This window comes from Lysinibacillus sp. FSL K6-0075 (genome assembly GCF_038592945.1).
In the GTDB taxonomy this organism is placed as follows: Bacteria; Bacillota; Bacilli; order Bacillales_A; family Planococcaceae; genus Lysinibacillus; species Lysinibacillus fusiformis_F.
In genome coordinates this window covers 2015814-2938559 of record NZ_CP151947.1, presented here as the reverse complement: position 1 = coordinate 2938559, position 922746 = coordinate 2015814, and the positions used below count along the sequence as shown (strand labels likewise).

General features: G+C 37.9%; 947 protein-coding genes, 13 pseudogenes, 2 CRISPR repeat arrays, 11 riboswitches and 3 other annotated features (2 of these 976 running past the window's edge). Of the genes and pseudogenes, 448 read left to right on the top strand and 512 right to left on the bottom strand.

Annotated elements, in window-relative coordinates:
• The 7 genes from rbsK to MHB65_RS14445 all read left to right on the top strand — a co-directional run.
• On the top strand, positions 1 to 617 hold the 3' portion of the coding sequence (gene rbsK, locus MHB65_RS14475) for a ribokinase (protein WP_342440828.1). It extends 265 nt beyond the left edge of the window; only the last 617 of its 882 coding nucleotides appear in the window; its start codon lies beyond the left edge, outside the window; the stop codon is at positions 615 to 617.
• 271 nt (positions 618 to 888) lie between these two features.
• Positions 889 to 2739: a dynamin family protein gene (locus MHB65_RS14470; RefSeq protein ID WP_342440827.1), complete on the top strand. Its 1851-nt coding sequence runs from the start codon at positions 889 to 891 to the stop codon at positions 2737 to 2739.
• A gap of 104 nt (positions 2740 to 2843) precedes the next feature.
• Positions 2844 to 4064: an RtcB family protein gene (locus MHB65_RS14465; protein ID WP_342440826.1), complete on the top strand. Its 1221-nt coding sequence runs from the start codon at positions 2844 to 2846 to the stop codon at positions 4062 to 4064.
• Positions 4065 to 4136: 72 nt separating this feature from the next.
• On the top strand, positions 4137 to 5138 hold the full coding sequence (locus MHB65_RS14460; protein WP_342440825.1) for a LacI family DNA-binding transcriptional regulator: 1002 nt from the start codon (positions 4137 to 4139) through the stop codon (positions 5136 to 5138).
• A gap of 100 nt (positions 5139 to 5238) precedes the next feature.
• Positions 5239 to 6660: an aldehyde dehydrogenase family protein gene (locus MHB65_RS14455; protein WP_342440824.1), complete on the top strand. Its 1422-nt coding sequence runs from the start codon at positions 5239 to 5241 to the stop codon at positions 6658 to 6660.
• A 20-nt stretch (positions 6661 to 6680) separates the two neighbouring features.
• The gene (locus MHB65_RS14450; RefSeq protein ID WP_342440823.1) at positions 6681 to 7526 is read left to right on the top strand and encodes an N-acyl homoserine lactonase family protein; all 846 of its coding nucleotides are present in this window, start codon (positions 6681 to 6683) and stop codon (positions 7524 to 7526) included.
• A gap of 17 nt (positions 7527 to 7543) precedes the next feature.
• Positions 7544 to 8716 carry an iron-containing alcohol dehydrogenase gene (locus tag MHB65_RS14445; RefSeq protein WP_342440822.1) on the top strand — a complete coding sequence of 391 codons (1173 nt, stop codon included), beginning with the start codon at positions 7544 to 7546 and terminating at the stop codon, positions 8714 to 8716.
• 647 nt (positions 8717 to 9363) lie between these two features.
• Here MHB65_RS14445 and MHB65_RS14440 read toward each other — a convergent pair.
• A complete protein-coding gene (locus MHB65_RS14440) occupies positions 9364 to 9873 on the bottom strand; it encodes a ferritin (protein ID WP_009370301.1) in 510 nt (169 codons plus the stop codon).
• Positions 9874 to 10077: 204 nt separating this feature from the next.
• Entirely contained in the window at positions 10078 to 10839 is a 762-nt protein-coding gene (locus tag MHB65_RS14435) for a TerC family protein (protein WP_205444099.1), read from the bottom strand.
• Positions 10840 to 11255: 416 nt separating this feature from the next.
• On the opposite strand from MHB65_RS14435, the gene MHB65_RS14430 reads away from it, so the two are divergent.
• The 3 genes from MHB65_RS14430 (at position 11256) to MHB65_RS14420 (ending at position 14049) form a co-directional block, all read left to right on the top strand.
• Positions 11256 to 13016 (top strand): ABC transporter ATP-binding protein, encoded by a 1761-nt coding sequence (locus tag MHB65_RS14430; protein WP_342440821.1) that lies wholly within the window; start codon positions 11256 to 11258, stop codon positions 13014 to 13016.
• Between the two features lie 142 nt (positions 13017 to 13158).
• A complete protein-coding gene (locus MHB65_RS14425; RefSeq protein WP_342440820.1) occupies positions 13159 to 13383 on the top strand; it encodes a PepSY domain-containing protein in 225 nt (74 codons plus the stop codon).
• A gap of 246 nt (positions 13384 to 13629) precedes the next feature.
• Positions 13630 to 14049 (top strand): SRPBCC domain-containing protein, encoded by a 420-nt coding sequence (locus MHB65_RS14420; RefSeq protein WP_342440819.1) that lies wholly within the window; start codon positions 13630 to 13632, stop codon positions 14047 to 14049.
• Between the two features lie 48 nt (positions 14050 to 14097).
• On the opposite strand, the gene MHB65_RS14415 is transcribed toward MHB65_RS14420, so the two are convergent.
• The 5 genes from MHB65_RS14415 to MHB65_RS14395 all read right to left on the bottom strand — a co-directional run bounded on the left by MHB65_RS14415 (position 14098) and on the right by MHB65_RS14395 (position 19164).
• The gene (locus MHB65_RS14415) at positions 14098 to 15567 is read right to left on the bottom strand and encodes a spore germination protein (RefSeq protein ID WP_342440818.1); all 1470 of its coding nucleotides are present in this window, start codon (positions 15565 to 15567) and stop codon (positions 14098 to 14100) included.
• Positions 15567 to 16691 (bottom strand): endospore germination permease, encoded by a 1125-nt coding sequence (locus MHB65_RS14410; RefSeq protein ID WP_342440817.1) that lies wholly within the window; start codon positions 16689 to 16691, stop codon positions 15567 to 15569. The genes MHB65_RS14415 and MHB65_RS14410 overlap by 1 nt, the downstream gene beginning before the upstream one ends.
• 148 nt (positions 16692 to 16839) lie before the next feature.
• Entirely contained in the window at positions 16840 to 17730 is an 891-nt protein-coding gene (locus MHB65_RS14405) for an RsiV family protein (RefSeq protein ID WP_342440816.1), read from the bottom strand.
• A complete protein-coding gene (locus tag MHB65_RS14400; protein ID WP_155594023.1) occupies positions 17723 to 18241 on the bottom strand; it encodes a sigma-70 family RNA polymerase sigma factor in 519 nt (172 codons plus the stop codon). Before MHB65_RS14400 ends, MHB65_RS14405 begins: the two co-directional genes overlap by 8 nt.
• Positions 18242 to 18396: 155 nt before the next feature.
• Complete coding sequence (locus MHB65_RS14395) at positions 18397 to 19164, bottom strand: TSUP family transporter (protein WP_342440815.1); 768 nt, start codon at positions 19162 to 19164, stop codon at positions 18397 to 18399.
• A gap of 215 nt (positions 19165 to 19379) precedes the next feature.
• On the opposite strand from MHB65_RS14395, the gene MHB65_RS14390 reads away from it, so the two are divergent.
• The 7 genes from MHB65_RS14390 (at position 19380) to MHB65_RS14360 (ending at position 25649) form a co-directional block, all read left to right on the top strand.
• Positions 19380 to 19805 carry a hypothetical protein gene (locus MHB65_RS14390; RefSeq protein ID WP_036077327.1) on the top strand — a complete coding sequence of 142 codons (426 nt, stop codon included), beginning with the start codon at positions 19380 to 19382 and terminating at the stop codon, positions 19803 to 19805.
• A 74-nt stretch (positions 19806 to 19879) separates the two neighbouring features.
• Entirely contained in the window at positions 19880 to 20872 is a 993-nt protein-coding gene (locus MHB65_RS14385) for an LLM class flavin-dependent oxidoreductase (RefSeq protein WP_342440814.1), read from the top strand.
• Positions 20873 to 21812: 940 nt separating this feature from the next.
• Complete coding sequence (locus MHB65_RS14380; protein WP_342443749.1) at positions 21813 to 22184, top strand: VOC family protein; 372 nt, start codon at positions 21813 to 21815, stop codon at positions 22182 to 22184.
• A gap of 337 nt (positions 22185 to 22521) precedes the next feature.
• Positions 22522 to 22911: a GntR family transcriptional regulator gene (locus MHB65_RS14375; RefSeq protein WP_004230719.1), complete on the top strand. Its 390-nt coding sequence runs from the start codon at positions 22522 to 22524 to the stop codon at positions 22909 to 22911.
• On the top strand, positions 22908 to 23597 hold the full coding sequence (locus tag MHB65_RS14370) for an ABC transporter ATP-binding protein (protein WP_342440813.1): 690 nt from the start codon (positions 22908 to 22910) through the stop codon (positions 23595 to 23597). The genes MHB65_RS14375 and MHB65_RS14370 overlap by 4 nt, the downstream gene beginning before the upstream one ends.
• Complete coding sequence (locus MHB65_RS14365) at positions 23594 to 24421, top strand: hypothetical protein (protein ID WP_342440812.1); 828 nt, start codon at positions 23594 to 23596, stop codon at positions 24419 to 24421. Before MHB65_RS14370 ends, MHB65_RS14365 begins: the two co-directional genes overlap by 4 nt.
• A 13-nt stretch (positions 24422 to 24434) precedes the next feature.
• Positions 24435 to 25649 (top strand): hypothetical protein, encoded by a 1215-nt coding sequence (locus MHB65_RS14360; RefSeq protein WP_342440811.1) that lies wholly within the window; start codon positions 24435 to 24437, stop codon positions 25647 to 25649.
• Between the two features lie 100 nt (positions 25650 to 25749).
• On the opposite strand, the gene yfkAB is transcribed toward MHB65_RS14360, so the two are convergent.
• Positions 25750 to 26862 (bottom strand): radical SAM/CxCxxxxC motif protein YfkAB, encoded by a 1113-nt coding sequence (gene yfkAB / locus MHB65_RS14355; protein ID WP_342440810.1) that lies wholly within the window; start codon positions 26860 to 26862, stop codon positions 25750 to 25752.
• A gap of 277 nt (positions 26863 to 27139) precedes the next feature.
• Here yfkAB and MHB65_RS14350 point away from each other — a divergent pair, with 277 nt between their 5' ends.
• The 8 genes from MHB65_RS14350 to MHB65_RS14315 all read left to right on the top strand — a co-directional run bounded on the left by MHB65_RS14350 (position 27140) and on the right by MHB65_RS14315 (position 34985).
• Positions 27140 to 27844 carry a YjjG family noncanonical pyrimidine nucleotidase gene (locus MHB65_RS14350; RefSeq protein ID WP_342440809.1) on the top strand — a complete coding sequence of 235 codons (705 nt, stop codon included), beginning with the start codon at positions 27140 to 27142 and terminating at the stop codon, positions 27842 to 27844.
• A 170-nt stretch (positions 27845 to 28014) separates the two neighbouring features.
• Positions 28015 to 29616: a nickel ABC transporter substrate-binding protein gene (gene nikA / locus MHB65_RS14345; protein ID WP_342440808.1), complete on the top strand. Its 1602-nt coding sequence runs from the start codon at positions 28015 to 28017 to the stop codon at positions 29614 to 29616.
• Between the two features lie 5 nt (positions 29617 to 29621).
• Complete coding sequence (locus MHB65_RS14340; protein ID WP_342440807.1) at positions 29622 to 30563, top strand: ABC transporter permease; 942 nt, start codon at positions 29622 to 29624, stop codon at positions 30561 to 30563.
• The gene (locus MHB65_RS14335; protein WP_342440806.1) at positions 30563 to 31366 is read left to right on the top strand and encodes an ABC transporter permease subunit; all 804 of its coding nucleotides are present in this window, start codon (positions 30563 to 30565) and stop codon (positions 31364 to 31366) included. Before MHB65_RS14340 ends, MHB65_RS14335 begins: the two co-directional genes overlap by 1 nt.
• Before the next feature lie 17 nt (positions 31367 to 31383).
• Positions 31384 to 32256, top strand: a complete 873-nt coding sequence (locus MHB65_RS14330; RefSeq protein ID WP_342440805.1) for an ABC transporter ATP-binding protein — start codon at positions 31384 to 31386, stop codon at positions 32254 to 32256.
• Positions 32250 to 33074 (top strand): dipeptide/oligopeptide/nickel ABC transporter ATP-binding protein, encoded by an 825-nt coding sequence (locus MHB65_RS14325; protein WP_342440804.1) that lies wholly within the window; start codon positions 32250 to 32252, stop codon positions 33072 to 33074. The genes MHB65_RS14330 and MHB65_RS14325 overlap by 7 nt, the downstream gene beginning before the upstream one ends.
• Positions 33071 to 34267 carry an MFS transporter gene (locus tag MHB65_RS14320; RefSeq protein ID WP_342440803.1) on the top strand — a complete coding sequence of 399 codons (1197 nt, stop codon included), beginning with the start codon at positions 33071 to 33073 and terminating at the stop codon, positions 34265 to 34267. Before MHB65_RS14325 ends, MHB65_RS14320 begins: the two co-directional genes overlap by 4 nt.
• Before the next feature lie 82 nt (positions 34268 to 34349).
• A complete protein-coding gene (locus MHB65_RS14315; RefSeq protein WP_342440802.1) occupies positions 34350 to 34985 on the top strand; it encodes a 50S ribosomal protein L25/general stress protein Ctc in 636 nt (211 codons plus the stop codon).
• Positions 34986 to 35033: 48 nt separating this feature from the next.
• Here MHB65_RS14315 and MHB65_RS14310 read toward each other — a convergent pair whose 3' ends face one another.
• From MHB65_RS14310 to MHB65_RS14300, 3 genes are all read right to left on the bottom strand, one after another.
• Complete coding sequence (locus MHB65_RS14310; protein WP_342440801.1) at positions 35034 to 35639, bottom strand: DUF2812 domain-containing protein; 606 nt, start codon at positions 35637 to 35639, stop codon at positions 35034 to 35036.
• A complete protein-coding gene (locus MHB65_RS14305) occupies positions 35626 to 35913 on the bottom strand; it encodes a PadR family transcriptional regulator (RefSeq protein ID WP_342443748.1) in 288 nt (95 codons plus the stop codon). The genes MHB65_RS14310 and MHB65_RS14305 overlap by 14 nt, the downstream gene beginning before the upstream one ends.
• Before the next feature lie 145 nt (positions 35914 to 36058).
• Positions 36059 to 36685, bottom strand: a complete 627-nt coding sequence (locus MHB65_RS14300) for a YitT family protein (RefSeq protein ID WP_342440800.1) — start codon at positions 36683 to 36685, stop codon at positions 36059 to 36061.
• A 163-nt stretch (positions 36686 to 36848) separates the two neighbouring features.
• Here MHB65_RS14300 and MHB65_RS14295 point away from each other — a divergent pair, with 163 nt between their 5' ends.
• Both MHB65_RS14295 and ade read left to right on the top strand, forming a co-directional pair.
• Complete coding sequence (locus MHB65_RS14295) at positions 36849 to 37271, top strand: pyridoxamine 5'-phosphate oxidase family protein (RefSeq protein WP_048392416.1); 423 nt, start codon at positions 36849 to 36851, stop codon at positions 37269 to 37271.
• A gap of 95 nt (positions 37272 to 37366) precedes the next feature.
• Complete coding sequence (gene ade, locus MHB65_RS14290; RefSeq protein ID WP_342440799.1) at positions 37367 to 39112, top strand: adenine deaminase; 1746 nt, start codon at positions 37367 to 37369, stop codon at positions 39110 to 39112.
• A 54-nt stretch (positions 39113 to 39166) separates the two neighbouring features.
• On the opposite strand, the gene MHB65_RS14285 is transcribed toward ade, so the two are convergent.
• Positions 39167 to 39718 (bottom strand): flavodoxin family protein, encoded by a 552-nt coding sequence (locus MHB65_RS14285; RefSeq protein WP_342440798.1) that lies wholly within the window; start codon positions 39716 to 39718, stop codon positions 39167 to 39169.
• 117 nt (positions 39719 to 39835) lie between these two features.
• Here MHB65_RS14285 and MHB65_RS14280 point away from each other — a divergent pair, with 117 nt between their 5' ends.
• Positions 39836 to 40735 carry a LysR family transcriptional regulator gene (locus MHB65_RS14280; protein ID WP_342440797.1) on the top strand — a complete coding sequence of 300 codons (900 nt, stop codon included), beginning with the start codon at positions 39836 to 39838 and terminating at the stop codon, positions 40733 to 40735.
• Positions 40736 to 40757: 22 nt separating this feature from the next.
• Here MHB65_RS14280 and MHB65_RS14275 read toward each other — a convergent pair whose 3' ends face one another.
• Together MHB65_RS14275 and MHB65_RS14270 are read right to left on the bottom strand one after the other, a co-directional pair.
• Entirely contained in the window at positions 40758 to 41786 is a 1029-nt protein-coding gene (locus MHB65_RS14275; RefSeq protein ID WP_342440796.1) for an S-layer homology domain-containing protein, read from the bottom strand.
• Between the two features lie 124 nt (positions 41787 to 41910).
• Positions 41911 to 42648, bottom strand: a complete 738-nt coding sequence (locus tag MHB65_RS14270) for an SDR family NAD(P)-dependent oxidoreductase (protein ID WP_205444058.1) — start codon at positions 42646 to 42648, stop codon at positions 41911 to 41913.
• Between the two features lie 137 nt (positions 42649 to 42785).
• Here MHB65_RS14270 and MHB65_RS14265 point away from each other — a divergent pair, with 137 nt between their 5' ends.
• From MHB65_RS14265 to MHB65_RS14210, 12 genes are all read left to right on the top strand, one after another.
• Entirely contained in the window at positions 42786 to 43418 is a 633-nt protein-coding gene (locus tag MHB65_RS14265; RefSeq protein ID WP_342443747.1) for a TetR/AcrR family transcriptional regulator, read from the top strand.
• A 521-nt stretch (positions 43419 to 43939) separates the two neighbouring features.
• Positions 43940 to 44854, top strand: a complete 915-nt coding sequence (locus MHB65_RS14260) for a zinc ABC transporter substrate-binding protein (RefSeq protein ID WP_205444053.1) — start codon at positions 43940 to 43942, stop codon at positions 44852 to 44854.
• Positions 44855 to 44863: 9 nt separating this feature from the next.
• Entirely contained in the window at positions 44864 to 45592 is a 729-nt protein-coding gene (locus MHB65_RS14255; protein WP_205444051.1) for a metal ABC transporter ATP-binding protein, read from the top strand.
• A gap of 11 nt (positions 45593 to 45603) precedes the next feature.
• Positions 45604 to 46476: a metal ABC transporter permease gene (locus tag MHB65_RS14250; RefSeq protein WP_205444050.1), complete on the top strand. Its 873-nt coding sequence runs from the start codon at positions 45604 to 45606 to the stop codon at positions 46474 to 46476.
• Positions 46473 to 47342 (top strand): metal ABC transporter permease, encoded by an 870-nt coding sequence (locus MHB65_RS14245; RefSeq protein ID WP_205444048.1) that lies wholly within the window; start codon positions 46473 to 46475, stop codon positions 47340 to 47342. Before MHB65_RS14250 ends, MHB65_RS14245 begins: the two co-directional genes overlap by 4 nt.
• A gap of 222 nt (positions 47343 to 47564) precedes the next feature.
• Positions 47565 to 48752, top strand: coding sequence for an MFS transporter (locus tag MHB65_RS14240; protein WP_342440795.1), 1188 nt, complete (start codon positions 47565 to 47567; stop codon positions 48750 to 48752).
• Positions 48753 to 48887: 135 nt separating this feature from the next.
• The gene (locus MHB65_RS14235) at positions 48888 to 50156 is read left to right on the top strand and encodes an MFS transporter (RefSeq protein WP_342440794.1); all 1269 of its coding nucleotides are present in this window, start codon (positions 48888 to 48890) and stop codon (positions 50154 to 50156) included.
• Between the two features lie 16 nt (positions 50157 to 50172).
• Positions 50173 to 50670 (top strand): kinase, encoded by a 498-nt coding sequence (locus MHB65_RS14230; RefSeq protein ID WP_342440793.1) that lies wholly within the window; start codon positions 50173 to 50175, stop codon positions 50668 to 50670.
• 108 nt (positions 50671 to 50778) lie between these two features.
• A complete protein-coding gene (locus MHB65_RS14225; RefSeq protein WP_342443746.1) occupies positions 50779 to 51567 on the top strand; it encodes a lipid II flippase Amj family protein in 789 nt (262 codons plus the stop codon).
• Positions 51568 to 51709: 142 nt separating this feature from the next.
• Positions 51710 to 52384 carry a response regulator transcription factor gene (locus tag MHB65_RS14220; RefSeq protein ID WP_342440792.1) on the top strand — a complete coding sequence of 225 codons (675 nt, stop codon included), beginning with the start codon at positions 51710 to 51712 and terminating at the stop codon, positions 52382 to 52384.
• Positions 52381 to 53742 (top strand): HAMP domain-containing sensor histidine kinase, encoded by a 1362-nt coding sequence (locus tag MHB65_RS14215; RefSeq protein WP_342440791.1) that lies wholly within the window; start codon positions 52381 to 52383, stop codon positions 53740 to 53742. The genes MHB65_RS14220 and MHB65_RS14215 overlap by 4 nt, the downstream gene beginning before the upstream one ends.
• Positions 53743 to 53929: 187 nt before the next feature.
• A complete protein-coding gene (locus MHB65_RS14210) occupies positions 53930 to 54868 on the top strand; it encodes an alpha/beta hydrolase (protein WP_342440790.1) in 939 nt (312 codons plus the stop codon).
• Positions 54869 to 54925: 57 nt separating this feature from the next.
• On the opposite strand, the gene MHB65_RS14205 is transcribed toward MHB65_RS14210, so the two are convergent.
• Positions 54926 to 55366, bottom strand: coding sequence for a hypothetical protein (locus MHB65_RS14205; RefSeq protein ID WP_342440789.1), 441 nt, complete (start codon positions 55364 to 55366; stop codon positions 54926 to 54928).
• Positions 55367 to 55504: 138 nt separating this feature from the next.
• Between MHB65_RS14205 and MHB65_RS14200 the strand changes: the two genes are divergently transcribed.
• Positions 55505 to 56371, top strand: a complete 867-nt coding sequence (locus MHB65_RS14200) for a DMT family transporter (RefSeq protein WP_342440788.1) — start codon at positions 55505 to 55507, stop codon at positions 56369 to 56371.
• A gap of 26 nt (positions 56372 to 56397) precedes the next feature.
• Here MHB65_RS14200 and MHB65_RS14195 read toward each other — a convergent pair whose 3' ends face one another.
• Positions 56398 to 57084 carry a helix-turn-helix domain-containing protein gene (locus tag MHB65_RS14195; protein WP_205444032.1) on the bottom strand — a complete coding sequence of 229 codons (687 nt, stop codon included), beginning with the start codon at positions 57082 to 57084 and terminating at the stop codon, positions 56398 to 56400.
• Between the two features lie 87 nt (positions 57085 to 57171).
• Between MHB65_RS14195 and MHB65_RS14190 the strand changes: the two genes are divergently transcribed.
• The 4 genes from MHB65_RS14190 to MHB65_RS14175 all read left to right on the top strand — a co-directional run bounded on the left by MHB65_RS14190 (position 57172) and on the right by MHB65_RS14175 (position 59853).
• Positions 57172 to 57480: an antibiotic biosynthesis monooxygenase gene (locus tag MHB65_RS14190; RefSeq protein ID WP_205444031.1), complete on the top strand. Its 309-nt coding sequence runs from the start codon at positions 57172 to 57174 to the stop codon at positions 57478 to 57480.
• A 25-nt stretch (positions 57481 to 57505) separates the two neighbouring features.
• Positions 57506 to 58336 carry a CbrC family protein gene (locus MHB65_RS14185; RefSeq protein ID WP_342440787.1) on the top strand — a complete coding sequence of 277 codons (831 nt, stop codon included), beginning with the start codon at positions 57506 to 57508 and terminating at the stop codon, positions 58334 to 58336.
• A gap of 23 nt (positions 58337 to 58359) precedes the next feature.
• On the top strand, positions 58360 to 59469 hold the full coding sequence (locus MHB65_RS14180; protein ID WP_342440786.1) for a PA2928 family protein: 1110 nt from the start codon (positions 58360 to 58362) through the stop codon (positions 59467 to 59469).
• 93 nt (positions 59470 to 59562) lie between these two features.
• Positions 59563 to 59853, top strand: coding sequence for a hypothetical protein (locus MHB65_RS14175; protein ID WP_205444028.1), 291 nt, complete (start codon positions 59563 to 59565; stop codon positions 59851 to 59853).
• Positions 59854 to 59900: 47 nt separating this feature from the next.
• On the opposite strand, the gene MHB65_RS14170 is transcribed toward MHB65_RS14175, so the two are convergent.
• Genes MHB65_RS14170 through fdhF (MHB65_RS14160) form a run of 3 tightly spaced genes read right to left on the bottom strand, consistent with a single transcriptional unit; the run spans position 59901 to position 64380 of the window.
• The gene (locus MHB65_RS14170; protein WP_342440785.1) at positions 59901 to 60947 is read right to left on the bottom strand and encodes an Mrp/NBP35 family ATP-binding protein; all 1047 of its coding nucleotides are present in this window, start codon (positions 60945 to 60947) and stop codon (positions 59901 to 59903) included.
• A gap of 12 nt (positions 60948 to 60959) precedes the next feature.
• Positions 60960 to 61439, bottom strand: a complete 480-nt coding sequence (locus MHB65_RS14165) for a DUF1641 domain-containing protein (RefSeq protein ID WP_342440784.1) — start codon at positions 61437 to 61439, stop codon at positions 60960 to 60962.
• Between the two features lie 4 nt (positions 61440 to 61443).
• Positions 61444 to 64380, bottom strand: coding sequence for a formate dehydrogenase subunit alpha (gene fdhF, locus MHB65_RS14160; protein ID WP_342440783.1), 2937 nt, complete (start codon positions 64378 to 64380; stop codon positions 61444 to 61446).
• Between the two features lie 577 nt (positions 64381 to 64957).
• On the opposite strand from fdhF (MHB65_RS14160), the gene MHB65_RS14155 reads away from it, so the two are divergent.
• From MHB65_RS14155 to moaA, 3 genes are read left to right on the top strand one after another with little or no spacing between them, the layout of a single operon-like run.
• Positions 64958 to 65305: a DUF2294 domain-containing protein gene (locus MHB65_RS14155; RefSeq protein WP_036120650.1), complete on the top strand. Its 348-nt coding sequence runs from the start codon at positions 64958 to 64960 to the stop codon at positions 65303 to 65305.
• 12 nt (positions 65306 to 65317) lie between these two features.
• The gene (gene fdhD / locus MHB65_RS14150) at positions 65318 to 66133 is read left to right on the top strand and encodes a formate dehydrogenase accessory sulfurtransferase FdhD (RefSeq protein WP_342440782.1); all 816 of its coding nucleotides are present in this window, start codon (positions 65318 to 65320) and stop codon (positions 66131 to 66133) included.
• Positions 66134 to 67150, top strand: a complete 1017-nt coding sequence (moaA, locus tag MHB65_RS14145; protein WP_342440781.1) for a GTP 3',8-cyclase MoaA — start codon at positions 66134 to 66136, stop codon at positions 67148 to 67150.
• A 51-nt stretch (positions 67151 to 67201) separates the two neighbouring features.
• Here the strand turns inward: moaA and moaC are convergent, their stop codons facing one another.
• Genes moaC through MHB65_RS14130 form a run of 3 tightly spaced genes read right to left on the bottom strand, consistent with a single transcriptional unit; the run spans position 67202 to position 68758 of the window.
• Positions 67202 to 67684: a cyclic pyranopterin monophosphate synthase MoaC gene (gene moaC, locus MHB65_RS14140; protein WP_036120641.1), complete on the bottom strand. Its 483-nt coding sequence runs from the start codon at positions 67682 to 67684 to the stop codon at positions 67202 to 67204.
• Positions 67677 to 68267, bottom strand: coding sequence for a molybdenum cofactor guanylyltransferase (locus MHB65_RS14135; protein WP_342440780.1), 591 nt, complete (start codon positions 68265 to 68267; stop codon positions 67677 to 67679). Before MHB65_RS14135 ends, moaC begins: the two co-directional genes overlap by 8 nt.
• Positions 68264 to 68758 (bottom strand): molybdenum cofactor biosynthesis protein B, encoded by a 495-nt coding sequence (locus tag MHB65_RS14130; protein ID WP_342440779.1) that lies wholly within the window; start codon positions 68756 to 68758, stop codon positions 68264 to 68266. The genes MHB65_RS14135 and MHB65_RS14130 overlap by 4 nt, the downstream gene beginning before the upstream one ends.
• Before the next feature lie 107 nt (positions 68759 to 68865).
• On the opposite strand from MHB65_RS14130, the gene MHB65_RS14125 reads away from it, so the two are divergent.
• From MHB65_RS14125 to moaD, 5 genes are read left to right on the top strand one after another with little or no spacing between them, the layout of a single operon-like run.
• A complete protein-coding gene (locus MHB65_RS14125) occupies positions 68866 to 69882 on the top strand; it encodes a thiazole biosynthesis adenylyltransferase ThiF (protein WP_342440778.1) in 1017 nt (338 codons plus the stop codon).
• Positions 69883 to 69895: 13 nt separating this feature from the next.
• Positions 69896 to 71185 (top strand): gephyrin-like molybdotransferase Glp, encoded by a 1290-nt coding sequence (glp, locus tag MHB65_RS14120; protein WP_342440777.1) that lies wholly within the window; start codon positions 69896 to 69898, stop codon positions 71183 to 71185.
• Complete coding sequence (gene mobB, locus MHB65_RS14115; RefSeq protein WP_342440776.1) at positions 71155 to 71673, top strand: molybdopterin-guanine dinucleotide biosynthesis protein B; 519 nt, start codon at positions 71155 to 71157, stop codon at positions 71671 to 71673. Before glp ends, mobB begins: the two co-directional genes overlap by 31 nt.
• The gene (locus MHB65_RS14110; protein ID WP_342440775.1) at positions 71670 to 72149 is read left to right on the top strand and encodes a molybdenum cofactor biosynthesis protein MoaE; all 480 of its coding nucleotides are present in this window, start codon (positions 71670 to 71672) and stop codon (positions 72147 to 72149) included. The genes mobB and MHB65_RS14110 overlap by 4 nt, the downstream gene beginning before the upstream one ends.
• A complete protein-coding gene (moaD, locus tag MHB65_RS14105; RefSeq protein ID WP_205444013.1) occupies positions 72142 to 72375 on the top strand; it encodes a molybdopterin converting factor subunit 1 in 234 nt (77 codons plus the stop codon). The genes MHB65_RS14110 and moaD overlap by 8 nt, the downstream gene beginning before the upstream one ends.
• 37 nt (positions 72376 to 72412) lie before the next feature.
• Here moaD and modB read toward each other — a convergent pair whose 3' ends face one another.
• Entirely contained in the window at positions 72413 to 73069 is a 657-nt protein-coding gene (modB, locus tag MHB65_RS14100; RefSeq protein ID WP_205444011.1) for a molybdate ABC transporter permease subunit, read from the bottom strand.
• Between the two features lie 3 nt (positions 73070 to 73072).
• Positions 73073 to 73858, bottom strand: a complete 786-nt coding sequence (modA, locus tag MHB65_RS14095; protein ID WP_205444010.1) for a molybdate ABC transporter substrate-binding protein — start codon at positions 73856 to 73858, stop codon at positions 73073 to 73075.
• A gap of 163 nt (positions 73859 to 74021) precedes the next feature.
• Here modA and MHB65_RS14090 point away from each other — a divergent pair, with 163 nt between their 5' ends.
• From MHB65_RS14090 to MHB65_RS14080, 3 genes are all read left to right on the top strand, one after another.
• Positions 74022 to 74948 carry a helix-turn-helix transcriptional regulator gene (locus MHB65_RS14090; protein WP_342440774.1) on the top strand — a complete coding sequence of 309 codons (927 nt, stop codon included), beginning with the start codon at positions 74022 to 74024 and terminating at the stop codon, positions 74946 to 74948.
• A gap of 233 nt (positions 74949 to 75181) precedes the next feature.
• Positions 75182 to 75790 carry a trimeric intracellular cation channel family protein gene (locus tag MHB65_RS14085; RefSeq protein WP_342443745.1) on the top strand — a complete coding sequence of 203 codons (609 nt, stop codon included), beginning with the start codon at positions 75182 to 75184 and terminating at the stop codon, positions 75788 to 75790.
• A gap of 1004 nt (positions 75791 to 76794) precedes the next feature.
• Complete coding sequence (locus tag MHB65_RS14080) at positions 76795 to 78510, top strand: methyl-accepting chemotaxis protein (RefSeq protein WP_342440773.1); 1716 nt, start codon at positions 76795 to 76797, stop codon at positions 78508 to 78510.
• A 384-nt stretch (positions 78511 to 78894) separates the two neighbouring features.
• Here MHB65_RS14080 and MHB65_RS14075 read toward each other — a convergent pair whose 3' ends face one another.
• Genes MHB65_RS14075 through MHB65_RS14065 form a run of 3 tightly spaced genes read right to left on the bottom strand, consistent with a single transcriptional unit; the run spans position 78895 to position 82797 of the window.
• On the bottom strand, positions 78895 to 79980 hold the full coding sequence (locus MHB65_RS14075) for a GerAB/ArcD/ProY family transporter (RefSeq protein WP_342440772.1): 1086 nt from the start codon (positions 79978 to 79980) through the stop codon (positions 78895 to 78897).
• A gap of 26 nt (positions 79981 to 80006) precedes the next feature.
• The gene (locus tag MHB65_RS14070; protein WP_342440771.1) at positions 80007 to 81233 is read right to left on the bottom strand and encodes a Ger(x)C family spore germination protein; all 1227 of its coding nucleotides are present in this window, start codon (positions 81231 to 81233) and stop codon (positions 80007 to 80009) included.
• Positions 81214 to 82797 (bottom strand): spore germination protein, encoded by a 1584-nt coding sequence (locus tag MHB65_RS14065; RefSeq protein ID WP_342440770.1) that lies wholly within the window; start codon positions 82795 to 82797, stop codon positions 81214 to 81216. The genes MHB65_RS14070 and MHB65_RS14065 overlap by 20 nt, the downstream gene beginning before the upstream one ends.
• Positions 82798 to 83226: 429 nt before the next feature.
• Here MHB65_RS14065 and fdhF (MHB65_RS14060) point away from each other — a divergent pair, with 429 nt between their 5' ends.
• From fdhF (MHB65_RS14060) to MHB65_RS14035, 6 genes are all read left to right on the top strand, one after another.
• A complete protein-coding gene (fdhF, locus tag MHB65_RS14060) occupies positions 83227 to 86205 on the top strand; it encodes a formate dehydrogenase subunit alpha (RefSeq protein WP_342440769.1) in 2979 nt (992 codons plus the stop codon).
• Positions 86180 to 86674, top strand: a complete 495-nt coding sequence (locus MHB65_RS14055) for a hypothetical protein (RefSeq protein ID WP_342440768.1) — start codon at positions 86180 to 86182, stop codon at positions 86672 to 86674. The genes fdhF (MHB65_RS14060) and MHB65_RS14055 overlap by 26 nt, the downstream gene beginning before the upstream one ends.
• A gap of 124 nt (positions 86675 to 86798) precedes the next feature.
• Positions 86799 to 86936 (top strand): hypothetical protein, encoded by a 138-nt coding sequence (locus MHB65_RS14050; RefSeq protein WP_342440767.1) that lies wholly within the window; start codon positions 86799 to 86801, stop codon positions 86934 to 86936.
• Between the two features lie 441 nt (positions 86937 to 87377).
• Positions 87378 to 89435, top strand: a complete 2058-nt coding sequence (locus MHB65_RS14045; RefSeq protein ID WP_342440766.1) for an EAL domain-containing protein — start codon at positions 87378 to 87380, stop codon at positions 89433 to 89435.
• A gap of 35 nt (positions 89436 to 89470) precedes the next feature.
• A complete protein-coding gene (locus MHB65_RS14040) occupies positions 89471 to 89776 on the top strand; it encodes a helix-turn-helix transcriptional regulator (RefSeq protein WP_342440765.1) in 306 nt (101 codons plus the stop codon).
• A gap of 180 nt (positions 89777 to 89956) precedes the next feature.
• On the top strand, positions 89957 to 90055 hold the full coding sequence (locus tag MHB65_RS14035) for a hypothetical protein (RefSeq protein ID WP_342443744.1): 99 nt from the start codon (positions 89957 to 89959) through the stop codon (positions 90053 to 90055).
• Between the two features lie 170 nt (positions 90056 to 90225).
• Here MHB65_RS14035 and MHB65_RS14030 read toward each other — a convergent pair whose 3' ends face one another.
• Genes MHB65_RS14030 through crcB (MHB65_RS14020) form a run of 3 tightly spaced genes read right to left on the bottom strand, consistent with a single transcriptional unit; the run spans position 90226 to position 91277 of the window.
• A complete protein-coding gene (locus tag MHB65_RS14030) occupies positions 90226 to 90573 on the bottom strand; it encodes a hypothetical protein (RefSeq protein ID WP_342440764.1) in 348 nt (115 codons plus the stop codon).
• A 15-nt stretch (positions 90574 to 90588) separates the two neighbouring features.
• A complete protein-coding gene (gene crcB / locus MHB65_RS14025; RefSeq protein ID WP_342440763.1) occupies positions 90589 to 90918 on the bottom strand; it encodes a fluoride efflux transporter CrcB in 330 nt (109 codons plus the stop codon).
• Positions 90915 to 91277 (bottom strand): fluoride efflux transporter CrcB, encoded by a 363-nt coding sequence (gene crcB, locus MHB65_RS14020; protein WP_342440762.1) that lies wholly within the window; start codon positions 91275 to 91277, stop codon positions 90915 to 90917. Before crcB (MHB65_RS14020) ends, crcB (MHB65_RS14025) begins: the two co-directional genes overlap by 4 nt.
• A gap of 349 nt (positions 91278 to 91626) precedes the next feature.
• On the opposite strand from crcB (MHB65_RS14020), the gene MHB65_RS14015 reads away from it, so the two are divergent.
• The 4 genes from MHB65_RS14015 to MHB65_RS14000 all read left to right on the top strand — a co-directional run bounded on the left by MHB65_RS14015 (position 91627) and on the right by MHB65_RS14000 (position 97833).
• Positions 91627 to 92433: a hypothetical protein gene (locus MHB65_RS14015; RefSeq protein ID WP_342440761.1), complete on the top strand. Its 807-nt coding sequence runs from the start codon at positions 91627 to 91629 to the stop codon at positions 92431 to 92433.
• Positions 92434 to 92445: 12 nt separating this feature from the next.
• Positions 92446 to 93945 carry a hypothetical protein gene (locus MHB65_RS14010; protein WP_342440760.1) on the top strand — a complete coding sequence of 500 codons (1500 nt, stop codon included), beginning with the start codon at positions 92446 to 92448 and terminating at the stop codon, positions 93943 to 93945.
• A 415-nt stretch (positions 93946 to 94360) separates the two neighbouring features.
• Positions 94361 to 96103: an ABC transporter ATP-binding protein gene (locus tag MHB65_RS14005; protein ID WP_205444002.1), complete on the top strand. Its 1743-nt coding sequence runs from the start codon at positions 94361 to 94363 to the stop codon at positions 96101 to 96103.
• Positions 96100 to 97833 carry an ABC transporter ATP-binding protein gene (locus MHB65_RS14000; RefSeq protein WP_342440759.1) on the top strand — a complete coding sequence of 578 codons (1734 nt, stop codon included), beginning with the start codon at positions 96100 to 96102 and terminating at the stop codon, positions 97831 to 97833. Before MHB65_RS14005 ends, MHB65_RS14000 begins: the two co-directional genes overlap by 4 nt.
• Before the next feature lie 605 nt (positions 97834 to 98438).
• Here MHB65_RS14000 and MHB65_RS13995 read toward each other — a convergent pair.
• Positions 98439 to 98810, bottom strand: a complete 372-nt coding sequence (locus tag MHB65_RS13995) for a hypothetical protein (RefSeq protein WP_243456230.1) — start codon at positions 98808 to 98810, stop codon at positions 98439 to 98441.
• 192 nt (positions 98811 to 99002) lie between these two features.
• Between MHB65_RS13995 and MHB65_RS13990 the strand changes: the two genes are divergently transcribed.
• From MHB65_RS13990 to MHB65_RS13970, 5 genes are all read left to right on the top strand, one after another.
• Positions 99003 to 99506, top strand: coding sequence for an RNA polymerase sigma factor (locus MHB65_RS13990; RefSeq protein WP_342440758.1), 504 nt, complete (start codon positions 99003 to 99005; stop codon positions 99504 to 99506).
• Positions 99496 to 100500, top strand: coding sequence for an anti sigma factor C-terminal domain-containing protein (locus tag MHB65_RS13985; protein ID WP_342440757.1), 1005 nt, complete (start codon positions 99496 to 99498; stop codon positions 100498 to 100500). Before MHB65_RS13990 ends, MHB65_RS13985 begins: the two co-directional genes overlap by 11 nt.
• A 167-nt stretch (positions 100501 to 100667) precedes the next feature.
• Positions 100668 to 101423: an SDR family oxidoreductase gene (locus MHB65_RS13980; RefSeq protein ID WP_342440756.1), complete on the top strand. Its 756-nt coding sequence runs from the start codon at positions 100668 to 100670 to the stop codon at positions 101421 to 101423.
• A 25-nt stretch (positions 101424 to 101448) separates the two neighbouring features.
• Positions 101449 to 101883, top strand: a complete 435-nt coding sequence (locus MHB65_RS13975; RefSeq protein WP_243456226.1) for a MarR family transcriptional regulator — start codon at positions 101449 to 101451, stop codon at positions 101881 to 101883.
• A gap of 300 nt (positions 101884 to 102183) precedes the next feature.
• Positions 102184 to 102957 carry an IclR family transcriptional regulator gene (locus MHB65_RS13970; RefSeq protein ID WP_004230566.1) on the top strand — a complete coding sequence of 258 codons (774 nt, stop codon included), beginning with the start codon at positions 102184 to 102186 and terminating at the stop codon, positions 102955 to 102957.
• Positions 102958 to 103564: 607 nt separating this feature from the next.
• On the opposite strand, the gene MHB65_RS13965 is transcribed toward MHB65_RS13970, so the two are convergent.
• On the bottom strand, positions 103565 to 104767 hold the full coding sequence (locus tag MHB65_RS13965) for an aminotransferase class V-fold PLP-dependent enzyme (RefSeq protein ID WP_342440755.1): 1203 nt from the start codon (positions 104765 to 104767) through the stop codon (positions 103565 to 103567).
• A 14-nt stretch (positions 104768 to 104781) separates the two neighbouring features.
• A complete protein-coding gene (locus tag MHB65_RS13960) occupies positions 104782 to 105870 on the bottom strand; it encodes a Xaa-Pro peptidase family protein (RefSeq protein ID WP_342440754.1) in 1089 nt (362 codons plus the stop codon).
• Positions 105871 to 106166: 296 nt separating this feature from the next.
• On the opposite strand from MHB65_RS13960, the gene MHB65_RS13955 reads away from it, so the two are divergent.
• The 3 genes from MHB65_RS13955 to lepB all read left to right on the top strand — a co-directional run bounded on the left by MHB65_RS13955 (position 106167) and on the right by lepB (position 108273).
• On the top strand, positions 106167 to 107105 hold the full coding sequence (locus MHB65_RS13955; RefSeq protein ID WP_205443995.1) for an LCP family protein: 939 nt from the start codon (positions 106167 to 106169) through the stop codon (positions 107103 to 107105).
• A gap of 348 nt (positions 107106 to 107453) precedes the next feature.
• The gene (locus tag MHB65_RS13950; RefSeq protein WP_342440753.1) at positions 107454 to 107564 is read left to right on the top strand and encodes a transcriptional regulator; all 111 of its coding nucleotides are present in this window, start codon (positions 107454 to 107456) and stop codon (positions 107562 to 107564) included.
• A gap of 148 nt (positions 107565 to 107712) precedes the next feature.
• A complete protein-coding gene (gene lepB / locus MHB65_RS13945) occupies positions 107713 to 108273 on the top strand; it encodes a signal peptidase I (RefSeq protein ID WP_342440752.1) in 561 nt (186 codons plus the stop codon).
• 35 nt (positions 108274 to 108308) lie between these two features.
• On the opposite strand, the gene MHB65_RS13940 is transcribed toward lepB, so the two are convergent.
• The gene (locus MHB65_RS13940) at positions 108309 to 108512 is read right to left on the bottom strand and encodes a hypothetical protein (RefSeq protein WP_342440751.1); all 204 of its coding nucleotides are present in this window, start codon (positions 108510 to 108512) and stop codon (positions 108309 to 108311) included.
• 160 nt (positions 108513 to 108672) lie between these two features.
• Positions 108673 to 108772: riboswitch (purine riboswitch) on the top strand.
• A gap of 73 nt (positions 108773 to 108845) precedes the next feature.
• Between MHB65_RS13940 and MHB65_RS13935 the strand changes: the two genes are divergently transcribed.
• Positions 108846 to 110036 carry an MFS transporter gene (locus MHB65_RS13935; RefSeq protein ID WP_342440750.1) on the top strand — a complete coding sequence of 397 codons (1191 nt, stop codon included), beginning with the start codon at positions 108846 to 108848 and terminating at the stop codon, positions 110034 to 110036.
• 254 nt (positions 110037 to 110290) lie between these two features.
• Positions 110291 to 112897, top strand: coding sequence for a cation-translocating P-type ATPase (locus MHB65_RS13930; RefSeq protein ID WP_342440749.1), 2607 nt, complete (start codon positions 110291 to 110293; stop codon positions 112895 to 112897).
• A 47-nt stretch (positions 112898 to 112944) separates the two neighbouring features.
• On the opposite strand, the gene MHB65_RS13925 is transcribed toward MHB65_RS13930, so the two are convergent.
• Positions 112945 to 113427 carry a DUF3231 family protein gene (locus tag MHB65_RS13925; protein ID WP_243456224.1) on the bottom strand — a complete coding sequence of 161 codons (483 nt, stop codon included), beginning with the start codon at positions 113425 to 113427 and terminating at the stop codon, positions 112945 to 112947.
• Between the two features lie 97 nt (positions 113428 to 113524).
• Positions 113525 to 114181, bottom strand: a complete 657-nt coding sequence (locus MHB65_RS13920; RefSeq protein ID WP_342443743.1) for a cupin domain-containing protein — start codon at positions 114179 to 114181, stop codon at positions 113525 to 113527.
• Positions 114182 to 114425: 244 nt separating this feature from the next.
• On the opposite strand from MHB65_RS13920, the gene MHB65_RS13915 reads away from it, so the two are divergent.
• From MHB65_RS13915 to MHB65_RS13900, 4 genes are read left to right on the top strand one after another with little or no spacing between them, the layout of a single operon-like run.
• Positions 114426 to 114647 carry a transcriptional regulator gene (locus MHB65_RS13915; RefSeq protein WP_205443991.1) on the top strand — a complete coding sequence of 74 codons (222 nt, stop codon included), beginning with the start codon at positions 114426 to 114428 and terminating at the stop codon, positions 114645 to 114647.
• On the top strand, positions 114644 to 115903 hold the full coding sequence (locus MHB65_RS13910) for a UV damage repair protein UvrX (protein ID WP_342440748.1): 1260 nt from the start codon (positions 114644 to 114646) through the stop codon (positions 115901 to 115903). Before MHB65_RS13915 ends, MHB65_RS13910 begins: the two co-directional genes overlap by 4 nt.
• Positions 115904 to 115914: 11 nt before the next feature.
• Positions 115915 to 116250 carry a YolD-like family protein gene (locus tag MHB65_RS13905; RefSeq protein WP_205443988.1) on the top strand — a complete coding sequence of 112 codons (336 nt, stop codon included), beginning with the start codon at positions 115915 to 115917 and terminating at the stop codon, positions 116248 to 116250.
• Complete coding sequence (locus tag MHB65_RS13900; protein WP_342440747.1) at positions 116234 to 116587, top strand: aconitate hydratase; 354 nt, start codon at positions 116234 to 116236, stop codon at positions 116585 to 116587. The genes MHB65_RS13905 and MHB65_RS13900 overlap by 17 nt, the downstream gene beginning before the upstream one ends.
• A 188-nt stretch (positions 116588 to 116775) precedes the next feature.
• Here MHB65_RS13900 and MHB65_RS13895 read toward each other — a convergent pair whose 3' ends face one another.
• Positions 116776 to 116988 carry a hypothetical protein gene (locus tag MHB65_RS13895; RefSeq protein WP_342440746.1) on the bottom strand — a complete coding sequence of 71 codons (213 nt, stop codon included), beginning with the start codon at positions 116986 to 116988 and terminating at the stop codon, positions 116776 to 116778.
• 507 nt (positions 116989 to 117495) lie between these two features.
• On the opposite strand from MHB65_RS13895, the gene MHB65_RS13890 reads away from it, so the two are divergent.
• The 6 genes from MHB65_RS13890 (at position 117496) to MHB65_RS13865 (ending at position 124726) form a co-directional block, all read left to right on the top strand.
• Positions 117496 to 118449 (top strand): AraC family transcriptional regulator, encoded by a 954-nt coding sequence (locus tag MHB65_RS13890; protein ID WP_342440745.1) that lies wholly within the window; start codon positions 117496 to 117498, stop codon positions 118447 to 118449.
• 112 nt (positions 118450 to 118561) lie between these two features.
• Positions 118562 to 120337, top strand: a complete 1776-nt coding sequence (locus tag MHB65_RS13885) for an ABC transporter ATP-binding protein (protein ID WP_342440744.1) — start codon at positions 118562 to 118564, stop codon at positions 120335 to 120337.
• On the top strand, positions 120331 to 122076 hold the full coding sequence (locus MHB65_RS13880) for an ABC transporter ATP-binding protein (protein WP_342440743.1): 1746 nt from the start codon (positions 120331 to 120333) through the stop codon (positions 122074 to 122076). Before MHB65_RS13885 ends, MHB65_RS13880 begins: the two co-directional genes overlap by 7 nt.
• A gap of 10 nt (positions 122077 to 122086) precedes the next feature.
• Positions 122087 to 122674, top strand: a complete 588-nt coding sequence (locus MHB65_RS13875; RefSeq protein WP_342440742.1) for an MptD family putative ECF transporter S component — start codon at positions 122087 to 122089, stop codon at positions 122672 to 122674.
• Positions 122671 to 123348 (top strand): energy-coupling factor transporter transmembrane component T, encoded by a 678-nt coding sequence (locus tag MHB65_RS13870; RefSeq protein WP_342440741.1) that lies wholly within the window; start codon positions 122671 to 122673, stop codon positions 123346 to 123348. Before MHB65_RS13875 ends, MHB65_RS13870 begins: the two co-directional genes overlap by 4 nt.
• Entirely contained in the window at positions 123341 to 124726 is a 1386-nt protein-coding gene (locus MHB65_RS13865; protein WP_342440740.1) for an ABC transporter ATP-binding protein, read from the top strand. Before MHB65_RS13870 ends, MHB65_RS13865 begins: the two co-directional genes overlap by 8 nt.
• 46 nt (positions 124727 to 124772) lie before the next feature.
• On the opposite strand, the gene MHB65_RS13860 is transcribed toward MHB65_RS13865, so the two are convergent.
• The 4 genes from MHB65_RS13860 to MHB65_RS13845 form a co-directional block, all read right to left on the bottom strand.
• On the bottom strand, positions 124773 to 125249 hold the full coding sequence (locus MHB65_RS13860; RefSeq protein WP_342440739.1) for a GNAT family N-acetyltransferase: 477 nt from the start codon (positions 125247 to 125249) through the stop codon (positions 124773 to 124775).
• 87 nt (positions 125250 to 125336) lie between these two features.
• Positions 125337 to 125621 carry a hypothetical protein gene (locus MHB65_RS13855; protein WP_205443985.1) on the bottom strand — a complete coding sequence of 95 codons (285 nt, stop codon included), beginning with the start codon at positions 125619 to 125621 and terminating at the stop codon, positions 125337 to 125339.
• A 363-nt stretch (positions 125622 to 125984) separates the two neighbouring features.
• On the bottom strand, positions 125985 to 126122 hold the full coding sequence (locus MHB65_RS13850) for a YjcZ family sporulation protein (protein WP_243456223.1): 138 nt from the start codon (positions 126120 to 126122) through the stop codon (positions 125985 to 125987).
• 385 nt (positions 126123 to 126507) lie between these two features.
• Complete coding sequence (locus tag MHB65_RS13845; protein WP_342440738.1) at positions 126508 to 126732, bottom strand: hypothetical protein; 225 nt, start codon at positions 126730 to 126732, stop codon at positions 126508 to 126510.
• Positions 126733 to 126908: 176 nt separating this feature from the next.
• Between MHB65_RS13845 and MHB65_RS13840 the strand changes: the two genes are divergently transcribed.
• The 11 genes from MHB65_RS13840 to MHB65_RS13790 all read left to right on the top strand — a co-directional run bounded on the left by MHB65_RS13840 (position 126909) and on the right by MHB65_RS13790 (position 136918).
• Entirely contained in the window at positions 126909 to 127889 is a 981-nt protein-coding gene (locus MHB65_RS13840) for a DUF2268 domain-containing putative Zn-dependent protease (RefSeq protein ID WP_342443742.1), read from the top strand.
• A gap of 242 nt (positions 127890 to 128131) precedes the next feature.
• Positions 128132 to 128590 (top strand): GNAT family N-acetyltransferase, encoded by a 459-nt coding sequence (locus MHB65_RS13835; RefSeq protein WP_342440737.1) that lies wholly within the window; start codon positions 128132 to 128134, stop codon positions 128588 to 128590.
• Positions 128591 to 128959: 369 nt separating this feature from the next.
• A complete protein-coding gene (locus tag MHB65_RS13830) occupies positions 128960 to 129304 on the top strand; it encodes an isochorismatase family protein (RefSeq protein ID WP_342440736.1) in 345 nt (114 codons plus the stop codon).
• 70 nt (positions 129305 to 129374) lie between these two features.
• Entirely contained in the window at positions 129375 to 130097 is a 723-nt protein-coding gene (locus MHB65_RS13825; protein WP_342440735.1) for an SDR family NAD(P)-dependent oxidoreductase, read from the top strand.
• A 337-nt stretch (positions 130098 to 130434) separates the two neighbouring features.
• Positions 130435 to 130983, top strand: coding sequence for a hypothetical protein (locus tag MHB65_RS13820; RefSeq protein ID WP_342440734.1), 549 nt, complete (start codon positions 130435 to 130437; stop codon positions 130981 to 130983).
• Between the two features lie 403 nt (positions 130984 to 131386).
• Positions 131387 to 132448 carry a suppressor of fused domain protein gene (locus MHB65_RS13815; RefSeq protein WP_342440733.1) on the top strand — a complete coding sequence of 354 codons (1062 nt, stop codon included), beginning with the start codon at positions 131387 to 131389 and terminating at the stop codon, positions 132446 to 132448.
• Between the two features lie 64 nt (positions 132449 to 132512).
• Entirely contained in the window at positions 132513 to 134174 is a 1662-nt protein-coding gene (locus MHB65_RS13810) for a DUF6138 family protein (protein ID WP_342440732.1), read from the top strand.
• Positions 134175 to 134189: 15 nt separating this feature from the next.
• Positions 134190 to 134885, top strand: coding sequence for a DUF4274 domain-containing protein (locus MHB65_RS13805; protein WP_342440731.1), 696 nt, complete (start codon positions 134190 to 134192; stop codon positions 134883 to 134885).
• A gap of 17 nt (positions 134886 to 134902) precedes the next feature.
• Positions 134903 to 135703, top strand: a complete 801-nt coding sequence (locus MHB65_RS13800) for a hypothetical protein (RefSeq protein ID WP_342440730.1) — start codon at positions 134903 to 134905, stop codon at positions 135701 to 135703.
• Positions 135704 to 135961: 258 nt separating this feature from the next.
• Positions 135962 to 136429 carry a DUF4259 domain-containing protein gene (locus MHB65_RS13795; RefSeq protein WP_342440729.1) on the top strand — a complete coding sequence of 156 codons (468 nt, stop codon included), beginning with the start codon at positions 135962 to 135964 and terminating at the stop codon, positions 136427 to 136429.
• A gap of 21 nt (positions 136430 to 136450) precedes the next feature.
• Positions 136451 to 136918: a hypothetical protein gene (locus MHB65_RS13790; RefSeq protein WP_342440728.1), complete on the top strand. Its 468-nt coding sequence runs from the start codon at positions 136451 to 136453 to the stop codon at positions 136916 to 136918.
• Between the two features lie 61 nt (positions 136919 to 136979).
• Here the strand turns inward: MHB65_RS13790 and MHB65_RS13785 are convergent, their stop codons facing one another.
• Positions 136980 to 138014 (bottom strand): YdcF family protein, encoded by a 1035-nt coding sequence (locus MHB65_RS13785; RefSeq protein ID WP_342440727.1) that lies wholly within the window; start codon positions 138012 to 138014, stop codon positions 136980 to 136982.
• 111 nt (positions 138015 to 138125) lie between these two features.
• Positions 138126 to 139292: an immunity 26/phosphotriesterase HocA family protein gene (locus tag MHB65_RS13780; RefSeq protein WP_342440726.1), complete on the bottom strand. Its 1167-nt coding sequence runs from the start codon at positions 139290 to 139292 to the stop codon at positions 138126 to 138128.
• A gap of 183 nt (positions 139293 to 139475) precedes the next feature.
• Here MHB65_RS13780 and MHB65_RS13775 point away from each other — a divergent pair, with 183 nt between their 5' ends.
• The 4 genes from MHB65_RS13775 (at position 139476) to MHB65_RS13760 (ending at position 142057) form a co-directional block, all read left to right on the top strand.
• Positions 139476 to 139910: a GNAT family N-acetyltransferase gene (locus MHB65_RS13775; protein WP_342440725.1), complete on the top strand. Its 435-nt coding sequence runs from the start codon at positions 139476 to 139478 to the stop codon at positions 139908 to 139910.
• A 12-nt stretch (positions 139911 to 139922) separates the two neighbouring features.
• Entirely contained in the window at positions 139923 to 140414 is a 492-nt protein-coding gene (locus MHB65_RS13770) for a nucleoside 2-deoxyribosyltransferase (RefSeq protein WP_342440724.1), read from the top strand.
• Positions 140414 to 140728 (top strand): YbjQ family protein, encoded by a 315-nt coding sequence (locus tag MHB65_RS13765; protein WP_205443961.1) that lies wholly within the window; start codon positions 140414 to 140416, stop codon positions 140726 to 140728. Before MHB65_RS13770 ends, MHB65_RS13765 begins: the two co-directional genes overlap by 1 nt.
• A 399-nt stretch (positions 140729 to 141127) precedes the next feature.
• The gene (locus MHB65_RS13760) at positions 141128 to 142057 is read left to right on the top strand and encodes a WYL domain-containing protein (RefSeq protein WP_342440723.1); all 930 of its coding nucleotides are present in this window, start codon (positions 141128 to 141130) and stop codon (positions 142055 to 142057) included.
• A gap of 1077 nt (positions 142058 to 143134) precedes the next feature.
• Here MHB65_RS13760 and MHB65_RS13755 read toward each other — a convergent pair.
• A complete protein-coding gene (locus MHB65_RS13755) occupies positions 143135 to 143566 on the bottom strand; it encodes a hypothetical protein (protein ID WP_205443959.1) in 432 nt (143 codons plus the stop codon).
• Between the two features lie 93 nt (positions 143567 to 143659).
• Between MHB65_RS13755 and MHB65_RS13750 the strand changes: the two genes are divergently transcribed.
• From MHB65_RS13750 to MHB65_RS13720, 7 genes are all read left to right on the top strand, one after another.
• A complete protein-coding gene (locus tag MHB65_RS13750) occupies positions 143660 to 145348 on the top strand; it encodes an AAA family ATPase (protein ID WP_342440722.1) in 1689 nt (562 codons plus the stop codon).
• A gap of 198 nt (positions 145349 to 145546) precedes the next feature.
• Positions 145547 to 146056 (top strand): helix-turn-helix domain-containing protein, encoded by a 510-nt coding sequence (locus MHB65_RS13745; protein WP_342440721.1) that lies wholly within the window; start codon positions 145547 to 145549, stop codon positions 146054 to 146056.
• Between the two features lie 93 nt (positions 146057 to 146149).
• The gene (locus tag MHB65_RS13740; protein ID WP_342440720.1) at positions 146150 to 146569 is read left to right on the top strand and encodes a DUF3995 domain-containing protein; all 420 of its coding nucleotides are present in this window, start codon (positions 146150 to 146152) and stop codon (positions 146567 to 146569) included.
• Positions 146570 to 146601: 32 nt separating this feature from the next.
• Entirely contained in the window at positions 146602 to 147219 is a 618-nt protein-coding gene (locus tag MHB65_RS13735; RefSeq protein WP_342440719.1) for a histidine phosphatase family protein, read from the top strand.
• Positions 147220 to 147297: 78 nt separating this feature from the next.
• Positions 147298 to 148134 (top strand): serine hydrolase, encoded by an 837-nt coding sequence (locus MHB65_RS13730; RefSeq protein WP_342440718.1) that lies wholly within the window; start codon positions 147298 to 147300, stop codon positions 148132 to 148134.
• Positions 148135 to 148405: 271 nt separating this feature from the next.
• Positions 148406 to 148864: a hypothetical protein gene (locus MHB65_RS13725; protein WP_342440717.1), complete on the top strand. Its 459-nt coding sequence runs from the start codon at positions 148406 to 148408 to the stop codon at positions 148862 to 148864.
• Between the two features lie 312 nt (positions 148865 to 149176).
• The gene (locus tag MHB65_RS13720) at positions 149177 to 150439 is read left to right on the top strand and encodes a polysaccharide deacetylase family protein (protein ID WP_342440716.1); all 1263 of its coding nucleotides are present in this window, start codon (positions 149177 to 149179) and stop codon (positions 150437 to 150439) included.
• Positions 150440 to 150487: 48 nt separating this feature from the next.
• On the opposite strand, the gene gltS is transcribed toward MHB65_RS13720, so the two are convergent.
• Positions 150488 to 151672, bottom strand: a complete 1185-nt coding sequence (gene gltS, locus MHB65_RS13715) for a sodium/glutamate symporter (protein WP_205443946.1) — start codon at positions 151670 to 151672, stop codon at positions 150488 to 150490.
• Positions 151669 to 152634 (bottom strand): formimidoylglutamase, encoded by a 966-nt coding sequence (gene hutG, locus MHB65_RS13710; RefSeq protein WP_342440715.1) that lies wholly within the window; start codon positions 152632 to 152634, stop codon positions 151669 to 151671. Before hutG ends, gltS begins: the two co-directional genes overlap by 4 nt.
• A 139-nt stretch (positions 152635 to 152773) precedes the next feature.
• Between hutG and MHB65_RS13705 the strand changes: the two genes are divergently transcribed.
• From MHB65_RS13705 to MHB65_RS13685, 5 genes are all read left to right on the top strand, one after another.
• Entirely contained in the window at positions 152774 to 153667 is an 894-nt protein-coding gene (locus MHB65_RS13705; protein WP_342440714.1) for a LysR family transcriptional regulator, read from the top strand.
• A gap of 145 nt (positions 153668 to 153812) precedes the next feature.
• A complete protein-coding gene (locus MHB65_RS13700) occupies positions 153813 to 155048 on the top strand; it encodes an acyl-CoA dehydrogenase family protein (protein ID WP_342440713.1) in 1236 nt (411 codons plus the stop codon).
• The gene (locus tag MHB65_RS13695; RefSeq protein WP_205443939.1) at positions 155045 to 155821 is read left to right on the top strand and encodes an SDR family oxidoreductase; all 777 of its coding nucleotides are present in this window, start codon (positions 155045 to 155047) and stop codon (positions 155819 to 155821) included. The genes MHB65_RS13700 and MHB65_RS13695 overlap by 4 nt, the downstream gene beginning before the upstream one ends.
• 13 nt (positions 155822 to 155834) lie before the next feature.
• Positions 155835 to 156878, top strand: coding sequence for a phosphotransferase family protein (locus MHB65_RS13690; protein ID WP_342440712.1), 1044 nt, complete (start codon positions 155835 to 155837; stop codon positions 156876 to 156878).
• A gap of 309 nt (positions 156879 to 157187) precedes the next feature.
• Complete coding sequence (locus tag MHB65_RS13685) at positions 157188 to 157406, top strand: DUF3955 domain-containing protein (protein WP_342440711.1); 219 nt, start codon at positions 157188 to 157190, stop codon at positions 157404 to 157406.
• A gap of 34 nt (positions 157407 to 157440) precedes the next feature.
• Here MHB65_RS13685 and MHB65_RS13680 read toward each other — a convergent pair whose 3' ends face one another.
• The gene (locus MHB65_RS13680; RefSeq protein ID WP_342440710.1) at positions 157441 to 157926 is read right to left on the bottom strand and encodes a tetratricopeptide repeat protein; all 486 of its coding nucleotides are present in this window, start codon (positions 157924 to 157926) and stop codon (positions 157441 to 157443) included.
• Between the two features lie 30 nt (positions 157927 to 157956).
• The gene (locus tag MHB65_RS13675; protein WP_342440709.1) at positions 157957 to 158400 is read right to left on the bottom strand and encodes an SMI1/KNR4 family protein; all 444 of its coding nucleotides are present in this window, start codon (positions 158398 to 158400) and stop codon (positions 157957 to 157959) included.
• 181 nt (positions 158401 to 158581) lie between these two features.
• On the opposite strand from MHB65_RS13675, the gene MHB65_RS13670 reads away from it, so the two are divergent.
• Positions 158582 to 159427: an alpha/beta hydrolase gene (locus tag MHB65_RS13670; RefSeq protein WP_342440708.1), complete on the top strand. Its 846-nt coding sequence runs from the start codon at positions 158582 to 158584 to the stop codon at positions 159425 to 159427.
• A 74-nt stretch (positions 159428 to 159501) separates the two neighbouring features.
• Here MHB65_RS13670 and MHB65_RS13665 read toward each other — a convergent pair whose 3' ends face one another.
• The 3 genes from MHB65_RS13665 to MHB65_RS13655 form a co-directional block, all read right to left on the bottom strand.
• Positions 159502 to 159933 carry a hypothetical protein gene (locus tag MHB65_RS13665; RefSeq protein ID WP_342440707.1) on the bottom strand — a complete coding sequence of 144 codons (432 nt, stop codon included), beginning with the start codon at positions 159931 to 159933 and terminating at the stop codon, positions 159502 to 159504.
• A gap of 142 nt (positions 159934 to 160075) precedes the next feature.
• Complete coding sequence (locus MHB65_RS13660) at positions 160076 to 160651, bottom strand: GNAT family protein (protein WP_342440706.1); 576 nt, start codon at positions 160649 to 160651, stop codon at positions 160076 to 160078.
• 16 nt (positions 160652 to 160667) lie between these two features.
• Entirely contained in the window at positions 160668 to 161534 is an 867-nt protein-coding gene (locus tag MHB65_RS13655; RefSeq protein WP_342440705.1) for an AraC family transcriptional regulator, read from the bottom strand.
• Positions 161535 to 161797: 263 nt separating this feature from the next.
• On the opposite strand from MHB65_RS13655, the gene MHB65_RS13650 reads away from it, so the two are divergent.
• Complete coding sequence (locus tag MHB65_RS13650; protein ID WP_342440704.1) at positions 161798 to 162553, top strand: class I SAM-dependent methyltransferase; 756 nt, start codon at positions 161798 to 161800, stop codon at positions 162551 to 162553.
• Positions 162554 to 162600: 47 nt separating this feature from the next.
• On the opposite strand, the gene MHB65_RS13645 is transcribed toward MHB65_RS13650, so the two are convergent.
• Together MHB65_RS13645 and MHB65_RS13640 are read right to left on the bottom strand one after the other, a co-directional pair.
• Complete coding sequence (locus MHB65_RS13645; RefSeq protein ID WP_342440703.1) at positions 162601 to 163794, bottom strand: Ger(x)C family spore germination protein; 1194 nt, start codon at positions 163792 to 163794, stop codon at positions 162601 to 162603.
• Positions 163795 to 164380: 586 nt separating this feature from the next.
• Entirely contained in the window at positions 164381 to 165295 is a 915-nt protein-coding gene (locus tag MHB65_RS13640; RefSeq protein ID WP_342440702.1) for a class I SAM-dependent methyltransferase, read from the bottom strand.
• Positions 165296 to 165429: 134 nt separating this feature from the next.
• Here MHB65_RS13640 and MHB65_RS13635 point away from each other — a divergent pair, with 134 nt between their 5' ends.
• Complete coding sequence (locus MHB65_RS13635; protein WP_342440701.1) at positions 165430 to 166221, top strand: hypothetical protein; 792 nt, start codon at positions 165430 to 165432, stop codon at positions 166219 to 166221.
• Between the two features lie 1235 nt (positions 166222 to 167456).
• Here the strand turns inward: MHB65_RS13635 and MHB65_RS13630 are convergent.
• The 4 genes from MHB65_RS13630 to MHB65_RS13615 form a co-directional block, all read right to left on the bottom strand.
• Entirely contained in the window at positions 167457 to 168623 is a 1167-nt protein-coding gene (locus tag MHB65_RS13630) for a Ger(x)C family spore germination protein (RefSeq protein WP_342440700.1), read from the bottom strand.
• A gap of 348 nt (positions 168624 to 168971) precedes the next feature.
• Positions 168972 to 169706, bottom strand: coding sequence for a class I SAM-dependent methyltransferase (locus tag MHB65_RS13625; protein WP_342440699.1), 735 nt, complete (start codon positions 169704 to 169706; stop codon positions 168972 to 168974).
• Between the two features lie 244 nt (positions 169707 to 169950).
• Positions 169951 to 170475, bottom strand: a complete 525-nt coding sequence (locus tag MHB65_RS13620; RefSeq protein WP_342440698.1) for a hypothetical protein — start codon at positions 170473 to 170475, stop codon at positions 169951 to 169953.
• A 327-nt stretch (positions 170476 to 170802) separates the two neighbouring features.
• Positions 170803 to 172227: a VanZ family protein gene (locus tag MHB65_RS13615; protein WP_342440697.1), complete on the bottom strand. Its 1425-nt coding sequence runs from the start codon at positions 172225 to 172227 to the stop codon at positions 170803 to 170805.
• Positions 172228 to 172457: 230 nt separating this feature from the next.
• On the opposite strand from MHB65_RS13615, the gene MHB65_RS13610 reads away from it, so the two are divergent.
• Positions 172458 to 172754 carry a hypothetical protein gene (locus tag MHB65_RS13610; protein WP_205443915.1) on the top strand — a complete coding sequence of 99 codons (297 nt, stop codon included), beginning with the start codon at positions 172458 to 172460 and terminating at the stop codon, positions 172752 to 172754.
• A 244-nt stretch (positions 172755 to 172998) separates the two neighbouring features.
• On the top strand, positions 172999 to 173160 hold the full coding sequence (locus tag MHB65_RS13605; protein ID WP_205443914.1) for a hypothetical protein: 162 nt from the start codon (positions 172999 to 173001) through the stop codon (positions 173158 to 173160).
• A 467-nt stretch (positions 173161 to 173627) separates the two neighbouring features.
• Here MHB65_RS13605 and MHB65_RS13600 read toward each other — a convergent pair whose 3' ends face one another.
• On the bottom strand, positions 173628 to 174089 hold the full coding sequence (locus MHB65_RS13600) for a DinB family protein (protein WP_342440696.1): 462 nt from the start codon (positions 174087 to 174089) through the stop codon (positions 173628 to 173630).
• 714 nt (positions 174090 to 174803) lie between these two features.
• Between MHB65_RS13600 and MHB65_RS13595 the strand changes: the two genes are divergently transcribed.
• The 7 genes from MHB65_RS13595 (at position 174804) to MHB65_RS13565 (ending at position 181869) form a co-directional block, all read left to right on the top strand.
• A complete protein-coding gene (locus MHB65_RS13595; RefSeq protein ID WP_342440695.1) occupies positions 174804 to 175229 on the top strand; it encodes a thioesterase family protein in 426 nt (141 codons plus the stop codon).
• An 11-nt stretch (positions 175230 to 175240) separates the two neighbouring features.
• The gene (locus tag MHB65_RS13590; protein ID WP_205443912.1) at positions 175241 to 175615 is read left to right on the top strand and encodes a DUF423 domain-containing protein; all 375 of its coding nucleotides are present in this window, start codon (positions 175241 to 175243) and stop codon (positions 175613 to 175615) included.
• Between the two features lie 163 nt (positions 175616 to 175778).
• A complete protein-coding gene (locus tag MHB65_RS13585; protein ID WP_342440694.1) occupies positions 175779 to 177110 on the top strand; it encodes an SPFH domain-containing protein in 1332 nt (443 codons plus the stop codon).
• A 14-nt stretch (positions 177111 to 177124) separates the two neighbouring features.
• Positions 177125 to 178228, top strand: a complete 1104-nt coding sequence (locus MHB65_RS13580; protein WP_342440693.1) for a hypothetical protein — start codon at positions 177125 to 177127, stop codon at positions 178226 to 178228.
• Between the two features lie 464 nt (positions 178229 to 178692).
• Positions 178693 to 179898, top strand: coding sequence for an EAL-associated domain-containing protein (locus MHB65_RS13575; protein WP_342443741.1), 1206 nt, complete (start codon positions 178693 to 178695; stop codon positions 179896 to 179898).
• A gap of 112 nt (positions 179899 to 180010) precedes the next feature.
• Entirely contained in the window at positions 180011 to 180736 is a 726-nt protein-coding gene (locus tag MHB65_RS13570) for a metallophosphoesterase family protein (protein WP_342440692.1), read from the top strand.
• Between the two features lie 740 nt (positions 180737 to 181476).
• Positions 181477 to 181869 carry a RidA family protein gene (locus MHB65_RS13565; protein ID WP_342440691.1) on the top strand — a complete coding sequence of 131 codons (393 nt, stop codon included), beginning with the start codon at positions 181477 to 181479 and terminating at the stop codon, positions 181867 to 181869.
• A gap of 43 nt (positions 181870 to 181912) precedes the next feature.
• Here the strand turns inward: MHB65_RS13565 and MHB65_RS13560 are convergent, their stop codons facing one another.
• A complete protein-coding gene (locus MHB65_RS13560) occupies positions 181913 to 182158 on the bottom strand; it encodes a hypothetical protein (protein ID WP_342440690.1) in 246 nt (81 codons plus the stop codon).
• Positions 182159 to 182625: 467 nt separating this feature from the next.
• On the opposite strand from MHB65_RS13560, the gene MHB65_RS13555 reads away from it, so the two are divergent.
• Entirely contained in the window at positions 182626 to 183480 is an 855-nt protein-coding gene (locus tag MHB65_RS13555; RefSeq protein WP_342440689.1) for a malate synthase, read from the top strand.
• Positions 183481 to 183883: 403 nt separating this feature from the next.
• On the opposite strand, the gene MHB65_RS13550 is transcribed toward MHB65_RS13555, so the two are convergent.
• Both MHB65_RS13550 and MHB65_RS13545 read right to left on the bottom strand, forming a co-directional pair.
• Positions 183884 to 184927, bottom strand: a complete 1044-nt coding sequence (locus MHB65_RS13550) for a DUF418 domain-containing protein (RefSeq protein ID WP_342440688.1) — start codon at positions 184925 to 184927, stop codon at positions 183884 to 183886.
• 97 nt (positions 184928 to 185024) lie between these two features.
• Positions 185025 to 185975 carry a YafY family protein gene (locus tag MHB65_RS13545; RefSeq protein ID WP_342440687.1) on the bottom strand — a complete coding sequence of 317 codons (951 nt, stop codon included), beginning with the start codon at positions 185973 to 185975 and terminating at the stop codon, positions 185025 to 185027.
• 98 nt (positions 185976 to 186073) lie between these two features.
• Between MHB65_RS13545 and MHB65_RS13540 the strand changes: the two genes are divergently transcribed.
• Positions 186074 to 186604, top strand: a complete 531-nt coding sequence (locus MHB65_RS13540; RefSeq protein ID WP_342440686.1) for a dihydrofolate reductase family protein — start codon at positions 186074 to 186076, stop codon at positions 186602 to 186604.
• Between the two features lie 14 nt (positions 186605 to 186618).
• Here the strand turns inward: MHB65_RS13540 and MHB65_RS13535 are convergent, their stop codons facing one another.
• Entirely contained in the window at positions 186619 to 187626 is a 1008-nt protein-coding gene (locus MHB65_RS13535) for a serine hydrolase domain-containing protein (protein WP_342440685.1), read from the bottom strand.
• A 132-nt stretch (positions 187627 to 187758) separates the two neighbouring features.
• On the opposite strand from MHB65_RS13535, the gene MHB65_RS13530 reads away from it, so the two are divergent.
• Positions 187759 to 188280 carry an AAA family ATPase gene (locus tag MHB65_RS13530; RefSeq protein WP_342440684.1) on the top strand — a complete coding sequence of 174 codons (522 nt, stop codon included), beginning with the start codon at positions 187759 to 187761 and terminating at the stop codon, positions 188278 to 188280.
• Positions 188281 to 188310: 30 nt separating this feature from the next.
• Here MHB65_RS13530 and MHB65_RS13525 read toward each other — a convergent pair whose 3' ends face one another.
• Positions 188311 to 189132 carry a Ku protein gene (locus MHB65_RS13525; protein ID WP_342440683.1) on the bottom strand — a complete coding sequence of 274 codons (822 nt, stop codon included), beginning with the start codon at positions 189130 to 189132 and terminating at the stop codon, positions 188311 to 188313.
• Positions 189133 to 189238: 106 nt separating this feature from the next.
• Between MHB65_RS13525 and MHB65_RS13520 the strand changes: the two genes are divergently transcribed.
• Positions 189239 to 191056, top strand: coding sequence for a DNA ligase D (locus tag MHB65_RS13520; protein ID WP_342440682.1), 1818 nt, complete (start codon positions 189239 to 189241; stop codon positions 191054 to 191056).
• Between the two features lie 376 nt (positions 191057 to 191432).
• Here the strand turns inward: MHB65_RS13520 and MHB65_RS13515 are convergent, their stop codons facing one another.
• Together MHB65_RS13515 and MHB65_RS13510 are read right to left on the bottom strand one after the other, a co-directional pair.
• The gene (locus tag MHB65_RS13515; protein WP_342440681.1) at positions 191433 to 191624 is read right to left on the bottom strand and encodes a hypothetical protein; all 192 of its coding nucleotides are present in this window, start codon (positions 191622 to 191624) and stop codon (positions 191433 to 191435) included.
• A 21-nt stretch (positions 191625 to 191645) separates the two neighbouring features.
• A complete protein-coding gene (locus MHB65_RS13510) occupies positions 191646 to 192608 on the bottom strand; it encodes an MBL fold metallo-hydrolase (RefSeq protein ID WP_342440680.1) in 963 nt (320 codons plus the stop codon).
• Between the two features lie 137 nt (positions 192609 to 192745).
• Between MHB65_RS13510 and MHB65_RS13505 the strand changes: the two genes are divergently transcribed.
• From MHB65_RS13505 to MHB65_RS13475, 7 genes are all read left to right on the top strand, one after another.
• Positions 192746 to 194221, top strand: coding sequence for a methyl-accepting chemotaxis protein (locus MHB65_RS13505; protein WP_342440679.1), 1476 nt, complete (start codon positions 192746 to 192748; stop codon positions 194219 to 194221).
• Between the two features lie 77 nt (positions 194222 to 194298).
• The gene (locus MHB65_RS13500; RefSeq protein ID WP_342440678.1) at positions 194299 to 194523 is read left to right on the top strand and encodes a hypothetical protein; all 225 of its coding nucleotides are present in this window, start codon (positions 194299 to 194301) and stop codon (positions 194521 to 194523) included.
• Positions 194524 to 194559: 36 nt separating this feature from the next.
• Positions 194560 to 195033 (top strand): GNAT family N-acetyltransferase, encoded by a 474-nt coding sequence (locus MHB65_RS13495; protein ID WP_342440677.1) that lies wholly within the window; start codon positions 194560 to 194562, stop codon positions 195031 to 195033.
• 46 nt (positions 195034 to 195079) lie between these two features.
• Positions 195080 to 195736 carry a hypothetical protein gene (locus tag MHB65_RS13490; protein WP_342440676.1) on the top strand — a complete coding sequence of 219 codons (657 nt, stop codon included), beginning with the start codon at positions 195080 to 195082 and terminating at the stop codon, positions 195734 to 195736.
• Positions 195737 to 195972: 236 nt separating this feature from the next.
• Positions 195973 to 196728: an SDR family oxidoreductase gene (locus tag MHB65_RS13485; RefSeq protein ID WP_342440675.1), complete on the top strand. Its 756-nt coding sequence runs from the start codon at positions 195973 to 195975 to the stop codon at positions 196726 to 196728.
• Positions 196729 to 197075: 347 nt separating this feature from the next.
• Positions 197076 to 197951, top strand: a complete 876-nt coding sequence (locus MHB65_RS13480) for a cation diffusion facilitator family transporter (protein ID WP_342440674.1) — start codon at positions 197076 to 197078, stop codon at positions 197949 to 197951.
• Positions 197952 to 198346: 395 nt separating this feature from the next.
• On the top strand, positions 198347 to 198547 hold the full coding sequence (locus MHB65_RS13475; RefSeq protein ID WP_004225195.1) for a cold-shock protein: 201 nt from the start codon (positions 198347 to 198349) through the stop codon (positions 198545 to 198547).
• A gap of 409 nt (positions 198548 to 198956) precedes the next feature.
• Here the strand turns inward: MHB65_RS13475 and MHB65_RS13470 are convergent, their stop codons facing one another.
• From MHB65_RS13470 to MHB65_RS13460, 3 genes are all read right to left on the bottom strand, one after another.
• Positions 198957 to 199355: a hypothetical protein gene (locus tag MHB65_RS13470; protein WP_342440673.1), complete on the bottom strand. Its 399-nt coding sequence runs from the start codon at positions 199353 to 199355 to the stop codon at positions 198957 to 198959.
• A gap of 369 nt (positions 199356 to 199724) precedes the next feature.
• The gene (locus tag MHB65_RS13465; RefSeq protein ID WP_205443869.1) at positions 199725 to 199841 is read right to left on the bottom strand and encodes a YjcZ family sporulation protein; all 117 of its coding nucleotides are present in this window, start codon (positions 199839 to 199841) and stop codon (positions 199725 to 199727) included.
• A 650-nt stretch (positions 199842 to 200491) separates the two neighbouring features.
• On the bottom strand, positions 200492 to 200965 hold the full coding sequence (locus MHB65_RS13460) for a hypothetical protein (RefSeq protein ID WP_342440672.1): 474 nt from the start codon (positions 200963 to 200965) through the stop codon (positions 200492 to 200494).
• A 765-nt stretch (positions 200966 to 201730) separates the two neighbouring features.
• Here MHB65_RS13460 and MHB65_RS13455 point away from each other — a divergent pair.
• From MHB65_RS13455 to MHB65_RS13425, 7 genes and pseudogenes are all read left to right on the top strand, one after another.
• Positions 201731 to 202102: a GntR family transcriptional regulator gene (locus MHB65_RS13455; RefSeq protein WP_205443868.1), complete on the top strand. Its 372-nt coding sequence runs from the start codon at positions 201731 to 201733 to the stop codon at positions 202100 to 202102.
• A 5-nt stretch (positions 202103 to 202107) separates the two neighbouring features.
• A pseudogene (locus MHB65_RS13450) lies at positions 202108 to 202973 on the top strand (ABC transporter ATP-binding protein).
• Complete coding sequence (locus MHB65_RS13445) at positions 202966 to 203571, top strand: ABC-2 transporter permease (protein ID WP_205443866.1); 606 nt, start codon at positions 202966 to 202968, stop codon at positions 203569 to 203571. The pseudogene MHB65_RS13450 and the gene MHB65_RS13445 overlap by 8 nt, the downstream one beginning before the upstream one ends.
• 154 nt (positions 203572 to 203725) lie before the next feature.
• Complete coding sequence (locus tag MHB65_RS13440) at positions 203726 to 204100, top strand: DUF6713 family protein (RefSeq protein WP_342440671.1); 375 nt, start codon at positions 203726 to 203728, stop codon at positions 204098 to 204100.
• Positions 204101 to 204194: 94 nt separating this feature from the next.
• Positions 204195 to 204563 carry a hypothetical protein gene (locus MHB65_RS13435; RefSeq protein WP_205443863.1) on the top strand — a complete coding sequence of 123 codons (369 nt, stop codon included), beginning with the start codon at positions 204195 to 204197 and terminating at the stop codon, positions 204561 to 204563.
• A 137-nt stretch (positions 204564 to 204700) separates the two neighbouring features.
• A complete protein-coding gene (locus MHB65_RS13430) occupies positions 204701 to 204871 on the top strand; it encodes a hypothetical protein (protein ID WP_342440670.1) in 171 nt (56 codons plus the stop codon).
• 1368 nt (positions 204872 to 206239) lie between these two features.
• Positions 206240 to 206719: a GNAT family N-acetyltransferase gene (locus MHB65_RS13425; RefSeq protein ID WP_205443859.1), complete on the top strand. Its 480-nt coding sequence runs from the start codon at positions 206240 to 206242 to the stop codon at positions 206717 to 206719.
• 131 nt (positions 206720 to 206850) lie between these two features.
• Here the strand turns inward: MHB65_RS13425 and MHB65_RS13420 are convergent, their stop codons facing one another.
• Positions 206851 to 207792, bottom strand: a complete 942-nt coding sequence (locus tag MHB65_RS13420; protein WP_342440669.1) for a DMT family transporter — start codon at positions 207790 to 207792, stop codon at positions 206851 to 206853.
• Between the two features lie 377 nt (positions 207793 to 208169).
• On the opposite strand from MHB65_RS13420, the gene MHB65_RS13415 reads away from it, so the two are divergent.
• Both MHB65_RS13415 and MHB65_RS13410 read left to right on the top strand, forming a co-directional pair.
• A complete protein-coding gene (locus tag MHB65_RS13415) occupies positions 208170 to 208730 on the top strand; it encodes a hypothetical protein (RefSeq protein ID WP_205443856.1) in 561 nt (186 codons plus the stop codon).
• A 325-nt stretch (positions 208731 to 209055) separates the two neighbouring features.
• Positions 209056 to 209763 (top strand): S-layer homology domain-containing protein, encoded by a 708-nt coding sequence (locus MHB65_RS13410; protein WP_342440668.1) that lies wholly within the window; start codon positions 209056 to 209058, stop codon positions 209761 to 209763.
• Between the two features lie 149 nt (positions 209764 to 209912).
• On the opposite strand, the gene MHB65_RS13405 is transcribed toward MHB65_RS13410, so the two are convergent.
• Entirely contained in the window at positions 209913 to 210077 is a 165-nt protein-coding gene (locus MHB65_RS13405; protein WP_243456214.1) for a DUF2197 domain-containing protein, read from the bottom strand.
• A 25-nt stretch (positions 210078 to 210102) separates the two neighbouring features.
• Entirely contained in the window at positions 210103 to 210732 is a 630-nt protein-coding gene (locus tag MHB65_RS13400) for a TetR/AcrR family transcriptional regulator (protein WP_342440667.1), read from the bottom strand.
• A 187-nt stretch (positions 210733 to 210919) separates the two neighbouring features.
• Here MHB65_RS13400 and MHB65_RS13395 point away from each other — a divergent pair, with 187 nt between their 5' ends.
• The 3 genes from MHB65_RS13395 (at position 210920) to MHB65_RS13385 (ending at position 213416) form a co-directional block, all read left to right on the top strand.
• Positions 210920 to 211696 carry a stalk domain-containing protein gene (locus MHB65_RS13395; protein WP_342440666.1) on the top strand — a complete coding sequence of 259 codons (777 nt, stop codon included), beginning with the start codon at positions 210920 to 210922 and terminating at the stop codon, positions 211694 to 211696.
• A gap of 661 nt (positions 211697 to 212357) precedes the next feature.
• A complete protein-coding gene (locus MHB65_RS13390) occupies positions 212358 to 212582 on the top strand; it encodes a hypothetical protein (RefSeq protein ID WP_342440665.1) in 225 nt (74 codons plus the stop codon).
• Positions 212583 to 213014: 432 nt separating this feature from the next.
• Positions 213015 to 213416 (top strand): hypothetical protein, encoded by a 402-nt coding sequence (locus MHB65_RS13385; RefSeq protein ID WP_342440664.1) that lies wholly within the window; start codon positions 213015 to 213017, stop codon positions 213414 to 213416.
• Between the two features lie 150 nt (positions 213417 to 213566).
• On the opposite strand, the gene MHB65_RS13380 is transcribed toward MHB65_RS13385, so the two are convergent.
• Positions 213567 to 214921, bottom strand: a protein-coding gene (locus tag MHB65_RS13380; protein WP_342440663.1) for an IS3 family transposase whose coding sequence is annotated in 2 segments (ribosomal slippage) — positions 213567 to 214453 and positions 214453 to 214921 — 1356 coding nt in all. Because the reading frame shifts where the segments join, the coding sequence is not laid out codon by codon here.
• Positions 214922 to 216403: 1482 nt separating this feature from the next.
• Here MHB65_RS13380 and MHB65_RS13375 point away from each other — a divergent pair.
• From MHB65_RS13375 to MHB65_RS13360, 4 genes are all read left to right on the top strand, one after another.
• Entirely contained in the window at positions 216404 to 217120 is a 717-nt protein-coding gene (locus tag MHB65_RS13375) for a hypothetical protein (protein WP_342440662.1), read from the top strand.
• A gap of 1440 nt (positions 217121 to 218560) precedes the next feature.
• A complete protein-coding gene (locus tag MHB65_RS13370; RefSeq protein ID WP_342440661.1) occupies positions 218561 to 219070 on the top strand; it encodes an immunoglobulin-like domain-containing protein in 510 nt (169 codons plus the stop codon).
• Between the two features lie 186 nt (positions 219071 to 219256).
• Positions 219257 to 219385, top strand: a complete 129-nt coding sequence (locus MHB65_RS13365) for a hypothetical protein (protein ID WP_342440660.1) — start codon at positions 219257 to 219259, stop codon at positions 219383 to 219385.
• Between the two features lie 362 nt (positions 219386 to 219747).
• On the top strand, positions 219748 to 219909 hold the full coding sequence (locus tag MHB65_RS13360; RefSeq protein ID WP_342440659.1) for a hypothetical protein: 162 nt from the start codon (positions 219748 to 219750) through the stop codon (positions 219907 to 219909).
• 483 nt (positions 219910 to 220392) lie between these two features.
• On the opposite strand, the pseudogene MHB65_RS13355 reads toward MHB65_RS13360, so the two are convergent.
• Positions 220393 to 221505, bottom strand: a pseudogene (locus MHB65_RS13355) (IS4 family transposase).
• A gap of 442 nt (positions 221506 to 221947) precedes the next feature.
• Between MHB65_RS13355 and MHB65_RS13350 the strand changes: the two are divergent.
• A complete protein-coding gene (locus tag MHB65_RS13350; RefSeq protein WP_342440658.1) occupies positions 221948 to 222088 on the top strand; it encodes a hypothetical protein in 141 nt (46 codons plus the stop codon).
• A 350-nt stretch (positions 222089 to 222438) separates the two neighbouring features.
• On the top strand, positions 222439 to 222789 hold the full coding sequence (locus tag MHB65_RS13345; protein WP_342440657.1) for a hypothetical protein: 351 nt from the start codon (positions 222439 to 222441) through the stop codon (positions 222787 to 222789).
• Positions 222790 to 223645: 856 nt separating this feature from the next.
• On the opposite strand, the gene MHB65_RS13340 is transcribed toward MHB65_RS13345, so the two are convergent.
• The 3 genes from MHB65_RS13340 to MHB65_RS13330 form a co-directional block, all read right to left on the bottom strand.
• A complete protein-coding gene (locus MHB65_RS13340; RefSeq protein WP_281114900.1) occupies positions 223646 to 223813 on the bottom strand; it encodes a hypothetical protein in 168 nt (55 codons plus the stop codon).
• Positions 223814 to 224080: 267 nt separating this feature from the next.
• Complete coding sequence (locus tag MHB65_RS13335; protein ID WP_342440656.1) at positions 224081 to 224269, bottom strand: hypothetical protein; 189 nt, start codon at positions 224267 to 224269, stop codon at positions 224081 to 224083.
• A gap of 23 nt (positions 224270 to 224292) precedes the next feature.
• Complete coding sequence (locus MHB65_RS13330; RefSeq protein ID WP_342440655.1) at positions 224293 to 224589, bottom strand: transposase; 297 nt, start codon at positions 224587 to 224589, stop codon at positions 224293 to 224295.
• A 389-nt stretch (positions 224590 to 224978) separates the two neighbouring features.
• On the opposite strand from MHB65_RS13330, the gene MHB65_RS13325 reads away from it, so the two are divergent.
• The 15 genes and pseudogenes from MHB65_RS13325 (at position 224979) to MHB65_RS13255 (ending at position 238590) form a co-directional block, all read left to right on the top strand.
• Positions 224979 to 225392, top strand: a complete 414-nt coding sequence (locus tag MHB65_RS13325) for a hypothetical protein (protein WP_342440654.1) — start codon at positions 224979 to 224981, stop codon at positions 225390 to 225392.
• A 340-nt stretch (positions 225393 to 225732) separates the two neighbouring features.
• Positions 225733 to 226038, top strand: coding sequence for a hypothetical protein (locus tag MHB65_RS13320; RefSeq protein WP_342440653.1), 306 nt, complete (start codon positions 225733 to 225735; stop codon positions 226036 to 226038).
• 422 nt (positions 226039 to 226460) lie between these two features.
• On the top strand, positions 226461 to 226691 hold the full coding sequence (locus MHB65_RS13315) for a hypothetical protein (protein ID WP_140423002.1): 231 nt from the start codon (positions 226461 to 226463) through the stop codon (positions 226689 to 226691).
• Positions 226692 to 226964: 273 nt separating this feature from the next.
• Positions 226965 to 228188, top strand: a complete 1224-nt coding sequence (locus tag MHB65_RS13310; protein WP_342440652.1) for an IS110 family transposase — start codon at positions 226965 to 226967, stop codon at positions 228186 to 228188.
• A gap of 322 nt (positions 228189 to 228510) precedes the next feature.
• Positions 228511 to 229218, top strand: a pseudogene (locus tag MHB65_RS13305) (transposase); the annotation flags it as partial.
• A gap of 27 nt (positions 229219 to 229245) precedes the next feature.
• Positions 229246 to 229497, top strand: coding sequence for a hypothetical protein (locus MHB65_RS13300; protein WP_342440651.1), 252 nt, complete (start codon positions 229246 to 229248; stop codon positions 229495 to 229497).
• Positions 229490 to 229633, top strand: coding sequence for a hypothetical protein (locus MHB65_RS13295; protein WP_342440650.1), 144 nt, complete (start codon positions 229490 to 229492; stop codon positions 229631 to 229633). Before MHB65_RS13300 ends, MHB65_RS13295 begins: the two co-directional genes overlap by 8 nt.
• A 254-nt stretch (positions 229634 to 229887) precedes the next feature.
• Positions 229888 to 230295: a hypothetical protein gene (locus MHB65_RS13290; RefSeq protein WP_342440649.1), complete on the top strand. Its 408-nt coding sequence runs from the start codon at positions 229888 to 229890 to the stop codon at positions 230293 to 230295.
• A gap of 441 nt (positions 230296 to 230736) precedes the next feature.
• Positions 230737 to 231024, top strand: coding sequence for a hypothetical protein (locus MHB65_RS13285; RefSeq protein WP_342440648.1), 288 nt, complete (start codon positions 230737 to 230739; stop codon positions 231022 to 231024).
• Positions 231025 to 231168: 144 nt separating this feature from the next.
• Positions 231169 to 231441: a hypothetical protein gene (locus MHB65_RS13280; protein WP_016994216.1), complete on the top strand. Its 273-nt coding sequence runs from the start codon at positions 231169 to 231171 to the stop codon at positions 231439 to 231441.
• Positions 231442 to 231717 (top strand): annotated as a pseudogene (locus MHB65_RS13275) (phage holin). It begins immediately after the preceding gene.
• Positions 231714 to 232433, top strand: coding sequence for a peptidoglycan recognition family protein (locus MHB65_RS13270; RefSeq protein ID WP_205443749.1), 720 nt, complete (start codon positions 231714 to 231716; stop codon positions 232431 to 232433). Before MHB65_RS13275 ends, MHB65_RS13270 begins: the two are co-directional and overlap by 4 nt.
• An 868-nt stretch (positions 232434 to 233301) precedes the next feature.
• Positions 233302 to 233523 carry a hypothetical protein gene (locus MHB65_RS13265; protein WP_342440647.1) on the top strand — a complete coding sequence of 74 codons (222 nt, stop codon included), beginning with the start codon at positions 233302 to 233304 and terminating at the stop codon, positions 233521 to 233523.
• 655 nt (positions 233524 to 234178) lie between these two features.
• Positions 234179 to 236884 carry an aconitate hydratase AcnA gene (gene acnA / locus MHB65_RS13260; protein WP_205443747.1) on the top strand — a complete coding sequence of 902 codons (2706 nt, stop codon included), beginning with the start codon at positions 234179 to 234181 and terminating at the stop codon, positions 236882 to 236884.
• Positions 236885 to 237099: 215 nt separating this feature from the next.
• Complete coding sequence (locus MHB65_RS13255) at positions 237100 to 238590, top strand: S-layer homology domain-containing protein (RefSeq protein ID WP_342440646.1); 1491 nt, start codon at positions 237100 to 237102, stop codon at positions 238588 to 238590.
• Positions 238591 to 238644: 54 nt separating this feature from the next.
• On the opposite strand, the gene MHB65_RS13250 is transcribed toward MHB65_RS13255, so the two are convergent.
• Positions 238645 to 239229 (bottom strand): DJ-1/PfpI family protein, encoded by a 585-nt coding sequence (locus MHB65_RS13250; protein WP_342440645.1) that lies wholly within the window; start codon positions 239227 to 239229, stop codon positions 238645 to 238647.
• A gap of 141 nt (positions 239230 to 239370) precedes the next feature.
• On the opposite strand from MHB65_RS13250, the gene MHB65_RS13245 reads away from it, so the two are divergent.
• The 8 genes from MHB65_RS13245 to ileS all read left to right on the top strand — a co-directional run bounded on the left by MHB65_RS13245 (position 239371) and on the right by ileS (position 248415).
• On the top strand, positions 239371 to 239814 hold the full coding sequence (locus MHB65_RS13245) for an Lrp/AsnC family transcriptional regulator (protein ID WP_016994226.1): 444 nt from the start codon (positions 239371 to 239373) through the stop codon (positions 239812 to 239814).
• Between the two features lie 62 nt (positions 239815 to 239876).
• Positions 239877 to 240395: a sigma-70 family RNA polymerase sigma factor gene (locus MHB65_RS13240; RefSeq protein ID WP_342440644.1), complete on the top strand. Its 519-nt coding sequence runs from the start codon at positions 239877 to 239879 to the stop codon at positions 240393 to 240395.
• The gene (locus tag MHB65_RS13235) at positions 240388 to 241350 is read left to right on the top strand and encodes a DUF3221 domain-containing protein (protein ID WP_342440643.1); all 963 of its coding nucleotides are present in this window, start codon (positions 240388 to 240390) and stop codon (positions 241348 to 241350) included. The genes MHB65_RS13240 and MHB65_RS13235 overlap by 8 nt, the downstream gene beginning before the upstream one ends.
• Positions 241351 to 241834: 484 nt before the next feature.
• Positions 241835 to 242341: a helix-turn-helix domain-containing protein gene (locus MHB65_RS13230; protein ID WP_342440642.1), complete on the top strand. Its 507-nt coding sequence runs from the start codon at positions 241835 to 241837 to the stop codon at positions 242339 to 242341.
• On the top strand, positions 242338 to 243180 hold the full coding sequence (locus MHB65_RS13225; protein WP_342440641.1) for an IS3 family transposase: 843 nt from the start codon (positions 242338 to 242340) through the stop codon (positions 243178 to 243180). Before MHB65_RS13230 ends, MHB65_RS13225 begins: the two co-directional genes overlap by 4 nt.
• A gap of 279 nt (positions 243181 to 243459) precedes the next feature.
• Positions 243460 to 244101, top strand: coding sequence for a hypothetical protein (locus tag MHB65_RS13220; RefSeq protein WP_342440640.1), 642 nt, complete (start codon positions 243460 to 243462; stop codon positions 244099 to 244101).
• Positions 244102 to 244120: 19 nt separating this feature from the next.
• Complete coding sequence (locus MHB65_RS13215; protein WP_342440639.1) at positions 244121 to 244963, top strand: DUF2785 domain-containing protein; 843 nt, start codon at positions 244121 to 244123, stop codon at positions 244961 to 244963.
• Positions 244964 to 245022: 59 nt separating this feature from the next.
• Positions 245023 to 245261: a binding site (T-box leader), on the top strand.
• A 61-nt stretch (positions 245262 to 245322) separates the two neighbouring features.
• Positions 245323 to 248415, top strand: a complete 3093-nt coding sequence (ileS, locus tag MHB65_RS13210) for an isoleucine--tRNA ligase (protein WP_342440638.1) — start codon at positions 245323 to 245325, stop codon at positions 248413 to 248415.
• Between the two features lie 42 nt (positions 248416 to 248457).
• Here the strand turns inward: ileS and MHB65_RS13205 are convergent, their stop codons facing one another.
• A complete protein-coding gene (locus MHB65_RS13205) occupies positions 248458 to 249060 on the bottom strand; it encodes a LysE/ArgO family amino acid transporter (protein WP_342440637.1) in 603 nt (200 codons plus the stop codon).
• Between the two features lie 110 nt (positions 249061 to 249170).
• On the opposite strand from MHB65_RS13205, the gene MHB65_RS13200 reads away from it, so the two are divergent.
• Entirely contained in the window at positions 249171 to 250613 is a 1443-nt protein-coding gene (locus tag MHB65_RS13200) for a PLP-dependent aminotransferase family protein (protein WP_342440636.1), read from the top strand.
• Positions 250614 to 251708: 1095 nt separating this feature from the next.
• Complete coding sequence (locus MHB65_RS13195; RefSeq protein WP_342443740.1) at positions 251709 to 252851, top strand: oxalate decarboxylase family bicupin; 1143 nt, start codon at positions 251709 to 251711, stop codon at positions 252849 to 252851.
• Between the two features lie 36 nt (positions 252852 to 252887).
• On the opposite strand, the gene MHB65_RS13190 is transcribed toward MHB65_RS13195, so the two are convergent.
• Positions 252888 to 254039, bottom strand: a complete 1152-nt coding sequence (locus MHB65_RS13190; protein WP_342440635.1) for an MFS transporter — start codon at positions 254037 to 254039, stop codon at positions 252888 to 252890.
• Positions 254040 to 254137: 98 nt separating this feature from the next.
• Between MHB65_RS13190 and yeiL the strand changes: the two genes are divergently transcribed.
• The 3 genes from yeiL (at position 254138) to MHB65_RS13175 (ending at position 258659) form a co-directional block, all read left to right on the top strand.
• Positions 254138 to 254800, top strand: a complete 663-nt coding sequence (gene yeiL, locus MHB65_RS13185; protein ID WP_342440634.1) for a transcriptional regulator YeiL — start codon at positions 254138 to 254140, stop codon at positions 254798 to 254800.
• 374 nt (positions 254801 to 255174) lie between these two features.
• Positions 255175 to 256926: a methyl-accepting chemotaxis protein gene (locus MHB65_RS13180; RefSeq protein ID WP_342440633.1), complete on the top strand. Its 1752-nt coding sequence runs from the start codon at positions 255175 to 255177 to the stop codon at positions 256924 to 256926.
• 38 nt (positions 256927 to 256964) lie between these two features.
• Positions 256965 to 258659, top strand: coding sequence for a methyl-accepting chemotaxis protein (locus MHB65_RS13175; protein WP_342440632.1), 1695 nt, complete (start codon positions 256965 to 256967; stop codon positions 258657 to 258659).
• Between the two features lie 510 nt (positions 258660 to 259169).
• On the opposite strand, the gene MHB65_RS13170 is transcribed toward MHB65_RS13175, so the two are convergent.
• Complete coding sequence (locus MHB65_RS13170; RefSeq protein WP_342440631.1) at positions 259170 to 259481, bottom strand: hypothetical protein; 312 nt, start codon at positions 259479 to 259481, stop codon at positions 259170 to 259172.
• 284 nt (positions 259482 to 259765) lie between these two features.
• On the opposite strand from MHB65_RS13170, the gene MHB65_RS13165 reads away from it, so the two are divergent.
• Positions 259766 to 260746: a diaminopimelate dehydrogenase gene (locus MHB65_RS13165; protein WP_205443726.1), complete on the top strand. Its 981-nt coding sequence runs from the start codon at positions 259766 to 259768 to the stop codon at positions 260744 to 260746.
• A 54-nt stretch (positions 260747 to 260800) separates the two neighbouring features.
• Here the strand turns inward: MHB65_RS13165 and MHB65_RS13160 are convergent, their stop codons facing one another.
• Complete coding sequence (locus MHB65_RS13160) at positions 260801 to 261391, bottom strand: hypothetical protein (protein WP_342440630.1); 591 nt, start codon at positions 261389 to 261391, stop codon at positions 260801 to 260803.
• A 211-nt stretch (positions 261392 to 261602) separates the two neighbouring features.
• Here MHB65_RS13160 and MHB65_RS13155 point away from each other — a divergent pair, with 211 nt between their 5' ends.
• From MHB65_RS13155 to MHB65_RS13145, 3 genes are all read left to right on the top strand, one after another.
• Entirely contained in the window at positions 261603 to 264791 is a 3189-nt protein-coding gene (locus MHB65_RS13155) for a BTAD domain-containing putative transcriptional regulator (protein WP_342440629.1), read from the top strand.
• 932 nt (positions 264792 to 265723) lie between these two features.
• Positions 265724 to 266560, top strand: coding sequence for an alpha/beta hydrolase (locus MHB65_RS13150; protein ID WP_342440628.1), 837 nt, complete (start codon positions 265724 to 265726; stop codon positions 266558 to 266560).
• Positions 266544 to 267080 carry a GNAT family N-acetyltransferase gene (locus MHB65_RS13145; protein ID WP_342443739.1) on the top strand — a complete coding sequence of 179 codons (537 nt, stop codon included), beginning with the start codon at positions 266544 to 266546 and terminating at the stop codon, positions 267078 to 267080. Before MHB65_RS13150 ends, MHB65_RS13145 begins: the two co-directional genes overlap by 17 nt.
• A gap of 206 nt (positions 267081 to 267286) precedes the next feature.
• Here the strand turns inward: MHB65_RS13145 and MHB65_RS13140 are convergent, their stop codons facing one another.
• Complete coding sequence (locus MHB65_RS13140; RefSeq protein ID WP_342440627.1) at positions 267287 to 268090, bottom strand: MBL fold metallo-hydrolase; 804 nt, start codon at positions 268088 to 268090, stop codon at positions 267287 to 267289.
• A 304-nt stretch (positions 268091 to 268394) separates the two neighbouring features.
• Between MHB65_RS13140 and MHB65_RS13135 the strand changes: the two genes are divergently transcribed.
• The 12 genes from MHB65_RS13135 (at position 268395) to panF (ending at position 279774) form a co-directional block, all read left to right on the top strand.
• Complete coding sequence (locus MHB65_RS13135; RefSeq protein WP_342440626.1) at positions 268395 to 269633, top strand: substrate-binding domain-containing protein; 1239 nt, start codon at positions 268395 to 268397, stop codon at positions 269631 to 269633.
• A 61-nt stretch (positions 269634 to 269694) separates the two neighbouring features.
• Entirely contained in the window at positions 269695 to 270471 is a 777-nt protein-coding gene (locus tag MHB65_RS13130) for an ABC transporter ATP-binding protein (RefSeq protein WP_342440625.1), read from the top strand.
• The gene (locus tag MHB65_RS13125) at positions 270446 to 271153 is read left to right on the top strand and encodes an ABC transporter ATP-binding protein (protein ID WP_342440624.1); all 708 of its coding nucleotides are present in this window, start codon (positions 270446 to 270448) and stop codon (positions 271151 to 271153) included. The genes MHB65_RS13130 and MHB65_RS13125 overlap by 26 nt, the downstream gene beginning before the upstream one ends.
• Before the next feature lie 15 nt (positions 271154 to 271168).
• Positions 271169 to 272041, top strand: coding sequence for a branched-chain amino acid ABC transporter permease (locus MHB65_RS13120; RefSeq protein ID WP_342440623.1), 873 nt, complete (start codon positions 271169 to 271171; stop codon positions 272039 to 272041).
• Positions 272038 to 273054, top strand: a complete 1017-nt coding sequence (locus MHB65_RS13115; protein ID WP_342440622.1) for a branched-chain amino acid ABC transporter permease — start codon at positions 272038 to 272040, stop codon at positions 273052 to 273054. Before MHB65_RS13120 ends, MHB65_RS13115 begins: the two co-directional genes overlap by 4 nt.
• Positions 273051 to 274055, top strand: coding sequence for a 3-oxoacyl-ACP synthase (locus MHB65_RS13110; protein ID WP_342440621.1), 1005 nt, complete (start codon positions 273051 to 273053; stop codon positions 274053 to 274055). The genes MHB65_RS13115 and MHB65_RS13110 overlap by 4 nt, the downstream gene beginning before the upstream one ends.
• Before the next feature lie 12 nt (positions 274056 to 274067).
• The gene (locus MHB65_RS13105; protein ID WP_342440620.1) at positions 274068 to 274979 is read left to right on the top strand and encodes an alpha/beta hydrolase; all 912 of its coding nucleotides are present in this window, start codon (positions 274068 to 274070) and stop codon (positions 274977 to 274979) included.
• On the top strand, positions 274963 to 275694 hold the full coding sequence (gene fabG, locus MHB65_RS13100) for a 3-oxoacyl-ACP reductase FabG (RefSeq protein ID WP_342440619.1): 732 nt from the start codon (positions 274963 to 274965) through the stop codon (positions 275692 to 275694). The genes MHB65_RS13105 and fabG overlap by 17 nt, the downstream gene beginning before the upstream one ends.
• 15 nt (positions 275695 to 275709) lie before the next feature.
• Entirely contained in the window at positions 275710 to 277185 is a 1476-nt protein-coding gene (locus tag MHB65_RS13095; protein ID WP_342440618.1) for an AMP-binding protein, read from the top strand.
• Positions 277186 to 277248: 63 nt separating this feature from the next.
• Positions 277249 to 277803 (top strand): short-chain dehydrogenase, encoded by a 555-nt coding sequence (locus MHB65_RS13090; protein WP_342440617.1) that lies wholly within the window; start codon positions 277249 to 277251, stop codon positions 277801 to 277803.
• 262 nt (positions 277804 to 278065) lie between these two features.
• Positions 278066 to 278329, top strand: coding sequence for a YhdT family protein (locus tag MHB65_RS13085; RefSeq protein WP_004227902.1), 264 nt, complete (start codon positions 278066 to 278068; stop codon positions 278327 to 278329).
• On the top strand, positions 278329 to 279774 hold the full coding sequence (gene panF, locus MHB65_RS13080; protein WP_205443709.1) for a sodium/pantothenate symporter: 1446 nt from the start codon (positions 278329 to 278331) through the stop codon (positions 279772 to 279774). Before MHB65_RS13085 ends, panF begins: the two co-directional genes overlap by 1 nt.
• 43 nt (positions 279775 to 279817) lie before the next feature.
• On the opposite strand, the gene MHB65_RS13075 is transcribed toward panF, so the two are convergent.
• A complete protein-coding gene (locus MHB65_RS13075; RefSeq protein WP_342440616.1) occupies positions 279818 to 280588 on the bottom strand; it encodes a TSUP family transporter in 771 nt (256 codons plus the stop codon).
• A gap of 126 nt (positions 280589 to 280714) precedes the next feature.
• Here MHB65_RS13075 and MHB65_RS13070 point away from each other — a divergent pair, with 126 nt between their 5' ends.
• On the top strand, positions 280715 to 281497 hold the full coding sequence (locus tag MHB65_RS13070) for a helix-turn-helix domain-containing protein (RefSeq protein WP_342440615.1): 783 nt from the start codon (positions 280715 to 280717) through the stop codon (positions 281495 to 281497).
• A gap of 23 nt (positions 281498 to 281520) precedes the next feature.
• Positions 281521 to 281907 carry a hypothetical protein gene (locus MHB65_RS13065; protein ID WP_342440614.1) on the top strand — a complete coding sequence of 129 codons (387 nt, stop codon included), beginning with the start codon at positions 281521 to 281523 and terminating at the stop codon, positions 281905 to 281907.
• 52 nt (positions 281908 to 281959) lie between these two features.
• Here MHB65_RS13065 and MHB65_RS13060 read toward each other — a convergent pair whose 3' ends face one another.
• The gene (locus tag MHB65_RS13060; RefSeq protein ID WP_205447536.1) at positions 281960 to 282331 is read right to left on the bottom strand and encodes a nucleotide excision repair endonuclease; all 372 of its coding nucleotides are present in this window, start codon (positions 282329 to 282331) and stop codon (positions 281960 to 281962) included.
• A gap of 360 nt (positions 282332 to 282691) precedes the next feature.
• Between MHB65_RS13060 and MHB65_RS13055 the strand changes: the two genes are divergently transcribed.
• Positions 282692 to 283603, top strand: a complete 912-nt coding sequence (locus MHB65_RS13055) for a tyrosine-type recombinase/integrase (RefSeq protein ID WP_342440613.1) — start codon at positions 282692 to 282694, stop codon at positions 283601 to 283603.
• A gap of 700 nt (positions 283604 to 284303) precedes the next feature.
• Positions 284304 to 284528, top strand: a complete 225-nt coding sequence (locus tag MHB65_RS13050; protein WP_259950259.1) for a hypothetical protein — start codon at positions 284304 to 284306, stop codon at positions 284526 to 284528.
• 203 nt (positions 284529 to 284731) lie between these two features.
• Here the strand turns inward: MHB65_RS13050 and MHB65_RS13045 are convergent, their stop codons facing one another.
• Positions 284732 to 285073 carry a helix-turn-helix transcriptional regulator gene (locus MHB65_RS13045; protein ID WP_342440612.1) on the bottom strand — a complete coding sequence of 114 codons (342 nt, stop codon included), beginning with the start codon at positions 285071 to 285073 and terminating at the stop codon, positions 284732 to 284734.
• A 299-nt stretch (positions 285074 to 285372) separates the two neighbouring features.
• Here MHB65_RS13045 and MHB65_RS13040 point away from each other — a divergent pair, with 299 nt between their 5' ends.
• The 16 genes from MHB65_RS13040 (at position 285373) to metA (ending at position 299655) form a co-directional block, all read left to right on the top strand.
• Positions 285373 to 285516, top strand: a complete 144-nt coding sequence (locus tag MHB65_RS13040) for a hypothetical protein (protein WP_342440611.1) — start codon at positions 285373 to 285375, stop codon at positions 285514 to 285516.
• Between the two features lie 11 nt (positions 285517 to 285527).
• On the top strand, positions 285528 to 285767 hold the full coding sequence (locus MHB65_RS13035) for a hypothetical protein (RefSeq protein WP_342440610.1): 240 nt from the start codon (positions 285528 to 285530) through the stop codon (positions 285765 to 285767).
• Positions 285768 to 286067 (top strand): hypothetical protein, encoded by a 300-nt coding sequence (locus tag MHB65_RS13030; RefSeq protein ID WP_342440609.1) that lies wholly within the window; start codon positions 285768 to 285770, stop codon positions 286065 to 286067.
• Positions 286068 to 286844: 777 nt separating this feature from the next.
• Positions 286845 to 287942 carry a hypothetical protein gene (locus tag MHB65_RS13025; protein ID WP_259950253.1) on the top strand — a complete coding sequence of 366 codons (1098 nt, stop codon included), beginning with the start codon at positions 286845 to 286847 and terminating at the stop codon, positions 287940 to 287942.
• 311 nt (positions 287943 to 288253) lie between these two features.
• Positions 288254 to 288658 carry a hypothetical protein gene (locus MHB65_RS13020; RefSeq protein ID WP_259950252.1) on the top strand — a complete coding sequence of 135 codons (405 nt, stop codon included), beginning with the start codon at positions 288254 to 288256 and terminating at the stop codon, positions 288656 to 288658.
• Positions 288659 to 288778: 120 nt separating this feature from the next.
• Positions 288779 to 289645 carry a DUF5309 family protein gene (locus MHB65_RS13015; RefSeq protein ID WP_342440608.1) on the top strand — a complete coding sequence of 289 codons (867 nt, stop codon included), beginning with the start codon at positions 288779 to 288781 and terminating at the stop codon, positions 289643 to 289645.
• 301 nt (positions 289646 to 289946) lie between these two features.
• Positions 289947 to 290138, top strand: a complete 192-nt coding sequence (locus tag MHB65_RS13010; protein WP_259950250.1) for a DUF5659 domain-containing protein — start codon at positions 289947 to 289949, stop codon at positions 290136 to 290138.
• Between the two features lie 388 nt (positions 290139 to 290526).
• Complete coding sequence (locus MHB65_RS13005; RefSeq protein ID WP_259950248.1) at positions 290527 to 291897, top strand: hypothetical protein; 1371 nt, start codon at positions 290527 to 290529, stop codon at positions 291895 to 291897.
• Between the two features lie 187 nt (positions 291898 to 292084).
• On the top strand, positions 292085 to 292465 hold the full coding sequence (locus MHB65_RS13000; protein ID WP_342440607.1) for a hypothetical protein: 381 nt from the start codon (positions 292085 to 292087) through the stop codon (positions 292463 to 292465).
• 1 nt (position 292466) lies between these two features.
• Positions 292467 to 294053: a terminase family protein gene (locus MHB65_RS12995; RefSeq protein ID WP_342440606.1), complete on the top strand. Its 1587-nt coding sequence runs from the start codon at positions 292467 to 292469 to the stop codon at positions 294051 to 294053.
• Between the two features lie 31 nt (positions 294054 to 294084).
• Entirely contained in the window at positions 294085 to 294270 is a 186-nt protein-coding gene (locus MHB65_RS12990) for a hypothetical protein (RefSeq protein WP_342440605.1), read from the top strand.
• 119 nt (positions 294271 to 294389) lie between these two features.
• Positions 294390 to 295712 (top strand): phage portal protein, encoded by a 1323-nt coding sequence (locus MHB65_RS12985; RefSeq protein ID WP_342440604.1) that lies wholly within the window; start codon positions 294390 to 294392, stop codon positions 295710 to 295712.
• A 547-nt stretch (positions 295713 to 296259) separates the two neighbouring features.
• On the top strand, positions 296260 to 296598 hold the full coding sequence (locus tag MHB65_RS12980) for a hypothetical protein (protein ID WP_342440603.1): 339 nt from the start codon (positions 296260 to 296262) through the stop codon (positions 296596 to 296598).
• Positions 296599 to 296609: 11 nt separating this feature from the next.
• Positions 296610 to 297212, top strand: a complete 603-nt coding sequence (locus MHB65_RS12975) for a hypothetical protein (protein WP_342440602.1) — start codon at positions 296610 to 296612, stop codon at positions 297210 to 297212.
• 138 nt (positions 297213 to 297350) lie between these two features.
• Positions 297351 to 297980, top strand: a complete 630-nt coding sequence (locus tag MHB65_RS12970; protein ID WP_333004303.1) for a hypothetical protein — start codon at positions 297351 to 297353, stop codon at positions 297978 to 297980.
• A 502-nt stretch (positions 297981 to 298482) separates the two neighbouring features.
• Positions 298483 to 298594: riboswitch (SAM riboswitch) on the top strand.
• A 125-nt stretch (positions 298595 to 298719) separates the two neighbouring features.
• The gene (gene metA, locus MHB65_RS12965; protein ID WP_205443704.1) at positions 298720 to 299655 is read left to right on the top strand and encodes a homoserine O-succinyltransferase; all 936 of its coding nucleotides are present in this window, start codon (positions 298720 to 298722) and stop codon (positions 299653 to 299655) included.
• A 40-nt stretch (positions 299656 to 299695) separates the two neighbouring features.
• Here the strand turns inward: metA and MHB65_RS12960 are convergent, their stop codons facing one another.
• The 6 genes from MHB65_RS12960 to plsY all read right to left on the bottom strand — a co-directional run bounded on the left by MHB65_RS12960 (position 299696) and on the right by plsY (position 305008).
• Positions 299696 to 300844 (bottom strand): endospore germination permease, encoded by a 1149-nt coding sequence (locus MHB65_RS12960; protein ID WP_342440601.1) that lies wholly within the window; start codon positions 300842 to 300844, stop codon positions 299696 to 299698.
• Between the two features lie 31 nt (positions 300845 to 300875).
• The gene (locus MHB65_RS12955; RefSeq protein WP_342440600.1) at positions 300876 to 301109 is read right to left on the bottom strand and encodes a hypothetical protein; all 234 of its coding nucleotides are present in this window, start codon (positions 301107 to 301109) and stop codon (positions 300876 to 300878) included.
• A gap of 4 nt (positions 301110 to 301113) precedes the next feature.
• Positions 301114 to 302313, bottom strand: coding sequence for a Ger(x)C family spore germination protein (locus tag MHB65_RS12950; protein ID WP_342440599.1), 1200 nt, complete (start codon positions 302311 to 302313; stop codon positions 301114 to 301116).
• A gap of 25 nt (positions 302314 to 302338) precedes the next feature.
• Positions 302339 to 303883, bottom strand: coding sequence for a spore germination protein (locus MHB65_RS12945; protein ID WP_342440598.1), 1545 nt, complete (start codon positions 303881 to 303883; stop codon positions 302339 to 302341).
• 212 nt (positions 303884 to 304095) lie between these two features.
• On the bottom strand, positions 304096 to 304386 hold the full coding sequence (locus tag MHB65_RS12940; RefSeq protein ID WP_205443699.1) for a HesB/YadR/YfhF family protein: 291 nt from the start codon (positions 304384 to 304386) through the stop codon (positions 304096 to 304098).
• A 19-nt stretch (positions 304387 to 304405) separates the two neighbouring features.
• A complete protein-coding gene (gene plsY, locus MHB65_RS12935; RefSeq protein ID WP_205443698.1) occupies positions 304406 to 305008 on the bottom strand; it encodes a glycerol-3-phosphate 1-O-acyltransferase PlsY in 603 nt (200 codons plus the stop codon).
• Positions 305009 to 305566: 558 nt separating this feature from the next.
• Between plsY and parE the strand changes: the two genes are divergently transcribed.
• The 7 genes from parE to MHB65_RS12900 all read left to right on the top strand — a co-directional run bounded on the left by parE (position 305567) and on the right by MHB65_RS12900 (position 313887).
• A complete protein-coding gene (gene parE / locus MHB65_RS12930; protein ID WP_205443697.1) occupies positions 305567 to 307543 on the top strand; it encodes a DNA topoisomerase IV subunit B in 1977 nt (658 codons plus the stop codon).
• Entirely contained in the window at positions 307540 to 309978 is a 2439-nt protein-coding gene (gene parC, locus MHB65_RS12925; RefSeq protein ID WP_342440597.1) for a DNA topoisomerase IV subunit A, read from the top strand. Before parE ends, parC begins: the two co-directional genes overlap by 4 nt.
• Before the next feature lie 120 nt (positions 309979 to 310098).
• A riboswitch (TPP riboswitch) is annotated at positions 310099 to 310209 on the top strand.
• 154 nt (positions 310210 to 310363) lie between these two features.
• Positions 310364 to 311359: an ABC transporter substrate-binding protein gene (locus tag MHB65_RS12920; RefSeq protein ID WP_342440596.1), complete on the top strand. Its 996-nt coding sequence runs from the start codon at positions 310364 to 310366 to the stop codon at positions 311357 to 311359.
• 1 nt (position 311360) lies between these two features.
• The gene (locus MHB65_RS12915) at positions 311361 to 311651 is read left to right on the top strand and encodes a thiamine-binding protein (RefSeq protein ID WP_205443692.1); all 291 of its coding nucleotides are present in this window, start codon (positions 311361 to 311363) and stop codon (positions 311649 to 311651) included.
• On the top strand, positions 311651 to 312424 hold the full coding sequence (locus tag MHB65_RS12910; RefSeq protein ID WP_205443691.1) for an ABC transporter permease: 774 nt from the start codon (positions 311651 to 311653) through the stop codon (positions 312422 to 312424). The genes MHB65_RS12915 and MHB65_RS12910 overlap by 1 nt, the downstream gene beginning before the upstream one ends.
• Positions 312399 to 313148: an ABC transporter ATP-binding protein gene (locus MHB65_RS12905; protein ID WP_342440595.1), complete on the top strand. Its 750-nt coding sequence runs from the start codon at positions 312399 to 312401 to the stop codon at positions 313146 to 313148. Before MHB65_RS12910 ends, MHB65_RS12905 begins: the two co-directional genes overlap by 26 nt.
• Entirely contained in the window at positions 313138 to 313887 is a 750-nt protein-coding gene (locus MHB65_RS12900) for a TatD family hydrolase (RefSeq protein ID WP_342440594.1), read from the top strand. The genes MHB65_RS12905 and MHB65_RS12900 overlap by 11 nt, the downstream gene beginning before the upstream one ends.
• Before the next feature lie 25 nt (positions 313888 to 313912).
• On the opposite strand, the gene MHB65_RS12895 is transcribed toward MHB65_RS12900, so the two are convergent.
• The 5 genes from MHB65_RS12895 to MHB65_RS12875 form a co-directional block, all read right to left on the bottom strand.
• Positions 313913 to 314095 (bottom strand): hypothetical protein, encoded by a 183-nt coding sequence (locus MHB65_RS12895; protein ID WP_243456202.1) that lies wholly within the window; start codon positions 314093 to 314095, stop codon positions 313913 to 313915.
• A gap of 92 nt (positions 314096 to 314187) precedes the next feature.
• Positions 314188 to 315732, bottom strand: a complete 1545-nt coding sequence (locus MHB65_RS12890; RefSeq protein WP_342443738.1) for a sodium/solute symporter — start codon at positions 315730 to 315732, stop codon at positions 314188 to 314190.
• Positions 315733 to 315740: 8 nt separating this feature from the next.
• The gene (locus MHB65_RS12885) at positions 315741 to 316079 is read right to left on the bottom strand and encodes a DUF485 domain-containing protein (protein WP_342440593.1); all 339 of its coding nucleotides are present in this window, start codon (positions 316077 to 316079) and stop codon (positions 315741 to 315743) included.
• A gap of 481 nt (positions 316080 to 316560) precedes the next feature.
• Positions 316561 to 318114, bottom strand: coding sequence for a cation acetate symporter (locus MHB65_RS12880; protein ID WP_342440592.1), 1554 nt, complete (start codon positions 318112 to 318114; stop codon positions 316561 to 316563).
• On the bottom strand, positions 318115 to 318450 hold the full coding sequence (locus MHB65_RS12875) for a DUF485 domain-containing protein (protein WP_342440591.1): 336 nt from the start codon (positions 318448 to 318450) through the stop codon (positions 318115 to 318117).
• A gap of 585 nt (positions 318451 to 319035) precedes the next feature.
• Between MHB65_RS12875 and MHB65_RS12870 the strand changes: the two genes are divergently transcribed.
• The 7 genes from MHB65_RS12870 to MHB65_RS12840 all read left to right on the top strand — a co-directional run bounded on the left by MHB65_RS12870 (position 319036) and on the right by MHB65_RS12840 (position 323799).
• A complete protein-coding gene (locus tag MHB65_RS12870; protein WP_342440590.1) occupies positions 319036 to 319632 on the top strand; it encodes an SCO family protein in 597 nt (198 codons plus the stop codon).
• 194 nt (positions 319633 to 319826) lie between these two features.
• Positions 319827 to 320162: a metalloregulator ArsR/SmtB family transcription factor gene (locus MHB65_RS12865; protein WP_221682857.1), complete on the top strand. Its 336-nt coding sequence runs from the start codon at positions 319827 to 319829 to the stop codon at positions 320160 to 320162.
• A gap of 31 nt (positions 320163 to 320193) precedes the next feature.
• Positions 320194 to 321192, top strand: coding sequence for an NADP-dependent oxidoreductase (locus MHB65_RS12860; RefSeq protein WP_342440589.1), 999 nt, complete (start codon positions 320194 to 320196; stop codon positions 321190 to 321192).
• 251 nt (positions 321193 to 321443) lie between these two features.
• The gene (locus tag MHB65_RS12855; protein ID WP_342440588.1) at positions 321444 to 321899 is read left to right on the top strand and encodes a hypothetical protein; all 456 of its coding nucleotides are present in this window, start codon (positions 321444 to 321446) and stop codon (positions 321897 to 321899) included.
• A 126-nt stretch (positions 321900 to 322025) separates the two neighbouring features.
• The gene (locus MHB65_RS12850; protein WP_342440587.1) at positions 322026 to 322475 is read left to right on the top strand and encodes a DUF4362 domain-containing protein; all 450 of its coding nucleotides are present in this window, start codon (positions 322026 to 322028) and stop codon (positions 322473 to 322475) included.
• 133 nt (positions 322476 to 322608) lie between these two features.
• Positions 322609 to 322815, top strand: coding sequence for a hypothetical protein (locus MHB65_RS12845; RefSeq protein ID WP_342440586.1), 207 nt, complete (start codon positions 322609 to 322611; stop codon positions 322813 to 322815).
• Positions 322816 to 323256: 441 nt separating this feature from the next.
• Entirely contained in the window at positions 323257 to 323799 is a 543-nt protein-coding gene (locus MHB65_RS12840) for a pyridoxamine 5'-phosphate oxidase family protein (protein WP_205443672.1), read from the top strand.
• 248 nt (positions 323800 to 324047) lie between these two features.
• On the opposite strand, the gene MHB65_RS12835 is transcribed toward MHB65_RS12840, so the two are convergent.
• Positions 324048 to 324890 carry a hypothetical protein gene (locus tag MHB65_RS12835; protein WP_342440585.1) on the bottom strand — a complete coding sequence of 281 codons (843 nt, stop codon included), beginning with the start codon at positions 324888 to 324890 and terminating at the stop codon, positions 324048 to 324050.
• 574 nt (positions 324891 to 325464) lie between these two features.
• Here MHB65_RS12835 and MHB65_RS12830 point away from each other — a divergent pair.
• From MHB65_RS12830 to MHB65_RS12780, 11 genes are all read left to right on the top strand, one after another.
• On the top strand, positions 325465 to 326691 hold the full coding sequence (locus tag MHB65_RS12830; protein ID WP_342440584.1) for a benzoate/H(+) symporter BenE family transporter: 1227 nt from the start codon (positions 325465 to 325467) through the stop codon (positions 326689 to 326691).
• Between the two features lie 43 nt (positions 326692 to 326734).
• Entirely contained in the window at positions 326735 to 328027 is a 1293-nt protein-coding gene (gene hemL, locus MHB65_RS12825; RefSeq protein WP_342443737.1) for a glutamate-1-semialdehyde 2,1-aminomutase, read from the top strand.
• A gap of 122 nt (positions 328028 to 328149) precedes the next feature.
• Positions 328150 to 329589, top strand: coding sequence for a PLP-dependent aminotransferase family protein (locus tag MHB65_RS12820; protein ID WP_342440583.1), 1440 nt, complete (start codon positions 328150 to 328152; stop codon positions 329587 to 329589).
• On the top strand, positions 329540 to 329722 hold the full coding sequence (locus MHB65_RS12815) for a hypothetical protein (RefSeq protein ID WP_342440582.1): 183 nt from the start codon (positions 329540 to 329542) through the stop codon (positions 329720 to 329722). The genes MHB65_RS12820 and MHB65_RS12815 overlap by 50 nt, the downstream gene beginning before the upstream one ends.
• A gap of 168 nt (positions 329723 to 329890) precedes the next feature.
• Positions 329891 to 330391 (top strand): sigma-70 family RNA polymerase sigma factor, encoded by a 501-nt coding sequence (locus MHB65_RS12810; RefSeq protein ID WP_342440581.1) that lies wholly within the window; start codon positions 329891 to 329893, stop codon positions 330389 to 330391.
• Positions 330388 to 331644 (top strand): DUF4179 domain-containing protein, encoded by a 1257-nt coding sequence (locus MHB65_RS12805; RefSeq protein ID WP_342440580.1) that lies wholly within the window; start codon positions 330388 to 330390, stop codon positions 331642 to 331644. Before MHB65_RS12810 ends, MHB65_RS12805 begins: the two co-directional genes overlap by 4 nt.
• A gap of 189 nt (positions 331645 to 331833) precedes the next feature.
• Positions 331834 to 332628 (top strand): aminoglycoside phosphotransferase family protein, encoded by a 795-nt coding sequence (locus tag MHB65_RS12800; protein WP_342440579.1) that lies wholly within the window; start codon positions 331834 to 331836, stop codon positions 332626 to 332628.
• 195 nt (positions 332629 to 332823) lie between these two features.
• Positions 332824 to 333273, top strand: a complete 450-nt coding sequence (locus tag MHB65_RS12795) for a VanZ family protein (RefSeq protein ID WP_342440578.1) — start codon at positions 332824 to 332826, stop codon at positions 333271 to 333273.
• A gap of 155 nt (positions 333274 to 333428) precedes the next feature.
• Positions 333429 to 334271, top strand: a complete 843-nt coding sequence (locus MHB65_RS12790) for a hypothetical protein (protein ID WP_342440577.1) — start codon at positions 333429 to 333431, stop codon at positions 334269 to 334271.
• A gap of 226 nt (positions 334272 to 334497) precedes the next feature.
• The gene (locus MHB65_RS12785) at positions 334498 to 334794 is read left to right on the top strand and encodes a 3-isopropylmalate dehydrogenase (protein ID WP_342440576.1); all 297 of its coding nucleotides are present in this window, start codon (positions 334498 to 334500) and stop codon (positions 334792 to 334794) included.
• Between the two features lie 77 nt (positions 334795 to 334871).
• On the top strand, positions 334872 to 335624 hold the full coding sequence (locus MHB65_RS12780; protein WP_342440575.1) for a glucose 1-dehydrogenase: 753 nt from the start codon (positions 334872 to 334874) through the stop codon (positions 335622 to 335624).
• Positions 335625 to 335782: 158 nt separating this feature from the next.
• On the opposite strand, the gene MHB65_RS12775 is transcribed toward MHB65_RS12780, so the two are convergent.
• Positions 335783 to 336550 carry a sulfite exporter TauE/SafE family protein gene (locus MHB65_RS12775; RefSeq protein ID WP_342440574.1) on the bottom strand — a complete coding sequence of 256 codons (768 nt, stop codon included), beginning with the start codon at positions 336548 to 336550 and terminating at the stop codon, positions 335783 to 335785.
• Positions 336551 to 336654: 104 nt separating this feature from the next.
• On the opposite strand from MHB65_RS12775, the gene MHB65_RS12770 reads away from it, so the two are divergent.
• Complete coding sequence (locus tag MHB65_RS12770; RefSeq protein WP_342440573.1) at positions 336655 to 337539, top strand: LysR family transcriptional regulator; 885 nt, start codon at positions 336655 to 336657, stop codon at positions 337537 to 337539.
• A gap of 110 nt (positions 337540 to 337649) precedes the next feature.
• Here the strand turns inward: MHB65_RS12770 and MHB65_RS12765 are convergent, their stop codons facing one another.
• On the bottom strand, positions 337650 to 338549 hold the full coding sequence (locus MHB65_RS12765; RefSeq protein WP_342440572.1) for a PhzF family phenazine biosynthesis protein: 900 nt from the start codon (positions 338547 to 338549) through the stop codon (positions 337650 to 337652).
• Positions 338550 to 338670: 121 nt separating this feature from the next.
• On the opposite strand from MHB65_RS12765, the gene MHB65_RS12760 reads away from it, so the two are divergent.
• Positions 338671 to 339555, top strand: coding sequence for a LysR family transcriptional regulator (locus MHB65_RS12760; protein ID WP_342440571.1), 885 nt, complete (start codon positions 338671 to 338673; stop codon positions 339553 to 339555).
• Positions 339556 to 339679: 124 nt separating this feature from the next.
• Here MHB65_RS12760 and MHB65_RS12755 read toward each other — a convergent pair whose 3' ends face one another.
• Complete coding sequence (locus tag MHB65_RS12755; RefSeq protein ID WP_342440570.1) at positions 339680 to 340591, bottom strand: DNA-3-methyladenine glycosylase; 912 nt, start codon at positions 340589 to 340591, stop codon at positions 339680 to 339682.
• 162 nt (positions 340592 to 340753) lie between these two features.
• On the opposite strand from MHB65_RS12755, the gene MHB65_RS12750 reads away from it, so the two are divergent.
• The 4 genes from MHB65_RS12750 (at position 340754) to MHB65_RS12735 (ending at position 343538) form a co-directional block, all read left to right on the top strand.
• Positions 340754 to 341467, top strand: coding sequence for a 2OG-Fe(II) oxygenase (locus tag MHB65_RS12750; RefSeq protein ID WP_342440569.1), 714 nt, complete (start codon positions 340754 to 340756; stop codon positions 341465 to 341467).
• 84 nt (positions 341468 to 341551) lie between these two features.
• Positions 341552 to 342172, top strand: coding sequence for a bifunctional transcriptional activator/DNA repair enzyme AdaA (locus tag MHB65_RS12745; protein WP_342440568.1), 621 nt, complete (start codon positions 341552 to 341554; stop codon positions 342170 to 342172).
• Positions 342156 to 342689: a methylated-DNA--[protein]-cysteine S-methyltransferase gene (adaB, locus tag MHB65_RS12740; RefSeq protein WP_342443736.1), complete on the top strand. Its 534-nt coding sequence runs from the start codon at positions 342156 to 342158 to the stop codon at positions 342687 to 342689. The genes MHB65_RS12745 and adaB overlap by 17 nt, the downstream gene beginning before the upstream one ends.
• A gap of 30 nt (positions 342690 to 342719) precedes the next feature.
• Positions 342720 to 343538 carry a radical SAM protein gene (locus MHB65_RS12735; protein WP_342440567.1) on the top strand — a complete coding sequence of 273 codons (819 nt, stop codon included), beginning with the start codon at positions 342720 to 342722 and terminating at the stop codon, positions 343536 to 343538.
• Between the two features lie 92 nt (positions 343539 to 343630).
• Here the strand turns inward: MHB65_RS12735 and MHB65_RS12730 are convergent, their stop codons facing one another.
• Positions 343631 to 344263, bottom strand: a complete 633-nt coding sequence (locus tag MHB65_RS12730) for a Crp/Fnr family transcriptional regulator (RefSeq protein WP_205443652.1) — start codon at positions 344261 to 344263, stop codon at positions 343631 to 343633.
• Positions 344264 to 344356: 93 nt separating this feature from the next.
• On the opposite strand from MHB65_RS12730, the gene MHB65_RS12725 reads away from it, so the two are divergent.
• The 3 genes from MHB65_RS12725 (at position 344357) to MHB65_RS12715 (ending at position 346831) form a co-directional block, all read left to right on the top strand.
• Complete coding sequence (locus MHB65_RS12725; RefSeq protein ID WP_342440566.1) at positions 344357 to 345310, top strand: nucleoside hydrolase; 954 nt, start codon at positions 344357 to 344359, stop codon at positions 345308 to 345310.
• Positions 345311 to 345327: 17 nt separating this feature from the next.
• Positions 345328 to 346209: a ribokinase gene (locus tag MHB65_RS12720; RefSeq protein WP_342440565.1), complete on the top strand. Its 882-nt coding sequence runs from the start codon at positions 345328 to 345330 to the stop codon at positions 346207 to 346209.
• 307 nt (positions 346210 to 346516) lie between these two features.
• Positions 346517 to 346831, top strand: a complete 315-nt coding sequence (locus tag MHB65_RS12715; RefSeq protein WP_342440564.1) for a hypothetical protein — start codon at positions 346517 to 346519, stop codon at positions 346829 to 346831.
• Between the two features lie 230 nt (positions 346832 to 347061).
• Here MHB65_RS12715 and MHB65_RS12710 read toward each other — a convergent pair whose 3' ends face one another.
• Positions 347062 to 347655, bottom strand: a complete 594-nt coding sequence (locus MHB65_RS12710; protein ID WP_342440563.1) for a DUF6241 domain-containing protein — start codon at positions 347653 to 347655, stop codon at positions 347062 to 347064.
• Positions 347656 to 348162: 507 nt separating this feature from the next.
• Between MHB65_RS12710 and MHB65_RS12705 the strand changes: the two genes are divergently transcribed.
• The 4 genes from MHB65_RS12705 (at position 348163) to MHB65_RS12690 (ending at position 353029) form a co-directional block, all read left to right on the top strand.
• Positions 348163 to 350319 (top strand): ATP-dependent helicase, encoded by a 2157-nt coding sequence (locus MHB65_RS12705; RefSeq protein WP_342440562.1) that lies wholly within the window; start codon positions 348163 to 348165, stop codon positions 350317 to 350319.
• 409 nt (positions 350320 to 350728) lie between these two features.
• Complete coding sequence (locus tag MHB65_RS12700) at positions 350729 to 351250, top strand: sigma-70 family RNA polymerase sigma factor (protein ID WP_342440561.1); 522 nt, start codon at positions 350729 to 350731, stop codon at positions 351248 to 351250.
• Positions 351247 to 352266, top strand: coding sequence for a DUF4179 domain-containing protein (locus tag MHB65_RS12695; RefSeq protein WP_342440560.1), 1020 nt, complete (start codon positions 351247 to 351249; stop codon positions 352264 to 352266). Before MHB65_RS12700 ends, MHB65_RS12695 begins: the two co-directional genes overlap by 4 nt.
• Positions 352267 to 352453: 187 nt before the next feature.
• On the top strand, positions 352454 to 353029 hold the full coding sequence (locus MHB65_RS12690) for a hypothetical protein (protein ID WP_342440559.1): 576 nt from the start codon (positions 352454 to 352456) through the stop codon (positions 353027 to 353029).
• A gap of 245 nt (positions 353030 to 353274) precedes the next feature.
• Here the strand turns inward: MHB65_RS12690 and MHB65_RS12685 are convergent, their stop codons facing one another.
• Entirely contained in the window at positions 353275 to 354057 is a 783-nt protein-coding gene (locus MHB65_RS12685; protein ID WP_342440558.1) for a hypothetical protein, read from the bottom strand.
• Positions 354058 to 354483: 426 nt separating this feature from the next.
• On the opposite strand from MHB65_RS12685, the gene MHB65_RS12680 reads away from it, so the two are divergent.
• The 3 genes from MHB65_RS12680 to MHB65_RS12670 all read left to right on the top strand — a co-directional run bounded on the left by MHB65_RS12680 (position 354484) and on the right by MHB65_RS12670 (position 357391).
• A complete protein-coding gene (locus MHB65_RS12680; protein WP_342440557.1) occupies positions 354484 to 354972 on the top strand; it encodes an RNA polymerase sigma factor in 489 nt (162 codons plus the stop codon).
• Complete coding sequence (locus tag MHB65_RS12675; protein ID WP_342440556.1) at positions 354959 to 355618, top strand: zf-HC2 domain-containing protein; 660 nt, start codon at positions 354959 to 354961, stop codon at positions 355616 to 355618. The genes MHB65_RS12680 and MHB65_RS12675 overlap by 14 nt, the downstream gene beginning before the upstream one ends.
• Positions 355619 to 356134: 516 nt before the next feature.
• Entirely contained in the window at positions 356135 to 357391 is a 1257-nt protein-coding gene (locus MHB65_RS12670) for a DUF445 domain-containing protein (RefSeq protein WP_342440555.1), read from the top strand.
• Between the two features lie 1155 nt (positions 357392 to 358546).
• Here MHB65_RS12670 and MHB65_RS12665 read toward each other — a convergent pair.
• Positions 358547 to 358822, bottom strand: a complete 276-nt coding sequence (locus tag MHB65_RS12665) for a YqhV family protein (protein WP_342440554.1) — start codon at positions 358820 to 358822, stop codon at positions 358547 to 358549.
• A gap of 409 nt (positions 358823 to 359231) precedes the next feature.
• Positions 359232 to 359861: a LysE family translocator gene (locus tag MHB65_RS12660; RefSeq protein WP_342440553.1), complete on the bottom strand. Its 630-nt coding sequence runs from the start codon at positions 359859 to 359861 to the stop codon at positions 359232 to 359234.
• 668 nt (positions 359862 to 360529) lie between these two features.
• On the opposite strand from MHB65_RS12660, the gene MHB65_RS12655 reads away from it, so the two are divergent.
• Both MHB65_RS12655 and MHB65_RS12650 read left to right on the top strand, forming a co-directional pair.
• Complete coding sequence (locus MHB65_RS12655; protein ID WP_205443638.1) at positions 360530 to 361054, top strand: sigma-70 family RNA polymerase sigma factor; 525 nt, start codon at positions 360530 to 360532, stop codon at positions 361052 to 361054.
• Positions 361047 to 362063, top strand: a complete 1017-nt coding sequence (locus MHB65_RS12650) for an LCP family protein (RefSeq protein ID WP_342440552.1) — start codon at positions 361047 to 361049, stop codon at positions 362061 to 362063. The genes MHB65_RS12655 and MHB65_RS12650 overlap by 8 nt, the downstream gene beginning before the upstream one ends.
• A 292-nt stretch (positions 362064 to 362355) precedes the next feature.
• Here the strand turns inward: MHB65_RS12650 and MHB65_RS12645 are convergent, their stop codons facing one another.
• Positions 362356 to 362784, bottom strand: coding sequence for a HEAT repeat domain-containing protein (locus MHB65_RS12645; protein WP_342440551.1), 429 nt, complete (start codon positions 362782 to 362784; stop codon positions 362356 to 362358).
• Between the two features lie 447 nt (positions 362785 to 363231).
• Between MHB65_RS12645 and MHB65_RS12640 the strand changes: the two genes are divergently transcribed.
• Positions 363232 to 363687: a GNAT family N-acetyltransferase gene (locus MHB65_RS12640; protein WP_342440550.1), complete on the top strand. Its 456-nt coding sequence runs from the start codon at positions 363232 to 363234 to the stop codon at positions 363685 to 363687.
• Positions 363688 to 363948: 261 nt separating this feature from the next.
• Here the strand turns inward: MHB65_RS12640 and MHB65_RS12635 are convergent, their stop codons facing one another.
• Entirely contained in the window at positions 363949 to 364458 is a 510-nt protein-coding gene (locus MHB65_RS12635) for a DinB family protein (protein WP_333719956.1), read from the bottom strand.
• An 856-nt stretch (positions 364459 to 365314) separates the two neighbouring features.
• Between MHB65_RS12635 and MHB65_RS12630 the strand changes: the two genes are divergently transcribed.
• The 5 genes from MHB65_RS12630 to MHB65_RS12610 all read left to right on the top strand — a co-directional run bounded on the left by MHB65_RS12630 (position 365315) and on the right by MHB65_RS12610 (position 371659).
• Positions 365315 to 365878: a hypothetical protein gene (locus MHB65_RS12630; protein ID WP_342440549.1), complete on the top strand. Its 564-nt coding sequence runs from the start codon at positions 365315 to 365317 to the stop codon at positions 365876 to 365878.
• A gap of 316 nt (positions 365879 to 366194) precedes the next feature.
• On the top strand, positions 366195 to 366908 hold the full coding sequence (locus MHB65_RS12625) for a UDP-N-acetylmuramyl pentapeptide phosphotransferase (protein WP_342440548.1): 714 nt from the start codon (positions 366195 to 366197) through the stop codon (positions 366906 to 366908).
• A 221-nt stretch (positions 366909 to 367129) separates the two neighbouring features.
• A complete protein-coding gene (locus tag MHB65_RS12620) occupies positions 367130 to 368080 on the top strand; it encodes a DUF2268 domain-containing putative Zn-dependent protease (protein WP_342440547.1) in 951 nt (316 codons plus the stop codon).
• A gap of 1095 nt (positions 368081 to 369175) precedes the next feature.
• Entirely contained in the window at positions 369176 to 369742 is a 567-nt protein-coding gene (locus tag MHB65_RS12615) for a TetR/AcrR family transcriptional regulator (RefSeq protein WP_155591249.1), read from the top strand.
• 57 nt (positions 369743 to 369799) lie between these two features.
• A complete protein-coding gene (locus MHB65_RS12610; protein ID WP_342440546.1) occupies positions 369800 to 371659 on the top strand; it encodes an alpha/beta fold hydrolase in 1860 nt (619 codons plus the stop codon).
• A 1125-nt stretch (positions 371660 to 372784) separates the two neighbouring features.
• Here MHB65_RS12610 and MHB65_RS12605 read toward each other — a convergent pair.
• Complete coding sequence (locus tag MHB65_RS12605) at positions 372785 to 372931, bottom strand: YrzI family small protein (RefSeq protein ID WP_342440545.1); 147 nt, start codon at positions 372929 to 372931, stop codon at positions 372785 to 372787.
• A gap of 320 nt (positions 372932 to 373251) precedes the next feature.
• Between MHB65_RS12605 and MHB65_RS12600 the strand changes: the two are divergent.
• Positions 373252 to 373578, top strand: a pseudogene (locus tag MHB65_RS12600) (flavoprotein); the annotation flags it as partial.
• Positions 373538 to 373995 (top strand): annotated as a pseudogene (locus MHB65_RS12595) (NUDIX domain-containing protein). The pseudogenes MHB65_RS12600 and MHB65_RS12595, both read left to right, overlap by 41 nt.
• 743 nt (positions 373996 to 374738) lie before the next feature.
• Here MHB65_RS12595 and MHB65_RS12590 read toward each other — a convergent pair.
• The 8 genes from MHB65_RS12590 to MHB65_RS12555 form a co-directional block, all read right to left on the bottom strand.
• Positions 374739 to 375227 carry a hypothetical protein gene (locus MHB65_RS12590; protein ID WP_333720017.1) on the bottom strand — a complete coding sequence of 163 codons (489 nt, stop codon included), beginning with the start codon at positions 375225 to 375227 and terminating at the stop codon, positions 374739 to 374741.
• Positions 375228 to 375246: 19 nt separating this feature from the next.
• Positions 375247 to 375519 carry a hypothetical protein gene (locus tag MHB65_RS12585; protein ID WP_333720016.1) on the bottom strand — a complete coding sequence of 91 codons (273 nt, stop codon included), beginning with the start codon at positions 375517 to 375519 and terminating at the stop codon, positions 375247 to 375249.
• 391 nt (positions 375520 to 375910) lie between these two features.
• Positions 375911 to 376147, bottom strand: a complete 237-nt coding sequence (locus MHB65_RS12580) for a hypothetical protein (RefSeq protein WP_342440544.1) — start codon at positions 376145 to 376147, stop codon at positions 375911 to 375913.
• A 354-nt stretch (positions 376148 to 376501) separates the two neighbouring features.
• Positions 376502 to 377473 (bottom strand): serine hydrolase, encoded by a 972-nt coding sequence (locus MHB65_RS12575; RefSeq protein ID WP_342443735.1) that lies wholly within the window; start codon positions 377471 to 377473, stop codon positions 376502 to 376504.
• Positions 377474 to 377645: 172 nt separating this feature from the next.
• Positions 377646 to 378407, bottom strand: a complete 762-nt coding sequence (locus MHB65_RS12570; protein WP_342440543.1) for a glycosyltransferase — start codon at positions 378405 to 378407, stop codon at positions 377646 to 377648.
• 50 nt (positions 378408 to 378457) lie between these two features.
• Positions 378458 to 379018, bottom strand: coding sequence for a GNAT family N-acetyltransferase (locus MHB65_RS12565; RefSeq protein ID WP_342440542.1), 561 nt, complete (start codon positions 379016 to 379018; stop codon positions 378458 to 378460).
• Between the two features lie 87 nt (positions 379019 to 379105).
• On the bottom strand, positions 379106 to 379597 hold the full coding sequence (locus MHB65_RS12560; RefSeq protein ID WP_342440541.1) for a DinB family protein: 492 nt from the start codon (positions 379595 to 379597) through the stop codon (positions 379106 to 379108).
• A 163-nt stretch (positions 379598 to 379760) separates the two neighbouring features.
• Positions 379761 to 380321 carry an XRE family transcriptional regulator gene (locus tag MHB65_RS12555; RefSeq protein ID WP_205443582.1) on the bottom strand — a complete coding sequence of 187 codons (561 nt, stop codon included), beginning with the start codon at positions 380319 to 380321 and terminating at the stop codon, positions 379761 to 379763.
• 153 nt (positions 380322 to 380474) lie between these two features.
• Between MHB65_RS12555 and MHB65_RS12550 the strand changes: the two genes are divergently transcribed.
• The gene (locus MHB65_RS12550; protein WP_342443734.1) at positions 380475 to 381968 is read left to right on the top strand and encodes an L-lactate permease; all 1494 of its coding nucleotides are present in this window, start codon (positions 380475 to 380477) and stop codon (positions 381966 to 381968) included.
• A 42-nt stretch (positions 381969 to 382010) separates the two neighbouring features.
• A complete protein-coding gene (locus tag MHB65_RS12545; RefSeq protein WP_342440540.1) occupies positions 382011 to 382346 on the top strand; it encodes a hypothetical protein in 336 nt (111 codons plus the stop codon).
• 134 nt (positions 382347 to 382480) lie between these two features.
• Here the strand turns inward: MHB65_RS12545 and MHB65_RS12540 are convergent.
• The 6 genes and pseudogenes from MHB65_RS12540 to MHB65_RS12515 all read right to left on the bottom strand — a co-directional run.
• A pseudogene (locus MHB65_RS12540) lies at positions 382481 to 382750 on the bottom strand (flavoprotein); the annotation flags it as partial.
• 68 nt (positions 382751 to 382818) lie between these two features.
• Positions 382819 to 383262 carry an arsenate reductase (thioredoxin) gene (gene arsC / locus MHB65_RS12535; RefSeq protein WP_342440539.1) on the bottom strand — a complete coding sequence of 148 codons (444 nt, stop codon included), beginning with the start codon at positions 383260 to 383262 and terminating at the stop codon, positions 382819 to 382821.
• Between the two features lie 10 nt (positions 383263 to 383272).
• Complete coding sequence (gene arsB / locus MHB65_RS12530) at positions 383273 to 384328, bottom strand: ACR3 family arsenite efflux transporter (protein WP_342440538.1); 1056 nt, start codon at positions 384326 to 384328, stop codon at positions 383273 to 383275.
• Complete coding sequence (locus tag MHB65_RS12525; protein WP_342440537.1) at positions 384321 to 384647, bottom strand: metalloregulator ArsR/SmtB family transcription factor; 327 nt, start codon at positions 384645 to 384647, stop codon at positions 384321 to 384323. Before MHB65_RS12525 ends, arsB begins: the two co-directional genes overlap by 8 nt.
• Before the next feature lie 256 nt (positions 384648 to 384903).
• Entirely contained in the window at positions 384904 to 385500 is a 597-nt protein-coding gene (locus tag MHB65_RS12520; RefSeq protein ID WP_342440536.1) for a hypothetical protein, read from the bottom strand.
• 84 nt (positions 385501 to 385584) lie between these two features.
• Positions 385585 to 385800 (bottom strand): annotated as a pseudogene (locus MHB65_RS12515) (cupin domain-containing protein); the annotation flags it as partial.
• Positions 385801 to 385973: 173 nt separating this feature from the next.
• Between MHB65_RS12515 and MHB65_RS12510 the strand changes: the two are divergent.
• Entirely contained in the window at positions 385974 to 386465 is a 492-nt protein-coding gene (locus MHB65_RS12510; protein WP_342440535.1) for a PaaI family thioesterase, read from the top strand.
• Between the two features lie 142 nt (positions 386466 to 386607).
• Here the strand turns inward: MHB65_RS12510 and MHB65_RS12505 are convergent, their stop codons facing one another.
• The 15 genes from MHB65_RS12505 to mmgD all read right to left on the bottom strand — a co-directional run bounded on the left by MHB65_RS12505 (position 386608) and on the right by mmgD (position 401388).
• Positions 386608 to 387540, bottom strand: coding sequence for a hypothetical protein (locus MHB65_RS12505; protein ID WP_342440534.1), 933 nt, complete (start codon positions 387538 to 387540; stop codon positions 386608 to 386610).
• 133 nt (positions 387541 to 387673) lie between these two features.
• The gene (locus tag MHB65_RS12500; protein ID WP_342440533.1) at positions 387674 to 387910 is read right to left on the bottom strand and encodes a hypothetical protein; all 237 of its coding nucleotides are present in this window, start codon (positions 387908 to 387910) and stop codon (positions 387674 to 387676) included.
• A gap of 217 nt (positions 387911 to 388127) precedes the next feature.
• Positions 388128 to 388565: a dUTP diphosphatase gene (gene dut / locus MHB65_RS12495; protein WP_342440532.1), complete on the bottom strand. Its 438-nt coding sequence runs from the start codon at positions 388563 to 388565 to the stop codon at positions 388128 to 388130.
• A 12-nt stretch (positions 388566 to 388577) separates the two neighbouring features.
• Entirely contained in the window at positions 388578 to 389546 is a 969-nt protein-coding gene (gene nrdF, locus MHB65_RS12490; protein ID WP_004229921.1) for a class 1b ribonucleoside-diphosphate reductase subunit beta, read from the bottom strand.
• A complete protein-coding gene (gene nrdE, locus MHB65_RS12485) occupies positions 389534 to 391627 on the bottom strand; it encodes a class 1b ribonucleoside-diphosphate reductase subunit alpha (RefSeq protein ID WP_205443574.1) in 2094 nt (697 codons plus the stop codon). Before nrdE ends, nrdF begins: the two co-directional genes overlap by 13 nt.
• Complete coding sequence (nrdI, locus tag MHB65_RS12480; RefSeq protein WP_205443573.1) at positions 391624 to 391983, bottom strand: class Ib ribonucleoside-diphosphate reductase assembly flavoprotein NrdI; 360 nt, start codon at positions 391981 to 391983, stop codon at positions 391624 to 391626. The genes nrdE and nrdI overlap by 4 nt, the downstream gene beginning before the upstream one ends.
• Complete coding sequence (locus MHB65_RS12475; protein ID WP_205443572.1) at positions 391980 to 392204, bottom strand: glutaredoxin; 225 nt, start codon at positions 392202 to 392204, stop codon at positions 391980 to 391982. Before MHB65_RS12475 ends, nrdI begins: the two co-directional genes overlap by 4 nt.
• A gap of 116 nt (positions 392205 to 392320) precedes the next feature.
• A riboswitch (cobalamin riboswitch) is annotated at positions 392321 to 392499 on the bottom strand.
• 300 nt (positions 392500 to 392799) lie between these two features.
• A complete protein-coding gene (locus MHB65_RS12470) occupies positions 392800 to 393459 on the bottom strand; it encodes a hypothetical protein (RefSeq protein ID WP_342440531.1) in 660 nt (219 codons plus the stop codon).
• Positions 393453 to 393647: a hypothetical protein gene (locus MHB65_RS12465; protein ID WP_205443570.1), complete on the bottom strand. Its 195-nt coding sequence runs from the start codon at positions 393645 to 393647 to the stop codon at positions 393453 to 393455. The genes MHB65_RS12470 and MHB65_RS12465 overlap by 7 nt, the downstream gene beginning before the upstream one ends.
• A 201-nt stretch (positions 393648 to 393848) precedes the next feature.
• A riboswitch (cobalamin riboswitch) is annotated at positions 393849 to 394038 on the bottom strand.
• Positions 394039 to 394162: 124 nt separating this feature from the next.
• Positions 394163 to 395227, bottom strand: a complete 1065-nt coding sequence (locus MHB65_RS12460; RefSeq protein WP_342440530.1) for an enoyl-CoA hydratase/isomerase family protein — start codon at positions 395225 to 395227, stop codon at positions 394163 to 394165.
• 14 nt (positions 395228 to 395241) lie between these two features.
• The gene (locus MHB65_RS12455) at positions 395242 to 396027 is read right to left on the bottom strand and encodes an enoyl-CoA hydratase-related protein (protein WP_342440529.1); all 786 of its coding nucleotides are present in this window, start codon (positions 396025 to 396027) and stop codon (positions 395242 to 395244) included.
• A 27-nt stretch (positions 396028 to 396054) separates the two neighbouring features.
• Positions 396055 to 397713, bottom strand: coding sequence for an acyl-CoA dehydrogenase family protein (locus MHB65_RS12450; protein WP_342440528.1), 1659 nt, complete (start codon positions 397711 to 397713; stop codon positions 396055 to 396057).
• A gap of 42 nt (positions 397714 to 397755) precedes the next feature.
• On the bottom strand, positions 397756 to 398670 hold the full coding sequence (gene prpB, locus MHB65_RS12445) for a methylisocitrate lyase (protein ID WP_342440527.1): 915 nt from the start codon (positions 398668 to 398670) through the stop codon (positions 397756 to 397758).
• Positions 398671 to 398734: 64 nt separating this feature from the next.
• A complete protein-coding gene (prpD, locus tag MHB65_RS12440) occupies positions 398735 to 400168 on the bottom strand; it encodes a 2-methylcitrate dehydratase (protein WP_342440526.1) in 1434 nt (477 codons plus the stop codon).
• Between the two features lie 98 nt (positions 400169 to 400266).
• Positions 400267 to 401388: a citrate synthase gene (gene mmgD / locus MHB65_RS12435; protein WP_342440525.1), complete on the bottom strand. Its 1122-nt coding sequence runs from the start codon at positions 401386 to 401388 to the stop codon at positions 400267 to 400269.
• 191 nt (positions 401389 to 401579) lie between these two features.
• A riboswitch (cobalamin riboswitch) is annotated at positions 401580 to 401776 on the bottom strand.
• Positions 401777 to 402023: 247 nt separating this feature from the next.
• Here mmgD and MHB65_RS12430 point away from each other — a divergent pair.
• Positions 402024 to 402509 (top strand): NUDIX hydrolase, encoded by a 486-nt coding sequence (locus tag MHB65_RS12430; RefSeq protein WP_342440524.1) that lies wholly within the window; start codon positions 402024 to 402026, stop codon positions 402507 to 402509.
• Positions 402510 to 402564: 55 nt separating this feature from the next.
• Here the strand turns inward: MHB65_RS12430 and MHB65_RS12425 are convergent, their stop codons facing one another.
• The 9 genes from MHB65_RS12425 to metE all read right to left on the bottom strand — a co-directional run bounded on the left by MHB65_RS12425 (position 402565) and on the right by metE (position 411664).
• Positions 402565 to 402846 (bottom strand): hypothetical protein, encoded by a 282-nt coding sequence (locus MHB65_RS12425; protein WP_342440523.1) that lies wholly within the window; start codon positions 402844 to 402846, stop codon positions 402565 to 402567.
• 9 nt (positions 402847 to 402855) lie between these two features.
• On the bottom strand, positions 402856 to 403242 hold the full coding sequence (locus MHB65_RS12420) for a hypothetical protein (protein WP_205443560.1): 387 nt from the start codon (positions 403240 to 403242) through the stop codon (positions 402856 to 402858).
• A gap of 13 nt (positions 403243 to 403255) precedes the next feature.
• Complete coding sequence (locus MHB65_RS12415) at positions 403256 to 403621, bottom strand: DUF2089 domain-containing protein (protein WP_342440522.1); 366 nt, start codon at positions 403619 to 403621, stop codon at positions 403256 to 403258.
• Between the two features lie 190 nt (positions 403622 to 403811).
• Complete coding sequence (locus tag MHB65_RS12410) at positions 403812 to 404618, bottom strand: ATP-binding cassette domain-containing protein (RefSeq protein WP_342440521.1); 807 nt, start codon at positions 404616 to 404618, stop codon at positions 403812 to 403814.
• An 11-nt stretch (positions 404619 to 404629) separates the two neighbouring features.
• Positions 404630 to 405403: an ABC transporter ATP-binding protein gene (locus tag MHB65_RS12405; RefSeq protein ID WP_342440520.1), complete on the bottom strand. Its 774-nt coding sequence runs from the start codon at positions 405401 to 405403 to the stop codon at positions 404630 to 404632.
• 13 nt (positions 405404 to 405416) lie between these two features.
• A complete protein-coding gene (locus tag MHB65_RS12400) occupies positions 405417 to 406226 on the bottom strand; it encodes an ABC transporter permease subunit (RefSeq protein ID WP_342440519.1) in 810 nt (269 codons plus the stop codon).
• A 2-nt stretch (positions 406227 to 406228) separates the two neighbouring features.
• Positions 406229 to 407182 (bottom strand): nickel ABC transporter permease, encoded by a 954-nt coding sequence (nikB, locus tag MHB65_RS12395; RefSeq protein WP_342440518.1) that lies wholly within the window; start codon positions 407180 to 407182, stop codon positions 406229 to 406231.
• Positions 407183 to 407253: 71 nt separating this feature from the next.
• The gene (gene nikA / locus MHB65_RS12390; protein WP_342440517.1) at positions 407254 to 408870 is read right to left on the bottom strand and encodes a nickel ABC transporter substrate-binding protein; all 1617 of its coding nucleotides are present in this window, start codon (positions 408868 to 408870) and stop codon (positions 407254 to 407256) included.
• 148 nt (positions 408871 to 409018) lie between these two features.
• Positions 409019 to 409212: riboswitch (cobalamin riboswitch) on the bottom strand.
• 154 nt (positions 409213 to 409366) lie between these two features.
• Positions 409367 to 411664, bottom strand: a complete 2298-nt coding sequence (gene metE, locus MHB65_RS12385) for a 5-methyltetrahydropteroyltriglutamate--homocysteine S-methyltransferase (protein ID WP_342440516.1) — start codon at positions 411662 to 411664, stop codon at positions 409367 to 409369.
• 171 nt (positions 411665 to 411835) lie between these two features.
• A riboswitch (cobalamin riboswitch) is annotated at positions 411836 to 412016 on the bottom strand.
• A 563-nt stretch (positions 412017 to 412579) separates the two neighbouring features.
• Here metE and MHB65_RS12380 point away from each other — a divergent pair.
• Positions 412580 to 414058 (top strand): Lsa family ABC-F type ribosomal protection protein, encoded by a 1479-nt coding sequence (locus tag MHB65_RS12380; protein ID WP_342440515.1) that lies wholly within the window; start codon positions 412580 to 412582, stop codon positions 414056 to 414058.
• A 35-nt stretch (positions 414059 to 414093) separates the two neighbouring features.
• On the opposite strand, the gene MHB65_RS12375 is transcribed toward MHB65_RS12380, so the two are convergent.
• Positions 414094 to 414513, bottom strand: a complete 420-nt coding sequence (locus tag MHB65_RS12375) for a hypothetical protein (protein ID WP_342440514.1) — start codon at positions 414511 to 414513, stop codon at positions 414094 to 414096.
• Between the two features lie 90 nt (positions 414514 to 414603).
• On the opposite strand from MHB65_RS12375, the gene MHB65_RS12370 reads away from it, so the two are divergent.
• Entirely contained in the window at positions 414604 to 415344 is a 741-nt protein-coding gene (locus MHB65_RS12370) for a DUF3888 domain-containing protein (RefSeq protein ID WP_342440513.1), read from the top strand.
• Positions 415345 to 415426: 82 nt separating this feature from the next.
• Here the strand turns inward: MHB65_RS12370 and MHB65_RS12365 are convergent, their stop codons facing one another.
• Entirely contained in the window at positions 415427 to 416533 is a 1107-nt protein-coding gene (locus MHB65_RS12365; RefSeq protein WP_342440512.1) for a response regulator, read from the bottom strand.
• Positions 416530 to 416682: a hypothetical protein gene (locus MHB65_RS12360; protein WP_342440511.1), complete on the bottom strand. Its 153-nt coding sequence runs from the start codon at positions 416680 to 416682 to the stop codon at positions 416530 to 416532. The genes MHB65_RS12365 and MHB65_RS12360 overlap by 4 nt, the downstream gene beginning before the upstream one ends.
• Before the next feature lie 806 nt (positions 416683 to 417488).
• Here MHB65_RS12360 and MHB65_RS12355 point away from each other — a divergent pair.
• Complete coding sequence (locus MHB65_RS12355) at positions 417489 to 417854, top strand: hypothetical protein (RefSeq protein ID WP_342440510.1); 366 nt, start codon at positions 417489 to 417491, stop codon at positions 417852 to 417854.
• Between the two features lie 80 nt (positions 417855 to 417934).
• Here the strand turns inward: MHB65_RS12355 and MHB65_RS12350 are convergent, their stop codons facing one another.
• Both MHB65_RS12350 and MHB65_RS12345 read right to left on the bottom strand, forming a co-directional pair.
• Positions 417935 to 418366 (bottom strand): DUF2935 domain-containing protein, encoded by a 432-nt coding sequence (locus tag MHB65_RS12350; RefSeq protein WP_342440509.1) that lies wholly within the window; start codon positions 418364 to 418366, stop codon positions 417935 to 417937.
• Between the two features lie 68 nt (positions 418367 to 418434).
• Positions 418435 to 419850: a PLP-dependent aminotransferase family protein gene (locus MHB65_RS12345; protein WP_342440508.1), complete on the bottom strand. Its 1416-nt coding sequence runs from the start codon at positions 419848 to 419850 to the stop codon at positions 418435 to 418437.
• Positions 419851 to 420017: 167 nt separating this feature from the next.
• On the opposite strand from MHB65_RS12345, the gene MHB65_RS12340 reads away from it, so the two are divergent.
• A complete protein-coding gene (locus MHB65_RS12340) occupies positions 420018 to 420635 on the top strand; it encodes an FMN-binding negative transcriptional regulator (protein WP_342440507.1) in 618 nt (205 codons plus the stop codon).
• Positions 420636 to 420682: 47 nt separating this feature from the next.
• On the opposite strand, the gene MHB65_RS12335 is transcribed toward MHB65_RS12340, so the two are convergent.
• Positions 420683 to 421201 carry a GNAT family N-acetyltransferase gene (locus tag MHB65_RS12335; protein ID WP_342440506.1) on the bottom strand — a complete coding sequence of 173 codons (519 nt, stop codon included), beginning with the start codon at positions 421199 to 421201 and terminating at the stop codon, positions 420683 to 420685.
• A 127-nt stretch (positions 421202 to 421328) separates the two neighbouring features.
• Here MHB65_RS12335 and MHB65_RS12330 point away from each other — a divergent pair, with 127 nt between their 5' ends.
• Positions 421329 to 421931, top strand: coding sequence for a YitT family protein (locus MHB65_RS12330; RefSeq protein ID WP_342440505.1), 603 nt, complete (start codon positions 421329 to 421331; stop codon positions 421929 to 421931).
• 563 nt (positions 421932 to 422494) lie between these two features.
• Positions 422495 to 423403 (top strand): C40 family peptidase, encoded by a 909-nt coding sequence (locus MHB65_RS12325; protein ID WP_342440504.1) that lies wholly within the window; start codon positions 422495 to 422497, stop codon positions 423401 to 423403.
• Between the two features lie 128 nt (positions 423404 to 423531).
• Here MHB65_RS12325 and MHB65_RS12320 read toward each other — a convergent pair whose 3' ends face one another.
• The 7 genes from MHB65_RS12320 to MHB65_RS12290 all read right to left on the bottom strand — a co-directional run bounded on the left by MHB65_RS12320 (position 423532) and on the right by MHB65_RS12290 (position 432142).
• Complete coding sequence (locus MHB65_RS12320; protein ID WP_342440503.1) at positions 423532 to 425061, bottom strand: DHA2 family efflux MFS transporter permease subunit; 1530 nt, start codon at positions 425059 to 425061, stop codon at positions 423532 to 423534.
• 350 nt (positions 425062 to 425411) lie between these two features.
• On the bottom strand, positions 425412 to 426908 hold the full coding sequence (locus MHB65_RS12315) for an ATP-binding cassette domain-containing protein (RefSeq protein ID WP_342440502.1): 1497 nt from the start codon (positions 426906 to 426908) through the stop codon (positions 425412 to 425414).
• Positions 426909 to 427231: 323 nt separating this feature from the next.
• Positions 427232 to 428014 carry an AraC family transcriptional regulator gene (locus tag MHB65_RS12310; RefSeq protein ID WP_342440501.1) on the bottom strand — a complete coding sequence of 261 codons (783 nt, stop codon included), beginning with the start codon at positions 428012 to 428014 and terminating at the stop codon, positions 427232 to 427234.
• Positions 428015 to 428028: 14 nt separating this feature from the next.
• Positions 428029 to 428604: a LysE family transporter gene (locus MHB65_RS12305; protein WP_342440500.1), complete on the bottom strand. Its 576-nt coding sequence runs from the start codon at positions 428602 to 428604 to the stop codon at positions 428029 to 428031.
• A 79-nt stretch (positions 428605 to 428683) separates the two neighbouring features.
• Positions 428684 to 429652, bottom strand: coding sequence for an MBL fold metallo-hydrolase (locus tag MHB65_RS12300; protein WP_342443686.1), 969 nt, complete (start codon positions 429650 to 429652; stop codon positions 428684 to 428686).
• 21 nt (positions 429653 to 429673) lie between these two features.
• On the bottom strand, positions 429674 to 430051 hold the full coding sequence (locus MHB65_RS12295; RefSeq protein WP_342443685.1) for an enoyl-CoA hydratase: 378 nt from the start codon (positions 430049 to 430051) through the stop codon (positions 429674 to 429676).
• A 660-nt stretch (positions 430052 to 430711) separates the two neighbouring features.
• Positions 430712 to 432142, bottom strand: coding sequence for a PLP-dependent aminotransferase family protein (locus tag MHB65_RS12290; RefSeq protein WP_342443684.1), 1431 nt, complete (start codon positions 432140 to 432142; stop codon positions 430712 to 430714).
• Between the two features lie 352 nt (positions 432143 to 432494).
• Between MHB65_RS12290 and qoxA the strand changes: the two genes are divergently transcribed.
• The 4 genes from qoxA to qoxD are packed head-to-tail and all read left to right on the top strand — an operon-like array spanning position 432495 to position 436234.
• Positions 432495 to 433385, top strand: coding sequence for a cytochrome aa3 quinol oxidase subunit II (qoxA, locus tag MHB65_RS12285; protein WP_342443683.1), 891 nt, complete (start codon positions 432495 to 432497; stop codon positions 433383 to 433385).
• A 20-nt stretch (positions 433386 to 433405) separates the two neighbouring features.
• Positions 433406 to 435355, top strand: a complete 1950-nt coding sequence (gene qoxB / locus MHB65_RS12280; RefSeq protein ID WP_342443682.1) for a cytochrome aa3 quinol oxidase subunit I — start codon at positions 433406 to 433408, stop codon at positions 435353 to 435355.
• Positions 435352 to 435948, top strand: a complete 597-nt coding sequence (qoxC, locus tag MHB65_RS12275; protein ID WP_342443681.1) for a cytochrome aa3 quinol oxidase subunit III — start codon at positions 435352 to 435354, stop codon at positions 435946 to 435948. The genes qoxB and qoxC overlap by 4 nt, the downstream gene beginning before the upstream one ends.
• Before the next feature lies 1 nt (position 435949).
• Positions 435950 to 436234: a cytochrome aa3 quinol oxidase subunit IV gene (gene qoxD, locus MHB65_RS12270; RefSeq protein ID WP_205443527.1), complete on the top strand. Its 285-nt coding sequence runs from the start codon at positions 435950 to 435952 to the stop codon at positions 436232 to 436234.
• 59 nt (positions 436235 to 436293) lie between these two features.
• On the opposite strand, the gene MHB65_RS12265 is transcribed toward qoxD, so the two are convergent.
• The gene (locus MHB65_RS12265) at positions 436294 to 437487 is read right to left on the bottom strand and encodes an ABC transporter permease (protein ID WP_342443680.1); all 1194 of its coding nucleotides are present in this window, start codon (positions 437485 to 437487) and stop codon (positions 436294 to 436296) included.
• A gap of 163 nt (positions 437488 to 437650) precedes the next feature.
• Here MHB65_RS12265 and MHB65_RS12260 point away from each other — a divergent pair, with 163 nt between their 5' ends.
• Entirely contained in the window at positions 437651 to 438268 is a 618-nt protein-coding gene (locus MHB65_RS12260; protein WP_342443679.1) for a TetR/AcrR family transcriptional regulator, read from the top strand.
• 78 nt (positions 438269 to 438346) lie between these two features.
• On the opposite strand, the gene MHB65_RS12255 is transcribed toward MHB65_RS12260, so the two are convergent.
• Entirely contained in the window at positions 438347 to 438901 is a 555-nt protein-coding gene (locus MHB65_RS12255; RefSeq protein WP_205443522.1) for an XRE family transcriptional regulator, read from the bottom strand.
• A 143-nt stretch (positions 438902 to 439044) separates the two neighbouring features.
• On the opposite strand from MHB65_RS12255, the gene MHB65_RS12250 reads away from it, so the two are divergent.
• The gene (locus MHB65_RS12250) at positions 439045 to 440247 is read left to right on the top strand and encodes an MFS transporter (RefSeq protein ID WP_342443678.1); all 1203 of its coding nucleotides are present in this window, start codon (positions 439045 to 439047) and stop codon (positions 440245 to 440247) included.
• Between the two features lie 370 nt (positions 440248 to 440617).
• On the opposite strand, the gene MHB65_RS12245 is transcribed toward MHB65_RS12250, so the two are convergent.
• Together MHB65_RS12245 and MHB65_RS12240 are read right to left on the bottom strand one after the other, a co-directional pair.
• Positions 440618 to 441010: a hypothetical protein gene (locus MHB65_RS12245; protein ID WP_342443677.1), complete on the bottom strand. Its 393-nt coding sequence runs from the start codon at positions 441008 to 441010 to the stop codon at positions 440618 to 440620.
• Between the two features lie 482 nt (positions 441011 to 441492).
• Complete coding sequence (locus MHB65_RS12240) at positions 441493 to 442377, bottom strand: GNAT family N-acetyltransferase (RefSeq protein ID WP_342443676.1); 885 nt, start codon at positions 442375 to 442377, stop codon at positions 441493 to 441495.
• 420 nt (positions 442378 to 442797) lie between these two features.
• Between MHB65_RS12240 and MHB65_RS12235 the strand changes: the two genes are divergently transcribed.
• From MHB65_RS12235 to MHB65_RS12225, 3 genes are read left to right on the top strand one after another with little or no spacing between them, the layout of a single operon-like run.
• Positions 442798 to 444318 (top strand): spore germination protein, encoded by a 1521-nt coding sequence (locus MHB65_RS12235; protein WP_342443675.1) that lies wholly within the window; start codon positions 442798 to 442800, stop codon positions 444316 to 444318.
• A gap of 16 nt (positions 444319 to 444334) precedes the next feature.
• Complete coding sequence (locus MHB65_RS12230; RefSeq protein WP_342443674.1) at positions 444335 to 445456, top strand: GerAB/ArcD/ProY family transporter; 1122 nt, start codon at positions 444335 to 444337, stop codon at positions 445454 to 445456.
• Entirely contained in the window at positions 445443 to 446567 is a 1125-nt protein-coding gene (locus MHB65_RS12225) for a Ger(x)C family spore germination protein (protein WP_342443673.1), read from the top strand. Before MHB65_RS12230 ends, MHB65_RS12225 begins: the two co-directional genes overlap by 14 nt.
• 1 nt (position 446568) lies before the next feature.
• Here the strand turns inward: MHB65_RS12225 and MHB65_RS12220 are convergent, their stop codons facing one another.
• The 5 genes from MHB65_RS12220 to MHB65_RS12200 all read right to left on the bottom strand — a co-directional run bounded on the left by MHB65_RS12220 (position 446569) and on the right by MHB65_RS12200 (position 452550).
• A complete protein-coding gene (locus tag MHB65_RS12220) occupies positions 446569 to 447519 on the bottom strand; it encodes a nucleoside hydrolase (protein WP_342443672.1) in 951 nt (316 codons plus the stop codon).
• A 145-nt stretch (positions 447520 to 447664) separates the two neighbouring features.
• Positions 447665 to 450835: an ATP-binding cassette domain-containing protein gene (locus MHB65_RS12215; RefSeq protein WP_342443671.1), complete on the bottom strand. Its 3171-nt coding sequence runs from the start codon at positions 450833 to 450835 to the stop codon at positions 447665 to 447667.
• A 103-nt stretch (positions 450836 to 450938) separates the two neighbouring features.
• The gene (locus tag MHB65_RS12210; protein WP_205443510.1) at positions 450939 to 451349 is read right to left on the bottom strand and encodes an SRPBCC domain-containing protein; all 411 of its coding nucleotides are present in this window, start codon (positions 451347 to 451349) and stop codon (positions 450939 to 450941) included.
• Positions 451346 to 451672 carry a metalloregulator ArsR/SmtB family transcription factor gene (locus MHB65_RS12205; RefSeq protein WP_205443508.1) on the bottom strand — a complete coding sequence of 109 codons (327 nt, stop codon included), beginning with the start codon at positions 451670 to 451672 and terminating at the stop codon, positions 451346 to 451348. Before MHB65_RS12205 ends, MHB65_RS12210 begins: the two co-directional genes overlap by 4 nt.
• A gap of 191 nt (positions 451673 to 451863) precedes the next feature.
• Positions 451864 to 452550 carry a diphthine--ammonia ligase gene (locus MHB65_RS12200; protein ID WP_342443670.1) on the bottom strand — a complete coding sequence of 229 codons (687 nt, stop codon included), beginning with the start codon at positions 452548 to 452550 and terminating at the stop codon, positions 451864 to 451866.
• A 245-nt stretch (positions 452551 to 452795) separates the two neighbouring features.
• On the opposite strand from MHB65_RS12200, the gene MHB65_RS12195 reads away from it, so the two are divergent.
• Entirely contained in the window at positions 452796 to 453257 is a 462-nt protein-coding gene (locus MHB65_RS12195; RefSeq protein WP_342443669.1) for an NUDIX hydrolase, read from the top strand.
• A gap of 42 nt (positions 453258 to 453299) precedes the next feature.
• On the opposite strand, the gene proS is transcribed toward MHB65_RS12195, so the two are convergent.
• The 7 genes from proS to MHB65_RS12160 form a co-directional block, all read right to left on the bottom strand.
• On the bottom strand, positions 453300 to 454736 hold the full coding sequence (gene proS / locus MHB65_RS12190; RefSeq protein ID WP_342443668.1) for a proline--tRNA ligase: 1437 nt from the start codon (positions 454734 to 454736) through the stop codon (positions 453300 to 453302).
• 368 nt (positions 454737 to 455104) lie between these two features.
• On the bottom strand, positions 455105 to 456823 hold the full coding sequence (locus MHB65_RS12185) for an EAL domain-containing protein (RefSeq protein WP_342443667.1): 1719 nt from the start codon (positions 456821 to 456823) through the stop codon (positions 455105 to 455107).
• Positions 456824 to 457214: 391 nt separating this feature from the next.
• Entirely contained in the window at positions 457215 to 457385 is a 171-nt protein-coding gene (locus tag MHB65_RS12180) for a hypothetical protein (protein WP_016992674.1), read from the bottom strand.
• 217 nt (positions 457386 to 457602) lie between these two features.
• On the bottom strand, positions 457603 to 457752 hold the full coding sequence (locus MHB65_RS12175) for a transcriptional regulator (RefSeq protein WP_155591126.1): 150 nt from the start codon (positions 457750 to 457752) through the stop codon (positions 457603 to 457605).
• Positions 457753 to 457913: 161 nt separating this feature from the next.
• On the bottom strand, positions 457914 to 458408 hold the full coding sequence (locus tag MHB65_RS12170) for a DinB family protein (protein ID WP_342443666.1): 495 nt from the start codon (positions 458406 to 458408) through the stop codon (positions 457914 to 457916).
• A gap of 57 nt (positions 458409 to 458465) precedes the next feature.
• A complete protein-coding gene (locus MHB65_RS12165; protein WP_205443500.1) occupies positions 458466 to 459428 on the bottom strand; it encodes a tyrosine recombinase XerC in 963 nt (320 codons plus the stop codon).
• 313 nt (positions 459429 to 459741) lie between these two features.
• Positions 459742 to 460155, bottom strand: coding sequence for a hypothetical protein (locus MHB65_RS12160; RefSeq protein ID WP_205443499.1), 414 nt, complete (start codon positions 460153 to 460155; stop codon positions 459742 to 459744).
• 76 nt (positions 460156 to 460231) lie between these two features.
• Here MHB65_RS12160 and MHB65_RS12155 point away from each other — a divergent pair, with 76 nt between their 5' ends.
• From MHB65_RS12155 to MHB65_RS12145, 3 genes are all read left to right on the top strand, one after another.
• Positions 460232 to 461722, top strand: a complete 1491-nt coding sequence (locus tag MHB65_RS12155; protein WP_342443665.1) for a circularly permuted type 2 ATP-grasp protein — start codon at positions 460232 to 460234, stop codon at positions 461720 to 461722.
• Positions 461676 to 462641: an alpha-E domain-containing protein gene (locus MHB65_RS12150; protein ID WP_342443664.1), complete on the top strand. Its 966-nt coding sequence runs from the start codon at positions 461676 to 461678 to the stop codon at positions 462639 to 462641. The genes MHB65_RS12155 and MHB65_RS12150 overlap by 47 nt, the downstream gene beginning before the upstream one ends.
• A gap of 61 nt (positions 462642 to 462702) precedes the next feature.
• Positions 462703 to 463557, top strand: a complete 855-nt coding sequence (locus MHB65_RS12145) for a transglutaminase family protein (protein ID WP_342443663.1) — start codon at positions 462703 to 462705, stop codon at positions 463555 to 463557.
• A 43-nt stretch (positions 463558 to 463600) separates the two neighbouring features.
• Here the strand turns inward: MHB65_RS12145 and MHB65_RS12140 are convergent, their stop codons facing one another.
• A complete protein-coding gene (locus MHB65_RS12140; RefSeq protein ID WP_342443662.1) occupies positions 463601 to 464476 on the bottom strand; it encodes a site-specific integrase in 876 nt (291 codons plus the stop codon).
• Positions 464477 to 464843: 367 nt separating this feature from the next.
• Between MHB65_RS12140 and MHB65_RS12135 the strand changes: the two genes are divergently transcribed.
• Positions 464844 to 465638, top strand: a complete 795-nt coding sequence (locus MHB65_RS12135; protein ID WP_066036778.1) for an enoyl-CoA hydratase/isomerase family protein — start codon at positions 464844 to 464846, stop codon at positions 465636 to 465638.
• Between the two features lie 46 nt (positions 465639 to 465684).
• Here the strand turns inward: MHB65_RS12135 and MHB65_RS12130 are convergent, their stop codons facing one another.
• Positions 465685 to 466500, bottom strand: a complete 816-nt coding sequence (locus MHB65_RS12130) for a hypothetical protein (RefSeq protein ID WP_342443661.1) — start codon at positions 466498 to 466500, stop codon at positions 465685 to 465687.
• Positions 466501 to 466514: 14 nt separating this feature from the next.
• Entirely contained in the window at positions 466515 to 466685 is a 171-nt protein-coding gene (locus tag MHB65_RS12125; protein WP_342443660.1) for a hypothetical protein, read from the bottom strand.
• A gap of 251 nt (positions 466686 to 466936) precedes the next feature.
• Here MHB65_RS12125 and MHB65_RS12120 point away from each other — a divergent pair, with 251 nt between their 5' ends.
• Complete coding sequence (locus tag MHB65_RS12120) at positions 466937 to 468118, top strand: aminotransferase class I/II-fold pyridoxal phosphate-dependent enzyme (RefSeq protein WP_342443659.1); 1182 nt, start codon at positions 466937 to 466939, stop codon at positions 468116 to 468118.
• A gap of 51 nt (positions 468119 to 468169) precedes the next feature.
• Here MHB65_RS12120 and MHB65_RS12115 read toward each other — a convergent pair whose 3' ends face one another.
• The 3 genes from MHB65_RS12115 to MHB65_RS12105 form a co-directional block, all read right to left on the bottom strand.
• Positions 468170 to 468535, bottom strand: coding sequence for a cupin domain-containing protein (locus MHB65_RS12115; RefSeq protein WP_205443492.1), 366 nt, complete (start codon positions 468533 to 468535; stop codon positions 468170 to 468172).
• Between the two features lie 97 nt (positions 468536 to 468632).
• On the bottom strand, positions 468633 to 469832 hold the full coding sequence (locus MHB65_RS12110; RefSeq protein ID WP_342443658.1) for an AI-2E family transporter: 1200 nt from the start codon (positions 469830 to 469832) through the stop codon (positions 468633 to 468635).
• A gap of 64 nt (positions 469833 to 469896) precedes the next feature.
• Positions 469897 to 470847, bottom strand: a complete 951-nt coding sequence (locus MHB65_RS12105) for an LCP family protein (protein ID WP_342443657.1) — start codon at positions 470845 to 470847, stop codon at positions 469897 to 469899.
• A gap of 174 nt (positions 470848 to 471021) precedes the next feature.
• On the opposite strand from MHB65_RS12105, the gene msrA (MHB65_RS12100) reads away from it, so the two are divergent.
• Positions 471022 to 471546, top strand: a complete 525-nt coding sequence (msrA, locus tag MHB65_RS12100) for a peptide-methionine (S)-S-oxide reductase MsrA (protein WP_342443733.1) — start codon at positions 471022 to 471024, stop codon at positions 471544 to 471546.
• A gap of 97 nt (positions 471547 to 471643) precedes the next feature.
• On the opposite strand, the gene MHB65_RS12095 is transcribed toward msrA (MHB65_RS12100), so the two are convergent.
• The 5 genes from MHB65_RS12095 to MHB65_RS12075 are packed head-to-tail and all read right to left on the bottom strand — an operon-like array spanning position 471644 to position 477355.
• Entirely contained in the window at positions 471644 to 472030 is a 387-nt protein-coding gene (locus tag MHB65_RS12095) for a DUF202 domain-containing protein (protein ID WP_342443656.1), read from the bottom strand.
• A gap of 42 nt (positions 472031 to 472072) precedes the next feature.
• Entirely contained in the window at positions 472073 to 473260 is a 1188-nt protein-coding gene (locus MHB65_RS12090) for a serine hydrolase (RefSeq protein WP_342443655.1), read from the bottom strand.
• Between the two features lie 16 nt (positions 473261 to 473276).
• Positions 473277 to 474512 carry an MFS transporter gene (locus MHB65_RS12085; protein WP_342443654.1) on the bottom strand — a complete coding sequence of 412 codons (1236 nt, stop codon included), beginning with the start codon at positions 474510 to 474512 and terminating at the stop codon, positions 473277 to 473279.
• A 39-nt stretch (positions 474513 to 474551) separates the two neighbouring features.
• The gene (locus MHB65_RS12080) at positions 474552 to 476129 is read right to left on the bottom strand and encodes an AMP-binding protein (protein ID WP_342443653.1); all 1578 of its coding nucleotides are present in this window, start codon (positions 476127 to 476129) and stop codon (positions 474552 to 474554) included.
• A 47-nt stretch (positions 476130 to 476176) separates the two neighbouring features.
• Positions 476177 to 477355, bottom strand: a complete 1179-nt coding sequence (locus MHB65_RS12075; protein WP_342443652.1) for an acyl-CoA dehydrogenase family protein — start codon at positions 477353 to 477355, stop codon at positions 476177 to 476179.
• Positions 477356 to 477527: 172 nt separating this feature from the next.
• Between MHB65_RS12075 and MHB65_RS12070 the strand changes: the two genes are divergently transcribed.
• Positions 477528 to 478436: a LysR family transcriptional regulator gene (locus MHB65_RS12070; protein WP_342443651.1), complete on the top strand. Its 909-nt coding sequence runs from the start codon at positions 477528 to 477530 to the stop codon at positions 478434 to 478436.
• 224 nt (positions 478437 to 478660) lie between these two features.
• Here MHB65_RS12070 and recQ read toward each other — a convergent pair whose 3' ends face one another.
• The 4 genes from recQ to argS form a co-directional block, all read right to left on the bottom strand.
• Entirely contained in the window at positions 478661 to 480439 is a 1779-nt protein-coding gene (gene recQ, locus MHB65_RS12065; RefSeq protein WP_342443650.1) for a DNA helicase RecQ, read from the bottom strand.
• Positions 480440 to 480446: 7 nt separating this feature from the next.
• Complete coding sequence (locus MHB65_RS12060) at positions 480447 to 481550, bottom strand: hypothetical protein (RefSeq protein WP_342443649.1); 1104 nt, start codon at positions 481548 to 481550, stop codon at positions 480447 to 480449.
• A gap of 248 nt (positions 481551 to 481798) precedes the next feature.
• Positions 481799 to 482980 carry an MFS transporter gene (locus MHB65_RS12055; protein ID WP_342443648.1) on the bottom strand — a complete coding sequence of 394 codons (1182 nt, stop codon included), beginning with the start codon at positions 482978 to 482980 and terminating at the stop codon, positions 481799 to 481801.
• Between the two features lie 130 nt (positions 482981 to 483110).
• Positions 483111 to 484784, bottom strand: a complete 1674-nt coding sequence (gene argS / locus MHB65_RS12050) for an arginine--tRNA ligase (RefSeq protein WP_342443647.1) — start codon at positions 484782 to 484784, stop codon at positions 483111 to 483113.
• A gap of 44 nt (positions 484785 to 484828) precedes the next feature.
• Positions 484829 to 485048, bottom strand: a binding site (T-box leader).
• A gap of 113 nt (positions 485049 to 485161) precedes the next feature.
• On the opposite strand from argS, the gene MHB65_RS12045 reads away from it, so the two are divergent.
• Both MHB65_RS12045 and MHB65_RS12040 read left to right on the top strand, forming a co-directional pair.
• The gene (locus MHB65_RS12045; protein ID WP_342443732.1) at positions 485162 to 485461 is read left to right on the top strand and encodes a metalloregulator ArsR/SmtB family transcription factor; all 300 of its coding nucleotides are present in this window, start codon (positions 485162 to 485164) and stop codon (positions 485459 to 485461) included.
• A 124-nt stretch (positions 485462 to 485585) separates the two neighbouring features.
• Entirely contained in the window at positions 485586 to 486773 is a 1188-nt protein-coding gene (locus MHB65_RS12040) for an MFS transporter (RefSeq protein WP_342443731.1), read from the top strand.
• Between the two features lie 18 nt (positions 486774 to 486791).
• On the opposite strand, the gene MHB65_RS12035 is transcribed toward MHB65_RS12040, so the two are convergent.
• Positions 486792 to 488678, bottom strand: a complete 1887-nt coding sequence (locus tag MHB65_RS12035) for an FAD-dependent oxidoreductase (RefSeq protein ID WP_342443646.1) — start codon at positions 488676 to 488678, stop codon at positions 486792 to 486794.
• A gap of 596 nt (positions 488679 to 489274) precedes the next feature.
• Here MHB65_RS12035 and MHB65_RS12030 point away from each other — a divergent pair.
• Positions 489275 to 490879 (top strand): ATP-binding cassette domain-containing protein, encoded by a 1605-nt coding sequence (locus MHB65_RS12030; RefSeq protein WP_205443472.1) that lies wholly within the window; start codon positions 489275 to 489277, stop codon positions 490877 to 490879.
• Positions 490880 to 491025: 146 nt separating this feature from the next.
• Positions 491026 to 491745 (top strand): metallophosphoesterase family protein, encoded by a 720-nt coding sequence (locus tag MHB65_RS12025; RefSeq protein WP_342443645.1) that lies wholly within the window; start codon positions 491026 to 491028, stop codon positions 491743 to 491745.
• A 62-nt stretch (positions 491746 to 491807) separates the two neighbouring features.
• On the opposite strand, the gene MHB65_RS12020 is transcribed toward MHB65_RS12025, so the two are convergent.
• The 4 genes from MHB65_RS12020 to MHB65_RS12005 form a co-directional block, all read right to left on the bottom strand.
• Complete coding sequence (locus tag MHB65_RS12020) at positions 491808 to 492554, bottom strand: amidohydrolase family protein (protein ID WP_342443730.1); 747 nt, start codon at positions 492552 to 492554, stop codon at positions 491808 to 491810.
• A gap of 190 nt (positions 492555 to 492744) precedes the next feature.
• Positions 492745 to 493980 carry a beta-ketoacyl-ACP synthase II gene (gene fabF, locus MHB65_RS12015; RefSeq protein WP_342443644.1) on the bottom strand — a complete coding sequence of 412 codons (1236 nt, stop codon included), beginning with the start codon at positions 493978 to 493980 and terminating at the stop codon, positions 492745 to 492747.
• A 28-nt stretch (positions 493981 to 494008) separates the two neighbouring features.
• Positions 494009 to 494566, bottom strand: coding sequence for a TetR/AcrR family transcriptional regulator (locus MHB65_RS12010; RefSeq protein ID WP_342443643.1), 558 nt, complete (start codon positions 494564 to 494566; stop codon positions 494009 to 494011).
• Between the two features lie 80 nt (positions 494567 to 494646).
• Positions 494647 to 495117: a DinB family protein gene (locus MHB65_RS12005; RefSeq protein ID WP_342443642.1), complete on the bottom strand. Its 471-nt coding sequence runs from the start codon at positions 495115 to 495117 to the stop codon at positions 494647 to 494649.
• Positions 495118 to 495287: 170 nt separating this feature from the next.
• On the opposite strand from MHB65_RS12005, the gene MHB65_RS12000 reads away from it, so the two are divergent.
• Together MHB65_RS12000 and MHB65_RS11995 are read left to right on the top strand one after the other, a co-directional pair.
• Positions 495288 to 495926, top strand: coding sequence for a hypothetical protein (locus MHB65_RS12000; protein WP_342443641.1), 639 nt, complete (start codon positions 495288 to 495290; stop codon positions 495924 to 495926).
• Positions 495927 to 495984: 58 nt separating this feature from the next.
• Positions 495985 to 496797 carry a serine protease gene (locus MHB65_RS11995; RefSeq protein WP_342443640.1) on the top strand — a complete coding sequence of 271 codons (813 nt, stop codon included), beginning with the start codon at positions 495985 to 495987 and terminating at the stop codon, positions 496795 to 496797.
• 53 nt (positions 496798 to 496850) lie between these two features.
• Here the strand turns inward: MHB65_RS11995 and MHB65_RS11990 are convergent, their stop codons facing one another.
• The 3 genes from MHB65_RS11990 to MHB65_RS11980 form a co-directional block, all read right to left on the bottom strand.
• Positions 496851 to 497342, bottom strand: a complete 492-nt coding sequence (locus tag MHB65_RS11990) for a DUF1232 domain-containing protein (RefSeq protein WP_342443639.1) — start codon at positions 497340 to 497342, stop codon at positions 496851 to 496853.
• Positions 497343 to 497986: 644 nt separating this feature from the next.
• Entirely contained in the window at positions 497987 to 498187 is a 201-nt protein-coding gene (locus MHB65_RS11985; RefSeq protein WP_004230088.1) for a cold-shock protein, read from the bottom strand.
• 223 nt (positions 498188 to 498410) lie between these two features.
• Entirely contained in the window at positions 498411 to 498695 is a 285-nt protein-coding gene (locus MHB65_RS11980; RefSeq protein ID WP_342443638.1) for a DUF1033 family protein, read from the bottom strand.
• A 123-nt stretch (positions 498696 to 498818) separates the two neighbouring features.
• Between MHB65_RS11980 and MHB65_RS11975 the strand changes: the two genes are divergently transcribed.
• Both MHB65_RS11975 and MHB65_RS11970 read left to right on the top strand, forming a co-directional pair.
• On the top strand, positions 498819 to 500546 hold the full coding sequence (locus MHB65_RS11975) for a globin-coupled sensor protein (protein WP_342443637.1): 1728 nt from the start codon (positions 498819 to 498821) through the stop codon (positions 500544 to 500546).
• Between the two features lie 45 nt (positions 500547 to 500591).
• Positions 500592 to 500873 carry an acylphosphatase gene (locus MHB65_RS11970; RefSeq protein ID WP_342443636.1) on the top strand — a complete coding sequence of 94 codons (282 nt, stop codon included), beginning with the start codon at positions 500592 to 500594 and terminating at the stop codon, positions 500871 to 500873.
• A 72-nt stretch (positions 500874 to 500945) separates the two neighbouring features.
• Here MHB65_RS11970 and MHB65_RS11965 read toward each other — a convergent pair whose 3' ends face one another.
• Positions 500946 to 501155 carry a hypothetical protein gene (locus MHB65_RS11965; RefSeq protein WP_205443453.1) on the bottom strand — a complete coding sequence of 70 codons (210 nt, stop codon included), beginning with the start codon at positions 501153 to 501155 and terminating at the stop codon, positions 500946 to 500948.
• A 425-nt stretch (positions 501156 to 501580) separates the two neighbouring features.
• Between MHB65_RS11965 and MHB65_RS11960 the strand changes: the two genes are divergently transcribed.
• Positions 501581 to 502231 (top strand): 5-bromo-4-chloroindolyl phosphate hydrolysis family protein, encoded by a 651-nt coding sequence (locus MHB65_RS11960; RefSeq protein ID WP_004230101.1) that lies wholly within the window; start codon positions 501581 to 501583, stop codon positions 502229 to 502231.
• Positions 502228 to 503295, top strand: coding sequence for a toxic anion resistance protein (locus tag MHB65_RS11955; protein WP_342443635.1), 1068 nt, complete (start codon positions 502228 to 502230; stop codon positions 503293 to 503295). Before MHB65_RS11960 ends, MHB65_RS11955 begins: the two co-directional genes overlap by 4 nt.
• Positions 503296 to 503343: 48 nt before the next feature.
• On the opposite strand, the gene MHB65_RS11950 is transcribed toward MHB65_RS11955, so the two are convergent.
• From MHB65_RS11950 to MHB65_RS11910, 9 genes are all read right to left on the bottom strand, one after another.
• Entirely contained in the window at positions 503344 to 503541 is a 198-nt protein-coding gene (locus MHB65_RS11950; RefSeq protein ID WP_016994029.1) for a DUF6501 family protein, read from the bottom strand.
• 264 nt (positions 503542 to 503805) lie between these two features.
• Positions 503806 to 504537, bottom strand: coding sequence for an amino acid ABC transporter ATP-binding protein (locus MHB65_RS11945; protein ID WP_205443450.1), 732 nt, complete (start codon positions 504535 to 504537; stop codon positions 503806 to 503808).
• Between the two features lie 12 nt (positions 504538 to 504549).
• Complete coding sequence (locus MHB65_RS11940; RefSeq protein WP_342443634.1) at positions 504550 to 505275, bottom strand: amino acid ABC transporter permease; 726 nt, start codon at positions 505273 to 505275, stop codon at positions 504550 to 504552.
• Positions 505276 to 505445: 170 nt separating this feature from the next.
• Positions 505446 to 506303: a transporter substrate-binding domain-containing protein gene (locus tag MHB65_RS11935; RefSeq protein ID WP_342443633.1), complete on the bottom strand. Its 858-nt coding sequence runs from the start codon at positions 506301 to 506303 to the stop codon at positions 505446 to 505448.
• 119 nt (positions 506304 to 506422) lie between these two features.
• A riboswitch (Lysine riboswitch) is annotated at positions 506423 to 506609 on the bottom strand.
• Positions 506610 to 506950: 341 nt separating this feature from the next.
• Positions 506951 to 508210 carry a 2-oxoglutarate dehydrogenase complex dihydrolipoyllysine-residue succinyltransferase gene (gene odhB / locus MHB65_RS11930; RefSeq protein WP_205443445.1) on the bottom strand — a complete coding sequence of 420 codons (1260 nt, stop codon included), beginning with the start codon at positions 508208 to 508210 and terminating at the stop codon, positions 506951 to 506953.
• Between the two features lie 91 nt (positions 508211 to 508301).
• Positions 508302 to 511127: a 2-oxoglutarate dehydrogenase E1 component gene (locus MHB65_RS11925; protein ID WP_342443632.1), complete on the bottom strand. Its 2826-nt coding sequence runs from the start codon at positions 511125 to 511127 to the stop codon at positions 508302 to 508304.
• Between the two features lie 232 nt (positions 511128 to 511359).
• Positions 511360 to 512745, bottom strand: coding sequence for a HAMP domain-containing histidine kinase (locus MHB65_RS11920; protein WP_205443442.1), 1386 nt, complete (start codon positions 512743 to 512745; stop codon positions 511360 to 511362).
• Positions 512742 to 513416 carry a response regulator transcription factor gene (locus MHB65_RS11915; protein ID WP_342443631.1) on the bottom strand — a complete coding sequence of 225 codons (675 nt, stop codon included), beginning with the start codon at positions 513414 to 513416 and terminating at the stop codon, positions 512742 to 512744. Before MHB65_RS11915 ends, MHB65_RS11920 begins: the two co-directional genes overlap by 4 nt.
• A 113-nt stretch (positions 513417 to 513529) precedes the next feature.
• Positions 513530 to 515557 carry a diguanylate cyclase gene (locus tag MHB65_RS11910; RefSeq protein ID WP_205443439.1) on the bottom strand — a complete coding sequence of 676 codons (2028 nt, stop codon included), beginning with the start codon at positions 515555 to 515557 and terminating at the stop codon, positions 513530 to 513532.
• Between the two features lie 542 nt (positions 515558 to 516099).
• Between MHB65_RS11910 and MHB65_RS11905 the strand changes: the two genes are divergently transcribed.
• A complete protein-coding gene (locus MHB65_RS11905) occupies positions 516100 to 516648 on the top strand; it encodes a GNAT family protein (protein ID WP_205443437.1) in 549 nt (182 codons plus the stop codon).
• 81 nt (positions 516649 to 516729) lie between these two features.
• Here MHB65_RS11905 and MHB65_RS11900 read toward each other — a convergent pair whose 3' ends face one another.
• A complete protein-coding gene (locus tag MHB65_RS11900) occupies positions 516730 to 517806 on the bottom strand; it encodes an undecaprenyldiphospho-muramoylpentapeptide beta-N-acetylglucosaminyltransferase (RefSeq protein ID WP_342443630.1) in 1077 nt (358 codons plus the stop codon).
• Positions 517807 to 517976: 170 nt separating this feature from the next.
• On the opposite strand from MHB65_RS11900, the gene MHB65_RS11895 reads away from it, so the two are divergent.
• Complete coding sequence (locus MHB65_RS11895; RefSeq protein ID WP_205443434.1) at positions 517977 to 519323, top strand: MATE family efflux transporter; 1347 nt, start codon at positions 517977 to 517979, stop codon at positions 519321 to 519323.
• A 41-nt stretch (positions 519324 to 519364) separates the two neighbouring features.
• Here the strand turns inward: MHB65_RS11895 and MHB65_RS11890 are convergent, their stop codons facing one another.
• The 11 genes from MHB65_RS11890 to MHB65_RS11840 all read right to left on the bottom strand — a co-directional run bounded on the left by MHB65_RS11890 (position 519365) and on the right by MHB65_RS11840 (position 532600).
• On the bottom strand, positions 519365 to 520441 hold the full coding sequence (locus MHB65_RS11890) for a Ger(x)C family spore germination protein (protein ID WP_342443629.1): 1077 nt from the start codon (positions 520439 to 520441) through the stop codon (positions 519365 to 519367).
• A complete protein-coding gene (locus MHB65_RS11885) occupies positions 520431 to 521459 on the bottom strand; it encodes a GerAB/ArcD/ProY family transporter (RefSeq protein ID WP_342443628.1) in 1029 nt (342 codons plus the stop codon). Before MHB65_RS11885 ends, MHB65_RS11890 begins: the two co-directional genes overlap by 11 nt.
• The gene (locus tag MHB65_RS11880) at positions 521456 to 522889 is read right to left on the bottom strand and encodes a spore germination protein (RefSeq protein ID WP_342443627.1); all 1434 of its coding nucleotides are present in this window, start codon (positions 522887 to 522889) and stop codon (positions 521456 to 521458) included. Before MHB65_RS11880 ends, MHB65_RS11885 begins: the two co-directional genes overlap by 4 nt.
• Positions 522890 to 523009: 120 nt before the next feature.
• Positions 523010 to 525964, bottom strand: a complete 2955-nt coding sequence (locus tag MHB65_RS11875) for an EAL domain-containing protein (RefSeq protein ID WP_342443626.1) — start codon at positions 525962 to 525964, stop codon at positions 523010 to 523012.
• A gap of 528 nt (positions 525965 to 526492) precedes the next feature.
• Positions 526493 to 526768 carry a hypothetical protein gene (locus tag MHB65_RS11870; RefSeq protein WP_342443625.1) on the bottom strand — a complete coding sequence of 92 codons (276 nt, stop codon included), beginning with the start codon at positions 526766 to 526768 and terminating at the stop codon, positions 526493 to 526495.
• 216 nt (positions 526769 to 526984) lie between these two features.
• Entirely contained in the window at positions 526985 to 527314 is a 330-nt protein-coding gene (locus tag MHB65_RS11865; RefSeq protein WP_342443624.1) for a hypothetical protein, read from the bottom strand.
• A gap of 206 nt (positions 527315 to 527520) precedes the next feature.
• A complete protein-coding gene (locus MHB65_RS11860) occupies positions 527521 to 527832 on the bottom strand; it encodes a helix-turn-helix domain-containing protein (protein ID WP_342443623.1) in 312 nt (103 codons plus the stop codon).
• 102 nt (positions 527833 to 527934) lie between these two features.
• Complete coding sequence (locus MHB65_RS11855) at positions 527935 to 528624, bottom strand: CAP domain-containing protein (protein ID WP_342443622.1); 690 nt, start codon at positions 528622 to 528624, stop codon at positions 527935 to 527937.
• Positions 528625 to 529055: 431 nt separating this feature from the next.
• On the bottom strand, positions 529056 to 529958 hold the full coding sequence (locus MHB65_RS11850; RefSeq protein WP_342443621.1) for a CobW family GTP-binding protein: 903 nt from the start codon (positions 529956 to 529958) through the stop codon (positions 529056 to 529058).
• Between the two features lie 56 nt (positions 529959 to 530014).
• Entirely contained in the window at positions 530015 to 531529 is a 1515-nt protein-coding gene (locus tag MHB65_RS11845) for a S41 family peptidase (RefSeq protein ID WP_205443420.1), read from the bottom strand.
• A 300-nt stretch (positions 531530 to 531829) separates the two neighbouring features.
• Complete coding sequence (locus tag MHB65_RS11840) at positions 531830 to 532600, bottom strand: GNAT family N-acetyltransferase (protein WP_342443620.1); 771 nt, start codon at positions 532598 to 532600, stop codon at positions 531830 to 531832.
• Positions 532601 to 532733: 133 nt separating this feature from the next.
• Between MHB65_RS11840 and MHB65_RS11835 the strand changes: the two genes are divergently transcribed.
• Positions 532734 to 533000 carry a translation initiation factor 2 gene (locus MHB65_RS11835; RefSeq protein WP_342443619.1) on the top strand — a complete coding sequence of 89 codons (267 nt, stop codon included), beginning with the start codon at positions 532734 to 532736 and terminating at the stop codon, positions 532998 to 533000.
• Between the two features lie 42 nt (positions 533001 to 533042).
• On the opposite strand, the gene MHB65_RS11830 is transcribed toward MHB65_RS11835, so the two are convergent.
• The 5 genes from MHB65_RS11830 to fabZ all read right to left on the bottom strand — a co-directional run bounded on the left by MHB65_RS11830 (position 533043) and on the right by fabZ (position 535503).
• Complete coding sequence (locus MHB65_RS11830; RefSeq protein WP_342443618.1) at positions 533043 to 533840, bottom strand: polysaccharide deacetylase family protein; 798 nt, start codon at positions 533838 to 533840, stop codon at positions 533043 to 533045.
• Positions 533841 to 533850: 10 nt separating this feature from the next.
• Positions 533851 to 534309 carry a DinB family protein gene (locus tag MHB65_RS11825; protein WP_342443617.1) on the bottom strand — a complete coding sequence of 153 codons (459 nt, stop codon included), beginning with the start codon at positions 534307 to 534309 and terminating at the stop codon, positions 533851 to 533853.
• Positions 534293 to 534787: a hydroxymyristoyl-ACP dehydratase gene (locus MHB65_RS11820; protein WP_342443616.1), complete on the bottom strand. Its 495-nt coding sequence runs from the start codon at positions 534785 to 534787 to the stop codon at positions 534293 to 534295. The genes MHB65_RS11825 and MHB65_RS11820 overlap by 17 nt, the downstream gene beginning before the upstream one ends.
• Positions 534788 to 534879: 92 nt before the next feature.
• Positions 534880 to 535059, bottom strand: coding sequence for a hypothetical protein (locus MHB65_RS11815; protein ID WP_342443615.1), 180 nt, complete (start codon positions 535057 to 535059; stop codon positions 534880 to 534882).
• A gap of 18 nt (positions 535060 to 535077) precedes the next feature.
• Positions 535078 to 535503 carry a 3-hydroxyacyl-ACP dehydratase FabZ gene (gene fabZ / locus MHB65_RS11810; protein WP_342443614.1) on the bottom strand — a complete coding sequence of 142 codons (426 nt, stop codon included), beginning with the start codon at positions 535501 to 535503 and terminating at the stop codon, positions 535078 to 535080.
• A gap of 202 nt (positions 535504 to 535705) precedes the next feature.
• Here fabZ and MHB65_RS11805 point away from each other — a divergent pair, with 202 nt between their 5' ends.
• Both MHB65_RS11805 and MHB65_RS11800 read left to right on the top strand, forming a co-directional pair.
• A complete protein-coding gene (locus tag MHB65_RS11805) occupies positions 535706 to 536323 on the top strand; it encodes a LysE family translocator (RefSeq protein ID WP_342443613.1) in 618 nt (205 codons plus the stop codon).
• An 88-nt stretch (positions 536324 to 536411) separates the two neighbouring features.
• Complete coding sequence (locus tag MHB65_RS11800) at positions 536412 to 536891, top strand: DinB family protein (protein ID WP_342443612.1); 480 nt, start codon at positions 536412 to 536414, stop codon at positions 536889 to 536891.
• Positions 536892 to 536914: 23 nt separating this feature from the next.
• Here MHB65_RS11800 and MHB65_RS11795 read toward each other — a convergent pair whose 3' ends face one another.
• From MHB65_RS11795 to MHB65_RS11785, 3 genes are all read right to left on the bottom strand, one after another.
• A complete protein-coding gene (locus MHB65_RS11795) occupies positions 536915 to 537853 on the bottom strand; it encodes a DUF2268 domain-containing putative Zn-dependent protease (RefSeq protein ID WP_342443611.1) in 939 nt (312 codons plus the stop codon).
• Between the two features lie 5 nt (positions 537854 to 537858).
• A complete protein-coding gene (locus MHB65_RS11790; RefSeq protein WP_342443610.1) occupies positions 537859 to 538350 on the bottom strand; it encodes a GNAT family N-acetyltransferase in 492 nt (163 codons plus the stop codon).
• Between the two features lie 99 nt (positions 538351 to 538449).
• Complete coding sequence (locus tag MHB65_RS11785) at positions 538450 to 538614, bottom strand: hypothetical protein (RefSeq protein ID WP_004230164.1); 165 nt, start codon at positions 538612 to 538614, stop codon at positions 538450 to 538452.
• Between the two features lie 207 nt (positions 538615 to 538821).
• On the opposite strand from MHB65_RS11785, the gene MHB65_RS11780 reads away from it, so the two are divergent.
• Together MHB65_RS11780 and MHB65_RS11775 are read left to right on the top strand one after the other, a co-directional pair.
• Complete coding sequence (locus MHB65_RS11780) at positions 538822 to 539667, top strand: copper amine oxidase N-terminal domain-containing protein (RefSeq protein WP_342443609.1); 846 nt, start codon at positions 538822 to 538824, stop codon at positions 539665 to 539667.
• Between the two features lie 91 nt (positions 539668 to 539758).
• A complete protein-coding gene (locus MHB65_RS11775) occupies positions 539759 to 539932 on the top strand; it encodes a hypothetical protein (protein ID WP_205443402.1) in 174 nt (57 codons plus the stop codon).
• Between the two features lie 49 nt (positions 539933 to 539981).
• Here the strand turns inward: MHB65_RS11775 and MHB65_RS11770 are convergent, their stop codons facing one another.
• Together MHB65_RS11770 and MHB65_RS11765 are read right to left on the bottom strand one after the other, a co-directional pair.
• The gene (locus MHB65_RS11770) at positions 539982 to 540365 is read right to left on the bottom strand and encodes a VOC family protein (RefSeq protein WP_205443400.1); all 384 of its coding nucleotides are present in this window, start codon (positions 540363 to 540365) and stop codon (positions 539982 to 539984) included.
• Positions 540366 to 540415: 50 nt separating this feature from the next.
• Positions 540416 to 540694: a helix-turn-helix domain-containing protein gene (locus MHB65_RS11765; protein WP_342443729.1), complete on the bottom strand. Its 279-nt coding sequence runs from the start codon at positions 540692 to 540694 to the stop codon at positions 540416 to 540418.
• A 126-nt stretch (positions 540695 to 540820) separates the two neighbouring features.
• Between MHB65_RS11765 and MHB65_RS11760 the strand changes: the two genes are divergently transcribed.
• Positions 540821 to 541222, top strand: a complete 402-nt coding sequence (locus MHB65_RS11760; protein WP_342443608.1) for a hypothetical protein — start codon at positions 540821 to 540823, stop codon at positions 541220 to 541222.
• 436 nt (positions 541223 to 541658) lie between these two features.
• Here the strand turns inward: MHB65_RS11760 and MHB65_RS11755 are convergent, their stop codons facing one another.
• Positions 541659 to 542150, bottom strand: coding sequence for an Lrp/AsnC family transcriptional regulator (locus MHB65_RS11755; RefSeq protein WP_342443607.1), 492 nt, complete (start codon positions 542148 to 542150; stop codon positions 541659 to 541661).
• A 206-nt stretch (positions 542151 to 542356) separates the two neighbouring features.
• On the opposite strand from MHB65_RS11755, the gene MHB65_RS11750 reads away from it, so the two are divergent.
• Entirely contained in the window at positions 542357 to 543232 is an 876-nt protein-coding gene (locus tag MHB65_RS11750) for a DMT family transporter (protein WP_342443728.1), read from the top strand.
• Between the two features lie 70 nt (positions 543233 to 543302).
• Here the strand turns inward: MHB65_RS11750 and MHB65_RS11745 are convergent, their stop codons facing one another.
• Complete coding sequence (locus MHB65_RS11745; protein WP_342443606.1) at positions 543303 to 546377, bottom strand: ATP-binding protein; 3075 nt, start codon at positions 546375 to 546377, stop codon at positions 543303 to 543305.
• 319 nt (positions 546378 to 546696) lie between these two features.
• Between MHB65_RS11745 and MHB65_RS11740 the strand changes: the two genes are divergently transcribed.
• Entirely contained in the window at positions 546697 to 547209 is a 513-nt protein-coding gene (locus MHB65_RS11740; protein ID WP_342443605.1) for a GNAT family N-acetyltransferase, read from the top strand.
• Between the two features lie 50 nt (positions 547210 to 547259).
• Here MHB65_RS11740 and MHB65_RS11735 read toward each other — a convergent pair whose 3' ends face one another.
• The 8 genes from MHB65_RS11735 to MHB65_RS11700 all read right to left on the bottom strand — a co-directional run bounded on the left by MHB65_RS11735 (position 547260) and on the right by MHB65_RS11700 (position 555433).
• The gene (locus MHB65_RS11735) at positions 547260 to 547484 is read right to left on the bottom strand and encodes a hypothetical protein (protein ID WP_342443604.1); all 225 of its coding nucleotides are present in this window, start codon (positions 547482 to 547484) and stop codon (positions 547260 to 547262) included.
• 251 nt (positions 547485 to 547735) lie between these two features.
• Complete coding sequence (locus MHB65_RS11730; RefSeq protein ID WP_205443389.1) at positions 547736 to 548074, bottom strand: hypothetical protein; 339 nt, start codon at positions 548072 to 548074, stop codon at positions 547736 to 547738.
• Between the two features lie 101 nt (positions 548075 to 548175).
• Positions 548176 to 548712 carry a TlpA disulfide reductase family protein gene (locus MHB65_RS11725; RefSeq protein WP_342443603.1) on the bottom strand — a complete coding sequence of 179 codons (537 nt, stop codon included), beginning with the start codon at positions 548710 to 548712 and terminating at the stop codon, positions 548176 to 548178.
• Between the two features lie 650 nt (positions 548713 to 549362).
• The gene (locus tag MHB65_RS11720; protein ID WP_342443602.1) at positions 549363 to 550556 is read right to left on the bottom strand and encodes an MFS transporter; all 1194 of its coding nucleotides are present in this window, start codon (positions 550554 to 550556) and stop codon (positions 549363 to 549365) included.
• Between the two features lie 339 nt (positions 550557 to 550895).
• Entirely contained in the window at positions 550896 to 551498 is a 603-nt protein-coding gene (locus tag MHB65_RS11715; protein WP_342443601.1) for a histidine phosphatase family protein, read from the bottom strand.
• Positions 551499 to 551518: 20 nt separating this feature from the next.
• On the bottom strand, positions 551519 to 551857 hold the full coding sequence (locus MHB65_RS11710) for a hypothetical protein (RefSeq protein WP_342443600.1): 339 nt from the start codon (positions 551855 to 551857) through the stop codon (positions 551519 to 551521).
• A 211-nt stretch (positions 551858 to 552068) separates the two neighbouring features.
• On the bottom strand, positions 552069 to 553754 hold the full coding sequence (locus MHB65_RS11705; protein ID WP_342443599.1) for a methyl-accepting chemotaxis protein: 1686 nt from the start codon (positions 553752 to 553754) through the stop codon (positions 552069 to 552071).
• A 1244-nt stretch (positions 553755 to 554998) separates the two neighbouring features.
• Positions 554999 to 555433, bottom strand: coding sequence for a hypothetical protein (locus MHB65_RS11700; protein WP_342443598.1), 435 nt, complete (start codon positions 555431 to 555433; stop codon positions 554999 to 555001).
• A gap of 160 nt (positions 555434 to 555593) precedes the next feature.
• Between MHB65_RS11700 and MHB65_RS11695 the strand changes: the two genes are divergently transcribed.
• On the top strand, positions 555594 to 556073 hold the full coding sequence (locus MHB65_RS11695) for a DUF6530 family protein (protein ID WP_016994140.1): 480 nt from the start codon (positions 555594 to 555596) through the stop codon (positions 556071 to 556073).
• 20 nt (positions 556074 to 556093) lie between these two features.
• Positions 556094 to 557470: an MATE family efflux transporter gene (locus MHB65_RS11690; RefSeq protein WP_342443597.1), complete on the top strand. Its 1377-nt coding sequence runs from the start codon at positions 556094 to 556096 to the stop codon at positions 557468 to 557470.
• 178 nt (positions 557471 to 557648) lie between these two features.
• On the opposite strand, the gene MHB65_RS11685 is transcribed toward MHB65_RS11690, so the two are convergent.
• Both MHB65_RS11685 and MHB65_RS11680 read right to left on the bottom strand, forming a co-directional pair.
• The gene (locus MHB65_RS11685; protein WP_342443596.1) at positions 557649 to 558140 is read right to left on the bottom strand and encodes a hypothetical protein; all 492 of its coding nucleotides are present in this window, start codon (positions 558138 to 558140) and stop codon (positions 557649 to 557651) included.
• A gap of 25 nt (positions 558141 to 558165) precedes the next feature.
• Positions 558166 to 558960, bottom strand: a complete 795-nt coding sequence (locus MHB65_RS11680) for a PhzF family phenazine biosynthesis protein (RefSeq protein ID WP_342443595.1) — start codon at positions 558958 to 558960, stop codon at positions 558166 to 558168.
• A gap of 157 nt (positions 558961 to 559117) precedes the next feature.
• Between MHB65_RS11680 and MHB65_RS11675 the strand changes: the two genes are divergently transcribed.
• Positions 559118 to 560275: a Ger(x)C family spore germination protein gene (locus tag MHB65_RS11675; protein WP_342443594.1), complete on the top strand. Its 1158-nt coding sequence runs from the start codon at positions 559118 to 559120 to the stop codon at positions 560273 to 560275.
• A 32-nt stretch (positions 560276 to 560307) separates the two neighbouring features.
• Here the strand turns inward: MHB65_RS11675 and MHB65_RS11670 are convergent, their stop codons facing one another.
• Positions 560308 to 560832, bottom strand: coding sequence for a GNAT family protein (locus MHB65_RS11670; RefSeq protein WP_342443593.1), 525 nt, complete (start codon positions 560830 to 560832; stop codon positions 560308 to 560310).
• Positions 560833 to 561117: 285 nt separating this feature from the next.
• On the opposite strand from MHB65_RS11670, the gene MHB65_RS11665 reads away from it, so the two are divergent.
• From MHB65_RS11665 to MHB65_RS11655, 3 genes are all read left to right on the top strand, one after another.
• Positions 561118 to 561423, top strand: a complete 306-nt coding sequence (locus MHB65_RS11665; RefSeq protein ID WP_342443592.1) for a hypothetical protein — start codon at positions 561118 to 561120, stop codon at positions 561421 to 561423.
• A gap of 210 nt (positions 561424 to 561633) precedes the next feature.
• Positions 561634 to 561858 (top strand): hypothetical protein, encoded by a 225-nt coding sequence (locus tag MHB65_RS11660; RefSeq protein WP_342443591.1) that lies wholly within the window; start codon positions 561634 to 561636, stop codon positions 561856 to 561858.
• A gap of 32 nt (positions 561859 to 561890) precedes the next feature.
• Positions 561891 to 562073 (top strand): hypothetical protein, encoded by a 183-nt coding sequence (locus MHB65_RS11655; protein ID WP_342443590.1) that lies wholly within the window; start codon positions 561891 to 561893, stop codon positions 562071 to 562073.
• Between the two features lie 32 nt (positions 562074 to 562105).
• Here MHB65_RS11655 and MHB65_RS11650 read toward each other — a convergent pair whose 3' ends face one another.
• Positions 562106 to 562591: a hypothetical protein gene (locus MHB65_RS11650; RefSeq protein ID WP_342443589.1), complete on the bottom strand. Its 486-nt coding sequence runs from the start codon at positions 562589 to 562591 to the stop codon at positions 562106 to 562108.
• 123 nt (positions 562592 to 562714) lie between these two features.
• Here MHB65_RS11650 and MHB65_RS11645 point away from each other — a divergent pair, with 123 nt between their 5' ends.
• A complete protein-coding gene (locus MHB65_RS11645; protein ID WP_342443588.1) occupies positions 562715 to 563392 on the top strand; it encodes a hypothetical protein in 678 nt (225 codons plus the stop codon).
• Between the two features lie 42 nt (positions 563393 to 563434).
• On the opposite strand, the gene MHB65_RS11640 is transcribed toward MHB65_RS11645, so the two are convergent.
• The gene (locus MHB65_RS11640; protein ID WP_342443587.1) at positions 563435 to 564454 is read right to left on the bottom strand and encodes a serine hydrolase; all 1020 of its coding nucleotides are present in this window, start codon (positions 564452 to 564454) and stop codon (positions 563435 to 563437) included.
• A 158-nt stretch (positions 564455 to 564612) separates the two neighbouring features.
• Here MHB65_RS11640 and MHB65_RS11635 point away from each other — a divergent pair, with 158 nt between their 5' ends.
• Positions 564613 to 565323 (top strand): DUF421 domain-containing protein, encoded by a 711-nt coding sequence (locus MHB65_RS11635; protein ID WP_342443586.1) that lies wholly within the window; start codon positions 564613 to 564615, stop codon positions 565321 to 565323.
• Positions 565324 to 565371: 48 nt separating this feature from the next.
• On the opposite strand, the gene MHB65_RS11630 is transcribed toward MHB65_RS11635, so the two are convergent.
• The 3 genes from MHB65_RS11630 to MHB65_RS11620 all read right to left on the bottom strand — a co-directional run bounded on the left by MHB65_RS11630 (position 565372) and on the right by MHB65_RS11620 (position 567611).
• Entirely contained in the window at positions 565372 to 566025 is a 654-nt protein-coding gene (locus MHB65_RS11630) for a DUF2306 domain-containing protein (protein WP_342443585.1), read from the bottom strand.
• A gap of 120 nt (positions 566026 to 566145) precedes the next feature.
• Complete coding sequence (locus MHB65_RS11625; RefSeq protein WP_342443584.1) at positions 566146 to 566559, bottom strand: GNAT family N-acetyltransferase; 414 nt, start codon at positions 566557 to 566559, stop codon at positions 566146 to 566148.
• 482 nt (positions 566560 to 567041) lie between these two features.
• The gene (locus MHB65_RS11620; protein WP_342443583.1) at positions 567042 to 567611 is read right to left on the bottom strand and encodes a group-specific protein; all 570 of its coding nucleotides are present in this window, start codon (positions 567609 to 567611) and stop codon (positions 567042 to 567044) included.
• A gap of 83 nt (positions 567612 to 567694) precedes the next feature.
• Here MHB65_RS11620 and MHB65_RS11615 point away from each other — a divergent pair, with 83 nt between their 5' ends.
• Positions 567695 to 567832 carry a hypothetical protein gene (locus MHB65_RS11615; protein WP_342443582.1) on the top strand — a complete coding sequence of 46 codons (138 nt, stop codon included), beginning with the start codon at positions 567695 to 567697 and terminating at the stop codon, positions 567830 to 567832.
• Between the two features lie 64 nt (positions 567833 to 567896).
• Here the strand turns inward: MHB65_RS11615 and MHB65_RS11610 are convergent, their stop codons facing one another.
• The 4 genes from MHB65_RS11610 to MHB65_RS11595 all read right to left on the bottom strand — a co-directional run bounded on the left by MHB65_RS11610 (position 567897) and on the right by MHB65_RS11595 (position 569794).
• The gene (locus MHB65_RS11610) at positions 567897 to 568139 is read right to left on the bottom strand and encodes a hypothetical protein (protein ID WP_342443581.1); all 243 of its coding nucleotides are present in this window, start codon (positions 568137 to 568139) and stop codon (positions 567897 to 567899) included.
• A 226-nt stretch (positions 568140 to 568365) separates the two neighbouring features.
• Positions 568366 to 568740 carry a hypothetical protein gene (locus MHB65_RS11605; RefSeq protein WP_342443580.1) on the bottom strand — a complete coding sequence of 125 codons (375 nt, stop codon included), beginning with the start codon at positions 568738 to 568740 and terminating at the stop codon, positions 568366 to 568368.
• 47 nt (positions 568741 to 568787) lie between these two features.
• Positions 568788 to 569207, bottom strand: coding sequence for a hypothetical protein (locus tag MHB65_RS11600; protein ID WP_342443579.1), 420 nt, complete (start codon positions 569205 to 569207; stop codon positions 568788 to 568790).
• Positions 569208 to 569341: 134 nt separating this feature from the next.
• A complete protein-coding gene (locus MHB65_RS11595) occupies positions 569342 to 569794 on the bottom strand; it encodes a hypothetical protein (RefSeq protein WP_342443578.1) in 453 nt (150 codons plus the stop codon).
• A 111-nt stretch (positions 569795 to 569905) separates the two neighbouring features.
• On the opposite strand from MHB65_RS11595, the gene MHB65_RS11590 reads away from it, so the two are divergent.
• Positions 569906 to 570430, top strand: a complete 525-nt coding sequence (locus tag MHB65_RS11590) for a GNAT family N-acetyltransferase (protein ID WP_342443577.1) — start codon at positions 569906 to 569908, stop codon at positions 570428 to 570430.
• A gap of 171 nt (positions 570431 to 570601) precedes the next feature.
• Here the strand turns inward: MHB65_RS11590 and MHB65_RS11585 are convergent, their stop codons facing one another.
• Positions 570602 to 571570 (bottom strand): ABC transporter substrate-binding protein, encoded by a 969-nt coding sequence (locus tag MHB65_RS11585; RefSeq protein ID WP_342443576.1) that lies wholly within the window; start codon positions 571568 to 571570, stop codon positions 570602 to 570604.
• A gap of 118 nt (positions 571571 to 571688) precedes the next feature.
• Complete coding sequence (locus MHB65_RS11580; protein WP_342443575.1) at positions 571689 to 573287, bottom strand: helix-turn-helix domain-containing protein; 1599 nt, start codon at positions 573285 to 573287, stop codon at positions 571689 to 571691.
• Positions 573288 to 573546: 259 nt separating this feature from the next.
• Between MHB65_RS11580 and MHB65_RS11575 the strand changes: the two genes are divergently transcribed.
• On the top strand, positions 573547 to 574581 hold the full coding sequence (locus tag MHB65_RS11575; RefSeq protein WP_342443574.1) for a beta-propeller fold lactonase family protein: 1035 nt from the start codon (positions 573547 to 573549) through the stop codon (positions 574579 to 574581).
• Between the two features lie 110 nt (positions 574582 to 574691).
• On the opposite strand, the gene deoD (MHB65_RS11570) is transcribed toward MHB65_RS11575, so the two are convergent.
• Both deoD (MHB65_RS11570) and MHB65_RS11565 read right to left on the bottom strand, forming a co-directional pair.
• A complete protein-coding gene (deoD, locus tag MHB65_RS11570) occupies positions 574692 to 575399 on the bottom strand; it encodes a purine-nucleoside phosphorylase (RefSeq protein WP_342443573.1) in 708 nt (235 codons plus the stop codon).
• A 111-nt stretch (positions 575400 to 575510) separates the two neighbouring features.
• A complete protein-coding gene (locus MHB65_RS11565) occupies positions 575511 to 575729 on the bottom strand; it encodes a YozE family protein (protein ID WP_205443357.1) in 219 nt (72 codons plus the stop codon).
• Between the two features lie 249 nt (positions 575730 to 575978).
• On the opposite strand from MHB65_RS11565, the gene MHB65_RS11560 reads away from it, so the two are divergent.
• On the top strand, positions 575979 to 577820 hold the full coding sequence (locus MHB65_RS11560) for a methyl-accepting chemotaxis protein (RefSeq protein ID WP_342443572.1): 1842 nt from the start codon (positions 575979 to 575981) through the stop codon (positions 577818 to 577820).
• Between the two features lie 269 nt (positions 577821 to 578089).
• On the opposite strand, the gene msrB is transcribed toward MHB65_RS11560, so the two are convergent.
• From msrB to MHB65_RS11535, 5 genes are all read right to left on the bottom strand, one after another.
• Positions 578090 to 578518, bottom strand: coding sequence for a peptide-methionine (R)-S-oxide reductase MsrB (gene msrB, locus MHB65_RS11555; protein WP_205443354.1), 429 nt, complete (start codon positions 578516 to 578518; stop codon positions 578090 to 578092).
• Entirely contained in the window at positions 578511 to 579044 is a 534-nt protein-coding gene (gene msrA / locus MHB65_RS11550) for a peptide-methionine (S)-S-oxide reductase MsrA (protein WP_342443571.1), read from the bottom strand. Before msrA (MHB65_RS11550) ends, msrB begins: the two co-directional genes overlap by 8 nt.
• Positions 579045 to 579056: 12 nt before the next feature.
• Positions 579057 to 579638 (bottom strand): YpmS family protein, encoded by a 582-nt coding sequence (locus MHB65_RS11545; protein ID WP_205443351.1) that lies wholly within the window; start codon positions 579636 to 579638, stop codon positions 579057 to 579059.
• Between the two features lie 4 nt (positions 579639 to 579642).
• On the bottom strand, positions 579643 to 580572 hold the full coding sequence (locus MHB65_RS11540; RefSeq protein ID WP_243456161.1) for a GDSL-type esterase/lipase family protein: 930 nt from the start codon (positions 580570 to 580572) through the stop codon (positions 579643 to 579645).
• Between the two features lie 851 nt (positions 580573 to 581423).
• Positions 581424 to 582266: a DegV family protein gene (locus MHB65_RS11535; RefSeq protein WP_342443570.1), complete on the bottom strand. Its 843-nt coding sequence runs from the start codon at positions 582264 to 582266 to the stop codon at positions 581424 to 581426.
• Between the two features lie 275 nt (positions 582267 to 582541).
• On the opposite strand from MHB65_RS11535, the gene MHB65_RS11530 reads away from it, so the two are divergent.
• Entirely contained in the window at positions 582542 to 583177 is a 636-nt protein-coding gene (locus tag MHB65_RS11530; protein ID WP_016993322.1) for a hemolysin III family protein, read from the top strand.
• A 43-nt stretch (positions 583178 to 583220) separates the two neighbouring features.
• On the opposite strand, the gene MHB65_RS11525 is transcribed toward MHB65_RS11530, so the two are convergent.
• Complete coding sequence (locus MHB65_RS11525; protein ID WP_342443569.1) at positions 583221 to 583697, bottom strand: dihydrofolate reductase; 477 nt, start codon at positions 583695 to 583697, stop codon at positions 583221 to 583223.
• Positions 583698 to 583857: 160 nt separating this feature from the next.
• Between MHB65_RS11525 and MHB65_RS11520 the strand changes: the two genes are divergently transcribed.
• The 3 genes from MHB65_RS11520 to MHB65_RS11510 all read left to right on the top strand — a co-directional run bounded on the left by MHB65_RS11520 (position 583858) and on the right by MHB65_RS11510 (position 586616).
• Positions 583858 to 584775: an alpha/beta hydrolase gene (locus MHB65_RS11520; RefSeq protein ID WP_342443568.1), complete on the top strand. Its 918-nt coding sequence runs from the start codon at positions 583858 to 583860 to the stop codon at positions 584773 to 584775.
• 62 nt (positions 584776 to 584837) lie between these two features.
• Positions 584838 to 586034 carry a class I SAM-dependent rRNA methyltransferase gene (locus MHB65_RS11515; protein ID WP_342443567.1) on the top strand — a complete coding sequence of 399 codons (1197 nt, stop codon included), beginning with the start codon at positions 584838 to 584840 and terminating at the stop codon, positions 586032 to 586034.
• 81 nt (positions 586035 to 586115) lie between these two features.
• Entirely contained in the window at positions 586116 to 586616 is a 501-nt protein-coding gene (locus MHB65_RS11510) for an amino acid oxidase (RefSeq protein WP_342443566.1), read from the top strand.
• 65 nt (positions 586617 to 586681) lie between these two features.
• Here MHB65_RS11510 and MHB65_RS11505 read toward each other — a convergent pair whose 3' ends face one another.
• From MHB65_RS11505 to MHB65_RS11495, 3 genes are all read right to left on the bottom strand, one after another.
• Positions 586682 to 588670: a S9 family peptidase gene (locus MHB65_RS11505; protein WP_342443565.1), complete on the bottom strand. Its 1989-nt coding sequence runs from the start codon at positions 588668 to 588670 to the stop codon at positions 586682 to 586684.
• Between the two features lie 71 nt (positions 588671 to 588741).
• Entirely contained in the window at positions 588742 to 589419 is a 678-nt protein-coding gene (locus MHB65_RS11500; RefSeq protein ID WP_342443564.1) for a precorrin-3B methylase, read from the bottom strand.
• A gap of 52 nt (positions 589420 to 589471) precedes the next feature.
• Complete coding sequence (locus MHB65_RS11495; RefSeq protein ID WP_342443563.1) at positions 589472 to 590464, bottom strand: ABC transporter substrate-binding protein; 993 nt, start codon at positions 590462 to 590464, stop codon at positions 589472 to 589474.
• 166 nt (positions 590465 to 590630) lie between these two features.
• Positions 590631 to 590818: riboswitch (cobalamin riboswitch) on the bottom strand.
• 158 nt (positions 590819 to 590976) lie between these two features.
• Between MHB65_RS11495 and MHB65_RS11490 the strand changes: the two genes are divergently transcribed.
• Complete coding sequence (locus tag MHB65_RS11490; RefSeq protein ID WP_342443562.1) at positions 590977 to 592914, top strand: translation factor GTPase family protein; 1938 nt, start codon at positions 590977 to 590979, stop codon at positions 592912 to 592914.
• A gap of 150 nt (positions 592915 to 593064) precedes the next feature.
• Here MHB65_RS11490 and MHB65_RS11485 read toward each other — a convergent pair whose 3' ends face one another.
• From MHB65_RS11485 to MHB65_RS11460, 6 genes are all read right to left on the bottom strand, one after another.
• A complete protein-coding gene (locus MHB65_RS11485; protein ID WP_342443561.1) occupies positions 593065 to 593820 on the bottom strand; it encodes a hypothetical protein in 756 nt (251 codons plus the stop codon).
• 226 nt (positions 593821 to 594046) lie between these two features.
• A riboswitch (cobalamin riboswitch) is annotated at positions 594047 to 594231 on the bottom strand.
• Between the two features lie 123 nt (positions 594232 to 594354).
• A complete protein-coding gene (locus MHB65_RS11480; protein ID WP_342443560.1) occupies positions 594355 to 597549 on the bottom strand; it encodes an AAA family ATPase in 3195 nt (1064 codons plus the stop codon).
• Positions 597546 to 598214, bottom strand: coding sequence for a hypothetical protein (locus MHB65_RS11475; protein ID WP_205447477.1), 669 nt, complete (start codon positions 598212 to 598214; stop codon positions 597546 to 597548). The genes MHB65_RS11480 and MHB65_RS11475 overlap by 4 nt, the downstream gene beginning before the upstream one ends.
• Entirely contained in the window at positions 598168 to 599577 is a 1410-nt protein-coding gene (locus MHB65_RS11470; protein ID WP_342443559.1) for a hypothetical protein, read from the bottom strand. Before MHB65_RS11470 ends, MHB65_RS11475 begins: the two co-directional genes overlap by 47 nt.
• On the bottom strand, positions 599559 to 600764 hold the full coding sequence (locus MHB65_RS11465; protein ID WP_342443558.1) for a DUF2399 domain-containing protein: 1206 nt from the start codon (positions 600762 to 600764) through the stop codon (positions 599559 to 599561). The genes MHB65_RS11470 and MHB65_RS11465 overlap by 19 nt, the downstream gene beginning before the upstream one ends.
• Positions 600765 to 600914: 150 nt before the next feature.
• Positions 600915 to 601295 (bottom strand): PH domain-containing protein, encoded by a 381-nt coding sequence (locus MHB65_RS11460; RefSeq protein WP_205443306.1) that lies wholly within the window; start codon positions 601293 to 601295, stop codon positions 600915 to 600917.
• A 111-nt stretch (positions 601296 to 601406) separates the two neighbouring features.
• On the opposite strand from MHB65_RS11460, the gene MHB65_RS11455 reads away from it, so the two are divergent.
• Positions 601407 to 601796 (top strand): hypothetical protein, encoded by a 390-nt coding sequence (locus tag MHB65_RS11455; protein WP_342443727.1) that lies wholly within the window; start codon positions 601407 to 601409, stop codon positions 601794 to 601796.
• 120 nt (positions 601797 to 601916) lie between these two features.
• Here MHB65_RS11455 and MHB65_RS11450 read toward each other — a convergent pair whose 3' ends face one another.
• The 8 genes from MHB65_RS11450 to MHB65_RS11415 form a co-directional block, all read right to left on the bottom strand.
• A complete protein-coding gene (locus MHB65_RS11450; RefSeq protein ID WP_342443557.1) occupies positions 601917 to 603161 on the bottom strand; it encodes a methyl-accepting chemotaxis protein in 1245 nt (414 codons plus the stop codon).
• Positions 603162 to 603320: 159 nt separating this feature from the next.
• Positions 603321 to 604739, bottom strand: a complete 1419-nt coding sequence (aspA, locus tag MHB65_RS11445) for an aspartate ammonia-lyase (protein ID WP_205443302.1) — start codon at positions 604737 to 604739, stop codon at positions 603321 to 603323.
• A 402-nt stretch (positions 604740 to 605141) separates the two neighbouring features.
• Positions 605142 to 605771 (bottom strand): NAD(P)-dependent oxidoreductase, encoded by a 630-nt coding sequence (locus MHB65_RS11440; RefSeq protein WP_342443556.1) that lies wholly within the window; start codon positions 605769 to 605771, stop codon positions 605142 to 605144.
• Positions 605772 to 605841: 70 nt separating this feature from the next.
• Positions 605842 to 606255 (bottom strand): Rrf2 family transcriptional regulator, encoded by a 414-nt coding sequence (locus tag MHB65_RS11435; protein WP_205443299.1) that lies wholly within the window; start codon positions 606253 to 606255, stop codon positions 605842 to 605844.
• Between the two features lie 105 nt (positions 606256 to 606360).
• On the bottom strand, positions 606361 to 606567 hold the full coding sequence (locus tag MHB65_RS11430) for a thymidylate synthase (protein ID WP_342443555.1): 207 nt from the start codon (positions 606565 to 606567) through the stop codon (positions 606361 to 606363).
• A gap of 45 nt (positions 606568 to 606612) precedes the next feature.
• Positions 606613 to 606798: a hypothetical protein gene (locus tag MHB65_RS11425; RefSeq protein WP_205443297.1), complete on the bottom strand. Its 186-nt coding sequence runs from the start codon at positions 606796 to 606798 to the stop codon at positions 606613 to 606615.
• A gap of 183 nt (positions 606799 to 606981) precedes the next feature.
• Complete coding sequence (locus MHB65_RS11420; RefSeq protein ID WP_342443554.1) at positions 606982 to 607959, bottom strand: thymidylate synthase; 978 nt, start codon at positions 607957 to 607959, stop codon at positions 606982 to 606984.
• A gap of 47 nt (positions 607960 to 608006) precedes the next feature.
• Positions 608007 to 608915 (bottom strand): hypothetical protein, encoded by a 909-nt coding sequence (locus MHB65_RS11415; protein ID WP_205443294.1) that lies wholly within the window; start codon positions 608913 to 608915, stop codon positions 608007 to 608009.
• 190 nt (positions 608916 to 609105) lie between these two features.
• Between MHB65_RS11415 and MHB65_RS11410 the strand changes: the two genes are divergently transcribed.
• The 3 genes from MHB65_RS11410 to MHB65_RS11400 all read left to right on the top strand — a co-directional run bounded on the left by MHB65_RS11410 (position 609106) and on the right by MHB65_RS11400 (position 612329).
• Complete coding sequence (locus MHB65_RS11410; RefSeq protein WP_342443553.1) at positions 609106 to 611298, top strand: ATP-binding protein; 2193 nt, start codon at positions 609106 to 609108, stop codon at positions 611296 to 611298.
• On the top strand, positions 611273 to 611899 hold the full coding sequence (locus tag MHB65_RS11405) for a response regulator transcription factor (protein WP_342443552.1): 627 nt from the start codon (positions 611273 to 611275) through the stop codon (positions 611897 to 611899). The genes MHB65_RS11410 and MHB65_RS11405 overlap by 26 nt, the downstream gene beginning before the upstream one ends.
• Before the next feature lie 229 nt (positions 611900 to 612128).
• A complete protein-coding gene (locus MHB65_RS11400; RefSeq protein ID WP_004230248.1) occupies positions 612129 to 612329 on the top strand; it encodes a cold-shock protein in 201 nt (66 codons plus the stop codon).
• A 150-nt stretch (positions 612330 to 612479) separates the two neighbouring features.
• On the opposite strand, the gene MHB65_RS11395 is transcribed toward MHB65_RS11400, so the two are convergent.
• A complete protein-coding gene (locus MHB65_RS11395) occupies positions 612480 to 613778 on the bottom strand; it encodes a hypothetical protein (protein ID WP_342443551.1) in 1299 nt (432 codons plus the stop codon).
• A 150-nt stretch (positions 613779 to 613928) separates the two neighbouring features.
• On the opposite strand from MHB65_RS11395, the gene MHB65_RS11390 reads away from it, so the two are divergent.
• The 3 genes from MHB65_RS11390 to MHB65_RS11380 all read left to right on the top strand — a co-directional run bounded on the left by MHB65_RS11390 (position 613929) and on the right by MHB65_RS11380 (position 617035).
• The gene (locus MHB65_RS11390; RefSeq protein WP_342443550.1) at positions 613929 to 615458 is read left to right on the top strand and encodes an AbgT family transporter; all 1530 of its coding nucleotides are present in this window, start codon (positions 613929 to 613931) and stop codon (positions 615456 to 615458) included.
• A gap of 13 nt (positions 615459 to 615471) precedes the next feature.
• The gene (locus MHB65_RS11385) at positions 615472 to 616662 is read left to right on the top strand and encodes an amidohydrolase (RefSeq protein WP_342443549.1); all 1191 of its coding nucleotides are present in this window, start codon (positions 615472 to 615474) and stop codon (positions 616660 to 616662) included.
• Between the two features lie 100 nt (positions 616663 to 616762).
• Positions 616763 to 617035 carry a hypothetical protein gene (locus MHB65_RS11380; RefSeq protein WP_342443548.1) on the top strand — a complete coding sequence of 91 codons (273 nt, stop codon included), beginning with the start codon at positions 616763 to 616765 and terminating at the stop codon, positions 617033 to 617035.
• Positions 617036 to 617873: 838 nt separating this feature from the next.
• Here the strand turns inward: MHB65_RS11380 and ccsB are convergent.
• The gene (gene ccsB, locus MHB65_RS11375) at positions 617874 to 619043 is read right to left on the bottom strand and encodes a c-type cytochrome biogenesis protein CcsB (RefSeq protein WP_342443547.1); all 1170 of its coding nucleotides are present in this window, start codon (positions 619041 to 619043) and stop codon (positions 617874 to 617876) included.
• A gap of 363 nt (positions 619044 to 619406) precedes the next feature.
• Between ccsB and MHB65_RS11370 the strand changes: the two genes are divergently transcribed.
• Positions 619407 to 620144, top strand: a complete 738-nt coding sequence (locus MHB65_RS11370; protein WP_342443546.1) for a class I SAM-dependent methyltransferase — start codon at positions 619407 to 619409, stop codon at positions 620142 to 620144.
• Between the two features lie 14 nt (positions 620145 to 620158).
• Here MHB65_RS11370 and MHB65_RS11365 read toward each other — a convergent pair whose 3' ends face one another.
• Genes MHB65_RS11365 through MHB65_RS11355 form a run of 3 tightly spaced genes read right to left on the bottom strand, consistent with a single transcriptional unit; the run spans position 620159 to position 621659 of the window.
• Positions 620159 to 620590 (bottom strand): GNAT family N-acetyltransferase, encoded by a 432-nt coding sequence (locus tag MHB65_RS11365; RefSeq protein ID WP_342443545.1) that lies wholly within the window; start codon positions 620588 to 620590, stop codon positions 620159 to 620161.
• A complete protein-coding gene (locus tag MHB65_RS11360; protein ID WP_342443544.1) occupies positions 620587 to 621075 on the bottom strand; it encodes a GNAT family protein in 489 nt (162 codons plus the stop codon). The genes MHB65_RS11365 and MHB65_RS11360 overlap by 4 nt, the downstream gene beginning before the upstream one ends.
• On the bottom strand, positions 621072 to 621659 hold the full coding sequence (locus MHB65_RS11355) for an SMI1/KNR4 family protein (protein WP_342443543.1): 588 nt from the start codon (positions 621657 to 621659) through the stop codon (positions 621072 to 621074). Before MHB65_RS11355 ends, MHB65_RS11360 begins: the two co-directional genes overlap by 4 nt.
• 200 nt (positions 621660 to 621859) lie before the next feature.
• Here MHB65_RS11355 and MHB65_RS11350 point away from each other — a divergent pair, with 200 nt between their 5' ends.
• Entirely contained in the window at positions 621860 to 622411 is a 552-nt protein-coding gene (locus tag MHB65_RS11350; protein WP_342443542.1) for a GNAT family protein, read from the top strand.
• 51 nt (positions 622412 to 622462) lie between these two features.
• On the opposite strand, the gene MHB65_RS11345 is transcribed toward MHB65_RS11350, so the two are convergent.
• Together MHB65_RS11345 and MHB65_RS11340 are read right to left on the bottom strand one after the other, a co-directional pair.
• Complete coding sequence (locus MHB65_RS11345) at positions 622463 to 623020, bottom strand: histidine phosphatase family protein (RefSeq protein WP_342443541.1); 558 nt, start codon at positions 623018 to 623020, stop codon at positions 622463 to 622465.
• 13 nt (positions 623021 to 623033) lie between these two features.
• The gene (locus MHB65_RS11340) at positions 623034 to 623567 is read right to left on the bottom strand and encodes a hypothetical protein (RefSeq protein WP_342443540.1); all 534 of its coding nucleotides are present in this window, start codon (positions 623565 to 623567) and stop codon (positions 623034 to 623036) included.
• 518 nt (positions 623568 to 624085) lie between these two features.
• Between MHB65_RS11340 and MHB65_RS11335 the strand changes: the two genes are divergently transcribed.
• Together MHB65_RS11335 and MHB65_RS11330 are read left to right on the top strand one after the other, a co-directional pair.
• Positions 624086 to 624256 (top strand): aspartyl-phosphate phosphatase Spo0E family protein, encoded by a 171-nt coding sequence (locus MHB65_RS11335; RefSeq protein WP_004230265.1) that lies wholly within the window; start codon positions 624086 to 624088, stop codon positions 624254 to 624256.
• A gap of 172 nt (positions 624257 to 624428) precedes the next feature.
• The gene (locus MHB65_RS11330; protein WP_342443539.1) at positions 624429 to 624899 is read left to right on the top strand and encodes a hypothetical protein; all 471 of its coding nucleotides are present in this window, start codon (positions 624429 to 624431) and stop codon (positions 624897 to 624899) included.
• Positions 624900 to 625022: 123 nt separating this feature from the next.
• Here MHB65_RS11330 and thrS read toward each other — a convergent pair whose 3' ends face one another.
• The 10 genes from thrS to MHB65_RS11280 all read right to left on the bottom strand — a co-directional run bounded on the left by thrS (position 625023) and on the right by MHB65_RS11280 (position 631602).
• Positions 625023 to 626939, bottom strand: coding sequence for a threonine--tRNA ligase (thrS, locus tag MHB65_RS11325; protein ID WP_342443538.1), 1917 nt, complete (start codon positions 626937 to 626939; stop codon positions 625023 to 625025).
• A 372-nt stretch (positions 626940 to 627311) separates the two neighbouring features.
• A complete protein-coding gene (locus tag MHB65_RS11320) occupies positions 627312 to 627542 on the bottom strand; it encodes a hypothetical protein (protein ID WP_342443537.1) in 231 nt (76 codons plus the stop codon).
• A 14-nt stretch (positions 627543 to 627556) separates the two neighbouring features.
• Positions 627557 to 627913, bottom strand: a complete 357-nt coding sequence (locus MHB65_RS11315; RefSeq protein WP_342443536.1) for a hypothetical protein — start codon at positions 627911 to 627913, stop codon at positions 627557 to 627559.
• A gap of 12 nt (positions 627914 to 627925) precedes the next feature.
• Positions 627926 to 628522: a hypothetical protein gene (locus MHB65_RS11310; protein ID WP_342443535.1), complete on the bottom strand. Its 597-nt coding sequence runs from the start codon at positions 628520 to 628522 to the stop codon at positions 627926 to 627928.
• Positions 628523 to 628643: 121 nt separating this feature from the next.
• Complete coding sequence (locus MHB65_RS11305) at positions 628644 to 629150, bottom strand: hypothetical protein (protein ID WP_342443534.1); 507 nt, start codon at positions 629148 to 629150, stop codon at positions 628644 to 628646.
• Positions 629151 to 629274: 124 nt separating this feature from the next.
• Positions 629275 to 629739, bottom strand: a complete 465-nt coding sequence (locus MHB65_RS11300; RefSeq protein WP_342443533.1) for a hypothetical protein — start codon at positions 629737 to 629739, stop codon at positions 629275 to 629277.
• Positions 629740 to 629786: 47 nt separating this feature from the next.
• The gene (locus MHB65_RS11295; RefSeq protein WP_342443532.1) at positions 629787 to 630272 is read right to left on the bottom strand and encodes a GNAT family N-acetyltransferase; all 486 of its coding nucleotides are present in this window, start codon (positions 630270 to 630272) and stop codon (positions 629787 to 629789) included.
• A gap of 15 nt (positions 630273 to 630287) precedes the next feature.
• Positions 630288 to 630635, bottom strand: a complete 348-nt coding sequence (locus tag MHB65_RS11290; protein WP_205443261.1) for a DUF3147 family protein — start codon at positions 630633 to 630635, stop codon at positions 630288 to 630290.
• Entirely contained in the window at positions 630635 to 631033 is a 399-nt protein-coding gene (locus tag MHB65_RS11285) for a MarR family winged helix-turn-helix transcriptional regulator (RefSeq protein WP_205443259.1), read from the bottom strand. Before MHB65_RS11285 ends, MHB65_RS11290 begins: the two co-directional genes overlap by 1 nt.
• An 86-nt stretch (positions 631034 to 631119) precedes the next feature.
• The gene (locus MHB65_RS11280; RefSeq protein ID WP_342443531.1) at positions 631120 to 631602 is read right to left on the bottom strand and encodes a hypothetical protein; all 483 of its coding nucleotides are present in this window, start codon (positions 631600 to 631602) and stop codon (positions 631120 to 631122) included.
• 148 nt (positions 631603 to 631750) lie between these two features.
• Between MHB65_RS11280 and MHB65_RS11275 the strand changes: the two genes are divergently transcribed.
• The gene (locus tag MHB65_RS11275; protein ID WP_342443530.1) at positions 631751 to 632086 is read left to right on the top strand and encodes a hypothetical protein; all 336 of its coding nucleotides are present in this window, start codon (positions 631751 to 631753) and stop codon (positions 632084 to 632086) included.
• A gap of 39 nt (positions 632087 to 632125) precedes the next feature.
• On the opposite strand, the gene MHB65_RS11270 is transcribed toward MHB65_RS11275, so the two are convergent.
• Together MHB65_RS11270 and MHB65_RS11265 are read right to left on the bottom strand one after the other, a co-directional pair.
• Positions 632126 to 633103 (bottom strand): HD domain-containing protein, encoded by a 978-nt coding sequence (locus MHB65_RS11270; RefSeq protein ID WP_342443529.1) that lies wholly within the window; start codon positions 633101 to 633103, stop codon positions 632126 to 632128.
• On the bottom strand, positions 633093 to 633740 hold the full coding sequence (locus MHB65_RS11265; RefSeq protein ID WP_342443528.1) for a class I SAM-dependent methyltransferase: 648 nt from the start codon (positions 633738 to 633740) through the stop codon (positions 633093 to 633095). The genes MHB65_RS11270 and MHB65_RS11265 overlap by 11 nt, the downstream gene beginning before the upstream one ends.
• Before the next feature lie 1284 nt (positions 633741 to 635024).
• Here MHB65_RS11265 and MHB65_RS11260 point away from each other — a divergent pair.
• Positions 635025 to 635678 (top strand): FusB/FusC family EF-G-binding protein, encoded by a 654-nt coding sequence (locus MHB65_RS11260; protein WP_342443527.1) that lies wholly within the window; start codon positions 635025 to 635027, stop codon positions 635676 to 635678.
• Positions 635679 to 635741: 63 nt separating this feature from the next.
• Here MHB65_RS11260 and MHB65_RS11255 read toward each other — a convergent pair whose 3' ends face one another.
• The 5 genes and pseudogenes from MHB65_RS11255 to MHB65_RS11235 all read right to left on the bottom strand — a co-directional run bounded on the left by MHB65_RS11255 (position 635742) and on the right by MHB65_RS11235 (position 640553).
• Positions 635742 to 636797, bottom strand: coding sequence for a Ger(x)C family spore germination protein (locus tag MHB65_RS11255; protein ID WP_342443526.1), 1056 nt, complete (start codon positions 636795 to 636797; stop codon positions 635742 to 635744).
• Complete coding sequence (locus tag MHB65_RS11250) at positions 636775 to 637866, bottom strand: GerAB/ArcD/ProY family transporter (RefSeq protein WP_342443525.1); 1092 nt, start codon at positions 637864 to 637866, stop codon at positions 636775 to 636777. The genes MHB65_RS11255 and MHB65_RS11250 overlap by 23 nt, the downstream gene beginning before the upstream one ends.
• Positions 637863 to 639179 carry a spore germination protein gene (locus MHB65_RS11245; protein ID WP_342443524.1) on the bottom strand — a complete coding sequence of 439 codons (1317 nt, stop codon included), beginning with the start codon at positions 639177 to 639179 and terminating at the stop codon, positions 637863 to 637865. The genes MHB65_RS11250 and MHB65_RS11245 overlap by 4 nt, the downstream gene beginning before the upstream one ends.
• A gap of 84 nt (positions 639180 to 639263) precedes the next feature.
• Positions 639264 to 639650 (bottom strand): hypothetical protein, encoded by a 387-nt coding sequence (locus MHB65_RS11240; protein ID WP_342443523.1) that lies wholly within the window; start codon positions 639648 to 639650, stop codon positions 639264 to 639266.
• Positions 639651 to 640068: 418 nt separating this feature from the next.
• A pseudogene (locus MHB65_RS11235) lies at positions 640069 to 640553 on the bottom strand (DUF2975 domain-containing protein).
• 624 nt (positions 640554 to 641177) lie between these two features.
• Here MHB65_RS11235 and MHB65_RS11230 point away from each other — a divergent pair.
• Positions 641178 to 641636, top strand: a complete 459-nt coding sequence (locus tag MHB65_RS11230; protein ID WP_342443522.1) for a hypothetical protein — start codon at positions 641178 to 641180, stop codon at positions 641634 to 641636.
• A 29-nt stretch (positions 641637 to 641665) separates the two neighbouring features.
• Here MHB65_RS11230 and MHB65_RS11225 read toward each other — a convergent pair.
• The 3 genes and pseudogenes from MHB65_RS11225 to MHB65_RS11215 form a co-directional block, all read right to left on the bottom strand.
• A pseudogene (locus tag MHB65_RS11225) lies at positions 641666 to 642327 on the bottom strand (IS1595 family transposase); the annotation flags it as partial.
• Entirely contained in the window at positions 642328 to 642798 is a 471-nt protein-coding gene (locus MHB65_RS11220; RefSeq protein WP_205443248.1) for a peptide-methionine (S)-S-oxide reductase, read from the bottom strand.
• 862 nt (positions 642799 to 643660) lie between these two features.
• Positions 643661 to 644191 carry a GNAT family N-acetyltransferase gene (locus tag MHB65_RS11215; RefSeq protein ID WP_342443521.1) on the bottom strand — a complete coding sequence of 177 codons (531 nt, stop codon included), beginning with the start codon at positions 644189 to 644191 and terminating at the stop codon, positions 643661 to 643663.
• A gap of 121 nt (positions 644192 to 644312) precedes the next feature.
• Here MHB65_RS11215 and MHB65_RS11210 point away from each other — a divergent pair, with 121 nt between their 5' ends.
• Positions 644313 to 644648 carry a helix-turn-helix domain-containing protein gene (locus MHB65_RS11210; protein WP_342443520.1) on the top strand — a complete coding sequence of 112 codons (336 nt, stop codon included), beginning with the start codon at positions 644313 to 644315 and terminating at the stop codon, positions 644646 to 644648.
• A gap of 71 nt (positions 644649 to 644719) precedes the next feature.
• Here the strand turns inward: MHB65_RS11210 and MHB65_RS11205 are convergent, their stop codons facing one another.
• On the bottom strand, positions 644720 to 645613 hold the full coding sequence (locus MHB65_RS11205; RefSeq protein WP_342443519.1) for a TetR/AcrR family transcriptional regulator: 894 nt from the start codon (positions 645611 to 645613) through the stop codon (positions 644720 to 644722).
• A gap of 194 nt (positions 645614 to 645807) precedes the next feature.
• Here MHB65_RS11205 and MHB65_RS11200 point away from each other — a divergent pair, with 194 nt between their 5' ends.
• Positions 645808 to 646110, top strand: coding sequence for a gamma-type small acid-soluble spore protein (locus MHB65_RS11200; protein ID WP_342443518.1), 303 nt, complete (start codon positions 645808 to 645810; stop codon positions 646108 to 646110).
• 557 nt (positions 646111 to 646667) lie between these two features.
• Here the strand turns inward: MHB65_RS11200 and MHB65_RS11195 are convergent.
• The gene (locus tag MHB65_RS11195) at positions 646668 to 647276 is read right to left on the bottom strand and encodes a YpjP family protein (RefSeq protein ID WP_342443517.1); all 609 of its coding nucleotides are present in this window, start codon (positions 647274 to 647276) and stop codon (positions 646668 to 646670) included.
• 774 nt (positions 647277 to 648050) lie between these two features.
• Here MHB65_RS11195 and MHB65_RS11190 point away from each other — a divergent pair.
• The 3 genes from MHB65_RS11190 to MHB65_RS11180 are packed head-to-tail and all read left to right on the top strand — an operon-like array spanning position 648051 to position 649126.
• On the top strand, positions 648051 to 648275 hold the full coding sequence (locus MHB65_RS11190; protein ID WP_342443516.1) for a spore coat associated protein CotJA: 225 nt from the start codon (positions 648051 to 648053) through the stop codon (positions 648273 to 648275).
• Positions 648268 to 648531 carry a spore coat protein CotJB gene (locus tag MHB65_RS11185; protein ID WP_082389563.1) on the top strand — a complete coding sequence of 88 codons (264 nt, stop codon included), beginning with the start codon at positions 648268 to 648270 and terminating at the stop codon, positions 648529 to 648531. The genes MHB65_RS11190 and MHB65_RS11185 overlap by 8 nt, the downstream gene beginning before the upstream one ends.
• 25 nt (positions 648532 to 648556) lie before the next feature.
• Positions 648557 to 649126, top strand: coding sequence for a manganese catalase family protein (locus MHB65_RS11180; RefSeq protein ID WP_150907669.1), 570 nt, complete (start codon positions 648557 to 648559; stop codon positions 649124 to 649126).
• Between the two features lie 249 nt (positions 649127 to 649375).
• On the opposite strand, the gene MHB65_RS11175 is transcribed toward MHB65_RS11180, so the two are convergent.
• Together MHB65_RS11175 and MHB65_RS11170 are read right to left on the bottom strand one after the other, a co-directional pair.
• Positions 649376 to 650233, bottom strand: a complete 858-nt coding sequence (locus MHB65_RS11175; RefSeq protein ID WP_342443515.1) for a manganese catalase family protein — start codon at positions 650231 to 650233, stop codon at positions 649376 to 649378.
• 29 nt (positions 650234 to 650262) lie between these two features.
• Entirely contained in the window at positions 650263 to 650772 is a 510-nt protein-coding gene (locus MHB65_RS11170) for a DUF3231 family protein (protein ID WP_342443514.1), read from the bottom strand.
• A gap of 627 nt (positions 650773 to 651399) precedes the next feature.
• On the opposite strand from MHB65_RS11170, the gene MHB65_RS11165 reads away from it, so the two are divergent.
• From MHB65_RS11165 to MHB65_RS11120, 10 genes and pseudogenes are all read left to right on the top strand, one after another.
• Positions 651400 to 652245, top strand: a complete 846-nt coding sequence (locus tag MHB65_RS11165) for an MBL fold metallo-hydrolase (RefSeq protein WP_342443513.1) — start codon at positions 651400 to 651402, stop codon at positions 652243 to 652245.
• Between the two features lie 106 nt (positions 652246 to 652351).
• Positions 652352 to 652495 carry a hypothetical protein gene (locus MHB65_RS11160; RefSeq protein WP_342443512.1) on the top strand — a complete coding sequence of 48 codons (144 nt, stop codon included), beginning with the start codon at positions 652352 to 652354 and terminating at the stop codon, positions 652493 to 652495.
• A gap of 364 nt (positions 652496 to 652859) precedes the next feature.
• Positions 652860 to 653489: a LysE family transporter gene (locus tag MHB65_RS11155; RefSeq protein ID WP_342443511.1), complete on the top strand. Its 630-nt coding sequence runs from the start codon at positions 652860 to 652862 to the stop codon at positions 653487 to 653489.
• A gap of 73 nt (positions 653490 to 653562) precedes the next feature.
• Entirely contained in the window at positions 653563 to 654795 is a 1233-nt protein-coding gene (locus MHB65_RS11150; RefSeq protein WP_342443510.1) for an MFS transporter, read from the top strand.
• 321 nt (positions 654796 to 655116) lie between these two features.
• Positions 655117 to 655326, top strand: coding sequence for a hypothetical protein (locus tag MHB65_RS11145; protein WP_016993944.1), 210 nt, complete (start codon positions 655117 to 655119; stop codon positions 655324 to 655326).
• 12 nt (positions 655327 to 655338) lie between these two features.
• A complete protein-coding gene (locus tag MHB65_RS11140) occupies positions 655339 to 655701 on the top strand; it encodes a spore coat protein (protein WP_048394572.1) in 363 nt (120 codons plus the stop codon).
• Positions 655702 to 655723: 22 nt separating this feature from the next.
• The gene (locus MHB65_RS11135) at positions 655724 to 656860 is read left to right on the top strand and encodes a zinc-dependent alcohol dehydrogenase (protein ID WP_342443508.1); all 1137 of its coding nucleotides are present in this window, start codon (positions 655724 to 655726) and stop codon (positions 656858 to 656860) included.
• A 183-nt stretch (positions 656861 to 657043) separates the two neighbouring features.
• Positions 657044 to 657683, top strand: a pseudogene (locus MHB65_RS11130) (response regulator transcription factor).
• Between the two features lie 1117 nt (positions 657684 to 658800).
• Positions 658801 to 659322: a hypothetical protein gene (locus MHB65_RS11125; protein WP_342443507.1), complete on the top strand. Its 522-nt coding sequence runs from the start codon at positions 658801 to 658803 to the stop codon at positions 659320 to 659322.
• On the top strand, positions 659286 to 659873 hold the full coding sequence (locus MHB65_RS11120; RefSeq protein WP_342443726.1) for an IS4 family transposase: 588 nt from the start codon (positions 659286 to 659288) through the stop codon (positions 659871 to 659873). The genes MHB65_RS11125 and MHB65_RS11120 overlap by 37 nt, the downstream gene beginning before the upstream one ends.
• A gap of 146 nt (positions 659874 to 660019) precedes the next feature.
• Here the strand turns inward: MHB65_RS11120 and MHB65_RS11115 are convergent, their stop codons facing one another.
• Both MHB65_RS11115 and MHB65_RS11110 read right to left on the bottom strand, forming a co-directional pair.
• Positions 660020 to 660838, bottom strand: a complete 819-nt coding sequence (locus MHB65_RS11115; protein ID WP_342443506.1) for a tyrosine-type recombinase/integrase — start codon at positions 660836 to 660838, stop codon at positions 660020 to 660022.
• Positions 660839 to 661024: 186 nt separating this feature from the next.
• Complete coding sequence (locus MHB65_RS11110; protein ID WP_342443505.1) at positions 661025 to 661249, bottom strand: DUF5412 family protein; 225 nt, start codon at positions 661247 to 661249, stop codon at positions 661025 to 661027.
• A 909-nt stretch (positions 661250 to 662158) separates the two neighbouring features.
• Between MHB65_RS11110 and MHB65_RS11105 the strand changes: the two genes are divergently transcribed.
• Entirely contained in the window at positions 662159 to 663454 is a 1296-nt protein-coding gene (locus tag MHB65_RS11105) for a hypothetical protein (protein ID WP_342443504.1), read from the top strand.
• A 467-nt stretch (positions 663455 to 663921) separates the two neighbouring features.
• Here MHB65_RS11105 and MHB65_RS11100 read toward each other — a convergent pair whose 3' ends face one another.
• A complete protein-coding gene (locus tag MHB65_RS11100; protein ID WP_342443503.1) occupies positions 663922 to 664425 on the bottom strand; it encodes a YkvA family protein in 504 nt (167 codons plus the stop codon).
• 578 nt (positions 664426 to 665003) lie between these two features.
• On the opposite strand from MHB65_RS11100, the gene MHB65_RS11095 reads away from it, so the two are divergent.
• Both MHB65_RS11095 and MHB65_RS11090 read left to right on the top strand, forming a co-directional pair.
• Positions 665004 to 665660 (top strand): hypothetical protein, encoded by a 657-nt coding sequence (locus MHB65_RS11095; protein WP_342443502.1) that lies wholly within the window; start codon positions 665004 to 665006, stop codon positions 665658 to 665660.
• Between the two features lie 494 nt (positions 665661 to 666154).
• The gene (locus MHB65_RS11090; RefSeq protein WP_342443501.1) at positions 666155 to 667393 is read left to right on the top strand and encodes an IS110 family transposase; all 1239 of its coding nucleotides are present in this window, start codon (positions 666155 to 666157) and stop codon (positions 667391 to 667393) included.
• Between the two features lie 178 nt (positions 667394 to 667571).
• On the opposite strand, the gene MHB65_RS11085 is transcribed toward MHB65_RS11090, so the two are convergent.
• From MHB65_RS11085 to MHB65_RS11035, 11 genes are all read right to left on the bottom strand, one after another.
• Positions 667572 to 667952, bottom strand: a complete 381-nt coding sequence (locus MHB65_RS11085; protein WP_342443500.1) for a VOC family protein — start codon at positions 667950 to 667952, stop codon at positions 667572 to 667574.
• A complete protein-coding gene (locus tag MHB65_RS11080; protein WP_342443499.1) occupies positions 667870 to 668457 on the bottom strand; it encodes a GNAT family N-acetyltransferase in 588 nt (195 codons plus the stop codon). The genes MHB65_RS11085 and MHB65_RS11080 overlap by 83 nt, the downstream gene beginning before the upstream one ends.
• A gap of 261 nt (positions 668458 to 668718) precedes the next feature.
• Complete coding sequence (locus MHB65_RS11075) at positions 668719 to 669003, bottom strand: CD3324 family protein (protein WP_342443498.1); 285 nt, start codon at positions 669001 to 669003, stop codon at positions 668719 to 668721.
• 898 nt (positions 669004 to 669901) lie between these two features.
• The gene (locus MHB65_RS11070) at positions 669902 to 671008 is read right to left on the bottom strand and encodes a response regulator (RefSeq protein ID WP_342443497.1); all 1107 of its coding nucleotides are present in this window, start codon (positions 671006 to 671008) and stop codon (positions 669902 to 669904) included.
• The gene (locus MHB65_RS11065) at positions 671005 to 674055 is read right to left on the bottom strand and encodes an ATP-binding protein (protein ID WP_342443496.1); all 3051 of its coding nucleotides are present in this window, start codon (positions 674053 to 674055) and stop codon (positions 671005 to 671007) included. Before MHB65_RS11065 ends, MHB65_RS11070 begins: the two co-directional genes overlap by 4 nt.
• Before the next feature lie 194 nt (positions 674056 to 674249).
• A complete protein-coding gene (locus tag MHB65_RS11060) occupies positions 674250 to 674411 on the bottom strand; it encodes a hypothetical protein (protein WP_342443495.1) in 162 nt (53 codons plus the stop codon).
• 82 nt (positions 674412 to 674493) lie between these two features.
• Positions 674494 to 674667 (bottom strand): hypothetical protein, encoded by a 174-nt coding sequence (locus MHB65_RS11055; RefSeq protein WP_342443494.1) that lies wholly within the window; start codon positions 674665 to 674667, stop codon positions 674494 to 674496.
• Positions 674668 to 674698: 31 nt separating this feature from the next.
• Entirely contained in the window at positions 674699 to 674842 is a 144-nt protein-coding gene (locus tag MHB65_RS11050; protein ID WP_342443493.1) for a hypothetical protein, read from the bottom strand.
• 861 nt (positions 674843 to 675703) lie between these two features.
• The gene (locus tag MHB65_RS11045; RefSeq protein WP_342443492.1) at positions 675704 to 676063 is read right to left on the bottom strand and encodes a DUF1304 domain-containing protein; all 360 of its coding nucleotides are present in this window, start codon (positions 676061 to 676063) and stop codon (positions 675704 to 675706) included.
• Positions 676064 to 676130: 67 nt separating this feature from the next.
• Positions 676131 to 676757, bottom strand: coding sequence for a nitroreductase family protein (locus tag MHB65_RS11040; RefSeq protein ID WP_342443491.1), 627 nt, complete (start codon positions 676755 to 676757; stop codon positions 676131 to 676133).
• A 22-nt stretch (positions 676758 to 676779) separates the two neighbouring features.
• A complete protein-coding gene (locus MHB65_RS11035) occupies positions 676780 to 677184 on the bottom strand; it encodes an Ohr family peroxiredoxin (RefSeq protein WP_205443224.1) in 405 nt (134 codons plus the stop codon).
• A gap of 144 nt (positions 677185 to 677328) precedes the next feature.
• Between MHB65_RS11035 and MHB65_RS11030 the strand changes: the two genes are divergently transcribed.
• Positions 677329 to 677772, top strand: a complete 444-nt coding sequence (locus MHB65_RS11030; RefSeq protein WP_342443725.1) for a MarR family transcriptional regulator — start codon at positions 677329 to 677331, stop codon at positions 677770 to 677772.
• Positions 677773 to 678014: 242 nt separating this feature from the next.
• Positions 678015 to 678464 carry an SRPBCC family protein gene (locus MHB65_RS11025; protein ID WP_342443490.1) on the top strand — a complete coding sequence of 150 codons (450 nt, stop codon included), beginning with the start codon at positions 678015 to 678017 and terminating at the stop codon, positions 678462 to 678464.
• A 64-nt stretch (positions 678465 to 678528) separates the two neighbouring features.
• Here MHB65_RS11025 and MHB65_RS11020 read toward each other — a convergent pair whose 3' ends face one another.
• From MHB65_RS11020 to MHB65_RS10975, 10 genes are all read right to left on the bottom strand, one after another.
• Positions 678529 to 679305, bottom strand: a complete 777-nt coding sequence (locus MHB65_RS11020; protein ID WP_205443204.1) for a basic amino acid ABC transporter substrate-binding protein — start codon at positions 679303 to 679305, stop codon at positions 678529 to 678531.
• 486 nt (positions 679306 to 679791) lie between these two features.
• The gene (locus MHB65_RS11015) at positions 679792 to 680307 is read right to left on the bottom strand and encodes a hypothetical protein (protein WP_342443489.1); all 516 of its coding nucleotides are present in this window, start codon (positions 680305 to 680307) and stop codon (positions 679792 to 679794) included.
• Positions 680307 to 680786: an RNA polymerase sigma factor gene (locus MHB65_RS11010; RefSeq protein ID WP_205447471.1), complete on the bottom strand. Its 480-nt coding sequence runs from the start codon at positions 680784 to 680786 to the stop codon at positions 680307 to 680309. The genes MHB65_RS11015 and MHB65_RS11010 overlap by 1 nt, the downstream gene beginning before the upstream one ends.
• Positions 680787 to 680994: 208 nt before the next feature.
• Positions 680995 to 681798, bottom strand: coding sequence for a nucleotidyl transferase AbiEii/AbiGii toxin family protein (locus MHB65_RS11005; RefSeq protein ID WP_342443488.1), 804 nt, complete (start codon positions 681796 to 681798; stop codon positions 680995 to 680997).
• Positions 681799 to 682432: 634 nt separating this feature from the next.
• Positions 682433 to 683221, bottom strand: coding sequence for a class I SAM-dependent methyltransferase (locus MHB65_RS11000; RefSeq protein WP_342443487.1), 789 nt, complete (start codon positions 683219 to 683221; stop codon positions 682433 to 682435).
• Complete coding sequence (locus tag MHB65_RS10995; RefSeq protein ID WP_205443200.1) at positions 683209 to 683640, bottom strand: BrxA/BrxB family bacilliredoxin; 432 nt, start codon at positions 683638 to 683640, stop codon at positions 683209 to 683211. Before MHB65_RS10995 ends, MHB65_RS11000 begins: the two co-directional genes overlap by 13 nt.
• 209 nt (positions 683641 to 683849) lie before the next feature.
• Positions 683850 to 683981, bottom strand: coding sequence for a hypothetical protein (locus MHB65_RS10990; RefSeq protein WP_342443486.1), 132 nt, complete (start codon positions 683979 to 683981; stop codon positions 683850 to 683852).
• A gap of 1034 nt (positions 683982 to 685015) precedes the next feature.
• The gene (locus MHB65_RS10985) at positions 685016 to 685933 is read right to left on the bottom strand and encodes a hypothetical protein (RefSeq protein WP_342443485.1); all 918 of its coding nucleotides are present in this window, start codon (positions 685931 to 685933) and stop codon (positions 685016 to 685018) included.
• Positions 685934 to 685998: 65 nt separating this feature from the next.
• Positions 685999 to 686259: a GNAT family N-acetyltransferase gene (locus MHB65_RS10980; protein WP_342443484.1), complete on the bottom strand. Its 261-nt coding sequence runs from the start codon at positions 686257 to 686259 to the stop codon at positions 685999 to 686001.
• 59 nt (positions 686260 to 686318) lie between these two features.
• On the bottom strand, positions 686319 to 688433 hold the full coding sequence (locus tag MHB65_RS10975) for an S-layer homology domain-containing protein (protein ID WP_342443483.1): 2115 nt from the start codon (positions 688431 to 688433) through the stop codon (positions 686319 to 686321).
• A 976-nt stretch (positions 688434 to 689409) separates the two neighbouring features.
• Here MHB65_RS10975 and MHB65_RS10970 point away from each other — a divergent pair.
• Positions 689410 to 689667, top strand: coding sequence for a hypothetical protein (locus MHB65_RS10970; RefSeq protein WP_342443482.1), 258 nt, complete (start codon positions 689410 to 689412; stop codon positions 689665 to 689667).
• Positions 689668 to 690094: 427 nt separating this feature from the next.
• Here the strand turns inward: MHB65_RS10970 and MHB65_RS10965 are convergent, their stop codons facing one another.
• The 14 genes from MHB65_RS10965 to MHB65_RS10900 all read right to left on the bottom strand — a co-directional run bounded on the left by MHB65_RS10965 (position 690095) and on the right by MHB65_RS10900 (position 698297).
• On the bottom strand, positions 690095 to 690289 hold the full coding sequence (locus MHB65_RS10965) for a hypothetical protein (protein ID WP_342443481.1): 195 nt from the start codon (positions 690287 to 690289) through the stop codon (positions 690095 to 690097).
• Between the two features lie 93 nt (positions 690290 to 690382).
• A complete protein-coding gene (locus MHB65_RS10960) occupies positions 690383 to 690610 on the bottom strand; it encodes a hypothetical protein (RefSeq protein WP_342443480.1) in 228 nt (75 codons plus the stop codon).
• Between the two features lie 72 nt (positions 690611 to 690682).
• Positions 690683 to 690883, bottom strand: a complete 201-nt coding sequence (locus tag MHB65_RS10955; protein ID WP_205443193.1) for a hypothetical protein — start codon at positions 690881 to 690883, stop codon at positions 690683 to 690685.
• A 515-nt stretch (positions 690884 to 691398) separates the two neighbouring features.
• The gene (locus tag MHB65_RS10950; RefSeq protein WP_342443478.1) at positions 691399 to 691632 is read right to left on the bottom strand and encodes a DUF3953 domain-containing protein; all 234 of its coding nucleotides are present in this window, start codon (positions 691630 to 691632) and stop codon (positions 691399 to 691401) included.
• 94 nt (positions 691633 to 691726) lie between these two features.
• A complete protein-coding gene (locus MHB65_RS10945; protein WP_342443477.1) occupies positions 691727 to 692191 on the bottom strand; it encodes a hypothetical protein in 465 nt (154 codons plus the stop codon).
• A gap of 260 nt (positions 692192 to 692451) precedes the next feature.
• Positions 692452 to 693012 carry a DUF4256 domain-containing protein gene (locus tag MHB65_RS10940; protein WP_342443476.1) on the bottom strand — a complete coding sequence of 187 codons (561 nt, stop codon included), beginning with the start codon at positions 693010 to 693012 and terminating at the stop codon, positions 692452 to 692454.
• Positions 693013 to 693030: 18 nt separating this feature from the next.
• Complete coding sequence (locus MHB65_RS10935) at positions 693031 to 693318, bottom strand: RNA polymerase alpha subunit C-terminal domain-containing protein (protein WP_342443724.1); 288 nt, start codon at positions 693316 to 693318, stop codon at positions 693031 to 693033.
• Between the two features lie 66 nt (positions 693319 to 693384).
• Positions 693385 to 694737 (bottom strand): hypothetical protein, encoded by a 1353-nt coding sequence (locus tag MHB65_RS10930; RefSeq protein WP_342443475.1) that lies wholly within the window; start codon positions 694735 to 694737, stop codon positions 693385 to 693387.
• 245 nt (positions 694738 to 694982) lie between these two features.
• Entirely contained in the window at positions 694983 to 695171 is a 189-nt protein-coding gene (locus MHB65_RS10925) for a hypothetical protein (RefSeq protein ID WP_342443474.1), read from the bottom strand.
• 186 nt (positions 695172 to 695357) lie between these two features.
• Entirely contained in the window at positions 695358 to 695810 is a 453-nt protein-coding gene (locus MHB65_RS10920) for an NUDIX pyrophosphatase (protein WP_342443473.1), read from the bottom strand.
• Between the two features lie 91 nt (positions 695811 to 695901).
• Positions 695902 to 696315 carry a hypothetical protein gene (locus MHB65_RS10915; RefSeq protein ID WP_342443472.1) on the bottom strand — a complete coding sequence of 138 codons (414 nt, stop codon included), beginning with the start codon at positions 696313 to 696315 and terminating at the stop codon, positions 695902 to 695904.
• Between the two features lie 141 nt (positions 696316 to 696456).
• A complete protein-coding gene (locus tag MHB65_RS10910; protein ID WP_342443471.1) occupies positions 696457 to 697401 on the bottom strand; it encodes an alpha/beta hydrolase in 945 nt (314 codons plus the stop codon).
• A gap of 128 nt (positions 697402 to 697529) precedes the next feature.
• Complete coding sequence (locus tag MHB65_RS10905; protein WP_342443470.1) at positions 697530 to 697952, bottom strand: hypothetical protein; 423 nt, start codon at positions 697950 to 697952, stop codon at positions 697530 to 697532.
• 51 nt (positions 697953 to 698003) lie between these two features.
• A complete protein-coding gene (locus MHB65_RS10900; RefSeq protein WP_342443469.1) occupies positions 698004 to 698297 on the bottom strand; it encodes a hypothetical protein in 294 nt (97 codons plus the stop codon).
• Between the two features lie 239 nt (positions 698298 to 698536).
• On the opposite strand from MHB65_RS10900, the gene MHB65_RS10895 reads away from it, so the two are divergent.
• Positions 698537 to 698662, top strand: coding sequence for a YjcZ family sporulation protein (locus MHB65_RS10895; protein ID WP_205447465.1), 126 nt, complete (start codon positions 698537 to 698539; stop codon positions 698660 to 698662).
• Between the two features lie 404 nt (positions 698663 to 699066).
• Here the strand turns inward: MHB65_RS10895 and MHB65_RS10890 are convergent, their stop codons facing one another.
• Positions 699067 to 699948 (bottom strand): hypothetical protein, encoded by an 882-nt coding sequence (locus MHB65_RS10890; protein ID WP_342443468.1) that lies wholly within the window; start codon positions 699946 to 699948, stop codon positions 699067 to 699069.
• A 133-nt stretch (positions 699949 to 700081) separates the two neighbouring features.
• Between MHB65_RS10890 and MHB65_RS10885 the strand changes: the two genes are divergently transcribed.
• From MHB65_RS10885 to MHB65_RS10875, 3 genes are all read left to right on the top strand, one after another.
• The gene (locus MHB65_RS10885) at positions 700082 to 700720 is read left to right on the top strand and encodes a hypothetical protein (protein WP_342443467.1); all 639 of its coding nucleotides are present in this window, start codon (positions 700082 to 700084) and stop codon (positions 700718 to 700720) included.
• A gap of 380 nt (positions 700721 to 701100) precedes the next feature.
• Positions 701101 to 701367: a hypothetical protein gene (locus MHB65_RS10880; protein WP_342443466.1), complete on the top strand. Its 267-nt coding sequence runs from the start codon at positions 701101 to 701103 to the stop codon at positions 701365 to 701367.
• A gap of 475 nt (positions 701368 to 701842) precedes the next feature.
• A complete protein-coding gene (locus MHB65_RS10875) occupies positions 701843 to 702253 on the top strand; it encodes a DUF3888 domain-containing protein (RefSeq protein ID WP_342443465.1) in 411 nt (136 codons plus the stop codon).
• Between the two features lie 172 nt (positions 702254 to 702425).
• Here the strand turns inward: MHB65_RS10875 and MHB65_RS10870 are convergent, their stop codons facing one another.
• From MHB65_RS10870 to MHB65_RS10860, 3 genes are all read right to left on the bottom strand, one after another.
• Positions 702426 to 702563, bottom strand: coding sequence for a hypothetical protein (locus MHB65_RS10870; protein ID WP_205443178.1), 138 nt, complete (start codon positions 702561 to 702563; stop codon positions 702426 to 702428).
• A gap of 150 nt (positions 702564 to 702713) precedes the next feature.
• Positions 702714 to 703712, bottom strand: a complete 999-nt coding sequence (locus MHB65_RS10865) for a hypothetical protein (RefSeq protein WP_342443464.1) — start codon at positions 703710 to 703712, stop codon at positions 702714 to 702716.
• Positions 703699 to 704049: a PadR family transcriptional regulator gene (locus MHB65_RS10860; protein ID WP_205443176.1), complete on the bottom strand. Its 351-nt coding sequence runs from the start codon at positions 704047 to 704049 to the stop codon at positions 703699 to 703701. Before MHB65_RS10860 ends, MHB65_RS10865 begins: the two co-directional genes overlap by 14 nt.
• 571 nt (positions 704050 to 704620) lie before the next feature.
• Between MHB65_RS10860 and MHB65_RS10855 the strand changes: the two genes are divergently transcribed.
• Both MHB65_RS10855 and MHB65_RS10850 read left to right on the top strand, forming a co-directional pair.
• Positions 704621 to 705142 carry a YwhD family protein gene (locus MHB65_RS10855; protein WP_342443463.1) on the top strand — a complete coding sequence of 174 codons (522 nt, stop codon included), beginning with the start codon at positions 704621 to 704623 and terminating at the stop codon, positions 705140 to 705142.
• A complete protein-coding gene (locus MHB65_RS10850) occupies positions 705142 to 705378 on the top strand; it encodes a ferredoxin family protein (RefSeq protein ID WP_205443173.1) in 237 nt (78 codons plus the stop codon). The genes MHB65_RS10855 and MHB65_RS10850 overlap by 1 nt, the downstream gene beginning before the upstream one ends.
• 93 nt (positions 705379 to 705471) lie before the next feature.
• On the opposite strand, the pseudogene MHB65_RS10845 reads toward MHB65_RS10850, so the two are convergent.
• Positions 705472 to 705795 (bottom strand): annotated as a pseudogene (locus MHB65_RS10845) (ABC transporter permease); the annotation flags it as partial.
• Positions 705796 to 705801: 6 nt separating this feature from the next.
• Complete coding sequence (locus MHB65_RS10840; RefSeq protein WP_342443462.1) at positions 705802 to 706197, bottom strand: pyrimidine dimer DNA glycosylase/endonuclease V; 396 nt, start codon at positions 706195 to 706197, stop codon at positions 705802 to 705804.
• A gap of 75 nt (positions 706198 to 706272) precedes the next feature.
• On the opposite strand from MHB65_RS10840, the gene MHB65_RS10835 reads away from it, so the two are divergent.
• A complete protein-coding gene (locus MHB65_RS10835) occupies positions 706273 to 706734 on the top strand; it encodes a GNAT family N-acetyltransferase (RefSeq protein WP_342443461.1) in 462 nt (153 codons plus the stop codon).
• A 193-nt stretch (positions 706735 to 706927) separates the two neighbouring features.
• Here MHB65_RS10835 and MHB65_RS10830 read toward each other — a convergent pair whose 3' ends face one another.
• Entirely contained in the window at positions 706928 to 708700 is a 1773-nt protein-coding gene (locus MHB65_RS10830; protein ID WP_342443460.1) for an oleate hydratase, read from the bottom strand.
• A 282-nt stretch (positions 708701 to 708982) separates the two neighbouring features.
• The gene (locus MHB65_RS10825) at positions 708983 to 709234 is read right to left on the bottom strand and encodes a hypothetical protein (protein ID WP_342443459.1); all 252 of its coding nucleotides are present in this window, start codon (positions 709232 to 709234) and stop codon (positions 708983 to 708985) included.
• Positions 709235 to 709366: 132 nt separating this feature from the next.
• Between MHB65_RS10825 and MHB65_RS10820 the strand changes: the two genes are divergently transcribed.
• The 4 genes from MHB65_RS10820 (at position 709367) to MHB65_RS10805 (ending at position 711890) form a co-directional block, all read left to right on the top strand.
• The gene (locus MHB65_RS10820; protein WP_342443458.1) at positions 709367 to 709900 is read left to right on the top strand and encodes an HXXEE domain-containing protein; all 534 of its coding nucleotides are present in this window, start codon (positions 709367 to 709369) and stop codon (positions 709898 to 709900) included.
• A 40-nt stretch (positions 709901 to 709940) separates the two neighbouring features.
• Positions 709941 to 710132 carry a hypothetical protein gene (locus tag MHB65_RS10815; RefSeq protein WP_342443457.1) on the top strand — a complete coding sequence of 64 codons (192 nt, stop codon included), beginning with the start codon at positions 709941 to 709943 and terminating at the stop codon, positions 710130 to 710132.
• Between the two features lie 99 nt (positions 710133 to 710231).
• Positions 710232 to 711167 (top strand): bile acid:sodium symporter family protein, encoded by a 936-nt coding sequence (locus MHB65_RS10810; protein ID WP_342443456.1) that lies wholly within the window; start codon positions 710232 to 710234, stop codon positions 711165 to 711167.
• A gap of 75 nt (positions 711168 to 711242) precedes the next feature.
• A complete protein-coding gene (locus MHB65_RS10805; protein ID WP_342443455.1) occupies positions 711243 to 711890 on the top strand; it encodes a pentapeptide repeat-containing protein in 648 nt (215 codons plus the stop codon).
• A 769-nt stretch (positions 711891 to 712659) separates the two neighbouring features.
• On the opposite strand, the gene MHB65_RS10800 is transcribed toward MHB65_RS10805, so the two are convergent.
• From MHB65_RS10800 to MHB65_RS10780, 5 genes are all read right to left on the bottom strand, one after another.
• Complete coding sequence (locus MHB65_RS10800) at positions 712660 to 713826, bottom strand: IS256 family transposase (RefSeq protein ID WP_066037801.1); 1167 nt, start codon at positions 713824 to 713826, stop codon at positions 712660 to 712662.
• Positions 713827 to 714223: 397 nt separating this feature from the next.
• Positions 714224 to 714988, bottom strand: coding sequence for a class I SAM-dependent methyltransferase (locus MHB65_RS10795; RefSeq protein ID WP_342443454.1), 765 nt, complete (start codon positions 714986 to 714988; stop codon positions 714224 to 714226).
• A gap of 140 nt (positions 714989 to 715128) precedes the next feature.
• Complete coding sequence (locus MHB65_RS10790) at positions 715129 to 715638, bottom strand: MepB family protein (protein ID WP_342443453.1); 510 nt, start codon at positions 715636 to 715638, stop codon at positions 715129 to 715131.
• A gap of 173 nt (positions 715639 to 715811) precedes the next feature.
• Entirely contained in the window at positions 715812 to 716075 is a 264-nt protein-coding gene (locus MHB65_RS10785; RefSeq protein ID WP_342443452.1) for a hypothetical protein, read from the bottom strand.
• A gap of 64 nt (positions 716076 to 716139) precedes the next feature.
• The gene (locus MHB65_RS10780) at positions 716140 to 716595 is read right to left on the bottom strand and encodes a hypothetical protein (protein ID WP_342443451.1); all 456 of its coding nucleotides are present in this window, start codon (positions 716593 to 716595) and stop codon (positions 716140 to 716142) included.
• A 442-nt stretch (positions 716596 to 717037) separates the two neighbouring features.
• Here MHB65_RS10780 and MHB65_RS10775 point away from each other — a divergent pair, with 442 nt between their 5' ends.
• Together MHB65_RS10775 and MHB65_RS10770 are read left to right on the top strand one after the other, a co-directional pair.
• Positions 717038 to 717856, top strand: coding sequence for a MerR family transcriptional regulator (locus tag MHB65_RS10775; RefSeq protein WP_342443450.1), 819 nt, complete (start codon positions 717038 to 717040; stop codon positions 717854 to 717856).
• A 21-nt stretch (positions 717857 to 717877) separates the two neighbouring features.
• A complete protein-coding gene (locus tag MHB65_RS10770) occupies positions 717878 to 719044 on the top strand; it encodes an MFS transporter (protein WP_342443449.1) in 1167 nt (388 codons plus the stop codon).
• 262 nt (positions 719045 to 719306) lie between these two features.
• Here the strand turns inward: MHB65_RS10770 and MHB65_RS10765 are convergent, their stop codons facing one another.
• Positions 719307 to 719687 (bottom strand): cytidine deaminase, encoded by a 381-nt coding sequence (locus MHB65_RS10765; protein ID WP_342443448.1) that lies wholly within the window; start codon positions 719685 to 719687, stop codon positions 719307 to 719309.
• A 113-nt stretch (positions 719688 to 719800) separates the two neighbouring features.
• Between MHB65_RS10765 and MHB65_RS10760 the strand changes: the two genes are divergently transcribed.
• Positions 719801 to 719974, top strand: a complete 174-nt coding sequence (locus MHB65_RS10760; protein WP_342443447.1) for a hypothetical protein — start codon at positions 719801 to 719803, stop codon at positions 719972 to 719974.
• 1025 nt (positions 719975 to 720999) lie between these two features.
• Here MHB65_RS10760 and MHB65_RS10755 read toward each other — a convergent pair.
• Positions 721000 to 721395, bottom strand: coding sequence for an NUDIX domain-containing protein (locus MHB65_RS10755; RefSeq protein ID WP_342443446.1), 396 nt, complete (start codon positions 721393 to 721395; stop codon positions 721000 to 721002).
• 174 nt (positions 721396 to 721569) lie between these two features.
• Between MHB65_RS10755 and MHB65_RS10750 the strand changes: the two genes are divergently transcribed.
• The 7 genes from MHB65_RS10750 (at position 721570) to MHB65_RS10720 (ending at position 726130) form a co-directional block, all read left to right on the top strand.
• Complete coding sequence (locus MHB65_RS10750; RefSeq protein WP_342443445.1) at positions 721570 to 721770, top strand: hypothetical protein; 201 nt, start codon at positions 721570 to 721572, stop codon at positions 721768 to 721770.
• A gap of 439 nt (positions 721771 to 722209) precedes the next feature.
• A complete protein-coding gene (locus MHB65_RS10745; protein ID WP_342443444.1) occupies positions 722210 to 722755 on the top strand; it encodes a hypothetical protein in 546 nt (181 codons plus the stop codon).
• Positions 722756 to 722898: 143 nt separating this feature from the next.
• Positions 722899 to 723354 (top strand): DinB family protein, encoded by a 456-nt coding sequence (locus MHB65_RS10740; protein WP_342443443.1) that lies wholly within the window; start codon positions 722899 to 722901, stop codon positions 723352 to 723354.
• Between the two features lie 51 nt (positions 723355 to 723405).
• Positions 723406 to 723876 carry a hypothetical protein gene (locus MHB65_RS10735; protein ID WP_342443442.1) on the top strand — a complete coding sequence of 157 codons (471 nt, stop codon included), beginning with the start codon at positions 723406 to 723408 and terminating at the stop codon, positions 723874 to 723876.
• A 310-nt stretch (positions 723877 to 724186) separates the two neighbouring features.
• Positions 724187 to 725059, top strand: coding sequence for a DMT family transporter (locus tag MHB65_RS10730; RefSeq protein ID WP_066038472.1), 873 nt, complete (start codon positions 724187 to 724189; stop codon positions 725057 to 725059).
• 107 nt (positions 725060 to 725166) lie between these two features.
• On the top strand, positions 725167 to 725364 hold the full coding sequence (locus MHB65_RS10725) for a hypothetical protein (RefSeq protein WP_205443137.1): 198 nt from the start codon (positions 725167 to 725169) through the stop codon (positions 725362 to 725364).
• A gap of 238 nt (positions 725365 to 725602) precedes the next feature.
• A complete protein-coding gene (locus MHB65_RS10720) occupies positions 725603 to 726130 on the top strand; it encodes an N-acetyltransferase (RefSeq protein ID WP_342443441.1) in 528 nt (175 codons plus the stop codon).
• A 56-nt stretch (positions 726131 to 726186) separates the two neighbouring features.
• Here MHB65_RS10720 and MHB65_RS10715 read toward each other — a convergent pair whose 3' ends face one another.
• Positions 726187 to 726987 (bottom strand): SDR family NAD(P)-dependent oxidoreductase, encoded by an 801-nt coding sequence (locus MHB65_RS10715; protein WP_342443440.1) that lies wholly within the window; start codon positions 726985 to 726987, stop codon positions 726187 to 726189.
• Positions 726988 to 727160: 173 nt separating this feature from the next.
• On the opposite strand from MHB65_RS10715, the gene MHB65_RS10710 reads away from it, so the two are divergent.
• Together MHB65_RS10710 and MHB65_RS10705 are read left to right on the top strand one after the other, a co-directional pair.
• Positions 727161 to 727709, top strand: a complete 549-nt coding sequence (locus MHB65_RS10710) for a carbon monoxide dehydrogenase (protein ID WP_342443439.1) — start codon at positions 727161 to 727163, stop codon at positions 727707 to 727709.
• Positions 727710 to 727839: 130 nt separating this feature from the next.
• On the top strand, positions 727840 to 728031 hold the full coding sequence (locus tag MHB65_RS10705) for a hypothetical protein (RefSeq protein ID WP_342443438.1): 192 nt from the start codon (positions 727840 to 727842) through the stop codon (positions 728029 to 728031).
• Between the two features lie 48 nt (positions 728032 to 728079).
• On the opposite strand, the gene MHB65_RS10700 is transcribed toward MHB65_RS10705, so the two are convergent.
• The 3 genes from MHB65_RS10700 to MHB65_RS10690 form a co-directional block, all read right to left on the bottom strand.
• Entirely contained in the window at positions 728080 to 728292 is a 213-nt protein-coding gene (locus MHB65_RS10700) for a hypothetical protein (RefSeq protein ID WP_342443437.1), read from the bottom strand.
• A gap of 34 nt (positions 728293 to 728326) precedes the next feature.
• Entirely contained in the window at positions 728327 to 728878 is a 552-nt protein-coding gene (locus MHB65_RS10695) for a DUF1697 domain-containing protein (protein WP_342443436.1), read from the bottom strand.
• Between the two features lie 94 nt (positions 728879 to 728972).
• The gene (locus MHB65_RS10690; protein ID WP_342443435.1) at positions 728973 to 730010 is read right to left on the bottom strand and encodes an aminotransferase class V-fold PLP-dependent enzyme; all 1038 of its coding nucleotides are present in this window, start codon (positions 730008 to 730010) and stop codon (positions 728973 to 728975) included.
• 382 nt (positions 730011 to 730392) lie between these two features.
• Here MHB65_RS10690 and MHB65_RS10685 point away from each other — a divergent pair, with 382 nt between their 5' ends.
• On the top strand, positions 730393 to 730920 hold the full coding sequence (locus MHB65_RS10685) for a hypothetical protein (protein WP_342443434.1): 528 nt from the start codon (positions 730393 to 730395) through the stop codon (positions 730918 to 730920).
• A 420-nt stretch (positions 730921 to 731340) separates the two neighbouring features.
• On the opposite strand, the gene MHB65_RS10680 is transcribed toward MHB65_RS10685, so the two are convergent.
• The 3 genes from MHB65_RS10680 to MHB65_RS10670 form a co-directional block, all read right to left on the bottom strand.
• On the bottom strand, positions 731341 to 731523 hold the full coding sequence (locus MHB65_RS10680; RefSeq protein ID WP_243456430.1) for a hypothetical protein: 183 nt from the start codon (positions 731521 to 731523) through the stop codon (positions 731341 to 731343).
• Positions 731524 to 731594: 71 nt separating this feature from the next.
• Positions 731595 to 732149: an integrase gene (locus MHB65_RS10675; RefSeq protein WP_342443433.1), complete on the bottom strand. Its 555-nt coding sequence runs from the start codon at positions 732147 to 732149 to the stop codon at positions 731595 to 731597.
• Between the two features lie 163 nt (positions 732150 to 732312).
• A complete protein-coding gene (locus MHB65_RS10670; protein ID WP_342443432.1) occupies positions 732313 to 732642 on the bottom strand; it encodes a general stress protein in 330 nt (109 codons plus the stop codon).
• A 197-nt stretch (positions 732643 to 732839) separates the two neighbouring features.
• Between MHB65_RS10670 and MHB65_RS10665 the strand changes: the two genes are divergently transcribed.
• Positions 732840 to 733199, top strand: coding sequence for a hypothetical protein (locus tag MHB65_RS10665; RefSeq protein WP_342443431.1), 360 nt, complete (start codon positions 732840 to 732842; stop codon positions 733197 to 733199).
• 20 nt (positions 733200 to 733219) lie between these two features.
• A complete protein-coding gene (locus MHB65_RS10660; protein WP_342443430.1) occupies positions 733220 to 733456 on the top strand; it encodes a hypothetical protein in 237 nt (78 codons plus the stop codon).
• An 85-nt stretch (positions 733457 to 733541) separates the two neighbouring features.
• On the opposite strand, the gene MHB65_RS10655 is transcribed toward MHB65_RS10660, so the two are convergent.
• Entirely contained in the window at positions 733542 to 736622 is a 3081-nt protein-coding gene (locus MHB65_RS10655; RefSeq protein ID WP_342443429.1) for an MMPL family transporter, read from the bottom strand.
• A 127-nt stretch (positions 736623 to 736749) separates the two neighbouring features.
• Here MHB65_RS10655 and MHB65_RS10650 point away from each other — a divergent pair, with 127 nt between their 5' ends.
• The 4 genes from MHB65_RS10650 to MHB65_RS10635 all read left to right on the top strand — a co-directional run bounded on the left by MHB65_RS10650 (position 736750) and on the right by MHB65_RS10635 (position 739960).
• A complete protein-coding gene (locus MHB65_RS10650; RefSeq protein WP_342443428.1) occupies positions 736750 to 737343 on the top strand; it encodes a TetR/AcrR family transcriptional regulator C-terminal domain-containing protein in 594 nt (197 codons plus the stop codon).
• 18 nt (positions 737344 to 737361) lie between these two features.
• Positions 737362 to 738069, top strand: coding sequence for a DNA alkylation repair protein (locus MHB65_RS10645; protein ID WP_342443427.1), 708 nt, complete (start codon positions 737362 to 737364; stop codon positions 738067 to 738069).
• A gap of 141 nt (positions 738070 to 738210) precedes the next feature.
• The gene (locus tag MHB65_RS10640) at positions 738211 to 738702 is read left to right on the top strand and encodes a DUF2975 domain-containing protein (RefSeq protein WP_342443426.1); all 492 of its coding nucleotides are present in this window, start codon (positions 738211 to 738213) and stop codon (positions 738700 to 738702) included.
• Positions 738703 to 739351: 649 nt separating this feature from the next.
• A complete protein-coding gene (locus MHB65_RS10635; protein WP_342443425.1) occupies positions 739352 to 739960 on the top strand; it encodes a copper amine oxidase N-terminal domain-containing protein in 609 nt (202 codons plus the stop codon).
• Positions 739961 to 740010: 50 nt separating this feature from the next.
• Here MHB65_RS10635 and MHB65_RS10630 read toward each other — a convergent pair whose 3' ends face one another.
• Positions 740011 to 740289, bottom strand: a complete 279-nt coding sequence (locus tag MHB65_RS10630) for a hypothetical protein (RefSeq protein ID WP_205443114.1) — start codon at positions 740287 to 740289, stop codon at positions 740011 to 740013.
• A 106-nt stretch (positions 740290 to 740395) separates the two neighbouring features.
• A complete protein-coding gene (locus tag MHB65_RS10625) occupies positions 740396 to 741172 on the bottom strand; it encodes an N-acetylmuramoyl-L-alanine amidase (RefSeq protein WP_342443424.1) in 777 nt (258 codons plus the stop codon).
• Positions 741173 to 741544: 372 nt separating this feature from the next.
• On the opposite strand from MHB65_RS10625, the pseudogene MHB65_RS10620 reads away from it, so the two are divergent.
• Positions 741545 to 742429: pseudogene (locus MHB65_RS10620) on the top strand (phosphotransferase).
• Here the strand turns inward: MHB65_RS10620 and MHB65_RS10615 are convergent.
• From MHB65_RS10615 to MHB65_RS10600, 4 genes are all read right to left on the bottom strand, one after another.
• On the bottom strand, positions 742415 to 743215 hold the full coding sequence (locus MHB65_RS10615; RefSeq protein ID WP_342443423.1) for a DnaD domain protein: 801 nt from the start codon (positions 743213 to 743215) through the stop codon (positions 742415 to 742417). The pseudogene MHB65_RS10620 and the gene MHB65_RS10615 overlap by 15 nt on opposite strands.
• A 182-nt stretch (positions 743216 to 743397) precedes the next feature.
• Positions 743398 to 743817 (bottom strand): hypothetical protein, encoded by a 420-nt coding sequence (locus MHB65_RS10610; RefSeq protein WP_342443422.1) that lies wholly within the window; start codon positions 743815 to 743817, stop codon positions 743398 to 743400.
• A 106-nt stretch (positions 743818 to 743923) separates the two neighbouring features.
• Positions 743924 to 744232: a hypothetical protein gene (locus MHB65_RS10605; protein ID WP_342443421.1), complete on the bottom strand. Its 309-nt coding sequence runs from the start codon at positions 744230 to 744232 to the stop codon at positions 743924 to 743926.
• Between the two features lie 1256 nt (positions 744233 to 745488).
• Entirely contained in the window at positions 745489 to 745773 is a 285-nt protein-coding gene (locus MHB65_RS10600) for a DUF5316 domain-containing protein (RefSeq protein WP_205443107.1), read from the bottom strand.
• A 120-nt stretch (positions 745774 to 745893) separates the two neighbouring features.
• On the opposite strand from MHB65_RS10600, the gene MHB65_RS10595 reads away from it, so the two are divergent.
• From MHB65_RS10595 to csaA, 3 genes are all read left to right on the top strand, one after another.
• A complete protein-coding gene (locus MHB65_RS10595; protein ID WP_342443420.1) occupies positions 745894 to 746379 on the top strand; it encodes an NUDIX domain-containing protein in 486 nt (161 codons plus the stop codon).
• A gap of 257 nt (positions 746380 to 746636) precedes the next feature.
• Positions 746637 to 746813 carry a hypothetical protein gene (locus MHB65_RS10590; RefSeq protein WP_004228639.1) on the top strand — a complete coding sequence of 59 codons (177 nt, stop codon included), beginning with the start codon at positions 746637 to 746639 and terminating at the stop codon, positions 746811 to 746813.
• Positions 746814 to 746902: 89 nt separating this feature from the next.
• On the top strand, positions 746903 to 747235 hold the full coding sequence (gene csaA, locus MHB65_RS10585) for a chaperone CsaA (protein WP_342443418.1): 333 nt from the start codon (positions 746903 to 746905) through the stop codon (positions 747233 to 747235).
• A 12-nt stretch (positions 747236 to 747247) separates the two neighbouring features.
• On the opposite strand, the gene MHB65_RS10580 is transcribed toward csaA, so the two are convergent.
• The gene (locus MHB65_RS10580) at positions 747248 to 748129 is read right to left on the bottom strand and encodes an AraC family transcriptional regulator (RefSeq protein ID WP_342443417.1); all 882 of its coding nucleotides are present in this window, start codon (positions 748127 to 748129) and stop codon (positions 747248 to 747250) included.
• Positions 748130 to 748426: 297 nt separating this feature from the next.
• Between MHB65_RS10580 and MHB65_RS10575 the strand changes: the two genes are divergently transcribed.
• Positions 748427 to 748771: a hypothetical protein gene (locus tag MHB65_RS10575; RefSeq protein ID WP_342443416.1), complete on the top strand. Its 345-nt coding sequence runs from the start codon at positions 748427 to 748429 to the stop codon at positions 748769 to 748771.
• Between the two features lie 167 nt (positions 748772 to 748938).
• Here the strand turns inward: MHB65_RS10575 and MHB65_RS10570 are convergent, their stop codons facing one another.
• The 6 genes from MHB65_RS10570 to MHB65_RS10545 form a co-directional block, all read right to left on the bottom strand.
• Entirely contained in the window at positions 748939 to 749496 is a 558-nt protein-coding gene (locus MHB65_RS10570) for an isochorismatase family protein (protein WP_342443415.1), read from the bottom strand.
• A 64-nt stretch (positions 749497 to 749560) separates the two neighbouring features.
• Complete coding sequence (locus MHB65_RS10565; protein WP_342443414.1) at positions 749561 to 750199, bottom strand: O-methyltransferase; 639 nt, start codon at positions 750197 to 750199, stop codon at positions 749561 to 749563.
• Entirely contained in the window at positions 750183 to 750521 is a 339-nt protein-coding gene (locus MHB65_RS10560; RefSeq protein ID WP_243456140.1) for a hypothetical protein, read from the bottom strand. Before MHB65_RS10560 ends, MHB65_RS10565 begins: the two co-directional genes overlap by 17 nt.
• Before the next feature lie 509 nt (positions 750522 to 751030).
• Complete coding sequence (locus MHB65_RS10555; RefSeq protein WP_205443096.1) at positions 751031 to 751186, bottom strand: hypothetical protein; 156 nt, start codon at positions 751184 to 751186, stop codon at positions 751031 to 751033.
• 358 nt (positions 751187 to 751544) lie between these two features.
• Positions 751545 to 752165: an SDR family oxidoreductase gene (locus tag MHB65_RS10550; RefSeq protein ID WP_342443413.1), complete on the bottom strand. Its 621-nt coding sequence runs from the start codon at positions 752163 to 752165 to the stop codon at positions 751545 to 751547.
• Between the two features lie 80 nt (positions 752166 to 752245).
• The gene (locus MHB65_RS10545) at positions 752246 to 752632 is read right to left on the bottom strand and encodes a hypothetical protein (RefSeq protein ID WP_205443092.1); all 387 of its coding nucleotides are present in this window, start codon (positions 752630 to 752632) and stop codon (positions 752246 to 752248) included.
• Between the two features lie 238 nt (positions 752633 to 752870).
• Between MHB65_RS10545 and MHB65_RS10540 the strand changes: the two genes are divergently transcribed.
• Positions 752871 to 753365: a hypothetical protein gene (locus MHB65_RS10540; RefSeq protein ID WP_205443090.1), complete on the top strand. Its 495-nt coding sequence runs from the start codon at positions 752871 to 752873 to the stop codon at positions 753363 to 753365.
• 116 nt (positions 753366 to 753481) lie between these two features.
• On the opposite strand, the gene MHB65_RS10535 is transcribed toward MHB65_RS10540, so the two are convergent.
• Together MHB65_RS10535 and MHB65_RS10530 are read right to left on the bottom strand one after the other, a co-directional pair.
• Positions 753482 to 753781 carry a hypothetical protein gene (locus tag MHB65_RS10535; protein WP_342443412.1) on the bottom strand — a complete coding sequence of 100 codons (300 nt, stop codon included), beginning with the start codon at positions 753779 to 753781 and terminating at the stop codon, positions 753482 to 753484.
• A 159-nt stretch (positions 753782 to 753940) separates the two neighbouring features.
• A complete protein-coding gene (locus MHB65_RS10530; protein WP_342443411.1) occupies positions 753941 to 754141 on the bottom strand; it encodes a hypothetical protein in 201 nt (66 codons plus the stop codon).
• A 76-nt stretch (positions 754142 to 754217) separates the two neighbouring features.
• On the opposite strand from MHB65_RS10530, the gene MHB65_RS10525 reads away from it, so the two are divergent.
• On the top strand, positions 754218 to 754508 hold the full coding sequence (locus MHB65_RS10525; RefSeq protein WP_342443410.1) for a transposase: 291 nt from the start codon (positions 754218 to 754220) through the stop codon (positions 754506 to 754508).
• On the opposite strand, the gene MHB65_RS10520 is transcribed toward MHB65_RS10525, so the two are convergent.
• The 3 genes from MHB65_RS10520 to MHB65_RS10510 are packed head-to-tail and all read right to left on the bottom strand — an operon-like array spanning position 754505 to position 756377.
• Positions 754505 to 755188, bottom strand: a complete 684-nt coding sequence (locus tag MHB65_RS10520) for a DUF1963 domain-containing protein (protein ID WP_342443409.1) — start codon at positions 755186 to 755188, stop codon at positions 754505 to 754507. The genes MHB65_RS10525 and MHB65_RS10520 overlap by 4 nt on opposite strands.
• Positions 755178 to 755753: a DNA-3-methyladenine glycosylase I gene (locus MHB65_RS10515; RefSeq protein ID WP_342443408.1), complete on the bottom strand. Its 576-nt coding sequence runs from the start codon at positions 755751 to 755753 to the stop codon at positions 755178 to 755180. The genes MHB65_RS10520 and MHB65_RS10515 overlap by 11 nt, the downstream gene beginning before the upstream one ends.
• 27 nt (positions 755754 to 755780) lie before the next feature.
• Entirely contained in the window at positions 755781 to 756377 is a 597-nt protein-coding gene (locus tag MHB65_RS10510; RefSeq protein ID WP_205443082.1) for a class I SAM-dependent methyltransferase, read from the bottom strand.
• A 110-nt stretch (positions 756378 to 756487) separates the two neighbouring features.
• Between MHB65_RS10510 and aac(6') the strand changes: the two genes are divergently transcribed.
• Positions 756488 to 756922 (top strand): aminoglycoside 6'-N-acetyltransferase, encoded by a 435-nt coding sequence (gene aac(6'), locus MHB65_RS10505; RefSeq protein WP_205443081.1) that lies wholly within the window; start codon positions 756488 to 756490, stop codon positions 756920 to 756922.
• 63 nt (positions 756923 to 756985) lie between these two features.
• Here the strand turns inward: aac(6') and MHB65_RS10500 are convergent, their stop codons facing one another.
• The 15 genes from MHB65_RS10500 to MHB65_RS10430 all read right to left on the bottom strand — a co-directional run bounded on the left by MHB65_RS10500 (position 756986) and on the right by MHB65_RS10430 (position 780274).
• Positions 756986 to 757177, bottom strand: coding sequence for a hypothetical protein (locus tag MHB65_RS10500; protein ID WP_205443079.1), 192 nt, complete (start codon positions 757175 to 757177; stop codon positions 756986 to 756988).
• 455 nt (positions 757178 to 757632) lie between these two features.
• The gene (locus tag MHB65_RS10495; RefSeq protein WP_342443407.1) at positions 757633 to 759192 is read right to left on the bottom strand and encodes a right-handed parallel beta-helix repeat-containing protein; all 1560 of its coding nucleotides are present in this window, start codon (positions 759190 to 759192) and stop codon (positions 757633 to 757635) included.
• 410 nt (positions 759193 to 759602) lie between these two features.
• A CRISPR array of direct repeats spans positions 759603 to 761922; the repeat unit is 33 nt; unit sequence ATTTCAATCCACACTCTCCATGTAGAGAGTGAC.
• Between the two features lie 169 nt (positions 761923 to 762091).
• Entirely contained in the window at positions 762092 to 762382 is a 291-nt protein-coding gene (gene cas2, locus MHB65_RS10490) for a CRISPR-associated endonuclease Cas2 (RefSeq protein WP_342443406.1), read from the bottom strand.
• Between the two features lie 9 nt (positions 762383 to 762391).
• Positions 762392 to 763423: a type I-C CRISPR-associated endonuclease Cas1c gene (gene cas1c, locus MHB65_RS10485; RefSeq protein WP_342443405.1), complete on the bottom strand. Its 1032-nt coding sequence runs from the start codon at positions 763421 to 763423 to the stop codon at positions 762392 to 762394.
• Positions 763423 to 764073, bottom strand: a complete 651-nt coding sequence (gene cas4, locus MHB65_RS10480; protein WP_342443723.1) for a CRISPR-associated protein Cas4 — start codon at positions 764071 to 764073, stop codon at positions 763423 to 763425. The genes cas1c and cas4 overlap by 1 nt, the downstream gene beginning before the upstream one ends.
• Complete coding sequence (cas7c, locus tag MHB65_RS10475) at positions 764063 to 764899, bottom strand: type I-C CRISPR-associated protein Cas7/Csd2 (protein WP_342443404.1); 837 nt, start codon at positions 764897 to 764899, stop codon at positions 764063 to 764065. The genes cas4 and cas7c overlap by 11 nt, the downstream gene beginning before the upstream one ends.
• Positions 764900 to 764902: 3 nt before the next feature.
• Positions 764903 to 766825: a type I-C CRISPR-associated protein Cas8c/Csd1 gene (gene cas8c / locus MHB65_RS10470; protein WP_342443403.1), complete on the bottom strand. Its 1923-nt coding sequence runs from the start codon at positions 766823 to 766825 to the stop codon at positions 764903 to 764905.
• Entirely contained in the window at positions 766822 to 767547 is a 726-nt protein-coding gene (gene cas5c / locus MHB65_RS10465; RefSeq protein WP_342443402.1) for a type I-C CRISPR-associated protein Cas5c, read from the bottom strand. The genes cas8c and cas5c overlap by 4 nt, the downstream gene beginning before the upstream one ends.
• 354 nt (positions 767548 to 767901) lie before the next feature.
• Positions 767902 to 770340 (bottom strand): CRISPR-associated helicase Cas3', encoded by a 2439-nt coding sequence (gene cas3 / locus MHB65_RS10460; RefSeq protein WP_342443401.1) that lies wholly within the window; start codon positions 770338 to 770340, stop codon positions 767902 to 767904.
• 156 nt (positions 770341 to 770496) lie between these two features.
• Positions 770497 to 773614: direct repeats of the CRISPR family, unit length 33 nt; unit sequence ATTTCAATCCACACTCTCCATATAGAGAGTGAC.
• A gap of 246 nt (positions 773615 to 773860) precedes the next feature.
• Complete coding sequence (locus MHB65_RS10455; RefSeq protein ID WP_342443400.1) at positions 773861 to 774820, bottom strand: hypothetical protein; 960 nt, start codon at positions 774818 to 774820, stop codon at positions 773861 to 773863.
• 71 nt (positions 774821 to 774891) lie between these two features.
• On the bottom strand, positions 774892 to 776574 hold the full coding sequence (locus MHB65_RS10450; RefSeq protein WP_342443399.1) for a methyl-accepting chemotaxis protein: 1683 nt from the start codon (positions 776572 to 776574) through the stop codon (positions 774892 to 774894).
• A gap of 198 nt (positions 776575 to 776772) precedes the next feature.
• A complete protein-coding gene (locus tag MHB65_RS10445) occupies positions 776773 to 777171 on the bottom strand; it encodes a hypothetical protein (protein WP_342443398.1) in 399 nt (132 codons plus the stop codon).
• 67 nt (positions 777172 to 777238) lie between these two features.
• Positions 777239 to 778795 (bottom strand): YndJ family protein, encoded by a 1557-nt coding sequence (locus tag MHB65_RS10440; protein ID WP_342443397.1) that lies wholly within the window; start codon positions 778793 to 778795, stop codon positions 777239 to 777241.
• Positions 778764 to 779375, bottom strand: a complete 612-nt coding sequence (locus tag MHB65_RS10435; RefSeq protein ID WP_342443396.1) for a DUF4166 domain-containing protein — start codon at positions 779373 to 779375, stop codon at positions 778764 to 778766. Before MHB65_RS10435 ends, MHB65_RS10440 begins: the two co-directional genes overlap by 32 nt.
• Positions 779372 to 780274: a DoxX-like family protein gene (locus tag MHB65_RS10430; protein ID WP_342443395.1), complete on the bottom strand. Its 903-nt coding sequence runs from the start codon at positions 780272 to 780274 to the stop codon at positions 779372 to 779374. Before MHB65_RS10430 ends, MHB65_RS10435 begins: the two co-directional genes overlap by 4 nt.
• A 106-nt stretch (positions 780275 to 780380) precedes the next feature.
• On the opposite strand from MHB65_RS10430, the gene MHB65_RS10425 reads away from it, so the two are divergent.
• The 3 genes from MHB65_RS10425 to MHB65_RS10415 are packed head-to-tail and all read left to right on the top strand — an operon-like array spanning position 780381 to position 784250.
• Positions 780381 to 780995, top strand: coding sequence for a sigma-70 family RNA polymerase sigma factor (locus MHB65_RS10425; protein ID WP_342443394.1), 615 nt, complete (start codon positions 780381 to 780383; stop codon positions 780993 to 780995).
• Positions 780961 to 781776 (top strand): ABC transporter ATP-binding protein, encoded by an 816-nt coding sequence (locus MHB65_RS10420; protein WP_342443393.1) that lies wholly within the window; start codon positions 780961 to 780963, stop codon positions 781774 to 781776. Before MHB65_RS10425 ends, MHB65_RS10420 begins: the two co-directional genes overlap by 35 nt.
• Complete coding sequence (locus MHB65_RS10415) at positions 781776 to 784250, top strand: ABC transporter permease (RefSeq protein ID WP_342443392.1); 2475 nt, start codon at positions 781776 to 781778, stop codon at positions 784248 to 784250. Before MHB65_RS10420 ends, MHB65_RS10415 begins: the two co-directional genes overlap by 1 nt.
• A gap of 519 nt (positions 784251 to 784769) precedes the next feature.
• Here the strand turns inward: MHB65_RS10415 and MHB65_RS10410 are convergent.
• The 5 genes from MHB65_RS10410 to MHB65_RS10390 all read right to left on the bottom strand — a co-directional run bounded on the left by MHB65_RS10410 (position 784770) and on the right by MHB65_RS10390 (position 788726).
• Positions 784770 to 785501 (bottom strand): alpha/beta fold hydrolase, encoded by a 732-nt coding sequence (locus MHB65_RS10410; RefSeq protein WP_342443391.1) that lies wholly within the window; start codon positions 785499 to 785501, stop codon positions 784770 to 784772.
• Positions 785502 to 785522: 21 nt separating this feature from the next.
• Positions 785523 to 786047: a hypothetical protein gene (locus MHB65_RS10405; protein WP_205443043.1), complete on the bottom strand. Its 525-nt coding sequence runs from the start codon at positions 786045 to 786047 to the stop codon at positions 785523 to 785525.
• A 246-nt stretch (positions 786048 to 786293) separates the two neighbouring features.
• A complete protein-coding gene (locus MHB65_RS10400; protein ID WP_342443390.1) occupies positions 786294 to 787010 on the bottom strand; it encodes a toast rack family protein in 717 nt (238 codons plus the stop codon).
• Positions 787011 to 787119: 109 nt separating this feature from the next.
• Positions 787120 to 787488, bottom strand: coding sequence for an SRPBCC domain-containing protein (locus tag MHB65_RS10395; RefSeq protein WP_342443389.1), 369 nt, complete (start codon positions 787486 to 787488; stop codon positions 787120 to 787122).
• A gap of 29 nt (positions 787489 to 787517) precedes the next feature.
• On the bottom strand, positions 787518 to 788726 hold the full coding sequence (locus MHB65_RS10390) for an MFS transporter (protein ID WP_342443388.1): 1209 nt from the start codon (positions 788724 to 788726) through the stop codon (positions 787518 to 787520).
• 138 nt (positions 788727 to 788864) lie between these two features.
• On the opposite strand from MHB65_RS10390, the gene MHB65_RS10385 reads away from it, so the two are divergent.
• Complete coding sequence (locus MHB65_RS10385) at positions 788865 to 789722, top strand: LysR family transcriptional regulator (protein ID WP_342443387.1); 858 nt, start codon at positions 788865 to 788867, stop codon at positions 789720 to 789722.
• A 109-nt stretch (positions 789723 to 789831) separates the two neighbouring features.
• On the top strand, positions 789832 to 790701 hold the full coding sequence (locus MHB65_RS10380; RefSeq protein ID WP_205443037.1) for a DMT family transporter: 870 nt from the start codon (positions 789832 to 789834) through the stop codon (positions 790699 to 790701).
• A 34-nt stretch (positions 790702 to 790735) separates the two neighbouring features.
• Here MHB65_RS10380 and MHB65_RS10375 read toward each other — a convergent pair whose 3' ends face one another.
• The 19 genes from MHB65_RS10375 to MHB65_RS10285 form a co-directional block, all read right to left on the bottom strand.
• On the bottom strand, positions 790736 to 791725 hold the full coding sequence (locus MHB65_RS10375; RefSeq protein WP_342443386.1) for a HAMP domain-containing sensor histidine kinase: 990 nt from the start codon (positions 791723 to 791725) through the stop codon (positions 790736 to 790738).
• Positions 791722 to 792393, bottom strand: coding sequence for a response regulator transcription factor (locus tag MHB65_RS10370; RefSeq protein ID WP_342443385.1), 672 nt, complete (start codon positions 792391 to 792393; stop codon positions 791722 to 791724). Before MHB65_RS10370 ends, MHB65_RS10375 begins: the two co-directional genes overlap by 4 nt.
• Positions 792390 to 793367, bottom strand: coding sequence for an alpha/beta hydrolase (locus MHB65_RS10365; RefSeq protein WP_342443384.1), 978 nt, complete (start codon positions 793365 to 793367; stop codon positions 792390 to 792392). Before MHB65_RS10365 ends, MHB65_RS10370 begins: the two co-directional genes overlap by 4 nt.
• 126 nt (positions 793368 to 793493) lie before the next feature.
• Complete coding sequence (locus tag MHB65_RS10360; RefSeq protein ID WP_342443383.1) at positions 793494 to 793913, bottom strand: DUF1801 domain-containing protein; 420 nt, start codon at positions 793911 to 793913, stop codon at positions 793494 to 793496.
• Positions 793914 to 793954: 41 nt separating this feature from the next.
• Positions 793955 to 795766 (bottom strand): ABC transporter ATP-binding protein, encoded by a 1812-nt coding sequence (locus MHB65_RS10355; RefSeq protein ID WP_342443382.1) that lies wholly within the window; start codon positions 795764 to 795766, stop codon positions 793955 to 793957.
• Positions 795763 to 797496: an ABC transporter ATP-binding protein gene (locus MHB65_RS10350; RefSeq protein ID WP_342443381.1), complete on the bottom strand. Its 1734-nt coding sequence runs from the start codon at positions 797494 to 797496 to the stop codon at positions 795763 to 795765. Before MHB65_RS10350 ends, MHB65_RS10355 begins: the two co-directional genes overlap by 4 nt.
• Before the next feature lie 818 nt (positions 797497 to 798314).
• On the bottom strand, positions 798315 to 798998 hold the full coding sequence (locus MHB65_RS10345) for a hypothetical protein (RefSeq protein ID WP_342443380.1): 684 nt from the start codon (positions 798996 to 798998) through the stop codon (positions 798315 to 798317).
• Positions 798995 to 799489 carry an ECF transporter S component gene (locus MHB65_RS10340; RefSeq protein ID WP_342443379.1) on the bottom strand — a complete coding sequence of 165 codons (495 nt, stop codon included), beginning with the start codon at positions 799487 to 799489 and terminating at the stop codon, positions 798995 to 798997. Before MHB65_RS10340 ends, MHB65_RS10345 begins: the two co-directional genes overlap by 4 nt.
• A 30-nt stretch (positions 799490 to 799519) precedes the next feature.
• Positions 799520 to 799912: a bifunctional adenosylcobinamide kinase/adenosylcobinamide-phosphate guanylyltransferase gene (locus tag MHB65_RS10335; protein ID WP_342443378.1), complete on the bottom strand. Its 393-nt coding sequence runs from the start codon at positions 799910 to 799912 to the stop codon at positions 799520 to 799522.
• Complete coding sequence (locus MHB65_RS10330; protein WP_205443021.1) at positions 799864 to 800460, bottom strand: histidine phosphatase family protein; 597 nt, start codon at positions 800458 to 800460, stop codon at positions 799864 to 799866. Before MHB65_RS10330 ends, MHB65_RS10335 begins: the two co-directional genes overlap by 49 nt.
• Positions 800433 to 801209 carry an adenosylcobinamide-GDP ribazoletransferase gene (cobS, locus tag MHB65_RS10325; RefSeq protein WP_342443377.1) on the bottom strand — a complete coding sequence of 259 codons (777 nt, stop codon included), beginning with the start codon at positions 801207 to 801209 and terminating at the stop codon, positions 800433 to 800435. The genes MHB65_RS10330 and cobS overlap by 28 nt, the downstream gene beginning before the upstream one ends.
• Positions 801210 to 801229: 20 nt before the next feature.
• Entirely contained in the window at positions 801230 to 801805 is a 576-nt protein-coding gene (locus MHB65_RS10320; RefSeq protein ID WP_342443376.1) for a bifunctional adenosylcobinamide kinase/adenosylcobinamide-phosphate guanylyltransferase, read from the bottom strand.
• 12 nt (positions 801806 to 801817) lie between these two features.
• On the bottom strand, positions 801818 to 802426 hold the full coding sequence (locus tag MHB65_RS10315) for a histidine phosphatase family protein (RefSeq protein ID WP_342443375.1): 609 nt from the start codon (positions 802424 to 802426) through the stop codon (positions 801818 to 801820).
• Positions 802423 to 803517 carry a threonine-phosphate decarboxylase gene (locus MHB65_RS10310; protein WP_342443374.1) on the bottom strand — a complete coding sequence of 365 codons (1095 nt, stop codon included), beginning with the start codon at positions 803515 to 803517 and terminating at the stop codon, positions 802423 to 802425. Before MHB65_RS10310 ends, MHB65_RS10315 begins: the two co-directional genes overlap by 4 nt.
• Entirely contained in the window at positions 803504 to 804460 is a 957-nt protein-coding gene (gene cbiB / locus MHB65_RS10305; RefSeq protein WP_342443373.1) for an adenosylcobinamide-phosphate synthase CbiB, read from the bottom strand. Before cbiB ends, MHB65_RS10310 begins: the two co-directional genes overlap by 14 nt.
• Positions 804457 to 805140, bottom strand: coding sequence for an adenosylcobinamide amidohydrolase (locus tag MHB65_RS10300; protein WP_342443372.1), 684 nt, complete (start codon positions 805138 to 805140; stop codon positions 804457 to 804459). The genes cbiB and MHB65_RS10300 overlap by 4 nt, the downstream gene beginning before the upstream one ends.
• A 204-nt stretch (positions 805141 to 805344) precedes the next feature.
• Positions 805345 to 805530: a hypothetical protein gene (locus tag MHB65_RS10295; protein ID WP_016994978.1), complete on the bottom strand. Its 186-nt coding sequence runs from the start codon at positions 805528 to 805530 to the stop codon at positions 805345 to 805347.
• A 104-nt stretch (positions 805531 to 805634) separates the two neighbouring features.
• Positions 805635 to 806993: an aspartate kinase gene (locus MHB65_RS10290; RefSeq protein WP_342443371.1), complete on the bottom strand. Its 1359-nt coding sequence runs from the start codon at positions 806991 to 806993 to the stop codon at positions 805635 to 805637.
• Between the two features lie 603 nt (positions 806994 to 807596).
• Positions 807597 to 808349 carry a glucose 1-dehydrogenase gene (locus MHB65_RS10285; protein WP_205447431.1) on the bottom strand — a complete coding sequence of 251 codons (753 nt, stop codon included), beginning with the start codon at positions 808347 to 808349 and terminating at the stop codon, positions 807597 to 807599.
• Between the two features lie 202 nt (positions 808350 to 808551).
• Between MHB65_RS10285 and MHB65_RS10280 the strand changes: the two genes are divergently transcribed.
• Positions 808552 to 809163: a TetR/AcrR family transcriptional regulator gene (locus MHB65_RS10280; RefSeq protein ID WP_342443370.1), complete on the top strand. Its 612-nt coding sequence runs from the start codon at positions 808552 to 808554 to the stop codon at positions 809161 to 809163.
• 81 nt (positions 809164 to 809244) lie between these two features.
• Here the strand turns inward: MHB65_RS10280 and MHB65_RS10275 are convergent, their stop codons facing one another.
• Positions 809245 to 810090, bottom strand: coding sequence for a nucleotidyltransferase (locus MHB65_RS10275; RefSeq protein ID WP_342443369.1), 846 nt, complete (start codon positions 810088 to 810090; stop codon positions 809245 to 809247).
• Positions 810091 to 810228: 138 nt separating this feature from the next.
• A complete protein-coding gene (locus MHB65_RS10270) occupies positions 810229 to 810414 on the bottom strand; it encodes a topoisomerase C-terminal repeat-containing protein (protein ID WP_342443722.1) in 186 nt (61 codons plus the stop codon).
• Positions 810415 to 810597: 183 nt separating this feature from the next.
• Here MHB65_RS10270 and MHB65_RS10265 point away from each other — a divergent pair, with 183 nt between their 5' ends.
• Positions 810598 to 812772 carry a DNA topoisomerase III gene (locus tag MHB65_RS10265; protein ID WP_342443368.1) on the top strand — a complete coding sequence of 725 codons (2175 nt, stop codon included), beginning with the start codon at positions 810598 to 810600 and terminating at the stop codon, positions 812770 to 812772.
• A 730-nt stretch (positions 812773 to 813502) separates the two neighbouring features.
• On the opposite strand, the gene MHB65_RS10260 is transcribed toward MHB65_RS10265, so the two are convergent.
• From MHB65_RS10260 to MHB65_RS10240, 5 genes are all read right to left on the bottom strand, one after another.
• Positions 813503 to 816022 carry an FtsX-like permease family protein gene (locus tag MHB65_RS10260; protein ID WP_342443367.1) on the bottom strand — a complete coding sequence of 840 codons (2520 nt, stop codon included), beginning with the start codon at positions 816020 to 816022 and terminating at the stop codon, positions 813503 to 813505.
• Positions 816019 to 816771 (bottom strand): ABC transporter ATP-binding protein, encoded by a 753-nt coding sequence (locus MHB65_RS10255; protein ID WP_342443366.1) that lies wholly within the window; start codon positions 816769 to 816771, stop codon positions 816019 to 816021. Before MHB65_RS10255 ends, MHB65_RS10260 begins: the two co-directional genes overlap by 4 nt.
• A 210-nt stretch (positions 816772 to 816981) precedes the next feature.
• Positions 816982 to 818214, bottom strand: a complete 1233-nt coding sequence (locus MHB65_RS10250; RefSeq protein WP_342443365.1) for a HAMP domain-containing sensor histidine kinase — start codon at positions 818212 to 818214, stop codon at positions 816982 to 816984.
• Positions 818215 to 818376: 162 nt separating this feature from the next.
• Positions 818377 to 819138, bottom strand: a complete 762-nt coding sequence (locus MHB65_RS10245; RefSeq protein ID WP_342443364.1) for a response regulator transcription factor — start codon at positions 819136 to 819138, stop codon at positions 818377 to 818379.
• A 393-nt stretch (positions 819139 to 819531) separates the two neighbouring features.
• Entirely contained in the window at positions 819532 to 819693 is a 162-nt protein-coding gene (locus MHB65_RS10240; RefSeq protein ID WP_342443363.1) for a hypothetical protein, read from the bottom strand.
• Positions 819694 to 820093: 400 nt separating this feature from the next.
• Here MHB65_RS10240 and MHB65_RS10235 point away from each other — a divergent pair, with 400 nt between their 5' ends.
• The gene (locus tag MHB65_RS10235) at positions 820094 to 820930 is read left to right on the top strand and encodes a hypothetical protein (protein ID WP_342443362.1); all 837 of its coding nucleotides are present in this window, start codon (positions 820094 to 820096) and stop codon (positions 820928 to 820930) included.
• A 322-nt stretch (positions 820931 to 821252) separates the two neighbouring features.
• On the opposite strand, the gene MHB65_RS10230 is transcribed toward MHB65_RS10235, so the two are convergent.
• From MHB65_RS10230 to MHB65_RS10205, 6 genes are all read right to left on the bottom strand, one after another.
• Positions 821253 to 822353 carry an alpha/beta hydrolase gene (locus tag MHB65_RS10230; protein ID WP_342443361.1) on the bottom strand — a complete coding sequence of 367 codons (1101 nt, stop codon included), beginning with the start codon at positions 822351 to 822353 and terminating at the stop codon, positions 821253 to 821255.
• 1090 nt (positions 822354 to 823443) lie between these two features.
• Positions 823444 to 824268 (bottom strand): copper amine oxidase N-terminal domain-containing protein, encoded by an 825-nt coding sequence (locus MHB65_RS10225; protein ID WP_342443360.1) that lies wholly within the window; start codon positions 824266 to 824268, stop codon positions 823444 to 823446.
• A gap of 271 nt (positions 824269 to 824539) precedes the next feature.
• Positions 824540 to 825655, bottom strand: coding sequence for a hypothetical protein (locus tag MHB65_RS10220; protein WP_342443359.1), 1116 nt, complete (start codon positions 825653 to 825655; stop codon positions 824540 to 824542).
• Positions 825642 to 826145, bottom strand: a complete 504-nt coding sequence (locus MHB65_RS10215; protein WP_342443358.1) for a sigma-70 family RNA polymerase sigma factor — start codon at positions 826143 to 826145, stop codon at positions 825642 to 825644. Before MHB65_RS10215 ends, MHB65_RS10220 begins: the two co-directional genes overlap by 14 nt.
• A gap of 289 nt (positions 826146 to 826434) precedes the next feature.
• A complete protein-coding gene (locus MHB65_RS10210; RefSeq protein ID WP_342443357.1) occupies positions 826435 to 826932 on the bottom strand; it encodes a hypothetical protein in 498 nt (165 codons plus the stop codon).
• A gap of 167 nt (positions 826933 to 827099) precedes the next feature.
• Entirely contained in the window at positions 827100 to 827600 is a 501-nt protein-coding gene (locus tag MHB65_RS10205) for a GNAT family N-acetyltransferase (RefSeq protein ID WP_342443356.1), read from the bottom strand.
• 344 nt (positions 827601 to 827944) lie between these two features.
• Between MHB65_RS10205 and MHB65_RS10200 the strand changes: the two genes are divergently transcribed.
• Complete coding sequence (locus tag MHB65_RS10200; protein ID WP_342443355.1) at positions 827945 to 828391, top strand: helix-turn-helix transcriptional regulator; 447 nt, start codon at positions 827945 to 827947, stop codon at positions 828389 to 828391.
• A gap of 342 nt (positions 828392 to 828733) precedes the next feature.
• On the top strand, positions 828734 to 828886 hold the full coding sequence (locus tag MHB65_RS10195; RefSeq protein ID WP_081937001.1) for a YjcZ family sporulation protein: 153 nt from the start codon (positions 828734 to 828736) through the stop codon (positions 828884 to 828886).
• 468 nt (positions 828887 to 829354) lie between these two features.
• On the opposite strand, the gene MHB65_RS10190 is transcribed toward MHB65_RS10195, so the two are convergent.
• The 15 genes from MHB65_RS10190 to MHB65_RS10120 all read right to left on the bottom strand — a co-directional run bounded on the left by MHB65_RS10190 (position 829355) and on the right by MHB65_RS10120 (position 844631).
• On the bottom strand, positions 829355 to 829999 hold the full coding sequence (locus tag MHB65_RS10190) for a DUF1295 domain-containing protein (RefSeq protein WP_205442980.1): 645 nt from the start codon (positions 829997 to 829999) through the stop codon (positions 829355 to 829357).
• 22 nt (positions 830000 to 830021) lie between these two features.
• Positions 830022 to 830819, bottom strand: coding sequence for a MerR family transcriptional regulator (locus MHB65_RS10185; protein ID WP_205442976.1), 798 nt, complete (start codon positions 830817 to 830819; stop codon positions 830022 to 830024).
• 156 nt (positions 830820 to 830975) lie between these two features.
• Positions 830976 to 831662 carry a DUF421 domain-containing protein gene (locus MHB65_RS10180; protein ID WP_342443354.1) on the bottom strand — a complete coding sequence of 229 codons (687 nt, stop codon included), beginning with the start codon at positions 831660 to 831662 and terminating at the stop codon, positions 830976 to 830978.
• Positions 831663 to 832379: 717 nt separating this feature from the next.
• Entirely contained in the window at positions 832380 to 833969 is a 1590-nt protein-coding gene (locus tag MHB65_RS10175) for a helix-turn-helix domain-containing protein (RefSeq protein WP_342443353.1), read from the bottom strand.
• 575 nt (positions 833970 to 834544) lie between these two features.
• Complete coding sequence (locus MHB65_RS10170; protein WP_342443352.1) at positions 834545 to 835543, bottom strand: ABC transporter substrate-binding protein; 999 nt, start codon at positions 835541 to 835543, stop codon at positions 834545 to 834547.
• Positions 835544 to 836156: 613 nt separating this feature from the next.
• Complete coding sequence (locus MHB65_RS10165) at positions 836157 to 836387, bottom strand: hypothetical protein (RefSeq protein ID WP_342443351.1); 231 nt, start codon at positions 836385 to 836387, stop codon at positions 836157 to 836159.
• 350 nt (positions 836388 to 836737) lie between these two features.
• Positions 836738 to 837211 carry a GNAT family N-acetyltransferase gene (locus tag MHB65_RS10160; RefSeq protein ID WP_342443350.1) on the bottom strand — a complete coding sequence of 158 codons (474 nt, stop codon included), beginning with the start codon at positions 837209 to 837211 and terminating at the stop codon, positions 836738 to 836740.
• Positions 837212 to 837422: 211 nt separating this feature from the next.
• A complete protein-coding gene (locus MHB65_RS10155) occupies positions 837423 to 838382 on the bottom strand; it encodes a phosphotransferase (protein ID WP_342443349.1) in 960 nt (319 codons plus the stop codon).
• 322 nt (positions 838383 to 838704) lie between these two features.
• A complete protein-coding gene (locus MHB65_RS10150) occupies positions 838705 to 839202 on the bottom strand; it encodes a GNAT family N-acetyltransferase (RefSeq protein ID WP_205442964.1) in 498 nt (165 codons plus the stop codon).
• A 297-nt stretch (positions 839203 to 839499) separates the two neighbouring features.
• A complete protein-coding gene (locus tag MHB65_RS10145) occupies positions 839500 to 840861 on the bottom strand; it encodes an amino acid permease (RefSeq protein WP_342443348.1) in 1362 nt (453 codons plus the stop codon).
• 80 nt (positions 840862 to 840941) lie between these two features.
• Positions 840942 to 841193, bottom strand: a binding site (T-box leader).
• A gap of 273 nt (positions 841194 to 841466) precedes the next feature.
• Complete coding sequence (locus tag MHB65_RS10140; protein WP_342443347.1) at positions 841467 to 841778, bottom strand: hypothetical protein; 312 nt, start codon at positions 841776 to 841778, stop codon at positions 841467 to 841469.
• 196 nt (positions 841779 to 841974) lie between these two features.
• Positions 841975 to 842562 (bottom strand): hypothetical protein, encoded by a 588-nt coding sequence (locus tag MHB65_RS10135; protein WP_342443346.1) that lies wholly within the window; start codon positions 842560 to 842562, stop codon positions 841975 to 841977.
• A 239-nt stretch (positions 842563 to 842801) separates the two neighbouring features.
• Positions 842802 to 843416, bottom strand: coding sequence for a hypothetical protein (locus tag MHB65_RS10130; protein WP_342443345.1), 615 nt, complete (start codon positions 843414 to 843416; stop codon positions 842802 to 842804).
• 137 nt (positions 843417 to 843553) lie between these two features.
• Positions 843554 to 844324 (bottom strand): CPBP family intramembrane glutamic endopeptidase, encoded by a 771-nt coding sequence (locus tag MHB65_RS10125; protein WP_342443344.1) that lies wholly within the window; start codon positions 844322 to 844324, stop codon positions 843554 to 843556.
• Between the two features lie 13 nt (positions 844325 to 844337).
• Positions 844338 to 844631 carry a hypothetical protein gene (locus MHB65_RS10120; protein WP_342443343.1) on the bottom strand — a complete coding sequence of 98 codons (294 nt, stop codon included), beginning with the start codon at positions 844629 to 844631 and terminating at the stop codon, positions 844338 to 844340.
• A 769-nt stretch (positions 844632 to 845400) separates the two neighbouring features.
• Between MHB65_RS10120 and MHB65_RS10115 the strand changes: the two genes are divergently transcribed.
• Positions 845401 to 845892, top strand: a complete 492-nt coding sequence (locus MHB65_RS10115; protein ID WP_342443342.1) for a DinB family protein — start codon at positions 845401 to 845403, stop codon at positions 845890 to 845892.
• A gap of 408 nt (positions 845893 to 846300) precedes the next feature.
• Here the strand turns inward: MHB65_RS10115 and MHB65_RS10110 are convergent, their stop codons facing one another.
• Positions 846301 to 847242 carry a rhodanese-related sulfurtransferase gene (locus tag MHB65_RS10110; RefSeq protein ID WP_342443341.1) on the bottom strand — a complete coding sequence of 314 codons (942 nt, stop codon included), beginning with the start codon at positions 847240 to 847242 and terminating at the stop codon, positions 846301 to 846303.
• Positions 847243 to 847956: 714 nt separating this feature from the next.
• Between MHB65_RS10110 and MHB65_RS10105 the strand changes: the two genes are divergently transcribed.
• Positions 847957 to 848427 (top strand): DUF2975 domain-containing protein, encoded by a 471-nt coding sequence (locus MHB65_RS10105; protein ID WP_342443340.1) that lies wholly within the window; start codon positions 847957 to 847959, stop codon positions 848425 to 848427.
• Between the two features lie 418 nt (positions 848428 to 848845).
• On the opposite strand, the gene MHB65_RS10100 is transcribed toward MHB65_RS10105, so the two are convergent.
• On the bottom strand, positions 848846 to 849289 hold the full coding sequence (locus MHB65_RS10100) for an Lrp/AsnC family transcriptional regulator (protein WP_205442953.1): 444 nt from the start codon (positions 849287 to 849289) through the stop codon (positions 848846 to 848848).
• 211 nt (positions 849290 to 849500) lie between these two features.
• Here MHB65_RS10100 and MHB65_RS10095 point away from each other — a divergent pair, with 211 nt between their 5' ends.
• On the top strand, positions 849501 to 850706 hold the full coding sequence (locus MHB65_RS10095; protein ID WP_342443339.1) for an MFS transporter: 1206 nt from the start codon (positions 849501 to 849503) through the stop codon (positions 850704 to 850706).
• A 256-nt stretch (positions 850707 to 850962) separates the two neighbouring features.
• On the opposite strand, the gene MHB65_RS10090 is transcribed toward MHB65_RS10095, so the two are convergent.
• The 4 genes from MHB65_RS10090 to nagZ form a co-directional block, all read right to left on the bottom strand.
• Positions 850963 to 852144 (bottom strand): NupC/NupG family nucleoside CNT transporter, encoded by a 1182-nt coding sequence (locus MHB65_RS10090; protein WP_342443338.1) that lies wholly within the window; start codon positions 852142 to 852144, stop codon positions 850963 to 850965.
• Between the two features lie 52 nt (positions 852145 to 852196).
• The gene (gene deoD, locus MHB65_RS10085; protein ID WP_342443337.1) at positions 852197 to 852904 is read right to left on the bottom strand and encodes a purine-nucleoside phosphorylase; all 708 of its coding nucleotides are present in this window, start codon (positions 852902 to 852904) and stop codon (positions 852197 to 852199) included.
• Between the two features lie 203 nt (positions 852905 to 853107).
• Positions 853108 to 854544, bottom strand: coding sequence for a helix-turn-helix domain-containing protein (locus MHB65_RS10080; protein ID WP_342443336.1), 1437 nt, complete (start codon positions 854542 to 854544; stop codon positions 853108 to 853110).
• Between the two features lie 67 nt (positions 854545 to 854611).
• The gene (nagZ, locus tag MHB65_RS10075; RefSeq protein ID WP_342443335.1) at positions 854612 to 856300 is read right to left on the bottom strand and encodes a beta-N-acetylhexosaminidase; all 1689 of its coding nucleotides are present in this window, start codon (positions 856298 to 856300) and stop codon (positions 854612 to 854614) included.
• Positions 856301 to 856491: 191 nt separating this feature from the next.
• Between nagZ and MHB65_RS10070 the strand changes: the two genes are divergently transcribed.
• Positions 856492 to 856887, top strand: coding sequence for a glucosamine 6-phosphate synthetase (locus MHB65_RS10070; protein WP_342443334.1), 396 nt, complete (start codon positions 856492 to 856494; stop codon positions 856885 to 856887).
• Between the two features lie 136 nt (positions 856888 to 857023).
• A complete protein-coding gene (locus tag MHB65_RS10065; protein WP_342443333.1) occupies positions 857024 to 857566 on the top strand; it encodes a hypothetical protein in 543 nt (180 codons plus the stop codon).
• 72 nt (positions 857567 to 857638) lie between these two features.
• Here MHB65_RS10065 and MHB65_RS10060 read toward each other — a convergent pair whose 3' ends face one another.
• From MHB65_RS10060 to MHB65_RS10050, 3 genes are all read right to left on the bottom strand, one after another.
• Entirely contained in the window at positions 857639 to 857854 is a 216-nt protein-coding gene (locus MHB65_RS10060; RefSeq protein WP_205442941.1) for a hypothetical protein, read from the bottom strand.
• Positions 857855 to 858014: 160 nt separating this feature from the next.
• Positions 858015 to 858548, bottom strand: a complete 534-nt coding sequence (locus MHB65_RS10055; RefSeq protein ID WP_342443332.1) for a GNAT family protein — start codon at positions 858546 to 858548, stop codon at positions 858015 to 858017.
• 90 nt (positions 858549 to 858638) lie between these two features.
• Positions 858639 to 859490 carry a GNAT family N-acetyltransferase gene (locus tag MHB65_RS10050; protein ID WP_342443331.1) on the bottom strand — a complete coding sequence of 284 codons (852 nt, stop codon included), beginning with the start codon at positions 859488 to 859490 and terminating at the stop codon, positions 858639 to 858641.
• A gap of 298 nt (positions 859491 to 859788) precedes the next feature.
• Here MHB65_RS10050 and MHB65_RS10045 point away from each other — a divergent pair, with 298 nt between their 5' ends.
• Positions 859789 to 860961, top strand: coding sequence for a multidrug effflux MFS transporter (locus MHB65_RS10045; protein ID WP_342443721.1), 1173 nt, complete (start codon positions 859789 to 859791; stop codon positions 860959 to 860961).
• A gap of 67 nt (positions 860962 to 861028) precedes the next feature.
• Here MHB65_RS10045 and MHB65_RS10040 read toward each other — a convergent pair whose 3' ends face one another.
• Complete coding sequence (locus MHB65_RS10040) at positions 861029 to 861529, bottom strand: hypothetical protein (RefSeq protein ID WP_342443720.1); 501 nt, start codon at positions 861527 to 861529, stop codon at positions 861029 to 861031.
• 95 nt (positions 861530 to 861624) lie between these two features.
• Here MHB65_RS10040 and MHB65_RS10035 point away from each other — a divergent pair, with 95 nt between their 5' ends.
• Positions 861625 to 862077 (top strand): NUDIX domain-containing protein, encoded by a 453-nt coding sequence (locus MHB65_RS10035; protein WP_342443330.1) that lies wholly within the window; start codon positions 861625 to 861627, stop codon positions 862075 to 862077.
• A 33-nt stretch (positions 862078 to 862110) separates the two neighbouring features.
• Here the strand turns inward: MHB65_RS10035 and MHB65_RS10030 are convergent, their stop codons facing one another.
• Both MHB65_RS10030 and MHB65_RS10025 read right to left on the bottom strand, forming a co-directional pair.
• Complete coding sequence (locus tag MHB65_RS10030) at positions 862111 to 862554, bottom strand: GNAT family N-acetyltransferase (RefSeq protein ID WP_342443329.1); 444 nt, start codon at positions 862552 to 862554, stop codon at positions 862111 to 862113.
• Positions 862555 to 862564: 10 nt separating this feature from the next.
• On the bottom strand, positions 862565 to 862882 hold the full coding sequence (locus tag MHB65_RS10025) for a MazG-like family protein (protein WP_205447417.1): 318 nt from the start codon (positions 862880 to 862882) through the stop codon (positions 862565 to 862567).
• A gap of 79 nt (positions 862883 to 862961) precedes the next feature.
• Between MHB65_RS10025 and MHB65_RS10020 the strand changes: the two genes are divergently transcribed.
• Positions 862962 to 863537, top strand: a complete 576-nt coding sequence (locus tag MHB65_RS10020) for a TIGR00730 family Rossman fold protein (RefSeq protein ID WP_205442932.1) — start codon at positions 862962 to 862964, stop codon at positions 863535 to 863537.
• An 85-nt stretch (positions 863538 to 863622) separates the two neighbouring features.
• Positions 863623 to 863985: a hypothetical protein gene (locus MHB65_RS10015; protein ID WP_342443328.1), complete on the top strand. Its 363-nt coding sequence runs from the start codon at positions 863623 to 863625 to the stop codon at positions 863983 to 863985.
• A 129-nt stretch (positions 863986 to 864114) separates the two neighbouring features.
• Here MHB65_RS10015 and MHB65_RS10010 read toward each other — a convergent pair whose 3' ends face one another.
• Positions 864115 to 864312, bottom strand: a complete 198-nt coding sequence (locus MHB65_RS10010) for a transmembrane Fragile-X-F protein (RefSeq protein WP_342443327.1) — start codon at positions 864310 to 864312, stop codon at positions 864115 to 864117.
• A 118-nt stretch (positions 864313 to 864430) separates the two neighbouring features.
• On the opposite strand from MHB65_RS10010, the gene MHB65_RS10005 reads away from it, so the two are divergent.
• The 4 genes from MHB65_RS10005 to MHB65_RS09990 all read left to right on the top strand — a co-directional run bounded on the left by MHB65_RS10005 (position 864431) and on the right by MHB65_RS09990 (position 867487).
• Positions 864431 to 865408 (top strand): arginine deiminase family protein, encoded by a 978-nt coding sequence (locus MHB65_RS10005; RefSeq protein WP_342443326.1) that lies wholly within the window; start codon positions 864431 to 864433, stop codon positions 865406 to 865408.
• Between the two features lie 82 nt (positions 865409 to 865490).
• Positions 865491 to 865736, top strand: a complete 246-nt coding sequence (locus MHB65_RS10000) for a YkuS family protein (protein ID WP_205442923.1) — start codon at positions 865491 to 865493, stop codon at positions 865734 to 865736.
• 132 nt (positions 865737 to 865868) lie between these two features.
• Entirely contained in the window at positions 865869 to 867035 is a 1167-nt protein-coding gene (locus tag MHB65_RS09995; protein WP_205442922.1) for a Ger(x)C family spore germination protein, read from the top strand.
• A gap of 104 nt (positions 867036 to 867139) precedes the next feature.
• Complete coding sequence (locus tag MHB65_RS09990) at positions 867140 to 867487, top strand: VOC family protein (protein ID WP_205442917.1); 348 nt, start codon at positions 867140 to 867142, stop codon at positions 867485 to 867487.
• Between the two features lie 95 nt (positions 867488 to 867582).
• Here MHB65_RS09990 and MHB65_RS09985 read toward each other — a convergent pair whose 3' ends face one another.
• From MHB65_RS09985 to MHB65_RS09970, 4 genes are all read right to left on the bottom strand, one after another.
• Complete coding sequence (locus tag MHB65_RS09985) at positions 867583 to 868350, bottom strand: hypothetical protein (protein ID WP_342443325.1); 768 nt, start codon at positions 868348 to 868350, stop codon at positions 867583 to 867585.
• A 268-nt stretch (positions 868351 to 868618) separates the two neighbouring features.
• Positions 868619 to 869779: an MFS transporter gene (locus tag MHB65_RS09980; protein ID WP_342443324.1), complete on the bottom strand. Its 1161-nt coding sequence runs from the start codon at positions 869777 to 869779 to the stop codon at positions 868619 to 868621.
• Between the two features lie 181 nt (positions 869780 to 869960).
• Complete coding sequence (locus MHB65_RS09975; RefSeq protein ID WP_205442913.1) at positions 869961 to 870113, bottom strand: hypothetical protein; 153 nt, start codon at positions 870111 to 870113, stop codon at positions 869961 to 869963.
• A gap of 126 nt (positions 870114 to 870239) precedes the next feature.
• Entirely contained in the window at positions 870240 to 870893 is a 654-nt protein-coding gene (locus tag MHB65_RS09970) for a hypothetical protein (protein WP_342443323.1), read from the bottom strand.
• A 210-nt stretch (positions 870894 to 871103) separates the two neighbouring features.
• Here MHB65_RS09970 and MHB65_RS09965 point away from each other — a divergent pair, with 210 nt between their 5' ends.
• On the top strand, positions 871104 to 871334 hold the full coding sequence (locus tag MHB65_RS09965; protein WP_342443322.1) for a DUF3923 family protein: 231 nt from the start codon (positions 871104 to 871106) through the stop codon (positions 871332 to 871334).
• Positions 871335 to 871387: 53 nt separating this feature from the next.
• On the opposite strand, the gene MHB65_RS09960 is transcribed toward MHB65_RS09965, so the two are convergent.
• Together MHB65_RS09960 and MHB65_RS09955 are read right to left on the bottom strand one after the other, a co-directional pair.
• Entirely contained in the window at positions 871388 to 872323 is a 936-nt protein-coding gene (locus MHB65_RS09960; RefSeq protein WP_342443719.1) for a PD-(D/E)XK nuclease family protein, read from the bottom strand.
• 12 nt (positions 872324 to 872335) lie between these two features.
• Positions 872336 to 873076 carry a sulfite exporter TauE/SafE family protein gene (locus MHB65_RS09955; protein WP_205442910.1) on the bottom strand — a complete coding sequence of 247 codons (741 nt, stop codon included), beginning with the start codon at positions 873074 to 873076 and terminating at the stop codon, positions 872336 to 872338.
• A 93-nt stretch (positions 873077 to 873169) separates the two neighbouring features.
• Here MHB65_RS09955 and MHB65_RS09950 point away from each other — a divergent pair, with 93 nt between their 5' ends.
• Positions 873170 to 873667: a DUF1648 domain-containing protein gene (locus MHB65_RS09950; protein WP_342443321.1), complete on the top strand. Its 498-nt coding sequence runs from the start codon at positions 873170 to 873172 to the stop codon at positions 873665 to 873667.
• 54 nt (positions 873668 to 873721) lie between these two features.
• Here the strand turns inward: MHB65_RS09950 and MHB65_RS09945 are convergent, their stop codons facing one another.
• The 6 genes from MHB65_RS09945 to MHB65_RS09920 all read right to left on the bottom strand — a co-directional run bounded on the left by MHB65_RS09945 (position 873722) and on the right by MHB65_RS09920 (position 877645).
• Positions 873722 to 874351: a type 1 glutamine amidotransferase family protein gene (locus MHB65_RS09945; protein WP_342443320.1), complete on the bottom strand. Its 630-nt coding sequence runs from the start codon at positions 874349 to 874351 to the stop codon at positions 873722 to 873724.
• A gap of 575 nt (positions 874352 to 874926) precedes the next feature.
• Complete coding sequence (locus tag MHB65_RS09940; protein WP_342443319.1) at positions 874927 to 875895, bottom strand: YafY family protein; 969 nt, start codon at positions 875893 to 875895, stop codon at positions 874927 to 874929.
• Positions 875896 to 875983: 88 nt separating this feature from the next.
• On the bottom strand, positions 875984 to 876616 hold the full coding sequence (locus tag MHB65_RS09935; RefSeq protein ID WP_342443318.1) for a hypothetical protein: 633 nt from the start codon (positions 876614 to 876616) through the stop codon (positions 875984 to 875986).
• Positions 876617 to 876624: 8 nt separating this feature from the next.
• Positions 876625 to 876792: a hypothetical protein gene (locus MHB65_RS09930; protein ID WP_342443317.1), complete on the bottom strand. Its 168-nt coding sequence runs from the start codon at positions 876790 to 876792 to the stop codon at positions 876625 to 876627.
• Positions 876785 to 876970, bottom strand: coding sequence for a hypothetical protein (locus MHB65_RS09925; protein WP_342443316.1), 186 nt, complete (start codon positions 876968 to 876970; stop codon positions 876785 to 876787). Before MHB65_RS09925 ends, MHB65_RS09930 begins: the two co-directional genes overlap by 8 nt.
• A 72-nt stretch (positions 876971 to 877042) precedes the next feature.
• Positions 877043 to 877645: a CPBP family intramembrane glutamic endopeptidase gene (locus MHB65_RS09920; RefSeq protein ID WP_342443315.1), complete on the bottom strand. Its 603-nt coding sequence runs from the start codon at positions 877643 to 877645 to the stop codon at positions 877043 to 877045.
• 231 nt (positions 877646 to 877876) lie between these two features.
• On the opposite strand from MHB65_RS09920, the gene MHB65_RS09915 reads away from it, so the two are divergent.
• Entirely contained in the window at positions 877877 to 878569 is a 693-nt protein-coding gene (locus tag MHB65_RS09915) for a methyltransferase (RefSeq protein ID WP_342443314.1), read from the top strand.
• A gap of 453 nt (positions 878570 to 879022) precedes the next feature.
• Here the strand turns inward: MHB65_RS09915 and MHB65_RS09910 are convergent, their stop codons facing one another.
• On the bottom strand, positions 879023 to 879463 hold the full coding sequence (locus MHB65_RS09910; RefSeq protein ID WP_342443313.1) for a GNAT family N-acetyltransferase: 441 nt from the start codon (positions 879461 to 879463) through the stop codon (positions 879023 to 879025).
• Between the two features lie 111 nt (positions 879464 to 879574).
• Here MHB65_RS09910 and MHB65_RS09905 point away from each other — a divergent pair, with 111 nt between their 5' ends.
• Positions 879575 to 880957: a PLP-dependent aminotransferase family protein gene (locus MHB65_RS09905; protein WP_342443312.1), complete on the top strand. Its 1383-nt coding sequence runs from the start codon at positions 879575 to 879577 to the stop codon at positions 880955 to 880957.
• A 28-nt stretch (positions 880958 to 880985) separates the two neighbouring features.
• On the opposite strand, the gene MHB65_RS09900 is transcribed toward MHB65_RS09905, so the two are convergent.
• The 3 genes from MHB65_RS09900 to MHB65_RS09890 form a co-directional block, all read right to left on the bottom strand.
• A complete protein-coding gene (locus MHB65_RS09900; protein WP_342443311.1) occupies positions 880986 to 882209 on the bottom strand; it encodes a GNAT family N-acetyltransferase in 1224 nt (407 codons plus the stop codon).
• Complete coding sequence (locus tag MHB65_RS09895) at positions 882206 to 882937, bottom strand: AAA family ATPase (protein WP_342443310.1); 732 nt, start codon at positions 882935 to 882937, stop codon at positions 882206 to 882208. The genes MHB65_RS09900 and MHB65_RS09895 overlap by 4 nt, the downstream gene beginning before the upstream one ends.
• Before the next feature lie 829 nt (positions 882938 to 883766).
• The gene (locus tag MHB65_RS09890) at positions 883767 to 884324 is read right to left on the bottom strand and encodes a hypothetical protein (protein ID WP_342443309.1); all 558 of its coding nucleotides are present in this window, start codon (positions 884322 to 884324) and stop codon (positions 883767 to 883769) included.
• Between the two features lie 666 nt (positions 884325 to 884990).
• Between MHB65_RS09890 and MHB65_RS09885 the strand changes: the two genes are divergently transcribed.
• Together MHB65_RS09885 and fumC are read left to right on the top strand one after the other, a co-directional pair.
• The gene (locus MHB65_RS09885) at positions 884991 to 885206 is read left to right on the top strand and encodes a hypothetical protein (RefSeq protein WP_205442891.1); all 216 of its coding nucleotides are present in this window, start codon (positions 884991 to 884993) and stop codon (positions 885204 to 885206) included.
• Between the two features lie 281 nt (positions 885207 to 885487).
• Positions 885488 to 886879 carry a class II fumarate hydratase gene (gene fumC / locus MHB65_RS09880; RefSeq protein ID WP_342443308.1) on the top strand — a complete coding sequence of 464 codons (1392 nt, stop codon included), beginning with the start codon at positions 885488 to 885490 and terminating at the stop codon, positions 886877 to 886879.
• Between the two features lie 87 nt (positions 886880 to 886966).
• On the opposite strand, the gene MHB65_RS09875 is transcribed toward fumC, so the two are convergent.
• Together MHB65_RS09875 and MHB65_RS09870 are read right to left on the bottom strand one after the other, a co-directional pair.
• Positions 886967 to 887950, bottom strand: coding sequence for a hypothetical protein (locus MHB65_RS09875; protein ID WP_342443306.1), 984 nt, complete (start codon positions 887948 to 887950; stop codon positions 886967 to 886969).
• Between the two features lie 60 nt (positions 887951 to 888010).
• On the bottom strand, positions 888011 to 888568 hold the full coding sequence (locus MHB65_RS09870) for a GNAT family protein (RefSeq protein WP_342443305.1): 558 nt from the start codon (positions 888566 to 888568) through the stop codon (positions 888011 to 888013).
• 237 nt (positions 888569 to 888805) lie between these two features.
• On the opposite strand from MHB65_RS09870, the gene MHB65_RS09865 reads away from it, so the two are divergent.
• Positions 888806 to 889288 (top strand): sigma-70 family RNA polymerase sigma factor, encoded by a 483-nt coding sequence (locus MHB65_RS09865; protein WP_342443718.1) that lies wholly within the window; start codon positions 888806 to 888808, stop codon positions 889286 to 889288.
• The gene (locus MHB65_RS09860; protein ID WP_342443304.1) at positions 889281 to 890387 is read left to right on the top strand and encodes a hypothetical protein; all 1107 of its coding nucleotides are present in this window, start codon (positions 889281 to 889283) and stop codon (positions 890385 to 890387) included. The genes MHB65_RS09865 and MHB65_RS09860 overlap by 8 nt, the downstream gene beginning before the upstream one ends.
• A gap of 130 nt (positions 890388 to 890517) precedes the next feature.
• Here MHB65_RS09860 and MHB65_RS09855 read toward each other — a convergent pair.
• Positions 890518 to 892091, bottom strand: a protein-coding gene (locus tag MHB65_RS09855; RefSeq protein ID WP_342443303.1) for an IS3 family transposase whose coding sequence is annotated in 2 segments (ribosomal slippage) — positions 890518 to 891449 and positions 891449 to 892091 — 1575 coding nt in all. Because the reading frame shifts where the segments join, the coding sequence is not laid out codon by codon here.
• Positions 892092 to 892181: 90 nt separating this feature from the next.
• On the opposite strand from MHB65_RS09855, the gene MHB65_RS09850 reads away from it, so the two are divergent.
• Positions 892182 to 892688, top strand: a complete 507-nt coding sequence (locus MHB65_RS09850) for a helix-turn-helix domain-containing protein (protein WP_342443302.1) — start codon at positions 892182 to 892184, stop codon at positions 892686 to 892688.
• Complete coding sequence (locus MHB65_RS09845) at positions 892685 to 893527, top strand: IS3 family transposase (protein WP_342443301.1); 843 nt, start codon at positions 892685 to 892687, stop codon at positions 893525 to 893527. Before MHB65_RS09850 ends, MHB65_RS09845 begins: the two co-directional genes overlap by 4 nt.
• A 450-nt stretch (positions 893528 to 893977) precedes the next feature.
• On the opposite strand, the gene MHB65_RS09840 is transcribed toward MHB65_RS09845, so the two are convergent.
• The 6 genes from MHB65_RS09840 to MHB65_RS09815 form a co-directional block, all read right to left on the bottom strand.
• The gene (locus MHB65_RS09840; protein ID WP_342443300.1) at positions 893978 to 894400 is read right to left on the bottom strand and encodes a hypothetical protein; all 423 of its coding nucleotides are present in this window, start codon (positions 894398 to 894400) and stop codon (positions 893978 to 893980) included.
• Between the two features lie 637 nt (positions 894401 to 895037).
• Positions 895038 to 895907: a DMT family transporter gene (locus MHB65_RS09835; protein ID WP_342443299.1), complete on the bottom strand. Its 870-nt coding sequence runs from the start codon at positions 895905 to 895907 to the stop codon at positions 895038 to 895040.
• 25 nt (positions 895908 to 895932) lie between these two features.
• A complete protein-coding gene (locus MHB65_RS09830; RefSeq protein WP_342443298.1) occupies positions 895933 to 896478 on the bottom strand; it encodes a GNAT family N-acetyltransferase in 546 nt (181 codons plus the stop codon).
• Positions 896468 to 897001 carry a cysteine hydrolase family protein gene (locus MHB65_RS09825; RefSeq protein WP_342443297.1) on the bottom strand — a complete coding sequence of 178 codons (534 nt, stop codon included), beginning with the start codon at positions 896999 to 897001 and terminating at the stop codon, positions 896468 to 896470. Before MHB65_RS09825 ends, MHB65_RS09830 begins: the two co-directional genes overlap by 11 nt.
• Positions 897002 to 897108: 107 nt before the next feature.
• A complete protein-coding gene (locus MHB65_RS09820; RefSeq protein WP_342443296.1) occupies positions 897109 to 898059 on the bottom strand; it encodes a stalk domain-containing protein in 951 nt (316 codons plus the stop codon).
• Between the two features lie 269 nt (positions 898060 to 898328).
• Positions 898329 to 900098: a glycerophosphodiester phosphodiesterase gene (locus MHB65_RS09815; protein ID WP_342443295.1), complete on the bottom strand. Its 1770-nt coding sequence runs from the start codon at positions 900096 to 900098 to the stop codon at positions 898329 to 898331.
• Positions 900099 to 900309: 211 nt separating this feature from the next.
• On the opposite strand from MHB65_RS09815, the gene MHB65_RS09810 reads away from it, so the two are divergent.
• A complete protein-coding gene (locus tag MHB65_RS09810; protein WP_205442843.1) occupies positions 900310 to 900519 on the top strand; it encodes a hypothetical protein in 210 nt (69 codons plus the stop codon).
• Positions 900520 to 900554: 35 nt separating this feature from the next.
• On the opposite strand, the gene MHB65_RS09805 is transcribed toward MHB65_RS09810, so the two are convergent.
• From MHB65_RS09805 to MHB65_RS09765, 9 genes are all read right to left on the bottom strand, one after another.
• Positions 900555 to 902120 carry an amidohydrolase gene (locus tag MHB65_RS09805; protein WP_342443294.1) on the bottom strand — a complete coding sequence of 522 codons (1566 nt, stop codon included), beginning with the start codon at positions 902118 to 902120 and terminating at the stop codon, positions 900555 to 900557.
• Positions 902121 to 902138: 18 nt separating this feature from the next.
• Positions 902139 to 902690 (bottom strand): biotin transporter BioY, encoded by a 552-nt coding sequence (locus tag MHB65_RS09800; RefSeq protein WP_205442841.1) that lies wholly within the window; start codon positions 902688 to 902690, stop codon positions 902139 to 902141.
• Between the two features lie 141 nt (positions 902691 to 902831).
• Complete coding sequence (locus tag MHB65_RS09795; protein ID WP_342443293.1) at positions 902832 to 903494, bottom strand: TIGR04104 family putative zinc finger protein; 663 nt, start codon at positions 903492 to 903494, stop codon at positions 902832 to 902834.
• The gene (locus tag MHB65_RS09790) at positions 903481 to 903999 is read right to left on the bottom strand and encodes a sigma-70 family RNA polymerase sigma factor (RefSeq protein WP_342443292.1); all 519 of its coding nucleotides are present in this window, start codon (positions 903997 to 903999) and stop codon (positions 903481 to 903483) included. The genes MHB65_RS09795 and MHB65_RS09790 overlap by 14 nt, the downstream gene beginning before the upstream one ends.
• A gap of 104 nt (positions 904000 to 904103) precedes the next feature.
• Positions 904104 to 904859, bottom strand: coding sequence for an ABC transporter ATP-binding protein (locus tag MHB65_RS09785; RefSeq protein WP_342443291.1), 756 nt, complete (start codon positions 904857 to 904859; stop codon positions 904104 to 904106).
• A gap of 5 nt (positions 904860 to 904864) precedes the next feature.
• Entirely contained in the window at positions 904865 to 907183 is a 2319-nt protein-coding gene (locus MHB65_RS09780; RefSeq protein WP_342443290.1) for an ABC transporter permease, read from the bottom strand.
• A gap of 56 nt (positions 907184 to 907239) precedes the next feature.
• The gene (locus MHB65_RS09775) at positions 907240 to 907890 is read right to left on the bottom strand and encodes a TetR/AcrR family transcriptional regulator (protein ID WP_342443289.1); all 651 of its coding nucleotides are present in this window, start codon (positions 907888 to 907890) and stop codon (positions 907240 to 907242) included.
• Between the two features lie 119 nt (positions 907891 to 908009).
• Positions 908010 to 908231, bottom strand: coding sequence for a helix-turn-helix transcriptional regulator (locus MHB65_RS09770; protein WP_205442832.1), 222 nt, complete (start codon positions 908229 to 908231; stop codon positions 908010 to 908012).
• Positions 908232 to 908241: 10 nt separating this feature from the next.
• Positions 908242 to 908712, bottom strand: a complete 471-nt coding sequence (locus tag MHB65_RS09765) for a DUF2975 domain-containing protein (protein WP_342443288.1) — start codon at positions 908710 to 908712, stop codon at positions 908242 to 908244.
• 166 nt (positions 908713 to 908878) lie between these two features.
• On the opposite strand from MHB65_RS09765, the gene MHB65_RS09760 reads away from it, so the two are divergent.
• Positions 908879 to 909427 (top strand): GNAT family N-acetyltransferase, encoded by a 549-nt coding sequence (locus tag MHB65_RS09760; RefSeq protein ID WP_205442830.1) that lies wholly within the window; start codon positions 908879 to 908881, stop codon positions 909425 to 909427.
• A gap of 50 nt (positions 909428 to 909477) precedes the next feature.
• Here the strand turns inward: MHB65_RS09760 and MHB65_RS09755 are convergent, their stop codons facing one another.
• The 3 genes from MHB65_RS09755 to MHB65_RS09745 form a co-directional block, all read right to left on the bottom strand.
• Positions 909478 to 910926: a GGDEF domain-containing protein gene (locus tag MHB65_RS09755; protein ID WP_342443287.1), complete on the bottom strand. Its 1449-nt coding sequence runs from the start codon at positions 910924 to 910926 to the stop codon at positions 909478 to 909480.
• Between the two features lie 221 nt (positions 910927 to 911147).
• Positions 911148 to 912335 (bottom strand): hypothetical protein, encoded by a 1188-nt coding sequence (locus MHB65_RS09750; protein ID WP_342443286.1) that lies wholly within the window; start codon positions 912333 to 912335, stop codon positions 911148 to 911150.
• A complete protein-coding gene (locus MHB65_RS09745; protein WP_342443285.1) occupies positions 912328 to 912834 on the bottom strand; it encodes a sigma-70 family RNA polymerase sigma factor in 507 nt (168 codons plus the stop codon). Before MHB65_RS09745 ends, MHB65_RS09750 begins: the two co-directional genes overlap by 8 nt.
• A gap of 124 nt (positions 912835 to 912958) precedes the next feature.
• Here MHB65_RS09745 and MHB65_RS09740 point away from each other — a divergent pair, with 124 nt between their 5' ends.
• Genes MHB65_RS09740 through MHB65_RS09730 form a run of 3 tightly spaced genes read left to right on the top strand, consistent with a single transcriptional unit; the run spans position 912959 to position 914085 of the window.
• Complete coding sequence (locus tag MHB65_RS09740; RefSeq protein ID WP_342443284.1) at positions 912959 to 913384, top strand: MerR family transcriptional regulator; 426 nt, start codon at positions 912959 to 912961, stop codon at positions 913382 to 913384.
• Positions 913385 to 913738, top strand: a complete 354-nt coding sequence (locus tag MHB65_RS09735) for a DUF4260 domain-containing protein (protein ID WP_342443283.1) — start codon at positions 913385 to 913387, stop codon at positions 913736 to 913738.
• A gap of 11 nt (positions 913739 to 913749) precedes the next feature.
• The gene (locus MHB65_RS09730) at positions 913750 to 914085 is read left to right on the top strand and encodes a YrdB family protein (protein ID WP_342443282.1); all 336 of its coding nucleotides are present in this window, start codon (positions 913750 to 913752) and stop codon (positions 914083 to 914085) included.
• Between the two features lie 84 nt (positions 914086 to 914169).
• On the opposite strand, the gene MHB65_RS09725 is transcribed toward MHB65_RS09730, so the two are convergent.
• From MHB65_RS09725 to MHB65_RS09715, 3 genes are all read right to left on the bottom strand, one after another.
• A complete protein-coding gene (locus MHB65_RS09725) occupies positions 914170 to 914385 on the bottom strand; it encodes a hypothetical protein (protein WP_342443281.1) in 216 nt (71 codons plus the stop codon).
• Positions 914386 to 914746: 361 nt separating this feature from the next.
• On the bottom strand, positions 914747 to 915763 hold the full coding sequence (locus tag MHB65_RS09720; RefSeq protein ID WP_342443280.1) for an inorganic phosphate transporter: 1017 nt from the start codon (positions 915761 to 915763) through the stop codon (positions 914747 to 914749).
• 15 nt (positions 915764 to 915778) lie between these two features.
• Positions 915779 to 916399, bottom strand: a complete 621-nt coding sequence (locus MHB65_RS09715) for a DUF47 family protein (protein ID WP_004229078.1) — start codon at positions 916397 to 916399, stop codon at positions 915779 to 915781.
• Positions 916400 to 916789: 390 nt separating this feature from the next.
• Between MHB65_RS09715 and MHB65_RS09710 the strand changes: the two genes are divergently transcribed.
• The 3 genes from MHB65_RS09710 to MHB65_RS09700 all read left to right on the top strand — a co-directional run bounded on the left by MHB65_RS09710 (position 916790) and on the right by MHB65_RS09700 (position 920183).
• The gene (locus MHB65_RS09710) at positions 916790 to 917554 is read left to right on the top strand and encodes a TSUP family transporter (protein ID WP_342443279.1); all 765 of its coding nucleotides are present in this window, start codon (positions 916790 to 916792) and stop codon (positions 917552 to 917554) included.
• Positions 917555 to 917655: 101 nt separating this feature from the next.
• Complete coding sequence (gene nhaC, locus MHB65_RS09705) at positions 917656 to 919032, top strand: Na+/H+ antiporter NhaC (protein ID WP_342443278.1); 1377 nt, start codon at positions 917656 to 917658, stop codon at positions 919030 to 919032.
• A gap of 386 nt (positions 919033 to 919418) precedes the next feature.
• The gene (locus tag MHB65_RS09700) at positions 919419 to 920183 is read left to right on the top strand and encodes a methyltransferase domain-containing protein (RefSeq protein WP_342443277.1); all 765 of its coding nucleotides are present in this window, start codon (positions 919419 to 919421) and stop codon (positions 920181 to 920183) included.
• Between the two features lie 45 nt (positions 920184 to 920228).
• Here MHB65_RS09700 and MHB65_RS09695 read toward each other — a convergent pair whose 3' ends face one another.
• The 3 genes from MHB65_RS09695 to MHB65_RS09685 all read right to left on the bottom strand — a co-directional run bounded on the left by MHB65_RS09695 (position 920229) and on the right by MHB65_RS09685 (position 922256).
• Positions 920229 to 920549: a YnfA family protein gene (locus MHB65_RS09695; protein WP_342443276.1), complete on the bottom strand. Its 321-nt coding sequence runs from the start codon at positions 920547 to 920549 to the stop codon at positions 920229 to 920231.
• Positions 920550 to 920590: 41 nt separating this feature from the next.
• Positions 920591 to 921325: a sulfite exporter TauE/SafE family protein gene (locus MHB65_RS09690; RefSeq protein WP_342443275.1), complete on the bottom strand. Its 735-nt coding sequence runs from the start codon at positions 921323 to 921325 to the stop codon at positions 920591 to 920593.
• Between the two features lie 76 nt (positions 921326 to 921401).
• Positions 921402 to 922256 (bottom strand): LysR family transcriptional regulator, encoded by an 855-nt coding sequence (locus MHB65_RS09685; protein ID WP_342443274.1) that lies wholly within the window; start codon positions 922254 to 922256, stop codon positions 921402 to 921404.
• A 111-nt stretch (positions 922257 to 922367) separates the two neighbouring features.
• Here MHB65_RS09685 and MHB65_RS09680 point away from each other — a divergent pair, with 111 nt between their 5' ends.
• Positions 922368 to 922746, top strand: partial view of a sporulation protein gene (locus MHB65_RS09680; RefSeq protein ID WP_342443273.1) — the 5' end (the start) only. Its footprint extends 389 nt past the window's final position; only the first 379 of its 768 coding nucleotides appear in the window; it begins with the start codon at positions 922368 to 922370; the stop codon falls past the right edge of the window.

The following is a 922746-nucleotide window of genomic DNA, read 5'->3' as shown; positions in this document are numbered from 1 at the left end:
CAACAGGAATAGCTAATATACTTATTTACAATAACGATAATCGAATTGTTGTTGTACCTGGAGCAAATTATGAGTTATCCTTATCACATCTTGAGGCATCAAAGGATTGGATACAAAAGAGCCACTTGGTAATCATACAGCTTGAAATTCCTAAAGAGACGACAGCTTATGCAATCCATTTATGTAAAGAAGCGGGTGTTCCTGTGCTGTTAAACCCAGCTCCAGCAGCCAATTTTGATGTGCAGTGGATGGAGGATATTACCTATTTAACACCTAACGAGACAGAATGTGCAGAAATCTTTAACGAGCCAGTGGATCAAATTTTAGAAAAATATCCGAATAAATTAATCGTGACACTAGGAAGTGATGGTGCACGTTATTTCGATGGCTACTATCCAATCCATGTACCAGGCTATATGACAACAGCTGTGGATACAACTGGTGCAGGTGATACCTTTAATGGGGCGTTAGCCTATGCTTTAGTAGAAGGACAATCGTTGGATGAGGCTGTATATTTTGCTAATATCGCTGCCTCCTTGTCTGTAGAAAAGCTTGGTGCCCAAGGTGGCATGCCAACTCTTGAAGCCGTTTATGCTCGTATGGCTGGTTTGGAGTAATAGAAGATAACTAGGACAAAGGTCAGCTAATATGCAACCTTGAATAGAAATAGCCAAGCTTCATACTTCTAAATTCATAGCTTGGACTACTCCCTTTAGTATGAGTAGCCAAACATATATGCAGCAAACATTCAATAGGCGTAAGAATGAATTCCTATTTATCATATAAACACGTAAGTATATTGTCCTCTTTTCATCAATCCTTGTATTAGAAAAGCCATGGTTTCATTTATAATGGTCTTATAGATACATACGAAAAGAGGTTTTGAGGATGACGAACATTGACAATACGCCAATCGAAAATACAACCTCAGCGAATAATATTTTGCCACAACTTGTTGATCAACTACGACACTTGTATGGCATCATTGTCCAAAATACATATGTGAAAGATACAGCAAAACATTTAAATCGAATTATTCAAGATGCCAATAACCAGACGATGATTTTAATTGTCGGAAAAGAGCGAGTGGGCAAAACGACACTTGTGAATGGACTTCTTGGACGCGAAATATTATCAGTAGATGATCAGCATCCAACAGGTGTAAATACATTTATTCGATACGGAGAACAAGAAGAGATTAAAGCTTATTTTTTAGATGGTGTTGTGGCTATATTTGATCTCAGTAAATTAGAGCTGCTAACAACTGGCGACACATTTGCTTCCCAAATTTTACGTGAACATTTAGATTATCTGGAAGTCTATTTGAAAAATGATTTATTAAAATCGGTGACAATAATTGACTCTGTTTCTTTAGAAGCAGGTGGCGGAGAAATGGCTTATTTTTCAGAGGCGCTTATGAACCGTGTGGATGAAATTTTCTGGGTGTTACGCGCTGGCTCGATGGCTATTGATGCTGAACTTTTATTGATTGAGATGTTAAAAAATAAAGGTGTTGAACCTTTATGTGTCATCAATGGCATTGATGACAATGAACATGCCGAAGCATTTATGACCTCTGAACAACAGCGTATTGGCCATTTAATGAGCGATTTTATAGCGATTTCAGCAACCAATGCTCTCGTAGCCAAACAAACAGACAATCATGAGCTTTGGCAAAAAAGCCAGTACGATCAGTTAATTGCTCACATTCATCGTGTGGCTGAAAATAGTGATAAAAAAACATATGCCATCTTAATCCGCTTCTTACAATGGCTTGAACGATTCCGCTTCGAATTAACGGTAATTCCACAACGAGATCCATTTCAATCTGCTGTTGAGAATATTGAAAAATACGCAGGCGATACCCAATATGAATATTCTCGCTATCAACGTGACTTAGCGATTGTTAAAGAATATGAGCAAGAATATGAACAGGTAGCGGATACGTTTAAACACGTTCAAACACTGTATCAGCTATTACAAACGATCGCACAACATGATTATTTACAAGATACGAAAGTGGAAGAGTTTACTGAAATTGCTGTGCACTATCAACAGATGTTACGCGAATATCGCAACATGCACAGTGAGTATATACGTGAATATGAGCGTTTAGATGCGCAGCATAAAAAAATTCATGGCAAAGGTCTGATGAAAGCGATCTTTGGCCAACATACGCAAAATGAATTTTTCAAAGAGCGTGTTCAAAAATTAAATGAGCAGCAAGAGGTTTGCATCGCCCAATATGCCAAAGTACAACAAGCAGAGGCTTCGATGCTACAAGCGATTCGAGACACGCAACCTTATTTAATTGATTTAGTGAAAGAACGCATGAGTCGTATTGAACATAAAGTACTGAAGTTAAATCAACAGCGTGCAAAAGATAAACGCCAATTAAAGCGCTATGCTGAAAAACTAAATGAATTTTCATGCTTAATTGAAGCACAGGGCTATATCAAAGAGCATCTTCAACCATTTTTAATGAATGAGCAAATACCGTTGAAAACGAAGGATATTGATATGCTTGAGGAAACTGTGCAGGCTATATTAGCGATTGATTTATCAAACAATGGCTTACTTGCACGAAGTCAAATGAATAACAAAATGGAAAGTATTGCAATACCTTTTGAGGTTCAAGAAAAATATCCTCTACAACTGCTTGCCTTAAAAGAAGAAGATGTAAAATCAAAGGATATACCCGAAATACCAAAGAAATTAGTTGTACAATATGAAGATTAGGTTTTCACAAAACGTTCTAAAAGTAGCATGCTTTTAGAGCGTTTTCTTTATGATATGAAACATATCATTCCATTTTTACGTATAACTAGTAAGGAGGGATACACTTGATTGAAATAAATGGACGCTTCACGAACGCTAAAATTTTTGCTCAAACAGCATTACAAACAGCTGTCGATCAGATTCAGGAATTGACAGACCAGGCTTTCATGGCGGGCACTACAGTACGGATTATGCCAGATTATCATGCGGGTAAAGGATGTGTCATTGGCACGACCATCCAATTACAAGACCGTGTTGTACCAAATCTTGTCGGCATTGATGTGGGCTGTGGTGTATTTGTAGCACAACTAGATGTAACAACAGTTGATTTTGCTCAGCTCGATGCCATCATTCGCACATATGTACCAAGTGGGCAGGACATTCATAAAGAAGTATCGCCGAAACGACATTTTCTAGAATTTGAAGGTAAACAATTTCGAGCAAGCGGCTTGAAAGACGACTATACTAACTTGTCATTAGGTACACTTGGGGGAGGCAATCATTTTATTGAATTGGCCAAAGATGAAGAAGAACAGCACTATTTATTAATCCATACGGGTTCACGCTATGTAGGGGCAAAGGTTGCTAACTGGCACCAAAAAAGAGCTTATGAAAATTTACGTCGGGAAGATTTGACAGGAAAAATAGAAAAATTGAAACAGCAAGGTCGACAACAAGAGATTCAATCCATGATACAAGCCTATAAAGAACAAAAACCGTTTGTTCCAAAAGATTTGGCTTATTTAGAGGGTGAAGCTTTCCATGACTATATTCATGATATGAAGATTGCACAGCAATTTGCACGTATGAATCGCTGGACCATTGCTGAAATGATCGCTAAACAGATGAATTGGCATTTTACAGATACGTTTGATACGATTCATAACTATATTGATACAGAAACGATGACACTTCGCAAAGGGGCTGTTCGTGCAAATAAAGATGAAAAGCTTGTCATTCCAATGAATATGCGTGACGGATCACTTCTTTGTGTAGGGAAAGGCAATGCGGAATGGAATTATTCAGCACCTCATGGAGCGGGGCGCATGTTTTCACGACGAGCAGCGAAAAAAGCGTTGAACATGGACGATTTCAAAGATACGATGCAGGGAATCTGGACAACATCCGTCAATGAAGAAACTTTGGATGAGGCACCAATGGCCTATAAACCGATGACAGAGATTACTTCTGCGATTGGCGAAACTGTAGATATTATAAAAGTCATTAAACCTGTCTATAACTTTAAAGCGAGTGAAGCAGTAAAGCCTTATGAGCGAAAGGGTTAAAGTAGAGAAGGAATCATCACTATAATCATTATTCTATAGATGATATAATATAGCTTCACAATGATGAAATGGGTGGTTTTTTTGGTATCTTCAAAAGATGTGGCGAAGCATGCTGGTGTCTCACAAACAACTGTATCTAGAGTATTGAATACACCAGAGCTTGTAAAGCCAAAAACAATTGAAAAAGTAATGCAGGCGATAGAGGAGCTAAACTATGTGCCAAATGATATAGCAAGATCGCTTGTTCAGAAAAAAACAGGCATTATTACATTGATTTCGGGGCCCTTACACAACCCTTTTTTTGTTGATACAACTACAGCCATCGTGAATTATGTTAATGCACGTGGCTATAAAGTTAATGTCTATTTTGGCACAGAGGATAATCTTAATTCAATCTACAATGCAGTTTTAGAAACGAAAGCAGACGCGATCATTTTGTCTTCTATGCTGTATCAAGATGATTTATTTTATAAACTAGAAAAACTAGCTATTCCATTTATTATGTTTAATCGTAAGCATAAAGAGAATAGACATTTTGTAGAAATTGATAATGTTCAAGCTGGTTACCTTGCGACCAATCATGTCCTATCGTTAGGGCATGACGCTTTATGTTGGATAGGGGGTCCACATCAAATGAGTACCTTCTATGGACGTTATCGGGGATTTGAACAAGCTTTACAGGATTATGGGCTAGATGCAAAGTTAGTGCCTACTTTTTTAACGAACACCAATAAAATGGATATTGAACGTGCTTTTGCAGAACTCTTACAACTCGAAAAAAGACCAACAGCTATTTGTGCTGCTACGGATGCCATTGCCATTGAAATATTGAATCTTTGTTTAGAGAGAGGTTTTCAGGTTCCGAGAGATTTTAATATCATTGGTATTGATAATGTAGAGCTTAGTAAACATCATTCTATTGCCTTAACAACAGTAGGTTTAACATCAGAAGAGAACTTAGGTTTTATTGCTATCGAAAAATTATTTGAGGTAATGGAGAAAAAAAATACTTGCATTAGACAAACAGAGTCTGTTAAGATTTTCCCAAGAAATACAACGTGTAAAATAAACTGATAGACCATCAGTTTATTTTTTACACCAAAATGGTTACGTATTCATTTCTTTATTTTCTGAAATGAATACGTAACCATAAAGAGAGAGGAGTGAATTACGATTGAAAAAGGGCTTATGGATCAATGGAGAATGGAAGATGACTGCTGAATGGATGGAGATCCAAGCTCCCTCTTCACAAGAGGTATTGGCACACTTTGCGATGGCCACTGAAAAAGATGTACAGGAGGCCATTGAAAGTGCGCATGCTGCAGCTCCTCAAATGGCTGCATTAACTGCTTTTCAACGAGCACAGATATTAGAGCAGTTATCCACCCTTTTTGCAGAAAATAGAGATGAAGCAGCAAGTATCATTGCAATGGAATCAGCCAAACCGTTAAAGTATGCTTACGCTGAAATTGATCGCACAGTTGAAACCTATAAATTTGCGGCAGAAGAAGCAAAGCGACTTACTGGTGAAATGGTTCCAATGGATGCATCAAAAAATGGAGAGGGGCGCTTTGCTTATACATTAAGAGAGCCAATCGGTGTTGTGGCAGCGATTACACCATTTAACTTTCCGCAAAATCTAGTAGCACACAAAGTTGGGCCAGCATTAGCTGCAGGCAATACGATTGTCTTGAAACCTGCCACACAAACAGCATTATCCGCCCATTTTCTTGCAAGATTATTGGCGCAAACAAATGTACCAGCAGGTGCCTTTAATCTTGTAACTGGACAAGGTAAATTAGTAGGCGATGCATTTTTAGCACATCCCAATGTTAAGATGATAACGTTTACAGGAAGTCCAGCGGTAGGGATTTCTCTACGCAATCGTGCAGGCTTGAAGAAAGTAACCTTAGAATTAGGTTCCAATGCAGGTGTAATTATAGATGAAGGGGTACAACTAGAGCGTATTATGGATCGCATTGTGATGGGAGCCTTTTCTAATCAAGGTCAAGTTTGTATATCTTTACAGCGTATCTACGTCATGGAAAGTATGGTTGAGGAATTTTTAACACGCCTGAAGGAAAAAATAGAGCAGCTTACAATTGGTGATCCAATGGATAATCAAACAGATCTTGCTATGATGATTTCACAAGCTGAACAACAGCGTGCTTATCGATGGATTGAAGAGGCAGTAGCTGAAGGTGCACAAGTAATTACAGGTGGTCACATTGACAATCATATTTTATTGCCCACTGTTTTATATAATGTTCAACCACAGAGTCGTGTATCCTGTGAAGAGATTTTTGCACCTGTCGTTATCGTTAATACGATATCCACCATTGATGAAGGGATAGCGGCTATCAATGATTCTCACTATGGTCTACAGGCAGGCATCTTCACACCTTCTATTGAGACAGCTTTTCAAACTACAAAAGCATTGCACGTTGGTGGGGTCATCATTAATGATGTACCTACTTATCGAGTAGATCACATGCCATATGGTGGTGTAAAGGAAAGCGGCACAGGTCGTGAAGGCATTAAATATGCGTTAGAAGAAATGACGGAAATGAAGCTAGTAATTTGGAATAACCAATAATCACGAATGGAGATGGGAAAATGAAAATGATTAAACAACATCCAAAATTGTATGTGATGGACAATGGTACGATGCGAATGGATAAAAATTATATGATTGCCATGCATAATCCGGCAACGATCGATCATCCAAATCAACCAAATGAATTTGTTGAATTCCCTGTTTATACAGTACTGATTGATCATCCAGAAGGCAAAATTCTATTTGATACAGCGTGCAATCCAAACTCGATGGGTCCAGAAGGGCGATGGGGTGAATTTACGCAAAAAGCATTTCCTATTAATATGCCAGAAGAATGCTATTTACATCATCGTTTAGAAGAATTAAATGTTCGTCCAGAGGATATCAAATATGTTGTTGCTTCCCATTTGCATCTCGACCATGCAGGGTGCTTAGAACTCTTTACAAATGCGACAATTATTGTACAGGAAGATGAGTTTAATGGCACATTACAAACATATGCTAGAAACGTGAAAGACGGTGCCTATGTTTGGGGTGACATTGATATGTGGATTAAAAACAATCTACAATGGCGCTTAATCAAACGTGGCGAAGATCAGGTGAAACTAGCTGAAGGGATACAAGTGTTAAATTTTGGTAGTGGTCATGCCTGGGGAATGTTAGGTTTGCATATTCAAATGCCTGACACAGGTGGTATTATTTTAGCTTCGGATGCTATTTATACGGCAGAAAGCTTTGGCCCTCCTGTCAAGCCACCAGGCATTATCTATGATTCGGTAGGCTATAATGCGACAGTGGAACGGATTCGAAGACTAGCACATGAAACAAATTCACAAGTATGGTTTGGCCATGATCCTATTCAATTTAAATCATTTAGAAAATCGACGGAAGGCTATTATGAATAGATAGGAGTAGAGAAGCCATGCATAAATTAACCTTTACGCCTGCTAGCTATACTGGCTGGGGCTGTTTGAGTCAGCTTCTGCTAGAGGTAAAGAAGTTTAACGCGCACAATATTTTGATCGTGACAGATCCATTATTAAAAGAAATAGGTCTAACAGACAATGTTGAAAAGCCTTTGATTGAGAAAGGCTATACAACAACCATTTATACTGATATTGCACCAGAGCCTCCGCTTGCAATTGGTGAAAAACTGGTTGATTTTACGAGAAAGCATCCATTTGATTTGGTGATTGGTGTAGGTGGGGGCAGTGCACTAGATTTAGCAAAGCTTGCCGCGGTATTAGCAAAACATGATGGAAAAGTTGCAGATTATTTAAACCTAACAGGAACGAAAACATTAGATAATAAAGGGTTACCTAAAATCTTAATTCCTACCACTTCTGGGACAGGCTCAGAGGTAACAAATATTTCTGTGCTATCACTGGATACAACCAAGGATGTCGTGACACATGATTATTTATTAGCGGATGTAGCGATTGTAGATCCTGCGTTAACGATATCCTTACCATCGAAGGTGACGGCTGCGACTGGGGTAGACGCGTTAACTCATGCAATAGAAGCCTACGTATCAGTAAATGCGAATGCAGTAACAGATGCACTTGCACTACAAGCTATCCGATTAATTAGCCAGTCAATCCGAACAGCTGTCCATAATGGGCAAGACAAGCAAGCGCGTACAGATATGAGTTATGGCAGCTATTTAGCAGGATTAGCCTTTTTCAATGCCGGTGTAGCAGGCGTCCATGCTTTAGCCTACCCCCTTGGAGGACAATTCCATATAGCTCATGGTGATTCCAATGCAGTACTATTACCATATGTCATGGGGTATATTCGTCAAAGCTGTGAAAAACGAATGAAAGATATTTTAGATGCCATGGGAATATCATCTTCCTATTTATCGCAGGAAGAGGCTTCCTATAAATGTGTTGACGCCTTACAACAACTCGTTCAAGATGTGAATATTCCTTCAACATTACAAGGATTCAATATCCCTGCATCAGCACTCGAACAGTTAACAGAGGATGCTACAAAACAAACGCGTATTTTAGCGCGAAGTCCGATGCCATTAGAGCGTGAAGATATCTATCAAATTTATCAAGCTGCCTTTGCTGGTGTGGTACGAGAACCGTAATGAGGTTTTCAAAAGATTCAATAACTAAAAAATCTGCCTTAATGGCAGATTTTTTTCATGTTGTTGAAACAAAATGATGTCAACGGCAGAAAAAGCAACTTTGCAAGGTGAGGGGTTGATTTCCGTTCCGCCAGCGTCCTTTCCAGGGGGCGTCCGAGGAGCCGCTTCACTCACTAACGTTCGCTCCAGGGTCTCCTCTGTGACGCTCAATCCCCTAGGAGTGACGCTGGCTCCACTCCAATCAACCATGCTGCAAAAGTGTCTTTTCCTTATTTTTCATACTAGCCGTAGCGATTAAAATAGCCCCTGATTTGTATGATTAGAAAAAGTATAGGCTTTTATTTTCAATGTAGAGAAGTGATGAATGACAACACCTCTCCATAAAATGAGTAGTGAAGACCTTCCCTTTATTTGAGAACCTTTGCTAAAAAGTCAGTGGGTTGAAGTGGAAGGCTACTTGACTCCCGTGGGATAGCGAGACAGGCGAAGCCCTGCACGGAGCGGTAGCGGAGGAAGCGATTCGGCGCTCGCCCACAGGAAAGCAAGTAGCCTGCAACGGAAATCCATTTCTACCTTTCAATTAACTGTTTTGTTTTTCAACACTATGAAAAAAATCTGCCTTAATGGCAGATTTTTTATAAGAAATATTACGCTTCCGCATCTGGTGTAAAAGTACGAGTTGCCAGTTCGGCATCTAGCATAAAGATAGCGTTTGAGTCAGTTTCGATACGCTCGATTTTACGAATTAATGTATCGAATGTAGACTCTTCTTCCACTTGCTCGTCAATGAACCATTTTAAAAAGGCCATTGTCGCATGCTCACGTTCATCTAAAGCAATGTCTGATAAATTGTAAATACGACGAGTTACTTCTTTTTCGTGTGATAGAGCCGTTTTAAAGGCATCTAAAATGGATTCGAAATGATTGCCTGGGCTTTCAAAACCTTGGATTGTCGCACGATAGCCCATATCACTTAGGAAATTATAAAATTTCATGGCATGGAAGCGTTCTTCTTCTGCTTGTACTAAAAAGAAGTTAGCGAAGCCATCATAATCTTGATCAGTGCAATAGGCTGCCATTGCCATGTAGGCATGCGCAGAGTAGAATTCAAAATTCATTTGTTCGTTAAGAGCTGTGTGTAGTTTTTCAGATAACATAAAAGTTTTCCTCCTTTTGCAGTAAATGACTTCTTTACTAGTATACAGTGTAGAGGTAGTAACATACAAAAAATTTAATTTTCAAGGCAATTTGTGCAAAATTTAATTGATATTCGTTCTCAATTAGAAGATTCCTTCTTTTTAATTTTCAAAAAGAAGCTAGAAAAAATCGCCCCGATCGTAATCGAAGCGAATTTTTCATCATTATTGTGCTTGTTTCTTTTGATTTTTGACACCGATTAAGTAGCCACCTAATGCGATAGCAACTAAGACAATCCAGAAAATAGCTTTCCAAATTGTGGAGTGGGGGAATTCATGTGGAATCACACCTAATTTTTCATGTGCTAATGTTAATACAGCTAACTTTACACCAACCCAGCCAACAATTAGGAAGGCAGCTGTTTCCAGTGACGGGAATTTGTCAAGAACTTTCACAAACCAACGAGCTGCAAAACGCATCATGATGACACCAATAATACCACCTAAGAACATGACTGCGAACTGACCAGCGTTAATACCGCCGATATCAAAATCACCGATATGTGGAAGTGTGACAGCAATCGCTACCGCTGCTAGGATAGAATCTACCGCGAACGCGATATCAGCAAGTTCCACTTTTACAACCGTCATCCAGAAGCCAGATTGTTTTTTCGGCTCTTGGATTTCTTCGGAGTTTTGGGATGCTTTCCGTGAATCATAAATATGCTTAATAGACATAAACAATAGATAAGCTGCACCTATTGCTTGGATTTGCCAGAAATTAACGAGTGTTGTAATAAGGAATAATGCGGCGAAACGGAAAACAAATGCCCCCACTAATCCATATAATAAAGCTTTTTGTTGTTGTGCTTTTGGTAAATGCTTTACCATAACTGCCATTACGACTGCGTTGTCTGCTGCTAACAAACCTTCTAATACAATTAATACGACGAGTACCCATGCGTATTCTAAAATAATTGCCTCCAAATTTGTTTCCTCCTTTAATTAATGAACAGAAATGAATGATTGCTTCTAACATATTCTTCCCAATTTTAAGCAAAAGAAAAAGACCCCTGCCTAAAAAATAGGCAAAGGTCTTGCTAAGCAATTTACTGTTCGTTGCACAGAATGTATTCTGTGAGACAAATTATGCCATCACACCCGATGGTAAGAAACCATGTAATGACGAATGTGAATCAGATGCTTCGATCGCATCTGCTAGCTACTCCCCTTTGACAATAAAGTCAAAAGCTATTCAATTCTTACTAACATAATAGCATGCAATAAAATGAAAGTAAATAAAAATATACTGCTATGGAGAAAAAATACTTTTCCGTTACGATTGCACAAATGGTACTATTAAAAGATAGGCGAAATTTTTACAACTTAGAAAGGGGACAAACATGTATAGAAAATTTTTTTCCTACTACAAGCCACATAAACGATTGTTTGTCATCGATTTTTCGAGTGCCATCATTGTAGCGATCTTAGAGCTTGCCTTTCCATTAGCTGTTCAGTGGTTTATCGATGAGTTATTGCCATCAGGCGATTGGGGCATGATTGTGAAAGTAAGTGTCTTATTACTGCTTGTTTATGCAATTAGTACATTCTTGAACTTTATCGTAAACTATTTAGGACATAAACTCGGCATTAACATTGAAACGGATATGCGACAGGAATTATTTACGCATGTACAAAGACAATCATTTCGTTTTTTTGATAATACAAAAACAGGTCATATTATGAGTCGCATTACGAATGACTTATTTGATATAGGTGAGTTTGCCCATCATGGACCAGAGGATTTATTTATTGCGATAATGACCTTTATTGGTGCCTTTGCTATTATGTTTAATGTGAACCCTACACTCGCTTTAATTGCAGTGATCATGGTGCCATTTTTAACTTGGCTTGTGACCTTTAGTAATGTCAAAATGAACAATGCATGGAAAACGATGTATGGCAAAATTGCTGATGTCAATGGACGTGTGGAGGATAGTGTATCCGGTGTACGGGTTGTAAAATCCTTTACGAATGAAGCATTTGAAATAAGCCGATTCAAAGAACAAAATGGATTTTTCCGTGCGGCCAAACTATATGCCTATAAAATTATGGCTGGAACACACTCCAGTATTTACATGATGACACGCCTCTTAACACTAGTAGTGCTTGTTGTCGGTGCTTGGTTAAGCTTCAATGGAAAGCTGTCTTATGGTGAACTTGTAAGCTTTGTGCTATATACGAATGTCCTGATTAAGCCAATTGATAAAATTAGTGCTTTACTAGAGCTTTATCCGAAGGGAATGGCCGGCTTTAAGCGCTTCCGTGAATTAATTGAGCAGGAGCCAGAAATTCAAGACCGTGAGAATGCAAAGGTAATTAAACACTTAGATGGTGATATTGCATTTAATCATGTTGATTTTAATTACGATGCATCAAAACAAGTTTTAAATGATATATCATTTAATGTAAAAGCTGGACAAACGATTGCCTTTGTAGGGCCATCAGGTGCTGGTAAAACTACGATCTGCTCGTTAATTCCTCGATTTTATGAGGTGACAAATGGTGCTATTACGATTGATGGCATCGATATACGTAATATGACGCAGGCGTCATTGCGTGCTCAAATTGGTATCGTACAGCAGGATGTCTTCTTATTTACAGGGACGATTCGCGAAAACATTGCCTATGGAAAATTAGACGCCAGTGAAGCGGAAATTCGAGAGGCAGCGAAAAAGGCTCATTTGGAGGCATTTATCGCAGAGCTACCAGATGGCTATGATACACAAATTGGCGAACGTGGCTTAAAATTATCAGGGGGGCAAAAGCAACGACTAGCGATTGCTCGTATGTTCCTAAAGAACCCACCGATCTTGATTTTAGACGAGGCAACATCTGCCTTAGATACGGAAACAGAGATGATTATTCAGCAATCATTAACAGAGCTAGCTGAAAATCGTACAACATTAGTTATTGCCCACCGATTGGCAACTATTCGCAATGCAGATCGCGTATTAGTTGTGACACCGAAAGGGATTGAAGAGGATGGTACTTATGACGAGCTTGTTGCTCAAAATGGTATCTTTGCCAAACTCCATCATATTCAATTTCGCAAAGGACAAACAGAACAAAGCGTTCAGAAAGATTTTGTGGAATTGACGTAAATGAAGGACAGGGGAGATTGTTTTTAAAACAATCTCCCTTTTTTAGTTCCCTTAGTTACTTGTACTGCTCATGCTGTATCAAAAGCACACTATTTCCCTACATGCATAATATAGGTTTATGTAATAAGGGGGAGATGATTGAATGGTAATGCCATCGAATAATCAAAGGGTATCGCTTCAATATGCTATGCAAATTGCCATGCAAAGGGTGCCAGGTCAAATCATCCATTATGGCATGGATATGGAAAATGGAACTTTAGTCTATGAAATATTTATTTTGACTGCTCAGAATAAGATTTACGAAGTAGAAGTAAATGCAAAGACAGGCGTCATTCGGAAAATTGAGGAAGAGAATGATTTTGATTAATTGATTATAAATAAAGTAAATCCCAAGTACTCAAATTATTTGAACTTGGGTTTTTTTAATATGAAAAATCCAGAGTTTGGGTTAATTGCTCTAAAGTGATATTTCTGTGCAAATTAATTTTGTATGAAGTACAAATATGATCCTTACTTAGTGAAATTTGTGAATACATAGAAGGAATGTTAAGCAAGTAAATCGAATAGAACACAACAGTCCCACTATAAATCATGAAATAGTAGAGGTGAAGCAATGGATAACGAAAAAATCATCGGTCAAACGAAAAGTGTCGGCTTTCAAGTAGGGGTTAGAAGGACATTTCCAATCTCGCAGGAGCAAGCATGGGCGCTGATTACGACGGCAGAAGGGATACATGCATGGTTGGGTGAAGGCACGGCAGTTATACTAGAGCCTGGGCACAAGTACTATTCAAAGACGGGGACAGGCGAAATTAGGATTGTTAAACCGTTAGAGCAGCTTCGATTGACTTGGCAAAAGGAAGAGTGGTCAAAACCTTCTACCGTACAAATCCGTATTTTACCCAAAGAACGTAATAAAACGACCATTAGCTTTCATCAAGAACATCTTTCTGATCAGACAGTACGAGAAGAAATGAAAAATCATTGGGAAAGTGTACTGGACGCTATTAAAGAAAGGACACAAAATATTTGAGCGAACAAAAATAGCATCCCTATCAGCTTTGAAGGGATGCTATTGGTTTTAATTTTGGGAATCTTTGTTTTCATGCCCTTTTGATGTTCGTGTATAATCCTGAGGAGCCAGTGCTTTGTTGCGCTCTGTATAGCCCTTAGGTGATAAACGAAAGATGGATTTTTTAATGGTAGCCCAATTTAGATCTGTTGCCAGATTCATGTAAGAGTAACCGTATATTCGAATATTACTTAAGTAAAGCAGGGTCAGATATAAAGAAACAAAGAAGCCGAATAATCCAAAAAAGGCACTGGCAAAGATAAAGGCGACACGCAATATACTGACGGAAGTAACAAGTGACTGATTCACTAATGTAAACGAGGCAATCGTAGAAATAGCGATGACAACGATCATTTCAGGACTCGTTACGCCTGCTCGAATGGCTGCATCCCCGATAATTAATCCACCTACAACACTGATGGTTCCACCTATAACGGAGGGAAGACGCAAGCCTGCTTCACGAAACAATTCAAACATGAGCAACATGAGCAGCATTTCAAGCGAAGAGGGAAGCGGTAAGCCCGATTTTGCTTGCACAACGGTTGCGAGTAGTTGAAGCGGTAATTGATTTTGATGATAGGTTGTTAAGGCAAGCCAGAATGCAGGGAGTAATAACCCAATTAAAATACCGAATATCCTTAATAATCGCTCGAGTGAACTAAAGATAATAGGGTATTCATTATCCTCAGCCGATTTCAGCAATAGAAACAGATTAACAGGTGTAACGACGGCGTAGGCGACACCATCTACAAAAATGATAAATCGACCTCTTGCCAAGGCTTGAACCGCATAATCAGGGCGCCCTGTATAATCAAACTTCGGAAAAAGCTTGGAATTTTTATTCACCCGTTCCATCAATAAATCGCCACTAAAAACAATATCCGTATCGACGGCTGCAAGCTGCTTTTTGATTCCATGCAAAATATCCATATCCACAATATCATCAAAGTAAAGAATGGCTACCGTAGTTTTCGATCGTTTCCCAAGCTCCATTTTTTCTACACAAAAAGAATTGGTCGGCAAGCGTTTTCGTATCAATGCAATATTGACGCGAATATCTTCAATGAAATTATCCCTGGGTCCTTTAACAAGAACCTCCATGCGCGTTTCTTCAGGTTGACGATTTGGCTTTTGGGCAATATTACTCGCATACAAAAGATTGTCTTCATCAAAATACAACAACAAGAAGCCACTATAGACCAATGTAATCAGCTGTTCCTTGTCTTGGACTTTTTGAATACTCGGAACATGAAGATGCCTTGCAATATTCTCTTCAAAGGGAACCTCATCCAAATGATCATATAAATATTGAATACGTTGAATAATCACTTCATTAAGCATTTGTTGATCAATCATGGCATCACACGTAATAAAGTGTATTTTCTGCTGATTAAACATATATTCCTGAAATTGAATATCTGCTGATTTTTGAAATAATTTTCTGAGCGTACTAAGATCCAGCTGCTCTTGCTGAGGCATTACGATTCACCACTTTTCATGTCTTGTTTTTCAGTTTTCCCCTTTTTAGAAGATTTATCCGACAAGAAAGCTACGATAACGAAAAATATTGATAGCACAAAGAAAAAAATAAAAGTTGAAGTTAGTATATAATTTCCTTTTACCTTCAAAAATAAGCTTTCATTTAGCATAATTAATGGTAAACAAAGGATAAAGAAGGGAGGAGCAAGCATTTGCCATATACGCTTTGGATTTCCCGTCATTTTCAATAAATCTGCCACGATATATACAAGGAAACTTACGCGAATAAAGGTTCCTGTTAGCCATTGATAGATGGAGAAAAAGTCAAGATGCTCAATATAGCGACCGATTGTTACTAATCCCCATTCTTCATAGGCAGGATAGCGTTGCTTAGCCGCTTCATTTGGTCCAAATTCTGTAATGGCCCCAATTAATGGTCCTAACGTCAATCCTACTAAAATCGCCAGCATAATAGCAAAGTGGTACCAACGAATTCGTTCCTTAAATTGATGCTGTAAAAATAGCAGCATTAAAAGCTCAATAAACCCGGATGAAGGGAATATCATGCCTCGAAACACAGGCTGAAATCCATGCTCAAAAAATGGACGCAATAATTCATAGTCTTTTACCTGCATATTGGTAAAGGCAACGAAAAAGCCAAAGATAACTACACCGAATAATACAAAAACGTTTAAAATGACAATCGTCTGTAAGCTAGTCGTCACAAGGAGAATACACAGAATAGTATAGATAAATAACAAAATGATAACAGGTGTTTGTGGTAAAAATGTTGTATTCACCCATTGCAATGTTTCGACCATCGTGAAAGCTGCCATAATCATTAAAACAATAACAATTGTATAAATAACAATAGAAGAGCCAATTTTTCCGATTTTTTCGGTTAGCCAGTCTCGAATAGGCTCCTGTTTAGACTTCGATTGAATATATACTAATAAAAATAGCCAAAAGAAAATAATGCCTCCAGCCAACAATACCGATAGCCAGCCATCTCTTTTGGCCACATCTAGCAGTGGGGGAATAATGGTTACATGATTTTTTAAGCCAATAACAGTCATTGATAGGAAGATGACATGTAAAATACTGATTGATCCTACACCTTTCATGTTGAAAACCCTCTAACATTGATTGATACATATTAGCTTAGACAAAAAATGACGTCTTTATAAGCAGAAAATGGTATGGCTTTATGAAAAAACGAGGTATTGGCTGATGCAATCATCCAATACCTCGTCATAGGAAAAATAAGCTAAATTAATGAATATATTTTGTGCTTACAAGATCTTCTTTTAAAATATCTGTTGGAATTTCAAATTCTACAACGCCCATATAGCCAGGTGCTACTTCATATTTATCAAAGGAAATCACAAGCTTGCCTTTATCAGAAATATAGAATTGCTGATCGGGTTTAATGGCTGTAAATTCCTCCATTATTTCTTCATCGGCAAGTCCAGCACCCTTCACCCAATAAACTTTATCCTGATTCGATTCAGCTATTTGAGTACGCATTTGTTCTTTGATATTTTCACTGATTGCATTAATATAGTGCTTATCTTTAAAGAGCATAGGTAATGTAATTAAAATTTCGTTCTCTTTATCAATCGTATCGTATTCCATCACCGTTGAAGAAGAAGCAGCGGTATTCACTACGTAACGACCGATCGATAAAATTTGTTCATTATCGGTTTTGATTTCGTAGCCACTATCGATACCTAAATGACCTCCACCATTCAATTTTAAATCGCCTACTTCTGCCATAAATTCATCGTAAAGTGTTTTACCTTCAGCACGATACTTTTCATTTAATGTATGAGCAAGATCTTGATTTTCTAAATTTTCGATAGAAGGTACTTTAATATTTGCATCATAATTGTCTTCTGCAACCTCATATTCTGTCCAAGTTAATACTTTTATCACACTACCGACTACGGGTATTTCTGAGAGCGTACGAGCCATTGCAGGACTCACATTTAAACCAGCAGTAAACAGCATAGCTGCAGCGGCAGATCCAAGTACCCATTGTGGTGTACGATTTTTTTTCTTTTTACGACCTTGTTTAAGTGCTCTTTCAACCACGAAATCTAGTTCTTTCGGAATCGGGACTTCCATATATTGTTTTTCTAACTCCTGTAATTTTTTATCCATGTGCAGTTTCTCCCTTCACATCTTCCAATTGTATTTTCAATAGTTTTAATGCTTTATAAAGACGCGATTTGGCTGTACTCAACTTAATATCGAGGATGTTCGCCACGTCAGCGAGTTTTAAATCCTCAAAATAATGGAGAATGACAACCTCACGATACATTTGCGGGAGCTCATCCAACGCATGCTCCAAGTCAACGTTCTCATAAACATCCTCTTGAGCAGGTGTCAAATATTGTAATGTATCGTCATCTGTCACTTGTAAGCGTTTATGCTTACGTAAAAAATCTATGGCTGTACGGACAACTATTTTGTAAAACCAGCTTTTCATATAGGTCACATTTTCAAGTCGATCTAATGAAAGCATGGCTTTTTGGATACTGTCTTGTACAACATCTAGTGCGTCCTGTTCATTTTTTGTATAGCTATACGCGAGCAAATAAAAACGCTCTTTTTGTTCTCGAATGAATTGGACAAACACCTCTTCATGTTGAAATGCATTTCTTGTTTTCATGTCCAAAGAAGCTCCTTTTTTAACATTGTCAAATTGTATACATTTACTAGACGTACGAGAAGAGGGAAAAAGTTGATACCATGAAAAAAACTTACCCCCATTTGAGATAAGTTTGATCCTTCTATCGTATTGGCATACGTCGTCATAACGGTTCATCATGAAAAATAGTCATATGTATTTTTCAAGAGTAATAGAATGGTCACAACGATAAATAATTTACGTACATAGCCACTGCCGCGTTTAATGGCAAATTTTGAGCCAACTATGGCACCTGCAATTTGTGCTAGGCCCATTGGTAGACCATAGGCATAATTTATTTGTCCTAAGTATATAAACATAAGAAGGGCCGCTATATTACTGCCAAAATTTAAGAATTTAGCATTCCCCGCCGATTGTAAAAAATCAAAACCAACCATGAGAAAAGCAAACAGTAAAAATGAGCCTGTCCCAGGTCCTAAAAAGCCATCATAAAAGCCAATAAGCGTCATTACGATAACAAAAATAAAAGAGCGTTTTGGCGTTAATTGTTTATAGGTAGTCATACTGCCCCAGTCTTTTTTAAAGATGGTATAGATGGCCACGGCTGCAAGCATAATCAGCATTAAGGGCTTCAATACACTTGGGTCCATTAAGTGGACAATCCAAGCACCAAGCATAGAACCAAAAAAGACAAAAGGAAATAGCTTATAGACGGCTTTAATATCTAGTTTACCAGAGCGATAAAATGTCACTGTGCTAGTAAGGGAACCCATCGTACCTGCCAATTTATTGGTTGCTACTGCAGCAGAGGGAGGAAGGCCAACAAACAGAAGAGCTGGTAAAGAGATAAGCCCGCCTCCTCCAACCACTGAATCAATAAAGGCTGCTAAAAAACCGAAGAGGAGTAAGATTAATAAAATATTTACATCTAAATCAAAAGGCACAATAGGTCATCTCTTTTCTATCATAATAAACTGATAGTAGCGAAATGAGGGTGGGCTGTAAATACGCTTTCCATTATTTTTTGATAGAAGTAAATGAAGTGATTGAATAAAGGTTGATGATAATTTCTACATTATTCAAAAAATTTCTACTTGGAGTCATTATTTTGATGTATTATGTAAATGATGGTGTTTTTACGTAAAGGGGACGTGATGACATGAGTTTAGGAAATCATATACGCGTATTTCTCTGTGTTGTGTTTATGGGAGTACTTGTAGGGTATGTCTTTAATGCAAAAAAAGATATAACAGACCATGAGTATATTGATACCGTAAAGGAAGGTTATTTGGAGAATTTTTCGGATGTCACAGTTCGAAATGCATTTAATTACGCTTTTTTTGAACCTTACTGGCGCTATTATGAAGCGAAAACAGGGGAACAAGTTGTAGAATTATCAGGTGATATAACGTTTCAAGACGAAAAAGGACATGCTATCCTCCAATTTGTCGTGAACGAACAAACGCAGCAATTTTCTCTAGAGGCAATGAAATTTAAAGATGTAGTATTAAATCAGCAACAACAACAAAAGCTTGTTGGCATGGTCTATCACACATGGGAAAAGAAACAACTAGCTTATGAGTAAGGTTTTTTATTTTGTAAATCATCCAAACTGTATTACAGTAAAAGGGGGAGCTAGAGACAGAGAGGATGTTTTAAATGAGATTAAGTATGTTAGATCAAATGCCCATTCCAAAAGGTCATTCTGCAGAGGAAGCCTTCCAACGTACAGAACAACTAGCACTACTAGGTGAAGAACTTGGCTATCATCGAATGTGGCTAGCTGAACACCATAATAGTCAGTCATTGGCGAGTTCAGCTCCTGAAGTAACCGCTGCTTTTTTAGCTGCGAAAACAAAACGCCTACGCATTGGTACAGGTGGCGTTATGATGATGCATTATTCACCCTATAAGCTAGCAGAGGTTTTTAAAACATTGTCGGGACTAGCACCAAATCGTATTGATTTTGGTGTAGGTAGAGCTCCTGGCGGTGATCATGCAGCTATTTATGCATTGGCAGAGGGAAGACGACAACGCTTCACGGAACAGTATGATAAGCTCGAAATCATATTAAAACTGATGAATAATCAAAAAACAGGTGAACATGTCTATGATCAAGTCGTTGCAGCTCCTGCTCATATTTCATTACCAGAGGCTTGGTTACTAGGCTCGAGTGGTCAGAGTGCAATGCAGGCTGGACAACTGGGAGTAGGCTATTCGTATGCACAATTTTTCACTGGCAATATGTCAAAGGATATCTTTGATGCCTATAAAGCCTACTTCACACCTTCTTATTATATGGATAAACCACAAATCATTGTGACATATGCAGCAACCGTTGCCCCTACATTAGAAGAAGCGGAATATTTAGCTAAACCGATCGATATTTCTCGTCTTCAATTAATGAAAGGGCAAATCATTCAAACGATGTCACCCGAAGAAGCAAAGGATTACCCATTAACAGAAATGGATAAATTGACGATTGACAATAATCGCAAGGCGAATCTTGTCGGGACCCCACAAGACGTTGCTGCTTTTTTAAGCGCCGAGCAAGAACGCTATGGCTTTGATGAAGTGATGCTAAATTGCAATCAATATGAATTAGAAAGTCGTTTAAATACCTATAGATTCCTGGCAAAGGAATTAATATAGAAAAAATAAAATTTGCTAAAAATCATCTCGTAATTATTCAACGAGGTGATTTTTTTATGTTTTATTTTGGTTTTAGAACAAATTGAATAAGCCATTCCTAATTGCAAATAGATGGACAAAATAGAAAACCCGGAAATAAATTTCCGGGTCTGATTACCACTTACATTTTTTGCTCCATGACACACTGCCTCGCTTCCGCATAGGATCTTAAGATATTCCTAAGAAATCTGTACTTTAGCTTATTCAGCTTTGATGGTCCTTCTGAGTTATCGATCAATCGCACTCATCGGGTTAACCCTCCTAGTCATTGGATTTGAAGTGAAATCTTTAATAGTATAGATCAACAATTATTTTTTATACGTTCTGTGAACAAAAAATTTTGTTTTATTGTTAGTACGAAATAAATACAAAGTATCATGCATTAATTACCAGTTAACAAATCGCATGATTATTGAGAAGATGGGCGTAGTGATAAATAAAGAATTTGGGGTAGTCTGATTGAAGAAAAATATTTTTACAGGCATGTTGTACATGCTAATTGTAGTTGGAATGATCATTACCTTTTTTATTGTATATCAGGATATTGATCATTTACTTGCAGCAAAATTTGTATTTAGTTTTTTAATTTTCCTTCTTTTATTTTGTATTTTCTTCGTCATGAAATCTCTAATCAATATAAGAAAATTGAATAAAATAGATAAAAGAAAAAGGTTCTATCAATTCATGACTTGTTTTATTTTATATAGTAGTTGTAGCTTAATCATTTACTATGTAATAGAGCCATCAAAAATCGATTTTTATCAAATTGTATTTTTGTCAATGACTTTTTCACTCGGCTTTACTTTATGTGGTTTACCGTTTTTTAAGAAGAAATAATAACAAAAATCTTAATAAAATAGTATACTTAATTTACCAAATTAACTTTTATTGGAGGATTATGATGAAACTAGGTGCATTCTCTGTAAGTTTAAGTGTGAAGGACATTCACAAATCAAAATCATTTTACGAAAAGCTGGGATTTGAAGTGATGATGGGTGATATAACGCAAAACTGGCTCATTATGAAAAATGAAGGTTGTGTCATTGGTTTATTCCAAGGAATGTTTGAAAAGAACCTTTTAACATTTAATCCAGGATGGAATGAAAATGCTGAGAATCTTCAGTCATTTACAGACATTCGAGCTATTCAAAAAGAGCTTAAAGCAAAGGGGATGTCATTATTATCTGAAGCAGATGAAGCAAGCAATGGGCCAGCAAATCTAACAATTGAAGACCCTGATGGTAATATCATCCTTTTAGACCAGCACAGATGAAACGAAGTGATTCTATCCAAGAATCGCTTTTTTTAGTGCTGATATCCCTATTAAAAATCAATCATTTTGACCTGCTGTAGTTAGTTTGAATAGTATTTTCTTATATCTTTCACAACTGGTTGTGATTTCCATAAAAATGATTGACTTAAAATGTGTATTAAGCATATAATACATTTCAAGAAGTGTATTAACTGTTTAATACATTTTTTTAATGACTGTGTATTAAGTGATTAATACACTAAAAAATAATAGGTCCATGATAGGTGCAATCCATCATTATGCACACTGTGTATTAAGTGGTTAATACACAAAATTAATTTTTGAGGAGTTGAGTTAATTGACTATAAACTTTAATAATCGGGACCCGGTGTATGTCCAGGTGATTCGGCATTTGAAAGAACAAATTGCCAAGGGATTTTATGAGCCTGGTCAGGAAATTCCATCCAGAAGGGAATTAGCCAATCAGTTAAAGATTAACCCTAATACTGCACAACGAGCTTATAAGGAAATGGAGGAACAAGGATTGATTTTTACAGAGGGGAATATGCCTAGCTGCATTACGAAAGATGAAGCGGTCCTTAAAAATGTCCGTGAGGAATTGATTATCGAAGCGGTTGACTTATTTTTAGGCTCTATTAAATCTATCGATGTGCCGTTAGCAGAAGTGTTGGAACTCGTAAAGAAAAAACATGATGCCGAAAGCGGAGAAGCGGAGGAATCGAAATGATTGAAGTAAAAAATGTGAAGAAGAAGTACGGCAGGAAGCAGGTTTTAAAAGACTTTTCTTTTACTGCAGAAAAAGGGGAGATTACTTGTTTAATCGGAATAAATGGTGTAGGAAAAACGACAATTATGAAAGCTATTATGGCGCTCACACCAATTAATAGCGGTGAAATTTTGATTGATGGAGAAAAAATCACAAAAAAAAGTTTTGAAAAAATCACCTTCATCCCCGACACAATAACGATGTTGCCACAAATGAAAATCTGTGAAGCTTTTACGTTCATGGCTGATTTTTATAAAAGCTGGAATCCTCAGAGGGCAGAAGAATTACTGCAATTTTTTAAACTTGATCCAACTGAACGAATTGCTAACTTATCGAAAGGGAATACAGCGAAAGTGAATATGCTACTAGGTTTGTCACTGGATGTGGATTACTTACTGATGGATGAACCATTCTCTGGTATTGATATTTTCTCTCGTGAACAGATTGCAGAAGTGTTTACAAGCCATTTAATTGAAGAACGTGGAGTTATTATAACAACGCATGAAATTAGTGATATTGAACACTTGATTGATAAAGCAGTCCTTATCGATGACGGTACAGTATTGAGGGAATTTAGCGTGGAGGAAGTACGTGAGAATGAAGGGAAATCAGTTGTTGATGTGATGAGGGAGGTATATCGAGCATGAAAAACTATTTAAAACTTGTCAATTTTGAAGTAAATCGATTTTTTAAATTGTACCTTATTTTAATAGGCTTGACCATTCTTAGTCAGCTCATTGGAGCATGGATCATCTCACAAACCTATATGAAAAATGCCAAACAGATGATGGCTGAAAAACAGTTATCTATGAACCAGTATAAGGAGCAATATGGGACTTTTTCTTTTGATCAATTCACTGATTCTGAATGGTTTCTGCTGCCAATCCTTTTTTGTATCGCCATGCTGATGATTTATGTTTTCTTTATTTGGTATCGAGATTGGTTTGGAAAAAATACATTCATTTACAGATTATTAATGTTGCCAACCGAAAGAATGGTCATTTATTTTGCTAAATTAACAACCATAATGCTTCTGGTTCTTGGATTGATTGCCTTGCAAATAGTGCTAATTTTGATGGAAAAACAAATTGTCAATAGCATGATACCAATAGATTTGCAATCAAATTTTTCAATTTATTCTAGTTCTACTCTAAATATGTGGAGGTGGCTGTATCCGACTACCTTTACAGAGTTTATCCTGGTATATGCAGTTGGGTTACTTTTCGTAGCAGTAATATTTACGGCCATTTTAATTGAGCGAAGTTATGGTTTAAAAGGTATCTTTGGTGCAATTTTTTATGGATTGTTGTCACTCGTTGTCTTTTATGCTCCAATCTTCTTCGTTAATTTCTATACAAACTATTTTTATCCACTTGAAATTTTCTTAATGGTAGTGGTAGCAAGCATGATCGTTTTAGGAAGTGCCATTTGGATTGCGAATCATTTACTAAAATATAAAATCAGGGTCTAGAGGAGGTATAACAATGAAAAAATATTGGAAAATAATATGTATTAGTATCTTAATCGTGGCGATAATCAGTTCTTACTATATCCAAAAAACAGCAATGGCTTCCAAAAATGATAGATCCTTTAAAATTGAAACGATCAGCGGAAACAAGGAAGAAATCGAAAATCTTATCCTTCAAACAAGTTATAAGAGTAATGAATTTTATCATATGTTGTACATATCAAAGGATGGTTCCACGAATCCAAATAATCAGTCTTTTTTTAGAGATTTGATTGCCCCGAATGAGCCTATGATTCTTCGGAAATATATTGATGAACACCGTAATTTTATGCGAGGGAAAGAATTTGATCCAAGAAAATATTTTGAAGACAAAGCACGTTTGATTTACACAACGTTTCTAGATGATGGTCGAAAAGGAGCTAAAGGCAATGTATTGACTCTTCAAATCGATACACTGGATAAAAATACAAATGACAGTTCTTCCTTTAAAATCGATATACCAGTCCAACCAAGCTATGATTGGGTTATTGTGAATGACATCTATGTAGGGAATGGAAAAATAAATATATTAACAACTAACTATTTATCAGCAAACTATCTTGTAAAAGGTAGGGAAGAGTTGCATATCTATACGATTGATGAAAACAGCAAGGAATTAGAAAGGGACTCCATCCTTGCAGAATTAGTGTCAGACGAAAGAGGCACATCCAATATCCGTATTTTTAATGAAAACAATACGATTCAAAACGAAAATTATTATTTATATATGGTGGAAAAATACAGTGATCGAAAAGAAGATACTGAACCAGAAGTTATCTCTAGTCAAATTTATCTTTATAACAATGCCAAGAATGAAGTAGAGGAATGGATTATTCCAGAAGAATTAAAACCCTATCGGAAGGCAATGCATATTCATGAAGAAACAATATTCATTCCTGTTTATTCAGCTAATGGTTTAACGCTGCATCGTTATCATATTGAAAAAAAACTGTGGGAAAAACCTTTTACCCTTCAATATTCAAGCATTACGAGTGAGAAGGATGCTCCTTTTTTACGTATAACAGATGGTAAATTTTATTTAGTGTATCGAGTTTCTGACGGACAGTGGTTGTCTATCGTTGATTTAAAAACAGGTGAATTGATTTATGAAGGGAAAATCATCTCCGAAGACAAAAAAAATCAAGAGGCGGATTCCTCACTTACTATCGAACAATTATATACTACGCATTAAAGAGCAGGTATAACCTACGATTTATCGCTCTATATGAAAAAAGAAACTCCATGTTGATCAGTCTTTGTTCAACATGGAGTCTCTCTATTTATAAATTAACTTATATGCGAGCAGAGCCACTTACAAATGCGGCATCTTGATAATACATGTTTTTTACTAGTACATTTGGCCCTAAGCATTTGACAGCTGGACAATGGCAGTTAAGCGATTTCGCCAAGTCAGTAGCCATCCATTTGTCAAAGATCAATGGTAGTTCATCATGTACAATATTGCCAAGGGCTGGTGTGTCACCAAAATCGGTAACGATTACATCGCCTGTAAAGATATTGATATTTAATCGTGAACGACCATCTGGGTCATTACGCATTGTGACATTCTTCGTTGTACGGAGACGTTGCAACAGCTTTTGATCCGCTTCATTCGTGCTACATGGGTAGAACGGGAGTGTGCCAAACAACATCCACGTATTGTCATCACGAATATCTAAGAGGTGATGAATGGCTTCACGCGTTTCCTCTAGTGATAAAGAAGTAAGCGCACTTGCAAAGTCAGATGGGTACATTGGATGCACCTCATGACGTGCACACTTCATTTCATGGATGATTTGGTTATGAATATGTTCTAAGTATGGTAAAGTTTTTTTGTTTAACATTGTTTCTGCTGATACCATTACGCCATGTTCAGCTAGCATTTTTGAGTTATCAATCATACGTTGGAATAAAGCAGCACGTTGGTCGTATGTTGGTTTGCGCTCCATCATTGCAAAGCCCGTTTCCACAAACTCATCTATCGTTCCCCAGTTATGGGAAATATGAAGGACATCTAAATAAGGTGCAATCAGTAAATAACGTGCTGGCTCCAATGTTAAGTTGGAGTTCATTTGTGTTCGTACACCACGTTCGTGCGCATATTTTAAAAGCGGGAGCACATAATTCTGGACAGACTTTTTACTCATCATCGGTTCACCACCAGTAATGCTGAGTGTTTTTAAATGGGGTATTTCATCTAAGCGTTTTAGAATTATTTCAATTGGTAATGCCTCAGGGTCTTTATTTTGTAATGTATAGCCTACTGCACAGTGTGCGCAGCGCATATTACAAAGTGTTGTTGTTGTAAATTCAATATTAGAGAGCGTCATATGTCCATGTTGTTCCACATCTAAATAAGCTTCCCATGGATCAAAGACAGGCGTTATTTTTTGTAGGGTTGTCATCTTTCGTACATCTTCCTTTCTAGCATTCTATTGTCTCATATTCATCAATATTTTCAAATATGAAATTGCATAACGGGCTATTTTAGGTCTAGACGAATATTTTTTTACCCAATATAGGAAAAAGTTCCTCTGTTTCAATGGACTGATAAACATGTATATAAAGCGCATACATGTCCTAATATTCTGTCATAGGACATTTTACTGTTATTTTTTATAAAACACGTTATCATGATATAGAGTAAATAGTCACAATGCATCAAAGAAAGTGGGAATGAACATGACGAAATATGAGATATTATTGTTTGATGTAGATGATACATTACTAGATTTTGATTTAGCTGAAAATGCAGCACTTGACCGCATGTTTAAAGAGGAAAAGATAGCAACTACACCCGAGATGATTGCGCGCTACAAAGAAATTAATGAATCGATGTGGCGAGCATTTGAGCGTGGGGAAGTGACAAAAAATACACTACATAATACAAGATTTGCGGTTGCTTTAAAAGAATTTGGGATGGAGGTCGATGGCGTCTATTTTGAATCTTTATTCCAAAAATACTTACAGGAAGCACATCATTATGTAGAGGGGGCTTATGAAGTTATCGCTCAACTAGCTAATCACTATCATTTGTATGTCGTATCAAATGGCGTAACGCTGACACAGAATAAACGACTAGTGGATGCTGATTTAGCGCAATATTTTAAAGGCATCTTTATCTCCGAGCAAACGGGTTATCAAAAACCAATGCCTGCCTTTTTTGATTATGTATTTGAACGCATTGAGCATTTTGATAAAGCAAAGACGCTTATTATCGGCGATTCTTTGACATCAGACATAAAAGGCGGATTGCTGTCAGGTATCGATACATGCTGGTTTAACATCCGTAATACTGAAAATACGAGTGGTATTGAACCGCATTATGAAATTAAAAAATTACATGAACTACATGAGCTATTGCATACTAAAATAGCACTCTATTAAGAAATAAGGCACTTCCTTTGTTCCATGAGCAGAGGAGGTGTTTTTTTATGTTTTTGCCGCTAGTAAAATTTAATTTTGGATATCTACTTTACAAAAAGTCCTGAATCATTTAAAATTCGATTTTGAATGATAATAGTAATCATTACGATTTGTATAAAGGGGAAAGTGAATTGAAAAAAATAATGAGTATACTAGTCCTATTCATTGTAAGTGTGCTTGTGGCTTGCGGACAATCTGATGACAAGACGAAAAAAGAAAAGGCAAAAGGTGAACAAGAGCATGTTTTAACAATGTCTTGGCCAAAGGATATTGGAGAAGTGAATCCACATCTGTATGCTCCAAATGAAATGTTTGCCCAGGCAATGTTATACGATCCGCTTGTACGCTATGGAAATGACGGACAAATAGAGCCAGGATTAGCAACAGCATGGGAAATGTCCGAAGATGGTAAGCGCTACCTATTTACATTACGAGATAATGTGTTGTATTCAGACGGTTCTAACCTTACAGCAGACAATGTTAAACGTAATATCGAAGCCGTAGTGGAGAATATTGCACCGCATAGTTGGCTAGAAGTGGTGGCAGTCATTGATCGGGTAGAAGTTTTAGATGAGCTGAAATTACAGATTCATTTAAAAGAGCCTTACTATCCATTTTTACAGGAGTTAACGTTGATTCGTCCATTACGTATGTTAGGGGATAGTGGCTTCCCAGCAAGCGGGTCAACCAAAGATGGCATTGAAAAAGCGGTTGGAACAGGTCCTTGGATTTTAACTGCTTACCAGCAAGACAATTTTGCTGAGTTTACACGCAATGAGCATTATTGGGGAGAGAAGCCTAAGTTAGAAAAAGTGATTGTCAAAATCATTCCTGATTCACAAGCACGGATGATGGCACTTGAAAAAGGGGATATTGATTTAATTTTCGGAAGTGGTCAATTAGCGCCTGAGGAATTCCAAGTTTTAGAGAAAAATCCACATTATCAAACGATGATTTCTGAACCTTCCTCTACTAGAATACTATCTTTCAATTCAGACTATGGTGTGACCCAAGATAAAGATGTCAGACTTGCGCTGCAGTATGCTTTTGATCGACAAACAATTATTGAACATGTGTTAAATGGCATTGAGCAAGAGGCCAAATCATTATTTGCTCCAGGGTTTCCATATAGTGATATTCAATTTGATTCTTACAGCTATGATTTAGAAAAGGCGCAGCAACTATTGGATAAAGCAGGCTGGCACTTTGAAAAAGGGGCACCGTTCCGTTCTAAAAACGGTCAAGCATTGACCATAACGATTCCGTATAACAGTAATGACCAAGTGCACAAGTCTATTTTCGAATATTTACAGAGCGCATGGCGGGAATTGGGTGTAGAGGTCAAACTGATTGGAGAAGAAGATCAACTTTTCCGAACGCGAAGTAAAACAGGTGAGTTCAATGTCATTATGAATGATACATGGGGAGCACCCTATGATCCACATATGTATTTACGGATGATGACGGGGGAAAAGCAAATTGGCTATTATGCGTTAAAAGGCATAGCACAAGCAGAACCATTAGCAGCGAATATTGCTAAAGTGATTCGCTCAACGGATGAATCAGAGAGACGTAGCTTGTATGAAGCCATTTTACAAACTATTCATGAAGAGGCGATTTTCATGCCATTATCTTATCGGACAAATTATTTGGTGGCCAATCAACGTCTAGCCAATTTATCGTTTTCTATGCAGCAATTTGAAGTGCCACTCAATCAATATGAGGTGAAATAGTTAAAATGGTGCCATTTTTTGTTAAACGGCTAGCAAGTATGTTTTTAGCGTTGCTTGGTATAACCATCATTGCCTTTGGGTTAATTCGTTTCATTCCTGTTGATCCTGTTGAAGCTTATTTTACAATCAATCAAATTCCAGCTACTGAAGAAGCCATGACAAGTATGCGTCAAGAAATGGGTCTTGATCAACCAGTGTGGACACAATATTTTAATTGGCTCAGCCATGCACTGCAATTGGATTTTGGAACTTCCTTTGTATCGAGAAAGGCAGTGACAACAGAACTGTTTCAACGCTTTGAGACGACAATACTATTAGCGGCAACAGCATTGATCATAATCATTGTCACTAGCTTTGTCATTGGCATTTGGTCTGCAAGAAAAAACGGTGGATGGCTGGATTGGTTTACACGTACCACAATCTTTACAATCGCCTCCATGCCCAGTTTTTGGCTGGCCTTTCTCTTCATTTACACGGTGGCTTTGAAATGGGGCGTACTACCTCTCATGGGGTGGGGGAGTTTTGCTCATGTCATTTTACCCTCAATAACGCTAGCTTTAGGATTTATACCTTATTACATTCGGTTAATTCGTTCAAGCATGAGAGAAGAAATGAAGAAACCGCATGTTCTATTTGCCCGTGCAAGAGGTGTAAAAGAAACGGTTATTTTGCGTAAACATATTTTCAAAGGCATTTTACCACAACTTATCACATCCCTTGCGATGACCTGTGGTGGTTTACTGGGTGGTGCCGCGATTATTGAGAATGTTTTTGCCATTTCAGGCGTGGGCCATTTTATTGTAGAGGCCATGTTGGCAAGGGACTACGCTGTACTGCAAGCTTTTATTGTCATCATTGGGGGATTGTATATCACCATCAATTTTATAGCAGATATACTTTGTGCTGTTGTTGATCCACGTGTCAGGCTGAAAGGAGGAGCTCTTTAATGAAAAAGAATCTACCACTCATCATCAGTAGTTTACTCGTACTTGTGCTGGTGGTGATGGCTCTATTTGCTCCTTGGTTAGCGCCTCATGATCCTTATACAACGGATATAGCCAATAAATTACAAGGTTTTTCTATGCACTACCCTTTAGGGACTGATCATCTGGGGCGATGTGTACTATCACGTTTATTATATGGTACACGCACCTCTCTGCTGCTAGCCTCTGGCGTACTGTTCATTACATTCATCATTAGCATCATCGTAGGGTGTTTGGCAGGATACATGGGTGGGCTGGTTGATTTAGTCTTGATGCGTATTTGCGATGTTCTCCTATCCATTCCTGATTTTATTTTTGCCCTAGTCATTGTGGGTGCGCTAGGTGGCGGCATTAAAAATATGTTTTTGGCAATCATTTTTGTGTCGTGGGTAGGTTTTGCGCGTATTATTCGCAATATGGTGCGTTCTTTAAAAGAAAGCACCTATGTACAGTATGCACGTGTGACTGGTGTACCGAAACGATCCATTATTATGAGGCATATATTGCCGTTTGTCTTTCCACAAATATTTTTGTTGAAACTAATCGGGCTTGGCTCAACAATACTTTTAATTTCGGAGCTGTCGTTTTTAGGGTTAGGTGTAACGGCACCAATGGCAGAATGGGGCATGATGATTAATGATAGTAAAACCTATTTAATGAGTGAGCCACTGCTTATGTTTATACCAGGCATCATGATCTCATTAACCGTTCTTATTTTTAATTGGTTTGGGGATGCATTGCGTACGGCAATGGATGCCAAAATGTAAGGAGAAGAGGTGACGCTATGTTAGAGATAAAGGATTTATCCATTACGCTTCAAACAGCGCATGGACCGAAAACGGTTGTGCAGCATGTTGATTTCCATATTCCAACTGGTACAACGCTTGGCATTGTCGGAGAAAGCGGTAGCGGTAAAACGATGCTGTGCTATGCCATCTTACAACTGTTTCGGGAGTCCCGACACTATGAGGGGGACATTTTATTGGAAGGGCGTTCCTTAATGAAAATGGATGAACAGCAGTTGCGAGGTCTTCGCGGCAATGACGTGGCCTGTATCTTGCAGAATCCTATGGCGATGTTTAATCCTATTATAACAATAGGAGAGCATATGATTGAAACATTACAAGCACACCGTTCACTCAGTAAAAAACAAGCATTGCACATAGCAACTGAGCAACTTGCGTATTTTCAATTGACCGATTCAACACTGTTAAAAAAATATCCTCACGAATTAAGTGGGGGCATGCTTCAACGTGTCATGATTGCCCTTGCCATGAGTCTTCGCCCGAAACTTTTACTTGCAGATGAGCCAACGACAGCCCTTGATACGATGACACAGCTCAAAATTTTAGAGGAATTGTCTCATTGTCAGCAACAATATCAGACAACGATGCTGATTGTGTCACATGATCTTGGCGTCATCGCTCGAATGGCAGAGCAAATTGTGGTTATGCGAAGAGGGATAATCATGGAATACGGCCCAGCCGAACGTCTATTACAAAACCCTGTTCATTCTTATTCAAGGGCATTAGTCGCAGCGAAAAGGAATGATGATCAGCTCGAACAACTGGTGGATAGTTGGTCAGGTGATACAAACGGAATCTTATATGAACTAGACACGAATTATTGGGTAAGACAGGAGGTAAGCCGATGTTAGAAATCCAACAAGTATCTAAAACCTATCGAAAAAAGAGATGGTTTGGGGAACATGAAACGATAGAGGCTGTGAAAAATATGTCTTTCACCTTGAAGCAAGGAGTTTGCTTAGCCATTGTCGGAGAGAGCGGTAGTGGCAAAACCACACTAGGAAAGCTGATAATAGGTTTGGAAAAGCCAGATAGTGGAACCATTGAATTCGATCATATAAATCTAGCAACGACATGTAAAGAAGAGAAGAAGCAATTACAAAAAAATATTCAAATCGTTTTTCAAGATTGTCACAGCGCTGTTAATCCGAAAATGAAGATTCAAGACATTATTGCGGAACCAATGAAATGTCATTTACAGTTGACGAAACAACAGCAGCTAGAAAAAATAGTGGAGCTTTTAGTACGGGTGGGTCTATCCGAGCGGGATGCTCAAAAATACCCTCATCAATTAAGTGGTGGTCAGTTACAGCGGGTGACCATAGCACGAGCCATAGCTACTGACCCTAAGCTCATCATTTTAGATGAATCCATTAATAGCTTAGATATATTGGTACAAATCAGTATCCTAAAACTACTGAAACAAATGCAACAGGAAAGAGGGTTCAGTTACTTATTTATCACCCACGATTTACATGCAGTCAGTTTGTTTGCAGATGAAGTAGCTGTTGTAGAGCATGGTGAAGTAGTGGAATATCTTCACGATGTGTCTCAAATTCCATTTATGACCCACCCAACAAGCCAACGCCTCTTAGCCTCTAGATTACCTATTGATTGTAAAGAACTTTCTTTATTGCAAGGGGAATCAAGAGAGGAGCAAGTATCATGAAACTTCAGCCTTTATCCCTTCGCATGATGCAACTATATGGACTGGCGGTTATTTTTTTTACCGCCAATGCTGTGTTGACGATTATTTTTCCATTAGAGGCAGCGGATGGAGGGTACTTGGAGGGTGAGATTGGTGTCATGATGGCCATGTATATGCTTGTTTGTATGCTATTAAGACCTTTTGCTGGCCAAATGGTCGCCAAGTATAGTCTGTATACCATTATGCAATGGCTGTTAATAGGGCATGCACTCGCACTCCTTATCTATGTAGTATTTGGTATTGATAGTGTCTTTTTAGTACGAGCCTTACAGGGGATCATCACTGCTTTCTTTTCCATGGCGATGCAGTTAGGCATTACAGATGTCTTGCAGGATCATGAGCGGGGGCAAGGCATGTCCATGTATTCCTTATCCAGTGTTGTGCCTGGTTTATATGGACCTGCAGTAGCGCTACTCTTGTGGACGCAATTTGATAAACAGGATTTATTGATCTTTGTAGTTATGTTGGCACTTCTACCACTACTATTTTTTATTGGCTCCCCTTTACCAAAAGCAAAGGAAGACACAGATGTTGTGACAACAAGAGAGCTGATAGCCGCCATGAAGGGGGCAAAGCAACACAAAGGGCTAGTCATATCAGCAATCGTTATGGTTCTTGGTGCTGCTATTTTTGGCGCCATCACTACCTTTTTACCATTGTTTATGCTGACCGAGGGAGTAGGTAATCCAGCTATTTATTTAACGTTACAGGCATTGGTCGTGGTTGGTAGTCGCTTTTTATTGCGACGCTCTATTCCTTCAGATGGACAATGGCATCCGAAATTTATGGCATGTGTGCTTTTCAGTTCCATGTTGGGCACAACGTTGCTTACTGTATTACCTGAAATAGGCTCTTTTGTCTATATTTCTGCTGTTTTCAATGGCCTTGCATCAGCGATGTTATATCCGACAATTACTACCTATATGTCGTTTGTTGTACCAAAGGAATCGAGAAATATTTTGCTAGGATTATTTTTAGCTACCTATGATTTAGGCTTTGGTTTAGGTGGCTTTTTGATGGGCTTTGTTGTGCAATTTACATCTTATATGGTGATGTTTATGGTTTGCACGGTTTTAGCGACTATCGCACTCTGGGTCGTATTGCTTAACCGTAATCCTGATAGGCAAATTAGCACTACCATGCTGACAAAATAATCGCGTGCTTTATAGGTATAAAATACAACAGAAAAGGCAAAACCTTTTATGAGACTAGTTTCCATGAAAGGGGAAATATTCGATGAATATGGTTTTAACTGCCAGTAAACGTAAAAAGGGACGTCAATCTTCTTTAACACAGCTTCGACAAAATGGGGGCATTCCTGGTGTGGTTTACGGCTTTCAAATGGAATCAACGGCGATTATGTTGGATGCTAGAGCCTTTGCCAAAATGTTAGCTACACATGGCACGAAAAGTGTTTTTCAACTAGAGGTTGAAGGAAAACGCATCAATGCTGTTTTAACAGAGGTGCAACGTTGTGCTCTAAAAGGGAATGTTAAACATGTTGATTTTAAGTCCATCAATATGTCAGAGGAGCTAGAAGTGGATATTCCAGTGACTGTAATTGGTGATGCAGTTGGAGTTGCTGATGGCGGATTCCTGCTCCAGCCTAATCGTGAAGTGCGTATTAAAGTGAAGCCAACTGACATTCCTGAAACCATTGAAATAGATGTCACGAATGTTGCGATTGGCACTTCTCTATACGTCGGAGATATTCGTCAACAGTTCTCGTTTGAAATTTTACAAGAGGATGACTACACCCTTGTGACGATTACACCACCACCTGCTGAAAACGTTCAGGAAGATGATACAGTGGACGATACGCCTGAAGTGATTGAAGCAACAGGACAAAATACTGCTGAACCAGAAGCATAAAGAAAAGAGGAGCCTTCTTACACTACGTAAGAGGCTCTTTGTTATTTGCTATAAAAATTGCTGTATGGATTTACGATAACGATAATACAGTGTGATGTAAATACTACAAGTTGCTAAAAATAGCCATGGTGGAATAAAGCGCATGATGGCAAAGGGTGTTTCAAATAAAAAAGCAAAAAGGAAAGCAGAACCTTCTTTATCCCATAAACCTGGGGTATAATATGCGCTTTTTATACTGAAAAAGGGAGCGACGTCATCGTTGCCATAAAAAATTATTAAGAAGATAAGTGAGAGTATTGCCCAATTGCTTGCATGTTTCATTAAACGTTTATATTTCGCAATGTGGGAATCATTATCTGAAAATAATTCATCATTACCATCTTTACCTTTTGTCCAATAATAGGTGCCATCATATGATTTTTCTTTTACTATACGCCAGCCAAAATCCTCATGTAATTGCTTATAGGTAGCTTGCTTTTCTTTGCGAAGATCCTGCTGACAATCAATTCGAATAACTTGTTCAAGATCGTCAGTAGGCTGAAATGTATAAATACCTGCTGAGTTTATGTTAGAGCATATCCAACCCTTGGTTAACATTTCGTTTAACCAACGCTCTTCCTTTTCGATATCAAAAAAGACTTTAAACTTTATCATGTTCGCCAGCTCCCTCGTATAAAGATAAAATGCGCTGCAATCTTTGTTGCTCTGCCGCTAATATTTCGAGACCCACTTCTGTGGTTTGATAAACCTTGCGTCTTATATCCTGGGTTTCAACAGGCGTGATCCAATGATATTTTAATAAATTTTCAATGGCTCCATACATAGTGCCGGCAGCAATCCTTACACTACCTGCGCTCATTTCCTCGATTTTTTGCATCATGGCATAGCCATGTAGCGGTTCACGTAAGGCGAGTAGAATATAATGCATGGTTTCGGATAAAGGTAATAATTTATGTTTTTTCACATTTTCACCTCAAATATACAGTTGGACTATATAGTTTGATTATATATAGTTGAACTGTATATTTCAACTGTAAAAAAAGACAATGCAAAAAATGCATTGTCATTAAAGTTTAGACAACAGCGCTTTTCACGCCTGTCCATCGCATAAATAATTTTTCGTTATAAGATAAGGCAAATTGTACAATTGGTCCTAGCCCAAAGGCCATGAATACCGTACCGATACCAATAGGGCCGCCAAGTAAAAAGCCAATGATCGCAACCGATACTTCCATTGTTGTACGAGAGCGAGTCACACTCCAGCCAAGCTTATGAACCATCATTAGCATGAGCGTATCACGTGGTCCAATACCTAAATTCGCCACCATGTACATCCCACAGCCCCAGCCTAATAAAACTAGCCCTGTAAGGTAAGAAATAAGTTGCATCCAAAAACCATCAATATCAGGTAGCCAGTAGTTGAAAATATCAATAAAAATGCCCGCCAAAAACATATCAATAAACGTTCCGGGTAAAGGGAACTTTTTTGTAATCAGCATATCAAACGCTAAAATAGCAAGTCCCAAAATAATGGACCATGAACCGATTGATAAGCCCAATGTTTTTGTTAAGCCAATATGTAGTACATCCCATGAGCCCACACCAAAAAGTTGGCCTTTAATTGTTAATGTGATACCAAAAGAAAGCACGATAATGCCTGTTATGAAAAACAAACAGCGCGTAAAAAAAGCTTGTTTCATTTTTAACCCTCATTCATTCGAAAATTCCTGTTGTCCATCCAGTTATTATAACAATAGATTTTCAATATGCCCGAAGATTGTCATTTCACATTTTTCAAAAAAAGACGGTTTAGCTTTCTTAGGAGAGGGCAAAATAGATATGTAGATGAAAGGATGGGATACTATGACTTCTGTACGTGATGAAATTTTAGAAGTGTTAAATCGAGAAAAGATTGGAACAATGGCGACTGTAGAAAATGGCAAACCGTACTCACGGTACATGACGTTCCAGCATGAAGATTTTGTGTTGTATACAGTAACAAATAAACATTCAGAAAAAATGGAAGAGCTACGCAAAAATCCATATACCCATATTTTATATGGCTACGAAAATGGTGGCTTTGGTGATACGTATGTGGAAATAGAAGGCAAGCTTACGGAAGTACATGAAGAAGGAATAAAAAATAAACTAGCAGAATTTTTTACGAGTATCTTTATTGGTAATCAGGATGAAATGGTGACATTAAAAATTGAGCCTATCCGTATGCGCTTGATGAATAAAAAAGGGCAACCACCTAAAGAGCTAGAATTTTCGAACGACCATTGAGCAATGGTCGTTTTTTACTGATGTAACGATAAATAGTTGCAATGATTAGCATCTTTTTGGCATGATAGTTCTTAAAAGAAAAAGGAGTATAGGTTATGTCGATAAAATTACAGCAGTTAACACAAAATATCTTATCATCTCAAGGAAAATTAGAGGCAGATTTCATTCTGAGAAATGCACAAATTGCCGATGTTTTTTCGTTAACGTGGAAAAAAGCAGATATTGTCGTGAAGAATGGTATGATTGTGGCTCTAGATCGCACGAATAAGTTTCAGGCTAAGCAGGAAGAGGATGCTTCAGGAAGCTATGTCATTCCTGGATTAATTGATGGTCATATACATATTGAATCTTCTATGTTGACACCAGGGGAATTTAGTCGAGTTTTACTTCCTCATGGTATTACAACAGTGATGACAGATCCTCATGAAATTGCCAATGTCGCAGGAGCAGAAGGCATTCAATTTATGCTCGATGATGCACAGAAGGCGGATATGGATATTTTTGTGATGCTACCATCAAGTGTGCCAGGTACACAGTTTGAAAATGCTGGTGCTACACTAACGGCTAAGGATTTGGCGCCGTTTCTAGAAAATGAACAGGTTCGTGGATTAGCTGAAGTGATGGATTTTCCAGCGGTGTTAAATGGGCAAGAGGACATGCTTCAGAAAATTTTATTATCACAGGAAACAAATTTAGTAATCGACGGGCATTGTGCGGGCTTACAGAGCGAACAAATTACAGGCTATCGGGCCGCAGGTATTCACACAGATCATGAATGTGTAACAGCTGAGGAAGCCATTGATCGTGTAGAGCAAGGGATGTATGTGCTGATTCGAGAAGGCTCAGCTGCTAAAAATTTACGAGATTTATTACCAGCTGTCCAGCCACATAATGCTCGTCGCTTTGGTTTTTGTACGGATGATAAATATGTGGATGAGTTAATTGATGAAGGCAGTATCAATTTTGATGTTGCCATGGCAATTGCCGAAGGGATGCCACCATTACAGGCCATCCAGTTAGCAACTGTGAACACAGCAGAATGCTATCGTTTATTGGATCGAGGTGTACTTGCACCAGGCTATAAGGCAGATTTTGTGTTAATAGAGGATTTGTCGACGATGCAGGCAAAGGCCGTATGGAAAAATGGTCTGAAAGTGGCTGAAAATGGTGAAATGCTGACAAATCGTCTAGAGCCAGTTGTTCCATCTCATATCCATCAATCTGTCCATTTACCAACCATTACAAAGGAGAGGCTACAACTGGCATTCACAAAGGGTACCAAGGCAAATGTGATGGAAATTGTACCAAATCAGCTGATTACGAATCATTTAGTAATAGATGTACCTGTAAAGGATGGTGTCTTTATACCATCCGTAGAACAAGATTTACTGAAACTAGCCGTAATCGAACGTCATCATCAGTTACACACGACAGGTCTGGGAATTGTCAAAGGCTTTGGCTTACAGAAAGGGGCAGTAGCTACAACAGTAGCACATGATTCACATAATGCCCTTGTCGTAGGAACAAATGATGAGGATATGGTCCTGGCGCTTACACGCATTCAGGAAATTCAAGGAGGCTTTGTGATTGTAGCGGATGGCCAAATTCTAGCCGAAATGCCATTAACCATTGGCGGCTTGATGACAGATGTACCCGCTCAGCAAGCAAAGGAGCAGCTAGCAGGCTTGCACAGTGCATTACAGACACTCAACCCAACATTAGATTTCCATTTTCTTCTAACGTTTTCTTTTGTGGCATTACCAGTTATTCCTACTTTAAAGCTAACAGATACAGGGTTATTTGATGTGACAACCTTCCAGCATATCTCGGTAGAAGCATAGACCAAAAACGACCTACTAGCTCAGAGAGGCTTTTAGGTCGTTTTCTTATGCTCATTATTTGGTGTGTGCTTTTAGTTCTTTATTTAAAATAGCTGCTTGTGCTAGTGCTCGCTCATCATTTGTGATATCACCAGGCTTATTCCCTTCACCGATAATATAAGAACTAAATGGCATATTTAAAAAGTCAAAGATATATTGGAATTGCTGAATCATAGGTAAGCCTTTTACATGGGGGTCATCCCCACCTACAGCCAGCACAATGGCTTGCGTCGTTTTTAGCTTTTCCTTCAACTCTGGATAGCGTTCATCTCGAATCGCTTGGCTGAATCGGTCCACCATATTTTTCATAATGCCCGACATACTGTACCAATAAATAGGTGTAGCAAATACAACGACATCGCTTGTCAAGATGGCTTGAATAACTTGATCATAATCATCCGCTACCACCTGAAAACCATTTTCATCGTGACGTAAATCATGAATGGGTTCAATGTGTAAATCCTTGATGTATAATTTTTCGTGCGGTACACCTTGTAACACGATATCTGTTAATTGTTCACTATTACTTTGCTCTCTTGAACTACCAATGAATGCGGTAATGTTCATGTGGCATCCTCCTCTTTCTTTCAGCTACTAACTAGTGTAAACTGAATTTTACTATCGATAAAGATGAATGTTTCGATAAAATGTATCGAAAAAATCGAATCAAAGGGGTTTGAGTGAATGGATATGAAACAGCTTCAGACGTTTTTAACGGCAGCTGAAACGTTAAGCTTTACACAGACGGCACAGCTTCTTGATTACGCTCAATCGAGTATCACTGCCCAAATTAAAACATTAGAACAAGAATTGGGTGTGATTCTTTTTGAGCGTCTAGGAAAACGCATTGTCCTGACAGAAGAGGGGAAACGTCTGCAACAGTATGCCCAAAAAATGCTAGAGCTAGATCAGGATTTGAAAAAAGCTATGTCCACTGAGCAGGAACAAATCGTCTTAAAAATTGGGGCTCAGGAAAGCCAATGCGTCTATCGATTACCAAGTATTTTACAGCAGTTTCAACAAGCACATCCGCAAGTAAAAATCATTTTTAAGCCTGTGCATACGACGGACATTGCGAAGGAGTTATTACAAGCAGGTAAACTTGATATAGCATTGATTACGGACACTTATCAGGAAACGGCTATGCTCAAGCGAGAGCGATTGATACAGGAACAGCTTGTATTCGTCAGTGCCTCGAAAGAAATCAGGCATCCGCTATCGGCTCAACAATTATCAACTGAAACGATGCTGTTAACAGAGACAGGATGCTCCTATCGTAATCATTTAGAAGTACAGCTACAGCAAGAAGGTGTCAAGCCCTTACAAATGATTGAATTTGCCAGCATTGAAGCAATCAAGCAATGTGTGATGGCAGGGTTAGGTATAACGTTTTTACCTAAAATGGTCGTAGAGAAGGAGCTGGCAAGTGGGCAATTAGTGGAGCTACCATCCACAGTCAATTTAGCGCCCATTTATACAGATATTGCATGGCATAAAGATAAGCATATGCATCGCTGTCTCGAAGATTTTATTACCATAGCCAAACTTAGCTATGATGCTTTTAAGGATGAAAAAAGAGCCTGAATGTATCAGACTCTGTTATCAGTTATTGTTGCTTTAAGGTACCAGAAAAATTGGTGCCTTCATTACGTTCAGCACGACAATCAATCTCGGACACCTTTAGGGCATTATTGGATAAACGTTCAAACTCGACGACACAGCGATTACCATTAGAGGATGTATTCATAAGTGCTTTCGTATTGCTTGTGATTGTGGCTGTGCCATTTACACTACCTGAAGCAGTACCATCATTCGCCGTTAAAGCAATTGAAAAGCTTTTGTTTGTGGCATTGGAGATCATAGCATCACGGCGGTTAAAATCGTTTTTACCCTTACCCCATTTATAGTAATAGGTATACACACCCTCCCATGCGCTTTTACTAGGAGTAGCCTGCTGTAATGATTTGTCGAGCTGATTTTGAGCATTTTTTGCTCTATTATTTAAAGATACGTTGTTGGCATTCTCATTAATTGCTTGTGCATCCGCTGAAATTTCATAATAATTTCGTTCGTCCATACGATAGAGCATCGTGACAACTTGCGCACGGGTCATGTTGTTCGTCACGCCATAAAACTTTTGTAAATTACGATCTTCATACTGTGGATTTAACCCGGAAGAAATATAGGTATCAAGTAAAAATTGAATAGATTGATCTAATCCCTTCTTACCGCTAGCTAAATGAGCAATAGCCTGTGCCACTACACCACGCTTCACCGTAGCCGCTCGGATTCGGTTGTCGAAATAGCCATTTAAAGGCACCCCATAGCTTGCGAGTTGGTTATAGAATGCATCCGACCAGTTTGCTGAAGGAGTTTGCTTTTTTAATTCGTCGATGGGCATTTCAAGCTCATAAAAATTGGCTAATAGTTTTGCTAATTGCTGTTCAGTAATGGTAGCATTCGGTTTAAATGTACCGTCTGTAAAGCCATTAACAATATCATACTCTTCTGCCCATAAAATAGCTTCATAGGCATAATGATCCTCTGATACATCTTGAAAGCCAGCAGCTTGTACATTGCCTGCACTAGCTATAAACAGAATAGAAAATAATAATGTACCTATTAATTTTTTCATTCGTCGTCTTCATCCTTTCTTGCTCACTTTAGTAATAGTTTGCAGGAAATGGATAAAAACTGCAAATTTTTCTAGTGAAAAATAATCGCTGTCCTTTGTGGGGAAGCGATTATTTTGAACGTCATTATTGGGCTGTATAACCACCATCTACAGTTAATGTGTTACCTGTCATAAACGTTGAATCGTCACAAGCCATAAATAAAACAGCTTTCGCCATTTCCACTGGTTGACCTAGTCGTTGCATAGGTGTGATTTGACGTAATGGCTCTTTGCTTTCTTCTGGAATGATTGGTGTATCAATAAAACCTGGACAAAGCGCATTGACACGAATACCCCGAGTAGCAAATTCCAATGCTAATGAACGTGTTAAATTAATCACGCCTCCTTTTGCTGCATTATAGGCAGCTGATCCTGGTGAGCCAACCCAACCATACATCGAAGCTGTGTTAACAATTGTTCCACCATTGCCTTTTAGCATTTCTTTGATGGCTGCTTGGGCCATTAAAAATACGCCATCCAGATCCACATTTACAGTTTGACGCCATTCCGCATAAGGAAGCTCCTCAGTTGGTGTAACACGGCCAATTCCTGCATTATTAAAAAGGACATCGACTTTGCCAAATGTCTCAATGGTTGTTTGATAAATAGCTGCTACTTCATTTTCATCTGTTACATTTGCTTTGATAAACAAAGCCTCTGCTCCTGTTGCCTGTAGTTCGGCAGCAAATGCCTGACCTTTTTCTTCGTTTAGGTCCACAAGCACCACTTTTGCACCCTCTGCTACAAATAATTGAGCAGTTGCAGCACCGATACCAGAAGCACCACCTGTAATAATTGCGACTTTATCTTGTAATTTCCCCATATATGACACTCCCTTAAACAATCATTTTTCTTGCACCCTGCGTAAATCACGGTGTACTTTTATTGTAAAACGCTTGAAAATGGAAACAATCATTAATGTCGTAGCAAGTGTCTAACTAGTAGACATATTTGCCAGAAATGTCTAAAAGGGAGGAAGCAAAATTGTCAAAATGGACACAAAGACAAGAAAGAACCCGTCGTCATTTTTATGAGGCGTTTATCGATTTAATTAAACAACATGGTTTTCAAGCCATTACAGTGAAGGATATTGTAGAACAAGCAGGCTATAACCGTAGTACCTTTTATGTGCATTTTCAAGATAAATTTGAGCTGGCAGAAAATTTGCTCGAACTGATGTTGAATGGTCTGGAAGTAGCAGTAGGTGAACCATACCTATATGGAGAAAAGGTATATACGACCAAATTGAAAGCACCATCCTTTAATATTATTCATTACATTTATAAGCATCGTCTTTTTTTCGAGTTGTTGAATGTGGAAGATACCATTCCTGGGTTGCATACACGTATGCCCTTAACGATTACAAAAATTTATCAAGAGCAATTTAAATTTGAGACAATCAATCAACAGCCTGTCAATATGGACATGTTCAAGCATTATACATCCTACGGTTTTTATGGATTAATGATGCAATGGATTGCAAGCGGCTATGAAAAATCAGAAGAAGCATTAATCAAGGACATCATTGAATTAACTAAGACGCATATTTATGCATTTGAGTTTATAGGGAAACCGCTAGAAAAAGAAAAATAAATGTTTATTAACATATATCTATGTATTTTTATAAAAAATCTCTAATGTCTTCATTAGGGATTTTTTTGTTTGGGATAAACTAAGTTTTATGTAAGAAAAAAATTTTTTTAAAGAAATTTTCATAAAGTAGTTGAATTTTCTTTGTATTAAGCATATATTTTTCCTAAGGGAAACAAAATATCTCCTAAGAAAGAAGAGTGCGTGAATGAAATATTTAGGTGATTTCAAGCTGACGATTCTTCCAATGGCCATTTTAATTATTTTGACAATTGTATGGAAACTTACCGATTCAGTAGGTGCAGGTATGATGTTAATACTTTTCTGGATGAGCTGGCGCCAGCTTATTAGGAAAATGAATATAAATTAAGGCATTGTATGAAAAAAAGTCGTGATAGGAACGCCAACTGCTATTAAAAGGCGGGCATGACAAACAATTACAGCTTGTCCGCCAATTGGTTCCTACGTGCGTATGCACATTTTTTCAAACAATTGCTTAATAAAGAGAAAGAAGAGGTAGAAAAATGAAACAATGGTTAGGTGTAATGGTATTATCACTCTCACTTCTATTATTTGGCTGTTCAGCAGAAACAGAGGGTGAAAAAGAAGGCATTGTGGTTGCAACTACTGGACAAATTGCAGATGCGATTAAAGAAATCAGTGGCGATCATTTACAGGTATCAGCATTGATGGGCCCAGGGGTAGATCCTCATCTATATAAGGCGACTCAAAGTGATTTATCAAAATTGGATAAAGCAGAAGTCATTTTTTATAATGGCTTACATTTAGAAGGACAGATGCTTGATATATTTGAACAAATGGCTAAGGATAAAACAGTCCTGGCAGTGGGCGAGACATTAGATGAAAAGCAACTGCTTGCCAGTGACACAGATGCCATGCTCCATGATCCACATATTTGGTTTGATATTGAGCTTTGGAAAGGCGTTGTCAAGGCAATCAGTACGCAACTTCAGGAGGAATACCCTGAGTTTAAAGCAGATTTTCAAACGAATGAAGCAGCTTACTTGAAAAAGCTAGATGATTTACAAGGCTATGCACAACAACGTGTGAATGAAATACCACAGCAGCAAAGAATATTAGTAACGGCTCATGATGCGTTCAATTACTTTGGCAGAAGTCAGGGATTTGAAGTACGTGGCTTACAAGGACTGAGTACGGATTCAGAGTACGGTGTGAAAGATGTCCAGGAGATGGTTGATTTCTTAGTAGAAAAAAAGATTAAGGCTCTTTTTATAGAATCCAGTGTATCTGATAAGGCGATGAAGGCTGTCATTGAAGGGGCGAAGGAAAAAGGCCACGACATTGTCATCGGTGGGGAATTATTCTCCGATGCCATGGGAGCTGAAGGAACAACAGAAGGTACGTATATAGGTATGTATCAACATAACATCGACACTATCGTCGATGCATTAAAGTAGGTGAAGAAAATGTATGCATTAACAGTAGAAAATCTATCAGTCGCGTATGATAAGAAAACAGTATTAGAAAATGCCTGTGTAACAGTGCCTACAGGCCACCTAGCTGCCATTATTGGCCCAAATGGTGCGGGGAAATCCACATTTTTAAAGGCCATTTTAAATCAACTTCCCAATAAAGTAGGAAAGGTTGAAATTTTAGGGAAGATGTTTGAGCCAAAGAGTTTAGTCGTGGGCTATGTCCCTCAGCGTAATGCGGTGGATTGGGATTTTCCTACAAATGCGCTGGATGTAGTACTCATGGGGCGTTATGGTCATACAGGTTTGTTTAAAAGACCATCCAAGCAAGATAAAATTGTTGCTCGACAAGCATTAGCAAGTGTAGGGATGCAGGACTTTGCAGAGCGTTCCATCGGGCAGCTTTCAGGAGGGCAGCAGCAGCGAGTGTTCCTAGCAAGAGCCCTTGCACAAAATGCAGATATTTATTTTTTAGATGAACCGTTTGCAGGGGTAGATGCTGCGACAGAAAAAACAATTATTGATATTTTAAAAGATTTAAAGGCACAGGGAAAAAGTATTTTTGTTGTGCATCACGATCTTCAAACCGTCAAAGAATATTTTGACTATACGATTTTATTAAACAAAACCATTTTAGCATCAGGCGCAACAGAAGATGTTTTTACACCAGAGCAATTACAAAAAACATATGGTGGTAAACTTTTCATGATGCAGCATGTGTAAGGAGGGACACTATGTTAAGTGGTAACTTATTGTGGGTACTGAGCGGAACGATGTTACTTGGCATTGCAGCTGGCATCACAGGCACGTTCTCCTTCTTACAAAAACAAAGTCTAGTTGGTGATGCTGCGGCGCATGCAGCATTACCAGGCATTGCCCTGGCGTTCCTGCTAACAGGTCAAAAGGAATTGCCGATTTTAATGCTAGGAGCGGGCATTACATCTGCATTATCGGTGTATTGTATTCAATGGATTGTGTCATTTTCAAAAATGAAGGCTGACGCTGCTATAGGATTAGTCCTTACTGTATTTTTTGGTGTTGGCGTTGTATTTTTAACTGTCGTTAATCGGAGCCCACTTGGGAATCAGAGCGGATTGAATAATTTTATTTTTGGCAAAGCAGCGACGATGACCAAGGCCGATTTAATGTGGCTCTTTATTAGCGCAACCATCATTATTGTGGTGAGTCTGTTACTTTATAAGGAATGGAAGCTACTGATCTTTGATCCTGTTTATGCAAAGGGAATTGGCTTACCAATTGAGGCTTTAAAGGCAACCTTAACGGTTTTAATTGTTATGACGATTGTTACAGGGATCCAAGCTGTAGGGGTGATTTTAATGTCGGCCTTATTAATTATTCCTGCTGCTAGTGCCAAGCTATGGACAAATAAATTGAGTACGATGCTGATCTTGAGTGCCGCGATTGGAGGCATTGCTGGCATAACAGGAACCTTTATTAGTGCGATTCGAACAGGTTTATCGACTGGTCCGATTATCGTTTTAGTCGCAGCAGGTATATTCTTTCTATCGTATTTTATAAGTCCAGCTGGTCAAATTAGTAAATATCGTAGGAAAATGCAATTTCGGAAGCAGGGTGATGTAGGATGATCGAATTTTGGGTTGTATTCACAGGACTATTAGTTGGGATAACATGCGGGATTGCAGGTGTCTTCCTCATCTTGCGTAGAATGTCTATGATTGCAGATGCGATCAGTCATACAGTGCTCTTTGGTATCGTGATGGCCTATCTTATTACCCAAACATTAAATGGCTTTTGGATGTTAGTAGGTGCCGCGTTTGCAGGGATTTTAACAGCCTATCTCGTGCAATTATTACATTCTTCTGGTATTCAAGAAGATGCTGCGATTGGTGTGGTGTTTACATCCCTGTTTGCAGCAGGTGTCCTTCTGATTACCTTATATGCCGGCAATGTCCATTTAGATGTTGAACATGTTTTAATGGGAGAGATAGCTTTTGTTCCTTGGGATAGATGGACACTGCTTGGGCTAGCGATGCCTAAGGCGGTGTGGATGCTATTGCTCGTCCTCGTGATTAATATTGCGTTCCTGCTCTTATTCTTTAAAGAAATGAAGCTTGCGACGTTTGACCCTGTGTATGCAGCAACCATTGGCATTCCCGTTGTCTTTCTACATTATGGCTTTATGACGTCCATTTCGTTTACAACAGTGGCAGCTTTTGATAGTGTTGGAGCCATTTTAGTGGTTGCCATGTTGATTGGGCCAGCTGCTACTTCCTATTTAATCAGCAAGACGATTAAGCAAATGTTCGTCTATAGTATGCTCTTTGGTGCTGCTGCTTCCGTCCTCGGTTATTATTTAGCGAAGTTCTGGGATACTTCTATAGCAGGTATGATGGCGACAACAGTCGGCTTAATCTTTATCGTGACGTTCATCTGTCAAAAAATAGTTGAACGTAGAAAAAAAGCACTTGTTCATAAACTAGAAATCTCTTAACGAAAAACATCGTTTGATACGCCCATCAAACGATGTTTTTTCTTTTAGTCGCAAGTTCAAACTTTTGAATGAGTACTCCCTCTAGGAAAAATAGTATACTCGATAAGGTAAACTAGAAAGGGAAAGAATGGCGTAGAATCTAGCAAATTTTTCTATATTTTTATGTACCAATATTTAAAATTTTGTTACGATAAATTTTATGGAAGCAACAAGGAGAACAGCATGTGGAAAAATCGAAACGTTTGGATTATTTTATTAGGTGAATTTGTCGTAGGTCTTGGCTTATGGGCTGGCATTATTGGGAATTTAGCCTTTATGCAAGAGGTAGTACCTTCTGACTTTCACAAATCATTAATTATTTCTTGTGGTATTTTAGCAGGCTTAGTCGTCGGTCCAATGGCAGGGCGTATCATTGACCAATCGAAGAAAAAAACGGTTGTCCAGATGGCAAGTATCGGGCGCATCATCAGTGTTTTGTTTATGTTTATCGCACTTTATACCAATTCGGTTATTTGGATGATTCTATTTTTAATCACACTGCAAATAGCAGCAGCTTTTTATATGCCTGCCTTGCAATCGATTATTCCAATGATTGCTAATGAGCAAGATTTAATTACGCTAAATGCTTGGCAAATGAATGCCAGAACCATCTCTAGGATTATTGGCACAGCTGCAGCAGGATTTATGCTAAGCTTCTTTGAATTAAAATGGTTATATATTATTTCATTTATTGTCTACATAGTCATGTTTGTCATTACAAGCTTGCTACAATTAGATGAAACAACCAATGCAACGCTGGCAAATAAAGAAAAAGGGAACTTTAAAGAAGTGTTACCGATGGTGAAAGAGCACCCGGTCGTCTTGATGACGCTTGTCTTAATGTTAATTCCAACATTATTTTTAGGCTCTTTCAATTTAGTCATTATGAAAATATCTGAAATCCACCAATCTACCACAATTTCAGGGTTACTGTATACGGTGGAAGGCATTGGTTTTATGCTGGGGGCAGCTGGTTTGAAAATGATCGCTAATCGTGTACAAATGGGCACGCTGCTTTTTTCATTAGCCTTTATTATCGGCTCTATGGAGCTACTACTGTTACTGGCGGACATTCCCTTTTTCGCTTTAGTGGCATTTGGCGTTTTTGGCTTTTCCGTTGGCTGTTTTTTCCCAACGACAATGGTAATCTTCCAAAAGCAAGTACCAAAACAGTTTCATGGACGCTTTTTCTCCTTCCGAAACATGATTGATTCAGTTGTCTTTCAAATCGTGCTTTTATCGACAGGCATGATGCTAGATTTAATTGGTTTAAGTGGTATGGGACTTGTTTTCGGAATCATAAGCTTAAGTTTAACAGCTACTTTCTTATTCTACTCGAAGAAAAAGAAAGTCGTTATGCATGCATATTAATATGTGGAATACGGTAGTCGTATAAAGGGGGTAGCAGATGAAAGGAACTGTCTAAATGGGGACGGTTCCTTCTTCATTAGCTTCAAGTAATTTTGTTTGATATACATAGAGAATTAAGAGAAAGAAGGTTGAAAAATGGTTGGAAAATCTAAAGAGTCAATCGCGTCCTATATGGAGTCACCAGAAAAACTAAAAAACCTATATAGACGTGTACTCATAGTTGTTAGTCTATCCCAAATATTTGGTGGAGCTGGGCTTGCGGCAGGGATTACGGTTGGCGCTCTACTGGCACAACAAATGCTAGGAACGGATGCCTATGCGGGTGTACCCTCTGCATTATTTACGTTAGGCTCGGCAGGTGCAGCTTTTATTGTGGGGAAACTATCGCAGCGTTATGGCCGCCGTATCGGCTTATCAACAGGTTTTATAGTGGGCGGAATAGGCGCGATGGGTGTAGTCCTGGCTGCTTTAATGAATAGTATTGTGTTATTGTTTGCTTCTCTATTAATCTATGGAGCGGGTACGGCAACTAATTTACAGGCTCGCTACGCTGGGACGGATTTAGCCAATGATAAGCAGCGTGCTACGGCAATTAGTACGACCATGCTTATGACTACGTTTGGCGCTGTTTTAGGTCCGAATTTAGTAGAATGGATGGGGAAAGTGGCACGATCCATTGGTATTCCAGCTTTGGCGGGGCCTTTTTTATTATCGGCTGTCGCCTTTATTGTAGCGGGACTTGTATTATTTACTCTGTTGCGTCCTGATCCATTAGAAATAGCGAAAGCCCTTGAGGCACATAAGCAAAAAATGAACAAAGAACATCAAGCACAATCCTTGCATACTACAGGCAATAAAAGAGGCTTAGCGGTAGGGGCAACGGTGATGGTCTTGACGCAAATTGTCATGGTAGCGATTATGACAATGACACCCGTACATATGAAACATCATGGACATGGTTTAGCCGAAGTTGGCATTGTGATAGGGTTTCATGTAGGTTCTATGTATCTGCCATCACTCGTCACAGGTATTCTTGTCGATAAAATCGGACGGACAGCGATGAGTATTGCTTCGGGTATTACATTGCTACTCGCTGGTTTAGTGGCGGCGTTTGCACCAAGCGATTCAATGGTGTTACTCATTGTGGCACTTTCTTTACTAGGATTAGGCTGGAACTTTGGTTTAATCAGTGGGACTGCTCAAATCGTTGATGCAACGGAACCTGCTACACGTGCAAAAACACAGGGGAAAATGGATGTCTTTGTTGCATTGGCGGGTGCGTCAGGTGGTGCGCTATCAGGTATGGTAGTGGCGAATTCAAGCTATGCAGCGTTGTCCTTAGCGGGAGGGCTTTTGTCGTTAGTATTGATCCCTGTTGTGATTTGGTCTAGAAGAGCAGTTTAAAAAGGAGAAGGGAAATTTGGAATCTAAACTAATTATCATCCGAGGAAATTCTGGTAGCGGAAAAACGACGATTGCGAAAAGTCTTCAACATCATCTTGGACATGATACGCTTTTAGTTCCGCAAGATGTTGTCCGACGTGATATGTTAAAGGTGCATGATCGAGAAGGCAATCTTTCTATTGAATTCATTCGTCAAATCGCAGAGTATGGTAAAGGTCGTTGTGAAGTTGTCATTGTAGAAGGAATATTATATACCAGTCTTTATGGAGATATGTTAAAAGATTTAATCCAATTCTATGATCAGAAGGCCTATACGTATTATTTTGATTTATCTTTTGAGGAAACCGTTATTCGTCATCATTCTAGCTCCAAAAAGAATGACTTCGGCGAAGATTCTTTACATGCTTGGTGGAATCCACATGATTATCTTGGTGTGGATGGAGAAACGCTGTTGACCGAAGAGATGTCACAGGAAGATATATTGAAATTGATTGGTAAGCAGCTACAGAAGTAACGGTATTTTTTTAAGCGGAACTATTTTGTGGGAGAAGCGTCCCAATGTTAAAGTGTAGGAAAGCGAAGAGTAGGTACATATGTGGATTTAATAACAGAAAAATTAATCATGATTGCTTTATTTATTTTAATCATTCATGCCATTGAAACGCTTGCCTATGCAGTACGTCTATCTGGAGCACGTGTCAAATTACTAGCTTCGGCTTTATCTCTTTTTAATGTAATGGTCATGGTGTCAAGGTTAGCAAATATGATGCAACAACCATTCACAGGAAGCCTTGTTGATACAGCACCTGCAGATAATGCGATGACATTTGTAGAGCACCAATTTCGACTCATTATTGGAGCGGCTTCGCTTGGAACAATAGTAGGAATCTTACTCATCCCCACCTTTATAGCTATTTTTTCAAGGGCTATCGTCCATTTGGCTGAGGAAAGAGGTTCCATTCCCGCTTTAATGAAAAAGGGCTTTACGTTGGACTATATAAGACGAGGTATTAAGCATATTCATAAACCAAGTTTTAGTTATTTAAAAGGCATTCGTCTAGGGGATATACCAATTAAATTATTCATCATCAATATTATCATTACAGCTATCTATACCATTGGCGTTTTATCCGCTTTATATGCCACATTATTAGTACCAGAACTAAAGACTACTGCTGTCATGGCATCTGGATTAATCAATGGTATTGCAACGATTCTATTGATCCTGTTTATTGACCCTAAAATATCCATTCTGGCCGATGATGTTATCAATAAGAGAGGAAGTTATCTCGACTTAAAAAGAATGTCCGTTATGATGATGTTTTCCAGATTTTTAGGAACCATTGTGGCACAGTTATTATTGATTCCTGGCGCGCATTATGTCGCGTGGTTTGCAAAGCTAATTGCTTGATTAGAAACCTTCCTTTATATTTTTTCATATAAAGGAGGGGTTTTTTTACTTTAAGGAAATAAGCTATTGGTAGGGGAGAAGTACATTAGTTATATAGTATAATGTGTGTGAATAATACATTGGAAAAGAGGGGAACGAAAGTATGCCAACGATACTTGTAGCGGATGATGATGTGAACATTCGTGAACTTGTTTGCCTTTTTCTACGCAAAGACGGGTTCACGACCATAGAGGCTGGAGATGGCAAAGAAGCGCTAGCCCTCTATCGCTCAACGCCAATCGATCTTGTTGTACTGGATATTATGATGCCAACGATGGATGGCTGGACACTATGTAAGGAGCTACGCAAAATGAATACAGATCTGCCCTTACTGATGCTGACAGCAAGAGGAGAAACATGGGAAAAAGTGAAGGGCTTTGAGCTCGGAACAGATGACTATTTAACGAAGCCATTTGATCCGTTAGAGCTGACGGTACGTGTAAAGGCGCTTTTAAAGCGCTATAGGATTGGTCATTCGCAGACGATACAACTTGGTCAAATCACGCTGGACCGTCAGACCTATAAAATCATGAGAGGGACAGATACCATTTCACTGCCACTCAAGGAATTTGAATTATTATATAAGCTTGCGGAAACACCTGGGCAAGTCTATACACGGGAACAACTAATCGATCAAATTTGGGGGATTGATTATGCGGGAGATAATCGAACCATCGATGTACATATTAAGCGCCTGCGCGAGCGCTTCAACACGATAACTGATTTTCATATCGAAACAATAAGGGGTCTTGGCTATAGGCTTGAGGTTGATGAATGATTAAATCTTTATATACACGCGTCGTTCTAATCTTTTTAGTTGCTGTCATTGGAGGAACTGTTATCTCCTTTTTCATGGCAACATGGGTATTTAAAGATAAATTGAATGAAAACCTACAAATTCCCTTACTGAATTTTGGTCAAGACATGGTACAAATTTTTGACACATTACCGTTTAATGAAGCAAATCGTTTCATTCGTGATATGCATCAGCTTGAATCCTATCATATTCGTATTTATGAAGAAATGGGGCAGTTTACGTCTTACGGAAAGCTTCCTGACGATGAACTGGCTCCTGTAACCATGACACAAGTGAAAACTGTGCTGGCTGGAGAGATCATTCAAGTCAATCCTGGGGGCATTTCATCTATACTTGTTGGCATACCTTTAACAACTGAAATGGGAACAAAAGCGATGTTTATCCAGCCCATATCTTTACCTTCTACCTCTTTTTCCATAAAGTTGATTTTGAATTTTGCTACCTATGCCCTTGTTATAGGAAGTGTTGTGTTTTTAGTAGCAGCGATGTTTCTAGTCAAGCCAATCAAAAAGCTAACACAAGCAACTAAACATATTGCTGGTGGCGACTTCAATGTAGAGCTAAACATTAAGCAATCAGGAGAGCTAGGGACGTTGGCTAAAAGCTTTGAAGACATGGCGGAGGAGTTACAGCAGCTAGAGCAAATGAGAAGAGATTTTGTATCGAACGTATCCCATGAGGTGCAGTCTCCACTTACCTCCATCTCTGGCTATGCGTTAGCACTAAAGCAAGTCGATGTAACGGACGACGAGAAAAGCCGTTATCTTGATATTATCATTTCAGAAGCCAATCGAATGTCCAAGATGAGTGATAGCCTCTTAAAGCTGAGCTTACTAGAATCAAAGACAAAGCCCATGCATCTTGATAGGTTCAACCTAGATGAGCAAATTAGACGTGTCATTGTCTCGATCCAGCCGCAATGGTCTTCTCGCAACATCGATTTTGAGCTTAATTTGAAGGCTGTTCGCCTCATGGCTGATTACGATCAATTACATCAGGTATGGACAAATATTCTTACGAATAGTATTAAATTTTCAAATGCTCATGATACGATTGAAATCAGCATGAAGCAACATGCTAATCATGTGACAGTGCGAATAACGGATAGGGGCATTGGGATTTCTTTAGAGGATCAGAAACGTATATTTGAGCGATTTTTTAAGGCTGATCGTTCACATAGTCACAAATATGAAGGCAGTGGAATGGGACTTGCTATCGTGAAACAAATTGTCTCGCTACATCAAGGAGAAATTCAAGTAGAGAGTGAGCTTGGACGAGGAACGACAATCATTGTCAGATTACCTTTTACCTTAAATTAAAGGGATAATGTTACGACTCCTATAGGGATAACGTAACATTTTTTGTTGTTCATCTTGCGTTCATATTGTCGTCATTCGGAAGACATCTTCCTCCTTTATATTAATACTAACAGCTTAAAAGTAGCTGGAATAATCGTAGTAAAGGAGGGAGGCACGAGTAAAGGTGAATCCCCCTCGTGCATCAAACATGAAAAAAATTACGCGTATTTTACTGAAATCAATGGCGGTCATCGGTGTAACAATTGTGGTACTACTTGCTATTGTTTTTACAGTAAACATTGTTTGCAACAAAATAGAGCAAGGAAAAATAGAACCCTATGGTCAGCTCGTCTCTGTTAATGGGAAAAAGATGAATATCACCATCCAAGGCAAGGGTACTGAAACCATCGTACTGCTACCAGGCTTCGGAACTGCAGCACCAACGCTTGATTTCAAGCCACTGATAGATGAACTAGCTCCTTATTATAAGATCGTCTCCGTAGAGCCCTTTGGCTATGGCTTAAGTGAGGATACTGCTAAAGAACGAAGCACGGAGAACATAGTTAGTGAGATTCATGAAGCTTTACAGGAGTTAAAGATTGATCGGTATATGCTCATGGGACACTCGATAGCAGGCATCTATGGGCTGGATTATGTCAATAAATATCGGAATGAAGTAACTGGATTTGTCGGGATTGATAGCAGTGTACCTACGCAGGATGGGATGGACACGAAGTTTCCAATCAAGTCATTACAACTTCTAAAAAAATCAGGGATTGCACGAATTCTTATAAAATTTACAGATGATCCCTATGCAGGTCTTCCATATGATGATGACACAAAAGAGCAAATAAGGATGATTACACTCAAAAACTTTTATAATACAAGTACTTCTAATGAATTAGAAAGTATTTACAAAAAATTTACGGCAGCAAAAAATCTTACATTCCCTAAAGATTTACCCCTTCTATTATTTGTCCAAGCAAATAGTGAGGGTGTTGAAAAAAATTGGATACCACTCCATGAAGAACAAGTCAAACATTCAGTTTATGGCAAAGTAATCACATTGGATGGGGATCATTACTTACACCATACAAAATCGCCGGAAATCGCAGAAAACGTCAGATTGTTTATGCAAAACAAATGATCAATAGTATCTTACCTCTTTGCTTTTTGGAGGTAAGATTTTTTAAATCCTATCCCTTTAATTGATTTCTTCCTTACGTAGTCTTCTAAAATCTTTCGTTTTTCTGATAGTTATATGATTGAATTGAGCAAAATGATCCAAATGTGTTATCACATCTTTCGGTTTGAAATAGACAATACGTAAGTTGAAGCCTTTTGTGATAATCGTTGCACCCGGTGTTGCCCATCCATAGCGCTTAAACAGTATTTGCTTTATTTGCTGTGCTTGCAGATACTTTGAAAATAGTACGACCTTACAAAGAGAGATGGTATACTTGATTTCATTTTCTTTGATTAGTAAATCATATTGTACTAGGAGACCTGCCAAACAAAGTAACAATGAGAGACTCAATAAAAGGGTAAGGATGAAATTATCTCCTAAAGTAATCAATAGGAATGTCCCACAAAAAAGTATGGATGGTAATAAGCTACTTTTAGGCTGCTTTGCACTATAATGCATCGCTATCTCCTCCTTTAGATATGTATAGTCTCATTCTATCTTTAATGATAGTTGTAATCCATACTTCGATAAGCATGGAAATACTTCCTGATTATAATCAACATAGAGCGATTATTCTATCAGATAAGGAGCTATTAGATGAAAAATTATCAATTTATTGCTTTATTAGTAGTAACGACCTTTTTAATGGGTTCATCTTTTGCCATTGTTAAATTAGGTTTACCGTATGCCTCGCCTTTATTATTGGCTGCCCTCCGTTTTATATTGGCAGGTATAATCATGGCTATCGTTGTGATCATCTTGAAGAGACCTCATCCTATTGCAAAGAAAGAATGGTTCAAGTTATGCATGATCGGGTCCTTTCAAACGGCAGGTGTGATGGGATGTATTTTTTTAAGTCTACGCACCATCACAGCAAGTGAATCTTCTATATTAACATTTACAAACCCATTACTAGTTGTGATTTTTGCCACCATTTTTATGAAAGTGCGCTACCATGTCTATCAATGGATAGGAGTATTGTTTGGCTTAATCGGCGTGATCATCACGATGGGGGCACAAGTTGAATTGAAAGTAGGTATCCTTTTTGGCTTGCTATCTGCTGTTTTTTGGGCCATTGCCACCCTATTAGTGAAAAAATGGGGCGTATTATTTGATACGTGGACTTTATCGGCTTACCAGATGTTGTTTGGCGGCTTACTCCTTTTACTTGGGAGTGCGTTGTTAGAACAACCATTTTTTATTGTGAATAAACAATCATTAATTATTTTGTTGTGGCTTAGTATTTTTTCCTCCATCATTCAATTTGCGGGTTGGTATTATCTTCTGCAAAACAGTGATCCAGGGAAAACAAGTGCCTATTTATTTTTAGCGCCATTTTTTGGTGTATTAACAGGCTGGATGTTATTAAATGAACCGTTAAAACCATCCCTAATGATTGGCGGCTTATTCATCATCATGGGCATTTATTTAGTAAATCGTACTTTTAGTAAAGGAAAGGGCTAGGAGATAACTCAGAGCCCTTTTCTATTTTACAAATCTAAATGAAAGACCTCTTTAAAGCCTATTTTACCTTTCTCTGTCACTTTAATGGCGCGAATAGAGGGAACACGTATAAGCCAATCGAGGTTGAAAAATTGATTTAATAGCTCGCTGCCTAGTGCACCAGCTAAATGATAACGCCGTTCACTCCAATCTAAACAGGCATGAGAAAAGGAGCGTCGTTTTCTCTTTAAAGCAGCTAAATCGATTCCGAATGTGGTAAAAAATAATGTGCCTTCATCTGTCAGGATAAATTGCTTGTCGTCTAGTTTTATATAACCTGCATTCATCATCGATTCCGTTAATTGGACACCCAATTTACCAGCAAGATGATCATAGCAAGTTCTAGCATCCTGCAATAATTTGATTTGGCTTGATTGCTTTAATGAACGCACTTCAGGTGGCGGTGAGATGGCTAGGAATGACTCTAAAAATTGAGCAATGTCCTCATCAGCCAATTGAAAATAACGATGTCTGCCCTGTTTTTCAACTTTTATCAGCTTTCCTTCTACTAATTTAGCAAGATGGAAGCTAGCAGTTTGTGGCTTGATAGCAGCCATATATGCCAGTTCACTAGCCGTATGAAAACGACCGTCCATCATACTAGCAAGAATGGTTGCCCTTGACGTTTCACCAAGAAGTGCTGCTACTTCTGCCATGTTTGGATTAATTCCCATATGTCACAATCCTTTCAGTTTCCTATATTTAGATTTTAGTCAAAGTCATTATCGTTTACAATAAAAGTAATAGAGGGGGAGAAATAAATGGAAACATATTATGCAGTGATTTTTACATCGCAAAGAACTAAACAAGATGGGGAAGGCTATGGCAAGATGGCTGACCTCATCGATGCCTTAGCACAGCAACAACCTGGTTTCCTTCGTGTGGAAAGTGTCAGAAACGAGGAAGGAAAGGGCATAACGGTGTCTTATTGGGAATCGCTAGAGGCTATCCAAGCATGGAAAGACAATGCCAAGCATTTGACGGCACAACAATTGGGTAAAGACAAATGGTACACAAATTATAAAGTGGAAATTTGCCAAATGATTAAAGATTATTCTTTTACCAAATAGCAAATGAGAAGGAGGCCTATTTTTTATGACGATTGCTGAGGAGTGGCATGATCTAAGACAAACATTTAATCCTTCCAATCCGATAACCATTAATCAAATGCATATTTTTAAAGATCAATTAAAGCAGGTTCAACAAACAGAAGAAACGTTAAGGATATTAGTAGAGGTTTACTGTTTACTTAGAATGTATCCAGAGGCTTATCGGTTATTTACTGTCATTATGAATAAAGACGATAAAAAAGATCGAAAAAAATATGGTGTTCTCCAAACCTACATAAAACAAGCAAATTCGGTGAATCCTCTGTTGCCACGAAAAATAAGAGATCATCAGCCAACACAAACGATTATCCCAACGTTTAAATATGTCCCCAAACCGCTTGAGGCGAAAATATTTGAAACAGATGAGGTCGTTGTCTGTGATTGTTGCCAACAGCAAGTGGATGTTTATTATACAGGAGGCATTTACGCAATTGAGGATGTTGATTATCTCTGTCCTACTTGTATTCACAGTGGGGATGCAGCGCAAAAATATGATGGCTCTTTTCAGCAAGATTTACTATATGATGAGCAGATTACCAATCCTTTATTGGCACAAGAAGTACTGTATCGCACGCCAGGTTATGTGAGCTGGCAGGGGAATAATTGTGTGGCACATTGCTCTGACTACTGTGCATTTATTGGTTATGTTGGTTGGAGTGATATAGTGGAGCTAGGAATTGAGGATCAATTTGACAATTATACAGGGTTTCCGAAAGAAGAACTTTCTGCATCCTTAATGAACAATGGTCATCATCAAGGGTATTTGTTTCAATGCTTGGAATGTGACCGTTATGTGCTTTTTTCAGATTTTAGTTAATGGTTGTTTGAGGGGGTAGAGAAGTGGAACAATTTCTGCAACGATATATGTATTCATGGCGCTTAAATGGTTGGCTCATTCACGATATTTTTTTATGTATCGTACTAGGCATAGGATTTTTACTGTTATTGTTTATCGTCATGAAACGTAAACGACTCGTTACCTCTAGCATTTTGCTCATTGCTTTTTTATTGGTCAGTCATCTCTTAATGATTGTTTTTGGCTTAGCGGGGAGAGGCTTTCCAATTAAATCAGATTCTCCGATTTATACAGATGATTCACAAAGCATTGCTGTCCAAATGGTGCAAGGCTCGGAAAATAATGGGACATCGAATGGAATTACGCATTTAATTGCACACCATCTCCTAGTAGCTGTGAATTTACAAACGGGTGAAAAGCAATGGACAAAATCAGCTTCCTATAAAGAAACACTGATTGGGAAATTTATGGGTGGTCTTCTTATCCATCATCGTGATGATGAGTTTGGTCAATTGTCACTATTAGATATGGAAACAGGCAAAGAAATACTTTCTGAAAAAGATTTTCGAAAGCAACATCCGTCCTTAATAGCGATATTGAGTAATAATGCACATCAAATGGCTGTCCTAGAGAACAATTTATATTTGGAAGGGGTCGATGGTAAATTCTATCGCTTTGATGGTAAAGCATTAAGTGAGGATGCGAAGGCTCAAGATTACCTATCTGCCCGTTTTTTCATTGAAACCGAGTTGCCGGGTTATTTTGCTACACATCCACAGCTTGTAGAGGATAATCAGGCCATTCGAGATTTTAGTCAAGCTGTCCTAACAGAGCCAGCCATTCAAGCCTATGAAAATTTAGAGCCAAAAGTGGTCGATGTGGATATCGTAGAAAAAACAGCGCTTGTTTCTTATCGACAAACACAGCGAGAAAGTGCTGAACACATGCTATTGCTTTATGATATGAACAAACATCAAGTATTGTGGGAAAATAATATTGGTGTCATTAATTCACAGCAACAACAGCCAGGTGTACGGACATTAGAGACTAGTTATGTCATTCAAGCTGGTGATAGATTTCTAGTATTCGATAAAGAAACGAAAAAGAGGTCTGTTCACTATCATCTACGTTGGAATCGCCCTATTGATGAGTGAAATCTATTCGAATAATTGTTCTTTTTCTGATTCTCCAAAAAAGGAGTATAATTTAATAGGAAGAAACTCTGAATAAAAGGATGGCGTGCGAATATGGATGAGCAATTAGTAGATTGGATTATACGCTTTCAAAGGGATAAAGATATTGAAGCACTGGCCAATTTAAAAGACTATTGTTATGAGATGGTCGAACCTTTGATTGAAGAATTTACAACGAAGTATGGGGAAGAGGCAGGCGAGTTATTACGCCTAAAGTGGGATAAACGATTTTATTTTATATTTACAAAATATCAAGTGAATGTAGGGCTACCACTAGAAACATTCGTCAAAAATACGTATCGTTTTTATTTCATGCAGGTGTTACAAAAGGCTGGTTATAAGTGATAGAATAAAGCCCTTGATTTGTTTTTACACAAATCAAGGGCTTCATATTATTTATAAAGCAGATCTTCTGCTAAATGAGTAAACACTTCACCGATTATCGACTCTTCATCATAGACCGAGGAACCTGTATTTTCCTCAGGTTGAGCGAAAGGAATCTGAGCTATCACATGTGTCTGCAATAAATCTGCTAACTGTTCTGCTCCACCTTGTCCAAATAGATAGTTTTTTTGACCATCTGCTCCTTCAAAATAGGCCATGTTTTCAACAACACCAAGAATTGTGTGTTTTGTATGTTGAGCCATCAAGCCTGCACGAGAAGCAACATGAGAAGCGGCAAGATGCGGTGTTGTCACGATGATTTCTTGAGCTTGTGGAATCATCGCAGCCATATCAATCGCTACATCTCCTGTACCAGGTGGTAAATCGATGAGGAGATAATCTAAATCTCCCCATAGCGTGTTGACAAGGAAATTGCGAATCCATTTATTGAGCATAGGACCACGCCACATAACAGGCTGGTTGTCATTTGTAAAAAAGCCCATCGACATCATTTTTACGCCGTGACGTTCTACTGGAATCGCCGTTTGATCAAGCATGGTAGGCTTTTGGTCAATCTTCATCATGGCAGGGATACTGAAACCATAGATATCGGCATCTAAAATACCTACACGTTTACCAAGACGAGCAAGAGCAACCGCTAAATTGATTGTTACAGTAGACTTTCCAACACCGCCTTTACCACTTGTGATGGCAATGAATTGAACGCCAGAATTAAGCAGTAGCATGTTCGGCATTCCTTGTTCAGTTACATTTTTTGCTTGTAGAGAGGCAGTTAATGTGCGTCGCTCCTGATCTGTCATAGCGCCAAAGCTAATGGTAACAGTGGAGGCGCCGAGCGCTTGTAATGCTTCCTCCACATCTTGCTGTATTTTTGCCTTTAACGGACATCCTGGAATGGTCAAAATAATATCCAGCGTTATATGATTGTCATGTATTTGGATATTACGCACCATATTCAAATCTACGATACTTTGATGGAGCTCAGGATCATTCACTTGTTTCAATGCGTTTACAACATTTTCTTTTGTTAACATATAGGAACCACCTTATTCTTTTAAGCCTTTGCCAAGTCCCTTTAAGAAATGGACCCCAAAATTGAGCGCGCGATTGACATCTGGATCATTTAACATTTTCATCAGCTTAAAGGCACTTACTTTTTCATTGGATTCAAGTGCTTTGCTGGCCTCATCTACGCCAGCGTTTAAGCCTTCAATTAGCTTAGTCGTTGTTTCAGGATTGAGCTCCGTCAATGCACCTGCAACACCCATTAAATTGTTAATAATATTGGTTACAGGCTTACGTGTTAATTGACCAAGTGCAACATGGGCGACTTCTTCTTTGGCTTCAAGTAGCTTCATTGCTGCTTCTAGTGCACCGATATCATTTAATTCAGCCATAATACTAAACACTTGATTGACCGTTTCTTCATTATCAGAAAGTAGTTCTTTTAGATTGTCTAATTTTTGTTCCTTTAGTTGTTCTTCCGTTAATTGTTGTTTTTTAATGCCTGTAATGGGTACAGCCATGCTCTCACTCTCTTTCGTTAATGGTTGTTAAGTGAACGTAGCCAGGACGATTCCATTTTCGTTGTACCTCAACACCATTTTGAGGATGACGCTTTTTATAGCGTGGGTTCGTGTGAGGAAGTGGTGATTTTCCTTTTGCTTTTAGCACTTCTACTCGTACTTTTGTTTGTTTATAAGCTGGTGTTGATGTATTTACGTCTGCTGCAGGACCTGTTAGGAAATTGATGGCAGAATCTTTGCTAACAGAGTTCATTGGTAAGAACAATTCGTTACCTTGCACGCGATCTGTGACAAGGGCATTTAGCTTTAATGCACCATAAGGAGATACTAAACGCAGTAAGGCTCCATCTGCAATACCTCTTTCTTTCGCCAATTCTGGTGATACTTCAACGAAAATTTCAGGTACTTTCGATTGAATACCTTTTGATTTATTTGTTAGATTTCCTTCATGGAAGTGTTCAAGCATACGTCCATTATTAATAAGACAATCGTATTGTGCCTCATATTCAACAGGTTGCACCCAATCATTTAAAGTAAAACGAGCTTTTTTATCAGGGAAGTTAAAGCCATCTTCATATAATAACGGTGTATCTTTACCATCATGACTACCCCAACAGAAGCTACCCCAGCCTTCTAAGACATCATAGTTGGCTTGTGAGAAGAGGGGAGACAGGCTCGCCATTTCATCAAAGATGTCACTTGGGTGATCATAATGCCAATCTGCTCCTAAACGACGAGCAACAGCTTGCAAGATTTCCCAATCTGCTTTCGATTCACCAAGTGTTGGTAATACTTGATACAGGCGTTGAACGCGACGTTCTGTATTTGTGAATGTACCTTCTTTTTCAAGCGAAGGCGCAGCAGGTAAAATCACATCAGCATATTGAGCCGTACGAGATAGGAAACAATCTTGGACCACAAAAAAGTCTAGCTGTGAAAGTACTTCATCTACATGGTTGGCATTACAGTCAACAAGTGCCATATCTTCGCCCACTAAATACATCGCTTTCATTTTCCCTTCCATAATCGCATCTAACATTTGCATATTAGTTCGACCTGGCTGCGACTGAATTGGGACACCGTAAGCTTTTTCGAATTTTGCACGCGCTGCCTCATCTGTTACCTTTTGATAGCCTGGCAAGAGCGTTGGTAGTGTTCCCATATCACAGGCACCTTGCACATTGTTATGACCACGGAGAGGGTAAGCACCAGCACCTGGACGACGATAGTTCCCCGTTGCTAAAAGTAAATTTGAAATCGCTGCGGATGTATAAGAGCCACCAGTATTTTGTGTTACACCCATGCCCCAAAGCACACAAGTACCATCTGCATCACGAATCATTTCAGCCACTTCGATCAATGTTTCTTTACTAATACCCGTCATTTCTTGCGCATAATCAAGTGTATAGGTTTCAAGTACTTGTTTAAAATCATCATAATGAAGGACATTTTCTTGAATAAACGCTTCATCATGCCATCCTTGGTCAATGATATATTTGGTAACGGCCATTAACCAAACTTGGTCAGTCCCTTGCTTCGGACGCATAAAGATGTCGGAACGCTCGGCCATTTCATGCTTACGAATATCGGCAACAATTAATTTCTGACCATGTAATTTATGCGCACGTTTCACACGTGTTGCTAAAACAGGGTGTCCCTCAGCTGGGTTAGCCCCAACAATAATGACAAGCCCAGCCTTGGCGATATCTTTGATCGTACCAGCGTCACCACCTAAACCTACTGTACGTAATAAACCATCAGTAGCAGGGGATTGACAATAACGAGAACAATTATCGACATCGTTTGTTCCAAATAACTGACGTGCCATTTTTTGAATTAAGTAATTCTCTTCATTTGTAATTTTAGAAGAGGAGATAAAGCCAACAGAACCTGGACCATATTGTTGTTGAATTCCGCCTAGTTTTGTTGCAATTAAATCCAATGCTTCATCCCACGATGATTCAACAAACTCATCATTTTTACGAATGAGTGGTTTTGTAATACGTTCCTCAGAATTGACAAAATCCCAGCCGAATTTCCCTTTGACACAAGTAGAAATCGCATTTACTGGACCTTCAGAAGGCTGTACTTTTAAAATTTTTCGGCCCTTTGTCCAAACTTCGAACGAGCAGCCTACACCACAGAAAGTACAAACTGTTTTTGTTTTTTTAGTGCGTTTACTACGCATAGCTGCTTCCACTTCGGAAACGGCAAAAATACCGCTATAGCCCGGTTCAACTTCCTTAATTAAACTGATCATCGGATCTAACATATCCTGTTTCAGACCAGTCATAAATCCAGCCTCTCCAAGCATGGATTTTTCCATTAAGGCATTACATGGGCAAACGGTTACACATTGTCCACAACTAACACAGGAAGAATCATTGATGGCAACGCCCGTATCCCAAATAATACGTGGTCTTTCTGCTTCCCAATCAAGGGATAATGTTTCATTCACCTGTAGATTTTGACAAACCTCTACGCACTGACCACAAGCAATACATTGGTTAGGATCATAACGATAAAATGGATGTGACATGTCCACTTCATGAGGTTCCACTTTTGGTTGGTATGGATATTTTTGATGCTCGATTTCCATTAATTCGGCCGTGTTGTGTAATGTACAATTCCCGTTGTTGTTATCACAAACTGTACAGTACAGTAAATGATTTTCGAGTAGACGGTCCATCGCTTCTGTTTGTGCTGCTTTTGCTTTGTCAGAAGTTAGTAATACATTCATGCCGTCTATTGCCTTTGTGGAGCAGGAACGAACTAATTGGCCATTTACCTCCACGATACATGTATCACATGTTTCGATTGGGTCAACAGCGGGCACATGACAAATCTGTGGATGTGGAATGTCATGTTGATTAATGGTATCAAGGATTGTAGCTCCCTCTTTTACATCATACGATACGCCATTAATATTAATTTGAGTCAAGATAACTTCCTCCTTTTGCACTTTGAGACTAATCGGACAACATGTTGCAGCTTAAGACAAAAAGGGAATAACAAATTGAGTTGGTTATTTTTGAAAAGATTGTCTTGTTATCATTGTAATTCCCAATTGTTCTTGAAGCTACCTCAAAATAGGCAAATTGCTAGATCATAACAAGTTATCCATGTCTCGGCTTTCAAAAAAATAAAAAAATCCACCATGAAATTACATGTTCTAGACATGCTAATAATTCATGGTGGATAAAATTCTTAGCAGGCCTTGCTAAAAACTCAATCAACTTTTATTTTTTAATAACAATAGAATTCAAATATTAAAAACACTATGCAACATCGTGACATAGGGTTCAAAATAAATCAATTCCATTTGTGATATGAATATTATAGCCCTTTCCTTCAAAATGAACAATATTTATCATAAAATTTATTAAATGAGAATTATTATCAAGAAGTATTTTCTCTTTTATTTTTTTAAAAGTTGCTATATCATTAACAAACTGTAAGGGTGGCCCACATAACCATTTGCCTAAAAAAAGTTTAATTACGATGGGAGAATCGTTGCTATGTCTAAAAAAATACATGAATTTAATGACATGATTCGAAAGTTACGCAAGGAAGTGTTTGGTAAAGGTCCTGAACGTATTCATACCGTTTTTGTCGAGAATATGGCTGTCTCTACTTTATACGGGAATATCACACCGACAGAAAAATTTATTGCCAGTACACCTGAAGGACTGAAAATGGTGCATGCTGCAAGGACGAGTATGATTCAAGATTTATATACACAATCGCCACCAGAGGGTATGGAAGAATTGATGGGCAGCAAATTACTTCACTTATTTTCAGATATTAAAATTGAAGAGGATTTTGCGATTTCCGTCTTTGTTTTTGAAAAGAATATCAGTGAATAAAGGGGATGCCTTATGGATCGAGCAATAACAAGAAAAATTGTGCGTGTTGAAGGACAACAGGTGAAAGAAATGGATGATTTAATCGTCTCAGAATACGCGGTGACCGTAAAAATAAATCAGCAAGAATTTGTCACAATGGTATGTACACCAGAGTATGTGGAAGATATGGTTATCGGCTACTTAGCATCTGAACGAGTCATTCGTAGCTTTGAGGATATTGAAGAAATTTGGCACCAGGAGAAAGAAGGTTTTGTGCATATTAAAACAAAGCATGTCAATCCTTATTACCAACAGACGCAAAACAAGCGCTATATTACCTCTTGCTGTGGGATGAGTCGACAAGGGTTTGTGTTTACGAATGATGCATTAGTAGCCAAAAAAATGGATGAAGTCCATGTGCAAATAACGACCGAGGATTGCTTCCGCTTAATGCACGAGATGCAGGATGATGCCGACATTTTTAAGAAAACGGGTGGCGTGCATAATGCTGCACTATGTGATGTGAATGGCATTGTCTTAAGTCGCATGGACATTGGTCGTCATAATGCTTTAGATAAAATTTACGGCTATTGCCTACGTAACAATATCCGTATGGAAGATAAAATCATCGTCTTTAGCGGACGAATATCATCGGAGATTTTACTAAAGGTTTCCAAAATAGGCTGTGCCATCGTACTATCTAAATCAGCACCAACCGAATTAGCATTGCAATTAGCGGAGCAGCTTGGTATTACGACGGTTGGCTTTATTCGACAACACGCATTGAATATTTATACACATCCACAACGCATCCTATTACCAGCTAATGAATTGAAAGAAGGAGATTAAATGACGAATCTACAAGACCAATTACACAGACCGTTAAGAGATTTAAGAATATCCGTGACAGATCGTTGTAATTTTCGTTGTCGCTATTGTATGCCAGCAGAAGTATTTGGTCCAGATTACGCATTTTTACCATCTGATAAAATATTAAGTTTTGATGAAATTGAACGATTAGTAAAAATCTTTGTTTCATTGGGCGTGAAAAAAATACGAATTACAGGCGGGGAACCATTGTTACGTCGTGATTTGCCCGAATTAATTGCCCGTATTCACCGCATAGAGGGTGTAGAAGATATTGCTTTAACAACCAATGGTTCGTTATTAAAAAAATACGCACAGCCATTGGCACAAGCAGGCTTAGCCCGAGTTTCGGTTAGTCTAGACTCACTTGATGATGAGCGTTTTTTTGAAATGAATGGTCATCGAGGCAAGGTATTGCCTGTGTTAGAGGGAATTGAAAAGGCTGCAGAAGCGGGCTTACAAGTAAAAATTAATATGGTTGTTCAAAAAGGGAAAAATGAACAAGATATTGTTACAATGGCACAATTTTTCAAAGAAAAACAACATATTCTACGCTTTATAGAATATATGGATGTAGGGAATTCGAACGGCTGGCGCTTGGATGATGTGGTGTCCAAAAAAGATATTATTGAGCAAATCAATCAGATTTCACCGTTACAGCCAGTAGCCCCCAATTATAAAGGAGAAGTGGCAACGCGTTATCAATATCAAGATGCCCAAGGTGAGATTGGTGTAATCTCGTCTGTGACGGATTCTTTCTGCTCTAATTGCTCACGTGCTCGTCTCTCTGCAGAAGGATCATTATACACCTGTTTATTTGCGACAGAAGGCACGGATTTAAGAGAACTATTACGTTCAGGGCAAGATGATGCAGCTATCATCAAGTGTATTACGAATGTTTGGGAAACAAGAAATGATCGTTATTCAGATGAACGTAATGAACAAACCATGGCAAAAAGGAAAACGTCAAAAATTGAAATGTCTCACATTGGGGGGTAGCGTGTAAAAAAGCAGAAAAAAATCGGCACAATCATGCCGAATTTTTTCTGTTTATTTATGCACAAAAGTGCCACTTTTCCCACCAGTTTTTTCAACAAGATAGGTTTCTTTAATGACCATCGTCTTATCAACGGCTTTACACATATCATAAAAAGTTAGTGCAGCGATCGACACAGCAGTGAGGGCTTCCATTTCAACACCCGTTTTTCCACTACATTTAACAGTGGCTTGAATATGGAGCTCATAGCCATTTTCTGCTTTTTCATAGTCAAACTGGAAGTCTGTGCCCTGTAGCATGATGGGATGGCACATGGGAATGATATCAGCCGTTTTTTTAGCACCCATAATCCCAGCAATTTGCGCAACTTGCGTCGGATCACCTTTTTTAATGCCACCTTGTTGGATGGCTTCATAGACCGCATCGGATAATATAATCGTACTGCGAGCAATGGCTGTACGTGTTGTGATTTCTTTTGCCGAGATATCGACCATTTTAGGACGACCTTCTTCGTTCCAGTGTGTAAAATTATTCATTGTTAGACTCCTTTTTACTTGTTTGTGACCAGTCTTGTTGTGCATTGATATTGATAAATGTTGAGCTATCGTCATCAAAAGGGACATAGCAGACACGAAGTTGCTCTAAAAGCACTTTCATACTCCGTTTGTTTTGTGCCGTTAATTGTGTCGCCTTTGGTAAAGCAGTACGTCGGTATAATGCAGCTAGTGGCTGATCGCGTAGCGCTTGCGTCGGAACAATGGCATCATAACTGTCATTAATCAGCCCTAGCATTTTTTGGATAAATTCTGCATTCATATAAGGCATATCGCTCGCTACGACAAAAAACCATTCCACATCAGGATAGGCTATCATGATATGATGCAGGGCAAAAAGAGGGCCTTGATGTGGCTGCTTTTCAATGACCCATTGGACATTTTCCTGTCCAAACTGATGTTGTAAGTGCGCATTTGTAGCAATAATAAGAGGATCTAGCTGATTTTTTTGCAGGGCTATGAGACTATGCTTATATAAAGGCTGCCCAGCAAATGTCTCAAACATTTTTGGCTGACCATAGCGAGAGGATTGACCGCCAGCTAACACAATACCAGCAATTTTCATAAGCGATGCAACTCACCGACAAAATGTTGAACAGTAGGCACTATAAGCTTCGTCATAGCTAAAGTCACCGCATTAGTGGAACCTGGTAAAACATAAATGGCTGTTTGCTGAAGACTCCCAGCAGTGGCACGACTAAACATCGCTCTTGGGCCAATTTCTTCATAGCTAAGCGTTCGAAATAATTCACCAAACCCCATCATTTCTTTTTCAAACAGAGGCAGAATGGTGTCATAGGTTTGATCTCTTGGTGTAAATCCTGTTCCACCAGTGACGATAATGGTATTAATTGTTGGATCACTGCACCAATTTGTAACATGACGAGCGATATCCAGTGGTTCATCCTTTGTTAGTTGGTAGTCCACTACTTCAAAGGCAGCTTCTTGAAGCAAGGACTGAATACGTTGACCAGCATGATCATCTGTCTTTGTGCGTGTGTCACTGACCGTTAAAATAGCAACTTGGATTGGTTGCTGTTGATGTGTGGGATGCACAGGTAGGACCTCCTTCAAATGCGTTTTGCTAAAAAACATTGCTTTTATTATAATGCTATAAATGAAAAGGTCAAACGAAAATTCATAGAAAGAAAGGCCTCATACTTATGCAAAATAGATATTCTAGACAACAATTATTTCACCCTATCGGACAAACAGGGCAACAGTCCCTCCAACAAAAACACGTCCTTATGATAGGTGCGGGTGCATTGGGGAGTGCTAGCGCAGAAGCACTTGTGCGTGCTGGTATTGGTAGGCTGACCCTCATTGATCGTGATTATGTAGAGTGGAGCAACTTACAAAGACAGCAATTATATACAGAGCTAGATGCACAAGAAAAAATGCCTAAAGTCATCGCAGCTAAAAAGCGCCTTCAACAAATTAACACAGAGGTAGAAATCCATGTCGGCATTATGGATGCTTGTACCGAGTCCTTGCTACCATTGCTAGAAGATGTAGATGTGATGGTCGATGCGACCGATAATTTTGATGTTCGCTTTGTCATGAATGACCTTGCACAAAAGTATCGTATTCCTTGGGTATATGGCTCTTGTGTTGGAAGTTATGGTGCGACCTATACGATTGTACCAGGCAAAACACCTTGTTTGCATTGCTTATTAAACGTGATGCCCCATACTGGGATGACTTGTGATACGGTAGGAATTATTAGCCCAACGGTCCAAATCGTAGCTGCTTATCAAGTGGCAGAGGTTTTAAAACTGCTTGTTGGGGATGAGAAAGCCTTACGAAAAAGCTACTTAACGTTTGATGTTTGGCAAAATCAACACTATGAAATCAATGTAGAGAAAATAAGGCAGCCTGATTGTCCATCTTGTGGCGATAAGCCGACATATCCTTACCTGTCCTATGAAAATCAAACTAAATTACAGATACTTTGTGGCCGTGACGCGGTCCAAATTCGACCACCAAAGCCCATTCACTATTCGTTCGACCAACTGGCAAACCAGCTTCGTTCCTATGGTGAAATTCAGGTCAATCCTTATTTGCTATCTTGCCAAGCTGAAGATTACCGAATCGTTATTTTCCAAGATGGGCGAGTAGTAATACATGGTATACAAGATATACAAAAAGCTAAAAACATTTATTATCGTTTATTAGGATAAAGGAGTGTGCCAAATGTTAGAAAAAAGACAACCAATTCCTGTGGCAGAAGCTGTTCATGGTGTAATGGACTACGCCTTTCAAGCAAAAAAGGAGCATGTGTCATTAACACAAGCTCATGGGCGATTTATCGCAGAAGCTGTTAAAGCTGATCATGATGTACCAGCCTTTGATCGTTCGCCGTATGATGGCTATGCCATTCGTTCCATTGATAGTCAAGAAGCCTCTTCACAGCATCCCGTCCGTTTTCAAGTTGTTGGGGAAATTGGGGCAGGCTATGTCTATGACGAAGTAGTTGGGGATCATCAAGCTGTCCGTATTATGACGGGAGCACCGATACCACAAGGGTGTGATGCAGTGGTCATGCTAGAATTAACCCATACATTTGAAGAAAATAATCAGAAGTATATGTCGATTAAACGGTCTTTTGAAGCAGGTACTAATATTTCCTATAAAGGGGAAGATGTGCAGCAAGGCGCAGTCCTCATTGAACAAGGCCAATATATTAACCCGGGTGTGATGGCCTTACTTGCTACTTTTGGCTATGAGCAAGTACCCGTTTTTCGTAAAACGGTTATTGGTGTGATTGCCACTGGTAGCGAATTACTAGAGCCAGGTGAATCTTTACAGCCAGGCAAAATTCGAAATAGTAATGCGTATATGATGATGGCGCAGATTGAGCGTGCTGGGGCAGAAGTAAAATATTTTGGCAAGTTTAGCGATGATCTTACATTATGTATTGAAAACGTCGAAAAAGCCTTACAGGAAGTAGATATTTTAATTACAACAGGAGGCGTTTCCGTAGGTGATTATGATTATTTACCAGCCATTTACGAGGCGATTGATGCAAAGGTATTGTTCAATAAAGTAGCGATGCGTCCAGGTAGTGTGACGACGGTTGCGGCTCGCAATGACAAATTATTATTTGGACTTTCTGGTAATCCCTCAGCCTGCTATGTTGGCTTTGAGCTATTTGTACGCCCAATTATTCGCACTGCATATAGGAATAAGCAACCCCATTTACGCAGAGAGCAAGCTATTTTAGGGGCGGATTTTACAAAGCCTAATCCCTTTACACGCTTTGTACGAGCTAGTATCTATTATGAAAAAGGGCAGCTCGTCACTGTCCCGTCTGGCTTTGATAAATCGAGTGCAGTTTCATCTTTAGCGACAGCCAATGCGTTCATTGTTTTACCAGGTGGCTCTAGAGGCTATGAAAAGGGTATGCAAGTGGATGTCCTTTTGCTAGAAGATTTGCAGGGAAGTGAGTGGCCTTGGGACAACATCGAAAAATCTTACAGATAGTTGGCTATCAAAATAGTGGGAAAACGACATTGATGGAGCAATTGATCAAGCAGGCTACAACGGAAGGGCTACGAGTAGGAACCATTAAGCATCACGGACATGGTGGTGTGCCGATGATCGAAACTTCGAAGGATAGTAGTCGTCATGAGCTGGCAGGTGCGGTTGTCACAGCAGTGGAGGGGGCAGGTACTTTACGTATGAGTATTCACCAAGATAGCTGGCAATTGGCTGATATACTAACAATCTATGAGTCCCTTCCACTGGATATCATACTGATTGAAGGGTATAAAAATGAACATTATCCGAAGGTTGTGTTGCTGCGCACTGCTCAGGATCAAGTGCTGCTACAGCAAGTAACCAATATCTTCTGTGTGGTTTATTGGCCAAGCTATCCACTCAATCCATCCTTAACAATCCCAGCTTTTTCGATTTATGAAGAAACACAATATATGGAATTTTTGTTGACAGAAATGAGGGAAAAACTATGACGACAGCGTTATTTGAAATTATCGATCAACCGATTGATGTGGAGGAAGTAAGACAAAAAGTCCTTAGTCGAAATGCTGGTGCCATTACATTATTCATCGGCACAGTGCGTGAAATGACGAATGGTAAAAAAACAATGCATTTGGAATACCAAGCCTATCCTGCGATGGCGATTAAAATGTTTGAACAGATTGCGAAGGAAATACAAGAAGAGTGGCCAGAAGCAAAAGTGGCCATCACCCATCGTGTTGGTCATTTAGCTATTTCTGATATTGCTGTAGTGATTGCTGTGTCATCACCGCATCGTAAAATAGCTTATATAGCGAATGAATATGCAATTGATCGCATAAAACAAATTGTGCCGATATGGAAAAAAGAACATTGGGAGGACGGGACAGAATGGATTGGTGATCAATTAGAAAATATTCCCTATCCACAAGGGAAACCAGCCATTCAGGAGGAGGAAAACGGTGATTAACATTTTATTATTTGCCCATCTACAGGAAGCGGTTGGTGAGTCAAAGCTAACAGTAGAGCTGTCAGATGTGACAGTGGCGCAGTTAAAAGAGTGGATGGAAAAGCACTATCCACAGCTATCATTGCAACAGATAATGACGGCAATTAATGAGGAATTTGCAACGGATACCACGATTGTCAAATCTGGCGACACAATCGCCTTTATCCCACCCATTAGTGGGGGATGATCAAAAAGAGGTAGTTGGCTTGAGCCAACTACCTCTTTTATACTTTCAGGATATGAATGCTAAGAAGCAAAAGGAAGGAAATAGCGATCATGCACAAAACCCATGTCCAGGCAAGAGTCATGTTTCCCGAATCAATCGCCATATAAATCGCTAGCGGTGTTGTTTGTGTTTTCCCTGGAATATTCCCCGCAAACATGAGAGTCGCTCCAAACTCACCCAAAGCTCGTGTGAAGCTTAGAATCCCACCAGATACAAGTGCCTTTAATGCAAGGGGGATGGATACATAAAGAAAGACCTGCCATTCATTCGCCCCATCCACACGTGCCGCATTTTCAATATCTCGATCGACAGAGGCAAAGCCAGTTTTAGCCGATTGATACATTAATGGAAAGGCAACAATCGTAGAAGCGATGACAGCCGCCCACCATGTGAACATGATAGGTTGATCGAATAGCCAGATAATGAAATTTCCTAACAGACTATTTTTCCCGAAAATAACGATGAGCAGGAAACCCACTACTGTAGGAGGTAGTACTAAGGGTAATAGCAACACCGTTTCTACCACTAGTTTGCCTTTGAAATGATGAGCTGCCATCCATTTACCCATTAAAATACCTGCTATAATAGCGATGATCCCTGCAACAAAGGCTATTTCAATCGAAAGCCTAAGTGGAGACCAAAAATCGGTACTCATCTTTTATTGAGCCCCTTTAAACCCATACTTTTCAAAGACATCCATAGCTTCATCACTTTGTAAGAATTGATAAAAATCTTCCGCCTCTTGCGCATGCTTACTAGCTTTTAGAACACCTACAGGATAAATAATTGGTGCGTGCATAGCATCATCAGCAGTTGCAACGACATTGACTTTATCAGAGACAAGGGCATCTGTTTTGTAAACCATTCCAGCATCCACATTTTCTGTTTCTGTGTAAGTAAGTACTTGACGTACATCTTTTGTATACACTACTTTCGATTCAAGTGAATCCCAAAGTTGCATATTTTTTAATGTATCCACGCCATACTGCCCAGCAGGAACCGTTTCGGGTGTACCGAGTGCAATTTTTCCTGCTTGTTGTAAATCTTCAAAGGATTGAATTTGCTTTTCATTGTTTTTAGGAACGATTAATACCAATTCATTGGCTAAAAGATCTGTTCCTTGCTTTTGATCGATCATTTCTTTCTCTACAAGAGCATCGAATTTATCTTCTGCTGCTGAAAAGAAAAGATCGGCAGGAGCACCCTGTAAAATTTGTTGCTGTAATGCACCTGAACCACCAAAGTTATAGAGGATGTTGATTGTATCGTGTTGCTGTTCATAAGTTGTTTTCAGTTCTTCTAAGGCATCCTGTAAACTAGCTGCGGCAGAAATCGTTAATTCAACAGGTTCGTTTGTTGCCACCTCTTTTTCTTGGTTACCACAGGCTGCTAAAAGACCAACTAATACTAACAGTGTCGCAAATAAACGATAAAATTTTTTCACTATGAATATACTCCTTTTATAACTCGTTATAACAAGACATAACTAATTATAATCAGTTATAAGTAAAAAAGAAAGATAGTATCGATAGAAAAATTTCAAGATGTTCATAAAGCTTTAAATACGTTACCATGTAAATAGAGGCTTATAGGAGGAGAACTTTTACATGTCACAAGAACAATCCTATACGATTGAAGAGGTTGCACAATTATTAAAGGTTTCAAAATTAACGATTTATGATTTAGTGAAAAAGGGAGACTTGCCGGTTTTCCGTGTAGGACGGCAAATGCGGGTAGATCGTGCTGACTTGCAAACCTATATACAAAAACGAAAAACAGGTAGTGCGCCAGCTGTGCCACAGGCATCCGTAGCTACTCCAACTAAAAATCACGCAAAAGTTATTATAAGTGGGCAAGATTTAGTGTTAGATATTTTAGCAAAATATATTGAGAAACGACGATCTACGAAAGTATTACGTTCACATGAAGGTAGTTTTAATGGTGTGATGGCGTTGTATCATGGAGACTGTGATATTGCGAGCTTACATATGTTTGATGGGGATACAGGAGATTATAATTCCCCTTATGTAAAAAAGATCTTTGTGAGCCATGCATTTGTCCTTATCAATGTCGTATCACGTAAAGCTGGTTTCTATGTTCAAAAGGGGAATCCGTTGGAAATTCGCACATTTGCTGATTTTCAAATAAAGACATTCACACTTATTAATCGTGAGAAAGGCTCAGGGGCCCGTACTCTGTTAGATGAGCAATTGCGCATTCACGATATTGCACCATCCACGATTGCAGGCTATTCGCAGGAAGAAATGAGCCACCTCGATGTCGCCTCTGCTGTCGCAAATGGACGTGCAGATGTTGGGATAGGAATTGAAAAAATCGCCAAACTTATCCAGGTCGATTTTATACCGGTTGTCACCGAACGTTATGATATTGTGTTATTAAAAACGCCTGAGAATCAACCACTAATTGATGCGGTAAAAGAGATTTTGAATGCACCTGATTTCCAATCGGAAGTAGCTGCATTAGGAGATTATGACGTCTCTCAAATGGGTCAAGTCATGTATGAAACGCTATAATCAAAAATTCATATTGAGTTTAACAAAAAAATCAATTACAATTTTAACTAGGAAATTTTATGGTCGTTGTGTCATTTAACTATTGCATAGCTTCTATATAATTTTTTTATGATACATGGTGAGATGGATAAATTAGTAGGTACTACTGCTAGAATATTAGCCCACCATAAAATAGTTTGCGTAATCAAAGCGCAACTATTTTATGGTGGGTTTTTTTGTATATTAAAAAGGAGATGGATTATGTGACATGGTCAGTATTACATATCATTGGCATTATTGCCTACGCCATTAGTGGAGCATTTGTTGCGTTACAGGCCAAATATTCTTTTATTGGCATATTTGTGCTTGGTCTTACAACTTCCTATGGTGGTTCCATTATCCGCAACGTTGTACTGGATATCCCTGTGTCAGATATATGGGAGCGGCAATCCTTATTAGTCGTTTTAGTCACGCTGACGGCTATTTTATTTGTCAAAAGGAATTGGATTCACCACTGGAACCGTTGGGGCTATTTCTTTGATTCGATTGGACTTGCTTCGTTCGCTATTCAAGGGGGATTATTAGCAAAAAGCTTGCATCACGACCTCGGCATCATTATTATAGCGTCGATGTTTACGGGTGTTGGCGGAGGCATGGTTCGAGATTTGTTAGCGGGTAGAACGCCACTTGCATTAAGAGAAGAAATACATGCTGTCCTAACATTTGTATGTGCCCTTTGTATATGGGCAGGGTGGGATAGCCCGCTTGAATTATCAGTCATTGTCATCTTTATAGTAGTGATTCGCTTGTTAGCAGTAAACAATAAATTAAAATGGAAGCTTCCTTTTAAACAATCTCCCTAACGTATAGTGAAATGGAGATAAATTCGAATTTTATTTACAAGAAAAATTGGCTGATTATTAAAGAAGTGGTAGATAGCTTTTTTTCTACATAACGTGACTCCAAACGATATAAATGGAACGTGGAAGTGATGATTTATATCGTCAACTACTATGATGAATCCAGGATGCTTTCGTTATGGTGAAAATAGTGTAATAAGTGTTAGTTATTTTATTTGCTAGCATATAATTATTATATTAATAAAATATATAAAGTCGATTGGATTTTAAGCAAGGCCTGTTTATACATGGTCTTAGTGTTGAAAAACAAAACAGTCAACTGAAAGGTAGAAATGGATTTCCGTTGCAGGCTACTTGCTTTCCTGTGGGCGAGCGCCGAACCGCTTCCTCCGCTACCGCTCCGTTTAGAGTTTTGCCTGTCTCGCGATCCGACGGGAGTCAAGTAGCCCTCCACTTCAACCCACTAACTTTTTAGCAAAGGCGTTCACTACTCATTTTTTGAGGGGTGTCGTAACTCATCACTTCTCAACATTGAAAATAAGAGCCTATCCTTTCTCTAATCATACACATAATGGGCTATTTGATTGCTAAGGCTAGTATGAAAGATAAGGAAAAGATACTTTTGCACATGGTTGATTGGAGTGGAGCCAGCGTCACTCCAAGGGGATTTAGCGTCACAGAGGAGACCCTGGAGCGAACGGAAGTGAGTGAAGCGGCTCCTCGGACGCCCCCTGGAAAGGACGCTGGCGGAACGGAAATCAACCTCTCACCTTGTAAAGTTGCTTTTTCTGCCGTTGACATCATCTTTTTTCAACAACATGACCATGTATAAACAGCATAAGAATATCATGCTGTTTATACATGGTGGATTTTTTTTGAGCAACGATAATTCATTAGGTAATTTTTTTATACATATTCAAGTGCAGAAAATGATGAGTAGATACTGAGATTCATTATTCCTATGACTTAAATAAAATTAAATAGATATGGGAGAGAGAGAATTCGTCATGAAACTATTGTCAAATTTAAAAACATCAGTAAAGTTAGTTTCAGCATTTGTCATAATGAGTATTGTTATAGGGGGTATAGGTGTATTTGGATTAATTAATTTAAACAAGTCAAACGAACAACTTCAGTTTATGTTTGAACAACGTGTTGTTCCATTAACAAACCTTGGTAATGTGGAAACATTGTATCAGCGTCTTCGTGTAAATACCCGTGATATAGTATTCGTGGGTGAAACAGCTTCAAAAAAGAAAGAGTTTGAAGAAATAATTAAAGAAATAAAAGCCACTATTGATACGGAATTAAAGACCTATGGGAATGGCTCGATTATTCTTGATACTGAACAAGCCTTGCTGGATGAATTATATCCAGCATTAGAGGACTATTATGCTGTGTTAGATAAGACGATTACATTTGCTTATGCAAACGATACAGAAGCATACTTACGTATTGCCCCGGAATTCAAAGAATTAGGTAGTCGAGTAGAAGGAATTATTCAAGAGCTTATTGATTTGAATGTTGAGCTTGCCCAAAAGTCAAATACAGAGTCAAATCAGCAATATCATAAAGCCAAAATAGCAACAATCATTGTCGTTTTGATCGCCATTGTATTTAGCATTACGGTAGGGTATCTACTTGCTCAACAAATAGCAAGACCATTGAATAAGATTGTTACCTTAGTAGGAAAGGTAGCGAATGGAGATTTAACACAAACAGCAGATATTGATACTACGGATGAGGTTGGCATTCTCGCTAATTCAACAAATACAATGGTAATCAGTTTACGCAAGTTGATGCAAGAAGTAATGAATATGTCCAAACATGTTGCTGCTTCATCAGAAGATTTAACTGCCAGTGCTGAACAAACCAGCCAAGCAACAGGTGAAATCACCACTGCCATTCAGCGCATAGCTGAAGGTGCAGAGGCATCTACGACTAGTCTAGAAGTCAGTTCCAAAAGTTTAGAAGAAGTGACATTAGGTGTACAAAATATAGCTGAAAATTCGAATTTAATTGCAGAAGCTGGCACACAAGCTAGTACTCAAGCAAAAATGGGAGGTGAATTTGTTGAAAAGACGGTACAACAAATTCATGCCATCAATGACTCAGTGAATGAAAGCGACAATACGATCAGGTCTTTAGATAGAAGATCACAGGAAATTGGAGAAATCACGAAGGTCATTACAGAAATAGCTAATCAAACAGATCTATTGGCATTAAATGCAGCTATTGAAGCGGCGAGAGCAGGTGAACATGGAAAAGGTTTTGCTGTAGTTGCTGAAGAAGTTCGCAAGCTAGCAGAACAATCCCAACAATCTTCCATTCAAATTTCAACGTTAATTAGTGAAATTCAAGTTGATATGGCTCGTTCAAACGCTTCGATGGATCAAGTGAAATCAGATGTTAAAGAAGGTCTTTCGATCGTTGAAAAAACAGAGGAAAGTTTTAATTTAATATTAAATGCCTTAGAGAAGGTAGGAATACAAATTGATGATATGGCAGCTACAGCAGAACAAATATCTGCTAGTGCCCAAGAGGTTTCTGCTAATGTGTCAAGTAGTGCTTCTTTGTCAAGAGCGTCATCTACAAACGCTCAATCCGTTGCAGCTTCTACAGAAGAACAACTAGCATTTATGGAGGAAATTTCGGCAGCAGCCAACAATCTATCCAACATGTCAATGGATTTACAAGGGCTTGTTAGTAAATTTAAATTATAACTATACATTATCGCATTTTTTCATTGTAGAACCAGGTACTCGCATGAGCATCTGGTTTTATTTTTTCTGCATATTTTATGATTCATCTTCCTTTTCGTCCTTCATTGTTTCCTTCTTCCTCTGAAAAAAAGAGCTTATAGAAAAAATAAAAAATAGAAATAGAAGAAATAAAATAATAATTTCAGTTGTTTCCATGACTGAAAATGGATTAACAGCATTTAAAATGGAAGTGTTTATATCAAACCCAATTAATATATCCATTGATAATGAAAATGCTGTCAATAGGACCAACGTCAAAGTGAAAATACCTAGTATCTTAATTGTTCATCACACTCCATAAAATGAATACGGCTTATTACTGTAGATCAGCATATCCTTTGCATGTCATTTTTTATTTTTTAGAAAAGCAATGAACAGCAGTAAAATTGGAATAATTATTTGAAAGGGGAGATGAACATAAAGAGGGATGACCTTTAGCCCTTCACGTATATGTTCTGAAAAATTGCTGGCAATCGTCATAGAAATGACTAAGATGACCAGCCCTATAGGATAGGCTAACTTATAAGAATCCTTTATTTTAAATAAATTTGCTGTGCCTACCACAGACGCGTAAGAAAAAATACTGATCTTAAAGAATCCGCCAAGCACTGACAATAACATAAATGTAACATCCATCCTTTCCAAGAAACCGGCAACCTCAATGGTTTGGATAGTAGAAAGGAGAGGAAAAGGTGAACGTGAAATGATACTCACATCAAGCACACTGATATTGATAGCTGTAATAAGGGCTAATAATAGACCACTTAATCCTAATGCGAGTAAACCCGTTTTTTTCGCCCTTTCTGATTGCTTCAAATAGGGCAAAAGCATAGTAAACACAATCACTTCGCCATATGGGAAAAAAAGAGTGGAAGATGCGGCTTTTACAACAGGCATTACACCATTTTCAAATACAGGTTGCAAATTAGAGATTTGGCTAATGCCAGAAATAGCTATCAAAATCAAGCCACTGATAACGAGTAATATCATAAAGGTGAAGAGAATTTCCCCTGTGCGTGCCAACACCTCAATACCTTTTCGAACTGTATATACCACGCTCATAATCATCAACGCATTGATGATAAACAAAGGTGTTGTTGGATAATACACCGTAATCAACATTTCGCCAAAATCTCGCAATACTCTGGCTGCAATATACATAAAGTAGAGTACGTAAAAGAATGCCAAAAACCTTCCTACAAACTTCCCCAGTACTACTTGTAAATATTCAGTAAGTGGTATATTCGGATAGTATGAATAAAGACCGTGGTAAATTAAAAAAAGGAAAAGGCCACCTACTAATCCAATTAAAATGGCCATCCATGCATCTTGTTTTACATTAGTGGCTAGTGGAATCAGTAAAGCACTGCCAAATTCAAACAACATGATTAGGATGAACAGTTGGTGTGTGCTGATTTTTGCCTTTTCCATTAAATACTCACTCCGTTTCAATGCGTTTATTCTTTCATATCTGAAAGAAATGAATTGGATCTAAGACCAGTACGGCGTATAAAAGCATCTACCTCTACCTCAACTTTTAAGTTTGGGAAGTAAGTATCATTCCAACTATCCTTCATCGTTTTCCACTTTCGAGGATCGGAACGATGAACAACTTCTCCGAAACCAAAAATATCTGTTTTGTTTTGCTGAGTCCTCGTAACGGTTTCTTCTAATTGTCTCTTTATTTCTTTTTCCAATTCCTTTTCCATATCCAGAATAACCATCGGGTCCTTTAAGTCTACTGGCGTTCTGACTTCACGAATATCACCTTCCACGTTGACATGAATAGTGATTGTAGGGAGAGCATTTTGAGTGGCAGCTGATAATTTTGTTTTTTGTCGGATCACTTTATAAATAATACTTTTTTCCTTTTCATTCCAGTTCAAACTAACATTGGTTTGTTTGATTTTATCTAATATCCAAATCACACCTCTAGAAGTTTCATCTTTATACCAGTCAATCAACTTTCCTTCTTTGAAAATGGCTAAGCTATCTGATTCGAGAATGGTAGAGAGTTCAGTTTGCTGAACATTTTCAATTTTTTTACCCTCTTTGATATCTCCTAATATTTTTACACCACTGAGAACTGGCTCCTTTCCCTCAGTGGTAAGTGTTTTTATGACTTCCTGAAGAGTGACTTCCATATTTTCACCTTTTGATTGTTGAATTACTTTCAAAATTCCGTTTACTTTCTCAGACGGAATACTGTCAATGGCAGTCAATGATTTAAGCACATCTCCTGCTTTTGCATGTTGAGCAATCACAATCCTTGAAGTATTTCGAATTTCAGGATCTCGTTCAAATGCATCTAATAATTTTGCAATGCCCTCATCTTTTGCTATCTCATCACTTATTACGATTAGGTTTGCATGAGCTTTGTACAGTTTTCGGGAAACTTTGGACGTCAAATTGAATTCGGAGTCAAGTACACTACCCCCTTCAGCAGAGTAGACGGTAACAGTTGGGCTTTGGCCTGCTCCACCACCCTGAAGTCCACCAGCCACGTTTCCTGGATTGACCAGTTGAACGGTTCCAATATATTGTCCTTCTTCATTTTTATCAATAGCCATAGCGGATATGATGGAAAGGTCATTTAATTCTTTTTGGCTCCAACAACCTGAAACAAAGAAGACACTTATAATCATGAAATAAAAGAAAATAAAACTACGATTGATTGGAATCACCTTTTTCTATGCTCGAATTCACCATGTTGCGGGTCTTAGGAGGTTGCGGTTTTTGATGTTTCCCTTGTTTCACCTTATTTTTTCCGCTTATCAAGTGTGCTCTCTTCTTATAAGTCCAAATCGGTTTTCGGAAAATTGTATCGCCTGCATCTTCGCTGATGAACGGTGCGAGCGGTGACATGTATGGAACACCGAATGAACGTAAACTAACTAAGTGAACAATTAGCAGGATAAATACTAGAATAATGCCAAAAAAGCCAAATGTTGCAGCACTGACCATAAATATAAATCGAATCAAGCGCGCTGAGATAGCGATTGTATAGGAGGGAGTCGCAAAACTAGCGATTGCTGTAATAGAAACGACAATCACCATGGCTGGTGAAACAATGCCAGCTTGTACTGCCGCCTGACCGATAACAATAGCTCCTACGATGGAAATCGTGGAACCTATTGCTTTTGGCATGCGGATACCAGCTTCTCTTAAAATTTCAAATGTAATTTCCATAATAAGTGCCTCAACAAAAGCAGGGAAAGGTACCGATTCTCGCTGTGCGGCAATAATGACAACCAATTTGTTTGGAACCATCTCCTGATGAAAAGTAGTAGCAGCAATATAGATGGCTGGGCCAACAAGTGATACAAAGAAGATAAGGATACGTAAAAAACGAATGGCTGTTATAATATCAAAACGTTCATAGTAATCATCAACCGATTGAAAAAAATTAATAAAAAGAGCGGGGACAAGTAATACAAAGGGTGTGCCATTGACGAAAATAGCAATTTTCCCTTCTAATAAATTTCCAGCGATGACATCAGGTCTGTCTGAATGTTTAATCGTTGGAAAAGTAGAAGTAGATTGATCTTCAATCAACTGTTCGATATAGCCCGATTCAAGGATGGCATCGATGTTGATCCTATCTAAGCGCATACGTACTTCTTCAATTACCTCATTTTTTGCTATTCCATTTATATACATAATCGAAACATCAGTTTTAGTCACTTTACCTATTTTCATGGATTCAGTCCATAAATCGGGTGTATTAATAATCCTGCGAACCATAGCGATATTTGTCTCAATCGATTCTGTAAAAGCTTCCTTTGAACCACGAATGGAAACATTGGTAGTAGATTCTTGGATTGAACGCCAATTATCGCTCTGCGTGCTGACACAAAGAGCTTCGCTAATACCATCGATCAGAATAATGGAATGACCTGACATTAATGATGTGAATAATTCGTCCCAATGATTAATTTTATTAATTTCACTTAGCGCCACAACATCTTCAATAAGCCATTCAATTATATCCTGATTAAGAGCTTCTTCTTGTAAAACAGAGTGATTAATCATAGCGTCAATTAAAAATTCATTTACAGATTGACTGTCAATCATTCCTTTAATATAAACAATAGCGATTTTTCTCTTAGAATGATGTCCAAGCTTTAAATGCCGAATGATTATATCTGAGCTGTTTCCAGTCCTTTGTTTTAGGACTTCAAGATTCTTTGAAAGAGAGATGGAGATGTGATGATTGAATTGTTTTTGGCTGTTTTCATATGGATTCATAGTATCCTTCTCTTATATTTTTTTCTAAAGTTATAACCAGAAAAAGGTTCACTAATACAGTGAATAGGCTGAATATCTGATACAAGAGCATTATTTTACCCCATAGCTCTTGGTTTGAAGACCTTCTCAATTTGAAGTGAAATGGGCGTTAATTATAAAAATACAGTTACTAGCAATTATGCTGCTATTGGGTAGTAGGGGATTGAGGACTTTGGGGTTATGGATGCGTTCTTCAATGGATTATTTCGATTCAATTTATTCGATTTTATTGCTATATAAAATGGTATTTATATTTATTCGGGGGATGTATAGTTTTCATTTTCTTGGGTAATCTTTAAACAACTTCCTTGATGTGTGGAAGTGCATTTTTGAAATAGTAAAGTCGTGTAAGACATAAAAAATGAGTCCTAGTTGAACGGAGGAAAAACAATGAGTGAGCATTCAATACATATTAATGGCAAAGCTTACAAAGCTGAAGTGGGTAAAAGCATTTTGGAGATTGCTACCGATCAAAAAGTTTATATTCCTCATATATGTAAGCACCCTAATTTACAGTCGATTCAAACCTGTGATACTTGCTTTGTTGAGGTGAATGGAGAATTGGTTCGTGCCTGTGCGACGCAGTGTGAACCAGACATGAATGTAAATACTTCGTCTGATTTAGTGAAGGAAGCGCAAAATGAAGCGATGTCACGTATTTTAAAAAATCATGAACTATATTGTACGGTTTGCGATAACAATAACGGGAATTGTGTCGTGCATAATACAGCTGAATTTTTGCAAATTGAGCATCAGAAGTATGAATTTGAGCCAAAACCTTATCCGCCAGATAACTCCCATCCATTATACCGATATGAACCAGATCAATGTATACTTTGTGGGCAATGTGTTGAAGCTTGTCAGGATCTTCAAGTGAGTGAGGTTATTTCTATTGACTGGAATCGCAAGAGTCCACGAGTAATATGGGACAATGATGTACCTATAGATCAGTCTTCCTGCGTTTCATGTGGGCACTGCGTAACGGTTTGTCCATGCAATGCCTTAATGGAAAAATCAATGCTTGGTAAAGCGGGATATCTGACTGGGATTCCGCCAAAGGTTCTAGAGCCAATGGTTAATATTACAAAAAAGGTAGAACCAGGGTACAAAGAAATTTTTGCTATATCTGAAATTGAAGCCAGTATGCGGAAAACGCGGATTAACAAAACGAAAACCGTATGTACGTATTGTGGAGTAGGATGTAGTTTTGAAATTTGGACAAAAGGACGTGAAATACTAAAAGTCCAGCCTAAAACAGAGGCTCCTGTCAATGGCATTTCCACCTGTATAAAGGGAAAATGGGGATGGGATTTTGTTAATAGTAAGGAGCGTTTGACAAAACCGTTAATCCGAAAGGGAGAAAAATTTGTTGAAGCGACATGGGATGAAGCACTTTCTTTTATCGCCAATAAACTAACCGCAACAAAGGAAAAATATGGACCAGATTCAATCGGCTTTATTGCTTCCTCAAAATGTACAAACGAGGATAATTTCATTTACCAAAAATTTGCTCGAGCGATTATGCAAACCAACAATGTTGATAATTGTTCTAGATATTGTCAGTCTCCAGCATCTGTAGCTTTACTAAGAACCGTAGGATACTCAGGTGATTCAGGAACGATAAAGGATATTAGCAATGCAGGTTTAGTACTTGTGATTGGTGCAAATCCTACAGAATCTCACCCTGTGCTATCAACTCGTGTAAAAAGAGCTCATAAATTATTTGGCCAAAAGTTGGCAGTGGCAGACTTACGAAAGCATGAATTAGCAGAAAGAGCAGATTTGTACCTTCATCCCAAACCAGGAACTGACTTTGTATGGATTTCCGCTATTTCCAAATATATTATCGATCAAGGCTGGGAAGCGAAGGAATTTTTAAAAAGCAGAGTAAATGGCTTTGATGATTATGTAAAATCTATTCAAAAATATACATTAGAATATGCTGAAAAAGAATCAGGGCTAACAAAGCATGATTTGATAAAGCTTGCGACTATGATTCGTGATGCGGATGGTACATGCATTTTATGGGCAATGGGCATTACGCAACATGCTGGAGGAACGGAAGCTAGTACAGCAATATGTAATCTGCTTTTAATCACTGGGAATTTTGGGAAATCTAATGCAGGTGCCTATCCTTTAAGAGGTCATAACAATGTACAAGGAGCTTGTGATTTTGGTACTATGCCTAATTGGTTCCCAGGTTATCAACCAGTACAGGATGATAAAGTCCGAGCGCGATTTGAAAAAGCTTGGGGAGTGAAATTACCTAAAGACCCAGGATACAATAATCACCAAATGGTGGAGGGAATCAATAACGGGAAGTTGAAAGCATTGTACTTATTTGGAGAAGATATGGCTGTTATAGATTCTAATATTAATTATGTACAATCAACATTCGAGAAATTAGATTTATTTGTGGTTCAAGATATCTTTTTCACTAAAACAGCACAGTATGCGGATGTGGTTTTACCTGCATCTCCTAGCTTAGAAAAAGATGGTACGTTCGTGAATACAGAACGTCGTATTCAGCGGTTATACAAGGTTTTTAATCCTCTTGGTGAATCCAAGCCCGATTGGATGATTATTCAGGATTTGGCCAATAAAATGGGAGCGAATTGGAATTATAAGCATCCGAGTGAGATTATGGCAGAAGCAGCGAGTTTATCCCCTTTATTCGCAGGTGTCAGTTATGAAAAATTAGAGAATTTTAACAGCCAGTTATGGCCTGTTAAACCTGACGGGGAGGGCACGCCAGTATTATTTACGGACCGCTTTGCATTCCCAGATGGTAAAGCTAGGTTAGTTTGTGTAGAGTGGAAAAAACCGATGTTTAAAGTAACGAAAGAATTCGATTTACATTTGAATAATGGACGTCTATTAGAACATTTCCACGAAGGGAATATGACTTATAAAGTTCCGGGAATAACGCATAAGGTCCCGAATCCATGGGTAGAAGTTTCTCCAGAACTGGCTAAAGAAAAAGATATCAAAGATGGTGCTTTGGTTCGTCTTTCTTCTCCATATGGCGAAGTAGAAGTAAGGGTGTTAGTTACGGATAGAGTCAAAGGCAAAGAGTTATACCTAACGATGAATTCATCAAAGGATCATCAATCCGTTAATCGACTAACAAGTAGTTACCATGATGACACCACGCATACGCCTAACTATAAAGAAATGTCCGTTAAAATGGAGATCCTTGAACGAGAAGGAGAACCACCACTTCCTCCTGTTAACTACCGTTTCGGTCATAAAAAGCCACAAATAGGTGTTAGGGTGGAAGATAAATGGAAGCGTGATGACTGGATAGCTATTCCTAATCTACTTAAAGAAGGAGAAGACAATAATGGCCAAAGCGATTACAAACATTGAAAAATATATAATGGATAAAGAGGAAGAAAAGCAACAGTCAATACACCAAATCCTTGATGTGATTAGTGATAATCGCGAGTCAATTACTACCTTTTTAGATATATTGAATGAAATTCATGAGTTAGGGATTTTAGACATCATTCAAGGGGCATTGAAGAATAGACAGGAGATTAGTGTGATAGCACTATCACAATTCGATCAACCAAGTATCCATCACATGATGAAAACAGGCATGAATGCCATTCAATTTTTGGGGAAATTGGAACCAGACAAATTGCAGGACCTACTACAAGGTGTTGAGCGCGGAATAGAAAGGTTAACTGAAACCCAAAATAATCAAACCCACAGTTTATGGGAGATAGGGAAAGCCATGCGTGATCCAAATGTAACTTTTGCACTTAGTTCCATGATTCGTTTTATGAATGGAATGGGGGAGGCAATGAAAGAGACTGAAAAACGAATTCACTAATTATGATAATGCATCGTGTATGAACACCCTAAAGGTAGAATGATGGAGCTAGTAGGTAGTACAGAAAGTGGAATTTGTCATACAGTGACAATTTAGATGAAGAGATTATTCAGGAGGAACGACCATGTCTAGGTTATGTGAAATTTGTGGCATTGCGGAAACGGTTGAGGAAGAAGGAACAGAAGAAAAAACATCTTCTGAGGAAATAAGTATGAGTATTCTTCATTTATGTGATAATTGTTTAAACGACCGACAACATTAGTAAAAGGAATTTTTTTCACTTGTATCACCTTTAAAAAGTTCACTGAAATCCTTGAAAGAAATAAAGTTGAACGATTCGCCAATTGTGAATAGGAAAGTTACTATAGTTATTGTCCATTTTGGATGTAGAAGCTATAATAAAGAATATTGCAAAAGGAATTGAAATATTTTGTTTCTTGTGTCAATCGTTTTAAACTATTCGCGTAGTTAATCAAAATGTTTGAGTTCTTTAGTTAAATTAAATAAAAGAGTAGATAGCTTTTTTTGCAAGGCCTGCTAAAAATTTTATCCACCATGAATCATAAGCATGTGTAATTCGTGCTTTTTCATGGTGGATTCTTTTGTTTTTGGAAATAGGAACTATGAATCTAGACATACAAATTTTATTTAGTTTTATATGTAGAATCCGTTTGAAAAATTTTATCAATGAGGAGTTACAATTGTGCATTTAGAAACAGCTATAAAGACAGCACTAGAGAATAATGAATTTCAACTTTACTATCAACCAAAAGTTGATTTAGTTTTAGGTGAAATTGTAGAGATGGAAGCATTAATCAGATGGAATCACCCAGAAAAGGGCATGATTTCTCCTGTAGATTTTATTCCTGTTGCAGAGGACACAGGATTAATATTACCAATTGGTGAATGGGTATTGCGAACAGCCTGTAAGCAAAATAAGATTTGGCATGATTCAGGCTTATCGTCTTTGATAATGGCAGTGAATCTATCGACTCATCAACTTTATCAACCAAATTTGATTCACATGATTCAAGAGATACTAGAGGAAGCGGAACTGGCTCCAGAGTTTTTGGAATTAGAGATCTCGGAGAGTATGGTGATGGATGTTCAATATGTTCTTCCTATCATAAAGGATTTAAAAGCTCTAGGCATCAGACTAAGTTTAGACGATTTTGGAATTGGATATAGCTCTTTGTACTATTTAAAAGAGTTTCCCATTGACATTATCAAAATTGATCAATCCTTTGTTCGAAATTGTATTCTCAAAAAGAAAGATGCAACCATTGTAAAAACAATCATTGCCATGGCCCATCAGCTTAAATTGGATATTGTGGCTGAAGGGGTGGAGACAAAAGAACAAATGGTTTTTCTCCAACGACATCATTGTAATAAAGCACAAGGCTATTTATTTAGTCAACCTGCACCTCCAGAAGAGCTTATCCCAAAATTTCATGTCATTAAACAAATAATTAGAGAAGAAGGAATTGCACAAGAAATTGCTTGGCAACAGCAATTAGAAACCTCTATTGATGATGGTTTTGACTTATTCAGAAGAATAGTAGAAAAATTACCCGAGGGTATCGTAGTTCATCTGAATGATACGATACTTTATACTAATCCAGCTGCTAAAAAAATTTCGAAAGAACATACTATGGTTGAAAATCCAATATATCAGGAAATTTTCAAAAAAAGAATGTTTCAAACTGAAGGGGAGCATTGTGAGACACCTGTAGTTGAATTACAAATGTTCAACGCTGATGGAGAAGTTCTTGATATCGAAGCCTATAGTAAAACGATTAATTTTCATGAAAATCCAGCATTTCTAACAGTAATAAGAGATATTACAGAAAGAAGGAAAATAAAAAAAACGCTTAAACAAAATGAAGAACGATATCGATTAATTACAGAGAATATTGAAGACCTTGTATGTATTATTAACACAAATGGCTTCTTAGAATATGCATCGCCTTCCCATGAAAATTTATTGGGATTCCCTGTTGCCGTATATGAGGGACAAAATGTTCAGGATTTGATTCATAAAGAGGACATCCCCCATATAATGCATGTATTTAATGTTACGATAAAATCACAGGAAGGCTATAATTTTGAGTTTAGATTACGGAATATCGTTGGGGTGTGGGTATGGCTAGAGGCGAAATTAACTCCTGTATTTGAGGAGTCAGGCGATTTCAAGTATTTTCTTATGGTATCCAGAGAAATTACCAAAAAGAAAAAGTATGAAGAGCAACTAACCCATATGGCATTTCATGATATTTTAACGGATCTTCCCAATCGAAGGTTATTTAAAGACAGGTTAAAAAAGTCTATAAAAAATGCAAAACGGCATGGTAATAAAATCGGGTTGATGTTTATGGATATTGATAGATTCAAGTACATTAATGATAAATGGGGCCATGATGTTGGAGATGAGCTTCTAAAACAGTTTAGTTATAGAGTAAAAAAGTGTTTACGAGAAATGGATATACTTTCTCGTCATGGAGGAGACGAATTTGCTCTTTTTCTTCCGACAATTAAAGAAGAGAAGGAAGCATTTCTAATTGCCAAACGTATACTTACAGAGCTTCAAAAACCTTGGAAAATTGGAGCACATGAATTTCATACGACTTCAAGTATTGGAATAGCCTTTTATCCTATGGATGGAATCACTGTTCAGGAGCTAATGAAGCATGCGGACAGGGCACTGTATCATGCGAAGGAAAGTGGAAGAAACAATATAAAACAGTTTATTAAAGGCTGTTAAATTAGTAAACAATGAAAAGTAATGAGGTGTGGCAAATGGAACACTCTCCTGCCAAAGTCATGTCAAGAAATTTTGCCCGTTACTATGAAATTTTAGAAAATGAAATGGTTTCAAATGAGCAAAAGCAATTAACTAAAATGGCTTTTATTTTGGTAAATAAAAGAATAGAAAAAAATATGAACCAAGATGAAATTGTAAAACGAAGCGGTTTATCTAAAAGTGTGGTTTCAAGAATGGAAAGCTTTAACACGATTCCATCATCTATAACGCTTGTTAAATATGCCAGTGCATTGGGAATGGAATTAATACTTGTCGATAGTGAATCGATAAAGGGGTTTTGAAAAAAGCGTTGTATCAAATCAATTACAGCTATTACAAAGCGTTTCGCTCGTGGCTACGCATCACTAATTGGCAAGAAGTCAGAGAAATACCATGACTAGATATGCTCCATTCGTTGTCATCATTGCTGTCATGGATAAGGCTAGTTGCGCCCATTGCTGTGGGAACTATGTCCAAATGTTGTGCTATTCGGAGAAAGTCTACCACAAGCAAGTTGGCACCGTTCGATGGAGGCAATCAAAACAGCTGAACTTGTCCTTGTCATTGGAATGAACCTCTAGGTATATCCCGTCAACCAACTACCCATGATGCCAAAAGGAAAAACCGTTTATAGTAATTTGGATATTTCACAGCAGACAACCCCATTTGATCTGACAGTGAGGGGGAAATAAAAGAAGTGCTGCAACAACTACAAATATAAAAAAGGCGCCCTTGCGAATCCAAGTGGCGCCTAAAACATTTGAGGTAGAAATTCCCTCATGAATCGTTGATTTTTACGTAACCAAATTTTCAAAATCATGCGGTGTGTTAACAGCTTATGTCTTTTATTTGGCCTTGCCTTTGCTTCTATTAAGCTTTGTAAAAGAATACAAGTTTCAGTTGCAAAAGCTTGAGGTTCAACGAGAACATCGAGCTTGTAATCAATTAACTGGGCTGTCTGAACCTTAGCAAGTAATTGGGCAAATTGTGTATTCATCGTAGCGTAATTTTCCTCTAATTCTAGGTCAATCAGTGAATAGAGCGTTTGCTCTATTTCAACTTCTAATTCCTCTAGTAGCTCTTTTGATGGCTGTGTCAATCGTTCACCCCTCTTCTACACGACTAGATAACCAATAGCTGCAAATAGTATTCCCACTAGCAAGGTACTGGCAATATAGCGAATGGCTTGTCTCCATTTTTGCTGTTCCATAAGCTGTAGTGATTCAAATCCAAAAGTGGAGAATGTTGTGTAGGCTCCTAAAAATCCTATGCCAATTAATTGCCATAGCCAATCACTAAGATGGAGCGCAAATAAAAAACCAAGTGCAAAGGAACCAGTGATATTAATAATAAAAGTTGCCCATGGATAAGGATGTGCCAGTAATTTTCCTAAATAGAATCTTGAAAGAGCGCCAAAAAATCCACCAATTCCGACCAAAATCATGCGATGCGCCCCCTAGCAAGTCGTATTCCCATCCAAGTACAAGCTAACCCACCTAAAACACTCACAACAACATAGAGTACAGCCAGTAGCCACTCACTATTTTCCAGGAGTAATAGTGTCTCTAAGGAAAATGTAGAAAAGGTAGTGAAAGCACCACAAAAGCCAGTACCTATTCCTAGTACAATAGGTGTACGTTTTGTAAAAGTAGTAAATAGCCATGCTAAGCAAAAGCAGCCCACTAAATTTATAAACAGTGTAGTAAATGGAAATACTTCTGTATTCGGAACGGCGAGACTAAGGCTATATCGACAGATGGCACCAAGAATTCCGCCAATTCCAACTGTAAAAAATGATTTCAAATGTTTCGTCGCTCCTTTAAGGAAGAGTAGCTATTAAGATTGTAACATGGAAAATCACCAATGGACATGCTGTTTGCCTTGTTGTTAATCACTTTAACATCATAATTACGATGTAAATATTTTAATAGAATAATATATCATACTAAAGTATGAATTTTCAGATAATTATTCTGTTTATTATTGATTAGTAGAATTAGGAAGGATTAAAATGAATATGAGGCTATCTAGGAAGCATTTATACGCCAAAACACCTATTTTTGTAAGCGTCTACATCAGATTTGCCTATAGGGTGTTGATAGGTATAGTTGCTTACGGGATAGTGTCCAAAAATAAAACAGGAGGTTTGCTTATGAAAAAAATGTTATTTGCATCTATGTTGATGCTGCTAATCGTTTTAGCTGCTTGTAGCAATGATGGGGATGAACAAGTAAGTGTAACAGCCGATGTGAATGAATTAGGATCACTCGTGATCACTGGGGATACAGTGACAGAGCAAGGTGGATGTGTACTTGCTAGTCGCTTTTCACCAGGAGATAAAATTATTTTTCGTAACAATGTACTTGATGGGCTAACAAATGAACAGGTGAAAGATGCAAAAGTGCAGGTTCATTTATCTACAGGAGAGACACTTGATATGCAATATGGTAAGCATGGTGACGATAACTTTTGGGTAGTAGCGTATCCGGTCACAAAGGATACACCAACAGGTACGCTTAATTACACAGTCACAGCAGAATATGAAGAGCAAAAGGGAGAATTTAAGCCATTTAATGTTGCACCTTCCTTATTAACAATTGTGTCGGAAGAAGTGTCAGCAGCACCAAAAGAAGATAAGGAAGAGCCTACGTCAGAGGGAGAAGACCTAGCAGCTGTGGAAACCAATCAAAAAGTCGATATCATCGGTAAAAATTTTGAATTTCATGGTCCAAATGGAGAGCAAACTTTTTATGTGAAAGCAGGAGAGGAAGTTACACTTTCTCTAAAATCTGATGAGGGTTTACACGGCATTACAGTAGAGGGATTGGATGTTAAATTAGACAAAGATGGGACTACAAAATTCACTCCAGAAAAGGCTGGAGAATTTAACATGGTATGTAATGTGTTTTGTGGAGCAGGGCACGGTGATATGACAGCTAAATTAGTAGTTGTCCAATAAAGGAGGGGTTTTATGAAACGCATATGTCAAACGCCTCTGCTTATCGTGGTGATGCTCGTAACAAGTATCACGTTAATGGCCTGTTCAGATAAAGAAGTAGTCGTGGTAAACAAAACATCCGTGAACAATAATGCTGAGAAACAGGAAGCACCAGAAGAGAAGCTATTAAACAACATAACCTTATCTAAAGAACGAGGTTTTGTTCGAGATGAAGTAGCATTTGAAGTAACAGATTTGGAGGCTAATAAGACAGTTGAATTGGTGTGGAATGCCATAGAAGGGGAATATGTGATTGAGGATCTCTATGCCGTTATTGGACCAAAGTTCACAGAACAAGAAATTGTTTTACAGCAAGGGAAGGCCAATTCAGCAGGAAACTGGTCTGGAAAGTTTACTGTCCCTGAAGGATTTGGCGGAGATTTTACCTTATGGGTCAAGCAGGATGGTAAAAAAATTGGGCAAGTTGGCTATACAGTAGATCCATCGTTTGTAATGGAACCAACTTCAGGTCCTGTAGGGTCAGAAATTGTCATTAAAATGGAAGGTCTTGGCTGGAGCACCTATATGCGTAACTGGCAGTTAACCTACGATAATAAATATACGGGGCTAGTGACAGGTATTTCAACCAATGGAACGGCAGAGGCAAAAATTCGTGCTGCTGGTTCTGTTGGAGAACATGCGATTCGTCTTCGTACAGGCTATTTAGGAATGCAATACATTAACTATTTACAGTCCCCGTATCCAGATAAGCCTGCACCAGACTTTATGTTTACTATTACAGATGGGGTTGCTCCAACCATTGAAAATCATGTTGAAGAAATACCGATTGCTGCATCAGGTGGTCTTGAAATGCCAAAACTACAGCAAGCACAAGGTGTCAAGGTGGGGCTGAGTAAAGATGCAGCAACAGTGGATGAGCCTATAACATTAACATCTTCAGGATTACCAAAAGAAACAGAAATAGAGCTTATTTGGAATACGATGAAGGGCAGTCGTGTCAGTGGCAAAGGCTTTGGTGAGGATACTTCGTCGCTAGGCACAATAAAAACAGATGCTAAAGGCAATTTACAGTATGACTTTAAAGTGCCAGATGATCTAGGGGGCATACCGCATCGTTTAGATTTAATGGCAAAAGGTCAAGTATATGGTCAAGCATATTTGCGTATTTTACCGTCAATTGTTGATTTTACACCAAAATCAGGTCCAGTTGGTACAAAAATTTCCATTACAATTAAAGGCGGTGGCTGGACTGAATATGATAATGCCTATTATCTGACTTATGACAATGCTTATACAGGATACTTATGTGCTTTTAATAGTCAAGGCAATTTGACATTTGATGTGATTGCTACAGGCGAAGTTGGCTATCATTTAATTGACTTATATCCTGGCATCTATAAGCAGCAGGAGAAAGAAACCGATATGACGCTAATTCCACAATTAACTTACTCAACGGATCATCCTGGTTCTGCAATGCCTGCTATTCGTTTAGCCTTTAACGTGACAGAATGATAATTTAATGCTTTAAAGCGCTAACTATTTCCTGAAAATGATAAAAAATAACAGGGTGATAGTTGACAAATATTTCTATAGTGTGATAATCTTCAAGAACACTATAACAAATAAACTAAAGGAGGGCATGACAATGTTCATTTTATCAGTATCACATTCTATCACAGTTACATACATTGTCCATGCCTAACATTTATTTAAAATTGCAGAAAAAGGTATGGAATTATCCTGCCTTTTATAAGAGACACTTACTCTTTTAGGGTATGTGTCTTTTTTTGTGCAAAAAAGGTTGTAGTGAAACAAAAAAGGAGTGTATGTATATGCGAAACACAGTACGACGAATGATTTTCAAAAAGGAATTTCTAGAAAGTGGGTAGCCACCCACAACAGCACGGAGGAAAGAAGGTTATGATGTATGTTTGATGTGTTAAGTAAATTAGGCTGGTTCTTTAAACAATACTGGAAGCAATATACGGTTGCCATTGTTTTACTGATGGTTGCTAGTGGATTAGAGGTTGTTCCTCCATATTTACTCGGCTCAATTATTGATTTATTGACTACAGGAGCGATGACACCAGCTATTTTAACAAAGTATGTATTGATTTTTATTGGGATTATTATTGGGGGCTATTTATTAAATTTTGTGTGGCAATTCCGACTATTTGAAGGGGCTATCAACCTTGAGAAAATTTTACGTCGAAACTTGATGCAGCATTTTTTACGCATGACCCCAACGTTTTATGAGAAAAACCGTACAGGTGATCTCATGGCACGTGCAACAAATGATTTAAATGCCGTATCCATGACAGCTGGTTTTGGCATTATGACGTTGATTGATTCAACGGTTTATATGGGCTTTATCATTTTTGCGATGGGCTATATGATTTCGTGGAAGCTCACATTTTTTGCGATGTTACCAGTCCCTATCATGGCGATCCTCATTCAATATTTAGGGAAAATTGTTCATGAGCGTTACATGAAGGCACAAGATGCTTTTGGGGAGCTAAACGATAGTGTACTTGAATCTGTGGCAGGTGTGCGAGTGGTGCGCGCCTATGTGCAGGAAAAAAAGGATGAGGCAAATTTTGCGGATATGAGTGAAGTCGTGTATGCGAAAAATATTCATACAGCTAAAATCAATGCTTTATTTGGCCCGATTACAAAAGTCGGAACAGGTATTAGCTATGTGGTAGCACTTGGCTACGGGGCTCATTTAGTGGCAACGGAAGCGATGACAGTTGGACAATTGGTCACGTTTAATGTTTATTTAGGTTTAGCTGTTTGGCCAATATTTGCAATTGGCGAGCTCATCAATGTTATGCAGCAGGGGAATGCCTCACTAGATCGCGTACAGGAAACATTGAACTACGAGGCAGATGTTCGAAATATTCCGAATCCGCAAATGATTGCGACACCGAATGCGATTGGCTTTGATGCTTTAACATTCCAATATCCAATGAGTCAGGTGAAAAATCTACAGCAAATTTCACTGTCCTTGAAAAAAGGTCAAACGCTCGGCATTGTTGGTAAAACAGGGGCAGGTAAAACAACCTTCCTACGCCAATTATTGCGAGAATACCCAATCGGACAGGGACAGCTTTCCATTGACGGTATCGATATTACCGCTCAAACGAAGGAGCAGATTCTTGACTGGATTGGTTATGTGCCGCAAGATCATGTGCTATTCTCACGGACTATTCGTGAAAATATTTTATTTGGGAAAGAAGATGCGACACAAGCAGAATTACAGCAGGCGATTCATGCCGCGTATTTTGAAAAGGATTTAGGCAATCTACCAATGGGCCTTGAAACACTTGTTGGAGAAAAGGGTGTCTCTCTTTCAGGCGGTCAAAAACAACGTGTATCCATTGCCCGTGCATTAATTAAAGATCCTGAAATTTTAATGCTGGATGATTCCCTTTCAGCTGTCGACGCGAAGACGGAGGCACGAATTATTGAAAATATTCAGCGTGAACGTCAAGGTAAAACAACCATTATCACAACGCATCGCTTGTCTGGTATTCAGCATGCGGATGTCATCATCGTATTGGATGATGGGCAAATTGTAGAGCAGGGAACACATGAGGAACTTCTTGCGCAACAAGGATGGTATAAAGAGCAATTTGACCGTCAGCAGCTAGAAGGAGGTGCCTCATGAATACGAGTCAACGTTTAATACGCTATGCGATGTATTTTAAAAAGCCGATATTATTAGGCTTATTCTTCCTGACAATTGCCGTATTTACGGAGCTTGTTGGGCCATTTATTGCGAAACATATTATTGATCATTACATGACAATCGGTCATATTGAAATCAAACCGATTACATGGTTGCTCATTGTTTATCTATTATTAGCCATTGCAACGGCTATATTACGCTATTTTATGTATATCTATTTGCAAATCGGTGCAAACCGTGTAATCCAAAAATTACGTCAGGATGTCTTTGAACATATTCAAACTTTACCGATCCAGTATTTCGACAATTTACCAGCAGGTAAAATTGTTGCTCGTGTAACGAACGATACAGAAGCAGTTCGTAATTTATATGTACAGGTATTATCCAATTTTGTGACGAGCTTCATTTCTATTTTTGGGGTGTATATCGCACTCTTTATTTTAAATTGGAAAATGGCAATGCTTGCTTTAATAATGATTCCCATTGTTTATGTGTGGATGATTTTGTATCGAAAAATCGCCTCCAAATATAACGATGTCATTCGTACAAAAATCGCAGATATTAATGCCATGATTAATGAATCCATTCAGGGCATGACGATTATTCAGGCATTCCGTCGCGAGCAACAAATGACGAAGGAATTTGATGATATGAATAATGAGCATTATGCTTATGGACGTAAGCTATTAGTGCTTGATTCAGCGACTTCCTTTAACCTTGTGAATACGTTAAGGCTCATTATGTTTACCGTGTTTATTTTCTATTTTGGTACACAGTCATTTACAGCTACTGAAGTGATTTCAGCAGGGACATTGTATGCGTTTGTCGATTATTTAACAAAGCTGTTTAACCCAATTACGAATATCGTCAATCAATTTTCTCAGCTTGAGCGTTCTCTCGTTGCAGGGAAACGTGTCTTCGAGGTGCTAGATACAGATGGAGAGCCTGTTTCTGAAAAGAGCATTCCACGATATAAAGGAAATGTGGTCTTTGAAGATGTTTCCTTTGCTTATAAAGACAATGAATATGTGCTGAAAAACCTATCATTTGAAGCACATCAAGGTGAAACAATTGCCTTAGTTGGTCATACAGGCTCAGGGAAAAGTTCCATTATGAACTTGTTATTCCGCTTCTACGACCCGTCAAAAGGTAAAATTACCATTGATGGCATTGATATCACCTCTGTTCCTCGTCAAACGATGCGTGAACATATGGGGATTGTGCTACAGGACCCCTATTTATTTACGGGTACGATAGCGTCCAATGTTGGCTTAAACAACCCTCGCATCTCCCAAGAGAAAATAGAAGCTTCTTTAAATGCTGTCGGGGGAGAACGTGTTTTAGCGAACTTACCGAATGGCTATGAGGAGCCAGTCATTGAGAAGGGCAGTACATTATCATCAGGACAACGTCAGTTGATTTCGTTTGCACGTGCACTTGCTTTCGATCCAGCGATTTTAATATTAGATGAAGCGACATCGAATATTGATACGGAAACGGAAGAAATTATTCAGCATGCGATGGATGTCCTTAAAAAAGGGCGAACAACGTTTATTATTGCCCACCGACTTTCTACGATTAAAAATGCAGATCGTATCCTCGTGCTTGATCGAGGGAAAATTGTAGAAAACGGCACGCATGATGAACTGCTAGCACTTGGCGGAATCTATGACAAGATGTATCAAATGCAAGCGAATTCCTTACAATAATAGCTACGAAAAGCCCCACTTCAACTGTGAAGCGGGGCTTTCTTAGTGTTGAAAAACAAAACAGTCAATTGAAAGGTAGAAATGAATTTCCGTTGCAGGCTACTTGCTTTCCTATGGGCGAGCGCCGAATCGCTTCCTCCGCTACCGCTCCGTTTAGAGTTTTGCCTGTCTCGCTAGCCCACGGGAGTCAAGTAGCCCTCCACTTCAACCCACTAACTTTTTAGCAAAGGCGTTCAATACTCATTTTTTGAGGGGTGTCGTAACTCAACACTTCTCACATTGAAAATAAGAGCCTACCCTTTCTCTAATCATACACATAATGGGCTATTTGTTTGCTACGTTTAGTATGAAAGATAAGGAAAAGACATTTTTGCAGAATGGTTGATTGGAGTGGAGCCAGCGTCACTCCTAGGGGATTTAGCGTCACAGAGGAGACCCTGGAGCGAACGGAAGTGAGTGAAGCGGCTCCTCGGACGCCCCCTGGAAAGGACGCTGGCGGAACGGAAATCAACCTCTCACCTTGCAAAGTTGCTTTTTCTGCCGTTGACATCATCTTTTTTCAACAACAGGAAAGCCCCACTTCAACTGAAGCGGGGCTTTCCTATTTATCTTACATATTTAAAGACATTGACAAAGAATAACAGAACGGACAGTGCTACAGCAATGCCACCACCTGATACGAAAAGCTCAAATAACCAGCGTGGTACATCCCAATACACCATCATCATGCCAACAAAAAGGAATGGTAAACCGAGATTGTAAAGCCAGAACTGTGCTTTGGCAAGACCTGTCTCCGCAGCATCTTTATAAGTCGAATAAATTAAACCAATGAATCCAGTAGTCAGCCAACCTACCACACCAATATGAGCATGTGTCGCCTTCCATTGAAGTTGAACCGTATAATGCATAAACAGGCCAAAAGCAAAAACAATCAATAAATAAAAGACTGAAACCTTTATCCATTTAGCACCCATCATCCACAACTCCTTTCTTGAAAGTGATTTTAGCTAGCTGCTACAGTATATTCTTGTCAAATAAAAAAGATGCTTGTATGTATTTGAAAATAAATGTAGTTTGTTTTCGGTAAACTAAAATATTTAATGGGAACTTTTTGTAATATGTAAACTTTTCATGGCGTTCTGCGTTGTATAGGCAGAAGGGAGGTGGACATGGTAAAGCAATCAATGAATGCGTTTCTACAGCAGGCAGGAACGCTGCTATATCGTTATTTGAGAAAACGTGGGTTAGCCCATGAGGATGCAGAAGATATCGTCCAAGATACATGTTATAAATTTTTATTACATAAAAATGGAATTCAGCCAGACAAAGTAATGAGCTGGTTATACCGTGTAGCAACCAATCAATTTTATGATCTCAAGAGAAAAGAAACACGTCATCCAACAACAGAATTAGAGGAAAGTCAATTGACTTCATTCATTCATATTCCTGAGATCCAGATGCTAAAAAAAGAAAAATTAAAGGACATACAGAACACACTCGAAACGCTATCCATCTTGCATCAGGAAGTATTAATCCTGAAATATGAGCTGGGATTATCGTATAAGGAAATTTCAGCCTTGATGAATAAGAATGAAAATACACTAAAAACGCATGTCAGACGTGCTAGGGAAGAATTTACTGAACGATTTAAGGAGGATATTCATGATGAATAAAGAAGAAAATGAATTTTTGTTTGATGATAAACAAACGAAAAAAATAATGAGAAGGGCAAGGTTTTGGTCAACAGTCAAAATGATTGGGATTACATTGATTGTTACACCCATTGTGCTAATAGCCTTATGGTATGGGCTGAGGACTTTATCGTTAAATAGTGCTCAAAAAGTAATGGATGATATTCATTTATTTAACGAAATAAGTGCGCCCAATGTTCAAATTAGTAATCAGGTTTATGACGATCATTTGCTTGGAGGAAAAATAACAACAACAACCTATAAGGTGCTTGGAGATCAGCATCGACCCTATATTTGGAATCCTATCGAAAGTGATTATAATCTATTTGGAACGCTTACATTCACTTCCTTTTCTAGCTCCATCCAAATAGAAGGTTCAGAATCACTGGCAGAAACACATCAATTCGAACGGTTTAATGACTACACGGGTGATCGAGAAATGTTTTTTTATCACCCTAAAATTGCATACGATCATTATAAAGATAATATTAGTGAGCTGAATCAATTGGAGAAAAATACTTTAGTAGAATTAGCTATTTCTTTTGATAATGCCTATCGTTTTGAAGACATTAAAAGCAAGCTACCGCCTGAAGTGCAAGTAGATTGGTGGTGGGTGGATGCTTATACAGATGATACGCTAGATTTTTTTAAGCAAGGACAGCATACGATTGCAGCTAATCATCCGTACATATACGGCTTCCAATCAGAGCAATCCAAACCAAAATCCCGACGTTCTTCAAGCGACGAGGTTGACACCTTTATTCGAAACGTTGAGCTTCTTCGTAAAGGCAAGAACTTTGAGTGGGAAACAAACCAGGTTTATCAAGCTTTAATAGGGGAAAATGGGACCCTGGAGAAAAGTGATGTGAAAATAACCGGAGCGGTAGTAACTGGTACACCAGAACAATTGCAGTCATTACAAGGACAATCATACATTAAAGGGTCTATATTTGGTGTAATATCAAATCAGAAATAGAGGGCTTGAAAAAAGTAATCAGCACGATCCTGCAGGAAAGGTCAATTTTAGAAAAGCTTATTTTGGATTAACCAGAATAGGCTTTTTTATCTGAAGTAATTTTGTTTATCTATAAATAGTTTAATGTTAAACTATTTATAGATAAACAAGAAGGAGATGTTGTTGCAATGGGTAAACTACAAAATAAAGTAGTCATCATTACTGGAGGTGCAGGTGGTATTGGTAGTGGAATGGCAAAAGCTATGGTAAAGGAAGGGGCGATTGTCACAATTGTGGACTTAAATGCAGAGGCAGGCGAGGCAATGGCAAAAGAATTACAAGAAATGTCTCCACAGTCTATGTTTTTACAGGCTAATCTAATGGAACGCGATGAATTACCAAAAATTATTGATACAGTCGTAGAAAAATACGGTAAACTAGATGTGCTAGTTAATAACGCTCATGCTGCTAAACAAGTTACAATAGAAGAAACTACACAAGCAGATCTTGACTTGTCATTTGGGACAGATTTTTATCCAACCTTCTATTTAATGCAAGCAGCACTACCGCATTTAAAAGAAACAAAGGGTAATATTATTAACTTTGCATCAGGAGCAGGCATTCAAGGTCATGAAACACAGGCAGCTTATGCCGCTGCTAAGGAAGCCATTCGCGGCATTTCACGTGTTGCCGCAAATGAATGGGGACGTTTTGGTATTAATGTCAATATCATTAGTCCGCTTGCTGACTCACCAGGTGTACAGGCCTGGGCAAAAGCACAGCCAGAATATTATGAAGCGGTTAGAAGTAAAATCCCACTAGGTCGTTTTGGTGATATTGAGCAAGATATCGGCCGTGTAGCTGTTTTCTTAGCTTCTGACGATTCCCAATACATCACAGGTCAAACGATTATGGTGGATGGGGGTTCACTAATGCTTCATTAATGCTCGGCGTTTGAGGAGGATTTTTTTGAAACAGACAAATATTTTTAAACTGATTCATATGATTGAGCAGGTGAATAATGCCAATATTATACGTTTTACAAAAGCGTTTCCATATCCTTTAGGAATTTCACCGATTTTAGTTTTAAACGAGCTACATGGCAAAGGCCCGCAAAAACAAGCAGAATTAGCCGAAACGATCGGCTATACAAAAGGTGCTATGACGAGCATTGCTGAAAAGTTGGTCAAGCTTGGATTAGCAGAAAGACTGTATGATCCATCCGACCGTCGCACGATTCGCTTACAAATTACAGTTGAGGGTCAAAGTGCTTTAGCAAAGGCTCAATCCATCGGGAAAGAGGTCTTTGTACAGCTTTTTGACGTATTAGATGATGAGGAAATTGCCCAATACTTACGGATTCAAGAAAAATTAGTACAGGGTATCCAGCAGAAAAATGAGTAGCTAATAGTAATGTGAAAAATCAACGCACCTTTTAAGAGGTGGGTTGATTTTTCATTGGATAGAATACGCAAACTGGCGGATAAAACTCAATATGTGACGGATAGAATGAGGATTCTAGTGGATAGCCTTCCATTTTTGCTGGATAGCCATGCTCTATGCAATTTGGATGACCCTATTAACTGCTTGAATACAATAATTCATTTAAAATCTAATTGTAAAATAGTTGAATTTATTGAAAATTGTCCGGCTTCATTTTATAATCATAATACGGTTCTATTATAGAGACATTTGAGGTGTAAAATGACATTAAAAACATTAGATAACTCCTTGGAGGTTCTGAAATATTTTAATAAGGAAAATCCTACATGGGGTGTACGTGAGCTAGCGAAAGAGATGGATATTAGTCACTCGATTATTTATCGGATTTTAGCGACCTTCGAAAAACAAGGCTTTCTTATTCAAAATCCTGAGACAAAAAAATATGAATTGGGGCTACGCTTTCTAGAATATGGTCAGATGGTTAAAGATAAATTAAATCTTTCTGACTTTGTTTTACCAATTATGATAAACCTTGCAGATACCATCAAAGAATCCGTGTTTTTAACATGGCTAGATGGAACGGATGGTGTCACAGTGGAAATAGCTGAGAGCTCTCAAACCATTAAGTTTTCGGTGTCGATTGGCACGCGGACACCGCTACATATTGGGGCATCTTGTAAAGTCATCATGGCTTATCTACCTGAAGAGAGAAAAAAGGAGATCATGGAGCATGGGATGAAAAGATTAACTCCTGAAACGATTACTGACCCTGATGAAATGCTAGCTGATTTAGAAAAAATACAACAGCAAGGCTGGTGCTTTTCGACGGGAGAATATTCTCACTCGGTATTTGGGCTAGGTGTACCTCTTTTTAATAGTAAAAAAGAAGTGATTGCCTCTTTAACAATTGCTGGCCCTATTTATCGTAAGCCAACAGAGGAGAAGTTACCTGAAATGGTGAATGTTCTTCAATACGGAGCAATGAATATTCAACGTTATTTCGATCAATACAGCTTTAAATTGTATCATGAATAAGCATGAAAAAGAGGCTCAAGATAGTTAATGTCTATCTTGAGCCTCATGTTGTTGCAAAAAGATGATGTCAACGGCAGAAAAAGCAACTTTGCAAGGTGGAGAGGTTGATTTCTGTTCCGCCAGCGTCCTTTCCAGGGGGCGTCCGATGAGCCGCTTCACTCACTTCCGTTCGCTCCAGGGTCTCCTCTGTGACGCTGGCTCCACTCCAATCAAACATTCTGCAAAAGTGGCTTTTCCTTATCTTTCATACTAGCTAGCCGTAGTAATCAAATTAGCCTATTATTTGTATGATTAGAGAAAGGATAGACTCTTAATTTCATTGCGAAGAAGTGATGAGTGTCAAAAGCCCTCCATAAAATGGGTAGTGAAGACCTTCACTTTATTTGAAAACCTTTGCTAAAAAGTTAACATTTTGTAGGTTGGAGTGGAGGGCTACTTGACTCCCGTGGGATAGCGAGACAGACGAGCCCCTGCACGAGCGGGAGCGGAGGAAGCGGCTCGGCGCTCGCCCACAGGAAAGCAAGTAGCCTGTAACGGAAACCATTTTCACCTTTCACAAAAATTCTATGGATGGTTTTGTTTTTCAACACTAAGAGGCTCAAGATAGTTAATGTCTATCTTGAGCCTTTGTTTGGATGTCTTTTATGATGGACACAGCCGTGTCGATTTCTTCAAACGTATTAAAATAGTGTGGCGAAAAACGGGCCATTTTAGTAATTTGATTGCGTTCCATAATGGTATTCGCCATAAATGTGCCCGCTTCAATGATGACCCCACGTTCTGCTAAAGCATTGGTTAGCTCATCTGGTGACAGCCCTTCAATATTAAACGGTGTAATCGATAATCGATAAGCATTATTTTGCGGGCCATATAAGACAATGCCTGGAATCGTTGCAAGCTGTTCAATTAAATAGTTTGTTAGCTGTTGTACGCGTTCATATATGTGATGGATACCAATATTGTTCGCATAATCAATAGCTGCCCCTAGTCCGAAAATACTGGGAATGATCGGACAACCTGGCTCAAAACGTTTAGCTGTTTCTAAAAAAGAATAGGCATTGTTCTGATAATCCCACTGGGTGCTGCCCCAGCCAATCATAATAGGCGTCAATGTTGGAATGAGCGCTTCTCGTACGTATAAAATACCTGATCCTTCAGGGCCGCGTAGCCATTTTCGCCCACATGCAACTAGAAAGTCACAGCCAAGTTCGGCAACATTCATTGGTGTTAAACCAAGTGTTTGATTGGCATTAATCAAGGTTAGCACATTGTGTTGCTGGGCTAGCTGACATATTTCTTTGGCGGGCTGGAGTGCGCCAGCAGCATTGGACATATGGGCAAAGGCAATCAATCTCGTTTGAGGGGTGATAAGTAGCTCAAGCGCTTGTAAATCTACCATATATTCATCATTCGTTTTTAACACTTTCAGCTGAACCCCATGTTGCTGAAGGGCAAGCCAAGGCACGTAGTTACTCAACATTTCTGTGTCGAGTACTATGACCTCATCTCCCCGTTTCCATTGCATGCCCCCAGCGACATAATTAATAGCCACTGAACCGTTTGGCACAAAGGCAATTTCCTCTTTTATTGCGCCGATAAACAATGCGGCTTTCTCTCGAATACGCTCTACTTGAGCATACGTTTCTTGACGAAAAGAGGGCAAGTAGGGACCAATACTTGCTTGTTTTTGGAGATAGCTCGTCATTTCATCCACTACTGGCTGTGGCATGGCAGATGCAGCAGCTGTGTTTAGATAAATACAGTGTTCAAGTAGCGGCATATCCTGTTGTATTTTCCTCATGTCTATCATTGTACACACCAACCTTATAAAATGATTAATTCTTTCGAATAGGTCATTAAATTTTCGTAACCATCTTCTGTGACAATTAAATTATCCTCGATACGAACACCAGCAACATCCTGCACATAGATACCTGGCTCCACAGTAAAGGCCATGCCTGGCTTTAACACTAGTTGATTACGTTGCATCATATAAGGCTCTTCATGTGCGCTTAAACCAATGCCGTGGCCAAGTCGATGTGTGAAATAATCGCCATAGCCAGCATCGCGAATAATGCCTCTTGCCAGATCATCGATGGCATGAGCTGTCATACCTGGTTTTATGGCTGCTATGGCCGTTTCATTTGCTTGCTTCACAATGCTGTAAATCGTTTTTAGCGTTGGAGAAACTTCTCCTAAAGCAACCGTTCTGGTCATATCCGCCACATAGCCCTTATAAATAGCACCAAAATCTATGACGATTAATTCGCCTGTCTCTATTTTTTTCGTGCTTGCTCTACCATGAGGAAGCGCACCTCGATAACCCGAAGCAACAATAGTCCCAAAAGGTGTTCCTTCTGATCCGCGTCGTCTCATTTCATATTCTAATTGGGCTGCGACTTCCATTTCTGAAATACCTGCTTGAATAATTGGTAATGTGGCTGCTAGACTTTCTTCGACAATCTGTACAGCCTGACGCATGAGGGCTATTTCATGTTCATCTTTTTCCATACGTATATCACGAATGGATGCTCCGATATCACATAAATTGTCATATGTAAGGTTTTCGATAGCCTTCTGTTCCTTCACGCGCATGGCGTCATATTCAATACCAAGTGTCTGCGCTATTCCTAATTCTTTTTTTAGTTGCTGGATGGCCTGTGTAGGTCCTTCTTCATCTGAATAGGATAAGATTGTCCCACCATTACTCAAGTCTACTTTTGTTAATTCTACTTGTGGAACGAGAAAATATAATTGATTATGAGCGGTGATAGCGGCTACTGTTAAGCGTTCACTTTGCTTTAACTGAAGGCCTGTAAAATAATACATGTTTGACCCTGGCACTAGTACCGCGACATCAATCGACTGTTGCTGCATACGGGAAACGAGCTGCTCTCTTCTTTTTTGAAACATTGAGTGATTCCTCCTAAATAAAATTGTTTCTATTATAGAGACGTTGTATCTTAAAAATAGTATATATCAACAATAATGAATTTTCAATAAATTAAGATAGCACCATTTTGATAGAAGGGAATGAATGTAAAAGGAAGATAATTGACAAATGAGGGAATAGTATGCTGTAAAATTAGTAAATACTAGTGTACGTCTTTTTTTCGTTCATTATGCATATAAGTAGACTAGATAAACTTTTTTCCAACTTAATACGTCAAAAAGAGGGGCAAAATTGTTAAGCAAGAAAGGACTTATGTATGGAAAAAAATATGAAACGCTCAAAAGAGAAAAAGAGCAAGAAAAAATTATGGCTGTGGATTGTTGGTAGCCTATTAGCAATTTTTTTGATTTTTATAGGTACTGCCTACTTTACCATCCAAAAAACTATGAATAAAATAAATACACCACTTATTCAAACAACAGATGCAGCACAACCAGAAGAAAAAACAGTGATTAAAAAAGATCCATTTTCGGTTCTGATGCTTGGGGTCGATGAACGAAAAGATGATAGTGGTCGTTCCGATACCATGATTGTAATCACTGTGAATCCTGAAAAACAGACAATGAAAATGCTTAGTATACCCCGTGATACACGAACAGAAATTGTTGGTCATGACACAGTAGATAAGATTAATCATGCCTATGCCTTTGGGGGCGTCCCAATGGCTGTGGATACGGTCGAAAATTTTTTAAATATACCCATTGATTATTATGTGTTTATTAATATGGAGGGCTTTTTACAAATTATTGACACGCTGGGTGGCGTAACAATCGATAATGATATGGATTTAACCTATGACGAATACCATTATCCAAAGGGAGAAATCACATTAGATGGTAATGAGGCCCTTATTTTTTCTCGTATTCGTTATGAAGATCCCCGAGGTGATTTTGGACGTCAAATTCGACAACGTCAAATCATTGAAGCGGTGATGAAAAAAGCCTCCACACCATCAACATTATTAAAGGCAACCGATATGCTGAATGTACTAGGCGACAATGTTCGCATGAATTTCTCTGTGAAGGACCTTATTCAGCTACAAAGTATTTATAAAAAAATGGATAAGGATATTGAGCAGTTATCGTTTGAAGAGGGAGATGGGGAAAGGATTAACCGCATTTGGTACTACATTCCGAATGAGGCAGAGCTTCAAAAAATACAAACAGATTTAAAAAACCATTTACAAAGCAAGTAAGCAAGTTGCTTACAATATGTCGCATACGAGTTGTAAACTTTTTGGCCACGAAGGGAGGGAGATGAATGAATGGGAGGACCCAGGTGCTGAGGTATACAGCGCTGAATCATTGCATGCAAAGCTATGTACCTAAACGTAAAGTGCGTAAAAATCCAGTCCAATCAGTGGTAAGAGGCCTACAAGTATTGTGTTTAAAATTGTTTATGTAAGGGATAAAAAATCATTCAGGTAGGGTGCATGCCTAGTTGAATGATTTTTTTGCTGTTATTCATCATTTTTCGATATTTCTTGAAATATCTGAAAATTAAGTGTATACTGACATTAGAAATGGTTAAAGGAGTGATTGTGATGATTATAGGCACAATTTTATTAGCATTTGCATTACCAGTTGGTATCATATTAGCAGTAGATTTATTAAACGAGCAGCATCACTCTGCTACACAAACTAACCATTCATAACGGTGAAACAACAAAATAGCAATTTCTAGACAATGTTACTTTGTAGCCTTGTCTATTTTTCTATGAATAGGAAACAATTTGTGTGATTCATTCGTCAATAATAGTGAGAAAATGTTATACTATTAAAAAACAGTATCGGGGAATGAGCATGCAAGAGGAAAAAACATCCAATCTAAAAAAAGAAATACTATCCTACATCAAAATTATTGTCATTACAGCTGTTGTTGTTTTTGGCTGTAAGCAATTTTTATTTGCGCCGATTAAAGTGCAAGGAGCATCGATGTACCCGACTTACCATGATAAGGATATTATTATTGTAAGTAAAACAAGTAAAATCGAACGTTTCGATCAAATTGTTTTCCAATCACCTGTTGAGGATGAGTTATATATTAAGCGTGTCATTGGTCTTCCAGGGGATAAAGTGGAAATGAAAGACGATGTATTGTATGTCAATGGCAAAGCATACAAAGAAGATTATGTTAACCGTCAAACGGATGATCCTAATCAATTACGCATTACGGAAAACTTTACATTGGAACAATTAGTAAATGAAAAAGAAGTGCCAAAGGGCATGTATTTTGTGCTCGGTGACAATCGCCTAAAAAGTAGTGACAGTCGCCATTATGGTTTAATTTCAGAGGATGCAGTTTACGGTGAATCAAAATTAATACTATATCCATTTAGTCATTTTCATATTGGTTCAAAATGATGAAAAAAGAGGTCACTCCATTGAGTAGCCTCTTTTTAATTTTGGGGTAAATCGGTACAGCTTTTATAAGTGGGATAATAGACACAAATCTTTGAATTTTCAACGGTTTCCTTGATGGGCGATGGCTTACTTTTCATTGGAGATTGCATTGCTGGTTCTTCATTTGTGAACGCTTCTTCTACTAATTCTACGCCATAAAATAGTATTAAAAAATAGCAGACAAATCCTACTATACGCAAACAATCACCTCGTAAAATAGTTATTGTATGTTATTATATATGGTCAAATTCGTCGAAATATAAGCAGAAAATCGAAATTTTCTCTCGATGAAAAGATTGTTAGATGTAAAAAACTCTATAAAAAAAAGTTATTGTCAATGAAATTTTGATGTGCTACTATAGCTAAAGTAAATATTTGATCTGTATAACCTCAATAATATGGATTGAGGGTCTCTACCAGGAACCATAAAATCCTGACTACAAAACTTTGCTTTATTTTTGTAGTCAGGATTTTTTATTTTGTTTTAAAACAATCTCCTACAAAAATGAGCGTGTAACGAAGGGGAGATTACGATGAATTGGAGAGTTTATATTCTTGCTATGACTACCTTTGCAGTAGGGTTAGTTGAATTAATTGTTGGTGGCATACTGCCAAATATTGCGGAGGATTTAGATGTATCTTTAGCGACAGCGGGGCAATTAATTACTATTTTTGCACTAGTTTATGCAATTTCTGCGCCAGTCCTACTATCCTTGACAGCCAAGGTGGAACGGAAGCGCTTATTCCTTATTTCTTTATTTATTTTCACGTTAGGAAATCTCATGACTTTCTTTAGTACAACGTTCATCATTGTGCTAATTGCACGTATTTTCACAGCCATGAGTACAGCGTTAGTGATTGTTTTATCATTAACGATTACAACCAAAATCGTAGAGCCTCGCCATCGTGCTAAAGCACTTGGGCTTGTTTTTATGGGCGTAAGTTCTGCGCTTGTGATCGGTGTGCCAATGGGTATTTTTATTACAGAGGCGTTTGGCTGGCGAGCTGTATTTTTAGGTATTAGTGTACTGTCAACGATTTCAATGATATTAATTGCCTTATTACTTGAAAAAATGCCAATTGGAGAAGTAGTGCCACTCAAGGCGCAAATCAAATCTCTGGCGAATTTAAAAATCCTGACAGCGCAGTTAACTACCTTGTTTATGCTAGCTGGTCATTACATGCTCTATGCTTATTTAACACCATTTTTAGTAGAGGCATTTGATATGAGTGCTTCATGGATTAGTATTTGTTACTTAATCTTTGGTATTGCCTCTGTTAGTGGAAATGCTGTAGGTGGCTGGGTCAGTGATAAAATTGGCACAAGTAAAGCCATTATTTTAATTGTCTCGGCCTTCGCCATTGTCTTATTCAGTATTCCTTATACAATTATTGCCTTACCACTGTTTTTAGTGTTTACGGTTTTATGGGGTGCGTTGAGCTGGGCGTTGACACCGCCATTACAAAATTATTTAATTCAGGCGGATCCTCAATCATCCGATATTCAGCAAAGCTTAAATACAGCTGCCCTGCAAATTGGTATTTCTATCGGATCAGCAGTTGGTGGCGCAATGTTTGCCTGGACAGGATCTGTTATGCACTTAGCTAGCTTCGGTACGATTCTAGTTCTCTGTGCTTTAGGCTGTGCCATCTTCTCTATTAAAAGAGCACCACTTGGACAGGAGCAGCACGTAGATTATCAATCAGCACAACATAACTCATAATAGAACAACAGCCATGAAAGGTATTGGGAAAGCCATCCCAATACCTTTTTAATTGGTCTGCATGAATCTATTTTCATACGCTTTCCAAAATTAAATTCTCTATGGTTTCTTAGCATACTCTAATTACCTATGGAATAGATTGTTGTAGTTAATGAATTTTACAGATTTGAGGAGTTTGAGATTTTAAGAGCGAATATTATTTTTAAGAAAAATAGTAGGAGACCTTCATCTCTTGTAAATGGAAGGAGAACCCAATGACTGAATATCATCAACAATCATCTGCTGAAGTCATGAAGATATTGAACGTCACCACACAAGGTTTGACTGATGATGACGTCCAAAAAAGGCAACAGGTCTATGGCTATAATGTATTAGAGGAAGGGAAAAAAACAAGTACGTTGGCTGTTTTCATGGGCCAATTTAAAGATTTATTGGTCATCATTTTACTCGTTGCTGCCATTGTTTCCTTTCTACTAGGAGAAGTAGAAAGCACCATTGTGATCATGATTGTGGTCATTTTAAATGCCATTTTAGGTACAGTGCAGCATGTCAAGGCAGAACAGTCACTAGATAATCTGAAAGCCTTGACCTCTCCCATTGCCAAGGTCATGCGCAATAATCAACTAGTAGAAATTCCTTCTGAAGAAATTGTAGTAGGAGACCTTCTGATGTTGGAGGCAGGGGACTATATCAATGCAGATGGCAGACTACTAGAAAGCCATAATTTACACATCAACGAAAGCTCTCTTACAGGCGAATCGATAGCTGTGGCCAAAAGTACAGACCCTATTCGAAAAAACAATATCACCATTGCGGATAAGAAAAATATGGTGTACTCAGGAAGCTTTGTGACCAATGGACGTGGCATCGTGATGGTTACGGCAATCGGGATGCAGACGGAAATCGGAAAAATTGCGAATTTACTCGATACAGCCAAGGAAAAGAAAACACCGTTACAGATTAGCCTCGATCAATTCGGTGAAAAATTAGCATTAGGGATTACGCTGATTTGTTTAGCGATTTTTACGATTGACCTTATTCGAGGACGAGCCTTAGTGGAATCCTTTATGTTTGCCGTATCTCTTGCTGTTGCGGCTATTCCAGAGGCTTTGAGCTCCATTGTGACCATCGTATTAGCTTTTGGCACCCAAAAGATGGCGAAGGAAAATGCGATCATTCGCAAGCTGTATGCTGTTGAAAGCTTAGGGAGTGTATCGGTCATTTGTTCTGATAAAACAGGTACTTTAACAGAAAATAAAATGGTGGTACAGGAAGTTTTTGTAGACCAGAAGAAGATTCCCCATGATTGGCTTAATCCAACGAACCCAGTGGAAAAAGAGCTAATGGTAAAAGCCCTTTTATGTAGTGATGCTGTAGAGCGTGAGCAGAAAGAAATCGGCGATCCTACAGAAATTGCGCTTGTGAAATTGGGGAAACAGTATGGTTTAGATGAATTGAATATCCGCGAGCAATATCCACGTCTGGCTGAAATTCCATTTGATTCGACGAGGAAGCTCATGAGCACTGTCAATCAGATGGACAAGCAACCCGTCATGATTACCAAAGGGGCTTTAGATGTACTCTTGCCAAAAGTGACACGAATCAAAACATCAACAGGCATTTTTGAGATGACCCCGCAGCATCGTCAGAAAATCGAGGCGATGAATCGTGATTTTTCTATGAATGGCTTAAGGGTGTTAGCCATTGCTTATAAGGAGGTATTGCCGCTACAAAAAGTCGATACAAGAGCGGAACGAGATTTAATCTTTGTGGGCTTAGTGGCAATGATGGACCCGCCAAGAAAAGAATCAAAAGAGGCTGTGGAAAGCTGTATAAAAGCAGGTATTAAGCCCGTCATGATTACAGGGGACCATAAAATTACAGCAACGGCTATTGCCGAACAAATTGGTATTTTACAAAATCCAGCAGAAGCGATAGAAGGACATGCACTCGAGGGTCTAACCGATCAAGAGCTACAAGATAAAGTACATGATTATTCTGTGTATGCTCGTGTTACACCAGCCCAAAAAATCCGTATTGTTAAAGCATGGCAGGATAAAGGGCATGTTGTCGCCATGACAGGGGATGGTGTCAATGACGGCCCTGCTCTGAAACAAGCAGATATTGGGGTAGCTATGGGCGTGACGGGCACAGAGGTTGCAAAAGATGCCTCGTCCATGATTTTAACTGATGATAATTTTTCAACGATTGTTAAAGCAATCGCCAATGGCCGTAGCATCTATACAAATATAAAAAATGCCATTCTGTTCTTATTATCTGGAAATGCAGGCGCTATTTTTGTCGTGTTGTATGCAACGGTTCTGGGCTTACCTGTTCCTTTTGCACCTGTCCATCTATTATTCATCAACTTATTAACAGATAGTCTGCCAGCTATCGCCATCGGTTTAGAGCCAAATAATAAGAAAACAATGAAGGACAAGCCTAGAAACATTCATACTCCTTTATTAAATAAAGCCTTTACCACACAAGTCGTGCTTGAAGGGATATTAATCGCCATTTCCACCATTATTGCGTTTCAAATCGGTTTATCGACAGGTGATACGTTAACAGCGAGCACGATGGCCTTTACAACACTATGCTTATCAAGGTTAGTGCATGGCTTTAACTCTCGATCCAAGCAATCCATTTTTGCTATTGGTGTATTTTCGAATAAATATACGTGGTTTGCCTTTATCATTGGTGTGCTAAGTTTACACATTGTTTTATTTATGCCAATGCTTACAACGGTCTTTGAGGTAGCTCCATTAACACTAGCACAGCTAGGCTTTATTTATAGCCTATCGGTGTTACCATTCCTAGTCAATCAATGGTATAAGCTACTGTTTGTGAGAAATCGATAATAGATAAAAAAAGAAGCTTCCGTTAGGTAATAAACGGAGGCTTCTTTTTAGCGTGGAGAGGCTAATAACCAGCCTTTACTCTTACTTAGGTCAATCAATTTCGCTCCAAGTAGGGCATAACGCATATGGAGTTCACCATACTTGGTTAGATGTGTTTTCTTTACTGCCAGTTCTAAAGCTTGGCTTACGGCAATCAAAGAGGAGGCAATATTCATCGATAAAATAGCACTAATTTCGCTATCATTAATGAAAGATTTTCCACGAATATCCGTTATTTTCATTTTGCTGTACTCTATCGATGCTGTTGGTGCTAGCACACCATTTTCCTTTAATAGCAGTGTTAGCTGTTTATTTTCTTCTTTTAAACATTGAATAAATTCCAATGTTAGGATTTTTAAGTTTTTATCACGCGTATGCTTAAAAAAAGCATGGCTTGAAGCAATATAGCCTTGATTGACACCGAGCTGTGACCAAAGCTTAAAAATCTCCTTAAATCGTAATGATGCTAGATTTTCATTTATCATTGTCATCCTGACACTTCCTAACTCTTAGTTTGATTTAAGATTAGGATGGAGCAGTAAATGACATTCTATTCATCTTTTACAATAAAAAATGAATAAGAGGTCGCTAATAGTACGTGCCATAAGGATACGTATGAGGGTAACGATATGGATAAGGGTATGGACATGGTTTCATATATTGCTGTGGCATAGTTGGTTTATAAGGGGCTTGATCGATTGCTGATTTGACACGATTGCAGCCTTTTGCTGGTCCAATATAAGTTGTAGGAACAATCGGTGCAATAGTTTTCTTCCATTGCTCTTCATCTAAACAATACGTATGGGCCATAATATTGGCTGGTGTGAATTTTAAGATATCAGAGCCTAAAATGACCTCTGGCGTTGGCGCATCAAAAATAGCGAGTAGATGTGTGTTATCTTCTGTTGCTACCTCATAATGCCACCAGCCCTGTGGTATATTGGCAACTTGCCCAGGCTTGATGGGATAGTTTTGAATTTTCTTGGTAAAGGGATTCAATAGAGAAACCGTTGCTGCTCCTGCAATACAATAGACAAGCTCGGCTGCATTTTGATGGTAATGTGGCTCGATGACATTGTCTTTACTTAAAAAAATATCAAGCAAAGATGTATTTTCTAATGTATTTAATTGTTCCACACCGAGAATATTAATGTAATTTCGGGAGTCTTTTTTAAAAAGCGTACTTTTATTGACATCAAACGTGAACGCTGCAGAAGGGGAGCTATAATCGATATTTGAGCTGATACTTACATCCTTTCTCATGTAAATTGAGCTATTCATCATCATAGATTATGTTTTAAGGGCTTCTAGACTTACACAAATGCCTAGATGCAGCTAGCATCTATCTGGATAAAAATTAGCTAAAATTACCACTTCTATTTCAGAACGTATGTGCGTATAATGAAAACACAAACGTTTGTTCTTAGTTATGAAAAACTCTGTTCAACATGTAACGCACGTAAACAGAGTCAGTAAAGGAGCATTCAACATGAAAGAACAGTTAATAAAAGCCATGCACCGTCACCAAATCGTCCACATGATGTATATAGCGAAATCAGGTGCCATTACAAAAAGGCGCGTGAAAATCATCAACATCACAGGTGATTCCTTTACCGCCTTTTGCTTTACAAGGCTAGCGAAGCGTACGTTTCTTATTAACAATGTTCTAGCACTTCTGCCTATTTTACAGCGAGAGTCTGAGGTCATATGAATTACGACGACTTCCCACAAAGAGATATTTTTTGTATTGATATGAAATGTTTTTATGCGAGCTGTATCGCTATGCTAGAAGGGCTAGATGTTCTGACAGATCCGATTGCCGTCATCGGTAATTTTGAGCAACCAGGCAGTATTGTTCTGGCTGCTTCCCCGATGATGAAAGAAAAATTTAACATTAAAACAGGGAATCGACGTTATGAAATTCCCCAACACCCAGATATTAAGCTGTTTGAGCCAAAAATGTCCTTTTTTCTAGAGATGTCCATGGCCATTACGCGTCTGATTGCACAATATGTCCCTCCAGAGGCGATCCATGTTTATAGTGTGGATGAAAGCTTTGTAGATCTAACGGGAACAGAGCAACTTTGGGGCTCACCTGAGCAGGTAGCCAAATTGATTCAGGAAGATATCTATGAAAAGTTTCGCATTCCGTCCGCAATTGGCATGGGACCAAATATGCTGATGGCTAAATTAGCGTTAGATCTAGAGGCAAAAAAGTCAGGCTTTGCCAAATGGACCTATGCAGATGTGCCACCAAAGCTTTGGCCAGTACGTTCTTTATCTGATATGTGGGGGATTGGTAAACAGATGGCAGCCAATTTAAATGCGATGGGCATCCAAACAGTCGGTGGATTAGCCCATGCCGATTTAGCCGAATTAGAAAAGCGTTTTGGTATTATGGGTAATCAATACTATTACCATGCATGGGGCATTGATCTCTCCACATTGGGGGAGCCACTAGTGAACAATGCGGCATTAAGCTTTGGGAAGGGCCAAATGCTGATGAAGGATTATCACACACGAAAGGATATTGCGGTTGTGCTGTTAGAAATGTGTGAGGATGTGATGCGACGTACACGAGAAGCGGGGTATGTAGGGCGGACTGTTAGCTTGGGGCTCTCTTATAGTCGCAATGCGATGACAAAAGGGTTCCATCGCTCAAGAACCATCGAAAGTCCAACTAATGAGACCCTTGTCATGTATCAGACATGTCTGGCCTTACTAGATGAGCATTTTGCGGGTGAGCCAGCACGTCAATTATCTGTTAGACTGACAAACCTAGAGCCAGAGCGTAGTATTCAACTTGATTTATTTGATGAGCGGAGGGAACAACGACAGGTCATTGGTCATGTCATGGATGCAATTCGCAGAAAATATGGAGTGGTGGCCTTATTACGCGCAGCCTCCTATACAAACGCTGGTACGGCTATTTCACGGAATCGCTTAGTTGGCGGGCATTTAGCATAAGGAGTGAAAAAATGATAAGAGATAGAGGAACGATGAAATGGACAGCGATGATGCTACCAGAGCATTTAATGCTTTTGAAGGCGTGGAAACAAGAGATGTTGACAGAGTCACCTCGGGAACATGCTGAATGGGAGCTTGAAGAATTACAGCAAACAATCACACGAGCATTCGTACAACATAACTATATTATGTTAACTATATGGGAACATGGTAACTATGTGCAATGGGGAGGTACCATTCAAGCAATGAACGAGGAGCAGTTGCTACTTGAAACCATTACCACAACGAAGCATATTCCCTTAAGGTATATTTATGCTGCTCGTATAGAAGATGATGGCTGTGATTAATGGAGAGCAACGACGATTATTACATCAATATTTGCTGCTTGATTTAGCCGTGAAATCCTTGCAGCACGATCTGACAGTGGCAGAACATTTTAAGATGAAGCGTGTATTTTTACCTGCCATGGATGCCTTGTTAAAGCAGCTACACAAAGATTATTTTCAATTGAAACGTCAGCTCGCCCAACAAAAAATACGATTAGTTGGCTGGCACCGGATTGATGACTACTTTAGTGATGTGCAAGTGGCTACCGCAGGCAATGATGAGGTGCTACGCTATGCCAACCAAGCATTAAAAACCCAGGTGGAGGAGCTTATGAATAAACATCTACACAATGCCTAGGCTGACGTTTACGACGAAAAAGCCAAAAGCTGATGACAAGAATGGTCAGCTTTTGGCTGGCTTTATTTCTCGATAGGTTTCACATCCATTTGCTCAACAAGAAATTCATTGTTAGAACGATTAAATTGATAGGTGATACGAACATCGGCTACATAAATGAGTGAGAGGCCAATCGATGCGGGGATGTTTCACATGATTTTCTGATTTGCCACTGTATAAACGATCACGCCACCGAAAGCAAGTTGCGCTTGATTGACATCTGGTGCTGGATCAAAATCATAATCAAATGTAGATTCTTTTCCTTGCACTTTCATCGTAATCGCTAATGTGCCATCATTATTTTTAGTAATCGTTGATTCAATATGAGGTGCAACGATGTCTTCATAATGTTGGACGTTCATCTCCGAAAAATCCTCTACATTTACAACATGAATCGCATAGTGATTGAAGCCTGTCCCTCGTCCAGTTTGGCTAATAATAACAGCCTCTTCCTTATGATCATTTGTCAGATTCGTATAAAATAACTGGGGCTGAGTTCATGTATCAGGGATTGTCCAGTCAAAATTTTTCCGCTTACCATCGATATCCAACGTTACGCCTGTTAGTTCATTTTGAGCTTCATTCAGTGCATATAATTTCTTTGGAAACGGCAATCAATGGAGCCTCATACTTTGTCTCGAGCTGTGTTGAGACCTGTTCACTAGGAGCGTTTACTATCTCGTTTGGAACAGCAGCACTACATCCAACTAGTAGAGAAATCCCGAACAACCATATCCCCATCTCTTTTTTCAATGTCTAGAAGCTACCTTTTTTATAGCTGTTTGACTATATTATCGTATACAAACATGCCACATAGTAGTTGAATTCGTGAAGGAAAAACTTATATGCTATAAGGTGGAGGTGTAACGATGAAATTTGAAACGTTTCATAAAGTAAATTCGTTTAAGCCATCACATCAAGACAAAGGCTCTATTTATTTTGAGATGGTGGGTGAAAATAGAAAAGGAAGCATGTATTTTATCGAGGTGTTTGAGGGGATATCGGTTACATTTAATGATTTTGAGGCGGAAACATTTGATGAAAAAAGCTTTACACATTCTCCATTATTATCCCTGAACTACTGTCATGAGGGGCGAATAGAGTGTGACTCCAAAAAGGGCAAAAGGATTTTTTTAAACCCTAACCAAATCCTTGTGACATGGCTTAACGAAACATTTGAAGATTTTCATATTCCCTCTCTTTTTTTTAAAGGGATTACGGTCACAGTAGATGTTGAAAATTTAGGAGAAAGCACGCTAGAGGATCTATCTTCACATCGGATTGATTGGCAAAAAGTAATGGCAAATATAGAAAAAATAAAGTTTTGTGTAATGGATTGTTATTCAACACCTGTTCTTAGCTTATTTAAAGATTTAATGGACAGCCCATTAAAATATGATATCCCCTATTTGAAGATAAAAGTATTAGAAGCATTGTACATCATAGCCTCCTTACCATTAGAAAAATATATGATTTCATCTGACTATATAGAAAATAGACATTGCGAGATGATGAAAAAGGTGGCACATTATATTGTGAATCACCATGCTTCCCCTTTAACATTAAAAGACCTGTGTGAGGCATTTGATTTTAAAGAATCCTCTTTAAAGAAAAATTTTACATTAACCTATGGTATGTCGATTACAGCGTATCTTCAAAAATGTCGTGTGTATCAGGCAAGTCGCTTGCTTGCCACAACAAATGAGTCGATTTTAGAGATTGCTGAAAAGGTAGGCTATAAAAACCCGAGTAAATTTTCAGAAATATTTAAACGAGAAAAAGGGATGACCCCATTAGGCTATCGAAATCATCTTAAAGGCTAAATGGAGTAAAAATGACTGAATAGAGTAGAAGCGAAAAAGTTGAATATGCTAACGTATAATACAATTGATAATGATTATCAGTTGTATTTTTTGTTTTGAGGAGGGCATTCAAATGAAAGAGAATTGGGTGATGTATACATGGCAATTTACAGAAAATAATCGTCCACAAGTGATAACGGCCATTATGCTTGGCATCATGAGTATGTTCATGGGGATCATTCCGTATTTTGGGGTTTTTAAAATCCTCGATCATTTCTTCAATGGAACGATTACAATACCACATATTTTATTGTGGAGTACTCTTAGCATCATCAGCTTTGTGGCAAAACATGTCCTGTTTGGGTTTGCAACAACGATGGCCCACGATGCAGCGTATACGATTTTAGAAAATATTCGCTTACGTTTAACCGCTAAAATGACGAAATTGCCCTTGGGGAAAATGTTGAATGAGCGAATTGGTAAATTAAAGAACTTGGTCATTGATCAAGTAGAAACAATCGAATTGCCTTTATCTCATTTGATTCCAGAGGGGATATCGTATGCTTTATTACCCTTCACTATTTTTGTTTACTTATTCATGCTGGATTGGCGAATGGCCATTGTTTCCCTTATTACTATACCACTTGCCCTCATCCCATTTTTAGTGGCTTTAAAATCATTGAATAAAAATTATGGCCCTTATATGGAGGCCAGTCATGAGGTTAATAGTGTCCTTGTCGAATATTCGGAGGGATTAGAGGTCATCAAAACCTTCAATCAAACAAGCCAGTCTTATACAAAGTTTGAATCGGCTGTTGTGGATTTTAAAGCATATACGGTGAATTGGTTCACAAGTTCCATTAAAACGTTGAGCATGATTTCAGCGATTTTACCATCATCATTAATTGGTACCTTACCGCTAGGCCTATATTTATATACGATTGGTGAGCTTACACCAACAGCGTATATTTTATGTCTGCTCCTTTCAATCGGTATCATCGAACCACTCACAAAATTTGCGCTATTCACGAACCATGTCAAGCAAATTCAATATTCGGTAGAAATTGTCCAGCAATTTTTAACGCTTGAAGAATTACCGAATGTCACACAATCGGTATCATTGTCAGAACAACTATCTATTGAATTAAAAAATATATCGTTTCAATATGATGCTGACAAACCCGTTGTGGTAAAGGACATTCAGTTGACGATTCCAGAGGGGCAATTCATCGCCTTTGTGGGGCCATCAGGATCTGGTAAATCTACTGTAGCTAAATTAATCACTCGATTTTGGGACCCTACAAAGGGAGATATTTTTATTGGACACACCAATATCAAAAATATGCCACTAGATCAGCTGGCGGATACGATTAGCTTTGTGACGCAGGATAATTTCTTATTTAATGATACCTTGTTGGAAAACATTCGTTATGGCAATCCACAGGCAACAGATGAACAAGTCATAGGGGCAGCGAAAGCAGCCTGTTGCGATGAATTCATTCGATATTTTGATAAGGGCTATGAAACAACTGTTGGAGAGGCTGGTGGACGTCTGTCTGGTGGCGAACGGCAACGAATCGCATTGGCACGTGCCATATTAAAAGATGCACCAATTGTCATTTTGGATGAGGCGACAGCCTTTACAGATCCTGAAAATGAAGTGAAAATTCAACAATCTCTACGTCATTTAACCAAGAATAAAACGTTGATTGTCATCGCGCATCGTTTAACTACTGTGAAGGATGCAGATCACCTATATGTGTTGAATAATGGTGAAATTGTGGAGGAAGGACAGCATGAAGAATTATTACGTTTAGGCAAATGCTATCACAACATGTGGCATGCCCATATAAATGCGCAACAGATAGCAGTCCATCATGACGCGAAGGAGGTGAAGCCATCTTGCTGAAAACAATACAAAGAATGCTGTTATGGTGCGCCCCATTTAAAAAGCGTTTATATTTAGGTTTTTTCGTGTCGTTTATCCATTCATTTTTTGTAGCCATTCCGATTATTTTAGCAGGCTATGCCATGAATCTGATGCTAGAGCATATGCATGGGAAGCTAACGATTTCGACTACCCATTTTATGACCCTTTTTGCAGGGCTGATCGTTTCAGTTTTAGGCAGATATGGATGTACCTATTTACGAGCAGTCCTGCAAGATATGATTGCCTATGAAATAACAGCAGAAAAAAGGTTGACGATTGGTAGGAAGATGAAGCAGGTGCCTTTAAGCTTTTTTAAAAAGAATGATAAAGGGATGCTAACGTCTGCCATTTCAACAGATTTAGGATTTATTGAAATGCACAGTATCAAAATGCTCGATACGATTATCAATGGCTATTTGAGCTTGCTCGCTTTCATGATTGTACTGGCCTTCTATCATTGGCAAGTGATTTTTATTGCTATCATAGGCACGCTCATTTCACTTTATTTCTTAAATCAAATTGGCGTTAAAGCGCGTGAAAATGCCAGTGAATTTCAACGGGCTCGCGATATGATGACAGCTGCGACCCTTGAATTTATCAGAGGAATGGCCATTGTGAAGTCATTCAAATTACAGGGCTTAGCCAGTACATCCCTAAAAGAATCGTTTGAAAAGGCCAAGAAAATCAACATTAAAATCGAAAAGGATTTTGTTGTGCCTAACCAAATTCATCTAGCGGTTTTAAAAGTGACAACAATCGCTATTATTATAGCAGTCAGTTTACTATGCTATAACCATCAAATGGCCATACCTGAGATGGTGGTCTTTATAGTCTTTGCCTTTACGATGTTTCGAGGTGTAGAGGCAATGAATGATGCGATGCATATCTTAAAGGTGCTTGATGAAACGTTTGATAAATTAGACAGCCTTGAAGCGGTTGCTGCTATGGATGAGACAGGCAAAACCATCTCATTAAATAACTATGATATTGAATTTAAACATGTGTCATTTCGTTACGATGACACGCCTGTGCTTACAAACGTTGATTTTCTTATTCCACAGCAACAGACAACAGCGATTGTTGGACCATCAGGATCTGGTAAATCGACAATCTGTCACTTAATAGCGCGATTTTATGATGTGCAACAAGGAGAAATTTTCATTGGACACCAGCCAATTAAGGACATGACAACAGATTCACTATTAAGTCATATAAGTATTGTTTTTCAAAACGTCTACTTATTTAACGACACCATTATGAATAATATTCGTTTTGGGAAGCCAGATGCTACAGAAGAAGAAGTCTATGAAGCGGCTCGAAAGGCGCAATGCCATCAATTTATTATGAATTTACCAGACGGCTATCATACGCAAGTCGGTGAAGCAGGAGCAACATTATCAGGGGGTGAAAAGCAACGGATTTCCATTGCTCGTTCCATTGTGAAGGATGCACCCATTGTGATTTTAGATGAGGCCACTGCCAGTATGGACCCAGAAAATGAACATCTCATCCAAGAGGCCATCAATGAATTAGTCGCAGGAAAAACATTAATCATCATTGCGCATCGTTTAAAAACCATTGAGCAAGCAGACCAAATTCTAGTATTAGACAATGGGAAGCTCGTTCAAAAAGGAACACATCAGGAATTAATCAAAGAAATAGGTACTTATAAAAAATTAATGGATTGTCGTAAAGAAATGGAAGCATGGACACTTTAGGAGGATTAGGATGAAGAACAAATGGACTGTAAATGATTTTATTTCATTGGCTATTTTTAATATGATCATATTCGTAGCATGGATGATTGGTGCGATGACAAATATTTTTTTAGGAGAAATTTATTCGCAAATCATATCAGGTCTACTGGCTACACCATTTATGTTTGTTTTAGCAAATAAAGTGAATAAACGAGGCGTCTTTTTATGCTCAGCACTTTGTTTGGGACTTTTGATGGCTATACTAGGCATGGTTTATTACATCATCATCTACATTGTGTTTGGGATGGTTGTGGAATTGATTTGTTGGAAGAAGGGAAGCTATCAACATCCATTGAAACTGACAATTGGCATGGCTGTCTATCAAATCGGTTATGTGCTAGCAGGTGTCTTCCCATTGTTTATGTTCCGTAAGCAATATTTACAATCCCTAGAAGCCAGCTATACGACCCCGGAATCATTAAATCACATGCTGTATTATTATGAAACACCAAGTATGATCTTAGGCATGTGTGCAATGGCTACAGTAGGGGTTTTAATAGGAGGATTAATCGGAAATTCCCTTCTCAATCGTCATGTGAAAAAGGCTAGTTTACTATGATACAAAATGATCCTCGTACTCATTTAATCGTGTTACTAGCAATGAGTATATTCGTTTTATTCAATGAGTCACAATGGCAAATTTATAGCATGCTAGTCTTTAGTATGGTCTATATGCTGTTACATGGCGCATGGAAACAAGCTATTCATGCCGTTGTTACATATGTTCTTTTAAGGATGTTGCTTCTTGTTATGCCCATTGTCATGCCTGGTTTAGCACCTGTCGTCTTTTCAGTTACACAAATTTATCCTGTTTTTATGATTGGTTTCGTTTTTACCGCTTCCAATGGAAGTAGAATTCTGTATGCTTTAGATGCACTAAGATTGCCCAAACCGTTTTTAATTGTAACGATGATTTTTTTACGTTTTTTTCATTTACTTCTGAAAGAAATCCAGACTATTTATGAAGGTATAAGGGTGAGGGGAATTTTTCCTACGCCCTTTCATCTTATCAGGCATCCTTTTGTTGCCTATGAATGCCTAGTTGTTCCGCTAACGTTTCGCTGCCTAAAGCTTTCTAGTGAATTGGCTGTCGCAGCTGAAATACGTGGCATTGAATGTCAGCAGCAACGTACCACCGTAGCTAAAACCAATTTTAGCGTAAATGATGTCCTCACAGTTTTGGTTTTACTCGCACTTAGTTTGTGGATCATGGTAGGTGATTTTAGTGATTGAATTTAAACAAGTTACATTCCAATATGAAGGTGCAGAGAGTGGTGTATCTCAAATTGATTTCACTCTACCAGAGGGTACATGTACCATACTTTGTGGAAGATCGGGTCACGGGAAAAGCACCATTTTAAGACTATTAATGGGGCTCATGCCAAATATTTATCCTGGCAAGCAGGAAGGAAAGATGACTGTTTTTGGAAAAGAACCGAGTACTTTTACACCTGAAGAGAGAGCATCAGTGATTGGTGTTGTTTTTCAAGATCCAAGAAGTCAATTTTTTATGTCGAATGTACAGGATGAAATTTTATTTGCTGCCAATAATCTGGGACGCTCTAAGGAAAATATGGTGAGGGAATTGGCCATACATGCGGAAAAATACCAAGTTAAGGAGTTGCTTGATAAAGATGTTGCCTATCTGTCCAGTGGAGAAAAGCAACGTGTCGCCATAGCAGCAGCAACATTTTTAAAGCCTAAATTATTAATTTTAGACGAACCGACAGCCAATTTAGATTCAAAGACGATGCAACTATTAACAGCAACATTAATCAAGCTTAAACAGGATGGGACAACAATTGTTATAAGTGATCACCGATTGTTTAGCTATCGACAATTGGCTGATCGTTTTATTGTATTGAATAAAGGTCAAGTAGTATTAGATCTTCATGCAGAACAGTTTCTAGCACTTTCTAATGAGATGTATCATCAATACGGATTGCGCTATCCAACGATGGGTATGAATAACTTACTAGAGAAGGTGAAGCAAGAAGCACCAAATAGCTTACAAATAAAAGATTTACAGTATGTTTATAAAAAAAGTAAAAAGGGCTTTCAGCATTTTCAGGCACAGGTTCAGAGTGGAAGGGTGATCGCGATTGCAGGCGCAAATGGGGCAGGAAAGACCACGCTATGTAAGGTATTAGCGGGACTATACAAACAGCAAAAAGGGCAAATTCTTTTAAACGATAACGTATTATCCCCATCACGGCGAAGCAAGCTATCCTATTTTGTCATGCAGGATCCAGACTATCAACTGTATGCAGAAAGCGTGGGCCATGAAATCGTGCTAGGTCGACAGCTAACAGAGATGTTAAGAAACAAAGCAATCGAAGCACTGGAACATTTCTCGCTTGTCCCATTGAATGACAGGCACCCCGCATCACTATCAGGTGGAGAAAAGCAGCGTGTGACACTAGCAGCCGCGTCTATAGCAGATGCACAAATTATACTGTTAGACGAGCCTACTAGCGGGTTAGATGGAGCAAATATGTTAAAAGTAGCGAAGTGGGTGCAGCACATGGCCAATCAAAATAAATTTGTCTTTGTCATAACACATGATGAGGATTTCATTGCCACTGTTTGTGATGAAGTTTTCATTCTATAAAGGTAACGTCACTCATTTAGAATAAAGCAAGTGAGTGACGTTTTCTTTAAAGCGGCAAATTCAAAACGATTTGCTCACCAATAGGCCCCATTCTTCTTACGCCATGATCCACAAAGCCTACTTTGATATACAAATTCTGTGCAGCTATATTTTTATGATTGACGACTAACACCACTTCGTTACATTCTTTAAATTCCTGCTTCACAAAATCAGCAAGAGCAAACATGGCCATTTTAGCATAGCCCTTACCTTGCTGCTGATGATCGATGGATAGGGCAGTTAGTAACATGGCCTGAGGATTACTAGAATACTCCTTAACCCTGTCCGTTGCATGAAGAACAAAAAAGCCAACAGGTACATCATCACTTAAAATCACAATCGGATATTGTCCTACCTTTTCAATCGCAATCTCTTTAGGAAGAGCTGTAAATTGGTGTTGTTCTTCAGGTAATTCAAAACGATTTAACTGTTCTACGTAGTTTTTAGAGAAATGTACTAACGCAATACTCGTTGTTTTTTGCATAAAAAAGCCTCCTTTTTTTATATTTTAAACATAGAACAAACGTTCGTCAAGGAGGCTTGTATAAAAATAATATGGGGGCAGGTCATTTTAACTTAATAGGGTACCAAAAAATAAAATAAAAGAAATACTAATAATCACAATAAGAGTGATCACCATTGTCAAAATTCCTCGAAGCAAGGTCGTTAAATTTTTCACATCTTTCATGCCGACCAGGCTTAGATAAAAGCAGGCAATGGACAAGAGAAGTGTCAATAGTAATGGATGGAAATGAAGATGTGTGTCAAAGAAGCCTTTCAATGTGCCTGATAGAAAAAATAGTAGGATGCAACCCAAAGATAAAATAAATGACCAAAAATTTAAATTAATTCTCATTATTTTCCTCCTTCCTATAAAAACGAATTTGTTGTAGGAATGTTTCGATGATTCCGCTTGATAGGGAAAAGGAGAAACTAAACGAGCAGTTGCTAAAAAAGGGTCACTTGGACGAAAGTGACCCAAAGTACCATAAAGGAGTATAAAGTAAAGTTGAAAGAACTTTACACTACTATTAGTATGTGAAGCTAGCTGTTTAAGATAGTTATCTATCTCAGCCGCTAGCTATTAATTGTTTGTCAAAAATAAAATGAGCTAGAAAAAAACGATGAGGGGGAGTTTAGAGGAATAGCTGGGTAGCGTTTCATTGTAAAAGGCTTTAGCTTCTGTAATGGAACAGAGGCTAAAGCCCGAGGCGATCAATTAACACATAAAGCTAGCACCAACGATAATAAGAAGGATGAATAGTACAACAATAAGCACGAATGTCGAGCTATTGCCACTTCCATTGTCCCCGCCACAGTAACTATTGAAATTACTAACATTTCCATAGTAACTCATGAAACATACCTCCTTTCTTTCTTCTAAAGTATGTACAGGACAAAAGGGGGAGCGTTATGGAGCCAAGCCACAATGAGAGAAAATGTAAAAGAGCAAATCATTGCCTGAGTTGAACCTTCATTTTGAACGTTTTACTTTATTATTATGATGAAATAGTAGCTTGAGCTAGTTGTTAGCCTGCGCAGCACTAGAAAATGCTATCACGAGCAGGTAAAGACTTTTTGGCAAGGGGAGGGGGTGATTTCCGTTATGTCAGTGTACGATGAGCCCATTCACTTATTGTGTTTGCTTTCAACTAGTTACAGCATCAAAAATAATGAAACAAATTCTACTAATTGTTTTGTTTTCATCACTATGTAAAAAAACATCCGTTCTAGGATGCTTTTTAGTATAACGACTGCTGCATATGACAAGAAGGGAAGCCGTTCACATCGTGAATCATATGAAGATCGTACTGCTTTAAGGCAAATTGACTTTGATACAAATATTCAAGGACAAGAAGCTTTCCACCTGATACGCCACAGAGGACACCGGAAGTTCCTTGACCATTTGTGAAAGAAACACCAACGGGCTGACCGATTAAATATGGAATTTTATGTTGCCAAGGCACAATAGCCACTCCTTTCACTATAATATATGAAAGGAGAGACTAGAGGTTCTTGCCTTTACTAAATCGTTACCAAATATTAGTGAATGTATTTTCTTTCATCATCATTTATATGGTAATATAAGTTATAATTGGGGTTATAAAGAATTGTGAGTTATTAACGATCGGGAGGAGAAATGATGAAATTTAAAATAGGGGTCACATTTATTCTAGGCTTCTTACTACTCATGCTTGCTGCATGCACACCAACTGAAAAAAAGGAGAGCCAACTTCACGAGAAAGAGCAAATAACAGATGACGAAGAGATGATGTTCTCATTTGAGCACCCTCAAACCAAACAAAAATACAAAATCATTCATGCCAATCAACTGTTTTATCCCTATATTGAAAAGGTCAAAGAGAACCCGAATCTTTCAACCTCGGAAACCTTGGAACTGTATAATAAGGAAATCATTCAACCAATCTACCAGGATTGTTTTGAAAATGGGGAGTATTATCATATGGCAGAAACCCTGCTTAATACGGTTCCTAACAGGCTAACAGAAATACAAGTGGTAAGTGAAAAAATGGAGACGCATAAAGCAGAAATCAATCAACTCATTCAAGAATCGCTATTGAAATCCGCAGACCTCTTACCCTCTCAAAGTGATGTAGCGGTTTGCGTATTCCCTTCCGCAACCAATAATAGGATACCCTTCGCAGTTGGGGCGGGAAAAATAATTATCCCGCTTAATCTAAATGTTTTGGATGATGGTATAAAGTCAACTGTTGCCCACGAATACCATCACAGCGTTTGGGCGGAAAAATATTTCAATAAAGATGTCGAGGTTTCGGTTTTGGATAATATCGTCTTTGAAGGAAAAGCAGTTATGTTTGAAAAATCTGTTTATCCCAACATCGGCTATACACCAAAGAATGTAACTTACAACAAGGAATTATGGTCTAAAGTAGAACCTGATTTAACTAAGTATGACAGTAATCGTACCTCAGAAGTTTTATATGGTGGAAAAGGATTACCGGAAAATTACGGTTACAGTGAAGGCTACAAGATGGTTAAATCCTATCTAGACTTGCATCCTAATCAAACACCAGAGGATTGGACAGCCTTAAGTGCACAAGAAATTTTTGAAGAAGGAAAATACTTGGAACACTATCAATAACTATTTTAGGATGACACTTATTTGTGAGGGGCCAAAATTAAAGACAGAGCACTTTTGCTTACGGATTACCTTGTGAACTAGTAAAACATGCAGCGTAATGATAGGTCCTTCTCAATTAAAAAGCAACAAACAATGAGTCACTACGGTTTTGAATCGCAGTGGCTTATTCTCTTTAATGAGCACTAACTGTCAAATATTCTTTTATGTAAGGTTCACAATTATTTGAAAAAAAGAAGAGAAATATGAGTTTTACAAAAATATTAGGAACACCTTTTCCGACAATACAAACGAAGCAAATTCAATTAAGAAAGTTAAAGCCAGAGGATGCTATAAACTTATACAACTATTATTCAAATGAAAAGGTCTATCGTTATCTGGATTGGAACGGACCAGAGTCACTCGAAAAAAATTATGAAGTCATTAATAGTTGGAACGAAGGCTATGAAAAGGGTTGGCTTATTCGTTTTGCCATTGCTGACAAGTCGACAGATGAAGTAATTGGAACGATTTTTTTAAGTGAATTTGTAGGAAAACGAGCTGAAATAGGCTACGAATTATCGGAAAGATACTGGCATCGAGGCATTATGACAGAAGCGGTGAATGAAGTATTATCTTTTGGCTTTAATCAATTAGGTCTGGTCAGGATACAGGCAACTGTTGCTACAGAAAACATTGCGTCCAAGAAGTTACTAAAAAAGTAGCGATATGTTGATCTACTCATTATTACAGACAGAGTTTGCAAAAAAAGGTAGGAAAATTAGTGTGTTATCAAAGCAACCTTAGCTGTTCAAAGGCCAAAATATAAATGCCGCAAAGTCATAGTATGCTGATGGAATGAGGAGAACCTTCCCAAAAACGATGCAACGAGTTGTTAATGAATAGTTTGCTCTAAATCATGAAAAAATCTGTGGCTAAACAAAGTATGTAAAAAGGGATAGCATTGTACAAAAACATCTTGGGGGCGATGTTAAAGGTGCTATCCCGACATTAATGTATGTGAAAGGACTTAAGAACATTACCACTGTAAGTAAATTGAAAAGTGATTGAAATAAGCATGAAAAGTTTTTTACATGGATTTCATGGCGCATCCAACACATTCAGCGTTAAAAGGGAGTACTGGAGTTGAGCTAGATGAAAGATTGCTGAAAGTAAACAATGTTTATTTTTCAAAAAATAAAGCTAATGCATTTAGTAACCCAGAACTGACTAGATTTTTAAATGGTAATGGAATCAAAGAAATACATATTGTCGGTTTGTTTACAGAAGGCTGTTCTCTTCACAATAATTTTCATACGACCGTCGTGAAAGATGCAGTGGCAAGTTCAAGTGATAAAAAGAGATTAATAGCATTAAATAAGTTAAGATCAAATAAGGTGAAAGTTATTGATTCTTTTCAGTTATTAGAGATGCTTTGAATGGCAGAAATTCCTTTCACACAAGGATACAGGTTTCAATTACATTTTTGTAACGAGAAAGGGTGGCAATATGAGTAGGAATTTCATTATATTTGGGGCTAGCCAAGGATTGGGTGATGCGTTTGTCAAAGGTTTACCTGTCAAAGGAGATACAGTATGGATGGTATCACGAACGAGACCTAAAAGTTTAGATATAATTGACGGAGTAAATCGTCAATGGCTATCAATCGATTTGTCTAATCAACAACAAATAGCAACTTTAAAAGAAGCGTTAAAAGACATTCCTCTCGATGTATTAATTTATAATGTTGGGGTATGGGAAAAGCATGGATTTGAAGATAATTATACATTTGATAAGGATGAAGTAGAGGATATTTCTAAATTAATCAATATCAATCTAACTTCTACTATTACATATATTCAGGCACTTTTACCAAATTTAAGACAAGCGGAGCATGGGAAAGTTATTTTAATTGGGTCAACAGCAGGCTTAGATCACACAAAAAATGCACAAGTTTCATTTGTCACGTCTAAATTCGGCTTAAGGGGCATTACAAATGCGCTACGCGAACATTTAAGAGAAGATAAAATTTCAGTCACTTGTATTAATCCAGGTGAACTGGCAGCGGAAGTACCGTATGAAGAAGGAGCCGAAAAGGCCATTCATTTATATGAAGGTACAAGAATTCCCGTACAAGATATTGTAGCTATTGTACAATGTGTAATTAATTTATCAGCGGTCTCCTGTGTAAAAGAAATTAATGTGCCAGCCATAACGGATTTAAATGCTTGATTACTCGGTAGACGCTACTCATGTTGAGTAGCGTATTTTAATAAAATAATAAGCGATTATTCTTTACCCCAGAAAAAATTTTCGAGATCACCTCACACATATGCATACAAGTAAGCTCATATAAATAAAGGTAGTACAAAAATCAACATCATTTCATCGTCATCATTAAATTCTAAAAACACTTCCACCCTATCAAATCTTAAGAAAATCTTCAGGTTCTACTAGGAAATATTTAAGATTCGCTGTGTATAATTATAAAAAAAGGAAATTTACGAAACCATTTGAAGATTTAAAACGTATTGGTAGTAGGAGAGAGAATATTGAAGTAGGTGAAGATATGGCACATACGATTTACATAGTATTAACCAAAACAGGGACGTTATTATCAAAAGCGATTGGTATGTATACGGGCAAGGAGATGAATCATGCATCCATAGCCTTTGACGAGGGGCTATTGGAGATGTATAGCTTTGGTCGAAGGCAATTGAACAATCCATTAAGTGGGGGTTTTTTACGAGAGGATGCAGAAAGAGGGCTATTTGAATGTGCGGATTGCGTTATTTATCGCTGTCGTATATCCCATTATCAATATTTAGACATGATGAAAATTGTCCGTTATATGTATTGGAATCGAGATCGCTATAAATATAATTTTATCGGACTTTTTGGTGTGATGATGCAAAAGGAAGTGAGACGTGAGCGTGCTTATTTTTGTTCCCAGTTTGTAGCGACGCTATTAAAAGTGGGAGGTCTAAGAATAGTTCAAAATCCAGCATTAATGACGCCTCATTGCCTAGCACAATTACCGTATTTAGAGAAAGTATTTGCAGGGAAAATGGCCGATTATTTACAAAATGTACGTGAACCAGCTATGCTTTACGGTTAACGAATGTATGCACTACCTTATGTTTAAATATTAAAATAGACACGCACGCGGGCAATCTTCTATTTTGTAAAATAGAGGATTGCCTTTTTATCTTAATTCAATAGAAAACTCGCTTCTCTATCGGTAGTGAGATGAAAGTACAAATTGTTCTTTTGATGCAGTGGGTATCCAAATACCGAAGCGGAGGAACTTTTCGAGCAAACTCAAAAAAATATGGATGCAATTACGCTAAGGCGCAGTCGATTATTAGTAATATTTACCTCATATGGAATGTCAATAAACCTAGTTGTTGGAAAGTGGAAAATGAGTCCTATTCCTGTTAAAAGAGTCACCATAAAATTGCTATCATAATTAGTAGCGTATGTACGTTCAATGATTGAATAGTAGCAAGGAGGATATGTAAATGAGTGAAGAAGTAACAGCAGTTGGTTGGGATGCGATTGATCAGGCATTATCCCAGGTGTATGGTGAGCAGGAGCCAATGCATTATGGGACATTGATTCCCTATTCACTAGGAGGACAAGATCCTTTAGATGGACTAAGTGTTTATAAAAGCGAAACATCGATTCCACATTGGCACTTTGTTACATATGGCTTCTCGGAATTATATGAAAAGGAATTTGAAAATAAGGACTATAGTGGCTATGGATTTGAATTAACATTTCGACTAGTACGTCAAATAGATGAGGAAGAGCCACCTGCTTGGGCATTGAATTTACTCCAAAATATGGGCAGATATGTGTTTAATAGTGGCAATGTTTTTAGAGCGGGAGATTATTTAGATGCAAATGGTCCTATTTGTCTTGATGCCGATACACAATTAACCGCACTGGCCTTCACACATGATCCAGAGCTTGCTGAAATCGATACACCAAATGGCAAGATGGCGTTTATCCAAATGGTAGGTATTTCAGAGGATGAGTTAGAAGCGATGCAGACGTGGAATACACTTGGTGTGCTAGAGGCAGGCATCAAGGAAATCCCAAGCTATATTACTGATTTAACAAGAACTTCTCTACTCCAAAATCCTGAAGTTGCCGAGGCAGTTGCGCGAGGAATGGAGGAGGATGGTTCTAATACGGGGTTTCTTTTCGTAGATCAACTCGCTTGGGAAGTAGAAAAAAAGGGCTGGTTTAACAAACAGTCTACTATCGTTCAACTTGGGGCAAAGCAAGCTGATGTCATTAGTAAATTATTACGTGGACGAATTTTGAAAGATAAAGATCTTAGCTTAGTCGGTCAACAAATAACGATAATCTTTAAAGCAGGCCATCAAGTAGGTTTTTCTGAAAATGGTCAAGAGATTACGATCACATTGAACAAGGCAGCAGTAGAAGAATTAAGTCAGAAGCTGATACCGCAAGAAAGTCAATTCACCATTTCTTCTTTAGCTGGTGTAAGCTTTCAAATTTTGAAGACATATATTAAAAATCAAGAAGGAGCGGTTGTGAAAACAATCGGATAAGATGAATCTCTCGCTAGGCTTTAGCGAGAGATTTTTCTCTAACAATAGAAAGCGAGGATGTACAGTGAAGCAGTGTGTAGAGCATTTTCTAGCGGCTGTATGGGAGCAACTCACAGCTGTTTATCAACAAGAGAGTAAACGAATATCAGACTTGAAAGAGCAAAGTAGGTTACAAGCAGGCATCTTTCAATATTTAAAAGTCGCCTGGAAAAAGGGAAAAAGCCCTAATGGCATGATCTTGATAGATGTTTATGAGCCATTTAGCTGGAGTGACAGTTCCTATAAGGTGGAAGCGGGTCCATATATACAAGAGTTTACAAACGTACACCATATTGAGGAGCTTTTTTCGGCTTTATGTACAAAAACAGAGGCTATGTTTCAATCTGAGCAATATGGTCCTCGATTTTTTGATTACCGCTTTCAGGTGGTACTTGAATTTGAAGATGATAAAACGGTATTCCAATATCAAAAGGAGCTGTTGAATAATCGTAAACTGGAGTCAACGAAACAAGTGCTGGCAACATTTATAGAAACAAAGGTGAAGGCAGAGCTACCAGTCAGACCAAGTGATAACGATGAATTTTTCTTTGCGCAGTATTTGGTCAATCCACATTTTTTCCATCAAACAGCTGAGGAAGTCGAACCACTTATTCATCGACTTCAAGAAAAGCATCGTGCCAATAAAGAACGTTTAGACCAATGGATTTATTATTATACAATGGCGTTTAAGCACTGGGCAGAGGAGCATTTTTTAACGCACTATTTTGAACAAACAGGCGATTACATGAAAGAGTGGGTATTGATAACGGAGGACCCAGTACAACAACTAGAGCAGGAAAAACTAGATTTCTTTCTTTATGTTGCGTTGAAAATTGGTCAAAAAGAGCCAGCCACACGATTAGAATATTTGGAACTTGCTAAGCAGCTTGGCTCGCAGCAGGCAGCTGATTATTTGGAAAAAGGCAGCGGTCGTTTTGAAAGCATAAGAAAGCGAGATGTATTCCAAGGACAAGCAAATGATATTTTACAAACGATTGATATACGAGTGATGGTAGAAGAGGAAGCGGCTTATCGTGAAGCGCTTTGCTATATCAATCAACTGTTAGAGGAAGGTTTTCCAAAGGGCTATAAGCTGACTTTAAAGAGTAAAGCGAAAAATTACCTTCCTATCAAAAAGTTAGCTAAATCAAAGCTTCATCAGTTTTTCGCCAATTGTCTAGAATTTCCGAACCTTTTTCCATTATTGGCGGATTATGCACAGCTCGCGATGGAGGAATTTACTTGGTATCAGGATGTCGAGCCAAGCGAAAAATCAGCTATGCCTGGTACCTATGCAGTTTTAGGATTAGGGCTTTCTAGCAGGGATTATTTTACGCTTGTTCAACGTTATATGTTACTCGTTGATACAGAGCATCAGTCTGTGCAAGATCCTTATGCGGAGACTTTTCTCGAAGCTCATGGCCTATCGATGGAGATAATGCCTGTGTTTGTAGCTATTTTACTTGGTGCAAGTGAATCGGCGAAGCCATTAAAGGGCATTGACATCAGGGAACTGGATTTACTCGTGGCGCTTCGACAAGAGCTGGAGAAGAAAGAAGATTATCAGCGTGCATTTGCATTATACCGAATATTCGGTAGTTCCAAGAAGCTTGCTCAGCGACTAAAGCAAGAATCAGCACCCATAAAGGATGAACTAGAGAAATTACTGCAATGGATGGATTCCTGAAAGGAGGGAAGACGAATGGCATGGGCGGAAGTGAGTAAATCCAAGGATCTAGAGGTCGTCCGAAAGGCCATAAGTAAACTAGATGTAAATGAGCGAGATGCACGAGGGAGAACACCGCTGATGCTTTTTATAACAAATCGAATGCCCCTAGAAGGAATCCAGCTTCTTATGGCACAACATATTGACTTGGAGGCACGAGACAAGCTAGGTGATACAGCGCTTAAAAAGGCTGTAAAGTTTAAGCAAGAAAAAGTGATTTCATTACTACTTGCAGAGGGTGTAAATTTACATATGCCAGAGGGGATTACAGCTACAGCTTGGTTTGCAGCCAGGGAGCATGCTAGAATAGCAGATTTATTGTTAGAAACACCAGGTGCAATCCGTCTAACCTTGAATGCCGTAGAACAACAGCAAGTCGATACCATTTTATACGAGGATTCTCTCGATACAATGTGCCAGCACATTAGCAAAATATCATCAGCTGTCATTTTGCATGCCATTGTCAATAACTATAACTGGGATGATGGGCCAGGGCCAATGCGCACAGCATTAGCTAATCCAGTTTGTGCCCCTATTACCATGATGGACATGTTTGAGCTAATGGAAGGTGCGTATTGGCTAACACTAACAGAGGAAGAAATAGCGAGTTCCGATTGGAAGCGACCATGGAAAGAGATGGCGGAAATGTTACGGGAAAAATTAGAACGATAGATAGTGAGGAAAGAGCAATGGATCAGAAAGCAAGGAAAATATTAATGCAAACCTATTGGCAAGCTGGTAGATGGCGATCTGGTGGATATACCTATACAGAAGAAGATTTTCAATATGCTAAAAGTAAGGGTTTGATGTTTGATCGATTAACGATTTCCCACGATGAATGTGTACAAAGGTTGCAACAGCTTCACGAGAAAGCCTTAACAAAGGAGCTTGTGGTGAAGGCATTTTTGCATAGTTTATCGACGCGCAAGGTACATTTACGCAGTGCCTTATCGAGCTGGGCTCTTACTCATAATTTACCAATGCATACGTATCATGAACGACCTGTGGCATTGGCCTCCTATAGTGGTTGTGGCTACTGTAATGAGCAGAAAATCATGTCAAATGAAGCGTATGAAAATGAAGATTTAAATGTGCTTAATTTTGAACGAATCAAGTGGGGAGGGGTTCGCCTCAATTGGCTCGTCTATTGTTTACTAGACTTAGAATGCTTAGTGAAAGAACAACAGACATTGAATGTAAGTGAGGAAGACGTAGCCCTGCTAAAACAGATGGTAGCGGCAGTAGAATCCTGTAACGACACAGATGCAGCTAGACAGCTTGAGAAGCGCTGGAAAGAAGTTTTCAAGTCCAATCAATATGAACGAGATGTGGTAATGGAAATCTGGGGTTATGCGGGTTTACTCGTATCGAAGGATGATTATCGCAAGGAGCGCGGACGGGGAACTGATTTTATGTCAATGGCTACTTGGAGAGGACAGGATGGCTATTCACAAGAAAAGATGGAGTTCTACTTCGGTTCCTACTTATAAAAAAAGGAGCGATATTCGATGAAGAAACCGACCAAAAGACCGTTGAAGCTTGTAGCGAGGGAACCTTTAAAGCAAATAGCGTATTTGACAACAGCTCCTAAGTGGCTCCCTATTTATTTGATAGTTTCTGTGGACATGTTCAATGGAATACAGCCATGCTGGAATACACAGACGATAGGCAGATTTTAATTACAGAGGTCTGAGCATTTATTTTTACGAAAGCTTTAATAGATTAAGTAAAAAGGAGAGGACAATGAAATGGGTGCATGGGGATACAAAGCATTAGAAAGTGATGAAGGTTTAGATGTAGTGGCGTTTTTACAGGAGTTTATGGAACAGCAAAAGGAATCCAATGAGATAACATTATCGGGTATTATACAGGCTATGAAACAGCAAGGCTTTTTTGGTAAAACCTTTGAGGAAATTGACTTTTTCTACGATATCAGTGCCATGGCTTTGGCAGAGCTTTATAGTCAATATCTGAATACGGGTACCATTTATGGTCAAGAAAGGAAGGATGGAGAAATACAATGGGTAGCGGATGAAGGCTCATTGACATTTCTATTACGGTATTTACAGGACATTAGAGACGAAATACCTGATCAGCATGGTAGTAGAGAGATTGTAGAATTATGGCAAGAGTCCAAGAGCTGGCCCGACTGGCAGTCCAACTTAGCCTACCTTATTCAGACAATGGAACAAGAGATTAGTCGTTTGCCACAATAAAAACACATGGAGTGAGTGTAAGTGACCTATGATTTTTGGATAATAGTTTCAATCATGGAATTGATTGAATATCCAGATGAGGCAAGTGATGACTATCAAGCACATCCAACTTTACAGACCATTATGGATGTGCTTGATATCCAAGTGCCGATAGCAGAGATTTACGAATGTTATTTGAATCAATCCATCCATACAGGGCATGTTTTGGTATTTGCGAATAAGCAGCTGCCACATGTCTGTGTGGTACTTGATACTTATCGTGATCCACTTGATCAACATGATTTGATTCAATTTGGCTGGAGAGTGAATACAAAAGATGTTCGCCTAGTAAGACAGCTGACACGAGAACTATTTGATCATTGTGATGAGGGGATTCGCTATGAGGAAGGTCAATCCATTCTCTATCAGGTATTACAAGAACAACGCTATCCTCGCCAATTTTACTATGAGACATTATATGAGCAACAGATGAAGAAATTTTGGGTATGACAGCATCAAAAAGGATTCGTGACACTTTCTATAAAAAGTGCACGAATCCAAATGATAGAACTTATATAAAGACAAAGCTGAATAGAGATAACGCTATGGAAATGATTACAATAGGTCCAATCATTTTCATATGGCGTTTTCGTGCCATCACAACAATCGCTACATATTCACGAATCATCGCATTGGGCCAATAGTAAAAGGCTGTCTTAGAGCCAATGCCCTGACTATCTAATCCCGCGAGCCTTGCATAAATACCCGCACGAAATAGATGGAAATTATTTGTGGTAAAAATACTGTTGTAGGTTTCACCTTGTTTTCGATCATCCATGAGCTGCTTAGAAAATAACATATTTTGATAGGTATTCACAGAGCGGTTCTCCTGAAGTGTATGCTCAATAGGAATGCCTTTTTCAATTGCATATCGTTGCATCGCTTCAGCTTCTGGTAGATTCTCATCAGGACCTTGTCCACCAGAGAAAATAATGGTAGGTGGTGTAGTCACTGCTGCTTGCCTATGATAGAAATCCATTGCCTTTTGAATTCTACTAGCTAAAAGTGGAGGGACCTTATCATTAATTAATCCACTGCCTAGCACAATAATAAAGTCTTGGTTCAATCGAGGTCGATTGAATTGGTAAAGAAAATAAGCGGATAAAAAATTGGATAAATGGATAAAAAAATAAAACGTAATGAGTGAAATTCCACCAAAAATGGGCTGGAGATGGATTGAAAACAAACTTGCTGGATTGATAATCGGTAATAGGATAAATAATAAGATGCCAATTGCCACGAGTAGTGTTAAGGAATTGGCTAAACGTCTACCTTCTCGCTTCATTAATACTCTCGCATTTAAAAATAAACCAAACATTAAAGCAACAATGCCAAAAGGAATTAGGATGAATAGAGCAATGAGTGGAATAATGACAATAAGCCTTAAAAAGTAATGGTCAGATGCTAAAGATAGGATGACGCAGAATAGCAGAAATGAACAGACAAATAGATTAAATAATAGCCCGTTGATCATTTTTCTTGGGTCTTTGAAGTAAGAAATGAGAAAAACGACGAAAAGAATCAGTGGAATAATGCCAAAATACATACAAAATGCACCTCAAGTGATGGAGTTGGTTAATATCTCTTTATTATAAGTAATTATTGGATGAAATCAACCATCGATGAAAAGTGAAGGGGGAGCATTTAGAAGCTCCCTCTATTTTTTGTGTGTACGAGGATAGGTTTTATTGAGGTAATCAATATATTGGGTGCGCGTCAATCCACCAGTTTGGCGATTAAAATCATCATAGGAGATATCTTCTGGTAAACTAAATTCAGCTAGTGCCCGCTGACGTTCTTCACGGAAGTGCGGATGATCTAGCGACGCTGTTACAATTCCTTCTTCTGGTTTCAACCAATCACTGGCAACGCCTGCAAAGACACCATGATTGGTAAAACGGCTAGCTGTTTGAAATGAGGTTGAAGGTGCAGGTTTACTAATGTTTCCTGTTCCCCAGGATAGACGATATCGAGGCTCTTTCCCATAGTTTAGTGTCACGCCATAGCCCATTGGGAATACAATATCGGATGCTGTTAACATTTTGTGACCTATCTTTTCATAGCACCCTCGCATAAAATGGTCGTCCATCACAATATGGGTTTGAGCGGCCAATGGAGCGGATATGATTTCTTCAAGAGAAGGCACGCGCTCTGTCGTTGTCAACAAATAGGGCCGGACGAACAATGGCATTGTCATTACATTATGCCAAATACTATCTTCTGCAAAGAGATGATCCTTTTGCATTTGACGTAAATCGCCAATGACAAGCACATAGCCGTCCACAAATAAATCGATTTCTACACGAAAAATATCGCCTGGCACAGTCTTATAGCGTAGACTTTTCATCTTTGTTAGCTTTTCAAGCTTGGCTGAATAATCTGCAGGAAGCTGGGATGGAAATTGCTGTAACCAATTCAAGAGAGCCGATTTAGTCGTTAAATGCTCAAAGCCTGTTAGTGGTAGCTGGTAATATGTTTTGGTATTACGAGCCGTAATAGAGCTAGATGGGTGATTTTGGTTACCTAGACTAGCAGAAAAAACAACGCCTGCAGCTTTCACAGCGGATATATTGGTGTAATTCAATTTCTTTTCTTTTCCACGCGCGGTTTGAGGGACGATGACTTCTCGATTACGTGTTAAAATGTCCACATCTGCTTCTTGGTAGCTATGCTCATTAACGAAAATTCTTTTTTTAATGAGATCCCCTTCAAGGCAAATAAAATAATCCTCTCGAATCTGAATCGTTTCCCAATGTGTTTCTAGGGTATGTAGGCCGAAATAAGGGCGCAATGAATTGGTTAACCAACTAGTAAATGGTGTCAACTGGACTTCCTCCTAACTATCGTTTCTTATTTTCGTTCAGTATACTGAAATTGATGGAGGACGAAAATAGCTAAGGTGGAAAATAGTTACTTTTATGCATTGGTAATAATTGCTTTTGGAGCAGATGTCTATCTTTTTCTTCAGGCTATAGAACTGCTATAATGACAGACAGAGGTGATGAATATGCATATTGTGACGATAGAAGGCATACCCTATGCTTGGCTTGAACAATTACAGAAAATCCACGCACACGTTTTTGATGGTGCTAATTTGCCACTCGAAAAGCTAGATAAGAAAGAAGGCCTTCTTTGCATATTGGCAGTGGAAGGTGACACATTAATCGGCTTTAAACTAGGCTATCCACATCCAGATGGTGTTTTTTATAGTTGGTTGGGTGGCGTTCATGTGACGAAACGAGGTCAAGGGATTGCAAGCCAATTAATGAAACAACAGCATGAACATATCAAGACTTTAGGCTTTCACAAAGTTCGTACATATGGTAGAAATACACGTAAAGCCATGCTCATTACCAACCTCAAACATGGTTTTGATATACTATCAACATTTAGTGATGAAAAAGGAAGACATAAAATTATATTTGAAAAAACAATCGATTAAGGAGTTCTAAACATGAAAGCATATTTAGCAAATGGATTATTTTCGTTAGGGGATCGTTTCGTGAATGAACAATTGGCAGCAGCTATTCGCGAGGCAGTGCCAGGCATCGCATTGTACGTACCCCAGGAGAATGAAGCCATCAATGATAAATCTGCCTATGCAGATAGTCTAGCCATTGCTCAAGCCGATTTAGAGATGCTACAAAATAGTGATGTACTAATAGCTGTATTGGATGGTGTGGAAATTGATTCAGGTGTAGCCGCAGAAATTGGTGCGTTTTCTATGCTGAATCGTCCCATTATTGGTGTACTAACAGATGTTCGTCAGCAGGGGCGGGACAACATGCAAAAAATAGAGGCTCTGATCCGAGATGGGCTAGAGAATCAGTTTGTTTATCGTAATTTATTTGTTGTTGGGTTAATTAAACGCAATGGCGTGATAACATCTTCTATTGAAGAGGCTGTGAAAGCAATACAAAAACTAAAGAACGGGGAGGCATCATGATGCTATTAGCTACATCAGACATTGTGGCAGGAAAAGATATTATTGAAACATTAGGACTGGTGAAAGGGAATTCTGTTCAATCCAGAAACATTGGTCGTGACATGATAGCTGGACTTCGCAATATTGTAGGTGGAGAGATGAAAGAGTATGCTGAAATGCTTGTGCGCTCTCGTGAAATTGCCACAGAGGCAATGGTTGAGGAAGCCAAACAATTAGGTGCAGATGCGATTGTAGGCGTTCGTTATGCTACTTCCTCTGTAATGGATGGTACATCAGAAGTATTGGTATATGGAACGGCTGTAAAATTTAAATAAAAGAGTAGAAGGACTTTCATTCAATGGAAGTCCTTTTTCAATGGTTAAAAAGTGACACCTTCATCTAAAATGCTGTAAAATTTTAGTTAATTATGTCAGAAATACAGTCTATTGTGCTGCTTGAATGGTGATTTATTGTAGGATGCGTATAGTACAAATTATACCAATAAAGTAGAAGTTTTATCTTGATTCAGCAGAAAACGCCCATCTTAGTGGGTGTCCAAACACCGACTGAATCAAGATAAAAGCCCTAGCGGATGTCACAGATTTTGAAGAGGAGCTTTTGGAGCAACTCGAAAAAATCCGGACGCAATCACGCTGAGGCGTAATTGATAGTAGGAAGGCTATTTATGTCCAATGTATTGCGAGCTGGGCATGATAGAAGGAAGAGTGGGATATATGGTAGATTCACAACAAGGCAAAGGCTATCGCGTTCTATCGATGTTTGATCGATTGATGAATGGCCAAGGAATCAACAAGAAGCAGGAAGCATTGACACATCAGGTTGGTGAAAAAACCATACAACGGGATATCGATGAGATTCGTACGTATCTGGAAAAGGCTAAGCTTGATTGCCATTTACAATATGTGCGAACAGAAAAAGTGTATAAATTATTGAATCAGGAAAGCAATCGTTTATCTAAAGAACAGGTACTGGTCATCGTTAAAATATTGATTGCATCTAAAGCACTCATAAAGTCTGATATCGGTGAGATCATGGAGCAGCTTCTCTCACAAGTAGCAGTAGATCAACTGGATCAAATATTATTAAATGAAAACGCTGTGTATGAAGATGTCCATCATAATAAGTCATTATTGTCTTTGATATGGGGAATTTCAGCCGCCATTCAAAAGAAAAAGGTCATTACGATTGATTATTTACAGGAGGGTGAAGCTATTCCAACTACTAAGGTTTTAAAGCCGCTCACTATTATCCTTTCAACACATTATTTTTATTTAATGGCAGATAATCATGACACCCCAACTGTTTACAGAATGGATCGTATTCAGCATTTTCGTGAAATGGATATAAAATTTCAATTTCCCGCTGTAAATCAAATACGAGTAGAGGACGCTAATGAGCTTACTCATATACGTATTCTCTATAAAGGCCAATCTCCTCAAATTGTTTACGGTCGTTTCCCAACAGCCAACCTAGTTTCCAAAAACAAGCATGAATATGTTTTTGAGGCAGAAGTGTTAGGACATGGCATGAAAGAATGGTTGTTAAGTCAAGGAGCCGATATAGAGGTATTAGAGCCAATTGAACTGAGAGAAGAGATTATTGAAATCATCGAAGCTATGCAGCAAAATTATCGTTGCATATAAAAAACCCGTGCATTTGCGCACGGGTTTTTCTTAGTGTTGAAAAACAAAACAGTCAATTGAAAGGTAGAAATGGATTTCCGTTGCAGGCTACTTGCTTTCCTGTGGGCGAGCGCCGAGCCGCTTCCTCCGCTACCGCTCCGTGTAGGGGCTCGCCTGTCTCGCTATCCCACGGGAGTCAAGTAGCCTTCCACTCCAACCCACAAAAGTGTTACCTTTTTAGCAAAGGTTTTCAGATAAAGTGAAGGTGTTCACTACTCTTTAGGAAGAGGTGTTGTCACGCATCACTTCTCCACACTGAAAATAAGAGCTTATCCCCTCTAAAAATACAGATAATAGGCGATTTGATTATGAAAAAAAGTAAAGACACTTTGCAGAATGCTTGATTGGAGTGGAGCGAGCGTAAGTGAGTGAAGCGGCTCATCGGACGCCCCCAGGAAAGGACGCTGGCGGAACGGAAATCAACCTCTCACCTTGCAAAGTTGCTTTTTCTGGCGTTGACATCATCTTTTTTCAACAACATGAAAAACCCGTGCATTTGCGCACGGGTTTTTCTTAGTGTTGAAAAACAAAACAGTCAATTGAAAGGTAGAAATGGATTTCCGTTGCAGGCTACTTGCTTTCCTGTGGGCGAGCGCCGAGCCGCTTCCTCCGCTACCGCTCCGTGTAGGGGCTCGCCTGTCTCGCTATCCCACGGGAGTCAAGTAGCCTTCCACTCCAACCCACAAAAGTGTTACCTTTTTAGCAAAGGTTTTCAGATAAAGTGAAGGTGTTCACTACTCTTTAGGAAGAGGTGTTGTCACGCATCACTTCTCCACACTGAAAATAAGAGCTTATCCCCTCTAAAAATACAGATAATAGGCGATTTGATTATGAAAAAAAGTAAAGACACTTTGCAGAATGCTTGATTGGAGTGGAGCGAGCGTAAGTGAGTGAAGCGGCTCATCGGACGCCCCCAGGAAAGGACGCTGGCGGAACGGAAATCAACCTCTCACCTTGCAAAGTTGCTTTTTCTGGCGTTGACATCATCTTTTTTCAACAACATGAAAAACCCGTGCATTTGCGCACGGGTTTTTACGATTACTGAAACAATTGCTTGATGAATGTCATATCGACATCCTTAGCAAGTTTATAATCTTTCATGTAGTTTTCTTCATATAAATATACAAATAAATGCTGATTATCATCTAAACGCAAGCCAATTTCCCTGCCATCATTGATCGATAATGTCAGCCAGTAAGCTTCATTAGAATTGGATTTAGAAAACCACACTTTTTTTAAAGGCAGGTTCTTTAATGGCTGCATCATTTGATTGATTTCTGCTGCATCAGTAATGGTCAATGTTTTCTCATCTGAGGAACGAATGATTTCAATTTCATAAATTTCCTCCATTTCGAGACGTTCTGTTACCTCTGTTGTAAAATCAGTGTCTCGTGTTAACAACATTGTCGAGATATACAGAATAAGTAGTGGTAGTAAAATGCCTAGAAGTAGCTTGTATCTTTTTTTCATGCTCGTCTCCTTAAATTCTAAAAATTCACACATATGTATTCTTTTCCACGCTATAATTGAGCATATACTGAAATGATGAAGGAAGGCAATTAAATGACACATAATCATGAAGAAAAAGAACTATTTTATCCAAATGGAACGATCATGTATCGAGGTGGCGTCAAAAAGAATGATTTTGGCCACGATATCTATGACGGCAAGGGCTCGCTATTTGATCAAGAAGGAGAATTATTATTCGAGGGTGAATTCGTCAATCATATGAAGCAAGGCAATGGCATCATGTATTTAAAAGGACAACTCATTTATCAGGGCGAATTCATTCAAAATAAAAAACAAGGTCATGGCATTTTATACAAGGATGGTCACATTCATTATGAAGGTCATTTTCGCAATGATTTAATGGATGGTTATGGAATTCTATATTATGAAGAGGATGTGACGGCCCCTTATCAAGCACTGCGATCACAGTACCCACATTTAAATCAACCGCAGTATGAGGGTGATTTTGTCCACGGTATGAAAAAAGGAAAAGGTAAGCAATATTATCCAAATGGATTGTTACAATATGAGGGTGATTTTGTTTGGCATCATATGCAAGGGGCTGGGAAGCTGTATTATCCTACAGAATCACCAACAGCTGAGGAGCTTGATCGTGGGGTAACAACACTCCACTATGAAGGTCATTTTTTTGAAGATCTAAAGCATGGTAAAGGCAAAGTATATGCTAGGGATGGGATTCTAGAAGCGGAAGGGCAATTTAAAGAGGATGTGATGACAGGGCAAGGAACGCTATATTATGCCAATGGGCAGGCTTCCTATATTGGTGACCTCGTGCAAGGCAAAAAACATGGACGAGGCGATTATTTTAATGAAGAGGGCAAAATCATCTATAGTGGAGAATTTATCAACGACGAACGATTACGCATTACACCTGAAGTCGAGCAAGAGATTGCCAAGCTACAAAAACAATTAGATAGTCTTGTAGGTCTTCCAAATGCAAAGAAGGAATTACATAATTTAATTAACTTTATTAAAATTCAAAGTCTGCGTGTGGATCATGGTTTAACAAGCTTTCCTATTACGTATCATCTTGTTTTCTCAGGCAATCCAGGCACAGGTAAAACAACGGTGGCACGTATTATTGGCCAAATCTATAAGCATCTTGGTGTCCTTTCAAGTGGGCATTTTGTGGAAACAGATCGTGCGGGGCTAGTCGCTGGCTATGTCGGACAAACAGCGTTAAAGGTTCAGGAAGTCGTCAATAAAGCGAAGGGTGGGGTACTTTTTATTGACGAAGCCTACGCATTAATAAATGATAAACAGGATGCATTTGGGAAGGAAGCAATTGATAGTTTATTAAAGGCAATGGAGGATCTACGTGATGACTTAGTAATTATCGTTGCTGGCTATACAGAGCTGATAGAGGAATTTTTACAATCTAATCCAGGCTTTAAATCTCGCTTTAATCATTTTGTACAATTCGATAATTTTAGCACTGATGAACTCTATGATATCTTTGCGATGCTTTGTCAAACGAACGACTATCAATTTGGCGATGCATTTGCCCAACATATGAAAGCACAGCTACGTCATATGCCAATTGAAACCATCCCTAATTTCTCGAATGGTCGTTATATTCGAAACTTGTTTGAAAAACTAGTGACAATCCAATCAACCCGATTGATTCAGCAGGCAACAATCACGAAAGATGAACTTATGACATTTGAGGAGCAAGATATTTTACAGGGCATTGCAGAAAAGCTATTTGATAATACTTTTTAAGACAAGGAGTAGACGAATGAAAAAGTTGATTGCGCTTATTATAGTGTGTGCATGTATTTTACCACGAGTGGTAACAGTCCATGTTACAGTGAATAATCATATTAATGTTCGCCATAAAAACGATAAAAGTTGATGAGGGATGCATAAAGTGGTAATATAAGACAAAACATACGCTATCGTATTTTTTGGAGGGCAATCATGCAAGTAACGAAAGAAGATTGGATTAGAGCGGGTCTAGAGCAATTAGCAGAAGCGGGCATACATAAAGTCCGTATTGAAGCACTTGCTCGATCATTAAACATTAGCAAGGGGAGCTTTTATCATTATTTTCGTGATCGTCAACAGCTATTAGATGCCATGCTCGACTATTGGGAAACCCATGCGACAAAGGCCATTATTCAAAGCATGGAGCAAGAAGATGCTACTTTAGAACAGCTTTTACGGATAAGTTTTCACAAAAATAAAAAAATGGAGATAGGCATTTATGCTTGGTCCAAATATGATCCAGATGTCGCAAAGCGTATCGTTCAAATAGAGGAGCAGCGAATTGACTGTGTGGCGACACTCTATCAAAAAAGTGGTGTAGATATAAATGAATCTACTGACCGTGCAAGATTGGCTTATTTAACCTATATTGGCTGGATGACACGATTCGAAGCCAATCCTCATTTCGATCTCGAAAAGATGATTAAGCTCCTATTACAATAAGAAGGTCTCTCAGAGCCGACATAAGCTTTGAGGGACTATATTTATCGCCAAAACATACGATATCGTATGGAAATGTGAATAGGGAGGTAGAACATGTTTATTTTATCAATTGTCGCAGTGGGACTATTATGGCTGATTAGTGTAATACATATTTATTGGGCTTTTGGTGGTCGATGGGGTACAGAAGCTGTTATTCCTATGAAAGAAGGCAGCCAACAAGCCGTTTTTGTTCCTAGGAAATGGGGAACGCTCTGTGTAGCAATACTGGTGTTGCTAGCAAGTAGTATCATCCTTGTTCAAGGAGGGTGGATGACATTTTTTCAAGCCTCTATTTTTTCAAAAATAGGCAGTATCGTTTGTGCGCTGGTATTTTTGATACGAGCAATTGGTGATTTTAAATATGTTGGCTTTTTTAAAACCATTAAGCATTCCAAATTTGCTCAAAATGATTCGAAATGGTATAGTCCGTTATGTTTGTTTCTTAGCTTGGTCTATGTACTAGTGCTGTTTTAACAGCTATTTTACTTTGGAATGGGGGAAATAAAATGGAGCAAATAATCTATTTACTTCGTCATGGTGAGACAAATTATAATACACAAGGGAGATATCAGGGACAGCTTGATTCACCACTAACAGAGCGTGGCCGGGAGCAAGTTCAGCAAAATGCACGCATGCTGAAATCACTCATTGGCGATGCAGATGAATGGACCATCCTATCAAGTCCAATGGGAAGAGCCATGCAGAGCACAGTCATACTTTGTGAAACGCTTGGCTATAACATTAACAAGGTGAAGCAGGATCAACGTTTAACAGAGGTTGCTGTGGGACAATGGGCTGGCTTAACCATGGCAGAAATACAGCAAGATTGGCCTGCTTTATTAACGAAAACGGATGCCTTTAATTGGTATTTTCGTGCTCCAGATGGAGAAACCTATGAAGCTGTTGTGAGCAGACTAACTGCTTTGCTTGAAACGATTCAACCACTTTCAAAAGTAATTATTGTCTCGCACGGTTTGACGGGGCGTATTTTGCGCGGCGTCTATGCTGGTCTAAACAAAGAAGAGGCTCTCAAGCTAGAGGTTTCTCAAGATGTATTGTTCAAACTAACTAATAAAGAGATTACAAGAATTAGTTCAAATTACGAAGATGATTTTTACATGTGAAAATATTTGAGTTCATCTCATTTTTCTCAAGGAATATTAAGAAATGCCGCCTATTATAATGTGTAGGAGGCGTTTTTTATGAAAAAATGGATGTTATTGGGCTGTCTTTGTATCGTGGTTTTCTTATTTTATTATACAAACAAAATATATGAACTCGCTCATCTAGAACTGCCATCATTACATAGTCAAAATGCTTTGTTACTCAATGAACAGGGCGAAGTATTATACGAAAAAAATGCGGATGCTATTATTTATCCTGCATCCTTAACAAAAATCATGACAGCTATCGTTGCCATAGAGATGACAGATAATTTACAAACACAAACCATTGTAGAACCCCGAACGATTGCGAACTATACGGCACAAAATGCTTCGATGGCAGGCTTTCAAGCAGGAGATTTTGTCACGATGGAGGACTTATTGTATGGCACACTCCTTGCCTCAGGTGCCGATGCAACCGGAACACTTGCAGATGCTGTGGCAGGCAGTGAGGATAAATTTGTCACGTTGATGAATAACAAGGCACAGGAATTAGGCATGCATGATACACATTTTGTTAACACCAGTGGCCTACATGATGAGGCACATGTATCCAGCGTGCGGGACATCAGTAAACTTCTACGTTATGCGTTAGAAAATCCTATCTTTTATCAAATCTTTACCTCGAAAAGCTACACAACCCATGTACCCAACCAATTAATAATTACAAACTCATTATTTACAAAATTGCCTGGTCAAGACGGACCAATACTAGGTGGAAAAACAGGCTATACCCCCGAAGCAGGACTGTGTCTGGCGTCCATAATCGAAAAAGAAGGGAAATCTTTTTTATTCATTACAACCAATGCCCCAAGCTATATGTGGACCCCACCCCCACATATCGAGGATGCCCTCACTGCATACAAAGCTCTATAAGAGGAAAAATAATGAAAAAAACTCAACTTTTTCATGGCTCCCAGCGTCTTAATAGAAAGGAGGGCATTGTATATTTTAGGGACGGTAGTAGATAATCCAGGTTTTAGAAATTTGTTGTTAAATACGAGCAAGGGGATCTATTTCTGAGAAGAGCTGCTCATAAAAGTGATGGAAACGCTCCAAATGAGGAGAGACCCGCTCATAAAGGAGGTGGTCCCACTCCAAAAGAGGAGAGAGCCGCTCAAAGAGGAGAGAGCTGCTCATAAAGGAGGTGAACCCGCTCCAAAAGAGGAGAGAGCCGCTCATAAAGGTGGCAAACCCGCTCCAAAAGAGGAGAGAGCCGCTCAAAAAGGAGAGAAACCCGCTCCAAAAGAGGGGAGAGCCGCTCAAAAAGGAGAGAAACCCGCTCCAAAAGAGGGGAGAGCCGCTCAAAAAGGAGGTGAACCCGCTCCAAAAGAGGAGAGAGCCGCTCATAAAGGTGGCAAACCCGCTCAAAATGAGGAGAGAGCTGCTCAAAGAGGAGAGAGACCCGCTCCGAATGAGGGGAGAGCCGCTCATAAAGGAGGTGGACCCGCTCCAAATGAGGAGGGAGCCGCTCATAAAGGGGGTGGACCCGCTCCAAATGAGGAGAGAGCCGCTCAAAGAGGAGGTGAATCTGCTCCAAGTGAGGAGGGAGCCGCTCATAAAGGAGGTGAACCCGCTCCGAAAGAGAAGAAAGCCGCTCACCTAAGTAATAGTACCGCTCCATTCTTAGTAGCAACGGCTCATTAGTAGCAGCACGAAGCTGATCCATTCTCAAAATAGGAACTAACAAAATAAGTCGACATCATTGAATTATCATAAACTATGCATAGTTTCGTAGAAAAACGGGAAGGAGGAATGTATAAGTATTTATTAAAATACGATTTGAGTAGCCTTGTAATAGGGAATCTAGTTGATTATTACTATTTTCTGGTATGAATGTTTCCTCTATAATGAAAGTTAAATCTTAACATTTTTTTAGCAAACAGACATGGAAGACATCTAAGGGCGGTGTAGAACAATGAAAAAATATTTACCCTATGCAATCGTTTTGACGTTTATGATATGCATATTGGCTGGGCAACTTTCAGCAAGTGCTGAAGGGTCAGTGGTGATTCAAAAGGTCACCAAAGATGCGATAATCTATGAAGAAGCTTCTACGAATAGTGCGGAGATCGGGGAACTATCAAAAGGAAGCTTTGTTTCAGTAACACAAGCAAGTAAAGGATGGACACATATTCAAACGCCAGAGCAGGAGGGCTATGTCACATCTGATGTTTTAGTCAAGCTGAAGTCTGAAGGTTACTTAGTGATTCAAAAGGGTGGTACGACTTTATTTACAGCCCCAAGTCAACATGCCCAGCATGTAGGACAGCTCTATGAAGGACGAATGATTTATGTGTATGGCACAGCACCTGGTGGTTGGTCTTTCGTTCAATATGGCGAGGAGATAGGGTATGTAGCGACAAACGCATTAAAAAAACCTGTCCCAACAAAGAAACGAATCCAAGCTGTGGCTGGTGCTGAATTACGTTTAACAGCGAGTCCAAACGGAGAAGTTCTTGGTACACTTGCCAATAAAACGACTGTCCAGTATTACATAACACTTGCAGGCTGGGCCTATATAGAAGCAGGCGACCAAAAAGGGTATGTCAAAGCTTCTGAGCTAGCCGATATTCAGTTAATAGATAACAAAGTTTATAATAAAGGTGTGCCAGTGGCGAAAGGCGCAAAAAAACGGGTAGCTTTAACATTTGATGATGGGCCTGATGCCAAGGTGACACCACAAATTTTGGCAACGTTAAAAAAATACGATGCCAAGGCTACATTCTTTATGGTAGGTAAAAATGTATCAAGAAATACTGCAATCGTTAAGCAAGTCTATGAAGCAGGGCACGAAATCGGCAACCATACCTTGAGCCATAAAAAATTAACGACCTTATCAATAGCAGGTGTTAAACAAGAAGTCAGTGGCACAAGTAACGCTATTTATGCAGCCATTGGGCAGTATCCAACCGTTTTTCGTCCACCGTATGGAGCGACCAATGACCAAGTACGTTCTGTCATGACCATCCCTTCTATTTTGTGGTCGATTGATACACTGGATTGGAAACATCACAATCCAGATAAAATTTTAGCGTATGTCAAAGCCTCTGTAAAAGATGGTAGTATTATTTTAATGCATGATATCCATCAAACGACAGCCAATGGTTTAGAAAATGTCATTCTTTATTTACAGAAACAAGGCTATGAATTTGTCACAGTAAGTGAGATATTACAATAATAGAAAAGCTTTGCAATCGTCTGCACTGGACGACTGCAAAGCTCTTTTTTATTTAAATAAATTGATCGTTGTAATGATAATTGGAATACCAAATACGTCGATTAAAAAGGCACCGACAATCGGAACGACGAGGAAGGCTTTTTTAGAAGGACCGAAGCGTTGCACTACGGCTGACATATTGGCCATGGCATTTGGTGTGGCCCCTAAACCATGTCCTGCAAAACCAGCTACCATAACAGCTGCATCGTAGTTTTTGCCAAGTAATTTAAACAATACAAAAATACTAAATACAACAATAAAGAATACTTGCGCAAAGACAATGATAAATAATGGAAGCGCTAAATCAGCAATTTCCCATAACTTGATACTCATTAGCGCCATGGAAAGGAAAACACCTAATGTGACATCACCAATTAATGAGATACTCTTCATATTGATTGCTTCTGGTTTGAATTTGTCCATCATATTGCGGACTAAGACCGCTACAAACATAGCTCCCACATAGCCTGGCAGAACGAAGCCTGTTGCCTCTGAGAATAGTGTGCCGACATACGTACCGACAGCCATACAGAAAGTAATTAATAAGACTTGTGTAAAGAACGAATCGGATGTAATTTGCTCATGTTTATTCTCATATTCGATTTCTTCCGATTCTTGTTCATCGGGTGTTAAATTGTATTTACCTACTAAATATTTGACAATTGGACCACCAATTAAACCACCAGCAACTAGACCACATGTTGCGGCAGCGGCACCAATTGTCATGGCTGAAGAAATACCTAAATCTTCTAAAGTTTGTCCAAATGCAGCGGCAGCTCCATGACCACCCTCCATAGAAACGGCTCCAGCCATCATTCCGATTAAAGGATGAATGCCCATGAGTGAGGCAAGCGATACCCCAATGACATTTTGCATTAACGCTAGGAAGCCACATGCTAGCCAGTAAATAATGAGTAATTTTCCACCGAGCTTCACTAGTTTAAAGCTTGCACCTAAGCCAATTGTCGTAAAGAAAGTAATCATAAATAAGCTTTGTAAAGAAGTATCAAGGGATATTTCTAGGATACCCGTTGTTTTTAAGATGGTAGCAAGGGCAGCGAACAATAAGCCACCAACCACGGGAGCTGGGATACAGAAACGCTTTAAAAAGCCTATTTTATTAATAAGAAAGCCACCCAATGCAAAGAGTGCAACGGCTAGAAACACCGTTGTAATTTGATTAATTTCGATCATGAACCTTGCCTCCTAACTAAGTTGTTCAGTGCTTCATACACAAAATAAGCACCTAATTTCACTGTACGTCCGTTTTCATCTAATAACGGATTGACCTCACATATATCAAATGAATGTGTGTGGGGGTGTGAAGTGACTTGTTGGAGGATTGTGCGCACAGTCGATGGGTCAAGCCCAAACGGTGAAGGAGCACTTACACCTGGAGCGAAAGCTGCATTCAAGACATCCATACATAATGTCAGAAGAATATAATCATGTTGATCCATGTAGTGCTGTAATTCAGCCGATAATTGCTGTTGGTTGGCTACTGTCATTTGATCCTCATAAACATACTTCACCTTTAATTCATCGGCTTTTTCGAAAAGTTCTCTTGTATTGCCATAGCGTTGGATACCAACAACAAAATAGTCAGCGTGGGGATCCTGCTCTAAAATTTGACGGAACATCGTACCTGACGAAGTTTGTTCATCGTATGGTCGTAAATCGAAGTGAGCATCTATATTGATGATGCCGATTTTAGCATCCTTTGGTAGGGCAGAACGAACGCCTACATAATGGCCATACAGCGTTTCATGTCCGCCACCTAGCACAACACATGCTAATTTTTTTTGCAGTACTGTTGCTACTACTTCACCAAGCTCACGCTGTGCATCCTCTAACGCATGGTTCAGACAAACGATATTGCCAACATCAATGATTTGTTGATCGTCCTCAAATGTCCACGGTAAACTTGCTAATCCTTCTCGCAGTGCGTTTGGTCCGTTTGCTGCACCTACACGGCCTTGATTTCGACGTACCCCTTCATCGCAGATAAAACCAACGAGTGCAGCGCTTTTCTTATCTGAAGCGCTTACATCATTAATCGCCAATCTTTTAACTTGTTGATGTAAACGAAAACTGCTTGTATTTGTCGTTGAATCTATTCGGCCTTTCCATTGTTTTTGATCTGTCAGTGTGTACATAATTTATCAACCCCATTGTTAATATTATTGTAGAAAAAGTATTGTTGTAATTCATTATATATTCACATAATTATAATTACTAATATATAATTATTATTAATCTATAGCTTTTAACTATAAATATTGGAGGTATCTATAGGTGGACATTAAACAATTACACTATTTTATCTCTGTTTCAGAACAGATGAATTTCTCAAAAGCCGCAGAAAGACTGCATATCTCGCAGCCTTCCTTAAGTAATGCTATCAAAAAATTAGAACAAGAGATTGGCTCTCCCTTATTAGAAAGAAATACTAGAAATCTGCAATTAACTGAAGCAGGAGAGTTACTTTTTGAACGGGCAAAAGTTATTGTGAAAAATATGGAAGTATTGAAAATTGAAATGGATGAAGTGATTGTTCATGGCACGAAGGACATCACCATTGGGGGCATGGAATCGATCAAGCATTGGCTGCCGAAAGTAATCGCCAACTATAAAAAAGACTATCCACAAATGAAAATTCATTTAGTCGATATTTTAGGCAGTAAGCGGGTGAAAAAATCCTTGAAAAGCTATAAAACGCATGTAATCATCACCAATCAGTTAATGGATGATCCAGAGTTAGAAGTTCAAACCTTATATGAAGAACGATTGGTCGCAGTGTTACCTTTACATCATCCGTTAGCCCAAAAGGAGGTTCTAACCATCTCAGACATTTGTGAAGAACCATTTATTATTAGTACCGAGGGCTTTCAAACAAGACGAGATATATTAACGTCATTTGAACAGGCTGGTAAAAACATCGATATTCAATTTGAAATTGAGCGTTTTGAAACGGCTGTATCCCTCGTACGAGAACATTTAGGTGTGACCATATTACCTGAAAATTACTTGCAAGGGCCAACTGCCAAAACGATTGTAAAAAAAGAAATTGAGGGTGTGAATTTAAGTCGAAATGTCTATCTAGTGTACTTGAAAAACCGTCATTTACCATTAGCCATCCGACAATTATTGAAGGATATTTTACAGTTTTTTGAAAACAAAACGACGTAAGTCCATAGTAATGAATTTTCCCTTTTGTTAGAAAATTCAAAAATAGAACATTGCTTTACTAGAAAAATAGCGGTAACATTTATTGTAAGAATGAAAATGAACATTCATTCATTTTGCGAAGTTCAAGCAAAGGGGGTATCTTCTAATGAATTTTTCCTATAGTGAAAAGGTTGTGAAGTTACAGGACAAGCTGACGAATTTTATGGAGCAATATATTTATCCAAATGAGACCGTTTATGCTGCACAGGTCGAGGCGATGGAAGATCGTTGGGGAGCGATTCCACCTATTATGGAGGAGCTGAAACAGAAGGCACAAAAGGCAGGTTTGTGGAATTTTTTTTTACCAGATAGTGAATATGGAGCAGGTTTAACCAACTTAGAATACGCACCTTTATGTGAAATCATGGGACGCTCACTTCTGGCACCCGAAGTGTTTAACTGTAATGCACCCGACACAGGAAATATGGAAGTACTTGTACGTTATGGATCGGCACAGCAAAAAAAGCAGTGGCTTGAACCGTTATTACGAGGCGAAATACGGTCTTGCTTTGCGATGACAGAGCCAGCTGTTGCATCCAGTGATGCTACGAATATTGAGGCAAGTATTGAACGAGATGGAGATGAATACATTTTAAATGGCCATAAATGGTGGACAACCGGTGCTGGGGATCCTCGCTGTAGGGTGGCTATTTTTATGGGTAAGCATAAAGATACAACGGCCCCTATCCATGAGCAGCAGTCTATGATTCTCGTACCAATGGATACACCAGGGGTAAATGTGGAGCGTATGCTGACTGTCTTTGGCTACGATCATGCACCAGAGGGCCATGGTGAGGTTACTTTTACTAATGTACGTGTACCGGTGGATAATATTTTATGGGGTGAAGGAAAAGGCTTTGCCATTGCGCAAGGTAGACTAGGACCCGGAAGAATTCATCATTGTATGCGTCTGATTGGTGCAGCAGAACGTGCATTGGAGGAAATGTGTGTACGTGTACAGGAGAGACAGGCATTTCATCGACCACTAGCTGATCAAGGGGTAATGCGGGAGCGTATTGCCGAATCTCGCATGGATATTGAGCAAGCAAGGCTTTTAACTTTGAAGGCTGCTTATATGATGGACACGGTAGGCAACAAAGAGGCAAAAGCTGAAATTGCCATGATTAAGGTAGTTGCGCCAAATATGGCACTAAGAGTCATTGATCGAGCTATCCAAGCATTTGGTGCAGCTGGGGTAGGTCCAGATACAACGCTTGCTGCACAATGGGCAAATTCACGCACATTGCGTTTAGCAGATGGACCAGATGAGGTGCATCGTAATACCATTGCTAAGCTAGAATTGAAAAAGCATGCCAACAAACAAGAGGAGCTGGTGAAATGACAGTCCTAGAGTTATTTAGCTTAAAAGGTAAAACAGCCATTGTGACAGGAGGAGGACGTGGACTCGGTGCGCAAATTGCTCAAGGATTCGCAGAGGCTGGAGCCAATGTGGTCCTATGCTCACGAAAGGTGGAGGCGTGTGAGGAAGTTGCCACAGGGCTCGAAAAGCTAGGTGTTCAAACATTAGCCCTAGCATGTGATGTCACAAAGCCAGAGGATATTGCTCATGTGGTGGCCAAAACAATCACAACATTCGGTAAAATTGATATTTTAGTCAATAACAGTGGCGCATCATGGGGAACACCTGCCATTGATATGCCCTATGAAGCCTGGCAAAAAGTATTTGATGTCAATGTCAATGGAACCTTTTTATTTAGCCAAGCAGTGGGCAAAATTATGCTAGAGCAAAAAAGCGGCAAAATTATTAATATTGCTTCCATCGCTGGACTAGGTGGTACGCTACCAGCTTTTATGGACACGATTGCCTATAACGCGAGTAAAGGGGCTGTCATCACTTTAACGAAGGATTTAGCTGTTAAATGGGGACCACATGGAGTCAATGTCAACGCCATTGCACCAGGATTTTTCCCAACGAAAATGTCCAATGTTTTAATCGAACGTGGACAAGACTATTTAATGGGCGTTACACCGTTAAAACGTTTAGGTTCAGAAAATGATCTGAAGGGCGTAGCGTTATTTTTAGCAGCACCAGCTTCGGATTATGTAACAGGGGATGTCATTGTAGTAGATGGGGGCATGAGCTCCATTATTTAAGGAGGGAAGTAAAATGGATACGATGCAAGTAAGGTCAAGTGAACGGTTAGATGTGGATAAATTACATGCCTTTTTAGAAAGCTATTTCCCTGAGCTTCCACAGGGGAAACTTGAAATATCACAATTTAGTGCAGGACATTCCAATTTGACGTATTGTTTAAAAATAGCAGATTTCGAAGCTGTTCTACGTCGTCCTCCGCTTGGACCAGTTGCCAAGAAAGCGCATGATATGAAGCGGGAGTTTACAATTTTATCGGCATTGCATCCATTTTTAACAGCGGTTCCCAAGCCGTATGTCTATGTAGAGGATCGAGACATCATCGGTAGTGATTTCTTTTTAATGGAGCGCAAAAAAGGCATCGTCCTTGATACGCATTTTCCAAAAGGGACAGAACCAACAGAGGAGCTAGCACGTCAGTTGTCCGAAATGATGGTTGATTCTTTAGTTGCATTACATGCCATTCCTTATCAAGACACACCATTAAAGGATATGGTGAAGCCTGACGGATTTATGGAACGACAAGTGTATGGCTGGATCGAGCGTTATGAAAAAGCGAAAACAGCAGAGCATGCGGAAGTAGCCGTATTAACTGAGTGGTTAACAAATCATATCCCTTCCAATAATGAAGCAACCATTATTCATTATGACTATAAATTGAATAATGCGATGTTCTCTAAGGATATTACCGAAATGATTGGTCTTTTTGATTGGGAGATGACAACAGTAGGGGACCCACTAGCTGATGTTGGGGTAGCAATGAGTTATTGGATGCAAGCGGACGACCCGAAAATGCTATTATATGCACTTGGAGAACCACCAGTAACTGTATTACCAGGTTTTTATACCCGACAACAATTTATTGATCGTTATGCAGAGAAGAGTGGGCGAGATGTGTCAGCCATTCATTATTACTGTACATTTGCTTATTTCAAATTAGCCGTTATTTGTCAGCAAATCTATTATCGCTATGTCAAAGGGCAAACTCAGGATGATCGCTTTGCTCAGATGGATAAAATGGTCGCTGCACTCATACAACAGGCTTCTAAATCGATATAAATCAAGAAAAAACGGTTACTTTTTGCTAAGTAGCTGTTTTTTTTTAGCTCATTAAAGCAGATTATCCGACACTATATTATATATTTATTGATTTTCACTCGCACAAAATCTACTCAAAAATCATAACAAAACACGTACTAGAAATTAAAAGAGGGGGAACGTTCGTTCTTTTTCGTCAAGGATGTTAATCAATAATTATTTATTGTTTTTCGATAAAAAATAATTGACTTATAATATAACTAACGCTATCATAACAGTTGTAAGCGACATCGATAACAACAAGGATTTAACAGTCTGGAGGAAGAAATAATGAAAAAATATTTACTTGCCACAATTCCCATGATCATGGGGATCGTATGTTTATTTATAAAAGGAATTATAGGAGATGAGATACTAGCAGATGGTACGATAGTGGAGAAAAACTTCTTTTTAATTCCATTGAGTTATCTATTTTTCTTTAGCGGCATACTAACATTCTTGATTATGGCGTTATTTTCTACATTCAAAAAGCAAACTACCGCATCATAATGCTAAAACAGGCCCAAAATAGGAGCCTGTTTTTTTATGACCATGTTTGATCTAGTTTATCACTGTAGTAGTGAATGGCTTTTTTATAGTCTTGAATGCCCTGATGGTTGGTTGTAAGTATTAAGGTGTGCAATAATGTTTCCATTGATTTTGCATGTTCGCCAAGATTATAAAGTGTCATGGCATAGAAGACCTTGACATGCTCGGCCTCAGGGAATTCTTGAATGGCTTGTTCAAAGATTCGCTTTGCTTGCTCGTATTGCCCTAAAGTTCGATATGTGCTCCCTAAACCAAGGTAGGCATCTACTAAAACTTCTGGTTCTAGTCCCAATTTTATCGCTTTTTCATAGTGCGGAGCTGCCTCTTTTTCCTGCCCTAAAGAATCAAATGTCCAAGCACATTGAAATTGATAGAATGCATTTTCAGGATGTTCCTTGACCAGTGCCACCATGCATTGATTTGCTTCCTCAAGCTGTCCGTTTTTTCTTAATGCAAGTATACGTTCTAATTGTTTGTCCATTTTATTTAACCTCTTCTTTGTTTAAATAACTTACCATTCATAAAAACAATCTTCTATTAACAATTCAAATGAATCAGCTAATCGCTTGATTTCCCGGCAATCATGATCGCAAATGAAAACCTTACCTGATGAATCGATGAAAATGGGATTTCCTTCACCGTCCATTGAAATGACATAGCTAGTGTCTATGATATTCGGAGATAGGATATCTTTATATTGTTGACGAAAATCCAGTGTTAAATCAACAACGGTTTCGTTTCCTAGACTAGAGCCATTCGAAAAAGCATGGATTGCTAAACCTGCGTATGCTCCACCAAATGTTTCAATAAATTCGACATAATCGCTGTGAAATTGTACATGAAGCTGCTGCTGTGCATCTTTTATTTCTCTTTGGCTTGCAGGTATACCCACTAAGGTTGGGTGCTTCTCATTAAATAAAAATGACCGCAAACGCTTTATTAGATTTTCCTTCATAGACACGCTCCTTTTATTAAGTATACACGATCCTTCATTGCTAGGAATCTGTGGAAATGATATTGTTAATGTAATAGTAACATCTACTGAGGTGATAGAATGCTAGAGCGTTCAATGGAAAAAACACGGGAAAACAAAGAAGAAAGGGAGTGATGATACAAAAAAAGAAAAGAGGATCAAGATGATGATATATCAAAAACTTATGTGTGATGGATTTGAATTAAAATATTGTATAAAAGGTCAAGGCCAACCAATTTTAGTAGTGGGGAGTAGTATATATTATCCACGTCTGTTTTCAGAAAACTTCTACCAACATTTTCAGGTTATTTTTTTAGATCATCGAGGTTTTGGTAAGCCTACGCATGCATTGAAACAAGCTGATTATACATTGGACAAAATAGTGAAAGACATGGAGTATGCAAGACAAACTCTACAGCTTGATGATTTAATTGTTTTAGGGCATTCAGGACATGCATTTTTGGCGATGGCGTATGCCAAAGCTTATCCCCAGCATGTTCAAAAAATCGTTCTTTTAAATACAGCAACAACGAATAGTCAAGAAAGACAGCAGCAAAGCTTGTCTTATTTTGAGGCACATGCAAGTGCGCAGCGTAAACATCAATTTACGCATGATATAGCTTTGTTGGAGGAGGATCTTAAGAGGGAGCCTGAACGACGCTTTGTTCACATGTGTATTCGTATGGGGGCACATAGCTTTTATGATTATATGTTTAATGCTACCTCTACGTGGGATAACGTTCATCCGAATATGGAAATTATTGATTATCTATGGGGAGTAGCTTTTGCGGAGCAGAACCTTTTACAAGAAATACAACAAGTAAGCAAACCGATTTTTATAGGACTAGGTAGGTATGATTATTTAGTTGCTCCTGTTTCGTTATGGGATGCAGTGGATTATACTCCTCATGTAAAGAAAGTTATTTTTGAAAAAAGTGGTCATAATCCTATGTTTGAAGAACCTGTCTTTTTTGATGAACAATTAATCAAATGGATAAACGAAGAGTAGTCGAATGGCTGGTTATGCTTAAATAGCAATAACCAGCCTATTTCAATTACACAAAAAAGGGAAGAGTTAAAGTATTAACTTCCTGCGCAGGTTTTTCGTAATGCATCTATTTTTTGACAGTCTATAATGACTGGGTGTGCCGTTTCATCGAATTGAAGGAAGTACCCACAGCAGTTTTGCGGATCAAGATAGATAAAATAAATACCTAAAAATTGGCTGCCGTTTGAGAGGTATACATCTACTAAAGTCCCTGGTTCAAAACATTCTAAGTGACTACAAACACAGCTTTGACAATGTTCTTTGTCTTGCTTTTTTTTCTGATATGTTTTTTCAAATTGGGGGCTATTATAATATTTGATTTTATAAGAATCTTCCTCAACAATAGGATGATCGACGCCAGAAGCGTGACCAAAGCAAAAATTTCTTGATTCACAATAACATTTGGAAAACTTATGATAATTGTTAAATTCCCAATTCATTCGTGTTAAATATCTGTTTTCATCCATTCCTTAAACGCTCCTTTATGGTTTCAATATCATGCTAGCACGGGTCACCTATTTCTAATCTATGTCAAAGAGCCATTTAGGAGATGGTAAAATGTCTATTTATCTGTAGAATAAAAGAAAAGACTAAACTCATAAATAGAGTTTAGCCGTTCAAGTCGTACTCGCCCTTCAATAAACCATAGATCTCTAAATCAACCACACCTTTGCCAGACCATAATGAAGCTTGTCTCAAGAGACCTTCTTTTATAAAGCCATTTTTTAGCAGCACTTTTTTCGATGGTTCATTTAAAGGCATGACTTCTGCCTGTATTCGATTAACATTTACCTCCTCCAATAAAAATTTTACGATGATTTCGACTGCCTCTGTAGCGATGCCCTTTCCCCAGGAAGCTTCAGCTAAGTAGTAACCAATTGTAACCATATCTACTTTTTGATTAAAGTCCATCGCTTCGATAATCCCTACAAGTTTTTCACTCTGTGATTTCTCGAAAATACCCCATTTTATTCTGCTTTTCTTCGTATAATCACGTTCAAAATGGCCAATCATTTTTTGAACAGTTTGAAGGTTGTGTTTTGGGATGATGCCACAGTACTCAAATACCTTGTCATTATCATAAATGGCAAATAGCTCTTGTATATGTGATTCTTCTATTTTTTTTAATTGTAAATTAGTTGAATGTAAGGTAGGGAATTGCTTAAATACTTTCTCAATAATCATCGGTGTATCTCCTTTTTTATTCTTTAATAGGAATGTAGATTTTCATTTTCATCTCATGTGGATAGATAGATTGCATGACATCCGTTATTTCAAAATCAGGTCCAGAATCACGTCCATAATTAGAATTTGGTAACCATACGCCATAAATATAGCGTCTTGTATTTTGAATTCCTTCCGCAGTGCTATTCAATGTAAACTCCGCATATTTACCAGCAGGAATTTCAAGTTGGGTGAAGCCTTTCTCTAATCGCTCCTCAAATGTTTCGACTTCCTCTCCTACAATAAAGGAAAATTGACCATTCTCCTGAAAGTTTGTAGAAATGCCATACGCCATATTAGGGGCTACTTTATGTGAGATTCGCTCATAATATTGCTGTTGACCAAAATCCATATAAAAGCCTGGAATTTCAGCATAATACTGTTCGTCTTGTAAGGACGTTTTGTATTCATAGCCAGTGATACGTTTTTTAGGTAATTGAAGTATTTCTGGTCGCTGCATAGGGAGTTCTCCTTCCAGTTTATAATCCAAAAAGTTTATTTTGGTTTGAAGTGGTATGAAGTGGGCTCCTTTTCGGTATTTAGCAGGTGTGACACCAAAATACTGAACAAATGCCCGTGTAAATGCCTCTTGAGAGCCATATTGAAAGTTGATTGCAATCTCAAGTATATTCTGGGTAGTTGTTACTAATAAGGAAGCCGCTTCAGAAAGCCTCCTGTTGCGAATATACTGCTGCACTGAAAAACCTGTAATGGCTTGAAAAAGTCGTTGAAAATGAAATGCTGAAAAGTAAGATTGGGAAGATATATCTGTAATCATTAACTTTTCCTGTAGGTTTCTCTCAATAAATTCTATGGCGTTTTGAATTCTTTCAAAATAATCCATACCATCATCCTTTCTTAACTCAATGGTACTGTTTAATAGGAAGGGTTTTTTGATAATTTGTGCTAATTTGTACATTAAATTGTAATGAATAGGAAATCAATAGAAACATTGAATTAAATGATTAATAAATGTATAATTTAACTAAATTTACAAGAAAGCGAGTGATAGATGATGATAGTCAGCTCAATTTTCCCATTCAATAACATAAAGGTGCGGGAGGATTAATAGATTGATTTCTTCCGCAAACAATCGGAGGAGAAAATATGTACAAAAATTACGGATCGTTAAGCACAGCACTTTATGATTTTACAAAACCAGTTGGACACTCTCTTGGTGGGGATATTGAATATTATCTAGAGCGATTGCAAGGTATCACTGGTAAAATTTTAGAGGCAGGGGTCGGTTCTGGACGCTTCTATATTCCTTTAATGGAGAAGGGCTTTGATATAGAGGGGATTGATTACTCTCCAGAAATGCTAGCGTCCTGTCGAAAGCGTTGTCAAGAGCGAGGATTGACACCAGTTCTTTATAAAGGGAATGTATGTCAATTTACATTAGATCAACAATATGAAGCCATTGTCATGCCAACAGGCACGTTTTGTTTAATTGAAAATCATCAAGAAGCGCTGTCATCCTTAACCTCGATGTATCAGCACCTTGTTCCTGGTGGTCGACTCCTAGTAGATTTATTACTTCCTACTGACTGGAAAACAGGGGAAATTACGACATCTTACCATCAAATTTCACAAGATGAAGGAATTGCTCTTGAAAGAAAATCGATTGCCATGAACTGGGTGGAGCAATATACACTCATGGTTTTAAAATACGAGAAGTGGCAACAAGGTACATTAATGGATACAGAACTGCAAAAGTTTTTATTGCGCTGGTATGGGATAGAGGAATTTAAGCTTCTATTACAAAGTGTTGGATTCTCTGATATAACTTGTTCAGCGAATTACACGTTCCTTCAACAACCAAATGAAGAAACGTCACTTATAACATTTGAAGCGGTGCGTTAATTGTAATGACCAGTACTCCTTAAAAGAGTCTGGTCATTTTTTGTGAATTAATCTAGTTTTAATTTTGTAGCAGCTCCGACTCCTTTTGTATGAACCTTGACTTCAATTTGAACTGCTAGGTCTGGATAGAGGGTTAGCCAGCTCTTTTTGATTCGATTCCATGCTTGATAGTCCTCTCGGTGTAGTACATCACTAAATTTTAATAGATCAGCTTGATAGGTTTGTTGAATCGTTTGAAGTGTATGTTCTAAACGCTCCTTGATTTGTCTGCTCGTTTCTTTATTTAAAGCATCGATGGTTTTTGATTTTGTTAAATCCAGAGGGCAACTAAGCTCTGCAACGTTCTGCTCAATATCAAGTTTAATGGAAATCGAAGGTATCCCATTTTTAAAATGGCCCGTCACTTTAGTAGAAGAATTAATAATTTCGGTTGAGATTTTCCCTTGCTCAGGACAGGCAATAATTTCAAATGTACTTTTTATATTATTGTTTAAAAAATTATAATCTCTGCTTTCTTGTTCTGATAAATAGCCAATGAGCTTATAATTTTTAAAAATGGCCAGCCCACCATATTTTAATTGTGCGGGGCTCTCAATTTTTTCTATATTAGAGCTATAAGCACCAGCATCTGCATCACCGTATATTTGAATAGAGGGTAATACGGCACTATTATCAATACTACCTAAAGATTGGACTAAGTCATCTAGAATAACAGACTCTGTCGTTCCCCATACAGCTTCTGATACTTTTAAGGATTTAAACATTTTGCTAGCAGGAATATCCTCTAATGGTGTTAAAATGCTTAATATTTCTAGTGCAGTTGCTTCATGGGACACGATAATGTTAAATTCACTTCTACCTTCAGGGTCTCTTTGAAATAAATCCAAAATGCTATTCATACCTTCTTTAGCCATTTCTTCGCCGACAATAATGATTTGCGCATGCGCATAATAAGGCTTTCTTGGTGTCAGTGTTGTTAATTTTCGAATGGCATCAAATAAGGTTTTTCCCTTTGCATGATAGGTAAAAACAGGAACTTGAATACTTGATGCTTTGTTCGAGGTAACTTGACTTGGGTTCACAATCTGAACAGAGATTTCAACTAGCTCGTCCGATTTATCAATGCCAACAGCCGTAACAATAGCTAGTTCGTTTAACTCCCGTTTATTCCAGCATCCACCTAGCAAAAAAATCACTACAAGCAATAGGATAAATGATACCGTGTATTTGATGATGGGCACCTCCTCTAGGAAAAGGGCTAGGACAATTCCGATACTATTAAGGATAAGCAAAAGACAGGCAAAATAATCAATAATGGAAATCTCAATGAATCTTTTTGAAGGAGGATAAAATGTAGAAACAAAACAGTATGTATATGAAATGGAAAAAAGGAAATGAAACAATTTTTATTTGAAGGTGTAGAGGCCATCAAAATGATTAGCTAAATGGTATGAGGACATATGGGTTTTAAGCTTCTATACATAGAAGAGGGAGCATTAGCCATTTCATTTTCCAGACAATCACTTTGAAGTTGGAAAATAGGTGAATTTCCTTTCTCAAAATATTGAAGAGACTGATTTATTTTGAGTGGATCATCCTGTTCAAGTGGATGCTTTAAGAGGAGAAGGGTAACTAAATTTTTTTATTAGTCGTTTGTCAATCATAAGCGGGTCACTGCGTTAACAGTGACCCTAGTAACAAATCTAGGAGGTGTAAGGCTAATTAGCTTTACACTACTATAGTATACTAATCCTCTATATTGAAATAGTTAATTGCCTGGGTAATAAAAAGAAAATTAAGAATTATATAAAAATAAATGGTTTCGACCTATTTTTTAACAATATGCATGTAATGGATAGTTTCAAAAGCACATAAGTAATCTGTTCGATTTTGGAAATACAGCTCTTGAATCGCTGTAGGAGATAGATGTTCGTATATAAGCAAGCCTAATTGATCTAACATCCTCTCCATGTCCGCATAAGCATAGCAAGATTTCATTGGTTCACCACCAACTGCGGCCATTTTCACCATGTTTTCCACTCTATTCGAGAGTCCTTTTTCTTTAAAGAGAGATTGATCAGCATAATCCAAAACAATGGAACTCCCTGATGGAACTAGGGCAAATAAATGATTAAGTAAGCTTGCTAATTCCTCTTTAGTTAAATAATAAGAAACACCTAACAGACTAAAAAAAGTTTTTTTATTTTGGAAGCCTTGCTCTACTAATGGTTGAGATTGAAATTGTTTTGTAAAATCCATTGGTACAAAATGTAGATGATTCAGGAGGGGAAGGGAAGCTTCCTGTAATCTTTTCTTTTTGGAAGCCTGTGTTGCTGGATAATCCACCTCAAAAATTTCTAGCATGGCTTGTACCTGCTGCTGACGATACGGAAAAGTATCAAGGCCAGCACCTAAAATGACATATTGCTCGACACCAAGCTGTATTTCGTTTTGCAGGACCCTTTCACAGTAAGCAGCACGTGCCAAGGGCGCTGGAGAGAGTTGAACTTGTATAATCCATTTTATTAATTCTTTCGTATTGCCTTTAAACTTTGTAGCAATCTCTTTATTAAAAAATGCAATACCTTGTATCATGTTGTCTTGAATTGTTTGATATTCTTCTTGTGAGATCAATTCTTTGGCTACATAATCATCAAAAATTTTCGGAGAATCAAATTGACTATGATAGGCTCTACTAAAAGCAGCTACTAATGAAGTGATACTAGATTCCTGTTGATGCATACCAACACTCCTTAACAAAAAAATAGGATTCCCCTGGCCAAGGGAATCCTATTATATAAAAGATTAATTTAAATGTAAATTTTAGCATAAAAATATTTTTTGTCAAGTTTTAGGTATTGAAAGAGGGGAGTTATATGAAAAAATTTAAAGTGATTTTACCTTTACTCTTAGCTATTATTCTTGGTGGTATGTTCGTTACATGGAAAAATCAAAGCTATTCTGCTACCGATATATTAGAAAATGCTAATTTTGATGTGGAAAATCCCACTATAAGCCTACATCGGATCGATACAGATAAAGAAGATCTATTTTCGGAAATAAAAATATCAAAAGAAACACAGAAAGAATTGCTAAAGTCTTTTCAACAAGCAACATTCAAAAAAACAGCAATAAAAACCGTTGAGTACGATTATCGAATGACAATCTCACTTAATACAGGTTATCCGATGTTCATTGATTCTAAAAATAAAGCACTGGTTCTCCTTACCACCAAAGAAAGCTTTGTAATTGTAAAAGATCATGATTTTTTTAGTATGTTAGAAAAAGCAGCGGAAGATTCGAAGAAATTGGTTGATGTCCAACACCATATGAATGAAGTAGTGATGCAGCCTAGACTCCCTGTGACTTATGTAGGTGGAACAACTGGGCATGGTGAATTTCACACCTCTTTTAATAGTAACCATTCTACTGAAGAACTTGGTATTCGATATGATGTGAAAAATAGAGGCACACAACAATTTAGCTGGAAAATTACTCATTCCGAAGGCAAACTATGGGCTCAAGGAACAGTAGCTGCTGGAGAAGAACAAACATCTATACTGGAAAAAGTAAGCTATACTATGTCAGAGGGAGAATATGCTATTTCGAATATTACAGTAGATGGCGCTGAGGGGATGTTTGATTTTGCTATTGAATTGGTGGAGTAAAAATATTTTTAAGAATGTGTAACTTTTTAAAACATCAACCGTCTAACTCATCAGTAGAATACAAAAAACTAAAGCAAACTAGTAACATTCACTTTTCACAAAAGGGCCAGGATTCACATTTTTCGTGATTTCCTGGTCTTTTTGTGGTGGTAGTCCTATTTTTAACGAAAAAAATTTAAAATTCATGAAACCTTTAGCCTGTTCATTCGTATTGTTATTTGAATCTAAAGCTAGACAAAATTTAGTAAGATTCACTTTCACTTAAAAGACTAGGGCTTACATCATATTGTGAGGATCTAGTCTTTTTTGTATAGTTGTTCAGAAATTGTTCAGTGTAATATGCTAATCTATAAAAGAAGATTTTTCATAGTCTTCACCTAAACGCAAAATGACCAGTTCTCTTTATAAGAGTGACTGGTCTTTTTGTTTAATGTACCTTAAGTTGCTCTGCAAAATATAAAATGTTTTCCTCAAAATTAGTAACGGACTGAGATTCTTCTGCTATTTTACTAATTGTACGACGCGATCCAATGCCTTTTTAACACCAACTGGCAGGTTAAACGGAGATTTCCTAAGATCAGTTTGCCCATGAACCCTTTATTTCTTTGCCATTTTACAACGTCACTTTGTGAAAGGGCAGGCTAGAACTATAAAGTAGATTCACTTCTTTTGGCAGAAATTATCCAGATGGAACAGGGCGTAGTATTGCTACCAATATCAGTTTGTAGAAAATACAATTTAAATTATGTGAAAATAGCTAATATGCCTCCTACCTATACAGTGGGATTGTCATGGATAAAAGATTTTATGTCATCAGCCACCATTAGACAATTAAAGGATTTTATTATTTCCTACTTTAATGATAACAATGAAGATTACAAAAGTTGAAATATCAAATTATTTTCTCGAAAAAACATTAAATTTGCCTAAAACCCTATTGGAAAATATTTTAACTTGTTCAGCGCCTCAACTTATCGTAGTATTATAACGAATCAAAACTAAGTAAGTTAGTAAGATTCACTTTCACAATAAAATCAGGTGCTCCCGACAAGAGAGCACCTGGTTTTTTGTTTTATAAATTACTATAGCTGCGTTTTTTTTATAAAATTGAATTTATAGCAATGTATAGACAACTATTTTAACCTCCCAGAAATCGTACTGTAATAGTATCATTTGTCTCAAATGCTGGTAGCCATACTTCTACATAGCTGTTTTAATGATTGAAAAGGACAGGGCTATTCTTCAATGGTTTCTTCATAGGTTTTGCGACCAGGGTTTATTTTTGTTACTTGGATCGTTATTTCCCCGATGGAATCCTTTGTTAAAGGGATTTTTCCTTCTTTCTCTAGCTTTTTCCATGCCTTGACGTTTGAGCGATAAAGATATTCTGAAAAACGATAGATATCAACGTCTAATTTTAAGCCTTCTTCATAGGTTTCCATTATTTCTTTTTTTACTTGTTTGATGATGTTGCCTCGAATTTCATCGGCATTTATTTTTCCTTTAAATCCATTCAGCGTAGCCTGTAAATGAATAGAAATATCAAATGTCACATGATTCTTATTTTTAACGACGGGTTTCACTTCGACATTTAATTTATCTAAATCCACGGTTAGATAATCTCTTTCGCGACCTTCTAATTTAAAGGTGATTTCGCCACGATTGGTATTGTTATGCATCCATTGATTGCCTCTAGCAGCTGCGTTTTTTATAAAGCCTTTAAAGCCATCCTTTGTCAAAATTCCAACACCTGCAAAAGTCGTTTCTTCAACTTGTTCCTCTGCTGTTTCCCAATCTTTCATAATGGTCACGTAGGGAATACTTACCTCATGGCTTGGCTCATTTAAGCCTATAATTAAATTTCTTAGGCTTTGAGGCTCTATGAAGGATTCTTGCTTAGTTGTATTGATGGGATTACTTAATTTTGAAGAGGTCAACGAATTCTTTAAGATCGGTGTGACAAGTAGAACATCTTTAATTGGGTCCTTTGTACTGTAGACCCAAATATGATAGCGAGTCTCTCGAAAACGAATAAACGTATCAATAACAGGGATGCTTCGTTCATTTTCCATAGCTCGTTCTGAGAAAAGCAAATACCTCATATGCCCCCAAAAAATTTCCTGGTCTGAGGAACGATACAGTTTATAAATCGCTTCTTCAACGGTTTTTCCTTCAGCATAACCCACCTCTGCGGGGGCAACATCTCCACTAGGCTGTTCTGATTTCGCTACATCGGCAAAATTAATAATTTGGAGATAGACTTTATATTGATTATCCTCAAAATCCACCCCAACAGCATTGACATAATACATTCTTTGGGGTTCCGTCACATCCCAACAACCTGACGTAAACAATGCAGTCGTTAAAATGAATAGGAGAAATACATTATTTTTTCTAGTCATCGTGTCCCTACTTTTATATTTGGTTACCTTTAAGATAGTTTGGACAAAAAAATGCGGACTTATAAGTAAGGGTGTTGAATGAGTCGTACGAAGTGGCGAGATGTGAAATACTCGCGATGAGAAGTCAAATAGCAATAGCTTTGTGTTGCTTAATTATTTACTAAAATATGTATTGGGCATCCATAACTATTTATATGGATGAAAAGAGGAGAGTGATGTATAGAGAGGACGTTTTTGCCCCATTGCGTGTTTTTATTTTGTTAATGTTTATTGAATGAGTATGAGCACTTAAAAGAAAAAATAATAAAGAAGTTATGTGTTAAAGCTAGTCGCATTAACACACATCGATTATTTCTTCTCTGCTGAAATGATTAAAAACATAGGTCTTCGCAGTTCATCCCGCATTTCGGGAATATTTTTTAGCATTTCCTCTGATGGGATGGGCTCCTTCACAGCACTTACCCTAAATCCAGCTTGAATTAAGACATTGATATAAGTGGAGAGTGTACGATGGTATTTGATGACATTCTTGGTAAGGAAGCTCGTTTCGCGAATGCCTTCTGTTTGATAATGATCGACTGCCCAATGCAAGCGATTGCCGTCCTTACCGTAGTACCAATCTTGTTCATGGCGTGATGTGAATATAGGATGCTCTACTGAGAAAATAAACGATCCATTGGGTTTTAGATAAGCATAAAGCTTTTTACACAATGCTTCAAAGGGTTGTACATAATGAATAGCTAATGAACTAATTATGACATCAAATTGAGAAGCAGAAAAATGGATATCTTCAATCGGCATCTTTAAATAGGTAATAAATGGATCATTCGTTTTTTCCTGCGCTTTTTGAAGCATTTTTTCCGATAGATCCACACCGATTACTGATTTTGCCTGTTGCTCGCGGGCATAGCGGCAATGCCAACCGAAGCCACAGCCTAGATCGAGTACAGTCTTCTCTCGTAAATCTGGAAGAAGTGCTTTTAACACGTGCCATTCACCTGCTGCGTCTAGTCCTTGAACGGAACGTGGCATTTTTTCATACTCGGAAAAGAAATTGACTTCATCATATTTATTTTGTTTCATATATTGAACACTCCTATTAATTAAGTTCGCCTCCTAAATCTACTGATAACCTAGGAGGCTAGCTATCTTCTTCTAACCATTGCTGTCACCTCGTGTAACTTTTTTAAATGATAACACATTTAATTACTACAAGAACTTCTCAGAATTAATCACAACACTGACATCATCCAAAAAAGCTCACATCTCTAAAATTTAAAGATGTGAGCTGCTATTACCTTATATACCCTTTAAGTTATCTGTTAATCTAACCACTCAATTGCACAACTGTTAAGGAGCGGTTTAAGTAACTAGCTATTAAGGAATCCGATGCTGCACTTGCACCAACCAAGTCTCCTGCTGCTAATGTAGCTTGAACAACATAAGACGAACTACTTCTATTGACAACATTAAAGACTGCGATGCCGTCTAGAAAAATAGGTTGCCCATTGACGGTAATGCTAACTGTGAAAAATGGTTGATCAGGATCAGCATCTGTTGTTGCTTGCGCATTTATCGAAATGGTAATTTGATAAACACCATTATTTTGAACGACTAACTCGTTTCCAGTAGGGCTAACTGTAACATTTGATAGCGGGCCAACTACATGGAAAGTAATGGGCGTCTGTTCAGACGTTAAAAAGCCTAAAGTATCTCCTCTCAGGGACCCATATCCTAAAACACCACGATCAGGCGAGGGAACAGGTATAATAGGACCAGGAAGAGCAACAATTTTTGGGAAGTAATTCGTTTCATTTTGACAACAGTCATTACATGTATGTTTATTGAACATTCTCTAACCCTCCTATATGCTCTCAATATAGGTATTATATTCAACTCTCTTATCACCATTTGAACAAACACCTAGGCTACAGATTAGATAAAGTCTAAAAACGCTAGCATTTTCTGCTAAAATGCTATTTGTTGAGGGTATCAAGCATCTACTACAGCCTTTTATCTTAAATGGAAAAGAATGAATGCTTCAATTAGACTTTATTACTGAACGATTATTTTGATGGGGGAGGTATATAACCTGGTAAGGAATTTAGAGGAACAGGGAAATAAGGAAAACCCAGTACCCAGTCAGGGCTTTCCTTATTTAACAATATCGCAAAAAAGGCTATTTTTTTGCCTGAATCAAGGTGAACCAGCTTTTTTTATTGAATGTACCAGAAACTCTGTATATGGGTTGATAGAATCCTTTCGTATCATACATATACGAAAGCTCTATTAAATCGATAGTCAGCTGATCGCCTTTTTTTATCAAAAGTTCTTCATCTGTTACGAGTGCATTGAATTTTATTTGCGGAAAATCGCCATTCTTAATTCGCTCATACACCTCTGCAGGTGACAAAATATTTACTTCCCGTATCAATTGATGCTGATGAAGACTATAGGATAATGCGTACACACTTCCATCTGGTTTTAGACCGAGGTCTACATCACCAAGCCAATAATCTTGGTTAGATTCAGCGCGGTCAGGAAGCGTCCATTGAAATACGCCATTATCCAAAGCTGTAAATGCTACATCTTGAGGCAGGAGAGAAAGCTCGTCCATCACGCTCTTTGCCTTGTTCACCAGTGTTTCTTGCACAGCTGAAGAGGGTTGCACTGGCGTATAAAGATTGTCTGTTAGCGACCAATTGCCCTCTGCGCTAATGAATAACGTGTACGAGTTTTCTGCTTTGTCTTTCAATAAAAGCTCACGATCACCCCTAATATCCTGTCTACTGAACTCTGATAAATCGAATTTCTTTTGCAACAGAGTCTCCACTTCATCAGTTTGAATTATTTTTTTATATATTGGGGCAACGGTAGATGTTGCATGTAAATCTAATGAAGTGGTTACATCAACGCCCGACATATTCGATTTTGTGTAGGCGTTTATGGTTAAATGGCCAAATTCCTGTTGCGCATAGACAAACATCATGCCAACAAAAATCAAACCCATCATGATAGGAATGGCTAGATTCCCGACCAAACTTTTCATTTTTACTTTTTTGTGCTGAACAATAGAAGTCCCAAGTCTGTATAACTGGTATCCAATAATCCCGCCAAGCGAGTTGTTGATTAAGTCATCAAGCTCAAAAATCCCCGCTCCTGTGAGTGTTTGATACGTTTCAATGGATAAAGTTGCAATCACTACTACAGGAAGAAGCCACTTAAACAATTTAAATTTAGAGAAAAGTAAAGGTAAGAAAACGCCTAATGGCACAAACATGAAAATATTAAAAATACAATTTTGAAGATCTCGTAACGAGTATTTCTTCCATGCATCTATATAACCACTGAATGGTTGAAGATTCATTTGCATGAAATGGGAAGAACCGCGACCAATAATCGTTAGCTCACACACAAATACAATATAGCCGATAAAGAGTGCTCCAAGCATCAGTTGCTTTATGTTTATTTTTTTTCGATCGGACTGGTGTTTTTTATAATAAAGGAAATAATAAAGTGCAATGAGTAAGAACTCAGCGCCAATAATAAGGATGACTGGCAACATTAAAATCCGAATGTTATTCATAATATCTGTAACGCCCAAGACAAGATGCTCCTAACTATGTTAATCTGATGAATTGATTTTCTGTTGATGTAATATTGTCGACTTTTCTTATTGTAAATGGTAATTATTAATAATTATTGAGAATAATTATGAAGATTTCTTAAGATTTTGCATCATATCTACTAGTGGAGGAAGTGCTTGGAAAAGTAAGGGGAAATAGATAAAACTATAATAGCTGGAAACGTCTAACGTGAAAAGGAGTGGATGAAATGTTAGTAGATGTTTTTTATTATATAAAATTATCAATGGGTATTTTTCTACTTAGTTTGTTCATTACATTATTTTTAATTTTATTAAAAAAGCCTATTGTCAATGGATATACGATAGGTGTATTAGCAATAATTTCCTGTATCGTATCAGGGGCACTGATGATTATTTCTGGATACATAGCGGATGAAGTGCCCTCAGGCGGAGACCCAACTACCTTTTATATGTTTCTAGTTATTCTCTTTTTAAATATAGTAAATTTGATTTTATTTTCCGTAAAAAAAGTGAGGGGAGATTAGGGGGTCATCAACAAAGTTTATGGAAATTGTACTTTCAGAAGTGATGACAAAATAAATGACATCGCTTGTTCGCTAGAATTAAGGGCATCATTTTATGGGCAATTAAGTATAGGTAGGTGTTTTTTATGAGTCTTCCGTTGTGTTGGCTTGTCGGTCCTTGTAATCAAAAATGATATAAACAATTGTCAGAAAATATCAATATATCCTATAATAAATAAAAAAGCTGAGAATAAGAGGTGAACTTATGGGGAAACCAGTAGATTACAATCTATTTCCGGGTTATCAAAACACACTTGACTCCAGACTTGATGAGCGTAAGGAAGAATTTATTGAGGAACTAGAAAGAGCAAAAGTTGATGGACATATACTTGAATTTGAAAAATCACTAGAAGAATTGCCCCAATAGTAAAGTGAAAGCATCTTGACGAAAGATGCTTTTTTCTTTTGCTTAGAGCTTGTTTATATGTATAAATTGGGCTATTCACTTCAAGGAATTCTTCCTTTTTAAGCGATAATAATTGATAGAAATGTCAATAATCAATAGGATGAATAGTACACTAGATACATTTAAAGTTAATGAAGGCAGAGGGAAAATGACTTCTCTAATCAATATTAACCATATAGTAGTTGATACTAAAACAATAGCATCCAATAAAATAGCCATCGTATGTTTGTGTTCTTTGAAAATAAAATTAAATACAATTAACCTTATTAAAATGGGTGTCGTGAAGAAGTAAAATGAATAAATTTGTGTAATTTCTTCTAGGCTCACATTGCATCTTCCTTTGGTGTTATTTGAGTTAAGTAAGCGGCAGCAAACAAAAATAGGACTATTACTATTAGCCCTACTCTGAGATTATAACGTATAAATGTCTATTTTTCCATTTTACGTAAATAAGCAAGCTGTCCAATATGATAGGCATTGTGAGTCGCGGCATTCGATAGGATGGCCCACCATTCTGCTTTTACGGGGTATCCATTTACGATAGATAAAAGTTGCTCTTCCTCAATTAATTCTTGCCATTGCAGCAGGATATGTAATAACTTTTCTTTCAATTCATAGAAAGTTACTTCATCTTTAACAAGAAACGTATTTGCATTATTCGATTGGGATGGGGCCTTCACTTGATTCTCCCTATACCGTATTTGCCAAATTTCATTCCAATAGATTAAATGCTGGACAATTTCAGCCATACTATGGCTAGAAGGATCGGGTTTCCAAAAGGCTTCTGCTTCAGATAGCCCTTCAACGACTTCATAAAATGAGATATACCAACTACGGTCATTCGCATTAGCTAAAAATTGATCTAACAAGATGGTCATAGCCTCCATCACTCACGTTCCCTTCTTCAAAGTATTTTTTGAATAGTATATCATTTTGAGGTTTGAATGTATGGATAAAATACTAGTGCTGCCAAGCTTTGTATGAATTTGGTGCAACAATAAAAAAGCTGCAGCTTGTAGATGCCACAGCAAATGAATAAATTGTAGGAAATAATTAAACAATAGAAAATATCATTAAATAGGTATCAACTTCTATTATCAGCTTTTTCCGATTCAACTTTTTTACTTCTAAGCAGCAAGGCCATAAATAAGAAACTGGCTACCCAAAAGGCAAAGAATAAATTCTCAAGCAAGGCCCAATGCCCACTATTAAAATAGTTCCAAATTGTTGTGAATAAAAAGACGATGATAAAGAATGCGATATATAAACATTTTCCGAATATAGTCACTTCAAGCACCTCTATTATATAAAATGGTGTAATCATCACACATAAGAGATTAAGACGGTCAACAAATACTACTTTCTTCACTTACTGCGTGCGAGACACTCAAAATTAGTGTGTGTTAATTATGGTTAGTTATACATACATCGAAAAGTCGAGGAATCTGGCAGCGTTTCCTGTTTTAAAAATATACGATTTTCAAAGGATATATGGAATGAGATCATTACGTAGACAAATACATTTTTCAATCTCCAATTCCAATAGAGCAAAAACCCCACCAAATCAATACTTTTACGCTATAATGTAGGACGAGGTGAAGAAAATGTTTGTAAGTGAGAAACAGATTGAAATACGGTATGCGGAGACCGACCAAATGGGCGTAGTGTACCATGCGAACTACATCATTTGGATGGAAATTGGTCGTACGCAGCTTGTAAGTGATGCGGGCTTTGAGTATGCTGCATTAGAAAAAGATGGCTATGTATCGCCAGTAATGGATTTATCGATTTCGTATAAAGCAGCCATGCATTATGGACAGGTAGCAACGGTGCGCACTTGGGTAGCAAAGCATGATCGTTTACGAACTACGTATGGCTATGAAATTTTACATGAGGATGGCACGGTAGCAGCCACAGCTCAATCCGTACATATTCTTGCGCATAAGGATACATTGCGACCAGTATCTTTAAGTAAGATTGACCCAGCTTGGGACGCCAAATATAAAGAAATTGCCGTTGAGGCAAAATAGGAGAACAATAGATGGAAATGTTTTTAGCTTTAGGCGCGATTTTGGCAGGTCTTGGTGTTATTTTAGGAGCTTTTGGCGCACATGCGCTAAAGGATAAGTTTGCCTCGCCACATTATGCAGCCATTTGGGAAACGGCTGTGCAATATCAAATGTATCATGCTATAGGAATTCTTGCACTTGGTATTCTATCCAATGAGGCACTTTTAGGAAGCTCTAGTCTGCTTTCGTGGGCAGGATATCTGATGTTTACAGGGATTGTCTTCTTCTCTGGTAGCTTATATGTGCTTGCCGTGACAGGTGTGAAAAAGCTAGGGGCGATTACCCCAATCGGTGGAATGTTATTTATTGTTGCATGGGTGCTTGTTATAATAGCCGCCTTATCATAAGAAAGAGACTGTAACGAGAAAGTTCTGATGATTCACATCATAGGAACTTCTCGTTTTTTAGTTTAGTATGAAGAAAATGAAACAATTTGTCTGATTTTGCGTATTACATAGTGTTGATAGATGATAAAATAAGCTAAACATCAATGTAAAGGTGGGAATATTTATGGGTTTATTAAAAGCAGGCGTTGGGGCATTAACAGGCGTTTTAGAGGATCAATGGCGTGAGTATTTTTATTGTGAGGCATTATCCGCCGATGTTCTGGTGACTAAGGGCATTAAACGTACTTCTAAACGAGGTTCAAATAAAGGCAATGACAATATTATTAGCAATGGCTCGATAATTGCCATCAATGAAGGGCAATGTGTGATGATTGTAGAGCAGGGGAAAGTCGTAGAGTTTTCTTCAGAAGCTGGCGAATATGTCTATGATACATCAACAGAGCCTTCGATTATGTATGGCTCAGATTTGTCTCATGGCATTATGGAAACATTTAAACAGATAGGCAAACGTTTCACATTTGGTGGAGAACCTGCTAAAGATCAGCGAGTTTATTATTTTAATAAAAAGGAGATTGTTGGGAATAAATATGGCACTCCTGCACCAATTCCATTCCGTGTCATTGATCGTAATATTGGCTTAGATATCGACATTGCCATTCGTTGCCATGGCGAATATTCTTATAAAATCATTGATCCATTATTATTCTATACAAATGTGTGTGGAAATGTGGAGCGTGAATTTACACGAGAGACCATTGATAGCCAGTTAAAATCAGAATTAATGACAGCGTTACAGCCAGCCTTTGCACAAATTTCAGCTAGTGGCGTTCGTTATAGTGAAATACCCGCTCATACAGTTGCATTAGCAGACGCACTCAATAAGGTATTATCTGAAAAATGGCTTGCTACACGTGGTTTAGCTGTTGTGTCATTTGGCATCAGTACACTGAAAGCTTCTGAAGAAGACGAAGCGATGATCAAACAACTACAACGCAATGCGGTCATGCGTGATCCAGGTATGGCTGCTGCCCATTTAACTGGCGCTCAGGCAGAAGCGATGATTGCGGCTGCCAACAATGATGGTGGGGCTATGGCAGGATTCATGGGGATGAATATGGCTGCACAAGCTGGTGGAGTCAATGCTAGTCAGCTTTATCAAATGAATGAGCAAAATAAGCAAGCGCAAATGGCTCAGGCTGCGATGCAAAATCAAACAGCTAAAGCCCCTGATACTTGGACATGTGCATGTGGTCATGACAACACGGGGAAATTCTGTTCAAATTGTGGTGCGGCAAAACCAGCGGAAGAGGGCTGGACATGTACGTGTGGAGCGGTGAATAAAGGGAAGTTTTGCAGTGAGTGTGGCTCTAAAAAACCAGCTGGTGCTTTACTCTATGCATGTGATAAATGTGGATGGACACCAGAGGACCCTGCAAATCCGCCTAAATTCTGTCCAGAATGCGGCGATGTTTTTGATGAAAAGGATGTCAAGTAAGGAGATGATGGCCTATGTCAACGCAAGAAGTTGAAAATGTCAAACAAGTAAAGCTTGACTTTGATGCTGAATGTCCTTCCTGTGGTGCATCGATTGAGTTTAATCCGGCCACAGGTAAGCTGACTTGTCCGTATTGTGGATTTGAGTCTGAAATTGCAACACCTGAGCAAGAAGAGGAAAAAGTTGCCCAGGAAATGGACTTCTTAAAAGTAGAAGAACGTGGGAATTTCAATTGGGGCGTAGAGAAAAAGACGGTCATTTGTAAAGCTTGTGCAGCCGAGACGATTTATGATGCCCTGCAGGTTGCTGACAGTTGTCCTTACTGCGGTTCGAATCAGGTCATGGAGGCTAGTGCTGAGAATACGCTAGCACCCAATGGCGTATGTGCTTTTGAAGTAACGGATAAGCAGGCAGGGGAACATTTTCAGAAATGGATTAAAGGCAGATGGTTTACACCAAAGGCTGCCAAAATAAGTGCAAAGCCTGATGCCTTTAAAGGGGTATATCTCCCGTATTGGACGTTTGACTCAAAAACAAGCTCCAGATACTCCGCAAGATATGGACGTCATCGAACAGTTACGGATAAAGACGGTAAAACGCATACAGAAACAGATTGGTATTCAACAAGTGGTTTTTATCAGGAATTTATTGACGATCATTTAGTAAGTGCCACGACACGCTATGATCGGGACATGATGCGAAAAATCGAACCATTTAATCTCCTTAATAATAAGGCCTATAAACCACAATATGTAGCTGGATTTTTATCAGAGCGTTACAGTGTTGGCTTGCAGGATGGCTGGAGCCAAGCAAAAAGTGAAATCCATGATCATCTCCATGCGCAGATCACGTCCAAAATTCGTTGGGAAAATAGTGCCGATGTAGTATCCAATCTGCGTTTTTCCACAAACCATGATGATATTACATACAAATATTTAATGTTACCGATTTGGTTATCTTCTTTCCGCTATAAGGAGAAGATTTACCGCTTTATGGTGAATGGACAAACGGGTCGAGTTGGCGGAAATGCTCCTATTTCGCCGCTTCGCGTAACGATAGCTATTATTTTATCATTAGCAGTAATCGCACTGATTTGGTATTTCTTTATGTCTGAATAATAATAAACAGTATGCCAGTAGGAGCCTCGTGTTGTCCTATTGGGATACTGTTTTTTCATAAAATTGTCCTTAAATACTGGGCAAATGACTGAATTATTTGGCTTGGATAGGATAATGATCATCTATTATCACGGCTGTCTTTGTGTCATGTTGCATAAATTAAAGTGAGAATCAAAATAAGAGAACAGCCTTGACTGACATGAAAATTAAGTAAAGTAACAAGATGGCGTAAGAAGCAACCTACTATGCAGGAAAGTCGTTAGCATTGATAAAAATCAAATAATTGTCTATGTTGAAGGTTAAAATTTAGGACAGATTTGCCATAAATTATGAGAAGTGAAGTTGCGATTTTACTTTAAACAACTTATTATACAGTCAGAGAGCATTTTTTTAGTTAATCATGATGAATGCAATGTTATTTTTGAATAACAATGAAAACGTTATTCATATTGGAGGTTTCGATGATGGACGCAATTGAAGTGTTAACGAATTTAGATCAAATACATGGGTATTATCAACCGATATTTAGTGCAGATGCGCATACGGTGATTGCCTACGAAATTTCCGGATATCTACAAATTCAAGGTCAGCAAATTAATTTAAAGGATTTTGTCAACAATGAAGATATTCCAGAAGAATATCGAATTGATATGGAACATAAAATTTTACATGCGGCATTAGCTAAAATTGATGAAATTGCACCAGAAATTGATATTTATATTCCAAGCAATCCAAATTTATTGATGCAAGATTTTGGTGAAAGTCATTTTAATATTATTCAACAATATATAGATGAAAAAGATTTACAGCGCATCGTACTTGTCATATCAGAGCATCGTTTTATCGGGGATATTAACAAACTACATCACGCCCTCCGCTATTTTACGACGTTTGGAGTGAAAATTGCCGTTCAGGAAGTAGGAGCCGAAAGTCATTTAGAGCATATTGCGTTATTGGCACCCCATATCTTAAAGGTCAATACACGTGATTTAAATTATGATTCTTGGTCTGCTCAATCGGACATGATTTCCGCCATTGGTAGCCTAGCTTATAAAATTGGAGCGAATCTTTTATTTGAAGATATCGAAACGGTTTATCAGCTACAATTTGCTTGGAAAAATGGCGGTAGATTTTATCAAGGACCATACCTAGCAAATCCAGCAATGACCTTTGTTGATAAGGATATATTAAAGGAACGTTTTAAAAAAGAATGCCAGCAATTTATTACTTCCGAAAAGAAAATGCTGGAGGCACAATATTTGCAGTTAAAAAAATTAAGAGAGGAATTAGAGGCGATTGTTCACCGTGTGAAACCAACGAGCGACAATGTCTCCCATTTAGAGTATTTAGCTGAACTATTAGATAACTACTCCTTCCGACTCTATATTTGTAATGAGGATGGGTTCCAGTTAACACCAAACGTTATGCGAATTGACGGTAATTGGGAGCTACAGCCACGTGCCATCAATAAAAATTGGAGCTGGCGTCCGTATTTCCTCCAAACGATTATCAAAATGCGCAACGATCAAAGTGGGGAAATCTCTGAATTGTATCGGGATATTGAAACAGGAGAAATTACAAGAACATTCTCCATCGCCATCAACGAGCATGAATATTTGTTTGTTGACCTTTCCTATGACTATCTTTATGAGCATAAAATCTTTAGGTAAGTTTATATATCAAGGATTGTGGGGTACATTCAATGAGTGTACCCCACTTTTTAAATTCAGTGATAACGATGTCGGACAGGTAGATGTAAAGAATAAAGGAGGGCTCTTCGTAATGAAGACGGCTATTATATCAGACATTCATGGAAATATAGATGCGTTACAAGCAGTACTACTCGATATTAAGAACCGTGGTATTAAGGATATATATAATCTAGGTGATAGCTTATATGGACCTTTATTTCCTATCGAAACTTATGAATTATTAGTAAAAGAGGACATTCGAAATATTAGGGGGAATTGCGATCGAATCTTATTAGATAACAAGACAGATAATCCAACGGTACAATATGTTCAAAATCTATTGGAAGAGGAACAGAAGGAATGGATTGCTGATTTGCCATTCTCTTTACAAACGGAAGATTTTTATTTTTGTCATGGTACGCCCACTAGTGATGAAAGTTATTTGTTAGAGGAAATCAGTCCAAATGGTTGTACACTTAAGAAAACAGAAGATATTTTGAAGTTGGTTAATGGAATTTCGCAGAACATTATTTTTTGTGCCCATACTCACATACCTAGAGTTGTCTATTTACCTAATGATAAAATCGTTATTAATCCGGGTAGCGTTGGATTACCAGCATATGAAGACGAATTACCAACCTATCATAAAATGGAGTCTGGCTCTCCCTATGCGAATTATACAATTGTAACTAAAAAAGAAGACGATTGGATGATAGAACAAATCCTTATTCCATACAATCGAGATGCAGCTATCTTACAAAGTGAAAAAAATGGAAGAAAAGATTGGGGAAAAGCCTTGCAAACAGGTAGAATGTAAAATTATTTAGTAGCCATCGTTCTAACAAGGTCTTCCTCAACTAACAATCGAACTGCTACCTTATGATTTTTGAGCACACAGACATTTAAATTGCATAATCAGTTCCTCATTTCTTTTAAAATAGAAGTATAAAATGATATTGGAACTATTAAAAGAGAGAGCAATTTAATAAGATCACATGCCTTCTGCAAACGTAGAGGACTTTTATTATGCTCTATGTAAGAAATCGAGCTTGGTGATGGTGAGAAAGGACATTAATTTAATTCAAGCTAATTTTCATCACCTACCATATTGTTCAGAAACTGTTCATATTACCCTGATATACTATCAATGAACACGCATACTAACCAAAAAAACTAGGTACGCCAAAGTGGGGTACCTAGTTTTATGCAAAGGGACACTTGGGATGGAGTGACCCTAGTAACAATTTCGGAGGTGTAAGGCTAATTTAGCTTTACATTACTATATATATGTTGTGTTTGTTATGGTTGACTAGTTAATTGCCTGAGAAATAATTATTGAAACTCAAAAATAGTCTCTAGGTTCATTGATTGTCTAGGATAAAAATGGTAAAGTGTAAATAACTTTAGGTACAAGGAGGAGAATTCACATGAAAAAAAGATCTATTCGTTTTTTAAGCATGGGTATAGGGTTCTCCACAGCTGTTTTTTTCTAAAATCGATAAGTAAGGGATAAGTCTGCCCTTTTTTAGAAAAATACGACCTAAAGGAGAATAGAATATGAAATCAAAAGTCATACGTAAAAATCCAATGCAGGTACCTAGCCCTGTTGGAAAGTATAGCCATGTCACAATCATTCCGAAAGATGCAGCAATGTATGCATTCTCTGGACAAATAGGGATTGGTCAAGATGATCAATTGCCGGCAGGATTGATAGAGCAAATTACTAATACATTTAAAAATATTGAGATGATTTTAGCAGCTGAGGAATTGGATGCTTCACATGTGGTAAAGGCTAACATTTGGGCAACAGAGGAGATTGATTGGCATCACTTCTATCAGCAATGGGTAGCCATGTTTGGTGATTCCTATCCTTCTATGACTATTGCTTATGTATCAGCATTAGGGCTACCAGATATAAAAATAGAGATGGATCTTTGGGCTGCTAAATAGCCTAAAAAACGACAATATCCAAGTGGTATTGTCGTTTTTTGTATTAACGTAACATCCTTTTTAATTGCTTCATTTCATAATTCAATTCGTCAATTTGCTTTTGCAGTTTGTTAATATCATTGCTATTGCTTTCATTTTCCTTTAGCTCATCCTCTAAAGCAAGACCAGCCGCAATGGTCGCTAGTGCGTCACCCAGTGTTGTAATGGCTCCTGCAATCACTGCCAGCTTAGCTGCTTGACTCACGGATTCCATTCCATCACTATTCCGATTGCCTTTATTATTCTTCATACAATCCTCCCTATAAAAAAGGGTATTATTTGCATTCTATGCTTAGGATAAGTAGCAGGTGAAGATTCTTTTTGGCATACCTCGTATAAAAAGGTCATTTATGTTTGCAACAACGGAAAGTTGGATTTTTTGAGGCGTTTTCCAGAAGTTGAAGGACTTTATTTTACAGCTATTTTTAGATCCAGTAGAGAATAAATGTTTTATTTTAACTCATGGTAAAATGCGTTGTCAATAATAAATTTGTAATTTTATTAAAAAATGTTATAATAGTCTTACGATAATTTTTTATAAATGTATTTCGAATTCCGATGTCCTATTTTGCAGAAAGAATTTGGATACGTTTTTTTAATTTCCTTTGATAAGCTGAAAAAAATCAAAACCGTTATGTATGCTTTAAAGGAAGTTAATGAAAAAAATTTACTATCTAATAGTAACTTAGTTTTTATTCCATAAGGAGGACTAGATTAATGAATCTAATTAATAAGAAAGTTACACACAAGCGTTTTGGCATAGGTAGTATAGTTAATCAAAATGATTCGAGTATTGAAATCCATTTTGCAACGGAAAATAAAAGGTTTGTTTTCCCTGATGTATTTGGAAACCACCTAAAAATACATGATAAAAGTGATGCTAAGTTACTTGAGGAAATTATACAAAAAAAAGAAATTGAACGACAAGAAGAAGAATGGAAGAAGGAAGAGGAAAAAAAACTACAACGGAAAGAACTAGTACTTCGCTTGGAACACGAAAAACTTATGAATAACCATAAACTTCATCCCGCATCACAAATGGTTTTTTGGTGTGATACAGAAGAACAGAATAGTTCTTTTTCCGAGTGGAAAATTTTTTCAGGCATATTAAAGAGTGGTAATAACAAAGGAAAGCCAAACAAGCCGAGCCGCCTGCACCAGAATAGCGCTGTTCTATTAACGGCAAGAGAATCCAGCAAGCCTGAAAAAGATAGACGTATCTTAGGTGTCTATATGGTGAATGAAAATTTTGTCGGTAAGCTGTGTGAAGATGGACATATTCCTGCTCATTCAAAATACAGAATTCAACTGACAGAACAGGAATCAGATCAGCTGCTGTTCTGGCAATACTATATAAATGAAAAATTCCCCGAAAAAATGACATGGAAGACAGGTAAATATCGTTATTTTGAAAATTTATGGATGGCTCAAATTTTACTTGATATCATTTCGTTGAAAAGTGACCCAAAAGAACGAGAGTTGGCGCAACAATTCTTTAAACACTTTTGTAAAATGAATCAGATAACAGTTCAAGAATTACCAAAGCCGAATGGCGCATTAACACGTATTTAGACGTTAGGTCTATGGATATAAGAATGACTAACACCTACTTTTTTAATGAACCAACTATCTAAGAAGAAGAGACATACTCGAATGTGACGAAAGTGGCAATGAACAGCTATATAGAAAAATAACTGCAATGAATACAAGTCACTGGATTTTAAAATCCAGTGACTTGTCTGTTAATCAAATGTTTTTTTATAGAAATAAAAGAAACAGCGTCAATATTGGATTAACGCTGTTTTTAAATTAGTCACTTCTGCATATTTCTGACCGTAATCTTCTGTATGCAAAAAGTGACCAAATTAAATGGGGATGTGTTTCTTGCTGAAGATATGAGCAAAGATGGAAAGCGAGTAGGGTACATTACCAATATATGACGTTTAACGCTATGCTGATAGGTATTTATCATTGACTATAAAGAATCTTTATTACTTTGTCTTAAGGGAGGAACTGTCCAATAGGTACCCATACGCCACAGCCATTCCATCGGGCCGAAACGGAAAAAGTGTAACCATAGCTTGCTAAATAGCAATTGGCAAACATAAATACCAAGACAAATCCACAAAGATTCAATGTAGCGAAGATGCCCAATTAGCTGGAAGGCGTGACCGATTACTAGAATGAGTGCTGTTTGGCCCAAGTAATTAGTCAAGGCCATGCGCCCATATGCTTTTAACGGCGCTAATAGTCGCTGGAACAAAGTGCTTTGTAATAATAGGATGATTGTTCCCATATAAAATGCTGAAGCAAATGGGCTGAACTGTAGTCCGATTAATGCAAATTGCTCGATATTTGTACTATGTGCTTCTAGCTGATCCTTAGTCATATTATCAATATTGACAATGACATCAGGTACATACAGCCATTGATAAAACCAGCTAGCAATACTAATACACCCCATAATAATCGTCACTAGCATAATTTTTCTTCGATGCATAGAGATATTTTCAAATAATCGATATTGACCAGCAGCTAGACCTAGTAAAATCAGTGGAAATGGCATCAAAATTTTAAGGCCAAAATAAGCAGTAATGGCTAAAAGAATGAACCCAATGATAAGATTGATTTCTTTGCGCATTTTATAAAAAGGTAAGGCTACAAAGCCAAAGAAAGCATAGACAGTTAAGGCTTCACCTGGTTGGAAATAAAAATGTACAAGCCCCATAAGCAGTAAAATCAAAAGTCTACGACTAAATAAGGCATAGGCTTTTTCGCCCCTTGCCTTGGCCCGTGATATAAAGAGATAAAATCCTATACCAAATAAAAATGAAAAAATGATAAAAAATTTACCCTCTACAAAAAGTGTTAAAAAGCGACTATAGGCAATATCGTTCGCTAGCTTAGGTGGTTCTATCCACATTAATGCAGGAATATTGACTAAAATAATGCCCAGTAAGGCGAACCCTCTTAAATAATCTAATGTATCAATTCGTTTATTAGTGTTGGTTGGTTGCAACGTTCATCTCCTCCTTCAAAACCAAGTATAAGGAAGTTTACTAAAAAGTAGTAACGATGAAGGTTACACGAATCTGACAAAATTGTCATCTAACAGATTAGGTCTCAGTTTGCTCAGGATATATCGCGAATAGCTCCTGTGCATGCTGACGCAAAAGCTGAATTAATGCTTGGGGTTCTTTGACAATCGCATGTTGACCAAGGCGAAAGAATAGGGAGCTATTAAAATGGAGCTCATTTTGATCAATCATCGTATCGATATAGCCTGTTCCATCACTTTGTCGAACAACAGCTTTTTCAAGATGGGGCTCACTTAAACATTGACGAACGCCTTCGCTTGATAATTCTGCATATAAGCGAATAGGCTGTTGAGGCTCATAGTCACTTTCAAGCCACTGTTGCAAATTCATCGTCGTTTTATGGCTTTTATCACTGATTGTCATGGCATGAATACGATCGACACGGAAGAGTAATATTTTTTCATTTGGTAGCAACAATGCAGGCATATACCATAAGCCATCATGAGCGTACACGCCAATAGGCTGGATATGCTTTGATGTGATACCAGACTTTGATTCATACTGGATATGCAATTGTGACCGGTTGATGATCGCCTCTAAAACGTCTGTTAAGAGTGGCGTTGTAATGGCTCTTTTAGGATTCCAAAAGGCCATATACGATTGCATCGTATCCACCTTTTTCTTGGCCTCCTGCTGTAAGGAGTCATATAGTTTTTGAGAGACAGACTTCATTTCAGTATTAAAAGGTAAATCACGATAGTAGTGCAGAGATTGAAATGCAAAGAAAATGGCGACTGCTTCTTCCTCCGTAAATAAAATAGGAGGAAGGATTGCATTTGATAAAACAGTATAGCCACCATGTCTACCTTGCTCCGCATAGATGGGCAGTCCCATGTCACTTAAATCTAAAAGGTAGCGATGCACTGTTCGCACTGAAATATTGAATGTATCGGCAATTTCCTGCGCTGTAAATTTCTTTTTCGCACTGACAAATAACAAAATATCAATTAATCGTTTGGCTTTGGACATATTTTTTCACCTTTTTATTTAATCATGCCAATAGTTGTCATGTTTTATATTTAGTATAGAGATTGTACAAGAGATTTTCAAGAAGAGGAGCTGACGAGATGTCACGAGAAATAGTGGTATTTATTGCAGGGAGTTTAGATGGATTTATTGCTAAGGAAAATGATGATTTGCAGTGGTTGGAAGAAACTGAGGGAGAAGGAGATAATGGCTACACTGATATGTATCAAAGCATTGATACCGTCATTATGGGAAAACGAACTTATGATTATATTCTAGAGCACAGTGATACGTTCCCCTATCCTGATAAAAAATGCTATGTGTTCACAACAGCTCAAACTGGGGAAAATGAGCATGTGACATTTGTCCAAGAAGATGTGGTCACATTTACTAAACGATTAAAAGAGCAAGAAGGCACAAAAATTTGGATGGTAGGTGGAGCAGCTATACTAGATGCCTTTTTACAGGAGCAACTAATTGATGAATGGATTATTACCATCACACCACATTTACTGGGCTCGGGAATACCTTTGTTTACATCTCCACGTCCGTTCGAAAATTTAAGGCTACTGGAGACAAAACGATATGGTCAAATGGTACAGATGCATTATCAGGTGAGAAAAGAGGCTTAAATCGAGCCTCTTTTTTAGTTGACAAAGGAACGATAGATATCGCCTAAGAGACCTTGCATTTGATGGACGCCTGTATCGGTGTTAGACATGGCAACAAAGCCTTTTTCTAAATGGGGGTAGGCCACGAGCATACATTGGTAGCCAACACCCCAGCCAAGGGAGGATATTTCAAGCTGCTCGCTAATACCATCAAGAAATACACCAAGGCCCATCCATTCCTTACAGCCCTGAGGACGAATTAGCTCATGGATTGAAGATAATCCAAGTGTACCTTTTCCTTTCGATGCCTGCATTACCTCTAGTAATAATTTTGCTAGATCTGACGGTGTTGTCCATAATCCGCAAGCTGCATCGTATGGGTAGATTGGGTGTCTTTGAGCTGTTAAGGTGCCATCCTTATAATGACCACTTGCTGTATTAGCAGTTGGAACTTCGGAAGAAAAAAAGCTGTTTGTCATGGCTAGTGGTCGAAAAATAAGGTCTGTCACGAGTTTAGGAAACAATGAGCCTGTGGTGTTCTCAATCAGTAATTGAACGATGTAAAAGCCTGCATCGGAGTAATGAAATTCATGTCCCGGTTCAATGGTACTTTCGATTGGCATGGGACAATAAGGTGTTTTACCGTGTAATATATCGCTCATCGAAGGCATTTGTGTCAATGAAAGTAAGGGAGGAAAGCTGCCTTTAGGGTCAATAATACCTGCCTGATGACATAACAAATGTCGTAATGTTACTTTTTTTGCCCTAGTATAGTTATTATCTGGTATCTTCCAGGACGTAAGTTTTTGATTAATATCCTCATCTAAATCTACTAGTTCTTGTTTGACCAGCTTCAGTACTAAAATGCTTGTTAGTAGTTTACTGATTGAACAGGCATTGAAGATGGTTTCTGTATTGATGCTGGTAGTTTTTCCGACCTCTAACAGCCCAAAGCACTCTGTTTTCTGAAGCTCTCCATCCTCTATATAGGCAAGGCTGAGACCAGCTACTTGTTGTTGCAGCATTTGCTCGTGTATTGTCATAAATAAAGAGTCTCCTAGTTTTTCCTTCATTATACCATGAATAGGAACTTATGTTCTTGGAATTTTTAAGCTGAAATTTATTGTATAATAAAGGAATTATTTCTACAAAGGTATATGTAATGGAGGGGTTCGATGACAAAAGAGTTTCCACAAAGAATACATATCATTGGGTCCGTTGGTAGTGGGAAAACAACATTGGCGAGGGAATTATCTAAAACCCTTCAGATTCCTTATTATGAGCTTGATAATGTGGCATGGATTCGAAAGGAATCAGGAGATATTCTAAGAACAGATGAAGAAAAAAAGGAGCACTTACAAAGCATTCTCCAAACGAACAGTTGGATTATCGAAGGGATACATCAGGAGGAGTGGGTTGTTGATAGCTTCCAACAAGCTGATTGCATTCTCTTTCTCGATACCCCTTACAAAATTCGGATCTTTCGTATTATTAAAAGATTTATGAAACAAAAAATGGGTATCGAAAAAGCTCATTATCAACCAACTTTCTCGATCTTCTTTAAAATGTTTCGTTGGAATAAACGCTTTGAGCAGAAGGGGAAACCTAGATTTTTTAAACAACAAAGTGATCTGTTAAATAAAATTTTAGTGATTCAGCATAAAAAGGATTTGAATAACTTCCTTCAACAATTTTAAAGCGTATCCCGAAATAAGGATACGCTTTTTTTAGGCATTTTTCTTTGTTCGTGTTGTCCGCTTTCTTGTAGCTGGCTTTTTCGTTTTTTCTAAGGAAGCCTGTAGCGCTGTCATTAAATCGGTGACATTTTCAGGGATTGGGCGTTGTTTATCACTTGTAGCTATCGTATTTGTAGCTTTCTTTTCTTCAATTAGTTCTAATAAAGCATTACGGTAATCGTCTGTATATTTTTCAGGGTTGAATGTAGTTGTTAGTTGCTCCACTAACATGAGCGCTGTATCAAGCTCCTTTTGTACTACATCCTGTTCACTTGGAATATTTGGTACATCGCCAATACTTCTTACTTCATCTGGATAGTGAATGGTTTCCATCACGAGGGCATTTTGATAAACACGTACGATGGCAAGCTGCTCTTTTGAACGGATAATGATTTTAGCAATGCCAATTTTTCCTGATTGTTCTAATGTTTTACGTAACAATGAATAGGCTTTGGCACCGGTCGAATCGGGCGATAAGAAATAGGTACGCTCAAAATAAATCGGATCGATTTCAGTTAATTGCACAAAATCAATAATTTCCACAGCCTTATCTTCATTTTCCTTACGCAAGTTTTCTAAATCCTCTTGGTCCAACACAACAAATTTATTTTTGGCATATTCATACGCCTTCACGATATCTTCATCTTTTACCTCTTGGTTACAGCCCTCACAAACTTTTTTGTAGCTAATGGGCGTATGACAGTCTTTGTGAAGCTGACGCAATTTGACATCTTTATTTTCAGTAGCAGCATGTAGTTTCACAGGGATATTGACCAGTCCAAAGGAAATACTGCCTTTCCACACTGTATGCATTATTGTCACCTCGTTTTTCTTACTATGATGTATTTTGAGGTTTTTTATGTATCTTAAAATGAAATCTTCAAACACTGAAGATAAAAAGCAAAGAAGGTATTGTGGAATGAAACCAATGCTTTTAATGGAAACAAACGATATTCCTAGTGGAGATGAATGGCTATTTGAAACGAAGTATGATGGCTTTCGCTGTTTATTCGTTTGGGATGAAGAGCCGCAGCTCATTAGTAGAAATGGGCGAAATTTAAATCACTTGTTTCCTGAAATTTTGGCTTTTTGTCAGCAAATACATGCGTCCATTCAAACATTTTTACCCCTAACCTTGGATGGGGAATTAGTTTATTTACGCAATCATTACAAAAGTGATTTTGCCGTTGTTCAAAAAAGGGGGAGAATGCAAAATCAAGATGTGATTCAGCAACATGCTAACTCATTTCCTTTTCGCTATCTAGCATTTGATGTTTTAACGCTTAAAGGAGAATCCCTCCATAACCGCTATTTAAAGACGCGGAAAGAGCAATTGGTCAAGCTTGCTGCGAAGTTCAAATGGCCAATCGTTGACTATGAGAATCCAACGCCTGTCCAAGTTGTACATGGCAGTGAGGAGCACGAGAGCTTATGGCAGTCCATCAAGCTTTACAATGGGGAGGGCATCGTTGCCAAGAAAAAAACAAGTAAATGGCTGGAAAACATACGTTCAAATCATTGGTTAAAAATTAAAAATTGGCGTTATGTCACAGTTATTGTCACGCAATACGACCATAGCAATAGCTATTTTCATGGTGCAGTTTTTGAGGAGAATCAATTACGAGAAGTCGTTACGTTTAAGCATGGTATGACAGAGGAAGAACATCAAACACTTATCAAATTCTTTCAGACGAATGGAAAACGTAAAAAGGAGCTATGGGAACTTGAGCCTTCTATTTGTGTTGATATTGCCTGTATTGATTTTGATGGTAGTAAGCTTCGGGAACCTAGATTTCATGCCTTTCGATTAGAGTTGTTACCTGAGGATTGTCATTGGCAGCACATGCAGCGTCAACTGTATCCTATCCCTGAATCAGTTTCTATCACACATCCAGAAAAACCTGTATGGCCAAAAATGGATATTATAAAGGATCAATACTTGTCCTATTTGCAAAATATCTCGCCCTCTTTATTGCCTTTTCTAAAGGACCGCCCACTAACGCTAATACGCTATCCGCATGGGGTTCCGGGTGAAAGCTTTTATCAAAAAAGTCGACCAGAAAAAATGCCTGATTTTGTGGCAACAGCAGTGATGGATGACATCGATTATATCGTGTGTAATAACTTGGAAACATTATTGTGGCTTGGAAATCAACTGGCATTAGAGCTACACATTCCATTTCAAACACAACATTCCCCGTATCCGACAGAGATTGTTTTCGATTTAGATCCTCCCTCAGCACAAGATTTTTCATTAGCCGTTTCAGGAGCACTTGATTTAAAGAACATTATTGATTATTTTCAGCTACAATCCTTTGTTAAAACATCTGGTGGAAAAGGCCTACAGCTTTATATTCCTTTGCCATCAAATTCGTTTACCTATGAAGAGGTTCGTGTATTTACAGAATTTGTTTGTCGCTTTTTATGTGAGCAAAAGCCGAATTTATATACAATTGAGCGTTTAAAAAAGAATCGTCATGAAAAATTGTATTTAGATTATGTGCAGCATGCAGAGGGCAAAACCATTATTGCTCCTTATTCCACTCGTGGCAATGAACTGGGCTTAGTAGCAACACCGCTTCTGTGGGAGGAGGTCAATGAAAACCTAACACCAGCGCTTTTTACAATTCCTTTTGTCATGGAACGCATAAAAAAAATGAGTAATCCCTTTCAATCGTTCCGTGAAGTAGGGGAGCAACAGGATTTTCAAGCTGTTCTAGATCGATTAAAGGAATGAGGAAAGGGAATGCCCCGTGCTAAATGAGGTTTGGAGCACTTTGAACAGAGAAGCGAGCGGGTTTACCTGAAAAGGAGCGCCTCGAGCAGAAAAAGGAGCGCTTTGAAAAGAGAAGCGAGCGGGTTTTATCTGAAAAGGAGCGCTTTGAACAGAGAAGCGAGCGGGTTTACCTAAAAAAAGAGCGCCTCGAACAGAAAAGTGAGCAGGTTTATCTGAAAAAGGAGCGCCTTGAAAAGAGAAGCGAGCGGGCTTACCTGAAAAAGGAGCGCTTTGAAAAGAGAAGAGAGTGGGTTTACCTAAAAAAAGAGCGCCTTGAACAGAAAAGTGAGCGGGTTTTACTTGAAAAGGAGCGCCTTGAACAGAGAAGCGAGCGGTTTTACCTGAAAAGGAGCGCTTTGAACAGAGAATTGAGCGTGTTTACCTGAAAAGGAGCACCTCGAGCAGAAAAAGGAGCATCTTGAGCAAAAAAGTGAGCAGATTTAACTGAAAAAAGAGCGCCTCGAACAGAAAAAAGAGCGGATTTACCCAAAAAAGAGCGCTTCAAAAAAAGAGGTGTCCCCAAAGTCATTGGAGACACCTCTTTTTCCTATTAGTGTGGAACCTGAGCATTTACTTTTTCTAAGTAATCCAGTATCCCCATTGCTGACACAATGGTATCAAATGGAATGGTTTGATAGACAGGATGATGGGACGGAATACCATTTTCCTGTAAATAGCTGAATAAAAGTTCCTTTAAGCGAGCATCTAAGTAGTGAATTTGTTCCTGGAATTGACTTGATGCTGCTTGTGCTTTTCTACCTTCTTCTAAAAAGAGCGGTGTCCAATAGCGCACCTGACGATAGGCTTCTGCTGGATTTTGATAGGCACCATAGTGACCGAAATATAACTCATTTGCTTGTAGCTTTTCATACAATTGCAGGGATTGTTCCATGGTTTCAGGATTGTACTGATTTGGAGAGGTCGACGGAATGATTAAATCGATCGCTTCCCCATCCATTTCAGGGTAGCGAACACCTGTCGTATCTCCTACAAATAAACCATTTGTAGCGGAATAAAGTATTGAAACATGATGTTTAGCATGGCCTTCCGTATGATAAAACGTTAAATGATGTTGTCCTAATTGAAGACGTTGTTCATGACTAACTTCAATAATTCGCGCAGCGTCAATGGGTACAATCGGATCAAAGAGTTTGTCAAATTCAGCACCATAAACACTTTTTGCACTGAAGATAAGACGACTTGGGTCAATCATATGGGCTGCACCTCGTGGATGAACCACTAATTTAGCATTAGGGCAGCTTTGCAAAAATAACCCTGCTCCGCCTGCATGATCTAAATGGATATGTGTCACGATGACATAGTCTATATCCTCTAATGCAATATTTAATTCCTGTAACCCTTCCATAATATAAGGTACGGATGGACTGGCCGAAGTTTCGATTAAGGCTATCTTTTCATCAATTAATAGATAGGAGCTTGTTCGCTGCTCTCGACCTAAATCATGTGTATCAATACAGTAGAAATTTGGTGCGATTTGTTGGACGCTGGTCAATTCAATTTCCCCCTTTTATTTCAAAAATAAGTAACTTATGCTTATAAATGCAATATTTAGCTACAAAAAGTAGTAGTTATACTATATAATAATAGAAAATTAAACTGAATGTCTATTCATTTTTTAGGGGGGAAGTAATGGAGAATAAAATTCGTTATGATACACGAAAAGTCCATCGTGTAAATTTGGCTATTATTTCAATTTTGGCCATTTTAATATGCGGACCTATGATTCTATCGAAGGGCATACATTTTTTATTTATTGGGCTAGCTGTCATTGCCTTGGCGGTGTGTAATTATTTTTTACCTATAAAAACGTATGTCAAAGGCTTTATTTTTGGCCTCATTCCATCAAGTGTTGTATTTACCTTATTTTTGCTTGATAGCTTTTCGTTAAATAAACATTATATTTTACTATGCACAGTGGCCATTATTGCACTGTATTTTAAAAAGGAATTGATCGTCTTCTTTGGCATTTTAACAAACCTTAGTTTTTTCATTTTATATATGGTCAACTCGTCATCATTGTTGGGGCCATTTGATGACACCATTGTCTTTGTGACACTTCTGGCGATTTTGAATGGGGTCATTATTGCCTTTTATTTGCTGGCAAAATGGGGGAATGAACTGATTCAACATGCAGAAATCCAGCAAAATGAAGTGCAAGCATCCTTCAATCAACTACAAAATACATTTCAAGAAATCGAAAAGAGCAGTCAGGCATTGGACAAGCATGTCACGCAATTCCAACAAACAATGCAAAGGATTTCTGGCTCTAGTAAGCAAATTTTAGTAGCCACAGAGGATATTTCTGCAAGTATTCAGCAGGAGGCATCCAGTTTACAAATGATTCATGGCACAATGGGCGACTCTGTACATTTCGTCAATAAAACATTGACGATTTCGAAGGATACGGTCGCAAAATCTACGGAGCTACAAACAGAAGTATTGGCAGGATGGGATAAAATGCAGGATGCAATGACTCAAATGAGCGTCATGAGTCATGCGATGAGCTCTACTGCGGAAACTGTCAACGAGCTGCAACACAGCCTGCAAACGGTGGATAGCCTATTAAAGGGAATTACTCATATTGCAGAACAAACCAATTTATTGGCATTAAATGCGGCGATAGAAGCGGCTAGAGCAGGGGAACATGGTAAAGGATTTGCCATTGTAGCAGATGAGGTGCGTAAGCTAGCTGAGGAAAGTGCCGCTATTACAGTCAGCATTACTAATGTGACGAAAACTTTGTTTGAAAAATCAACAGAGGCTCATCAACGTTCTGATGACGGTGAAAAGGCGCTACAGCATGGAGAACAGCTTTTACAGGATGTCAGTCATTTCTTTAATAGTTTAAAAGATTCTTTTTCAGAAACGAATACAGATTTAACGAGGGGAATGCATGAATTAAGCAGTGCCATCTCACAATTCGAGGTGATCCAAATGCAAATTGAAAAACTGAATCACATGACTGAGCAAAATGCAGCTTCTACTTGTGATATTCTACATTCAGTGGAGGACGAAAATCAGCTTCTAGTAAGCATGACAGATACGACGAACCATATTCAGGCTTTAAGCAATACGTTAAAGTCATTAGTAATGGCAAAGGTATAAATAGAACCATTGATATTGAAATAAATGGTAGGGTAAAATAAGAATAGGATTAAGCATCCTTGATGGAGGGTATAGAGATGTTATTCATCTGCATTGTTTTATCTATACCTGTTTATGGTTATTGTATTTGGAGTTTGTATGATCCTGAGGAAAGTTTTTTATTCTTTGAGCGTTGGCGTTATAAAGAAACACCAGAGGTATCCGATTTGCAAATAAAATTGATACGGATTGGTAGTGTGTTTGCTATGGTGATAGTCACCATTTATATCATTGTTGTAGCTGTCAATACATTCAGACCATAAAATCTGTTGTATGAGTTGAAAAGGAGGAGGGATTCCATGAACATTCGTAGTGTACAGAGTTCAGATTACTATACTTTATCTCCATTAATTGATGAGTGGTGGGGCGGCAGGAATATGTCAGATAAGCTGCCTAAATTATTTTTTGATCACTTTACAAATACGAGTCTGATAATGGAGAAGGATGGCGAAATTATCGGCTTCCTCATCGGCTTTTTATCGCAGTCCAAAACAAATGAAGCGTTTATCCATTTTGTTGGGGTCCATCCTGATTATAGAAAACAGAATATTGCAAAAAGATTATATGATGTATTCTTTCATGTTGTGAAGCAATACCATCGAAATATTGTGAAATGTGTCACGTCGCCTATTAACGAAGTGTCTATTGCCTTTCATACAAATATGGGCTTTAGAATGGAAAAAGGTGACAAAGTGATGGATAATATGTCCATTCATAGCAATTATGGTGGCGAAAAACAAGACCGTGTGTTGTTTTATAAGATTCTACCGTAATTTACTTTAGATAATTGGCATATAGTCCCCAATAAGGGGGCTATAAATGTTTATCAAAAAGATATTTACGTTATGGTTGCTACTTTCGATTCTTGTTTGTGGTGCATTTTTCTTTTTTCCAAATGCATCTATTCATTCTGCTGAAAAATCCAATGCTCCTCTGTCACGACCTAGCAATAATGAATTATTGCGTTATATTCAGCAATATCAATTTTTAATCAGTGAGATTTTTCATGCATTGCGCAAGGAATCCTATAGCTTTCAATTAGATTATGGGATTCTATCCAACGGGAAAATCGAGCTCCTTGTGTCATTACCCGCCAAGGTCGATCATAAGACAAAGCAACATATAGAAGAAACGATGTTGGGTGTTATAAAAGATAATGATTTAAACCCCATCTCTTTTCAAATAACGTTAAAGAATCTCTATGAGCCAGCAGAAGCGTTCTCGACTCGGCTAAGTTATAACGATGTAATGGCCAATCTATTTGAGACGATGATTGAACAAGATTTTGGCGCCTTCAGCATCGATCATAGTATTATGTCGGAGGAAATTCAGATAAGGATTAATTTAACAGAAGAGAAAAATGACATAGCTAAAAAGAAGGCTCAACAGTTAGCGGAAGACACAATAAAGCAGCATCAATTTGATATAGAAACATTTTCTATTGACGTTCAAAATAAAATTAAAATTTTAGATTAGAAATTAAGACAAATTTTTTTATTATATGAAGAAAGGGGAATTCATACGCTACATGTGGCAAATGCTGTAGCTTTTTTATGGGGAAAGTGTGTCTAGGTATGATGTTCATTTTCAAGGGTGCGCGGTGAGGAGTTTTGATTCCTAAAAACGGAGCAGATCATTATGGTGATGCTCTTTTTTTATTTAAAATCTCAATAACCATCGAAAGCATCCCATATTAACTGGGGGTAAAAACAATGAGTAAAATGCAGCATAAAATAGCGATCATTACAGGTGCTAGCCACCCACGAGATATTGGCACAGCTATTTGTAGAAGATTAGCTGCGGATGGTGTCAGTATTTTTTTTACACACTGGCATGCTGATCGTAATTGGATTGGCGAATTCAAACAGGAGATTTTGAGTATGGGTGTTTCTTGTGAAGAAATGACGTTTGATTTATCAGATTCACAGGCAGCCCAAACGATACTCCAAACGGCCGTCGAACAACTGGGTGTACCTTCCATTTTAGTAAATAATGCTGCCCATTCAGCACAGGATGGCTATCTAGTGTTAGATGCTCAAACATTAGACGAACATTACGCGGTGAATATGAGGTCCACCTTTCTTCTTTGTGTGGAATTTGCCCGTCTTTTTGAAAAAGCTAACTTAATCTCAGGGAGAATCATTAATATGACATCTGGTCAAGATTTAGGTCCTATGATGGGAGAGCTAGCCTATGTAGCAACAAAAGGGGCAATTTCAGCCTTTACTAGATCATTAGCACAGGAGCTAGCACCGCTAGGCATTACCGTAAATGCTGTCAATCCGGGGCCAACAGATTCTACATGGATGAATGATGAAATTAGAGGTTATTTATTACCTAAGTTTCCAAAGGGTCGGCTCGGAACGCCAGAGGATGTGGCCAAAGTGATTGGCTTTCTAGCTAGTGATGAAGCTACATGGATAACTGGACAAATAATCCACTCAGAAGGCGGATTTCTGCGAGGATAGAGAATAAAATTGAGATCAAAAGTCTTGCTACGATTTGTGGCAAGGCTTTTTTACGTGCCCATAAAAAAGGGTCACTTCCCAATTTGGAAATGACCAAGTTTTGTCAGGTGTGTTCGTTGGAGGAAAAAATCTTAAAGAACAGATACACTATTATTTTATTCGTTTAGTATAATAATTTCTAGGTTTTTAACCAGTAATTAAGTTTCTTCCTAAGCGCTGTATTTTTTCCCATAATCAACACTTTTATCTTCGCCCTACTTATGTATAGTAAGGCAAAAAGGTTGCTGTAGACCTACTCGATGTTGGGTTGTTATGATGATAATGTACGTAAGTGGGAGGTAAGTGAATTGGAAGCAGAAAGATATAATAACCTTAAATTAGGTGAACGTGGCGCCATCATCAGTATTATTGCATATATAGTTTTATCCATCGTGAAAGTTGGAATTGGTTACATGAGTGGTTCAGAGGCTTTAAAGGCGGATGGATTAAATAATACAACAGATATAATTGCCTCTATTGCAGTACTGATTGGACTAAAGCTTTCACAAAAACCTGCAGATCATGATCATCGATATGGGCATTGGAAAAGTGAAACCATTGCATCAATGGTCGCTTCATTTATTATGATGGCCGTTGGTATTCAAGTATTAGTGGGTGCTTTTACTTCAATTTTTCAAGGTGGAAAAGAATCGCCAGATATGGTTGCAGCCTATGTGGGATTAGGATCGGCGTTGGTGATGTATTTTGTCTATCGCTATAACAAAAAATTGGCAGAAAAGATCAACAGTAAAGCCGTTATGGCTGCTGCTAAGGATAATTTGTCAGACGCTTGGGTAAGTATTGGAACCGCTGTAGGTATTTTGGGATCACAACTACATATGCCATGGTTAGATACGGTAACAGCTATTATTGTAGGTTTCATCATTTGTAAAACCGCTTGGGAGATTTTTAAAGATGCTTCTCATGAACTTTCTGATGGATTTGATGAGAAAATACTTCAAACATACAAAGAAATTATTTTAAAAATAGATGGCGTTAAAGGGTTGAAAGAAATCAGAGGAAGAAATTATGGTAATAACGAGGTAATCGATGTCGTTATTCTTGTAGATGCAAAGTTAGATATCACGAAAGCTCACGATGTCGCTTCTGTTGTTGAAAAAAATATGGTTGAAAAGCAAGGGGTCTATGAAGTGCATGTCCATGTTGAACCTAAGGAGGCATAAACGGGAGTAGAGTGATTGAAACCAAAGAGCACTAGCAAGTGTGAGGGCTGTTGGAGGAAATAATGAAGGTCAATGGGATGTAAGTGACTGGCGAGATATTCCTCAATAAATAATTATTCTGTAACTGCTTAATGGTGATGAAATGACTAATTTTAACTTTTAAAATAAGTGGTAATTGTAGGTTTTAGCCTTTCATTGATAAAAATTTCATTTAGGGCTGGACTAATACGATTTTTTATCATATACTGTATGTAATAGAATCTTTCTTAAAGAAATAATAAATTCACATATTACAAAGAGTAATCGTGTTTTGTTAGTTACTTTTTGTAATATGTGAATTTTTTTCTTTGGAAGTTGTATGATTTTATTTAATAACATTATTGGAGGTCATTTAAATGACACAAGGTACAGTAAAATGGTTTAACGCAGAAAAAGGTTTTGGTTTCATCGAAGTAGAAGGCGGACAAGACGTATTCGCTCACTTCTCAGCTATCCAAGGTGAAGGTTTCAAATCACTTGAAGAAGGTCAAAAAGTTGAATTCACAGTAGAAGAAGGTCAACGCGGACCACAAGCTGCTAACATCGTTAAACTTTAATTTTTAAAAAACATTCTTGAATAGAGTGCTTTCAATAGACAAAGTCGATTTTTTCGACTTTGTCTATATTTTTTTGACTCAAAACATATTGAGATCTTTATTTTAGATTTAATAATTGATTTTTTATCATTAACGTACCTTCCAAAACGCCCCTATGAAATACTACCGTACGAAAATCTCCTGTAAACAATCCTGCATTTCAAGTGAACTGTACCTAAATTTTTACCCAATATTTTTCATTGGAAGAAATTGCATAGATTTTCAAGAGGATTTAAGTAGTTATACCAATGATTTTGATAATCGTTGTAGCGCAGATTCCCTAAACAAGTTGTCTACAACCCAACACGGACGATAATGAACGCAGAAGCAGCAGGAGGGAGTATTTACGTGGGGCTGGTAAATGCCATTCTTACACATCAAAACTACCTAAAACCATAAAATCTACAATAACGCCACTTACTGGATTTTCTGAACCCAATACACTAATTCCTAATACTGTGACACCACTAATATTGGTAATATTAGCAGAGACATATTTTCCAATACTATTCTTCTCCCTCATTTGTGCTCTCGGTCTTAAATTTATCGACGAATTTGTCGAGTATACGCTTGACACGGCATAGTCAATTGTTGATAAAAGAGGGGTGCCATTAGCTAATGCGTTGTCTGTAAAATAAAATGTGGCTATCCCATTTGCATCAGATGTAGCTTGTCCATAAACAATACGCTTTACTTTTTCTGGATTCGACTCTCCTGCTTTAAACACTTGCAATATCGTTGGTGCAAGTGTAATAAATTCAATGCTCATAGCCATTCTCCTTTGTTATTTTTAGCCTTAATTATGTTTATATTGTATGAACTTTATGTTAGATTAGTACTTTATATGAGCAGCCGAGCTTGTTTTGACATATGTAAGCCATCACAATTAAGAATTCTATACACGATGCTAAAACAATGGATATAGAATATGGCGCTATCAAGAAAACACTTAAAAGAATATGTTTACTAAAATGAAGTGTGACAAAGTATGCATATGAGGAAAGAAGCTAAAAAAGGGTCACCAGAGTGGGAGACGACCCTTTGGTCATAGCATGAAAAGATAAGGCTGATAGATAGGCATTCCACTAGTAGCAGAAGGCGTAATGCAGGTTTTTAATTGTTGCCAATAATACAAGTATTAATTATGCAAGAAACTAGCGCCGACAATAATTAAAAGAATAAATAGGACAACAATTAGAGCGAATGATAAATTATCGTGCTTGCCATAGCTTGAACCGTAAACTTCATATCCCATATTAAAGTCCCTCCTTTCAGTCATCTAGAATATGTAAAGTTATAGAAAGCAGCTAGCCAGTTATTCTCCTTTTTTAAAAAATGTATATTACATATTTATCGTGGTTCGTACGAATTAGAAATATTTAAGGGTCACTCGGCTGGAAGTGACCCTAAGTAACAATTCGGGAGGTACAAGTTAAACTAGTTTAGCTTAACACTACTATTTATATGAAAAGCTAACTCCTTTTGTATAGTTTATTGCCTTTAAAATAAATTTAAACAATAAAAAAGGCTGTGACGGTCAACCAACGTCATAGCCTATGAAGTGCGTGCGATACACTCATTTAATAGTTTGTGTAAATATAGCTTATTTATACATTTAAAAAGCCGCAGCGTCGTCACACGCTACAGCCGTTGTCTTGCCAGTATAGTCAGATGATTCATTATATCATAAATTATTAAATAGCAACCTCAAAATGAACATAGCTGAATATGAGGACACCATTAAAACAAGATAAAATCACTGTGGGAAGTGGACAAGGCATAGAATAAATCGCTCATGGGAGAATAACAAGGGACACTAATAGATATCCTATTGGTCATTTTATTTTAAATTTGATGAAATATAAGTTAATGAAGTTTTCTATTCAGAAGCCAAAACGTATGATTTTAACATGAGCCAGAAAGACATACATCATTTGTTTTCATGCCATCATCGAGAAATTTATTAAATTTTGCTATGGCTTCATCCAAATTTTTGGCGTGTATCTGTTTTTGGCTATCTGAAGATGAACTTTGAAATAAACCAGCCTCCATTCTAACCTTTGATTCCAATTCTACAAATTCATCAATATTGACTTGCTTATATAATAAAGCTTTTACTGAGTCAGAATGATTCTCAGATAGTGACAATAAATTAATATGATTTTCCAGCATTTGCTTCTTTTTATCACTATTCTGTTCTTTTAAATAGCTCTTCTCAAAATCTAAAATAAATTGATAATTTTCTATCAAATCTTGTGCGCCTGAAAAAAACGATGTTTTATAGTATCTGATTTGTTCAGATTGCGTTTTAACATATGTAAAGGTTAATAATAATGTAACAACTAATAAAATGGAGAGTATTATAAGTCCTTTTTTCATGTAAATCCCCCATATTCAAAAAATAAAATTGAAATAATCGTATCTAATTATTTTCCTATCAATCACTAGCTTACAATTTGTTGTCATAATAACCATGGATAAATATATCACAAATTAAACAGCAATCATTCAATAAATAAATCCCTTTTATGGTAATAATTAAATAGTGTTATAGTGTGTAATGGGTTAAGATCTGAAATTTAAGCGTAAAAAATAATGATGCTAATAAGAAAACAGCTATCTAAATTTGAAAAGATTGTTCTGAAGGTAATTCTAGATAGCATAACCAACCAAATGATGTAATAATTTTCCAATATAATAGGAGCATGTTTTGATAAAGCTGATATCAAAACATGCTCCTTCTATTTATTATTTATCAAAGCTACTTGTACTTTAGATTAAACCTCTTACTTTGCAGAAATCGCATTCATTCAAGTCCTCCTCTTATTGGTGAAAAATTTCCTTTCAAACAAAAAAGTGGTTGAACTAAATTTTCATTTGTGTATATAATGTTTATATAGTATATATACAATATGTAATGGTGAAGGTAAACGTATGTATTTCCGCCTTTAGAGAAGGGAGATTTTGTTGCGAGGATGGGAAGATGGATTTTGGATTCGAGGCTCTTCACCGAAAGGATTACCCCTTACTCCTTTCCATTTTTTAATATGGCCATCTCAATTCATGTTATTGCGATACTGATTGCAGCACTAGGGGGCATTATTTCAACTATATTCTCAAAAAAAATAAAGAAGAGGGATTGGCATGCAAATCATTATTTCGAACAGTTCAAAGGAGCCAATTTATGAACAGATTACGAATCAAATTAAATCACTTATTTTAGCAGGTGAACTACAGGAGGGGACAGCAATACCTTCTATGCGCAACCTCGCAAAGGATTTACAAATTAGTGTGATAACGACGAAAAGAGCCTATGAGGAATTAGAGAAGGCGGGCTTTATCTATTCCATTGTCGGCAAAGGATCTTTTGTTGCAGAGCAAAATTTAGAGGTTATAAGAGAAAAGAAGCTGAAGGTTATTGAGGAACAGCTGAGCGCGGTCATAACGAATAGCAGAGAAATGGGCCTGTCACTTGAGGAGTTACAGGAATTATTGAAGATTTTATACGAGGAGTGAAAGAAATGGAAAATGTAGTTGAATAAAAAATGTAACGAAGAAGTTCAAAGGTTTTTCTGTAAATAATATTGATTTACAAGTGAAGCGAGGCTTTGTTACGGGATTCATTGGAGCAAATGGCGCGGGTAAGTCGACAACGATAAAAACGATGATGAATCTATTAAAACCAGATACCGGAGAAGTGAAGCTTTTCGGATTGGACTACAAGACGCATGAGAAGGCGATTAAGGAGCGCATCGGGTTTGTATACGATGGCAATATCTTTTTTGAAGGGCTGAACTTGAAAGATATAAAACGCATAGTTGCACCTGCTTACAAACGCTGGGATGATACATTATTTTATCAATATGTCGAACAATTCGAATTACCACTAAACAAAGCGATAAAAACTTTTTCAAAAGGGATGCAAATGAAGGCATCATTGGCGATAGCACTCTCACATCACGCAGAGCTGATCATTATGGATGAGCTAACAGCAGGATTAGATCCCATTTTTAGACGGGAGCTGTTAGATCTATTACAGGAATTAATGGTGGATAGTAATCGCACCATCTTCTTCTCTACGCACATTACAACTGATTTAGATCGTATCGCAGATTATATAGCTTTTATACAGAAAGGGGAATTAGTATTTAATCAGTCTATTCACGATGTAGCTCAAAACTATGCGCTAGTTAAAGGCCAATTGAATCTTCTGGATAGAGATACTGAAAAGGCATTTGTTCATGTTCATCGTGCAACAACAGGATTTGAAGCATTAACGGATAATATCAAGGCAGCAAAAAATATTTTCGGAGACACAGTTATTATTGAACGTGCCTCTCTGGAAGATATCATGTATTACTTTAAAGGAGGCATCCATCATGCTTAACTTAATCAAACGCGATGTCATACTACAGAAAAGGCAGCTAGTAATCTTTATTCCTTTTATCTTAGTCTTTATTATTATGGGGGCACATCCAGCTTTAATTTTTCTAGTTGCCAGTATTTTTATTCCCTTTAACACATATGCATATGATGAAAAAGTAGAGACAAATATATTATTAAATTCCTTACCTTACACACGTACGGAGATTATCGCATCACGCTATCTTGGTGCAATTGTATATATGATTTTATCCATTGGGGTGACAAGTTTAGCGTTATTTGCTTTCAATAAACATTTTACGATGGCAGATATTGCGATTGGTAGCGGCTTATTCTTATTATTTGCTGCGCTTACTTTCCCATTATTTCAGGTATTTAAACAGGGCTATATTACAACTGTTATACTGATTAGCTTTATCCTCTTAACATGGATTTCACGACCTGTTGCATTGTATATGAATGAACACTTAACAGCAATCATTGATTTTATAGATCATACATCTGTCACGGTTTTATATATAGGAGCGGCACTTTTAATTTTGGCAATCTATAGTATTTCTTGGGGGATTACCAATATTATTTACCAACGAAAAGCGTTTTGATTGTGTTCATTGAGGTAATGTTTTCCTCTCAATTATTTAATCTGAGGAAAAGAATGATAACGAACTTTAAATCGACATATTTTGGCGGGTTTATTTGGTATTTCAAAAGTGGTTTTATAGTAAAATTTGGTATATAAAATGTAGGAGGTTTTATATGCCTGATTTATTACTCATCCTTTTTTTATTGAACTTTTCATTATTTCTTTTGCACGAAATGGATGCTATAAGACATTCTGAGTGGCGATTGTTTATAATACTTAAAGATATGGAAGATTCAAAGGCTTATAAAGTATTCACTTTTATTCACCTGTTTCTTTACGTATCAATCCTTTCCTTACTTTTCAGTCAGTATCAAACCATTATTTTTTGGGTTCTTGATTTATTCTTTATCATTCATGCAATCTTGCACTTCATTTTTGAACGACATCCTCGAAATGAATTTAAAAATAGGTTTTCAAGAGCCATTATTTATCCAATGGGATTTCTTGCTGTAATACATTTAGTATTTTTATTTAATATTTCGATTTAAGGTATGATAAAGGAAGTTTTCAAAGTGGAATTTCCTGAAAATTATTCCAATTTGTTGATCTTCTGCTTATTATAAAGATGGAGGTGATTAACAGATGTATAGTAATACCGCAAATATGTTGAAGCAAACGAACAATCTTATCAATGCATTGAAAAAAATAAAACAAAACCTATCCTTTGTAAAATTGTATATGAATAGCGATAGAATACTGGCAATTTATTTTTTAAGTAATGCATATAGTGACTTTAATTTATTTAAAACAATTTATTTATCTGTAACACCTGGTGATCAAACAATTGATGAGTTTTTACAGGAGTATGAAAAATTCTTTGTAGACGTGAATAAATACTTAGAGGTCTTTACTGATGATAGCGTGGTTGAAGATCGACTTCATAAGGAAGTTTTGTTTGCGATTAATGAATTAGAAAGATATTTGTTAAATCTGTTAGATGTGTACAGATAAAAAGTTAGACATTCCTTATTTCTGAGGGGTGTCTTTTATTTTAAGAGGTCTCCTTTTGAATAAGCTAAAGCCTCTCTAGTTGTAGCGTTAGAGGATAATCAAAATGAATTAGAAATATTAAGTATTGGGAGAAATATATGATTAAAAAAATTGAAATGGGTTTGTTCGTAATTGGTATAGTAATGGCATTAATAGGCATGCCTTATTTATTGGGCTATTCAACGAATGAATTTTTAAAATACCCTCTCTATTTAGGGTTAATAGTAGTGGTTGTCTCTTTCCCTGCAAAAATATCAAAAAAAAAATAATTTGAACTTATTGGGATTTTAATACTTGATGTCTTCTGCATTAGAGCTTGTATAGTAGATAGACACGCTTGTGATATAGTTCCTAACAAAAGACAAGTAACAAGGCAGTAGCAGTTTATTTCGCTGATATGTAAAAATAAACTGCTAGTAGATAAATGAAGATATAGAAAACAGCAATACATTTATATATAACTGTAGAGTAATATTGATCAAGACTTGAGGGCGTTAATACCACAATGGAGAGAATTACAATCAAGATATACAAAGGACTATATGTCAGTTGGGAAAGTAAGGTAGTTATAGGTTGGGTGCTTACATCGGTCATATTGCCTCCAAATGATGAAACGAACTTCATTCATTTTATCAGTAACTTACTCAAATGGAACTAGTAAATATTGGGTGTAGGATAAAGCAAAGGAGGACGATATGAGAAAATTGAAATGGGTTCCATCTTGAATAGCTTAATCTAAAAATACTTTTAAATAATAAAAAACTAAACAGACAGTCACAAAAGAATTAAACAAAAACGCTAGCTTGTTTTGAAACCTAATTTTAAACAGAAACATCATTAAATTATGAAGAAATAAATACATTGTTATAATAATAAAATGAATGATAGAAAATAAGAAGCTCCATACAACTAAAGAAATAGTACTCAAATCCCCAGGATAACTTTCTGCAGCTGTAAATCGAATACCTCCCATAAAAAGCACCGTCACCCATTGGAAACAATAAGTTAAGAAAAGCACTATTACAAAATAAACGATATACGATAAATAAAGAAAAAATGTCTTAATAACCATTCCAGTCTCCTCCAATAATTACAATAACGATATTTTTATCAATTAGTTGCAAATGTCTAAAAGAAATGATTCTTCCATAATGAAGCAGGGTAGTTGAAAGAGGGGGAATTTTCATATATGGCAAGGCAATCCATTGTTAAGATTTGATAGGTAAAGTATCCCATGGAATGAAATTGGAATAGGACGTTAATTAAATAATAAGTTGTATGGAGGAATCTCATGGATTAATGAAGTAACTAATGCTAAAGAAATGATACATAGGTCTAGAACTTTCACGAGGATAGTGACAGTTAGAGAAAGAAAGCCCCGGGAATTGAAGCGATTGTTGCTCCAATACGGCAGTGGTAGTGAACGAAATCAAATTAAGGCTAATTATATTTAGCAATACATCACTAACAAAAGGACAGCATGAAGCCAGTTGGGGTGTTAGGACATGAACAGATGATCAATCCCCAAACGTTATCGTGATGAATATAGATTTTATATTTTTGAAATTTCAAATAAATGAATGACCAAAACCTAAAAAAGTGGTAAAGTATAGAAAAAGTGAATGGAGAATTATGTAATGGAAAAACTGAAAAAGGTTGAATTAAAGCATTTTTCAAGTGAATATATGAAAGAATTGAACACTTTTGTACTTACTGAAGAACAAAAACAGTTTTCTGCACTGCCAAGCAAATTTGAGGAAATTAATGAAGGACAGCATCGTATTGTAATTTTAAGTGAAAATACACCTGTAGGTTTCTTTCTCCTAAATTCAAATGAACGAGTTAAGAAATACTCTAATAATATAAATGCGATGCTATTATCTGCATTATCAATTAATCATATGGAGCAAGGGAAGGGCTACGCAAAACAAGGCATGACATTACTAGTAGAGTTTGTTAAAACAGAATTCCCTAACTGTGATGAAATTGTTTTAGTTGTTGACAAAGATAATATACCAGCGCAGAAACTATATGTAAAAGTAGGGTTTGAAGATACGAATGAGAGGCTAATAGGACGTATCGGTGAAGAAATTATCATGAGACAAATAATAAAATAATAATAGACCAGCATTGTCACCAGAGTTTATGCTACATTTTGTAGATGAACTCTGGTTTTATGTTTTGCGGAAAATGTCGGATCCATTCTTAAAAATGAGCTTCATCGCTCGAGGTTAGCAAAGAAAAGCATTTAAAATATCCTAATTAAAAATACACCAGCTATCATTACCATTAAACCAATTATTTGTAATGGTTCCATTCGATTTTTTATCGAGTTAAACAATCCGAATTGCTCTACCAACAGGCTACCAGTGATTTGACCAAATAAAACAAGGACTACAGTTTGTCCATTTCCAATTTGATTGACAAGAAATACATTGATTAGTACATAAGATCCTCCTAAGATCCCTCCAATCCATATCCACCAAGGAGCAGAGTGTTTAAAAGGCTCTTTAATATTTGTGTAAGAGCGATCCATTAACCCAACAATTATAATCAACGTAATAGTACCCACAAAGAATGAAACAAGGGCAGCATGGGAAGCAGAGTGAAGAACTTTCCCTAATTGTCCATTAATAGCAATTTGGATAGCTAGTAACATTCCTGCTAATATACCTACTATGCGCCAAATCCATTGTTTCAACATGTTTTCCTTATTTGTTAGGAGAGAAATCTGGTCATTTTTCTTGCTTCGTATAGCTGTCGCTAAAAAGACACCTAGTAAGACTAGTAATAGGCCAAAGATTCGATTCCATCCAAAAGAATATTGTATTGAATTAAACCAACCATAATGATCGATTAACATACTCATCAGAGTCATTCCCAAAATTGGTAGTATGGCTGTCTGCACACTTCCCAATTTAGGAAACAAAAGAATGTTGGTGGTTATTGCAATAGCGCCACCAATTCCTCCCAACCATATATAGATAGGCTGGTTCAAGAATAAATCTATTGGAATACCCAATGATGAACCACTACTTAATAATGTAATCGTTAAGAAGATGACGCCAACAGCGAATGAAATCATTGAAGCTAAAAGTGGAGAAATCACAAACTTTCTTAATTGAGCATTAATGGCAGTTTGCCCAGCAAAAATAGCTCCAATACCTATAGCCAAAAGTATTGCAAACATAAAAATTCATCACAACCTTTGTTGAATAAAATGTAACGAAAAAAGAAATTTAAAACAACGGCATGATTGATTATATCAAAGTACGTGTCAAATTTTATAAAATAAAGCATTGAACACTTAGTAAAAAATAGATTTTATTTACTAGAAGCTCTGGATCCTTTATGCAATGTAGCCAATGTTAGTATTTTCAATAGATGTCCAACGCCACCAGCTCAGGATACTGGAACATTAAAGAAGATGATGAAAAAAATTTGTCTCTCAAAAAAGAAAAGTGATTTCTCAGGTATAGAAGCGGCTAAGAATTAGTAGCTTTATGTCAATAAAGTATAGTGTAATCACTTCATATTCTGTATATTGGTGTATGAGGAGGAGATTTAATGGCAAGAAAATGGATACTACCCTTTTTGTTAGTATTAAGTGTTTTGATAGCTGGATGTAGTCAGGGGCAAGAAAAAGATAGCAACAATGGTGGAGATGTAGAAGTGACCATTCCAGCTATATTTTTTGAAGGACAGGACATCGATTCGGTTATTTCTAAGGCGAAAAATAGTGGGATTAAGGAAGTCATGAAGAATGATGATGGTTCTTTAACTTATAAAATGTCTAAATCAGAACACAAAGAAATGATGAAAGGTTTAAAAGAAGGCATTCTAGCAAGTGTAGATGAGATTAAAGCTAGTGAAGATTTCAAATCTATAAAAGATGTAACATATAACAAATCCTTCTCAGAATTCACATTATCTGTAAACAAAGAAGAGTTTGAAAATAGTCTTGATACAATGGCCTCATTAGGACTAGCTTTAACAGGTATGTACTATCAATTATTTAACGGTGTGGACGAAAAAGATTATAAAGTCAAAGTAATTTTTAAAGACGACTCAAACGGAGATGTAATCAACACAATAATTTATCCTGATGATTTAAACGAGAAAAGTTGATTTTAAGAACACCTAATTTGGGTGTTCTTTTTAATTACTATGAGAGCGATCGAATGGAAGTAGTGTCCACAGTAGCAGCAGCAAATCTGAGACGAGAACAAAATAACAAAATTCTATAGGTGCTCCATTAATTTTGAACTTGGGTATTTTTGTATTTATTCATGGTTCCACTCTCATAGATAATGAAGCTAGTTTAGAAAATTGCTTGAAGTGGTAAAGTTCTATCTAGCTAACATTACCAATATTTGTTTAGATATTAATATTCGAATCTATGATAGTATCAATAATTGTGGAAAATATATGTATGTAAGAGAGGAAAGTGAATATGCAAAAGAACACGATCAAAGGCTTTTTTTTAGGATTGACAACAGCAATGGTATTAGGGGCTGCCACAGTAACAGTAGGTGCTGCGAGTGGAACATTTAAGGATGTCAAAGCTGGTGCGTGGTACGAAGATGCCATTCTTTGGGCACAAGAAAAGGGAATTGTTAGTGGTTATCCAGATGGGACGTTTAAACCAAATAGCAATGTCACACGCGCTGAATTAACAGGTGTTGTTCAAAACCTGGCCGAAGGGGGTTATATTGATGCGGATTTAGATCGGGTGGATCAGTATGAAGCAATCAAAATTGGAAAAACAACCAAAGAGGATTTGATTAGGATGTTTGGAGGATATAGTCAAGGCTCTAACTATGGTGAATATTATATTTCTTCAATAGAAACAACAGTATGGTTTAACAATGACGGCACAGTAAGATCTAAGGGTGGGTTTAGTGCAAATTACCCTCAAGTAACAGTAGAGAACTTAAAAAAGTTAGAATCGGGTATGAGCTATGAACAAGTTAGTATGATCCTAGGAGGAAAAGGTTTAACGTTTGAATCAAAAAATACGAATGAAAAAACGTATGGTTGGCGTGGTACGGAAGCTCTAAATGCTTCATATGCTCATTTAGTTTTCGATAAGGTCGGAGATGGATTATCTTTAGCACTTGATCGGAGTAATATTATATACCCTAAAACTAACAATGAATAATTTGAAGATAGTATATTTGTTAAGTAGAGATAGACCTAAATTATTCCACAAAGCCCAGATACTCATTAATTTGGAGTCTGGGCTTGTGCTTATTCAACTCGTAATTCCTTTTTATTATCCTCAATTTTTTGGTAGGCCGCCTCAAAGAGCTATCTAAAGAAATTTTTAATGGCATCCATACGAATTTTACTATAACACTCTTCGCAACGAAAAATCTTATCTGTTCTTTCCTTTAACTGTCTGAATCTCAGTGACCCCTCATATACTCTGAATTTATTTCTACAACTAGAGCAAATTACCTCATAGTAGTTCATAGCTATCCTCCCCAGGTGTGACTTATTATTTTTTAGTTGATTTATCGAAGATTGTAATCAGTTCCCTTGTATATTCCTGAACATTTAGCTGAGGATTTCTCATTAATTCAATGGTGAACCCATCAATGGAATTTCTTATAGTTAACGCCATTACTCTAGCAGACAATTGGGTGAATTCTCGGAAAACACCCTCGTGCATTCCTAGTGTGAGTATGTTTTCAATGGGAAGAAAAATAGTATCATCATGGTCCGCCGCAAATCGAAGTTTGCCATCAGCAGTTCTTTCATTAGAAACAATTTCAATGACAGCGAAAACATGTTGCCTATTTTCATCTATGAATCTCAGGTTTGATTCAATATACACGCTAAGCATTTCTATAGGAGATGGTTGATTTTCTATTAGAGGTGCAGTATAGGCTTGACATGCCATATAGTATTCGTAAATTACTTGCTCTAATAATTCCCCCTTGTTCGCAAAGTGATAGGAAATAACGCCCTTACTGATTTGTGCACGTTTTGCAATTTGACCTAATGAAGCTTGAGCGTAACCGACTTCAGCGATCGTTTCAATGGCACATTCTATAATTTGAGTTCTACGAGCTTTTTCAATAAATGACATTTCTTTTTGGTTAGTTGTTTTATTTTTTATACTCATATATATATTTTAGCACGGTCGTACAAATAAATCGAATAAGAAAATTTAAGTCGACTCCTATTTTTTTGTAGTGTCATTATCCATAAGAATTATTTACCATTAGTTAATAATGGATAGAATATATATAATAAAACTCTTACCTAATAGAATAATAACGAAAGATTGGATTGAATGAATTTTGAGTAAAATGAAAAGATTAGTAGTTTGTTGTTTAATAGTAGTTATTGCAACATGCCACTTCGGTACAGCGAATAGTACTGTATATGCAAGTGAAAATGATAATCAGATTTATAATGGTAAAGTGGTAAACGGAAGACTTTACGTACCTATTCGAGCTGTAGGTGAAAAGATAAAGGCGCAAGTAAGCTGGGATGCGACAACGAAAACAGCCACTTTAATTAAAGGTAAGAAAGTGATCAAAATGACACTTGGCTCCAAGATCCTAAAAGTGAATAATGAGCAACGACAAATGGATGTATCGTTACTTTTGGAAAATGGAAGCATTTTTTTACCAATCAGATTTATCGGCGATGCGCTAGAGTACAAAACTACATGGACTCAATATAACCGGGTTGCAGGCCTATATTCTGAAGAGGAGCAGTTTGGTGTCGTTGTATATGCTCAACCACTGTACTATGAGGATGGCTATAAGCTGCTGGATGAAGCCATTGCTAAAGTAAAAAATATTTCAACTGTCGCTCAAAAAAGACAGTATTTAAAGCCATACTTCACAGATGAAATGATTAATTTAATTATTATGAGAAACTTGACCTTTACGGATATGTCCCAAGAATATAATTATTATTCTTACTCTTATCCAAAAGAAACGAATATGAAAATCAGTCGTGAGGTTTCTGTACCTGGAAAGTTTGGACGGTTGGTACAAGATGCTTTACTTACAAAGAGAAATAATCAATGGGTAGTGGGTTCTCTTACAGAAGGTTTTTATCAATTTATGCCATAGAATTTTGTATTTTACTAAACAGTTAGATTTAGTAGCACTTAAAAACTACGTTTGAAACTTTCAAGAGTAGATACAGCAGTGTCAATGACAAGTTAACACATATTATATGGGGATCACATTACGTGATATCTTATCTTATTTTATTTTGGAGGTTTCTATTGAGCAGACAATAATAATTCCAACCAAGGAGCTGAAGTAAATGAGCATTTTACAGCAAGACTAAAAACTAATTGCTGATACAGTTGTTTATAACTTATAAGATGAAGAGTCAGTTGTAGAAACAGTGGTTTAAACGCAAAAGATTTAGTTGTAACAGGAGAAACTATGAATGGATGTTAATTATGATGATTTATACAAAATATTACGATGAAAATGTTAATAAAATTGAACCCTCAGAATAAATACAAGCATAGGATTAGCGTTATTTTTTATGTCAAAAATATTTTTAACCTAAATTTAATATTGAAAGAATATACTAGAATGGGGAAAGTAGGTTTTGGATATCTACCGCTGATGGATCGCCGTATGCGATGATAGTCGCCTGTACGGTGAAGGCTCGTTATAAAACTGAAAGATAGATAAAGTATAAGACGAGAACGGTATTTTAAAGACACCGCCAGTTTTAAATGCAGTTTCACCAGTTCCGATGAATAGTCTTGTTGTGTTTAATTTTACGGATGATCCTGATTGGAGAGCAGCCATCAATAGTATTACTTATACTATTGAATCAATATCTTATATTGGAAACATAATAAATAGATTCCAAATTGATGTGGGTACGTTGTTTCAGTATCCTGGGTATGCTTATGGGATGAACGGTACATGGGAATGGACAATTAAAGCAACAGGCTACGAAGATATTTTAGTGACAGTAATAGTACAGTAAAAGAAAACATTTTTAGAGCGTCCATCTGGGCGTTCTTTTCTTTTGTTCTCTCGATTGAAGAGCTTTTTATTACAATAAAATCTAAGCAATGTACCATGCCTAACAGTGAATCTTTAGTAATTAATTTTAGAAATAAAAATACGATGTTCACGAGAAAATAAGTATTAAGTTTTAGCACAGACAGGTCGCCGTATGTAATGAAAGTAGTTTGTGTGGTAATATTTAGTATATTATTGAGAGATAAAGAGGGTACAAGAAGGGGTAACATACAAAGTGATTAACAGTTTCCCCTCTATGGAACTGTTAAATTTTTTGGAGGAAATATTTTTGGGAAACATACTGCTAACGGTTCGCCGTGTACGATGAAAGTCGCCTGCACGGTGAAGGCTCGTTATAAACCTATTAGATAAAGAAGGATAAGGCGAGAATAGCATGATGAGTTCTGCAAGTAACACAATTGGCACTATTATTACTGTAACATTTTTTGGAACAAACGTCCCGTTACCGGATAATCAACAGTTAAATAATATGTCTATAAATGGAGCGAATGACACTTTCACAATTGAGCAATCAGGGATGTATGAACTTGAATATCATATTTACCTTACTAATCCAGCAACATCGACATATTCTAGATTGGAATGTAATGGTGCACCGCTTGTAGATAGTGAGTTTACTCCTGTAATAGGTACAGATCATTTAACTAAAAAGGTCACAGTAAATCTAAATGCAGGCGATACTTTGAGTTTGCAAGTATACAATTATTTAGGTCCAGTTACATTGGTAAATGGAGACCCATCTAAAGTTACATCATTAAGTATTACAAAGAAGTAAGTTTTTAGGGACATGTCTTTATGACGTGTCCTTTTTCTTGTATCTTTTGAAAACACCTTACTATGCGAGGGGTTCTCAAGGGTCTTCAATTATGGACAAGAAAAAACCCCAAATGAAGTGACCCCTAAAAGTTAGACACGGTTATTTCGTTTAGACAGCTTGGGTAAAATGAGTTCGGTACTGCACTGGACTCATTTTTAATTTTGCCTTCATACGTTTCGTGTTGTAATAGTTTATATAGTTTTCCAGTTCCTTTTTAAAATGCTCGACACTTTTAAATTCCTTTAAATAGAGAAATTCCGACTTCATGATGCCAAAGAAATTCTCCATGACAGAATTGTCGTAACAGTTGCCTTTATGCGACATACTTTGCACAATCCCTCTTGATTGAAGGGCGTGGCGATATTGTTTCATTTGATAATGCCAGCCTTGATCGGAATGCATGAGGAGCTGGTGTTCTTCTGGCAACCGCTCTAAAGCCTTTTCTACCATCTCTGAAACTAACGAATATGTAGGTCTAGAGCCAATTGTATACGTAATAATTTCGCCATTAAATAAGTCTAAAACAGGCGATAAATAAAGCTTTTCACCAATTAACTTAAACTCCGTAATATCTGTTACCCATTTCTCATTAGGCGCTTTTGCTGTAAAATTGCGATCTAAAATGTTAGGCGCAATTTTACCAACTGTCCCTTTATATGACTTATATTTTTTCATACGAACGATGCACTTTAAGCCTAGCGCTTTCATCAGGCGTTGCACTTTCTTATGATTCACTTTTTGCCCACTATTCGCTAGCTCATCACGAATGCGACGATAGCCATAACGGCCTTCATGTTCCTTATAGATTTCTTGAATTTCGGCCTTTAACTCGGCATCTGGATCGGGACGATTCATCTTCTTTACTAAATCATAGTACGTGCTACGTGGAATTTCTGCGAACGCTACAAGCGCCTTCACCGAGTATTTATGCCTTAATTCATAGATGACGTTTACTTTGTCTTCTTTGGTGATTTTTCCTTGGCTTGAACTAAGGCGTTTAACTTTTTTAAATACTCGTTTTCCATACGTAGACGATTGATTTCTGCTTGAAGTGCTTCTGGTGAGCCTTCTACTGGTGCTTGTTTTGGTTGTTTATTTGTTTCTTTTTTCATGGATGGACGCCCATTTTTCTTTGATTGAAGGGCATCGAATCCTTTTGTTTCAAATTGTTTTTTCCAAAAACGAAGTGTAGAAGGAGTAGCTATATTAAAGATAGCTGCCGTTTCAAGTAAGGACGTACCGTTTTCAATCATATAGTTTAGTACGTCTAGTTTAAACTGTGCCGAATAATTTGTATATCGTTTTATAAACGCTTCTACGCCGTTATACTCATATTGTTTCACCCAATTAAGAATCGCTTTGTGATCTGTTCCAATTAATCTAGCAATTTCATGTGAACTTTCTTTACCTTCTATGTAGCGTAGGACTGCTTGTAATTTTTCTTCTGATGTATATTTCGCCATATAAAAACTGCTCCTCCAATTGTTAGATGTGTCTAACAATTGGGGAGCAGTTCATTTGGGGTGTTTTCATATGGCAAAATATAGAGATGCAATGAATTTAAAATAATAGTTGTTAAAGAATATTTAGAAGGTACTTTAGGCTATTAATTATTAGCCATTAAATATGGTATCCCTGTTGAACTCAACTAAAAAAATGGATACGTGCCTATAAAGAATTAGGTGAAGAGGGGCTATGTAGAAAGCGAACAAAATAAGTTTATTCTGTTCAATTCAAATTAGATGTATTAAACTTTATGAAGCAAACATGCTTCTTACCTAGATACAGCGATGGAATTTAAAATGAATTATCCCTCTTTAATTACGAACTGGAACAGTATTTTTCTGAAAGTAGGTACATAAGGTCTGAATGAAAAAGTGAAAAGCTCAGATTCTACTACAAATAGCAAGACTGTATCAGACTTTCGAACACACAATATTGAAGAGAAACAAAATATCATCCTCAAAATAACGCCATCACGTACAGATTTAACGTTTAATCAAAAAATTCTTCTTATTTCAGGGGCGGTGGACTAAATGCCATTTGAGTACAAAGTACGTAATCCATACGGCACTATGGGTGCAATAAAAAATACGGAGTGGAAGAAACGGTAGAGGAAAAGGCTGCTCGATTAGAACAAGAGAATAAATTGTTACTCGGTACATGATGGAAATGTCATGATATATAGCAATGCAAGAAAAACGACTAGAAGGTCAGTAAAATGCCATTATTATTTAGCTTTTACGTTGATCGCAATGTCGTTACCTAGAGGTGAAAGTGATGTTTAATGAAAACAGTGGTAGTCGGTATTTGGAGCAACTTGTAAAAGTTAATCCAGACAAGCGTGAATAGGTACCTAATCATCTAATTTACGTGAAGTTGTCTTCAATACATTAGATAAGGTAAAGGCTTTGCGTTAAACTTTTTTCAATTTTTTTAACCTAAATTTAACCTTGAGAGAATATACTTAAACTGGGGAATAAGTTTTGAAGATCTAATGCTGACGGATCGCCGTATGCGATGAAAGTCGCCTGTACGGTGAAGGCTCGTTATAAAGCTGAGATAGAGAAGGTATAAGACGAGAACAGCAATGTAGCTCCACAAATTTCGAGCATTAATATCTTTAAGAATAGTAACAATCAGTACACAAAGGCAGAAATAAAATTTTCACACCCTATCAAAGATTCGACTGTAGTGCCAGGGGAATTTAAATTTTATGACAATAATAATTCTTATAATCCAATAATGGGTTCAATGTTTAATACTTATCGTCCAAACCTACCCCAAACATCAAATCAAATTGATGATGAGTATATTACGGTAGAATTCGCTCCAAAGAGTACTGTGGCTAACGTAACATATACTAAGGGATCCTTAAAAGGTGTAAATGGAGTAGAAGTTGAATCACAATCTGTGACACCAGTGGTAGAATAAGGTGAAATACTATGGTATATAAACAAAGCGTTGAACAAGAATGGTCAATTGAAGAACAAGAAAAATCATTAAATATCGTTGTTTCTACGAAACTCCATCATACGCAACTAGAAGAACTGTTAGCTCATTTTGCAGTTGAATATGGAACTTGTAATAAGGATATCTATGTCCAAGTATCTGAAGTAGAATTTAATCAAAACTATGATATATCTTCTGATAAATGGAAAAAGGAAATATCTCAGCATGTTTTTATACTAGATGTGCTAAAAGTTAAAGAACTACCCATCTTTAATCGAAATCATTTAAAAGAAGGATTTACTATTCATTCGATTCAAGAGTTAACACCACAAGAGATTGATTTTATTGAAAAAGGTGAAAATGTTTGGTTTCCGACTAGATTTCATCCACTTCGTTATGAAACAGTTGCGAATAATAGTTTGATTTTACGCTACCATAAAGAATTAGTAGGCTGGTGTGTTGTGTTACCATCTACAAATCAATTGCTAATGTATGATAATCTTTTTGTTAAAGAAAGATATCAATCATTGGGAAGAAGCTTGTCATTGTTTTGGCACGCTATTTTACTGCAATTAGAGCAAACACCAATGAAATATCTTACCTTTGTGGTAGATGGGGAAAATGAAAAGATGTTAAAAGTTTTGAGGAATAAAGTTCATGTTCCACTAATTGATTATCAGAAAGTAACTGTTTTCAAATTAATGGATTAAATTAAACTGAATAAATAGTAGAATTCAGTCTTTATAAAGGATACGTCATATTGACCTATCTTTTTCACATTGCCTTCCACTTACATGGAGGGCTTTTTTATATGCTATGTAAGCAATTATGATGGGCAACGGTACAAGTTACTGATTCTCGATTCGCCTCATGGCTTTTTATTTTCATAAAAATGAGCAAAGGATAGGTGATGATAAAATGAAAGAATAACTAGGAACAAAGTCAATCGGTGGTGAAGTGAATAATGAAAGGGTACGTTAAGATTTCTTTACCCTGTCGTGGTTCTCTTGATTAACTTTAAATTTGTAATTATGATGACGGTTGGGAAATAAATATAAAGATCTAACGCTGACGGATCACCATAGGAATTAACTTTCAAGTTTAATCCTGCAATAGGTTCAACAAGTATGAAGGTACAACAATCAATCGATGGAGGATTAACTTGGGTTGTTTCAACACTTGTTGCTGTATTTGATGGGCCTAATTATAACGTAAAGTATATCAGCCCTATATTAACAGAATTAAGTTATGGTGTTCGTATTGATGGTTGGCACTACCTATCATATTAAGTTAGTTGTAACATGTCGCATTAAAGATGGTGATTCTAATATTGTGATTATTACTTATTAATTCGTTTAGTTAAACTTCGCCATTAGGTGGGGTGTTTTCATGTAGAAAATTATATATATAACATAGCTAGGCGTTATTTGTTATGCCTATGATTTTTTGAGAGTTTCACTTGATATTCTTTTTTGGGGAGAAAAGCATAAATATCTAAAGCTGACGGATCACCATATGCGATGAAAGTCGCCTGTACGGTGAAGGCTCGTTATAAACCGAAAGATAGAAAGGGATAAGACGAGAATAGCGTTACAAGTACTACAGGTTATATGGTAGGTTGGGGTGTGGGTCATGAATGGGCTGCCATTTATATTTCTGATCAGCCATCTGCCATAGGGGGGATATACGACCATTACCTATTTACAAACTGGTCAACATTTTAGTTACAAAGCTAATGGTTAAGAGGTTTCAAATCAGGATTTTCAAGACTTAATAAATTTTTTAAAAGGTAATGGTAATGTGGCAATCCCCATTTATGACAGTAGAACAAGTCAAGAAAATGGAATCAATATCATTAATCTAATACATACTCCATTAGTATAATTTTGCTAACCTCACCCTTTAGTAGGGTGACTTCAATTTCCAGCAATGCACTGTGCCGAGCAGTGCTATTTTTATTGTAAAAGGTTAAGATTTCTTTACCTTGTCGTGATTCTATTGATTAGCTATTAATTTGGAAATATGATGACGATAGGGGAAATAAGTATAAAGATCTATCGCTGACGGATCGCCGTATGCGATGAAAGTCGCTCGTACGGTGAAGGCTCGTTATAAACCGAAGTTAGTAAAAAGGATAAGATGAGAATAGCATGACGTTAGAGGAAGCTGTCCAACAAGTTAATGATGCAGTAACAATACCCGATATGTTAAATGCACTAAATTTACAAGTTCTTAATTTGCAGCATGCTATGTATTCAAATCTTGAAGATTATGAGTTAGAGATTGTTGCTCAATATATGATTGATAACAAAGGTGCTGGTTATGTAGATCACAATGCTATTCAATCAACATTTACTAATATTATTGATGCGATAATTGAAGACTGGAATGAGATAATGGAAGATTTAAACGCCGCAAAAATTTTATTATCGCCTGGTGATAGCAGAACTAGCATTACCCAAGACCTCACATTACCATCTGTGGGTACTATCAACGGTTCTACATTCACCTGGACATCTAGTAATCCAGGAATTATATCTGACTCAGGTATTGTCACTCGCCCGGCTGTTGATACAATTGTGACATTAACTTTTTTGATGGAACATGGGTACGAACACTATACAGTATCAACTAATTTTACTGTAAAAGGAACTAATTAATTTTCTTTTACCTCACCATTTCGGTAAAGTTCCTTATGGCACATTAGTAAAAAATATGCAATAAATAATTAAAAATTAAATATCAAATAATTATGCCTTCCACGGGTAAGTGGAGGGCTTTTATTTTGCAATTGTTGATAGGATAATCATTTCTATTGTCGAAAGATAAATAAAGGAGTAATGTAGATGATTGATGAAAAAGTCCATTTAAAATGCGGCTACATTTATGTGAAAAAAGAAAAAACAGGAACTTTAATTTTTTGGAAAGTTAGTAAGAATTTTATCCATCCAAATGTCAACGCTAGTAGCAACTGATATTTTTGTTAATACAGGATGGACAGTAAAATCATTTATGTTCGTTGGAAAAGAACCAGTTAAAAACGATTGAGCACTCTCGAATAAGGGTGCTTTTTATTATGCAAGAGAAAGTGAACTCTTGCAAAACATCCCACTAAGAACTATTTTAAGTTACTAGGTAAAGTTGAACGTTTTACGTCAGACCAAATAAGCATCTCATGGTCTGATATAGGAGAGTTAGAGCTTCAAATTAATCGGTACCTGCAGCTGACAAAGGGTAAATAGACGCACTCCACTCGAAAAGAAAGCACGCTACAGTCCTTTAAATGAAAAGTTCAAAGAATAGAGCTTCATGGACTAGGGTGGAATATAGAGCTAGTTTGCATAATAAACAATTCGTATTCGTTAGACAAGAAGGAAGAAATTTCGTAGCCAATCGGACTGGACTACCACAAGCCATCTTCAGTGCAGAGTTTGAAACGATTGAATCACTTGAATATACTGAAAGTGATCTAGAATACAAGAACTTCGCTGTTGTGTAGAGAGAAGAATAATCTCTATAGGTGATGCAGTGGGTGCTGATCTCTATGAAATGTTAGTTGATGCTAGGGACATATCGGAGGATGACGATGACGGAAACCCACGTCCAGCTATTAAAGTTATTGCGGATTTAGAGAAGAGAGGGAAAAAACCTTGCTGAACATGCTCAAGAAGTATATCTCGATGGACAGATAATGACTACATCCCGTTTAGTAATTGATGAAGACTCCAGCGTGAGTGAGATGGTCACGGTACGAGATAAAAGTTGTGGTGTCACAATAGATACACGAATTACGGAAGCTAAAGTGATTTGTGAGTACGGGATGCGAAAAATAGAGGGGGAGGGGTGTGTTTGAAATGATAAACCGACCTTAATCAGTAAAATTAGGCGTGAAATGGATGCGCTGTCTTAGATTTACCTTTTTTGTCTAATAAATATGGAAATTAACACACGTGTTGATTAACCAAAATCATCCAGTATTTACTTAGTTCAGCCTCCAATAAAAGGCGAGTATTTCTTTGATACCGATATGCCATTCAATTGGCAGGGTATCGCAAAGAAGCTGGCGTGTAAAACCAGCGAAAGATAAGCGTCTGCAGTTGTTTTTCTTGTGTCCTTCTGTATGAAGAAATTTTAGTAACACATAGGCAATTAACGCTGAAAAAAGTTGGCTAAATACCGCATTTTTAGTCGTTCCAAATAGCACTGGCACATTTAAATTTTGTTTAATCCAGCGAAAGAATGACTCAATCGCCCAGCGTTCCTTGTACATGTCGGCGATTTCTTCGGCCGTTACATCACGAAGATTTGTGACAACGCGTACAATCGCACCTTCGTAATCGATGAACTCGACAACACGGTGGCGTTCCGTTGTTTGCTTTTGAGCAGTACCGAGTGTACAAGTGAAATCACCAACGATATTTGACCCTTCAACGGCTGCTCTTTTTAACGATTTTTTGCGATTTAATTGAATATTATCCTTTAAACGAATGACGAAATCTTGTTTTGTTGTCGTATAACGATCGACTTTATCAATGGAAAAATAAGCACGGTCCGCTACTAAAATAAATCGCTTATCTTCCAGCTCGACACCAAGAGGACCATCGTGCTTTAGGCCTGTTGTTTCAACGATTTGAAGGGGCATTCCTGTTTGATTGGTGAAGCTGACATGTAGTTTAATACCTGAACGTTCACCGTGATACAGCGCCCAAGGTAAACGATTTTTCCCGACAGTAATCGTTGTTGAATCAATCGCCAGTAGCTCTTTTTTTAGTTTAAGTGAGCGTCTCGCAGCTCAGTTTAATCGGCTGACAATCAGCTCAAAAATACGTTTGACGATGAGATAATTTAGTTCGCCTAAACGTTTTGAAAATGTGGAATAATCCACTGATTTCAAGCCTTGCACTGGTGCAACATCCGCAGCGTAGCGTAAACTTTTCCATTCAAATGTAGCAGCGCCAACCAAGTAGTTTAAAAGCGTTGGTACATCACATTTACGAGCCGTATCTTCAAACTGAAGATCAGCTAGAATCCCATTGATTTCTTCTTGTGAAATAAAGTTTTGAAGTAGTGTGAAAATCGTGGTATTCTTAGCCATGAGAGATTCCTCCTCGTAAAAGTTTGTGTGGTAACTTACATTTTACATGGAATCTCTCTTTTTTATTAGATTTTAATGGTAAAAACTAGTTAATCAACAGACGTGGGAAATTAACAGAAAATTGTGGTGTGTTCTTTATTGGGGAGATAAGTGTTTAAAATCTTTAGTGATGAGTTGCCGTATGCGATGAAAGTCGCTTGTACTGTGAAGGTTCGAATCCGCAAGCACATATGTGTGTAAGACGAGTATAGCAAACCAACAGTAGATGTAACTGCACCAATAATTGATATTCCTAACTTTGGTATCATTCCACCACCGTCTACACCTTTTTCGTTTCAATAAAATGTTAAAGTAGATTAAAATGTAACACTTTACTATGTACTTATACCACCTGGTATGGAAGCACCGCATATAGACTTAGTTAAACAAGGGAAAGATTTTAATGTTAATGATTGCATTAAGTTCAGGGAATAAAGCTATAATAGGTGATAAAATCAGTGAAATTGAATTTACTGGTTTAACGGAAGTTACTAATTATGGATTGGCTTTATTTATTGAAGAAGCTGCTGGAAGTTCAACATAAGTCTATTTATATCTAGTAAAACCAAATGGCGTCGGTATTCTTTGATATTATACTTACAGTGAATATATTGAAATTAAAGCATTCCACAGATATGTGTGCGGCAATGTTTATATGCTTCAAGATCTAGAAACTCACTGTATCAAATAGTGCTATTTTTATTGTAAAAGGTTAAGATTTCTTTACCTTGTCGTGATTCTATTGATTAACTATTTATTTGGAAATATGATGACGATAGGGGAAATAAGTATTAAGATCTAACGCTGACGGATCGCCGTATGCGATGAAAGTCGCCTGTACGGTGAAGGCTCGTTATAAACCTAAGTTAGTGTAAAGAATAAGACGAGAATAGCATGACATTAGATAGCACAGTCACTGTATCTTCAATTATGGTAATGACACCACCTGTACCACCTGTAATGCTTCCTGGTATGGGACCAGCATTTAACATCGATAATATAAATGGAACTATTTCAGGTAGCGGTATGGTGATTACAACGTCAATGCAGGTTCAGGCATTTTTAAGTTACCTATTAAAAGGGCACACTGCACAAACTTTAAAAGTATTTAGTGCAGGAGAAAGTACTGCTGGGGGTAATACACCGAAATCTCTTACAGCCACTTTAACTATTAACGATGTGTTAGAAGTAACTGCTGAAAACGGTGATTTAAAGCAATACACAATTACAGTAATACCAAATTAGTTTTTTTAAACCTCACCTTTAAATTAGGTGGGGTTTATTTTTGCCTTCCACAACCTTGGCTCACAGCTTATACAACTAAAATTAGATGTCATTTCAATGGAAAAGTGGTGGGAAGTAATGGAATTTCGGCAAATTGCATTCATGTTTAAGTGGGTAACAGCTGAACAACTACGAATTGCAGTTAAAACGGGGCCAATCCGTTTGGCGTGATTACACCTCAACAGTACAATGAAATCACTAAGCCAGATTATTAAAAAGCCAAGTTAATCGAATAACTGGCGTTTTTAGGTGTTCATTAAAGCTATAGTACTTTGGATGTTATTGGATTAAGTCCAATATGTCCGTTTCTTGATCTTGTTTTATGAAAAATTATATCTTTTTGTGAATATTTGGGTTGAACATCTTCTAGAAGGTTATCCCTATATACTTTAGAAAGAAATTTTAAATTAATTTCAAATGTAATCAAACTATGAGAGCTATGGAGAAGGGCTACTGATTCTCAATGCTTCTCATGAAAAAAGGGCAAAGGATAGGGGGCGGTAATAATGAAGTACTTGGAACAAAGTCATTCGGTGGTGAAGTGAATAATGAAAGGGTACGTTAAGATTTCTTTATCTTGTCGTGATTCTATTGATTAACTTTAAATTTGTAATTATGATGGGGTAGGGGAAATAAGTATAAAGATCTAACGCTGACGGATCGCCGTATGCGATGAAAGTCGCTCGTGCGGTGAAGGCTCGTTATAAAGCCTTATGGTATAAGACGAGAATAGCAATGTTGAAATCACTTTTGCAATTGTATTTCATGGGACTGGACAGTCTACTGGTAATTTACGCCTTTACTTTAGCGAAGGAGTCTACGGTGCCAGTGATGGACTTACACCGATAGATAGTAATGATTTAGTAGCTACGTATAATAATGGTGGCGATGGAAGTATTACAGGAATTACTATTACCCATGTAGAGAAGCCAAATGAAGGTACTCCACTAACAGGTGGCGAATCAGAAGTTCGTGTTTTCTTCACTCTGACAGGAACGCCTGATGAGAATGATCAAATAATAATTAGTGTGGCTGGGGAAAATACTATATTTAATGTACATGGTACTCCTATGAACTCTAATTCATCAACTGGTCCTAAAGATTTAAATTAACATGTTAAGACATAGAGATTTTATTTAGATCTGTATAAGATAAACCTCACATTTAATTAGGTGGGGTTTTTTCTTACAAAGAAACTTTATTAATCATTGCCTTCTGGACTTACCCCTGTCAAGTAGACAGCTTAAAAAAACTATGCAGCCATCTGGTGTCGATATTCTATTAAAACAATATCATCACGTTTACGTAACGATATCTTGCCATTTTTAAGCCACTTATAGTAGCCTGAACGTTCCAACTTTGCCATTTCAGTAAGCTTCGTAATGGGATAGCGATCTTTCATTTCTTCAATAATTCGATAACGATCTGGATAAGTAGGCATTCCTCCATTTACAGATTTGGATACTACTTTTTTAAGTATTCGACCTGTGCCTTATAGTAATCACGTTCTTCTACGCCATTTTTAAAGTGGACACGTTTTCCTTTTAATTGATTTTTCACACCTTTCGCGCCAGAACCTGTAGCTGTGATACGATTAAAGGCTTCGATTGATCCTACTTCTTTATATTTCTTCACCCAAGCTTTTACTTGAGACACATTACGAATCTCATATCGATCCGCAATACTTTCATTGCCAGTTAAATAAGCTTGTACAATCTCTAACTTCAATTCATTTGAATACGTATTATTTTTTCTCGACACAGAAAAATTCCCTTTTCGTAAAATGTTTATCTACAGCGTACTGTAGATTTTTTAACATTGTCTAATTAAAGGGGATAATATCATTGTTGTTTATTTTGTTGTAAACTGCATTTTTACATTTTCATTCAAAATTTGACCATCTTTAGAAATAATATCTTTTATATATAGCGTATAAGTGCTTTCTGGGCTATAACTTCCTACGGGTGCAATTGTAACTTTGCTTGTCTGCATATCTGAATCTCTATCGGTGATGAACTTTAAAGGTATGCTTTCTCCATACACACTTTTAATGTAAATATTAATTTCCAAAATAGTAGAAATATCAATATTTGAATTGAAGGAAATTGTAAATCCTTTATTTAACTCAACATAATGTTGTGATTCCCAAGATGAAAGCCCTCTACACTGTTATTGGAAACAAAATAACGCTTAATGAGGCAATAGCACCTGAACAGGCAGTATATAGAACGTATGGAAATACTATTAAACGTTTCAACTCAGAAGAGGTTTATAAAGAAACTTCAATTGGTGGAACGGATTATATTGTTTATGTCGAGTTTGATGGGGCTGAATCAGGATTTGATGGTGCATCCTATTTCACTGGGCCTAATGAGGGTGTTACTGTAACGGTTAAGAATGAACATACACTTACATTTGATGTGAATGTTGACAACAATTTTGCAACTTTTGCACAAGATAATTTCGCTGTTGTAGTTCAAAGTATTTCAAATCCAAACAAAAAATATCATATCAATTTAAATGTAGATACTACACGTAATAACCGAATATTTATTAATGGGTAATTTTAAAGCCTCACCTTTTGATGGGGTTTCTTTTGCACTCTTACTCAAGGGTGCTTTTCTTATGCTGTGAGACCAACCGAGATTGGCAACAATACAATGTACTGAACCAAGATGCTCTCATAGTTACGTTATTTTTTATGTCAAAAATATTTTTAACCTAAATTTAACGTAGAAAGAATATACTAGCATTTGGGAATTAAATTTAAGTCTATGGCTGACGGATCGCCGTATGCCATGAAAGTGACCTGTACGTTTAAGGCTCGTTATAAACCTAAGATAGAGAAAAGGATAAGACGAGAATAGCGTGACATTAGATAGCACAGTCACTGTATATTCAAATATGGTAATGACACCACCTGTAATGTTTCCTGGTATGGGACCAGCATATAACATCGATAATATAAATGGAACTATTTCAGGTAGCGTTATGGCAATTACAACGACAATGCAGGTTCAGGCATTTTTAGATTACATATTAAAAGGTCACACTGCACAAACATTAAAAGTGTTTAGTGCAGGAGAAAGTACTACTGGGAGTAATACACCGAGATCTCCTACAGACACTTTAACTATTAACAATGTGTTAGAAGTTACTGCTGAAAACGGTGATTTAAAGCAATACACAATTACAGTAATACCATTTTAGTTTTTTTAACTTCACCTTTAGATTAGATGGTTTCTTTTTGCACTTTCACAAGAGAGTGTTTTTTATATTGCTTTTCATACTGATTATGGAGGGTTATTATTATACGTTATGAGAGCACTCGAGAGGGGCAACAGTTACGTGTTACTGAATTTCGATGCTTCTCATGGTTACATTAATTTTTATGTCGAAAATATTTTAACCTAATTTTAATGTTGATAGAATATACTAGAACTGGGGAAATAAATTTTAAAGATCTATCGCTGACGGATCGCCGTATGCGATGAAAGTCGCCCGTGCGGTGAAGGCTCGTTATAAAGCCAAATAAAGAGAAGGTATAAGACGAGAATAGCGTACCAAATGTAATTATCTCACCACCATTCGAAGACGAATCTGTACATGGGCCATTTGCATCCTATACGAATGTGAATTTAACAGTTGCATTACCTGGTTCTAATGGAACAACAGCAACTTATTCAAATCCTGTTAGTAGTGACCCTGGCGTTGCTACGGTATCCATTTGGGGACCAAATCCTTCTGGACATGTGTATTTGGATGTGAACAAAGTATCAACTGGAACGGTCGATATTACTTTTACTTACACTGGTAGCAATGGGGCATCTGGCACTATAACTTGGACCTTTATTTTTAATTGATAGAAATTCAAAAGAACTTGAAATACCTTAAACATACTAACATTAGTAGTACAAACCAAGGCCATGGTTTGTGCTACTATTTTTTTATAGTAGAAGTGAAGAAAAGCCGACCAGCCTCTGGGACCATTTGTGAGTCCGTATATTAAACCGGCTAACTTCATGCCCTTATATGAATCAGTTTAGTATGTTGGGTCCAAGAGATCGTGTATAAGAAAGTGGAATCGATAAGGTACTGTGAAGGCTTCTATGATTGGTCAAAAGGAGAAGAATGAGATGAAACATGTCATTGCGTTAGATGTCAGTAAAGGAAAAAGTACTGTTGCGATTTATGATGGTCACCGCCAATGTGAATTCGAAGGTGTGCTACTTCATACACGCGGTGATTTTGAGCGATTACACGAACGAATAGTAGAGATGTCAAAACAAGATGGACAAGCACCAGCTATCGTATTTGAAGCAACAGGTACCTATTCAAAACCTATCGAAGCATTTTTCAAAGATTACGGCTACGCATACTGCCGCATGAATCCACTTGAAGCGAATTTACAGATGGCAACGATGCGTCGTCATAAAACCGATATTAGTGATGCCCATGAACTTGCGAAGACTCATTTTAAAATGGAACGCGAAATAACGTACATACAAGACGATTATTATGAACAGATGCGTGCACTGACTCGTTACTACGATGAAATTGATGAAGAAATCATTTTACTCAAAAGTAGAATGCATGCCATTTTACAGCTGAGTTTTCCAGAATTAGAAAAGCTGATTACACCGAGTTCAGCACTATTTTTAAATATTGTACAACTCTATCCACACCCCGCACTTTTACAAGCCCATTCAAAAACGATGATTAAAAATCGTTTAAAGGCCAATACGCGAAAAAACCTCTCGCTAATGCGTGCGGAGGCTAAAGCTATTACATTATTAGAAGCAGCTGAAAATAGTTACCCCGCGATTAAACCAACAGATATTCGTTGTGATCAAGCACGAGATTACGCAGCTCGCATTGCGGATTTACAAGAGAAGAAAGATACGCTTGTGAAACAGATGGTGGAATTGTCGGAAGGACGAAAAGAATATCTAGTATTTCGATCGATTCCTGGAATTGGCGATTCAACGGCGTGCCGATTAATTGGAGAGATTGGTGACATCCACCGCTTTCAAAATGCGAAACAACTGAACGCTTACGCAGGCATTGATATTATGCGGTACCAGTCTGGGAATATGCAATATCGAGACAGAATTAATAAACGAGGAAACAAACATTTACGAAAGATTTTATATTTTATGGTGTGCGCAATGCTTATGGCTAAAGGAAAACCGAATCATTTTGTGGACTATTACTACAAATTAAAAAAGCAACCTCAGAGGAAGCCTCATAAGGTTGCGATCATCGCCTGCATCAATAAGTTTCTGAAAGTGACATTTCAGTTACTGACGCGTGGCATTCTTTACGATTATGAGTCCGCACTACCAGCTCAGAAATCGTAATCACCTACATAGAACTATATCATAATGACCTTTCGAAAAAAATAAAAATCGTCAGGTCTTTTTGGCGTATCTAAAAATGAGTGTGAAGTGATGAGGGATATCCCTCACCACTTCACACTCATAAAAATATAAATTATTCATTAAATAAAGTTGACTAATCGTAAGAAGAGGCTGGGACAAAACCCACCTCTAAATCCAAAAGCCTGTGAAATTTTACGATCAGTAAAATTTCACAGGCTTTAACTTTTTTCATAAAAAAATAAGGATCACTTCTGATAAAATTAAGTCACCACAACAAAATTATACAGAAAGAAGGATCCTTATGTTTAAAAATTATAACATGAATCAATTAGTTTTGCCTTTAGATTTAGAAGTAACATTACAAAAAAATGATATTGCCTTCCATGTCCACCATTTAGTTGAAAGTATCTCGCCTGAAGCGTTTGAACCATTCCTTCGAAATGAAGGCTGTCACGCCTACCATCCACGCATGATGCTTAAAATTATCTTATGTGCTTATACACAATCTGTCTTTTCAGGGCGTAAAATTGAAGCTCTATTAAAAGATAGCCTTCGGATGATGTGGCTAGCTCAAGGGTATGAACCAAGCTACCGCACGATCAACCGTTTCCGTGTTCAACCAGAAATGAAAGAGTTGATCCGCCAATGTTTCGTCCAATTCCGTTGCCAGTTGGTCCAAGAAGAATTAATTGATCAGGAAGCTATTTTTATTGATGGAACAAAGATCGAGGCCAATGCGAACAAATTTACTTTCGTGTGGAAAAAATCCATCGAGAAATATCATAACGGATTAATTGAAAAATCAAACCAGTTATACAATGAGCTACTCGAAAAAGAAATTATACCCGAAATTGAACGAGAAAATGTAGAAGAATTAGCAGTAGAAGAGCTCGCCCAGATGGTAGAAAAAGTAGACGAAGTGATTACCGAGTATGATCAAAAAATGGCGGATTCATCAGATGTAGCTGAACGAAAAGCTTTAAGAGCCGAACGAAAATTCCCAAAGCAAGCACGGATATCAGGGACAGTTGACTAAATGCCATTTGAGCACAAAGTACATAATCCAGACGGAACTATGGATGCAATGAAAAAATTCGGAGTGGAGGAAACGGCAGAGGAAAAGGTTACTCGATTAGAGCAAGAAAATAAATTGATACTCGGTAGCATGATGGAAATGTCATCTTATATGGCAATGCAAGAACAACGTCTAGAAGGACAAGAGAATGCCATTATGGAGCTCTCCACATTGATTGCTATGTCACTACCAGGAGGTGACAGTAATGTTTAATGAAAACAGCGGCTTAGTCGGAATTTGGTGCAATTTTGTAAAAGCGAATCCTGACAAGCGTGAGCAAGTACCTAATTTATCTAATTTACGTGATGTTGTTTATAAGAAGCTAGACGAAGGAGAAACGCAAGTATAGCTTAGCGTTATTTTTATTGTCTAAATGAATGGGTACGTTAAGATTTCTTTACCTTGTCGTGATTCTATTGATTAACTTTATATTTGTAATTATGATGACGATAGGGGAAATAAGTTTTGAAGATCTACTGCTGACGGATCGCCGTATGCGATGAAAGTCGCCTGTACGGTGAAGGCTCGTTATAAAACCAATAGGTATAAGACGAGAATAGCGGACCGGTATTTGTAAATAAAGTTGATTGGACATCAAACGAAGTGAACTTCACTGTTATAGGAAACAAAAAAACACTCACAGAGGCAATAGGACCTAATCAAGCAATATATAGAACTTATGGAAATACAGCAACTCGATTTATGTCAACAGAGGTTTTTAAAGAAACTCCTATTGGTGGGGCAGATTATATTGTCTATGTAGAGTTTAATGGAGCTGAAACAGGTTTTGATGGAGTACTCAATTTTACAGGACCTAATGAGGGTGTTACTGTAACAGTTAAGAATGAACATACACTTACATTTGATGTGAATGTTGACAGCGATTTATCAATTTTTGCACAGGATAATTTCGTTGTTGTAGTTCAAAGTTTTTCAAATCCAAACGAAAAATATTATATCAACTTAAATGTAGATACTACACGTAATAACCGAGTATTTATTAATGAGTAATTTTAAGGCCTCACCTTTTGGTGAGGTTTCTTTTTGCTTTTCACTTTCGTGGTGAGCAGTGTTATTTTTTATGTATTTTTTTGCTATGAGAGCAATCGAGATGGGCAACGAAACATATTACTGAATTTCTATTCGCCTTATGGCTTTTTATTTACACAAAAATTGGCGAAGGATAGGTGATAGTAAAATGAAAGAAGTACTATTAACAAAGTCAATCGGTGGTGAAGTGAATAATGAGAGGGTACGTTAAGATTTCTTTACCTTGTCGTGATTCTATTGATTAACTTTATATTTGTAATTATGATGACGATAGGGGAAATAAGTTTTGAAGATCTCTTGCTGACGGATCGCCGTATGCGATGAAAGTCGCCTGTACGGTGAAGGCTCGTTATAAAACACTGATGTGTATAAGGCGAGAATAGCGAACAAGAATCATTAGTGGTGATAGGCGAAACTAATGATGCAAATGGTTTTTCTGTAGTGTTTTCAGAACCTGTTAAAGCTCAAGTGTTAGGTTGGCAAGGAGTACTCATACCTAATGAAAGCCGCCCAGATCCAACTCTAATTTACAATAGCTTTAATTTTGCAGCATTAGAAATCCAACCGGGTTTGGAAGTAGTCAATATCACTTTTGGTACTAGAAAGAGTAATGATGAAGAAAGTGTGTATAAAGCAATTTATAACGCTGTTTCAGAAACGTGGAGTTTAAATAAAATTACTCTTAATTAGTTTTATTAGAACCTCGCCTTTAGGCGGGGTTTTTTCATGAAGCCTTTCCACAATCATTAGTGGAGGGTTGTTTATATACAACAAGATCTAAGTGATGCACTGTACCGAGCAGTGCTATTTTTATTTGTGAGGCAGGTGGCCAAGATGGGCGAAGAATGGTATTCGAATAAAGAATTGTTCGAACAAATAAATGCATTACGCGGAGAAATGCAAGAAACTCGTAATTTGATTAAACAGTACAATGGATTGCGTGAAGAGTACCAAGGATTAAAACTTGAGGTTGATCAAGTGAAAGAATTGATGGTGCAAATTGAAGCTGTATCCATAGGTAAAAACAAGGTACTTGAAGCCATTCAGAACTGGGGTGGCTGGGCAGTGGCAGTCATTGCACTTGTACTAAATTTCATGAAACTATAAATGGAGGAATTACACATGAAAATTAACTGGAAAGTACGCTTTAAAAATAAAACGTTTTTATTATCTCTATGGGCGCTTATTATCGTCCTAGCACAACAAATTGCTTCAATATGAGGCGCAGACATTACACTTGTTAGTGCGCAGGTAACGAACGTAGTCGAGACAGTACTGACTATTCTCGCGTTAATCGGAATCGTACACGATCCAACAACACCAGGTATAAACGATAGTGAAAGAGCTTTAAAATATGACAAGCCAACGGGTGGTGCAAAATGACTTATCAAATTGAAAAACGCTTAATGTCTGGATTACCAAACACACGATTAGAAGCTGTTAAGTATGTAATTGCTCATGAGTCAGGAAATCCAAAAAATTGCGGTCCTGATGCATTAGAAAATGAAATTGCGTATATGATCCGAAATAAAGCTAATGCATTTACGTCTCACTGGGTAGGCGGTGGTGGACGAATCGTGCAAATTGCGCCAGTTAATCGTGTGCAATACGGTTGTGGTCCTAAGGGGAATCCACTCAGCTATGCACAAGTTGAGTTGGCTCGTACCGATGATAAAGAACAATTTAAAAAGGATTATGCTGCTTATATTTGGCTGTTACGTGAACTAGCTATAGAGGCTGGAATACCTGTTGTACTTGATGGCAGTGGTAATGGTATCAAGTCACATCGATGGATTACAGAAAATCTTAAAGGAACAACGCATATAGATCCTTATGATTATTTAGCAAGCATGGGGATTACAGAGAAACAATTCAAGTTGGATATTCTGAATGGCTTGGACAAACCACAACATATAGTTAAGGAGGATGATGACACAATGAAATTCACAAACGATACAACTAAAGCTGCTGTACGTGACTACATTAAACAAGCAGTTGATAAAAAGAAAATCGATAAGTCATGGCTTGATAAATTCGACCAAGGTACGATGACAAGTGGCGATTTTGAAGGTTTGAAAATTATTATTTCTCAACGATAATATGGTATAGATTTTTTAACAATAGGAAAGAAAATCATGCCCGATAGTATTGTCTTATCGGGCAATGTTTTTTAATGGGTAAAAAGAAATGTTAATCCAATAGTAATTACAATAGCTCCAGCCCAGTATAACTTTAATCGTAAGTCATAGTATCTGTTCTTTCTAAATCTAATGAAATTGTTACATAGGAAAATTAACCCTAATGCAGATACCAATATAAAGATTGAAGCTAAGACTGATAATTTAAGAAATCCTAGCATATTTTTCACCTCCTTTCAAATGAAAAAGCACCTGAGGATAAAGCCATCATAAAGATGACTTATCCCCAGGTGCTTCCTGTGTCAAAGTAAAATTAAATTAATTTACCTAAAATTACTGTACCGTATTTGGTATATTATGTCTACCATCTTAGCACTAAACTCAAATTATTTTGAGCCTGGGCATTGTAGTGATTAATTATTCCATAACATTGCGTCAATAATAACTCAAATAATGATTAGAACTACTATACCCCAAACGAATTTTTCAGCTGCGCGAATGTTTTCTTCGTTTGTGACTTTGTTTTGGACTTCCTTTCGTACTCGCTCTGACGCGTCTCTCATTTTTCTCGTTGAAGTATCTTCAAAAATTGTATTACAATATTCACATTTCACAAATACTAAACCATCTCTATATACTTTCTTAAAAGGACTACTAGCTAAACAATTAGGACAATTATTCATTTGTATTCACCTCAATATACCTATCTACTATTTACCATTTTAGGAAAATCAGGATGTTTTGTACATAGAAATAAAGTTGATATTCGATTTAATGGAAGGGTCTTTAAACTTATATGTAGAAATATTTGTGAAAAGAGGTGGAGATTATGAGCTATGAAGTAATAGTACCAGTACGCTTTTTATTCAAACGTGAGCCCGATAATGTACCAATTATAGGTTTATCAAGCTTACATTTATCACACGGTGAACATGAAGCACTAACAGATGATGTTGCTCTAAACCTTTTAAGAGCACAGGGTTACAACGTAATCAGAATGATCCAAAGAGATGAAAATATTATAAGTATTAATTTCAAAGAAAGATTTTAAAGCTGTCAAATATGATAGCCTATAATAAAAATACCAATAAAGAAAAAAGAGCCCAAACACATGGAACGTGATGAATTTGATTTAGAAGAAATTTCAAAATCATTACTGAAGCAATGAGAGAAAGCAAACAAAAATCTTTAGCATTTTCAAACAAGATGAACCACTAGAAGGTACCATTATAAAAATATTTTAATATAGTAGAAAATTGTTTGTATAGTAAAAAATCAAAATAAAAATGCCGCAAACTGTGGCAAAGAAATAATATTAACTTTAAGGGAATTTATATCGTTCTTTCCTTATAAAATAGTACCTGTCCAAACCTTCTTTATCTACATTTTACGAACTGGGGCACCATTTTAAAAAAAGTTACAGGTGCCCCAGCGAGTGCCCCAAAAAGTACCCCAGTTAAATACACTTAGATATGCTTCGTTAGACAGGTATAGAAACCCTCATTAATACAAAACCTTGATATTATGCACATCAAAAAATTAAAAATATCAGGATAGAAACCAAGGTCATAAGTTATGCTTATCAAAAAAGATAATATTAATGTAATTTACTTATGAATATAAATGCGCTATCATGGGTATTGGAGAAAAGATGCTACACATTTTTAAAGCCTTTTCAAAAAGATATATATTAGGGGGATCCGCAAATGGCACAAGGTAATTTACACAACAGCCGTGCATCATTCGAAGTGAATGGTAAAACTTACAATTACTATGATTTAGCTGCGATTGAAAAAGCTGGCGTTGCAAAAGTTTCAAACCTTCCTTATTCAATTAAAGTATTATTAGAATCTGTTTTACGTCAATATGATGCGTATGTAATTAAAGAAGAACACGTAAACGAATTAGCAAAATGGGGTAACGGTGCTGACCCAGAAGCAGAAGTACCATTCAAACCTTCTCGTGTTGTATTACAAGACTTTACTGGTGTACCAGTAGTTGTTGACCTTGCATCTCTTCGTTCTGCAATGAAGGAAATGGGCGGCGACCCAAGCAAAATCAACCCTGCTATTCCAGTTGACCTTGTAATTGACCACTCAGTACAAGTTGACAAATACGGTAATGCATCTGCATTACAAGCAAACATGGACCTAGAATTCGAACGTAACGCTGAGCGTTATAACTTCTTAAAATGGGCTCAAACTGCTTACAATAACTTCCGTGCTGTACCACCAGCAACAGGTATCGTTCACCAAGTAAACTTAGAGTACTTAGCTCCAGTTGTACACGTAAACGAAAATGCTGATGGCACATTCGAAACATTCCCAGATTCAGTAGTAGGTACTGACTCTCATACAACAATGATCAACGGTATCGGCGTTCTTGGATGGGGCGTAGGTGGTATCGAAGCTGAAGCAGGTATGCTTGGTCAGCCTTCATACTTCCCAATTCCAGAAGTTATCGGTGTTAAATTAGTTGGCGATCTTCCAAACGGAACAACTGCTACTGACTTAGCATTAAAAGTAACACAAGTATTACGTCAACGTGGCGTAGTTGGTAAATTCGTTGAGTTCTTCGGACCTGGCGTATCTAAATTACCACTAGCTGACCGTGCGACAATTTCTAACATGGCTCCTGAATATGGTGCTACATGTGGTTACTTCGCAATTGACGAAGAATCATTAAACTACATGCGTTTAACTGGTCGTGACGAAGAGCACATCGCGGTTGTAGAAGCTTACTTAAAAGCGAACCATATGTTCTTCAATCCAACATTAGAGCCAGTTTACACTGATGTTTTAGAAGTAAACTTAGCTGAAATCGAACCAAACCTTTCTGGTCCAAAACGTCCACAAGACTTAATTCCACTATCTCAAATGCGTTCTCGTTACAAAGAAGCAGTAGTGGCACCACAAGGTACACAAGGTTTCGGTTTAACAGAAGATGAATTCGCAAAAACTTCTGTAGCGAAATTCGCTGAAGGCGATGTAGAAATTCCAACAGGTGCTGTTGCAATTGCTGCCATCACTTCTTGTACAAACACATCTAACCCATACGTATTGATTGCTGCGGGCTTAGTGGCGAAAAAAGCTGTAGAAAAAGGTCTTACAGTGCCGAAATGGGTAAAAACTTCTTTAGCACCAGGTTCTAAAGTTGTAACTGGTTACCTTGAAGATTCAGGTTTACAAACGTACCTTGACCAAATCGGTTTCAACACTGTAGGTTACGGTTGTACAACATGTATCGGTAACTCAGGTCCATTATTACCTGAAATCGAAGATGCAATTAAAGAAAATGACTTATTCGTAACTTCAGTTCTTTCTGGTAACCGTAACTTTGAAGGTCGTGTACACCCACTTGTAAAAGCTAACTACTTAGCTTCTCCACCACTTGTTGTTGCTTATGCACTTGCTGGTACAGTGGATATCGATCTACAAAAAGATTCATTCGGTAAAGACAAAGATGGTAACGAAGTATTCTTCGCTGATATCTGGCCTTCAACTGAAGAAGTTAACGCAGTATTAGGTACTGTTGTTAACCGTGAGTTATTCCAAAAAGAATACGAAACTGTATTCACAGCGAACGAAAAATGGAATGCAATTGAAACATCAACTGAGTCTCTTTACACATTTGATGACAAATCAACTTACATCCAAAACCCACCATTCTTCCAAGGTCTTGCAAAAGAGCCAGAAGCTATTAAAGGCTTAGACGGCTTACGCATTATGGCGAAGTTTGGTGACTCAATCACAACTGACCATATTTCTCCAGCTGGTGCAATCGGTAAAGATACACCTGCAGGTAAATATTTAATTGAAAACGGTGTTGCAATCCGTGACTTCAACTCTTACGGTTCTCGTCGTGGTAACCACGAAGTAATGATGCGTGGTACATTTGCAAACATCCGTATCCGTAACCAAGTGGCTCCTGGTACAGAGGGTGGATTCACTACTTACTGGCCAACAGGCGAAGTAGAGTACATCTATGACGCATGTATGAAATACCAAGAGCAAGGTACTGGCTTAGTCGTACTTGCTGGTAACGACTACGGTATGGGTTCTTCTCGTGACTGGGCTGCGAAAGGTACATTCCTACTTGGCGTGAAAACTGTAATCGCACAATCTTACGAGCGTATCCACCGTTCTAACCTAGTAATGATGGGTGTTCTTCCACTTCAATTCATGCCAGGTGAATCTGCTGATACATTAGGCTTAACTGGTAAAGAAGAAATCTCTGTAAACATTACTGACAACGTGAAACCACGTGAAATCTTAACAGTAACTGCTAAATCTGAAGACGGCACAGTTAAAACTTTCCAAGCTTTAGCTCGTTTCGACTCAGAAGTAGAAGTAGACTACTACCGTCACGGTGGTATCCTACAAATGGTTCTACGCGCAAAAGCTGCTGAGTAATCATCACCATAAAAACCGATCTCTTAGGAGGTCGGTTTTTTTATTTCTTGAGAAAGTGATGGATAGAAGTGGCCAAAATATGGATAAATCGAACCAAATGACGGATATAATGGATAATTATAATTTAATTTCCAACTAACCTAGCATTTTCCCCTTCCATTCGATAAAATTAATAGGTAAGCATTAAAATTTACATAAACGGGGGACGATTAATTATGACAAAGAAAAAACATAAGCTTTATACAGCGGCAACAGCGGCAATGGCGATTACAGCTGTTGCGGTAGTACCTGTTTCGGCTGCAAGTCCATTTTCAGATGTGAGCGAAGATTATGCGCATTTTAACAGTATTTCCACATTACATGCAAAAGATATTATTAATGGTTTTCCAGATGGTACATTTAAGCCTTCACAGGACGTAACACGTGGACAGGCGGCGAAGATGATAGCAAGTGCTTTCCAACTAACAACAACGGATATGACTGTAGAGAATCCAAATTTCAAGGATGTCGATTCATCTAGCCCATTCTATAAAGCGATCGTTACATTAGTTAATCTTGGGGTTGTACAAGGCTATGAGGATGATACATTCCGTCCAGATGACACGATTACTCGTGGTCAAATGGCGATAATGGTAGCAGAGGCTGCAGGTTTAACAGCAGAAGGCAAAAGTCCATTTTCAGATGTACAACAAAATAGTCCATTCGCAGATGCAGTAACAGCCCTGTATGAGGCAGGTATTGCGAAGGGTGTTTCTGCCACAGAATTTGGTGTAGATAAAAATGTTACACGTGGTCAGTTAGCGACATTTATTGTAAACGCATTAGGCTTAGCTGAGGTTACAAAGCCTACAACGGAAGAAAAAGAGGAAAAACCTACAGAGGAGCAGGTAACGGAAGAACAACCTACGACAACAAAGGATAGTGCTTTGTTAGAGGAAGTGTTTACGAAAACATTAGCTAAGCAAAAAGAGCTAAAAAGCATGAAGGCTACCATGACGATCTCTCAGTCAGTGGAGGCAAACGATGGTAAGGAAACCATGAAAATGGATTCTAAAGGCAACATGAAGATGGAAATTGTGACAGAGCCGATGCAATTCTTTGCGGATGGTACAATGTCATTAACAGATCCAACAAGTGGTGAAGCGATCAATTTGCCGATTAAAATGTATATGACGGCTAAAGATGGTATGTATATGTATGAGGCAGAACAACAGGCTTGGGTGAAGTTCCCGAAACAATTCTTTGAGGATGTACTGAGCCAAACAGGGATGCAGCCAGATGCAACAGAACAATTGGAGATGCTACAAGCATTTGCTGAAGATTTCACATTAGTTGAAACAGCAAACCGTTATGAATTAACTCTAAAGGGCGCTGGCGATAAATTCACAGAACTAGTGAAGCAGCAGCTTGGCGCAATGGACTTAGGAATGGATGCTGATTTAGAGGCGCAATTGGGCAATATTTCCTTTGATGGTCTCACATATAAATTATTGATTAATAAAGAAACATTCGATGTAGAAGAAATTGCTATGGATATGACATTAAAGATGCAAGTAGAAGGCAATTCGATCAAAACAAGACAGCAAACAACGATCAAATATCATGATTTCAATGCGGTAACAACGATTACGATTCCAAAAGATGTGCTAGACAACGCAAAGGAAATGGATTTTAGCGCATCAGAAACAGCACCAGTAAGCAAATAATACAAAAAGTAGGTTTATGCCAAGTATATTGGCGTAAACCTACTTTTTTATGCTTTAGTGGAAACCCATTAAATCTTTTACTTTCGCTGTGTTTGTAGCAGATGTCAGTGTTTCTAGTAAACGAAAGGCAACATCAAAAGCTGTTCCTGGATTGGAGGAGGTGATAATATGATCTGTTTGCACAATGCGCTCGTTGACAATAGTTGCGCCATAGCCTTTTAGCTGTGCTAAACGTTTACTTGTTGGATGATTATAGGTAGTTGCTTGACGTTGCTGAAGAATCCCACTATGTCCTAAAATAAGGGAAGCTACACAGATTGTTGCAATCGGTTTTTTGTGCTCATCAAAGTGGCGAACGACTGCCTGAAATTCCTCGCTAAAGGCATCCTCATAAAATCCCGCTTCCTCAAAGCCACCTGGAATCGCTAAGGCATCAAATTCCTCTAAATTAATTTCATGGAGCAATTTCTCAGGAGTGACTTTAAAATTCCATGTGCATTGTAGCTGTTCATGCAAGCCGACTGTAACCACCTCTGTTGTCCCATCACCTTCCCATTTATTCCAGCCTAGCACATCAGTAAAGACGCTTGCTTCCACTGCTTCAAAGCCATTTGCTAATAGTAATAATATTTTTTTCATGTTTGTTTTGCCTCCTTTATTGCTTTTATTGTAAACAAAAGGGATAAAAGATTACATAGGTTGTATAATGGATTTTAGGTAAAAAACTTTATTTGAAAAGGTATTATGTCCTAAATGATTGATTTTGAAAGGTGATGGACCATGGATCATATTGATACACAAATTTTACAGCAGTTACAGCAAAATGCCAAAATCTCGATGAAGGAATTAGCCACTACCGTTCATTTATCCTCTCCTGCCGTTATTGAAAGAGTCAAAAAGCTGGAGGAGCAAGGTGTGATTGAAGGCTATCATGCAAAGGTAAATTTGAAAAAGATGGAACGTACGATTGAAGCCATTATTTTATTTAAATCCATTGATTGTAAAAGTCTTTCTTCCTTTTGTAATGCCCATCCTGATGTTTTGGCATGCTATCGGGTGGCAGGGGAAATTAGTTATATTGTTCAACTAGCGACCTATTCAGTAGAAACATTAGAACAATTTATTGATGCGGCTATGCCTTATGGCACGCCTTCAACTAATATCGTGCTATCTTCAACGGAAAAACAGGTGATTACACCATTTGCTGACAATGATTTGGGGTAAATGACAAAAAAAAGCAAACCTCGAAGCCGTGAGCACCGTTAATAGGGTAGAGAGGAGGAAGAATGTTGCTAATTCATAAACTGGAAAGAATAATGGAACAACATACAGAGAGGCTTATTCGTCTTGCCTTTTATTATGTTAGAGATTTACAAAGCGCTGAAGATATCGTACAAGATGTCTTTATTAAATTCTATGATAATCAGCAAAACTATGAGGAACGTGGTGAGCTAAAGGCTTATTTATCGAAATTAGTTAGTAATCGAAGTAAAGATTATTTACGCAGCTGGACCTATCGGAAAATTCAAGTTCAACAGAAGATTTTTCCGAAGCAAACCGTCACGAGAAGAGATATGCTTGTACAGCAAGATGAACGTACTTTGATTGAAAATGCGATTCTAGCTCTCCCATTCAAGCAGCGTGAGGTCATTATACATTTTTATTTTGAAGAAATGCCTGTTGTGGACATTGCAGAGCTGTTAACTATTCCTGAAAGCACCGTCAAAACAAGGCTACGTCGTGGGCGAGAGTTATTAAAGCTACAGTTACAGCATGTTGAATGGGAGGTGCTTCTGCATGAGTAAAGTGGATGTTCGCGTAGTAAGGGATTTATCAGAAAGCAAAAAGCGTGTGATGACAAATGTGGTCCAGCATTTACAACAACGCCATGAAAAAAAATCTGCTAAACGTTGGCCATATGGCGTTTTGGCTATGATTTTAAGTATCTGCATAGGGCTGTTTATATATCATCAATATAATGAACAACAACAGCAAGCATCTAAGATTCCCCAAGTATTAGATGAGCGGATTTTAGAGCTATATTTACAAAAGGATGCTTATATGAATGGAAAATATCGTCTCTATAAGGCAAGTTTTGATAGTTTTTTATATCTTGAATCGACTTTTGCTTATGCGCAATCAAGGAAGTTAATCCCCTCACAGGAGCAAGTAGATAAAGAGCTAGAGCTGATTATGGAGGGATTTAGCAATGAAACTCAGCCAACAATGGATGAACGACTACAAATGCTGCAAATCACAAAAGAAGAGTTTTCTGCTAAATATGCAATGCCAATCGCTTATAAAATGGCCACAGTTAACTTATTATGGGAGGCAAGCAAAGCCGATTATAAGGATGTAAGTTATCCAATTCGTACATGGCTTGTCGAGCGAGAAGCCATGAATTATTTAGAGCAACACTATCATAAAGACATTGCATCCTTACAAGAAAAATATAAAATTCCAGAAAAGGACAGCCAAATGAAGCTCATCAGAAGTGGAACGGTCTTAGCAATTAAGGAACATGAGTTTTTAGTTGTCTCAGGTGTCCTGGAAAGCGAGATTGGTCAAAAATCTGTCGATGAATTAGTGCAAAAACATAGCAATGGTACATGGTTCCCTCTAGTGGATGTCCCGAAAACACTATCAGTTGGCGATCGAGTAGAAGTACAGTATAGACAGGCGATTGGGAACGATGACACTCAGCCGTTCGTTGATTATAAAGATATCGTCGAGATGAAAATAGTAAAGGAATATCAATAAAAAGAAGCTAGACATTCAATGATTATAGAATGTCTAGCCTTTTAGTGTTGAAAAACAAACAGTCAATTGAAAGGTAGAAATGGATTTCCGTTGCAGGCTACTTGCTTTCCTGTGGGCGAGCGCCGAATCGCTTCCTCCGCTACCGCTCCGTGCAGGGCTTCGCCTGTCTCGCTATCCCACGAGAGTCAAGTAGCCTTCCACTCAACCCACTGACTTTTTAGCAAAGGTTTTCAGATAAAGTGAAGGTGTTCACTACTCTTTATGAAGAGATGTTGTCACGCATTACTTCTCCACATTGAAAATAAGAGTTTATCCCCTCTAAGAATACAAATAATGGACGATTTAATCGCTATGCTACTATGAAAAAAGTAAAGACACTTTGCAGAATGGTTGATTGGAGTGGAGCCAGCGTCACTCCTAGGGGATTGAGTGAACTGCACCCAAAATATTGGACTTGAAAAATCTACTATAGGGGGTGCAGTTAGTGATTTCTGATGAACAAAAGTTAGCCGCAGTTCTAGCTTACATTGAAGAAAAGGAAAGTACGTATCAGATTGCCAATCGATTAAAGAGGGATCGACAGTACATTCGATTATGGATTGAATTATATCGCTATCATGGCATTGAAGGAATTATTCGTCCTCAAGGGTTCACGAATTACGAAGATTCTTTTAAAATAAAAGTAATTCAACACCTGATAGAGACGGGCGATTCGCTCCTTCAGACTGCTGCGAAGTTTAATATTCCTTCTCGTGAAACCATTCGGAGATGGAAAAAACAATGGATGTCTAAGGCTGGAGAGGTGCTCTATCAAATAGAAAAGGAGCACCGATCAATGCCAAAAAAACAACCACCTTCGTCCGATTTAAATGAAAAAACAACGGAAGAGTTAAAAGCGGAAATTGAGTATTTACGGATGGAAAATGCCTATTTAAAAAAGTTGAAAGCCTTAGTTCAAGAAAAGGAAGCCTTCAAACCAAAGAAAAAGTGAGAGCTGTGTATGAGCTAAGGCTGGAATTTCCACTTCAAGCTCTATTAAAAGTCGCGAAACTTAAGAAAAGTACGTATTATTATCATCTTCAAAAATGGGTAAAACCAGATAAATATCAGGCGATTAAAGAACGAATCCAGATACTTTTTCATCACCATAAGGGGCGTTATGGCTATCGTCGTATTTGTCTTGCCCTCCGAAATGAAGGGATTTTCATCAACCATAAAACGGTCCAACGATTGATGAAAGAATTGGGCTTAAAAGGGACAGTACGCCCTAAAAAATATCGTTCGTATAAAGGAACAGTCGGCTATGTCGCAGAGAATGTCTTCCAACGTGATTTTGAAGCCTCTGCACCCAATCAGAAATGGGTAACCGATGTCACAGAGTTTAAAATAAACGGTCAAAAAATCTACGTATCGGCTGTATTAGATTTATTCAATCGAGAGATCGTTGGATATGAGGTATCAAAATCACCTAATTTTGAGTTAGTTCAACAGTCTTTTAAAAAGGCGTTTATGTATACAAAGTTATCGAAAAAGAGTGGCTTAATCATTCATTCTGATCAAGGATGGTTATATCAAATACCACGTTTTAAAGCGTTATTGGCAACACATGAAATCAAGCAAAGTATGTCACGGAAAGGAAATTGTTTAGATAATGCCGTGATAGAAAGCTTTTTTGGTATTCTGAAATCAGAATTTCTGTACACAACTACGTTTAAAAACTATGTAGAATTTACAAAAGCATTAGCAGAGTATATTTACTATTACAATCATGAGCGGATTAAAAGAAAACTCAACGGAAAAAGTCCCGTTGAGTATCGAAAAGCTTCGTAAAAAAGTTTATATTTTTGGGGTCAGATCATGAGCGTCACAGAGGAGACCCTGGAGCGAACGGAAGTGAGTGAAGCGGCTCATCGGACGCCCCCTGGAAAGGACGCTGGCGGAACGGAAATCAACCCCTCACCTTGCAAAGTTGCTTTTTCTGCCGTTGACATCATCTTTTTTCAACAACATGAAGCTAGACATTCAATGATTATAGAATGTCTAGCCTTTTCTTTAAAGTTGGATTCATATACAATAGTTGTAATATTTTTCTAAAATAGAGGTGTTGAATTGTTATTTGCTATATTAGATAATGCGACAGCTTTTTTCCTAAGCTTACCTCTTCTACTGATTTATTTAAAAAGTATGTCGCAGGAAGAGTCCTCTTGGCGTTGGTCAATGCCTTTATGGTTGTTGAATTACTTTGGTATTCGTTATTTTGTATCAGATGGTGCGCTTTTTTGGGTTGTCCTCTTTTGGCAGTTACTATTTTTATGGCCAATTAGTCTAGCAATCTATATCCATTTATACAACAAGGAAAAGAAGTGGGCATGTTATATAGGCTTAAAGAAAAAGCATGTTGTGATTGTGGCAACATTGATGGTGTTATTTGGGAGCTCACTCGTTTATTCACTTTATCAGGCAAATCAGCAAGTGATTGCGTTTCATCAGCAGGTAATGCTAGAGCTTGAGGACAGTTCAGATCGACAGCTTTATTTGATACACAATACGATTGCTCCTTCGACACTTCTAGATGTTGCTGATGACATAGCTGAAGTTCGCAGTGGTCAGGTATACGCGGCAACCTTTCCTTGGCGTAGTAAGGTGATTGTACACCAAGATAATTGGCAAAAGGAATTTACATATGTCCGTTTTAATGAGGGATGGAAGCTAGATGGGATATACCGAAAAAGTGAGTATCAAAATAAATAAGCAAAGGGGAGTCAAACAGTTGATACAAGATGTACTGAAGGAAGAAGAATTAAAGGATCGATTAATAGCATTGAAAAAGGGACAAACAACAATGGAGCTAGAGAATCAAGAGCAGCTTGTGCATTCCATGCTAGCACACATCGGTTCTATTGATAGTGAGCTACGGGATACCTATATTTATAGCAGCTTTTATGAATGGATTTTAGAAAAAAACTTGCTGGATCATCGTTGCTTAACGGAGCTGTGGGATTACAGCTTAAACCATTTATTAGTTAAGGGAATTGGAGAAAAGGAATCGGATTGGGTCTTTACTCGCTCCTTTACATCATTATTAGTAGCGCTTATTTTAGCAAGGGATCTACAAGATAATTTTTTATCCAAGGCTAATATAGAGGACTGTCAAACGAAGTTACTGACCTATGTAACCTCTGAAAAGGATGTAAGAGGCTATGTGCCTGGCAAGGGATGGGCGCATAGTGTGGCACATGTTTCAGATGCTATCGATGAACTCGTGAAAAATCCTAAATCACTAAAAACAGCCTGTGTCGATTTGCTACATGCATTATGGTCCATCTATTTACAACCAGATTACGTCTTTATCCATAATGAAGATGAAAGGCTATTAGTGCCAATATTCGCGATGCTGGAGCAGGGACTGAATCAAAATGAAGTCATCCAACTAGTGCAGCAAATGCCATTAACTATAGCCTCGTTAAAGGAACAGCTGAGTGAAGAACAATACAGAATAGTACTATTCAATAGTAAAACTTTGCTAAAGAGCTTTTTGATTCAAACCATTCATCAGCCACGGTATGCTGTTCTCCATCAAAATATAGCCACTTGTCTCAACGAAAATTTTTAAGATTGTCCACTGTTGACAGACAATTGGTAATTTGCTAAGATGAAGGACAATAAAAGCATACAAATTCGTTGATGAGAAAGAGTAGTGTTTCATTTTGTTCTACAGAGAGCCGACATTTGGTGGAAGTCGGTGTGCAGGTGTTACATGAAAATCCTCTCTGAGAAGATTAGCTGAATCGAGTAAGCTAATCCGGGTGTCTACCGTTAAAAAGAACACGTATGATTGTACGTTGCTGAGTGCTATTGGCCATCGTGTCAATAGAATTAGGGTGGTATTCGCGGTTAACCCCGTCCCTTTTCCTTGGGACGGGGTTTTTTGTATGCCTTTTATACAAATTTGCTTGTATAGGAGGAGCTAATATGCAGAAAGAACAAAAGAAAGAAACAACGGTTGAACGAGAAACAAGGATTCGTGCATTGTGGGCGCAAGAAGGGACCTTCACCAAATCCGTTAGCAATCGTGCTGGACAGCAGCCCTTTGTGTTTTATGAGGGACCACCAACAGCGAATGGTTTACCACATGTTGGCCATGCATTTGGTAGAACCATAAAAGATGTCGTGGCACGTTATAAAACGATGCAAGGCTATTTGGTTGAACGAAAAGCAGGCTGGGATACACATGGTTTGCCTGTGGAATTAGGGGTAGAAAAGACATTAGGCATATCTGGAAAGCAGGAGATTGAAAACTTCGGGGTAGAGCGTTTTATTCAGGCATGTAAAAAGAGCGTTTTTACCTATGAGCAAAAATGGCGTACCTTTACAGAGCAGCTTGGCTACTGGCTCGACATGGATGATCCTTACCTAACATTAAGTAATGACTATATCGAATCTGTGTGGCATATTTTAAGCCATGTTCACAAGGAAAAACTTCTATACAAAGGGCATCGTGTTTCACCTTATTGCCCTAGCTGTCAAACATCCTTAAGCTCTCATGAGGTGGCACAGGGCTATAAGGATGTCAAAGATTTATCCGTTACTGCAATGTTTAAGCTTCAGAATGAGAACGAATATTTCTTAGGCTGGACAACGACACCTTGGACGTTACCAGCCAATGTAGCTTTGGCTATGAATCCTGCTCTTCGATATGTACGTGTAAGGCATGCAAATAACATATATATCCTCGCCAAATCGTTAGTATCAAAGGTTTTTTCAGAGCCTGTGGAAATATTAAGTGAGCATGACGGGCAGGATTTTGCGGGTGTTTCCTATTTACCGCCATTTTCCTATATAACCGTCGATAAAGGTCATGTTGTTGTCATGGCGGATTATGTGACAGAGCATAGTGGAACAGGGATCGTACACATAGCGCCGGCTTATGGAGAAGACGATTATAAAACGGTCCAACAAAATGATTTGTCCTTTGTCAATGTAGTCGATCTTAAAGGCTGTTATACAGAAACTGTACCTGAGCTTGTCGGACGATTTGTGAAAGACTGTGATGTCGATATCATTAAGATGCTTGCAGCAAATGAGCTTTTATTTGCTAAAGAAAAATATGAGCACAGCTACCCGCATTGCTGGCGCTGTGATTCCCCATTGCTGTACTACGCAACAGATAGCTGGTTTATCAAAATGTCTGCATTAAAAGAGCAGCTTTTACAAAATAATCAACAGGTGACATGGTATCCTAGCCATATCAAGGATGGTCGCTTTGGCAACTTCTTAGAAAACTTAGTGGATTGGAATATTAGTCGTAATCGCTATTGGGGGACACCGCTCAATGTATGGATTTGTCAGGACTGCACTCATGAGGAGGCACCTAACAGTATTGCAGCACTAAAACAATTAGCCAAAGGGACTGTCGATGAGCAATTAGAGCTCCATAAACCATTTATTGATGACATTGTCTGTACCTGTCCTGTCTGTCAAGGCGACATGAAACGTACGCCTGAAGTTATCGATGTTTGGTTTGACAGTGGCTCGATGCCATTTGCCCAACAGCACTATCCTTTTGAGGATGGAGCGACTTTTCATCATCAGTTTCCAGCAGATGTTGTTATTGAGGGAATCGACCAAACGCGAGGATTTTTCTATAGCTTATTAGCGGTTTCGACCTTATTTACAGGAAAACCACCTTATAAAAATGTGCTATCGTTAGGGCATGTACTGGATGAGCATGGACAGAAGATGTCCAAAAGTAAAGGCAATGCGTTAGAGCCTGTTGAGTTAATTGAGCAGTATGGAGCAGATGCTTTACGCTGGGCATTTTTAGTTGATAGCTCCCCATGGAATCCAAAGCGTTTTTCTAAGAAAATTGTCCTAGATGCGAAATCTAAACTAGTGGATACACTCGACAATACGTTTAAATTTTATGAAATGTATGCCCAAATCGATGGCTTTACGTACGATGCTACAAATACAGGTACACGCTCACAACTAGATCGTTGGATATTGTCTCGCTTACATCATACTATCCAGCTTGTCACAACATCCATGGATGATTATCAATTTACACAGGCTACACGGGAAATTGGTCAATTGGTAGAGGAGTTAAGCAATTGGTATATTCGTCGGTCACGCGCTAGATTTTGGGCAAATGGAATGACAGCAGATAAACGCGGTGCATTTAGCACACTTTATGAGGTGCTTACATCCATTTGTCAATTAGCAGCTCCGTTTACACCGTTTATAGCAGAGGATATCTACCGTCAATTATGTGGGAAAAGTGTTCATCTTGAGAAATATCCAACATTCAACGATCAACTAGTGGATATGAAGCTTGAACAAGAAATGGCAACGGTTTTAACAGCTGTGGAACTTGGACGTAGCATTCGTAATAGTCAGGGAATCAAGGTTAAACAGCCTTTAAGTGAGCTCATTGTTGCCATTGGAGGTGAACCGGCAGATTATCAAGTCTATTGCGAACTCATTCAGGATGAGTTAAACATCAAAGTTTGTAGATGGACATATGATTTTTCGGCTTATGAAAGCGTGTATTACAAGCTGAATTTTAAAACGGCTGGAGCGGCATTTGGTCCAAAGGTTAATCAAGTAAAAGAATATGTGTTGACATTAACGGATGATGAGAAACAAAAGCTACAACAACAAGGAACAGTGGATATCATGATGGAAGGTCAACAGCTAACATTAGTAACAGAACATGTGATAGCTGAATCAATCGTGAAGGATCACTATATTTTAGCGGAGGATAGCACATGCCGTGTCTTGATGAATGTTCAACTCACAGAGAACTTGCTACAAGAAGGGCAAATGCGAGAATTGATTCGTACAATACAAGATGCACGAAAAAAATGGCAGCTACCAGTGGAGCAATATGTATCGATTGCTTTTAATGGTAGTGCAGAGGTGCTTTCCATCATTCAACAGCATGAATCTTTATTACAAGCCAATGTATTAGTCAAAGCTATTCATTATGGCGAGGAATGGCCTCATGCGAAATCCATTGAGACGGCATTGTTTAATGAAAAACTCACTTTGTTTGTCACTCTATAAAAGAAATGCTCAGGGATTCCTCCTGAGCATTTTCTATGTATGCTACAATAAGCCACTTGCGAGGTAACATGCTGTTGCCCAAATAAAGATGGCAGAGCATTTATTAAAAATACGCATCAGCTTTCCAGAGCTATCGAGTTTTTTGAATGAGGCGCCTGTCAATGTCAGACCGAAAAACCATAGCCAAGAAATGAACACACAAGCAACAGTGAACATCATTTGCTCTGTACCACTATATTTTAATGCGCTCGTACCAATGACGCCGATTGTATCTAAAATAGCATGTGGATTGAGAAGTGACACCGAAAGTGCGAAGAGAATTTGTTTTTTTATGGGCAATGCTTCACTATTTTCAGTGGTTGCTGGATTCGAACGCCAAATGGTATAGCCCATATAAAGTAAAAAAACGATACCAATAGTCATTAAAGTGATACGCAGCCACTCAAATTGTAGGACAATTAGTGATAGACCGAATACTGCAAGCAGAATGAGCATTGTATCACAGATCGCAGCTGTCACACTTGCTGGCAAAGCGCGTAATAAATTTGGTTGTGTAGCACCTTGCGAAAAAACAAAAACATTTTGAACGCCTAATGGCAATATGAGTCCGAATGCTAAAATGATACCATGCAGAAAAGCTTCCAACGATCATTCCTCCTTTCACTACTCATTTTAGATATGATATAACTAAAAGAAAACGACCAATTGGATGGTTTTTTATCCACCCAATTTTATAGAATGGAAGGAGAGGGATCATGAGCTGGCAGCCGAATAGACAAAGTGACACTACATTACAGCAGCAGATTGTACAGTGGATAACAGCCCAAGTGGAACGAGGAGACTGGGTAGCAGGGACAAAACTGCCCACCCAAAGACAGCTGGCCATCCAGTTCGATGTGAACCGTAGCACTGTTCAACAGGCTTTGGAGGAATTAAAAGCAATGGGCATCCTTGAAGCAAAAGTAGGCTCTGGGGTTTACGTTACACACCATTCCTGGCATGCATTAATCCAACAAACACAGCCGAATTGGCAAACTTATATTGAGACAAGCATCCATAAACCAAATTATCATACCATCCAATTAATTAATGAATACGAACAGCGTGATGATGTAATTCGTTTAGGAACGGGAGAGCTAGCACCTAGCTTGTTGCCCACCGAGGAAATAGAAGCATCACTTCGAGAGCTATCCTTTCAACCCAAAGCATTAGGCTACTCTTCACCACAGGGAAATGACCAGCTTCGTGCAGCAATTTGTGAATATGTCCAAAAAAGGGGTATTACTGCCGAGCCTCAAAACATCTGTATTGTCTCAGGTGCTCTTCAGGCACTACAGTTGATTGCTGTTGGTTTATTAGAGCAAGGGTCCATTGTGTTTCAGGAGCCAACTTCGTATTTAAATTCTGTTCATCCATTTCAGTCCGTCGGCATGCAAATGATTAGCATTCAGCGTGATGACCAGCTTGCCAGTACATTGTCCCAAAGGAAACGAAAAAAACAAGCCGTGTTTTACGCAATTCCTACTTTACATAATCCAACAGGGTATGTGTGGACAACACGAGAAAAAGAACAGCTATACGAAGCATGCCAGGCATCACGCATTCCGATTATAGAGGATGATGTCTACCATGAATTGCTTTTTGAAGAGACATCCCCTCCGATTAAAGCAATGGATAGTAGTGGGCAAGTCCTTTATATTGGTAGCGTCTCCAAAACCTTAAGCCCTGGGCTACGCATTGGCTGGCTCATTGGTCCAACCACTGTCATCGAACGATTAGCCGATATAAAAATGCAAACAGACTATGGCTCAAGTGCCATTTCACAAGAAATTGTCCTGCATTGGCTGCAATCAGGAAAATATGAAAAGCATCTCACTGGATTACGTCAACAATTACAGGAGCGAGCCAATTTTACGGAACAGCTTTTACAGGAAAAATTTAAAGACATAGCGAATTGGAATAAACCAAAAGGAGGCTTTTATATTTGGCTCAAGTTTCACGAACCGCTTGTAGATAAAGACCTCTTTATGAAGCTGTTGCAGCAACAAGTATTAATCAATCCAGGCTATATTTACGATCCACACAATCACCACCATATTCGGCTATCCTATGCCTATGCAACCTTTGAAGAATTACAAGAAGGCTTACGAATCCTGCATGAATGTGTGGTTGCGGCTATGGTACGAAAGAGTAAGTAAGGACTTGTCCTGAAGTTAGGGAAACGTGGAAGTGAGGAGGTCGCTCTAAATAAGGTGAGAAGTGATCATGGAATTCAAGAATCCACTCCCAAGTGGGTTAGAGGTGATCATGAAAGTGAGGCCCGCTCTAAAGTGATTGAAAAGTGATCAAAAAATGAGGCCCCCCGCTCCAAAGTGGGTTAGAGGTGATCCAAAAGAGAGGATTCCGCTCCAAAGTGATTGAAAAGTGATCATAAAGATGAAGACCCCGCTCCAAAGTGGTTGAAAGGTGATCCAAAAAGTGAGGCACCCGTTCTAAAGTGAGTGAGAGGTGATCCAAAAAGAGAGGCCCCTGCTCCAAATTCAATGAGAAGTGATCAAGAAAGTAAGAAACCCGCTCCAAAGTGAGTAAGAGGTGATCAAAAAGGCGAGGATCCCGCTCCAAAGTGATTGAAAAGTGATCCTAAAAATGAGAAACCCGCTCTAAAGAGAGTGAGAGGTGATCATGAAAGTGAGGCCCCGCTCCAAAGTGATTGAAAAGTGATCCTAAAAATGAGAAATCCGCTCCAAAGTGATTGAGAGGTGATCCAAAAAGAGAGGAATCCGCTCCAAAGTGAGTGAGAAGTGATCCAAAAAGAGAGGAATCCGCTCCAAAGTGATTGAGAGGTGATCCAAAAAGAGAAGAATCCGCTTTAAAGTGGTTGAGAGGTGATCCAAAAAGAGAGGATCCCGCTCCAAAGTGAGTGAGAAGTGATCAAAAAAGTAAGAAACCCGCTCCAAAGTGAGTGAGAGGTGATCAAAAAAGTAAGAAACCCGCTCCAAAGTGATTGAAAAGTGATCAAAAAAGTGAGGCCTCCGCTCCAAAGTGATTGAAAAGTGATCAAAAAATGAGGCCCCCGCTCCAAATTCAGTGAGAAGTGATCAACATAGCAAGCCCCTCTCTTAATCAAGTATCCACGCTCAGTCACTCATCTCACCAACAGAAAAGAAAGTGAATAATCCGAGCATTGCATCCATACATTTTAGAAGGATGAAAGTATTTTATTTCGATTACGAACATAAAGAGGTGAAGGATTGGAGAATTTACCACCGGGTTATTTTCAGGTGCCTCAGCCTATGCGAGGTGATGGGGCTGGAGGGGTGGATAAGGGGCCACGGGATATTATGAGGGATTTAGAAAATCCTGATATGCTGGTGCCACCAACGACCGATGCAGGTTTGATTCCAAATCTGCGATTCTCGTTTTCAGACACGCATATGACCTTAAATCAAGGTGGATGGTCACGGGAAATTACGGTTCGTGAATTGCCGATTGCTACGACGTTGGCGGGTGTGAATATGAGTTTGACACCGGGGGGCGTACGTGAGCTGCACTGGCATCAGCAGGCGGAGTGGTCTTATATGCTGCTTGGTCATGCTCGTATTACAGCAGTCGATCAGAATGGTTGTAACTTTATTGCGGATGTGGGGCCGGGCGATTTATGGTATTTTCCACCTGGCATCCCACATTCCATTCAAGGGCTAGCGGATGGCTGTGAATTTTTATTAGTATTTGATGATGGGCATTTCTCTGATCTGAATACACTGTCAATCTCGGATTGGTTTGCTCATACGCCGAAAGAGGTGTTATCAGCAAATTTTGGGGTTCCCATCAGCGCTTTTGATCACATTCCGAGTGAACAAGTGTATATTTATCAGGATCGGGTCCCGGGACCAATCGATTCGCAGAAAGTGCAGTCTCCTTACGGGCAGGTTCCTCAAACCTTTAAACATCGCCTGTTGGCACAGCCGCCATTAAAAACACCAGGAGGCAGTGTGCGCATTGTCGATTCGACTAATTTCCCTATTTCTAAAAATATCGCAGCTGCACTAGTGGAAATTGAACCTGGAGCGATGCGGGAGTTGCATTGGCATCCGAACAACGATGAATGGCAATATTATCTGCAAGGAAAAGGACGTATGACAGTATTTACAGGGGATGGAACGGCTCGAACATTTGATTATCGAGCGGGTGATGTTGGCTATGTGCCATTTGCCACGGGGCATTATATTGAAAATACGGGTACAGAGCCATTATGGTTTTTAGAAATGTTTAAAAGTGATCGGTTCCAGGATGTGTCCTTAAATCAATGGATGGCCTTAACTCCGACAGAATTGGTGCAAAGTAATTTGCAGGTCGGTCCGGAGCTACTAGAGGCTCTCAGAAAAGAAAAATGGCCGGTAGTGAAATATCCTGGCTTTTCCTATTATCCAAAATAACGAAAGCAGGTGAAGAAATTCTCACCTGCTTTTTGTTTAATATTGATATTTTTTGCGTGTCATGAGCAAAATAGCGATGGCTGGTATTGTACAAATGAGCATGGCTGCGAAGGATAGACCTGGCGATATTTCGTACAAATAGCCACCTAAAAACGTAAGGATGGCAGTACTTAAGCCCATAGCTAATGCAGAGTATAAACCCTGTGCATTGGGGATTTGTTCCTTTGGTAGCGCTTTTGTTAAGTAGCGAATAAAGGCAAAATGCGCTAATGCAAAGGATAATGCGTGCAAGGTTTGGGAAACAATAAATACCCAGACATTCGGGAACATAAAGATGAGTAACCAGCGTAGGGAAGAGCCGCTCGCTGCTAAGAGTAATAAGGAAGATGAGCGCCATTTCGTCAATAACGTATCAGCCTTCATAAAGTATAAAATTTCGCAAATAACTGCGATATTAATAATCATCCCCATATAGAATGGATCAACCTGTAAATCTTCTAAATAAATATAACCATAGCTATAATAGGAAGCATGTGCACCCTGTAGCAAGATGACGATGAATAAAACAATCGGGAAGCCTTTGATATGCCATAATGTCTTCATCGATAAAGATTTTGCCCGTTGTTCTTTGGTCGGCACCACGAGTAATTCCTTTGGTGTCGCTAATTGCTGCATAAGCAACATGCCAATCAACCCAATAATCATGCTCCAAAAGATGATGTTCTTACCAAAAACGCCTGTCAGCATACTAATAATTAAAACGGCAATGACAAAGCCAAATGAACCATAGGAGCGGCTTTTGCCATAATGAATATTGCCATGCTGAACAAGTGTTGCTGCACTACTTTCCACAGCAGGTAATAGTGCTGGATAAAAAATACTAAATAAAATAGTCACGATTAATAATGCTGTAAAGCCAGTGCTTGGAATATAGAGCAAGGCTGTTAGTAGCGAGCCTATTGCTAAAATCGTAATGAGTCGTTTATTGTGTACATATTTTGCAAGTGCTGGGAAGAAGAAAAGATTGGATGTGGCACGAGCTAGGAGCCCACAGCCCATCACCACACTTGCCTGCGAAACGGTTAGATGTTTCGCATCCACCAGCCAACCTGTCCAGTAGGGTAAGAAAATGCCCCAAGTGATGAAAAATGTAAAGAAATTCTGAGAAAGCCATCGTTGATTGTTCATATAATTTCCGTACCTCCATTAACTATGTTGAATAATAGCATGTTCATCGCTACAATAATGTGAGATATCTCATATTTTTTATAGGAGAGAGTAAAAAAATGCATATTTTAACAGCTGAAGCACGTGCCCATTATCTTGAAAAATATCCGATTGATGATTTTTTCTCATTTGATATCAATCCTTATCTAGAAGTCCGCCAGTTCGACAAGGGAGAGTGGATCTTCCAGGAAGGCTCCTTTCCAGATACAGTGTATTACATGATAGAAGGAAAGGCGAAACTCTATATGACACATAAAAATGGGAAGGTTTCACTTATTGAATACCTAGAAGCACCACTTTTTATGGGGGAAATTGAGTTGCTGAATGAGGCAAGGTATACAAAGGGGATACAAACTGTCACCAAGACAATTTGTTATTCGATTACGCAGTCATGTAAGGAAAAGTTACTTGCGGATGCCTTATTTTTACGTAGACTTTGTGTGTTTTTAGGGGAAAAAGCCACAAAAATGACATCTAAATATACACAAAATCAAGCATATCCGTTGGAAAATCGCTTAGCGGCATTTATCCAATTATCTGCCGATCAAGGTGTCTACAAAGAAAAGCATACGGAAATCTGTGAGTATTTAGGGGTTTCTTATCGTCATTTATTATATGTATTGGCACAGTTTTGTGAAGAAAAGATATTGGAAAAGCATAAGACTAGCTATCATATTATTGATGACAAGCGTCTTGCTCAGCTAGCACAAGAAATACAATGAAAAATACCGGAGGGTCTCAAAGATTATTTGAGGCCCTCCTTCTTTCATTCATAGAGGAGAGCGTAATTGCCTACTTCAAAATAATTATTCTAGTCAAAATAAGTATTCTTTCACTGTACAGAATTGAGCTGTGATAAAACTCCTGTATTTTTCAAATAGCAGAACCAAAAAAGTTATAGGTCTTTAGATATGGTTCTTTAGAATTTATTTTGAACTAAAATCTTACATTTTATAGATTGTTTTTCTTAGTTTCTGTGTTTATACTATTTTTAACTATGACATCTAAGAATCACTAAAAAACATCAACAATAATAAAAAGGGGGGAGCTGCGATGCCCTTAGCCCATTTGCTATGGCTATGCAGCGAGAGAAAAAATGTTTTTTTCTAAGAAAGTAGCTGGAGATTATAATTATTTTTCTGCAATAAATTTTTCAGATATAGAATCCAATGAGCGATTCAAAGAAAAACTAGATTTTTTAGCTTTTTCGAAAAATCGGAGGGAGCTAGTTCGTTATTTACGTACAATTTACGAGAATAATCGACAAGACATTTTAGACAATTTATCTGACCGTTTAAATGACGTACAAGATTTTGCCAAAATAGCAGAGAAGTATCCTGACATAGGTGGAGACAAGCAATTAATTGATGATTATTTTGAGAGCTTGTTTGAGGATGAATTGAACCTTCAATATGTTTTTAAAAGAAGGAAATTATCATCCATACTTTTAAGTGTTGGCATATTACCAAATCAAATCATTGCGATTTATATGTTAATTAATCAATTGATTATTCCACTCATCGTAAAAGAATTAGCTCGAAATCCTAAAAACATGTTGGATGTTTTACTCGCATTTGAAAGTCTATTGAATATTGATCAGCAAATTATCTTTGAAACGTATATAGAAAACCAGGCAAATTCTGTTGTGACAGGATTAGGAGAAATTATTAAATATAATACACAACTCAACTCAATCAAAGAATTAATCGAGTTCCAAGAGGTGCAGCAAAAGGAGATAGTTGCCGCAAATCAATCGATGCAGGATTTAGAAAATAGCATTGAAGAAATTGCTGTTTCTGTAAGTGATATTTCAGCTCAAACTAAAACAGCATTGTTTGAATTAAATGAAGACCTAGCGTCTTTAAAGCATATTACTTCCATTTTGCAAGTAACGGATGAAAGCCAAAAATCAATGCAGGTAAATATCGGTCTTTTAGTAAACCATGTCAATAGTGTGGCAAAATTAATGGAATTGATTAAAGCCATTGCTGATCAGACGAATCTTCTGGCACTCAATGCCACAATTGAGGCAGCAAGAGCGGGAGAGGCAGGAAAGGGCTTTACGGTAGTAGCGGAAGAAATACGTAAATTGGCTGATGATACAAAATCGTCCGTACTTTCGATTCATACGGACATCAATGAATTACTGCTCATAACGGCAGACATACAATCCGTTACACAGCAATTTGCCAAAGATTTGCATAAAGGCGTAGTCGATACAGCGATGATTACAGAAACACTTACAAATTTAAACGATAATATTCAACAGCAAGGTATCCGTTTTGGAGAGATTGCAGAGACAGCTAGAAGTCAAGCTGCATCGGCTAACTACATTGCCGAGTGCAATCAAAATATTACTGAAAGCATGGACAAAAGTAAGGAAATTGTTTTTCATATGGGCTCCTCTATTTACCGACTGAGCAATATGATTGATGATTACCGTACCAAAACGATTTCCAATAATTACATCATTAGTCAGGAAGATATTATCGAATTAGCGATTACTGATCATTTGCTATGGAGTTGGAAAATTTATAATTTACTATTAGGCTTTGAAAAAATGTCTGAAGAAGAAATAGCCTCCTATCAAAACTGTCGTCTCGGTAAATGGTATTACGGATTAGGAAAAACATTGCTTGGAGATAAAGCTATTTTCAAAGAGCTCGAGGAACCGCATATGCTCATCCATGAGCTGGCAAAAAAAGCTGTACAAGCATTCAATCAAGGTTACAAAGATCAAACGGAAGCTTATCTTCGCGAAATTACCTTGGTTTCTCATAAAGTAGTGGATAAGTTACAGCAATTAAAAGCTCTTTTAGTGAGTGAAAAGCAGCAATATGAACGTTAAACATGTCTTAGGTTTTAAACATTTCTGGGGGAATTAAAATGGCCATAATTAAACTTAAATCAGTGCGACAGAAAAATTTATTTGGTTTTTTGCTTGTCTTACTTCTAATGATCATTCTTTCTATTTTCACAATCGAGTCGATGAAAAAAATTCATCGAGATACCAACCATATCATGCAAGAGCAGTTACCTTTGCTTATGCTGGATCAATCAATGGCCTTTAACACGGCAGAAAAAATTGCATTAGTCAGAGGGTATATTTTGACAGGCGATATTTCTTATAAGAATGAGTTTCAGAAATATGCTGAGCAAGCCAGTACCCTAGAGGAGGAATTGCTGCAACAAACGGAATCTCCAAAGACTAAGGAGCTGATCTTATTAGGAAGAAAATGGGATGAAATGATTGTTGAAAATGTTTTTCCTCTTTTTGAGCAGGGAAAAATTAAACAAGCTGAAGCTATTTTAAATGGAGAGGCACAAAACTATGCAAGAGAATTAATGAGTGGTTTTACAGCTATGGCAGACGAGCGCAAGCAGGATGTATTAGAACAAGGTATCCATGTGATTGAAATAGGAAATAAAAATATTCAATTCAACTCAATTTTCACTATTCTGATAGTTCTAACGGGAATAATTATTGCGATATTTGTGACAAACGGCATAGTGAAACCTATCAATTTGGTTATGAAACGTTTACAAAAAATTGCTGAAGGTGATTTAACGGATCCACCATTGAAAGTTAAATTTCAAGATGAAGTGGCAGAACTGATGAAGGCATCTAATTTTGTTAGTGAAAATAATAATCGGTTATTGCAGCAGGTAAAAGTATCTGCGAAGGAATTACATCAACAAATTGGCTATATTGCACAATCTGTAAAGGATGTATTTAATGGTTCAGAGCAAACGACGGAAACGATGATAGAACTTGCCTCAGGGGCCGAAGCACAAGCAAATTTAGCAAGTGAAATGGTTTCTAAGATGGACGTATTTTCTAAAAACATTTGTGAAATGAATGAAAACGGTCAGCACATATTTCAGAAGTCACATGACATCTTAGCGATGACTGGTCAGGGCAAAGAATTAATGGATCAATCTTTGTTACAAATGTCCATCATCCATGAGGTATTTGAGGGAACAGTAACAAATGTCAACAATTTAGAAAAGCAGTCTCAAGAAATTAATCAGCTTGTCACCGTGATTCGGGAGATTTCGGACCAAACGAATTTATTAGCATTAAACGCTGCAATTGAAGCGGCTCGTGCAGGTGATGCCGGAAAGGGCTTTGCTGTCGTTGCGGAGGAAGTAAAGAAATTGGCAAATCAAGTTTCCTATTCTGTAGTTGAAATTACAGGCATTGTGGAGAAAATTCAACAAGAAACTAACACGGTGACAGAATTTCTGCAAAAGGGATATGTAGAAGTCGCGAGGGGATCAGAGCAAATGAAAATGACCGGGCATACCTTTGAAAATATTAATGAAGCCGTTAAAATGGTGACGATTACTATCCAAGATACATCTAAAAGAATTGAAATCGTCATGAAGGATAGTGAAAGTGTCAGTAAAATGATTGAGGAAATAGCTGCTGTCACAGAGGAGGCTGCAGCCAGTGTGGAGCAAACCGCCGCATCAGCAGAGCAATCCAGTAGCTCGCTTCAAGTTGTTACGAGCAGTGCAGATCAGCTAACGCGAACAGCCGATCAACTAGAGGAATTAATTCAGTTCTATAAGCTATAAATTAAAAATGGTTTTGACTTCTTTAAATGAAGTCAAAGCCATCATGTTGTTGAAAAAAGATTATGTCACTAGTAGAAAGAGACCTTTTTAACAAGGCGGGGGGGTGATTTCCGTTCCGCTAGCGTCCTTTCCAGGGGACGTCCGATGAGCCGCTTCACTCACTTACGTTCGCTCCAGGATCTCCTCTGTGACGCTGGCTCCACCCCAATCAACCATTCTGCAAAGGTGTCTTTTCCTTTTCTTTCATACTAACAGTAGTGAAAAATGTGGAGAAGCGATGCGTGACAACAGCCCTTCATAAAGTGTTGAGAACACCTTCACTTTGTTTGAAAACCTTTGCTAAAAGTGGAGGAAGGCTGCTTGATTCTGGTGGGATAGCGAGACAGGCGAGCTCTAAACGAAGCGGTAGCGGAGGAAGTGGCTCGGCGCTCGTCTACAGGAAAGCAAGTAGCCTGCAACGGCAATCCATTTTCACCTTTCACACAAATTCTATGGATGGTTTTGACTTCTTTAAATGAAGTCAAAGCCATCCTTGTTGTATTCACTTTTTTTAATGAACCAGCGAGCGATGTCCTTACCACTATTGTAGAAGTCCACCTCATTTACCTTGTTTTTTTGGATGGAGATGTCAGGTATGTTTTCTAAAACGTCAAAAGGTAAAACACCGATACATATAGGATTGTTTGATGGAAATTTTCCATGCAGCTTACGGCCAGTTTGTATCGCTTCACTATGCTTGTTTGCAGTATTTTGTGTCATATGGAATGCAAGTAGTTCTCCTTGTGCCAATGTTGTGCTTGATGAGTAACCAGTACTTTTCATTCAACATGCCCCCTTTTGTCGTTACATTTATTGTACAAGACTAGATGGGAAAATAGCCGTTATTTACAAGGCTTTTACAATAACTTTAAGGTTCATGGAAGATTTAGTAATTTGTAACCGTATTCATACCGTTATGGGATAAAAACCATAGAAAACTGATATAAATTCTTTTTAAAAAACTCATACTCAAACTATTGTGAATTTTTCTAACACGAAGTATTATTGTAATTAGATTTAACGTGAAAGTTTTCACAAAGTCACGAAATCGTTAGGAGGAATTTTTAATGAGTGCAATTCGAGTAGGTATTGTAGGATATGGAAATTTAGGACGTGGTGTGGAGTATGCCATTTCACAAAATCCAGATATGGAATTAGTAGCGGTGTTCACACGACGTGATCCTTCAACAGTAAACGTAGCAAGCAATGCGAGCGTATATTTAGTAGATGACGCTGAAAAATTCCAAAACGACATTGATGTCATGATTTTATGTGGTGGTTCTGCAACAGATTTACCAGAGCAAGGTCCACATTTTGCACAATGGTTTAATACAATTGATAGCTTCGATACACATGCGAAAATTCCTGAATTTTTCGATGCTGTAGATGCAGCGGCACAAAAATCTGGTAAAGTATCTGTTATCTCAGTTGGTTGGGATCCAGGTTTATTCTCTTTAAATCGTCTACTAGGAGAATCAGTATTACCAGTTGGTACAACATATACATTCTGGGGCGATGGCCTAAGTCAAGGACACTCAGATGCTGTTCGTCGTATCGAAGGTGTTAAAAATGCTGTTCAATACACATTACCGATTAAAGAAGCTGTAGAGCGAGTTCGTAACGGTGAAAACCCTGAATTAACAACACGTGAAAAACATGCACGTGAATGTTGGGTTGTGTTAGAAGAAGGTGCAGATGCAACGAAGATTGAACAAGAAATTGTCACAATGCCTAACTATTTCGATGAGTATGACACAACAGTGAACTTCATTACTGAAGATGAATTTAAAGCAAATCATACTGGTATGCCACACGGTGGTTTTGTCATTCGCAGTGGTGACAGTGGTGCAAACGATAAACAAATTCTCGAATTCTCATTAAAACTTGACAGTAATCCAAACTTTACATCGAGTGTATTAGTGGCTTACGCACGTGCAGCACACCGTTTAAGTCAAGCTGGTGATAAAGGTGCGAAAACAGTATTTGATATCCCATTCAGCCTACTTTCGCCAAAATCAGCTGCTGAATTACGTAAAGAATTACTATAATCATAGCTAATGATCCCGATTATCATAGAGTTGATAATCGGGAATTTTTTTAGCCTAATTGTTTGCTGAAATAGGTTGCCAATGAAACGGTACAGTTGTGTTATGATGTTTTGTCCATTGTAAAAAATCATCTACATGTCTAATGCCAAATTCCAAGACAGCTTGATAAATAAAAATAGAGGCGTATTGTGTAGGAAGATGAAGTAATGCTTCCTTTATATCAAGAATGGCTTTTCTAGTTTCCACTGTTAAATGATTTTTCATAAATGGTACTAAATCTTTTGAGATGGCACCATTGTGGCTATTTGAAAATAACCACATATCAATATTCCACTCAACTTCCTCCGCTCGGTAAAGCAACTTAAAATAATGTCCCTTAAAATCGGAACTTGTATAATCTCTATATTTTAGTTCAATGACATTCTTGTTCTGTGTGAGCATGGCTAATTCGCTCATTATGATGTGAGGATTAGGCACATCACAAAATGTTTCGAGGTCAATATCGGGGGAAACCATCAAATTATAAGCAGCTGCCCCTACTAAAAAACATTCGCCTACAGTACTCCATTTCTGAATCAATTGTAAGTCAGTTAAAACGCTTTCTGCTTGTTGTTTCTTTTTCGTTGCTCTATCTAGACTGTTCATTTATCCACTTTCCTTCTAAATTTTAGTAATATAACAGATTACTAAAATTAGGCATAAAATGCAAACGAAATTCTACTTCCATTCCCAAAACAAAAAATGGGGATGAAATCTATAAAATTACATAAAAAATATGGTAAACTGTCAATAATTTAATAATCTGAATTTTTGTAGAAATCTTTGTAACCTTACAAAATATGGAGGTTATATTTATATGACAGCGGAAATTATTATTCAATCAAAATGTATGGCGCCAAATCCTTCCACGCATTGCATTAATAGAGCGACACTTATGCGAACATTAAAGAAAAGCCATCATCACACTTGTACCTTTCTGCATAGTGGTGCAGGGTATGGTAAAACAACCATTCTAACTCAATTTCTTGCTAACGAATCGAGTAAATTTTCTTGGTATAGTATCTCGGATGAAGATGATAATCTATTACCCTTTTTGAGACATCTTTTTTTTAGCATACAGCGAATTGCACCAAATTTTGGTCATACCTTTGATGGGTGGAATCAATTGTCACGCTTTCCTAAGATGGATGAGCTCAATCGTTGGTATAAGCTATTTGTCAATTGCCTATGTGACATAGAGGAGTCACTACTTATTGTAATTGACGACTTTCATCTAGTAGATCATGTCTTTCCTATTAATTATTTCATGGAAAAAATCATTGAATTTGCTCCACCCAGCATTCATTTTATTATTGCTTCAAGAACACTCCCCAATTGGGATATTATGAGGAAATTAAAGCTGCAAAAAAGATGGCTGGTTATGAAAGAGGACGAACTGGCATTTACAACGGAGGAAATTGCGGTGTTTTTTGAAGAATATGTAGATGTGCATTTATCCGAGGCTGAAATGACCAAGGTATTAGAGATCACGGAGGGCTGGGCCATTAGTATTTCCTTATTGGCGGAGCAATGGCACCATGCTTCGTTAGATCATTGGCTAACGATTTCTACAAATGATCTATTCACTTACTTATCAGAAGAAGTTTATAGTACGATGACCGCTTCTGAGCAGGATACCATTTTGAAATTAGCAATTTTTCCTACCTTTTCTGCAGAGTTATTTGAAGCGTTTTATGGCGCTGAAATTGCACAAATACTGAATGCATTAACCCAGCGTCATTTATTTATCCAACCAGTGACAACAGATGGTTTATACCGTTTTCACGCATTGTTCAGTCGATTTTTAGAAATGAAATGGCGACAGCATCCAAGCCAATATACGGACCTTCATAAACAAGCAGCATTGTATTATGTAGACCGTCATAATATTCAATCTGTTTTGTATCATGCCTTTAAAACGAATGATCATGACTTTTGTGGGGAGCTATTACAGCTTCATGCAGAATCAATCGTACGTGCGGGTCAATTTGAATGGTTGTTAGAAAAAATCAATCGATTTACTGCACAGGAAAAAGACAAATTTTATAGATTATATTATTTCGAGGGAGAGTGTCATCGCTACCGAGCTTATTATGAAAAAGCAAAACAATCCTATGAAAAATGTGCAACCATCGCACAGCAACAGCGGGATCACCTATTTATGACAAAGTCCCAAGCCGGGATAGCCCATATATACTTAGACACCATTCAACCTGCTTTAGCAGAGCCCTATCTAGAGAAAGCATTAGAGCTAGCGAAACATACACCATTACGCAAAGAGGAATTATTAGAACTTCAACGGCAATATGCTGAAAATTTAGTGAACCTAGGGAAGGCCAAGGGTGCACAGCTCTTTATGGAGGACGTCGCATTGCCAGTGGATGTCATACAACGGGCGAATGTCGATGTTCGTGTTTTACTACGAACTGGACAACTACGGGAGGCCAAGGAGTTATTAGCACAGCGACTTGAATTACCGCCTCAGCTTGTTGCAACCCATCGAGAAAGTGAACTGCTGGCGGCTTTCGTTTATGCATTGTTAGGTCAAGGCAAAGAAGCCTGGTATGCTGCCCAACATGGTATTCGCAGAGGATTAAAAGAGAAGTCTATTTTCATAGAGGCGGTAGGCTATATCAGAAAGGCGCATGCCCTGCTGTTAATAGATTTCCCAGATCATCAGGGGGCATGTCAAGCCTATGAAAAAGCGTTGACGTTAATGAATGCCATTAATATTTCTCGTGTGAAGGCTGAGCCTTATATGGGGTTAGCCATTGTCAAACATTTTTTGGGAGATACGGTAGCGGCTAAGAAATACTTAGCACTGGGCTTACAGGAAACAGAGCAAGTTCAAGATGCGTGGATGACGGCTCTAATTCTTCTAGCAGAGGTAAAAATCATCCTTTCCCAGCAAGAAAGAGGGCGAGCGAAGCAATTATTAAAGAAGACACAGCAACTATTTCAAGAATGCGGTGATCGCAATGGCTTGATGCATGTTTTATTTTATCAGTCTGTGATTGCCATGCAAGAGCGTAATAAGAAGCCGTTTCAACAGTATTTTCAACAGTTTGCCCAACTATGTGTGGGGAATGGCTATGAATATTTCTTACAAAGGCCATCGATACTTGGTCCGAGCAATCGAATGATATTTTACGAGCTACTGCAATTTAGTCAAACTTGTCAGATGGAGCATCCAGCTATCTTAGCATTGCAAAGTTATTTTCAGGTCGAGGATAGCATCAGTTATCCGCAGGATGAGGTACAGATGAATCTTTTTGGGAGTTTAAATTTAATTCGAGCACAACGAAAGCTGGAAGACAAAGAGTGGCAGCGTGATAAATCAAAGGAATTATTCGTGTACCTCTACTGTCATCGCAATCGCTTTACACCAAAGGAAGAAATAGCACAGGCATTATGGCCAGATCGTAGTGTCGAGTCCTTAGATCGAGATTTTAAGGTGGTCTTAAACACATTACTCAAAGTGTTGGAGCCACAACGTCATGCAAGACAAGATAGCTTTTTCATTCAACGAAAAAATAATATGTATCAGTTACAAAATATCGCTTTTCTCCAAATTGATGTAGAACGCTTTCACTATTACTACAGCTTAGGAATAGAGGAATTTGATCCACAGTTGTCCAATGAATGGCTATTATTAGCGAAAGCGAGCTATACGGATGCTCTCTATGCGGAAAAAAAGCAAATCGACTGGCTTACGCAGGACCGTGAAAAGCTACAATTTTTATATATCGAAGTCCTGGAACGACTGGCACAAAACGCAACAAGACAACAGCAATTTAAAAAAGCCATTTTTTTCGCAGAAAAGATCCTGCGCGAGGATGCACTCTGGGAGGAAGCGTATCGCCTGCTCATGTACAGCCACTACCAACTCCAAAACCGCTCCCTGGCCTTAAAATGGTATGAAAAATGTGTCCAACAATTACAACAGGAGCTAAACACAACCCCCATGGAATCCACCATGACAGTCTATGATTTGATAATGGGTTAGCCAGTGTTGCTTTTAAGGCTAGGCGAAGTGGTTTAGTATTGGATGGGACTGCTTCATTGAGTGTGGGAAGTGACCCTTCTATGGGGAGAACTGCTCTTAAGTGGAGTCAAAGCGCTCATTTTATGGGGAAACCTGCTCCTAAGTGGAGTCAAGGCGCTCCAACTGAGAGTAGAGCCGCTCCTAAGTGTGGTCAAAGCGCTCTAAGTAAGGAGAGAGCCGCTCCTAAGTGTGGTCAAGGCGCTCCAACTGAGAGTAGAGCCGCTCCTAAGTGGGATTAAAGCGCTCTAACTAAGGAGAGAGCCGCTCCTGAGTGGAGTCAAAGCGCTCTAACTAAGGAGAGAGCCGCTCCTAAGTGTGGTCAAAGCACTCCAACTAAGGAGAGAGCCGCTCCTAAGTGATGTCAAAGCGCTCTAAGTAAGGAGAGAGCCGCTCCTAAGTGTGGTCAAGGCGCTCCAACTAAGGAGAGAGCCGCTTCTAAGTAGAATCAAAGCGCTCCAACTAAGGAGAGAGCCGCTCCTAAGTGAAGTCAAAGCGCTCCAACTAAGGAGAGAGCCGCTCCTAAGTGGAGTCAAAGCGCTCCAACTGAGAGTAGAGCCGCTCCTAAGTGTGGTCAAGGCGCTCCAACTGAGAGTAGAGCCGCTCCTAAGTGTGGTCAGAGCGCTCCAACTAAGGAGAGAGCCGCTCCTAAGTGAAGTCAAAGCGCTCCAACTAAGGAGAGAGCCGCTCCGAAATGATGTCAAAGCGCTCCAACTATGAGGAGAGCCGCTCCTAAGTGGAGTCAAGGCGCTCTAAGTAAGGAGAGAGCCGCTCCTAAGTGATGTCAAGGCGCTCAATCAAAGAGGAAAGCCGCTCATAAACCGTGTCAACCCGCTCCAACTGTGGAGTAGACTATATACAATGTACAAAAATGTACCGTATTTGGAGGAACAACAATGTCATTTTGTCAGACGAATAAAGCGAATATTTACTATGAAGTTATTGGAACAGGGACACCTATTATCATGCTACATGGTTTTTCTCCTGATCATCGTTTGATGAAGGGATGTATGGAGCCTGTTTTTATAGAGCGAGAAGGATGGAAGCGTATCTATATTGATCTTCCAGGAATGGGGAAGACAACAGACTATTCATCGATTCAGAACTCAGATGAAATGCTAGAAGCAATCATCGAATTGATACACACAATCATTCCAAATGAATCCTACTTGTTGGTGGGTGAATCTTACGGTGGCTATTTAGCGCGCGGTATTATGAGAACGTCAGTCGATCAACTTTTAGGTGCTGCCCTTATTTGTCCTCTCATCATTCCTGAAAAAGAGCAACGTACAGTGCCACAGCATTGTATTGTACAAGCAGATGCTGCTTTTTTATCAACATTAAGTCAGCAGGAGCAAGATGATTTTGGGGCTAATCAAGTCGTCTTAGATGCCTATAATTGGGAGCGCTATACAACAGAGGTGTTGGCAGGGTGTAACCTAGCAGATCAGGCATTTTTAGAAAAAATTCAGCAAAGCTATGGATTTTCCTTTGCCGTTGACGGACAGTCCTTTGACAAGCCAAGTCTCTTTTTACTTGGAAAACAAGATTCCGTTGTTGGCTATCAAGATGCTTTTTCGATTTTAGAAAAGTTTCCTAGAGCAACTTTTGCCATATTAGATATGGCGGGGCATAATTTGCAGATCGAACAAGCTGAATTGTTTACCAAGCTGATGAGTGAATGGTTGAATCGTGTAGAGGGAGGGGTGGATGAAAGTGATTTTTGCAAATGAAAAATTATTTTTAAGAGAATTCACGCAATATGACTGGATTGATGTTCATAAATATGCCTCACAGGAAATTGTTTGTAGGTATCAAACATGGGGACCGAATACAGAGGAGGATTCAAAAGAATTCATTCAGGATGTTCTCGATGAAGCAACACAAACACCAAGGGAAAGATATGTTTTTGCGATTATTTATCAAGAAACGTTAATAGGTGCGGTAGAAATCATGATTCAGGATTTTACAAATAAGGTCGGGGAAATTGGCTATATCGTGAACCCTGATTATTGGGGGAAGGGAGTAGCAACGCAGAGTGCTAAATTAATGATCACTTTCGGCTTTGAAACATTAAAGCTCCATCGTATTTGTGCAACCTGTGATCCTAGAAATATTGGATCAGCAAAGGTTTTAGAAAAAGTAGGAATGTTAAAAGAAGGAGTATTACGTGAAAATATGCTAATGAAAGATGGCGTTTGGCGAGATTCATTATTGTATAGTGTATTGAAACAGGAATGGTCATCATGTTAAAAGTTATGCATTAAATGAACATTCTGCATTTTATTGGATATGTTGAAATCCTTTTTGTAGATTGTCCTCATCGGAAATTACAGAATCAAATGAGGAACTACAAATCTTTTAACACTTTTAAATTTTTAATAAACAGTTCCATAACGTCGATATGGATAGTTGTCCAATCTTGATATGCTGAAGGTATTGAAACGTCTTCCATGTTCCTAATTTTTTTTTGATAACAAATTCATTTCATTAATGTAGTTTTTAAGCTTCACTATATCTTTTTTAGATCCTACTGAACCGTGACCAAGGATAGCTTTTTGAATGGCCAAGTTATTTACTTCTTCTAAAATATTTTCCCATTGTGTTGGATTGGAATAAGGGAAAAATGATGGATGCATACCGACAAATAGAAGGTCAGCCATAAATATGATTTCATCTTCAGGTTTATAAAGAAAAGAATCACAGGGAGAATGACCACCTCCCAGTGTTATTATTCTAGCGGTACGTTCTGTTCCGAAAATAGTAAATTCATGAGTAAAAGTATATTGCGGCAAAACTAATTCCAGGTCAGGGATTGAGCTTTCCATCTCTTTTAAAAAACTTATTTCATTCATTTTTTGTATGTCAGTGGAAGCGACAAGGGAGGCAATGTATTTTTTTAACCCTTCTAAATCTGCCTTTTGTTCAGCAATTTTTGCTGGATGGTTTTCTTTCATTTGTTGAAGTGTTATTTGACTAGAAACGATATGACAATCTTTAAATACTTGGTTTCCTCTCGTATGATCACTATGGAAATGACTGTTAATTACCCAAGAGACGGGTTTATTTGTAATATGTACAGCTATATTTCTTAGATCTTCAGCTGCTTGTTGCGTGTTAAATGTATCAAAAATAATGGTTTTGTCCCCTAAATCAATGAGACCAGCATTTCCAAACGCGCCACCCCCATCCTTTGCAATAGCGGCATAAATACCTTCACTTACTTTTTCAAGATTAAAATGTCTGGAATAATATTCACTCATTAAAATTCCCTCTCTTTTTTTAGGTGTTTAGTAAAGATAATACGAGTTGTTACATAAATATCCTACACTGTTCACTCTTCTTTAAAATACTTAAAGTAACAATACCATAAATGCCCAATTTGTAGATTATCGTCGCTATGAATAATCGCATTCGTAGGCGCTCCGCTACACTTTCGGGACATAAAAATGCTCTGCACTAAAGTGCAAAGCATTTTTTGTAACTAATTTGTAACTGGACTTTTATATAGTGTTGTCATAGCAAGAAAGCGCTTTCTAGGGAGCTTATTTTGAAGGGGGATATGGGATGAGGAAGCAGTGGTATTGGTTTCTTTTCGTGATGTTGGCTGTGGTGTTGGTGGCTTGTAATGGGGAAGACACGAAGGATGATGCAACGGATGCAGATTCTTCTGGTGGTGAGACGAAGGCGGTGACAGCGGAAGGGGGCACGATTAAGATTGGGGTGCTTGCTTCGTTAACGGGGGCGCTTGAGTCATATGGAAAGCAGACGCAGCGTGGGTTTGATTTAGGGATTGAGTATGCAACAGGTGGCACGATGGAGGTCAATGGTAAGAAAATAGAGATTGTGTATGAGGATACGGAGACGAAGCCAGAGGTGGCTGTGCAGAAGGCGACAAAGCTTTTGGAAGATGATCAGGTTGATTTTTTAGTCGGTTCTTCGAGTTCGGGTGATACGCTCGCTGTTTTACCGCTTGCCGAGGAGTATGAAAAAATTATGGTGGTAGAGCCAGCAGTGGCTGACAGTATTACAGGTTCCGAGTTTAATGAGTATATTTTCCGTACAGGTCGTAATTCATCACAGGATGCGTATGCTGCGGCAGCGGCTATTGCGGGCAAAGGTGTGAAGATTGCTACATTTGCGCCAGATTATTCGTTTGGCTGGGATGGGGTGAATGCCTTTAAAACGGCAGCGGAGAAATTAGGGGCTGAAATTGTACTTGAGGAATATGCAGATCCTGCAGCAACAGACTTTACATCCAATTTGCAAAAGGTGATTGATGCGAAGCCTGATTATTTGTTTGTTGTCTGGGCTGGCGCAAATTCACCGTGGAATCAAATTGCTGATCTTAAAATTCAAGAAAAGGGCATTAAAATTTCGACGGGTGCACCGGATATTATTGCCCTTCAATTTATGAATCCATTGGTTGGGATGGAAGGCTTCTCGGTGTATTATCATACGCTACCGCAAAATGATGTCAATAAATGGTTAGTTGATGAACACCAGAAACGTTTCAACGAAGTGCCTGACTTATTTACTCCTGGTGGTATGTCTGCGGCGATTGCCGTTGTGGAGGCATTGAAAAAATCGGATGGGGATGTAGATGCCAATAAGCTGATCGACATAATGGAGGGTATGTCATTTGAGACACCAAAAGGTACGATGACGTTCCGTGAAGAGGATCATCAGGCTCTTCAATCGATGTATTCGATTCGCTTAGAGCAACAAGATGGTGTGGAGTATCCAGTACCAGTGCTTATTCGGGAGTTAAGTCCTGAGGAAACGGCACCTCCTGTTATGAATTAAACAAATGAGAGGCAGCATGGCTGTCTCTCTACATATCTATTAGAAGGAAAGGGAGTAGAGAATGGAGCCGCTATTATACACTGATAATTTAACAATCCGTTTTGGCGGACACACGGCTGTGGACGGCGTTAATTTTCAAATGCCAGAGAAGCATTTGAAGTCCATTATTGGGCCGAATGGTGCTGGGAAAACAACATTCTTTAATTTGCTTAGTGGTGAGCTAAAGCCAACTGCGGGTGATGTTTATTTTAAAGGGCAATCACTTGCACAAAAGTCGGCTATCGAAAGAACACGTATGGGATTGGGACGTTCTTTTCAAATCACCAATGTTTTTCCAAACTTAACGGTCCTCGAAAATGTCCGCTTAGCCGTCCAATCCAAGGAGAAAATTCGTTACCAGCTATTCCGCCATTACAAAAGCTATAAGGCGATTACGGACAAAGCGGAGGAGTTATTGGCACTCGTTTTACTCGACAATAAACGAGATGCTCTTACAACGATGCTATCCCACGGAGAGAAAAGAAAGCTTGAGATAGCCATGCTACTCGCGTTAGATACAGAAATTTTGCTGCTCGATGAACCAACTGCAGGGATGTCATTAGAGGAAGTTCCTACGATTTTAGAAGTCATTCGGAGCATTAAACAGCAAGGGGATAAAACCATTTTGCTCATAGAACACAAAATGGATATGATTTTAGATTTATCGGATTCCATTATGGTGTTGTTCAATGGTCAGTTATTAGCAGATGGCTCACCAGAGGAAATTATGAATAATGATACTGTGCAACATGCATATTTAGGAGGGATGTACGATGACCACCTTACTGACATTAAATGAGGTTCACACGCATATCGGCCAATATCATATATTGCAGGGCGTTAATTTTGAAGCGAAGGAGGGGCAGGTTACAGTACTTCTTGGACGTAATGGCGCAGGAAAAACGACCACTCTGAAAACAATAATGGGATTAACGCCTGCAACAAAGGGTGACATTGCCTTTCGCTCTCATCCGATTAAAAAAAGCCCAACCTATAAGGTGGCGAAATTAGGGATTGGCTATGTGCCTGAAAATCAAGGGATTTTTGCAGATTTAACGGTAGAGGAAAATATGAAGGTAGCGATGCGCAAGGAGGATACGGCGACATTAGAGCGACAGCAATATGTGCTAGAGCTGTTTCCTGACTTAAAGAAATTTTGGAAAAAGGCTGGCGGGCATTTATCTGGTGGTCAAAAGCAAATGCTATCCATGGCAAGAGCCTTTATCAATGATAGCCAATTAATATTGATAGATGAGCCTTCCAAGGGACTTGCTCCTATTGTTGTGGAAAAAGTGATGGAAGCGATTGTGGAAATGAAAAAGAAAACGTCCATTGTTCTCGTTGAGCAAAACTTTATGATGGCTAGTCGAATTGGTGATACCTATACATTAATCGATGATGGCAGAACCGTAAATTCGGGCAATATGCAGGATTTGATTCATGATGAAGAACTAAAGCGCAAGTATCTTGGCATTGGATAGAGGGGGTGACCATCATTGGAGTTATTCGTCAATTTAATCATTAATGGCTTGGCCACGGGGATGTTGATTTTTCTACTAGCAGCTGGTTTGACGTTAATTTTCGGTTTAATGGATGTATTGAATTTTGCGCATGGTGGATTATTTGTTTGGGGGGCTTATGCGGGGATCTTTACCTATATGTGGACAGAAAGTTTTATCGTTGGGATTATAGGTGCGATTGTGACAGGAGCGTTACTTGGACTGCTGACAGAGAAATTTATTATTACGCCTGTTTACGGCAATCATATTCAGCAAATTTTAATTACCTTAGGGCTGATGCTTGTTTTGCAGGAGCTTATTAAGGTGGTCTTTGGTCCGAATGGTGTGGCAGTGAAAACACCGAGTTATTTAGCAGGAAGCTGGGAAATTGGTGATGTGATCATCATTAAATATCGTTTATTTATTATTGTCATAGGGTTCATCATTTTTGGTATTTTCCAATATATGCTGAAGCGTACGAAGATTGGCTTGATCGTTCGTGCGGGTGTGCAGGATAAGGAAATGGCACAGGCTCTCGGTATTCATATTAAGCGTGTATTTTTATATGTTTTTATGGTAGGCGCAGCTCTAGCGGCACTAAGTGGGATGCTGATGGCTCCCTATTCAGGTGTGATCTATGCGGAAATGGGTATGGAATATGCTATTTTAGGCTTTATTGTCGTGGTAATTGGCGGCATGGGTAGTTTTTCTGGCTCCTTGCTGGCAGCGATTTTAGTAGGGCTTGCGGGTAGCTTTATGGCTTATTATGTCCCTGTGCTGTCACTGGCAGTCAATATGATTTTAATGGCCATCGTTTTAATTTTCCGTCCACAGGGGCTGTTTGCGATGCGAAAGGAGCGAACATCATGAATAAGAAAATAACCTTACGCTCGATCGCATTTTTTCTGTTACTTGCCATTTTTATTATCCTTCCTTTTGTTAATGATTCACGCACGTTACTTATTTTACTCACGCAAATCTTTATTTTTGGGATATTGGCGATGAGCTATGATATTTTACTAGGTTATACAGGCATCGTCTCCTTTGGGCACGCCATGTTTTTCGGCATTGGCGCCTATACAACAGCGGTCATGCTAAAGCAGATGGATAACACACTCTGGATCTTTGTACTGTCCATCGTGATTGGCATGATACTAGCAGGCTTCATTAGTTTTTTAGTAGGTTTATTGACCTTGCGCTTAAAAAGTCATTTTTTTGCAATGCTGACGCTAGCCTTTTCGGGGTTATTTTTAGTCTTAGCTGAAAAGTGGCGCTCTATTACGTATGGCAATGATGGCTTTACTTTTCGAGCACCGGATCTATTTAGAGATCGAATGACCTTCTATTTCTTTGTGCTAGCAAGCCTAGTTGTTATCTTTTTGGCGCTCTACCGTTTTGTTAATTCGCCGACAGGTCGTATTTTAATTGCCGTTCGTGAAAATGAACAACGGACGAAATCATTAGGCTTTAATACGTTGCACTATAAAGTCATTGCCTCTGTTGTGGCAGGCATTGTAGCAAGTTTTGCTGGTTCCTTATATGCAGTGTCATTGCGCTTCGTCAACACAAGTGTCATGGCAATGGATATTACACTGGATGCTTTGTTAATGACGATTATCGGTGGGGTTGGCACTTTAGTGGGGCCGTTATTAGGGTCGGCAGTCATCGAATATGCACAACATGCACTGTCTGGGCTTGCGCGAGATTATCCTATTTTCGAACGTTGGATTATCTTCTTTGGGATTCTTTATATTTTAGCCGTTATCTTCTTCCCGAAAGGTATTATCGGCTCACTAAGACTGCTGTTTTGGAAGTGGCGAGGAAGGCTAAAGCAACGAAAAACGACAGGCCCCCTGCCACAGGAAAAGGAGCGATTTGAATGACAGTTGGTATTGTTAGTACAGGTATTTATTTACCTCAACAGAAGATGACATCGCAGGACATAGCGGCTGTTTCCAATATTCCTGAGGACATTATCCGTCAAAAAATGGGCATCCATGAAAAGCCAATCCCAGGTAAGCATGATCATACAGTGCAAATGGGGATCTGGGCAGCACAGGAGGCGATTCAAAAAGCAAATATAGACCCCAAGGATATTGATGTTGTCATTTATATGGGGGAGGAACATAAGGAATATCCACTCTGGACAGCCTCCATTAAAATGCAGGAGGAGCTTGGTGCAGTTAATGCATGGGCATTTGATGTGCAATTACGCTGCGGCACAACGATCATGGCGTTGAAAGTGGCGAAAAGCTTAATGGCCTCAGATGACACGATACAAACCATTCTTTTAGCAGGTGGTTATCGCAATGTTGATTTTATCGATTATAGCAATCCGCGCACGCGCTTTATGTACAATTTGGCAGCAGGTGGGGGCGCCATGTTAGTACAAAAAAACTATGAAAAAAATCTGCTACTAGAGGCAGATTTGATAACGGATGGTTCTTTCTCAGAGGATGTAGTTGTACCAGTTGGAGGAACGAAAAATCCATTAACTCCATCTCATTTAACCGAAAATTTATATAAGCTTGAAGTTTTGGACCCCATTGGGATGAAGGAGCGGCTAGAACAAAAATCTTTAAGCAATTTTTTGAAGGTCATTCGCAGTTCTTTAGCGAAAAGTGGATACAGTGAGGAACAGCTAAACTATTTAGCGATGCTGCATATGAAAAGATCTGCACATGATTATATTTTAGCGGAGCTTGGCTTACAGCAGGAGCAGTCTATTTATTTGCAAGACTATGGACATATTGGTCAGATCGATCAAATTTTGTCCCTACAGCTAGCACAGGAGCAAAATCAAATTCAAACAGGTGATATTGTGACGCTCGTTAGTGCTGGCATTGGCTATGTTTGGGGAGCTATCACAATACGCTGGGGATAAGGGGGAAATGGCATGGTAAAAAAGATTCAACTAGCAAATGGGGAAACGATGGCTTATCGCACGCGCTTAGGTGGAGGTCATCCTTTAGTGTTGGTACATGGCAATATGACATCTTCGAAGCATTGGGATATTCTGATGGATGCTTTAGACGAGAAATACACCATTTACGCGCTAGATTTACGTGGTTTTGGTGAATCGTCCTATCATAAGCCCATTACTGCTATTAAAGATTTTAGTGATGATGTCAAGCTTTTTGTGGATGCCATGCAATTGCAAAGCTTTGATATGGTTGGCTGGTCAACAGGTGGAGCCGTCTGTATGCAGTTTGCGGCGGATTATCCAGGTCACTGTCAACGAATGATTTTACTGGCTTCTGCTTCTACACGTGGCTATCCATTTTACACGGATTTGGGAACAGGCAATCCAGCCACCTTTAAGCGAGCCTATCATTATGAAGAGGTACTCGTGGATACATCGAAAACAAAGCTGATTCAAGGCTTCTATGAGTCAAAAAATGCTGAAGGCTTACAGTCTATATGGAATGCGTTAATTTATACGCATCAGCAACCAGAGGCTGAAAAATATCAAGAATATGTGGAGGATATGCTTACACAGCGGAATTTAGCAGAAGTATATCATGCTCTCAATACATTTAATATAAGTGCTGTTGACAACGAGGTGGCAAAAGGATCACAGGATGCCCTATTGCTCCATATCCCAATTTTAGTGCTACGAGGGGATCGAGATTTAGTGATTACAGAAGAAATGAATGCTGAATTGCTACATGATTTAGGCAAAACAGCACAGTTTGTAAGCTTAAAAAATTGTGGACATTCACCTTTGATTGATGATTTAGCACAATTAACAGCTGAAATTGAAGCCTTTTTAGAAATTGGAGGAAGACAGTATGCGTTTAAACAATAAAGTGGCAATCATTACAGGTGCTGCAAATGGCATCGGCTATGCGGCTGCAGAACGTTTTATCGAAGAAGGAGCATGGGTATTTATCGCTGATTTTGATGACAAGGCAGGCATTTTAGCAGCGCAACAACTTGGGGAAAATGCAGTGTTTATACAAGTAGATGTCGCAAGTAGAGAGAGCGTTAAACAATTGGTGACATCAGTGATTGAACAGGCAGGCCGCATTGATATTTTAGTAAATAATGCGGGAATTACAAGAGATGCCATGTTGACAAAGATGACGGAGGACCAATTTCAGCAGGTGTTAGATGTCAATTTGACAGGGGTCTTTCATTGTACACAGGAGGTCATTCCCTATATGGTGGCAGCTGGTGGAGGCAAGATTATTAATACATCCTCAGTTAGTGGGGTTTATGGCAATGTTGGTCAAACCAATTATGCAGCGACAAAAGCCGCGATTGTAGGTATGACAAAAACATGGGCGAAGGAATTAGGGCGTAAGGGAATTAATGTCAATGCAGTGGCACCTGGCTTTACTGAAACAGATATGGTCAAAAAAATGCCCGAAAATGTTTTGGCTCAAATGCGCTCAATCGTCCCCCTACAACGCTTAGGGACGCCAAGAGATATTGCCAATGCTTATTTGTTTCTAGCATCTGATGAGGCCTCCTACGTCCATGGGCATACTCTTCATGTGGATGGCGCGATTATGATGTGATAGGGGGTAGTCAAGATGTTTGTTGAGCAAGAATGGATTTTAAAACGTGCTGCATTAACGCCTCATCACATCGCCTTGATTAATTTAGCGTCAGAGGAACAATGGACCTACCAGCAATTATCCGAGGAAATCGGCAAATGGAGTCAATTTTTCGAGCGTCAGCAGCTACAAAAAGGAAGTAGAGTCGCTGTTTTTGCGAAAAATCATATCCAATTGTTTGCTGTTTTATTTGCCTGTGGGCTACGTGGGCTCATTTATGTGCCGTTAAATTGGCGCTTAAGCAAGGAGGAGCTAACACAAATTTTGGAGGATGCGACCCCTGCTATCCTATTATACGAAGAGGATAGTCATTGTCCTTTAGTTTTAGAAAAGATGTTTTCACTTCATGTGAGCCAACATGAGAAGGAGATACAACCAAGTAGGCAAGACGTGGCTGTGGATGATCCGTGGCTAATGATTTATACAGGAGGTACGACAGGTCGTCCAAAGGGGGTTGTGCTATCCTTTCAGTCGGTCAATTGGAATGCCATGAATACGATCATTAGCTGGGGTTTACATGCTCAAGATCGCACATTAAATTATATGCCAATGTTTCATACTGGTGGCTTGAATGCTTTATGTATTCCCTTACTTATGGCGGGAGGAACCGTCATTATTGGCGATAAGTTTGATGCAGAAGAGGCACTACAAGTAACGAACCGATATCAAACGACCATTTCCCTTTTTGTGCCAACGATGTATCAAGCGATGATTGCGACGAAGTATTTTCAGGAAAATCAATTTCCTTCGATGAAGGTATTTTTATCTGGTGGTGCTCCATGCCCTCATCCTATATACGATGCCTTTCATAATAAGGGATTATTTTTTAAAGAAGGATATGGCTTAACAGAAGCAGGGCCAAATAATTTTTACATTGCCCGGGAGCATGCCTATGCGAAAAAAGGCGCTGTCGGGAAAAGCATGCAATTCAATGAAGCTAAAATTGTTAATTTTGCGGGACAAAGCTGTGCACCCCGTGAAGTAGGAGAGCTATTGGTAAGAGGGAAGCATATGTTTCGCTTTTACTGGAATAACAAACAAGAAACCGCTAATATCCTCCAAGACGGCTGGCTGAAAACAGGAGATTTAGCCATGATGGATGAGGATGGCGATTTTTATATTGTAGGGCGTCGAAAAGAAATGATTATCTCGGGTGGTGAAAATATCTATCCTCAGGAAGTAGAGCAATGTATACTACGGCATCCAGATGTGCGGGAGGTAGCTGTGATTGGTGTAGGTGATGACTATTGGGGTGAGATCGTGACAGCTTTTATTGTCTGTCCTCACCAAGTAGCTTCCATACTAGATGATCTTAACGAGCTATGTCATCAACAATTAGGACGTTATAAGATTCCCAAACAAATGATTTTCATAGACGAATTACCAAAAACAAGCGTTGGTAAAATCGATAAAAAGGCATTGTATAGGCTTGTCGACTCATCTACCTGTTAAGTATGATGATGAGCAGGAAGACACGTTCATCTTGCGAAATAGAAACGAGAGAGGGACACATAAATGGCCCACGCATTAGTGATTGGTGGAACAGGGATGTTAGCTGACATATCTCTTTGGTTAGTGAATAAAGACTATCATGTGTCAATAATTGGACGTAGTGCCCATCGAATGGAAGACTTGCGAAATAGAACAACCAAACCTTCTCTTCTAACGTCGATTTTAGTTGATTATTGTGATATCACCTTATTAAAAGAGAAACTAGAAGAAACGATCGCACATAATGGACCCATTGAATTGGTCATTGCGTGGATTCATTCCTATGCTGACACGACACTAGAGAACATATCCAGTGTAATTTCCAATTGGAATAGCGGAAAATGGAAACTGTTTCATGTGTTGGGGAGTAAGGTAAATTTAAGTGAAGTCCAAGAGAAATTGAAGCTGCTTGATCGTACGCAATACAGGCAAATCCAGTTAGGTTTTATGATGGAAAAAGGTCATTCGAGATGGCTTACGCATGAAGAAATATCGCAAGGTGTCGTTGCTGCTATTCAACATGATCTGCCTGTTCATATCGTTGGCACGCTACAATCTTGGGAAAAGCGACCGCTATAACTACCTAACCTTCGTCTAACTAGATGGACGAAGGTTTTTACTTATGTCCATTATCAGTTTTTTTAGCGAAATTCGGATGTCTACATAATGGTGAGGGATATTTAGGTTTGTGTGAAAAACATCAGAATCAACCGTCTTTTTTACATCTTAAATTTTTCTTAGTATAACAAAATCATTTCTATATAACTCATCCTTATTTAATCACATCTCTTCCCATCAGACCGACATATCAGTAAAATAGAGTAGGTTAGGGGGATTACATGTGAAAGATCAACGCTTTAAAATAGCGCATCGAGAGGCGCTTATCGGGATTGGACTCGTCCTTGTCAACTTTGCGATTTGGTTTGGCTTTGCCTATGGACTAGGCTCAGGGGACCCAAGAAATTATACGTATGTCTTTGGTTTTCCAGCTTGGTTTTTCTATAGCTGTATCGCAGGGACAGGCTTTATGATCCTTCTTATCTGGATTGTGATGAAACTCTTTTTCAAAGAGGTACCATTTGATGATGAGGAGGTGGATCGCTAATGCATTGGCAAGTTGTATTTCCATTGCTATTATTTTTAATTATTATATTTGGAATTGGTATTTGGGCCAATAAGCATGTCCGCTCTTCTAATTCATTCCTACAGGAGTATTTCCTTGGTGGTCGCGAAATGGGTGGTTTTATCCTTGCGATGACGATGATCGCTACATACGGCAGTGCGAGTAGTTTTATCGGAGGACCGGGTGTGGCCTATACAAAAGGACTTGGGTGGGTATTACTGGCAATGGCTCAGCTACCTGCAGGTTATTTTGTGCTGATGATTTTAGGGAAAAAATTCGCCATTATCGCTCGTCGTTACCAGGCCATTACGTTAATCGACTTTTTACGAGAGCGCTACAAAAGCCATGTCATTGTCATTTTGTCAGCCATTAGTATCATTGTCTTTTTATTTTCGGCTATGATGGCCCAATGGGTTGGGGGTGCACGCTTAATTGAGTCTTTAACTGGCTTAAGCTACACAGCGGCACTGTTTATTTTTGCGATTTCCGTGTTAGTGTATGTCATTATCGGTGGTTTCCGAGCAGTAGCGTTAACCGATACGGTCCAAGGTTCAATTATGGTGATTGGTACGATTATTTTATTAATCGGAACCATTGTGGCAGGTGGAGGCATCGACAATATAATGGCCTCACTGGTCGCTGAAAATCCTGACTTTGTGTCACCATTTGGCGCACAAGGAGACTTAACGCCTTTGTATGTCTCGACATTTTGGATTCTCATCGGTGTAGGGGTTGTAGGACTTCCGCAAATTGCCGTTCGTGCGATGAGCTACAAGGATTCAAAAAGTATGCATCAAGCGATCATTATTGGCACGATTGCCATAGGGACAATCATGTTTGGCATGCATTTAATTGGTGTGTTAGCCCGACCTGTCTTACCTGGCATTGAGATTGGTGATAAGGTAATGCCACTTCTGACATTAAAAGTACTACCGCCATTTTTAGCAGGAATCGTCTTAGCTGCACCAATGGCCGCTACAATGTCAACGGTTAATGCTTTACTAATGCTTGTCAGCTCCACGGTTGTCAAAGATATTTATTTAAATTACATGAAGCCGAAAGCTAGTGATGCAGAGATTAAACGGGCAAGCTTTATTGTGACAACGGTCATTGGCTTAGCGGTTGTCATCTTTGCACTCAATCCACCTGATTTATTAGTGTGGTTGAACTTATTTGCCTTCGGTGGGCTAGAGGCTGTCTTTATTTGGACAGTAGTTTTAGGATTATATTGGAAAAAAGCGAATAAATACGGAGCGATTGCATCGATGATTTCAGGCATGTTGTTGTACATTATGATTGATCGATTCTACCCTTCTGTATTTGGTATGCATACAGTCACAATACCAATCGTCGCATCCTTCATTATTTTTGTGCTTGTCAGTTTGACGACTAGTCATAAATTTAAAAACGAAAAACTTATGATCTAACTCAAAAACGCCACAGATATGAAATTCTGTGGCGTTTATTGTTTTAATGCATCATAAAATCATAGGCATTTTTTGCAAGTAGTGTCATCGTGACTACAATAAAAAGCGTGCGGACAAAGCCGCTTCCTTTCCTGATCGCCATGCGCGAGCCAAGCATAGCCCCACCAATTTGCGCAATGCCCATTACTAAACCATAGACATAATGAATTTGACCTAAGTAAGCAAACATACAAACGCCGGCCACATTACTCGCCAAATTTAAAAACTTCGCATTACCAGCCGCCTTTAAAAAATCAAAGCCTACCAGTAGGAAGCTAAAAATTAAAAAGGAGCCTGTTCCAGGACCAAGAAATCCATCATAAAAACCAATAGCAAATAATAACAGCATAAATAAAAATAAATGCGTTTTAGATAGTTTTTTTACAGTAGCGACAGCGCCCCAATCCTTTTTAAAGATCGTATATATCCCAACAGCCGCCAGCATAACAAGCATTAAGGGCTTTAGTAATGCTGGGTTGATTAGATGTACAGTCCATGCACCACCTAAAGATCCAATAAATGCTAGAGGAAAATATTTGAGGACAGAGCGAATGTCCAGCTGGCCAGAACGGTAGAAGGAAATCGAGGATGTGAGCGAGCCCATTGCTCCTGCTAGTTTATTCGTTGCAACAGCTGCGGCTGGATTTAGGCCAACAAACAGTAAAGCAGGTAATGAAATTAAACCGCCTCCTCCCACTACTGAGTCGACAAAAGCCGCCAGAAATCCAAATGAAATTAACAGTATAAGAATATGTACATCGACTTCAAAAAACATATTACACCTCTTTTAAATTAGTTACTACTGAAATAGTAACTAATTTTATTTGCGCTGTAAACCCTCATTTTTTCATTGGCAAATCTTCACAAAAGTAGCCTATAATAAAGATAATGGAGGGATTACATGGAGGAATTAATCGCCCAGTTGAAAGAAATGGGTTTTACAGAATATGAAGCAAAGGCCTATACGGCACTTGTTCAGCAAAGTCATGTCAGTGCCTATCAGGTTAGTAAAAATTCTGGCATACCACGTGCAAGAGTGTATGATATTTTAAATATTCTTGTAGATAAGGGCATTGTGTTAAAAGAAGAGACCGCAGAACAAACAACCTATGCGGCAATGCCAGTGTCTGTGTTTTTACAGCAAATGCAACAACGCTGGGAGTCAAATTTTACATCTATGCGAGGGAAATTAGAGAAACTAGAGGAAAAAGTGCAAGAAGCGGAGCCTAAAGTGGTCATGCTAAAGGGCAAGGAATCCATCATTAACTATTGTCAGTCACTTCTAAAGAAAGCGAAGAAAAAGGTGATGCTGTCAATGTGGGAGGATATGTATGATGCGCTACGAGAAGAGTTGCAAGAGGTGGCCCAGCATGTTCCTGTCCATGGCATTACCTTGTATGTGGGGGAGCATTTAGCCTCGATTGACCAGCATAGAGCCACACACTATACAAAAAAACCGTCTACACCGCATTGGTTTATCTTATCGATAGATGGTCAGGAAATGATTTATGGTCACTCTCCATCCACGCAAGAGACGGCTTTTATCACCAATGATCCTGTCCATATTTATTTATTAGAGGATTATATTTGGCATGATGTGCTCATCAATCGTCTGGTAAAACGGGATGATCAGGAGTTAGAAGACTGGATTGCTAAGGAGCGAAAAGCTTTCTTCTTGGAATAGTCGTATAAGGGAAGGGGAGTAACGTGAAAAAGATCGTGTTGCTAGGTTTAATGAGTTTACTAATGTTAGGAGCATGTAACGCTACACCAGCTGCTGATCCACTAGCGATTCATGAGCTAACTGTTGTCCCCGACAATATCCAAAAAAATATTGTTTCTAATGACAGAATACAACTATTGCATGAAAATAATGCTTCATATTACCTCGTCTATTATTCAAAGGGGAATGTGTTGGCAAGTATTACGGCTGAGGGAAATAGGCTTATCATCCAGCTAGAAGAAGGCAGCGAGCAAAGGAAAGAGGCTCAGCCCTATGTTTTTCAAATCAACGTCAAGAATCCTGAGCTTGATACCATTGATTTGCGAATAAATGGCCAGAGTACACCAATCAATCGCATGACCATAATGTGAAAAAAGAAACCGAAATCCCTCTAGATGAGATTTCGGTTTCTTTGCATGATGTCTAATAAAAGACTTTGTCTACATTGTATTTAGAGCGGAAAGTATTAATCGCATATGTTTCGTAAATTTCACGTTCCATTGGATCTTCTACTTCATAGACTTCAATTTTGAACACTTCATCACGATGGTTTTTCATCGGAGATACATTGTCCTCGAAATGTTTTTTTATACGTTGACGAATTTTACGTGCTTTCCCAACAAACAATAGCTCATTCTTGTCATTATAGAATAAGAAAATGCCGCCTTTATCACGTGTGATTTTATGGAAGTCAATAAAACCGAAGTAAGGTGTGATTTCCACATCACCTGGTTTTAAATCTTGTTCACGTTGACGGATTACTAGATCTGGTTTTGGAAATTCAATTTTAATCAAACTATTCACGTTCCTCTCTCTTACTAAAAGTATATGGTAACATAATTACGGCATGTTTACCATAAATTTTAAATGTAGAAACACCACATATAGCAAGCTTAGTGTACATCAAATGAGCAAGGAACATGCACATGAATCACAAAATATTCTATGAATTATTGATATTCTAACTAGTTCATGTTACAATTCAAGATAATTAAATAATCTTATCAAGAGAAGCCCAATAAAAACTTTTAAAATTTCGGTAATGACATGGGTTCAGCACACTTGTTAAGATGTGGAGTAAAATACATTATATTTGTTATCAATAATACACTTCTTATTGTCTATTAATTTAGATGAAAAGGGGTGTATTTTTTTATGCTTTTAAAGTTTGCGTTCGATGATTTTATTGCTGATAGACGATTTAATAATACAACTGAATCAAATATCAAAAGTTATAAATACATGATTAAACCTTTCATTGACTATTGCATTGAAGAAGGGGCAGTTAATGTTGAGGACGTAACAAGAAGTCATTTCAAGAATTATTTAATAATGGCACAGAAACAAAATAGGAAACCCAATACAATCAACACTATTATTTTGCGTGGTAAAGCGTTCTTTAATTATTGCGTTGAAGAGGGGTATATCACTGAAAATATTGCGAAGAAGATAAAAACTCAAAAAGTAGATTTGAAGATTGATACTTTTACGGATCAACAAATTAATCAAATGTTAGCGTATTATCGTTCTCAACGAAAGAGACATCAATCATATAGTAGTTACCGCAACTATCTAATTATTTTAGTATTACTTGGTACTGGGATTAGAAGAAAAGAATTGATTATGTTGAAGTGGGATGATGTGGATTTTACAAATCAAACATTTCAAGTACATGGAAAAAGCAGAAAATACGAAACAGTATTTTTAACAGATAAATTGACTAGAGAGTTACTAGCATTCAAGACGTTTTCATCTAATTTTTTAAAAAATGAAAGTGAGTATGTATTTGTTACTAATAAAAATGAAGCATTCACAATTAATACGATTGATTATGTGTTCCGTGAATTAAAAGAGAAGATGAATTTTAAGGATACTAGAGTTTCGCCACACACTTTTAGGCACACTTTTTGTAGAAATCTTGTCCAATCAAATGTAAACAGTTTTACCATAATGAAATTAATGCGCCATGAAAATATAGTAACGACACAACGTTATGTAAATTTATGGGGCAGTCACTTGAAAAAGGAGAATGATAAGCACAATCCGTTAAATAATTTTGATTTTTAAGCATTAGAAAAGGGAGGATGCGCTAACATCTTCCCTTAACTAAATATTACTACACTAAAATGCTTGGCAGCGATAGTGTATTACTGGGGTTCATTATATCGAAAAAAATTCGATGATGCAACTCTTATTAAGTAATGCCTTTTTAGTGAAGTACGTCTTGGTTGCCCACTAACAGGACGTTAAACAAAACTGGTCAGGTTTGTCGTACCATTGCACAAAAACGACTAGGATACTGCAAAACTCTTTTCTTGTTCAGAGTGTGTCCGAAATAGTGAGAGCGACTATTAACGGCTAGGGGGATTACAGGCATGTTACGGCATGGGTAATCACATTCACGCTAATCTAATTGCAATAGCACATACAGGACTGTAAATGTATGCGAATGTGACAGATGAAAATCTGCTACGGAACAAGACGATTAGAAACCTCAGACACGACATGACGGTGTAATTGGTAGTTACTTATTATCTTTTACTCTATTTTGAGTATTAGATAGTAGGTAACTACTTTGCGAATATTTCCTAGAGCATCAGCCATTCTGGTGTAATGGGGTTTCGATTGTCAAGCACGTTATTTAATAAATTCTAATTGATCTGAGGTCGTATTTCACGAGGTCATTATTATTGTATAAATAAATTACAGTTAAATTTTGTTGAATTAGTATATGTTTGTCATAATGAATAATGAGGAGGTGATTGAAATGTTAGGATTTTTAAAAAGAAATTTATACATTATTGATTTAAGTTTATCGGATGGACGTAAGGTGCAAACTTTAGTTAAGGCATATAGTATTCACGGAGCATCAGGGAAAATGGCTGATACATTTAATATCCATAGTTTTGTGACTACTGATATGGAAATTGTTCCTCGTGCACAAGTAACTTCATTTTCTTTACCAAGATTAAAAGAAGATGAGAGTAAATAAAACTAAGAGTTGATTTATAGAATTGATTAATTCAATCTATGAGTTGACTCTTTTTATTGTTATTAGATTCATAGGGATTAAATATAGAAGAGTTTTATAGTAACTATATAAATTATAAGAAGATTATTTATAACGTCTTAAATCAATTGGAATCAATTAAAAACTGGCTATTATATGTTAATCAAGTCAATTTACATACATGGTCATTTTTTAGATAAACTTTTAGCTAATTGTAGAGTATTATTCAGTGCTGCTATTAAAAACTCTTTTTCTCTCTCGTTTAATCCGTTGATAATCTCTTGTAATTTGTTATCAAGATCGCTTTCAGTAGTGTTTAAATCTAAATACCTTTGATCTGATCTACCAAGTAGAAAGTCGGTTGAAACATGGAAGTAATCTGCTATTGCTTCTAATTTATCTATCCCGGGAATTGAGCTACCCCACTTTCTGATTTGTCCATTGGAAATTCCTGTTTTTCTCTCTAATTCAGCAATTGTTATCTTTTTTTCTTTACAAAGTGTTCTTATTCTTTCAACTAAACTCATTAATATCAACCTTTCTAGAGCTTATATAAGAATATCAAATAAATTAATTAAGTAGATTGACAATTAGTTTATTTGATATTATACTGTGTTCATAAGCTATTTTTTTAGCTAAAAAAGAGTATAAAAAAGACAACCTATAATACATTTAATTCGTTGGGGAACGGGTAAAGTGTAAATTTCACAGGCTTTTTTAAAGTCTTATTTAGCTATGTATAAATAGTATCATATAAGCTATTTTGTGTAAATGTATATTATCTAAAAAGCTAATCATTTAACTAAGCAATAAGGGAGGCGATAACGTGAACATAGCAATCGCAATCATACGATATTTTAATTATTTAGAGTGTCCAGATGATGAGATCAATATAACAGACTATTGGCTTCAATTTTTACTATTGTTTGTAGAAATACTAGCTATCATAATTATTATCACAACAATCTAAGGGAGGTTTAAATGTCTCAAGCCTTATCACAGTTAACAGACTTGCAATATAAATTTTTAGTCCAAATCAACGCATATCATCAGACAATCTCTAATAATCGTGGAGATGAATACAGATTAACTTGCATTGTTGACTTGATTATAAACAAAGCTACTCAATCAATCGTAGTGACCTTTAAAAATAATGAAGTATTTAGTTACAACCGTTACGGTACAATTCATAAAATAAAGCACAAAAAGGGAGAAATTTAAATGACAAACAATAACAACTATTGTGAAATGAAAGTAGCATTTGTTGCAAATGATATTGACCCTGCTGAACTAATGGTCTACTTTAACAACTTTTTAAAAGACCACACTAATTTAGAGAGCAGATCAGGACGCAAACATCCGATTGAAATTGTGGAATCTTATTTCACAAAGATTGCTCAATGCGATCCAGAGACAGGCGTTGAACGTGATTTTTTAGATGATAGAGGTAATTTAATATTAGATGAGAATGAGATACAGGAGGCAATTGACAAAGGTTTAATAGGAGAATCGTGTAAATAAAAAGAACTATAACAAATTGTAATAGTTAAGAATGACTTTTTTTCCTCACCGTCTACCAAACGAAAGAAGAATAGTCGCAAGTAAGTCGGAGGGGATTTATTCCCCTTCCCTATTGATAGTATAGTATCACGATCCATTACTTTATGCAATGTAAAGGTGGTAGGGCTAACTCAGACATAATTTCTGAGTTGTAGGTAATCCGATATTTTCGGACTACCCAATTTCGTTGTTCCACTCAGGAACCTACATGTAAATTAAAAAAGGAGGGCTTAATTTCACCCTCCCATTTATCATAATTTTTACTCTGCCTCCAATTACACCCATCATGGGTAATTAGCTTTAAAGTATTAAGTGACTTAGGTGTTATTTGAACCATCGTTTTCTAGTGTTGCTCTCAGCCACACGTTGATTTTGTTTTGGTTTTTAAAATTGGAAAGCAAAGTGGTAGTGGTGGACAAAAACCCCTGCCTTTAATATGGCGCACTATAAATTAAGCTATTAGTCTTTTTTTAATAGATGATAGTAGATAGTCTAACATCTAGTGAAAATTAAAAAAACAACGACAAATAACCTTGCATTCAATGGCAAGGATGTGATAAATTATAAATATCACCAAAACGAAAGGAGCTGAGAGATAGATTAATATGTATAAGATTTGCTGCTGAAGCAAGTATAGCATGGATAGAAACGGGTGTAAATAGATTTCGGTAAAATAATGTAGATTATATGCCCTTATATCCGTCAAGTAAAAAAATGAAAATAATTGGAGGAAATTGAATGGTTAAAAATTTAAAGGAAGCATTACAAGCGTACAGACAAGCAAGCACGAAAGAGGAAAAGGAGGATGTACTATATCACGTTTACGACACAAAAATTATAGAGGAGATGAATGCTTATGACAAAGAGCCAGATAAAATTGTTCAATTAAGATTTAAGATTAAGTCAATGAACAAGGTACATAACTATATCAATAAGCTATATAGCGGTATCCATCGTAGAGATTTAGATTCTTATGTTTTAGTAGCTGTATGGAAAATTTTTGATGAGCGTGAAATTGATTTTAGCCTTACAGATAGACAAATTGAGGTTTGGTTTTTTAAAGCATTAAGCGGGCTAATAAACAATCAAATTAAAGCAGAACGGGAAAAGCAAAAGTTAAATGTTCCCGAACATATTGTATACAAAGAAAATAACAATGGAGATGCTAGTCTATACGATCAAGTAGCATTAAGGAAATATAATGATGAGCATATCCAATCTTCATATGATTTATTTGTTGAAGCGATTGGTGGATATGAAGAAATTCTTTCAAAACCTCAATTAGTGCCATTCACTTTAAAGAGGGCTGGATTTACTGAACAAGCAATAGCTGATAAATTAGGATGCAGTCAACAAAACATAAATAATTTATTAAAGGCAGCAAACAAAAGAATCCGTGAAAAATACATAGATTATAAATTAACGCAGATAGCACATAAGTCACCAAATACCATAACAATAATTGAAAATCACATACATAATTATAACAACATTATCCATTGCGGTGATATTGATAAGTTTGACTTTTTTAAATATACATATAAGTTTTTACAAGAAAATTATAAATTTTATAACGAACATAATGATAAATCGTACACAGTAATGGATGTAATATTTGATAATTTACGCAAACAAGAGCATGACTTATTTAAGGATGTAGTTGCTAGTTTTACCAGTGACAAAATTACCTTTACAAGCCGTCAAAAGGATAGAGTAGTAAATATAGTCAATCGCATACTTAATCAATACATAAAAGATACATATAAAGCAGCAGGTAATATTGCAAGACATGTCACACATAATAATTTAATTGTTGAAAAGTTATACAAGATGTAAAAGATGTTTAATTTTAGGTTGTAATTAAACTGATATATTAGTGAGATATATTTTATGTTGTCATTAGCTAATTTTTTCTCCTTATGTTGAGAGCAGGGTTGTCCACATAGCCTTGTTCTCACTTTTTTTTAGCATATTAGCAAATATTTAACCTAGGTTAATTGATTGCAATTGATTTAAGGGTGTTTAACAGTTAGATGACAAATACTATTAGATTGATATTTAAACGTCTATATTAATACGCTATGTATCTAAAAATGGATGCTAGTGTAATTTTAATATAAAAAATTAAAGTAAAGGAGAATGTAAGAATGGAAGAACAAACAGAGGTAACAGTAGAGGAGCAGCAAGTAGATCAGACTACTAATGATAGTCAATCTACAGAAGAATCAGAACAATCACAAGTAGATAATACTCAGGCTTTACTTGAGCAATTTGAACAACAGAAAGCAGAGCTACGATCATTGCAAATTGACAATGCGCTAAGGGATAAAGGTTTAACTCCTTTTAAGTCAATTTTTGATGTATTTGCTAAACAAGATGTGACAGTAGGTGAACAAGTCACAGCAATTGAACAGGCAGTTAATGTAATTTTAATGGAAAAAGCATACCAACCTAAAGAGGTAGCTAAACAACAAGCTTATGAGCAAGCTATTAACGATGGTGATGTTAATTCAGCAATTAAATTTAAACTATCAAAGTTTTTCGGTAAGTAACGGACAAAAATGTCCATAACTTAACCACAAAAATTGTTGTCATTAAAAGTAGTAACACTCCCCAAAATTGGGAAATCAAATACATAAAAAACTATAAAAACAGAAAGTAGGAATTTATTTATGATCACAAGTCAAAACGGATTTACAGCAACAGAAAGTATTTCGCTAAGCAAGGAATTAGCATTATTGGGGGTACAAGATTGTCCTCTGTCCTCTTTATTGCTTTCAAAAGGTGTCGAAGCAGCAATGTCAACTGTCTACACATGGAAGGAAAAATCACTTGCTACAGATGGTGAAACAGATGCTATCGAAGGTGCTGATACAGTTACGTTCCAACAGTCAGATAAGCGTGAATTAAGCAATATCCTACAAATTTTTAAACGTGCAGTATCAGTAAGTGGAACAGCAGAAGCAATGCAATCAACTAAATTTAATGAAGAGATTGCTGATCGTCTTTTAGAGTTAAAAATGAAACTAGAAACTGTATTGATTAATGGTCTTAAAAAAGATGGCTCTAAAACACCATTTATCCGTCAGATGAGTGGCTTAATTGAGATGGCAGATAATACTAATGCTAAATCTAATTCAGACGTAGAAGCGCTTATTAAAGATGGTATGCGTACTTTATGGAATAACAAATTAACAGGTGGTACATATTATGCTTTTGTTAATGCAGATGTAAAAGAAACGATTGACGGTATCTACAAGGACAAATATTCCTATCAGCATAAAGAGACTAATTTCGGCTTATTAGTAGAAACAATCAATACAAACTATGGTGTAGTCAATGTTGTATTAAGTCGTGATATTCCAGCGAATAAAATTGTTTTATTTAATGACTCATACGTAAATATGGCAGCGCTACGTCCTGTAACGTTTACACCATTAGCAAAAACAGGTGATAGTACAAAAGGTCATGTTGTAGGTGAGTATACTCTAAAAGTAGGTAGTCCTAAAGCAGTTGCTGTATTAACAGTTACAGAATAATTAATACATAACAAGGGTAGAGGGTTCGTAACATTATTACGAGCCTTTTAACTCTACTTTTTTATCAAATATTTAACAAGGAAGGTGTGCTAAATGTAATGACGAAGGATGAATTATATCTATTAAGACGAAAGAAAAAAATATTACTTAAAGATATATCAAATCATATCGGTGTTAGTATTGCTGCCTTGAGCAGATATGAAAATAACATACTTAAACTAAACACAAATAAAGAAGATCAATACAGAAATTACATAATCAATAACTAAGTGATAAAACTACACGTAGGAGAATAATAGATATGGAAAACAACTATAAACAACCTTACTTTTACTGCTACAACAAGCAGTTATATTGCTTTTTAAAATTGAAAGGTCTCCACTATATTGTCAAAGCACGAACACTTGATAATAGTGGTCAAATATTTTGCTTATATGAGCAGACAGATAAATTATCACAAGCAATTTTTGAATATAAAAGTTTAAAGGGATAAGATCGCAAAGGGGTGAAAGACAGGCTACACATTTTTTTACAAAAAATATTCCGCTTGCAATCACACCCCTTTCCCAATCCCCTGATTGCACTTTATTTTTATTCAACTTCGAAAATTTAGGTTTCGCTACACTGACAGTTGTCAAATAAAAACAGTATTATTCGTATGCAAAAGAAAAAAGATTATCAGATTGGCAGCGTCTTTTGCTGACAAGATGAAAGGAGGGAATTAGAGTGGTTTTTGCTCTAATGGACGACTATCCCTTGATCTTGATTACAAGTAACAATGGAAAAAATATAAACTAAAAAAATACCCCCTATTTAAGTGTATATAAGTATTTATATATACAGTCAATTCGGGGGTAAATTTTATATTGGAGGAAAACGTATTGAAAGAAGTTAAACTAACAGAATTAGAATTAATCAAATTAACGATGAGCTATGGTTTCAATGGTAGTGAATTGAATAATCCTCACTTTATTGAAAAAGGATTCTTAAAAAATAATGGTTCATATCAATCATTCACTAAAAAAATTGATGCCATTTGTGAAAGTTGGGAGAAACTACGAAAGAAAAAAGGTGAGCCAACATTTTACCTAATTCGTGGATTAAAAGAGAAGGCAGATAAAACAGTAGATAATCGAAAATTTAATGGCTACGATGATCGGGATTATTTAATCAGTAAGCACGTATTTAATCGTCTAGTTGAAATGGATGATTCATCTGTAAAATCGGCTTATGAATGGTCTATTGATTGCAATGCTTTTAATCCTGTACAAATAAGTAAAGAAATGATACGTATACAATTTCATGACTTATATATGGATGAGGATAGCGAACATGTTTATAACGGATTTCAGCGTTATATTAAGAATAATAATCGTAGTATGATTGATAAGGCTTTTAAATATCTTGAGCATGAGAATCTAATCAAGGTAACTAATCACTATTCAGCCGTTAAATTAGACAATCAGAGTGTTGAGATTGATAAGAATACATATGATACATTCACATTCAATAAAACGGTTATTTTAAAGAAATATGACGTATCAGCTTATGTATATAAATACTTAATCAACAATGAAAAGTATACTGAAATGTTCGAGGAATTAGAGCAGCTGTATGATGAGATGAAGATGAAATTAGTTTATGTTTCACATTCCGTAGAAATTTTGAATACTAACATCTTTCATGAGATTGAAACAGAGGATTTCTATAATGCTTACTACAGCCGTTTAATTGAAAAGGTGAACAAGCTAGAATCTAAATCAATCAATGCATATGCAAACTTATATAGTAGCTTTAAATCATATAGCTTATTGTCTACGCTTAGTATTGTGATTGAAGATAATAAACGGCTTAATCAGTTAATCGAGAGTAAACGTCCTGACTATTTTGCAGTTTATTTAATCCTCAATGATCGTTATCAAAAAGGTATTAAGATGAGCGATAGATTTTATCAAGAATTAGATGAAATGGAATTAATGCTGTCGGGCACAGCGATTTCCAAAAAGGAAACGCAAGATGAGGGCGTACCGAAAAGTACAGTGGAGAAGGCTCGTAATATTGTTCCGACCCCTTTAACAATTGACGATACTATTGAGCCATATACATATATTCCGGTTGATAATTTTACATATGAAAAAGATACACCTAAAGAAACTATACATAACAATAAAGAATTAGCTAATGCAGTTGATATGATTAAACTAGCATTTAGTAAACCGATGAGCCAGACAATTGCGGTTGGTTCATTTTAATTCAGTCGTAACTGAAATGGTGACGACCTTATACGAACATTAGTCGTAGTATGAGGAGAGACCTGACTGTAACATTATTACTATCAGGTGCAAACTCACCTTATCCGCTATGCCTGAGTGGCAGAACGAAATTGGGTAGTCCGAAAATATCGGATTACCTTTTTTTAATTGAAGGAGGAAATAAAATATGAATATATATGAAGCATTAAATACAGTATCGTGGAAGAAGAAAGAATATTTTCTTTGGAAGCATAATTTGTCAGTCCTGCGTGAAATACCCCTGACTGAAGAAGAAATATGCAATAAAATCAAAAGTAAAAGTTTATCTTACATGAAGAAGTGGGAGAAAACCGAGGAATATCACAATTTAGTGAATATCATGATTGAATCACAGGCAGGTAAAGACCTAGAGGATATTTACTTGATTGTAAAGGATAAAGCTTTAACAGGTGATGAAAAGTCGATAAAATTACTATTAGACCTTCAGAAGCAAGTACAGGCATATAACAAGCAAGTAAACAAAGGGAAGCATTCCAATAATACATATGATGATTTGGAGTTAGATTAAGATGGATGCAAAGATAAAAAAAGTTTTTGATAGTTTCCCATTGTTTGCGAAAAATTTTATATACATAACAGATAATAACAATGATATCGTCAAATTTGACTTAAACGATGCTCAATTAGAAATTGAAGAATTAATGCTGCGGAACAGATTTATTATTGTAGGTAAAGCAAGGCAATCTGGTATTTCTACATTCACATTAGGTCGTGCATTATGGAGAGCATTAACCAAAGAAAATGAAAATATATTAATCGTTTCATATAAATTAGATAGTGCAAAGGCTTTATTCGAGAAGTTGAAACAGATGAACGATTACATACCTAGAGATAGGTATCCTGACTTGTTCGCAAAGGTTAAAAGGGACAATCGAGATGAACTTGTATTCTCAAACGGCTCTAAAATTAAATCTGTAACAGCAGGTAATAAAGATGTAGGGCGTGGATCAACTTATACTTATATCCATTTATCTGAATTTGCCTTTTATGGCAATCAAGAAAAGCAATTATTGAGCGTAGAACAGTCACTTGCAAAAGGTAGTGAGAGTCAATTAACAATTGAAACAACGTCTAATGGTACAGGAAATCATTTCTATCGTCTATACATGCAAGCCATGAAGAATAAATCTAAGTATGTTGCCTATTTTGTACCTTTCTATCACAAATTATACGCTAAACAATTTGCACATGATTATATGGAAGCTGTTGAATGGTATAAGGCTAATAATAATGGTGAAAAGTTAACTGAAAATGACTTAGATGAGGAAGAACAAGCATTACATAAGTTAGGTGCTACACTTACTCAATTGACATGGCGAAGATGGAAGATGTTAGACCTTGATTCAGAGAGTGACTTTTATCAGGAGTATCCTTCCAATCCATTAGAATCATTTATTTCGACAGGTAATAGTGTATTCAATCAAACTAAGGTATTACAACGTTTATCTTATGCAAAAGAGCAAATTGATAAAAATGAAGTACGCTCAAACTTACCTGAGACGATTCGACAATGGGCAAGTAAGGGAATTGTATTGTTCGATTACCCTAAAGTGGGCAAAAAATATTACTTTGGAGTAGATACAGCCAGTGGATCAGGTGGAAATAATGACTCATCTACAATTGTAGGCTTTGATGATGATGGACAGCAAGTATTAACATTTGAATCAAATAAAATAGCAGTTTATGAATTTGCGGAGTTGATTAACGAGTTAGGGCGTTGGTATAACTACGCTTTTTTAGTTGTTGAGAGAAATAGTTATGGTTTACCTGTAATTGAACGGCTACGTAAAGAATGTGGATATGAAAATATGTATAAGCAAAAAATGTTTGATGAGAGAGGTAAGAAGAAACTTCAACTAGGTTGGACTACTACTCAATCAAATAAAGCAATTTTCATTTCTGACTTTAAAGAGCAATTTGAGAAGGGCTTAATCAATATTGAATGTAAGCAACTTTTACAGCAGATGCAAATGTTCATTGAGAACAGTGGGAAATTAGGGAATAAGCGAGGGAATACAGAAAAGAATCATGATGATTTAGTTATTGCTGCCGCATTAAGTGTTGTTGGCATGAGGGCTAATAAATGGTATATTTAACATAATTTAATTAAGGAGAGGAAGATATAATATGACAAAAATTAAATTAGTTCAAGAATTGGGATATGTATTAGACATTGAGAATGCAACAAATGTTGTATTAGAGAAGTTACAAAACGAAGGACATACGATTATTGATGTTAAAAGCAACATAGTACCAACAGGAGCATTATATCGAGGTACAGTAACGATTACATATAATGAATCAAAAAAATGAAACATAGTATTGAATTAAAATTTTAGAGTCACATTCCTACTTTTGGGAGTGTGGCTTTTTATTATGGAAAAACTCGGTCACTCTGTGTGACCACAATTAATATAAGGAGATGATTAATTTTGAATCTTGAGCAATATATAAATGCAAAATATAAAGGTAAGAGTACATGGTTTGTTGATGAAGCTACATCGTATGAGAATCAGAGCCGTATATTAAATGTAAGTCAAATTAAGGACTATTTGAACGGTGAACATGATATTTTGAAGCGTCCTAATTATAAATATAACGGTGAAACAGTAGAGCCAAGACGTATTGTAATTCAGTTGGCAAAGACAATACTAAATTTTAAAGCACAATATTTACTTAAAAATCCTGTCAATTTGATAGGTGATGAGTCAATGGTCAAAGAGTTTAATAAGGTGAATAAGTTAGGTCGCTTTGATGATGTAAATGTACAAATTCTATTACAGCTACTTAAGTTTGGTGAAGTATCAGAGTATTTATATATTGATGGTAACGGTAGAATTAAATCTAAATTGATTTCTGCTGATAATGGTATCCCAGTGTATAACAACTATAACGAGATGATCGCCTTTATAGAGCATTATACCTTTGATGGAATCACTTATTATAACTTATATACAGATGTTAGTGTGCAGGAATGGTCTAATGAAGGTGGAAAGATTACTAAGGTTGGGGAGAGTCCATCTTTGGGCGGTCTACCTATTCATTATAAAACTTTACATGAATTAAGTGATCGTATTGGTAAATCAGAATTAGATGATTATCAAAACATTCTAGATAACATGGAAGATGTGTTGAGCAAGTATATTGATAGCATGTATAAGTTTATAAATCCTATTCCAGTTGTAACAGGTCAACAACTTACTAATGCCTCTATTCCGTCTGAAATTGTTGGAGCAGGATTAACATTGGATGATGGTAGTGACTTCAAACTTGTAAATGGATCATTAGATAGTAAGTCATTTGATTTAGTTTATAAGACGCTTACTCAAACGCTCCTTGATGTCTCTAGTACACCTGCAGTCAGTATGAATAAGACGGATATTAGTAACTTGTCAGAGGTCAGTATAAAACTTTTATTCTCATTAGCGGATACACAAGCAGGGGTAAACGAAACTTATCTCAGAGAAGGTTTCTATCAACGATGGGAAAAGGTGCAGTGTTTATTGAAATATAAAGGTATTGCAGTATCAGATGATGAGATGGTGTCACTTGAGTTTAATTTCCAATACAATACTCCAAGCAATCATAAGGAAATCCTAGATAATATGAAAACTCAATTCGATATGAACGCTATTTCATTGGAGACGATTATTGAACAGTCACCATACGTTAATGACAAGATGAGAGAGATGAGTCGTTTAAAAGGTGTAGAGTATGATGTACATAATAGTAATGATACAGTTGGTACAGTTTAGTTATAAATGAATAATACGTATTGATATAGAAGTGTAGTATGTAGAAGTGAGGAATGGTAGTGTGCGAGTTGTTATGAAATGTAGTAGTGTCAAGGGAATATACTTTGAAGTGTATATGCTACATTTTGCACACGCTGTTATATGAAAAATACACGTACACGTACACATCAGTCCTCGCTTGAATATAAAAAAACAATGATTAACCTTGAAATATAGTTGAATAAAAAAATATCACTTACTTTTCGTAACCTTTTTATTTAATTGTAGATTATGTTAAGAAGGGAATAATACGATTCATATTTATTCACTGTTATACAATAAAGGTAACAACTATATCACCATCAAATCTAACTATTGAGAAGTTGAATAAATGCAGTAGTACCAATGGTTTGTGGTGATAAAATTAGTTTTAGTTTACATAAGATAGATTATGGGCAGTTATTGATATATCAACGTTTGTGGGGTGTTTATATATGAGTCGTACAAATTGATTATTTATGCAGTATAAAACAGTGTATAAAATGTTGAATAATGAAAGGATGAGAGCATGAATATTACAAACTTACAGCGATTAAAGATGGACATAAATGGTATTGAATTAGATGATACACAACTTACCGTATACCTTGCAGAAAACGGACTACAAGCGACTGCACAATATAATACAGATGATACGTCTAACTTGAAAGGTATCTATGCTACTGCTCTATCAGTGTTAGAAGGACTGGCTAACAACCCTACAATGATGAAGGCTATTAAACTTGATGATATGACGGTCAGTGAGTTCAGTGACAACATAATGAAACGTATAGACCAACTAGACAATAAGATTAGACAGATTAAAGTAAGCAATAATAGTAGCAGCACATTCCTTTTATACAATTGAGAGGTGATTAAATGGAATTATTTGATGATAAATTAATTCAACATACGATAAAAGCTATCCAATCACCATACCAATTTAATATGTATGAGAAAAATCCATTTACGATCAATGCCGTAATTAGTAACGCTACATTTTCACCTAACTCTACGTTTCATATTCATTCATTAGACGTTTTTAATTGCGGGGACTATACAACTATCAATAATCCTAACAACGTCTATATGGTTACGTCAGACGTTTTAACAATGCGTGGTGGTAAATACAAGGCAACGTTAGAGTATTGCAACTATTTGATTGTCGAGTGGAAAACAGAAAAAGTTTTAATCGGCAAAGATGCTTTAGGTAGACCCGTTTACGAAGAACAACAAGTAAAAGTTGGGGAGATACCATGTATTTTACGATACAAAGACATGACGTATACAACCAATGATAGCATTAATCTAACTAAACCTATTTATCAAATTATAGTTAGAGACACTGACGCAAGCCGTAAAAATTTTAAATTGAATGAAAATCCTTATGGTGATGTGACAATTTATGACACAACTTATCGTATTATTGACGTAGATTACAGTAAAAAGGGAATTATCAATATAAGATTAGAAAAACGTTGACAAATGCACGATACCCCAAACTTTTTATTTCGCTTGCTACCTTATCATATTTCACACGCCCATAAAAATAGTTGTTCCCTTATACCTCTTTTATTAGTAATATGTAACTAAAATAGATAATATGGGGTGTTAGATTAAATGTGGCCATTAATATTATTGGTAATTTTAATAATTTTATTTATTATATGGTATATCACAATATTTTCTAAGGGGAAAAATGAAGTTAAAGAGATAGAAAATAATATAAGAATGACGCTTGATGAAGTTGGTATAAAAGATGATGCTTACTGGTCAAGTCGTGATTTATTAGTTGATAGGATGGTACTTTCAATTAATGAAATTACAGAAGAAGTAATCATTGTGAAAATACCTAAATTATCGAAAGAGTACAGGCAACCTGATGTACAAAAAATAAAATTTCAAGAAATTATAGAGGTAAAAGTTATTTCTAACTCTAATACAGTAACGTCAACGTCTAGGGTATCACAGGTAGGCGGTGCATTAGTTGGTGGCGTATTAGCGGGTGGTGTTGGTGCATTAATAGGTGGATTGAGTGGACAAACAAAGTCTAAAGAAACTATTAAGGATATAAAACTTGAAATTGTGGTAAATAATATTTCAAATCCTATTATTGAAGTTCCGTTTTATGAGACAAAAATATCTGAATTAAAATCAGGAACACCGAAGTATGAGCAAATTATCAAAGAAATTAATCTTTGGTATAGGAAGTTTACAGTGATATTACACAAACAATCTACACTAAAATGATTAGGTTGTTTATTTAATAAAATTGATTGATTTTGATATTTATAGGCGTTACTATTAAATGGATAATGTGCTTAATTTTCACTGTTTCAACTTCTTTCCTTTTTGTGGAATAGAAATGAAATGACTACAGTATTTTGCTGTAGTCTTTTTTTCTTTCATGAAATAAATATCCTTTTTTTACTTAAATTAAAAATTTTAACTTAATTTATTTATATACACTTCTTTTTTTCAGAAGTATGAGTTATAATGAAGATTACATAGATTTTATAAGAAGTGGAATAAACAAATAGGCAAATGTAATACTCCCATACTAAAACTAGTTAGATTCATACAATATTTCATAATTACGGCATGTTTACCATAAATTTTAAATGTAGAAACACCACATATAGCAAGCTTAGTGTACATCAAATGAGCAAGGAACATGCACATGAATCACAAAATATTCTATGAATTATTGATATTCTAACTAGTTCGTGTTACAATTCAAGATAATTAAATAATCTTATCAAGAGAAGCTGAGGGATTTGGCCCGATGACGCTTCAGCAACCTCTAACAATTGTTAGAAAGGTGCTAATTCCAGCAAAGGATTTTTTCCTTTGAGAGATAAGAGTGGACGTGAAAAAATCCTTCTCATTCTATCTCGTATGGAATGAGGAGGATTTTTTAATTTAGTTGCATTCTTTGCAAGCAAGGTTTGCTAAAAAAAGAGAGTGATTATAGAGAGGGGAAAGCAAGATGCCAATTAATATTCCGAAAAATTTACCAGCTGGAGAACATTTACGTGAGGAAAAAATCTTCGTCATGGAAGAGGATCGAGCGAAAACACAGCAAATCCGTCCATTAAATATATTAATACTAAATTTAATGCCTGAAAAAGAAAAAACAGAGCTTCAATTACTACGTTTATTAGGGAATACACCACTGCAGGTGAATATTACCTTTTTAAATACGGCCACACATGAGTCGAAAAATGTGAGTAAATCTCATTTGCAGCTATTTTACACAACGTTCAACCAAATTCGTCACCGACGCTATGATGGCATGATTATTACTGGGGCACCTGTAGAAAAAATGGCATTTGAAGATGTCAACTATTGGCAGGAAATTTCAGAAATTATGGATTGGTCTAAAAAGAATGTGACATCCGTGCTACATATATGTTGGGGGGCACAGGCTGCATTGTATCACCATTATGGCATTGGAAAGGTCGAGCTTGCTGCTAAATGCTCAGGCGTCTATTCCCATGTAATTACAGATTTAACGGTGGATTTAGTGCGCGGCTTTAGCGATTTATTTACTGCGCCTCATTCTCGCTATACATCTGTTTCCATTGACGAGGTTCGCAATCATCCAGACCTACGATTATTATCCTATTCAGAGGATGCAGGGGTATTCATCGTACAATCAAAAGATAATAAAAATATTATGATTACGGGGCATCTGGAGTATGATGCGACAACACTAGCCGATGAATATAGCCGTGATGTGGCGAAGGGCATAGATATCGATGTTCCTGTGAATTACTTCCCGAATGATGATCCGAAACAAGAGCCGATGAATACATGGCGTGCCCATACGCATTTATTATTCTCTAACTGGTTGAACTACTATGTCTACCAAGAAACACCATACGAATGGGATTTTGTAGATGAAATCGAATATCATATCTAATTAATAAAAAGTCTAATTTCTTTTCTAAACGTAGAAGAAATTAGACTTTTTGATTTTCCTTCGTTGTATCCTGTTGGGGTGTTTCGGTATTTTGAGCCTTAGATTTACGATTTCGAATAACTGCCACAATCAACAAAAGTATGGGTAATAAAATGGTGAAGATAAAGGAAAAGATAGGCCAAATTTCATTATTATAATTAGTAGAATGCACAATATCTGGATGAACAATTTGAGAAAGTCCAATGATAATGATGCCCATCGGTAAAATAAGCGGACGATGATCCTTGATCTTCAAAATTTGGGCAAGGCCAACAACGGTCGTATAGAAATACATAAATGTGCGAATATAAATAGACGAAATCCACATAAATGCCATAATAATTTCAATACGCTGCAAAAAATTCCCTATGGATATTCTTTGCGCTAAGGCATAGCTGGGAAATGTCCTAGATGCTGTGTTTTCAGGCCCTAAGACAAGAATCGATAGGACAATCAACGTAATTAAGACGACACCACCAAGGATGGTCCCAATATATAGCCCTTTCTGTGCAGATGGCTGTACATTGACGCCAGCGGGATATAGCATCAATAACACGAGTAATGGAAAGGAAAAGATACTCATAAAGCGTGCAATACTATAAAACATAGATGTTTTGGTTGCTTCTAGTAGAGGCTGAATATTCTCAAATGTAATTTGAGGGGTAATACAAACGACGAAAAAAATAAAGATAAAGATAAACAACGGAAAGAGAATTTCTGCTGAACGGGCAAACGTCTCTATCCCTAGATACGCGGCATACATAATAATGATACTGAACAGTAGGGCGAATGCTAATGTCGGTGTTTCTGGCATAACTTCGGTTTTCATAAAAATACCAATAAAATAAAGTAACTCTCCAGTGGAGAAAAAGGTGAGAATGAGAAAGCAAATGGCTGTGATTTTCCCAAAAAAACGACCAAGAATTTTTTCATTCGCCTCTATAAAATTAAGAGAGGGTGTTTGATTGGCAAGTGTTAAGAATAACTTTATGACCAGTAAACTAAGCACAACACCAATGCTTGCTGCAACCCAAGCATCTTGCTTAGCAGCGCCCGTAATACTTGAAGGGATAATTAAAATTGCTGTACCGATAGAATAGAGGAAGGTAACGATTGTAAACTGTCTTGAACTAATGATCTCTTTTTCCATCTAGCTACCCTCCGTTTCTCAGTCCATCTTTTTATTTTGTGAATGACACAATGTAATCCTTAATTGGTGTGAAGATAAAGGTAATTAAATCTAATGGGCTTGGAATATGGACTTTCAGGGCAATGGCCATATTTAAAGCAGTTCCAATGAGTAGCAAAAAGGAGAAGACAATAATGGTTTTTTTATCCTGTTGCTTTTTGAACTTTGGAATAAATAGAAGTGCAACGATGATTGAGATGATCAAGATAGCTACAGCTAGCACCATTTCATTACTCCTCCTTTGGCTTGTTTAATAATGAATTTTGCATCGTACCCAATCCTTGTGTTGTTACCTTCACGTGAACAGCCACTGGCAAATCGGGAAAGAGGGAAGCCCACTCATCCTTGATTTTTCCCCACTGCTTTGCATCTGCACGATGTAGGGCATCACCAAAACCAAAAACATCGATTTCATATTGCTGTTGCATTATCTCTAATGTTTTTTCAATGCGTTCATCGATACCCTGGGCTGTTTTTTTATTAACGTAATCAATCGATTTATTTTTGGTGAGATTGATATCACATTCGACCTCTCCAACATTCTGCTCAACATTAATATGAACATCGATTTTCGGCTTCCCATTTTTAAATGACCCTTTCACTTTTGTAGTGGATTGGGTGATTTCCGTAGATAAAGTCCCTTTATTAGGACAGGCGATGATTTCAATCGTACTTTGAATTTTGTCGTTAAGAAAGCTAATGCCTTTGCTTTCACCCTCGGATAGCAGCCCCATATATTTATCCCCTTTAAAGACTGCTAAGCCCGCATATTGTAACAGCACAGGTGTTTTAACACGTTGCACATTTGTTTGATCTACCCCTAATTTCTTATCGCCATGAACTTCAATAGCAGAAATTAACGCCCCTTTATGCTTGTTGCTTAATGTATTGACTAATTCATCAATATTAACTGCTATTGTGGAGCCCCAAGCTCTCTCAGAGACATCGAGGGAATTTAACATTTTATTAGCTGGAACCTTTTCGATGGGTGTTAATACATTTAATACTTCCTTCGCTGTCGCTTCATGAGACATAATGACATCGAAATCCTTACGAAATTCATGGTCCCTTACAATTAAATCGAGTGCATCACTGATTCCTTCTTTCGCGAGATCTTCTCCTAAAACAACCACTTGAAGATGGGCAAAATAAGGCTTTCGTGCAGCAAGGGTCGTCATTTTTCGAATGGCCTCAAAGATGGTTTCGCCTCTAGAATGATAGCTAACAACAGGAGAGCGCTGAGTGGAAGCTTGTCGCACTGAAACTTCACTAGGATCGACAATTTGAACCGTAATTTCATATTCTTCGTCTATTTTGTCAATGCCCAGTGCTACGACAATGGCTAGTTCATTTAATTCACGCTTACTCCAGCAACCACTTAACAGTAAAGTGAGGATACATAGTAAGCAAATCCATTTTATTTTTGCCATATTCCATTCCTCATTTATCCAGTAGTTATTTCCTTCCTTTTACATTGACATAGTTATGGCCTCTAACAATATTTTTTTGATTGACTAAACGAGGTCGTGTAAGTAACTTTCTACGCGGAAACAGCACAAAGGCATCCTTCTGATCCTGTAATATTAACGGTGCAAAAGGGCTTAAATAAGGTACACCAAATGATCGAATGCTACATAAATGAAGAATAATGACCATAATGCCAAACATGACACCAAATAAACCAAACATAGCAGCTAAAATCATTAATGGAAAACGTAGCACACGAATGGTATTCGATAAGCCATAAGCAGGGAATAGGAAGCTACAAATCGCCGTTAAGGCCACAATAATGACCATTACAGCCGAAACAACGCCTGCATCAACTGCTGCCTGACCAATAACTAATGTCCCTACAATGGACACAGCTGGCCCGATTGTTCTAGGCATCCGTAGCCCAGCTTCCCTTAGTACCTCAAAGGCAATCTCCATAATAAGGGCTTCGACAACAGCAGGGAAGGGTACACCTTCTCTTTGCGATGCAATACTAATCAACATAGGTGTTGGTAGCATTTCTTGGTGAAAGGTGGTAATTGCAACATACAAAGACGGTGCTACTAACGCTAGACTGATACCAAAAAAACGCAAGATACGTACAAGTGAGCTAATCATCCAATGCTGATAATAATCTTCTGCTGATTGTAAAAAGGATGTAAATAACGCTGGTACAACTAAAACAAAAGGTGTGCCATCAACGAGAATCGCCACTTTGCCATCTAATAATTCACCTGCGATGACATCAGGACGTTCGGAGTTGTAGATGGTTGGAAACATAGAATTTTTTGAATCCTGAATAAAATCCTCTATATAGCCGCTTTCCAGTATGCCGTCGATATTAATGCGGTCTAATCGAGCTAATACCTCTGCGACAATTTTGTCACTGGCGATGCCATTTATATACATCACCGCCACATCTGTTTGTGTCACATCACCGATAACGCGTGACTTTATCCAGAGATTGGGACTTTTTATTTTGCGACGGATGAGCGCAGTATTGGTACGTATGGTTTCGGTAAAGGATTCCCTCGGTCCGCGAATAACAGATTCAGTCGATGGCTCTGTGACAGCTCGATCCTTGGCACTTCTGGTACTTGTCACAATCCCCTCAGCAAAACCGTCTAATAAAATAACCGTTTCACCATTGAGGATGGCATTGTAGAGTGTTGTAAAATGCTCGATATTCGTCACATCGCCTACTGTTAGATAGGAATTCCGTACATATTGGTTAATCGTTGTTATCTCAATATCTTGTTCTTCTTCAATATTTGCCATCAGTTTATCGATAACAGAATCAGAAATAGTGGTTTTATCCGATAAGCCATCGATGGAAATAATAGCGAGGTTATGGGGAACCGCTTCTCCAATCGTAATTTCGCGTATGATAATATCATTACTATGCCCTAGCGACTGTTGAATGATTTTTATATTTTTAGATAGGGAAGTATACAACAAATCGTTCGTTGTATGGGATGGGGAGGTCTCGATATTGTTGGACATGGACATATGTTTTCCTCCTCAAATGGACGTTCATTATCATTAGAGTGGACAATTTTTTTGAGAGATAAACGAAAAGGGGATGAAAAATTAGCAAATTGCGGTTAAATCACGTACTGTGCAACAATCGTATGCGGGTTTTTCAAGTTGTCTCGGAAAATTGTTCTGTACTAAATAAAAAAACAGTCTATCCTTTCATGGGCTGAAAGGATAGACTTGTTTTATGTACGATAGTCGTATTGTAATTCATCTTTACTTGTATCAACGTCAACATGTAAATTGTGATCGTTAAAGAACCAAAGATCTTTCTCGTCAATGTAATAGATGACGTCATCAATTACTGTCTGCACACCTATGGCAATGGGTTCCTCACGTGTCATGCCGAGTGAAAAGCCTTCATGAAACGGACTAGAGCCACCGTAGCGTGCATAAAAGCGAATTGTATCGCCAGGTTCAACTTCCATTTCATGTTTGAACCATTGTAGGGCTTCATCTGTCAATGCAATGTTCATTTCAAATGCTCCTCTCTTCCTACAGCCATTTTACCTTTGGTTCGGTGCCGTTTTTAATACGTGCAATATTGGCACGGTGGCGATAAACAATAAAGGTAAATAAAAAGGCTACCAAGATGCCTAATGCAAAGTCACCTGTAATAAAATAATAAACGATTGCATAAATAAGCGCTACTAAAGCGGCTATCATCGATGTTAAGCTAACGATTTTTGTGATTTTTAATGTCACAATAAAGGTAATAAATAGTAGGACAAAGAGAGGCCAAGAATAGCCTAATAATACACCCGCAGAAGTTGCCACGGCTTTCCCACCTCGGAAGTTGGCGAAGATCGGAAACATATGACCGATCACAGCGACAAGACCAAGTAATAAAGAATGGAGTGTACTGTCAGAGAAAACGGGAAGTGTCACGAGTAAGACAGCGGCTGTCCCTTTTAAGACATCCATCACCGTAACAACAATACCTGCCTTCTTCCCTAACGTTCGAAAAGTATTGGTCGCACCAAGATTACCGCTCCCGTGTTCACGAATATCGGTATTATAAAAAATTTTGCCTATCCATAATCCAGAAGGTATAGAGCCGATTAGATAAGCGCATAAAATAATAAGTCCATTGATCATAGCTGGACTCCTTTCATTCATAGTCCATCACTTGGTACTAATAGTTTGTAACAAGTATTTTACACTTTTTCTTGCTAATCTACAATGATATGAAGGAGATTTCATACGAAGCCTTGAATTCAATACAAAAGAGAACCTATTAGCGAGGGCTAGGCTTTTAGACATAAGTTTGTAAGAAGTGAAAAAACCTTTTTAAAAATATAGGCAAAAAGGCAATTTTGTCAATCGCTCATTCCTTTGGTAGAATAGAAGTCTAACTTTATCCAGTTTCATCACAAGGTACGTAGTAGTGCTTCCATCTGCAAGCAACACAAATTTATTTTGCAACTATATAGGCTTCGATGCGTCCAATGTTGATGGAAGCTAGAAGCAGTCTGCCTTGCTTGAATACCAATTTTAAGCAACTGTTGAAGATGTTTACTATTTAGAAATATGATCAAAACTGTGAGCAAATTATTAAAATTATTGGACCTGTCGCTAGCTATTGACAGGAAATGCTATTATTATTAGGATGAGAACATAAATAGAACATGCGTTTGTTTTTGGAGGGGAATTTTTTTGACGAATAAACAGTCAACTAGCGTCTATAATGATGACGCTATACAAGTATTGGAAGGATTAGAAGCGGTGCGCAAACGACCTGGCATGTATATCGGTTCGACGGATGGCCGTGGACTTCATCACCTTGTGTATGAAATCGTAGATAATGCGGTGGATGAAGCACTGGCTGGCTTTGGATCTCATATTATTGTCACAATTCATAAAGATCAAAGTATGAGTGTGCGCGACTTTGGCCGTGGGATGCCAACCGGTATGCATAAAATGGGCAAACCGACACCAGAAATTATTTTTACGGTGTTACACGCTGGCGGTAAATTTGGTCAAGGTGGCTATAAAACAAGTGGTGGTTTACATGGTGTTGGTTCTTCTGTTGTGAATGCGCTCTCAACATTTTTAGAGGTGACGATTCATCGTGATGGCAAAAAATATCGTCAGCGCTTTGAGCACGGGGGACAGCCTGTCACAACGCTTGAAAATATTGGTCAAACCAAGCAGACAGGAACACTTGTCCATTTCCTACCAGATGAAACGATCTTCTCTGTCACAAAATTCAATTATGATACGTTAGCAGAACGATTACGTGAATCAGCCTTTTTATTAAAAGGTTTAAAAATTGAATTAATCGATGAGCGCGAGGAAGGCAAAAATGATGTGTTCTTTTATGAGAATGGCATTGAAGCTTTCGTTGCGTATTTGAATGAGGAAAAAGATGTCCTTCATCCAGTGAAATATGTAGAAGGTATACAAGATGATATCGAAGTAGAGTTCGCTTTCCAGTATAACGATGGTTATTCGGAAACGATCTTATCATTTGTTAATAATGTTCGTACACGTGATGGTGGTACACATGAAACGGGTGCAAAAGCAGCATTGACACGTGTCTTTAATGAATATGCAAGAAAAATTGGCTTGTTAAAGGACAAGGATAAAAACCTTGAGGGGACAGATATTCGTGAGGGCTTAGCGGCCATTGTGTCTGTTCGTATCCCAGAGCACTTACTACAATTTGAAGGTCAAACAAAGGGCAAGCTTGGTACAAGTGAGGCTCGTTCTGCAGTTGATAGTGTGGTGTCTGAGCAAATTTTGTATGTGCTAGAGGAAAATGCGGAGTTATCGGCTTCCCTTGTCCGTAAAGCGATTCGAGCGCAGCAAGTACGTGAAGCGGCTCGTAAAGCGCGTGAGGATGCACGAAATGGGAAGAAAAACAAAAAGGGTAGTACGATTCTATCAGGAAAATTAACGCCAGCTCAGTCACGCAATGCGTCAAAAAATGAGCTGTATTTAGTCGAGGGTGATTCTGCAGGAGGTTCTGCCAAACAAGGCCGTGATCGTACATTCCAAGCGATTCTGCCATTGCGTGGGAAAGTAATCAACACAGAAAAAGCCAAGCTACAGGACATTATGAAAAACGAAGAAATTTCAACGATTATCCATGCGATTGGGGCAGGTGTTGGAACGGATTTTGCGGTGGAGGATTCCGCCTACGATAAAGTAGTGATTATGACCGATGCGGATACGGACGGGGCACATATTCAAGTCTTGCTATTAACATTCTTCTATCGTTATATGCGTCCACTGATTGAAGCAGGAAAAGTCTATATCGCGCTACCGCCGCTTTATAAAGTCTCGAGGGGTACTGGGAAAAAAGAAGTCATTGAATATGCTTGGACAGAAAGTGATTTACAAAAGGCCATCAAAAAGGTTGGAAAGGGTTACATATTACAGCGCTATAAAGGTCTTGGTGAGATGAATGCAGACCAACTATGGGACACAACGATGAACCCTGAAACACGGACGTTGATTCGTGTCACAATCGAGGATGGTGCACGTGCAGAGAGACGTGTCACGACGTTAATGGGCGATAAGGTAGAACCACGTCGTAAGTGGATCGAAGCCAATGTAGACTTCGGTATGGAGGATGATTCTAACATTTTAGAGAATGAATTCATCCAACAAGAGGAGGACCAAGCATGAGTAGTACAGAAAAGTTTCAAGATTTACCGTTAGAAGAAGTGATGGGTGACCGTTTTGGTCGCTATAGTAAATATATTATTCAAGACCGCGCGTTGCCTGATGCACGTGACGGTCTTAAACCAGTACAGCGCCGTATTTTATATGCCATGTTTACAGAAGGCAATACAAACGATAAACCGTTCCGTAAATCCGCAAAAACAGTGGGTAACGTAATCGGTAACTATCATCCGCACGGCGATAGCTCTGTGTATGAGGCGATGGTCCGTATGAGTCAGGACTGGAAGGCGCGTCATATGCTCATTGAGATGCACGGGAACAATGGCTCGGTCGATGGTGATCCACCAGCTGCGATGCGTTATACAGAGGCGAGACTATCTGCTATTGCCGCTGAAATGCTACGAGATATTGGCAAGAAAACGGTCGAGTTTGTGCCAAACTTTGATGACCAGGATATGGAGCCAACCGTTTTACCAGCACGTTTTCCAAACCTATTAGTCAACGGCTCTACAGGGATTTCCGCTGGTTATGCGACGGATATTCCGCCACATGCCTTAGATGAAGTACTGGATGCTGTGTTGATGCGCTTAGACAAGCCTAATGTTAGTGTAGATGAATTGATGACGGTGATTAAAGGGCCAGATTTCCCAACTGGTGGTATCATTCAAGGTGTGGACGGCATCAAAAAGGCGTATGAAACAGGTCGCGGCAAAATCATTGTCCGTGCCCAAGCAGTTGTCGAACCAATCAAGGGTGGTAAAGAGCAAATTGTTATCACGGAGTTACCATACGATGTAAATAAAGCGAATCTTGTGAAAAAAATTGATGAGCAACGTGTAGATAAACGACTAGAAGGTATTGCGGAAATTCGAGATGAATCAGACCGTACAGGCTTACGTGTCGTGATTGAGCTGAAAAAGGATGTACCAGGGCAAGGAATTTTACAGTACTTGTTTAAAACAACGGATTTACAGGTAGCTTATAATTTTAATATGATTGCCATCCACAATCGTCGCCCAACGATGATGACATTGCCATTATTGCTGGACGCGTATATCGCCCATCAAAAAGAAGTAGTGACAAACCGCTCCATTTACGATTTACAAAAGGCAAAGGACCGTTCTCATATTGTAGAAGGCTTAATTAAAGCCCTTTCCATTTTAGATGAAGTGATTGCGACGATTCGTTCTTCTAATGATAAGAAGGATGCGAAGCTTAATTTACAAACGAAGTTTGATTTTACAGAGGTACAAGCAGAGGCCATTGTAAGCCTACAATTATACCGTTTAACGAATACGGATATTACAGAGCTTCGTCAGGAACAGGACGAGTTAAATAAGTTAATTGCGAAGCTAGAGGGGATTCTACAAAGTGAAGCTAAGCTAGTACGTGTTATTAAACAAGAATTGCTAGACATTAAGAAACGCTTTACAGAGCCACGTCGCTCGAAGATTGAGCAAGAAATTGAAGAAATTAAAATTACATTAGATGTCCTTGTGCCAAGTGAAGAGGTTGTCGTGACAGTGACGAAGGACGGTTATATTAAACGTACATCGACACGTTCTCATGCCGCTTCAAATGGGCAAGATTTTGCCATGAAGGATTCGGATTATTTATTGTATGAAGCAAACTTAAATACACAGCACCATCTATTGCTGTTCACAAATCGTGGTAATTATATTTATCAGCCTGTTCATGAGCTTCCTGACATACGCTGGAAGGACCTGGGCCAGCATATTTCCAGTATTGTCCCAACAGGGGAAGATGAATCGATTATTGCGGTTTATGGCTTCGAAACATTTGAACAGCCAAATACGTATGTCTTCACAGCCACAAAAGATGGTCAAATTAAGCGCTCACCACTCGCAGACTATGCGGTAACACGTTATTCAAAGCCAATTAAAACGATGAACGTCAAGGCTGGTGATGCGATGATCTATGCATCGTTTGTGACGGATGATGTAGAACTGATGCTAACAACGGATACAGCCTATGCGATTCGTTTCCCGATGGAGGAACTACCCGTTACAGGTGTGAAAACAGGCGGTGTGAAAGGGATCACGCTAAAAGATGGAGAAGCCTTAGTTGGTGTCAATGTGCTACAGCCTGATGTTACACAATATGTAGTGATTGTGACACAGCGTGGAGCCGTGAAGAAAATGAATGTCGCTGAAGTTGAAGTAGCAAGTCGTGCAAAACGTGGACTAAAAGTATTAACAGAGTTAAAAGCAAATCCTCACCGAATTGTAGCAGTTATACAAGCGACAGACGAGGAGCAGGTTGTGATTGAAACCGAAAAAGGCGTTCAAGAGGTAATTGCTGTACAAGCATTGTCTCGTGCAGATCGCCATTCCAACGGTTCGTTTAAAGTGGATATTGCAACAGATGGGGCGATTTCCCATGTATTAACAGCCAAAAAAGAACAGAAACCTAGCTAATATCATGCCCAGTCTCTTAGGAGAGCTGGGCTTTTGTCTTGAATACAATCGCTATTCAAAAATAGCACCTTGTCATTTAAGTGTAACTATGGGTATAATAATCATCGAAAAGTTCATAGCGAAAGAATGTAGGGGGGCTAGTAGTTGCTAGCTGAGATTGTGTCCGATAGACGCTGACCCTTTGAACCTGATTTGGCTCGTACCAGCGTAGGGAACATCTATTCAAAAAAGCAAAGTTTTGAAGAATGATTGTAATACGTCTGGGAGGAATCCTAGGCGTTTTTTTATGTTTTCAGGCGATAGCTTGAAAACCTTGTATACGCTTTCTTCTGGTGACAACATTCATTCATGAACACTTTCATATTACAAACTGGGAGGCTTTCGCATGAAAAAATGGTTATTTATTCTATTGGCAGCACTTTTGACTTTAGTGGGCTGTAGTGAAAAAGAGGACAAGCAGGCGACTGACAAGCTGAAAAAGGTGTCTGTGGTACTGGATTGGACACCGAATACGAATCATACAGGTCTGTATGTCGCAAAAAAACTCGGTTATTTTGAGGAACAGGGCTTAGATGTTGAGATAATTATGCCTGGTGAGGCGGGCGCAGATCAGCTTGTTGCTTCTGGAAAGGCAGAGTTTGGCGTGAGCTATCAGGAAGGCATTACACAGGCGCGTGTACAAGATGTGCCGCTGGTCTCTATCGCAGCGATTATTCAGCATAATACATCTGGCTTTGCTTCTATTGCATCAAAAGGCATTACATCGCCAAAGGATTTTGAAGGTAAAACTTATGGTGGTTGGGGTGCGCCATTAGAGCAAGCCGTTCTCCAATCATTAATGCAAACAGAAAAGGCAGATATCAATAAGCTAGATATCGTCAATGCAGGGGATTTAGATTTCTTCACAATGATGGAAAAAGACATTGATTTTGCTTGGATTTATTATGCATGGACTGGGATTGAAGCTGAGCTGCGTGGGGAAAAGATTAATATGCTGTATCTAACGGATTATAGTGATCAATTGGATTACTATACACCTGTTCTAGCTACGAATGAAAAAATGCTACAGGACAACCCTGATGTTGTCAAAGCCTTTGTTGCAGCTACATCAAAAGGCTATGAATACGCAATAGAAAACCCAAGTGAAGCGGCTGATATTTTAATCGAAGCAGCTCCAGATTTAGATAAAGAGCTAGTGCATAAAAGTCAGGAATGGCTGGCAGATAAATATCAGGATGATGCCAAGCAATGGGGAGAGCAAAAGCTTTCTGTGTGGGAAAACTATGCAAAATGGATGTCTAGCAATCATGTACTAGAGGGCGAGTTTGATGCGAAACAAGCCTTTACAAATGATTTCTTACCTAAAAAGGAGGCCAATTAAGATGGCAAATTCATTAATCAGTGTGCAAATCATACCAAAGACAGAGAAATATGAAGATGTTATACCTTATGTGGATGCAGCGATTGCTGTGATCGATGCTTCTGGCGTGAAATATGAGGTACATCCATTGGAAACAACGATGGAAGGCGAGCTTTCTACATTGCTCCAAATCATTGAAAAAATGAATGAGAAGATGATCGAGCTTGGTGCCATTAATGTTATTACACAAGTGAAAATTTTATATCAGCCAAAGGGTATTACGATGGATACATTAACGGAGAAATATCAGTAATGAAACGTGCATTGCAAAAGGGAAGGACGATAATTTTTATCGCCTTCCTCTTATTCATATGGGAACTAATCGTGCATTTTGCTGAAGTTCCACATTGGTTATTACCTGCGCCAAGTAGTATTTTGTCGGAAGCCTTTCAGTCGTATCAAACCTTTCTACCACATGTATTTGCTACGGTGCAATTAGCCTTACTAGGTCTGGCCATTGGCATTGCTTGTGGTCTAACGGTGTCGATTGTGTTGCATCGTTTTACATTCATTCGGGAGTTGTTTTATCCAATTCTTATTATGTCGCAAAATGTTCCCATTCTTGTCTTGGCACCATTGCTTATTATTTGGTTTGGCTTTGGCTTATTACCGAAGCTCATTATTATTTGCCTCGTGTGCTTTTTCCCAATTGTCATTGCAGCGATGGATGGATTTAGGCAAACGGCCCCTGAATTAAAGCATTATTTTGCCATGATCGGTGCTACCAAGGCACAAACCTTTTGGAAGCTGGAATGGCCTCATGCCTATCCAGCCATTTTCTCAGGCGTTAAAATTGCTGCTACATATAGTGTGATGGGGGCTGTGATTGCGGAGTGGCTCGGTGCAAAAAAGGGTATTGGTGTTTACATGACATTAGCTCAGTCCTCCTTCCGCACAGATCGTGTATTTGTGGCAATTTTTGCGATTGTTCTCTTGAGTTTACTATTGTTTAGCGGGATTCGTTTGATTGAAAAATTCATGGTGAAGGGGAGAGGCTATCATGCTCAGCATTCAAAACATCGCTAAATCCTTCGATACACTAAAAGTCCTTGATCAACTTTCATTTGACGTAAGGGATGGTGAGTTTGTGGCCATTGTGGGTCCTTCAGGCAGTGGTAAGAGCACACTTTTTCAATTAATTGGTGGTGTTTCGCCAATTGATCAAGGAGCCATTTTATTAAATGAAGAGGATATCCAGCAAAAAAGAGGAACGATTGGCTATATGCCACAGCAACCTTGCCTATTACCCTGGCGTACGATTTTAGAAAATGTCACGCTTGTAGAGGAATTACAGCATAAACCTGATGTGGAACGTGCCAAGGCATGGCTAGAAAAGGTTGGTCTTGCCTCCTTTATCCATGCCTATCCGAACGAACTGTCAGGAGGCATGCAGCAGCGTGTATCGTTCATTCGTGCAATGGTTAGTGATAAGCCGATTTTATGCTTAGACGAACCATTTTCTGCGTTGGATGAATTTACAAGACTGGAAATGCAGGCATGGCTTTTATCCATCTGGGAAGAGTATCGTAAATCAATCCTATTTGTTACACATAGTATTGAGGAAGCTCTCTTTTTAGCGGATCGCATACTTGTCTTAACCAAACGTCCAGCAACTGTTAAAAAGGAAATCATCGTGCCCTTTGAGAGACCACGGAAAGAGGAGATTCGACATTCCGCAGCGTTCACAGCGTTAAAGCAACAGCTATTTACGTATTTACAAGAAGAAAAGGGTGATATGTATGTTGATTGATGCGCATATTCATTTGGAACAGTATAACGATGAGGAAATTCCATTATTGTTGGAAGAGGTCGATGCTGTGATTGCGGTTAGCATGCAACTATCCTCGTGTGAAAGAACGTTGCGTTTATCGAACAGCTATCAGCAAGTAAAGGCTGCTTTTGGCTTCCATCCTGAACAGCCTTTACTAAGTCCAAGCGACGAGGCAGCTTTATTCGATTGGATTCGTACGTATCAGGATGAGATGGTCGCTATTGGTGAGGTAGGTTTACCTTATTATTTAAGGCAAGAGCAAGCGATGGATGACCGTCCTTATGTGGCGTTATTAGAGCGTTTTGTTGTATTGGCGAAGGAACTTGATAAGCCGATTGTATTACACGCTGTATATGAGGACGCTAGTGTTGTGTGTGATTTGCTGGAAAAGCATCAGATGAGTCAAGCCCATTTTCATTGGTTTAAAGGGGATGAAGCTGTTGTGAAGCGCATGATCGAGCGTGGTTATTTTATTTCCATTACGCCAGATTGTTTGTATGAAGAGGAGATTCAACAGCTAATTCATGCTTATCCGATTGAACGGATGATGGTGGAAACGGATGGTCCTTGGACGTTTGAAGGACCGTTTACGAACAAGCGTACATCGCCATGGATGATGCATTCTACGCTTGAGGTGATTGCCTCTATCAAAGGACTGTCAATACAGGAAGCGGCCAAAATCATTACGCAAAACACGAAAGCCTTCTATCGGCTTTAAAAGAAAAAGCAGTATAGGGTACGAGTTAATCGTCCTTATACTGCTTTTTATATTTTGTATAATCATGCTCCAATTTTTCGTTCTTTGTTTTCGTTAAGCGTTCATGTGTACTGAAAGAGATAGATTGTCGATTTTTTTCAACATCTTTACCGACTGTGCGTTTAATATGCATACGCTTTTTTTTAGCGTTAGACTGTGACACGAGCATAACCTCCAATTCATTATTTAAATCTATAGTAGCGAATAGGGAAGAAAAAGTAAAACCTCGTAAGCAAGATACTTACGAGGCTGTCGAGTGTATTAGTGAGATACGTCCTGTACAGAAATACCTGTGTTAGCTTTAACGTCAACTTCACGATATTTCGCATCATCTGTTTCTTTAGAAAGTAATGTGCCGATGAAACCACCAAGGAAACCAAGTGGTACAGAGATTAAGGCTGGGTTCGTTAACATAATTAATGGATCACCAACGAAAATTGCCTTACCTTCAACTGGATTCCACACGTTAGGTGACATAGCAACTAATACTAATGCAGAGATTAAACCTGTTAACATCGCAGTAACAGCACCAGCTGTATTAAAGCGTTTCCAATAGATTGTGTAAATGATTACTGGAAGGTTTGCAGAACCTGCAATACAGAATGCTAAAGATACTAAGAATGCAACGTTTAATGTTTGTGCACCAAGTGCTAATAGGATAGAAATAACAGCGATTGTAATCGAACCGATACGAGCTGCAAGAACTTGCTCTTTTTCTGTAATTTTACCCTTTTTGATAATTTGTCCATAAATATCATGTGATAGGGCAGATGCACCAGATAGTACAAGACCTGCTACTACCGCTAAAATTGTTGCGAATGCTACCGCACAAACGAATGAGAATAGAATGTCGCCACCAAGTGCTTCTGCAAGTAGTGGGGCAGCCATGTTACCAGCAGCGTTTGCTGCGATAATATCTTCTTTCCCAACGAATGCTGCTGCACCGAAACCTAAGAAAATTGTTAGAACGTAGAAGATACCTACGATCCAAGTAGCCCAAATAACAGATGAACGAGCTGTTTTTGCGTCTTTTACTGTGAAGAAACGCATTAAGATATGTGGAAGACCCGCAGTACCTAATACTAACGCAATTAACATAGAGATTGTATCAAGTCCATTTGTATATTTAAGACCTGGGTTTAAATAAGCAGCGCCACTTTCAGTAACAGTTGTCATTTCTTTAAACATTGTAGCAATACTGAAGCCGAACTCTTTTAATACTAAGAATGAAATAATAACTGTACCTAACATTAAAAGACAAGCTTTAATAATTTGTACCCAAGATGTTGCTGTCATACCACCGAATAGCACGTAAGTTGTCATCATGAAACCTACGATTAATACGGCGATCCAATAGTCGATTCCTAAAAGTAATTGAATAAGTGCTCCTGCACCAACTAGTTGTGCAATCATGTAGAATAAAACAATTGTAATAGTGCTTAAAGCAGCTGTTCCACGAACTTTTGCGTTATTAAAACGCGCTGTAATCATATCAGCTAAAGTAAATTTCCCAAGGTTACGTAACGGCTCAGCAACAATATATAATACCACTAAGTAAGCTACCAAATAACCAATAGAGAAGAAGAATCCATCAAATCCAAATAATGCTACAGCACCAGCGATACCTAAGAAGGATGCTGCTGATAAGTAGTCACCTGCGATAGCTAGTCCATTTTGCCAGCCTGTTAAGCCACCACCAGCAGTGTAGAAATCACTTGCTGAAGATGTACGTTTAGATGCCCACCATGTAATAACTAATGTTAAACCAACAATGCCTACGAAGAAGAATATGGCTGTAAAACTCATTCCGTTACTCATCGGCGGCCACCTCCGTTCTCGTATTCAGCGATAATCGCTTTTGCTTCTCTATCGAAGCTGTTTGCTTTTGCTACATATAAATGACATAACCCCCATGTCATGATGAAAAGACCTGCTGCATAGATCCACACCCAAGTAATTTCCCCAAATGCCTTTTGGTGTAGAATTGTTGTGTACGATGTCAGAATTGGTAACAACATGTATGCCGATAAAAATATGGCAGTCATAGACCAAAGAAAAGAATTCTTTCTTCGTACAAGAGATTTAAACGATTCTTGGTTTGCAATTGTATCATAGTCAATCACGATACCTTTTTTTGCTTGATTGTTCCCCATTAACATTCCCCATTTTGTGTATATTTTTTCTACCTCAAGACTTGATTTTGCTAGTTTAGTGAATTCACATTTTCATTTTATGAAACAGTTCACAAAATTGCAATACATTTCAGAAAAATTATGTAAAAAAAATTTTTCAGAAAATACTCTTAGGAGAGAAAAAATGGCGTAAACTCAAGAATATAAAGGGTTTTAGAAAATTCAGATAAATAAATGAAGTGAAGAGAAATCTAGATTCTTGACAAAAAATGAAGGGTAAATTTACAAAAAAATCTCGTTTTTTCAATCAAAAATAAACACTATTTACCTAGTGAAAATTGGATTTTTTCTGTTTTTTGGAAGTGGAATAATATTGTTCGATAAATAAATTGGTAGATATTGAATAACAAAAAAGGCGAAAAACTCGACCAAAAATCGAATTTTTTGCCTATTTTTTTGCGCTTTTTGAATTAGGATTCATTATGCAGGTGGTGTATAAATATTAATGTGAAATATCAGAAACAGACACACCTGTATTTGCTTTCACACGAATTTCTTTATAAATACGTTCTGCCTCTTCCTGTGACACTCTGTTAGGTGAAAGGACAGTTCCTAAGTATCCAGCAATAAAGCCAAGTGGAATCGTAATAATCGCTGGAACAGCAAGTGGCACAAGTGGTTGTCCAACAAAAATTGCCGCACCTTCAACAGGGCTCCAGACATTTGGTCCCATTGCTCCTAAAATTAAACAGGACACTAATCCCGTTACCATCGCTGTTACAGCACCTGTGGAATTAAATTTCTTCCAATAGATTGTATAAAGGATCACAGGTAGGTTTGCTGATGCACCGATACAAAAGGCAAAGGATACTAAAAATGAAACATTTAAGCTTTGTGCAAACAGAGCAAGAATAATAGACACGATTGCAATCGAAATAGAGCCTGTACGGGCTGCCATCACCTGTTGCTTCTCTGTTAATTTACCGCCTTTAATGATTTCTCCATAAATATCATGAGAAATGGCAGATGCCCCTGTCAGAACTAAACCAGAAACAACGGCTAAAATAGTCGCAAATGCAACTGCGCCGATAAATGCCATCAATACATCTCCACCTAAATAATGCGCGAGAAGGGGAGCGGCTGTATTACCAGCCTTACTTTCAGCAAGAATTTGATCTAAACCTACAAAGTTTAATGCACCGAACCCTAAGAAAATGGTTAATGAGAAGAAAATAGCTGTAATCCAAGTTGTCCAAGAAATAGAGGCACGTGCTGTCTTTGCGTCCTTTACTGTAAAGAAACGCATTAAAATATGTGGTAAGCCAGATGTTCCTAAAACTAAGGCCATCATCATCGAAACAGAGTCAATTGTGCTTGTGTACTTAATTCCAGGTACAAGGAATTTTTCACCATGATCTACTGCAATTGTGTCGAACATCTTCATAAGAGAGAAGTCAAATTTCATTAACACTAATACCGCTAATAGACCTGTCCCGAATAATAACAAGCTTGCTTTAATGATTTGCACCCAGGAAGTCGCTGTCATGCCACCAAATAGTACATAAGTTGTCATCATAACACCGACTATTAATACGGCAACCCAATACTCAATGCCAAATAATAGTTTAATCAATGCACCAGCACCAACGAGCTGTGCAATCATATAAAGGATAACGATAATAATCGTACCTGATGCCGCCACGCCACGAATTCGTTTTTCATTGAAACGAGCCGTTAACATATCTGCTAACGTGTAGCGACCTAAGTTACGCATTGGCTCAGCAATGACATAAAGAAGCACTAAATTTGCTACTACATAGCCTACAGAGAAGAAGAAACCGTCAAAACCAGTTAAGGCAATCGCACCAGACACACCAAGAAAGGCCGCTGCCGATAAATAGTCACCAGCAATCGCAAAGCCGTTTTGCCACCCCTTTAATCCACCACCAGCTGTGTAAAAATCAGCCGCAGAGGATGTACGCTTTGCTGCAATATAGGTAACAACAAGTGTTAAGCCCACAATAGCTAAAAAGAAACCTATGGATACGATGTTCATTTATTTTCCACCTTTCGCCTGATACTCTGCTAGCACAGCAGCTGCAGCTTTATCGAATGAAGCAGCTTTTTTTACATATACTGTACAGAGCACAATCGTCATGATAAATAATCCTGCTGAATAAACCCATACACCCGTAATATTTCCGAAGATTTTTTGTTGTAGTACAGGCTGGAAAGCAAGAATCGGAAGCAAAATATAAAGAATTAAAAACATTGCTGTAATCGAGAAAAGAAAGGTATTTTTCTTTTTTACAAAGCTATTAAACGATTCCATTGCTTCAATTGCATGATAATCAATTGATTGGGCCTGTTTTTTACTTGAAACATTCGCCATTATTATTCCCCCTAAAGTTATATATTTCTGTTTTAAACGACATATTTCTTTTTCGTTCGTCGTTATATTCACTTATTTTATGGGGGAGATTCCTATAATGCAATACTAAATTTTGAGTTTTTATAATTTTTAGTCACTTTCGTTTTGAGGAAATAACATAGAAATAATAAGGATTTATTAGAATAAATTTGTTTGAAAGAGCGAGTGGTTTTCTGATGAAATAATATTGTTAAAATAGTTTGTTGTTAATAAAAATGAATGTAGGAGAAAATACAAACATAAAAGAGAATTTTCTGTATTTTATTATTCTGCTATTAAATTCCAAGGAAGCTCAATCAGCAGAAATAATTTGTTATATAACAATTATCTGAGGTTTTGGGAAATAACGAAAATAATAAAAAAAAGCTGCGAAAAAATTTTTGAAAAGGATGTGTCATTTGGAAGATTTAGTGAGGTGAAATTCCAGAATCAGTTAATGTTCACATGTTATACAAATAGCCATCTGGGTGTAAGTCCATTATCTTGTGTTTAGCTTCTATAATGAATAAAATAAGATGATGAAATGAAGGGAAGTGGACAACACGAATGAAAAAGAAAAGGATATTGCTAGTTTTAGTTCTAGCATTTAGTAGCATTTTAGCTGCTTGTGGTAGTTACAAATTTGAACCAACATTAAATCTAGAGGTTCAAGATTTCACGGTAACGAACCAAAAAAATGAACAAGTGAGCCTAGATGATCTTAAAGGTAAGCCGTGGTTAGCCATGTTTATTTTTACAAATTGTACGACAATCTGTCCACCGATGACATTTAATATGACAGAAGTTCAACAAGCACTGCAAGATGAAGGCCTTGAGGATTATCAAATTGTGGCATTTAGCGTGGATCCAGAGGTGGATAAGCCTGATGTTTTAACAAATTACTTAAATACGTATAATGTTGTAGATGAAAGCAAGTGGCAGCTATTAACGGGCTATCAACAAAAATTCATTGAACAATTTGCACGTAAATCATTTAATTCTTTAGTTAAAAACGATCCTAACTCAGACCAAGTCATACATATGTCGAGCTATTATTTAGTAAACGCAGACGGCACAGTTGTAAAAGACTATGATGGCGCGACAAACGTACCAGTTGAAACAATCGTTGGAGATATGAAGGCTCTTATTAAGGAGAGCAAATAACGCAGAGGTCCATGTGACTTCTGTGTTTTTTTATTGAAAATGGGGAAAATAGGGTGTACGCCTTCTAAAAATGATTCGTCTCGATTTACTTTCCCAATATTGCAGGGAATACAGCAATATTATATTGTTGTATGCAGTAATGGTTCATTAACTTAAACTATTCAACTAATTAGTAAGCGGAGGTATTTAATTAAATGAATAAACAGGACCAGCTTAACTTGATTAAGGACGATTTTATAAATTCTCAAAAGGTACTATTAGCCATTGGTGATGAGACCAGACAAGCCATTTTAATGGTTTTAATGGGAACAGATTGTCAAACAGGGCTGCGTGTGGGAGAAATCACGGAACAAACACATCTTTCTCGTCCGGCTGTATCACATCATCTTAAGATTTTGCGAGATGCTGGTGTTATTTTAATGCGTAAAGAAGGTACAAAAAACTTTTACTATATAGATATTCGTACAAAACTAGGTTCGTTAAAAAATCTTGTTTTGGATATTGAGACGCTGTTAACGGAATTTTATTGAAAATACGATATATTATCTGGAGGAATAAACAATGAAAGCAATGGTTATCGATCAATATGGCAAAGCCCCAATGCGCTTGGCAGAAATGCCGACACCTGAAATAAATGAATATGAGGTACTCGCTGAAATCCATGCAGCAAGTATTAATCCGATTGATTTTAAAATCCGTGATGGGAAAGTGAAGCTGTTAATCCAATATAAAATGCCTCTTATCCTAGGAAATGATTTTTCAGGAGTCGTAGTGAAAGTTGGCAAAAAAGTAACTCGTTTTAAAGTAGGGGATGAAATTTATGCGCGTCCACGGAAGAGTAAAATTGGTACTTTTGCGGAATATATCTCCATTCATGAAGATGACATAGCCCTAAAACCTAAAAATTTAAGCTTTGAGGAAGCCGCATCGATACCACTGGTTGGTTTAACTTCATACCAAGCCTTACATGACATCATGCAATTACAGAAAGGACAAAAGATTTTAATTCATGCTGGCTCTGGAGGTGTAGGAACCTTTGCTATTCAACTAGCAAAGGCGATGGGTGCCACAGTGGCAACAACGGCTAGCGAAGCTGGTGCAAGCTTAGTCACATCTCTAGGTGCAGATAAAGTGATTAATTATAAGAAAGAAAACTTTGAAGCTATACTGAAAAATTATGATGCTGTCTTTGATACGCTTGGTGGTCAGACACTCAAGAAATCTTTCGAAATCATTAAGGATGGTGGGAAAATTGTCTCCGTATCAGGCAGGCCGAATGCTCGTTTCGCCAAAGAATACGGTTCAGGGTTTTTCAAAACATTGTTATTTTCAGCAGCAAGTCATAAACTGACTGCACTTGAAAAGAAACATCATGCTCAATATTCCTTCTTATTCATGAAGCCAAGTGGTGAGCAATTACGAATTATCGCAGATTTGATTGAGACTGGTAAAATCAAACCAATCATTGATCGAACTTTTTCATTTGAAGATGCTCAAAAGGCGATGGACTATGCGGAATCTGGTAGGGCAAAGGGGAAGATTATCGTAAAAATTAAATAGGCTTTTTTATGTTGTATTTTCGTAAAGGTTTAATGTTAATCATTTTTTCAAACATGCCCTTTTCGGTTGGTTAATAGGACAGATGTAGCCGATATCATGATGAGCAATGGATCACCACTTGCGTTCTTTGAAGGCAAATATAGCAAAGTTAGTCAGCCAATAAGCTTATAACCACCTGTCTTAGATTTAAAATGATAGGAAGCCCTAATTCTATTTTTGCTATTCATTTTCCAGGCATGGACAATATACACATGGAATCAATCCAAAGCTGGATGGAAAAAATCGAAGCTTTTCCAATCTATTTTTGCCTACAAATTACAGATAGTTTTAAGCGTGATTTTGAATTAACTTGTAATCAAAATCATTTAACCTATAAATATATTGGCGAATATGATGGTGCGAGGGTTGCTATTCTTGACATTTTAAATAACGAGTCGTTTTCTATTATCTTTCCATTCATAAATTTAATAAGTAGTATGGAAGATTTAGTTTTTTTGTCTATTAGAAAAGACTGCTTTACAGTGGATAATCGTCTACGTCAAAGAGGAATATTTGACCTTATTCCTGTAAATATAACTTTCGATGTTGACACGATTGTATTTAGTCTAATGCAATCGGGTCTTGAGTTAGAGGTTTATTCTAATAGTCCTTTCCATATTGTTAACTCCTTACCAGATTTTCTAATACCAATACAATTGAAAGAATAAGACAATTGTTTCTTCAGTCAGTTTTTAATGAGTCTTAATTCGTTGTAAACGTGCAGGTAAGTTGACTAAATTGTAACCCCCTTAAGCAAGGAAACGACTACTTGCAAAAGGGGGTGATGTAAACCAATGAGAAAGATCAACATAGTATCTATTTTATTATTTTCGTTTTTCATAGCTGGTTGTCAAAACACGGGAAGCACAGCTATTAAAAAAACGGAACAACATAATATTCCAGATTATATCCCTACAACTGAAGATATTTTAGATAGGCATGGAGAAATAGAAAATAAAGAGAGATTGAAGGATTTTCTGAATCATGTTAAAAAAGGACAGAAGGATCGTATACGAGTAGTTAGGTATACAGTAGAAGGTGATCCAATTCTTCATGATCTTGACTATGATGGTGTAGTTATAAAATCAACAAAAGACAAAAGAAGAGATAAATTTGGTGTAGGAAGTGTTGAGGATACTACTTGCACTTCAATTGAGATGGTCGAAGCTACTGAAAGAACGGATTATAATCTTGTAGGCTGCGAAAATCAGATAGACAATACGGTTTTAGTTATTTGGAAATAGTAAGGAAGATTTCAAATGGTAACCTACAGGATTCATATTGACATAATGCCTTTGTAGAAAGAATGAAGTATGATAGAAGATTTAAAAGACGCCAATAAGTAGTTATTGAGGTTAGTGGAAAGGAGAAAAATATGTGAAAGAGTATGCTTTTGAAAATTTGCCTTTCATTTCAAATAACCCCCCTAACAGAATCAAGGAATATCAAAGTGAAATACCGCTCGAAATAATTAGTGAATATCTAAATAACGATTATCAGCTCATTTTACAAACGCCTGTTTTCCCAAGTAGAAGAAAGCTTCACCACTTAGAGGTCATTGAAAGAATCAATTTTTTAACTTAATTAGAGTAGACAAACGTACGTTTAATACGCAATTAGGTAAATTTATTGAGGAAAATGAATACGTGAATGGCTTCAATTTTTTCTTAATGAAGGATGTAACATATCTTGTTTTTCAGCTCCCACTTTCAAGCCGAGACACCATTAAAATCACTAACTTAACTAATAACCATTTAGTTTTCGTTCAAATCGAATCCTATGACGTTAAAGAATATTTCTGGAACTAAATATGACCAAATGAGGCAATGGAACTGAGCGTTATTTCCCGCTCAGTTCTTTTTATAAAACTTTGAACTAAACCTGCTAATAATTAATCATAGCTATTTATTATTCAATTTAAACTCTCCACTGAAAATGGATTGCTTAATTGTGATAGTTATGGACGTTTTTATTCAATCCAAAGGTTGATAAAATCACATCATACTACAAGTAGGAGTGATAACAATGGATAAGGTACGTTACAAAGTAAGAGAAGTGTTGGACAAGAACAAAATAGAAACTTTTTTGCAGCAAGCTCGCATTGGGCATCTGGGTTTGGTTGATGGTCATTTGCCGTATGTTGTCCCACTTAATTTTGTGTGGACAAATGGAGTGCTTTATTTCCATGGAGCCACTGGTGGGAGACGAAATCAAGTGATGGGAGAGAATCCAGAGGTCTGCTTTACGGTATGTGATGAATATGGAACGATTACGAATCCAGTACCTGCAAAGACGGACACGGCTTATATGAGTGTCATGGTTTTTGGCAAGGCTCAACCTATCATCGATCTGGATGAAGCGACACATATGTTGCAAGAAATGATAAATAAATATGTACCTGGTTACTATCATCGTCCCTTATCCCAGCAACACGTGGACAAATACCGATCAGCCGTTTTCGGAGGGCCTGTTCAAGTGTATCGTATTGATCCTCAGCATATTACCGCGAAAGAAAATCCAATTGCATTAGGGGAGATGTTCCATATTGAGAAAATCCCACATACATAGTATTGTTTTAGAAATTGGTAAATCAAATCACTGTAAACTAGAATAAAGATAGATTAAAAAATATCTCATCCCTTAATCTTTATCTAATAGCAACATCAAAAACTCCATTTTGAAAAAAGATTGATCAAAATGGAGTTACTCTCTCTAGATAAGTATGAGATTTTTATAAAAAAGTTTGAACATTTTTTAGCTATGTTGTTCCAAAATTGCGCCCGATTGTCAAATAACTTAACTGTAAATTAAACATTTTAAGTAAGTTCTATAAGCACAGTCTCTATTTCTTTATTGAAGGTAGATTCTTTCCAAAGTGTAACGGCCTCTTTCTCTTGATACTTTTCAATTAAGATTTGAATCACATTGTATCCAATAAAATACCCTAAACGTGTGAAACCAAAGTAGGAACCTCCATTAATTGAAAACCATTCATGGATAACTTCAGATTGTGTACGTTTATTTATATCTTCCAAAAAAGTAGTGATAATATCATTTTTGTTATCTTCTGCAAATTTTAACCATTCTTCTCCATTATCTTCGTATAAAAAATAGACCGATTTGTCAGCATCAGCAACTTGTTCTGAAAAATACGTTGCACATCCTTCCTGAAACAATGTTGTAAAGGGATGAAACCACTGAACTTTAGACCAATCCACCCCCTCCTGATCTGATAAAATATTATGAAGCGTATGACCAAATTCATGAGCAATAATTACTTTTAAATGTTTATCATTAGAAGAGAGCTTTTCTAAACAAAAAGTCACTTCAGGAATAATTTGACGATGTGTAAATGCATTTGACCCATATGCTCCAACAATAATATGTACATCTTTAGTGAACTCGACATTATATTTTTGTCTGTAAGTTAACACAACTTCTTGAATTAGGCTTTCGATTTTTCCACTCGATTCCTTTATCTCACTCATTTTGGAAGGGTATCTTTGAATTGCGTTTTTAATCTTCTCATCTGCATTTTTACAATGATACAGAAAGTATTCCTTAAAGTGTTGTGAGAACTTTTCATGGTAGTGTTTTAAGAACCGCTCCGAAGGCATGTAGTTTAATAAAAAATATGGAACTGTATTATAAATTTTCATAATTACCGTCCTCCATTTCATAACAATCCTCTTCGTTAATTTGAACTATACTTTTATATTTCTCCTAATAATTTTTAGTTCCTGCTTATTCCATAATCTGACCCGTTTGTTGACAAAAAAAACCTGCATATCAACACAGGATTTTTAATCAAACTTTAAAATGAATGATTAATCTTTGTTTAAAACGTTCAATTCTTTTTTAAAACTACAATATAAGGATAGTGTTTTTTTATTATACCTAATTTTATGGACTGCTAAAATTCGCAATTTTGGATGTTTTTTATCAATCCGTATTACGTTATGCTAAGACCGTTCATTTATTAGCAAGGAGGGGAAGTGCTACTGTTTAGTTCAGGTAGATTGACATTTTATCAAATAGCGGCAAGTAAGGCGTTATTTGGAATCAAGCAAATTGAAATTTTACTGGAATGACACGTTACATAAAGAGGGCTAATGACAATAGGAAAACGACATTCCACAAAGGAAGGAAACAGTCCTTAATGGACGAGAATACGTGATGAATTCCTAGTATGAAGAAGAGATTCAAATAATTAGTAGAAAGGTAGGAAAGTGTATGAACCCAACATCCGTTTCACTGAATGTGCGTGATTTACTTTCGCCCACCATAGCAGCTTTTATATCAGTTTTAGTTAACTATGGGGGCACTTTTATCCTGGTGTTTCAGGCTGCCAAGGTTGCTGGTCTAAGTCCAGAAATGACCGCATCATGGATATGGTCGATTTCCATTGGTGTGGGGGTGACGGGTATCTGGCTCAGTTACCGATACCGTGAACCCATTATTACAGCTTGGTCAACACCGGGCGTGGCGTTTCTTGTTTCGGCTTTGGCGGTTACTCCCTATGCTGAAGCCATTGGTGCTTATATTATTTCTGCAGCAGCATTTGTGTTGTTAGGTTTATCAGGCATGTTTGAACGTTTTGTCCAGCTCATTCCTCCAGGGATTGCCTCGGGTCTGCTGGCAGGTATTTTATTACAGTTTGGTATTTCAGCCTTTGGTGGTGCGAAAGTGGAACCTTTACTTGTCATCGTCCTGTTTACTACGTATATCGTATTAAGACGGTTTACATCTCGCTATGCCATTGTCGGTATGCTAGTCATTGGCTTGATTTATTTGATAAGTATGGGGCGGGTAGACTTCAGCCATATCGAGTTGGCCTTCGCATCTCCTGTTTTTGTTGCGCCAACGTTTTCTCTACATGCATTATTGGGTGTCGCTTTGCCGCTTTTTATTATTACCTTAACGGGACAGTACATGCCAGGCATGTTAGTGTTGCGAAATGATGGATTTAAAACGAGTGCCAATCCGATTTTGATTGTAACAGGATTGGGATCACTCCTGACAGCACCCTTTGGATCGCATGCCTTTAACATAGCAGCGATCACGGCAGCCATCTGTACGGGAAAGGACGCTCATGAGGATTCAACAAAACGTTATATTGCGGGGATTGTCTGTGGCATTTTTTATATAATTGTCGGTGTTTTTGGGGTAACATTGGCTGCGTTGTTTCTAATTCTTCCAGCTACGTTTATTGCAACCTTAGCGGGATTAGCCTTGCTAGGTACAATCGGTAGTAGCCTTGCCAATGCTTTAACAAATCCTATTGGACGCGAAACGGCACTCATTACTTTTTTGGCAACAGCCGCAAATGTTACATTACTAGGAGTCGGTGGTGCATTTTGGGGGCTTGTAGCTGGTTTAGGAGCACATCTATTAATGAATGTGCCATTGCTCAGAAAACAGCAACACATACATGAGGGACAACAAATTAAACAAAGATAAATATAAACTAACAAACATTTAATGACGAAAGGCGGTTTTTAAAATAGATACGAAGAAATCAATAGAAGCCTTCGAAATAGCAAAAAAGCTTATGCCTGGTGGCGTAAACAGCCCAGTGAGAGCATTCCAATCTGTTGGGATGGAGCCGATTTTTATAAGCCATGGGAAAGGCTCGAAAATATATGATATTGATGGCAATAGCTATATAGATTATGTTCTTTCCTGGGGACCATTAATTCACGGGCATGCAGATCAGGAGGTTTCCAGTGCACTTCTTGAAGCCATCAATAGTGGGACAAGTTTTGGATTGCCAACTTTACAAGAAAATAAGCTAGCCACATTAATATCTACTCGCATTCCTTCCATAGAAAAGATTCGAATGGTTAACTCAGGTACAGAAGCGACAATGAGCGCCATTAGACTAGCTAGAGGCTTTACTGGCAAAAATTTGATTGTGAAATTTGATGGAAACTATCATGGACACAGTGATCATCTATTAGTAAAGGCAGGCTCAGGAATTGCTACATTCGGCCTTCCTGATAGTCTGGGTGTACCTTTAGAAATAACTAAACATACAATCTCCATTCCCTATAACAATAGCGAAGCACTGAAGAAAATATTTGATAAATATGGCGCACAAATTGCAGCGGTTATAGTAGAGCCATTTGCAGGCAATATGGCGGGAATACCAGCTAACCCTGAATTTCTCCAAGCAATCCGTTCTTTTACTACAAAATATGGTGGGCTGTTTATACTTGATGAGGTCATGACTGGTTTTCGCATAGATTACCATTCTGCTCAAGGGCTTTATAACATAAAACCAGACTTAACTTGTTTAGGTAAGATCATTGGTGGGGGAATGCCTGTTGGTGCATATGGTGGAAGAAAAGAAATCATGAATCAAATTGCTCCTGAAGGGAATATTTATCAGGCTGGAACCTTATCGGGTAATCCAATAGCGATGGTAGCGGGGTATACCACAATCAATAAATTAAATCATGACAGTTACAACTATATAGAAGCGTTAGCAGATCGACTTATTCAAGGCTTATCAAAAGTAGCTCATAACAATAATATCCCACTTAAAACAACGAAAGCTGGGACGATGATTGGATACGCATTCATCGATCATCCCGTACAAAATTTTGATGATGCTCAAAAAATAGATGTCGAGATGTTTCGTCGTTTTTATAGAGAGATGCTTAAACAGGGTATACTTTTACCTCCTTCTCAATATGAAAGCATATTTATCTCGACTGCTCATTCCATACATGATATTGATAGAACGATTCATGCTGCCGATGTAGCCTTTAAAAGGATAGTATCATGTATTTAAATGATGCAAAGTGTACTAAAAACATCCTATTTCCATTTAATTATCGAATTGATAGTATAATAAGTTTGACTGTACGAAACTATTAATTTTAACAATATCTATTCTAACTGGAAGTGAATTGAATGTTACAAGTTAACCGAGACGATAAAAATCCCATATGGCAGCAGTTGCTTGACCAAGCAATTCATCATATTACAACAGGAAAATGGCCACCAGGCGAGTTACTTCCTCCATCCCGAGAGCTCGCCTTATTAGTAGGTGTTTCACGCTCAACCATACAAATTGTTTATGAGGAATTATTTAGTCGAGGATATACCGTGACAAATTGGCGTGGAGGAACAAGGGTAAGTGAATGGGGATATAAAACCGACTCGCAAGAAAAGGTGATTCCTCAAGGACCATCCACGCCAGCATTACCTTTATTAAACGTAGCAGTTGATGAATTAAACAGCTGGTTTAGAGGTAAAGCAAATCAAAATGTCGCAATCGATTTTTGCCCCCATGAGCCGTATTTGGACGAGCAATTTCGAAAAATTTGGCGACAATCGTTTTTACAGGCTTCAGCAGAAACCGATTTGACCAATTGGGGTTATGGCAACGCTTATGGTTTTACACCGCTACGTGAACAGATTCAACGTTACCTGACATTTGAAAGAGGTGTTCATGTAGATATTGACCAAATCATCTTAACCTCTGGTGCACAGCATAGCATCGATCTCATTGCCCAAGCCCTTTTAAAGGAAGGAGAAACAGTTTCTGTTGAAGATCCGGGCTTTCCTGCTGCCTGGATGACCATGAAATATCGGGGTATGAATGTTGTTGCTGTACCCGTGGATGAGTATGGCGTACAAGTAGAGCATATTGATCCACAAACCAAACTCATTTTTGTTACGCCTTCTCACCAATGTGCGGTTGGTGTCATTATGTCTGAGCCACGCAGACAACAATTGCTGCAAAAGTCTGCAAAGGATCAATTTTGGATTGTAGAAGATGATTATGATGGTGAATTTAGGTATCGTGGTGGTCCGCTTCCTACCTTGTTTAGCCAACAACCCCAAAACACATTGTATATGATGAGTTTTTCCAAAATGGTTGCTCCTGGCATACGAATTTCTGCCGTGATTGGTCCAAAAGATGCCATTCGCCAACTTGCGCAAGTCCAACAATTAACCTATCGACATCTTCCCATTATGGAGCAATTAACGCTTGCTCATTTTATTGAGCACGGTCATTTTATGCGTCATATGAGGAGAGCAAGAAATGTATATCGACGTAGACATGAAGCGATGACGAAGGCGATTATGGCAACAGGACTAGCCGAACGTTTCAAGCTAAGTGGCATTGAAACGGGTTTGCATATGCTTCTTGAAGCGGAAGAGTCGTTTGATGAAGAAGCGATGACGAACCTCGCACTCGAAAATGGGATACGTGTTTATCCACTTAGCAAGTATTGCTTAGAAAATAATCGAAAAGGATGGGTACTTGGTTTTGCTAAAATGGATGAGCAAGCAATTGAAGAAGGCATTGTTCGTCTTGCAAAAATCCTCTTGCAAGAAACGTAATCTAATTTTAGAAATTTTAAATATGGTCAGTGAAGCCAATGCAGAATACCAATCAGCAGAACTTGAAGAATTAATCAAAAAAATAGCTGAGGCAATAAAACAAAATAAATGGATGATTCATTATGGTGTTTAATTTTTGTCAATACATACAGGTAAGGGGAAAAGGCGATTGTTCAAGTAGAGCAATCGCTTCTTATTATTAACGGGAGATGTCTTGAAATGACAGTTTCCTAAAAAAATTCAAAAATTTTGAACGAAATGAAACAATACAGAGTCTAATGAGGGAAGGAGGCGAAAAAAGATGAAATTTGAATTAGAGCAGCGTGCTATACGTGGAGATCAAGAAGCGATACTTTCACTTATTGAAATGGATGAGGATATTTTATATCGCATGGCCTTTACATATATGAAAAATGAGCAAGACACGATGGACGTGATGCAGGAGCTTGTTTACAAGGCACTCAAAAAAATGCATACCGTTCAACAGTACGAATATGCCAGAACTTGGCTTGTGCGCGTCTTAATCAATTGCTGTAAAGACCATTTACGAAAACGTACACCGACTGTTCAGATTGAGGAACATCACCTATCTGAATGGGTCATCTATTCAGATATGGAGAGATTATTGGAACATTTATCTTTGTCAGAGCAGCAACTCGTCTATATGAAATATTTCCAACAACTTAAAAATAAAGAAATTGCTGAGCTAAATCAAATTCCTGAGGGAACTGTAAAGTCGAAGCTTCATCACATTTTAAAGAAGCTTAGAAGCTTTGCTAGAGAAAAGGAGGACTGGCTATGAGTAAACCATTGATTGACGTTCCAAAGGAGAAATTGCAACAAGTTCGCATGGACATGTTCCGGAAAGTTCAACGAGAAAAAAGAAGAAAGAAGCGCATTGTTTCGGCTACATTCATCACCATGCTTTGCCTAAGCCTTCTCTTTTCGATTCGCGTCTCGCCAACGATTGCTAGCCAAGTTGCCAAAATACCTGGCTTTCAAGCCATTGTAACAGCGATTGCAATAGATAAAGGAATAGAAGATATTGTAGATCATGAATACTATGAAGAAATCAATGTGACGCAATCTAGAAAAGGTCTAGCACTTACATTGCAGGGCGTGGTTGCCGATAATTCGGGATTTGTATTGTTCTATGACGCTGATGCCTCATTTGATATTTCAAAATTAAACTTAGAGAAAGTTCAATTGTTTCAAGGAGATGAGGAGATTGAATGCGGCTGTACGTTTACGATGAATGCAAGCAATCAAACATACATCTCTTCATCAGTGAATTATAATTTTTTAAAGCCTATCGCCTATACTTCCAAGGATTTTAAAGCAGTTTTTCACTTTCATGATGAAGAGAAAGGTAACATTAAAATATCTTTACCGTTTTCACTGAAAAACGAGATCGCAAAGGAGAAAATTTTTACTGCGAATCGTACGATCGAAGTCAATGGGCAGAGATTTACGATTACACAAATTCGCCGTTCGCCATTAAAAGTGGCACTCGATATTGAGGTAGCCAAAGATAATACAATGCAACTATTAGCGCTGGATGATGTTGCCGTCATGACAGAAAGCGGTGAGCGTAGAGATAGTATTAGAAATGATATTTCAACAGGTGGAGATATTCGAGATGGCAAATTTACGCTCTATTTGCAAAGTAACTATTTCGATGATCCAGCGTCATTGACGGTTATGATTGGCGCAGTTCAAGCTGTGCCAAAGGGTGAGGATTTTATCGAAGTTGATTTTGGCACAAAAGAAATACTCACAAAGCCTACTTATTTTAAGGGGGACATTTCAATAGTGAAGCAAAATGTAGCAGTTAAGATGAATAAAAATAATGAAGGCAAATTATTAATGCTCTCTGATGCCATAAAAGAAGATGGTACGCCGTTAGAATTCAAAGGTGTGACGATTTCTCGAGATGAGCAGTATGTAGTGGAGACATCACAATTTGAAGAATATAATGGAAAAGCTAAACTATATTTGAACTATTACACGAATCCGATTGGGGAAAATATTGAAGTAAACATTCCATTGCAATAAAATGCAGCTGTTCAAAAAGACGAACCTTTTTGAACAGCTGTTTTGCTATTAGACTAAAGAGGAGCTTCCTTCAAGTATGGAGTAGAATCTTTTTCTACTTAATAGTAGTGCTATTTAGTTGAAGAAGGGGATTTTATTATATGTAGAGAAATAAGATAGTAAAAATCCTTACTAGATGGAGTGTACTCAATGCAACCAATACTTATCGATGAAATTCCAAGTGAAATTAAAGAATATCTTAACAAAATTTATTCTATAAGGTTTCCACGGCAAGGTTATAGCTCTGATGTTGGATTAATTGAAAATAACCAAGGATTTTATGCATTGAAAAGGACAAAGGGAGAATTATTTTGTTCTTGGTTGAATAGAGAAATAGCTGTATTAAACTGTTTGACTAATCAAACCAAACTACCTGTTCCAAAAGTGAAGAAATTTGTTAAACAAGAAAACCATAGGAATTCCTGGGCTCTCCTTGAGTTTTTAGAGGGGGAAACACTAAGGACGGCTTTATTTGGCGAGAAAAATAAAGCGAAGCGGCAAGAAATGATATTTAACTTTGGTGCACTCCTATTTCAAATCCATACAACCCCATGTCCCAAAGAGCTAATTTGTGAACGAAAATGGATTGATCAAATGCTAAATCAAGCTGAATATAATTTGAAAAATTATAAAGTGGATGGAAATGAGAAATTATTAGAATACATTAAAACAAATAAACCTAACTTCTATAAACAAACTTTAATTCATGGCGACTTTACAATTGATAATGTTTTAGTTTCCAATGGAGTCATTACAGGAGTAATTGATTGGGGAAGCGGAGCTTATGGTGACCCAAGGTATGACATATCATTGGCTATACGCCCAAAGCCCAATGCTTTTGAACATGAAATAGATAAAGCCATTTTTTTTGAAGGGTATGGGGAAAAGATTATTGATGATAACGTATATGATTATTTTGTAAATGGGTTATATGAATTCTTTTAATGTTTTGTTATTGAACTACCGAGGTGCTTTACTTCAAGTATGGAGTAGAGCCTTTTTTATTTAAGCTATCGGTGCTAATTAATTCAATTATATGTTAGTATGTAATGGTGTGAATTCCCTATTTTATCCAAAATAAGATGATAATTGTATGAATGGCATAACTAAAAAGAAGCTTGTGGAAGGAGGTTTGCAAAGGTGTTTAAAAACACTTGGAAAGGTGTATTTATTATATATTTATTCATATTGTTTATTTTTGTAGTGATTAAGTTCGATGGAAATATAATGAGCGTCATCAATACTATACAAATGAATAAATCACGAGGAACAAGTGTAAACCTAGTTCCTTTTAGAACAATTGGCGCTTATCTAAGCGATATACAATATGGCGTTTATTTAATAAACATCCTAGGCAATATTATTCCTTTTATACCAATGGGATTTCTCCTACCTATGGCCTTTCCAATCCAAAGAAATTTAACGAGAACCATGTTTACTTGTTTCTTGTTAATAGCTAGCATAGAGAGTTTCCAATTACTAAGCTATTTAGGAAGTTTTGATATTGATGATTTTATTTTGAATTTCTTTAGTTGTTTTATAGGGTTTATGCTATTTATAACATACCAAAAAGTAGTTGCTAGTAAATAGACTTTGCTAGTTGCTCATTTAGAGCTATCGCTTCTTATGCTAACGAAGCAGGCTAGTTGGACAAGGAATTATTGTAACTGAATAGGACAAACTAAGATTTCACTAGGCTCATAAATTGTATTGGCTTGATTTTGGTGTAAAAAGGAGACATATTGATGAAGAAAATAATGCTACTTACATTATGGCTACTCTTTGCAATTAGCTTTAGTCCAATATTGGTCCATGCTAGCGAGAACCAGAAAGAAGACATAATGAAAATTGTTAGCAGATTTATGCCATTGAATGCGTCCCTTATAAGTCCTAAAAATTCTTACCCCACATTGCCAATTCAACTCTATGACTTTGATCAAGATGGACAGAAAGAAATAATATTTACATTTAAAATGAAAGCAAAAAATCAACCATCTCCTTTCCAGTTTGGATCAATCGTGCTAAAAAAGGACAATGCTGATTGGCGAAAAGTGTTGGAAACAAAAATTCAAGGGATAGATTTGGATTTTTCAGGTTTGGCAGATATTACAGGTGATGGGAAAAAGGAATACTTATTCGGTGTTACAATTGGTGCAGCGGCAGGAAGCGAACTTGAAATTTATCAATGGATTGATAATGCATTCAAAAAATTTGCTGATGCTCCTTATCATAAAATGGATTTTGTGAATGAAAAACAAAAAGTTGGTCTAGCAATTTGGCAAATGTATATGGGCGATAGTTATTTGGTGAATGTACTAAAATGGAATGATGACAAGTTGCTCTATAACGAAGAATTATATTCTAAATACTATCCAGTAATCGAAAAATTTTATAAAGATAAAATTTCAGAAATGGATGCCTGGTTTTACTGGTATTGCCTTGCAGATGCCCAAATTAAAGCAAATAAATTTGAAGAAGCTTCTAAATCTATTCAAAAAGGGATCTCGTTAGCTAAAAAATCATCTCTACAAGAAGCGGTGCAAGATTTTCATGATTTAGCTGAAAGGCTAGAGAACAAGAGTAATTAAACGAAAGCTTCTTCAACAAACAGGAGCAATCATTAAAAAGGGCAGAGTCATTTGACAGTAGCAACGTTTCTATCTCCTGCTAAGTTGTTATTAAGGATATTTTTTAAGGAGAATAAAATGGATGGGGGAATTTGTTTAATAAAAACACTCATTACGCTTATTGTATATAATGAGTCAAAGGGGAAGGGATAGCCAGTAAGAAATCGTTTTGAAAAGAGGGCGTTAAATGGAAAGTTTTTTCTTTATACTAATAGGCTTTTTGATCGTTAGTGCAAATGTGATTGGGTTTCTATTTTTCAAAAAAAAGAAAAATCTATATCATGCTGCTTTCATCATTTTACTACTAGCAGGTGTATTTGGTGGACTAGGAAGTGTATTAGCACTAATTATTATTCGTGATCCCTTTGCGTTATTCTATGGATTGAACATTGCCTACTATTTACTCATTAATAGTTTTATTGTACTTCTTCTTGCGATTTTAGTTACGATCATTAAAAAATATACTAGTAGTAGCATCGTGTGACTAACGATCGTGGTGCGTGAGCATTGAGTTGTTTATGAACGAATTACTATTAATATCATTTTGTTAGGTGGGACGCTATGCATAACTTGTCAGGAAAGGTTATTCTTATCACAGGTGCAAGCTCTGGGATTGGATTTGCCACAGCTGAGCTAGTAGCAAAACAAGGGGCTAAAGTAATTATCAATTATCATACAAATGTGGAAGGTGCCAATGAAGCTGTCAAACGAATTCAAGAAAAAGGTGGAGACGCCATTGCTATTCAAGCTAATATTGTGAATAAAGAAGACGTGAACGCAATGGTTGAGCAAGCTATTTCTTCATTCGGCACGATTGATGTCTTAGTGAATAACGCTGGAGGCGGCATTCGTCAAAGTACTTTTATGGAAATGAGTGAAGAGCTATGGGAAGAAACGTTCAAACTAAATGTCAACAGTGTGCTCTTATGCTCTCAAGCTGTATTAAGACATATGATTCCGAAGAAATGCGGAAAAATTATTAATGTCTCTTCTGCAGCTGCACGTATTGGTGGGGCAGGGGAAAGTATTCATTATGCATCTGCTAAGGGAGCTATCAATACAATGACGATTGGCATGTCCAGAGAATTAATTGAATATGGAATTATCGTTAATGGGGTAGCACCTGGAATGGTAGAAACACCCTTTCACGATAAATTTGCTCCTGGCGACAATCGACTTGAACGGATGGCTTCCTCTGTACCAATTAAAAGAGCTGCAGCGGCTAAAGAGATAGCGGAAGTAATTGCCTTCCTTTCTTCCGATGCCTCAAATTACATCCTTGGAGAAATTATAAATGTGAGTGGCGGTAGATAAATAAAAAATATGCAAAGTATTATTGCTAAAATTGTTCGTCTATTCTATTAACAGTAGCTATTTCTAACGTAAATTGCGAATTCAAAACAAGCTCTGCCTTTTATGTCCTTAAATTTCGGATATAAAGGGTAGGACTTGTTTTCTGCATGTATGTAAATTTATTTTATTAAATCCGTGACAACTTGAACAATTAAAAACAAAAAAATGATGGGTAAAATCATTTGAATCCATTTTGTTTGGATGTACGGAATAATTTTTAAGCCTAAGAAAGAGCCAGCAATAGAGCCAAGTGAAACTGGAATAGCAATTCCCCAATTAACAAGACCAGTAAAGTAATAAAAAAGAAAAGCACCTGTACAGCTTGACAAAGAGGTCATTCTTGTTAATTCGACTGCTTTTAAATAAGAGTATTGTTTTTTCAAGAAATAGGTTATATTCATAAGAGCTGAGCCTGGTCCAAAGCCTCCGTCATAAATTGAAATTGCAAATGGAATGAGCTTATTCAAAGGTTGTTCCTCTGTTTCTTTTACATCTTTGACAATCCATTTATTACTGCAAAGTACAATCATAAATGCGAAAATTAAGCTTATACACGCGACTACATTCATGATTTGTTCCGATAAGAGGATTGCTAATAATGCACCAAGTACACCTCCTAAACTAGAAACGATCATGAAAGAAAAATATTTTTTTACAGATAAACGTCCTTTTATGACAAACGAAACAACATTTGATAGGGCTGATAAACCTGTCGCAAATTTATTAACGGCGACCGTTGTATGAATTGGAATGCCAACGAGTAATAATGAAGGCATCAAAATAAAGCCTGCTGCACCAAACAAAACGCCAATTATGGCTGCGAGTAAACCAATTGTAAATAAAATCATTCCTTTTACTGATAACCATTCCTGTAGTAAAATTTCCATTCAATCACCTCTATACTTAAATTACTGATAAACTATACATAAAACAAATATATAATTATTGCTTATTCATAAATTAAATTTATGGATAGAAAGGTGTGAATGGAATGAATTTACATGCATTGAGGATCTTTACGAATGTAGCCAAGCTTGGTGGCATTACTGCAGCAGCGAATAGTATGCTACTTAGTCAACCTGCTGTCACCATTCAAATTCGAAAATTAGAGAATGAAATAGGGGCTAAATTGATTGAAGGCAAAGGACGTGGAATTCAATTAACGCCAGAGGGGAAGTTTTTATACGAGCAAGGCATGCGTTTATTTTATTTAGAAGCACAAATTGATGAGAAGCTCGGTAAATTTTTAGCAAAGGAAGATAAAATACATATTGCGTCCTCTTACATCCCTATTAATTATATACTTCCGCCTATCATAGCTAAGTACAAGCTTGCTCATCCTCAAATTGAATTTTTTGTATCGTTAGGCAATGTTCAATCTGTGGAAGAACAAGTTCTGAATTATGAAGTAGATTTTGGTTTCGTCGTTCAAAGTAAAATTGGCCATACAGATTTACAGTTTGAAAAGGTATTAGACATCCCGTTTTGGTTTATAGTCCATCCTTTACATCCTCTCGCAAATCAAACGGTCTCCATTTATGAATTATCAAACGAAGACTTTATTTATCGGGAACGTGGTAGCTCGACACTCGATTTATTGGAGTCCATTTTTTACACGTTTAATGCGCCTTTACCTAAACTAGGACTTCAAATGCAGGGCTTACATGAATCTATCAAAGTAGTGGAAGCGGGGTATGGCATGACTTTAGCTCCGTCCTATAGTGTGGCCGAAAGTATAACAAACGGGAAACTTGCTCAAGTGTATGTTGAGCAGGCAGCTATTCAGCAAAGTTTATTTATTTGCTCACGAAAATCCGATCTAATCGAGCAACCATTTATGCAATTCTTAAAAACGCATTTAAATGCATTAAACTAACCACTACAATCTTCTTTTGGCATAAATAAGACTTCTCTAAATTTAAGTGAAGAATTTAGAGAAGTTTTATTTTATGATGATTATTAATGCAGAAAATTCAGAAAAATTTTTTATAAAAGTATTTTCCCCTCTATTGAAACAACTGCTGCTCCTGCTACTTCAATAACGGCGTTCTCTCCATCAGGTGTAATCGTCACATAAAGAATCCCTGGTCTATTGATCGTATGTCCTTGACCAATTACTAATTGATGTTTTTCTTGTGGAGCTAGTAGATTCTCTAGATATAAATAACCGCCTAATGCACCGTTTGCTGCCCCTGTAACTGGATCTTCATCAATTCCTATATTTGGACAAAAATCTCTTGTATAAATATCAAATTCCCCATTTGTGTCAAAGGTAAAGAGGTGAGTGGTTGATATGTTAAATTGATTGTTCATCTTTTTAAGCTCGTTTAATTTAGGTTCTGCTTGGTCAATTGCTTGACGGGTTTTAACTGGAACCATAAGATGTGGGACTCCTGTATTCGCTATTTTTATTGGATAGCTATCATCAATGTCTGTTTCATGAATTCCTACAAGATCCGCAACGATTTCAGGGCGAATGTCTATACTTTTTACATGGGGGCGTACTTGGGTCATAGACACGCTCGCTAAGTGGTTGTTTTCTGTAATCCATTTTACAGGAATTAGTCCAATGTTCGATTCAAAGGTTATTTTTTCGTCCTTATCAATCCAATTGTACTGATTAGCCATTAACCATGCTGTACCTAACGTAGCATGACCGCAAAAATCAACTTCTTTTGTAGGTGTAAAATATCTTATTTTATAATCTGCATTTTCATTTGTTGATGGTAAAAGAAAGGCTGTTTCCGACAGGTTTAATTCATTGGCTATTTTTAGCATTTCCTCATCTGTTAGGTTTTCTGCATGCGGTATAACGCCAGCTGGATTTCCTCCAAACGTTTCTGTTGTGAAAGCATCTACATAAAAAAACGCTACCTTTTTATTCATTGCTATCTCCTCCTTCATTCTAAGATTATTGTATTATGATAGAATTAATAAGTAAAATTCATGTTTTTAATCATCAACATGAGGAAGTCGAATGGAAAGTTAAATCTTATACGGAGGTTATATGGTGAACCTTTTGCAAATAGAAATATTCGTCAAAGTAGTCGATATGGGGAATTTCACAAAAGCAGGAGAAATATTGGCTATGACACAATCGGGCATAAGCCATAACATCGCTTCATTAGAGTCAGAACTCGGTATTACACTTTTGAATAGAGGGAGAAATGGCATCTCCTTAACAGATAGTGGAGAGCGAATCATCAAAAATATGAGAAATATTTTATCCGAAGCAGAAAGCATTAAACAAGAAGCCGCTTCTATTTTAGGTATACAAAACGGGAAAATTAACATTGGCAGCTTTTCTAGTTTCGCCTCAAAAGTGTTGCCAACGATCATATCAAGGTTTAGAGGAGAGTTTGAAGGAATTGAAATAAACTTTTATGAGGGGAGCTATGAACAAATTACACGTTGGGTAGAAGAGGGGAAAGTGGATATCGGTTTTACATCTTTAAGTCACCCCCTGGCTCATTTGGAGGCTATACCCCTATTAAGAGATCGATTAGTCCTTATAGTACCTAATCATCATCATCTTGCAAAAAATGGACAAGTGAAGGCGGAAGATCTTCAAGGGGAGGCTTTTATTATGCCCCAACTAGGATGTGAAGTGAGTGTCAAGCAATTTTTAAAAGAACAAGAAGTTTCTCCAAACATCCAGTTTAATGTGGAAGAAAATCAAACGATCATTGCAATGGTACGTGAAGGATTAGGCATTACAATCATGCCAGAACTAGCTTTACCCTATAATTTACAAGGTTCCATTGTAAAACCTCTCTTACCCGAACCTTTCCGTGAAATAAGCATCATTACTCGGTCGAAGAAACAATCTCTTCCCGCTGTCAAAGCGTTTATAAAAACAACGATGGATTGTATTAAAGATTTACAGCTATAATATGAATTTTGTGTCCATTGCGATTGTTCGTCATTATTGTCGAAGAACGTAGCTGCATAAGAGCATGTTTATTTGATTTTTTTCAAAACATGCTCTCAAATCAAGGTTATAAAGTTGTCATTATTTAGTAAAGAACACGCCATAAATAGAAGGTAGCGTAGGATTCCCAGTTTTTCCATGGTATCGAGAGCGCTAAAATTTCCTCTTTCATAGGCTTTTGGTTCATATTACGTAATGTTTTTATTGAATTAATCAGACCCACATCATCGATTGGAAAAGCCGTCTGAAACCTTAGGCAGCGCATTAGCACATAGTTGGCTGTCCAAGGTCCGATTCCTCGTATTTTGATTAAGCTTTTTTCTGCCTCTTTAAAATCCATTTTCTTTAATTGTTCCTTCGATAAATCTCCGTTTGCCATTAGTCTTGCAATGCCAATAATATATTCACTTTTTTTAACTGTCATTTTAATAGCTGCTAGGTCAGTAGGTTCTAACTGTGCAATTCGTTCGTACGGAGGGAATACCCAATACTTTTTACCATTCCATTCGATAGAACCGCCAAAGCTTTCTACAAATTGTCTCTTTAAAGAGTAGGCAAAGGCAAGGTTGATTTGTTGCCCTAAAACGCCCCAGCATAACGCTTCAAATAAATCGGGAATGCCGATAACTCGTAATCCATAGAATTTTTGGGCAGGTATTTTAAGTAATGGATCCGCATTTGCCATTTCATAAAATGGCGTTAAATCGTTATCAAGATCAAACCATTCAAGTATATATGTTGCAATTTTTTCCCGCTCCCCCTTTTCAATAGGCCTAGAACCATTTAGGAATTGAACAACCATTTGTTGATTATCGATTACGCTTATCTGTACTAAAGACTGCATTTCTCCAATGGCTATCACTTTTGTGATGATATTGTTCTCTATTTCATACAGGCATTCATTTTTTTCTCTTGTTAAATAGCCTAGATTTGCATGCATATCAAAATTTGCTGGTAAGGTAATGATCATCACATCGTCAACGTCATGCCATATCACTTTTTCATTCTCCTTTTCAACATACACGGTTTGTTAGTTTACTTTATCATAAAAGTAGCTTTACTCATTTTGTTATCTTGCTATTCCATTCTAAACGCCTTATTTTTTTCTATTGATGAGGTTATAGTGTTAGTTATTAAGAAGGCTAAGAAGGGAATAAAAATGGTCCAAGATATTCAAACACGTGTTGGCAGCTTGGAGTGGGATTCCATTCAACATGAACTAGACAAGCAAGGATTTGCAAAGCTTCCAGTAATTTTAACAAAAGAGGAATGTGAATTTTTAATAGGGTTGTATGGTAAGGAAGAGCCATACAGAACGACCATTAATATGACGAGGTATCGCTTTGGGGAGGGGGAATACAAATATTTTTCCTATCCATTGCCTGAAATCATCCAAAGTTTAAGAGAGTCCTTTTATCAAGAATTGGCCAAAACAGCTAATCGATGGTTAGGTTATTTAAAGAAAACAGCACATTTTCCAGCTCAGCTTCAAGATTTTTTGAACACTTGTGAACAATATGAACAAACTAGACCGACACCGTTACTCTTAAAGTATGAAACAGGTGGCTTTAATTGTTTGCATCAAGATTTATATGGCGATGTGTTTTTCCCGTTTCAAGTAGTATTTGTATTAAATCAACGCGAACAAGACTTTTTTGGTGGAGAATCACTCCTAGTGGAACAAATTCCTCGTGCTCAGAGTAGGGGACATGTCATTACATTAGATCAAGGCAGTGCGCTCATCTTTCCTACTAACCATAGACCTGTTCAAGGTAAAAAAGGATATTACAAAAATACGGTTCGTCATGGAGTAAGTACGGTTACTGCTGGAAAACGATATGGTCTTGGTATCATTTTTCACGATTCTAAATAAAAAATTTCAATATCTTGCTATTCCATATTCAGAATTGTACATTGTGAATTTTTAGGGAGTATATTGTAAGGAGAGGTGAGATAAATGCGGGATTGTATTAATGATGAAAATAAAATTTCGAATGATGCAGACATGATGACAGATGAAAAGTGGCAAGCAATTATTAATAATGATACTGCGTACAATAATCAATTTTTCTATGCTGTCAAGTCAACAGGGATATTTTGTAAACCATCCTGTAAATCTCGGGTGCCGAAAAAAGAAAATGTATGTATTTTTGCAAACGCTGAACAAGCACTCCGCGCAAATTTTCGCCCTTGTAAACGTTGCAAGCCAACGAATGAAAATCTGCCTGATAGTGAGTGGGTTGATGTCATCACAGCATACATCGATAAAAATTTCGCAGAAAAATTAACGCTAGAATCGTTAGCAACGATTTGTCATGGAAGTCCCTATCATATGCATCGAACCTTTAAAAAGATTAAAGGCATGACGCCCGCTGCGTATATACAACAAGTTCGCGTACACGCGGCGAAACAGTATTTGATTCAGACAAATAAGGCGATTGGAGAGATTGCCATCTGTGTGGGTATGGCGAACGTGCCCTATTTTATTACTTTATTTAAAAAGAAAACGGGACAGACACCAGCACAATTTCGTCAAATGAGAAAAATGGAGGAAACGAATGATGGAAACAAAGAATAAACCAATACTGTATTGGTCTTTACTAAAGTTTGAGGATTGGCATTTTTATATAGCTTCTACCTCCAAGGGGCTTGTGTTTGTAGGTTCACAGAACAAATCATTCGAGGAATTATTTGAATGGGCGAAGAAACGCTTTCCAGGAAGTCCGCTTGTTGAAGATGAGGAAAAGCTTGAACCCTATGTTATTGAGATCATTCAGTATCTAGAAGGGAAGAGGAAAACCTTTACTGTCCCATTGGCGTATGTAGGTACGCCATTTCAGCTAGCCGTCTGGCAAGCACTTTGTGAAATCCCTTATGGGGAGACGAAATCCTATTCTGACATTGCCCATGCTATAAATAAACCAGCAGCTGTTCGTGCTGTCGGAGCGGCTATTGGGGCTAATCCGGTATTACTTACTATACCGTGCCATCGTGTAACAGGAAAGAATGGCTCTTTAACTGGCTATCGAGGCGGATTAGAAATGAAGAAATTGCTCTTGAACCTTGAAAAGCGAGCTTCATCTAGTAATGAGTAATACTTGTCGCACTTGGAATGGAGGTTCCGTATGAAAAGTGAAATCTTTTATAAAAATCCAAAAACCATTCTGAATAAAGGGACTGGCTTTCTTTCTGGCTATACGCATTCACTCAATCCTTATACAGGCTGTTCATTCGGATGCTCCTATTGTTATGTACGTCAAATGCCTGTATCTCTTTTTCGAGAAGGGGAATGGGGAAGTTGGGTAGATGTTAAAAATGGTGCGGCGAATGTATTAAAAAGGGAGCTCCATCGTGCCAAAGCTAAAGGGCCTGTAACCATTTTTATGTCCTCAAGTACAGACCCGTATCAACCAATAGAGCATAAGGAAAAAGTGACGCGATCTCTACTGGAAGTTATGGTTGAGGATCCCCCTGACTTCCTATTTGTACAGACAAGAAGTCCGCTTGTCAGTCGAGATATGGATTTACTGCGACAATTCAAAGATAAAGTGCGGGTAAGTATGACAGTAGAAACGGATAGGGAGGATATTCGCAAGTATTTTACGCCCTATGCGCCTCCTATTCCAGCAAGGCTTAAAACACTCCAACAGCTTGCTGAATTCGATATTCCTACACAGGTTGCCATCGCACCCGTATTACCAAGCAGCGAGCGTTTTGCAGAAATACTGCGTCCCTTGGTTAACCGCGTATGTATTGACGATTATTTTATGGGGGACGGAAGCGGTGGGAAACGAACACATAGGATGGGTGTACAAGCCTTATATAGCAATCTCGAAATGGAAGATTGGTACCATCCGTCCATCTATCAAATGGTTTATAAACGAATGCGGCAATATTTTTCGGAAGACGAACTTTTCATTAGCCAGAAGGGTTTCGAACCCTAGCGTTATCGCTTTGATAAGAAGGCGACACCATAGTACAGAATGGCAGCCTTCTATTTTTAATCTGAAAACTACTATCATCCTGAATTTTATCTTTATCTAAAAATTTCAAGGTACATTTCTATTTCTTCAATTGAAGTTATAGCGAATTTTTTATTTTTATAACTTATCAAGCCCTCATTTATGCACTGAGCGATGGAGCGATTTAAGCTTCTAATAGGTGCACAGACCTCACTTGATAAAATTTGCTTTGTAAGGTTATCTAAATCACCGATTTTATAATGATTATGTATGCTTAATAAGATACGATCTTTAACTGTTAGCAATGATAATTTTGCCGTAGTATCTGAACTTGAAGTTAATTTTGAAGCAAGTTGTTTCATTATATATAAATTAAAGTTAAAATCGATTTTCATCCATTCATAAACCTTTGTTTTATGGATAGCAATCGTTTCACAATTTTGTTTCGCAATAACACCGAGTGTTTTCACTTTTTCATTAAAAATTTCTATTTCCCCAAAGCAACTATATGAATCATAAATATATAGCGAAAGCATCGCTCCCTCATAGCTTTGTCTATACACCTCTGCCATCCCTGTAGTTAGAATATAAAGATAATTATTTTGTTCATGTGGGTGAATAATGAGGCTTCCTTTCTTGTGGCTTCTATAAATAAATTCTTTCTTAATGTGCGTCGGTGCATCATTCACAATATCTTGAAAATCCAAATTTTCACCTTCTTTTTGCTTTTGGTCATTTGACCTGTTTTCATTATAGATTGAATTATATAATCAGGGCAAATAAGAATTGGAGGTCTTGTTATGAGGAAATTAATTATTGACACAGATACTGGAAGTGATGATGCGGTAGCATTAATTATGGCATTAAAATCAACTAATCTTAAAGTAGAGGCGATTACAACTGTTTGTGGCAATGTCCCAGTTGAATTAGCAACAAAAAATGCTCTAATGACTATCGAGGTTGTTAATGGTCAAAAGCCACCACTTTATGTTGGGGCAGCCAAACCACTTATGCGTGATTTAGTTACAGCTGTTAATGTTCATGGTGAAGACGGAATGGGCGATTGTCATTTAATAAATCCTACCCTTGTGCCAGAAACCATGCATGCGGTAGATGCGATCCTTGAAATGATTAAAAATAACCCTGATGAAATTGAAATTGTAACCATTGGTCCTGTTACAAATATTGCCCTTGCTATTTTAAAAGCACCAGAGACCATGAAAAAGGTAAAGCATATTTACACAATGGGTACTTCTGGCTTTGGCCCTGGTAACACTACACCTGTTGCTGAATTTAATGTGTATGTAGATGCAGAGGCATATAGTATTATGCTCAACTCTGGTATATCGACTACCATCATTGGATTTGATGTATGTTTAGGCGAAGCAGCATGGAATAAGGAAGATATGGATGTATTACTAGCAAGCGGTAAAGAGGAGGCTGTGTTCTCCGTTCAATGTAATCGTTCCTTGCTTGAATATAATTTACAAAGAAGTAATGAACATATGGTTGATTTACCTGATGCCGTAGCAATGGGTGTTGTATTATGGGATGAAATCGTTTTGGAAGACAAGTTATGTTACTGCTATGTGTGTACGACAGAAGCTGCTGCCTATGGTCAAGTGATCATAAATGACGGTAGTAAACTTGCCATTTCGGATGGATTTGCAGGGCACATGCCTAATGCAACAGTTTGTAAGTCTATTGACAATCAGTTATTCAAGAAACGTCTATTAGCATTATTGGTAAGTTAACATGATGGGGTGTGTAAATGAAATTTATAAATTTCGGATCATTAAATATTGATAAAGTTTATACAGTTCCTCACCTCGTTAAAGAAGGAGAAACGTTATCTTCGGTCAGTTATGAGGAATATCCAGGTGGAAAAGGATTAAACCAATCCCTAGCCCTTGCAAAATCTGGTGCCCAAGTGTTTCATGCAGGTAAAATTGGCAGAGATGGTTTGTTTCTAAAACAACAATTAGCATTAGCGGGAGTTAATGTTGAGGGAATAGATGAGGACGGTTTGATCACAGGGCATGCCCTTATTCAAGTAGCGCCTACAGGTGAAAATTGTATTTTGCTCTATGGTGGAGCGAATAAAGAAATAACGGTTGAACAAATTGATCAAGTATTAGAGGACTTCCATGCGGATGATTTTCTAGTTCTACAAAACGAAACAAACTGCTTGGAATACCTAATCAATGCAGCTTATAAAAAGGGGTTAACCATTGCGTTTAATCCTTCTCCGATAAGCGAGGATATTAAGGATTTAGACTTTTCGAAAATTGATTTTCTGATACTGAATGAAATTGAAGGACAAGAAATTAGTGGGGAATGCTCACCTAATAAAATACTCAATCACTTACTATCAATCTATAGTAATTTAAAGATTGTGCTGACTTTAGGTAAAAATGGGGTCATATATAAAGACAATGTACAAGAGCACAAGCAAGAAATCTATAATGTCAAGGTCAAAGACACGACGGCAGCAGGTGATACTTTCTTGGGTTATTTCCTTAGTATGATTTCTCAAAAACCTGATGTTAAATATGCCCTTAACATTGCCTCAAAAGCTGCTTCACTTGCAGTATCAAGAAAAGGCTCCTCTTCTTCTATCCCAATTTTGGCAGAGGTACTCGGTAAAGATTAAATAGTTGATGGAACTTCTTTAGATGTTGTGAAGGATTTAAAAGAAAGTCGTACCATTTTGCCCCTTTAGATATGCTTTATCTAAAGGGGTTTCCTGTATTAAAATCATGTAAGATTATACAATAAATGGGCCATTTAATAGAATACAATAATTATTGGACGCAAGGATTGTGAAGAGTACTTAAACTAACGGCGCAGTATAGTTGAACAACAATATGGGTTTTTGCGGTAAAATAGTAGACGGTTGGTGCATCTTCATCTTTTCAGGAAAATGGGATGGGCTATCGTTTAGTTAGGAGGTAGAGGTTTTGGGTGTTTTGAGTGTCTTGTGGGTTTTTGGTGTTTGGGGTGTTTTGATTTTGTTAGTTGCAATAATTTTATTTTGGTCGGCTGGGTTACCGAAGATTAAAAGTAAAAAGTTATCATTTGTTATGATTAGTTTGGGATTGAATGTAATCGCAACTCCAACGGCTTTATTTATAGGTATAATGGCAACAGCCTCCCCGACCAGCACTACAAATGATTTTTGGACAGGATTTCTCTTCATCCAGGGAATACCACTTTTAATATTAATAATTGGAATCTTAAAATGGTTTATCATTGACAGAAGAAAAAATAAATAAGCATATAAATAGTTTGTGAAGAAATCTACTTAAACTATAGGGGGATTTAGTTTAACAAGAATTATGCTTATAATCTTCCACAATCGGGCGCGCTAGTTGAATAACATAGGTAGAAAAAGTTCATCCTTTTTTATTAAAACCAACTTTAAATCGACTGGATAAGAATCCATTTTGGTCAATCTTTTTTCAAAATGGATCCTTTTAGGAAGTTTATTAAAAAAAACAGAAATTTAACTCTGTTTTTCTACTGGAATACCAAAGACGCGGAATATATAGTCGCTTTCTTGTTCTTTTGTAGCAATATCATTGGCTAGTCCACTTTGTTTTGTGCCTTGAAGATACCACATATCATTATGGTCTTGGTCTACGGATGAAAAATCATCCTGCTGCCAATGACTTAATAGCTCTACATATTTATCTCTGTGTTCGAAATGATCTTTATTTGACTGTACCATTTGGAGTAAAGTTTCAATTCTTTCAGGGGTAATCATAATTGATGACTCTTTTTCATCAGCAATCACCTTTTGATGTGACATTTGCTGAATAACTTCTTGCATGAGATTCTCAACAAAGGGTTCATCTCCACTTTTCCATTCATCAATCTTCTTGGAATATGTAGCATTTTCCCAACCATAATTCGTATCCACAGTTGATACAAACTCTTTCTTATCATTTTCTTTTGAAATCGATTGACCGTTATCTAATTCGCTCTCAACATTTTTAGAAGTTTCGTTGTCATCGTTCTTTTTCATAATCAAAAACGTACCACTTATACTCAATAATGCAGTTAAAACAACTATACCCAAAACATGAATCCTCTTCATTTTTTTACCACCTTTTTAATAATTACCCTAAAATTATCATATAGGTATCACTATGTAAACAGAAGTCCACGACTTAGAGCTAATTAATCCTCTGATACCCTATATGCATGTACGTACATTTTGGTTTTAGGGGAGTAGGGAGTAATTTATCGTTCATAAGAGTGTTATTCGTACAAATTGTGCTACTTATTATTTAAAGTATATTTGCACAATATTTATCCACATAAAATCTGATGTTCCTTACACGTATTTGATGTAATATTGCTAAGGAACGAATATTAAATGTGGCATGTATAGCATAAAAATAACAAAAAATATACGCCATTCTGTACAATATCTCCTCAGCGGAAATAGAAAACTTACTGGTAGTTACACGTAAAAGGACATTTAAGTGTCCTTATTATAAAGCTGCTTGATACATATGAGTATCCTTTCTTTGCTTTCCTCGGATGAGTCCTCATCATCTGGTATAATAGGATATAGATTTTTTAGAACGGAGCAATTGATATGAATGGAGCGCAAAAAGCATTTTTTGAGGAAAAGGAGCGTTCACTTGGAGTTTATCTAAATGATGTGCAGAAGCAGGCGGTATTGCAAACGAGTGGTCCGCTGTTACTTTTGGCATCTCCTGGTTCAGGAAAAACAACAACGATTATTATGCGTATTGGCTATATGATTGAGACGCTTGGTGTGAAGCCTTCTCGCATAAAGGCTGTCACGTTTAGTAAGGCATCGGCAAATGATATGAAGGCACGTTTTGCAAAGTTTTTTCCGCATTTGACACCGATTGATTTCTCAACGATTCATAGTTTAGCATTTCAAGTTGTGCGACAGACACTTGAACGTCAGGGCATTTCGTATGGGATTATGGAAGAAGCGGACAAGCCTGGTGTTATGTCAACAAAACGAGTGCTTCGTGAGATTTTTGAACAATTAAATGGCTCGAAAATTACTGAAGATCAGTTAGACGAGCTACTGACGTACATAACGTTTGTCAAAAATAAAATGCTGCCAGAACAAGAATGGGCAATTGCAGAAGTAAAGGTGCCTAGAAAAGTCGAGATTTTACAGCGTTATGAGGAATATAAACGCACAGGTAGTGACCGTCTGCTCATTGATTTTGACGATATGTTGTTAATGGCGAATGATATTTTTACGAAAAATCGAGAGGTGTTGGCGCAATATCAACGTCGATATGATTTTTATTTAACAGATGAAAGTCAGGATACGTCGCCAGTTCAACATGCGATCATCGAGAAGCTCGTCGCAGTCCATCAAAATTTATGCGTCGTTGCTGATGAGGATCAGGCCATTTATAGCTGGCGCGGTGCAGAGCCCGATTATTTGTTGAATTTCCAAAAGATTTATCCGGAGGCACATGTTTTACTAATGACACAAAACTATCGTTCATCTGCAACGATTGTAGAGCCAGCTAATCTATTTATTCAGCGAAATAAAAAGCGTTATAACAAACAAATGTTTACGCAAAATCCTGCAGCAGAGCCAATCTCGTTTAAAATCCTAGAGAATTACAGCTTACAGGCCAACTATTTAGTGAACCAGTTAAAAAATTTGTCTAAGTGTGGCACAACGGCTGTTTTATATCGAAATAATACGTCAGCTATTCCGCTTATGGACGCCTTAGACAGAGCGGGTTTGCCTTTCTATATGAAGGATTCCTCAATTCGCTTTTTCACGCATTGGGTCGTGGAGGATATTATGAACTTCATGCGGCTAGCGTACAATACAAAAAATATCACGGTATTTGAAAAAGTGTACAGAAAAATGAATGCTTATATTACACCATCGCAATTAAAGGCGCTGCAGAAAGTGCCGGAGGATGGCTGTGTATTCACTCGATTGTTAGAGCATGTGGAGTTAAAGGATTATCAGCCTGAATATATTAAGCGGATTCGCAAAACGTATGATAGTATTCATTTTGATAAAACAACGCCAACAGCCATGCTAGAGCATATCCGTTATGACTTTGGTTATGAGCGTGCCTTAAAGAAAATGAGTGAGGACCTTGGTTTTAATTATGAAAACTTACAAGATATTGTGGATGTACTTGGGTTAATTGCTCGCCATACGTCAACGATGACCGAATTTGCGGGACGTTTGAAATACCTTGAAAATTTAGCACGTACGTCTCATACGAAAAATGAATGGAATGCCATTACACTAACAACATTACACAGTTCAAAAGGCTTGGAATTTGACCATGTGTATTTGATTGATTTAATTGATGGAATTTTACCTAGTGAGAAGGAAGAAGAAATCGAGGAAGAAACAAGACTCTTTTATGTCGGTATCACACGTGCTATTCGCCATTTGGAATTAATTTCATATAGCAAGCGCTTTAAAGCAAGTGTGGTGCCATCGATGTTCATGAAGGCGTTAAAACAAATCGTCTCACCACAGGAATTGCCAAAGAAAGCGTCAAAAAGTACAAAGAAAGCACTAAAGCAATACCGCAATGAGCGGACGATTACAACCGAATCCGCGTTAATCGTTGGCTCAAAAGTAAAGCATGTGATTTTTGGAGATGGCGAAATTTTGGCCGTTACGAGTAGCACGATTAAATTGTCATTTGCTACGGGGATAAAGCAATTTATGACGGATACATGTTTACAGCAAGGCTATTTAGAAGCGGTGGAAGATTAATGCAGCGTATTCGAGTTTTTTTCGAATACGCTTTTATAATAGTGCTAAATAATTTCCTAGCGAACGAGTCGCATATTTTGTTGGAGTCTACTGACTTACATTGAATGACCGAATATGCAACTATACCTAAGGATTTTATACATTTAAAAGTGCTCCCTTTTTAAGAATATTGGTAATAAGACAAGAGTAAACACAACATTTGTTGAGTAACTCTTGTCTTTTTCTATTGTTTGTTGGACAATCAAATATCTTCTAAGCAACTTGATAGTTCTAAAAGATGACATACTCAAGCCATCTTGGAAAATTTGGTTTTAGGTAGTCAGATCTACTTTGTAAAAATATTTAACTTCTATGCAACTAATTACTGATCAAAATACTCTAACGGTATGTAAGGAAAGAAGAGGTGTTAATGATGAAATCTGAATTTCTAGTGAAAAAAGCACAAGAAGGAGATGGAGAAGCGTTTATACAGTTAATAAGGCAATACGAATTGATTCTTTATCGTACCGCAAAGATTTTGGGTCTAAAAGATGAAGATATAGCAGATTTATTGCAAGAGACGGTTTTAACTGCCTTTGAAAAAATAGGTACTTTAAAAGAGGTGAAATATTTTAATACTTGGCTTTGCCGTATCTTATTGAACAATTGTTATCGCTTTATGAAGCAGCATAAGCAGGTTGTATCTCTCGATTCAGATACACTAAATGCATTATCACATCAAGACCATTTACCACTTGAGTTAGACGATGCGTTGAATAGCTTAGATGAAAATTATCGTATTGCATTAACACTGTATTATGTGAATGGGCTAACAACTAAGGAAATTAGTGAGTTACTTCATGAACCCGAAGGCACAATTAAATCGAGAATTTCGAGGGCAAAACAATATTTGAAAAACAACTATTATGTGGAGGAGGCACAATCGCTATGAAAAACAGTGGAGAAGAACGCTTTCAGCAAATGAATAAAGAGCAAGAGTTACCACAATCACTTCGAATAGCTTTTGATCAATCCTACGAACAGATTCGTCAACTATCAAAGAAAAAAACTAAAAAGTCATGGTTTAAGCCTATGGCAGTTGCTGCCGTAGCTACAATTGCGCTAGCTTCAGTGGTTTTGTTAACAAATAATACAGTTTTAGCAAAATTACAAACCTTTTTCAACTTAAAGGATCCTGGGATTGAATTAGCAAGTGATCATGGAGATGTGCAATATGTGGCACAATCACAGCAATCAGAAGATATTACCATAACACTAGAACACTTTTTTGTGGATGCATATCGATTAGCTATGCAGTTCAATATTGAATCGGATCATATGCAAATGTGTGACGTGTATGATATGAACGTGGAATTTCGACTTTATAACGCACAGGGTGAGGAAATAGATGCTTTCGTATCCGATACAAAGCCAATAGCAGGCCCAGGAATTTTTAGTGGCGGTCAGTTCACATTGGAGAATGTAAAAAAACATGCTGTAACATTAGAAATGCTCAGTGTATCTAATGGAGTCGCTGTACCTTCATTAGATGGTGCTGAACTAGTTATTGAAACAATAAATTTAATAGATAAGGATGGAAATGCTAGTTTGATTGATGGCGAATGGGCATTTGATTTAACATCAGCATCGGTTAAAACACAAGTTTTTGTAGGGGGAAATGACGTTCCAGGTCTCGAATTACAACAAGCTGCATTAACAAATGGTTCTATGCAAGTATCTTTTAAAATTGATAATTACGTTGAAAATGAAAATGATATTTTTAAAACAGCATTAGTAAATGAAAAGGGCGAATCCTTCTACGCAAACAGTGCAAATGTTGAATACTTAGAAAAAGAACAACAAACAATCATTAGTTTAGTTTTCCCTTACAGCATATGGAATGAACAGCAAGATCTTTCATTAGCTGTAAAAGGCTATAAAAAGTTAAGATTAGTCGAGAAAAAATAAAAAAGAAACAACAACTTCATGAACCATAGTGAAATGCCTGAAATACGTTAGTTAGATTTGAAAAATGAAGTTTTCCTCTTAAAGTACCTGATGCAATTGTTCAATAGAGCAGTTGCATTTCTATTTACTAGGCAGGATGGTGTAAGAACATTAAGGGTACCTTACTATTTAAAAGGAGTAACCTACAATGAAAAATCTGTGCTTAATTAGCTTGTCTACGTTTATATTTTCGTTTAGTCTGTCCATGTTATTTGGAAATCCTGCTTATTCACAAACTACATCTTCAGATAAAATGGCATATTTATATCCAGCAAATAAGGAAAAAATATTTGATGAAACTGTAGAGGGATTTTACCAGGCACTTAGAGATCTAAAGTATTCTGTACATCAGGAGCTTTATCAAAGATATAAGCAGAAGCCAAAGGAACAGCAAAGACATTTAGATACTGTTCTTTTTAAAGAAATGCCTGATGCATCTGTAAGCATTAGAAAAAAATTATTATTTAAGGAAGTAGAAGGATTCAATTATATAACCTTTGATGGAAATATTCTTCGTACTTATCCTGGTATAGATGTTAACCACTATCAGGTTATTAGCCCTGAGAGGCAAGTGTATTTCTTTTATTCCTTTAAAGACACAGAAAAAGAATTTAGGGGTAGATATGCAATTTATGATGTTGAAACGAAAGAAATGGTAGCAGGTGGAGGTACTTATATGCCAAAGCTCAATCTTACAAGGAACACTTACGATAAAGAAGGATAAGTTTAGGTAAAATAGCAAAAAAATTGTTGAAATCTTATTCAATTAACGTGGCCATTAGTAAATTTATATTCAGCAATCGGGCGTATTTCTTTAATAAGGAATGCGTCTATTTGCATTCAAGGCTATATTGTTGAGTAAAGTAATTACCTACTCCTATATCATGCATTTGGAGCAGGTTAGTTGAAGAAGAATGAAATATAAAATTTTAGCCTTATCAACTTACATGATAAGGCTAAAATTCACTCTTATTGAGATTTTTCACGTTCATTTAATTTTTGATCTTGTTTTAACCAAAAATCGGGTGGTTGATAATTAATGAAAGAATAATCAAGTTCAGCGCCATTTGTTGCTAACTGAACTAATAAAAGTTTCTCTTTATTACTTGGATGTATATCTGCAGTCTTAATGGAAATTACCTCTACTCCTGTTCGTTTAGGTGTTCCAACCACAACAACTTGATTTCCTTTTGTATAAACATCTGTGATAGTAGTTTGAAACACAACTATATAGAGGTCTAAATCTGTTTCATTTGCAGTAGTAGAAAAAGTAATACCCACATTCTGTTGGAAATTTAATTCAGCTGAAATTCCAATGGCATAAAAAGGGAATATACGGTGAAGAGAATAATGTATTCGAGAAGGAATATAGCTCCATCTCCCACCCCAATATGTGCTATGCCAGTGTTCTTCATATATCGGTCTAATATAGCTTGGTTCGCTTTTTATTACTTTGAAAGGAATTTTTACTCCTTCTTTTAACACTTCTGAAATGGGGATGATATCGGTAGGAAAACTCATTTCTGTTTCTTTTTCAAATGGAAATGGTGAATCAAGAATAGTGGTAGGTTCAGGTGGTTCGAGGCTATCTAAACGCTGTTCCAATTCCTGAGTTTGTTTGTGTTCACTTTTATCGCTGTGCGACTGATAGAAGGGTAACTCCAAAGATTTTGCACTTATGGACTTACTGTAATCAAGTAAGCTTAAAATAATCGAAAAACAAATCATATAGCCAATCTTTGTTTTGAACATATAGTCATCACCTCACCATATTTTCTGCTTTTACTAGGGAGTTATGCGTGAGATAAGTTATTCAAGTAACAAGTGCTTAAATTATAGAACTTACGGTGCAGTTTACTTCAATTAGGACGATACGACCTAAAGGCAGACCTTTTATATGTCTGCCAATTTTCATAATTTTTGTAACGAAACTTACTTTACTTAGTCTTAATTAGGAAAGGAGGTAGAAATGTGACTGAGTTTGAGCGTATATACAATCAATACTTCCGAGATGTTCACTTGTTTGAAAAGATAGCAGTTTAAGGCTTTAAAAAGCATCGATAAATTCAAAGGCAATTGCAAAATCAAAAAATATAATGCTCATCGTGTAAAATATTTCAATATTTTTGTAACGAAATTAAATTCTAGGAGTTATATAAGTGAAAGGGGTGAAAAGAGGTGGACTTTGAGGAAATCTATCAAGCATATTTTAAAGAAATTTATTTGTTTATCAAATCATTAAGTCACGATGAGGGGATAGCCGAGGAAATTACGCAAGAAGCATTTTTTAAGGCGTTAAGGGCAATTGAAAAATTCGATGGTTCTAAAGATATTAGAGCGTGGCTTTTTACAATTGCAAAAAATACATATTTCTCTCACTACAAAAAAAATAAACGACAAATAGATTTGGATGTAGCAGAAGAATCAGGAGTGCAAATTGTAAATCATTTGATGAATGAAGAAGATGCCTTCGCAGTTCACCAGTTTCTACACTCGATGAAAGAGCCATATAAGGAGGTCTTTTCACTACGGACTTTTGGAGAATTACCGTTTGAGAAAATAGGGCTTCTTTTTGGAAAAAGTGCAGGCTGGGCAAGGGTGACCTATTACAGAGCAAGGAAACAAATTACTGAGTATATGGAGGAGAAGAATTATGAAAGAGATTAAATGCACAATTATTCAAGATATTTTACCTCTTTATATTGATGGAGTAGTTAGTCAAGATACAAAAGAAATGGTAGACCAGCATTTACAGCATTGTGAAAAATGCCAAAAGGAATATGAAACAATGAAACGTAACCTGTATATTCCAGCAGAAAATAAAGCCCCTATTATTCAAAAGATTAATAAAAAATGGCGTAAGAAAAAAGTTATCATTTCATTTGCCTCCATTTTTGCTACAGCTATCATTTTATTAGGAGCGTATTTACTTATTTTTTATTATGAAAGGGTTATTCCTTATTCGAAAGAACTATTTAAAATTGAAATGCAAAATGATAATCAATTGGTTTCTCATTATTACGGTAAAAGTTATGCTACTTTTCACGGGACCTATCCTAGTCCATTTGAAATTGACGGTGAGAAAAAGAATGTGAGTTTTATCTTTTATACAGAAACAATTGCTGATTCTCCTTCAAGAAGCCTAACTAATAACGAGAAGAATCTCAATGAACAGGATTATATCTGGAAGTTTGATGAAAGTGAAAAAATTGATGCTGTGTATTATGTGGACTATGATGTAGAAAAAATCGTTGCTGGAAAGGATTCTTGGGATTCAATTTTAGAACGTGCTGTATTGATCTGGGAAAAATAAAACAAATTATGAGAATTTAGTTTTCCTAGAAGTTCATTTCAATAATTGGAAAGAAGTTTCTGTTGAAAAAGGGATAATGAATGACAAAAACCCTTATAACTACTATTTTCATGTTTATGAAAGAAAATAGTGCTTTACTTCAAGATAGGATTCCATAGAGATCCTATCTTTTTCTTTTTCAAATGAAGGAAAAAGTCGGCTTATTTGGGAATATTAAAACCGTGGTATATTATAATCAGATAGTGGGCTTAAAGGATTGGTTAGCTTTCTTAATGAAGATGATGGTCAAGATGACTTAACACCAGCAGACGACCAAGAGTAAATTGATGTTGCTGTTATAATGGATGAGATGGAATAAATCGGTTCTACTTGATTAAACACGAATTTGGCATCTAAAATTCGGATTGATGGATGTTCCATTTTGATGCATTCAATACAGAATATGTTGTATTTTACTAACGAAGCAAGTTAGTCCGATAAGGAATATGTATAAAAAAATTTAAGAGGTTGATTACAGTGATAAAAAAAGGAAATAAATCAAATTATTTAGCGAAAATATCTTTAGGCGTTATGGGTGCAGGCTTTCTCATAACGATTCCTTTTCAAGAAACCTTTATGGGACGATTATTGCAAGGTGGATTTGAGGCAGGACTTGTTGGAGGATTGGCAGATTGGTTTGCTGTAACAGCTCTTTTTCGCCATCCAATGGGTATTCCCATCCCTCATACCGCATTGCTGCCAAAAAACCGAGATCGAATGATTACAGCTCTTATCACCATGCTTGAAAAAGATTGGCTGACTAAAGAAAGTATTAAAGAGAAAATCAATCAAATTAATTTTACAGATAAACTAATACAAATTGCTGAGAATGAATTGTCATCAGTAACTTTGAAAAGAAGAATTAGTTTGATTCTTAATGAGTTCATCAGTTTTGTCAATATAGAAAAAATGGCTCCGTTTATTGAAAAGGAGTTAAAGGAGTATCTTCATACTTTAAAAGTAGAAAAAATTCTTGAAACTATAATTACGCAAGCACTCAATAAAAAATTAGATGAAAAAGCTTTGAACTATATCTTGACTGAAATGGAAAAGTGGATGTCAAAAGAAGAGACAAAGCGAAAAATAGGAATAATGGCCAAACAATTACTTGATAATACCGAAGCAGATGGCTTTTTAAAGATGGCAATTAGTTCTTTTCGTAATCTAATAACGGAGGAAAAGCTAGGGAATATGCTTCAACCATATTTGCTTAAAAGAATCATTCTTTTACAAAGAGAAGATGACCCATATAGGCATTTGATTCTTTCTCGAATTCGAGAAGAGGTAGTAGGCATGCAGGATAAGGAAGAATTGATGGCTGAGATAAATAATTGGAAGAAAACATTCGTAAACAATTGGAGCCCAGTAGATCAAATTACTGAGATTTTAAAACAACTACAGAAAAAGTTGATGCTTCTAGCCGAAGATGACGAATTTATTGACAAGCATGTGATTTCATTTATTCAAAACTATGTAAATAACATAGTAAAAACACCTGAAAAAATGGAAAGTATTGAAAATTGGATTCAAAAGCAAATTTTATACTACCTTGATATGAACCATTCAAAAATAGGAGTTCTCGTTAAAGAAAATCTAGATAAATTGGATAACGAAACGCTTATCAATATGATGGAAAATAGCGTTGGTAAGGATCTACAATGGATACGAGTGAATGGAGCTATATGCGGGTTTACGATAGGAATTCTCTTAACGATCTTGAAATCGGTTTTATAGGATTAATGAGTAAGGGTCTCATTTAGATTCAGAAAAGGTGAACCGTACACAAATGAAGCAGAGTTTTGAATTAGTTCCAGATTGTGCATTATTAGGTTTACTCTAAGTATAAAGCGGCAGAAGCACTGCCGTTTTATTTATTTTTCAGTATCAATGTAAATTTTTGACCTTGCTCTTTTGTGCTATTACTAAAAATTCAATAACCTCGCCAAAATTGAATTTAGGAATTTTACCACTTAAAAACATAAAATCACTCCTTTAAAACAAAAGGCTAATATTCCTTTAGCGAATACATAATGTGGTGGGAAAATTTCACTTTGTTAAACTAATAGGGCTGTTTAGTTAAACAATTTAATTGGCTTTTTTTACTTGTATTAATAGTTTGGAAAGTAACTTAAAATTGTTTTCATAAGTAGTTAGAAAGAGGTTTATATGAGAGCGTTTATTATACTATTACAAATAGTAAGATGGTTATTTATATTAGTAATATGCTGTGCTGGTATTATTTTAGGTGCTGTAATATTAGGTATGATGGGTATTGATGTACCCAATATAGAACCAATTTTAAATATAGCATCAGTACCAATTTTGTTATTTAGCAATAATATTTTCCTAATAATAATAAACATATTTGTCATTTTTGTTTTACTTTATTTTCAATTAAGAATGTTGAAAAAGGCTAACTAAGAATAAAAAGACCATCAAATTATGCTGATGATCCTCATACAAGGGAACTGACATATTCAAGCCTAAAATTATTTTGGGTTACATAATATAAATACTTTGGTCACAATTTTCTAATCTAGTCATCGAATGCTTCCCATAATTTATCGTTTAATCTATATTCTTCTTAAGACGAATCAGTGTAACAATTGTCAAAACAAAAATCTAATCTAAGTCAGCAGATGCAGCAAGAATAGAAGGGCTAGAAGAGTTATGTAAAGCTAAAAGGGTTATTGAGTTAGTGACACTGAATGAGAGAGGATGTAACGGTCAACCAATGCCACAACCGAATAAGTGCGTGCAATACACTCAAAATAAATTTGTGCATGTAGAGGTACTTATACATAAAAAAATGCAGCGTTATGACACGCTACAATAAAATATTGTTTAAAAAATGACGAAAAATGATGGCTAATAAATGGAATGTCCATATTACTTAATATGTGAGCTAATAATAATAAGTGTTATACCGGTAAATAAGCAAACGATTCTCGTCACAGGAATTTTATCAGCTAGTCCAAATAAGGCAATTGCTGTTGTTACGATTAAAACTGTTGGACCAACCAATGCAAGCATTGTATTAATATAGAATGCTTTTTCTAAATTATTCAACTTTAGCATCAACAATCCAGCACTTACTTCAATACTTCCAGACAATACACGTAATATAACCATAGCAAGAACTGATTTTTCAATAATTTTCATCATCCTATCTTTATAGAAAATTTTTGCTTATATTATAATTTCATCATTAGGATAATAATAGTTCTGTTTTAATGAAATACTAAAATCAATATATGTATGATTCGTATCTAATATTCTTGTTAGATAATGCTTTATATTAAGAAGTGATTTTCTAGTTAAAAGTTCAAAGAATTGATTAATAGAATCAGTTTATATATCCATTTTCTGTTTTTAAAAGGAAATAGTATGGGAAAGATAGTACTTTCAATGGTACTTAAACATATATGCTAAAGGGAAACTATAAATTTCATCACTATATTGAATGAATGTCAGAAATAAAGTCGGCAGTAAACGAACGGATATTAATTAAGAAACAGTCCCTTCAAATTTGAAAGGACTGTTCATTAGGGGGGCATTGCTTTATTTTACAAGTTTAATGTGGAGCTTTTGTTTGAAGTAGCTTTAACCCCATACAAATAAATATCATTCCTGTTATTTTATTCAGAATCATACCTAATTTTTGGTTTCCTCTTAGTTTTTTAGTAACGTACGAGGAGAAATAAGCAACAAATAAACACCATAGGAGTCCAGTTGCTGTAAATGTAAGCCCTAAAATTAAAAAAGGAGCAGGACCTGATGCTTTTACATCTATAAACTGCGGAAGAAAAGCAATAAAAAATAACGAGACTTTGGGATTCGTTAGACTTGTTAAAAGACCTTGTATATAAATTTTTTTTAAGTTTAATTTACTTGATGACGTTTCAGAACCTATGTTTGATTTATCAAGTATCATTTTAATTCCTAGATAAACGAGATAAATAACACCAATAATCTTTATGGTATTAAATAATACAATCGATTTTGTTAGAATAAGCGATAAGCCAAAAGCAACAAATAACGTATGAACCAAGGAGCCAGTAATAATACCGAATACAGAATAAACACCAGCTCTTTTACCTTGTGAAATACTTCTACCAACAATATACATGGTATCAGCACCTGGGATTAGATTTAATAATATCCCTGTTAATAAAAACATTTCATAATTAATAATACCGTACATATTAGCACCTCTATCTTTTTTGAGGTGCCCTTATCGATACTAAAGTAATTGAAAGAAAAATGAAAGCCTTTTTAGATGGAATAGCAAAAAAATATATTAGGTTAGTGTTTTACTGAACACTTTGAATTAATTTATAAAAAAGGTAATCTGTTACTTCTTACGAATAACGAAGAATTTGTGAAGAATCATATTTTAATTAACAAGTGCTATAGCACAACAAGGGTTTTTTAATAATAATCAGACTTTTTTATAAAGAATTTAATCTGCCACATTAAATAAGAGCATGTTTTGAACAATCTTTTTCAAAACATGCTCTTTAGATTTGCTCTGATATCATTAATTAAATCCAACATTATTACAATGCTACTCTATTCTTATGAAATAGTAAGAGAGATGAATAAATGGTTAGACAGGAGTCATTCACTTTGAAAGAAATCGCGTCTATAATTCAGACATTGATGATTTATAAAAGGAGCAATCAATAGAATTTATGGAAAGATTGATCAAATAATTAACAAATCCAACGCCCGCCTATTCTCAGCGCTTACAATCGCAATTGTTACAAGTCGGTAACGGATATTTCGGAGTTATTTTTAAAAATTGAACCTTTCTTGAATTGATAATCGTCTAATAGAAGAATTTGGGAGGTTGAGAAGGAGGGAAGTAGATTGGATAGAGAAGAAAATGATTTCATACTAGAAAAATTGATGATTGATTATGGTAATGAGTTGGTACGATTGGCGTTTTCATATGTGAAAGATGCAGAGATTGCGAAGGACATGGTTCAAAATACGTTTATCAAATGTTACAAAAGCCTTGATTCATTTCGCTTTGACGCACAAATTAAAACATGGCTTTATCGTATTACCATTAACGAATGTAAGGACTATTTGAAAAGTTGGAATTACAAAATGGTACACGTAAAAAGTTTTATTAATGAAACGGCGAAGTCAATATTACCTTCAACAGAAAAAACAGTACTTGATAAATACAATAATGAAGAAATTAAAGATACGATTTTTTCTCTTCCAAAAGTATATCGGGAAGTGGTTTATCTATACTACTACGATTCATTGACGACTGATGAAATTGCCAATGTTTTAGATGTTTCGGTAAATACAGTGAAAACGCGATTAAGAAGAGCAAAACAACGATTAGAGTCGATGATAAAGGAGGCAGAAGTTAATGAATGAGAAACGTTCAAAAACTTACTTTTCTAATAAGTTGAATCAAGAACTACAATTTACGAAAGAAGATCGTCAAAAAGTATTTGAACAAATCAAGAAAATAGACAGGGATTCTCATATGGAAAAAAAGTCACCTATTTTCCTACAAAAATTCGCACCAGTAACAGTTTCTGTATTAATAATAGGTCTATGTTTATTTTTATTTTTGCCATCATTACTCCCTGGAAATCCGACTAAAGAATCTAACATACGTACTGCAAGTAACCAAGTGGTTGAAGAAGAGAAGGTTTCAACTACATTAATTACGGTGAAATCAAAGGAGATGGATAATAGAATTTATCTAAATCTATTACTTACTTATAATAAAGATAAAAAGATGATGAAAGTTGTATCATTCCCTGCTGAGACATATGCACCAGTATCGACTAATAATGATGGGACACCTTTGTACGATAAATTATTGTTTGCATATAAATATGGGGGCGCTGATAATGTAAAAACGACTGTTTCAAAATTATTAGCATTACCAATTGATTATTATTCAGTAATTGATGTGGAAACTATTTCAACGCTCATTGATTCTGTAAATGGATTAGAATACGATTTGCCAGAAGATATTCGAGTGAGAGCAATCACACAAGTAGCATTTGAATTTGAAAAAGGATTACAGAGTTTTAGCGGTGAAGAAGTTATCGCATTATTGATGGCAGCCACAGAAGGTGTAAACCTAAATGAAGAAAATCTCGTAAATCTATTGCAAGCTATAATTAATAAAATGGAAGCTGAAATGCCACCAGTACAATTAAAAGAAATGTTTACTCAAATGGAAACGAATACATCACTTGATTCATTGTTAGAAAATCAGCCAGAAATTCATTCAATAAAATTGGTTTCTTTAAGCAACGGAATGCAAACGGATTCAATAACATTAAGTGAGACTGAGGGTAAATTTTATTATAAATTTGAAAAAGATTTTTTAAATACTATATCAGATAATTTAACGACCTTTAACTAAGTATAATATAACACATACAAAATAACGTTCCCAAATCAAATTTTGGAAACACTTAAAAAAGCCATGAGCGCTGTTAAATCAGTGTTTTGTGGCTTTATGTATGAACATTATCTATACAAATTTTTATGCAAGGTATATGAGTTTATCATTAAACAATAAAGATAGATGATCAAAGAAAAGAAGTAAGACAATTTAATATTCGTTTCGATGAACCGTAGCGTAAGATAAGAAAAAGTCATTCCCTCCACAAACGGAGAGAATGACTTTCCTTCATAAATCGCAAAACTGCTGATTATAGTTTTGCCCAACGTTCCTCTAACCAGTTCATAAATTGTTCACCTTTGTCGCCTTCATACGCATCAAAGACATCTAAACGCATACGTTTTAGTTTATCCGCAAAGTCTGCCACTGTATGGTCCTTCGGCAAGCTCTTTTTAACTCGCAAGAAAATTTTGTCTGTTCCTTTGATAATATCAAAACGTGCAGGTGATGGCTTCTCTACGTCCTCGCCAAACGCCGCAAGTGCTTCATAGGCTGCTAATTGCACCTTGTTGACAGTATCATGCTGCATACGATTTTTTAATAAATCTATGATTTTGTCATGTTGATAAGCTGATAACTTTTCGACTGCGTCTAAACGCTCTCGCCAGCTAGACGTATAATTGGCCTGTTTTTTTAATGTTTCATACTGCTCAGGTAATGCTGTTTCAAATTGTTTCAAGTAATTGCACCTCTTTTTTTAACTAGAGGAAAAATGAATTCTTCTTCTGTTTCTCTTATTATACGTTGTTTTGGTGAAAATAGCGAAGAATCGATGGTAAGGATATATATAGAAAATGGAAATTAACTACATTAAGGTGAAACGTATCATAATTATGTACTATTCTTTATTAGATTTGCCTTTCTTCTTAAACTAACTCCCAATCGGACGCTTTTCTGGAATAAGGAAAGCGTCCTTCTTCATGAAAGGGCCATATTGTGGAAAAGAATATGGTATAATTACATTGTCTAAATATTTCCGCAATATTGTTTTTTAGACATTATTTTATTAAGGGAGGCGTTCATTATGACAAACAAAAAAACTTTTTTACTGAAGAACTTAAAGGGGATAACGCCTAACTAACAAAGTTTACTTAGCGTTTCCCCGAAATTTGAAAGGGGAAAATATATGCTTACAAGTAATGTGAAAATCGTAGAATTGAACGAAGAGAACTGGTATGAATGCTGTGAATTGAAATTATCCGCGAAACAAACGGAGTATTTGGAGTCAAACGCCAGATCAATTGCCCAATCAAAGTTTGAACCTTCATTAAAACCTTTTGCAATTTACTATGAAGATAAAGTAGTGGGTTTCCTTATGTTTAACACTGAAAAAGAGGAACTTGATGGATATTGGGTATTTAGGATAATGATTGATGAGAAGTTTCAAGGTAAAGGTATAGGGAAAGCTGCGACAAAGTTAATGATTTCAGAGATGAGTAAGTTGCCAGATGCAGAAAGAATTGTTGTTGGTTATCATCCGGAAAATCAGGAAGCACATCACTTAGATGCCAGTTTAGGATTTATTGATTATGGTGACCGATTTGGAAAGGAAATGGCTGTTATCAAATATATAAACAAGTAAAATAAAAATAAGGGAGAGCCGTTTTGGGTTCTCCCTTTCAAATTTAGTAAATAGACTACTCAACAATCGGGCGCGGTTCTGTAATAAGGATCAGCGCTCGATCATTATAGGGACATATAATTGAATAAGAAATGATAATTTATAAATAAGGATAACGTCAGGAAAATGCGGATTTATAATGCTAAGTAAGGTTCACTATTAAAAATCCTAATTTCTCAGTATTAAATGAAAAATTAGGTTTTTTCATTAATAGAAAGAGATTTATAAGTATTTATCGCTAATCACTTTCATATGGTGTAACTCGTGTCCGACAATGCCATATACAATGGTACCTACTGAAACTGGGCTGTTCATTACAGTTCCATTACGAACCCAAGCAGCTTCATCAATAGTTGAAATCAGGCTTAACGTGTTGGAGCGTACGGTGTCTAAACCAGCTAGTAACTGTTCCCAAGATAATTTGTTGAAGTTTGCCGCAGAAACGTATTGATCCTGATCCATGGCTGGGAGTGGTGCAATTTCATTTCGTGCAATGGCAAGCATTCGATATGACATCACACGTTCCGAGTCGGTCATATGCCCAATCACTTCTTTTAAAGTCCATTTCCCTGGTGCGTACGTCTTACTTGCTAACTCCTCTGATACGCTGCCTAAGAGGGTAAGGGTCTTAGCCCGTTGCTTAATAAGTATTTCTTCAATATCTCCATCTGGCACAAGACTAACATACCTATCATGCTCTGGATTTTCAATAAATAATGGTCGTGGACGCACATGAATACTCCTCAGCCGAATAGTTAAATTCTACTTTCAAGAGGATATTTCCTTTATATAAAATTTATTTATTTTCATTACCGCTATTTCGAAGACATATGAAATAATCGGGCGCAATTCTTGAAAAGGAATTGTGCCTTTTTCATTAATAGGGCCATTTTCTGGAATAACACTCAATGAAAATTAGATATTTATGTTATTATTTAGGGAGTACTTTGAATAAATCTACTTTCTAAAGGGTCTATAAACCGATTTTAAAAAGATAAGAAGAGGAACGACAAGAGTGGTTAAAGAGGAAAGGATATCAAGTGCAAAAATAAGAAAACGAAATCACAATTACTAGAATTAACTTTGGATGAGAAAGGGGAGTAACAATTAGGTTACCCCACAATTATTTATGAAGGAGTTGGTTTGTTTGGACATCTTCGTAGAGGTTTTACAAACTTTAGGAACTGTAATACTAGTTTTTATTTCTTCTATTTATCTTAGGCAATTAACAAAAATCAAGAAACAACGAAAACTATCAACTTTTGAATCTAGCATGATTATACTAATTGAGGTCGCATTTCTATTAATGATAAGCCCTATATTGATTTCTTTGTTCACTTGAACTGATAGTGATATTTTCCAACTCTCCATCAAAGAGAGTTTTTTTATGCCATTTTCCACAATCGGGCGCTTTCCTTGAATAAGGAAAGGGTCTTTCTCCGTTAAAGGGCCATATTGTGGAATAACAATTCTTAATTAAATTGGATATTAATGCTAAAATAAGATGTAGAACGTGAAACAATACAAATAATATGAATGAGGATTTAGTTAAAAACTCAATAAGAAAAATGAAATAGGAGGTTGCGCTTTGAAGAAAGGCGGAATAGTTTTTGCTTTGTTATTAATAGGTGTAGTTATTTTTATTTTTAGCGGATATCGTTTAACCCCTTTATCTCCTGGGAAGGCTAATCCTTTTGTAACAAATGACTATGAATTGGTTGATAAATATGAAATGGATTCGAGTAGTTTCTATTTATTTAAAAGTGATGCTAAAAAAGAATATATTACTGTCGATGTTAATCAAAAAAATTTTATTTATCGTAGTAGTGCATCTACATCTATTCCTTATAGTAATGATTTATTACAAACGATTGGCGGATTTAGTATTAGATATGAAGATAAAGGAGCAACCTTATTTGTTGTCTTATCTAATGATGAAAAAGTAACCTCTATTGGAATCCAAACAGGAAATAAAGATGAAATAAAAAACATCACAAAGGGAGAAACAATTCATTTTCTCCTGCCCTTTAGTAAACAAATTGATCAACTCAACGCAATAGCTTATGATAAAGAAGGAAATGCTCTTTATTATTATGGTTGGAATGAGGGTAATATTAAAAGCGATCTAAAATGGCATAAACTAAAAGGTTAACAGTAGTTTTGCAAGGAATATGTTTGGTGATTGGTAGGATAAAATTAACAATGTAATGTAAATCTTGTTCAACAATCGGGCGCTTTTCTGTGATAAGGAAAGCGTCTTTCTTCATGAAAGGGCCATTTAATTGAATAACACTTTTAAATTAAAAATAGGATTTTATGTTAATTTTGATGTGAGTTTGTAAAACAATGTACTTAAGCTAACAGGGCGGTTTAGTTAGTATTTATTTATTTTTACATATACTGTATAATTTAGAATTGGAATATTTAACTTTGATTATTTCTAAAGAATTACTTTGGGAGGGGAGCATTTGTTATATTTAGCTTTATTTATTGGTATCGTTTCAATTGTAATTACGGATAAGCTTAGTCAAGCTTTTAAATTATCAAGCATTTGGGGGGTGCTTGGTCAAATCAGTGCGTCACTTGTAATCATAATGGTCGGAAACCTCGAGGTTAATCATATTAGTCTAGGTAATAACTTTGAATTAGGATATTTGACGGTTCCATTTACTTTATTACTTCTTGTAAGTTTTACAAATGTAATGAATATAGAAAAAGTGCAAAATCCTTCAATATTGCTGTTGCCATTCGTTTCTTTAGTTTTTATCTCAATAGCAGCTTTCGTCATAGGTCATCCATTTGTTTTAATAACGGGGATTTGTTCCAGTTTAACGCTTATGTTTATTCTGCTATACGGCTATTTTACTGGTAAAGCATTTATGGGAAGAACGCTTACTACGTCAATAGGTTTCATAATAGCCGTGCTTTCAATATCCCTCATTAAATCATCTATTGTAACAATTTATATTCCGTTATTTACTTTAGCACTACCATTCACTTTATATTATTTAATTCAAGATAAAATTACGAATGTACAATCAATTACAGTTAGCTTTTTAACAGCTATTTTATTTGGTGTATTTATGTACATAGTTCCTTTTAATATAATATGGTATCTCGTTGTTGGGTTAACAAGTATTTTGGTTATCACGCAATTTTCACGGAAATATCGCTTTATTTAGAAACTAAACTTTTTGTTCAACAATCGGGCGCTTTCCTGTGATAAGGAAAGCGTCTTTCTTCATGAGGATTTTATATTAATTTTGATGTGAGCTTGTGAAACAATGTAGGTGACGAGGCAGGTTAGTTCAGTAAGAAATTTCAAAGAAATAGGTGAATTGATACTAAAATATGGTAAAATAATTAGCTGAATAGTCCGATTTTTTACATAGGGGGATTTTATTTGAAAAATTATCAAAAAACAGTTGTCATATTTCTTCTAATAATTACGTTGCTAACACTTACTTCCTGCACACAAGCTGAAGAATCGAAAGCAAAGCAAGATATTGAAAGTATCGTTTTATCATTCGAACACCCACAAACAGGTCAAAAATTTAAAATAGTCAATGCCTATAAACTTTATCAAAACTATGCAGATAAAGTTGAAATTAATCCAAAACAATCACAAGTGGAAATTTATAATGAAGAGGTAATTAAACCAGTATATAGTGCTTGTTTCGAGAATGGTGAATATCCTAATATGGCAGATGAAGTTCTAAATGTAGCTCCCGACCTTTTAACAGAAAATCAACTATTAAGTGAAAAAATTGATAGGGAAGAAACTGAAAAAATTATTAAAGAAGCCCTTTTAAAATCTTCTGATCTTCTTCCATCTGGAAATGAAACAACTGTATGTGTTTTTCCTGCCACAAATACAAATACACTAATGACTACTGTGGGGGCAGGAAAAATAATAGTACTTTACAACAAATATTATAACGAAGATGTTTTAAGGTCTAGCATGGCTCACGAATATCATCATAGTATTTGGACAGAGAAGTACTTACGTAATGCTCCGTCTTTTACCGTTTTGGATAGCCTAATATTTGAAGGAAAGGCGTTTATGTTTGAAAAGTTAGCTTATCCTGATATTTATTATGTTCCAATTTATTCAACATACAACAAATATTATTGGTCAAAAATTGTAGTAGATCTCGAAAAGCATGATCTTAATCGGGCTTACGAAATTATACTGGGAGGTAATGGCCTTCCTAATCGTTATGGTTACAGTGAGGGCTATAAAATGGTAAAATCCTATCTTGATTTGCACAAAAATGTAACCCCAGAGGAATGGACTGCCCTAAGTGCAAAAGAAATTTTTGAAAAAGGAAACTATCTTGAAAACTATAAATAACAAATCTATGAATGAATCGACATATATGCTAGGGGTAAATATATGTTAATGATTAGTTAAAAATCATTGAGTTGCGTATGCAGCTCTTTTTTTCTTATTGAACTAACTAGGTGCTTTAGTTCAATAACGATCTTCAACAAACGGGTGCTTTTCTGAAATAAGGAAAGCGTCTTTCTTCATGAAAAGGTCCATTTAACTGAATAACACTTCTAAATTAAAAATAGGATTTTAAGTTAATCTTGATGTGAGTTTGTGAAACAGTGTACTTAAGCTAACGAGGCAGGTTAGTTCAATAAGAAATTTCAAAGTAATAGGTGAATTAATACTAAAATATGGTTGTCATATTTCTTCTAATCATGCATCTTATCCTGTCACAGCAGCTCTTTCTTTTACAGCTGCAAGTAATGTTTATAGTGCGAGTTTAGTTGAATAAGGAAACAATTACATATATGAAATAAGACAATATATTGCTAAGATTTAATAGGTTAAATATTCTATGGGAAAAGTTCCTGAACGAAGGGATAAATATTTATTTTTAGGAAGGATAAAAATGAAGCGATATATTAAAAAATATACACAGGGTTTTTTATTTATGATATTGTTTCCGATTATGGCTGGAATAATAGAGAGAATTAGCAATACTGGGGAATTGAAATATTGGATAGTACTGGCATTTTCATTTCCAGTATATTCATACTTTCTATTGGATAGTAGTAAGGAGTTTGATAAAAAAAATAAAATGTTTTCAAGAGTGAATTTTATTATGTTCATTTTTGTACTTTTAGGAATGATTTCGTCTTTAATTTGTATGGTATTAATTGGTTTAATTAAGACTAGCTAAATATGGAGGTTTTGCATTTGTTGTTGTTAAATAATAATTATTGAATTCTTTATTACAAACTTACTAAAGCTAGTAGTCCATTATACTAAGTGAGTATGATTTTGGAAAATCTAATAGAAGACAAAGTAAAACCGAAATACGGATAGTATTTTAAAGTATAGCTTTTTTGATCAATTTTTTTATTAAACTAACAAAAATACTTGCAACACCTATTGTAGTACTGTACAGTACTAATTATGACAAAGGTAAAATTAATGAATCAAAAACGTGTGATTGAAGTAGCTGCAACATTATTTTTAGAAAAAGGGTTTGCTTATACAAGTATGGATGAATTAGTTCGTGTAAGCAAAGTTTCAAAGTCTAATGTGTATTATCACTTCTCTAATAAGGAAGAATTGTTGGAAGGGGTCGTTGATTATTGGATTGAAATGTATCAATCTGCAATTGATGGCTTACTATCTCAAAACCAATTATTAGTTGAAGATCGTATCCAATTGTTTTTAAAGCAATTATCACAAGGAGTTCAGACGAGAGAATATAAGGGGAGCTGTCCATTTATTACGCTATATATTCAAAGCCCTACAAATGCCACAAAAGTAAAAGAAAAAATAGGTCTTTTCTTTATAGGATTACAAACGAAAGTTTCTCTATTACTCAAACAAGGAGTAGAGAATGGTGAATTTAGAAAGACAATTAATATTGACGAGGTTGCATCTCTTTTTATTACAAATCTTGAAGGAGCGCTATTTATTTCAGAAACACTGAAGGATGCAACTGTAATCATGAAAACAGCAGATCATTTTTTTAACTTGCTTCGATAAAAGAAGCATTTTTTTTACATCAAATTAGTACTGAATAGTACTAAAAGGAGGATTTATATGAGAACAGTATTTTTAACCGGTGGAACAGGGTTTATTGGAAAGCAAGTAGTGGAGGAATTAGCGAAAGAAGAGCATGTTACAATTCTTCTATTAGTGAGATCGAAAAGTAAAGCAACACGCATTTTTCAAGAAAGAGGTATCTTAAAAGAGGCAGTTATGCACTTTATTGAAGGTGATTTAACGAAATTTGACTTAGGTCTAAGTGCTGAAGATAAGGAGTTGGTATTGAAAACGGATGTGATTATTCACGCAGGTGGTCCCATGGATATTCAAGCGACAAGTAAAGAGGCAGCTTCCGTATTTTTGAATGGTGCCCAACATATTAGTGAATTCGCTAAAAATATTCATCAATTGAAGGGATTGCAACAATTTATTCATGTTGTAGGCTATATGAGTCCCTTTGATGATAATAATAGCAAGATGGCGATAGATGTGTTTAAAGAAGGAAACAATTTTTTGAAAATAAAAAATCCATATGAGAGAACAAAGTTTTTAGCAGATCTTTATATCCGTCAGCAAGCATCAACAGTAGGTTATCCGCTTTCAGTAATTAATCCACCAACTGTAGTTGGTAGTAGTAAAACAGGGAGTACGGAGCAAACAGGAGGCTTAGGCTTGCTTGTGATGAGTATGCGAAAAGGGCTCATGCCAGTGATTCCTGGAGGTAAGGAATATAGATTACCACTTATTGCAAACGATGAACTAGCAAAGTTTATTGTGCAGGTTTTCAGATTGGAGCAACCAACTATACAAACATATACACTTGTTGAAGATAAACAAAATGATCAGAATATTTCAGAATTACTAGATGCTATGTCAGAAAGTATGAATATGACTGCACCTAAAATTTCTATCCCATTGCCATTTATGAAAGCACTTATGAATAGTGGGATAAGCAAAATAACCCAAATTCCTGCTGATGGGCTAAACTTTATTACAAATCGAACATTTTCAAATGGTTCAACGAAAAAGATAATGGGAGAAGATTGGCTTAAGGAGACAAATGTAATGAAATTTTTACCAGCCGTAATAGCTGATCTGGATTATCGCATGATGTATCAAAATGGCCAGCACAGTCATTTATTTAAACGAACATTATGTAATAATACGACCATTTACCAATCACAAGGAGAGGGTAAGCCGTTTATTTTATTACATGGTTTATTAAGTGATGGAGAGGATTTATTTCCTTTAGGGAAAGAGCTTCATGAAAAAACGGGTCGACCTGTATGGATCATGGACCTTCCAGGTTTGGGACGTTCTCCTTTTAAACGAGAGAAAAATCTTTTAAATATCTATTTGAATGTATTGAAAAAGTTATTGGAGAAAGCTACTAATGGTGCCCATCTAATTGGCCATTCATTTGGTGCGTATATTCTTTTGGAAGCATTAGTACAAAAGTACATAGATAAGAAGTATACAATTACTTTACTTCAGCCACCTGTTGCTAAAAAAAATACTAAATCGATAAATGTTCCTCAATTTATGAACAAATGGACATTGAAATTAGCAACTACTAATTTGATAGAGCGTTATTTATTAAGTAATGGTTTATTTGAAAGTACAGAGAACATTCCTGAACATTATATTGAAAAAATAAGTAAAAGTTTTACTTCTCCTAGAATTTTAAATACTACGGTTCAGCTTAACAGTTTACTATTGAAAAACGATCAAGGTGATTTCAATGAAGTAACAAAGTATAATCTTCACATTATTTGGGGGGATTATGACAGAGGCTATTCTGCTCCTTCGCATCTTGGTAAGGTTGATTTTATTCCATATGGTCATCATTTTCCTCTTAACCATCCAAGTGAAACGGCTAATTTGGTAATAAAAAATAGTAGTACTAGCAGATGAGCGTGTGGGATAAATAAAAAGTGGGTAGTAAGATCGTTGTGTCTTTGAAATAAAGTCGTACTGTTTGAAAAAAAGATTGGCTACATGAACGCTGGATATATTTGCTTAAGAGTCTAACAGCTAATCAATTACAGCGTACATATCAGTATCCTGAGGTAGTAAAATGCGAATTGAACAAAGTTTTGCTCTTCACGCGTGGCATGTAATCACCTTGTGAAGAAATATACTAAGGAACGTAATAATCTTTCATTTTCTGTGGTGTAGTGTTGATTGTACTCGACCTAGATGGCTAAGGGGGAGAATAGTTCGACAAGGGTTTGGATTATTTTGGTATAATCTAATTAAATGAACTGAGGGGATGGAATAAATTTGTATAGCAAATTTACTTCAAGATGGAATTCCACAGAGAGCCTATCTTTTTCTTTTTCAAATTTCCAAATCAACTTGTTCTCAGGTTAATGATACGAGTTCAGATTGTCTTAGACCTGATGTGGCTCACAATTTAAACATTAGCTCATTTTGCATCGAAAAACGTGATTGGTCACGTTCTAAATAGGCGAGCGCTTAAAATCTTAGAAGGATTAATCAAAAAATATTGTTTAGTAAGGTCGCAAAAAGTTATAGCTTATAAATGTGATGTAATAAAGAGTTTTAACAAGGATTATGTTTGGAATGTTCATTGTGCTGTAAAGAAGTATATGAGAAAGGGTTCCTAATTTAATAATTGTGCTAAAAAATATTCAGTGCGGGAAAGAACTTAGGTTCAAAACGGTGGTTGTGAAGAACAACCTATTTACCAATCTTGTATTCAAACATGTTGTTTCATATTTAAGGCACTTGCCTATTTTTTAGATAATTATTTTATTTTTGGGAATAGTTCCTTAAACTACATCCTGTTGTAATGTATAACATATTGCTTAAAAAAGTGTAAAATACCTCCTGAAGTAACCCGTCCTAGATTAGAACGGGTTAACTTTACTGAGATTATAAAATTAAATAGCTATATTGTCGCTTTATATTACTTCATCTGGTGGTTGTGTCTTTCTCCAGCCATAAAACTGCATGACGTCTTTTGATCATATAAAACATTTCAATTCCCACCTTTCATGTTTTTTAATTAACAGATTAATATTGACGAATACGAATATAATCGTCTATTTTTCTTCGGTTCTCTTCAAAGATTTTTTTCACATATTCATCATGAAGTGCTTTCTCAAGAGAGATCTTACGTTTTGTAATGGTTATCGTGAGCGCAAAAAAGTTTAATATCATTTATTATCACCTCCTTAAATTGCCATGAAAAATGGAAAAAACCGTAGAGAGACTCCTCTACGGTAAAAAAAGGCACAAAAATACCGCAGGGGCACACTTCTCCCTGCGGTATGGGTATGCTTATTTACAAAAAAACCTTAAGCGATCCATTCCGATGTGGTCGAATGTGTGATTTTCATTTTTACTGAAGTTGTAGCTACCAATGACATCAATTTAACGATAACGATCATTTCATTCGACCTCCTTAAGAATTTTTTATTTACTTTGTAAGTATATCTAACTTTAAGTTGTTTGTAAACATCTTTTACTAAGCTTTCCTAATTATTGAAGTGTGAAGCGTTATGGATGCTACGGTACCTGGGGGAATCCAAATCCAGCAATTTCTACAGGGATATGGCTGCAAAATGAAAAAGTATTAGCAAATCACATTGAGTATGGTATCCCAGATATAAATACGAAAGAAAATTGCAGTTATTGGTGGTGGCCATTCGGTTATTAATACCTTGTTAGCACTTGCGGAATTACAAGTAGAGAATTATGCAACAAAGCTAGTGTGGATTATGCGTAAAAAGTCTGTAGAAGAAGCCTATGATGACGAAGAAAAAGATGCTTTGGCAGCACATGGCGCACTCGGTGTTCACATTCACAGGTGATTATGCAATTTTTAAGAGAAGTGATTATGGATCTGGCAGGGATTAGCTGGTGGTGGAGAAGAGGGTGAGACTCCTATTGAATCTGCTCAACGAGAAGCATTTGAAGAAGCTGGCATTACAAGAGGTTTTCCATATATTGAATTAGGTTCTATTTCTTCACTACCAGTAGAAGATGTAGTTGGGAATTTCCTTTGGGGACAAGACGTTTATGTATAAAAAGAATTTTCTTTTGGTGTTAAAGTTCCTACAAAAGATATATCATTATCCAAAGATCACCTTAACAATAAATGGTTATGTTTTGAAGAGGCAGTAACACTTTTGAAATGGGATAGCAATAAAACGGCGTTATGGGAATTGAACAAAAGGTTATTAAATCTGATTAACACCAAACATATGAAAGAAAATATTTAAGCTAAAACGGGTGCTTTGCTTGAAGAACACGGAGTTGCATAGGCAGATCATTTTTAGAGATATTGCTCAAATATAGTACTTGTTGTTATTCGATTATTGGGCAAGTACCGTTATAGAATGCTGAAATTGTGGAGGAAAAAAATGAATAAAACTGAGAGGCAGCTTGCAATCACGCTTGAATTACAGCGAAGCAAAACACTGAGAGCAGAAGATTTAGCTTCTCAATTAAACGCAAAATCGAGGCTACTTTGTCGGAGTCAGTTCGTAACGAGTCAAGGCTTGTTCGGGAAACAATGCGACTGTTTCATATAGGTGAGCAGTCAACTGAAGATCGGGTAAAAACGTATCTTAATATTCTTGTCCAAAATGTATGTAGATTCTTGTCCATATACAAATACAGTACACTTGTACAGGTATTGATGGATTCAAACCCTCCCTCACGTCAAATAATTTTAGTTTACATAATATAAATTATAGGAAGTTGTGTTTCATTGAAAAGTATACTAATAATAGTGAGACGAAATGAATTTATGTAAAAGATCAATTAGTTTTGGACACTTGAGACAAATACTTTTGGACACCAAAAATATACATGAGGCAATATTGTATTTATCATTTAATTTCTAGCTTCAATCTACTCTAAGGATTATTAGTTATGTTTAAATATAATATCTATTCTCAAAGTGAATAAAAAACAACAAGCAAGGCTACAAAAACCCTACTTGTTGGTAAATTACTCCTCATTATTTAAAGAATGTACTAATCCAATCATCGAATGATTTTTCTAAGGCTTCTTCTCTGTTTTCCTGTGAAGAATCCAATTCTAATTTATATAAAAAGCAAACCTCATCTTCTACAGTACCTATTTTTTCTTCCACATCAAAAATTCCATCTTGATAATAAAATTCCCATACAGTATCACTTACTTGGTAAGCTATTGCAGCATGAATAATTTCCATACTATCTGTCCATCTTTCTATATGATAGTGGTTATGGAGAAACATAGTATATTCAGCTAGTTCATATTCAAAATGATTTTGAACTCTAGATGCTAAATCTTCAAACATATTTGTTTCCAAACGAATAAAGTAAATAATTTCGTCTTCTGTCATTTGTTTTGACACATCTTTAATAGAGTTCATATCTACAAACTTTTCAATGAATTCTTGAATACGAGTAATATTTACAGAGGAGAATCTCTCTAACAAATATATATGATAATTTAATTCCATTTTCAGCCTCCATTTATTTCTAAGGAAATTTAGGTTGATTTTTTCCAAATTGTATTGTAAATAAGTCATAATGTGTTTTCATGTTTGGTGGAATATGATAGTGTACCCAACCACTATATCCGTTCCATTTAGTATATTTAACTTGCATATCAATCCTTAATAATTGTTTATTTTTGTAAAATGAAGTGAATAATGTATGATTATAGTTATTTGCTGTACTTCTTTTAGCTAATTCTGTGTCATTTCCTCCAGTTTGCGTTGGAAACTTTTTACGAATTGTTGTATCCACCATTTTTGAGTTTCCTTGGATGCGTACAATTGTTGGATCAATGACGATCAGATATTATCGTTATATGTAAAAAGGTCAATTAGTTTTGGGATGGATCTACGTCAAGATTTTAGATACACTTATAAGTTAATTTTTATATGTTGTGCAACGTCCTAGTTTGTAGTATTAACGTATATTGTTTCTTACTTTCTTGTTCTTCTTACTTCAAATATGGACTTTCTCGCCTTCAAATTTAAACACCAATCGCCTAACAAATTCATTAAAACCTACCTAAGAATTTTTTTGTCAGTAGGTTCTTGTCCACGTACATAAAAACAACAAGCAAGGTTACCCAAAACCCTGCTTGCAACAATAAGCAGCATTGTTTTATAAAATAATTGACTTATTCATACAGTCAATCTATTTTTTCAATTAATCTGTTTGCAATAAATAATGCTATCATTGTTAATATGAATGGAATAACTAGATGGTATATCCAATTATCACCTAAAAAGCCGAGGATTAATTGGAATAAATCAAATAGTAATGCAACACCTGCATAGATCAGTACTACAAGGAATGGATATAAACTTCTTTTTATTATGGCAATTATGATTCCTACTATTAATAAGCCTGTACTAAAAAATATCAAAAAGCTTGCCTCATTTCTATAGATTTCCTAATTTGCTAATAGTTTTTGAGTGCTTGTTTTGCTCTAGCTCCAAGGTTACTAATAAACTCCCCATCTGGATCAACAGTTATCACTGGATTATTATAAGTATAGCCATTCAGCGATAAAGGTTTCATTGTATCATGATACATTCATGAAGTCTAAAACTAATTGACTTTTTACAGCTACCGCCAATAGCCTTATTAGCAATTGAGTTAGCCATCCAGATAAAATTACTTTAATAAAATAAGTTTCCTTTACAATACAAAAACTCCATTTTGATCATAATTAATCAAAATGGAGTTTATTTATCGGAACTTTTATAGTCCTTAGCTGTTATTCAAACAATGCCATTATATGTTTTCTAATCAATTCAATTCGATCCTTGGCACGTGGCATAAAGCGTGAAGCGAGCGAAATGACCATTTTCTTTTTAGGGTTTATGAAGATTACATTTCCGCCATCCCCCAATGCTGCATAGCAATCATCAACTATCCACCACAAGTAACCATAGGCTAATTTTCCCCATCGACTTTTTTCTGTTGTGCTGTCCTCTATCCATTTGGAAGAAATGATGCGTTGGCCGTTCCATACACCCCCATTTAAATAGAGCTGACCTATTTTGGCCATATCCCGGGGCGTTAAAGTAAGCCCCCAACCAGCTGTGTTTACTCCTTTAGGGTCTACGATCCAGCCAGTGACAGATTTATCCTTCAGAAAAGCGAAATAGTCTTCTTTATTTTGTATAGTTGTATTTGTGGGAGCTTTGATTGCAAGAGGTTTAAACAAGTTTTCTGTAGCGAAATCAAGGACAGATTGGCCAGTGGCATTTGTAAGAACACCTGATAAAATATGTGTGCCAACGGTTGAATAGGTAAACTCCCCAATACCACCCTTGCCTCCTAGCAAATCCAATGCAGCTTTTACCCAGTCATCACTTGAATATACTTTCGTATATGGCTCCGACTTATACTTATAAGGTGCAGTCATTGACAATAAATTGGCTATAGTGATATTTTGAATGGTTTTTTCGCCACGCTTCACTGTGTAATTCGGAAAAAAATCTAATACATGCTGTTCTATATTTTTCATATATCCTTTATCGATTGCCATACCAATAAGAATTGAGATGATGCTTTTTGTTACAGATGCTATATGCAAAGCATCATCTTCGGTGTACCCATCAAAATATTTTTCGTAAATCAAGCGATCATCTTTTCTAATAGCAATGCCTGCTATATTGGAATACTCTTTTTTTATTAAATCTTCAAAGCTATTCATCATTCTGACTGTTTGGGATTGACACATTGACGTCAACTATATCAATCCATTCCTTTCGCTAAAATGATTGATCAATATTGATGAATAAAGAATAATTTATTATAAAAAATTATTCAATTCTTTTCTTTAATCTAGCTAGTGTGATTGCATCGTAACAAAAAAACGTTAATCCTTGTTCGATTAACGTCACGGTTTCTTTTTATCTATCTTCATTTTCATAATAGGCTTCATCCGCATATTTCTGATCTGTTCCTTTAAGATAAGCTAGGATCATTTTCGGATGTTTAAGCAAAACCCAGTCGCCATGCTTATCAAATTTTCTGCTTGAAGTGATCATTCCATTTTGAATCGTTCCGTATTTTTTTTCGTTCTTTTTTCCAAAATCTTTTAATCGTCTAGCGAAATCGGCATCTTCTGCCATCAGCATATTTTCATTAAATCCCTTAATCGCTTGAAAATCCTTTTTGTAGCACCAAAAGATTCCCACAGAAATTGCGCCATATTTAAAGAAGAGTGGCCCAATCAATAATAAAGCTGAAACAAAAATTCCTAAGGACATTCTTTCAAACTTCCCTGTAACGCCACCGCCAATATATTTTCCTGTGATTAAGTTTTCCTTTGCCTTTGACAGCACATGCTCATTCATCTGCGTATCTGCATCGATTGTACCGATGATTTCCCCTCTTGCTATGTCAACGCCAGCGTTCCTAATCTTAGAAAGATTTTTATCGCTATTCTTTAATAGGATACAATTATACGATTTTGCAATTTCCTCCGTTTTGTCTGTACATCGATTTAAGACAACAATAATTTCCACTTGATTTTCAAATGATGTGGAAGCTTTTAAAATAGATTCTAAGCATTTTCCAATGTATTTTTCTTCATTATGGGCTGGTATGACAATTGAAATTTTTATATTCTCTTTCTTTTGCACTTCTAAAGAGTTCTCCATTTCGTACATACAGCTCCTCCCTTTTAAATGGGAAAAATTTTTGACGCTTTTTTAATTCATTAGAATGGCTTGTCTTCTGCGTTTATAAAATAAACTAATTGGTCAGTCCACTTGTCGTCCTCGTATATGAATGCTTTCCTCGTGCTTTCATAAAGCATTCCAACACTTTCTGCCAATTTTATAGATGCCGTATTGTCGAGGTTTATATGAGCTTCTATTCGATGATAATTTAATTTTTCAAATGCTAGATCAATCGCTGCTTTTACAGCCTCTTTACCATAACCTTTTCTCCAAAAATGGTTATGAATTGTATACCCGAACCTAGCCCATTGAAATTCTTCCCTCATAATTGTTGAGAAGTCTACGAAACCAATGTGTGTATTATCTGTTTTTCTGAATACGTCAAATACATATACCTTGTCATCCTCAGCCATCTGATAATGTTTCGTAACTAAATCACAAAACCATTCTTTCGTACAGATGCTCATATCTAATTTACCCTCATCGTATTTATGCTGAGAAGGTAAACGGTTTTCATATTGCGTAAGCCAAGAAGAATAATCTCCCACCTCCATTAATCGAATAATTAAGCGTTCTGTCTTCGTCATTATCTTATTCAATCGAACACCTCACATATCAATACTTTATTTCCAAATGATAAACAATTGTTTTCACCCTTGTTTCTATCGATTCGTGGATGTAGGTTACTAGGCTTCCTCGTCTGCAGATGGCCCATAGATGCCTGGAACTGGAATATCGAGAAGTCGCAAGTATACCCCAAGCTGCGCTCGATGATGGATCATGTGGCTTAATCCGAAGGTGCGGAACGCAATTGCTCGGGGCTCACGGCGAATGATATGGTCACCATGACGGAGCGTCCATTCTTCGCCTAGCATTTTTTCATCACATTCGGCAAGTATCTTTTCCAACTTGCCGACATTTGCTTCAAACTCTCCCAGAATATCAGCGCATTTTTCTAATGGCTCCCGTCGCAACGGCACAGTCGAAAGATCAAACTCCTGGTATTGTAAAATCGCAATTTGCCAGTTGAGCAGATTGATTAAGTGTGTGGCCAAACCCCCGAGTGTCATCGATTTCTCATGTGGCCTCCATGTCAGCTCGTCAGGCAAACGTTCCAGCATGCGACGAGTAGAAGCCCATTCTTGTGTTGCGTCCCCAATCATTAATTGTTTAACCATAAAATCCCTCTCCTCTCTTTTAATCAGCATACTATAAATTCCAGTCAAGGGGAAAGCTCTCAGATGAATAGACTATGATTTTGGGCTATTTTTATCTAAATACAAAAATCCAATCATTTAGAAACAATGATTGGATGTTGAAAAACAGCAACGAATAGTTCTCTTACTTCTTACTTTGGCTTGAATCAATAACTAAAAAATAATGGCATTCCTCATTTAAAACATTAATAAATCGATGCTCTGTATCGGCTTCAAAAAAGAAAGAATCCCCCTCATATAATTCTTCGTTATAAAGACCTTTGCCTAGTTCAACCTTTAAAGTCCCTTTTTCTACATATATGTACTCTTTCACGCCTGATTGATGTGCCGGAAAAATGCCTGATTCTGAAAGAGGTGGCATCACATTTTTCACAAATTCAATTCCTCTTGACGGAAAAGAAGGTGACAATAAATGTCTTTGAAAACCAGAGTTTTCATCATGGTACACAGGTCTATTTTCTTTTCTTATAACAATGGTTTCTCTCTTCTCTTGCTGATCTAATAGGGCTGATAAAGTTGTATTTAAAGCTTCTGCAATCTGACAAGCTACTGAAATGGTTGGGTTTTTTTCACCACGTTCTATTTGAGATAGCATGGACGTACTTACGTTACTCAACGCAGAAAGCTCCTGCAAACTCAGGCCTTTTTCTTTTCTTATTAAATTTACTTGTTTTCCAAATTCCATTTGTATTTCTCCATTCTTCTATTAGGAATTATAAAAAAATTCAAAAAACACTTCCCTTTTAAGGATTTTAACGTAAAATAATACACTATAGAATAATTGTTTACACTATAGTGTAAAATTTGTTATTCAGTAGGAGTGATTTAATTGTTGAAAGTGTTACTTGCTTTGCTACCTTTAATCAGTATTATGTTTATGATTTTCGTTTTAAAAAAATCTTCCATCTTCACTGGAATAGTTGCCTGTATGTTAACGGCAGCAATTGCTCTATCCCCTATTTTTAATAGTAACATAATGAATTTAACCGAACCTATTATAAAAAGCTTTCTTACTACGTCAATTATTGCTTATATTTTATTTTTCGGTATTTTTTTATTTCATTTAATGGATAAAGCAGGTGCAATCAATGGCATAGCTTCTACTATTACGAAAGCGACTAATGATAAAATTTATCAAATTCTCATTTTAGCATTGGGATTATCGCCTTTAATTGAATCTGTTAGTGGCTTTGGTTTAGCAGTCATTGTCATAGCTCCTTTACTAATTGCTTTAGGGTTTAGTCCTATTCAGTCTTCCCTTATTGCGTTAGTTAGTTTATGTATTATTCCCTGGGGAACGCTTGCCATGGGAACAATAATTGGCGCAACCTTAGGTAATGTAGAGCTTGACAAGATGGGAATGGGAAGTGCCTTGATGTGTATTCCCATTTATATTTATTATGCATTAGTAGTGGTTTACATAGGTGTAGGGTTAAGTGCTTTGAAAAAAAGACTATTCACAATCCTATTTGTGGGATTTCTATTAGGGGCTTCAGTTTGGTTATGTAATCGATTTGTTAGTGTAGAGCTTGCTGGATTGTTTGGATCTTTAGCAGTCATTTCCGTTCTATTTTTAATGATTAAACAGCAAAATAAAAAAACGTCTAGCACGTCTAAATTTGAAAAAGAATCGAATAGCATTAAAAATATAATGCCGTATCTGCTTTTAATAGTACTTTTATTTATATCAAGAATTGTCATACCTCTTAAAGAGTATTTATCCGATACATGGACATTAACTATTGAAAAATATAATTTCGAATTATCAATTTTATATTCGCCTGGTTTTTTTCTATTTATCGTTTGTATTTTCACGATCTTCTTTTATCGACTACAAGCATTCGAAATAAGAGAAAGTAGTATTTCAACTTTTAGAAAATGTTATCCCGTTATACTGACAACCTTTTTGTATGTAGTTGTTTCAGAAATCATGTCTGAGGCAAAAATGATTCAGTTACTATCTTTACTAGCTGCACAATCCTTTGGGCAATTTTATGTATTTATTTCTCCATTAGTCGGTGCAATTGGTGGCTTTTTAACTGGAAGTAACACGGCTTCCAATACAATGTTTATTAGATTACAAACAGAAACAGCCCTTCATATAGGTATGTCACCTATCCTAGTAGCATGTGCTCAAAATGTAAGTTCTTCTTTGATGACTATGGTCAATCCATCACGCGTAGCCTTAAGCTGTTCGGTTTGTAAAATAAGGTCACATGAAAATGAAATTCAAAAAAAGATGCTTTTTGTTGGTATAGGTACTCTAGCTATTATTTTAATTGAATTATTACTTCTCTTTATATTCCAATACATTAATGGCTTTGGTGTTTGAAGAAGTGTTCATATGGGAATATGCTAGATTGAATAAAAAGGGGTGAAGATAAAAACAATTTTGTTGTTAATGATTTGTTCTTTAGGGGTAGTTGCTTGTAACGATCAGAAAGAAGCATCAAAGGTTATTGAAATTCAAGAATTAATGAATTTCGATGACGTACAACCCCATACCTTACAACAAATCTCTGATGTGAAGGATATGAAAGTTATAGAGAAAACATTTAAAAAAGCTAGAGAATTTGGTGAATTCGATAACGAAATTGCTCCGCAGGATAAGATTAAACTCTATGATGATGAATACTATTTATGGATAGACAATACAGTCACTGCGACAATAGCAAATGTAAACAGTAGAATATTTTTTACAATATCCTAGCTACCGATGAATTTAAATTATCAAGAACAAAATAAATGATTTCTATTAAATCTTCTTCCTAAAAAACAACAATCTGTTTTTCGTACAGATTGTTGTTTTTTAAGAGCCTTAGGCTACGTAATAAGCGCTAATTTTTAACAACATGAATTAGTAAGATCAAGTCCACATACGCCTGTTTTGGGTAACTCTAATTCCACACGCTTTGAAGCCTCTTCATCCCCTGATAAAAAGGCTATTACTGAACGCACTTGCTCATAGCCAGTTGCCATTAAAAAGGTTGGTGCACGTCCATAGCTTTTTGCACCGACTATATAAAAGTCCTTTTCAGGTTGCCTTAGTATTTCTTCGCCATGCGCTCTAACTGTGCCACAACTATGCACATTCGGATCGATTAGTGGTGCTAATAGATTATCCCTTCTCCTCTTTAAATTAGTATATAATTATTTTCTTATATTAAGTATGTTTTTTTCGCCTAGCAATAAGCTAGACATAATGATTTTTTGGATACTACAGTGAATTTTTCTATACGTTTGCCAATCTGATCACGTACGTTTTGGAAGAGAGTCCACCTTTCTTGATCAGTACCTGTCGCTTTCGCTGGATCTTCAAAGCCCCAATGTTCATGACGAACGTGAGGTGGTGTCGTTGGGCATTTATCAGCTGCATCACCGCATAGCGTGACAACGAATGTTGCGTTGTTTAATAGCTCTACATCAATTAAATCTGATGTGTGGTCCGAAATATCGATCCCTAACTCTGCCATTGCTTGAATGGCATTCGGATTGACGCCATGCGCTTCTATTCCTGCACTTTTAACTATCCAATCAATAGGCAGTAATTTTTTTGCCCAGCCTTCAGCCATCTGACTACGGCATGAGTTCCCCGTACACAAGAAATATAGTGTGTTTTTCATCATACTAGCTCCTTCAGTTAATGGTTTTAAAGTATTTTTTCTGCCAACGTAACGCAACCCATACAAGTCCTATAAGTACAGGTACTTCTACAAGTGGACCAATAACAGCGGCAAATGCCACGCCACTATGCAGGCCAAACACACCAACTGCCACCGCAATGGCTAGCTCAAAGTTGTTACTTGCAGCTGTAAAAGAAAGAGCTGCTGTGACAGGATAAGATGCACCTGCTTTACGTGAAGAGAAGAATGAAACAGCAAACATCACTACAAAATAAATAAATAAAGGAATAGCTATTCGTACTACATCGAGTGGTAATTCAACTATTTGCTCACCTTTTAAGGCAAACATCATCACAATCGTAAATAACAGTGCAATTAAAGTCAGTGGTGAAATCTTCGGCAAGAACTTTTCCTCATACCACTGTTTCCCTTTTGCTTTAATCCCTATCCAACGTGTGAGGAACCCTGCAGCAAAAGGTATACCTAAGAAAATAAGTACGCTTTTAGTAATTTCCCACATGGAAATAGATACTTCGAAATTCTCTAAACCAAACCATCCAGGTAATATATTTAAGAAAAAGTAAGCAAAGATCGAATATGTCACGATTTGAAAGATAGAGTTAAAGGCAACTAAACCAGCTACATATTCACGGTCCCCACGTGCTAAATCATTCCATACAATGACCATCGCAATACAGCGAGCTAAACCAATCATAATAAGTCCAGCCATATATTCTGGATAATCGTGTAGGAAGATGATGGCTAAAAAGAACATTAAGAACGGTCCGAGTAACCAGTTTTGAAAAAGGGATAGCAAAAGTACTTTCCAATCCTTAAAGACTCGCCACATTTCCTCATACTTTACTTTCGCTAATGGTGGGTACATCATGACAATTAATCCGATTGCAATTGGTATAGAAGTTGTACCAACAGACATGGATTCTAATGCTTCACCAATATTGGGTAGTGTGATACTTAATAAAACGCCTATTCCCATCGCAACAAATATCCAAAGGGTGAGGTAACGATCTAGAAAAGAAAGCTGCTTGGTTAAAGAATCATTACTCATGATCAGTTCCCCTTACATCGCAACAATCTGTGCCACAGCTACACCCGTTTAAAGGTTTAATTTGTGCTAAAATGCCCTTCATCAATGGCGTTTGCCCCTCTACTAAACGGTAATGTTTCCAAGTCCCTACTTTTCGTTCCGTAATAATGCCAGCCTCCTTTAATTTTCGTAGATGTTGACTAACTGCTGGTTGTGATATGCCTAACACATCCACAAAATCACATACACATACCTCCCCATTTTTCATGCATGCAAGTAATTTAATGCGATTTAAATCAGCTGCTGCTTTTAATTGTTTTTCAATTAGTGTGTTTTCCATTTATTTGCACTCCTTATATAATTATTTGCTTATATTTTGTTTATAATAAAATCACCTAGATAAAAGGGTAAATTAATCACTATATAACTATATTCTTATATTATGATTTTATGTTCTGAATTACAACACTTTTATCCATTTCAAAAAAATTAGTAAAGCCAGGCAGACGATACAAATACAAAAATTTCAAGCCAGTCAACGGCAAAATACCGTCAACTAGCTACAAATTAATTGTTTCTTGGTGTATCGAATGGGATCAACGGATATAGAGCCCTTCAGTATTAGCTATCTTTTCTAATAAATCAAGATTATGTTGGCTATAGATCAAAAAGGCTAATCCGTTCCCACTAAAGACAATATTCTCCTCAGGTATAATGAAATGTATATAGAGATGGTCCGAAACAGCTAATTTAATGAGCGAAATTAACATAGAGTACTCATCAATGTTTAATAAAATTCCTTCTGTAAGATCTTTAGGTATAATTTTATTCCACTCATTCTCGTAGACTTTATAATACAATTGATCCTTATATAAGGGTTCTGGTAAATAATAAAATGCATAAAATTCAAATGATTTTAACCAGATCAATTCAAAAAATCTTTCAAATTTTTCTAGGCTTTTTTGATATGAATGATAATTCTGCGTTTTTTGTTGGAAATCGATCATCTCTAATTTATCGAAGAATATTTCTACTTGACTATATTTTTCATTACTTTTTATCTGATATGGGTAGATATCAAGTATGTTGGGACTCTCATAATCATACAGTTGTTCTAGTAATTCCTCTAATTTTTTACTGTCTCTATTTGTTACTTCCTTGCAAATACAATCGATTATATTTCCTAATGACATACCTTTTGTCTCCTTCAATTACTACTTCAGCGCGGTAAAAGAAAAACGTAACGAATTAAGTAGTAATCCGTTACGTTTTTCTTCTTATCGTTCAGTATACCATTCATCCAATACTGGTTCTAGCCATTCTGTTTCACCAGGTGTCATGGCTAAATGAACAAACCAGCTTTCTTTTGTCGCACCATGCCAGCGTTTTACATTCGGTGGAATATTCACGACATCTCCCGTTTTTAAAAGCTGTGCCGACTTCCCTTCTTCTTGATACCAGCCCTCCCCACCTGTCACTAATAAAATTTGTCCAACTTTATGGGAGTGCCAAACCGAGTTTTCTTCATAGTTATGCTTCTAGTTTAAATAATTTAAAATAGATAGAATATTTAGATTTTTGTTGATGGAATGGAAATAATTAATTATACTTAAATGATTAACGCTCGTTTAGAAACAGATAATACTAGAGTATTGGGGAGAGCAAAATGGAAGAATTAAGCGTAGAAAAAGCAATTCAAGATATTTATCCGGATGACATCGCTTGGTGTTATGGGTGTGGCCGACTGAATGATGATGGTCATCATCTGCGCACGGGTTGGCTAGAAGAAAAGACAATCACCATCTATACACCTGAATCAAAATATATGGGGATTCCGGGATTTATTTATGGTGGTTTAATTGCTTCATTAATTGATTGCCATGGAACAGGGTCAGCGGCGCTTGCTTTGCATCGTAAAAATGGACATGAAATTGGTGATGGAGCGGAGCCACCTCGATTTGTAACGGCTAACCTTAATGTAGATTTCCTGAAGCCAACACCACAACATGTTCCATTAAAAGCAATTGGGACTGTTGAAGAAATTCATCCGAAAAAATGGAAGGTTGAAACCGAAGTTTACGCTCAGGATACGCTTTGTGCTCGCGGTACAGTAGTTCTTGTCGTAATGCCTAGTACTTTTCTAAATAAGAATGATTAGCCCTTCTCAAAATCAAAACAAGTTAGCCCTTAACAAAGGTTAACTTGTTTTTAAACTTACTACTATCTTTCTTCCTGCACTTAGGTCTCAATAGACAGAACGAATTAATCTTTTCTTCTCCATAACTTACAAATTCAACTGTTTAAGCAAGATTGAATTGGCTTTGTTTCTCATAAACCCAAGCTGCCATTACATTTATATCGTCGAATCCGAATTGACCCATTCCCCAAAAAGGTGTCATGACGGCTAATTGTCTGTGACCATCATCTCGTGTTCTTTGACCTATACTAAAAGGCTTAGGCTTCTGGCTAGGGTCCATTCGTGTAGAAAAACTAGCAGGCACTAAGCCTGTATTATAAGGAGCAAACTGGAACCCTAACACATCTTCAAAATGCTTTTGTAATTTAAATTTTCCCCTTTGTATGCCTACATAAACGAAACTAATATTTAATGGCAACGTATCATACATATTTTTAATAATATTTATTCGAGTTGTGTCTTGAGTATCATAATATTTATAATAGGATTTCAAATCGTCAAACTTTCCAGAAACTATATAGGGAAAATCATTTTTACTTCTTTTTGGTAGAGGGTACCAATCAAACATTGCGGTTGCTCCGTCTTTAGTATGTAAGGGATACGAAGAATAGTCTGTATTACTTTGAAATAAATCCAGAGTAGAGAAATCCATATTTGTTTCCAGTAGCTTAGCTAAACGAATTTGCATTCTCATGGTTGGGTAAATTTTTCTATCAACTTCCCAGCTTATAGGGATACCTCTATTTTCTAAACTACTATTGATGGCTGTCAGGAGCGCAGGTGAAGCTTCATTATCTGTTACATACCATCCGTTTCTATAATCCTGTTCAGCATCGATGTAATGTACATAATGATTGTGCTTCGTTAAAAAATTTAGTCTGCCCTCTAGGTTTTCTTGATAACCAAAACGCCCTAATCCTTCCTCCATCCCAACAAAAACATAATTAGCATTCTTTAAATTCCCATACTGAAAAGAGGTTTCAAATACCTCCAGCTCATCTTCTGTTAAATAGTATTTTTCATTCTTCCTATTCATTTTTTATCCTCACTATCTTAATAGAATAAACTCTTCTCCTTAAATAACAAAATAAAGAAGAGCACATATCATTCGTACTAATATATGTGCTCTTCTATTCATTCATTAAAGCGTTTTTAATGGATTTACAAAATCATGGAACGGTATTACTAATAACTGTCACAAAGCCATTTCTCGCAGCAGTTCCCATTAACGAAAAAATGGCATCACTAGCTGTTTTGTTAAACACATGCCATTGGTCAACCGTTGCATCATAAATCAAAACGTCTGGCTTTCCAGTCAAAGGTTTGTCTGAGGATTGTACCAATGAATAGAGATCAAAATGAGCTATGCTGCTGCCTTCTTGATTGAAGAAATCATATTGGTCCATTTTATAATAACCTCCAATCACGGTGCTGTGGACAGACCATGTGAAGTTTGCCGGCTGTTTGACCTTACTGCCTTTGTTTTTTATAAAAGTATGGTGCATTTCTTCCATATGAACCCTATCATTTCCTTCTGCTATTATAAATGACAACAAAAAAATCCTGCATCTTCGCAGGATTTTTAAGTAAACTTTATGAAATTTCTATTTGTATATAGCCAAGCTATTTCGTACCACTTGCTCCAAATCCAGATGCCCCACGGACCGTTTGAGATAATTCATCTACTTCCACTAATTGAATGGATGGAACAAATTGAATAACCATTTGGGCAATACGCATGGATTTTTCTACGATAAATGGTTCTTGACCATGGTTGATTAAAATAACGCCGATTTCGCCTCGATAGCCTTCATCTATTGTGCCTGGGCTATTGAGTACAGTTACACTATGCTTTAATGCTAGTCCACTTCTAGGTCGAATTTGTGCTTCTGTTCCCTTAGGTAATTCAATCTGAATACCTGTTTTAACGAGTTTGGCTACGCCTGCTGGAATCTCTATGGCTTCGATGGAATAGAGATCCATGCCCGCATCACCAGGGTTGGCTTGTATTGGTAGCATGGCATCATCGTGAATTTTTTTGATTTTTACTTCTAGATTCATTGTGCTTCATCCTTAACGATTAAAATTGAATGTGTCATCTGTGATCGGCGCAACTTTTGCCTTGGCATAGGTAGCACCCTTTTGTGAAAAGAAATCATATGTGGAGCCTTCATTACGAATACCATTCATCACAATCGGATTGACTTCCTCTTCTGGGAACATGGCTTCAAAGCCGACATTCATTAGTGCTTTATTAGCATTATAACGTACATACGCTCTCACTTCAGGCGATAATCCTGTTTCCGCATAAATATCATCGGTATATTTCATTTCATTTTGATATAAATCTAATAATAGCTCATAGCCCCATAAATGTAGCTCTTCTTGTTTTTCCTTTGAAAATTGCTTGAATAGATTTTGAGCAAAAAATCCAACTGCTACACCATGGATAGATTCGTCGCGCAAAATAAGTGAAATGATTTCAGCACTGTTTCGTAGGAAGCCTTGTCCCCCTAAGTACAATGGATAGAAAAAGCCAGAATAGAAAAGGAAGGATTCGAGCATGACGGATGAGAACATTGCTTTCCATAAACTCTCTGGATTGCCTTCTTCAATACTATTATAAATATCTGCAATTTTATTTGCCTTATACTGTAGGAATTCATTTTTCTTGACCCACTCAAATAGCTCGTCTATTTCTTCATTTGTACAAAGCGTTGTGAAAATATAAGAGTAAGATTTGGCATGGATGGCCTCAAATGCATCAAAAACAGTTAGGACAGCCTTCTCCTGTAAATCGTCTGTATAAGCGGCAACACGATTCATCCCTATATTTGTTTGTACAGTATCTAGTAAGGTTAATCCTGCAAATACTTTTTTATATGTGTCTTGATGCTCAAAGCTTTTCCATTGCTTAATATCTTTACTGACCGCAATTTCTTCAGGAAACCAAATTTGCTTCCATTGCTGATCCCAAAATATTTGGGCAAGCTCACTTGTTGCTTTATTCCAATTGACGGCCTCATAGATTATATTTGACATGCTACACACTCCTCTAAGCTTTGTAATCGTTGACGAACATAGTAAACAGACTTAATGCCCTTTACCCATGCATAAATGTATACTTTAGCCAATTGTTCGGTTGTCCAATTGTCTGTTACATAAAGTGTCATGGAAATACCTTGGTCAACGTGTTTTTGAGAAGCTGCGTATAAATCAATTAAATCATACGGATTTACATCATATGCCTCCACATATAAATGGCTGTTGTCATTTGTTAGATGAGGCATTGGATAAATCGTTCTACTATCAGCATAATCACGAACCTCTACGCGCTCTGTACATGGTGCGATTGAAGCCGTACAGCTACGAATATATGAGATACTGCCAGTTGGGGCAATAGCCAAACGATAGGAATGGAATAGACCGTATTGCATTACATCCTGCTTTAACGTTTCCCACATCTTGTTCGTAATGATTGGAATATTGCCAAGTGCTTTCAACACAACAGGTGAAAGTTCTTCTTCAGTCTTAGTTATATATTGGTCAAAATAGCTACCTGATGCATAATCACTGTCCTCAAATCGGTAGAAGGTTGCAGCTTTTTCTTTCGCCATTTCCATCGAAGATTTCAGTGAGTAATAGTTCATCGCTTCCATAAAGTGATCCATGAAATCAATCGAATCTTTTGAGCCGTACAAGATGCCCTCCGTCACGAGATGCCCATGGAGGTTCATACAGCCAAGCCCTACAGAATGCATTAATTGATTGGCTTTTGCAACTGACGGTACATTCTTGATATGTGTCATTTGTGACACATTCGTTAATAAGTGCATGGCTGTATCGACTAATGCGCCGAAATCATTGACTTTACTTGCTGCATGGATATCAATAGACCCTAAGTTACACGATACATCGAGTCCATAGTCATTTGGTTGATCTTGGTCCGTAATAATACTTGTCTCTTGCACTTGCAGAATTTCGGTACAGAGATTGGACATTTTTACGCGACCAATGTTTTTTAAAGGATGTACCTTATTGACATTATCATCAAAGATTTCAAACGGATAGCCCGATTCAAATTGTGCTTTTTTCACCTCTGTGTAAAGCTTACGTGCATTCAAACGTTTAATTTTACGAATTTTAGGGTTATCAAGTAGCTCGTAATACATTTCTGAGATGGAGATCTCAGACATACGTTTGCCATATTCTTTATATATATCATATGGGCTAAACAAAACAATATCTTTATCGCGTTTCATCAGTTCGAAGAAAATACTAGGTATAATAATTCCTGTTGAAAGGGTTGCGAGGCGAATTTTATCATCGGCATTCGGTTTTTTAGATGAAATGAAATTTTCTATATCTGCATGGAAAATATTTAAATAAACAACACCAGAGCCATTTCGTTGCCCTAGCTGATTCGAATAACTGAAAGAATTTTCTAACAGTTTCGCAACTGGGATGACACCACTTGCACGATTCAGTATCTCTTTAATTGGATCCCCTAAAGGGCGTAAATCTGTTAAGTTGACCCCAACCCCACCACCAAGGCGTGATAGCTCTAAACAATAGCCAATGTTTTCGGCAATACTATTCATGGAGTCATCCATTGATAATTTAAAGCAGCTTACTAATTCACCACGTGCTTTCTTGCCACTATTCAATGCAGTTGGTGTGGCAGGTTGATAGGCTTCCATCATCGCTTCGACAGAACGTTCTGCTAAAGCTGTGTTGCCTTGAGCCAAATACAAAGCAATAATAACAATACGATCCTCATATTTTTCTAAAATCTCTTCGCCGTCACGACTTTTCATAGCATAGCTATCATAAAACTTGCTGGCGCTCATAAAGGATGGGAATCGGAAATTATAATCATAGGCTTTTTTATACAACTTCTTAATAAATTCCATTTCGTACATGTCGATAAATGCTTTCTCATAGTAGCCCTCATCAACTAAATAGCGGATTTTTTCCTCAATATCTATAAAATAACGCAAACGTACGTTGACATACTCTAAAAAGTAGCGGCGCGTAGCTTCACGATCTTTTTCTAACTCAAGTAATCCAGTTGTACTATAACGATTCAGTACGTCATTATTAAGCTTTAAATAGGTTTTCATCTCATTACCCTCGTTTCATAAAACGTTTGTATTGCTTCATAATCTGTTTGATTGCCTCGTAAATCTAATTTCCTTACTAAGGGTACATGATAGGTAGTAGCAATTTTCTCACCAGCAGCGCCAAATACATGATGGCCAAAGTTACTATTGCCACTGGCAACTACTCCTTTACAAAAATCTCTGTTTTTTTCTAAAAAGCGTTGCACCTTCGCTGGAATGTCACCTAAACCATCTGTGTAGGTAATTAAAAGATACGGCTTATTCAGTCGCAATTCTTCAGAGAGCTCGATAGCTTCTGCCTTTAATTTGGATACAACATTTCGGACATTGCCTGTACGACTTGCATAAACGATCATAGGGTAATCAACTCAATTTGAGAAACAATTTCCTGAACATCTCCTATAAAGGTTTCATTCATTTCTAAAACAGGCACACTTAAAAAACCTGCATCTATAATGGTTTGCTTAGCTTGTTCATCGTGATCAATGTTAACAATTTCTGCTTCAAGTCCTGCACGTTGTAATTCAGATTTTACCCACAGGCATTTTGGACAAATTGTTTTCGTATAAAGTTTCATAGAAATCCCTCTTTTCATAAAATAAAAAGGCTATCTCTTTAAGAGAGATAGCTAAAATGGAAACGTTAACATACTAAAAATACCGACGTTCCCATCTCTTAATCCCCGAAGAAATGATTAATTTGTTTTAGAAAGGCAGGTCTCCTGGCTTTGCTTCATTCTCTGATTTCCTTCCCATGCGCATGCACAGTGGATGCTATCATCGTCAGCTTAACAGTTGCGGGGACAGCGTCGGAATTGTACCGAACTTCCCTTTTAAACTACATATAGTAGTACCTTAGTAAAACGAACACAATATATTGTTGTTGTTCAATAGTTTTAAGTTTACCATCCTTCAAATGAAAAGTAAATCTAGATTCTAAACTTCTTTATTTTTGGATTATTCAGTATTTTTTATTATGTAGTTCGAAATAGATTATCACTAATTACTTATACCTAAACAAAATATATATTTTAAACGATGTACGAGATTTTCTATTAAAATCTATCTACAGTAAATCTATTCATTTATAGAATGCCTAAAATAATCTTGAATAGCTATGGAAACAGTCTATATTCTGAAGAAAAATAGACTGTTTGACACTAGGAACATCTATTAGTGCTTTTCAATAAACAGGGCCAATTCCTTATAAAATTCCGGCGTTGCTGCAGAATTTGTATGAAATTGAGGATTATATTTGGATAAAAGCTTATATAATTTAGTTGCAGTTAATAGATTCTGTTCTCTATCGTAAGCCCTAAAACGATCATAGACCTCTTTCACTTTCCCATTTACTGAATGAGAAAAGTAATATTGCACTTCTTTATCCTCTAAGTAGTCTAGTTGCCACTTGTAACATATTAAATTTGTGAGGAAAAACATTTCTAATGCTGGCATTTCCCCACCTTTCATTAGCAATGTCATGCCATAATCAAAGGCATTTTCTAACCATTTCACTCCATGACGGTCCCTGTAAAAACGAATTAATTTTTGTAGACCATGCCCTTGTTCTTTCACAAGATACGAGTGAATATTCGTATTTCCAGCATTTCTTTCCCATTCATCAAGAGAAAATTTATATTTTCTTATCAGTTTCATCCAAAGCTTTTGAAGTTTTTCTTCAGAAATAGCGTGTGTTTGTTTATTCCATTTTAACAGTATCTCTAAATATTCTAATACAAAGCATCTCTCTAGCTCAAAATGATCCAAATTTCTAAATAGAGTATCTTGATCAATATCAATGCTATCTTCTAAAATTTTTTCATCTATCAGCATTCTATTGCCCCGACTAACTCACGTTTTATATTTAGATAGGCATAATTAATATTTTTGTAATCATCAGGATTTTCTTGTATTAATATTTTGATATAAACTTGTAGGGAAATCATGTGCTCACTAGAAAGGTTGTTCATTATTTGCTGCTTTAATTGATTTTCATAAAATAAAATTGAATGTGATGTCATCTTGTTCACTCCTATTCGTTCATAAAAAAAACATCTTTCCCCTTAGGTAAGATGCTAGCTATGACTTAAATACTACATAGTTCTTCAACCAATATAAAATAAGTCGTCTATACTGAATAGAGACCCTTTTCTTGGTTGTCGCACTATGAGTATGATGAAGGTAATTCGTCACACTCAACACCCCCTATCCTCGTAGGTTTTTTGGCTGTACTAGACAAAGGCAGGTCTCCTGGCTTATGATCATCACACATTTTCCCTTCCCATTACATGACATAACAGTGGCTTTGAAAATGTACTCCGAATTACAGTTGCGGGACAGCGCCGGATTTTCACCGAACTTCCCTTTTAAACAAACTCATTATGAATTTGTACCTTTATCCTGTTATTCCGTTTTTTATAGTATAACATATCAATCTCTTTGCTAACTTACTTCGCATATCACTACAAACAAGAAACCATCTACCTTTTAAATAGTAGATGGTTTCAACGTTTATCAATAGAAAATCCACTTGTTTTTACTTTTTTACTGTCGCATTACGATCTTGAAAGAAATTTTCTAGGTCTTTATCTGTAAATTCATTGAATGTTTGATAGGTATATTGTGGATTTCGGTCCTTATCAATGACAACAGAGCGTACACCTTCAAAGAAATCCTCATGTCTTAAAAAGTTTTTAGCCAAGATTAAATCTGTCGCAAAGCATTCCTCTAATGTCTTATCTTGAGCATCTATCAGTTGCTTTAACGTAATCTTTAACGATGATGGAGATTTAGATAGAAGGAACTGCTTTGTTTCTTGCGCAAATTTACTTGGATCATTGTCTAAGGATTCAACTATCTCTTCCACAGTATATTTTGAAAAATGCTGATCGATCTTATGTTGGAGGTGAGCAAGATCACTGTTTGTTAAAGGTGTACTTGAATAGTCCTCCATTAATTGGCCTAGAGCTGTGCTGGTCTCCAATGTATGCCAGTCTAATTGTTCAATGCGCGCTAGGAAAGTGTCTAACTGATCGCTTGTCATGTAGCAATCTGCGCCATTGGCAAAGAGAACATCCGCAGCTCGGATGACCGATGCAGTTAAGGCTAAGTAGTATCCTACATAGCCTGGTGCTTGATTTAAGAAATAGCCAGCTCCAACATCCGGAAAGAAGCCAATATTCATTTCTGGCATAGCCCATTTCGTTCGTTCAGTGACGATTCGGTGGCTTGCCCCATAGGTTAATCCGACCCCACCTCCCATGACAATGCCATCAAGGCAGGCAATAATGGGTTTAGGGTAGTGGTAGATCGCCATATCTACTTGATATTCTTCTTCAAAAAAGATTTCAGCATTTTTGAAAGCTTCCTGACTGGAGCGAGCTTTATAAAGTGTTTTAATGTCACCACCTGCGCAAAATCCCTTCTCACCAGCTCCTTTTAGGATGATTAGCTGAATTTGGTCATTTGCTCGCCATTCTTTCAGTTTCTCTCCGATGGGCTTTAGCATTTCAGTAGAAAGTGAATTTAAGGCTTTAGGACGATTCAGTGTAATGGTTGCTGCGCCGCCGTCACTGACAGAAAATAGTACTTCGTTCGTCATATCGATTCCCTCCTTTAAGAATGTTTAAAGTCTGGCTGTCTTTTTTCAATAAATGCCTGAACCCCTTCTTTAGCATCCTCTGTTAAAAACAACTCTGCAAAACGTGTTCGTTCAAGTTCTAGCCCATTTTGGAGATGATCTTTGCCGCCCTGTATGACACATTCAATTGTACGGGACACACTTGTCATACTTTTACCCTCAACAAAGGACTGCGCAATCGCTTTTGCAGTTGACAGAAGCTCCTCTGGTTCTGTCACCAGTTGAATAATGCCTAATCGTAGTGCTTCGTCGGCACTTAGTTGTTTACTTGTTAAAATCAATTGTAGTGCCTTTGCTTGCCCCGTGATTCTGCTCAATCGTTGAGTCCCCCCGAATGTCGGCAATAAGCCAAGCTTTAATTCTGGTAAACCAACAATGGCATTATTTGATGCAATTCTGAAATGACAGCCTAATGCTAACTCTAATCCTCCTCCAAGAGCTGGACCATTAATAGCAGCAATAACAGGCTTTTTCATGGATTCAATTTCATCACATAGTGCTTGACCTCTCTCAGCCATCTGCAATGCTTTTTCCTGTTGCCCAAAGGCAGAAACAAATTCCTTAATATCTGCACCAGCGGCAAAAAATCGTCCAGAGCCTGTCATAATGATAGCATTCGTTTGTTCGTCCACAGCTAACTCTTTGAGAATGAGTCGAAGATTTTCAATCGATGCGGATGATAAAGTATTTGCTGGTGGATGATCTAAATGAATGATCGTGATGGCACCTTCCTTGCTTACATTGGCAAAAGTATCGACCATTATCGTTTCCCTCCTATTTAATAACAATTAACTTATCGATTTTGGATTGTTAATAATACTTCTAGCAATCTCTCGCTTTTTCATAAAGAGATTTTGATGAAGCGGGATGTTTAGTTGTTGAATAGCATCTAGCCAGATTTTTCGCTTTTGTTCATTTGTTTCAGCAGCACAAATAATATCAATTGTACTTTTTTCTATTTTACGGTAGCCCTCCTGACAGATGATATCAGTCATCAAGTGCTTCGTTTTTTCATTTGCGTTTTTTTCAGTTCTTAGTAAAGAAGCTTCCATAACATAAAGATCCTTCGCTATATCAGCCAACAGACGCATGTATTCCTGCTCTTGTTCCAAATGGATCTGTGCGTCTGTAATGACAGTAAGAGCTATTTGCCTTAAATAGTTGGAAAGCTGGATGTATTGCTGATTTATTTCAGCTGGCTTATAGGCTTCAGGCGCATTATACGTAGAAGGTGCGAGTGTATATTTTTTATATAACATTTTCGCAATGGTTAAACGATTGATTTCGTTTGTCCCTTCAAAAATACGGCTAATCCTCGCATCACGATACAATCGTTCTACCTCATAATCTTGCATATAGCCATAGCCACCATGTATTTGTACAGCTTCATCTACAATTTTGCCAAGGGCTTCTGAGCAATTGACTTTATTAAGGGCGCATTCCAAAGCGAAATCGGCTATTTTATGAACCATCGACTCTTTACTAGCTAACTCAATCGCATCATCCATTTCTCCAGCTGTCCGATAGGCAGCACTTTCTGCCCCATATATCGAAATGGCCATGTCCGCAAGCTTTTCCTGTATCATAGTAAAATCAACAATTGGCTTGTGAAATTGCTTCCGTTCCTTCCCGTAACTCACAGCTAATTGTAGAGCCTGTTTGGCAGTGCCGATGTTGGAGAAAGCTAGCTTTAGACGTGCCATATTCAATATATTCATCGCCACTTTATGGCCTTTTCCAACTTCGCCAAGTACATTCTCCCTCGGTACGCTAACATCCTCTAATATAAGGGTAGCCGTCGAAGATCCCTTAATGCCCATCTTCTCTTCTTCCTGTCCCACAGATACCCCTGTAAAGGTACGCTCTACAATGAAAGCAGTCATGCCTTCACTTGTTTTGGCAAAAACAACAAAGATATCTGCTAGCTGCGCATTGGTAATCCATTGCTTTTCACCGTTTAAGATCCATGCAGAGCCATCTCCATTTAAAATCGCATTTGTTTTGGGATGTAATGCATCTGAACCTGCGTCTGGCTCAGTCAATGCGTAGGCTCCAATCCATTCACCTGAGGCCAACTTTGGTAAGTATCTGTGCTTTTGTGACGCATCTCCAAAATAGACATAGGGCAATGTGCCGACTCCTGCATGAATATTGTAAGAGACACTAAATGAGCCGCCATAGCCCATTTTTTCTGCAACGAGCCCTGAAATTTTTTTATTGAGTGCCAGCCCCCCATAGTCTTCGGGTATCTCAATGGCTAGTAAACCAAGGTCACCTGCTTTTTGAAATAACTGACGAGTAACTTCATATTGATGCTTTTCAATAGCTGTAGTATTAGGTGAGACATCCTGTTTAATGAAGAGCTCTGCCGTTTTTGCGATGAGCTCTTCCTCATCTTGAAAGTCCTCTGGTGTAAAGATGGTCATTTTGTCCTCTAGTTTATCCATACTAGCCCTCCTTGAAAGAAAAGGAGAAAAACAACTTTTCTCCTACTTTATTTCCTCTTTCGGTAAGATGGTTTTCGCCAACTCACTATCTAAATCTTCAAATTTGTAATAGGAAATGGTTTCATATAATTCACTTCTCGTTTGCATATCCTCAATAGCATCTTTCTGAGTTCCTGTGTTTTTTATTAAGGTAAACACTTGCTCATAGGCTTTGGCTGCAACTCTCATGGATGTAACGGGATAAATCACCATCGAATAGCCCATTTTTTCAAACTCCTTAGCGGTATAATAAGGCGTTTGTCCAAATTCAGTCATATTAGCTAATAAGGGAGCATCCAGCTCATGGGCAAATTGTTTAAACTCTTTTTCTGTTTGTAACGCCTCTGGAAAAATAGCATCTGCCCCAGCTGCTACATAGGCTTTAGCTCTTAAGATAGCCTGTTCTAAGCCTTCTACAGACCTCGCATCTGTGCGGGCAACAATCACTAAAGTAGGAGCTATTTGCTTAATCATCTTTATTTTTTGTATCATTTCCTCTTGGGAAACAAGCGTTTTTCCATTCAAGTGACCACATTTTTTTGGAAGATTTTGATCTTCTAGCTGTACAGCAGCAACCCCTGCCTCTATCATTTCACGCGCTGTACGGGCAACGTTTAGTACACCGCCGAAGCCAGTATCGATATCCACGAGCATTGGTAAATTCGTAGCACGAATAATATCGTTCGCTCGTTGCGCCACTTCATTGGAATAAATCATTCCTAAATCAGGTAAGCCTCTGCTGGCCGTGTAGGCAGCTCCAGAAAGATACAATGCCTCAAAGCCAACTTTTTTAGCCATTAAACCTGCCATTGCATCATGTGCGCCTGGTATTTGCAAAATCGTTGAACGATTAATGAGCGCTTTAAATTGCTCAGCCAGTTGTTTTTGTGTTATCGCTTCATTTACAATCCACGCCATCTATAAAAACCCCCTAATAATCAATGATGCCTCGCCATAAGTACGTCCAGAATCGCCTAGAAAGTTAAACAAATAAATTAACAAATTCATGGACGGCACTATTCTCAAGAAGCTCTTGATTAGCACAAACCTCATTAATTTTACGTAATTGTTTTTGTGAATAATGGGTACTGATGTTTTGCTGGAATTTATCAATGATTTGAGGGAATGCTTCCTCACGACGGAAACGGTGTCCTAAAGGATATTCACACTCAATAAGCTCAGATGATGTGCCGTCGTTGTAATAAACTTGAACAGCATTGGCAATCGAACGTTTTTCAGGATCTAGGTAATCGATTGTATATTGAGCGTTTTCCACAACCACCATTTTATTTCTTAACTCATCGATACGAGGATCTGCTGCCACATCATCTTCATAGTGATCTGCAATGATATCACCAAAGATAAGACCAATAGCTGTAATATATTGAAGGCAGTGATCGCGATCAGCTGGATTCAGAAGAGGTCCTTCCTTATCAATAATTCGTATTGCTGATTCATGTGTCGTAATTTGAATGCGTTCAATGTCCTGTAAACGATTTTTCACTTCATGGTGTAAATGAACGGCACATTCTGCAGCTGTTTGTGCATGGAATTCAGCTGGATAAGAAACCTTGAATAGTACATTTTCCATCACATAGGATGTCAGTGGTCTAGCAAGCTTTAATTCTTGTTTATTAAATAGAACGTCTTGGAATCCCCAGCCTGGTGCAGATAAGGCCGTTGCGTAGCCCATTTCGCCTTTCACAGCCATCATCGCTAATTGCACTGCTCTACTTGTTGCATCACCAGCAGCCCATGATTTTCTAGAACCTGTATTCGGTGCATGGCGATATGTTCGTAGGCTTGAATTATCAATCCAGGCATTGGACAATGCATTGACAATTTCCTGATGCGTGCCTCCTAATGCCTTTGTCACAACAGCTGTTGTTGCAATTTTGACAAACAGAACATGATCTAGCCCAACACGATTTAAGCTATTTTCGAGTGCTAAAATCCCTTGTATTTCATGTGCTTGAATCATCATTTCTAAAACATCTTTCACTTTAAGAGGCGCCTTACCCTCTGCCACACGCACGCGACTTAAATAATCTGCCACAGCTAATATGCCACCTAAATTATCAGATGGATGCCCCCATTCAGCCGCAAGCCAAGTATCGTTGTAATCTAACCAACGAATCATACACCCGATATTAAAAGCGCCTTTTACTGGATCAAGAACATAGGAAGTTCCAGGAACACGTGTACCATTAGGAACGACTGTGCCTGGTACTACTGGACCAAGAAGCTTCGTGCATTCAGGATATTGTAAGGCCAAAATGCCACAGCCTAAAGTATCCAATAGAACATAGCGTGCCGTTTCGTATGCCTCTTCACTTGTAATCTTTGTATTTAGTACATAATCCGCAATATCTGTAAGTAATTGATCTGTCTTTGTTATGTCATTTGTTTTAATCATCTATATCTTCCTTTCAAGGCTTAAGTTTGATATACTAGTTTGCTGATGGGCATTGGTCAGAATGCCCATTAGCTTTATGGCGAGTTGTTAAAACTTGATTATACCGACAGTTTTTCAAGGTTATGACGCTCGCCAATATAATTGACACGAGGTCTGAATAATCGATTATTGTCATGCTGCTCAATCACATGGGCACATAAGCCAATTGTTCGTGAGCCAAAGAAGATTGGCGTATAGATTTCAATCGGCAAACCAAGCATGTAGTACACGGGTGCTGCATAATAATCTAAATTTGGATACAACCCTTTCTCCTGTACCATCACTTTTTCACCAGCTTCACACATGTGATATAAGCGATCATCCCCTTGCTCTAAACATAATTTGTGCAAGGCTTCTTTCATAATTTGCGCTCTTGGGTCCATCTTTTTCATATAGACACGGTGGCCAAAGCCCATAATCTTTTCTTTATTTTGTAGCTTGTTTTTCAACAATGCTTCAAAGCCTTCTACTGTTTTGGCTTCAAGAAGCATGTACATGACTGCCTCGTTAGCCCCTCCATGTAAATTCCCTTTCAACGATGCGACAGCTCCCGTTAAAGCGCCATACAAATCAGATTGTGTAGAAGCAATGACACGAGCCGCAAATGTTGAATTTGGCATCTCATGCTCACTATATAAAACGAGTGACTGATCAAAAATTTCTTCTTCTAACGCAGTTGGCTTTCTGCCCGTAATCATGTAATAAAAATTGGCACTATAGGAAAGTTGACTATCCGGCTCGACAACCTCTTGTCCATTTAATACACGATAGCTATTTGCTACGATGTTGGGCATACCTCCTAAAAGTCTATATGCTCGCGATAAATTCATTTCAGTCGAACGATCATTGATGTGCTGATCAAAGCCTGCTAAAGCGGAAATTCCTGTTCTAAGCCCATCCATCGCATGTGTTTCATTGGGCAATAGCTTGAAAATTTGAAATAGCTCTTGAGGAACCTGATAATGAGCTTTCAATTTGTCCTGTAGATCAGCCTGTTGCTCGGTAGTTGGTATTTCTCCATGCAGCAATAAGTAAACAATATCTAAATACGAATATCGCTGAGATAATTCAATCAAGTCATAGCCTCGAATAACTATTTGACTTCCTACAGTGTCTAAAAAAGATAGCTTTGTTTCAGCGGCAATGATTCCATCAAGACCTGGTGAATAATTTAACTCCATTTAATGACAGCCCCTTTGTTTAATTATTCTTGTAAGCGTTACCATTCAAACACGACAGAACAACAAAAAAACAACTCCTATCCCTTTCTAGAAGTTGTTAATCTACAAAAGCATGACAGACCAAAAAAACAGTGAATTTACATGAATTCACAATCATGCAGTAGCTAACACCTCCCTATCCTCGTAGGTCAATTGATGCTTTTTTTCGTGGCAGGTCTCCTGACTTATGATCAACGCTCCCATAACACCTTCCCATTTTGACAAACAAAACAGTGGCTTTGTTTTCGAGCTCCTAAATACAGTTGCGGGACAGTGTTGGACTCTCACCAACTTCCCTTTTAATCAAATAGAATCAGCTCCCATTTGAACCACCAAAATTTAGCATATTCAATTTGTCTTTTTACCTTAACATAGAGTTTTCAAAACAATCAATATAGGTAAAATTCAGAAAAGACTGATTATAAAAAGCTATTTTTCATCTTTGATGAACTATTCTGCGTTTTTTAGCAATATTTTGTACAAAAAAAGATTGTGCATCTATCCCAATACATCCAATTTTAAGCATTACAAGGAAAATAGAGGTTTTTAAAGGAAGAAAGGCGAATCGTTTCTTATGATCTATAGGAGGGACCAATATGGGATATATTACAGAGTTAAGGAAATACATCGGTAGTAGACCAATTATCAGTATTGGGGCGACCATTCTTGTGGGTAACGATGACAAGCAAATTCTCTTTCAACATCGATCAGATACGTTGGATTGGGGATTACCTGGCGGTGCATTGGAACTAAAAGAAACGTTAGAGGAAGCTGCTGCTCGTGAGCTTCATGAAGAAACAGGACTTGTAGCGAATGAATTTGACTTGGTGGGTGTTTTTTCAGGGCCAGATTATTATTTCCAATATCCAAATGGGGATGAGGTCTATACAGTTATTCATCTTTATATTGCGAAAAATGTAAGGGGTATATTGGAGATGAAGGATGATGAGAGCTTGAAACTTACCTATTTCAGTAAAAATGAGCTACCAGATCAACTTGAGAAAAGAACGAAACTGCTATTAAACAATCTGGAAGATACATTGTGGGATTTAGGTAGTTCTTTTGCAAAGGATATTCTTTAAATAACAAAGAGCATGCTTTTTATTCAAACATGCTCTAATCATTCTTTCTTGGGTATTATAGTCTAACCTTAACCTCAGTACCGTCCTGAGCTTTGACATCGACTAGCACGAGCCCTTTATAATTTTGTAGCTCCTTGATAATCGGCTTGAGCATTTCTTTGTCGATGAGCGGAAAGGTAAAGTCTATTTTCTTTTGATCGAAGTATGCCTTTGTCCACTTATTAACTTGTTGCTGAATCCATTTGGAAGTTAAAATGGAGAGGACAATGGTTAACACAGCATAGGGAACAGGGACAGTAAAGCGAACGTCTTTTGCTTTCACTTTTACATGCATCATTCGTCGCCTCTATTCAATGAAGACTGCAACGGTATCTCCGTTTGCCGATTTTATATCTACAATTTGTCCATCTAGTTCATTTTCGATCGCTTCAAGAAGAAGATTGATGTCGATATCTTTCACGTATTTTTCCGATTGTGGAATACTCGCTGCGATGCTGTGTCCAGCCATGAGTACGGCTTTGACAAGTTTAATCGGCAAATTCACCGTGACATTATCATTTTCGGTGGATACAACACGGACCTTTAATGTTTTATCTAAATACTTTGTTTTTTCCACAAATTTGTTTCCTGATTCCTCTTTCTGTTGTAACACTTGAATCAGCTCTGAACCTTTATCCGCATCAATTTTCCCCTCTTGAATCATGGTTAACACTTTCGTAATTTCCTCTTTCATGGTCTATTCCTCCCTATTCGTCTTTTAAAAGCTTTATGGCTTCATCCGTTGTGATTTCACCATTTTCCAACATGCTTACAATTTTTTTCTCGTCTACTTCATTTTTCTTCTTTTGAGCATAGCCAAGGGATGAAATAATGTCGTTTAGCTTGCCTCGAACTGTTGGATACGAAACCCCCAGTTCCTTTTCAACCTCTTTAATGTTTCCTCGACAGGTTAAAAATACTTCCACAAAATGAAGCTGATCGTTTGATAAAGATGCGAGCTTAGATAATTCAAATTCATTTTCAATCGTCGTGTGACAATGAGAACACTGTAACTTGGTAATTTTCAAAGTTTTACTGCAGACAGGGCAATTTGTGATTACTTGATAAGCCATAGTGAACTCCTTCCTTTAAGTTAAGTTGATTATATAACAAAGAATTTAAAGAAGTAAATAATAAAAATTAATTATTTTAATTAAAACATAAATAAAGTTAATTTTACAATTGATATTATTAATTTTATTTCTAAATTACTTTAATAATTAAGAAAACCCCATTTTGAATTTTTCAAAATGGAGTTTCTGTTCAATTTGGTCTATCCTTCTTTTTTCTTTCTCGCGGGTGTGATGGCAAAATAGCATTGTATAATTCTTGTGAAGCGGGATGCTGATATACTCCATCCTTCCCAATCTCCTCCACGAGCTGACCATGCTGCATCACTAGGATGCGATCTGACATAAAACGTGTGGCTTGTAAATCATGTGAAATGAATATATAAGCAAGCTGTAGCTCTTTTTGCAGTGATTGTAATAGTTCTATAATCGTCTTTTGCAAAATCATATCAAGACTACTAATGGCCTCATCTAAAACAATCAGTTTCGGCTTTAATGCAAGAGCTCTAGCGATGTTGACTCGTTGCTGCTGTCCCCCACTTAGCTGTGAGGGATAGTTTTGAGCCATTGCCCACTCTAACTCTACACAGTCTAGTAATTCCCTTACCTTCTGTTGTCGCTCTGCTTTGCTAAAATGCTCGAAATTCAAAAACGGTTCTTCGAGTATTTCGAAAATCGTCTGTTTTGGATTAAATGAATGATAGCTATTTTGAAAAACAGCCTGTAAATTTCTTCGTATCATTTTTTTCTCTTTGCTGGGTGCTTCGTATAAATTGATACCTTGAAAGAGCAGCTCTCCGTTTGTTGGTCGTTCAATCCCTAAAATAATGCGTCCTAATGTGCTTTTTCCAGAACCACTTTGACCGACGATTCCGAGACATTCTCCCTCCTGAAGTGAAAATGACATCTTTTGTAATACAGGAATTTTTTGTCCTCGTTGAAATAGGGCTGGTCTTTGAGCATAATGCATGTCTATATTTTTCACGTCTAGCAACGTCATTTTTTTCACCTCTAAAATAGCATTCTTGCTTGTAAAAGCTTCTTTGTATAGGGATGCTGAGGCGCATCAAAAAAATCAAAAACATTCGTTTGCCCAATGATTTCTCCTTGATACATCACAGCCACATCGTCAGCAAGTTCAGCAATGACACCTAAATCATGCGTGACAAGGAGTATGGCAGCATCTGTTTCTGAGCGAATACGATCAAAAAGTGTTAATACTTGTTTTTGATTGATAGTATCAAGAGCAGTCGTAGGTTCATCTGCAATGTAGAGAGAGGCTTGTATCGCCAATGACAGGGCAATCATCACTCGCTGTAGCATGCCTCCACTTAACTGAAAAGGATAGTAGGACAAAAGCTGCTCTGGATGAGGTAAATGGACTTTATTCAAAGCATCAAGGGCAATCTGTCTCATTTCCTTTTTGGTCAGCTTAAAGTGTGCTTTTAATGTTTCTCGAAAATGACTTTCAATCGTTTGAATACGATCGAATACAGTAGATGGGTTTTGCAAAATCATCGAAAGATGCCGGCCACGGTAAGCTCTCAATTTAGCAGCTGAAACGTTCAGTAAATTTTCTTGCTGATAGAGTACTTCACCTTGGGTGACTTGTGCTAAGGACGGTAATGTTTGCATGATGGCATGGCAAAGCATGGTCTTTCCACTGCCACTTTCTCCTATAATTCCTAAGACTCTCCCTTTATAAGCTGTCAGATTGATAGAGGTTAATATATTTTTCTCCCCCATTTTGACTGTGAGGTCTTTCACTTCTAAAACTTTCTCCATAACTTCCCCTTTACTAGTCAAGCTTTTTTAAACGATTTGCTAACTGATTAAACAATAACACAACAAGGATGATGGCAAGTCCAGGATAAAGCATTAATTCAGGATGCTGCCGCATGTATTGCTTTCCTTCATTGATCATCATGCCCCATTCTGGAATCGGTGCCTGCACGCCAAGTCCGATAAAGGAAAAGCCCGCAATTTCTAAAATCACCTTCCCGATATCTAATGCAACAATCGTGACAATAGATGGCAGTATATTGGGTATATAATGGCGTCTAATTAATTGGATACCTGTAGTGCCTGAAATCCTTGCAGCTTGAACAAAGTCTTTCTCATTCATGCCGATACACAAACTTCGGACCATTCTTGCATAATAAATAAGCTGTGTAAAAATGAGTGCTATTATAACATTTTTTAAGCTAGGGCCTAATATACCTAATAGCCCAAATGCAAGTACCAGTGTTGGAAAGGCTAATAAAATATCACATAGTCGAATAAAAAGAAAATCGATTAAGCCCCTTTTCAACGCTACAAAAGCACCTAGTAGGATAGCTAAAACAATGGCAACTAGCTGAATGACGAGCGCTGATCCTAATGAATAACGAATACCTAAAAGGAGGCGTGACAAGATACACCTTCCTAAATGATCTGTACCTAATGGATAGTCCCAAGATGGAACCGAAAATTTCTTAGCTATATCGACAGCTAAAGGATCATGTGGCATTAAAATTGGCGCAAATAGCCCCGACAAGCCAATGATAACAAGGAGCGATAGACTAATGAATCCTGTCAAATTGCTACTTTTTGTTCGTACGAAGTTCATTTTTAATCTCTCCTGCCCTTCATCATTAGATGAGGGTCCAATAAACGATGCAATATATCTGTGCATAAATTGGCAAGCACATAGATAACAGCGATAATTAATACATAGCATTGTACAACTGGGTAATCCCTGTTCATAATGGATTCGATTAAGTACCTGCCGAGTCCTGGCCAGCTAAAAACCTGCTCCACAATGACGGCTCCACCTAGTAGATTCCCGAGGGTCATGCCTAACAGGGATGTCAATGGAATAGCAGCATTTCGCAACACATGACGGATAAGAATCACAGAGCTTTTTAATCCTCTTAACTGTGCATATTGAACATATTGCTGCTGTAATTCTTCTAGGATGGTTGAACGGATAAATTGAACGAACAAGCCAATTGTTGGTAAAGCCAGTGTGAATGCGGGTAAAACTAAATGAGATAGTGTGCCCTTCCCATTTGTCGGAAAGAATCCTAATTTCAAGCTAAATAAATAGAGTAGTAGGAAACCTAGCCAAAAGGTTGGAATCGACACACTCAGGATGGTAAAGAATCGAATGATTTTATCAATGATAGTGTGCTTATACAATGCGCTTATCACCCCAAATGGGATACTTAGCCCTAAAATGAGGACAAACGCAGCAATCGCTAATTCAATGGTTGCGGGTAATTTCGCAAATAGCTCATGTGCCACGGGTAATTTACTAACAAAAGATGTTCCGAAATCTAGCTGTAATACGCCTTTTCCCCATAGTAAATATTGAAGAAGAAACGACTTGTCCGTCCCTAGTTCTTCACGTAATGCCTGAATGGCTTCCTCTGTTGGCGCAACTCTTGCCAAACGTAGAATGACTTCAGCAGGCTCTACTGGAACGAAACGAATAAATACAAAGGTTAGGATGGAAACGCCTAATAAGACAAAGGGCAATGTCAAAATTCTTTTTAAACAAAACATCCATGTCGACTCATACATGCTGTCACTTCCTACTCAATCCTATGATAAAGAGAGAGCTGTCTCTGCTAGACATACTCTCTCTTCCACTTTTATTTTTCTGTAGCCATTTGTGCATAAGGTATATCGTATTCAGATGCACGTGGGGCAAAATCCTTTAGATATGGTTGATAAATCACATTATTTGTTTCGTAAGATATTGGATAGAATAGTGCTTGGTCATGGAACATCGTTAAAATATCCGTATAAAGCTGCACGCGTTCCTCTTCATCCGTGCCTATTAATAATTGGTGGATTTTCGTATCGATTTCTTTGGCGTTTGGTAAGCCTAATTTCGCCTCATACACACCACTAGCATTTGGTGTAGCTGATTCATTTGCAAAGCTATGAGGGTCTGTTGGCGGTCCATTGGTACGCCAGAAATTAATATCTACCTGGTCATCCATCAATTTTTGTAGACCGACCATCACATCTGCACCTTCTAAATTCAACTGTACGCCAATTTTTGCTAATTCACCTTGCATTAATTCTGCCATTGGTTTCTGAATCGCATCGGATGCAATGTAAATTAAATCTAATGATAGTGGTTGTCCATTTTTCGAACGAATTTTTTCTCCATTCTGTAACGTCCACCCTGCCTCATCTAGCAATTGTTGCGCTTTTTCTGGATTGTATAAAATAGGCGCTAAATCTATATTGGCATAAGGAATTGCATCCCAGAACAATGTGTTTGCCACTTTTTCTGTACCATGTGTAATACTGTCTACCATTTGCTCCTTATTAATAGCATATTGAATAGCTTGACGTACCTTTAATTCAGCTAACGGGCCAGATTGTGTATTGAACAGCAGTGCTTTTGTAGACAAAGGCTCAGAGGTAGCTGTTTTATATTTCCCACTGTCTTTTAAATACGTATAGTTATCTAAACTAATAATGCCACGACCATAAATTAAATCTAATTCTTCGTTTTCAAATGCTAATGAAATAGATTCTGAATCAGGGATAATTTTTACTTTTATTTGTTCTACTAGTGGTTTTTCTCCCCAATAGTTTTCATTGCGACTAAATAATGCATATTCGTCCTTTTTGTATTCAGTTAACACCCATGGGCCTGTCCCAATCGGTTCCTTGATAGAATCTTGCGTCGTATCGCCTTCTGGGAATCCGTTATCCCCTAAAAAGCGGAAAGGTCTGACAAAGGCAAGTTCGTTTAAGACAGGATAATAGGGTTCATCCAATTGCAGACGGATGGTAAAATCATCCACTTTTACAACCTCTTTCATATGGTTGACCATGCCCATCCAAGAATGCATGTCTCGATTCGCTAATACGGCATCAAAATTACGGATGACATTATCGGCATTAAAAGTAGTTCCATCTGAATACTTCACATCTTTTCTTAAATGGAAAGTATACGAAGTTTTGTCCTCTGAGATGTCCCAGCTTTCTGCTAGCTTTGGCGTAACCGTGCCATCATCATTGTATTCCACCAAGGATTCATAGACCATGGCTTGGGCAGTCATTTGATTCGGTAAATATGTATGAGGATTCAATGGACCGACATCTAATGGCCAGCCAATTGTTATCATTTTTTCATTTGTTTGTGGTGTCGTTGTCTTCCCCTTTTCTTCATCCGTGCTTGTACAGCCAGCAAGTAAACTGAACGTCAGCACAAGCAGTAAAGGAAGTAAATACTTAGTCAATCTCATTTTCTGTCTCCTATCTCTATTCGTAGTGCAAATAAATCTACTTGTTAAAGAAGAGAGGGCATAAAAAAACCTTATTCTAAAAAAGAATAAGGACAGAAAAACTCACGATGAGCAAGTCTCCATCCATCTCCCTATCTTTCGTAGATCATCAATGAATCTTCTTACAAGCAGGCATTCTGGCTCATGAATCATGATTTTGCTTCACCTTCCCAAGTACTTACTCAGTGGTATTTGAAACAAAACTCCTCATTTACAGCTGCGGGACAGCATGGGATTTTCACCCATTTTCCTTTTAATTGAATGAAAGACGAATTCATTCAAACTTGTAATGATTGCTATGAAATTAGTAATAAACATAACATGCTCCCATGTTCACGTCAATTTTATTTTCTGAATATAATAAATTTCTCCAAACAACATAAAAAGACCAGGTAACTTACCCTGGCCTTTGTTATCTTTTGGAGAGTAGATGTAGTAGATTAAATAAATCATTTCTTTATCTTGATGTAGATTGTTGTACGGCTTGACGCAATGTTTTAGTAGCAGCAACCATATTGGCTAAAGCTGCAACGGTTTCTGTTTCTTTTCTAGTCTTTAAGCCACAATCTGGATTTACCCAAAATTGATGGCGATCAAGAACCTGTAAACTATCTTTCATAATAGTGAGCATTTCTTCCTCACTTGGTACACGTGGGCTATGAATATCATAGACGCCTAAGCCAATTCCTTTTTTATAGGGTTGCACTTGTAGTGACGTGATGAGTTCCCCATGGCTTCGCGATGTTTCAATGGAAATCACATCTGCATCTAGTGCGCTAATCGGTTCGATGAAATCATTAAATTCGCAGTAACACATATGTGTATGGATTTGTGTTTCATCTTTGACACTAGATGTAGCAAGCTTGAAGGAATTGACAGCCCAATCTAAGTAAGCCCCCCACTCTTCTTTTCGAAGCGGTAAGCCTTCTCTTAGTGCTGGCTCATCCACTTGAATAATCGAAATACCTGCGTTTTCTAGTGCTTCCACCTCTTTGCGAAGTGCTAATGCAATTTGATAAGCGACATCTTGACGGGAAAGATCATCGCGTACAAACGACCAATTTAATATCGTCACAGGCCCTGTCAGCATGCCTTTTACAAATCGTTTTGTTAGGCTTTGAGCATAGGCTGATTCTTTTACGGTAATGGGTGAGGCCCACGCAACATCACCATAAATGATCGGAGGCTTCACACAGCGTGACCCGTATGAAACGACCCATGCTTTTTCTGTAAAGGCGAAGCCAGTCAGTTTTTCACCAAAATATTCTACCATGTCTGTACGCTCAAATTCACCATGAACGAGTACATCGATATCTAGGTCCTCTTGTATAGTAATCCAGCGCTTAGTTTCCTCTTCTATAAATGCCTCATAGTCTTTATTTGCTAGTTGTTTCTTTCGCCAAGCATTACGATTTCTTTTCACCTCATCAGATTGTGGGAAGCTACCGATTGTAGTTGTTGGGAACAGCGGTAACGCTAAGGCCTGTTGTTGTATATTTTGACGTTGTGTAAAATCACTTTGTCGTTCAAAATCTTGCGTTGTCACAGTTTGAACAGCTTGATGAATCAACTTGTTTTGGCGGATTGGATGATTTTTTAGAGCCTCAATCGCCTTCATACTTTCTGAAAAATTATGTTGTAAGGAACCATCTTTATCTCGTCTAAATTTAGTCAGCCCCGTGATTTCTACGATTTTTTCATCTGCGAAGGCCAAAGCCTGCTTTAAAACAGGGTCAAGTTCATTTTCAAGAGAGGTTGTGATTGGAACGTGCTGTAGGTTACTTGATGGTTGAATCCATAGCTCTTCGGCATGACTTAGCTGTTCAATGGCTTGAATCGTTGCGTTGACCTCTGCAAGGTTTGAACGCCAAATATCACGGCCATTTACAACCCCAATTGCCAATACTTTATCCTGCGGGAAACCAAATTGACGCAGTGACTCCATATTCCCTTTATAGCCATGAACAAAGTCTAGGCCAAATCCTTGAACAGGCAGCGTAATCAATGTTTCATAGGCACATAATGCTTCAAAATAAGTCTGTAGCATAATCTTAGCCCCTGGAACGGCAACGGCTAACTGGTCGTAAATTTCTTGCACCAGCTTTATCTCTGCTGGATCAAGAGTTGTAACAAGGGATGGCTCTTCTAGCTGAATCCAAGTGGCACCTGCATCCACTAGCTCTTTTAATACCTGCGTATAGAGCGGTAATAAGGCTAATAAGTATTCAACCTGTGTTAATTTGTTGTAGCCTTTTGTTAACTTGCAAAATGTATAGGGACCAATCAATGTCGGCTTCGCGATGATTCCGAATGCTTCTTTCGTCTCTAAAAAGTCAGCTAACACTTTATTTTCTGTTAGTTGTAAGGCTTGTCCTTCATACTCAGGAACAATATAGTGATAATTGGTATTAAACCATTTTGTCATTTCACTCGCTACGGCTGTTTTATTCCCTCTTGCTACACTGTAGTAGGTATGTAAATCGACTTTACCACCTTGCCAGTTAAAGCGTTTTGGTACTAGACCAAACATCAAAGCCGTATCTAACATTCTATCGTAATACGTAAAATCACCAACTGTCACCATTTCGATACCCAATTGTAGCTGCTTGTCGATTCTAGCTAAACGAATCTTCTTTAATCTTTCCTCAAAGTCCTCTTCAGAAAGTTCATTACGCCAAAATAATTCTAATGCTTTTTTCCATTCGCGATCCTCCCCTATATAAGGGTAACCAATGAGTGTGCTTGTATAGCTCATGTTTTAATCTCCTTTTTAGAAAAAATAAAAAGCCATTCTCCTATTTGGAAAATGGCTGCATGTTAAAATTATGAATGCTAAAACAATACGAAAAAGTATCTACTTTTACATAAACATTATCGCACAGTGCCTATTTGGTCACTTTTCACCACCTATTTCCACGTAGGTATTTGGTGTGTACTAGAAATTGGCAGGTCTCCTGGCTTTTCATCAACACGCCTCACAGCCTTCCCAGTTTCCCCAGTGGCATTTGTGATTTGCTCCGAATTACAGTTGCGGGACAGCGTCGGATTTTCACCGACTTCCCTTTTAAGCCAAACTTTCATTTGGCACCAAGTCTTACACATTATTCAATTATGCTCCTACTATAGCATACATTTCAGAATAGTAGAAATTATTTTTAAACAATTATATAAATTATTTCTATAAATATTCTAGGAATTATTAAATATCTCCGCTAAGATAAGGCTACATTGTATTCCGTTAAAAAATTTGTTACTATAAATAGACAATTATGAGAGGACTGATGAATGGACGATGATGAACGAAACTATATTTTTATTTGAATTGAATGATTTCAAACCAAAATATAGGGTTAGTCTATCCATTTTTAACAATCAGTTTGCATTTTATTTGTCATGATACGAATGGCAAATCGACTTTATTCAGTGAAAGACTAATCCTTCCAATGCACGATTGGAGGGATTTTTTTCTTGCTCTCATCGTTGAATCTGTACCTTTCATCTACTCGTAAAGGAGAGAGATAATATGAGCGATTCAGATACTATTGTGACGCATGTAATACTCCGTATAAGTCGTTAATATCCATCTACTTATACGGAGCAATGGAGCATAGATGGATAGACCGACTTTGTATGAAAAGGAAAACTATTGCAATACAAAGGAGGAATTATTATGTCCATGATACAAGTACAAAACCTAACTTTTTCTTATCCAAGTAGCTTTGACAATATTTTTGAAGGGGTAAACTTCCAAATCGACACGGATTGGAAACTTGGATTTATCGGGAGAAACGGACGAGGTAAAACAACATTCTTTCAGTTGCTATTAGGCAATTATGAGTATAGCGGAAAAATCATCTCTTCCGTAGACTTTACTTATTTCCCCTATCCCGTTTCGGATCCAAATAAATATACACACGAAATTTTTGAAGAAATTTGCCCTCAGGCAGAGGATTGGGAATGTTTACGTGAAATAGCTTATCTACATGTAGATGCGGAGGTTATGTATCGTCCTTTTAAAACATTATCCAACGGTGAGCAAACAAAGGTGTTGCTTGCGGCGTTATTTTTGACAGAGGGTCAATTTTTATTAATTGATGAACCTACCAATCATCTCGATACGGATGCACGAAAGACGGTCTCAGATTATCTTCGTAGGAAAAAAGGATTTATTTTAATTTCGCATGACAGAAGCTTTTTAGATGGCTGCGTTGACCATATTTTATCGATCAATAGAGCCAATATTGATGTTCAAAGTGGTAATTACTCATCTTGGAAGCTCAATTTTGATCGACAGCAGGAACATGAAGAAGCAACCAATCAACGACTGCAAAAAGATATCGACCGATTAAAACAGTCCTCAAAGCGTTCGGTAGGTTGGTCTAATCAAGTGGAAGCCTCCAAAAACGGGACAACGAATTCAGGTTCCAAGCTGGACAAAGGCTTTGTTGGACATAAAGCAGCCAAGATGATGAAACGAGCAAAGAACCTGGAATCCAGACAACAAAGAGCTATTGAGGAAAAATCAAAACTGCTAAAAAATGTTGAAAAAACCGAGTCATTGAAAGTAGAGCCATTGGCATGTCCTTCAAAAGAAATGGTTGTTGTAACGGATGTATCGATTCGGTACGATGACCATATCGTAAATAAGCCCATTAGCTTCCAAGTGGCACAAGGTGATCGCATTGTTATAGATGGCAAAAATGGAAGCGGAAAAAGTAGTATTCTAAAACTTATTCTAGGCAAGCCCATCCAACATACAGGCGCCATTAAATTAGCTTCAGGTCTGGTCATTTCCTATGTTCAACAGGATACATCCCATTTGAAGGGGTTATTATCGGAATTTATTGAAGAGCATGGTATTGATGAGACGTTATTTAAATCAATCCTGCGCAAGATGGATTTTGAGCGAATTCAATTTGAGAAAGACATCTCTCATTATTCTGGTGGGCAAAAGAAAAAACTGCTGATTGCTAAAAGCTTGTGTGAGAAAGCTCATTTATATATTTGGGATGAACCACTCAATTTTATTGATATCTATTCACGTATGCAGATTGAAGAGCTTATTCAAAGCGCTCATCTCACAATGGTGATAGTTGAGCATGACCAGGCATTTCAACAAGCCGTGGCAACGAAAACGATAGCTATGTAGTGAAGAGAAGAATCCAATTTATGGATTCTTCTTTTTTAATGATATTGGAACCAAGGGACCCATTTATTATTTGTTTCTTTCACAATATATAGCTCCCCAAGAGATGCACTTTGCGCTGGGAGTAATCTTGGAAACCTTAGTCGAACAAACCAGGAGTGATTCGCCACATTTTCTCCACAGAAGTTCATCGCCATTTTATAGTAATTCTCCTCCATGCCAGTTAATAATGGCATAGGCTTTATCACCTCAATTTGCCACTCCTGATACTCAGGGCTTGAGCCATATACTCTTGGAATGATGTCAGCCAATGATTGAATAAGCTCATCTTTGTCTTTCTCCGTGGTTTTCATCAATACATCTGGATTTGGACATACTAAGCCTTCAGGTTCTGACGCCAAAGAAGCTGTTGGAAATAACAAAAGCATACATATAAAGGGCATCATAATTTTCCGCAACGTATCCCCTCCCTTTCTTAAAAATGCTCGATAATTTACTGTGATTGGCGCATCCTATAAAGTATCATCCTACAGAAAGGCTCCTATTCCATGAAAAAAATCACTTATGTTTTAATGGCTATCGTAACTATTTTGATGCTGCCCAGTAAGATGTATGCACAAAGTGAACAAACTGATGAGAAACTGATTGCTGACACATTGATCACAATCCTTAATCCTTATATAGAAAAGGAAATTGATCATTACTACGGCTATCCTAAGCAGTATGGCTTATATGATGTGAAAATTTTAAAAATTGTCAGAGAAAGTCAATTTGGCTTTAAAGTTAACGTTGAAGTCACCACCTTTGAACATGCACATTCCCCACCCAATAGTAAGGAAATCATTACGTTTGAAGTCAGTCCAACTGGTGTCAGCACACTTCGCTATAAACATGAGGCGGATGATGTAGAAAAAGCAATAGATGCATTCTATCGCGCAACACTTTCAGATATACAGCAAAGCTTTGATCTGGACTTGTCATCGTATATTTCCTATAGATACGATCAATTGCAATACCAAGCTGAAATCAATAATGACATGAAACCCCTTGCTGCAATTGCAGAGGAAATAGCCACCAATATTTTATTTCCTGAGCGAAAGATACCCTACAAAAATGTCATAGACCCTGTCACCTTTATCAAAGGTAATACAGGCTATATGCTTTTTAAAAGGGCGGATGGAACAAATGTAAAATATGAACTGCAAAAGAAAGATGGCACATGGATCGTAACAGATAAAGCAAGTAAGCCAGGTAAGAAGATGGAGGATTTGTTGCCTTGGTATATGTAAAGGATTGGGAATTTAATTTTTCCCAATCCTTTTCGCTTGCCTCTTTTATTTCAAATTGTTTGTATAACGGATCTTTCATCCATTATAGATTGAGTAAGTAATCGTTATATGTTCTATTAATCTTTTCTGGCACAGAGAGATCAATTTCAGCTAATTTAGCCTCTATAGTTTTATAGAATTTTAAACATTCCTGTTTCCTATTTTGCTGAATTAAGAATTCCAACAATTGAAACATATAATGTTCATTGTATTCATCAAGCTCTAATAGCTTTTGTAAGCAATTATATTTTAATAGAGCATGGTCAGCGTTTGTACGAGCAGTATACTGTTCAAGCACATGTAAGACAGCTTGCTTTAAGCGAAGCCTGATTTGATTAACCCATAAATACTCTTCATCCACTAAAAAATCCCCTTCATAGCAATTCAATAACTGCTGAATGGATTTCTCATCATGTTGATCCTGCTCTAATAATTGATTGAGCTCGTCATAATCCGTTTTAATGACTGCATTTAATTTATAATGATTATTGACTAATAGGATGGGATCCTGTAAGCCATTGTCCTTTAATATCTTTCTTAAATGATAAATAGTTGTATGTAAGTTACTTGCTGCCTTTTCAAAGTTCAAATCTGGCCACAATTCCTCTAAAAGGACGGCATTTAACATGGGCCTTTTTTGGTGAAATAATAAATATAAAAAAAGTTCACGTACTTTTCTTGTACGCCATTTCATCACATTATGTTGAACATCCAATAAATAAAAACTGCCTAAAGTATGCGCATATAATGAGTTTTCCTGCTCTTTCCTTGGTGCCGCCGTAACGACCATTTTTTTCTGTGCTTTTGTTAACGCTATAATAAGTCGTTTTTCATGTACAGGCTTTAATAAATAATCTGTTGCCTCTACTTCAAAGGCCTCCACTGCAAATTGGGTATGAGCCGTCACAAAAATGATTTGTAAGGATGGTTGCTTGTGTAGTAGTTGCTTCGCAAGTTGCATACCGTGTGTGTCAATCATTTCAATATCTAAAAACACTACATCAATCTTTTCTTTTTCAAGAAAATGGAGGGCTTCAGTTGAATTTGTAAATGTCCCCTTAATGTTAATCTGAAATTGAGTAAGTTGTTTAACCATGATCGTTAAAATATCAATGGCTAATTTTTCATCATCAACGATCATTATATTCATGTGCCACCACCCTCTGGTAATAAAACGACAATTGTTGTTCCCTTTCCTTCTTCGCTGTATATTCGTAAACTAGCATTTATTATTAATTTAAATTTCTTTAATTGATTCATAAAGCCGATTCTTGTACTTTCTTCATTCCCATCCGTCATAGTTGAACGCATCCTTTTACCTGAATCTTTTCATCCACTATGAATAGTATACTTTTTTACCTACTTTTTTCAAACGGAAGTACTTCTAATTTCATATTCATCAACACTCATCTTTGAATGATTTCCCTGAATATAGTCTTCAACAACTACTAATTTCACCTTTTGGAAAAGGATTTTCATGAAGTAGCTTCTTTTATCCTCCACATCCACCAGCCTCATATTTCAGCTATAAAAAGTTTGAAGATTGAATGAAAACCGTTCACACAATTCGAGGATAGAATAGTGACCTTCTTCAAACAATTGAAGGATTTGTAGTTTTAGTTCGATTGGATACTTGCTTTGCCACATAAAAACGCCCATTAGATAAACAGATTTTATTTCTTAATCTGTCTACCTAATGGGGAGCATAGCACGAATTTTCCGGTAACTTTTAAAACCTCTTTTATGTATGATTTGTGGTTGGTTATTGAATGAAAAAACTATCACTAATAGCATGGCTATAATTACAATAATCATATTTTTTTCCTTACCAAGCTCCCATTCAGATGAATCTTTACATCATATTGTTCACCCTTTGAGATAGTAGCATATTAAGTTTGAACAAAATCTGAACAAAGAATCATAACGCCTTATAGGAGTTTTAGTTTGTTATTATTTTGAAAAATTAATTTCAAGAGGTATCTAGAAATTTTTATTAGTACTAAACAGTCCTTCCACATTATTGAAGGAAAATATTAATCATTAAAATTTTTCTAAAAAAATGTTATTATCAGAAAGGATTTAAGATTGATGGAGGATTTAAATGAATGAAGGTTGATTTTGAAGAGCTATTAAATGGTGTTTTTTCATCTATACAGGCTATTGAAGGAGTAAAATCCGTGGATTCCATTCTTGAAGTATTAAAGGATCGAATTGTTTTCCCTGAGATTACCACCTTAATAGTGAACGCTAGATTTGAATTGGTTTATTTATTTAATGAGCAAAAAGTAGTATTTAAAACATTAAGAGAAGTTTTGATTGATTCAATTTATATAGAAGAAATTAATTTAATCAATCAACATTGTAGTTCAATTGAAAGTATTCTAAATGACTTTGTTAACACAGATACACTGAAGAATTATTCTTTAAGTCTCCTTTCCTTTAAGTATAAAGAGAAAATTCCCAATAGTTAATATTATGATGGAACTAGCGAACTAAAAATGGAGTGTGGCAAGTGTCCTTTCTCCAAACTCCATTTTTCCTACGCTAAGACCTAGTATTTCTGTTGGTATAAAACGGTTTGAGCAATTCCGATAAAATATTCGGATTCAACAATGATATGATTTAATACAACTTTAGCTGTCGGATTGGCGCTTATCGGTTGACTTTCTTCCATTAGAGTTCGACAAAACTGGATAAATTGATCACTCTGTTGTAGACAGAAGGTAGTTAGCTGTAAAATATCCTGAAACAAGGCTGGGGAAACTTGTCCCTGTGAACGATTGACTGTTTCTATATATCTTACAACTTGCTGATGTGTTTGAGCGAAAGCTTTTTCCCATTCCTTTAACGCATCCACATATGGCTGCTCCAAATCTTTTACAAGCTCTCTTATTACTACTGTATGCTCCTCTTCTTGATGCTTCCAAAATTCAGCTTCATCTAATACACGTAACGGCATTTGATTGCCATAATAAAATTGCATGAAAATCCCCCTCCCACCTATCTCTACTATGTATATACAAGAAATGTGGAAATAGAACTTTGAAAGATTCACAACATATGACAACTATCAAACCAAGCATTGTTTAATAGCTTAATGCCCGTGTCAATCTCATCTTCCGCTAGGTTAGCAAATCCAAGTAATACCTTTGCGGGCTGTAAGATCGAGGAGTTTGCATAAAAAATGGATGTTGGGTAGACCCGAACGCCAGCCATTTTTGCTGTATCAATCAATTCCTCTTCAGACATCTTATTATTTGGTTCAAGTAAAATATGTAAGCCACTGCTAGCCCCATATATTTTCACATTTTCCCCAAAAGTTTGATGAATGGCCTTAAGTAAAGCCTCATATCTTCGCTTATAGCTATTGCGTGTTTTATTTAAGTGTCTCTCCCAATGCCCACTCTCCATAAATAGTTGTAACGTATGCTGATGGAGTCTCGATACAGTTTGAACATAGTAATTGTTGCGATGAAATATATTGATTAATTTTCTTGGTAATATCATGTAGCTTAGTTTGATAGAGGGAATCAAAGATTTTGAAAAGGTGCCCATATAGATGACCCGATCATTTGAATCTAATCCTTGTAGAGCAGGTATCGGTTTTCCAGCATATCGAAATTCCCCATCATAATCATCCTCGATGATATAAGCATTTTCTTCCTTTGCCCACTCTAGTAATGCTAATCTTCTTGAGATAGGCATAACCGTTCCAAGGGGAAATTGATGGGAGGGCGTAACATAAACAGCCTTTATTTTGTTTTTCCTTAATTGGTCGATATGGATCCCGTGATTGTCAAGAGAGATTGGTTTCACCTTTATAGCATTATCTTTAAACAGATGGCGAACGCGATAATAACCTGGATCTTCCATAGCAAAAAGCTCATTTCGCCCAATTAAGTTACATACGATGCCCATAAGAAACTGCAGGCCTGCACCAATAACAATTTGGTCTGCACTGCATTGCACCCCTCTAGCTTCATAAAGATAGCTTGCCATATAATTCCTTAATTCAAGCTCGCCCTGTGGATCTCCGTATAAAAGCAGTTGAGCCTGTTCTTCATCAAGGCTTTGCATCGTTAATTTACGCCATATTTTAAAGGGAAAATCTTTTAAATTAATATCCCCATAATTAAAATCGTACTTAATAGCTAGTCGTTCTTGTTTGTGCTGAGTTGTTAATTGAGGTTCAAAATGATGGGGGGTTGCTTGGAAATAACCTTTTTCAAGATCGACCACAAATAGTCCTTCTCGTTCTTTACTAACCACATAGCCCTCTGCAAGGAGCTGTTGGTAAGCTGCATCTACCGTGTTGCGACTAATCTGTAAATGTTGAGCTAGATTACGCTGAGACGGCAATTTGCTTTGAGCGGAGATATTGCCATTTTGGATTTCAGCTTTTATATAGTTATATAATTGAAGATAAAGCGGTTCTTCACTATTCAGGTTTGGTGTCATTTCGAGCATGGTTTCTTGGCTCCTTTAGAAATAGCGTTCTTGGCACTTTTAAGAGGTGCCAGTAATTGATTATAATAAAATCTACATTGTTGAGTAGAAAATGTAAAGACGTCCATATGCAATTATTTGTTTATTCGAAAAACTCGCGATGATTTTATGTATAAGGAGAGATTTCCATGTATGTTCCTAAGTATTACAAAGTAACGGATTTAGAAGAAATCAAAGAATTTATTCAGCATAATGCCTTTGCAACAATTGTTTCAATTAGAAAAGGTAAGCCAATAGCAGCTCATATTCCCGTACTCCTGAAAAAAATCGAGGATGACTATTATCTGACAGGTCACTTAGCCTATGGCAACCCATTATGGAAGACCTTTGAGGAGGTGCATGACATTCTGGTGATATTTAATGGTCCACATGCCTATATCTCTTCCTCTTGGTATGAGCATGAAAATGTGCCAACCTGGAATTATCAAGCTGTCCATGTTTATGGAAAAGCAAGTATCATGGAAGGAAAAGACTTAGAACAAGATTTGTCTAGCTTACTTGAAAAATATGAGTCATTCCGTGAAAATCCTGTCTTGTGGGATAAACTAACTCCTGAGCTTCTGCAGCAAGAAATGAAAGGAATAAAAGGGTTTAAAATAAAGGTAGAAGAAGTGCAAGCTGCCTATAAATTAAGTCAAAATCGTAATGCGAGTGATTACGCCAATATTATAAATGAGCTCTATAAAGAGGAAGATCCACATGCTGATGCGGTGGCTGCGGCCATGAAGAAAAATAGAAGCAATTAAAAGAGAAGGCAGAAATGTTGTGAATCAACGTTTCTGCCATAAAAATTTTAGGCAAGTGTTTTGGTCATAATAAGATCGATTTGTTCCTCGTCACCCATATAAAATGAGTGGGCTCCTGTTTGGACAAAGCCTATTTTCTGATAAAAACCGATGGCACTGTCATTTTTCTCCCAAACCCCCAGCCAAATGCTTTTTTTGTTTTGAGCCACAGCCTCCTCTATTGCTTTATTCATAAGGTATTTGCCTAGCCCTTTTCCTTGATATTGATGTCGAACATAAATTCTCTCCACCTCAAGTGACTCATCCCCCATTAGTTCGGATTGCGCCTCATGAACATTTACTTTTAAATAGCCAGCTATTTCTTCCTCATAATAGATAAAATAAAACGCTGAATCCATATTGGCCAATTCCTTCTCTAGCTGCCGATCATGAAAGGCACGCTCTAAATAAGCCTTCATATTTTCAGGAGAGTTCTGATCTTTAAATGTATCATGGAATGTTTCAATACTTATTGCTTGTAGCTTTTTTAAATCTGCTTGTTCACATTTCTCTAATTTAATAGTCATTGATTTCACTCCTTTGTCGTAAACTCTTTATAAATTTTATATTGTAAATGCAATAAAAAGAGTATATAGTCAATTTAACGTAATTTTATTGTATTTGCAATAAAATTAATAGGAGGAGGTCTTTTATTTGAAATATGTCTTTTATGTAGTGGGCATTTTAATTTTAACGCTAGGCATTTCGCTCACGATTCAATCTAACCTCGGCACATCACCTTTTGATGCACTTCTCGTAGGATTATCTAAAAATGTGGGGCTAACTGTAGGAAGTTGGGAAATCATTTTAGCGCTCCTATTAATATGTAGTAATTCCCTGTTAGCTAGACAAAGGCCAGAAATTTTAGGATTGATCACCGCATTTATCACGGGTATAGGGATCGATATGTGGTTATTTTTATTCCACGATGTTGTAACCCCTGATATTTGGTATAGCCAAGCCGTTTGTTTTGTCATAGGATTGGTTGTAGTTGGTTTAGGAACGGCAACCTATTTACATACAAATTTTGCGCCAATTCCTGTAGATCGACTAACCTTGATTATCAAAGAATTAACTAGAAAAACGATTTTCTTCTCTAGAACCATTATTTATGTCCTGTTTTTAATCATGGCAATCATTTTTAAAGGGTCCATCGGTATCGGTACATTATTAACGGTTTGTTTAGGTGGCTTTATCCTGCATTTCTTTATGCCCATTACTGGAAGAATACTAGATAATATATTGAATAAGTCCTAAAATAGAAAACCAGATACTCGCTCAAGAATGAGTTCTGGTTTTGTGATGCCTAATCTTCCTCAAGTTCTACTCCGTATTGATTGAAAATGGACCATCGCTTCAAAAGCTTTGGCATAACTAATCTCTAAAAATACAAAGCGGTCGACGATTACAGGAATTAATCGTGTCATAAAACAATCCAAATAATTGCATAATACACCTCTGTGATACAATTTTAACTAACATCTTGCCAACTTTATTTTCCCATTTTGAAAAAAGGTTTCTATTAAGGTAGATGCTTTCACATTATAACTATTAGTAAATATCATTCCACAAATTTTACGGTTCACAGAATTGGATAAAATATAAAAAAAGCACTTATGTCCCTATAAATCCATTAATTTCATATATTTTTAGTAAAATTGCCCATTATTATTGCAAAAGTTTTACACAATTAAAATTAAGGTTTCAAATTTGGTGTTTAGGGGTAATCGGTAATATTATTGAAAAATAACTCTACCCTATTTCATGCTATTCTTACTTTAGTTCAAAGGCGATAGCTTTTTGAAAGGAGTAAGATAGAATTGAAGAAAAAATGGTTACTACCCATTTTCGCATCGTTTATGTTCTTTACAGGTATGGGTATTCATGATGCGAAAGCGGCAACAATAGCAGATATAACTACTACAGCAAAAGCATATATTGGTGCTCCTTATAAATATGGAGGAACAGATATTAAGACAGGTGTGGATTGCTCAGCCTATACACAATTAGTCTTTTCTAAGCTAGGCATGTCATTAGAGCGCACATCTAAAGCTCAATACCAGCAAGGTACGTCAATCTCAAAAGACAATTTAAAAACGGGTGATCTCGTATTTTTTAATACTTCTGGAAGTGGTGTTTCACACGTTGGCATATACATAGGTGACAATAATTTTATCTCAGCTACTACAAGTTCTGGGGTTAAGGTAGATACAGTGAATGACCCATATTATTGGGGTTCACGTTATGTAGGGGCAAAACGTATTACGAACTTCTCTGATTATGGAGAAGTAAAAGATGCGGAAATTGACTTTAGTATTTATGCATCGCGTGGAGAGGTAGCTCTTCGATTAGCCAATAAATTACATTTAGATACGAGTAATACAAATTCGAGTTTCCCAGATATTAAGCCATCATCTAAATATGCAGGTGCTGCAGAGGCACTTAAAAAAATGGGTGTTTTTACGGGTGATGATAATGGGAAATTCAATCCTGGTTCTCCGATGACACGTGGGCAACTATCTAAAGTTTTAGTGGAAGCATTTCATTTAACACAGCAAGGAACAACTGAACAATTCATGGATGTTCCAGGCTCACATTGGGCAAATAATTATGTAGCGATCCTCGCTTCGAATAAAGTAACGGTAGGTAAAGGTGACGGCACATTCGGTGTGAACGACAATGTCACATTGGCCCAATTAGATGCTTTTATCCAACGATTAGCTCAATAACTACTAGAAAAGGTGTTTCATCTTTGGATGAAATGCCTTTTTTATACTTTCTAGACTCCCCCACCTCTATATAACATCCCTTAATAAAAAACGGGCGTTGCTTCAGTTGAGCAACACCCGTTTTGCATTTATTCCTCTACCTGTTTTCCAGCAACTTCCCCGCCTGTATGATTTTCATAATTAGGTTTAACTCGCTTAATAAAGAAAGCTAGTATGAGTGCGATCGCCGCAATCAATGTAGATAGGAAGAACGTATAATTAATACCATGTAGCATGGCTTCGTTTAAGATTTGCTGTTTTAATTCGCTGGCAGACTGTGTCGTTGCCTGTGCTGCATTGGCACTCATATTGTTCATTGCACTTGCAGCCAATTCCTCTGCCTTGGCCGTTGTTTTATTGTTCATGATCGTGATCAATACTGCTGAACCAATCGCACCTGAAACCTGCTGTAATGTGTTGTTCATGGCTGTGCCGTGTGGGTTATTGTGCGCTGGTAGCTGATTCAAACCATTTGTCATCACGGGCATCATTACCATCGACATCCCAAACATACGTAATGTATACAGAAGCACTAATGTAGAATAAGCTGTATCCATACTAATTTTGCTGAAGTAATACGACGTTACAATGGTGATGATTAAGCCAAATACAGCCAAGCTTCTCGCCCCGTATTTATCAAAGAGCTTCCCTGTAATCGGCGACATAATACCCATCACAATGGCACCAGGTAGCATGAGTAGACCTGAATCCATTGGTGAAATACCACGAATGGTTTGTACGTAAATAGGCATTAAAATCATAGCCGAGAACATCGCCACCGAAATGACGATGGAGATGGCTGAGGATAAAGCAAACATTGGATATTTGAAAATACGAAACTCAAGCATTGGCTCATCCATTCGTAGCTGACGAAGGGTAAAGGTAATTAAAGCAAGTGTTCCAATAATAATTGTTCCATATACAAGGATATGATCCCATCCTTTTTCACCAGCGGAACTAAAGCCATAAAGCAAGCCGCCAAATCCAATGCTTGAAAGAATAAGAGAAATCACATCGAGCTTAATGGCACGTTGTGGTGTCACATCCTTTAATTTAAAGGCCGCAAAAATTAAAGTTAAAATAGCAATTGGTAGCACAAGATCAAATAGCATTCTCCAGCTGTAATGCTCGATTAACCAACCAGAAAGCGTCGGGCCGATTGCTGGAGCCGTAATCATGACAAGACCAAACATCCCCATTGCGGCTCCTCGTTTTTCAACTGGAAATGCAGTCAGCATAACATTCATTAATAAAGGCATCATGATCGCTGAGCCTGCAGCTTGAATCATACGTGCTGCTAATAACACACCAAATGTAGGCGCAATACTAGCTAGAAATGTACCTAAAGTAAACAGAGCCATCGCTGTAATAAATAACTTTTTATCCGTAAAACGTTGAATGAAGAACGCGCTGGCGGGAATTAAAATACCGTTAATCAACATATAGCCTGTTGAAAGCCATTGTACCGCAGTAGCATTCACATTGAATTCGTCCATAATGGCTGGTAGCGCAATGTTGAGTAAAGTCTCATTTAAAATAGCAACAAAGGCCCCGATAAATAATATGGCAATCATGCCGTATGGCGCTTTTGTCTCAACTGAAATGGTTTTCTCTGACATATAGTATCCGTCCTACTTTCTTTATCTTTTTCAATTTCATTCACATGTTTAGGAAGCCTTTGATTGTCTCAAAGAATTGAGCTGCTTCGTTTATTTTTCCCCCAATCTGCTGTTTTGCCCCTGCTGATTTCATCGCAACCACCCCTCAAAAAAACTAAAATTAAAAGTGTTGACGAAAGAATAGATTGTATTGTATAATTAAGATAGGGATAATGCGCGATATATTAATTATACAATGTCTATCTATATAAATTTATCATAAGATTACTCATATTTCAATGCGTTTTACATAAATTCTTTTCACAAAAAGTCGATTCCTGAACTACAGGAATGCGACTTTTTTGTTGTCATTATTTTTTAATTAATCCTTCCCCTGTTAATTCGTAAATGGTCGTGGCGACTTCTTGTAAGTAGCGGCGATCATGCGAAATACTAATGATGGCCCCACCAAATTGTGCTAAAGCATGGCAAAGGACAGGCGTCGTCAAAGGACTAAAATTTCTGGTTGGTTCATCCAAAATTAAAATCTCGCAACGCTCTAACATCATTTTGACTATAAGTAGCTTTGCTTTTTGTCCCCCACTCAATTGCCCAATCGTTTGCTGCATTTCATCAGGTGTAAATTTCATGCTACCTAAAAGGGTAAAAGCCTTTGTCATGGCCTCTTTATCACCATTCGTCACTAGAAATTGAATCGGTGATTGATTTGCGTCCAATACTTCCTCATAATTTTGTGGCATATATCCAATTTTTAACGAGGATTGCTCCTTTAATGAAGCCACTATACGTTTTAATAAAGTTGATTTTCCTACCCCATTTTCCCCAATAATCGCCACTTTTTCAGCGCCATTGATGGATAACTTTATATTTTGGGCCAATTGTTTATTGGCAATTTGCAGTTTATCTAATGTCAGCTCTAGAATTTTTTTATGGCGATGCACATGGATCGAGGGGTCAAAATGAAATTCGCTTGCCTCTTCTACATTGGGTATCTCTAGGAAATTTTCTGTTTCTTTATCTAGTCGTTTCTTTTGATTTTTTAATGACTTGACTTTCTTTTGTAGTCTAGGGTCTGACCGTGCGACATTTCGATGCTGATGCTCTGCCTTGTGCCAAACATCATGCCATTTCTTCATTTGCTTTTTATAATCTGCTGCTTGCTTTCTCGCTATTTGCTCCTGCTTATGCAAATTGTTTTCTCGATGGGAAAGATAGGTTTCATATGGCTCTCTCGTCAACGTATATTTAGGTAGCTGCTTGCGATGGGTTAGTTCAATATGAAGGATCGCGTTAGCTGTATGCTTGATAAAGGTTTCATCATGGGATACAAAAATGACAGGTCTCGTCGTTTTTTGAATAAATTTTTCCAGCCATTCGATTGTCCCAATATCCAAATCATTTGTTGGTTCGTCTAATAAAAGAACATCTGGATTCATGGCGAGTAATTTTAAAAAGCGATATTTAAATCGTTCCCCTCCTGAAAAATCAGCTATCTTTTTGTCTGAAACAAAGGATTCAATCCGAAATTCATCCATTGCCTTCAACATTTCTTTAGGCCAATTGTTTTCTGAAAATAATTCAGTAATGGTCAACTTTTTTTCATGTTCCGATAGCTCCTGTGAAAGATAGCCCAGTGAACAATCATTTTTAATTATTTTCCCTTCATAAGTACAATAATCAGCAATTAATTGTTCATTGTAAATACACTTTAGTAAGGTGCTTTTGCCGTTCCCCTCTTCCCCTATGATGACCATCTTGTCTTCTTTTTGAATACTAAGCTGCAGATGATCGATTAACGTCCGACTTTCTTTCATTGTCTTGATGGTGAGGTTTTGAATTTCTATCATGATAGATGCCCCTTTCGTTGTTCTTGATTACTCTTTCATTGTTAGTTGTTCATATGCATCACCCTTTAATTTGATCAAAACAAAAAAGATGCCTCTGTTTATAAACAGAAGCATCTTTGCGCAATAAAACTATACACTCTAGTTATAGAACATCATAGAGTGGTGGATTTACTATATAATAGGTGAAAATTAGCTTCTTGTTTATTTATTATGAGGTTTGCTTTTCTAATAAATAAACAATGGCTCAAATTCTTCACCCTCCGTTCCTAATAAGTAGCTTGAATTTACCATATAATTCTATCTTTTGTCAATTTCATTGTAGCCTATTTATTATGAACAAAGGATTGGTACTCAAAAGCTGTGATGCCAAAAGTTCGCTTAAATTGCTTATTGAGATGAGTGAGATCCACATAGCCACATTGTGCGACTGCCGCATAAATATCGGCTGTATGCTCGATAATCGATTTTGCACGTTCTACTTTGCAATTTAAAAAGTATTGGTAAGGTGTGATCCCTGTGTGCTTTTTAAAAAAGCGAATGAATTGGAATGTCGTCAATTGTAGCTCCTCGCATATATCTTCAAGCTTCAATATGTTATCAGCATAGGAATGGATAATTTCTTTAGCTTTGTTCATTACAAAACTATCCTTTTTTAATGAAGCACTAAAATCTTGTTCTACTAAGCTGTCAGATAACTGTAAAAATAATTCGTTGCATAATAGGGAATTTTTTTCTGTTAAAATGGCGTCCGACAGATTTAGTAGATGTTGCTTGAGATGATGATTATAGATAATGGGCTTCTCAAAACGGATAAAATCTTTCTTTTGAATTGCTTCTAAAAAGAAATTTGGATCAATATAAAGCATGACATATTCCAGTCCCTCATGATTATAGGCCATCCCATCATGAAATTGTTCTGGATTAAAAAACATCACACCGTTTTGATGTGAGAGCTGTAGATTTCCATCTAGATAATAGTGCTGAATACCTTTTAGCGTGACACCAAATGCATATTCTTGATGGGCATGCTTTTTGTATTTAAAATCCGTAAAACTAGCCTTTAATGCGGTAATGCCCTCCATTTTTTTATATGTAAAACTTTGCATTGTTTTCACCTCTTTTAAATCCAAATCATGATGGCTGCATAAACCAAGCAGATGGCCATAAAAGCATTGACTACTTTTTTATGGTTTTGTAAAAATTGTTTAAAGATTGCGCCAAATAATACCCATAATAAGAAAGCAATGAAACCAATAAAGGTAATCCCTAGTACACTTAAGGATAACGCGACAGTCGAATCATAATAAGGTAAAACGAAGCTTGGGATAACTGTCATTGTAAATAATACGACTTTCGGGTTTAAAAACTGCATCAAAAACCCTGTGGAGAAATTGCCTGCTTTATTTTCACTCGCATCAGTCGTATCCATAGTATATATTTGGTAAGCAAGATAGAGCATATAGGCTGTACCAACAACTTGCATGATGAACAAAACATTTGGAATCCATGTTGAAAACAATGTATTGAGAAAAGCTGATAATACGAGTAGCATGAAAAATGCAATCGTAGAACCATAGGAAAAATGTAAACCTTTTTTCATACCATAATTCTGTGTTGTTGCTAGAATGACAATATTAGTTGGTCCTGGTGTAACCGTAATAATAAAACAGTACATTAAAAAAGATGTAATATTCAAGAAGCAAACTCCCTTTCAAGTTTATCTCTTTGAATTATTACATCTATTATTTAAAACATTATAGTACAAAATTGCACAGTTATTTTGTCCAAATACTTGGTTTCCAATCCTCATCTATCCATTTTGGATCTGGTGCTTCATATGGTGCGGTCGCCATTAATTTATCGTGATGCCAGATGGCTGCTTTAGAGCGGATCATTTCATCCAATAAAGGCTGGACAAATTCTATAGGATTTAAGCGGAAGGAATGAACAGCAAAATCGTGAAACCAGCCACAGCTTAGTAGATAAGGCGTGATCTCCTTGCTTGTTAACCCATTTTTCAACATCAGTGTAAAAGAAAAGATGCGCTTACATGCATGCCAGGCCATTTTTTCAGGAGCCTCCATCCACTTTTCAAGTCGTTCTCTCGCTTTGTCCATCATTTTTAATGGGTCTTCGATAGCTCGTCCATGACCAGGATAGGCAATTTTTATGGATAGTTGTGCGAGCCGTTCTAAACTTTCATAAGAACGCCTTACGCTATTTGTACCTTCGCGGAAACTATTTAACCATCCTACATCATTGTATTGAAATAAATCACCACAAATTAAAATCTGCTGTTTTGGTTCGTATAAAGCAATATGTCCTAATGTATGCCCAGGTGTATGTAAAACCTGAAGAGCACTATTCCCCGTTGTCATTTCTTGTTCATCTACAAGGAGCTGTTGAACGACATATTGTTCGACAGGCTGATCTAAATATTGAGCACCACAAGACTCTAAATCACAGCGATTCACCATTTCCCCTTCCCAAAGATGGGCAGCAATCGGTAGGTCATAGTGCTGTTGAAAATAATGATTTCCCCCAACATGGTCGCTATGATAATGTGTATTAATGATGCCATTTAACTGCTTTGGTAAAATACCAGCATCAGATAACAGTTTCTCCGTTCGTATCACATCACTACCAAAGCCTGTATCAATTAAAAAGGTTTGTTGGTCTTGAATCACGATGCTATTGGCACTTGGAAATGGTCGTTCGAAAAACAGAATTTCTGCAGTTTTCATACGCTAACCCCCACTAAAAGTTTATAAAATAATCCCTGAGAAGTTCCCTTTTAACACCTCTTTGCCGAGTTGATTGATGCAGGTAAAGGTGGTGCTGATAGCTGTTCGATTTTTTTCATCTGGTTCAAATTGTTCGATGATGACATCACAACGAATGGTGTCGTCACTATAAACCGGCCGTAAAAATTCGAAATTCATGGTGCGAGCTAATACGTTATAGTCACCACCAACTTTCGTCGGGAGTGTGGCTGTTAAAAGACCCTGCACAACAAAACGACCTTGTTCATCTGGTGTAATATGATGAACCCCTTCATCCTTAGATACCTTCGTAAATAATTCAACATCTTCCCTTGTAAACGTGCGTTCAAACGTAATTTTTTCGCCTACCTGTAATACCATCCTTAACCCTCCTACAGAGCCAAAAAATAAACTATTATAATCTGAATATTAAAACTTATTAGCACATTTCTCAACTCTTAAACTGTATTATCTTATTGAGATGAATATTTATGTATACAAATCCAGCCACCTAGCAACGATTGAATATCGAGACTAAGTGGCTGGATGGTGTTTTTAACTAAGATTTAAGTGTCCGTATAGAAGAGGTGCCTATTTCCCTCCTATACCTTTGTGGGAATTAAAATATAATAAGGTGTGACTGCCTTGATGTTTTCTCATCAGCAGCCAAAAGCTAACGATTGAGACTGTTTGGACAGGTAAAACTGAGAAAATCAACGATACTTGTTGTGAATTTTTATAACCTCTTTATTAGAAGTTAGTTCTTATTTTAATCAACCTTTTCATAGCAAATCGAGTGAACTACCTCTTCACCTGTGCCTTTCTCTTGCTACCAACAGGTTTGTCCTATCACCTTCTAGATCATTAATAGATTTCATTACTTGTGTGAATAATTGTGAATCCATCCACACTTCCATGATAGTAGTTAGCCTTGATGGATAGTTGTTATCCATGACTCTATCTTAAATTCTTTCCCTCGATTTTAAACCATCCACTTGAGCGCTTTTTCAGTCATCCACTTGTCTATAATTTACAAAATTTCTAGAAGCTATTAAGAGCTTGAGCAAACCTTTTAATCCCTTCATTGATTGAATGGACATCTTCCCTTGCGTAAGTAAAGCGGACAAACCCCTTTTTGGAGCCCATCGTAGATCCAGGAACATAAATAACGCCTCGTTTTATGGATTCCTCAAGTAATTGCGTTTCGTTATATTCCTTCAAAACGTGACACCATAAATGAATCCCACCTTGAGGAATGGAATAAACTACTTGGTCTTTTAAATACATATCGAGGCTTTGTACAATGGTATCTCGTCGTGTTTCTAATTCCTTCACTAAATGCTTCATATGCAAATTGAAATTAGGTGACTCTAAAAAATCATTGGCGATCCATTGCGTGAAACTAGAATGACCAAAGTCAATTTGTTGCTTGGCATCAGATAGTCGTTCAATAACAGATGTAGGACCAACAATCCACCCGATTCGTAGGCCTGAGGCTACAATTTTGGACAAAGAGCTAATATATAATACGTTCCCATTCTTATCGAGGGATTTAAGCGTAGGCATTTTATCCCCTGAAAAGGCTGTTAGGCTATAGGGATCATCCTCTACTACGGGAATGCCTAGCTTAGAGGATATATCTAAAACAGCTTCTCTTTTCTTCAAATCTAAGGAAGACCCCGTTGGATTATGAAAATCTGGATTGAGAAAAATCATTTTAATTCGATGTTTTTTATATAATACTTGCAAATCATCTGGGTTAATGCCATCCTTACTGACAGGAAGATAATGGATTTGTAAGCCTGCTGTTTTAAATATAGGTAGATTAAAATTGTAGGAGGGGTCTTCTATCGCGACTGCATCTCCAGGCTTTAACAGGCATTGGACAATCAAATGTAAGGCTTGCTGGGCTCCTGATGTAATCAGTATGGAAGAAGGTTTTGTCTCAATCCCTCTACTGTTTTTGATATGCCGTGTAAGGGTTGTCCGTAATATTTCACTCCCTAAAGGATGATCATACCCAAGGCTACCGATAAATGAACGAGTTGCCGTGATTTCTCTCAAGGCGCTTTTTGGAAAAAGATCCTCTGACAATTCCCCCGTAGCGAGATTAATTAATTTATGTTCAATAGCCTCTTTTCTAATTTTTTGCGTAACAGGAAGGTTCGGTAAAAAGGACCCAGCCTCAATATAGCGATTCCAGCTAGGAATTCGTTTCCTTGTGATACCCCAAATGTCCTTGCTAATGGTTGTGCCACTCCCACGATTCCGTTCAATCAGCCCCATTGCTTCCAATTCGTCGTATGCACTAACTACCGTACTTCTGTTTACATTCAAAGCGTTTGCTAAATAACGCTCAGATGGTAAAGGTTTATCGGGCGGAAATGTTCCGTCTGCAATCCCCTTTTCAATATATTCTGCGAGCTGTTTATAGATCGCCTTTTTTGCTGTTCGATCAGGTTTCCAATCCATATTTACTCACCTCAGTTATGCCGTATCCTTTCTTAGCTCTCGTAAATAAGCTAAAAAGGCAATCATACTATAACAATATTTGAAACTAACCATCCATTTCCTTATTACTTTCACCATCCACTTTCGATTTCAATCCATTACAGTTGATAAAATCCCTTACTTGATGCGTATTTCCCTCTACAAAATTATACTGAAATTATTTTTCTCGTTTGAGAACATTCTGTGTAATCTGGCAAAACGCCTTGTCTTTCAAATGAAGTGCCCCTATTATAAAAATCAATTGTGAATCGAATTCCATACAAACCCATAGTAGCCTATAGCACTTCAATGAATCAGTTAAAGGGGTTTGTTTATGAAAAAAAGTTGGCTCAGATTAATTGGTCTTTCCACTATTGTCACTATGCTAACTGGTTGTGACCCATTGTTAGTATTAGATCCAAAAGGACCTCAAGCTCAAGTGCAAGCCAAAGATATTATGCTATCGATAGGGATTATGTCCTTTATCGTACTCATTGTTTATGTGTTGTTAGCTTATATGTTAGTGAAGTTTCGTGCATCTAAGCAAAGCCCTGACTATAAGCCTCCCCACATTAAAGGGAGTACAAAGGTGGAAATTATTTGTGTAGGTATCCCCGTTTTAATTGTAGCGTACCTATCCTTTATTTCTGTTGAAAGTAACTATAAGGTGGAATCCACACCAGAGAAATACAAACAGGAAGAGCCGTTAATCATTTATGCTTCAACATCGAACTGGAAATGGCATTTTAGTTATCCAGAGGAAGATATTGAAACCGTGAATTATTTGTATATTCCTGCAGAGCGTCCCATTGAATTTAAACTTTATTCTTACGGACCGATTACAAGTTTCTGGATTCCTCAACTAGGTGGTCAAAAATATGCAATGGCCGATATGGTGAATACATTGCATCTGGCTGCGGATCTACCTGGAGAGTATATGGGAAGAAATGCAAACTTTAATGGTAAAGGGTTCGCTGAAAATACGTTTAACGTAACAGCGGTGACTCAGGATGAGTTTGTTGATTGGGTGAAGGAAGTAAAAGCAACTGCAGAACCATTAACGGAAGAAAAATTTAATACGTTGCTAGAACCAGGACACGTTGGCCAATCAACCTATACTGGCACACATTTAACGTTTTTGCCAGCACCTGAGGGTGAAAATGGTGGACATCAACATGGCACATCACACACAAAAGATCATGCTTCTCAACAAAATGATCATTAATTAAAAGGAGACATAGTCATATGGAGTACTTCGAACGATTTGCTATACCCCATCCAAGCCCAGCTATCTATGCATCGATGGTTGCGATTGGTCTGACGGTGATAGCGATAATAGTTGGATTAACCTACTTTAAAAAATGGGGCTACCTTTGGCATGAATGGTTAACAACCGTTGATCATAAGCGCATTGGTATTATGTATTTAATTTCAGCCCTTCTGATGCTTTTCCGTGGTGGAGCAGATGCGATTATGATGCGTGCTCAAATGGCTGTACCTGACAATACATTACTTGATGCGCAGCATTATAATGAAATCTTCACAACACATGGAACAGTGATGATTATTTTTATGGCCATGCCTTTTATTATGGCCTTTATGAATTATATTGTGCCCTTACAAATCGGTGCAAGAGACGTTGCTTTCCCACGGTTGAATGCTTTAAGCTTTTGGCTATTTTTCATGGGGGCTATGCTATTAAATATTTCCTTTGTTATAGGTGGCTCTCCTGATGCTGGCTGGACGAATTATTTCCCTCTTGCAAATAATGAATTTAGTCAATCTGTAGGTACAAATTATTATTTATTTGCTTTACAGATTTCAGGTCTTGGCACATTAATTACTGGTATTAATATGATTGTGACGATCCTCAAAATGAGAGCACCAGGCATGACACTCATGAAAATGCCCATGTTTACATGGTCTTCGTTAGTGGCAAACGTGATTATCGTTTTCGCCTTTCCCGTTTTAACGGTAGCCCTAACGATGGGAACCTTTGACCGACTATTTGCTACTAATTTTTTCACAACGTCCGATGGCGGTATGGATATGCTGTGGGCAAACTTCTTCTGGGTCTGGGGGCATCCTGAGGTTTATATCCTGATTTTACCGGCCTTTGGGATCTACAGTGAGATTATCTCTACTTTTTCTGGACGAAATCTCTATGGCTATAAGTCAATGGTTGGCTCCATGGTGATTATTTCCTTCCTATCGTTTTTAGTGTGGACACATCATTTCTTTACGATGGGACAAGGTGCTTTAACAAACAGCATTTTCTCAATTACAACGATGGCCATTGCGGTACCAACTGGCGTGAAAATTTTTAACTGGTTATTCACCCTTTGGAAAGGAAAAATTGTTTTTACAACACCAATGCTTTACTCCATGTTATTTATTCCTACCTTTACAATAGGTGGTGTAACGGGTGTAATGCTCGGCATGTCAGCAGCTGACTATCAATACCATAACACAATGTTCTTGGTTGCCCACTTCCATATGGTCATTATTCCTGGTGTTGTCTTTGCTATGTTAGCTGGATTACATTACTATTGGCCAAAAATGTTTGGCTTTATGCTGAATGAAAAAATCGGCAAATGGACGGCTTGGATAATTGCGATGAGCACCCTGCTAGCCTTTATGCCCATGTTCTTCTCTGGCTTAGATGGACAAGCACGTCGTATGTATACTTATTCTGCCTCTACAGGTTTTGGGTTGTGGAATATGCTTTCGTTTATCGGCGCAATGGGCCTGACAATTGGCTTTATCTTAATTGTTTACAATGTTATCTACAGTATTCGCTATTCACCAAGAAATGTTGGTTCAGATCCATGGGATGCTCGTACATTAGAATGGGCTACACCAAGCCCAGTGCCGTACTATAATTTTGCCAAGGTACCACACGTGATTTCGACAGAAGCGTTATGGGATGCAAAATATCGTCAGCATGATTTGTTCCCAGAGCCATATGAAAAGATTCATATGCCGAATAATAGTGGTGTGCCTTTCATATTAGGCTGTATTTTCTTCTCATGGGGCTTCTCCTTTGTTTTTGGTATGTGGATACCGACGATTCTCACAACCATTGGTATTTTTATATGCATGGCTCACCGTTCATTGGAAAAAGATCCAGGACACTATGTACCTGTCGAAAAAGTGAAAGCAACGGAATCGAAATTGCGAGGTAGTCAATTATGAAAATCGATCAATCACTTCCTTTAGAATATAGTACTCAGCAAAATCAATTGAATATATTAGGCTTCTGGGTGTTTATCGGTGCTGAAATTATGCTCTTTGGCACATTATTCGCAGGTTATTTTGTCTTAGTGGACCGTACTGGAAATGGACCGACAGGAGCGGATATTTTTGAAATTACACCTGTTTTATTTGAAACGTTTATTCTTTTAACAAGTAGCTTTACCATTGGCTTAGGTATACATGCTATGCGTAAGGGCTATACAAAAGCGATGATAGGGTTCTATATTTTGACACTAGTACTCGGTGTCGTATTTATTGGTTTTGAAGTTTACGAGTTTATGCACTATATTCATGTTGGTGCGGGCTTACAGACGAGTGCCTTTACTGCTGCCCTTTTAACAACATTAGGAACACATGGTGCACACGTTACCTTTGGGGTATTCTGGGGAATGTTTATTGTCTATCAACTTATCCAACGTGGCCTGACACCAGAAACTGCCAATAAATCGTTCATCTTCTCCTTATACTGGCACTTTTTAGATGTGGTCTGGATTTTTATTTTCAGCTTCATTTACTTGAAAGGAATGGTGTAACATGAGTGATTTATTCCCACTGAAACAGGTCATGGGGTTTGGCATGTCGATTATCCTTACGATAATCGCAGCATGTGTATATTTTTTCGATCTACCTTTTGCTATTACCATGACCATTTTATTAGTCACAGCATTTATTCAGGCTGGTCTCCAATTAGTCGTCTTTATGCATGCTAGTGAAACAAAGGATAAGCCTGCGATTTATACCAACATCTATTATGCATTAATCATCGCTCTCGTGACGATTTTCGGAACATTATTATGCATGATTTGGGGTTATATCTAAAAATAAATAATAAAAAATCGTCCTTTACTGTTCAAAGTAAGGACGATTTTTGTGTGAAATCACTGCTGAATGATGTGGCTTTCATCGTCATGACTTGTAGTTTTTAATTTTAAAGCTGATAGAAGAATCAAGAGGATACTAGCGACGCCAATCCAGACAAGAACAGCTACAGAGGAATTCCAAGATAGTTCTTTTCCAAAGAAAAACAGTTCTCGTAAACCTTCAACCATAAAACGCATTGGTAGCCAAGAATAAATCCACTCTCGATAAAAGGCTGACATCATTTCAGGAGCTAATGCAAGCAGTGGACCCCCAAAGAACAGCATTAAAGCAAAAATAGCTATGCCTTTGATCCCGATCCAAGAAAGAACGGCTGATATTAATAAAAAGAAACTAAAAGTCGTAATGGATAAAAATAAGGCTGTATCCAAAAAGTCTGGAATATGAATTCCTACCATTCCATCGACAATCCAAGTAAGACCAAATCCCACCACAAGAGCAACAATACCCCCAATCATAATCTGACTGAGCTTTGCCATAAAATTGCCTTTACGAGAATGGCTTGCTAATTTGTTGATTGATATAAAAACAATGGCTGCACCTGCCATAGTCGCCATCCATAATGGCTGGAAGAGCGATACAGGCGCATTCCCATTAGCACTGTTTTCGCCTACCGCATGAACATTTGTGACCGTTTTTGAAATGGGCGTTACCAAAAGAGCTACCTGTTCAACTGTTAATGTTGCGTTTTGTGCATCTAGCTCTGCCAGTAGCTGTGTGCGTACATTCTGGTTCAGAGTATCCACTACACCATTTAGAATTTGGCCTGCGATCGTGGAAGCTGCCATATTCATTCCTTGGTTAATGAATAGCTGAACCTCTGGAGCAGTGGGGTTGGGCGTCCGTAAAGAAGCTTGTTTGACACTGAAATCCTTAGGTATAACGAATGCAGCATAGTATTCTTGGTTATTAAGCCCCTTTTGCATTTCTTCGGTATTCTTTACTACTACCCATTTCACAGCAGGCTCTTCTTCTTTTGCTGATTTAGCTGTAGTTTGGATCATTTCTACCATATTTTTGCCTAAATTAATACTTGGTTGATTCGGCAATTCTACTCCTTGATCCTCATTCACAAGGGCTATCGGCAAATTTTTTGGTTTTGGCTGCACTGAAGGGAATAATGTAAGTGAAAAAATGAAAATAACAACGAACGCTAGAATGGGTGCAGACCATGCAAATTTATGTTTGACCATTTCATCTACCTCTCCTTTTAAGTTATAATAACGAACAACCTGTTGTTTATTACAATTCAAATTATAGTTGTCAAGAAATCACTGTTCAATAATCAAAACTGTAGTTAGTGTTGGTTATCGAACACATCCATTACTTCTGTTGCTTAAAATTAGGAGGGGTTAAATGAAAGAGTCTTTTACAGATCTCCGAGTCATTCGAACTGTAGAGAGTATTAAAGGCGCATTAGTTGATTTGATTGAGGAAAAAGGCTTTGAATCCATTACGGTTAAGGATATTACAACAAAAGCAAGAATCAATAGAGGGACTTTTTATGCACATTATCAGGATAAATTTAATTTAATGAATAGCTATCAAGAAGAAATAATGCGTGAAATGTCAACCATTACGAAAGAAAACCTACCAAATTTAATAGCTGATCTTCATACGAATGATAAAAAGGTTCAAACCATTGAAATAGCTGTTTTAATTTTTAAATTTTTAGATCAAAATCGGGGGTTTATGAAAGCGGTATTAGGTCCAAACGGAGAATTATCTTTTCAGACGAAATTGAAGGAATTTATCTATAAAACATTATTTGAAAGTACTGATACCCCACTAAAATTGGAAAATTTACTTGTACCAGGAGAATATCTTGTCTCTTATATTGCTTCAGCACATATCGGCGTTGTACAGCAATGGCTACTTGGCGAAGGCAAAGAATCTCCCGAAGAAATGGCTCGTATACTATCAACCATCACATTAAATGGCCCATTTTTTGCTGCGGGCTTAAAAAATAACTGAATAAGTGTGCGTTTGTCGCATGAGCAAGGCAGAAACGAGTGTCATGTTTCTGCCTTGTATTTTGTGAGAAGTACTCATTTATGGCGTTGTATACGTTAAAGACAACATCAAATGTACTTTTTCATTGGAGCGATTGATGTACGTGTGCAGTTCTTCGCCTTTAAATTTAATGACATCCCATTGGTTCAACTGATGACTTTTCTCCCCTACTTTCATGTCCAATTGTCCATTTAACACAAGCACAATTTCTTCGGATCCTGCTAGGTGACACTCACTATATTCACTATGTGGCTCGATACAGCCTCTATACCACTCTGTTCCATGTGTTTTAAATAATGGTTCAACAAACCAGTCGTTATTATGCCCTGCAAATTGATAGTCAGAGCCAAAACGATGGACTTCTGTATGTTCCTCGAATGTTAATAATGAAACGAGTGGAATATTAAGTCCTCTACATATTTTCCAAAGAATATTAACGGTTGGATTCGTTTCCCCTCGTTCAATTTTCCCTAACGTTAATTTACTGACATTACTGATAGTCGCCAGGTCCTCTAAACTCATTCTTTTGCTTTTTCGAATTTCTCTTAGATTAACGCCAACTTGACCAGATAAGTCAATATTTTCTTCAAGCATTTTGCGCACCCCTTCCATTGACTTCACACAATAAGTATATTATAGTATACAAGTCGATTAATTATAGTTTATTTTTTTGTATAAAAAGTTAACTATAGTATATCAAATAATCATTCATATTTATACAAAGAGGTGTGCTTTCTATGATGGCAAAATCAAAAAATCTATCTATTATTTGGAGCGTTTTTTCTTTATTCATACTCTCTATGAATCTACGAGCTTCTATCACGTCCATTTCACCAGTGCTGAAAAATATACAGACTGATTTACAAATGTCGAGTGTAGTGGTCAGCCTACTGACGGCCCTCCCTGTGTTCTGTATGGGGCTCTTTGCACCTTTGGCTGGTAAGCTAAGCGAACGTTGGGGCCTAGAGTTAACGATTGCATTGTCGGTTTTATTAATTGGCGTCTCCACAGCATTGCGTCTAGTGGCAACAACTCCCTTGCTGTTATTATTAACAGCTATTCTTAGTGGGATAGGCATTGCCATTACAGGACCACTCATTTCTGGTTATATTAAAAAGCATTTTCCTAAATCTTCTTCCTCAATGATTGGTGTTTATTCAGCAGGGATGGGGATTGGTGCGTCTCTAAGTGCTGGTTTAGTTGTGCCCGTTATGCATGCTTTTCATCAATCTTGGAACGCAGCTTTAGCGATATGGTCTGTGTTTGCACTAGTGGGGATCATTGTATGGATTCCTATTATCAAAAAATCAAATCAATCGCAAGCTGCAAAGGAAAAAACTATCAGTCAAAAAAGCCGTTTACCTTGGGGAAATAAATATGTTTGGCTACTGATGGTGATGTTTGGTTTGCAATCGGGTGTCTACTATTCGCTAGCGACATGGCTTGCGCCAAAAGTTCAGGACATCGGTTATAGTGATGGCTATGCCGCAACGACAGCTACCATTTTTTCAGTTATGCAAATGATTTGTAGCTTTATAATTCCGGTTATCATTAATAATAGTGTGAAGAGAAAGCCTTGGCTGCTACTATGTGCGTTAAGCTCCTTTATCGGCATTCTGTTATTAATAACGGGTGGAGTTTCTCCTATTTTCTGTGCCACATTAATGGGGATTGGTGCAGGTGGATTATTCCCATTAGCGATGATCCTACCTTTAGATGCAACGACTACCCCAAAGGATGCAAGTGAATGGACAGCCATGATTCAATTTGGTGGCTATATTATTAGTGGCATTATTCCGATGCTTGTTGGGGTCATAAAAGATGTAACCAATACATTTGACGTTGCCCTTTTTGCACTATTATTTATTATAGTCGTCCTCATGCTCCTAACATTAAAGGTAAAAACAAAAAACGAAACAACTATTCGCATTCTTTCCTAACAGAAAAAAGTGGGCGTCATCCGTGTGACGCCCACTTTTTGTCCCAAAGCTATTAGCACATGGACCAAAAAAATAGAATACCAAAACATATACCTATCAAAAATAGTACAGCGTAAAGGAATTTTATTTTCATACTTTGCTCATTAAATACCATCCCTGAATAACGGTATGTCCAGTAAATAATAGGAAGCAATAGGATAAAACTAAAAAAACCTTCCTTTGAAATAGTCATGCTCGTTTCTGTTATCAAAAAGGTAAAGCCACCTAATACAAAGCCAATTGTATAACTGCTAAATAATAAATGCGTGAGTGTTTTATTTTTTCTTTGTTCCATCAGGACTCCATTCATTAGACCTTATCAAAAGGTATTTCATTTTAATTTTCTTTTTGAAAAAATTTCGAGCTGTTCAAAATTTTTATCGTAGGCGTTTCTTCTATTAAGGTTCTCAAACCAATAGGCTGCTCTTTCTAAATCATTGTTCTTATAGAAGATACTCAGTATTTTCTTGAAATTAGGGCTGTAATAAAATGCTTGATGTTCTACAAGACTCAGCCTATTATGAAAATGATCGGAAGCCTTTTCATATTCTCTTAGCTCTCCGTATAAAAGCCCCATATAAATCATTGCACTTGATTTCTCATGATCTGTTAATGGCTCCTTTAATGCAGCGGACATGATTTTTATAGCTGTCCTTTTCATAAAAATCATATCATACAGATTCGCTCTTTTTACAAATCGTTTATATCGTTTAGAAGCCTTCAATTATCGTCAATTCCTCCTCAAGATTGTTGAAACATTATCTATTATAGTTAGACAATCACTGTGAAGATGGTGCTAAAGGATTTATTTTTAGTAGCACTATTTGGTAATAAAAGTGCGAATGGGCCTGTGCTTTCAATGGCAAAATAGAATATGAAAAGACTTAGGAAGAAATCCTCCTAAGCCTTTTGTCATTATTAAATGCATGTCCTCTAGAATGGTAAGAAGTGCGCTGACAACACCACCATCAGTAACTCGTATTGCAACAATGTATGGATATGAGCAATACTATAGAAGCTATTAAAAAGGCTGCTATGGTATGTGACAGGAGTCGCTCATACTTTATCCAAAAGCGCGCTCATTCTTGCTAAAAGCGCTCACTCTTTATTCAAAAACGCTCACTTTTCAGCTAGAAGCGCTCATTCTTTAATCAACAGCGCTCCGATTTCAACTTGAAGTGATCAAACAGCCTTCAGAAACACTTCCTAACAATGGGATGTTAAAGGAAACATAAAATGTCCCTGTAGCAATGGTTTTTTCGTTAGGACAAATAGTGCGTCGTCATCATTCGGCGTGATGGTGGCTGTCATGCCTTCGATTGTAAAGTCCGGTGTAAAATAGAATACTACTTTTTTGGTTGTATCCTTAATAATGCTTGTTAATACAGCCTCTATATTAATTGCCTGTAAAGAGATGATATCGAAAATATGTAACACCCCTTCTTCCTCCTCCATTAATACCATGGCTGCTACGTCTTCTAAATAGTAAATGGTATGCTGAAATACTAAAGTGAAATAAAACATTAATAAGCTTTCATTGTGTTCAACAGCTAAAATACTAGAATTTATATGACGATTTTTTGCATAGTTTTCTAACAGTGCGAGATCTTGTTCGATTGTCAGCTGACGTACCTTGGCCCCCTTCTTTGAATGAATAGGATTTTTTGTAAGGTCTAAGCTAAATTCGCTTTCATGAACGCGTGTAAAGCCAAACTTCGGATAAAAATCCAAAACGCTGTCATTGGCGAAAAGATAGATGAAATCACAGGCACTCTCATATTCCTTGAGAATATGCTGCATCAACTGTTTCGCTAAGCCTTGATGGCGATACTGTTCAGCAGTCATCACTGTACCAATTTGAATCCCATTTAATCGCTCTCCATTTATTCGTACTGACATTTTATTTATAGAAGCATTTGCGATGACTTTTTCATCCTGTACGAATGAATAGGGAATGTATTGGTCATTCCAATAGCCTTTGTTGTACCAGTCTCGAAAATCTAAACCAAATGTTTGGATTGCTAAATCATTAAAACTTGCCTTTAATTTTTCATTGTGACGATAATCACTAACTAACTCGTATTTTTCCACGTCTATTCCCTCCAAATTTATGTTTCAATCGCTCATTTATATGGGAATTATCACCTCCTAAAAACAGAAAAAGACTCTATGAGAACAAGCTCATAAAGTCCGTTGTTATACACAATATAACTGTGGATTAGACATCATTATGCTTCTCTTCTTTATCGCAAAAGGGCAATAGTAAATAAACCCTATAATTTTCAAAAAAATTATAGAATGGCCCCCCTATTAAATTCATTGGAATTTAATTTGCGATAATTAGTTTTAGCATAAACGGCAAATCTCCCTTCTGTTTTTAAGAATACTATTATTTTACCATTATTTGTTAGACATGTCTACTTGATGAAAATACATGAAATAAGTATAGAATACCCCTTTAAAGCCAATTCTAGAAACGAAGTTAGCAATGAAGGGAGCCTACCATTCAATATGAACTTTAAACTACCTTTCAGCAAAAAACAACCACCACCAGTCAAAGAGGCACCTAAAGAAAACCTTGTGAGAGTGGCTCATGCCACAGATCATTTTATTCAATCGATTAAAAATGCTACGAATCATCCAGCAGATTTAATCATTAAATCTCTTCCACCAAACGTAACCCTTATTTACATCGATAATCTCATTGATGATCAGACTTTAAATAATGATATTATCGCTAATTTACAGAGTAAACCGCATGAAACACCAGAGGCGATTGAGATGGTCCTTTCTGTAGCTGAAGTCAATCAATCCAGTCTACTAAGGGAAACAGTAGAATCGATGGTCAATGGTTTTGTGGTGATTCACATAGATGGTTACCCACAAGCTATTTTAGCCAATATTGCTAGCAGAGAGTCTAGAGCTTTGTCAGCCCCTGAAAATGAATCGCAAGTAATTGGTACACAGGTTGGTTTTAATGAGAGTCTATCAACCAATATTTCCTTGATTCGTCGCTACATAGTGAGTCCCAATCTTTGTAATGAAAAAGTAAAAATCGGCACACGGACAAGTACTTCCGTCTCTCTTTTATATATGCGTGGCATTGCTAACGAACAAATGGTCCAAACATTGCGGCAACGAATCACAGATCTTAATATCGATGAGCTGCTCGATAGTGCCGTATTAGCTGAGATGATTGATGATAATTCATTATCTGTTTTCCCTCAAATGCTTTTGACGGAAAGACCTGACAGATTTTGTGATGGCCTTTTAGATGGAAAAGTGGGCGTTCTCGTAGATGGAAGCTCGATGGCTATCGTTGGCCCTCAAACATTTACCGAGTTTTTCCAAAGCCAGGAAGATCAAAATTTAAGGTGGCAAATTGCTACCTTTGTGCGTTTATTACGACTGGCTGCGTTCTTTTTATCCGTTTATTTAACACCTTTTTATGTAGCTGCTCTAACCTTTCATTATGAAGTGATTCCACAAGCCTTTCTCGTCCCATTAAGTGAATCGAGGGCCTTGGTTCCTTTTCCGCCCATATTTGAGGCATTGCTCCTTGAATTTATTATTGAATTGCTAAGAGAAGCAGGAGCTAGATTGCCTACTAAAATTGGACAAACGATCGGTATCGTTGGTGGTATCGTAATTGGAACCGCAGCTGTACAGGCAGGGATTACAAGTAATATATTATTGATTATCATTGCGTTAAGCGCGCTAGCATCTTTCACATCGCCAAGCTATATGATGGGCAATGTGATTCGTCTTATTCGCTTCCCTATTATTATACTTGCCGGATTTTGGGGTTTTTATGGTATCATGTTGGCTTTTTGTTTTATTCTTATTCATCTGTTACGTCAGTCAAGCTTGGGAGCCCCGTATATGTCTCCTTTCTACCCACCAAGGTTGAAGGAAATGCGAGATAGTATTATTCGAATGCCTGTCCCATTAACATCGAAAAGACCTGCTTTGACAAGACCGAAAGATGAACATAAATTTGCCCCTGAGCCAGTGAAACCAGAAAAAAGTTGAACTGAAGGTGAAATAAATGGCAAAACCTATACAACTTAGCCCTAAAGATATGATCAATGCTTATTTGCTTTTTTTTGTGGTACACGGCGCTCAAGTCGGGGTGGGTATACAGGGGTTTCAACGCATTATCTATCAGGATGCAAGGCAGGATGCATGGATTTCTGTTCTACTGGCTGGGATTGCCACACATATCGTTACATTTTGTATGATTAAAACGTTAGAAATCTACGGCTCTGATGACCTATACGGAATCCAAATTGATATTTTTGGTAAATGGATTGGTAATTTTTTAAATGCGATCTATGTCATCTATTGCTCCATAGCGTTCTTTTCTGTTTTACGAAATTATATTGAGGTTATCCAGGCGTGGATCTTTCCAAGTATCCAGACCTGGTTTTTGTCAGCAACTTTACTAATCATTATTATCTATGCCTTTACGGGAGGACTTCGAGTCATTGTGGGGGTGTCTTTTTTTAGTGTCGTACTCTCCTTATGGATTTTCCCAATGTTAGCCTTTCCCATGAAGTTTGCTACAGCAGAAAGTTTATTCCCTATTTTAGAAAATGATATTCGCTCCATTTTAAAAGGAGCACAATCGATGACCTTTACCATTATCGGCTTTGAAATCCTAAACGTGATTTACCCCTTTGTAAAAGACAAGAAAAAAATTAGGAAACCTGTTCATTTAGGACTATTAGCTACAACCATCATCTATTTAGCGGTGATGATGGTGTCAATTGCTTATTATAGCGAGGGCAAGCTCTTGAAAACCATATGGGCAACCTTGACATTATTTAGCTTTATCAGCTTCCCTTTTATGGAACGCTTTGAATTTGTGGCCGTGTGTTTTTGGATGTTGATTATTTTACCAAATCTATGTCTTTACTTGTGGGCTGCATCCCGTGGAGCCATTCGTTTATTTCCGATAAGTGAAAAAATGTTTGTTTGGCTATTTTCATGCATTGTGTTGATTGCAACATTACTGATTCAAACCCGTACGCAGATTAATACGATTAATACTATATTTGGACAAATTGCATTTTACGTGATCTTTGTCTACCCTATTTTACTATGGCCTATTGCACGACTAAAGAAGAACTTCACATCAAAGAAGGTGAAAGAGAATGAAGAAACTTAGAGGGAGGTGGATGATTCTTCTATCCTTTGTTTTTTTATATGGATGTGCGCAAACCAATATTTTAGATAAAGTCGGATTAACTACTTTAGTCGGCTATGATGTAGGAACAGAGGATAAAATAAAGACAACGGCCGTCATTCGTGAAGTAAATCCTGAATTCCAAAGTAATGTGGAAATTCTGACTACCGAAAACGATACGAGTAAAGGAAATCGGATGGAAGCCAATCGAAAACTTTCGAAAAAAATCATGGTTGGTCAAATGAGGGTCATCCTGTTTGGTGAGGAACTGGCGAAAAATGACCTTCGTTACTATATTGATACAAACCTAGAAAACGCTAGTGTTAGCAATGGGATCTTTATGGCAATTGTGGAAGGTGAAACTGAACCATTATTGAAATACGAATATCAAAATATCGAGGATATTGGGCAGCATATTTTCAGGTTAATCGAACAAAATGTCAAGCAGGAATATATGATTTCCTCTACACTCCATCAAATTGCGCATGATTATTATTCATCTGGAAAAGATTTCGCTATGCCGATTATTAAAAGAGATGAAGAGTTGATTGAATTAAGTGGAATAGCTCTTTTTAAAGGTAGTAAGATGGTCAGTTCCCTACCAGCAAGAGATAGCTTTTACGTAAAGATTGTCAGAGATACGTTTAAAGTGGGCTTATATGAAACCGTACTTGAAAAAGAAGATGTTCCATCCCAAATTCTTCAAAAGCCTGCAAATAAAATAACGGTAGCCTTTGATGCGATCCATTCGAAAAGAGAAATGAAGTTAGTCGATGCGGATACGCCAACATTTGACCTGAACATTAAAATCAAATCAAGAGTATTAGAGGTGTACCCTGATATTAACCAAGGTGATCCAAAAACGGTGGCAGCCATGGAAAAGGCAATTGAGAAAAAATTATCGAAGGAAGTACGTAGAGTGATTGCCCATAGTCAAGAAGTCGAGTCTGATATTTTTGGCTTTGGTGAGAAATATAGAAGCGAAGTAAGACATGCTAAGCTAACAAAGGAAAAATGGCATAAGATATATAAAGACATGAAGGTAAATGTCAATGTTGATTTTATCATCTTACGAGATGGAGTTTTTGAATAAGCTAATGCAATGGTTGCCCTGTCATGATCGATAAAAAGTTATGGAAAAAATGTTCATATTGAAGATCAAAGGCAATTCGATGTTTTTTTTCGCCGTTGTTTTTTTCATAAGGTCTTGTTTCGGCAATACTTTGCCCCCTTGCAGGCCCTTCTAATTTATCGACAACAGATACAGGATAGGACTCATAAATGAACATGTCGGGATAAATAATGGCCATTAGGGTTAATGCATCATGCACGGGGCTTCCTAGAAGTGAGGGGTCCCGTTCTTGATAAAAACGCGTATAGTATTCCATTAAGGGTTTCAGGATTTTTGTTTTCCCAAAGGAGTCAATATAGTCTACCATCCCAGGTGTGACAATGGCCTTTTGCGTCGCATTCAATGGTATGATTGTCACATTTGTTGCATAGGTAAGCACAATATTAACGGCAAAGGGATCGCCATGAAAATTCGCCTCTGCCACCGTCGTCACATTACCAGGCACCCAAAATGCTCCACCCATAATATAAAATTCCTTCACGCTTTTCATAAGCTCTTTGTAAAGGATGAACATTGTGGCAAGTGAGGTTAATCGCCCAATATTAACAATAATCAGCTCATCATCCTTATACCTTTCAATAATGTTGACGATTTCAAAAAAGTTCTCAATTTTTAATTCGTGATCATCATTCGGTATGATGGGTCCAAGTCCTCGTTCACCATGAATTTCTGGATAATAGGTGGGCTGCTCGCCAGTTAAAGGTACTTCTGCTCCTAAAACTACGGGAATCCCGCGTGGAAAGTCAAACAACTTCATGACATAATAAATATTGGACACCGCATCTTCTCGTGATACATTGCCGTAATCTGCAACAAGTCCCACAATTTCTATTGCTTGATTGAGCCGTGCATAGATTAGTGCCACCGTATCATCAATGCCAATATCCCCAAATAACAGCACTTTTTTCACCAAAGAATATCCTCCCTTTTACTTCCATTACTGTTATCCTTATAGTAATCAAAGATGACATTGATTATGATTTTTTTTGGAAAAATTAGTGTATCATTCTAGTCCAATGAAAGAAAACCCATTTGCCGAAGCACATGGGTTTGATGAATTAGTTATTTGATTGAAGGAACTGATAGACTGCCATCATTTCCTGTTTATTCAATTCGCGAATACGATTAAAAATAGGAATATTGGCAACGGCCTCAAGATTGGAGCCTTCTGTTACCACATCGCTCACAGTACCGGTTAGCCATGTTTCCACATCAACGCCATCCACGATTTCCTTGCGCCCCTCCTCATTAATGCCACTTGCACCACAGCTTACACATGGCACGGTTAATTTATGGACACCATCATGCAGCCCATCTTCAGAAAGCACTTTTTTGCCTTTACAGAATGGACAGGAATGACTAGCTTTTACTTTATTGATTTGGGTGACGATTTTCTTGTAGCCAAATGCTTCATAGACATATGTTAGTTTTTTGTATTTACCATTCGTAAAATATTGGTCAATAATATGTTCTCTTGTCTCCTGTATAGTAGCAAAATCACAGATGGTTACTTGATTTTTACGGCTGATGTTCTCTAGATTATCCTTGATTTTGTCCCAGAACGGAAAAGCGTTTTGTAGCACGATTTCATAGCCGACAAAACTTGCTAGCTCTAATTCCAGCATTTTCAGTGATACCTGTGTTTCCCTTGGCAATAAGGACACATCTTGTAGCAGTGACATATCTCCGCCAACGATGGCTTTGATTTTTTCTAGTTGTGGTAAGTTGCCTACTGTTTTAATGACTTCATCAAGCGGCTGGTGAATCAAGTCGCGAATATCTGTGTCCCCAAATCGCAATTTCTTGTGGTGGTTGAGCACAGTGCCATGACAAATTGGGCAAGGCACCATTTCTCTTGTTTCCTTCATTTGCTCTTTTATAATGGATTTCGAAATCACGATATAACGACCAATGATAAAATTAAAGCCCTCCCACTTTTTCGAGGATTTCGTTGCTTTATCGTAAAAGGATTTTTCCCAATAACCATATAAAAATGTATGCTTTTCTTCCTCAGTCATGTCATGATAGCTTTTACTGATATCCTGACCAAGCTCATTTTTTATTTGCTCAAAGAGAAACACTATTTTGGCATGTTGATAGTATTTCAAGACCTCCATGATGTCTGGATGTAAGAGACCGTCCCAAAATGGCACGTTTTTGTCTTTTACGACAAGATCAAAATCGAATTTTTCAATTTCCAATCGACCAGAGCAGCTAGGACAATGATTTTCTTGGCTGTAAAAATCAAAGCTTCTCGTATCCTTATTCGTTGGATGTGCAGCCACAATATGATTGATCAGACCACCTATTTCATAGAGAAAACTATATTGGCTATATAAATGTCTTTCCAAATCAATGGCAACAACAGGGGCAATCTTATTGGATTCGTATTCACCGTAAATAAGACGAGCCATGGAAGATAAGCTTTTTAAGATGCCACCCTTATAAATATTTTCCGCATTTTTAAAATAGCTAATATGGTTGTCTTCTAAGTATTGAATGCCATTCCGTGTTGCGAGTGTAGAGGCAATTTGTAATGGAGCTGTATCCGTTGAATGGTTATCCTGCTTAAAATAATCGTCATGACTGGTCACATCAAGATGTGTTACAGGCTCCTGCTGTCTTCTACCGAAGTCCACAACAAAATCTGAGCTTTCCAACATATAGGCATTATGCTCAATCATCATGATGGAGATGGTTTCATCCTCTAGGATGTCCCTTACACTATCAATGAACTGGTTTAAAATATTTTGAGATAGCCCTTTAGAAGGCTCGTCAAAAATAAATAATGTATGTGGATTACGCGAGTTGGCAAATAACTCTGAGACTAAATGCACACATTGGAATTCACCAGTCGACAGGGATTGCGTTTTTCTTTCAAGTGTTAAATAGCCTAGTCCAAGCTTAATCAACAAGCTTAAACGTTTATGGGCGATGTCTTCATTAGGTAGTTCATCAATAATATCTTCAATCGAGCGCTGGAAAATATCATCAATGTCCTCACTATATTTTGTTAGTTTCTTTTTAATATCAAGGAATGTTGCCACAGTAGATCGACTCGTAATCGATTGGTTTCGATCTTGCCCAACCATCACGAGTTTGTCCTTTGGATAGCGTTTGACAAAATCTTTAGCGATACACTCATTGACAAGCGTTGATTTTCCACAGCCAGACTCCCCCGTAAAGGTAACAAGTCGGTTTTGAGGAATGTCTATCTCGTCTATTTGGATATTACGGCAATGGAGGTCTCGGAATTGATAATAGGATATTGGCGCTGCTAGGTTTCGCTCCCAATACATAGGCTTTGGTCGTGGAGATTCTTCAACGATTTTCCCACCGTATTTTCCACTACCTGGTCCAAAGAATAGATGCTTGTCTGCTGTGTCTAACACCGTATCAGAATGATCAATCAACCAAATTTGATTTTTAGCACCGAGTTGTTGAATTTGCTCTAAAATTTTCAGTAAAGTGTTATGGTCAAGGCCCACAGATATTTCATCGACAATAATCACTGTGTTTTCGCTTGTTGCCATGAATTCTGCTAAGTAAAGTCTTGTTAATTCTCCACCTGACAATGTCCCCATAATGCGATTTAATGTTAAGTAGCCAATATTCATTTGCATAATATTGTGAAGAATATGCTGTTTTTCTTCACTGATATTTAATTCTTCTGATAAGGAATAGATAGCCTCGATACTTAAATTGTGAATATCAGAAACACTATAGGGTTCATTCCATAAAGTGATTTTATGTTGCTCCACTTCTGGGCTATAGCGTTTTCCTAAACATTTTTTACATTCTACATTTTTTGTTGTACCTCGTCCTTTACACGCAGGACACCAGCCTAACGCATTGTTAAAGGAAAACATCTCTGGCGAAAGATGAAACTCATCTGCCAGTCGATGACGAATTTCTTTAAAAACACCTGTATGCGTGCCAATTGTGGAGCGTGGATTGCTGGAGATTGAGGATTTTCCTAGAAAAAGTACAAGGGGCATATCCTCCATTTTGATGGCACTGAAGTTCGTTTCCATAATGTTTGGAAACAAATATTGATATTCAGCCTTTGGCAATAAGGAAACGAGACGTTTTTTAGATTCTTCCCCAATCGTCTGACAAAAGGTCGTTTTCCCTGAACCAGACAAACCTGCTATCGCTAACGATTGATCTTCGGGTAAAACGACATCTAAACGGCTGATATTATTGGCAATTAGTTCATTAATCTTCATTTAGTTATCCTTCCATTTAAGAAAATTAAAAGATTTGACTGAAAATGAAAGAACACAATTCTTGCTACGGAATTGCGCTCTCCTTGTTGTCATTTAATTTACACTAAGCTAATACTTTTTCAAGCTGGGCACTCATATTTGTCCAAGCATATGTTGCGCCCTCGATTGCTCCTTGACGTGCCTTTGTTTCTTCGCTGAAGCCACCTTGATCTAGATGAAGCTGAGTCGAGCCATCTGCTTCCTGTGTTAATGTCCATGTAACTGTCGTTGTCTCGCCAGCACTTGTCCAAGTATAAGATAATTTGTGAGGCTCTTCTATTTCCAGCACCTCACAGTCTACAATGCCGTCCCACCATTCATTTGGTTCAGCACGGAATTGGAATTTATGCCCTACAACTGGTTGGAAGTCATTGCTCCATATCCATTTTGCTAGCGTATCTGAATCAGTTAAAGCATGCCATACCTGTTCGATGGAGCTTGTAAATTTAAAATCTAATGATACATCTGGTTTCATTTTTTTTCCTCCAATAAAAGATGTAATTTTGCGATTCTTTCTTTCCAAAATCCTTCATAAAACGATACCCAATCTTGTATTTCTTTCAATGGAGCTGCATTCAAACGATACCTCGTCTCTCTCCCTTCCTTACGAGCAATGACAAGGCCTGCATCTTTCAGGATGGCTAAATGTTTCGAAACAGCGGTACGCCCCATGTCAAATTGAGCGGTTAATTCGTGAAGCGGTAACTCATCTACTTCGGCTAATAAACGGATCAACTTTCGTCTAGTTGGGTCAGCAATGGCTACATAAACGTCACGCTCTTGATGATTGTTATTCAAAACCACCACCCTTTCTAATAGGACACTGATTGGTGTCTTAATTATATGACACCAAATAGTGTCCAGTCAATTTTTATTTTGGACAAAGCGATAGGGATTCTATACATACAAGGTAGAATTAGCTGAAATACAAAAAAGTACAGAGGTAAGAACCTTTGTACTTTCAGGTAATTATTCATTTGTATCTTGATTTAAGCCAGTTCTAAAGGTAAGAATGCGTAGTCTCCATCTCTTATAATGGAACATTTGCGCACCGCAATTGGCTGCCGGAAAAGTGGCCCATCAATGACGGTTGTATGGAATTCTCCCCCTTCACCGCAAGGATCGATATTCCGGGCTTCAAGCTCCTTTACATATTCAGGGGTAAGCACACGTCCTAAATCGTCCTCCGTCATGCCTAAGGATATGTTGACCGTGACAATCATTGTGACAAAGCCTAGGTTCATAAATTCATCGACAGCCTCTCGATGGTTCATCTCCCATAATGGCATGCCTAGTTTTAAACCAACCCTTTTAGTGACTTCATCATGCCAGCAGCCATGCGCAGGCATATCTAAGTCTCCTGTCACTAATACCTCTGCCCCTTGCTGCTTTGCATTTTCTAAGAGTCCTACAAATACTTCTTCATAATCGGCCCAACTTGCCGCAGCTGTATAGACTGGCAGCCCAATAGAGTCAGCTTGTGCCTGGATAAGCTCAGGTGGCATCCCATGGGACCTTGAACGTTTCCCTTCTTCTTCCAACATCACAATGAGTCCCATTGCTTGGCCCACCAGTGATGCTTTATATAAAGCTAAAACACTATCCTTGCCACCACTAAACGAAGCAATAAATGTATGATTTTGTGCATTCTGTTTCCAGTCGGTTGTGTTGGTCATTTCCTTGTCTCCTTGTACTGTTCATCTTCTATTAGAGCGTCATCCATTTGAATAGCTGGCAATCCTTGATTGATTTTAATATTGAGGTAGTGATCGACTAATCATGGTAATGTTGTCATATATACTCCTATTTCTTTAGGAAATTTTCAGGAACAAACACCCCTTCATTTTATCACAATCATGATGAGAATTTGGCGAAATATATGTTAAGGTTTAGATAGATTGCAAGAAACGGAGGGTGCACTATGAGTGATTATGTAACCAAATTAAGACAATTAGTTGGATCAATGCCTATTATATTAGTAGGTTCTACCGTCATTGTATTAAATGAGGAAAGAGAAGTCCTCCTGCAATTTCGTTCTGATAATAAAATGTGGGGGCTACCTGGAGGAGCTATGGAGCCAGGGGAAACGCTTGAAGAAACAGCGAAACGAGAATTATACGAAGAGACAGGATTACGTGCAAGTAATCTTCAGCTTTTAACCATATTATCAGGTCATCAGGATTATTTTAAATATCCAAATGGGGATGAGGTCTTTGGCGTAACAGCGGTCTTTTTAGCTGAACAGGTAAATGGGCAACTATCCGCGTTAGATGGTGAAAGCTTAGCGTTAAACTATTTTTCTTTAGATGCATTACCTTCTCATCTTGTTAAGAAAGCACAGGATATTATTGTTCACCATCTAAACATGAAAAACCCGAACTAATTACATCATTGTTCGGGCTTTCTGTTCATACGGCTTTGTTCATTAATAAGCTTGTGCAAACCAAACTGTATGCTTTGCTTCGTTTCCACAGCCAATACATGTTGTTTTCGTTGTTGGTGGATTAAATGGAATATTGCGCGATGTGTATTTTGTTTCTTCCTTCACTTTTTCCTCGCACGCATCCTCTCCACACCATCCAGCAATTACCCAGCCTGGGATTGTGCCATTGTCTTTGGCTGTGTCAATATGCTGTTGTAATTGTGGAAGTGTGTCAATTGTCGTATGAGCGTTTGCTTCACGGAATTGACGAGCTTTTTCTAGTAAGCGTGTTTGCATAGTCGTTAGCTCTTCTTCAATAGCTGTGATAATTGTAGCTAAATCGACTGTTCGTTTTTCCTCTTCATCACGTGCTTTCAGTAAAGCTTGCTTGTTTTCTAGGTCACGTGGCCCTAATTCAACACGTACAGGTACCCCTTTTAGCTCCCATTCATTGAATTTGAAGCCTGGTGATTGGTCCGAGTCATCCAGACGTACGCGAATCCCCTTCGCTTTTAAGGCAGCGAAAATCTCATCTAAATGCTCCATGATTTGAGGGTTCTTTTTCCATGGCCCTACTGGAATTAAAACGACTTGCGTTGGTGCGATGCGTGGAGGTAAAACAAGTCCCTGCTCATCACCATGCACCATAATAACTGAACCAATTAAGCGTGTAGATGTACCCCAAGATGTTGTGTGAACATATTCGTGCTGGTTCGCTTTAGTTAAATACTTGATGTTAAAGGCTTCTGCAAATTTTGTTCCTAAATAATGCGATGTTCCTGCTTGCACAGCCTTGCCGTTTTTCATCATCGCCTCAATAGAGTACGTATCGACAGCCCCTGCGAAACGCTCAGAAGGGGTTTTTTGTCCATCATAGACAGGAATTGCTAGCACTTGTTCCACCACTTCTTTATAAATTTCGAGCATTTGCATTGTTTCCTGACGAGCATCTGCTTCATCTACGTGTGCTGTATGCCCTTCTTGCCATAAAAATTCAGAGGTACGAATAAAAGGCAGTGTTTTCTTTTCCCAACGGAAGACATTTGCCCATTGATTGATCAGCACTGGTAGGTCCCGATAGCTTTTAATCCAATTAGAGTAAAGATGGCCAATCATCGTCTCAGATGTTGGACGAAGGGCTAGCCGTTCTTCTAGTTGTTCTCCTGCTGCCTCAGTTACCCAAGGAAGCTCAGGTGAGAATCCTTCAATATGATCCTTTTCCTTTTGAAAGAAGGATTCAGGAATAAGCATTGGGAAATAGGCATTACGATGTCCTGTCTCTTTAAAGCGACGATCCATTTCCTCCTGAATATGCTCCCAAATTTCATAGCCATCTGGCTTAAAGGCGATACAGCCTCGAACAGGTGTATAATCCATTAAATCAGCTTTTTGGATGGTCTCGATATACCATTTCGAAAAATCTTCTAGTTGTTTTGACATGTGTTCTCCTCCTATTTTGTTAAATGAATACTTGTTCAACCCGTATGAAGATTTAGCTGAAGCAAGAAAAAAAGCACAAAGCTGTCCTCTGAATAAGGACGTCTTTGTGCTGGAATGACGTGGTACCACCTTGATTTAGCTTTAAGCAGAACTTAAAGCCCTCTCACGTTTGGTAACGAAAACGACTCGGTTATGTTTGCATAACATCTCCGTGGTAGGTGTTCAGTCAAGAAGCGGTGATATAGCTCTCAGCAGTTGCTATATTTTCTGTTTCACAATTCTTACTTACTTGGCCACATCATCAAATGGTCTATCATGTTAACAGTTTTACTTTATCCCACTTTAGCAAAATCATTCAGGAATAGCAATTAATAACTGGATTTATTTGTGACAGAATTAACAATCAGATTCGTGAACTCTCCTACCGATAAAGGCTTACTGAAATAATAGCCCTGCACATATTCACAGCCGTGCTCACGCAGTACGTTTAATTCAGCTTCCTCCTCCACACCCTCAGCTACTACTTGTAGGTTTAAGGCATGGGCTAATGAAATCATGGCCGAAATCATGGCGATTCCCGATTTTTCAGGCACAATATCACGGACAAAGGCACGATCTATTTTAAGCACATCCACCGGGAATTTTTTTAAGTAGTTTAGCGATGAATAGCCCGTCCCGAAATCATCTAATGAAATAGTAATACCCAGTGCTCGTAATTGCTTGATTGTATCAATTAAATCTTCCGTATAATCAAGCATACTCATCTCGGTAATTTCAATTTCTAATAAATTAGGGTCAATGCCTGTTTCTGCAATGACACCACGCACCATATCAACAAAGCCGCCTATGCTAATATGAATGGGCGAAATATTCACGGCTACTCGCAAGGATAATTCATGTGATTCATTCCAAAGACGAGCTTGTGCACATGCTTTACGTAAAACCCAGACACCGATATCATTAATCAGTCCGCAATCCTCCGCAAATGGAATAAAACGATCTGGCGGAATATGCCCTAATTCAGGGTCGTACCAGCGTAGCAATGCCTCCATACCAATGACAGAATCTGTTTTTAGGTCTATTTTAGGCTGATAATGTAATTCTAGACGATCCTGTTTTAATGCTTGATGTAATTTCGTTTCTAATAAAAGCCATTTATCATTGGCCTCATCCATATTGTCACGATACAGGCGATATTGATTGCCTCGTGTAGATTTTGCTGCATACATAGCAATATCTGCGTTTTTCAATAATTCTTCTACGGAGTTTGCATGATCTGGGAATATACTGATGCCGATGCTGATACTTGCATAAAATTCATAGGTGTCGACAATAAAGCTTTCATTGAAGACGCTAATAATTTCCTTAGCCATTTCCTCAATGCGACTGACGTCATTTAAAATCATGACAAATTCATCGCTATTGTGGCGATAGAAAGAATTTGATGTATGATCAATATTGCGCAGACGATTCGACATTTCCACTAAAAACATATCGCCGATAATATGCCCAAGTCCGTCGTTAATGTGTTTGAAACGATTCACATCAATGAAAAATAACGCAAACTTCTCTCCTGTACGTCGAGATTGATGAAATTCATTTTCTAAACGCTGTTCTAATTTGCGACGATTTGGTAGCCCTGTTAGTTCATCATGATAGGCAATGTGAGTAATTTTTTTAATGTCCTTTTGCGCTGTAATATCTACGCGAATGGCAATATATTGATAAGGCTTTCCCTTTTCATCTAGGAACGGGATAATCGTTGTTTTCACCCAATATAAACTGCCATCTTTCGCACGATTGCACACCTCGCCATTCCACATATCGCCATTACCGATTGTTTTCCACATCTCTCTAAAGAAAGATTTAGGATGAAAGCCTGAATTTAGTAAACGGTGATCTTGGCCAACTAATTCTTCACGCGTATACTTGGAAATTTTACAAAAATGATCATTAACAAAAGTAATTTTTCCGGTGCGATCTGTAATCGCTACAATGATGGAACTATTCATGGCGGAAAAGATATCTTGTAATTCTTTTAGACTGTAGTTCATTTGATTAATACTACTAGGCGTGATATTCATCATTTTCATTCTCCATTCATTAAAATATGAAGGGTTTGGTACTTTTGCTTTATCTTACAGCGAGGTATAAAGTTGTGGTATATCGCCCTTTTTTATGTAATTATATTATAGTCTTAGAAAAGCAGTTAATTCAACCCAAATCTCAAAAACATTCAAAGCTACATTTGATAGTTTTTAATAAAACAGACAAAATTTAGTGGATATTAACACCTTGAAATTGTCTAAAAATATAGTTTTTTGATACTTTTGAACTAATGTAAATAGTTTATTTAGGCTATTTATCTTTTTAATACAAAACATTAAAGTTTTATATTTTGCGTTTTGATGTTATGTAAAATTTTTGTTAAAGTAAAATGCCTTACTGTCCCACATAGGAAGTAAGGCATTTTAGATGTTAAGAGACCTCATATTCTATTGAACCCCCTGTTGATTTCGCCTGCTTGTTGTAGGCATCTAACTGCTCTTGCGATAAATTTAAAATGTAATAGTGAAAATTAATAGGCTCTAGCCCATGCTCCTCACAAACTTGGCGATAAAATTCATAACCTTCTCGATAATCTGTCATCCTCATAACTTCCTTTCACATTCGTTACTATACGTCTAGTTTATTTTGTTATATAACAGAAATATTATTTGTTTTAAAATATATAACAGACTGCGATACTTGTCAATAAATTATCTGAAATTTCTTACTGAAATCACGAAAGCCCAGACCATTTTATTTAGTATGGCTGGGCTTTTCATAAAATATTCACGGCGGCTTCCGTCATAATCACATCCTTTTAAATTCCTAATTGTTTTGCTTGCATATTGTAAGCTGAAAGTTGTTGCTGTGATAATTGTAGTACATAGTAACGAAAAGAAATTGCTTCTAATCCATAGCGCTCACACATTTCACAATAAAATTCATAACCATCACGATACTTTGACATTTAAAATTCCTCCTCTAACGAATCTGTTTTATAACAGTTGTTATTATTTTTATTTAATATATAACAGATTATATGACACGTCAAGAGATTATAACAGAAAAATTGAATAACAATAAAAGGAATTTAGCTCACCCCTTGTGGCCAAATTCCCTTGATACTTGCTATTCTCTAACGATTTCTTGTAATTGCTCGATATGACGTTGCTCGTGCAAATAGACCATTTCAATCCATTGATCCAGTGGTAATTCCCCCAAAGCTGGGTGCTGGACAGCGCGCTTAGCTAATACTTCAGGTTCCTCGATTGTTTGTAAAAAGGCGAGGAGGTTCTTTCTTGTTGTGGCGAGTAAATCCTGCATGACTTGAACGGTAAAAGGTTGTTCTGTCGGCTCTACAATCGATGGAGCCTGGATTTTTTTTGTCCGATCTAAAATGAGCTGAACATTTTTTCGAGCAGGCGTTGAATTTTCCTTGGCTTTTAATCCCCAAGCAATGGCTTTTCTCGTTGCTTCCTCTACTAATACAAGATGATGACAGATTTGTGCTACACTCCAGCTTTGTGCATCTGGTTTCCTATTAAAGGCTGTATCATCTAATGTGTCAATCTTCTGAAGCAATTGTGTTCTTGTGGCATCGAGATGATCTTTGACGTTTGACATCCTAAGCTACCCCTTTCATTAGGCGTTCTTCTATATATTCGATACAGGTAAGCAAAATCATCTTTCTCGAACAATATTAAAAGGATTATTTTCTAAGACATGCTGCAGCTGCTCATCTTCAATATGCGTATAAATTTGCGTGGTTGCGACACTAGAATGCCCTAAAATATGTTGTAAACTGCGGATATCTGCCCCTGCTTTATACATCATCGTCGCGGATGTATGACGTAGCTTGTGTGGCGTAAGTCGTTCTTTTTGAAGACCTGACTGCTGATTAATGCGTTTAACGATTTTGGCAACGGTTTGACGTGTAAAGCGTGTTCCCTTTTGTGATACAAAAAGGGGCTCCTCGCCTTCTCCTTTATAGGGTGTCTTCCCACAGTTTTCATAGTCAGCAAGTGCCTGCATACAGCTATCATTTAAATAGACAGTGCGCTCTTTGTTGCCCTTCCCAATTACGGTTAAATAACGTCCTTGAATGGATGTCTTATTGAGCTGACATAGCTCAGTGACGCGAATGCCTAAATTCAAGAAAAACATCATCATGCAATAATTTCTTGGGGATGCCTGATTGCTCTTAATTCCATCTATAAACTGTGTCGCTTCCTGGAGGTTCATATAGATAGGTCTTTTTTTGCCTATCTTCGGTGTCTCTAATTCATCTGCCGGATTTTCCTCAATGAGTCGACGTTTGCCTTTTAGATATTTAAAAAAGGATTTTAAAGTCGCCACTTTTCGTGCTCTTGCAGCGGCAGAATTGCCTCGCTGTACCTCACAATATTCCATGAATAAATAAAGATCCTCTAATGTCATTTCACGGATTTCTTCTATTGTAATAGTGCTAATATCAATGGCAGCTAAATTCTCTATATTCAAATCTTCTTGAACAGCTTTGTGGAAGCGAAAAAATAAGGTCAGGTCATATTCATATTCTTTTCTTGTACGCTGAGACTTTCCTTTAATGGTCGTTAAATAGACAAGAAAATCCTTCATGAATTTTGGTTGCTTCGTTTTTTGCATGCTTATCACCTCTATTTGCTCTATTTTACCATGAAAAAACGTTCCCAAATATAAATTTGGGAACTTTATTGAAAAAAAAATGCCCTTTTTCGCACTGTAGAACAAATGTTCTGTATGAGCGCAATAAAAAAACCTCTTTTTATAAAAGAGGGTTTTGTTTCAACTATTTTGTGACAGTTATAGGATTTTAGGCATAAAGTCCACGGTAAATGAATATTAAAATCTAGTAGACTTTATTTGTTTTATGAGACGCTTTGAAAAAACAGTAGATGGGTAACTGTCCATGTCAATTCGTCTCACAACGTGCATGGTATTATTTTACAAAAACTGAATAGTTCCCATCCTCTTGTTTTGTGAGTGACCAGTTTGTCGATAACATTTGCTGAAGTCTTGTGACTGTCTCCTCATCACACGTTAAATGCTGGATACCTGTTTCTAATAGTTGGTAATCCTTCCCTTCTTCTAATTGAAAGCGTAGCTGCAATAAACGTTGGATGCCTGGTAATGTTACATACTTGATTCGATAATGGCCATGGTATGCATCTAAGAACTGTTGTTCCCCTTCCTGATAAAGAGCCATTGTCTCACTAAATTCATAGTTTGGTACTTGTTCTTGCCAAGCTGATACATCCCCCGAACGTAAAGCTCGTAAAATCTCCTCGTCTGATAAATTTAATTTGGATAGTTTATCTAATTCATACGCTTGCATTAAATTAATGATGGTCATGGTTGTTAGCTCCTTTTATGTATTTATTCACAGTGTAACATGTTTTCACTACTACTTGAATTCGGAGGCGATCCATATGATGAATTTATATGATTCTAGTCTGTTTTTCGATGAAATGTTTGACGGCAATAAGCCAAAGCCTCACTACCGATCTTTTCATCATAAGCTATCCTTTTTTTCGCAGGAGCAACTTGAAGAAAAATACCGACAAGCACAAGCGAGCTTTCTCAGACAAGGAATTACCTTTACGGTGTATGGTGCACAAGACGGAACGGAGCGTACCATGCCCTTTGATTGTGTGCCTATCATTATTCCTCAAACGAAGTGGGCTATGATTGAAGCAGGTGTTAAACAACGTGTGGAAGCTCTGAACTTATTTTTACAGGATGTCTACGGGCAGCAAATGATCATTCAAGACGGTCTTATTCCGAAACAGCTTGTCGAAAATAATCCGTATTTCACACCAACCATGAAGGGGCTTCATGTACCAATTGGGAATCATATATTTTTAGCAGGGATTGATTTAATTCGGGATGAAAAAGGAGATTATCATGTGCTTGAAGATAATTTACGCAACCCTTCTGGTATTTCCTATGTCTTTGAAAATCGGGATGTGATGAAGGAAGTATACCCAGAATTTTTCTCCAAGCATACGATACGACCACTTGATAAACATATGGCTTGCATGAAAAAAGCACTTCTTGCGCATCGTCCACCTTCCATGCAAGCGGAGCGAGAGCCTAAAGCTGTGCTACTGACAGCAGGCATGTACAATTCAGCGTATTACGATCATGTCTTTTTAGCCCAGCATTTAAACATCCAGCTCGTTGAAGGCCGCGATTTAGTCGTACAGGATTTGAAAGTCTATATGAAAACCATCTATGGCCTACAGCAAATCGATATTATTTATCGTCGAATTGATGATGATTTTTTAGATCCTACCGTATTTCGTGAGGATTCTTTATTAGGTGTTCCGCATTTAATGGCAGCCTATCAAGCAGGTCATGTGGCAATCTTGAATGCCGTGGGAAATGGTGTGGCAGATGATAAAGCGATGTATGCCTATGTACCTGAGATGATTCGCTATTATTTACAGGAAGAGCCGATTCTACCGAATGTGAAAACCTACCATCTAGGAGATGACAGTCAGCGTGAATGGGTGCTAGAGCATATTGACGAGCTGGTCATTAAAAATGTGGGAGCCTCTGGTGGCTATGATATGCTAATTGGTCCACATGCTAGTAAGGAAGAGATTGCCTTGTTTAAGCAAAAAATTATAGAGCATCCCTATCAGTACATTGCACAACCAACGATTAAATTATCCAGAGCGCCTGCCTTCCAGAATGGACGATTTTATCCTTGCCATGTTGATTTACGTGTCTATGTTATGAAGGGTGAGGATTGCTATGTGTTGCCTGGTGGTTTATCCAGAGTGGCACTACAAGAAGGGTCCCTTGTTGTGAATTCATCTCAAGGTGGCGGTGCAAAGGATACGTGGATTTTAAAGGAGGAATGGCAGCATGCTAAGTCGAGTAGCCGACGCGTTGTACTGGATGGCACGTTATAGTGAACGCACACAAACAAATGCACATATATTACAGGTACAGCTGTTGAATATGTTGGAGCAATCAGGGCAAGAACATGATTATATTGATCATTGGGAGGCTGTTTTAAATATTTGTGCCTCTAAGGAGGAGTATTTAGCAAATTATTCAACGATACGTGTCAATCCTTTGATTGACTATCTTCTATTTTCTGAGAAAAACGGTAATGCCCTTCATGCCACATTACGTGCGATTCGGGAAAATGCACGGGTTACACGTGATAGTATGCCAACGGAACTATGGGAAATTCAAAATGCCTTTTATTTAACGAAGCAACAGTCCATACTAAAAAGAGAACGACCAATTCCACTCATTGAGCTCCAAGGTTTTTTACAGGACGTACGAAAGACTTTATGGATGGAGACAGGGTTGATTGAAGGCACGATGGATCGCGATCTTCCCTTCTATTTTATGCAGGTCGGCAAATGGCTTGAACGAGCAGAAAAAACCATGCGGATGATTGTTATTATCGTAGAACAACAAAAGCTGACAGGTATGTCGCAGTTAGAGGATGATGGTACCTTTTTATTGGAACTTACCGCAGCGAGAGAATCTTTCATGCGGAAGCATCGTCACACCGATTTATTGACGGTCATTCGCTATTTAGTCCAAGATGAGCATTTCCCATGTTCTGTGAAGTTTTGTGTAAAGAAAATAGAAGAAGCTATAACGGCTATTGAACATGATTCTTTATCCTCACGATTATTAACGCTTCAATCGGATATTAGTAGCCTAGTTCTTGCAATCGATCATATTGATTTTTGGCAAATGACTATTGAGGAAACCATAACAATGATGGAGGAAAGATTGTCTCAATGTATGGCGTTTAGTGATGCCTTTTCGACAATCTATCATTTATATGAACCCAGCGTACAACCTTGAAAGGAATTCACCACAGCTCCCTTTCAACAGGCAAGTCAGTAAGCAGAAGGAAGCGGACACGATGAAATTTGAAATTCAGCATACAAATATTTTTCAATATGAGTCTGAAGTCGATCAAAGCTTAAATACCATTCGTTTAAAGCCGCGTAGTGATGAGCGTCAGCGATTATTATCCTATCGAATTGCCATTACGCCGTCCTCCCTGACCCGTGAGCATACGGATATTTGGGGCAATACAGTTGGTTCTTTTTATATACCAGAGCAGCATCAAATACTAGAAATTCATACATCTTCGATTGTGAGTATTCAGCGTGCGCCATTTATCCATCGTATTCAATATTCACCCGAAATGCAGACCATTTTTCACTCGCAGCTATTCTATGAGCATTACTTACCGTATTTAAAAGCAACACATTTTACATTTATGACAGAGCAGCAGCTAGAGGAAGTTTATCATGCGATCGGTCATGCTGAAAATCCTGTGCTCTTTTCGCTTAATTTAATGCAATATTTATATTCTAGCTTTGAGTATGATCCGACAGCGACAAATGTAACGACATCGGCAAGTGAGGCATTTGCATTAAAACGGGGTGTTTGTCAGGATTTCACCCATGTTATGCTGGCTGTTTTACGGGCTAAAGGAATTCCAGCTCGCTATGTCAGTGGCTATCTATATGTCGATGAAAACTCAGCCCTCATTGGTGATATTGCAACACATGCTTGGGTAGAAGTCATGATTCCGGGTATTGGCTGGATTGGTCTTGATCCCACGAATAATGTGGAAGTATTGGAAAATCATATTATTTTATGTATTGGTCGCGATTATAGTGACATTAGCCCTGTGGAAGGTGTATATTCTGGAGGCAAGCATGATTTAACAGTCAAAGTGAATGTCAAAGCATTGAATCATTTATAAAAGGCGTGCAGTGATGGTGATAAATCGCGATTACTGCACGCCTTTATTCGAGGCGCTGCTGTCTTTCTGTTAGCACCCATTTCCGTACATAGCCCATTTCTTGTTGAATATGCTCCAGCGTTTTTTCCTGCTGAAATGCCCGTTGCATGACAGTATAACGCAAATCAGTTGCTCTTATATTCTTCCCTATATCTTGAGCCATCGTTTGGAAAATGCGTTCAATTGTCTTCGTCGTAATCGGCTTCGCTAAACTCGCCTCGCTTACCCAAACCCATTCCCCTACCTCTTGCTCATGTAAATGGGTCGTCTCTTTTTTATACTGTGTTAGCATGTCCATGAGGATGGGCGAACACTTAATTTCTCGACGTCCATTTCGATTAGCTATAAAAAGGGTCGCTTTCTCTTCATTCAAGTGAGCCCATTTCATGCGGACGAGCTCAGCGGGCTTACAACCCGTTTCCATCAACACTTGAACGATACAGCCATTGCGTCTTGCCAGCCATGCATGCTCCTGCGTTTTAGCATATTGAAAATAGGTTGGCCATACGTTGACAATTTGCATGACCTGTTTATTTGTCAGTACTTGCAGTGCCTCTTTTTGTCTTTTTTTCGGCTGCAAAATATGCTGATAATCAAAAGGCTCCACCCATTCTCGTAAAAAAATAAAATCTACAAAGCCTCGCAATGTCGCTATTTTATGATTAAACGTGTTGATATTACTGTAGGTTTCCTTTAAATAGTCGCAATAGAGCTGTAATAAATTTTTCAATTGATGGTCCACATACAAGTAGTTTTGCTCATGGGCGAATGTTAAAAATTGCTGCCCATCCATATTGTATTGTTTTTTTGTGGCAGCACTTTTTTTCAATGATTGTAGCAGCAATGCGTAGCTATTCCATGCTTCCTTGAGTGTGACCATATTGCCCCTCCTTGATTGCTTTGCGTGTGTTGTTTTTATTTTACTATATTTTGGGTGCGTAGGTTCAAATTCATTTTATACTATTGTAATGTCGGATAATCTGTATTTTCACAACATGAACCCGCTTCTACCATTCAAATGCCCCTTACGTAATGAAGAAACATATGTTCCTAAAGTAGTTTCTCATAATTTTTACTTTCTTACAATAGTAAATTCCGCTCCCCTGTTGTAGTACAATAAATGCTTACTATTCCCTACATTCTTGTATAACAACGCAATTTTATGTGAAAATTCGTATCATTTCGTGTTTATCGTTGATTGTGTTATATAATAAAGATAGACACTAACATGTAGGAGGCTTTCCGATATGCAAGTAAAAACGACTCGACTGGAAGCAGAAGATGCGAAAATTATTTATCAAGAAACAGCTGGGCTAGCAATTATTACGATTCATCGACCACAGGCAAAAAATGCATTAACGGCAAACATGTGGGATCAATTAGCCAAGATTGCCCTACAAGTATTAGATAATCCGAAAAATAAAGTACTGATTTTACGAGGCTCTGGCCAAAGCTTTACAGCAGGCTCTGATATTAAAGAGTTCAATGCCATCTCTCTTGAGCAAGCTGAAGAAGCGTTTGTACATATGGAAAAGACCATTTCAACCATTGAGCGCCTACCAATTCCAACGATTGGCGTCATCAACGGTCCGGCAATGGGCGCTGGCTTGGAATTAGCCTTAGCCTGCGATATCCGTATTGGCTCCGACAAGGCCAAGCTCGGCATTCCTGTCGGTAAATTAGGGATTACTTTAAATAACAAATTTGCACAGCGTTTAGTTCAGCTCGTCGGCCCTGCCACAACCAAGGATTTAGTCTTTACGGGACGAATGTTTAAAGCAGAGGAAGCTTTCAAGCTTGGGCTGCTTAACTACCTAGTAGCTGAAAAGGATTTAAATAAATACATGATTCGAATGGGCAAGCTTGTTGCAGGGATGTCCCCTGAATCCTTACTTGCCGTGAAGCAATCCGTTCAGGAATGTCTCGATAGTGTGCCGACCTTATGGCAAGGCTCTTCGCCATTTGTGGGCAGTGATTTCGCAGAGGGTTGTCGTGCCTTTGTGGAAAAACGCCAGCCTCAATTTACCCGTCAGCCAAAATAAAAAACAGGTACTCTTAACGCCAATGTGCGAGCGGAGTACCTGTTTTTTACGCCTTTTTCTTTTGTATAGCTGTTTTAACATGCACATGAATAGCATCTAATTCATAGCCAAAATGTAGATAAAAATCTTCCTGCACCGCTTGTTGTAATGCCAATAAACGGGCTGCTAATGGATAATCGATTGGTAGCTTCACCTGAATAGTGAGGATAGCTTGAACCTGATCCCCTAACACAAATTGTGCCTGCTCCACCTTTTGTACAATCGCCTGTTGACTACAGCAGTATGTCAGTAGCTGTACATAAACAGGCTTGCTGATTTCTATATATTCCCGCTGAAAATCAGGACGCACAATCGTCGTTTCCCCGATTTTTTCTCGTTTCGATGAAAAAATCTCCATGCCCTTTTGCACCAATCGTTTAAAGAAATTTTGCTCCACTTGTCTATAGGGGATCGGCATCACATGCTTACCCTGTGTTTGACGGATAAAGCGGGCTTTTTGAATTTCCTTAAAAGAACGGACATCCTCCACATCATAATAATGTTCAATCGGTCCTAGCTCTAGCTGTTTGGCAATACTATTCGTCATTTTAATCGATGTGCCAATAAGTAAAATAGACTGTACCTGATGATGAGCTAGCGCTTTTTGGACAGCCTCACGATGGGCTGGATCTGTAAAAATGGCACGCCGTACAGCAGTAATTGTATTTTTTTCAAATTTAGCAGAAAGGCCTGCAACTCTAACGCCATTCACAATGAGTAATCCATCATCAACAATGGCCTCCACCCCTAATTTATGGGCAAAGGCAAGCGCACTTGTACTTTTGCCTGTGCCGCTTGGTCCGCTTAATGAATATACCTTCACTGCCCTCTTCCCCCTTACAAAATCGTTTTCGCATCTGGTGATAACATGCATACCATACTTGCTTCAAATAGGCTGACATATGGGCATCCTTTGCCATGCTTTGAAATGATGATGCTGACCAATCCACCAATTGAGCATTTGATGTCAGGACTGTCTTGTGGTTTCTTCAAGCATTTGCTTGGCATATGGTAGCTCGTCTCGCATAAGACTCACCCCACCTAAAAAACTTTATACTCAGTATAATACAATTTCCTTTGTGAAGGAATTTATAGTAGCTTCTCCCAACAGCAGACAATCTATTTTCGCTAGCCTACGCACGCATCCTCTCCATTATATAAATATTTTCTTTTTTCAGAATATCTGTCCCTTTCTGTGCTTCAGTATGATAAAATGTGAACTACTATTCTGTTATACAACTACAAGGAGTGTACTAGTTTTGAAAATCGTACCATCTAAAAAAATGTCATTATTTACACCAGCAATTTTCGGAGATTTGAAAAATTTTGCGCACGAGCAGCAAGCAAAAGGCATGACCTTAATTGACTTAAGCTTAGGAAGTCCTGATCTTCCCCCACATGCTAAAATCCGTGAGCATCTTTCCTATCGCGCAGGTTTAGCTGAATCTTACGGCTATACACTGACAGGCACACAGCGTTTTTATGATGCGGTGAGTCGCTACTATAAGCGCCGTAGTAACGTCGATCTAGATCCCGCAACAGAAATTATTCAAACAATTGGCTCGCAAGAAGGCTTAGTGCATTTACCCATCGCCTTTTGTGATCCAGGAGACATCGTCTTATCCACAAACCCAGCTTATGTTGCATATGACGCAGGAATTCACTTAGCTGGCGCAACACCTTATTACATGCCTCAAACAGCTGACAACGATTATTTACCTGATTTAGACGCTGTACCAGAAGATATTGCCCAGAAAGCAAAGCTATTGATTTTAAACTTGCCAGGAAATCCTGTACCAGCGATGCCTTCATTAGCGTACTTTGAAAAAGTCATTGCCTTTGCCAAAAAATATAATATTATTGTTCTCCATGATGCGGCCTATTCAGAGTTCTATTTTACGGGAGATGGCCCCATTAGCTTCCTAGCTGCACCAGGAGCAAAAGAAGTCGGCATGGAGATTAACTCCCTCTCGAAAAGCTTTAGTCTTGCGGGCACACGTATTGCCTATATCGCAGGAAATGCAGAAATGATCGCTGTTATCAAGCAATTAAAATCAAATTTAGACTTCGGTATTTTCGAGCCTATCCAGGATGCGGCTGTCGTTGCACTGGATAACGCAGAGGAAATTACGGAAAGCTTACGTGCCACTTTCTCACAACGTCATAAAACACTGATGAATGGCTTACAAGCTTTAGGATGGGAGGCAGCACCATCAGATGGTGGAATGTTCGTTTGGGCAAAATATCCCTATGCTATCGATTGTACAGAACTAGCCTTCCAATTGATTGAACAAGCAGGCGTTGTCACAGTGCCCGGAACCGTATTTGGTACTGCAGGACAAGGCTATTTACGTTTAGCATTAGTCCAACCAAAGGAACTTCTGCAAGAAGCTGTGGATCGCTTAGCAAAAGTACAATTATTGGCCCAAAGCAAAAATTAGGCAATTTAAAAACCCTTCTAACGTTTTGTTGGAAGGGTTTTTCTATGAAGGTTAAATCCACACATCGTTTTCTGCGGTAAGCTCTGATTGTTCCTCACCTGTATTCACGACACCAACAGGCTCTACAAGCAAAATTTTACACTCTGATGCCGCATAGGGTTTATGTTCCACATTGCGCGGAACCACAAACATTTCCCCTGCTTGCAAGCTTACTTCACCATCTCGGAATTCGATGATTAACTGCCCCTCAAGGACGATAAACACTTCATCCGTATCATCATGCTTATGCCAGACAAAATCCCCTTGAACTTTGACGAGCTTAAATTGATAATCATTCATTTCAGCAATGACCTTTGGTGACCAATGCTCTTGGAATTTAGCTAATTTCTCTTGAAAATTAATCGGTATGTATGCCATTTCCATTCCCCCTTGCTTTGAGTCTATTCATAGCATACCATAATGCTATTTTCCACAGCAAAAAACAGCTACTGCCATAAGAACAGTAGCTGTTTTATTAGATATCATATTTTTGATGAACGTCGTCCTCGTAACGGTTATAGCGCTGCTTAAAGAGCTTGAATAAATGCGTGACAAGCACCTTAAAGATTGCATAGCCTGGAATCCCTAAAATAACACCTGGCACACCAAATAACGAGCCTGCCGTTAATAACACAAAGATAATCGTAATTGGGTGAATACTGAGTGATTTCCCCATAATTTGTGGCGAGATAAATTTCCCTTCAATTAACTGAACGATTGTCCATACAATGGCTAGCTTAATTAGCATTAACGGGGACGTGACAAGGGCAATAATGACAGCTGGTGTGATCGCAATAACGGGACCTAAATAAGGCACCACACTGGTAATCATCGCAAGGAAGCCGAGCAATAAAGCATACTTCATGCCAATAATTAAGAAGCCAATCGTCACCATTGCGCCAATACACATGGATACTAAAATTTGCCCCTGTATGTACGAACTAATTTGCTTGTCCATGTCGTGGAAAATGTCAGTTACTTCTTTACGCATACGCGGTGGGCACACTTTCAGCATAAATTTCGGTAATTTTTCGCCCTCTTTTAGTAAATAAAATAAGATGAATGGCACCGTTACAAGTGATAGCACAATACCTGTTAACGTTGATAGGAAGCCCGTAATCCCAGATGCCACACCCTGTGCTACATTGGTAGCCATATCCTTCACTGTTTTTACCATATCCGTTGTGAAGTTATTCAACACTTCATCAAAATTAAAACTAATTTTATCTAAGTACTCATTAAAACGTGAATGATTCAGAAATTCTACAATGTTTTGCGTAAATGCCATGAAGTACTCTGGGAATTCCTGTGCTAAATTGGTGAACTGGTCGCGTAAAAACGGATAGACTAGCACCACGAGTAACGTAATGACACCAATGACTGCAATGTAGAGGATTAAAATACCCCATATTCTTGGGATGCGCCATCGTACTAGTATCGCCAGCAATGGGCGTAATAAATAGTAGCCAATGACGGCTAGTACCCCTGGTAAAATCACTACTTCAAATAATACTTGAAGCGGGGTAAAGATAAAGGAAACTTGATTAAACATAAAAATAACACATGCCACTAGTAATAAAATCACCAGTGTAAATAATAGGTTTCTACCACCTAAAAAACGAATAAACTTAGTTGCTAACAGGTTTGAACGCTCTTTTGGTCTCTCTTTTTCCATAGATCCACCCCAATCCAAATGCTCTACCTTTATATTACAGGATAATGTTGGTTTTTGCGAAAAATCACTCTAGTGAAATACCTAAAAAATCGCTTAAAAATGCCTTGTTTTGCTCCACATCAATGACAATGGAATCACCTGCATGGCTAAAGTTTTGGAATTGATAGCTCCCCTCAATAGGAATGGTTGCTTTCTCAATGTTGACCTTGCCCTTTGATAGCAATTTAAGCACTTGCTTCATTTCCTCAGAGGATGAATAATCTGTTGTGATATAACCCTGTGCCGCTCCGACGAATTTTGGTAAATGCAACATATTGGTAGGCGTTAATAGCTCCGATTTCAACGCTTCAATGACTTTTTGCTGACGCGCAACACGACCAAAATCTCCTTCCGCATCATGACGGAAACGAGCATAGCCTAGTAGCTCCTGTCCATTTAAACGATGAACACCTTGCTTTAACTCTACGCCAATGTTTTCAGACATGTCCTTTTCAACATCCATTTCCACACCATTTGGCGCTAAAATATCCACTAAGGATTCAAAGTTTTTAAAATCAATTAGTGCATAATGATGAATCGGTAGGCCAAACATATTTGTCAATGTATCCTTCAATAGCTGGACGCCGTCTAGATAGTAGGCTGTATTAAGCTTATAGGATTGATAGCCTGGGATATCCGCGTAAATATCGCGCATAAAGGATACGAGTTTAATATCGTTGTTTGCTTTATTCCAGGATAATACCATCATTGTATCGGTACGTGATTTTTCCTCTCCACGTGTATCGACCCCTAAAATCAAATAGTTTTCGATATCCCCTTTGATACTATCACCCGTAAAATCTTCCTGTGCTACTTTCGTGTCATTGGCTAGCTCTAGTCCACTGCGATATTGCATGACCGAATAGCCGACAATCACAATGATACACAGTAGTAATAGTGTGAAAATTGCTCTCCCTTTACGTAATCTACGCTTTTTTGGACGTTGGGAGCGTCTCGTATAATCTTGCTCTTCCATAACAACTAACTCCTCTATTTTGATATAGTTAATGTAACGATTGATTAGCTAGAAAGTTTCATTTTGAAAAGGATCTATTCCATGATTTTCTATCTAATCGTTATTTTACACCCATTTGCGCAGTTTGGAGCAAAACAATGCTATAATATTTTCACAAAAGAAAGGATGATTCAAATGATAGAAAAAGCGACATTTGCTGGCGGATGTTTTTGGTGTATGGTCAAGCCATTCGTCGAGTGGGATGGTATACATAAAGTGACTTCTGGCTATATGGGTGGCCATTTAGAAAACCCAACCTATGAAGATGTCAAAAAAGGAACGTCAGGCCATTTAGAAGTCGTCGAAATCGAATTCGACCCTGCTATTTTTAGTTATGAGCAGCTCCTTGATATTTATTGGATGCAAATTGACCCAACGGATGCGTATGGACAGTTCCATGACCGTGGCGAATCCTATACAACCGCTATCTTTACCTATACAGATGAGCAAAAGCATATCGCAGAGGCCTCGAAAGAAAAGCTTGCCAATAGCGGACGCTTTGATAAACCTATTGTAACCAAAATTCGCGATGCTGAACGCTTCTATCCAGCGGAAGACTATCACCAAGATTATTATAAAAAGGAAACGGAACACTATCAGCAAGACCGTGCCGTTTCTGGCCGTGATACGTTCATTACGAAGCATTGGGAAAAAGAATAAGCTAGAGAACATGAAAAACACGTATTATTTGATAGGTAATCAAAAATACGTGTTTTTCTATTGGAAAGCCAATATTTTTCAAGTGATTCCTTGCCTATCAAAATAACAAGAACGAAAGATACAGAAAGATAATCAAAATCAGCAGAGAAAAAAGACTAGAAATCATATAAATACAATGATTGGAAGGATAAAATCGTCCAGCCTGAATTTCTTTTCTTTTTCTTGCATATTGAAAGGTTGCCAAAACACCTATAATAAACCCAATGATGCAGGCAAAAATGCCAAGACAGATGGCTACGATATGAATAGAATCATTCAAATTTATTTTAATCGTAAAATGCAAGGAGGTGGTCAAAAATCCAACTCCGACAATCGAAATGCTAGTCCTTATCCAAGCTAAGTACGTTCTTTCGTTCGCTAAATGCTGCTGGGCATACTGTACACTATTGTTCGCTCCTTCGTTCCATGTATTGAATCCCTCCATAAACGGTAACCCTTCCCTATCCCATTTTCAATTGCTTTCACATTATTCGTTTTTAGCTAAATAGGCTATAATGGCCTGACATGCTTGCATTCCTTCTGGCTGAGGTGAGTAATTGGAAGATAGTTTGACAATGACGGTCTCGGTTTTCGGTGCAATGTGGATTTGTTGATCAAACTTTCCTCGTGCTGAATATCCTCCGTATTGATCATGACTAATCCACCATTGATTATGATAGGAAAACCCTGGAAGATAATGATGATTACTTTCCTCAAGTAATTGTGGATTTCCGCCTTTTTGGATTTCCCTTATGATTGGCACGGGAATAATTTGCTGACCATTATAAAAACCATTGTTACACATCATGCTACCAAAACGCCCTAAATCACGTAAGGTTGCGCGCATACCGCCACTAGCTATATCTGTGCCAATGCCATCTAAATGCATGCAAGCATTTTCTTCTGCCCCTAATTTAGACCATATATATTGCTGAATTAATTCAGCTAGATTTTTACCTGTTAATCGTTTAATGATCCAGCCTAATGTTTCTGTTTGGCCATTTTCATACTTAAATACCGTACCAGGGGGAATAGCTCGTTTACTTGCTACCATAAATTCATATAGATTTTCCGGTCCATGATAGTTTTCAGGTTTTGGTATCGAACCAGATGCGATAAAAATAGGGGTGCCCCGCCCTATTCCCATAGGCGTATCCGCTTCCATATACTTCACAGGAACTTGCATATCAAGCAATTGCTGAACTGTACCCTCGCCTAGTCCTGTTCCTTCTAATTCAGGAATGTAATAGAAAGCTTTTTTAGTTAGATCTAGTACCCCTTCATCAGCTAGTAAACCCACAATTAACCCGACAAATGACTTTGATGCAGAGTTCAATGCATGAGGCTGATAGAATGGATAGCCATTAAAATAGTTTTCATATAAAACTTTCCCTTTATGCAACACAAGAAAGGCATCTGTATTGGTCCTTTCAAGATAGGCTAAAACACTTTCATGCTTATGAACGTATATAGTGGCCAAATCTAATGAATCATCGGCATATGATAATAAGCTTGGCTTTTGGCTTCCTTTCCAGATCATTCGGCAGGGGCTCAATTCACCTGAATGACAATAGCCCTGCAAATGCTTCTTTGAAGTAAACCAATTATCTTTCGTGATGATATCCTCCTGATTTGGCGGAAAGGCTTGTTTAATCGTTGCTGTTCCATTTTGCATAGACAACGCTCCTTCTTTAAAAAGAATGCCCGATCAGCATATCTTCTTTAGCTTCTTTTACTTTATTTGTAATCGTTAGTGCTGCTACTGCTCCCGCTAATGCAGAAACAATTAAAAACCAACAGACAGCAGTATACGAACCATTAAAAACTGTCAGAATGAACCCGATAACCAGTGGTGAAATCCCTCCTGCAATCTGCCCACCGAAGGAAACAAATCCTGTTACAGAACCAGATAACTCCTGATCTGAATACTTAATAATCATTGTATACAAGGCTGTTCCAATAAAAGAGATTGCAATCGCGTTAAACGTCAAATAAACAATCCCAAGCGTGACAGACGATGCGTGAAACATTAAATATAAAAAGACACTCGAAGCTAGTAATCCGCCCATTGCTAGATATTTTTCTCTACCTACCATATATTTATCTAGTATCAAACCGCTTACATTAAACATGATAAAGGAAGAAATATATGGAATAGCCATTAAGGCACTTGCCGATAACAAGTCCAATCCTTGACTAACCAAATAAGAGGGCATCCATGTAATCATTCCCCAATTCACGATATTAGAAAAGAATTTCGTAAAGAGAAATTTCCAAAAATTATTCGTTTTAAACACCATTTTATAATGGATTTTCTTGCTAGCTTGTGCCTCAGCTGCTCTTTGCTTATCATCTGAAGACTTCAAATAAGCCCAAATGGCCCAGGCTATAAAAACGCCTGCAATCCCAATGCTAACAAACATCCATCTCCATCCGAATGAAACCAACAAAAAACCGATCGCTATAGAGCCTATTACACCACCTGCAGTTTGCGCAGATAGAAAGAATGAGCTTGCTCGACCTCGTTCATTTTCTCCAAAGTTATCAGCAATCGAGCGCATACTAGCTGGAAAAACACTGCCTTCCGCTAATCCAAATAGGAGACGAATGAAGAGGAGTGAAATAAATGACCAGGCAAGGCTTGTCAGAGCTGTAAAAAATGAAAATCCAATGACGGAAACAAACAAGACATTTCGTGCACCATACTTATCAGTAAGCCATCCACCGATCGGATGCATCAGAGCATAGCTAAAAAAGAAAATACTCAACACTAAACCAGCTTCAAAAGAGTTCAGGTCTAAGGCTTTCTGAATAGGAATAATGGCGACGTTCATGGATGTTTTATCAATATGACTTAATAACATCCCTAAAAATAAGAGTATAATAATGATCGATTTACGCTTTTTATCAGCCGCATACACTTGCATTTCACACACTCCTTTTCATTGAATGGGTAAGTCTTCTTTCTAATTCACTAAACGTGCCGCTCCTTCCCAGAAAGGTTTTCTTAGCGCTTTCTTATCAATCTTTCCTACCATTGTAAGTGGTAAAGATGTCTCGAAAATAATCTCCTTTGGCACCATATAGGAAGCGGTACGTTGCTTACAAAACTCGATTAATTCTTCTTTCGTACACGTTTCACCTTCACGTAGCACTGCGACTAAACAAACCGCCTCCCCCCAATCATTGTGCGGGATGCCGATGCAAGCACACATAGCCACCTTCGAATGCTGGTTCACAATTCTTTCTACTTCAGCAGGATACACATTGAAGCCACCCGAAATAATCATATCCTTTTTCCGTTCGACAATATGAAGATAGCCTTGTTCATCGAATTGTCCAATGTCACCTGTAAAGAACCAGCCATCCTGAAATGCCTCTGCTGTTAGATCAGGTCTATTGTAATAACCAATGGATACAGAAGGTGTTTTGACTGCAATTTCACCTGGCTGCAATGGTTGAACGTCTTGGCCCTTATCGTCGACTAAGCGAATTTGGGTAAGCATACACGGTTTTCCACAGCTCTTTAACACCTCCAAATTGTGCTCATAGGCAAAAAAGTGATCGCTTTTTGTCAATCTGGCAATGACGATACTGCATTCCGTCATGCCATACTGCTGTCTAAAAATAGGACCAAAAATTTCAAACGCTTCTTTCAAACGTTCAGAGGAAATGGGTGATGACCCATAATTGATATTGCGTAATGAGCTGACATCATAGTTTTTTTGCTTGGCCTCATCAATTAGCCGATAAATAATCGTTGGCACAACAAAGGTGCTTGTAATCCGCTCCGTTTGTACAATTTGCATAAATTGTTGTGGATGAAATGCCTTCATGATATAGACATGACATCCGGATGCAAGTGACCTTTGTAGCAACACGCCTGCCGCATGGATAATGGGCGTACAAAACAACACCTTGTCTCGGTCATCATATGGATACTCCATGCAAGAAGCCATCAGAGAGGCCCCAAAACCTCGCTGAGAGTGCATGACTCCTTTTGGCGTTCCAGTTGTGCCACCTGTGTAGGATAGGATGGCTACATCATCTAATGAGGCATCAGGAAAGACGTCACAGCCTTTTTTATGCTCTATCTTCATACGATAAAATTCTTCCGGGTAGTCAATGCCAAACCCCGGCACACCAACAACAGTAACGGTTTGTTTGCCGATTTCTTGTTGATAGCTTAGAACAGATGCTATATGCTTCTGCGTGGCCATAATGATGACTTGAGGCTCCGCATCTCTTAAAATAAACTCAATTTCCTTCATGCCTAGCTTATCATTTAACGGAACGACCGTAGCTCCACACCGACTGACAGCAAGATTGTAGACAACATTTTCAATACTATTTGGAATGAGAACTGCAACACGCTTTCCGACTTGTACGCCAAGACGAACTAACTGGCTTGCTGCCGCATCAACTTGTTCCCGTAATGTCTTATAAGTAATCGTTTCATTTGTCTCTACACAAGTAAGCGCTGGCTGTCTATCAAATTTATTTAAACTAGTAAATAGAAAAGCTTGAAACGTTATAGCATCCATGTAAACTTCCTCCTTTAGGTAAATAATCGTTTCGAAAGACGATGTATTTATGATTGACTCAGCAATTCTTTAGCTATTATGTTTTTCTGAATTTCAGATGTACCCGTCAAAATTCTAAACATCCGTACATCTCGATACATTTTCTCTACAGGATGTCCTTTCATTAACCCTTGACCACCCAAGATTTGAACTGCCTTGTCTGCCACTCGATTGGCAACCTCAGAGGTATACAGTTTCACCATAGATGCTTGCCCTCTCACGTTTTCACCATGGTCCATACGTTCGATCACATCGTAGAGCATACAACGTGCTGCATAGAGTTCAGTGGCCATTTCCGCTAACATATGTTGAATAGCTTGAAATTCCGCAATTGGTTTACCAAACTGTCTACGCTCTTTGGCATGGTCAACTGCTTCATCTAATAGCCGTTGTGCTACCCCAAGGTAGGTAGCTCCCCAAGACGCTCTGTTTTCATTGATTCTGTTAAGCCCCAGCATCAATCCCTTGCCTCGTTGACCGAGAATATTTGTAGAAGGCACTCGGCATTGGTTAAAAATTAGCTCAGCTGTACTATGTTCTCCCGATATAGGCACTTGAATTTTGCCGAGTTCAAAACCTGGTCGTTCCTCTGTCTGTTTCTCTACAATAAAGGCAGTAACGCTTACATTAGTTGGCTCTACCATTTCCTTTGCCAAAACAATTGCCCAGTCAGCATAGGGAGCAGCGCTAATAAAATGCTTTTTCCCATGTAATATGTAGCTATCACCATCCCGTATAGCTGTTGTTTGAATGGCACGGGCATCAGATCCTGCACCAGGTTCTGATAATGCAAAACAACAACCCGCTTCAGCATTAATCACTGGCATGACGTATTTTGTTAATTGGTCTGGCATAAAAACGTTTACCATCTGACCAATACGTAAAGGCCCACCGATTTCACCCAAAACATGCCCCCATAAAACCGCGCCTGATTTTGCAAGCTCTTCCTTTAAAACACATAGTCCCTTTAAGCTAAGCGACTGCCCTCCCAACTCCTTTGGTAGGTTGATACCATAAAATCCAAGCTCCTTTGATCGCTTTCGAACCCATGTAATTTGCTCCATCGAAATCTTCTGCTCTGCATCCATTTCATGCTCCCGTTCAAACGGTAATAGTTCATTGTCAATAAACGCTCGTAACTTCTCCTTTAACTGATCAAGATACTCAATTGTCCCTGTTGCTTGCATACTATACTCCTTTCCAACTCTCGTTCAATCTCAGAACGAAAACGTTTTCACTTTAAATTTTTAGAATAATAAAAATATTCTTGCTCATTATTTTATATATGGCTGTGAATAAAGTAAAATGGTAAAATATCATAGATACTTGAATATAATTCATATAAAAAGAGGGATGATTGTGCATATAGAGCAATTAAAATATATTGTTGAGGTAGCTAAAACACGATCGATTTCCATCGCAGCACAGAATCTTCATGTTTCACAATCAACGATCAGTAAATCCATTACGAACTTAGAGCAAGAATTACGTATTTCCTTGTTTACACGTTCACGGCTAGGCGCCATACCAACAGCCGAAGGGAAAAATATCATAAAAAAAGCCTATGAAATTGTGATGAAGTTGGAAGAAATACAGGAAGAAGCACAGGAGCAAACCTCCCTCATAAACGGGGAATTGAATATAACGGCTAGCCCTAGCTTCTTTCTGCCCATTTTACTTAAAGCGTTAACCAGCTTTAAAAAAGATTACCCTTCCTTTCGTATCCATATGACCGAAAAAAAGTCACCAACGATTATTGAAGAAGTGATTCAAGGGAAGATCGATATTGGCTTAGCGATGCTTGATGATATTGATTGGAATGCACATGAAGAATTGGTTTTCGAAGCCTTACTAGAGGGCAAAATCATGGTATGTGTCAGCAAGCATTCTCCACTTGCATTTAGTGACTATATCACACCTGAGGAGCTAATCCATGAAACAATCGTCATGTATGATGGGGTAATATGGAAGGATTCTATTACAAAATTTATGCATAAGTATGGCCCTCTTAATATTTTATTTACCACTAATAATACCGAAGTCATTAAAAAAGCCGTTGCTGAGGGCTTAGCCATCACCTTTTTGATGGATATAGCTTTACAGGATGATCATTATGTTACGAATGGAGAGATTGTCCCCATACCCTTAATAAATTTTGAATCCAATAAACGTTCCTTTGGATGGGTACGGTCTAAGAAAAAGCATTTCTCTTTGGCAGCAAGAGAGTTTTTAAAATACCTGAAAGCGAATATCGCCAAATCAGAATAAGAGCGTCTTTAAGATGCTTGCCCAATAAAAAAAGTGCCTAATTCTTTTGAATTAAGCACTTTTGTAGCATGGTTGATTAGAATGAGTGAAGCAGCTCATTGACGCCCCCTGGAAAGGACATTGGCGGAACGGAAATCAACTTCTCACCATGTTAGAAGATCTTATTCTGCTGGTGACACAACATGAAGTGCCTAATTCTTATGAATTAAGCACTTCAATGGAACTTAACTATTCGATGTTGTTTTCTGAAACGATTGGAGCGCATTAAAGAAACGAATGCCGTATTTTTCGAATTTTACTTCACCAATCCCACTAATATGTCGTAGCCCATCAAGCTCGGATGGTTTTTTATCACAAATTTCACGTAACGTTTTATCCGAAAATACAACAAATGGCGGTACCTTCTCCTCGTCGGCAATTTCTTTCCGTAGCACACGTAAATGTTCAAATAATGGATCATTATCCACCAGCTTCTTCACCGTGACAGCTTCCTTGCGCATGACGTGTCGATTGCCAAGCAGTACCTCCTTGCCTTCAGCTGATACATAAATTGTGGGGAATGTACCGTGCTTCACGGCCAGTAAGCCCTCAGCAATTAAAAATTCAATAAAGTTGGATACATCCTTTGAGGCATATTTTCCCTTTAAGATGCCATAGGTCGATAATCGGGCAAAGCCAAATTCAGCTATCTTTTGATTTTTAGAGCCAATTAACACCTGTGCCACCATGGTCTTACCGAATTTTTGGCCCATGCGTACAACACAGGCTAGCACCTTTTGCGCATCCTCCGTCACATCTGTTACTGCTCGTCCATCATTGCAGTTATTACAACGTCCACAAGGCTCCTCCTCCTCTTCCCCAAAATACGATAAAATCGCATTTTGGAGGCAGCCCTCTGTATGGCAGTAATCCACCATTGTTTGAAGTTTGGCTAGCTCCTGGGTAATACGCGCTTCATCCTGTGTTTGTTCAATAAGAAAACGCTGTGTTTGGACGTCGCCTGAAGCATACAATAAAATACACGCACTTGGCAGACCATCTCGCCCAGCACGGCCCGCTTCTTGGTAATAGCTCTCCATATTACGAGGCATCTGATAATGCAACACAAAGCGCACATTACTTTTATCAATACCCATACCAAAAGCATTCGTTGCCACCATGATACGTGCCTCATCTTTTAAAAATCGCTCCTGCTCAGCCATTCGCAAGTCCTCTGATAGACCCGCATGATATTTTGCAACGGCTTCTCCAGAGCGACTCAGCATATCATAAATCGCATCTACTGCTTTTCGAGTGGCAGCGTAAATGATGCCGACTTCCTGTTGATTTTTTTGTACATAATTTTTTATATAGCGTTCTTTATTTTCGCCAATTAACACGGAAAGCGCCAAATTCTCACGCGAAAAGCCTGTCATGACCGTTGCTCGCTCATCAATCGCTAACAATTGACGAATATCATCACAAACTGCTGGCGTCGCAGTGGCTGTCAGTGCTAAAACTGTGGGCTTTTGTGGCCATAGCTTAAAAAGCTTGTGGATGGAACGATAGCTTGGTCTAAAATCATGTCCCCATTGCGATATACAATGAGCCTCATCAATCGCTAGTAATGGCACAGATAAATACGACAATGCTTGAAGAAACGTAGTACTTTCTAGTCGCTCTGGTGCAATATAGAGGAGCTTTAAATAACCCGCACTCGCAAGTTGCATCGTTTCATCCACTTCCTGTGCCGTTAGCGTACTATTGATATAGGCTGCTGGAATGTTAGCCGTTCGTAAAGCCTCTACCTGATCTTGCATCAGTGAAATCAGAGGTGAAATGACGATGGTTAACCCCTCAAGCATCAACGCTGGAATTTGATAGCAAATGGACTTCCCTCCACCTGTTGGCATGACACAAAGGCTTGATTGCCCTTGTAATGTTTGTTCAATAATTTGTTCTTGACCTTGGCGAAAGGTTTCATAGCCAAAATGATGCTGTAGCATTTGTCTTGCTTGCTCCATGCAAAATTCACTCCTCATTTGTGAGACCAAGTAGCTTGTACTCGCCCTGTTCATTTTTTTCTAGCTCATACAGCATGTTGGAGTAGGCAAGTGCCTCCTGTCCAGCAGCATTCGTCAGCATATATTCCGTTTTGGCTTGCACGATGAGACGCTGTCCTTCTACGCGAATATCCTGAATGTCCGTGTCAGCGAAATGAATTTTGGCTTGTTTGGAAGCATAGTAGGCAACCATACTAGCCAAGGTTTCCTGTATCGCCTCTGTCCCGACAATGGGTTTCATGACACTTGCATCCTGAATTGTCACTGCCCCCTTTAAATGCTTGTGAAACGTATCTAAAAATAGCTTAATTTCATCGGTATTATAGGCAAATACATTTTCTCCATATTGTTCGATTGCTTGCTGTACAGCTTCTTTATCACCTTGTTCGATATAGGGATATAAATTTTTCGATTGGGATAGTCGTACACTGGCTGTCATGCCCTCGTCAATCCATTCATCAATGGATGATTGAAATTCCTTTATAGGCAATATGTATGGCTGGGACTCTCCCTGCTGTTGTCGATTAACATAAAGACCGACAATGGCTCCATTTTCAGCCTCCATGACAGGGCTTCCTAGAGGTATGGATTGTTCTGCTTTTATAAAATAGGCCGCTACCTTATCTTGGTATTTTTGAATCGTATAAGGTAAACCATTCACATAAACAGCTAGCTGATTGAGCTCACCTTCATAGAGATTAGGCACTTGCACATCCGCTTGATAGGATACTCGTAACATGGCCATATTATAGGCTGTTGACATGACATGAATAGTTGCTGCTACCAGCTTGTCCTCACCAAATTGAACAAGGGCAGTAGGTTTGGATGCCACCAGTGCGCCATTCGTTAAAACATACAGTTGATCATCCTGTTGCTTGATAATAATACCTGCACCAACACCATGCTCTCCAATCACTTTGACCTCTGGCACAATTTTTTCCTGTTGCTTCGTCACCGCTCCCTCTGTTTGCACATCTGCCTTTTTATTTTGAAACCAACCTGTACCTATTTGACTGTCACAGCCTGCTACAAGTAAAGCTGTCGCTCCTAAAACGAGCATCTTTTTATACATACCTTCACCAAAACTTTCTATTCAACATTCTCTCTTCTCTATCATAATCAAGGCGTGAGGATGTTTCAAGTTTACATAATACTATTATGAAATAATCAATATTAGAAAAATGCAGCTACTTTGCTCAATTCATTTCTTTCTACCTATTAATATTGATGGAAGACGCAATTTGCTGTGAGGATGGAAGGATATCATACCCTCAAAATAATTTTCACCAAAAAAGACATGTGCAACGTCACACATGTCTCTTACGATGTTTTTTTTCTTAGCAGTCCAGTCGTTGCCAAAATGCCAAGCATTAATAAGAGAAAGATCAGATACGTCCATGTATGATTACCTGTTAAATCATTGCAAACGCCTATTAGGATGGGGATAATCGCACTTACCATAAAGCCACCTGCTAGCACCATGGATGACCAGCTCGTGGCCTCCTGATCATTTTTGGCTTCATCAAGAGGCAACAATAGACCGATTGGAAATAGCCCACTTAACATAATGCCAATTAATAATATAGCCAGCCATAGGTAAATACCCGATGTGAGCCACAGTAGCATAAATCCAATCACGCCAACAAAGCTTAGCACTAGTAGCCAGGCCATTCGACTAGGCCATTTTTCCATGAGAAGTGGCACCGTCATATTCCCTATCATTTGCACAACGGACATTATGGTCAACATGGCACTTGCTGCCTCTAATGACAGGCCTTTATCCTGTAGTAGCGGTGTGAGCCATGACATGATCGAGAAAAAGAGCGACGTTTGTAAACCAAAGTACAAGAGGATCACCCAAGCACGTCTAGATGTCCACGGATTACGGGCATGTTCTGTCGCAGTTACTTGTTGCAGCTGCTCGTTGTGCCCGGATGGAATCGCCCATAGCCAGATAACGAGCGCGACTACGGCGAGTATTGACCACATGCCGAGGGCGACTGTCCAGCTATTACCGAACCCCTGATAAAAAGTCACGGTTAAGGCTGCGCTTAAAGTAGCCCCTACGCCAATACCGAATGAATAAATACCGACAACTGTCGTGAAGCGTTCGGGAAACTTTTTCTTAATATAAGCATTTAAAATAGGACCAATCATCGCAATCGCTAAGCCTGCTGCGAAGCTTGTCACGATGAGCAAGAAATAGCTTGCTTGGAAAAAGCGTAGCCCATTGGCGACAACAAGGAGGGTCACTAAAAGGGTGATAGCTGATTTCGTGCCCATTTTTCGCTGTAGCGGGACAGCCAAAGGTGCAAACAAGCCCATACAAAAAACGGGGATGGATGTAAGAAAGCTGATGCTTGTAGTCGAGACATGTAACGATGTCATCAGCACATTAAAAAGCGGTCCTATTCCCGTTACGGCTGGTCTCATGTTGAGTGCTACAAAAAATATACTAATGACCACTAGGGTGAGTGAAACGGTCCATTGTTTTTTAGCCATTTATTCGATCCTCTCTACTATTACGCAACATTCATTTATGAAAAACTTGCATCGATTCCTCTATCCTTTTACCATGTTTTCGATGGATGGTCAATGATTGGACCGTTTGCTTTTAAATGGCTAATGTTCATTACATATTTTTAGGGGATTCAATACCCAATAAGGCTAAAGACTCTTTTAAGACAATGGCCACACTATGACAAAGTGCGAGACGTGATGCTTGTTGTTCATCATCTGCTAATATTTTGTGCTGTGCATAATATTTATTCAATAAACGTGCCAGTAGTAAGGCATATTTCGCTATTTGGGACGGATCAGCCTGCTCAAAAGCCATAGCTACCGCTTTTGGAAACTGCTCCAGTAATAAGATAATCGGCCAAGCCTGCTCACCTAATGGTGTGAACATCATGTCTTGAGATGGTGCATTTGCTTTGTCTAAAATGGAGCAAATACGCGCATACGTATACTGCACATATGGTCCTGTTTCCCCTTCAAAATTCATCATTTGTTCGATTGAAAATTCAATATCGTTTAGGCGGTGGTATTTTAAATCATTAAAAATTACTGCTCCAACGCCCACTTGCTGTGCTACTCGCTCTTTATTTGGAAGATGAGGATTTTTCTCCTCAATATTACGCTTCGCCGTCACAATGGCCTCTGCTAGCACATCTGCTAATAACACCACTTTGCCTTTACGAGTCGACATTTTTTTACCATCCTTCAGCATCATGCCAAATGGGACATGCTGTAGATTCGTTGCCCAAGGATAGCCCATTTTTTCGATGACCTGAAAAAGCTGTTTAAAATGGAGGGACTGCTCATTACCAACGACATAGAACATCTTTTTGGGCTGGTAGTGCTGTTGGCGATACAGGGCGGCTGCTAAATCACGCGTTGCATAAAGTGTGGCCCCATCCGTTTTCGTTATTAAACATGGAGGCATCTCCCCCATCTCCACAACATACGCTCCGTCTGATTCCACGAGGAGCCCTTTGTCTGTTAGCTCTGTCACAACCGGTGTCATTTTGTCATTGTAAAAGGCTTCACCTGTAAAGGCATCAAAATCAATTCCTAACAGCTCATATATTGTTTGAAACTCTACTAATGACACATCTCGGAACCATTGCCACAATGCCAGTGCCTCTGCATCACCGTCCTCCAATGCTTTAAAGGCGGCACGAGCCTGCTCATTCAGTGTTGGATCTTGCTCTGCCTCTTCATGAAATTTCACATAAATCTTTAATAGCTCCTCAATCGGTGACGCTGAAATGGCCTGTTTGTTTCCCCATAGTTGATAAGCAACAATCAGCTTACCAAACTGTGTACCCCAGTCCCCTAAATGATTGATACGAATGGCTTGATAGCCATTTTTCTCTGCAATATTTGCTAAGGCATTGCCGATGACCGTTGAACGTAAATGTCCCATCGAGAATGGCTTCGCTATATTTGGAGATGAAAAATCCAAAACGACAGCTCCCATCTTTGTTGGCATAGTGCCATATTGTTGCTTGTCGCGCAGAATCTTGCTTAACACCTGTTGCGTCACCTTTTCTTGAGCTAGAAAAATATTGACATAGCCTCCAACGGCTTGCACACGCTGGATACTGTCATGGTTTAATTGACTTGCTATATCTGCTGCGATACTTTGTGGAGACTTTTTCCACACTTTTGCTAGAGTAAAGCATGGAAAGGCCACGTCCCCTAGCTCCAAGCTTTTTGGTTTTTCTAATAATGACAATATTTCCTCTCCTGTTATTTGTTGATTTAATGCGACTGCTATACTGTCCGCGATTTGTTTATTCATCTTGATTCTCCTCCTGTCCAAATAAAAAAGCCCTCGCCTCTAAAATTAGAGACGAGAGCATGATAATCCCGTGGTACCACTCTAGTTGCCATGTGACATGACCACTTTCCATTGTTAACGAGGTGACGCCCCGCTATTCTCTACTACTTGTTCGAGAATCTTCTCCAAAGTGCGCTTCATTCATGGTCCCTGCATTAGGCTCACACCATCCCTAACTCGCTTGCCAGTCATCCCATCAATTACTCTCTTTTTCATCGATTTTTTCTATGATTTTTACATATATTACCTGACTTCCTTATTGGCGTCAACCATTTTTACTGTAAAATGACGGTACTTAGCAATTGACATATCGAGATAATTCGATATATTATCGTCATATGGAACCAATTGAAATTTTCAAAGCGCTATCAAACGAGACGAGGCTAAACATCTTACAGTGGCTGAAGGAACCTGAGAAACATTTCCCAAAAGTGAGTATCGAAGGAGGCGTGTGTGTTGGTGATATTCAAGAGAAAGCTAAAACTTCTCAATCAACCGTTTCTCACTACTTAAATATGATGCAAAAAGCTGGACTTCTCGAATCTTTTCGTCATGGTCAATGGACATATTATAAATTAAAAGAAGAAACGATTCATCAAATTGCTTCGTTTCTTGTCTCAGAGACCCAAAATGATTAATTGGGTCTCTGTTTTAGTTATTATATCGATTATTCACGATAAATAGATACGCTGTATTGATTAGGTTTCGCATAATATATCGATTATTCTCGATATATAAATATAAAAGGAGAGTCATTATTTGATGAAAGAAAATACACTTAGTCATAAACATAAAATTTTAGCCTTTACCTTAACATTATTAACTTTTGTCATGGGAACAAGTGAATTTGTCATTGTAGGATTATTAACAGAGGTTTCGACAGATTTAGGCATTACCATTGCCACTGCTGGTTCCTTGGTTTCTGGATTTGCGATTGCCTATGCCATTGGTACACCTATCTTAACTGTTTTTGTTAGTAGATTTGCAAAATATCCACTCATGTTACTGTTCATTGCTATCTTTATACTTGGAAATATCGTAAGTGCCTTAGCTAGTTCCTATGGTATTTTAATGACTTCTAGAGTTGTTACGGCTGTTGTCAGCGGTGTGCTAACAGCATTATCTATGTCTTTAGCAAATGATTGTATGCCAAAGGAAAAAAGATCCTCTATCATTGCCTTAATATTTGCTGGTTTTACGATTGCCAACGTTATGGGTGTACCGCTAGGAACGATGGTGGGTCAATGGAGTAATTGGCATATGACATTCTGGTTAACGGCTCTATTAGGAGGGATTGCCTTTGTCATCAGCCTCTTTGTGCTACCTCGGAATAGTAAAGGAACAAAAGGTTCGCTATCAGACCAATTAAGTTTATTTAAGCAACCTAAAATCATTCTAGCATTCTTCATTCCTGTTTTTACGATTGCTGGAACATACACAATCTATACTTTTATTACGCCAATTTTAGAAAACAAACTTGGGATTGATACGAAATATATAAGTATTGTTCTGTTAATCTATGGTTTTTTTTCAATCTTTAGCAATCTTTTAGCTGGCAAGATCGCTCAACATAACGGTCTTAGTAAATTGCGCTATACATTCATCTTTCAGGCCATTATCTTATTTACCCTCTATTTCACGCTATCCTCCACGTGGCTGGGACTCATGAGTATTATGTTAATGGCTGTCATGCTTTATGCTGTGAATGCAACTGTTCAACTATACTTCATGGATCTAGCAGAAAGGTATTCCCCGTCTGCCAAAGACTTTGCATCCTCGTTAACCCCTGTAGCCGTTAATGTGGGCATTGCATTAGGTGCCGCAATTGGAGGGATTGTTGTTGCCACGGGGAATCTAGACAAACTATCATGGGCTGGTGGAATGTTAGCACTCATAGCTTCCGTGCTAACATATATAAGCTATCAATTGGATCAAAAGGATAGACAATAGAAAAAAAAGAAACATTCCTCAAGAAGAGGAGTGTTTCTTTTCTACATAATGAATCACATCAGCCATAATGGCATACATCTCTTTTAATTTTAGTTCCTTATTGTCAGAGATTTTTTTGGCTACCTGCTCCGTGACCATTCCTTTTTCAACTAATGTATCCCAGCTAGTCGCATTGGATTCACCGATGAGGACATCAGCCAAATACTGAGCTAGCTCATCTCGTTCAATAGCTTCATCGCCTTGATTATAAACTTTATTGATGACAATTTCGAGCTGATCCTTCATTCCTGATGCACTTTCTCCACCAGCACGGAGCATACTCTCTTTTAACATTTTAGCAAACTTTATTTTTGTCGCCTTACTGTCTACTTTTAAGTCATTATCATAGCCACCCACTACAAGGCCATAATTAATGAGCGTTTGAATGGCTTCATCATACCATTCCCCTTGATATGGATAGTCTACAGAAAATGAATCGACATAGGCACCTTGTTTAGTCAATTGCTCTCGTAACGTAGTGATTAATTTTTTATCCTTGCTCATGTCTCTAAAGGTTACATCCTGCTTCTGTGCAAGAGCAGCCGCAGTCCCAGCCGCTTCCCCTGTCACCATCCCTGTAGGAACAATGCGGGCACTACCAGCAGCGAGTGATGAATAACCTGCAGAGCGTCCAACTACCAGTAAGCCATCAATGTCCTTTGGTACTAACGAACGGAAAGGAATGGCATATTGCTTTGGTGCAGCAATCACATAGCCGTAATCATGAGGCGTTTGTGCTTGCACATCGACTGGATAAGAGGCAATCCCAATGCTATCCCACTGATCACTATTTTTCCAAAGGTCAGCCATTGGTAATTGATACTCTGCCCAAATATGTCTCGTTTCTCGTACATAGAGTTCTTCTGGATAGCTAACAATTTCAGCCTTTTCAAACCCAGGGAAGTTTGCTTGTAAATATTTTAGAATATGTAGCGTTTCCTTCTTCCCTGCGACAATGGCCGCTTGTTTTGAAGGCTCGTTCAAGCCATCAATACCAAAAATCTGTAGGGCATTAATGAAATATTCATCATCTACACGTGCTAAATTCAACCCTCGTAACCTTGTGCCCTCTTGCAAAGGCTTGTATTCATCATGCAGCTTTGTAAAGCCCCACATAACGGTATGATTTAAATTGGCACCGCCAAATACATTGGATTTAGCTGCTTTTTTCACTTCATCCCAATCGACATTTTTTAAATGCAGCATTAAGGTCACAGCCATGCGTTTATCCTTTATGCCAATATCTTCCCCACCTACAAAGAAAGGAACGCCCGACATGGCAGCAAAATCAGCATCCTGTGTGGCATCAATGAATGATTTTCCTGTCACAACATATGTACCGTACTCATTTTTTAATTCCACAGACGTTAATTGTTGTTGTTTGACATTCGCTTTCACGACCTCGGTTTGCACGGATAAGGTTAAGTTAGGCTCTTCATCGATCAGCTTTTTAAAGGCAGCCTTAGCACCTACAATGCCAAAAGCGTCTTTCCCTCTAACAAGCTCATGCCATTCCTTAAATATCCCCTCACTAATCGAGTTGTTATGGCCATCACGAGGAATGTCGAGGAAATTCAGCATACCATATGTAAATAATCCACCTAACTCTTGTCGTTTTTCGACCAGCAATGTTTTCGCACCATTTCGTGCAGCAGCCACCGCCGCAGCCACACCCTCTGGTTCACCACCGATGACGATGACATCATATTCTGCCTCTATATGTTCAATTGGTTCTGGCTTTTTATACTCATCCACTAATTTATTGTATGCCATAGAGTTTGTTATATCTTTAATAAAATAGTAGCTACCAAACCCAAGTAAAACTACTATTACACAAGTGGCTGTCCATAATAAGCCCTTACCCATAATATACCTCCAATTGTTAAAATTTCCATCGATGTGTTTATTTAATCATCATTCCCGCCTCAAGGGCTGAATGTCCTAGTTGAATGCAGGCATATCATTACCGCAAACGAATAATGCTTTTGCTTACAGTATTCTCTATGAAATTATCATCAAGATAAATGAATGAAATCATTTATGAGGATTGTGATGTTTTTTATTCTAACTTTAGCAACATCAATCTAGTATGAATGAAAGAGCAACGAATAGCTGGCATTCAAAACGGGGATGGGCTTGTGGGCACCAGTGATGATTTACTTGACATAAAAAAACAGTCAGAATCATTTTAGACGATAACTTTGTGAAGAAGCAACTAAAATCCCCATGGTAAATGATGTAAAATTTCTATTCTTTTTCAAAAATAGTTAATCACACTACAATATAGACGCCTCACGCTCGCAGAAAGTTACACCAAATTTAATTTTTTATTGTATCTTTATTCAGTTTATGATTAACAAAAAATGTGGAAAGAACGCCAAACCTTGATTTAATAATGTTTATAGACTATGGAACATATTTCATGCTATACTAGAGCCATTGTGAAAAAAGGAGGAACTTGCATGATTCAAGTTAGTAATGTAGGTCTTCGCTATGGCGATCGTAAACTATTTGAAGACGTAAATATAAAATTCACACCAGGCAATTGCTACGGTTTAATTGGGGCAAATGGTGCTGGTAAATCAACATTTTTAAAAATCCTTTCTGGTGAAATTGAAGCACAGGAAGGGAATGTATCGATGGGTAAGGACGAACGTTTATCTGTCCTGAAACAAAACCACTTCGAATACGATGAGCATACAGTACTCGACACAGTCATTATGGGGAATAAACGCCTCTATGACGTGAAAACAGAAAAAGATGCTATCTATGCAAAGGAAGACTTCTCAGATGAGGATGGCATGCGTGCTGCAGAGCTAGAAGGTGAATTTGCAGAGCTAAACGGTTGGGAAGCTGAATCAGAAGCGGCTACACTATTAAACGGTTTAGGTATCTCAGATGATCTTCATTACATGCTCATGGGTGATCTTGAAGGTTCTGACAAAGTCAAAGTATTACTTGCACAGGCACTATTTGGTCAGCCTGATGTGCTACTACTCGATGAGCCTACCAACCACCTTGACTTAAAGGCGATTCAATGGCTGGAAGAGTTCCTCATTAACTTTGAGAATACAGTTATTGTTGTATCCCATGACCGTCACTTCTTAAACAAAGTATGTACACATATTGCGGATTTGGACTTCTCGAAAATCCAATTATATGTAGGGAACTATGATTTCTGGTATGAATCTTCTCAATTAGCGCAAAAAATGGCACAAGACCAAAATTCGAAAAAAGAAGAGAAAATTAAAGAATTACAAGCGTTTATCGCACGTTTCTCTGCGAATGCTTCTAAATCGAAGCAAGCAACATCTCGTAAAAAAATGCTGGATAAAATTGAGCTGGATGATATTAAGCCATCAAGCCGTAAATATCCATTCATCAACTTCCAAATCGGTCGTGAAATCGGTAATGATGTCCTAACAGTAGAAGGCCTAACGGCAAGTAATGAAGGTGAAACATTATTCAAGGACATTCGCTTCTCATTGAACAAAGAAGATAAAATTGTTTTACTTGGTAGCCCTATGGCAAAAACAGCACTTCTTGATATTTTAATGGAAGAAAAAGAAGCGGATGCTGGCACATTTAAATGGGGTGTAACGACATCTCAAAGCTACTTCGAAAACGATCATGACAAGTACTTCGAAGGTTCTGAGAAAACATTAGTGGAATGGCTACGTCAATATTCTCCAGATGATGAAACAGAAAGCTTCCTACGTGGTTTCCTAGGACGTATGTTATTCTCTGGTGAAGAAGTGAAAAAATCCCCTGCTGTTCTATCAGGGGGCGAAAAAGTACGTTGTATGCTATCCAAAATGATGCTTGCGACAGCAAACGTTATTTTATTAGATGAACCAACGAACCACCTTGACCTTGAATCTATTCAAGCATTGAACGAGGGCTTAATTCGTTTCAAAGGCGCGATGATTTTCACATCTCATGACCATCAGTTTATCCAAACAATTGCTAACCGTGTCATCGAAATCCGTGAAGACGGCTCGATTTTAGATAAGCAATTAACATATGATGAATTTTTAGAGTGGAAAGATAGCCAAGGCTTAAGCTAAGCTTTACAAAAATCCTCTACCCCATGTTGGTAGAGGGTTTTTTTGTTTGCTAAATATGTATGTCTTTTTGCGTTTATCTGGTTTTTAAAGGATTAAAAGGATTTTTATAGAATAAAAGAGTATAGCATTGATGAGGGGGAAGCTTCGTGAAGAAAATTGCAATTATTTCAGATATTCATGGGAATAAAACGGCATTAGAGGCCGTGTTAACAGACATTCGCTTAAGAAAGATTGAAAGAATTTTTTGTTTAGGTGATCTAATCGGCAAAGGCCCTCAAGGATCTGCATGTATAGAGCTTATCCAACAGAACTGCGAACAAGTCGTTCGAGGCAATTGGGACGTATTTATTCAATCCCCTACTGATAATGATTATCTCCAATGGTTGAAAGATCGATTAACAGCAAAAGACTATCAGTACCTCGGATCCCTACCCTTCCATATTGACCTTGAGTTAAATGGGCAGCTAATAAGATTTTTCCATGCATCTCCAAGAAGTGAATTTGAACGTATCTTACCGAGTCATCCACTTGAAAAGCGTTTATCCATGTTTGAAAATAATGAAGTAACCAATTCAATCCATTACAAGAAACGCCCTGATATTGTGTTCTATGGCGATATCCATACAACTTTTTTACATACATATAAACAAGGAATTCTTTGTAATGTGGGGAGTGTCGGTAATTCACTTGACCTAACTTCCGCTTCCTATGCGATCCTAGATGGAACCTATTCAAACAATGCTATTCAATTTATTAGAGTACCATATGACCGTGAGGCTGAGCTAATGAGCGCAAAAGAGCTGGGTATGCCCCAATTAGATCAATATTATAATGAAATTATGTTTGCCAACTATCGAAATGCTTAGTACCGTCTCCATTCAAAAATGAAGAATCCATTTTAATGCCAAAATGGATTCTTTTTTGGTATTCAACGCTGGAAATACCATTGCAGCGCATTCTTATAAAGAATTTTATCAGCAGCCTGTTGATCAAATAGCTGTTGAATCAATTCCACATCCCCATCATGAAAAGGTCGTTTGGCTCTTGTGGACGGCAGATCTGTTCCAAAAATGAGCGCATCTGGATTGACGTTATAAATCGCTTGTAACGCATGTTTCACATCTAGCTCCACACGACCAAAGCCAGTCGCCTTGACACGTACCCCCTTATCTACCAACTTTAATAAATGTGGCAGCCCTTCTTCCGACAACCCTAAATGATCGATGGAGATGGCTGGTAAAGCTTCAATGGTGGCGGCTATCTCTGGTAATTCCTTCGCATTGATATAGAGCTCACTATGCCAGCCCACCAACTCATAAACCCTTCGTGCAAAGGTATCTAGCTGCGATAAATCCTCTGAGCCACCTCGTTTACTATTAAAGCGTAATGCCCTTACCCCATTGTTATGTAAATGAACAATTTCATCATCCGTAACTGAATAAGGTAATTGCGTTACCCCACAAAATGCGGGACCCAGCTGTTTCAATGCTTTTAATAAATAGGCTTGGTCAAATCCTTGAAAAGACCCTGATACAATGGCACCCCCTGCTATGTGGAGATTCACTGTATCCTTTTGATAATCCTCTACTACATAGCTTGGTGGTGTATATCCTTGATTTTCAATAATCGGAAAATCAAAGTCAATAATATGAAAATGGGCATCAAAAATTCTCATCATTCATCCCCCTTTTTCCTTCAATTTATCACACTATATACATAAGTAAAAATACGTATTTCTATTTATTTATCATAAGAAAAACTTATTGATTTACGATTCTCCTTCTCTTAGCAGTATGATCGAACAAACGTAAAAAATGGTATGAACATCCAATTTCATACCATCCTTTTATCAACAATCTACTGCTTTATTCCTCATACTTTTTAAAGGCTAGTACAGCATTATGACCACCAAAGCCAAATCCATTGGATAAAGCGAAGTGGATGGATTGATGAAGCGCCTCATTTGGTACATAGTTTAAATCACACTCGGGATCTGGCATTTCATAATTAATCGTTGGTGGAATGATGCCATCCATTATACTTTTCAATGTAATAATGGCTTCAATTCCACCAGCCGCACCAAAGAGATGCCCTGTCATTGATTTTGTGGAGCTGACCTTTAATTGATAGGCATGGTCACCAAAAACGCTTTTAATAGCCTTCGTTTCAGATTTATCTCCCTCTGGTGTGCTTGTGCCGTGTGCGTTGATATAATCGACAGCTGATTCATCGATTTCGCCCATTTTCAATGCGAGCTTCATGGCATTGGCAGCGCCCGTAAAATCAGGTGCTGTAATGTGATGAGCATCGGTTGTGACACCATAGCCAACAATCTCACCAAGTATCGTTGCACCCCTTTGTTTAGCATGTTCATATTCCTCTAGGAACACAATGCCAGACCCTTCAGACATGACAAAGCCATCTCGTTCGCTATCGAATGGTCGACTAGCCTTTGTTGGCGCATCATTTCTTGTGGACATGGCTTTCATACGAGAGAACCCTGCAAAGCTAAGTGGATTGATGGGTGCCTCCGCTCCACCTGCTAAAATACCATCCGCATAGCCATGTCGAATCGCTAGGAATGCTTCTCCAATGGCCTGGTTTCCTGTCGCACAGGCCGAAACAGGGGAAAAGCTTGGCCCTTTAAAGCCCGTTTTAATCGCTAGAATCCCAGCAGCCATATTGCTAATCATCATCGGTACCATAAACGGTGACACCTTTCTTGGCCCATTATCGAGCATAGCCTGATGATTTTCTAAAATCGTCTCAATGCCCCCGATGCCTGAGCCAATGTATACGCCTAAACGCTCCTTATCCACCTGCTCCATATTTAAATTAGCTTGCGTCAGGGCCTGTTGGGAAGCGGCAACAGCATATTGTACAAATAAATCATACTTACTGATTTCTTTTTTATCCATATACTGCGTTGCATCGAAATCCGTGATCGTCCCAGCAATTTGCGTATTAATACCGCTAAATGCCTCCCCTTGAATGTTTTGAATCCCTGATTGTCCTGCTTTTATATTCTCCCATAAGGCTGATACTGAATTACCTAACGGGGAAACAACACCATATCCAGTAACTACGACTCTTCGTACCATGTACATCGCTCCTTTTTGTTTTCGTTTTTTATTTTAACAATTCCTGTAATTGCGCCAGCATTTTGAGAAAGAACGCTTCTCCTAAAACGCGTTTGTATTGTAATGCCCCTTTCGTACTTGAAATAAGGAATACAGCTAGTGCCTCCAAATCATTAGTGGCTTGGAGGGCGCCCTGTTGTTTAGCATCTTTCAGTAGCTCTACAAAGACATCGATTTCCATTTGGCTAAGCTGCTGAAGTTTTTCTTGCATCGGTTGCGGTAATTCTTGATAGTCTGCCTGTAAAGCTGAGATAGGGCAAACACCATCTTGCTCAAGGAATTTTACTCGCTGCATAATAAAGGCAAAAGGCTTTTCTTCAGCTGGTATAGTGGACTCTTTAATCAGTGTATAAGCCCCTACTAACCCTTGTTGAATTCTTTCGCAAACAGCGATCCCTAAATCTCCCTTCTTTTCAAAATGATAATGAATACTTGCCTTCGTAACGCCAAGCTCCTTTGCTAAATGCTCATAACTAAATGATGTGAAACCTTTTTCCTGAATATTCTTCAATGTTAATTCTATAATTTGCATTTTTCTATTTGTCATGGCTTTATACTAACTTACTAGTAGGTAAGTGTCAATTTAAAAAAGGCAGCAGATAAACGATATATCTGCCGCTTGCGTTGTTATTGCATTTCTTTTGTTGGTCCCATCACACCAGGTACTGGTAAGCCTGCTTGACGTAGCAGGACCGTCATTTGTCCACGATGATGTGTTTGATGGTCGATTAATACACGTAATAAAGCCCCTTTTGACATGGGTGCCGTAAAGCCATTTACTACCTCTAGTAAATCGTCATTCGAAAGCTTAGCTACTTCCTCTTTAATACCATTTGCAACGCTTTCATAGGCTGTCACAATCTCAGCTGCAGTCGCTGGTACAGGATCTTCTTGACGAATCATTGGCACTTTTAACCCTGCTAGATAGCTAAAATAACCAGCCGCCCCAACTAAATGCCAACCTAACCAGCCAAGTGTACTATGACCCTCTACAATACTTTGCGCTAGCTTGTCATCTGTTAAAGCCTGTAATACTTGCAGTGTTCCCTTCGATGCATTTGACCATTCTTGTAAAAAATCATCTACTTGTCTATACATATCTTTGCCCCCCATTTTTAACTTCATTTCTATCATAGTTAATTTTCCATTCTGTTACAAGTTTCTAGTATGCAGTTTACATAATATTATTATGAAATTAATTTCTCATTTCATTCGTATAACGCCCTCCATTCACGTATAATGAAAGAAAATAGCGAAGGAGTGTGCTTATGAGATACCATGTTCTCGTACTTTCTCTTGCATTTCTACTTGCTGGCTGTCGTGAAGAAGTCAAAGAAGAGCCTGTGCCATCGCCAACACCACCTGTGGAGGACAAGCAATCAGATGAACAAGATCAAACGTCACTTCTATCCTATTTTCCACCTGATGGATCCGTCGCCTCTTTTCAAGGGGAAGGAAATGAGTTTGCCAGCTTCACACTAAAAACAACCTATCTCGATACACAGCATATCGCGCAAATAGAGGATAATGGTGGTGTGACACTATTAAAAATCTATCGTATAACCGATGCAAGCATTGATCTTGTCTATCGAGAACCCGTTGACAGCAATCCAAGCATGCCAAGTGCAGCAGAGGCATCTTCTTACCCTGTACTGGAAACTATACTTCAAAAGCCATTACAAGTCGGGACGAGCTTTCAAGGTTGGACCATTGAATCAACGACTGCCACTGTCGATACAGGCACAACGGTCTATCAAGATGTCATCCAGCTAACTCGCTCTAAAGACCAAATGACGACAATCAAATATTTTGCAAAAGATATTGGCCTAATCCGCACAGAGGATACGATGGAAACAGAGCAAGATGAGCCATTTGTTGTGACATCAACCTTGCAAAAAATAGAATAATTGAATGAAAACAGGCGTCCTGCTTGGGCGTCTGTTTTTTAGCAAAGGGGGGCCATACATGAGTGAAATACATAATGCAACACCAAAGCAAGAAGACTTAACGGAAGAAGAATTTATTGAGCTTGTACTCGAGGAACAGCAAAAAGCATTGGCACAGGAGCGAGAAGAACGCATTCATGGAAAAAAGCAAAAAAAACAAAAGCCTCTTGTCCGCTGGATTGTGTGGGGCATGGCAATGGTACTGTTTTTCAATACATTCGCCCTGATTTTTCAAATTTATTCCATACCTGCGCTTGAATTTATCAAGGTTTCAACGAGACTCTCAGCACAAGAGGATATACAAACCTATAAAAAAGCAGTCGTTGAAATTTCGACAGGCTCCAGTAAAGGCACTGGTTTTGCCATCTCTCCTGATGGTCTGATTGTCACCAATGCCCATGTAGTAGAAAATGCCACAACATTATCTGTCGTCTTTCCAGATGAGGGGTTAATGGAGGCAACATTAATCGAGAGCTATCCAGCCGTAGATTTAGCCCTAGTACAAGTGGAAGCCGAGCAGCTCCCCTATCTCCCTCTTGCAGAAGAGCCACCTTACTCAGCTAATGAACATGTCTATTTTATTGGAAATCCACTTGCTTTTACGGGCATTGCTAATGAGGGGACATTGCTAGAATCCATTCAATTAGAGGATTGGCAGGAGCCTGTGATGATGCTAAAAGCACCTGTTTATCGTGGGAATAGCGGAAGCCCTGTCATCGATCAAAAGGGCGAGGTTATTGGGGTGATCTTTGCAACGATGAAATATGAGCCCATTGGACGTGTCGGCCTGTTTGTACCTGTACAACAGCTCCGGAATTTATTAGAAAAATGAACCTGCTTATCACAGGTTCATTTTTTAGGGTGCTATGAGTTTACATAATATTATTATTGATCTTTACTCTCTTGCTTCACAAACTGAGCAATTGGCGATTTCACAGGAATTTTACTGACAACCTCATCACTCACTTCGGCCACCTTTTGCAGCACATGCAAAAGCTTGTCATCTCCTGTCCAATGCTTTTCTACTACATCTGGCCCCAATTTATTGATAATCGTATTTACCACAAAAGTTGCTAGCACTACATCATCTAAATAGCCACCAAAGCCCAATAGTCCTTCTGGCATTAGATCCATCGGCAACACAAAATACGCAATGGATGCCCCAATTAACGCACGACTCTTCTTATCCACACCCGCATCCGTTACGGTTTTAATTAATAAATGAAATAAATCAGGCACAAACATTAAATACGGTGTAAATTTATTGCTTTTTCCCTTTTTCGATCCAAGAAACGCTACTAATTTTGTACGTAGTTTCTGATAAAAATCTTGCTGCTCCTGTTCATCAGGCAATTTTTCTTCATTCTTCAAATTCATCTGCCTCCTTCTATGCTAACTATTCAGTATTTTAGCGGGACTACTCGCTTCTATTACAGCTATCTCTCATTCTTGCAGTTCTAACCACTACTTTTATAGCGCTATCCTTCACTTTCGCAAGGCTATCCGCTACTTTTACAGCTATCCCTCATTCTTGCAGTTCTAACCGCTTCTTTTATAGCGCTATCCTTCACTTTCGCAAGGCTATCCGCTTCTTCTACAGCGATCCCTCATTCTTGCAGTCCTAACCGCTTCTTTTATAGCGCTATCCTTCACTTTTGCAGTTCTAACTGCTTCTTTTGTAGCGCTATCCCTCACTTTCGCAAGGCTATCCGCTACTTCTACAGCGATCCCTCATTCTTGCAGTTCTAACCACTACTTTTATAGCGCTATCCTTCACTTTCGCAGTTCTAACCGCTTCTTTTGTAAAGCTATCCTTCACTTTTGCAAGCTTATCCGCTACTTTTACAGCGATCCCTCATTCTTGCAGTTCTAACCGCTACTTTATCGCTGCTATCCGCCACTACTATATATTTAACCTAAAATAGGATTTGTAATCCTTAAACTTTTAAATGATACAAAAAAGACATCCTATTTGCATAGGATGTCTTGGGTTTAACGAAAGTAGTTTTAATTACTGAGAATTAAAGTTTAGTTACGTTAGCAGCTTGTGGTCCGCGGTTGCCATCTACAACTTCGAATTCCACTTTTTGACCTTCGTCAAGAGTTTTGAAACCTTCGCCTTGGATAGCTGAGAAGTGTACGAATACGTCGTTTTCACCTTCAACTTCGATGAATCCAAAACCTTTTTCTGAGTTAAACCATTTTACTGTACCTTGTTTCATTTAAGAAAACCTCCAAAAAATAAAAGTGAACAATATGTAATTTCTTCAGCGAATGAAAAAAATTCACATATTACAAAGAGTACCGAACTAACGCGATCACTTTTTGTAATATGTGAATTCATGTTACCGGTGAAGCAATTAAATTGTTAACTTAAGTATAACTGCCATTCATAATTTTGTCAAATAAAGAAAAAATGTTTTTTTACTTTATTTCAAAATTGTTTTACTTCTCCTCTATTTTACACGCAATTATTCCATGATATACTTGTGCATCATCATCGCAAGCCTCACAATAAAAGCTTTCATCCCCAGACCAAAAGGCCCAATACTGCTCTTCCTTCGTCGCCTCATTATCATAAGAGGAGCGGAAATGTGCTAATTTTTGCTGTAATGCACGTTCAAAGAGCTCCTTCGTATCAAATGTATCTTTTGTTTGAATATAAGCTTCCCAGCCTTCAAATTTCCACCAAGGCTCATAGTCCGCTTTCATGTAAATAATTGTATACATATTTGCCCATTCCTTGCTGTCATAAGATAGTTTCATTTTAGCAAACACAACTGAAATGTCTATTAAAACCACCTGAATTATGCTATTATTACCTTATTATACATACTTTTTGGAGGTATTTTTATGTTTTCAAGCATTCGACCTAAAGCAGAGCTAGAAGAGCTACTAAAACGTGGTACAGATTTACATGCAACAGGCCGATTTCACAAAACTCTGGCATTCAACCATTTCTCTTCACAGGATGAAGAGCACTTAAAGGCACTCTATCAAAAGCTCAAAGATATTACCCCTTCCATGAATGCCATTTTTCATCATTATTTAAGCGAGATATCCCCTACCTCTCAATTAACCATTAGTGAAGAAAATATTAATCAATATTTAACACAGTTTTTCTTAGGAACACGTGATGATCATTATGTAGACGAAACTGTCAAATTTTTCAATCTATTTCGCAAGCATCAATACGAGCCTGGTAAATTAATTGTTGTATTCAACCAATTTGCCTTCTACATTACTACATATATTTTATACAATTTTGGTATCAAGCCGAATAAAGCATTTCAATATATGAAATCATTCCAATCCGCTGTCAATGTCGATCAAGAGTTATTGGTGGAGGTGTTGACGGAGCGTATTATTGAAAATGTGGTAGGAGAAGTATCCTCTTTAATGGATGTCAATGCCAAAATTATGTACATGAAGGATTTAGTTTTTAGCCTAGATAAGCAAAATGAAGAAATCCAATCCTCTACAGCTGCTACAGAACAGATTGCCGCTTCTATCAATGAGGTTGCGCGCATGTCTTCTCATATATCTGAGAAAACAACCGAATCTGTTGACCATGCAACGAAAGGGAAAAACGCAATTGAACATGCCTTATCGGAAATCTTTAAAACAGAAGAAACATTTACTTCCATTGTAGAATCATTTTCAGAATTGCAAAAACGGGTAAATGATATTGAGCAGGTTGTCACATTAATCAATCAAATCGCCGATCAAACCAACCTCCTCGCACTGAATGCCTCCATTGAAGCTGCGCGTGCTGGTGAACATGGGAAAGGCTTTGCGGTTGTTGCACAGGAAGTAAGAAAGCTTGCTGAAAACACGGTATCTGCGCTAAGTGAAGTATCTGCGAATGTCCATCATTTAAAGAGTTATTCCAATGATGTATCTAACTCGATTACTGATACTACAGCCATTATTAAAGAAGCAACCGTTGAAGCAAAAGATTCGTTACCATTATTAAATGCCATTGTTCAAGCGATTGAGGGTATTAATTTAGATGTGACAAATACGGCAGCCATTTCCCAGGAGCAAGCAGCCGCGATTGATGAAGTTTCAGCAAGAATGATCGAAATTTCAAGTTTACAAGAAGATATTCGTGATTATAGTCATAATACATCTAGCGATATTCATTTATTAGGGAAAGAAATTAACCGTTTCCGTAATGACCTTATTGCTAACAATAATGTTCAGCTTTCTTCTATTGCTCTATTACAATTATCGAAGGCGGATCATATTTTATGGAAATGGCGCATTTATAACATGTTCCTTGGCCTTGAAAACGTTGATCCAAGCGATGTTTCTTCGCATCGAGACTGTCGACTTGGCAAATGGTACACAGCACCTCGTACAGTCGAACGTTTCGGTCATTTACAGGACTATTATGAGTTAGATGGTTATCATTTACGCGTCCATGAATCAGCGAAGCTTGCCGCTGAAGCCCATAAAGCGGGTCATATCGAGCAAGCCGATGTGCATCTAAAAGAGGTCGATGAGGCATCTAAGCATGTGCTTTATTACATTAATAACTTAATTGCCTATTTAGAAAAAGAACGTGTCATGCAATAAAAGGAGAGGTTCATCCCTCTCCCTCATTAAGTAGGAGGTATTCCCTTGAACAAACGAGCAAGTATAAAATTTTTTGGTGATGTCTATGGCACAGGCTATCGTTTCTTCATCAAGCAAAAAGCGATTGAATTAGGGTTAAAAGGATACTGTCGATTGAATGACGCAGAGCAAATTGAAGTGGAAGTGGAGGGCACAGAAAAGGCACTCAATGAGTTCCTCCTTTTTGTCCAAAAAGGCGTTAGCCCCCAAGCCGATTCCAATTCATTTTCATTAGAACTATCCGACGATTTAAAAGGCTATATACGTATGGAGTCAGACATTGTTTAATGTCTGGCTTTTTAAATGTCTTTAAAAACACATTTAAAAAGTCATGCTCGTAGGAACATGACCTCATGATTATTATTTGATTTTTATTTTCTGAATCGCAGCAACAAATATCGATTCGTCCGTGATTTTCACATATTGATTTTTAGATTCCTTCATATACCCTTCTTTGTTTAAATACGCTTTTAACTTTGATTTTTTCTCAAAGACTTTTTCTTTCACTTTTTGCTCACTTACTTGATCATCAATGTTTTTAGTAATAGACACCAGAAAAATTTTCGACATGATCTATCCCCCTTTGTATCAGTTACGAATTTACTTGGAAAAAGTTTCATACAAGGCCTTCACTACTTCATTCTTTTGGATGAAGGCGCTCTTCTTAGAGAATAAACCGCTCATCTCGATGCCGAAGCCGCTCATGGATCTCACTTAACCGCTCTCTCGAGGATCAACACCGCTCTCAATTTGAATAATACCGCTCTCTCTGAGGCAGAAACCGCTCTTGAATTGAAAAAAAGCGATCTAAATGACTCCTTAAGAGGACAAAAACGACTAATTCATCGAAACAACTCACTTATTCTATGTATTATCATTGAGAAAGTTCACAAATAGCAGTAAAATTTATGTAAGGGATTAATTTTCAATGAAACTTTATGTCGATTATTTCGTATAAGAAGATAGACATATTGAAAAGCAAGGAGGATGAAACAATGCTTAGTGTCGGACAGTTTTTCTCTAGACATAGTGCCAGCTTTCTTATTTCGCTCACAACTGTTTCTATCGCAGCAATTGCGGCAAATCCTGGATTCTTCCTTGGTGGTTTACTGTTTGCGGGTTCCTATGCGACGAGTACAGCGTTGCTGAAACATAGACAAAAAAAGAAAGTCATGCAAATAGCAGGCATCACAAAAGAAGAATTCAAACACATTGAAACACAAGTATTAACAGCTAATAAGCATATTCAAACATTGAGTCAAAACTATTTACGTGTACGTTCTGTTTCAGCGTTTAAACAACTACTTGAAATGACGCGTATCTCCAAAAATATCGTCAAAATCGTCAAGACAGACCCACGTAAATTTTATAATGTGGAACCATTTTTCTATGCACACTTACCTTCTGCTGTAGAATTAACGGATAAATATACAATGCTTTCCAAGCAGCCAGTGAAGGATAAGGAAATTCAATTAACTTTATCCAAAACACGTGAAACCCTAACTGATTTGAATGACACCATTCAAATTGATTTGAAGGATGCGCTTGCAAATGATATCGATCATCTGCAAATGGAGATTGAATTCGCAAATCGTTCCAATCTTAGACGTAGAGAACAATTGGACTGGCGAGGCGATGATAAATGACAGCAAACGAACACGCATTTCAACTAAATACCATACCAGGGCTTTCTCCACTAGTCCAATCCTATTTAGAAACAACTCCGCAAAACGAGGCGATGGCGACTTATGAAACGCTATCGCCTCTTGCACAAAGTCGTGCATTACTGTATGCCAGTCAAATCGATTTGACTGATTTTGAATCATTGCTGTCCCTTGGGCAAGATTCACAGCGAGCTCTGTCTCAATTTGCCGACCGCATGCTTGCTCAAGTAAAGCAAAAGGATGTCACTAAAATCGGTCAAATGCTGGATTCTTTAATGCAGACGTTAGATCGAGTAGATCCAACTGCTTTGGAACCAAAAAAGCAAACCTTTTTCAAAAAAATCTTTGGCAAAACCGAGCCTAATGTGAAGCAAACACTCACAGAATTTGAACGTATTAGTATACAGGTGGAACGCATTGGCGTTCAGCTGGAACGTGCACAGCTTCAGCTGATAAAAGATGTTGAAAACTTAGAGGCGCTTTATGCCCATAATCGAGGATTTTTTGAGGAATTGGCAACGGCGATTGCCGCAGGACAAATGAAAAAGCAGCAAGCCATTGAGGTAGAGCTACCTGCACAAATAACGAGTGTCCAAGCTACCAAACAGCCACTTGCGATCCAGCAATTAAATGACTTTGCTGCTCAAATCGAAAGACTCGATCAACGTATTTATGATTTACAAGTATCACAGCAAGTCGCTCTGCAAACAGCTCCTCAAATCCGTATGATTCAGCAGGCCAATCAAACGTTAGCAGAAAAAATCGAGTTTTCTATCGTTACCTTGATTCCACTCTGGAAAAACCAACTGGCGATGATGCTGTCTATGCATATGGATCATCATTATGCACGTTTAGAGGAACGATTATCACAGGCCCATGATCGCTTCTCTAGTCCCACGTTTGAACAGCAAGTTTCGAAATTTAAAGAAACACAGCAAGAGCTGCAAACAGCGATTAAAGATGTATTTGCCCTGCATACGGCAACTGAACAAGAGAAACAACAGCTACAGGATGTGGCGGGTGCTAGCAGCTATCGGCGAGATTAACGAAAAAATGGGTGGCTCAGTAAAAGTTCTGAACCACCCTGTTTGTTTTTATTCAAAATAATCTTTATAGTAGCCACCGACATTACCTGTATTGTCGATGATAAAAATGAACTCTTCTGTTTCATTTTTCACTTCATATTCTTTCCCTACTGTTAATACGTTGGATACTAAGTATTTTGATGCATTTGTATGTTTGCAAGTAACCGTTCGTAATGTTGGCGCATCTTTCCATTTTAAATGTAACATATTCTCTCTACCTCTCTTTACTAGCAAAAGCTAATGTCTATTGCTTATTCTATAATATTTTTGGTCTTTTGTGGAGAAAAAAGAAATACTATACCTATTCTATCCAAAAAAAATGAAAATTTGAGGTGTTATGATGAGTTTTGGTGGTGTTCCGCAATGGTTTTTTATCATTGCTGTAGCATTCGCAATCTGCTTTGTGCTTTATGCAGAATGGAATTCTAGAAAATAAGTGAGTCCAACTGGTTGGACTCACCTTTTTTGTGCTTATTTTAAAGTACGCTTTAAAAATTCCTTCGTACGTTCATGTAACGGATTAACTAACACTTGTGCTGGAGGTCCTTCTTCGACAATTACGCCTTTATCCATAAAGACAACACGATCTGCCACTTCTTTGGCAAATTCCATCTCATGTGTCACGATGAGCATCGTATTGCCCTCATCTGCTAGCTGACGCATGACCTTTAACACCTCACCTACCATTTCTGGGTCTAATGCGGATGTTGGTTCATCAAATAGCATTACATCTGGATTCATTGATAAGGCGCGAGCGATGGCCACACGCTGCTTTTGTCCGCCTGAAAGCTGACGCGGCTTGGCATTCACATATTGATCCATGCCAACGATTTTCAAATATTTAAGCGCCGTTTCTTCTGCTTCTTTTTTCGAACGTTTTAACACTTTGACTTGGCCCACTGTGCAATTACTTATGACGTTGTGGTTGTTAAATAAATTGAACTGCTGGAACACCATGCCTAAATGTGTGCGATATTCTTGAATATTGTGCTTTTCATCTAGGATGTCTTCCCCTTTATAAATAATTTGACCGCCACTTGGCGTTTCTAATAAATTTATGCAACGAAGCAATGTGGATTTACCAGAGCCTGAGGAGCCAATTAAACAAACTACCTCTCCTTTTTCCACTTGGAAATTCACATCTTTTAACACTTGGTTACGTCCAAATGATTTACTTAAATGTTCGATTTTAATGACTGCCATTTGTGCGTCCCCCTATACGGCTTCTTTTTGTTCTTTTTGATAGGCATCAGGTCCATCTAAACGTTTTTCAACGTAAAGAAGAATGCGTGATGCGGTAAATGTCATGATGAAATAAAGAATACATGCAACAAAGAATGATTCGAAATAGCGGAAGTTGTTACCTGAAATTGATTTAGTTTGGAAGAATAATTCCGTTACCCCAATGACATTTAAAACGGCTGTATCTTTAATATTCATAATTAATTGGTTACCAGTCGCTGGTAAGACGTTACGCGCTACTTGTGGTAAGACAACGTGAATCATAATTTGGAAGTGATTCATACCAATTGCTGATGCTGCCTCGTATTGACCATTATCAATCGATACAATACCACCACGAACAATTTCTGCCATGTATGCCCCTGTATTGAGGGAAACGACTAAAATACCTGCTGTAATAAAGTGCATATCGATACCGAATGCAATATCTAATCCGTAGTAGACAACCATAGCCTGTACAATCATTGGTGTACCACGGAAAAATTCAACATAGCATGTCAGTATAAATTTAATGAGCTTTAAGCTATAAAATTTCACACCTTTTTTACGAACTGGAATCGTATGCATAATTCCGATGAAAAATCCGATAAATGCACCAATAATTGTACTAATACTCGAAATCAGTAACGTATAATACGCACCTCGTAAAAACATTTGCCAGTTGTTTTCAATAATTGAAAGTATCCATTCAAGACTCATGATGTTCCTCCTAACAATGTCATCTTGCTTGCTTATTTCTTTTGTGTCCTAGCTCTTTCTACCATTCTATGTTTTGTCACGCTAGGACATTATCATTATGTAGAGAGGTTCTCATTTTGATAATGATGAAATGATCATGCACGGACTAGCAACTAGCCCGTGCCTTGTCATTATTGTGCTGCTGGTTGTTGCGAAATAGCTTCTTCCATAATCGCTTGACGATCGTCTTCCGAAATGCCTTTTAGGACTTCATTGATTTTTTCACGATTTGCGTCGTCCTTACGTAAGCCTACAGCAATTGAAGTATTTGATGGATCTGTATCAAAGCCTTCTTCAAATGCTACATATGTGAACTTATCGTTGGCAGCAGCAGCAGAAATACCCTCTGGACGTTCAGCTACATAGCCATCAATTTTACCTGCTTCTAACGCCACACGCATTGCTGGGAAGCTTTCCATTGCCGTTTGTTTTTCTACACCTTTGATTTGATCAATCACTGTGTAGTTTGATGTATTTAATTGTGATGTAATTTTAGCACCTGAGAAATCTTGAATCGATTTTGCATCTTCATATTTACTACCTTTTTTAATAACCATCACAAAATCAGATGTGTAATAGTTTTCTGTAAAATCAATTGTTTTCTTACGTTCTTCTGTTGGTGACATCCCTGCGATAATCGCATCAATTTTGTTCGATTGTAGCGCTGGCACTAATCCGTCCCACTCCATTTTAACAATGACTAACTCTTTGCCTAAACCTTCAGCGATTTTCTTCGCCATTTGTACATCATAGCCGCCTGCATACTCTGCATTATCCGCTATTTTCACAGCGCCATTCGCATCGTCTTGCTGTGTCCAGTTGAACGGTGGGTAGCCAGCCTCCATTCCAATTCGGAATTCACCGCCGCCTTCTTCTTTGTCAGCTCCAGCATCACCTGAACCGCCCTCTTTTTTGTCACTTGTGCCACATGCAGCTAGCACAATTGCCGTCATGATAGAGATCATTACTAACAACCATTTTCTTTTCATGAAAAACTCCCCTTTTCTGTAAAAAAATAAGACAACTGTACTAAAAAAGACCTAAGTATATTGAACTTAGGTCTTACCTTTTATGACAGTTGCCCAAATCCTCACTATAATTTCCATGTTTCCGAGATAGCACAACCTAGTAAATCTGGAAATCCATTTACTAGGACAGTCCTGCACTTATTCACTGCAGACCCAGTATAAAAGTACGAGCTCCTTTTATACTTCGGCGATATTTCCTTCTTCATTGCGTCTTCGCTTGCTTGTACTCTACAATGAACTAATAAATACCGCGCCTCTACCTCACTGGTAAATATTCGTGAGGTTTGTTTATTTAATTGATATTTAGATACTACTATAAAACTAATATGTTCGTCAAGACAGTTTTAACATTTTTCTGACTAATGACAATATTAGGGTATTGTGCGTTCCCTATCCATTTTAAATCGTTGAGCTTTCATCGATATTTCCGAAAATTACAACAAATTTTTATTAGAGCGTATATGCTCTCTGTGAGAAAAGTTGTGTTTATTTCTTTTGGCTCCTCTAAACGATATAACATTCGTACTCTTTCAAAAATAGAATCGGTCAAAACCTTTCGTCATGCACAAAAAAACCCTGCTGAACATTGTTCGCAGGGTTTAATGGCATTATGAATTTAATAATAAATCTTCAGGATTTTCGATTAATTCTTTAACTGTTTTTAAGAATCCTACAGAATCTTTTCCATCGATGATACGGTGATCGTAAGAAAGTGCTACATACATCATTGGACGGATTTGAACTTCACCATTTACGCCAACTGGACGGTTAACAATTGAGTGCATACCTAAAATACCAGCTTGCGTACCGTTCATAATTGGTGTTGACATTAATGAACCGAATACACCACCGTTTGTGATTGTGAATGATCCACCAGCCATGTCATTTAGGCCTAATTTTTTATCACGAGCTTTTGTCGCTAAGTTAGCGATATCTTTTTCGATTTCAGCGAAGTTTTTGCTGTTTGCATCGCGTACAACTGGTACGACTAAACCTTCTTCAGTTGATACAGCAATACCGATATCAAAGAAGTTATTTAAATGAATTTCATCGCCAGAGATTTGAGCGTTTACGTATGGGTATTTTTTCAGTGCTGCAACAACAGCTTTTGTAAAGAATGACATGAAACCAAGTTTGATGTCGTTTGCTTTCACAAACTCTTCTTGTTTACGTTTACGAAGTGCCATGATGTTTGTCATGTCAATTTCGTTGAATGTTGTTAACATTGCTGTTGATTGTTTCACTTCTAATAAACGTTTTGCAATTGTTTGACGACGACGGCTCATTTTTTCAATTGTTACACGGTCAGAATTAGCTGCTGGTGTGAATACTACTGGGCCACCTGAAGTTGCTACTGATGTAGGTGCTGCTACTGGTGCTACAGCTGGTGCTGTACCATGTGCTGCTACATCTTGTACACGTACGCGTCCTTGTGGATCTACTGGAGATACCGCTGCAAGGTCAATACCTTTTTCACGTGCAAGACGACGTGCTGCTGGCGATGCAACTACACGCTCACCAGAAGTTTCTTCTACTACTGGAGCCGCTGCAACTGGTGCAGGTGCTGCTTGTGGCGCTGCTGGAGCTGGAGCTGCTTCAGTTGGTGCTGCCGCTGGAGCTGCTGCTGCGCCTTCGCCTGCTTCTACTACTGCGATAACTTGACCAACTAGTACAGTATCGCCTTCTTCAGCTAAAATTTGTGTTAATACACCTGCTTCTTCAGAAATGATCTCAGCGTTTACTTTATCTGTTTCAAGTTCAACGATGAATTCACCTTTTTCAACGCGATCGCCCACTTTTTTTACCCACTGTGCGATACTACCTTCTGTAATCGATTCTGCTAATTCAGGGACTTTAATTTCAGCCACTTTCATTTCCTCCTTTGATTAACGTGCATGACGCACATAGAAGGGCTACTGCTTAAGGGCAAGTAGCCCAGTTTCAAAAATTGATATGTGATTATTTAACCTTTACTGACTCAGCAACCGCTTCTTCAATAAGAGCTGCTTGTGCTGCTTTATGAGAATCTGCATCTCCTTCAGAAGTTGAGCTCATTGCAGGACGACCTACATAGCGAAGCTTTTTACCTTCTGAAAGTGCATATAATGTTTCTAGTGCATAATTCCATGAGCCTTGGTTTTTAGGTTCTTCTTGTACCCATACGATCTCTTTCACATTAGGATACTTAGCAATGATACCAGCAACTTGCTCTTTTGGGAATGGGTAAAGTTGTTCTACACGGATAATGTGTAGGTGATCGAAGCCTTCGCCGTCTTTCACGCGCTCTGCTATGTCGATCATCACTTTACCTGTACCTAAAACGATGCGCTCTACAGCTTCTGGTTTAGCGCCTAAGCCTGGTTGTTCAATCACTTCTTGGAATGAACCATTTGCTAATTGCTCAGCATTCGCCGCAGCTAATGGGTGACGTAATAATGATTTTGGTGATACGACTACAAGTGGACGTACCCCTTCTGTACCTAATAATGCTGCTTGACGGCGTAATAAGTGGTAGTAGTTTCCTGCATTTGAACAGTTCGCTACAAACCAGTTATTTTCAGCTGACATTTGTAAATAGCGTTCCATACGGCTTGAAGAGTGCTCTGGACCTTGACCTTCATAACCATGAGGTAATAGGATAACGAGTCCAGATTTTTGACCCCATTTAGAGCGTGCCCCTGAAATAAAGTTATCAAACATCACTTGTGCCATATTCGCAAAGTCACCGAATTGTGCTTCCCATACTGTTAGTACATGGCTGTTTTCTAGATTGTAACCGTACTCAAAGCCTACTACCCCAGCTTCAGTCAGTGGAGAGTTGTATACTGTAAAGGATGCGTTCGCACCAGAAATATGGTGTAGTGGTGTGAAGACATTGCCGTTGTTTTTATCATGTAGTACTAAGTGACGTTGAGAGAATGTACCACGTTGAGCATCTTGCCCTGTAAAACGTACTGGTGTACCGTCTTGGATAATCGTTGCATACGCTAACGTTTCCGCATGGCCCCAGTCAATTTTTGCAGATGCATAAGCATCACGACGTTTTTCTAAAATTTTACCAAGCTTTTTCTGTGGCTCGAAGTTTTCTTCAAACACTAAAAGCTCTTCATTGATTTTTTCTAAACGCTCCGCACCAACTGCCGTATCAATTTGTGGGAACTCTACTTTTAATTCTTCTGGCATTTCTAAATGATGATGATCATCTTTATCTGCCATTTCTTTGACATGGTCATAGGCTGCTTGCATTTCTGCATAGATCGCTGTATCTAGTGCCGCTACATCCTCATTAGATACAAGACCTTCTGCCACTAATTGTGCACCATATAATGCACGCACTGTTTCATGTTTAGATACTAATTTATATGTTTCTGGGTTTGTCACTGTTGGATCATCTGTTTCGTTATGACCATGACGACGGTAACCTACTAAGTCCACAATGATGTCTTTGCCAAATGTTTGACGGTAGTTCGCTGCAAAACGACCAACTTGTGCTACTGCCTCTGGGCTATCTGCGTTGACATGGACTACTGGCACTTCATAGCCTTTTGCTGGGTCAGAAGAGTATACAGAAGAACGAGAATCATAATGTTCTGTTGTGAAACCGATCATATTGTTTGCGATAATGTGGATTGTTCCACCTGTTGTAAAGCCTTCAGTTTTAGCGAAGTTTAAGACTTCCGTTACAATCCCTTGACCTGGGAACGCAGCGTCACCGTGCACAAGAATGCCTAAGCCTTTTGTACGATCGAAGGCAGGTTGCCCTGGTTTAGACGTATCATCTTGTGTGGCACGAGTAGCACCAAGTACGACTGGATTGCCCACTTCTAAGTGAGATGGGTTGTAAGCCAATTTCACATTCACACCAGATTCACGGTTGTAAGAAGCACCCATGTGGTATTTCACATCACCTGTCCAACCTTTTGTAATTTCAAGGCGGCCATGCTCTGGCATAAATAAATCATTGGAAACATGTGCAAAGTCAGAGAACATCATGTCATAAGGTTTATTTAAAATGTGTGTTAAAACGTTTAAGCGACCACGGTGTGCCATACCAATACGTACGTTTTTCACATTTTTCGCTTCTGCCGTTTTAATGATTTCATCAAATAGAACGATTTGCGTATCTAAGCCCTCACCAGAGAAACGCTTTTGCCCTACAAATGTTTTATGAATAAATTTCTCGAAATTTTCAACGCGAGTTAAACGATCTAATAAGGCTTTCTTCTCATCAGCAGATAACGCTTGTTTGAATGAGCCTGATTCGATTTGCGCTTGAATCCAATCACGTTCTTCAGTAGCTACTACGTGACCATATTCAAATGCTACTTTATCTGTATAAATAGCTTTTAAATATTCGATTGCATCCTTACCATTTTTCACGTTTGCTGGCACATCTTTGAAGAAGATTGCTGCAGGAATTTCAGCTAAATCTGCAGCGCTTAAGTTGAACGCGCTTTCTTCAATTTGAGCTGTTTGTAGTTCACGGTTTTTCAGAGGATAAATATCTGCCGCTAAATGACCGCGTGAACGAATTGCATCTGCTAGTTTTACAGCGGCTAACACTTTTTTGTAATCGCCAGCAGGAGCCGCTGCTGTATGACTAGCTACAGCTACTTCACCTTCTACTACTACTGGTGCACCAAATTGTTGGAATAAAGAAACTAACTCCGGTTCTACTTCTTCAGGAGACTGTAAGAATAAGTCGTATTGCTCCATCACATATCCTAAGTTAGGACCAGAGAAAGCTGACCATGGAGAACTTACAGTTGTAACGTTGTTCGACATGAAAAATGACCTCCAAATTTTGCCTTTCGGCAGTTCCATTAATTAAATTGCAATTAATTATATAATATTTAACCGTTCTTTAAAAGAATGTTTCACACTACTTTTCCATATTTTAAAGAACGTTTTTTCCATCTCAATCTTACTACTCTTCACAAAAAATACAACTCTTTTTAGCAAATTAAGCAATTTTTTTCGCAAAGGATAGAATAATGAAATAAAGCATGTATTTTTCTTAATATTTTAGCGGGATTTTCAGCAAGAAAACGGTTCCAATATTAACCTCACTCTTGACTTCTACCGTTGCATTGTATTTTTCAAGTAACATCTTCGAAATACTAAGCCCTAAGCCCGTTCCACCAATTTGACGATTTCTTGCTTCGTCCACTCGATAAAAACGATCAAAGATAAACGGAATATCCTCTTCTGCTATTCCTATACCATTATCAGCAATTTCTAAACATGCATAATTTCCAGCAACAGAAATAGAAATTTGTATCTCAGGAATTTTTTCACAATAACGAATGGCATTCTCTATTATATTACGAACAATTTGACTTAGTGCATTTTCGGAGATAAATAACAGACCTATTTCACCATGTTTCGACAGCAAAATTCGCGCTTGTGGATGAACAAGCTTGAGCTCATCCATCACTGCTTCAATGACCACTAGTGCATTTGCCTCACTTGTCTCATCTTTTTCCTCACGCCGTGCAAGCTCTAATAATTCCTCAATCATTTTGCGCATACGAGCAATTTCTGTTAAGGAGGTATCAATGGATTCTTCTAATATGGCGGGATCATGTTTGCCCCATCTTTTTAAAAGAGAAAGATGTCCTTCAATTGCTTGGATCGGCGTACGTAGCTCATGGGAAGCATCGGCGACAAATTGCTGCTGCTGGGTAAATGAAATTTGCAGCTCATTCATCATGGCATTGTACATTTTCAGTAAATCACCAATTTCGTCATGTGATGTATAGGTTAGCTGTATAGGCTCATTAAACCCTTGATCCATCACCGTTTTCATGGATGCACGCAATTCATGTAATGGCTTCATTAAATAGTTCGCCAAATAATAGCCAATAGAGCCTGATAACACTAATGCGCCTAATCCTGCTATCAGCATGGCGGTCAATAGATAGTGCATGAGTGATTGAAAACTAGTTAAAGGATGAATCACTTGAATATAGCCTTGGAAAAAGCCCATCCGTATCGGTTCATTGATGACCAACACATCCTGCTTATCAATGGTCATCTCAAAAATCTCTTGCAGCGAGCTCAGTGGTGCAGCAGCAGAGGTATCATTGATTCGTAAAATATCCACCCCATCAGCATTAAATATTCGGACTGTCTCATCGCGATCCGCAATGGATTTGAGTAAGCCCGTATTTTGCTGAATTTGCTGAATGGTAATTGTAGGACCCTGTGATTCTAAAAAAGAGATGATATCCTTACTTGTCCGATTGACCTTACTCTCCTCATCGTTTAATAACCACGTATGCAGAGAAAGATAGACGACTACACAAATAATTGTAAAGCTAATAAAGATGACACTGCTTGAGGTCAGCATCCACTTCTTCTGCAAGGATTGCTGACGTAAATAATCTTTTAACTTATTCATTCTCGCATCACATACCCAACACCGCGAACGGTTTCAATATAATCGTTCATCGCACCAGGGAGCTTTGTCCGTAAATGTCTGATATAAACATCTACCACATTGGTCTCAATATCCGTATCATAGCCCCAAACGGATGTTAAAATATGCTCTCGCGTACAGACTCTATTTTTGTGCTCGATTAATAGTTTCAGTAAGTCATATTCTGTCTTTGTTAGGTCAAGTTTATTCCCCTGAACGAAAACTTCATAGGCTGCTACATCTATTTCAATATCCCGTAAGCATAAAGATTCACTGCTTGTCTGCTCTGGTGTGACACGACGTAAAATCGTCCGTATTCTTGCCAGCAGCTCTTCAATTGCAAAAGGCTTGACGATATAGTCATCTGCCCCTGCATCGAGGCCCGCTACACGATCCATCACAGCATCTCGTGCCGTTAATAAAATGATGGGCACCTGTGATTGCGTTCGGATACGACGGCAAATCTCAATCCCATTAATGCTCGGTAACATGACATCCAGTAACAGTACATCAAAATTTTCAGAGGTTGCCATAGCCAAACCTTCACGACCATCAAAGGCAGTTTTCACTTCATAGCCTTCATGCTGTAATTCAAGTTCGACAAAACGAGCAATATGCTTCTCATCTTCTACCAACAATATCTTCTTAGACATCGTATCACCTTCTATTCCAAAATAACGATGTAGGATTTTTATCCCTATACTGTTATAGCATAACATCAAATAAAAAGTCTGTCTCACAAGGAAATCCTTGTGGACAGACTTTTTTAGTGTATGTCGGAAATGGAGAGGTTGTTTTTCCCCAATTCTTTTGATTTATATAATGCTTGGTCAGCTAAATCCATTAGCTCATCCAAAGATTGGGCATGGTCTGGGTAATAGGCAATGCCAATAGAGGCTGTTGGTGTAAAAAGATGGTCCTCTATCATCCAGCCTTCTGCTAATTCATCACGGATGCGACGAATAATATGCATAATTTGATGATGTCTTTTTTCTTGCTCTCTCGTTAAGCCTGTTAAGATGACAATAAATTCATCGCCACCTATTCGAATAACCATGTCGTGGCTTCGGACTGTTTTGTTCAAGCAACTGCCAAATCGCTGAATAAACGCATCGCCTGTGTCATGGCCGAAGCCATCATTTACTTCTTTAAAATCATCGCCATCTATATAGAGCATCGCCACACTAGTCTGATTTTCATTTGCTTCAGCCAGGATTTTTGGAAACTCCTTTTGTAAATAGCGCCGATTGGGTAGCTGTGTTAAAGCATCATGATAGGCTAGATACAGCAAATCATTTTCCCTTTCTTTGCGATGGGTAATTTCACGAGACACCATCATAATTTGCGAAACCTTTTCACGTTCAGGATCATGCACAACCGTGACATTCCCCTCCGTCCAAATCGGTGTCCCATCCTTCGCCTTCAGCAATAGCTCGAACTGTGAATCAGTTTGTCCTGTATAATTATTCAAGAATGTCTGCCATTCGCCCTTACTTTCCCGATCAATAATGTCACTGTAAAATTGTCCTTGTAGCTCTACATTTTCATAGCCCAAATAAATACCATAGGAAGGTGAAGCATAAATAATGATGCCATCTTCATTTGTAATCACAATTAAATCGTTTGTATTTTCCGTAATGAGTCGGAATGTACGTTCAATATTTTTTAATTCTGTGAACATTCTTTTCTTATCGGTAATATCATAGTTAATGGTTAAAATTTGTTCAATTTGACCAAACTCATTTTTTAATGGTACGATGGTTGCTTCTACCCAATAATCGGCATGATATTTTGTTCGATAGCAAAGCTCTCCACGCCAAATCCCCACCGTATCCAGCTTACTTTCGATTATTGGTAAAAGGTTTTGCCCACGGAACCGAGGTTCAATTAATGCGTAGGGCTGACCGATTAACTCCTCAGCCGTGTAGCCAGAAGCCTGTAAAAACATATCACTCACTTCAGTGATGTTGCACTCATGATCTAATACAGCAATGGCCGTAGCTGAATTTAATGCAGATTTAAATACTTCTAGCCCATGAGACTTCGAGCGTAGTTCTGCTTTTTGTAAAGTAAATTGTGTAAAATCTTGCATAACAAGAAATATGGCAAAGGAATTATCGTCCTGCATCACCGGTGATAACGACAGCAAATACATGCGTTCCTGCTGGTCCAATGTATGCAATTTAATAAACTTTTCACCCACATTTTCTCCTCGTGCAGCTTTTTGTAAACAAACTTGAATTTGTTCCACTTCTTCTTTTGGAATAATCGGTAAATCCACAAACATTTTTTGTTTGACCGTTTCATTATCTAGTTGAAAATCTTCCATAAAGCTTGAATTCACTTCGTATACTATGCCCTCAGCCGATAAAATGACCGTAGAGAAAAAGGCATGATCAAACATGGACCGCATAAATAAAAATTTATCTTCAATACTGCGGTCATAAAGTATTTCCTTCGTAATGGCTAATATATAGTCTTCATTCTTATATTTTAACGGTCTGACGGATGTTTCATATTTACGAACCTCCGACTGAACATATGCATAATCTACATAGTCAACCTGTTTATGTTCTCTAATTGCCTCATGATAATTTTTCTGAATGATCGAAAAATTACGCTTTGAGGTAACGGCCGAAATCATTTTGCCAATCGCCTCATTCGATAACAGATCTCGAGCTGCTTGATTTAAGCGAATATATTGATAATCGTCCCCAACTTTTTTCACGAGAAAAGCAAAATCCTTGCCAATAAATAATGAATTAAAGAAATCTTCGCTTAAAATATACTCCATGCTGTCACCTCCAGAAAAGCCATTGCCGTCATGATAGAAATGTTCATATGTATGTTTCATTAGATCAAAATTAATACTACTATTATAACATAAAAATAAAAAATTACCTTTCTAGAATCATAAAAATTATATCCTTTTTAGGATATTTTTTGGTATATTACCTATTCTAGCAAGTCTCTATTCCTACTAAAGGATTAGATAAATGATTAATATTAGATAAAATTGATAGGATAGGCTTAATGCTAAAAAACAACAATATTATTGATAATCTCATTTCTTTTGTCGGAATTTACTGACTATTAAACTCAAATTTTGTTTTTTTACGAGCAAAATGATTGCATCAAACAGATTATATGTTATATTATATTTAAAAAACTAGCCTTTTTTCGGTATGGTCGAAATCAGTAAGACAGCGGGAGATTATGGAATATCATAGTTATAACGTCTAGTTCTTTGGGTTTTAATTCCAGTACGAATTTTAGTTTTCTTCTTTATGCTTCAACGGAATTGTTTTAACTACCCTAGTAAAGGAGGCGTTTCGTATGCTTAAACATCGAGACCTGCATGAATGTACAGAGCTTTATGAGCTATTATCACACCCTTCTGTATTCCCTTTTGTCCGTCAAAAAGCCACATCTGCTGATGAATATTGGTTTATGACAAAACAACTGATTGAAGAGGAAGCGAGAGGACTCGCTATCTCGAGGACCATAACTGATGATTGGGGTCAACCAATCGGCACCATTAGTATTCACGATGTGGAGGACGGTGCAGGCTTTCTAGGAACGTGGATTGGACTCCCTTACCAAGGTAAAGGTTATAATCAAAAAGCGAAAATGTTATTTTTGAACGAATTATTTTTTGACTATAATTTCCATACGGTATTTCTCCGTATTCGAGTTGAAAATTTAAAATCACAGCGTGCTGCTTTAAAGCTACCTTATGTAGTGAACGCCAATGAAAGTCACCCAACATTATTAGCACAGGTCAATAGCGGTGAGGCACAATTTGATTTATTTAAAATTCCAAAAGATTTATTCTACCTAACAACGGCACATCAAATGCAAGAAGGCGAAGAGCAAGCAATGTAGTGTGCGATATAGATAAAAGAGAAGCTATAAGGTGTTGTCATTTTGACCTGCCTCATAGCTTCTTTTCTTTTCAAATAGCACTTATTTTTTGTAGCGTAAAATTAAGGACGCCATTTCATCTGGTGTTTTTGGTTTTTGCGTTTTTGCCATTGTCTCTACCATTGCCACTTTACGCTCTGTTAGTGTATGAACAGACTTCATGAAAGATTCCTTTGTCAACTCTTCTTCCTGTAACACTTCTGCATAACCTTGTTTTTTAAACAAGTTGGCATTTAAAATTTGATCCCCACGGCTTTTTTGCGCAGAGAGAGGTACTAATAGCATCGGCTTGTGAAGCGCTAAAAATTCAAAGATGGAGTTAGAGCCGGCTCGTGACACAATAAAATCTGCAGCATGCAATAAATCAGGTAACTCGGTTGTCACATACTCAAATTGCTTGTAGCCTGGCATCGCCTCCAGTGCTTGGTCATAGTTCCCCTTTCCACATAAATGAATGATGTGAAATTGCTTTAGAAGCTCTGGTAAGTTTTTACGCAATGCCTCATTTAGGACAACAGAGCCCAAACTTCCACCCATCACAAGCAATACAGGCTTTAATGTAGAGAAGCCGCAGAAAGCTAGCCCCCTTGCTCTTTCCCCCTCAAATAACTCAGGACGAATAATGGAGCCTGTGCAAGTCGCCTTTTCTTGCGGTAGATGCTTTAGTGTCTCTTCAAAAATCGTGAATACATGGGAAGCAAAAGGCAAGGCTATTTTGTTGGCAAGGCCAGGTGTCACATCGGACTCATGGATGACGACTGGCACACCTGCCAATTTCGCTGCCATCACAACGGGTACAGAGACAAACCCTCCTTTGGAAAAGATAACATGTGGCTTCACTTTTTTAATAATACGAAAAGCCTGCATCATTCCAGCAAGCACCTTAAACGGATCTGTAAAATTTTTCATCGAGAAATAACGACGCAATTTACCACTCGCAATGCCATAAAACGGAACATCGGGGAACGCCTCGCCAATTAATTCTTTTTCAATACCCTGCTCAGAGCCAATATAGTGGACATCATAACCAAGTTCAAGTAAAGACGGGAGTATCGCTTGGTTTAACGATACATGGCCAGCTGTCCCACCACCGGTTAAAATGATTGTTTGTTGTTTCACACAAATTCTCCTATTCCTTAAAACCATTGTAGTTAGCACTACTTTTTGTTTACAGTGTTCTATTTTACTATATGCGGAGGAAAAGATATAGATGAAGCATGAAAATTTCAGCTTTTCTCTCTTTACATATGCTATACTTGTTCATTATGTTCATGAAGGAAGTAGAAAATATGTATCAAACATCCACAATTAAGGAAAAATACGCGCTACTCTTAAAAATGATTGTCCCTATTTTAGTGACACAGGTAGCCATTTATCTTATTTCATTTTTTGATATTTTAATGTCCAGTCGCTATGGGACGGTTGATTTAGCAGGTGTCTCGATTGGTTCCTCCATTTGGATGCCGATTTATACAGGACTATCAGGTATACTTCTTGCAATTACCCCCATTGTCTCACAGCTTGTCGGAGCCAAAAAAGAGATGGATGCAAAAAAGGCAGTCCAGCAAGGCATTTATGTTGCGATACTGCTGGCAGTCCTTATTTTTACAGGACTCTTCTTTGGCATCGATTGGATACTTAGCAAGATGAACTTAGAATCTGCTGTACATACCATTGCAAAAGGCTATATCTATTCGATGTGTGCTGGTCTTTTGCCACTCTTCTTATTTTTTGTTATGCGTTGTTTTATCGATGCCCTTGGCCAGACACGTGTCACAATGATCATTACCTTAATGACGACGCCGATCAATATCGTGCTGAACTATATCTTTATTTTCGGCAAATTCGGTGCACCTGAGCTTGGTGGCATCGGGGCTGGTGTAGCTACAGCGATTACATACTGGCTAATATTCCTGATTACTGTATGGATTATCGCCAAACGAGTACCGTTCGAACGCTTCCGTCTGTTTCATGACTGGCCTAAGCTTGAATGGCTTCGTTGGAAGGAAATTTTATTGATTGGTGTACCAATCGGCATTTCCCTATTTGCAGAAACGAGTATTTTTTCTGCCGTTACCATGATGATGAGTAATTTTAGCACAGAAATTATCGCAGCCCATCAGATTGCCATCAATTTCACCTCCCTGTTATACATGGTGCCGCTCAGTATTTCTATGGGCGTCACGATATTAGTAGGTTTTGAGATTGGGGCGGGTCGCATGCGAGATGCTCGTATGTATAGTTATCTATGTGTCGGCACTGCCATTTTATTTAGCTTTATTTCTGCTTGCATCTTATTTATCTTACGTGAGCCTGTAGCCCATATGTATACGACTGATCAGATGGTTCTTGAGTATGCCGTACAATTTTTAGTCTATGCAGCCATTTTCCAGCTATCTGATGCGATTCAAGCACCTGTACAAGGGGCATTAAGAGGCTATAAGGATGTCATGATCACATTTATCATGGCCATTATCTCTTACTGGGTGATTGGCTTGCCAGTTGGGTATACCCTTGCTACGCATACAGATTTCGGCCCGTTTGGCTATTGGATTGGACTTGTGGCAGGTTTAACAATGGGCGCGATTACCCTATTAATCCGCCTGCTGATTGTTCAAAAAAGAGTCACAGTCTAACGACAAAAATCGCTTTTCTCCAACTTGAGAAAGGCGATTTTTTAACGTAGAACACCTGTACGAATGATTTTCACTTGAACAGACGGCACTAGCTGTAAGGAAGCATATTCAGCATGCCAGTCTTCTTTGAACATTTTCGGGTGATAAGCGCGAATATAGCGACCAATTCCTAATGTATCAGACTTTTGATTCTGAAGAATACGAATAACCTCCTCAAACTCAGCCTGCACATGCTCTTGAATCATTTGTTGAACATCCTTAAAAATCGGGTCTTTATATAAATGATCTTGGGCGAATTCTTCGATTTCCACCTCGACTTGGTAATCCATCGTTATTCTTCTTAGTTCCTCATTCACTGTCCATTTACGCTTTATATGGATGACATTTGCTGTAATCGGCATTTCTTTCCCGTCATGCTTCCACATATAGCTCATACGTGCTTGTTTGTTCGATTGATTCATTAAGATAAGCATGATGAGCGATTGTTTTGGTGTTAATACTGTGCCTGTAAACGTTTGACCTGAAAACAAGGCTAATCCAGCCACCACAGCATGTTGTTTATCCTCACTTAGCTGGAAATAAGGAAGTACGATATCAACGGTCTGTTCAAATAGCATGGAGCCAATCGTCTGTAAATCTAATTTCGGAAAAAATGTATTTTCCTCTGTGCTTTCGATAAAGCGTTCATAATAGGAGCCGGCACTTCCTGCTAAATCCTTTGTTAAGTCAATATATGGTTTGACATCCCCCTCTGTTATCGCCACTTTAATGGAAATCGGATTTTTAGGATCGCGAAAATATATGTCCAAGACATCATAAATGGGTTTCCTCACCGTATAATCGGCTATTAGGATGGTTGATAGCTCCGATAAATCCAGTGTTTGCTCAACTTTCAAATTGGCATTCGTGCGCACGTCTCTCGGTGAAATCCCGTCCGCTTCAATCACTTCATTTTGCTGAGTTGTTGTATTCGGATAGGCATAATAACCTTTATAATCCCCAACATATCCTTCCACACCAACGAGCGTCACAACAGAAGCGTTTTTATAAAGGCGTTCATCCCAACAGCCAGCCACTAGTACTATAGATAAGATGATGATACTCCCTTTACGAAACACGTTTTCCCCTCCATTTATTCCAACACATAATGATTATTGGTAGTAGAAAAGTAAACACTAGTAATACATAGTGTAAAGAATTTTTGATAAACTCAATTTGTTGAAATTGCATTACAAAGAGCGGTAGAATCGCTAGTAAAAGATGGTAAATGACAATACTCCGCTTCGGGTGCTTCCTCTTTTTAGAAAAATATAGCACGCGAAAGGACAGACCAAAAATCATGACCGTGACAATAGACCACGATAGCCAAATATAGACGAAGAAAATATCAAGTCTTTTAACAAATGTCACTTCCTGTGATTTTAAAATATACATGATTGGCTCTGGAATCAGTTTAATTTCCTCTAGGGCAAAGAACATTTGCGTAAAAAGCACGGAAATCATATAAAATACAAAAAGGACCAATTGGTAGATGAATAAAGGCCGACCTTTCACTTGTGTATCTTGTTTTAGAAACGGTCGATAAATAAGGTACATTTCAATTCCAAAAAAAGCATAGGTACTATGAATCAAGCCCGCCATGATTAGTTTCGTATTGTGCCATTCAACGGGAAAAAGATTACTCCACGTTAAATCTGGAACAGCAAGCATTAAAAAGATCACGAAGAGGAAAATGATAGGTATGAGCATGACACCAATGTTGATGACCGTTTCTGGTCTTACAAGATTGGCATACAAGGACAGCCCTACAATCATCCCAACTACAAGCCATTCAGGTGTTTGTGGTAAGACCCATGTGGCTAAAACATACCCCATATAGGCAATCAATACAGCGTTTAAAACTAGCCAATAGATTTGATAGACCCAGCGAAAAAATCCATTTAAATAGAAATACGGATAATACTGTTCAAACAAGCATAACAGGCCATAATGAATGACACTCGCTAAAATAAAAACAACCCAAGCACTGTGTTGACTGTAAATGATTAATGGTGTTTGGAAGGCAATGTAGACAACACCTGTTTGAATGATAAATAGTAGTAAAAAAAATTGCGCCTTGGATAAAGAAAAATTCATGGTGTATCCTCATTTTTTAGCTGTTCATCGTTCGGCGGTTGAAAGGAAGTGACTTGGACTGTTGGTTTAATGAATGGCCAGCGTAAAAAAATTTTAAACACTGCTTTCGGCTGAAAAGGTACGATGGGTGAAAAATACGGCTGTTTGATAGATGTTAAACTGATAAGATGAATGAGTAAAATAACAATCCCCACGACAATCCCTAAAAACCCAAACAATGAGGCGAGTACCATAAACGGAAAACGTAGCATACGTATCGTACTATTCAATTCAACAGATGGCACAACATAGCTTGAAATAGCCGTTAGGGCGACGACAATGATCATTAAATTCGACACTAACCCCGCACTAACGATGGCATCTCCTATTACTAATCCCCCGACGATTCCAATCGTTTGCCCAACCGATTGTGGCAAGCGAATACTCGATTCACGAATAAGCTCCATAATAATCTCCAGTATGAGGGCTTCGATTAGTGGTCGATAAGGAATATCGTTGACATCATTTTTCACTTGATTACTTAATTCTAAGGGCAGTACCTCAAAGTGAAAGCTAATCACTGCTATATAAAAAGCTGGTAAAAAAACCGCCGTTATAAACGACAGCAAACGGACTATTTTATAAAAGGTACCAACGACAACCCGACCATTGTAGTCATCGGGTGTTTGGTAGAAAGAGAAAAACGTCACAGGACCAATTAAAGCAGAAGGGGAAATATCGGTCATGATCACAACCTTGCCCTCCACTAGATTAGCTACCACCCGATCCGGATGCTCTGTATTTAACAATTGAGGAAATGGCGATAGCACCGAATCCTCTAAGGCATCACTTAATTGACCAATACTATAAAAATAGTCGATTTGAATCGCTGCAATTCGCTTTTCAATCTCCTGTAAGGTCTCAGGCTGTATAACCCCATCCATATACAGATAATAGGCTTTTGTTTTGGTTTGATGACCAATCGAGAAAGATTTTACGACAAGGGCAGGATTATTCACTCGCCTTCTTATCAAGGCTAAATTGGTATCCGCTCGCTCAATAAGCCCCTCATGGGAGCCACGAAGAATATGTTCGTTAATCGGCTCTTCGAGATTTCGACGTACCTCATTAATGATGTTGAGTGTCAGCATCTCACCCGTGTCAGGCAAAATCACGAGTGTTTCACCCTGGCAAACTCGTTCAATCGCTTGTGGCAAGGAAAAACTTTGCAATGTCGTAAGTAAGGTTTCACTCCAAAAAGGTTTTTCTGTATCTAAACGTGCATAAATCGTATCCAGTATTTTTTGAACTTCTTTCGCATCAACTAGAGAAGCGTAAAAGCATAAAATAGCCGTATTCCCTTCATGCCAATCTATTTGTCTGATGGTCAAATCCGAGGAATGGTAGAATGCCTTTTGCAGGCTTTTCATCATATACTTCACTTTATCCATAAAACGCCTCCTCTACTGGAGAGTATAAGCATTTTTCTTCTATTTCAAACGCGGAGCTAGCGGGATACAATGCCATGAAAAAAGATGCCCTTAAGAACAAATGGGCATCTTCATGATATGCTATTTTTTAAAATAAGCTTCGATATCCTCATACATAAAGGGTGTTCCCTCTATTTTTTCATGGTTATTATGCAAGGTTGTCATTCGATTGATGATCGGGGCTAATTTCCCTTCATCCTCCTGCGTCAAATTGAAGGCGACCCCATAAGAGTAGATTTGATATTTTTCTTCTAAAGTCCATCTAAATGTACCCTCTAAGTTAAATGATTGATTCATCAAAATAAAGCTAAATTTAAACTTCATCGTTTGATTAACTGGTAGCTTTAAAGAAGAGCGAATCTTCATGCCTCCTAAGCTAATATTTTCGATGATGATAGGGGTATGACCGATATTAATTTTTTGCTCATTCATTTCGATAATCGTCATGAAGCCCTTCACATAGGCTGGGAATTGGAAGCGGTAATATTTGCGTCTCTCCACCACGGGTTTTTTATGAGCAATGGCTTTTGGCGGTGTTAAAACGCCTTGTGCCAGCATTTTTTCAAAGGCTTTTGCAGGGACTGCCTTCGCATAGATGCTGCCTTGCACATAATCACATTCTTGTTGCTTTAAAAAGATAAATTGCTCGTAACTTTCGACCCCTTTTGCCACTACCTGAATACCGAGCATTTTTGCTAAATAAATTGTTGTGGAAATGAGTCCATTTTCAATCGGACGATCATGACGAATTTCACGAATAAACGCTTCATAGATATGGAGTGTCGTTGGTTGGAATGTTCGCAATGATTCTAAGGATGAGTAGCCTGTTCCAAAATCACCAATGGCAATTTTGACACCGATTTCTTGCAGTTCCTTTAAAACGGTCATCACACTTGTACTATTTTTTAAGATGGTACTTTCGGTAATCTCGAACTGTAAATAATGCGCGTCAATCGAATTGATCTGTAATTGCTCTTGTACAAACTGAATAAAGCCCTTTTTCATCAAACGAATCGGCGATATATTAATGCTAATTGTTCGCAACACATGTCCTTGCTGTTTCCAGTGCTGTAACAAAGTACATGCTTTTTTAATCACCCAATCTGTAATGATATGAATCATATGGTTTTCTTCCGCTAATGGAATAAATTCACCAGGTGATACAAGGCCCCATTCTTTATGATGCCAACGGATTAACGCCTCTGCCCCATAAATAATCCCCTTTTGCGGTTCTACCAATGGTTGAAAATATAACTCAAATTCCTCATTTAACATTGCTTGTCGCATATCGCGATCTAACACGTAATGCTTATAGGAAGTAATATCTTCGGTAAAGGCATAAATATGAAAGCGATTCCTTCCCTGCTGTTGCGCGTAGCACAAAGCAGAGTACGCATTTTCTAACAAGATGTTTCTCGTTAAGCCTTCCTCTGGATAAAAAGCAATGCCAATGCTAGCAGATAGGTGCAGGCGATAGTCATTAATGGAAAGAGGTGTTTCAAAAGTTTTCAGCAAACGGCTAGCCAATGCGTAAATATGCTGCTTGCTCACATATTTTTTAATGACAATGATAAAATGCTGATTGTCTAGGCGTGCCATGTAACTATGATCATCGGTTAGCGTTGAAAAATAGTTGGTCACCGTTCGAAGAAGCTCATCACCAATTTTCGTACCGAGCGCATTATTTAATACATGAAAGCGATTAATGGAAATATATAATAGCGCGAAGGGTTCGCCAGCTACGCATAAGGTATCGACTTTATCATGCAAGCTCAACCGATTCGGTAAACCAGTTAATTCATCATAATACACTAAATAATTCAGCTTCTTTTCCCGTTCGATCTCCTTTGTAATATCGGTTACTAAGCCGAAAATATGGTTCACCTCGCCCTCCTCATCTAGTCTTGGCACAATTTGTTCCAATAACCACTTGGTCTGGTTATCACTTGTGAGTATACGATAAATCACTTGATAGCTCTTGCCTGAAGCGAGATGATCCGTATACGCTAATACTTCCTCACGATGAGCAGGATGAATCATATTAATCCATACCTCTGAGTCTTCGTAAAGCTTGGCTAACGGAATCCCTAAAATGCCCTCTAGTCCTTTAGAGGCGAACAGCATATTCCCCCTAATGGAATCTCGCATCCAAATCCCTGCATCTAAATTGTCAAAGATAGAATGGTAATTGGCTAGTGTGTCATTTAACGTTTGCTCAAGTAGTTTGAAAGCCGTTTCATCTTTGACAACCCCTATCATCTTAAAGGGCTTGTCATCCTTCCATATCACTTCGGCAGCCGCTTGTAAAAAACGCAGGTCATTGGTTTTACCGTGATAAATTCGAAAGTCACTGTCAAAATTAGTCCCTTTCCGTGCATGATTAAATGCATCGTAGGTCCTTTCATAATCATCTGGATGAATGAACTGGAACGCGCGATCAATGCCATCATTATCTGAACGCTCAAAGCCAAAGATATGATAAAAATTATCCGAGCAATACAGTTTGTCATGCTGAATAAAGTACTCCCAGCTCCCAACTGCCGCAATATGCTGGGCGTAATTCAAATGCTTCTCATGGAGCATTAACTGATGCTTCATGGCTGAATAAGTGGACATATCTTCAATGATTAAATAGAGCCCCTCCGCCTGATTATCATCATTTTTGATCGGTATAAACGTCAGCACGAGGCTTAGATTTTGTCCTTGATGCTGTAGCCTTTCAATATCAATTTTGACCAATTTTCCTCGTAATGTTCGATTGAACGCTCTTTTTAACCGTTTATAATCTGCCTCGGTCAGAATTTTCTTAAAATCCTCTGCATGACTAGGTCGATATTGTAATAGTTGATAGAGTGCCTCTTGATTCACATAAATAATTTCACCATCTGCCGAAAACACAATCATCATATCGGGGTGATACTTGGCAAAGGACATGGCATATGAAAACAAACGATGGTCTTGAGCTGTAGCCAGCGCAATCGTATGCGTACTTTCTTCTTTTGTAAAAAATTGCTTTAATAAATTCGGCTTTTTCATCCATCTCACCTCTCCCTACTTTTTACCCACTACTTATTTATCAATTCCCCCAAAATACATTTTAAAAACTATTATTTTAAAAAGAGAAATAATTATTTCACCGACCTTTTTCCGCTGAGGAGGCGCTCCTTCTATGGAGGGTGACTATTTTTGATTGGAGGGCGCTCTTTTTTGATTGGAAGACGCTCCTTTTTGAGGTAGAAGCGCTCTTTTCATCAGGATAACCGCTCCTTTTCTAGGCGAAAGCGCTCTTTCTATCAGGATAGACGCTCCTTTTTGAGGTAGAAGCGCTCTTTTCATCAGGATTCACGCTCCTTTTTCAAAGGGAAGCGCTCTTTTCATTAAGATTCCCGTTCCTTTTCGAGGTAGAAGCGCTCCTTCTATTAGGATAGACGCTCCTTTTCTAGGCGGAAGCGCTCCTTCCATCAGGTTAGACGCTCCTTTTCTAGGTGGAAGCGCTCTTTTCATTAGGATTCACGCTCCTTTTCGAAGGGGAAGCGCTCTTTTTATTTGGATACACGCTCCTTTTTAATGGGGAAGCGCTCCTTCTATCAGGTTAGACGCTCCTTTTTGAGGTAGAAGCGCTCTTTTCATCAGGATAACCGCTCCTTTTCGAAGGGGAAGCGCTCCTTCTATCAGGATAACCGCTCCTTTTTGAGGTAGAATCGCTCTTTTTATCAGGATAGACGCTCCTTTTCTAGGCGGAAGCGCTCCTTCTATCAGGATAACCGCTCCTTTTCTAGGAGAAAGCGCTCTTTTCATCAGGATAGACGCTCCTTTTCTAGGTGGAAGCGCTCTTTTCATTAGGATTCACGCTCCTTTTCGAAGGGGAAGCGCTCTTTTTATTTGGATACACGCTCCTTTTCGAGGTAGAAGCGCTCCTTCTATTAGGATAGACGCTCCTTTTCTAGGCGGAAGCGCTCCTTCCATCAGGTTAGACGCTCTTTTTCGAGGAGAAAGCGCTCTTTTTATCTGGATTCACGCTCCTTTTCAAAGGAAAAGCGCTCTTTTCATTAGGATTCACGCTCCTTTTCGAAGGGGAAGCGCTCCTTCTATCCGGATATCCACTCCTTTTTGAGGTAGAAGCGCTCTTTTCATTAAGATTCCCGCTCCTTTTCTAGGCGGAAGCGCTCTTTTTATCTGGATTCCCGCTCCTTTTTCAGGAGGAAGCGCTCTTTTCATTAGGATTCCCGCTCCTTTTTCAGGGGGAAGCGCTCTTTTTATTTGGATTCCCGCTCCTTTTCTAGGGAGAAGCGCTCTTTTTATCTGGATAGACGCTCCTTTTTGAGGTAGAAGCGCTCCTTCTATCCGGATAGCCGCTCCTTTTTCAGAGGGAACCGCTCTTTTCATCAGGATTCACGCTCCTTTTCGAAGGGGAAGCGCTCCTTCTATCCGGATAGACGCTCCTTTTTCAGAGGGAAGCGCTCCTTCTATTTGGATTCCCACTCCTTTTCAAAGAAAAAGCGCTCTTTTTATTAAGATTCCCGCACTTCTTTATCATCAAGGTCACGCTTTTTTATAGTGATTCCGCAAAGCTCCTTTTACAGTATTTTTCCTTAGGGTACAACGATTAATTCCATATCCAGTAGCCATCGATCCATGGCTTGCTTCGGATAATAGACTTTCTTCCCTACCTTCACATGAGGGATTTCGCTTATGTAACTATTTGATCCATTTGGGATTTCTGTTAATTTTAGCACTTCCACTACACGAATTCCTAAATAATCAGCGGCCTCTTCTTGTGACAATAGCTGGTGTTGCACGGGTTCTTTTGGTTGCTCCCTTAAACTAGTAGCGATGAGCCAGCTTCCTATCACAAAAGAGATGGCCAATGAGAAAATCGCGATGGCTATGCTATATTGTTTCAATTCTATCCCCCCTTTCTCATCAAATTTTACCATTAAATCAATAAAAAAAGATGCTCTATAAGCCTTTACAGACTTGTAGAGCATCTTTCTATTAATAAATGATTATTTTTGGATAAATTGTTGTGTCCAGTAGTTACCTGTTTTCACGTAACCTACACCGATGTGCGTAAATTTACCGTTTAAAATGTTCGCACGGTGTCCTGGTGAGTCCATCCACGCTTGTACTACTTCTTGTGGAGAACGTTGACCTTGAGCAATGTTTTCACCTGCACCTTTATATGCGATGCCTAAAGCTTTCATACGATCAAATGGTGAACCAAATGTTGGGCTCGTATGTGAGAAATATTTGTTTGTTTGCATATCTTGTGATTTTTCACGCGCTGCAACCATTAATTTCGCATCCGTTTGAAGTGGTGATAAACCAGCTTTTGTACGCTCAGCGTTTGTTAATTTTACTACTTCTTGTTCAAATGCGTTCACATCTGAAGTTGTTGTTGATGGTGTTGAAGTAGTTGGTGGTGTTGCTGGCTTTTCGTTTTGTGATGATTGATTATTATTTGGCTTTGTTGGTGTTGTATTATTTGTTGTTGGCGTCTCTTTAGATGGTGTAGATGCCTGTGGAAGTTTGACTGTCCACTTATGATTGTTGTTTGACCATTTATAATAATAAACTTTACAGTTCGTTGATTGCTGTACGGAATTCCCCTCTGTTGTATTTGCAGCAGCAGAAGCTATTTGAATTGGAGCTGCTAAAAGAAATGTTGCACAAATTGCTGTTAGTGTTTTTTTCATGTTTGCAATTCCTCCTTGTCTGCCACTAATCGTAAGGGATGATTTTCATTAAAATCTTACCAACATTTGCTAACATCGCCAACGAAGAAGAAAATGCGCGGAAAATCACGTTTTTTTCGCGCTATTTTTTAGCAGGTTTAACCAATCTATGAAATACTTACGTTTGAAAGAGGGTTGACACCCCTCTTAAACTAGTAGATATTTTCGAAAACATGAATAAAAAACGCATGTTTTATGCACTCGGTTTTTAACCTCTTTTTTTCATTGCTATCGTTGAATCGTCCTAGAGACAGCTAGTGTCGTAGCCTATTGCCAATCTTATATTACATTTATGTTACAAGAGCGTTACATTTCATTTACATAAAAATAAAACAACCTGCGTAAAACTACACAGGTTGTACATGGCAGAAATTCATAGGTTGCTTTCTTCTTCAATTCACCCCAATAACAGGTAATGCACCAACATTCTCTCCAATAATAACAAGTTTTGCTGGCATTTTTATATATTCTGGGAGCCATTGGACCATTCCATAAGCATATTGGAACAACATTGGGTTTTTGATGCCCTCAATCGGTACATAGCCTTTCATACGATAGATCGTTTCGGGTAATGCACGCACCCAATCCTCAAAATGCTCCTGTGTAAATTCCTGATCTGTGAAATCCACTACGCGGGAACCTAGCTGCATTGAGGCTATTGGCGCTTTGACAATGGCTGTTTTATCAATTTGTGTCGTTGCCTCTAAGCCTTCTAATAGGCTGAGCGGTACGCGTCCATTTGTTGTTTGCAAAATAAAAGCATGTGGGTTCAAGCCCTGCAGTTCATAGACGACCTGCCCTTGCTCTGCCTCTGTTAATAAATCGGTTTTATTTGCTAATAAGAGGTGTGCGTGGCGAATTTGCTCCATAAATAAAGAGCGCACTTGTGGTGTTAATGTATCACGGTGTAGCCAGAGCTTAGAATCAGCCACGGTGATAATGCCTTTGACATTGAGCTGATCTGCAAATAGCGGTGAAAAAACAGCATCCAATGCTTCTACAGGATGTGCTGCGCCTGTTGTTTCGATAATGAGCACATCAAAATCACTATCTAATAGAAGAGATTGAATTTGTGCCTCCGTTTTTTCAGCACCAGAACAGCAAATACAGCCCTCCAGCATCTCCTTGAGCGGGATATCCTTCTCCACTGCCTGTGAGTCAAATGGCAGCTTCCCTAGCTCATTCATAATAACAGCAGGCTTGTATTTCTTTTCTTTTAGCTGGCGAATGACATCTGTCAGCATGGATGTTTTGCCACTCCCTAAAAAGCCACTAAATAGGTACACATCTTTCATTCTAGTTCCTCCTATAAAAAAAGCTGTCGCAGACGACTGCTGCGACAGCTACACTGTTAGTTTGTTGTTTCCTCCGTTTTTTCAGCTGTTCCTACAAGGAGCTCTTTCGCTTTTAATAACTGAGGATCATCGGCTTTCATTTTCGCACGTATAGCATCCATTAATGCATACGTTGTATTGCCTGTTAAAATACCTGTTTCTTCAAGATTACTCGCTGCTTGTAGTTCTTCTACTGCATGCGCTGTATTGTCATCGAAGATTCCATCTACTTCACCAGGCTCATACCCTAGCACTTGAAGCATCTCCTCTGCTGCTTTCACAGAGTCAGATTGTAGGCCTGTCTTCATTTCTAAAGAGGCGTTCAAGTATGGTAAAGAGGCATACGATGGATAACCAACTTTAACATCAGGCTCAATGCCTTTTTCATTAATCCAGTTGCCGTTTGGCGTTAACCATTTACCTGTTGTAAATTTCAGATTCGAGCCGTCTTTTAATGGTGTTACATTTTGGACAGTCCCTTTACCGAAGGATGTTTCACCTACAACTTTGGCACCGACTGATTCTTTTAATGCTCCTGCTAAAATCTCAGAGGCAGAGGCACTACCACTATCGACAAGTACTGTAATTGGTAGGTTATATTTTTTACCTGCAATGGCATTTGTAATTTGAGGCTCTGCATCTTTTTCTTGTACCTGCACAATCGCTTTTCCTTCTGGTACAAAGAAATTAGAAATATCGACAGCAGCCGTTAAATAGCCACCAGGATTTTGACGTAGATCTAAGACAATGCCCTTCATTCCTTTGCCTTCATACTCAGCAAGGATTTTTTCAAGCTCTTTGGTTGTTTGTTCACTAAATGATGTAATTTGAATATGGGCAATATTGCCATCAAGCATTTCACCATAAACGGTTTCTACTGGGATATCGTCACGAACAATGGTCATGTGAATAGCCTCTGTATTTTCGCCGCGTTTCACCGTTAATTTCACGGGTGTTCCTTTCTCACCGCGAATTAAGGCAACCGCTTCTGTTGCACTTAAGCCCTGAATGCTTTTCCCATCAACTGTTAAGATAATATCTTTTGGTAATAAGCCTGCCTTTTCAGCAGGAGAATTTTTGATAGGTGACACAACTGTAATATAACCATTACGTTCTTGGATTTCTGCACCAATTCCTTGGAAACTCGAAGATAAGCCAGAATTAAATTGATCTGCTTCTTCCTTTACCATGAAATCGGAATAGGGATCGCCTAATGCCTCAAACATACCATTGATCGCACCATCGACCACTTTTTCATCATCGATATCTTGGTAATAGTTATTTTTCAGTAAATCAAATGCTTCATATAATTTTGTAAATTCCTCTCGTTCAATCGGAACTTTCACTTCTACTACTTTCTTATCACCAAAGGTTAACGCAAAAATCGTTAAACCTGCCGTAATAAGAATCGTAAAGAACATTAGCATGATAAATTTAAACGGTTTTAGCTGTATAAATTGTCCTGCCGGCTTTATTTCAGCTGGAGTCGGCTCCTGCTGCTGTTCTGTACTTTCTTTTTTCTGTTCATCCATCTTGATTGTCACCACTCTCATTTACACTAACTTGTTGTCACACTACTACCATCTTAACAGGTTATCCAGAAGACGAAAAGAAAAAGACTGTCAAAGTTTCATGACAGACCTTGTCCTATCATGCTTCATTCTAACGAGCATTCCAGCACCTATTCACCCATCATACTACTAAGTTTAGGCATATTATGGTACTGCCTTTTAATTTTACTCATTTCCTAGTAGCAGTCAACAAAAAACTCAAAGAATCATAGAAATGCTATAAGAATATAACGTGCCAGTGTCTCAAAAAGTTGCAAACAATCAGGAATTATTCAAGAGATTTTGCAGTTTTTTATAAACGGAATGCACGGTTAATCGATGGAAGGAAATCAATTGTCCTTTATAAACCACTGAAAAAATACCATATGGCGTCGGTGCTTTCTCCATCAGCTCTTCTCTCGTTTGAAGATCCACCAACTCTGGCAGCAACCCTAATTTTTTCGCAGCTAGTTGAATATTCTCCGTGGCAACGTCTACATAAGGACATTGAAAAGAACGTAAAATCGTTAAATGAGGAAACCTCGTTAATCGTTCCTGCCAATTATCAGGAAAGTATGGCAGTTCAACGCCTTCATGAAATGGAAACACCCATAATTCAAAAGCATCGAGTGCTGTTGCAATAGGTTGAAATTGGTGTTGTAAAAATAAATCCTTGCTTGGCGTCCAGGAAGTTTGGTCATTGGTGATGACCACCACTCCCTTTTTCCCACGTTCCTTGGCATCCTCTAAACATCTCTTCAATAATTGTGTACCATAGCCCTTGCCTACTGCACTTACCCATAAACAATGAATCACCACATAGCCATCTGCATGCACAACCCTTGAAGAGTATTCCGCATCTGTATATTCTATAAAACCTACTTGCTTTTGATTTTCAAGCACTTGTATGTAATGTAAGCCCTTTTCAAATTGTTGATTAAGCCATTTGTTTTTGTTTTGATAGCCCACTGTTTTCTTCTTGCTTCGTAAACAATAGCTGCCCATTCCCTCTAGCAGCTCACCATTCATTTCAATCAGCTCTACTTGCGCCATGGCTATTCCCCCCCAATACGTTCATTGTGCTAATTTTACCATTTTTAGTGATTCATTCAAATACAATAGGAATCGCCTTTTCACTTGTTGCCGCATATGATGCAAGTAATGACAAACGTAAGGAGGCAGAAAAATGGGAAGAAATAATAAACAGAACCAGGACAATGATTCAATGGATATTTATATCGCAAAGTTAGCCTATATCGGCACAGCCATTTCAACGTTAGGGGATGGCATACAGACCATCGCAGCTGGTCTAGCCCTAGAGTCACTACAAAATGCGAAGAATGATTCTTCTCCAACAAATAATGGTAATCAAACAGCCAAAGTCGATCACATGCAGATGCAAATCGATTATTTAATTGCTGAGCTGAAGCAAATCAAAAAAATGTTAAAATAACCTTTACATAAAGAGTAGTGCTGAAGATGGATCACTTCAACACTACTGTTTTTTTTCCATTTTCTTATTTGTCCTTTGGATTTCCAATAATTCAGAAACTGTCACAAACTGGTAGCCCTGTTTTTCAAGCTCTGGTAGGATTTGCTCCATTGCCTTGACTGTTTGTGCTCGGTTTCCCCCACCGTCATGAAAGAGTACAATATTGCCTGCCTTTACACCTTTTAATACCGTACTCACGATGCGATTGACACCAGGGCTTTTCCAGTCAAGTGTATCTAAATGCCAGGACCACATCACAACTTTATAGCCTTCTTTTGCGATGGCATCAATCATCGCATCGGTATATTGTCCTTCTACTGGTCGAAATAATGTTGGCTGATAGCCTGTAATGCCTGCAATCACTTCATCTGTTTGTTGTATTTCCTTCATTAAATTAGGTACATTTGTCTTGAAAGGGTGTGTAAAGGTATGATTGGCCAATTCATGTCCTTCTTCATACATTCTTGTAATCAGCTCAGGATTTTTTTCCGCATTTTGACCGACAATAAAAAAGGTTGCTTTCGCATGGTATTTTTCCAATACATCCAGGATTTCTGCTGTATATTTGCGATGTGGCCCATCATCAAATGTTAAGGCAATGATTTTTTCATCTGTCTGAATTTCCCAAAGAATTTGACCTGCTTCCTCATAATACTTTCTTCCTTTATTTTCAGAAGAACTCACTTTTACATAAAAAAGCGACACCGTGATGAGACTAATTGGTAGTAAAAACAATAAAAACTTTTTCACATGTTCACGTCCCCAAATAATTTTTCGTACCTTATTATTTGAGGATTTCATAAAAAAATGCCTACGTTTCGCATTCATCCATTAAAATTTGCTGGTGGATATGATGTTCCAAATGTTGTATATACTCTTCAATCAACCATCCCAAAGTCCTTTGTTGCTGATTGATCATACATGGAAGAGCCAATGTCTCTTCAGCTAGGTGTTCCAGCACATACATGATTTTTTTGTTTAAGCTTGTCCATAACAATAAGATATCTTCTATTGGTAATTCCTGATAGCCCTGTAACGCGACCCATTGTACTTGGTCGTATGTAGTCACTACATAGGGTGAAGCTTCATACTGAATTTGAAGCAATCGTTCAAGATGGACGATAGCCGCATCACATAAATGACCGATTACCTCCTTTTTGAACCATTTTTTCGGAGCAGGTCGTTTTGTACTTTCCACTTCTGTCATGACATGAAATACTTCTGGCACTTTTATAAGCCAATAATGTAATTGATCAACGGTCTTTTGCATGAAGGTCACTCCCTTCGGAATCAATGATTACGTAATAATCCAATAAAGCAATCACCGCCTGCACTCGCTTATGTTCGAATTCAATTTTAAAGGAAATCCATATAATGACGACATGAAAACTCAAGACGGCTAATGCGACGATTTGGACAAGTGACATGCCTAACAGGAGCTTACTATTTATGGTGATAACTATGAACGTAAAAACGGATAGAATGACACCACTCATTGTAATGAACATGGGCTTCATACGTAGTATCTCATTTGCCTGTGCTTTTAACAGATGGACGATAAATCGCAGCTCCTGCCTTGTATATTGTTGCTGAAAAATAACAAAATAGGACTGATACACATCTTTATCAAGCTTTTTATGCAGTATATTTTTATGCATCTTTAGGACAAATTGATCACAAAAATCGTGCGCCAACGCTTGCTCTGGCTTTAACTGCTCTTCATTTTTTTCAATAATGGCGACCCTCAAACCTCCTCACCCTCTCATCATTAAAACTTTCACTCCATTCACTATATGAAGGAAAGAGAGTCGTGTAGTACGTTATCAAGCAAAGTCATTTATTATTGATTGTCTTTTCGCCGTCCTCTACTCAATCCGAAAATAGCTGTTGCGAAAACAAAAACCGCCGTACAGAGCCACATTGTCAACCCATTCCAAGCACCTTTAGCAATCGTACTATTCACCAATAGCGTTATTTGCATGATACAAATGGCGATATAAAGCATAAATGTGTAATTCAACGGAGCACCTCCATTTTTTTATGATCCAAACGCAAAAACAAGATCTGTTTCACAAACGACTTCTCCATCTACGGTGGCAATTCCTCTACCTTTCCCAACTGCTCCCTTTACTCGTGTGATGTCTACCTCAAGACGCAGCTGATCACCAGGCTTTACTTGTTTCTTAAAGCGACAATGATCAATTCCTGCCAATAAGCCTAAACGCCCCTCATTCCCTGCCTTTGTCAGCATAATTATTGCACTAACCTGTGCTAATGCTTCAACAATTAACACACCTGGCATCACAGGATACTGTGGAAAATGACCTGTAAAAAACGCTTCATTGATCGTCACATTTTTCATTCCAACTGCGCGCTTTCCTTCCTCTAATTCCATAATACGATCCACCAAAAGAAATGGATAACGGTGAGGCAAAATAGCTTGTATTTGTTGACCTGTTAACATATGAATTCCTCCAAAATATTTTTATACCCTTATTCTAACACTAAATATTAGTACTAGGTAATAAAATATAATTAGTAGTTTTCTGAATTATTTTTCATTATTTTTTCAATATTTCTTTATCGACAGCCACACAACAGCTAGAATATAATATTCCATGCATTCACCCTAGAATGATTAGTTTATTAGAATAGGATGGTTTCGCATGTTATCTTTTATCGCAATAGTTCTTTTATTATTTTTAATCCCAGGTCCTGCGGTGATTATTACCATTACGCAAACATTAAAAAGCGGGAAAAAGAATGGTATTTATACAGCTTTAGGCATCGGTCTCGGTGACTTGGTTCATACATTAGCGGCTGTTTTAGGTCTTTCCGCTATCTTGATGAAATCAGCCACTGCCTTTGAAGTGGTGAAATATATTGGTGTGGCATACCTTGTTTACTTAGGTATTCAGATGCTCCTTACAAAACCAAAGAAAATCGAACAACCGACTGTCGAACAAAGTCCTGCTAGTACGTCCTTCCGCCAAGGCTTTTTAGCAGAAATCCTCAATCCAAAGACGGCACTGTTTTTCCTTGCCTTCTTACCGCAATTTGTTCAGCATAACGAGCAATCTGTCACAAGCCAATTGCTAACACTTGGTATTACATTTGTCGTGATGAGTGCTTTATATACAATCCTACTAGCGGTTATGACAAGCTTCATTGGCGAAAAAATCTTTACGAAAACAAGCGGTAGCTCACGCTGGCTTGAAAAAACAGTTGGCTTCGTTTATATCGGTCTCGGTGTCCGTCTAGCATTACAGACACAAAGTAGATGAATTGGAGAAGAACACAAAAAAGTGTTCTTCTTTTTTGGCAGGAAAATGGAGAATTTTAGCCAATACATATTAAAAAGGAGGCTTGAACTTGAATCAACGCCAAGAAAATTTATTTCAGCAGTTAGCACATTACCGTAGCGAGTTACTCTATTTACTAGAGCATGTGTCAGAAGAAAAGGCAAACATCATTCCAGCTGGTTTTCATCATCATATTCGCTGGAATATGGGCCATATCTATCTCGATCAATATTTATGGATAGAGGCTTTAACAAAAGAAAAGGATGCGGAGCTAGACGTTTTCAAGAAATGGTTTGGTTTTGGTACATCGCCTATACATTTTGACGACGAAACGCCAACCTTTGAGGAGTTAAAAACGTATTTGGCTCAGCAGCCCTCTCATTTAAAGGAGCGATTTGGACATCGATTAGCTGAAGAATTCCCACCTATTGACATGGGTATGCAGACCATTGAACAAGTACTCCTACGCACCATCTTTCATGAAGGGATGCATTTACAAGCAATTTTAACCATTCATCGATGCCTAAACGAAGCAAAAGACCGCGTTTGATACTCGGTCTTTTGCTTACTTGTTTATTGATAGTTTTCGAGATAGTTTCCCTTCTCAAAAATTTCTTTCGGACTTAAAGCAGTCCACTCCTCTATCGATACATTGGGATGCAAATCAACATAGGATTTTACCATTTTATAGCCTTCACTGTAGCCATATTCATAGGGTAGACCATTTCCACCCCTAATTATTTCTAATGCACGAATCAGATTCCGCTTATCCAAATCTGCTGCAACATCTGACCAGTAAACTTTGTTGTAATCTAAATCAACTCGCGTAAAGTTCAAATCAGGATAAACTAATTTTTCAAACATCACTGCCCTTCCTTCAAATATGAGATGATCTAACACCGTCCCTTCACTACGTGGACGTTTTTCAGTTGCAACACTATAATGATATTCATGAGCTATAATTGCCCTGATAAATTCATCAGTATAATATTTATTATAGAGGGCTGTTATTTTACCTGCACCAATCGTTACCATATTCGCGTTAACATCTGTGGCTGGAAACACACATACCGTTGTTTCATTATTAGTTGGAAGAAATTCAGAAGATTTGAATAGACCCTCTTTGATACTCTTTTCAGTTGCTTCCCTATCAATTTTTTCGCTTAATAATTGATTTTCTTTCAATTGTTTGGGCGTGATATTCAACACTGTCTCAGCCATATTTATATATTCACCATTCTCAAAACATGCACTATAAACTGGATCAACGACCTCTTCTCGATAGATGTCCAATGGTGAACGATCTGGGTCACTTTCTACCTTTTCTGTATAGTTTTGAAAAAGCTCATAAGCATGAATTATTTTAAATGGTTGCTTTGTTTCAGGATGTTCAAATGAAACCGTGATACTTTCTACATCTGGTTTTTCATGGGAAGGCTTTTCTGTTTGTGCACAGGCACTAAGCATGAAGCATAGCATCATTAATACGACAAAACCCTTTACATAATTCATCCTTTTCATCCGTCCTTTCCATCAATAAATCTTTTAACCATGCTAACGTTCATTAACGATATGCCTTGTCGTTCGACTGTTTGTGTTTGCATGATTTGGTACCCTTTCCGTTCAAAAAATGGTCTCGCTGTAAGACTAGCATCTGTGGAGATATGAGTAAGACCAAGCTTTTTTGCGTCCGCTTCTAGTAAATCTACTAAGGCGGAGGCAATCCCCTGACCCTGGAAATCCTTATGGACATAAAGACGATCTAAATAACCCTCCATTGTCATATCTCCAAAGCCAACAATTTGATGATGCGCCCTTGCGATATAGGTCTTATTATTTCTTAAAGACTGCTGCCAAGCCGCTACGCTAACTGGCTGCATTGCTAACGGTGCCCAAGCCTCCAATTGTGCCTGTGAATAATCTTGAGCGTTTACACTATGTACAGTTTCGTAAAATAATTGCAGAATTTCTTCTAAATCATCGTCATGATAGTTTGTAAAATCAAGCATCTATACACCCCTTTTCTCGCAATCTATTATACCAATGATAGGATATTTATGTAAAATTATAGTAAGCTTATAGATCAAAGTAATCTATAAGCTTTTGTTCTACTGTTTCGGTGTATTGGCTGTCAGCGGATTCGCATTGGCGACTAATTGTACAGGCGTCGTTGTTTGTTGAAAGCTATCCTTCTGTCCTTGATTGGATTTCCCATAGCCTTTCATCACAGCAAATAATGCCGCACCAACAATGCCCCATGTCAAAAACTTCATTCAATAACCTCCTTTCAGCGTTAGTATTCGAGAACAAATACAGATTATACGCTGTCAAAAAGTAGCTATAGCGATGTAGACTTTGTGTCATTGTATATCTGATGATATAAAGAGATTAAAAATAGTAATATTTTTATTATAAATAGAAGAATATTATGGTAAAATTTCGAAGGTGGTAAGTGTTATGAGTAAAGGAGGTTTATTACCATGAAGAAAATTTTTACAGGGCTATGTCTAACAACGATGCTGTGGATGGCAACGCCCGCTGAGGCTGCAACAACACAAATCAAAATCGACGATGTTGTGGTACAATCTGATACAGCACCTGAGCAAAAAAACAATCGAACAATGGTGCCATTGCGTGTGATCAGTGAAAACCTTGGTGCGCAAGTTCATTGGCAGGATGCCCAAATCACCCTTTCAATGGATCAAGCAACCGTTAAATTGAATCTAAATAACCGAACAGTCATTAAAAATGGTGAAACAGAGCAATTGGATGTACAGCCATACATGAAAAATAATCGCACCTATGTACCAATCCGCTTTATTGCCGAAACTTTTGGCAGTCAAGTGCATTACAATCAAGGGACAGTGAATATTACGACTGAACCATTGCTAATTGAAGGTGAAAAAATCAAGATGCTTCGCTATGAATATCATATGACAATGGGTGGTGTCATTCAGGATATTAAGGGCCATGCCTATCACCAAGCGCTTTTCAACATTTTCCAAGAAAAGAAAGGCGACAAAGTAGAGGCTCCGAAAGAATATTATTGGCACTTTAATCTAGAAGCTCCGGGATCTTATTATAAGCTTGGTCAATTTGATTTTATGAGCCATGACAATAACAGTGTCAAACAATATGATATCTATACTTTAAATCAACCTTTCCCTGAGGAACTATTACAAGGCTATCCTAAAGTTCTACTACATGATACAACAGAGGATAGCTGGTATTTATTCTCTGAACAAGCCGTAAAGTCAATTCAGCAACTAATTCAAAGTGCATATAACAATGGATTTAGCAAAATTATTAGTAATACAGTCGCTTAAAAAATTTTTTGATGGCAGCTATACGCAACATATTCTGTATGAAAATGTGCAAAATATTCATATCAACGATTGATTGATGGAGGTTTGCCTCATGCAGAAATTCCTGTCATTAAGTATTGTGCTACTATTCCTTTTATCTGCTTGTTCGTCGGAAGAAGCTCCGCCCAGCGAAGAAGCCGAAGCTAAAGAACAGACCGTAAATGCGCAGCCAAAAGAAAACCTCCATGCCTTGGGCTATGACAAAGGTTGGACAATGGCTGAATAATGTAAAAAGCGTGTTTTGATAAAATGATATCAAAACACGCTTCTATAAACTATCTTTGTATAATTTGAATAAGGTTGCCACATGTATCATTGAAAACTGCTATTGTGACCTCCCCCGCTTTTGTCGGCTTGATCGTAAATTCAACGCCCTTCTCCAGTAAACGTGTGTACTCCTTGTCTAAATCAGCGACTCCAAACATCGTGGCTGGAATTCCTTCAGCGAAAATCTTGCTTTGATAGTCCTTTGCGGCAGGATGCTCATCTGGCTCAAGTAATAGCTCAGTCCCTTCTAAATCATCAGGCGACACAAGCGTTAGCCATCTATGTTTTCCTAATGGAACATCCTCCTTTTTTACAAATCCTAGCTTTTCCGTATAAAATGCAAGTGCCTTTTCCTGATCTTGTACAAAGATACTGTTGACAATAATGTTCAATTTATTTTCCTCCTTTTGAGTCGTTAAGAAGCATCCTTCACATGAAAGCTTTACTCTACCCATCCTTTCAGCAAATCTTTTAGCGGTTCTTTATTGAAAAGAATCACTCGATATTTTCCCTTCCGCTGTGATATGACGAGTCCAGCCCCCTCCAATACAGAGAGATGTTTAGCAATCCCCTGCCTCGAAATAGAAAGTTCATGTTTCATTAGAAGACGCACCGTCAGTTCATACAACGTCATCTCATCCCGCTCAGCTAGCTCATCTAATATAAGTCGCCGAGTCGAGTCCCCAAGTGCTTTAAAAACAGCGTCTTTGTCCCAATTCATAGCTCGATTATAGGCAACTATACGGTTGCATGTCAACTATAAGCAACTTGTAGGTTGCTTGAGTTTTGTACGTGTGGACTCCTTATTTGAACGGGGTGAATCTTTTAGGAGCGGGGTTCTCTTCATTTGGAGCGGGGTCTATTCTTTTTGGAGCGGAGTTCTACTCATTTAGAGCGGATTCTTACCTTTTTGGAGCGGATCCCTCCTCATTTAGAGCGGCTGCTCTCCTTTTTGGAGCGCTTCTCTACTCTTTTAGAGCGGCTGCTCTCCTTTTTGGAGCGGGTCACTACTCTTTTAGAGCGGCTACTCACCTTTTTGGAGCACTCCTCTACTCTTTTGGAGTGGCTACTCACTTTTTTGGTGCGGGTCTCTACTCTTTTGGTGCGGGTCTCTACTCATTTGGAGCGGCTGCTCTCCTTTTTGGAGCGGCTCTTTACTCATTTAGAGCGGCTACTCATCTTTTTGGAGCCGGTCTCTACTCATTTAGAGCAGCTGCTCACCTTTTGGGAGCGCTTCTCTACTCATTAGGAGCGGATTCTTACCTTTTTGGAGCGGGTCACTACTCTTTTAGAGCGGCTACTCACTTTTTAGGAGCACTTCTCTACTCATTCAGAGCGGCTGCTAACCTTTTTGGAGCGGGTCACTACTCTTTTGGAGCGGCTGCTTACCTTTTGGGAGCGCTTCTCTACTCATTTAGAGCGGCTACTCACCTTTTAAGAGCGGGTCACTACTCATTTAGAGCAGCTGCTCTCCTTTTTGGAGCGGCTCTCTACTCATTTAGAGCGGCTGCCAACCTTTTTGGAGCGAATCCCTCCTCATTTAGAGCGGAATCTAACCATTTTGGAGCGCTTCCCTCCTCATTCAGAGCGGCTGCCACCCTTTCGTGAGTAGGCCTCGACCGCTATAATAGATAAAATAACAAAAGATCCTCATGATAACTAAAAAACAGAAAGCCCGAATTAACTCACTCAGGCTTGCTGTTTTCTTCGATTGGTAGCACTGTGGAATATTTAATTTCCCGTAAGGATAAATTCGTTTGAATTCTAGAGATCCCCAGCTTATTTAATTTTCGAATGAATTGGTCCAAGTCTTTACGATCACGAATGACAACCTTTAACAAATAATCATAGGCACCTGTTAAGCAATGACATTCCAAAATTTCGGTCATTGTTTTCAAGCTGTTTTCTAGCTCCTCTATTTCCTTTTCCTGATGAATATTGGTGCTCATAAAAATATAGCACAATAAATCAAATCCTAATTTTTCCTGATTTAAAATCGCGACTTGTTGATCAATATAGCCTTCATTTTCTAGGCGTTTCACCCTTGTATGGGTTGCAGGTGGGGATAAATTCACCCGTCTAGCTAATTCTGCGTTGCTCATTTGAACCTCTCGCTGCAAAATGGCTAAGATTTGCAGATCCACATTATCTAATCCTTTATTTTTTATATCTTCCATTGCTTTCTCCTCTTTTGATTATTTTTAGACAAGCAGGTTTTGAACACGATTTCAAAACATTATTTCAATAATCGTTAAATAACTTTCAATTATTTCGAATTTCTTCATTTACACAAAATATTATACTGGTAAATCACCAATAGTGCTATGATTCTTATTATACATAAAAGCAAAAGGAGTGTTCCTATACTGTGGTCAAATTTTATATGGGCTTAATGCTCGTCACAAGCTTACTATGGGGAGGCAATTTTGTTGTGGCTAAGACGCTGGTGGCGCATGCCTCTCCGATGACATTAACGATGGTCAGATGGTTGATTGCGGTGATTGTCCTTCTACCTTTGGTTTGGTGGAAAGAGAAGAAATTAGTTCCTGCCAAGTCGGCTCTTGTGCCTTTATTCCTGATGGGCATTACAGGTGTTGCCTTATTTAATATTTTTCAATTTTTAGCGTTGGAACGAACAACCTCCACGAATGCTGGTCTTATTTCAACGATGAATACCATGTCCATCGCCCTTTTTTCCTTTGCCTTTCTGAAAGAAAAAATAAATGGCTTGCAGCTTTTAGCGATGATCCTCTCTTTATTTGGTGTCGTTCTTGTCCTTTCAAAGGGAGATTGGCAGCAATTACTGAATTTCCAATTGAATACAGGGGATTTATGGATGGTGGCAGCCGTTTGTGTATGGGGACTTTACTCCGTTTGTAGTAAGTGGGCTATGAAAACAACCTCTCCTTTAATGGCGACATTGTATGCAGGCTTGTTTGGTGTGCTCATCCTAGTTCCATTCACGATTACGGATTTTACCTTTTCCAAAATCGACTCTTCTTTCATTCTTTCAATTCTTTATACAGGGGTCATCTCTACAGTAGTTTGTATGGTCCTTTGGAATATTGGCGTTCAGCAATTAGGTGCCACAACCTCTGGTATTTTCCTGAATTTCAATCCCATTTTTACAGCCCTGCTCGCCTTTTTATTTATCGGAGAACAGCTAAGCTGGCTGCAAGGCATTGGGGGAATCATCGTGATTATGGGGTGCTATTTATTCACATATTTTAAAGCGAAGACACCACAGGCTGTGCTCTAACTCCATCTCTTTCGGTACATGCAGGAACTACGGTAATTGAAAATAAAAGATGCATTCCCCCTCTCAAAACTCAACGAGAGGCAATGCATCTAATGGATTCGTTGGTGTTTTTGGCTAGTACAACAAATGAAACCGTAGTCCCTTCGTGCAGCTTGCTTGTAATGCGCAAACCCTGACCGTAATGATGTTGCAGTCTTATATGGGTATTGATTAAACCAATACTTCTGGATGGTCGCTTTTCCATCTGCAGTAACTTCGCTAATTGTTCTTCATTCATCCCAACGCCATCATCCGCTACAGTGATTTCGAGATGGGTAGTATAATCGATCATACGAATATGAATCGTTCCACCTTCAGCACGCTTTAAGATTCCGTGCTTTAATGCATTTTCAATTAAAGGCTGGATAGTCAATGATGGGATGAGGACATCTGTCTCCGCTTCTAGTTCCCATACGACCTGAATACGCTCTCCAAAACGCTCCTGCTGAATGTAGAGATAGGCTTGAATCAGCCTAAGTTCATTTTCTAGCGGCACAAGTGCTTCCACGTTTTGAAAATTATAGGACTCTCTTAAAAAATCGCTTAATGCCTCTACTAATTTACTTGTTCGGTCACTATCTAATTCACTCAACGTTAAGATGGCATTTAATGTATTAAAGAGAAAATGTGGCTCGATTTGTGCCTGAAGCCAAGCCGCCTCCATACGATGTAGCTCTTGAATAGAGCGCTTTACCTTTGTTAACGCCTCTACTCGGGATCGTAGCTCTAAGGCATCCACGGGCTTGATGACGTAATCATTGGCCCCTGCTAAAAAGCCATTTTCAATATCATGTGGCTGACTGCGCGCTGTCAACAATAAGACAGGTAAATCGGTCATCGTAAATTGCTTGCGAATACTACGCACTAATTCATATCCAGACATTTTCGGCATCATCACGTCTGAAATCACTAAATCCCATTCCTGAGACCAAATGCAAGCTAGAGCCTTCAAGCCACTTGTTACAGTCACTACTTCATATTTTTCATTAGCTAATATCGTTTCGATCACTCTCAAGTTGATGGGCTCATCATCCACAACTAAAATGCGAGGACGGTTACATGCTGGTGAGCGATTAGTCTCCACATTGGACTGCGAAGCCATTCTTTCCTGGCTCTTAAGTTCCTGCTTCTTCTCATCGGTATCGTGGCTATCCGCTTCATCCGATAAAGGTAATGTAAAGGCAAAGGTTGAACCTTGTCCTACCACTGACTGTGCCTCTAATGTTCCACCATGTAATTCAATAAGTCGTTTACTTATGTTGAGTCCCAGTCCAAATCCGCCTTCAATGATGGTTTTACTAACAGTTCCTTGTTCATAGGGCTCAAATATACGCTGCATTGTCTCCGCATCCACACCAATGCCTGTATCGGCTATAACAATTTTAGCCATACCCTCTCCTGTCGTATAACCAGATAGCGTAATCGCCCCTTCATTGGTAAACTTCACAGCGTTATGTACTAAATTAAAGACAATTTGAATCACTCGATTTTCATCGGCTAATACCTTGTGAAAATCTTTTGGAATTTGGTTAACAAAGTGAACAGGCTTCCCCTCCATCATAAAGCGGAGCATATCTAACACAGCCACTACAATTGTGTGTATGGAAACAGTGCCTAGATGGAGCTTTTTCGTATTTTCCTTTAGACTCATTACATCCAGTAAATCATTTAACAATAAGGACATGCGTTTTCCAACAGCTAGCACCGTCTCTAAATCATTGACACTTTTATGACTAAGGACAGCTGCTTCACGCTCTAACACCGCTTTTGACATATTGATAATGCTATGAAGTGGATTGCGCAACTCATGTGACGTACTAGCCAAAAATTCATCCTTTAGCAAATCTGCCTTTTGCAGTTTTTGTGCAAGCTCTTTTGTATCGGCATGCACTTTCACATAATCCTTAAACCATAACGTGGCTAAACAGGCAATCGTGATAATCAAATCAAATGGATACGAAATCACCTTGATTCCAGTGATCAGCAGCAAGACATCCCATAGAATACTATTGACAAATGCGAGTATGGCTAAAAGAAGAAACACATTATGACGAATATCTTTTATTGTCCTTCCTAGCATTAACATCATCGTAATCACAATCGGAACAGCTAAAAGGACAATATAAACACCTTGTATTGTCACGACATAACGTGTTGGTAATAGCATCGCCAATACAGATGCACAGGCACAAATAAGGGCAAACCCCTGTTTAGAACGGTTTAGATGGCGGGGCAACCATGGCTCGATACATTGGAGGAGCGAATAGCCAATGCCAACCATCGAAAGATGAACGAATATAAAGCCCCAATCATAATTGATTGGAAACCAAAAGGAAAGAAGCTTATCATCACTCCCTAAAAGATAATAAAACATAATACTAATGGTTAGAACGGAAAAGAATAGTAAGCGTCTATCCTTATTCCCAAGTAAGTACAAAATGACAGAATAGATCGCATGTAAGATTAACACAACTGCTACGAGAAGCTGCATCGTGATAGATAATTGTGTTTCCCGAAAAATCATCTCTTCTCGTCCGAATTTAATGGAACGTACAATACCACCATTACGTGGGTCTTGAAAGTTAGCAACCTGCATAATAATATCGATTTCACTTTGTCCTTTTGTTTCAAACGAAGCGGTAAACGGGACATTTTTGGCAACCGTTTGCTGGCGATTTTCACCTAGTTCCCCTGCAGCCGCAATTAAATGCCCATCCACATATACTTCCGCAGCACTACGAATACTAGGCACCCTCATACTAAATGTAAAAGCTTTTTCAGGGTCTATCAATAGTTTCAAATGATAGGAGCCATAACCATATGGTGTCAATTCACCCTCTTGAAAAACTTCATCCCAGCCATCTGGAACCTGTATATAGGTCGGAGGCATCGGAGGATTATTCTCGTCCATCAACCAACTAGACGGATAAAATGCCCATTCACCATCAAGTGTTAAGGTGTGATGCTGGAAATCGAAATCTCGTAAATCTATTTGCCCCCCTTCAGCATATGGTTGATGTGATTGTATAAATAATTGTAACCATAGTAGTCGCGAGCCTGTTAACAAGAGAATAAATATGGTAATAATAACAGCAATCTTTTTCATAAGCGGCCTTGGCAAAAGGGGATGTTTTCATTGCTTAATGACGTCACAGCATTATACGTTCCCTTTTTTAGCGAACGGCTGAAAAAACAAACGAGTATGCACGTTTATCCCTGATGCTACGCCTTCAGTACAAAAACAGTTCCCTTTTGCAAATTTCACCTCCTAGGTCACGTTCCCCTAATGATTAATGTACGATCTATGAACCCAACCATTTTACTAATCGTACATCTACACCTACTGAACAATCGAAAAACAAGATGAGATTAGCCCTAGACTACGGGTATAATGAAAGAAAAACCCAAAATTGATTGGAGATACCATGAATATTCGATTAGAAAGATTAACACAGGATGATTTTGAAAATTTATATGCATTTGAGGTTAAAAATAGGGCGTATTTTGAAAAAACAGTACCTAGCCGAGGGGATGACTATTACCATTTACCACATTTCATAAGGAAAAATGACATGCTAGTAGAGGAACAAGCTCAACAGCTGTCTTATTTCTATCTAATAAAAAATGAACTTGGACAAATTATAGGGAGAATGAATGTAACCGATATTGATAAGCAGCAACGATTAGGTCATATCGGTTATAGAGTGGGAAAAGAATATAGTGGAAAAGGGGTTGCCCATACAGCCTTACAATTAGTAGTAGACCTTATGCGCCAGGAAGGCATTCTCGTCATGGATGCACAAACAACGACGAACAATATAGCCTCTCAAAAAGTATTAGAGAAAAACGGCTTTAAAAAGATGGATAGAAGTGGGGAAACATTTGAAATGAATGGACAAAACTTCACATTCACTTATTATCGGTGGATTAATTCGTAGGATGATCTGACAAACCGTATTGTCAGATCATACAATTTAAAAGGATGTGCCTAGTCCAATGAAACTCCTTCAATGGCTGCTTTCAATTCTTCTAAGCTCTTGATCATTTGTAGCAAATAATGATATTCAGCTGCATTCATATGGTCACCATGCTCTGTTATGTATCTTTTTATACTACTTTCCATCGTTTGAATTGCTAGCATAGCTTTATAGTGAGCGTCAGGTGCTAGTTTTCTACTGTTTTCTGTATTATGTTGGTTTCGATTTTGGGGCACTGCGGTTTGATAGCTCCTTTAACATATCGCATACCTTTATAGATATAAGGATATACATATTTTGCACGATCAACGACTAGTATCTAATGATAATTCTAGTATAATAGTTATCCATTTATTCCTTTCTAATTGTAAAAATACAATTATTGAAGCCTATTTTATAATATTGCACTCTACAAATTCTATACAACGTAAAAAATCAAGATGAGCAGCTAGCCCTCTTGATTTTTTGCCTGTTGAACCAATAGCTTTTACATCTTTTGTGGGGGAATAATGCCTGTTACAAGTAAAATAAAAAATACTAAACCAATAAGGAAAAATACCAGTGAGGCTATAAATACGGGGCCAAGTGTAACCTTGAACCGCTCTCGCTCATGAATGATTCCTGTTTGTGCACTCACTTGGGATGCGAAAAGCCTCGACATCGCTCCACCGCTACTCGAAAAGTAAAATGTTCCTAATGTAAAGGCAACGCCCGTGAAAAACATCACTTCGATAAATCGTACAGAGAACATTGTGGCAATCCAATACGTCAGCGATATTTCTACAATCCATGCAATGATGATAATAATGATGTGTTTCCGCTGCATTCAAAGGAGCCCCCTTCCTTTTTTCTTCAGCTACTTCTACGTATCATTTTGGAAAAAGTTTCATTTTTCTAACTATATTGTCTATAAGACTTTTATTGTTCTTAGAGGTCCTCAATCAATTGTGTTAATTCTTGTTGATTGAGTTCGCCTTTCATGCTGTGCTGTAATTTCCCTTCTTTATCAAAGATAAAGGTACTAGGATAATTCATCACTTCAAATGTTTTCTGTAGTACCCCCTCCTCGTCTAGGAAAATAGGAAACGATAAATCATAGGTATCCTTAAATGCTGTCGCCTTCGCATAGCTGTCATAGGCTGTGGCATTGATGGCTAGTAGCTCGACATCCTTTGATTTTTGTTGATAAAAAGCCTCTAACTCAGGTGCTTCCTGTTGACAAGGGCCACACCAAGATGCCCAAAAATTCACAATTAATATTTTGCCCTTATATGCTTCAAATGTTGTGGAGGATTGATCTAGCTTTGTTAAAGCAGTCTCATAATTAATTTGTTTGGTGCCATCCTCCAAAACGGTCATAGAGGGTGTAAGTGATTCTTGAAAAAAAACATTTTTTAATGCCATACCAATAAAGATTGCGATCATGAGTGCTGAAATAATGAAGCCTATTTTTTTACGATGCATACAACTTCTCCTTTTAAAATATACAAATAATTGTATATTTTACCATACTATCTACTAACAGGATATGAACTTTTTGTAAAACATAAAAGTAGCCCCTACTTTGAAAGTAAGGGCTACGCATATTGTTGAAAAACAAAACCATCAATAGAATTTTTGTGAAAGGTGAAATTGGTTTCCGTTGCAGGCTACTTGCTTTCCTGTGGGCGAGCGCCGAGCCGCTTCCTCCGCTCCCGCTCCGTGCAGGGGCTCGCCTGTCTCGCTATCCCACGGGAGTCAAGTAGCCCTCCACTCCAACCTACAAAATGTTAACTTTTTAGCAAAGGTTTTCAAATAAAGTGAAGATCTTCACTACTCTTTATGAAGGGGTGTTGTCACTACACATTGAAAATAAGAGCCTATCTAATTATACAAATCATGGGCTATTTTGATCACTATGGCTAGTATGAAAGATAAGGAAAAGACACTTTTGCAGGATGGTTGATTGGAGCGAACGGAAGTGAGTGAAGCCGCTCATCGGACGCCCCCTGGAAAGGACGCTGGCGGAACGGAAAGCAACCCCTCACCTTGCAAAATTGCTTTTTCTGCCGTTGACATCATCTTTTTGCAACAACATGAGTAGCCCCTACTTTGAAAGTAAGGGCTACGCTTTCTTACGTGAAAGACGTTTTATTTTTATAGGCGATCAAACTAACGAGCAGAAGCACACTAGCTGAAAGGAAAAAAACAACTCGTATCCCATACCATTCTGACAAGATGCCCATGGCTAATGATGAAAGGCCGAAAACCCCTGTCACAATGACATTTAGAGATGTATAAACAGTAGGTAATTTTTCCTTTGAGACACTTGTTTGAATGATGGTTTGCTGTGGAATGTTTTTTAATTGCCCACATAAGCCAATCAGCAGAGAACAGAGCAAAGCCATTAATGGTGTGATACTAACCGCAAAGAATAATGTAAAAATAGCTGATAACAGCGCGCCTACACTTATTAGCATAGCTTTTTTACGCGCAACAAATTGGGTCCATTTTAAACAAATCATACTGCCTATCATCATGCCAATAAAAAAAATGCCGTTGAGATAACCCCACCATTGAGAAGGAGCCTGCAATGCTTCTTCTACAAAAACGAGTAATATCGCTGCGACCCAGACAGCTCCTGCCATCGATTCCAGTAAATCCATACGCGCAGCTACTTTTAGTACAGGCGTTTGGTGAATGGTTTGCCACCCTTCCATAATTAACGACCATTTCTTTGTCTGTGGACGTTCGATACGTGCTACATCTGGTAGAAGCTTTAATAGAAATGTTGCGATGAAAAAAAGGATGACAACACCCCAAATAAGCTGTGATGGCGTAAAGAGAAGAAGCAATGAACTACCAACGAACCAAGTACCCACCTGAATGGATTGGATAACCGTTTCAGCCATACTATTTGCTCGTAACAAATCCTTTTCCTCCACATAATGAGGCAGCAAGGATTGACGAATGGGATTGGCACAACCATCCAAGAACGCAACCATCGCAATCAGCAAAAATACAAAGACAATCATCGGCTGATCGCTTACCCATTGTACATACAAGGCGAGACCCAAAAGGACAGCGGTTTTAAAGCCTTGAGAAATGGTTAGCAAATGATTCAACGAGATTTTCGTCGTCATAATAGGTGTCAGCAGACTGGAAATCAACATACAAGAAGTAATAATAAACGGTACGAAGGAAGTAGCAATAGCCGAATTGGTTAAACGATAAATTATACTAATCACGCTTACTATATAAAAAATATCGCCAATATCCGCTAAAGCTTGACCTGTCAATAAAAGTGAAAAAGATCGGTTTTTAAACACGTTTTATCCCCCAAAAATAAGATTTTAACTTTTCTTGCGGGGGATTTTTAAATTGGACGAACCTGCATGTCTGAACTCCTTTTTACGCCTAGTTGAAAAAACAATGGGGGACTTCATTTTTTCAATTTCTACGCGTGATTTTGATTGCTTTACCTTTTAATTTCAAGAAAATTCTAATGTATTTATTTTAGCATCCCTTCCGCTGTGTTGCCAGAACACAAAAAGACCAGGCGCTCTCAAAAAAATTGAGTCCTGGTCTTTTTGTGAAAAGTGAAACCTACTAGTTTGCTTTAGTTTTTGTATTCTACTAGTACAGTAGTCGTGTCAGCTTGGCAAAGGTTACACATTTTTGAGGGAATTTTCACAAAACCTAATTTCCTCCTTTATTCTTTGCACCGTTTTAAGCTGTACGCCTTCAAAAATGAGTTGATAGATATCCGGCTTAGAGGTACTTTTCCAAAAATCATAGCCATAGTGGGCATCGAAATAATGGAAGATGATTGCCATTATATTGCCATGTGTTCCGATGGCGATTGTTTGACCTGCATATTTCTCTAATAAATGAATGATTTCAGGAATGGCACGATTTTGGACATCCCTGCTCGATTCACCACCGTCCAAACAGTAATCGAGGTCATGAAAGGATTTTTTTATCGCATCATCTATTTCTTCTGCTGGAAGTTGATAGGCTCCCTTTAACTGTTTTTCTCTTAATCCTTCAATTGTCTGTATCTCTAGCTTGTGAGCATCAGCCAATCCTTGGATTGTTTGGATAGCTCGTGTATAAGGACTTGAAACAATTACATCTATGTTAAATGAAAGGAGCGCTTTTGTTATTGCTCTCGCATCTTCCTCACCCTTTTTGGATAAGCCTCTTGTACGTTCCTTTCCAAAAATAAAGGGCGATTCTGCATGTCGAATCATAAAAATGGTTGTTTCCATTGCAATCCCCCTTAACGCTATTACGTATTTGCATTTCTCCTCGCAAAAGTGGAAGGCTTATAGAATACCTTGTAAGTATCGGCAAGCTCAGCTCTCACCCGTGCTGTTAACTGCATTCCTTGCTGATTAAATCGTTCTTCCAATTCAACTCCATGCGGAAAAATGCCGTCATTCTTCCAGTCAATCCATTCTCCGTATTGACGAATCCATATGTCTAGTTCGTGTTTTAATTGGTCTGACAGTGGGACATCCTCTATATTTAAATTACAATAGCAGCGATGACACCAAATCGGGTCTGCCCCTATATCCCCTTCTACTCTTAGCTGATCGGTCATTTTCGATGGACATGCACATTCCATATGTGAATCGGCTCCTTTTCACTAAATTAACATTTACAATAATACCCTTTTTCAGATTTTATTTCTATCAAAACTAGTGAATTAGAATATCCACGTAACATGAGGGGAGAAACAGTGCATTGGATTGATACAAGCTCTGAGAGATGCAATAAAAAAATGTATCCAATACTTAAACCAGGGCTTACCTTTATGATAAGTCCTGTTTTTTTGCTTAGTTGAGCTTAAATTGTCCTACCTGATTATTTAATTCTTCCGCCATTTTTGCCAGCTGATTGGAGCTATTCGAAACTTCCTCCATCGCACTCGAAGTTTGCTGCATCGTTGCGGAGGTTTCTTCCACCCCTGCTGCTGATTCTTGAGATATCGCGGCAATTTCTTCGATGGCTTCATCAATTCTTACAGAGTTTTCTACTAGCTGATTTAAGTTTTGAGAGACGCTTGTAATGTTAGTCGCCATCTCTGTCACAGCACGGTCAATTTCGACAAATGTTTGATTCGTTAAAGAGATTTGTTCTGTCCCTTGTTGTACCTCTTCATAGCTGCGCTTTAAAGAGTTTGTGACATCATTGGTTTCCTCTACAATTTGCCCAACGATTTGCTCGATATCGATAACAGACAATGACACCTGCTCTGCCAATTTACGGACTTCTTCTGCCACCACAGCAAAGCCCTGACCTTGCACACCTGCCCGTGCCGCCTCAATCGCCGCATTGAGTGCCAATAAATTTGTTTGTTTTGCAATATCATTTATGACAACGACGAGCTTGGAAATATCCTGTGATTTATAATTTAATCCCTCTACCTTATCCACTGCGTCATGGACGATGGCATCAATTTTTGTCATTTGGTTGGTAGACGCTTCAATTAAATGCTGACCTGAATTCGTTAAAGAAAGCACATGATTGGAATTACTCTGTACATGCTGACCATTTTGACTCGCTTCATTCATTCGAATAACAAAATCACTCATCAAATTGGAGAGGTCACTCGTATTATTTGCCTGTGACTCTGTACCCTCTGCAATATCATTCATTGTCAGTGCTACTTGCTCGGTTCCTGATTTAATTTCGATGGACGATTGTAGTAGCTGTTCACTATGTGCAGCAACCTCATTGGATACATCTTGAATTCGCTGAAGCATGTCCTTCATTTTCATATTCATGGTATTCGTTGAAACACTTAATTCGCCAATTTCATCTTTCGCTTTAATGGTCAGCTTATTATGGCTTAAATCACCCTCCGCAATCAGCTTCACTCGCTCTGAAATTTGCTTAACAGGTCTAGAAATCGACAAGGCTGAAGTGAGACCAGCTCCGATTGCTAATAATACAACGATACCAAATGCTACCATACTAATTTTATTCAGACGGTCATTATTCTTTATTAACGTTTGCCCTGCCTGACGAATCGACTCCTCGCGTGAGCTTGCTAGCGATTCAAAGCCTTCACGAACCGCCCCAATCTCATCCTCTTTACTAATTAGGTTTTTTACGGCTAATTCGGTATTGCCACCTTCATAGATTGGAAAGACATTTTCCTCCACATATTGACGCCATGCCTTTGCTCTTGCCGCAACCACCTCTAGTTCTTGTGATTCAAGTATTTGACGAGCTTTTTCTTCATTTTCTAAAGACAATTTTGTATATTCTTCATATGTATCTTTATATCCTTTTTCACCTGTTAATACATACCCTCTGGCAGCACCAATCCTCACTGAAATGGAGTTGGCTAAGTGCTGGTCGACAATGGACAATTCAAGCTCCCGATGCACCATATCTTCAATCTCTTTATTCATTTGTATATTTGAATAAATGATATACCCACTTTGTATCATAATCCCTATTAGAATGATGAAAAATCCGAATAAAATTTTTGTCCGTAATGATTTGAACTTCATAACGATCCCCCTCAAATTATTCAATAATAAACCTTAAAATGAAAATTTTTACACTTCCTAATCTAGTAATACCTTCCCTATGACTAAACAAGAGAATATGCCTTCATAGTTACTATGTATCAGTTAGGCGTTTTTATTATTTTTACATTCGATTTATGATATCTTTACTTTTCCGCAAAAAAATATTATTTCAAATTTTATTATTCATAATTATTTCACCAACTTTTCCAATAAATAGGTACATACACATAATTTCTAGGAAATCCGAAATAAACATGCAGTATTTTTGTAAGGATTATTTTACTTCAAATTTCCTAAATTGGAAAGAGTGTAAATTAAATTTTTTAATAGATGGATTTTTATACATTAATTTATTTAACAATGCGTTGCTTTACTTTATAACAAAACAAAAAAACTAGGGATTGTTGAACAATACCTAGTTTGCATGTTGTTGAAAAAAGATCGTGTCACTAGCAGAAAAAGAACTTTTGGCAAGGTGAGGGGTTGATTTCCGTTCCGCCAGCGTCCTTTCCAGGGGGCGTCCGATGAGCCGCTTCACTCACTTCCGTTCGCTCCAGGGTCTCATTTGTGACGCAAATCCCCTTGGAGTGACGCTGGCTCCACTCCAATCAACCATGCTGCAAAGTGTCTTTACTTTTTTCATAGTAGGATAGCGATCAAATCGCCCATTATCTGTATTCTTAGAGGGGATAAACTCTTATTTTCAATGTGGAGAAGTCATACATGACAACCATAAAGAGTAGTGAACACCTTCACTTTATCTGAAAACCTTTGCTAAAAAGGTAACATTTTGTAGGTTGGAGTGAAAGGCTACTTGACTCCCGTGGGAAAGCGAGATAGGCAAAACTCTAAACGGAGCGGTAGCGGAGGAAGCGATTCAGCGCTCGCCCACAGGAAAGCAAGTAGCCTGCAACGGAAACCATTTTCACCTTTCACAAAAATTCTATAGATGGTTTTGTTTTTCAACACTATGAAAATAGGCATTGATAAACAATACCTATTTGCTAACATCTATATAATTTGGGCTAGCGTCCAACTTATTAGAATGACACGAAGCTGGCCCTCTTACCACAAAGAAACGCTTGCAACCATTATAATAAAACATAAAAATGCGATAGCTTGTCAGTCTAACAATGTATAGAGAATCACTATTGCTATATAAGGAATAAACTAGTTTTTCAGCTTGGTGTTTATCCATTTTACGCTCTTTGATAGGGTAAAACTTAACGCTTTTTACGTAAGCTCGTGAATAATATATAAATCACGATGAACAGAGCCATGATTCCTACTACTTTATAGAGATTTAGGGTAATGTTTGTTTGACGTTGATACGTATATTCCCCATCATTTATCGCTTTAAGGTATTGCCCTTTGTCCACTTGTACCGCAATAGCTATCTCCGTATCGATTCCCTTTATGGCAAAATACTTTGTCCCTTTAGGATAAGTATTTGAAAAATTCCCCTTATATTGTTCCATATCTGAATATTTCGTTACCGCTCCAATTTCATTGTCAATGGATGTCACTTTTTCTTCTGTCATTTTATAAATATGACCATCCCACACTACAAAATGATAGACCCAGCTCGTCGCACCAGCGGTCATAGGTATAAATAATAGCATTACTATACTGCACAAACAAAGTCGTAGATAGCGCATGTACATCTCTCCTTTCCATCATCTCACCTATTAGACTTACCGTGGAAGAAAAAGTTGCACCTCTACTTTTTCAATTGACTTCTTTTTAAGTGAATGCTAAATTTACTAAAGCAGTAATTTACTAAATTACTAAATTTGAAATGACAAGGAGTACGGATACATGAAAATTCCAACACATTTAAAACATAAACCTGTCATCGTGGCTGAAAATTATGCCAATATTGATGGGCGCACGGCTTATCAAACAGATGCCCAAGGGCTTTCACTTGGTCTGGCACAATGGAATGATCGAGGAAAGGTTGATATTTCTGCGAAGGTTTGGCGACATACAGGTGGCAAATGGTCTCGTCAATCAGAAGAACTACCCCTCCATCGCGTGCTTGATCTTGCTATTTTAGTGTGTGAAACAGAACTTTATTTTAAGGAGGCTTATCGTCACGAGCATTTATATGATGAAGAAAACCCTGTGATTAATCGTGTAGGCCTACAGGGTGATGCCATGACAGTGGAAGTTTGCACAGAAAATGAACAGATCAAAGAGGATATTCAGCTTTTTCAGCAAGCACTTAATAATGATGGTGAGCTAATTGGGGAACGCCTACGCACACTATCAAGAATCTTAAAAGAAATGGGTTATTAAAACTCAAGAGGAACTTAATTATGAATGAACAAATGTTACAGGATGATCGACAGCTACGCAAAGCCTTTTTCAATTTCTTGATTCCCGTGATGCTAGCGAATGTGCTGCAATCCGTCGGCCAAGTATTTGCTATGTTTATCGTCGGACGCAATTTAGGGGTCGATGCCCTAGCAGCCATTTCCGCATTTTTCCCGTTTTTCTTCTTTTTAATGGCCTTTGCGATTGGCATTGGGTCAGGAAGCTCTATTTTAGTCGGGCAAACATTTGGGGCTGGTAATCATGCCAAAATGAAAGAGGTTGTTGGTGTAACACTTGCTTTTACAACCATTTTATCCATTGCTGTCGCGATTTTTGGTGGCTTTTTCATCGAATGGATTTTACGCTTTATGCAAACACCTGCGAATATTCTAGACATGAGTATTAGCTATGCTAAAATATTATTCTTCACGTTACCTATTATGTTTTGGTATTTGGTGTATACAACCTTTATGCGTGGAGTTGGTGATTCGAAAACACCCTTCCTATTCTTAGTGATTAGTGTTGTGTTAAATATCGCCTTCCTACCACCTTTAGTATTCGGCTGGTTGGGGTTGCCTGCGTTTGGCTTAAATGGGGCTGCCTATGCTTCCGTGTTATCCAACCTCGTGACAATGATCCTGTTGTTAGCCTATTTGCATAAAACAAAGCATTTACTACGCTTTGATAAAACAATCCTACAGCATTTTAAATTAAAGAAAGATATTTTAACTTCCTTATTAAAGCTAGCCGTTCCATCCAGTATTAGCATGGTTGCCATTTCAGTGGCTGAAATTGCGGTTATTGGCTTTGTCAATGCCTATGGTTCAGATGCCACTGCCGCTTACGGCGTTGTCAATCAGGTAGCTAGCTATGCACAAGTCCCAGCAATGAGTATTGCCATTGCCACATCTGTCTTTGTAGCACAGGCGTTAGGGGCCAATTCTACGGAGATGATCAAAAAAATCCGTCAAATGGGTGTGCGAATTAATTATCTTCTCGGTGGCGCAATCATACTCATTATGTATCTGTTTGCAGAGCCTATTTTGGCTTTCTTTATCGATTCACATGAGACTGTGCTGATTGCCAAAAATTATTTATATTTCGCCTTTTGGAGCTATTTAATTTTTGGACACACACAAACCGTTTCTGCTACGATGCGTGCCACAGGTGTCGTATTATGGCCAACCATCTTCTTAGTCATTACGATTTGGGTGGTGCAGGTGCCATTAGCGTTCCTATTATCTCACCATACATCACTAGAGTTAAACGGTGTTTGGTTAGCCTATCCGATCACCTTCTGCGTCCATTTCATTATGCAATATGCATACTTCAAGCTAGGCTGGCAAAAGCGAACATTAAAAGCCATGCTGAGCGAATAAATCGAGGAGGATATGCCACGTGTGCATATCCTCTTTTTATTATGGCAACAAAATAACCAGGTACTCAGAAATTGAGCCCTGGTCATTTTGTGAAAAGTGAATGTTACTACTATGCTTTAGTTTTTTGTATTCTACTAATAGAGTAGTCGTTTACCTTTGAAAAAGGTTACAACAAATTTCAAATTTTTTTCTCGCTTTTTTCTGCTGGCAGCACGAACCATAGGAAGGCGATAAAAATAGAAAAACTGATTAGCATGAAAAAGGTATTCACATTAAAATATTGATTGTTGACATGGATGGTTAGCCCCGAAGTGATGTCTAAAAGGTATTGTTGATCTGCATAACCATATCGCTCAATCAAGGCTGCCTCAATCACTTTTCGGTAATTTGCTAGCGCCGATCTTTGATAAATAATACCTGCCAAAATATGAATAAACGTGAGGAATAAGCCGATCATTATAGCTCGTCTCCTTAGTCCGTACTGGCGGATAAGCCTCTGCCATAGCCAAACCATCACGAAAAATAGTGGGATTACCAGTATAAGTAACAATAGTGCAGGATTGCCATTACCAGAAGAAGAACCAGGGACTGCTGTCATTTGATTGATACCTATAAATAGGACGAAAACTAGTAAACTAATACAAAGTAAGAATAGTTTAATCACCTTCAATATACATCCTCCTACAAAACCGTATCTAGATGCTTAATTCTCCTTGCAATACTTGAACTGCTTCGCCTGCAATCGTAACCCTGTCGTGATGAGGTGTCACATAAATTACACCACCCCGTTTGGAAAGCTGCTTACTTACAAGCTGTTGTTTGGTTAATTTCTCCCCCCAATAAGGCCCTAGTGCACCATGACTAGACCCATTCACATGATCTTCGTCAATGCCTTGTGCTGGAGAAAAAAAGCGAGACACGATATCAATGCCCTCTTCCTTCGACTGACTAGTTAGACATATCCCTCTAACAGGAAACTGCTTCATCGCAGAAAAATCTGGTGCAAAGTGGGCAATAAGGTCATCATTGCTTACTTCCACAATATAATCCAATTCGGTCCTCCCAACAAAGATGGGCTTCCCTCCTAACCAGTCCTCCAATGCGGAAGGACATGCGATAGCTTCAATTTGATACTTTTTAATGGCGATTTCCACTCGTTCATGTTGCCACTTGGCATGTAAGGGACCACTAGCCGTATGAAATGTAATCGTGTGCTCCTTAGCCACTATTCCCTGCTGCCAAAGCACAAAAGCACTAGCAAGGGTGCCATGACCACAAATGGGTATTTCCATATGCGGTGTAAACCATCTGAGCGAAAAATCATGCTGTTTTTTTTCAATAAAGGCTGTTGTCGGAACAGGTATCTCCTGTGCAATTTTTTGCATGGTCTCCTCAGAAAGTTCTTCATCTAAGAGACATACTGCTGCGGGATTCCCTTTATACAGCTCTGTCGTAAATGTATTCATAAGACAATAAGCAATACGAGTCACAGTTCTCACCTCTTTTATCTGATCATACCTGAAACAAGCCTCATTGGATATCATTTCCTAAATCTTCTTTAAGCTGCAGGCTCTTTATAAAAAAGCCATCTTTTGTCTAAGCTAACACTATAAAATATAACTGTAGAGCTATTCGAGTGGAGAAACCATGAAAACCTATTTCAAATTGTTAATGATCATCGGATTGACAACCTTACTCGCTGGATGCTGGGATATTACGGAGCCACAAAGAATGTACTATATCAATGCAGTAGGTGTAGACTATGAAAACGACGAGTATATTGTCTATTTACAAGTGATTAATTTCGCCGATGTTGCGAAATCTGTACAGCCAAGTGCAAATGTGGCCCCTGCTGAAGTCGGGCGTGCCACAGGAAAAACAATAGAAGAAGCGATTTACAAATTGTATCGTTCCTCGGACCAGGAAATTTTTTGGGGGCATATGCGCTTTATTGTCTTTTCAGAGCGGGCTATGGAAAATGAACATATTATTCCAGTCATTGATACATTTATACGCTTTCGGGATACAAGGTATCAAATATGGGTGTATTGTACAAAAAATCCAGTCGATGAAATACTGCTTGTCACACCTATCTTAAGAAATTCTTTATCCTCATCAAAATTAAGTAACCCAATCAACCCAACAGAACAAGAAACATTTATCGAACCAAAAGACTTAAGAGATGTTGTCATCGGTTTAAATGAACCAAGTCATGAAGTAACAATTCCCTATGTGTCCATTAAAGACGATTGGCAAACCGATGAGGAGCAGGTGGAAGAAACCTATTTTTCAGGAGTTGGTGTTCTATCGAAAGATGGCTTTAAGGGGTTTGTACAAGACAATGCTGCTCGCGGCAGTCAATGGATGCATAACTATACAAATCGAGGGGAAATTACCTTTCAATTAAACAACGATGACCAGGAAGAGCTAACGGTCAGTATTGAGAAAATACATGTCGATGTGAATCCACTTGTCAAACAAGAGGATGTTACATTTGAAGTCGAATTGAGAATTAATGCGACCATTAATGGTTTTAAAGGGAAAGTAACCGAAAAAGAGCTGGAAGAGCTTATTATTGCAGAGGTGAAAAAGGAAATTCATGAAACCTATAAAGAAGGCTTAAAATTAGATGTCGATATCTATCGTTTGTCAGAATATCTCTATCGCGATAACGTCAAGGCTTGGAAAAAGTTCGAGAAGGATGGAAAAATTCCTTTATCAGAGGATTCCATTAGTAAAATTCATGTGGAAGTAGCCAAAATCAATCCAGGACGAAAAACATTTACAGAAACCATTAGTAAATGACCAGATGCCCTCTTAGGAATCTGGTCTCCATTTTATTTTATCAGTGAATACATATAGGTATCATGTGGCACATTATTTTGATGCATATATTTTTTTAATAAGCCTTCTTGTTCGAAGCCTATTTTTTGCAATAACAGATTAGAAGCTTCATTTTCTTTAAACACAATGGCACCAATTCGTATTAAATCCATCTCTTCAAAACCATAGGAAATGGCTCTTTTCACAGCTTCCTGAGCATAGCCCTTTCCCCAATATTCAGGGAAAAGTGCGTAGCTGATTTCCGCTCTTCGATGCTCTATTGACCATTCTTGAAAGCCGATTGTACCAATAATCCCTTCTTGTTCCTTTAATGCAATGCCCCATTTAATACCGCGTTTTTCGGTAAAATTGTTGGCAAAATTTTTAATGATTTGTTGCACCTGTACTAAATTCGTTAAAGGTTGTTGTCCATAATGACGTAAAACTTCAGGATTCGAAAAGCAATCAAGGAGAGCTTGTGCATCAGGACTCGCCAATTCTCTTAACACTAATCGTTCAGTATGTAATATAGGAAACATCGTATACCTCTTTTATCATGGATTTGTTAATCAAATTTTACATTTGGCAACGAACGATTTCAATCTTTATTTCCATTAGATGACATCTTATTAAAAGGACAAGGCCAAATGACCCTGTCCTTTTTGTGCGTGTTAGTTTGCTTGCGCATCCCGACAGGTTAAGACTAACACAGCCATCTGAACATACTCTATACAAATCCTCTACGAGTTCTCAACATGCTTCTGCATAAAATCAGCCAACTTGACCACAATAAGTTCTAAATCAGTCAATGCGAGGTGCACGAAATGGAACATTTTCCACTCATACATACAAATTTTTGGGATGCCGTCATTGCAGTACCTGTCGTGATGTTGATTACACAACTCATCAAGAAAATATGTCATATTAAGCCTTTCTGGGTTCCGTCCATTGCATTAGTCGTCGGCTTACTCATTTCTGTTTTCATCAGCCATCGCCATAATCTTCTTGCTGGACTGTTTATGGGCTGGTTTTATGGCTATGCAGCAATTGGGAGTTATGCTTCTTTAAAAACTTCTTATATTGCCTATAAACAAAAGAAGCAAAAAAAACAGAAGTACACCGCTCCTTAAAATAGTAGCTATTGCACCAATATGTACAAAAGTTTATACTAAATTTTAACATTTATAATTCTACTATTAAGTTACTTTTTTAACAGAAAGATTAATTGGAGAGGAGGAAAAAACATAGCTGAACGAGATCTTACGCCTGAAGAAATAGATGCTATTTTATCTAGGCAGGAAAAATTAAATCGTCCTGCAAGCCAAAAAGATATTCAGGCTATGATAACAGCGATTGCTCTTGAATTAGACAAAGAAACAAAAGCTGAAGCACCGAACGAACAAATCATTCAACAATTAAAGCAATTGCTAGAGCATCATACGAATTACACAATATATATTAATGACAATTCAGCCGACAGCATTTTTTATTCTTTTTCCCCAAAGAAAAAAAGCTTCGTTACTGAAAATAAGAACGACATACAATTTCTTATTATTCGACCATAGTCGCACACGCCAGAAAAACGGAGGAAAATCACGTGTCTAAAATCATTACTTTTGCCTTCAATACCAAGTATAAAGAGCAAATCCAGGAAACATTTTTATTTGAGCAATTAGGGATAAATGAGCAATTACCTAGCGATGAAACGAAAAGCAAATCGATCAGCTATTTGAAAACTGGGTATGTGATCGCCTCAATCTTTCCTACAGCATCGTTTTAGAGGAGGAAGATCAATGACCACCCTATCCCCTTCTAGTAACTTCCATTAAAATTCGTTACATCTGCCTGCAAACGGTTAACGAACATTTGGATTTGTTCCATCGTCACGATTATACATAATGCAGGGCCACATTCTCTTGCTCCGTAATGATTCCTCTCATAGGCATCTAGGACAAACATTAATTTATAACGAGGCGCTGCTTCCTCCCTCTCCTCCTCAGGGATTTGAAAAATACCATATCCAGGGTAAAAATATTGCCCATAATGAGGGATATGATAGATGCATAGTCCAGGATCATGCGGCTCCAGCATACTTAAATGGGTAGGCTTCAATTGCGTCATGTCTTCTAATAATTGAAGAAAATCTCTTTTTAAACAATAAATTTCAGTATGTATGGCTGGGAAAGCTGGTCCATAGCGAAATTCAATGCGGAATCTTACACTTCCCTCGTTCACCAATATAATGTTAAGCTCTACCTCGCAACAAGGATTGCTCGAATATTCTTTTAATAGTGCCATCCTATCTCTCCTTTGTTCTTCTCTCTACAATATACTACGAAACTAATAATTTACCAAATAAATGAAAATATACGCATTTATGTATGATACAATAGAAGTACTTTTCATTTTATGGAGGTGAAGGTGTTGAAAAAATATTTGGTGACAGGCTTTGTACTAGGAGCCCTCTTCCTTACAGGCTGTAATAATGATAACGAAGCAGCCTCACCACAATCTACATCAGTCGATGAACAACTAATAGAAAAGGAATCTGTCATCGCACCTATTCCATTAGTTTTGACGCTAGCACAGAAGGAACAATACTATAAAGAATATTCGACGATTGTCAATCAATTAAATGAAGAGTATGGTACAGGCTTTAAACTAGATCCCATTACAACATTTTCAGCGGATTATTGGCTTGAATTAAATGATTTTGAGGACATGTTAAAAGGAAGAATCGACACTTCATTTGTCGTGGTTGATAATAAGGAAATTTTTTCACCAGTAAAAGTACCAAAATTAGTGAAATTACATATGGGATCACATCAAACGATCATTCGTGTTGATGGTTCATTTGACACCCAACTAAGCAAGGATATTCCTGGTGGAAGACAGTTGTTCTCGTTTATGCATTCATTGTCGTCAAAAATTGAACAGGGCGAAGGCAACTGGACGCAAACAGGATATGACCCTGCCATTAAAGATCAAGGCAGTGCTTACAATATTACAATCGGTGGCTACTATTCATACAATGGTGTATCCTCGCCTCATATTATTGAGGTCGAATATTATTGTAATATATATGGTGGCATTACTTAAAGAGCTTGTCTGTAATCTTTTTTACAGACAAGCCCTATTCTTTTATAAGGTAGCCTCTATTCCTTTCATCATATCAAAAGCTCCCTTTGATTTATTGGAACAAATGACAACTTTGATGGACGACGCAGGATAATAAGCTGAATGGAAGCACACCCCAGGATCATATCCCATTACATGGTATTTTAGTATAGCTTGTTCACTGTTCTTCTTAATCCATACACCATAGCCATAACCATCATTTTCATTTATTTCTACATGAGGTAAAAGCAGCTGATTCGTTAAATCTTCATTTAAAAGCTCAAAGTTCATGAGCGCACACCAGAACTTTGCCATATCCTTCCCTGTGACAAATGCTCCCCCATCAGAACCACCTTTTACAGGTAATGAATAGATATTGGTTTTCCAGGTCCCGTCTGGGTTGTCTATATACCCTAACGCTGTATTAGATGGCAGAGAATCAAACGAAAAATAGCCAGATTCCGTCATATTCACCCGATCGAATAGATGTTGCTGAATGTAATCGGAAAAATCCATCCCAGCGATATGCTCTACGATTAATCCTAATACAATATATCCTGCATTGTTGTAATGAAATTTCTCACCTACTTTATGCTTCATCGGTCGATTCTGGAATAAAGGTAAGAAATCACGCAATGTTCGAAGCTGATACATCGGATTTTCAACCCACAACGCTTCAAAATCCGCCATTTCTTCCTCATCAAAATAATCGGGTATGCTCGAAGTATGTGTTAGCAGATGAGCAACGGTTACTTGCTCATCGAAGTGCTTAAAATGTGGGGGCAGACAATCACTTAATTTCGTGTCAAAAGAGAGCTTCCCTTTTTCAATAAGCTGACAAATAGCGACTGCGGTAAAAATTTTACAGCCAGAGGCAATGCCAAAACGAGTTTTAGCATGATTATCGATTTGTTCTGAGCGATTCGCATAGCCAAAGCTTTGGCTGACTAAGGCAACCTTCTCCTCATTTTCCACTAGTACTGTACCAGAAAAATCAACCTTCTCTTGTATTTCCATTACGATATGTTGTAATTTTGTTTGCATAAGTATTCTCCTGATTTTCTTAAAATTACTAAATAATAGATTTTTTATTTTAACCATATCGTTTTGAACATATTTTTACAAGTCTATTTCGTTTCAATCATGAATCCGCATAATCATGTAACGGAAGGAAACAATAAGAAAAAAGAGGATGTGTCACTGTGGAATTTTTTCATAGTCAAGAATCACTTACGGCGATTCAATGGATTCTCCGAGCCATTATCGCTTTTTTCTTCTTACTTTTCGCGACAAAAATTATGGGGCAGCGTTCTATTTCTCAGTTAAGATTACTGGACTTTGCCATGGCCATCACACTTGGGAATATTATCGCACACCCCCTATCTGATGAAGGATTAGGAATGAAGGGTTCCATGATTACCATGACCGTTTTAGTTTTGTTATACCTTATCGGTGTTTTTATAAGCCTAAAATGGATAGCCTTTCGCCATTTGATAGACTCACCGCCAATTCCCCTTATTAAAAATGGGCAAATTATTAACGCCAACTTACGGAAGGCTAGAATCTCTGTAGATTTGCTTTTATCCGAGCTAAGAAAGGAAAAAATTGAAGAGGTTCAAAATGTAGCGCTGGCATTGTGGGAACCAGACGGATCGATTTCTAGTTTTTTACACACGCCCTATCAAACACCGACACGTGCAGATATGAATTTACAGCCGGAACCCTTTTTTCTTCCGATTGTTCTTATTAAAGAGGGAAAAATTGATTACCATGAGCTAAACAAAACCAAGCATTCTGAGCAATGGTTGAAGGGTCAACTGAAAGCAATCCATAACCTAGAAATAAAAGATGTCCTTCTCGCTACAGTAGATCAAAAGGACAATTTGCATGTATTTGAATACGAATTAAAATAAAAAGCATTAGGCTCTATTTAATCCCAATGCTCAAAGAAGATATTCAAGTCAAGTCATCTTGGTTACATGTCGATTGTCCATCAATGCATGGAGCTTACGCTGGATATACCATTCCATCACGATGAAATTGGGCACCCAGCATAGCCAGGCGATAACGGCGTAACTATACTGAAAATGATCAAAGCCAAATAATACCGTAAACAAAGGTAGCCAAATTCGTAATGTGACAGCTGCAAAGGTTAAAGCATAATTTCTTAACATCCATTTCTGATGGCCTTGGATATTTCTTTTTTTAATATGAACCAGCGCTTGAAACATGGTGATGAGCCACCCTATAGATAATAAAGCAAAGCCTAGTTGTGCTACCCAGCCCCCTGTTGCGTTCAGTGCTAAATAAAGTCCTGCCAAGCCACCAAATAAAATACTGACTATATAAATACTGCCTAATATTCTATGGCGTTTCACATTTTTCTCTCGTAACTTTGATGACAATGTAAAAGGACCGATGACTAGGGCTAATACACCGAATACAATATGTATATAGAGCATCATATACCAAAATGAATTCAATTTAGCACTAAGCATGAGCTTTAATTGAACAAATCCCGCCTGCCGTGCATCGAATAGTAAATATTGAACAATCGAATAGCCCGCTATGAATAATGCCAAGCCGCATACAATCAACCACAATTTCTTTTTCATTTTTATAGCTCCTTTCTATGCTAGCGTACCATTGCAATTTCCTATCTCTTAACACAAACAAATAACAGGTCGTAAAAAGCATATAAGTGGACGTTTATCGACAGTACAACGAATTGACCATTATGTAGTGCAGGTTAATAGACAGGCAAAACGCTCCACCCCAGGGTATTTTTCTCCTAAACTCGTAATGTGAAAGCCGAGATTTTTATAAAAGAGTACGGCTTCTTGATCTGTTTCTGCATAAATAGAAGAAAAAGCATGATGTTCTTCTACATACCGAATCATCTCACGTCCAATACCTTTTCCACGAAAAGCGGGCGATACGGCAATATGTTTAATTTCACAGCGATTTGCCTCTCCTTTAACGATTCCTATACAACCGACTAAATCTTGCTCGATGGTATAGCCATACAACACTCTTTCTGGATATGCCATATACAATGAATATTCCTTCTCCACTTTCTTTTCAGAAGTGGCATAGGATAATAATATCTTCACTTCGGGTTGAATCTTGCTTGATTGAATCAGTTTCATGGAATTCTACCTTTCTTAGGCGTCATTTTAACTTACTAATAATACCTTTAAATTACTATATTTGTAAATAACGTTTTAACACTTCCATAATATACTAAAACATTATCTTTTATGTTATGATGACTTAAAAGTTGAGGAGGGAGTCCCTTGCTGGTTAAAGGCTATAAATTTAGTTTACCGCTCTTTTATTGGCTACTTTTCATACCCATCTTTTTGGGGACGAGTTACAAAGCATTATTTTTTGATTGGCACATACAAAAATATACTTTCCATGAATTAGAAGATTTCGGTCGTTATGTAATGATACTAGCAACAAGCTTGATTGAAGCTTTTATTTATCTACTCATTTTTCGACTGATTGTGTATTTGCTTCAACTCGTATTTCGACAGTCTAATAGAAATCATAGCTAATGAGTAGGAGGGAGAAATTAAGACATTTAAGGGTAGCCAACTACTCGACATACCCTATTTCTTTTTCCACCTCATTTAGGATTGAAGTGATTCCATGTAATGATTTCCGCCTCATCTACGTTGACATTGCCTAAGCTTAAGAGATGCGGAATATACGCAAAAAGCCCAAAGTTCTTGCCTTTTTCTTTCTCCGTTTGGAAATAGTCAATGGTTGCTGAAGGTAGCTGTTCCAGTTCCCTATAATCATCTATTGACAGTGGTTTAATATCCTTTATAGCGATTGCCCCTGCTGGCCCTTTATAGTGTTCCTTCGAATACATGTACATCGCATTTTGATTAGCTGTCAGTTTTTGGATTGGAATTTGATAAAACATAAGGTTTTCTTTCGTTTCAATACCTAGCTCTGTTAACTTCTTATAAATATAATTAGGGTGGATAGGTAGAAAATGGACAACATCATTCCACAAGCAATTTAATTGAGGGATTTCTCTTGACAGCAATTTCGTTCGCTCAGGATGGTCAAAATACTTTTTCGTATAGCGTTCATATAAATGTGGATACTTTGCCCCTAGCCTATTTAATGGCATGAGCTCCTGACCGACCATTTCCCTTGGAACCATATGATAAACATACCTCTGCATGACAAGCACCTCCACCTAACTATTTCTTCATTCATTTGGAAATTCCTGTTACAATGATTGTAAAAATAGAAAGTAGGTGCAAGATGGAATTATTATTTGTCATTGTTATTTTTGCTGGGATTTTGGCGATATATGATTCGATTAGACGAGTCCACAATACTATTTTGGAGCAAACTGAGGAAATAAAGAAATTACGAGAAGAGCTGAAAAATAAAAACTAGAAGGGCTAATACTTTTGCTTTGGATAATCAATCGAATTGGCAATATCAATCAAGACTTCAGCTGTTAAATGGACGTAAAGTAGCTAAGTGTCGGTACTATGTTATTCGCGTGAAGCATTCTTTCAAGCTCTAGCTTTGTGACCCATTGAATCGCTGTCACTTCCTCCTCTTGAAGTATGGTGTCACTCATTTCAAAGCTTTGGTCAAACAACCAAACATCGTAAAAATCATTGAAACAATCACGACGTTCACTCTTTACTAATTGTCCATTGGTCCTCAATAATTGTATCCCTATTTCCTCTTCCACCTCTCGAATAGCCCCATCCAGACTGCTTTCACCAGCTACTATAGAGCCACCAGGACATTCCTATAAATGAGGATAATGTTTATTGGGATGTCTTTTTGTTAAAAGGAATTCTCCCTTGTTATTACGAATCCATACGTGCACAACGATATGGTAATCTTCAGCTGCTGACGCTTATTTGTTTTTTTTCGGTTTTTATCGTAGATATCCCATACTTCCAAAGGGCACCTCATTTCTGAATTTGAACAAGCACATACTGCTTCGTCCACATTTCCGTTGTCACAATGGAACGTTCCCCATTTTTTTCAAAAAATAGCCCGCTCCCCTCCTTTTCAAGTAATGCCCATCCTTCATTAGCCATCATTTGCTGAATGTCCTCGTCCACCTTCTGTATGCCCCTAGCTGAAATGGCTGTGAGATACCAAGTTGCCTTCTTATCATTGGAGAGCGCCACTACATCAAAGGGGGATGTATTTAATTTTTGTATGGCTTCCTTTGGTGTAAGGGAATCGATCGGCAAAGGAGGATAAAATAATTTATTACTATAAATAAAGACTGCACTTACTGCCAAAAGAGCTGCTATTAGTAAGCCTAAACTTTTCATTATTTCATCTCTCCTTCACTAAAAATATTCTAATGTAAAAAAACTCTTTAAAACTTCTCATGATTTATTTCTTCAATCATTTCTATTATTCCATTCTCATGAACGGCCTTCACCTTTACATCTTGAATGGGACTAATGGCATACCAAAATCGTTGATCGTTTTCAATGGGAAGGAGCTTCGCCAATTCATCGCCTACATAAATCTCAACAATTGAATTGTCGTCTATTGTACCTGAATAGATATAGGGTTCACTATTCATCGCAGACCATTGTACAGGAGAATGCCACTTAGCTCCCCTCGTTTGTATCCATTCCCACTGATTCTTTTCTTTTTCAAAGTAAGCAATATAAATTTTTTCTTCCTGATCTTTCTGTTCTAAGAAAATGGCAATGGCATCCCCTTCATGAACGACATTCAACTCTTTCTGAACGAGGGAATACGTAAAGTTTTTTTCACCTAGATGCATTTCCGTCATTTTTTGCTGAAAAAAATGTTCAAATTGTTGTTCTTCATTTGAACATCCCAGTCAGAAAACTAAAACAAACAAGAAACTTACCATCATCACTCTTTTCAATGTTCTTTCTCCTTTTACTATGCTATTCAAGCTTTTAATAGTGAAGAAAAGTTATAAAAAGCATTTAAAACATCCTCTCCTAAAGGATGCGCAAATGCTTGATCTTTAAATGGGAAGATACCTTCATTCTCTAACTGCACCAAATATTTTTTGAAACCTTGCTCTATAGCCTCCATATACTCCCTAAGCGTAAATTGATAATTAACTATTCTTTCGATAGGATAATGACTTTTATGTTTAATTAATATGTATTCACCATCACTGGAAAAAATATAGTAATCAAAGTATCCATGACAATCTATCGTTACTTGATTTGTATTCCCTTGATAAAAACTGGTGAGCGTGGAGAAAAATTGTGGGATGGCTATAAAGGCTAAACCAGATCTAAAACTAAATAATTGTTCATCATTTGACACATCAAATTGAATATCTCCACCATCTAAATTAATTTGAATAGTACACATATACTTATTTTTCAAGAATACCCTCCTCTATAAACCTATACATTTCATATTTTACCTTATTTAGTAAATAAACTGTAGAACATGTTATAATTCCATTTATAAAGATTTACATAGGAGGTGATAAAATTGATCGTTAGAAAGGCAACCATACAAGATGCGAAAGGCATTGGAAAAGTGCATGTTGATAGTTGGCGAACAACCTATAAACATATTGTGCCAGCTGAATATTTAAGTAAGTTATCCTACGAACAAAGAACGCAATTATGGACGCAACAACTTGCCGATAAAACCAAGTATGTTCTAGTAGCTGAAAATGAATTGGGCGACATTATTGGCTTCACATCTGCAAGTAAAAGAGACTCAAACCCCACACCTAATTCCAATTATCTAGAAACGCTCTATCTGTTAGAAGACTATCACGGGAAAGGGATAGGAAAACAATTGTTGAAGGCAATCTTTCACTACTTTCATGAAAAGAACTATCAAACTATATTTGTTGAAGTCTTAGCTAAGAATAAAACACGTCATTTTTATGAACATTATGGTGCGAATCTTATAAAAAGTTTAGAAATTACAATTGGTGGGAAAGTAGTAGAAGAATTAGTGTATGAATGGCATGATATCGAAGAAACTTTAGAGAAACGCATGTAATAAATTTGATTTTTAAATACTATCTAGTCAAAGCAAATAAAGAAAATCTTTTCAGCGATGGATCATTTGTTTTATTAGCTATAATGTAAATAGTATTTACAAAGCTATGTAATGATCTTCCAACAATAAAGGCCACTCATCATGAGTGACCTTTAAGGGTTTATTTCATTCTTATTGTTTATTCGTCAACATTTTTACAACTTCTTTGATTTGCAGCTCTAATGAAATGGGATCATTGCCCCAGAATAAATCTGGATCTAGCTTGAACACTCGGTCATTCTTCACAGCGTCTAGTGATTTCCAAAGTCCTTCGCTCTCACCCCATACTTCTGAGATCAAATCACCCTGATCGATGAAGATATAATCGCCCGCATATTCAGGAATAACCTCGTACGAAACTTGTCGATAGGCTTCTTTCCCTATCATTTCCTTCTCCTGTTTGGCAGGTGGCTTTAATTGCAGATGCTTATAAATGGCTTCACCGCCCCTATAGCCTCCGTCACCGTAAATATAAAATCCTTTATCTACTACGAAAACGCCCATCAATGCAAATGTGTCATCTGGCTTCACAATATCCGCAAGTTGTGCTCGTGCTTCCTCTGCTGTCTTATCTAGATGCTTAATCCATTTTTCGGCTTCCTCTTTTTTATCTAAAGCATCACCCAAAAGACGCATAATTTCATAAATATCACCTGAAGAGCTATAAGGGAGCGCAAGCGTTGGTGCGATTTTCTCATACTGTTGAAGAATCTTTTCATCACTCACCCAAGTGATGATTAAATCTGGTTTCAGCTGAACGATTGTCTCCAATGATCGCTCTCCAGTTGATTCAATTCCATCAATCTGATCCTGTATGACTTTGTTCTCCAAATCCCATTGCGTAGAACCGACTGGCTTCACCCCTAGCACAAGTAGCTCTGGTAAATAGCCATCCGTTACAATGCGCTGCGGATTACGTGGCATTTCAAGCTCTCCACGTTGCGTTTTAATTATTTTTGTCGCTGAGTCTGAAGTTTCAGCTGTTGAGGAAGTATCCTTATTTGTCTCCGTTTTCGTGCTATCATTTGCATTGCCACAGGCAGTAAGTATAACGATTAAAGCAAGAAATAATATGGTTTTTACTAGTTTATGTAAGTACAAGATTGTACCTCCTTGTTTGATAATGATTATCATTCGCGATGATATGTTCATTATAAAGACAAGTTTGTACAAGGACAACGCCTATAAATTGGATGTTGTATAGGGAAAATTGTTGGATTTAACTTTGATTAGTTAACAATTTTACCATTACATCAAGTTGAAGCTCCAATGACAGACCATCATCAAACCAAAAATCATTTAGCTTCAGTAAGTGTAGTTGGCAGCCTTGTTCATACACTAATCGTTGCCAAACAGAGCGCTGCATCAACTTTTCACGGAAAGATTCCGTATCATCAGCCGGCACAATTAAAAACATATGACTTGCCGCGTACAATGGTACGTCCTGTTCTTCGACTTTCAGATGTTTACCTGTTTGCAGTACCTCCTGCTGAATACGCTGAGGCGCACTGAGTCCTAAAAGCTGATATAAAGTATAGGCGGAGCGAACGGATAGATAAGGAATCAGCCATAAATTATCGTGCCCTAATTCATAGATTCCTGCTGTCATGTTTGGCTCTAAAAATGGTTTGATGATTGTTCTCGCTTCCTGAGCTGATTGCTGCAACCTCGCCATCCAATCCTCAGCCTCCTGTGTTCGCCCAAGCAGTGTACCAAGCAATTGCACTTCCTCAAGCTTGTCTAGTTGCCCCCAAGGAATCGTCAGAACGGGGGCAATTTGTTCGAGAGCTTTCAGTATATCAGGGTAATTATATAAATAAGTGGGAGCTACGATTAGCTCTGGGGCTAGTTGTCGCAACACTTCCATTTGATCAAAGGATTCTATCTCCACAATATTCGGCAAATGCTTGTGCAACAGATGGGATGATTGAAGCAGCTCCCGTGTAGTCGCAAGGGGCTGAATATTTAGAGCCAGTAATGCCCCAAGAAATTGAATACTGACTATACGGTTTGTATGTCTCCTCTTGCGAAAACTGCTAGCTGAAAGGTGAACGTACTTGGTGAACGTTTTCCCCAAATACGAGCCATCTGCGAATCCTGTTTTCAATGCAATATCCTGCAATTTGTCATTTGTGCCGAGTAGCATACGCTTTGCCTGATCAATCCGAATTTGATTGACGTACTCAGCAAAGCTCCACCCTGTCTCCTTCTTAAATAATGAAGAAAAATAGCTTTCATTAAAACCAGTCATATTGGCCATAAAAGAGCGTGTTAGTGGTGCTGCAAAATGCTGTTTAATATAGGTAACGGCCTGCTGAATGGCTTGATCATGTGTCACGAAACTAATATCGATACGCTTTCTTTCAAAAATCGTATCGAGTAACTCATGCAGGAGCAAATGGAGCTTAGGAGTACCACTTACCTTTTGTGTCTGCTGAAACTGCGCCATCAAATTTTTCAGCAGTCCTTCCGCATATCGAGGAAATTCCATAACCTGTCCATGCCCTGGCAAATGTGCTGTATCAGCCACATAAAGTAGCGTGTCTTGTTCCCGTTTAGCCAATCGATAACTGTTAAAGGATAGACAGTAAACAGGAGCAAATGCTTCTCCCTCACTTGGGACCATATGAAAGTCCTGTTCTGGATGCAGAAGCAAGACAAATTGCCCTTTCCCTATTCGACAACTACGCTTCTCTGCTCGAATGGCAATCGGTTGTGTAGGAATGATAATCATAGGAAACGGCCCTGTCAGCATAACAGGACAAATCGTTCCCTCATCGGCTAGTAGCCTTGTATCCAAAAGCTCATAGGTTAGCATTATATACCTCTTTCTTTAATTCTTCTATGTATCTCTCAACCTGTAATTTATCTGCTTCTTTATCTCCAAGATCTTTTATCCTATGCAATTATATTATATCCCCTATTGGAATTGATAATTTCCTTTTCTATTTCAATGAATTTATTGTCAAGGCAGACATATTCATTTCTCCAAAGAAAAGGGATTGGTTAGGTAAACGTACAAAAAGCCTAACTCTTTACGCATAAAGTAGCCATATATGACCGAAAGGATGTCCTGTGTGGGGAAAGAACAGAAATATTTTAAAAAATTCAAGTTCAAATCAAATCCAAATTGTCATTGTCGCTGCTGTTGTCCTTGTTGTCGTTGTAATTGTAAGCCCCCATTTTTACCCATACCACCAAGCTGTCATTATCTCGTCTATGTGACAGATGCTGGGCAGCTCGCAACGCCTGATAATAGAGTATCTGTGATCGATACCGCAACAAACACAATCGTCGCTACCATTCCAGTAGGAACTGCTCCACTAGAAGTAGCGATTACACCAAATGGCGCTTTTGGTTATGTTCCAGCGCTCTTCTCGGATAATGTAACGGTTTTTAGCACGGCCACAAACTTGCCAATCGCTACCATCCCTGTAGGCATTAACCCCCTTGGTGTCGCCATTTCACCAAATGGGACGCTTGCTTATGTATCCAATCACGGATCGAGCACTGTATCTGTCATCAACACAGCTACCAATACCGTAACCGCTACGATTCCAGTAGGGCTACAACCTCAAGGTATTGCCTTTACGCCGAACGGTGCGTTTGCGTATGTTGCAAACGAGAATTCAAATTCAGTATCAGTTATCAATACTGCAACCAATACGGTGATTGCGACAATCCCTGTAGGAATTCGTCCTAGATCCATTGTTTTCACGCCAAGCGGACAATTTGCTTACGTGACAAACGAAAATAGCGGCTCAGTATCGGTCATTAATGCCACTACAAATACGGTAGTGAATACTATCCCTGTCGGAGCAGGCCCAGTAGGAACAGCTATTACACCTGATGGAACACTTGTTTACATTGTGAATAAAGGCGATAATACGGTGTCTGTTATCAGTACAGCCACTAACACGGTAATTGCGACAATTCCAGTAGGATCATCTCCAGACCAAGTAACCATCCTGCCAAATGGAACACTTGCCTATGTAACAAATCAAACAGAAAATACGGTGTCTGTCATCGACATAGCAACAAACATGGTAATTGCCACAATCCCAGGATTTAACGGCCCTACTGGTATCAAAACCGGAACCATCTGCCTATAATTTCCCAAGAAAAAAGCAACCGACTATTCCCTGTCCATCTTAAAAAATGGTCGGTTTTTTTGTCGGTTGCCTTTGTTCATTATGAAATTAGATTGGTATAAAACGTTGAGTTAGTCTTGAATTGCTGCGTCTAACGCTACCACAATCATATCATTGAACGTTGTTTGACGTTCTTCAGCTGTTGTTACTTCACCTGTAATGATGTGGTCACTTACTGTTAGAACAGAAAGTGCTTTACGGCCGAATTTTGCAGCTAATGTGTAAAGAGCTGCTGATTCCATTTCTACTGCTAGTACGCCGTATTGAGCTAATTTTTCGTTTTGGTGCTCGTCTGAGTAGAATAAATCTGCTGTAAAGATATTCCCTACTTGTAAGTTAAGACCTGCTTCTTTTCCTGCATTGTAAGCTTTTAATAATAGGTCAAAGTCAGCGATTGGTGCGAAGTCGATAGCACCGCCCCAAATGATTTGGTTCATACGTGTATCCGAAGTTGCTCCTTGCGCTAAAATCACGTCACGCACTTTTACATCTTTTTGAATTGCACCACAAGTACCTACACGGATTAATTTTTGTACATCATATTCTTGCATTAATTCTGTTACATAGATAGAAATAGATGGCACACCCATACCAGTTCCTTGTACAGAAATACGTTTCCCTTTATACGTACCAGTGTATCCGAACATATTACGTACTTCATTGTAGCAAGTTACATCTTCTAAAAATGTTTCTGCAATGTATTTTGCACGTAGTGGATCTCCTGGAAGTAAAATTGTGTCAGCGATTTCACCTTTTTTTGCATTAATATGAATACTCATACTGCAATCCCTCTTTTCTGTCAGTTATCACTATAAATAATACTGTGTTTCTGTCATTTACGCAATGCTAGACGTCTAGCAACTTCAAAATTATTTATAGTTTTCGTACAATTAAGCTTGTTCCTCATAAAGCGTCCACAAAGAATCAAAGGTCTCGATTGTTAAGTTTTCCGTCGCGTAGGTTTCGATATAGTCGGACAACTCATTAAAGTCTGTGCTCTGCTTTGGAAAATTATGCTCATGAAATACTTCCTCTGCAAAGCGTACTTTAGGGTCAGACCAATCACCACCTCGATAGGTTAGGACATATAAATAAAAACTTTTCTTCATCAAACAATTTCCCCTTTTTATGCATTGGCTTTTCGCTAGTGTATCAAAAAAAATAGCGTTCGTCATAACTTCCACTACTACTATATTTTACCCACTTATGATTTTAGAACTATTTTCATGGTCGGTCCTGACTTTTGTCATAGTTATTTTATCTGAAAAATTTTAATTTTTAGAAATAACGATAGAAAAATCTAGCAAAATAAGATAAAATTGAAATCGACTATTTAAAAAAATAGGAAGGTGATGGCGATGAAAAAGACTAAAAAAACTCATGATACAGCGAAAAAACGCCCGTCTCTCTTTATTTTTAGCTTTTTTAAAAAGAGGAAAGCTTCTACACAAGGGGAAACCGGGAACAATCCCCCTCCTATTAAAGAAAAACGACAACGTTTTTACCATTTAATTCGGGGTAAAGTGCTTATTATGTTTGCACTTCTTATTGTAATTAACGGTATAATGGGTATATTGTCCTATGTCAATATACAAAATTTGCAGCACCAAATGGAAGACTTCACAAAGAAAAACGTGCAGGAGCAACTAACGGTGAATCAACTTGCCTACGAGATTGCTAGACTGACCAATTTAGAACAATCATATTTGATTACTGGTAACGGCATTTATTCCACTTCTTATCATTTAAAAATTGATACCATTAATAAAAAGCTGGCTGCCTTGAAAGATCAATTTCAAGATCGACAAGTGGAACTAGGTCATATGCAGGCAATCGAGCAATATTATAAAAATTACCTTGATTATTCAGATAAAGTTATGACAATGCGTGATGAGCTCGGTCTTGAGCAGGCTCGTAAGCTGATGATGGGTGCTACTGGGGAAACAATGAAAACGCATATCGATAAAAACATCGAGACCATCAATACCGTCATGGACGATTCCAATAAAACAAAATTAGACAAGCTTAATCAGCAGGTAAACCTTTCGATCACGACGTTCTTTCTTGTATCAATCGTTGGCTTTTTAGCGATTGTGATTTTTGGCTTTATGCTATTTAAATCACTGAAACGTAATACACAGGCGATTAATGACTCTATCCTTGATATTGCACAAGCTGGCGGCGATTTGACAAGACGAGTAAATGTGCGTAATCGTGATGAATTTTCGATTATTGCAGCCTCAACGAATACGTTAATCGAGTCGATTTCCAACTTAATTCGACGCGTAAGTGAATTGGCCGATCATGTATCAAGCAGTAGTCAGGAGCTGATGTCGTTAGCAGATGAAAATGCGCGTACAATTCAGGATATTGCGGATGCGACAGCTGATATTGCGAGTGATAGTGACAATACAATTTCCAGTATGAATAGTGCACAGCAAAAAATGAGCGACTTAGAGCATTCGATGCACCAATTAAATGAGCAAGCGAGTGCTGTCCATCGTGCCTCTGTTGCCATGCAGCAAGCAGCCGATGAAGGTAGCCGTTCTGTGGAACAATCGTCACTCGTGATGCAATCCATTGAAGAAACAATGGCTTCCACAACGTCTACTGTGGAGGCGTTAGGTCGTAAATCGGCGGATATTACGTCCATTATCGGTACGATTACGGCCATTTCTGAGCAAACAAACCTTCTCGCTTTAAATGCGGCGATTGAAGCGGCGCGCGCTGGCGAGCATGGACGAGGCTTTGCGGTCGTAGCCGATGAGGTGCGCAAGCTAGCAGAGCAATCCCAAAGTGCAGCAAAAGAGGTTACATCGATTGTCACATCCATCCAAGATGAGGTCACATCGATCATTGCCCAAAATCATGAAGGTGTGACAACGGTCATCCGAGGCGTTGAAGTGACCAATGAAACAAATCAATCCTTAGCCAATATTTTGTCGCATACCGAGGAAACAACATCCATCATCGCAGCCATGGTGGATAAAATTGCGACAACACTTGAAAATAGCAATGCGGTGGCAAGTGACTTCATTCATGTCAATGCCTACGCAGAACAATCCGCGGCCAACACCGTGACATCTGCAGCAGCAGCCACACAAGGCTCCGCATCCATGCAGGAAATCAACGCCGCAGCCACTGAGCTCGCCCAACAAGCCGATAGCCTACGCAACCTCGTAAGCGAGTTTAAAGTTTAAGATTTTTGAATTGGAGAGGGAGAACCAATATTTTCGATTGGTTCTCTTTTTTAATTTATAGCGCTATCCTTTACTTTGAACGTTCTATCCTTCTATCTGCGGGTTCGCTTCCTAATTCGCAGGGCTATCCTCCACTTCCAGCATTCTATCCACTACTTTTTCAGTTCTATCCTCTACTTTTAGAATCCTATCCTTCTATCTGCTGTTTCTCCCCCTCACTTTATAATGACACAAAAAAACCTAGCAAGGAGCTACCTTGCTAGGCTTTACTATTTAAATAATGCTAGGTATTCGCCATAGCCTTCTTTTTCTAAATCTTCTTTTGCGATAAATCGAAGCGCTGCTGAGTTTATGCAGTAGCGTAAGCCGCCTTGCTCACTTGGGCCGTCTGGGAAGACATGTCCTAGATGGGAATCCGCTTCTTTGCTGCGTACCTCCACTCGACGCATGCCGTGAGATGTATCGAAATGCTCGGTTACCTGTTCTTTTTCAATCGGCTTTGTGAAGGCTGGCCAGCCACAGCCGGAGTTGTATTTATCGAGTGAGCTGAATAAAGGCTTGCCAGATACAATATCTACGTAGATGCCTTCTGCAAAATGGTCATCGAATTCATTGCGAAATGGTGGCTCAGTACCATTTTCCTGTGTCACATAATACTGCATTTCAGTTAATTCTTTTAAACGCTGTTCTTTACTCATGCTTATTCCCCCAGTGATGCTCCTGAAACGCTCGTCGACCGGATCCAATCGAATAGCGTTCATAGTGCATTGGATTTTTCTTATAATACTGCTGATGATAACCCTCAGCCGGATAAAACGTAGTGGCTGGTAAGATTTTTACCATAATTGGTTTACCAAACTTGCCAGACGCTTGTAAATCCGCCTTTGAACGTTCAGCTAGCTCACGTTGTTCTTCGTCATGATAAAAAATGGCCGTTGTGTAGGATTCTCCACGGTCGTAAAATTGCCCGCCTGCATCTGTTGGGTCAATCAATGTCCAATAAATCGCAAGTAACTGCTCGTAGCTATATAATTCATCATCAAATGTGATTTGTACAGCCTCTACGTGCCCTGTTGTTTCAGAGCACACCTGTTCATAGGTAGGATTCACAACATGTCCACCTGTATAGCCTGAAATCACAGAATCAATGCCGGGTGTTTCGTCAAAGGGCTTGACCATACACCAAAAACAGCCTCCCGCAAATGTTGCATATTGCTTTGCCATTCATTTCACTCCTTATTCACCAGGAACAATAATTTCCAATAAGATTTTATCCTTTGGTAAGTCCAACTCTTTAGCACGTACACGTGATCCAGAAGCAATGTTAATGCGCGATAAATCAATATAAATTTCGGCTTTATTCGGATTCACGGTAATCCATGAGGGAAATTCCACCGAATCGCGCATGATTTTCATCGTCGTCTCCGGTGGAATGTTTAATAACCCGACATTCATGCCCGTCTGTTTTAAAATAATATTCCCCTTGTCATCCACAATGGGCTCAAAATTCATGGAAATAGGGATTTCCGTATAAAATACCGTTAGTGTGCTGCGTAATTGAATATCATCCCCAATTGTGAAATCAAGTGGTAAAGGTGAGCCTTTCGCTGCATCCTTTAAATATTTTTTTGATATCGATTCTAATTCCTTTGTTGTGGTTTGCACCACGAGTACATTCCCTTTGCTTTCACTTTCACCTGCTGAACTCTTCGCAACATGGACGCCATCCACTGGTCTAGTTGCTAAAAAAACGACGAGGAGGATTGCAAAAAGCACTGTGCCCGCTAAGGCGAAAAACGCGACTTTCCATTTATTCATTTTGTCACTCCTCGAAGCCTATTGCCTTGTTAATCTTTTTTTCCATACCACACTGCTCCATTGCTGCTAGTATACGCTCTGTCATTTTTTCATACCCCTTTGCATTGGGGTGGAAAAAGTCTGTATGATAAACGAGCTCTTCATTTGAATCAAACAAATCTTCTACTGATACGTAACAAGCATTGGAATCCTTGCTGGCTACTTCCTCAATCACATTATTCCATTCTGTGATAATCGTATCAAATTCATTCGCCTCATTGGTCACAATCGAAAAGGGATTATAAAAACCAATGAGTAATAAGGGCACTGTCGGATTTTTTGCGCGAATGCCTTCTACGATTTTGCTGTAACGTTCTTTATAAGCCAGCAATTCCTTATCAAAAGCGTCACGCTTCAAGTTAAATAAATCCTGCCTGACGACCTTCATGACATCATTGCCACCCATTGTTAAGGAAATAAACTGTGCTTCTTGCAGCTCTTCATCATAATGCCCTTTTTTCACTAATTTTAGTAGCTGATCGCTGCGTCTACCACGTTTGCCCCGATTATCGACCTCCACATCCGAGATCGAAGGCCATGCGAGCAATGAATCTGCTAATCTTCCAACATAACCGTCTTGACTATACTCATCACCGACACCATCTGTCAACGAATCTCCCAGTGCCAAGTAATGTAGTTGCTTTGCTTGTTCTTCATCAATTTGCGATAAATCCTCTGCTGATGGCTCAAAAAAATGTTCAAAAATTTGCGTCAACATATTCTTAGATGTTTTTTCCTCATCTTCTGTTTGTTGCTCATCCTGCGGCATATCTTGCTCCGTTCCTGCTTGCTCACCTTCAGGCTCTGCTTGCGGATTCGGTTCATCGATTGAAATTGCACAACCACTTAGTACTAAGACGGTCAAACACGACAACATAAATCGCCAAATGTCCATTTGACCACCTTCCATCCCTTTCTATTACTTCTATTATAGAATAGTTTATGCCGCAATGAAAAGTGACTTACCCTTAGTTCTCCATAATTTTGTGTTCTTGCCAAATTTCCTCACTCCATCATGGGGTGTATGTATGGATAATGTGTGTTTATTCAGTGTACCTTTATGCGGAAGTGATGGTAATTGGGAGGATTACTGATTGTATTTGTTGGCAAAGTGATCACTATTTAATTGAAGACGATCATACTTAGTGGTTAGACGCTCTGCTTTTTTTAAACCCGCTCTTATCAGGTGAGAAAGCGATCACAATTTGTTTGAAGCCGCTCTTACTTAGTGTTAAACCGATCATCTTTGTAACGAAGCCGCTCTTACTTAGTGGGGAAACGCTCACAATTTGATCGGAGACGCTCTTTCTTGGTGGCCAAGTGATCACCATTTAATCGAAGACGCTCTTTCTTGGTAGCAAAGTGATCACTATTTAATCGAAGACGCTCTTTCTCAATGGCAAAGTGATTACCATTTGACCGGAGACGCTCTTTCTTAGTAGCAAAGTGATCACCATTTAATCAGAGACGCTCTTTCTTGGTGGCAAAGTGATCACTATTTAATTGGAGACGCTCTTTCTCACTGGCAAAGTGATCACCATTTAATCGAAGACGCTCTTTCTCGCTGGCAAAGTGATCACCATTTAATCCAAAACGCTCTTATTTAGTCGGAAACGGATCACGGGTTAATTAAAATGGCTCATCTTTGGCTCAAAGCCACTCATCCCTGGTGTGAAAGTTATGGTTGCTACGAGAGCAACGTATAAAAAAAGCCACTACATTTACTTATGTAGTAGCTCCTTCCTATTATTCTGCAAAATAAATAAAACCGATGGCTCCTGGACCTGTGTGTGTCGAGATGATTGGGGATGTAAAGGCAATTTCTACATCGTTAAAGCCTGTGTCTTCGATTAACGATTTTAATGGGTTGCCCATCGTTACTAGACCGTCTGCATGGGAAATGCCGACTGCCTTAACCATTTTTCCGGCTGTGTCTGCTTGGAATTGTTTAAATAAGAAATTGACTACTTGCTTATGACTACGTACTTTTGACACAGGGTTATATACGCCCCCTTCAAGGTTGGCAATGACTTTGATGTTTAGGAGAGAACCGATAAAGCCTGTTCCTTTACCGATTCGACCGCCTTTAATTAAGTTTTCGAGCGTGTCCACAATCACATATAAATGCGTATTGTCTCGTACCTTTTCTAAACGTGCCACGATGTCTTCTACTGTTGCGCCTTCATCACGCATGCGGATTGCCTCACGTAGTTGGATAGCCAAACCAATCGCGATAAAGCGAGAGTCAATGACTGTCACATCGGCATCTGTCATTTGTGCTGCTTGACGTGCAGATTCTACTGTTCCACTCATGCCGCCTGTCATATGGATGGAGATTATTTGATCACCATCTTTACCTAGCTCATCATATAATTCCTTAAATTTCCCTGGTGCTGGCTGCGAACTTTTTGGTAAGTTTTTCGCATTTTTCATTAAGCCTAAAAATGACTGTGGCTCTAAGTCCACACCATCTGTATATGTTTGACCATCAATTTGAATCGTTAAAGGCACGATATGTATTCCATGTTGTGCTACTTCTTCTTTTGTTAAATCACAAGTTGAGTCCGTTACTATATGAATTCGTCTCACTTCGACACATCCTTTTACTTCATTAAAATTTATTATATAGACTAATGAATCATTATGTAAACATGACATTTGTCATTAGGCAAAACCTTGTCCTCGCTTGCATGTAAACGCTACCTTGGATACTATAGCGTTTTCGCCTACCTCTTGTCTATCAATGCCCCTCAAAGATTATGACAGCCTTATGACATTTTTGATATGAAATATATGACAAATGTAAATGTTCATGTACAAATTATTGGGGTATAGTAAATGTATGAACGAAAGGAGTGTTTCAAATGGTTGATTCATTTGACTATAAATCATGGAGGGAAGAGCTGTGGAATGCCATTACACATGGTATTGGTTTCATCGCTAGTATTCCAGCACTGGTTGTTCTACTGTTAGCAGCCGTACAAACAGGAAATGCCCTACATATTACAACCTTCAGCATTTTCGGTGCGTCTGTCATCATTCTGTTTTTAATGTCTACCTTGCTACACAGTATGCCAGAAAAATATAAACACTTTTTCGCTATTTTGGACCATTCGTCCATTTATATTTTAATTGCCGGCACCTATACGCCATTTTTATTAATTGCCGTTGGTGGTACTCTAGGATTGACGTTGCTATGTATTATTTGGTCACTGGCTGTGCTTGGTGTGCTGTTTAAATGTTTCTTTATTAATCGCTTTGAAGTACTTTCATTGATTTTTTATATCGGAATGGGCTGGTTAATTATATTTGCCATTAAGCCTGTTTATCTGTATTTAGGATTACATGGCTTTGCTTTACTGCTAGCTGGTGGGCTGTTCTATACGATTGGGGCCATCTTTTATGCATGGCGCTCACTGCCCTTTAACCATGCGATCTGGCACCTCTTTGTGCTAGCTGGCTGTGCCTCTATGTATGCATGTGTTTATTTTTATCTATAATAAAAGCAATCGCTCCCTTCACAATGAGCGATTGCTTTTTCGTTTATTTACGTTCAAAAATTTGATATTGGAATGTATAGCCTTCTGGTGCTGTTTCAGGCTCCTGTGAAGAGACTTGAACAAAATCCTGTTCATAGCTTGGGAAATAGGTATCTCCCTGAAAGGCGTGATTAATTTTTGTGATATACAAGCGATCAGCCATCTCCATCACTAAACGGAAAATCTGCTCGCCACCAATAATCATCACCTCAGGTACATCTCCAGCTAGCGCTAAAGCCGCTTCCAAGCTTGTCACGATTTCAATGCCCGCTGCCTGATAGTTTTCATCACGCGTAATGACGATGTTGCGTCGCCCTGGAAGTGGTCGACCGATGGATTCAAATGTTTTACGTCCCATAATCATAGGCTTGCCCATTGTTTTTTGTTTAAAATACTGCAAATCCCCTGGTAAATGCCACGGCATCCCATTGTTATAACCGATGACGTGGTTGTCATCATGTGCCACAATTAAAGAAATCATACTGTCCCTCCAAATACGTTCATCCCTTTTATTATAAACATAATGCGCTGATTTCACCTCATTTATAAATAAATAAACTTTTTCTAAATCAAATCCTAGTAAAATTATACGAATAGTTTATAATAGAAATAACAAACCTCACGATAAAGGAATGATGAAGATGACTACTTTAAGAAAAGAAGCTGTTCACTATATAGAAGCTCAGCGCACTGGTACACCTTATTACAAAGTGACACCACAGGAAGCGAGAGCTATGCGTACGGTTACGCAATGGCAATCCGCCCATAAACCGAAGCTAGCATCCATTGAGGATCACAACATTACGGTGCGAGATGGCGCGCAAATTACAGTTCGGCTTTATACGCCCGTTGTCAGTAAAGCATTACCAGTTATTGTTTATTACCATGGTGGTGGCTGGGTCTATGGCAATTTAGAATCTGTCGATGCAGGCTGCCAGCTATTAGCAGATCAGGCACAGGCGCTTGTGGTGTCAGTGGATTATCGTTTAGCACCCGAATACCCCTTCCCAACACCCTTACATGATGCCTACGATAGCTTAGTATGGGTGCATGACCATATTGAAGCAATAGGTGGAGATGTAAGTCGATTGTCGGTTGCTGGGGATAGTGCAGGTGGAAATTTAGCTACAGTCGTTGCGCACTTAGCTACTGCACTGGATGGTCCAACGCTACAAGCGCAAGCACTGATCTATCCTGTGACAAATGTCGATTTTTCAACAGTATCCTATCTGGCATATGGTGAAAATTACGGCTTAGATGCACAAGCCATGCAATGGTTCTCTCAGCACTATACGGAGGAAGCAAACTTTACGAATCCATTTGTGTCCCCTCTTCAGCTAGAGGATGTCCGTAACATGCCAAAAACACTGATTATCGCTGCAGAGGCAGATGTTCTCTTTGATGAGGGTCTAAGCTATGCACAAAAGTTAAAAGCTGCTGGTGTGGCAGTCGAGCATATTACAATGCCAGGATTAATCCATAGCTATTTCAGTAAAATGAATTATTTTGAAGACGCAACAATTGAAACCGTGACAAAAATTGCGCAATTCCTGAAATAAGCTTGGCTATCCTGCTCAAACAGTGCGATAATAGAGCAAAACGTTTTTTAAAGGATGACACTATGACACAAATAATGGCACTACAAATACAACAGCCCTTTTCTGATCAATTAAAAAAAGGCTACCCTCTTATTTCAAAGGAAGCGGTCGATGCACGACGTCTACCTGCTGAGCAAGGAACACTCCTAAAGCTCATGGATCACCATAACCGTTTTATTGGAACAGGTTACTACGGAATCCAAAATAAAGGGATTGGCTGGGTGCTAACGACCGATGCGAATGAAACCATCGATAAACCTTTTTTTATGAAAAAATTCAAAAAAGCCATCGACAATCGTGCTGCATTCTTCAACAATGAAAACACAACAGCTTTTCGTGTATTTAACGGTGAAGGAGATGGCATCGGCGGTCTAACGATCGACTTTTTTAACGGCTACTACATGGTGAGCTGGTATAGTGAGGGTATTTACTCATTTAGAGAAGTGGTTTATGAGGCGCTTGCTGAGACAGTGAACTACCAAGCGATTTATGAGAAAAAACGCTTTGATAGCAAAGGACAGTATATCGAGCAGGATGATTTTGTGATGGGCACGCCAGGCGAATTTCCCATCATGGTAAAGGAAAATGGTATGACCTATGCAGTGCATTTAAACGATGGTGCTATGACAGGGATTTTCCTTGATCAACGTGAGGTGCGATTGGCTATTCGTGAGCGTTATGCGAATAATACTGACATGCTGAATACGTTCTCCTATACAGGAGCATTTTCTGTGGCAGCTGCTCTAGGAGGTGCCATCAAGACAACGAGTGTAGATGTAGCCAAGCGCAGTCTAGCCAAAACGATTGAGCAATTTAGTGTCAATCATATTGATTATGAGGCACAGGATATAAAAGTCATGGATGTCTTTCATTATTTTAAATATGCGCAGCGTCATGCTTTACAGTTTGACCTTGTCGTTTTAGACCCACCTAGCTTTGCACGTACGAAGCAAATGACCTTTTCAACGGCAAAGGACTACCCTAAATTACTGAAGGACACGATTGCCATTACCGCTAAAAACGGCATCATTGTGGCTTCCACAAATAATGCTAGCTTCGGTATGAAAAAGTTCAAAGGCTTTATTGACCAAGCATTTAAAGAAACTCGTACACGCTATAAAATCGTGGAGGAATACGGTTTGCCGAAGGATTTCCGAGTACAACGTGAATACCCTGAGTTTAATTATCTGAAGGTCGTGTTCATCCAGAAAATCGACTAACCCATCGAGAATCACACCTTGTTGTGATTCTTTTTTTATGTGATGAACACAACGATATCGTGAGAAAAAAGGAGGATAATTGTGAAAAAATTTTTATTCATATTAAGTTTGTTAGTATTAGTTGCATGTTCAAATGATGAAACTAAATATGATGGAGCGCCTTTAAAAATGGCTGTAGTTGGTACTATCCCTGAATTAAATAACGAAAAAATTCATTTCGAAACCATTGCATTAGATGAATTTAGCGAGGATACATTACATATTTCCACAAATTTTGATGCTGTTATGATAACACCCATGATGTTTGAAGAAGCATCAGCTGATAAATTGGTTAAAGCTTATGAAAACGCTAAAATCCCTATTGTTTTTTTTGATTCACCAAAACGTCATTTTCCATTTACAAGAGAAGGAACTACATTTGAAACGGCTCATTGGGAATCATTAAAGAACGGTTCTCATACAACAATTTATTTATATGATCATGATGCAAATCGAGAAGATGTTTGGTATTTCTATATGAAAGGTGAGAAAGGGTTAGATATCCTTTACAAAGAGATTTTTCAAACGATTGAAACGTTATAAACAATCATACAGGGCTTTTCTATTAAAAATAGCCTAAGAAGCTATGCTCTTCTTAGGCCACCCTATTATAGATATTTCACAAACCAATCACGAATATATTCAAGTCGATTAATTCGTAATGTGGGCTTGCCGCTCCTTGATAGTTCATGATTCGCCTCAGGGAAACGAACGAATTTTGTTTCTTTTTTCCGATACTTTAAGGCAATAAATAATTGTTCTGCCTGCTCAATTGGACAACGATAGTCTTTTTCACCATGTAAAATCAATAATGGTGTCTCCACATTGTCTACATATTTCAGCGGTGAATGATGCCATAGCTTCTCTATATCATCGAGTCCTGCTTGAATTTGCCAGTCTGTAAAGTAATAGCCGATATCACTGACACCCGCAAAGCTAATCCAGTTTGAAATGGAGCGCTGCGTCACAGCCGCTTTAAAGCGATTTGTATGGCCCACAATCCAGTTGGTCATAAAGCCACCATAGCTTCCACCTGTTACACCAAGACGGTCTTGGTCAATAAAATCATAGTGCTCCAAAGCGTAGTCTACCGCTGCCATTAAGTCTGCATAATCATTGCCACCATAATCGCCACGTACTGCATCCACAAATTTTTGGCCATAGCCATGACTACCACGCGGATTAGTATAAAGCACTGCAAAGCCTTGTGCAGCAAGGATTTGAAATTCATTAAAGTAGGTGTTGCCATACATCGCATGTGGACCACCATGGATTTCAAGAATAAGAGGATACTTCTTCCCTTCTTCATAGCCAACTGGCTTCATGATCCAGCCATTGACTTTCCAGCCTTCAGCGCCTTCCAATTCAATACTTTCGGGAACAGCTAATGTTTTGGTCTTTAAAAATTCTTCATTAATTGACGTCAACTGTTCTTTGTCACCTGTTTTTAGGTTTACATAAAACAAATCGCCTGGGTTTGTCGTTGTGCTAATCGCTACAATAGCCTGATCGTTTTGCGGATCAAGTGAAAAGCCATAGACATATTGATCATCATGAATCGCTGGGTAAATTTCGCCATCTACATTTCCGAAATAAATCGCTGCATTGCCGTGATCTGTGACTTGGAAGTAGAAGCTATGATTATCATTCATCCATTGCACGCGTGGTGACGCTACCCCTTGTAGAAAATCACCGATGACAAAATCACCGACAGGCGCATCGAATTCACTTGTTACACAGTTTAGCAGTTTTTGCTCCATGTCATATATCCATAGCTTCGCTTGTGTGGCATTTTCAAATTCACGCTCTCCGCCTACAAAAGAAAGGAATCGGCTATTCGGAGACCAAGCCGTTTGGTAATATGCACCAGAGCCTTCTGTTAGCTTGCGGCTCTGTTTAGTTTCTAAATCCAATAAAAAGATATCCACATTAAATGAGAAATCCAAATCCTCCGCTTTATCGGCTAAGTACGTAAGGTATTTGCCGTCTGGCGACCATGTACCGAGATGGAAGTACTCTTTTCCCTCCGTCACTTGCTCTAGCTCTCCTGATTCCACATTGACAAGGGCAATATGGATAAACTGCTCCATATCAATAAATCCACCAGCATCCGATTTGTGCTTCATTTTCTCGATTTCTAGTGGCTTGAGTTCTTTATCCTTCTTCTTCTCATCCTCCGCTTTATCTTGGATGGTTTCATCTTTCCCTAGGACGACTGAAAAAGCAATTTTCTTGCCACATGGGGACCAGACAGGGGATGTCGCCCCATTTTTACAATGTGTCAGCTGTTTTGCCTCTCCACCTGCTTTCGATAGCACATAAATTTGCGATTTACCTGTTCTCGTTGACAAAAACGCAATTTGGCTGCCATCTGGTGACCAAACAGGGGAACTTGTTCTATCCTCACCAAATGTCCATTGCTGTGGCGTTTTGTCCTTCAAGTTTATGTAAAATAAATTCGAGATATAGTCGTTTTTCTTCTCGTCCATACGAGTCTCTACATAAACTACCTCAGTTCCATCGGGTGATAGCTGTGGATCTGCTACTGATTTTAAGTGATAAAGATCTTCTGGTTGAATCCCTTGTTTCGATGTCATGTTCTTGCTCCTTTGTATTGTAATTTTCTGTGCCTTACTACAATACTTCGACACCCTAAGTAATATTCCTGCTATTTAATAGAATTTTTTACTAGTTCCCAATATTCTGCGGACTTGGTTCTGCGATAAAATTTATAAAAGGGTTCATTCGGGCGAGCATGCTCTTTATAAAGGCTTATCATGTGCAATAAAAAATCTTCAATGTGCTCGACACCTACCCTTTTAGCGAATAATGTGCCAGCCTGTGCCTTTGCCCCCATCGGCACAGCACCTAAATAGACATCAAAGCTTTCCTGCTGATACACGAGCCCAATATCATCATAGACTGCATTGTAGCAGGCAGATGCACAGCCATTGATATTGACACGTACTCTTGCAGGTACCTTGATCCCCTCTAAAGCATGATAAAGATGTTCAGTTATCGGAGCAGCCTCCATTTTCTCACCATCACAAAAATCGCAAGCCTTCATGGCAATAATGGAGCCAGAGGACGCAACATAAAGACCCGCTTCCTGTAAGGCTTGCACAGCTTCTGTCGCATCGCTCGTTGGAATGGATACGAGAATACTATAGGAGGCGGAATACTTAATCGCACCCTTTTCGCCAGCAATTTCGGCTATTTTTTGAAATTGCGCTGGCGTATAATGCTTATTGATAATGCCAGGGCTAACTGCTAGACGGGTAAATTCACCCTCACGGTTTAGTGTTTCAAATGTTTGATCTGGTACGTTTTTTTGAAATGCGTTCATTGATATCGCTCCTTATGAAAAAGGAGCTAGCAAAGCGCTAGCTCAAATTGGTTTAAAAGTTTTCAGGATAGAAGCCCTTCGCTAAAATTTCAATGGCCTCTGCCGCACGAACCCCTTCAGATGCTGCTGAAAGTGGCAGGATGACAAAGTGATCATTCTTGACAGCTTCCATCTCCTTTAATGCTGGATCATTTTTTAAGAATTGGATCTTTTGTTCTGCCGTTGTTTCACCATAATCAATCACGACAACAACCTCTGGATTACGATCTACTGCATCTTCCTTCGACACAGTTGTCCAGCCTGATTCCACATCACCAAAGATATTTTGACCACCCGCGATTGTCACCAGCTCATTCATAAAGTTTTGACCAGCTGTAAATACATCCTTTTCACCGCTATCAAACACAAGAACACGTAATTTTTCGCTATCTTTTGGTAATTTAGCTTGTACTGCCTCTACATCTTTTGTCATTTGCTCAATTAAAGCTTCGCCACGATCTTCGATACGGAAAATCTTCGCGATATTGCGAATATCAGTGAAAATATCTTCTAATGTTGGTTTTGTCATGTTAGAAGCCGTATGTAAATACGTATGAATGCCTAATTCTTCAAGCTCCTCTGGTGTGCCAACGCCCTTTTCACCAAAGCCACTTTTCCAGCCTGCATATAAGAAATCCGCCTCGGCATCAATCACTTGCTCCTTCGTTGGGTATTGGTCAGAAAGCACAGGGACTTTATCGTATGCCTCTTGCAGGGGCTCATAGATTTTGTCATCTAAGTAAGCCGTCCCAACCATAGAATCCTCTAAGCCAAGCGCCAGCATAATTTCTGTCACATGCTGATTTAAGCTAATCGCTTTCGTAGGTGCTTCCTTATATGTTTGGCTTGTGTCATTATTTTCAATGGTTACTTCTGTTGCTGCCTCAGATGGCTCAACCTTTTCACCTTGTGCTGCTGATTCAGTTTTGTCCTTTGCATTACAAGCCCCTAAAATAGCGACCAAGGCAATGATCATCATCAGCCATATACTTTTCCATTTCTTCATGTCCTTTTCTCCTTTGTTGTTAAAATATAGAAAGAAATCAGAGACTTCTTTACTACCCATGTGGTTGGAAGGGCATAAAAAAAACCCTCTTGTCGCCAAGAGAGTAGCATAGTGAAATAACGGTATCATCATTACCTTTATCACTATCCCCATCCTCGTGGTTCTTAGTCAAAAAACACATACTGGCAGGTATCCTGGCTTAGGTTCATCATCTATACGCCTTCCCATAGTTTTACTACAGTGGCATGCTGTATAGACTCCCCATTTACAGTTGCGGGACAGCATCGGAATTGCACCGATTTCCCTTTTAAGCAAATGACAAATGCCATTTGCACCAATACGTTCTATTATGGTCAATACTATTGATAGACTAGCGTAGTATGACGCTAATTATGCAATCATCACTATATTAGCACTATTTCGACAAAAATACGAACTATTTTACAAGAATTATATATGCGAGTATTCTGTTACAATGAAAAGATAGCAATCTATAGAAACGAGGATTTCTTATGTACAAAACAATCGGTGTACTGGCGCATGTGGATGCAGGGAAAACGACCTTCTCTGAGCAAGTGCTTTTTCATACAAATAGTATTCAAGCCCGTGGTCGAGTCGATCATCAGGATACCTTTCTTGATAATCATGAGCTAGAGCGCAGGCGTGGGATTACGATCTTTGCCGAGCAAGGTCGCATGAGCATTGGCGATGATACATACACATTGATTGATACACCTGGGCATGTCGATTTCTCCCCTGAGATGGAGCGTGCCATCCGTGTGATGGATTATGCCATTATTATCATTAGCGCAGTCGAAGGGATACAAGGCCATACTGAAACCGTGTGGCAGCTTTTACGTAAATACCATGTCCCAACCTTCTTCTTTATCAATAAAACGGATCGTGAAGGAGCAAATGTAGGAGCTGTCATGAGCCAGCTTCGTAAAGATTGCTCTCAGCATGTGTTGTTCGTCGATGAACCGCTGCGAGCAGATTATGTGTCAAATAGCATCATGGAATGGCTGGCGGAGCGCGACGAAAAATTGCTGGATGCCTTTCTGAATGAGTCATTAGAGCATGAACCATGTCTTGCTCAGCTACAGGCCATGATTAAAAACGAATGTGCTTTCCCTTGCTTTATAGGCTCTGCCTTAAAGGATGAGGGCATTCAGGAATTTCTTGACCAGCTTCCCCTGTTAACGGCTACCCAATTTGAGCAGGATGTCCCGTTTGAAGGAGAGGTTTTTAAAATTCGTCATGATGGGCATCAGCGTTTAACCTTTATGAAGGCTGTCAAGGGCTCCTTACATGTGCGGGATGAATTTTCATTTGGTGAAGTGACGGAAAAAGTGACAGAAATTCGCCTTTATAATGGCAGTCGCTTTGAGACCGTTCAACAGGTTGAAGCAGGAGAGATTTTCGCGGTGAAAGGGCTGAGTCAGGCAAACATTGGAGATCGAATCGGTACAACGACGCTAACACAGCCCTATGAGCTTGTCCCAACGCTACAGGCAAAGGTTCAATATGCGGGCGATCAGCATATCAAGGAAGTGCTACAGATTTTCCGTTTAATTGAAGCCGAAGAGCCTTCTTTACGTGTCGTTTGGCAGGAAAAGTTCCAGGAAATCCATGTCCATATTATGGGTGTCATTCAATTGGAGGTCCTGACAGAGGTATTAATGAGACGTTTTTCATTAGCCGTCTCCTTTGGCGAGCCGCAAATTTTATATATGGAGACCATTGCGACGAAGGTGACAGGCTATGGCCATTTCGAGCCACTCAAGCATTATGCGGAAGTTCATTTATTAATGGAGCCAAATCCACGTGGAACCGGCAATACCTTCAGCAATGCCTGTCATGCAGATCATTTATCCGTAGGCAATCAGCGCCTTGTTGAAAAGCACCTGTTTGAGCGCGATCATCATGGCTTACTTACAGGCTTCCCTGTAACAGATGTTCATTTTACGCTTCTAACAGGTCGCGGGCATAATGAACATACATCGGGCGGCGATTTCCGAGAAGCTAGTTTCCGTGCGCTGCGCCAGGGACTAGAGCAAGCCCAAAATGTTCTACTTGAACCCTATTATCGTTTTAAAATGAAGGCTTCAAACGACTTTATCGGCCGCATGATGACTGACGTTCAGCAAGCAGCAGGCACATTCGATGACCCGATATTATCCGAAACAGATGTGGTGCTAACAGGTCGCGCGCCCGTTGCCACTTTAATGAGCTACAGCACAACCTTTGCTGCCTATACAAATGGAAAAGGCGCACTCACACTCCAATTTGATGGCTATGATATGTGCCATAATACAGAGGAAGTGATTGCACAGATTGGCTACGATAAAAATGCCGACCCTGAATATAGTTCCTCTAGTATTTTTTGTGCAAAGGGCAAAGGATATACGGTTCCGTGGCATGAAGCTCAGGCAGCCATGCATTGTTTATAGGGCAGGAGTCGGCCTGCTCGCTCGGAGGCGTTTTGCTTGCTTCCGCGGGTATTCTTCGCTCAAGCGCGAGTATTTCTTGCTTGAACGTGAATATATTTCGATCCTGCATTTAAATGAAAGCAAGCCCTCCATAAAACGGAGGGCTTGTTTTTATAGTGCACCGACAGCTTTCTTTGTTGGTTTGTCCATCAAATAAGCGGGTTCTACTATCACGTAGTCATGCTTGTTCGTAAAATCAATCAGTACCTTGCCTGGGTGACTTTTTAAAATTTGCAGATGATCAATTAATTGCAGTAAGAGCTCGTGCCCATTGCCGCGTGGATGCCAGTTGAAGTGATAATCATTTAACGCTTGCACCGCTTCAATAAACTGGGCATATTCCTGCTGCACGAATGCGATGAGTTTGTCATGGTGAGGTGCCAAATCGTGTAAATATGTTTCATAAAAGCGCATGACAATCGAGCATAATAAGTCATTGACACGAGCGGCACTTAAAACAGGCTTTGGCTCCAATGTTAGACGATCAAGGTTAGGCTTTGCGCGTGTTGAATCAATGCGCGTAATTAAGTGATACGCTTCCCCATTGACTTCATAGACAATCGGATTGGTCGGCATATACATCATAAAATGATTGGTCTTTGTTTTCAGCTCATCTGTTAATGCTGCCTTTGCCAATAGATGACCGTCCACATCCCCTTTTTGTATCCAAATAATTTCTTTATTATATAAGATTTGCTCAAAGAAGCGATCGTTGCGTATCAGCTTCGTTGCTAATAATTGATCGATCAGCGATTCGACCACCATTCTTGTTTTCGCTTTCTTGGCAACTTCTGTGCGTGGTTGCTTACAAATGTTCATATCTTCATAAGGCGTTTCCAGCGTTGTCGTTACATGAATATTCGTCATACGTGCATCCCCTTTGCGTACATATTTTCAAAACAAAAAGGACTCCCTACGTTTTGAGGAAATCCTTCGCTTTATCTTCTTTCATCACACAATGCCAAACAAACCCTAAGTATGTGTGAACGAGTCCGATTGTGAACCCTTTCATTTACTATGGGCGTTTGACGTACTGTGACGAACAGAGCATTCTGTTTTGTCAACATGCCACCTCCTATTCCTCGTAGGTTACTGGTGTGTACTCGTAACAGGCAGGTCTCCTGACTCATGGTCATCGCTTCCTTTCTCCTTCCCGTCCAAAGACAGTGGTTGCTGAAAAGTCGCTCACATTTACAGTTGCGGGACAGTGTCGGATTTGCACCGACTTCCCTTTTAAGCAAATTGCACGCAATTTACACCTATTACTACACGCTATTCAGTTGGTAAGGAAACGAGAATACCTCATTTTCCTATTAAAGTATTAAAATTAATTGTAAAGGAGTGCCATTTAGAAGTCAATTCTTGCTCGTTTAAAACACAATTTCATTCACCGAAATGGTCCTACACCTTTTGGAAACCAACAATCCTACTTTGTGGAATAGATGAATTGTGTTCAATGACAAATACCTTGGAAAAATGGTCGTAATAGGTTTTATCATGAGCTTTTGGAGATAAAATAATTAACTTTCGATTTAACTCTTTTGCATATAAATGAAATACTTTGTCCTTGCGTTCATCATCTAGTGCGCTATCAAATTCATCAAGTACGATATAGCTTGGGGCAATCGAGAGGTTTTGCAATAAAGCTAAGGCAAAGAGGAGCGAGCTTAACGATTCCTCCCCTCCTGAAACACCTTTACCTACTTTGCCATTTCGCGCTTTTAAGCTAACATCCTCCATAGTACCCTGATGACCGATTTTACGAGCTTTCACATAAAGCAAGTATTTAATACGCCCTGCCTTCTCTTCTATTCTTTCTTTTTCGATATGTCCCTCAAAATGAAAGATATCCATATACTTTTGGAACAACATATTAATCTTTGTTAAATACATATTAATGGTCGTTTCTAGTTTATCTTCTAAATCTGCTGCAAAACCCGCATTTTGCTCAAGAAGTATTTCAGCACTTGCTAATTCTGCATTTTTACGCTCAAAATCTTCTTTCATTTTTTCAAAATTTACTTCAGCATGAATATTGACCTTTTCTAGGCGTGCCGCTTCGAATGCTGCAGCTTTTTCTGCATTACCATGAATTAACCTTGCCTCAGACCATTTAATGGAGATGGATTCATCAACAACACATGCTTCGACAGGTAAAATATGCTCTAATTCCTGTAGTTTTATTACTAGACTTGCTTGGCTAGCCTCTAATTGTTCGATTTTTTCTTGCGCTCTCACCATTCGTAGTCGACAGTTTGTTAGATTACTATTTATTAATTCAAGCTCCGATTCATGATTTTGTTTTAGTAATTTTAGTTGACGTTTATCATTGGACAGCTCCTCCAATTGCTCTGTCCATTGCTGATGTTTTCTTTTGGAATCATAAATGGTTTTGCGTAATTCTTTTAACGTTTGTTCCATTTGCTGTAACTGGATTTGTTGCTCCGCCACTGCCCCTAGCTCCTCATAAATGCGACACTCCTTCTCTAGCAATTGCAGCTCTTGAAAATGTTCTGCCTGATGTTTTCTAGCTGTTTCCCGCTGTGCCTCCATTTCCACTTGCTCATCATAAATTGCTAACAATTGCTCTGTTAAAGCTTTCTGTTGACTTTCATAGGCATGCAGTTCGCTTTCCTTCAATAGCGTACTTTCAGCCTGTTGAATTTTGCGTAAGTCTCCATGCAATTGGTTAATTTGCTTGATATTATGATCATACTGAGCATTTAACTGTACTTGACGCTCTTGCAGGTTGTTTAAGTTACTCGCCTGGTCTTGTAAGGTTTGTTGAATAGCTGCATCACTTAGAATAAATTGCAGTTGTTCCTGTGCGCCTCTAGCACCACGTTCATCTATAAGCGTACCTGCCTCAATTCGAGGCGTTGAAGTGAAAAATTGCTCGATCCACCACAATGCTTTATTGGCATAGTTTTGTAGTTGCTCAGATAGTCCGCTACGCATTTGTAATCCTAAATGAGGGATATTGTCAATCATACGATTCGGTATGAGCTGCTTTAATGAAACATAATACAAATCATTCAGTGGCTTATAGCTCACCGCATTATAAAAAATAGCGTATTTAATCGCTTCAATACTTGACTCTAACTTTAAAGGCGCACTTGGTGTCAACGAAATTAAATCACGTAATGTATATGCCTCTATACCTTGTCTATGTAAGTCTTCTAGTCCTTGTTGTTGACGAGCAGATCTTACTTTATTTTGTTGTAGCTGCTGGATGATTTTCTGCTTCTCTTGGATGGTGGAAGATAACAACTGTTTTTCTTTTAAAAATTGATGTTGCTGGAGATTTGCAGCATCTAGTTGGCTTAAAATAAAACGGCTACTTTGATATAAATGGACGATTTTACGTGCTTCCACTAGATCTTTTTTCAGGTTTTCGAAATGTATCGTCACTCGTGCGCTTTCACTATTCAAAAGTCGTTCGTTATCTCTTAATTGTTGTTCTTTTGTTTTTAGTTGCTTATCTTGCTCTTCAACTTGTTTTAGTAGAAAGGCTGTTGCTTTTTGTTTTTCCCAGGTTGTTTGTTCATCGAAACGTAGTCGCTTTGCTTTATCGGAAATTGATTCTAGCTGTGCAGAAAGCTCACTATATCGCCCTAGTAGTGTTTTTTCCTGCTGTACTTCCTCATTTAATAATGTCTTTGACTCAATAATTTGTGCTTCAACCTGTTCGCACTCATTCACTACTTGAATTAAATGTTGACCTGTACGCTCCTTTTCGTGCAACAGTAATTTTTGCTTTGTCCCTATTTGTGCTTCCTCTTCCTGCAATTGCTGAAGAATAGCTTGTGTATCAGAGCATTCATTTGAATATTTTTGCAGTAGAACATTTGTATATGTATAATACAGACGACCGTTTTCCAGAATACGTTTTTTATTATTTAAAAAGGCGTTGAGATCATTTTCTGCAATGGTTAGATTATGTTCAGCTGTTTTTACAATGGACGATAAATGGATGATTTCTTGTTTAGCTTCTCTAATTCCTTCTAATGCCGCTTCCCATTCTTTTTGCATATCAGCAATATGAAACATATTACTAAATTGACGAAATCTTTCCTCAGGGTTCATGGCGGCAAATTGGTTCACCTCTTGCTGATACCAAATTAAATGATACAAATCTGGATCAATTTTATATTTAATTTGTAAATCTTCTTTGTAAGCTCCGAAATTCCGTCCTGCTATATTGCCAGAAGTATAAGATGTTATGTTCGTTAACGTATCTTCTGAATCTCCTGTTGTTATACGATACTCTTTTTGCAAGGCACCATTTTTCACAGCTTGTTGTACAATTAATTCAAATGCAATAAATGGCGGCGCATCAATGCGGGTCATGCCTTCATTTTTAAACACTAACGATAATTTCGCATACCATGCTTCATTTGCTTGTAAATTACTCGAGCGTAGCCCTTCAATATCTACTTTTGCAGAATATAATATAGCCCCTATGCAAAACGTTAATGTTGACTTTCCGACACCATTTGGACCTGTTATTAATACGTGTTCATCGGCTTCACCTAGTATCACCCTTGTTGGTGGATAGTCACGTACACCCTGTATTTTCAACACGTAAGGAATCATTCTTTGTCCTCCTCCACATGTAAGTTATAACGGTTAAAAAATTTCATCACTTCTTCTTTATTCAACTTTGTTTCTTGTGCAAATTCAACTGTACGACGTAAAAAAGATTCGGAGAATAAATGAACACCTATTGTTGTTAATTGATATGCCTCTTCTGAAGATGCTTCATAATCTTCAACAGCTCCCACCTTTTTTAATTGGTCGATATTACTTTTCATTCTTCTATTAGCATTTAAAGACTCATGGCCAAAATCAACTAAAATTTGATGTACTAATGTAAATTCATGGCCTAATACTTCTTGCTGGTAAAACATATAGAGTAAAATCGCCAATGCTTCACTACTCAATGTAGATTTTGCATTTTTCGCTGTGATTCGCATCATGACAACAACACGATCTCGCCTCTCATCATAAATAATTTTGAAATAGCGATTTAAAGCTCCATTTACACGGTCTATAAAGGATTGCAAAGCATTGTCGTCATTTTTTATACCTAATAATTTTTCTAACTCCTTCCGACGCAAACCATAATTCGCTCCCTTAATAGAGGCAGATGATGAAAACAGTAATTGCATAAAAGCCAATTCTTCCTCTGTCGTTAAATAGCCTTTTAGATGATCAATCATCGCTAAAGAGCTTATATATGGTATATCGTTTGTCGTCATCATTAATCCACTCCCATTCTTTTTCAAAGTTTGCCGTCTCCGCTTTAGGTGACCTGTCTATTTTTTTACTGCTCGTTAAAGCAGAAACAGCGAGCATTGATAAAACGGCATCATGCCATTTGTTCGAGCTAGCTTGCACGATTAATTCCTCTATTTCACTCTCTCCATGGTCATCTAAGTAACTTTCTATTTTCGTTGTATCGATTTGGGCCTTTGTCATTTGCCAAGCAGCTTGATCAAACATTTCTTCAATGGAATCTCCCACCATTTCTACTTCTCTGTATTCTGGCTCCTCCCGGTCAATGATATCGCCCTCACGTTTTGGCTCATAGGTGGCTAAATAATGGATAGCATCATTAATATCTTGATGTCCTATAGGTGCAGCAAACTTTACCGGCATCCACATGCCATCAAATGTTTCTTCTTCATATTGATTTTGTTCCATAAAGCTAAAGATATCATGTGCTGTCGGGATATTACTATGCAAGGGTGGGTTATACATCGCCAAGATGAAATTTCGTACTTTTTCAGGGGAAATAGCCTCTTCCATCGGTGTTAATTGCATCGTAACGAAACGCACATATTTAGTTAATACGCTTAAACTTAATGTTGTGCCCTTTGTAATGGCTGCCGTTCCACGGTGCATCAAGTCACTCATTACAAGACTTTCCTCTATCGTTTGGAATTGTGCTAAACGCTCCGTCATTTTTTCCTCTAGCCCCAACATTAACTGATTGATTTTTTCTAGTTGTGGCAAGGCATTGCGATCAGCCAAAAATTCAAGCTGTCTATTTTCTAATTGCTCAACGGCTTGCTCTACATTATAAATCATCGACGCAATTTTATTTCCACCTGAAATGCCTTTATCATCATAGGCTGCACTAATTTCTGCATCACGTCTTGCCTGAAATAGTGAACGGCCAATATCATCTTGTAAATAATAAGCAAGTGCATCATTTCCCATACGAATTAAGCCATCCATCATACGCTTGCCTCTGTCCATTAATTTAATTTGCCGCGTCTGCTTTACAACCCAATTATTGCGTTCTAAAATATGAAGCACACGTTGAATGTACTGAAGCGTCGGTGGCTCAGAGTCATTCCCATATGTATGGCGGTAGCGATAATAAAGCGTATCTTCATGATCAATCGGGTCTCCAATACCTAAAGATGCCGTATTTAATAATTGAATAATATTTAAAAAGCGGATAATTTCCATTGGTGAATCATACATTTTTTCCGTGCTCAAGTCTTTTAAGACAGCTGACAGAGAAGCTAAATCTCGCATTGATTTCATAAATTCAGCTGAAAAATAATCACTGTGAAAAATCGAAATGGGTGCATTTACATCCACATTTTCCATTCGTTCACTCCTCCCAATTGTTGCTCTTGCTCATGACGATTTTCATGCTGAAGCCACTGCTCGTAAGTTTCCATATCCGTAAAAATTTGCGAATCTCGTCCAATAATTTTAAAGGGACAAGGAAGAAGCTGAATAGCTTTTTTAGCAATCGTTAGTCCTGCCTCATCATAATCCGTCCAAATCAGTACTTGTTGTATGGAACTTTTAAGCAACTGTTTGATAAATTGCTTATGAGCGGATCGAATTTGCCCATCCAAACAAAGCACAAATGAATGGCTTTCTCGTAGAAATTCACTTTCCGTTGCCATACGTGTTAAAATAGCCCTATTTTCCACAAGCCATAGTGTCGTGTTGGAAGTTGTAAATGTCGTTTGTAACACTGTATTATCTGTTGTTGCATGAACTGCACCAAGATGATAGGAGGCTAGCTCTGACTGTGCATGTCCAGTAAAATAGATTGGCACGATTTTTCCTGAGCTTACAAGGCCATAAGACGGGGCATCAATACCTAATTGTGCGAGATGGGCTAAAAATTCCTCTCGCTCCTGATCAAACATTTTCGAACCACCAATTCGATCTTCATATGTCGCACCTATTTCTTTAAAGTCAAATAAGTCTTTTTGCTGAGCAAGCTGGTACATAGCAATACAAAACTGCATAAACTTTAATTGCTTTACACGACTCCAATAACGTGGCATTGCTTCCGCTGACAGTGCATGTAGAAACAGTGGCGACATTTGTAGGTCATCCGCTTGCTTTCGTAACTGTTCTAGTTGTAGCTCATATTGCTGTTGTTCTTTACTTTTACGATATTTAAGCGCAAACAGATAGGTGGGACCCATCCGATAGACATCATCTTTGATACTTATACCATCTACATGATAACGAATCTCTCGTATTATCCACCCTTCCTGGAGCCAGTCCTGAATCGTTTCAAATGGTTCATTTAGTAGGCGATTTACTTTTGGTGAAAATTTATATTTCACAAGCTCCTGTGGAATCGTTGTCTTCCAAATGGGCTGCTTTGCTACTTTGATTTGGGCAACCTTTTTGTAAATACGTGCGGACCTTCTTACAATCGTTACTGTTTGAATAGGCCCTTGGTATTCAACCTTCTCAATTTTTTCACCTGCCCTCAAAACAACTTCGTTTAAAAATTCAATTGAGGTCTTTTCTTCATATTCCACTATAGATTCCCCTTTATCTCTTCAAGAGACTATTTATTGCTTTATTATACTATGTTGGACAGGGTATTACTTATCGAATTACCCAAGTGCTAGTCCTCTACAACAAAAAAAGCCACACATAAATGTGGGCTTTCATAACCTATTGAATCCTCACGTCCCTAAAACATACTGCGCTAAGACGCTTTGCACTTTATAAATATTTGTCGCCTTATTGAAGTTTTTTTGAATCGGTAACGGACTGCCAGACACCCATATTTTGAGCTCTGCATCTAAATCAAATGTACCGGCTGTTTCTACTGAAAAATGAACGATATTTTTATAGGGAATGGAATGATACTCCGTTTTCTTGCCAGTCACCCCTTGCTTATCGATGAGGATTAATCGTTTATTGGTAAAAATAAACGTGTCTCTAATAATTTTATAGGCATTCTTGATTGTCTCGTTTGGAATTAATAAATCATGGACCTCCTCCTGTAGTTTTTCTAAATTCACCTCGCTTGCATTGCCGATTAATCCATCAAATAAGCCCATTATCTGTCCCCCTTTCGCTGTCGTTTATTTAATGTATTACAAAAAAGTAAGAGCTACGACAGAAAATGGTGGTATTATTTAGCATATAGAGGGGGTGAGCGGTTGCGAACAATGATGATTGCTTTATTGTCTCTAATAGCCGTTGTTTTACTAGGATGTAATGAAAAACCAGATGATGCATTAGCTAAGGTCAGCATTTCTATTGGTGCTAAATTTAACAAGGTGAACACTGATTTTTTTAAAGAATATACGGATGAAGAATCACTTACACTATTCCAACAAGTCATAACAACAGCGGTCAAAAACGAGGGTATTGTCAATATGGCTACACCTGAATATGATGTACAAATAGTGGATACGGCAGGAAACAAATATGGCTATCACCTTTGGTTAGGTGATAAAGGTCAAAACAGTGGATTGATGCATGTCAAGGATACCCATTCAATTTACACAATCTCAGAGGATTTCACTGAGAAATTAGCTGCGCTGGTTCGACAATAAAAAACACTTTCCAAGTATTCTAGGAAAGTGTTTTTACGATCAATTAGTGCCATTGTGTGGCTTTTCGTAGTATTGATGAAGGTGCAGGGCTAAACAATCTTGAAAATATCTATTTCTTGTTTAGACACGGAATTGATTTGTTAACTTTTGTAAGTTATCGGCTTGAACACTTAAATCCTGTGTGACATGATTAACAGCTTGCATAGAGGCTGTTTGCTCGTCCATTGAATGTAACACAGCTTCTGTATAATTCGATAGCTTGCCCATGCCAGCTGCGATGGTTGTCACAGTGGATGCCACTTCATTGGCGCTGCTTGAAAGCTGCTCAGCTGTCGTCGAAATATCCTCAAGCTGACTCGTCATCTGACTAACATGCTGTGAAATCGTGCCAAATGATTTTGTTGCCTCGTCAATGACATAGACCCCCTGTTGGACATTTTTCAAATCATCTTCCACTGATGAGGCTACCTGTTTTGTATCACTTTCTATTCCCACAACTAAATCCACAATTTGTGTAGCGGAATGCTTTGATTGCTCTGCTAATTGGCGCACTTCTTCAGCTACAACGGCGAAGCCTTTACCATGCTCTCCAGCGCGTGCTGCTTCTATCGCTGCATTTAATGCTAATAGATTGGTTTGATCCGTAATAGCTGTAATCATGTCTGTCATCGATTTAATATCTGACATTTTAAGGGATAATTGCTGCATCAGTCCGCTCGTTTTTTCTGTTGAAGAGGAAATGAATTGCATTTGTTCTTTTGCCACATGTAAAATATTCGCACCATTTCCCGCTATTTCGCTGGCATCTTTCGCATGCACGAACACATCTTGTGTGGCTACTGTAATTCGCTCAATTCCATCAACGGTTTCTTGCATAGACTGGGCACTATCATTCGCAGATTGCGCCGCTTGCTTCAAGCCGTCTGACGTCTTCTCCATTTGTTGATCGACTTCTTCCACAGCTAGCGTAATTTCATTCGTACTTGCCGATAATTCTTCAATGCTTGCTGATAAATCCGTAGAGCTGTGTGCAATTTTTTGTGTCATTGTTCGTAATTGTTCCTGCATCTCTAAAAAGGATTGCGCTAGTTGAGAAATTTCACTATTGTCATGAACCTCAATGACAACTGTATCTAATTGGCCTGCCGTAATCCCTTGTGCTGCCTCTGTTAATTGTTTAATAGGCTGTATCACTTTGTAGTGGACATACACCGTGTAAGATAGTGTAATAGCGATTCCTACAATCGTTAACACGGTAGAAAACCAATCTAATGTCGTTACATTGGCTAAATCGATGAATAAAATAATAATCATTAAAACATTTAAAACGGAAAAGCCAAGTAAACTCTTTTTTCGTAAACTCATAACAAATTCCCCCAACTAAAATATGTCTTCCATACCATTATTATAGTTGAATAATCCTAAAACGCATAAGGATACGCTCTATTTTTATATGAGGAAAGGTCTACAAAAAAAGACTGTAGACAGCCTTTTAGGGCATGTCTACAGTCCATCATTTTCACTTTATTTTAGTTTCATGATACTAGAGCCAGCAATACCTGGGTGTGTCATTTCATAAGGGTCTAAAATTAAGTCTAATTGTTCTTTTGTTAGGACGCCTTCTTCAATACAAAGCTCACGAATGGAACGACCAGTTAGAATGGCTTCACGTGCAAGACGTGCTGCTACTTCATAGCCAATATGTGGGTTTACAGCAGTTAGTACCCCTACACTTTTCTCTACATATTCTTTCATGCGCTCTTCATTTGCTTCGATATCTTTTAAGCAGTTTTCTGTAAACGCACGGAAAACATTATTCATAATGCTAATGGATTGGATTAGGTTAAACACTAATACAGGCTCCATTACGTTTAATTCTAATTGGCCAGCTTCAGATGCTAGAGAGATTGTATGGTCATTCCCGATTACTTGGAAGGCTACTTGGTTCAGTACCTCTGGCATAACTGGGTTGACTTTACCTGGCATAATTGAAGATCCTGGTTGACGAGCTGGTAACAGGATTTCTCCTAAGCCTGCGCGTGGACCAGAAGCCATTAAACGTAAGTCGTTAGCAATTTTAGACATATTAATCATACAGATTTTTAAAGCACCTGATACTTCTGTATAAGCATCTGTATTTTGTGTCGCGTCCACTAAATGTGTCGCACCTTTTAATGGTAAACCAGAAATTTCAGCAAGATGCTCATCAACGGATTTAATGTAGTCTGGGAAGGCATTTAAGCCTGTTCCGACAGCCGTTGCACCCATGTTCACATCATATAAATTTGGACGTGTTTGACGAATGCGTACGATATCACGGTTAATCACGCGGCAATAAGCTTCAAACTCTTGTCCTAAGCGAATTGGCACGGCATCCTGTAAATGCGTACGACCCATTTTAATGACATGTGCAAATTGCTCTGCTTTTTGATGGAAAACCGATTGCATATAATCCATCGTTACTAATAATTCATCTATTAAATTTAACACAGCGATATGAATAGCTGTTGGGAACGCATCATTTGTTGATTGTGACATATTAACATGACTGTTTGGACTTACTGTGTGATAGTCACCTTTTTCTTTCCCCAAAATTTCTAGGGCACGGTTGGCGATGACCTCATTAGCATTCATATTGATGGATGTACCTGCTCCACCTTGGATTGGGTCTACAAGGAATTCTGCATCCCATTTGCCATCAATTACTTCTTGTGCTGCTTCGACAATTGCCTCACCAATTTCTTTTGATAATAGGTGTACTTCCATATTACTTAAAGCCGCTGCCTTCTTCACAATCCCCATCGCCTTAATAAGTGAAGAGTGAATTGTGTAGCCTGTAATTGGGAAGTTTTCCGTTGCACGTAATGTTTGAATTCCGTAATAAGCCTCTGCTGGTAATACGCGCTCACCTAAAAAATCTTTTTCTATACGTTGTGTTGACATGATTGTCGTCTCCTTTTATGTAATACTCACACTTGATAGTAGCTAATAAAAGTCGTATTGTAAACAGTCATTTTTCTGTAAACGAAAAAAATCCTTCAAAAAAGCAAAAAAATCACAAAAAACCGAGCGCTTTTTATCTTGATTCAGCAAATGTTTTGTGCAATGAAAGCCAATGTAAGGTACTTAGGACTTGCTCATAATATTTGCTCAAAATTCCACTGAAATAGAAGAACACCGTCAAAAGCGCCACGTCCTGTGGCATTGACAGTGTGACCAACTTCGTGTTGCCTCAAAGCCTCCGGCGGATGTCACAGATTTTGCAGAGGAGCTTTTCGAGCAAGCTCGAAAAAATCTGGACGCATACGCCGAGGCGAAATGGATAGAAGCGCTCGGTTGTATTTATTATTTATTCGACGTTACTGTGAAACGGCTATTGACATGCTGTGGGTTTTCTAATTCATCTACGACAGCCACGGCATAATCGGCATAGCTGACATAGCTTTCCCCTGCATCATTTACTAATAAATGGTCGACACCTGCTGTATAGTGACCTGTACGTGGTCCTTCTGGATCGAAAAATGCAGATGGACTGATAAATGTCCAAGTAATGGATGATTGTTGTAAATCCTGTAGGTTATGTCCTTGATTTTGCGCTGTCGCTAAGTATATTGCTGGGAAATCTGGTGTATCCATCACACGCACTTTTTTCTCTGGGTCCACAAATAGACTGCCCGCTCCCCCTACAACCACTAATTTTGTAGCAATACCTTGGAAAATCGAGATCAAATGACGCCCAGCTTTTACATGTAACTCTTCTTGTCCAGCTGGTGCACCAAATGCATTGACAACCACATCGAAGCCTTTTACATCTTCTTGTGTCACATCAAACACATCTTTTTCAATTACTGGAATCGCGGCTGTCACTTTTGCTGCTGAACGAACGATGGCTGTAACGTCATGCCCGCGTTGTAACGCTTCCTCTACTATTTTTTGTCCTGCTTTCCCTGTTGCACCAATTACGGCAATTTTCATGATTTATTCCTCCTAAGGTTTAGTTGTAACCATTTTAGTTACAGGTTAGATACAAGAAGACCATCTCCGTCTAAGTACGAAGCTGATCTAGCACATCCTGTAGCGTCTGTGCTTGTAATTGCTCTTCCATTGCCTGCCACACAGATGTATAGACACCCTCCAATGTATGCTGGATTTTTTGACCTACTGCACACGCTGGATTCGGCTCATCATGAATCGCAAAAAGCTGCTCTGGTCCATCAATTGCCTGATAAATAGCCAGCAGTGTTAAATCCTTTGGCTCCACTAACAGCTCATAGCCAGCCATGCCAGAATGAGAAGAAAGTAAGCCTGCTTTTTTTAGCACACCAATCATTCGTCTTACAACGACTGGATTGGTATTAACACTTCCAGCAATAAAGTCAGACGTTAGCAGACTTTTATCAGATATTGTGGCAATGAGCGAAAGAATATGGATCGCTACCGAAAATCGACTGTTCACCATATGTATCACCACCTGTTGTAACCATTATAGTTACAGGTACAGAAAAAAGTCAAGCACTGTGACCTGTATGTATTGTTGCCCGTTTTTCTGTTGCTAATGTATGGCTTATATTTTTTTCACATAAATCACTAATTCCTGACGTATTTGGCCATTGTCCTCATAAAAATCTAAATTGTGAAATTCATATTTAAAGTGACCTCCAGGAAATGTCACGCTTTCTCCCTGTGCTGCTGCCAAAATGCCTGCTACATCTTGTGACACCATATATAACAGCTCTTCCCCAGAAAAAGAATCGATAAAAATAACGTTCATAAAAAAACACCTCCACAGCCATTATAGCTTAGGAGGCGCTTACATTTATAGTGTTTCTTTATAACCTTTCAAACGAATCTCTTCGATGATTTGCATCATTTCCTGAATTTGCTGCTGTGACAATTCGATCGAATTACAGGAAAATGCATGCTGCACAGAACCCATGCTTTGTTCTGGATCACCTGGCTGTCGATCATATTCATCTACTAGAAGTACCATTGCATTTTTCACAACTATCACCCCTACAATATAATGGACTAACACCATTATACCAAATAATGCTAATTATACCATAATAACTATAATCAATTTCTCTTCATCCAGTCATCCAACTACCTACCTATTTCATAAAACAAATCGTTAGACCTAATTATTTGTTTGAAAAAACAGCAACCATAAAGGCTGCTGTTAGTATTATACGGCAATCGGTGCTTTAATCGCAGGATGTGGATCATATCCTTCAATGGATAAATCCTCAAGCTCTATATCGAAGATCGATGTTTTATTTGGATTGATGTGCAATGTTGGTAGGTTCCTTGGCTCACGTGATAGCTGTTCTTTCACTTGCTCCACATGGTTCGCATAAATATGCGCATCCCCAATGCTATGAATAAATTCGCCAACCTCTAGTCCGCATTCATGTGCGATCAAATGTGTTAATAAGGCGTAAGACGCAATATTGAATGGACAGCCTAATAATGTATCTAAGCTTCGTTGCATTAACTGGCAGCTTAATTGACCATTTGCTACATAAAACTGGAACATGACATGACATGGCGGTAATGCGGCTTTACTGCCCTTTGCCCCCGCATTGATCACATCCTCAGGATTCCAAGCATTGACAATAATACGTCGTGAGTCAGGTTGATGCTTAATTTGATCAATGACATCCTGTAGCTGGTCAAGGCTTTCGCCATCAGAAGTTGTCCAATGGCGCCATTGTTTGCCATAGACATTTCCAAGATCTCCATATTGCTGTGCAAAGGCATCGTCTGTTAAGACACGTTCACAAAATGAAGCAAGCTCTTTTTGATACAAAGCATTAAATGACTCGTCTACTAAACAGCGGCGGCCAAAATCTGTCATATCTGGCCCTGTATAGTCATCCGATTCCACCCATTTTTTGAATGCCCATTCATCCCAAATGTGGTTATTATGCTGCAATAGGTAACGGATATTGGTATCCCCTTTAATGAACCATAATAATTCACTTGCTACAAGCTTAAAAGGCACACGTTTTGTCGTTAGAAGAGGAAAACCTTTGCTTAAATCAAAACGCATTTGATAACCAAAGACACTGTATGTACCTGTCCCCGTTCGATCCTCTTTCTTCGTGCCATTTTCTAATATATGTTGTAGTAAATTTAAGTACGCTAATTCTGGATGCGTCATTTTTCTTCAACAGCTCCTTCAAGTTTGCTGTTGACCATTATACCATTTCACAACGAATTATTGTTGAGCTCCCTTGAAATTTCACTTTCTGTTGTGACGAAAAAAGTGGGAAGCAAGATGATATTCAATAAAACAGGTCCAACGATAACTAATAAATCAATGCCAGGACTAAAATATAACCCAAATGCTGTAATCAGGCCTGATAATACAAGGAACACGATTTGCGCAACAATGATCAAGATCGGCACCAATTGATACAGGTAATTGAGTTTACGGAACTGATGCAGATTGTCTGGGTTTTCAATGATTTTCCTTTTTAAGCGTCTAGACAAAATGAGACAAGCAAGCAGTTGGACACCCATAAAGCAAAAATAGATCACACTATATAGAAGCAACTGACTTTTTTGGATCGTGCCATCAAAATGACCCACCCTTTGGTTCAATAAGTCATGGACCGCTCCCTCATAAACATATTCACGCTCGCTTAAAAAAGTAAAAGGCTCCATAAAGCCAAGCGCTGTCCAATCCTTTGTATTGACAGTCCAATTGGATAATTTACTCGCTAAAATGCGCAATTGAATAGGATCTTGCTCGCCAAACATCCCTACGAGGTTACGATAGGGAATCGCTACTTTGAGCTGACCATCTTGCTTTTCTTGATATAAATCCTGAATATAAAAGGTATAGGCAACATCGGATTTATTGGCCTCGTAACGGGTCTCTCCAATTTTCCAATGATTAGCTAAGGAGGCTTGAATGCCGTTTTTCATTTCTGTATAGGGCACATCCTTATGTAAATGCTTCGGAATCTTATAGACAAAATGATGATCACTGCCAATAAGACCGATTTCTACTTCGACTTTATCTTGATTCACCGTTTTAGCCATCGTGGTCAATGGAATGGTGATCATAGCGATGAGGAAAAAAAGAATAAGTGTTAGAATACCTTTTTTCACGCAATCGTCCCCCTATTCGTCACTAATGATTAAATTTACCGTATCATAGCCATGTCCGAAAACACTATTTCGTTATTCCGAAAAAACAATAGTGGTTTTCCGAAACACGTTATTTCGGTATTCCAAATTTATCAATAATTAGCGATAATATATAGGAGATTCTAATCATAAGCAAAATCGAGGTTTCACAATGAAAAAATGGACATATTGTATTTTTCTTACATATTTAATACTTGGTATTTATGTATTAGGTATTGCCATCAAAACACCCTTTATTAGTCTCACTCTTGAGACGACAAATGGACAGCCTGCTTTTATGGATAGCTATTACCCCGAATGGGCACAGCAAAAAAATATTGAAAAAGGAGATATCATTGTGGCGATCGATGGGCAGCCAACCATGGAGAATCGCTACGTTCAGCGACAAATGATCATTAGAAGTGCCAATTCATTAACGATTCAAAAGGCTGATAAGAGCATTCAAACCATTGCAGTCCAGCATCGAGATATGCCAGAAGAATTATATTTGCAAATTTTGTTCCCAATCTTTTATTTTCTCCTAGCTTTCAGCGTCGCCCTTTATGTTTGGCGACGTAATCAAAACAATCTTTCAACGTTTTTATTGATCCTGTTTTTATTAACCTGTTCCATGGCCTATATCAGTACAGGCGCATCAGCAAGAGGAAATATGATTGGGATGTTTGTCATTGGCATTTGTATTATTTTATGCATGGTTCTCTTTATTCACTTTTTACAACACTTTTTCAAGTACCTACGAATCAAATGGACATACCCTCACAGTAAATGGCTATACTTATTAACACTTATCATCCCTGGCTGTTATCTAATGGAGAGCGTCATGCCCGCAATACGTGAGGTCACGCCTATCTTGAACTTAAGTTTATTTGCTATCCTTGTGCTGTATGCTATTTATATTTTATTAACGAGTTATTTACGCACAAAATTGGCAAAAATTCGTTTAATTGCGCTTGCCTTTATCGTGCCGTTTTTGCCCTTTTTATTATTTTTCGTTACACCTGAAATTTTAGGACATAAGCCGATATTACACGCTGAAATCGCCGCATTGTTTTTATTATTTATTCCGTTCTCTTTTCTGTTCATTCAGGTGAACGAACGATTATTCGATATTGAATACCAATTATCACGATTACGCTATTATTCAACACTAGCCTTTTTCAGTGCGCTTCTGTTGACAGCGGGAATTGCCCTGTTATTCTTGGGGCAGCTATCCATCGTCCATGTCACAAGTATTTTTTTACTTGTCTTCATGGTTATCATTGCGAGCTTCTATATAAAAGAGCGCATTGATTTTAAGTATCGAAAAATTATCTTCTCTTCTACTGGAAATTATGTACATAATTTATATGCGGCTGTTCAGCGCATGGGCAAAGCAAAAAACCAGCAAGAATTATTGGATCGTTTTAAATATGAAATTACCGAGAAGCTTGGTACAACAGCGTTTCATATCTGTACGATAACAGAAGATTCTCCACAGCATCTAAGCCACTATACACAATTACTATTACATGATGCTGGAGAGGAAAAGATCATGCTAGAAATACGACATGCCCTGCAAAAGGAAGAGCTCCTTTGGTTAGAATTGCTTGCGCTGTATGTGTCGATGTTTATCAATAATTTACAGCAAATTGAGGATTTAGTTCAGGAAATTCAGCATATGAAAAACACCAGTGATACACCGCTTCCTTGGCTCGATAAATTGCTATGGAATATTATTGAGAAAGAAAAGAGTATTTTAGCACAGGAATTACATGACACCATTTTGCAGGAGCAGCTTCATTTAGCCAGAGAGCTTGATGTCCTTGCCGGCTCTCCTACTATTAAAAAGGAAACCGTGCTAGCTATTCGTGAACAGCTATTAAACGCAACAAAGGACTTACGAGAATATTGCGAGAACCTAAGTCCCCCACTATTGGATACCTTTGGCTTACAAATGGCGTTAAAAAAACTCATTCAAAAGGTCAAAATACGGGCTGACTTTTTACTAAACGCACAAATTGATCGTGTGCACTTCCAGGATGTCACCCTTCATCTCGTGGTCTATCGTCTCGTTCAAGAGCTGTTAAATAATGCAATCAAGCATGCCGAAGCAACAGAGGTTTCGCTACAATTACAAGCAATCCCTCAAGGCTTTATCCTTCAATATGATGATAACGGTATTGGCTGCGACATTGACGACTTAATTCAGTCCTCTGCATCAATGGGCATTAATGGCATTCGTGAACGTGTCCGTGCTTTTAATGGTGACATCACCATCCAATCGAGTCGTAATGAAGGCATGCATATTTTTATACAAATACAAGAGGACGGGGATTCATATGATGAACATACTTATTATAGATGACCATCCTGTCGTTTTAGATGGTACGAAAACATTGTTGCAGGATTTAGCCAATGTTCATATCGAAACCGAGCAGGATAGCGCAGCCGTATTATCAAGAATGGATACAGATACCTTTCAATTATTTTTAATTGATATCAATATGAAGCCAATCAACGGCATTCAACTATCAGAGATGATCAAGAAAAAACAACCAGAGGCATTGATCATTCTTTATACAGGCTACGAACTTTCCGATTATTATGAGCTGCTGATTGAGAAAAAAATTGACGGCCTCTTATCAAAGCTGGCGACAAAGGAGCAAGTCATCCAAACCATTCAAGCAGCCCTAAGAGGTGAGATTTTACTAGCAGCTGACTTCTTAGACTTTATCCAGCAACGCACCAACCTGCCGAATGTTCAGCAGGAGGTTTTACTGAGCGACAAGGAACAGGAAATACTACAGCTCGTTGCCCAAGGCTGTACAAATAAAGCCATCGCCTCTGCTATCGGTGTCACACAGCGCACGGTGGAAAATTATTTATCCAAGCTATTCGTCAAGCTCAATGTAGAATCACGGGCAGAGGCTGTCATCGTCGCCAAGGAAAAAGCATGGATCAATTAATGAGGAGCTAGCGTTTCTTTACTATTAGATTACAAATGTAAATTTTTCCTTACTAAAAACGGAATTTACTGGATATACAAACAATTCTGTACTATAATAAGGGTAATAATTACATTACTTCATTGCTATGATTAAAAACACGTATTCAAAAGTAATACGAGCTTTTGAATACGTTTTTTATATGTGATAGAAGCAATTGATTGTTGAATTTTTTTGGGAGGGTGTTTACATGACACAAGGTACAGTTAAATGGTTTAACGCAGAAAAAGGTTTTGGCTTCATCGCAGTTGAAGGTGGCAATGATGTATTCGTACATTTCTCAGCTATCCAATCTGATGGCTTCAAAACTTTAGAAGAGGGCCAAAAAGTTGAATTCGGCGTAGAAGAAGGCAGCCGTGGACCTCAAGCAACGAATGTAGTGAAACTATAATCTTCACTTAACATAGACGTGCATAGAAAAAGAGACATCCATTTTCGGATGTCTCTTTTTCCTGTTTTAGGTCCTATAAAACCTAGTTACTACCCCACCTTACCTTCACTATCATCATATCAACTTGCGCAGGTAGCCCCTCCATCCTGACTAATATAAATTAATTTGGTAATACTTTTTTGGGCGTCCACGAGTGGTGGAGGTGTTGCTTGGTAATTCATGTGCTAAGTTTTTTTCATGGAGTTGCTTTAAAATGCGGTTTGCAGAGCGTACCGTAATGCCAAGATGTGTACTGAGCAGCTCTCCACTGACGATCGTTGTCGTTAGTTTTTCCAACATCGCTTCAATTTTTTGTAATTGTAATAAGGGAATATCGTATGTCGTACTTAAATTTTTTAGGTGCTGTTGTTTTTCATCGTCAAACTGGAGCATCGTTCCATATAACAAAGGGCCGATTTCTCGTGTATTTTCAATAATATACCCCTGTGTTTCCTTTGAGGAGCAGAGAGTTGCGGCTTTTTTAGCAAACTCCTGACTATCAATTAAAGAGTCCCCAATCCCCCACCCTATTCTGACAGGAAAAGATAGCTTCTCATTTAAAAAATCAACTAAATGACAATGTGAATAACTGTTCGTTGTACTTAAAAATTGCTTATATGTCGTGATAATCGCAATGAAGGAAGCCTCACGATGCACGATAAATGAACTGGCATACAGTTGTTTGAAATCTAAAATGGATTTATATAAGGCAATTTGCCGATATTCTAAGTCATCTATATTCGATTTGTCTATAGGAATTAAAATATGCACTACCACAACTTTATTTTGGTTAAGCTGACGGATTTGCAGTTGATTGAGAAAATGATCTACTGTTAATTGCATGGCATATTGAGACGGGTAAAAAGCGATAAACGGTATATTTTGAAGAGCTAAGCGTTCACGTATTTCTGCAATGCGTGTAAAGCTTAAATCAATCTTGTTTTCTTTATGCAATTGTATGTGCCATTCTGCAGCTTTATCGATAATATCACTACTTGCGTACTCGCTCATCGTTTGGCTAAAAAGATAAGGTTTTTTTCCAATCGACCATTCATGAATGCCCAAATAGCCGTTTTCCTCATAGCAAAAATCAATGGCGATGCGATTCATCGCAATCTTTTTCTCATAAAAAAGCTCCGTAACGGTACGGTAAAAATCACGCTCTGAAATATCAAAATAATGCATGGGTACCGTTACTTCTTGAAAATGTTTTTGAGCATAGAAATATGGAATTTGCCCGCTAAAAAGCGCCCCATCTCCCCCATCTAAATACTTTTCTAAAAGCTCATTTAGATGGTCAAAATCAGTATAAGCATAGTAATGAAATTCACAAAAAGAGGGTTTAATTTTTTGAAGCTGTTGAACCCATGAAAGTGAGCGTTTTGCGGTAAAAACATTAATTTTATACATACAGATAGCTCCTTAATAAAAAATAAATATTGAAAATAGTCAGAAAATATGGTTTCTTTGTATAAAGGACATAGATTTTCAGTGTCTTAAAATAAAGACATTGGATTTTTAAAGAATAAGTCTAATAAAGTATAAAAGGAGATGAAATTTATGCAAGGGAATTCACAAACAATTAAGAAAAAATCTTGGATTGACAACATGTTAGATAAAATCGAGCGTGCAGGTAATAAGTTACCAGACCCTATCACGTTATTTATCATTCTAGCAGGTGTAGTACTAGTTTTATCATGGATCTTTTCCATGCTAGGTATTTCAGCAGTTCAACCCGGTACAAACGATGTCATTCAAGTTAAAAATCTACTAAGCCAAGAAGGACTCATCTTAATTTTAACGCAGATGGTTTCAACATTTACAGGCTTTGCTCCTTTAGGGTTAGTCATCGTGACCATGATAGGTATCGGTTTAGCTGAGCAAACAGGTCTCATTTCGGCTGTCATGAAAAAAATTGTGATGTCAGCACCTACAAAATTAATTGTACCTTTTATCATTTTTACAGGTTTAGTTGGTAACTTAGCTGCTGACGCGGCATTTATCATTTTACCACCCATTGCAGCCATGATTTTTATGAGCGTTGGTCGAAATCCATTAGCAGGCTTAATTATTACATATGCAGCTGTAGCTGGAGGCTTCAGTGCCAACATATTAATTAGCTCTCTAGACGTATTATTATTAGGGATTACAGAATCAGCAGCACAGATAGCAGACCCTGCGTACACTGGTCGGGCAACGATGAACTATTACTTCTTAATTGCTTCGACTTTTTTATTAGTCATTATTGGTACATGGGTTGCAAAAAAGTTTACAGAGCCTCGCTTTGGTACGTTTCATGGAGAGATTGAAAAGCTAGAGCCATTGACAGCTTTAGAAAAGCGAGGGTTAAAATGGGCTGGAATCGTAACGGCAGTTTATAGTCTAGTGATTGCCTTTACAGTCATTCCATCGAACGGTCTTTTACGTGATCCTGCAACAGGTGGCTTTTTAAATTCACCTTTCATGTCAGGCATTGTACCCATCATGTTATTCTTCTTCCTATTACCTGGTCTTGCCTACGGTATTGCAGCGAAGGAAGTTAAAAACGATAAGGAAGTTGCAGAGAAAATTTTTAAATCCATTGCTGATATGGCGCCCTTTATTGTATTAGCGTTTGCGGCTTCACAAATGATTGCCTTTTTCAACTGGAGCAATATTGGTTCTATTTTAGCCATTAAAGGTGCGGAGCTTTTACAAGCATTAAATTTTACAGGTTTACCAATGATGATCGGATTTGTTTTAATTTGTGCCTTTGTCAACTTATTAATCGCAAGCGCCTCTGCAAAATGGGCTTTACTTGCACCGATCTTCGTACCGATGTTCCTATACTTAGGCTATTCCCCAGCAGTTACACAAATGGCCTATCGTGTAGGTGATTCGATTACAAATCCAATTACACCTATGTTACCGTATTTCGCGATTTTACTGTCGTTTGCAAAGCGCTATGATAAAAATATCGGTATCGGTACACTTATCTCTTCTTTATTACCGTTCTCAGTGTTTTTCGCAATCGGTTGGATTATCCTCTTCGCCATTTGGTTCCTACTAGGTCTACCGCTTGGCCCTGGAGATTATATTTACTTAAAATAAGGAGTGTTATTAAATGACAACATTACAACAACAGCTAGCAGATTTATTAAAGCAATATGAGGAAGAGACGATACAGCTTCGTCGTCATTTCCATGAAAATCCTGAGCTTTCCTTTGAGGAAGTAGAGACACCAAAAACCATTGCAGCCTTTCATCGCGCATTAGGTCATGAGGTTCGTGAAGGTGTAGGTGGCAATGGTGTTGTGGCGAAGCTCGTCGGTGGGAAACCAGGCAAAACAGTAGCATTGCGCGCAGATTTTGACGCTTTAGCCATTACGGAAGAAACCGGCTTACCTTTCCAGTCGAAAATTAAAGGGCGTATGCATGCTTGCGGCCATGATGGACACACAGCCTCCCTGTTAATTTTAGCGAAGGCGTTCAACCAAATGAAGGATGACCTAGAAGGAACAATCGTCTTTATTCATCAACATGCAGAGGAGCTTGCGCCAGGTGGAGCGATTTCGATGATTAAGGATGGCTGCTTAGAAGGTGTAGATGTGATTTTCGGTACACATTTATGGGCACCCACTGATCTTGGTAAAGTGCAAACAGCTAAAGGGCCATTAATGGCTGCAGCAGATGGCATTTATATGACGATAAAAGGCAAGGGCGGCCATGGTTCAAACCCAAGTGACACCAAGGATTCCATTGTCCTGGCAGCACAGTTTATAACAAATTTACAGCAGCTTGTGGCACGTCGTATCAACCCATTACGTCCAGCAGTAGTGTCGATTGGGCATATCGAGGCATTAAATCCTTTCAACGTTATTGCTGATCAAGTGTACATGAAGGGTACGGTGCGCACTTTCCACGAGGAGGAGCGTCTTTTGCTAGAACATGAAATCGAAGAGCTCTTAAAGGCCACATGTTATTTAACAAAGGCAGACTATGAATATGAGTATGTGCGAGGCTATCCGCCTGTTGTGAACCACGAAGCAGAGACTGAGCATATAATGGCGTCCGCAGAGAAAATTGCAGATGTAGAGTCTGTTGAAATTGTTGATCCGAATATGGGTGGTGAGGATTTTGCCTATTTCTTAGAGGAAATCCCAGGGGCCTTTTTCTTCACAGGAGCAAAAAATCCTGATTGGGAGGAAGTCTATCCGCACCATCATCCGAAATTCGACATCGACGAGCGCTCATTACGAATTGCCGCCAATGTCTTAGGCCAAGCAACCTTAGACTATTTCGCAAAGAATCATTAAAAAAGAGCATTACGAAGTGCTAAATGCATTTCGTAATGCTTTTTTCGGTTGGTTATTTTAAGTAAGAAGAAAAGGCAGATCAAAGAGGTTTTCTCACTGGTTGGAGCGGTTACCTTATTGGGTAGAGCGCTTTTCCCTTACTTTGGAGCGGCTTCCTTACTGGGGGGAGCGCTTTTCCCTTACTTTGGAGCGGGTTCCTTATTGGTTGGAGCGCTTTCTCCTCACTTTGGAGCGGCTTCCTTACTGGGTAGAGCGCTTTCTCTTTATTTTGGAGCAGCTTCCTTACTGGGGGGAGCGCTTTCCCCTTATTTTAGAGCGACTTCCTTACTGGGGGGAGCGCTTTCTCCTTATTTTGGAGCGGTTACCTTATTAGATGGAGCGGTTATCTTGAAAGTTGGATCACGTTGCCCTTACTTGTGAGTTGTTTCCGCAAAATAGGTTCACCCAGTATGATTCTCTCGCTGGGTGGATCACTTTTCACTCGACTACTCTTCAAGTAGGATCACCTCTCAACCTTTTTCGAGAGACTACTCCTCTAGTAGGATCACTTCTCACCCTTTTTGGAGCGGTTACTCCTCCATTAGGATCACTTCTCACCATCTTTAGAGCGACTCCTTCTCAATTAGGATCACCTCTCACACATTTAGGAGCGGCTTCTCCTCAATTAGGATCACTCCTCATCCTTTTTCGAGAGACTACTCCTCTAGTAGGATCACTTCTCACCCTTTTTGGAGCGGTTACTCCTCCATTAGGATCACTCCTCACCATCTTCAGAGCGACTCCTTCTCAATTAGGATCACCTCTCACACATTTAGGAGTGGTTACTCCTCCATCAGGATCACTCCTCACCATCTTCAGAGCGACTACTCCTCCATCAGGATCACTTCTCAACCTTCTAGGAGCGGCTTCTCCTCAAGTAGGATCACCTCTCACCCTTTTTAGAGCGGTTACTCCTCAATTAGGATCGCCTCTCACTCATCTAGGAGCGGTTACTCCTCAATTAGGATCACTTCTCAACCACCTAGGAGCAACTACTCCTCAATCAGGATCACTCCTCACCATCTTCAGAGCGACTACTCCTCCATCAGGATCACTTCTCATCCTTTTTAGAGCGACTACTCCTCAACTAGGATCACTTCTCACCCTTTTTAGAGCGACTACTCCTCAATTAAGATCACTTCTCACCTTACTTCAGAGCACCCCACCTTCAGCTAGGCATAAGAATGTAAGCCGGCGATGACTAGGTTGACAAATACTTGGTTGAACACGATGATGCCGAAGCCGATGATGGCCAACCAGGCTGTTCTCTCGCCTTCCCAGCCTTTGGATAGGCGGAAATGGAGGAAGGCTGCGTAGAATAAAAAGGTAATTAATGCCCAGACTTCTTTCGGGTCCCAGCCCCAATAGCGACTCCAGGCAATTTGGGCCCAAATCATGGCGAATAGTAGGCCACCTAATGCAAATAATGGGAAGCCGATGACAACAGCGCGGTAGGATATTTCGTCCATTAATTGTGGCTGTACACGGCTTGTCCATGGCTTTAATAAGGCACTCACTGATTTTCTTGTGATTAATCGAATGACACCATATAAAATAGTACCAACGATAAATGCCCAGACAATCGAGTTTAATTTCTTGGCGTCTATTTTGTTTGTGATTTCGACTACACCTACTGCATCACCTTTTTCGGTGACGGCACCTTCATTAACAATCAGGGGCATCATGGCGTAAGTGGCTTGTTCTTGCTGTCCCTGTGCATTATCGAATTGTACCTGTACCTCTTCTGTGGCAACGCTGAAAAAAGTCGATACGCCGATAAAGCCAATGACAACCACCAAACAATACAACACAAATTCAAGCCCGTATGTACTGATAGATTTTTGAGAAACATCCAGTGTTCTTAATAAATAAATCAAACCTGTGGCAAAGGACACGGATAAAATGGCACTAGAAAAGGCCACTGTCATGACATGAATAGTTAACCAGTGACTTTGCAGAGATGGAACAAGCGGCGATACTTCCTTTGCGAAAACGCTTCCATAGCCAAGTATGATTAGTGACACAGGAATAGTAAATAAGCCAACTACGATTTGCTTATATAAGAAATGGATAATTAAGTAACTTCCTGTAAGCATGATGCCAAAGAACGTCATAAATTCATACATATTGCTGACAGGTGCATGGTCAACCGCTACCCATCTCACAACAAAGTATACGAGCTGTAGGGCAAAGGCTAGATAAGTGAGCAGTAATCCTAGCTTACCGAACATTTTCCTCTTCGATTTGACCGCAAGCCCTAATGGCACAATAGCAATGAGCAGTAAAATAAAGGCAATAAATAAGGCATTGCTACTAATGGATAATAAACTTTCTTGATTCAATAGAATCCCTCCAACGTCTCTTTTTCGGAATTTGCTTCCAACTACTAAGAACGTTACAGATTGCAAGAAGTGCCATGTTTTCCCTTTAAATATTTTTATTTTGAAGAATTGTTACATTTTTATGACATATAAGGAAAAGGAGTGAAATGAATAGAAGAGTCGTGGTAGGAAAATCATTATGTAGAAGGATTTGCAAAGACAGTATCCCATTAAATGGAAATAAACTTCATCTAAAAATGATATGCCTCTATCTACATCCTACAAAAAATTGTAATAAAAGTCTATTTCTTTTTATCTCTACATGGGACAATAGTGATGCGCACAATTGACATAACGTTATGTTTCATCAACTGGAGGCTTTTAATGAAACAAAATATTTATGATAATCCGATATTTTTTCATCAATACAAGACATTGAGACAAAAAGCATATAATTATAATCGTCTTTTAGAGCAGCCCACTATGAAGGCCTTACTTCCACCTTTGACAAATTTACGGGTACTTGATATTGGCTGTGGTATGGGTGATTTCGCCAAGTATTGTATCGACCATCAAGCCAAACATGTAACCGCATTAGATGTTTCGAGCAATATGCTGACCATTGCCAAGCAGGCGCATGCTCACCCTCGAATTGACTATCAGCTACAGGCAATAGAGGATTACGAAGCACCCTCGAATAGCTTTGATTGTATAACCAGCTCCCTATCGCTTCATTATGTCAAAGATTTTGATGCGGTAATTGCTGAAATCGCTCACATGCTTCGTCCTAACGGTGTATTTATTTTCTCTGTGGAGCATCCTATTGCTACAGCTCGTCACACAACGGAAGATAATTGGATATATGATGACCATCATCACCGTCTGCACTACGCCGTGGATCATTACCAGGATGAAGGCTTGCGTGAGCAAACATGGTTGGTGAATGGGGTTGTCAAATATCATCGTACCTTAGCAACAATGGTTAATACATTGATTGCTCATGGGTTAACAATTGATAAAATCGTAGAACCGATTCCAAGTCAAGAAGCCATTCAACAGCTTCCTTCCATTGAAAAGGAGCTACGCAGACCGTCCTTTTTATTTATCAAAGTAAAAAAATAAACGAAAGCCTCACCCTATGTTTGTGGTGAGGCTTGTTTCATATAAATCATTTCTGGGTCTCCCACATCTAAATTGTCAATAAAACCACTTTTGACAAAGCCTAGGTTGTGAAAAAGCTGTTGCATCCGCTTATTGGACTGATTTGTAGAGGAGAAAACTTTTGATGTTTTAGCCATGTTCATATAAGCCATCATTAAGGCAGACGCAACGCCTTTTCTGCGTTCGGACGGCTTGACAATGACTAAGGAAATAAAGCTATAGCCAAAAAAGTCATTGCTAAATAGCAGAAACCCCGCAATGGTATCGGCGGATTGGTAGAGCAAACAGCGTTTCTCTTCGATAGCTTGTTGAATTTCTCCCTCTCTGGATGAATCACCAATCACTTCTTGATCGATTGTACAAAGTGCTTGTAAATGCTCTCTTTTTGCTTCGATTATATGGTTCAATTTTTAACCTCCTTCAAATAATAGCTCATCACCTTTAGCTCCTCTTGAAGTCCCTGTGCCTGTCTGCCTTCATCGACAAAGCCGCACCGCTTATAAAGTTCCTGTGCCGCTACATTTGGCACATTCACCCCTAGCACCAGCTCATTGATGTGCGGGAAATGCTTGCGAACAAAGTCAGGTAATAAGTGGAGTGCCGTTTTGGCGTAGCCTTTTCCCTGCTCATAAAAATCGGTGGAAAAGGAACGGATTAATAGCGCCTGTTCATTGGAGGAGTAAGGCGTCACCCCTTCTTTTTCATGTAAGACAAAGAAGGTAACTAGCTTGTTACCGTCCATTGCTAAAATAGCATGTCGACTATTATCCTGCTTAGCAAGTTCAATGCTCTCTTTTGGAGACTTTGTATAGCGGAGCTGCTCTTCTGTTAGCGTATATTGTTCCACTAAATTCTGTGCCTTGTCCTCATAGAAAATGAGCAGCATGGTCATTCGAATTCCTCCTCGTAAATAGCGGTGAATTCATAGTCTCCCTCTATAAGTTGCTGTAAATAATCCTCAAAGGAAGCCACGATCACCTCAAAGCTATCAGGATCATGCACATAACGAACCACCTGACCAACTTGCCCTGCTTCATTTGGCGTAAAATCAATATATAGGCTCGATGTTCCCCCATTATTCATACAATCCGCAAAGCATAAACGTTCATTTAATGGGACATGCATATTAATCTTTTCATCTACTTCAACATACGCTAAAAATTCCTGATAGCGCTCATGAATCGTTTCACGCTTGTCATGGTAATCTTTTACGATTTGCTCCACCGATTTTAAATAATACGGGTAATCCCCTAAATCAGAGCCTAGTACTAGAACACTGATGGTTTCTTGCCCATGCTGACAATAATAGGTACCATTGACATCCTGTAATAGTTCAATCAACGCTTGTGGGCAATTCGGAAATACTTCTAACAAAGCCTGAATTTGTGCATCTGAAGCACCAACAGCCTGTTGTAATTGTTGCTGCTCCTCTTGTGGTAAGTAGTGTAATAAATTCGCAAAATAAGCTGTACGCATCTTAATCCCTCTCTCTCTTTAACTATGTCATATTTTAACATAATTTCTTCCATTCTCTTAGTTCCTCATGCTACTATGGAAGTATGCACAAAAAAGGGGTGGGTTTATGAGTGTGAAAGATGCAGTAGACGTGAAAGTATTACAAACAATCGATGGGTTGTAACGCTACTTGCAGCCCTTATACAAGGGAGAATACAATAATGGAACACTATTTGAAAACATTTTTAACGGGTCAATCAATCATTTTACAGCAAATGACTTCTGCTGACCTAGAGGCTTTTATAGCCATCGAAAGCGAAATCACCTCTTTGCTACTTGCTAATGATGAGATTCCCTTTCCACAAACTGTAGAGGATCACACCACTTTCTTTAACAGTATCAGTGGGAAAAAGGAGGAATTCTTTTTCGGCATTTATGAAAAAGCGTCCCATCAGCTGATTGGCTCCTGTGCCGTTTATTCAGTGAATTGGCAAAACAGCACGTGCTCTGTGGGCATTTCAATCGGAAAAGAGTGGCACGGCAAGGGCTATGGCACAGATGCAATGAAAACGCTTATTGATTTTATATTCCAATATATAGCTGTTCAGAAAATCAAGCTTCAGGTTTTTAGCTTTAACCCAGCAGCTATTCGCTCCTATGAGAAATGCGGCTTCACAAAAGAAGGCATTTTACGCCAAGAAATTTTCCGCTTCGGTACATTCCATGATGTAGTAGTATTTGGCCTCTTACGCTCCGAATGGGAGAGAAATTAACTGAATAGCACAAGAGAGATACTATGCTTGCTGTAGTATCTCTTTTTTTGTTCAGACCTCTTGCGACACACGTGTTACTTCCTGTAAGGATAGCCCTTGAAAGGATAATCGATAGATATCTGGCATACTTAACTTTTGCCAAAATGCGTAATCGTACTGGACATCAAAATAGTGCATCATTAACACCATGATATTGCCATGTGTACCGATCACGACAGACTCCTGTGGATGCGTGAGAAGGATGTTTCGCAAACTTGGAATAGCGCGAGCCATCGCCTGTAGATTGGACTCCCCTCCCGCCCATGCAAAGCTTGGCTCATGCCATACCCGCTGAACTGCTGCATGAAAATCCTCCAGCACACCACTAGAAAGCTGTCGTTCTTTTAAAGCATCTATCGTTTGGACGGGTAAATGACGAGCCTGTGCAATCCCCTCCACTGTTTGAATGGCTCTTCGATAAGGACTAGCATATACCACATCGATTCGTTGATGTTTCAATAGATTTGTGACACGCTCTGCATCTCTTTCCCCCTGAGCAGATAGTGGACGATGATATTCATCCGCTGAATAATAGGCATGTGCGTGTCTAACAAAATAAATTTCGGTCATCTGTTTCTCCTCTTTAATCTTTAGCTAAATGAATCTTCCAAATCCCCTCTTGCTGCTGTAGAGCATATGTTTTGATGTAGCGCTGACTCCCAACGGAAATTTCCAGTTGAACAACCTGCAAATCGGGGGTGCTCGATTCATTAACAGCTATTCGATCATAAAATCTATACATGAAATAGGTAACGAGCAAATCACCTGCGAGTGAATCCGTATAATATTGCTTAAACAATTCTTTTGTGGGGAATGCATCATTGCTGTAAGTAATCGCATATAATGCATCCATACGAGGTTCCTCCACTAAATCAAACATAATTAGCAGCATTTCCTCTGGCGAAAAGGTCTCCAAATGACGAATTTCTCCATCGTTTAAAAATGCTTGATAGGCCTCTCTTTTTTCAAAAGATAAATCCGCTACATAGCTAAATTCAGTGGATGTTGATGTCGTATCCATGTCATACACAATGGTCGGTTCCTGTAAGGGCTCCTCCCCTTCACATGCCGTTAGCAAACTTAAAAAAGCAATGATTGAAACCCGTTTTTTCATCATGCGCTTCATCACCTCATCTTCCATCCATTATTCCATTAATTTCAAAAATTCTCAACATTTCACCAAACATAATGAAATGTCCACATTTCTAAACAACATAAAAGGGAATTTGCTAAAATGTGACAAGATACGAATTTCAGGTAAAATTATCGGAAAATTCAATCTCTAATTACAACTTTTTTCTTAGTATAAAAGACTTAAGACTTCTCTTTTTTTGCCTTAATCTTTTCTAAAATAAAACAAGTGAATAACCCTATCCAGCACATGAATAGGGTTTTAAGTCATATATTCAATTCAATAAAAGGGAAATTTAGCAGTAATTTTTATCTATAATAATCAAATATTTTCAATCAAGTTAAATAGGATGAAGTACCTTATCTATGACTAAATTACGAATTTGATAAACGAAACACAATATGACATTTTTTTTAATATAAGTGATATACAATGAAAAAGTTGAATCGAGGTCATACAAATTTATTTCAAGAATATGGATAAAAAATTAGGAGGAAAATATCTTGGTTAACTTATTACTTAAACAATTCTTGAAGGCGGAAATTGAGATCAAACGAAGAATTATGTATAAAAAAGCAAAGGATCTTGGTTTCACCCACCCGATTGTAGTAGATTACAGTCAAGAATTGGATGTCTTACTTAATAGATATTTAAAACAAGCACAAGCTTCCTAATCATAACGAGGCATATAATAGAAGAAAGAATAGATATGATAAAGCCGAGCCATGTTTTATTGGCTGGTTTTATCGGGGATGATACATGCATTCACCTAGCCATTTCTCTGGATGTATAGAGAATGAAAAAGTAGGCGATGTTTTTGATAAGAAAACATTTGGAGGTTGAATGATGCACATATTCATCTTAACTTTTATGGTTGTTTCCAAAATATTAATGCCACCTCAACATTCAGTAGACCATACAACACCCACACTTTGCACACCAACTGAAATAAATACACTATATCAATACCCAAACAACCAATTTCAATCGTTTCGTGATGAGGACAAATTTTATCAGCAGCTTAATCGTGCGATTTATGAAGAATATGCCAATGCTTCATTGAATATTCGTCAAAAGATGGCTTTTAAAGATGTGGCAAATGCGACAAAACGTTTTTATTTACAAACAAATGGTAAACAGGAAACAATAGACCTCTCTCAACATACTTTTATTCATCCCAATCGACAAGTTTATTTTTTAGCATCCTTTCAGCACAATTCCGATGAATCCTATCGTAAGTTTCTTGTCATCGACGCTGAAACACAAGAAGTCATAGTGGGACATTCGCTTTTTCAAGAAAGTTCCAAGCACCTTTAATTCATTGTATGCACATCACGTAGATTCTAGTAGTCATTTCAAAAAAATAGAAGTAAAAATTTCTTAACATTTAAAAAGCTTGCGATGAATGACGAACATTCAAAGCAAGCTTTCTTTGCTGGCTTAAGCTAAACTTTTTTGTTGAATGGCTGCTGTTACTTCTTCTATTAATTGCTGTAGTGACTTATCAGTGGAATCTTGCTGACCATGTCTGCGAACAGCTACACTTTGGTTCGCTACCTCCCGATCCCCAATGACTAAAATATACGGTATTTTTTGCAATTGGGCTTCACGTATCTTTTTACCGAGCTTTTCTTGGCGCTCATCTAATTGCACACGGATTCCTGCCTGTTGTAAGGCTTCTACTACCTGCTTGGCATAGCCTTGGTGTGCCTCTGCTACACCAATGACTTGCACTTGCTGTGGTGCAAGCCAAGTTGGGAATGCTCCGCCAAAATGCTCGATTAAAATACCTAAGAAGCGATCAATCGAGCCAAACACTGCACGATGGATGACAACCGGTCTCACCTTTTCGTTGTGTTCATTAATATACGTTAAATCAAATTTCTCTGGTAGCTGGAAATCAAGCTGAACCGTTGCACATTGATGACTGCGCTGAATCGCATCTTTAATATGGATGTCAATTTTCGGTCCATAGAAAGCCCCATCCCCTGCATTAATTGTATAGGCAATGCCTAAATTCTTGAGGACATTTTCCAGTGCCGCCTCCGCTTGATTCCACAATGCCAAATCACCCATATAATCATCTGGTCGTGTCGATAATTCAATCGTATACGCAAATCCAAAGACATTGTACACTTCATCAATAATATTTAATGCAAGCGCAATTTCATCCTCAATTTGTTGTGGTGTTGCAAAAATATGGGCATCATCCTGACAGAATGTCCGTACACGTAATAGACCATTCAAGGCGCCACTAAATTCATGTCGGTGCACTTGCCCGAATTCTGCCATACGAATCGGTAAATCCCGATAAGAGTGGAGGGCATTTTTAAAAATCAGCATATGTCCAGGGCAGTTCATGGGCTTTAAGGCAAAGCTTTGGTCATCTACCTGTGTGAAATACATATTGTCCTTATAATGATCCCAGTGACCCGACTGCTCCCATAGTCGTTGGTTCATCATCAATGGTGTTCGTACTTCCCTATAGTCAAATTTTGCTTGTAAATGGCGCAAATACGATTCCAGTTCATTGCGTATAATTTGACCGTTGGCTAAATAGAATGGCATGCCAGGTGCTTCCTCCGAAAACATAAATAACGATAGCTCTTTACCTAGTTTGCGATGATTCCGCTTTTCCGCTTCCTCCAAAAAGACAAAATGATCATGCAGTTCTTCTTTTGTGGCAAAGGCAACGCCATAAATACGCTGAAGCATTTGGTTATTGCTATCACCTCGCCAGTATGCGCCCGATACATGCATTAATTTAAAATGCTGTAACTTGCCTGTAGACGGTACATGTGGACCACGACATAAATCGTAAAACTCTCCCTGCTCATAAATCGTAACTAGCTCATCTGCAGGAATTGCCTCCAACAGCTCGAGCTTTAACGCATCATGGGCGAATAATTGCTTCGCTTCTTCACGTGAAACCTCGTGTCTATGAACCGGTATATTTTCCTGCGCAATTTGTTTCATTTTCTTTTCTATTTGCTGCAAATCACTCGGTGTCAGTGTATCTGCAATATCGATATCATAATAAAAGCCATTTTCAATGACTGGTCCTACTCCAAATTGTGCATGAGGATAAAGTCGTTTAATTGCCTGAGCCAATAAATGGGCTGTAGAATGGCGAATGACCTCGATCCCTTCCTTTGAGCTTGCATCGTACAATGTAATTTGAGCATCTTCCATAATCGGGCGCGTCAAATCAATGATGGTTCCGTTAACACTCCCTGCAACTGCCTTTTTGCGAAGTTCTGGACGAATCGCTTGTGCAATATCGGTTAGTGTCACACCTTTTGTAAATGCTTGCTGTTGACCATCTGGAAATTGAATGTGAATACGTTGATTTGACATGTTCTCTACTCCTTTTTTAGTAATAAAATCAATTACACCTCGGCATAATTGTGTAGATAAAAAAAACACATATCCGCCCCTAAGAAGGGACGAGTATGTGTTGATTACCCGTGGTTCCACCCAAATTCCCACTAGTTTACGTGCTAGTGGCTCATTGATTTTGCTGTAACGTCGCAAAAACGGTGCAAGTTTCCAAGCACGGCTCCAAGGTAGTAAGATGGGATTACGACATTAGGAAGCTTGCAGCCAAGGCCTCCCTCTCTAAAAATGCTTCATCGAATCTCTTGTCCTTTTCATTGCCCATTTCATTTTTGTATGAAATTGTTAATTACTATAACGAATAGTGGATTCTTTGTCAAACACTAAAAAAATTTAGCGATGGACTGGCAATGGGCGTTCTGGACGTTGTACACAGTAGTGACAATTCGGGTCATCACATGCCTCCTCCTGCCATTCATTACATATCGCACAAAAATAACTATCGAATGAGTCATCATAGATTATGGAACTTTGACAAGCAGGACATTGTTGCTTTTTTTGAATTGCTCCGCTGATCTCTAGTCCATCAATGATCACTACATCCCCACGCTGCTCAATTCGCATATTATTATTATCTCCTAATGATTTTTCACATCTAAAGCCTCACTCTCAGATTGCCATTTCATCTGAATCTTTGGCTTCGCATCTCGTTTAAAAATTTTCTCGCTTTCTTTTCTTGTGAATGAATAATACCCCTCTTTAGTTAACTGCGCATCATCCAATGTTTGGGATTCCTTTGCCCCTTCGATCGTGATTTGTAAAGGTCCCAAATCATTGTGATCGCCGAGATAAAATAAGCGCAATCCCTCATCCCCATTACTATGATAGATGGCTTTCCAATGTTCACTTTTGGCGATATAGTGAATCTCCTGCTCAGCACTTTGACAGGCCGTTAATAGGATGACGAGTACCATCGGAAAAATCCATTTTTTCATTGAACATTCCCCCTAACCTTGTATGGTGACAGCCCATCCTGTAGGCTTTTCTTCAAAGACATCTTCGTATTCTGTAAAAACAAAATGAAGTCCCCTTATATCATCTGGCAAGGGTGGTGTCACAACATACGTACTGCTTTCATGTCCATTTGTGCCACTTGTACCTTTACTACGGCATTCATAGGACGCATCGATGAATAAACCCAAATGATTTCGTTCTAATTTTTGCTGAATCGTTAGCTGTGGTTCTTGCTGCTCATCCCAATCGATTAATAATTGCACCACACTTGCATTGTCATATTGACGAATATAGGAAACCGTATACAAACGCTCTTTCTTTTCTACCGTTTTCAACACAGGGATATAGTGACGGAAGCCTGTTGGTTCTACCTTTGGTGTATAGTATTTTTCTGATTTCATCAACTGGAAAAACATCGCTAAATAAGTGTCATCGAAACCATATCGCTGTGCCCATTCCGAAATGGTGTCATCCGATGGAAAGCCTGAAGTATGACTAGATTGCGCTTTTCGTTGCTTTAAAAGTGCACATATTTGCTCATCTATTAGAATAAGCCTTGAATCATTGTATTTGCTTTGTTGTTCGGACATCTATATCCTCCTCCATCCTGCAAGTCCTTCTTCTTTCTATACGTTATTTTCCCCAATTGGTTCCATAAACAGCCTATTTTTACTTGTAAATACCAAAAAAGCTACCCAATACATTGGATAGCTAATTCGTCACCGCATCATTGTGCCAGCTAGTTGAGTCTGATAATTGATATGTAACCATATTGGCTGTAACAGCGAGAATAACACCGGCTCTAGACATATGAGAGGCATTTGGCTCTTCCAATACAAGGACCACATAGCCCTCCCCTCGCCCTTGCTCATCAATGGCATTCGCCGCATTGATTTCAAAGGTGGAATACGTTTGCTCATTCGTCGCATACAGAATTCTTTCATCATGATACACGCCATGTTCTTTTAGATTATAGCTGACAGGCATCCATCCTTCAGACCATTCAATACTGCCTATCATCTCTCGTTTCCTTTTGGCAAGCCGTCCAATGGAATACGTAAAATATATTTTCATAATCGCTTGATTGTCTTCATTTTTCCCTTCACAGGTGGCTGTCACTTCAAGCATAATATCATTTTTCGAAAGTTTTCTCATAAACACTAAAGCCACAGTGATAACACAGATAAATAGTACTATACCCAAGATGATAAATGCCATTAGGTCCCTCCTAGTATCACAATTGCTGTTACTACAATATTACCATGACTTAGGAGGGATAGGAGTTTTTCACCAAACAATCTTAGGAATTGACACAGGCATAAAGGATAAGACAAAATTTGATTTATTTGTTGGCTTGAAGCTCAGCAATTAGCGTAAAAGGTATTTTTAAATACTCATAGTGAATCGTTACTTTCTTGATAGCAGCTGCTTGAACTTGAACAGCGTAGTGCTGTGGCTGCTTGCCAATGGCCTGTTGGTCTATGTATTTATGAGGCAAAATGGTTCGCTGTGAAAATTTATGAAAAGAAATATCACTATTTCCCTCTAGCTTTGTTTCTGCCTCAAAAGGTTCTGACTTACTAATGACAAGCTTTGCGCTATCAGGAAGCTGATCATTCACCAGTATTTGCTTCAGCTTAATTTCACGCAGCCCTGTATTTTCAAGTGCAATGATTTTGACTGCTTCATTGCCTTGTTTAGTGGTGAAGCTTTGCATGACCAGTGGTGGATTGCTTTTGAGATAAATCATAAAGATTGCTCCGACCACAAGCACACTCAGTACTAAAATAAATAGTATTTTTTTCATACTTTCCCTCTCTTTCCTCCCAACAGTATAACAAAAAACAACCTGACTTATTGACAGTCAAGTTGTTTTTGTAAACGTATTTCATCTCGTATTGGAATACCGTCATCACCAATGAGTGGGATAGAAGGCTTATAGGCCCTTGCTTTTTCGACTGCATTACGCAGTATTTCGATTAAACAATAGCCACGTTTTTGATAGAATTTCAATGCATGCAAATTATCGTTTGTTGTAATGAGTGAAATGCTTGTACAGCCCTTCTCCATTGCTGCTTGTTCTACCGCTTTCACAAGAGCTGAACCGATGCCTTTCCCCTCAACCGTACTATCTAACGAAATGATTTCACAGTCCTCTTCCCGCACGATATAGGTGATTAAACCGATCATCGTCTGTTGCTCATTCATAAAAGCAAAGCCCGCTAATTCACTACAGTCATAAATACCACTGGAAATGACCATCTCCGTTGAACCCCAATGTTCCTGAAAAAACTGGCGAACATGTTGGTTTGGTACTTGATGTATGGCAATAATCGTCATTTTATAAACTCCTTGTTAAATAGAAATATGAAAAACCCCTGCAATCGCTTTTTGTATGCCTAAAAATACAGCCCAAGACAGCACACCAAGACCAATAGCTAGTACAATATGCATGGAGGATTTCATCGCCATGTAAATCACAAATAGCATACACATCGTTGCTGGCAAACCAACGATAACGCCCACTGTAAAGCGCTGAATATGCTCACTCGACTCACTTTGCACCGTCAGCCAAATAATACTTAAAATACTCACCAATGGCAACGCTGCAATAATGCCCCCATAGGTAGGAAATCTTCGAGCTACCTCCGTCACAACGCCAATGATGGCAGCTGAACTCAAAATTTTAAAGAATGTATACATTATTTTGCCACCTCACTTAGACGTCGAAATGCCTGTAGAATGGCTTGCTGTTCCTGTTCAGTTAGCTGATTAAGTGCATGCTGTAGCTTATCATCATCTAGCTCCGAGTTTTTCTTCAGCACTTGTAGCCCCTCTGCTGTCAAATGCAACATGACCTTACGCTGGTCATCACTTGCACGCTCCTTCATCACCCAGCCATGACGCTCTAGCTTTTTCACATGCTCAGACGCCGTATTTGGAGAAATATTTAGTAACCCCGCAATATCACGCACCGTCACTTCCGCTTCCTTTTGAATCATTTGCAAAATACGCACGCTCTGATGGGAAATAACATCTTCATGTGTTGTATGTAGATGATAGAATATCGTTGTAAAATAGTCATTTATCTCTTTAATCATCGTATTAACTCCTTTAATATATCGCTCCATGCGATTATATCGTATTTTACGATATATTAAAAGTTCCCTCGTTAAAGTTTATATTTTCAGATATTTCTCTTCAGTAAGCTCAGTATTTGATAGCCATCAGAGGGTAATCCTGCATAAGGCTTATACCAGTTAGGATAGATTAGCGGGATTGCCGTCGCAAGAAATTGAAAGGTATTCAAATAAAAAAGCCCATTGAAAAAATAGTGTATCCCTGCATAAGCAGCAAAATAACGGGCTAGATAGCTGGCAATAAGCAACAGCAATAAAGTCATAATAGGACCACCCGCCATAAATCCGAGCATCTGCTGGCGTCTTAAGCTACTCCCCTTTTGTAGCGTACAATAGCCAAAAAATCCCCATCGAATATGGAAATGCATGCGACCTATACGACCGTTTTCAGGTAGATTTTTTGCACCTAAATAAACATGGACTCGTTCCTTTGAACATACTATAACGCCTAACGCATGGCCGATTTCATGCAACAGCGTGGAGAATGGTATGCCTACTACATATAAAAGCATAAAGGATAGTATGGACATCACTACTCACCCCTTCACAAATCTTCTATCTATTTTTCATAATCATCTATCTTTCTGCGCATCTTGCTACATATTATCAAGAGGTACTTGTGGGCACTTCCTTTCTACAGTATTATGACTCTATTCTGAATTTAATTGAGGGCATCCTATGTTATACTTTCTCTATTTTTTAGTAGGTGGCACGATCATGGTGCTAGCGCTGCTACTCAGCCAATCGAAATATTTATTTTTGTCAGGTATCATTACGGCCTTACCGATTTTGACGCTCATTAATATGGGCATGCAAATGAAAAATATGAAAGAAGAAACCTTCCATACCGTCCTACAAAACACGGTATTTGGAGCGGTTGGCATGCTGTTATTTACTGTGCTCGCGTTCCTCCTAACAAGCTGGTTTAAACCAGGCATTTCCGTTATGAGTGCGCTTGCAGTCTATGCTGTATTTATGCTTTCTGGTAAATATATTTTGTCGATGTTTGCCTAAAGAAAAGGAGCTGCCCTTTGACAGCTCCTCATTAATTGCCTATCTTTTGATCATTTTCACGTAAACACCCTGCTCAAACCGTTCCATCGCATAGGCATTCATTGTTTTGACTTTGTCAGATAGATCGCTCGCCTTCCATAATTGCTGTTGATGATAGACAGCTGGATCGATGAGTCGCACTTTATTCCGAAAATGAATATCATGGTTCTCTTGCTCCTCTCTTACCTCTACATGTTCATGTAATTGTTGTAAAAGAGCTAGAATGTCCTGATCATGTGTAGCCCTCATTTGCCCCAGTAGTTCAAGATCAGTCTTTTGGAAATCATTCAGTGTTAGAATTTGTTTTTCGAGTGCTAGCTTTAACACATCCGCTAACGTACTAGTCGCATAAATATTTAAAGGGTGCAGAAAAAAATCCAACACTTCCTGATAATAAATTTCCACAAACCATTCTGCATGCTCAATCGTTTGAACACACAGTTTCCCCTGAAAAACAAATAAGTCCTGTAAAAATTTTTGAATATCTTCTATGGCAGCGTGGCCATAAAAATACATATCTCTTAATGTATAATCTATGCGATCCGCACACAATGCCGGAGCAGGTTGTTCAAGTAACGACCACCTTGAGGGATCAAGTAAAATGTTCTCTTCCTCGTAGCCATATTTTTCAAGAATCGCAGGTATAGAAGACTGTTTGATAACATCCATGAATAGCTCTTCATGATAATCTTCCGCCTCATTCTCCAGGACCACATCCACAACATGGGAAAAAGCGGTATGGGACACATCATGCAATAAGCCTGCCACCTGCTCCTCCAGTGACCCACCAAACTGTCGAATAAGCAGCATGACGCCTATCGAATGCTCAAATCTTGTAATAGTCCACCTACTATTTACTAGAAAGCCTGCTCCACCCTGATGAATTTCTTTTAAGCGTTGAACGGACTTACTTAAAATCAGTTCCTCTAACACACCATCTATTGCGAATTCCCCATATAGGGCGTCTCTAATCAGCATTTATACACTTCCTACTGATCACAAAAACCCCACCACAATGCGATATTGGGTAAAATGCTAATTGACAAGTTTCCTGTAAGGCGTTTTTTAGCTCCTCATGGACAAAGTAAAATTCATCCTCATCCCAGTACCCCCTGCTATCTTGACGGCATTGCTCTAGCTGCTCTCTTGTATTGAAAGCAACATCGCCAATTAATAGCTGTCCATTCGGCTTTAGGTGCTGTAATAGTTGCGTGATATACACAACCTTTTGCTCATCTGTAAAATGATGTAGCGCATATGTACTAATAATCGCATCATAGGGCTGCTGTAATAGCTCCTGTGGCAAGCCATTCGTTAAATCCCACTCCATTAAGTGAGCCTCTGGCATTTTTTCCTTCGCAATGGCAATCATATTCGACGAAAAATCAAAGCCATAAATCGCGTGCCCATGTTCATAAAGCTTTGCCGTTAATACCCCTGTCCCAAAGCCAATATCTAAAACCGTAGAAGCGGGAACAGCCATCACTTCATTGAAAATTTTATTTAAAATCGCTTTATAGCCTGCAAATGGATATTGATTACTTTCCTCACTGTGTTGAACCGTTTGATCATATCCATCGGCCCATAAATCAAAACCTTGTTTATTTAATAGCATAGTGCCTCCTACAATGTATAAATTCTCCAAGCATTCATTATTTTACGTGCAGTCATCTGTTTCATAATAAATCCCCCTTTATTAACCAATTCAGTCCATTATACCAATTTTTTACCTATCGAACAATTCAGAAAATAAACAGATAGTGGCTTTTTGTAATGTGAAATATTCTATTTTTATATCTATTACCATTCTAGATACTATCCTATTATAAATTCCCTAAATATTACCATATTTCATTTATTACGATATAATAATTATATTGGGTAGTTAACATACAAGAAGGAGATGACTTAATGCAAGTGACAAACAAAAAGGGATTATTATGGATTAGCATTATAGTGACTTTATTGTCCATTTTCTTTGTATCCTATGGTTCTAACAAATTTGGAGCCCCTTTTCAATTTATAAGTTACATCGGTGAAAATGAGTTATCATCCGCATTTTCTTTATTTACCAAAATTGGTATTACTCAAATTCACTTTCATATACTTAATTTCTTTCTAGATGTTACACTTATTTACTTTATTCTTTCTTATGGTAGAAAAATAATTAGTTCATTAAAATTAAGCAAACAATCCTAATTTTTTTCTTAAGATGCTCTTCAATCGCAGGACTAACGCACAATTCCATAGATTATGAGCATAATAAATTTTATAATAATAAACAATTGCACTTTGATGACAAAACTAAAATGTTCTCATAAAAAAACGCGCACTATCGTCGTGCCTGAATTATTTATGTGTGAAATGAAAGCATACGCGATACACCCTACAAAAATCAGCAAAACAAAAAAAATGAATAATGCCCTGCATATACTGAAGATGGAACTTATTATATACAAACAATTTCGGCTACCCTGTTTTCAATGTCCAGGGAATGGTCAAGATTTGTTAAATTAAACGATTTGAAAGAGATAAATTTGCATGTCCTTCGCATCTTATGCCATTGTAAATGGATTAAATTTCAAAACAATTCAAGAGCAATTAGGGCCATCACATGTTACTATATCTATAGATACTTATGGTCACTTGACTGACTTGAAGATGTTTAACAAATTAATGTAAATTGGTCGCCTGTTTATCAACCTATTATAAAACCCATATAAATCAACGTTTCCTTTAAAGGAGGGATCGAAATGATCGCATTCACTTGTAATGCATGCTCTAGAACGACTTCTTTAGGTCAAAGAGGTCAAGATTAAGTTATACAACTAACAGAAATTGAATGATCTCTTTAGGCCAAAAAGGAAAAAAATAGCCTAAGAAACAGGAGAGATTTCAAATGGAACAACAAACAATTCAGCCGTTTTTAACGGTTGCCAACTATCATTTACTCGAACAGCAATTAAATAAAATTTTACATGCACTGACGACAACAAAGGATAAAGACGTTATCCTAGCAGTACGTGGCCTTGTTGATACGGAGGTAACGACAAAATTAGCATTATCAGCAGTGGAAACAAAGCTGATTGAACAGCTTTTTGCTATCACAGATCGTGCACAGGGTGAGGCATTTTTAGAGCAATTAAAACCCTATGTCATCCCGTTCAAGCCAGTGACAGCTAGTACGCTTAAAACCTTATTTAAAAAGGAAAAGAAGCTCAAGCTACCAAATCTAGAAGCACTCGATTTCCAGCAAATTTGTTATCTTGCTTGGGATGATGCTGGCACACATCGAAAATATGTTGTCCTTGAGCAAAATGGGCAGCTAAAAGGAATCAAAGGGCTATTTGCCAATAACACGGTTCGCGGCATTTGCGCTATCTGTAATCGCCATGCAGATGTTGGCTTATTTACTACGTCCATTAAAGGGCAGGTGGTTGGCACATTTACCAACCACAGTAATTACATTTGTGCTGATAGTCAAACATGTAATGAACATGTTACAGATATGAACAGAACAGTGGAATTTTTCGAGCGTATCACACAAAAGTAAATGAACAAAGGCAGAAATGTTGTGCAAGCAACGTTTCTGCCTTTTTTTCTCTGTGACCTTCGTCTAATCCACACCTACATGTACCTGAAAATCCACCTTCAATCGAGGATAAAAGTCCTTTCTCCAACTCTTTAGTTCTTGATAGGAAAGCTGTTGTCGGAAAAGTTGACCAAATCCGAAAAGATCCGTTTGATTGGCCTGCCCCTGTTCTAACATATCATAAAACCGTTTTTCGATAAGCTTCGTTAGCTCCTTCGTAATTTGCTCATTGGACACATCTTTTTTGCGCTCTAAAATCGCTATTTTTAATGTTAAATGACTTGTCACAGTGGGTATGCCATTCTTCAACGAGGCTTTATTTTTAATGGCACTATTGATCACCATCATACTCGCCAAATCAAAGCTTTCTACTTTCCCCTTAGCATTAAAGTTTTGAAATAGCTTAGTTAGCTGACTTTCATCCGGATTAATCTTTGCCATTAATTCACCATTTTTCAAAACGCTAGAGCCCTCATAGACTAACACGGTATCGTTTCCAGCACGTACAACTGGAATTATCATATCTTTTGTATAGGAATACAGACTTCGGTATACTTCCCAAATATGAACGCTTGTTATCTCTGGCGCCCACCCTGCCCCTTTGTTAAAGTAATTATAAATGGAGGTCGCATTCACCCCTAATTTATCATTAATGTTGGAAAGAACTTTATCGATTTTATCATCCGTAATGGCTACAAGAGCTCTTGAAGGGATTTCCTCTGAGTGCATTAAAAATTCAATCAGCTCCCTCATTTCCTGTTGATTAGCTGCTAGGTTGCTTTGAATAATAATTAATTCAATATGCGAGTAATCCACCGCTTCTTCAGAGTTTGTTCGAACTTGCCCCAACACCTTTAATACCGTTTCAGCTTTCCCAGTAACAATCCTCGATACTTCATTTTCTTTTTGTGTAATTGGAATTTGTAGTGTCACTTGATAGTCTCCATTTTCCTTCGCAATGCCGATAACCAAGGGCAATAATCGTTTATCTATATCTTTAACATCCCAGCACCCACCAAGAAAGGGTAAAAGAAAAAACATACATATAATCAATGTTTTATAAGGATGATTTTCTTTCATCGCTCGTCCCCTTTCTCTTGATCACAACGCCATAGATGTAAATCGTTATCGGGAGAATTAGCATAAAATAAACCTGCGCCCCTCTATTCCATAAAATCAGCGTATTTGTCCAAACTTGATTTGGAATAAATAAACCTGCAATATAGCCGATAATTGAAAAGATTATAATCCATAAGGCTGATTTTACGCGCAGCTTGCTGAATAGTTTCTGCATAATTTGACTAATCATCCATAGCATGACCGCATTAAAGATCAGCATAAAGCCAATCGAAGAAATACCAAAGAACATCGTTTGCCGATTAAATACAAGCCACCGAATATCCACTGAATCCATCGCTATGACAAAGGGTAAGGACAGGGTAACGACAGTTTCTTGTCCAAAAATAAAAAGTGGAATATAAACAAAGGCTAAATAAAGGATGATGACAGAAAACCAGGCTATCAAAATATCTCGAAATACCAATGGTTTGTTAGAGACCATAAATCCTAAAAATAAAAATGCCGAAAATCCCATGAGATAATAGAACTCCATATCTAATAAGAAATCAAACGATGCATCCCTTATAGGGAATCCATTATGAAAATCAAAATTCACAATGGAAGAAAAACTGATGAACAATATAAAGGGAATAATCATGAAAAAAATAAACACAGAAGACCGCAATATTGTCCCTAAACCTTTTGTAGCTGTATAAGCAGAAATAAAATAAAGCAGTAACGCTATCGGCCAGTGAGGTGTCCGTAGCAAAAATAAGGAATTAATCACCTCTGTATAGGTACGGATATTAAGTGCAACAAGTACCGTTAAATTCAGGACAAATGGAAGAAGGATGACGAAAGCAATCAGCCTCCCCATTTTTAAATAAATATCTACAATATCCTCATTCGGAAAATAATTTAACCCTTTCATATAGAGCAAAATTAATAGTAGCTGCAAAACACCCTGACACAAAACAACCAACCAATGGCCCGTATCTGTCAACGAATAGATCAGCTCAGGATAAAGTAAAAAGCCAAAGCTTAAATGAATAATAAAGAAAACAATCGCGATTTGAAACCGATGTGTCACTTCGTGTCCCCTTCTCTTTTCATATGGAATGTCGTATAGGGAATATGGAATGAGGTTAAACTTGCTAAATAAATACCCGTAAGCGCTAAACCAGTAAATATACCAAGAATGCCGAAAATCGATGCTAAAATTAAAATCGGGTATTTTAGTAAGCGTATATAAAGAGAGTTTTGGATACCCGCAACAACTGAGCTGGAAATCACAATAGCCGTAATGACAATCACTAAGAGCGTACTGACTAATTTCGCTTCCACCATGGCTTGACCTAATATGACGCCCCCTACCATGGAAATGGTCGGCCCAATACTTTTAGGAAGTCTAACTATAGCCTCCAGTATTAAATCAATTAATACGACCATGATGATCGTTTCAAGCAAAGCGGGTACAGGAATCCCTTCTCGACTTTTCGCCACAAATAAAGCAAGATCGAATTTAAATATCTCAGGATTAACAGATACTAATGCGACATACAAGGCTGGAAGGATAAGCGTCAATACAGCACCTACCACGCGAAGAACTCGAAGCATAACGGATAATATATAGGGGAAATTCCGATCATTCACAATACTAAACATATCTAGCAATAGATGTGGAAAAACAAGGGCAAAGGGATAATTATCTAATAAAAGGACAAGTCTATTCTTCTTTAAGGAATGAATGGCCTGAATCGGCACTTCTGTCGGAAAGAAATGACTTACAGGGCTCCATTTGCGTAAACCAAAATGCCTATTAAGGTCATCAATGGATTCAATATCCGTGTCAATTTGCTTTAATTGCTCATTAACTTTTTCGACCAGATCATTCGGTGCTCTTCCATTAATATATAGCATGGACAAATTGCGTTTTTCTAGCTCACCCACTTGAAAGGAGCAATGCAATAGCCTGTCTGTTTTCAGTCTTTTTCTAATAAGCCCCACATTTGTATTCAAATCCTCAACAAATGCATCCATCGATGCTTGTATAGGACTTTCATTTTTCGGTTCATCAATACTTCGTGTTAAATTAAGGGCAACTGGATCGACTATCGCGTTTCGTTGATCCTTTTGTATGACGATGATCAGCTTCCCCTCTAACACAGCATTGACCATCTGTTCACTCCCCACATCCAATCGATCGCTAAGATTTGTCAAAAGCTCATCTACGGACGCAGCAGAACTAGCCATTTGCCGAATGTATTGGTTAGACTTTGGATAATCAATCAGTGTTTTAAATCCCATAAGATAGATAACCGTTTGATGTATAAGCTCTTCTTCAATGAAAAAATCATCGTGATCGGCAAATTTAGACTTCATTTCCACCATCAAATTTTCCATTTGAGTACCCCACGATCATCGAATTTTTCTTATTTTGAGAGATAAGCAATGTTTTTATACAAAGGATGCAAGCTGCCCCAAAATCTAATCGTTGTGTAAGTTGGGATTACGATCAATAAATTCCTCTATTTCATCCGCTAATCTGTAGACAAGATGAAAATAGTGCTTTTCTGTCATGACACCCTTTTTTCGCCACTTTTGCATTTCTTCATAATGAAATTGATAAAAATAGCCTTCTACATCTCTTCTGTCAATCCCCTTTTTCTTCGCCATTTCTGCAATCGACAGACCTTTCGCCCATTCTTGATCATATTCCGCCATTGTCATGCCCAAAAATTTACTTATGGCATCATAATCATATTTCACATGGTATACCAGCGTTCCTTCCTTATTTTCTTCTGCATATACAGATGCGGAAAATGAGAAAACTACGATAAATAAAAGTACATACACTTTACAGGCATTTTTCATTTTGGAACCTCCAAACTTTTTGAGGTTAATGTGTGAGGTTTCCGGAAGATCTATGTCATCATTTATCAATAAACAACCAGTAACCTCCTGTTTTACGGTAAATGAAAAGAATCTGTTTTGAAAAAACATTGATACAATTTTTATTACAAAGTTTAACCAGTTCTAATCGTATTGTTCTACCATTGCACCCGATTGCTGAACTGTTCCATAACGATGAGGTTGTGACACGCTCTTAAACTATTATAATTTTCCGTGATATAAAAAAGCCGATTCTCCAATGAAATCGACTTTTTCTTTCATTCAATAAGGAAATTGATGTTGAAAAATATATTTTGAGGACTTAATTGTTGAGATATTCTTCACCCATTCCTCTTACCATCGAGTATCAACATTTCTAAAAATCTCCATATCCTCCACCTCAGACTGTCAAATCATTTTCTGACTTTTTATTCATCACTTCTTGTAGAAGCTGTTGGAGGACAGCAGCAAAAGCGGCGATAATCGACGAAGCAAAAATGATGATGAGTCCCATTATGCCAATAGGAGGGTCAACATTTTTGCGATAAAATGGAACATCGGCATACCTAATACATACAAACCACTGATAATAATCGCACAGTACTTGATGTTCTTTAACGCCCTTTCAGATAATTCCGAGAACGCTGTGTTCTTGTCAATGTACCGTAGAAGATTAAAAGCCTGATAGAGTGCAAAGTAAAAAGCCACAGCCGCTCCATACATCACGATGAAAATAAGATATTTCATTAAGGAAAAAGTTGGATACAATCTTGATGCGAAATTAGCCATAGGAGGTACTAAAAATAGACATAATGCAAGAATTGCAATCCCAGCCAGAAAAATAACTACCCTTAAGAAAGCTGTTGAAACTCGTTTACCATTCATAGGAAGCACCTCACTTATTTAATAACAATATCAATTTAACACAACATTTATCGTTTAACAATAAATTTTAATTGTTTTTAATTATATTATTATTGTTATTTATATATTCACTTCAATTTAACATTCATTAAAATAGTCACAATAAAAAACGCGACCCCTCATTAATGGATTGCGTTATAAATTTGATTTTATTATTCAACTTTCACATATAGATTTTATTTCTTGCATGAAACACCCATTCAGAAAGGTTTGATCATAGTATTTATAGTATATAAACGAAAATTAATTGGTGTGGAGAAGGGCTTGAATTTGTGGTAATTTCAGTTACTGTATAACTTGCTTTTTCTCTAATGATTTGAGAAGTTTTGATATAAATTAATAGAGCCCTGCTACATTTTATTGTAGTAAGGCTCTTTAAAGCTGTTTAATCTCTATTGAACGAACTCGGCCGATTGTTGAAAATGATTAAACCAATTAACTATCCATTAATCATCTTTTTTTACTTAGGCTGTTTTCTCAAAAATTGTTTTTTTGAGATAGATTTTCCATAAAGGGATTTTCTGTTAAAATAGATATATAACTTAATAGTCAGATTTCTTAATCAATATCGAAGAGGGTAATAAAATGAAATTAAAATTGTTTATTTTCCTTATATGTTCATATCTAATTGCTTTTTCAACAAATTTATTCCCGTCATTGAAACATCCAGATTCAACGATGAGTATTTTTAACCTACTCGCTACAGCTTTGTTTCTTATCGCTTTGCTAATATTCATTAAAAAAGCGTCTTATAGTGGTAAATCTAATAAAGGCTTAAAGGTATTTTTAATATTTGGTTTCATATCTGGCTTAGTTGTTTATGTCATTAAAATATTTGAAGGCACTATGATGGGTTACGCCATTTTGGATATGATAGCATCAATTCAATATCCGTTTTATTTGATGTTCACGACACCATTATTTGGAGTGAACTACCTATTTGACATAAATTATGAGACTTTCTCATTGTTAATGTCAGCAGTGTATGTCATCGCATTTATTTTAGTAATGAGTTTTAAAAAAGCAGATAACCATAATGTTTAAATAGACCTCTTTGTAGCAGAGGTCTTTCTTTATGTACTATGGAACATTTCAACCGTTGTGTAATTGGATTTTTGACACGCTGAAATGAGCATTTGTTCAACACGTTTATCAAATGCTAAATCCTTCCCTAATTCAAGCCAACGGAACCAATAGAGGTAGTTGTCTAAATAATCAGTTCCCACACCTTGAAAACATTCCATCCATCCCTTTAAGCGATGGTGGAAGTTATTTACGTGCTGTATATGGAATATCCCTTTCTTCACACGCTGTTTTTGGCGTTCATTAACCGTTTCGTGCAAGAGTCCCTTGAGTTTGGCAAACTTTTTGTAGTTAGTGGCTGTATCTGTGCATAACAAAGCAGACGGGTGTATATGCTCACCTATCACAGTGTCGATTTCTTCGGCTCTAACACGCCCTGTTCCTGCTTTTCGAGCAATCATGTTGCCTTTCCGTTTCTATCTTGTGCTACAGCAACAGCGATTTTAAGGTTAGAAATACCTCTTTTCTTGTCTTCTCTCCACGTTTGTTGGCTTTTCTGTGATTGATTTCTCTACGCCCTTTTAGAGTATTCACGAAAGAAGGTCTCGTCTGATTCTACAATACCTTGCAATTGATTAAATCCCAGACTTCCTAATGCGTTCAAGATTTTATGTCTCCAATAAAAAGCAGTAGAAATGTGTATTTGAAGTTTTTACTTATACCTATTTAATATTTCTTTGGGAATATGACAGTAATCATTTGGACATCTAGCTAGTCTATCTTGATGTTCTTCTGCGCTTCTTACATAGTTTGTAAGAGGTAATACTTCAACCACTATCAGGTCATAGTCATGTCTTTCACTGAGGAATGCCTTCGCCTCCTCTAAATGTTCAGGATTTTCACTATACACGCCTGTTCTGTATTTCTCGCCCACATCCTGACCTTGTTTATTCAAACTGTAAGGATCAATGATTTCAAATAAATACCCCATTAATTCCCTGATGGTTACCACTGTCGGATCAAATCCTGTTTTTACACATTCGGCATACCCATCATAATCGCCCTCAAGCGTATGACTTGTACCATTAGCTCTTCCTGCTTCTGTAAACGTAACGCCGGGCAGCGTTTTTATAAAAGCTTGTACACCCCATAAACATCCACCTGCCAAATATACTACTTCCATATTGACTCTCCTCTTTGTTAAAAAATAAGAATTCACTCCAAGTAAATAGCTTAAACAAATTTTATATTTCTCTTAAATGAAATTTCTACAAAAGCATAAAGTAAACCTGCAATACCAAAAATGATAATCGCACTAATAACACTTAATTTATATGCTTCTATAAAAGAAAATCATATATTTTTTCAGAAGCAAACGCTCCTATTACGCCACTGATAAGGGCAAAAATAATGTTAGTAGGATTTTATTTCCAGCGACTACTTCTAATCCAAATGCTGCAATGGAAAACAGCAAGCCAAAAGGTACCCACATGATGAAACAATGATAAAAAGTTTTCATATTTTGATAAGGCTAATCTTTCACCTTTAAATAAAAAAGATCAGGTCTCAAACTCATTTGAGTAGCTGATCTTTTTGTGTGCTTGATATAGCGGTCCGTTATAATGAAAAGCTCTTCAAGAGAAACGGGAGAATTAAAAGAAAAGCTGAGACAGTAACCAAAGTGGTGGTGCTTTTAGAGGGTAATTTTTGGCGATGTGGACCATCATAAAATCCCGAAAATTGCAGTTTATTACGGTAGAGGACAAACAATAAACAATATATCGCGATTCCTCCCAGCCATCCTGCGTAAGAACTATTAATATTTATTCCTAAAGAGGTATAAATAAGCCTTACGCCTCCCCACATTACGCATCCAATAACGAAAAAAAGCACAATAATTCTTATTAATTCTAAAAATATTTTCAGTGTGGTCAACCATAATACTCTTACTTTCTTCACGACCTCTCTTGCTGTGTCTATCGATACAACATGTCTACGTGTAAAATTATTATAACACTTCCTGAATTAGTCATTAAATGGTTCACTTACCTGTCGTTTCGTAAAACAGTTATAAAGCCCTCCAATATATCATGACTAATAGAAAAACCTTTACGTTGATAGAACTCTAGGGCATTTTCATTGCCGTTGGATACAAAAATAAAATAGTCTTCTACATCATCAAATTGTTCCAGCCATTGAATTGACCTATTAAAAAGTGTAGATCCAACCCCATATTGTCTGTATTCTTCTTTAATGAAAAATTGAGATAAACAGCCTACATTGTTTTGGCTCACTGAAGACATATTGAAAAAAGTAGCAAAATCATTGGCATAGGCTTCTTTAGGAGAAATCGTTGAGTAGGCATAGCCAACAACCTTCTGATTATCTTTCGCAACCACAATATGATTAGCAATCGCACTTTCTATCGAAGGTACCATCCGTGTTTCGTAATTCATCGTGTCAAACAGTTCTGGCTTGATGTGGGCTTGTGATTTCTGAAAGCTCATCAGCTCATTACATAAATCTCTACAAATATCAGCTTTTTCATTAGGTATTACCTCGTATGTTATCGTCATGTTTATCTCCCCTATTCTTGATTATTGAACTACCTATCAATATAATGAATTTGTTATGTTGCAACAAGTACGCAGTAATTGTTGACTAAGTCAGGAAAAACTGATTAAAGGGGGTTTTACGATGAGTCGTGTAGATGCGGGAATTACAGATAAAAAAAATTGCCCATTAAATTATGCATTCAGTATAATTGGCGGAAAATGGAGACTCCCTATCATATGGGCTTTATGGAAAAACGACACGTTACGGTACAATGAATTAAAACGTATCGTGGATGGCATTACCAATATGATGCTATCTCAATCGTTAAAGGAGCTAGAGGAATTTGGAGTCGTTACTCGTACGCAGTATCCTGAGATTCCACCTAGAGTCGAATATTCACTAACAGAAGAAGGAAAAGACCTAGTGCCCTCACTAGAATCGTTAGCCAAATGGGGTAAGCATATGCAGCATATGTAATTTGAGCCTCCCGAATTCAAATGAAAAAAGACCAACTTTATGATAAATAGCTGGTCTAGTAATGCATTCATTTATGCCTTGTTTTGCATCTTCATATAAAGCCAGAAAAGATTAGCGATTTCTTCTGCTTCATATTTATAAATTGTTTCAGCGAAAGAACTACGAAATGGCTGGAGCATGATCTCTAAAACACTCATGCGTGGCGTTTCTCTTTTCATTTCATCCAAAAGCAGGCTGGATAGTTCGAGTGATTTTTGCGGAAGTTCGATAGTCGAGATTTTTTTATAAAATTTCTCTAATTTCTCTTGAATCTGTTTGCTTGTGATCGATTTATAGGCTACATCCTTCTCTAACAAATTCATTTCCTTTGGTTCCAATAAAATTTCTCCACTTTTAATCATTTCTGGCAGAAAACTTTCTACATATTTCAATGACCGAGTGACCACTTTTTTTAGATCAATCGTCATATTGGTAGCCAAATTCCAATAAAAAGATAAATATTGGAATGTGCCAAAAAAGACGACTGCACACTCATAATAATAGTGCTTTCCCTCTTCTCCATAAATATCATTGAATCTGTTTTTTAACCAGGTGATTTCATGAAAGCGATGTTCTGCAAGAATTTCTTGCAACTCTTCATCATGCAAAAAGGAGATTTCTCGAAATAAAGGCATTAAGTTATATTTTTCTTTAATTTTTAATGTAGCGATTAATTGTTCAATCAAAACGTCTACATCCTCTTTTTTCTTGCCAACTAAAATTTCCTCTTTTAAAACATTTCGTTCTTGGCGATTTTGCTCTAATACGGCTTTCAGACATTCATTTTTAGATGAAAAATAATTATAAAATGTCCCTTTAGAAATATTTGCTTTATCTAAAATATCCTGAACCGATGTATGCTGATACCCTTTTTCAGTAAATAATTGTAATGTTGATTCGATAACGATTTGTTTACGATCTTTCATACATTTCTCCAATCTCAAAACACAATAACGAACATACTACAATTATACTAGGAAAACTAGATTTCTTAAACTATGCAAATTGAAAGCTAGATGTCCTCATTATGTAGCCCCACCCAAAATCGGTTAGCTTTTTCTAAAATGTATGGATAGTAAAGCACCTTCTGTACACACTACTTTTCGGGAGGTGATTTTTAATGGCGACTAATAATAACAACCAAAATTTCAATTCGAAAATTCCTAATGCAACCCCAAACGCAATGAATTCAATGAACGTTGAATTCGGGAATGAGACTGATGTTAATGAAATCAGACAACAAATCCAACAAGCTGAAGCGAAAAAGCAACAGGCTTCTGGTTCTATGAATGCAATGAAATCAATGAACGTTGAATTCGGGAATGAAACTGATGTTAACCAAATCAGACAACAAATTCAACAAGCTGAAGCAAACAAAAAATTTGCTTCAGGTAAATTTGCTAATGAAAACAATCCACAATAGCTTTCCTTCAACATCCGCAGCCGGCATCCTTGCCGGTTTTTTGTTTCCTAAAATAACGGTATCAACATGCACTTTTAGCAAATTTTTTCATGACCCCTCTCAAGATAAAACTCTCGCTTTAGATTTTAATTCAGGTAAGATGGTTATTTTTCATCATTAAACCCAGTTGACATACATCTAAAAACCAATTTGAGTCTTACTTTCATTTGTCAGCTCCCTTTATCTCTCCCTTTAACGTGATGTTTAAGTGTAAGTTTAGAAAATAAAAAATTTCCCGGGTAAGCGCAAGAAAAAACAAATTCAATCCTACATTCCTGCATCAAGCGACTGATTTCTTCATTATCCTTGCCTTTTAAAATGCTAATAGAGGGCATTCTGGGTTGGGACTATAATTATTTTCTGTTGAGTAGGTTCATCTTGAATACCTTCAATAATCAAGTAATCAGTGATAGCTATATTATTCCCCATCATCTTGAAATTTCGGGGTACATGCTTTTTTCAGTATGGCATTTTCGCACAAAAAAACACTCGTTATGTAAACGAGTGCTTCGTACTTATTATGACAACCACTTAGGTGGTGTATTTTTTTCCCAATAGATATCGCCAAGGTTGTAATGTGCCATGAAGTCGTCCTCAGCACTGTGGTAGTGGAAGTTGTAGTAGTAGCCTTCCTGTGGTCTTTTTTCTGTACGTACATGGAAACGGATTAAATCTGTGCCCGTTTCATTGTTGAAGACATTGAAAATTTTCTCACCATAATTACCACTTGGCCTTTCAGAGATGGTTAAAGATGCGGCAGTTTGATCATCAAGATTAGCCACCGTCATGGCAATGGCTTCTTCCATTTTTGGAAAGATGATGCTGTCGAATTCATTACTAATTTTAGGACCAATTTTTGTGCCAAATTTTATGTACGATTGTTCTCTAGCTGCATCCACGAGCAAGGTATTATAATCGATCGCTTCCTCTTGAATTTGCATCTGTTCGTCACTGCTATCATCACGTTCAGCAGCTAAAGCAGTGCTTGTCCCTGACTCAGGGCCGATGGATGCACGGTTCGAGGGATTTTGATCAAATGCTTCCCAAATCTCATGTGTAGGCGTTATTAAGCCAAATGTTAAAAACGCAACCATGATGACTATACTTTTCTTAACCCACGTTTTCATTTATTGTCACCTACTCTTTATGTACAAATTGGTAATTCTCCTATTATTATATACGTTCTCGCCATTAAAAGGTTTCATATTTCTATAATTCATTGTACAATATTTATGAATAATGTGTCGGTTTTTTAAAGGAGGTACAAAGCATGAGCATCGTAATGGGTATTGGTCTTTTATTAATGTTAGGTTATTTATCATCTTTATGTTTCACGGACTAATTTTTATATTTTGCAATATGCACTCATTAAGCCCTCAAAAGCCTGTTGTATACAGTCTTTTGGGGTTTTTCATTTTTCTTTACAATGCATATTAACACAAAATAATGCACACAGTTGGGGCTAATATAATATTACTAATACTTGGCAGCGTGTTAAGCAAAATTTTTAATTTATTTAGTAATGAGTATTAACTTTTGGTTGCATTAACTGTCCATCAACGTAACCAGTTACCTTATCTCCTATTAGTATGATTTCTGCATCTAAATTGTACTACCCCACCCGTCTTGTCTTCGGTTGAATTTCGTATAATGCTCATTTTTTTACCTCTTTCGAGAAGCTGGAATACGTTTATCTAAAGCAAATTCTATTGGTGAAATCTTTTAAAATCAAATTTTATTTGTATATAATCCTTTAAAAAATTTCTGAGTATATGCATTAGACCATTTTATTTCTGAGTGGTCTATTTTAAATTTTTATTACTTTTTTAAGTATCAGAATAATAATTATTTCTTTCTCATATATTGCACGGATGCAATTTAATTACAGAAGGGAGGATTTCATGTCTTCGCAATATAAGTATTGGAAACCTTACATCGGTCCATTTGATCCATGCCCACCTATAAAAATTAAAGTTTATGCTACACCCCCGCAATTATATATGGGCTTTCAACCACCTGGATTACCTCAATTCCCAACCCCTCAAGAAGTACTTCGAGCTGGAACTTTATGGCCTCAATTGTTTAGTCCCTACCCACCACCAAAAGGAGGGATGAAAAGTGAGTAAAAAGATGCCACCTGAATTTTATACTCTACTTGAAGAAATACAAGCCATCGATTTTGTCATTGTTGAATTAAACCTGTACTTGGATACTCATCCCAATGATTATGATGCAATTCAGCAATTTAATGAAAACACTGAAAAAAGTATGAAACTTAAAGTCAATTTTGAGCAAAAATTTGGTCCACTAATGAATTTTGGAAGAAGTTATTCGGACTATCCTTTCAATTGGGTTGATACACCTTGGCCATGGCAAGTCTAAAATATGAGTCTAGGAGGAATAATTTTTGTGGTATTATGAAAAGAAACTCCAATATCCAGTTAAGGTTAGTACATGTAATCCAATGCTCGCAAAGTATTTAACTGAGCAATATGGTGGTGCAGATGGGGAATTAGCTGCAGCTCTTAGATACATGAATCAGCGCTATACCATTCCTGACAAAGTAGTAGGGTTATTAACTGATATAGCAACAGAGGAATTTTCACATTTAGAAATGATTGCTACAATGATTTATAAACTAACTAAAGACGCTACTCCAGAAATGTTAAAAGAAGCTGGTCTTGGAGACCATTATGTAAATCATGATAAAGCATTATTTTATGAAAATGCCTCAGGGGTACCATTTACAGCAACCTATATACAGGCTAAAGGAGATCCGATAGCTGATTTGTATGAAGATATTGCTGCAGAAGAAAAGGCGCGTGCCACTTATCAATGGATTATCGATTTATCTGATGATACGGATTTAAATGATAGCTTAAAGTTTTTACGTGAGCGAGAAGTTGTCCATTCTCAGCGTTTTAGAGAAGCCGTAGAAATTTTAAAAGATGACAGAAATCAAAAGAAAATTTTCTAACAATATGTTAGACCACTTTTTCGAGGTGGTCTCTTTTTAATTTTTTGGGCTTTTTAAGTCACTCAAAGTTTTTTTGTTTATAAAAACTATTCATATTTTTCTTCCTTTGAATAAATAAAGGTATTCTCGGATGACTGACTCTGGTTATAAAAACCAAAGCATAATAACTATCCTTTTGTGTAGAATTTATAATTTATACATTGAAAAAAGCTGCAACGTCGTCGCACGCTACAGCTTAAAATATGTTAATTAATTATTCATATCTTTAAGGCCAGGGCTGTGTTCATTTGGCATCTCTGGCATAACTGGTACAGAGAATCCTTCAGGCGGTGGTGTCACATTTAGTTCTCTACCATTTCTACTAGGAGTTTGTCCTTGGAAGATTTCACCGATACGAGTTGGATCTAATCTAAAGTTAAACTGAGCATTATGATAGCCCATTTCAACGAACTTCCTACATTCAGGATATTTATTGATATCGTAGTTCGGAACAGGGAATAGTTTTCCCCAATCTACTCCTAAAGTTTCCAATGCTTTGGCAAAAGCGTTTTGATGAGCATTGTCACGAACTATTAGAAAAGCAAGTGTTTCCCTAAATGTCTGATTAGAACTCATTTCATATATACGTGTTTTTTGAAGTACACCAGTTGACTCAAGAACTAAGTTATCTAATAAATCTGCGATGAGGTTTCCGTGTGCATACACCCAAGAGCCATTCCAAGGGTTACCTGCAGCGTCGACAGGTAAAGATGATTGTGCTCCCACAATATAATGGTGTGGGTTTGCATGTCTAACGGCCTCGTCTAAAGGAGCTTGGTCCATACCGTTATTTCCTGGTGCAGAAGATTCACCAGAATCATTTAGTAATTGGTTAATTGTGTTTTGTACGAGCTCTACGTGAGCAATCTCTTCTAAGAAAACGCCACGAAGTAAATCACGATATTGTGTTTCTTTGCCCCTGAAATTAGAACTTTGGAAAAAATATTGCATCATGGTTCTCATTTCACCATAATGGCCACCTAGTATTTCTTGCATGACACGTGCTGCTTGTGGATCCGGTTTGTCAGGTTTAATGATGTTAATTAATTCTTCTTTATAATAATACATTTACATTCCTCGATTCGGGGAAATTTGCTTTATTTTTCAGGATAATTAACATGTAATGGTGGTGGAACTAACCATCCTTTGTTTTTGTTAAGTCGCAATAATTTACCCCCGATTAGAGCTTTTGAGGCATGGAATTGACCATACATTAACGCGATATCTTCCCGAATAGATGTCCCCATTGCTTGGCTACACCCTACTAATCCTGCAGCTAGGTCCGCAGAAAGAGCAGCACTTATCTCAGGATCATTAAATTTAGCTCCAGCAGGAATATCCTCCATTCTAGCTACAGGTCGTTCAGGCGACGCAGGGGGTAAAGCGATTCCATTTGTTTTAAGGATTTTTTCTAATTGTTTTACTTCGTCCCTACAAAGTTCGATGATATCTTCAATAATTTTTTTTAGATCTTCATCACCAGCGTGATTATAAAATGTTTGATAGCCTGAAATCATACCATAGTCAGCAATTAAGCTTGACCAAACAGCAAATACTTCACCGTAATGTAACGGTTCATCTTTTGGATTTCCACCAAGAATACCCATACTAACACATCCTTTTCTTTTTTATGGCTAAAGCATGGTTAGTATGGGTGAAATAATAATTATCATTCACTTTTTATAAAAGTATATAAGGTTGAGGTTATAATAAAAATTAAAAGGACCACCTTCTTTTTCAGAAAGTGATCAAGTAATTAAGTGAATGTTAGGAGTAACAATTCCTAGGATTATAATATGTATCCAAAACTGACCAAGGTAGGCATTTAATAAAAAAGCCACAGCGAGTGAAATCTCTGCAACTCCTAAGTAGTTGATCCCTACGAATATTTATTTTGGCTTTTTATTAAGTTTTTATACATCTAATTTATATTAGTGAGGGTTTAAAGGTATAGTTCATTCCAATAAGGATACTTTAAAGCTTATTGGAGGTGAGTATTTTGAAAAAAGAGAAAAAGAATGAGTTCGCGCAAGAAGAGATTGCTATTGAGTTTACCCCTAAAAATTTGAAGAAATAAAAGAAGAAAAAGAGCAAAAGAAAGAACAACAAAAAGAAAAGAAGTAATAATTATGCCATAATCTAATGGTTGTAGGTCTCCCATAAATAAACACATATCAGTAATGATATGCATAAAGCACAACAACGATTTAATTATAGAAAGTAGAGGAGATAATATGAGCAAGGAATTGAATTATGGTGAAGACTATATATTTATCCCTGCAACTTCTATTGGAAGTGGTATAGGTATAGAAGTTGTACCTGATTTATATCAATATACTATTCAAATTGTAAATATTGTTCTTTATGGCGACCCAGATACTAAAGAATTTGTGTTAATTGATGCAGGGATGCCAAAATGTGCTGAGAAAATAATTTCAGTTGTTGAAGAACGTTTTGGACCGAATGCTCGGCCAAAAGCGATAATTCTAACTCATGGTCATTTTGATCATGTAGGAGGAATTATTGAATTAGTTGAACGTTGGAATGTCTCCGTCTATGCGCATACTTTGGAAATGCCCTATTTAACTGGACAACTAAACTATCCAGAACCTGATCCATCTGTAAGTGATGGTCTTGTTGCGAAAATGTCGCCTATTTTTCCAAACAAAGCAATTAATCTAGGAGCGAACATCAAAGCAATTCCGTCAGATGGAAGTATCCCATTTATGCCAGGTTTTCGATGGATCCACACTCCTGGGCACTCGCCAGGACATATTTCATTATTCCGTAAAAAGGATCGAGTACTTATTGCGGGAGATGCATTTGTTACTGTCAAACAAGAATCTCTTTATAAAGTAGTTACACAAACAAAAGAAATCAGTGGTCCACCTAGATATCTAACAACGAATTGGGATGCTGCTCAGGACTCTGTCGAAAAATTAGAAGCATTAAAACCTTCTATTGCTATCACTGGTCATGGATTACCAATGAAAGGCGAAGAATTGATAAGGAATCTTAGAAAACTTGTTGATAACTTTGAACAAATTGCACTACCAAAACAAGGTAAATATCTAAATTAAACTAAAAAGCCGCAGCGTTTGCAGACGCTACAGCTCGAATTGATTTATGCCCTTTGAATTATGGCTTAGTCATTAGCATTATACTACAACTTAGGAGGGCAAACCTATGTTAAAAGGGCTAACAACAGTTTCGAAAGAGAAATTGTTACAGTGGATTGAGAATTATCGTTGGATGATTGAAACGATTCAGGGAGCACGGCAGCCAGTAGCTAAGGTTGATAACAATATTTACATGTTACATTGGAGCTAAGCTAGTCTAATATGCCATTATAGGCAGATAAATGATTGAAAATTTCCTCATCCTCCTAAATAATATAATCAGCTAGCGTACGTATAAATGATATTATCTATCCATATGTTTCTATTTTTAAATTTCGTTTATCATTCCCCTACTTATCATTTTTTCCAGGACTAATACTTAGTTAAAATTGCAACTATATATTTATACAAGTAGTATTTATTCTAATTAAACATGAAAAATGCAGACACTGAAAACACCTCTAAAACAGAAAATACAATTCCTACAATCCTATTAGAATTGCACTTTTAAATTGTCCTAAATGTTATAGCCTTCGAATAAAATGCAAGTACATTTGATTATTGGAGGCTATTTTATGAATTCTATATTTACCTTTATCTTTTTAGGTATATCAATGGCTGCAACAATTGGACCTGTTAAGACTGTCCTATTAAATACAGGTTTAAAAAATGGCTTTTTTCATGCATGGTTTTTTAGTCTGGGTGCCATAGCGACCGACATTATTTATATGTTTATCGTATATTTTGGAATTGGCCAATTTATCAATTCCAGCTGGTTGAAAACAATACTTTGGTCTTTCGGCTGCTTTGTTCTTTTGTACACCGGTATAGAAAATTTACTTTCGCTACATAAAATTGAAATGGATTCGAAAACCAGTAAAAGAACACGACTGAGACAATCCCTCATGACTGGATTTTTCATGTCTTTTTTGAATCCGCTAACAATCCTTTTCTGGCTGGGAATATACGGCTCCATACTTGCAAAAACAGCTGGTATTTCTACAGGATATGAAATCATTTTAGTAAGTATCGCCATTTTGATTGGCATTATTTTAGTGGATTTTATTTACGCCTTTTTATCCAGTGTCGCTCGAAAATTATTATCTACTATGCTTTTGAAAACAGTCTCTTTTATCTCGGCCATATTAATGATTGGTTTCGGAATCTATTTTGGCAAACAGGCTTACCAAGTGTTATTCCAATAAACTCAACAACAGCGAATAAAATGTACATGAAAGGAAACCATACCTTTAAAAGAATATTAGTTGAGGTGTGGTAATGGACAAAGAGAGGCTAAATGTAAGTGTCTGGTGTATTGTAAGTTTGACTTCTATTCCACTCATCATGACACTGGGAAATTCGATGCTTATTCCCGTGCTCCCAATACTGAAAGATAAGGTCGGAATCACATCATTTCAATCTAGCATGATCATAACAAGTTATTCAGTCGCAGCCATTTTTCTTATCCCAGTAGCTGGCTATTTATCGGACCGCTTAGGCAGAAAAATAGTAATATTACCGAGCTTAATTTTAGCTTTAATCGGTGGTCTGATTGCTGGATTTGCTTCATGGAAAATGAATGATCCGTACGCAATCATTATTTCCGGAAGAATTATCCAGGGGATAGGGGCCGCTGGTGCCATGCCGATCGTATTGCCTCTTGTAGGTGATCTTTATCAGGATGATGACGAAAAAATAAGTTCTACATTAGGAATAATTGAAACGTCTAACACGTTTGGAAAAGTATTAAGTCCCATATTAGGTTCATTATTAGCTGCTTTTTTATGGTTTCTGCCCTTCTTTTCCATTTCAGCGCTTAGTCTGATTTCGATTATGCTCATTTTTTTCTTCGTTAAAGCCCCTAAAGATGATGATGAACCATTGAAGCTCAAAGAGTTTTTGCGTAATACAAAAAAAGTTTTCAAGGAGGAAGGAAAGTGGTTGTATACCATATTCCTTAACGGGATCCTTGTGATGCTCATATTATTTAGTATGCTATTTTTCTTGTCAGAAAACCTCGAAAAAGTTCATGATATAAAAGGTATTAAAAAAGGATTTGTCTTGGCCATCCCGCTTTTATTACTTTGTATAGCTTCATTTATTTCCGGTCGGAAAATTAAAGGAAACCTGGGAAGGATAAAAAAAATAATCATTGCCTCCTTGATTGCAATGTCTGTCAGTATTGTCTTCGTTGGGATTATAAGCAAAAAACTCATTCTTTTATTAGTCGTAACGAGTATAGTGGGAATTGCTATCGGTGCATTATTGCCTGCACTTGACACAATTATTACTGACAATATTAGAAAAGAGTTAAGAGGAACAGTATCCTCTTTTTACAGCTCAGCACGATTTATAGGCGTTGCAGCCGGCCCTCCTATTATGTCACTTGTCATGAAAAACTATCTCAATGCCAGTTATATTACGGCAGGTGTATTGGGCTTCATTCTCCTGTTTGTTGTCTTGAAGTTTATCAAAGTAGAAGATATTGAAAAAACCAATGAAATGACCTAAAAAATAAGGACCTCACAGCTATAGACATTGAGTGTCCTTTTTTATATCCAATTCACATTAATCTTCTAGAAAAGTGTTGCTCCCTTCTTCCATTAAATTGCCCATTTATGAAGATGTGTAGAATGAAAATAATGGAGGAAATTCAATTTTAAATCAAAGTTCTATTTGCTTTTCATACAGTTATTTCAACCAAACCGCCATTTATTTTCTAGCAATCAATATAGTTTTAGAAAGACAATTTAACCCAATCTAAGACGTTTTGTATAAATAGACTTGCTACAGGGAAGACTTTTTAAAGAAAATTATGGAGGTGCGAATTACGTGTTTGAGAAAAAATTAGCACTTCATGAAACCATGGAATTTCATGAAGTCATTAACTTTATGACAACTAGTTTACTTAAATCGAAGCTGAGTCAAGGTGTGGTCTTTGATGATGATTTAAGAGCGTTATTGGACAAAAATGTAAAATTATCTACCCCGGCACTCACTGCTATGGTTAAGCTCTACTCAAAATCGGAATTGGAATATTAGGAGGACAATTGTATGCAAGACTATTTAGATCCTATAAATTCAGTTGGAATGCCCGAACTAACTGATTCGGGGATTGCTCTTGAGTTTTTACTTACAACCAAAACGGGTATTCGGAATCTTTCAATTGCCTTAACAGAAACAGCTTCTCCTGCTCTTCAGAAAATCTTGAGAACTCAGCTGGATGTCATGGTCGATTTATATTTCGAAATTTCTGAACTAATGGTAAAAAAAGAATGGCTAAAACCTTATGATCTTGCAGGACAAAAGGAACTGGATATTAAATCAGCAGAAAATGCGATTAGTATTGCCCAGTTGGATTTATTCCCTAAAGATATGAATCGAAAAGGAATGTTCCCTACCCCACCGAAAAAATAAACGAAAATGAGGGATTTTTTAAATGAAAGCTGTCACTTTTCAAGGTGTAAAAAATGTTGAGGTTAAAGAAGTACAAGACCCTAAAATAAAAAAAGCCGATGATATTATTGTTCGTTTAACCACTACTGCCATTTGCGGGTCAGACTTGCATTTGATTCATGGTATGATTCCTAATCTTGGACAAGATTATGTCATTGGTCACGAACCAATGGGTATTGTAGAAGAAGTTGGAAAAGATGTGACGAAGGTTAAAAAGGGTGACAGGATTGTCATTCCTTTTAATATTGCATGCGGGGAATGCTGGTACTGCAATCATGATCTGGAAAGTCAATGTGATAATGCAAACGATAATGGCGAAATGGGTGCCTACTTTGGTTATTCAGACACAACGGGCGGTTTTCCGGGAGGACAGGCAGAGTTTATGCGAGTGCCCTATGGCAATTTTATTCCTTTCAAAATTCCAGAGAAATCAGAAGTTCCTGATGAAAGTCTTGTTCTCCTTGCCGATGCCGCATCTACTGCTTTTTGGAGTGTAGATAATGCTGGTGTAAAGAAAGGAGATACTGTTATTATTCTTGGTTGCGGACCTGTTGGACTGCTAGCACAAAAATTTGCTTGGTTAAAAGGAGCAGAAAGAGTAATCGCAGTTGACTACATCGGGTATCGTCTTAAACATGCAAAGAAGACAAATAACGTGGAAATCGTTAATTTTGAAGACCATGAAAATTGTGGTGAATACCTGAAAGAGATTACCAAGGGTGGTGCAGACGTTGTCATTGATTGTGTAGGGATGAGCGGAAAAATGACGCCTCTAGAATTTCTTGCAAGTGGGGTAAAACTTCAAGGTGGTGCTATGGGAGCCCTTGTCACAGCCAGTCAAGCTGTACGTAAAGGAGGAACAATCCAAATTACCGGTGTATACGGCGGTCGATACAACGCCTTCCCACTTGGAGATATATTCCAACGCAATGTAGCGATTCGTACTGGACAAGCTCCAGTTGTTCATATCATGCCTCATGTCTATAACTTAATCGCAGATGGTAAAGTGAACGCAGGTGATATCATTACACACGTCCTCCCTCTTGAAAAAGCAAAACATGGTTATGAAATATTCGATACAAAACAGGAAGACTGTATTAAAGTGGTTTTAAAACCCTAAATATAGCGTTTTGGTACTTTTGTCTCTCTATTGCAAAAGTACCTTTTTCAATTGATCCGGGACATTGAATCATTCTTAAAACCACTACCACCTATTTTAAATGAGTAATTTTGTAGAAAATCTAGGTTTCTCCACATAAACTACAGATAGCGTGGTTATAATGTCAAACTAGGCGGATATCAAATGAACTATAAAATTTTTGTAGTAGTAGACGATTTAAAAATTCAAGAATTAATTAAGCAGTTTTTGATGACACAAAAATATTATGTAGAAATAGTATCTGATGCAGACGAGGGAATAAAGAGACTAAAATCCCAATACTATGATTTGATTCTCCTCGATATAAAAATGCCCAAAAGGTTTGATGTGGTCAAAATGTTTCGCAGTCAATTTAATATACCCATTATATACTAACTGCTTTAGAAGTAGAACTAGGTAAAACAAAAGACTTTGATCTTGGGATTAACGATTATATAACAAGCCATTTCCATTTCATATGTTGATTAGACGAGTACAAGCAATACTTAGAAGAAGCAATAATACAAATTTCGAAAATTATTTGTATTTTGATCAACTTCAAGTTGATTGTAAAAGAATTAAAGTTTATGTAAATAAAGAGGAAATACAGTTAACCACACAAGAATTTAAAATTTTACAGCTACTACTTCGTAACGAGAAAAAGGTTCTTACTAGAAATACCATTATACAAAGGGTTTGGGATTATGAATATTCAGGAGAAACACGGAAGATTGATGCCCATATAAAAAATATAAGAAAAAAGTTAAATATACCCTATATTAAAACATTAAGAGGTATCGGATAAAAAATTGATGAATAGGATTGTAAAATCATGAAGAGGAATTCAACCAAATGATTTCTAAAACCACGCCTTTATATTAAATGAGGGTGTACAAAATATGGGCTTACTGGGATTTTACCGAATATACTTGTTTTAATGATGAGTTAGAGATGTAGATTATTATTCAAAAATGAAAATGAAAAAGCAAAATTAATTATTATTACTATAAAGATCTAACTTGGCTAATAGAAAGGTAACATCAAAATTTGGCTTAATCGTTGCTGGTGTATAAGTGAAAGTATGTTACAAACACAGCAAGTAAAGCCTCAAATCAGATTTAAAACTTGTAAAGACGGGATTCGATACCATCTTTCAAAACATTTCTGACATCTTCTGAAATCGAAGGATTCATTCTAGAAGTATGCAATGGGCGATTTATCACATCAATAAAAACAACAATCATTTCATCAGATTTTCGAGGTTGAACCTTATAAATATATTCGGCTGCTTTATCTTTATTATAAATAATCAAACTTTATTGCAAAGCTACAAAATCTGTTGCTTTGTAATAAAGTTTGAGCAATAATACCTCGCAAACCCTTATTTTATGTTAAATAAGAAGAATCCCTTTTGAAAAAAGATTGATCAAAAGGGATTCTTCTTTAGCAGTATTAAGTTAGTTTTTTATAAAAAAGTTTGATTATTTTCTACCTGTGTTGCTCCACAATCGCGCCCGATCGTATATGATAACGGTAGCCGGGGTAGAACGTTCGCGCCCGTGGGGCTAAGACCCCGTCCGCAAAACTGTTCGCCCCCTACTTGTAGAAACATGTTTGAGGCTGGTTGGGACAATGATCTCGTATAACAAGCGAAGCTATGACACTACAAAGAGGATTTAGGGGTTACCGGCAATTATCATTTTGAAGGAGGAATTATAATGAATCCAGTCATCGGTCTGGATGTAGCAAAAGGCGAAAGTCAGGTTCAAGCTTACTTGGAAAGAAAGAAGCCCTACAAGAAAAGTTTCAAAGTAAAACACGTCTGTTGATTAACTAGTTTTTACCATTAAAATCTAATAAAAAAGAGAGATTCCATGTAAAATGTAAGTTACCACACAAACTTTTACGAGGAGGAATCTCTCATGGCTAAGAATACCACGATTTTCACACTACTTCAAAACTTTATTTCACAAGAAGAAATCAATGGGATTCTAGCTGATCTTCAGTTTGAAGATACGGCTCGTAAATGTGATGTACCAACGCTTTTAAACTACTTGGTTGGCGCTGCTACATTTGAATGGAAAAGTTTACGTTACGCTGCGGATGTTGCACCAGGGCAAGGCTTGAAATCAGTGGATTATTCCACATTTTCAAAACGTTTAGGCGAACTAAATTATCTCATCGTCAAACGTATTTTTGAGCTGATTGTCAGCCGATTAAACCGAGCTGCGAGACGCTCACTTAAACTAAAAAAAGAGCTACTGGCGATTGATTCAACAACGATTACTGTCGGGAAAAATCGTTTACCTTGGGCGCTGTATCACGGTGAACGTTCAGGTATTAAACTACATATCAGCTTCACCAATCAAACAGGAATACCCCTTCAAATCGTTGAAACGATGGTCCTATTGGTGTCGAGCTGGAAGATAAGCGATTTATTTTAGTAGCGGACCGTGCTTATTTTTCCATTGATAAAGTCGATCGTTATGCGACAACAAAACAAGATTTCGTCATTCGTTTAAAGGATAATATTCAATTAAATCGCAAAAAATCGTTAAAAAGAGCAGCCGTTGAAGGGTCAAATATCGTTGGTGATTTCACTTGTACACTCGGTACTGCTCAAAAGCAAACAACGGAACGCCACCGTGTTGTCAAGTTCATCGATTACGAAGGTGCGATTGTACGCGTTGTCACAAATCTTCGTGATGTAACGGCCGAAGAAATCGCCGACATGTACAAGGAACGCTGGGCGATTGAGTCATTCTTTCGCTGGATTAAACAAAATTTAAATGTGCCAGTGCTATTTGGAACGACTAAAAATGCGGTATTTAGCCAACTTTTTTCAGCGTTAATTGCCTATGTGTTACTAAAATTAATCTTTCACTCTCCAACATTTAAACACCCTCTCCTTATTGGACTAAGAAACGAATTGTATTTTCTATTATATAGAAAGACAAAAAATATGAAACCTTTAACTGATTCCTTTACTAGTTGATGTACATAGTCTCCAAAGCGTCGTTTGGTAATCTTTCATAAAAAGTTGTTATTCAACAATCTGGCCCTATAATAAAAAAAACACCCATTTCTACATGAGTGTCTTAATTGAATGAAAGTTCTTTAAAAGTATTTACTGTATGAATCCTATCTTAGCTTTCCGCTTAGTTGAGCGTATATCTTTGTAGTCTCACTCTTTTCATGACCCAGTAAACTTTGAATGACATCAATTGGTGCACCGTTATTAATCATATGCGTTGCATAGCTGTGTCGTAATTGATGCGGATGTATACTCTTTTTTATACTAGCACGATTTGATATGCGCTTGATAATATATCTTAAATTATCAATGCTCATTCGTCTTTTCGGCCTTCTGTCCGTAATAAACAAACAAGGTTCCTTATCCTCTCGTTCATCTAAATACCTTTTTAACCAAATAGAACAGCGGGTATTAAAGTACACTTCCCTTTCTTTATCACCTTTCCCTTGTACAATTACTGAATTCGATTGAAAATCGATATCTTCTCGATTTAATTTTACAACTTCACCAATTCGGCATCCGGGTGAATACATAAACTCAAATAGTGCTTTCTCCATCGTTGTTTGACAAGCTTCCCTTAGATGTTCTATCTCTAATTCTGAGAGAAATTTAGGAATCCTTTTACCTAATTTTGGTTCTTTTAATTTAGCTGCAGGATTTTTTAGGATATAACCTTCTTCATGTGACCATCTAAAGAGTAATTTAACACAACGAACCCTATGTCCTAAACTAGATGGCTTTAAGTGGTCTCCTGATCGTATTAAATATTCTTTTAATCTATCTGTATTAAATTCGTTCATATCAATATCACCAAAAAATCGCAATAATAGATTGTATTGAAAACAATATGTTTTTAATGTAAGCGATGAATATCCCTCGATTTTTTTATCCTGTTGATACCTTTTCCATGCTTCGGATAATAACATGTGTCTTTCACTCTCCCACCTATAAATCTATTAATTCTAGATTCTATTATGTTCAATGAAAGATTTTTCCATACAAGGATATTCAACAAACTAAAAAAACATTTATAGTTCCGAACTCAAGTTAATCAAAAAGGCACTTTCCTTGTTTCCAGGAAAGCGCCCGATTGTTGAAGAAAAGGGCGAGTATCATTGTTTTCTAAAATTAAATTTATCATTTGACACATCTAACGTATGACCGTTTATTACCACTGTATTATTGTCTATCCAAATAATTTTTTCAGTTCCTTCATGATTGTTCCAGTTTTTTATATTTCTTTTATGATTAAATACCAACCCACAAATAGAATACGAAGTTGTAGCCCCCTTACAAGACTTATAAGAAAGGTAAATTAACTTGGCAGTATTAGTCATCCAATGGAACTTCGTAAAAACTAGGGATTGTAGAAAATGCCCCAAATTTTTTGTCAAGGATGAACGAGTTATATTTCGCATGTTTTAAAATCAATCAGCTTGTGCTTTTACTGGTGAAATAACTGACGAAGAAAATAAGGTGATTGGAATCATGAATGGAAAAGGTATTATTAGAAGAACTAAATCACTTATAAGATACCTCAATCTTTCTCACCTTTTTAACAAGGGTATTAACATAAATTCTCAACATTAATCTAAAAAAACGCTCAGATTTAACTCTGGGCGTTTTTAGATAAAATTATTTTAATTTTGTTGATTATCCAATTAAAAGTAAATTGATATATAACAAATAAAAATGTTAATTCAAGGCCATATAATATCGAACTAATAGGATTAAAGCTTGAAATAAAATACGAGTATATTGATCCGCTTATTATTCCTATGAGAACATAAGAAATAACATATGATGGAAATATAAACGTTTTTTTATTTTTAACCTTCATTATAATTAATCCATCAATCAGTATAGACAAAGGAAAAATGATGATGAAAAGAAATGTTAGATTAATAATCAACGTTATTGTAAATTCATAACCAAAATTAGAATAAAATTCATTGGTTCTTCCTTCACCTGCTGAAAAGTATTTAAATACTCCCAAAAATATTGGTATTGTGATAGCTGTGAAAATTGCAGAAAGGAATTTAATATAAGGTCTATGAAATGATGACTGCAGTGTTTTGTTTTTCATATTTACTCCAATTCTACTTAATAATATTTAAGTAATTTTATGATATTTTTCCAATAAATTTATTATATCATAAAATTTAATTATTAAAAAATCAAGTTTTTCTATTTTATATATGATAGTATATATTTGAGTTTAAAAATTTATTAAAAGGAAAAATTGCATGAAATTACCATTAACTCTTACTTTGTTACTAACTTTTGTAATGTTTTTTAGCTTTTCAGATATAATGGAAGCAAGTGCGTCCGATAAAACCATTCCATCAGTTAGTGTAACACCAGATTTCAACTCTATAGACGTACAATGGAATTTTAAAGGGGATTTATTTAAAATTATCGATAATAAAGGTGATATTATTTATAACGGAGACCAGAATAGTTATAAATTAGTTGATTTAGAGTCGAATAGTTTAGTTAGTTTTTATATAGTTGCTTATAATGACGGCAACATCACCAACAGCCAACATATTATTACAACTACTCTTAAAAATACAAATAAACTAAATATGAGAACTCTAGCATCCTCAACCGAAATTGATACTTCTATTACCAGCATTGCATCAAGTGAAGGGGTTAATCTAGACTGGAATGATATCCCTGGAGTTGAAGAATACCGTGTTTTCAGGAATCAAGAATTAATAGCTACTATAAGTGATAGTAATTATACAGACGTAAACATAGTTAAGAATTCTACATACACATATGAAATTGAATTCTCAATTCCTCTTTCCGATAGTGAAAAGGTAGAAACAAAGAATTTTCTATCAGACAATGAGCTTCTTGATCTTAGTGATAAAGAAATTGAACAAATGAGTCAAAGCAGACCAGTTAGCATAATTAGAATTGTAGATACAACTCCTCCTTCATTGCCAATTCAACCGCTAGCAACACCTACTACAAGTTTCTCATGGGTTTATAAAACATTCCTTCCAATGGATTATATTGAAGATCCTATTCCGTTAAATGGAATTGCATTCTTCGGAGGAGATAATAGGACTTTCAGTTTTGATTCGGAAAAATACCGAACAAAAATGTGGGGCAAAACAGTTTTCTCTTATGATTCAACGCATGATTTTAGTAAGAATGTAGGTAAGACAACTGCGTATGACGATAACAAAAAACTTATTTCTTCAAAAACAGCATCAGATGAATTAATGTATGGAGTAAAAAATACACATACTTATACAAAAGCTGACTATACTTATTATCATAAAGTCGGAAATCCCTATATACCAATATCCGGACATGAGATAGATATTCTCATGAGAGTTGTTACTAATAGTAATGGTACTTATAGCTTTGAAGGTAAGCATGACAGAGCTCCATCACATGAGCTTTATCTAACATTAAATAATGGGGTAAGTAATCGCCAGATTTTTGCTCATCCTAACGAAGGTCTTGGTTATTTAGGAGGACCAAGTACTTTAGCTAGAAGTTTTTCAATTACTGGGAGTTTGTAATGATTTATTGTTAATCGCAAACGCTATATAATATATTTCAAATCGCTTTATAAGCTTTAAAAGCCCACTTAATAATTTAAGTGGGCTTTAGTGTATTTTAGCTTTATTGAACTTATATATTCTACTAGGATAATTTCAGTTTCAAGTTACTTTTTATTAAGTACCTCCTACCTAATTAAATCTGATTAATATCTAAAGAGTTTCATACTTGAAGATCATTTCGCTCCATTTGTAGAAACGTAGTAACTATTAAGCTCAGAAAGATGTATAAATTTAAAAGCTTTTTAGTAAATTCATATAGTGAGGATTAAATTATTTTTTATCTTATTGTTACGTAGATTGGAGGGGGAAGTTATTTACTGCTGATATTCAACAATATGGCCCTTAAACTGAAAAAGACACATTTCTTATTAAAGAAATGCGCCCGTTTGTGGAATCCTTTTGGATTGACGTTCCTACTATATTGCCTAAACTAATTTATCATCTACATCTGAGGTATCTATATCATCGCCAAACCAATCTTTGAGTTTTTCTTTGGCTTGATTTTTAACATCAGTATCAATATATATTGATACTTGCCATAAAGCTGCAAGTAGTACTCCTATGTCATCAGTATACCCTACTCCCGGTGCTATATCTGGAATTAAGTCAGTAGGTAAAATAAAGTAGCCTAATGCTCCATATATAATCAATTTATTTTTCATAGGTACCTCTTCCTTTTGTAAGACAAAATAAAGAAGTAGTATGGCATATACTGAAGATGAACCGACTTTTTTAGAGTATTTCTTTATCTTCTTCCAAAGTCCATCTTCTGAATAATGCTTACTAAAGTTTTGAATTTTTTCTTCATCCATAGCTTTAGCTTTGCATTTTAAATCTTCAATTTCTTCATCACTAAGCTTTATTTCATCTACTTCTATTACTTCTGGTAGCTCATCTTCTTGTTTTTTCTTTCTGAATTTCTCAAACAATTTATATCCTCCTAGCCCTAAACAGATGTAGTTTTTATGAAAAAAATAACTTGGGGTTTAAGCATATTTTTTTACTGTATTTAATGACTTAGTTGAATTTGTAAATTTAGATTCTAAAAAACTTGTTATTGGATGTGGTATTGCTATTCCAGTTTTATAATCAATAAAACAAATAAAAGTCTTCATTGAAGTTACCATTTTATTCAATATATATTCATGTATTTCAATTTGTTTTACTACGAATCGTTTTTTCATTTCCTCACCTCAATAACACTAATTATATAGACGTATATATTTTTAGCAAATTAGAATTTCCACACATTAAATTTCATTGTGTTATAAAAACACTTAGTGATATCAATGTTTTTTTATAATTTTGTGTGATACTTTATTAAAACCAAATATTCAAATATAACTTTTAGGTTTTTATGTTTAACTAGATAATTTAAAAGCATAGGCATCCTTATACAAATAATTCATCAGGCTTAAAGACCCATTTTTACTTCCAAGATATTTTGATAAAATCAAAAATATATTGTTAAACTACAATAAATATGATTAAAGCACGGAGTGAAAGAATGAATACCTTTATAAAAGTTCTTTTAACTATACTTGGGGTTTCTGTATTATTGATCGCAAGTATCGCGTTATATTTTAGTGACTTTTCTGAAAAATGCAAGGTTAAAAAGTATGCAGAAGATACATATGGCTATGATGTAGAGATTAAACAATTATATAGAACAGGGATTGGTTCTGATTATGAATACGTTGTCTTTCCAAAAAATCATCAACATTTAGAATTCAAAATCATACTAAATCCTTATTCAGATACGATAACAGATAATCATGCAAGGGCCTTGGAAGCGGATAAAGCATTGCACAAATTGAATAAAGTGATTCCAGCTATTGAAGACCTCGGGTTTCAAGGTCCAGATTATACTAATAAGGAGATCAGAATACTCTTTTCGGATGAAACGAAAAAGCATGCTCTTTATTTATATACTGCTGCTCCAATTGAAAAGGCTACCTTTGAAAAAAATGAATTGGACCGTTTCTTTGAATTGCAAAATTTAATAAAACAAAGTGGCGCTCCCATTACCTATGTGGTCGTCGAAGACATGCGGGAACCTGCTGATAGCAACTCCATTTTGTTCTATATGAAAGATGTACAAAGTACTAACACGAAAGAAGATTTCTTGTTACAGTTAAAAAAAGATAACCACGATTTGAAGTGAGGTGAATATTATTTTACAACAGTCCTTTTCAGAAAAAGATATTAACAACTACATACGATTGTTTACTAAATAGACATACCCACAAAATGCATTACCTAAGTTTCTTCTAAGAAGTTACTTGGTAATGCATTTTATCAAACGTTGGTTAGCTTAGTATGTAAGCTAGACTGTCCTTTAAACACAATTATCTAGGTCGGTCCATATGACTATTTCTTGGGTGGTATTGCTCCACAATATGGCCCGATCGTAATATGAGGTTAACCAGTTTTTTCTGGTTGACCTTTTTCTTTTAGGTCTTATTATAACGGTAGTCGGGGTAGAACGTCTGGCCCGTGGGACTAGATCCCGTCCGCAAAACTGTTCACCCCCTACTTGTATAAACATGTTTCGAGCTGGTTGGGACAAGGATCCCGTTTAACAAGCGAACCTATGACATTACAAGCAGCTTTAGGGGTTACCGACGAATTTAGTTTTCTTTAGGAGGAGATGTAATTATGAATCCAGTCGTTGGTCTGGATGTTTCAAAAGGAGAAAGTCAGGTTCAAGCCTTTTTAGATAAAGGCAAACCATATCGTAAGAGCTTTAGTATTAAACATACTCTTGATGGTTTAGATAGTTTATTAGAATTTCTAAGGGAAATAGAGAAACTAGCTGATGGTGAGCAACCTTCGGTTATTTTAGAATCTACAGGTCAATATCATATGCCTGTCATTCAATTTTTGGAGGAGCAACAATACGTTTATATTATTGTAAACCCACTTATCTCTCATCGAGCTAGAAGTACAAATTTACGCAAAGTAAAGACCGATGCCATTGATGCCTATCAACTATGTGAACTGTATTACAAGGAAGAGTTAGAACCATATAAAAAAAGGGGCATACACCTCTTAAATCTTCGTAATCTCACTAGACAACAAGAAACAGTATCAAGCACAGCTGTACAAACAAAATTACAGCTACAATCAATCTTAGATCAAATATTTCCTGAATATAGAGGTGTCTTTGGGGATCTCTATTCAAAAATTTCGTTACAGATTCTATCAATCTTCCCAACCTCCAAAGAGGTTTTAAGTGTTAGCGAATCGGATCTTACTAATAAAATTGCAGAATTATGTACAACCCGTTCAGAAAAATGGGCAAAAGAAAAGGCAATTAAATTGAGAGAAGCTGCATTACGTAATCCTGTTCAAAACAACTTGTACCAAAGCCATATCTTTAACCTAAGAATGTTTATTAACATTGTTCTTCAATATCAAGAGCATCTATCGAAGTTAGCAGCAGAAATAGATGCCCTCGCTAAAGAAATTGAAGAATATGAGATAATCCAGTCTATCCCTAGTGTTGGAGAAAAGATTGCGGCAACAATCATCTCTGAAATTGGAGAGATAGAACGGTTTAACCATCCTAAAAAGCTAGTAGCATTCGCCGGGATAGATCCTAGCGTTTACTCTTCTGGCCGGTTTACTGCTTCCATCAATCGCATAACCAAAAGAGGTTCTAGCAGGTTAAGACAAGCGTTGTTTATGGCTGTACAATGCGGTAAAAGAGATGCACGTAAGCAAAAAACAAGTGAAGAAATAATCCCTAGAAATAAGAAATTAAGAGAGTTCTACAATAAAAAACGCGAAGAAGGGAAGCCTTTTAGAGTAGCCATAATTGCATGTGCTAATAAGCTTTTACATTGGATTTATGCCCTACTAAAAAGAAAAGAAGCCTTCCAAAATGCGGTTTAAAAATCACATTTAAGTACATTGAGAAAAACCTTCCAATTTTAAAGAGGAAGGCTTATTTGCTGTACCCTTTTTTAGTATATCATGCGAGTTTTACTTTTTTTATTAAAAAATCTTGACAACTATTAGCTGGTTTTGTGGAAATAAAAATTAATATCTATTCTCCTTTAAATAAGGGTTTTTATTTCATGTTTTTCTTTTTCCAATCTACTAACGTCATCATTTTTTCGTTATCAGGAAGTTCCATATCTAGTGGTGTTATTAATTCTAATGAATTGCAATCGGGATCATAAAAATAAACAGCAGCATGATGTGGATTATTTTTAAATACTAACGGTTGCATCTCTGGAGAGAAACCAAATGAAGTACGAACTTCAATATTTACAGATTCTAACCACTCCTTTACTCTTTCAATTTCACACCTATCTACTTTATATGCTACATGACGAATGGATGGATGATATGGAAGATTTACTGTTTCATTTTCCCAAAGGCCTAACCAACTTTCCCCCTTTCCAATCCTCTTTGTTAAGAGTGTAATGATAATGAGTTTGGTCTTCAATTTCAATTTCTCCATTAAAACGAAATCCGCATTTTTGAATAACTTTATTTGAGCCTAAATTGTGAGGTAGAACAACTGTATTAAGCAGCTCTACATCTGTATTCTCAAACAAATATTTTATCAATCCTTTTACTGCATTTGTTGTGTATCCACGACAACTGTATTGCTTTGAAATTGCATAAACAATTTCTCGGTTTGGTTCACCTAGCTCTTCTTTTATACCTGTATTGCAGAAACCAATAAATTCTCCAGTTTCCTTCAATATAATTCCCAACTTCAAGTAATTAGCACCACTAATATTAGGTACAGCTAACAAAAACTTTTTATTGTCGGGTATTTCATAATTTGTGACCCAGTTTAATCGTTGTTCTTTTGTTGAACGCCAATCTGGCAGAAAATTATAAACCTCAGGTTGTGAGGTTAGCTCATAAATAGCATCAGCATCTTCAATTCTAAATTCTCTCAGTAATATATCACCACAATCTATTGTAAATAAATTGTTCATATTTCTCCCCCTATCCCTTTGCTAATATTCATTTTGCAAAAAAACAATTTCTTAAGTAACAATGTCCGCCCAATACATACTTCCACTTCTGTTCATTAATCTAGATAAATTACGTCTGGGTCTCAAAAATCAATTAAATGGTTCCCCTACCTTTTATAAGAGTTGATTAGATTATATCTGACTTACATTACTTGAAAAAACCTCAAACTTATTTCATAAAAGAAAATAAGCCAATGCGGCATAAAACCACATTGGCTTATTTTAAAAATTTGTTCTTTTTCTTTTCTCTTTTAATACAATTCTTTGAATACTTTTTGATGACAAATAATATTTTTCACACAAAGAAGCTATATTCAACCCCGATAGATAATCATTATATATATTAGAATTTCTTAGATCCAATTCTCCTCTGGTAGCAGTACTGGACCCCCAACTCTTTTTACTATCATTTCTTCGTGGGATATAAATATATTCACCATCAACATATTTCTGTATTAACTCCACCAACTCAGTTGGAAGTATAAGTTTTGCTTTTTTATAGCTCATTTTTGCACTCCTAATTTTTAGTATTTCTTTTAGGAAGAGCAAAGGCTACTTTTTCAATTATTTTATTATGCAATAGCCTTTGCTATGCAAAAATAGTATTCCTTCTCATACACTCAATCCTCCTTGCAGTTTAGATTTTAATATAATTTCGCTTTACATTTAATACATATTATACCATATCTATTTTTGATTTATAAGAATCCAATCCCTTAATCTACTTCAAAAATTAGTTATTTCAAAATAAATATTAACTATTGTTAAAATTTACAACTTCTATAAATTGTTCTCTATGATAGTAAATTTGTTTAAATTCGTTACTAATAAAGAGCATAACACCATCCGTAAATATGGACAGTGTTAAATAAAGTTGTTCAATTTGCATTGTAAATTCTTTTTTATGCTAAAAATATATCGTTTAATTTGATAAGTAATGCAAAAATCACATTTATTGTGGAAAATTTTATTTCACGGATTATTAACTAGCTTTTTCCGTTTCTTTTATGTCATTTATCCTTCACTAAACACTTTATCCCTAGCATTCTCTACGATCTTTCCTAATTCTGTTTTAACACGTAAAAACGGGCTATCACCTTTAATATACATTCCAATAATAGTTTTTACTATAGGATCGAAATTGCTTTTGGAAAGCTATAAAACTTAGGAGAAGGTTTTGTCATGCAAGGATTTAAAGACAGATTTCTTGACAATCTTCTACGTGGATATTGTATTAGATAATGCGTGCCACGTGTCCTAAACAAGTTTGATACTGTGCATTAGGAAAGAGCGAAAAAATGGTACTTACTATGCCTTTTAAGCCAATAAAAGACTTCCATCCCTTTTATGAGTTCCGTGAGCTGGTCCTTCCCCCTGACCAATACCTACACCTTGAAATTAAAAACTATTTATTCAAATAATCATTCCATAATCCTTGGATTTTCTGTGGTATTTGTATACCTATTTCTGAAAATTTTTCTTTAATAAACTTATAACAATCTAAACTTTTTTTTCTTTTATTATGTTTAATTAAAAATTCTAATAGTAAAAACATATAATGTTCATTAAATTCATCTAACTCTAATAATTTCTGTAAACAATTATAGGTTATTAGAAAATCTTTTGAATTTGGATTTGTAATGTATCTTTCAAGTGCTTGAATTACTTTTTCTTTTAAATTTATTTTTAATTGAATGGACCACATATATTCATCTTGTGCTAAAAAATCATCTTCATAAAAATTAATAATTTTTTGAATAGACGCTCCATCATGACTAACTTCTTGCAGTAGTTGAATTAATTCATCATAATCACTATCGATTTTTAAAGTTAATTGGTAATGATTATTCGTCATTTGTATAGCTTTTTCAATGCCATTTTCCTTAAAAATCTTTCTTAATTGATATATAGAAGTATGTAAATTCTTTGTGGCTTTCTTTAAATCTAATTCTGGCCAAAGCTCTTCTATAAGTAAAGCACTTAATACAGGTTTTTTTTGATGACTCCATAAATAAAGGAACAATTCTCGCACTTTTTTAGTTCGCCACTTTACCACCTCATGTTTAACATCTAGTAAGTAAAAACTACCAAGAGTATGTGCATATAACATGCTATCTTTTAAATTCTTTCTAAGTGTTACTTCTTGTTTCCACTTTTTCTGAGACTTATTCAATGCTTTAATTAAACGCTTTTCATGTACAGGTTTTAATAAATAATCCATAGCCTCTATTTCAAATGCATCCACGGCAAATTGTGCATGGGCCGTCACAAAGATTATTTGTAAGAATGGGTGTTTTTGTAACAATTGTTTAGCCACTTGCATACCATGCATGTCGATCATTTCAATATCTAAAAAGACAAGGTCAACCGCCTCCTTTTCAAGGAAAAGAAAGGCGTCTACTGCATTTGTAAATGCCCCTTTGATGTCAATCTGAAATTGAGTAAGCCGTTTTAACATGATGCTTAGAACATCGATTGCCATTATTTCATCATCAACAATAATTATTTTCATACTCCACCACCCTCTGGTAATAAAACGACAATAGTAGTCCCCTTTCCTTCCTCGCTGTATAAACGTAAACTGGCATTTTTCATTAACTTGAATTTCTTTAAAGGATTCATAAAGCCAATACGTGTACTTTCTTCATTTATCAGCAGTTGAAGTTTTTCCTCAGGGATACCAACACCATTATCATAAATTTTAATGCAGACAAACTGCCCCTCACGCTGAACACTTATTTCCACAGTACCGCCCTCTTGTTTTTTAGAAATACCATGGAAAACAGCATTTTCAACTAAGGGCTGAATAGATAATGCAGGAATCATTAAATTAATGGATTCATCAATATCATATTTAATCGTTAAACGATCACCAAAACGCATCTTTTCAATATATAGGTATGCTTTTACCAGCTCCATCTCTTCATCAACAGAGACAAAACTATTGCGGTAATAAACATTGAGCTTGGCTCGGAAATATGTTGCCAAACAATAAAGTGCTTCCCGGGTATTGTCCATATCCGTATAGCTCAAACCAATAATTGTGTTAAGTGTGTTATACACAAAATGCGGCGTTACCTGTGAATACAAATAATTCATTTCCACTTCTATGGCATCTATTGAAGATTGACGAACAGCTAACAAAGATTCAATGCGAATAAATAATTCATCCGTTGAAACAGGTTTTTGTAAGTAATCATTTGCACCTACCTTTAAAGATAGCACTAAATCAGAATGCTTCATGATTGCTGTTAAAATAATGATTGGAAGTTCCAACATATCATAATGTTTGCGTACTCGTTTACATAACTCATAACCTGACATCCCATTCATCATTAAATCTATTAACATACAATCTACTTTATTATTTTTAATATAATCTACAGCATCAAAGCCATTATCAACAGCTATCACTGTATATCCTTTTACAGCTAAAGCGTCAGCTAAAGCTTTAATATTGATATGATTATCATCCACCACAAGTATTTTTTTATCATTTCCTTTACGAATAAGTGGTAAGTTAAGCTGGAGAACCTCAGTAGTTGTATGTGTGACAATTGGAGGTTGGTCCAGACTTACGTTTTCACCTGTTGCAAGTGGCATCGTAAAAGTAAATGTTGTCCCTTGTCCTAGTGTACTTGTCACATGAATGTCACCATTTAATTTTTCTACAATATTTTTAGTAATACTTAATCCCAAGCCAAGCCCTTCTTTTTTATGTTGATTATTTACTTGATAAAAGGCATTAAAGATTCGATCTAAATCTTGTGCAGGAATGCCAGCGCCTGTATCACTCACTTGGATCACCATATGCTCTGCACGGACATAAGCCGTAACTACAATTTCGCCATTTTCTGTGTATTTCATGGCATTGTGCAGTAGATTATAGAGCACTTGCTTAAAACGTAATTCGTCTGTCAATATAGCTGGCAACGATAAATCAACCTCATCATGTAAACTTACTTGACTATTTTTAGGCATCACACTACGAATTTCTTCTACTACCTCATTGATAACATCGATAGGTACATGACGAAGGGAAACCCTTACTTCACCAATCATTTGGTTAGATGAAAACAATAAATCCTCTACAAAATGTCCTAAACGCTGTGTCACATTATGAATCAAAATAACTTGCTCCTGTTGCGTCCGTTTCAAAGGTCCTTGCGCACCTTCCATCAAGGTTTTTGATAAATTTAAAATACCATTAAGGGGGGTACGTAGTTCATGTGATGTTTTTAGTAGAAATTCATCCTTCATTTGATTGTGTGCCAGCAATTCTTCTGATAAAGTTTGGATTTTCTCAAAAGCTTGATTAGCCCTGTAATTTAATAATGAAGCAAAGCCGAATAAGATTAGTAAAAACAGCACAAATTCTGTATAATCAATCGGTACACCAATTAAAAAATTAAAAACAAGTAAAATCGTATAACAACAAATAGCGGAAATAACGATTAACATATAACGGACACCTTCAAGTCGATTTAACATCACTTGGATCAGTATCCCTACATTATAGAAAACAATAGGAGCTGTAATACTGATATATATTATTTTTCTTAGGAACATTTCCAAATCAGAAGATGCTCTTTCATTTTTAGTAATTGGATTGTAAATACCGTAAAAAACAAACACAATACCGAGTAAGGCGACAATCATATAAACGACCTTTCTCTTTTGTAATTGTGGATACATCGAATAAATAAATAGTGTTAAAGATAGGAGCGCTATCGGAATCGAACCTAACTGTAAACGCAATTGATTGACAGTTTCAAAATCGGAAAATAATAGGAAAAAGATTTTTTGATTAATGAACGACATATAAAATCCTAATGAAATAGTAAAAAGCCCAAAGAACAATTCTTCAATGCGTTTGCGATTCAGTACATAGGTAAAGATATAAACGATTCCAATAACTATATGCCCAATGCTTACTAATGCATCTAAAAACACTTTCCAATTATAATACTGTTGAATAACCTCCTCCGTTCCAAATTCAATAGGATAAACAATACCAGACTGAGCAACATTGTAGTTCACCACATGTATGACAATATTTAATTCATTGTTATCACTTTTAGCATAGACAGTATATTTATCATCATTTTCAGCTTCATATTCACTTAACACCGTACTTGCTTTTCCTTTAGCCCCTACTTCTATACCGTTAATAAAAACACGACTAGCTTGTCGGATAGACCGAATATATAAGCCGTAAACTCCCTCCGTTGGTACCTTTATTTTGACGTGATAGGTGCCAACAGCAAGCCCTTCTTCATTTGGCTCTACATATTTGTCCCAATTAAAGGGGATATCTAGTGTAAGTTGTTTATTTTTATAGTTATCAAGCTTTTCCCACGAAGGAATTAAGACGTTTGGATAAAAAGCCCAATCTCCTTCTAGCTTTATTGGTTTTTGTAGTTGCTCCTCCTCAATTTTCACAACACCTTGGTGAACCATTTGAAGATTATTATTAGAGTAATAATGCCAATTGCTAAAGAAAAAAACCAAAACAAACAGCATGATAACACTCATAATAATTAGCATATTCTTTTTCATTATCACGCCTCCGTAGACGAGTAAATTCTTATGTATGTTAACATCTTATTGTTTATGATTCAATCAACTCCCGTTGGAATATTAACATAGAAAACATGAACAAAATCTGAACAATGGATTATTTTAATATTTATAGTTGAAACTATTTCCCTTCAAAATTAATAAGCAGGCTAAGAAAATTCTTCCTTGCCTGATTAAACTTTCATTACTTCGAAAGTTGATTCTTTACCATCCCCATCAACAAGATACATGTGAAAATTAGCTACTTCTTCGATTTCCTTAATTGCCCAATGTGTGACTTTGACATTCGGGAATCTTGGTTTTGTCACTCCATGTAATGGACAGCGTTCAAACATACGGTTCATCATCACGACAGGGTGTGCACGTGTTAAAGCTGCATTTGTTGCAAAGTTTCCATCTTCCAGACCGTTGAGGGTGCTACAGCGCGATTTGCTTCAATGATCCACTGTGTCTAGTGGCCTTTTGTATCCTTGAATGTAATCCAAAACCTTTTACTATAGAAAGCTGTTTAAAGTTGGCTGAAACTGCGACCATTTCAGCATGTGTGATGTTGGCATTTGCATGGAATTTATCATGTTGATCACCATTCATAAATGCCCTGTTCTTTGACTGAGGCAATCGCTCAAGCAGCACTATGATCTTTTTCCCCATCTTTGAATGGTGCTTTATTTACTGTTTGTCCTTCTGTAAAGCCTAAAATACGTGCCATCATGATGGCTACTTGTACACGTGTTACATTCTTATCAGGACCAATATTAAGAACCATTCGCTCAACCTCTTCAAAAGGTTTAAAATTGCCATGTTATACGCTAGCTCCTTTTTGACAAGAAAAAGGACTCACCAGTTTTGATGAATCCTTAACTTTGGATAGATTTTACGAATCTTGTCTGCATTAACAAGAAGTTTTAACACTAACGTTCATAAAATAATTTGCCTTGATTTCTATATGTTTTTTGTTCTTTCGTTAATATATTTTCTTGCTGCAGATAATCATTTATATCAGAAACAGAAAGATCATTCACAAGGTTTTTTAAAGATATACCGCTATCAACTAGCCATATGAACTCCTCGTCAATGTTTTAGTTTTTATCTTTCATAACATTTTCATCAACTTCTATTACCGCAATTATTTTTTTAGCCATACATAAATCTACCACTATAAAATGAAATAACGCTAGTCGTTCAACTCACTTCCAAAGATTCACCAGTTTTGATGATTCCTGTTTACTCTAAAACTTAATTATTCTTTTCACTTTATAAGGGCAAAATTCCAATGGGTATCAAACCAAATTTTTGTCTATTTTCGATTATTTGCACCTTCACAGTATTCCGAATTCAATTTAAAACCAACCTAGGAATGTTTTGTATTGTCATACGCTAAAGGTGTACTAATGCTCCCATGTAGCTATCTAACAATGTGTCACCTAGATTAGTGTAAGTTAGTAAAAGATACTCAAGCAGTGATAACGGTTTTTGTGTCGGGTGTCAAGTTTTACTGTCACTAGGAAAATCAAGTGCTGATTTAGGAATTTTTTTCTTTTCAGGATATGTGGCTTAGTTTCATTTCTATCTCTAAGTACTTTCATTTTATGAGAATTTTTTATTAATACAGGTTTTCAGTATATCTTTAGAAAAACAAACTCATAAGTGCTAAAATAGCAGGTCCACCTTGTTTTAATAGAATCGATTTAGAGCTTGTTACGCTTCCGTACAAAGCGACAATGATCACAAAGATTAAAAACATGGCGACAATTTCAGTTTGCTGATGAGAGAAAAATAAACCATACAATAAGGCGATTGCAATCAGACCATTATAAACGCCTTGATTTTTGAAAAGAACTTGGACATTTACATTCTTCAATGTTTCATCAGACAGATTAAATGTTTTTGCTGTTCTTTTGGAAGTAGTTGCAAACGTTTCTAAATACATAATATACAAATGCTCAGCTGCTACGACTAAGCTTAAAATAAAAGTTAATGATGACATCCTATTCACTCCTAAAAAATCTTTAAAAAAGCAATGTCCGCAAAAGAATCAGGGACATTGCCTTATATTATTTATTAAACCTTACAATTCGATCTATTGGTAGGCGTGAAGAACCATACGCTGGGGCAGCTGCTTCACCAATGGCTAATAATAAAATAGGAATTTCATTTGCTGGTAATTCCATGTATTCAGCGAATTTCGCTTTATCAAACCCACCCATTGGAACGGTATCATAGCCCATTTCCTTCGCTAATAGCATGATTTGCATAGATACTAAGCCAGCATCAAAGTGTACGATGTTTTCTAATGTTTTTGTCGAAGCTGAGCCATACATTGCCAATGCATCTTGTGCAAGCTTATTGGCAATTTGTTCAGGCATGTAGCCTAATTCCACATTTTTTGCATAGATTTCCTCAGCATTTACGTACATTTCAATATCACCAATGACTGCAATTATGGCAGAGGCTGTTTCGATTTGCTCTTGATTAAATGAAAAGAAATTAATATTCTTTTGGATTTCTTTATCATCAATGACAAGAAAGCGCCATGGCTGCATATTACTTGAGGAAGGTGCTGAAGTAGCATCCTGCAACAGCTGCATGATTGTGTCACGCGAAATTTTAGTTTGAGCATTGTATTTACGTACAGATTTACGCATTTGCATCATTTGTTTTAGTGGTGTAGTGGATAACATGTACTTTCCCTCTTTTCGAAAATTAAACTGCTTTTATTGTTACATTGATATTGCCCATTGTGGCTTTTGAATAGGGGCATACCGTATGTGTGACCTCTAATAATTCCTGTGCTTCCTCCAGTGCTAAGCCTTCAATATGTCCTTCAATGTCAACGGCAAGCACATAGTCAAAAGAAGCTTGTTCCATTAATTTAACTGTTACTTTAATTGTTGATGCGTTTTTTAGTTTCTTTTGGCGTTTAATTAAATCCAATGCACTATTAAAGCAGGCACTATAGCCAGCCGCAAATAATTGTTCTGGGTTTGTCACATTGTCTAGTTTGGAGCCTGGTGGTGCAATTTTTAACGATAATGATTGATCTTCTGCATAGGATGTGCCACTACGGCCACCTTCATTAATCATTGTAGTTGCGTATAATTCTTTCATAATTAAAAACCCCTTATCTTTTGTTGTTAATTAAATTGTGTACAATCTAATTTTTACAAATTGAATTGTACACAATTTAATTGCGTTTGACAAGTAGGAACTTTATTTTTAATATAAATGGTAGTAGAAGAACTTTAAGAGGGGATTTTTATGCCTAATCATTTAGATAATCAACTGTGCTTTCTTTTATATGCAACATCAAAGGAAATCACTCGACAATACACCTTATTATTGAAGCCATACGATCTTACGTATACAGGCTATATTACTTTATTAGCTTTAGAGGAAAACGAACAGATAACCGTGAAAGAATTGGGACAACGTTTATTTTTAGATTCAGGAACATTAACACCATTATTAAAAAAATTAGAGGCAAAGAATTACATTTGTCGTGAACGTTCGAAGGATGACGAACGACTAATGAAAATATATTTAACGAATGAAGGCGCAAATGTACGAAGAAAACTTCCAGAAGTGTCTCGCCAAGTGATGAAGCAATCCAATATCTCGGAGCAGCAATTTGTACAACTGAAAAATGTACTTCAAGATATCGTATACAACGACTGGAAAATAAAAGATGAAAATTAAGAGAACTGTTTTTCGATGTTTAGGTTTGTCATAAGCAGCGTATGTATAAAAATGTGCAAGTAAGAAGAATCGGGGCTATATTGGCTTCGATTTTTTTGTTTTTCCCCACCCTCTTTGTGACTCGATTTAAAGTAATAATGGTTAAATTTTAGTATACTTACATTAGTGATTACTTTAATTTGCACCATAGATTGAGGCTAAACTAACGAAATAAATAATATTGGAAGTAGAGGTGTTTATTGATGAAAACATGGACGAAGACTATAAACATAAATGCCCCCATCGAAAATGTTTGGAAATTGCTTGATGGCTCTCTAGCTGATTTGCAGAAGATTATGCCACAAGTAATTGAAAACAAGCCTGTGAACATAACGGAAGAAGTGGTTGGTAGCGTTTATCGCCAAAAATATAAAGAAGGAAAACGTATCGAAGAGTATGATGTAGAAACATTTGAATATACGAATACACCCGATAAAAAAATATTGAAGGTAGGCTTTGTACTCGCTAATCTGTTTGAAATTACGGCTTACTATGAATTAAATAAAATAAATGAAACAGAGACTTCCTTTACTTATACCGTAACAAATAATGCGTTGAAATGGTTCGTCAAATTATTTTTATTGTTTGCTTCGGACAAAGTAGTCGTTGAATTTTTAGATCGTGTCAAAAAAGTCGCCGAAGCACAAGAATAGAATAGCACCTAAAAAAAATAAACCGTAGAACTCCATATGATGAGCTTCTACGGTTTATTTATGACTAAAAGTCTGAACCCGTAATTTCTTTTAATTTACCGTTTTCTTTAATCTTTTTAAGGCCTTCATTTAACTTATCTAAAAGCTCCTTGTTCCCCTTTTGGACCATGAAACCATAGTATTCTTTTTCAAACGAATCATCTTTGATTACTTTGATCTTGTCATTTGGATGTGCCTTGATGTATTCATAAACAACTGAATTATCACCAATTGCTGCCTCTACGTTGCCATTCAGCATCTCTTGAATAGCGATTGGTTGATTTTCGAATGCAAAAATGTTTGGACTAGATTCACCCTGTAGCTTGTTGGCAGCCATATGACCAGTAGCATTAATTTGTACGGAAATCTTTTTATCCTTTAATTCATCTAATGATTGGATCTTTGAATCTTCTTTCACCACGATTAATAATTGAGATTCGTAATACGGCTCAGTAAAATCAAATGTTTCCTTACGCTCGTCCGTAATTGTAATCCCTGCACCACCGATATCTGTTTCACCATTTTTAATTGTTTGGAATACAGGCTCCCAACCAATACTTTCCCATTTCACTTCAAAATCCATCTCATCTGCGATTGCTTGTAGTACATCCACATCAATCCCTACAATTTTCCCTTTATCGTCGAGTGATACGATAGGTGCAAATGTAGCCTCAGTACCTACCTTATAAACTTTTTTACTATCTCCATCACCTGATGATGTATTGTCCTTCGCGCCGCAACCCGCTAAAACTAGCGTGAAAGCTGCCATTATTGTAAGCAACACCATTATATTTCTTTTCATAGCCCATCCCCCTAGTTTGATATTTTTCCATAATGCGTATTATTTTTCGCAATTCGGAAATGTAAGACTATTACGTAAATTATAGTGACAATATTCTCTTTAGACAATACTTTTTTTGTATAAAAATAATCATTTCTTTATAAATAGAAATATTCAACCTTATTTTTAGTATAAAAAGAATTTATTGGTAAAAAACAAGGTGGATATTTATCCAATTCTTCCCTTAAATTAGATATGCAAAAAAAATCCTCCTAAGGGAATCTTTCATAGTGTTGCAAAACAAAGTAATCAATAATATTTTTAGCAACGGTTTTCAACTAAAGTGAAGGTGTTCACTACTCTTTATGGCACTTTGAAGGACGCTGGCGGAGCAAAAATCAACCTCTCTCCTTTCCAAAAGGTCTTTTTCTGCTAGTGACATCATCTTTTTTCAACAACATGAAAAAGAATCCCCCTAAGGGAATTCTTTTTTGACCATTTGGACCTTCATCGTATTGGATTTTCGAAATTCCAATTCGTATAAATGGCAGCGGCCTGAACGGGGTGTGCGGAGGTATCTTCTGTATAGCCGCCTATTAAATTACCTACTCTAAATGTTGGCTCAAAAAACTGTTCCTCCTTAGGTGGCGCTGTCGGTCCATCTATTCCTATTTTGGTTTTGTCTGTAACGACTACTTCCATGCCATTATCCAACGTAAAGCTCAGCCCATCTTCTCCAACTTCTGTAATGGTCCCTTCGATATTTACTAGCGCACTGGCTGCAGGAGCTGAGTGATCTGCAACAATTCTCTCCGTTAAATCTATCGGTGTATCATGATTTATATTGACCATAGCAAGGACAGCAATCACTGCACAGGCTACTAAGCTTCCTACACTTATTTTTACTTTTTTCATAAATGCCCTCTTTTCTTTTTTCTCATATTCCATCATTTCTATCTGCATCTTACGTTTAAATTCATCAGAAGCATGAATCTGCTTCATCACATTCTTATAAGCATTCATCACACTTTGCTCCCCTCTTCTAGAATCGTCTTCAGCTTCATGCGTGCCCTTCTCAGCTTTGAGCCTACTGTGTTGACGTTGATCTCCAATAAATGAGCAATTTCTGCCGTTGTGTAACCTTCGTAATAATGTAAATAAACAATGACTCTCTCTTCTGGAGGAAGCTCAAAAATTTCAGTGAGAACCATCTGCTCCTCTTTTGCAATAAAGGTCATTTCTTCTGTTATTGGTACCGTCTTCTTGACACGTGAGGACTTAAAATAATCCTTACACTTGTTAAATGTCACTTTAATGAGCCAAGCCTTTAAATGTGCTTCATGAGCGAACGGCTTTTTCTGTCTCATAAGTGTCAGATAAACCTCCTGCACAATATCCTCCGCCTCAGCCATATTTTTGGTCTGTTGCACAGCAATTCGTATAAGGGTGTCACTATATGTTTGAACAATTTCTTGCACACATAAGCCAGCAAACTTTATCATATTTTTCACCTAACCTCCTTCATGACATAATACGATTCAACTTCCATTTTTCGTGCAACAGATACTTTATAGCTTACATTTTAATAAAAAAGAAGAGACCATTCATTAGACATCCCAAATGAATTTTCCCCTCTTTTCCGCTATTAGGTTACTGAAAAATAGCCATACAAAAACCCACAAACCATAGAAGTTTGCGGGTTCTCTCTCATCATTGCCAAGCCTGATTGTCATACTGCCATTGCTTGAAAAATTCATTCTCAGCCAAAATAGCTTCATAAACAGGGTTAAAAAATTGTTTCAGAATCCCTGTTGACTCGAACGTAGGATTTAGCTCGATTGTAAAATGATAACGATCAAATAAATCCACAATATATGCCTGTAATTTTCGTCCTTCAATAGGTTGCGTTTGTAGCAATTGTTGTACTTCACCTATTGTTTTTTCAGTCTTTTCTAATGCTGGATACTGGTATATTTCGATAAATTTTTGTGCAATCACGAATTCCGTTGGATATGTATAAAGCACCGCTGCCTTACTGTCTAGCAAGCTCGGAAAAATAATGGTCTTCGGTGTTATTCGCATGTTTTCGCTAAAGGTAACCCTTACTTCTATGTATGATGTCATTTGGCCCAATGTAGCTGGAATGGTTAAATGAATACTGTCATTCGTTACAGTGGATTCGATTTGCTGTGCGTCCCATTCAATGCCATCCTCTGGTACTGCCATCGAGCAAAGTTCTTTAAAGGCCTGTTTGACAATTTCATGTTGATGAACACTCGCTTGAGCTGTCAGTGTGACTTCTTTGGAAGGCTTCACCACTCCATTTGTTAATGCAAATAATAGTAGCTCTCCATCTAGATAAAATTGTTCGTCATAGGATGATGCTGATAGACGATAAAGTAGTCTTTCTTGGCAATAATGTGCTACTAGCTGATCCATATTGTCTTGCCGTGATGTAGCCATTTCTGTTAATTGTGTCACTACATTCGTAGATAGTGTGTCGATATTTTCCATTGACATCCCTCACCTTTTTGATTTTTCTGATATCTTTATCGAGAATTTAGATTTTTACTAAAATTCATGCTTTTATTATCACTTATTTATGGATGAGAGTAAACGGTAATGTATACCAAAAAAGCCTGTCATAGTTGGACATGACAGACTCTAAAAATTAGACAAGGGGCAGCCTCGCTGTTGCGAAACTACCCCTTTAGCATTTATAGGTAACATTCTCGTAAATTGTAAAAGTCTCAACCCAATCGTCTGGGGAATATTATCTTGAAACCAGATTCGTTTCATCACCGCGGTAAAATTCCACTGTGTGCCTTCTAACTTAAGCAACGCAAACCCTACCATCTTTTGCGTCCTTGCAGCCCCAAAGCATGCGCCAGTGTGAATAAGTATCTACAAAAACAAAAAGCAGAATGCCAGATTACGGAAATATGCTACCTAAAATAGCACGTTTCCTATTATAGCATCCTATTTTATAAAAGTAAAGGTCAATATGTGATTACTACGGAATGCAAGCCAACACACCATTGACTAGAAGGCTTGTGCAGATCAGGGTTCGCATATCTCATTTTACATATTATTCTAACAATCTTTTATTACCCTATACTAAAAAGAGGCTTGTCTCAAGAACAAGCCTTTATACGTCTAACACACCATAATGAAATTTTGCTGTTACCCGTTCATGCTGCTGAAAGCCATAGGTCGCAAACCACTCTGATCGAAAATGTGCCTTTAACACCACACGCTTTTTCGCTACACGCTTGGCTTCATGAACCCATTCATCCGTTAATGTCACATGCTCCCCTGCTAGCCGTAGTGGCTGAAAATTATTGGCCTCTTCAATAACCTCCTCAAACATCGGGTCCATATAGACCACATCAAACACATTGTCTGGTAAGGTTTTTAAATAGTGAACAGCCTCAGACTGAACAACCTCAATGTGCCGCATACAGGCAGTTAACGGTAGCTCGGATGTATCATAGGTTTGCATCCCCTGTCTAACAATAAACGCCACATTCGGATTCGCTTCCAGTCCCACAACACGACCTGCTTCACCCACTGTATAAGCCGCTAACATAGCATCCGCCGCTAAACCTAACGTACAATCCAGCACCGAATCCCCCAGTTGAAGCTGTGCCGCTTCCAAAAAAGGCTCTGCCTCGCCACGGGCAACACGCTTTAATCGAAACGCCGCAGAATTGGGATGAAAGAAAAATGGCTCCTGCGCCCCATAGGCATAATACTCGTAGCGATTCTTCCCAGCGACCATCACATGTGCCTGTAAGTCCTGCGAAATCTTGCGAACAGAGCGCTTTTTCCGTGGCTCAAACGCAGCACCTAATTCTTGACACGCAAAAGCAGCGAGCGCCATCGATATATCGTCTGGTCTGCCCGCTGTCGTCACAATCGTTTTTAGTTCTCGCATGTTTGCTCTAGCACGCCAGTTAAATGAGAGACAATTTGCTCCACAGGGAATCCCTCAATTTGTTCACGTGGGATAAAGTAAGCCAATTCCCCATCCTTTAAAATCGCCATAGATGGTGAGCTAGGTGGCACATCCTCAAAATAACCACGCATCGCCGCAGTCGCCTCTGGGTCCTGCCCCGCAAACACCGTCACAAGATGATCTGGCTTCACCGCTGCAATCGCCTCACGCGCTGCTGGACGAGCAAGCCCTGCCGCACAACCACAAACCGAATTAATCACCACTAACGAAGTCCCCTTCGTCTCCGCCATAAATTCATTCACCGCATCAGCCGTTGTCAGCTCTGTAAACCCAGCCCCCACAAGCTCCTCACGCATCGGCTTCACAACCTGCTTCATATATTCATCATAAGCGTTCATGCTTTTACCCTCTTTCATATGTATTCGCAAAGCTTATTATAGCAAGGTTTTGTGTGAAAGTACAAAGACATGCTTTTTGCCTGATTTCGTGAGTTTTCGGGGGAAATGTGACTTTTTCGTGATTTTGGTGACTTTTTTGTGTAACGGATAGTGGTTTTATTTGGGGTTGTTACACACCTGAAAATGGAACTAAATCCGCTGTTCAGGATTCAACCTTTGACTTCACACTCTTTTAGAATGGCTGGGACAACTGCTAAAACACTATCAATCGTAAATGTACGTTTGGCTCGCCTTGTAGGAATTGCCAGTAATTTTGATACGCCTCTTTGATACGTTGCCATCCTTAGCTAAGTACATCATATTTAAAAATTGGTTACGCTGCATTGCTTTAATCCGTTGTTCTTTCATCATTCCACACCGCTCAATAAGAACATTCGTTTGTATCATTTCAGAATATTAGTTTATGGAAATAATTACATATAGGAAATAGAGCAATACATTGTTAAGATTTTATAGGTCCAACATTCTATGGGGAAATTTCCAGAATTGAAATTGAGGTGAGTTAAATGACGTTCGCATCGTTTGGATTATTATGTATACCCATTTTTTATCTTTATCAAATTATCTTTTACTTCTTTTTCAGAAAAAAAGAACCTAAAGAATCCACCTTAAAGTATTACAAATTTACCTGCGTGACCAATTTCTTGATTTTTTGTGTCACTAGTCCATTAGGGCTTTTTATCGGTGTTATGGCAACTGATAGCGGAGAATTCCCTCTGATTTCATTCATTTTAGGATTTTTATTCATCACTGGTTTACCATTACTTTTCTTCATTTGGTCACTAAGAGATTTTCTAATTTTACATAAAAAGTAAGATAGGCAGTAAATAAAAACATAAAAAAGCCCATTACCAATTAAGGTAACGGGCATCTACTGTTTAGCGCTACGTTGTGCAATGATAATCATCAAACCTTCAAAATCACCATCCGTCAATGTACCAGCATCAAATTTATCTAGATGTGATTTATCAATAAGCATTTTGTCCACTGCTTACTTAAGGTAATCACGAACTGCCGCTTTGAGTGTTTCATTTGTAAAGCGCATTGTATCATCATCCTTCCCTATCGATTTAGCTGTATTGTCCTCCACAATTAATTGCACTTGGTATTTGCTATGCTTGTCATAATGCAGTACTTTGTCATCGTAGCAAGTCTAAAATGTCTCTGGAATAGCTTTAATTTGTATATGGTGATATTGATGTCTGCTTTTTAATTAACGAGCACCAGTAGTAATCTGATAAATGGCACGCATTTTTGTCTTTTTTATTGGGAAAGTAGACATCCACTCCGTTTAAGCTCTCAGGATGAAGAAGCTTTAATCAAAAAAATCATTAATTTCATTCTCATTTAATAAATAGATTCCTGTGTCCGTTTGAATAACAAATTGATTTTTGTATTTCAAAAACTCAAATGGCTTTGAATTCAGGGCAATATAGGATTCAATTTTCCCGCTACTAGGATTAAAAATTACAATTCGTTTATTTTCCATATCACAAATAGAAAGCTTCCCATTCACATAAGAAATATATTCTGGGTAATCTAAACCTTCAAGCGCATGATCACAATAAATTACCTGAAGTTCATTCCTTATATCTTCTGTTTTTCGTGCAAGTTCTTCATCGGTCGTATAATGATAGATTTTTTCTATTTCAAAACTCGGAAATCTATACTTTACAACAGAATTCAAAGTCGGGGATACAGCCCAGACTCCTTGGCCATCTGAACAAATTTGATACAGTGTATCATAATAATCAGAGGTTTCCAGCACAATATATTGCACAAGCTCATCATGCTCATTAAAATGCAGTAGGATATTATGAGGCCAGAGAAGACAAATTGTTTCATTTCGTATAGTACAAGTCATAAGATTAGTAACGTCTGAAAAAATATTATTTGGTATGATACTAAAATCATAGTTATTTTCCCAATTTTCACCAAACGTATGATTATAGTAATCACTCAAACTAATTAGCTTTCTTTTTCCCGCTTCATTTACCCAACACTTTGCTATACTTTCAATATATGAAAAATTCGATTCTTCCAAATGACGAGATATACTACCCCATCTATTATCAAATTTACTATTTGCATACAATTCTCTTGAAATTTCCTTTAGATTTTCACCATTATATTGATAATAGTAAGTTTTATCCTCTTTTTCAGAAAAACTTGCGAAAGATAATGTATTTTCATTTTGTGTAAGTGCATGTCCATTCAAATGCAATTTTTTCATGAAATTTTTCATCCTCGTTATTTTATATGATAATCCAATTTGCCTCTGGTTCAGGGGCCTTTAAATCATATCCATTTCTCCATAAATAGTAATTCATCTTTTTTAAAGCCTTGTTTCTCATAGAATTCTTGAACTTTTTCATTATTTCTTTCTATTAACAAGTTAATCTTTTCACATCCAATTTTTTTAAAACGCATTTCTAATTCTTTGATGATCTGCTGCCCAATTTTCATTCCTTGGTATTCAGGGTCTACAGCTAAATGGTTTATCCAACCTCTTCTTCCATCAATAGTACAGCTCAGGGTCTTGCTAAAAAAATCCTCCACAGACATGCATTATAAAAGGACACGTCCATCGACGCATCCTTTAGCTTTTAAAATTAGTTCTATTGGAAATTAAAAATCCATGTCATCGACCCAGTTTTATTGTTAATATCTGTGTAATCAAATGTTATCTGCGCTTCCCCAATACCAACTTTCTGCACATTTAAAGAAACATGTCCCGAAGGATTTGGACCTGTAATTGTTGCAGTGGCAATATTTTCATCGTTGCTTCTCGGATTGCTGAAAATGACAGTAGAATTATTTTCCCCTGTTATGGCAACCGTCAAAGTTACATTAGTTGACATCGGATAAGGTCCGCCAATCGTCCCACCATCAACATAAGGTGCTGACGTATTTACTCTTGGTGTATCTGGAATTGTCACCGTTACGGGAGCGGACTTGTAAGCCACTACTTTAGTAGTATTATCCACTATTTTATAGGTTACTGTTACATCACCAGCTGTCACACCTCTTATAGCTCCAGTACTTGGATGATTTGTTGCGGAACCTGTACCATTCGTTACAGTCCAACTGATGGATTGACCAACTGCTGGAGGCGTAAAATTAGTTGCTGTTGTGCCCCAGCCAATAACTGAATAGGGTGCTGGCACTGTGGGTATTGCTGCTACTGCTGCTTGTGGATGAACCGTCACAGTTGTCGTACCTTTTTCAATCACTACGCCATTAGCATCCATTCCTACATACGTAATAACTGAGCTACCTGCACTTATAGCTGTTATTTGACCAGTTGTAGCATTTACCGTCCCTACACTTGTTGTTTCAGATATAAAGCTTTTGTTTGTTGCTGTCACAGATAAGCCTGCTCCCACTGAAGCTGTTATCACCTCGTCTATCTGCAATACTTGCGAATATGTTGGACTTTTTGCTGTTGCCTCTCCATATACAGTGAGACTCACAGAATTCATTTTATCATTACTACTTGTATACGAAATGATTGTGATGCCTGGTGTGTGAGCAGTAATTTCGCCTGTACTAGAATTAATTGTTGCAATGCTAGTATTGTTTGATGACCAAGTTATGGTGCCTGACTCCGTTGTTTCTGCTGTTCTGCTAGTAGTCTCTCCCATTTGTAGAACAGATGATGGAGTACCTACGCCTGTAATTGTTGCACCTATGCTATGGGACACTGTGAAAGTAACTGAAGCTGTTTTTAATCCATCTACCGTTGTTGCCGTTATGGTCACTGTCCCTATACCAGTTGCTATCACTTTCCCCTGCCCGTTAACAGTTGCAACGTTCTGATCTGAGGAAGTCCATCTCACAAGTTTGTTTGTCGCATTTGCGGGTGCAACGTTTACTGTTAGTGTTTTTATTTCACCAATCTGAAGATTTCCTATCCCCTCATTCAATGTAATCCCTGTTACAGGAATTACACTTGGTGTTGGTGCTGGATCTGGATTTGAGGTTGGGTTTGGATCTGGTTTTGACTCCGGTTTTGGTTCTGGTTTCGGTTCTGGTTTTGGCTCTGGTTTCGGTTCTGGTTTTGGTTCTGGTTCTGGTTTTGGCTCTGGTTTCGGTTCTGGTGTTAATTGATCAATTTGCTTTAAAAATCGAGAAGCTACAAGGGCAACTTGTTGTCTTTCAGCTATTCCTTGAGGATTGAAACGATTTAATGTATCCCCAGTCATTAAGTTTGATGCTACTGCAAAACCTACCGCGTCTCTTGCCCAAGCAGAAATTTTATGTTGGTCAGCAAAAGTAAGTTGTTCTCCAAGGCCTGTAGAATCACCACCTAATGCTCTAGCAAATAAAGTAGCCATTTCTTCACGTGTTAAGCCTGCGCCAACCCCGAACTTCCCATCACCTATCCCATTTATTAATCCAGCTTTAACTGCTGCTTCGATTGCAGGATAAGAATAATGAGTTGTTGGAATATCGGTAAATGTTGGCGTACTTGGAGAGTTTGTTATATTCAAATTCAGTGCTTTAGCTATTATTATAGCAAAATCTTGTCTTGTTATTGCTGATGTTGGTCTAAATTCACCTTCTGGATAACCATTTATAATGCCTTTTTCAACTAACTCGTTGATAGCATTTTTTGCATAGGAAGTCTCAACATCAGAGAAATCAACTGCAGCAAAGGTGACTGTATTTATTGAAAGAAATGAAACGACAAAGCTTAATAAGAATACTATGCTAATAATAATATTTTTCAAAATAACACTCCTTAGTTTAGTTTGGAATAAGCATCTTTCATCTTCACTTATTAATTTTATAGCCTATTTAATGTCGTTTCTATTAACAAATGTTAATAGTACTGTTAATTGTTTAATTATTAACAGCATGGAATTTTTCTTTGCTAGTGCAGAGACTTCTTACTTTACTTAAAACTCTATTTTACATCACCCATTACTTGTTAAAATGTATCCCTCCTATCAACAAACTCCTCTCGTTTTAACGGGGCTTCCACAATAAATATTCTTTACCTATTACTTTTTTCCTTCAGTAATTCAATCTATCCATTCAAAATATATTAATTGCAGAACCAACAGTAATCCTCAGTGATAGATATGAAAATTTATATCCAACTGATAAATTGTTTTCGCACTGGCTCCGTGTCTAGGTTGAACGAATAGCAGCTATTAATCATAGATAGAAAAAATCTATATATTCATTCCAAACACAAAAATAATGAATAAAAATATTTCCACAATTTTTGTCCTTTCACTTTCAAGATTTATTTCTTGTTTTTAATGGTTACCTATACTCAAAATCTAACAATCAATAAAATTAATCACTGTTCTTACCCTCACCAAGGGATTTTTTATTTGCTGAGAAAACGGTGTGATCAGCTTATAAATAGATTAATAGCAACCAGTATTACGCATTTTTCTATTCTCCCTAACGTTCCAAGTTGTTAGACGTTCTTTTTCAAAGCTCATTTCTTGTCTAACTTCTACAGATTCCGTTTACCATCTCTTATAAATACACAACGAAGTTAACTGCGCTTGTAAATAAATTACTAAAAAAGTAAATATACTAAATCTTTTCAAGTCCTGTACGATAACAAGTATGGAACTAAAAATGGGAATAGGAAGGTGACAACTTATCATGATTACGACGAAATTTTCTAATATGCAATATTTAATGTCACGTAGGTCCTCGTCTAAGTATTACGGGTTGACGCGACAAATGAGCAAGGAAGTTAAAGCTACATCAAAAGAGGACCAAGAAAAAATAAATAATGTAAATAAAATACTTGAAGAAAGTAAAACCTCTAAACTATCTACCAAGCAAATTGAAACGTTAAAAAGCGCTGTAAAGCAAGGGTTATTAGGATCGAATTCGAATCATTTAAGCCCATTAGGTATGTATAACTATAAAAAATCAATCGCAAGTTCGAATTCAAACTTACATTCAACTTTAAGAGCTTATCGAAATTCTATCTAGTATTAAAACACCCTTTAACGTATTAGAGGGTGTTTTAATATGGTGAAATAATAATATTCAGTTCATTAAAATCATCATTAGTCATTATTTGTCCGACATACTGCCTAGCATTCCTGCGAATAATTGATTGCAAAGCATATTTCCTTTCAACCTCATATCCTGTTTTTTGATAATCAATGACTTTTGAATATCCACCTTTGTAAAAAAGGTATCCCTTTAATTAATTGTTCCTGAGTTGCGTAATGGCCTGATTCCCTACTACATACTCATGCATCGAAGCCTCATCATAAACAAACCAAGGAATTTATAAAAGAATCTGCTAGTGCACTGGGGCATAATCCTATGATCACTTATATCACCTTTCCCCAGGAAATATTGATGCCATTTCGATGTTTCACGATAATGAATTCCGTTTCATTATCAGCACTCATTTGTATTTTATAATAACTTCCTTATTATAATGGTCTGATGACATGTAATCGAATGCGGAGTTGATTACGAACTCATTTGGTTCTTTCCATTTTAATTGATAGGCACCCTCTGAAAATGGTTGATAGCCAACATCTGTGCGTGTATCGGCTGAATGCTTCATAAATAATTTTGTAGAGGACATTTGATACATATCACTGTGACCTGTTTCCTGGACGACAAAATGCGCTTGATTATACAGCTAGCAATCCGGTCCTGCATGTAAAAGCGAAAATGAAAAAAACTATCAATAATGCGATTGCCGTGTCTCCTTAATGAAATAAATCCCAGATAGGCAGGTGGAAAACATGCATAAACATTTTAAGAAATGATGAGATAGTCCACCTGGTGGGAATCCAATCTGTAGGTAAATGCCATTCATACTAAGAATAAGCATTAATAGTAAAATGGATGCACTAACAATAAAGCATGGAAACCAAAGCTGAACATCACGTATGCGCTTAGATTCTTTCATTAAAATCCCCTGCCATTTGAAACTTCCACAACATAAAAAAGATCACTTTTCTATCAGTGACCCTTTCAACGATTATTTAAAATTCTGTGGTTTTACTACTTTAAATGAAGCAACTTCGCCACAGTTTTTACAAAAAGTCATTAGGAGTGGTGACCCTACTGCCATAATTGCGCCAATAGGTCTTATATTGCCTTGGCTTGTAGTACCTCCCACCTGTCCAGTCGTAAATTTATCTCGACCACAAGCCTTGCACACCAATTTTTCATTCTCCATCTTATCACCTCGTTATGTAATTTATGGTAATTATAACATAAAAACACTTAGTATGAGCGATGAGCGGGTCTGACCCATCAAATGATTAGCCTCTTGTAACAAAGCCCTATATTTTGAAGTCTACTCTATAAAATCTCTTGGAATATCAATGAAAAAACATTCTTATTACTCATTTTGTTATTTCTTGTAGGGTGTAATGACACGGTTAAAACGGAGGGAAAACGTTTGCATTTCCTGATGACATTCAAAAAATAATTGTGATGGGACAAGGGATAAATAGTGAGGACATCGCCATAATGAAAATACCATGCAAAACGCTAATTTAACAGAACCTCATACAGATGAAGGGTCATTCTTTCAGCTGGAAGTGATTTATGAAAATGGCTATAGATGTATGGTATTACGCAAACTCAAATAGAGGGCGAGTTTATCTAAACGATATGTATTCTATGAACGAAGAAGCGCTCCCAGCTTTCATCAAACTGATGGACAATAATTAACAGACTCCGCTTCCGTTAAATCAAGACAAAGCTTTGAACGGACACATAGATTGAAAATAAAGATACGCCCATTAGGCACCAACCAAACACTGTTCTCTGTCTTTGAAATTCTTGAATGCCTAAAGTGAACATGAAGAAGCCTAAGAACAATATCATGAGGTCATTCAATTGGAAATCTCGTGTGATTAGACCGTAAGCTACGAGAGAAATGCCTGTGATTGAAAAGATAATTTTCAAACGATTTAACATAACTTTCCACCTCCTACTTAGTATACTAAAAACAGCTCTTACTCAATTGCAAAGCCACATTCATCAGAAAATGTGGCTTTGTATACTATGTATGTTAAATAGTTTTTTCTAAGTTTATACTTTTCATCTTATAATTATAGAATCTATAGGTTTCACGGGATAAATAGTATAAAGACATAATAGAATTTTTGGTAATTATTAATCCTAACACTAATAGTACTCCAAAAATTGCACCCATTGTGGCTGATCCATCATTTCGCCTTGAAAATATGGATTCCAACACGGCAGTAAATGCAACAATACTTATACCAGCAGATGCAGCACCAAGTAATGGTTTTATAGAATTATACCTAGTTATAAATAGTATCGTTGCTATTAAAAATAGTACAGCAAAGAATTCAACGATAGAATTATTCCTAAATTTAGCAGCAATGTCTACCAGAAAAATAGATAATAGTGCAATAACAATTAGTGACCAACCATAAATTACTGAGGCTTTTAATTTTTCTTCTTCGGTTTCAGCTTTAAAAATATAGTTTAATACTAATTTAAATACCATCTAACACCCTCCTAAAGTAACTTCTAATATATTTCCTTATAAATTAAATTATACCTATATTTAGAAATATTTCTACATAAATATTTACATGAATATAAAATACTTACATGACTAAAGTTATATAAAATAGTTTAGTCCATAATCCGAATAAATTTTAAAAACGCTACTCAATGTGAGTAGCGCTTGAAAAATCAATTAAGAAGTATAGTTTTAAATTTAATTAAACGATAATAAACTCCAAAATAAGATAGAATTTCAAATTAAACTCTTAACGACCCACGGAAGCCTCTTGCGGCGTAGTAGGATTCTGCTCCATTGTGGTACATAAAGACCATGTCATAGCGACGGTCGCAGAAGATGGCACCGCCGAGCTTGCGAATGTTGTCAGGTGTTTGTACCCAGCTCGATGTTTTTAAATCGAATTTGCCAAGCTCCTGCAGATGGCGATATTGCTCCTCTGTTAACAGCTCAATGCCTATGTCCTTGGCAACGTCCATAGCCGTGTTTTCAGGCTTATGATTTTTTCTAGCTTCCCATGCTTCACGGTCGTAGCATAAACTTCTGCGTCCTTTAGGGCTTTCCGCTGAACAATCATAGAAAATGAACTCGTCCGTGTTTGCATCATAGCCTACTACATCTGGTTCACCGCCTGTTACTTCCATTTCGTGGAGTGACCATAGTTTTTCCATATTAGCCTCTAGCTTAGCTTGAACATTTGCCCAGTCAAGCCCTTCATGACGAGACGGATTTTTCTCAAAGCGAGCTTGCAAAGTATTGATTAGTCCCTCGCGTTGCTCTTGTGATAATTCCTTCGTTGTCATCGTTGTCTTCCCCCTCGCTTATTTAAATGACAAGCCTTCTTCCTCCAATGATGATCTCATAGTCGGTAAGGAGGCTGGTCCAATACCATGCATTTTTACTATGTCCTTTTCCGTATACGTAGATAGTTTTTCCAACGTATCGATGCCTGCGTGCAGCAATGCATTTCTTGCAGGTGAACTCAGTTTGGAAAGGAAGCCACTACTCGGTTTATTTTCCTGATCACAGGTAGGGCAGCTTGGACAATCTGTGCTTTTGTAAAATGTATGCCCTTTTTCGCAAACTTTTAGCCTTTTTTCTGCCAACATCATCCCTCCAAACCTTATGCTATTGTCCATTTTAACATATTTTATCGAGGGAATTGCTAGCGGAACTTAGAAGGCCTCGATTTCTTGATCTGTTAAGTTTTGTGCACCCATATATTGAACTTTCGGTGCCCCATCCATATATTTCACGACCGCATATCTTTGGATCTCTGGTTTTAACCAAATGCGTGCTTCCTTCGGCCAACCCGCAATATCCTTCGCAAACATTTCTTCTGCTGTGATATTTGTATCTTTCGAGAGCGAATATTCAGTATTATTAAATTCATTATCTAAAATGGTCACATAGTATAAATCATCTCTGACTTTATAGACATCTTGAAAATGGCGGTCAATTGCATCGAAATAAAAACCAGTTGGATAGATATAAAACTCCCCTGCTTCATAAGCTATAATGGACTGACTTTCTCTGGATGGGAAATTCATATTCTCTATATCTAAGTCAACGCCAAATGTTTCTTTGTATTTTGCTTTGACCGTTGCCCCATCAAAAACCATTTCACCCATGTCGGAATACTCATGGTCAAGATTGTACTTTTGAATAACATCTAACACTAAAAATTGGACAACTTCACTGGCGTGATGATGAATGCGTCTCGTTGTACTAAATTCATCTAAGGCCTTAATGATTTCCTCCCTTTTGTTCTTCTCTAGTAATTCTTCTTGTCCAACAATACTATTTACGCTCGGTGCGAGGGCAGCAAGGACTTTGCCTACATTACTAGCTGGACTTGTATAATCGAAACCGTATTTTTTCTCTGAAAAATTACTAATCAGGATGGAACGTTCCTCTCCAGCATATGGGGCAAAAGCTGTGTCATATGTAGCTTGATCTGTTTCTTTACCATTTAAAATATAGTCGATAGCACCTTCATTATTATCAATTGTAAAACCAGTTATAGCTAGCTCCATTGCTGAGTTATTTGGCTCCTTTGCATAAATCCATGTCTTGTCAACCGTAATCCCCTGACTTGTTTGATTGGAGAACATTTTGATGAACGTCCGACCATCCTGACCTTTGACTAAAGACACATTCATATCACAGGCCGAACAGACCAATTGATCAACTTCGCTTGAAAAAGATAGAATGGCGCTTTCACCGTTCGCATTTCCCGTCCAAATTTCTTGGATATAATTATCCTTATTTCGATGTGTATATGCAGATACTGGGTAGTCTGTTCCCTTCATGAAGGCATAAACCTCATGAACCCCATCATTATCAAAATCCACCAATTCCGAATATAAAACGCCCCGATTATACTCATTTTCAGCAAATGTTTGCATATCGTATGTATAACCTAATGTCTCAACGGCCTCAGATAATTTTTCATATAATTGACGCTCTACTATCTGCTTCTCCTGTGTTAACGTAGATGCCGCTTCTTGTTCCACGCTAGCCTCCACCACAGGCTCCTCCTTGGCTTGATTCGAACATCCACACATCAATACCATGAAGAATAATAACAACCAACTTTTTTTCATATCAACCTTCAACCTTTCAACACGATGTAATATCTATGTTATTTTTCTATATTTACTACTTTATACCAATACAAGAGTGCTGTAAGTAATAAAGTTTTGATATATCCTCTACTAAAAATGGCAAATGAAAAAACACCCTAAAGGATGTTCGTAAAGGAAATCACACGCTACTCATCAAAAAAATCTGTTAAGAAGAATGGTTGAATCCCACCCTCTCTAAATAAATATTTGATGGGATGAATCGCTTGAACAAAGCGGCTGTTTGGAATGAATATTTTCTCTCTAAGTTCTTGAAACAGCGTTGCCTCAATTTCAGGAAACCATTCTTCATAGCTTACTCCCTTTTGTTCAATCAAAATTACAATTATCACGATGGTGTAAAGTAACTTTTGAATACTTCAATCAAGCTTAACCCTATTCTAAGTAAGGACGGGGTTAAAAATATGGTTGTTTAATTTTTTATGTAAGATACTTTACTACTAGAAATATAACAGCTAATTTTTTCTTCAAAAATTAACTTACGTATTTTCTTTCACAAACTTTTACTTGGTGTTAAGCCGATTTAATAACCTTTTGTTCAATTCCCATAACGCCGTTTTATTGCTATCCCATTTCAAAAGCGTTACTGCTTCTTCAAAACATAACCATTTGTAGCTGAGGTGCTCTTTTGATAAAGATATATCTTTTGTAGGAACGTTAACACCAAAAGAAAGTTCTTTCAATACATAAACATCTTCTCCCCAAAGGAAGTTCCCCACTACATCTTCTACCGGTAATGAAGACATAGAATCTAATTCAATATATGGATAATCTCTTGTAATCCCAGCCTCTTCAAATGCTTCTCGTTTAGCTGATTCAATAGGTTTCTCCCCCACTTCTCCACCACCAGCTAATCCCTGCCAATATCCATCATCACTTCTCTTAAAAATTGCATATTCAATAGAATTGTCAGTGATTATATAAGGAAATACCAAAACTTGATAAGGTGCCCTCATTGCTTATCTCCTCCCCAAAAAAACCTAAAAATAAATTTGACCTTTCTTCGTGTAAAAACCCTGTTAGTTGAAATGTATACAGGACAGGGAATTACTTTATTAATTCTTCTCCTGTTAAAATTTCATATAGATTTGCTGAATCTTGCTTTGTTAATTTCACATATTTATCGCTATCCGTAACAATTTCTACATTTTCACCGTTTTGGATAACCCAAAGTGAATACGAGGCTATTTTGTTTTCACTACTGTTCTTAAACGGAAATTGAAATTGGTAATCAGCATAGCGTGTCATTTCTACTTTTTTATCTTCCCAATTAGCATTTTTCACTAGATCTATTGCTTTTTCCACCCGTTTACTTTGATTGACTTCTTTAAATTCTTCAAAAATATTTTCTTTACCAGTTCGTTTCTGCACAGTTATTTTTTGCCCAACCATTTCATTCAAACAACCCGCAGTAACTAACAAAACCGCTAATAGGGAAAATAATAATATTATTTTTTTCAACCTGTGTCCCCCCTTTCTTATAGCATTAAACTACTCAGTTAGTCTAATAAAGAAAAAAAGAGCTGCATTTGCAACTCAATATTAGTTAATTAATGCGTCCGATTGCTGAACATTAGATCTACATAAAAAGTTACATATTCGCTAATAACGATGTAAACTTTCTATAAACGCCTCTGATTCCTCAGCTATTCGCTCATAGTCAATACTATGAACATAGTGAGAAGAATCTAACTCAATTAATTTACCTTTATCAATCCTTTTAATAAAGTCATTTTGAATTCCATTCCACTTTTGATTGTCAAAACCAGTCCCCTCACCATTAGATGAAAACAAAAGTGTAGGAATGTTCGGGATTCCAACATTTTTGACTTTTTGTGCATTTGCTTTTATATGATGTATTTCATTGACCATATCTTTAGTCAATGTTCTTCGATAAAAAATTACTTTATACAACGCTTTCTCTTCATCTGTTAAATTCCCATATTTTATTGCGTCACTTTCCGAAAGATTTGGAATCCACCTGATTAAACCAGTATTTGCAGTTAAAGCACCTAATCGAACAAGGAACATATTGATAGCTAATTCTTCATATACAGCTGGAACAGCCATATCTAATCCAATAATAGCTTTTATTTCATCAGGGTCGTCTTGCGCCCATTTCAAGGCTTCAATGCCAGACATAGAATGAGGGAATAAAATATACGGTCCTTCAATTCCTGATTTAAAAAGAGCTTCTTTTGTTTCAGCTAGAATTGTATCAATATCTCGATCAGTATCTGTAACTTCGCTAAATCCATAACCTGCCTTTTCAACAACAACAATTTTATATTGATCGCTCAACAAAGAATAAAGTGATTTAAAATCTAATACAGGTGAGCTCGTACCACCACCAGACATAAAAACAAGAGTATCTTCTCCTTTTCCTTCTGTATAAACATGCATTTGATGACCATTAACTTCTACAAGTTGCCCAATTGGAACAAATCGTTCTTCTTCTTTTGACAATTGTATTTTATGATTAATAAAGCTCACAGTAAGAATCAACACAAAAAACGAAATGATTATTGTAAATATGATCAACATCATACGTTTAAATCCCCTTTTCATATTTCTCACCTATATTCTTCATTTTATAGCAAATTGCTCGCTCCCCTTATCCTGTCCAAGAGAATAACTGACTAGTGTTGCAATCGTGTCCTGCACTGCTTATACAATTAGTTATCGGTCATTTTACACATATAATATTTCGAAACAGCCTGAATGGTTAGAATGCAACTAATCAAAGTCGATAATAAAAGTTCCATTGCTTCTTGCTGATTCCATATAAGTTCATGTCGCATGAGCAAATAAAAACCACTTGCCAACGCATGGCAGGCAAATAGACTTCCCCAAATCGCTGCCTTGGACCTTTTATAAACCTTACTGCCCCTTAAATACCTCATATACAAAAAACAAGCAACACCTATTCCTATGATAAACAGTGATGTCTGCGCAAAGGAGGATGTCACGGTCATCGGTTTTTCATTTGGCATATCCACATAGAGAAGGTTACCTAGGTGAATCATGTTAAAAATCAGTAGACAAATCAGCACATATAAAAAGAATAGCCATTCAGCTATCATCATGAACCATCTCATTCTTTTTGTCTCTACCATCTTAGTCTAATAACCTTTCATTCTTTTTATTTACTATATATCTACAAAATAATCTCTCGCTATGAAAATCGCACGGTACATTTCTGACCATGGAATGGTATCTTCACAGCGATCACATTCTACATAAAGATTCGGTAGTAAACCCTTATCTAACAAGACATCCCATTGCCTATTGCTTAATTGATCTGGTCCATTTTTTATAACAGCCATAATGATTACCAATACTTCCCCATCATAAATTCGATTGAATTTCACTAATTCTTTTAAATAAGCGATACATTTAGTCGGTTCACTTAGGATTTTTTGCTTTAGTTTTTCCCTTCGCATGTAACTCCCGCTTTCTTTTCTAACTTCATTCGCAAAAATAACATATCACTCTCTAATTATGTAAAAAAATTAAAATTAAGTAAATGAAAAAACTTATTCTCTTAAAGTGATAGGCAAGAAAGTTTTCAGCATTTTTTCAAACCATAGGGTAAATACCATTTCTCCTTTCTGCCAGCATACATATTATATGTTGTAGAAAGGAGGGATTTTCAGTGGGATACAACGGAAACGTAGGTAACATCAACAACAGCTGCTATTATGGCGGCGGCGACTCTGGCGGTGGCGGCTATTACGGTTCAACATTCGTATTAATCGTCGTTCTATTCATTCTTTTAATCATTGTTGGCGCTTCTTTCATGTACTAATCATCCCAATTAGCACCTAACCTTTTACAGACTTCTATAGTCATGTAAGGTCATTCTAGCCATTTTATAAGGGTCGCTTTTACCAGCCTAGTGACCCTTTTCCTTTTCAGACAGGCGTGCGATAATGAAATCTGAAATGGTAAATGGAGGTGAACCCTACATGTGGAGAGTAATAAAAGGATTACTAGGCATCGCCTTGATTATGGTTGGTCCTATGTTGATTGTTATTACGGTTGACGATACAGTATTTCTCAAAAATATATTATTAAGAATCATTGGTGGTCTGTGCGTTTTACTTGGCGTTCATTTATTACATAAACAATTTCATCCGAATTCATACAAAAGTAAACCTAGGTACTCAAAATAAAGAGCACTTGGGTATACTTTTTAATTTAGAAAAAAAATTATTCCTTCTCAAAATATTTTGGATCTATTTGAAGAAGAATTGTATTCATATCATAAAAATTTTCTGATTTAAATTTATCCTCATGAGTAAATCCTTGTTGATTTTGAATAAATGCTAACCAGTCCTTTTCTAACTCACTACTATTTCCCCCATAAACTTCCTCTATTTTTTTTGCTAGTTCTTTCTCGTTGTAGATTTGTTCAAACTTTTCAAGTCCATAGGTATCAATTAAATATGTAACAAATGAAGCCGCATGCGTGTAGCTCATCTCCATCAGGACTTGATTCTCTTTTTGATTTGATAGTTCTGGGCGAAAATAGACATCATCTTGATTTGGATCAATTAACTTACTAATGGGAATTAACTTATCTGAATCCAAATAATGCTTTATGTATTTTTCAAAGTATAATTTATTTTTTCCATATTGATCCTCCATATAACTCGCAAAACCCTCTTGCGTAACATAGCCATGGTCTGATTGGAAATTATTTCCATAACCAAGTAAAGAATGGGTCATTTCATGGACTAGTGGATAGATATCTTCATTAACGCCAACGAGTTCGATTTTCGATGCACCGCCCCAAGATAGACCGTCTTCCATAAACCATACGTTGATGTGCTCGGATGGCGTGTAGGAAGTATGTATAGAATCCTTTATATGGTCATATGCCGTCACAATTTCATCCTTTATAGCCTCTACTTTTTCTTGTGGAACACCTATCTCATTCTTAATCTCAAAGGTTATTTTGCCATCCTTTGTCACCACAATATTTTCATCGTTTTTCGCTTCCTGTATTTGATCTTTAGGTTGAACGGTTTCCGCTGTACAGGCTGTTAATAGCAATGTACATAGAAGGATTGCGCCTCTCCATCTAGCCATAATTTCCTCCTAAAAAGTATTTTCCAATTTATACGAAACGTAAAAACCAAAAGTTTCAATCCCAAAAGAAAAATAAGGAAAATTAGACAAAATTATTTATACTATTGGTAGATAAGGCAAAAAGGAGGACGCAATGAACAAAAGTAAATCTATTCATTACAACTCACGCTATGGCTGGGATTTAAATGATGATGCAAATTTAGAAATGCGGTTATTCGCCAAAGCACAACGCAAACAAGTAACCATTCTCAGCTATGGGTGTGACTTAGATCATCACACAATAAAAAAAATTGCTCGGCATTACCTCCATAGGAAAAAACCTGACGCAGCAGAAGAAACACTTGAAATAAGATATGATACATATGATGCTAATTCTAGTAAACATGAAGAGAGTCAATACTATTGGAAAACCTATTTCATTAGTGAAAGAACATTCGCTGCTTTTCTACAAGCGCTACATCGATTACCTGGTACGCATATTCGCTGTGAATTTAATGTGCGGGGACATTTTGAGGTGATTTTAAATGGTGTGGAATTTTCTACACGCGTATTAAAAACCCTTGATTTTCCATCTATGTATAAGGAGGATTTAAACGGACGCTATCTTTTATTTATCGATACAGAATCACCTGATAATGAAATGATACGTCATAAAATACACTTGCTCCCTAAAGAGCTACAAAGTCTTTCACTTCCTTTAGATAGTTCACCGCTACTGTGGGAACTATTAGTAAAGGACTGGATAACAGCCATTCTTCGATACGAAGTGTAAACTTTAGCTTATTCAAGATGATGGACTATAAAACCAAGTAGTCTTACGCCACAGCGTAATTGCGTCCAGATTTTTTTTGAGCTTGCTCGAAAAGCTCTTCTTCAAAATCTGTGATATCCGCTGGGGCTTTAATCTTGATTCAGTCGATGTTTGGACACCCAAAGAGAACAATTTATGCATTCATCTCACCACCTATAGAGGTGGGTATTTTCTGCTAAATCAAAATAAATAGTAGTGTTAAGCGAATTCATTTAACATAGCACCTCCCGATTTGTTACGAAGGGGCACTTTCATCGGTGCCCCTTCTATTTTTTGGTTATTGCACACTTCATCGCCATCCATTACGATAGAATTTATTCGTTATGACGGGATGTGGAATTATGTTAGAATTTATTGTTAATTTTTTATCCAATACCTATGTTGGACAACCAACTTTACATACAAGAAAAATTGATCAAAATATAGCAAGGCTACAACAATATGATTGGTTTCAGACCATTTATTATGATGATCAGTATCGCAGCTTATTTTTTGCGAATCGTCACGTCAGAAAATATCTTCAAAGCACTATTCGTGTCAAGAGAATGATGAAGAAAAAGCAGGCGCAAGCGCGGTTTATCCGATTTTTAAATAAGCAATTAAAATAGAAGCCTACAAATTGGTTGTTTACGGTGAAATAGCACTTAGCTAATTTCTATGAGGTCCATTTTCAATCATCATCATCTTTCATACTAGCCGTAGTGTGGAGAAGTGATGCGTGACAACACCACTCCATAAAGAGTAGTGAAGACCTTCATTTTATTTGAAAACCTTTGCTAAAAAGTTAACATTTTTAAGAGTTGGAGTGGAAGGCTACTTGACTCCCGTGTGATCGCGAGACAGACGAGCCTCTAAACGGAGCGATAGGCTCGGCGCTCGCCCACAGGAAAGCAAGTAGCCTGCAATGGAAACCATTTTCACCTTCCACCAAAATTCTATGGATGGTTATGTTATTTGTTTTTATATATCGCAAGCATATAGTGTTGAGCTACTCTACATCGGTACTTCAATAATACATACTTCATTCAATAAAGGTAACAATACAATGCATTAGGTAAAGATCACAAAGAGGTGTAGAAGAAAATGAAAAAGATGTTACTCGTCTTTATACTCCCCCTTATACTTGTTACTTCTTTTCAAACAATATCCGCTTCAACAGCTGAACCAACACAGGATTCTAACGAACTGAGATTACAGGATATGCTCATGCTATTGCTTACTCCTTATATTGAAAAAGATTTGACCAATTATTATTCAAACATTAGAAAGGATGTTTCCCCTCATGTTACTCCTTGGAAAATTGAAGTGATTGAAACAAAAAGAAATCATTTCCGAGGTTTTAAATTGCAAATTACTTTTGAAATTGAACCTACGGATGGTGGACAGTGGATTCCAATAGGGAAGGATCGGATGACCTATGAAATATCTGCAGGACCTGAGGTTAAATTAATCCATCACACGCACCTAAAGACGTATAAATATCCACCAGAATAATACCTTCCCATTAAAATCACTTGCTTGTCCCTTTATTTAATGTCATGCGATTTTTTTCATCTGTGGTAGATTTAATCATAAAAGCACCCTGTCAAAGCTAGATTTTGTGTCTTACTTTGATGGGGTATTTCATCGTTATATTGGTTGACTAAACTGTTCATGGACTATCAATTTATTTTCTATCTCTTATTTCTTCTAGTATTTCTATTATGCGATTGTTTTGCTTTTCAATCGATTTTAACCTTTTTTCAATGATGCTTGAAGAGAAAAACACAATTAGTACAATCGCTATTCCAATTAGTAAATCCATTTTGATTCCCCCATTATCGATGTCAATTTACTTCATACTACATACGTTTCATAAGACGAGTTGAATAAAAAAAAGATGGCTCTATATGGAGGCCATCTTAAAGTAAAGTATCCGTGGTTGCATATTAATTGAATGATTAACAACGATGAATTAACGGATTCGAGCCTTACGGAAGCCATCGAATATACTGATTGCGGCATATACAACAAATATAATGATTACGCCGCCAACTATCCATATTTCAAATTGCTTAGTTGATGTGCTAAATAAATGACTCATGTACGTAATAAATTCTTGGTTCATTAAATTCGGATTACTTACTATCACAATGGATACAACGGTTGCGAAAAGCTCCACAATTGTATGAAAGATTGCCACTTTTTTCGTCCATTGCCCTTTCAGTAATTTGTAGAGACCTAACCCAATTTCGAGAGCAATGACAACGAGCACAATGGGCCAATAACGAAGTAAAACATCCTGATTGAAAGCTGGCATTACGAATCTGAGTCCATCCCCACCACCTTCATATACACCTAATAGGTGATTTGCATAAAAATAAAAAGTTGCCCAAATGGCCGTCCACATTAAATAGCCAAATACTTCGAGCTTCGTAATCGCTTTTTTCTTCGGAATATAAATGACGGTTTTTAAATCCTCAGGGGTCCATTTTTTAAGACTTGCTGACAATGGATACTGCTCTTTTCCTTTATCTGTTCGTTCAATAATGGCGAAAACGAGCGTTAGCCAGAAAAAGACGTTGATTCCTACTTCGATGATTCTCCATATTCCTTCACTGATTATCGTGATGACAACATTAAGAATCGCTTCTTCTCCAGCAAAACCAATAAAGTATTCAGCAATCATCGAGATCACTGCAACGACAGCGGCAATTGGAATAATCATTTTTAATAACGAGATGTATACATCAAAATAGCGTGGGCCAATTAAATGCATGGGTTGATCTCGATAACCACTCGCTAATGCTGCTGGGTTTCCTAATTTCTCAAGAACATCCTTTACATCATCCTCATTGTAATCATCAGGCAACATATCCCCAATCGTTGATCGTAACTCAAGTGCGATATCCTCACGATTTTTTTCAGGCAGCCTCCGCGTGACTTCTTGAATATAAATTTCAGTCAGATTCATCTTTATCCTCATCTCCTTTTAGTAACTCATAAAGTTCTTTTGAATTATTAATCCATTCTCTTTTCAATTGCAAAAAGACTTCTAATCCATAGTCACTTAATACATAATACTTGCGCGGTCTACTCTCTGATGTTTCCCAGCTACTCGTCACTAACTCCTGTTTTTCTAAACGGCGAAGCAATGGATATAAGGTACTTTGATCGATGTTAATGCCCGAATCCTCTAATAATTGAACAAGTGAATACCCATACTGGGGTGTTCGTAATTGACTTAAAACGGCTAATGTCAGCGTTCCTCTCCTAAGTTCTGTCGTTAATGAATTCAGTAACGTACTCATTCACTCACCTCAATTCCACTTACTATATGACATACACTGTATAACTTATACTATGTATCGTACACTATTGTTGTTACAACAACAAGCAATTTTAATTTCCTTTATAGAAAAAATGCTGTTTTTCAACACAGAAAGGTGCTCAGAGGTGATTCGAGCTGACTTGGTTTCAAACATTGGTTGGCAGGAAAGATCTGCGTTCCGTTAATTAAAGGTCGAACCACTTTATTATTGTGAAATTTCCAATACATAACACTTCAGACATTAGTCTGAAGACAAGAAATGACAATAGACTGTATATTGTATTTATACTTTTTAACGATAAAAGTATTAGGATAAATCCTAGACAACCATTACGTATAGAAAAAAATTACTACTAAAACGTTCAAGTATCTTAATTTATAAAAACTATACGTAATGTGTTTGTTAGATTTGTACTCGAAAAATGACCAACAGGTAGAACATCTTGTACAACGGAACGTACAGTGATATTTTTATGCCCTTTTGCTATGGATAAAACTGTATGTTCAGACCGATTAACTATTTGAAATACAAAAGTGTCGAGGTGATTTCTATGAAAGAGAAAATGCATTTTACAATTTTAAGTAACGATTCAACTGACGGAGATGGAGGTTACGGAGTAGGTACCCTTGATCTAAATAATGTAACGTCAATTATTATAGATTGTGAAAAAGAGCACGTGTTTATAGATTTAGAAGCCTTACACGGACGAAGTCAAATTGAAAAAAAAGTTCGCTTTTCCCCAGATCTAGCTCATGCTAGCAACGATTATTCTCGTTATTGGATAGTGTGGGTAGCGATTCAGGTTAATCAAAATGGCCCTTATTATGCGGGATGTACCGCAAGTGAAGTACGGGTATCAAAGGAAGAACGCCGTATCAAGCTTGGCTATAAATCTTTGCCAGAACAAGTAAATTATTTAGATAAGGCACTGAAAGGGAAATTTCTCTTGCAGCATATAGACAGTAATTCAAAAAAACTACTCAATCAGTTTTTATCTGGATTTAATGAAGCGTATTGGCAACACTCACCTGAAGAATTGAAACAACAATTGTCTGTATGGGAGGATTTATAATGGCATTTGTCATTACAGAATTATGTAGGGATGAAAAAGCGGCTGTCTGTTTGGATGTTTGTCCAGTAAATTGCATTGTTATGACAGATACCCAATATGTAATTGATCCCGATCTTTGCATTGATTGTGGCGCCTGTGAATTAGTTTGTCCAGTAGAAGCGATTTATTTTGAGGATGAGTTGCCTTCTGAATATCAGTCAGCAACCCTGCTAGCACGCAATCATTTTCGAAACTAAATTGATATAAATTGAATAGAAGCGAGAATGTCCTACCTAAAAAAAGCCGATTTCCTATACAATAAGAAATCGACTTTTTCGATAATGATGTACTTATCCTAACTGGCGTTTAAATTGTGTAATGGCGAAGAAGTAAGCGAAGACCATGATGCCGACGCACCACATAAGAGCGAGCCAGATATCGTTACTAACAGCCCCTTCATATAAGAGGGCACGTATCGCATTCACGATTGAGGTAACAGGCTGGTTCTCAGCAAACGCACGGATAATTTTAGGCATGGTTTCAGTGGGAACAAAAGCCGAACTGATAAAAGGTAGGAAAATTAGCGGGTACGAGTAGGCTGTTGCTCCCTCCATAGACCCTGCTGCCAATCCAGGAATAATTGCCAACCATGTCAGTGCTAGCGTAAATAGCCCTCCTAGTTACAGCTCGTTATTTACATATGTGCATAATTGCTGATACATTTCCTCTTCATAATCCTTCTGGCCTCTTATAAATTTCTCCTTTAAATTATAAAAACAAATTTCAAGATATTCCTGATTATGATGCTGCTGAAAGGGTTTCCTCGCTTTTACTGGTCCTAATCCATCAAAGTAGTGATTCATTTTTTCGTAGGTTCGAATTTGATAGCCCCGCTTCTTCATTTCATCCATGACTTTTTCGGTATACAAATACAAGTCGTCTTTCGGGTATTCGTATAGATAATTAATCAAAATATGCTGATCCTCTTTAGCAAAGATGCTATTTAGCTCTCTCCACTGTGACAGAAGTTGTCCTTTTGGTAGATACGCGATTAAATCTACATGCCATAATCTCATACGTCTTCCCCTTTCTATTAATCAACCATTAATGTAAAATATTACTTACTATACTAAAACTGACGGAGGGATAGTATGGCAATAAAAACTGCAACGCTCGAAGAAATTCCACAAATTGAGCGTTTATACCAAGCGCTTTTTTTAGAAATGTCCATTCTACAACCTAAATATATCAAACCTGCCAAACAAGATGCCAACTTTATCAGGTATACAATCATTGAAGATGATTCAGATATTTTAATCGCAACAGTAGAGAACGAAGTAGTAGGCTTTTTGCTTATTCAAGAAACAACGACCCCACCCTACTCTTGTTTGGTTGAACACAAATATGCCTTTATTGTTGATGTGATAGTTGAAAAATCTTACCAAAGCAAAGGAATTGGATCTGCTTTATTAGATGCAGCGAAAAAATGGGCAGCACATCGTCACTTGGATTATTTGGAGTTAAATGTATTGACTGAAAATAAAGGGGCTAAATCCTTATATGAAAAACATGGGTTCAAGGATACGAACCAGACGATGCGTTTAGCATTTTAGGTATGTGATGAGAAAGAAGGGATTTCAATGGAAGAAATGAAAACCGTACAAAAGAAAGCCAACCTCATAGTGCCTGTCTTTATTGGCATGGGGTTAGGTGCGTTTATCGGTTTACTTGCCTATGTAAAAGATTGGCTATAAAAAAAATAGACAAAGCTCCTCAAACGGCTTTGTCTATTTTTCTGCTAAAACACTAGATTAATTTACTTTCTTTCAGTAAATCATAAATGATTGTATCTTTTGTTTTGTGAATACCCAATTTACCGATTTGCTTTAAGATAAATGGTGCATCAATATCTGTTAATTTTTTGCCATCCAGTAAACGAGCCGTTGAAGCTAACAACGTGCGAACATCAAAGGCAGATGCAAATACTTCTGGCACTCCACGATCAATCGTTAATAATTGATAGACTGCCTCCATCGCAGTTCTTACTGAATATTCAGTGGTAAAGACTGTATCTCTTGCTGTTTCACTAAAATTGCCAATGAAGGCTAGGTTAGCAGATCCTTCTGGCACAACTAGTGGACGATCGCCCATTGCTCTTGGCATGAAATAAGAAGTGATGTAAGGCATATAGCATGGAATCGTATTGCAAGAATTTTGCGCAATGTCTGGAATTTCATCCACCGGTACACCCATATGGTATAACCACTCTTGTGCAATCTCAATGCCTGTACATTCCGTAATACTTTTCTTAATAAAATCACCTGGTTTGTTTGATAGTAAGCCATAAATCCAAACAACTAATTGATCCTTTGGTTGATTTTTAAAGTGAGGTTGTCGATTCAATGTATAGCTTAGCATCCAATTAGAATCAGTAGCTGTGACAATCCCTCCTGTTACGACCTTACCAGCGTATGGGTCTCTTTTACTGATTTTTTCAATATAAGGAGCCACACGATCATCTAATGTCGTAAGAGTAGCTGAAACAAACCAGCTTTCTTCTGGAAGATTATCACAGAACTTTTCTGGTCGCCCAAACTCTTCACCTTGGGCAGCGATGTTTTTCCATAGTGACCAGCTGCCACCTAACTCTTTATTTATAGGGGCTGGTGTATTATTATCCCCGTAGGTTGTGCTCTCCGTAATACTACCATTTGTCACAAACACTAACTCATTTTCTGTTAGCTCAATATTCTTTTTCACACCATCTTTTCTTAACACCAATGTATGAGCGACTTTTTTGTCTCCTACCTTATCAACCAATACATTTTCTACAACCGTATTAAATTGGAAATCAACATCATGACTTTCTAAGTATTTAATCATAGGAAGCACGAGTGATTCATACTGATTATATTTTGTAAATTTCAATGCGGATAAGTCTGGTAATCCGCCAATATGATGAATGAAACGCATAATATAACGACGCATTTCCATCGCAGAATGCCATTTTTCAAACGCAAACATAGTGGACCAATAGAGCCAAAAGTTCGATTCAAAAAATTCCTCTGAGAAAACATCTGTGATTTTTTTATCCTCTAATTTTTCCTCAGGGGTAAAGAATAATTTAATCATTTCTTCTGAGGATTGATCGGATAAGGTGAACTTGCCATCATCCTCTAGTCTTTGTCCTCTATCCTGTATTAATCGACATTTTGAATAGTTAGGGTCCTCTTTATTTAGCCAATAAAATTCATCTAAAACCGAAGCATTTTCTACTTCTAACGAAGGAATGGAACGGAATAAATCCCATAGGCATTCAAAATGATCTTCCATTTCACGACCACCGCGAATAATAAACCCTCTCGTCGGATTAAGTATGCCATCAAGACTACCTCCTGAAATATCCAACTCTTCGAGAATATGAATATTCTCTCCTTTCATTTGGCCATCACGAATTAAAAAACATGCCGCTGAAAGCGAGGCTAGTCCCGAACCAATCAGATAAGCAGATTTTGCATCTACCCCTTCAGGTTTTTTAGGACGTGCGAAAGCTTCATAGTTACCATTGCTGTAATACATATTACCGCCTCCTGATTTATTATTCTAATATAGAATAACACAGAACATCGGCCTAATGGTAAATCGAGCTAATAATTAACAAAAAATTCAAATTCGAAATTTAGCTGCCAATTAGCATACCCTTCTCATTGGACATAACAACTGTTTGTATTTTTATAAAAGAGAATAAAACATTAAAACGCCGAACTAATCCCCATACATTCTACCTTAAAAAGGAAAAACAAAGACAGCATGTTCCTACTAGATTTGCATAATTATTATATCAATAAATCATTTTAGCCTTCACAATCTTTTATGTTTAGCCAATTTTTCGTTACCTCGTTTAAAATTACCCGTAATTTTAGCTAACAATAACTGGACTTCCTTTATCTGACCCTTCACTTCCTGAATTTTTGCTAGAAGACGCTCAGCCTCTTTCTCCTTGACGATTTTAATTTGCTTCCCTTCATAATAAATAACGACAGTCCCCTTTTTGGTCATTTGATAAGTAAATGGTTCCTCGTTTAGTCTATTACGTTTATCGATTTCACTCATCGCTTCATCCTCCGCTTTCTTAATAATAATGATTCTTAGCTAAATTCCAATATGTTATTATTAACATGTATTATATAAAAATGGTATTTTTAGGGTCACTTTCAGCATAGTGATAAGGAGAGAGGTATGCATATGGAATGGTTGAATGTTCAAACACTTATTTGGTTGTTTCCTATTTTATTTATTATCCATGACTTTGAAGAAATTATTATGATAGAAAAATGGTTACATCACAATCGTCATAAGCTGTATGAAAGATTACCCTCAAAAATAGCCGATAAAGTGGTGAAACAATTTTCAATGACCACAGCTCAATTTGCTGTTGCTGTGTTATTTATCTTTTTATTTGTCAGTCTCTCTACCATTCTGGCTAACTACTATTTCCTAAACGAGGTCGCTTTTACTATCTATTTTTTCACATCCGTCACACTCGTTTTCTTTATCCATGCTTTTACCCATATTGGACAATCGCTGTTCTTTCGTTCTGTTACACCAGGAGCTATAACATCAGCCATCATCATTATTCCCTATAGCATTATTTTATTTAAATCTTTGTTTACTAGTGGCATCCTTACTTGGCATATCGTTTTGATAAGCCTGCCTTTTGGCATACTATTTTTCCCCATTGTCTTTACTGCGCATTGGATAGGAAAAAGAGTGATATAAATACATGTTCATCGTGAAAAGAAAGAAAGGAGGAAATAGAATGGCAAAAATTCCGATTTTTTTAAAATTGATGATAGGTATTGGGATGATGATTATCCTTACCTCGTTGTACTTTTTAAAAGACCATCCTTATTATTTATGGGTTAGGTGGACAGGAAATATTTTATTAATCGTAGGCATTGTCTGGATTCCATTTACGAAAGAAGCGGATAAAAAACAAGTAAATACTTAGCTGGTTTTATCTCCTTCACATAGACCTTCGTTTTTTTCTGGAAATACGCCTACTATTATAATAATATGATAAAATCAGATAAAAAAAGAAGGTCTTTGTATGTTAGAAAAACTGAATGTATTTCTCCAAAAATACATTGCAATCCTGACACCATTAAGTTTAATTATCGGTGTGTTCTTAGAAAGCATTGGACATCATTTATTATTCCTCGTTTCCTGGCTATTTGCCTTCATGACATTCTCAGGAAGCTTACATATGAAATTTAAAGATGTAAAAATTTTCATGAAGCATCCAGTACTTATTTTATTCTCCATCCTTTTTCTTCATCTCTTGATGCCTTTATGGGCGTATTTTTTGTCCACCGTTTTGTTCGATGACCATTTGTTGACTGTTGGTTTTGTCTTAGCGGTTGCACTCCCAACAGGCGTAACGAGTGTTATTTGGATCAATATTTGTAAAGGAAACTTACCGTTAGGCTTATCGATTATTTTAATTGATACACTCCTTTCTCCCATCATCCTCCCCTTCATCCTCTATATCGTTTCGGGTGAAAAAATTGAGTTGGATGTGGCATCCCTGATTCTGAACTTGCTGTGGATGATTGTCTTACCTACGATTTTAGGTATTTTAGTGAATGAACTTTCAAAAGGAGCCATCCCCCAAAAAATCGGTAAGAAGCTTGCTCCTTTTTCCAAGCTATGTTTATTTGCAGTTATACTGATTAATAGTAGTGCAATTGCTCCCTACTTAAAGGATATCAACATGCATCTCTTATTCGTCGTGCTTTTAGTGTTCTTGCTTGCTATATCGGGCTATCTATTTGCTTACCTCATTGGTCGATACCTGTTAAAAGATGGCCCTCAAATGGCAACCTTTGTTTTTACTGGTGGCATGAGAAATATTGCTGTCGGTGTCATTGTGGCCACAACATATTTTCCAGGTAAAGTCGCCATGCCTGTTGTGTTCGGTATGCTATTTCAACAGGTGCTAGCCTCCGTTTTTAGTAAGTTGGTGACAAAAAGCACCGTTGTGTAGACAGTGTTCTTATTTTAGCTTTGCATTTATACTAAATAGGAAAAGCTTTTATTTACATTTGAAGGGTGTGCTAATATGTCATACAATTTCCAACTTACATCTCCAAAAATACCTACTAATCTTGACAAGGCAAACTTTCAGGATATTTTTTATGATGAAGAACCCTATTTAACAAATTGCATGATTGCTGATACGGTTATGGATCACGAGGATGTTGAACGATTAATCGTCTCTAACGTTATTTTTAAAAATGTCACATTCATCAATTGTACCTTTCAAAAAATTGATTTAACGGATGTCGTTTTTGAAAACTGTGATTTATCTAACTCCAACTTAAGTGAAGGCATCATTCATAGAGTGGCCTTTAAAAACTGTAAATTATTAGGATTGAATTTAACTGAAGCAAACCTCGGCAATGTTTCATTTGAAAATTGTCTTGCAAACTTATGCAATTTCCCTGAAGTGCGCTTTAAACAAGTACTATTTGATAACACCTCCCTACAAGGTGCTAATTTTTATGATTGTTTACTCAATAAAGTGGCGTTTCAGGAAAGTGATCTACATGATGTGGATTTCTCTCAAACTTCGTTAAAAGGAATAGACATCAGTACATGTCAATTTAAAAGACTGCAAGTCACTCCAGAAAGTTTACATGGGTGTGAAGTCTCTACTGAACAAGCGATAGGTTTTGCTTCATTACTAGGCTTGAAGGTTAAATACTAGTTTGAGTGCTTAAAAGTTCTAGAAAAAAATAAAGCGCTCATCCTTATTCACGGATAGCGCTCACTACTTTTTCAGTTCTTTTAGAATTCTATCCTTTTATTTGAGGAGTATCCTCTACTTTAAACGTTCTATCCGCTACTTTTTTAGTTGTATCCTGCACTTTTAGAATTCTATCCTTCTATTTGAGGGCTATCCCTCACTTTAAGCATTCTATCCGCTACTTTTTTAGTTTTATCCTGCACTTTTAGAATTCTATCCTTCTATTTGAGGGCTATCCTCCACTTTGAGCTTTCTATCCGCTACTTTTTCAGTTCTATCCTTCACTTTTAGAATCTTATCCTTCTATTTGAGGGCTATCCTGCTCTTTTAGAATTCTATCCTTCTATTTGAGGGCTATCCTGCTCTTTTAGAATTCTATCCTTCTATTCAAGGGCTATCCTCCACTTTGAACGTTCTATCCGCTACTTTTTCAGTTCTATCCTTCACTTTTAGAATTCTATCCTTCTATTTGAGGGCTATCCAGTCAAGTCCTAATTATTGTGTAAAATTCTATACAGAAGTTTTCAACCTAGCGTTTATTCATAGCTCTTGATTGGTGTAGCCAAATTTTGTTTATCCATTTAACAACACTACCATTTTTTTGCCCGTAACTTCCATGGGTTTATATCTCCACAGGCAGTAAAGGCTGTCAAAGGCTCTTTTCACTTTGATAGCCTTTACTGCTTGTGGAATACTCCATGAATGGAAGATACGTTGAAAAAAACTTGTTCTATTTGGTTAAACCTTTTTTCTTTGAGTAAATCGTTTCTTGATACTGCATTAAAATAGCACCTACCAATCGAAAGGCAGACTGCGTATTTGGAAAGATTCGTATGACCTTTTCTCTTCTACGCACTTCTTGATTTAATCGTTCAAGTGAATTTGTACTTCGAATATGACAGCGTATATCTGCTGGATAATTCATGTATTGGATGGTATCTTCGAAACCTTCATCTAAGATAGTAAGAGCTTTTTCGTACTTTGGATTATTTCCAAATTGGTCCATTAATTCATCTTTAAACTTTCGAATATCTTCAAGGGTTACGGCTTCAAAAATGCGCTTCATCATCATTCGGATATCAACGGAGTCTTTTTTAGGAAGCTTCTCGATAATATTTCGTTTAAAATGCACATTACATCTTTGCCAAGCAGTACCGATAAACTCACGCTGTATCGCTTTTTGAAGCCCTTGATGAGCATCTGAAATCACTAGTTGAGGTGATTGAAGTCCACGTGATTTGAGTTGTTTAAAAAAAGAGCTCCAACTATCAAAACTTTCAACATGATCCACACTTAAACCGATAATTTCGCGTTTATTTTCTTCCGTAATGGCCGTAGCGATATAAACAGCTTTTGATACGACACGTTGATGTTCACGTACTTTTATGTACATGGCATCTACAAAAACAAAAGGATAATACATGGTGTTTAATGGACGATTTGCCCATTCGTTCACGATCGGATCCAGTTTCTGTGTGAGTGAAGAAACAAAAGATTTAGAAACGGATTCTCCGCAAAGTTGTTCTACAATATGTGTGACTTTTCGTGTAGAGACGCCATTAATAACCATCTCCAGCATAGAAAGAACAAATGCCTGATCACAACGTGCATACTTGTCAAAAACAGTAGGAGAAAATTCACCATGACGCGTTCTAGGAACTTTTAGTTTTATCTTACCAATACTCATAGTCAGTTCACGTTCATAGTACCCGTTACGGTAATCACGACGCTCATTAGAACGTTCATAGGCAGATGCATGAAGGAAGGCATCTCTTTCTTTTTCCATAAATTCATTTAAGACTAAAATAATAGCTGACTTTACAACAGCATCAATAGTGGAATTCATAACGGAATCTTTTAAAAGATCCATGTCTAGGTTAAACTGTAATTGGGTCATTTTTAATCTACCTCTCTTAAAATGTGTTCGTGGTTGAAAACATTCTAACCAAGAGGAGAGAAAATGACCCCTTTTCTTTTTACACAATTATATGGACTTAATCAATTCTATCCTTCTATTTGAGGGCTATCCCTCACTTTGAGCGTTCTATCCGCTACTTTTTTAGTTCTATCCTGCACTTTTAGAATTCTATCCTTCTATTTGAGAGCTATCCCTCACTTTGAGCGTTCTATCCGCTACTTTTTCAGTTCTATCCTTCACTTTTAGAATCCTATCCTTCTATTTGAGGGCTATCCCTCACTTTAAGCATTCTATCCGCTACTTTTTCAGTTCTATCCTTCACTTTTAGAACTCTATCCGCTACTTTTTCAGTTTTATCCTTCACTTTCGATTATCTTTATTTAAAAGCTAAAATAGTAAATTCCCATGGGATATTTTCATTTTTCCAACCACGATGCTCATCAAATTTCTTTAATTTGAAACCTGATGTGATGACAGCATTTATTATTTCACTAAGTGTATAAAACCGTATAGATACATCTGGAAAGTCTTGTTGTTCATGCTCATCAAAGAAATGCTTATACGCTAAGTCTCCATTTTGTAATTCTTGGTCAAAATAACCTTGTTGGATTTGATATTGGATTTCAGCGTTAGGCCCTTTAACTATACATCTTCTTAAGGGATGAAAATCACTGAGAATCATTTCCCCACCATCTTTTAGTAAAGAAAACAGAATCAACATGAATTTATCAATATCATTAAAATAGTGTAATATGCCACCTTCTAAATAAATCATGTCAAAATGGCTTCTATACTTTGTTAAGTCAATATCATCAATATCAGTGACAATATAATGAATAGAGGTATTTGCATGTTCTGCTAATTCTAAGGCATATTTTTGGTTTTCTGCTGAAATATCAAATACGGTTACTTCAGCACCTAATAATGCTAATGGTACTGCTTTTCTGCCATTTGAACCGCAAATATTGGCAATCTTCTTTCCTTCAATATGTTCAAAGTATTGTTTGTGCTTTTTAAGACATGCGCTAGGGTTTTCTAATATATGAATAGCCAAATCCTTAGGGGTGCCGTTGCTTTTATTCCAAAATTCATATGCTCGATATTCCCACGCCTTTTTATTTTTTATGCTTTGTTCATTCATCTTCAGTATTACGCCTCCTCTGTAGAACGTTGATTAGCTTTTAATATTTGTTATGGTATTCGACACCTAAAATAAAAATGACGCCTATCCATGTTCCAGGATGGCGCCCGATTGAATGACACAGTTAAAGATACCTAATTTTAGAAGGCGTATAATTTTAATAGCTCATGGATTGATAAACGAGAAGTAGCGTCCACTTTAACAAAATACGGTGATTGCCACTTTTTAGTTGCGATTGCCTGTTTGCTGGTGGGCGTATCCCAACTAGGGTAAACTCTAATAGCCATTTTCCCCTTTGTATTAGCCGTTTTAAGGATGTTTTGTTGTAAAAGAACTTCTTTTGGAAATACAAATTGGCCAAAATCCCCATTAGTATGAAAAGTGTTTATTACCAGTAAATCAGTGGCGTTCTCATATGAGAATGCTTGGTTTTTATTAGCTGCATCCTTTTCCCAAAAGGAAACAAACTGTCCTACCTTGGTAGGTGTTATTTTTGCGACTCTAAATCGAACTGATTTCGAATCCAACTGAAACATCCCAGCCCCGTAATCAGCATTTTGAGTTTCCTCTTGGATGTTTTTTATAGTCAAATGATGAGGTGCATAAAGTAATTCATTTACATATGTTAACGCTTTATTAAATTCATTCATAGTTTTACTCCCTATCTTATATGACGAATACCAGTCTATCATTTGCGAACTTGTTACTGTAATTTAAAAAAGCTGTATATAAATGAAACAAAGAATAACAATCAAAACATGGATATGCCAATGTTTTGATTGTTATATTGTGTCCCTAACTTACATTTTTTGATTTTGTATACTTAATTCATTTCTTCTGTTAAAAATCTTTCTCCAAAAGTTGTCATTGTGACTTGAGTTAGATCAACAGAGTGAACTCTTTCATCGTTATATGTATCATCATCGCCAAACCAATAAATTGTAACATCAGCAATATATGTTCTATCATGCATATATTCAATAAGATCTGCCCAAATGTCTAAATTAATATTGTAATCTGTATGAACAGGTATATGGCCATTTTTGATTTCATTTAAGATATTAAGTATTATTTCTTTGTTTTCCAATTAACAACATCACCTTTCCGAAGCGGTGTTTGGTACTGCTCAAAGTAACATTAGTTTGTGATTTTCATATCCCCATGTGATAGATATAATAATTGCCCTCAGACAGTTGTTTAGATATAGAACTCATTTTTTCAAATTTGGCTATCGCATAGTCTCTATCGAAACGCAGTAATTCATCCTCAGAGTAATCATGGTAATAAATCATTTTGAGGATTTCCTCTGGACCATTTTTTAATAAATCACACCAAGCAGTAAAAATCGAAATAAGGCAAGGAGCCGAATGTTCTTCAAATAGGGTGACGCCAATGTTATGAAAGCCTATGTCTTGAGGCATGCCAGGCAAGCTAGGGTTCCTGCATGGAATCCATGTAAGTGAATCAAAAATATATTCAACTAGGTTGTCTTCAAGTCCAATGTATTCAACAATTAAATCTTTGTATTGCTCTTTATCTCTCCAAAAATATTGAAAAAATTCTTCATCTTGTGTTTCGGTCTTTTTTATTAAATAAAAATCATGCATAAATACCCTCCATATGTAGTAAAACCATTTAATGTAATTAATAACCATCTTATCATATAATGTTCATTCATTTGTTTCAAATATTTATCTTAGTTGTAATAAAGTATGCTGCTTCGTTAATTGAATGAAATATAGCCCCCAAACCATCGTTTGATAATATAAGTTAAAAAAATAGGGAAACATTGTGGCATTACTATTACTTAAGATTTTTAAAATGTAGTTTAATTGATTTACATTGATCCAAAACGGTGCGCTACTAAGAGTGGGAGGTTCTTTTGGACCAGACTTTTTTGCGAAATTGGCTAATAGTGACAGCGCCTTACTACAGCTTATTGGAGGAAGGCTCCTTAAAGTGGTTTAAAAAGTTTCTTTTACACACTTGACTTTCCCCTGTACTGGAAACTATATACTTACATTAAGTTATTAGATTGGAGGTGATATTTTGTTTAAAATCAGTGAGTTTTCTAGGCTAAGCAAAGTATCCTTAAAAACATTGCGCTATTATGATCAGATTGGCATATTAAAGCCGAGAAAGGTGGACGATGACACCTGCTACCGATATTATTCAGCAGACCAGCTACTTGAGCTCAACCGAATCTTTCTCTATAAGGAATTGGGGTTCACCTTGCCACAAATTATACGTTTGCTCCATGAGGATATTACGTTAAAAGATATTCAAGGGATGTTTAAGCTGAAGAAAAATGAAATCCAACATATTATCGATACAGAACAAGCCAAGCTCGCACGGATTGAAGAGCGTATGCAACTTTTAGAACGAGAGGGACAAGTGGAATCAGATCAAGAAATCCGAATCAAGGCAGAAGGTGCTCAGCAGTTTCTTTCATTGAAAGCACGCGGGAGAGAAGAAGATATTCCAGACCTGTTTCGTACATTTAATCAATTATTAACAAAGGAAATACGCCATTTGGCTCAAAGTCCCCAGGTCGTTTTATGGAAAGAAATAGAGGAAAAAGAAGACGAGTTTGAATTTGAAGTCGGGTATTTTTTAACCAAGGAGCTTCCATCATTCCCCGATACATTTCAACTACGGACGCTTCCTTCAGAGTCAATGATGGCCACAATGACCTTTCGTTCGGATTCTAACTTTGCTTGTACAGCCTGTGTTGATTTAGCTAACTGGATTGTGAAAAATAACTATCAGATCAAGGAAAACGAACCAGGTAGAGAAATATATTTGCCATTATCTACAACACAAAACGTCCAATTAATGGAAATACAAATACCTATTACAAATAGATAGCTGAAAGAAGAGTGAAATGAGTTGAAAAATAATCTGATTATCTATGTGTTATCGCTTGTTGTTTTTCTAATCGGAACAGTTGAATACATTATTACAGGCGTGATTGAAATGATTGCTGTGGACTTTGGAGTAACGATTTCAGAAGCTGGGTTATTGGTGACTTTATTTGCCCTTGCAGCAGCCATTTTCGCTCCAATTCTCATTGCGCTCACGATAAATATGGATCGTAAAAAGTTGCTCATGGCTACCGTTAGTGTGTTCATTGTCAGCAACGGATTAATGTTTATAAGCCCTTCTTATGAATTTGCACTATGGATACGAATTATTCAAGGGGTTAGCGGTGGAATCGCTACAGTGGTAGCCATGGCAGTAGCTACGCGACTAGTTGAAAAAGAACGAAGAGGCCGTGCTATCGGCATAATTTTGATGGGCCTAAGCAGTTCGCTCGTGCTAGGTGTTCCAATTGGCACCTTTTTTAGCGAAATGTTCGGATGGAGAGTTTTATTTATTTTAATCGGTTTATTAACCATTTTGCCATTGCTTATCATCTATACAAAAGTTCCAGTCATCAAGGAGGAAGAAGCTGTTACCCTCAGGTCGCAGCTCTTCATTTTAAAAGATTCAAAAATTCTAACTATCCTGGCTATCACTTTATTTTATGTCGGTGGATACGCTACCCTATTTACTTATATTACGCCGTTCTTGCAAGCCACATCCACTCTTTCTATGACCGAAATTAGTGGCATTCTATTTCTGGCGGGAATTTGCAGCTTCGTTGGTTCAAAAGTGGGCGGACAATTGGCAGATGCAAAGGGTTCGCGATTCACCATTTGGTTTGGATTGCTGTTACAAGCAGCAACACTCCTCTTATTCGCACTATCTGGTAGCAATCTCTTTGTATTGATCTTGGTTTTAATGATTTTTATGGTAGCAACATGGAGTATTTCCCCTGCCCAACAGCTACTTCTTGTCACGCTAGTACCTCGAAATCCAGACATTGCCCTAAGCATAAATACTTCCTTTATCCAATTTGGTTTTGCACTGGGCTCGGCATTAGGCGGATTTGTCATCGGCCATACCTCTGTCCTAAATTTGAATTGGGTAGGCTTTGGTACTGTAAGCATCGCTTTATTTCTTGCTATTTTGCTATTCAAAAAAACCCCTATTGCTACGAAAGTAAACTATTAAATAGCACCAATTCTACTTTTATATTGAAAATCGGCATCTTCAATATAAAGGTAGTTTTTCTAATCAAATTAGGAATGAATGAGGCCACCCTTTAGTAAAGCTTCCCTTTTGTCAATATAATGGAGGGTCTCCCCATACTATGCCCCTGCAGGAATATGTACTCTTGATTAAAATCATTTCATACGTGGTGATATAGGTCAGTGTGCCATTTGATGTACCTGTGGCAGCCTCCTCATCAATGCCTTCCGTTGTATCAACATTCTCATACCCAACGAATAGGAAGTAAGTCACCTATAGTCAAGATCGTATTCTCTCCTACCATGACTTCACATTGATAGTTATCATCATGAATTTGACAAATAAACTCCCTACATCTTCCGCATGGTGGTATGATTGTTCCATCCTTGTAAACTGCAATGACTTTTTTTATTTTACTTTCACCATCCGTAATCATAGCTGCTATGGCTGCGTGTTCTGCACAAAATCCCATAGAGCAAGGCGTATCGATACACACCCCTTTATAAACCTTATCATTTTCACATAAAATCGCAGCAGCAACAGATCCTGCATAAGAATTTTTTGAAATTTGCTTTGGATTTAAGGCACCTTTTGCTATAGTATATAATTCTTCAAACTCCATCATTTCCATCCCCTTATTAAACTAATTTTTTATTTTCTGTTTAACTAGATGATCTAGCTTACTGTTAATTTATCTGACTCCATCATATACTTAAGTAACGAAAAGGAGGCTAGAAAATGAAACATCATCCTTTGCACCCATGGCAAAAAGAACATCATAAACGAGTAAAAGATTTCCATAAAAATCACGCGTTAGCAATAGAAAATGGCGAGAATGGCGATGGGTTGTTAGCAAAGTGGGAAAGATTTCTCTACAATAAGGGAAAAGCTCTTTTTAAAGCTGCCAAATAATTAGCTGTTCTTTTTTAGGACAGCTCTTTTTTTGATTTTAAATCTCTTTTTGCACAAACTCCTTATGTTGTTCACTAGTTTGCTGTATCATCCGCAAACCCCGCAACGTTATATGTTATAATTTACATAAAATACATATTGAGGTGATAATGTGGAAAATAACAAATTAGTTTGTAAGGATTGTGGTGGCAATACTTTTACAACCGGTCAAGTTGGTGATGCTAGTACTTACGGTAATGTAAAACCTATCGGACCTCCCTATACTACAGGATCCCCATTTATTTTTCGCTTCTGTAAGGACTGTGGAGAAGTAGTTTCCATTAAAGTGGCTAAACCACAAAAGTTCAAATAGCCATACTGAAGCTGTAGCGTGTGATAATGCTGCGGCTTTTTTGAAATAAATACATTGAGATATGATTTAGGGGGCTAGAGACAGTGCATTGTGCAGCTCATTAATAATAGTTGCTCTGGCAGTATAAGATATATCGACTTTTCTTCATATTGTTTCTTTCATACTTAAAAGACCTGTGGACACCCGCAACTCATCCTTTTATCCATCTTGCAAGTCGTATCCAATGAAAATACCTTTCCCTAAATTTTTATAAAATATTTCGTGACCTGTTTTCAATTCCTTTGACATTTTAACCGCTCCTCAAATTTTATGGATGATTTTCACTTTTCCTCAAAATGTTTAGTAAAGGATTCTTCACTAACAACTAATTAAGCCACAAAATCACTAAGACTTTTTTATGTTATAATTTACACAAAATACATATTAAGGTGATTCTAATGACATTTATCAGAAAATACTTGAATATTGTTTACTTCGTTACACTTTTTTTACTTTTATCTGTTTCGGATTATTTCAATAAAGGTAATTGGGATTTTCTTAATAATCTCTTCTTTTCTTTATGGGCAGTACTTGTTTATGCTTTTTTAAATTGGGCATGGGGTAGTAAAAAATATGAAAAGAAATAGCATGTTGTGCAGTATCATTGGTCCATCCTGAATAGATAGATAGACCTCTATATAAATAAAGACTGAATCTTTAAAGCAACTTCTTTTGGTTTTATATCAATTGTCAACAACTTTTCAATCTCTACCCATATCGGTAGATAAGTTCCACTATCTTTTTTGCTGTCTGAGTATTCTTCACCTTGTCCTGTTCCAAATTTACCCCCAATTATTTCTGATAAGAAAAAATATTGATTGCCATTAAATTTTTCCTCTGCGATACAATCCTTGACCCTAACAATTACACCTAATTCCTCTAATGCTTCCCTCCTTGCAGTATCTTCAGGTTTTTCATTATTCTCCATTCCACCGCCTGGAAAAACATAATAAACGGTACCGTCTCTTTCCCTTCTAATAAGTGCAATCATTTTATTTTCAATTATTACAACCGAACTTCTATCTCTCATGCTTATAACCTTCTTTCAAATTTCCTAACATTTAATTGTACTATTAATTCCTTTTTATTTACTGCACATTATCCTCCGGTTGTGCAGTAAATGCATCATTCCATATTTTCATATATTATCCAATTATGCTATCCTTATATAGGTAATTACCTATATATCAGGAGTTGTTATGCAATGAAAACAATGTCTACACTTGGATGGATCATATTTATTTTTGGCATTACTTTGCTTATAAGTGGAGTGGGAAGATTATCTGGTTTCTTTGAATATGATTCAGTTATTCCAAACAAATCTGTTGCATTAATATACATATCTTTAGGCTTTTTTGTCATGTTCATTTCTTACTTTGTGAAACCAAAAAAAGAAAAAGGTTAATAGTTTTACCAATCAATATCTTTCAAGCATGTTCTTTCAAATATTCAATAATAATGGTTTTAACCCCTCATCCACATTAACCTTAAAGCGTGATTTGATTTACATAAATTGGAGGTGTACAAATGCTTGTTAATTTACGTTTCTATATACAAGTGGTTTCAACAATTTTAATTATGATCTTTGTCTTCATGAATTTTTTGGGGCATTGGACCGCAGACAGATTCGTTCAAATTATATTTTTCTTTAGTATGGTAGTCGCGGTTTTCAGTGTTGGTATGGAAACAGAGAAAAAGCTAAAAAACAGAAGCTGATTGGACGTGCTAATCGGCTTTTTTATGTTCAATCTTTTTAAAAATTCCATTTCAAATCATCTATGGTAAAAATAGATAATTACTGGTATATTATAGGTTGTATTCATTTCATGAAAGGTGGTGCATTGATGGATAAAACACTGGAAGATTTACAAAAGGAAATGATCGTTGAAGTAAAAAAAGGATTCCCTATTTTACTTGCTGGTGCCGTTGTCTTTTTACTTTTCACCCTAATGCCCTTAGTTTTGCCAATGGAAACTGTACATTTAATTTGGATATTTGGCTTGGGCGCTATTTTTCCAATCGGTATGTTCATTAGTAAAATTCTTGGTATTAATTTAAACGCTACTGGTAACCCTTTAGGGACGTTAGGAGGAATCGTTGCCGCTCCTCAAGCTTTTTACATACCTGTATTTATCATTGTGTATATGAACATACCTGAATACCTTCCCTTCACAATTGGTTTACTTGCAGGCTCTCATTTTCTTCCTTACATATGGATTTATAAAAGTAAAGCTTATTTATTTGTGACTCTAGGCGTCTGTTTTTCTGCTTTGATTTTAGGTGGCTTCTTTGTTGATCAAGCTTTCACACTTGTACCTTTAGCAATCTCTATCGTGTATGGAATGGGCGTTCTTTTGATTCTAAGAGAGCTTAAAGTCAATCCGATTTAATCACCTTCCTCAAGGTGATTTTTTTTTGGACACTATCTATCGTTTAATTATTCCAGACCACATTCAACCTGAGAAATAAAGTATTCATTTCCTATCCCGTGCTTGTTCCTTTACAATAAACGTATGCATAAATGAAAGGATGGATGGATTTGCTGTTTCCATATCGTAATGATCTTAGGAAAACATTAATACCTTACCTAAACACACTTGATGAGGCGTTTTGGTTTAAGAAATCCGATTTTTATCCAAATAATGTGGCTTGGGTTATTTCTCATCTATCAAGTAGCGAAGACTATTGGGTGAATGAAATTGGTCTTAAAAAACCTTGTATGTTAAACCTTCACGATGATTGTTCGCCTAAGGAAATACTAGATAGCTATATTGAAATTAGAAATTATACGGATAACATTCTACATACATTAGACGATTCGCAGCTCAATCAATTAGTCGAGGTGCCAAAGTTTTCCGATGGTTGGACACCACCTTCCGTACCTACACTTAACTGGTTGTTTCATCATGTTTACTCGCATGAAGCTTACCATGTTGGGCAAATTTCTGTTATCGCGCACCTTAATGGATTTCCAAAGCCATTATTTTAATAAAGGCAAAGCAATGCAAAGAACAACTTGTTTAAATGGAGGAACAGTAATTTGAAAAAATTTCGTGGGAAAAAGCGTTATTTCCGTAACTTATGGCGAGAAACAACAGCAGAGCCATCTGATGTAGAATTCGGCAAAGAAGGTTGGTTTAACTTGTGGCACACCCACCTTGATTTTTACGGGTATGGCAATAATAGTTTAAAAATACGAAGAGAGCATATAAAAGCACATATCGCCTTGTATAACCATTTATCAGAAAAGCTTTCGACACTCGGAAAACCCTATCAATTGTGGATGGAGTTCGTGGAGGAAGACGCTAGTTTGGATTCAGTAAATATACATACGCCTAATCCAGCTGAGGATAATTTCCCACTAACAATAGCAAATGTAGATTGGGATTGCCCTGTCCCAAAATTCTTTAAGGGTTTAATAAATCTGAACGAATTGAATGTAGGACACTATAAGCAGGAATCAACTAATAGCTATTTCATCCAGTCTAAAAATAATGGGGTGAAATTATAAAGGCGGAAACCTACAAAAGGAAGGTTTCCCCCACCATACTCTCTGTTGTGGTGATTAACAGAATGCAGGTTTGTTCTTCACGTTTCTTCCCCTCTATCTCGTATGGAAGTAATGCCCTTTGCATCCCTCTCCCTTGGAAAACAATGTATATTCTATTATACTTAATAAAAAATGACTTGAGGATGGTGGGATGATTATGATGTTTGCTCCATTATTTGAACAGGATGTACCAGCACTTCTTCTTCCTTAACGGTAGAAGCGCTTTTTCTCCGTTAAGGGCATAGGTATCTATGAAAACGGAGGAAAAAACATGGGAAATCTAGTAATCGGCGCCATCTTTTTATCGCTTGCCGCAAGTATTTGGGGTGCTATGTATGTCGTCGTTAAAGTAGTGGTGGAGGTTGTGCCACCATTAGAGCTTGTTTGGATGCGTTATTTAATTGCGGTGATTGCACTCGGTATCATTGGTATCGTGATGAAGCAATCTTGGAAAATAGTGAAAAAAGATTGGCTGATTATTTTTCTTGTTGGACTTATCGGGAACACCATTTCGATTGTTACGCAGGAAATGGGTACAATGCTGTCCACTGCGCAGATGGGGGCAATCATTACAGCGACAACTCCTGCTTTTATGGTCGTCTTTGCCCGTTTGATTTTAAAAGAAAGCATTACGCTGAAAAAGTGTTTGTCCATCGCTCTTGCCACGATGGGCGTGGGGATCATTGTAGGTAACGGACAAATCGACGTGACACAGCAATTAGGTGGACTCTACTTACTGCTTGCAGCCTTAACGTGGGCATTGATGTCGGTATTAATCAAAAAGGTGCCAAGCCATTACTCACAAATTGTTGTTACGACCTATACATCTTTGATTGCCGTGATGCTATTGACGCCCTTTGTCCTTCCAAGGCTACAGGATTTGGATCTAGCAAGTGTTTTGCAGCCAACGATTTCAGGGGGCTTGCTCTACTTAGGCATTGTCTCAACAGCTGGTGGTTTTTTACTGTGGAATAAAGGGCTTCAACTAATGAATGCGTCTAGTGGTGGCTTATTTTTCTTCTTTCAACCTATTGTTGGCACATTTTTAGGCTGGCTCTTATTGGGAGAGACGATCGGGCTTTCCTTTTGGATTGGCTCCCTGTTAATTTTTAGTGGCGTTTTTATTGTCATTCGAGAGGAATAAATCGAAGTGCGTTTCTATGTAAGATAGAGACGCACTTTTTGCATCTCTATAGTCATCGAAAATCATGTTAGCACATATATTGCAAAAGCCTAAAGGAGCTGATACTATTGATCACCTTTTTAAATAACTTAAAGGATTTTACTTTATTAATTTTTTTACTTGCTAGTATGATCTATTGTCGACAGCTAAAATTAACGAAGTGGCAACGAAAATTATCGCTTGGTGAATGGAGCATGTATATCCTCCTTTCTATTGCCCTTCCCCTTTACGCAGTGCTTTATCTTGCTTTTCTTTTAGGGACATAGGAACATGAAATTTTTGGAGGGATTTCATGTTTCAAACAGTCGATTCACCGATTTTTCCTTTATTTTCGAGTGAATAGCATTTTATAAAGCGCTCAAGTTCGCTATACTATAAACAGTCTATATGGGAGGTTTTTGTTTGTTCAACTTATGTTTAAGCATTGTGAGTACGCTTTCTTAATACAGGGAATGTAGCAAGAAAGCACCATTTATAGATTTTCAAAAGAACAGGAGATTACAAATGGACATGATTATTAGACAAGAACTCACAGCAGATTATCAAACAACGGAGGCCATCGTGAAAAGTGCTTTTTTGAATGAAGCATACAGTGATCATCAGGAGCATTTGCTGGTACAGCGCATTCGCCAAACAGATGCCTTTATCCCTGAGCTATCACTCGTTGCTATTCAACAAGACGAACTGGTTGGTCATATTCTTTTATCAAAAATTCACATACTGGATGGTGACAAAGCTGTGGAATCATTAGCTCTTGCCCCTGTCTCAGTTGCACCTTCTCATCAGAAAATGGGCATCGGCAGTCAATTAATTCGTGCGGCTCTCAAAAAAGCACAGGAGCTAGGGTACCATTCTGTCATTCTGTTAGGTCACAAAGATTACTACCCAAAGTTTGGCTTTCAACCAGCAAGCAACTGGCATATTCGAGCACCGTTTGAAGTACCAGACGAAGCATTTATGGCTCTTGAATTAACAGAAAATGCACTTGCCGATGTGCGGGGTATTGTGCGTTATTCAGAAGCTTTTGCATAATAAAAAGAGAGGTTGTCCTAAAAATAGGCAACCTCTTTTATTAATGATTTTTTACGCTATAAAGATGCTAGCCAGTTATTAGTATCAGCGATGGTTGGGTTAGCGAGATAATGGCCGCCTTCAATTTGCAATGTTTGGCCCGTCATAAATTTTGATTCATCAGAGGCTAAAAATACCACTGCATGGCCAATATCATCTGCTTCCCCATGATAAGGTAGCGCATTAAATTTTCCATAGATTGCTAGCATTTCCTCTGGCATATTGTTTTTTGCAGCTGGTGTTAAAATAAGCCCTGGTGCAACCGCATTACAACGAATATGATCCTTCCCAAATTGTGTGGCAATGTTTCTCGTCATATTCACCACTCCTGCTTTTGTCGCCCCATAGGCTGTACGGATTTGGTCACTGGCGAATGCCGCCATAGAAGCCGTATTAATAATTGAGCCCCCGCCCGCTTTTTGCATATGTGGAATCGCAAAACGACTGCCAAGTAAGATGGATTTTAAGTTCACATTGACTAAACGATCCCACTCATCTAAATCAATATTCAATACATCTAAATCCTTCTTCAGGTTAGTTAGACCAACATTATTAAAGAGCACATTTAATGAGCCGTATCGTTCTACCGTGAAGTTCACGGCCGCTTCAATGGAGGAAGCATCCCCTGCATCAAGGAAAACCGCTGCCGCCTCATACCCTTCTTTGACTAAAGTAGCTGCCGCCTCTTTTGCCCCCTCTACATTGAAATCAGCAATGACTACTTTTGCGCCCTCTTTTGCTAATAAGCTAGCTGCGGATAAACCAATACCAGAAGCCCCACCTGTCACTAATGCCACTTTATTTTTTACTCGATCCATTTTTAATTCCTCCTTCAATCACACGAAAAAGAGCGAATTAGCTCTCTTACCGTTAAATAGTTTAGCATTAAACTATTTATTTTTAAACTAATAGCCTTGAATGTGAAGTGTATATTTTCAATCTGAATCGAGATACTTAAAAATAAAGTACTTTCAATAAGGACGTGCAAGCAATGCTGAAGAAAATTACTTTTTCACTATTTATTTTTTTAATTTACCAAACCATTGATCATGTTAGTGCGCATCCTCAGCCGCCCACTTTTGAGGAAAAATTTGATGAAGCGGGCTATCAATCAGTAGAAGCAGCTGTGAAGGAATTCGAACAGTATTATACTAAGGTCAAACTGCCAACTGTTTTACCCCCATTTTCCATCACGCATAAATTTGGCCGATTTTACAAAGATCATGAAGATGGCATAAATGATGCACTAAATCTTCTCTATGTTCATAACGAAATGAAACAGCATATTTTTAAAATCGATATTCGACCTATTCAACAAAAATTGAGCTTTTCAGGAAAAGCCTATACACTGCAGGATGGTAGTCAGGGGATTTATTTTGAGCACCGACTTTTTAATTTCTTTGTCTTTGAAGAAAACCATTTACAATATCTTCTCAGCATTTATAAAGATGTCACGAATCATGAAACCCCCAATCTTTTCGTTCAAATAGCCAATTCAGTCAAGTCAAATGAAGTATATTTTCCTTCATCTATACAATGAATAAGTTGTTATGCTATAATACTTTAGAAAACCTCAAAGGGTATCAACCAATTCTGAGCTACAGTGATGCATATCGCTGTAGCTTTTTCTATGTTATAATTTCCTTAAACTTACATTATGAGGTGAGAACATGGAAACGAATACATATAGTTGTAAGGCCTGTGGTGGTCAATCTTTTTCTGAAGGGAAATTAGATGGCTATGCGGCCTTAAGACCCGTGAATAGCATCTTTTCTTCTGGCTCTCCTCTTATTTTTACTGTCTGTACGCACTGTGGAGAAATTGCCTCTATTAAAGCCACAAAACCTGAAAAGTTCAAGTAAAAAACAAGAGAGCATCATTTCAAGAAAAATGAAATTTGCTCTCTTGTTTTATATTTCTTTATTATTCTTCTTCCCCCATTGATACGGCTTTTTGGACCAATTCCACATCCAAATAAAGAAATAGATGATGACCATCGTTATCACCATCATCGTCACATTTTCTCCCCATGTAATCGGCTCTTGCTTCCTCCATTGGTTCACCGTTCTTACAAGGAAGTACATAACAGGATAAATAAAATAACCTACTTGATCCCGTCGCATCCAAGCACGCCTCCTTTTGGAAAAGGTGATTTCCCTACTGATCAATCATCGTCGCAAGCTTCATCATCGTTTTCCAATTGCGAACTGTAGCGGGCACCTCCAGCTTATGCAGGTGTTGACTAAGCTTGGCATTGCGAATGCTATCGTAAAATAACAGATAGACATCCCTGCCCTTGATAATGCAGCGCTCTTTTTCACTTACATATTGTAATAACTTAGCACTGTTTATTTCGGTTGGAGCTACTGGTAGTAATGCTACATGGAGACTTTCCCCTGTAGCTGTAGCACTTGCGTCTGTTAAGTCTTGCTCTGGGAAAGGACAATTGTTCACAATCGAGTGGAACTCATCAGCTGTGCGGATGATCACTGTACTTGTGATAGTAAATGTAGTTAGGATGGTTTCTTGAATTTGCTGTTGCAAGCGTTCTTCAGATTCACTTGATTCGAACAGGATATTGCCACTTTGAATATATGTCCGAATATTTTGGAGTCCTAGTGGTTGCAGGGCATCTCTTAATTCAGCCATTTTTAATTTATTGTGCCCACCTACATTAATGCCTCTTAAAAGTGCTACGTATTTTGTCATTCGCTTCCACCTTTCCTTTTATCTATAGTATAGCAATAATTAGGGAATAATAGGAAAAAACTGCACCCTTTTATTCAAGGTGCAGCTTGATTGGCTATGCTAATCGGTGAATGTCGTCTATTAAACGCTCCACATTTTCTTTTGTCGTAGCCCAGCTTGTGCAAAAGCGCACAACCGTATGGGTATCATCGTATGTTTCCCAAATAGAGAAGGAATATTTTTCTTCTAACTTAGGAAGTAGATGGTTTGGTAAAATCGGAAATTGCTGATTCGTTTTCGAGTCATAGCGCATTGCGAAGCCTTTGTCGAGAAACGCCTGTCGAATCAGCATCGCCATGTCTACAGCATGATGCGAAATATCCATATAAAGCGTATCTTCAAATAAGGTTTCGAACTGAATGCCCAATAATCGACCTTTGGCAAGCAGCCCTCCTCTTTGCTTGATCATGTAGCGGAAATCCTTTTGGTACGCAGGATTCACGATCACGACTGCTTCCCCAAACAATGCCCCCATTTTAGTGCCGCCAATATAAAAAACATCCACAAGCTTAGCGATTTCTGCTAAAGATAAATCGCTGTCTTGTGCCACGAGACCATAGCCTAAACGAGCACCATCTAAAAACAGCGGTAAATCACAGGCTAGGCAAACTTCACTTAAAGCCGTTAATTCCGCCTTACTATAAGTTGTGCCATTTTCTGTAGGATGAGATATGTACACTAAGCCTGGCTGCACCATATGCTCATGCGTACTGTCCTGCCAGTGCGCATCATAGCAAGCTTTCACCTGTGCCGCAGTTAGTTTGCCATCATCGCTAGGCAATGTCAGCACCTTATGACCCGTTGCCTCAATGGCACCCGTTTCATGCACCGCAATATGCCCCGTACTGGCAGCAATAACGCCCTGATGCGGCCTTAAAATCGACGCAATAACGATTGTATTCGTTTGCGTACCACCAACTAAAAAGTGAATGTCTGCCTGCTCCGCTGCAATGGCTTTTTTAATAGAGGCTCTTGCTTTTTCACAATGCTCGTCCATACCATAGCCTGGTGTTTGTTCTTCATTTGTGGCCACTAATCGTTGCAAAATCTGTGGATGGGCACCCTCTGCATAATCATTTTCGAATCGTATCATCTCTACTACTACCTCCAAATTCTCTCTATCTATTACTCTATCTTACGCCTGTTGCCTTATTTTCGCTATTTGTTTAGCTGAAAAAATACTGAATAGTAAATAGCTTCTTATTTATTGGGCTAGAGATTGTCCTCCAAAAGTACAATGACGCACCCAAACTTAGTCGAGGATGCTGAATCTATTCCGTTCTTTTCAACAGTTGTAGATATTTGTGAGGCGATGAAAAATATCCATTCAAATATGTACGATAGAAGAGATCAGAGACAAGCAGATCTCTCCCTCTTTAATCACGCTATAAAAAATTTCCTCTTAAGTTCGATTACTTTGACCTCTCTTTAATTAGGATCACCTATAATCCACTTTGGAGCGGGTTCTTCCTTAGTTGGATCACTTTGGACTTGCTTTGGAGCGGGTTCTCCCTAAGTTGGATCACTTTAGACTCACTTATGAGCGGGTTCTTCTTATTTTGGATCACCTTGGCCTCACTTTAGAGCGGCTCCTTCTTATTTTGGATCACCTTGGCCTCACTTTAGAGCGGCTCCTTCTTATTTTGGATCACCTTGGACTCTCTTTGGAGCGGCTTCTTCTTATTTTGGATCACCTTGGACTCTCTTTGGAGCGGCTTCTCCTTATTTGGGATCACTTTAGCCACACTTTGGAGCGGGTTCTCCTTATTTTAGATCACCTTGGACTCTCTTTAGAGCGGCTCCTTCTTATTTTGGATCACCTTGGCCTCACTTTAGAGCGGCTTCTTCTCATTTTGGATCACCTTGGACTTGCTTTGGAGCAGGTTCTCCTTATTTTGGATCACTTTGGACTCTTTTTGGAGCGGGTTCTTCTTATTTTAGATCACCTTGACCTCACTTTAGAGCGGCTTCCCCTTATTTTGGATCACTTCTACTACATTTAGGAGCGGCTTCCCCTTATTTTGGAGCACTCCAACCACTTTTCCAGAATGGTCACCTTCATTCCCCGCCGGAGCCACAGGATGAGTCACTCGTTGTAGCACTAGAATCGGTACATTGGTGGCTGTCTTGGGAGGAAAGATGTGCATCGTTTGTTGAAAAATCGTTTGTGGAATGGATGTGGTGGTTGTGCTCGTTTGATTTGCTGTGATTTTTATTTGCATTACTGACGATGCCTATGACAACGACCACGCCAACAAACACGATAAATATAATCATTTATTCCAACTCCTTTCATTCATTCTATAAATTGTAACATTAAATCAACGCTCGGTAGTATAGTTCTATGTAAAAGTGGCGATGGCTTTGTCTTCTCTATGATTGATAAAAGAACACCACAATCCAAAATGATTGTGGTGTTCATGTTATGATTGCGATTTGCGTGTGGCGGATTTTTTTGAACGATTCCCTTCGTTCGAATTTTTCTTTTGCTCTTGTGTTAAAGCATTTTCTTCGCGCACATCTAAATCATCTGGACTTAAATCTGTCGCTAATTCCGCCAACTCTGACTGACGTTTATATTGTTTGCCCTTTGTCAAAATGATCACCTCCAAGTAGTATTACATTGCCCTATTTGGTTTGATCTATTCCCAGGACGGTATGAAATGATTATTTCTAGCTAAACTAATGGCACCATCTGTTGGTTCAAAAGATGGTGATACGCTTGTAAATCTTGGTCGTATAATTTCTGATAGGTCGCTAGGCTATGCTGTTTGATATAGTGAAAGTCCTTTTCAGGAACGAGATGATGTGTATGATTCAGCATCCATGCATTCGTCCAGGCCGTTTGCTCAAATTGACGATTCATTTCATGTTCTTCAATCAGCATGGCTAATAGATGTTCCTGACGATATATTTCCTTTAAGGCATGTTGCTTTTTCATCGTAAAGATTTCCATTGTACGTGGAAGTGATGCCTGTAATGCTTCTCGATCCACAGCATGACCTAGCTCATGTAGGGTCATTGTTTTGACATACACTTCAAGTGAAGTTGGGAGCATTAGCTCATTTCTTGCCTCTACTAGTCGTTTCGCATCAAAACCTACATAATCCCCAATAAAGTTATAGCTCATATTCATACCTGAATCATCTTGTTTTATTTTGACCGTCATGTTCACAGCCTGCACGACGGATTGAATTACCTGCAATCGTTCGTTTTCTTTATGTTGTGTCATTTCCTCTGAAAACAAGTAGAAGCGGATTAAATATATACTACCATTAGGAGAACTTCAAAAAATTTATCCTGTGGATTGAGGGGAACTTAACAACAAAAAAGGCGCCTGTAGTGAAAACTGCAAACGCCTTGTGTGTGAAGGGTTTCAACCTATTTGAATGTGATTAGTTATTATTGTTATGTCGACGATTTTGGTTGCCATTGGAGTCCTGACTACGCTGTTTGCTGCGTGCCTCTCCACCTTTACGGCCTATCTCGCCATAAAATTCTTCGCCGTGGTTATCAGCCGTAGCTTCTCCACCTTTGCGACCAATTTCTTCGTAAAATTCATGTCCATGATTTTTAGCCGTAGCCTCGCCGCCTTTACGTCCAATTTCTTCATAAAAATCACGGTCATGATTTCTGGAGGTAGCTTCTCCGCCTTTACGTCCCGCTTCTTCGACAGTCATGTTTCCATTGTTGTTTCTGTTGCGATTGTTTTGCTTGTTAGCCATTTTTATTCTTCCTAAATATTTTTTGAGCTATTTATATTCCCAGTCAAAACATATCGAAACATATTTTTTTAAAAAACTAATTTTCTTATTGTGATAGAACACTGTTAGGCGTTGATTGCTTACTAGCCCTTCAATCATATACATGTACCCTTTCCAATATAATACTAATCTATAAATGAAAGAAGGGTGATGGAAAAATGACGACTCTCACAAAGCCATCCATTGGTTTAACACAATTTACAGACTTCACAATGAAGGGAAGTGCAGCTAAGACAAAGTTTGTGAAGGATATAAAATATCAGGGAGAGTACCATCCAATAAAAGATTATTGGAAAGCACTGCGTGATGGATTAAAAAAATACCATGAACAACGCTTTAACGATGCCTATTTACTCGACATTGTGGATAATACCCTTCCTGCACGCCAGAAAAATTACCAGGAAGCCGTTAAAGCCTATATAAAATTCTTAAAAAATAAACATGTTCAGTGGTTTGAACCAGGGAAGGCGAATTGGTATTGTGACGATTTAATCGTTCCAATCCTGAGCTTGGTTTAATCATTGACGATGTGCCCTATTTGATTAAGCTGTATTTTAAAGGAAAAAATGAGCGTATTGATAAACATAAATGTCGATCTGCCCTCACGCTTCTAAAAGACTCCCACTATGCGATTGAACATCCTGATTCGGTTAAACATGCCATTTTAAATGTGCAAAAAGGTCGCTTGATTACAGATGATGATTCAACTGATTATCATCAAATTGCCCTCGAATCAGATGCAGCTCAATTTATGTTTATTTGGAATAGACTCTAGCTAAAATGTGGATTTGGAAAATACCAAATCCACATTTTCATTTCATATGATCGTAATTTTTCTATTCTTAAAAAATATATGAACGTTACTGATTGTTTTCTTTTCTGTTTGCTAGGAGTAGCTTTATTTTGTCAGCAAGCCCAAACCAAGCTGGAATAAAGATTGGCATCATCATAAACGTCAAGATCACTAATCCAATAATCACTGCCATCGCTACCTGAATCAGCGTAATAACGCCAGATGGCATTAATGCAGCAAATGTGCCACCTAAAATAACAGCCGCAGCTAAAATAACACTTCCCATCTGTAGGCTTGTCGGAATAATTTCCTTCAGCCCTGCTTGTGCTGTTTCCTTATAGCGCATCATCAAGAAAATGGAGTAATCCACACCAAGTGAGACAATCATAATGTACGTAAAGAATGGTACATTCCAGCTAAGCATGTCATAACCTAGCAGCTGCTTCGCTATCATTTCAGTTAAACCAAGGCTTGCAAATGTAGCGATTAATAAGCTGGCATTAATAATAAGCGTTTGTAAAAATGAGCGTGTGATCAACCATAAAATCACGCTAATGCCAGCAAGCATCAGTACTGCACTTCGTATAAAGTCAGCTGAAGAAATTTCTTGTAAATCAATATTACTCATTGTTTTACCTGTTAAATAGACGTCTGCATGCTGCAATACCGAACTTTCCACATAGCTGTCTACTCGATGCTTGATGTCACGCATCATCGTCATGGCTTCTTCCTTATAGGGATTGACCTCCAAAATAATCATGAAGGTTGCGGCATGACGATCATCTGTCATATAGGCATTTAAGCTTTCCTGGAATTCACCCTGTAACACCTCTGTTGGCACAAAAAATGTTCCCGTTTCTTTGTTTGACAATTCATGTAAATAGCCATTTGCATCATCTAATCCTGCGTAAATGTCTTCTAGCCCTTCTGCTCCTTCGCCTAATCCATTGCGCAGTTCCACCATGCTATCCTGTAGGCTGATTAAATGTTGTTGTAATTGCTGTTGCCCTGCTTTTACCTCAGCTAATCCATTGGTTAAATTGTGAGAACCAGCCGTTATTTGATTGGCTCCTTGTGCGGCTGTCCCTATTCCTTGGGATAAATCATTGACACCACTTTTTAGGGCACGAGCGCCTGCTTTTAATGTCTCAATTGCTGATTGGGCATTAGCTAAGGAACTATTGGCTTGCCCGAAAGCCTGTGTTAATTGATTATATTGGGCTGACAACGATGCAATATCTAATGCATTTAGCGAACTTAATCCCTGCTGGGCAGTCCTTATAGTTGTTTGGATATGGTCATCATCTGCTGCTTCCGGGTTTGCTTGAACATACGCATTCATGGCCGCTAAAATACCTTCAAATGCTTGTTTAGAGGACGTGATTAACTGCTCGATTTGAGAAAAAACTGGACGATATTGTTGAAAGCCTGTATCAATTTGTTGATAGGAGCTTTGTAATTGATTGAGTCCTTGTTGAAGCTCCCCAAGTCCCGCTTCTAAGGCTGCTGCTCCGTCTATTAAATCGGTAGAACCATTTGTTGCATTGTCTAAACCATTCGTTAATCCCTGTAAAGCATTCGTTAAATCACTAGCCCCATTCTGTAATTGTATGGTGCCATTAATTAAATTTTGGACACCACTGACATCTTGTTCTTCCGATAATTGATTGGTGGCATCCTGTAGTCCTTTTTGAATAGAACCGACACCCTCTTGTGCTTCTCCTAAACCCCCCTTTAGTGTATTTGCTTGTTCATTCACATAAAGATCAGCGATACGCTCCCCTTCAGGACGTGTCGGAGAATAGACTTTTGCTACACCAGGTGTATTGGCAATAATGCCTGTTAATTCATCTAATGCACGTAAATAATCAGTGCTTGCGAGCGATTCCTTTTGTTGGATAACAAGTGTTGCAGGCGCACTCATACCAGGCTCATAATGTTTTTCAATCAAGCTAATTGCCTGCTTCGATTCATATTTGTCGTCAATTTCTACTAAATCGTTGTAATTGAGTTCCCCTGCATAATGATAAATAAATGGCAAGGTGAGGATACAGGCAAAGATAATGCCCACGAATGGTCTTGCAAAGGCATTTTTCGCTAAAAAACCCCACAGCTTATTTTCAGTATGCCCTGCTATCGCCTTACTTGGCCAAAACAGCTTAAAGCCAAGCAACCCCATAAAGAATGGATTTAATGTCATCAAAACGGCCAATAAAACACAAATGCCAATCGCGATTCCACTGACACTTTGATACAAGGAGAATTTTGAAAAATACAGCACCGTAAAGCCTATTAACACAGATGAGCTGCTTAGTAATACGGTTTTCCCAGCTGTTTTATAGGTGTTTTGTATCGCCTTTAAGACATGATTCGTGTTAGCTAATTCCTCTTTAAAGCGAGTAAACAAAAGAATATTGTAGTCAGTACCAATCCCAAATAATATGACGACTAAAAATACTTGCGTAAAGTTTGAAAACGGAAAATTCCAATAATTAGCAAGTAAGGCGATGATGGATAACGATACAGTATAGGCTACCCCTACTGTTAAAAGTGAGATAAATGGAATAATCGGTGAACGGAAAATGATCACCAATATCGCAATGATAAAGACAACGGCAATGATTTCGGTCTTTTTCACACCTTCTTGTGTTGTGGAAGAGAAATCATCCATCACAATATCGGCTCCTGTTACATATGTATCCATTGATAAATCTTTTACTTCCGCCCTTAATAACGCTGCCGCTTCACTGGCTGTACCGATCTTTCTATCGATTGACAATTGTGCCATGACGGTTGTATGGTCTTTACTAACTAATTGATTTGCCGCCTGCTCACTGTCTGTATGGAAGAGCGCATTTGTGATGTGAAGCTTTTTTGTGTTTAAATGATGAAGTACCCCTTCGATTGCCGAATAATCAGCAGCTGTTAAACCCTTATCTTGATGAAATACATAGACAAACGAATAGGTATCCTTTCCTTCGTTTTGAATATCATTTAACAGCTCTGTGCCAATGACGCTCTCTAAATCACTAGGCAACGTGATTTGTCCTTTATCTAGTACAAGTTTTTCAAGATTAGGCATTACCATCAGCATCACGATAACTGTTATCACCCAAAAAACAGGACTCAATATCCATGACTTTTTCATGCTTTTCTTCCTTTCCAATTAGAACTGACTATACTGTATATCAAGAAAGGAAGAGCAAGATATAGACAGATGATGTGATCTGTAAAAATTCAGACAAAAATGCAAAATTGTAAAAAAGGTGATCCATATGAAAAAAAGTGAAAAAACAAAAAGGCAATTAGCCAGTGTCTTAAAAGAATTAATGGTCCTTAAGCCATTAGAAAAGATATCGATACAGGAAGTCATGGAGAAAGCACAATTGAATCGACAGACGTTTTACTATCACTTTGAGGATATTTATGATTTATTGAAGTGGACATTAGAGCGAGAGGCAATTGAGTTGCTGGATAATTATAAGGATGAAAGCCTTTGGCAAGAAGGCTATCGAGATATAGTATTATACTTAGAGAAAAATCGAGCGTTTGCGCTTAATGCTATTAATTCCATGGGTCATGAGCATTTTAATCGCTTTTTCCATCAAGAAATATATAGCATTATTGAAGACTTCGTGAAGCAAATTGCGGAAATGTGCCAAGAGATGGAGAAAAAATATATGAGTTTTGTGACCCATTTTTTCACCGTCTCCATTACGGCTGTAACCATTAGCTGGCTACAGGGCGAGCTTGATTTTTCCGTTGAAGAGCTTATTCAAATGGTGGATCGGTTTTTAAGTGACCACTTAGAAGGAACGAAAACGCTATATGGCGTAAATAATACTAACTGTCTCAAGGCAATCGATTAAAGAAAAGGAAGTGCTACTATGAATGCTGAAATGGTGCTGCAGGAGCTAGAGGCTCTGGGCAAGGAACGAACGAAAAAAATGTATATGTCAAATGGCGCTCATGAGCCGTTGTTCGGTGTGGCAACAGGTGCGATGAAGCCCATTGCGAAGAAAATTAAAATCGATCAGGCTCTAGCAGAAGCGCTTTATGCCACTGGCAACTATGATGCCATGTACTTTGCTGGTGTCATTGCAGATCCAAAAGCCATGACTGCGGAAGATTTTAATCGTTGGATCGAGGCAGCTTATTTTTACATGCTGTCGGATTATGTCGTAGCGGTCACTTTAGCGGAAGCACCAATTGCACAGGAGGTGGCAGATGCATGGATTGCCAGTGGTGAGGAACTGAAAATGTCTGCGGGCTGGAGCTGCTATTGCTGGCTATTAGGGAATCGCAAGGATAACGAATTTTCCGAGAGCAAGCTGGCTAACATGCTGGAGGTCGTAAAAAATACCATCCACGACGTACCCGAACGTACAAAATCGGCCATGAATAATTTTCTATACACAGTGGCTATTTCCTATGTGCCGCTCCACGAACAAGCTGTAGCAACAGCACAGGCAATTGGTCCAGTGGAAATGAAACGAGACAACAAAAAAAGCACGCTGCTTCATGCTTATGAAACAATTCAAAAGGAAGTAGAACGAGGTAGAGTGGGCTTTAAACGTAAATATGTCAGATGTTAATCATCACACTTAAATGGCATCGATCCTACAAGGATGGATGTCTTTTTTAGATAAAAAATAAATGATTTATAATATATTTTTATTGATAAACGATAAATTTTGTTTTAAAATCAATGTACCATAACCAGTGAGGTGCTTTGAATGAAACATAAAAAAGGGTCAACTCTTTTCCTAAAGAGTGTGATTATTCTATTTGGTATACCTGTATTAGCGTTAGGGCTGTTTTGGTTACCTGGGGTGGCCAGCAGAGATGCAGCGGCACATCCTGAATCGTCCTATTTGTCCTATCTTTTTTTAATCTATGTATATATACTATGCATTCCCTATTACGCTGCGTTGTATCAAGCTTATCGTCTCTTAACGAATATCGACCAGCATCAAGCGTTCTCCGAATCCTCTATACGCGCTTTGAGAACGATTAAAAATTGTGCTTTCACCATTGTTCTCTTCCTTGTGCTAGGCATTGCAGCGATTATGTTGATGTTTACTGGCAAGGAAGATATTACAGGAATCATTACGCTGTCACTGATCAGCATCTTTGCCTCCAGTACGATTGCAACCTTTGCAGCCGTTCTGCATCGGCTGCTACAAAAGGCCATGGATCTTCAGTGTGAAAATGAATTAACGGTATAACCAAAAGGCACTAACCAGTCTGGACTGTTAGTGCCTTCACGTTGTTGAAAAAAGATGATGTCAACGGCAGAAAAAGCAACTTTGCAAGGCGAGGGGTTGATTTCCGTTCCGCCAACATCCTTTCCAGGGGGCGTCCGATGAGCCGCTTCACTCACTTACGCTCGCTCCAGGGTCTCCTCTGTGACGCTGGCTCCACTCCAATCAACCATGCTGCAAAGTGTCTTATAGTAGCATAGCGATCAAATCGCCCATTATCTGTATTTTTAGAGGGAATCAGCTCTTATTTTCAATGTGGAGAAGTGATGCGTGACAACACCTCTTCATAAAGAGTAGTGAACACCTTCACTTTATTTGAAAACCTTTGCTAAAAAGTTATCATTTTTATGGGTTGAAGTGGAAGGCTACTTGATTCTCGCGGGATGCTCGGCGCTCGCCCACAGGAAAGCAAGTAGCCTGCAACGGAAATCCATTTCTACCTTTCAATTGACTGTTTTGTTTTTCAACACTAAGAAGGCACTAACCAGTCTGGACTGTTAGTGCCTTTCATTGTATCGAAAGTATCCGCTAAAACTAATTTCCTATAAAAACATATCAAAATTCACTTTTTAACAGTATAATAATTACATATTTTATAAATAGGAGGATTTATATGAAGAAATTGGTTTTGTTGATGGCGATGCTTACGTTATTTTTCACCACAGCCTCTATTGCAAGCGCACATCCAGGGCGTTTAGATGGCAATGGTGGGCACAACTGTTCTGACAAATCAAAGGCTAAAGGGCTTTGTTCAGGCTATCATTATCATAATGGCAATGGTGGCAATAATGCAGGGTCTTCCTCAGGCGGTCAAAGTCATGCTACGCCGACACCTAAAGCAACGGTAGCACCCGTATTAACGAAGGTTGCTGTCTATTTAAATGACGTGAAGCAAAATTATACGCCTGGCGCTTATATGAAAAATGGCACAACCTTAGTGCCGATGAAGGCGATTTTTGAATCTCTTGGGGCAACGGTTAGCTATGATAGTGCGACGAAAAAAGTGACGGCAACAAAGGGCAGTAAAAAAATTGTGATCGGTGTGGGGAATAAGACGGCTTATGTTGATGCAAATGGTGCTTCATCAACGATTACACTCAGCCATCCAGCTGAAATTTATCAAGGAACAACAATGGTGCCTTTACGCTTTGTCAGTCAAGTACTCGGCGCAAATGTAACATTTGATGAGGCAGCACTCGTTGTCTATATCTCGACAAATTAATGGACAGGCTATAAGCAGTATGCTCCTATAAGGTGCTGCTTTTTTTATTGTTACTTAAAGTTAAAATCATACTTCTTGTTGATTTTGCTAGCAATTGTTGCTAAAAATAAAGCCACTGTCATATTTTCGACTTCATTTGTATACCATGCGAGCTTAGCACCATAGTTCTTTTTATTATAATTCACTTCCAATGGCCAGAAATTCTTTGTTTTATACGTATAATCAAATTTTACATAGAGTTGCTTACCATCTGGACATTCCATCACCACCTGGTATAATGGATTTTTTCTTTCTTGTTCAAATTTTACTTTTCTTATTTTTGTTAACATCAAAACCCCTCCTCTCTTCTACTACATTCGACAAAAGTTTGAAAAAACCTTTATTCAAAGAAAAAGGATAAAGCTCATGATGATAGTTGAGCCTTATCCTGTACAATTAGTTGGCTATAAATTTGTCGTAATAGCGCTTCAGCATGGTCGCCATTTGCTCCCGCGTCAAGGCGCCTGCTGGATTCATGTTCTTACTTCCATCGCCTCGGATAATGCCTTCGTTAATAGCCCATTCCCAAGCCTCTTTATGGGCTGCGCCTACTTCTCTGCTTGTTTGTAAACTAGCTTTTTCAGCTAGTAAGCTTTTTAACGTCGCGATCTCTTGTTTCAGCTCATTGTATTGCGACACTGTTAATCCCTCCTCAAGCCCATTTTTAATATCTTGCTGGAACTGTGCTTCTGTAATCCCCATACTTTTTAAATAGTCAAAAGGATCTTTGTGCGTAGTGCCTCCTAGATTTTCCGCAATCCATCGATGTGACTTAATGCCATTACCGTTGCCATCTAAAACAGTAGGAACCCCTGCCTCTATGGCAAGCTTACGTAACAGCCAAATATAAGCGGCATAATCCTTCTTAAATTGTTCCTTGTCAGCAGTCCGTGCCAATTCCACCTGGGCATAGCTATACGGATTTCCCTTTGGACCACAGCCATATTGCACGCGATTCACAGGGGCTACTTGTACGATTCGTCCACCACCGCCTACCCAGTGAGAGACGAAGGCATTGGCTTTATTTCGATTCATATAGGCAATTTCGTTTTCCAATGCTTTTGGGCCTGTATTGTTGCCATTACCTGATTCATGGGCCACAACGTATTTTACTGCCGTTAGCGCCTGATTCGGTAACCCTGACATCAACTGTTTTTCAATAACATAACTCATGCTGCACCGTCCTTTCCTATTATTTTTTTAGCGACTGACGCTATGGGATGCTTTTCTGCTATTTGCGGTAGTTAGGGAAAATCAACCATTGGTAAGAGAGTGTTTCTTACGGCATTACTACACTAGCTGTTATCGTTTCACCTCTCTTTCCTCGAAGCTATGAAGTGTGAATGTCACAATGACATCCACTTACTATTAGTAAATGCTCACACAAAAGTGATTTCTAGTTAGTTGTGCTCTTTTACTATTTTTTCAATATGATTTAATAACCTCTTTTCTTGATTCCAAGCATTGACAAAGTATTGTTTTCTGTAGTATTTTTGATCTTCTAAAATATTGAAAGTGAGGAAAGAAAATGTGCAGGCAATAGAGATGATTCGTCAATTACCAAGCTTACATGGCTTGACGGAACTAGTTAAAATTAATAAAGGCTATTCACCTGATCGTAAGTATCTCGTAACAGTTGGTGAAATGCGCTATATGGTGCGTATAGCAGACCTAGTGCATCATGACAAACGTGCAAAAGAGTTTTCCTTGCTCCAAGACTTAGCAAAACAGGGTGTAAGAACGCATAAAGCCGTAGAATATACCTTGTTTCAGGAAGCCAACGTATCCGCAATGGTCGTTAGCTTTTTAGAAGGCACGCCAGCGGATGAGGTCATTCAGGAACTCTCTGATGCAGAGCAATTTTAGGAATTGAGAAAAATACATCAAGTGAGCCCCCCACAAATAATCCATTGGGAGACAGCACAGCTCAAAAAATTCTCTGCTTATCTTAGGGCATATCAGCTAGACTCCTATCAACTTCCGCAAGAAACTAAACTATTACGCTTTATTGAAACGCACTTACCATTGTTAAAGCAGCGTCCCATTACCCTGCTTCATGATGATTTCCACCTTGGTCACATTATTTGTAAGGGCCATACTTACAATGGGGTTATTGATTTTAATGGCTACGATGTAGGTGATCCTTATCATGACTTTTATCATCTTGCCTTGTTTAGTAGGAGACATAGTATCCCCTTCTGTAACGGACAAATCGATGGCTATTTTTCATCTGCACCAGACGATATGTTTTGGCGGCTGTATGCCCTCTATGCCGCGATGACTGTCTTTTCAACCATTGTTTGGACACGCCAATATGATCCACAATCCTTTGACGATGCGTTGGCAAGAATTCACATCATTTTACAGGATCATGATAACTTTTCTTCGATGAAACCTTTATGGTATGCAGAGAATTTATTCGCTCCGTAAGAGGGCTAATATTTTTTGCCGTTCCGCTTCAAAATCCATCGTTGGCTGCGATGTTGGTTCCTCCTCATAACGCTGATGAAACCACTTCGGAATGATCTCCTGCCGTCTGCCCTTATAAGGTGGTGACACTTGTTGCTTGCGTGCTTGAAAACGCTGTTGCTCTATCGCAATATCTGCAAGGCTCTTTATGTTCTGATCACACCAATTTTGTAAAATTTTTTCTACATACCGCCAGCGTAGAACATTGTGCTCCACCGCTAGCTTCATCGCATGTATGACCATTTCCTCCGAAAACATAGTGAGCCAATGACGTATTTTGCTAGTAATATAGGCGGTTAGTGTGCCAAAGCCCTGTTGCTCGAAAAAATGGTAGGCAGTGGTAGTAGACTGCTTATCATCTCTATCTTTTAGTAATTGCTTATTTAGTAATTCATTATTTAGTAGTGTGGGCTTTCCCGTTGATGGTGTAGCCGTTGACGGCATGGCCGCACGTTTGGGAGCTTCATACACGAAAAATTCCACCTTACCGAACTTGCCATCCTTTGCTCTCTTCTGCACTTTTTGAAGATAGCCCGCCTCTATGAGTTCAGCTAGAATGCTGGCTGTCGCCTCCCGTCCACATTTACTACGTGTGGCTAAATCGGTAAGACGAAAGTGCCAATCATCTGGTAAGGACAGCATATAGGCAAGCAGGCCCTTAGCTTTCCAGCTCAATTGACCATCATTTAAAAATGCCTTATCCAGCACAACAAAATTCTGCTTTTTGACTACTCGATAAATCATCATGATCCCTCTTTCCATCTGATATTCTTTCTAACTATATAAAGAAAATTTTGAAAAAAGGGGACATAAAAAAAGGACATGCCATGACAGCATGCCCTTACAAGCAGGTGAAAAGTGAATAATGTTCGAGATTTGAATAGTAATGGGTAGTGGAAGCAGAAGCTAACGTTTGCTGCTGCCCCATTTTATTCATAAAGCTCTTTATAGACGATGACTTTTAATGCGGCAATCTCTTCATCAGATAATTTGCCTTCCACCATTTGCAGGGCTTCTTCCTGTGTCATCGAGCCATCCTGCAATTTCACACGCATGTCGTTCAAATCCGTAATGCCCACTTTTTGAATTAATACTGTCGTTGCCTCTTCTTTCGTCGTAAACGGTAATGTACTACTATCGACCGTTTTCGCCTCTTCCATATAGGCTTTTAATTGTGGATCATTTTCAATGGTATTTTTGATTTCTTCCTTTTGTCCGCTATTTTCTAATTCGGTAGACAAGGTATCTACAATTTTTTCAGAGGCAAATTTTGTGCCGAAATGCAGCACACCATACCCCACTACTCCAAGGAAAATAACGATCACTACTAGAAATTTAATGAATCTCAACTACGCTCACTCCTTTATACACGTTCATCATACTATATGGAGCGAGTGTTGAGAAACAATTCTCCCTAGAAATTATGTAAAAAAACCCCATCTATGGCGATGAGGCTTATTTGACGTATTTCAAATACTTCCGCACAAATTCCACAATGTACAGCACTTCCTCTTCCGTCATCGAAAGCAGCTTACAAACACGTTGTAGTCTAGCAGGTAATGCTAATTGCTGGCGTACCTGATGAATATACATATATTTGCATTTTCGTGGATTTACTTTATCTCGTATTTGCTTGTATCGCAGGTAAGCATAGCGAGCAAAGGCATTGAGCATCTCCCGCTCCTGCTCATCACGCTCCTTCTTTTTGGCCGCCTCATCAATGATGTCCGTTTCAAATGTCCGTGTACCATCTGTTAATTGCATAGTACCACCTCTCTATTGCAAATGTACTCCTCCCTATTAAATGCAACAAAAAAAGCCACACCTAGGGTAGATGTGACACTTTTTATGAATTTTATATGTAATGAATGGTGGATAGCCTGTAGAATGTGGTGGGTGTGATTCTAAATGTGATGGATAGAACGTGATTTCTAATGGATAGAATCGCTTGGAATGGATTGTTGATTCTAATTGGTGGATACCATATAAAATGTAGCGGTTAGAACGCTTATTCTGACGGATACACTCCTGATTTTGATGGATACATTGCTTAGAATGGATTGCTCCTCTTAACTGGTGGATACCATTCTAAATGTAGCGGTTAGGATGCTTATTCTGGCGGATACAATACTTATTTTGACGGATAGAATTCTCCGAATGGATTGCTCCTCTTAATTGGTGGATACAATCCTAAATGTAGCGGTTAGGATGCTTATTCTGGCGGATATACTGCTTATTTTGATGGATACAATTGCTAAGAATCGATTGCTCCTCTTAACTGGTGGATACCATTCTAAATGTAGCGGTTAGGATGCTTATTCTGGCGGAGAATTGCTTAGAATGGATTGCTCCTCTTAATTGGCGGATACCATTCTAAATGTAGCGGTTAGGATGCTTATTCTGATGGATAGAATTATTCAAAATGGTTTGTTCTTCTAAACTGGTGGATATAATTCAAAATATAGCGGTTAGAACGCTTATTCTGGCGGATACACTGCTGATTTTGACGGATAGAATTACTCAGAATGGATTGCTCCTCTTAATTGGTGGATACCATTCAAAATGTAGCGGTTAGAACGCTTATTCTGGCGGATACACTGCTTAGTTTGAAGGATACAATTGCTTAGAATCGATTGCTCCTCTTAATTGGTGGATACCATCCTAAATGTAGCGGTTAGGATGCTTATTCTGACGGATACACTGCTGATTTTGATGGATACAATTGCTAAGAATCGATTGCTCCTCTTAACTGGTGGATACCATTCTAAATATAGCGGTTAGGATGCTTATTTTGACGGATACACTCCTGATTTTGATGGATACAATTACTTAGAATGGATTGCTCCTCTTAATTGGTGGATATAATCCTCAATGTAGCGGTTAGGATGCTTATTCTGGCGGATACACTGCTTACTTTGAAGGATACAATTGCATAGAATGGATTGCTCCTCTTAGTTGCGGGATATAATTCTAGATCTGACGGATACAACGCTGATTTTGATAAATGGCTGCTATTAGCTTCAAAGATAATAAGCAAAGATAGCTACAATAATGTTTGGTATTGCTAAGAGTAAAGCGTTATTCATCAGGTGATTGCGTTCGTTTCTGTCTTCTTTTGTTTCTGTTGCTAAATTGGCACGCATTCTATCTCCGCTTGCTATGGCTCCTGACATTAACATGGCAGAGACAATGAAAATTCCGCCTAGTAAACCTGAAAGCAAATGCGCTTCCTCCTTCCCCCATATGAGAATGGAGCATATAACACCTAGAATGGACAAGATGGTTCCAATGCCTATATACTTCATTTTCAGCCCCCCTTATTTTATTATACGGCTAACGTCTCCTATTTGTTTCACGAATTCCAAAAATTACATATACAGGATTATTACAGTTCAGTAAAATAGTGAGCAAAGGAGGCTGAGTAGATGGTGCATCATTATGTAAATTGGGGTGGACATCCTATTAAGTTGACGTGGCTATCACAACAAACAATGCAAGATATTAGTAAAGTGACAAGTGTCCATGGTATTTGCTTTCATCAAGATCGTGTTTTACTGGTTCATGTGAAAGATCGCGAATTTAATTATCCAGGTGGCCACGTGGAAAACGATGAAACCCCTGAAGAAACACTTCATCGCGAGGCTTTGGAAGAAGGCTATGTGAAAGGTACTATTCAATATATCGGTGCGATTGAAGTTAGTCACGAAGAAAATCCCCTATTTATAGAAGGGGGCAAATATCCAATAGTTGGTTATCAACTATTTTATAAAATGGCGATACAGGAGTGTCTACCGTTTTTGCGAGAGCATGAAACAATTACTCGGATTTGGGTGGAGCCTGAGGAAGTACCTTATATCATCCATGATCATGAACTAGCACATGTAATTTTACAGGAGGCATTAACTATGTAAAGCTATACACATTGAAGATTGGTTAATCGTTTTAACAAAAAATACGTTGAATGATTTAATACATAAACGCTACCGCAAACTTCAACAAGAAAAGATATTAACGAAGTTTTTTTGCAGAAGGTTTTCAATCTGCAAGATACTTTAAAATGGACATCGATGTTTATGAAGCTATTTGCCTAGTATAGTATGCTCGCCAAACGTTCATAGTAAGTATGGTGTGGAGCTCACGCCGAATCATACGACGGAGGGATCAATTTATGAATGGAATTCGTGAAGGTTTAATCCCCACTATACTCGGGTCAGCTGTTACGGCGGCAGGCTATGCAATGAAGCAAAAACATGGCTCTAACAAAATGGTGGCCAATACGATTTTTGGCTTTGGCTTAGCGCACATTGTGTTAGGTGCGATTGACCTGGTAGAGCATCGTCGTTAACGAGAGAAGGGCACGCTATGTGCTCTTCTTTTTTTGTATTTTTTTCTATTAAATGCTAACATTGTCATAAAAGCTGAAGGAGTACAAAAATGGCGACAATAGAAGATTTTACAGCACTTGATATACGAATTGGCACGGTATTAGAGGCAGAGGCACTACCAAAGGCTCGGGTTCCTGCCATTAAAATGAAAATTGATTTCGGTGAAGAGCTGGGCATTAAACAGTCTTCTGCACAAATTACGAAGCGTTATACACCCGAAGTCATTATTGGAAAGCAAGTTGTAGCGATTGTTAATTTCCCACCGCGTCGGGTTGCTGGTTTTAAGTCAGAGGTGCTTGTCATTGGTGGCGTGCCTGTGGAGGGTGATGTAATCCTGTTAACACCCGATCAGCAGCTGCCAAATGGAACGAAAATACAGTAAAAGCCTCTCGCATTACGCAAGAGGCTCTTTTTTCTGAAGAGGAATCCAGATTTCACTTGTAAAGGTTGGTGAGGAGAAATCGGTGCTTGCATGGTGCACGATTTCTGGTCCAGCAACCTGTTCATAGCCAGAAGATGGGAACCATTCGGCATAGATGCGACCCCATGTTTCCTGCAGTGTTTGCGGAAATGGCCCGACCGCTTCAAAGACCGCCCACGTACAAGCGGGTACATCCAACTGTGTGAAATGGTGAGACGTTTCTGTTGTGGCCACGCCGATATAATGATCAAGCTCGCCCTTCTCCTCCATTCTGCCCTCGGAAAAGTTGGCGGAGGCTTGGATGATGCCTTTTGGTTCTACATTAGATAGCTTTTTTAGTTGCGCAATATCCTCCATTGTTAATGAACGTGCCATTTCGGTTATCGCTTGATTTTCTCCTTGAAAAACGATGGGTACTCTTTTCATAAGACCCACGATGTGAAACGCTTCTTTTTGTTCGAGTCGGTAATTCATTTCACAACCTCCTTGTATAGTAAGTTGGAAGGTCATCCGTGGAAAAGCTTTTAAGTGTTGACCACTTTGCCTCGCCTCCGATGGGGTGATGCCATGCATTTGCTGAAAGGCTCTTGTAAATGCATCGGCAGAGCGATAGCCATAGCGAATCGCGATATCGAGAATTCTCATAGATGAATCCGACAGTTCCAGTGCAGCAAGTGTCAAGCGCCTGCGACGAATATACTCTGATAGCGAGATGCCTGCTAGAAAAGAAAACATTCGTTTAAAATGATATTCCGAGCAATAAGCTAATCTCGCAGCCTCTTGCACATCAATTTCCTCCGTTAGATTGGCCTCGATATACGCAATCGCCTCATTCAACCTTGTTAAAGAATCCACTTCTATCACCTTCCTTATCACTACTTTAGCAGGAATAGCCCCCTTCCATCCGACAATTGGTGCACCATTTAGTCGCCTTTCAAAAAATAATCTATCGAACAGGCAAATAACTAACTTTCGAAGCTACTTTCTCATACATATAATAGTGTAAAGCTAATTTTAGCCTTACACCTCCTGACTTGATACTTAGGGTCACTGCTCGCACAGTGGCCCTATGAAGATAAAAGATCGTTGTATCGCATCGTAATTTTCGTTACAATATTTGTAAAAATTATTGATAGAGCTGGAGGCAGCAACATGGATCGCCATTTCCAGTGGTACAAGTATATAAAATACATACTCATACCTATATTCATTTCAAAATTCTTTCATTTTGGTATACCGAATATGCAACCTCTATTCATTCTTGAATACGCTCTCCTATTCGGGGTAAGCTTTTTACTCATTATTCTACAGGATTTTTTCACGATTAGTAAAAAAACGAATTTTCTACTGCGTTTCATTATGCTGATTATTTTACTGCTTTTATTCATTACCGCTATTGTCTATCAAGCGATGATGACTATTACTTTTTCAATCCTACTACTCGGCGCGTCAGGTTTTGCACTATATTTACATAGAAAAGATGAAGGAGAACAATAAATGGTACATGAAAATAATAGTAAGCGATTACTTATAATCATCGGTTAGGTTAATGTGATGGGCTGCTTTTGAAAATAGTCGGTATCGTGAGTACGGTTATAGGATGGGTGCTCAATCACTTCTATATGTAAAAATGACCAAGAACCTAGATTCTTGGTCATTTTTTATTAGAGATAGCTATTATGTGTAGGTTCAAATAATGCTTCGTCGGCGTTTCGCACCAGTGAGAAATGATCCACGTTGTAATGGCCGTGCAGGATGTCATTATGATGGGCAACCGTATCTTCTGGTGATAAGTATTGGGAACCATTTGTTGAATGACCATCTCCCACCAGTGTGACATCAAAGCCATGAATAGTTGCCGCTCTTACTGCTGTATCCACGCAATGCTCCGTTTTGCAGCCCATCATCACCAAATGCTCTACCGCATTGGCCTTTAAATAATCGAGTAAACCTGTCTTATAAAAAGCATTTGTAGCCAGTTTATCAAAATAGACAGCTGTCGGTGGTACATGAATCGCTTGATGTACCTGAAAGCCTTCCCCTTCTCCACCAGCTACATCCTGATCACGCACAAAAATAAGATGTGCGTTTGCCTCGGTAGCTTTCTGAATTACGGTATTGATTGTCTCAAGCAATTCATCCTTGCGATAGACGGCTTGTTCATCCTGATTTCCCTCGATTAATTCTTGCTGTGCATCAATGACTACTAGTGCTTGCTTCAAAAGCATCTCTCCCTTATCGTTTGCTAACAATATTTTACCATTAATAGTTAATTTGTGATATGCATTATTTTTTAACTTTTGAAACCGTCATGCCATCTCCAATCGGTAGAAGGACGGATTCAAGCTGTGGATGATTCGCCACTGTGACATTGAACTTTTTCATAATGGCTGAATAGCGCTTTGATGCTGCCTCAGGGTCTGCTACACTGCCCCCTGCAAGGACATTATCTGCCACAATGAATGCACCAGGGTTGGCCAGCTTAATGCAATAGGCTAAATAATTTTCATAGTTATCCTTATCTGCATCAATGAAGAAGAAATCAAAACGCTGTCCTTCTGCTACAAGATTTTCAAGGTTCTCAAGTGCAGGACCTGTCCTATACGTCACTTGCTCAGCATAGCCTGCCTTGGCAAGATTTTGAGCAGCTAGCTGTGCATAGTTCTCCTGTAATTCTAGGGAGGTCAATGTGCCCTCTCCTTCGATCCCTCTTGCTAAGCAGATGCCACTATAGCCACCCAGTGCACCAATTTCTAAAATAGCCTTAGCCCCTGTAATTGACACAAGCATTGTTAACAGCTTGCCTGAGGATGGGGACACAGAAATGGCAGGCATGCCGTTTTCCACAATAGAGGATATGACATCCTCTAACATGGCATCGTGCTGATAAAATACCTCATCGATATAATTATTCATTTGTTTCATGTGCATGTTCTTCCTCTTGTAGACTGTCCGCTATGTCGTTTGTTTCATTTTCTTGAATATCAAACAACTGGCTAAATTCTTGGATAACCAGGTCGATGGCTTTTAATTCCCCTACTAAAATTTGCTGAATGGATTGAAACTCTGGCTGCTCTAATTGCTGTTTAATGGTTGCACGCTTCACATGCAGCATTTCTAGAAACGATATCGCTTTACCTCGTCGGAACGTTTTCGCTCCTCGCTGTGGTGCGCCTTCCATGCCTCTGTGACGACCTCCACGGTGATGTCCCTCTCTCATATGCTCTCTAAATCCTGATCCTCTCATTATTCAAACACTCCTTTTTGTATACATTTGTATACGTTGATTTAAATATATTGTATACAAACGTATACACATTGTCAATTAAACATAATACTTTGTTGCTCCATCATATGTTAGACAAGAGGAAAGACATATTGAAATGGAGGTAAGTTGAGTGAAAAGGGTTATAAAATATGTTTTGGGCATCGGTACTTTATTGATACTGTCAGGCATATTTTTGATTGGTGCACAATCTCACTATAATCAGAAGGAAATTAAAATAGCTAGTAAGCTATGTCTTGAAAATGGCGGACAGCCCACCATCATACGAGATTATTTGGCATTGAATTACTCCTTTTCATGTCAAAAAAACTGAGGTTGTACATAATGCATGCTTTCAGGCAAATGGCTAGCTAACAAGACTACTTTTACATATAAATAGTAGTGTGAAGCAAATCTAGCCTTTCCACAGCGCTCCTGTTTGGAAGTCACTTTCTCTTGGAAGGTGGCCTTTTTTGCATGAAAAAAAGACGTCATGTCGACGTCTTTAATGTTTGATCGATATCCTCAATCAACCTATCCACTTGTTCCTTTGTTATCTTGATGACATATAGTTCTGTCGTTTCGATTCCATCATGGCTTGTTAGGTGTTTAGGATATTGATAGTTATTTGATATCTCCTTGTCCATATCATCACCTCTTCAATAGATATATTCGACATAAAGTATAGCAAACCTTCTATAAAAAGGAAAATAACAGTATATTTTTTCACTAAAATGACAACCATATGGACAGTTTAGCATAAAAATAGGTCAAATCGATAAGTTCATTTAGACTATCCTTGTGTAAAAGTGATTATTGCTTACCAAATTTCGCAATTTTTTTGAGGTAGAATGACCCGACGAAAACAATGAAACTTCCATAAACTTTCAGCATCACATTTCTAACAGGCGCCTCCTCAATGGTTGTACTGAGAAAGGCACATCCTATGACAATGATGATTATCCCGATGATGGCATGAATACATTTCACCATATCTCCCCTTTTCTAGTAGGCAATACCGACGCGCGTTCTCAAAAAATCCTCACGAAAGATTTGTTGATAGGCAAAGTCTGCTGTATCTGCTACGGAAATTTGGCTGCCTCCCTCTGGCAAAAAGTTGCGTTCAACGCGATAGTTTCCTGTCCAGGCCCCATCAGGTAAATAGGTAGGACAAACAATCGTCCAATCCATAGTAGATTGCTGTAATTGTTCAAATACACGTTGGTGCTCCTGTGCAGCAACAGTCGATTTTCGTTTCGATTCAGTCGATTGATAACGAAGAATAGTCGGTGTCACACGACTTTGTAAGATCCCTGCTGTTCCAATCGTAATGATTCTTTTCACCAGCTGCTTTGTCATCGCTTCAAGAATCAACGGTAAACTAGCCGATAATGTATCGCCACCATCTGTATTTAATGCACTGACTACCACATCGACATTGACCATTGCCTGCTCGACATCCTGCTTGTTTAAAACATCGCCTTGGATAACACGCAGCTGTTGTTGATGGTGCGGTATTTTATCGGGATTACGGACCAATAGAGTGACCTCATGCTGATCCTTTAATGCTAGCTCCACCATATGGCTGCCGACACGTCCACTGGCACCTAATATTAAGATTTTCATTCCTCTCACCTCTGTTATCATTATAACGCAATTCCCTTTATATGTAAAAAAGACACCGATAACAGTGCCTTTCTCCTCGATTAGTCACGCTCCAGTAGCTGAACATTGACCATAAATAGATGCATATTATTCTTTTTGGACAGCTCATCGATGATTGATTGAATCTCACTTTCTGTACTTACATCAATTTCTTCCCCATCGTGTAATTGAATCGTGATGACTTGATGTGCTGGAGAATCTATTAAATAACCGACTGTACTATCAGGCGAGTAGCCTGCCGCTCGTATCGCCTGTATCACCTGTTTGGTAAAATTCGTAGCTTGTAATTTTTCGCCAAGTTCCTCTGCATAGGGAGTCGCACTTTCGGGGTTCGTGGCTATAATTGAAGGCTGTTTTTGTGTCATCCACAATGAAATCACGACCAGTAAGCACATGAATAGAAAGAAGATGTGCAGGATTCTCTTCATACATTCACTCCATTTCTCCATGAAATTTACAGGCGGCAGTCTAGCAATCTTTTGCCCTGAAATCTGTTATTGTTCTCACAGCTATGTATGGCTATATCTCCATTTGGTTTTCGAAAAATAATTTTCCACTGTTGCAGAGGGCAAATTACCAACAAGTCATGTTTGCGGCATCATAGATTAGAAATGTAAAGGTTAGCGCTACCATTACTAAAAAACTAACAAAAAGGGAGATTAAAAGATGCAAGATAGTAGATTTAGTCAATATATGAATTGGAATCAGAAAAAAGAAAAGTGCTGTGAACAATATGTAAAATGCTATTGTCATTTAGAAAAAAAATGTGAGCACAAACAAGAGGGATGCAAATGCAAACAGAAGCCTGGGCATTGTAAATGGGAACATAAACACGAGCGATGTAAATGCAAGCATAAGGATGACCATTGTAAATGGGAAAAGGAAGATTCCTGCTCTTGCAAAAAAGAGGAGGAAGATTATTACGAAGTTGATTATTCGAAGGATCACCACTGTAAAGGCTGTATCTGTCATCTATTAAGATGCTTATCACCTGGCGCTTTTGTAGATGTTATTTTAGCAGGCGGCGGTAGCTTTGCAGGTATTTACTTCATCAGCTTAGATCCTAAAACTTGCTGTGCAACATTTTTTGAGGTAGATGCGGCAGCTGCATCACCACTTATCATTGATTGTCAGCAAATTATTGCCATTAGAAGCGCGTAAATGTTCCACTACCCTACTTGACACCAATTCATATACCATAAATCCTACCACTACAAGCACATTTGATCTTCTGCCAGGTTCGTGAATCCATACCTGGCAGAATTCATATTTTTCAGCTATTCATTGACAATGACTTTGACAATGGGCTCTAGTTTTCCTCTATTTACATCGCCAAGATAATCAACATCCACTACGACAGCTCGTGGCTCAAAACGTTGGATACATTCAATGAGGCGTTTCGTGTTTATTTTCTTCAGACGTTGGAAGGGTTTACGAATATCAGACCTTGTCACATACTCGCGAATCGGACAAGGAATCGTAAACGTCGATAAAATAAATGCTACATTTTGTAAAATACCTTCCACGCCAGTAGCATTACCATTAACATTACTTAAAGCCGTTACTTGATGTGTCATTCTATCAACCTTTCTTCTACGTTCATACAATTAGTACTTTGGAAAAAGAGCACTTTGTTATTTATGCTTGCTCATTAAAAATTATGAACGATTTGTTTTTATGTACCCCATGTTATTTTTATTCAAACAACATCTTAGTTGATAGGCTGACCTACAAGCTTAGTGTGTGATGGCGTAGTAAATAACATACAGCCAGCTAAAACAGCCATGGATGATTGCCCAGATGATGGAATGATGCACACTCCATGAAATCGTAATCGCTAAAACCGATCCAAAGCCAATGCCATTTTTGACCACCGTTTTATGCTCCACTTTTTTCACCTTCCTTGTTCTTTTTATCTCTCCATCTTGCCATCGCAATATGTTTCCCCTCCTATCGTTTTCTATGTTTATGCATGAGCGAACAAGGGCAATCTGAAAGAAAGGATGTGATGTTATGACAATTTTCATGCTGATTGCCACGATTGGAATCCCAAGCCTTATGGTGTATCTTCAGCAAAAATGGGCAATTTTCAGCCTTCTTTTCAACATACTAGGTGTCATTGCTGCAATCCTGTTTAGCACGATTGCCGCTACAGCTATAACGAACATTATTCTTGAGGATGCGGTCTTTATGACAACGATTCACGCAGTTTTCTTAAACCCTGTATTTCTGATTACCGGAGCGTATCTCGGCTTATATCTGATTTACCGATTAATCATAATGACCATTCAGGAAAGAGACTAGTAGAAATCACAATAGACGTGCCAAGTCTGAGTTGTTGGATTGTAGAAAAAATAAAAATTGCCATGATCCACAATGTTCAAATGTGCTTTTGCATCCGAGGCAATTTGGAGGACAAATGGTGCATCATCACCAAAATCCATGCCACTTTGACAAAAGCTTGGATAGCCACCAATTTTATGGAGCGGATAAAGGTCTTCTACGATATCCTCAAAATATTCGAGCTGCTCCTCATGCTCCAACGTCAAAATCTCTTCCTCCAATTGAGCAGGAATACCGCCCCCATCCCAGGTTGGATAGTCATTCGTGATATGCTGCGGTATGAGGGGAAACGCGCGAATGTGTTCATGCTGCCATTCACGCTTTACTAAGCCTTCCAAAGTGGTGTACGTTCTAATGTCAAAATAAGACCCAAGATCATCCTCCACGAGATGATCCAATAGACGTTCATCGACAAACAGCGTGATTAATTGAAACGGCTGTATGGCTGCCGGTACATAGGGAAGGTCTTTTAGAAAGAATGTAGCAAGCGGCTGATAGCCAGATGGTGGTTGCTCCTCTGGTAAGGACCAGCCGACATAGCCAATCCAGCTTTCCAGTAAATCATGTGTGGGGCGAATACCACCTGTTTGAAAAATCGTTGCCTGCTTAGCTAGTTGAGCCCGAATATGTTCAATTGTCATCCGTTAGCTCCTTCTGTCGACAGCAGCAATCCGTTGTATGGTCATTCACCATGCCCACTGCCTGCATAAAGGAATAACAAATCGTACTCCCAATAAATTTAAAGCCATCCTTCTTCAATTGCTTGCTCATACGATCACTAATGTCTGTCGTCACAGGCACTTCTTTGATGGAAGCCCATTCATTAATAAGTGGCTTATGATCCACAAATCCCCAAATATAATGTGAGAATGAGCCATGCTTTTCTTGTATTTGGAGATACGCTTTGGCATTTGTCACCACGCTAGCTATTTTTAATTTATTGCGTACAATCCGTGTGTCTTGCTGTAATTCCTCTAGCTTGTCCTGTGTATAAAGAATAATTTTTTCCACATCGAATTGATCAAATGCCTCACGATAGCCTTCACGCTTTTGGAGAATCGTCCACCAGCTCAGGCCAGCCTGTGCCCCCTCCAAGCAAAGCATCTCAAATAAATGCTGATCGTCATAGACCGGCACACCCCACTCCTTGTCATGGTATTCCACATACAAAGGCTCATCTAGCTTGACCCAATCACATCTTTTCATTTTTATACCCTCCATTTTATGTACTCCTTACTTAATAGCTGTAATGCAAAGCCATCCTTTACTTGATTTTTCCGTGACATAAACGGTTTGAAAACCGATACGTTCTAATAATTGCTTCGTCGCCTCAGGTGTTTGATAGGCTTGCATATGATAATTCATTTTGTAGAGCTCTGCTATCATAATAAATTTCCCACCGTTTTTCAGTACCCGCCATACTTCCTCCACATCGTGCTCTAAGGATGGCCAAAAATAATGCGTTTGAAAGGCTGTAATGGCATCAAAAAACTGATTATCGTATGGAATGTTGGAAACGCTCGCCTCTTTCACAATGACGCTACCACTAGCAACACGTGCTTCATTCAGTTTGATCGATTCCTTCACGGCCTGTGCAGAAAAATCGATCCCATAGATTATACCATTTGGATTCAATTTGGATAAAATTTGGAGCGTTTTCCCACCACCACAACCTATGTCTAACACACGATCACCATCATTGATGGCTCCTTGCCTGATGAACCATGCATTCATACCGCGATGAGCGATATTCATGATTCGTAGCATCGATGAGCCCAGCCATCCATTTGGTTTTTTCGCTTGTTCAATTAACGTTTGTAAGAGTGACATTATTGGATTCCCCCTCTTGAAGTGCGGATGTTAAAATAAAAAATAGTTCTTTACTAGTTTGTACGTGCTTCAAAACGTTTTGTTTCATTTTTTACCAAGGAGGAGATTTGATGATACAGCAAGCAAAGCAACAAGACGCAAAAGCTGCAGCCACATTAGCCTTACTGCTCTGGCCCAATCATACACTAGAGGAATTTACAGCAGATATGACACAGCTACTAAAGGGAGAAAACGCAGCCATCTTCCTTGCCTATGAGGAGGACAAAGCAATTGGATTTGCCCAATGCCAATTGCGAGCGGATTATGTAGAAGGCACCGACACAAGTCCAGTCGGCTATTTAGAAGGCCTTTTCGTGATGGGGGAATACCGCCAGCAAGGCTATGCAAGACGGCTTGTGGAGCATTGTGAGCAATGGGCAAAGCGTAGGGGCTGTCTAGAGTTTGCCAGTGACTGTGAATGGCACAATGAAGAAAGCCTACAAGTTCATCTTCAGCTCGGTTTTACAGAAGCCAATCGCATCATTTGCTTCACAAAAAAATTATAAAAATAGCGGACAAAAAAATCACAGGTGCTTAAAACAAAACACCTGTGATTTTTCGACATTTTTTTAATTTAGATATGTATTGTTGGAAATATTTCGTTCGCGCTCATCTATGATTAAATGGATCATTAATGCGAGTTGTTGTTCGATTCGCATATTGTTTAGATGAAAGATATCAGCAATCACATTCTTTTGCTTCTCTGCTAATTCCATTCCCTCAAGCAGTAACATAATTTCTTCTTTTGTCAGCCCAAACATCCTCATATCACCCCAATACTCTCTCTATTTATTATTGTAAAATCATTACACACATTTCATAATTAACGCATTTTTATCTTATTTCATGTACCATTTTTACTAATTATAGGCTAAAACATGGAAAATAATCAATGTATTATCCACAATTATTTAATATTTTTTTTACATTAAGTAAAAACTTTATTATGTTTATTATAACTTATACAAGCATTGTATAACTTTTCCTGTGGAATATTTCAAAATATTGCAGTAATTGCAACGAGACATCTATACCATTATAAAAATATTCATGCATTTTGTCGAATTATAGAGTTTTTTTGCACAAACTAAAGAAAATTAACAGCACAAACATTTTCCTTTACCCCTTTTTCACAAGAAAGAAACCTAGATATTCGCATCCATAAAAAAAGTAATTTCAAAATTGAAACTACTTGTCTTATTTGTATAATCGGCTTTTATATTATTTTTTTAATATCATGTTTCACTATTTCTATTTTCTTGTCCTCCATCACCTGCATGCCCTCAATTTGAGAAATCTTGGATGCTGAATCCTTTTGCCATGTCGCGGACTGCACATGCCCTTGCACAAATAATTGGCTGTTTTCCTGTACAACCGCAGGAGCCTTTACTGCAGCTATATCCGTATGGCGCATTTCCAATAGAGATTTATTGGACAGCGCTAAAAATGGTCTAGCTGCCTCATCCACCTTGCAATTTTCAATACGTCCCATTGATTGATCTGACCAGATCATGGCATAAGAGCTTTCTTGACCATCTTTAAAATAGCTATTAGCTACTTCAAAAATCGCATCAATGCAAGTAATCCCGTTTCCTTCCATTTGTTCAAACGTGCAATACTGTGTAAATAGACGGGCATTGTTGATATAGACATGATGGCTTTGCAGCTCTCGAATCGTTGTATGCTGCATCATGATTTTGGCATGCTCATTACCATAAATGCCACCCGATTGTCCAAATTGAATAGTCGATTGATGCAGCTTTAGTCCACTAGCATCGACAATGATATGAAATTGCTGATGGTTTTGAATTTTACATTGGTTCAGCGAAACATCTGCTTCATCTACAATAGTAAGCCCTACTGCCATGCCATTTCGGACATGACATTGGTGAAGCTCCACCTTGCTATTTTCTATCAACACCTGCGCCTTGACATGACGAGAAATTTGACAATCATAGAACTTGGCGTCCGATTTTTCTCCAAGATAAAGCCCATGACCTTGACCATCTGAAAAAATACAATCCGATATCATTAAATCACTGCGATGAACCACCATATTCGTATCGAGATGCTCTTTTATTTCACAGCCATCCATCCTAAAAGTCGTGCTATCAAATAATTGAATGCCTACCCCTTGCCCTTGATGAACCAGACAATTGGTCATCGCAATCTCACTCGACGCAGCCATCACTTGTGCCTTGTCATGCCCATGAATCTCACAATCCTCCATTGTCATCTTGACATGGCGAATCGCAAAAATACCATGCTTCTTCCCTTCCAGCAGCATACAATTCGTCAGGCTCAGCTCACAGTTTTGAGCAATAATCTGTGCCTTTACATGATGCTCAAATGTCGTGTCGACTAGAATAACACTGGAGCCATTCGCCACACGCAAACCAAAATGATTCAGCGGCGTCGCAAGCACTGCACAATTTTTCATCAGCAAACTACCATAGCTCACCATGATCTGCGTCCGTATCAATTGCTCCTCAATCACACAATTCTCTAACTGTAAATCGCCTTTCACATACAGCCCCTGACCTTGCCGAAACCGTAAATTACGCATCGCGACATGTGTTTGATAGCGAATAAAAACGCCACCCTTGATCGTCACATTGCCAACCCCATACAACGTCAGCCGCTTGGCAATATCCAAGCTTTCCTCATAAATCCCATCCCGAATTTCAATCATATCCCCTGGCGCCGCCTCTTCAATCGCCTGCCCGATACTTTGATAGCGATGCATAATACTCCTCTTCACCACAAGTACAGCCATTTACACACTCCTAACCAAAAAATGTTCGTACCCTATTTATATACCGAACATGCTTGTGCTTATTCAATTTTGTGTAAAATTACTGGAATATGCAGGGGTTTATTTGGAATGTTTGACGGTTTAATGAAAAGGGATGGTTTTGGGCAATAAAAAATGAACAGCGGTTGAGGGTGTGCTGTTCGTTTTTTCGGTGGTTGGTATGTGGGTTTTAGATTTTAATGAACTACCTTTTTAAGCATAATTTCTATGCAGAAAGTGACTTGAAGTTGCTACCGTAATGTCAGCTATAAGTCCATTTCAATCCACTCTCTATACAGTGGTGAGGTTGTGGCAAGCATTGCTATTTCAATCCATTTTCTCTATACAGAAAGAGACTTATCCAGCCGAGAAACACAGATACAGTTACTTTTATTTCAATCCACTTCTTCAATGTAGAGATTAAACTTTTCACCAAGAGAAAATCTAGACCCCATTAATTTCAATCCATACTCTCCATGTAGAGAGTGACTTTGACTTTGATTTTGATTATCTTTTAAATCTTACAAACATTTCAATCCACACTCTCCATGTAGAGAGTGACTGGGACCCATCTATACATTATTTTATCAACTAAGAATTTCAATCCACACTCTCCATGTAGAGAGTGACTGTTCTCCGATTTCTTCAGGAGGCGTATCAACATCAATTTCAATCCACACTCTCCATGTAGAGAGTGACGACTACTCACTAGATGCAACTCTTACTACGTAAGAATTTCAATCCACACTCTCCATGTAGAGAGTGACAAAAAAGGACACTAGTACGTCTATAAGTGCTTGATTTCAATCCACACTCTCCATGTAGAGAGTGACGATGATTTTGTATTCGCTAATAAAACATTTAAAATTTCAATCCACACTCTCCATGTAGAGAGTGACGCACTATAATATGGGGTCATAGTAGAGGGGGGGTATTTCAATCCACACTCTCCATGTAGAGAGTGACGTCGGTCCGAGTTTTGTTTCAAGAAAAGACGATATATTTCAATCCACACTCTCCATGTAGAGAGTGACAACCTCTGAAACGTATCGTCTAGCTTCAGCACTAATTTCAATCCACACTCTCCATGTAGAGAGTGACATCCATGGTGAAGCATATCAGTGATCGTGTTGCGAATTTCAATCCACACTCTCCATGTAGAGAGTGACAACAAGTTTCCTCTTTGACTCTTCAACATCTTTATTTCAATCCACACTCTCCATGTAGAGAGTGACGTGGCGTAGATAAATTTTCAGGGTCTAAACGTATATTTCAATCCACACTCTCCATGTAGAGAGTGACCCATCTGTGCCGAAAAAAAGCACTGACATTGCGTATTTCAATCCACACTCTCCATGTAGAGAGTGACATCATATAGCGTTTCGCCACTGCCCCATTCGATTTATTTCAATCCACACTCTCCATGTAGAGAGTGACACTAAATTTGCTGTTGCAATAACAACCCCTGTTGATTTCAATCCACACTCTCCATGTAGAGAGTGACAGTTGTTCTTTCATCATTCCACACCTCTCAAATAAATTTCAATCCACACTCTCCATGTAGAGAGTGACGATGCGTCTGTTCAATCATTTTTTTGAAGTGACTCCAATTTCAATCCACACTCTCCATGTAGAGAGTGACATCAAGTGGATGGAACAATTATTACAGAGGTTAATTTCAATCCACACTCTCCATGTAGAGAGTGACAGTAAGTGTTAATCAATTGAAAAATTTTGTTCAAATTTCAATCCACACTCTCCATGTAGAGAGTGACTGCAATGGTTATCACCTCACCTTAGTTGTAACTATTTCAATCCACACTCTCCATGTAGAGAGTGACCGTGACTGGATTAAAGATAACGTCCTTTTCCCTTCATTTCAATCCACACTCTCCATGTAGAGAGTGACTCATATAGCGTTTCGCCACTGCCCCATTCGATTTATTTCAATCCACACTCTCCATGTAGAGAGTGACCATAGTACATGAAGTCGATGTAATAACCGTAATTATTTCAATCCACACTCTCCATGTAGAGAGTGACTCCGTTGAATCACATTCACATTCACATTTATTCATATTTCAATCCACACTCTCCATGTAGAGAGTGACATAATGTCATTACTACTAAATTTTTTCCGTAAATATTTCAATCCACACTCTCCATGTAGAGAGTGACATAAGTTAATGTCAGCGTAAGATCTTTATCCGTATTTCAATCCACACTCTCCATGTAGAGAGTGACTCGTTCTTCCGCTCCCGAACCAATAAGTTTTGTTATTTCAATCCACACTCTCCATGTAGAGAGTGACAGCAACGTCATCCCACATACCTTTCATCAAATTATTTCAATCCACACTCTCCATGTAGAGAGTGACAGCAATGCACATGTTTCATTAGCAAGTAGTGAGATTTCAATCCACACTCTCCATGTAGAGAGTGACGCTTTTCCCTGTCACATCTGCTTTTGCTTCAATAATTTCAATCCACACTCTCCATGTAGAGAGTGACCAGCTAATGAGTGATAAGTCTAAGGAAGCGGTGGAATTTCAATCCACACTCTCCATGTAGAGAGTGACGTACAAATGGTAATTCTTCATCATGAGTTAAAAATTTCAATCCACACTCTCCATGTAGAGAGTGACCACTTTTTTTACCATCACATAGCCCTCTGGAACCGATTTCAATCCACACTCTCCATGTAGAGAGTGACTGCAAAATTATACTAATAGAGATCAATTTCAATATAATTTTACCAATTCATTTATTTTTATCTTTACTTTTTACCCAATTCCTTAAATTTTCCCATTGAAATCTTAGCAAAATTCGGTGCGGATCTCTTAGGGATTTTATGTTTGCTTTGCATCCGCACCGAATGTTGTTTATAAAATTATCGTATCTTCTACATTGAATGTTTCTTTAGCACCAACGTGGATGACTTTGGATTTATAGTTGTTGCCTAGCTGGTAAAACCTCAAACTATCCTCTTTTTCATCAATACTATCGTGAAGAGCAAGTTGAAGTTGTTTAAATTGCGTAGCGTCGATTACACATTCAAAAACAGAATTTTGGACACGTATCCCATAATTTTCACAGATTTTCGCTACTTTTCGTAGTCGCTTTTGACCAGCAGCCGTTTTCGTGACTACATCATATGTGACTAATACTAGCATATCAAAACCTCACTTCCATAAAAATGGTGGGTATTCTTCTAAATCACCTCGTAGATGTCGAGCAAGTAGGATTGCTTGAGCATGTGGTACAAGGCCCCAATTTATTTTTTCATTTAAGTAGGGGTGTGTTAAACTTTCTTGCTTTCGTTCTTGCCAAGCTTTAATGAATTTTTTGCGACCTTCATCGGTTAACAAGACAGCACCATTTTCTTTTTGCACAAAATCAATCGGCTGCATAATTTTCTTATTGATAAGTTTTAGCACAAAGCGATCTGCCATAACACCGCGTAATTCCTCCATCGCATCAAGGGCAAGTGAAGCACGCCCTGGACGATCACGATGTAAATACCCTACATATGCATCTAATCCTACCGCTTCTAAAGCTGCAGCTACATCTGAAGCAAGTAATGTATAGGCTAGTGATAACAAAGCATTAACATGGTCAGTTGGAGGGCGTCGGTTACGATTTTTAAAGACAAACGTCTCTTTTTGTTGTAATATCATTTGATCAAAAAGCTTAAAGTAAGCTGTCGCAGCTTGTCCTTCCAGTCCACGTAATCTCTCTAAATCCTCTGTCTGCAATACTACCTTCATCGTGGCAGTTAAATCAGTAGAAACCTGTTTAAAAACAGGAACATCTAAACGTAGTGGATAATCACGCGCCATACGCTCTAATATCCATTTTTGATTAGATATTTTAGCAAAAATAAAATTACGAGCAATTTTAGCACTTTCCAGTTCACTTTCTGACAAACGATATTGTGTTTTACGTAGGATTACATTCCCTTTGCTTTCTCCAACAATTCGAGCTAAAAATTTTCCAGACCGCGATAAAAAAGTTAAATTAATATTCCGTTCTGCACACGCATGCATTAATTTCGGACTTGCTCCTGCATATCCAAATGTACAGATGGCTTCAAAATTGTGTAAAGGAAATCTCCCTATTTGCTGTTCTTCCTGGGTAATGACCACATTTTCTCCTTTTAAAGATAGATAAATATCAGGGGTTGTAATAAATAGCGTATTTAATAATTTCCGCATTATAAATACCTCTCCATATAACGACGAACTGTCGTTGACTTCATTAACTCTGGTAGACATAAATCCTGTAGCGAGCAACTTAAACAATGTTTACCTGTTTTAACTTTTGGTGTATGTTTTCTCTCAAAATAGCGATGCATGTCTTTAAACATCGACCTTACATCTTCCTTCATCTCATTCGTAATTTCTACTTTTACACGACGCTTTATTTCATCGTAAAATAAATAGGCAAAGGGTATCTCACAAATTAACATTTCCTCTAGACAAATAACTTGTGCCACCAGTTGGACAATATCTTCCTGTCCTTTCTTTTGTTTGCCACGCTTATATTCAATAGGTATTGGCAAGTAACAGCCATCCTCACCCTGGATAGGTACCCCATTTGGATGTTCAAGAAATTCCACCACATCACATATGCCATTTGTTTTTAAAGAATGCGAGCGAATAGGCATCGCTCGCACAATTAATTTATTTCCACGTTTCTCACGCAAAAAGGGTTGATCTGCTTTTTCATGTACATGTTGACCCTCAATTGTCAAAACATTTTCAGCCCACTGCTGTTCAATGTGAATCAGCGCCCATTGTCTTGGACAAAATTGAAAATGTTGAATACCTGACAGCATCAAATAGTCAACATCATCATTTGCCATCCAGCTCATTCACTTCTAACCCTTCTAAAGTTTCTACAGAAATTGTTAAATCATTTAATGAATGCCCTTCTACATGTAATGAGCGATGAACTTTGGCAGATGAGTATTGGCCAAGCTTAGAATTATGCTCCCACCAAATCACCTTATGTACTTCCAATGACCCCTCTGGTCGAGCGGAAGAGGCATCATTTTCAAATAATGTAATCAGAACTTCTTTTAATTTTTCAGCATCTGTATTCGAAAAGCCTGTTTTTTCTGCTAATTGTGGATTAATGCTACCAAAAAATTTATAAATGCCAAAGTCTACACGGTGCTTCATTCCCATAGTATCAGAGCCTTTTTTATCACCAGTCACCGAGTTAACACTTTTCGTAATCTGAATACTGGTAATATCAATTGGTGCAAGACTTATTGCTGGATGGATGGAGACAGGTCCACGCACACCAACAGAGAGAGAATCACCTTTAAAAGCGAAAACTTGTCCAAATGCCCTTACGTCAAACCATGTTTGACTTGCAATCGTAGCATACACATCAGCATTTCCTTTTTTGTCTGCCTTAATTTTTTTCAACTCTGGAATGGCATCTGCACGATCATTTAAACTTTTAAAACCATCGTTATTACGATCATCGGATTGGACAAATATAGACTCTCCTAAATCTTGAAGCCGATTGCGCAATTTTCTCTTTATACATACATCTGATACTTCACCGTAGCCATCATAATTTTGACGTGGTCGATTCCCATTTAGTGGATCTCCGTTAGGGTTAGCATTTTGTACTGAAAACACTACTGCAAAATCAATTTTATGATCTAATGTTGTCATAGATTATTCCTCCTCATTCTTCTCTTTTTTCGAATACAATGCCTGTCGTTGACTATAGTAACCAAGTAAATATTTACCAGTAAGTGGTGTATCAGTGAAGTCTTGAATCTCCATTTGAGCGCCAATTTCATCAATAAGCTTTGTATAATAAATGCCTTTTTCTCTTAGTTTCATTTGGTAGGGCTGTAGGTTGCGCTGAATTGTAGCCCATGTTCTTGCGGGGTGTCGAGAGAATGCATTCATGTAACGTAAAGCATTTGTTGGTCGATTTTCTTCTTTACCTAATGCATTACGCTCTAACACATCTGCAACTGCAAGTAAGCGACCAAATAAATAATCACGATCCGAATTTGTCGTATTAAGTACCACTGTGTAAACCTCCTTATCTTTGTCATAGTAATGTTTTTTCACAACGGAACAGGCGACACCAAGTGCTTGCTCCCACTCCCATGATTGATCATAAAACTGTGGATTTGAAGCTCTAACTATGGCACTCCGTACAATATCCATCGGAATTTTCCGCCCATCCAACACACATGGCAACATCCGCTCCATAACTCCTTTGACGACCTTATCACTTGGTCTTGGTCCATATGCAGCATGTGCAATCGTATAAAAAGAAGGTGCTCCAAAGTATCGTACCCACTCTTCATTCTTTTTCCTTGTATGTTGCCAACTACAATCCTCATGCCATTTTAATAGCCTAGTAAAATAGTCTTTGATATCTAAATCTCGATAATAAAGGACTGCTAAACGTCCAGGCGTTGCTGCATCTAGCGTTAAAATATAGACTTTTTCATCCTCATATTCTTGGATATTCATGTTCTTTTTTATACCACTAATGATTTGACTATGCTGGTCTGCCAGTATTTTTTTAGAATCTTCACTTTGGATAAGCATTGTATCACGTTGCTCTAACAAAAAATTTAGACCTTGAAAAACGTCACTCGATAAATCATTCGAGACCTCTGGCATATCTGGATTTTTTGATCCCCAAACAAGGAAGATACGACCGTCTACTTGCTTACCTTGTCGTTCAATCAACCATTTCAAGGCATTATGTGCTTTCTGCGAGACTTCATAGCTAATATTAGCCGCTTCAAAGCTATTCTTAAATCGTCCACGATAAGTAAAACCTGTGCTATCATTTGCTGAAATTAACTTTGCTTTATCCCCTGAATTTCTCAATTTGTTAGGATGGCGAACAGTAAAAGGCTTGTATTCACCTGTCACATAGCATAGGTCGTTATCTTGTAGTTTCGTTTGATAAAAACGGCTATATGCATCATGAACTTCCTTATTTCGCCAAACAGCTTCTGTGAATTTCCCAGGCACATGTACTGTAAAACGAACAAAAGCACTTTCTTGAGCACCTGCTAACATTTGAAATATCGGCGGTTTATCTCCATCTTGCTTTGTATCCCATTTTGAACGCAATAACCCAGATTCTGTGATATGTAGTATCGAGCGTTCCACAAGATCTTGAATAATTGTCCCTTTTTTTACATATTCATAAATGGCTTGTACATGCGGATGACTATAAGGGGATGTACACCATTCACCAAGCTGCTCTAAATAGAATAAATGGGCATCACGCTTATCCTCTTCTTGAGTGTACGTGACATAATCACCTGCAACATACATCAACTTATCTTGCAACATATGCGATACATAGTTTTTCCCCGAACGACTACCAGAACTCTCCGTAAACGGTAAGATTGTATTAATTTTTTCAATGACCTGAGCATCGTATAATGTCCCATCTAAGGTAATCACCATTTCAATATGTGCCGTTTGCGTTGTGTGAGAAATGGGCAGTAATGTATATTCGATTTCTTTCTTGTCTTTCGTTTCTTTTATAAAAACCTCTCCCGCCTGTGCTTCATGTTCCTCATATGTTTTATACAAAGCACGTAAATAACTCATTCATTCACCTCCAGTTCCGCGTATTCTTCCCCCACCGCTGTCATTGTTTCACCTAATTTAAATGGTTTTGCTTGCATTTCTTTGATTGGACGAACAAGCGAACACTCTTCTGGGCGAATGAACGTAATATAGCCCTTTATCATTCGAGGTTGCCAAAGTCTTGTTTCTAGCAAATTACGTCCTGTTTCATCAGGATAATTTAAACCATGCACCATCATACCGAAATGTACTTCATCATAGTCATCATAATACCCTTCTCCAGTTCCGTATTCACATGGTTCGACATATGCCTGACATTCCCTTGTTCCTAAAAAGACATCACGGCGACCACCCTTATCGACACAGCGTTTGGCAATGTTATGATGTTTATATTCATTGAAATCCTGTTGTAAATCTGAACGATTAGTATTGAACTCAAAATGTGCCCTTACTTGATAACGTACATCACGCAAATAGCTGTAATTCGCCAGTGTATTACCTCCAGCCATATCAATAGGACGTACACCCTTTGATTCCATACGTATCGCATTCATGACACGGATTTCATCGATATACCAAATAATGGACGGCTTCCAGTAAACAGATTCAACGATTCCCTTTAGCGATTGATAGCTAGGAATTTGTGTCGTCATTTTCTCACCACCAAGCTTCATGAGTGGATCTGTAAACAATGCATAAGCTCCATAAACCTCAAACTCTATTTGATTACGTATTTTTGTCATGTTATCACCTCCTTAAAATCATTAAAAAATATTAGAAGAATTATCTTAAAGATTTTAAGTGAGGTCTACTATAGGGAGGAAGAAGGAATAGTAGATCTCTTACCCAAAATTTTAGATAATTCAGAATTATCTAACTACATTATCTCTATTTCACCAATTATTGTCAATAAAATTATTTGTGAGTTACATTATATAACTTTAAATAAATATAATATATGAACAAAATTAATTTAAAACCAATATGCTATTATTATAATGTCACTTCAGCGTGGAGTGTGGATTGAAAAATATATTATATGATTTATGTTTGAATGCAGCTCACTACCTGAAAAGCAATGAGCTGCTTTTCACTTTCTACACAATAAAATCCGTTAGATGTGCTTCTCCCTGCGTACTAATGCCATACTGTTCATCATAAGCCGCATCTTTTGCCGCATAAATCGTCAATGAACCAAAATGAACAACAATCAACTGATTATTTTGTTTTAGAGCTTCAAACTCATGCTTAAAAACATTCACACTGTACTGCTGGGCTTTCTTTAAAAATAGTGGATAATCTGTAATGGGTTCACGACTTGTAAGCTGGGTTATAAGTTCTTCCCCCTCTCCATACGGTACAAGTATCCCTTGTGTCTTTGCGTCAATCACCTCGAAATGTGAAAAAGCGGTTCTAAAGCTCGCCAGTATTGCTAATGGATTTTGTCTACCTTGTCCCTTCAGATAATCTTTATTCCAGTCCGTATCTACACGAAATAAAAGCTCGTAAATGGTGGTTTGCAATGCTGGGATTGGATAATTTAACTTAGATTCAAACAATTGATAGAAGTTTTTAAAATAATGTGTCATGGACGCAGTCGACAATAGATTTCCACCAAATAATGTTGGATTATGTTGTAAATCCTTCATGATGTAGCTGGCACATTCGCCACCCTTTTTAATAGTCGGTAGCTTGTTTAATGATTCTTCTGCATGATTAATCACATAGACATCTCGTAACGGCACTTCTCCATGACGATTACAACGTCCTGCAGCCTGCGCAATGGAATCCAACCCAGACAATGAGCGAATCACACAATCAAAACTAATATCAACCCCTGCTTCAATCAATTGTGTACTTATACATAAGAATTTTTCCTTTTTTCGTAGTTTTTCTCGCATATCCTTTAATTTTTGCTTTCGATGTGCAGGACACATACCTGTGCTCAAATGTACGACCTCAATATCACCATTATGGAACTGCTCAAATAAATCTTTCACTGCCCTTTTTGTATTTAAAATCACTAATATATTATTACTTGTTTTGAGCCTTTCCTCAATAAAGCCATACAACTCTTCTGTACTCCAGCCTTTATCTTTCAACAAGGGCTTAATGGTTGTACGTTGAAAGGCTTCTACAATTGATGGTAGATTCTCCATTAACTCACCATCTAGCTTTATGTTATGGCGTACATATTGGAGCGATGGCTGGGTGGCTGTACAAAGTATAGATGTAGTTTGACAGGTGTTTTTCAAAAAATTTAAGGCCTCATTAAATAAAGATACACAATGAATTGGCACAGCTTGTATCTCATCAAATATTAATATACTGTTCGCTAAGTTATGTAATCTTCTAATGCTGCGTGACCTTCCACTATAAAAGGTTTCTAAAAACTGCACCATTGTTGTAAAAACAATAGGAATATCCCAATCATCTTTAGCAGCATTTAATTTTCTTGCAGTTTGATATTCTTCAAAAGACAAATCTTCACGAGGTTCGGATTCTTCAATGACATTACTATGATGCTCTAAGACAAAATCTTCTGCTTGTAATACATCACGTACCTCTTGTGCATTTTGTTCGATAATTGTTGTAAATGGCACAATAAAGATGATACGTTTTTTTTGGTGAAGCTGTGCGTGCCTTAATGCAAAGCGAAGGCTTGCTAATGTTTTTCCACCACCTGTTGGCATTGAGAGTGTATAAATACCTGTTGAAAGGGTAGCTTTCTCTAAACAAGTTTTTGACATTTGTTCACGGAGCCGAGTAATCGCATTGGGTAAAGCGCTGCGTTGTTTTTCAGCAAGTTCAATATTTAGACGCTGTTCGAATGCTGACCAAAGAACTTGTGAATCATAATGTAAGTTTTCCTCATTTTTTTCAAAATCACACGAATTCCGCCGATCCGCATCAATTAATGCACTAAATACATACATCGTAAGATAACTAGTTAATTTTTGCATAATACTAGTCGCTTCGCTCGCAGTTTTCACATTTTTCAATCTGTTTTCAAAAAAGATTTGCAACTCAGAAACCGCTTTTTGAACATACGCATGCATATAATCTAAGTCATACATATATTGTAAAAAATGTTGTTCTACTTGCAAAAACGATATATCTTTCTCAACTTCCCACCTCTTCACAAAAGGTGATTGCCCCTCTATGTCAACCATATCTATTAATTGCCCATGATGTGTGAAAATTGCATTAGCCACAGATTCCGTTAAAATAAATGCAACGGTACCTCCTAGGTGAAAATGTTTCAGTAAAAATTTGCCCCCTGCCGTAGAATGATCCACACTACCCCGTTTTGGTGGATTAGCGGGATTGGCAGCCGCTTCACGAATATATCCCTGAAACGCCTGGCTAAATTTCCCCATATCATGTAACATTCCTGCAAGGCCAGTGACATGTGGAAGGCCAATTTTCTGCCCAATTTCTTCTGCCAAAGCTTGAACCTCTTTTAAATGATCCACTAACCGTTGCTCTGCCCCATCGCTCGTTCGAATATGCGCAATAAAATCTTCAGAAGACATCTATTCCCTTCTTCCCTGTACACGAAATTGTAATATTTAAACAATTATACCAAACCTTCGACCAGATGTCTAAGGACCTACACAAAAAGTATTTATCGTTTTTCTCCCATTCAAAAAGAGGCGGTGATTATCTTAATCTTCCGCCTCTTGATAATACATTCAGTTCATATTCTTTATACAGAGGGTGACTTCATTACAAGTTCGTTAATTGACTATCCGCCATATTTCAATTCACACTCTCCATACAGAGAGTGACGATACACCATAAAAGGAGAGGTAGTCAACGTGGAATTTCAATCCACACTCTCTATGTAGAGAGTGACGATTGCGATTTTACAGCTGGCTTACGTATTCTTCCTATTTCAATCCACACTCTCCATATAGAGAGTGACGAATCTGCCAGAAAGTACGGACTATGTAAATATAATTTCAATCCACACTCTCCATATAGAGAGTGACTCCGTGCCATGGATTACAGTATCAGAAATCTTTACTCATTTCAATCCACACTCTCCATATAGAGAGTGACAGGGACACGATTTAAACCAGCAGCATGTGATCCTATTTCAATCCACACTCTCCATATAGAGAGTGACATCCCTCCATCATTCTGTTTGCTGATGCAGTGTATTTCAATCCACACTCTCCATATAGAGAGTGACGTCATCATTTTGACAATCCTCATAGTCTTTTAAATTTCAATCCACACTCTCCATATAGAGAGTGACCAGGCTATAAAAGAAATTGGAGTCACTGTATTTATTTCAATCCACACTCTCCATATAGAGAGTGACACCATTTATTAGCCCTTGAAAATATTCGCTGGATTTCAATCCACACTCTCCATATAGAGAGTGACGCAACATCAGCTACGCTTGCTTCTCCTCTATTATTTCAATCCACACTCTCCATATAGAGAGTGACAAAGCAAGCTGTACTAGAAAGCTTGAAAGATTTAATTTCAATCCACACTCTCCATATAGAGAGTGACGGAGCATTTTCTTTTTATATTAATAGTAATACAATTTCAATCCACACTCTCCATATAGAGAGTGACCAGCTTGATTTTCAATGCCTTTGATAAGGTTTTTATTTCAATCCACACTCTCCATATAGAGAGTGACTTGCAAATTTTGTATTTTTTTTTTAATATTGAGAAATTTCAATCCACACTCTCCATATAGAGAGTGACCAAATTTTAATAAAGAACTGTTTGTATCCTAGTTATTTCAATCCACACTCTCCATATAGAGAGTGACTGCAGATCATTAGTAAAAAGTTAAACAATGGTAAAATTTCAATCCACACTCTCCATATAGAGAGTGACTTGGCTATGATTTTATTTTCATTACCCAGGACGATTTCAATCCACACTCTCCATATAGAGAGTGACTCTGTATCTTTATTCAAATAAAGACTATAAGTTATTTCAATCCACACTCTCCATATAGAGAGTGACAAGTTTACAAAGTATTTTTTGGTTGGCTTCCTATGATTTCAATCCACACTCTCCATATAGAGAGTGACAAAGCAAGCTGTACTAGAAAGCTTGAAAGATTTAATTTCAATCCACACTCTCCATATAGAGAGTGACGGAGCATTTTCTTTTTATATTAATAGTAATACAATTTCAATCCACACTCTCCATATAGAGAGTGACCAGCTTGATTTTCAATGCCTTTGATAAGGTTTTTATTTCAATCCACACTCTCCATATAGAGAGTGACGGAAAACTTTCCGACAAAATTCGCTAAAAGGCATATTTCAATCCACACTCTCCATATAGAGAGTGACTTGCAAATTTTGTATTTTTTTTTTAATATTGAGAAATTTCAATCCACACTCTCCATATAGAGAGTGACTGCAGATCATTAGTAAAAAGTTAAACAATGGTAAAATTTCAATCCACACTCTCCATATAGAGAGTGACTTGGCTATGATTTTATTTTCATTACCCAGGACGATTTCAATCCACACTCTCCATATAGAGAGTGACTCTGTATCTTTATTCAAATAAAGACTATAAGTTATTTCAATCCACACTCTCCATATAGAGAGTGACATAGATGGTCGTTTTTACCAAAGACAAAATATAATTTCAATCCACACTCTCCATATAGAGAGTGACGCTCGGTATCACAGCGCATCATTTAATGTTGTTTTGCATTTCAATCCACACTCTCCATATAGAGAGTGACCATTCGTCAGTATCATCATTGAAATATCTTTTATAATTTCAATCCACACTCTCCATATAGAGAGTGACCGATACCCAACTTCTCAGCTAATGCTTCTTGTGAATTTCAATCCACACTCTCCATATAGAGAGTGACTAATTCTCCGCCACTTTTACTACTATCAACATTTATTTCAATCCACACTCTCCATATAGAGAGTGACACAGGACTATGAAAAACTGGTCAAAGAATACCTAATTTCAATCCACACTCTCCATATAGAGAGTGACATAAGACCGTCTTTAATTTCAGTCATTTTATTTAATTTCAATCCACACTCTCCATATAGAGAGTGACTTTTCACAAAATTGGTCACTGATGTAACCATATTGATTTCAATCCACACTCTCCATATAGAGAGTGACGAAGATCAATGCTCACATTAGAGCCTGTGTCCGTATTTCAATCCACACTCTCCATATAGAGAGTGACGGAGTCTTGACCAGAAATTGTGGCGTTTCTTGTATTTCAATCCACACTCTCCATATAGAGAGTGACATGACTCGTTAATGCAAGGGCTTGAAAAAGGTATATTTCAATCCACACTCTCCATATAGAGAGTGACAAAATCTTTCAATTGTCTATTCAGCACCATATTTCATTTCAATCCACACTCTCCATATAGAGAGTGACCGTGTTGCGAACCAAAACAGGCGCTACAGGCGATATTTCAATCCACACTCTCCATATAGAGAGTGACGGCTTTTCCCTGTCACATCTGCTTTTGCTTCAATAATTTCAATCCACACTCTCCATATAGAGAGTGACATTGATTTGGTTTCTTTCCAAATTATATTATCTCATTTCAATCCACACTCTCCATATAGAGAGTGACAAGAGCATAAAAAAGCTGTAGAGGCTGTAAACAAAATTTCAATCCACACTCTCCATATAGAGAGTGACTCATGCACTCTAAAAAATGCACGAGACGTTTGTATTTCAATCCACACTCTCCATATAGAGAGTGACCTTGACGGTATTCAGGAGTATCGTAAGGATCAGCAATTTCAATCCACACTCTCCATATAGAGAGTGACTGCAAAAATGAATAAATCTTTAATATAACATCCTTAACTTTAATATTTTTTTCAAAAAACATAAGTATTTCAAACTAACATAGTTCTATCCAACTGGTATTTTCATCAATATTTCTGGTGCGAATCGTGCTATAAAATCATGTTCGCTTACCATCCGCACTTTCCTTCATTATAGCAATCATTTCCTTTTTAAAAAACCAACAACAACCGAATCCCCTCGGTCATTGCTGGTTCTTTTAATTTACATTATTTCTTGCGTTTCACAAAAACAATAACAAAAATAGCTGCTAGTACTGCAAGGATGGCGATCATCCATACTGTGTTTGAGTTGGATGTTGTGTCATCAGATGCGGCTGCTTGTTGTTCTTCTCTTGGTGTGGCGTTCGAAGACTGCATTTCTTTGGCATCGTCTTTCACCACTTGTGTAGTGCTAATTTGCACATATTGTAGAGTTGCTTCATCTGTGGCGGATGCTTCGTGTTCGTGGCTGTCGCCGTGACCTTCTGCATGGTCTCCGTGACTTTCTTCTTGCCCACCGTCATGACCATGGTGGTGATCTGCTGCTGTTGTGAAAATAGAGCGTTCTAGCTGTTGCCCTACCCAGCTTTTGGCATCTGTTGAATCGGCAAAGATGCGAGGGTGTCCTGACAGCATGTATGTTTTACCGTCAATGATGATCCCTGTTTGGTCACCTGTTACCACGTCTTCAATCGTACCCGTTGGTCCTTCTGCAAAGCCGCCCATTTGCATAAGCGTATGTCCGCCCATATCAAATGTAAGGTGCTCTGTTAAGAATGCAATGTACTCTTGTTTCGTCATGGTTGCGTCAGGATTGGCTAACTCTAGTTTATGATGAAAAAGTGCTGTATTTATTTCCTTGTACGTAATATCTCCCTCTAGCGAAGACACGTAATCTTCTTTTTGTGCTGCTTGTGCTAGCTCATCCACTGTCGCTCCTTCAAGACCAAAGAAGCCACCTACCCAGCCTGCAAAGTCCTTGCGGGAGAGGTTGTCTGTTGGGTTTAAGGCCATATCTTTGCCATTGTACCCAAGAAGCCCAATACTGTGTAATACCATAATGTCCTGAATATTGGCGTCTGTTTCAGGGACATCAGTGAATAGTGTGCTTTTATCCATCGTATGGGCGTAGGCAACAGGTGCCATGAATAAAGTACTCATCAATAATAAAAGTAAATATTTTCTCAAAATGATTCCACCTTCCAATGCCTTAGTATACAGATGAAATGTGATGGAAGTTTGAAATCTACAGGTAATTTCTAGAGCTTAAATTGACGAATCAGGGCGTTTAGTTGTTCAGCCATTTCTGCTAAATGCTCGGCACTATGTTTAATTTCCACCATGGAGCTTGCGGTCTGCTCAATGGTAGCTGATGTTTCCTGAATGCCTGCTGCTGACTGTTCGGAGACAGCAGCTATTTCATCGACTGCTTTATGAATCGTGACAGTATTGTGAACAACCTCTGCTAGCTCCACTGACATACCGTAAATGCCTGTGGCAATGGCCTCAATAGCATCCGCAATTCGGTAGAATGTCGTATTGGTTGCTGCCATTTGTGAGGTGCCCTTTTCTACTTCCCCATAGCCTTGCTCTAGCGAGGAGGTCACTGCATGGGAATCATCCTGAATTTTTCTCACAATCGCTGTAATATCATCGACGGAGAAGGCAACCTGCTCGGCTAAAGTCCGAACCTCGTCTGCCACCACAGCAAAGCCTTTCCCCTGTTCGCCAGCTCTGGCCGCTTCAATCGCTGCGTTCAATGCGAGTAAATTCGTTTGGGCTGCAATCGTTTGAATGACCGCCACAAGCTTAGAAATTTCCTGTGTTTGCTTACTTAGGCCATTTACCTGTTCCACAGCATCCTTCACCGTATGCTGGATTGCTTCCATTTGTTTTGAGGAAGTGGTCATTAAGTTCCTACCTTCTTGCGTTAAAGCTTTCACATCCTGCGAATACTGTTGAACATCTTTACTGCCGTGATGAACCGTAGTGACTTTGCCAGCAAAAACATTCATGGAGGAAGCGACATCTGATGCATGATCTGCCTGTAGTTCTGTCCCACTCGCCATTTCTGTTACGGTATGGACAATTTGCTCTGTCCCTGTTTTGACCTCTGAAGTCGACTGAAGAAGCTCCTCACTATGTGCCGCCACATCGTTGGACACTGTTTGAATGTGCTTTAATAGACGATTTAAAATATCTGACATCGTATTGGTCGCTTCCATCAGTTGCCCCACTTCGTCCTTCGATTGAAGCTTCAATGGCGGCTCACTTAAATCACCATTGGTCATTTGCTGCATACGCTTGGTTAACGTCACAATCGGTCTTGAAATACCACGAGCACTTAATAGCTCAATGATCACTGCTAGAAGAACAATCCCAACACCTACGATAATGGCAATTCGCTGTTTCTGCTCCCCAGCGGCAATGATGTCCGTCCCTACCTCATTAATGGCTAGCTTTCGTTGCGCCGCTAAGCCTTCGTAGCCTTCACGAATGGTCGTCGCTGTGTCATCCATTTTCGTGAGGTTTTGGGTAGCCAGTTCGGTGTTTCCTTCGTCATATACCGAAAATACCTCCTGCTCAATATAACGGTTCCATTCCTTGGACATCTCCGCAAATTTTCCGAATTCGCCCGAGGAAGATAATGCTGATCGTTTTTCTTCGTTGCTTACTTCCTTTGTAACATTATCCTGAAATATCTCTTTATACTTTTCTCTCCCAGACAACACATAGCCTCTAGCTGCCGCTATCCTTAAATCAATAGACTGTGCCTGCTCGTAATCGATGATTAATAGTTGTAATTCTTGCTGTACAATTTGTTCTGTCGCATCATTGCTTTGCTTGATAGCAAAGTAATTGTAAACAATGTACCCCATCACAATTGCGATCACAATGCTAAAGGAAAAAACAATGCGTCTACTGATTGTTTTGAACTTCATCTGCAAAAACCCCTTATTTTCCTAATCTATTCCATCATTAAAAATCTACCATTTAATAAGGACGATTAGCGGTTTTAGGAATTTTTGCTATATTTCCAGAAATAACTTGGTCAATATAATGTTTTTTATAGCATCTTTCATCTTGCGTCTTTGGTACTATCCTTAATCCCAGGCATTGAACATCACGTCGCCAATGGTTTAGCTATTAAAATAAGAGACGTATTTCCATTCCGTAGCAGATAGGCTATGCAATGCTTGATCCTTTGCTAGTGATGTGGCAAGAGTCTCCGCTTCCAAGCATTTACGCATGGGAAAATATTTGTGCAGCAGCGGCTTGGATAAAAAGGTAAAGCTACTCTCCTCCTGCTTGGCAAAGGCGATGTACGGCATCAAACGATGATGAAGAATCATCAATGTCTCTCCATTAATTTCGACCACTGCCTGCATATAGACAAAAGGCGCTTTATCGATAAATTGCCTTACTTTCGCTCGTTGTTCGCTTGTCACTAAATGGTATACCATCGACTGAAACATGCGCATGTCCTGCTCAATTAAATGCGCTGCATCGAAACCAGAAATTCCTTTTGTTAAACGCAAGCCATCACTCCTTGTTATTTGTCTCTATATAGGACCTTCTCGTTCGGACGAGGAATTTCCTGCCAATCTACACATTTCTTTCAATATGATAATCAATTTGTAAAAAAGGAATACCCCATAACGTCATCTGGTGGCGTGCTGTCAATGTCTTGTCATCTACTGCAGCAATTTGAAAATGCTCCTGTAAAGGTAGCCTCATCACATTCTTTCCTATTGCCAAATAAATTCCTGCATCTCCATCGTGGCGACTTGTTAGGTGTAGCTGACCATTTTCTTCATAGGCATACAAAATACCAACCATTGTTGAAAACGGGAGTGGCAAGGCAATATTCATATAGGTTGTTTCGTTGCTTGTGTGCTTCGAATAAATGGCGACAAAAACGGTTTGCTGATGAATTGTCCGAATCCATGCACGTGGAGACGGACGGCTATCTTGTACAGAATCGACCTGAACAATGCTGCCCGTCATCTCGATTTGCTTACTGGAAAAGGGTAAATTGAGCTGTTGGAGAAAACGGCTCAATCCTTGATATAAAAAGGCAAAAGGTAAAAACCAAGTCTTCCATTGCACCGTCGCCAACAGACGATAGGACGTCGTGTGCTCATAAAAATGTGGAATGACAGGCGGTAGCTTTGCTGTATCGACAAAATTCTGTAAGGCATCGACCAAGCCAGGGTGTGGTTTATTCTCATGACGCAGCTTCCCGCGAATTTGGCTTACGGGGAACTCAAACGGACGCTGTGTTGTTGGGGGTACAGCCATTAGCCATGCGATAACCCCTACCCCACCAAAGAAAACACCATTGATTACACCATGGAATTGGAGCATTTCTGGAATGCCAATGGAAAAGTTGCCACTGACACGACTGTAAACATACAGACAAGATCCAAGAATCGTCAGACAGAGCGCTCCATAGGAAATCCTCAGCAATAGCCCCTGCTCAAACGGAAGCTTTGTTTTGAGTGCAACGAAAAACAAGCCATAGATAGCGAAGATATAAAGAGCAACCGCGATGATTTCAATGAGTATGGAAAAGGCAATACCCATCGCAACAAGGAGTGGTCCTGCCAGCAAAATCATCACCATGACACGATATCCGCTACTATCGTGTAAGCGACCCAAAAGTCCGACTGAAATGGGTAATAAACAAGCGGAATAATGAAAGTGAATGGCCGTTAACCACGTTATTAATGGTGAAAAGCCAGTATCAATGTTGGCGACATAGGCGAAAAACCACAAACCACCAAGAGCTAGATAGAAAAGCCCCATGTCAATCGCAAACTCCGCACTATTCGTGAATCCTCGCTGTAAAAACCTTTTCACGCCTTGTATGGCTATATAGAAGGTATACAGTAAATACATACCTGCCAAAACATTAGCCAATAAGCCACCCGTCCACAAATGCAGCAGTGTGATGGCTAGCATCATCCCAATAATGATGGCTTTGCCCGCTTTCTGAACATCCACAACCACGGAGACCATGGTGGGGACGAAAATCAGTTGAGCAGCTGTGAGTAACCAAAAGTAACTGGGTTGTCCACTAAGCACAAAGCAAATTACCGTGAACATAATCCCCAGTAAAAAAATGAAATTACTTCGATTGTTGCGTAAATTCTCCAGCATACATCATGAGCCTCCCTATTAATGGATTATGGATGGAGACATGAATGGTGAAGACATTTTTCGATTCATCAAAGCCCTCCTCCACAATGACCCGCCCCTCTATCAATCTAGGCATGGGGCATTCGAAACGAGAGAGGACAAAACGCTGTTTACCTGAACGAATAACTAACGTTCCCTCTCGTGTCACCGTAAAGTGCAAATCGGAATAAAAAAGAGAAGGTGTGCCTAAATAATCTTTCACAATTTTTCGGATTGGATCAATGGTCATCCTTGCATCAAAATGCCTTGTCTTCTGTGGGAAATAAAAGGTGCGCTCCCATAGCACCTCCAGTACCCCACTCGGCAGAGCTCGGCATGTATTCGAAATGGTAAAGGGAACATTCTCCCCTGACTCAGGGAACAGAAATCGCGTTTTCGCTGCCAGCGTATAAAAGGGACGCATCCATTTAGCACCAGATTTTATTTGATGCATCACACCCTGAGCAAAAAATGGTTCATCAATCGGTAACGCATAACGCTGTTGTAGCATCGGATGAAGTCTTGCAAAATCATCCCCTAATAATGTTTGATAGATCGTCATCCTTGTTGTCCTCGCTTTCTTTTACAGCTTTTGGCACTTGGGACACCCTTACTTAAGCTAAATCCGATGATTGACAACACCCATAAAGCGCTATTAAAGGTGAGTGGATTAAAGGGCGCTTGAATACTTGTCGGGTCCGCACCAATAGCAGCGATCGTCAAGAGTGGAAAAACGATGATTTGCATGCCAAAGAGCCAGCGTTTTCCTCGCGGGTAAAGCCAGCACAAGGCAAAAAGGATTTCAGCAACCCCTATCCACACCACTAGCTGATCTGCATGGTTTAGTAATGAAGCGGTCATCTTTAATTCCTGCGGATGCAAATGGATGATCTTCGGTACAAGACCATGATAGAACCAGACAAAGCAAAAGAATATACGCAGGAGCATGGTTAAAAAGAATCGTCTATACTGAGCAGCAGGATTTTCTCCTTTTTCTAGCCATCTTTTTAATACATCAAAGCTGAGTGCCGTCGCCCACCCCATTAATGGGCGAAAAAATAGATCAAAGAATGTGCCAAGCTTGCCATAGCGTGTGTCATAATCATATTGAGTTAAAAATGTCAGCCCCTGTTGATGCGGGATATATTGCCAATAGCCCTTTCCCTCCGCTATAGGTGAGCGCTGTTGAGGCGTGCCAAAATGCAGAGAGGATGTTCGCGTGCCATTTTCTTTATGATGCTCCCCCTTGCTTTCTCCCCAGCCGCTCACCTGTAAGCCTGGCATGACCTTCGTTTCATAGGTAAAACGCTGTGGCTCCTCAGGTGCTTTTTTCGGACTATAGGTAATGGATGTAAAACGTAAATCCCATTGCTCATGCAACTGAGGATTTTGTGTATAATCCCATGCTTTTTCTATAGGCGCCTGGATGTCTATCTCGACATAAATAGGCTTTCTGCTCATAAACTCACTCCTTTTCCTTGATTAAGCCACTACCATTATAGCAATAAATTGATAACCTACTATTAAATGGGTATGCTTAATAAGTTTCTCAATAAAAATAAAAAACTTGAATCGAAATGACGACTTGCTGAGTCTAATGGTCGAAAAGGAGGCGATTTTCATTACGAGCACCCAACAATCACTTGTAGCCTTAGCCCAACAAGGTGATGAGCAAGCATTTTATCAGCTAATTGAGCAGGAGCAACATAAGCTTTATCGCATGGCCTATGTCTACGTACAAAATGAAAACGACGCCGTAGAAGTTTTTCAGCAAACCATTATTCGAGCCTATGAGGGCTTGCCACAATTAAAGGAGCCACACTATTTTGCCACTTGGCTCACCCGCATTATGATTAATTGCTGTAAAACCTATATAGCGAAGAAAAATACAGTTATGCCTGTTGAACCACAAACTTTCGAGGATTTAACAAGCTCATCCCCTACATATATCGAAGAAGAGCTGGATTTATGGCAGGCTCTTTGCCAGCTTGAGGAAAAGTACAAAACAGTGCTATTGCTACGATTTTATCAAGACTACTCGGTCAAGGATATTGCGGCGATTTTGCAATGTCCTGAAGGCACTGTGAAAACACATATACGCCGTGGCTTGCAAGCATTACGACAACAATTAAAGGGGGCATATCTCGATGAGTGGGTTCAATCCGCTGAAAGAAGTCATTAATGCAATACCCATCCCTGAAGGACGGTTAACAGAAGTGCTACGTGTTGAAGGGATGTCCAAAATTTATCAGCAAAAGCATCATACCGTAAACGCCTTGAAAAATATCCATTGCACCATTTATCAAGGAGAAATAGTAGCGATTATGGGGACAAGCGGCTCTGGTAAAAGCACCCTTCTGAATCTGATCAGCGCCATCGATGAGCCAACAGACGGGGCATTATTTTTATTTGGCAAGGAAGCTCACGCTATTTATCAAGAGCCAAAAGCATCGCAATTCCGAAAAGAAAATATCGGCTTTATCTTCCAATCCTTTCATCTGCTAAAGGATTTATCTGTGGAGGATAATATCGCGCTTCCCCTTATTTTAAATGATGTTCCTAGCAAGGAGATTAAGGTGCGTGTGCAGCACATGATGGAAACCTTAAATATCGCCGCTTGGGCAAAGCATCGACCCCATGAGCTGTCTGGTGGACAAAAGCAACGTGTCGCCATTGCGCGTGCGATTATTGCTAACCCTCCTATTTTACTGGCAGATGAGCCAACAGGGGCTTTGGATGTTCATACAACAGATGAAATTTTAGCGCTGCTCGTTGCTCTGCAAAAAACGAACCAGCAAACGATTTTACTCGTCACACATGACCCCTATGTGGCTACCTATGCCAATCGGGTACTGTTCTTCCATGATGGGGCAATTGTGGATTCCTATCAAAACCAGCAGAATGAAGAGGATTTGGATTGTATTTTAATGAAATTCAAACAAGTTACGAGGGGGGATCGCTAATGTTTACGATGCGCAATATTGCCCTCAAGCTATTTCGTGCCGCTTGGGCAAATGTCCTAACAAGTATTAGTATTATTGCAATCTCGATTTGCCTGGTGATGACAATGACCGTCTACATTTGGAATGCCAATAGCCAGATGAAGGCCGACATCCAAGCATTGTATGGAGAAATGGACTTAATGGTCGGTTATAATCCCGATCAGCAAAAATTGTTGACAGCATCACAAATAGAGGAGTTTTCTACCCTAGCAGGTGTCACACAAGTGTCCAGTTTATCGCTAGCTCATACAATGGTTGAACAAGAAAAGCACACTGCTTTTTATACCGTTGGCGTGGAAAATGATGACCTTGTGAAAAGCCGCTACCATTTTGAGGTCAATCTTGGACCGAATGATGCCATTCTTTCAGAAAATGTTGCCCGTCTTTTCAATAAACGCGTTGGGGATTCCATTCATATTCAATCAAAGGATTTTATCGTGCAAGAAATTTTACCGACTATGAAAGGCACTGACAGTCCTAATATCATCCTCTTAGCTAATGATGTTGTCAAAGCATGGATGAACAATAGTCAGCCACAAACGGCAGGCATATTTGCGCTCATGAAAACAGATGAGGGGCGTGCCAAGGCAGTAGGTGCAGAAATCAAACAACTCGATGCAACATTACGTGTTGATGTTATGAGTGATTACGATGTATTTAAAAGAAATTTACAGAGCTTAATGGTTTTTATGATTGTACTATCTGTTTTTATTTTACTCATTTCAAGCGTCCTATTGCTGTCCACATTCCAGCTATTATTCTATAAAATCAAAGAGCAACTAATGATTTTACGGGCTCTCGGGGCATCAGTAAAACAGGTTGGACGTATTGTTAAGCTCCAACTCTCACTGATCATTAGCTTTGGTGTTATGCTTGGAACAACGCTGAGCCTTGTGGTGATAAAAATCTGGCTGCCACAATTAATTAGCTTGTTGCATTTACCTAATGCTAAAACAGAGCTTCCTATTGGATTTATACTATTGATTGCCCTTTCCAGCTTCTTGATTCTGCAGATGATGACAAAATGGCAAGTAGCTAAAAGTTCCAGACTATTGCCATTACAAATCGCTTCAGAAAATGAACATTTACATCTTCGTTGGACAAAATGGAAAGCAATCATCGTCAGTATTGTAGGTGTGATCGCTTTACTATTCTTTTTACAAGCCTATTTAGCTGGGACAGGAAGCGATCAAGGTGCCTTATTTATTCTACTCGGGACACTACTCGTATGCGGGATTTTACTGTTACTAATTCCCTATCTATTTACAGTCATCCTTCATCTGGCTTTAAAGCCGATTCGAAAGGTACTTGGCAAAGAAGCTTATTTAGCGTGCCAGCAGCTCATGCCACAAGTACGCAAAAATATGCCCGTGGTGCTCAGCATTATAGGATTAATGGTCATTTTAACCTTTGGCAGCTCATTAATGAAAACCTTACAGCTCAACGACCTTGCCTACACGGAATCACAATACGAAACAGCCGTAAAGATTAATAATGAATTAAATGATCCAACCATCACGCCTGCAATTATAGAGAAAATTGAAGCATTGCCGAGCGTGCAGTATGCGTATGCACAAAGTAATAATGCGTATACTGCCCTACAACTCGGCGATGAATGGCTACCAGAGAACTATACAACCATTGATATCGAGAAATTTATACAATTAAAGAAATTGCCTGAAATTGAGGGTGGAAATTTGCAGGATGGTCTCGTGGTGACAAAGCACTTTGCCGAACGTCATCATTTATCAGTGGGTGATCGTCTAACGATATGTTCCTATGATTTTGCTGCCCAGCAGGATATGCCAACCGGTGAATTACAAATTATAGGAATTACCGATACACCTATTCAACGTGCTGATATAATCGTTGATTGGTCTTCGTTCCTCACGGCGCAGGATCACCCAATCATCGAAGACATTATGGTCGAAACATCTCACCCTGAGCAGGCATTGGCGGAGCTATCATTCTTGGAAGAGCGCTGGCCAGCCCTGAAGTTTACAGATAAAGCGACCATACTAGCGCAATCCAATGAAATGTTCTTCCAGCGCTGGAGCCTATTTGTCGGTGTCTTTGTTATTTTAATAGCTGCCACTGCCCTAGGTGTCCTACAAACATTACTGCATACCATTTATACAAAACGCAGCGACTATGCCATCCAACGATTGATTGGCCTGTCACCAAATGGCTTAATGAAGCTCATACTGACACAAGTCCTATCCTTTGTCCTCTATGGTCTCACAGTCGGCACATTGCTAGGATTAGTTTTAACAAGAATGCTAGGCTTCATTGATGAGGGCTCCCCGATGTCCTATGACTTCTTAACATTAGGCATCACAAGCATCACCCTCCTAGGAGCAACACTCATTGTCTTTACCCTCCAAGGCTACTGGATTAGCCGACAAAAGCTAGCGAATGAGATCGTGGAAATCTAAGTAAAAACAGCCCCTCTCTGGATAGAGGTGGCTGTTTTTTAGGAGCGGGGGCGATCTCACGGGCGAGCGCCTTTACTCCTTTTTGGAGCGGAGTTCTCTCTTGAATGAGCGCTTTCACTCCTTTTTGGAGCAGAGTTCCTTCTTGAATGAGCGCTTCTACTTCTTTTTGGAGCGGGGTTCTCTCTTGAATGAGCGCCTCTACTTCTTTTTGGAGCGGGGTTCTCTCTTGAATGAGCGCCTTTACTCCTTTTTGGAGCGGAGTCTTCTCTTCGATGAGCGCTTTTGGTTCTTCTTTGAGCGGAGTTCTCTCTTGAATGAGTGCTTCTACTTCTTGTTTGAGCGGAGTTCACTCTTGAATGAGCGCTTTCACTCCTCTTTGGAGCGGAGTTCTCTCTTGAATGAGCGCCTTTACTCCTTTTTAGAGCGGAGTTCACTCTTGAATGAGCGCTTCTACACCTCTTTGGAGCGAATCTCTCTCTTCAGTGAGCACCCCCACTCCTTTTATAAATGAAACTCTCCCTAAATTTGAAGAAAATCCATCATTTCCTTTATGAGAGCCTCTTGATCCCGTCCTAATGTCATAAGATGCTTAGAATTTTCAAAGCCTTTCTTCCGCTTTTTAGATGATTGAACATGCTGATAAATCATTTCTGCGCTTTCTGTATACAATGCATCGTCGCGTTCACCATAGTAGATAGCAATAGGAATGGTGATTTTATCAAGCTGCTGCATCGTTTCTTGGATAAATGTTTGGAATGCGTTCATCGCATCTAATGGCATGCTCTTAAATGGCTCCATTTCCTGTGTGATTTGAAGCGGTGATTTGCCCTCTATCGTTTTATAATTGTAGGCATAGTCTACAATTCTTTGTTTTAATTGCTCTGGTTCCTTATCAAACGGTACGGATAAGACAATGATTTGCACCAGCTTCTCTAATTGGGCAAGCTTCAATGTGAAAATACCACCGATGGAGAGACCGATGACTGAAATCTTTTGATAGCCTTCATCCAATAAAAATTGATGGGCATTCACTACATCCTGCCACCAGTCGTCTACCTGATCGTGTAATAACTGTTCGGGATGAGTGCCGTGTCCACGATATAAGGGCGCATAGCATGTATAGCCTTGGCTATGTAGTGCAGTGGCTACTTTCTTCATATCTCTTGTATGACTTGTAAAGGAATGTAAAAGCAATAGGGCATGCTCGTTTCCCTGTAAATAAATTTCTTTTGCTGGTAGTATGTTTAGCACATCATCAAGCCCCCTTCTAACTTAAGCCCCAACAAACAGCACAGCCTGTCCGATTGCAATAAAAAAGGCTTCCTGCTGAATGGGGCTGCTGTCTTCAATTTGCAGTGTAATGTCAAAATGCGTCTCACAGAAAGTCGCTTGCCAACGGGCGATGGGCTGCTCATTCACAGTAAAAACAGACCAGTCCTCCATTTCTTTGTTGAGCTTGATTTGCTGTTCGCCATCGGTAATGACTAAATCGGGAATCATGATTTGCCAGCCATCGTAGGCAATCATATAGTCTTTCCCTGTCACCAAATCCTTACCACGAAAATGCACGCGTCCACGACGGGATACTTTTTTACACGTAAAAAGAGGCTGACCATTGCGATCATTCGCATCAAATCGAACGAAATAACGATAATCCATCGTCTTATCGAATGCTTTTTTTAGTGCATTGGAATACACGCGTTGAACGGTGGACGATACCTCCCCCGCTTCATTTAAAATAGTAACGGTCTCTGTTGACTCAATAGCTGCTGGTTGCTTGTATGTATAGGTCTTCAATCTATTCGCTCCTTTAAAACAATTGCTTTCTTAAAGCTACCATAAAATAAGCGCCAAATACAAAGGATGTATTTGACACCCCTATTATGATTATTGTGTCGGCTGACGGTTTGAATGGTAGATGTGTTTCATTTTCACCTTTCCCCACTTAGAGTCATTGACCCAAGTAAAAAGTTGCACTTGTATTAATTTTTTTAACGCAAAAAAAGAGACTACTTCAATGAAAGTAGCCTACTCCATTTTCTATCAATCTAACTTAAAGGTAATTTCTCCGATGCCCAATTCCGAATTGACCTCTAGCACGACATCCGCCTTGTCATAAGCTTCGTTGACATAGACACCGTTGCCTTTAGACACAAGACCTTCGACATTAGACGAACCAATGCCTTTTTCCGTCGTTAATTTGACCCCAACCTTTGAGGGTAAAATGACCGTTGTTTGACCGACGCCTGTTTCAATATTCGTTGTGAAGCTCTTTTTCCAATCGCCGCCTAGATTGACCGTTAGATCACCAACACCCGCTTCAATATCGAGTTTTTCCAGCTGAAGTCCTTGTAAATCGAGGTTGGCAAGAGAGGCACCCGTTTCTACAGTCAGATCCATTGGGATGCTGTCATTCAGTTGAATCGCCCATGTGTTTTTAATATTGGAGAGCCCTAGCTTTGTGGAGCCTTTATGCTTGATTTCCACTTCTCCTGTATCGCCGTGTACAGCATAGTCTACCTGTGGGGCTAGCTTTTTTAAATTATATTCTGCATTGCCCTCAACCCATTCCTTTGCACCGCTCGATACATTCATTTCCCCGACACCTAAATCAATGTCTACCTCTAATGCTTTCGCTTTATCTTTTTCCACCAAGATGGCTTCCTCTCGCATCTTGCTTGGCATAACGGAAAAGCATCCCGATAACACCAATGCTGACGTCCCCATCACGACACCTAAACCAACTAATTTTTTCAACATTATTTCCTCCCGCCATTTAATCTACCAATAATTACATTATATAGGAGTAAGGAAATTAAAATACGACCCTACGCTTGAAATTCATCTAAGACCTGAGACGTAGAGATGGCTAGTCATGCTCCTCCAGCAAAGTCTTTAAATTAGCGAGAGAGGCATCATAGCCTGGCGAATTAAAGCTCACCTTTGTGCCATTGCCCTGCTCGGCCAGCGTAATAGCGATCAATGTTTCAGGAACTTCTAAATAAAAGGAAAATTCCTCATTTTTCTTCACTTGCTGAATCGTTAGCTGCATCGGCAGTTTTTCAGATAGCTGATTATGCGCATTTGGCATTAAGGTAAATGTCATCTTTTCCCCAACAGCTAGTATGGGAATGTCCCATGTGGAGCCTGGTGCGTACCATTGGGAGAGGGATTGCTCCTCCGTAATCGCTTGCCATACTTTATCAATTTCTGTATCAATCCAAATCGAACTGGTCATTCGCAGCAACCTCCATTTCCTCTTTTCCCTTATTTTACCGAACTTTCAGGAGTTAGACTACTTTGGGTTGTTCGATATAAGTGAAAAGCCCCCAGTAACACCATGACAGCGATGAGATCCAAAGCGAGCTGATAACTGGAAAAAACAGCAACCAATAAGCCATAAACTGTTGGTGCCAAGACAATAAAGAACTGATTAATCGTTAACGCTGCACTAACAGTCAGCCCAACAGCTTGAGAATCCGATTGCTCGGTAACACAAGTGATATATAAGGAGTACCAGCCAAGTGCTAAAAAACCAAACACACCGCAAAAAATAATCATCAAGCTCTGGCTATGTATGACAAAGGGCAGACAGCCAATCATCAGAAATGTAGCGACCATGACGAACACTAATAATGGCTCTCGCCTTTGAGCGAAATAGTGATCACTCATCCAAGCAAGCACAATCCTCCCAAGCATCCCACCAAGTAAAATCAGACTTAAATAGCGCCCTGCCTCCGTTAATGAATAACCACCCTCTTGATGTAAATAGCTCATAAAGTGAGCAATGATAATCATTTGCAGGGACATCATGACCGTGCCAACAAAAAATAAAGGATAGAGCGCTCGATTGTGCCGAATTGCACGCAGCTTCTCTTTAAAAGGAATGGGAGCTACCGCAGCGCTTACATGCTGTTTTGGTTCTTTGTACAGCAATAAAAATAATAGTCCCCCACCAATCGCCATCAAGCCCTGTGTTAAATGGACAGAGGAAAGATCATGATGTTGATACAAATAAGTCAGCACAGTTGAAGCCAATGCACCGCCAATTGGAATCCCTGTCTGACGGATCCCAATAGCAAGTCCTCGATGCTTGTCAGGAAACCATTTCACTATAGCTGTACTGCCGCCCGTTTGCGCACTGCCATACCATATTCCCACAACTATTAATACAAGTAGCAATGTCGTATAATGATTCACAGGTATGAGCAATAAGGCTGACAGGCCCAGAATAATTGAGCCCCATCCAATAATCTGCTTCTCTCCCTTTTTATCCATGAGATAGCCGAATAGCAGCATGGAGAAAATCGGTCCAATATTGACGGCTGAAACAATCAGTCCTGTTTGGAAGGACGTTAAGTGCCATTCCATTTGATAAAAAGAGGCAACTGGCCCCATCCCGTAGGTCACAAAGGTTGCCGCTGTCTGCGAAAGTGTAGCCACAAGTAAAATGACCCATCGATAATATGTATGCATAATAACCCTCCATCAGGTTTATACCGCTTTGCAGTATACCTTTTCGTTACCTAGAGTTTACGTGGACAGCTAGCGTACGTAAAATGGAGGAAAATGATAGCCGCTATCAAAAAATTCTATAGGTGTGTGAGGAACAACATGAACATTGAAGAAATTGCCTTAAAAATGGAGCTTCTTGAGAGGCAAAACTTGAGTAAATCGGCTGAAATCACCAATTACACACAATCTGCCTTAACAGCAAAGGTGAAAAAAATGGAGCGTGAAATTGGGCAGGAGGTCTTTAAACGAACGCCTCAAGGCTTAAAGCTGACAGAGGTAGGTGATCATTATTTACAATTTTTAAAGAAAGTTGCTCAAAATTATGAGGATTTTTTACATAGCATCGGCCCTACGCAAACGCACATTCATATGGGTACATCTCATACAACCATTAAAATCTATGGTCCATCCATCATGAACGCGCTACAAGCCAGTCAAAGTCCGATTGATGTAGATTTCACTGTAGAATCAAGTACGTCCTTAAATCATAAAGTTCATCTGGCGGAAATAGATTGTGCATTAACAAGTAATCCAATCAAGCATTATAGCGATTTACACTATGATGTCATCGCCACTGAAACATTCGAAGTCATCTCAAGCTCTGCTCATATCATTGACTTTGAACAACGGACACCAGTCACATTGCTTGTGTTAAGTAAGGGCTGCATGTATACCCATGCATTAGCACAATGGCTCACCGAGAAGCAGGTTCCTTTTACGATGAAAGAAATTAAATCCGTTAGTAGTATTCTCGATTTTCTTGAAATCGAGCATACATTGGCTGTATTAAATACGAAATTACTAGCACTCTATCCTTGCCCTGACCTTTATTTTTATGAATTAGACAACCTCCATCATATTATTGAAACGGTTTTTATTCATAAAAAAGATGATAGCAAGCAGCCCTCCATCCTGCAATTAAAGCAAGTCATTGAATCCTTGCTTGAACAGAATTAGTTGCAGGATGATGTTTTGTGCTAATATTCTAAAAACCCTATATTATTCATGTCGACTGCTCTATAATAGGTTTGTCATTATTAATCTTGTAAAAGTATAGGAGTACATCATGTTTTATTACATCTCGTTATTTTTTGCAGTATTTGCGTTATCCACCTCAGCTATTTTTGTTAAGCTCGCTGATGCACCACCAGCGATTACAGCCTTTTATCGACTATTTTTTGCGATGCTGGTGCTTCTACCGTTTTTATTAGCACAGAAGGGCTTGCGGCAGGAGCTTGCTAGCCTCTCGAAAAAGCAGTGGGGACTTGGCATTTTATCAGGCTTATTTTTGTCCTGTCATTATGTTTTATGGTTTGAATCATTAAACTACACATCCGTGGCTAGTTCAACCGTCATTGTGACACTACAGCCACTATTCTCTTTAGTAGGTAGCTATTTCTTATTTAAAGAACGGTTTTCAAAAGGTGCAATTTTGGGCTGTTTCGTAGCGATCATCGGCTGCTTCATCATTGGCTGGCAAGATTTCCAGATCAGTGGACAAGCCCTTTATGGTGATATTCTAGCCTTTATTGCGGCAGGGATTATTACAGCCTACTTTTTTATCGGGCAATCTGTACGCAAGGATTTATCACTTATTCCCTATTCCATTATCGGCTATGGCAGTAGCTCGATCTTTTTAGCCGTTTATGCCCTCTTGATGAAAGAATCATTTTTCGATTATTCAGCCTCCACATGGTGGTCCCTTGTAGGGCTGGCTGTCATTGCGACGATTTTCGGGCAAACCATTTTTAATTGGCTATTGAAATGGTTAAGTACTACCGTGATTTCCATGAGTATTTTAGGCGAAACGATCGGCACCTGTATATTAGCTTATTTTATTTTAGATGAGATGATTTCCGTTCAACAAGGCGTAGGGATTATGGTCATTTTACTAGGACTTGCCCTGTTCTTACTACAGCAACGAAAATCAGTTTAAATGGAAAAACAACGGCAAAAACTGCCGTTGTTTTTTATTGGTGTGTAAAGCAGAAGACGGTGCCATCTCTGTTTGATTGTAAAGAGGCTTCGATGTTCAACGTTTGTGCAATATCCTGTATGATTTTCAGCCCAAGTCCATCGTGGTCATCGTCAGGATGAAAGCCGATGCCATCATCACACATCGTAAGCTGTCCGTTTTTAATCGTCACCACTAGCTTGGTTGCTTGGGCATGCTTTAATGTATTTTGAAACACATTATCCAATAAACGCTGTAACCATAATTCATTGCTAAGCCAAGTTGCTTGTGAATCATCATGATGAAAGCTTAGAGTAATGTTCTGCATGCGATATAAATACTGCCACTTCTTCATCATCATTTCTAACAATGGCACAAGCTGAACCTCCTCCTGCATGACATAGGACTGTTCACTCGTATCAAAGGACTGTAACTGAAAGGCATTCGTTAAATTCGTGATATATTGAATTTGTGCATTTAAGGATTCCACCAATTTCGGCTGTCCCTCTAATTGATCCTCTAGATAAAACAGCTGTAAACGAATGGCCGTCAATGGCGTATGGATGTCATGTCGCAACTTTTGTAGCAGCTCTTTCTGAAGCTCCTGCTGCTGTGCTAGCTCTAATTCCCTGTAAGTTGTGCGCTCAATTAAGAGATTGACAGATTGGCTAAGCTGCCCGATTTCATCCTCACTGCTTACGGTTAACGTATCAGGTATCCGTTCATTACTCGCTAGTTCTCGAATTGTTTTATTGAGTAATGTAATTTTGGATAATAAAGAATGTATCGATGTGGAAAATAGCCATGCGAGCATTCCTAAAGCTAACACAAACGTAAGCAACATAACGGGATAGGCAAAGGACTCATGAAACGGGATGCCACCATTTTTCATTTTAAAGGCCTTGTCATACAGAATAGACATGGCCACACTAATGCCTAATAGCACAATGGGCACACTCACAATCGCTACAAATAATAAAGTGCGGTATTTGGTTTTTAAGGTCATTTTCTAGTATAGGTATTCAAACGATACCCTTCTCCATAAATATTTTGCACAATATTGCCTGCTGGGTCCTGTAGCTTTGTTCGAATTTTTTTAATATGGACATTCAAAATATTATGATTGCGTTCATCGAGCGGCCAAAGATAATCGAAGAAATGATCCTTTGTTAACACTCTGTCTCGATTGTCGAATAAATAAAAGAAAATTTTTCGCTCGATCGCTGTCAGGGCAATTTCATTATGGATACTTTGATGAAACACTTGACGACGCACCCCATCAATAAATAAATGCTGAATTTGCGTAAATGTACCATACTGTTGTGCCAGCATTTTTTGCATCCTTAGCAACAGCTCTCGCGGATCAAATGGCTTTGTCAGATAATCCTCTCCGACCATCAAACCTTCTAGCTTACTGTCAATATCATTACGTGCCGATAAAAAAATAATCGGAATATTTAAGCCTAATCGTTTAATGTTTTTGCTTAATTGATAGCCATCCTCTCCTGGCAGCATAATATCCATAATGACTAAATCCACCTGCTGAATCAGTGCCATCATATCTTTGCCATCCGTTTTCCAGATCGCTTCATAACCCTCACGCTGCACTATTTTTTGGAGCAAATCACCAATCATGTGATCGTCTTCTACAATTAAAATCCTAAATCCCTTCATCTGATCGACCTTTCTGTTTTCATAAATGCCAGCGCTAGTTGATAGATTTCCTCGGGCTGATAAAGATATATACTATGTGTGCCGCTGACCTCTTTCACCTGTGCATAGGTGAATTGCTTCGCAAAATCTGCATAATCCTGCCGATTTTGCCTCGTATATTTCGAATGTTTATTGTCTTCCGCAATGGCATCAATCAGTAAGATAGGGGTGGCTTGCGGCTTTGGAAGCTGTTCTGATTGTAAACTATTTTCATAGACCTGTAACAGCTCATTTTGCATAGCCTCATTAAAAAATTGCTTAAAGGACAACGCCTGATAGATTGCCTTCTCCTGTGCCGTTAAAAAAGACATGTTCAATACTTGTGGATTATAGACCTGAGATGGCATAAGTCGATGTACGCCCAGCTTCGTAGCGAGGTGCATTCCCCTCACCATCCAACGATCGACCGCCCCCATTGGATGCTTTACATATTGACTAGGTAAGCCAATGTCCAGCGCAATGATGCCCTTTACTTCATCGGGGTATTTTTGTGCCCAGTAAATCGCCTCTAGCCCTGAAATGGAATGTGGCACGAGGACATAGGGTGGCTCAAGTCCACTTTGCTGAAGTGCCTGTCGTGTTTGCGCCAAAATAGTATCGATACCTCTATCATCATGGGCTACGTCGCTATAGCCATAGCCAGCTCGATCCACTACTGCAATTTGATGATGCTGTGAAAACTTACGATACAGCCCTTTTAGCTCATATACGGGTGCTGCAATGCCTGAGCCTGCCATAAAGACATATGTATCGTCGCCAGTCCCCTCCTGATAAACATGGATGTTTTGACCATCTACATTGTTTAATGTGCCGTTAGGTTGTAAAATAGCTGACTCCTTCTGTACTAAACTATAGTGGTAGATACAAACTATCACCATTCCAAGCACGATGAATGCCCCCATGTAGACAACCATTTTCTTTAATTTCTTTTTCATACGTATCTCCCCTTCTGTTAATACTTGCAAGGATACACGTTAAAAATAAATTTCTACTAAATTTTTAGAGAAAATAGATAAATTTCATACAAAAAAGCTACCTACTAATAGGCAGCTTTCTTGAAATTAAGCATCTGGATAGGTTTTTTGTACAAAATCGATCGTTTGTTGTATAAGGGCTTTTAAGATGTCTTCATCCACATCATCCAGCTTGTTAATATAAACGCAGGCTTTCCCTGTTGTGTGCTTGCCAAATTGCTGTAATAGCTGTTCCCGCTCATCACCTGGGGCAAAATATAAGCTAATTTTCGCTTTGCGAGGGGAATAGCCAACAAGTGGTGCATCACCTTCATGGCCTGTTTGATATTTGTAATGATATCTACCAAAGCCGATAATGCTTGGTCCCCACATTTTGGCTTCATGGCCTGAGACCTCTGTAAAAATGTCCAATAATCGGTAGGCGTCTTCTCGCTTTTTTGGATGGTCTACACTTTCAATAAATTCAATGACACTTACATCGGTTTCTTTGGTCTTTAATTCATACATGTCAATCCCTCGCCTTCTGGAAGATGTATCTTTATTATTCCCTATTCTACCTGCTCTAACAATAGTTTTTGTTGAAGATGACGATAAATGCCCTGCTGCTGCATCAGCTCTTGGTGATTGCCCTGCTCAACAATTTCTCCCTGCTGAATCACGAGAATTTGATCGGCATTCTCGATTGTTTTCAGACGATGGGCAATAACAAAGCTTGTGCGTCCCTGCATTAAATGCTGTAAGCCCTTTTGAATATCGACCTCTGTTTGTGTATCCACACTCGATGTCGCTTCATCCAAAATTAAAATATCGGCATTCTCTAAAATGGCACGGGCAATCGCAATAAGCTGACGCTGTCCCTGACTTAAATTGGCTCCTCCTGCCTGCACGAGTGAATCGTATTGAGCTGGTAAATATTTAATAAAATGATGCGCATTCGCAATTTTTGCCGCTTCCACAACCTCTTCATCTGTCGCATCTAACTTCCCAAAGCGAATATTTTCACGAATCGTACCAGAGAACAAATACGTGTCCTGTAATACCACGCCGACTCTTTGACGAATCGTCGCCATTTGATAATGTTCGATATGATGCCCATCAATCAAAATTTCACCTTGATTGACGTCATAAAAACGTGTTAGTAAATTGATAATCGTCGTTTTGCCTGAGCCTGTCGGACCAACAAGAGCAATGGTCTCTCCTGCCTTGGCATGGAAGTCAATGTTCTTTAACACAGGCTTGTTCGGCTCATAGCTAAATGACACTTGCTTGAAAACAACATCCCCTTTGAGCGTTGCCACCTTGATGGCATCCGGTTGATCTGCCACCTCTGAAGGCTCATCTAGTATTTCAAAAACACGCTCTGCCCCAGCAATAGCAGATTGGAAGGTGTTTAATAGATTGGATAGCTGATTAAGCGGACGGAAAAATTGCCGTGTATAGGTCACAAAGGCGGCAATAATCCCAACCGTAACAATACTCTTTACTGCTAAAAGAGCACCCGTTCCGATGACGACAGCAAGGCCTAAGTTATTCATAAAGTTATTAATCGGTCCTAGTAAGCCAGAGGTAATTTCTGCTCGTTGGGCGGAGTTTCGTAGATTTTCGTTTTGCTGATGGAACGTATCAATCGTTTGCTGCTCCTTGCCAAACAGCGTAAGTACCTCCGCTCCTGTAATCATTTCCTCAATATAGCCGTTCAGCTTCCCAAGATCTCGTTGTCGTGCTGCATAATTTTTACTGCTGCGTTGAATGATTTGCTTGGTTGTGAAAACGATCAGCGGAATAATAATCAATGTCACGATCGCTAATTGCCAGCTTAGTGTAAACATGGCGATACTGACACCAACGACAGTTAAAATGGACGACACGATTTGCGTAACACTTTGCGCAAGAGCCGTATTTAAATTATCGATATCATTGGTCACACGACTCATTAAATCCCCAAGTGCACGCTGATCAAAGAAGCGTAATGTCAGCGTTTGAAGCTTTTGAAATAATTCGAGACGCAATGTCCGAATGGTTTTCATTGCCACATGAATCATGACATAGGTTTGCAGCCATGTCAGAATAGAGGCTACCGTAAAAATAACGGCCAACAGGATGCCTAAACGAATCGTTCCGTCGATATCCTTTTTCATAATGTAATCATCAATAATATGCCCAATCATATAGGGCCCAGCAAGACTTAAAAAGGTCGAAGCAATGACAAAAAAGATAGAGAAAAACAGCCCTACTTTTTGCTGCTTGACATAATGCCATACACGTGACAATGTCTCCCTTTGATTTTTCGCCTTCTCAGCTGGTCCTCCCATACGTGGTCCACGTCCAAAATTCATTTGCTTTGGTTGACTTTGACTCATCCTTGTTCACCAGCCTTTTGCTGTGACGCGTAAATTGCTTGGTAATGCGCATTTGATTGTAGAAGCTGCTGATGGGTTCCTTGCCCAACAATGTCGCCATCCTCTAGTACCAAAATGACATCTGCCTGCTGAATGGAGGCAATTTTCGACGCTACGATGAAGGTCGTTGTGTCTTGATAATGTGTGGCAATGGCCTGCTGTACATGTTGTTCCGATGCACTATCGAGCGCTGACGTTGTATCATCCAGCACTAAAATGGCAGGCTTTCGAATAAACGCACGACTTAAAGCAAGGCGCTGTTTTTGCCCACCAGATAGATTCGTTGCACCCTGTGACAATTCATGTGCTATGCCCTTGTCAAGCCGCTCCACAAATTCACTGGCACATGCCGCCTCTAATGCCTGTTGCATGTCCTCGGCTGTCGCATCATCCTTGCCGAGACGAATATTTTTTTCAATCGGCCCAGAGAACAATAAGGCTTTTTGTGAGGTAAAACCAATATGCGCACGTAAGGTTGCAAGCGCATACGATTGTAGCGGTTTGCCGTCTATACGGATTTCCCCACCAGTAGGATCAAATAAGCGAGGTAATAACTTCACAAGCGTCGATTTACCACTACCTGTTTTCCCAATAATGCCCACCGTTTGCCCTGGCTTCACAGAAAATGAAATCTTTTTGAGAACATCCTCAGCTGTCTCATAGTAACGATAGCTCACCTGATCAAAGTCAATGGCTCCTTTTATTGGATCTGTCAGCGTATGTTCCGCTTCCTTGACAGCAATGTCTTTATTTAACACGTCAACAATGCGTTCTCCCGAAGGCAAGGCCCGCGCAATTTGCATCAGCACCATACTAGAGGACATCAGTCCATTTAAAATAATCGTTAAGTAGTTGATAAACGCCAGAATAACACCAACTTGCAACGTCCCCGCCTCTACCTTAATGGCCCCAAGCCAAAGCGCCGCTACAATCCCTAGATTGACAACAAACATCGTAAAGGGCACAAGCACACCGACAATTTGCTCAGCTGTAATGAAACGTTTCGTCAGCGCCTCATTTAATTCGCCAAACTGTGCCACCTGCTGTGTCTCACGACGAAAGGCTTTGACGACACGAATACCCGCCAAATTTTCCTGTAGCTTCGTATTGACGGCATCAATGGCCTCCTGAACACGACGATATAGGACGCCCGAATACTTCGTGAAAAAATACATCGCAATAATCAATAAGGGCACGATAATCAGAAGTATAGAAAAAAGCTCACGTGCTGTGACAAACACAATAATCACTGCGCCAATAAAGAGCAACGGCCCACGCACAAAAATACGCAGCGTCATCATAAAGGCACGCTGAATACTTTCCACATCACTCGTTAAAATCGTAATCAGCTTCCCAGTGGTAAACGCATCTCGCTCCTTAGCCGAGTACGTCATCATCTTCTCATATAGAGCCTGCCGAACATCCGACGCAAAATGAATCGCTGCCTTCGAGCTATAATACGAGCAACCAACCCCACCGATCAGTCCGAGCACTGCACTGCCAAGCATCCACACAAACATATTCAATACATATCGATTATCCCCATTGGCAATCCCCGTATCAATCATATGTTGCATAATGGTCGGCTGAATTAAATCCATCGTCACCTCCAGCACCATCAAAAGCGGTGCAATCAAAGTGAAAAATTTATAAGGCCCCAAATACTGCCCTAACTGTTTAACTTCCTGCATACATTCGTCTCCGTTCTATTTAAATCCCATTCGTTCCTCATTATAACTGAAAATCATTCCCATTTGGCAAATAATTTTTCGGGTCTCGTAATATTTTGGACTGGATTGGTTGGATTGTGTTGGGGGGAGATTCGTGAGGAGGAAAGATCTAATTTATAAGCGGCTTTTGGAGGGTGGTGACTCTTTTATTGAGCGGGGTTCTCACATTTTGGAGCGGGTTTTCCTTTCTTAGGAGCGGCTTTCTCACATTTTGGAGCGGGGTTTCCCTTCTTAGGAGCGGCTTCCATTCACTTTGGAGCGGGGTCACTCTCCTTAGGAGCGACTTCCTCTCACTTTAGAGCGGGTTTTCCCTTCTTAGGAGCAGCTTCCTCTCACTTTGGAGCGGGCTCTCCTTAGAAGCAGCTTCCCCACACTTACTAGCGGGCTCTCCCTCCTTAGGAGCGGCTTCCTCCCACTTTAGAGCGGGGTCACTCTTCTTAGGAGCGGCTTCCTCTCACTTTGGAGCGACTTCCTCTCATTTCAGAGCGGGTTTTCTCTTCTTAGGAGCGGCCTCCTCTCACTTTAGAGCGGGGTCACTCTCCTTATGAGCGGCTCCCTCACATTTTAGAGCGGGTCTTCCCTCATTAGGAGCAGCTTCCTCACATTTCAGAGCGGGGTCACTCCTTTGACAAGCGACCACCAGCTACTTTAGATTCAAAGTCACCCGTCTAATGAGCAACACACACCCAGAGCAAGAATACTATCGACTTAAAATAACCCTTGCTACGGATTATCTGGCCATGGTCCAAGAAAGGCTCATTTGCTCAAAACAAGCCTTATCACTTTACAGAAATGTGTAGTTTCTCAAAGTTTCGCAGGAAGATTGTTTGCGCCTGTTGCTCATGAGCAGGATCGATGCCTAGCAAAATGACCGTACAGGGTCCTGCTGATTTTGTACCATCGAGGGAGCTTTCAACTCGTTGCTCTCCAAACAGACGAGCAAATTCTCCTTGTAGCCCCTTTGATCCGACAGGCCATACTTGCTGAACAATTTCTGCCTGCCATGCCTGGAAAATCGGCAGCAGCTGTGCCACATCCTCAGGCTGTGCCAACACTTCTTCGCCAACAAGCGGCAGGCCATAGGTGTACCAGCTAAGCTGTTCATGGTCAAATGCTCGACGCTGCTGGATTTCTCCAAGCATCGTAACAGCTAAGCCTGACTGCAGTGTGGGCATATTGGATTCCGAACTCCCTGCAATGGCTGGACAGGTAAGACCTGCCTCTGCAAACACTTGCTGAATGCCTTTTTCATAGCATGACCATGCGGCATCTCCAGAAAAATTCGCAAGTAGAACTTGAATAGGTAGTGCCTGTGCAGCAAGCTGTTCTAAAAACGTTACACGGGCTGTCATGTAGGCTGTTAATTGGTCTGGTGCCGACACAACATCTTGTGGTTTTTGGCCAATGGCTGCGGCATTATCCATGGTCGCAATGAATGCCCCTACTTTCATCGCATTTCTCACTGTACGCGACCTGCCTTGCGCACAAAAACCTTTGATAGGACAGGCATTACTACCGCAACAATGATTAAATTGATCACCGTTGCCATTAAAATACTCCCTAAAGCACCCCAGAAAAATGCTGGACTAATCATAAAATAAAATGGTAGTGGCGCTACAATACCGTTTAATACTAAGGCAACTGGCCATTTCCAAAAGTGCATGCCTTTTTTATGCATCACCCCGAAGACCCATACGACAATCAACATTTCTACCGCAATAATAATATGTAAAGGTCCTAGGGGGAATCCAGACGTTAATGCCGTAATAAAATGGCCGATCAATCCAGCAACCCCTGCTAAGATTGGGGATAGAAAGACAACCCCTAAAAAAGCAGGAGCCGAATCTAGGGCAGCCGTTGAAATAAACGTTGGTACCTTAATCATTGCTCCCACTGCACAGATGGCCGCTACCATGGCCGTCAAAATCCATTTCCTTAATTTTTGTCGTTCCATACCATTCCCTCTTTTCGGTTGAATTCTACTTTATTTTAATTGCTCAGCCATTCCATACCAAATCCGTACAACCTGCTCTGCTTCCTTGAACAAAGCTTGGTATAGACGACCACATGTATCTCGTAGCTGTCGGGCTTGTTTTTCCATTGGCACAACCCCACGCCCCATATCCGTCACAATAAGTGCGAGTGTACAATGCTGTTCAAGCTCTTGTAATGTGACTAGCACCTTTTGTACGATTTGTTCATCTTCCTCCAAGTTTTGTGTCACAAGCCATTTTTCTAAGTTCTTCAGGACAAGGACATCACAGGCTGGTGCCACCTCAGGTAGTTCGCCATCCATCATGACCACCTGTTGCTGTTCATACAAGCGCCTCACATAGTCGGTTTTGCCGTTATAGGCACCTCCGATAAAGACATGCATCGTGCTCCCTCCTCCCAAGCCTTTTTAGTAAATGTTAAAACAAATTGTTTGTCATGTGGCACCTGATAGGACCAAAAGGGCTGTTCTGTTGGCGCGAACGCAACAAGTAAGGCACGAATGACTCCGCCATGAACCACTAAATAATAGCTATCCTCATTTTTCGGTAGATAGTGAAATCCATCTACAACACGTGCCACAAAGTCATCAAATGCCTCGCCTTGTGGTGGGGGCGTGTGGTTTGGATCATCTACCCATGCCCGATATTGAGCATTCATTTTTAATTCCTCATAGGTTTTTCCTTCGAAAGCACCAAAATTCGTCTCCCGAAGGCGTGCCTCCGCCTGATAGCTAGCATTGGGAAAATAATGAGCTGCCGTTTGTCGACAGCGTTGTAGGTCACTGCCATATACCTTTTTGACATTAGTATCTACCACAGCAAGCTTCGTTGGATCAGCTAATGGTGCGTCCGTCCACCCAAGATAGCGTTTTTCAAGATTTTCTTTTGTAGGCGCATGCCGCATTAAGCACACAGTAACAATGTCACCCATAGCACAACCTCCATCCCTTCAATTGATGCACCCAGTAAATCGCCTGATACCCCGCCAAAATTGCGCAACGTAAATTGTCGAAAAATAAAAAGCGCAATGGCTAAAACGATAACTAATACAAGGGGCAGCAAAGAGAACTGGGTGAAGGTGAAACCAACCCCCATCGCCAATACAAGCGATAACAGCATGATAACTTTCAATGGATTAGCGTTTATATGAGACTTAAAAAAATAGGCAAGACCTTTTTCCTTAGAGCAATGGAGTGACATGAAATAAAAGCTCATGCCGACCCTTGTTAAAAAAGGAACGAATAGCACCATCCACAAGGCGAACTTCTGCTGCACAAAAAGCTCATGGAGAATAACAAATTTCCCCATTAATAAAAACACCACAGACAATACCCCGAACGCCCCCACACGAGGGTCATCTAAAATCTCCAATCGTTTCTCTCGGTCTCGATAGGAAAAATAAGCATCGCCCATATCAATAAAGCCATCCAAATGCAAACCACCTGTCCATAAGGCAAATAGCCCTATCACAATAAAAGCTAGCATGACTTCACTGCTTGCTGTCCACTGCATAAGACTATAGAGCACGGCTGCCACCGTCGTCCCCATCAAAGCGCCTACCCATGGTAAGCAAGCGAACATGCCTGTGATGGTGGATCTTGTTAATGGTAGCTCTTTATGTACTGGCAAAACCGTAAAAAATTGAAATGCCAGTAGGAGGCTATGCCAAAAATTTTTCATCGTCTTGCCTTCCTTCTTGATTATTTCCATCTCTTCACAATGCCGTAGTTCATTTCATAGGCCTCCTGTGCCATTGCAACGAACCATTGATGGAATTGTCCGAGCGTTCGTCGATATAATTCTACCTCATCACTAGTATAAGGTGGCTCATCAAACAGTTCATTGGATACAACAAAAAAAGTCACGTCCTTCTTCAGTAGTGACTGGATAGCCTGCTTGACGACCTGCAGCTTATTAGCTAAACAACCAGGTTGCTGTAAACAGGGTGTCCCCTTGTCATAGCCTTCGTAAAAAGCATTGGTCAGCCAAGTTGTAACGCAATCCCACAGCACCACATCTCCATGCTGGAGTGTCTCAAATACGTCAGAAATCGCATAGGGAGCCTCCACTGTCAGCCATTGAATAGGCTGTACCTGGCGATCTGCCTGATGACGTAAGATTCTTTTTTCCATTTCACTATCTAAGGCAATGCCAGAAGCCAAATAGAGCAAGCGTTTCGCTGTACTCGACTGCGCCTCGTAATGCTGAAGCGCTGTTTGCTCAGCAAAATGGGATTTACCACTTCGAACACCACCTGTAATAAAAATGAGTGGCATGTGGGACACCTCCTATTGTAAATGATGTAAATTGCCAATATCCTTCACAAGCCATTCTTGACCTAGCCGTTCAATCACGGTGACACTTGTCCCATAAATGTATGGGGCCGCCCACAGCTCACTGATGCTGCGCTGTAAAATAGCGTTGATGATGCATTTAATCGTTACGGCGTGGGAGACAATGAGAATTGTTTCATTCTGATGTTGCGCTGCTATTTTTTTTAATGTAAACATCGCTCGTTCTGTCACAGCTCCAAAGCTTTCTGTATGGCTTGCCACAAACTGTGCAGGGTAGTTCGTATATAGCTCATAATCAAGCTTATGTGTCGCCAGTATGTCCTCGATTGTCTGCCCCTGCCATTTCCCTAAATAGATCTCCCGTAAATCATCTTCATAGGCAATAGGGAGCTTGCGATCAGTCGTCAAAATGTCCATCGTCTCTCTTGCACGACCACTTGAACTACAATAAGCAGCGGTAAAAGGAATCTGTTGCAGTTGCTTGTGAAGTTTTTCAGCCGCTGCTCTACCATTTTCCGTTAATGGAGAGTCCAGCCATCCCTGTAGTCGATGCTCCTGATTCCATTGTGTTTCCCCATGTCTTACTAGATAAAAAGTTGTCACTTTTCTCTCCCCTTATTTGCATTAAACCAAGCTTGTAGACAATTATGTAAAGAGGTCATGGCCGCCATATCTTTTATACCAATACGGAACCATTCACCCTGTAAACCTTGAAAATTTTTCGTATGACGCAGGACAACACCCTGTGCTAAGCAGTAGGTGAAAAAGGCGTCCGCTTGCTGTGTTTTTGGTAATGAGAAGCACACATAATTCGTGACACTGTTGGTTACTTGGCAGCCGTTTTCTTGTAAATAACGATGCAGCCATTCTCTTTGCGCTGTCGCATAGCTAATTGCTTGCTGACAATAGCGCTGTTCATCTAAACAGCTTGCCCCAATGACAAGGGCAAAGGCGTTTAAATTCCAATGTGGCAGCATGTCCTTTAAGGCGCTCACTATAGAAGCATGTGCGACCAAATAGCCAAGTCGTAAACCTGGAATCGCATACATTTTAGTCATCGAACGAACGACAATAACATGCGGGTTTTGTGTACTAAACTGAATCAGCGAATGTGCCTCATCTACCCAATCCATAAAGGCTTCATCGATAACAAGCTCACAGTGAACAGCTGCCCCGTGTGCTATTAAGGCAAGTAAATCTTCCTTTTTCGGCAGGACACCAGTCGGATTATTAGGTGTACAAAGATAAACAGCGTCTGCCTTCACCATTTCCTGTTTTAGCTGCTCTAATGGCAATGTGTAATCGATAAAATCCGTCACGACAATGGGCACGATAGTAGCACCTGCAGCACACAATGTTCGCTCATATTCTGAAAAAGTCGGATGCACAATGATGACACGCTTATTGGCATAGCGTCTTGCTAGCACACTAAAAAGCTCGGAAGCCCCATTGCCTAGTAAAATCGTATTCTTCGCTACTTGATGAAAAGCAGCGACCTTCGTTAAAAAAGGCTCCCCATCTGGATCGGGATAGCGTTGAATCAGCGGATAAAATGTGCGCCAACGTGCCTCCACAAAGGATGGTGGCCCTGCCGCATTGACATTTTCGCTGAAATCATACACCACCTCAGGCATCGTTAAGCCTAATTGCTGATAAACATTGTGCGGATTTGCTCCGTGATTAGGTAACCGCATAAATTAACACCTCCACTGCTAGCATGACAAGCGTAAAGAGGACTGTGGCAATACGCATATGAATAATGGACGTTGCAATATGCTCCTTCGTTAATGGAACTAATTTTTCGCCCATAATCGCTCGATGAGAGACAACCCCCTTATACGTATTTTTCCCACCTAGCTGTACACCAAGCTGCACAGCCGTCGCTGCCTCTAAATAGCCACTGTTTGGACTTGGATGCTTCTTGGCGTCCTGTGCCCAACGCTTTAAGCGCTTGCCAAGCGAACGATCTGTTTCATTTTTCGTACCCAGCACGATCAGTAAGCCTGTGATACGACTTGGAATAAAATTCAGTACATCATCCAGCTTGGCTGAAAACATACCAAAGTCTTTGTATTGCTCATTTTTATAGCCAACCATCGAATCCAATGTATTAACAGCCTTATAGCCCCATAAACCAATGGCTCCAAATAAAAAGGCATAAAAGAGTGGAGCTGTCACCCCATCACTTGTATTCTCAGAAACCGTTTCTACCACGCCACGCACAATTTCGTCCTCACCCAGTTTGTCTGTATCACGTCCGACAATCCATGACAGCTTAACACGGGCTTCGGCAAAATCTCCTTTGACAAGGGGCTCATAGACAGCCATCGCCGCCTCCTTCAAGCTACGCTGTGCCAGTCCAATGCCAATCAGAAGCCCCTCTACTAGGATGCCAAAAATAATACTCACCTGATAGCTTAGCAGTAAAATCAGTGTCACCACAAACATGGTCGTGCCAACAACAGCAAGTGCCATCACCGTTCCGCGTAGTTTGCGCCATTTGCCCTTATTCCATAAAGCTGTTTGCGATTGAATCAAGTGTCCAATCCAGCGTACAGGGTGAGGAAGCTTCGGAGGGTCCCCTACTACTAAATCAAAAATAAGCCCTATGATACAGGCGATCACGATAGCTATCATTTAGACCGCTCCTCTTTATCTTTTTTATATTTTCTAACCGCCTCACACATCGTTTCATAAACGCCATAGCCAATGACCTTGCCAAGCATGGTGATGGGGCCTGCATATTGATGGTAGTCCCCTTTTTCTGTCGAGGCAATGAGCAAACTATCGGTAGATGTACCTGTAGCTTGCGTGCCTGTCGTTGGGTCTGTAATACCTTCATCCACTAACGCCTTCACCTTAGCTTCCGTTGTTGAAATCATCGCCTGAAATAGTGCTTCATCAGACAGCTTGCCATTGATCAGCACCCATGTATTGATGGTACCTGCATGGTACTGCTCCTCCCGATGAAAAGCACGGGTAATATCCACCGCATTGCCAAGCCCTGCGGTAATCATAATGACAAGGTGGATTCCCTCATATGTAAAGTCACGAATGGTCGCAAACTTGGCTTGGACAGCCGTCATCATGGCCACTGTATTGTCATGTGGAAAGTGCTGTGCCTGCAAAAATCGCTGTAATTCCTGATGTGGTTGTCGTTCATCATAGGTAATGGGCACCGTTCGATTCATGAGATGCGTATAATGACCAAAGCCTGGGTTATGCATGGCTGAGGATACAACCTTCATGGGTGAAGCCGTTTGAAGGGCAACATAATCGTCAAAAATATGAATGCAATCCTTAGTAAGTATAGGCAATCAATCGCCTCCTCGCGATAAAGTTGTCACGGAACATAAAAAAACAAATTCTTACAAAGAAGAATTTGTACTGTCGATTCTTTATTAAAATTTGAACCTTCTGAACATTTGTACAGAATAACAACTTCATAATACTCAAATTATTTATTTTCTTTGAAATTGTATCATAACTTTGGCTATTGTCACAATTCCATTTTCAAAGTGTTATTGCTGTTTTTGTTTGAGATTCTTAAAGCGGATCACGGAGCCGATAATAATAAAGACCCATCCAATGCCTATGTAAACAATTTTCATTGTTTTTGTCGATGATGGTAAAATATCCATAATCGTTAAACAGACAAAAAGTATCCCGATAATTGAAAAAAGCATACCAATTGTTAAATTCTTCACGAAAAACCCTCCCAACTATGTACGCCCTCGATTTTACCGTATTCTCAGCAAAAAGAAAACACTAATCCAAGCAAGAAACACTTGGATTAGTGATGATTGTGTCATTATGCTTTTGCATGGGCAAAAAACTCTTCATATAACGCTTGTAAAATGCGGTTTTCATAATCCTGAAGGACCCCAAACACGAGGCTCACTTCAGAAGAACCTTGATTGATCATTTCTATATTTGCGCCAGTTTTTGAAATCGCTGTGGCAGCACGGGCAGCTAATCCTGTGTTATGACGCATCCCTTCGCCCACAATCACGATCATAGAAAAACCGTGACGCATTTCTACATACTCTGCATGTAGCTCTTCTTTCACACGACTAATAATGCGTGCTTCATTTTCTGGAGTTAGTTGATTCGAACGCATGATGACAGAAATATCGTCTAAACCAGATGGTGTGTGTTCATAAGATATATTCTCATCTTCTAAAATTTGGAGGAGCTTACGTCCAAAGCCTACCTCACGATTCATCAAATATTTAGAGACATATAAAGTTGAAAAGCCACTGTCTGCCGAAATACCTGTAACTGGACGACCTGTTGCAGGACGGCTTGGTACAATACGTGTACCTGGGGCTGTTGGATTATTTGTATTTTTTATGTTAACGGGCACCCCAATCTTGTAGACAGGCATTAACGCTTCATCATGGAACACTGAAAAGCCTGCATATGATAATTCGCGCATTTCGCGATACGTAATTTCTTTAATTTCCACTGGATCATTGACAACCTTCGGATTCGCAGAGAACACACAATCCACATCCGTAAAGTTTTCATAAAGCTCCGCTTCAACGGCTGCTGCTAAAATGGAGCCTGTAATATCAGAGCCACCGCGGTCAAATGTTCGCAATACGCCCGCTTTAGTGTAACCGAAGAACCCTGGGAACACAATAATTTCTTTTGTGTCTTTTAAAGGGGCTAAATTAGCATACGCTTCAGGTAATGCAAAGGTTCTTTCTGGTAAATCATTGACCACTAAACCTTCTTTAGGACTGACATAGCGTGCGGGCATACCAATGGCATTAAAGTAAGCGGCAATAAGCTTGGCGTTATTATCTTCACCTGCTGCTTTAATACTATCGATGAATAATTCCACATTTGTTTTGTCACCTTGTACACGTTCACGTAAATCTTCTGCGATCACGTCACAAATGGCATCATCAAGCCCCAAACCATCTGCAATCGCTCTAAAACGATCCACAACAGTTTGCAATTTTTCCTCTGTATTCTCTTGTTGTAACGCTGCATTTGCTAATTGTATTAATAGGTCTGTTACTTTTATATCGTCACCAGAACGTTTCCCTGGTGCTGAAACGGCAACAATCTTACGTGCCGGATTAGATTTTACAATGTTTGCTACTTTTTGTATTTGTTCTGCACTTGCTACAGATGTTCCACCAAATTTACACACGATCATATCTATCAAATCCTAACTTTTTCAAATTAATTGTATTCCTCCACAAAACAATTGACTGTACACAGTGTACAAATTATCGTTTCCTACGTCAATACAATTTAAAAAATTCACGCAATTTATCGAGAAATATGGACAATTTTCTTACTGTTTGATTTATTATACGGATTTCACATGAAATAGTTAAGGTTTTTGTGAATTTTTTTTCGTGACGTTCACATAATCGTGAAATTTTCTGTTTTTGACTTTCTTCTATATAATGAAGAAAACGCTTACTCCATTTATGATATGCACAAATATCCACTATGTCTGTGCTATTTTGTATGTATCAAGGATTCCTTCAGCAGGGATTTTTCTTTTATTTATGAGGTTTCTCGCTCGTTATCGAGGATTTAACGGTCAATCGCGGGTATTCGCCTCTCTACCGCGTGTATTTCCCTTCGATTCGCGGGTATTCACTTCTCTACCGCGTGTATCTTCACTCGATTCGCGGGTATTCACGTCTCTACCGCGTGTATCTTCACTCGATTCGCGGGTATTCACCCTCATCCATATAAAAAACTAGGCTCACGTCGAGTGAAGCCTAGTTTTGTTGTTACTATTCGATTAAATGGCTGTCCAGCCGCCATCGATTACGAGCTCTGCGCCTGTCATGAAGCGAGATTCGTCTGATGCGAGGAAAACTACGCCATATGCTACATCTTCAGGTTCACCGAAGTACGGTAGTTGTGTGTAAGCTTGATAGTATGGCAATGCACCGCCCTCTTCCATCGTAGGCGCTGTCATTGGTGTTACGATAATGCCTGGGTGAACAGAATTCACGCGAATTTTATCTTTGCCATATTCAATCGCAGCCGATTTAGAAAGGACACGAAGCGCACCTTTTGCTGCTGTATAAGGGCTTGTACCAGCCATTCCTACAATCCCACCGATGGAAGAAATATTGATAATTGAACCGCCGCCAGCTTTTTGCATTTCAGGAATCACATATTTCATGCCAATGATACAGCCATTCAGGTTAATGTCCATGATTTTATTCCATTCAGTCATTTCCATGTTGGCAATCGTTTTTGGTGATGAAACACCTGCATTGTTGACAAGAATATCCACTTTGCCATATGCCTTTACAGCCTCCGCAATCACCGCTTTCCACTCATCCTCAGAAGTAACATTATGTTGAAGACCAATAATGTCTCCACCATTTTCTTTAATTTCTTTTACTAAATTATTCAATGGCTCGATTTGTACATCTGTTGCAATCACCTTTGCTCCTTCTTGTGCAAATAGTTTTGCTTCCGAAGCACCCATTCCCATTGCTGCTCCTGTAATAATTGCTACTTTCCCATTTAAACGACCCATTATAAAACTTCCTTCCTTCTATATAAATGAACAATTCGTGAACACGTTAACAACTAGTTGTATTATCGACACCGTGTCGTTAATATAATTATAACTCGCTATTGGAAAAGGGCAAACAACATAGAAGCCCATTATGACGCTTTCACAACACTCGCCATCGATCTGTTGTTAAAATAGAAAATTTAATACAAGGAGCTTAAAAATGTCGAAAAAAATGGACCCTCGCGTCATCAGAACGCGCCAGTTATTAAGAGATGCACTCGTGGAATTAATTGATGAACAAGGCTATGAAAAAATTACGGTACAAGATATTACACAACGGGCTACATTAAACCGTGCCACTTTTTATTTACATTACCGTGATAAACTAGACCTTCTTTATCAAAGCTCAGAAGAAACCTTACATGAGCTTGTAAGTAGTATCCATCCTACCTTTGAAGAGAAGAAGGACTTTGATTTATTAAAGAATTATGACCAACCTCACGAGACATTTATGCATTTATTTGAACAAATAGCGCTGAATAATAAGCTATACAAGGTGTATCTCACGGAAAAAAATATCCCTTACTTCTCTGATGGCCTTAAAGACATTATTATCAATTTTATCTCAAGCGGCATTCAAAGTATGGAGCCTGACGATCAAAAGCTGACCGTGCCCCGCGAAATGGCCGTCCGTTTTTATGCCGCTGCCTTTCTTGAAGTAATTGTCTGGTGGCTAGAAAATGATATGCCCTATACACCAAAATTCATGGCGACCCAGTTAATGCGTATTACCATTAAAGGCCCTTATATTGACAACCCTTTTGAAAGATAAAGCAGAACACCAAATTTTCATTTAACAACAAAAGGTAATCACGACGCATATGTGATTACCTTTTTCCATTTGTCTCGGAAGTTATACGATTTTCATGTTTAATTCTCTAGTAGGGTTATAGAATTGTAACCATTTATCAGCTTCACTAACCATCCACGCACCAAATTCATTTAAAAACAATAACAATATGTTTGTATCTGTTGTGGGTGTTATCGCATATTCAAGTGCCCTTCTCATGTCGCTTTCCTTGTCAGGGAAATATTTCGAAAACCGTTTATAAGCGGGGTATAAATCCCTTGTATAGGCGTTTTCCTTCGTTATGACAAGTGCAAGTCCTGCTCTTACTATAATTTTCATAATCCACTTGCAACAATCCTTTATATCCTCACGATCCGAATTATCTTGAAGGTCATCACAGGCATTTTTAATTTGCCCCTGTAAATGAATAAGGTGGTCATTCGCTAAAGCTTCGTTCGCTTTATATCTTGGTAATTGAGGTATTACATCCTCTCCAAACACACATATACTATGGGTTTGGAGGATGAAACTAATGATTGAAAAAGATGCCGTATTGAAAATCGCTTCTTTGCAGAATACACTTAGCTCAATCCCATCTACACAAGGATGGTGCTGAGTTAATGCTTGTTCTACTTCTTTTATCCGCTTCAACTGCTGTTTATTAGGGTTTTGCTTGGTAATCGCTATTGTGTCTAAGTCAGCTACTCCTTCAATACCTATACCTTTTGGAATCGATCCCCTTATGTATATGCTATGTAGGTCATCTTGAAGAAGGGTGCGATACGTATGAACCACATCGTTGATGACAGGCAGAAAAATAGGGCTGATTTTATGCCAATCTGCATGATTTATAATGTATCCATCACTATCCGTAATACATAAGCTTCCAATTTCTTTAATAGTCGTCATCACATTACTCCTTTTGTAATTTCAGGTGATTTATTCGCTTAAATAGCTAACTATCGCATAAAAATAGAATAGCATGTTGGAAGTCCTTTGAATGGAGATAGCCTTCAAAAACGATACTCCCAGCTAAAATATCCGCTTTTACTTTTCATTAAACTCAAATTCAATCTTTCCTTCTACCAAACGAAGTGCCGCATTAAATTGTTTGCCATTCTTTGATTTAAACCCTTTCATCACAGCTGTTTTCCCACTCTTACATAAATCATGAATGTTTTTTTCCGTTAGTTTTTTTCCTAATGTGTAACAAGCTGTGAATCGGTACGGTATCTACATAAAAATGGACTTAATTATTTTGGACCTAATAAAATGTATGAAAGCCTAGATTATTAGTCAACATAACTAGATTTTCTAGTAAAAGATGGACACAATATTAAAATAACCGTAATATTGAAATTTCATTTATAATTATAATACAAGAAGTTGTAATTATTATTAATAGGAGAAGAGTATATGAAAATAGTAATTGCAGAAAAACCAGACCAAGCTGCAAAATTAGCTGCCCCCTTTTCTTTTACAAAAAAATCTGGTTATTTTGAAGTGAAGCCAAACACATACTTTCCAGGTGGAGCACTAATAACATGGGCGATTGGACATCTATGTGAACTGAAAGCCCCTGAAGAATATAATCCTACATGGAAAAAATGGACATTAGAAACATTACCGATTATTCCAGATCGATTTGAATATAAAGTGACTAAGTCAAAGTATAAACAATTTAATGTGATTAAAAGTTTAGTAAAAAGACCAGACATTCAAGAAATTATTATTGGTGGTGATGCTGGGCGTGAAGGTGAATTGATTATCCGCACCATTTTAAGAGTATGCGGTGTTCATAAACCGATGAAACGTCTATGGATATCATCTTTAACAGAAAACGCTGTAAAAAACGGTTTTGCAAATTTACTACCAGAAGAGAAAACACGCGATATATATTTTGAAGCACTAAGTCGTTCATGTGCAGACTGGCTAATTGGCATCAACACATCCAGATTATACACGGTACTCCTCAAACGAAATGGCGTGAAAGATGTATTTTCAATTGGTCGTGTACAAACACCTACACTTGCACTAATAGTAAAGAGAGAACATGAAATTGCGAATTTTAAATCAGAACCATTTTGGGAAGTGGAAACAGAGTTTAATTTTGATGGAAAAATGTTAAAAGCAAAATGGCATAAAGATAACATTTCAAGGGTTCAAGAGGAACGACAAGCTATTGCGATTGCTAATTTCTGTATCAATAAAAATGTAGAAATTAATAGTATTAAAAGAGAAACAAAGGAATACGCTCCTCCATTGTTATTCAACTTATCCGCATTACAAGCTACAGCAAACAAGGCCTATAAATTCTCACCACAAAATACACTGGATATTTTGCAAAAACTTTATTTAAAGGGCGTAGTTTCCTATCCAAGATCTGATTCACAATTTTTAACGAATGAAGAAGCAAAAACACTACCAAAGATACTAGAGCATTTAAGTAAAATTAATAAATATAAAGGTCTTCTTCCGCCACCGACAAGTACAATTATGAATAATAAAAGATATGTGAATGACAAAAAAGTAACCGATCACCATGCAATTATTATTACAGAGCAAATACCAGACGTAGCAAAGCTAAGTACAGAAGAAGAAAAGATTTATGATTTAGTTGCAAGACAAGTCATTGCAGCACATTACAACAATGCCATATTTTCTTACACAACGATTCATTCCCTTGTCGATAAACGTGCAGAATTTATCTCTAAGGGCAAAGTGCTAATGGAAGAAGGTTGGCGTAAGGTTATTTATCATTCTAAAGATAACTCACCTACAGACAAAGATGAACTGCTCCCCCCATTACATGAAAATGAACAAGGTATCGTTGCGAAAGCGAACGTAAAGAAAGGTGAAACCCAACCACCAAATCGTTATTCTGAAGGTAATTTGATTACCGTAATGAAAACAGCTGGTAAACATTTGGAAGATGTAGAATTAGAAAAGGTCTTATCGAAAACGGAAGGATTAGGTACTGAAGCTACACGCGCTGGAATTATTGGTACATTAAAAGATCGAAACTATATCGAAGTTAATAAAAACCAAGTCTTTGCAACGACTAAAGGTATGTTACTAATTGAGGCACTGGGTGAAAGTATCTTAACGTCCCCTTCCATGACAGCCAAATGGGAGCAACGACTATCTGAAATAGGTGACGGCAACGCTTCTCCTAAAGCATTTATGGAACAAATAAAAAAGCTTGCTGACAAATTGATTTCAGATGCTAACAAGCGTGAAAAGGAATGGGCATTTAATCAAAATGTAGTCGATAAAATCACTGCAAATAATCCGTATAACAAAAAATATAAAAAAGAAAAAACAGTTGTTGGAAAATGTATCCTTTGCGAAGGGTCAATCATAGATCATGGCACTTTTTATGGGTGTTCAAATTATAAAACAGCTAATTGTAAATTCTCGGTTTCAAAGAAACTTTTAAGAAAAACTATTTCACAATCGAATATGAAAAAACTCTTGGCAACTGGTGAAACAGACTTGATAAAAGGATTTAAAAAAGGCGAAAAAACTTTTAATGCCCACCTTATTTGGGATAAAAAAGAACGTAAGATTAATTTTAAATTTCCACAATAACTAACAATTCTACTTTCAACATATCGATGAATGTAATTTGGCGTTCTAACAGATGATGTTACTTCACCTGTTAGAATGTGGTCACTTACTGTTAATATTGAAAGTGCTATAAATATCAAAATTTATGATACGTTTATAGGTTCATTACCTTCACACAAAATAACAAAAGCTGAATAGCAGTTTTACTCCAACAAAAATATTTTAGTCCCTTTGGTTTCCTATTTTCTTAGGGGACATATTTACCATCACAATAATATTAATCATGTAGTTTCGTAAATAACTTCAATTCATGTGAGTACAACAGGTTTGATGTCACCTACCTAAATATAGGAACCGTGCCCATGTCGTTAATTTGCTCTTTGTTGCGGATTATTCTTGTTCGCATAATTATCATTTCTTTTAGCAGATGATTACTTTCGATTAGATACTCATTATGCTTATACAATCGTTGTAAAAGTTGGTTTTCAGGTAGTCAAGCAAACTTCCCATTAACTTCTCCTCTTTTACAATCCTGACAGATTAGAACTAAATTCCAAACTCCGTTTAAGTATAAACCATGTGTACGATTGAACCATGTTGATAGCAGAATGAAATGGTGAGACCTTATTATTATGGAGAGTGTTGCTGATGGAATCATCAAGTCCAAGTAAGTGGAGGTATAGTCATCCTCCACTTTTCTTATTTTTCTTGAATTTAGACTGGTATAAAAAATATTTAAAAGCTATACTTTCTAGCGTAATCCCTTCATTAGATCTTGCCTGGTTGCCCACAGAGTAGGAAATAAAACTGCCGCCACACCTACTAATGGAGAAAGAACAATTATACCTCCCAGTAGTGAGGGCATTAACCGAAATGTTGTAGCATTTAAACTTTGAAGCAAACAGTATGTGGAAATCATGGATAAACCTACTGCAAATATTCCAACTGTTCCCGTTAAAAGGGCTCCTTCAAGCAATAATAACGCAAATAATCTTTTCTTCGTATAACCAAGTACACGTAGCATACTTAATTCTTGGATTCTTTCCTTAATACTACTGGCTATACTATTCATTAACCCGATGATGGTAAACATAATAATTAATCCTACTGCTAGAAATAAAATGAAAAAGCGCTGCAACAATTGTTCTTCTAGGTCATTCAATTCTTCTGCCCTATTATATAAAATAGTATTAGCATACTGCGGTTGTTGGATCAGTGATTGAACTTCTTCCATTGTTTCTTGTTTATCTATATCTGATGTTATATTCATCTCTACGCTATGAAGAGTATGAATCTGAAACATATCTTCCATATTTTTTTTAGTAGTGAATACTTTGTAGTCGTCACTCATATGCTCTGAATTGGTTATAATACCTTCTACAATAAATTCTTTCTTATCCACTTCATCCATATTTTCAGACATATCAGCCTCTATTACATCGCCTAAATGATATCCTAATTTCTTTGAAGTAGACTCTGTTATCATAACGCCGTTAGGACTCAATTCTTCCTCTAGATGAATACCATCCTTTATCTTAACTTCATTTTTATCTAAGCTGTATTGTAAATCAGTCCCACTAAGAGCTAGTATCACTTCGCCTTCTTTTGAAGGGAGATTCATCGTATCAAACAGCTTTACATTTGTGTAAAAATGCGCCTCTATATTAGGGCTCTCACTGACAAGGTCATAGAATGAAAATGGAAATCCCTCTTCTATTTCTGATCCCACAGACACTAATTTTAAATCGTTTGGGTAAGTATCCATTATTGTTTCAGTTGTGTTCGCTTTGACACTTGTTAATACCACCATTCCTATAATAGAGATAATAACCCCTAAAGTGAAAATAATAGAGATTTGCACATTTCTGCCTAATTGCCTTAATAAATTTTTCGTAGCTAATAAGCCTTCTGCTCTAACCTTTAATTTTCGATTTAACAGACTTATTCCTTTCTCAAATAACACAAACATTAGAGGGATCGTAACAAATATTAACGCTATAAACGAAACTGCGTTAATAACATATATAGACCTTGATTGCCAATGCCATTGATTAAGAGCAAATAATATAATTATAAATACTGCATACAACAAACTAATCATGAAATACCTTTTAGTAATACCTTGAGTGGTTTTCACACCTCTATAAACAACAATTGGTGGAGAAAGACTTCCTATATAGCCAGGAATGAGTGAAGATAAAAAAATGACTACTGTAAAAATCCCCAAACTAAATAATACATCATGGTAGGGTAGTACAATACCGGCATTTGGAATATTCATTAGTCCTAAAAATACATCAAATGTAAGAAGAGGAATTAGAATACCAAGAAGGATTCCCACTGCTAAAGAAACTGATCCTACTATCATCGTTTCAATTAAAACTAAAAACATAATGTGTTTTTTCTCAAAACCTAATAGGCGTAGCGTTGCAAGTTCCTTTTGTTTTTCTTGAATGGACATACTCATTGTGCTAATAAGTATCAATGCGCTTATTAGGTAAATGGCAATATTAAGCCCTTTAACAAATGGTCCAAGCCCTCCCATATTATTACGTTCATTATCAATCTTTAATCGATTATCAATAAAAAAATCATGGTTAAGCTCTCTCAATTCTTGAACAACATCCGATTTCTTTTCAATATCATTTAACTTAATAATCAATGCGGTTGTTATTCCATCGTTTAAAGTAACTTCTTGAAGCCAATGAAAGTCGAGAATGACCATATTCGTTAAGCCTTCATGCTCTTCACTAATTCCCGATACCGTAACCTCTCTTTTCCCTTGTGGTGGAAAATTCATTTCTATCGTGGAGCCAATTTGCAAATTATTTAATTTAGCGTATGCGGGAGAAATTAAAGCTTCTTCTGCTTTAGGGAAATTACCAGATTTTATTGATACAAATGGATATTCATAAGCCAGCTCATCATCGTTAAAACCAATGTAAGTTGGTTCGCTCCACATATCATACTCTTCTTCTTTGTTTAAGTATGGGTATAGGAAGGGACTTATTTTCTCCACTCCTTCTATCGTCTCTATCATATCAATCTCTGATTTATTAAGTGACTTATGACTATCTTGATAGCCAACTACTAGGTCAAAATCGCCATGTAAATCTTTGATTGTCTGTTCATTTGATTCTTGTAAACTAGCTAATAATATTTGCACAATTACAATTAGAGCAACGCCTAGCGAAATACCTAAAACTAAGAATGCGTTTCTGGCCTTATGGTTGAATAATGATTTAATAGCTGCTTTAATAAATAATCTCATAAGCTTAGTTCCTCAATCTTAGAGGCAATGATCCTAACTACTTCATTATCCTTCAAGCTTGAGTTTTTTAAATTTAACGTATCGCAGATTTTACCATCATGCATGAAAATAACTCTATTAGCATAAGCAGCTACATTTGCATCATGTGTTACTACAATTAACGTATGTCCCAATTCCTCACAGAAGTTACGTAGAATACTCATCATGGCTTTAGAGGTTTTCGAATCAAGGCTACCAGTAGGTTCATCTGCTAGAATTAATTCCGGGTCATTTATAAGTGCTCTCACTATCGCTACTCTTTGTTGTTGACCGCCAGATAATACAGTAGGTTTAGATTGTATAAAAGAACCTAGACCAACCAAATGCAACAAGTCAATCGCTTTTTCTTCTAATTCTTTCTTATTCTTTATAGTTAGCATTGCTGGGAGGGTAACATTCTCTATAACGGACAATACAGGAATTAAATTAAATAATTGAAAAATAAATCCTATTTTTTCTCTACGTAAACGAGTCAATTCGTGGTCTGAATACCCCTTTATATTTTCACCACTTATCAGAACTTCTCCTTGATCATAAGTATCTAGCCCAGATATCATATTTAAAAGGGTCGATTTTCCAGAACCACTTGTCCCCATTATTGCGACAAATTCGCCTTTTTCAATTTCTAATTCAATATGATTTAATGCCTTTACTTGACTTTGACCTTGACCATATATCTTAGAGAGTCCTCTCACGCTAAGAACAGACATTTTTATCTCCTCCTTCTTATTCTTGTAAGAATTATAGCCAAGGTAAATCAATTTTCTATCTATCTATTATCAAGACTTTATCAAGAAATATCATCCTTCTATACAACAATAACTAGGTATACCTATACATTCCCTTTCAATGATTTGGAAAAGAATAACAATCCACAAAAAAACGAAGGAAGCAATTTCCTTCATTTTTTTCTAATCCTATTATTCGATGATATTTTTAGGTATCTTTATAACAATCTTTGCCCCTTTTTCCTCATCATTTGCGGCTTGAATTATGCCACTATGCTTCTGAACAATAACCTGTGCAATAGTTAAACCTAATCCCATTCTTTGATCAGCACTAAACTTTTCTTCATTTCCTTTATATAAAGGTTTAAATATGTATGTAAGATCCTTTTCTACAAACCCCTTTCCATTATCTAAAATAATTGTTTCTATAAAACTATCTCTTTCTCTAATGAATACTTCTATTTTCTCTGTTGGTGGACTATGGCGAATACAATTAATAAGTACATTTTCAAATGCTCTTTTTAGCAATATATAATCACCAGCAATGGGCTGACTTGTTCGATTATTTACTTCTAGCGTAAGTTTTTTCTCTGAAAGGTTATAAAACAACATCTGCTTTAAATCCTGTACCAAATCATTAACTTGAAATTCCGTTATTTCTTCGAGTTTAATTTTCCCTTCAATATTTGCATAATTAGCCAAAGACGTGACCAATTCATTCAAGTGATTTGCTTGTTTCATACTCATTTCTAAATATTGCGTTTTCTTTTGTTCATTTTTAAAAATCCCTTTTATTAAGCCTTCCAAATAACCTCGCAATGAAAAAATGGGGGTCCTTAAATCATGAACAATGGAAGACACAAAGAGCTTTCTTTCATCTTCTAGTCTTTCGTTCGTTTCCTTTGATAATTTGAGTTTTTTGGTCATTTCAATAAAGGCATGAGTCGTATAGCTCATTTCTTTAATGTTGGAACTTGGCAAATCTATGCTATATGTTCCATTCGATATAAGTTGTGAAGATTTATTAATAGCACGTAATGGTTTCATTAAATTTACTTGCAGAAATACTATATAGAGTATCGATACTAGAGAAAATGCACCCATATAAAAGACAAAGTCGTAATTCGTACTTTGAATTTGTTCATCTGCAGGTATAGAATAGCTAATATATACCGTTGCAATGAACGAATCATCTGAATAAACATTGTATGGAACTAGATTTAAATTAGATTTTCTTTCGAGATTTCCTGGAAGGGCTTGACCCTCTTCATGAAGCTGAGTATTTTCAGATTCCTTCATTCCTTCAGTATAAAGCAATTCATCATCTGCAAAAATAATGAACAAATCAAGCTTATCTGCTTCGGCTTTCTTTTTTAATTGACTTTTCCATTCTTCCTTATTGAACTGTGTCTTATCTGCATTCACTATATTGTCCTGCACCCACAAGTCCAAATCGAATATTTGACTCTCTTTGGATGAATACACGTCTGTTAGGCGTGTAACTGTTTTTGCTAAAAGGATTGGCGTGAAAACAATAATAATTAGGCTAAACGTAATAAATGCCTTAAAGCTAATCTTTGGCATCTTTTATCCTCTCATTCCCTTATGCAACTGGTAACCAACGGATCTTATTGTTTTTATCTTGGGAATTGTATCGAAAGGAGCTAGCTTCTCTCTTAATTTTGCAACATGGACTCGCACACTGTGAAATCCAGTTACATGGTCATTCCATATTCTATCTATAATTTGCTCATACGTTAGCACAATCCCCACATTTTCCATAAAATAATATAATAAATCAAACTCAATAGTCGTTAGCTCTACTGTTTGTTGTCCTACCCTCACTGACCTCGTGTCTAGGTTTAATTCAAGTTGATCGATAGATAAAACCCTCTGCACATCTATAGCTTTCCGAGAATGTATAGCTATTCTTCTTTCAACTGCCTTGACCCTTGCCACGATTTCACTTGGGCTTGCCGTTTTGACAATATAATCATCGGCTCCAAGCATAAGACCTCTAATTTTATCTGCATCGGTTTGATGATTGGCACTTAAAAATAAAATAGGAACCTCGGATTCTTTTCGGATTCTCTTGCAAAGTGTAAAGCCATCAGTTCCAGGCAGCATGATGTCTAAAATAATACAATCTATTGTCATTTGACGTAACAGAGTTTCTGCATCTTCAGCATTTTTAGCACTATAAACTATGTAATTTTCCATTTCTAGAAAATCAGTCATCAATTCTATAATTTCTATATGGTCATCAACAATTAAAATATTTCTAAAAGGCAATTCAACCACCTCTTTAATTAAATTTCTATAGCTTATTTTATCATTTATAACTCTCATAGTAGTATTCTACTATATAATTTATTATAGAACATGTTTTAGATATTACAGATATGAATGAAATAATCCATCTTGAAGAAGAGTTATCATTTTTATAACTCAATCATCACCATATATTGAAAAAAGCACTCCCCGTAATTATAATGGTCTGAAATAAACCATTTCTTAATGGAGGTGCCTTTTGATTAAGAGATTTTTATTTAGACTCTGACAATCAACTTACTTAATTTTCAACTCTAAAATACCTAAAAAATTTGGAGCAAGTGTAAGATTAATTAATTTGTCATTCTTTTCATAGACAACATGATGACCATCCATTCCCACCTGTTCCCATCCCGCTTTTTTAATTATCAAACGATAACTAAGTGGTATATCTGTTCCATTAGATTTCCCTCAAGTATAACCTTTTTCTTTTAAATTTACGCTTTCAAGTTTTGCATCTTTTGGGATAGGGAAATCATAAAATTCTTTAGAAGCAATATAATTGTTATCTAAAATTATATAATAATAGCCACCTACCCCAATTATAAGGGCCAGAATTAAAATTATAGACACTTTTTTAACATTCTCTTCCTCCTATACTTTTAAATTTCCCACCTCCATTATACAATATAGGTAAAAATAAACAGTTACAATAGTTTTCTATAATTTTTACATTTTCCGATTTATTTTAAGTATTATTAATTTGATAAAACATTGGATATAAGGAGGTTTTATACAAGTATTATTATAAAATGACTACAATAAAGTTTTCATAATAATATATTCTGAATTAATCCCATAATGTGCAGAGATAATAAAGTTGTTTAATTTACAATAAAGTCATTTAAAAAATAATATAGTTATTTAAAAATCCGTCCTCCACTAACGGTGCAGTTTAGTGCAAGAAGGTGTTACTATATAAAATGGAGAATTTAACAGGAAATAATATCAAAATTGATGAGAGGTTTTGGTTATGTATTTTAAATTGTTCAAAAAAAATCTTGCTATTCTAATTGCTTTTTTGCTCCTTTTGTTAACGGGCTGCGAAATCCCCAAAAAATTTGTAGAAGAAAATGTTGAAAATCATTTGGAAAACTACGGAATAAAGGACTACAACATACTAAGTGCTAAAAATGATGGGGAGCTTGGTGAAAGTAAGTATGGTTATGTAGAAATCTATAAACCTTATCATGTAAATCTCAGATTAGCCTTTAGTCGAGAAACAAATCAATTTATTCCTAAGTATAGTGACGATGTTTATTTACAACTATTTAAAGAAGCATATATACAACAACATCCCGAACTTATCAAGGTGTCTAATCAGATTATCGAAAAATACCATTTAATGGATGAACCTTCAGGTGAATCTTCAAAAAATTATTATCTTGCTTTTAATATTGAAAAAGGTCAAAAAGAAAGGCTAATTGAAGACCTTAGAAAGAATGAAAAAATAGACACCGATTCATTATTACCATCACTAACAAGCGAAGAAAATGAATCGTTGTATCCTTTGAAAAAGGAGTCAGTTATTAATTTTCATTATAAGTTTAATATTTACGAAAATAACAATACAATCCCGAAAGCTAGTGATATTTTAAACGATTTTAAAGAAAGTAAAGTGTTGGGTGAAGGGAAGTATTTTTTAAATGTACAGGTGGTATCTTACGAACAAAATTCAGTGTCTTATTTAGATGAAGATTATCCAGAAAACAATATTCTTTTTGAAGTCGGAAAAGATGGAGAATTTAGAGATATAAGGACATTAAAACGTACCGGATGGCTTGAGTATACCGTAGTTCCATTCCCCTAGTAATTGATGTAATAAAGTAGGTAAGAAGATTTTTATAGCTATAACACCTCTATTTAGTAACACAGTATTTTAAAGTTTAGTTTTAATATATCAATCTAAAAAGATAGTCCGATATTTTTTTAGGAAGGATTTTGAAATATTACACTTTAAGAAACAGGTGCTTTAGTTCAATAAGAATTAAACAACTTTATTAATGAATTTTAAGTACAAATACCTTTTAAATGTATAGAAATTAAACAACTTTAAAGAGCCTTACTACTATTTTACTTTAAACAATATAAAATAGCACTTACTAAAATCTTTGACCACTTTCAAAGACATATTATAAAGAATCGAAAATTTTCTTTACCCATTCAAGATACGCTCGCATATAGTATTCTTGCTTAAAGCCATGATTCTGACCTTCTGCTACAATCACAGTCACATCCGCACCTGCGTTTCGTGCGGATTGAATATATTCCTGTGGACCTTTTACCTCAATTGCTAAATCCTTTGTCCCATAAGCAATAAATTGTGGAATATGAGCTGTTCGGAAATGCGTAGATAAATCTGTCTGCTTCAAGAGCTCTTCACGCTTTTCTGGATTTCTGACATCCTCATCATTAAAAGAGGCAAAGAGCATGGGCACATTATAGCGATACGTCAATGCAGGGTAAATCATCGCGGCGGCTGCTACTTGATCATCAACTGCATCGATGACATCAGGCTGATAACGAGCAGGAAACAGATTTTCTCCCTGAATGAGGTTAATAAAGCTACCCGTTTGATAGCCTCCCGCACTAAAACCTATCAACCCAATTTGATCTGGATGGATACCATAATCATTGGCATGATAACGTAGATAACGGACTGCTCGCTGAACATCTAGTTGTGGAATAGGCCACTCATACGGATTGGAACGATAGTGTAGAACGAATGCGTTAATACCTGCCTTATTTAATGATACAGCGACTTCCTTTCCTTCCGCTGTTCCACCATCCATTTCCTTAAAGCCATACCCACCACCTGGAATAATAATGACAGCACTGTCACTGTTCGCTACCGTATAAGGAATCAGATAGGGCTCATCTTCATAGGTTGATTTTTCATAGCCCCCTTCAATTTCATGGATATAGGTAAAGGTATCAATGGCCGCTTCATTATCTTTATAATCTTCCCCCACAATGCCAGTGGAAAATTTGAATGTTGCTAGCAATCTATTAGGATTCCCCTTAATAGTCATATCGTCTAGCTTACTTCCCGAATGATTCCCTGCCACTTCTTCTCCCCAAATCTCCACCTTGCGTTCAATATCCGCAACTGGCTTGCCTGGTTTATTCCCTAACGGATTAATCGCAAGAATAGCGTATCCAATCCCTATAAACAAAGCCAGTATAGCTAGAAAAATCCCCACTAACTTGGCTATTTTCTTCGCTATTCTCATCACCATAACCTCCATTAAATTAACGTATGTATCGTTGACTATCGAATTCTACATAAAAAGACCAGAACCTCACTTATTTATGATATGAGTTAATGAAATATTTACTTGTGAATTTTGGTATGTCAGTATCAATCACAAGGGTTATAATGTGCAAGTGAAATTCTTATTCAACTAAGGCTGAAATAGGTAGGCAAGGAGATACTTCAACCCTCAGCATCTAATGTCGGGTTCAACTCGACACTTACTTTCACGGCAGATATTAATCGGTTTACTCTTTAGTATAACGGGTATAGAATCATTGAAATTAATGCAATGTTGTATTCTTCAATTTTCTAATGCATTTACTAAAGTAAAGACCACAAATATTAAAAATAACTGCATACATACCTTGTAATGACGTAAACTATATTATAAAAAGCATCACACTAATTTTTCGGAATATGAGGTAGGTATTGTAAAAAAGAAGGAGAGATACGATGTTTGATCAAGTTGCCTATTTTATTTTTAGAGCCCTGTTAATTTTAACGGTTTTGGTTGTTGTGGTTGGAATCCCTCTTGGTGAAACACTGATTAGAAAAAAATAGGCTGCATCTAAATGGATGCAGTTTTTTGATTTTAATCATACTTCATTTCGATAATAATTGTGATTGGTGAACCATATAGAAGTATCAGAATGGATTTTCACCTTTTATAAAAGGGATAAAAACTACATAGTTCGAACCAATAAAAATGAGCCAAAAAAGTACTGATGTACGTCGCTGTTTAAAGAGAATATTTTCCCGAAAAATAAACAAACCAACAATCAACGAGTATAAGACGAATAAAATATAAGAGAGCCCAAACCAGTTTACCCATACGTTTCCTGTAAATTGAATTCCAAAATTCTCATATATAGGTCTTAAAATAGAAGTTGTGAAAAGAAAACCAATCGATAAGATTACAATGATTTCAAGTAAACTAAGTAAAACTTTCTTCCATTCTTCCAAACCTCATTTCTACTACCTTTTAATGATGGATGTAAAAAACGAGGCTAGATTCTACTCCTTATTGAAGTACAACACCCCGTTATCACAAAACACTATTATTTACCTTATGGAACTGTATTACTTATAACTGTCACAAAGCCGTTCAACGAGGCGTTATCAATTAATTGAAGTATGCCTAGTCTTGAGGAATCACTATAGACATACCAATAATTTTCAGTAGTATCATGCACCAAAACTCCGCCCAAGTCCCCCGTTGAAGAGTAAATATCAAATCGTTTGATACTGTTCCCCTCTTCATCTAAAAAATCATATTGCGCATTTTTATCATAGTTCCCTACTGGAATGGGATGAGAATCCCATGGATTATAAGCAGGTGCTTCAACTTTACTTCCATTATTTTTTATAAAAGTATTATAAATAGCTTCGTTATACCCATTCCCATCGACTTGCTGTACGACTCCGCCTAATGTCATATGATATTCGTATTGCAATGCTTTTACTTTTATACCATCAATAAAGAATGGCTTTGTTTCAATCGTTACTGTACCGTTTTTGTATGTGACTTGGCTGCCAAATGTTTCGGCAAGAAAACGCATTGGAACAAAAGTACGATTATTTTTCATGTACGGCTTTACATCAAGCAGTTCCGTTTTACCGTTTTTTACCACTTTATTGCTATTAAGTTTCAGTATTACCTGTAGATCGTTTTTAGTAAGCGTGATTTGAGAATCCGTCCATGTGACATTTGCCCCCAAATTTTCACTAATTACACGTAAAGGAACCATTGTCCGATTACTTTTAACTTCTGGCTTCACATCGGATGCAATCGTAACACCGTCAACTTTTATGTGAAAATCGGCTGCATATGTAGGTGACGAAGTCATGATGAGAAACAATACAAGAAAAATGCCTGAGAACACTTTTTTCATCTTTGAACACCCCTTTCCTTAAATATTCTTCAAAAAAATACATTCCCTACCTCACTAAATATTTTACCATAAAAATCCACATATATTTCTGCTCTTTATTCAATCTACATGACCCAATAAAAGAAGACGCGTTTCGAAATAAACGCGTCTGATTGTTATATAAGGGTTGAATGGGGTTGGATTGGGAAGGTTTATGCTTCATAGGGCGTACCAAACAGTATCAGTAGAACATCAACCCATTTTAGCGTGAATTGATGTCCTTGCATAAAAGCTAATAAATTCCTCTACTAAAGGCTGGCTGCCAAATTCCTTGAGCATTTTTCTCCATACTTAGCTGCGTTTGTCCTTCGAGTGAAATAAATTTTACAACCCCTGTTGTAGCTGTTTGTTGCTCAAACTCTGCATTTTCTAACCCTGCAAAGAGGTTTGCAATAATAAGGCGATTTATTTCCTTTGTAAACAACTCCTGACGTACGATTTTCGTTTTCTCATAATATCTTCGAACACTTTCTGTTTCATCGTTCCTATTTGTTGTAAACAATGCTTCATATGTTTCATAATCTTTTTCAATATCACTCAATAAAAACATTTTAGTAATCGCTTGTGGTGTCATATTTTTTAACTTTTCAATATTATAATCCGTTTTAAAGGCATTAAAAACTTGCTGCTCCTGTTCAGTCAATTCAAATGTTAGCTCAAAATTTTGGAATCCTACGACCTTACCTACTAATTGCCCCTCACTAATTTTCATAATCGTGTGGCCTTCGTCACTGTCATAAACGACCATTTCTTTTTCTTTCGCAGAAATCGATTTGTCATTGAATGGCGCTGGCCTTGTTCCAAAATTATGAAAAAAGTAAGGATTCTTCAATGGGTCTTTGATATCCTCTTTTTTTATTTGCGCATTTAATCCATGAACTTTTAATGGGGTTTCCTCTACTAAAATTTGCCCTTGCTTCATTGTTACATGATCATTACCTAATCCTAATACAGTTGAAACGACAAGCCCATCCGTTCCATAAAAGGCAATATAATCTCCATACGTAATGGGGGCTTCCTTATCGATAATCATTGGCAAAAAATGCAGCATCCATTGTTCCCCAAGTAGATGGGCGTATTTCGGCTCAATTATATCTAAAGAGGAAACATCATCGACAATCGGTAATAGCTCATTTTGCTGACTTGCAGTTTGTAGGTTATTCTTTTGAGAAAATTCAACGAATAGCATGAACCCAATAATGAAACAAGCTGCAATAGATACCGAGACGACCTGCCAGTTCAACTTTCTTTTTATTGGTTTCGGTTGCAATATGCGTTGCTTTATATCATTTGTAAATGGGGCATCTTGTCGCAATTCTTCTTTTAGCTTGGCTTTAAAATCCTTCATAAAATAGTGCCTCCAGTTCCTGATTTTTTTTCAACAATTCTCTCGCTCGACGAATCCTTGTACGAACGGTGTTTTGTGAGACATTTAATAAACTAGCAATTTCAGAAACATCAAATTCTTCATAATAAAACAGGACAATGACTTCCCTATAATGAAGTGGTAATGCGAAGACAATTTCCTTTAAAGCTGTATATTCTTCAGTTGCTATATACGTTTGTTCCACTGATGGTTCAGTTTTGCCTAGTGGTAAAAGTTTTGAAATAAATGATTTTCTCTTTTGTTTTCGTAGTTCATCGTGACAGCAATTAATAGCGATACGCGTTAAATACGTTTTCAATGAAGCATCTTTTCTGAAATCGTCTTTATGTAGTAAATACTTCATTAGGACGTCCTGTGTAACTTCCTCTGCAAGCTGAAAATCCTTCATATATAAATAGTTAAGATGATATAAATATTCACCGTATTGTTCTACGATTTGTTCCAACAACACTCACCTCGTTTCCATCCTACTACTTAGACGCTCGTTTTCTAAAAAATTGTTCAACGTTTTCAAATAAAAATTTATGAATACACAAAAAAAGCACGAAGGTTGTGTAATCAACGTTCGTACCTTTTGGCGAGGTCTATTATTTATACAAGTAGCACAAACAGTTGATGCAACAGCATTTATACTTACATATAGTATATCTACCCATAAATAATGCCCCTTTTCATGAAAAAAGACGCTTTCCTATTTCAGAAAAGCGTCCGAGAAGATCGTTATTCAACTATAACCTTAGTTAGTTCAAGAAGGACTGTTCTTTTTTAGATTTGTTCAATAAATCTATTCTTTCTTTCATACTTTCGTTCTTACTAATATCCCACCATTCAACGACCACATAAATCTCATTTATATCTTCAAGTGTAACAAAGTCACCGTTTTTATTGATATATGGGCCTTCAATAGCACCTGTTGTATATTCTGCTATGTTCATCTCACCAGTAGCTGAATTAGTATGAACCACTGAATCATCATTATCTATAACCACATGCGCTTCAAAGTGGAAGAAATCGGTCATATACTCATTGACGTTTTTCATCTTTAAATTCCCAAATCCGGCTTTAACGTCTTCTGGTGTTATAACAATTTCATAACCTGTTAGATTCCAGCTTTCACTTTCACCCATCAATAATAAATAATAATGATTACCACCTTTTTGAGCATTACAGCCAGATAGTACAATGAAAGACAACATCAAATACATCCAAGGCACTAAACCTTTTATATACTTCTTCATTATATCCCCCTTTGAAACATTACTTCCACAAAATTTTAGCATAAATATCCAATTTCCCAAAAAGAATGCTATTCAATAATCTGGCTCTTTAAAAGAAAAAGACACGTTTCTAAATAAACGCGTCCTTTTCTGGAATAATAGCTAACGAGTTACTAAATATTCATAAGCTATTTGTATGCAACTTGAACGATTTGTTGTTCACCATTCTTCTCAAAAAACTTATAATTTTCCATCCCAATTTTTTCCGCAACTTTTTGTGATGGAATATTTTTCAAGGTCGTATATGAAAATATTTCAGAATAGCCCAAAACATTAAACGCATATTCCTTACAAGCAGATGCCGCTTCTGTGGCATACCCCTTATTCCAATACGCTTTAATAATGTGAAACCCGATTTCAGGCAACCTTACACCGTCGATGTTCTGCATTGTTATGCCACAATCACCGATAAATGTATCCCCTTCTTTTAAAACAACCGCCCATAGTCCGTGATTATATTGCTTATAATTTTTCTCATTCCATTTGATCCAATTTTTAACCTCTTCTTGGTTAAGGGGATGCGGGTAATATTGCATAGACTCTGGGTCGGAAAGCACTTTCGATAATTCGTTCTGATCGTCCATTTTTAACTCTCTAAGGTATAATCGTTCCGTCTCAATTATCTTCAAAATACCCACCCTTTGCTTTTAATTTATTTTGCCACAAAATGGCCCTTTACGCCCAATTGTGGAAGATTGTTATTCGGCTAACGCTAGATTTCCTTTCAATTATTACAGGAATCCTGCTTATAGCAATATAACAAAAGAATTATTATTATTTAATAAAACCCCCATAAAAGACACTGACCGAAAGCCCTTAAATTCCTATTTTTTATAATTAACAGGTAAATGAAGGACTATAAACAATAATAAAGGCTATTTCCAAGGGGAAACTAATAGTTTACACCCTTGCAACGATGTGGTTCTTTCGTTTTTTAGTGCAATTAAATATACTGTGGATAGGAGTTGATCATATGTATTTTTCTTCAAAAATAAAAGAAGAACGTCAAAAGCATAATATGTCACAACAACAGCTTGGAGAAAAACTTACTATTAGTAGACAAGCTATTTCAAAATGGGAACGTGGAGAAAGTTACCCTAGTCTTGACATGTTAATTAAGTTAAGTGACCTATTTGAAATTACGCTTGATGAATTAGTAAAGGAGGATCATTCTTTGAAAGAGCAACTCATAAAAGATAGCCAAAAATTAGTCTATCCACGCTGGAAATTGTTTTTTGATATTCTTCTAATCATTGGATTCTTAATCATACTAGCTAAGATATTCATTGTAATAGGTAATAAGTTATTTGATTTAAACATTGTGTTCTTACAGGATTCTCTGTTATTTCAGATTGGCCCGTTTTTTATGACGATCATTGGAGCAATTGGCAGCGAATCTCTAGCCAAAAAATACAAATAATCATTCTGGATTTAGATTTATACAGTTACATAGGAAAGTCCCTTCAAACTATCTGAAGGGACTTTTTTTCAGTATATATCTTCTTCAAATTTGCTCCGGCAGTTTCTGAAATGCTTTACCTATTTTCATGATTAGTTATCACATTTATTAATAGTAAGGTAAAGCTAACCTGATCACACATACCCTCATTATATATCTAATGATCGCTCCTATCCCAAATGGCTTTTTTTATTGTCTCGTCTAACAAAAATATACTTTATTTAGCCCTATAATTGGTAGGTTAACACCCCAATCCTTGTCTACAGCTAACATACTATGTATTGTAGAAAGGAGGGATATAATATGGGATACTGTGGAAATGTAGGTGGCATAGAAAATGGTGGCTATTATGGCGGCGGATCTAATAATGGCTCAACATTTGCCCTAATTGTTGTTCTATTTATTCTTTTGATTATTGTCGGCGCAACTTTCTTAAAAAGAGAAGAAGACTGTTAATAAAACCAACGAGCTGTAGCGTGTGTACCGCTGCAGCTCTTATTTCTAGAACATCTATGTGAGTTGAACGCTTCTATCACAAAACTTTTGATACATAAAATAACACTTAAAACATCCTATTCCCAGATACTAGGCTCTCCTAATCTTTTCTTTCATCTTGATCACTTTCTAAATTAGAAGGTGGTCCTGTTAATTTACAATGGATGGCCAATTTTAGAACATCACGTCCTAGTTGAAATGATTAAAAAGTAATAAGTAACATTACATTACATACATTAATATTGGTGCCTCGCACGCACTTTTTATAGGCTGTGGCGTTTATTGAAAGCCGCAGCTTTTTTATTTTTGTAAGACAGAACTAGCAAATCCAAACTTGAGATGCAACAAGCAAAACCCGTTAATGGTACATATTAATATTGTCCCATGCTAAAGGGTGATTTTGCTCTGTTTGAAACGCATGCTTCGGATTTACCAAATAAACGGAATTAACTTTTTTGTTTTCAGTTTATATACTGTAAATTGTTCTCCATACTTGCTCTGTAGATAATCATCGGATTTAGGAATATATCCAAATATAAATACTAAAATGAGACCAAGTGGTATAAGTAAACTATAAATATTGTTAGAGATGAGCGCTAAACCTAATACCCAGAGGCAATCCCCTAGATAATTAATATGAATTGCATATTTAAATAATCCTCCCGTATATAGCTTTCCTTGATTAGCAGGATTGTCTTTAAAAGGCTTTCTTAACAACTCTGAAACGGTGTTTAGCATACTTCCTCCTACAAATAATACCCAACCTAAAATAAGTACTACTCCATTTGGATCTTGATTACTAGTAATCATTAAGATTGGGAAGCCTAAATAATAGATCCCAAAAGCAATACTGTTCATGATAGCTTCTTGCCATGCTATTCCTCTAGTCAACCATATAAACATCATAGCCGTTAATCGTAAAGCTGTAATAATCAAAGCAATAAAAAGCCCTAGTGCAATGCCTGAGTTGTCATAAGTAATGAAAAGTAAATAATATGCAATGACTAGATAGATCATTTCAGCAACTACAATCAAGATTTTTTCTTTTATCGTTGGCCGGTTAATGCCATACATTGTAGTACACTCCTTCAACTATTTATTGGATAGGAAAATATACTTCTACAATATTATTCTCCTCCGATGTACGATATGGATTCGTTTGATAAACTTCAAACGGCGCCCCATTCAGATTATAGTGATTCTCTTTAATCCACATATGTAGCTTTGTATGAATAGACGGTAATTCATCATAAGAACCAGTAAGCGTCGCCATTGCGCAAAGACCGGGGTTAAACACTTTTGTTTCATTTGTGGCCTCTGCCAAGGGAATTGCTATTTCTACATCATATTTTTCTGGTACATATTCTGCGCTATGAAAAATGGCAAGTGGTTTCGCAATAGGTGCTAAATTTGCAAACAAAGCTCTACTCAATAATTCATTAAAGTGTAATAGAAAATCAGCGGTATTCATTTGTTTTCGTTGAGATAATAGATGAAAGGTCAAGTGATTCATCAGTTTAATCTCTATTTTATCTAAGTACCCCATGATATGTTCCGCTTTATTTAAGCATTGAATATCAAGCTCTAATTTTTTTAATAGCGAACAATAATCAGTTATATGTTTTGTTAATTTTTCTTGCTTGGTTTGCATTTTAGCGTTTAAAAAGTCCGTATCTTCCAAATTTGCTAAAATAACTTTGATTTCTTCAAGCGAAAATAAATAGTTTTTTAATCGCGTAATCAATAAAGCCGTTTTTAATTGGGAAAGATGATAGTAGCGATAGTTATTTTGACTGTCTATGGAAGCTGGCTTTAAAAGCTCAATTTCATCATAGTATCGAAGTGTCTTCAACGTAAGATGTGATATTTTCGAGAATTCACCAATTGAAAGCATAATCATCACCTCCTTTCATAAATTACTTTAAATATAATGTTTCCTGTAGGGGGAAGGTCAATAAATATAGCTAGTCTTCGATTAATTTTTTACTGGCTGCTGCCTGAGCTTCAAAAAAATGACCAGGTACTCCATTGAGTGCCTGGTTACTTTTGTTTAGAATTTTTGTATAAATAAGCTTCCATCAGATTGAATCTCAGCATAAAACACTTCTTCTATCTCTTTTATATTGGCCCTGCTTAATTCATTTTTTAACCAATCTCTACTTTTACCAACTTCCAACAAATTTTTAGGTAATAATTTTCCATCCGTAATTATTTCAATCGGTAAATAAGTCGGTGGCGAAGGATATATGTTTAAGTCACTTTTTTGTGTCCCTTGATATTCTGGCTTTTTGAGAATACTAAGTCTACCATCCGGTTCTAGAATGGCGAAATCAATTTCTGTTATTGAAAAGATTTGATTTTGCCTGATCAACATCGTTAGATCATCGATATTAACACCTGTTCTTTTTAATGCTTTTCTGTCTATCTCGCCATGTTTTATAATAATTGTAGGTTGACCATCAAGGATTACTCTAATTTTCCCTGACTTAAGACTTATATAACTAATTATTATAGTAAGTAAACACCAAATTACTAGGCTAAGTAGATCCTTTGTGTAATCTTTTGTACTAAGAACAACCATATTTGCGGCCATGGACCCTATTGTTATTCCTGTTACATAGTTAAAAAAAGTTAAATGACTTAATTGTTTTTTTCCTAAAAGACGTGTAAGAGCTAGAAGGACAAAAAAAGTTATAATTGTTTCACTAGCTATTTGTAAGTAGCTGATATCGTTCATTGTTTCACTCCTATCCATAATAGAATGGTCAACTATTTAAGAAAATACACAAATAGCCTGGGCTCAACATTAATGGAGTGCCTAGGCTTTAATAATTTTTCACTTGTGCTTAGCATAGCGTGAATCTTGATACGCCTTTGTAACACTGCGTCGTCTTTCGCCATGTCCATCCTATTTAGATAGGCGAATTGTTTTATAATGGAACATTTACTCATTTGAAGCGTATAAAGTACAGAGAGAAAAAGTAAATAGATGTAAATTTAAAAAATCTAGCTGTCCAAGTTAAAAGAGGGCGTAAAAATGGGTAGTTTTTTCATAATACTTATGGTCTTGTTTATCATTATTGCGAATATGATTGCGTTTATAGCGTACAAAAAAAGAATAATCTTTATTTTTCTGCGTTCATACTATTACTACTAGCAGTCTTTTTTGGTGCTATTGGTTTATTCGCGATCCTTTTGTGTTGTTTTATAGCATGCAAATAGAGTACTTTTTATTGGTCAATAGTGTTATAAAGAAGAAATTAATTTTCGTTCCTAAAACTAAAGCAGAGGTTTTAAATAAAAAGAAGCATTCCTTCCTCTGAAAGAAACACTCCTTTTGTAATCATAATATTTAATCAAAAGCTCGGCATTGTTAAATAAGTTTATCATCATCTCCACCTTAGTATCCTCAAACCCTTAACAGTAATAGTTGAGACCCGCAAGCAAAATTAAATCAAGCTAACGATCGCAGTATATCATCGATTTTTTTGCTGTTGGAAATAATTCCATTATTCATCCATGTTAGAAAATCAACCTCGTAAACACGGTTGTTTCTAACAGCGGGCAGATCGCGCCACTCTGGCTTCTGGAGCAGTTCCCTCTCCTTCCCTTCTTCCTGGCTATGCCATTTATCGAAAGTAATGAACAGGTGATCTGCGGTTAGCATACGCAGGTCTTCTACAGTGAGAGTGAACATACCCGGCCTGTTCGCTTTTGAAGCTACACCTACTGCGGAGTGGGAGCGCAAACCAACATCGCCATAAAGAACTGTTGAAACAAAGGCTTGCCCTCCTTCCGTATATTGGATGATTTGGTCCGCCGAAATACGCAAAAAAGCAACACTCTGCCCTTTCATAAGATGACTCAGCGTTTGACTCGCACTCCTTGCTTTGAAATCATAATTTGCGATAGCTTCATCGGCCAACTCCGCCCGCCCGAAATAATCAGCGACGGTACGTAGCAGTGTACGCCAATTATTGGTCTGCTCACGCAGGATGCACGTGTTGGATATGCGTCGGCATTGCGCATATTGCTGTTGTTCGTAACGATCCACAAGCAATATCAAATCAGGTTTATAATAGGAAAGCTCTTCAAGATTGTCGCTGTTCTCCTCAAATGTCGGAATATCGTTTAAGCCTAGATAATCTTGTTTTCCCCATTTCTCATGCCGATATTGGGCGATAGGTTCCATTTCCAGCGCGACGATGAAATCCTCCAAATATGGCGCTACTACTCTAAGCTTGCCCTTACGACTGAGACGGTATTGTCCGGGCGATATGCCTACCGTCTGCTTGAAACGGCGGCTGAAATAATATTCATTGTTGAAACCTGCATTTAGCGCAATATCGAGCAACTTGTCATCGGCACTGGCCAGCCACTTCTTGGCTTGATTAATCCGTACTTCATTCAAGTACTGGAGCGGTACTTGACCAGTAGCTTTTTTGAACAAACGGGTATACTTCCAACGATCAATACCTGCGAGGGAGGCCAACTCTTCCACGGTCAGAAGCTCACGGTAATATTGATGAATGTGCCGTATACTGAGCTCTATCCCATGATACTCGGTATCCGTTCCCTTCTCTTCAATTGCTGGTGCATTTTGGTGGAATAGAAAGAGTAGCAACTCTTGGAATTTTACAAATCGTTGGAACAGCTCGAGCTCGTCGCTCGCTCTGCGGAGTCCATATAACTCATTAAGGAGTTCCATTGTCTTTGCGAAGGGTGAGCAGGCTAGCTCTTGCTTATCAGGCAGTAAACCCGAAGCGGCATCATAGCCTCTCGTTTCGAAGCGCACCTGGTAGTAACTGCAGTTCGAAATCTTTTGATCAATAGTGAAATATCTGCCAGGCCCCTGTAAATAACATTTTCCTTGTCCCGTGCCACTCATAATAAAGAGGAGTTCATAACTTTCCTTATCGTTACTATTGCTGCCCTCCGAATCATTCATTTCAGCTTGATCGCCCACAACGATGAAGCGGATGGATCGCAACACATATTGGACTAATGGGGCTATCTCGGCTTGTTTGCACTGTTCAATATCCATTGTTACTAACAACCGCCCTTTAATTGATATTCATTCTCAATGAATATAGTGTAAATCAAAAAGAGCCGCCCATCAACCTTAAACTGTACTTTTTTAAATTCAGAAAAAAGAAGTTAATGTAGAAATGTCCAATAAATACTTTACTAAAAAAGTACAGGAATAATACAATTCCAATCTACAGGCTAGTGATTACATATATAAGAATGTAACCGTCATTTTATTGCGAAAACTGAAAATGGTAAATTACCTAGAGAAATTTTTAAAGCAGCAGGTTTAGATGTCAATTAATTGGTTTAAAGTGTAGTCAGAGGAAACGTTGGCGTACCACTTTTCGTATAACTGGAGTTGAAAGTTTACAAGCTATTCGAAAAACAAATGCAAGACGTTCGTCAGAAGGTGAATTAAGCTTAGCGGGAAAAATTGTCAATGGAAGTTGAAAAAGCTGCCGCAAAATACAGACGGCAGCTTCAAAAAAGTGTCTAGCCTTTATTAAGATTATCCTTTATAAAGGGGTCAGTTAAATTTCCAACTATGGCGATAAGTCATGCAAAGGAACGTAATCACCCTATTTCGTATTAAGGAGCCAGTAATCGAAGTAAATCGTCCAGCTTCAACTCGTTAGCCGTAATGGCTCCCGTCTGCCAATAGGATCTCTCAACTGGATATACATGGCCGTTCTTAAATGCAGGAACGGTCTGCCATAACCGATCTGCCTTCATCTCCTCTAGAGCTTTCGCGTTGCTCTCTTCCTCCCACGTCCCATTGGATGGAAGTAAAATTATATGGTCCGCGTCAAGTTCAGGAATGACCTCCTTCGACAAGACGATATTGCCCTCCGTCATTGCCTCGGCGAACCCCGGAGCCTTCAGTCCAAGATCCTCATACAAAATTTGTCCAACAAACGTGTTATGAATGCCGAAAATATTAATCGATTTGTCTACGACGTTCATTCGCAGAACAACAATCTTCTCATCGCCAATCGCCGCGTTCAGCTTCGTTTTCACATCCGCAATACGTGCATCGTAATCAGCAAGAACCTGCTTCGCCTTATCGCTTAGTCCAAGCAAATCGGCGATTAAGGTCAAAGTTTTGCGCGTATCCACAAGTACATCATCCGGCAATCGGAACGTCGGTGCAACCTTAGAATAGAGCTCGTATTGTTCAGCATCTACCTCTCCAGCGCCGATAATCAAGTCTGGCTCGGATACAAGCAAAGCTTCGATGTTCCCAGTCACGTCAAACAATGGCACATCCAGTTTCAAATAATCCTGTTTGCCCCACATCGGGTTATAGTATTGCACAATGGGCGTTACCCCAAGTGCAACCAAATAATCCTCCCGATAAAGAGCTGAGACTCGCTTCGGATTTTTCGGAATCTCTACCTCTCCGAAGCCATCTGTTACGACACGTGTTTCGGTTTGAGGCGTGCCTTCGCTTGAAACTGCCGTTGCGTTTGCAGGCTGATCGGTCGTCCCCACAGCTTGATTGCCTGTCGAGGCGCAACCTGACATCGTAATCATTCCTGCAGTTATAAGCGATATCCATCCTGTTTTCATAAGCATCAATCTTGCCATGATTAAATTCACTCCCATAATTTATGTATAGTAGCAAAACAATTCGATTATTTATAATGATAATCATTATCGTTTAGCCTGAGTAGATAGTACCCCAAATTGGTTTACATAATCAATACACATTCTCTACGACTGGCTTTATACAAACTCGTCACTTCCGTATAAAGGAAAAACAATAAAAACACGCATGAACCAAACGGACGTCATGACTTTTTGCGGTAGTTTGACCCTAAAAAACGGATGCGAACACCTTATAGTAATCACATGGTGATTAAAAAAATACGGTAGTATATGTTCTCTCATCCACTTTACATATTATTAATCTATAAAAGATGCCCCACTCCAAAGTCTATTTATAGACATTAAATATAGAATGGTAAAAGTTCCAAATTCCAACAATTTACTCATTTAATTAAATGGCCCTTGAATGCAAATAGACGCATTCCTTATTAGGGAAATGCGTCCTTAAGTGTGTTTCCAAACTTTCATTTGGAAACGTTAATTGAATTTATAATGTATATAGTATTTATTATTCAAGAATAGACAGTATAGTAATACTTCAGACTATTCATATAAAAGTACCTGTTTTTTTAAGCACAGTTGAAGCCAACAGTTATCCCAAGTAATGATGAAAACACCAAACAACAAGAAACATACTCGCTATCCCCCAAGCAGTGGTACTCCATATCCATAAAACTACAGATTTAGCTTTTGATGAATTTTCCTCTTCTTCCATATTTGCTTTTATAAAAGCGACCTTACTTTCCATACCTTTTTTCATAGAAGTGAGCACAACAAATCCAATTATTATGAAACCAATAGTTAGCCAAATTAATAGGTCCATCTTTACACTCCCTTTATAACATTGAATTTCACCGCAATTTATTATAGTAATTAGATGCTACAAAGATAACAATAACCCTTGTGTTAATTCAAGTGCGTTTTAGTATATAAAATACCCTATGAAAATAATACATAATCACGTATTAAAATACTGAAACTTAAAGTGCCAAAAGCTTTATTTGAAAAGCTTTTCCAAAAGAACCTTATTCAACAATAGGACCCGATTGCTGAATAAGGACTGTTACTTAAGTTAATAGAATTGTTATAATTTCCTAATATAAAAAAGCCGATTCTCAATTGAAGTCTACTTTTTCTTTCACTAAAGCTCCCTGTTAGTTGAACATGCTATCATTACTTTTTAGATAATGGCTTCAGCATATTAATTCCAGCAATTTCAAATCCAAGCTCTTCATACAGTTTACGTGCTCCTGTATTACTACCGAAAACATGAAGTTTAAAATAATAGATTTCTTTTTGGATTAAGAAATTCTCTATACAATTCATAGTTTCTGTTCCAAAGCCTTTACCTCTGAAATTTTCAAAAATATAGATTTCATAGAGAAAAGCACTTTTTTTCTCTTCCTCCATTTTCAACCAAACAAAGCCTATTACCTTATCTCCTCTTTGGATATTAAAAAGGTGATGATTAGGCGTTTTAATTCCATTAGGGAGTAAACCTTTTAATTGTTTAAGTGCTTTGGTAGAAGGGTCATCTCCCTGTTCATGTATATTTTCAGATAATACATCCGAATATCTTTCAATCTTATTTTGGAAGTAACTCTCAAATTCATCTTTAGACATTCTTCTTAATAAAATCTCATCCATTATTGTCTCCTCGATTTGTTTGACTTTTCTATAATGTAACGTAAATCATGAACTAAACTGCGCTACTCTAATAAAGCGATTCCTCAATAAAGAAAACTCATGTTAAGATAAAAACGCAAATGTAATATGTATTGCTTTACTCAACAATCTGACCCTTAAATGAAAAGGAGCACGTATCTTTTTAAGAATTGCGCCCGATCGTAATATAAGGTTAGTCAAAAAACAAACCGTTTGTGTCTAGGAAAGAATGATCTTTTTCGATTCTCATTCTAAAATGGTTCATTATCCTTATCTGTTCTTCCGTTAACCTTTCTTTATTCCAGTACATATGCATTAAGCTGTACTCAAAAACTTCTTTTAGTTTTATAAATAAGGGCAGCTTTTCTAACATTTCCTTCGGGAGATCGTTTTCCTCTTGGTATCCCTCGATGATTGCTTTTGTAATACCTCTGCCATATTCAATGATGTTCCCACTACCGACAAATGAATACTCCATCGCACTATATATGGGAACAGCTAGATCAAATATATAAAAATTCTTCTCACAATCTTGAAAATCAACCATTGACAGTTTTACATCACGATCTACCAATATATTCTCTAACCACAAGTCACCGTGTAACAATCCATAATTGGACTTGTTTTTTGGCATGCTTTTAATCTTTGTTAAAATTTCTTGTGCAACAGCTCTAATCGTAGTCTCTTCCTCAGGAATATATTTCAAGAAAGCATATTCCTCATTTTGATACCAATCCTTGATATATCTAGTCGGATGTATTTCTTCAAATTTTCTAGAGAGGCGATGTAATTTACCAATTTGCCTGCCTAACTCTTTTAAAACATTTGCCTGCCATTGGTTTCTTGGTAAGTGTTTACCTGCAGCAGATTCATAAAGAACCGTTAATACTTCCTTGTGATTCAAGGCTATCTTTTCTACCTCTTTACCATTGATTGAAACGATTGCAGGTGATACACCTAGCCCTTCTTTATGTAGGTAGTTTGTATAGGTAACCTCTTCTAATTGCTCATCATAACCTTTGTAGTTTGTCATTCTTGCAAAGTATTCACCTTGTTTTGCGGAACACCGAAACATTTCATTTGTTACTGCTTCCACCTTAATAAAATCCACTGGATATATGTTATTGAGCAATTCTAGTATTTTTTGTTCCATAACAGCGATCTCCCGTCTCAATAAGTTAATTAACGAGTTACAGATGATATGTAAACTATATCATAAATTATCCAATTTTTACGTTTTTATAGCCAAACAATTAAGGATACATCTTGTTAGACGTATGCTCACTATTAGAGACCTTCAACTTCAAGAAAAAAGACACTTTCCTTTTTACAGAAAGTGCCTGAATGCGGTATAAATATTATATTTTTACTAAGACAGCGTTAACAAAATCGGTTTTTACTTGTGGATATTTGTAGGCTGAGACGTTGATAGCTTACATTTCTTTCAGAGAAATCCTATTCTACTAAGGATTCTGTTATTTGCCTATCTTTTTAATTGCCAACATCGAATTGTCCTGAATGATTCCTGTATCTACGAAACCAAATGAAGCGTATAATGTTTTTGCTATGACATTACTTGTTCGATAAAAGAGGGTTATATATTCTGCTTCTCCATTTGGCATCGTTTCAATATCCATCAACATTTTTTCAAAAGAAAGTTTGCCGTATCCTTTCCCTTGGTAACGCTTATCGATCATAATATGCCAAATAAAATAGCTCTTTTTCCCGTAAAAGACTTCATTTTCAAATGATTCATGATCCAACGTATCATAAATATACATCAAAAATCCCACTGCAACTTCATCGACATAAATGGCCAAGGGAGTCGCTGGTATACCATCAGCGTTCAACGCATGAGCGTCTGCAAAGCTTCTAAGGTTCGTCGTTTCGATAAAGTCTTTCTGGTTTTCTCCAACTTCAAGTGCTATTACTTCCTCTATATTATCTCCAGTTATTTTTCGTAATTCAATCATTTTTTATCCCCTCTCCTAAGACAACCACTTCCACATATGTCCAAAAATACCCCAAATGAAATTCCCATAATTTACAAAAATTATACAGAAAATTTTCATCAATGTAAACTGAGTTCTAATCCTTGTGCCGCAAATTGAATGGAAATAGAATCCTTTAATGACATAACTAAACTTCATTTGGGAACAGTATTACCATTTGCTAATGTAGAAAAATTATTAATCTTGAGATAGGTGTAACCAATCGAATTAACCAAAAGGATTTTTTAACAGATAGCTGAAGAAGTATCGGTTAAATGACTACTTTTTAACTTTTATTACTTTGTATCCAATAAATAAGATGAAAAACCAAACGGGTGCGACATATAGGGCAACACGCATATCTGGAATAAACGCCATTAACACAATCACCATTAATAAGAATGCAATGGCCATATACGTAGAAAGTGGATAAAGCGGAATTTTGAATTTCAGTTGGGCTACTTCCTCTTTCGTTTTTGCCTTTCTAAATTTCAATTGGGCTAATAAAATAATCATCCAGCTTGTAATGACTGCAACCGTCGCAACAGCAGAAATATAGATGAACACTTTTTCAGGTACTATATAGTTTAAGACAACTGCCATTAATAACACCGCTGAAGAAAATAAAATCCCTCTACGCGGACTACCGTTTTTGCTTACTGTTTTAAAATATTTTGGACCATCTTTTTGAACCGATAAGTTGTGTAGCATACGTCCTGAACCGTATAAACCACTATTAAATGCAGACATTGCTGCTGTAATGACAACAAAGTTAATAATGTGAGCCGCAGCAGGGATGCCGACGTAATCGAAAATTTGAACGAACGGGCTACCTTCTGAACCAACTTCGTTCCAAGGATAAATCACCATCATAACGCCTAATGCACCAATGTAGAAGATTAAAATACGCCAAACGATGTTGTTAATAGCTGAAGGAATGGACTTGCTAGGATTCTTTGCTTCCCCTGCAGAAATACCAACTAATTCAACCCCACCGAATGAGAACATAACTAATACTAGTGACATTAAAATACCATGGAAACCATTTGGCATGAAGCCACCGTGTGCCCATAAATTATCGAAGCCCATTGCTTCACCGTGGTTGCCAATACCGAAGAAAATAATGCCTAATCCGAGAACGATCATACCGATAATCGCAACCACTTTAATCATCGCAAACCAGAATTCGAATTCCCCGTAAGCTTTTACATTTGCTAAGTTTACAAGCATCATCATGATAAGTACGACAAGGGCAGTTACCCATTGTGGAATATCGGGGAACCAGTAGTTAATGTATACACCGACAACTGTTAATTCTGCCATGCCCACGACAATCCACATGAACCAATACGTCCAACCAGATAAGAACCCAGCAAAACGTCCTAAATATTTATTCGCGTACGTACTGAACGAGCCTGACACAGGTTCCTCTACTGCCATTTCACCTAATGCACGCATAATGGTGAAAATAACTAATCCGCCAATTAAATAACCTAGTAAAATAGATGGCCCAGCCATTTGAATGGTTGAACTAGAGCCATAAAATAAACCGACCCCAATGGATCCGCCAAGTGCAATTAATTGCATGTGACGCGTACTTAATCCGCGCTTTAGCTGTGAATCTTGATGATTGTCTTTCATAATGTCTAACTCCTACTACGTTTAGATTTTCAAATAATTTGCTCAAAAAAGGAATAAAAAAAACGCCCTTTTGGATTAACCAAAAGGACGATTCAACTCGTGTTACCACCTTTAATTTATAAGCAATTCACATTACTTACCTTAAGAAGTACGGTCATTTGACGATACTCTCGCACATGATTACGGATGCTTACCGTTGTAGCCTACTTAGCATGATCTTTTCGGTACACAGCTCCAAGATGAATTCTCAATCGTTTTACATGCACCTCTCATCAACCGGTAACTTTCTGTTCGTAAAAATAATCGATACTATTTCTTTTCATAGCCTTTGTTCTATACAAATATTTTTGAATTGTTTCTCATTTTACAGAAAAAAATTATTTTGTCAATATAATTCCCAAAATTTCTTCCTTACCCGCTTACATTTCCTTTGATATTTTACTATAGCGTGGTTGGTTCTTTTAGCAATCTCACGATAAAGAGTAGATTTTCGCTAAATAAAGCGCCCGATTGTTAAATATTAAAAGACCCGAAAGTCGCCGTTCGCTTCTTACACCCTCTTAAAACCTAAAATATATTTCAATCAGGAACAGGAAACTACTATCCTACTTTTTGCTCTGTCGAGATACAATAAAAGTAAGTCCATTTAATAGCAATGTAAAGATGAGAAGGACGGCTGTGGCGATCACTACTGCACGTGTGGTGTCCATTAGTGCCGTCCAATCCTCAATTTTTACTAAATGATAATTATAGAAAATCTGAAAACTAATTGAAATAGCACAGGCACTGATGCTGCTAACGGAAAGGATGCCCCAATTATTATGTTCATGTTTTTTATTTCCCATGAGATAAATAATTGGCAGTATCCAAGCGATTAGTCCAAGTAAGAGACTGCCAATATTAAGCCAGCCAATCATATCGAATCCCTCTTTCTATTTTTTTATTGTTGCTTAACAATACTTAACGGTAAATTGTGGGAAAGGTTTCAATTATAAACACTAACTGTATTTAGCCTGTATACAATATGGCCCTTTAAAAGAAAAAGACGCGTTCGAAAATAAACGCGCCCGATTGAAGAAGATTATGATTCTATTAAAACTGCCATTATAAATTTTATATTTTAGCTTCACGTGTATATTTATAGATGGAGATATTTTTTAGAGAAAATTTCACTATTAATAATCCAAATACTCCACCTAGCATATTAAATAACAAGTAGATAGCATCTACAGGACCAAGGTTTTTTGTAGTTAGACTAAACGACCCCAATAGGAGACGTAAAAATTCAATACTTAAACAACACAATATCACTATAAAAACGGCTTTCTTTACATTTTTTAAATTGAAAAGAACGAATAAAAATATACCTAAAGGGAGTAATAATAAAAAATGATAAATTATAGCTGAATAGCTCCATAAAGAAATATTGAAGTGGATCGCATCAAAAATTCCAAACCAGTCATTAGCTGTAATAAAACGTCTACTATTGTCTGCTGGATTTTGAGGTATAAGTGTTAATCCCCCCACTTTAATTTGAATTAAGCATATTAAATAAAAGATAAAGCTGTATAGGATAACTCGTCTTTGATTACGCTTGCTTTCTTTTCTAAAGTAATCAAGCAATACATCGATAAAAATATATAACAACAAAACTAAAAATCCTAAAGGAACAATATTATATAGAACGTAATTTGTATGCAAGTAAACACCTCCAATTTTGTAATAAATCTTATTTTAACAGTGTTAGTCAAATAGCGTTCTTCTATTAAACTGATTTTATATGGCCCTATTTATGAAGAAAGACACTTCTCACATTTAAGAAAAGCGCTGCAAATGGAGTTGCCCTTTTAAATAAATATGAGGTTTTTAAAATAAGTTTGATTATTTTCCACTATGTTATTCAAGAGTAGCGCCTGATTGTTGAATAACTTAGGTAAAAATTATTTCTTTTCTTTGTCGGTCCATAAAACTTTGTATATAAATGCTAGTTCAGCTTCTTCAATACCTAAGGGCAGTTCCCCAGTTGTGCCACCTCCAGAACGCAGTTCGTTTTTAGTAGTGCCTAGCCATGCTGTTAAATAAATAGGTTTATTTTTTTCTAAAGTCATTTTTTCGTCGATTAGCAAACCGAAAGAAGATGTTGTCATGTTATTTGAATAAAACGTTGTAGCAAGCCCAGAAGGTATACCATTTAAAAGTTTTAAAGAATGATCTTCGTCTCTATTGTCAATTATTCCAAAAGAAATAAGGCTGTCATTATATTTTGTTTCGAGTTCATCCCAAGTCTTTAGTAACTCCTCTTTAAACTTACCGTTTTCAAACACTTCCACTGAAAATTGCAAATCATCATCTTCTTTCAAAGTGCCATTCAACTTAAAAAATTCAATTTGCTCTACACCTGTTTTACTAATTAATAAGGTTTCTTTTTCACTCATGTTGTAAGACTCAATGGTTAATTTCGAATTTGATGGAGATTTTTTTGTTTCTACTCCTGCACACCCTGTTAACAACAATGTGATAACTATAAACAAGCAATAGTTTTTTAAATAACGCATATTCGCTCCCCCAATTGATGAATGTTTCATTAAATTATTTCAAATCTTATCCATTTTTTTGCAATACGCATTACTCCAATAAATGGCCCTTTTCATGAAAAAGGACACTCTCCTATTCAAGGAAAGCGCCCGATTGTTTAATAGAGTATTGACGCAAATAGAACGTGAAGAAAGATATCTGCTGACATATGGGCAATCATTGCATATTCTAAGCCCTTTCTCCAGTATAAGTAACCAAACCACAAGCCTAAGAGCCCATTTAACACCAATGCCCGTATGACAATAATGGTAGATAGATCGCCGAATACTTGTATTGTCGCTGGCAAATGCCCTAATCCAAATAGTATTGCTACAAGAAAAATTGCAACATAGTAAAAACTATTAGGAATGTTATCCTTTTCTTTTTTTGTTATCCTGGCCAATAACCATACAATGAACGTCATGCCAAACAATCGCAGCATTAGTTCTTCTGTCATTCCTCCGTATAGTGAAGCAAGTAAACCTTGCCACCAATTTGGTGAGGGAAGTTGATCCATTGGAGCTCCTATCAGAGGGCTAAATACGAATAAATCAAGAAGAATGATCATAAGACTTCCAATGAATGCCCCAACAATACTATTGATTAACCACTTTTTTGAAATATGTACTCGTGTCTTAGGATAAACAATTCCATTTAATAGTGGAGCGTTTAACCCTGTACGATTTTGAAGTCTTAAACCAACCAATATCAATACAAACATATAAAAAACTTGAATAGTTGAATTGATAATAATGATTAATGAAATTGGACTATCTCCCGGTACAGATTGATTGCCCATTAAAGTTATCGAATATGGAATGATAGCGAATATTCCTATTATATTTAATATTGTAAATAACAGGACCAGTTTTATTCTCCAGTTTCCCACGTATACACTCCTTTCAATAGCCTATTTGATCTAATCCGATGACTATAATAATCAAAATCACATCAATCATAGCCAAGACCCCAGAGATTTTTCCGACTGTATCCCCAAACCATATAGTAAAAATAGACGCAAAAATGGCTATAACACCTATCATCATTAAGAGAATCCCAACTCTACTACCTAGTCTTTCTTTATTAACCGGTTGCCACGTTTCCCTAAAACCTGCAAGAAATGCAAATGCCTGTTTTGTCCGAACAATATTGCCGGCCCAAATTACAAATACACCGAAAACTAGGCCAATTCCCATTACTTTTGTCCTCCCTTTTTATGAGCAGTTATTTTTACAAATTTAACCTATGTATTCAACCAAATGACCCGTTTATGAAAGTGGCTTTTTATAGTACATTACGTCACTTTTGTTTTAATCATTTGGTCAATTATAACATATAAAACAATATTTAGTTTATGAGCATCCAAGAAGAGGTTTCTTAAACATACTTGTTATAAATAATCATCCATTAATTTCTCACTAAGATCTTTGTTGTTTGCTTGCAACTGCAGCTCTTCAACTAAACTGCTTAGTTCAAGTAAGTTATTAATAATTAAATTGAAAAAAACCAAACATGTTCGGTAATATAAAGATCAAAAATAGCCCTGTAAACGAGTAGGTTATAAATCTTTTTCTATCTATACCCACTCTTAATTCCCAGAGTCCCAGACATACTAAATACAAACCTAACAACATACTAATCATTGGTAATAGTACTATATAAATATTCATTTCATTTTCTCCTTTTTTTTATTATGTATCACTTTGAACTGCCATAGTCCCTCAACTTTAATACGTCTGAAATGAACAGAAGTTCCAAAATTAAATAAATTATCCATCTAAATTCACAAAAATTTAAACTAAAGTGCTCCGTTATTTTAAGTACTTTTCTTTACTAACGCCAATTTAGTATTTTTTTCAATCACATGACCCTGTATATTTTCACTCCTATATACTATTTTCGGAAAATTTGATAAATTAAGAGGAAGGAATGTGTTGTGCGTTACAAAAAAAGGAGGTTATCCAAATGAGTAAAAAAGAACTTTTGCAAAATGGAGTCAATCAAGTTTTTTACGAAGAGGAATGGTACCCACCGTTATCAGAAGCATTAAAGAATCTCACTGCTGCACAAGCATGTTGGCAACCAGAAGGAAATGCGGCGAATACGATTTGGGAAAATGTAAACCATTTACTAATCTTTAAAGAGCGCTTAGTTTCTCGCTTACATAAAGATGAGACATTTGTTGCTCCACAAAAAAATGATGAAACATTTATCCAAGGTGGCGCTCATGATGAAGATGCTTGGCAAGAAACCGTGACGCGAACGCTTCAAGTACATGATGCCTTACAATCTTCATTAGCATCCCTTCAAGAAGAGGCATTAGATCAACCTAGTCCTGCTCTTCCAGTTTGGCAACAATATCTAAATATCCTGTTGCACGATGCATATCATACAGGGCAAATTGTCCAACTTCGTAAACTACAAGGTTCATGGCCAGCTAAGCGCTCATACTTATAAACGAAGATTAAAACGACTTGCATATTGCACACAATAAAGCGATTTAAAAGCCGATGCCCCCTGGAGTTAGAGACAAACTATCAACTGTAGGGGGCTCGTTTTCATTATCTCTCGTAAGCAGTATGTCCACCTTTTGTGAGCTTGCGCTAATTAAATCCTGTTACATTTTTCTGAATACCCTGTGATCATTTACTTTAAACAGCTTCAGATTTATCCCCCTCTTCACCCTATGATTGAGTCATTTACCTTTTCCTTACATAAGAAAAAACACCCTATATAAGCGAGCAAACTAGTCCAATGTTGAAATGGATCGTTTGAACACTTACATTGAGTGTTTTAAAAACCTCTAAATAGTGGGTTATGAAAGTTATTGAATAGCGTTTTGTATGTTTAGACAGCTTTTCATGCTTATGCTTGTAACGCCTCAATTGCTTGAGCTACTTGCTCTTCTGTTAAATTGTGACGCACGATGTAGCGGTTGCGTGCATGCTTTGTACATTCGATTGTACAGCCACCTAAATGCTTGGCTTCATTTTCCTCAGATGCGATGATTTGCTTGTTACATTCAGGATTTGCACAGTTAATGTAACGTTCACAAGGTTCTCCGTCATAGTGATCACGACCGATAATCACATGCTCTACTTGATTGATTGGCACCGTTAAACGCTCATCAAATACGTACATTTGACCGTCCCATAATTGGCCTTTCGCAACAGGGTCTTTTCCGTATGTTGCCACACCGCCATGCAATTGACCGACATCGCCAAAGCCTTCACGTTTCATCCAGCCGGAAAACTTCTCACAACGAATCCCGCCCGTGCAATACGTTAAAACATTTTTCCCTTCAAATAGCTCGCGGTTTTCACGTACCCATTCTGGAGTATCACGGAAGTTTTTTACAGCTGGTCGAATCGCGCCACGAAAATGGCCGACATCGTATTCATACGTGTTACGCACATCTAATACTACTGTATTGTCATCTTGCATTTCAGCAAGGAATTGTTCTGGTGACAGGTAACGACCTGTTAATTCATGTGGGTTTACGTCTTCTTCTAAGCCTAAGTTTACTAACTCAGGACGTGGGCGTACATGCATTTTTTTGAATGCATGATCATCTGCCGCATCAATTTTGAAGACAATGCCTTCAAATAATGGGTCAGCTTGCATGTTTGCCATGTATTGCTCTGTTTGCTCAATCGTACCCGAAACAGTACCGTTAATACCCTCATTGGCTACTAAAATACGACCTTTTAAACCGATCTCTTTACACATTTCTAAGTGCGTTGCTGAAAACACAGCTGGATCTTCAATCTTCGTGTAATGGTAATATAATAATACTTGATAATTCATTTTTTTCCACCTATCATTTCAATATTTGCAGGATATTCCTGATAGTGTCTTTTACGACCTATTAACAATAAAGGATAATCAGTTAATATGCTATCGGTAATTAGACTGAAATGAGTATAAATATCTTTTTTCCTCATTCTGGCCTATTAGATGAAAAAAGACACATTCCTTCCTAAAAAAATGTGCCTGATTGTTGCAAGAAGAAACTTTTCAATAAATTCTTTTTATATAACTTTACTGAAGTCTTTCAGCAATTATCTCAATACGAGAGTTTGGAATCTTAGCGTGTTTAAATAAAATGTTAGCAGCAGGACTTTTCAGAATATAACCAGGGAGAGCCCTTTTCATACAGAGATTATTCAATAATCCAAGATATTGATATCTTTACAAAATCTTAGTAACTAGTTAAAAATTAAATTTCATCAATTTAGCTTGTATGATTTACTGGGTGATTTTTCGCCAGTAACACCGCTCCAAGAATAGATTCTAAAGCGACTTAAACAAAAAAGCGCATTCCCCATTTTAAGAATTGCACCTACTTGTTCAGTTACTTCATGAGAAAAACTGACAATAACTGAAGTATGATTCCCACATGATTATCAAGTAATTATTTGAATAACAACAATAATATAATAAAAAACGAAATAAATATATTGATAAACGATAATAAATAGACTAATATCATATTATCATAAAATCAATGAGGTGCTTCATATGAATGTTAAACTAAGTTCAACTTTTTTCTTAAAAATCGTTGCCTTTCTAATGGGCATTGCGGTACTTGCTGTATGTATATATTGGTTACCTCAAGCAGCTATACAAGATGCACAAGTGCGTCCAGGTGATTACTCGGTATATCCATTGTTAATATGTGCCTATGGCGTATGCATTACGTTTTCTGTTGCGTTGTATCAAGCATATAAACTATTGAGTTATATCCATATAAACTATGCTTTTTCTGAGTTAGCCCTTAAATCCTTGAAGGCTATAAAAAAATGTGCTTTTACAATTATTTTCTTCATTTTGTTGTTAATCGTTTACTTAAGGATTTTTGCTATGTTCACAGGTGAAGATGCAGCAGGTCCGATAGCACTTGGTCTAATAGCGATTTTTGTAACAGCTATCATCGTAGCCATTATAGACGTACTTCAAAAGCCCATAAAAAATATCCTAGAAAAAATGTAGGTGTTTATTTTGCAAGTATAACTACTTTCCCTACCGAATTATGACCCTTAAATGACACAAAATTTAGACACTATATGAAGTTAAGTAGCTAAGAAGGATTGAAATCGGTATAGTACCGAGCTCAATCCTTTTATTTTCTCTTTTATACGTTTCTGATTTTCATATTCACTATACAGTACAAGTTCATGCTTAAATGAAGAAAGACACTCTCCACATTGATGAAAAGCGCCCGATAATTGAAAAGTTCACTGCCTATAAACAGTGAACTTTTCATACTTGATTTATTCATTAAGGTAGCTGTAAAACTTACTCATTAAATATTTGTCTATCTCTCCTAAATAGAGTTTCATTCAATGCTTAGCCGTTTTTACATAAATAACTGTATTCAAATCGATCTTTTTATAAAAGGTTATAAAAATTAATAATCAACATTTAAATTTGGTAGCAATGGTTTGTCTTCAATAGGTGATGATAAGGAAATCAATGTAGTAGAATCGCCATACCTCATGCTATCATTTTCAAATAATTCAAGTTCCTTTGTTGATTCCACTACTACCTTAATTAGATAATTGTATTCTCCGCTAATTCGATGACACTCTACTACTTGTGAAGCTTGCATACAATAATCAACGAAATTATTGCACTTTGTAGTCCGGAAAAGGATAAAAGCAACAATGGATTTTCCGACTTTTTCATTCGATACTTTAGCCCTGTAGCTTTTTATCACGCCTTGTTCTTCTAGTCTTTTTACCCTCTCTGTTATTGCTGGTTGAGATAATCCTATAAGTTTTCCGAGGGCAGTCATTGACAACCGAGCATCTGATTGTAAATGCATGAGTATATCTCTATCAATACTATCCATTTAAGCACCCCTTCATATCATTTACGATAGTGACATCAAATTGTAGGACGTATATGACCCTGAAATCATTATATTATAATTTAAACGCGATAGCATCAAATTACATTGTTTTTATAACCAAATATAAATTTATTCCTTTATTATCAAATGTAAAATTCAAAATCTGATTAGTATAATTAATCCTATCAACTAATCAGGAGGCCTTTTATAAATGGATAATAATAGTGATTTAAGTAAACAAAATTCTTATGCAATACCCTCAGAACGTCTTCCTTGGGCAGGTTTAATGGCGCTCGCTATGGCTGGGTTTATATGTATCCTTACCGAAACTATACCTGCTGGTTTACTAATAGAAATAAGCAAAGGACTCGGTGTGTCAGAATCCCTTGCAGGTCAACTTGTTACAGCTTATGCTCTTGGTTCACTCATTGCAGCTATTCCTATAACCACTGCAACACAAGGATGGCATAGGAAGCCCTTACTGCTTTTGTGTATTATTGGATTCCTTGTATTTAATACTATTACAGCCTTATCTTCTAGTTTGACCTTAACTTTAATCGCTCGCTTCTTTGCAGGTGTAACGGCTGGAGTCCTGTGGGGGCTGACTGCGGGATATGCACGACTGATGGCGCCAGAATCACTAAAGGGAAGGGCAATGGCCGTAGCCATGATTGGTACGCCTCTTGCATTAGCTTTGGGTGTTCCTACTGGGACATTTCTCGGTTCCCTTGTTGGCTGGAGAAATGGCTTTGGCATAATGTCACTTTTAGCAGCATTACTGATTTTATGGATTATTTGGAAAGTCCCAAACTTCCCTGGACAAACATCTTCAAAACGAATGACTCTTCTAGAGGTTTTTATTACGCCTGGAGTTCGTCCAATCTTGTTTGTTGTATTAGCTTGGATACTTTCGCATAACATGCTTTATACTTATATCGCACCATACCTTTCCGAAGCAGGACTTGCCAAACGAATTGATTTGATTTTACTTGTTTTTGGTATGGCATCTTTAGTTGGAATCTGGGTTATAGGTATATTCATTGAGCGTAGACTACGTACTTTAGTTTTAATGAGTCTGGTCGGATTTGGATTAGCATCATTCGCATTAGGTATCGGAATTAGTCATCCTATTATCATTTATAGTGCTGTAACTGTATGGGGCTTAACCTTTGGTGGAGCAGCAACACTGACGCAAACAGCCATAGCAGATAATGCTAAAAAAGGTGCGGATATTGCCCAATCTATGTTAGTTACTGTTTGGAATCTCGCTATTGGTGGCGGGAGTGCAATTGGAGCAGTTCTGATCGAATCATTTGATGTGAGTTCTTTTCCATGGGTAATGTTTATCCTCATTCTGCTTGGATTCCTAGTAGCATTTCGTGCAAATGTTTATGGGTTTCCTCAAAAAAATCAATAATTAATTTCTTGTAAAGAATGTAGTCATCCTCCTTAAAAAAGAGTATCTAAAGGGGTACTTGATATTCCTATACCATGTCACTGTAGGTAGAAGTTGATCTTTATCGGATTATTTCTAAAACATGGCCCGATTGCGCTGTAGATTAAACTAATACCGTTCTCCAAAAATCGTAAGCTACTTACTTTCCATAAAATAAAAGAGGCTACCGAAATAATATGGTAGTCTCTTTCTTTTTTTAATCACGTATCGGTTCTATTTAAAACACAATCCCAATAATAATCGCTGATAGAACACTTACAAGGGAGGCACCGTATAGCAGTTTTAATCCAAAGCGTGCTACCACATTGCCTTGCTTTTCATTTAACCCTTTTACTGCACCTACGATGGTACCAATCGAGCCAAAGTTAGCAAAGGATATGAGGAAAACAGAGACAATGGCTGCTGTACGCTCACTGAAGCTATCTTGGATTTTAACGAAGTCCAGCATGGCAACGAATTCATTTGCTACAAGCTTTGTTGCCATGATACTACCAGCATTCACAGCTTCATGCCAAGGTACACCCATGACAAAGGCAATTGGGGCAAAGACATACCCTAGGAAGCCTTGGAACGAGATGCCGAAAATGCCATTAAACACACCATTAATGAGGGCAATTAACCCAACAAAACCTACTAACATAACCCCCACGATGATGGCTACTTTAAAACCATCCATAATGTATTCGCCTAGCATTTCAAAAAATGTTTGCTTTTCGCCTTCCTGCACTTCAATTATATCTTCCTCCGCTTTCACTTCATACGGATTAATGATCGAGGCTACGATAAAACCACCAAACAAGTTTAATATTAAGGCTGCCACTACATACTTAGGCTCTAGCATCGTCATATAGGAGCCCACAATGGACATAGATACCGTTGACATCGCAGAAGCACATAAGGTATAGAGTCGATGTTTTGGTAAAAAGCCAATTTGGTTTTTCACTGAAATAAATACTTCATTTTGCCCCACTATTGCCGCTGCAACCGCATTATAGGATTCTAATTTACCCATCCCATTGATTTTACTTAATACTAAACCAATATACTTGATGATAAACGGCAGAATTTTATAATGTTGCAATATGCCGATGATGGCTGACATAAAAACGATTGGCATTAAAACATACAGGAAAAATGTATGTGCGCCCTCATTCGCCATCCCACCAAATACAAAATTCGTACCCTCGTTGGCATATTCAAGTAGTTTTGCAAAGCTATCAGCAAAACCTTTAATTAAATATTCCCCGATACCTGTTTTCAGTAGAAGAAACCCTAAAACAAGCTGGATAACAATCATCACAATGATTGGGCGGTATTTAATTTTTTTCTTATTATTGCTTGCAAGCCATGCTAAAAATAGCACGAGTAGTAGACCTACTATCGAAATAATATAATGCATGTTGTCCCCTCCGTAACGAACAATGTTTTCAAATGCTTTCTCTTCCCATCCCTTACTCCTCGATAATTGTGTGTAGAGCAATGTCTACCATATCAAAAAAGGACTTTTCACTTTCCTCGTGCGTTAAGCTTTCATTTGTTAATAATTGACTACCTACCGTCAAAATAGATAATGCCTTTACCCCGTATTTTGCGGCTAACGTATAGAGGGCTGTGCTTTCCATTTCTACCCCTAGCACACCGAATTCCATAAACTTATGAAGCCTGTCTAATGTTTCACGATAAAATTCATCTGAATTATAAATATTGCCAACAAAAACATTTCCTTTTTTCCCTTGCGCTAGTTGAAACGCTTTCATTAATAAGGAAAAATCCGCAATTGGTGCGTAATTATTGCCGTAGAAAATTTTCTCCGTCAAATTGCTGTCTGAAGACACGGCTTGGGCTAGAATGATATCGCGGATTTGAATGTCCTTTTGCATCGCGCCACATGTGCCGATACGAATCAATTTTTTCACGCCATAATCGTTAACCAATTCAGTACCGTATATACTCATCGAAGGATTTCCCATGCCCGTCCCCTGCACTGAAATTGGCACGCCTTTGAACGTTCCTGTGTAACCATACATTCCTCTTACTTCGTTATAGCAATAGACATTCTCTAAAAAATGCTCTGCTACAAATCTTGCACGTAAAGGGTCTCCAGGTAATAAAACACGCTCAGCTATTTCTCCCTTTTTTGCTCCTAAATGTCTACTCATTTTCATTCCTCCAAAAACTTGTTATTTATCTCAAATTCATTAGGTAACCGTTTTCATTTACCAATAAAAAAATACCCATAGCCATTTCCAAACCCATTTCTTCTAGAAGAAATCCGTTCAGAAACTACTATGAGTATAAGTTTTTATGATCATAACAAACTAGACCAGATTGTTACGTAGTGTACGGGAAATAATTGACCAAATTACCGAAGCAATTCTTGACGAATATTATCTAAATCTCTTTTGGAGGGAATCGTAGATATAATAACAACCGGCACTGTCGTTAAAGCAACTGGAAAATTACTTATAACAAAATCAATGTCATGCTGCTGCACCATTTCATCCGTTAGCCCCTTCATAATAGAGGTATTAATAATCAACTGGTCCCCAATTTCATTTTTGATCAAATTGGCTATATAATGGCGGATTGAAAACTCCTCACCAATGACCAAGAAGGCTCGTTTACTTTTATAACGTAGCCCTGAACGAACAAGCAAGGTAAGCTTGGTTAAATGAAAGTCATTATACAGGACAGATGGGTACGCATTTTGCCACGTTTGCATACAGGTCTGCATATCTTGGTAAATTTGCTGACATTCGATTTGAACATAGTTTGTTAAATTACTTTTTGAAATCATCAACCATTCAGGAATGGCATTATCGATGAAAAGCTTGTCCAGAAACTCATAAACCTCCAAGCTAAACCGCTCATTCATATCTAGATTAGGGTAAGCCTTTGCTAATAAAGTGAACAGCTGCTGCGCCATTTGATCGATTTCTTTATTCTTATATAATTCGATTTCCTTCATTGGCGTCATGTCTGACCCTTCATAATAATGATATTGGCTTAGACTAAATAGAGATTGCATAAAAAACCGTTCACTCTTTGGTAATTCAATCGAAAATTTTTCTTCCAGTGCCTGTGCAAAGTCTTTTACTGGCAAATAGAACAGCCCACTTTCCCAGGCGTAATCACCCTCCGTAATTTTGACATAGTTGCCCTTTCTTACTCTTTCCAAGACAATGGCCACTAAAAAGGATAATTTCCTTTTGGAATTGATAAAATAAACAATGCTTTGCTCATGCTCTATATGCGTGATGTATTGATTGATAAAATCAAAGTCACTATTGGTAAATGGCCATCCTGTAAACTCATAGGCATCACCATATAATTTCCAATAAAAGTAGCGGATATTCAATTCATTTCCCTTTACGGCTGGCGTCGAGTATGTGATGCGTAGCTTATACGGCTTCAAATCATGATTATTTAGTTGCATAATCAGCTTCTTCATCGAGGAGGTGCTCATAAACATGGCTTCTGCCAGCTCCTCCATTGACAATGGTTTCCTATTTGTAAACAATACATGCATTAGTCGATAGAAGATGGTTTGCCTGAACATGCTAGAAAGCACTTCACTAACAGTTGTACTTCGCCCATCGCGTTGTAGAAAAATTCCCTTTCCTCTAGATACTTCAATAGTCATCGCTGCTGGTAATTGCTGATTAATCTCCTCAACGAGCTTACGTATGGTCTTATCTGAAATATGTAAACTTTTTTCAACCTCTGCTAAGGTAAACCATCTTTGTTCAGAATCTAGCAGCGTTAATAATTGACTAGCTAATTTGAATTCCTTATCCACGTTCTCACCCTTATCCATCATTCACAAAAAGGAACATACATCACTTGCTGTATGTCCCTTTTCGCCTTTATTTCATATACGTATTCAATACTTTTGCGATGTCTGTATTAAGCTTGTTGATATCGACCGCTGTCACGGGTTGATTGACAAGCTGATATTTTTCTTTTAGTTTTATTATTCTTCGGACGCTATCATTTATGCGCTCCTCTGTTATTTCCCCATTGCTGACGGCTGTTTTCACCGCTTCTATAGCTGCTGTGATATTGGCAAACTCATGGGCAATTAAAATAATATCACTACCAGCCTTGATCGAATCGACAGCTGCTTGCCCGATCGGATAATGATTCGTGATGGCTTTCATCGTCATATCATCTGTCATGATAACGCCATCAAAACCTAGTTGCTTTCTTAGCATACCCGTAATAATTTCCTTCGACATCGAGGAAGGATACTGTGGGTCAATCTTTGGCAATAAAATATGAGCGACCATGACGACATCTGCACCATTGTTAATGGCGTCTTTAAATGGGACAAGCTCTAGCTGATTCAAGTCGTTCAAGCTTTTTGCCACCTTTGGCAATTCTAAATGGGAATCCACTGACGTGTCACCATGCCCAGGGAAATGCTTGACGACAGGAATAACCTGCTCGGACTCCAGACCCTTCATTGTCTGAATGCCTAATTTGCTGACGATAGCAGGATCATTGGAAAACGAGCGACCCCCGATAATCGGATTATTCGGATTGCTATTGACATCTAATACAGGCGCAAAGTCCAAATTGAAGCCAAATGCCTTTAATTGCTCCCCTAATAATTGGCCTACTTCAAATGAAAACTTGGATTGGTTAATGTCCCCAATTTTTTTGTTCGTTGGGAAATTTTTTAATGCACCTGGTAATCTGACCACTTTGCCACCCTCTTGGTCAGTGCCAAGGAAAAGGGGTAGCTGATTATTCGCATTGGCAGCCATTAAGTCATTCATCAATGTGACCGTTTGCTGGGGTGTTTCAAGATTATTGCCATAAAGAATTAAACCACCTACTTTAGCCTTTTGAATAAGGCTTGTTGTTTCCTGCTGGAGCGTCGTACCTGACACACCTGCAAACATCATTTGACCGATTTTCTCGTCCAATGTCATCTGTTCCACCGTATCAGGTGCTTGTGGTTTAAGTTCCGTATAAACCGAAATATGATGAACGGCAGGATTGGCATCGCTGTCAGTCGGTTTCGGTAAGATCCACTTTAATTGATAGCTGGCATTGACTTGGTAGACAAGAATAATTTGATTGGTCGTCGGATCCTGATAGTAACGAACTTCATCAGGTTCACCCAATTTATTTTTAATATCTGCTAAACGAATGCTTTTAATATTCTCTTTCGATGAACGGATATCGAAAGCCTGTGAACCTCGATAACCAATCGTCACATCCTCATAATCTTCATATTGTCCATTGGCTGATTCAGTGACTTGCTGAGGTTTTCCCCATTGCTCATGAACCGTTTGTTGTTCAGTATCTCCTACTGCAAATGGTACATCTGGTATTTTTCCTTCTTGCGCGAATTGAGCAATGTCCTGTATGAGGACCTCCATATTTTCTGAACCACTTTCCTGTTCGGACGCATCCTCTTGAACGGGCGTTGTCTCAGGATTTCTAGTCGGTTGTGTGACTGGCCTCATTTTCAAGCCGAGAAAAAAGACCAAACCCATTAACATCAGCACAAGAACTAGCAGCAAACCCCGTCTTTTTTTATGCATGCAAAAACCTCCTTCACCAAGCAATATGGCGACTTCGAACAAATCTATCAACTAACGTTATCATAACTGCCACCTGAATTCAAAGCTCACGCTATGAACAGAATCACGGCCTTCTATAGAAAATATTATCGTAAGCTAGCAAAAATGCAAAAGAAGATGTTAAAATATTCACATAAAGGGGGATGTAACGCATGGGGAAATTAAGTAAAAGAAATATATTGTGGATTGTGCCAATCGGTATCTTAGGGGTATTTTGGTACTTTTATGGCCCACAAAAGGATATTACGGACAACGAATACATTACATATGTAAAAAACTATTCCTATGAAAATAGTACAAAAACATTAGAGAGTGCCTTTGCCTCTACCTGCGAAAATCCATATTGGGTTTATTTTGAAACACAAAAGGGACAGGACGTAGTAGAGTTCGAGGGCGATTGTACAGTTAACAATGAAGTAGCCAAGATCAATGTACAATTTCTTGTAGACAACGACATCACAAGTGTCCAATCAGGTGCAATGCTTGTCGATAGTAAAATGCAGGAAGAAGCAGACCGCGATCAATTTTTACTAGCACTTGCTCAATAATGAATGGTATGTAGACCCTTATAGTGATGCTATGAGGGTTTTTTTGTGGAAGAAGGATGGAAGCGGATAGCATGAGGAATGTGGTGGATAGGAATTCTAAAGTGATGGATAGAACGCGGCATTGAAGGATAGCCCTTTGAAAGTGGATAAATCGAGGAATGTGGCGGATAAGACTCCTAAAGTGGCGGATAGCACTTTGAATGTAGTGGATAAATCGTGGAGATTGATGGATAGCCTTGTGAAAGTGGATAAATCAAGCTATGTGGTGGATAGGAATTCTAAAGTAGCGGATAGCCCTTTGAATGTAGCTGATAGATCGTGGAGATTGATGGATAGCCTTGTGAAAGCGGATAAATCAAGCTATGTGGTGGATAAGACTCCTAAAGTAGCGGATAGCCCTTTGAATGTAGCGGATAGATCACGTAAATTGAAGGATAGCCCTGTGAAAGTGGATAAATCAAGCAAAATGGTGGATTGCAATCCTAAAGTAGCGGATAGCCCTTTGAATGTAGCGGATAGATCGCGGAGATTGAAGGATAGCCCTGTGAAAGTGGATAAAGCAAGCTATGTGGTGGATAGCAATCCTAAAGCAGCGGATAGCCCTTTGAATGTAGCGGATAGATCGAGTAAATTGAAGGATAGCTCTGTGTTGCTAACGTATCCTCCTATCTATTTTTAGTGTAAAGGAAGCTTTAAGTTTTACTAATCAATATAAAAACCCATGCATATCTCCGCATGGGTTTAGCTACTATTAACCATTTCTAGTAGAATGGGAGGACTTTAGTATGGTCCGTTCAATGATTCTAATTTCGTTATTTAGTTTTGTAATCGCCGCTTCAATTTGTTGATAGCGCTCCATTCGCTTGACCTTCTCTGTTGGAATGGAACCCTTTAGAGCGGCCTGTCCTGCGTATAAGCTTGACAGTAAATCTAGCTTTTGAAAATAAGCTGTGCTATATTGCTCCATAACACCCAGCCCCTCATCTGTTACTTTTTTGCACGAACTTATGAATTGTTGTTCATATAAGAACTATAACCGAAAAAAGTAACCTCAAAACTCCATCTAAATTATTATTTATTATCCATTTCCAAGTAAATTATTATTCTATAAAAGCGCTAAAGCTACGTTATTCATCTTTTTTTAATAAAGAATAGATAAATGTATCATGTGCTTGTCCCTTTTGATACATATAGTCCCTCAATATGCCTTCCTGTTGGAACCCAAGTTTAATCAATAGCTGAGTGGATGACTCATTTTCTAAAAAAACTACGGCTCCGATACGATTTAACTTCATATCCTCAAAACCATAGGCAATCACTTTCTGCACAGCTTCTTTTGTAAAACCTTGTCGCCAGTAATCGGGATGAATTTCATAGCCAATTTCTGCTCGCTGATGTGCAGCCGACCATAAATGAAAGCCAACTGTACCAATCACTTCATTCGAATCTTTTCGTTCGATTCCCCAACGAATCCCACGCTTTTCCTCAAAGTTTTTGGCAAATTGCTTAATTAATTGTTCGGCCTGCTGTGTGTCGACAAAGGGTTCCTGCCCATAATAGCGTGTTAAAGCCTCATTGGAAAAACAACGAAAAATCGCAGGAACATCCTCCTCTGTGAGTTCTCTTAACCTAAGTCTTGCTGTTTCTAACACTGGAAACATCCTGTTCCCCTCCTCTACCATCCATAACATTCTCTACTCTTCCTTCAAAATCCTTTTTTTGACAACATAAAAGTAGGCTCGCACGTTTGCTTAGCCGAAAGCTTGTGCTGCTAGAGCAAATAATGTTTGATTTCGAGTAGGCATTTTTTTGGCATTGCGGATCATGACAGGCGGTGTGGCAGCCAGCGTAAAACCACTTTGTTGTAAAATTGGACTCAGCTCCTTGTGGACAGACGGACAATCGATACGTAATTTCCCCTGATAGCCCTTAGCCAATTCATTGATAATATAATGCGCTATTTCCTTATCTGGCGCTACGATTGGTCCTAAAAGAAGATAAATTGGCCCTGCGATTGTTAAGCCATAGCCAATCATTTGGTTGTGTTGATTTTTCACGACAACACAGCGCTGTGACTGCTGAATTCTTTTACGCAAAAAGACGCTTCTACTATCCCCAAAGGCTACTGCATCCAGTTTAACAAGCTGTTCAAAATCCTGTTCTTGCAATTCATTGATGGTGCCAAAACAATTTGCTTCCCTTGTCGTCTCTACAAATTTGTCCGCCAAATATTTATGTACATGCTCAACAGTCGTGAAGCCCATTTTTTGATATAATGGTTCTCCTTCTTTCGTAGCTACGAGCATAATGGTTGTGTCCTCTGAAACACTATCGATACAGGCTTGTGTAACGATTCTACCTAAGCCAAAACCTCTGCATTGTTCATGCACAATCACCATGCCAATGGAAGCTACATTTGTATCATAGGGAATAATGGCTGCACTGGAAACAATTTTTCCTTCCCTATTTTTATGTCCAACTATTCGACCTGCTGCCATGATCGTTTCAATTTCATGGGCATCGTAATCCCATCCAACTGAAGCTGATAGCTCAACTAATCCCTGAATATCGGTAGAAGTAAATAATGTTAGCTCAAAATTCAATTAGGTTCACCCTCTATCATTCAAATTAAAAAGAACATTTGTTCCATTTTACAAAATTCACCTGCTATGTACAAGCAATTTCTCTTAATAATTGATAGGTTTAGCAATTATTACTATATAAATATTGTAAAATAGCCTATAATAGCTACTAGACTATGCACTCCTACTTCAAGCATATAAAGGTGATTTCAACATGACTTCTTATGAACGTATTCTTATAATGGTCCCGCCGTTTCCCTAGCTACGCAATCTACTTGTAACTGACAAAGTAGAATTTTGCTTGTAGGAGGGCAATATGTTGAAAAAACAGGCAGTACCATCTTTATTATTAATGATTGTTCTTGTGGCTTTTCCACAAATTAGTGAAACGATATACACACCATCTCTACCGGATATTGCAGCTGCACTTGGTGTAGACTTTAGCTCAGTCCAATTAACCTTGAGCATCTATTTTATTGGCTTTGCATTCGGTGTTTTCTGCTGGGGATGGATTTCTGATTTTATTGGCCGTCGACCTGCCATGCTAGCCGGTTTAATTTTTTATGGAATAGGTAGCCTACTCTGTTTTTACGCAGAGACAATCCCTTTTCTGCTAGCGAGTCGGTTGATCCAAGCGTTTGGTGCCGCAACAGGCTCCATTATTACGCAGACCATTTTGCGTGAAAGCATGACGGGGAATCAACGCCACGCCATGTTTGCTCAAATTTCAGCCGTCATTGCCTTTACCCCAGCGGTAGGGCCATTGATTGGTGGTTGGGTGGATCAAGCATTTGGCTTTCGAGCAGTGTTTTTTGTCCTTGTCATCATGAGTCTCTTGTTGTTTATCTATGCTTATTGCAGACTTCCAGAAACAACCGATCCTGCAACAAGACAAAGAACGGCGATTTGGCCTGTCGTCAAACGCATTTTTGCTTCACCCATTGTGCTTGTCTATGGATTGCTAATTGGAGGCATCAATGGTGTCCTATTTAGCTACTATGCCGAAGCACCCTTTATTTTCATCGAGCATTTTCAGCTGTCACCAGGTCTGTATGGCTTTCTTGGTATCATTGTTGCCCTTGCTTCCATTATAGGGGCCATGATTTCAAAACGGCTCGTCATCATCCATCCACCACAAAAAATCATTCATGTTGGTTGTTTAGTGATGCTTGGTGGCACTCTACTTTTGACCATCGTCTGTACGCTGCCATTGCATGCGAACATGATGGCCATCGGTATGATGATTACTGTTTTTATCCTGCTGTTAGGCTCAGGCATTGCACTTCCGAACTGTCTAAGTCTAGCATTAGTAGACTTTCAGGATGTCATTGGTACAGCAGGCGCTATCTTTAGTCTCGGCTATTACTTACTCGTCAGTGCCATCACATCTGGTATGAGCTTGCTACACAACGGTTCTTTACTAACAATGCCACTTTATTTCTTAGGTCTATCCTTCATGATGTGGCTTTTTGGGAGAAAGTTTATTCGATAATGGAAGAAAGCGGGCTTCCAATCCTATAAAATAGATGAGCCACCCTAAAATTTCAGGGTGGCTTCTCCTATCCTTGAAAATAATAATCTAAAACTTCCTGAGCGGTATGGAAAACTTTATTGCTTTGCGTTTTATAAAGAAATTTGGGATTCGTACAAGCTTTCTCCAGACTTTTTGCTTGCTTAAGCTTATCCGTCATTTGCTCGATAATATCTGTGTAGCCATCAAGCTGATTTGAAATTTTCGGTAGCATCGTCGGTGAGATATCGAGTACAATAGAGACTTGATCCTCAGCATAACTATTTAAATTGATAAAAAAGCATTCTTCCAAATGCTTTGAATGTTTATCTACATTAATGACGGCCTCTTGATAATTGGCGATTAACCCCGTTGAGGTATTCGTAATCGTAAAGCCTTGTTGTGTCAAATGCTGTTCAACTAGCTTTAAAAACTGCTCCACCTCTGCATCTAGTTTCGGTGTAACATTGGATTGAATTAAATCATTACAATTCTGATAAATGGTATCAATTTCAGTCTGTTTGTCTACAAGTAATTTAAAATTGGACATTGAATACACGCTTCATCTCCCCTTTTTACTAAGGTAGACATTCATGATGCGTTTTAGTCATGATCACAAAAAATAACAATTAAAAGGAGAAGTCGATGATTAGAAATTCTGTCAAAGCAATCATCATCGTGGATGGGAAGCTATTGCTAACAAAAAATCAAGATGACGAGGGCTACTTTTATCTTTGCCCAGGTGGCGGACAGGAGCATGGAGAGACCTTCCACAAAACGCTACAAAGAGAATGCCTTGAAGAAATTGGCTCCTCCGTTCAGATTGGAGAGCTACAATTTATCCGAGAATACATCGGACAAAATCATGAGCATGCCGCCTTTGACGCAGATGTACATCAAGTAGAATATTATTTCCTATGTCAGGTACAGGAGCAAACCAGTCAGCCAACAAATCCAGATAGTCATCAAGTTGGGACACAATGGATTCCCATTGAAAAGCTTCATACTTATAGACTTTACCCTAAAGCGCTTATCCAACCCCTACAACAATTTATTCAAGGACAACAAACAGCTATTTATTTGGGCGATGTCAATTAAAACAGGCTGTCTATCTCCATAGACAGCCAATTCTTAAGCTAACACTTTCACCATCGTATAGTAGCTACTGCCTGGTGGGTAATCTTTAATTTCTCCCACTACTTGATAGCCATGTGCCTCGTAAAATGTACGCGCTTGAAACGCGTAGGTTGTCAGCAAGGCTTTTGTTGCCCCCATGTCCTTCGCTACCAACTCTGCTTGTGCTAAGAGCTTTTTGCCAATACCCTTTCCACGATATTCTTCACTAAACCAAAATTTATGTATTTCCACCCATCCCCAGTAGATCTCAGCCGTTAGACCACCTATCCATTGCTGCTGTTGATCTGTGACGATCAACTGTAAAGGACGAACCGCCCCCTTCTGTCTACTTTCACGATGATAAGAGGAATGCTCATTATTGTAGGCACGAATTTTTTCGCTTAAAAAATTCGTGAAATCCTCATGCTGTTCACGTACAACCTCTACTTGATACTCCATCCTGCTCCTCCTACTCCTGGTAGCGTTTTATAAGCTTGTCTTGATGAGCTGCAAATATCTCTTCTAGTGGAATATCATATTGATTGGCAATGACTATAAGATTCCCTAGGACATCCCCTAGCTCTTCAATCAGCTCCTGTTTATTTTCCTCAAAGGATTGTGTTTTTTCATCTGGTCGATCTCTACCAATCTCGATTGCTCGAATCGCCCTCGCTACCTCACCTGTTTCCTCTGCCAAAAAGCCAATACGTGTAAAAATATTGAGCTCTGACCAGCCACGTGCTTCATAATAATCCTTTACCCAGCGTTGAAATTCATTTAGTTGCAATTCCGTTTCCTCCATTTCCTTCCTCTTCAAAATAAATTATACTATAAAAGAATTTGATCAGATATGGAGGAAATCAACTATGAAAAGTATTGCCGTATTTTGCGGTTCCAGTCTAGGCGCTTCTGACGCTTATCGTCAAGGAGCCATTTTACTAGGAAAAGAATTAGCCAAAAGACAAATTACCCTTATTTATGGTGGTGCTTCTGTAGGCATCATGGCAACAGTAGCGAATACAGTGCTAGAAGAAGGCGGCAAGGTCATTGGGGTGATTCCGACATTATTAGAAGAACGTGAAATTGCACATCAACAGCTGACAGAGCTAATTGTTGTGAACACGATGCATGAACGTAAAAGTAAAATGATGGAATTAGCAGATGGCTTTATCGCCCTTCCTGGTGGACCTGGAACATTAGAGGAATTTTTTGAAGTATTTACGTGGAATCAAATCGGTCTGCTTCAAAAACCTTGTGCTATTTTCAATATGGAACGCTATTTTGATTTATTAATTTCATTCTTTGACCATATGCAAAATGAACAATTTTTAAAAGCCCAATATCGTGAGGCACTTATTGTCGATGAGGACGCAGCAGCCCTATTAGATAAATGCGAAAGCTTTGTTCCTCCAGCTGTGAAAACCTATGAATTAAGCAAATAATCAAGTGGTGAGGTTGGACCTAGTTGGACTAACCTCACCTTTTTCAATATCCAAAATTTGGTTGAAGAGCTAGGAGGCGATGACTATGCGAAACAAAAGATGGATCTGGTCGTTCGGATTACTAGCGATCATTTTGCTACTCGTGTTTTTTCGCAAACCGCTCATTTCCTTTCATGATGCTGTACCTGAATTAAATACAGCTAATATCCAACTTGTTTTGATTTCAGATACGAGAGAAAAATCGTATTATCTGGACGCTGAGGAAACAGAGCAACTGATCTCGATACTAGATAATCTAGTGATGAAAAAGAAATTCATACCGAATATATCCGCATTTAATACGGATGCTTATATGATTTTCAATTCTGCCAATGCAGAAGAATCGTATACAATTCAAGTGGATTATGACAGAAATATCATCGGTATTAACGTGCATCCTAAAATATGAAGCAATACATTCTTGCGGACAATGCTGATTTATTTTTATTTGTTCAAAGTTTCTTAAACTAATCAGGAGGGATTTGAATTTGCTCGATCCTCTCCTGATTTTTATGTAGGAAATCATACACTTCATTTTTCAATCGATTTCATCATCCCGCCTCCTTTTCACCGCTACCACAGCAATCAATACCATCCCGAGCTTCACCAGCCCAATCATGGCATACAGACTAAATGAAAGAATCGCTGGTAATAATACCAGCCACCATGACCATGTAATGACATCTGTTAGCTTTAATACGACAAAGACAATGGTCAACACTTCTGCAATGCCCATCTTTTCACCACCTTACAACCCATTCTTGACTATATAGTAACTATATACCTTACGATAAGGAACATCGATGGAAAAATTTTCACTATTTTTTCTAAATCATACAACAGGAGGAAGTACGATGACGAATATTTTTGTAAAAAGTGAGTTTGCTCCTTTAAAACGAGTTGTCATGGCGCAATCGGAATTTGCTTTTCCAGCGAAGGATGATCTAACAGATGATGCATTTTTAACAGAAGAAACATTAGCACTTTACGCAAACGCAGATACACTCGGTAAAAATTTCAAAGACGTCTTTCCAGAAAGACAGCAGCAATGGGAATTGGAAAGAGCCAATTTAAAGAAGGTATTAGAAAAATACGATGTAGAAGTACAAGTACCAAGACGTTTAACAGACTATGAAAAACAGACAGGAAAAGAAGATGGCTATAGCAATTTCTTCGTTCGCGATCCCTTTTTCACCATCGGCCATTTCTTAATCGAGGGTTCCCTTCGATTCCCACATAGACGCAACGAAGTTTTGCCAGTGCGCAATCTTTTAGCACAGGAAGCAAACGAAAATCAATGTTTCTATGTCTCCATTCCAAAGCCTGATATGGCAGATGGTTTGGATTCTGAGGCTGGCCCATTTTTAGAGGGTGGCGATGTGTTAGTGTTAGATAAAACGATTTTCGTCGGAAATTCAGGATTAGCCTCCAATAAAAACGGAGTGCAATGGCTGCGTAATCTGGCAAGTAACGTTGATTATAAGGTGGTCGAAGTGCCGCTTCATCCAACTATTCTCCATCTCGACTGTGCGCTAAGCTTGGTTAGAGAGGGTCTGATGATTGTTTGTGAGGAAGCGCTCGTAGATGGCATTCCCGAACAGCTACAGGATTGGGATAAAATTCACGTTTCTCTAGAGGATGCCGCAAGACTGGCTACTAACGGTTTACCAATTAATGAAGAAGTCTATATTACAGATAAAGAATTTACATGGATCGGCGAGCAACTAGCACAGAGAGGTATCACAGTAGAATATGTTGATTTTACAACCTCTCGAAGCTTTGGCGGTTCTTTTAGATGTAGTACACAACCACTATTACGGACAGATTTCTAAAAATTATCCATCTCCTCTAAAAAAATAATATGAATAATGAGCAACCTGAAATGGCACATTATTTGTAGGAGGTGGACAAGAAATGTCTAGAATTATTGGTGTTGAACAATCATTATCAAATATCGAGGATGCTTTAAAGGCACAAGGCTATGAAGTCATCCAGCTTCGCAATGAAGAGGATGCGAAAAAATGTGATGCTTGTATCATTACAGGTCAGGACCGTGATGTTATGGGAATTAGTGATCCAGTCATGGCAGGCCCTGTCATTGATGCAGATGGACTATCGGCAAACGAGGTCGTTCAACGCGTCCAAAAATATTTCCACTAAAACCACTAGTGCTGTCTCCATGTCATTTTTGACAAGAGCAGCACTTTTCTACATACTAAATGGTCTCTACTTATAATACCTTGCGTTCTTGTACAAACTAATATACACGAACTTTAAAAAGTAGGGAGACATATGAGCCAAAAAAAGATTGCGATTATTATTGTCATGCTTACGACTACACTACTGATGTCAGGCTGTTGGGATGTCACAGAGCCACAACGAATGTATTACGTACAAGGTGTAGGGGTTGACTATAAGGATAATGAATATACAGCATACTTACAAATTATCAACTTTGCTAATGTAGCGAAAACGGAATCCGCTAATCCAGAAGCGGCACCTACCGAAATTGGCCAAGCGAAGGGAAAAACAATAGAAGAAGCCATTTACAAATTGTATCGTTCAATGGACCAAGAAGTATTTTGGGGACATATGACCTTTCTTCTCTTCTCCGAGAGTGCTATGAAAGATGAGCGTGCTATTGCGGTTATTGATACTTTTTTACGCTTTCGCGAGACCAGATATCATATTTGGGTTTACTGTACCCAAGATCCTATTAAGGATGTTTTATTAGTTTCTCCATTGTTAGAAAAATCACCAACTGCCGCCAAATTAAGTAATCCTAAAAATACAGCTAAGCAGGAGTCATTTGTAGAGCCTGTCAATTTAAGACAGCTAGTCATTGGCTTAAATGAGCCAAATCATGAAATGAAAATTCCTTACGTAACCGTCAACGAAAACTGGGAAACAACAGATGGATCTAAAACAGAAACCGTTTTTGCTGGTGTTGGTATTCTGTCAAAGGATAGTTTTAAAGGCTATATTAAAGGCAAAACGGCTCGTGGAATCGAGTGGATGAATGATGAAACAAAGCAAGGTGAAATCACCGTTGAATTAGAAAATAATGAAAAAAGTGATTACTTAACCGTTGATATTAAAAAGCTAGATGTCAAGGTCAAACCAATTGTCAAAGGGAATGATGTAACATTTGAGGTCTATTTAAAATTCGATACGATTTTAAATGGATTTAAAGGGAAGCTCACACCCAATCAGGTAAGAAAAAAAGTAGAAAAAGCAGTCAGAGAAGAAATCATGACTACCTTTGAGGAAGGGCTAAAGCTGGATGCAGATGTCTTTCGCCTATCCGAATATCTTTATCGTGGTAATGTAAAGACATGGAAAAAATTAGAGAAGGATGGCAAAATTCCATTAAGCAAAGACTCCATTAGTAAAATCGATATTCATATTAATAAAGTAAGCCCTGGCCGTAAAACGTTTGCAGAGACGGTTACCGAATAATAGGTAGAGACCATTCAAATTGGCATGGTCTCTTTCTTATGCCCAACTTGTCATGCTATATTGGTAAAGATAAGGAAACTTTAAATAGACAGGAGTTCGAGACGATGATAAAAGGTTTTGGCGGCATTTTTTGGCGAACAAAGAATCTAGATGCTATAAAAAAATGGTACAGCGAAGTCTTGATGTTGGAAATAGACGATTGGAATGGGACAATCATGAAACCCCAAGAAGGCAATGAAACGATCTTTTCTTTCTTCACTGAACAGGACAGTTATTTTCCCATAGAACAACAAGTAATGTTGAATTTCCAAGTACATGATTTAAACGAGATGATAAAGCATCTTGAACATCTTGCTGTTCCCCTTGCAAAGCCTCTAGAGAGTAGCGAATTCGGAAAGTTTATTTGGATTAAAGATCCAGAAGGTCGACTGATCGAGCTTTGGGAGAAATAGTTTTTAATCTTTACTAAATACGGCCACAATAAGTAAGAGCATGTTTTGATTATATGTTTTCAAAACATGCTCTTTAGGTTTTAAAAGCTGCACGGCTACACCCTTTGCTTTTTCTCTTGGAGCGAAGGGAATCCAGCTCGAGACCACAACCATAATGGCGTATGGATATCGATTGGGGCTATTCCAGTTCCTTTGAGCGCTTGCTCCCAGGCATTCGCTACAACTTTACGATCATTCGCTCCCCCATCTAACACCTCTTCCATACATAACCCCAATTTAACAGTTGCTTTCATTATATGTGTATCTGGAGCGATTGTTATAAGCTCCCGAGAACGCCACTTAATAGATGCGTAGCTCTCCAAAACATATAGCCAGTAATTGAAAATTTTAGGTCCAGATAAATAGGGGAATTCCGCTTTGCGAGTATGTTGCATCAGCTCTTTTAAGATAGCAATATCAAAGTGAGTAGATGCTATCAGCCCCTGTACATCTCCATTTGCAGAGGAATTTACAATACCTTTCGCTACTCGTTGCCAAATCTCAGGATGTCGATTAGGTTGTAAAGCAACACGATGAAGCAATAATGCCTCGCGTAAATCATGAATATCACAATTTGAGACGATTTCAGGATGAAAAATCCATGCTGTTTTTTCATCTTGATAAGCCTTGACAACAGATTCCCACAACGCATAAGAATTTCGTTGATAATTCAAAGCCATTGCTAGCGTTAGCACATGAAGTAAATCTGCATCTTCTACAACACCCTTTAACACATCTTCAGGCATTACTTCCCCACCAAGGTCTCCTTCTTCATACATCTCCAATAAGGTTCTAACATGCTTTAATAATTGTTCATTTCCCATTTAAAATCCTCCAAAGCTTGCCTACTCCCTATCATACCTCAAACCTAAATAATTTGGATTGAATTTTCCAACTATTTGTTATCACGCAAGTGGCTTCCAACCCTATCTAAGTGCTATTGATGGTATTTTTTTGGTTGTACTGAGTGAAGAAGTCTAATGATGTTGTTCATATAAAAATCCCCTTTAAATAAGACGTGTAAAATTAAGGTCCTTCTTTACATTGTCTATTTAAAGGGGCAATTAACGGAGACTGGTCCTTCTTACTGAATTAATGGTTCGTTTTCTTATTAACAATATAATCTCGGTAGACTAACAGGGCGACAAGAAGAAAGCTTAGGCTAACAAGTCGGAAAATCATTTCTATACTTATCCATTCAGCTAACATCCCCAAGATGAATGCGCTCAAACCAACTCCAACATCAAAACTGGAAAGGAAAGTGGCATTGGCTGCACCACTTTTGGCTTCACTTACTTTTTGAACAGCCCATGTTTGTAAGCACGGCATAACGGTGCCATAGCCTGCACCGAATAAAATCGCTGCGATAATCAGTGTGAGACTATTTGTCATATAGGACAACACGATTAATGATAGGAAACCGAAGATGGCTGACACAATGATGATCGACCATGGTCCATGCTTATCAAACCATTTCCCTGTAAATGGACGTATTAAAGTGGAAACAATTGCGTTGATCAGAAAGAATAGAAAAATATGTGCTAATCCCTTTTGTTCACCAAAAAGAACTAAAAATGTAATGATGGCGCCAAAACCAAGCGCCGTCACGACTGTCAATAATGCCTGAAACCTTACTTCTTTTTCAAATAACGCTTCCATAAATCGAAATGGCTGCTTGTCATTTTGAGTAGGTGCAGTAGAATGCACAAATGAAAGCATTAGGATCGCAAATAAACTGAGTAAGGCTGATGACCAAATCAAAGTATGAAAAGAAAAGGAACTATAAATAAGGATCCCGAGACTTGGTGCAACAATCGCTCCGACTGTTGTCGACACCGAGAAATAGCCCATTCCCTCTCCTAATCGAGCTTTAGGAATGCTATCTACAGCCATTGTACTATTGGCTGTCGTCGATACCCCCCACGCCGTTCCATGGAAAAGTCGCAGCAACAGGAAAATCCAAATCGTGTTAAGCAATGGATACAGCATTGTAATGATTAGTAACATGATACTTGCAACAATGGCTAGTTTTTTTCGCTTATGATCAATAAAATAGTATCCTATAAAAGGTCTTATCGTAATGGCGCCTAGTGTAAATACCGTCGTCACCAAGCCTACTTGCATCGGATTGGCGTTTATGCTTAATAAATAGGCTGGTAAAATAGGCAGCAGCATTTCAAATCCTATAAAAATAAAAAAATTACTTATAAATAGAAAAAGAAATGATGAAGTAAAAATTGGTTGTTTTTTCATCGTATAATTCCTCGCTTCTAATTGTTTTTTCTAAATTAGAAGCGCTAGGAACACTGCAACATTCCTTAATTGTCTTAGTTTTTTTAGCAATTAGCTCACCCTCTCTCAGTTGAATCACAACAAAAAAAGACGCCATAAAACCGGCGTCTAGAAATTACTTTGTATCGTTAAAAGTCATTTTTCACACATGACTGACAAAGGCAAAAAGCTTCCGGTTACTAATCTCAATATGCTGTTTTCTTAAAAAACCACAGACTGGTCCCTTTGAGCATAAATCATCTAATTGTAAAAATGTCTTTACCTCAATCGCCGTTCTTCTGAAAATCGTTTCCATGACTTTTTGCCTCCTCTCTCAAAATCAATTCATAGCTTATTATAATTTAATACAAGTCTCCCATAAAAGCAAATCCAACGTTGAAACGATGTAGGAGACGCAAAATGTTTTCCCCTCATCGCCTATCTATAAGGTTCTTTCATTGTCTCCGTCCCTTAATTGAACATGCACCTTGGAGGAGCCCCCACTATATATATGATTAGGAACATTTGTAACATCGAGTAATTCCTTTAGATGAATAGATTTTTCACGATTGGCCTCGATTGTCACATGATATGGCCCTGCAATATTCATAAGCGAATTCATACGCTCATCATCTTTAAAAAAACTCGTATCGATAAATTGTAAATCAAAGGACACTGCTTCATTGCTTCGATTATGTAAGACAAGGGTGCATTCCCCAGTCATTAAGTCTTTTCCCACCATATCAAAACGGCATTCTCCATCCCCTTTGTATGAAATGGCCATAATGCCACTAGCAAAGGTTTCTTGATATGCCACAATGAGCAAATGGGGTAAAAATGAATAGAATAATACTACGATGACAAATGTTCGAAAATGATATTTGTTTATGCTCCTAAGTAGTATAATCATGGCGATTATAAATAAAATCGAGCCAAAGATACCGAGTAACACGTATCCATCGTGTGTTTCGATGGGAATTGACATGAATGTAGTATGTGCAATCATCGCTTCATTGTAGGGATACGGAAAAAATAGACACATACATATACCCAAAATAACGATTGACCCGATAAACGCCTTTTTATTGTTAATCATACGCTGCCTCCTTTCTAGAAAATGGCTAGGTGACATACAAAAATATGCACATACCAAATTTACCATATATCCCCTAAATAAGACATGAAGCCTGTGAAAAACATCTATCTTATCGTCAATCCGTCTGAAGGATGTGGAAAATTTCCAAAATTAAGGTAAATTGATATAATAAAGCAATAAGAGGGAATTACAAGAAGAAAGAGGATGTTTATGTTGGGTATGAAAATAATTTGGTGGGCTGTAAATATTGTATGGTTATTGATTTTTTCTGGCATCGCCGTATTTATTGGGGCAATAAATGTTGATGGTGCAGGGATTGCGCAAACACCTGAAATTAAAATGGTTTCATTCGTTATTTTGGGCCTCATGTTTCTAATAGTTGTGCTTGTGCAATTAATTTTTCTTTACTTTATTACAAAAGCACAAAGCTCATTTAACTAAAATCACTTAAAAAGAAGCGAGTGGCTATTTTAGCAATCGCTTCTTTTTCTCACTCACATTGGCACGCATAACTCCCTAAAATTACAGCCACGACAATGCCATTTTTCCTGTGTTTGTTCAAAGTCCTCGATGTCTACTGGCTCGTTGGAGAAAATATCTGCCTGATACTTTTTCATTTCTAAGACACTGCGCTGAAATGTATACAAAATATTCTCCATATCGAAGTCAGTAAAACTATATTTCTTGCGTTTTCCTGTTAATAAATATTCATTATAGACCTCGATTTGCGCCAGAGACACACGGTATTTCTGCTGAACATAGTAAGCGTAGAGCGCTAATTGCTGACGGTCATCATCAGACTCTCCGCCCGTTTTCCAGTCTACAATAATCCATTTATCCGCAACTTCATCATAATAATGAAAGTCCATAACAACGAATACCTGGACGTCATCCACTTTCATGGAGCGGAATTGCTCTGGTTCCCCTATACGGAGAGAGCCATTTTGTGAGGTGATTTGCTGGAATGTTTCGCTCATCAAAAAATGGTTAAAAACAAGTCGTAAACGTTCTTTATAGTCTTGCACAAGCTCAGGAGAAAGTGTGCCTTGATAATAAATTTCCTGCATCATATAGTATTTATTCGGTTTTTGTCTCCAAAATTCAAGACGACGAGTGGAGTCGATAAAGGCTGCATTAAGCTGCCCGCGTGCCAATTGAATCAACTCCTCTACAGTAGGAGCTTTACCTGTTTGTAGATAATCATTAATGGCCTGCTCAATGTATCGATGGACAATTTGCCCAAATAAAATAGGCATCGATTGCAGCTTTTTTAAGCGATACACCTGTTGATGATAGGGCTCCACATTGTAGCTGAGCCACCCGTTATGTGAAAAGTAATATTCAAAGCCATATTTGCGGGCGCAGCTTGTCAATGTTTTATGACGCGAGAGCGACCACGAAAAGGTTGGATAGGGTGAAATTTCAAACAGGACAATCACCTCCTAAAGCTGATGGATGAAATCATAAACAAGCTGTATGATCAGCACAATCGTTACAATACGCAGTAAAAGCTTTACCTGATTTGCTTTCACTTTTCTCGCGAGCACGAGCCCAATTTGTGCGCCAATCGTCGAGCCAATCATTAAAATAAGCGTTAATGGCCATTCGATTTTCCCTGTAGCAATATAGGTAATCGCTGCTCCTGAGCACATTGCAAATACCCCTACCCGTGATAGCCCTACTGCTTTAATATAGGAAATCTTCTCATGTGCATATGTATAAAGCGCCAATGTACTACTGCCAGGGCCAAACATGCCGTCATAAAAGCCTACCCCAAGAAGGATAGGACCGTTTTTTCGATTCATTGTAAAGCGTTCCTTGTCGCCAAAATCAGCCCCACCCATAAAGGACATGACAAGCGCAAAGCCAAGTAAAATAATCGCAATGAACGTCAATGTTTGACTGCTCATGAATGAAGCGAAAAGTCCCCCCAATGTACCACCAATCAAAGAGACAAGTAACACCGAACGCATTTCGGTCCAGGCTAATTCCTTACGTTGATAAATCGTATAAAAGCTTGAAAAAGCACTTACCATATTGGACACTTTATTCGCGCCAATAGCCGAATGGACGGGTACACCCATAAGCATCATCGTTGGCAAGGTAATTAAACCACCGCCCCCAACTAACGTGCCAATGACATTCCCTATGATGCCAATTAGTAAAAACAACAAGTATTCCATAATATCCTTCTTTCTCTAACACAAAAAGCAATCATTCTATGATACAGTATAACAGATTGTTATTATCAATGATGATGGAAATGAGGAGCAAGGATGCATATACAACAAAAAACACCCACACCACGCTTTTGTCACCAGCTAACTGTTATCGTGTCTACTATTTTTCTAGCTGGTATTACAGCAACACTCATTCAATATGGCAAGCTCCCTGCCACGATTCCTGTCTTACAAAGCTTCACAAGTGACCAAGCCCAGTTCGGACCAAAAATCGCTATTTTTTATTTACCCTTTGTCGCACTCATGCTCTTTTTACTTTTACACTATTTAGAGATAAAAGCCGCTTATCCTGTGATGCGCAAAAATAAAGCCCCGCTGTCCCATAGACAACGACAAAATGGCATCCTTACCTTTTGTCTCATCAAAAATAGTATTCTATTGTATTTTACCTACTCCCTATTCAATGATCTCACGGTGGCCCTAGGACGAGAACGTATTTTACAGCAATGGCATGCTTACCTATTTCTGTTATTGTTATGTGGCATCTTCATGATGGGGATTGTGCGAGGCATTTTGTTGGCTAAAAAAAGTTAATGTAAAAAAAGAGAGCATGTATTAACAATGAACATGCTCTTCTTAGAGTAATTATTATTCAATGGATGACATTAATTCATAAAAATATTTTTTCTCCTGCGTTTCATAAAGCTTAAACCAAGCATGTAATGTTTCTGGTGTAAAAACATCGAGTAGCCTCAAAACATGGTAGGCAAATCCCAACGGTGCAATGCCTGATGCCGTTACTAAATTCCTTTCAGTTACGGCTGGCTTCTGTTTAAAATGTTCATCCCCAATATAATGTGGACAAAGCATCTTCAAGTATTCGAGATCGTTGCTCGTATGTTGTCTTGTATCAAGCAAACCAACCTTTGCGAGACCAAACGTTGCACCACAAATTGCAGCTACGAAAACTTCTTCGTTCAACGCTTTTGAGACTTTATTCAATACAGGCTCATGAATAGACTCTAGCCATGTGTTGCCTCCAGGAAGAATCAAGACATCCATGCTATTCAAGTGACATTCAGCAACGGCCATCGTCGGAAGTATGGTGATGCCACCCATCGTCGTAACAGGATTTCTATCAATCCCTACAGTCATCACCTCTAAAGGCTCTAACCCCTTTTTAAAATATCTACCTGTATTTAATTCGGCCATTAAATACCCTATCTCCCAATCTGCCATCGTATCAAATACATAAAGATATACTTTTCTTGTCTGCATAATAAACACTCCTTTAAATGAAACTATCCTTAGTATAAAAAAACTTTACTGACATTCTCCGTCAGTAAAGTTTTCTTAGTGTTGAAAAACAAAACAGTCAATTGAAAGGTAGAAATGGATTTCCGTTGCAGGCTACTTGCTTTCCTGTGGGCGAGCGCCGAATCGCTTCCTCCGCTACCGCTCCGTGCAGGGCTTCGCCTGTCTCGCTATCCCACGGGAGTCAAGTAGCCTTCCACTCCAACCCACTAACTTTTGAACAAAGGTGTTCAAATAAAGGGAAGGTGTTCACTACTCTTTATGAAGAGGTTTTGTCACGCTTCACTTCTCCACATTGAAAATAAGAGCTTATCCCCTCTAAGAATACAGTTAATGGGCGATTTGATCGCTATGCTACTATGAAAAAAAGTAAAGACACTTTGCAGAATGGTTGATTGGAGCGGAGCCAGCGTCACAGATGAGACCCTGAAGCGAACGGAAGTGAGTGAAGCGGCTCATCGGACGCCCCCCTGGAAAGGACGCTGGCGGAACGGAAATCAACCTCTCACCTTGCAAAGTTGCTTTTTCTGCCGTTGACATCATCTTTTTTCAACAGCATGAAAATGTATGAGCTCATATAGAACATCAATTATTTTTTGCTTTAGACTTATGGGTTCTACTACTTGGATTGCTTTTCCATAGGGAAAAAGTAAATAAGGTACATATGTATGTAATACCTCCTCATCTAATAAAAATATTGCGTTCTTATTGGTGCGTTCTTTGAGGTGATACTTTAAAAACCAATGCTGACTGATCGCCTCCACAGCACTTGTCTTTCCACAAATGATGAAGGGCACAAGGTTCTGTTTATCTTCGGCTTGGGGAAAAAGGCTTTTCATAAAAAAATCACTGGCAGAGAAAGATTGTGGTCGTTGGAAGGGAATGACTGTTTGATGCAGACTGCTAATTCGGCCTACTTTAAAAGTACGGATTTCATTTCTTACATGACAAAATGCAACGACATACCAGTTTTGATTCCAATAAACCAAACCATATGGATTAATCACCCTAGACTTAGCTTGCTCTTCATTATTAGTATGGTATTCCATTTCTATAGATGTTTCCTTTACTATACTCTCTTCTAATTTTTTTAATAGTGGCTCCAATGAGGATTCAACAGGTCCGATTATCTCGAAACCTTGTAAATGCTGTTGAATCATTTTTTCTTGCTCTTGATTTGAATACATTGTAAGCTTTGCTGTTGCACTGTTTAATGCCTCATCTAAAAAATAACCAGCTTCTTTTGCAAAAATAGAAGCATGAAGTAATGCCGCTTTCTCGTCAACATCAAAAATAAGAGGGCTTTTAATAAAATTATTCAACAGGGTATATCCTCCATGATGACCGGTTTCAGCTATAATTGGGACACCACTGACAGAAAGGGAGTTAATATAGCGGTAAACGGATCTGATATTAATCTCTAATTTTTCAGCAATTTCTTTCGCAGTAATTTTCCTACCTGAATTCAACATCCATAAAATCTGCATCATATGATCCATTTTAGACAAACATTTTCACCTCATCGAATTAATTTATAATTTATGGTTTGTGACACAAAATCAGGCTACCTGATACTGTTATCAAGTAGCCCTTCGATTATACCTTTACCAATTCATCTTCCATTTGCTTAAAATTATGTATTAAACCGTACTTCTGTATGCCACGTGCTTGTTGGATGCTGGCATCTGCGAATTGGCGGAACTTTGCTTGATCCTTTATTGTACAGGCATGGACCGCTTCGATTGCAGGTTGCATCCACGGCTGTGTTAGTTTATCACTTCTCATATCGGCGGATCGACCTTCAAGCGCAGCAATATAGCATCGTGCATAGCTAGTTAAAGGCTCCTTTTCGATTTGTCTTGCAGCTACTTTAGCAGCACCAAGATTCTCCTCCATAATCGCCTTAATAAAGAGATAATTGTACTTAATGGCTGGTTGCTTGTAGTGATGAATGATGACATCGATTGCCCGAATCTGTTCCTCTTTTGTCCCGTAAGCTGATGCATAAAGAGCAGCAAATATAGGCTCTTTTCGATGATTTTTCACCCATTTATCTACCTGCTCCATATTGTTTGTGCGATATAAAATATGTATATGGCGATAAATCATCGCAATCGCAATCAATGCAAATATCCCGAGTGAAATGGATAGACGAACACCCGCTAAGGACAGCGTCAGTGCCAATGAAATAATAGCTAAATAAAAGAATGTTAATTTAACAATTTTCATATTACCTCCTACTGTAATTTTCTACGCATTTTACGCGAAAAAATATAACCTGCCCCTATAAAAAAGATCAGCGCCATCACTTTCATAATGGGAATAATAAACAGCTTGCTAATAACGACTACAACGAGGATATAATAGACAATCATTGCCAGTAAAAATAATGTCAGCTTATTCACGAGGTTCCCTACTTTCCTTCAGTGCCGCCTCAATCGCTGCTAAAGCTTTTGGCCCCATTCCATGAAGATGAGCTAATGTAGAAAGCTCCACTTTGTCTAGCTGCTTCAATTCTGTATAGCCCACTGCATGTAATGCGCGAATTGCTGGTTTTGCTACTCCCTTAGGCCACTCTGTCATGCTTGCACGTCCCTTCACGAAAAAATCTTCTCTGCCCTATTATGCAAGTGACAGCAAAGAAATGCAAATAAGTCAAAATTTAAACATATACATGCACGCCGCTATGAAATTCACAATACTATGGATACACCAGCTAGTGACAATGGAAACCCCTGCAACTCGTTCATTCATCCACCCCATCAAATAGCCAGCAAGCGCTGTAGTAAGCACGACTAACAAGATCACGTGAAGCGAAAGCACCGACCATAGCATGGCCCCATGAACACAGCCAAAAACAATACTTTGCACGAGATTACCTACTTGAAAACCAAAAGATTTCGCCAACCTCTTCAATAAAAAGCCGCGAAACAATAGTTCCTCTGCTAAACCTGTTTGAATAATGGCGTACATAAGTGCTGGAATGATCGCCGTGGCACCAAGGCCCGCAAATTGATTCGCCGCTAGTAAGGAGCGATCAATATAGAAAAAGATTAGCGCAAAGCTCGGTACTACAAGCACAACAATGGAAAGCACAAAGAACATGGCATACCTTCCCTTATGCACAATAATGGGCTTTTGCAAGCCTATCCACGTTAAAAAGGGCTGTTTTTTTCTCGCTGTGCAAAGCCACCAAATAAACGGAATCACTGAAAATAATATCACTTGCAAAACGGCACTGATTAAACTATTCATCATTCTATTTCCCCTCCTGTTTACTACAAGCATAGAAGAAAGTGCCGTTATTTTCAATAGTTATTTAATGATAATCGTTAAATTATTTATCTTTATTATTAATTTTTTAATGTTTTACAGTGAGATACGCTGTCTACAGCCTTCTTCTTTGTCTTTTCAGTTATTTTCATTTATACTCTATTACAGACATTAAGGGTCTATAATAGAGGCAATAAAACACTGGAGGCTATCACAATGGAGAAATTATCTACACATTTATTAGAAAAGGCACGAACTTATGAGCAAAGCACGCGGATTTCAGTGCCTGCCTATGACACATTATTTGCCGTGACACAAGCCTATTTCCGTATGCATTTAAGGGAACAAGAAGCATCCTTACTTGTAGTAGGAGCTGGCGGGGGCAATGAACTTTCTGCATGGGGACCAACAAACCCTAAATGGATGTTCACTGGGGTTGATCCAGCTGAGGAAATGCTCCAAATCGCTCAACATAAAGCCGTACAACTCGGTATTGAAAGTCGTGTTCAGCTACTACAAGGAACGATTGAGCACTTGCCACAAACGACACCGAAATTCGATGCGGCAAGCTGTATCCTCGTTCTTCATTTTATTGAAGATCGACAGGAGAAACGCCGTCTACTGCAAAACATTCGCAAGCAATTAAAACCCGGAAAGCCTTTTGTCCTCGCCTGTGCCTACGGAGAACGAGAAAGTGACGAACTACAAGATCGCATCAAAATATGGCAAAGCTACTTTTTAGATGCTGGCTACACAAAAGAAAAGGTAGAAAACATGGGCAAAGTCATCATGAATATTTCTTTCCTATCTGATCAAGAAATCCAACAGCTTTTAAGTGAAGCTGGCTTCCAAAACATTACCCGCTTTTTCTCCTCGGGCCTCTTTGCAGGATGGATGAGCCACGCCTAAACACAAAGCCCCCACCAGTTATAGTGACAATGGCGGGGGCTAGTGTTTATTTTTGAAGGGTTAATTGATCGAGTTCTACACTTGGTGGAGCGAATTCAACTCAGTTGGAGCGCTTTCGTTCCTTTTATGAGCGGGGTTTCCTTCTGTTTGAGCACTTTTGCCTTATTTAGGAGCGGCGTCTCCCTCAGTTGGATCACTTTCTACTCATTTAGGAGCGGGCTCTCCTTCAGATGGATCACTTTCTACTCATTTAGGAGCGGGCTCCTCCTCAGTTGGATCACTTTCACCTCATTTACGAGCGGGCTCCCCTTCAGTTGGATCACTCTCTCCTCATTTATGAGCGGTTACCCCTTCAGATGGATCACTCTCTCCTCATTTAGGAGCGGATTCCCCTCGAATGTAAGCACCTCAGACACTTTATCAGTAGCTCCCCACCCACCACATAGAAAAAATTCACCAATAAATACTATAATAATAAACCTTTTCATCAATCGTCATGCCCATTTTTTCATAGAGTTTCTGTGCTTGGACATTATCGGTGGCGGTTTCGAGCATCATGTAACGAGCCTCCTCCTGCTGACAATAGGTGTAGCATTGCTCCATTAAAGCCTGTGCCACGCCTTGTTTTCTGGCTTGTTTCGCCACAAATAAATCATTTAAGAGAAATGCTCTTTTCATAGCTACGGATGAAAAGACTGGAAACAATTGTGCAAATCCGACTGGCTCCTCCTCCAGATACGCGAGAAAAATAATAGACTCTGCTCTCTCCACTCGCTCCCGTATAAACTGTTCAGCTTGCTGTAAATCAGACGGTTGACCATAAAATTCACGATAGGCATCAAATAATGGGACTACTTCCCCTATCGTTGCCTGTGTCACTGTAGATATTTTCATGCTATGACTCTCCATTTCTTTTTTATTGTCTTTCTAGTATGATGATAGTAAGTAATCTGACATTTCAAAAGAAACAATTTCAAACATTTTAACATGTCAAGGTGGTGCCCTATGGACGATTTTATCTTTCTATTAACAGAAAAAGAGGCAAAATATAAGCAAGTGTACCAGCAAATTAAAGTACTGATTACGCAAGGTACACTGCAAACGGATGATTCCCTGCCCTCCATTCGAAAACTAGCAGAAACTTTACAGGTCAGTCGTAATACTACATTAACTGCCTACGAACAGCTTGTGGCAGAAGGATACATACGTGGTGAAGGTCGAAAAGGCTATTTCGTTAATGCACTGGAGCAGGTTTTCCTACAGGAGCAGGAACAGCCTCTTATGTCACAGTCAAAAAGTAACGCTACATCATACCTCGTCGATTTTCGCGCAGGGGCTGTGGATCAGCAGCATTTTCCTATGAAAGCATGGCGCCAAATCGCCAATCAAGTATTACAGGAATCCAGCTGTTACGAATACGGAGAACTGTTTGGAGAATCAATGCTAAAGGAGCAGCTTGTGCCGTATTTATTGCAAGCAAGAGGGGTTTGTACAACGAGCGAAAATATCATCATTGGCAGTAGCACACAGCAAATGCTACTGTATCTTGGCTTTTTATTAAAAGACCATTTCCCAAGCATTCTTTTGGAAGACCCTGGCTATAACGGTGCACGTGAAGCCTTCCAGTTACACCATTTCGAAATAGAGGCATTGCCCGTAATGGAAACAGGAGCACAACTTGATGTACTCCAACACTGTCAATCTCGCTTGTTGTATGTCACCCCATCACATCATTTCCCATACGGTGTGTCCATGACCATTCAGCAAAGACAAACTTTAATACAATGGGCTCAACAAGTCGGCGGGTATATTCTGGAGGATGATTATGATGGAGAATTTCGCTATGCACAACAGCCATTTCCTGCCCTTGCCTCCATCGACCCTTCACGAGTAATCTATCTTGGCACCTTCTCCAAATCGTTTTTACCAGGTGTACGTTTGAGCTATATGGTGCTACCCAATGCACTGGTTCAGCCATTTAAAGAGCGATTTGCTCAATTTGAACAAAATGCTTCGTCCCTCCATCAACGCACAATGGCCCAATTTATGGCTCAGGGGGAATGGACACGCCATATTAAACGAATGCGTTTGGCATATAAACAAAAAATGCAGCACCTTGTGCAGGAGCTACAACGCCAATTTGGTCAGCAAATTTTTGTTTTGGGCGAGCAATCAGGACTGTATGTACTAGTGAAGATGAAGTCTCTACTTTCAGAGCAGCAGCTCATTCAACGTGCGGCGTCTTACGGCGTGAAGGTTTATCCGACAAGCCCGTTTTTTATCCATCAAACAAGAGATGAACCTATGCTGCAATTAGGTTTTAGCAAATTAACGATGGAAGAAATCAAGCGAGGCATCGAGCTGTTAAAAGAGGCGTGGCAGCCATAACCGTCAACGTTATGGCTCTCCCCCTCGCTCAAAAATAATCAATAAATGTTGGGATACCTACTGGTAAAACCGCCTCCAGCAATGCAATTTCCTCTTCACGTCCCTGTAATCGTTCAATTCTTTCTAAATAGGTTGGACGTTTATAGCCTAACAGCATAGTAGCCAATGTTTGCACCGTTAAATGCACAGCATTCGCATTCAACGTCTCACTCACCTTTTGCACTGAAAGGTTGCCATCTTTCATTTTGATGATGTAGGTGCCATTATTCCACGCCACAGTACGATCACTGACAGCTAGCTGAAGCTCGAAATCCTGGCCGATAAATGGATAGCACAGTAAAAATTCTTTGACATCGACAATTCTTGCCATGAAATAAGGCGATACCTTTTGAATGATCTCACTGTCCTCTAATAGAAAGGCTACCGCTTCATTGCCCGTTGTTTTCCCGTAGACATTATAAACCATCGAGCTGTGAGCCGAGACGAAATTCCATAAACCTTTACGAGCCTCTTCCTGCAAATAAACGATTTCATCAATGTAATAATTTTCCTCCATAATGCGATAGAACATGTAGCCCTGTGCCACATCCTCTTCATCATAATAGACCGCCGCCTGAAGATTGACATCACTATCAATGAATTTCTCTTCCCAGAAATCCTCCTGAAATTTCTCGTTCCAGGCAATACTATTGCGCACCATTACCCCATGCGTTTTTTGTGCATAGCGTGCGTAGATTTCCACAACGTCCTCATGTTTCGGATCAACACGACGAATTTTCCCGTTTAGCCCAGCATAATGAGGCAGCTGTGTATCCTTCACTTGAAACTCCACAATATCACTCATAATTTCCCATCCCTTTTTGCGGTAATAAGGAATAGAATATGGAAATAAATAGGATATAAACTGTCCTTCATTTCGCATACTTTGCAGGCTTTCAATGATCAAGCTCTCCATTAAGCCATGTCCCGAATACTCAGGGTATGTCCCAACTGCTGTGATGCCACCCATTTCATAAATCTTGCCATGTACATTAACCTCAAAAGGCAAACTTAAAATTTGCGATACAAGCTGTGAACCATCAAACCACCCGATAGCATGCCCTTCATTAAATTGCCGGCTCTTAGCATTCACAAAACGACGATCCTTGTGAATGGACATTGACATTTGAAAGACATAATTCAGTAAATCAATGGACTGTGCCATTTCATCTAATCGAATTTCTCGCATGATTAAGCCTTTTCGTTGATTCATGATTCCCTCTCCTCATCAAATAACTCTCTTAATATGGTCTGTGGCGCATCTAAAAAACGTTTCGTAACGATGTAATGAATCGTATCCTCATAGCGAATGGATTCAATTTCTCCTTGATCAAAACTATAAATCGTTGCATTCGGATAGCCAAGCAAAATGGGTGAGTGTGTGGCAATAATAAATTGTGCCTCATGCTCTAGGTCCTTGATAATTTTCAGCAAGCTCAGCTGCCTCGTTGGAGACAATGCCGCCTCAGGCTCATCCAATAAATAAATGGCTTTACCCTTAAAGCGATTCATAAATAACGCCAGAAAGGATTCACCATGGGATTGATGGTGCAGAGATTTTCCTCCAAAAGCAGCATATTTGTTTGGATGGCGATCTAACAAATCAATATGACTGGCAAATTGATAAAATGTTTCCGATCGAAGAAAAAAACCATTCGATATTTTCGGTAGCCACGACAAACGAATATATTCCCCCAACGAAGATTCCGCCTTATGTACTTCATATAAATTTTGACGACCACCACCCGCCGTATTGAAATCGCAGCGATCTGCAATCGCCTCCAGTAATGTTGATTTCCCCGAACCATTCTCCCCAACAAAGAACGTCACATTCGTCGGGAACTCCAGCTCTTGCAAATCCTGCAAACTTGGAATATTAAAAGGATACACCTGCTTATTCGGAATTGTATCCTGTAACACCTTACATGATTTTAAATACATTTCATTTCCTCCTTACTCTTATTATAGCGAACATCCCCCTAGCTGAAACGTAATCCACCCATCTGTTTGATTGAAATTACATTTTATTTGTATCCACCCGAACCAACCACCACATATATTGCCTAAACTAGCTGACGAAGTCCCTACCATTTTCACAAATTGCTATGAGATATTTCCCGAGAAATAAATAAAAAACATGTCGAAAGTTGCAATTTCCACACGTAAAATCATGTCATATTTTTGATTTTCTTATAAAACAAACGGAGGCAAACCTCATTCTGGAGAATTCCTTCCGAATAAGTAACCGCGATTTCCCTGCCATTCTGAGTGGTATTTTCTATTATTTAGCAGTGATTTGCTGATTGATCATCTTGAATAAGAGCGGGGGGCCTCGCTTTATGATCATTTGGTGTTCCTTTTTGAGCGGGGTGCATCGCTTTAGGATCACTTGGTGTTCCTTTTTGAGCGGGGGGCATCGTTTTATGATCACCTTCCATCCCTTTCTGAGCGGGGGGCCTTGCTTTAGGATCACCTCGCGTCCCTTTCTGAGCGGAGTGCATTGCTTTATGATCACTTTGCGTTCCTTTCTGAGCGGGTTATCTCGTTTTATGATCACTTTGCGTCCCTTTTTGAGCGGGGGCCTTGCTTTAGGATCATCTGGCGTTCCTTTCTGAGCGGAGTCCTCACTTTAGGATCACCTTGCGTTCCTTTTTGAGCGGGGGGCCTTGCTTTAGGATCACTTTGCGTCCCTTTCTGAGCGGGGTTCCTCACTTTAGGATCACCTAGAGTTCGTTTCTGGGCAAATCCATTCACCTTTAGATCACTTTAACTACCTAAATTGATCCGATTCAAAAAAAGGCTCAATACCTATTTCTTTTAATAAGAATTTCCGATGACTTCTTTTATCTATCAAATGTTGTTTAGGGATTAAAATTTCCTCCCTTAATCGCTTAAACAAATTCGGGTTATGTTCAGGAAACCATTCCTCATAACTGATCCCTTGATTCAGTTCAATCTTTATTAAAAATAAAACAATATCTTCAAACATAAAGGGAAATTCTTTCTCTATCTGCTCATGATGTGCTAACAGTGCATAAAGATAATCTTTAAAACGATAAAATCGCTTCTGGTCTAATGGATTCGAGCTCCATTTTTTATTTTCCTCCCTTTCCTGTATTGGCTGAAATACCTGAAGAGAACCTGTTTCCCAGGTACCTAGCATACAAGTAAATGCAGCGATAGCGTATTTTCTTGTTTCATAATCTGGATCTCCAAAATATTTATAGTATTCCTCTCGATACTTACTAAAATTTCCGCTAGTATGATAACCCCCAATAGCAAAACCTTCCAATCCCCGTTTTGCTTGTTCGATGATATTATTTGCCATCCTACTTTTTAGCCTCCTTTTCTTTACTATCTAGTCATGTTAATCTAACGTGATATTAACATAATTAACCAATAGGAAATGTAATTTACTTTCGAAATTTTATTTTCATTTATTAAATCTATTACATTCACCTACAATATGACTATTAAGCGTTGTATGGTATTCTACTCCTCTTTTTCCCTCACTAAGTTATAAACTTCTATAAGAAACTAATTACTAGTTTTCCTCTGTGCCTGGCTCTCTTAGTTTATGATCACTTTGCGTTCCTTTCTGAGCGGAGTGCCTCTCTTTATGATCACTTTGCGTTCCTTTCTGAGCGGGTTATCTCGTTTTATGATCACCTTGCGTTCCTTTCTGAGCGGTTTCCCTCCATTTATGATCACCTCGCGTTCCTTTTTGAGCGGGGGGCTTCACTTTATGATCACCTCGCGTTCCTTTGTGAGCGGTTTTCCTCGTTTTATGATCACTTTCAGCAACTTTCTGAGCGGGTTCCCTCTCTTTATGATCACTTTCAGCAACTTTCTGAGCGGTTTCCCTCCATTTATGATCACCACTAACATCTTTTCGAGCGGTTCCACTCATTCTTTGATCACCGCCTTCAAAGTTCTAACTACTATCTCCAGCTCATAAATTGAGTAACAATCAAAAGTTAGAAGGAGAATCGCGATGTTTGTGACTCATTATTATGAAAACAAGACGTCTGTTTTAAGTCAATTGCTCGTCAAACTGCCTGCTGTGGAAGAGGATATTCGCATTAAAGGGCGTAAGGCAAAGGTGTTGGAGGTACTTCAAGTCGATGACAACAATTTTCATGTGAAGATATTGTTTGAAAAAATCCCTAAAAAGCAACCTCTTAAAGAGCTTGGGAAGAAAAAGAGATAGTCGACTAAAACAGGTTTATTCCATTAAATTTCGGGAATAAAATAGGCAAGGATTGCGAAATATTCTCACCATTAAATTTCTTCAAGCAAAACCGTTGACTTTTTAATTGATAACAATTATCATTATCAATAGATTATTTCTTTTCTCCAAATTGCTTAATTCAGAATCCCCCTCTTTTTTGAATAAGCATGTATCAAACGGATATTCTTACATCAGACTAAGAGTATCCGTTTTTATCTGTACATGAGGAGAACTTTACATACTAAAGGAGCTGTTTTGACATGGATTATCGTATTGAAAAAGACACTATGGGTGAAATTAAAGTACCCGCTAATAAAATTTGGGGCGCGCAAACACAGCGCAGTAAAGAAAATTTCCAAATTGGTACGGAACAAATGCCAATCGAACTTGTGCAAGCTATGACGATCTTAAAGAAAAGTGCTGCGATTGCGAACAACAAACTAGGCAAACTTTCTGATATTAAAGCAAATGCCATCGTGCAGGCTTCAGATGAAATTTTAAATGGTCAATGGGACGATCAATTCCCTCTTGTGGTTTGGCAAACTGGTAGTGGTACACAATCCAATATGAATGTGAACGAAGTCATTGCTCACCGTGCGAATCAACTATTAAAGGATGCTGGCGAAGCTGACCGCATTCATCCGAATGATGATGTCAATAAATCACAAAGCTCAAATGATACATTCCCAACAGCATTGCATATTGCGGCTGTCTTAAAAGTAGAAGATTATTTACTTCCAAGACTACGTCTATTAAAAGCAACATTGGAAGATAAAGCAGCTCAATTCAAAGACATTATTAAAATTGGCCGTACACATTTACAGGACGCAACACCTCTTACACTTGGTCAAGAAATTAGCGGTTGGGCAGCGATGCTGGCAAAATCGGAACATATGATTATCCAAAATATCGACTATATGAAGGAGCTTGCTATCGGCGGAACAGCGGTTGGTACGGGGATCAATGCGCACCCTGAATTTGGTGATCGTGTAGCTGTGGAAATTAGTGAGCTTACAGGCAAACAATTTACATCGGCTGCAAATAAATTCCATGCCCTAACAAGTCATGATGAAGCGGTTGTGGCGCATGGTGCATTAAAAGCTTTAGCGGCTGATTTAATGAAAATTGCCAATGATGTTCGCTGGCTTGCAAGTGGCCCTCGCTCAGGTATCGGTGAAATTACGATTCCAGAAAACGAGCCAGGCTCTTCGATTATGCCAGGTAAAGTAAACCCTACACAAAGTGAAGCCATGACAATGGTTGTCACACAAGTAGTTGGGAATGACGCGACGATTGCCTTCGCCGCTTCTCAAGGTAACTTTGAACTAAACGTCTTTAAACCAGTCATCATTTACAACTTCTTGCAATCAACGCGCCTATTAGCGGATACAATGAAATCATTTAACGACCATTGTGCAGTAGGCATTGAGCCAAACAAAGAAGTACTTGATCACAATTTACAAAATTCCTTAATGCTTGTAACAGCATTAAACCCATATATCGGCTATGAAAACGCAGCAAAAATCGCGAAACAGGCCCACAAAGAAGGCACGACTTTAAAAGCAGCAGCCATCGCAAGTGGCTTACTAACAGAAGAACAGTTCGATGAATATGTAGACCCAGCAACAATGATTTATCCGAACGTCAAATAATGAAAGCGAAAATAAAAAGATTGAGGCTAATATGCTTCAATCTTTTTTGTTGGTTATCATTAGCTATACTTAAAATTCCCGAAGAAATCAGCTTATCTTATCCAGCTTTAAATTAAACGACAGTTCATCGTCAATTAGACTAAATGAATCCGTTTTTTCTTGTTTAAATAATTTTACAATATAATGATAGTAGCTTGTTTCTACTTCAAGTTCATAATTTAAATGATCTCGTATGAATTGGTCATCTTGACATCTTGAAACATCCCCTATTAACAAATCATGTTTTATTAACTCTTTCGTGTTGTTAGTAAAATCAGAGACTACGTATGAAAGAACATTGTTCTCATATCGTAAGTTTTCAGAAGCACCTGAATAATTTAATAAAGATAGTAATGTCGCATTATTAAAATTTTGTTGGTCAATTAAAGTTGAAACCTCCATTAAGTAAATCGATTCAAGGTGGTCATGATAAGGATTTTCAACATCTACTCTATTATACATTTCTTGTTTCTCATAGGGTCTAATTCTCCCCGTTTTTAATAGTAAAAAATGATGATGATTGCTTAGGTAGATGTTTTTGGACGTATCTAATCTAAGTAAATTATCTCCGTTTGGAAGGAAAGGATTTAATTGTTTTATCTCTCCCGTTGACGTGTTTACTAAAAAAATACATTGATAAAAAGGATGTCCATAGTTAATTGCTCTTTTCGTAATCCAATACAACAAATATTGATGATTAAGGTAGATTAACTTGGAATAATAGCTTTCATCCTTAAGTTCTTCAGAAGAAAAATAATTGTTTAAATGTAACGTGATAGCATTTATTTGACTAAATGTTTGAAGATTCATTCTATAAAAGTTTATGTTATTTTTATCTTTTAGACTAAAACAGAATTCATTATTCACCGTATCTAAAGCAAACTCGTCATAGCTGGTGTCTAATTGATGTATGTTTTTGATAGTCCCGTTTTTTAAATTAATCTCACAATGCGCAATACTATCATGTTCTAATAAAATAGCCTCAAACTCTTCTTTAATTTCATTTGTAGGAATTAGTTGATTGTTGTTCAAAAAATACTCCTCCCAACATTTTGTCTGTTAAAAGCCACTACTCATTATAAGCGTGACTTCCTAGTAATCACTTTTCAATAATGAAAAAATAGCGAGATCGATGTACTTCCCTTTTTCAAATTCATGTTGCCTTAAAAGACCTTCTTGAGAAAAATTTAATTTTTCCAATAGTTTGATCGATGCTGTATTCTCTGGTTCTATTTTTGCCTCGATTTTATTTATCCCCATTGATGTAAAGGCAAAATGGATGATCGCGCTTAAAGCCTCTTGCATCACACCCTTCCCCCAATAGTCAGGGTTTAAATCATAGCCAATTTCTATACGATTATGCTCTTTTTCATAATTCAAATAGCCACATGTGCCAATCACTTTGTTGGTCTGAATTTCTTCGATTACCCATCTTAAGCCTGTCTGTTCTTTGAAAATTTTCTCATACCAATTGATTTCATCGATAGCATCTTCCACTGAAGCGAACAATGGTAATGGCAGATACTTCACTACAATTTCATTAGAATAAAGTCTCAAAATATCTTGGCCATCATCCATTCTTCCTTTTCGTAGGATGAAGCGTTTTGTTTCTAATTGAGGAAAAACCGTAAATTCGAATTGTGTATTCATACTAACTCCCCTTTTTCACCATCTATTGGCACTTTACTATTGAATAATAACACAAGAATCTCTCATTCCTCTCTTTTACCTCTATTACAAATCCTTCGTTATTATAGTAAATTAATTACAACCAAATAGCACCAACTCCGTCTAATAATTGAAAGGGTGTGGATGATGCTTGAACATGTGAGAACATCAATAGAAGTTAGCAGGGATTGTAGTAAGGAGGAGAGGCTTGAATGGTTGATGAAGGCGTATGGAGATGATATAACACGTCTAGCCTATACGTATATGAAGCACAAGCAGCTTTCGGAAGATATTGCGCAGGAAGTGTTTATAAAGTGCTATGAGCATTTAGATAATTTCAGGAATGAATCTTCCTATAAAACATGGTTATATCGAATTACTGTCAATCTATGTAAAGATAAATTAAAAAGCTGGTCTTATCGAAATATCGTTCTGACAGAATTTTTCTCAAAAATTAAGAGTACTAGTCAATCCCCTGAGTTGGAATTAGTTGGACAGGAGGATAAACGATTGCTTTCTGAGAAGATTCTTGCTCTACCTGTACGGTATCGAGAACTCATTATTTTATATTATTATGAAGAGCTGTCCTATAACCAAATAGCTGATTTGTTAGATTTACGTTTACAAACCATTAAGTCTCGTCTTCATAGGGCTCGCCTTTTGCTAAAAAAGTCAATGGAAGGGTGCAAGATGAATGAATGATATATTTAAAAATATCGGGAAAGCGTTGGATGACACGGCATTAAAGGACATTCATTTTAATGAGAAACATAAAGAAAAAGTGCGACAGAGGCTTCAAAAAGGCCATAAGAAACCGTACCCATTTCAATCCATTTTCAAACAATTGTTACCTATAGCTGTCATTGGTTTTTTTCTTATAGGCGTTAGCTATTTTGTGGCCTCGGAGCTGACAGAACAACCAGTTGCTAAGGGAGACCGTTCACAAGAACCTACATTGGAAACGAATCTTTATATCCCCCCGATCCAAGAAGAATTTTATGGTGAGATGACAAAAGAGGATGTCGTGAGTAAATTATTAAATTCAATTGATTATTTTCACTCAGCAGCTGGAAAATTTGAAGAACATAAAATTTTTCAAGACGGTTCCACTAGAACATTGGGTGTTACTTATAAAGTAAGTACCAAAAACGAAATTGGTGGCTATGAAAAACTGATCGCTTTAGATGATAACACGACGGGGATTAAGAACGATACACAGGAGTACTTTTATAACAACAAAAAGAGCTGGTTAAAATATACAGCGCTTAATGGTCAAAAAATTTATACAGTTAGTGAATCGAAACAGAAACCAAAACGAGACATAGTTACGCCCGAGCAAGCTTTTAGTATTGACTTGCAATATCCGCCTATTTCATTTAATAAATTGAGGGAAAGACCTTCATTTGGAAGTTCAAGTATGTCGTTGTTCGCTTATGAGAAAGCTGCTAGTTATTTAAGACATATAGAGCATTGGGAGATTGAAAAACAAAATGAAGCGTTATTAGGTCATAACACAATCGTATTAGCAGGGAAAATGGATGAAGAGGTGACAAATAGTGCTAACTTAAAAGGCACGACAGAAGCGTTTCGTTTTTGGGTGGATAAAGATACTGGCATTCTCGTTAAAAGTGAAACATATGACCAAAACGGTGAGCTGACAAGCTATGTTCATCCAGAAAGGCTTGAAGTGAATGTGCCGATTGACCCACAAGAATTTATTCCAGACTTAGATGGCTATCAGCTTCCTAGCAAACATAAAAAAGATGATGTCAACGGCAGAAAAAGCAATTTTGCAAGGTGAGGGGTTGATTTCCGTTCCGCCAGCGTCCTTTCCAGGGGGCGTCCGATGAGTGAACTGCACCCAAAATATTGGACTTGAAAAATTTTGAAGTGCTCCCCGTCAAGTAGACAGTGGAAATAATAAAAATACTTTATGCGGCTTGATCCCTGAATTCCAAGGGGCTCAAGCCGTTTAATTTTTCTTGATAGCGCTCTGAATTATAAAACGAAATGTATCCTACAATTGCTTTTTTAAGCGCTTCATATGTATCATATTTATTTAAATAGTATTTTTCGCATTTGAGCGTACCCCAAAAAGCCTCAATTGGTCCATTATCGATACAACGTCCCACTCTAGACATACTATGTACCATCTCGGCATCATCTATCATCCGTTTGAAAAATTTTGAAGTATATTGATAACCACGATCGCTATGAATAAGTGGATGCTCATCCTCTTTTAATTTTTGTATAGCTGGTATCATCGTTTGAAAAACAAGTTTGTTGTTATTCGAATGTCCTAATACATAACTTACAATCGAATTATCGTATAAATCAATAATGGCGCTTAAATAAGCCTTTTTGCCATTTCCATATTTAAGCTCCGTGACATCTGTACACCATTTTTGATTAGGTTGATCTGCTTTGAACTCGCGACTGAGTATGTTTTCTGCTACATAATCTAGATTCGATTTACGATATTTTTTCCGTTTTCTACGGATCACCGATTTTAATCGACACATTTTCATTAAACGATAAATACGTTTTTTATTTACCATCGGTAAATCTACTTTTTCCCGATGGCGATTGATTGTAAGTGTGATGCGTCGATATCCATAAATCCCATCTACTTGTGCATAAAGGTACTGAATTGATTCTAGAAGCTGTTCATTCTCGATTTCTCGTGCTGATGGATGACGGTTCAACCACTTATAATAAGCAGCACGTGTAACACCGGCAATTTCACATAATAAAATGATTGGCAATGCTTCCTTCGCCGCTAGTTCTTTAATGACAATATAACGGTTATGTATACGACTTTTACTTAACGTCGCCTCCTTTCGATTTCCTCTAACTTTTTTAAGAAGAGATTTTCTGCACGTAATCGTTCATTTTCGCGTTCCATACGTTGGATTTCTAAACGAAACTTGTCTTCAGTGCTTAACTCTTCTTCTAACTTTGTACGGCCACGGCGATCTTGTAAACCTAATTCCCCGGATTTTTCGAATTTTTTTACCCATTGATATACTTGTTGGTAAGAAATCGCATATTGTTCAGCTGTTACTTGATAATTCTTTTCGTTGGCAATACAAGCTTGTACTATTTCAATGCGCTCCTGTACTGTTGTTTTTCTTCCTTTAGTCATAGTTTGGCTCATTCCTTTACTCGAATCTTTTAATTCACTATGACTAGTATACTTTTTAATCCAATTTCGCAAAACGGATGTGCCAGAAAGTCTATATTTTCTAACAGTTTCTCTTAATGAATAACTTCCTGAAATATAGTCTTGAACAGCTGCTAGCTTTATTTCTTTCGGATATGTATTATGATTTTCACTTCTATTAAGACTTTCCTCACCAAAAAACAAGTAATTATTTTGCCAATCTTTGATTGTTCTAGAATCAACTTTATACAACTCGGCCACCTCATTAAGAGTGAAATGGCTATTTTCATAGAAATTTAGAATTTCTAATTTTTCTTCTTTTGAAAAGCTGTATTTTCTCATAAAAAAATCTCCCCAATAGGCAAACAGATTTTATTTTTTAATCTGTCTACTTATTGGGGAGCATATCATTTAATATAGGGGGTGCAGTTAGTGATTTCTGATGAACAAAAGTTAGCCGCAGTTCTAGCTTACATTGAAGAAAAGGAAAGTACGTATCAGATTGCCAATAGATTAAAGAGGGATCGACAGTACATTCGATTATGGATTGAATTATATCGATATCATGGCATTGAAGGAATTATTCGTCCTCAAGGGTTCACGAATTACGAAGATTCTTTTAAAATAAAAGTAATTCAACACTTGATAGAGACAGGCGATTCGCTCCTTCAGACTGCTGCGAAGTTTAATATTCCTTCTCGTGAAACCATTCGGAGATGGAAAAAACAGTGGATGTCCAAGGCTGGAGAGGTGCTCTATCAAATAGAAAAGGAGCACCAATCAATGCCAAAAAAACAACCACCTTCGTCCGATTTAAATGAAAAAACAACGGAAGAGTTAAAAGCGGAAATTGAGTATTTACGGATGGAAAACGCCTATTTAAAAAAGTTGAAAGCCTTAGTTCAAGAAAAGGAAGCCTTCAAACCGAAGAAAAAGTGAGAGCTGTGTATGAGCTAAGGCTGGAATTTCCACTTCAAGCTCTATTAAAAGTCGCGAAACTTAAGAAAAGTACGTATTATTATCATCTTCAAAAATGGGTAAAACCAGATAAATATCAGGCGATTAAAGAACGAATCCAGATACTTTTTCATCACCATAAGGGGCGTTATGGCTATCGTCGTATTTGTCTTGCCCTCCGAAATGAAGGGATTTTCATCAACCATAAAACGGTCCAACGATTGATGAAAGAATTGGGCTTAAAAGGGACAGTACGCCCTAAAAAATATCGTTCGTATAAAGGAACGGTGGGCTATGTCGCAGAGAATGTCTTCCAACGTGATTTTGAAGCCACTGCACCCAATCAGAAATGGGTAACCGATGTCACAGAGTTTAAAATAAACGGTCAAAAAATCTATGTATCCGCTGTATTAGATTTATTCAATCGAGAGATCGTTGGATATGAGGTATCAAAATCACCTAATTTTGAGTTAGTTCAACAGTCTTTTAAGAAGGCGTTTACGTATACAAAGTTATCGAAAAAGAGTGGCTTAATCATCCATTCTGATCAAGGATGGATATATCAAATACCACGTTTTAAAGCGTTATTGGCAACACATGAAATCAAGCAAAGTATGTCACGGAAAGGAAATTGTTTAGACAATGCCGTGATAGAAAGCTTTTTTGGTATTCTGAAATCAGAATTTCTGTACACAACTACGTTTAAAAACTATGTAGAATTTACAAAAGCATTAGCAGAGTATATTTACTATTACAATCATGAGCGGATTAAAAGAAAACTCAACGGAAAAAGTCCCGTTGAGTATCGAAAAGCTTCGTAAAAAAGTTTATATTTTTGGGGTCAGATCACTCAATCCCCTAGGAGTGACGCTGGCTCCACTCCAATCAACCATTCTGCAAAAGTGTCTTTTCCTCATTTTTCATACTAGCGGTAGCGATCAAAATAGCCCATGATTTGTATGATTAGAAAAAGGATAGGTTTTTATTTTCAATGTAGAAAAGTGATGAATGACAACACCCCTCCATAAAATGAGTAGTGAAGACCTTCACTTTATTTGAAAACCTTTGCTAAAAAGTTAACATTTTGTAGGTTGGAGTGGAGGGCAACTTGACTCCCGTGGGATAGCGAGACAGGCGAGCCCCTGCACGGAGCGGGAGCGGAGGAAGCGGCTCGGCGCTCGCCCACAGGAAAGCAAGTAGCCTGCAACGGAAACCATTTTCACCTTTCACAAAAATTCTATTGATGGTTTTGTTTTTCCTTTATGAAGGCTTTAGTTTTTCAATGTCATCAAACATTTTTCATCTATTTCTACCTCATCTACCGACAGTGGGTCTAACAGAAGTTCGAATTTTTTCTCATGGTCCTCCCCTTCTTCTCCTATCCAGCAAATATAGATTTCGCAATAATCTCCTTGGGGAAGGAAACTTCTTAAGAAGTCACATACATGGAGAAAAGTTCTTTTGGCTTTTTCATAGTTATGTGGGGAATACACTTTATTTTCGTTATGCATTTGCCAAATGGGCTCTCCCTTTGTTTCGATTTCATATACATAGGGTGTTGTAAAATGCTTTGCCTGTACAATTTGGCGATTTTCTTTATCTGAGAAAAAATAATTTATGTCCACTTCATTTTCTGTATACTCATCCTGTATTTCAACTGGGAAATTGAAGCCTATATAGGTTGCCATACTCATGTGCTTGCTCCTCCTATTAAAAAAACCCTGTAAATGTACAGGGTGTCAGCAACGTAGCTGTTGATAGTGTAAATAGACACGCTTTTGTGTTCGTGCCTCTCCGAAACTTTCTGGCATCACCATTTCCTGGGCCAAGCTTTGAAGAAATGGCTTGAAGGAAATAGGCTTCAAACGACGGGTTGTCCGCTTCTTTTTGTGAGGCTTGCTACCGTAGTTGGTTCACCGTAATGGCTGTTGCTTTGATCGTTTGGTGTTGCGGCGGTGTTTTGGGTTCAATATAGAGCGTTGTGTAATACGCATCCGCAATGACAATCACGTAAATAATGAATAGTAATCGTTTTGTTCAATGGTTCAAAAAATCATTTCTCCCTTTTTTATAGCTGACAATTTAAAACTTGTCTACTTATCATACGAGCCATCTATCAAAAGGTTTCAAAAATATTTTAAGGGAGACAAATTTCTGTCTCCCTTACGCCTCTAAGCTTCTGCCACCATCATTTTCCCAACGATCAATATCCCAATGATCTTCTTCTTTTTCTCTACTGATGCCCATCGCATTCAATGGAACGAATGACATTTTGCCCCTCACCCTTTTCAAGCGTTCTTCTCTAGTTTATGAAGGGAAGAGGGTTTTCGTTCATCGTAAAATAGGCTTAATTTTAAAGCCTAAGGCAATCGCAGCCCCGATGCAGCTAAAAAGACAGCCTAAGATTAAATAAATACTGAGTGTTGATTCCCCAATGACAACAGAAGCAAAACCGCCAATCACGGGAAATAACGCCACCATATAGCCACTTTTTGCCCCACCAATTCGTTCGACTAGTTTTAAGTAAAATAACCATGCAAGAAAAGATGCGATAATCGTTAAATACAATAGAGCCGATAAGTAGGTAAAGGATTTGGGTATCACGACTGTTTGTCCCTGTAGCCAAACAATGGCACACATGACTGCACTGCCCACTGCAAAACCAATGGCATTCGCATAAACCGGGTTTATTTGATGCTTGGCATTTCTGGCAGAGCTTGCATCCCCGATGGCTGTCAGGACAGTCCCTACAAAGGCAATCAAAACTCCTTTTAACTCCATATTATGTAAAGATGGGTAAATCAGCACCCCCACGCCGATGACACCTAAAATGCCGCCAATTAAAACACGACGATGCAATGGCTCCTTGAGAAATATCCGTAGAGCGATGGGTGTTAATATGACTTTTAATGAAAAAATTAATGTAACAATAGCAGCCGAGCTCCATATCGTCGCATAATACAGCGCTAAATAGCTGAATGCAAAATTACAAACGCCAAAAACGATGATAAAAGGTACATCGCGCTGTTGTGGTTTACCCTGTGGTTTCATGAACCAAGCAAGGATGAAAAATAAAAAGGCTGTCATCACTAAACGATAGGTTAAAGATAATTCTAAACTGACTGGCGTTCCTTGAATTTTGACTGCAATAAAATTAAGACCCCAGACAATTAAACAAAAGATATACATAAAATTTGTCATGCTGTTTCAAATTCCTTCTACGTAGCTATTCCTGCCATCTTCCCATAATGATCGTATGATAGAACATACCATCTGCAAGGCATTTATCATTTTTCACAATGCCTTCCACTAAAAAGCCCATTTTTTTATAGAGCTGTATGGCTTTCTCATTGGTTTCTAACACTTCTAGTGCTATTTTCCGTACACCATTGGCATCTGCCCAAGCAATGGATTGTTGCAGCAAGACTTTTCCTATGCCATAGCCCCAAAACGCTTTACTAACACCAACGCCAAATGTGACTTTATGGGCAAGCCTTTTGAGTGAAGAGCCCTCACATCTTGAGAACCCAACGATTCGATCACCGACAACCGCTACTAAACACAGATTTTTGGGGCTTTCGATGTCTTTTTGAATAAGTTGCTCAAAGCCTGCTCGATCAATCACTGCCTCGCCTTGTTCACGATCGAAGTTTTCCGTTTCACCGTCTAATTGCAAGCGCAAATCCGATAAGGCTTGGGCATCTTCGCATCGGGCACAGCGAATTGTATAGGATAGCTCTTTTATCTGAAGCTCTTTCTGGTCAATCAGCATGTTGAAGCCCCCCAATAGACTGAATTTGCACAAAACGATTATGCCAAATAGATTCATGATGTTGAATAATTTGCGGTGCTGCCAGTACATTACTATCTAAGGTGCTATGGGCATCTTCTATTAAAATATTATGCTGGTAGCCATGACTAAAAGCACTGCGGATTGTCGTATCAAGGCAGAACTCTGTTTGAGCGCCAGCGAAAATCAATTGGTCGATGTGCTGCGCTTGTAAATAAGCCGCTAGCTCCGTCTGATAAAAAGCGTCCCATGTTGTTTTTTGAATCACTTGATCTTCCGCTTCTCTTTGTAGTCCATGATACAGTTCCCACCCAGGCTGACCTATTGCAAAATCAACATCGTCTGCTTCTGTATGCTGAATAAAAATAATCGGTACTTCGTTGTGACGTGCCCATGTAATGGAGGCATTGATATTTTTGATAATGGCTTCACTGTTCCAAAGATTTTGTTGGCTATCTAGAAAGAAAGCCTCTTGTATATCGATAATGATGAGTGCTTGTTTCATAGCGTTCTCCTTTATCCTTCGACTTTTCTTTTCTATTGTACTGAATTTCCCATTGGAAGAAAATATAAAAAGAAGTACCTAGCTATTTGCTAGATACTTCAACTTAATTATTTCATTAATTCCTCTACAAATTCAACAGGCACATAAGTTTTGCCAGATTCTAATAAAGCAGGGGCTACTTTAAATTGGCGAAGTGCTTTATTATAACCATATTCTTTTTGACCTCGCGTAATTGTATACGAAAGGGCCCCTTTTGAAACGATGGCACCTTTTGGCGTTACTTCTACTTTAAAGCCTAGCTTTTCAGCGATTAAGCGTAGCGGCACCATTTTCGTTCCTTCTACTTCATAAAAGTCTTTATTAATAATTTCTTGAACCGCTGAATCAACTGGAGCTGGCTCTGGTGTTGGCACTGGGTCCACTTCAACAGGCTCTTCCTTCTCGATTGTATCTAACACAATCACCTTGGAAGGTGGTGTTTGAGCAGGGATGCTCATCGTTGCGATTGTGTAGAACACCACTAAATGCTGCTCTTTTAAATCGTCCACTTTCACATCTTTGCCAGTAGCACTTGCCAGCTTCGTGTCTTCCCCAACATTTAACTTTAAGTTATTTTCAGTATCCACTAAATCTTTATTGAAGAAATCCACTTCCACGCTACCCATTTCTTCCGTTTCCACAATAATTACTTCTGGGTTGTACTGTGGTGGATAAATTGCAAGCATCGGCTTCTTGGCATAAGAGTAAGCTGACACCTTATCTCCTTTTTGAAGCTTGACTTCTTTACCCATATTGTCGAAAACTAATGTGTCTTTATTCGCAATCATAATATTGGTATTGTCACCATCAACCACTGTATAGTATGTGGCGTTTTCACGTACTTCTACGCTGTCAATTGTACCTGTCACCTTAATAAAAACAGGCTGCACTTGTTGGACCGAAGTTTCTGCGTTAATCACAGTAGCCTCCCCTTCGTTCGCTGATGCAGTTGGAGCTCCAATCGCGCCCCCTAATAATAATGCTGACATAGCAAATGGTACGACTTTCGTCATTTTCATACAAAAAGCATCTCCTTCATTTTCACGAGTTCATAATAGTAGTCGTGTTCACATGAAAAAGGTTACAATTTGGCCCAAAATTTTTATGGCTCGAGCTTTTGCTTCCGCGGGTATTTTCATTTCTTTCGCGGGTATTTGCTTTCTCTCCGCGAGTATTTCCCCTTCGTTCGCGGGTATTCGCTTCCTCTCCGCGAGTATTTCCCCTTCGTTCGCGGGTATTCACTTCCTCTCCGCGAGTATTCTCTTCGTTCGCGGGTATTCACCCCCGATCAGAAGATAAATCGCAGTCGATTCAGGATGCGTTGTAAGAAGTATTGGTTTTCGCTTTGCTGCGTTCTTAGCTCGCGGGCGACGTCGGGGTGGTCGGTGATGACGCCGCTGACATTTTTTTCGATAAAGGTTTGCAGGGAGCGGTCGTCATTGAGTGTCCAGACAAATAAATCGGTCGGGTGCTGCTTCAATTCTTCGATAAGCTGCTCCGTTACCCAGGATTCCTCCAATGCGATAAAATCAACATTTTCCTCCATTGGACCAATATTGAGTGCATAGACAATGCCGACACGCAAATTTGGCACCAATTTTTTTAATTGTGTCATTTTCTGTACATCAGCGGATTGCACATAGTAGGAATCTAGCACCTTGTATTTTCGTAGCTTCTCTACTAATTTAGGTAAAACATCTTCTGTTTCTTGGCCATGCACCTTTAATTCGATTAATAGCGCCACATCTAGCGCTTTAGCAATTTCAATACACTCATCTAATGAAGCAATTTTATCGCTAAAGCCATTTTGATGAATGGTTAACGTTTTTAGTTCGCTCAGGGTCATATTCGCAATGACACCGTTTTTACCTGCTAGCCTTCGTAATGTTCGATCATGGAAGACGACGAATTCGCCATCCACGGTTTGCTGAATGTCGATTTCAATTAAATCTGCCCCCGCATTGGCTGCACTCACCAATCCACTAATCGTATTTTCTACATTGCCAGCGACATAGCCGCGGTGGGCAATAATTTTTGTGTCTGGAGCATAGACACTTTTCTCTAATGAATTGATATTCATCATACTTAATACGAGAAAAACAATGCCACTGATCAACAGCAATGGCTTATAGCGCCGCTTCCGATGTGTAGTAGCGCTGACTTTGCCCATCACCGGCGTATTATACGTAATGGCAACCATAACTTGTGAAAACATCGCCTGTAAGTAACTAAAAAGCACCACAAAGACCATTTCCAAAAAGGCCAATGTCAACCCAGCTGTAACCAATGCGGCACTTGGCATTAAACGTTCGATTAAATAGAGCGGAAACGTAGCGATCACTGTTATCCCAAGCATCATCAACAGATGTCCTGTTAAAAGCATCGCTAATAGCACTAGTAATTCAAATAAACCTCGCTTAGAAAAATGCCAGCTCTGCTTAAAGGAACGCAAAATAGTGATGTGCGGCTGAATTGTAAAAATAGGTAAGGTTAAAATACTTCGAATACCTATCAGCACCACGATGCTTGCCACCGCAGCATATGTTAGTCTACCCGCTTTACTGCTCATGATTTCTTCAGTTAGAAAATGTGGAAGGGAGATGGATTGGGTCAACGTAAGTGGTAGCATAAAGGAAGCTAGTGGCATTAATAGTGCTAGATAGATGATAAGAAACAGTACTTGCACACTAAAAAAATAAACAACCTTGCGATTTAATTGTTGCCATAAAGGAAGAAATCGATAGCGAATTCCCCGTTGCTGATGAAAGGCCATGAGAAATAAAAAGCCCATCTCATAATACACAAATAATAAAAACAGCAAAATTAATAGACAAATCATCATGATGACAAAGGGATGGGTCACAAAGCTTTGCCAATTTTGCTCGGTAATATGTGTAAACCCTGTTACTCGTAGCATGAGCTTCAAAACGATAGAGGTTACAGGGATCATCATTAAAAACTGAAAGATTCTAATTAATGCGAAAACCTGTACATAATCGAATCGATATACATAAATATTATGAACAGCCTGTCGCATTACTTGTCCTGCCTTGTGCACATACTCACCCCTATCATGCTGTTAAAATCGCTCTCTACTAACGTATGTTTTGACTGCTATGGCCCATTCCTCAAAGCCAATAAAATAGCATGCCTCTACATCAAAGTAGGAATCGATTTTTGTATTCATCGTGACATTCTCCATTTTTTGAAACTTTTTAGCATGCCACCCTGTATATAACTAGATACCCACTACAGAAAGGAGCGCAAACATGAAATTCAATCTTGGCGATATCATTAGTACAACTGTTCTTTTATGTATGTTTCTAGCAATCTTTTTCGTGATGATTCATATGATTAAAAAAATGAAATCTACCGCCCCTGTGCCTCCTCCACCAACCATGCAACAGCAAGTAGAGGACTTAACAAAACGTGTGTCGAACTTGGAACAACAAATAACAAAACTAGCTGACAAACAATAGCCCCATGAAAAAAATCGCTGTGAAGGATAACCTTCTCAGCGATTTTCATAGACAATCTTACCATCCACAACCGTACATGCCACTTGTATGTGTGGTAGTTGCTCCGTCTCTACCGTAAAAACATCCTCTTGCAAAATCGTAAAGTCTGCTGCATAGCCTTCTGCAATTTTGCCACGTCTAAATTGCTGCCCAATTATTTCAGCTGCCCCTACTGTGTACAAACGGACTGCCTCAAATCGTGAAATTTTCTCATGAGGATTGTAGCCATCATGTGTCTCCCCAAAATTTCTTCTAGTGACAGCCGCGTAGATACCGTGCAACGGATTTGGTACTTCAATCGGAGCGTCACTGCCACCTGCCACAATCAGCCCTCGGTCAAGAAGGGATTTTAAAGGATGTAAGCCCTGTGCGCGCTCCTCTCCAAGTCTCGATAGCTCTGCTTGATATTCTCCCTGTACAAATTGCGGCTGCATATCCACTGCCACTGGTAATGCAGCTAGCTTGGCTAATAGTTCCTCATCGACTAAGCTACAGTGGATGACCCGATCAAACTGACCATCCTGAGGAGGATTGGCCGCAAAAACATCTAAAATCATGTCTATCGCTAAATCACCAATGGCATGCACAGCAACGGTTTGTCCATATTGGCGTGCTAGCTGAACATAGCTTGTTAATTGCTCTGTTGTATGAATAAGCATCCCCGCATTATCTGGATCATCACAATAAGGCTGACGTAGTGCAGCCGTGCGACCTCCAAAGGCTCCATCAATAAAAATTTTCATCGCACCAAACGCTAAAAATGGTGATGGGGTTAAATCCATCTTCGCAACCTCTTCAAAGACTGTATGATGCTGTAATAAATGCACCTTAAAGGATTGCTGTGCCTCTACGATTTTGCGATAAGCCTGAATCGGCTGGCTTGGTGGTCCATAATAGCTTAAATCCTCTGAATGTCCCCCTACTAAACCATAGGATTGCAATGAGGCCACCGCCTTTGTCAGTGCATCCTCAATATACGCAGGTGTAATATGGGGCATATGGTTAACAATTAAATACAATGCTGCATCCTTTAACACACCTGTGAGCTGACCATCTACTTTGTCAATAACACCGCCCTCTGGCGAAGGGGTAGCATTTGTAATTCCTGCAAAAGCGAGTGCCTTGGAATTGGCTAAGATTAAATGGTGACAGCTCCGTTTAATGATTAAATGAGCATTTCCAAGGGCATCTAGCTCCGCTAAGGTTGGGAAAATGGGCTCCTCAAATTGGTTTTCATTTAGCCCAATCGCAATGACCCATTCATGTGCTGACGCCTCAGACATTCGCTCTTGAAGCTTCTCAAGTAGCGCCTCCTTACTGGTAACCGCCGATACATCAAGATGCTTGAGTTTTTCTCCGTAGCCAATAATATGTAAATGGCTGTCGACAAAGCCTGGATACATGATATTCTCCTCTAAATGTTGGATAGAAGCAGCTAGTGGCGACAAGCTCTCTACTGAGCCTGTCGCCACAATTTTTCCATCTTCAACAAGGACTGCATCCACTGTTTCACCAACCTGAGCCATCGTGTAAATCTTACCACCTGTCCATAATGTTGCCAAAACAATTCCTCCCATGTCCTATGCTATTGCTTCAATTAAGTGCGCTCTTTCTAAGCGACGACGAACAATGACACCAATCCATGCTGCAAGTACCGCCTTGACGATCCCAACCACGATAAATGGTGCAACTCCACCCATAAAGGCAGCTGTCCATGTATAATCTGCTACAATTTTTAACCACACTGTCCCAAACGCTAATGTAATGATCATCCCAATGATATTCGCAATAATAGCTTGAGCAAATGTAATACCAAATTTATCTAAGTATAAGCCCATAATAATTGCTGTGGCAAGGAAACCGACAATGTACCCACCTGTTGGACCAACTAAAATTCCTAGTCCACCTGACATACCACTAAATACAGGTAAACCTGCTGCCCCTAGTAAAATATATAATAGAACAGATAACGTGCCTAATCTTGTCCCTAAAATCGTCACGATGATTCCAACCGCTAAAGTTTGACCTGTAATCGGAATAAGTGGTAATGGAATTGTTACCTGTGCTAAAACCGCGATAATCGCTGCCCCAAATGCTGCTAAGACGTATTGATATGTACTTCCTTTTTTCAATGTAAAAAGCCTCCCCTTGTGCGTTAACTAATAATAAAAATAAGTTAACACAAAGATAAAGCAAATGAAAACCATTGTCAATCTATTTTAGAATAAAAAAAGAAATTGCTAGATTACAATAGCAACTTCCTGTCAAAATCATTACCATAAAGGTTCATTCATTGGATCTTTTTCTTGTAGCTTAAATACATATGGCGCAATTTGATAATGGTAATAGAACATCCCCACTAAAAAGAAAATAATACCGATAACAAAATGTTGGAAAACATGCTGCAGCATAATCAACAAAGGTACTGGCATCGTCATCACACCACTGATTTGCATAGATTTTTTTGTGCGATATTGCTTTTGTCCACAATGCGGGCACATAATTTCACTATTTTTGCGATATAATTTACGTGCATCCTTCTCAGACCAGCTTTCCCCACATTCAATACAAACAGGTAAACCATAACCCTTTTTCACTAGATAACGTTTGACTATAAATGTCGCCCCTATAAAAATGCTCAGTAAGATAAAGCCTCTTACATAATCCGAATCAAAAAGTGACCACCAATGCCAAGTATCCGACTGTAGGCTAGCCGCTTGATGGCTTGAAGTGCGTTGCTCTTTCTGTTGTGTCAAGATATAGCTAAAACCGATGACAAAAATAGTAAAGGTTACGAGCACGAAACGATACGTCCATTGACCGCCTGCTTTGCGTTGAACCTTTCGTCGTGCTTTTTCCGCGATTACTTGTTTGCGCTGCTGTGAGAGTTTGACATCTTGTAGCTCCTTTAATACATCCTCTTTAAATTGATTCATGGCGTAGCACCTCCCAATCAAAGTCACCCATTGCTGCTGCCAGCTGTTTACGAGCTCGCTGTAATCTTGTGCGAATCGTTGCTTCCGGACAGTGTACAAGCTGTGCAATTTCCACTGTCGACATCTCCTCAAAATAATACAAAATCAAGACCTCTCGATAGGCAACTGATAATGTAAACAATGCCTCCGTCAGCTCTTTTTTAACGGATTTCTCTAGCATCTCCTTTTCAGGTGTCATAGCTGTTGTGCGCCCCGTGATTTTTTCAAACAATGTCAGTCGTTTACTTTTCCAACTTCGTAAATAATCGTGACTTCGATTAACCGTCATTTTCACTAAATATGTACGCAAGGATGCTTCCTGACGAAACTGTCCCTGCTTTTGATAAAAGGCGATGAACACATCCTGCACGATGTCCTCCGCCGTTGCCTTATTTTTTACATATAGATAGGCGACCTTTAGTAAGTAATCACCGTGCTCCTCGATTATCTGTTCAATATCCATCATTGCCCTCACCTACTTTCTACACTACTGACGGACGCCATAACGATTGCGATTCATTTTTCACAAAAAAAATCCGTAATTTTTAAATCATTACGGATTCCTTCAAGTTAAATACCTATTTTTTGCATAGCAGAGACAACTTTGACCATTCGATCGTCTAAATCATTGCCTGTGAATTCAGGCAACCGCAGTTCATTCACAATAGCGCCATCGGACATAAAAAGGATACGCTCTGTTCTTGCAGCAATTTTTGGATCATGTGTCACAAGCATAACCGTTGTGCCTTCTCGATTAATGGAGGCGAATAAATCCATGATTTCCTGAGCAGACGTTGAATTTAAAGCACCTGTGGGTTCATCACCAAAAATGATTTGTGGGTTGCTAATCAAAGCGCGACAGATGCCTGCTCGTTGCAGCTGCCCGCCAGAAACCTGGGTAATATCTCGCTCTGCCAAATCTGCAATCCCCATTTTGTGCATGATTTGCAGCGCCCTTTCTGTCAAGGCCCTCACATTTTTTCGCTGATCACGCATGGCAGGTAACAGGATATTATCAAGGATATTTAGGCTTTTTAGAAAGGTCGGCTGCTGAAAGACAAAGCCCATTTTCGTTCTACGCAAATCAGCCAGTTCTTTGTCACTTAGTGCTGTTAAATCCATTCCATCAAAGGTAACCTGACCATGATCAATACTGTCCATCCCACTAAGGGCATACAATAATGTCGATTTCCCACAGCCAGATGGCCCCATAATGGCAATAAACTCCCCTTGATTGATTGCCACTGAGACGTCCAGTAAAACCGGATGCTGGTCATTGCCAACTTGAAAAGACTTTGCAATTTGCTCACCACTCACTAGATTCATAGGTTCTACTCCTTTATATGCTCTATTATTTTTACCTGCCCTGCCCTTGACGTACCGAATAGCGTGGCTAGCAGTACGACGCTTGTGAGCGCTAGTGGGCAAAAAACATAGGTTGCTAGTGGATTAATCATAAAATCAAATGATGCCGCCCCAAATGAGGCAATGACTGTACTTGTTAGAAATTCGCCTAGCGTGTTTGCGAGCAACGTCCCCATCGTAATGGCTAGCAGTAAAACAAAAACCGAACGCGCCGCATATTGTGTAGCAATATCAGCATTCGTAAATCCTAACGCTTTCATAATAGCGATAGGCGCTTGATCCTTCGTAATCAGCATGTTCATAAATAATAATGTCACGAGCACACACAGCAATAGAGCTATGACGAGTGCTGCACGGGCTGCCTTGTCAATGGCATGAATCGTCGTACCAAATGTTTGATTGATATAATCATCAATCCCTGACACCTTGGCAAAAGAGAAGGTTTTTGCATATTCCGCCCTTTTATCTGTGACGAGTGATGGATCTGCCATCGTACTATAAATAACACTCCACATGCTTTCCGTGGAATGATCAGAGAAAGCTGCTTTAGCTGTCTTGCCGCCATTTGTAATATCTGAATAAATACCGCTGACCCTCAACTTTTTCTCCTCATCATTGATGACCACTGCTATCCGATCGCCAACCTTTTTTTGAAGCTCCTCCGCATTGAGCACCGAAAGCGCTACTTCATTAGGGGCAACCGGTGCCTTACCATGCGCATATTCTAAGGGGAAGATCGTATGGTTACCCAGCTCTATTTTTAGGTTTTGCGCTGTTCCGTCCTCGGCAATCGTTGTGAACTTTTTCGTTGTCAAAACAGTGTAATTCTTGATGGCTGTGTCATGCTCAAGCGTATCGATCACCGCTGCCACCTGCTGTGTATTTTGCTTGCCTTGTGGGATATCGATTCGGATGTCACTATTCCCAATGCCCATATACGTAATAAAGCTTTTAGCCGCAATCGTGTTGTGTAGATTTTGAGGGACGATGATAATAAATGTTGCTAATAATAGCACAGCAAGCATTGTCGCATAAAGACTTTTTCGCGCGAGCACATCCTTCATGCCAAGGAAAAGATTAATTGGAAGCCTTTTATTGGAGCTGAGGTTCAAAAATTTTGTATGTTGCACTTTACCTTGCGCTGTACCGAAGCGAATAGCCTGTGTGGCTGATAGCTTGCGAAACTGTTTCAATACTGATTGTACATAGCCCATTATCACCACAAATACGAGCAGCAACCCGAGACCCGTGAACAGCCAAATTTGTGAGCCATTGTCCGTTTCTCCCATGAACAAACGAATATTTTCTAATAGCATATCTCGAAGCAAGAAAGAGCAGGCAAAACCAAGCAGGCAGCCAATTACAGCGATCACGCCATACTTGGCTAGATACATTTTCTGAATATCCCCCACGCGTAAGCCAATCGCTTTCATCACACCGATTTCTCGAGTATCCTCTTCCATTTTAGTGAGCAGGGTAAAACGGATACACATAAAAGCAATAGCGACTACAAGGATGCTGATAAGTAGGATGACAGCAATCATGAGTCCATCCGATATGGCATTCAGCATTTGAAAAAGCTGGTACGTAATGGTCGGTCCGTTTGCTTCGAGCCCTGCCCCCATATAGGCTTCTTCAAAATTCTTTAAATCCGCTAAATTTTTCAAACGAAACTCGATTAAATATTCAACTGTGCCTGCTCCCTGGATTGCTGCATAATCTTGTTCACTGACCAGAAAGCGTTTAGAGGAAGCCAGCATAGAATTCATCTGTGAATCCCTTAGAAACCCAGCTATTGTAAAGGTTTGATCATGGACCATCACACTATCACCCAAGTCGGCAATGCCGTCCTTCCAATAGCTTACAGGTACATAAATGTCACCATTGGACACTTCAATCACGTTTCCATCAAGGTCCAGTAAATAATCAAATTGCTCACTTTGCGTGCTAAAACCATTGTCCTGCACACTATGTGCCAATGTGGTACCCGCAATATGAATCTTCGAGCCCTCCACATTTAGAAATTCATTCATTTGAAATTCATTTACATATTCATTTTGCTCTGCAAATTCAGTGAGCCGCACTTGATCCATTTCCCCTGCATGCATCTGGAGAAAATGCGACGTTTCTGCTTGCTTCATCAGCGTATCAATCGCACTTGTCAAATGAACGATCAGTACTGCTGATAATGTGACAAGCAAAGCCGCTGCCGCCACAAATAATGTTGTCATACCTGTAATTAGCTTGCTATTTGCCATATCATTGCGCACAATTTTCCAATACATAGGTCACCTCTTTGTAAGTTGTTAACTGGCGTCAAACCTAACAAGACCTAAAAAAATTAGTTCGTACTGCCTTCCCCTTCATTCCCAAACATTTGCATCATATACAGTAAGCTACCACTTTCCACCCCTAGCATTCGTTCAATATTAAAAATCAATGCTGGGATACGGGCTGCTCGTTCCTCATCTGTCATCAAGACGAGATCATCATCGAATACCGTATTGGTATAAGCGATTATCATTTCCATGCACTCATAGGGGTAGGGTGTTTGGTAAATACCTTGCTCAATGCCCTCACGAATAATGGCCGTGAGGATCGGCGGTACTTGATTGATGACTACCTGCTGTATTTTGCGATGCATCAAAGCATTTTGTGGCTTATGAACATGCTCCATCATTTCCTGTCCACCATGTTCATTTTGCATATTCAATGTCATGACAACGCGTAATATACGTTCATTTACAGCGATGCTTGTGTCTGCTGCAACGGTTTTTGCCTTTGCGAGCATCGTGCTTGTATAACGCTCAATCAGTGCATCCATAATGTCTTCCTTGGATTTAAAATGATAATAAAGGGTGCCTCGAGCAATACCCACTTTTTCCAAAATATTACTTGTGCTAGTGCCGTCAAACCCCTTCTGCGTAAATAATTCATCCGCTGCATCTAATATTTCATTTCTGCGCTCTTCTGCTTTTTTCATTTCCCTCATCAAGACAACTCCTTATAATTGACCGACTGCCTGTCTATTTATCTTACCTTTATCCTAGCATAGGACGACTTCTGTTGGCAATAATTTCTACAAAAAAAGAATCTGCTTTACGCAGATCCTTATTTTTGTAGGTCCTCGTTCTTTCTATATTCCAAAATATCGCCAGGCTGGCAATCCAATGCCTCACAAATAGCCTCTAATGTTGAAAAGCGGATGGCTTTGGCCTTGCCGTTTTTTAAAATCGAGAGGTTTGCCATCGTGATGCCAACCTTTTCTGAAAGCTCTGTTACACTCATTTTTCGTTTCGCCAGCATTACATCAATATTAATGATCATTGCCATAGTATTCACCTCAAACCGTTAGATCATTTTCTGATTTGATATCGATGGCATTTTTAAGAAGCTTTTGCAGCACAGCAGCAAAGACTGCCACGACAAAGGAAGCAAAAATAATGACCATTCCGATAAGTATAAGACCTGGTGCATCGTCTACTTCTGCAGCATAGTATATCAGTGGCATGCCAACCACGTAAACACTACTAATAATAATTGCACAATATTTGATCTTGATTAAAGCTTTCACTGACAGCTCTGAAAATGCAATGTTTTGGTCAATATAGCTTAGTAGTTTGATTGTCGTAAATAGAGCAACAAAATAAGCGATAGCCGTTGCATAGACGCCAACTAAAGCAACAATGGTTAGGACCGGAGAATGCCCCGCTGTACCCAAAGCAACACGAGGCACCACCCATACACATAAGGCAAGAACGGGTATGCCTATTAGAAAAACAGCTATCTTTAAAAAGAGCGTTTCTCGTTTCATCTTACGCACCTCTTTTATTTAATCTCCCGTTAAACTTACCACATAATTTATCGTTTTTCAATAAATTTTTATTCCAATTCAAGATGTTATTAGATACCCAATATTTGGTTTACTTTACTTTTTATTGTGCTATAATCAATCCAACCAACGAAAAGGGGGGCATTCGATGATTTATTCACCAACAGAAAAAACGATAGAAACACCGCGTTTAATACTTCGACTTTTTACAGATGCAGATGCACAAGAAGTAAGTGTTTTATGTAACAATTATGCGATTTATAAAAGCACGCTGAATTTACCTTATCCTTATACATTAGAATGTGCACTGTCATGGATTTCCACGCATCAACAAAACTTTGAGGAAAATCGAAGCTACGAATTTGCGATAACAGACAAACACAGCGGACAATTGTATGGAGCAATAGGGCTGTCAAATCAATCTCAACACCAAAGAGGAGAAATCGCTTATTGGATTGGAGAGTCCTATTGGGGAAATGGCTACGGAACAGAGGCAGCTCAAGCGATTATCGAATTTGCCTTTCAGGAGAAGCAGTATCATCGTATTTATGCCCAGTATTTTCAATCCAATCCCGCATCAGGGAAAATCATGGAGAAATGCGGCATGCGCTATGAGGGAACATTAAAGGATCATGTTTATAAAAACGGTACTTTTGAAGATATTGTGTTTTACGGCTTGCTTAATCCATCACACTAGCAACACTTCACGAAAGAGGCACTTCTTCTGTAGATTTGCCTCTCTCTCTTTTAAATACCATTTCCCACATCGCAATATTGGTTATAGTGCGTAATTTGGTTGCGGCCGTTACGCTTTGACTTATAAAGCGCTTCATCCGCATGCTGAATGAGCTCCTCTACTTTCTGAATTTTGCCATGATTGTTCGTACTGACACCAATACTGAATTCCAACTGAACGGTTTGATTATTCACCGTAAGTGACAGTGCCGTTAAGGTTTGATACAGGTTGTCGGCCAACGTTTGCACCGATTCACCTTCCTTTACTTGACTCAACACAATGAATTCATCTCCACCAAAACGGGCGACAATGGACGCAAAGGGCTGAAAATAGTCCTGTAATGTTTTGGCTGTATTCGTCAACGCATCATCGCCAAATAAATGGCCATTCATATCATTGATTTCTTTAAAATGATCTAAATCCACCATCATCAAGGCCAATTGCTGATGACCTTCAGCAGCTTTTTCGACCATCTTTTTAGCCTGTTCATCAAAATAGCGACGATTGTAGATATTCGTCAAAGGATCAATATAGGCATTTTTTTCAAATTGCTTCTTATGATCGTTATATTCCATCTCAAACAATACATGCGAATAGTTTTCACGCTGAATTTCTAACAAAATATTAATATATTCCTTTTGTATCGCGCATAACACGATTTTATTGCCTTGCTCCTCAATTAGCTTCACTAACGAATTATAAATTAATTGAAGCAAGGAAAGATCATTGTTTTGCAAAGCATAATGCTTCGTCTTTTGGTATAAATCTATGGCCTCACTTACACGTCCCTGTCTTTCACATAGGAAGGCATAGGCATTGAGAACCTCCAGTTGTACTTTCGAATAAGGTGGGTGATGAATCGTTGCCATTAATTCTTGTAATATCGTATTGGCTTCTTCAAATTCTTCAAGCCAAATAAGCGCAACAGCTAGGTTCGTCTTCGGATGGATAATCCCTGTATAAGGCTCTTTATGCTTCATTTCAAACGCATTGGCGTAATATAAACTCTTTAAAGCAAATTCCTTCGCTGTCCGATAGCTACCCATGGATATATCTAAGTCGCTCAGATTGTTGTAGATTTTCCCCATGCTCTCCACATGCTGAATCGTTTCAGCAATTTTTAAGCCTTTTAACATCAATTCTTCTGATTTCTTTAAATGACCAAATGTTCCCCAATAAATGGCCGCTAAATTGTAATATTGAATTAAATCAATATCATTGCCATGTTGAAAAGTTAACTCACGATATTGTTCAAGGACGCTTATAGAAAGCTGTAGATCACCCGTTTGAAAATAACTGGCACAGCTATAACGTAATAGAAGAATAGCCTTATCATACATTTCAAGCTTAATGGCACTTTCAATTGCGGCACTACTTATTTCTATATATTCTAAAAAACGATCCGCATTATATAACTCATTCAGCGTAATCCATAATTCTTCAAATTCTTGTGCGTTCATACCGCCCCTCCTTTTCTTCATCCCTACTTCTTTAATACTACATTTGCCCTTGAAATATTACAATTCTTTGGACTCATTTATTTTTTCGCTATTATGTAATTCATCCTAATATTGAAAATTATTGTGTATTTTATCCTAGATTTTAAAAAAGGTTATTTTAACATGGTACTTTTACTATAATTTTCTCCAAAATAAAAAACAAGCCTCTTTCAAGAGACTTGTTAATCTTCTATACCTAGGATGGCTTTTAATTCCTTCGCTCTGCTGGCACTCAACTGAATTTCACCGCTCCCTACCTTTTGAAGATAAAGGGAACCACCATAGCCCCTCCACATTTCAATACGGACACCTTCTACTTCAAATGAATATTCGGGTGGTCTTTTCATATAAGCTGCCGTCTTCCAAGGCATATCCTGTAAAAACTCAGCGACCTCTTTTTCATTTTCCAGCTCAAGCATCCTTGTAACAGTTGGCTCTAGTTTTTCCAATTTAGATAATAAACCATATTTTCTTACGACTCCGTTTTCCTCAATGCTCCCTGTTCCCATTGAAGTTAAAGTAATATAATCTCCCTGCTCGACAGGAAATTCATCCAGCACAGGATACCAATCGGCTTGTTCATATTTTTCACTAAGCTGTTCCTCCGTCATATGCTCAAGATCCTCAGGAATCACCCCTTCAATAAATAAGAAAACATTCGATTCAACCTTTGCAACTGTTCCGACCATTGAAGCACCATGTGAGCTGGTACGTATTACAATGTTATGTTCCTTTTGAAAGGCTGTTGCCTGCTCAGTATAATGCGCTTGGAAATACCGTTTGGCATCAATATTGGCTACCTCTTGGTAAGCATAAAAAGTTGGATATTTTTCTTTATATAAGGCATATAGTTTCGTTCTCGTTGTATACATCGGCAGAAGGGGTTCGAGATATGTTTCAACATACTGTTTCGGTGCTAATCCTTGAAAAAGTGCTTCGTATTCAGATGACTGATAAAGCATTTCCAACTGTTCTACTTGCTTCTTTCTCTCCATCTCAAGCTCTGCCTTTGAATAATCAATCCCTAATGATGTCGCAAAATAGTAGGCGGCAACGAGCTTCTCATATGAAAGGTAGGACTCCTCCTTATAAAATTCCTGCTCTTGCCCTGGCCACATGGTCTGATTAATACGTTCGAAGTGCTCAAGCTGCCTTTCATGAAATAGTGAGGACGTTTGCTTTGGTTCGTTCGTAAGAAGCTGCACCATAACAAACCCTGCCATACAAAGTGTCAGTACGACGGTTAATAGGGTGAATCGAAAAGGCTTCCTTCTATTGATAGACTGTTGTAGCACATGTTTTTTAACACGCTCTTTGCTTGCTGTCATATCACCCGCTACTTTGAGTAATTCCTTGTGTATCTCATTCATGTCTAAGCACCTCCCATTCTTCCTGCTTCAGATGAGGCTTTAATGCTTCTCTTGCCCGTCTCAATCTTGTCTTCACCGTATTCTCAGCAATGCCTAGTAGCTGGGCAATATCACGAATCTTCATTTCTTCAAAATAATAAAGAATGATGGGCTCCCGATAGGTTAGTGATAGCTTTAAAATAGCTGCCCCAATTTGAGAACGTTCCTCTGCTGCCACAAGCTCATCCCGTTGTCTATTCCCCTGCACAGGAAATATTTTTTCTTGTAATAGTAATTTTTTATAATGCCAGCTTTTTAAATAATCCTTGCTTTGATTAATCGTTAATGTCGATAAATATGCACGTAACTGCCCTCGTTCTTCATAGCCACGCTGAGAAAATTTAATAAAGACCTCTTGCACAATATCCTCAGCAGTTTGTCGATTCTTCACATAAAAATAGGCGAGACGTAATAAATGCGCTGCATGTTCTTCGATCATTTCTTCAAGTATGCCGTCCACCTCCCCTTCTTACACTATAAACGACTGCCACTGACTGACCGTTTCATTTTTTTTAACTTTTTTCCTCCAGCGCCTTGACCTTGGAGCATACTCCAATGTTAGGATGATTTTAGGAGGTACTTACATGAAAATTAAACAATTCGCTGAGAAGTTTCAATTAACAACCGATACCGTTCGCTACTATGAAAAAGAGGGACTCTTACATCCTCAAAAACAAGACAATGGCTACCGTGTGTATGATGCCATGTGTGAACATACAATGAAATTTATTATCGTCTTACGCCAGCTGGGCTTTACGCTACAAGAAATTAAACATTTACTGACACTCGAACAAAAGCCTATTTCAACAACATGTAATGAAGAAACGGTCCAGCTATTTTCCACAAAGATTGCCCAAATCGAGCAGCAACTACGATTCTATCAGCATGCGCTCCATTCGTTACAACTGACAAAAACGTTAATGGCTGACGGACAGTTTGAAAAAAATCAAGAAAAAATTGCCTCACTCATTGAGGAGATGTATCAAAATTTACTGGAAGGTCGTAGTTAAATGAAATTACGTCAAATCATCTCTTTCGAATATCTCATTGCCTTTATCATCACAGTCTTTTTCTTTGGACATCTCGATTTTTCATGGCTTTATTTTATTGTGTTTTTATTGCTCCCTGACATCACAATGGTTGGCTATCTCATCAATACAAAAATAGGCGCTCTTTTCTATAATATGGGGCATAGCTTTGTGCTACCTGCCGTGTTGATGGTCTTTGGTTTACTAACGTCTACACCCATACTTTTGATGGCTGCCCTCATTTGGCTCGCCCATATTTTCTTAGATCGTGCACTTGGCTATGGTTTAAAATATGATGACGCTTTTAAGAAGACGCATTTACAGCAGATTGCGTAATGAGGGGATGTATGGCTATCCTGCGATTTTTATTAGAAATTGGGGTTCTACTCGCTATAGGAAACTGGGGTGTCTTTGTAGGAACAAATCTACTAATTAAATGCTTACTGGGAGTGGGATACCCATTACTCATCATAGGACTATGGAGTATTTTTGGCTCACCCAAAGCAAGGATGCCCTTGAATCCCTGGATGCATGGTCTACTCGAAACTGCCCTCTTTACGTTAGCTGTTCTTGCTTTATATGATACAGGCAGAACGTCACTCGCGATTCTATTTGCAATAATGATCATTTTCAGTCAAATTTTACCCTTCCTACTGCATCAAAAAACCAGCCACCCTTCATAATAGGGTGGCTGGTTTTATTGCATATCAGGATTTTGTTTTAATGTCAAACATATGTATCGCCCATATTGCTCCAAAATTATCACTTTATCTCATTATGATCATAAACATAATCACATTATAAAGTGCTGGTGCAACCAAAGCCAGCGCTAAACACACCACCGCTGCCCATTTTGTTTTCTTAATACCACGGTCATCACCTGTCTTTAGATGATGAAAATAAGTTAATGTGAAATAAAAGCACAGGATCATAAACAAGGGGAAAATGAGTTGTTGAGCCAAGCCATGTAGAAATGTAGCCACCGATGAAACCTCCTATTAGTATCCTCTTTATATAAATATTGTAATATAGTAAGGGGATTATTACCATTAAGAAAATAGTGGGGTTGAGCTATCCTTCAATCTGAACGTTGTATCCTTTACTTTGAGCGTTCTATCCGCCACTTTTTTCGCTGTATCCTCCACTTTCCACATTCTATCCGCTCCTCTCTTCTCTATCCACCATTCTACAGAGGCTATCCTACACATCGAGCGTTCTATCCGCCACTTTTATTACTGTATCCTCCACTTTCCACATTCTATCCGCTCCACACGCTCTCTCCACTCACTCTTCTCCAAAATCAAAAAAAGAATGCACAGCGATTGTGCATTCTTCTTACTTATACTAGAAAAATAAACTTAAAAAATAGTAAATCAATGCTGCCATGACAGCAGAGATTGGCATTGTGATGACCCATGTTGTAACGATTTTGCGTGCCATTCCCCATTTAACCCCTTTAACACGGTGTGCTGTTCCGACACCCATGATGGATGAAGAAATTACATGTGTTGTGGATACAGGTAAATGGATTAATGTTGCACCAAAGATAATCGATGCAGAGGCTAAGTCTGCCGCGACCCCGTTCACTGGGCGGATTTTCATGATTTTACCGCCAACGGTTTTGATAATTTTATAACCACCGACAGAAGTACCAAGACCCATCGCAGTTGCTGCTGCAAAACGTACCCAGAATGGAATATCATCTCCCTGGTGTAGGCCGCCTGCGATTAACGCGAGGGTAATAATCCCCATCGCCTTTTGCGCATCATTTGTCCCGTGTGTAAAGGATTGCAAGGCTGCTGTCCCAATTTGCATTGTGCGGAAGCCTTTATTCGTACGATATAAATTCATATCTTTGAAGATGACCTTCAATAAAGTCATCATCAGGAAACCAGCGGCGAACGCTATTAATGGTGAAAAAAGAAGTGCTTGAAGAATTTTAATAAACCCAGCATAGTTCAAAATATCAAACCCTGCTGCGGCAATAGCTGCCCCTGCAACAGAACCAATCAATGTATGAGAAGAACTCGATGGAATCCCAAAATACCATGTTAATAAATTCCATGTAATCGCAGATAATAAGGCTGCTAAAATCACAACAGAACCTGTAATATCGCCATCATAGGCATTTAAAGAAAATGGGTCCACAATATCTTTTGTTAAGGCTTTGGCTACCCCAACGAAGGTAATCGCTCCGACGAAGTTCATAACCGCTGCCATGTACACCGCAGTACGTGGCTTTAAGGCACGGGTTGATACAGAAGTAGCAATGGCATTTGCTGTATCATGGAAGCCGTTAATAAAGTCGAACACAAGTGCGAAAATAACGACTAATATGGTGATTAATAAGATCGTATCCATTTCGTACACTCCATCTTATGCATTACGCATAATTATTGTTTCAATTGTGTTTGCTACTGTTTGACAGCTGTCCGCGATATCTTCAAATTGCTCATAAATATCCTTGAAGACAATCAGACGCATTGGATCTTTTTCTTGGATGAATAATTGCTTCATCGAAGAACGGAAAATTTCATCACATTCACGTTCATTGTCCTTGATTTGAATAGCATGTTTACGCATTTCCACAAGCTTTTTACTATTTAACAATTCCATGGCTTGTACCATTTCGTCTGTGCTCTTCGCAATATATGTGAGGAATTGACGCATTGGCTCTGTTACTTCTGTTAAGTTGTACATATTGAAGTGCGCAATACAGCCTTCCATCCCATCAATTACATCATCTAATTTATTCGCTAAGGCTAAAATATCTTCACGCTCAATTGGCGTCATAAAGGATTTATTCAGCATGACAATGAGCTCATGGATTAATTTGTCGCCACTTGTTTCGTATTGCTTCATTGTGTCTGCAATTTCTTTTAGCGCATCTATATCTTGAATACGGGCATTATGAGCATAATAAATACCTTCATTCACGTTTTTCGCGATTTTTAATAATGACTGAAAAAATGGATCTTGCTTATTTGAGTTGAACATCCTGTTCCTCCTGTTGAAAATATATTGTCGATTTCTGAACCATCATAACAAAACATTTACACAATTCTACAAAATTTTAAACACGTAGCTGTTGATTTTACAAAACTGTAATATAAAATTCGCCACATTTATTTTCAAGCTATTTTCCAAGTTGCAAACGTTGGAAATCAAATATTAAAAATCACTATTTTTTCTTTAAAAATGACCATTTTTTCTTTTATTTTTATAAAAATACTTGAAATAAACTTTTTTCTGCTTATTTGTTTGCCCTGTGAAATGTTAAGGAATTGTAAACGAAATTTACATGAAAATGCTGGGATTTCGTTGTTATTTTTTGACTTTCGCAGTACGCTATGTTAAAACGCAATGGAGAAAGATGGAAGCATACCTATGGATATTGATTTATTTTCACTCACACTATTATTATCACTTGCTTTTATCGCATCTTTTTTAAATGCGATTGTCGGAGGTGGTGGGCTCATCTCCTTACCTGCATTAATGGCTGTTGGTTTACCTCCAAGTACAGCCATTGCCACAAATAAACTAGCCAATACGATTAGTAATGGTACAAGTATGCTAACTTTTTTACGTGCAGGGAAAGTAGACATCAAGAAAATCGGAAAAATCCTCCCCTTTATCTTTGTAGGATCTTTACTCGGTGCCTTTACTGTCCATCTTGTATCCCCAGCGATTTTAAAACCACTTATGCTTGTTATGCTCGTCCTTGTAGCTGCTTATACAATGTTTAAAAAAGATTGGGGACAGCAATATCAAGAGCGTGTGCTTAGTACAGCAAAAAATTTAGCCTTTATAGGCGCATTTGCGGCTATTGGCTTTTACGATGGCTTTTTTGGACCAGGTACAGGCTCATTTTTTATTTTTATTCTATTAATGATGGGCTATGATTTTCTGCAAGCTGCTGGTAATGCCAAGGCTTTTAATTTCACCTCTAATTTAGCGGCATTAATCATGTTTTTATTTTTAGGAGAAGTTCATTTTCTATATGGTTTTTCGATGGGCTTTGTCATGATCTTTGGGGCCATCCTTGGATCCAAATTTGCGTTGAAGCGTGGAACGACCATGATGCGTGTCATCTTTATTGTCATGACCTGTTTATTAATTTTGAAAAATGCATGGGATTATTTCTTGCATTGAAACCGCCAATTTTCAGTCAATTGACAAAAAATATTAGCGTGCTATAATACTTTTGGGCTTCACCGCATTGAAGCGCAGAAGTATTGATTAGGAGGATTCACATGTTTCGAATAGAAGCAAAGAGTAACCCTCGATTTATTGAGGCAAGCTTCATCATTATTTTAATTATTGCCACAATGGCTTATAGTATCGGCTATTTAAAAGCAACACCGCATATTCCGATTTTTCTTGTGATTGCGATTTTACTAGCTTATGGATTACTGAAAAAAGTACCCTTTCGCGACCTTGAAGGCGGTATGATTGCTGGTGCTAGCGCTGGACTTGGCGCCGTTTTTATTTTCTTCTTTATTGGTATTTTAATTTCGAGCTGGATTATGGGTGGAACCATCCCAACGCTTATCTATTATGGCTTTTTAACTGTTTCGCCAAACTTTTTCTTTGCCATCGTGTTTTTAATTTGTAGCATCGTGGGTATTTCAATTGGGAGCTCGTTGACAACTGTGGCGACGGTTGGTGTGGCATTTATGGGAATTGCCGGTGCTATGGATATCTCCCTAACGATTACAGCTGGAGCGATTGTTTCTGGCGCCTTCTTTGGTGATAAAATGTCACCATTATCTGATACAACCAATCTTGCCTCTGGTACAGTTGGTGTAGACCTTTTTGAGCATATTAAAAATATGGGCTGGACAACCATTCCTGCTTTCATCATCTCCATTGTGCTATATGCTATTATATCGCCAACAGGAGCCGCTACATCGTTTGAAACAGTGGAGCAATTTAAAGAAGGATTACTGTCTACAGGACTTATTCATTGGTATACATTATTGCCAATTGTTGTTCTCATTATCATGACTTTTTATAAGGCACCTGCTGTCATTACATTGGCCGTCGTGTCCATTATCGGTGTAGGTCTTGGCTCTCTACTCGACCCACTTCCCGCTTCAGATATTTTCAAGATTCTGTTTGATGGCTATGTCTCTCAAACTGGTAATGAAGAAGTAGATGCCCTGCTGACTCGTGGTGGGATGAATAGTATGCTATTTACAATCGCGCTTGTCTTACTTGCCCTAACAATGGGTGGTCTTTTGTTCACACTAGGCATTATCCAAAGCATTTTAGCGAAGGTCGAAAGCTTATTTAAAAGTGCGGGCTCTGTTATTACAGGTGCTGCCATTACGGGCATTGGTGTCAATACATTGATCGGTGAGCAGTACTTATCTATTTTGTTAACAGGTGAAGCCTTTAAGGCACAATTTGCAAAGGTCGGTCTTGCACCGAAAAACCTTTCTCGTGTCATGGAGGATGCAGGTACGGTCGTCAATCCACTTGTCCCTTGGAGTGTTTGTGGTATTTTCATCACAAGTATCCTCGGTATTTCCACACTGGATTACCTACCATTTACCTTCTTCTGCTTACTTGGACCGATTCTAACGATCTTGTTTGGCTGGAGTGGCAAAACATTAACAAAGCTTTAAGCATTACAAAAGGTAGCTGAATAAACATCAGCTACCTTTTTTAGTTTACTCAAAATTTTTATGCTTGCGGAATCTTTACATCGGGACATCGTTTTTCAACTAACGGAGAAACATCCATTTATCCTTTGGTAAAATTAGACCTTATGTTTTATAAAATAATTCTAAGCCCTTATCGGATGTGGAAAATTGATAGCCTGAAAAGCTAGCTGTTGTGGGAGAAACCTTTGTGATACTTTGAAAAGCTCACTGTGACTGACACCTTGTTTACTTTAGCAGAATAGGACATTCCTCACCGATCATTCCAATTTGGAATCAAAATTCATGCTTTTTCGCATTTCTGATTTCTGTTCTCCTTTGCTATGCTCAATTAAAGGAGATGAAATACGATGACAACAAAAACAAAATGGAATGCTCATTTATATGATGAAAAGCATGATTTCGTTTCAAAATTTGGTACAAGCTTAATCAACCTACTAGCGCCGCAAAAAAATGAACATATTTTAGATGTGGGCTGTGGTACAGGAGATTTGGCTAATGACATTTCAGCATTTGGGGCTTCTGTGATTGGAGTAGATGCCTCGGCTACGATGATTTTAGCTGCACAACAAAAATATCCTACCATTACCTTTCAAACGATGGAAGCTACAGCCATGCACTTTCCACAGCAATTTGATGCCGTTTTCTCCAATGCCGCACTTCATTGGATGAAGGAACCTGACGTAGTCATTGAAAACGTCTATGGCGCATTGAAGAACGGCGGACGCTTTGTGGCGGAAATGGGTGGACAAGGCAATATCGCTTCCATCGTATGGGCCTTGCAAAACAGTATGGACTCATTAAAGTTGCCCTATATCGAACACTATTTTCCTTGGTATTTTCCAAGCGCCGAGGAGTATCAATCCAAATTAGAGAATGTAGGCTTTCAGGTCGAGAATATGACGCTTTATAAACGTCCTACACCACTTCAAGGGCAGGATGGGCTTCGCAACTGGTTGGTGATGTTTAGTGATAATCTACTACAGCACTTAACGGCAGATGACAAGGAGCAGGTGTATGCGACATGTGAGGAATTATTAAAGCCAACTTGCTTTCACCACGATGAATGGGTTATTGATTATTATCGTCTACGCTTTATTGCGCGTAAAAAATAGTTCAAAAAAGGTTACTAGCCTGTCCTAGTAACCTTTTTTTCCATGCTAAGAGCGAGGCAGCAATATCACAATAACGCCTATTAAGCATATCCCGGCGCCAATAAAGTCCAAGTAATCGGGCTTTTTGCCATCAATGCCCCACCCCCATAAAATGGACAGCACGATGAATACCCCACCATAGGCTGCATAAACTCGCCCAAACGTTGGAAAGGACTGGAATGTTGCGACTACACCGTACAGAGCAAGTGCAAATCCGCCAATAATACCCCAATAAAAAGGTTTGCCCTCTCGTAACCAAAGCCAAATTAAATAGCCTCCACCTATTTCGCCAATTCCCGCAAGAATAAATAATAATATAGCTGTCATACTGTATCTCTCTTTCTCGTTTTAACTCTATTATACATGTCTTACAAGCCCCAATAGGTAATGGTGTCCGTCATTCCGATTAAAATTAATAGGATACCTGCTGTCATTTGAATAGCCCTTCCCATCTTCATACTTTTGCGTAGGATAAGACGCTTGGTATCAAAGACGTAGATCAGCAGAAGCATGATGATAAGTGGTACAGCGGTCGCTATGCCAAAAATACTAGGGAGGACCAAGCCATAGGAAGTGCTCGCCACAAGGGGCATTAACCACACAAAGAACAAGACAAACATAGTGGGACAAAAGGCAATCGAAAAACTAGCGCCCATTAAGAACGAGCCGAGTTTCCCCTCTTTGACTACAGGCGGCAGCAGCGATGTTAAGCGTTGCAGAAAGGTTAATTTGAATAAACCGATTAGCACCAGCCCTGTTAGCAGCATCATCGGTCCAATAGCCTTACGAAAAATTGGAAAATAAACGGTCATCTTTGTTTCAAACGATTGTCCAAATAGCCATGCACAAAAGCCAAGTCCACTAAAAACAACCACTTTCCCTACAATAAAAAATACAATCTCCTGCCAATTACTGCTCTTTTGAAGTGTTCGATTGCCGTAGAATGTAATGGCACTCATATTACCTGTTAATTGACATGGAGCAAATGCGCCTATCAAGCCAAGAAGAAAGGCCATCATCAAGGCAGAATGCTCATAGCCCTGTATAAATTGCGTAATGGGCTCACTAATAACCTGACTAATGGTGGACAACATACTATACATATCAACACCCTCTATCTATCCTTTATACTAAAATAGTATAAAGGTACATTATGAAGAAACAGTGCAGAAAGCAGCTTTACCCATACACGCTATTACACGCTTCTAAAAAATCATCATAATCAGCCGAGACATATTTTGTAAGCAAATATGTATCCGATACAATATGGGAAAATTCTTTTACTGAATAGCTATGTAGAAGGTGTTGCTGACAATCTGCTTCAATCACACTTTTAGGCAATAAGGCGATACCAAGACCATGCTTGACGAAATGCTTAATCACCTCTGTTTGATTGATATGCATTGTTTGATGGCTGGCAAATTGCTGTAGCACCTGTTGAACCTCCTGCCAATAGGGCGCATACGCATGGGTGAAAAGTGTTTCCTGCTGTAAAAGTGTGAAAGCATCCTTGTCCTTTTTAGCCATAGGGGCAATCAAATGCAGCGGTTCCTGTGCGAGCATCACCGTGTGTAGCTCACGAGTTGAGGTTAATTTGGATAAGCCAATATCGATTACACCAGTAAATACCGCTTCCCCGATTTCATTGGATTTTAAAAGTTCTATCACTACTTGAGTAGTTGGCTTTCGGCGCTGAAATGCTGTGATGATGGCAGGTAATGTTGAATTCGCTATTTGTGGAGCAACACCAAGCGTAAGTTTAGCGGTATAGCCTTTTACGAAGGCATCCATCTGATGTAGCCCTTCATCTAAAGCGGACAAAATTTTTTGTGCCTGCTGACTAAAATAAGCACCCTGCCGATTTAACATTACCTGTTTGCCCTGTCGATCAAATAATGGCGTTTGCAATGCCCTTTCTAAATGCTGGATGTGCTTCGTCACGGTCGATTGTGTAATAAAGCGTTTTTCAGCTGTTTCTCGAAAGTTTTCGGTTTGTGCTGCCACCATAAATGTGCGTAGCCATTCTGTTTCCATCGCTATCCCTCTTTCGTTTTCAACTAGTATAGCGAAAAATTTGTAAGTCTTGAAACCTTTTTTCAACATAAGCGTATGTATAGCTAACGATGTCAGTAGGAGGAATGAAAGATGTCTTTTTTTCATAAAGCATTAGCAAGTATTGGAATAGGTTCAGCAACAGTGGATACAAGATTGGAAAAGGAAACTTATCATGCTGGAGAGGTTATGCAGGGGGAAATCATAGTGCGTGGCGGTCAAGTCGAGCAACAAGTGGATACCATTTATTTATCCGTCAATACGACGTATATTCGCGAGTCAAATGATCACAAACATACAGAGGTTGCCGCACTACAAAAAGTCAAAGTAACAGAGCCTTTCACACTGGCGGCTGGCGAAGAAAAGGTCTTTCCCATTTCATTAACACTACCATTTGAAACACCGATTAGTGCTGGTAAAACACAGGTCTGGATTCAAACGGGTCTGGATATTAAAAATGCGGTCGATCCGA

Excerpts from the sequence above, each read along its gene's own strand:
- MHB65_RS14470 (WP_342440827.1), top strand. The coding sequence starts at position 889 with ATGACGAACATTGACAATACGCCAATCGAAAATACAACCTCAGCGAAT.
- MHB65_RS14450 (WP_342440823.1), top strand. The coding sequence starts at position 6,681 with ATGAAAATGATTAAACAACATCCAAAATTGTATGTGATGGACAATGGT.
- MHB65_RS14445 (WP_342440822.1), top strand. The coding sequence starts at position 7,544 with ATGCATAAATTAACCTTTACGCCTGCTAGCTATACTGGCTGGGGCTGT.
- MHB65_RS14440 (WP_009370301.1), bottom strand. The coding sequence starts at position 9,873 with ATGTTATCTGAAAAACTACACACAGCTCTTAACGAACAAATGAATTTT.
- MHB65_RS14430 (WP_342440821.1), top strand. The coding sequence starts at position 11,256 with ATGTATAGAAAATTTTTTTCCTACTACAAGCCACATAAACGATTGTTT.
- MHB65_RS14425 (WP_342440820.1), top strand. The coding sequence starts at position 13,159 with ATGGTAATGCCATCGAATAATCAAAGGGTATCGCTTCAATATGCTATG.
- MHB65_RS14420 (WP_342440819.1), top strand. The coding sequence starts at position 13,630 with ATGGATAACGAAAAAATCATCGGTCAAACGAAAAGTGTCGGCTTTCAA.
- MHB65_RS14415 (WP_342440818.1), bottom strand. The coding sequence starts at position 15,567 with ATGCCTCAGCAAGAGCAGCTGGATCTTAGTACGCTCAGAAAATTATTT.
- MHB65_RS14410 (WP_342440817.1), bottom strand. The coding sequence starts at position 16,691 with ATGAAAGGTGTAGGATCAATCAGTATTTTACATGTCATCTTCCTATCA.
- MHB65_RS14405 (WP_342440816.1), bottom strand. The coding sequence starts at position 17,730 with ATGGATAAAAAATTACAGGAGTTAGAAAAACAATATATGGAAGTCCCG.
- MHB65_RS14400 (WP_155594023.1), bottom strand. The coding sequence starts at position 18,241 with ATGAAAACAAGAAATGCATTTCAACATGAAGAGGTGTTTGTCCAATTC.
- MHB65_RS14390 (WP_036077327.1), top strand. The coding sequence starts at position 19,380 with ATGAGTTTAGGAAATCATATACGCGTATTTCTCTGTGTTGTGTTTATG.
- MHB65_RS14385 (WP_342440814.1), top strand. The coding sequence starts at position 19,880 with ATGAGATTAAGTATGTTAGATCAAATGCCCATTCCAAAAGGTCATTCT.
- MHB65_RS14380 (WP_342443749.1), top strand. The coding sequence starts at position 21,813 with ATGAAACTAGGTGCATTCTCTGTAAGTTTAAGTGTGAAGGACATTCAC.
- MHB65_RS14370 (WP_342440813.1), top strand. The coding sequence starts at position 22,908 with ATGATTGAAGTAAAAAATGTGAAGAAGAAGTACGGCAGGAAGCAGGTT.
- MHB65_RS14365 (WP_342440812.1), top strand. The coding sequence starts at position 23,594 with ATGAAAAACTATTTAAAACTTGTCAATTTTGAAGTAAATCGATTTTTT.
- MHB65_RS14360 (WP_342440811.1), top strand. The coding sequence starts at position 24,435 with ATGAAAAAATATTGGAAAATAATATGTATTAGTATCTTAATCGTGGCG.
- yfkAB (WP_342440810.1), bottom strand. The coding sequence starts at position 26,862 with ATGACAACCCTACAAAAAATAACGCCTGTCTTTGATCCATGGGAAGCT.
- MHB65_RS14350 (WP_342440809.1), top strand. The coding sequence starts at position 27,140 with ATGACGAAATATGAGATATTATTGTTTGATGTAGATGATACATTACTA.
- MHB65_RS14340 (WP_342440807.1), top strand. The coding sequence starts at position 29,622 with ATGGTGCCATTTTTTGTTAAACGGCTAGCAAGTATGTTTTTAGCGTTG.
- MHB65_RS14335 (WP_342440806.1), top strand. The coding sequence starts at position 30,563 with ATGAAAAAGAATCTACCACTCATCATCAGTAGTTTACTCGTACTTGTG.
- MHB65_RS14330 (WP_342440805.1), top strand. The coding sequence starts at position 31,384 with ATGTTAGAGATAAAGGATTTATCCATTACGCTTCAAACAGCGCATGGA.
- MHB65_RS14325 (WP_342440804.1), top strand. The coding sequence starts at position 32,250 with ATGTTAGAAATCCAACAAGTATCTAAAACCTATCGAAAAAAGAGATGG.
- MHB65_RS14320 (WP_342440803.1), top strand. The coding sequence starts at position 33,071 with ATGAAACTTCAGCCTTTATCCCTTCGCATGATGCAACTATATGGACTG.
- MHB65_RS14315 (WP_342440802.1), top strand. The coding sequence starts at position 34,350 with ATGAATATGGTTTTAACTGCCAGTAAACGTAAAAAGGGACGTCAATCT.
- MHB65_RS14310 (WP_342440801.1), bottom strand. The coding sequence starts at position 35,639 with ATGATAAAGTTTAAAGTCTTTTTTGATATCGAAAAGGAAGAGCGTTGG.
- MHB65_RS14305 (WP_342443748.1), bottom strand. The coding sequence starts at position 35,913 with ATGCATTATATTCTACTCGCCTTACGTGAACCGCTACATGGCTATGCC.
- MHB65_RS14300 (WP_342440800.1), bottom strand. The coding sequence starts at position 36,685 with ATGAAACAAGCTTTTTTTACGCGCTGTTTGTTTTTCATAACAGGCATT.
- MHB65_RS14295 (WP_048392416.1), top strand. The coding sequence starts at position 36,849 with ATGACTTCTGTACGTGATGAAATTTTAGAAGTGTTAAATCGAGAAAAG.
- ade (WP_342440799.1), top strand. The coding sequence starts at position 37,367 with ATGTCGATAAAATTACAGCAGTTAACACAAAATATCTTATCATCTCAA.
- MHB65_RS14285 (WP_342440798.1), bottom strand. The coding sequence starts at position 39,718 with ATGAACATTACCGCATTCATTGGTAGTTCAAGAGAGCAAAGTAATAGT.
- MHB65_RS14280 (WP_342440797.1), top strand. The coding sequence starts at position 39,836 with ATGGATATGAAACAGCTTCAGACGTTTTTAACGGCAGCTGAAACGTTA.
- MHB65_RS14275 (WP_342440796.1), bottom strand. The coding sequence starts at position 41,786 with ATGAAAAAATTAATAGGTACATTATTATTTTCTATTCTGTTTATAGCT.
- MHB65_RS14270 (WP_205444058.1), bottom strand. The coding sequence starts at position 42,648 with ATGGGGAAATTACAAGATAAAGTCGCAATTATTACAGGTGGTGCTTCT.
- MHB65_RS14265 (WP_342443747.1), top strand. The coding sequence starts at position 42,786 with ATGTCTAAAAGGGAGGAAGCAAAATTGTCAAAATGGACACAAAGACAA.
- MHB65_RS14260 (WP_205444053.1), top strand. The coding sequence starts at position 43,940 with ATGAAACAATGGTTAGGTGTAATGGTATTATCACTCTCACTTCTATTA.
- MHB65_RS14255 (WP_205444051.1), top strand. The coding sequence starts at position 44,864 with ATGTATGCATTAACAGTAGAAAATCTATCAGTCGCGTATGATAAGAAA.
- MHB65_RS14250 (WP_205444050.1), top strand. The coding sequence starts at position 45,604 with ATGTTAAGTGGTAACTTATTGTGGGTACTGAGCGGAACGATGTTACTT.
- MHB65_RS14245 (WP_205444048.1), top strand. The coding sequence starts at position 46,473 with ATGATCGAATTTTGGGTTGTATTCACAGGACTATTAGTTGGGATAACA.
- MHB65_RS14240 (WP_342440795.1), top strand. The coding sequence starts at position 47,565 with ATGTGGAAAAATCGAAACGTTTGGATTATTTTATTAGGTGAATTTGTC.
- MHB65_RS14235 (WP_342440794.1), top strand. The coding sequence starts at position 48,888 with ATGGTTGGAAAATCTAAAGAGTCAATCGCGTCCTATATGGAGTCACCA.
- MHB65_RS14225 (WP_342443746.1), top strand. The coding sequence starts at position 50,779 with ATGATTGCTTTATTTATTTTAATCATTCATGCCATTGAAACGCTTGCC.
- MHB65_RS14220 (WP_342440792.1), top strand. The coding sequence starts at position 51,710 with ATGCCAACGATACTTGTAGCGGATGATGATGTGAACATTCGTGAACTT.
- MHB65_RS14215 (WP_342440791.1), top strand. The coding sequence starts at position 52,381 with ATGATTAAATCTTTATATACACGCGTCGTTCTAATCTTTTTAGTTGCT.
- MHB65_RS14210 (WP_342440790.1), top strand. The coding sequence starts at position 53,930 with ATGAAAAAAATTACGCGTATTTTACTGAAATCAATGGCGGTCATCGGT.
- MHB65_RS14205 (WP_342440789.1), bottom strand. The coding sequence starts at position 55,366 with ATGCATTATAGTGCAAAGCAGCCTAAAAGTAGCTTATTACCATCCATA.
- MHB65_RS14200 (WP_342440788.1), top strand. The coding sequence starts at position 55,505 with ATGAAAAATTATCAATTTATTGCTTTATTAGTAGTAACGACCTTTTTA.
- MHB65_RS14195 (WP_205444032.1), bottom strand. The coding sequence starts at position 57,084 with ATGGGAATTAATCCAAACATGGCAGAAGTAGCAGCACTTCTTGGTGAA.
- MHB65_RS14190 (WP_205444031.1), top strand. The coding sequence starts at position 57,172 with ATGGAAACATATTATGCAGTGATTTTTACATCGCAAAGAACTAAACAA.
- MHB65_RS14185 (WP_342440787.1), top strand. The coding sequence starts at position 57,506 with ATGACGATTGCTGAGGAGTGGCATGATCTAAGACAAACATTTAATCCT.
- MHB65_RS14175 (WP_205444028.1), top strand. The coding sequence starts at position 59,563 with ATGGATGAGCAATTAGTAGATTGGATTATACGCTTTCAAAGGGATAAA.
- MHB65_RS14170 (WP_342440785.1), bottom strand. The coding sequence starts at position 60,947 with ATGTTAACAAAAGAAAATGTTGTAAACGCATTGAAACAAGTGAATGAT.
- MHB65_RS14165 (WP_342440784.1), bottom strand. The coding sequence starts at position 61,439 with ATGGCTGTACCCATTACAGGCATTAAAAAACAACAATTAACGGAAGAA.
- MHB65_RS14155 (WP_036120650.1), top strand. The coding sequence starts at position 64,958 with ATGTCTAAAAAAATACATGAATTTAATGACATGATTCGAAAGTTACGC.
- fdhD (WP_342440782.1), top strand. The coding sequence starts at position 65,318 with ATGGATCGAGCAATAACAAGAAAAATTGTGCGTGTTGAAGGACAACAG.
- moaA (WP_342440781.1), top strand. The coding sequence starts at position 66,134 with ATGACGAATCTACAAGACCAATTACACAGACCGTTAAGAGATTTAAGA.
- moaC (WP_036120641.1), bottom strand. The coding sequence starts at position 67,684 with ATGAATAATTTTACACACTGGAACGAAGAAGGTCGTCCTAAAATGGTC.
- MHB65_RS14135 (WP_342440780.1), bottom strand. The coding sequence starts at position 68,267 with ATGAAAATTGCTGGTATTGTGTTAGCTGGCGGTCAATCCTCTCGCTAT.
- MHB65_RS14125 (WP_342440778.1), top strand. The coding sequence starts at position 68,866 with ATGCAAAATAGATATTCTAGACAACAATTATTTCACCCTATCGGACAA.
- glp (WP_342440777.1), top strand. The coding sequence starts at position 69,896 with ATGTTAGAAAAAAGACAACCAATTCCTGTGGCAGAAGCTGTTCATGGT.
- MHB65_RS14110 (WP_342440775.1), top strand. The coding sequence starts at position 71,670 with ATGACGACAGCGTTATTTGAAATTATCGATCAACCGATTGATGTGGAG.
- modB (WP_205444011.1), bottom strand. The coding sequence starts at position 73,069 with ATGAGTACCGATTTTTGGTCTCCACTTAGGCTTTCGATTGAAATAGCC.
- MHB65_RS14090 (WP_342440774.1), top strand. The coding sequence starts at position 74,022 with ATGTCACAAGAACAATCCTATACGATTGAAGAGGTTGCACAATTATTA.
- MHB65_RS14085 (WP_342443745.1), top strand. The coding sequence starts at position 75,182 with ATGGATTATGTGACATGGTCAGTATTACATATCATTGGCATTATTGCC.
- MHB65_RS14080 (WP_342440773.1), top strand. The coding sequence starts at position 76,795 with ATGAAACTATTGTCAAATTTAAAAACATCAGTAAAGTTAGTTTCAGCA.
- MHB65_RS14075 (WP_342440772.1), bottom strand. The coding sequence starts at position 79,980 with ATGGAAAAGGCAAAAATCAGCACACACCAACTGTTCATCCTAATCATG.
- MHB65_RS14065 (WP_342440770.1), bottom strand. The coding sequence starts at position 82,797 with ATGAATCCATATGAAAACAGCCAAAAACAATTCAATCATCACATCTCC.
- fdhF (WP_342440769.1), top strand. The coding sequence starts at position 83,227 with ATGAGTGAGCATTCAATACATATTAATGGCAAAGCTTACAAAGCTGAA.
- MHB65_RS14055 (WP_342440768.1), top strand. The coding sequence starts at position 86,180 with ATGGCCAAAGCGATTACAAACATTGAAAAATATATAATGGATAAAGAG.
- MHB65_RS14050 (WP_342440767.1), top strand. The coding sequence starts at position 86,799 with ATGTCTAGGTTATGTGAAATTTGTGGCATTGCGGAAACGGTTGAGGAA.
- MHB65_RS14040 (WP_342440765.1), top strand. The coding sequence starts at position 89,471 with ATGGAACACTCTCCTGCCAAAGTCATGTCAAGAAATTTTGCCCGTTAC.
- crcB (WP_342440763.1), bottom strand. The coding sequence starts at position 90,918 with ATGATTTTGGTCGGAATTGGTGGATTTTTTGGCGCTCTTTCAAGATTC.
- MHB65_RS14015 (WP_342440761.1), top strand. The coding sequence starts at position 91,627 with ATGAAAAAAATGTTATTTGCATCTATGTTGATGCTGCTAATCGTTTTA.
- MHB65_RS14010 (WP_342440760.1), top strand. The coding sequence starts at position 92,446 with ATGAAACGCATATGTCAAACGCCTCTGCTTATCGTGGTGATGCTCGTA.
- MHB65_RS14005 (WP_205444002.1), top strand. The coding sequence starts at position 94,361 with ATGTTTGATGTGTTAAGTAAATTAGGCTGGTTCTTTAAACAATACTGG.
- MHB65_RS14000 (WP_342440759.1), top strand. The coding sequence starts at position 96,100 with ATGAATACGAGTCAACGTTTAATACGCTATGCGATGTATTTTAAAAAG.
- MHB65_RS13995 (WP_243456230.1), bottom strand. The coding sequence starts at position 98,810 with ATGATGGGTGCTAAATGGATAAAGGTTTCAGTCTTTTATTTATTGATT.
- MHB65_RS13990 (WP_342440758.1), top strand. The coding sequence starts at position 99,003 with ATGGTAAAGCAATCAATGAATGCGTTTCTACAGCAGGCAGGAACGCTG.
- MHB65_RS13985 (WP_342440757.1), top strand. The coding sequence starts at position 99,496 with ATGATGAATAAAGAAGAAAATGAATTTTTGTTTGATGATAAACAAACG.
- MHB65_RS13980 (WP_342440756.1), top strand. The coding sequence starts at position 100,668 with ATGGGTAAACTACAAAATAAAGTAGTCATCATTACTGGAGGTGCAGGT.
- MHB65_RS13970 (WP_004230566.1), top strand. The coding sequence starts at position 102,184 with ATGACATTAAAAACATTAGATAACTCCTTGGAGGTTCTGAAATATTTT.
- MHB65_RS13965 (WP_342440755.1), bottom strand. The coding sequence starts at position 104,767 with ATGATAGACATGAGGAAAATACAACAGGATATGCCGCTACTTGAACAC.
- MHB65_RS13960 (WP_342440754.1), bottom strand. The coding sequence starts at position 105,870 with ATGTTTCAAAAAAGAAGAGAGCAGCTCGTTTCCCGTATGCAGCAACAG.
- MHB65_RS13955 (WP_205443995.1), top strand. The coding sequence starts at position 106,167 with ATGGAAAAAAATATGAAACGCTCAAAAGAGAAAAAGAGCAAGAAAAAA.
- MHB65_RS13950 (WP_342440753.1), top strand. The coding sequence starts at position 107,454 with ATGATTATAGGCACAATTTTATTAGCATTTGCATTACCAGTTGGTATC.
- lepB (WP_342440752.1), top strand. The coding sequence starts at position 107,713 with ATGCAAGAGGAAAAAACATCCAATCTAAAAAAAGAAATACTATCCTAC.
- MHB65_RS13935 (WP_342440750.1), top strand. The coding sequence starts at position 108,846 with ATGAATTGGAGAGTTTATATTCTTGCTATGACTACCTTTGCAGTAGGG.
- MHB65_RS13930 (WP_342440749.1), top strand. The coding sequence starts at position 110,291 with ATGACTGAATATCATCAACAATCATCTGCTGAAGTCATGAAGATATTG.
- MHB65_RS13925 (WP_243456224.1), bottom strand. The coding sequence starts at position 113,427 with ATGACAATGATAAATGAAAATCTAGCATCATTACGATTTAAGGAGATT.
- MHB65_RS13915 (WP_205443991.1), top strand. The coding sequence starts at position 114,426 with ATGAAAGAACAGTTAATAAAAGCCATGCACCGTCACCAAATCGTCCAC.
- MHB65_RS13910 (WP_342440748.1), top strand. The coding sequence starts at position 114,644 with ATGAATTACGACGACTTCCCACAAAGAGATATTTTTTGTATTGATATG.
- MHB65_RS13905 (WP_205443988.1), top strand. The coding sequence starts at position 115,915 with ATGATAAGAGATAGAGGAACGATGAAATGGACAGCGATGATGCTACCA.
- MHB65_RS13900 (WP_342440747.1), top strand. The coding sequence starts at position 116,234 with ATGATGGCTGTGATTAATGGAGAGCAACGACGATTATTACATCAATAT.
- MHB65_RS13895 (WP_342440746.1), bottom strand. The coding sequence starts at position 116,988 with ATGAACGTCCAACATTATGAAGACATCGTTGCACCTCATATTGAATCA.
- MHB65_RS13890 (WP_342440745.1), top strand. The coding sequence starts at position 117,496 with ATGAAATTTGAAACGTTTCATAAAGTAAATTCGTTTAAGCCATCACAT.
- MHB65_RS13885 (WP_342440744.1), top strand. The coding sequence starts at position 118,562 with ATGAAAGAGAATTGGGTGATGTATACATGGCAATTTACAGAAAATAAT.
- MHB65_RS13875 (WP_342440742.1), top strand. The coding sequence starts at position 122,087 with ATGAAGAACAAATGGACTGTAAATGATTTTATTTCATTGGCTATTTTT.
- MHB65_RS13870 (WP_342440741.1), top strand. The coding sequence starts at position 122,671 with ATGATACAAAATGATCCTCGTACTCATTTAATCGTGTTACTAGCAATG.
- MHB65_RS13860 (WP_342440739.1), bottom strand. The coding sequence starts at position 125,249 with ATGCAAAAAACAACGAGTATTGCGTTAGTACATTTCTCTAAAAACTAC.
- MHB65_RS13855 (WP_205443985.1), bottom strand. The coding sequence starts at position 125,621 with ATGAGAATTAATTTAAATTTTTGGTCATTTATTTTATCTTTGGGTTGC.
- MHB65_RS13850 (WP_243456223.1), bottom strand. The coding sequence starts at position 126,122 with ATGAGTTACTATGGAAATGTTAGTAATTTCAATAGTTACTGTGGCGGG.
- MHB65_RS13840 (WP_342443742.1), top strand. The coding sequence starts at position 126,909 with ATGAAATTTAAAATAGGGGTCACATTTATTCTAGGCTTCTTACTACTC.
- MHB65_RS13835 (WP_342440737.1), top strand. The coding sequence starts at position 128,132 with ATGAGTTTTACAAAAATATTAGGAACACCTTTTCCGACAATACAAACG.
- MHB65_RS13830 (WP_342440736.1), top strand. The coding sequence starts at position 128,960 with ATGGATTTCATGGCGCATCCAACACATTCAGCGTTAAAAGGGAGTACT.
- MHB65_RS13825 (WP_342440735.1), top strand. The coding sequence starts at position 129,375 with ATGAGTAGGAATTTCATTATATTTGGGGCTAGCCAAGGATTGGGTGAT.
- MHB65_RS13820 (WP_342440734.1), top strand. The coding sequence starts at position 130,435 with ATGGCACATACGATTTACATAGTATTAACCAAAACAGGGACGTTATTA.
- MHB65_RS13815 (WP_342440733.1), top strand. The coding sequence starts at position 131,387 with ATGAGTGAAGAAGTAACAGCAGTTGGTTGGGATGCGATTGATCAGGCA.
- MHB65_RS13805 (WP_342440731.1), top strand. The coding sequence starts at position 134,190 with ATGGCATGGGCGGAAGTGAGTAAATCCAAGGATCTAGAGGTCGTCCGA.
- MHB65_RS13800 (WP_342440730.1), top strand. The coding sequence starts at position 134,903 with ATGGATCAGAAAGCAAGGAAAATATTAATGCAAACCTATTGGCAAGCT.
- MHB65_RS13795 (WP_342440729.1), top strand. The coding sequence starts at position 135,962 with ATGGGTGCATGGGGATACAAAGCATTAGAAAGTGATGAAGGTTTAGAT.
- MHB65_RS13785 (WP_342440727.1), bottom strand. The coding sequence starts at position 138,014 with ATGTATTTTGGCATTATTCCACTGATTCTTTTCGTCGTTTTTCTCATT.
- MHB65_RS13775 (WP_342440725.1), top strand. The coding sequence starts at position 139,476 with ATGCATATTGTGACGATAGAAGGCATACCCTATGCTTGGCTTGAACAA.
- MHB65_RS13770 (WP_342440724.1), top strand. The coding sequence starts at position 139,923 with ATGAAAGCATATTTAGCAAATGGATTATTTTCGTTAGGGGATCGTTTC.
- MHB65_RS13765 (WP_205443961.1), top strand. The coding sequence starts at position 140,414 with ATGCTATTAGCTACATCAGACATTGTGGCAGGAAAAGATATTATTGAA.
- MHB65_RS13760 (WP_342440723.1), top strand. The coding sequence starts at position 141,128 with ATGGTAGATTCACAACAAGGCAAAGGCTATCGCGTTCTATCGATGTTT.
- MHB65_RS13755 (WP_205443959.1), bottom strand. The coding sequence starts at position 143,566 with ATGAAAAAAAGATACAAGCTACTTCTAGGCATTTTACTACCACTACTT.
- MHB65_RS13750 (WP_342440722.1), top strand. The coding sequence starts at position 143,660 with ATGACACATAATCATGAAGAAAAAGAACTATTTTATCCAAATGGAACG.
- MHB65_RS13745 (WP_342440721.1), top strand. The coding sequence starts at position 145,547 with ATGCAAGTAACGAAAGAAGATTGGATTAGAGCGGGTCTAGAGCAATTA.
- MHB65_RS13740 (WP_342440720.1), top strand. The coding sequence starts at position 146,150 with ATGTTTATTTTATCAATTGTCGCAGTGGGACTATTATGGCTGATTAGT.
- MHB65_RS13735 (WP_342440719.1), top strand. The coding sequence starts at position 146,602 with ATGGAGCAAATAATCTATTTACTTCGTCATGGTGAGACAAATTATAAT.
- MHB65_RS13730 (WP_342440718.1), top strand. The coding sequence starts at position 147,298 with ATGAAAAAATGGATGTTATTGGGCTGTCTTTGTATCGTGGTTTTCTTA.
- MHB65_RS13720 (WP_342440716.1), top strand. The coding sequence starts at position 149,177 with ATGAAAAAATATTTACCCTATGCAATCGTTTTGACGTTTATGATATGC.
- gltS (WP_205443946.1), bottom strand. The coding sequence starts at position 151,672 with ATGATCGAAATTAATCAAATTACAACGGTGTTTCTAGCCGTTGCACTC.
- hutG (WP_342440715.1), bottom strand. The coding sequence starts at position 152,634 with ATGTACACACTGACAGATCAAAAACAATGGAAAGGCCGAATAGATTCA.
- MHB65_RS13700 (WP_342440713.1), top strand. The coding sequence starts at position 153,813 with ATGAATTTTTCCTATAGTGAAAAGGTTGTGAAGTTACAGGACAAGCTG.
- MHB65_RS13695 (WP_205443939.1), top strand. The coding sequence starts at position 155,045 with ATGACAGTCCTAGAGTTATTTAGCTTAAAAGGTAAAACAGCCATTGTG.
- MHB65_RS13690 (WP_342440712.1), top strand. The coding sequence starts at position 155,835 with ATGGATACGATGCAAGTAAGGTCAAGTGAACGGTTAGATGTGGATAAA.
- MHB65_RS13685 (WP_342440711.1), top strand. The coding sequence starts at position 157,188 with ATGAAAAAATATTTACTTGCCACAATTCCCATGATCATGGGGATCGTA.
- MHB65_RS13680 (WP_342440710.1), bottom strand. The coding sequence starts at position 157,926 with ATGGACAAACAATTAGAACGTATACTTGCATTAAGAAAAAACGGACAG.
- MHB65_RS13675 (WP_342440709.1), bottom strand. The coding sequence starts at position 158,400 with ATGAAGGAAAATCTAATAAAGCGTTTGCGGTCATTTTTATTTAATGAG.
- MHB65_RS13670 (WP_342440708.1), top strand. The coding sequence starts at position 158,582 with ATGATGATATATCAAAAACTTATGTGTGATGGATTTGAATTAAAATAT.
- MHB65_RS13665 (WP_342440707.1), bottom strand. The coding sequence starts at position 159,933 with ATGGATGAAAACAGATATTTAACACGAATGAATTGGGAATTTAACAAT.
- MHB65_RS13660 (WP_342440706.1), bottom strand. The coding sequence starts at position 160,651 with ATGATTATTGAGAAAGTATTTAAGCAATTCCCTACCTTACATTCAACT.
- MHB65_RS13655 (WP_342440705.1), bottom strand. The coding sequence starts at position 161,534 with ATGGATTATTTTGAAAGAATTCAAAACGCCATAGAATTTATTGAGAGA.
- MHB65_RS13650 (WP_342440704.1), top strand. The coding sequence starts at position 161,798 with ATGTACAAAAATTACGGATCGTTAAGCACAGCACTTTATGATTTTACA.
- MHB65_RS13640 (WP_342440702.1), bottom strand. The coding sequence starts at position 165,295 with ATGCATCAACAGGAATCTAGTATCACTTCATTAGTAGCTGCTTTTAGT.
- MHB65_RS13635 (WP_342440701.1), top strand. The coding sequence starts at position 165,430 with ATGAAAAAATTTAAAGTGATTTTACCTTTACTCTTAGCTATTATTCTT.
- MHB65_RS13630 (WP_342440700.1), bottom strand. The coding sequence starts at position 168,623 with ATGACTAGAAAAAATAATGTATTTCTCCTATTCATTTTAACGACTGCA.
- MHB65_RS13625 (WP_342440699.1), bottom strand. The coding sequence starts at position 169,706 with ATGAAACAAAATAAATATGATGAAGTCAATTTCTTTTCCGAGTATGAA.
- MHB65_RS13620 (WP_342440698.1), bottom strand. The coding sequence starts at position 170,475 with ATGTTCAATAAACATACATGTAATGACTGTTGTCAAAATGAAACGAAT.
- MHB65_RS13610 (WP_205443915.1), top strand. The coding sequence starts at position 172,458 with ATGTTAGTAGATGTTTTTTATTATATAAAATTATCAATGGGTATTTTT.
- MHB65_RS13605 (WP_205443914.1), top strand. The coding sequence starts at position 172,999 with ATGGGGAAACCAGTAGATTACAATCTATTTCCGGGTTATCAAAACACA.
- MHB65_RS13595 (WP_342440695.1), top strand. The coding sequence starts at position 174,804 with ATGTTTGTAAGTGAGAAACAGATTGAAATACGGTATGCGGAGACCGAC.
- MHB65_RS13590 (WP_205443912.1), top strand. The coding sequence starts at position 175,241 with ATGGAAATGTTTTTAGCTTTAGGCGCGATTTTGGCAGGTCTTGGTGTT.
- MHB65_RS13585 (WP_342440694.1), top strand. The coding sequence starts at position 175,779 with ATGGGTTTATTAAAAGCAGGCGTTGGGGCATTAACAGGCGTTTTAGAG.
- MHB65_RS13580 (WP_342440693.1), top strand. The coding sequence starts at position 177,125 with ATGTCAACGCAAGAAGTTGAAAATGTCAAACAAGTAAAGCTTGACTTT.
- MHB65_RS13575 (WP_342443741.1), top strand. The coding sequence starts at position 178,693 with ATGGACGCAATTGAAGTGTTAACGAATTTAGATCAAATACATGGGTAT.
- MHB65_RS13570 (WP_342440692.1), top strand. The coding sequence starts at position 180,011 with ATGAAGACGGCTATTATATCAGACATTCATGGAAATATAGATGCGTTA.
- MHB65_RS13565 (WP_342440691.1), top strand. The coding sequence starts at position 181,477 with ATGAAATCAAAAGTCATACGTAAAAATCCAATGCAGGTACCTAGCCCT.
- MHB65_RS13560 (WP_342440690.1), bottom strand. The coding sequence starts at position 182,158 with ATGAAGAATAATAAAGGCAATCGGAATAGTGATGGAATGGAATCCGTG.
- MHB65_RS13555 (WP_342440689.1), top strand. The coding sequence starts at position 182,626 with ATGAATCTAATTAATAAGAAAGTTACACACAAGCGTTTTGGCATAGGT.
- MHB65_RS13545 (WP_342440687.1), bottom strand. The coding sequence starts at position 185,975 with ATGTCCAAAGCCAAACGATTAATTGATATTTTGTTATTTGTCAGTGCG.
- MHB65_RS13540 (WP_342440686.1), top strand. The coding sequence starts at position 186,074 with ATGTCACGAGAAATAGTGGTATTTATTGCAGGGAGTTTAGATGGATTT.
- MHB65_RS13535 (WP_342440685.1), bottom strand. The coding sequence starts at position 187,626 with ATGACAATACACGAGCAAATGCTGCAACAACAAGTAGCTGGTCTCAGC.
- MHB65_RS13530 (WP_342440684.1), top strand. The coding sequence starts at position 187,759 with ATGACAAAAGAGTTTCCACAAAGAATACATATCATTGGGTCCGTTGGT.
- MHB65_RS13525 (WP_342440683.1), bottom strand. The coding sequence starts at position 189,132 with ATGCATACAGTGTGGAAAGGCAGTATTTCCTTTGGACTGGTCAATATC.
- MHB65_RS13520 (WP_342440682.1), top strand. The coding sequence starts at position 189,239 with ATGAAACCAATGCTTTTAATGGAAACAAACGATATTCCTAGTGGAGAT.
- MHB65_RS13515 (WP_342440681.1), bottom strand. The coding sequence starts at position 191,624 with ATGACTTTGGGGACACCTCTTTTTTTGAAGCGCTCTTTTTTGGGTAAA.
- MHB65_RS13505 (WP_342440679.1), top strand. The coding sequence starts at position 192,746 with ATGGAGAATAAAATTCGTTATGATACACGAAAAGTCCATCGTGTAAAT.
- MHB65_RS13500 (WP_342440678.1), top strand. The coding sequence starts at position 194,299 with ATGTTATTCATCTGCATTGTTTTATCTATACCTGTTTATGGTTATTGT.
- MHB65_RS13495 (WP_342440677.1), top strand. The coding sequence starts at position 194,560 with ATGAACATTCGTAGTGTACAGAGTTCAGATTACTATACTTTATCTCCA.
- MHB65_RS13490 (WP_342440676.1), top strand. The coding sequence starts at position 195,080 with ATGTTTATCAAAAAGATATTTACGTTATGGTTGCTACTTTCGATTCTT.
- MHB65_RS13485 (WP_342440675.1), top strand. The coding sequence starts at position 195,973 with ATGAGTAAAATGCAGCATAAAATAGCGATCATTACAGGTGCTAGCCAC.
- MHB65_RS13475 (WP_004225195.1), top strand. The coding sequence starts at position 198,347 with ATGACACAAGGTACAGTAAAATGGTTTAACGCAGAAAAAGGTTTTGGT.
- MHB65_RS13470 (WP_342440673.1), bottom strand. The coding sequence starts at position 199,355 with ATGAGCATTGAATTTATTACACTTGCACCAACGATATTGCAAGTGTTT.
- MHB65_RS13465 (WP_205443869.1), bottom strand. The coding sequence starts at position 199,841 with ATGGGATATGAAGTTTACGGTTCAAGCTATGGCAAGCACGATAATTTA.
- MHB65_RS13460 (WP_342440672.1), bottom strand. The coding sequence starts at position 200,965 with ATGAAAAAAGGACTTATAATACTCTCCATTTTATTAGTTGTTACATTA.
- MHB65_RS13455 (WP_205443868.1), top strand. The coding sequence starts at position 201,731 with ATGCAAATCATTATTTCGAACAGTTCAAAGGAGCCAATTTATGAACAG.
- MHB65_RS13445 (WP_205443866.1), top strand. The coding sequence starts at position 202,966 with ATGCTTAACTTAATCAAACGCGATGTCATACTACAGAAAAGGCAGCTA.
- MHB65_RS13440 (WP_342440671.1), top strand. The coding sequence starts at position 203,726 with ATGCCTGATTTATTACTCATCCTTTTTTTATTGAACTTTTCATTATTT.
- MHB65_RS13435 (WP_205443863.1), top strand. The coding sequence starts at position 204,195 with ATGTATAGTAATACCGCAAATATGTTGAAGCAAACGAACAATCTTATC.
- MHB65_RS13430 (WP_342440670.1), top strand. The coding sequence starts at position 204,701 with ATGATTAAAAAAATTGAAATGGGTTTGTTCGTAATTGGTATAGTAATG.
- MHB65_RS13425 (WP_205443859.1), top strand. The coding sequence starts at position 206,240 with ATGGAAAAACTGAAAAAGGTTGAATTAAAGCATTTTTCAAGTGAATAT.
- MHB65_RS13420 (WP_342440669.1), bottom strand. The coding sequence starts at position 207,792 with ATGTTTGCAATACTTTTGGCTATAGGTATTGGAGCTATTTTTGCTGGG.
- MHB65_RS13415 (WP_205443856.1), top strand. The coding sequence starts at position 208,170 with ATGGCAAGAAAATGGATACTACCCTTTTTGTTAGTATTAAGTGTTTTG.
- MHB65_RS13410 (WP_342440668.1), top strand. The coding sequence starts at position 209,056 with ATGCAAAAGAACACGATCAAAGGCTTTTTTTTAGGATTGACAACAGCA.
- MHB65_RS13405 (WP_243456214.1), bottom strand. The coding sequence starts at position 210,077 with ATGAACTACTATGAGGTAATTTGCTCTAGTTGTAGAAATAAATTCAGA.
- MHB65_RS13400 (WP_342440667.1), bottom strand. The coding sequence starts at position 210,732 with ATGAGTATAAAAAATAAAACAACTAACCAAAAAGAAATGTCATTTATT.
- MHB65_RS13395 (WP_342440666.1), top strand. The coding sequence starts at position 210,920 with ATGAAAAGATTAGTAGTTTGTTGTTTAATAGTAGTTATTGCAACATGC.
- MHB65_RS13385 (WP_342440664.1), top strand. The coding sequence starts at position 213,015 with ATGATGAGTTCTGCAAGTAACACAATTGGCACTATTATTACTGTAACA.
- MHB65_RS13375 (WP_342440662.1), top strand. The coding sequence starts at position 216,404 with ATGGTATATAAACAAAGCGTTGAACAAGAATGGTCAATTGAAGAACAA.
- MHB65_RS13370 (WP_342440661.1), top strand. The coding sequence starts at position 218,561 with ATGACGTTAGAGGAAGCTGTCCAACAAGTTAATGATGCAGTAACAATA.
- MHB65_RS13365 (WP_342440660.1), top strand. The coding sequence starts at position 219,257 with ATGATTGATGAAAAAGTCCATTTAAAATGCGGCTACATTTATGTGAAA.
- MHB65_RS13350 (WP_342440658.1), top strand. The coding sequence starts at position 221,948 with ATGTTAATGATTGCATTAAGTTCAGGGAATAAAGCTATAATAGGTGAT.
- MHB65_RS13345 (WP_342440657.1), top strand. The coding sequence starts at position 222,439 with ATGACATTAGATAGCACAGTCACTGTATCTTCAATTATGGTAATGACA.
- MHB65_RS13335 (WP_342440656.1), bottom strand. The coding sequence starts at position 224,269 with ATGCCTACTTATCCAGATCGTTATCGAATTATTGAAGAAATGAAAGAT.
- MHB65_RS13325 (WP_342440654.1), top strand. The coding sequence starts at position 224,979 with ATGAAAGCCCTCTACACTGTTATTGGAAACAAAATAACGCTTAATGAG.
- MHB65_RS13320 (WP_342440653.1), top strand. The coding sequence starts at position 225,733 with ATGGTAATGACACCACCTGTAATGTTTCCTGGTATGGGACCAGCATAT.
- MHB65_RS13310 (WP_342440652.1), top strand. The coding sequence starts at position 226,965 with ATGAAACATGTCATTGCGTTAGATGTCAGTAAAGGAAAAAGTACTGTT.
- MHB65_RS13300 (WP_342440651.1), top strand. The coding sequence starts at position 229,246 with ATGCCATTTGAGCACAAAGTACATAATCCAGACGGAACTATGGATGCA.
- MHB65_RS13295 (WP_342440650.1), top strand. The coding sequence starts at position 229,490 with ATGTTTAATGAAAACAGCGGCTTAGTCGGAATTTGGTGCAATTTTGTA.
- MHB65_RS13280 (WP_016994216.1), top strand. The coding sequence starts at position 231,169 with ATGGGCGAAGAATGGTATTCGAATAAAGAATTGTTCGAACAAATAAAT.
- MHB65_RS13270 (WP_205443749.1), top strand. The coding sequence starts at position 231,714 with ATGACTTATCAAATTGAAAAACGCTTAATGTCTGGATTACCAAACACA.
- MHB65_RS13265 (WP_342440647.1), top strand. The coding sequence starts at position 233,302 with ATGAGCTATGAAGTAATAGTACCAGTACGCTTTTTATTCAAACGTGAG.
- acnA (WP_205443747.1), top strand. The coding sequence starts at position 234,179 with ATGGCACAAGGTAATTTACACAACAGCCGTGCATCATTCGAAGTGAAT.
- MHB65_RS13255 (WP_342440646.1), top strand. The coding sequence starts at position 237,100 with ATGACAAAGAAAAAACATAAGCTTTATACAGCGGCAACAGCGGCAATG.
- MHB65_RS13250 (WP_342440645.1), bottom strand. The coding sequence starts at position 239,229 with ATGAAAAAAATATTATTACTATTAGCAAATGGCTTTGAAGCAGTGGAA.
- MHB65_RS13245 (WP_016994226.1), top strand. The coding sequence starts at position 239,371 with ATGGATCATATTGATACACAAATTTTACAGCAGTTACAGCAAAATGCC.
- MHB65_RS13240 (WP_342440644.1), top strand. The coding sequence starts at position 239,877 with ATGTTGCTAATTCATAAACTGGAAAGAATAATGGAACAACATACAGAG.
- MHB65_RS13235 (WP_342440643.1), top strand. The coding sequence starts at position 240,388 with ATGAGTAAAGTGGATGTTCGCGTAGTAAGGGATTTATCAGAAAGCAAA.
- ileS (WP_342440638.1), top strand. The coding sequence starts at position 245,323 with ATGCAGAAAGAACAAAAGAAAGAAACAACGGTTGAACGAGAAACAAGG.
- MHB65_RS13200 (WP_342440636.1), top strand. The coding sequence starts at position 249,171 with ATGAGCTGGCAGCCGAATAGACAAAGTGACACTACATTACAGCAGCAG.
- MHB65_RS13195 (WP_342443740.1), top strand. The coding sequence starts at position 251,709 with ATGCGAGGTGATGGGGCTGGAGGGGTGGATAAGGGGCCACGGGATATT.
- MHB65_RS13190 (WP_342440635.1), bottom strand. The coding sequence starts at position 254,039 with ATGAACAATCAACGATGGCTTTCTCAGAATTTCTTTACATTTTTCATC.
- yeiL (WP_342440634.1), top strand. The coding sequence starts at position 254,138 with ATGCATATTTTAACAGCTGAAGCACGTGCCCATTATCTTGAAAAATAT.
- MHB65_RS13180 (WP_342440633.1), top strand. The coding sequence starts at position 255,175 with ATGTTTTTTTCTAAGAAAGTAGCTGGAGATTATAATTATTTTTCTGCA.
- MHB65_RS13175 (WP_342440632.1), top strand. The coding sequence starts at position 256,965 with ATGGCCATAATTAAACTTAAATCAGTGCGACAGAAAAATTTATTTGGT.
- MHB65_RS13170 (WP_342440631.1), bottom strand. The coding sequence starts at position 259,481 with ATGAAAAGTACTGGTTACTCATCAAGCACAACATTGGCACAAGGAGAA.
- MHB65_RS13165 (WP_205443726.1), top strand. The coding sequence starts at position 259,766 with ATGAGTGCAATTCGAGTAGGTATTGTAGGATATGGAAATTTAGGACGT.
- MHB65_RS13160 (WP_342440630.1), bottom strand. The coding sequence starts at position 261,391 with ATGAACAGTCTAGATAGAGCAACGAAAAAGAAACAACAAGCAGAAAGC.
- MHB65_RS13155 (WP_342440629.1), top strand. The coding sequence starts at position 261,603 with ATGACAGCGGAAATTATTATTCAATCAAAATGTATGGCGCCAAATCCT.
- MHB65_RS13150 (WP_342440628.1), top strand. The coding sequence starts at position 265,724 with ATGTCATTTTGTCAGACGAATAAAGCGAATATTTACTATGAAGTTATT.
- MHB65_RS13140 (WP_342440627.1), bottom strand. The coding sequence starts at position 268,090 with ATGAGTGAATATTATTCCAGACATTTTAATCTTGAAAAAGTAAGTGAA.
- MHB65_RS13135 (WP_342440626.1), top strand. The coding sequence starts at position 268,395 with ATGAGGAAGCAGTGGTATTGGTTTCTTTTCGTGATGTTGGCTGTGGTG.
- MHB65_RS13130 (WP_342440625.1), top strand. The coding sequence starts at position 269,695 with ATGGAGCCGCTATTATACACTGATAATTTAACAATCCGTTTTGGCGGA.
- MHB65_RS13125 (WP_342440624.1), top strand. The coding sequence starts at position 270,446 with ATGACCACCTTACTGACATTAAATGAGGTTCACACGCATATCGGCCAA.
- MHB65_RS13115 (WP_342440622.1), top strand. The coding sequence starts at position 272,038 with ATGAATAAGAAAATAACCTTACGCTCGATCGCATTTTTTCTGTTACTT.
- MHB65_RS13110 (WP_342440621.1), top strand. The coding sequence starts at position 273,051 with ATGACAGTTGGTATTGTTAGTACAGGTATTTATTTACCTCAACAGAAG.
- MHB65_RS13105 (WP_342440620.1), top strand. The coding sequence starts at position 274,068 with ATGGTAAAAAAGATTCAACTAGCAAATGGGGAAACGATGGCTTATCGC.
- fabG (WP_342440619.1), top strand. The coding sequence starts at position 274,963 with ATGCGTTTAAACAATAAAGTGGCAATCATTACAGGTGCTGCAAATGGC.
- MHB65_RS13095 (WP_342440618.1), top strand. The coding sequence starts at position 275,710 with ATGTTTGTTGAGCAAGAATGGATTTTAAAACGTGCTGCATTAACGCCT.
- MHB65_RS13090 (WP_342440617.1), top strand. The coding sequence starts at position 277,249 with ATGGCCCACGCATTAGTGATTGGTGGAACAGGGATGTTAGCTGACATA.
- panF (WP_205443709.1), top strand. The coding sequence starts at position 278,329 with ATGCATTGGCAAGTTGTATTTCCATTGCTATTATTTTTAATTATTATA.
- MHB65_RS13075 (WP_342440616.1), bottom strand. The coding sequence starts at position 280,588 with ATGTTTTTTGAAGTCGATGTACATATTCTTATACTGTTAATTTCATTT.
- MHB65_RS13070 (WP_342440615.1), top strand. The coding sequence starts at position 280,715 with ATGGAGGAATTAATCGCCCAGTTGAAAGAAATGGGTTTTACAGAATAT.
- MHB65_RS13055 (WP_342440613.1), top strand. The coding sequence starts at position 282,692 with ATGCTTTTAAAGTTTGCGTTCGATGATTTTATTGCTGATAGACGATTT.
- MHB65_RS13050 (WP_259950259.1), top strand. The coding sequence starts at position 284,304 with ATGTTAGGATTTTTAAAAAGAAATTTATACATTATTGATTTAAGTTTA.
- MHB65_RS13045 (WP_342440612.1), bottom strand. The coding sequence starts at position 285,073 with ATGAGTTTAGTTGAAAGAATAAGAACACTTTGTAAAGAAAAAAAGATA.
- MHB65_RS13035 (WP_342440610.1), top strand. The coding sequence starts at position 285,528 with ATGTCTCAAGCCTTATCACAGTTAACAGACTTGCAATATAAATTTTTA.
- MHB65_RS13030 (WP_342440609.1), top strand. The coding sequence starts at position 285,768 with ATGACAAACAATAACAACTATTGTGAAATGAAAGTAGCATTTGTTGCA.
- MHB65_RS13025 (WP_259950253.1), top strand. The coding sequence starts at position 286,845 with ATGGTTAAAAATTTAAAGGAAGCATTACAAGCGTACAGACAAGCAAGC.
- MHB65_RS13020 (WP_259950252.1), top strand. The coding sequence starts at position 288,254 with ATGGAAGAACAAACAGAGGTAACAGTAGAGGAGCAGCAAGTAGATCAG.
- MHB65_RS13015 (WP_342440608.1), top strand. The coding sequence starts at position 288,779 with ATGATCACAAGTCAAAACGGATTTACAGCAACAGAAAGTATTTCGCTA.
- MHB65_RS13010 (WP_259950250.1), top strand. The coding sequence starts at position 289,947 with ATGGAAAACAACTATAAACAACCTTACTTTTACTGCTACAACAAGCAG.
- MHB65_RS13000 (WP_342440607.1), top strand. The coding sequence starts at position 292,085 with ATGAATATATATGAAGCATTAAATACAGTATCGTGGAAGAAGAAAGAA.
- MHB65_RS12995 (WP_342440606.1), top strand. The coding sequence starts at position 292,467 with ATGGATGCAAAGATAAAAAAAGTTTTTGATAGTTTCCCATTGTTTGCG.
- MHB65_RS12990 (WP_342440605.1), top strand. The coding sequence starts at position 294,085 with ATGACAAAAATTAAATTAGTTCAAGAATTGGGATATGTATTAGACATT.
- MHB65_RS12980 (WP_342440603.1), top strand. The coding sequence starts at position 296,260 with ATGAATATTACAAACTTACAGCGATTAAAGATGGACATAAATGGTATT.
- MHB65_RS12975 (WP_342440602.1), top strand. The coding sequence starts at position 296,610 with ATGGAATTATTTGATGATAAATTAATTCAACATACGATAAAAGCTATC.
- MHB65_RS12970 (WP_333004303.1), top strand. The coding sequence starts at position 297,351 with ATGTGGCCATTAATATTATTGGTAATTTTAATAATTTTATTTATTATA.
- metA (WP_205443704.1), top strand. The coding sequence starts at position 298,720 with ATGCCAATTAATATTCCGAAAAATTTACCAGCTGGAGAACATTTACGT.
- MHB65_RS12960 (WP_342440601.1), bottom strand. The coding sequence starts at position 300,844 with ATGGAAAAAGAGATCATTAGTTCAAGACAGTTTACAATCGTTACCTTC.
- MHB65_RS12955 (WP_342440600.1), bottom strand. The coding sequence starts at position 301,109 with ATGGTGCTAGCTGTAGCTATCTTGATCATCTCAATCATCGTTGCACTT.
- MHB65_RS12950 (WP_342440599.1), bottom strand. The coding sequence starts at position 302,313 with ATGGCAAAAATAAAATGGATTTGCTTACTATGTATCCTCACTTTACTG.
- MHB65_RS12945 (WP_342440598.1), bottom strand. The coding sequence starts at position 303,883 with ATGTCCATGTCCAACAATATCGAGACCTCCCCATCCCATACAACGAAC.
- MHB65_RS12940 (WP_205443699.1), bottom strand. The coding sequence starts at position 304,386 with ATGAACATTGCATTGACAGATGAAGCCCTACAATGGTTCAAACATGAA.
- plsY (WP_205443698.1), bottom strand. The coding sequence starts at position 305,008 with ATGATCAATGGACTTATTATTTTATGCGCTTATCTAATCGGCTCTATA.
- parC (WP_342440597.1), top strand. The coding sequence starts at position 307,540 with ATGAGTAGTACAGAAAAGTTTCAAGATTTACCGTTAGAAGAAGTGATG.
- MHB65_RS12920 (WP_342440596.1), top strand. The coding sequence starts at position 310,364 with ATGAAAAAATGGTTATTTATTCTATTGGCAGCACTTTTGACTTTAGTG.
- MHB65_RS12915 (WP_205443692.1), top strand. The coding sequence starts at position 311,361 with ATGGCAAATTCATTAATCAGTGTGCAAATCATACCAAAGACAGAGAAA.
- MHB65_RS12910 (WP_205443691.1), top strand. The coding sequence starts at position 311,651 with ATGAAACGTGCATTGCAAAAGGGAAGGACGATAATTTTTATCGCCTTC.
- MHB65_RS12905 (WP_342440595.1), top strand. The coding sequence starts at position 312,399 with ATGCTCAGCATTCAAAACATCGCTAAATCCTTCGATACACTAAAAGTC.
- MHB65_RS12900 (WP_342440594.1), top strand. The coding sequence starts at position 313,138 with ATGTTGATTGATGCGCATATTCATTTGGAACAGTATAACGATGAGGAA.
- MHB65_RS12895 (WP_243456202.1), bottom strand. The coding sequence starts at position 314,095 with ATGCTCGTGTCACAGTCTAACGCTAAAAAAAAGCGTATGCATATTAAA.
- MHB65_RS12890 (WP_342443738.1), bottom strand. The coding sequence starts at position 315,732 with ATGAGTTTTACAGCCATATTCTTCTTCGTAGGCATTGTTGGTTTAACA.
- MHB65_RS12885 (WP_342440593.1), bottom strand. The coding sequence starts at position 316,079 with ATGGGGAACAATCAAGCAAAAAAAGGTATCGTGATTGACTATGATACA.
- MHB65_RS12880 (WP_342440592.1), bottom strand. The coding sequence starts at position 318,114 with ATGAACATCGTATCCATAGGTTTCTTTTTAGCTATTGTGGGCTTAACA.
- MHB65_RS12875 (WP_342440591.1), bottom strand. The coding sequence starts at position 318,450 with ATGGCGAATGTTTCAAGTAAAAAACAGGCCCAATCAATTGATTATCAT.
- MHB65_RS12870 (WP_342440590.1), top strand. The coding sequence starts at position 319,036 with ATGAAAAAGAAAAGGATATTGCTAGTTTTAGTTCTAGCATTTAGTAGC.
- MHB65_RS12865 (WP_221682857.1), top strand. The coding sequence starts at position 319,827 with ATGAATAAACAGGACCAGCTTAACTTGATTAAGGACGATTTTATAAAT.
- MHB65_RS12860 (WP_342440589.1), top strand. The coding sequence starts at position 320,194 with ATGAAAGCAATGGTTATCGATCAATATGGCAAAGCCCCAATGCGCTTG.
- MHB65_RS12855 (WP_342440588.1), top strand. The coding sequence starts at position 321,444 with ATGGAATCAATCCAAAGCTGGATGGAAAAAATCGAAGCTTTTCCAATC.
- MHB65_RS12850 (WP_342440587.1), top strand. The coding sequence starts at position 322,026 with ATGAGAAAGATCAACATAGTATCTATTTTATTATTTTCGTTTTTCATA.
- MHB65_RS12840 (WP_205443672.1), top strand. The coding sequence starts at position 323,257 with ATGGATAAGGTACGTTACAAAGTAAGAGAAGTGTTGGACAAGAACAAA.
- MHB65_RS12835 (WP_342440585.1), bottom strand. The coding sequence starts at position 324,890 with ATGAAAATTTATAATACAGTTCCATATTTTTTATTAAACTACATGCCT.
- MHB65_RS12830 (WP_342440584.1), top strand. The coding sequence starts at position 325,465 with ATGAACCCAACATCCGTTTCACTGAATGTGCGTGATTTACTTTCGCCC.
- MHB65_RS12820 (WP_342440583.1), top strand. The coding sequence starts at position 328,150 with ATGTTACAAGTTAACCGAGACGATAAAAATCCCATATGGCAGCAGTTG.
- MHB65_RS12810 (WP_342440581.1), top strand. The coding sequence starts at position 329,891 with ATGAAATTTGAATTAGAGCAGCGTGCTATACGTGGAGATCAAGAAGCG.
- MHB65_RS12805 (WP_342440580.1), top strand. The coding sequence starts at position 330,388 with ATGAGTAAACCATTGATTGACGTTCCAAAGGAGAAATTGCAACAAGTT.
- MHB65_RS12800 (WP_342440579.1), top strand. The coding sequence starts at position 331,834 with ATGCAACCAATACTTATCGATGAAATTCCAAGTGAAATTAAAGAATAT.
- MHB65_RS12790 (WP_342440577.1), top strand. The coding sequence starts at position 333,429 with ATGAAGAAAATAATGCTACTTACATTATGGCTACTCTTTGCAATTAGC.
- MHB65_RS12785 (WP_342440576.1), top strand. The coding sequence starts at position 334,498 with ATGGAAAGTTTTTTCTTTATACTAATAGGCTTTTTGATCGTTAGTGCA.
- MHB65_RS12780 (WP_342440575.1), top strand. The coding sequence starts at position 334,872 with ATGCATAACTTGTCAGGAAAGGTTATTCTTATCACAGGTGCAAGCTCT.
- MHB65_RS12775 (WP_342440574.1), bottom strand. The coding sequence starts at position 336,550 with ATGGAAATTTTACTACAGGAATGGTTATCAGTAAAAGGAATGATTTTA.
- MHB65_RS12770 (WP_342440573.1), top strand. The coding sequence starts at position 336,655 with ATGAATTTACATGCATTGAGGATCTTTACGAATGTAGCCAAGCTTGGT.
- MHB65_RS12765 (WP_342440572.1), bottom strand. The coding sequence starts at position 338,549 with ATGAATAAAAAGGTAGCGTTTTTTTATGTAGATGCTTTCACAACAGAA.
- MHB65_RS12760 (WP_342440571.1), top strand. The coding sequence starts at position 338,671 with ATGGTGAACCTTTTGCAAATAGAAATATTCGTCAAAGTAGTCGATATG.
- MHB65_RS12750 (WP_342440569.1), top strand. The coding sequence starts at position 340,754 with ATGGTCCAAGATATTCAAACACGTGTTGGCAGCTTGGAGTGGGATTCC.
- MHB65_RS12745 (WP_342440568.1), top strand. The coding sequence starts at position 341,552 with ATGCGGGATTGTATTAATGATGAAAATAAAATTTCGAATGATGCAGAC.
- adaB (WP_342443736.1), top strand. The coding sequence starts at position 342,156 with ATGGAAACAAAGAATAAACCAATACTGTATTGGTCTTTACTAAAGTTT.
- MHB65_RS12735 (WP_342440567.1), top strand. The coding sequence starts at position 342,720 with ATGAAAAGTGAAATCTTTTATAAAAATCCAAAAACCATTCTGAATAAA.
- MHB65_RS12725 (WP_342440566.1), top strand. The coding sequence starts at position 344,357 with ATGAGGAAATTAATTATTGACACAGATACTGGAAGTGATGATGCGGTA.
- MHB65_RS12720 (WP_342440565.1), top strand. The coding sequence starts at position 345,328 with ATGAAATTTATAAATTTCGGATCATTAAATATTGATAAAGTTTATACA.
- MHB65_RS12710 (WP_342440563.1), bottom strand. The coding sequence starts at position 347,655 with ATGAAGAGGATTCATGTTTTGGGTATAGTTGTTTTAACTGCATTATTG.
- MHB65_RS12705 (WP_342440562.1), top strand. The coding sequence starts at position 348,163 with ATGAATGGAGCGCAAAAAGCATTTTTTGAGGAAAAGGAGCGTTCACTT.
- MHB65_RS12700 (WP_342440561.1), top strand. The coding sequence starts at position 350,729 with ATGATGAAATCTGAATTTCTAGTGAAAAAAGCACAAGAAGGAGATGGA.
- MHB65_RS12695 (WP_342440560.1), top strand. The coding sequence starts at position 351,247 with ATGAAAAACAGTGGAGAAGAACGCTTTCAGCAAATGAATAAAGAGCAA.
- MHB65_RS12690 (WP_342440559.1), top strand. The coding sequence starts at position 352,454 with ATGAAAAATCTGTGCTTAATTAGCTTGTCTACGTTTATATTTTCGTTT.
- MHB65_RS12685 (WP_342440558.1), bottom strand. The coding sequence starts at position 354,057 with ATGTTCAAAACAAAGATTGGCTATATGATTTGTTTTTCGATTATTTTA.
- MHB65_RS12675 (WP_342440556.1), top strand. The coding sequence starts at position 354,959 with ATGAAAGAGATTAAATGCACAATTATTCAAGATATTTTACCTCTTTAT.
- MHB65_RS12665 (WP_342440554.1), bottom strand. The coding sequence starts at position 358,822 with ATGATGAAAATTATTGAAAAATCAGTTCTTGCTATGGTTATATTACGT.
- MHB65_RS12660 (WP_342440553.1), bottom strand. The coding sequence starts at position 359,861 with ATGTACGGTATTATTAATTATGAAATGTTTTTATTAACAGGGATATTA.
- MHB65_RS12650 (WP_342440552.1), top strand. The coding sequence starts at position 361,047 with ATGAATGAGAAACGTTCAAAAACTTACTTTTCTAATAAGTTGAATCAA.
- MHB65_RS12640 (WP_342440550.1), top strand. The coding sequence starts at position 363,232 with ATGCTTACAAGTAATGTGAAAATCGTAGAATTGAACGAAGAGAACTGG.
- MHB65_RS12615 (WP_155591249.1), top strand. The coding sequence starts at position 369,176 with ATGAATCAAAAACGTGTGATTGAAGTAGCTGCAACATTATTTTTAGAA.
- MHB65_RS12610 (WP_342440546.1), top strand. The coding sequence starts at position 369,800 with ATGAGAACAGTATTTTTAACCGGTGGAACAGGGTTTATTGGAAAGCAA.
- MHB65_RS12605 (WP_342440545.1), bottom strand. The coding sequence starts at position 372,931 with ATGATATTAAACTTTTTTGCGCTCACGATAACCATTACAAAACGTAAG.
- MHB65_RS12590 (WP_333720017.1), bottom strand. The coding sequence starts at position 375,227 with ATGGAATTAAATTATCATATATATTTGTTAGAGAGATTCTCCTCTGTA.
- MHB65_RS12585 (WP_333720016.1), bottom strand. The coding sequence starts at position 375,519 with ATGGTGGATACAACAATTCGTAAAAAGTTTCCAACGCAAACTGGAGGA.
- MHB65_RS12575 (WP_342443735.1), bottom strand. The coding sequence starts at position 377,473 with ATGTGTCAATCCCAAACAGTCAGAATGATGAATAGCTTTGAAGATTTA.
- MHB65_RS12570 (WP_342440543.1), bottom strand. The coding sequence starts at position 378,407 with ATGTACGAAATGGAGAACTCTTTAGAAGTGCAAAAGAAAGAGAATATA.
- MHB65_RS12560 (WP_342440541.1), bottom strand. The coding sequence starts at position 379,597 with ATGGTTAAACAATTAATGATTGGGGACGCAACACAAGAATGGGCTTCT.
- MHB65_RS12555 (WP_205443582.1), bottom strand. The coding sequence starts at position 380,321 with ATGGAATTTGGAAAACAAGTAAATTTAATAAGAAAAGAAAAAGGCCTG.
- arsC (WP_342440539.1), bottom strand. The coding sequence starts at position 383,262 with ATGATGAAAAACACACTATATTTCTTGTGTACGGGGAACTCATGCCGT.
- arsB (WP_342440538.1), bottom strand. The coding sequence starts at position 384,328 with ATGAGTAATGATTCTTTAACCAAGCAGCTTTCTTTTCTAGATCGTTAC.
- MHB65_RS12525 (WP_342440537.1), bottom strand. The coding sequence starts at position 384,647 with ATGGAAAACACACTAATTGAAAAACAATTAAAAGCAGCAGCTGATTTA.
- MHB65_RS12520 (WP_342440536.1), bottom strand. The coding sequence starts at position 385,500 with ATGTCATTAGGAAATATAATCGATTGTATTTGCAAGGAAGTAACAAAT.
- MHB65_RS12510 (WP_342440535.1), top strand. The coding sequence starts at position 385,974 with ATGGAAGAATTAAGCGTAGAAAAAGCAATTCAAGATATTTATCCGGAT.
- MHB65_RS12505 (WP_342440534.1), bottom strand. The coding sequence starts at position 387,540 with ATGAATAGGAAGAATGAAAAATACTATTTAACAGAAGATGAGCTGGAG.
- MHB65_RS12500 (WP_342440533.1), bottom strand. The coding sequence starts at position 387,910 with ATGGACCAATATGATTTCTTCAATCAAGAAGGCAGCAGCATAGCTCAT.
- dut (WP_342440532.1), bottom strand. The coding sequence starts at position 388,565 with ATGAATCTAGAAGTAAAAATCAAAAAAATTCACGATGATGCCATGCTA.
- nrdF (WP_004229921.1), bottom strand. The coding sequence starts at position 389,546 with ATGTCAAATATAATCTATGAGGCCGTCAATTGGAATAAAGCAACAAGT.
- nrdE (WP_205443574.1), bottom strand. The coding sequence starts at position 391,627 with ATGAAAACCTATTTAAAGCTTAATAATGACGTACTGAATCGTTATAGT.
- nrdI (WP_205443573.1), bottom strand. The coding sequence starts at position 391,983 with ATGATCGTTTATGCAAGTCGTACAGGCAATGTCCGAAATGTTGTATCC.
- MHB65_RS12475 (WP_205443572.1), bottom strand. The coding sequence starts at position 392,204 with ATGAAACTTTATACGAAAACAATTTGTCCAAAATGCCTGTGGGTAAAA.
- MHB65_RS12470 (WP_342440531.1), bottom strand. The coding sequence starts at position 393,459 with ATGCTGATAGATGAAAAAATTTTAGAAGATAGCATTGATATTGATCAA.
- MHB65_RS12465 (WP_205443570.1), bottom strand. The coding sequence starts at position 393,647 with ATGACATCACATTCAATTTTATTTTATGAAAATCAATTAAAGCAGCAA.
- MHB65_RS12460 (WP_342440530.1), bottom strand. The coding sequence starts at position 395,227 with ATGACGAACGAAGTACTATTTTCTGTCAGTGACGGCGGCGCAGCAACC.
- MHB65_RS12455 (WP_342440529.1), bottom strand. The coding sequence starts at position 396,027 with ATGGTCGATACTTTTGCCAATGTAAGCAAGGAAGGTGCCATCACGATC.
- MHB65_RS12450 (WP_342440528.1), bottom strand. The coding sequence starts at position 397,713 with ATGGATAAACTAGAGGACAAAATGACCATCTTTACACCAGAGGACTTT.
- prpB (WP_342440527.1), bottom strand. The coding sequence starts at position 398,670 with ATGGCGTGGATTGTAAATGAAGCGATAACACAAAAACAACTGGCTGAG.
- prpD (WP_342440526.1), bottom strand. The coding sequence starts at position 400,168 with ATGATTAAAACAAATGACATAACAAAGACAGATCAATTACTTACAGAT.
- mmgD (WP_342440525.1), bottom strand. The coding sequence starts at position 401,388 with ATGGAGTTAAATTATTCACCAGGTCTTGATGGAATCATTGCCGCTGAA.
- MHB65_RS12430 (WP_342440524.1), top strand. The coding sequence starts at position 402,024 with ATGGGATATATTACAGAGTTAAGGAAATACATCGGTAGTAGACCAATT.
- MHB65_RS12425 (WP_342440523.1), bottom strand. The coding sequence starts at position 402,846 with ATGATGCATGTAAAAGTGAAAGCAAAAGACGTTCGCTTTACTGTCCCT.
- MHB65_RS12420 (WP_205443560.1), bottom strand. The coding sequence starts at position 403,242 with ATGAAAGAGGAAATTACGAAAGTGTTAACCATGATTCAAGAGGGGAAA.
- MHB65_RS12415 (WP_342440522.1), bottom strand. The coding sequence starts at position 403,621 with ATGGCTTATCAAGTAATCACAAATTGCCCTGTCTGCAGTAAAACTTTG.
- MHB65_RS12410 (WP_342440521.1), bottom strand. The coding sequence starts at position 404,618 with ATGACGTTGCTAGACGTGAAAAATATAGACATGCATTATGCTCAAAGA.
- MHB65_RS12405 (WP_342440520.1), bottom strand. The coding sequence starts at position 405,403 with ATGGAGAAAGTTTTAGAAGTGAAAGACCTCACAGTCAAAATGGGGGAG.
- MHB65_RS12400 (WP_342440519.1), bottom strand. The coding sequence starts at position 406,226 with ATGAACTTCGTACGAACAAAAAGTAGCAATTTGACAGGATTCATTAGT.
- nikB (WP_342440518.1), bottom strand. The coding sequence starts at position 407,182 with ATGTATGAGTCGACATGGATGTTTTGTTTAAAAAGAATTTTGACATTG.
- nikA (WP_342440517.1), bottom strand. The coding sequence starts at position 408,870 with ATGAGATTGACTAAGTATTTACTTCCTTTACTGCTTGTGCTGACGTTC.
- metE (WP_342440516.1), bottom strand. The coding sequence starts at position 411,664 with ATGAGCTATACAAGCACACTCATTGGTTACCCTTATATAGGGGAGGAT.
- MHB65_RS12380 (WP_342440515.1), top strand. The coding sequence starts at position 412,580 with ATGTCCATGATACAAGTACAAAACCTAACTTTTTCTTATCCAAGTAGC.
- MHB65_RS12370 (WP_342440513.1), top strand. The coding sequence starts at position 414,604 with ATGAAAAAAATCACTTATGTTTTAATGGCTATCGTAACTATTTTGATG.
- MHB65_RS12365 (WP_342440512.1), bottom strand. The coding sequence starts at position 416,533 with ATGAATATAATGATCGTTGATGATGAAAAATTAGCCATTGATATTTTA.
- MHB65_RS12360 (WP_342440511.1), bottom strand. The coding sequence starts at position 416,682 with ATGACGGATGGGAATGAAGAAAGTACAAGAATCGGCTTTATGAATCAA.
- MHB65_RS12355 (WP_342440510.1), top strand. The coding sequence starts at position 417,489 with ATGAAGGTTGATTTTGAAGAGCTATTAAATGGTGTTTTTTCATCTATA.
- MHB65_RS12350 (WP_342440509.1), bottom strand. The coding sequence starts at position 418,366 with ATGCAATTTTATTATGGCAATCAAATGCCGTTACGTGTATTAGATGAA.
- MHB65_RS12345 (WP_342440508.1), bottom strand. The coding sequence starts at position 419,850 with ATGCTCGAAATGACACCAAACCTGAATAGTGAAGAACCGCTTTATCTT.
- MHB65_RS12340 (WP_342440507.1), top strand. The coding sequence starts at position 420,018 with ATGTATGTTCCTAAGTATTACAAAGTAACGGATTTAGAAGAAATCAAA.
- MHB65_RS12335 (WP_342440506.1), bottom strand. The coding sequence starts at position 421,201 with ATGACTATTAAATTAGAGAAATGTGAACAAGCAGATTTAAAAAAGCTA.
- MHB65_RS12320 (WP_342440503.1), bottom strand. The coding sequence starts at position 425,061 with ATGTCAGAGAAAACCATTTCAGTTGAGACAAAAGCGCCATACGGCATG.
- MHB65_RS12315 (WP_342440502.1), bottom strand. The coding sequence starts at position 426,908 with ATGATAGAAATTCAAAACCTCACCATCAAGACAATGAAAGAAAGTCGG.
- MHB65_RS12310 (WP_342440501.1), bottom strand. The coding sequence starts at position 428,014 with ATGCAAAGTTTTACATATAAAAAAATGGAGGGCATTACCGCATTAAAG.
- MHB65_RS12300 (WP_342443686.1), bottom strand. The coding sequence starts at position 429,652 with ATGAAAACTGCAGAAATTCTGTTTTTCGAACGACCATTTCCAAGTGCC.
- MHB65_RS12295 (WP_342443685.1), bottom strand. The coding sequence starts at position 430,051 with ATGGTATTACAGGTAGGCGAAAAAATTACGTTTGAACGCACGTTTACA.
- MHB65_RS12290 (WP_342443684.1), bottom strand. The coding sequence starts at position 432,142 with ATGGATTGGAAACCTGATCGAACAGCAAAAAAGGCGATCTATAAACAG.
- qoxA (WP_342443683.1), top strand. The coding sequence starts at position 432,495 with ATGAAAAAAAGTTGGCTCAGATTAATTGGTCTTTCCACTATTGTCACT.
- qoxB (WP_342443682.1), top strand. The coding sequence starts at position 433,406 with ATGGAGTACTTCGAACGATTTGCTATACCCCATCCAAGCCCAGCTATC.
- qoxC (WP_342443681.1), top strand. The coding sequence starts at position 435,352 with ATGAAAATCGATCAATCACTTCCTTTAGAATATAGTACTCAGCAAAAT.
- qoxD (WP_205443527.1), top strand. The coding sequence starts at position 435,950 with ATGAGTGATTTATTCCCACTGAAACAGGTCATGGGGTTTGGCATGTCG.
- MHB65_RS12265 (WP_342443680.1), bottom strand. The coding sequence starts at position 437,487 with ATGGTCAAACATAAATTTGCATGGTCTGCACCCATTCTAGCGTTCGTT.
- MHB65_RS12260 (WP_342443679.1), top strand. The coding sequence starts at position 437,651 with ATGAAAGAGTCTTTTACAGATCTCCGAGTCATTCGAACTGTAGAGAGT.
- MHB65_RS12255 (WP_205443522.1), bottom strand. The coding sequence starts at position 438,901 with ATGCTTGAAGAAAATATTGACTTATCTGGTCAAGTTGGCGTTAATCTA.
- MHB65_RS12250 (WP_342443678.1), top strand. The coding sequence starts at position 439,045 with ATGATGGCAAAATCAAAAAATCTATCTATTATTTGGAGCGTTTTTTCT.
- MHB65_RS12235 (WP_342443675.1), top strand. The coding sequence starts at position 442,798 with ATGAACTTTAAACTACCTTTCAGCAAAAAACAACCACCACCAGTCAAA.
- MHB65_RS12230 (WP_342443674.1), top strand. The coding sequence starts at position 444,335 with ATGGCAAAACCTATACAACTTAGCCCTAAAGATATGATCAATGCTTAT.
- MHB65_RS12225 (WP_342443673.1), top strand. The coding sequence starts at position 445,443 with ATGAAGAAACTTAGAGGGAGGTGGATGATTCTTCTATCCTTTGTTTTT.
- MHB65_RS12215 (WP_342443671.1), bottom strand. The coding sequence starts at position 450,835 with ATGAAGATTAATGAACTAATTGCCAATAATATCAGCCGTTTAGATGTC.
- MHB65_RS12210 (WP_205443510.1), bottom strand. The coding sequence starts at position 451,349 with ATGAAACCAGATGTATCATTAGATTTTAAATTTACAAGCTCCATCGAA.
- MHB65_RS12200 (WP_342443670.1), bottom strand. The coding sequence starts at position 452,550 with ATGACCAACACAACCGACTGGAAACAGAATGCACAAAATCATACATTT.
- MHB65_RS12195 (WP_342443669.1), top strand. The coding sequence starts at position 452,796 with ATGAGTGATTATGTAACCAAATTAAGACAATTAGTTGGATCAATGCCT.
- proS (WP_342443668.1), bottom strand. The coding sequence starts at position 454,736 with ATGTCAAAACAACTAGAAGATTTTTCGAAATGGTATATCGAGACCATC.
- MHB65_RS12185 (WP_342443667.1), bottom strand. The coding sequence starts at position 456,823 with ATGATGAATATCACGCCTAGTAGTATTAATCAAATGAACTACAGTCTA.
- MHB65_RS12180 (WP_016992674.1), bottom strand. The coding sequence starts at position 457,385 with ATGACAGATTATCGAGAAGGTTATGAATTTTATCGCCAAGTTTGTGAG.
- MHB65_RS12175 (WP_155591126.1), bottom strand. The coding sequence starts at position 457,752 with ATGTCAAAGTATCGTGATGGTTATGAATTTTATTGTGAAATGTGTGAG.
- MHB65_RS12170 (WP_342443666.1), bottom strand. The coding sequence starts at position 458,408 with ATGTCAAACGTCAAAGATCATCTCGATGCCACAAGAACACAATTGCTT.
- MHB65_RS12165 (WP_205443500.1), bottom strand. The coding sequence starts at position 459,428 with ATGCAAAAAACGAAGCAACCAAAATTCATGAAGGATTTTCTTGTCTAT.
- MHB65_RS12160 (WP_205443499.1), bottom strand. The coding sequence starts at position 460,155 with ATGACCATCATTAATTTAATGCAAGCGTATGAATTAGATAAACTATCC.
- MHB65_RS12155 (WP_342443665.1), top strand. The coding sequence starts at position 460,232 with ATGATGAATTTATATGATTCTAGTCTGTTTTTCGATGAAATGTTTGAC.
- MHB65_RS12150 (WP_342443664.1), top strand. The coding sequence starts at position 461,676 with ATGCTAAGTCGAGTAGCCGACGCGTTGTACTGGATGGCACGTTATAGT.
- MHB65_RS12145 (WP_342443663.1), top strand. The coding sequence starts at position 462,703 with ATGAAATTTGAAATTCAGCATACAAATATTTTTCAATATGAGTCTGAA.
- MHB65_RS12140 (WP_342443662.1), bottom strand. The coding sequence starts at position 464,476 with ATGGTCACACTCAAGGAAGCATGGAATAGCTACGCATTGCTGCTACAA.
- MHB65_RS12135 (WP_066036778.1), top strand. The coding sequence starts at position 464,844 with ATGCAAGTAAAAACGACTCGACTGGAAGCAGAAGATGCGAAAATTATT.
- MHB65_RS12125 (WP_342443660.1), bottom strand. The coding sequence starts at position 466,685 with ATGCCAAGCAAATGCTTGAAGAAACCACAAGACAGTCCTGACATCAAA.
- MHB65_RS12115 (WP_205443492.1), bottom strand. The coding sequence starts at position 468,535 with ATGGCATACATACCGATTAATTTTCAAGAGAAATTAGCTAAATTCCAA.
- MHB65_RS12110 (WP_342443658.1), bottom strand. The coding sequence starts at position 469,832 with ATGGAAAAAGAGAGACCAAAAGAGCGTTCAAACCTGTTAGCAACTAAG.
- MHB65_RS12105 (WP_342443657.1), bottom strand. The coding sequence starts at position 470,847 with ATGGAAGAGCAAGATTATACGAGACGCTCCCAACGTCCAAAAAAGCGT.
- msrA (WP_342443733.1), top strand. The coding sequence starts at position 471,022 with ATGATAGAAAAAGCGACATTTGCTGGCGGATGTTTTTGGTGTATGGTC.
- MHB65_RS12095 (WP_342443656.1), bottom strand. The coding sequence starts at position 472,030 with ATGGAGGGATTCAATACATGGAACGAAGGAGCGAACAATAGTGTACAG.
- MHB65_RS12090 (WP_342443655.1), bottom strand. The coding sequence starts at position 473,260 with ATGCAAAATGGAACAGCAACGATTAAACAAGCCTTTCCGCCAAATCAG.
- MHB65_RS12085 (WP_342443654.1), bottom strand. The coding sequence starts at position 474,512 with ATGCAAGTGTATGCGGCTGATAAAAAGCGTAAATCGATCATTATTATA.
- MHB65_RS12080 (WP_342443653.1), bottom strand. The coding sequence starts at position 476,129 with ATGGATGCTATAACGTTTCAAGCTTTTCTATTTACTAGTTTAAATAAA.
- MHB65_RS12075 (WP_342443652.1), bottom strand. The coding sequence starts at position 477,355 with ATGCAAGCAACAGGGACAATTGAGTATCTTGATCAGTTAAAGGAGAAG.
- recQ (WP_342443650.1), bottom strand. The coding sequence starts at position 480,439 with ATGGAGCAAGCAAGACAAATGCTACAGCATCATTTTGGCTATGAAACC.
- MHB65_RS12060 (WP_342443649.1), bottom strand. The coding sequence starts at position 481,550 with ATGTATAAAAAGATGCTCGTTTTAGGAGCGACAGCTTTACTTGTAGCA.
- MHB65_RS12055 (WP_342443648.1), bottom strand. The coding sequence starts at position 482,980 with ATGGCTAAAAAACAATGGACCGTTTCACTCACCCTAGTGGTCATTAGT.
- argS (WP_342443647.1), bottom strand. The coding sequence starts at position 484,784 with ATGAATAAACAAATCGCGGACAGTATAGCAGTCGCATTAAATCAACAA.
- MHB65_RS12045 (WP_342443732.1), top strand. The coding sequence starts at position 485,162 with ATGGAACCAATTGAAATTTTCAAAGCGCTATCAAACGAGACGAGGCTA.
- MHB65_RS12040 (WP_342443731.1), top strand. The coding sequence starts at position 485,586 with ATGAAAGAAAATACACTTAGTCATAAACATAAAATTTTAGCCTTTACC.
- MHB65_RS12035 (WP_342443646.1), bottom strand. The coding sequence starts at position 488,678 with ATGGGTAAGGGCTTATTATGGACAGCCACTTGTGTAATAGTAGTTTTA.
- MHB65_RS12030 (WP_205443472.1), top strand. The coding sequence starts at position 489,275 with ATGATTCAAGTTAGTAATGTAGGTCTTCGCTATGGCGATCGTAAACTA.
- MHB65_RS12020 (WP_342443730.1), bottom strand. The coding sequence starts at position 492,554 with ATGAGAATTTTTGATGCCCATTTTCATATTATTGACTTTGATTTTCCG.
- fabF (WP_342443644.1), bottom strand. The coding sequence starts at position 493,980 with ATGGTACGAAGAGTCGTAGTTACTGGATATGGTGTTGTTTCCCCGTTA.
- MHB65_RS12010 (WP_342443643.1), bottom strand. The coding sequence starts at position 494,566 with ATGACAAATAGAAAAATGCAAATTATAGAATTAACATTGAAGAATATT.
- MHB65_RS12005 (WP_342443642.1), bottom strand. The coding sequence starts at position 495,117 with ATGTATAGACAAGTAGATGATTTTTTACAAGAATGGTCAAATGCATCG.
- MHB65_RS12000 (WP_342443641.1), top strand. The coding sequence starts at position 495,288 with ATGAGATACCATGTTCTCGTACTTTCTCTTGCATTTCTACTTGCTGGC.
- MHB65_RS11995 (WP_342443640.1), top strand. The coding sequence starts at position 495,985 with ATGAGTGAAATACATAATGCAACACCAAAGCAAGAAGACTTAACGGAA.
- MHB65_RS11990 (WP_342443639.1), bottom strand. The coding sequence starts at position 497,342 with ATGAATTTGAAGAATGAAGAAAAATTGCCTGATGAACAGGAGCAGCAA.
- MHB65_RS11985 (WP_004230088.1), bottom strand. The coding sequence starts at position 498,187 with ATGAAACAAGGTACAGTAAAATGGTTTAACTCAGAAAAAGGTTTTGGA.
- MHB65_RS11980 (WP_342443638.1), bottom strand. The coding sequence starts at position 498,695 with ATGTATACAATTATTTACATGAAAGCGGACTATGAGCCTTGGTGGAAA.
- MHB65_RS11975 (WP_342443637.1), top strand. The coding sequence starts at position 498,819 with ATGTTTTCAAGCATTCGACCTAAAGCAGAGCTAGAAGAGCTACTAAAA.
- MHB65_RS11965 (WP_205443453.1), bottom strand. The coding sequence starts at position 501,155 with ATGTCGAAAATTTTTCTGGTGTCTATTACTAAAAACATTGATGATCAA.
- MHB65_RS11960 (WP_004230101.1), top strand. The coding sequence starts at position 501,581 with ATGCTTAGTGTCGGACAGTTTTTCTCTAGACATAGTGCCAGCTTTCTT.
- MHB65_RS11955 (WP_342443635.1), top strand. The coding sequence starts at position 502,228 with ATGACAGCAAACGAACACGCATTTCAACTAAATACCATACCAGGGCTT.
- MHB65_RS11950 (WP_016994029.1), bottom strand. The coding sequence starts at position 503,541 with ATGTTACATTTAAAATGGAAAGATGCGCCAACATTACGAACGGTTACT.
- MHB65_RS11945 (WP_205443450.1), bottom strand. The coding sequence starts at position 504,537 with ATGGCAGTCATTAAAATCGAACATTTAAGTAAATCATTTGGACGTAAC.
- MHB65_RS11940 (WP_342443634.1), bottom strand. The coding sequence starts at position 505,275 with ATGAGTCTTGAATGGATACTTTCAATTATTGAAAACAACTGGCAAATG.
- MHB65_RS11935 (WP_342443633.1), bottom strand. The coding sequence starts at position 506,303 with ATGAAAAGAAAATGGTTGTTAGTAATGATCTCTATCATGACGGCAATT.
- MHB65_RS11925 (WP_342443632.1), bottom strand. The coding sequence starts at position 511,127 with ATGTCGAACAACGTTACAACTGTAAGTTCTCCATGGTCAGCTTTCTCT.
- MHB65_RS11920 (WP_205443442.1), bottom strand. The coding sequence starts at position 512,745 with ATGAATAAGTTAAAAGATTATTTACGTCAGCAATCCTTGCAGAAGAAG.
- MHB65_RS11915 (WP_342443631.1), bottom strand. The coding sequence starts at position 513,416 with ATGTCTAAGAAGATATTGTTGGTAGAAGATGAGAAGCATATTGCTCGT.
- MHB65_RS11910 (WP_205443439.1), bottom strand. The coding sequence starts at position 515,557 with ATGGAGTATATTTTAAGCGAAGATTTCTTTAATTCATTATTTATTGGC.
- MHB65_RS11905 (WP_205443437.1), top strand. The coding sequence starts at position 516,100 with ATGCTTAAACATCGAGACCTGCATGAATGTACAGAGCTTTATGAGCTA.
- MHB65_RS11895 (WP_205443434.1), top strand. The coding sequence starts at position 517,977 with ATGTATCAAACATCCACAATTAAGGAAAAATACGCGCTACTCTTAAAA.
- MHB65_RS11885 (WP_342443628.1), bottom strand. The coding sequence starts at position 521,459 with ATGAATTTTTCTTTATCCAAGGCGCAATTTTTTTTACTACTATTTATC.
- MHB65_RS11880 (WP_342443627.1), bottom strand. The coding sequence starts at position 522,889 with ATGGATAAAGTGAAGTATATGATGAAAAGCCTGCAAAAGGCATTCTAC.
- MHB65_RS11875 (WP_342443626.1), bottom strand. The coding sequence starts at position 525,964 with ATGAAAAAGCCGAATTTATTAAAGCAATTTTTTACAAAAGAAGAAAGT.
- MHB65_RS11870 (WP_342443625.1), bottom strand. The coding sequence starts at position 526,768 with ATGAAAAGAGCGCTTCCACCTAGAAAAGGAGCGTCTATCCTGATGAAA.
- MHB65_RS11865 (WP_342443624.1), bottom strand. The coding sequence starts at position 527,314 with ATGAAAAGAGCGGTTCCCTCTGAAAAAGGAGCGGCTATCCGGATAGAA.
- MHB65_RS11855 (WP_342443622.1), bottom strand. The coding sequence starts at position 528,624 with ATGAAAAAAACACTAACAGCAATTTGTGCAACATTTCTTTTAGCAGCT.
- MHB65_RS11850 (WP_342443621.1), bottom strand. The coding sequence starts at position 529,958 with ATGAAAGATGTGTACCTATTTAGTGGCTTTTTAGGGAGTGGCAAAACA.
- MHB65_RS11845 (WP_205443420.1), bottom strand. The coding sequence starts at position 531,529 with ATGGATGAACAGAAAAAAGAAAGTACAGAACAGCAGCAGGAGCCGACT.
- MHB65_RS11840 (WP_342443620.1), bottom strand. The coding sequence starts at position 532,600 with ATGGCGCAAGTAGAGCTGATTGAAATGAATGGTGAGCTGCTAGAGGGA.
- MHB65_RS11835 (WP_342443619.1), top strand. The coding sequence starts at position 532,734 with ATGGGAAGAAATAATAAACAGAACCAGGACAATGATTCAATGGATATT.
- MHB65_RS11830 (WP_342443618.1), bottom strand. The coding sequence starts at position 533,840 with ATGAAATCCTCAAATAATAAGGTACGAAAAATTATTTGGGGACGTGAA.
- MHB65_RS11825 (WP_342443617.1), bottom strand. The coding sequence starts at position 534,309 with ATGCAAAAGACCGTTGATCAATTACATTATTGGCTTATAAAAGTGCCA.
- fabZ (WP_342443614.1), bottom strand. The coding sequence starts at position 535,503 with ATGTTAACAGGTCAACAAATACAAGCTATTTTGCCTCACCGTTATCCA.
- MHB65_RS11805 (WP_342443613.1), top strand. The coding sequence starts at position 535,706 with ATGTTATCTTTTATCGCAATAGTTCTTTTATTATTTTTAATCCCAGGT.
- MHB65_RS11795 (WP_342443611.1), bottom strand. The coding sequence starts at position 537,853 with ATGAATTATGTAAAGGGTTTTGTCGTATTAATGATGCTATGCTTCATG.
- MHB65_RS11790 (WP_342443610.1), bottom strand. The coding sequence starts at position 538,350 with ATGCTTGATTTTACAAACTATCATGACGATGATTTAGAAGAAATTCTG.
- MHB65_RS11785 (WP_004230164.1), bottom strand. The coding sequence starts at position 538,614 with ATGAAGTTTTTGACATGGGGCATTGTTGGTGCGGCATTATTTGCTGTG.
- MHB65_RS11780 (WP_342443609.1), top strand. The coding sequence starts at position 538,822 with ATGAAGAAAATTTTTACAGGGCTATGTCTAACAACGATGCTGTGGATG.
- MHB65_RS11775 (WP_205443402.1), top strand. The coding sequence starts at position 539,759 with ATGCAGAAATTCCTGTCATTAAGTATTGTGCTACTATTCCTTTTATCT.
- MHB65_RS11765 (WP_342443729.1), bottom strand. The coding sequence starts at position 540,694 with ATGAATTGGGACAAAGACGCTGTTTTTAAAGCACTTGGGGACTCGACT.
- MHB65_RS11755 (WP_342443607.1), bottom strand. The coding sequence starts at position 542,150 with ATGGAAGATATAAAAAATAAAGGATTAGATAATGTGGATCTGCAAATC.
- MHB65_RS11750 (WP_342443728.1), top strand. The coding sequence starts at position 542,357 with ATGGGCTTAATGCTCGTCACAAGCTTACTATGGGGAGGCAATTTTGTT.
- MHB65_RS11745 (WP_342443606.1), bottom strand. The coding sequence starts at position 546,377 with ATGAAAAAGATTGCTGTTATTATTACCATATTTATTCTCTTGTTAACA.
- MHB65_RS11740 (WP_342443605.1), top strand. The coding sequence starts at position 546,697 with ATGAATATTCGATTAGAAAGATTAACACAGGATGATTTTGAAAATTTA.
- MHB65_RS11730 (WP_205443389.1), bottom strand. The coding sequence starts at position 548,074 with ATGCAGCGGAAACACATCATTATTATCATCATTGCATGGATTGTAGAA.
- MHB65_RS11725 (WP_342443603.1), bottom strand. The coding sequence starts at position 548,712 with ATGCATCGTAAAAAAATAGGCTTCATTATTTCAGCACTCATGATCGCA.
- MHB65_RS11715 (WP_342443601.1), bottom strand. The coding sequence starts at position 551,498 with ATGGAAACAACCATTTTTATGATTCGACATGCAGAATCGCCCTTTATT.
- MHB65_RS11710 (WP_342443600.1), bottom strand. The coding sequence starts at position 551,857 with ATGGAATGTGCATGTCCATCGAAAATGACCGATCAGCTAAGAGTAGAA.
- MHB65_RS11705 (WP_342443599.1), bottom strand. The coding sequence starts at position 553,754 with ATGAAGTTCAAATCATTACGGACAAAAATTTTATTCGGATTTTTCATC.
- MHB65_RS11700 (WP_342443598.1), bottom strand. The coding sequence starts at position 555,433 with ATGCGCTATCTACGACTTTGTTTGTGCAGTATAGTAATGCTATTATTT.
- MHB65_RS11695 (WP_016994140.1), top strand. The coding sequence starts at position 555,594 with ATGAAAATTCCAACACATTTAAAACATAAACCTGTCATCGTGGCTGAA.
- MHB65_RS11690 (WP_342443597.1), top strand. The coding sequence starts at position 556,094 with ATGAATGAACAAATGTTACAGGATGATCGACAGCTACGCAAAGCCTTT.
- MHB65_RS11675 (WP_342443594.1), top strand. The coding sequence starts at position 559,118 with ATGAAAACCTATTTCAAATTGTTAATGATCATCGGATTGACAACCTTA.
- MHB65_RS11670 (WP_342443593.1), bottom strand. The coding sequence starts at position 560,832 with ATGTTTCCTATATTACATACTGAACGATTAGTGTTAAGAGAATTGGCG.
- MHB65_RS11665 (WP_342443592.1), top strand. The coding sequence starts at position 561,118 with ATGGAACATTTTCCACTCATACATACAAATTTTTGGGATGCCGTCATT.
- MHB65_RS11660 (WP_342443591.1), top strand. The coding sequence starts at position 561,634 with ATGATAACAGCGATTGCTCTTGAATTAGACAAAGAAACAAAAGCTGAA.
- MHB65_RS11650 (WP_342443589.1), bottom strand. The coding sequence starts at position 562,591 with ATGGCACTATTAAAAGAATATTCGAGCAATCCTTGTTGCGAGGTAGAG.
- MHB65_RS11640 (WP_342443587.1), bottom strand. The coding sequence starts at position 564,454 with ATGCAAACAAAATTACAACATATCGTAATGGAAATACAAGAGAAGGTT.
- MHB65_RS11630 (WP_342443585.1), bottom strand. The coding sequence starts at position 566,025 with ATGAAAAAGAAATTGTGGTTGATTGTATGCGGCTTGGCATTATTCATA.
- MHB65_RS11625 (WP_342443584.1), bottom strand. The coding sequence starts at position 566,559 with ATGAAACTGATTCAATCAAGCAAGATTCAACCCGAAGTGAAGATATTA.
- MHB65_RS11620 (WP_342443583.1), bottom strand. The coding sequence starts at position 567,611 with ATGCAGAGGTATGTTTATCATATGGTTCCAAGGGAAATGGTCGGTCAG.
- MHB65_RS11615 (WP_342443582.1), top strand. The coding sequence starts at position 567,695 with ATGGAATTATTATTTGTCATTGTTATTTTTGCTGGGATTTTGGCGATA.
- MHB65_RS11605 (WP_342443580.1), bottom strand. The coding sequence starts at position 568,740 with ATGAAAAGTTTAGGCTTACTAATAGCAGCTCTTTTGGCAGTAAGTGCA.
- MHB65_RS11600 (WP_342443579.1), bottom strand. The coding sequence starts at position 569,207 with ATGCATCTAGGTGAAAAAAACTTTACGTATTCCCTCGTTCAGAAAGAG.
- MHB65_RS11580 (WP_342443575.1), bottom strand. The coding sequence starts at position 573,287 with ATGCTAACCTATGAGCTTTTGGATACAAGGCTACTAGCCGATGAGGGA.
- deoD (WP_342443573.1), bottom strand. The coding sequence starts at position 575,399 with ATGAGTATTCATATTAATGCAAAAAAAGGTGAAATCGCTGACACAATT.
- MHB65_RS11565 (WP_205443357.1), bottom strand. The coding sequence starts at position 575,729 with ATGAAGAAAAGTTTTTATTTATATGTCCTAACCTATCGAGGTGGTGAT.
- MHB65_RS11560 (WP_342443572.1), top strand. The coding sequence starts at position 575,979 with ATGAAAAAGACTAAAAAAACTCATGATACAGCGAAAAAACGCCCGTCT.
- msrB (WP_205443354.1), bottom strand. The coding sequence starts at position 578,518 with ATGAGTAAAGAACAGCGTTTAAAAGAATTAACTGAAATGCAGTATTAT.
- msrA (WP_342443571.1), bottom strand. The coding sequence starts at position 579,044 with ATGGCAAAGCAATATGCAACATTTGCGGGAGGCTGTTTTTGGTGTATG.
- MHB65_RS11545 (WP_205443351.1), bottom strand. The coding sequence starts at position 579,638 with ATGAATAAATGGAAAGTCGCGTTTTTCGCCTTAGCGGGCACAGTGCTT.
- MHB65_RS11540 (WP_243456161.1), bottom strand. The coding sequence starts at position 580,572 with ATGGACATTTGGCGATTTATGTTGTCGTGTTTGACCGTCTTAGTACTA.
- MHB65_RS11530 (WP_016993322.1), top strand. The coding sequence starts at position 582,542 with ATGGTTGATTCATTTGACTATAAATCATGGAGGGAAGAGCTGTGGAAT.
- MHB65_RS11525 (WP_342443569.1), bottom strand. The coding sequence starts at position 583,697 with ATGATTTCTTTAATTGTGGCACATGATGACAACCACGTCATCGGTTAT.
- MHB65_RS11520 (WP_342443568.1), top strand. The coding sequence starts at position 583,858 with ATGACTACTTTAAGAAAAGAAGCTGTTCACTATATAGAAGCTCAGCGC.
- MHB65_RS11515 (WP_342443567.1), top strand. The coding sequence starts at position 584,838 with ATGACACAAATAATGGCACTACAAATACAACAGCCCTTTTCTGATCAA.
- MHB65_RS11505 (WP_342443565.1), bottom strand. The coding sequence starts at position 588,670 with ATGACATCGAAACAAGGGATTCAACCAGAAGATCTTTATCACTTAAAA.
- MHB65_RS11500 (WP_342443564.1), bottom strand. The coding sequence starts at position 589,419 with ATGAACGCATTTCAAAAAAACGTACCAGATCAAACATTTGAAACACTA.
- MHB65_RS11495 (WP_342443563.1), bottom strand. The coding sequence starts at position 590,464 with ATGAAGAAATGGAAAAGTATATGGCTGATGATGATCATTGCCTTGGTC.
- MHB65_RS11490 (WP_342443562.1), top strand. The coding sequence starts at position 590,977 with ATGTACAAAACAATCGGTGTACTGGCGCATGTGGATGCAGGGAAAACG.
- MHB65_RS11485 (WP_342443561.1), bottom strand. The coding sequence starts at position 593,820 with ATGACGAATATTCATGTAACGACAACGCTGGAAACGCCTTATGAAGAT.
- MHB65_RS11480 (WP_342443560.1), bottom strand. The coding sequence starts at position 597,549 with ATGATTCCTTACGTGTTGAAAATACAGGGTGTACGTGACTATCCACCA.
- MHB65_RS11475 (WP_205447477.1), bottom strand. The coding sequence starts at position 598,214 with ATGACGACAAACGATATACCATATATAAGCTCTTTAGCGATGATTGAT.
- MHB65_RS11470 (WP_342443559.1), bottom strand. The coding sequence starts at position 599,577 with ATGGAAAATGTGGATGTAAATGCACCCATTTCGATTTTTCACAGTGAT.
- MHB65_RS11460 (WP_205443306.1), bottom strand. The coding sequence starts at position 601,295 with ATGGGCTTATTTGATGGATTAATCGGCAATGCAAGCGAGGTGAATTTA.
- MHB65_RS11455 (WP_342443727.1), top strand. The coding sequence starts at position 601,407 with ATGATGATTGCTTTATTGTCTCTAATAGCCGTTGTTTTACTAGGATGT.
- MHB65_RS11450 (WP_342443557.1), bottom strand. The coding sequence starts at position 603,161 with ATGAGTTTACGAAAAAAGAGTTTACTTGGCTTTTCCGTTTTAAATGTT.
- aspA (WP_205443302.1), bottom strand. The coding sequence starts at position 604,739 with ATGTCAACACAACGTATAGAAAAAGATTTTTTAGGTGAGCGCGTATTA.
- MHB65_RS11440 (WP_342443556.1), bottom strand. The coding sequence starts at position 605,771 with ATGAAAATTGCCGTAATTGGTGCAACAGGGAAAGCAGGACAAAAAATA.
- MHB65_RS11435 (WP_205443299.1), bottom strand. The coding sequence starts at position 606,255 with ATGGTGAACAGTCGATTTTCGGTAGCGATCCATATTCTTTCGCTCATT.
- MHB65_RS11430 (WP_342443555.1), bottom strand. The coding sequence starts at position 606,567 with ATGAACGTTATTTTTATCGATTCTTTTTCTGGGGAAGAGCTGTTATAT.
- MHB65_RS11420 (WP_342443554.1), bottom strand. The coding sequence starts at position 607,959 with ATGACGCATCCAGAATTAGCGTACTTAAATTTACTACAACATATATTA.
- MHB65_RS11410 (WP_342443553.1), top strand. The coding sequence starts at position 609,106 with ATGAAAAAATGGACATATTGTATTTTTCTTACATATTTAATACTTGGT.
- MHB65_RS11405 (WP_342443552.1), top strand. The coding sequence starts at position 611,273 with ATGATGAACATACTTATTATAGATGACCATCCTGTCGTTTTAGATGGT.
- MHB65_RS11400 (WP_004230248.1), top strand. The coding sequence starts at position 612,129 with ATGACACAAGGTACAGTTAAATGGTTTAACGCAGAAAAAGGTTTTGGC.
- MHB65_RS11395 (WP_342443551.1), bottom strand. The coding sequence starts at position 613,778 with ATGTATAAAATTAATGTTTTTACCGCAAAACGCTCACTTTCATGGGTT.
- MHB65_RS11390 (WP_342443550.1), top strand. The coding sequence starts at position 613,929 with ATGCAAGGGAATTCACAAACAATTAAGAAAAAATCTTGGATTGACAAC.
- MHB65_RS11385 (WP_342443549.1), top strand. The coding sequence starts at position 615,472 with ATGACAACATTACAACAACAGCTAGCAGATTTATTAAAGCAATATGAG.
- MHB65_RS11370 (WP_342443546.1), top strand. The coding sequence starts at position 619,407 with ATGAAACAAAATATTTATGATAATCCGATATTTTTTCATCAATACAAG.
- MHB65_RS11360 (WP_342443544.1), bottom strand. The coding sequence starts at position 621,075 with ATGACCATGCTGCTCATTTTCTATGAGGACAAGGCACAGAATTTAGTG.
- MHB65_RS11355 (WP_342443543.1), bottom strand. The coding sequence starts at position 621,659 with ATGCGTACAGCTTATTTTGCGAATTTATTACACTACTTACCACAAGAG.
- MHB65_RS11350 (WP_342443542.1), top strand. The coding sequence starts at position 621,860 with ATGGAACACTATTTGAAAACATTTTTAACGGGTCAATCAATCATTTTA.
- MHB65_RS11345 (WP_342443541.1), bottom strand. The coding sequence starts at position 623,020 with ATGACCGAAATTTATTTTGTTAGACACGCACATGCCTATTATTCAGCG.
- MHB65_RS11340 (WP_342443540.1), bottom strand. The coding sequence starts at position 623,567 with ATGATGAAAAAACGGGTTTCAATCATTGCTTTTTTAAGTTTGCTAACG.
- MHB65_RS11330 (WP_342443539.1), top strand. The coding sequence starts at position 624,429 with ATGCACATATTCATCTTAACTTTTATGGTTGTTTCCAAAATATTAATG.
- thrS (WP_342443538.1), bottom strand. The coding sequence starts at position 626,939 with ATGTCAAATCAACGTATTCACATTCAATTTCCAGATGGTCAACAGCAA.
- MHB65_RS11320 (WP_342443537.1), bottom strand. The coding sequence starts at position 627,542 with ATGCGAATTGAGCAGCGTGGGGATGTAGTGATCATTGATGGACTAGAG.
- MHB65_RS11315 (WP_342443536.1), bottom strand. The coding sequence starts at position 627,913 with ATGAAAAAATGGATTTTTCCGATGGTACTCGTCATCCTATTAACGGCC.
- MHB65_RS11310 (WP_342443535.1), bottom strand. The coding sequence starts at position 628,522 with ATGTCCGAACAACAAAGCAAATACAATGATTCAAGGCTTATTCTAATA.
- MHB65_RS11305 (WP_342443534.1), bottom strand. The coding sequence starts at position 629,150 with ATGGCATTTATCATCTTGGGTATAGTACTATTTATCTGTGTTATCACT.
- MHB65_RS11300 (WP_342443533.1), bottom strand. The coding sequence starts at position 629,739 with ATGAAAAAAATACTATTTATTTTAGTACTGAGTGTGCTTGTGGTCGGA.
- MHB65_RS11295 (WP_342443532.1), bottom strand. The coding sequence starts at position 630,272 with ATGACGATTATTGCCATACATCAAGTACCAAACCAACATGTTCGCCAG.
- MHB65_RS11290 (WP_205443261.1), bottom strand. The coding sequence starts at position 630,635 with ATGTATACATTCTTTAAAATTTTGAGTTCAGCTGCCATCATTGGCGTT.
- MHB65_RS11285 (WP_205443259.1), bottom strand. The coding sequence starts at position 631,033 with ATGATTAAAGAGATAAATGACTATTTTACAACGATATTCTATCATCTA.
- MHB65_RS11280 (WP_342443531.1), bottom strand. The coding sequence starts at position 631,602 with ATGTCCATACTATCCTTTATGCTTTTATATGTAGTAGGCATACCATTC.
- MHB65_RS11275 (WP_342443530.1), top strand. The coding sequence starts at position 631,751 with ATGTTATACTTTCTCTATTTTTTAGTAGGTGGCACGATCATGGTGCTA.
- MHB65_RS11270 (WP_342443529.1), bottom strand. The coding sequence starts at position 633,103 with ATGCTGATTAGAGACGCCCTATATGGGGAATTCGCAATAGATGGTGTG.
- MHB65_RS11265 (WP_342443528.1), bottom strand. The coding sequence starts at position 633,740 with ATGCTATTAAATAAACAAGGTTTTGATTTATGGGCCGATGGATATGAT.
- MHB65_RS11260 (WP_342443527.1), top strand. The coding sequence starts at position 635,025 with ATGGAACAACAAACAATTCAGCCGTTTTTAACGGTTGCCAACTATCAT.
- MHB65_RS11255 (WP_342443526.1), bottom strand. The coding sequence starts at position 636,797 with ATGAAAGAAAATCATCCTTATAAAACATTGATTATATGTATGTTTTTT.
- MHB65_RS11245 (WP_342443524.1), bottom strand. The coding sequence starts at position 639,179 with ATGGAAAATTTGATGGTGGAAATGAAGTCTAAATTTGCCGATCACGAT.
- MHB65_RS11240 (WP_342443523.1), bottom strand. The coding sequence starts at position 639,650 with ATGAAAAATGCCTGTAAAGTGTATGTACTTTTATTTATCGTAGTTTTC.
- MHB65_RS11230 (WP_342443522.1), top strand. The coding sequence starts at position 641,178 with ATGAAATTAAAATTGTTTATTTTCCTTATATGTTCATATCTAATTGCT.
- MHB65_RS11220 (WP_205443248.1), bottom strand. The coding sequence starts at position 642,798 with ATGGAAGTAGTATATTTGGCAGGTGGATGTTTATGGGGTGTACAAGCT.
- MHB65_RS11215 (WP_342443521.1), bottom strand. The coding sequence starts at position 644,191 with ATGACGATAACATACGAGGTAATACCTAATGAAAAAGCTGATATTTGT.
- MHB65_RS11210 (WP_342443520.1), top strand. The coding sequence starts at position 644,313 with ATGAGTCGTGTAGATGCGGGAATTACAGATAAAAAAAATTGCCCATTA.
- MHB65_RS11205 (WP_342443519.1), bottom strand. The coding sequence starts at position 645,613 with ATGAAAGATCGTAAACAAATCGTTATCGAATCAACATTACAATTATTT.
- MHB65_RS11200 (WP_342443518.1), top strand. The coding sequence starts at position 645,808 with ATGGCGACTAATAATAACAACCAAAATTTCAATTCGAAAATTCCTAAT.
- MHB65_RS11195 (WP_342443517.1), bottom strand. The coding sequence starts at position 647,276 with ATGAAAACGTGGGTTAAGAAAAGTATAGTCATCATGGTTGCGTTTTTA.
- MHB65_RS11190 (WP_342443516.1), top strand. The coding sequence starts at position 648,051 with ATGTCTTCGCAATATAAGTATTGGAAACCTTACATCGGTCCATTTGAT.
- MHB65_RS11175 (WP_342443515.1), bottom strand. The coding sequence starts at position 650,233 with ATGTATTATTATAAAGAAGAATTAATTAACATCATTAAACCTGACAAA.
- MHB65_RS11170 (WP_342443514.1), bottom strand. The coding sequence starts at position 650,772 with ATGGGTATTCTTGGTGGAAATCCAAAAGATGAACCGTTACATTACGGT.
- MHB65_RS11165 (WP_342443513.1), top strand. The coding sequence starts at position 651,400 with ATGAGCAAGGAATTGAATTATGGTGAAGACTATATATTTATCCCTGCA.
- MHB65_RS11160 (WP_342443512.1), top strand. The coding sequence starts at position 652,352 with ATGTTAAAAGGGCTAACAACAGTTTCGAAAGAGAAATTGTTACAGTGG.
- MHB65_RS11155 (WP_342443511.1), top strand. The coding sequence starts at position 652,860 with ATGAATTCTATATTTACCTTTATCTTTTTAGGTATATCAATGGCTGCA.
- MHB65_RS11150 (WP_342443510.1), top strand. The coding sequence starts at position 653,563 with ATGGACAAAGAGAGGCTAAATGTAAGTGTCTGGTGTATTGTAAGTTTG.
- MHB65_RS11140 (WP_048394572.1), top strand. The coding sequence starts at position 655,339 with ATGCAAGACTATTTAGATCCTATAAATTCAGTTGGAATGCCCGAACTA.
- MHB65_RS11135 (WP_342443508.1), top strand. The coding sequence starts at position 655,724 with ATGAAAGCTGTCACTTTTCAAGGTGTAAAAAATGTTGAGGTTAAAGAA.
- MHB65_RS11125 (WP_342443507.1), top strand. The coding sequence starts at position 658,801 with ATGGCTAAGAATACCACGATTTTCACACTACTTCAAAACTTTATTTCA.
- MHB65_RS11115 (WP_342443506.1), bottom strand. The coding sequence starts at position 660,838 with ATGTTATTATCCGAAGCATGGAAAAGGTATCAACAGGATAAAAAAATC.
- MHB65_RS11110 (WP_342443505.1), bottom strand. The coding sequence starts at position 661,249 with ATGACTAATACTGCCAAGTTAATTTACCTTTCTTATAAGTCTTGTAAG.
- MHB65_RS11105 (WP_342443504.1), top strand. The coding sequence starts at position 662,159 with ATGAAATTACCATTAACTCTTACTTTGTTACTAACTTTTGTAATGTTT.
- MHB65_RS11095 (WP_342443502.1), top strand. The coding sequence starts at position 665,004 with ATGAATACCTTTATAAAAGTTCTTTTAACTATACTTGGGGTTTCTGTA.
- MHB65_RS11090 (WP_342443501.1), top strand. The coding sequence starts at position 666,155 with ATGAATCCAGTCGTTGGTCTGGATGTTTCAAAAGGAGAAAGTCAGGTT.
- MHB65_RS11080 (WP_342443499.1), bottom strand. The coding sequence starts at position 668,457 with ATGAACAATTTATTTACAATAGATTGTGGTGATATATTACTGAGAGAA.
- MHB65_RS11075 (WP_342443498.1), bottom strand. The coding sequence starts at position 669,003 with ATGAGCTATAAAAAAGCAAAACTTATACTTCCAACTGAGTTGGTGGAG.
- MHB65_RS11070 (WP_342443497.1), bottom strand. The coding sequence starts at position 671,008 with ATGAAAATAATTATTGTTGATGATGAAATAATGGCAATCGATGTTCTA.
- MHB65_RS11065 (WP_342443496.1), bottom strand. The coding sequence starts at position 674,055 with ATGAAAAAGAATATGCTAATTATTATGAGTGTTATCATGCTGTTTGTT.
- MHB65_RS11060 (WP_342443495.1), bottom strand. The coding sequence starts at position 674,411 with ATGTTTGAACGCTGTCCATTACATGGAGTGACAAAACCAAGATTCCCG.
- MHB65_RS11055 (WP_342443494.1), bottom strand. The coding sequence starts at position 674,667 with ATGAATGGTGATCAACATGATAAATTCCATGCAAATGCCAACATCACA.
- MHB65_RS11050 (WP_342443493.1), bottom strand. The coding sequence starts at position 674,842 with ATGGTTCTTAATATTGGTCCTGATAAGAATGTAACACGTGTACAAGTA.
- MHB65_RS11045 (WP_342443492.1), bottom strand. The coding sequence starts at position 676,063 with ATGTCATCATTAACTTTTATTTTAAGCTTAGTCGTAGCAGCTGAGCAT.
- MHB65_RS11040 (WP_342443491.1), bottom strand. The coding sequence starts at position 676,757 with ATGTTATCCACTACACCACTAAAACAAATGATGCAAATGCGTAAATCT.
- MHB65_RS11035 (WP_205443224.1), bottom strand. The coding sequence starts at position 677,184 with ATGAAAGAATTATACGCAACTACAATGATTAATGAAGGTGGCCGTAGT.
- MHB65_RS11025 (WP_342443490.1), top strand. The coding sequence starts at position 678,015 with ATGAAAACATGGACGAAGACTATAAACATAAATGCCCCCATCGAAAAT.
- MHB65_RS11020 (WP_205443204.1), bottom strand. The coding sequence starts at position 679,305 with ATGAAAAGAAATATAATGGTGTTGCTTACAATAATGGCAGCTTTCACG.
- MHB65_RS11015 (WP_342443489.1), bottom strand. The coding sequence starts at position 680,307 with ATGAATGCTTATAAGAATGTGATGAAGCAGATTCATGCTTCTGATGAA.
- MHB65_RS11010 (WP_205447471.1), bottom strand. The coding sequence starts at position 680,786 with ATGATAAAGTTTGCTGGCTTATGTGTGCAAGAAATTGTTCAAACATAT.
- MHB65_RS11005 (WP_342443488.1), bottom strand. The coding sequence starts at position 681,798 with ATGGAAAATATCGACACACTATCTACGAATGTAGTGACACAATTAACA.
- MHB65_RS11000 (WP_342443487.1), bottom strand. The coding sequence starts at position 683,221 with ATGCGAGAACTAAAAACGATTGTGACGACAGCGGGCAGACCAGACGAT.
- MHB65_RS10995 (WP_205443200.1), bottom strand. The coding sequence starts at position 683,640 with ATGAACGCTTATGATGAATATATGAAGCAGGTTGTGAAGCCGATGCGT.
- MHB65_RS10990 (WP_342443486.1), bottom strand. The coding sequence starts at position 683,981 with ATGGCAACGTATCAAAGAGGCGTATCAAAATTACTGGCAATTCCTACA.
- MHB65_RS10985 (WP_342443485.1), bottom strand. The coding sequence starts at position 685,933 with ATGAAAAAATTGCATTTGAATGGACATGCACTTACACAAAATGAAAAT.
- MHB65_RS10970 (WP_342443482.1), top strand. The coding sequence starts at position 689,410 with ATGAGCAAGGAAGTTAAAGCTACATCAAAAGAGGACCAAGAAAAAATA.
- MHB65_RS10965 (WP_342443481.1), bottom strand. The coding sequence starts at position 690,289 with ATGTATCAAATGTCCTCTACAAAATTATTTATGAAGCATTCAGCCGAT.
- MHB65_RS10960 (WP_342443480.1), bottom strand. The coding sequence starts at position 690,610 with ATGAAAGAATCTAAGCGCATACGTGATGTTCAGCTTTGGTTTCCATGC.
- MHB65_RS10955 (WP_205443193.1), bottom strand. The coding sequence starts at position 690,883 with ATGGAGAATGAAAAATTGGTGTGCAAGGCTTGTGGTCGAGATAAATTT.
- MHB65_RS10950 (WP_342443478.1), bottom strand. The coding sequence starts at position 691,632 with ATGTTAAATCGTTTGAAAATTATCTTTTCAATCACAGGCATTTCTCTC.
- MHB65_RS10945 (WP_342443477.1), bottom strand. The coding sequence starts at position 692,191 with ATGGTATTTAAATTAGTATTAAACTATATTTTTAAAGCTGAAACCGAA.
- MHB65_RS10940 (WP_342443476.1), bottom strand. The coding sequence starts at position 693,012 with ATGACAACGAAGGAATTATCACAAGAGCAACGCGAGGGACTAATCAAT.
- MHB65_RS10935 (WP_342443724.1), bottom strand. The coding sequence starts at position 693,318 with ATGTTGGCAGAAAAAAGGCTAAAAGTTTGCGAAAAAGGGCATACATTT.
- MHB65_RS10920 (WP_342443473.1), bottom strand. The coding sequence starts at position 695,810 with ATGAGGGCACCTTATCAAGTTTTGGTATTTCCTTATATAATCACTGAC.
- MHB65_RS10910 (WP_342443471.1), bottom strand. The coding sequence starts at position 697,401 with ATGATGTTGATCATATTTACAATAATCATTTCGTTTTTTGTGTTGATT.
- MHB65_RS10905 (WP_342443470.1), bottom strand. The coding sequence starts at position 697,952 with ATGAGATGGTTCATGATGATAGCTGAATGGCTATTCTTTTTATATGTG.
- MHB65_RS10900 (WP_342443469.1), bottom strand. The coding sequence starts at position 698,297 with ATGCGAAGGGAAAAACTAAAGCAAAAAATCCTAAGTGAACCGACTAAA.
- MHB65_RS10890 (WP_342443468.1), bottom strand. The coding sequence starts at position 699,948 with ATGGCTAGATGGAGAGGCGCAATCCTTCTATGTACATTGCTATTAACA.
- MHB65_RS10885 (WP_342443467.1), top strand. The coding sequence starts at position 700,082 with ATGAACAAAAGTAAATCTATTCATTACAACTCACGCTATGGCTGGGAT.
- MHB65_RS10880 (WP_342443466.1), top strand. The coding sequence starts at position 701,101 with ATGTTAGAATTTATTGTTAATTTTTTATCCAATACCTATGTTGGACAA.
- MHB65_RS10875 (WP_342443465.1), top strand. The coding sequence starts at position 701,843 with ATGAAAAAGATGTTACTCGTCTTTATACTCCCCCTTATACTTGTTACT.
- MHB65_RS10870 (WP_205443178.1), bottom strand. The coding sequence starts at position 702,563 with ATGGATTTACTAATTGGAATAGCGATTGTACTAATTGTGTTTTTCTCT.
- MHB65_RS10865 (WP_342443464.1), bottom strand. The coding sequence starts at position 703,712 with ATGAATCTGACTGAAATTTATATTCAAGAAGTCACGCGGAGGCTGCCT.
- MHB65_RS10860 (WP_205443176.1), bottom strand. The coding sequence starts at position 704,049 with ATGAGTACGTTACTGAATTCATTAACGACAGAACTTAGGAGAGGAACG.
- MHB65_RS10855 (WP_342443463.1), top strand. The coding sequence starts at position 704,621 with ATGAAAGAGAAAATGCATTTTACAATTTTAAGTAACGATTCAACTGAC.
- MHB65_RS10850 (WP_205443173.1), top strand. The coding sequence starts at position 705,142 with ATGGCATTTGTCATTACAGAATTATGTAGGGATGAAAAAGCGGCTGTC.
- MHB65_RS10840 (WP_342443462.1), bottom strand. The coding sequence starts at position 706,197 with ATGAGATTATGGCATGTAGATTTAATCGCGTATCTACCAAAAGGACAA.
- MHB65_RS10835 (WP_342443461.1), top strand. The coding sequence starts at position 706,273 with ATGGCAATAAAAACTGCAACGCTCGAAGAAATTCCACAAATTGAGCGT.
- MHB65_RS10830 (WP_342443460.1), bottom strand. The coding sequence starts at position 708,700 with ATGTATTACAGCAATGGTAACTATGAAGCTTTCGCACGTCCTAAAAAA.
- MHB65_RS10825 (WP_342443459.1), bottom strand. The coding sequence starts at position 709,234 with ATGAGTGAAATCGATAAACGTAATAGACTAAACGAGGAACCATTTACT.
- MHB65_RS10820 (WP_342443458.1), top strand. The coding sequence starts at position 709,367 with ATGGAATGGTTGAATGTTCAAACACTTATTTGGTTGTTTCCTATTTTA.
- MHB65_RS10815 (WP_342443457.1), top strand. The coding sequence starts at position 709,941 with ATGGCAAAAATTCCGATTTTTTTAAAATTGATGATAGGTATTGGGATG.
- MHB65_RS10810 (WP_342443456.1), top strand. The coding sequence starts at position 710,232 with ATGTTAGAAAAACTGAATGTATTTCTCCAAAAATACATTGCAATCCTG.
- MHB65_RS10805 (WP_342443455.1), top strand. The coding sequence starts at position 711,243 with ATGTCATACAATTTCCAACTTACATCTCCAAAAATACCTACTAATCTT.
- MHB65_RS10800 (WP_066037801.1), bottom strand. The coding sequence starts at position 713,826 with ATGACCCAATTACAGTTTAACCTAGACATGGATCTTTTAAAAGATTCC.
- MHB65_RS10795 (WP_342443454.1), bottom strand. The coding sequence starts at position 714,988 with ATGAATGAACAAAGCATAAAAAATAAAAAGGCGTGGGAATATCGAGCA.
- MHB65_RS10790 (WP_342443453.1), bottom strand. The coding sequence starts at position 715,638 with ATGAATGAATTTAATAAAGCGTTAACATATGTAAATGAATTACTTTAT.
- MHB65_RS10780 (WP_342443451.1), bottom strand. The coding sequence starts at position 716,595 with ATGCATGATTTTTATTTAATAAAAAAGACCGAAACACAAGATGAAGAA.
- MHB65_RS10765 (WP_342443448.1), bottom strand. The coding sequence starts at position 719,687 with ATGATGGAGTTTGAAGAATTATATACTATAGCAAAAGGTGCCTTAAAT.
- MHB65_RS10760 (WP_342443447.1), top strand. The coding sequence starts at position 719,801 with ATGAAACATCATCCTTTGCACCCATGGCAAAAAGAACATCATAAACGA.
- MHB65_RS10755 (WP_342443446.1), bottom strand. The coding sequence starts at position 721,395 with ATGAGAGATAGAAGTTCGGTTGTAATAATTGAAAATAAAATGATTGCA.
- MHB65_RS10750 (WP_342443445.1), top strand. The coding sequence starts at position 721,570 with ATGAAAACAATGTCTACACTTGGATGGATCATATTTATTTTTGGCATT.
- MHB65_RS10745 (WP_342443444.1), top strand. The coding sequence starts at position 722,210 with ATGGATAAAACACTGGAAGATTTACAAAAGGAAATGATCGTTGAAGTA.
- MHB65_RS10740 (WP_342443443.1), top strand. The coding sequence starts at position 722,899 with ATGGATTTGCTGTTTCCATATCGTAATGATCTTAGGAAAACATTAATA.
- MHB65_RS10730 (WP_066038472.1), top strand. The coding sequence starts at position 724,187 with ATGGGAAATCTAGTAATCGGCGCCATCTTTTTATCGCTTGCCGCAAGT.
- MHB65_RS10720 (WP_342443441.1), top strand. The coding sequence starts at position 725,603 with ATGGACATGATTATTAGACAAGAACTCACAGCAGATTATCAAACAACG.
- MHB65_RS10715 (WP_342443440.1), bottom strand. The coding sequence starts at position 726,987 with ATGGATCGAGTAAAAAATAAAGTGGCATTAGTGACAGGTGGGGCTTCT.
- MHB65_RS10710 (WP_342443439.1), top strand. The coding sequence starts at position 727,161 with ATGCTGAAGAAAATTACTTTTTCACTATTTATTTTTTTAATTTACCAA.
- MHB65_RS10705 (WP_342443438.1), top strand. The coding sequence starts at position 727,840 with ATGGAAACGAATACATATAGTTGTAAGGCCTGTGGTGGTCAATCTTTT.
- MHB65_RS10700 (WP_342443437.1), bottom strand. The coding sequence starts at position 728,292 with ATGCGACGGGATCAAGTAGGTTATTTTATTTATCCTGTTATGTACTTC.
- MHB65_RS10695 (WP_342443436.1), bottom strand. The coding sequence starts at position 728,878 with ATGACAAAATACGTAGCACTTTTAAGAGGCATTAATGTAGGTGGGCAC.
- MHB65_RS10690 (WP_342443435.1), bottom strand. The coding sequence starts at position 730,010 with ATGATACGATTCGAAAATGATTATGCAGAGGGTGCCCATCCACAGATT.
- MHB65_RS10675 (WP_342443433.1), bottom strand. The coding sequence starts at position 732,149 with ATGACACAACATAAAGAAAACGAACGATTGCAGGTAATTCAATCCGTC.
- MHB65_RS10670 (WP_342443432.1), bottom strand. The coding sequence starts at position 732,642 with ATGGCTAACAAGCAAAACAATCGCAACAGAAACAACAATGGAAACATG.
- MHB65_RS10665 (WP_342443431.1), top strand. The coding sequence starts at position 732,840 with ATGACGACTCTCACAAAGCCATCCATTGGTTTAACACAATTTACAGAC.
- MHB65_RS10655 (WP_342443429.1), bottom strand. The coding sequence starts at position 736,622 with ATGAAAAAGTCATGGATATTGAGTCCTGTTTTTTGGGTGATAACAGTT.
- MHB65_RS10650 (WP_342443428.1), top strand. The coding sequence starts at position 736,750 with ATGAAAAAAAGTGAAAAAACAAAAAGGCAATTAGCCAGTGTCTTAAAA.
- MHB65_RS10645 (WP_342443427.1), top strand. The coding sequence starts at position 737,362 with ATGAATGCTGAAATGGTGCTGCAGGAGCTAGAGGCTCTGGGCAAGGAA.
- MHB65_RS10640 (WP_342443426.1), top strand. The coding sequence starts at position 738,211 with ATGAAACATAAAAAAGGGTCAACTCTTTTCCTAAAGAGTGTGATTATT.
- MHB65_RS10635 (WP_342443425.1), top strand. The coding sequence starts at position 739,352 with ATGAAGAAATTGGTTTTGTTGATGGCGATGCTTACGTTATTTTTCACC.
- MHB65_RS10630 (WP_205443114.1), bottom strand. The coding sequence starts at position 740,289 with ATGTTAACAAAAATAAGAAAAGTAAAATTTGAACAAGAAAGAAAAAAT.
- MHB65_RS10625 (WP_342443424.1), bottom strand. The coding sequence starts at position 741,172 with ATGAGTTATGTTATTGAAAAACAGTTGATGTCAGGGTTACCGAATCAG.
- MHB65_RS10615 (WP_342443423.1), bottom strand. The coding sequence starts at position 743,215 with ATGATGATTTATCGAGTAGTCAAAAAGCAGAATTTTGTTGTGCTGGAT.
- MHB65_RS10605 (WP_342443421.1), bottom strand. The coding sequence starts at position 744,232 with ATGCAATTAACAGATGGTACACGGACATTTGAAACGGACATCATTGAT.
- MHB65_RS10600 (WP_205443107.1), bottom strand. The coding sequence starts at position 745,773 with ATGAAGTATATAGGCATTGGAACCATCTTGTCCATTCTAGGTGTTATA.
- MHB65_RS10595 (WP_342443420.1), top strand. The coding sequence starts at position 745,894 with ATGGTGCATCATTATGTAAATTGGGGTGGACATCCTATTAAGTTGACG.
- MHB65_RS10590 (WP_004228639.1), top strand. The coding sequence starts at position 746,637 with ATGAATGGAATTCGTGAAGGTTTAATCCCCACTATACTCGGGTCAGCT.
- csaA (WP_342443418.1), top strand. The coding sequence starts at position 746,903 with ATGGCGACAATAGAAGATTTTACAGCACTTGATATACGAATTGGCACG.
- MHB65_RS10575 (WP_342443416.1), top strand. The coding sequence starts at position 748,427 with ATGGATCGCCATTTCCAGTGGTACAAGTATATAAAATACATACTCATA.
- MHB65_RS10565 (WP_342443414.1), bottom strand. The coding sequence starts at position 750,199 with ATGAAACAAATGAATAATTATATCGATGAGGTATTTTATCAGCACGAT.
- MHB65_RS10560 (WP_243456140.1), bottom strand. The coding sequence starts at position 750,521 with ATGAGAGGATCAGGATTTAGAGAGCATATGAGAGAGGGACATCACCGT.
- MHB65_RS10555 (WP_205443096.1), bottom strand. The coding sequence starts at position 751,186 with ATGGACAAGGAGATATCAAATAACTATCAATATCCTAAACACCTAACA.
- MHB65_RS10550 (WP_342443413.1), bottom strand. The coding sequence starts at position 752,165 with ATGAAAATCTTAATATTAGGTGCCAGTGGACGTGTCGGCAGCCATATG.
- MHB65_RS10545 (WP_205443092.1), bottom strand. The coding sequence starts at position 752,632 with ATGAAGAGAATCCTGCACATCTTCTTTCTATTCATGTGCTTACTGGTC.
- MHB65_RS10540 (WP_205443090.1), top strand. The coding sequence starts at position 752,871 with ATGCAAGATAGTAGATTTAGTCAATATATGAATTGGAATCAGAAAAAA.
- MHB65_RS10535 (WP_342443412.1), bottom strand. The coding sequence starts at position 753,781 with ATGACACATCAAGTAACGGCTTTAAGTAATGTTAATGGTAATGCTACT.
- MHB65_RS10525 (WP_342443410.1), top strand. The coding sequence starts at position 754,218 with ATGACAATTTTCATGCTGATTGCCACGATTGGAATCCCAAGCCTTATG.
- MHB65_RS10520 (WP_342443409.1), bottom strand. The coding sequence starts at position 755,188 with ATGACAATTGAACATATTCGGGCTCAACTAGCTAAGCAGGCAACGATT.
- MHB65_RS10515 (WP_342443408.1), bottom strand. The coding sequence starts at position 755,753 with ATGAAAAGATGTGATTGGGTCAAGCTAGATGAGCCTTTGTATGTGGAA.
- MHB65_RS10510 (WP_205443082.1), bottom strand. The coding sequence starts at position 756,377 with ATGTCACTCTTACAAACGTTAATTGAACAAGCGAAAAAACCAAATGGA.
- MHB65_RS10500 (WP_205443079.1), bottom strand. The coding sequence starts at position 757,177 with ATGTTTGGGCTGACAAAAGAAGAAATTATGTTACTGCTTGAGGGAATG.
- MHB65_RS10495 (WP_342443407.1), bottom strand. The coding sequence starts at position 759,192 with ATGGCTGTACTTGTGGTGAAGAGGAGTATTATGCATCGCTATCAAAGT.
- cas2 (WP_342443406.1), bottom strand. The coding sequence starts at position 762,382 with ATGCTAGTATTAGTCACATATGATGTAGTCACGAAAACGGCTGCTGGT.
- cas1c (WP_342443405.1), bottom strand. The coding sequence starts at position 763,423 with ATGCGGAAATTATTAAATACGCTATTTATTACAACCCCTGATATTTAT.
- cas4 (WP_342443723.1), bottom strand. The coding sequence starts at position 764,073 with ATGGCAAATGATGATGTTGACTATTTGATGCTGTCAGGTATTCAACAT.
- cas7c (WP_342443404.1), bottom strand. The coding sequence starts at position 764,899 with ATGACAACATTAGATCATAAAATTGATTTTGCAGTAGTGTTTTCAGTA.
- cas8c (WP_342443403.1), bottom strand. The coding sequence starts at position 766,825 with ATGAGTTATTTACGTGCTTTGTATAAAACATATGAGGAACATGAAGCA.
- cas5c (WP_342443402.1), bottom strand. The coding sequence starts at position 767,547 with ATGACAAAAATACGTAATCAAATAGAGTTTGAGGTTTATGGAGCTTAT.
- cas3 (WP_342443401.1), bottom strand. The coding sequence starts at position 770,340 with ATGTCTTCTGAAGATTTTATTGCGCATATTCGAACGAGCGATGGGGCA.
- MHB65_RS10450 (WP_342443399.1), bottom strand. The coding sequence starts at position 776,574 with ATGAAGTTCAAAACAATCAGTAGACGCATTGTTTTTTCCTTTAGCATT.
- MHB65_RS10440 (WP_342443397.1), bottom strand. The coding sequence starts at position 778,795 with ATGCTGGAGAATTTACGCAACAATCGAAGTAATTTCATTTTTTTACTG.
- MHB65_RS10435 (WP_342443396.1), bottom strand. The coding sequence starts at position 779,375 with ATGACGATCTATCAAACATTATTAGGGGATGATTTTGCAAGACTTCAT.
- MHB65_RS10430 (WP_342443395.1), bottom strand. The coding sequence starts at position 780,274 with ATGAGCAGAAAGCCTATTTATGTCGAGATAGACATCCAGGCGCCTATA.
- MHB65_RS10420 (WP_342443393.1), top strand. The coding sequence starts at position 780,961 with ATGAGTGGGTTCAATCCGCTGAAAGAAGTCATTAATGCAATACCCATC.
- MHB65_RS10415 (WP_342443392.1), top strand. The coding sequence starts at position 781,776 with ATGTTTACGATGCGCAATATTGCCCTCAAGCTATTTCGTGCCGCTTGG.
- MHB65_RS10400 (WP_342443390.1), bottom strand. The coding sequence starts at position 787,010 with ATGTTGAAAAAATTAGTTGGTTTAGGTGTCGTGATGGGGACGTCAGCA.
- MHB65_RS10395 (WP_342443389.1), bottom strand. The coding sequence starts at position 787,488 with ATGACCAGTTCGATTTGGATTGATACAGAAATTGATAAAGTATGGCAA.
- MHB65_RS10390 (WP_342443388.1), bottom strand. The coding sequence starts at position 788,726 with ATGCATACATATTATCGATGGGTCATTTTACTTGTGGCTACACTTTCG.
- MHB65_RS10385 (WP_342443387.1), top strand. The coding sequence starts at position 788,865 with ATGAACATTGAAGAAATTGCCTTAAAAATGGAGCTTCTTGAGAGGCAA.
- MHB65_RS10380 (WP_205443037.1), top strand. The coding sequence starts at position 789,832 with ATGTTTTATTACATCTCGTTATTTTTTGCAGTATTTGCGTTATCCACC.
- MHB65_RS10375 (WP_342443386.1), bottom strand. The coding sequence starts at position 791,725 with ATGACCTTAAAAACCAAATACCGCACTTTATTATTTGTAGCGATTGTG.
- MHB65_RS10370 (WP_342443385.1), bottom strand. The coding sequence starts at position 792,393 with ATGAAGGGATTTAGGATTTTAATTGTAGAAGACGATCACATGATTGGT.
- MHB65_RS10365 (WP_342443384.1), bottom strand. The coding sequence starts at position 793,367 with ATGAAAAAGAAATTAAAGAAAATGGTTGTCTACATGGGGGCATTCATC.
- MHB65_RS10360 (WP_342443383.1), bottom strand. The coding sequence starts at position 793,913 with ATGTATGAATTAAAGACCAAAGAAACCGATGTAAGTGTCATTGAATTT.
- MHB65_RS10355 (WP_342443382.1), bottom strand. The coding sequence starts at position 795,766 with ATGAGTCAAAGTCAACCAAAGCAAATGAATTTTGGACGTGGACCACGT.
- MHB65_RS10350 (WP_342443381.1), bottom strand. The coding sequence starts at position 797,496 with ATGCAGGAAGTTAAACAGTTAGGGCAGTATTTGGGGCCTTATAAATTT.
- MHB65_RS10340 (WP_342443379.1), bottom strand. The coding sequence starts at position 799,489 with ATGGAACGACAAAAATTAAGGAAATGGATTTTGACGGCCATGGTAGCG.
- MHB65_RS10335 (WP_342443378.1), bottom strand. The coding sequence starts at position 799,912 with ATGCATGTCTTTATCGGAGGTGCCTATAACGGCAAAACCGACTATGTG.
- MHB65_RS10330 (WP_205443021.1), bottom strand. The coding sequence starts at position 800,460 with ATGGGTGACATTGTTACTGTGTGCTTAATGCGGCATGCGCCTACAAAA.
- cobS (WP_342443377.1), bottom strand. The coding sequence starts at position 801,209 with ATGAAAAATTTTTGGCATAGCCTCCTACTGGCATTTCAATTTTTTACG.
- MHB65_RS10320 (WP_342443376.1), bottom strand. The coding sequence starts at position 801,805 with ATGCCACTCATTTTTATTACAGGTGGTGTTCGAAGTGGTAAATCCCAT.
- MHB65_RS10310 (WP_342443374.1), bottom strand. The coding sequence starts at position 803,517 with ATGCGGTTACCTAATCACGGAGCAAATCCGCACAATGTTTATCAGCAA.
- cbiB (WP_342443373.1), bottom strand. The coding sequence starts at position 804,460 with ATGATAGCTATCGTGATCGCCTGTATCATAGGGCTTATTTTTGATTTA.
- MHB65_RS10290 (WP_342443371.1), bottom strand. The coding sequence starts at position 806,993 with ATGATCGTGTGTAAATTTGGTGGAACATCTGTAGCAAGTGCAGAACAA.
- MHB65_RS10285 (WP_205447431.1), bottom strand. The coding sequence starts at position 808,349 with ATGGGTCGTTTAAATGGGAAAGTAGCAATTATTACAGGAGCAGCAATG.
- MHB65_RS10280 (WP_342443370.1), top strand. The coding sequence starts at position 808,552 with ATGTCGAAAAAAATGGACCCTCGCGTCATCAGAACGCGCCAGTTATTA.
- MHB65_RS10275 (WP_342443369.1), bottom strand. The coding sequence starts at position 810,090 with ATGACGACTATTAAAGAAATTGGAAGCTTATGTATTACGGATAGTGAT.
- MHB65_RS10265 (WP_342443368.1), top strand. The coding sequence starts at position 810,598 with ATGAAAATAGTAATTGCAGAAAAACCAGACCAAGCTGCAAAATTAGCT.
- MHB65_RS10260 (WP_342443367.1), bottom strand. The coding sequence starts at position 816,022 with ATGAGATTATTTATTAAAGCAGCTATTAAATCATTATTCAACCATAAG.
- MHB65_RS10255 (WP_342443366.1), bottom strand. The coding sequence starts at position 816,771 with ATGTCTGTTCTTAGCGTGAGAGGACTCTCTAAGATATATGGTCAAGGT.
- MHB65_RS10245 (WP_342443364.1), bottom strand. The coding sequence starts at position 819,138 with ATGAGAGTTATAAATGATAAAATAAGCTATAGAAATTTAATTAAAGAG.
- MHB65_RS10235 (WP_342443362.1), top strand. The coding sequence starts at position 820,094 with ATGTATTTTAAATTGTTCAAAAAAAATCTTGCTATTCTAATTGCTTTT.
- MHB65_RS10230 (WP_342443361.1), bottom strand. The coding sequence starts at position 822,353 with ATGAGAATAGCGAAGAAAATAGCCAAGTTAGTGGGGATTTTTCTAGCT.
- MHB65_RS10225 (WP_342443360.1), bottom strand. The coding sequence starts at position 824,268 with ATGAAAAAAGTGTTCTCAGGCATTTTTCTTGTATTGTTTCTCATCATG.
- MHB65_RS10220 (WP_342443359.1), bottom strand. The coding sequence starts at position 825,655 with ATGAAGGATTTTAAAGCCAAGCTAAAAGAAGAATTGCGACAAGATGCC.
- MHB65_RS10210 (WP_342443357.1), bottom strand. The coding sequence starts at position 826,932 with ATGAAGAAGTATATAAAAGGTTTAGTGCCTTGGATGTATTTGATGTTG.
- MHB65_RS10200 (WP_342443355.1), top strand. The coding sequence starts at position 827,945 with ATGTATTTTTCTTCAAAAATAAAAGAAGAACGTCAAAAGCATAATATG.
- MHB65_RS10195 (WP_081937001.1), top strand. The coding sequence starts at position 828,734 with ATGGGATACTGTGGAAATGTAGGTGGCATAGAAAATGGTGGCTATTAT.
- MHB65_RS10190 (WP_205442980.1), bottom strand. The coding sequence starts at position 829,999 with ATGTATGGCATTAACCGGCCAACGATAAAAGAAAAAATCTTGATTGTA.
- MHB65_RS10185 (WP_205442976.1), bottom strand. The coding sequence starts at position 830,819 with ATGCTTTCAATTGGTGAATTCTCGAAAATATCACATCTTACGTTGAAG.
- MHB65_RS10180 (WP_342443354.1), bottom strand. The coding sequence starts at position 831,662 with ATGAACGATATCAGCTACTTACAAATAGCTAGTGAAACAATTATAACT.
- MHB65_RS10175 (WP_342443353.1), bottom strand. The coding sequence starts at position 833,969 with ATGGATATTGAACAGTGCAAACAAGCCGAGATAGCCCCATTAGTCCAA.
- MHB65_RS10170 (WP_342443352.1), bottom strand. The coding sequence starts at position 835,543 with ATGGCAAGATTGATGCTTATGAAAACAGGATGGATATCGCTTATAACT.
- MHB65_RS10165 (WP_342443351.1), bottom strand. The coding sequence starts at position 836,387 with ATGGACCTATTAATTTGGCTAACTATTGGTTTCATAATAATTGGATTT.
- MHB65_RS10160 (WP_342443350.1), bottom strand. The coding sequence starts at position 837,211 with ATGGATGAGATTTTATTAAGAAGAATGTCTAAAGATGAATTTGAGAGT.
- MHB65_RS10155 (WP_342443349.1), bottom strand. The coding sequence starts at position 838,382 with ATGGAACAAAAAATACTAGAATTGCTCAATAACATATATCCAGTGGAT.
- MHB65_RS10150 (WP_205442964.1), bottom strand. The coding sequence starts at position 839,202 with ATGATTGAATTACGAAAAATAACTGGAGATAATATAGAGGAAGTAATA.
- MHB65_RS10145 (WP_342443348.1), bottom strand. The coding sequence starts at position 840,861 with ATGAAAGACAATCATCAAGATTCACAGCTAAAGCGCGGATTAAGTACG.
- MHB65_RS10140 (WP_342443347.1), bottom strand. The coding sequence starts at position 841,778 with ATGATTGGCTGGCTTAATATTGGCAGTCTCTTACTTGGACTAATCGCT.
- MHB65_RS10130 (WP_342443345.1), bottom strand. The coding sequence starts at position 843,416 with ATGCGTTATTTAAAAAACTATTGCTTGTTTATAGTTATCACATTGTTG.
- MHB65_RS10120 (WP_342443343.1), bottom strand. The coding sequence starts at position 844,631 with ATGGGAATTGGCCTAGTTTTCGGTGTATTTGTAATTTGGGCCGGCAAT.
- MHB65_RS10115 (WP_342443342.1), top strand. The coding sequence starts at position 845,401 with ATGAGTAAAAAAGAACTTTTGCAAAATGGAGTCAATCAAGTTTTTTAC.
- MHB65_RS10110 (WP_342443341.1), bottom strand. The coding sequence starts at position 847,242 with ATGAATTATCAAGTATTATTATATTACCATTACACGAAGATTGAAGAT.
- MHB65_RS10105 (WP_342443340.1), top strand. The coding sequence starts at position 847,957 with ATGAATGTTAAACTAAGTTCAACTTTTTTCTTAAAAATCGTTGCCTTT.
- MHB65_RS10100 (WP_205442953.1), bottom strand. The coding sequence starts at position 849,289 with ATGGATAGTATTGATAGAGATATACTCATGCATTTACAATCAGATGCT.
- MHB65_RS10095 (WP_342443339.1), top strand. The coding sequence starts at position 849,501 with ATGGATAATAATAGTGATTTAAGTAAACAAAATTCTTATGCAATACCC.
- MHB65_RS10090 (WP_342443338.1), bottom strand. The coding sequence starts at position 852,144 with ATGCATTATATTATTTCGATAGTAGGTCTACTACTCGTGCTATTTTTA.
- deoD (WP_342443337.1), bottom strand. The coding sequence starts at position 852,904 with ATGAGTAGACATTTAGGAGCAAAAAAGGGAGAAATAGCTGAGCGTGTT.
- nagZ (WP_342443335.1), bottom strand. The coding sequence starts at position 856,300 with ATGCATAAAAAAAGACGGGGTTTGCTGCTAGTTCTTGTGCTGATGTTA.
- MHB65_RS10070 (WP_342443334.1), top strand. The coding sequence starts at position 856,492 with ATGGGGAAATTAAGTAAAAGAAATATATTGTGGATTGTGCCAATCGGT.
- MHB65_RS10060 (WP_205442941.1), bottom strand. The coding sequence starts at position 857,854 with ATGGAGCAATATAGCACAGCTTATTTTCAAAAGCTAGATTTACTGTCA.
- MHB65_RS10055 (WP_342443332.1), bottom strand. The coding sequence starts at position 858,548 with ATGTTTCCAGTGTTAGAAACAGCAAGACTTAGGTTAAGAGAACTCACA.
- MHB65_RS10040 (WP_342443720.1), bottom strand. The coding sequence starts at position 861,529 with ATGTCCAATTTTAAATTACTTGTAGACAAACAGACTGAAATTGATACC.
- MHB65_RS10035 (WP_342443330.1), top strand. The coding sequence starts at position 861,625 with ATGATTAGAAATTCTGTCAAAGCAATCATCATCGTGGATGGGAAGCTA.
- MHB65_RS10030 (WP_342443329.1), bottom strand. The coding sequence starts at position 862,554 with ATGGAGTATCAAGTAGAGGTTGTACGTGAACAGCATGAGGATTTCACG.
- MHB65_RS10020 (WP_205442932.1), top strand. The coding sequence starts at position 862,962 with ATGAAAAGTATTGCCGTATTTTGCGGTTCCAGTCTAGGCGCTTCTGAC.
- MHB65_RS10015 (WP_342443328.1), top strand. The coding sequence starts at position 863,623 with ATGCGAAACAAAAGATGGATCTGGTCGTTCGGATTACTAGCGATCATT.
- MHB65_RS10010 (WP_342443327.1), bottom strand. The coding sequence starts at position 864,312 with ATGGGCATTGCAGAAGTGTTGACCATTGTCTTTGTCGTATTAAAGCTA.
- MHB65_RS10005 (WP_342443326.1), top strand. The coding sequence starts at position 864,431 with ATGACGAATATTTTTGTAAAAAGTGAGTTTGCTCCTTTAAAACGAGTT.
- MHB65_RS10000 (WP_205442923.1), top strand. The coding sequence starts at position 865,491 with ATGTCTAGAATTATTGGTGTTGAACAATCATTATCAAATATCGAGGAT.
- MHB65_RS09995 (WP_205442922.1), top strand. The coding sequence starts at position 865,869 with ATGAGCCAAAAAAAGATTGCGATTATTATTGTCATGCTTACGACTACA.
- MHB65_RS09990 (WP_205442917.1), top strand. The coding sequence starts at position 867,140 with ATGATAAAAGGTTTTGGCGGCATTTTTTGGCGAACAAAGAATCTAGAT.
- MHB65_RS09985 (WP_342443325.1), bottom strand. The coding sequence starts at position 868,350 with ATGGGAAATGAACAATTATTAAAGCATGTTAGAACCTTATTGGAGATG.
- MHB65_RS09980 (WP_342443324.1), bottom strand. The coding sequence starts at position 869,779 with ATGAAAAAACAACCAATTTTTACTTCATCATTTCTTTTTCTATTTATA.
- MHB65_RS09975 (WP_205442913.1), bottom strand. The coding sequence starts at position 870,113 with ATGGAAACGATTTTCAGAAGAACGGCGATTGAGGTAAAGACATTTTTA.
- MHB65_RS09970 (WP_342443323.1), bottom strand. The coding sequence starts at position 870,893 with ATGATTAACAATAAAAAGGCGTTTATCGGGTCAATCGTTATTTTGGGT.
- MHB65_RS09965 (WP_342443322.1), top strand. The coding sequence starts at position 871,104 with ATGTTGGGTATGAAAATAATTTGGTGGGCTGTAAATATTGTATGGTTA.
- MHB65_RS09955 (WP_205442910.1), bottom strand. The coding sequence starts at position 873,076 with ATGGAATACTTGTTGTTTTTACTAATTGGCATCATAGGGAATGTCATT.
- MHB65_RS09950 (WP_342443321.1), top strand. The coding sequence starts at position 873,170 with ATGCATATACAACAAAAAACACCCACACCACGCTTTTGTCACCAGCTA.
- MHB65_RS09945 (WP_342443320.1), bottom strand. The coding sequence starts at position 874,351 with ATGCAGACAAGAAAAGTATATCTTTATGTATTTGATACGATGGCAGAT.
- MHB65_RS09935 (WP_342443318.1), bottom strand. The coding sequence starts at position 876,616 with ATGAAAATTGTTAAATTAACATTCTTTTATTTAGCTATTATTTCATTG.
- MHB65_RS09925 (WP_342443316.1), bottom strand. The coding sequence starts at position 876,970 with ATGACAGAGTGGCCTAAGGGAGTAGCAAAACCAGCAATTCGCGCATTA.
- MHB65_RS09920 (WP_342443315.1), bottom strand. The coding sequence starts at position 877,645 with ATGATGAATAGTTTAATCAGTGCCGTTTTGCAAGTGATATTATTTTCA.
- MHB65_RS09915 (WP_342443314.1), top strand. The coding sequence starts at position 877,877 with ATGGAGAAATTATCTACACATTTATTAGAAAAGGCACGAACTTATGAG.
- MHB65_RS09910 (WP_342443313.1), bottom strand. The coding sequence starts at position 879,463 with ATGAAAATATCTACAGTGACACAGGCAACGATAGGGGAAGTAGTCCCA.
- MHB65_RS09905 (WP_342443312.1), top strand. The coding sequence starts at position 879,575 with ATGGACGATTTTATCTTTCTATTAACAGAAAAAGAGGCAAAATATAAG.
- MHB65_RS09900 (WP_342443311.1), bottom strand. The coding sequence starts at position 882,209 with ATGAATCAACGAAAAGGCTTAATCATGCGAGAAATTCGATTAGATGAA.
- MHB65_RS09895 (WP_342443310.1), bottom strand. The coding sequence starts at position 882,937 with ATGTATTTAAAATCATGTAAGGTGTTACAGGATACAATTCCGAATAAG.
- MHB65_RS09890 (WP_342443309.1), bottom strand. The coding sequence starts at position 884,324 with ATGGCAAATAATATCATCGAACAAGCAAAACGGGGATTGGAAGGTTTT.
- MHB65_RS09885 (WP_205442891.1), top strand. The coding sequence starts at position 884,991 with ATGTTTGTGACTCATTATTATGAAAACAAGACGTCTGTTTTAAGTCAA.
- fumC (WP_342443308.1), top strand. The coding sequence starts at position 885,488 with ATGGATTATCGTATTGAAAAAGACACTATGGGTGAAATTAAAGTACCC.
- MHB65_RS09870 (WP_342443305.1), bottom strand. The coding sequence starts at position 888,568 with ATGAATACACAATTCGAATTTACGGTTTTTCCTCAATTAGAAACAAAA.
- MHB65_RS09865 (WP_342443718.1), top strand. The coding sequence starts at position 888,806 with ATGAAGGCGTATGGAGATGATATAACACGTCTAGCCTATACGTATATG.
- MHB65_RS09860 (WP_342443304.1), top strand. The coding sequence starts at position 889,281 with ATGAATGATATATTTAAAAATATCGGGAAAGCGTTGGATGACACGGCA.
- MHB65_RS09840 (WP_342443300.1), bottom strand. The coding sequence starts at position 894,400 with ATGAGTATGGCAACCTATATAGGCTTCAATTTCCCAGTTGAAATACAG.
- MHB65_RS09835 (WP_342443299.1), bottom strand. The coding sequence starts at position 895,907 with ATGACAAATTTTATGTATATCTTTTGTTTAATTGTCTGGGGTCTTAAT.
- MHB65_RS09830 (WP_342443298.1), bottom strand. The coding sequence starts at position 896,478 with ATGCTGATTGACCAGAAAGAGCTTCAGATAAAAGAGCTATCCTATACA.
- MHB65_RS09825 (WP_342443297.1), bottom strand. The coding sequence starts at position 897,001 with ATGAAACAAGCACTCATCATTATCGATATACAAGAGGCTTTCTTTCTA.
- MHB65_RS09820 (WP_342443296.1), bottom strand. The coding sequence starts at position 898,059 with ATGAAAATGACGAAAGTCGTACCATTTGCTATGTCAGCATTATTATTA.
- MHB65_RS09810 (WP_205442843.1), top strand. The coding sequence starts at position 900,310 with ATGAAATTCAATCTTGGCGATATCATTAGTACAACTGTTCTTTTATGT.
- MHB65_RS09795 (WP_342443293.1), bottom strand. The coding sequence starts at position 903,494 with ATGAATCAATTTAAAGAGGATGTATTAAAGGAGCTACAAGATGTCAAA.
- MHB65_RS09790 (WP_342443292.1), bottom strand. The coding sequence starts at position 903,999 with ATGATGGATATTGAACAGATAATCGAGGAGCACGGTGATTACTTACTA.
- MHB65_RS09785 (WP_342443291.1), bottom strand. The coding sequence starts at position 904,859 with ATGAATCTAGTGAGTGGTGAGCAAATTGCAAAGTCTTTTCAAGTTGGC.
- MHB65_RS09780 (WP_342443290.1), bottom strand. The coding sequence starts at position 907,183 with ATGTATTGGAAAATTGTGCGCAATGATATGGCAAATAGCAAGCTAATT.
- MHB65_RS09775 (WP_342443289.1), bottom strand. The coding sequence starts at position 907,890 with ATGAGGGAAATGAAAAAAGCAGAAGAGCGCAGAAATGAAATATTAGAT.
- MHB65_RS09770 (WP_205442832.1), bottom strand. The coding sequence starts at position 908,231 with ATGGCAATGATCATTAATATTGATGTAATGCTGGCGAAACGAAAAATG.
- MHB65_RS09765 (WP_342443288.1), bottom strand. The coding sequence starts at position 908,712 with ATGAAACGAGAAACGCTCTTTTTAAAGATAGCTGTTTTTCTAATAGGC.
- MHB65_RS09760 (WP_205442830.1), top strand. The coding sequence starts at position 908,879 with ATGATTTATTCACCAACAGAAAAAACGATAGAAACACCGCGTTTAATA.
- MHB65_RS09755 (WP_342443287.1), bottom strand. The coding sequence starts at position 910,926 with ATGAACGCACAAGAATTTGAAGAATTATGGATTACGCTGAATGAGTTA.
- MHB65_RS09750 (WP_342443286.1), bottom strand. The coding sequence starts at position 912,335 with ATGAATGAGATACACAAGGAATTACTCAAAGTAGCGGGTGATATGACA.
- MHB65_RS09740 (WP_342443284.1), top strand. The coding sequence starts at position 912,959 with ATGAAAATTAAACAATTCGCTGAGAAGTTTCAATTAACAACCGATACC.
- MHB65_RS09735 (WP_342443283.1), top strand. The coding sequence starts at position 913,385 with ATGAAATTACGTCAAATCATCTCTTTCGAATATCTCATTGCCTTTATC.
- MHB65_RS09730 (WP_342443282.1), top strand. The coding sequence starts at position 913,750 with ATGGCTATCCTGCGATTTTTATTAGAAATTGGGGTTCTACTCGCTATA.
- MHB65_RS09720 (WP_342443280.1), bottom strand. The coding sequence starts at position 915,763 with ATGGATACGATCTTATTAATCACCATATTAGTCGTTATTTTCGCACTT.
- MHB65_RS09715 (WP_004229078.1), bottom strand. The coding sequence starts at position 916,399 with ATGTTCAACTCAAATAAGCAAGATCCATTTTTTCAGTCATTATTAAAA.
- MHB65_RS09710 (WP_342443279.1), top strand. The coding sequence starts at position 916,790 with ATGGATATTGATTTATTTTCACTCACACTATTATTATCACTTGCTTTT.
- nhaC (WP_342443278.1), top strand. The coding sequence starts at position 917,656 with ATGTTTCGAATAGAAGCAAAGAGTAACCCTCGATTTATTGAGGCAAGC.
- MHB65_RS09700 (WP_342443277.1), top strand. The coding sequence starts at position 919,419 with ATGACAACAAAAACAAAATGGAATGCTCATTTATATGATGAAAAGCAT.
- MHB65_RS09695 (WP_342443276.1), bottom strand. The coding sequence starts at position 920,549 with ATGACAGCTATATTATTATTTATTCTTGCGGGAATTGGCGAAATAGGT.
- MHB65_RS09690 (WP_342443275.1), bottom strand. The coding sequence starts at position 921,325 with ATGTATAGTATGTTGTCCACCATTAGTCAGGTTATTAGTGAGCCCATT.
- MHB65_RS09685 (WP_342443274.1), bottom strand. The coding sequence starts at position 922,256 with ATGGAAACAGAATGGCTACGCACATTTATGGTGGCAGCACAAACCGAA.